This is a genomic window from Actinomadura sp. J1-007 (assembly GCF_009793335.1).
GTDB lineage: Bacteria > Actinomycetota > Actinomycetes > Streptosporangiales > Streptosporangiaceae > Spirillospora > Spirillospora yumaensis.
The window spans coordinates 1,708,811-2,621,711 of record NZ_WING01000001.1 but is presented as its reverse complement, the minus strand read 5'-3'; the positions used below and the strand labels follow the sequence as shown (position 1 = coordinate 2,621,711).

At 72.3% G+C, this 912,901-nt stretch carries 803 protein-coding genes, 7 tRNA genes, 3 rRNA genes, 42 pseudogenes, 2 CRISPR repeat arrays and 1 riboswitch (2 of these 858 cut by a window edge); of the genes and pseudogenes, 501 read left to right on the top strand and 354 right to left on the bottom strand.

Going from position 1 to position 912,901, the window contains the following annotated elements:
• A protein-coding gene (locus GEV43_RS11855) for a peptidase inhibitor family I36 protein (RefSeq protein WP_160820742.1) crosses the window boundary here: on the bottom strand, positions 1 to 827 show its 5' portion. The gene continues 61 nt to the left of window position 1, outside the view; 827 of the gene's 888 nt are visible here — the first part of the coding sequence; its start codon is at positions 825 to 827; its stop codon lies beyond the left edge, outside the window.
• A 41-nt stretch (positions 828 to 868) separates the two neighbouring features.
• Entirely contained in the window at positions 869 to 1,732 is an 864-nt protein-coding gene (locus tag GEV43_RS11850; RefSeq protein ID WP_160820741.1) for a peptidoglycan-binding protein, read from the bottom strand.
• 331 nt (positions 1,733 to 2,063) lie between these two features.
• Here GEV43_RS11850 and GEV43_RS11845 point away from each other — a divergent pair, with 331 nt between their 5' ends.
• The gene (locus GEV43_RS11845; RefSeq protein WP_160820740.1) at positions 2,064 to 2,642 is read left to right on the top strand and encodes a carboxymuconolactone decarboxylase family protein; all 579 of its coding nucleotides are present in this window, start codon (positions 2,064 to 2,066) and stop codon (positions 2,640 to 2,642) included.
• Positions 2,639 to 3,505, top strand: coding sequence for an RNA polymerase sigma factor SigJ (gene sigJ / locus GEV43_RS11840; protein ID WP_206681133.1), 867 nt, complete (start codon positions 2,639 to 2,641; stop codon positions 3,503 to 3,505). Before GEV43_RS11845 ends, sigJ begins: the two co-directional genes overlap by 4 nt.
• A gap of 114 nt (positions 3,506 to 3,619) precedes the next feature.
• On the opposite strand, the gene GEV43_RS11835 is transcribed toward sigJ, so the two are convergent.
• The 3 genes from GEV43_RS11835 to GEV43_RS11825 are packed head-to-tail and all read right to left on the bottom strand — an operon-like array spanning position 3,620 to position 6,041.
• The gene (locus GEV43_RS11835; RefSeq protein WP_160820739.1) at positions 3,620 to 4,393 is read right to left on the bottom strand and encodes an ABC transporter permease; all 774 of its coding nucleotides are present in this window, start codon (positions 4,391 to 4,393) and stop codon (positions 3,620 to 3,622) included.
• Positions 4,390 to 5,349 carry an ATP-binding cassette domain-containing protein gene (locus tag GEV43_RS11830; protein ID WP_160820738.1) on the bottom strand — a complete coding sequence of 320 codons (960 nt, stop codon included), beginning with the start codon at positions 5,347 to 5,349 and terminating at the stop codon, positions 4,390 to 4,392. Before GEV43_RS11830 ends, GEV43_RS11835 begins: the two co-directional genes overlap by 4 nt.
• Positions 5,350 to 5,375: 26 nt before the next feature.
• Complete coding sequence (locus GEV43_RS11825; protein ID WP_160820737.1) at positions 5,376 to 6,041, bottom strand: DUF4097 family beta strand repeat-containing protein; 666 nt, start codon at positions 6,039 to 6,041, stop codon at positions 5,376 to 5,378.
• Between the two features lie 274 nt (positions 6,042 to 6,315).
• Here GEV43_RS11825 and GEV43_RS11820 point away from each other — a divergent pair, with 274 nt between their 5' ends.
• Positions 6,316 to 7,068 carry a helix-turn-helix domain-containing protein gene (locus tag GEV43_RS11820; protein WP_160820736.1) on the top strand — a complete coding sequence of 251 codons (753 nt, stop codon included), beginning with the start codon at positions 6,316 to 6,318 and terminating at the stop codon, positions 7,066 to 7,068.
• Between the two features lie 21 nt (positions 7,069 to 7,089).
• Here GEV43_RS11820 and GEV43_RS11815 read toward each other — a convergent pair whose 3' ends face one another.
• Entirely contained in the window at positions 7,090 to 7,644 is a 555-nt protein-coding gene (locus tag GEV43_RS11815) for a Type 1 glutamine amidotransferase-like domain-containing protein (RefSeq protein ID WP_206681132.1), read from the bottom strand.
• Between the two features lie 489 nt (positions 7,645 to 8,133).
• Here GEV43_RS11815 and GEV43_RS11810 point away from each other — a divergent pair, with 489 nt between their 5' ends.
• Entirely contained in the window at positions 8,134 to 8,790 is a 657-nt protein-coding gene (locus tag GEV43_RS11810) for a hypothetical protein (RefSeq protein ID WP_160820734.1), read from the top strand.
• A gap of 164 nt (positions 8,791 to 8,954) precedes the next feature.
• The gene (locus GEV43_RS11805; protein ID WP_160820733.1) at positions 8,955 to 9,194 is read left to right on the top strand and encodes a hypothetical protein; all 240 of its coding nucleotides are present in this window, start codon (positions 8,955 to 8,957) and stop codon (positions 9,192 to 9,194) included.
• An 868-nt stretch (positions 9,195 to 10,062) separates the two neighbouring features.
• On the opposite strand, the gene GEV43_RS11800 is transcribed toward GEV43_RS11805, so the two are convergent.
• Both GEV43_RS11800 and GEV43_RS11795 read right to left on the bottom strand, forming a co-directional pair.
• Positions 10,063 to 12,615, bottom strand: a complete 2,553-nt coding sequence (locus GEV43_RS11800; RefSeq protein ID WP_160820732.1) for a DEAD/DEAH box helicase — start codon at positions 12,613 to 12,615, stop codon at positions 10,063 to 10,065.
• Positions 12,616 to 12,627: 12 nt separating this feature from the next.
• Entirely contained in the window at positions 12,628 to 14,721 is a 2,094-nt protein-coding gene (locus GEV43_RS11795; RefSeq protein ID WP_160820731.1) for a site-specific DNA-methyltransferase, read from the bottom strand.
• 269 nt (positions 14,722 to 14,990) lie between these two features.
• Here GEV43_RS11795 and GEV43_RS11790 point away from each other — a divergent pair.
• A pseudogene (locus GEV43_RS11790) lies at positions 14,991 to 15,131 on the top strand (IS256 family transposase); the annotation flags it as partial.
• On the opposite strand, the gene GEV43_RS50025 reads toward GEV43_RS11790, so the two are convergent.
• The 4 genes from GEV43_RS50025 to GEV43_RS11770 form a co-directional block, all read right to left on the bottom strand.
• Positions 15,118 to 15,651 (bottom strand): transposase, encoded by a 534-nt coding sequence (locus GEV43_RS50025; RefSeq protein WP_309239596.1) that lies wholly within the window; start codon positions 15,649 to 15,651, stop codon positions 15,118 to 15,120. The pseudogene GEV43_RS11790 and the gene GEV43_RS50025 overlap by 14 nt on opposite strands.
• A complete protein-coding gene (locus GEV43_RS54800) occupies positions 15,648 to 15,836 on the bottom strand; it encodes a hypothetical protein (RefSeq protein WP_160820729.1) in 189 nt (62 codons plus the stop codon). Before GEV43_RS54800 ends, GEV43_RS50025 begins: the two co-directional genes overlap by 4 nt.
• 84 nt (positions 15,837 to 15,920) lie before the next feature.
• Positions 15,921 to 16,136: a hypothetical protein gene (locus GEV43_RS11775; protein WP_160820728.1), complete on the bottom strand. Its 216-nt coding sequence runs from the start codon at positions 16,134 to 16,136 to the stop codon at positions 15,921 to 15,923.
• A 247-nt stretch (positions 16,137 to 16,383) separates the two neighbouring features.
• A tRNA-Glu gene (locus tag GEV43_RS11770) sits at positions 16,384 to 16,459 on the bottom strand.
• Positions 16,460 to 16,633: 174 nt separating this feature from the next.
• On the opposite strand from GEV43_RS11770, the gene GEV43_RS54795 reads away from it, so the two are divergent.
• Positions 16,634 to 16,858, top strand: coding sequence for a hypothetical protein (locus GEV43_RS54795; RefSeq protein ID WP_241684126.1), 225 nt, complete (start codon positions 16,634 to 16,636; stop codon positions 16,856 to 16,858).
• Between the two features lie 287 nt (positions 16,859 to 17,145).
• Here the strand turns inward: GEV43_RS54795 and GEV43_RS54790 are convergent.
• Positions 17,146 to 17,676 (bottom strand): annotated as a pseudogene (locus GEV43_RS54790) (metallophosphoesterase); the annotation flags it as partial.
• A gap of 442 nt (positions 17,677 to 18,118) precedes the next feature.
• Between GEV43_RS54790 and GEV43_RS11760 the strand changes: the two are divergent.
• Together GEV43_RS11760 and GEV43_RS11755 are read left to right on the top strand one after the other, a co-directional pair.
• A complete protein-coding gene (locus tag GEV43_RS11760; protein WP_175250027.1) occupies positions 18,119 to 18,457 on the top strand; it encodes a metallopeptidase family protein in 339 nt (112 codons plus the stop codon).
• 129 nt (positions 18,458 to 18,586) lie between these two features.
• Complete coding sequence (locus GEV43_RS11755; RefSeq protein WP_160820726.1) at positions 18,587 to 20,077, top strand: MFS transporter; 1,491 nt, start codon at positions 18,587 to 18,589, stop codon at positions 20,075 to 20,077.
• 4 nt (positions 20,078 to 20,081) lie between these two features.
• Here the strand turns inward: GEV43_RS11755 and GEV43_RS11750 are convergent, their stop codons facing one another.
• The 3 genes from GEV43_RS11750 to GEV43_RS11740 all read right to left on the bottom strand — a co-directional run bounded on the left by GEV43_RS11750 (position 20,082) and on the right by GEV43_RS11740 (position 22,432).
• Positions 20,082 to 20,396 carry a PspC domain-containing protein gene (locus GEV43_RS11750; RefSeq protein ID WP_160820725.1) on the bottom strand — a complete coding sequence of 105 codons (315 nt, stop codon included), beginning with the start codon at positions 20,394 to 20,396 and terminating at the stop codon, positions 20,082 to 20,084.
• 105 nt (positions 20,397 to 20,501) lie between these two features.
• Positions 20,502 to 22,124: a DUF4407 domain-containing protein gene (locus tag GEV43_RS11745; RefSeq protein WP_160820724.1), complete on the bottom strand. Its 1,623-nt coding sequence runs from the start codon at positions 22,122 to 22,124 to the stop codon at positions 20,502 to 20,504.
• A gap of 17 nt (positions 22,125 to 22,141) precedes the next feature.
• Positions 22,142 to 22,432, bottom strand: a complete 291-nt coding sequence (locus GEV43_RS11740) for a hypothetical protein (RefSeq protein ID WP_160820723.1) — start codon at positions 22,430 to 22,432, stop codon at positions 22,142 to 22,144.
• Positions 22,433 to 22,713: 281 nt separating this feature from the next.
• Between GEV43_RS11740 and GEV43_RS11735 the strand changes: the two genes are divergently transcribed.
• The 9 genes from GEV43_RS11735 to GEV43_RS11695 are packed head-to-tail and all read left to right on the top strand — an operon-like array spanning position 22,714 to position 35,108.
• A complete protein-coding gene (locus GEV43_RS11735) occupies positions 22,714 to 23,427 on the top strand; it encodes a 4Fe-4S single cluster domain-containing protein (RefSeq protein ID WP_160820722.1) in 714 nt (237 codons plus the stop codon).
• The gene (locus GEV43_RS11730) at positions 23,424 to 24,830 is read left to right on the top strand and encodes a hypothetical protein (protein WP_160820721.1); all 1,407 of its coding nucleotides are present in this window, start codon (positions 23,424 to 23,426) and stop codon (positions 24,828 to 24,830) included. The genes GEV43_RS11735 and GEV43_RS11730 overlap by 4 nt, the downstream gene beginning before the upstream one ends.
• Positions 24,830 to 27,370 (top strand): AAA family ATPase, encoded by a 2,541-nt coding sequence (locus GEV43_RS11725; protein WP_160820720.1) that lies wholly within the window; start codon positions 24,830 to 24,832, stop codon positions 27,368 to 27,370. Before GEV43_RS11730 ends, GEV43_RS11725 begins: the two co-directional genes overlap by 1 nt.
• Positions 27,357 to 29,144: a hypothetical protein gene (locus tag GEV43_RS11720; RefSeq protein ID WP_160820719.1), complete on the top strand. Its 1,788-nt coding sequence runs from the start codon at positions 27,357 to 27,359 to the stop codon at positions 29,142 to 29,144. Before GEV43_RS11725 ends, GEV43_RS11720 begins: the two co-directional genes overlap by 14 nt.
• Positions 29,141 to 29,665 carry a hypothetical protein gene (locus GEV43_RS11715; protein ID WP_160820718.1) on the top strand — a complete coding sequence of 175 codons (525 nt, stop codon included), beginning with the start codon at positions 29,141 to 29,143 and terminating at the stop codon, positions 29,663 to 29,665. Before GEV43_RS11720 ends, GEV43_RS11715 begins: the two co-directional genes overlap by 4 nt.
• Positions 29,662 to 30,228, top strand: coding sequence for a hypothetical protein (locus tag GEV43_RS11710; RefSeq protein ID WP_160820717.1), 567 nt, complete (start codon positions 29,662 to 29,664; stop codon positions 30,226 to 30,228). Before GEV43_RS11715 ends, GEV43_RS11710 begins: the two co-directional genes overlap by 4 nt.
• Before the next feature lie 47 nt (positions 30,229 to 30,275).
• Complete coding sequence (locus tag GEV43_RS11705; protein WP_160820716.1) at positions 30,276 to 32,888, top strand: hypothetical protein; 2,613 nt, start codon at positions 30,276 to 30,278, stop codon at positions 32,886 to 32,888.
• On the top strand, positions 32,885 to 34,156 hold the full coding sequence (locus GEV43_RS11700; RefSeq protein ID WP_160820715.1) for a hypothetical protein: 1,272 nt from the start codon (positions 32,885 to 32,887) through the stop codon (positions 34,154 to 34,156). The genes GEV43_RS11705 and GEV43_RS11700 overlap by 4 nt, the downstream gene beginning before the upstream one ends.
• On the top strand, positions 34,143 to 35,108 hold the full coding sequence (locus GEV43_RS11695) for a hypothetical protein (protein ID WP_160820714.1): 966 nt from the start codon (positions 34,143 to 34,145) through the stop codon (positions 35,106 to 35,108). Before GEV43_RS11700 ends, GEV43_RS11695 begins: the two co-directional genes overlap by 14 nt.
• Positions 35,109 to 35,176: 68 nt before the next feature.
• Here the strand turns inward: GEV43_RS11695 and GEV43_RS11690 are convergent, their stop codons facing one another.
• Complete coding sequence (locus GEV43_RS11690) at positions 35,177 to 36,181, bottom strand: hypothetical protein (RefSeq protein ID WP_160820713.1); 1,005 nt, start codon at positions 36,179 to 36,181, stop codon at positions 35,177 to 35,179.
• A 6-nt stretch (positions 36,182 to 36,187) separates the two neighbouring features.
• The gene (locus GEV43_RS11685) at positions 36,188 to 36,898 is read right to left on the bottom strand and encodes a hypothetical protein (RefSeq protein ID WP_160820712.1); all 711 of its coding nucleotides are present in this window, start codon (positions 36,896 to 36,898) and stop codon (positions 36,188 to 36,190) included.
• A gap of 93 nt (positions 36,899 to 36,991) precedes the next feature.
• Between GEV43_RS11685 and GEV43_RS11680 the strand changes: the two genes are divergently transcribed.
• Positions 36,992 to 37,213 (top strand): hypothetical protein, encoded by a 222-nt coding sequence (locus GEV43_RS11680; RefSeq protein ID WP_160820711.1) that lies wholly within the window; start codon positions 36,992 to 36,994, stop codon positions 37,211 to 37,213.
• 74 nt (positions 37,214 to 37,287) lie between these two features.
• On the opposite strand, the gene GEV43_RS11675 is transcribed toward GEV43_RS11680, so the two are convergent.
• The gene (locus GEV43_RS11675) at positions 37,288 to 38,010 is read right to left on the bottom strand and encodes a TetR/AcrR family transcriptional regulator (protein WP_160820710.1); all 723 of its coding nucleotides are present in this window, start codon (positions 38,008 to 38,010) and stop codon (positions 37,288 to 37,290) included.
• A gap of 73 nt (positions 38,011 to 38,083) precedes the next feature.
• On the opposite strand from GEV43_RS11675, the gene GEV43_RS48005 reads away from it, so the two are divergent.
• The 4 genes from GEV43_RS48005 (at position 38,084) to GEV43_RS11660 (ending at position 41,420) form a co-directional block, all read left to right on the top strand.
• Positions 38,084 to 38,881 (top strand): MFS transporter, encoded by a 798-nt coding sequence (locus GEV43_RS48005; RefSeq protein WP_206681131.1) that lies wholly within the window; start codon positions 38,084 to 38,086, stop codon positions 38,879 to 38,881.
• Positions 38,882 to 39,021: 140 nt separating this feature from the next.
• Complete coding sequence (locus GEV43_RS48000; RefSeq protein ID WP_206681130.1) at positions 39,022 to 39,510, top strand: hypothetical protein; 489 nt, start codon at positions 39,022 to 39,024, stop codon at positions 39,508 to 39,510.
• A 164-nt stretch (positions 39,511 to 39,674) separates the two neighbouring features.
• Positions 39,675 to 40,694: an aspartate-semialdehyde dehydrogenase gene (locus GEV43_RS11665; protein ID WP_160820709.1), complete on the top strand. Its 1,020-nt coding sequence runs from the start codon at positions 39,675 to 39,677 to the stop codon at positions 40,692 to 40,694.
• A 105-nt stretch (positions 40,695 to 40,799) separates the two neighbouring features.
• Entirely contained in the window at positions 40,800 to 41,420 is a 621-nt protein-coding gene (locus tag GEV43_RS11660; protein WP_160820708.1) for a hypothetical protein, read from the top strand.
• Positions 41,421 to 41,430: 10 nt separating this feature from the next.
• Here GEV43_RS11660 and GEV43_RS11655 read toward each other — a convergent pair whose 3' ends face one another.
• Positions 41,431 to 42,843 carry an MFS transporter gene (locus tag GEV43_RS11655; protein ID WP_160820707.1) on the bottom strand — a complete coding sequence of 471 codons (1,413 nt, stop codon included), beginning with the start codon at positions 42,841 to 42,843 and terminating at the stop codon, positions 41,431 to 41,433.
• Between the two features lie 110 nt (positions 42,844 to 42,953).
• Between GEV43_RS11655 and GEV43_RS11650 the strand changes: the two are divergent.
• Positions 42,954 to 43,862: pseudogene (locus GEV43_RS11650) on the top strand (Lrp/AsnC family transcriptional regulator); the annotation flags it as partial.
• 101 nt (positions 43,863 to 43,963) lie between these two features.
• A complete protein-coding gene (locus GEV43_RS11645) occupies positions 43,964 to 44,413 on the top strand; it encodes a GyrI-like domain-containing protein (RefSeq protein ID WP_160820706.1) in 450 nt (149 codons plus the stop codon).
• An 89-nt stretch (positions 44,414 to 44,502) separates the two neighbouring features.
• Here the strand turns inward: GEV43_RS11645 and GEV43_RS11640 are convergent, their stop codons facing one another.
• The 5 genes from GEV43_RS11640 to GEV43_RS11620 form a co-directional block, all read right to left on the bottom strand.
• On the bottom strand, positions 44,503 to 44,721 hold the full coding sequence (locus GEV43_RS11640; protein WP_160820705.1) for a DUF2277 domain-containing protein: 219 nt from the start codon (positions 44,719 to 44,721) through the stop codon (positions 44,503 to 44,505).
• Between the two features lie 135 nt (positions 44,722 to 44,856).
• Entirely contained in the window at positions 44,857 to 46,620 is a 1,764-nt protein-coding gene (locus GEV43_RS11635; RefSeq protein WP_160820704.1) for a M4 family metallopeptidase, read from the bottom strand.
• Positions 46,621 to 46,998: 378 nt separating this feature from the next.
• Positions 46,999 to 48,534, bottom strand: a complete 1,536-nt coding sequence (locus GEV43_RS11630; RefSeq protein ID WP_206681129.1) for a M28 family peptidase — start codon at positions 48,532 to 48,534, stop codon at positions 46,999 to 47,001.
• Positions 48,535 to 48,624: 90 nt separating this feature from the next.
• Positions 48,625 to 51,036 carry a M4 family metallopeptidase gene (locus GEV43_RS11625; protein WP_309239595.1) on the bottom strand — a complete coding sequence of 804 codons (2,412 nt, stop codon included), beginning with the start codon at positions 51,034 to 51,036 and terminating at the stop codon, positions 48,625 to 48,627.
• A gap of 363 nt (positions 51,037 to 51,399) precedes the next feature.
• A complete protein-coding gene (locus GEV43_RS11620; protein WP_160820702.1) occupies positions 51,400 to 52,434 on the bottom strand; it encodes an esterase family protein in 1,035 nt (344 codons plus the stop codon).
• Positions 52,435 to 52,771: 337 nt separating this feature from the next.
• Here GEV43_RS11620 and GEV43_RS50010 point away from each other — a divergent pair, with 337 nt between their 5' ends.
• Together GEV43_RS50010 and GEV43_RS11610 are read left to right on the top strand one after the other, a co-directional pair.
• The gene (locus tag GEV43_RS50010) at positions 52,772 to 53,338 is read left to right on the top strand and encodes a peptidylprolyl isomerase (protein WP_160820701.1); all 567 of its coding nucleotides are present in this window, start codon (positions 52,772 to 52,774) and stop codon (positions 53,336 to 53,338) included.
• An 81-nt stretch (positions 53,339 to 53,419) separates the two neighbouring features.
• The gene (locus GEV43_RS11610) at positions 53,420 to 54,142 is read left to right on the top strand and encodes an isocitrate lyase/phosphoenolpyruvate mutase family protein (protein WP_160820700.1); all 723 of its coding nucleotides are present in this window, start codon (positions 53,420 to 53,422) and stop codon (positions 54,140 to 54,142) included.
• A gap of 81 nt (positions 54,143 to 54,223) precedes the next feature.
• Here the strand turns inward: GEV43_RS11610 and GEV43_RS11605 are convergent, their stop codons facing one another.
• On the bottom strand, positions 54,224 to 56,557 hold the full coding sequence (locus GEV43_RS11605; RefSeq protein WP_160820699.1) for an MFS transporter: 2,334 nt from the start codon (positions 56,555 to 56,557) through the stop codon (positions 54,224 to 54,226).
• A 542-nt stretch (positions 56,558 to 57,099) separates the two neighbouring features.
• Between GEV43_RS11605 and GEV43_RS11600 the strand changes: the two genes are divergently transcribed.
• The 6 genes from GEV43_RS11600 to GEV43_RS11575 all read left to right on the top strand — a co-directional run bounded on the left by GEV43_RS11600 (position 57,100) and on the right by GEV43_RS11575 (position 62,809).
• Positions 57,100 to 57,633, top strand: coding sequence for a 2,4'-dihydroxyacetophenone dioxygenase family protein (locus tag GEV43_RS11600; RefSeq protein ID WP_160820698.1), 534 nt, complete (start codon positions 57,100 to 57,102; stop codon positions 57,631 to 57,633).
• Positions 57,634 to 57,636: 3 nt separating this feature from the next.
• Positions 57,637 to 58,923 carry an MFS transporter gene (locus GEV43_RS11595; protein ID WP_160820697.1) on the top strand — a complete coding sequence of 429 codons (1,287 nt, stop codon included), beginning with the start codon at positions 57,637 to 57,639 and terminating at the stop codon, positions 58,921 to 58,923.
• The gene (locus GEV43_RS54785; protein WP_160820696.1) at positions 58,920 to 59,936 is read left to right on the top strand and encodes a 2,3-butanediol dehydrogenase; all 1,017 of its coding nucleotides are present in this window, start codon (positions 58,920 to 58,922) and stop codon (positions 59,934 to 59,936) included. Before GEV43_RS11595 ends, GEV43_RS54785 begins: the two co-directional genes overlap by 4 nt.
• Positions 59,933 to 60,670 (top strand): SDR family NAD(P)-dependent oxidoreductase, encoded by a 738-nt coding sequence (locus GEV43_RS11585; protein ID WP_160820695.1) that lies wholly within the window; start codon positions 59,933 to 59,935, stop codon positions 60,668 to 60,670. The genes GEV43_RS54785 and GEV43_RS11585 overlap by 4 nt, the downstream gene beginning before the upstream one ends.
• A gap of 56 nt (positions 60,671 to 60,726) precedes the next feature.
• Positions 60,727 to 61,671: a helix-turn-helix domain-containing protein gene (locus GEV43_RS11580; protein ID WP_160820694.1), complete on the top strand. Its 945-nt coding sequence runs from the start codon at positions 60,727 to 60,729 to the stop codon at positions 61,669 to 61,671.
• Positions 61,672 to 61,750: 79 nt separating this feature from the next.
• On the top strand, positions 61,751 to 62,809 hold the full coding sequence (locus GEV43_RS11575; RefSeq protein WP_160820693.1) for a hypothetical protein: 1,059 nt from the start codon (positions 61,751 to 61,753) through the stop codon (positions 62,807 to 62,809).
• On the opposite strand, the gene GEV43_RS11570 is transcribed toward GEV43_RS11575, so the two are convergent.
• The 3 genes from GEV43_RS11570 to GEV43_RS53230 all read right to left on the bottom strand — a co-directional run bounded on the left by GEV43_RS11570 (position 62,796) and on the right by GEV43_RS53230 (position 64,483).
• Positions 62,796 to 63,509: a DedA family protein gene (locus GEV43_RS11570; protein WP_309239594.1), complete on the bottom strand. Its 714-nt coding sequence runs from the start codon at positions 63,507 to 63,509 to the stop codon at positions 62,796 to 62,798. The two genes, GEV43_RS11575 and GEV43_RS11570, sit on opposite strands and share 14 nt — an antisense overlap.
• A gap of 138 nt (positions 63,510 to 63,647) precedes the next feature.
• On the bottom strand, positions 63,648 to 64,049 hold the full coding sequence (locus tag GEV43_RS53235) for a phosphatase PAP2 family protein (RefSeq protein ID WP_254715866.1): 402 nt from the start codon (positions 64,047 to 64,049) through the stop codon (positions 63,648 to 63,650).
• Entirely contained in the window at positions 64,013 to 64,483 is a 471-nt protein-coding gene (locus tag GEV43_RS53230) for a phosphatase PAP2 family protein (protein ID WP_160820691.1), read from the bottom strand. The genes GEV43_RS53235 and GEV43_RS53230 overlap by 37 nt, the downstream gene beginning before the upstream one ends.
• A 456-nt stretch (positions 64,484 to 64,939) precedes the next feature.
• Between GEV43_RS53230 and GEV43_RS11555 the strand changes: the two genes are divergently transcribed.
• The 6 genes from GEV43_RS11555 (at position 64,940) to GEV43_RS11530 (ending at position 69,858) form a co-directional block, all read left to right on the top strand.
• The gene (locus tag GEV43_RS11555) at positions 64,940 to 65,608 is read left to right on the top strand and encodes a hypothetical protein (RefSeq protein WP_160820690.1); all 669 of its coding nucleotides are present in this window, start codon (positions 64,940 to 64,942) and stop codon (positions 65,606 to 65,608) included.
• Positions 65,609 to 65,694: 86 nt separating this feature from the next.
• A complete protein-coding gene (locus GEV43_RS11550) occupies positions 65,695 to 66,078 on the top strand; it encodes a hypothetical protein (RefSeq protein ID WP_160820689.1) in 384 nt (127 codons plus the stop codon).
• Positions 66,079 to 66,423: 345 nt separating this feature from the next.
• Entirely contained in the window at positions 66,424 to 67,275 is an 852-nt protein-coding gene (locus tag GEV43_RS11545; RefSeq protein WP_206681128.1) for an alpha/beta fold hydrolase, read from the top strand.
• A 237-nt stretch (positions 67,276 to 67,512) separates the two neighbouring features.
• A complete protein-coding gene (locus GEV43_RS11540) occupies positions 67,513 to 68,019 on the top strand; it encodes a hypothetical protein (RefSeq protein ID WP_160820688.1) in 507 nt (168 codons plus the stop codon).
• Between the two features lie 133 nt (positions 68,020 to 68,152).
• Complete coding sequence (locus GEV43_RS11535; RefSeq protein ID WP_309239593.1) at positions 68,153 to 68,779, top strand: RNA polymerase sigma factor; 627 nt, start codon at positions 68,153 to 68,155, stop codon at positions 68,777 to 68,779.
• Positions 68,776 to 69,858: a CU044_5270 family protein gene (locus GEV43_RS11530; RefSeq protein ID WP_160820686.1), complete on the top strand. Its 1,083-nt coding sequence runs from the start codon at positions 68,776 to 68,778 to the stop codon at positions 69,856 to 69,858. The genes GEV43_RS11535 and GEV43_RS11530 overlap by 4 nt, the downstream gene beginning before the upstream one ends.
• A 403-nt stretch (positions 69,859 to 70,261) precedes the next feature.
• On the opposite strand, the gene GEV43_RS11525 is transcribed toward GEV43_RS11530, so the two are convergent.
• The 4 genes from GEV43_RS11525 to GEV43_RS11510 form a co-directional block, all read right to left on the bottom strand.
• The gene (locus tag GEV43_RS11525; protein ID WP_206681127.1) at positions 70,262 to 71,335 is read right to left on the bottom strand and encodes a serine hydrolase; all 1,074 of its coding nucleotides are present in this window, start codon (positions 71,333 to 71,335) and stop codon (positions 70,262 to 70,264) included.
• A 401-nt stretch (positions 71,336 to 71,736) separates the two neighbouring features.
• Positions 71,737 to 72,855 (bottom strand): MerR family transcriptional regulator, encoded by a 1,119-nt coding sequence (locus GEV43_RS11520; RefSeq protein ID WP_160820684.1) that lies wholly within the window; start codon positions 72,853 to 72,855, stop codon positions 71,737 to 71,739.
• 3 nt (positions 72,856 to 72,858) lie between these two features.
• On the bottom strand, positions 72,859 to 73,521 hold the full coding sequence (locus GEV43_RS11515; protein ID WP_160820683.1) for a HEAT repeat domain-containing protein: 663 nt from the start codon (positions 73,519 to 73,521) through the stop codon (positions 72,859 to 72,861).
• Positions 73,522 to 73,686: 165 nt separating this feature from the next.
• Positions 73,687 to 74,574, bottom strand: a complete 888-nt coding sequence (locus GEV43_RS11510) for a LysR family transcriptional regulator (protein ID WP_160820682.1) — start codon at positions 74,572 to 74,574, stop codon at positions 73,687 to 73,689.
• Between the two features lie 330 nt (positions 74,575 to 74,904).
• On the opposite strand from GEV43_RS11510, the gene GEV43_RS50000 reads away from it, so the two are divergent.
• From GEV43_RS50000 to pqqE, 7 genes are all read left to right on the top strand, one after another.
• On the top strand, positions 74,905 to 75,192 hold the full coding sequence (locus GEV43_RS50000) for a carboxymuconolactone decarboxylase family protein (RefSeq protein ID WP_241682864.1): 288 nt from the start codon (positions 74,905 to 74,907) through the stop codon (positions 75,190 to 75,192).
• A gap of 15 nt (positions 75,193 to 75,207) precedes the next feature.
• Positions 75,208 to 75,402: a hypothetical protein gene (locus GEV43_RS49995; RefSeq protein WP_241682863.1), complete on the top strand. Its 195-nt coding sequence runs from the start codon at positions 75,208 to 75,210 to the stop codon at positions 75,400 to 75,402.
• A gap of 617 nt (positions 75,403 to 76,019) precedes the next feature.
• On the top strand, positions 76,020 to 76,109 hold the full coding sequence (gene pqqA / locus GEV43_RS11500; RefSeq protein ID WP_160820681.1) for a pyrroloquinoline quinone precursor peptide PqqA: 90 nt from the start codon (positions 76,020 to 76,022) through the stop codon (positions 76,107 to 76,109).
• Positions 76,109 to 76,975: a pyrroloquinoline quinone biosynthesis protein PqqB gene (pqqB, locus tag GEV43_RS11495; protein ID WP_160820680.1), complete on the top strand. Its 867-nt coding sequence runs from the start codon at positions 76,109 to 76,111 to the stop codon at positions 76,973 to 76,975. Before pqqA ends, pqqB begins: the two co-directional genes overlap by 1 nt.
• Complete coding sequence (gene pqqC / locus GEV43_RS11490) at positions 76,972 to 77,727, top strand: pyrroloquinoline-quinone synthase PqqC (protein WP_160820679.1); 756 nt, start codon at positions 76,972 to 76,974, stop codon at positions 77,725 to 77,727. The genes pqqB and pqqC overlap by 4 nt, the downstream gene beginning before the upstream one ends.
• On the top strand, positions 77,720 to 77,986 hold the full coding sequence (gene pqqD / locus GEV43_RS11485; RefSeq protein ID WP_160820678.1) for a pyrroloquinoline quinone biosynthesis peptide chaperone PqqD: 267 nt from the start codon (positions 77,720 to 77,722) through the stop codon (positions 77,984 to 77,986). Before pqqC ends, pqqD begins: the two co-directional genes overlap by 8 nt.
• On the top strand, positions 77,983 to 79,056 hold the full coding sequence (gene pqqE / locus GEV43_RS11480) for a pyrroloquinoline quinone biosynthesis protein PqqE (protein WP_160820677.1): 1,074 nt from the start codon (positions 77,983 to 77,985) through the stop codon (positions 79,054 to 79,056). The genes pqqD and pqqE overlap by 4 nt, the downstream gene beginning before the upstream one ends.
• A 331-nt stretch (positions 79,057 to 79,387) precedes the next feature.
• On the opposite strand, the pseudogene GEV43_RS56000 reads toward pqqE, so the two are convergent.
• The 3 genes and pseudogenes from GEV43_RS56000 to GEV43_RS55995 form a co-directional block, all read right to left on the bottom strand.
• Positions 79,388 to 79,632: pseudogene (locus GEV43_RS56000) on the bottom strand (VOC family protein); the annotation flags it as partial.
• A gap of 100 nt (positions 79,633 to 79,732) precedes the next feature.
• Positions 79,733 to 80,257 carry a cupin domain-containing protein gene (locus GEV43_RS11470; protein WP_206681126.1) on the bottom strand — a complete coding sequence of 175 codons (525 nt, stop codon included), beginning with the start codon at positions 80,255 to 80,257 and terminating at the stop codon, positions 79,733 to 79,735.
• Between the two features lie 521 nt (positions 80,258 to 80,778).
• Positions 80,779 to 80,928 (bottom strand): annotated as a pseudogene (locus GEV43_RS55995) (hypothetical protein); the annotation flags it as partial.
• 223 nt (positions 80,929 to 81,151) lie between these two features.
• Between GEV43_RS55995 and GEV43_RS11465 the strand changes: the two are divergent.
• The gene (locus GEV43_RS11465; protein WP_175250026.1) at positions 81,152 to 81,868 is read left to right on the top strand and encodes a nucleotidyltransferase family protein; all 717 of its coding nucleotides are present in this window, start codon (positions 81,152 to 81,154) and stop codon (positions 81,866 to 81,868) included.
• A 453-nt stretch (positions 81,869 to 82,321) separates the two neighbouring features.
• On the opposite strand, the gene GEV43_RS11460 is transcribed toward GEV43_RS11465, so the two are convergent.
• The 4 genes from GEV43_RS11460 to GEV43_RS11445 form a co-directional block, all read right to left on the bottom strand.
• Complete coding sequence (locus GEV43_RS11460; RefSeq protein WP_160820675.1) at positions 82,322 to 83,173, bottom strand: fumarylacetoacetate hydrolase family protein; 852 nt, start codon at positions 83,171 to 83,173, stop codon at positions 82,322 to 82,324.
• A 12-nt stretch (positions 83,174 to 83,185) separates the two neighbouring features.
• Positions 83,186 to 83,764 (bottom strand): VOC family protein, encoded by a 579-nt coding sequence (locus tag GEV43_RS11455; RefSeq protein ID WP_160820674.1) that lies wholly within the window; start codon positions 83,762 to 83,764, stop codon positions 83,186 to 83,188.
• Complete coding sequence (locus GEV43_RS11450; protein ID WP_160820673.1) at positions 83,761 to 84,456, bottom strand: polysaccharide deacetylase family protein; 696 nt, start codon at positions 84,454 to 84,456, stop codon at positions 83,761 to 83,763. The genes GEV43_RS11455 and GEV43_RS11450 overlap by 4 nt, the downstream gene beginning before the upstream one ends.
• Before the next feature lie 1,247 nt (positions 84,457 to 85,703).
• The gene (locus GEV43_RS11445) at positions 85,704 to 86,624 is read right to left on the bottom strand and encodes a 3-keto-5-aminohexanoate cleavage protein (RefSeq protein WP_160820672.1); all 921 of its coding nucleotides are present in this window, start codon (positions 86,622 to 86,624) and stop codon (positions 85,704 to 85,706) included.
• A 177-nt stretch (positions 86,625 to 86,801) separates the two neighbouring features.
• Between GEV43_RS11445 and GEV43_RS11440 the strand changes: the two genes are divergently transcribed.
• Entirely contained in the window at positions 86,802 to 87,512 is a 711-nt protein-coding gene (locus GEV43_RS11440; protein WP_160820671.1) for a GntR family transcriptional regulator, read from the top strand.
• A gap of 104 nt (positions 87,513 to 87,616) precedes the next feature.
• On the opposite strand, the pseudogene GEV43_RS55990 reads toward GEV43_RS11440, so the two are convergent.
• Positions 87,617 to 87,778, bottom strand: a pseudogene (locus tag GEV43_RS55990) (GNAT family N-acetyltransferase); the annotation flags it as partial.
• 792 nt (positions 87,779 to 88,570) lie between these two features.
• Positions 88,571 to 89,878: a CRISPR direct-repeat array (repeat unit 28 nt; unit sequence GAACCATCCCCGCGTGCGCGGGGCCGAC).
• A gap of 78 nt (positions 89,879 to 89,956) precedes the next feature.
• On the opposite strand from GEV43_RS55990, the gene cas3 reads away from it, so the two are divergent.
• The 21 genes and pseudogenes from cas3 (at position 89,957) to GEV43_RS11335 (ending at position 112,053) form a co-directional block, all read left to right on the top strand.
• A complete protein-coding gene (gene cas3, locus GEV43_RS11435; RefSeq protein ID WP_309239592.1) occupies positions 89,957 to 92,905 on the top strand; it encodes a CRISPR-associated helicase Cas3' in 2,949 nt (982 codons plus the stop codon).
• A gap of 214 nt (positions 92,906 to 93,119) precedes the next feature.
• A pseudogene (casA, locus tag GEV43_RS49985) lies at positions 93,120 to 94,753 on the top strand (type I-E CRISPR-associated protein Cse1/CasA).
• A gap of 12 nt (positions 94,754 to 94,765) precedes the next feature.
• Entirely contained in the window at positions 94,766 to 95,404 is a 639-nt protein-coding gene (gene casB, locus GEV43_RS11425) for a type I-E CRISPR-associated protein Cse2/CasB (RefSeq protein WP_309240010.1), read from the top strand.
• Positions 95,405 to 95,453: 49 nt separating this feature from the next.
• Positions 95,454 to 96,599, top strand: coding sequence for a type I-E CRISPR-associated protein Cas7/Cse4/CasC (cas7e, locus tag GEV43_RS11420; protein ID WP_160820670.1), 1,146 nt, complete (start codon positions 95,454 to 95,456; stop codon positions 96,597 to 96,599).
• Positions 96,600 to 96,609: 10 nt separating this feature from the next.
• Positions 96,610 to 97,398 (top strand): type I-E CRISPR-associated protein Cas5/CasD, encoded by a 789-nt coding sequence (gene cas5e, locus GEV43_RS11415; protein ID WP_160820669.1) that lies wholly within the window; start codon positions 96,610 to 96,612, stop codon positions 97,396 to 97,398.
• Positions 97,399 to 97,404: 6 nt separating this feature from the next.
• Positions 97,405 to 98,157 (top strand): type I-E CRISPR-associated protein Cas6/Cse3/CasE, encoded by a 753-nt coding sequence (gene cas6e / locus GEV43_RS11410; RefSeq protein ID WP_160820668.1) that lies wholly within the window; start codon positions 97,405 to 97,407, stop codon positions 98,155 to 98,157.
• On the top strand, positions 98,158 to 99,168 hold the full coding sequence (cas1e, locus tag GEV43_RS11405) for a type I-E CRISPR-associated endonuclease Cas1e (RefSeq protein ID WP_160820667.1): 1,011 nt from the start codon (positions 98,158 to 98,160) through the stop codon (positions 99,166 to 99,168).
• Positions 99,165 to 99,476 (top strand): type I-E CRISPR-associated endoribonuclease Cas2e, encoded by a 312-nt coding sequence (cas2e, locus tag GEV43_RS11400; RefSeq protein WP_160820666.1) that lies wholly within the window; start codon positions 99,165 to 99,167, stop codon positions 99,474 to 99,476. The genes cas1e and cas2e overlap by 4 nt, the downstream gene beginning before the upstream one ends.
• 1,928 nt (positions 99,477 to 101,404) lie before the next feature.
• Entirely contained in the window at positions 101,405 to 101,764 is a 360-nt protein-coding gene (locus GEV43_RS11395; RefSeq protein ID WP_206681122.1) for a hypothetical protein, read from the top strand.
• An 8-nt stretch (positions 101,765 to 101,772) separates the two neighbouring features.
• The gene (locus GEV43_RS11390; RefSeq protein WP_160820664.1) at positions 101,773 to 102,288 is read left to right on the top strand and encodes a DUF6879 family protein; all 516 of its coding nucleotides are present in this window, start codon (positions 101,773 to 101,775) and stop codon (positions 102,286 to 102,288) included.
• A 9-nt stretch (positions 102,289 to 102,297) separates the two neighbouring features.
• On the top strand, positions 102,298 to 103,143 hold the full coding sequence (locus tag GEV43_RS11385) for a helix-turn-helix transcriptional regulator (RefSeq protein ID WP_160820663.1): 846 nt from the start codon (positions 102,298 to 102,300) through the stop codon (positions 103,141 to 103,143).
• A 57-nt stretch (positions 103,144 to 103,200) separates the two neighbouring features.
• Positions 103,201 to 103,539: a hypothetical protein gene (locus tag GEV43_RS11380; protein ID WP_160820662.1), complete on the top strand. Its 339-nt coding sequence runs from the start codon at positions 103,201 to 103,203 to the stop codon at positions 103,537 to 103,539.
• Positions 103,540 to 103,678: 139 nt separating this feature from the next.
• Positions 103,679 to 103,861 carry a hypothetical protein gene (locus GEV43_RS11375; RefSeq protein ID WP_160820661.1) on the top strand — a complete coding sequence of 61 codons (183 nt, stop codon included), beginning with the start codon at positions 103,679 to 103,681 and terminating at the stop codon, positions 103,859 to 103,861.
• Between the two features lie 197 nt (positions 103,862 to 104,058).
• Positions 104,059 to 105,045 (top strand): hydroxymethylbilane synthase, encoded by a 987-nt coding sequence (gene hemC / locus GEV43_RS11370; RefSeq protein ID WP_206681121.1) that lies wholly within the window; start codon positions 104,059 to 104,061, stop codon positions 105,043 to 105,045.
• Between the two features lie 282 nt (positions 105,046 to 105,327).
• Positions 105,328 to 105,885, top strand: coding sequence for a hypothetical protein (locus GEV43_RS11365; RefSeq protein WP_160820659.1), 558 nt, complete (start codon positions 105,328 to 105,330; stop codon positions 105,883 to 105,885).
• A 703-nt stretch (positions 105,886 to 106,588) separates the two neighbouring features.
• Positions 106,589 to 107,527, top strand: a complete 939-nt coding sequence (locus GEV43_RS11360) for a P22 phage major capsid protein family protein (RefSeq protein WP_160820658.1) — start codon at positions 106,589 to 106,591, stop codon at positions 107,525 to 107,527.
• 172 nt (positions 107,528 to 107,699) lie between these two features.
• Positions 107,700 to 107,981 carry a P27 family phage terminase small subunit gene (locus GEV43_RS11355; protein WP_160820657.1) on the top strand — a complete coding sequence of 94 codons (282 nt, stop codon included), beginning with the start codon at positions 107,700 to 107,702 and terminating at the stop codon, positions 107,979 to 107,981.
• An 860-nt stretch (positions 107,982 to 108,841) separates the two neighbouring features.
• Positions 108,842 to 109,204 (top strand): DUF3987 domain-containing protein, encoded by a 363-nt coding sequence (locus GEV43_RS11350; RefSeq protein WP_160820656.1) that lies wholly within the window; start codon positions 108,842 to 108,844, stop codon positions 109,202 to 109,204.
• Complete coding sequence (locus GEV43_RS11345) at positions 109,197 to 110,525, top strand: DUF3987 domain-containing protein (RefSeq protein ID WP_160820655.1); 1,329 nt, start codon at positions 109,197 to 109,199, stop codon at positions 110,523 to 110,525. Before GEV43_RS11350 ends, GEV43_RS11345 begins: the two co-directional genes overlap by 8 nt.
• A gap of 82 nt (positions 110,526 to 110,607) precedes the next feature.
• A complete protein-coding gene (locus tag GEV43_RS11340) occupies positions 110,608 to 110,802 on the top strand; it encodes a helix-turn-helix domain-containing protein (RefSeq protein WP_206681120.1) in 195 nt (64 codons plus the stop codon).
• Between the two features lie 51 nt (positions 110,803 to 110,853).
• Positions 110,854 to 112,053 (top strand): tyrosine-type recombinase/integrase, encoded by a 1,200-nt coding sequence (locus GEV43_RS11335; RefSeq protein ID WP_160820654.1) that lies wholly within the window; start codon positions 110,854 to 110,856, stop codon positions 112,051 to 112,053.
• A 443-nt stretch (positions 112,054 to 112,496) separates the two neighbouring features.
• On the opposite strand, the gene GEV43_RS11330 is transcribed toward GEV43_RS11335, so the two are convergent.
• From GEV43_RS11330 to GEV43_RS11320, 3 genes are all read right to left on the bottom strand, one after another.
• The gene (locus tag GEV43_RS11330; protein WP_206681119.1) at positions 112,497 to 112,739 is read right to left on the bottom strand and encodes a hypothetical protein; all 243 of its coding nucleotides are present in this window, start codon (positions 112,737 to 112,739) and stop codon (positions 112,497 to 112,499) included.
• A 120-nt stretch (positions 112,740 to 112,859) separates the two neighbouring features.
• The gene (locus GEV43_RS11325) at positions 112,860 to 115,244 is read right to left on the bottom strand and encodes a DUF6531 domain-containing protein (RefSeq protein WP_302930761.1); all 2,385 of its coding nucleotides are present in this window, start codon (positions 115,242 to 115,244) and stop codon (positions 112,860 to 112,862) included.
• A gap of 136 nt (positions 115,245 to 115,380) precedes the next feature.
• Positions 115,381 to 115,872 (bottom strand): hypothetical protein, encoded by a 492-nt coding sequence (locus GEV43_RS11320; protein ID WP_160820651.1) that lies wholly within the window; start codon positions 115,870 to 115,872, stop codon positions 115,381 to 115,383.
• A 612-nt stretch (positions 115,873 to 116,484) separates the two neighbouring features.
• Here GEV43_RS11320 and GEV43_RS11315 point away from each other — a divergent pair.
• On the top strand, positions 116,485 to 116,850 hold the full coding sequence (locus GEV43_RS11315; protein WP_160820650.1) for a transposase: 366 nt from the start codon (positions 116,485 to 116,487) through the stop codon (positions 116,848 to 116,850).
• 23 nt (positions 116,851 to 116,873) lie between these two features.
• A pseudogene (locus GEV43_RS55985) lies at positions 116,874 to 116,921 on the top strand (hypothetical protein); the annotation flags it as partial.
• Between the two features lie 92 nt (positions 116,922 to 117,013).
• Positions 117,014 to 117,525: a CRISPR direct-repeat array (repeat unit 26 nt; unit sequence GACCATCCCCGCGGGCGCGGGGCCGA).
• 529 nt (positions 117,526 to 118,054) lie between these two features.
• Here GEV43_RS55985 and GEV43_RS11305 read toward each other — a convergent pair.
• From GEV43_RS11305 to GEV43_RS11295, 3 genes are all read right to left on the bottom strand, one after another.
• Positions 118,055 to 118,130: transfer RNA gene (locus GEV43_RS11305), tRNA-Lys, on the bottom strand.
• Between the two features lie 431 nt (positions 118,131 to 118,561).
• A complete protein-coding gene (gene tenA / locus GEV43_RS11300; RefSeq protein WP_160820649.1) occupies positions 118,562 to 119,203 on the bottom strand; it encodes a thiaminase II in 642 nt (213 codons plus the stop codon).
• Positions 119,204 to 119,215: 12 nt separating this feature from the next.
• Positions 119,216 to 120,496 carry a cytochrome P450 gene (locus GEV43_RS11295; RefSeq protein ID WP_160820648.1) on the bottom strand — a complete coding sequence of 427 codons (1,281 nt, stop codon included), beginning with the start codon at positions 120,494 to 120,496 and terminating at the stop codon, positions 119,216 to 119,218.
• Positions 120,497 to 120,520: 24 nt separating this feature from the next.
• On the opposite strand from GEV43_RS11295, the gene GEV43_RS11290 reads away from it, so the two are divergent.
• Together GEV43_RS11290 and GEV43_RS11285 are read left to right on the top strand one after the other, a co-directional pair.
• Entirely contained in the window at positions 120,521 to 120,934 is a 414-nt protein-coding gene (locus GEV43_RS11290) for a PaaI family thioesterase (RefSeq protein ID WP_160820647.1), read from the top strand.
• 2 nt (positions 120,935 to 120,936) lie between these two features.
• The gene (locus GEV43_RS11285) at positions 120,937 to 121,650 is read left to right on the top strand and encodes a dienelactone hydrolase family protein (protein WP_160820646.1); all 714 of its coding nucleotides are present in this window, start codon (positions 120,937 to 120,939) and stop codon (positions 121,648 to 121,650) included.
• Here the strand turns inward: GEV43_RS11285 and GEV43_RS11280 are convergent.
• Complete coding sequence (locus GEV43_RS11280) at positions 121,607 to 122,536, bottom strand: ADP-ribosylglycohydrolase family protein (protein WP_160820645.1); 930 nt, start codon at positions 122,534 to 122,536, stop codon at positions 121,607 to 121,609. The genes GEV43_RS11285 and GEV43_RS11280 overlap by 44 nt on opposite strands.
• A 160-nt stretch (positions 122,537 to 122,696) precedes the next feature.
• On the bottom strand, positions 122,697 to 123,260 hold the full coding sequence (locus GEV43_RS11275) for a C40 family peptidase (RefSeq protein ID WP_160820644.1): 564 nt from the start codon (positions 123,258 to 123,260) through the stop codon (positions 122,697 to 122,699).
• Between the two features lie 1,943 nt (positions 123,261 to 125,203).
• Between GEV43_RS11275 and GEV43_RS11270 the strand changes: the two genes are divergently transcribed.
• The 3 genes from GEV43_RS11270 to GEV43_RS53745 all read left to right on the top strand — a co-directional run bounded on the left by GEV43_RS11270 (position 125,204) and on the right by GEV43_RS53745 (position 127,541).
• A complete protein-coding gene (locus tag GEV43_RS11270) occupies positions 125,204 to 126,544 on the top strand; it encodes a family 1 glycosylhydrolase (RefSeq protein ID WP_309239591.1) in 1,341 nt (446 codons plus the stop codon).
• Positions 126,545 to 126,607: 63 nt separating this feature from the next.
• Complete coding sequence (locus GEV43_RS11265; RefSeq protein ID WP_160820643.1) at positions 126,608 to 127,003, top strand: SCO5389 family protein; 396 nt, start codon at positions 126,608 to 126,610, stop codon at positions 127,001 to 127,003.
• A 208-nt stretch (positions 127,004 to 127,211) separates the two neighbouring features.
• Entirely contained in the window at positions 127,212 to 127,541 is a 330-nt protein-coding gene (locus GEV43_RS53745; protein ID WP_160820642.1) for a DUF6191 domain-containing protein, read from the top strand.
• A 308-nt stretch (positions 127,542 to 127,849) separates the two neighbouring features.
• Here GEV43_RS53745 and GEV43_RS11255 read toward each other — a convergent pair whose 3' ends face one another.
• Together GEV43_RS11255 and GEV43_RS11250 are read right to left on the bottom strand one after the other, a co-directional pair.
• Positions 127,850 to 129,016: a DNA topoisomerase IB gene (locus GEV43_RS11255; protein WP_309239590.1), complete on the bottom strand. Its 1,167-nt coding sequence runs from the start codon at positions 129,014 to 129,016 to the stop codon at positions 127,850 to 127,852.
• 16 nt (positions 129,017 to 129,032) lie between these two features.
• Positions 129,033 to 129,881 (bottom strand): SDR family oxidoreductase, encoded by an 849-nt coding sequence (locus GEV43_RS11250; RefSeq protein ID WP_160820641.1) that lies wholly within the window; start codon positions 129,879 to 129,881, stop codon positions 129,033 to 129,035.
• A gap of 187 nt (positions 129,882 to 130,068) precedes the next feature.
• Between GEV43_RS11250 and GEV43_RS11245 the strand changes: the two genes are divergently transcribed.
• The 7 genes from GEV43_RS11245 to GEV43_RS11215 all read left to right on the top strand — a co-directional run bounded on the left by GEV43_RS11245 (position 130,069) and on the right by GEV43_RS11215 (position 136,417).
• Positions 130,069 to 130,842, top strand: a complete 774-nt coding sequence (locus GEV43_RS11245) for an SDR family oxidoreductase (RefSeq protein ID WP_160820640.1) — start codon at positions 130,069 to 130,071, stop codon at positions 130,840 to 130,842.
• An 8-nt stretch (positions 130,843 to 130,850) separates the two neighbouring features.
• A complete protein-coding gene (locus GEV43_RS11240) occupies positions 130,851 to 131,615 on the top strand; it encodes a crotonase/enoyl-CoA hydratase family protein (RefSeq protein WP_160820639.1) in 765 nt (254 codons plus the stop codon).
• Positions 131,616 to 131,957: 342 nt separating this feature from the next.
• A complete protein-coding gene (locus tag GEV43_RS11235; protein ID WP_160820638.1) occupies positions 131,958 to 133,031 on the top strand; it encodes a hypothetical protein in 1,074 nt (357 codons plus the stop codon).
• Between the two features lie 280 nt (positions 133,032 to 133,311).
• Entirely contained in the window at positions 133,312 to 134,142 is an 831-nt protein-coding gene (locus GEV43_RS11230; protein WP_309239589.1) for an AraC family transcriptional regulator, read from the top strand.
• A gap of 87 nt (positions 134,143 to 134,229) precedes the next feature.
• Positions 134,230 to 134,622, top strand: coding sequence for a VOC family protein (locus tag GEV43_RS11225; protein ID WP_160820637.1), 393 nt, complete (start codon positions 134,230 to 134,232; stop codon positions 134,620 to 134,622).
• 169 nt (positions 134,623 to 134,791) lie between these two features.
• Positions 134,792 to 135,691, top strand: coding sequence for an N-acetylmuramoyl-L-alanine amidase (locus tag GEV43_RS54780; RefSeq protein ID WP_160820636.1), 900 nt, complete (start codon positions 134,792 to 134,794; stop codon positions 135,689 to 135,691).
• 108 nt (positions 135,692 to 135,799) lie between these two features.
• Entirely contained in the window at positions 135,800 to 136,417 is a 618-nt protein-coding gene (locus GEV43_RS11215) for a dihydrofolate reductase family protein (protein ID WP_160820635.1), read from the top strand.
• 152 nt (positions 136,418 to 136,569) lie between these two features.
• Here the strand turns inward: GEV43_RS11215 and GEV43_RS11210 are convergent, their stop codons facing one another.
• Positions 136,570 to 136,989, bottom strand: coding sequence for an excalibur calcium-binding domain-containing protein (locus tag GEV43_RS11210; RefSeq protein WP_160820634.1), 420 nt, complete (start codon positions 136,987 to 136,989; stop codon positions 136,570 to 136,572).
• 531 nt (positions 136,990 to 137,520) lie between these two features.
• On the opposite strand from GEV43_RS11210, the gene GEV43_RS11205 reads away from it, so the two are divergent.
• The 4 genes from GEV43_RS11205 to GEV43_RS11190 all read left to right on the top strand — a co-directional run bounded on the left by GEV43_RS11205 (position 137,521) and on the right by GEV43_RS11190 (position 144,548).
• The gene (locus GEV43_RS11205; RefSeq protein WP_160820633.1) at positions 137,521 to 138,978 is read left to right on the top strand and encodes an FAD-binding protein; all 1,458 of its coding nucleotides are present in this window, start codon (positions 137,521 to 137,523) and stop codon (positions 138,976 to 138,978) included.
• A gap of 364 nt (positions 138,979 to 139,342) precedes the next feature.
• A complete protein-coding gene (locus GEV43_RS11200) occupies positions 139,343 to 140,074 on the top strand; it encodes a response regulator transcription factor (RefSeq protein WP_160824460.1) in 732 nt (243 codons plus the stop codon).
• A gap of 1,076 nt (positions 140,075 to 141,150) precedes the next feature.
• On the top strand, positions 141,151 to 142,557 hold the full coding sequence (locus GEV43_RS11195; RefSeq protein WP_160820632.1) for a cell wall metabolism sensor histidine kinase WalK: 1,407 nt from the start codon (positions 141,151 to 141,153) through the stop codon (positions 142,555 to 142,557).
• A gap of 1,097 nt (positions 142,558 to 143,654) precedes the next feature.
• Positions 143,655 to 144,548, top strand: a complete 894-nt coding sequence (locus GEV43_RS11190) for a S1C family serine protease (RefSeq protein WP_241682860.1) — start codon at positions 143,655 to 143,657, stop codon at positions 144,546 to 144,548.
• 477 nt (positions 144,549 to 145,025) lie between these two features.
• Here GEV43_RS11190 and GEV43_RS11185 read toward each other — a convergent pair whose 3' ends face one another.
• A complete protein-coding gene (locus tag GEV43_RS11185; protein ID WP_160820631.1) occupies positions 145,026 to 145,892 on the bottom strand; it encodes an oxygenase MpaB family protein in 867 nt (288 codons plus the stop codon).
• A 118-nt stretch (positions 145,893 to 146,010) separates the two neighbouring features.
• Between GEV43_RS11185 and arfB the strand changes: the two genes are divergently transcribed.
• A complete protein-coding gene (gene arfB, locus GEV43_RS11180) occupies positions 146,011 to 146,436 on the top strand; it encodes an alternative ribosome rescue aminoacyl-tRNA hydrolase ArfB (protein WP_160820630.1) in 426 nt (141 codons plus the stop codon).
• A 355-nt stretch (positions 146,437 to 146,791) separates the two neighbouring features.
• Here the strand turns inward: arfB and def are convergent, their stop codons facing one another.
• Positions 146,792 to 147,340, bottom strand: a complete 549-nt coding sequence (gene def / locus GEV43_RS11175; protein ID WP_160820629.1) for a peptide deformylase — start codon at positions 147,338 to 147,340, stop codon at positions 146,792 to 146,794.
• 547 nt (positions 147,341 to 147,887) lie between these two features.
• Between def and GEV43_RS11170 the strand changes: the two genes are divergently transcribed.
• The 7 genes from GEV43_RS11170 to GEV43_RS11140 all read left to right on the top strand — a co-directional run bounded on the left by GEV43_RS11170 (position 147,888) and on the right by GEV43_RS11140 (position 158,247).
• Entirely contained in the window at positions 147,888 to 148,589 is a 702-nt protein-coding gene (locus tag GEV43_RS11170) for a hypothetical protein (RefSeq protein WP_160820628.1), read from the top strand.
• Between the two features lie 199 nt (positions 148,590 to 148,788).
• The gene (locus GEV43_RS11165; protein ID WP_160820627.1) at positions 148,789 to 149,310 is read left to right on the top strand and encodes a gamma carbonic anhydrase family protein; all 522 of its coding nucleotides are present in this window, start codon (positions 148,789 to 148,791) and stop codon (positions 149,308 to 149,310) included.
• Between the two features lie 309 nt (positions 149,311 to 149,619).
• On the top strand, positions 149,620 to 152,325 hold the full coding sequence (locus tag GEV43_RS11160) for a hypothetical protein (protein WP_160820626.1): 2,706 nt from the start codon (positions 149,620 to 149,622) through the stop codon (positions 152,323 to 152,325).
• Complete coding sequence (locus tag GEV43_RS11155) at positions 152,286 to 154,088, top strand: AAA family ATPase (protein ID WP_160820625.1); 1,803 nt, start codon at positions 152,286 to 152,288, stop codon at positions 154,086 to 154,088. Before GEV43_RS11160 ends, GEV43_RS11155 begins: the two co-directional genes overlap by 40 nt.
• A 991-nt stretch (positions 154,089 to 155,079) precedes the next feature.
• Positions 155,080 to 155,265 carry a hypothetical protein gene (locus tag GEV43_RS11150; RefSeq protein ID WP_160820624.1) on the top strand — a complete coding sequence of 62 codons (186 nt, stop codon included), beginning with the start codon at positions 155,080 to 155,082 and terminating at the stop codon, positions 155,263 to 155,265.
• 1,204 nt (positions 155,266 to 156,469) lie between these two features.
• Positions 156,470 to 157,087, top strand: a complete 618-nt coding sequence (locus tag GEV43_RS11145; protein ID WP_160820623.1) for a DUF47 family protein — start codon at positions 156,470 to 156,472, stop codon at positions 157,085 to 157,087.
• 134 nt (positions 157,088 to 157,221) lie between these two features.
• Positions 157,222 to 158,247 (top strand): inorganic phosphate transporter, encoded by a 1,026-nt coding sequence (locus GEV43_RS11140; RefSeq protein ID WP_160824458.1) that lies wholly within the window; start codon positions 157,222 to 157,224, stop codon positions 158,245 to 158,247.
• A gap of 69 nt (positions 158,248 to 158,316) precedes the next feature.
• Here the strand turns inward: GEV43_RS11140 and GEV43_RS49970 are convergent, their stop codons facing one another.
• On the bottom strand, positions 158,317 to 159,741 hold the full coding sequence (locus GEV43_RS49970) for a bifunctional metallophosphatase/5'-nucleotidase (protein WP_375539087.1): 1,425 nt from the start codon (positions 159,739 to 159,741) through the stop codon (positions 158,317 to 158,319).
• Between the two features lie 23 nt (positions 159,742 to 159,764).
• A complete protein-coding gene (locus GEV43_RS49965) occupies positions 159,765 to 160,016 on the bottom strand; it encodes a hypothetical protein (protein ID WP_241682859.1) in 252 nt (83 codons plus the stop codon).
• Positions 160,017 to 160,141: 125 nt separating this feature from the next.
• Here GEV43_RS49965 and mshD point away from each other — a divergent pair, with 125 nt between their 5' ends.
• The 5 genes from mshD to pstB all read left to right on the top strand — a co-directional run bounded on the left by mshD (position 160,142) and on the right by pstB (position 166,015).
• Positions 160,142 to 161,035 carry a mycothiol synthase gene (gene mshD, locus GEV43_RS11130; RefSeq protein WP_160820622.1) on the top strand — a complete coding sequence of 298 codons (894 nt, stop codon included), beginning with the start codon at positions 160,142 to 160,144 and terminating at the stop codon, positions 161,033 to 161,035.
• 1,146 nt (positions 161,036 to 162,181) lie between these two features.
• A complete protein-coding gene (gene pstS / locus GEV43_RS11125) occupies positions 162,182 to 163,231 on the top strand; it encodes a phosphate ABC transporter substrate-binding protein PstS (RefSeq protein ID WP_160820621.1) in 1,050 nt (349 codons plus the stop codon).
• Positions 163,232 to 163,326: 95 nt separating this feature from the next.
• Positions 163,327 to 164,307, top strand: coding sequence for a phosphate ABC transporter permease subunit PstC (pstC, locus tag GEV43_RS11120; protein WP_309239587.1), 981 nt, complete (start codon positions 163,327 to 163,329; stop codon positions 164,305 to 164,307).
• Positions 164,304 to 165,203 (top strand): phosphate ABC transporter permease PstA, encoded by a 900-nt coding sequence (gene pstA, locus GEV43_RS11115; protein WP_309239586.1) that lies wholly within the window; start codon positions 164,304 to 164,306, stop codon positions 165,201 to 165,203. The genes pstC and pstA overlap by 4 nt, the downstream gene beginning before the upstream one ends.
• A gap of 35 nt (positions 165,204 to 165,238) precedes the next feature.
• On the top strand, positions 165,239 to 166,015 hold the full coding sequence (gene pstB / locus GEV43_RS11110; protein WP_160820620.1) for a phosphate ABC transporter ATP-binding protein PstB: 777 nt from the start codon (positions 165,239 to 165,241) through the stop codon (positions 166,013 to 166,015).
• A gap of 168 nt (positions 166,016 to 166,183) precedes the next feature.
• On the opposite strand, the gene GEV43_RS11105 is transcribed toward pstB, so the two are convergent.
• Positions 166,184 to 166,906 carry a response regulator transcription factor gene (locus GEV43_RS11105; RefSeq protein WP_160820619.1) on the bottom strand — a complete coding sequence of 241 codons (723 nt, stop codon included), beginning with the start codon at positions 166,904 to 166,906 and terminating at the stop codon, positions 166,184 to 166,186.
• 219 nt (positions 166,907 to 167,125) lie between these two features.
• Between GEV43_RS11105 and GEV43_RS11100 the strand changes: the two genes are divergently transcribed.
• From GEV43_RS11100 to GEV43_RS11065, 9 genes are all read left to right on the top strand, one after another.
• The gene (locus GEV43_RS11100) at positions 167,126 to 167,386 is read left to right on the top strand and encodes a MoaD/ThiS family protein (protein WP_160820618.1); all 261 of its coding nucleotides are present in this window, start codon (positions 167,126 to 167,128) and stop codon (positions 167,384 to 167,386) included.
• 129 nt (positions 167,387 to 167,515) lie between these two features.
• Entirely contained in the window at positions 167,516 to 168,214 is a 699-nt protein-coding gene (locus GEV43_RS11095) for a DUF2993 domain-containing protein (protein ID WP_160820617.1), read from the top strand.
• 48 nt (positions 168,215 to 168,262) lie between these two features.
• Positions 168,263 to 168,778 (top strand): sigma-70 family RNA polymerase sigma factor, encoded by a 516-nt coding sequence (locus tag GEV43_RS11090; protein WP_160820616.1) that lies wholly within the window; start codon positions 168,263 to 168,265, stop codon positions 168,776 to 168,778.
• Positions 168,775 to 169,503 carry an anti-sigma factor gene (locus tag GEV43_RS11085; protein ID WP_160820615.1) on the top strand — a complete coding sequence of 243 codons (729 nt, stop codon included), beginning with the start codon at positions 168,775 to 168,777 and terminating at the stop codon, positions 169,501 to 169,503. Before GEV43_RS11090 ends, GEV43_RS11085 begins: the two co-directional genes overlap by 4 nt.
• Before the next feature lie 86 nt (positions 169,504 to 169,589).
• Complete coding sequence (locus GEV43_RS11080) at positions 169,590 to 170,102, top strand: thioredoxin family protein (protein ID WP_309239585.1); 513 nt, start codon at positions 169,590 to 169,592, stop codon at positions 170,100 to 170,102.
• Between the two features lie 117 nt (positions 170,103 to 170,219).
• Positions 170,220 to 170,285: a putative leader peptide gene (locus tag GEV43_RS55980; protein ID WP_353819285.1), complete on the top strand. Its 66-nt coding sequence runs from the start codon at positions 170,220 to 170,222 to the stop codon at positions 170,283 to 170,285.
• 87 nt (positions 170,286 to 170,372) lie between these two features.
• Positions 170,373 to 170,810, top strand: coding sequence for a DUF4395 domain-containing protein (locus GEV43_RS11075; RefSeq protein ID WP_160820614.1), 438 nt, complete (start codon positions 170,373 to 170,375; stop codon positions 170,808 to 170,810).
• Entirely contained in the window at positions 170,807 to 171,646 is an 840-nt protein-coding gene (locus GEV43_RS11070; RefSeq protein ID WP_160820613.1) for a sulfurtransferase, read from the top strand. Before GEV43_RS11075 ends, GEV43_RS11070 begins: the two co-directional genes overlap by 4 nt.
• A 40-nt stretch (positions 171,647 to 171,686) precedes the next feature.
• On the top strand, positions 171,687 to 171,995 hold the full coding sequence (locus GEV43_RS11065) for a DUF1416 domain-containing protein (protein WP_160820612.1): 309 nt from the start codon (positions 171,687 to 171,689) through the stop codon (positions 171,993 to 171,995).
• A 123-nt stretch (positions 171,996 to 172,118) separates the two neighbouring features.
• On the opposite strand, the gene GEV43_RS11060 is transcribed toward GEV43_RS11065, so the two are convergent.
• On the bottom strand, positions 172,119 to 172,349 hold the full coding sequence (locus GEV43_RS11060) for a hypothetical protein (protein WP_160820611.1): 231 nt from the start codon (positions 172,347 to 172,349) through the stop codon (positions 172,119 to 172,121).
• Between the two features lie 720 nt (positions 172,350 to 173,069).
• On the opposite strand from GEV43_RS11060, the gene GEV43_RS11055 reads away from it, so the two are divergent.
• Positions 173,070 to 173,810, top strand: coding sequence for a hypothetical protein (locus tag GEV43_RS11055; protein ID WP_160820610.1), 741 nt, complete (start codon positions 173,070 to 173,072; stop codon positions 173,808 to 173,810).
• Here GEV43_RS11055 and GEV43_RS11050 read toward each other — a convergent pair.
• From GEV43_RS11050 to GEV43_RS11040, 3 genes are read right to left on the bottom strand one after another with little or no spacing between them, the layout of a single operon-like run.
• Complete coding sequence (locus tag GEV43_RS11050; protein WP_160820609.1) at positions 173,701 to 174,315, bottom strand: hypothetical protein; 615 nt, start codon at positions 174,313 to 174,315, stop codon at positions 173,701 to 173,703. The two genes, GEV43_RS11055 and GEV43_RS11050, sit on opposite strands and share 110 nt — an antisense overlap.
• Positions 174,312 to 174,908 carry a hypothetical protein gene (locus GEV43_RS11045; protein WP_160820608.1) on the bottom strand — a complete coding sequence of 199 codons (597 nt, stop codon included), beginning with the start codon at positions 174,906 to 174,908 and terminating at the stop codon, positions 174,312 to 174,314. Before GEV43_RS11045 ends, GEV43_RS11050 begins: the two co-directional genes overlap by 4 nt.
• Entirely contained in the window at positions 174,905 to 175,648 is a 744-nt protein-coding gene (locus GEV43_RS11040) for a hypothetical protein (protein ID WP_160820607.1), read from the bottom strand. Before GEV43_RS11040 ends, GEV43_RS11045 begins: the two co-directional genes overlap by 4 nt.
• 277 nt (positions 175,649 to 175,925) lie before the next feature.
• Here GEV43_RS11040 and GEV43_RS11035 point away from each other — a divergent pair, with 277 nt between their 5' ends.
• The 4 genes from GEV43_RS11035 (at position 175,926) to GEV43_RS11020 (ending at position 179,373) form a co-directional block, all read left to right on the top strand.
• Entirely contained in the window at positions 175,926 to 176,324 is a 399-nt protein-coding gene (locus GEV43_RS11035; protein ID WP_160820606.1) for a hypothetical protein, read from the top strand.
• A 113-nt stretch (positions 176,325 to 176,437) separates the two neighbouring features.
• Positions 176,438 to 176,737 (top strand): hypothetical protein, encoded by a 300-nt coding sequence (locus tag GEV43_RS11030; RefSeq protein ID WP_160820605.1) that lies wholly within the window; start codon positions 176,438 to 176,440, stop codon positions 176,735 to 176,737.
• Between the two features lie 35 nt (positions 176,738 to 176,772).
• Positions 176,773 to 178,098 (top strand): WXG100 family type VII secretion target, encoded by a 1,326-nt coding sequence (locus GEV43_RS11025; protein WP_160820604.1) that lies wholly within the window; start codon positions 176,773 to 176,775, stop codon positions 178,096 to 178,098.
• 111 nt (positions 178,099 to 178,209) lie between these two features.
• Positions 178,210 to 179,373, top strand: a complete 1,164-nt coding sequence (locus GEV43_RS11020) for a serine hydrolase (RefSeq protein ID WP_160820603.1) — start codon at positions 178,210 to 178,212, stop codon at positions 179,371 to 179,373.
• Positions 179,374 to 179,599: 226 nt separating this feature from the next.
• Here GEV43_RS11020 and GEV43_RS11015 read toward each other — a convergent pair whose 3' ends face one another.
• Complete coding sequence (locus GEV43_RS11015) at positions 179,600 to 180,817, bottom strand: S8 family serine peptidase (protein ID WP_160820602.1); 1,218 nt, start codon at positions 180,815 to 180,817, stop codon at positions 179,600 to 179,602.
• Between the two features lie 261 nt (positions 180,818 to 181,078).
• Between GEV43_RS11015 and GEV43_RS11010 the strand changes: the two genes are divergently transcribed.
• The 7 genes from GEV43_RS11010 to GEV43_RS10985 all read left to right on the top strand — a co-directional run bounded on the left by GEV43_RS11010 (position 181,079) and on the right by GEV43_RS10985 (position 186,741).
• The gene (locus GEV43_RS11010) at positions 181,079 to 181,387 is read left to right on the top strand and encodes a hypothetical protein (protein WP_160820601.1); all 309 of its coding nucleotides are present in this window, start codon (positions 181,079 to 181,081) and stop codon (positions 181,385 to 181,387) included.
• Positions 181,388 to 181,440: 53 nt separating this feature from the next.
• Complete coding sequence (locus tag GEV43_RS11005) at positions 181,441 to 182,679, top strand: hypothetical protein (protein ID WP_160820600.1); 1,239 nt, start codon at positions 181,441 to 181,443, stop codon at positions 182,677 to 182,679.
• Positions 182,680 to 182,701: 22 nt separating this feature from the next.
• Positions 182,702 to 183,337 (top strand): hypothetical protein, encoded by a 636-nt coding sequence (locus GEV43_RS11000; RefSeq protein ID WP_160820599.1) that lies wholly within the window; start codon positions 182,702 to 182,704, stop codon positions 183,335 to 183,337.
• Between the two features lie 3 nt (positions 183,338 to 183,340).
• Entirely contained in the window at positions 183,341 to 183,937 is a 597-nt protein-coding gene (locus GEV43_RS10995) for a hypothetical protein (RefSeq protein ID WP_160820598.1), read from the top strand.
• A 399-nt stretch (positions 183,938 to 184,336) separates the two neighbouring features.
• Entirely contained in the window at positions 184,337 to 184,846 is a 510-nt protein-coding gene (locus GEV43_RS54775; RefSeq protein WP_309239584.1) for an alpha/beta fold hydrolase, read from the top strand.
• The gene (locus GEV43_RS54770) at positions 184,846 to 185,235 is read left to right on the top strand and encodes a hypothetical protein (protein WP_309239583.1); all 390 of its coding nucleotides are present in this window, start codon (positions 184,846 to 184,848) and stop codon (positions 185,233 to 185,235) included. The genes GEV43_RS54775 and GEV43_RS54770 overlap by 1 nt, the downstream gene beginning before the upstream one ends.
• A 297-nt stretch (positions 185,236 to 185,532) precedes the next feature.
• Positions 185,533 to 186,741 carry a hypothetical protein gene (locus tag GEV43_RS10985; RefSeq protein WP_160820597.1) on the top strand — a complete coding sequence of 403 codons (1,209 nt, stop codon included), beginning with the start codon at positions 185,533 to 185,535 and terminating at the stop codon, positions 186,739 to 186,741.
• Between the two features lie 9 nt (positions 186,742 to 186,750).
• On the opposite strand, the gene GEV43_RS10980 is transcribed toward GEV43_RS10985, so the two are convergent.
• A complete protein-coding gene (locus tag GEV43_RS10980) occupies positions 186,751 to 187,809 on the bottom strand; it encodes a hypothetical protein (protein WP_160820596.1) in 1,059 nt (352 codons plus the stop codon).
• A 261-nt stretch (positions 187,810 to 188,070) separates the two neighbouring features.
• Between GEV43_RS10980 and GEV43_RS10975 the strand changes: the two genes are divergently transcribed.
• The 4 genes from GEV43_RS10975 to GEV43_RS10960 all read left to right on the top strand — a co-directional run bounded on the left by GEV43_RS10975 (position 188,071) and on the right by GEV43_RS10960 (position 191,029).
• The gene (locus GEV43_RS10975; protein ID WP_160820595.1) at positions 188,071 to 188,562 is read left to right on the top strand and encodes a hypothetical protein; all 492 of its coding nucleotides are present in this window, start codon (positions 188,071 to 188,073) and stop codon (positions 188,560 to 188,562) included.
• A gap of 316 nt (positions 188,563 to 188,878) precedes the next feature.
• Positions 188,879 to 189,178: a hypothetical protein gene (locus tag GEV43_RS10970; protein ID WP_160820594.1), complete on the top strand. Its 300-nt coding sequence runs from the start codon at positions 188,879 to 188,881 to the stop codon at positions 189,176 to 189,178.
• On the top strand, positions 189,178 to 190,446 hold the full coding sequence (locus GEV43_RS10965; RefSeq protein WP_160820593.1) for a hypothetical protein: 1,269 nt from the start codon (positions 189,178 to 189,180) through the stop codon (positions 190,444 to 190,446). Before GEV43_RS10970 ends, GEV43_RS10965 begins: the two co-directional genes overlap by 1 nt.
• A 34-nt stretch (positions 190,447 to 190,480) precedes the next feature.
• A complete protein-coding gene (locus GEV43_RS10960) occupies positions 190,481 to 191,029 on the top strand; it encodes a hypothetical protein (RefSeq protein WP_160820592.1) in 549 nt (182 codons plus the stop codon).
• Between the two features lie 225 nt (positions 191,030 to 191,254).
• On the opposite strand, the gene GEV43_RS10955 is transcribed toward GEV43_RS10960, so the two are convergent.
• Positions 191,255 to 191,440 (bottom strand): hypothetical protein, encoded by a 186-nt coding sequence (locus GEV43_RS10955; RefSeq protein WP_160820591.1) that lies wholly within the window; start codon positions 191,438 to 191,440, stop codon positions 191,255 to 191,257.
• Positions 191,437 to 191,604, bottom strand: a complete 168-nt coding sequence (locus tag GEV43_RS10950; RefSeq protein WP_160820590.1) for a hypothetical protein — start codon at positions 191,602 to 191,604, stop codon at positions 191,437 to 191,439. Before GEV43_RS10950 ends, GEV43_RS10955 begins: the two co-directional genes overlap by 4 nt.
• Positions 191,605 to 191,834: 230 nt before the next feature.
• On the opposite strand from GEV43_RS10950, the gene GEV43_RS10945 reads away from it, so the two are divergent.
• Positions 191,835 to 192,650 carry a DUF5753 domain-containing protein gene (locus GEV43_RS10945; protein WP_160820589.1) on the top strand — a complete coding sequence of 272 codons (816 nt, stop codon included), beginning with the start codon at positions 191,835 to 191,837 and terminating at the stop codon, positions 192,648 to 192,650.
• On the top strand, positions 192,640 to 192,831 hold the full coding sequence (locus GEV43_RS10940; RefSeq protein WP_309239582.1) for a DUF397 domain-containing protein: 192 nt from the start codon (positions 192,640 to 192,642) through the stop codon (positions 192,829 to 192,831). Before GEV43_RS10945 ends, GEV43_RS10940 begins: the two co-directional genes overlap by 11 nt.
• Before the next feature lie 57 nt (positions 192,832 to 192,888).
• Here the strand turns inward: GEV43_RS10940 and GEV43_RS10935 are convergent, their stop codons facing one another.
• Complete coding sequence (locus tag GEV43_RS10935; protein ID WP_160820588.1) at positions 192,889 to 193,365, bottom strand: YbaB/EbfC family nucleoid-associated protein; 477 nt, start codon at positions 193,363 to 193,365, stop codon at positions 192,889 to 192,891.
• Positions 193,358 to 197,287: a type VII secretion protein EccCa gene (eccCa, locus tag GEV43_RS10930; protein WP_175250023.1), complete on the bottom strand. Its 3,930-nt coding sequence runs from the start codon at positions 197,285 to 197,287 to the stop codon at positions 193,358 to 193,360. The genes GEV43_RS10935 and eccCa overlap by 8 nt, the downstream gene beginning before the upstream one ends.
• 421 nt (positions 197,288 to 197,708) lie before the next feature.
• On the opposite strand from eccCa, the gene GEV43_RS10925 reads away from it, so the two are divergent.
• From GEV43_RS10925 to GEV43_RS46800, 16 genes are all read left to right on the top strand, one after another.
• Positions 197,709 to 198,134 carry a YbaB/EbfC family nucleoid-associated protein gene (locus tag GEV43_RS10925; RefSeq protein ID WP_241682858.1) on the top strand — a complete coding sequence of 142 codons (426 nt, stop codon included), beginning with the start codon at positions 197,709 to 197,711 and terminating at the stop codon, positions 198,132 to 198,134.
• Complete coding sequence (locus GEV43_RS10920) at positions 198,131 to 198,463, top strand: WXG100 family type VII secretion target (RefSeq protein WP_160820586.1); 333 nt, start codon at positions 198,131 to 198,133, stop codon at positions 198,461 to 198,463. The genes GEV43_RS10925 and GEV43_RS10920 overlap by 4 nt, the downstream gene beginning before the upstream one ends.
• Before the next feature lie 2 nt (positions 198,464 to 198,465).
• Complete coding sequence (locus GEV43_RS10915) at positions 198,466 to 199,098, top strand: nucleic acid/nucleotide deaminase domain-containing protein (RefSeq protein WP_160820585.1); 633 nt, start codon at positions 198,466 to 198,468, stop codon at positions 199,096 to 199,098.
• Positions 199,099 to 199,133: 35 nt separating this feature from the next.
• Positions 199,134 to 199,757: an SUKH-4 family immunity protein gene (locus GEV43_RS10910; protein ID WP_160820584.1), complete on the top strand. Its 624-nt coding sequence runs from the start codon at positions 199,134 to 199,136 to the stop codon at positions 199,755 to 199,757.
• A gap of 94 nt (positions 199,758 to 199,851) precedes the next feature.
• Positions 199,852 to 200,712 (top strand): SUKH-4 family immunity protein, encoded by an 861-nt coding sequence (locus GEV43_RS10905; RefSeq protein ID WP_160820583.1) that lies wholly within the window; start codon positions 199,852 to 199,854, stop codon positions 200,710 to 200,712.
• Between the two features lie 158 nt (positions 200,713 to 200,870).
• A complete protein-coding gene (locus GEV43_RS10900) occupies positions 200,871 to 203,132 on the top strand; it encodes a WD40 repeat domain-containing protein (protein ID WP_160820582.1) in 2,262 nt (753 codons plus the stop codon).
• Between the two features lie 374 nt (positions 203,133 to 203,506).
• Entirely contained in the window at positions 203,507 to 204,904 is a 1,398-nt protein-coding gene (gene eccD / locus GEV43_RS10895; protein ID WP_160820581.1) for a type VII secretion integral membrane protein EccD, read from the top strand.
• A gap of 17 nt (positions 204,905 to 204,921) precedes the next feature.
• Complete coding sequence (gene eccB, locus GEV43_RS10890) at positions 204,922 to 206,568, top strand: type VII secretion protein EccB (RefSeq protein WP_206681118.1); 1,647 nt, start codon at positions 204,922 to 204,924, stop codon at positions 206,566 to 206,568.
• Positions 206,569 to 206,683: 115 nt separating this feature from the next.
• Positions 206,684 to 206,974 carry a WXG100 family type VII secretion target gene (locus tag GEV43_RS10885; RefSeq protein WP_160820580.1) on the top strand — a complete coding sequence of 97 codons (291 nt, stop codon included), beginning with the start codon at positions 206,684 to 206,686 and terminating at the stop codon, positions 206,972 to 206,974.
• An 834-nt stretch (positions 206,975 to 207,808) separates the two neighbouring features.
• A complete protein-coding gene (locus GEV43_RS10880) occupies positions 207,809 to 208,090 on the top strand; it encodes a WXG100 family type VII secretion target (protein WP_160820579.1) in 282 nt (93 codons plus the stop codon).
• A gap of 41 nt (positions 208,091 to 208,131) precedes the next feature.
• Complete coding sequence (locus GEV43_RS10875) at positions 208,132 to 208,422, top strand: WXG100 family type VII secretion target (protein ID WP_160820578.1); 291 nt, start codon at positions 208,132 to 208,134, stop codon at positions 208,420 to 208,422.
• Positions 208,423 to 208,556: 134 nt separating this feature from the next.
• Entirely contained in the window at positions 208,557 to 209,000 is a 444-nt protein-coding gene (locus GEV43_RS10870; RefSeq protein WP_160820577.1) for a hypothetical protein, read from the top strand.
• Between the two features lie 29 nt (positions 209,001 to 209,029).
• Complete coding sequence (locus tag GEV43_RS10865) at positions 209,030 to 210,349, top strand: WXG100 family type VII secretion target (RefSeq protein WP_160820576.1); 1,320 nt, start codon at positions 209,030 to 209,032, stop codon at positions 210,347 to 210,349.
• A 93-nt stretch (positions 210,350 to 210,442) separates the two neighbouring features.
• Entirely contained in the window at positions 210,443 to 211,918 is a 1,476-nt protein-coding gene (locus GEV43_RS10860; RefSeq protein WP_309239581.1) for a S8 family serine peptidase, read from the top strand.
• Positions 211,919 to 212,020: 102 nt separating this feature from the next.
• Positions 212,021 to 212,425 carry a hypothetical protein gene (locus GEV43_RS10855; protein ID WP_160820575.1) on the top strand — a complete coding sequence of 135 codons (405 nt, stop codon included), beginning with the start codon at positions 212,021 to 212,023 and terminating at the stop codon, positions 212,423 to 212,425.
• Positions 212,426 to 212,567: 142 nt separating this feature from the next.
• Positions 212,568 to 213,005: a hypothetical protein gene (locus GEV43_RS46800; RefSeq protein WP_164717130.1), complete on the top strand. Its 438-nt coding sequence runs from the start codon at positions 212,568 to 212,570 to the stop codon at positions 213,003 to 213,005.
• A gap of 68 nt (positions 213,006 to 213,073) precedes the next feature.
• On the opposite strand, the gene GEV43_RS10850 is transcribed toward GEV43_RS46800, so the two are convergent.
• On the bottom strand, positions 213,074 to 213,418 hold the full coding sequence (locus GEV43_RS10850; protein WP_160820574.1) for a hypothetical protein: 345 nt from the start codon (positions 213,416 to 213,418) through the stop codon (positions 213,074 to 213,076).
• A 170-nt stretch (positions 213,419 to 213,588) separates the two neighbouring features.
• Here GEV43_RS10850 and GEV43_RS10845 point away from each other — a divergent pair, with 170 nt between their 5' ends.
• Complete coding sequence (locus GEV43_RS10845; RefSeq protein WP_160820573.1) at positions 213,589 to 214,386, top strand: hypothetical protein; 798 nt, start codon at positions 213,589 to 213,591, stop codon at positions 214,384 to 214,386.
• Between the two features lie 83 nt (positions 214,387 to 214,469).
• On the opposite strand, the gene GEV43_RS10840 is transcribed toward GEV43_RS10845, so the two are convergent.
• The 7 genes and pseudogenes from GEV43_RS10840 to GEV43_RS10810 form a co-directional block, all read right to left on the bottom strand.
• Positions 214,470 to 214,967 (bottom strand): hypothetical protein, encoded by a 498-nt coding sequence (locus tag GEV43_RS10840; RefSeq protein ID WP_160820572.1) that lies wholly within the window; start codon positions 214,965 to 214,967, stop codon positions 214,470 to 214,472.
• A gap of 66 nt (positions 214,968 to 215,033) precedes the next feature.
• Positions 215,034 to 215,444, bottom strand: coding sequence for a hypothetical protein (locus GEV43_RS10835; protein ID WP_160820571.1), 411 nt, complete (start codon positions 215,442 to 215,444; stop codon positions 215,034 to 215,036).
• Positions 215,444 to 216,067, bottom strand: coding sequence for an RHS repeat-associated core domain-containing protein (locus tag GEV43_RS10830; protein WP_160820570.1), 624 nt, complete (start codon positions 216,065 to 216,067; stop codon positions 215,444 to 215,446). Before GEV43_RS10830 ends, GEV43_RS10835 begins: the two co-directional genes overlap by 1 nt.
• Before the next feature lie 509 nt (positions 216,068 to 216,576).
• Positions 216,577 to 217,644 (bottom strand): annotated as a pseudogene (locus tag GEV43_RS55975) (hypothetical protein); the annotation flags it as partial.
• Positions 217,599 to 219,266 (bottom strand): annotated as a pseudogene (locus GEV43_RS49955) (DUF6531 domain-containing protein); the annotation flags it as partial. The pseudogenes GEV43_RS55975 and GEV43_RS49955, both read right to left, overlap by 46 nt.
• 24 nt (positions 219,267 to 219,290) lie before the next feature.
• Positions 219,291 to 219,782: a hypothetical protein gene (locus GEV43_RS10815; protein WP_160820567.1), complete on the bottom strand. Its 492-nt coding sequence runs from the start codon at positions 219,780 to 219,782 to the stop codon at positions 219,291 to 219,293.
• A 103-nt stretch (positions 219,783 to 219,885) separates the two neighbouring features.
• The gene (locus GEV43_RS10810; RefSeq protein WP_160820566.1) at positions 219,886 to 220,557 is read right to left on the bottom strand and encodes a hypothetical protein; all 672 of its coding nucleotides are present in this window, start codon (positions 220,555 to 220,557) and stop codon (positions 219,886 to 219,888) included.
• Positions 220,558 to 220,934: 377 nt separating this feature from the next.
• Here GEV43_RS10810 and GEV43_RS10805 point away from each other — a divergent pair, with 377 nt between their 5' ends.
• Entirely contained in the window at positions 220,935 to 222,716 is a 1,782-nt protein-coding gene (locus tag GEV43_RS10805) for a MinD/ParA family protein (protein WP_160820565.1), read from the top strand.
• Between the two features lie 542 nt (positions 222,717 to 223,258).
• On the opposite strand, the gene GEV43_RS10800 is transcribed toward GEV43_RS10805, so the two are convergent.
• Both GEV43_RS10800 and GEV43_RS10795 read right to left on the bottom strand, forming a co-directional pair.
• Complete coding sequence (locus GEV43_RS10800; RefSeq protein ID WP_160820564.1) at positions 223,259 to 224,668, bottom strand: DUF1266 domain-containing protein; 1,410 nt, start codon at positions 224,666 to 224,668, stop codon at positions 223,259 to 223,261.
• Positions 224,669 to 225,153: 485 nt separating this feature from the next.
• Positions 225,154 to 226,104 (bottom strand): DUF6177 family protein, encoded by a 951-nt coding sequence (locus tag GEV43_RS10795; RefSeq protein ID WP_241682856.1) that lies wholly within the window; start codon positions 226,102 to 226,104, stop codon positions 225,154 to 225,156.
• Positions 226,105 to 226,232: 128 nt separating this feature from the next.
• On the opposite strand from GEV43_RS10795, the gene GEV43_RS10790 reads away from it, so the two are divergent.
• Positions 226,233 to 227,693 carry an LCP family protein gene (locus tag GEV43_RS10790; RefSeq protein ID WP_160820563.1) on the top strand — a complete coding sequence of 487 codons (1,461 nt, stop codon included), beginning with the start codon at positions 226,233 to 226,235 and terminating at the stop codon, positions 227,691 to 227,693.
• 232 nt (positions 227,694 to 227,925) lie between these two features.
• A complete protein-coding gene (locus tag GEV43_RS10785; RefSeq protein ID WP_241682855.1) occupies positions 227,926 to 229,056 on the top strand; it encodes a glycosyltransferase in 1,131 nt (376 codons plus the stop codon).
• A 15-nt stretch (positions 229,057 to 229,071) separates the two neighbouring features.
• Here GEV43_RS10785 and GEV43_RS10780 read toward each other — a convergent pair whose 3' ends face one another.
• From GEV43_RS10780 to GEV43_RS10770, 3 genes are read right to left on the bottom strand one after another with little or no spacing between them, the layout of a single operon-like run.
• Complete coding sequence (locus GEV43_RS10780) at positions 229,072 to 231,963, bottom strand: sialidase family protein (RefSeq protein ID WP_160820562.1); 2,892 nt, start codon at positions 231,961 to 231,963, stop codon at positions 229,072 to 229,074.
• A complete protein-coding gene (locus GEV43_RS10775; RefSeq protein WP_160820561.1) occupies positions 231,960 to 232,709 on the bottom strand; it encodes a hypothetical protein in 750 nt (249 codons plus the stop codon). Before GEV43_RS10775 ends, GEV43_RS10780 begins: the two co-directional genes overlap by 4 nt.
• Positions 232,706 to 233,716: a glycosyltransferase gene (locus GEV43_RS10770; protein ID WP_160820560.1), complete on the bottom strand. Its 1,011-nt coding sequence runs from the start codon at positions 233,714 to 233,716 to the stop codon at positions 232,706 to 232,708. Before GEV43_RS10770 ends, GEV43_RS10775 begins: the two co-directional genes overlap by 4 nt.
• Positions 233,717 to 233,846: 130 nt before the next feature.
• Here GEV43_RS10770 and GEV43_RS10765 point away from each other — a divergent pair, with 130 nt between their 5' ends.
• The 8 genes from GEV43_RS10765 to GEV43_RS10735 are packed head-to-tail and all read left to right on the top strand — an operon-like array spanning position 233,847 to position 244,306.
• The gene (locus GEV43_RS10765) at positions 233,847 to 235,160 is read left to right on the top strand and encodes a hypothetical protein (RefSeq protein ID WP_160820559.1); all 1,314 of its coding nucleotides are present in this window, start codon (positions 233,847 to 233,849) and stop codon (positions 235,158 to 235,160) included.
• 47 nt (positions 235,161 to 235,207) lie between these two features.
• Positions 235,208 to 236,386 carry a UDP-galactopyranose mutase gene (gene glf, locus GEV43_RS10760; protein WP_160820558.1) on the top strand — a complete coding sequence of 393 codons (1,179 nt, stop codon included), beginning with the start codon at positions 235,208 to 235,210 and terminating at the stop codon, positions 236,384 to 236,386.
• Positions 236,383 to 238,554: a glycosyltransferase gene (locus tag GEV43_RS10755; protein ID WP_241682854.1), complete on the top strand. Its 2,172-nt coding sequence runs from the start codon at positions 236,383 to 236,385 to the stop codon at positions 238,552 to 238,554. Before glf ends, GEV43_RS10755 begins: the two co-directional genes overlap by 4 nt.
• Positions 238,551 to 239,513, top strand: coding sequence for an ABC transporter permease (locus GEV43_RS10750; RefSeq protein WP_309239579.1), 963 nt, complete (start codon positions 238,551 to 238,553; stop codon positions 239,511 to 239,513). Before GEV43_RS10755 ends, GEV43_RS10750 begins: the two co-directional genes overlap by 4 nt.
• Positions 239,514 to 239,515: 2 nt before the next feature.
• Positions 239,516 to 240,334, top strand: a complete 819-nt coding sequence (locus GEV43_RS10745; RefSeq protein WP_160820557.1) for an ABC transporter ATP-binding protein — start codon at positions 239,516 to 239,518, stop codon at positions 240,332 to 240,334.
• Positions 240,331 to 240,705, top strand: a complete 375-nt coding sequence (locus GEV43_RS10740) for an acyltransferase (protein ID WP_160820556.1) — start codon at positions 240,331 to 240,333, stop codon at positions 240,703 to 240,705. Before GEV43_RS10745 ends, GEV43_RS10740 begins: the two co-directional genes overlap by 4 nt.
• A complete protein-coding gene (locus GEV43_RS55970) occupies positions 240,702 to 241,697 on the top strand; it encodes an acyltransferase family protein (RefSeq protein ID WP_375539039.1) in 996 nt (331 codons plus the stop codon). Before GEV43_RS10740 ends, GEV43_RS55970 begins: the two co-directional genes overlap by 4 nt.
• Positions 241,595 to 244,306: a sulfatase-like hydrolase/transferase gene (locus GEV43_RS10735; protein WP_375539038.1), complete on the top strand. Its 2,712-nt coding sequence runs from the start codon at positions 241,595 to 241,597 to the stop codon at positions 244,304 to 244,306. Before GEV43_RS55970 ends, GEV43_RS10735 begins: the two co-directional genes overlap by 103 nt.
• 33 nt (positions 244,307 to 244,339) lie before the next feature.
• Here the strand turns inward: GEV43_RS10735 and GEV43_RS54765 are convergent, their stop codons facing one another.
• Positions 244,340 to 246,010 carry an RICIN domain-containing protein gene (locus GEV43_RS54765; protein WP_160820554.1) on the bottom strand — a complete coding sequence of 557 codons (1,671 nt, stop codon included), beginning with the start codon at positions 246,008 to 246,010 and terminating at the stop codon, positions 244,340 to 244,342.
• Between the two features lie 85 nt (positions 246,011 to 246,095).
• The gene (locus tag GEV43_RS10725) at positions 246,096 to 247,229 is read right to left on the bottom strand and encodes an esterase family protein (protein ID WP_160820553.1); all 1,134 of its coding nucleotides are present in this window, start codon (positions 247,227 to 247,229) and stop codon (positions 246,096 to 246,098) included.
• A 556-nt stretch (positions 247,230 to 247,785) separates the two neighbouring features.
• Between GEV43_RS10725 and GEV43_RS10720 the strand changes: the two genes are divergently transcribed.
• The 3 genes from GEV43_RS10720 (at position 247,786) to GEV43_RS49940 (ending at position 253,149) form a co-directional block, all read left to right on the top strand.
• A complete protein-coding gene (locus GEV43_RS10720) occupies positions 247,786 to 249,774 on the top strand; it encodes a hypothetical protein (RefSeq protein ID WP_160820552.1) in 1,989 nt (662 codons plus the stop codon).
• Between the two features lie 455 nt (positions 249,775 to 250,229).
• The gene (locus tag GEV43_RS54760; RefSeq protein WP_309239577.1) at positions 250,230 to 252,098 is read left to right on the top strand and encodes a helicase HerA-like domain-containing protein; all 1,869 of its coding nucleotides are present in this window, start codon (positions 250,230 to 250,232) and stop codon (positions 252,096 to 252,098) included.
• 220 nt (positions 252,099 to 252,318) lie between these two features.
• Positions 252,319 to 253,149, top strand: a complete 831-nt coding sequence (locus GEV43_RS49940; protein WP_241682853.1) for a hypothetical protein — start codon at positions 252,319 to 252,321, stop codon at positions 253,147 to 253,149.
• A gap of 8 nt (positions 253,150 to 253,157) precedes the next feature.
• On the opposite strand, the gene GEV43_RS10710 is transcribed toward GEV43_RS49940, so the two are convergent.
• Positions 253,158 to 253,700: a hypothetical protein gene (locus GEV43_RS10710; RefSeq protein WP_160820551.1), complete on the bottom strand. Its 543-nt coding sequence runs from the start codon at positions 253,698 to 253,700 to the stop codon at positions 253,158 to 253,160.
• Between the two features lie 326 nt (positions 253,701 to 254,026).
• Between GEV43_RS10710 and GEV43_RS10705 the strand changes: the two genes are divergently transcribed.
• Positions 254,027 to 254,215: a hypothetical protein gene (locus tag GEV43_RS10705; protein ID WP_160820550.1), complete on the top strand. Its 189-nt coding sequence runs from the start codon at positions 254,027 to 254,029 to the stop codon at positions 254,213 to 254,215.
• Positions 254,216 to 255,757: 1,542 nt separating this feature from the next.
• On the opposite strand, the gene GEV43_RS10700 is transcribed toward GEV43_RS10705, so the two are convergent.
• A complete protein-coding gene (locus GEV43_RS10700) occupies positions 255,758 to 257,419 on the bottom strand; it encodes a hypothetical protein (RefSeq protein ID WP_160820549.1) in 1,662 nt (553 codons plus the stop codon).
• Between the two features lie 1,670 nt (positions 257,420 to 259,089).
• On the opposite strand from GEV43_RS10700, the gene GEV43_RS10695 reads away from it, so the two are divergent.
• The 3 genes from GEV43_RS10695 to GEV43_RS10685 all read left to right on the top strand — a co-directional run bounded on the left by GEV43_RS10695 (position 259,090) and on the right by GEV43_RS10685 (position 262,842).
• Positions 259,090 to 260,340, top strand: coding sequence for a Mur ligase family protein (locus GEV43_RS10695; protein ID WP_160820548.1), 1,251 nt, complete (start codon positions 259,090 to 259,092; stop codon positions 260,338 to 260,340).
• Complete coding sequence (locus tag GEV43_RS10690; protein WP_160820547.1) at positions 260,330 to 261,043, top strand: type 1 glutamine amidotransferase; 714 nt, start codon at positions 260,330 to 260,332, stop codon at positions 261,041 to 261,043. Before GEV43_RS10695 ends, GEV43_RS10690 begins: the two co-directional genes overlap by 11 nt.
• Positions 261,044 to 261,492: 449 nt before the next feature.
• A complete protein-coding gene (locus GEV43_RS10685) occupies positions 261,493 to 262,842 on the top strand; it encodes a metallophosphoesterase family protein (protein ID WP_206681116.1) in 1,350 nt (449 codons plus the stop codon).
• A gap of 111 nt (positions 262,843 to 262,953) precedes the next feature.
• Here GEV43_RS10685 and GEV43_RS10680 read toward each other — a convergent pair whose 3' ends face one another.
• Both GEV43_RS10680 and GEV43_RS10675 read right to left on the bottom strand, forming a co-directional pair.
• The gene (locus tag GEV43_RS10680) at positions 262,954 to 264,015 is read right to left on the bottom strand and encodes a TerC family protein (protein WP_160820546.1); all 1,062 of its coding nucleotides are present in this window, start codon (positions 264,013 to 264,015) and stop codon (positions 262,954 to 262,956) included.
• A gap of 86 nt (positions 264,016 to 264,101) precedes the next feature.
• Complete coding sequence (locus GEV43_RS10675) at positions 264,102 to 264,464, bottom strand: DsrE family protein (RefSeq protein WP_160820545.1); 363 nt, start codon at positions 264,462 to 264,464, stop codon at positions 264,102 to 264,104.
• Between the two features lie 230 nt (positions 264,465 to 264,694).
• On the opposite strand from GEV43_RS10675, the gene GEV43_RS10670 reads away from it, so the two are divergent.
• From GEV43_RS10670 to GEV43_RS10655, 4 genes are all read left to right on the top strand, one after another.
• Complete coding sequence (locus GEV43_RS10670; RefSeq protein ID WP_160820544.1) at positions 264,695 to 265,180, top strand: FABP family protein; 486 nt, start codon at positions 264,695 to 264,697, stop codon at positions 265,178 to 265,180.
• A gap of 346 nt (positions 265,181 to 265,526) precedes the next feature.
• The gene (locus GEV43_RS10665) at positions 265,527 to 265,943 is read left to right on the top strand and encodes a Fur family transcriptional regulator (RefSeq protein ID WP_160820543.1); all 417 of its coding nucleotides are present in this window, start codon (positions 265,527 to 265,529) and stop codon (positions 265,941 to 265,943) included.
• 294 nt (positions 265,944 to 266,237) lie between these two features.
• Positions 266,238 to 267,227 (top strand): folate-binding protein YgfZ, encoded by a 990-nt coding sequence (locus tag GEV43_RS10660; protein WP_160820542.1) that lies wholly within the window; start codon positions 266,238 to 266,240, stop codon positions 267,225 to 267,227.
• A 79-nt stretch (positions 267,228 to 267,306) separates the two neighbouring features.
• On the top strand, positions 267,307 to 267,909 hold the full coding sequence (locus tag GEV43_RS10655) for a hypothetical protein (RefSeq protein ID WP_160820541.1): 603 nt from the start codon (positions 267,307 to 267,309) through the stop codon (positions 267,907 to 267,909).
• Between the two features lie 27 nt (positions 267,910 to 267,936).
• On the opposite strand, the gene dtd is transcribed toward GEV43_RS10655, so the two are convergent.
• Positions 267,937 to 268,362, bottom strand: coding sequence for a D-aminoacyl-tRNA deacylase (gene dtd, locus GEV43_RS10650; RefSeq protein WP_160820540.1), 426 nt, complete (start codon positions 268,360 to 268,362; stop codon positions 267,937 to 267,939).
• 20 nt (positions 268,363 to 268,382) lie between these two features.
• Here dtd and GEV43_RS10645 point away from each other — a divergent pair, with 20 nt between their 5' ends.
• Together GEV43_RS10645 and GEV43_RS10640 are read left to right on the top strand one after the other, a co-directional pair.
• Complete coding sequence (locus GEV43_RS10645; RefSeq protein ID WP_160820539.1) at positions 268,383 to 269,210, top strand: 3-keto-5-aminohexanoate cleavage protein; 828 nt, start codon at positions 268,383 to 268,385, stop codon at positions 269,208 to 269,210.
• Between the two features lie 84 nt (positions 269,211 to 269,294).
• Positions 269,295 to 270,293, top strand: a complete 999-nt coding sequence (locus GEV43_RS10640) for an asparaginase (protein WP_309239576.1) — start codon at positions 269,295 to 269,297, stop codon at positions 270,291 to 270,293.
• Between the two features lie 36 nt (positions 270,294 to 270,329).
• Here GEV43_RS10640 and GEV43_RS10635 read toward each other — a convergent pair whose 3' ends face one another.
• The 5 genes from GEV43_RS10635 to GEV43_RS10615 form a co-directional block, all read right to left on the bottom strand.
• A complete protein-coding gene (locus GEV43_RS10635) occupies positions 270,330 to 270,689 on the bottom strand; it encodes a hypothetical protein (protein ID WP_160820538.1) in 360 nt (119 codons plus the stop codon).
• 182 nt (positions 270,690 to 270,871) lie between these two features.
• Positions 270,872 to 272,143 (bottom strand): MFS transporter, encoded by a 1,272-nt coding sequence (locus GEV43_RS10630; protein WP_160820537.1) that lies wholly within the window; start codon positions 272,141 to 272,143, stop codon positions 270,872 to 270,874.
• Entirely contained in the window at positions 272,140 to 272,856 is a 717-nt protein-coding gene (locus GEV43_RS10625; RefSeq protein ID WP_309239575.1) for an FCD domain-containing protein, read from the bottom strand. The genes GEV43_RS10630 and GEV43_RS10625 overlap by 4 nt, the downstream gene beginning before the upstream one ends.
• A gap of 151 nt (positions 272,857 to 273,007) precedes the next feature.
• Positions 273,008 to 273,220 (bottom strand): hypothetical protein, encoded by a 213-nt coding sequence (locus GEV43_RS10620; RefSeq protein ID WP_160820535.1) that lies wholly within the window; start codon positions 273,218 to 273,220, stop codon positions 273,008 to 273,010.
• Between the two features lie 144 nt (positions 273,221 to 273,364).
• Positions 273,365 to 275,194, bottom strand: a complete 1,830-nt coding sequence (locus GEV43_RS10615; RefSeq protein ID WP_160820534.1) for a DUF2207 domain-containing protein — start codon at positions 275,192 to 275,194, stop codon at positions 273,365 to 273,367.
• Between the two features lie 42 nt (positions 275,195 to 275,236).
• Here GEV43_RS10615 and GEV43_RS10610 point away from each other — a divergent pair.
• A pseudogene (locus tag GEV43_RS10610) lies at positions 275,237 to 276,160 on the top strand (neutral zinc metallopeptidase); the annotation flags it as partial.
• Between the two features lie 134 nt (positions 276,161 to 276,294).
• On the opposite strand, the gene GEV43_RS55965 reads toward GEV43_RS10610, so the two are convergent.
• Positions 276,295 to 276,576 (bottom strand): DUF4189 domain-containing protein, encoded by a 282-nt coding sequence (locus GEV43_RS55965; RefSeq protein ID WP_375539086.1) that lies wholly within the window; start codon positions 276,574 to 276,576, stop codon positions 276,295 to 276,297.
• Between the two features lie 82 nt (positions 276,577 to 276,658).
• Here GEV43_RS55965 and GEV43_RS49935 point away from each other — a divergent pair, with 82 nt between their 5' ends.
• The 5 genes from GEV43_RS49935 to GEV43_RS10585 all read left to right on the top strand — a co-directional run bounded on the left by GEV43_RS49935 (position 276,659) and on the right by GEV43_RS10585 (position 279,449).
• Positions 276,659 to 276,925, top strand: coding sequence for a hypothetical protein (locus GEV43_RS49935; RefSeq protein WP_241684125.1), 267 nt, complete (start codon positions 276,659 to 276,661; stop codon positions 276,923 to 276,925).
• Positions 276,926 to 277,161: 236 nt separating this feature from the next.
• Complete coding sequence (locus GEV43_RS10600; RefSeq protein ID WP_160820532.1) at positions 277,162 to 277,563, top strand: helix-turn-helix domain-containing protein; 402 nt, start codon at positions 277,162 to 277,164, stop codon at positions 277,561 to 277,563.
• On the top strand, positions 277,560 to 278,105 hold the full coding sequence (locus GEV43_RS10595) for a hypothetical protein (RefSeq protein ID WP_160820531.1): 546 nt from the start codon (positions 277,560 to 277,562) through the stop codon (positions 278,103 to 278,105). Before GEV43_RS10600 ends, GEV43_RS10595 begins: the two co-directional genes overlap by 4 nt.
• Positions 278,106 to 278,338: 233 nt before the next feature.
• The gene (locus tag GEV43_RS10590) at positions 278,339 to 278,704 is read left to right on the top strand and encodes a DUF2516 family protein (protein WP_309239574.1); all 366 of its coding nucleotides are present in this window, start codon (positions 278,339 to 278,341) and stop codon (positions 278,702 to 278,704) included.
• Between the two features lie 16 nt (positions 278,705 to 278,720).
• Positions 278,721 to 279,449 carry an alanyl-tRNA editing protein gene (locus GEV43_RS10585; RefSeq protein ID WP_160820530.1) on the top strand — a complete coding sequence of 243 codons (729 nt, stop codon included), beginning with the start codon at positions 278,721 to 278,723 and terminating at the stop codon, positions 279,447 to 279,449.
• 102 nt (positions 279,450 to 279,551) lie between these two features.
• Here the strand turns inward: GEV43_RS10585 and GEV43_RS10580 are convergent, their stop codons facing one another.
• On the bottom strand, positions 279,552 to 280,187 hold the full coding sequence (locus GEV43_RS10580; protein ID WP_160820529.1) for a TetR family transcriptional regulator: 636 nt from the start codon (positions 280,185 to 280,187) through the stop codon (positions 279,552 to 279,554).
• A 90-nt stretch (positions 280,188 to 280,277) separates the two neighbouring features.
• Here GEV43_RS10580 and GEV43_RS10575 point away from each other — a divergent pair, with 90 nt between their 5' ends.
• Positions 280,278 to 282,656, top strand: coding sequence for an MMPL family transporter (locus tag GEV43_RS10575; RefSeq protein WP_160820528.1), 2,379 nt, complete (start codon positions 280,278 to 280,280; stop codon positions 282,654 to 282,656).
• A gap of 92 nt (positions 282,657 to 282,748) precedes the next feature.
• Here the strand turns inward: GEV43_RS10575 and GEV43_RS10570 are convergent, their stop codons facing one another.
• Together GEV43_RS10570 and GEV43_RS10565 are read right to left on the bottom strand one after the other, a co-directional pair.
• The gene (locus GEV43_RS10570; RefSeq protein WP_160820527.1) at positions 282,749 to 283,645 is read right to left on the bottom strand and encodes a cytochrome d ubiquinol oxidase subunit II; all 897 of its coding nucleotides are present in this window, start codon (positions 283,643 to 283,645) and stop codon (positions 282,749 to 282,751) included.
• Complete coding sequence (locus GEV43_RS10565) at positions 283,642 to 285,138, bottom strand: cytochrome ubiquinol oxidase subunit I (protein WP_241682851.1); 1,497 nt, start codon at positions 285,136 to 285,138, stop codon at positions 283,642 to 283,644. Before GEV43_RS10565 ends, GEV43_RS10570 begins: the two co-directional genes overlap by 4 nt.
• Before the next feature lie 93 nt (positions 285,139 to 285,231).
• Here GEV43_RS10565 and GEV43_RS10560 point away from each other — a divergent pair, with 93 nt between their 5' ends.
• On the top strand, positions 285,232 to 285,615 hold the full coding sequence (locus tag GEV43_RS10560) for a BlaI/MecI/CopY family transcriptional regulator (protein ID WP_160820526.1): 384 nt from the start codon (positions 285,232 to 285,234) through the stop codon (positions 285,613 to 285,615).
• Positions 285,612 to 286,520 carry a M56 family metallopeptidase gene (locus GEV43_RS10555; RefSeq protein WP_160820525.1) on the top strand — a complete coding sequence of 303 codons (909 nt, stop codon included), beginning with the start codon at positions 285,612 to 285,614 and terminating at the stop codon, positions 286,518 to 286,520. The genes GEV43_RS10560 and GEV43_RS10555 overlap by 4 nt, the downstream gene beginning before the upstream one ends.
• On the opposite strand, the gene GEV43_RS10550 is transcribed toward GEV43_RS10555, so the two are convergent.
• The 4 genes from GEV43_RS10550 to GEV43_RS10535 form a co-directional block, all read right to left on the bottom strand.
• A complete protein-coding gene (locus tag GEV43_RS10550; protein WP_160820524.1) occupies positions 286,507 to 287,979 on the bottom strand; it encodes an MFS transporter in 1,473 nt (490 codons plus the stop codon). The genes GEV43_RS10555 and GEV43_RS10550 overlap by 14 nt on opposite strands.
• Positions 287,980 to 288,055: 76 nt before the next feature.
• Complete coding sequence (locus GEV43_RS10545; protein ID WP_160820523.1) at positions 288,056 to 288,538, bottom strand: MarR family winged helix-turn-helix transcriptional regulator; 483 nt, start codon at positions 288,536 to 288,538, stop codon at positions 288,056 to 288,058.
• A gap of 71 nt (positions 288,539 to 288,609) precedes the next feature.
• Positions 288,610 to 289,236, bottom strand: coding sequence for a TetR/AcrR family transcriptional regulator (locus tag GEV43_RS10540; RefSeq protein WP_160820522.1), 627 nt, complete (start codon positions 289,234 to 289,236; stop codon positions 288,610 to 288,612).
• A gap of 88 nt (positions 289,237 to 289,324) precedes the next feature.
• The gene (locus GEV43_RS10535) at positions 289,325 to 290,146 is read right to left on the bottom strand and encodes a class I SAM-dependent methyltransferase (protein WP_160820521.1); all 822 of its coding nucleotides are present in this window, start codon (positions 290,144 to 290,146) and stop codon (positions 289,325 to 289,327) included.
• A gap of 112 nt (positions 290,147 to 290,258) precedes the next feature.
• Here GEV43_RS10535 and GEV43_RS10530 point away from each other — a divergent pair, with 112 nt between their 5' ends.
• Complete coding sequence (locus tag GEV43_RS10530; protein WP_160824444.1) at positions 290,259 to 291,032, top strand: dioxygenase; 774 nt, start codon at positions 290,259 to 290,261, stop codon at positions 291,030 to 291,032.
• Between the two features lie 74 nt (positions 291,033 to 291,106).
• Here GEV43_RS10530 and GEV43_RS10525 read toward each other — a convergent pair whose 3' ends face one another.
• From GEV43_RS10525 to GEV43_RS10515, 3 genes are all read right to left on the bottom strand, one after another.
• The gene (locus GEV43_RS10525) at positions 291,107 to 291,940 is read right to left on the bottom strand and encodes an NAD(P)-dependent oxidoreductase (protein ID WP_160820520.1); all 834 of its coding nucleotides are present in this window, start codon (positions 291,938 to 291,940) and stop codon (positions 291,107 to 291,109) included.
• A gap of 139 nt (positions 291,941 to 292,079) precedes the next feature.
• Positions 292,080 to 293,528, bottom strand: coding sequence for a cell wall metabolism sensor histidine kinase WalK (locus GEV43_RS10520; protein ID WP_160820519.1), 1,449 nt, complete (start codon positions 293,526 to 293,528; stop codon positions 292,080 to 292,082).
• 14 nt (positions 293,529 to 293,542) lie between these two features.
• Complete coding sequence (locus GEV43_RS10515) at positions 293,543 to 294,241, bottom strand: response regulator transcription factor (protein ID WP_160820518.1); 699 nt, start codon at positions 294,239 to 294,241, stop codon at positions 293,543 to 293,545.
• 120 nt (positions 294,242 to 294,361) lie between these two features.
• Here GEV43_RS10515 and GEV43_RS10510 point away from each other — a divergent pair, with 120 nt between their 5' ends.
• Together GEV43_RS10510 and GEV43_RS10505 are read left to right on the top strand one after the other, a co-directional pair.
• Positions 294,362 to 294,952 carry a PepSY domain-containing protein gene (locus tag GEV43_RS10510; protein ID WP_160820517.1) on the top strand — a complete coding sequence of 197 codons (591 nt, stop codon included), beginning with the start codon at positions 294,362 to 294,364 and terminating at the stop codon, positions 294,950 to 294,952.
• A gap of 221 nt (positions 294,953 to 295,173) precedes the next feature.
• Positions 295,174 to 295,686 (top strand): O-acetyl-ADP-ribose deacetylase, encoded by a 513-nt coding sequence (locus GEV43_RS10505; protein ID WP_160820516.1) that lies wholly within the window; start codon positions 295,174 to 295,176, stop codon positions 295,684 to 295,686.
• Positions 295,687 to 295,714: 28 nt separating this feature from the next.
• Here the strand turns inward: GEV43_RS10505 and GEV43_RS10500 are convergent, their stop codons facing one another.
• Positions 295,715 to 296,176 (bottom strand): universal stress protein, encoded by a 462-nt coding sequence (locus tag GEV43_RS10500; RefSeq protein WP_160820515.1) that lies wholly within the window; start codon positions 296,174 to 296,176, stop codon positions 295,715 to 295,717.
• 76 nt (positions 296,177 to 296,252) lie between these two features.
• Positions 296,253 to 297,044: a TIGR03084 family metal-binding protein gene (locus GEV43_RS10495; protein ID WP_160820514.1), complete on the bottom strand. Its 792-nt coding sequence runs from the start codon at positions 297,042 to 297,044 to the stop codon at positions 296,253 to 296,255.
• 111 nt (positions 297,045 to 297,155) lie between these two features.
• On the opposite strand from GEV43_RS10495, the gene GEV43_RS10490 reads away from it, so the two are divergent.
• Positions 297,156 to 297,962, top strand: coding sequence for a class I SAM-dependent methyltransferase (locus tag GEV43_RS10490; RefSeq protein ID WP_160824443.1), 807 nt, complete (start codon positions 297,156 to 297,158; stop codon positions 297,960 to 297,962).
• Here GEV43_RS10490 and GEV43_RS10485 read toward each other — a convergent pair.
• Together GEV43_RS10485 and GEV43_RS10480 are read right to left on the bottom strand one after the other, a co-directional pair.
• Positions 297,877 to 300,690: a PEP/pyruvate-binding domain-containing protein gene (locus GEV43_RS10485; RefSeq protein WP_160820513.1), complete on the bottom strand. Its 2,814-nt coding sequence runs from the start codon at positions 300,688 to 300,690 to the stop codon at positions 297,877 to 297,879. The genes GEV43_RS10490 and GEV43_RS10485 overlap by 86 nt on opposite strands.
• 132 nt (positions 300,691 to 300,822) lie before the next feature.
• Positions 300,823 to 301,580 (bottom strand): annotated as a pseudogene (locus tag GEV43_RS10480) (SDR family NAD(P)-dependent oxidoreductase).
• A gap of 57 nt (positions 301,581 to 301,637) precedes the next feature.
• Between GEV43_RS10480 and GEV43_RS10475 the strand changes: the two are divergent.
• From GEV43_RS10475 to GEV43_RS10445, 7 genes and pseudogenes are all read left to right on the top strand, one after another.
• Complete coding sequence (locus tag GEV43_RS10475; RefSeq protein WP_160820511.1) at positions 301,638 to 303,680, top strand: BTAD domain-containing putative transcriptional regulator; 2,043 nt, start codon at positions 301,638 to 301,640, stop codon at positions 303,678 to 303,680.
• 185 nt (positions 303,681 to 303,865) lie between these two features.
• Complete coding sequence (locus GEV43_RS10470) at positions 303,866 to 305,125, top strand: glycosyltransferase (protein WP_160820510.1); 1,260 nt, start codon at positions 303,866 to 303,868, stop codon at positions 305,123 to 305,125.
• 4 nt (positions 305,126 to 305,129) lie between these two features.
• Positions 305,130 to 306,122: an ABC transporter ATP-binding protein gene (locus tag GEV43_RS10465; RefSeq protein ID WP_160820509.1), complete on the top strand. Its 993-nt coding sequence runs from the start codon at positions 305,130 to 305,132 to the stop codon at positions 306,120 to 306,122.
• Entirely contained in the window at positions 306,119 to 306,895 is a 777-nt protein-coding gene (locus GEV43_RS10460; protein WP_160820508.1) for an ABC transporter permease, read from the top strand. Before GEV43_RS10465 ends, GEV43_RS10460 begins: the two co-directional genes overlap by 4 nt.
• A 157-nt stretch (positions 306,896 to 307,052) precedes the next feature.
• Entirely contained in the window at positions 307,053 to 308,411 is a 1,359-nt protein-coding gene (gene mshA, locus GEV43_RS10455) for a D-inositol-3-phosphate glycosyltransferase (RefSeq protein WP_160820507.1), read from the top strand.
• Positions 308,408 to 308,929: a YbjN domain-containing protein gene (locus tag GEV43_RS10450; RefSeq protein WP_309239572.1), complete on the top strand. Its 522-nt coding sequence runs from the start codon at positions 308,408 to 308,410 to the stop codon at positions 308,927 to 308,929. Before mshA ends, GEV43_RS10450 begins: the two co-directional genes overlap by 4 nt.
• A 39-nt stretch (positions 308,930 to 308,968) precedes the next feature.
• A pseudogene (locus GEV43_RS10445) lies at positions 308,969 to 309,706 on the top strand (phosphoglyceromutase); the annotation flags it as partial.
• Between the two features lie 532 nt (positions 309,707 to 310,238).
• On the opposite strand, the gene phoU reads toward GEV43_RS10445, so the two are convergent.
• Positions 310,239 to 310,910 carry a phosphate signaling complex protein PhoU gene (phoU, locus tag GEV43_RS10440; protein ID WP_160820506.1) on the bottom strand — a complete coding sequence of 224 codons (672 nt, stop codon included), beginning with the start codon at positions 310,908 to 310,910 and terminating at the stop codon, positions 310,239 to 310,241.
• Between the two features lie 230 nt (positions 310,911 to 311,140).
• On the opposite strand from phoU, the gene GEV43_RS10435 reads away from it, so the two are divergent.
• The gene (locus tag GEV43_RS10435; protein WP_160820505.1) at positions 311,141 to 312,505 is read left to right on the top strand and encodes a cell wall metabolism sensor histidine kinase WalK; all 1,365 of its coding nucleotides are present in this window, start codon (positions 311,141 to 311,143) and stop codon (positions 312,503 to 312,505) included.
• Positions 312,502 to 313,182, top strand: a complete 681-nt coding sequence (locus GEV43_RS10430) for a response regulator transcription factor (RefSeq protein ID WP_160820504.1) — start codon at positions 312,502 to 312,504, stop codon at positions 313,180 to 313,182. Before GEV43_RS10435 ends, GEV43_RS10430 begins: the two co-directional genes overlap by 4 nt.
• A gap of 126 nt (positions 313,183 to 313,308) precedes the next feature.
• On the opposite strand, the gene GEV43_RS10425 is transcribed toward GEV43_RS10430, so the two are convergent.
• Both GEV43_RS10425 and GEV43_RS10420 read right to left on the bottom strand, forming a co-directional pair.
• Positions 313,309 to 314,283 (bottom strand): copper chaperone PCu(A)C, encoded by a 975-nt coding sequence (locus GEV43_RS10425; RefSeq protein ID WP_160820503.1) that lies wholly within the window; start codon positions 314,281 to 314,283, stop codon positions 313,309 to 313,311.
• A gap of 258 nt (positions 314,284 to 314,541) precedes the next feature.
• The gene (locus GEV43_RS10420) at positions 314,542 to 315,303 is read right to left on the bottom strand and encodes a hypothetical protein (protein WP_175250019.1); all 762 of its coding nucleotides are present in this window, start codon (positions 315,301 to 315,303) and stop codon (positions 314,542 to 314,544) included.
• A gap of 333 nt (positions 315,304 to 315,636) precedes the next feature.
• On the opposite strand from GEV43_RS10420, the gene GEV43_RS10415 reads away from it, so the two are divergent.
• The gene (locus tag GEV43_RS10415) at positions 315,637 to 316,119 is read left to right on the top strand and encodes a CarD family transcriptional regulator (protein WP_131882922.1); all 483 of its coding nucleotides are present in this window, start codon (positions 315,637 to 315,639) and stop codon (positions 316,117 to 316,119) included.
• A gap of 22 nt (positions 316,120 to 316,141) precedes the next feature.
• A complete protein-coding gene (gene ispF, locus GEV43_RS10410) occupies positions 316,142 to 316,612 on the top strand; it encodes a 2-C-methyl-D-erythritol 2,4-cyclodiphosphate synthase (RefSeq protein ID WP_309239571.1) in 471 nt (156 codons plus the stop codon).
• Between the two features lie 209 nt (positions 316,613 to 316,821).
• On the opposite strand, the gene fahA is transcribed toward ispF, so the two are convergent.
• Positions 316,822 to 318,069 carry a fumarylacetoacetase gene (gene fahA, locus GEV43_RS10405; protein WP_160820501.1) on the bottom strand — a complete coding sequence of 416 codons (1,248 nt, stop codon included), beginning with the start codon at positions 318,067 to 318,069 and terminating at the stop codon, positions 316,822 to 316,824.
• A 34-nt stretch (positions 318,070 to 318,103) separates the two neighbouring features.
• Entirely contained in the window at positions 318,104 to 319,354 is a 1,251-nt protein-coding gene (locus tag GEV43_RS10400; RefSeq protein WP_160820500.1) for a DUF2637 domain-containing protein, read from the bottom strand.
• A gap of 288 nt (positions 319,355 to 319,642) precedes the next feature.
• Here GEV43_RS10400 and GEV43_RS10395 point away from each other — a divergent pair, with 288 nt between their 5' ends.
• From GEV43_RS10395 to rlmB, 6 genes and pseudogenes are all read left to right on the top strand, one after another.
• Positions 319,643 to 320,563 (top strand): DUF6585 family protein, encoded by a 921-nt coding sequence (locus tag GEV43_RS10395; protein ID WP_160820499.1) that lies wholly within the window; start codon positions 319,643 to 319,645, stop codon positions 320,561 to 320,563.
• Between the two features lie 139 nt (positions 320,564 to 320,702).
• Positions 320,703 to 321,059 carry a YciI family protein gene (locus GEV43_RS10390; protein WP_175250457.1) on the top strand — a complete coding sequence of 119 codons (357 nt, stop codon included), beginning with the start codon at positions 320,703 to 320,705 and terminating at the stop codon, positions 321,057 to 321,059.
• Positions 321,060 to 321,130: 71 nt separating this feature from the next.
• Positions 321,131 to 322,335: pseudogene (locus GEV43_RS55960) on the top strand (RNA polymerase sigma factor).
• 91 nt (positions 322,336 to 322,426) lie between these two features.
• Positions 322,427 to 323,824 carry a cysteine--tRNA ligase gene (cysS, locus tag GEV43_RS10380; RefSeq protein ID WP_160820497.1) on the top strand — a complete coding sequence of 466 codons (1,398 nt, stop codon included), beginning with the start codon at positions 322,427 to 322,429 and terminating at the stop codon, positions 323,822 to 323,824.
• A gap of 338 nt (positions 323,825 to 324,162) precedes the next feature.
• Positions 324,163 to 324,795: a Clp protease N-terminal domain-containing protein gene (locus GEV43_RS55955; RefSeq protein ID WP_160820496.1), complete on the top strand. Its 633-nt coding sequence runs from the start codon at positions 324,163 to 324,165 to the stop codon at positions 324,793 to 324,795.
• Between the two features lie 155 nt (positions 324,796 to 324,950).
• Positions 324,951 to 325,865, top strand: a complete 915-nt coding sequence (gene rlmB / locus GEV43_RS10370) for a 23S rRNA (guanosine(2251)-2'-O)-methyltransferase RlmB (protein ID WP_160820495.1) — start codon at positions 324,951 to 324,953, stop codon at positions 325,863 to 325,865.
• Positions 325,866 to 325,955: 90 nt separating this feature from the next.
• On the opposite strand, the gene GEV43_RS10365 is transcribed toward rlmB, so the two are convergent.
• Positions 325,956 to 327,176, bottom strand: a complete 1,221-nt coding sequence (locus tag GEV43_RS10365; RefSeq protein ID WP_160820494.1) for a hypothetical protein — start codon at positions 327,174 to 327,176, stop codon at positions 325,956 to 325,958.
• 109 nt (positions 327,177 to 327,285) lie between these two features.
• Complete coding sequence (locus GEV43_RS10360) at positions 327,286 to 327,750, bottom strand: hypothetical protein (RefSeq protein ID WP_160820493.1); 465 nt, start codon at positions 327,748 to 327,750, stop codon at positions 327,286 to 327,288.
• A 95-nt stretch (positions 327,751 to 327,845) separates the two neighbouring features.
• On the opposite strand from GEV43_RS10360, the gene GEV43_RS10355 reads away from it, so the two are divergent.
• Positions 327,846 to 328,502, top strand: coding sequence for an HAD family hydrolase (locus GEV43_RS10355; protein ID WP_160820492.1), 657 nt, complete (start codon positions 327,846 to 327,848; stop codon positions 328,500 to 328,502).
• A 16-nt stretch (positions 328,503 to 328,518) separates the two neighbouring features.
• On the opposite strand, the gene GEV43_RS10350 is transcribed toward GEV43_RS10355, so the two are convergent.
• The 3 genes from GEV43_RS10350 to trxA form a co-directional block, all read right to left on the bottom strand.
• Positions 328,519 to 329,283 carry an MIP/aquaporin family protein gene (locus GEV43_RS10350; protein ID WP_160820491.1) on the bottom strand — a complete coding sequence of 255 codons (765 nt, stop codon included), beginning with the start codon at positions 329,281 to 329,283 and terminating at the stop codon, positions 328,519 to 328,521.
• Positions 329,284 to 329,360: 77 nt separating this feature from the next.
• Positions 329,361 to 330,242: a class I SAM-dependent methyltransferase gene (locus GEV43_RS10345; RefSeq protein WP_206681115.1), complete on the bottom strand. Its 882-nt coding sequence runs from the start codon at positions 330,240 to 330,242 to the stop codon at positions 329,361 to 329,363.
• A 20-nt stretch (positions 330,243 to 330,262) separates the two neighbouring features.
• The gene (gene trxA / locus GEV43_RS10340) at positions 330,263 to 330,592 is read right to left on the bottom strand and encodes a thioredoxin (protein ID WP_160820490.1); all 330 of its coding nucleotides are present in this window, start codon (positions 330,590 to 330,592) and stop codon (positions 330,263 to 330,265) included.
• Between the two features lie 232 nt (positions 330,593 to 330,824).
• Here trxA and GEV43_RS10335 point away from each other — a divergent pair, with 232 nt between their 5' ends.
• From GEV43_RS10335 to GEV43_RS10315, 5 genes are all read left to right on the top strand, one after another.
• On the top strand, positions 330,825 to 332,009 hold the full coding sequence (locus tag GEV43_RS10335; RefSeq protein WP_160820489.1) for an RDD family protein: 1,185 nt from the start codon (positions 330,825 to 330,827) through the stop codon (positions 332,007 to 332,009).
• Positions 332,010 to 332,131: 122 nt separating this feature from the next.
• Positions 332,132 to 332,932 carry an SAM-dependent methyltransferase gene (locus tag GEV43_RS10330; RefSeq protein WP_309239569.1) on the top strand — a complete coding sequence of 267 codons (801 nt, stop codon included), beginning with the start codon at positions 332,132 to 332,134 and terminating at the stop codon, positions 332,930 to 332,932.
• Positions 332,929 to 333,933: a sugar ABC transporter substrate-binding protein gene (locus GEV43_RS10325; protein WP_160820487.1), complete on the top strand. Its 1,005-nt coding sequence runs from the start codon at positions 332,929 to 332,931 to the stop codon at positions 333,931 to 333,933. Before GEV43_RS10330 ends, GEV43_RS10325 begins: the two co-directional genes overlap by 4 nt.
• Positions 333,934 to 333,939: 6 nt before the next feature.
• A complete protein-coding gene (locus tag GEV43_RS10320) occupies positions 333,940 to 335,394 on the top strand; it encodes a sugar ABC transporter ATP-binding protein (protein ID WP_160820486.1) in 1,455 nt (484 codons plus the stop codon).
• Positions 335,391 to 336,332: an ABC transporter permease gene (locus tag GEV43_RS10315; RefSeq protein ID WP_160820485.1), complete on the top strand. Its 942-nt coding sequence runs from the start codon at positions 335,391 to 335,393 to the stop codon at positions 336,330 to 336,332. Before GEV43_RS10320 ends, GEV43_RS10315 begins: the two co-directional genes overlap by 4 nt.
• Before the next feature lie 46 nt (positions 336,333 to 336,378).
• Here GEV43_RS10315 and GEV43_RS10310 read toward each other — a convergent pair whose 3' ends face one another.
• The gene (locus tag GEV43_RS10310) at positions 336,379 to 337,608 is read right to left on the bottom strand and encodes a hypothetical protein (protein WP_160820484.1); all 1,230 of its coding nucleotides are present in this window, start codon (positions 337,606 to 337,608) and stop codon (positions 336,379 to 336,381) included.
• 354 nt (positions 337,609 to 337,962) lie between these two features.
• Here GEV43_RS10310 and GEV43_RS10305 point away from each other — a divergent pair, with 354 nt between their 5' ends.
• Positions 337,963 to 338,640 (top strand): response regulator transcription factor, encoded by a 678-nt coding sequence (locus tag GEV43_RS10305; RefSeq protein ID WP_160820483.1) that lies wholly within the window; start codon positions 337,963 to 337,965, stop codon positions 338,638 to 338,640.
• 48 nt (positions 338,641 to 338,688) lie between these two features.
• Here the strand turns inward: GEV43_RS10305 and GEV43_RS10300 are convergent, their stop codons facing one another.
• Entirely contained in the window at positions 338,689 to 339,159 is a 471-nt protein-coding gene (locus tag GEV43_RS10300) for a hypothetical protein (protein WP_160820482.1), read from the bottom strand.
• A 145-nt stretch (positions 339,160 to 339,304) separates the two neighbouring features.
• Between GEV43_RS10300 and GEV43_RS10295 the strand changes: the two genes are divergently transcribed.
• On the top strand, positions 339,305 to 340,648 hold the full coding sequence (locus GEV43_RS10295) for a HAMP domain-containing sensor histidine kinase (RefSeq protein ID WP_160820481.1): 1,344 nt from the start codon (positions 339,305 to 339,307) through the stop codon (positions 340,646 to 340,648).
• Between the two features lie 273 nt (positions 340,649 to 340,921).
• Here GEV43_RS10295 and GEV43_RS10290 read toward each other — a convergent pair whose 3' ends face one another.
• The gene (locus GEV43_RS10290; RefSeq protein ID WP_309239568.1) at positions 340,922 to 342,259 is read right to left on the bottom strand and encodes a ferric reductase-like transmembrane domain-containing protein; all 1,338 of its coding nucleotides are present in this window, start codon (positions 342,257 to 342,259) and stop codon (positions 340,922 to 340,924) included.
• Between the two features lie 448 nt (positions 342,260 to 342,707).
• On the opposite strand from GEV43_RS10290, the gene GEV43_RS10285 reads away from it, so the two are divergent.
• Positions 342,708 to 343,643 carry a lytic polysaccharide monooxygenase gene (locus GEV43_RS10285; RefSeq protein WP_160820480.1) on the top strand — a complete coding sequence of 312 codons (936 nt, stop codon included), beginning with the start codon at positions 342,708 to 342,710 and terminating at the stop codon, positions 343,641 to 343,643.
• 78 nt (positions 343,644 to 343,721) lie between these two features.
• Here GEV43_RS10285 and GEV43_RS10280 read toward each other — a convergent pair whose 3' ends face one another.
• Positions 343,722 to 344,576 (bottom strand): hypothetical protein, encoded by an 855-nt coding sequence (locus GEV43_RS10280; RefSeq protein WP_160820479.1) that lies wholly within the window; start codon positions 344,574 to 344,576, stop codon positions 343,722 to 343,724.
• A gap of 746 nt (positions 344,577 to 345,322) precedes the next feature.
• On the opposite strand from GEV43_RS10280, the gene GEV43_RS10275 reads away from it, so the two are divergent.
• The 3 genes and pseudogenes from GEV43_RS10275 to GEV43_RS10265 all read left to right on the top strand — a co-directional run bounded on the left by GEV43_RS10275 (position 345,323) and on the right by GEV43_RS10265 (position 350,388).
• Positions 345,323 to 346,120 carry a class I SAM-dependent methyltransferase gene (locus GEV43_RS10275; RefSeq protein WP_160820478.1) on the top strand — a complete coding sequence of 266 codons (798 nt, stop codon included), beginning with the start codon at positions 345,323 to 345,325 and terminating at the stop codon, positions 346,118 to 346,120.
• A gap of 439 nt (positions 346,121 to 346,559) precedes the next feature.
• A pseudogene (locus tag GEV43_RS10270) lies at positions 346,560 to 347,075 on the top strand (aldehyde dehydrogenase family protein); the annotation flags it as partial.
• Positions 347,076 to 348,351: 1,276 nt separating this feature from the next.
• Complete coding sequence (locus GEV43_RS10265) at positions 348,352 to 350,388, top strand: tetratricopeptide repeat protein (RefSeq protein ID WP_160820477.1); 2,037 nt, start codon at positions 348,352 to 348,354, stop codon at positions 350,386 to 350,388.
• A 2-nt stretch (positions 350,389 to 350,390) separates the two neighbouring features.
• Here GEV43_RS10265 and GEV43_RS10260 read toward each other — a convergent pair whose 3' ends face one another.
• Positions 350,391 to 351,071 (bottom strand): hypothetical protein, encoded by a 681-nt coding sequence (locus tag GEV43_RS10260; RefSeq protein ID WP_160820476.1) that lies wholly within the window; start codon positions 351,069 to 351,071, stop codon positions 350,391 to 350,393.
• Positions 351,072 to 351,512: 441 nt separating this feature from the next.
• Positions 351,513 to 351,821 (bottom strand): transposase, encoded by a 309-nt coding sequence (locus GEV43_RS55950; protein WP_375539037.1) that lies wholly within the window; start codon positions 351,819 to 351,821, stop codon positions 351,513 to 351,515.
• 123 nt (positions 351,822 to 351,944) lie between these two features.
• Here GEV43_RS55950 and GEV43_RS10250 point away from each other — a divergent pair, with 123 nt between their 5' ends.
• Positions 351,945 to 352,286: a VOC family protein gene (locus GEV43_RS10250; RefSeq protein WP_206681114.1), complete on the top strand. Its 342-nt coding sequence runs from the start codon at positions 351,945 to 351,947 to the stop codon at positions 352,284 to 352,286.
• A 329-nt stretch (positions 352,287 to 352,615) separates the two neighbouring features.
• Here the strand turns inward: GEV43_RS10250 and GEV43_RS10245 are convergent, their stop codons facing one another.
• Positions 352,616 to 353,098, bottom strand: coding sequence for a transposase (locus GEV43_RS10245; RefSeq protein ID WP_160820474.1), 483 nt, complete (start codon positions 353,096 to 353,098; stop codon positions 352,616 to 352,618).
• On the opposite strand from GEV43_RS10245, the pseudogene GEV43_RS55945 reads away from it, so the two are divergent.
• Positions 353,034 to 353,474: pseudogene (locus GEV43_RS55945) on the top strand (recombinase family protein); the annotation flags it as partial. The gene GEV43_RS10245 and the pseudogene GEV43_RS55945 overlap by 65 nt on opposite strands.
• A gap of 783 nt (positions 353,475 to 354,257) precedes the next feature.
• On the opposite strand, the gene GEV43_RS10235 reads toward GEV43_RS55945, so the two are convergent.
• The 3 genes from GEV43_RS10235 to GEV43_RS49915 form a co-directional block, all read right to left on the bottom strand.
• Positions 354,258 to 354,334: transfer RNA gene (locus GEV43_RS10235), tRNA-Thr, on the bottom strand.
• A gap of 81 nt (positions 354,335 to 354,415) precedes the next feature.
• Complete coding sequence (locus tag GEV43_RS49920; protein WP_160820473.1) at positions 354,416 to 354,748, bottom strand: RNHCP domain-containing protein; 333 nt, start codon at positions 354,746 to 354,748, stop codon at positions 354,416 to 354,418.
• Positions 354,738 to 355,052, bottom strand: a complete 315-nt coding sequence (locus GEV43_RS49915) for an RNHCP domain-containing protein (protein WP_160820472.1) — start codon at positions 355,050 to 355,052, stop codon at positions 354,738 to 354,740. The genes GEV43_RS49920 and GEV43_RS49915 overlap by 11 nt, the downstream gene beginning before the upstream one ends.
• 426 nt (positions 355,053 to 355,478) lie before the next feature.
• On the opposite strand from GEV43_RS49915, the gene GEV43_RS10220 reads away from it, so the two are divergent.
• The 3 genes from GEV43_RS10220 (at position 355,479) to GEV43_RS10210 (ending at position 359,238) form a co-directional block, all read left to right on the top strand.
• Positions 355,479 to 355,895 (top strand): DUF485 domain-containing protein, encoded by a 417-nt coding sequence (locus GEV43_RS10220; RefSeq protein WP_309239566.1) that lies wholly within the window; start codon positions 355,479 to 355,481, stop codon positions 355,893 to 355,895.
• Positions 355,892 to 357,604: a cation acetate symporter gene (locus tag GEV43_RS10215; RefSeq protein WP_160820470.1), complete on the top strand. Its 1,713-nt coding sequence runs from the start codon at positions 355,892 to 355,894 to the stop codon at positions 357,602 to 357,604. The genes GEV43_RS10220 and GEV43_RS10215 overlap by 4 nt, the downstream gene beginning before the upstream one ends.
• Before the next feature lie 359 nt (positions 357,605 to 357,963).
• The gene (locus GEV43_RS10210; RefSeq protein WP_160820469.1) at positions 357,964 to 359,238 is read left to right on the top strand and encodes a S8 family serine peptidase; all 1,275 of its coding nucleotides are present in this window, start codon (positions 357,964 to 357,966) and stop codon (positions 359,236 to 359,238) included.
• A 151-nt stretch (positions 359,239 to 359,389) separates the two neighbouring features.
• Here GEV43_RS10210 and GEV43_RS10205 read toward each other — a convergent pair whose 3' ends face one another.
• Positions 359,390 to 359,590, bottom strand: a complete 201-nt coding sequence (locus tag GEV43_RS10205; RefSeq protein ID WP_160820468.1) for a hypothetical protein — start codon at positions 359,588 to 359,590, stop codon at positions 359,390 to 359,392.
• Between the two features lie 7 nt (positions 359,591 to 359,597).
• Between GEV43_RS10205 and GEV43_RS10200 the strand changes: the two genes are divergently transcribed.
• Both GEV43_RS10200 and GEV43_RS10195 read left to right on the top strand, forming a co-directional pair.
• A complete protein-coding gene (locus GEV43_RS10200; protein ID WP_160820467.1) occupies positions 359,598 to 360,371 on the top strand; it encodes a hypothetical protein in 774 nt (257 codons plus the stop codon).
• 100 nt (positions 360,372 to 360,471) lie between these two features.
• Complete coding sequence (locus GEV43_RS10195; protein ID WP_206681112.1) at positions 360,472 to 360,774, top strand: SHOCT domain-containing protein; 303 nt, start codon at positions 360,472 to 360,474, stop codon at positions 360,772 to 360,774.
• Between the two features lie 349 nt (positions 360,775 to 361,123).
• Here the strand turns inward: GEV43_RS10195 and GEV43_RS10190 are convergent, their stop codons facing one another.
• Complete coding sequence (locus tag GEV43_RS10190) at positions 361,124 to 361,726, bottom strand: MarR family winged helix-turn-helix transcriptional regulator (protein ID WP_160820466.1); 603 nt, start codon at positions 361,724 to 361,726, stop codon at positions 361,124 to 361,126.
• A gap of 456 nt (positions 361,727 to 362,182) precedes the next feature.
• Between GEV43_RS10190 and GEV43_RS10185 the strand changes: the two genes are divergently transcribed.
• From GEV43_RS10185 to GEV43_RS10175, 3 genes are all read left to right on the top strand, one after another.
• Positions 362,183 to 362,500, top strand: coding sequence for a DUF3263 domain-containing protein (locus GEV43_RS10185; protein ID WP_160820465.1), 318 nt, complete (start codon positions 362,183 to 362,185; stop codon positions 362,498 to 362,500).
• Positions 362,501 to 362,538: 38 nt separating this feature from the next.
• The gene (otsB, locus tag GEV43_RS10180; RefSeq protein WP_160820464.1) at positions 362,539 to 363,396 is read left to right on the top strand and encodes a trehalose-phosphatase; all 858 of its coding nucleotides are present in this window, start codon (positions 362,539 to 362,541) and stop codon (positions 363,394 to 363,396) included.
• Between the two features lie 1,139 nt (positions 363,397 to 364,535).
• Positions 364,536 to 365,168 carry a hypothetical protein gene (locus GEV43_RS10175; protein ID WP_160820463.1) on the top strand — a complete coding sequence of 211 codons (633 nt, stop codon included), beginning with the start codon at positions 364,536 to 364,538 and terminating at the stop codon, positions 365,166 to 365,168.
• 197 nt (positions 365,169 to 365,365) lie between these two features.
• Here GEV43_RS10175 and GEV43_RS10170 read toward each other — a convergent pair whose 3' ends face one another.
• The gene (locus GEV43_RS10170; RefSeq protein ID WP_160820462.1) at positions 365,366 to 365,998 is read right to left on the bottom strand and encodes a PadR family transcriptional regulator; all 633 of its coding nucleotides are present in this window, start codon (positions 365,996 to 365,998) and stop codon (positions 365,366 to 365,368) included.
• Positions 365,999 to 366,126: 128 nt separating this feature from the next.
• On the opposite strand from GEV43_RS10170, the gene GEV43_RS10165 reads away from it, so the two are divergent.
• Positions 366,127 to 367,392 carry an FAD-dependent oxidoreductase gene (locus GEV43_RS10165; RefSeq protein WP_160820461.1) on the top strand — a complete coding sequence of 422 codons (1,266 nt, stop codon included), beginning with the start codon at positions 366,127 to 366,129 and terminating at the stop codon, positions 367,390 to 367,392.
• Between the two features lie 389 nt (positions 367,393 to 367,781).
• On the opposite strand, the gene GEV43_RS49910 is transcribed toward GEV43_RS10165, so the two are convergent.
• Complete coding sequence (locus GEV43_RS49910) at positions 367,782 to 369,707, bottom strand: serine/threonine-protein kinase (protein WP_375539036.1); 1,926 nt, start codon at positions 369,705 to 369,707, stop codon at positions 367,782 to 367,784.
• A 123-nt stretch (positions 369,708 to 369,830) separates the two neighbouring features.
• Between GEV43_RS49910 and GEV43_RS10155 the strand changes: the two genes are divergently transcribed.
• Both GEV43_RS10155 and GEV43_RS10150 read left to right on the top strand, forming a co-directional pair.
• Positions 369,831 to 370,382, top strand: coding sequence for an RNA polymerase sigma factor (locus tag GEV43_RS10155; RefSeq protein ID WP_160820460.1), 552 nt, complete (start codon positions 369,831 to 369,833; stop codon positions 370,380 to 370,382).
• 160 nt (positions 370,383 to 370,542) lie between these two features.
• Positions 370,543 to 371,625 carry a sulfotransferase gene (locus GEV43_RS10150; RefSeq protein ID WP_160820459.1) on the top strand — a complete coding sequence of 361 codons (1,083 nt, stop codon included), beginning with the start codon at positions 370,543 to 370,545 and terminating at the stop codon, positions 371,623 to 371,625.
• Between the two features lie 109 nt (positions 371,626 to 371,734).
• On the opposite strand, the gene GEV43_RS10145 is transcribed toward GEV43_RS10150, so the two are convergent.
• Positions 371,735 to 373,207, bottom strand: a complete 1,473-nt coding sequence (locus GEV43_RS10145) for a trehalose-6-phosphate synthase (protein ID WP_160820458.1) — start codon at positions 373,205 to 373,207, stop codon at positions 371,735 to 371,737.
• 132 nt (positions 373,208 to 373,339) lie between these two features.
• On the opposite strand from GEV43_RS10145, the gene GEV43_RS10140 reads away from it, so the two are divergent.
• From GEV43_RS10140 to GEV43_RS10110, 7 genes are all read left to right on the top strand, one after another.
• The gene (locus tag GEV43_RS10140; protein WP_160820457.1) at positions 373,340 to 374,332 is read left to right on the top strand and encodes a cation diffusion facilitator family transporter; all 993 of its coding nucleotides are present in this window, start codon (positions 373,340 to 373,342) and stop codon (positions 374,330 to 374,332) included.
• A gap of 145 nt (positions 374,333 to 374,477) precedes the next feature.
• Positions 374,478 to 374,618, top strand: a riboswitch (SAM riboswitch).
• Positions 374,619 to 374,634: 16 nt separating this feature from the next.
• Positions 374,635 to 375,882: a threonine synthase gene (thrC, locus tag GEV43_RS10135; RefSeq protein WP_160820456.1), complete on the top strand. Its 1,248-nt coding sequence runs from the start codon at positions 374,635 to 374,637 to the stop codon at positions 375,880 to 375,882.
• Between the two features lie 49 nt (positions 375,883 to 375,931).
• Positions 375,932 to 376,210, top strand: coding sequence for a MoaD/ThiS family protein (locus tag GEV43_RS10130; protein ID WP_160820455.1), 279 nt, complete (start codon positions 375,932 to 375,934; stop codon positions 376,208 to 376,210).
• A gap of 115 nt (positions 376,211 to 376,325) precedes the next feature.
• Positions 376,326 to 376,949, top strand: coding sequence for a nucleotidyltransferase domain-containing protein (locus GEV43_RS10125; protein ID WP_160820454.1), 624 nt, complete (start codon positions 376,326 to 376,328; stop codon positions 376,947 to 376,949).
• Positions 376,950 to 377,348: 399 nt separating this feature from the next.
• Entirely contained in the window at positions 377,349 to 378,974 is a 1,626-nt protein-coding gene (gene groL / locus GEV43_RS10120) for a chaperonin GroEL (RefSeq protein ID WP_160820453.1), read from the top strand.
• 239 nt (positions 378,975 to 379,213) lie between these two features.
• Positions 379,214 to 379,822, top strand: coding sequence for a phospholipid scramblase-related protein (locus GEV43_RS10115; RefSeq protein ID WP_175250017.1), 609 nt, complete (start codon positions 379,214 to 379,216; stop codon positions 379,820 to 379,822).
• Between the two features lie 101 nt (positions 379,823 to 379,923).
• Positions 379,924 to 380,280 carry a hypothetical protein gene (locus tag GEV43_RS10110; protein WP_160820452.1) on the top strand — a complete coding sequence of 119 codons (357 nt, stop codon included), beginning with the start codon at positions 379,924 to 379,926 and terminating at the stop codon, positions 380,278 to 380,280.
• Between the two features lie 101 nt (positions 380,281 to 380,381).
• Here GEV43_RS10110 and GEV43_RS10105 read toward each other — a convergent pair whose 3' ends face one another.
• Positions 380,382 to 381,041, bottom strand: a complete 660-nt coding sequence (locus GEV43_RS10105; protein WP_160820451.1) for a hypothetical protein — start codon at positions 381,039 to 381,041, stop codon at positions 380,382 to 380,384.
• A 422-nt stretch (positions 381,042 to 381,463) separates the two neighbouring features.
• The gene (locus GEV43_RS10100) at positions 381,464 to 382,717 is read right to left on the bottom strand and encodes a hypothetical protein (RefSeq protein WP_160820450.1); all 1,254 of its coding nucleotides are present in this window, start codon (positions 382,715 to 382,717) and stop codon (positions 381,464 to 381,466) included.
• Positions 382,718 to 383,361: 644 nt separating this feature from the next.
• Between GEV43_RS10100 and GEV43_RS10095 the strand changes: the two genes are divergently transcribed.
• The 3 genes from GEV43_RS10095 (at position 383,362) to rrf (ending at position 388,852) form a co-directional block, all read left to right on the top strand.
• Positions 383,362 to 384,881 (top strand): 16S ribosomal RNA (locus tag GEV43_RS10095).
• Positions 384,882 to 385,416: 535 nt separating this feature from the next.
• Positions 385,417 to 388,530: ribosomal RNA gene (locus tag GEV43_RS10090) — 23S ribosomal RNA — on the top strand.
• A 205-nt stretch (positions 388,531 to 388,735) separates the two neighbouring features.
• Positions 388,736 to 388,852: ribosomal RNA gene (gene rrf, locus GEV43_RS10085) — 5S ribosomal RNA — on the top strand.
• Together the 16S, 23S and 5S rRNA genes form the textbook arrangement of a ribosomal RNA operon.
• A gap of 71 nt (positions 388,853 to 388,923) precedes the next feature.
• Here rrf and GEV43_RS10080 read toward each other — a convergent pair.
• Both GEV43_RS10080 and GEV43_RS10075 read right to left on the bottom strand, forming a co-directional pair.
• Positions 388,924 to 390,575: pseudogene (locus GEV43_RS10080) on the bottom strand (DNA repair helicase XPB).
• Between the two features lie 593 nt (positions 390,576 to 391,168).
• Positions 391,169 to 391,492: a helix-turn-helix transcriptional regulator gene (locus GEV43_RS10075; RefSeq protein ID WP_160820449.1), complete on the bottom strand. Its 324-nt coding sequence runs from the start codon at positions 391,490 to 391,492 to the stop codon at positions 391,169 to 391,171.
• A 161-nt stretch (positions 391,493 to 391,653) separates the two neighbouring features.
• Between GEV43_RS10075 and GEV43_RS10070 the strand changes: the two genes are divergently transcribed.
• Complete coding sequence (locus GEV43_RS10070; RefSeq protein ID WP_175250016.1) at positions 391,654 to 393,225, top strand: MFS transporter; 1,572 nt, start codon at positions 391,654 to 391,656, stop codon at positions 393,223 to 393,225.
• A gap of 315 nt (positions 393,226 to 393,540) precedes the next feature.
• Here the strand turns inward: GEV43_RS10070 and GEV43_RS10065 are convergent, their stop codons facing one another.
• The 3 genes from GEV43_RS10065 to GEV43_RS10055 all read right to left on the bottom strand — a co-directional run bounded on the left by GEV43_RS10065 (position 393,541) and on the right by GEV43_RS10055 (position 397,791).
• A complete protein-coding gene (locus GEV43_RS10065; RefSeq protein WP_160820448.1) occupies positions 393,541 to 393,954 on the bottom strand; it encodes a hypothetical protein in 414 nt (137 codons plus the stop codon).
• A 119-nt stretch (positions 393,955 to 394,073) separates the two neighbouring features.
• The gene (locus GEV43_RS10060; protein ID WP_160820447.1) at positions 394,074 to 396,470 is read right to left on the bottom strand and encodes a helicase-associated domain-containing protein; all 2,397 of its coding nucleotides are present in this window, start codon (positions 396,468 to 396,470) and stop codon (positions 394,074 to 394,076) included.
• 697 nt (positions 396,471 to 397,167) lie between these two features.
• Positions 397,168 to 397,791, bottom strand: a complete 624-nt coding sequence (locus GEV43_RS10055) for a TetR/AcrR family transcriptional regulator (RefSeq protein ID WP_164717186.1) — start codon at positions 397,789 to 397,791, stop codon at positions 397,168 to 397,170.
• Between the two features lie 167 nt (positions 397,792 to 397,958).
• Here GEV43_RS10055 and GEV43_RS10050 point away from each other — a divergent pair, with 167 nt between their 5' ends.
• On the top strand, positions 397,959 to 398,450 hold the full coding sequence (locus GEV43_RS10050; protein WP_241682850.1) for a GNAT family N-acetyltransferase: 492 nt from the start codon (positions 397,959 to 397,961) through the stop codon (positions 398,448 to 398,450).
• 323 nt (positions 398,451 to 398,773) lie between these two features.
• Here GEV43_RS10050 and GEV43_RS10045 read toward each other — a convergent pair whose 3' ends face one another.
• Positions 398,774 to 399,154: a hypothetical protein gene (locus GEV43_RS10045; protein ID WP_160820446.1), complete on the bottom strand. Its 381-nt coding sequence runs from the start codon at positions 399,152 to 399,154 to the stop codon at positions 398,774 to 398,776.
• 444 nt (positions 399,155 to 399,598) lie between these two features.
• Between GEV43_RS10045 and GEV43_RS10040 the strand changes: the two genes are divergently transcribed.
• Positions 399,599 to 400,225, top strand: a complete 627-nt coding sequence (locus GEV43_RS10040) for an HAD hydrolase-like protein (protein WP_309239564.1) — start codon at positions 399,599 to 399,601, stop codon at positions 400,223 to 400,225.
• Between the two features lie 279 nt (positions 400,226 to 400,504).
• Entirely contained in the window at positions 400,505 to 400,903 is a 399-nt protein-coding gene (locus tag GEV43_RS53740) for a cold-shock protein (RefSeq protein WP_160820444.1), read from the top strand.
• A 48-nt stretch (positions 400,904 to 400,951) separates the two neighbouring features.
• Here the strand turns inward: GEV43_RS53740 and GEV43_RS10030 are convergent, their stop codons facing one another.
• On the bottom strand, positions 400,952 to 402,535 hold the full coding sequence (locus tag GEV43_RS10030) for an MFS transporter (RefSeq protein WP_160820443.1): 1,584 nt from the start codon (positions 402,533 to 402,535) through the stop codon (positions 400,952 to 400,954).
• A 245-nt stretch (positions 402,536 to 402,780) separates the two neighbouring features.
• Here GEV43_RS10030 and GEV43_RS10025 point away from each other — a divergent pair, with 245 nt between their 5' ends.
• The gene (locus GEV43_RS10025) at positions 402,781 to 403,638 is read left to right on the top strand and encodes a DUF3027 domain-containing protein (protein ID WP_309239563.1); all 858 of its coding nucleotides are present in this window, start codon (positions 402,781 to 402,783) and stop codon (positions 403,636 to 403,638) included.
• 13 nt (positions 403,639 to 403,651) lie between these two features.
• Positions 403,652 to 404,026 (top strand): annotated as a pseudogene (locus tag GEV43_RS55940) (hypothetical protein); the annotation flags it as partial.
• A 2,877-nt stretch (positions 404,027 to 406,903) separates the two neighbouring features.
• On the opposite strand, the gene GEV43_RS10015 reads toward GEV43_RS55940, so the two are convergent.
• The 3 genes from GEV43_RS10015 to GEV43_RS10005 form a co-directional block, all read right to left on the bottom strand.
• Positions 406,904 to 407,128, bottom strand: a complete 225-nt coding sequence (locus GEV43_RS10015) for a DUF2530 domain-containing protein (RefSeq protein WP_241683434.1) — start codon at positions 407,126 to 407,128, stop codon at positions 406,904 to 406,906.
• Positions 407,129 to 407,216: 88 nt separating this feature from the next.
• Positions 407,217 to 407,786 (bottom strand): TetR/AcrR family transcriptional regulator, encoded by a 570-nt coding sequence (locus tag GEV43_RS10010; protein ID WP_160820441.1) that lies wholly within the window; start codon positions 407,784 to 407,786, stop codon positions 407,217 to 407,219.
• Entirely contained in the window at positions 407,786 to 408,601 is an 816-nt protein-coding gene (locus GEV43_RS10005; RefSeq protein WP_160820440.1) for an alpha/beta fold hydrolase, read from the bottom strand. The genes GEV43_RS10010 and GEV43_RS10005 overlap by 1 nt, the downstream gene beginning before the upstream one ends.
• Positions 408,602 to 408,830: 229 nt before the next feature.
• Between GEV43_RS10005 and GEV43_RS10000 the strand changes: the two genes are divergently transcribed.
• The 3 genes from GEV43_RS10000 to thpR are packed head-to-tail and all read left to right on the top strand — an operon-like array spanning position 408,831 to position 411,566.
• Positions 408,831 to 409,301, top strand: coding sequence for a MarR family transcriptional regulator (locus GEV43_RS10000; protein WP_160820439.1), 471 nt, complete (start codon positions 408,831 to 408,833; stop codon positions 409,299 to 409,301).
• Between the two features lie 56 nt (positions 409,302 to 409,357).
• Positions 409,358 to 410,950 carry an MFS transporter gene (locus tag GEV43_RS09995; RefSeq protein WP_375539035.1) on the top strand — a complete coding sequence of 531 codons (1,593 nt, stop codon included), beginning with the start codon at positions 409,358 to 409,360 and terminating at the stop codon, positions 410,948 to 410,950.
• Positions 410,951 to 411,002: 52 nt separating this feature from the next.
• Entirely contained in the window at positions 411,003 to 411,566 is a 564-nt protein-coding gene (gene thpR, locus GEV43_RS09990) for an RNA 2',3'-cyclic phosphodiesterase (RefSeq protein ID WP_160820438.1), read from the top strand.
• Positions 411,567 to 411,620: 54 nt separating this feature from the next.
• Here thpR and GEV43_RS09985 read toward each other — a convergent pair whose 3' ends face one another.
• The 5 genes from GEV43_RS09985 to GEV43_RS09965 form a co-directional block, all read right to left on the bottom strand.
• Positions 411,621 to 413,798, bottom strand: coding sequence for a hypothetical protein (locus GEV43_RS09985; RefSeq protein ID WP_175250015.1), 2,178 nt, complete (start codon positions 413,796 to 413,798; stop codon positions 411,621 to 411,623).
• Positions 413,779 to 414,948 carry a hypothetical protein gene (locus tag GEV43_RS09980; RefSeq protein ID WP_175250014.1) on the bottom strand — a complete coding sequence of 390 codons (1,170 nt, stop codon included), beginning with the start codon at positions 414,946 to 414,948 and terminating at the stop codon, positions 413,779 to 413,781. The genes GEV43_RS09985 and GEV43_RS09980 overlap by 20 nt, the downstream gene beginning before the upstream one ends.
• A 251-nt stretch (positions 414,949 to 415,199) precedes the next feature.
• Positions 415,200 to 417,704, bottom strand: coding sequence for an FtsX-like permease family protein (locus GEV43_RS54725; RefSeq protein WP_160820436.1), 2,505 nt, complete (start codon positions 417,702 to 417,704; stop codon positions 415,200 to 415,202).
• Positions 417,701 to 418,507 (bottom strand): ABC transporter ATP-binding protein, encoded by an 807-nt coding sequence (locus GEV43_RS09970; protein WP_302930743.1) that lies wholly within the window; start codon positions 418,505 to 418,507, stop codon positions 417,701 to 417,703. Before GEV43_RS09970 ends, GEV43_RS54725 begins: the two co-directional genes overlap by 4 nt.
• A gap of 489 nt (positions 418,508 to 418,996) precedes the next feature.
• A complete protein-coding gene (locus GEV43_RS09965; RefSeq protein WP_160820435.1) occupies positions 418,997 to 419,362 on the bottom strand; it encodes an ATP-binding protein in 366 nt (121 codons plus the stop codon).
• A gap of 154 nt (positions 419,363 to 419,516) precedes the next feature.
• On the opposite strand from GEV43_RS09965, the gene GEV43_RS09960 reads away from it, so the two are divergent.
• The 4 genes from GEV43_RS09960 to GEV43_RS09945 are packed head-to-tail and all read left to right on the top strand — an operon-like array spanning position 419,517 to position 420,889.
• Positions 419,517 to 420,332, top strand: a complete 816-nt coding sequence (locus GEV43_RS09960; protein WP_160820434.1) for a helix-turn-helix transcriptional regulator — start codon at positions 419,517 to 419,519, stop codon at positions 420,330 to 420,332.
• On the top strand, positions 420,320 to 420,511 hold the full coding sequence (locus GEV43_RS09955; RefSeq protein ID WP_160820433.1) for a DUF397 domain-containing protein: 192 nt from the start codon (positions 420,320 to 420,322) through the stop codon (positions 420,509 to 420,511). The genes GEV43_RS09960 and GEV43_RS09955 overlap by 13 nt, the downstream gene beginning before the upstream one ends.
• Positions 420,512 to 420,709: a DUF397 domain-containing protein gene (locus tag GEV43_RS09950; RefSeq protein WP_160820432.1), complete on the top strand. Its 198-nt coding sequence runs from the start codon at positions 420,512 to 420,514 to the stop codon at positions 420,707 to 420,709. It abuts the gene before it with no gap.
• A complete protein-coding gene (locus GEV43_RS09945; protein WP_160820431.1) occupies positions 420,710 to 420,889 on the top strand; it encodes a DUF397 domain-containing protein in 180 nt (59 codons plus the stop codon). It begins immediately after the preceding gene.
• 58 nt (positions 420,890 to 420,947) lie between these two features.
• Here GEV43_RS09945 and GEV43_RS09940 read toward each other — a convergent pair whose 3' ends face one another.
• Together GEV43_RS09940 and GEV43_RS09935 are read right to left on the bottom strand one after the other, a co-directional pair.
• Positions 420,948 to 421,520 (bottom strand): helix-turn-helix domain-containing protein, encoded by a 573-nt coding sequence (locus GEV43_RS09940; RefSeq protein ID WP_160820430.1) that lies wholly within the window; start codon positions 421,518 to 421,520, stop codon positions 420,948 to 420,950.
• 113 nt (positions 421,521 to 421,633) lie between these two features.
• On the bottom strand, positions 421,634 to 422,203 hold the full coding sequence (locus GEV43_RS09935; protein WP_160820429.1) for a pyridoxamine 5'-phosphate oxidase family protein: 570 nt from the start codon (positions 422,201 to 422,203) through the stop codon (positions 421,634 to 421,636).
• A gap of 129 nt (positions 422,204 to 422,332) precedes the next feature.
• On the opposite strand from GEV43_RS09935, the gene GEV43_RS09930 reads away from it, so the two are divergent.
• On the top strand, positions 422,333 to 425,140 hold the full coding sequence (locus tag GEV43_RS09930) for a LuxR C-terminal-related transcriptional regulator (protein ID WP_160820428.1): 2,808 nt from the start codon (positions 422,333 to 422,335) through the stop codon (positions 425,138 to 425,140).
• A gap of 94 nt (positions 425,141 to 425,234) precedes the next feature.
• Here GEV43_RS09930 and GEV43_RS09925 read toward each other — a convergent pair whose 3' ends face one another.
• Positions 425,235 to 425,687 (bottom strand): iron chaperone, encoded by a 453-nt coding sequence (locus GEV43_RS09925; RefSeq protein WP_160820427.1) that lies wholly within the window; start codon positions 425,685 to 425,687, stop codon positions 425,235 to 425,237.
• A gap of 303 nt (positions 425,688 to 425,990) precedes the next feature.
• On the opposite strand from GEV43_RS09925, the gene GEV43_RS09920 reads away from it, so the two are divergent.
• The 3 genes from GEV43_RS09920 to GEV43_RS09910 all read left to right on the top strand — a co-directional run bounded on the left by GEV43_RS09920 (position 425,991) and on the right by GEV43_RS09910 (position 428,823).
• Positions 425,991 to 426,788, top strand: a complete 798-nt coding sequence (locus tag GEV43_RS09920) for an aldolase (protein ID WP_160820426.1) — start codon at positions 425,991 to 425,993, stop codon at positions 426,786 to 426,788.
• The gene (locus GEV43_RS09915; protein WP_160820425.1) at positions 426,788 to 427,714 is read left to right on the top strand and encodes a dihydrodipicolinate synthase family protein; all 927 of its coding nucleotides are present in this window, start codon (positions 426,788 to 426,790) and stop codon (positions 427,712 to 427,714) included. Before GEV43_RS09920 ends, GEV43_RS09915 begins: the two co-directional genes overlap by 1 nt.
• Before the next feature lie 125 nt (positions 427,715 to 427,839).
• A complete protein-coding gene (locus tag GEV43_RS09910; RefSeq protein WP_160820424.1) occupies positions 427,840 to 428,823 on the top strand; it encodes a hypothetical protein in 984 nt (327 codons plus the stop codon).
• A 26-nt stretch (positions 428,824 to 428,849) separates the two neighbouring features.
• Here the strand turns inward: GEV43_RS09910 and serC are convergent, their stop codons facing one another.
• From serC to GEV43_RS09895, 3 genes are all read right to left on the bottom strand, one after another.
• A complete protein-coding gene (serC, locus tag GEV43_RS09905) occupies positions 428,850 to 429,986 on the bottom strand; it encodes a phosphoserine transaminase (RefSeq protein WP_160820423.1) in 1,137 nt (378 codons plus the stop codon).
• A 61-nt stretch (positions 429,987 to 430,047) separates the two neighbouring features.
• On the bottom strand, positions 430,048 to 430,410 hold the full coding sequence (locus tag GEV43_RS09900) for a hypothetical protein (RefSeq protein WP_160820422.1): 363 nt from the start codon (positions 430,408 to 430,410) through the stop codon (positions 430,048 to 430,050).
• A 151-nt stretch (positions 430,411 to 430,561) separates the two neighbouring features.
• Positions 430,562 to 431,674, bottom strand: a complete 1,113-nt coding sequence (locus tag GEV43_RS09895) for a citrate synthase 2 (protein ID WP_160820421.1) — start codon at positions 431,672 to 431,674, stop codon at positions 430,562 to 430,564.
• A 91-nt stretch (positions 431,675 to 431,765) separates the two neighbouring features.
• Here GEV43_RS09895 and pdxH point away from each other — a divergent pair, with 91 nt between their 5' ends.
• The 5 genes from pdxH (at position 431,766) to GEV43_RS09870 (ending at position 438,398) form a co-directional block, all read left to right on the top strand.
• On the top strand, positions 431,766 to 432,485 hold the full coding sequence (gene pdxH, locus GEV43_RS09890; RefSeq protein WP_160820420.1) for a pyridoxamine 5'-phosphate oxidase: 720 nt from the start codon (positions 431,766 to 431,768) through the stop codon (positions 432,483 to 432,485).
• A gap of 199 nt (positions 432,486 to 432,684) precedes the next feature.
• Positions 432,685 to 433,953, top strand: a complete 1,269-nt coding sequence (locus tag GEV43_RS09885) for an MFS transporter (protein ID WP_302931194.1) — start codon at positions 432,685 to 432,687, stop codon at positions 433,951 to 433,953.
• A gap of 239 nt (positions 433,954 to 434,192) precedes the next feature.
• A complete protein-coding gene (locus tag GEV43_RS09880; protein ID WP_160820418.1) occupies positions 434,193 to 434,894 on the top strand; it encodes a metal-dependent transcriptional regulator in 702 nt (233 codons plus the stop codon).
• Positions 434,895 to 435,042: 148 nt separating this feature from the next.
• Complete coding sequence (locus GEV43_RS09875; protein WP_375539034.1) at positions 435,043 to 437,367, top strand: SpoIIE family protein phosphatase; 2,325 nt, start codon at positions 435,043 to 435,045, stop codon at positions 437,365 to 437,367.
• Between the two features lie 35 nt (positions 437,368 to 437,402).
• Complete coding sequence (locus GEV43_RS09870) at positions 437,403 to 438,398, top strand: zinc-binding alcohol dehydrogenase family protein (RefSeq protein WP_160820417.1); 996 nt, start codon at positions 437,403 to 437,405, stop codon at positions 438,396 to 438,398.
• A 45-nt stretch (positions 438,399 to 438,443) separates the two neighbouring features.
• Here the strand turns inward: GEV43_RS09870 and GEV43_RS09865 are convergent, their stop codons facing one another.
• From GEV43_RS09865 to GEV43_RS46790, 3 genes are all read right to left on the bottom strand, one after another.
• Positions 438,444 to 439,136 (bottom strand): class I SAM-dependent methyltransferase, encoded by a 693-nt coding sequence (locus GEV43_RS09865; protein WP_241682848.1) that lies wholly within the window; start codon positions 439,134 to 439,136, stop codon positions 438,444 to 438,446.
• Positions 439,100 to 439,264: a hypothetical protein gene (locus GEV43_RS49895; protein ID WP_241682847.1), complete on the bottom strand. Its 165-nt coding sequence runs from the start codon at positions 439,262 to 439,264 to the stop codon at positions 439,100 to 439,102. The genes GEV43_RS09865 and GEV43_RS49895 overlap by 37 nt, the downstream gene beginning before the upstream one ends.
• Positions 439,265 to 439,454: 190 nt before the next feature.
• Positions 439,455 to 439,616 (bottom strand): hypothetical protein, encoded by a 162-nt coding sequence (locus GEV43_RS46790; RefSeq protein ID WP_164717184.1) that lies wholly within the window; start codon positions 439,614 to 439,616, stop codon positions 439,455 to 439,457.
• 107 nt (positions 439,617 to 439,723) lie between these two features.
• On the opposite strand from GEV43_RS46790, the gene GEV43_RS09860 reads away from it, so the two are divergent.
• The 5 genes from GEV43_RS09860 to GEV43_RS09845 all read left to right on the top strand — a co-directional run bounded on the left by GEV43_RS09860 (position 439,724) and on the right by GEV43_RS09845 (position 444,462).
• Entirely contained in the window at positions 439,724 to 440,122 is a 399-nt protein-coding gene (locus GEV43_RS09860) for a hypothetical protein (protein WP_309239558.1), read from the top strand.
• Between the two features lie 127 nt (positions 440,123 to 440,249).
• Complete coding sequence (locus GEV43_RS49890) at positions 440,250 to 441,470, top strand: MDR family MFS transporter (protein ID WP_241682846.1); 1,221 nt, start codon at positions 440,250 to 440,252, stop codon at positions 441,468 to 441,470.
• Positions 441,467 to 442,291 (top strand): MarR family winged helix-turn-helix transcriptional regulator, encoded by an 825-nt coding sequence (locus tag GEV43_RS49885; protein WP_241682845.1) that lies wholly within the window; start codon positions 441,467 to 441,469, stop codon positions 442,289 to 442,291. Before GEV43_RS49890 ends, GEV43_RS49885 begins: the two co-directional genes overlap by 4 nt.
• A gap of 164 nt (positions 442,292 to 442,455) precedes the next feature.
• Entirely contained in the window at positions 442,456 to 443,601 is a 1,146-nt protein-coding gene (locus GEV43_RS09850; RefSeq protein ID WP_160820416.1) for an acetyl-CoA C-acetyltransferase, read from the top strand.
• Between the two features lie 66 nt (positions 443,602 to 443,667).
• Complete coding sequence (locus GEV43_RS09845; protein ID WP_160820415.1) at positions 443,668 to 444,462, top strand: enoyl-CoA hydratase/isomerase family protein; 795 nt, start codon at positions 443,668 to 443,670, stop codon at positions 444,460 to 444,462.
• 16 nt (positions 444,463 to 444,478) lie between these two features.
• Here GEV43_RS09845 and GEV43_RS09840 read toward each other — a convergent pair whose 3' ends face one another.
• Positions 444,479 to 445,240: an IclR family transcriptional regulator gene (locus GEV43_RS09840; RefSeq protein ID WP_160820414.1), complete on the bottom strand. Its 762-nt coding sequence runs from the start codon at positions 445,238 to 445,240 to the stop codon at positions 444,479 to 444,481.
• Positions 445,241 to 445,700: 460 nt separating this feature from the next.
• Between GEV43_RS09840 and GEV43_RS09835 the strand changes: the two genes are divergently transcribed.
• Both GEV43_RS09835 and GEV43_RS09830 read left to right on the top strand, forming a co-directional pair.
• Positions 445,701 to 446,549 (top strand): hypothetical protein, encoded by an 849-nt coding sequence (locus GEV43_RS09835; protein ID WP_160820413.1) that lies wholly within the window; start codon positions 445,701 to 445,703, stop codon positions 446,547 to 446,549.
• 276 nt (positions 446,550 to 446,825) lie between these two features.
• Positions 446,826 to 447,539 (top strand): methyltransferase, encoded by a 714-nt coding sequence (locus GEV43_RS09830; protein ID WP_309239557.1) that lies wholly within the window; start codon positions 446,826 to 446,828, stop codon positions 447,537 to 447,539.
• A 641-nt stretch (positions 447,540 to 448,180) separates the two neighbouring features.
• Here the strand turns inward: GEV43_RS09830 and GEV43_RS53730 are convergent.
• The 3 genes and pseudogenes from GEV43_RS53730 to GEV43_RS54720 form a co-directional block, all read right to left on the bottom strand.
• Entirely contained in the window at positions 448,181 to 451,171 is a 2,991-nt protein-coding gene (locus GEV43_RS53730; protein ID WP_309239556.1) for an AAA family ATPase, read from the bottom strand.
• Between the two features lie 34 nt (positions 451,172 to 451,205).
• Positions 451,206 to 452,278 (bottom strand): annotated as a pseudogene (locus tag GEV43_RS49870) (CaiB/BaiF CoA transferase family protein).
• Between the two features lie 38 nt (positions 452,279 to 452,316).
• On the bottom strand, positions 452,317 to 454,473 hold the full coding sequence (locus GEV43_RS54720) for a CHAT domain-containing protein (RefSeq protein WP_160820409.1): 2,157 nt from the start codon (positions 454,471 to 454,473) through the stop codon (positions 452,317 to 452,319).
• Positions 454,474 to 454,925: 452 nt separating this feature from the next.
• On the opposite strand from GEV43_RS54720, the gene GEV43_RS09805 reads away from it, so the two are divergent.
• From GEV43_RS09805 to GEV43_RS09765, 10 genes and pseudogenes are all read left to right on the top strand, one after another.
• Positions 454,926 to 456,602 carry an LLM class flavin-dependent oxidoreductase gene (locus tag GEV43_RS09805; protein ID WP_160820408.1) on the top strand — a complete coding sequence of 559 codons (1,677 nt, stop codon included), beginning with the start codon at positions 454,926 to 454,928 and terminating at the stop codon, positions 456,600 to 456,602.
• Positions 456,603 to 456,763: 161 nt separating this feature from the next.
• Positions 456,764 to 457,120: pseudogene (locus GEV43_RS55935) on the top strand (DUF1152 domain-containing protein); the annotation flags it as partial.
• A gap of 88 nt (positions 457,121 to 457,208) precedes the next feature.
• Complete coding sequence (locus GEV43_RS49855; RefSeq protein WP_241682843.1) at positions 457,209 to 457,478, top strand: hypothetical protein; 270 nt, start codon at positions 457,209 to 457,211, stop codon at positions 457,476 to 457,478.
• A 164-nt stretch (positions 457,479 to 457,642) separates the two neighbouring features.
• Positions 457,643 to 458,035 carry a chorismate mutase gene (locus tag GEV43_RS09795; protein WP_206681109.1) on the top strand — a complete coding sequence of 131 codons (393 nt, stop codon included), beginning with the start codon at positions 457,643 to 457,645 and terminating at the stop codon, positions 458,033 to 458,035.
• A gap of 214 nt (positions 458,036 to 458,249) precedes the next feature.
• Positions 458,250 to 459,179 carry a deoxyribose-phosphate aldolase gene (deoC, locus tag GEV43_RS09790; RefSeq protein ID WP_309239555.1) on the top strand — a complete coding sequence of 310 codons (930 nt, stop codon included), beginning with the start codon at positions 458,250 to 458,252 and terminating at the stop codon, positions 459,177 to 459,179.
• 2 nt (positions 459,180 to 459,181) lie between these two features.
• Positions 459,182 to 460,612, top strand: a complete 1,431-nt coding sequence (locus tag GEV43_RS09785) for an aldehyde dehydrogenase family protein (protein WP_160820407.1) — start codon at positions 459,182 to 459,184, stop codon at positions 460,610 to 460,612.
• Positions 460,605 to 461,465: an aldehyde dehydrogenase gene (locus GEV43_RS09780; protein ID WP_160820406.1), complete on the top strand. Its 861-nt coding sequence runs from the start codon at positions 460,605 to 460,607 to the stop codon at positions 461,463 to 461,465. The genes GEV43_RS09785 and GEV43_RS09780 overlap by 8 nt, the downstream gene beginning before the upstream one ends.
• 85 nt (positions 461,466 to 461,550) lie before the next feature.
• Positions 461,551 to 462,765: a hypothetical protein gene (locus GEV43_RS09775; RefSeq protein ID WP_160820405.1), complete on the top strand. Its 1,215-nt coding sequence runs from the start codon at positions 461,551 to 461,553 to the stop codon at positions 462,763 to 462,765.
• An 82-nt stretch (positions 462,766 to 462,847) separates the two neighbouring features.
• Entirely contained in the window at positions 462,848 to 463,093 is a 246-nt protein-coding gene (locus GEV43_RS09770; protein ID WP_160820404.1) for a DUF2630 family protein, read from the top strand.
• Positions 463,094 to 463,462: 369 nt separating this feature from the next.
• Positions 463,463 to 464,434, top strand: a complete 972-nt coding sequence (locus GEV43_RS09765; protein ID WP_160820403.1) for an LLM class flavin-dependent oxidoreductase — start codon at positions 463,463 to 463,465, stop codon at positions 464,432 to 464,434.
• A 159-nt stretch (positions 464,435 to 464,593) separates the two neighbouring features.
• On the opposite strand, the gene argS is transcribed toward GEV43_RS09765, so the two are convergent.
• The 8 genes and pseudogenes from argS to GEV43_RS49840 all read right to left on the bottom strand — a co-directional run bounded on the left by argS (position 464,594) and on the right by GEV43_RS49840 (position 472,884).
• Positions 464,594 to 466,342 (bottom strand): arginine--tRNA ligase, encoded by a 1,749-nt coding sequence (gene argS, locus GEV43_RS09760; protein WP_160820402.1) that lies wholly within the window; start codon positions 466,340 to 466,342, stop codon positions 464,594 to 464,596.
• Positions 466,343 to 466,423: 81 nt separating this feature from the next.
• Complete coding sequence (locus GEV43_RS09755; RefSeq protein ID WP_309239554.1) at positions 466,424 to 467,989, bottom strand: HAD-IC family P-type ATPase; 1,566 nt, start codon at positions 467,987 to 467,989, stop codon at positions 466,424 to 466,426.
• The gene (locus GEV43_RS54715; RefSeq protein WP_309239553.1) at positions 467,989 to 468,777 is read right to left on the bottom strand and encodes a hypothetical protein; all 789 of its coding nucleotides are present in this window, start codon (positions 468,775 to 468,777) and stop codon (positions 467,989 to 467,991) included. The genes GEV43_RS09755 and GEV43_RS54715 overlap by 1 nt, the downstream gene beginning before the upstream one ends.
• Before the next feature lie 356 nt (positions 468,778 to 469,133).
• Positions 469,134 to 470,179 (bottom strand): annotated as a pseudogene (plsX, locus tag GEV43_RS09750) (phosphate acyltransferase PlsX); the annotation flags it as partial.
• A 110-nt stretch (positions 470,180 to 470,289) separates the two neighbouring features.
• A complete protein-coding gene (locus GEV43_RS09745) occupies positions 470,290 to 470,694 on the bottom strand; it encodes a hypothetical protein (RefSeq protein ID WP_309239552.1) in 405 nt (134 codons plus the stop codon).
• A 161-nt stretch (positions 470,695 to 470,855) separates the two neighbouring features.
• Entirely contained in the window at positions 470,856 to 471,215 is a 360-nt protein-coding gene (locus tag GEV43_RS09740) for a hypothetical protein (protein WP_309239551.1), read from the bottom strand.
• A complete protein-coding gene (locus tag GEV43_RS49845; RefSeq protein ID WP_241682842.1) occupies positions 471,212 to 471,457 on the bottom strand; it encodes a hypothetical protein in 246 nt (81 codons plus the stop codon). Before GEV43_RS49845 ends, GEV43_RS09740 begins: the two co-directional genes overlap by 4 nt.
• Complete coding sequence (locus GEV43_RS49840; protein ID WP_309239550.1) at positions 471,448 to 472,884, bottom strand: alpha/beta fold hydrolase; 1,437 nt, start codon at positions 472,882 to 472,884, stop codon at positions 471,448 to 471,450. The genes GEV43_RS49845 and GEV43_RS49840 overlap by 10 nt, the downstream gene beginning before the upstream one ends.
• A 378-nt stretch (positions 472,885 to 473,262) precedes the next feature.
• Between GEV43_RS49840 and GEV43_RS09725 the strand changes: the two genes are divergently transcribed.
• From GEV43_RS09725 to GEV43_RS09715, 3 genes are all read left to right on the top strand, one after another.
• Positions 473,263 to 474,579, top strand: a complete 1,317-nt coding sequence (locus GEV43_RS09725) for a KamA family radical SAM protein (RefSeq protein ID WP_160820401.1) — start codon at positions 473,263 to 473,265, stop codon at positions 474,577 to 474,579.
• Between the two features lie 189 nt (positions 474,580 to 474,768).
• Positions 474,769 to 476,319 carry a membrane dipeptidase gene (locus GEV43_RS09720; protein ID WP_160820400.1) on the top strand — a complete coding sequence of 517 codons (1,551 nt, stop codon included), beginning with the start codon at positions 474,769 to 474,771 and terminating at the stop codon, positions 476,317 to 476,319.
• A 70-nt stretch (positions 476,320 to 476,389) separates the two neighbouring features.
• Complete coding sequence (locus GEV43_RS09715; RefSeq protein ID WP_160820399.1) at positions 476,390 to 477,604, top strand: MFS transporter; 1,215 nt, start codon at positions 476,390 to 476,392, stop codon at positions 477,602 to 477,604.
• Here GEV43_RS09715 and GEV43_RS09710 read toward each other — a convergent pair.
• Positions 477,582 to 477,902 (bottom strand): multidrug efflux SMR transporter, encoded by a 321-nt coding sequence (locus GEV43_RS09710; protein WP_160820398.1) that lies wholly within the window; start codon positions 477,900 to 477,902, stop codon positions 477,582 to 477,584. The genes GEV43_RS09715 and GEV43_RS09710 overlap by 23 nt on opposite strands.
• Before the next feature lie 25 nt (positions 477,903 to 477,927).
• Positions 477,928 to 478,271 (bottom strand): annotated as a pseudogene (locus GEV43_RS55930) (DMT family transporter).
• Positions 478,272 to 478,372: 101 nt separating this feature from the next.
• On the opposite strand from GEV43_RS55930, the gene GEV43_RS09700 reads away from it, so the two are divergent.
• Positions 478,373 to 478,807 carry a MarR family winged helix-turn-helix transcriptional regulator gene (locus GEV43_RS09700; protein WP_160820397.1) on the top strand — a complete coding sequence of 145 codons (435 nt, stop codon included), beginning with the start codon at positions 478,373 to 478,375 and terminating at the stop codon, positions 478,805 to 478,807.
• Between the two features lie 46 nt (positions 478,808 to 478,853).
• Here GEV43_RS09700 and GEV43_RS09695 read toward each other — a convergent pair whose 3' ends face one another.
• Positions 478,854 to 479,375, bottom strand: a complete 522-nt coding sequence (locus GEV43_RS09695; RefSeq protein ID WP_160820396.1) for a YbhB/YbcL family Raf kinase inhibitor-like protein — start codon at positions 479,373 to 479,375, stop codon at positions 478,854 to 478,856.
• A 44-nt stretch (positions 479,376 to 479,419) separates the two neighbouring features.
• Positions 479,420 to 479,836: an ATP-binding protein gene (locus GEV43_RS09690; protein WP_160820395.1), complete on the bottom strand. Its 417-nt coding sequence runs from the start codon at positions 479,834 to 479,836 to the stop codon at positions 479,420 to 479,422.
• 120 nt (positions 479,837 to 479,956) lie between these two features.
• Between GEV43_RS09690 and GEV43_RS09685 the strand changes: the two genes are divergently transcribed.
• Genes GEV43_RS09685 through GEV43_RS09675 form a run of 3 tightly spaced genes read left to right on the top strand, consistent with a single transcriptional unit; the run spans position 479,957 to position 481,218 of the window.
• Positions 479,957 to 480,739 carry a helix-turn-helix transcriptional regulator gene (locus GEV43_RS09685; RefSeq protein WP_160820394.1) on the top strand — a complete coding sequence of 261 codons (783 nt, stop codon included), beginning with the start codon at positions 479,957 to 479,959 and terminating at the stop codon, positions 480,737 to 480,739.
• Positions 480,727 to 480,972 (top strand): DUF397 domain-containing protein, encoded by a 246-nt coding sequence (locus tag GEV43_RS09680; RefSeq protein WP_160820393.1) that lies wholly within the window; start codon positions 480,727 to 480,729, stop codon positions 480,970 to 480,972. Before GEV43_RS09685 ends, GEV43_RS09680 begins: the two co-directional genes overlap by 13 nt.
• A 6-nt stretch (positions 480,973 to 480,978) precedes the next feature.
• Complete coding sequence (locus GEV43_RS09675) at positions 480,979 to 481,218, top strand: DUF397 domain-containing protein (protein ID WP_160820392.1); 240 nt, start codon at positions 480,979 to 480,981, stop codon at positions 481,216 to 481,218.
• Here GEV43_RS09675 and GEV43_RS09670 read toward each other — a convergent pair.
• Complete coding sequence (locus tag GEV43_RS09670) at positions 481,208 to 481,792, bottom strand: TetR/AcrR family transcriptional regulator (RefSeq protein ID WP_160820391.1); 585 nt, start codon at positions 481,790 to 481,792, stop codon at positions 481,208 to 481,210. The genes GEV43_RS09675 and GEV43_RS09670 overlap by 11 nt on opposite strands.
• Before the next feature lie 52 nt (positions 481,793 to 481,844).
• Between GEV43_RS09670 and GEV43_RS09665 the strand changes: the two genes are divergently transcribed.
• The 3 genes from GEV43_RS09665 (at position 481,845) to GEV43_RS09655 (ending at position 484,538) form a co-directional block, all read left to right on the top strand.
• Entirely contained in the window at positions 481,845 to 482,696 is an 852-nt protein-coding gene (locus GEV43_RS09665; protein WP_160820390.1) for an alpha/beta fold hydrolase, read from the top strand.
• 333 nt (positions 482,697 to 483,029) lie between these two features.
• Positions 483,030 to 484,106 carry a methyltransferase domain-containing protein gene (locus GEV43_RS49835; protein WP_309239549.1) on the top strand — a complete coding sequence of 359 codons (1,077 nt, stop codon included), beginning with the start codon at positions 483,030 to 483,032 and terminating at the stop codon, positions 484,104 to 484,106.
• Positions 484,107 to 484,370: 264 nt separating this feature from the next.
• Positions 484,371 to 484,538 carry a transposase gene (locus tag GEV43_RS09655; RefSeq protein ID WP_160820389.1) on the top strand — a complete coding sequence of 56 codons (168 nt, stop codon included), beginning with the start codon at positions 484,371 to 484,373 and terminating at the stop codon, positions 484,536 to 484,538.
• Positions 484,539 to 484,685: 147 nt separating this feature from the next.
• On the opposite strand, the gene GEV43_RS09650 is transcribed toward GEV43_RS09655, so the two are convergent.
• From GEV43_RS09650 to GEV43_RS09620, 7 genes are all read right to left on the bottom strand, one after another.
• Positions 484,686 to 485,312 carry a hypothetical protein gene (locus tag GEV43_RS09650; RefSeq protein WP_160820388.1) on the bottom strand — a complete coding sequence of 209 codons (627 nt, stop codon included), beginning with the start codon at positions 485,310 to 485,312 and terminating at the stop codon, positions 484,686 to 484,688.
• Between the two features lie 15 nt (positions 485,313 to 485,327).
• Entirely contained in the window at positions 485,328 to 490,493 is a 5,166-nt protein-coding gene (locus GEV43_RS53715) for a PA14 domain-containing protein (RefSeq protein ID WP_160820387.1), read from the bottom strand.
• 524 nt (positions 490,494 to 491,017) lie between these two features.
• The gene (locus tag GEV43_RS49820) at positions 491,018 to 491,890 is read right to left on the bottom strand and encodes a carbohydrate ABC transporter permease (protein WP_160820386.1); all 873 of its coding nucleotides are present in this window, start codon (positions 491,888 to 491,890) and stop codon (positions 491,018 to 491,020) included.
• Positions 491,887 to 492,825, bottom strand: a complete 939-nt coding sequence (locus tag GEV43_RS09635; protein ID WP_206681108.1) for a carbohydrate ABC transporter permease — start codon at positions 492,823 to 492,825, stop codon at positions 491,887 to 491,889. The genes GEV43_RS49820 and GEV43_RS09635 overlap by 4 nt, the downstream gene beginning before the upstream one ends.
• Positions 492,825 to 493,898 carry an ABC transporter ATP-binding protein gene (locus tag GEV43_RS09630; RefSeq protein WP_160820385.1) on the bottom strand — a complete coding sequence of 358 codons (1,074 nt, stop codon included), beginning with the start codon at positions 493,896 to 493,898 and terminating at the stop codon, positions 492,825 to 492,827. The genes GEV43_RS09635 and GEV43_RS09630 overlap by 1 nt, the downstream gene beginning before the upstream one ends.
• Before the next feature lie 127 nt (positions 493,899 to 494,025).
• Entirely contained in the window at positions 494,026 to 495,432 is a 1,407-nt protein-coding gene (locus tag GEV43_RS09625; RefSeq protein WP_160820384.1) for an ABC transporter substrate-binding protein, read from the bottom strand.
• Between the two features lie 130 nt (positions 495,433 to 495,562).
• Complete coding sequence (locus GEV43_RS09620) at positions 495,563 to 496,573, bottom strand: NADP-dependent oxidoreductase (protein WP_175250012.1); 1,011 nt, start codon at positions 496,571 to 496,573, stop codon at positions 495,563 to 495,565.
• 111 nt (positions 496,574 to 496,684) lie between these two features.
• On the opposite strand from GEV43_RS09620, the gene GEV43_RS09615 reads away from it, so the two are divergent.
• A complete protein-coding gene (locus GEV43_RS09615; protein ID WP_160820383.1) occupies positions 496,685 to 497,278 on the top strand; it encodes a TetR/AcrR family transcriptional regulator in 594 nt (197 codons plus the stop codon).
• A gap of 82 nt (positions 497,279 to 497,360) precedes the next feature.
• Here GEV43_RS09615 and GEV43_RS09610 read toward each other — a convergent pair whose 3' ends face one another.
• Both GEV43_RS09610 and GEV43_RS09605 read right to left on the bottom strand, forming a co-directional pair.
• Positions 497,361 to 498,149: an ABC transporter ATP-binding protein gene (locus GEV43_RS09610; protein ID WP_160824423.1), complete on the bottom strand. Its 789-nt coding sequence runs from the start codon at positions 498,147 to 498,149 to the stop codon at positions 497,361 to 497,363.
• A gap of 22 nt (positions 498,150 to 498,171) precedes the next feature.
• Positions 498,172 to 499,065 (bottom strand): ABC transporter permease, encoded by an 894-nt coding sequence (locus tag GEV43_RS09605; RefSeq protein WP_241682841.1) that lies wholly within the window; start codon positions 499,063 to 499,065, stop codon positions 498,172 to 498,174.
• A 290-nt stretch (positions 499,066 to 499,355) separates the two neighbouring features.
• Here GEV43_RS09605 and GEV43_RS09600 point away from each other — a divergent pair, with 290 nt between their 5' ends.
• Positions 499,356 to 501,011 carry a phosphatase PAP2 family protein gene (locus tag GEV43_RS09600; protein ID WP_309239548.1) on the top strand — a complete coding sequence of 552 codons (1,656 nt, stop codon included), beginning with the start codon at positions 499,356 to 499,358 and terminating at the stop codon, positions 501,009 to 501,011.
• A gap of 51 nt (positions 501,012 to 501,062) precedes the next feature.
• Here the strand turns inward: GEV43_RS09600 and GEV43_RS09595 are convergent, their stop codons facing one another.
• Together GEV43_RS09595 and GEV43_RS09590 are read right to left on the bottom strand one after the other, a co-directional pair.
• Entirely contained in the window at positions 501,063 to 502,277 is a 1,215-nt protein-coding gene (locus tag GEV43_RS09595) for a cytochrome P450 (RefSeq protein WP_160820381.1), read from the bottom strand.
• On the bottom strand, positions 502,274 to 502,717 hold the full coding sequence (locus tag GEV43_RS09590; protein ID WP_206681107.1) for a 2,4'-dihydroxyacetophenone dioxygenase family protein: 444 nt from the start codon (positions 502,715 to 502,717) through the stop codon (positions 502,274 to 502,276). Before GEV43_RS09590 ends, GEV43_RS09595 begins: the two co-directional genes overlap by 4 nt.
• 123 nt (positions 502,718 to 502,840) lie before the next feature.
• On the opposite strand from GEV43_RS09590, the gene GEV43_RS09585 reads away from it, so the two are divergent.
• Positions 502,841 to 503,062, top strand: a complete 222-nt coding sequence (locus GEV43_RS09585; protein ID WP_160820379.1) for a DUF6158 family protein — start codon at positions 502,841 to 502,843, stop codon at positions 503,060 to 503,062.
• 573 nt (positions 503,063 to 503,635) lie between these two features.
• Positions 503,636 to 504,568, top strand: coding sequence for a VanW family protein (locus tag GEV43_RS09580; protein WP_160820378.1), 933 nt, complete (start codon positions 503,636 to 503,638; stop codon positions 504,566 to 504,568).
• A gap of 45 nt (positions 504,569 to 504,613) precedes the next feature.
• Here the strand turns inward: GEV43_RS09580 and GEV43_RS09575 are convergent, their stop codons facing one another.
• Together GEV43_RS09575 and GEV43_RS09570 are read right to left on the bottom strand one after the other, a co-directional pair.
• The gene (locus tag GEV43_RS09575; protein WP_160820377.1) at positions 504,614 to 506,257 is read right to left on the bottom strand and encodes an ABC-F family ATP-binding cassette domain-containing protein; all 1,644 of its coding nucleotides are present in this window, start codon (positions 506,255 to 506,257) and stop codon (positions 504,614 to 504,616) included.
• Between the two features lie 79 nt (positions 506,258 to 506,336).
• A complete protein-coding gene (locus tag GEV43_RS09570) occupies positions 506,337 to 508,061 on the bottom strand; it encodes a proline--tRNA ligase (RefSeq protein WP_160820376.1) in 1,725 nt (574 codons plus the stop codon).
• A 117-nt stretch (positions 508,062 to 508,178) separates the two neighbouring features.
• On the opposite strand from GEV43_RS09570, the gene proS reads away from it, so the two are divergent.
• Positions 508,179 to 509,627 carry a proline--tRNA ligase gene (proS, locus tag GEV43_RS09565; protein ID WP_309239547.1) on the top strand — a complete coding sequence of 483 codons (1,449 nt, stop codon included), beginning with the start codon at positions 508,179 to 508,181 and terminating at the stop codon, positions 509,625 to 509,627.
• A 48-nt stretch (positions 509,628 to 509,675) separates the two neighbouring features.
• On the opposite strand, the gene GEV43_RS09560 is transcribed toward proS, so the two are convergent.
• From GEV43_RS09560 to GEV43_RS09515, 8 genes and pseudogenes are all read right to left on the bottom strand, one after another.
• Positions 509,676 to 510,302, bottom strand: a complete 627-nt coding sequence (locus GEV43_RS09560; RefSeq protein WP_175250011.1) for a DUF6328 family protein — start codon at positions 510,300 to 510,302, stop codon at positions 509,676 to 509,678.
• A gap of 157 nt (positions 510,303 to 510,459) precedes the next feature.
• Positions 510,460 to 512,694 (bottom strand): SpoIIE family protein phosphatase, encoded by a 2,235-nt coding sequence (locus GEV43_RS09555; RefSeq protein ID WP_241682840.1) that lies wholly within the window; start codon positions 512,692 to 512,694, stop codon positions 510,460 to 510,462.
• A 141-nt stretch (positions 512,695 to 512,835) separates the two neighbouring features.
• A complete protein-coding gene (locus GEV43_RS09545) occupies positions 512,836 to 513,636 on the bottom strand; it encodes an ANTAR domain-containing protein (RefSeq protein ID WP_309239546.1) in 801 nt (266 codons plus the stop codon).
• Between the two features lie 136 nt (positions 513,637 to 513,772).
• A complete protein-coding gene (locus GEV43_RS09540; RefSeq protein ID WP_160820374.1) occupies positions 513,773 to 514,198 on the bottom strand; it encodes a CBS domain-containing protein in 426 nt (141 codons plus the stop codon).
• Positions 514,199 to 514,340: 142 nt separating this feature from the next.
• Positions 514,341 to 514,819: pseudogene (locus tag GEV43_RS09530) on the bottom strand (SSI family serine proteinase inhibitor).
• Between the two features lie 337 nt (positions 514,820 to 515,156).
• Positions 515,157 to 515,750, bottom strand: coding sequence for a sigma-70 family RNA polymerase sigma factor (locus tag GEV43_RS09525; RefSeq protein WP_160820371.1), 594 nt, complete (start codon positions 515,748 to 515,750; stop codon positions 515,157 to 515,159).
• 573 nt (positions 515,751 to 516,323) lie between these two features.
• Positions 516,324 to 519,482 (bottom strand): M14 family metallopeptidase, encoded by a 3,159-nt coding sequence (locus tag GEV43_RS09520; RefSeq protein WP_160820370.1) that lies wholly within the window; start codon positions 519,480 to 519,482, stop codon positions 516,324 to 516,326.
• Between the two features lie 285 nt (positions 519,483 to 519,767).
• Positions 519,768 to 520,520, bottom strand: coding sequence for a TetR/AcrR family transcriptional regulator (locus GEV43_RS09515; RefSeq protein ID WP_160820369.1), 753 nt, complete (start codon positions 520,518 to 520,520; stop codon positions 519,768 to 519,770).
• 364 nt (positions 520,521 to 520,884) lie between these two features.
• Here GEV43_RS09515 and GEV43_RS53710 point away from each other — a divergent pair, with 364 nt between their 5' ends.
• The 3 genes from GEV43_RS53710 to GEV43_RS09500 all read left to right on the top strand — a co-directional run bounded on the left by GEV43_RS53710 (position 520,885) and on the right by GEV43_RS09500 (position 526,450).
• Positions 520,885 to 523,386, top strand: coding sequence for a SpoIIE family protein phosphatase (locus tag GEV43_RS53710; RefSeq protein WP_160820368.1), 2,502 nt, complete (start codon positions 520,885 to 520,887; stop codon positions 523,384 to 523,386).
• A 123-nt stretch (positions 523,387 to 523,509) separates the two neighbouring features.
• Positions 523,510 to 524,373, top strand: a complete 864-nt coding sequence (locus GEV43_RS09505) for a hypothetical protein (RefSeq protein WP_309239545.1) — start codon at positions 523,510 to 523,512, stop codon at positions 524,371 to 524,373.
• A 1,171-nt stretch (positions 524,374 to 525,544) separates the two neighbouring features.
• On the top strand, positions 525,545 to 526,450 hold the full coding sequence (locus GEV43_RS09500) for a hypothetical protein (RefSeq protein ID WP_160820367.1): 906 nt from the start codon (positions 525,545 to 525,547) through the stop codon (positions 526,448 to 526,450).
• 186 nt (positions 526,451 to 526,636) lie between these two features.
• On the opposite strand, the gene GEV43_RS09495 is transcribed toward GEV43_RS09500, so the two are convergent.
• The 6 genes from GEV43_RS09495 to GEV43_RS09465 all read right to left on the bottom strand — a co-directional run bounded on the left by GEV43_RS09495 (position 526,637) and on the right by GEV43_RS09465 (position 534,334).
• Positions 526,637 to 527,521, bottom strand: a complete 885-nt coding sequence (locus tag GEV43_RS09495) for a hypothetical protein (RefSeq protein ID WP_160820366.1) — start codon at positions 527,519 to 527,521, stop codon at positions 526,637 to 526,639.
• Between the two features lie 187 nt (positions 527,522 to 527,708).
• Positions 527,709 to 529,934, bottom strand: a complete 2,226-nt coding sequence (locus tag GEV43_RS53705; protein WP_302931187.1) for a sporulation protein — start codon at positions 529,932 to 529,934, stop codon at positions 527,709 to 527,711.
• Between the two features lie 515 nt (positions 529,935 to 530,449).
• Entirely contained in the window at positions 530,450 to 531,820 is a 1,371-nt protein-coding gene (locus tag GEV43_RS09480; protein ID WP_160820365.1) for a pitrilysin family protein, read from the bottom strand.
• Positions 531,817 to 533,073, bottom strand: a complete 1,257-nt coding sequence (locus tag GEV43_RS09475; protein WP_160820364.1) for a pitrilysin family protein — start codon at positions 533,071 to 533,073, stop codon at positions 531,817 to 531,819. Before GEV43_RS09475 ends, GEV43_RS09480 begins: the two co-directional genes overlap by 4 nt.
• A 172-nt stretch (positions 533,074 to 533,245) precedes the next feature.
• Positions 533,246 to 533,593, bottom strand: coding sequence for an STAS domain-containing protein (locus GEV43_RS09470; protein WP_160820363.1), 348 nt, complete (start codon positions 533,591 to 533,593; stop codon positions 533,246 to 533,248).
• Positions 533,594 to 533,815: 222 nt separating this feature from the next.
• Positions 533,816 to 534,334 carry an ATP-binding protein gene (locus GEV43_RS09465; protein WP_309239544.1) on the bottom strand — a complete coding sequence of 173 codons (519 nt, stop codon included), beginning with the start codon at positions 534,332 to 534,334 and terminating at the stop codon, positions 533,816 to 533,818.
• Positions 534,335 to 534,714: 380 nt separating this feature from the next.
• On the opposite strand from GEV43_RS09465, the pseudogene GEV43_RS09460 reads away from it, so the two are divergent.
• Positions 534,715 to 535,535 (top strand): annotated as a pseudogene (locus GEV43_RS09460) (helix-turn-helix domain-containing protein).
• A complete protein-coding gene (locus GEV43_RS09455; RefSeq protein WP_160824417.1) occupies positions 535,535 to 535,786 on the top strand; it encodes a DUF397 domain-containing protein in 252 nt (83 codons plus the stop codon). Before GEV43_RS09460 ends, GEV43_RS09455 begins: the two are co-directional and overlap by 1 nt.
• Before the next feature lie 369 nt (positions 535,787 to 536,155).
• Here the strand turns inward: GEV43_RS09455 and GEV43_RS09450 are convergent, their stop codons facing one another.
• Complete coding sequence (locus tag GEV43_RS09450; protein WP_309239543.1) at positions 536,156 to 537,985, bottom strand: protein kinase; 1,830 nt, start codon at positions 537,983 to 537,985, stop codon at positions 536,156 to 536,158.
• A gap of 433 nt (positions 537,986 to 538,418) precedes the next feature.
• On the bottom strand, positions 538,419 to 538,619 hold the full coding sequence (locus tag GEV43_RS09445; RefSeq protein ID WP_160820362.1) for a hypothetical protein: 201 nt from the start codon (positions 538,617 to 538,619) through the stop codon (positions 538,419 to 538,421).
• Between the two features lie 228 nt (positions 538,620 to 538,847).
• Here GEV43_RS09445 and GEV43_RS09440 point away from each other — a divergent pair, with 228 nt between their 5' ends.
• The 5 genes from GEV43_RS09440 (at position 538,848) to GEV43_RS09420 (ending at position 542,893) form a co-directional block, all read left to right on the top strand.
• Positions 538,848 to 539,600, top strand: a complete 753-nt coding sequence (locus GEV43_RS09440; protein ID WP_175250009.1) for a CPBP family intramembrane glutamic endopeptidase — start codon at positions 538,848 to 538,850, stop codon at positions 539,598 to 539,600.
• 38 nt (positions 539,601 to 539,638) lie between these two features.
• Entirely contained in the window at positions 539,639 to 539,977 is a 339-nt protein-coding gene (locus tag GEV43_RS09435) for a PadR family transcriptional regulator (protein ID WP_160820361.1), read from the top strand.
• On the top strand, positions 539,974 to 540,741 hold the full coding sequence (locus tag GEV43_RS09430; RefSeq protein WP_160820360.1) for a hypothetical protein: 768 nt from the start codon (positions 539,974 to 539,976) through the stop codon (positions 540,739 to 540,741). The genes GEV43_RS09435 and GEV43_RS09430 overlap by 4 nt, the downstream gene beginning before the upstream one ends.
• Positions 540,742 to 541,163: 422 nt before the next feature.
• Positions 541,164 to 542,279: a S8 family serine peptidase gene (locus tag GEV43_RS09425; RefSeq protein WP_160820359.1), complete on the top strand. Its 1,116-nt coding sequence runs from the start codon at positions 541,164 to 541,166 to the stop codon at positions 542,277 to 542,279.
• A gap of 146 nt (positions 542,280 to 542,425) precedes the next feature.
• A complete protein-coding gene (locus GEV43_RS09420; RefSeq protein ID WP_160820358.1) occupies positions 542,426 to 542,893 on the top strand; it encodes a MarR family winged helix-turn-helix transcriptional regulator in 468 nt (155 codons plus the stop codon).
• Between the two features lie 64 nt (positions 542,894 to 542,957).
• On the opposite strand, the gene eccCb is transcribed toward GEV43_RS09420, so the two are convergent.
• Positions 542,958 to 546,296: a type VII secretion protein EccCb gene (eccCb, locus tag GEV43_RS09415; protein ID WP_309240008.1), complete on the bottom strand. Its 3,339-nt coding sequence runs from the start codon at positions 546,294 to 546,296 to the stop codon at positions 542,958 to 542,960.
• Between the two features lie 35 nt (positions 546,297 to 546,331).
• Positions 546,332 to 546,928: a hypothetical protein gene (locus tag GEV43_RS49805; protein ID WP_241682839.1), complete on the bottom strand. Its 597-nt coding sequence runs from the start codon at positions 546,926 to 546,928 to the stop codon at positions 546,332 to 546,334.
• Positions 546,929 to 547,146: 218 nt separating this feature from the next.
• Between GEV43_RS49805 and eccD (GEV43_RS09410) the strand changes: the two genes are divergently transcribed.
• The 6 genes and pseudogenes from eccD (GEV43_RS09410) to GEV43_RS09385 all read left to right on the top strand — a co-directional run bounded on the left by eccD (GEV43_RS09410) (position 547,147) and on the right by GEV43_RS09385 (position 552,195).
• Positions 547,147 to 548,538 carry a type VII secretion integral membrane protein EccD gene (gene eccD, locus GEV43_RS09410; RefSeq protein WP_160820357.1) on the top strand — a complete coding sequence of 464 codons (1,392 nt, stop codon included), beginning with the start codon at positions 547,147 to 547,149 and terminating at the stop codon, positions 548,536 to 548,538.
• A gap of 85 nt (positions 548,539 to 548,623) precedes the next feature.
• Positions 548,624 to 549,865, top strand: a pseudogene (eccB, locus tag GEV43_RS09405) (type VII secretion protein EccB); the annotation flags it as partial.
• Positions 549,866 to 550,178: 313 nt separating this feature from the next.
• Positions 550,179 to 550,415 (top strand): hypothetical protein, encoded by a 237-nt coding sequence (locus GEV43_RS09400; protein ID WP_160820356.1) that lies wholly within the window; start codon positions 550,179 to 550,181, stop codon positions 550,413 to 550,415.
• 620 nt (positions 550,416 to 551,035) lie between these two features.
• Complete coding sequence (locus GEV43_RS09395) at positions 551,036 to 551,350, top strand: WXG100 family type VII secretion target (protein WP_160820355.1); 315 nt, start codon at positions 551,036 to 551,038, stop codon at positions 551,348 to 551,350.
• Positions 551,351 to 551,382: 32 nt separating this feature from the next.
• Positions 551,383 to 551,676, top strand: coding sequence for a WXG100 family type VII secretion target (locus tag GEV43_RS09390; protein WP_160820354.1), 294 nt, complete (start codon positions 551,383 to 551,385; stop codon positions 551,674 to 551,676).
• Positions 551,677 to 551,901: 225 nt separating this feature from the next.
• Positions 551,902 to 552,195, top strand: coding sequence for a hypothetical protein (locus GEV43_RS09385; protein ID WP_160820353.1), 294 nt, complete (start codon positions 551,902 to 551,904; stop codon positions 552,193 to 552,195).
• A gap of 76 nt (positions 552,196 to 552,271) precedes the next feature.
• Here the strand turns inward: GEV43_RS09385 and GEV43_RS09380 are convergent, their stop codons facing one another.
• Positions 552,272 to 552,478: a hypothetical protein gene (locus GEV43_RS09380; protein ID WP_206681106.1), complete on the bottom strand. Its 207-nt coding sequence runs from the start codon at positions 552,476 to 552,478 to the stop codon at positions 552,272 to 552,274.
• Between the two features lie 1,191 nt (positions 552,479 to 553,669).
• Here GEV43_RS09380 and GEV43_RS09375 point away from each other — a divergent pair.
• The 5 genes from GEV43_RS09375 to GEV43_RS09355 all read left to right on the top strand — a co-directional run bounded on the left by GEV43_RS09375 (position 553,670) and on the right by GEV43_RS09355 (position 556,677).
• Complete coding sequence (locus GEV43_RS09375) at positions 553,670 to 554,803, top strand: S8 family serine peptidase (protein ID WP_160820351.1); 1,134 nt, start codon at positions 553,670 to 553,672, stop codon at positions 554,801 to 554,803.
• A gap of 63 nt (positions 554,804 to 554,866) precedes the next feature.
• Complete coding sequence (locus tag GEV43_RS09370) at positions 554,867 to 555,211, top strand: hypothetical protein (protein WP_160820350.1); 345 nt, start codon at positions 554,867 to 554,869, stop codon at positions 555,209 to 555,211.
• A gap of 37 nt (positions 555,212 to 555,248) precedes the next feature.
• On the top strand, positions 555,249 to 555,584 hold the full coding sequence (locus GEV43_RS09365) for a hypothetical protein (RefSeq protein ID WP_160820349.1): 336 nt from the start codon (positions 555,249 to 555,251) through the stop codon (positions 555,582 to 555,584).
• A gap of 11 nt (positions 555,585 to 555,595) precedes the next feature.
• Positions 555,596 to 556,357, top strand: a complete 762-nt coding sequence (locus GEV43_RS09360; RefSeq protein ID WP_160820348.1) for a hypothetical protein — start codon at positions 555,596 to 555,598, stop codon at positions 556,355 to 556,357.
• A 23-nt stretch (positions 556,358 to 556,380) separates the two neighbouring features.
• Positions 556,381 to 556,677 (top strand): hypothetical protein, encoded by a 297-nt coding sequence (locus tag GEV43_RS09355; RefSeq protein ID WP_160820347.1) that lies wholly within the window; start codon positions 556,381 to 556,383, stop codon positions 556,675 to 556,677.
• Positions 556,678 to 556,931: 254 nt separating this feature from the next.
• Here the strand turns inward: GEV43_RS09355 and GEV43_RS09350 are convergent, their stop codons facing one another.
• The 7 genes from GEV43_RS09350 to GEV43_RS09320 all read right to left on the bottom strand — a co-directional run bounded on the left by GEV43_RS09350 (position 556,932) and on the right by GEV43_RS09320 (position 569,251).
• Positions 556,932 to 557,921: a DUF6177 family protein gene (locus GEV43_RS09350; RefSeq protein ID WP_160820346.1), complete on the bottom strand. Its 990-nt coding sequence runs from the start codon at positions 557,919 to 557,921 to the stop codon at positions 556,932 to 556,934.
• Between the two features lie 38 nt (positions 557,922 to 557,959).
• The gene (locus GEV43_RS09345; protein ID WP_160820345.1) at positions 557,960 to 558,283 is read right to left on the bottom strand and encodes a hypothetical protein; all 324 of its coding nucleotides are present in this window, start codon (positions 558,281 to 558,283) and stop codon (positions 557,960 to 557,962) included.
• Complete coding sequence (locus GEV43_RS09340; RefSeq protein WP_160820344.1) at positions 558,280 to 559,134, bottom strand: MinD/ParA family protein; 855 nt, start codon at positions 559,132 to 559,134, stop codon at positions 558,280 to 558,282. Before GEV43_RS09340 ends, GEV43_RS09345 begins: the two co-directional genes overlap by 4 nt.
• A gap of 1,016 nt (positions 559,135 to 560,150) precedes the next feature.
• Positions 560,151 to 560,876 (bottom strand): hypothetical protein, encoded by a 726-nt coding sequence (locus tag GEV43_RS09335; RefSeq protein ID WP_160820343.1) that lies wholly within the window; start codon positions 560,874 to 560,876, stop codon positions 560,151 to 560,153.
• Positions 560,873 to 564,361, bottom strand: coding sequence for an AAA family ATPase (locus GEV43_RS09330; RefSeq protein ID WP_160820342.1), 3,489 nt, complete (start codon positions 564,359 to 564,361; stop codon positions 560,873 to 560,875). Before GEV43_RS09330 ends, GEV43_RS09335 begins: the two co-directional genes overlap by 4 nt.
• 1,699 nt (positions 564,362 to 566,060) lie before the next feature.
• A complete protein-coding gene (locus GEV43_RS53700; protein ID WP_160820341.1) occupies positions 566,061 to 567,983 on the bottom strand; it encodes a serine/threonine-protein kinase in 1,923 nt (640 codons plus the stop codon).
• A 74-nt stretch (positions 567,984 to 568,057) separates the two neighbouring features.
• The gene (locus GEV43_RS09320) at positions 568,058 to 569,251 is read right to left on the bottom strand and encodes an MFS transporter (protein ID WP_160820340.1); all 1,194 of its coding nucleotides are present in this window, start codon (positions 569,249 to 569,251) and stop codon (positions 568,058 to 568,060) included.
• Between the two features lie 117 nt (positions 569,252 to 569,368).
• Between GEV43_RS09320 and GEV43_RS55925 the strand changes: the two are divergent.
• Together GEV43_RS55925 and GEV43_RS49795 are read left to right on the top strand one after the other, a co-directional pair.
• Positions 569,369 to 569,563, top strand: a pseudogene (locus tag GEV43_RS55925) (hypothetical protein); the annotation flags it as partial.
• Positions 569,564 to 569,724: 161 nt separating this feature from the next.
• A complete protein-coding gene (locus GEV43_RS49795; protein ID WP_241682836.1) occupies positions 569,725 to 570,054 on the top strand; it encodes a TetR family transcriptional regulator C-terminal domain-containing protein in 330 nt (109 codons plus the stop codon).
• A 63-nt stretch (positions 570,055 to 570,117) separates the two neighbouring features.
• Here GEV43_RS49795 and lipA read toward each other — a convergent pair.
• Both lipA and GEV43_RS09305 read right to left on the bottom strand, forming a co-directional pair.
• Positions 570,118 to 571,040, bottom strand: a pseudogene (lipA, locus tag GEV43_RS09310) (lipoyl synthase).
• Positions 571,037 to 572,356 carry an amidohydrolase family protein gene (locus GEV43_RS09305; protein ID WP_160820339.1) on the bottom strand — a complete coding sequence of 440 codons (1,320 nt, stop codon included), beginning with the start codon at positions 572,354 to 572,356 and terminating at the stop codon, positions 571,037 to 571,039. The pseudogene lipA and the gene GEV43_RS09305 overlap by 4 nt, the downstream one beginning before the upstream one ends.
• A gap of 66 nt (positions 572,357 to 572,422) precedes the next feature.
• Between GEV43_RS09305 and GEV43_RS09300 the strand changes: the two genes are divergently transcribed.
• The 5 genes from GEV43_RS09300 to GEV43_RS09280 all read left to right on the top strand — a co-directional run bounded on the left by GEV43_RS09300 (position 572,423) and on the right by GEV43_RS09280 (position 576,272).
• Positions 572,423 to 573,145 carry an SDR family NAD(P)-dependent oxidoreductase gene (locus GEV43_RS09300; protein ID WP_160820338.1) on the top strand — a complete coding sequence of 241 codons (723 nt, stop codon included), beginning with the start codon at positions 572,423 to 572,425 and terminating at the stop codon, positions 573,143 to 573,145.
• A 109-nt stretch (positions 573,146 to 573,254) separates the two neighbouring features.
• A complete protein-coding gene (locus GEV43_RS09295; RefSeq protein WP_160820337.1) occupies positions 573,255 to 574,244 on the top strand; it encodes a thiamine pyrophosphate-dependent dehydrogenase E1 component subunit alpha in 990 nt (329 codons plus the stop codon).
• A complete protein-coding gene (locus GEV43_RS09290; RefSeq protein WP_160820336.1) occupies positions 574,241 to 575,239 on the top strand; it encodes an alpha-ketoacid dehydrogenase subunit beta in 999 nt (332 codons plus the stop codon). Before GEV43_RS09295 ends, GEV43_RS09290 begins: the two co-directional genes overlap by 4 nt.
• Positions 575,239 to 575,511: a biotin/lipoyl-containing protein gene (locus GEV43_RS09285; RefSeq protein ID WP_160820335.1), complete on the top strand. Its 273-nt coding sequence runs from the start codon at positions 575,239 to 575,241 to the stop codon at positions 575,509 to 575,511. Before GEV43_RS09290 ends, GEV43_RS09285 begins: the two co-directional genes overlap by 1 nt.
• 17 nt (positions 575,512 to 575,528) lie before the next feature.
• Positions 575,529 to 576,272, top strand: coding sequence for a FadR/GntR family transcriptional regulator (locus GEV43_RS09280; RefSeq protein WP_160820334.1), 744 nt, complete (start codon positions 575,529 to 575,531; stop codon positions 576,270 to 576,272).
• A 121-nt stretch (positions 576,273 to 576,393) separates the two neighbouring features.
• Here the strand turns inward: GEV43_RS09280 and GEV43_RS09275 are convergent, their stop codons facing one another.
• The 6 genes and pseudogenes from GEV43_RS09275 to GEV43_RS09255 form a co-directional block, all read right to left on the bottom strand.
• Positions 576,394 to 576,588: a DUF397 domain-containing protein gene (locus GEV43_RS09275; RefSeq protein WP_241683409.1), complete on the bottom strand. Its 195-nt coding sequence runs from the start codon at positions 576,586 to 576,588 to the stop codon at positions 576,394 to 576,396.
• 21 nt (positions 576,589 to 576,609) lie between these two features.
• Positions 576,610 to 576,684 (bottom strand): annotated as a pseudogene (locus tag GEV43_RS49790) (DUF397 domain-containing protein); the annotation flags it as partial.
• Complete coding sequence (locus tag GEV43_RS09270; RefSeq protein WP_160820333.1) at positions 576,684 to 576,878, bottom strand: DUF397 domain-containing protein; 195 nt, start codon at positions 576,876 to 576,878, stop codon at positions 576,684 to 576,686. The pseudogene GEV43_RS49790 and the gene GEV43_RS09270, both read right to left, overlap by 1 nt.
• Positions 576,878 to 577,072 (bottom strand): DUF397 domain-containing protein, encoded by a 195-nt coding sequence (locus GEV43_RS09265; protein WP_160820332.1) that lies wholly within the window; start codon positions 577,070 to 577,072, stop codon positions 576,878 to 576,880. The genes GEV43_RS09270 and GEV43_RS09265 overlap by 1 nt, the downstream gene beginning before the upstream one ends.
• Positions 577,072 to 577,260 (bottom strand): DUF397 domain-containing protein, encoded by a 189-nt coding sequence (locus tag GEV43_RS09260; protein WP_160820331.1) that lies wholly within the window; start codon positions 577,258 to 577,260, stop codon positions 577,072 to 577,074. Before GEV43_RS09260 ends, GEV43_RS09265 begins: the two co-directional genes overlap by 1 nt.
• Complete coding sequence (locus GEV43_RS09255) at positions 577,257 to 578,069, bottom strand: Scr1 family TA system antitoxin-like transcriptional regulator (protein WP_160820330.1); 813 nt, start codon at positions 578,067 to 578,069, stop codon at positions 577,257 to 577,259. Before GEV43_RS09255 ends, GEV43_RS09260 begins: the two co-directional genes overlap by 4 nt.
• Positions 578,070 to 578,167: 98 nt before the next feature.
• Between GEV43_RS09255 and GEV43_RS09250 the strand changes: the two genes are divergently transcribed.
• On the top strand, positions 578,168 to 578,809 hold the full coding sequence (locus GEV43_RS09250) for an ATP-binding protein (RefSeq protein WP_160820329.1): 642 nt from the start codon (positions 578,168 to 578,170) through the stop codon (positions 578,807 to 578,809).
• Positions 578,809 to 579,615 carry a methyltransferase domain-containing protein gene (locus GEV43_RS09245; protein ID WP_160820328.1) on the top strand — a complete coding sequence of 269 codons (807 nt, stop codon included), beginning with the start codon at positions 578,809 to 578,811 and terminating at the stop codon, positions 579,613 to 579,615. Before GEV43_RS09250 ends, GEV43_RS09245 begins: the two co-directional genes overlap by 1 nt.
• Positions 579,616 to 579,638: 23 nt before the next feature.
• On the opposite strand, the gene GEV43_RS09240 is transcribed toward GEV43_RS09245, so the two are convergent.
• Both GEV43_RS09240 and GEV43_RS09235 read right to left on the bottom strand, forming a co-directional pair.
• Complete coding sequence (locus tag GEV43_RS09240) at positions 579,639 to 580,004, bottom strand: hypothetical protein (RefSeq protein ID WP_160820327.1); 366 nt, start codon at positions 580,002 to 580,004, stop codon at positions 579,639 to 579,641.
• Positions 580,005 to 580,090: 86 nt separating this feature from the next.
• The gene (locus GEV43_RS09235; protein ID WP_160820326.1) at positions 580,091 to 580,720 is read right to left on the bottom strand and encodes a uridine kinase; all 630 of its coding nucleotides are present in this window, start codon (positions 580,718 to 580,720) and stop codon (positions 580,091 to 580,093) included.
• Positions 580,721 to 580,769: 49 nt separating this feature from the next.
• Between GEV43_RS09235 and GEV43_RS09230 the strand changes: the two genes are divergently transcribed.
• The 4 genes from GEV43_RS09230 to GEV43_RS09215 all read left to right on the top strand — a co-directional run bounded on the left by GEV43_RS09230 (position 580,770) and on the right by GEV43_RS09215 (position 584,047).
• The gene (locus tag GEV43_RS09230; RefSeq protein WP_160824412.1) at positions 580,770 to 581,525 is read left to right on the top strand and encodes a YqjF family protein; all 756 of its coding nucleotides are present in this window, start codon (positions 580,770 to 580,772) and stop codon (positions 581,523 to 581,525) included.
• Between the two features lie 194 nt (positions 581,526 to 581,719).
• Entirely contained in the window at positions 581,720 to 582,865 is a 1,146-nt protein-coding gene (locus GEV43_RS09225; protein ID WP_160820325.1) for a hypothetical protein, read from the top strand.
• Positions 582,866 to 583,040: 175 nt separating this feature from the next.
• Positions 583,041 to 583,634 (top strand): hypothetical protein, encoded by a 594-nt coding sequence (locus tag GEV43_RS09220; RefSeq protein WP_160820324.1) that lies wholly within the window; start codon positions 583,041 to 583,043, stop codon positions 583,632 to 583,634.
• The gene (locus GEV43_RS09215) at positions 583,583 to 584,047 is read left to right on the top strand and encodes a hypothetical protein (RefSeq protein WP_160820323.1); all 465 of its coding nucleotides are present in this window, start codon (positions 583,583 to 583,585) and stop codon (positions 584,045 to 584,047) included. The genes GEV43_RS09220 and GEV43_RS09215 overlap by 52 nt, the downstream gene beginning before the upstream one ends.
• A gap of 133 nt (positions 584,048 to 584,180) precedes the next feature.
• On the opposite strand, the gene GEV43_RS09210 is transcribed toward GEV43_RS09215, so the two are convergent.
• Complete coding sequence (locus GEV43_RS09210) at positions 584,181 to 585,665, bottom strand: amidohydrolase family protein (RefSeq protein WP_160820322.1); 1,485 nt, start codon at positions 585,663 to 585,665, stop codon at positions 584,181 to 584,183.
• Between the two features lie 89 nt (positions 585,666 to 585,754).
• On the opposite strand from GEV43_RS09210, the gene GEV43_RS09205 reads away from it, so the two are divergent.
• The 4 genes from GEV43_RS09205 to GEV43_RS09190 are packed head-to-tail and all read left to right on the top strand — an operon-like array spanning position 585,755 to position 591,466.
• Positions 585,755 to 586,897: a Xaa-Pro peptidase family protein gene (locus GEV43_RS09205; protein ID WP_160820321.1), complete on the top strand. Its 1,143-nt coding sequence runs from the start codon at positions 585,755 to 585,757 to the stop codon at positions 586,895 to 586,897.
• Positions 586,897 to 587,652, top strand: a complete 756-nt coding sequence (locus GEV43_RS09200; protein ID WP_160820320.1) for a 2-oxo acid dehydrogenase subunit E2 — start codon at positions 586,897 to 586,899, stop codon at positions 587,650 to 587,652. The genes GEV43_RS09205 and GEV43_RS09200 overlap by 1 nt, the downstream gene beginning before the upstream one ends.
• Positions 587,649 to 588,092 (top strand): VOC family protein, encoded by a 444-nt coding sequence (locus GEV43_RS09195; RefSeq protein WP_160820319.1) that lies wholly within the window; start codon positions 587,649 to 587,651, stop codon positions 588,090 to 588,092. Before GEV43_RS09200 ends, GEV43_RS09195 begins: the two co-directional genes overlap by 4 nt.
• Positions 588,089 to 591,466: a pyruvate carboxylase gene (locus tag GEV43_RS09190; protein ID WP_160820318.1), complete on the top strand. Its 3,378-nt coding sequence runs from the start codon at positions 588,089 to 588,091 to the stop codon at positions 591,464 to 591,466. Before GEV43_RS09195 ends, GEV43_RS09190 begins: the two co-directional genes overlap by 4 nt.
• A 120-nt stretch (positions 591,467 to 591,586) precedes the next feature.
• Here the strand turns inward: GEV43_RS09190 and GEV43_RS09185 are convergent, their stop codons facing one another.
• Complete coding sequence (locus GEV43_RS09185; protein ID WP_309239542.1) at positions 591,587 to 592,291, bottom strand: helix-turn-helix domain-containing protein; 705 nt, start codon at positions 592,289 to 592,291, stop codon at positions 591,587 to 591,589.
• Between the two features lie 79 nt (positions 592,292 to 592,370).
• Between GEV43_RS09185 and GEV43_RS09180 the strand changes: the two genes are divergently transcribed.
• The 7 genes from GEV43_RS09180 (at position 592,371) to GEV43_RS09155 (ending at position 596,846) form a co-directional block, all read left to right on the top strand.
• The gene (locus GEV43_RS09180) at positions 592,371 to 593,132 is read left to right on the top strand and encodes an alpha/beta fold hydrolase (RefSeq protein WP_241682835.1); all 762 of its coding nucleotides are present in this window, start codon (positions 592,371 to 592,373) and stop codon (positions 593,130 to 593,132) included.
• Positions 593,063 to 593,281, top strand: a complete 219-nt coding sequence (locus GEV43_RS49785; RefSeq protein WP_309239541.1) for an alpha/beta fold hydrolase — start codon at positions 593,063 to 593,065, stop codon at positions 593,279 to 593,281. The genes GEV43_RS09180 and GEV43_RS49785 overlap by 70 nt, the downstream gene beginning before the upstream one ends.
• A gap of 122 nt (positions 593,282 to 593,403) precedes the next feature.
• A complete protein-coding gene (locus GEV43_RS09175; RefSeq protein ID WP_206681104.1) occupies positions 593,404 to 593,838 on the top strand; it encodes a hypothetical protein in 435 nt (144 codons plus the stop codon).
• 156 nt (positions 593,839 to 593,994) lie between these two features.
• On the top strand, positions 593,995 to 594,222 hold the full coding sequence (locus GEV43_RS09170; RefSeq protein WP_160820317.1) for a hypothetical protein: 228 nt from the start codon (positions 593,995 to 593,997) through the stop codon (positions 594,220 to 594,222).
• On the top strand, positions 594,219 to 595,055 hold the full coding sequence (locus GEV43_RS09165) for an SAM-dependent methyltransferase (protein ID WP_160820316.1): 837 nt from the start codon (positions 594,219 to 594,221) through the stop codon (positions 595,053 to 595,055). The genes GEV43_RS09170 and GEV43_RS09165 overlap by 4 nt, the downstream gene beginning before the upstream one ends.
• A gap of 89 nt (positions 595,056 to 595,144) precedes the next feature.
• A complete protein-coding gene (locus tag GEV43_RS09160; protein WP_160820315.1) occupies positions 595,145 to 595,681 on the top strand; it encodes a carboxymuconolactone decarboxylase family protein in 537 nt (178 codons plus the stop codon).
• A gap of 73 nt (positions 595,682 to 595,754) precedes the next feature.
• Complete coding sequence (locus tag GEV43_RS09155; RefSeq protein WP_160820314.1) at positions 595,755 to 596,846, top strand: hypothetical protein; 1,092 nt, start codon at positions 595,755 to 595,757, stop codon at positions 596,844 to 596,846.
• Here GEV43_RS09155 and GEV43_RS09150 read toward each other — a convergent pair.
• The 4 genes from GEV43_RS09150 to GEV43_RS09135 all read right to left on the bottom strand — a co-directional run bounded on the left by GEV43_RS09150 (position 596,830) and on the right by GEV43_RS09135 (position 598,760).
• Positions 596,830 to 597,423: a hypothetical protein gene (locus GEV43_RS09150; protein WP_160820313.1), complete on the bottom strand. Its 594-nt coding sequence runs from the start codon at positions 597,421 to 597,423 to the stop codon at positions 596,830 to 596,832. The two genes, GEV43_RS09155 and GEV43_RS09150, sit on opposite strands and share 17 nt — an antisense overlap.
• Positions 597,424 to 597,579: 156 nt before the next feature.
• On the bottom strand, positions 597,580 to 597,783 hold the full coding sequence (locus GEV43_RS09145) for a DUF397 domain-containing protein (protein ID WP_160820312.1): 204 nt from the start codon (positions 597,781 to 597,783) through the stop codon (positions 597,580 to 597,582).
• A gap of 3 nt (positions 597,784 to 597,786) precedes the next feature.
• A complete protein-coding gene (locus tag GEV43_RS09140; RefSeq protein WP_160820311.1) occupies positions 597,787 to 597,975 on the bottom strand; it encodes a DUF397 domain-containing protein in 189 nt (62 codons plus the stop codon).
• The gene (locus tag GEV43_RS09135) at positions 597,966 to 598,760 is read right to left on the bottom strand and encodes a helix-turn-helix transcriptional regulator (protein WP_160820310.1); all 795 of its coding nucleotides are present in this window, start codon (positions 598,758 to 598,760) and stop codon (positions 597,966 to 597,968) included. The genes GEV43_RS09140 and GEV43_RS09135 overlap by 10 nt, the downstream gene beginning before the upstream one ends.
• A 189-nt stretch (positions 598,761 to 598,949) precedes the next feature.
• Between GEV43_RS09135 and GEV43_RS09130 the strand changes: the two genes are divergently transcribed.
• From GEV43_RS09130 to tgmC, 4 genes are all read left to right on the top strand, one after another.
• Positions 598,950 to 599,327 carry an ATP-binding protein gene (locus tag GEV43_RS09130; RefSeq protein WP_160820309.1) on the top strand — a complete coding sequence of 126 codons (378 nt, stop codon included), beginning with the start codon at positions 598,950 to 598,952 and terminating at the stop codon, positions 599,325 to 599,327.
• Between the two features lie 102 nt (positions 599,328 to 599,429).
• Entirely contained in the window at positions 599,430 to 599,729 is a 300-nt protein-coding gene (gene tgmA, locus GEV43_RS09125; RefSeq protein ID WP_160820308.1) for a putative ATP-grasp-modified RiPP, read from the top strand.
• A complete protein-coding gene (gene tgmB / locus GEV43_RS09120; RefSeq protein WP_160820307.1) occupies positions 599,729 to 600,682 on the top strand; it encodes an ATP-grasp ribosomal peptide maturase in 954 nt (317 codons plus the stop codon). Before tgmA ends, tgmB begins: the two co-directional genes overlap by 1 nt.
• Positions 600,679 to 601,881: an ATP-grasp peptide maturase system methyltransferase gene (gene tgmC / locus GEV43_RS09115; protein ID WP_309239540.1), complete on the top strand. Its 1,203-nt coding sequence runs from the start codon at positions 600,679 to 600,681 to the stop codon at positions 601,879 to 601,881. The genes tgmB and tgmC overlap by 4 nt, the downstream gene beginning before the upstream one ends.
• Before the next feature lie 185 nt (positions 601,882 to 602,066).
• Here tgmC and GEV43_RS09110 read toward each other — a convergent pair whose 3' ends face one another.
• The 4 genes from GEV43_RS09110 to GEV43_RS09095 form a co-directional block, all read right to left on the bottom strand.
• A complete protein-coding gene (locus tag GEV43_RS09110) occupies positions 602,067 to 603,023 on the bottom strand; it encodes an ABC transporter substrate-binding protein (protein WP_160820305.1) in 957 nt (318 codons plus the stop codon).
• Positions 603,023 to 603,808 carry an ABC transporter permease gene (locus GEV43_RS09105; protein ID WP_160820304.1) on the bottom strand — a complete coding sequence of 262 codons (786 nt, stop codon included), beginning with the start codon at positions 603,806 to 603,808 and terminating at the stop codon, positions 603,023 to 603,025. Before GEV43_RS09105 ends, GEV43_RS09110 begins: the two co-directional genes overlap by 1 nt.
• Positions 603,805 to 604,584: an ABC transporter ATP-binding protein gene (locus tag GEV43_RS09100; protein WP_160820303.1), complete on the bottom strand. Its 780-nt coding sequence runs from the start codon at positions 604,582 to 604,584 to the stop codon at positions 603,805 to 603,807. Before GEV43_RS09100 ends, GEV43_RS09105 begins: the two co-directional genes overlap by 4 nt.
• A gap of 86 nt (positions 604,585 to 604,670) precedes the next feature.
• Positions 604,671 to 605,729 (bottom strand): ABC transporter substrate-binding protein, encoded by a 1,059-nt coding sequence (locus GEV43_RS09095; RefSeq protein WP_160820302.1) that lies wholly within the window; start codon positions 605,727 to 605,729, stop codon positions 604,671 to 604,673.
• A 176-nt stretch (positions 605,730 to 605,905) separates the two neighbouring features.
• Here GEV43_RS09095 and GEV43_RS09090 point away from each other — a divergent pair, with 176 nt between their 5' ends.
• The 11 genes from GEV43_RS09090 to GEV43_RS09040 all read left to right on the top strand — a co-directional run bounded on the left by GEV43_RS09090 (position 605,906) and on the right by GEV43_RS09040 (position 615,877).
• Positions 605,906 to 607,393, top strand: a complete 1,488-nt coding sequence (locus tag GEV43_RS09090; protein ID WP_160820301.1) for an aldehyde dehydrogenase — start codon at positions 605,906 to 605,908, stop codon at positions 607,391 to 607,393.
• 21 nt (positions 607,394 to 607,414) lie between these two features.
• Entirely contained in the window at positions 607,415 to 607,609 is a 195-nt protein-coding gene (locus tag GEV43_RS09085) for a 2-hydroxymuconate tautomerase (RefSeq protein ID WP_160820300.1), read from the top strand.
• Positions 607,606 to 608,598, top strand: coding sequence for an isochorismatase family protein (locus tag GEV43_RS09080; protein ID WP_160820299.1), 993 nt, complete (start codon positions 607,606 to 607,608; stop codon positions 608,596 to 608,598). The genes GEV43_RS09085 and GEV43_RS09080 overlap by 4 nt, the downstream gene beginning before the upstream one ends.
• 15 nt (positions 608,599 to 608,613) lie before the next feature.
• Positions 608,614 to 609,768 carry a mandelate racemase/muconate lactonizing enzyme family protein gene (locus tag GEV43_RS09075; RefSeq protein WP_206681103.1) on the top strand — a complete coding sequence of 385 codons (1,155 nt, stop codon included), beginning with the start codon at positions 608,614 to 608,616 and terminating at the stop codon, positions 609,766 to 609,768.
• Complete coding sequence (locus GEV43_RS09070; RefSeq protein WP_160820298.1) at positions 609,765 to 610,844, top strand: NAD/NADP-dependent octopine/nopaline dehydrogenase family protein; 1,080 nt, start codon at positions 609,765 to 609,767, stop codon at positions 610,842 to 610,844. The genes GEV43_RS09075 and GEV43_RS09070 overlap by 4 nt, the downstream gene beginning before the upstream one ends.
• Before the next feature lie 21 nt (positions 610,845 to 610,865).
• Complete coding sequence (locus GEV43_RS09065; RefSeq protein ID WP_160820297.1) at positions 610,866 to 611,753, top strand: dipicolinate synthase subunit DpsA; 888 nt, start codon at positions 610,866 to 610,868, stop codon at positions 611,751 to 611,753.
• On the top strand, positions 611,743 to 613,098 hold the full coding sequence (locus GEV43_RS09060; protein ID WP_160820296.1) for a dihydroorotase family protein: 1,356 nt from the start codon (positions 611,743 to 611,745) through the stop codon (positions 613,096 to 613,098). The genes GEV43_RS09065 and GEV43_RS09060 overlap by 11 nt, the downstream gene beginning before the upstream one ends.
• A 4-nt stretch (positions 613,099 to 613,102) precedes the next feature.
• Positions 613,103 to 613,918, top strand: coding sequence for a TIM barrel protein (locus GEV43_RS09055; RefSeq protein ID WP_160820295.1), 816 nt, complete (start codon positions 613,103 to 613,105; stop codon positions 613,916 to 613,918).
• A 1-nt stretch (position 613,919) separates the two neighbouring features.
• The gene (locus GEV43_RS09050; protein WP_160820294.1) at positions 613,920 to 614,669 is read left to right on the top strand and encodes an SDR family NAD(P)-dependent oxidoreductase; all 750 of its coding nucleotides are present in this window, start codon (positions 613,920 to 613,922) and stop codon (positions 614,667 to 614,669) included.
• Entirely contained in the window at positions 614,669 to 615,013 is a 345-nt protein-coding gene (locus GEV43_RS09045) for a YciI family protein (protein WP_160820293.1), read from the top strand. Before GEV43_RS09050 ends, GEV43_RS09045 begins: the two co-directional genes overlap by 1 nt.
• Before the next feature lie 114 nt (positions 615,014 to 615,127).
• Complete coding sequence (locus GEV43_RS09040; RefSeq protein ID WP_160820292.1) at positions 615,128 to 615,877, top strand: FadR/GntR family transcriptional regulator; 750 nt, start codon at positions 615,128 to 615,130, stop codon at positions 615,875 to 615,877.
• Positions 615,878 to 615,947: 70 nt separating this feature from the next.
• Here GEV43_RS09040 and GEV43_RS09035 read toward each other — a convergent pair whose 3' ends face one another.
• The 3 genes from GEV43_RS09035 to GEV43_RS09025 all read right to left on the bottom strand — a co-directional run bounded on the left by GEV43_RS09035 (position 615,948) and on the right by GEV43_RS09025 (position 618,709).
• Positions 615,948 to 617,396, bottom strand: coding sequence for a cytosine permease (locus GEV43_RS09035; protein ID WP_160820291.1), 1,449 nt, complete (start codon positions 617,394 to 617,396; stop codon positions 615,948 to 615,950).
• 78 nt (positions 617,397 to 617,474) lie between these two features.
• Entirely contained in the window at positions 617,475 to 618,113 is a 639-nt protein-coding gene (locus tag GEV43_RS09030) for a TetR/AcrR family transcriptional regulator (protein WP_160820290.1), read from the bottom strand.
• A 47-nt stretch (positions 618,114 to 618,160) separates the two neighbouring features.
• Positions 618,161 to 618,709, bottom strand: coding sequence for a MarR family winged helix-turn-helix transcriptional regulator (locus tag GEV43_RS09025; protein ID WP_160820289.1), 549 nt, complete (start codon positions 618,707 to 618,709; stop codon positions 618,161 to 618,163).
• A gap of 50 nt (positions 618,710 to 618,759) precedes the next feature.
• Between GEV43_RS09025 and GEV43_RS09020 the strand changes: the two genes are divergently transcribed.
• Positions 618,760 to 619,488, top strand: coding sequence for an SDR family NAD(P)-dependent oxidoreductase (locus GEV43_RS09020; protein ID WP_160820288.1), 729 nt, complete (start codon positions 618,760 to 618,762; stop codon positions 619,486 to 619,488).
• Positions 619,489 to 619,621: 133 nt separating this feature from the next.
• Positions 619,622 to 621,001: a serine hydrolase gene (locus tag GEV43_RS09015; protein WP_160820287.1), complete on the top strand. Its 1,380-nt coding sequence runs from the start codon at positions 619,622 to 619,624 to the stop codon at positions 620,999 to 621,001.
• Positions 621,002 to 621,018: 17 nt separating this feature from the next.
• Here GEV43_RS09015 and GEV43_RS09010 read toward each other — a convergent pair whose 3' ends face one another.
• Positions 621,019 to 621,804, bottom strand: a complete 786-nt coding sequence (locus GEV43_RS09010; protein WP_160820286.1) for an SDR family NAD(P)-dependent oxidoreductase — start codon at positions 621,802 to 621,804, stop codon at positions 621,019 to 621,021.
• 43 nt (positions 621,805 to 621,847) lie between these two features.
• On the opposite strand from GEV43_RS09010, the gene GEV43_RS09005 reads away from it, so the two are divergent.
• Both GEV43_RS09005 and add read left to right on the top strand, forming a co-directional pair.
• Positions 621,848 to 622,681 (top strand): SAM-dependent methyltransferase, encoded by an 834-nt coding sequence (locus tag GEV43_RS09005; RefSeq protein WP_206681102.1) that lies wholly within the window; start codon positions 621,848 to 621,850, stop codon positions 622,679 to 622,681.
• Between the two features lie 9 nt (positions 622,682 to 622,690).
• Positions 622,691 to 623,692, top strand: a complete 1,002-nt coding sequence (gene add, locus GEV43_RS09000; protein ID WP_160820285.1) for an adenosine deaminase — start codon at positions 622,691 to 622,693, stop codon at positions 623,690 to 623,692.
• Positions 623,693 to 623,703: 11 nt separating this feature from the next.
• Here the strand turns inward: add and GEV43_RS08995 are convergent, their stop codons facing one another.
• Positions 623,704 to 625,251: an MDR family MFS transporter gene (locus GEV43_RS08995; RefSeq protein ID WP_160820284.1), complete on the bottom strand. Its 1,548-nt coding sequence runs from the start codon at positions 625,249 to 625,251 to the stop codon at positions 623,704 to 623,706.
• Positions 625,252 to 625,378: 127 nt separating this feature from the next.
• On the opposite strand from GEV43_RS08995, the gene GEV43_RS08990 reads away from it, so the two are divergent.
• Both GEV43_RS08990 and GEV43_RS08985 read left to right on the top strand, forming a co-directional pair.
• Entirely contained in the window at positions 625,379 to 625,957 is a 579-nt protein-coding gene (locus tag GEV43_RS08990) for a TetR/AcrR family transcriptional regulator (RefSeq protein ID WP_160820283.1), read from the top strand.
• Positions 625,958 to 626,049: 92 nt separating this feature from the next.
• Positions 626,050 to 627,318 carry an FAD-dependent monooxygenase gene (locus GEV43_RS08985; protein WP_160820282.1) on the top strand — a complete coding sequence of 423 codons (1,269 nt, stop codon included), beginning with the start codon at positions 626,050 to 626,052 and terminating at the stop codon, positions 627,316 to 627,318.
• Here the strand turns inward: GEV43_RS08985 and GEV43_RS08980 are convergent.
• Both GEV43_RS08980 and GEV43_RS08975 read right to left on the bottom strand, forming a co-directional pair.
• Positions 627,305 to 628,534: an RNA polymerase sigma factor gene (locus tag GEV43_RS08980; RefSeq protein ID WP_241683400.1), complete on the bottom strand. Its 1,230-nt coding sequence runs from the start codon at positions 628,532 to 628,534 to the stop codon at positions 627,305 to 627,307. The genes GEV43_RS08985 and GEV43_RS08980 overlap by 14 nt on opposite strands.
• 267 nt (positions 628,535 to 628,801) lie before the next feature.
• Entirely contained in the window at positions 628,802 to 629,158 is a 357-nt protein-coding gene (locus GEV43_RS08975; protein ID WP_160820280.1) for a YciI family protein, read from the bottom strand.
• 447 nt (positions 629,159 to 629,605) lie between these two features.
• Between GEV43_RS08975 and GEV43_RS08970 the strand changes: the two genes are divergently transcribed.
• Complete coding sequence (locus GEV43_RS08970) at positions 629,606 to 630,424, top strand: helix-turn-helix transcriptional regulator (RefSeq protein ID WP_241683399.1); 819 nt, start codon at positions 629,606 to 629,608, stop codon at positions 630,422 to 630,424.
• A gap of 55 nt (positions 630,425 to 630,479) precedes the next feature.
• On the opposite strand, the gene GEV43_RS08965 is transcribed toward GEV43_RS08970, so the two are convergent.
• Positions 630,480 to 631,274 carry a TetR/AcrR family transcriptional regulator gene (locus GEV43_RS08965; RefSeq protein ID WP_160820279.1) on the bottom strand — a complete coding sequence of 265 codons (795 nt, stop codon included), beginning with the start codon at positions 631,272 to 631,274 and terminating at the stop codon, positions 630,480 to 630,482.
• A 37-nt stretch (positions 631,275 to 631,311) separates the two neighbouring features.
• On the opposite strand from GEV43_RS08965, the gene GEV43_RS08960 reads away from it, so the two are divergent.
• The gene (locus GEV43_RS08960) at positions 631,312 to 631,860 is read left to right on the top strand and encodes a hypothetical protein (RefSeq protein ID WP_160820278.1); all 549 of its coding nucleotides are present in this window, start codon (positions 631,312 to 631,314) and stop codon (positions 631,858 to 631,860) included.
• Positions 631,861 to 631,876: 16 nt separating this feature from the next.
• On the opposite strand, the gene GEV43_RS08955 is transcribed toward GEV43_RS08960, so the two are convergent.
• Positions 631,877 to 632,695, bottom strand: coding sequence for an SAM-dependent methyltransferase (locus tag GEV43_RS08955; protein WP_160820277.1), 819 nt, complete (start codon positions 632,693 to 632,695; stop codon positions 631,877 to 631,879).
• Positions 632,696 to 632,858: 163 nt separating this feature from the next.
• On the opposite strand from GEV43_RS08955, the gene GEV43_RS08950 reads away from it, so the two are divergent.
• Complete coding sequence (locus GEV43_RS08950) at positions 632,859 to 634,118, top strand: Tm-1-like ATP-binding domain-containing protein (RefSeq protein ID WP_160820276.1); 1,260 nt, start codon at positions 632,859 to 632,861, stop codon at positions 634,116 to 634,118.
• A complete protein-coding gene (locus GEV43_RS08945; protein WP_160824407.1) occupies positions 634,118 to 634,939 on the top strand; it encodes a phosphoenolpyruvate hydrolase family protein in 822 nt (273 codons plus the stop codon). The genes GEV43_RS08950 and GEV43_RS08945 overlap by 1 nt, the downstream gene beginning before the upstream one ends.
• Positions 634,940 to 635,245: 306 nt before the next feature.
• Here GEV43_RS08945 and GEV43_RS08940 read toward each other — a convergent pair whose 3' ends face one another.
• A complete protein-coding gene (locus GEV43_RS08940) occupies positions 635,246 to 635,935 on the bottom strand; it encodes a dioxygenase (protein WP_309239539.1) in 690 nt (229 codons plus the stop codon).
• A 240-nt stretch (positions 635,936 to 636,175) separates the two neighbouring features.
• Here GEV43_RS08940 and GEV43_RS47975 point away from each other — a divergent pair, with 240 nt between their 5' ends.
• From GEV43_RS47975 to GEV43_RS08925, 3 genes are all read left to right on the top strand, one after another.
• Positions 636,176 to 637,267 carry a helix-turn-helix domain-containing protein gene (locus GEV43_RS47975; RefSeq protein WP_160820275.1) on the top strand — a complete coding sequence of 364 codons (1,092 nt, stop codon included), beginning with the start codon at positions 636,176 to 636,178 and terminating at the stop codon, positions 637,265 to 637,267.
• 65 nt (positions 637,268 to 637,332) lie between these two features.
• Positions 637,333 to 637,605, top strand: a complete 273-nt coding sequence (locus tag GEV43_RS08930) for a hypothetical protein (protein ID WP_160820274.1) — start codon at positions 637,333 to 637,335, stop codon at positions 637,603 to 637,605.
• A 61-nt stretch (positions 637,606 to 637,666) separates the two neighbouring features.
• Positions 637,667 to 638,074 (top strand): nuclear transport factor 2 family protein, encoded by a 408-nt coding sequence (locus GEV43_RS08925; RefSeq protein ID WP_160820273.1) that lies wholly within the window; start codon positions 637,667 to 637,669, stop codon positions 638,072 to 638,074.
• Positions 638,075 to 638,102: 28 nt separating this feature from the next.
• Here the strand turns inward: GEV43_RS08925 and GEV43_RS08920 are convergent, their stop codons facing one another.
• From GEV43_RS08920 to GEV43_RS08895, 6 genes are all read right to left on the bottom strand, one after another.
• Positions 638,103 to 640,529 (bottom strand): hypothetical protein, encoded by a 2,427-nt coding sequence (locus GEV43_RS08920; RefSeq protein WP_160820272.1) that lies wholly within the window; start codon positions 640,527 to 640,529, stop codon positions 638,103 to 638,105.
• A gap of 585 nt (positions 640,530 to 641,114) precedes the next feature.
• A complete protein-coding gene (locus GEV43_RS08915) occupies positions 641,115 to 641,306 on the bottom strand; it encodes a DUF397 domain-containing protein (protein WP_160820271.1) in 192 nt (63 codons plus the stop codon).
• Positions 641,307 to 641,463: 157 nt separating this feature from the next.
• On the bottom strand, positions 641,464 to 641,973 hold the full coding sequence (locus GEV43_RS08910; RefSeq protein WP_160820270.1) for a DUF6879 family protein: 510 nt from the start codon (positions 641,971 to 641,973) through the stop codon (positions 641,464 to 641,466).
• A 282-nt stretch (positions 641,974 to 642,255) separates the two neighbouring features.
• Positions 642,256 to 642,447: a DUF397 domain-containing protein gene (locus GEV43_RS08905; protein WP_160820269.1), complete on the bottom strand. Its 192-nt coding sequence runs from the start codon at positions 642,445 to 642,447 to the stop codon at positions 642,256 to 642,258.
• Positions 642,448 to 643,107: 660 nt separating this feature from the next.
• Positions 643,108 to 643,287, bottom strand: a complete 180-nt coding sequence (locus tag GEV43_RS08900) for a DUF397 domain-containing protein (RefSeq protein WP_206681445.1) — start codon at positions 643,285 to 643,287, stop codon at positions 643,108 to 643,110.
• Positions 643,284 to 644,108, bottom strand: coding sequence for a helix-turn-helix transcriptional regulator (locus GEV43_RS08895; protein WP_160820267.1), 825 nt, complete (start codon positions 644,106 to 644,108; stop codon positions 643,284 to 643,286). Before GEV43_RS08895 ends, GEV43_RS08900 begins: the two co-directional genes overlap by 4 nt.
• Positions 644,109 to 644,406: 298 nt before the next feature.
• Between GEV43_RS08895 and GEV43_RS08890 the strand changes: the two genes are divergently transcribed.
• From GEV43_RS08890 to leuD, 9 genes are all read left to right on the top strand, one after another.
• Positions 644,407 to 644,670, top strand: a complete 264-nt coding sequence (locus tag GEV43_RS08890; protein WP_160820266.1) for a hypothetical protein — start codon at positions 644,407 to 644,409, stop codon at positions 644,668 to 644,670.
• A 43-nt stretch (positions 644,671 to 644,713) separates the two neighbouring features.
• Complete coding sequence (locus tag GEV43_RS08885) at positions 644,714 to 645,103, top strand: hypothetical protein (protein ID WP_160820265.1); 390 nt, start codon at positions 644,714 to 644,716, stop codon at positions 645,101 to 645,103.
• 63 nt (positions 645,104 to 645,166) lie between these two features.
• Positions 645,167 to 645,580 (top strand): hypothetical protein, encoded by a 414-nt coding sequence (locus GEV43_RS08880; protein ID WP_160820264.1) that lies wholly within the window; start codon positions 645,167 to 645,169, stop codon positions 645,578 to 645,580.
• 1,005 nt (positions 645,581 to 646,585) lie between these two features.
• The gene (locus tag GEV43_RS08875) at positions 646,586 to 647,362 is read left to right on the top strand and encodes an HpcH/HpaI aldolase/citrate lyase family protein (RefSeq protein WP_160820263.1); all 777 of its coding nucleotides are present in this window, start codon (positions 646,586 to 646,588) and stop codon (positions 647,360 to 647,362) included.
• A gap of 307 nt (positions 647,363 to 647,669) precedes the next feature.
• On the top strand, positions 647,670 to 648,677 hold the full coding sequence (locus GEV43_RS08870; RefSeq protein ID WP_206681100.1) for a phosphotransferase family protein: 1,008 nt from the start codon (positions 647,670 to 647,672) through the stop codon (positions 648,675 to 648,677).
• Positions 648,674 to 649,966 (top strand): phosphopyruvate hydratase, encoded by a 1,293-nt coding sequence (gene eno / locus GEV43_RS08865; RefSeq protein WP_160820261.1) that lies wholly within the window; start codon positions 648,674 to 648,676, stop codon positions 649,964 to 649,966. Before GEV43_RS08870 ends, eno (GEV43_RS08865) begins: the two co-directional genes overlap by 4 nt.
• Positions 649,963 to 650,928, top strand: coding sequence for a 2-hydroxyacid dehydrogenase (locus GEV43_RS08860; RefSeq protein ID WP_309239538.1), 966 nt, complete (start codon positions 649,963 to 649,965; stop codon positions 650,926 to 650,928). Before eno (GEV43_RS08865) ends, GEV43_RS08860 begins: the two co-directional genes overlap by 4 nt.
• 338 nt (positions 650,929 to 651,266) lie before the next feature.
• Complete coding sequence (gene leuC, locus GEV43_RS08855; RefSeq protein WP_160820259.1) at positions 651,267 to 652,691, top strand: 3-isopropylmalate dehydratase large subunit; 1,425 nt, start codon at positions 651,267 to 651,269, stop codon at positions 652,689 to 652,691.
• Between the two features lie 10 nt (positions 652,692 to 652,701).
• Positions 652,702 to 653,304 (top strand): 3-isopropylmalate dehydratase small subunit, encoded by a 603-nt coding sequence (gene leuD / locus GEV43_RS08850; protein ID WP_160820258.1) that lies wholly within the window; start codon positions 652,702 to 652,704, stop codon positions 653,302 to 653,304.
• 448 nt (positions 653,305 to 653,752) lie between these two features.
• On the opposite strand, the gene GEV43_RS08845 is transcribed toward leuD, so the two are convergent.
• A complete protein-coding gene (locus GEV43_RS08845) occupies positions 653,753 to 654,931 on the bottom strand; it encodes a cytochrome P450 (protein WP_160820257.1) in 1,179 nt (392 codons plus the stop codon).
• A gap of 193 nt (positions 654,932 to 655,124) precedes the next feature.
• Between GEV43_RS08845 and GEV43_RS08840 the strand changes: the two genes are divergently transcribed.
• The gene (locus GEV43_RS08840) at positions 655,125 to 655,766 is read left to right on the top strand and encodes a hypothetical protein (RefSeq protein ID WP_160820256.1); all 642 of its coding nucleotides are present in this window, start codon (positions 655,125 to 655,127) and stop codon (positions 655,764 to 655,766) included.
• Positions 655,767 to 655,853: 87 nt separating this feature from the next.
• On the opposite strand, the gene GEV43_RS08835 is transcribed toward GEV43_RS08840, so the two are convergent.
• Positions 655,854 to 656,183 carry a cupin domain-containing protein gene (locus GEV43_RS08835; protein WP_160820255.1) on the bottom strand — a complete coding sequence of 110 codons (330 nt, stop codon included), beginning with the start codon at positions 656,181 to 656,183 and terminating at the stop codon, positions 655,854 to 655,856.
• A 71-nt stretch (positions 656,184 to 656,254) separates the two neighbouring features.
• On the opposite strand from GEV43_RS08835, the gene GEV43_RS08830 reads away from it, so the two are divergent.
• On the top strand, positions 656,255 to 657,205 hold the full coding sequence (locus tag GEV43_RS08830; RefSeq protein ID WP_160820254.1) for a GlxA family transcriptional regulator: 951 nt from the start codon (positions 656,255 to 656,257) through the stop codon (positions 657,203 to 657,205).
• A 36-nt stretch (positions 657,206 to 657,241) separates the two neighbouring features.
• Here the strand turns inward: GEV43_RS08830 and GEV43_RS08825 are convergent, their stop codons facing one another.
• From GEV43_RS08825 to GEV43_RS08800, 6 genes are all read right to left on the bottom strand, one after another.
• Positions 657,242 to 658,072, bottom strand: coding sequence for a hypothetical protein (locus GEV43_RS08825; RefSeq protein ID WP_160820253.1), 831 nt, complete (start codon positions 658,070 to 658,072; stop codon positions 657,242 to 657,244).
• A 156-nt stretch (positions 658,073 to 658,228) separates the two neighbouring features.
• The gene (locus GEV43_RS08820) at positions 658,229 to 659,272 is read right to left on the bottom strand and encodes a winged helix DNA-binding domain-containing protein (protein WP_160820252.1); all 1,044 of its coding nucleotides are present in this window, start codon (positions 659,270 to 659,272) and stop codon (positions 658,229 to 658,231) included.
• A 744-nt stretch (positions 659,273 to 660,016) separates the two neighbouring features.
• On the bottom strand, positions 660,017 to 661,435 hold the full coding sequence (locus GEV43_RS08815; protein ID WP_160820251.1) for an MFS transporter: 1,419 nt from the start codon (positions 661,433 to 661,435) through the stop codon (positions 660,017 to 660,019).
• 199 nt (positions 661,436 to 661,634) lie between these two features.
• Positions 661,635 to 662,438 carry an SAM-dependent methyltransferase gene (locus GEV43_RS08810; protein WP_160820250.1) on the bottom strand — a complete coding sequence of 268 codons (804 nt, stop codon included), beginning with the start codon at positions 662,436 to 662,438 and terminating at the stop codon, positions 661,635 to 661,637.
• A 604-nt stretch (positions 662,439 to 663,042) separates the two neighbouring features.
• On the bottom strand, positions 663,043 to 663,405 hold the full coding sequence (locus GEV43_RS08805; protein WP_160820249.1) for an STAS domain-containing protein: 363 nt from the start codon (positions 663,403 to 663,405) through the stop codon (positions 663,043 to 663,045).
• A 555-nt stretch (positions 663,406 to 663,960) separates the two neighbouring features.
• Entirely contained in the window at positions 663,961 to 664,194 is a 234-nt protein-coding gene (locus tag GEV43_RS08800; RefSeq protein WP_160820248.1) for a hypothetical protein, read from the bottom strand.
• 948 nt (positions 664,195 to 665,142) lie between these two features.
• On the opposite strand from GEV43_RS08800, the gene GEV43_RS08795 reads away from it, so the two are divergent.
• Together GEV43_RS08795 and GEV43_RS08790 are read left to right on the top strand one after the other, a co-directional pair.
• Positions 665,143 to 665,592: a hypothetical protein gene (locus tag GEV43_RS08795; protein ID WP_160820247.1), complete on the top strand. Its 450-nt coding sequence runs from the start codon at positions 665,143 to 665,145 to the stop codon at positions 665,590 to 665,592.
• Positions 665,589 to 666,290, top strand: coding sequence for a hypothetical protein (locus GEV43_RS08790; protein ID WP_160820246.1), 702 nt, complete (start codon positions 665,589 to 665,591; stop codon positions 666,288 to 666,290). The genes GEV43_RS08795 and GEV43_RS08790 overlap by 4 nt, the downstream gene beginning before the upstream one ends.
• Before the next feature lie 617 nt (positions 666,291 to 666,907).
• Here the strand turns inward: GEV43_RS08790 and GEV43_RS08785 are convergent.
• A tRNA-Arg gene (locus tag GEV43_RS08785) sits at positions 666,908 to 666,983 on the bottom strand.
• 167 nt (positions 666,984 to 667,150) lie between these two features.
• Between GEV43_RS08785 and GEV43_RS08780 the strand changes: the two genes are divergently transcribed.
• Positions 667,151 to 667,552, top strand: a complete 402-nt coding sequence (locus GEV43_RS08780) for a hypothetical protein (RefSeq protein WP_160820245.1) — start codon at positions 667,151 to 667,153, stop codon at positions 667,550 to 667,552.
• Between the two features lie 83 nt (positions 667,553 to 667,635).
• Positions 667,636 to 668,667 carry a D-alanyl-D-alanine carboxypeptidase family protein gene (locus GEV43_RS08775; protein WP_160820244.1) on the top strand — a complete coding sequence of 344 codons (1,032 nt, stop codon included), beginning with the start codon at positions 667,636 to 667,638 and terminating at the stop codon, positions 668,665 to 668,667.
• 1,591 nt (positions 668,668 to 670,258) lie between these two features.
• Here the strand turns inward: GEV43_RS08775 and GEV43_RS08770 are convergent.
• The 4 genes from GEV43_RS08770 to GEV43_RS08755 form a co-directional block, all read right to left on the bottom strand.
• Complete coding sequence (locus GEV43_RS08770; protein ID WP_160820243.1) at positions 670,259 to 671,173, bottom strand: SDR family oxidoreductase; 915 nt, start codon at positions 671,171 to 671,173, stop codon at positions 670,259 to 670,261.
• Positions 671,174 to 671,497: 324 nt separating this feature from the next.
• Positions 671,498 to 671,905: a large conductance mechanosensitive channel protein MscL gene (gene mscL / locus GEV43_RS08765; protein ID WP_160820242.1), complete on the bottom strand. Its 408-nt coding sequence runs from the start codon at positions 671,903 to 671,905 to the stop codon at positions 671,498 to 671,500.
• A 203-nt stretch (positions 671,906 to 672,108) separates the two neighbouring features.
• Positions 672,109 to 672,831, bottom strand: coding sequence for an SAF domain-containing protein (locus GEV43_RS08760; RefSeq protein WP_160820241.1), 723 nt, complete (start codon positions 672,829 to 672,831; stop codon positions 672,109 to 672,111).
• Entirely contained in the window at positions 672,828 to 673,442 is a 615-nt protein-coding gene (locus GEV43_RS08755) for an S-methyl-5'-thioadenosine phosphorylase (RefSeq protein WP_309240007.1), read from the bottom strand. The genes GEV43_RS08760 and GEV43_RS08755 overlap by 4 nt, the downstream gene beginning before the upstream one ends.
• Before the next feature lie 3 nt (positions 673,443 to 673,445).
• Here GEV43_RS08755 and GEV43_RS49775 point away from each other — a divergent pair, with 3 nt between their 5' ends.
• On the top strand, positions 673,446 to 673,589 hold the full coding sequence (locus GEV43_RS49775) for a hypothetical protein (RefSeq protein ID WP_241682834.1): 144 nt from the start codon (positions 673,446 to 673,448) through the stop codon (positions 673,587 to 673,589).
• 224 nt (positions 673,590 to 673,813) lie between these two features.
• Here the strand turns inward: GEV43_RS49775 and GEV43_RS08750 are convergent, their stop codons facing one another.
• The 3 genes from GEV43_RS08750 to GEV43_RS08740 all read right to left on the bottom strand — a co-directional run bounded on the left by GEV43_RS08750 (position 673,814) and on the right by GEV43_RS08740 (position 679,762).
• Positions 673,814 to 675,949 carry an MMPL family transporter gene (locus GEV43_RS08750; RefSeq protein WP_160820240.1) on the bottom strand — a complete coding sequence of 712 codons (2,136 nt, stop codon included), beginning with the start codon at positions 675,947 to 675,949 and terminating at the stop codon, positions 673,814 to 673,816.
• 1,342 nt (positions 675,950 to 677,291) lie between these two features.
• Positions 677,292 to 677,669: an FmdB family zinc ribbon protein gene (locus tag GEV43_RS08745; protein WP_160820239.1), complete on the bottom strand. Its 378-nt coding sequence runs from the start codon at positions 677,667 to 677,669 to the stop codon at positions 677,292 to 677,294.
• Positions 677,670 to 678,274: 605 nt separating this feature from the next.
• Entirely contained in the window at positions 678,275 to 679,762 is a 1,488-nt protein-coding gene (locus GEV43_RS08740) for a potassium/proton antiporter (RefSeq protein ID WP_160820238.1), read from the bottom strand.
• 154 nt (positions 679,763 to 679,916) lie between these two features.
• Here GEV43_RS08740 and GEV43_RS08735 point away from each other — a divergent pair, with 154 nt between their 5' ends.
• Positions 679,917 to 680,273 carry a hypothetical protein gene (locus tag GEV43_RS08735; protein ID WP_160820237.1) on the top strand — a complete coding sequence of 119 codons (357 nt, stop codon included), beginning with the start codon at positions 679,917 to 679,919 and terminating at the stop codon, positions 680,271 to 680,273.
• Here GEV43_RS08735 and GEV43_RS08730 read toward each other — a convergent pair.
• Positions 680,260 to 681,249: a D-isomer specific 2-hydroxyacid dehydrogenase family protein gene (locus GEV43_RS08730; RefSeq protein WP_160820236.1), complete on the bottom strand. Its 990-nt coding sequence runs from the start codon at positions 681,247 to 681,249 to the stop codon at positions 680,260 to 680,262. The two genes, GEV43_RS08735 and GEV43_RS08730, sit on opposite strands and share 14 nt — an antisense overlap.
• 132 nt (positions 681,250 to 681,381) lie before the next feature.
• Entirely contained in the window at positions 681,382 to 681,963 is a 582-nt protein-coding gene (locus tag GEV43_RS08725) for a 5-formyltetrahydrofolate cyclo-ligase (RefSeq protein WP_160820235.1), read from the bottom strand.
• A gap of 33 nt (positions 681,964 to 681,996) precedes the next feature.
• Here GEV43_RS08725 and galU point away from each other — a divergent pair, with 33 nt between their 5' ends.
• Genes galU through GEV43_RS08705 form a run of 4 tightly spaced genes read left to right on the top strand, consistent with a single transcriptional unit; the run spans position 681,997 to position 685,136 of the window.
• Positions 681,997 to 682,923: a UTP--glucose-1-phosphate uridylyltransferase GalU gene (gene galU, locus GEV43_RS08720; RefSeq protein ID WP_160820234.1), complete on the top strand. Its 927-nt coding sequence runs from the start codon at positions 681,997 to 681,999 to the stop codon at positions 682,921 to 682,923.
• Positions 682,924 to 682,951: 28 nt separating this feature from the next.
• The gene (gene glp, locus GEV43_RS08715; protein WP_160820233.1) at positions 682,952 to 684,160 is read left to right on the top strand and encodes a gephyrin-like molybdotransferase Glp; all 1,209 of its coding nucleotides are present in this window, start codon (positions 682,952 to 682,954) and stop codon (positions 684,158 to 684,160) included.
• On the top strand, positions 684,157 to 684,651 hold the full coding sequence (gene moaC / locus GEV43_RS08710) for a cyclic pyranopterin monophosphate synthase MoaC (RefSeq protein ID WP_160820232.1): 495 nt from the start codon (positions 684,157 to 684,159) through the stop codon (positions 684,649 to 684,651). Before glp ends, moaC begins: the two co-directional genes overlap by 4 nt.
• Entirely contained in the window at positions 684,648 to 685,136 is a 489-nt protein-coding gene (locus GEV43_RS08705) for a molybdenum cofactor biosynthesis protein B (protein WP_160820231.1), read from the top strand. The genes moaC and GEV43_RS08705 overlap by 4 nt, the downstream gene beginning before the upstream one ends.
• 278 nt (positions 685,137 to 685,414) lie before the next feature.
• Here the strand turns inward: GEV43_RS08705 and GEV43_RS08700 are convergent, their stop codons facing one another.
• Positions 685,415 to 686,617 (bottom strand): serine hydrolase, encoded by a 1,203-nt coding sequence (locus tag GEV43_RS08700; RefSeq protein ID WP_160820230.1) that lies wholly within the window; start codon positions 686,615 to 686,617, stop codon positions 685,415 to 685,417.
• 140 nt (positions 686,618 to 686,757) lie between these two features.
• Positions 686,758 to 687,543, bottom strand: coding sequence for a DeoR/GlpR family DNA-binding transcription regulator (locus GEV43_RS08695; RefSeq protein WP_160820229.1), 786 nt, complete (start codon positions 687,541 to 687,543; stop codon positions 686,758 to 686,760).
• Between the two features lie 189 nt (positions 687,544 to 687,732).
• Here GEV43_RS08695 and GEV43_RS08690 point away from each other — a divergent pair, with 189 nt between their 5' ends.
• From GEV43_RS08690 to GEV43_RS08650, 9 genes are all read left to right on the top strand, one after another.
• Positions 687,733 to 688,716 (top strand): SIS domain-containing protein, encoded by a 984-nt coding sequence (locus GEV43_RS08690; RefSeq protein WP_241682833.1) that lies wholly within the window; start codon positions 687,733 to 687,735, stop codon positions 688,714 to 688,716.
• Positions 688,717 to 688,727: 11 nt separating this feature from the next.
• Positions 688,728 to 690,017 carry an N-acetylglucosamine-6-phosphate deacetylase gene (gene nagA / locus GEV43_RS08685; protein ID WP_309239537.1) on the top strand — a complete coding sequence of 430 codons (1,290 nt, stop codon included), beginning with the start codon at positions 688,728 to 688,730 and terminating at the stop codon, positions 690,015 to 690,017.
• A gap of 8 nt (positions 690,018 to 690,025) precedes the next feature.
• Entirely contained in the window at positions 690,026 to 690,934 is a 909-nt protein-coding gene (locus tag GEV43_RS08680) for a hexose kinase (protein WP_309239536.1), read from the top strand.
• Positions 690,922 to 691,758, top strand: a complete 837-nt coding sequence (locus GEV43_RS08675; protein ID WP_160820227.1) for a class II fructose-bisphosphate aldolase — start codon at positions 690,922 to 690,924, stop codon at positions 691,756 to 691,758. Before GEV43_RS08680 ends, GEV43_RS08675 begins: the two co-directional genes overlap by 13 nt.
• Positions 691,759 to 691,849: 91 nt before the next feature.
• Positions 691,850 to 692,479, top strand: a complete 630-nt coding sequence (locus GEV43_RS08670; RefSeq protein WP_160824403.1) for a GNAT family N-acetyltransferase — start codon at positions 691,850 to 691,852, stop codon at positions 692,477 to 692,479.
• Positions 692,480 to 692,708: 229 nt separating this feature from the next.
• Complete coding sequence (locus tag GEV43_RS08665; protein ID WP_160820226.1) at positions 692,709 to 693,260, top strand: hypothetical protein; 552 nt, start codon at positions 692,709 to 692,711, stop codon at positions 693,258 to 693,260.
• A 50-nt stretch (positions 693,261 to 693,310) separates the two neighbouring features.
• A tRNA-Ala gene (locus GEV43_RS08660) sits at positions 693,311 to 693,384 on the top strand.
• Between the two features lie 631 nt (positions 693,385 to 694,015).
• The gene (locus GEV43_RS08655) at positions 694,016 to 694,438 is read left to right on the top strand and encodes a hypothetical protein (RefSeq protein WP_160820225.1); all 423 of its coding nucleotides are present in this window, start codon (positions 694,016 to 694,018) and stop codon (positions 694,436 to 694,438) included.
• A gap of 177 nt (positions 694,439 to 694,615) precedes the next feature.
• The gene (locus GEV43_RS08650; RefSeq protein ID WP_160820224.1) at positions 694,616 to 695,110 is read left to right on the top strand and encodes a DUF3558 family protein; all 495 of its coding nucleotides are present in this window, start codon (positions 694,616 to 694,618) and stop codon (positions 695,108 to 695,110) included.
• Between the two features lie 576 nt (positions 695,111 to 695,686).
• On the opposite strand, the gene GEV43_RS08645 is transcribed toward GEV43_RS08650, so the two are convergent.
• On the bottom strand, positions 695,687 to 696,895 hold the full coding sequence (locus GEV43_RS08645) for a hypothetical protein (RefSeq protein ID WP_160820223.1): 1,209 nt from the start codon (positions 696,893 to 696,895) through the stop codon (positions 695,687 to 695,689).
• Positions 696,896 to 697,287: 392 nt separating this feature from the next.
• On the opposite strand from GEV43_RS08645, the gene GEV43_RS08640 reads away from it, so the two are divergent.
• Positions 697,288 to 697,542, top strand: coding sequence for a hypothetical protein (locus GEV43_RS08640; RefSeq protein ID WP_160820222.1), 255 nt, complete (start codon positions 697,288 to 697,290; stop codon positions 697,540 to 697,542).
• A gap of 208 nt (positions 697,543 to 697,750) precedes the next feature.
• Here GEV43_RS08640 and GEV43_RS08635 read toward each other — a convergent pair whose 3' ends face one another.
• Together GEV43_RS08635 and GEV43_RS08630 are read right to left on the bottom strand one after the other, a co-directional pair.
• The gene (locus GEV43_RS08635; protein WP_160820221.1) at positions 697,751 to 698,044 is read right to left on the bottom strand and encodes a hypothetical protein; all 294 of its coding nucleotides are present in this window, start codon (positions 698,042 to 698,044) and stop codon (positions 697,751 to 697,753) included.
• Positions 698,044 to 698,985 (bottom strand): MFS transporter, encoded by a 942-nt coding sequence (locus GEV43_RS08630; RefSeq protein WP_160820220.1) that lies wholly within the window; start codon positions 698,983 to 698,985, stop codon positions 698,044 to 698,046. The genes GEV43_RS08635 and GEV43_RS08630 overlap by 1 nt, the downstream gene beginning before the upstream one ends.
• 613 nt (positions 698,986 to 699,598) lie before the next feature.
• Here GEV43_RS08630 and GEV43_RS08625 point away from each other — a divergent pair.
• The 4 genes from GEV43_RS08625 to GEV43_RS08610 all read left to right on the top strand — a co-directional run bounded on the left by GEV43_RS08625 (position 699,599) and on the right by GEV43_RS08610 (position 704,879).
• Positions 699,599 to 701,023: an MFS transporter gene (locus GEV43_RS08625; protein WP_160820219.1), complete on the top strand. Its 1,425-nt coding sequence runs from the start codon at positions 699,599 to 699,601 to the stop codon at positions 701,021 to 701,023.
• Between the two features lie 219 nt (positions 701,024 to 701,242).
• On the top strand, positions 701,243 to 701,713 hold the full coding sequence (locus GEV43_RS08620) for a VOC family protein (protein ID WP_160820218.1): 471 nt from the start codon (positions 701,243 to 701,245) through the stop codon (positions 701,711 to 701,713).
• A gap of 251 nt (positions 701,714 to 701,964) precedes the next feature.
• The gene (locus GEV43_RS08615; RefSeq protein ID WP_160820217.1) at positions 701,965 to 703,143 is read left to right on the top strand and encodes a serine hydrolase; all 1,179 of its coding nucleotides are present in this window, start codon (positions 701,965 to 701,967) and stop codon (positions 703,141 to 703,143) included.
• A 581-nt stretch (positions 703,144 to 703,724) separates the two neighbouring features.
• Complete coding sequence (locus GEV43_RS08610) at positions 703,725 to 704,879, top strand: serine hydrolase (RefSeq protein WP_160820216.1); 1,155 nt, start codon at positions 703,725 to 703,727, stop codon at positions 704,877 to 704,879.
• A gap of 16 nt (positions 704,880 to 704,895) precedes the next feature.
• Here the strand turns inward: GEV43_RS08610 and GEV43_RS54710 are convergent, their stop codons facing one another.
• Entirely contained in the window at positions 704,896 to 705,870 is a 975-nt protein-coding gene (locus GEV43_RS54710; RefSeq protein ID WP_160820215.1) for a DMT family transporter, read from the bottom strand.
• Positions 705,871 to 706,252: 382 nt separating this feature from the next.
• On the opposite strand from GEV43_RS54710, the gene glyA reads away from it, so the two are divergent.
• Positions 706,253 to 707,539 carry a serine hydroxymethyltransferase gene (gene glyA / locus GEV43_RS08600; protein ID WP_206681099.1) on the top strand — a complete coding sequence of 429 codons (1,287 nt, stop codon included), beginning with the start codon at positions 706,253 to 706,255 and terminating at the stop codon, positions 707,537 to 707,539.
• 377 nt (positions 707,540 to 707,916) lie between these two features.
• Here glyA and GEV43_RS08595 read toward each other — a convergent pair whose 3' ends face one another.
• Positions 707,917 to 710,157: an MMPL family transporter gene (locus GEV43_RS08595; protein ID WP_160820213.1), complete on the bottom strand. Its 2,241-nt coding sequence runs from the start codon at positions 710,155 to 710,157 to the stop codon at positions 707,917 to 707,919.
• A gap of 566 nt (positions 710,158 to 710,723) precedes the next feature.
• On the opposite strand from GEV43_RS08595, the gene GEV43_RS08590 reads away from it, so the two are divergent.
• Positions 710,724 to 711,641 (top strand): SDR family oxidoreductase, encoded by a 918-nt coding sequence (locus tag GEV43_RS08590; protein ID WP_160820212.1) that lies wholly within the window; start codon positions 710,724 to 710,726, stop codon positions 711,639 to 711,641.
• 35 nt (positions 711,642 to 711,676) lie between these two features.
• Here GEV43_RS08590 and GEV43_RS08585 read toward each other — a convergent pair whose 3' ends face one another.
• Both GEV43_RS08585 and GEV43_RS08580 read right to left on the bottom strand, forming a co-directional pair.
• Positions 711,677 to 713,341, bottom strand: a complete 1,665-nt coding sequence (locus tag GEV43_RS08585) for a catalase (protein WP_160820211.1) — start codon at positions 713,339 to 713,341, stop codon at positions 711,677 to 711,679.
• Between the two features lie 70 nt (positions 713,342 to 713,411).
• A complete protein-coding gene (locus GEV43_RS08580) occupies positions 713,412 to 714,002 on the bottom strand; it encodes a hypothetical protein (RefSeq protein ID WP_206681098.1) in 591 nt (196 codons plus the stop codon).
• A gap of 298 nt (positions 714,003 to 714,300) precedes the next feature.
• Here GEV43_RS08580 and GEV43_RS08575 point away from each other — a divergent pair, with 298 nt between their 5' ends.
• Positions 714,301 to 714,588 carry a Fe-S cluster assembly protein HesB gene (locus GEV43_RS08575; RefSeq protein ID WP_160820210.1) on the top strand — a complete coding sequence of 96 codons (288 nt, stop codon included), beginning with the start codon at positions 714,301 to 714,303 and terminating at the stop codon, positions 714,586 to 714,588.
• Between the two features lie 98 nt (positions 714,589 to 714,686).
• Here GEV43_RS08575 and GEV43_RS08570 read toward each other — a convergent pair whose 3' ends face one another.
• A complete protein-coding gene (locus tag GEV43_RS08570; RefSeq protein ID WP_160820209.1) occupies positions 714,687 to 715,610 on the bottom strand; it encodes an SDR family NAD(P)-dependent oxidoreductase in 924 nt (307 codons plus the stop codon).
• 148 nt (positions 715,611 to 715,758) lie between these two features.
• On the opposite strand from GEV43_RS08570, the gene GEV43_RS08565 reads away from it, so the two are divergent.
• Positions 715,759 to 716,634: a helix-turn-helix transcriptional regulator gene (locus tag GEV43_RS08565; protein WP_160820208.1), complete on the top strand. Its 876-nt coding sequence runs from the start codon at positions 715,759 to 715,761 to the stop codon at positions 716,632 to 716,634.
• 167 nt (positions 716,635 to 716,801) lie between these two features.
• Here the strand turns inward: GEV43_RS08565 and GEV43_RS08560 are convergent, their stop codons facing one another.
• On the bottom strand, positions 716,802 to 718,130 hold the full coding sequence (locus GEV43_RS08560) for a PP2C family protein-serine/threonine phosphatase (RefSeq protein ID WP_206681097.1): 1,329 nt from the start codon (positions 718,128 to 718,130) through the stop codon (positions 716,802 to 716,804).
• Between the two features lie 154 nt (positions 718,131 to 718,284).
• Between GEV43_RS08560 and GEV43_RS55920 the strand changes: the two are divergent.
• Together GEV43_RS55920 and GEV43_RS08550 are read left to right on the top strand one after the other, a co-directional pair.
• Positions 718,285 to 719,207, top strand: a pseudogene (locus GEV43_RS55920) (aminoglycoside phosphotransferase family protein).
• Positions 719,208 to 720,106: 899 nt separating this feature from the next.
• Positions 720,107 to 720,814, top strand: coding sequence for a DNA polymerase beta superfamily protein (locus GEV43_RS08550; protein ID WP_160820207.1), 708 nt, complete (start codon positions 720,107 to 720,109; stop codon positions 720,812 to 720,814).
• Between the two features lie 79 nt (positions 720,815 to 720,893).
• On the opposite strand, the gene GEV43_RS08545 is transcribed toward GEV43_RS08550, so the two are convergent.
• Positions 720,894 to 721,787 (bottom strand): MBL fold metallo-hydrolase, encoded by an 894-nt coding sequence (locus GEV43_RS08545; protein WP_160820206.1) that lies wholly within the window; start codon positions 721,785 to 721,787, stop codon positions 720,894 to 720,896.
• A 122-nt stretch (positions 721,788 to 721,909) separates the two neighbouring features.
• Here GEV43_RS08545 and GEV43_RS08540 point away from each other — a divergent pair, with 122 nt between their 5' ends.
• Together GEV43_RS08540 and GEV43_RS08535 are read left to right on the top strand one after the other, a co-directional pair.
• Complete coding sequence (locus tag GEV43_RS08540; RefSeq protein WP_160820205.1) at positions 721,910 to 722,791, top strand: LysR family transcriptional regulator; 882 nt, start codon at positions 721,910 to 721,912, stop codon at positions 722,789 to 722,791.
• A 176-nt stretch (positions 722,792 to 722,967) separates the two neighbouring features.
• Positions 722,968 to 723,612, top strand: a complete 645-nt coding sequence (locus GEV43_RS08535) for a hypothetical protein (RefSeq protein ID WP_160820204.1) — start codon at positions 722,968 to 722,970, stop codon at positions 723,610 to 723,612.
• A 52-nt stretch (positions 723,613 to 723,664) separates the two neighbouring features.
• Here GEV43_RS08535 and GEV43_RS08530 read toward each other — a convergent pair whose 3' ends face one another.
• Together GEV43_RS08530 and GEV43_RS54700 are read right to left on the bottom strand one after the other, a co-directional pair.
• Positions 723,665 to 724,036: a lytic polysaccharide monooxygenase gene (locus GEV43_RS08530; RefSeq protein WP_309240006.1), complete on the bottom strand. Its 372-nt coding sequence runs from the start codon at positions 724,034 to 724,036 to the stop codon at positions 723,665 to 723,667.
• Positions 723,958 to 724,257 (bottom strand): lytic polysaccharide monooxygenase, encoded by a 300-nt coding sequence (locus GEV43_RS54700; protein WP_309240069.1) that lies wholly within the window; start codon positions 724,255 to 724,257, stop codon positions 723,958 to 723,960. Before GEV43_RS54700 ends, GEV43_RS08530 begins: the two co-directional genes overlap by 79 nt.
• Before the next feature lie 12 nt (positions 724,258 to 724,269).
• Here GEV43_RS54700 and GEV43_RS08525 point away from each other — a divergent pair, with 12 nt between their 5' ends.
• On the top strand, positions 724,270 to 725,388 hold the full coding sequence (locus tag GEV43_RS08525) for an LLM class flavin-dependent oxidoreductase (protein ID WP_309240005.1): 1,119 nt from the start codon (positions 724,270 to 724,272) through the stop codon (positions 725,386 to 725,388).
• Between the two features lie 111 nt (positions 725,389 to 725,499).
• Here the strand turns inward: GEV43_RS08525 and GEV43_RS08520 are convergent, their stop codons facing one another.
• Genes GEV43_RS08520 through GEV43_RS08510 form a run of 3 tightly spaced genes read right to left on the bottom strand, consistent with a single transcriptional unit; the run spans position 725,500 to position 726,964 of the window.
• The gene (locus GEV43_RS08520) at positions 725,500 to 725,706 is read right to left on the bottom strand and encodes a hypothetical protein (protein WP_160820203.1); all 207 of its coding nucleotides are present in this window, start codon (positions 725,704 to 725,706) and stop codon (positions 725,500 to 725,502) included.
• A complete protein-coding gene (locus GEV43_RS08515) occupies positions 725,697 to 726,467 on the bottom strand; it encodes a hypothetical protein (protein ID WP_160820202.1) in 771 nt (256 codons plus the stop codon). The genes GEV43_RS08520 and GEV43_RS08515 overlap by 10 nt, the downstream gene beginning before the upstream one ends.
• Entirely contained in the window at positions 726,464 to 726,964 is a 501-nt protein-coding gene (locus GEV43_RS08510; RefSeq protein ID WP_160820201.1) for a SigE family RNA polymerase sigma factor, read from the bottom strand. Before GEV43_RS08510 ends, GEV43_RS08515 begins: the two co-directional genes overlap by 4 nt.
• Positions 726,965 to 727,132: 168 nt before the next feature.
• Between GEV43_RS08510 and GEV43_RS08505 the strand changes: the two genes are divergently transcribed.
• The 3 genes from GEV43_RS08505 (at position 727,133) to GEV43_RS08495 (ending at position 732,098) form a co-directional block, all read left to right on the top strand.
• On the top strand, positions 727,133 to 727,945 hold the full coding sequence (locus GEV43_RS08505) for an MOSC domain-containing protein (RefSeq protein ID WP_175250006.1): 813 nt from the start codon (positions 727,133 to 727,135) through the stop codon (positions 727,943 to 727,945).
• A gap of 57 nt (positions 727,946 to 728,002) precedes the next feature.
• Positions 728,003 to 730,594, top strand: coding sequence for a DNA polymerase I (gene polA, locus GEV43_RS08500; protein WP_160820200.1), 2,592 nt, complete (start codon positions 728,003 to 728,005; stop codon positions 730,592 to 730,594).
• A 124-nt stretch (positions 730,595 to 730,718) separates the two neighbouring features.
• A complete protein-coding gene (locus GEV43_RS08495; RefSeq protein WP_160820199.1) occupies positions 730,719 to 732,098 on the top strand; it encodes an FAD-binding oxidoreductase in 1,380 nt (459 codons plus the stop codon).
• A gap of 42 nt (positions 732,099 to 732,140) precedes the next feature.
• Here GEV43_RS08495 and GEV43_RS08490 read toward each other — a convergent pair whose 3' ends face one another.
• Positions 732,141 to 733,604, bottom strand: a complete 1,464-nt coding sequence (locus tag GEV43_RS08490; protein WP_309239535.1) for a HAMP domain-containing sensor histidine kinase — start codon at positions 733,602 to 733,604, stop codon at positions 732,141 to 732,143.
• On the bottom strand, positions 733,601 to 734,257 hold the full coding sequence (locus GEV43_RS08485) for a response regulator transcription factor (RefSeq protein ID WP_160820198.1): 657 nt from the start codon (positions 734,255 to 734,257) through the stop codon (positions 733,601 to 733,603). The genes GEV43_RS08490 and GEV43_RS08485 overlap by 4 nt, the downstream gene beginning before the upstream one ends.
• Positions 734,258 to 734,457: 200 nt before the next feature.
• On the opposite strand from GEV43_RS08485, the gene GEV43_RS08480 reads away from it, so the two are divergent.
• From GEV43_RS08480 to GEV43_RS08465, 4 genes are all read left to right on the top strand, one after another.
• Positions 734,458 to 734,988, top strand: coding sequence for a hypothetical protein (locus GEV43_RS08480; RefSeq protein WP_160820197.1), 531 nt, complete (start codon positions 734,458 to 734,460; stop codon positions 734,986 to 734,988).
• On the top strand, positions 734,985 to 736,241 hold the full coding sequence (locus tag GEV43_RS54695; protein ID WP_309239534.1) for a peptidoglycan-binding protein: 1,257 nt from the start codon (positions 734,985 to 734,987) through the stop codon (positions 736,239 to 736,241). The genes GEV43_RS08480 and GEV43_RS54695 overlap by 4 nt, the downstream gene beginning before the upstream one ends.
• Entirely contained in the window at positions 736,238 to 736,909 is a 672-nt protein-coding gene (locus tag GEV43_RS08470) for an ABC transporter ATP-binding protein (RefSeq protein WP_160820196.1), read from the top strand. Before GEV43_RS54695 ends, GEV43_RS08470 begins: the two co-directional genes overlap by 4 nt.
• Positions 736,910 to 737,010: 101 nt before the next feature.
• A complete protein-coding gene (locus tag GEV43_RS08465) occupies positions 737,011 to 738,186 on the top strand; it encodes an ABC transporter permease (protein WP_160824397.1) in 1,176 nt (391 codons plus the stop codon).
• A 92-nt stretch (positions 738,187 to 738,278) separates the two neighbouring features.
• Here the strand turns inward: GEV43_RS08465 and tatA are convergent, their stop codons facing one another.
• The 3 genes from tatA to GEV43_RS08450 form a co-directional block, all read right to left on the bottom strand.
• Positions 738,279 to 738,554, bottom strand: coding sequence for a Sec-independent protein translocase subunit TatA (gene tatA / locus GEV43_RS08460; RefSeq protein WP_160820195.1), 276 nt, complete (start codon positions 738,552 to 738,554; stop codon positions 738,279 to 738,281).
• Between the two features lie 94 nt (positions 738,555 to 738,648).
• Positions 738,649 to 739,446 carry a cytochrome c biogenesis CcdA family protein gene (locus GEV43_RS08455; protein WP_160820194.1) on the bottom strand — a complete coding sequence of 266 codons (798 nt, stop codon included), beginning with the start codon at positions 739,444 to 739,446 and terminating at the stop codon, positions 738,649 to 738,651.
• Positions 739,443 to 740,231 carry a DsbA family protein gene (locus tag GEV43_RS08450; RefSeq protein WP_160820193.1) on the bottom strand — a complete coding sequence of 263 codons (789 nt, stop codon included), beginning with the start codon at positions 740,229 to 740,231 and terminating at the stop codon, positions 739,443 to 739,445. The genes GEV43_RS08455 and GEV43_RS08450 overlap by 4 nt, the downstream gene beginning before the upstream one ends.
• Positions 740,232 to 740,333: 102 nt before the next feature.
• Here GEV43_RS08450 and GEV43_RS49755 point away from each other — a divergent pair, with 102 nt between their 5' ends.
• The 5 genes and pseudogenes from GEV43_RS49755 (at position 740,334) to GEV43_RS54690 (ending at position 745,782) form a co-directional block, all read left to right on the top strand.
• Positions 740,334 to 741,218, top strand: a complete 885-nt coding sequence (locus GEV43_RS49755; protein WP_160820192.1) for an aminodeoxychorismate/anthranilate synthase component II — start codon at positions 740,334 to 740,336, stop codon at positions 741,216 to 741,218.
• Positions 741,128 to 742,506: pseudogene (pabB, locus tag GEV43_RS49750) on the top strand (aminodeoxychorismate synthase component I). The gene GEV43_RS49755 and the pseudogene pabB overlap by 91 nt, the downstream one beginning before the upstream one ends.
• An 86-nt stretch (positions 742,507 to 742,592) precedes the next feature.
• Complete coding sequence (locus GEV43_RS08435; RefSeq protein ID WP_160820191.1) at positions 742,593 to 744,032, top strand: acyltransferase; 1,440 nt, start codon at positions 742,593 to 742,595, stop codon at positions 744,030 to 744,032.
• Positions 744,033 to 744,400: 368 nt separating this feature from the next.
• Positions 744,401 to 745,045, top strand: a pseudogene (locus tag GEV43_RS55915) (amidase); the annotation flags it as partial.
• Between the two features lie 116 nt (positions 745,046 to 745,161).
• On the top strand, positions 745,162 to 745,782 hold the full coding sequence (locus GEV43_RS54690; RefSeq protein ID WP_206681094.1) for an amidase family protein: 621 nt from the start codon (positions 745,162 to 745,164) through the stop codon (positions 745,780 to 745,782).
• Here GEV43_RS54690 and GEV43_RS08420 read toward each other — a convergent pair.
• From GEV43_RS08420 to GEV43_RS08390, 7 genes are all read right to left on the bottom strand, one after another.
• Positions 745,769 to 747,379, bottom strand: a complete 1,611-nt coding sequence (locus GEV43_RS08420) for a toprim domain-containing protein (RefSeq protein WP_160820188.1) — start codon at positions 747,377 to 747,379, stop codon at positions 745,769 to 745,771. The genes GEV43_RS54690 and GEV43_RS08420 overlap by 14 nt on opposite strands.
• A 55-nt stretch (positions 747,380 to 747,434) precedes the next feature.
• The gene (locus GEV43_RS08415; RefSeq protein ID WP_160820187.1) at positions 747,435 to 750,215 is read right to left on the bottom strand and encodes an AAA family ATPase; all 2,781 of its coding nucleotides are present in this window, start codon (positions 750,213 to 750,215) and stop codon (positions 747,435 to 747,437) included.
• A 123-nt stretch (positions 750,216 to 750,338) separates the two neighbouring features.
• A complete protein-coding gene (locus GEV43_RS08410) occupies positions 750,339 to 752,066 on the bottom strand; it encodes a serine/threonine-protein kinase (RefSeq protein WP_160820186.1) in 1,728 nt (575 codons plus the stop codon).
• Positions 752,063 to 752,875: a DUF3558 family protein gene (locus GEV43_RS08405; RefSeq protein ID WP_160824396.1), complete on the bottom strand. Its 813-nt coding sequence runs from the start codon at positions 752,873 to 752,875 to the stop codon at positions 752,063 to 752,065. Before GEV43_RS08405 ends, GEV43_RS08410 begins: the two co-directional genes overlap by 4 nt.
• Positions 752,875 to 753,672, bottom strand: a complete 798-nt coding sequence (locus tag GEV43_RS49735; protein ID WP_241682832.1) for a serine/threonine-protein kinase — start codon at positions 753,670 to 753,672, stop codon at positions 752,875 to 752,877. Before GEV43_RS49735 ends, GEV43_RS08405 begins: the two co-directional genes overlap by 1 nt.
• Before the next feature lie 71 nt (positions 753,673 to 753,743).
• Positions 753,744 to 754,721, bottom strand: coding sequence for a serine hydrolase (locus GEV43_RS08395; RefSeq protein WP_160820185.1), 978 nt, complete (start codon positions 754,719 to 754,721; stop codon positions 753,744 to 753,746).
• Positions 754,718 to 755,680 (bottom strand): LysR family transcriptional regulator, encoded by a 963-nt coding sequence (locus GEV43_RS08390; RefSeq protein ID WP_160820184.1) that lies wholly within the window; start codon positions 755,678 to 755,680, stop codon positions 754,718 to 754,720. The genes GEV43_RS08395 and GEV43_RS08390 overlap by 4 nt, the downstream gene beginning before the upstream one ends.
• A 106-nt stretch (positions 755,681 to 755,786) precedes the next feature.
• Here GEV43_RS08390 and GEV43_RS08385 point away from each other — a divergent pair, with 106 nt between their 5' ends.
• Positions 755,787 to 757,439 carry a penicillin-binding transpeptidase domain-containing protein gene (locus GEV43_RS08385; RefSeq protein ID WP_160820183.1) on the top strand — a complete coding sequence of 551 codons (1,653 nt, stop codon included), beginning with the start codon at positions 755,787 to 755,789 and terminating at the stop codon, positions 757,437 to 757,439.
• On the opposite strand, the gene GEV43_RS08380 is transcribed toward GEV43_RS08385, so the two are convergent.
• Positions 757,337 to 758,785 (bottom strand): MFS transporter, encoded by a 1,449-nt coding sequence (locus GEV43_RS08380; protein WP_160820182.1) that lies wholly within the window; start codon positions 758,783 to 758,785, stop codon positions 757,337 to 757,339. The two genes, GEV43_RS08385 and GEV43_RS08380, sit on opposite strands and share 103 nt — an antisense overlap.
• Positions 758,772 to 759,740: a class A beta-lactamase gene (gene bla, locus GEV43_RS08375; RefSeq protein ID WP_160820181.1), complete on the bottom strand. Its 969-nt coding sequence runs from the start codon at positions 759,738 to 759,740 to the stop codon at positions 758,772 to 758,774. The genes GEV43_RS08380 and bla overlap by 14 nt, the downstream gene beginning before the upstream one ends.
• A gap of 198 nt (positions 759,741 to 759,938) precedes the next feature.
• On the opposite strand from bla, the gene GEV43_RS08370 reads away from it, so the two are divergent.
• Positions 759,939 to 760,511: a DinB family protein gene (locus GEV43_RS08370; RefSeq protein ID WP_160820180.1), complete on the top strand. Its 573-nt coding sequence runs from the start codon at positions 759,939 to 759,941 to the stop codon at positions 760,509 to 760,511.
• 57 nt (positions 760,512 to 760,568) lie between these two features.
• On the opposite strand, the gene GEV43_RS08365 is transcribed toward GEV43_RS08370, so the two are convergent.
• Both GEV43_RS08365 and GEV43_RS53690 read right to left on the bottom strand, forming a co-directional pair.
• Entirely contained in the window at positions 760,569 to 761,615 is a 1,047-nt protein-coding gene (locus tag GEV43_RS08365) for a magnesium transporter CorA family protein (RefSeq protein ID WP_160820179.1), read from the bottom strand.
• A 61-nt stretch (positions 761,616 to 761,676) separates the two neighbouring features.
• Positions 761,677 to 762,720 (bottom strand): LacI family DNA-binding transcriptional regulator, encoded by a 1,044-nt coding sequence (locus tag GEV43_RS53690; RefSeq protein ID WP_309239531.1) that lies wholly within the window; start codon positions 762,718 to 762,720, stop codon positions 761,677 to 761,679.
• 223 nt (positions 762,721 to 762,943) lie between these two features.
• On the opposite strand from GEV43_RS53690, the gene GEV43_RS08355 reads away from it, so the two are divergent.
• From GEV43_RS08355 to GEV43_RS08345, 3 genes are all read left to right on the top strand, one after another.
• A complete protein-coding gene (locus GEV43_RS08355; RefSeq protein ID WP_160820178.1) occupies positions 762,944 to 764,134 on the top strand; it encodes an MFS transporter in 1,191 nt (396 codons plus the stop codon).
• A gap of 79 nt (positions 764,135 to 764,213) precedes the next feature.
• On the top strand, positions 764,214 to 764,582 hold the full coding sequence (locus tag GEV43_RS08350; RefSeq protein ID WP_160820177.1) for a hypothetical protein: 369 nt from the start codon (positions 764,214 to 764,216) through the stop codon (positions 764,580 to 764,582).
• A gap of 99 nt (positions 764,583 to 764,681) precedes the next feature.
• Positions 764,682 to 765,368: a DUF305 domain-containing protein gene (locus GEV43_RS08345; RefSeq protein WP_206681092.1), complete on the top strand. Its 687-nt coding sequence runs from the start codon at positions 764,682 to 764,684 to the stop codon at positions 765,366 to 765,368.
• A 4-nt stretch (positions 765,369 to 765,372) separates the two neighbouring features.
• On the opposite strand, the gene GEV43_RS08340 is transcribed toward GEV43_RS08345, so the two are convergent.
• Positions 765,373 to 767,091, bottom strand: a complete 1,719-nt coding sequence (locus GEV43_RS08340) for a dolichyl-phosphate-mannose--protein mannosyltransferase (RefSeq protein WP_160820176.1) — start codon at positions 767,089 to 767,091, stop codon at positions 765,373 to 765,375.
• Positions 767,092 to 767,280: 189 nt separating this feature from the next.
• Between GEV43_RS08340 and rsmI the strand changes: the two genes are divergently transcribed.
• On the top strand, positions 767,281 to 768,108 hold the full coding sequence (gene rsmI / locus GEV43_RS08335) for a 16S rRNA (cytidine(1402)-2'-O)-methyltransferase (protein ID WP_241683372.1): 828 nt from the start codon (positions 767,281 to 767,283) through the stop codon (positions 768,106 to 768,108).
• 490 nt (positions 768,109 to 768,598) lie between these two features.
• Here rsmI and GEV43_RS08330 read toward each other — a convergent pair whose 3' ends face one another.
• Positions 768,599 to 770,101 (bottom strand): hypothetical protein, encoded by a 1,503-nt coding sequence (locus GEV43_RS08330; RefSeq protein ID WP_309239530.1) that lies wholly within the window; start codon positions 770,099 to 770,101, stop codon positions 768,599 to 768,601.
• Positions 770,102 to 770,883: 782 nt separating this feature from the next.
• Here GEV43_RS08330 and GEV43_RS08325 point away from each other — a divergent pair.
• Positions 770,884 to 772,335 carry a glycosyltransferase family 2 protein gene (locus tag GEV43_RS08325; RefSeq protein ID WP_309239529.1) on the top strand — a complete coding sequence of 484 codons (1,452 nt, stop codon included), beginning with the start codon at positions 770,884 to 770,886 and terminating at the stop codon, positions 772,333 to 772,335.
• Positions 772,336 to 772,660: 325 nt separating this feature from the next.
• Positions 772,661 to 774,445, top strand: a complete 1,785-nt coding sequence (locus GEV43_RS08320) for a hypothetical protein (protein ID WP_160820175.1) — start codon at positions 772,661 to 772,663, stop codon at positions 774,443 to 774,445.
• Between the two features lie 21 nt (positions 774,446 to 774,466).
• On the opposite strand, the gene GEV43_RS08315 is transcribed toward GEV43_RS08320, so the two are convergent.
• A complete protein-coding gene (locus tag GEV43_RS08315; protein ID WP_160820174.1) occupies positions 774,467 to 776,083 on the bottom strand; it encodes a glycosyltransferase family 39 protein in 1,617 nt (538 codons plus the stop codon).
• Positions 776,084 to 776,281: 198 nt separating this feature from the next.
• Between GEV43_RS08315 and metG the strand changes: the two genes are divergently transcribed.
• On the top strand, positions 776,282 to 778,075 hold the full coding sequence (gene metG, locus GEV43_RS08310) for a methionine--tRNA ligase (protein WP_160820173.1): 1,794 nt from the start codon (positions 776,282 to 776,284) through the stop codon (positions 778,073 to 778,075).
• On the top strand, positions 778,072 to 778,896 hold the full coding sequence (locus GEV43_RS08305) for a TatD family hydrolase (protein WP_160820172.1): 825 nt from the start codon (positions 778,072 to 778,074) through the stop codon (positions 778,894 to 778,896). The genes metG and GEV43_RS08305 overlap by 4 nt, the downstream gene beginning before the upstream one ends.
• Positions 778,897 to 778,980: 84 nt before the next feature.
• Here GEV43_RS08305 and GEV43_RS08300 read toward each other — a convergent pair whose 3' ends face one another.
• Positions 778,981 to 779,682 (bottom strand): SDR family oxidoreductase, encoded by a 702-nt coding sequence (locus GEV43_RS08300; RefSeq protein ID WP_206681091.1) that lies wholly within the window; start codon positions 779,680 to 779,682, stop codon positions 778,981 to 778,983.
• A gap of 141 nt (positions 779,683 to 779,823) precedes the next feature.
• Between GEV43_RS08300 and GEV43_RS08295 the strand changes: the two genes are divergently transcribed.
• Positions 779,824 to 780,258 (top strand): helix-turn-helix domain-containing protein, encoded by a 435-nt coding sequence (locus tag GEV43_RS08295; RefSeq protein WP_175250004.1) that lies wholly within the window; start codon positions 779,824 to 779,826, stop codon positions 780,256 to 780,258.
• Between the two features lie 172 nt (positions 780,259 to 780,430).
• Here GEV43_RS08295 and GEV43_RS08290 read toward each other — a convergent pair.
• Positions 780,431 to 781,086: pseudogene (locus tag GEV43_RS08290) on the bottom strand (maleylpyruvate isomerase N-terminal domain-containing protein).
• Between the two features lie 706 nt (positions 781,087 to 781,792).
• Here GEV43_RS08290 and GEV43_RS08285 point away from each other — a divergent pair.
• The 7 genes and pseudogenes from GEV43_RS08285 (at position 781,793) to GEV43_RS08260 (ending at position 788,969) form a co-directional block, all read left to right on the top strand.
• Positions 781,793 to 782,596 carry a transglycosylase family protein gene (locus GEV43_RS08285; protein WP_309239528.1) on the top strand — a complete coding sequence of 268 codons (804 nt, stop codon included), beginning with the start codon at positions 781,793 to 781,795 and terminating at the stop codon, positions 782,594 to 782,596.
• Positions 782,597 to 782,627: 31 nt separating this feature from the next.
• Positions 782,628 to 783,478 (top strand): annotated as a pseudogene (gene rsmA / locus GEV43_RS08280) (16S rRNA (adenine(1518)-N(6)/adenine(1519)-N(6))-dimethyltransferase RsmA); the annotation flags it as partial.
• A 231-nt stretch (positions 783,479 to 783,709) separates the two neighbouring features.
• Positions 783,710 to 784,315 carry a hypothetical protein gene (locus GEV43_RS49720; RefSeq protein ID WP_241684124.1) on the top strand — a complete coding sequence of 202 codons (606 nt, stop codon included), beginning with the start codon at positions 783,710 to 783,712 and terminating at the stop codon, positions 784,313 to 784,315.
• Positions 784,312 to 784,614: a hypothetical protein gene (locus GEV43_RS49715; RefSeq protein WP_241682830.1), complete on the top strand. Its 303-nt coding sequence runs from the start codon at positions 784,312 to 784,314 to the stop codon at positions 784,612 to 784,614. The genes GEV43_RS49720 and GEV43_RS49715 overlap by 4 nt, the downstream gene beginning before the upstream one ends.
• Before the next feature lie 99 nt (positions 784,615 to 784,713).
• Entirely contained in the window at positions 784,714 to 785,649 is a 936-nt protein-coding gene (locus GEV43_RS08270) for a 4-(cytidine 5'-diphospho)-2-C-methyl-D-erythritol kinase (RefSeq protein WP_309240003.1), read from the top strand.
• Positions 785,650 to 785,964: 315 nt separating this feature from the next.
• A complete protein-coding gene (locus GEV43_RS08265) occupies positions 785,965 to 787,779 on the top strand; it encodes an ABC-F family ATP-binding cassette domain-containing protein (protein ID WP_160824390.1) in 1,815 nt (604 codons plus the stop codon).
• A gap of 80 nt (positions 787,780 to 787,859) precedes the next feature.
• Complete coding sequence (locus GEV43_RS08260) at positions 787,860 to 788,969, top strand: amidase (protein ID WP_160820169.1); 1,110 nt, start codon at positions 787,860 to 787,862, stop codon at positions 788,967 to 788,969.
• A gap of 46 nt (positions 788,970 to 789,015) precedes the next feature.
• Here GEV43_RS08260 and GEV43_RS08255 read toward each other — a convergent pair whose 3' ends face one another.
• The 3 genes and pseudogenes from GEV43_RS08255 to GEV43_RS08245 form a co-directional block, all read right to left on the bottom strand.
• Entirely contained in the window at positions 789,016 to 789,240 is a 225-nt protein-coding gene (locus GEV43_RS08255) for a helix-turn-helix transcriptional regulator (protein ID WP_160820168.1), read from the bottom strand.
• Positions 789,241 to 789,375: 135 nt separating this feature from the next.
• A pseudogene (locus GEV43_RS54685) lies at positions 789,376 to 789,513 on the bottom strand (DUF2975 domain-containing protein); the annotation flags it as partial.
• 152 nt (positions 789,514 to 789,665) lie between these two features.
• Positions 789,666 to 790,184 carry a MarR family winged helix-turn-helix transcriptional regulator gene (locus GEV43_RS08245; protein WP_160820167.1) on the bottom strand — a complete coding sequence of 173 codons (519 nt, stop codon included), beginning with the start codon at positions 790,182 to 790,184 and terminating at the stop codon, positions 789,666 to 789,668.
• A gap of 654 nt (positions 790,185 to 790,838) precedes the next feature.
• On the opposite strand from GEV43_RS08245, the gene GEV43_RS08240 reads away from it, so the two are divergent.
• The gene (locus GEV43_RS08240; protein WP_160820166.1) at positions 790,839 to 791,657 is read left to right on the top strand and encodes a trans-aconitate 2-methyltransferase; all 819 of its coding nucleotides are present in this window, start codon (positions 790,839 to 790,841) and stop codon (positions 791,655 to 791,657) included.
• A 244-nt stretch (positions 791,658 to 791,901) separates the two neighbouring features.
• On the opposite strand, the gene GEV43_RS08235 is transcribed toward GEV43_RS08240, so the two are convergent.
• From GEV43_RS08235 to GEV43_RS08225, 3 genes are all read right to left on the bottom strand, one after another.
• A complete protein-coding gene (locus tag GEV43_RS08235; RefSeq protein ID WP_160820165.1) occupies positions 791,902 to 792,144 on the bottom strand; it encodes a hypothetical protein in 243 nt (80 codons plus the stop codon).
• Between the two features lie 216 nt (positions 792,145 to 792,360).
• Complete coding sequence (locus tag GEV43_RS08230) at positions 792,361 to 793,179, bottom strand: TetR/AcrR family transcriptional regulator (protein ID WP_309239527.1); 819 nt, start codon at positions 793,177 to 793,179, stop codon at positions 792,361 to 792,363.
• 58 nt (positions 793,180 to 793,237) lie between these two features.
• The gene (locus tag GEV43_RS08225) at positions 793,238 to 794,191 is read right to left on the bottom strand and encodes a fatty acid desaturase (RefSeq protein WP_160820164.1); all 954 of its coding nucleotides are present in this window, start codon (positions 794,189 to 794,191) and stop codon (positions 793,238 to 793,240) included.
• A 179-nt stretch (positions 794,192 to 794,370) separates the two neighbouring features.
• Between GEV43_RS08225 and GEV43_RS08220 the strand changes: the two genes are divergently transcribed.
• From GEV43_RS08220 to rfbD, 13 genes and pseudogenes are all read left to right on the top strand, one after another.
• A complete protein-coding gene (locus GEV43_RS08220; protein WP_160820163.1) occupies positions 794,371 to 795,270 on the top strand; it encodes an ADP-ribosylglycohydrolase family protein in 900 nt (299 codons plus the stop codon).
• Positions 795,271 to 795,393: 123 nt separating this feature from the next.
• Positions 795,394 to 795,464: transfer RNA gene (locus tag GEV43_RS08215), tRNA-Gln, on the top strand.
• 203 nt (positions 795,465 to 795,667) lie between these two features.
• Positions 795,668 to 797,152: a bifunctional UDP-N-acetylglucosamine diphosphorylase/glucosamine-1-phosphate N-acetyltransferase GlmU gene (gene glmU, locus GEV43_RS08210; RefSeq protein ID WP_160820162.1), complete on the top strand. Its 1,485-nt coding sequence runs from the start codon at positions 795,668 to 795,670 to the stop codon at positions 797,150 to 797,152.
• 271 nt (positions 797,153 to 797,423) lie between these two features.
• Positions 797,424 to 798,404 carry a ribose-phosphate diphosphokinase gene (locus GEV43_RS08205; protein ID WP_160820161.1) on the top strand — a complete coding sequence of 327 codons (981 nt, stop codon included), beginning with the start codon at positions 797,424 to 797,426 and terminating at the stop codon, positions 798,402 to 798,404.
• A gap of 337 nt (positions 798,405 to 798,741) precedes the next feature.
• Positions 798,742 to 799,311: pseudogene (locus tag GEV43_RS08200) on the top strand (50S ribosomal protein L25/general stress protein Ctc); the annotation flags it as partial.
• Positions 799,312 to 799,439: 128 nt separating this feature from the next.
• Positions 799,440 to 800,108, top strand: coding sequence for an aminoacyl-tRNA hydrolase (gene pth, locus GEV43_RS08195; protein WP_160820160.1), 669 nt, complete (start codon positions 799,440 to 799,442; stop codon positions 800,106 to 800,108).
• Between the two features lie 288 nt (positions 800,109 to 800,396).
• Positions 800,397 to 801,872: a sugar transferase gene (locus tag GEV43_RS08190; RefSeq protein ID WP_160820159.1), complete on the top strand. Its 1,476-nt coding sequence runs from the start codon at positions 800,397 to 800,399 to the stop codon at positions 801,870 to 801,872.
• A 103-nt stretch (positions 801,873 to 801,975) separates the two neighbouring features.
• Positions 801,976 to 802,862: pseudogene (locus GEV43_RS55910) on the top strand (3'(2'),5'-bisphosphate nucleotidase CysQ); the annotation flags it as partial.
• A 110-nt stretch (positions 802,863 to 802,972) separates the two neighbouring features.
• Positions 802,973 to 803,887 (top strand): sulfate adenylyltransferase subunit CysD, encoded by a 915-nt coding sequence (gene cysD, locus GEV43_RS08180; RefSeq protein ID WP_160820158.1) that lies wholly within the window; start codon positions 802,973 to 802,975, stop codon positions 803,885 to 803,887.
• A gap of 41 nt (positions 803,888 to 803,928) precedes the next feature.
• Positions 803,929 to 805,191, top strand: a complete 1,263-nt coding sequence (locus GEV43_RS08175) for a sulfate adenylyltransferase subunit 1 (protein ID WP_160824388.1) — start codon at positions 803,929 to 803,931, stop codon at positions 805,189 to 805,191.
• Between the two features lie 191 nt (positions 805,192 to 805,382).
• The gene (locus tag GEV43_RS08170; protein WP_160820157.1) at positions 805,383 to 806,450 is read left to right on the top strand and encodes a glucose-1-phosphate thymidylyltransferase; all 1,068 of its coding nucleotides are present in this window, start codon (positions 805,383 to 805,385) and stop codon (positions 806,448 to 806,450) included.
• Positions 806,447 to 807,430, top strand: a complete 984-nt coding sequence (gene rfbB / locus GEV43_RS08165) for a dTDP-glucose 4,6-dehydratase (RefSeq protein WP_160820156.1) — start codon at positions 806,447 to 806,449, stop codon at positions 807,428 to 807,430. Before GEV43_RS08170 ends, rfbB begins: the two co-directional genes overlap by 4 nt.
• Positions 807,427 to 808,263, top strand: coding sequence for a dTDP-4-dehydrorhamnose reductase (gene rfbD / locus GEV43_RS08160; protein WP_164717181.1), 837 nt, complete (start codon positions 807,427 to 807,429; stop codon positions 808,261 to 808,263). The genes rfbB and rfbD overlap by 4 nt, the downstream gene beginning before the upstream one ends.
• Here the strand turns inward: rfbD and GEV43_RS08155 are convergent.
• The 3 genes from GEV43_RS08155 to GEV43_RS08145 all read right to left on the bottom strand — a co-directional run bounded on the left by GEV43_RS08155 (position 808,253) and on the right by GEV43_RS08145 (position 810,624).
• Positions 808,253 to 809,308: an anti-sigma factor gene (locus tag GEV43_RS08155; protein WP_160820155.1), complete on the bottom strand. Its 1,056-nt coding sequence runs from the start codon at positions 809,306 to 809,308 to the stop codon at positions 808,253 to 808,255. The two genes, rfbD and GEV43_RS08155, sit on opposite strands and share 11 nt — an antisense overlap.
• Positions 809,305 to 809,907 carry an RNA polymerase sigma factor gene (locus tag GEV43_RS08150; protein ID WP_160820154.1) on the bottom strand — a complete coding sequence of 201 codons (603 nt, stop codon included), beginning with the start codon at positions 809,905 to 809,907 and terminating at the stop codon, positions 809,305 to 809,307. Before GEV43_RS08150 ends, GEV43_RS08155 begins: the two co-directional genes overlap by 4 nt.
• A gap of 123 nt (positions 809,908 to 810,030) precedes the next feature.
• A complete protein-coding gene (locus GEV43_RS08145; RefSeq protein WP_160820153.1) occupies positions 810,031 to 810,624 on the bottom strand; it encodes a dTDP-4-dehydrorhamnose 3,5-epimerase family protein in 594 nt (197 codons plus the stop codon).
• Positions 810,625 to 810,671: 47 nt separating this feature from the next.
• On the opposite strand from GEV43_RS08145, the gene GEV43_RS08140 reads away from it, so the two are divergent.
• On the top strand, positions 810,672 to 811,772 hold the full coding sequence (locus tag GEV43_RS08140; protein ID WP_160820152.1) for a hypothetical protein: 1,101 nt from the start codon (positions 810,672 to 810,674) through the stop codon (positions 811,770 to 811,772).
• On the opposite strand, the gene GEV43_RS08135 is transcribed toward GEV43_RS08140, so the two are convergent.
• Positions 811,719 to 813,029, bottom strand: a complete 1,311-nt coding sequence (locus tag GEV43_RS08135) for an O-antigen ligase (protein WP_160820151.1) — start codon at positions 813,027 to 813,029, stop codon at positions 811,719 to 811,721. The genes GEV43_RS08140 and GEV43_RS08135 overlap by 54 nt on opposite strands.
• Positions 813,030 to 813,097: 68 nt before the next feature.
• Between GEV43_RS08135 and GEV43_RS08130 the strand changes: the two genes are divergently transcribed.
• Positions 813,098 to 814,006 (top strand): sulfotransferase, encoded by a 909-nt coding sequence (locus GEV43_RS08130; RefSeq protein WP_160820150.1) that lies wholly within the window; start codon positions 813,098 to 813,100, stop codon positions 814,004 to 814,006.
• 18 nt (positions 814,007 to 814,024) lie between these two features.
• Here GEV43_RS08130 and GEV43_RS08125 read toward each other — a convergent pair whose 3' ends face one another.
• Together GEV43_RS08125 and GEV43_RS08120 are read right to left on the bottom strand one after the other, a co-directional pair.
• Positions 814,025 to 815,752, bottom strand: a complete 1,728-nt coding sequence (locus GEV43_RS08125) for a right-handed parallel beta-helix repeat-containing protein (protein WP_160820149.1) — start codon at positions 815,750 to 815,752, stop codon at positions 814,025 to 814,027.
• Positions 815,753 to 815,872: 120 nt separating this feature from the next.
• Positions 815,873 to 816,460 (bottom strand): DUF4352 domain-containing protein, encoded by a 588-nt coding sequence (locus GEV43_RS08120; RefSeq protein ID WP_160820148.1) that lies wholly within the window; start codon positions 816,458 to 816,460, stop codon positions 815,873 to 815,875.
• 172 nt (positions 816,461 to 816,632) lie between these two features.
• Here GEV43_RS08120 and GEV43_RS49710 point away from each other — a divergent pair, with 172 nt between their 5' ends.
• Positions 816,633 to 819,890, top strand: coding sequence for a LamG-like jellyroll fold domain-containing protein (locus GEV43_RS49710; RefSeq protein ID WP_160820147.1), 3,258 nt, complete (start codon positions 816,633 to 816,635; stop codon positions 819,888 to 819,890).
• A gap of 281 nt (positions 819,891 to 820,171) precedes the next feature.
• Complete coding sequence (locus GEV43_RS08110; protein WP_160820146.1) at positions 820,172 to 821,737, top strand: PQQ-binding-like beta-propeller repeat protein; 1,566 nt, start codon at positions 820,172 to 820,174, stop codon at positions 821,735 to 821,737.
• Between the two features lie 93 nt (positions 821,738 to 821,830).
• Here the strand turns inward: GEV43_RS08110 and GEV43_RS08105 are convergent, their stop codons facing one another.
• Positions 821,831 to 822,739 (bottom strand): phosphotransferase, encoded by a 909-nt coding sequence (locus tag GEV43_RS08105; protein WP_160820145.1) that lies wholly within the window; start codon positions 822,737 to 822,739, stop codon positions 821,831 to 821,833.
• 266 nt (positions 822,740 to 823,005) lie between these two features.
• Complete coding sequence (locus GEV43_RS08100) at positions 823,006 to 824,106, bottom strand: DUF1972 domain-containing protein (RefSeq protein ID WP_206681090.1); 1,101 nt, start codon at positions 824,104 to 824,106, stop codon at positions 823,006 to 823,008.
• Between the two features lie 203 nt (positions 824,107 to 824,309).
• Here GEV43_RS08100 and GEV43_RS08095 point away from each other — a divergent pair, with 203 nt between their 5' ends.
• Genes GEV43_RS08095 through GEV43_RS08085 form a run of 3 tightly spaced genes read left to right on the top strand, consistent with a single transcriptional unit; the run spans position 824,310 to position 828,558 of the window.
• Complete coding sequence (locus GEV43_RS08095) at positions 824,310 to 825,494, top strand: glycosyltransferase family 4 protein (RefSeq protein ID WP_309239523.1); 1,185 nt, start codon at positions 824,310 to 824,312, stop codon at positions 825,492 to 825,494.
• Positions 825,494 to 827,122: a hypothetical protein gene (locus GEV43_RS08090; protein WP_160820143.1), complete on the top strand. Its 1,629-nt coding sequence runs from the start codon at positions 825,494 to 825,496 to the stop codon at positions 827,120 to 827,122. The genes GEV43_RS08095 and GEV43_RS08090 overlap by 1 nt, the downstream gene beginning before the upstream one ends.
• A complete protein-coding gene (locus GEV43_RS08085; RefSeq protein WP_160820142.1) occupies positions 827,119 to 828,558 on the top strand; it encodes a lipopolysaccharide biosynthesis protein in 1,440 nt (479 codons plus the stop codon). The genes GEV43_RS08090 and GEV43_RS08085 overlap by 4 nt, the downstream gene beginning before the upstream one ends.
• Before the next feature lie 4 nt (positions 828,559 to 828,562).
• On the opposite strand, the gene GEV43_RS08080 is transcribed toward GEV43_RS08085, so the two are convergent.
• The 3 genes from GEV43_RS08080 to GEV43_RS49705 all read right to left on the bottom strand — a co-directional run bounded on the left by GEV43_RS08080 (position 828,563) and on the right by GEV43_RS49705 (position 832,206).
• Positions 828,563 to 829,516: a sulfite exporter TauE/SafE family protein gene (locus GEV43_RS08080; protein ID WP_160824385.1), complete on the bottom strand. Its 954-nt coding sequence runs from the start codon at positions 829,514 to 829,516 to the stop codon at positions 828,563 to 828,565.
• Between the two features lie 96 nt (positions 829,517 to 829,612).
• Positions 829,613 to 831,082, bottom strand: coding sequence for an adenylyl-sulfate kinase (cysC, locus tag GEV43_RS08075; protein ID WP_160820141.1), 1,470 nt, complete (start codon positions 831,080 to 831,082; stop codon positions 829,613 to 829,615).
• 149 nt (positions 831,083 to 831,231) lie between these two features.
• A complete protein-coding gene (locus GEV43_RS49705; protein ID WP_309239522.1) occupies positions 831,232 to 832,206 on the bottom strand; it encodes a class I SAM-dependent methyltransferase in 975 nt (324 codons plus the stop codon).
• A gap of 218 nt (positions 832,207 to 832,424) precedes the next feature.
• On the opposite strand from GEV43_RS49705, the gene GEV43_RS08060 reads away from it, so the two are divergent.
• From GEV43_RS08060 to GEV43_RS53680, 3 genes are read left to right on the top strand one after another with little or no spacing between them, the layout of a single operon-like run.
• The gene (locus tag GEV43_RS08060; protein ID WP_160820140.1) at positions 832,425 to 832,880 is read left to right on the top strand and encodes an adenylyltransferase/cytidyltransferase family protein; all 456 of its coding nucleotides are present in this window, start codon (positions 832,425 to 832,427) and stop codon (positions 832,878 to 832,880) included.
• Entirely contained in the window at positions 832,877 to 833,704 is an 828-nt protein-coding gene (locus tag GEV43_RS54670) for a CDP-alcohol phosphatidyltransferase family protein (protein WP_160820139.1), read from the top strand. The genes GEV43_RS08060 and GEV43_RS54670 overlap by 4 nt, the downstream gene beginning before the upstream one ends.
• On the top strand, positions 833,701 to 834,126 hold the full coding sequence (locus tag GEV43_RS53680) for an adenylyltransferase/cytidyltransferase family protein (RefSeq protein WP_309239521.1): 426 nt from the start codon (positions 833,701 to 833,703) through the stop codon (positions 834,124 to 834,126). Before GEV43_RS54670 ends, GEV43_RS53680 begins: the two co-directional genes overlap by 4 nt.
• A 72-nt stretch (positions 834,127 to 834,198) precedes the next feature.
• On the opposite strand, the gene GEV43_RS08045 is transcribed toward GEV43_RS53680, so the two are convergent.
• Complete coding sequence (locus tag GEV43_RS08045; RefSeq protein ID WP_160820138.1) at positions 834,199 to 835,758, bottom strand: MFS transporter; 1,560 nt, start codon at positions 835,756 to 835,758, stop codon at positions 834,199 to 834,201.
• Between the two features lie 82 nt (positions 835,759 to 835,840).
• A complete protein-coding gene (locus GEV43_RS08040) occupies positions 835,841 to 836,410 on the bottom strand; it encodes a TetR/AcrR family transcriptional regulator (protein ID WP_160820137.1) in 570 nt (189 codons plus the stop codon).
• Positions 836,411 to 836,620: 210 nt separating this feature from the next.
• On the opposite strand from GEV43_RS08040, the pseudogene mfd reads away from it, so the two are divergent.
• The 8 genes and pseudogenes from mfd (at position 836,621) to GEV43_RS08000 (ending at position 847,865) form a co-directional block, all read left to right on the top strand.
• Positions 836,621 to 840,174: pseudogene (gene mfd, locus GEV43_RS08035) on the top strand (transcription-repair coupling factor).
• A 69-nt stretch (positions 840,175 to 840,243) separates the two neighbouring features.
• Entirely contained in the window at positions 840,244 to 840,942 is a 699-nt protein-coding gene (locus GEV43_RS08030; RefSeq protein ID WP_160820136.1) for a hypothetical protein, read from the top strand.
• Positions 840,943 to 840,944: 2 nt separating this feature from the next.
• Positions 840,945 to 841,955 (top strand): MazG family protein, encoded by a 1,011-nt coding sequence (locus GEV43_RS08025; protein ID WP_160820135.1) that lies wholly within the window; start codon positions 840,945 to 840,947, stop codon positions 841,953 to 841,955.
• Between the two features lie 58 nt (positions 841,956 to 842,013).
• On the top strand, positions 842,014 to 844,323 hold the full coding sequence (locus GEV43_RS08020) for a transglycosylase domain-containing protein (RefSeq protein WP_309239520.1): 2,310 nt from the start codon (positions 842,014 to 842,016) through the stop codon (positions 844,321 to 844,323).
• Positions 844,324 to 844,385: 62 nt separating this feature from the next.
• Entirely contained in the window at positions 844,386 to 845,330 is a 945-nt protein-coding gene (locus GEV43_RS08015; RefSeq protein ID WP_160820134.1) for an NADP-dependent oxidoreductase, read from the top strand.
• Between the two features lie 4 nt (positions 845,331 to 845,334).
• A complete protein-coding gene (gene nhaA, locus GEV43_RS53675; protein WP_309239519.1) occupies positions 845,335 to 847,194 on the top strand; it encodes a Na+/H+ antiporter NhaA in 1,860 nt (619 codons plus the stop codon).
• Positions 847,191 to 847,397 carry a hypothetical protein gene (locus GEV43_RS08005; protein ID WP_160820133.1) on the top strand — a complete coding sequence of 69 codons (207 nt, stop codon included), beginning with the start codon at positions 847,191 to 847,193 and terminating at the stop codon, positions 847,395 to 847,397. The genes nhaA and GEV43_RS08005 overlap by 4 nt, the downstream gene beginning before the upstream one ends.
• 117 nt (positions 847,398 to 847,514) lie before the next feature.
• Positions 847,515 to 847,865 carry a tetratricopeptide repeat protein gene (locus tag GEV43_RS08000; protein WP_160820132.1) on the top strand — a complete coding sequence of 117 codons (351 nt, stop codon included), beginning with the start codon at positions 847,515 to 847,517 and terminating at the stop codon, positions 847,863 to 847,865.
• 148 nt (positions 847,866 to 848,013) lie between these two features.
• Here GEV43_RS08000 and GEV43_RS07995 read toward each other — a convergent pair whose 3' ends face one another.
• From GEV43_RS07995 to GEV43_RS07975, 5 genes are all read right to left on the bottom strand, one after another.
• Positions 848,014 to 848,727 carry a hypothetical protein gene (locus tag GEV43_RS07995; RefSeq protein ID WP_160820131.1) on the bottom strand — a complete coding sequence of 238 codons (714 nt, stop codon included), beginning with the start codon at positions 848,725 to 848,727 and terminating at the stop codon, positions 848,014 to 848,016.
• Positions 848,728 to 848,809: 82 nt separating this feature from the next.
• Positions 848,810 to 850,159 (bottom strand): HAMP domain-containing sensor histidine kinase, encoded by a 1,350-nt coding sequence (locus tag GEV43_RS07990; RefSeq protein WP_309239518.1) that lies wholly within the window; start codon positions 850,157 to 850,159, stop codon positions 848,810 to 848,812.
• Between the two features lie 207 nt (positions 850,160 to 850,366).
• Positions 850,367 to 851,236: an ABC transporter permease gene (locus GEV43_RS07985; protein WP_160820130.1), complete on the bottom strand. Its 870-nt coding sequence runs from the start codon at positions 851,234 to 851,236 to the stop codon at positions 850,367 to 850,369.
• Complete coding sequence (locus GEV43_RS07980; protein ID WP_160820129.1) at positions 851,226 to 852,023, bottom strand: ABC transporter ATP-binding protein; 798 nt, start codon at positions 852,021 to 852,023, stop codon at positions 851,226 to 851,228. The genes GEV43_RS07985 and GEV43_RS07980 overlap by 11 nt, the downstream gene beginning before the upstream one ends.
• Positions 852,020 to 853,063, bottom strand: coding sequence for an ABC transporter substrate-binding protein (locus GEV43_RS07975; protein WP_160820128.1), 1,044 nt, complete (start codon positions 853,061 to 853,063; stop codon positions 852,020 to 852,022). Before GEV43_RS07975 ends, GEV43_RS07980 begins: the two co-directional genes overlap by 4 nt.
• A gap of 230 nt (positions 853,064 to 853,293) precedes the next feature.
• On the opposite strand from GEV43_RS07975, the gene eno (GEV43_RS07970) reads away from it, so the two are divergent.
• The 4 genes from eno (GEV43_RS07970) (at position 853,294) to GEV43_RS07955 (ending at position 856,592) form a co-directional block, all read left to right on the top strand.
• A complete protein-coding gene (gene eno, locus GEV43_RS07970; protein WP_160820127.1) occupies positions 853,294 to 854,577 on the top strand; it encodes a phosphopyruvate hydratase in 1,284 nt (427 codons plus the stop codon).
• Complete coding sequence (locus GEV43_RS07965; RefSeq protein ID WP_160820126.1) at positions 854,577 to 855,017, top strand: septum formation initiator family protein; 441 nt, start codon at positions 854,577 to 854,579, stop codon at positions 855,015 to 855,017. Before eno (GEV43_RS07970) ends, GEV43_RS07965 begins: the two co-directional genes overlap by 1 nt.
• A gap of 103 nt (positions 855,018 to 855,120) precedes the next feature.
• Complete coding sequence (locus tag GEV43_RS07960) at positions 855,121 to 855,663, top strand: DUF501 domain-containing protein (protein ID WP_160820125.1); 543 nt, start codon at positions 855,121 to 855,123, stop codon at positions 855,661 to 855,663.
• Entirely contained in the window at positions 855,660 to 856,592 is a 933-nt protein-coding gene (locus tag GEV43_RS07955; protein ID WP_160820124.1) for a Ppx/GppA phosphatase family protein, read from the top strand. Before GEV43_RS07960 ends, GEV43_RS07955 begins: the two co-directional genes overlap by 4 nt.
• A gap of 12 nt (positions 856,593 to 856,604) precedes the next feature.
• Here GEV43_RS07955 and GEV43_RS07950 read toward each other — a convergent pair whose 3' ends face one another.
• A complete protein-coding gene (locus GEV43_RS07950; protein WP_160820123.1) occupies positions 856,605 to 857,354 on the bottom strand; it encodes a DUF2510 domain-containing protein in 750 nt (249 codons plus the stop codon).
• 138 nt (positions 857,355 to 857,492) lie between these two features.
• Between GEV43_RS07950 and GEV43_RS07945 the strand changes: the two genes are divergently transcribed.
• The 5 genes from GEV43_RS07945 (at position 857,493) to GEV43_RS07925 (ending at position 862,704) form a co-directional block, all read left to right on the top strand.
• Positions 857,493 to 858,317, top strand: a complete 825-nt coding sequence (locus GEV43_RS07945; RefSeq protein ID WP_160820122.1) for a uracil-DNA glycosylase — start codon at positions 857,493 to 857,495, stop codon at positions 858,315 to 858,317.
• 316 nt (positions 858,318 to 858,633) lie between these two features.
• Entirely contained in the window at positions 858,634 to 860,112 is a 1,479-nt protein-coding gene (locus GEV43_RS07940; protein WP_160820121.1) for an NAD(P)/FAD-dependent oxidoreductase, read from the top strand.
• A gap of 27 nt (positions 860,113 to 860,139) precedes the next feature.
• Entirely contained in the window at positions 860,140 to 861,399 is a 1,260-nt protein-coding gene (locus tag GEV43_RS07935; RefSeq protein WP_160820120.1) for a class I SAM-dependent methyltransferase, read from the top strand.
• 201 nt (positions 861,400 to 861,600) lie between these two features.
• Positions 861,601 to 861,676, top strand: a tRNA-Leu gene (locus GEV43_RS07930).
• A gap of 203 nt (positions 861,677 to 861,879) precedes the next feature.
• Positions 861,880 to 862,704, top strand: coding sequence for a Bax inhibitor-1/YccA family protein (locus GEV43_RS07925; RefSeq protein ID WP_160820119.1), 825 nt, complete (start codon positions 861,880 to 861,882; stop codon positions 862,702 to 862,704).
• Between the two features lie 201 nt (positions 862,705 to 862,905).
• On the opposite strand, the gene GEV43_RS07920 is transcribed toward GEV43_RS07925, so the two are convergent.
• The 3 genes and pseudogenes from GEV43_RS07920 to GEV43_RS07910 form a co-directional block, all read right to left on the bottom strand.
• On the bottom strand, positions 862,906 to 863,133 hold the full coding sequence (locus GEV43_RS07920; protein WP_160820118.1) for a DUF4287 domain-containing protein: 228 nt from the start codon (positions 863,131 to 863,133) through the stop codon (positions 862,906 to 862,908).
• Between the two features lie 232 nt (positions 863,134 to 863,365).
• Positions 863,366 to 864,586 (bottom strand): acetyl-CoA C-acetyltransferase, encoded by a 1,221-nt coding sequence (locus tag GEV43_RS07915; RefSeq protein WP_160820117.1) that lies wholly within the window; start codon positions 864,584 to 864,586, stop codon positions 863,366 to 863,368.
• Positions 864,587 to 864,832: 246 nt separating this feature from the next.
• Positions 864,833 to 865,869 (bottom strand): annotated as a pseudogene (locus GEV43_RS07910) (SGNH/GDSL hydrolase family protein).
• Positions 865,870 to 866,045: 176 nt separating this feature from the next.
• Between GEV43_RS07910 and GEV43_RS07905 the strand changes: the two are divergent.
• Positions 866,046 to 867,434, top strand: coding sequence for a cystathionine beta-synthase (locus GEV43_RS07905; protein WP_160820116.1), 1,389 nt, complete (start codon positions 866,046 to 866,048; stop codon positions 867,432 to 867,434).
• Positions 867,435 to 867,661: 227 nt separating this feature from the next.
• Here GEV43_RS07905 and GEV43_RS07900 read toward each other — a convergent pair whose 3' ends face one another.
• Positions 867,662 to 867,823 carry a hypothetical protein gene (locus tag GEV43_RS07900; RefSeq protein WP_160820115.1) on the bottom strand — a complete coding sequence of 54 codons (162 nt, stop codon included), beginning with the start codon at positions 867,821 to 867,823 and terminating at the stop codon, positions 867,662 to 867,664.
• A 30-nt stretch (positions 867,824 to 867,853) separates the two neighbouring features.
• Here GEV43_RS07900 and GEV43_RS55905 point away from each other — a divergent pair, with 30 nt between their 5' ends.
• The 5 genes from GEV43_RS55905 to GEV43_RS07875 all read left to right on the top strand — a co-directional run bounded on the left by GEV43_RS55905 (position 867,854) and on the right by GEV43_RS07875 (position 870,197).
• Entirely contained in the window at positions 867,854 to 868,186 is a 333-nt protein-coding gene (locus GEV43_RS55905) for a YbaB/EbfC family nucleoid-associated protein (RefSeq protein ID WP_160820114.1), read from the top strand.
• Positions 868,152 to 868,517, top strand: coding sequence for a hypothetical protein (locus GEV43_RS07890; RefSeq protein ID WP_160820113.1), 366 nt, complete (start codon positions 868,152 to 868,154; stop codon positions 868,515 to 868,517). Before GEV43_RS55905 ends, GEV43_RS07890 begins: the two co-directional genes overlap by 35 nt.
• 19 nt (positions 868,518 to 868,536) lie before the next feature.
• Positions 868,537 to 869,196 carry a hypothetical protein gene (locus GEV43_RS07885; protein ID WP_160820112.1) on the top strand — a complete coding sequence of 220 codons (660 nt, stop codon included), beginning with the start codon at positions 868,537 to 868,539 and terminating at the stop codon, positions 869,194 to 869,196.
• A 257-nt stretch (positions 869,197 to 869,453) separates the two neighbouring features.
• Positions 869,454 to 869,798 carry a hypothetical protein gene (locus GEV43_RS07880; protein WP_160820111.1) on the top strand — a complete coding sequence of 115 codons (345 nt, stop codon included), beginning with the start codon at positions 869,454 to 869,456 and terminating at the stop codon, positions 869,796 to 869,798.
• A 15-nt stretch (positions 869,799 to 869,813) separates the two neighbouring features.
• On the top strand, positions 869,814 to 870,197 hold the full coding sequence (locus GEV43_RS07875; RefSeq protein ID WP_160820110.1) for a hypothetical protein: 384 nt from the start codon (positions 869,814 to 869,816) through the stop codon (positions 870,195 to 870,197).
• Between the two features lie 117 nt (positions 870,198 to 870,314).
• Here the strand turns inward: GEV43_RS07875 and GEV43_RS07870 are convergent, their stop codons facing one another.
• Positions 870,315 to 872,477, bottom strand: coding sequence for an MMPL family transporter (locus tag GEV43_RS07870; protein ID WP_160820109.1), 2,163 nt, complete (start codon positions 872,475 to 872,477; stop codon positions 870,315 to 870,317).
• A 216-nt stretch (positions 872,478 to 872,693) separates the two neighbouring features.
• On the opposite strand from GEV43_RS07870, the gene GEV43_RS07865 reads away from it, so the two are divergent.
• Together GEV43_RS07865 and GEV43_RS07860 are read left to right on the top strand one after the other, a co-directional pair.
• The gene (locus tag GEV43_RS07865) at positions 872,694 to 873,884 is read left to right on the top strand and encodes a cystathionine gamma-synthase (RefSeq protein ID WP_160820108.1); all 1,191 of its coding nucleotides are present in this window, start codon (positions 872,694 to 872,696) and stop codon (positions 873,882 to 873,884) included.
• Positions 873,885 to 874,076: 192 nt separating this feature from the next.
• Positions 874,077 to 875,255 (top strand): alpha/beta fold hydrolase, encoded by a 1,179-nt coding sequence (locus GEV43_RS07860; protein WP_309239516.1) that lies wholly within the window; start codon positions 874,077 to 874,079, stop codon positions 875,253 to 875,255.
• A gap of 24 nt (positions 875,256 to 875,279) precedes the next feature.
• Here GEV43_RS07860 and GEV43_RS07855 read toward each other — a convergent pair whose 3' ends face one another.
• From GEV43_RS07855 to GEV43_RS07845, 3 genes and pseudogenes are all read right to left on the bottom strand, one after another.
• A complete protein-coding gene (locus tag GEV43_RS07855) occupies positions 875,280 to 875,834 on the bottom strand; it encodes a hypothetical protein (RefSeq protein WP_160820107.1) in 555 nt (184 codons plus the stop codon).
• Positions 875,835 to 875,983: 149 nt separating this feature from the next.
• Positions 875,984 to 878,049, bottom strand: a pseudogene (locus GEV43_RS07850) (hypothetical protein).
• An 86-nt stretch (positions 878,050 to 878,135) separates the two neighbouring features.
• A complete protein-coding gene (locus GEV43_RS07845) occupies positions 878,136 to 879,557 on the bottom strand; it encodes a magnesium chelatase (RefSeq protein ID WP_160820106.1) in 1,422 nt (473 codons plus the stop codon).
• Positions 879,558 to 879,680: 123 nt separating this feature from the next.
• On the opposite strand from GEV43_RS07845, the gene GEV43_RS07840 reads away from it, so the two are divergent.
• The 3 genes from GEV43_RS07840 (at position 879,681) to ilvA (ending at position 883,243) form a co-directional block, all read left to right on the top strand.
• The gene (locus GEV43_RS07840; protein ID WP_160820105.1) at positions 879,681 to 880,841 is read left to right on the top strand and encodes an FIST N-terminal domain-containing protein; all 1,161 of its coding nucleotides are present in this window, start codon (positions 879,681 to 879,683) and stop codon (positions 880,839 to 880,841) included.
• 88 nt (positions 880,842 to 880,929) lie between these two features.
• The gene (locus tag GEV43_RS07835; protein ID WP_160820104.1) at positions 880,930 to 881,901 is read left to right on the top strand and encodes an ROK family protein; all 972 of its coding nucleotides are present in this window, start codon (positions 880,930 to 880,932) and stop codon (positions 881,899 to 881,901) included.
• A gap of 133 nt (positions 881,902 to 882,034) precedes the next feature.
• Positions 882,035 to 883,243, top strand: coding sequence for a threonine ammonia-lyase (gene ilvA / locus GEV43_RS07830; protein ID WP_160820103.1), 1,209 nt, complete (start codon positions 882,035 to 882,037; stop codon positions 883,241 to 883,243).
• Between the two features lie 117 nt (positions 883,244 to 883,360).
• On the opposite strand, the gene GEV43_RS07825 is transcribed toward ilvA, so the two are convergent.
• From GEV43_RS07825 to GEV43_RS07800, 7 genes are all read right to left on the bottom strand, one after another.
• On the bottom strand, positions 883,361 to 884,731 hold the full coding sequence (locus tag GEV43_RS07825) for a M1 family metallopeptidase (protein WP_160820102.1): 1,371 nt from the start codon (positions 884,729 to 884,731) through the stop codon (positions 883,361 to 883,363).
• Between the two features lie 147 nt (positions 884,732 to 884,878).
• Positions 884,879 to 886,384 carry a M1 family metallopeptidase gene (locus GEV43_RS07820; protein WP_309239515.1) on the bottom strand — a complete coding sequence of 502 codons (1,506 nt, stop codon included), beginning with the start codon at positions 886,382 to 886,384 and terminating at the stop codon, positions 884,879 to 884,881.
• Complete coding sequence (locus GEV43_RS07815; protein ID WP_160820101.1) at positions 886,381 to 887,829, bottom strand: M1 family metallopeptidase; 1,449 nt, start codon at positions 887,827 to 887,829, stop codon at positions 886,381 to 886,383. The genes GEV43_RS07820 and GEV43_RS07815 overlap by 4 nt, the downstream gene beginning before the upstream one ends.
• A gap of 150 nt (positions 887,830 to 887,979) precedes the next feature.
• A complete protein-coding gene (locus GEV43_RS49690; RefSeq protein ID WP_164717180.1) occupies positions 887,980 to 888,711 on the bottom strand; it encodes a M1 family metallopeptidase in 732 nt (243 codons plus the stop codon).
• An 8-nt stretch (positions 888,712 to 888,719) separates the two neighbouring features.
• Positions 888,720 to 889,544: a hypothetical protein gene (locus tag GEV43_RS49685; protein ID WP_309239514.1), complete on the bottom strand. Its 825-nt coding sequence runs from the start codon at positions 889,542 to 889,544 to the stop codon at positions 888,720 to 888,722.
• Between the two features lie 244 nt (positions 889,545 to 889,788).
• Positions 889,789 to 890,709 carry an RDD family protein gene (locus GEV43_RS07805; protein ID WP_160820100.1) on the bottom strand — a complete coding sequence of 307 codons (921 nt, stop codon included), beginning with the start codon at positions 890,707 to 890,709 and terminating at the stop codon, positions 889,789 to 889,791.
• Between the two features lie 141 nt (positions 890,710 to 890,850).
• Complete coding sequence (locus GEV43_RS07800; protein ID WP_160820099.1) at positions 890,851 to 891,483, bottom strand: RDD family protein; 633 nt, start codon at positions 891,481 to 891,483, stop codon at positions 890,851 to 890,853.
• Positions 891,484 to 891,920: 437 nt separating this feature from the next.
• Here GEV43_RS07800 and GEV43_RS07795 point away from each other — a divergent pair, with 437 nt between their 5' ends.
• Positions 891,921 to 892,439, top strand: coding sequence for an Lrp/AsnC family transcriptional regulator (locus GEV43_RS07795; protein ID WP_160820098.1), 519 nt, complete (start codon positions 891,921 to 891,923; stop codon positions 892,437 to 892,439).
• 373 nt (positions 892,440 to 892,812) lie between these two features.
• Here the strand turns inward: GEV43_RS07795 and greA are convergent, their stop codons facing one another.
• Both greA and GEV43_RS07785 read right to left on the bottom strand, forming a co-directional pair.
• Positions 892,813 to 893,313: a transcription elongation factor GreA gene (gene greA / locus GEV43_RS07790; RefSeq protein WP_160820097.1), complete on the bottom strand. Its 501-nt coding sequence runs from the start codon at positions 893,311 to 893,313 to the stop codon at positions 892,813 to 892,815.
• A 193-nt stretch (positions 893,314 to 893,506) separates the two neighbouring features.
• Positions 893,507 to 893,890, bottom strand: coding sequence for a DUF4307 domain-containing protein (locus GEV43_RS07785; RefSeq protein ID WP_160820096.1), 384 nt, complete (start codon positions 893,888 to 893,890; stop codon positions 893,507 to 893,509).
• A 186-nt stretch (positions 893,891 to 894,076) separates the two neighbouring features.
• Here GEV43_RS07785 and mca point away from each other — a divergent pair, with 186 nt between their 5' ends.
• Positions 894,077 to 894,934 (top strand): mycothiol conjugate amidase Mca, encoded by an 858-nt coding sequence (gene mca / locus GEV43_RS07780; protein WP_160824378.1) that lies wholly within the window; start codon positions 894,077 to 894,079, stop codon positions 894,932 to 894,934.
• Complete coding sequence (locus tag GEV43_RS07775) at positions 894,934 to 895,203, top strand: hypothetical protein (RefSeq protein ID WP_160820095.1); 270 nt, start codon at positions 894,934 to 894,936, stop codon at positions 895,201 to 895,203. Before mca ends, GEV43_RS07775 begins: the two co-directional genes overlap by 1 nt.
• A 115-nt stretch (positions 895,204 to 895,318) precedes the next feature.
• Here GEV43_RS07775 and GEV43_RS07770 read toward each other — a convergent pair whose 3' ends face one another.
• Together GEV43_RS07770 and GEV43_RS07765 are read right to left on the bottom strand one after the other, a co-directional pair.
• The gene (locus tag GEV43_RS07770) at positions 895,319 to 895,534 is read right to left on the bottom strand and encodes a DUF397 domain-containing protein (protein WP_160820094.1); all 216 of its coding nucleotides are present in this window, start codon (positions 895,532 to 895,534) and stop codon (positions 895,319 to 895,321) included.
• A complete protein-coding gene (locus GEV43_RS07765) occupies positions 895,531 to 896,385 on the bottom strand; it encodes a helix-turn-helix transcriptional regulator (protein WP_160820093.1) in 855 nt (284 codons plus the stop codon). The genes GEV43_RS07770 and GEV43_RS07765 overlap by 4 nt, the downstream gene beginning before the upstream one ends.
• 150 nt (positions 896,386 to 896,535) lie before the next feature.
• Here GEV43_RS07765 and GEV43_RS07760 point away from each other — a divergent pair, with 150 nt between their 5' ends.
• Both GEV43_RS07760 and GEV43_RS07755 read left to right on the top strand, forming a co-directional pair.
• Positions 896,536 to 897,003, top strand: a complete 468-nt coding sequence (locus GEV43_RS07760; protein ID WP_160820092.1) for an ATP-binding protein — start codon at positions 896,536 to 896,538, stop codon at positions 897,001 to 897,003.
• A 19-nt stretch (positions 897,004 to 897,022) separates the two neighbouring features.
• Entirely contained in the window at positions 897,023 to 897,997 is a 975-nt protein-coding gene (locus tag GEV43_RS07755; RefSeq protein WP_160820091.1) for a tetratricopeptide repeat protein, read from the top strand.
• Between the two features lie 3 nt (positions 897,998 to 898,000).
• Here the strand turns inward: GEV43_RS07755 and GEV43_RS07750 are convergent, their stop codons facing one another.
• Positions 898,001 to 898,477, bottom strand: coding sequence for a pyridoxamine 5'-phosphate oxidase family protein (locus GEV43_RS07750; protein WP_160820090.1), 477 nt, complete (start codon positions 898,475 to 898,477; stop codon positions 898,001 to 898,003).
• Between the two features lie 111 nt (positions 898,478 to 898,588).
• On the opposite strand from GEV43_RS07750, the pseudogene GEV43_RS07745 reads away from it, so the two are divergent.
• The 4 genes and pseudogenes from GEV43_RS07745 (at position 898,589) to GEV43_RS07730 (ending at position 904,358) form a co-directional block, all read left to right on the top strand.
• Positions 898,589 to 899,523 (top strand): annotated as a pseudogene (locus GEV43_RS07745) (ribonuclease Z).
• Positions 899,524 to 899,590: 67 nt separating this feature from the next.
• Entirely contained in the window at positions 899,591 to 900,958 is a 1,368-nt protein-coding gene (locus GEV43_RS07740) for an NAD(P)/FAD-dependent oxidoreductase (RefSeq protein ID WP_160820089.1), read from the top strand.
• Positions 900,959 to 900,989: 31 nt separating this feature from the next.
• Positions 900,990 to 902,980: pseudogene (locus GEV43_RS07735) on the top strand (thioredoxin domain-containing protein).
• Between the two features lie 190 nt (positions 902,981 to 903,170).
• Positions 903,171 to 904,358 carry a C40 family peptidase gene (locus GEV43_RS07730; protein WP_160820088.1) on the top strand — a complete coding sequence of 396 codons (1,188 nt, stop codon included), beginning with the start codon at positions 903,171 to 903,173 and terminating at the stop codon, positions 904,356 to 904,358.
• Between the two features lie 37 nt (positions 904,359 to 904,395).
• On the opposite strand, the gene GEV43_RS07725 is transcribed toward GEV43_RS07730, so the two are convergent.
• The 3 genes from GEV43_RS07725 to GEV43_RS55900 are packed head-to-tail and all read right to left on the bottom strand — an operon-like array spanning position 904,396 to position 906,552.
• Positions 904,396 to 905,034 (bottom strand): TetR family transcriptional regulator, encoded by a 639-nt coding sequence (locus GEV43_RS07725; RefSeq protein WP_206681089.1) that lies wholly within the window; start codon positions 905,032 to 905,034, stop codon positions 904,396 to 904,398.
• A complete protein-coding gene (locus GEV43_RS53215; RefSeq protein ID WP_206681088.1) occupies positions 905,015 to 905,809 on the bottom strand; it encodes an MFS transporter in 795 nt (264 codons plus the stop codon). Before GEV43_RS53215 ends, GEV43_RS07725 begins: the two co-directional genes overlap by 20 nt.
• Positions 905,722 to 906,552, bottom strand: coding sequence for an MFS transporter (locus tag GEV43_RS55900; RefSeq protein ID WP_206681087.1), 831 nt, complete (start codon positions 906,550 to 906,552; stop codon positions 905,722 to 905,724). The genes GEV43_RS53215 and GEV43_RS55900 overlap by 88 nt, the downstream gene beginning before the upstream one ends.
• Before the next feature lie 115 nt (positions 906,553 to 906,667).
• On the opposite strand from GEV43_RS55900, the gene GEV43_RS07715 reads away from it, so the two are divergent.
• From GEV43_RS07715 to GEV43_RS54665, 6 genes and pseudogenes are all read left to right on the top strand, one after another.
• A complete protein-coding gene (locus GEV43_RS07715; protein WP_160820087.1) occupies positions 906,668 to 907,189 on the top strand; it encodes a hypothetical protein in 522 nt (173 codons plus the stop codon).
• Positions 907,190 to 907,355: 166 nt separating this feature from the next.
• Complete coding sequence (locus GEV43_RS07710; protein WP_160820086.1) at positions 907,356 to 907,913, top strand: hypothetical protein; 558 nt, start codon at positions 907,356 to 907,358, stop codon at positions 907,911 to 907,913.
• A 145-nt stretch (positions 907,914 to 908,058) separates the two neighbouring features.
• A pseudogene (locus GEV43_RS07705) lies at positions 908,059 to 908,882 on the top strand (isoprenyl transferase).
• Between the two features lie 123 nt (positions 908,883 to 909,005).
• A complete protein-coding gene (locus tag GEV43_RS07700) occupies positions 909,006 to 910,361 on the top strand; it encodes a PhoH family protein (protein WP_160820085.1) in 1,356 nt (451 codons plus the stop codon).
• Between the two features lie 573 nt (positions 910,362 to 910,934).
• Positions 910,935 to 912,023 (top strand): lytic transglycosylase domain-containing protein, encoded by a 1,089-nt coding sequence (locus GEV43_RS49675; protein WP_241682827.1) that lies wholly within the window; start codon positions 910,935 to 910,937, stop codon positions 912,021 to 912,023.
• Between the two features lie 686 nt (positions 912,024 to 912,709).
• Positions 912,710 to 912,901, top strand: partial view of a lytic transglycosylase domain-containing protein gene (locus tag GEV43_RS54665; protein WP_160820084.1) — the 5' portion only. It continues 288 nt past the right edge of the window; the window shows 192 of its 480 coding nt (coding positions 1-192); the start codon lies at positions 912,710 to 912,712; its stop codon lies off the right edge, out of view.

Genomic DNA, 912,901 nt, shown 5'->3' with positions numbered 1-912,901 from the left:
GGGTCGTTGACGCTCTTGGCCGCGTGCGTCTGCCGTCCGAGGCGCATCTCGACGTGGGTGTGCGCGCCCGAGCTGGACGAGATCCCGCGCCACGCCTCGTCGGCGATGACCTGGTCGCGGCCGATCTGCTGGCCGACGGCCAGGGAGGACCGCGGCGCGGAGTGCAGGTAGATCACGGTCTTGTTCAGCGAGGCGTTGTAGACGGAGATCGTGGAGAGGCCGCCGCTGCCGTTGGCCCCGCGCGCGATGTAGATGACCTCGCCGCTGACCAGGGCGTGGACGTCCGAGCCGATGCCGCGGGCGATGTCGATGCCCTCGTGCCGGCCGGGCGTGGTGGTGTAGCCGTCGAAGCCGCAGGTGATGGAACCGCCGCTCAGCGCGTACAGCCCGTACGACATGTTCGTGCGCGACGACGGGTTGAACTCGTGCGAGGCGTTCTGGTTCTTCAGGCTGGAGTTGAGGTTGCCCTTGGCGCCCGGGGCGAAGTCCTGGTGCGTTCCGCCGTAGTTGCTGTTGAAGTAGACGCGGACGGTCTGGGAGCTGCGGTTCCAGACCGACGCGGCGGCGTTCTTGATGCACTGGCCCTGGCCGTTGCCCGCGCCCTTGAAGTCGTAGCAGGAGGGCTGTTCGGTGCCGTAGTCGCCGAGCGAACCGGTGAAGTCGGAGATCGAGCCCTCGTTGTTGCTGTTGAAGTAGTAGCAGAACTCGCCGTTGTCGCACACGCCGTCGCGGCCCGCCGCCGAGGCGGGCGACGCCATGGCGGCCGCCGCCCCGCCGAACGCCACTGCGGCGGTCATCGCGGTGAGGGTCCTGGTGAGCTTGCTCATGCTGTTCTCCTTCTGTTCTGCGGAGCCGGGGGGTCGATGAGTCAGCGGAGCCGGTACTCCTCCCAGGTGCGGATGGTCACGTGCGGCCCGTCGTCCGGACCGCGGTCGGCGAGCCCGTTCAGGCCCAGGTAGTAGTCGCCGATCTGGTGCTGGGCGCTGGGGGACAGATCGGTGTCGCTGATGGCGGCGGCGTGGACGTGCCACGGCCAGTCGCCCTGGTCGGGGCTGCGCACCCAGGCCGCGAAGCCGACGCGGCGCAGCGCGCGGGCGACCGCGGTACGGGTGGCGGCGTCCATCCCCTGCACCGAGATGTCGACGACGCCGCCGCCGTCGTGGGTGCCCGCGGACGTGGGGTCCCCGCCGGGGTTGTACGAGCCCTGCTCCAGCACGAGGTCGCGGCCGAGCAGCCGCTTCGCCTCGGCCAGCATGCTGCGGGTACGGGTGTTGATGACGAAGTCGCCGGTGGCCACGCGGGCGCCCGGTTCGATGACGCGGGCGACCGTGAAGCGGCCGGCTCCGAGCTTGGTGAGCGACGTCTTGCCCGGCAGGCCGTTGGCGGCGAGGCCGGTGTAGCCGAGCGACCTCTGGTACTCGGCGAAGGCCGCGACGGTGGTGGTGCCGAAATAGCCGTCCACCCACTTCGCGTCGAGCAGGTGCCCGTCGCGCAGCGCCTGCTCGACCAGCAGCACGCTGGCCTTGGCGCCGGGGGTCAGGGTGTCGTCGTCCCGCCGCGGGTCGATCTGGGCCGCCTTCACGGTGGCTTCCATGTCGACGGCGGGGAGGGCCTTGGGGCCGGGCGCGGCGTCGCCGCCGACCGCCTGTGCCGCGGGCGTCCCGGACGCCGCGGTCAGGGTGGTGAGGAGGGCGGCCGCCAGGAAGGCGGTGGCGCGTGCGGATAGTCTCATCGTTACTCCTGGTTGCGGACGCTGGGGGAGCGGAGCCGGCCGCGGAGTCCAACGTCACGGATCGCCCACGCGTCCACAAGAAGATCGGCGTTGTCAGCCTGTTCGCCGAACGCTCCCGTACAGGCGAACGCCCGATCTGACAGGCGACGCGGAGCCGGATGCGGAGCCGAGCGCGATGGCGTCCGGCGGCCCCGCGCCCTGCCGAGACGCCACCGCACGCCGAGCGCCATGGCCCGGCCCGCCGCGTGCTGGCGCGGGCGCGGCGCGTGTCACGTTCGGGGGAGGGGCGGTGTCTTCATGCCGAAGTCGGCACACCTACGTGGAGGACATCATGGCGCTACGCCTTCCGAAGGCCGAGCTCCCGGCGGAGCTCAAGGAGAAAATGATCAAGCAGCTCGGGGCCGTGCCGGAGAACGTCGAGGTGCTGTGGCACAGCCCGCGGGTCACGCAGGACAACCTGGAGTTCGGCGCCAGAACGGGCGCGTGGAACGCGGTCGACGCGAACCTGAAGTCGTTCGCGCACATGGCCGTCGCGGCGCAGGTCGGGTGCGGCTGGTGCCTGGACGTCGGCTACTTCCAGGCGGGGAACGAGAACCTGGACCTGACCAAGGCGAGCCAGGTGCCGCGCTGGCGCGAGGCAGAGGTCTTCACTCCGCTGGAGCGGGACGTGCTGGAGTACGCCGAGGCCATGACGGCCACGCCGCCGACCGTCACCGACGAGCAGTACGCGGGCCTGCTGGAGCGGCTCGGCCCGGCGGCGATGGTCGAGCTCACCGCGTTCGTCGCCTACGTCAACCTGGCGACCAGGGCCAACGTGGCGAACGGGGTCAGCTCGCAGGGCTTCTCCGACGCGTGCGAGATCCCGCTGGCCGGGCGTCCCGGGAAGGCCGGGGCGGCATCGACGGCATGAACGAGGAGCGGATGGCCGAGGACCCGTTCGTCACCCATCGCGGCCTGCTGTTCACCGTCGCGTACGAGATGCTCGGGTCGGCGGCCGACGCGGAGGACGTGCTCCAGGAGTCCTGGCTGCGGTGGGCCGGCGTCGACCATGCGCGGGTCGGCGATCCGCGGGCGTACCTCGTGCGGGTCGTCACCCGGCAGTCGCTCAACCGCATGCGCGCGCTGTCGCGCCGCCGCGAGGACTACGTCGGCGAATGGCTGCCGGAACCGCTGCTCACCAGCCCCGACATCGCCGACGACGTCGAACTCGCCGACAGCGTCTCGATCGCGATGCTCACCGTCCTCGAAACCCTCGGGCCGGTGGAGCGGGCGGTGTTCGTGCTCCGCGAGGTCTTCGAGCTGCCGTACGGCGAGATCGGCGAGGCCGTCGGGAAGCCCGCGGCCACGGTGCGGCAGATCGCGCGGCGGGCGCGCGGGCATGTGGCGGCGCGGCGGCCCCGGGTGCGGGTGAGCCGTTCGGAGCAGGAGGCCGTGGTGGAACGGTTCCTGTCCGCGCTGCGAACGGGGCGGTTGCAGGAGCTGCTGGAGGTCCTCGCGCCGGACGTGGTCCTGATCGCCGACGGCGGCGGGCTCGCCTCGGCCGCCCGGGAACCGGTCCGCGGGGCCGAGCTCGTCGCGGCGCTGCTCGCGCGACCGGACCGTACGGTGTCGGCCGTGTGGCTCAACGGCGCGCCCGCGGGCCGGATCGAGGCCGACGGCCGGCTCGCCGCGGTGAGCCTGGTCGTCGAGGACGGCCGGGTCACCCGGATCCACGCGGTGGCGAACCCCCGGAAGCTGACCCGGCTGGACGAGCCCGCCGAACTCGCCCGATAGACCGGTGCGGGCCCGCACCGGGCCCGCACCGGGGGAAGTGAACGTGCGGCAGCCGGAAAAGGCTCAGGGCCGTCAGACCGGGTGGTCTGACGGCCCTGTTCGGCCCGTTCACGCTCAGGCCTTGTTGAAGGTCTTCTTGGCCCAGATGTAGGAGAGCAGGGCGATCGCGACGCACCAGGCGGTGGCGATGGCGCCGTTGTTGCCGATCGGGGTGCCGAAGAGCAGGCCGCGGACGGTCTCCATGATCGGGGTGAAGGGCTGGTTCTCGGCGAACCAGCGCAGGGCCGCCGGCATGGAGTCGGTGGGGGCGAAGCCGCTGCCGAGGAACGGGAGCAGGATCAGCGGCATGGGGGCGTTGCTGGCGGACTCGGGGGTCTGGGCCTTCAGGCCGAGGGCGACCGCCAGCCAGGTGATGGCCACGGCGAACAGCGTGAGCAGGCCGACCGCGGCGAGCCATTCGACGGCGGAGGCGTTCGGGCTGAAGCCCATCGCCAGGGCGACGCCGACCAGGACGGCCATGCCGAGGAGCTGCTGGATGACGGCGCCGACGACGTGGCCGGTCAGGACCGAGGCCCGGGAGATCCGCATGGTGCGGAAGCGGGCGATGATGCCTTCGGTCATGTCCGTGGCGACCATGACCGCCGTCCCGGTCGCGGCGGTCGCCACGGCCATGAGCAGGATGCCCGGCACGACGTAGTTGACGTAGGCGTCCCGGCCGCCGCCGAGGCCGCTGCCGAGGGTGCCGCCGAGCACGTACACGAACACCACCAGGAGGATCACGGGGGTGGCGACGAGCTGGATGGTCATGGACGGGTAGCGGATCAAACGCTTGAGCTGGCGGCGGACCATGGTGGACGAGTCGCGCGCGGCGAGGGTGAGGGTGCTCATCGGGGGGTCTCCTGCTTCTGGCCGGTGAGGGTGAGGAACACGTCGTCGAGGTCGGGGGTGTGGACGCTGAGGTGGGCGGGCTCGACGCCCGCCGCGTCCAGCCGGGCGAGCAGCTCGCGCAGCGACGCGACACCGCCGTCGGAGGGGACCTGGAGCGTGAGCCGGTCGTCGTCGGACGGGTCCAGGAAGCCCTCGCCGAGCGCGGTGAGCGCGTCCTTGAGCGCGTCGTCGGCCGTGAACCGCAGCGACACGTGGCCGCCGGGGATCAGCCGCTTGAGCTCGTCGGCGGTGCCCTCGGCGATCAGCCGTCCGTGGTCCAGGAGGGCGATGCGGTCGGCGAGCTCGTCGGCCTCCTCCAGGTACTGGGTGGTGAGGAAGATCGTGACGCCGCCGGCGACGAGCTCGCGGACGATCTGCCACATGGAGCGGCGGCTGCGCGGGTCGAGCCCGGTGGTGGGCTCGTCCAGGAAGATCAGCCGCGGGTCGCCGACCAGGGTCATCGCCAGGTCGAGCCGGCGCTGCATGCCGCCCGAGTAGGTGCCGGCGGTCTTGCCCCCGGCGTCGACCAGGTCGAACCGCTCCAGCAGCTCGGCGGCCTTGCGCCTGCCGTCCCTGCGGGACAGGTGGTGCAGGTCGGCCATGAGGAGCAGGTTCTCCTCGCCGGTGAGCAGCTTGTCGACGGCCGAGTACTGGCCGGTGACGCCGATCGCGCCGCGCACGTCGTCCGGCTTGCGGGCCAGGTCGTGGCCCGCGACCTCGACGGTGCCGCCGTCGGCCGGGATCAGGGTGGACAGGATCTGGACGGTGGTGGTCTTGCCGGCGCCGTTCGGGCCGAGCAGGGAGAAGACGGTGCCCTGCGGGACGGCCAGGTCGATGCCGTCGAGCACGACCTTGTCGCCCTTCTTGTCAGGGTAGGACTTGCGCAGCCCGTTCGCCGCGATGGCCAGGTTCGTCATGGTGCTGCTCCTCGGAGGGGGGCGGGTCAGAGGCTGCGGGCGGTGATGTCGCCGTGGGAGGTGGTGGCGCGGATGTCGAGCTCGGCGGTGCCGTCGTTCTTGAGGGAGCTGCTGACGCGGCCGTAGCCGGTGCCGGCGTCCAGGGAGGCCGAGACGCCCGCGGCCGCGCCGACCGAGATGTCGCCGGACTGGGTGCGGAGCACGACCGTGCCGCGCACGGCCTCGGCGATCCGGATGTCGCCCCGCGGCGTGCTGATCTCCGCGGGACCGGTGAGCCGGCCGACCTCGACGTCGCCGTCGATCGCGATGAGCTTGACGCCCGCGGCCTCGTCCAGCTTGATCTGGCGGTACGCGCCCTCGAAGGCGACGTCGCCGAGCCGTCCGACGGCGCGGAACTCGGCGCTGGCGGCCTTGGCCTCGACCCGGGAGCCGGCCGGCAGCTGGACGGTCACCTCGACGGACCCCGACGGGCCGAGGGCCTGGCTCTTGCCCGCCGCGGTCCCGATCCGCAGGACGCCGTCGGCGTACTCGACCGTGGCCCGCTCCGCCGCCTTCACGTCGCGGCCCTTCGAGGCGTTCGCGGGCAGGATCTCGACCGCGGTGTCGGCCCGGTCGGCGGCGATCACCTGGACGCGTCCGGCCGGGATGTTCACGACGGCGGAGATCGGGGCGGGGGTGTCGTACTTGTGCATCGTGCTCTCCTCGCTTCTTGCCGCCCGTCACCGTGCGGCTCGTTGTTTCGAACACTGGAAACGCTACGTTGCTTTCCAGATCTGTACAACAACACCTTTGCGTCCGACATGCGTTTACGCAGCTCATAGCCTCGAAATCATTGCAACGGCCTGCCGTTTAACGCAACGAGCAGATCGACGATCGTTGCAATGTGCTGATGGTGAACGCTATGGTGGGGGCGTCAGAGCACACCGAGCGGCGCCATGGGGCACCGTGGGGACGAAGGGGGCCGTGATGCCGGGAGGCAGGCTCACCCAGCAGGAACGCCAGCAGATCGCCACGGGACTGGCCGACGGCCTCGCGTACGCCGAGATCGCCCGGCGCCTCGACCGCCCGACCTCGACCGTCACGCGCGAGGTGATGCGCAACGGCGGTCCCACCGCCTACCGCGCCGACCTGGCCCACCGCGCCACCGAACGCCGCACCCACCGGCGCCGGCAGGCCGCGCCGCGGGGCTCGCAGGCCGCGCCGCAGCTCGACGGGCGCGACCCCGAGGCCGTCCTCGAGTACGAGGAGAACCTCACGACCGTCTTCATGAGCTCTGGCCTGCCCAAGATGATGTCCCGGGTGCTGGCCTGCCTCTACACCACCGACTCCGGAAGCCTCACCGCGTCCGAGCTCGTCCAGCGCCTCCAGGTCAGCCCGGCGTCCATCTCCAAGGCGACGACGTCCCTGGCGGATCTCGAACTCGTCCGCCGGGAGAGCGCCGAAGGCCGCCGCGAACGCTACGTCGTGGACGACGCGCTCTGGTACCAGTCGATCATCCGCAGCGCCCGGGACAACGAACAGCTCGTCGAGGCCGCACGGGAAGGCGTCAGCGTCCTCGGCCCCGGCTCCCCCGCCGCCACCCGCCTGGAGAGCGTCGCCCGCTACATGGACTTCGTCACCGAAAGCCTCGTCCGCGCCGCGGAGCAGGCCCGCGAGATCCTCTTCACCAACCCCGCGCCCCCAAATGGCAGCGCCGAACCGGATGCGGACCGCGGATAGACGCCTCGTTCGCCGCGCGCGTCAGCGGACGGCCGGGCCGTTGACCACGATGGCCTGGCCGTCGCGCAGCGTCCGGTGCGCGACGCCCTGCGAGCGGTAAATGTCGGCGACGGCACCGAGAACCTCGGTCTCGGGATGGCCTGGCGAGTCGACGTGCGGCACCACCACGTAGTCGAGAACGGCGAGACCGTCGAAGCGGGCCTCCGCCCCGTACGCGGCGTGCACGGCCCGCGGATCGTCGCACCGCTCCAGGCCGTACAGCTCCGGCGCCAGCACGCAGGCGCCGGCGCTGTAACCGGCATAGACGACGGCGTCCTCCCGCACCAGCTCCGCGATGGCCCGGTCGGCGCCGCTCTCCGCCAGAGCGTGACGCAGGACGAACACGTTGCCGCCCCGTACCCAGAGCATGGGGAACTCGCGGAGCGCCTCCCCGACCCGGCCGGGCCCCTCGCCGAAGAACGCCCGCAGATCGACCTCCACCGGCCGCAGCCCGAGCCCGTCGAGCGCGTCGATCTCCCGCTCGACCGCGACCCGCCGTTCCCCCTCGCCCAGGCCGTCGACCGCATTGGCGATCACAGCCACCCGCGCTCCGGCCGGCCGTTCCAACAGCCCCAACAACTGCTCCGGACGATCGCCGACCCGCCACGAAGAGAGATACAAACGCACCCGAACACCCTAGAACTCCCCGCCCAACGCGTGAGCTGTCACAGGCCCGTCGGCTGCCTTAGCTGCTGACCGGTCGGTGCTGGAGGACCCGGCGAACGTCGCGCACGCCGCCACCCCGCACCCGATCCACGCGGCCACCACATCGCCGGCCCGATGTTGCTCACATCCCCGCCCCGCGCGGCCTTCGCGGCGTTCCAGTTGAATTGCTCCCTTGAGGGTGCCGTCGGCCGATTCAATCAAATGGCTGGTTCGATAATATAACGCGGCATTGACATGTCATTGACTGTCTTAGAATCGCCGTTCCTTTGATTCTCGTTAATATGCGAGGCGGATCAACATGCGGGAACGTTCAACGGATCGGCATTTCGCGCCGGTCGCCCGCGCCAGCAAGGGGGAACGGTGTCTTTTCGCACGTCCTTGATCGGTGTGGTGGCGGCTGGTGTGGTCCTGCTGGGCAACAGCGCGAACGCCGCCCCGTCGCCCGGTGCGTCCCGTTCGCCGGTGCCTGCGGGCGCGAAGAGCACCGATCGGTACGTCGTCGTGGTGAACGTCTACGGCAGGGACAACGTGATCGCCACCGACCGATCGGTGCTGGCGGCCGGGGAGGGGACCCGGCTCAACGGCAACACCGGTGACGTCTCTGCAAGCGGGACCCTGGGCATCGACAACAACGGTTCGGCGCTGGAGTCCGGTACTTCGATGGTCGGCGCAAGGGACACCCCGGCCCGCTCTGCGGATCTGCCCGGCAACGCACCTCCGGAGCGCTCGGCGTCCACCCCCCAGCGCTGGCCGGTCGCCGGAGCCGGGCACGTCCCCCCAGGCCCGGCAGGCCTTCCCATCCCGGAATCGGGCATGGAATCCACGAAGGCGAGTCGTTTCCCCTTCCCGATTCCGCTTTCGGGGACGGGCAAGGCACGGCCATTTCGGGATATGAAGACCACTCGGCGAACGTCTCGGGTGAAGGCCAGGTCGCCGTCTACGACGACTCCAACCTGTTCGTCGAACGTAACGGGCAAGTCAACGCCAACACCGGGGACACCGATTCGAGCGGCCTGAACGCCGTCGACGTGTCGGGCTCGAAGGTCAGGTCGGGTGACCATACCGAAGACGGTGAGAGGGACGGCGGAGAAGAGCGCACTTGGCCAAGGAACACGCCGGCCGGGCAGACCACGGCTCCCAACGGCGCACAGAGCGGCCCGCCCCAGCAGGGCACCGGCATCGTGACCGATGAGGGCCAGTCCAGCGCCGCCGGCAAGAGCGCATTCACGATCGGGGCGGACGGGTACGACGACCTCGGCACCGAACTCCAGGGCAAACGGAACGTCGTGCTCTACGACGACTCCAACGCGGTACTCGGCGGCAACGGCAAGGTGAACGCTCAGATAGGCGACAGCGACACCAGCGGCGCCGTCGTCATGGACATCCACGACTCAGCCGTCCAGGCCGGCAACTCCACCTGATCCGAGGACCGCCACCCCGACCGAGCCAACGAAGGGCCGACTTCAATCCGCACGGCGCGCTCGCCGCCCCTGATGCCCCTGGAGCCAGCCCAGCGCGCGGCTGCGGGCACCATCACCACGCTGATCGGGCACCAGGCCCTGGCCCGGGTGCCCGTCGTGTAGCCGACGCGTCCGGCGCGATCGGCCCGTCCGGGATTCCCGGCCCTGACAACCCGCCTCCCCGCGCCCAAGCCCCGCCGAACGGTCCGTGGACACCCTGCGCGGGGCCCGAGCGCCATCGTCGCGTTCCGCCCGACAGCACGCGTCGGGCTGCGTGTGTGACAGCTCTTCACAGCTACTTCAGCCCATGACCGGAGCGGAGCCGCGTATCAGCGAACCAGTAAGGCCAGCCTGTGACCGGGTCAGGAGCCGAGGACAAAATTGCTGGTAACCACCAGCTGACCTGTGGGACGCATGTCCGCACCCGTCTGTGATGTACCCCCTATCGGATCCCAGACGCACGGCTGCACAACGCACCCCCGCGAACCATCACGATGCGCCCTGACCATCGCCGCCCGATTCGACATTGCCTAACGCAGGATGAAGGCTCGTTTCGGTGGAGCGATCCCCCCGACCACACATGGCCTCCACCGTGCCCCATCGGTGGTCCCTGCCGGATCGCGGCAGGTGGGTAGTTCTGATGGATGGGGCCTATCGGTCGACGACAAGATCCTTCCCTTCTGGATGGGGAAGCGCAATGAGGTTGGGGACAGCAGGGCTCGAACCAGACGGCCCGGCCTTGGAGTTCGCCCAAGTTGTCCACCTACTGGAGATCAGCCCTGGTAACTCCACTGACGATCATTCGCGTGCGGCAAGAGGGAACAGAAAACTACTGGCCGAAGCCCCTGAGGTGTTCCCAGGAACCCTTGGCGTCCGCGATCTCCTGCTCTCCAACTAGCAAGTATGCCCACGTAACGTCGATGTCCGGGGAGGAGTTCGCGGTGTTCGCCCATTTCTTAGCGGCCTTACGCTTGCGCCGGACCTCTTCGGAGTTCACGTCTTTGGCAGCCTTTATCTCCACCAGCCAGCCATAGCGCTTCCCAGCGATCTGTTCGAGTATCACAAGGTCCGGGTTGTACTTGTTCCCGTCAGCGGTCCAGGTGATCGGTACATCGTTGATGTGCAGCCGAGCCCATACAACGACGTCCCTGGCCGCATCGGCAGAGTTGGCCACCTTGAACTCCGGCTCGCTGTCGAACCAAGAGTGGGTGTAAAGGTTCTTTCGCCAACCGCCGAAGGCGAGCTTTCTGTCGAACGACCCGTCAGCGTGGCCCGGGGCCTGCGCCCGGTCACTCTGACGGGGTTTGTTTAGCGCCAGAAGCTCAACGTTGTCGGAGTACTTCACCTGAGCCGAGCGGCTCATGGCGCCCAGTGCCTTGGCAACCTCCGCTGCTAGGCGCTGACCGCACCGCTCCCCGAAGGCTGACAGATGCTCTGCCGCCTTGTCTCCCATAGCGTCGATTACACGGTCGACGATGCGTCCCGCTGCGCCGAGTTCTAGCGCCCGGTTGGCAACGCCCTTCACTGACATCACCCGACGGATGAGCATCGAGCGGGACTCTGACAGAGGGATGTCCAGTGGAAGCGCGGATGAGATCCTGTCGGTCGCCTCCTCGGTATAGACGACGGCCCGCTGTCCGTCATGCGAAGCGGAGATTTTCGTTCGCCGTAGTTCATGTGAGATATCAGCGGTGAGCGCGTTACCGAGCTTATCGAACGGCCGGTAGTCATGGATGTCGTTCAAGCTGACCGAGATGCTCTCCACCTCGGAGATCAGCTTGGGAATGAGGATTGGCTCGCGCTCCGGCAGAGGCTCGTACTGGACCGGACTCGATGTCTTACCTGCGGCATCAGCCGCTTCACGTGTCCGAGTCTCCAGATCAACGACGCCGCGGGCCGCCTCCGAAGGCGCACCCACAGGAAAATTCGGCCTCTCATTCAGAAGGAAGCCTTTTTCCGGCGGCGCCGTCCCATCGAGGGCAGTTGACAACGCCCGAATGCCAGCGGGAACCGGAGGAGCGATCACCTCCCCGTCGGTCGTCTCCTCCTTCTGCCGAACGACCTCGGTGCCGTCGGGCAGGCGGCGCAGCTCCGCATAGGTGCTGTAGTCGATGAATGCCTCGTTGAGAACCTTGCGCTTGGCCAGCAGTTCGCTGTACTTCTCGTGCGCCAAAATCTCAAGCGTGTCGAGGATCTCCACCCCGGTGTACTTTCCGAAGGGCAGCCGCATTCCCCTGCCGAGGGTCTGCTCAGTCATAACGGAGGACACCGACGCTCGCATGGAGGCGATCACGTAAACGTTCTTTACGTCCCAACCCTCTTTCAACATGCCCACACTGATGATGACGCGAACTGACGAATCGGGGTCCTCAACCGCGTCCAGCGCGGCCAGCGCGGCCTCTTTGGGATCGCCAACCAACTTGGAGTGGACGAGCAACGTCTTCCCCACCCACCGACCGTCATCGAAGCCGACGCTGTCAAGAATGGCCTGGTAGCGCTCGGCCTCCTCGATGTCTTTGGCGACGACGAGCATGACCGGATTTACCGTGGGAAGATCATTTTCCCGGCTGTAAGCCTCGGTCACCTGGCCCTTGTAACGCAGCAGGTTCACTCCGTCGAGAAGCTTTGTCTCATCGTCGCTACGGTCGTCACGGCGTCCGACCATCACCGGCGTCTTCACCAGCTTGTCCGCGATGGCCGCTGCTAGCGGGTACCGGAAGGCCACCATAGATTCGTCCGCTGGGACGGGCGTAGCCGTCATTCCGACCACCAGTTCCGGCTTCAGCCTCTCAATCGTCCTCGAGAACGCCTTGCCGCGGTAGCAGTGATGCTCATCCGCCAGGATCACTAGGTCGTTCAGATCCGCCAGATAGTCGAAAAACGACTTACCCAGTGTCTCCAGTGGCTCATGGGTTGCCCGACCGTCACCTGTCGAGGAGGTCAGCGCCTGGACCGTGAAGATGTACAGCTTGGTAAGCGACGGATCGTCCATTGCGATCCTGGTCGCTTGAGCGTTGAAATTCTCTGCCGTCACTACATACGGGCTCGACCGCAGCAGGCTGCGCATCGATTTCGGGTGCCCCGCTGTGAAGTTCTTGACGGACTTGTCACGAATCGTGCGCCCAGGCGCCAGCAGCAGAAAGTTTCGAGCCGGAGCCTGAGCCCCTGCCAGATACTCCATGAGGCCGGCCATGACGAAGGTCTTACCGACCCCCGTCGCCGAGTCTACGATGCATTCGTAGGCCTCGGTCTTTCCCTGCACGTCGTAGTGGTCTGACGTGCGCAGGATGACCGACTCGATCGCCCTGCGATTCGGCTTCCGTAGATCCAGTCGGTGAGCGATCTCGTCGAGAAGATCCGGTTCAAACCGCAGCTCACCCATCAGGCACCTCCCCTAGCCGACCGACGCTGACGCACCCTCCGCCCCTTCCGCCGAGGAGGGCGGTCGTGGGACCGACCGGCCCGCACCGAACGGCGACTTCTGCGACGATTTCCGCCGATAGTTATCGAGTACCTTATCGGGAATCAGCTCGAGCCGAGATCCTTTACGGCGCTCCTTCAGGAGCCCCACTGCAGCCTCGTCGACCTGCGTGGCCCAGACCTCCACTGCCTCGTCTTCAGCGAGCCGATCGACGATAGCCGCGACGGTTCCCTCGCCGACCATCCCATCAATGATCACGTACCGCGTACGCCCCTGTCGCGCCGCGAAGATCCCCTCCGGCTGATAGTCGACCGAGAGCTGGGCACACATCGCCTCCGCTAGCGAACCCTGGGTAGCCCAGTCCGCCAGAAGAACGACGCCCTCAACTTGCTCAAACATCGACTCACCGACCCGAAGGTGAGTGAAGCTGCCCCCACCGTTCCAGTTCACGGTCGTGATGGCCTTGGTCTTGCTTGCGGACTTGAGGGCCTTGATCGCGGTGTCGTTGAGCTCCGGCCCGACGGCCTTCGCCACCTTACCGAGCAGTCGGTTGAACTCCTGGGCCTCCTCTGGAGTCATCCCTTCGGGGAGGCCACCCCCGCCGTTCTTGTCATCGCTCGTCGCTGGGACTCGCTCCGTGCTTGTAGTGACGCCTCCAGGATCCTGGCCGTTGACGACCTTGGAGAGTCGAGGCAGCGTGTAGCGAGCGACGGTGTCGGCCAGTAGTTCGCTGGTCACCCACCGGCGCCCCATCTTGTGGGCGACCGCTGCGGTCGTCCCAGATCCACCGAAACAGTCGAGGACGATTTCACCAGGGCTGGTGCCGATGCTGATGATTTGCTTGAGTAGGAGTTCTGGCTTCGGTGTTGCGAATGGGGTCTCGTCTGAGAACAGCAGTTTTATTTCGTTTTTGGCAGTACGAGAATGTCCAACAAAATCGTGCAGCCAGAGTGTCTGGGGTGCACGGGAAGAGCTGATCTCATCGAGGTACCGCTTGAGCTTAAGGCCCCCATTCCCGCTCTTCGTGAAGTACAAGCGTGGCCACGCCCCCTTTTCGTAGCGGGCCCTGGCGATCGCTGCGGCTTGCTCCGCGTCCATGTCGACCATCAGTGCTGGGATCTCTTTGCGGAGCTCTGAGACGGGCACGCCGCAGATGAGTGCTCGCCGCACGTCGTCGTCGAGCATCTCACGGCGATACGGCACTCCCCATTCTTCAACGAGCCTCTGCATCGAGTCTTGGTTTTGACCCCAGCAACGTCCCTTGGCAGGATAGATCAGGTCTCCAGTGAACGGGGACTGGATGGCGTATACCCACGTCTGATTCCGGTGTGCGCTTGGAGCAGCTGGGTCGCCGGAGACCCAGGGGCGCGGGTCGCCGTCGGTCGACTTGTAGAGCGCGTCGCGTGAAGCGAGTCGCTCCCAACGATTTCCACGCCAACCTGATTGTTTCGAGTAGACTAGAATGTAGTCTTGGTCTGTGGAAAATGCTGGTGCGTCGTTTCGGGGTGAATATGCCTTCTGCCAGATGACCGTGGCGACAAAGTTTTCGGCGCCGAGCTCCTCGTCGAGCACCATTCGGCAGCGGTGAACCTCTGCGTCATCGAGATGTACCCATATGGAGCCGTCATCTGCAAGCAATGGCTTGATCTGGCGGATCCGATCCCGCAGAAGAGTGAGCCAGATTGAGTGCTCGATGTTGTCTTCATAGTGAGCGAACGCCTGTCCTGTGTTAAAGGGTGGGTCAATGTAGACCAACTTCACTCGCCCCAAGTACTGCTCCGCGTAAGCAGGAATTTTCGCTAGCGCATCGAGCACGTGCATAGCGTCCCCGGTGATCAGCAAGTTGCCGTTCGTCGGTTCGGGTAGTCCCTCCGGCCGGTCGTCCGGTGTGGGCGCCTCCACACGACCGATCTCCTGCATGAGCCGGACCTCGGACACACGGTAGTCAGACGGGTCGACGAAGGTGTAGTCATACCTTCCGTTTCCAGTCGACAGAAGCGTCTTGTCCTTGTCGGTCCAGGTCAGTTCGAGACGACCGTGATGCCGGGACCCTGGCTGAGAGCTCATATGACGTTCCCCGTGGTTCGTAAGTACTGCTGTTTATCATGTCGGATGACAGCACGCGACATGTCCTGATCACCAGCGCATGTGCTACCGCTGTGGTGCGGTCCCTGGCTGTACGTTGTCCAGTACCGTTTGCGACGGTCTAGAGGTTCTCATGAACGATCCGCGAGTCCTGCTGGATCCGGACACAGACGCGGTGCGTCGGCTCGCCATCGTGTCTTCGAGGTGAACCTGAAGCGGCTGTCGGATCTCGTTTCGCGTCGCAGCAAAGGCCATCCGGGAGCATCTTCGCCCCGATCAGGCACCGGACCAAGGTCACCAAGGGGCTCGGCTCGCGCGCCGCCGACCTGGCCATGGCGTTGAAGCTCATCCAGTCCACCCAGGCCCGCGGGCGCGCGGTCAACGCACCCCACTGAGGCGTCGCCGGCAGATGATGGCTGCGGTGAGGGTCATGAAGGCTTGGTGGATGTCGTCGCGGATCTCCCAGCGGATGCGTAAGCGGCGGAACCAGTGGAGCAGGCCGGTGGTGCGTTCGACGACGTAGCGGTGAACACCCAGCCCAGAGCCGTGGTGGGTGCCGCGGCGTGCGATGTGGGGCTTGACGCCTCGCTTCCAGACCAGCCGCCGGTACTTGCCGCGGTCGGCGAGCAGGCAGTCCGGTCTGGAACGGGGCCGTCCGACCCGGCTGCGGATTGGCGCGAGCTTGTCCAGCAGCGGCACCAGTTGGGTGACGTCATCGCGGTCGCCGCCGGTCAGGACGAGGGCGAGCGGAGTACCATGCCCATCGGTCAGGCCGTGGTGGGCTGCGCTCCCTCGGCCTGCTTCATCAACATCCGCGCTTCGTCCACGACGACGAGTCGGGGCGCCGGTTGGCAAAGTTGGCGACCTTGCGCCAGATCGCGTCCAACGTGAGCAGGACCCGACGGACTTCACCTCGTCGGGCAGGTCCCCCGCAGAGAGAACACGATCAGGTGCCCGTCGGGGCGGGTGGTAGTGGCCCCGGTGAACAGGTCCTTGTAGGAGCCGCTCACGTAGGGGTTGAGCCGGTCGGCGGGCGCCGCGCCTTCGGGGTCTGAACTGATGGCGAGCTGCTCGACCAGATCGGCGAGAAGCGGCACGGTCCAGGACGGGCCGAGCGGCCGGTGCGAGCGGTTCGCCGAGCATCGCGGCGATGAGGGTCTGGGTGAACAGTGCCCGGCGGGTCAGGACGTCCCCGCTCTGGTCGGTGGGCAGGTCGAACGGGTTGAACGCCACGCCTCGCGCGCCGAGGGCGATATGGGTTCCGCCCGCGGTTTCGGCCAGGCGCCGGTACTCGTCTTCGGGTCGATCACCGCGACCTGGATGCCGTGGTAGAGCAGCCGCAGTGCTTCGAGTTTGGTGGAGTGGGACTTGCCCGCTCCGGATCGGGCCAGGACCACCGAGTTGTGGTTGTCCTGGGCGAACCGGTCCCATACCCGTGTCGCGACTGCTTGAGCAGTTGCCCAGTGGGCCGCTCGAGCTTGAGGTCCTGCCAGAAGCGGTGCTGCGCGGGTTGTTCGATGCGTTCCGGCTGGAGATGCGGCACGTGGTGGAGAGCAGCAGGGTGGAGTGTCAGGTGACCATCACACCCGAGACAGCGGGTAGCCGCCCAGAACGTGCTGGGGGATGATCTTGCAGCCGTGCGTGTGGTACCCCCTACCGGATTCGAACCGGCGCTACCGCCTTGAAAGGGCGGCGTCCTAGGCCGCTAGACGAAGGGGGCCCGGGAGTGGCGGTGGTGCGTGCCACTCGACCTGACCAGCATAGGGGACAACCTGGTCTGGCGCATAAGCGGTTATGGGCGTGCGGGGGTGCTGGTGGTGGGGGTGGGGGACGTCGGAGTGGGGGAGGTGGGGGTCGCGGGGGGTTTGAGGGGGCGTTCGGGGTTCTGCTCCAGGTGGCGTTCGATCTGGGCGGACGTGAGGCCGAGGCCGCCCAGGCGGATGTCGTCCCAGCCCTGGAGGCGGTGGGTGGCGCGGGAGAAGTAGAGGACGGAGAGTTCGATCGGGGTGGGCTGTTCGTGTTCGAGGCCGCGGAGGCCGGCGCCGCCGGTGGAGCCTTGGACGAACAGGCGCGTGCCGCCGGGGAGGAGCCTGGTGGAGCGCTGGTGGGTGTGGCCTGAGAGGACGAGGGGGTGAGGCCCGCGAACGCGTCGCCCTCGGACGGGTCGTGGGTGATGACGAGGTCGGGGGCGTTTCCGGTGCCGCGGAGCTTCTGGGCCAGTACGGAGCCGGTGGCGTGGAGTTCGGTGGCGCCTACGTTGTCGTCGCGGGTGCTCTTGTCGGGGGTGAAGCGGGGGTCTCCTACGCCGTAGATGCGCAGGCCCTCGACCTCGCGGAGGGTGTTGTCCAGGACGACGGCGTTCTTCTGGCGGGTGACCGCCTTCTGCGTGCTCTTGGAGTCGTGGTTGCCGCGGATGTAGACGTACGGCTGCTTGAGCTTGGAGATCTCGTCGGCGAACTTGTCCTCGGGCTTGGAGCCGTGGTCCATCAGGTCGCCGCTGTCGATGATCAGGTCGACCTGGAACTGGGCGCTGACGGAACGGATCACGTTCCACGCGGTGGGGTTGAGGTGGATGTCGGAGACGTGCAGGACGCGCAGGGTGGACGGGTCCGGCTCGTAGGTGGGGAGCGTGGAGGTCGCGGCGTAGAGCTTGGAGACGTTGCCGACGAGGCGGGCGAGCTGGGCGCGGTAGGCGGAGAAGCGTTCGACGATGCCTCGGGTGTCGCCGACCACCTGCGGGGCGTTCGCCAGGAGGCCGGTGTAGCGCGGCTCGGAGATCGACTGGGGGTTGAACGTCAGCCAGGTCGTCAGGGTGACGGCGATGAGGCCGAGCGCGGTCGCGCCGGTGCTGAGGAGGGCCCGGCGCCAGGAGCGGAACAGGGCCAGGGCGGCGAGGAACGACAGCAGGAGGGCGAGGCCCACCGCGCGCAGGAGCATGACCACGACGGCGTGGCGGAGCTGCACGGCGATCTGGTCGGTGAGCTTGTCGAGCTCGGAGTCGTTCTCGATGAGCTCGCGCGCCGGGCCCGGACGCAGGTCGGTGACGCCGGCGTGGAGGGCCAGGGGGCCGCTGTGGGTGTCGAGGTGGAGAGCTCCGAGCGGGGGCAGGTCGAGGGTCGTTCCGCCCGACCAGGACGGATGCAGGGCGAGGGAGACGTCGGTGGGGCCGACGGGGGTGTCGGCGCGGCCTCCGAGGAGGAGGCCCGCGTAGCCGCCGGCGAGGCCGACGAGGACGACCAGCAGGACGCGGGGCCAGCGGCCGCGGGGGATCGCGGCGCGGACGGACGCGGGGCGGGCGCGGGCGAGCGCTCGGGTGAGCGCGGTGCGGGCGCGCGCGAACGGCACGGGGCCTCCTTCGGTCGAGCACAATGGTCGGGTGATGCAGATGTCGCGGGAGGCGTTCGAGGATCTCGTGGGCGAGGCCCTCGACACCGTCCCGGCCGAGCTGACCGCGCACATGCGCAACGTCGTCATCGTCGTCGAGGACGTCGCCCCCGAGCGCGGGCTGCTCGGCCTGTACCAGGGCGTACCCCTCACCGAGCGCGGTGACTGGTACGGCGGAGTCCTGCCCGATCACATTTCGATCTACCGCGACGAGATCCTGCGAATCTGCGACAGCCCCGAGGACGTGGTCGAGGAGGTGCGGATCACCGTCGTCCACGAGATCGCGCACCATTTCGGAATCGACGACGCGCGCCTGCACGAGCTGGGCTACTGAGGCGCGCCCCGGATCACGTGGGAGTCACGGGGCCGAAGGGTTTCACCAATCGGGCACGGTAGGTCACATAACTGCCACGCAGCGTGAGTTAATAGAGGGGACGTCCGGGTGGACTGAACTGGAGCGCGCGTGGCGGGAAGGCGGATCGGCGGCCGGCACCGTAGGCCGCCGGAGGAGCAGGCGACCTACCGTGAGGTCTTCGCGGTCGGTGAGTTCCGCGCACTGTGGCTCGCGCAGGCGCTGTCGTTCGTCGGCGACCAGCTCGCCCAGGTCGCGCTGGCGGTGCTGGTCTACCAGCGCACCGAGTCCGCCCTGCTCACGGCGCTGGCGTACGCGCTGACCTACATCCCGCCGATCGTCGGCGGCCCCGTGCTGTCGGGCCTCGCCGACCTGTTCCCGCGCCGCACGGTCATGGTCGTGTGCGACGTGGCGCGGGCCGCGCTGGTGGCGCTGATGGCGTTGCAGGCCATGCCGTTCTGGCTGCTGTGCGCGCTGGTGTTCGTGACCGTGCTGCTCGGCGCGCCGTTCACGGCGGCGCGCGCGGCGCTGCTGCCGGACGTTCTCGACGGTGACAAGTACGTGGCCGGTTCGGCGATCAACAACATCACCCACCAGGGCACGCAGATGCTCGGGTTCCTCGCGGGCGGCGCGATCGTCGCGGTCGTCGGGACGTACCAGGCGCTCGCCCTGGACGCGGTGACGTTCGGGCTCTCGGCGGTGATCCTGATCGTCGGCCTGCGCGGGCGGGCGGCGCCGAAACGCGGGGGGCGCGACTCGCTCGGCCTGTGGCGCGGCACGCGGGACGGGGCGCGGCTGGTCTTCGGCGACCCGACGCTGCGGGCGCTGGTGTCGTTCGCGTGGCTGTGCGCGTTCTACGTGGTGCCGGAGGGGCTCGCGGCGCCGTACGCGGCGACGTTCGACGACAGCGCCGTGACGGTCGGGCTGCTGATGTCGGCGATGCCCGCCGGGATGGTGGTCGGCGCGTTCCTGTTCAGCCGGTGCGTACGGCCGACCAACCGGCTGCGCGCGATGGGCTGGATGTCGATGCTGGCGTGCCTGCCGCTCATCGGTTCCGGAACGCATCCGCCGCTGGAGGCCGTGGTCGTCCTGTGGGCGCTGTCGGGCGTCGGCAGCGCCTACCAGCTCGCGGCCAACGCCGCGTTCGTCGCGGCCGTGCCGCCGGAGGGGCGCGCGCAGGCGTTCGGGCTGGCCCAGTCGGGCATCCTCGCGGGGCAGGGCCTCGGCATCCTCATCGGCGGGGCCGCCGCGCAGGTCCTCGGCCCGGAGGCGGTCGTCGCGCTCGCGGGCGCGCTCGGGCTGTCGGTCGCGGCGATGCTCACCCTGACCTGGAACCAGGTCCGCGGCGGCATGATCAGCTCGATGCGCGACCGCGCCGAGGCCGCGCCTGCCGCGCCCGCCCTGCCCGCCTCCTCGGCCGAGCCCGCGGCGGCCGAGGCCGGCGGGCTGATCGCCGCGGCCGGTCCCGTTCCCGAGCTGCCGGGATCGCCCGGCCACGACGCGGGCGGCTCCGGCAACGGGCGCTCCCCGTACGGCGGGGACGGCTCGCCGGGCGACGGCGACCGTCCCGCGGGCGCCCGCCGCTCCGCCCGCGCGCCCTGAGCGGTCAGGCCCGGGTCCGGTTCTTGCCCACGGCGTCCTTGGTCTTCTGGACGGCGTCCTGGAACGCGGGCGACTCGCTGCCCTTCTTGACGAGGTCCTCGGCGATCGACGTCGGCGCGCCCTCCTCGGGGATCAGCACCCACCCGATGATGTACGCCGCGATGCCCGCGCCGCCGAAGAGCGTGAAGACCGCGAGGCCGAGCCGGACGATGTTGGCGTCCACGCCGAGGTAGCGGGCCGCGCCGGAGCAGACGCCCGCGATCATGCGGCCGTCGTGCGTCCGGCGAAGCTGTTTGCTGCTGTTCTTCTCCATGTCCATGCCTTGATGATGCCCATTCCTGCGGGAACGCGGCATCGGGATTCGCCCTGATTCGCCCCTGACCGCTCCCCTGAGGCCCCGGGTGCCCGCCCTCGGGTTCGCACCTCAGGGGGACGCTGGCGGGCGTTCAGGGTGCTCAGGCGCTCCAGCCTCCGCCGGGTGGGGGTGCGGCGGGAGGCAGGCGGTCCGGGGGCGTCGCGTTCGGCGCGCCGGGCGGTGTGGGGGCGGCTGGGCCGGGCGGGCCTGCGAGCGGGCCCGGGTTGGGCGGGCCCGCTGGAGGCGGGGCCGTCCGGGCGGGGCGGGGTTGGGCGGGTTCGCCGGGGACGGGCGGCCCGGGGCGGGCGGGGCGGTGTGCGCGGGCTGGTGGCCGTTGCCGTTGGCGGGGAACGGGTGCGGGTCCACGCGCGGGTACGCGTCGGCGCTGAGGTAGGCGTCGATGTTGGAGGGGACGTTGCGCATCTCGCGCGTACGCCATTCGTCCAGGACGGCCTGGGCGATCTGGGTCTCGGCGTTGACGGTGGCCTGGACGAGCCGGGGGATCGCGGCGTCGCGGGCCTCGCGCAGGAGGCGGGCCTGGGTGATGATGTCCTCGGCTTCGAGGATCTGCGCGTTCTGCTCGCGGCGGGCGCGTTCCTCCGCGACGCGGCGGCGGCGGTGCTCCTCGATCTCCAGGATCTCCTCGTAGAGGCTCTTCTTCGGGACGAGGGTCAGCAGGAGCTTCACGAAGATCGGCAGGCATTCGACCGACGTGAACAGCAGGATCAGCAGCAGGTGCGCCCAGGCGAGGGTGCTCTCGTCCTCGGTGAGCTCGTTGAGGGCCTTCAGCCGCAGCAGCAGGCCGTCGGAGTCGGCGTTCTTGGAGGCGAAGCCGTTGTCGAGGCGGGCGCGTTCGGCCTGCGCCGCGGCGAGCTGCTTGCGGACCTGGGGGAGGCGCTGCTTGGCGGTCGCGAGGTTGCTCTCGCGGGACGTCGAGCCCTGCCGTTCGAGCTGGCTCCGGCGGGCGGCGATCTGGTCGCGGATGTTCTTGAGCTGGCCCTCGGCGTCGGCGAGCTGTTGCTTGCGCTGGGCGGCGATCGGGCCGTCGCCGGCGCGGCAGCGGCCCCGGCCGCCGAGCTCGCAGACGAGGCGTTCGCGGGCGTCGGTGACGCGCTTGAGGGCGTCGGCCTCCTGCTTGCGCAGGCCGGCGATCGTGGGGTCGGCGTTCTGGTCGGTGCCGGCGTCGCCGTTGCTGGAGATGATCCCTTCGAGGCGCTTGGCCTCGGTGTCGAGCCGGGTGATCCTGCGGCCGAGCGCGCCGCCCTGGGCGTCGGTGGCGTTGGCGTTCGCCGCCGCGGCCTTCATGTCCTCCAGCTTGACGTCGATCTCGGGCTTGAAGATCTGGAGCACCAGCGGGGTGGACACCACGATGCCGATGAGCAGGGCGAACGCGAGCCGGGGCAGCGCGAGGTAGAACGCGTGGCGGCGGCGGTCCTGCCGCTGGATGGTGGTGACGAGCCAGCGGTCCAGCAGCATGATCGCCGTGCCCCACAGCACGGCGAACACCAGGGCGAAGACGAACGGCGCCTTGACCGCCATGGACAGCGCGAACGCCATCGAAATTCCGGCCATGACCGCCGTGATCAGTACGGCGGCGCCGATGCCCTGGTATTTCCCGCGTTCGCTGGGACATTGCGCGAGGATTTCCGGCCGTGCGCCCGAGAGCCAGATCAGCGGACGGAATCCGGCCATTCGGCGAAGAAAACCAGTCATGAACGCTGCTTTCGGTGTTCGGCGGGGGGCGGGAACGCGGAGGAGCGCAGGCCCGGTGCGCGTACGAACGGGACGGCGGGGGCGTGCCAGCGGAGCCGCGGGCCGGCGACGGGCGCGGGACGGGGCGCCTCGGCCGTCCGCGGTGGTTTCAGCCGTGCGAAGAGCGGACCGGCGGCGAACCGGTCGACGCGGCGGCGCAGCGCCGCGAGAAGCGGCGCCGGACGGGAGAGGACGGCTTCGTCGAGTGCGGTCCTGGGCGGGGCGAGGCCGGCGACCCGGGGCGTCACGGGCGGCGGGTCCTCGCGGGCGGGGACCATATTTCGAGGGCTTATGGGGAAACTCCGCGACGGCCGGGTGAGGGGCGAGAGGGGCAGGATAGCGTGCGAAGCGGGACAACTCCGTGCCGGGTTTTACCGGTCCACCGAACCTGGCCGGAACCGGTCACAGAGGGCGAAAGTATCAGTATCCGTACGGCGAGTTTGTGTCACATGCCATTAGGCGAGTGTGTGCACTCCCGTACAATCCGGCCACTGGCAGGACTTCCCGGTCGCCCCTTCCGAACGGTCGAATGCTCAACGTGGCTGTGCTCAACGTGGCTGAAACATGCGTGGGGACCCGCGCGCTCGGACCCGGCAGGCGGTCGGTCGTCTGGGTGCGGGGCTGCCCGTTCCGCTGCCCGGGGTGCCTCGCGCCGGAGTGGATCCCGGACGTGCCGGGACGGCCGGTCGCGCCCGGCGCGCTGGCGGCCGAGCTGCTGGCCGATCCGGAGGTCACCGGGCTGACGTTCTCGGGGGGAGAGCCGATGGCGCAGGCGGAGGGGCTCGCGGAGGTGGCCAGGCGCGCGCGTGCCGAACGGCCCGGCCTGAGCCTGATCTGCTTCACCGGCTACCGGCTGGAGACCCTGCGGCGCCGTCCGCCGAACGAGGGCGTCGCGAGCCTGCTGGCCGAGACCGACGTGCTGATCGACGGCCGGTACGTGGCGTCGCGCAATGACGATCGCGGGCTGCGCGGGAGTTCGAACCAGCGCGTCCACCATCTGACCGGGCGCCTGCGCGGCGCCGACGCCGAGCTGAACGGCGGGCCGCGCCGGGTCGAGATCCGGGTGCGCGACGCCGAGACCCTGTTCGTGGGCGTGCCGAGCCGCGCGCTCGCCGCCGCGTACCCCGCGCCTGCGGGCGCGGGTGCGGGTGCGGGTGTGGAGGGCGGGCGGGCCGCGCTCCAGGACACCGACGACCACGCGCACCCCGCGCCCGCGGGGGTGGACGAGAGGAGCCCCGGGTGAGCGGCGCGAAGCGGATCACGGTGGACGAGGGCGCGTGGCGGCGGGCGAACGCGGCGGCGGCGCGGCTGCGCGAGGTGCGGCGCGACCTGCCGGAGATGCTGGAGGCCGTCCGGCAGGAGCGGCAGGCCGAGACCGACCGGGCGTTCAGGGGGGTCGAGGGACGGCAGCGGCGCGTCGAGCAGGCCCTGTCGGGGCTGGGCGACAAGGCGCGCGAGGCGGAGCGCCGTACGGCCAAGCGTCTGCGGCAGCAGACGGAGAAGCTGCGGGGCGAGCTGAGCGAGACGGCGGGGAAACTGCGGGCCGAGCAGCGTGACGCGCTCGCCGCCCAGGACGAACGGGTCCGGGAGAGCATCGCGCAGGAGCGCGCGGAGCGCCGACAGGAAATCCAGGCGCTCGGCGAGGATCTCACCGCGCTGCGGGGAGACCGGGCGCGGGCGGCGGAGACGGCCCGGCGGGTTCTCGCGGACGCGCGCGTGCTGCTCGACGCGATCCGCGCCGAGCTTCCGCACGAACGGTTCGTTCCCGGGCGGCTCGACCAGGTGGAGCGGCGCCTCGCCACGGCGGAGGCCAACCTCGGCGACGAGCTGGGCGCCGAGTCGTTGAGCCTGGTCCAGGGCGCGTACCTCGATCTGGCGGAGCTCCGCGCGGAGCTGGTGCTGCTCGACCAGGAGTGGCAGGCGGCGCGGCTGGCCGCGCTGGACACGCTGACCGTGGTCGCCGAGCGCATCCGGTTCAGCGCCGAACTGCCCGTTCCGGACGAGAACGGCGAGCCGATCAGGGGGCTGACGTTCGACGTCGACCACTGGTCGGGGGGCGCGCTGGAGCGGCTCCGGACGGACGTCGATGCCGTCGCGGCGCGCGTCCGTCCGGACGATTCGCCGCTGACGACCGAGGAGTTCCGGGAGATCGTGCGGGCGGAGGCGCCGGAGCTGGAAAGGCGGTTCGACGACGTCGTGACGGCGGCGGCGACGGCGCTGCTGGCGTCGCAGGCGCGCGTGAACGTGGCGGAGCAGGTGGTCGAGGCGGTGGAGCACGCGACGGGGTTCGCGTGGGAGGAGAACGCGTACGCGGGGGACGACCAGCGCGAGGCGTTCTACAGCAAGCTCCGGCACCTGAACGACAACGAGATCGTCATCGAGGTCGCGCACGAGCCCGCGGGCGGGGATGACGGGGCGGCGGGCGCGATTTCCGTACGGATCCTGTCGTACGACCGCGATACCGCGTCGGAGGAGGAGTTGGCTGCGCGCGCCCGCGAGATCACCGAGGGGCTGCGCGAGCGCGGCCTTCCCGTCGGGGAGCCGGTGGCCGACGCGAGCGGCAGTCCCGATCCGGCGCTGTCGGACTTCGACGGACTCCGCAGCCGTTCGCGCCACGACGGTCCGTCCCGTCCGGACGCGCGGTGATGCGGGAGGCCCCCGACGGACGGCTCGCCGCGCTGCACCGGGCGGCCCGCGACGACGAGCCCGTGATGATCGTGCACGGGCCGGGCGCCGACGACGCGTTCGTGGACGCGTCGTACCGGACGTACGGGATCGAGACCGCGCTGTGGGAGGCGCTCCGCGGCGCGGGGCACGAACGCATCGTCTTCTTCTCGCTGCACCGGAAGGCGTACTTCCGCGACGAGGAATCGCAGCGTCTCAGCCGTTCCCCGACGGCGGACGGGGCGGCCGGTAACCGTTCCGGGGGGTCGCGGCGGAAGATGCGCGCCGGGTTCAGTGGGCCTATGGGCGACCGTGTCGTCACGACCGCAGCCCCCAGGGAGACGCGCCGCGGCGAGGGGATGACCGACACGCACGCGGTGATGACCCTGGATCACCTCATGCGGCAGGAGGACGTCCGTACAGCCGTCGTCGTTCTGCACGCGGAAGAGGTGCTGAGCCACACGGTGTCCGGGCGCGCCCTGGCGACCGTGTTCGCCGAGTGGGTCTCCTACCGGGGGAGCGCCCACAACAAGTGCGTTCTGGTGTTCCGGCGTCCGTCGCTAGGGGACGTGCGCGATTTCGTGCACCAGGTGCGCGGCTTCCCCACGTTGGAGGAGTGGACGCGGCGGTTGCTCGTCCGGGGCGGGCGTCCCGGCTGGGTCGGGGAGCCGGACGAGGTGGAGCTTGCGCGGCTGGTCCACGTTCTGCGGCTGACGGGCGATCCCCGGTTGCGGCTCCGCACGCGCGACTGGGGCGACCTGCGGCAGACCGTGCGGGCGATGGCGGCCACCGCCGAACCCGCGCGCGCCTGGGAGATGCGGCTGCGCAGGCTCGCCGACGAGGACGTTCCCCTGGACGCGGCCGTTCTGCGCGAACGGGGCTGGATCACCTCGGTGACCGCCGCCAACGAGGACGTGTGGGAGCGTCTCGACCGGCTGGCGGGGCTCGACGCGGTCAAGGAGCATCTCGCGGGGATGAGGCTGCTCATCGAGGCCGAGACCCGTATGCGCGCGGAAGGGCGCGGTGCGGACGATCCGGCGGCCCATCACCTGGTCTTCACCGGAAACCCGGGCACGGGCAAGACGACCGTCGCGCGGCTCGTCGGGGAGATGTATCGCGAGCTGGGCGTGCTGAGGCGAGGACACCTGGTCGAGGCCGACGCTGCGGCGCTCGTCGGGCAGTACGTCGGCGAGACCGCACAGAAGACGAACGCCGTCATCGACAGCGCGCTGGACGGGGTGCTGTTCATCGACGAGGCGTACGCGCTGAGCGACCAGGCGGACGGGTTCGGAGGCGACGCGATCGGGGCGCTGCTGACGCGGATGGAGAACGACCGGGGCCGTCTCGTCGTCATCGTGGCGGGCTACCCGGACCGGATGAAGGAGTTCCTCGACGCGAATCCCGGGCTGCGGCGCCGATTCCCTGAGGCGAACATCATCGAGTTCCCGGATTACGACGCCGAAACCCTTAGTGACATCGCGCTCGCCCGGTTGCGCGAGCAGGGGCTCACGTGGGCGCCGGACCTGGAGGACGGGCTCCGCCGTGTCGTCTCCGGGATGCACCGTACGCGCGGCCCGGGGTTCGGCAACGCCGGGGAGATGCGCAACCTCGCCGACGAGATGAAGAGGCGGTGGGTCGTGCGCACGCGCGCGGCGGTCGACCGGCCCTTCGAGCTGGACGACGTGCCGGAACGGCTGCGCGTGCATCTGGAGCCGAAGGTTCCCGCGCTCCCGGAGCTGCTCGGCGAGCTGGACGCGATGGTCGGCCTTGATCCGGTCAAGGACACGATCCGTTCGCTGGTGGCGCAGGTGCGGTTGAAGCAGCGGCGCGGGCGCGGCGAGGTGGTCGCCCCGCATCTGCTGTTCCTCGGGCCGCCCGGCACGGGCAAGACGACCGTGGCGCGCATCACCGGGCGCATCTTCCGGGAGCTCGGCCTCCTCGCCAAGGGGCACGTGGTCGACACGGGCCGCGCCGACCTCGTCGGCGAGTACATCGGGCACACCGCCCCGCGCACGCGCGAGAAGATCCAGGAGGCGCTGGACGGGGTGCTGTTCATCGACGAGGCGTACGCGCTGTCCCGGGGGGACGACGGACGCGACTTCGGACGGGAGGCGCTCGACACGTTGACGCAGGAGATGGAGAACCTGCGCGGCCGTCTCATCGTCATCGCCGCCGGATATCCCGCGGAGATGCAGCGGTTCCTGGCGGCGAACACCGGATTGAAGTCGCGGTTCAGCGCCCGCGTGGAATTCCCCGACTACTCCCCGGACGAGCTGGTGCGGATCCTGGAGACGATGGCGGCGGCCGAGGGGTACCGGCTCCCGGCCGAGACCCGCGCGCGTGCGCGGGAATGGCTGGCGGCGGAACGGTCGGCGCACCCGGACGACTTCGGCAACGCGCGGGCCGTACGGGAGCAGCTGCTGCCGAACATGGAGGCGCGGCTCGCCGCCCGTACGGCGGACGCGGTCGACGCGGACGTGGACACCTTCCTGCCCGTGGACGTGCCCGATGTCCGCCGATAGCCCGCAGAGGCTGCGCCCGGGGTGCCCGGTGTGCGGATGCCCGATCGCGCACGAGCAGGCCCGGTGCGCCGAGTGCCGATGGCCGCTGCACACCGAATGGCGGCTGGGCGCGCCGACGCCCGCCGCGCTCCGCGATTTCGAGGAACGCCTCGCCGCGGCCCAGCGCGAACGCGATCTGCTCGCGGTCGTCCGCGCCGGGCTGGACGGCGGCGCGCACATCCGGGGCGGCACGCCGAGCGCGGCCGAGTGGGCCCGCGCGCGCCGCGTGGTCGAGGCCCCGCCCGTGTCGGACGCCTTGCTGGCCGCGACGCTCGACCGTGCGCTCGGGAGCCTGCGGCCCGGCCGGGCGCTGCTCGTCGCCGAGGTGGCGGCGGACGGGCTCACCTACACCCGGATCGGGCTCGACGGCATGGGCATCCCGCACGGGCACGGCACGCCGGAACGCGTTCCCTGGGAGACCGTGCTGCCGATGCTGTCGCGGGACCCCGGCGAGCGGCGTTTCCAACTGGCCGGCGGCCTCTCGGCACTGGATCGCGACATGCTGTGGCGCGCGCTAGCGGAGGGACTGCCCCGACGCCTCGGCGAACGCGGCGACACGCTCCTCCTCGTGCACCGCGAGATCGGGTGGCCGGTGCCCGACAAGGCCGTGCGGACGTTGCGCAAGCGCCATCCGCACGCCGAGGTGGTGCCGGCGGGGGAGGGCGGTGTCGCGGCGTTGCTCGGGACCCTGATCGCCCGGCAGCCGCTCCAGCACGACGTGGGGCTCCTGGCCGCGCATGTGGAACCGGTGACGCGCCACGTCCGCCCCTGCCTGCTTCCCCTCTTCTCCCCGGGCGCCGCTGCGGGCGCGCAGGCGTTGCTGTCCTTGGCCCGGCCGCCCGGAGACGCCGAAAGGACGTTCCTGGCGGTGGTGGCCGCACGGGGCGACCGCTGGGAACTGCTCGCCGCAGGGGCTGGGCGGCTGCCCTCCGACGGCCGTACGCAGGTACGGGTCGTTCTGGAAGGTCCCGGGCGCGTCGCCATCGCAGAGCCGGACGACCTCGCGCCGTTCGCCGGTGGGCTGCCGGACCTGCTCGCCGGGCTGCCGCGTCGGCTGGAGGTCCTGACCGAGCCGCTCGACCTCGTCTGCGCGGTGGAACTGGGCGGCCCTGACGAGACCGTGCTGCGGAGGCTGGAACTCCTGCGCGAGCTGGTGACCGTCCTGGACGCGACCTATCCCGGCTCCGATCTCGTACGGGTCGGTGTCCTCGGCTACCGCGACCACGCGTACGGGCGCGGCAAGGAACGCCGCCAGACCGTTCTGGGCGACTGGCTCACGTCTCCCGCGCACGCGCTCAAGGCGCTGTCCAAGCTGCGCCCCAGCCCGATGGAGTATCCCGAGGCCGCGCCGGTGGAGGACATGCTCTTCGAGGTCGCCGCGCGCCTCCCGGGCGCGGCGAGGCGGGCGCGGACGCTCCTGCTGACGGTGGGGGCGAGGCCGCCCCACCCGTCCGTCCAGGGGGACGACGACGTGCTGCCGTGCCAGTTCGAGCGGAGCTGGCAGACGTCCGCCGTCGGCCTCGCCCGCGCGGGGGTCTCCTGCGCCGCCGTCGTCGACGCGCCCGCGAGCCGGGGACATCCGGTCTGGGACAAACTCGGCGCGGCCTCCCTTCTCAACGTCGAAGACATCGGAGACGTCGACCCGAGACGCCTCGGGGTGGACCTCGGCCTGCTCCCGTCCGCCCCGCAAGAACTGTCCCTTCCCTTGGCCGACCCGGAACGAGGTGCCCGGTGACCAACCCTTCGCAGTTCTCCCCGCCTCCGCGCAACGCCCCCCAGGCCCCGCCGCCGAACGCGCAGAACCCCCAGGTCGCGGAGCCGCGCCGCGAGCTGCGGCGCATCGGGCTGTGGGGCGCGCCGGAAAGCGGGAAGACCACGTTCCTCGCGGCGCTCCAGGTGGCGATCCTGCGCAGCCCGGAGCAATGGATGCTGTACGGCGTCAACGAGGAGTCGAACGACTTCCTGGACGTCCAGACCGGGCGGCTCACGCAGCACCGCCAGTTCCCCTCGGCGACGGTCGTCTCCGGGGCGCTGAGCTGGACGCTGCGCGGTACGACGACCCTCCCCACAGGGAAGCGCTGGGGAAGAAGGTCCAGGACGTTCCGATGGAGGTCAACATCGAACTCCTGGACTCCCCGGGCGCCGTCTACGCCAGCAAGGCCGCCCCGAACCAATCGGCGCCCGCAGGCGGCGACAACCTCGGTTTCGGTGACGAAACGGAGGAGGCCCACTCAGAGGGCGACGAGGACAAGGTGATCGAGCACCTCGCCGGGTGCGACGGCATCATCTACCTCTTCGACCCGACGCGCGAACGGCGCGAGGGCGACTCCTACAGCTACTTCCAGCGGACGCTGCTGAAACTGTCCCGGCAGGTGTTCCGCGACCGGGGCTCGGCCGACGCGCGGCTGCCGCAGCACCTCGCCGTCTGCGTCACCAAGTTCGACGCGCCCGAGGTGTACCGGCGCGCGCGCGTGGGCGGATACCTCAGCTACGACGACTCCCCGCAGATGCTCCCGCGCGTGCGCGAGGATTCGGCGGGACACTTCTTCTCGGAGTTGTGCAAGGACTCCAAGGTCGGCAACGCCGATCTGGTCCTCGGCAGCATCCAGAAGTACTTCCACCCGGACCGGGTGCGGTACTTCGCGTCGTCGGCCGTGGGGTTCTACCTCGGAGACTCCGACCGGTTCACCGAGAACGACTACTGGAACATCAGCAAGAACGCCGACGGCACGATGCAGATCCGCGGGCGCGTGTGGCCCATCAACATCGTGGAGCCCGTCCTGTGGCTCGGCCGCCGGGTCAACGGGTCCGCGGGCTGAGCGCCGCCGGGTGAGGGGATGAGGAGAGGCTGGCGACGATGGTCCAGGTGACCGCGGGATGGGCGCTGTTCGGCAAGCGGCCCGGGAGCAGCGACGACTACGGGGTGCTGACGAGCAGCCGCGAGCCGTTCACTCCGGCCGGGTTCACCCGCATCCTGCGCCGGTACGCGGTGGGGACGCCGCCCGCGCACCGTTCCGGAGAGGACGCCCTGCCGTGGGTGACCATCAGCTGGGTGGGGGAGGCCCCCGACCGCTACCTGGGCATGGCCATCCAGGACTGGAGCGACCACCGCGACGGGGCCGGCCGCCCTGTGGCGTTCACCAAGTACGTGTGCATCCCGTACAAGGAGGTCGCGGAGGCGCCCGTCTCCTACACCGCGCTCTACCGCGCCCTCCTGCGCGTCGAGTTGCCCATGGACGGGCCTGACCACGACCGCATCACGCTCAACGCTCCCGAGTACGCGCCGTCGGAACTCGCCCGCGACATCGACCGGTTCGGCCGGACCACGGTGATGCGGACCGCCGCGCTGCTGCTGGACGGCCGCGCGGACGTCCTGCACGCGGGCGACGCGTCGCTGGCGGACCGGCTCGCGTTCCTCGACGCCGTCGCCGCGCTGCTGCCGTACGGCTACCGGGCCGACTTCACCGCCGCGACCTGGGCCACCGGCGCGGCCGACAAGATCCGGTTCGCGTTCACGCGGCGCGCCCGCGACGGCGCGCGCGAGGTGAGCTGGCGCGGCGCGGCCGAGCCCGGACGGCTGTCGGCCACCGCCGAGAACTACCTGCGCAAGCTGGCCGACCTCCTCGCGCGCGGGCGCGACCTGCCGTGGCTGGTCGCCTACCTCGCCGACGACATCGACCCCCGCGACTTCAACGACCCCGGGCACGCGCTCCAGAGGCTCGCCGACCTGGAGTGGCCGAGGGAGCTCGCCGAGTCCATGCAGCGGGGCGTCCCGGGGATGGCGTCCGATGTGCGGCGCCTCCTGCGCGGGACCCGATTGCAGGAACTCCCGGCGGCCGACCAGGCGCGCGCGCTCTGCTACGTGCTGCGCGAGGGCGATCCGGACGACCTCCAGCTCGCCGAGCTGCGCTGGGACCAGCTCGTCGCGACCGCGAGCACCGAAATGACCGAGGCGCTCTCAGACGGCGCCGCGAACCTGCTGTGGAGGGACGAGCCCGACGGCAGGGTGTCGCGGTACGTGAGGTTCGCCGCGCAACGCCGGTTCGCGGACGAGTTCCTGGCCGGACTGATCCGGCACGCGAAGACGGACCGTTCGCCGGGGACCGCAGCGGCGGGGCGGAAGATGGCCGCCGAACTGCTTCGCGACCACGTGAACCCGATGGACTCGGCCTGGGGACGTTCGCGCGTGCTCGGGGAGCTGGGCCAGGACGCGCCGCTCGCCGCCGCGCTCCTCGCGTCGGAGAACGCCGGGCGGGAACGCGTCAAGGCGTGGGTGGCCTGGCTCCATCCGGTGTTCCCGGACTTCCTCGCCCCGTACCGGGAGCTGCTCGGTGACCGGGAGGTCAACGGGACGGCGCTCCGCAAGCTCGCCGACGCCGAACCCGAATGGGTGATGGGGCTGCTGCACGTCGCGGGCCGTCTCGGCAAGCTCGAACCCGTTCTGCCGGGAATCCTGCGCTGGGCCTGCGAGTACGACGAGATGGACACGCGCGCGCACGCGTTGCTCACCGGCGCGCTCATGTCGATGCGCACCGAGGAGGCCGGAGGGCAGGGGGCGATCGACGCGCTGCTGCTCCTGCTGGGGATGGCGCCGCGTTTCCTCCCGGACGCCAGCGGCCGTGCCGACTCCGCCGTCTACCAGAACGGCTTCGTCTGGACGTGGACGCGGGGGGCGACGCCCACCAAGGGCCGGACCCTGATCCGCGGGCTCACCACCGCGCTGCGCCAACGGCCCTGGGAAGGCAGCCCGGACCGCGCGGACGCGGTGATCAACCTCGCCCGCGCCCTCCTCGACCACGGCTCCGGGCACGACTGGTCGCCGCTCGCCACGGTGCTGGCGACCGATCCGCCGGAACCCGAACTGGTGTCCCGGCCCGCGTACGGCGAGCTGCGCAGGCTGCTCGCGCCGTACGACACGGCCCGGGCGGGGGCCGCCGCCCCCACCGTTCAGGACGAGTACCGCGCACCCGCCTCCGCGCCCGCGATCCCCGCCAACGCGCCCGCGCTCTCGCCGAACGCGTCCCCAGCGGAGCTGGCGGACTTCTATGTGAAGATCGCCCTGGAATCCTCCTGGTCGAGTGCGGCGACCGCCCTTGAGGCGCTGACCCAGCGCGGACGGTGGCTGAACGCCGCCGAGGCGTACGAGCTGATGGAACTCGTCCAGTACGCCGTGGCGCACCGGTACGACCGCCAGCAGGCCGACCGGCAGGTGTGCGAGCTGGCGAAGGCGGTCGTGGGCGGCGCGCTCGGGCCGGGGACGGCGGCCGAGTTCCGCGACGCGCTCGCCGACGCGGCCAGCCAGGAGGCCGCCCACCAGGCGGAGCTGCTGGAGATCGCCGGTCTGGACGTGCCCGGCCAGGCGAGCTGGGAGATGCCCCCGCAGAGCCGTACGCGCCTTGAGGAGCGCGTCACCCCGGTGCTCGACCGGGTGCTGAAGCAGGGCCGTGGCGGGCGGTTCGGCTGGGTGCGGCGCGGATGACGGGGCGGCTCCGGGTCGCGCTCGACGTCGGGACGGCGACCACGTCCATCGCGCTCGGGGAGCACGGCGCTCCGGGCGCGCCTCCGGTCGTGGTGTCGCGGCCGACGCCGGCCCGGGACCTCGCGGTGTTCCTGGCCAAGCTGCTGGAGGCCGGCCGGAAGGAGGCGCCGGGCTCCATCGCGGACATGACCGTGACCGTGCCGGAGACCTGGCTGGACGGGTCCGCGCACGGCGCGCGCGCGTACGAACGGCTGCGCCGGACCCTGCTGGACGAGCTCGGCTGGCCCCGCGTCGCCTGGCTCCGGCAGGCGGACTGCCTCGCCGCCGAGGCCGCCGCGCACGCGGCGCGCGCCGCGCGTCCCGGCCCGATGCTGGTGTGCGACCTCGGCGCCCGCACGATGTGCGCCGTCCGGTGCGAGGTGACGGACCGTACCGCCGTGCAGGTCGTGTCCATCGCCGTTGCGGGCGCGGGCGGCGTGTCGTTCGACGCGGAGCTGGCCGCCGCGGCGTCGTTCGCCGGGCGCTTCGACGCGGCGTTCTCCGCGATCCGCCGCCACCAGGCGCGGCGCGCCGCCGTCGTCCTTCCGCGCGCGTGGTCGCATCCGCGCTACCGGGAGGCGCGCGTCTACCGGCTCGGCGACATCGAGATCTCCGCGGGGACGCTGATCGACGCGTTCGCCGGGACGGCCGCGCGCCTCCGGACCATGATCGGCGAGGTCACGGACGGTGACCGCGCGGCGACGGCGGCGGTCACCGGCCGCTTCGGCGCCTTCCCGCTCGTGAACCGCCTCCTCGCGGACGACCCCGCCCTCGCCGGACCTCCGCTCTGGCTCGGGCCCGACGCGGCCGTCAGAGGCGCGCTGAGGGCCGCGTCCCAAGCGATCATGGTCCGCGGGCCGGAGCCGCCGACCGTGACGCTGCCGCTGCACCGGATCCGCAACGGGCTGATCGAGACCGACGGCGTGCCGCTCGACCCGGCCGCCGACTTCGCCGCCCGGGACGGCCTCCCCGTGCTGGTGGAGGTCCCCGCGGACGCCCCCGCCGCCGCGCCGCTCACCATGCGCGTGGACGACCGCGACGTCAGCGTGCCGCTGCCCGCGCTCCCGCCCGGCGCGTACCGGGTCGGGCTGCGGCCCTCCCACGCGGGCGCGGGGGTCCTCGTGCTGGTTCCGGCGTCCGGCGGGGAACCGGCCTTCTGCCCTATCGCGCCTAACGTCACGAACGCCCCCGCGGAGTCGTCCTGGAGCCGTACCGATGACGAACACTGAACTGAAGGACCGGATCGCCGACGCGCTCGCGCAGGACGGCCCGCTGGCGGCCCTCACGGTCTTGCGCCTGGCGGCGGACTGGGCGTCCCAGACGCTCGGTGACGCGTGCGGCGGCGACGACGTGCTCGCCTTCCAGGCGGTGGCCGCGCTGGACGACGCGCTGACCGGCGTCGGCTCGCTGGAACGGGCCGTCCCGGCCCTGGTCGAGGCCGCGTCGCCGGGCGCGCCCGTGCACGAGCACCTGCGCGAACGCCAGGCCGTCCTCGCGCGGACGCGGGAGGAGCTGGCGTCCGACCGGACCGCGCTCGAAACCCTCGGCGCGACGGAACGGGACCTCGCCGAGCAGGTGGCCGAGCACGACCGGCTGCGCGACCGCGTCGCCGAGCTGCGCAGGCTCCGCCGCCTGGCCGACGAGGTGGACGACCTCCACGCGCAGCACGACGCTCTCCGCGCGGAGATCGACGCCATGGCGCCGACGGCCGAGCAGGCCGAACGGGCCGTCGCGGACGCCTCGGACAGGCTCCTCCACCTCACCGAAGAGCAGCTCGCCCGGCTCGCGCCGGACGTACGGCGGGCCCTGGAGGACGCGGACGCGGCCCACACCGAGCTCGCCGAGCTCCGCGCGCAGCGCGCGGGTGCCGAGGAACGCATCGAGGCCGACCGCGCCGAACTCGCCTCCGCTTCAGAAGGCTTCGAAAGCCTCCGGCGAAGGCACGAGGAAGTCCTCAACCCGTTGCGCGCCTACCAGCAGGCCGACAGGGAACTCGCCACCGCGCTCGCGCGCGACGAAGGCCCCTCCCTCACCAAGGAATCCGGGCTGGCACGCGCACAGAACGCCCTCGACGAGGTCGAGCAGCGACTGAACGACGTGGACGACATCCTCGGCCGTGTCATGGCCGAGCACGCGCGCGTGCACGAGGAAGCCCACACCGTCCTCGGCTGGAGCGGTTAACGCGTCCGACACGTGGCGCGTCCGACGCGTGACGCCCTCGCCCGCGGCCCGGCCCGGCCCGGCCCGGCCTAAGGCTTTCGGGCCTCAAGCTCCGCCGCTTCCAAGGCGGAGGCCAGTACGGATGGCAGGCCGCGCCCCTCAGGAAGCTCGCGTTCGGCTTGCTTGAGGACGTCCACCGCGCGCAGGAGGGCCTCGCGGTCGCCGCCCTCGCGGAACCGGGTCCACAGGTAGCCGCCCAGGTTGGCGAGGCGCCGGAACCGTTCCGGATGGCCCGGCGGCGTCGCCTCCACCGCGCTCTCGAACCGGCGGCCCGCCTCGGCGGTCAGGCCGTCGTCACCGCGTGCCCGGCCGGCGGCGTCCAGGACGACCGCCAGGTTGCCGAGCGGTCCGCCCGGGTCGGGGAATCCGCCCGCCTCGGCACGCGCGACCGCGTCGCGATGCAGCACGATCGCCCGGTCGAGGTCGGCGGTCGGGTCGTCCCCGGCCGCCATCCGCTGCGTCGCGCGATGCCAGAGGCACATGCCGAGCATCGACACGCGGACGACGCGGTGCGGAGAGTCCACCCCGGTGGCGGCGACGGCCTCTTCCAGCGCCCCGATCGCCTCCTCCGTGACGGCCCGGTCGCGCGTGCGCGCGATCTCGTTCTGCAATACGCGGCCGAGATCGGCGAGGACGCGAGTCCGGTTCGGATCGTCCTCCCCGGCCGCCGCCACCGCGCGCCTCCCGAGGGCGACGGCCAGTTCCAGATCCTCAGGAGAGCCGGTCTCCAGGTGGCGCTGCCAGGCGGCGATGCTCATCTCGGACGCTCGCCCGGCGAACTCGACGCGCATCTGCCCGTACATCGCGCGCGAGGGATCGTCGTGAGGCAGGACGTCCAGCAGGTCGCCAAGGGCCGCGCCGTACTCGTCCAGCTCGCCGGGGCCCAGAATCTGTCCGAGACGGGCGTGGAGCGAGCGCGCGCGCTCGTGCAGCACGCGCACCCGCTCCACCTGGCCCGTAGGGAGCCCATCGGCGTTCTGGGCCCTGTCGGCTCCGCTGACGTCGCTAGAGGCGTTGTCGGCGTCGTTCGTCACAAAAGGTCAGCGTACGACGACGCCCTTGCCCGCCGAGTAGCTCCGGTACCAGTAGCCGGTGCCGTCGTAGCGGGCCAGCCAGTAGCCGGAGGTCTTCGCCTTGAACTTCTTGAGGAACTTGCCGCCGCTGCCCGTGGTGACGGTGCCGTACTTCACCCAGGACTTGGTGCCCTTCCGCTTGAAGTAGACGACGATCTTGCCCTTCTTCAGGCCGTAGTACTCGCCGTAGGACCCGAGCCCCTTGAGCGAGCCCGAGACGCTGATGGCCTTGCCCTTGCGGACCTTCCCAGGGCTCGCCTTGAAGCCGGAGACGTACGTGCCGCGCCGCACCTGGAACGAGGAGGTCTTCTTCACGTCGCCGGCGTCGGAGTCGTAGTCGCTGGCCTCGATGTCGGCCGTCCACGTCCCGGCGGCCTCCCAGTTGTAGAGGTAGTCCCAGCCCTGCCAGACCCCCGGCTGGACCTCCTTGAGGATGACGAACATCTGGCCGTCGCCCACGCGCGCCTGGAGGTCGGCGGTCACGCTGTCGACGCCGGTGCTGGTCCGCACCTCGACGTTGATCTTCTGCTTGTTGACCTTGGTCTGCACGGCGAGGGCCGGCTTGACCGAGACGGACGAGATCGCGGCCGGGTCCGCGTGCGCCGCCGGCGCGGTGACGGCGGTCGCGCAGGCGGCGACGGCGGCCGTGGCCAAGGCGGAGGCGAGCAGGCGTCTCATAGGGGGCTCCCCGAGTCAGCGGTGAATAAAGATCACATGAGGGACGTTCCGGGCCCCTTCCCGGTTGACGTGCGCGGATGGTCCCATGACGGCATGACGATCGTGTGGACCGTTCTCATCGCACTGGTGGCGGCCCCGGTGCTCGTCGTGCTGGCCGCCGTCCTGCTCGCCGGGGTCGGGGTCGGCCCCTGGCGGTACGGCTCGCAGGACGTGGCCGAGCTGCGCCGCGCGGCCGACGCGGACGCCGCCGCGATCAGGTCGGACGACCGCTACTTCCGCGAGGACGGGCCGGGCCGCAACACCGACGGCCTCTGAGCCCCGCGCCGGTTCCGGCGCGCTCCGGCGCGTTCCGACGGGCCGCCGAGGGCGGCAGGGGTCGCCAGGGGCGGTCAGCGGTGCGCGCTCCGCCAGCGCGAGGTGGCGACGCCGTCCAGGACGACCGTGACCACGTGCTCGGCCAGGTCCTCGGTGATGGGGAGGTGACCGAACAGCGCCCGGTAGTACGTCGTGGCGGCCAGCATGTCCAGCAGCAGGTCGATGTCGGCGTCCTCGCGCAGGTCTCCGCGCTCGACGCCCCTGCGCAGCGCCGCCGCCGTGGTCGCACGGCGCGGGTGGAACAGCCGCTCGAAGAACGAGGCGGCGAGCTGGGGGTCCTCCTGGAGGTCGGCGACCAGGCCGGGCAGCGCCCGCCGGATCACGGTGTCGCCGGAGAACGCCTCGGTCAGCGTGCCGATGCCCTCGATCAGGTCGCAGTGCGTGCAGCCGGTGTCGGGCGTCGGCGCCGTGCCGAGCGTCGTGGCGAGGGCGTCCACCACCAGGTGCTGCCGGGTCCGCCAGCGGCGCCGGATCGCGGGCTTGGTCGTGCCCGCGCGCGCCGCGACGCCCTCCAGCGTGAGGCGTGAGTAGCCCGACTCCCGCAGCGTCTCCAGGGTCGCGCTCCGTACCGCGTCGTCGATGCGGGTGTCGCGGGGCCGTCCCGCGCCGCGCCCGCGCACGGCTCGGCCCTCGGGCACCGCTCCGCCTGCGCGCGCACGCGCGGGATCGCTGTCGGGCGTCCCCGCCGTGACGCCGTCGGCCGCACGCGCGGTGCGGTCGCCCCGGGAGTTGACCATGCGGCCAGTATAGGGTGATGCTTAATACGTTCCGTACCGGAACGGAATTAAATTGATCAGGGAGGCCGCCCCCATGCCGTCGCACGTCGAAGAGGGGATCGGGAAGATCGGGTCCGCGCGGGACGGGGTCTTCTCCGCCCCGTACCGCCGGCTCACGTCGGGCGTGCTGCTCGCCGTCGGGCTGGTCGCGTTCGAGTCTCTGGGCGTCGCCACGGTGCTGCCCGGCATCGCGCGCGAGCTGGACGGCCTGAACGCCTACGGGTGGGGGCTGTCGGCGCTGATGCTCGCCCAGATCGTCGGGGCCGTCGCCGCCGGGCCCGCCGCCGACCGGCGCGGGCCCGCGCATCCGCTCGCGCTCGGCCTGCTCGTCTTCGCCGTCGGGTCCGCGCTGGCGGGAGCGGCGGGAACGTGGCCGGTGTTCCTGGCCGGACGCTTCGCGCAGGGCCTCGGCGTGGGGGCCGTCATGGGCATGGCCTACACGATGGTCGGCCTAGCGTACCCCGAGGCCATGCGCGCGCGCATGTTCGCACTGCTGTCGGCGGCCTGGTCGATCCCTTCTCTGGTCGGCCCCACGCTCGCGGCAGGAATCGCGGCGGGCACTGGCTGGCGCGGAGTCTTCGTCCTGCTGCTCCCGCTGATCGCGCTGGCGGCCGTGCTGACGCTGCCCTCCGCCCGCCGCCTCGACCGCTCCGTTCAGCAGGACGGGGAAGCCGGCGAGGGCGGTACGGAATCGCGGAGAGCCTCATGGAAGCCGATCGCCTACAGCGTCTTGCTCGCCGCGGGGACGGGGCTGTTCGTCCAGGCGCTCTCCTTGAAAAACCCGGTTCTGCTCGCTGTCCTTGCGGTCGTCGGGGTGCCGTGGCCGTGGTGACATTCCGCCAGGTGACGCCGTCCGGCACGCTCACCGCGCGACGCGGTGTCGGGGCAGGCGTAGACACGCGTTTCCTGCTCTGCGCGGTCTATTTCGGTAGCGAGGCGTTCCTCCCCCTAGGGCTGACCCAGCTCCGCGACGTGAACGCTGCGGAAGCGGGGCTCGGGCTCTCAGCGGGCGCGCTCGCCTGGGTCCTGGGCTCGATTCTGCAAGCCCGCCGCGACGGCGACTCGGGCCACAAAGGGCGGAACACAGGCAGCGGCCGTGTCGGCGGTGTGGTCGCCGGTTGGGCGCTGCTGCTCGCTGGGCTCGCCGTCATGGCGTCCGGCATCCTCGTGAACGAGATCCCGCCGTGGACCGCCATCGTCGGCTGGGCCCTCGGCGGGATCGGCATGGGAATCGCGTTCAACGCCGCCACCACCGACACGATGGAGAAGGCCGTACGGCCCGGAGAAGCGAGCGCCGCGCTCCAGCTCGCGCAGACGCTGGCCACCGCGCTCGTCAGCGGGCTCGGAGGGGCGGCGCTGGCGCAGGGGCAGACCCGGCCCGCGCTGCTCGCGACGTTCGCCCTCACCGGCGCGCTCGGCGTCGCCGGGATGCTCCTCGCCCCGCGCCTGCGGACCACGTGAGCCCCGCGCCTGCGGACAAGGTGAAACGAACGCGGCGAACGGGCACGGTGAGCGGGCACCGTGCAGCAGTGCTTAAAGTCAGGTGAAAGGGTTATTGATTGGACGTCCGCCAGGACCCTGGGCACACTCGTTAGCCCAGGTCAAGCGAGTTCAGAGGGAGCGGCATGAGAATCGGCATCGTCGGGGCCACCGGTCAGGTCGGGAGCGTGATGCTCAGGATCCTGGGCGAACGCGGATTCCCGGTGGACGAGCTGCGGCTGTTCGCCTCCGCCCGCTCGGCCGGCCGGAAGCTGCCGTGGGGCGGCGCCGAGGTGACCGTCGAGGACGCCGCGACCGCCGACTACGCGGGCCTCGACATCGTGCTGTTCTCCGCCGGGAAGACCAGCTCGAAGGACCTGGCGCCCAAGGTCGCCGCGGCGGGCGCCGTCGTCATCGACAACAGCTCTGCCTGGCGGATGGACCCGGACGTCCCGCTCGTCGTCTCGGAGGTCAACCCGCACGCCGCGGCGGTACGGCCGAAGGGCATCATCGCCAACCCCAACTGCACCACCATGGCCGCGATGCCCGTGCTGCGCCCGCTGCACGGCGAGGCAGGGCTGAACGCCCTCGTCGTCGCCACCTACCAGGCCGTCTCCGGCAGCGGCCTCGCCGGCGTCGCCGAGCTGCACGAGCAGGCGCGCAAGGTGGTCGAGGGCGCGGACCGGCTGACCCACGACGGGTCGGCCGTCGAGTTCCCCGAGCCCCGCGTGTACGCGCGGCCGATCGCGTTCAACGTGCTGCCGCTGGCGGGCTCCATCGTCGACGACGGCCTCGCCGAGACCGACGAGGAGCAGAAGCTCCGCAACGAGAGCCGCAAGATCCTGGAGATCCCCGGCCTGAAGGTCTCCGGCACGTGCATCCGGGTGCCCGTCTTCACCGGCCACTCCCTCCAGATCAACGCCCGCTTCGACCGTCCGCTCAGCCCCGAGCGCGCGAGCGAGCTGCTCGCGGGGGCGCCGGGCGTGGTGCTCTCGGACGTCCCGACCCCCCTTCAGGCCGCCGGGCAGGACCCGACCTACGTCGGCCGCATCCGCCGCGACGAGACCGTCGAGAACGGGCTCGCGCTGTTCTGCTCGGGCGACAACCTGCGCAAGGGCGCCGCGCTCAACGCCGTCCAGATCGCCGAGCTCGTCGCCGCCTCCTGACCCGAACCCCCCGTTCCGGCTGATATCGGCCGATTCTCCGCGAACTCGTCGCGTGCCGCCCCCGTCATAGTGGGGCGGCACGTGATCTTCGTTCGAGGAGACCGATTGAACTCCCGCTCCCTGGCCGCCGCCGCGGCGACCGCCCTGGCCGCCACGCTCCTCGCGGGCTGCGACGGCGACGACCCCGCACCCGCGGCGCGGTCCTCCACCCCGCCCGCCTCCACCGCCTCGCCCGGCTCCGCGCAGAGCACCCCGCCCGGCTCCGTCCAGAGCACCCCGCCCGGCTCCGCGCAGACCCCCACGCCGCCGAGCGCGACGGCCCTCGGCCCGCACGGCTACGGCGCCCTCAGGCTCGGCATGAACGAGCGCGCCGCCCGCGGCACCGGCCTGGTCACGATCACGTCCGCGCCGAAGTCCGGGGGCTGCGGCACGTTCGACCTCAAGGGCCGCACGGACCCCAAGGGCGACGGCGTCGGCGGCTACCTCTCCGCGCGGTACGGCGTCGCGTCGATCTTCGCTAGGTCCGGCATGGCCACGCCCGAGGGGATCACGGTCGGCTCGACCCGCGCCGAGGTCAAGCGCGCCTACCCGCGCATGGAGGACGGCCCGAACGCCTCGTTCACCCGCATCCCCGGCACGCCCAAGGCGATGTACGGGTTCCTGTTCGACGGAGGGCGCGTCCGCGAACTCACCCTCGACCTGGAGATGCAGGACTGCCACAACTGACGGCCGTCCCCTACGAGGCGCGCTCCTCAGCGCGCGCGCCCGCGCGAGGAAGGGTGTCCGTACGACGGTCTCGCGGGGCCGTCATGAAGACCGCAGCGACGGCGGTCGCGACGATCAGCCCCGCGGCGGTCCACAACGCGTGCTGCGCTCCGGCGCGCGCGGTGCCGGCGTGGAAGAACACGGTCCCGAGCAGGGCGATCCCGACCGTTCCGCCGAACTGCTGGACGGCGTTGAGCAGTCCGGCGGCGGAACCCGTCTCGTGCGGACGCACGCGCGCGAGGGCCGTGCTGAAGAACGGCGCCGTGAACATGCCGAGCCCCAGACCCGCGACCGCGAGCGCAGGGAGGAGCGGCCACGGATAGGCGTCGTCCGAGGCCGTCGCGTAGACCGCGGCGGCCGACAGGATCCCGCAGAGCAGCGTCGCGAGCCCGGCGAACATCACGCGGGAGCCGTAGCGCGGTACGAGGTACGCGCCTGAGACCCACGACGAGACGCCCATGGCGAACGACCACGGCAGCAGCGTCAGCCCCGCCGTCAGGACGTCGGCATGCGCTCCCGTCCGCAGTTGCAGCACCACCACGGGCGACAAGCCGATCATGACCGAGAAGAACAGGACCGAACTCGCCAGCGCCGCCGGGAAGCCCCGGTCGCGGAACAGGCTGACCTCGACCAGCGGGCTCCTCCCGCGCCGCGACTTCCACCGCTGGTGCGCGGCGAACGCGGCCAGCAGCGCTGCGCCCGCCCCGCCCGCCGTCCACGCGTGACCGCGTCCGCCGATGAGCGAGTAGACGACGAGCCCGGCGCCCGCCACCGCGAGAGCCGTTCCGGCGAGGTCGAGTCGCGGCCGTACGGCCGCCCGGTCCTCCCGCAGCAGCGGCGCGGCCAGCAGCACCGCGAGGCCCAGCGGAACGTTCACCAGGAACGTCATCCGCCAGGACACCGCGTGCGTGACGATGCCGCCGAGCGCGGGGCCGCACACCGCCGACAGCCCCATCACCGGCCCGATGCAGCCGAGCGCCCTCGGCAGTTCGGCCCCGTGGAACATGGCGCGGATCAGGCCGAACGTCTGCGGGATGATCAGCGCCGCGGCCGCGCCCTGGAACGCCCGCGCGGCGATCAGCGCCTCGGCCGAGCCCGCGCACGCGCACAGCGCCGACGCCGCCACGAACCCCGTGACCCCGACGCGGAACATCCGCCTGCGCCCGTAGACGTCCCCGAGCCGCCCGCCCGTGATGAGCAGCACGGCGAACGGCAGCGTGTAGGCGGCCCCGAACCACTGCACGTCGGAGTCGGGCCCTCCGAACCGTTCGTGGATGACCGGCGCGGCCACCTGGACGATCGTCGTGTCGAGCAGGTTCATCGCCTCGGCGACGAGCAGCGTCACCAGCGCGGCCCAGCGCAGGCGGTACGGCGTGTCGGACATTGCGCCCCCTCCGGTCGGTTCGGGCCCGAGCCTGCGGGCGGATACCGTCGGAGTTCCAATCAGGGCGCCGAGAACGGAGAAAGATTCCACATCGCGACGCGGATACGAGGATGTGTCACATGCTCGACGAGGTCGACCACGGCCTGATCCACGCCCTGCACATCGACGGACGCGCGCCGTTCAGCCGGATCGCCGCCGTCCTGGACGTCTCGACGCAGACCGTGGCCCGCCGCTACCGGCGGCTGCGCGACGCCGCGGGCCTGCGCGTCGTCGGGCTCGCCGACCCCGCGCACGCGGCGCACGCGCAGTGGCTCGTCCGCCTCACGGCGGGCCCGCAGGCGGCGCAGGACCTCGCGCGGGCGCTCGCCCGCCGCGCCGACACCTCGTGGGTGAAGCTCGCGTCGGGCGGCACCGAGATCGTCGCGGTCGTGCACGCCGCGACGAGCCACGCGCTGCTGCTCCACGACATCCCGCGCACGGCGGCCGTCACCGCCGTCTCGGCCCACCACCTGCTGCACATGTATCTGGGCGGCCCCACGGCCTGGCGCGGCCGTACGAGCACCCTGAGCCCCGCCCAGCGCGAACGCCTGGAGCCCGCGTTCACCGGCCCGGGGCAGGCGCTCGCCGACTCCGACGGGGCCCTCCTCAAGGCGCTCCAGCGCGACGGGCGCGCCTCCCTGGGCGACCTCGCCGCCGCGACCGGCTGGGCGCCCGCCACCGTGGCGCGCCGCCTGGCCGACCTGCGCGCCGGCGGCGCGGTCTTCTTCGACGTCGAGGTGGACGACACGCTCCTCGGCGTCACGACCCAGGCGCTGCTGTGGATGTCGGTCGAGCCCGCCCATCTGGACCGCGTCGCTTCCACCCTGGCCGAGCACCACGAACTGGCCTTCGTCGCCGCCACGACCGGTCCCACCAACCTCGTGGCCCAGGCCCTGTGCCCCGACCCGGCGTCCCTGCACCGCTACCTGACGCGCCGCCTGGGCGCGCTCGAAACGATCCGTTCCCTGGAGACGGCCCCGGTGATGCAGACCGTCAAGGCCGTCGGCCCCGCCGCGCGCCTGCCCCCGCCCGGCCGGGGCCCGCGCCGGGGACGCCGCGATCAGCGCGATAGCCTGTGGGAATGGGAGAGATCGCCGCGCGTGACCCGCGCCAGATCGTCGGCTACGTGGCGCGCACGACCAACGCCGCCGAGGCGGACCCCGAGCGTGCCCTCCTGCCGGACCTGTGGCGCCGCGCGGCCGCGCCCGGCGCGTTCGACCAGGTGCGCGCGCGGGCCGACGACCGCCTCTACGCCGTCCTCACCGACTACGAGAGCGACCACACGGGCGCGTACACCCAGGTCGTCGGTGTCGCGGTGACGAGCGTGGACGGGATGCCCGAGGGCCTGGTCGCCGTCCGCGTCCCCGCGGACGCCAACTGCTACAGGATCGAGGCGCGCGGCCCGATGCCGCAGGCCCTGATCGGCGCGTGGCGCTCGGTCTGGGACGACCCGGGGATCGACCGCGCCTACACGACCGACCTGGAGATCCACCACGACGAAGGCGCCGACATCTTCCTGGCCCTCCGCTAGCTCGACGGGCGGACGCACCCGGCCGGAGCCCGCAGCGAGGCCCTCTGCGCCACCTCACCCCCCACGCGGAGGCAGCGGGCCCTGCGCGACTACCGAGACGCGCCGCCGCGGACCTGGAGGGTCTCCAGGAGTTCGGCGGTGGAACGGGTGATCTCCTCGACGGCCCGGTCGAACGCCTCGGCGTTGTGCGCGGCCGGGGCGCGGAAGCCGGAGACCTTGCGGACGTACTGGAGGGCGGCGGCGCGCATGTCGTCCTCGGTGACCTCGTCGCTGAACGGCGGGCGGAGCGTCTTGATGCTTCGGCACATGTCCCCATTGTGACCTGGGGGTACGACACGCGCGGACCCCCGGCGCCGAGAGCGGGGCGCCGGGGGTCCTGGCGGGGGGCGGGGAATGGCCGCACGGGGAGGGCCGAGAGTCGCCCCGTGCGGCCGCCGGTGCGGTCAGCTCGTGCAGGTCGTGGGCTCACCGCTCGCCGCGGGGACGCTGACGGCGTTCCAGGCGTCCCGCGTGCGCGTGAAGTCGGTGCAGGTGGCCTTGCCCACGCGCACCAGGTTGATGACGGCCTGGAGGGACGTCTTGCGCACGGCGCCGTGCGTCCAGGTCGACGTCTTCATGTTGAGGGTCTCCATGAAGATGCGTCCGGCCTTCTGGACGCCGACGCCGGTGACCGTCGAGTTGTTGCAGGTCGGGCTGTTCGGACGGCCGTTGCCCGGGTCGTTGGCGTTGGAGCCCTCGGCCAGCAGGTAGAACCAGTGGTTCTGCACTCCGGCCGCCGCGTGGACCTCCATGGGGGGCACGCGGGAGCTGTAGCAGTTCGGGTTCCCGTTGATGGAGGACGGGTTCGACATGCTGCGGATCGGGCCGGAGCCGACCAGGTTGACCTCTTCGCCGACCTCGTAGTCCGGCGGGTCGTAGTTGAGCAGGGCCGTCGTGCCGGAGATCTGCTCGGTGACGCGGGGCTCCTTCAGGTACCACTCGGTGAGGGCGCCGAAGATGTCGCCGGTGGACTCGTTCAGCCCGCCCTTCTCGTTGCTGCCCGCGGAGCCGCCGGGGGTGTACTGGAAGATCCCGTGGCCGAGCTCGTGCGCGACGACGTCGGTGGGCGTCGCCTGGCGGGTGTTGCCGTTGTTGCGGCCGAAGTTGGCGTAGCTGCCGTTCCAGAACGCGTTGGCCTGGTTGAGGCCGACGCGCATGGGCCAGCCGCGCCCGTTGCCGTCGAGGCCGTTGCGCTCCAGCCAGGTCTTGACCATGTCGTACTCGGACTGGGCGGCCTTGAGGGCGTCGACGCAGGCGGTCTCGAGGTTGTTGCCGACCGCGTTGCCCCAGGCGTCGTCGGTGCCGCTGTAGACGGTCCCGCTCTGGTTGCCGCAGCTGATGCCCGTACGGGACGGGTCGCGCATGGTGTACGTGCCGCCGGACTGGGTGGTGGCGATCGAGGTCGGCTTGTTGCGGCCGCCGTGGTAGAAGCTCTGGTCGTCGTCGGCCGCGACCACCTCGTCCCACTGGGAGATGTACTTGCCGGTGGCGGCGTCCACGTAGACGTGCAGGATCGAGGGCGTCCCGTAGGAGCCGTCGAGGCCGTACGACCCGTCGAAGGACGCGGAGCCGTAGGAGCCCTTCGGTCCGTGTGCGCTCTTGGTTCCGTAGGACCCCTTCGGTCCGTGCGCGCTCTTCGTTCCGTAGGAGCCGTTCGGGGCGAACGAGCCGTACGAGCCCTTCACGCCGTAGAGGACGGTCTCGTAGGCGAGGCGTCCGCTGCCCTGGGCCAGGACGGTCAGGGTGGGCTTCGTGGCCTTGGCTCCGGGGAGCCGGCGGGCCGCGGCCTTGGCGGCGGTCGCCGCGCTGACCTTCGGGGTGGTGGTGACCGAGAGCGGGGCGGTCTGGTTGACCGCGGTCCCGAGGACCTTGCCGGACGCGTCGGTGGTCACGACGAAGTCGCCGCCCTGGACGGGCAGTCCGGCGTAGGTGCGCTCGTACGAGATGTGGGTGAGGCCGCCGGCGCCGGTCGTGACGCCCTTGCGGACGACGCGGTCCTTCGGGGACGCCTTGATCTGGGCCTGGCCTGACGCGACGAAGCGGTCGGCCGCGGTCGCCGGGGACGGCGCGGGGGGCGCGGATGACGCGGACGCGGTGGCGGGTGCCGCCATCGCCACCGCGAGACAGGCGGCGATGGCCGCCGAACCGATCGCGGACTGGTGTCGCACGGGGGGTTGCTCCTTCCACGGGCCGGACGGGCCTCCGCGCCGCGGGGGTCCTTGTGGGAGCTCTCCGCGGATCGGGGCGGCCGGCGTTGACTGAGGAGCCCGCAGGGTTCGTACGCGGATGCGGCCAGGCGGGGGTGGCCGCATCCGCGAGCGCCTGTGGCGGGGGCACGCGGCGCTTGGCTCGGCGCGGTCCGGAGGGAGGGGAGTCCGGGTCCGCGCCCGGGATGGGGGGTGGACGGCTCAACCGGTTGAGTTGTGCAGAAGTGCACCCCTTAGGGGTAGTCGATGTCAATCAATCCATTTGGTCCTGGATTTTCAACTTTTGTAACTCGGGGGATGGAATGTTCTGAAACCATCCCCCGAGCTGCGGCGACTCCGCTATTTGGTGATCTTGATGTCGTCCAGTCCGGCCTCGACGAGGCTCGCGCCCCCGGCGTCCGCGGCCTCGACCTGAATGCGCACGGACTGGCCCGCGTAGGCCGAGATGTCCGCCGTCTTCGGCTGCCACGCCGCGGCCCGGTTCGCCGCCGACGCGGCCTGGTCGAGGACGGTCGTCGTGCCGTTCGGGCCGACGACGCGCACCCGCAGGTAGTCGCTGCTCGACGCGTTGTTCAGGTGGGCGAGGTACCAGGAGAACGACAGCGTCTTCGAGCCCGCGGGCACGGAGATCGGCGCCGACTGGATGCTCGTCGTGCCGCCGTCGATGTCGTTCGCGCCCGCGTCCGCGCCGGCGGACGACCCGGTCACCAGCGCGGTGCTGCCCGAGTTCCCGGGCAGTTGCAGGGTGGTGCCCGAGTACGTCGTCGTCTGCGGGACGGCGCGCTCGAACCGGCCGGACGTCGCGGTGTCGGAGCCGCCCGCGTTCGCCGTCCAGCCCGTGTCGGCTTCGAGGTCGTCGGCGTAGACGGTGTCGCCGGGCGGTTCGCCGCCCCCGCCCGCGAGCGTCCAGACGGCGTAGGCGATCGCGTCGGCGTTGCGGTCGAGCGCCGGGTCGTTGATGTTGGACGAGGTGTCGCACGACGAGTGGTAGCAGCGGTCGTACGCGACGCCCGCCTGGCCGCCCCAGAGCTGCGCCTCGGCGGAGGTCTTGCGGCCCTCCGCGCCGGTGAACATGCCTCCGGCCGGGATGCCGTACCGGATGAAGCCGCCGTAGTCCGAACGCCCGTCGAACGCGGTGTCGCGGACCGCCACGTTGATGGACGAGAAGTACGCGCGCAGCACGTTCTCGATCTCGGCGGACCCGGCCGGGCCGCCGCTGCCGCTCGACCCGTCGCCGTCGTAGGCGAAGTAGCCGGGGTTGGGCGAGCCGACCATGTCGAAGTTGAGGTAGCCCTTGATCTTCGAGCGCTCGGCGGACGGCAGGTTGTTGACGTAGTAGTTGGACCCGATCAGGCCCAGCTCCTCCGCGCCCCACCAGCCGAACCGCAGGTGCTTGGCGGGCTTGAGGCCTTCCCGCGCGACGGCGAGCGCCGTCTCCAGGATCGCGGCCGAGCCCGACCCGTTGTCGTTGATGCCGGGGCCGGCGGTCACGCTGTCGGAGTGCGCGCCGGTCATCAGCACGTTGTTGGCGTCGCCGCCCGGCCAGTCGGCGATCAGGTTGTAGCCGGTGGCGCCGCCGTAGCTGAACGTCTGGATCGCCGTCTGGAACCCGGCGGCGTCCAGCTTGCCCTTGATGTAGTCGATCGTCGCCTTGTGGCCGGGACGCCCGTGGGCGCGGTTGCCGCCGTTGGCGTTCGCGATCGACTGGAGCTGGGACAGGTGGGCCTTGACGTTGGCGAGCGGGATGTCCGGGGGCGCCTTCACGGCCGGGCTCGGACGCGCCGGGCCGGACGTCAGGGCGGACGCGGGCACCGCGGCCGACAGCGACAGGGCCAGGCTGACCGCCCCCGCGGTCGCGAGCATGCGCGATCTCATCGTTCCTCCAGGTGGTGTCGGCTCGCGGCGGGCCGCAGGAGCGGGCGGCGGAGCCCGCCGCGAGCCGAGTTCAGGGGGGATGGGGGAGGGTCAGGACTTGCTGATCTTGACGTTGTCGAGGCCGGCCTCGACGAGGCTGGCGGCGCCGGCGTCCGCGGCGTCCACGACGATGCGGACCGACTGCCCGGCGTACGGGCTCAGGTCGTAGGTGGCGTTCTGCCACGACCCGGCCCGGTTCGCCGCCGACGCGGCCTGGTTGAGGACGGTGCTGGTGCCGTTCGGCCCGACGACCCGCACGCGCAGGTAGTCGGTGGAACCCGAGTTGTTCAGGTGCGCCAGGTACCAGGAGAACGTCAGCGTCAGCGTCCCGCTCGGCAGCGCGATCGCGGGCGACTGGACGCTGCTGGTGCCGCCGTCCAGGTCGTTGCCGCCGGCGTCGGAGCCGGACGCGGCCGCGCCCGTCACCAGGTCGTTGCTGCCGCCGGCCGCGGCGATCTGGAGGTTGGTGCCGCTGTAGCTGGTCGGCTGCGGCGTGCCGCGCTCCCACGCGCCCGAGGTGGCGGTGTCGCCGCCCTCCGGGTTGACCGTCCAGCCCTGCCCGGACTCGAAGTCGTCGGAGTAGACCTCGCCCGGGGTGCCGTCCCCGACGGTCAGCTTGTACGTGGCCGTACGGTCGACGCTGCCGTGACCGAGGACCGTCAGGGTGTACGTGCCGTCGGGCGTGCCGGCGGGGACGTTCACCGTCATCGTGGACGACTGGCCGGAGGTGACCGTCGCCGGGGAGAACGTCGCGGTCGGCCCGGCCGGCTGGCTCGTCGCCGACAGGGTCACCTGCTGCGCGGAGCCGCTGGTGGTCTGGGTGCCGATCGACGCCGTGGCCGTGCCGCCGGCCTGCGCCGAGCCGGAGCCCGGGGTGACCGTGAGCTGGAAGTCGGGCTGCCCGGTGCCGGTGCAGGCCGCCTCACCGCTCTGCTGCGGGACGCTGACCGCGGTCCACGCCTTCTTGACCGCCTCGCACTCGGTGCGCGAGGTCGGGAAGAGCTGGTTCGCGGCGTTGACGGTCTCGACGCGCGCCCGCGCGTGGCTCCACGAGGTGACCTTGCGGTTCAGGCCGCCCATGAAGATCTGGCCGGCCTTCTGCACGCCGATGCCGGTGACGGTCGAACCGTCGCACGTCGGGCTGGTCGGCTTGCCGTTGCCCGGGTTCGAGCCCTCGGCCAGCAGGTAGAACCAGTGGTTCTGCGGGCCGGCGGCCGAGTGCACCTCGGTCCTCGGGATGGAGGACGAGTAGCAGTTCGGGTCGCCCAGCGCGGACGGGTTGTACATGTTGCGGATCGGGCCCTGGCCGACCAGGTCGACCTCCTCGCCCACCAGGTAGTCCGGCGGGTCGTACTGGGCGGGCTCGTTCACGTAGTGCTCGGTCAGCGCGCCGAAGATGTCGCCGGCCGACTCGTTCATGCCGCCCTTCTCGTTGCCGTTCCCGCCGCTGTCGCCGCCGGGGGTGGTGGTGAAGACGGCGTGGCCGAACTCGTGCGCGACGACGTCGATCGGGGTCGCCTGCTTGGTGTTGGCCTGGTTGTGGCCGAAGCTGGTGTAGCTGCCGTTCCAGTACGCGTTGACGTCGGCGAGGCCGACGCGCGCCGGGAACCCGCCGCCGCTGCCGTTGATGCCGTTGCGCCCGAGCCAGGCGCCCAGCATGTCCCATTCCTTCTGGACGGCGTAGAGGGCGTCGACGCAGGCGGTCTCCAGGTCGGTGCCGCTGCCGTTGCCCCAGGCGCTGTCGGTGCCGGTGTAGGTCTGGCCGTTCTGGCCGCCGCAGCGGATGCCGGAACGGTTCGGGTCCTGCATCGACGTCGCCGCGGTGCTGAGGTCGACGGTGCCGTGGTAGTTGCTCCTGTCGTCGGCGGCGTCCCGGACCTCGTCCCAGGTGCTCGCGACCTTGCCCGTCTTCGCGTCCACGAGGACGTGCAGCTTCGTCGGGCGCTTCTTCTGCGTCCCGCTGACGACGGTCTCGTAGACGAGCTTGCCGGTGCCCTCGGCGAGGACCGTGAGCTTCGGCGCGGTCGCCGAGTCCACCTTGGTCACGCGGGCGCGGGAGGTCTTGGCCGCCTGCGCCGCGGACACGGTCGCCTTCGTGCCGACGTCCAGCGTCTGCCGCTGCGCGACGGTGCTGCTGAGGACGGCGCCGGTCGAGTTGGTGGTGACGACGAAGTCGCCGCCGTACACCGGAAGGCCCTTGTAGGTCCGGTCGTAGGCGACGTACTGGAGCCCGCCGGCCCCGGACGTCACGCCGCGGCGGACCACGCGGTCCTGCTTGGACGTGCGGAACGATGCGGGCTTGGCCACGACGAACCGGTCCGCCGAGGCTGCCGCCGTCGTCCGGGGGTCCGGCTTCGGCGGCGCGGCGGCGGTACGGGTCGTCGCGCCTGTGGCGGGGGCCGACATCGCCACGGCGAGGCCGACGGCCACGGCCGCCGCCCCGAGCGCGGTCTGGTGTCTCACAGGGGGTGCTCCTTCCACGGAGTCCCCCGCCGGGCGTACGGGCGCCGCGGCGTTCCTCGTGAGAACGTTCCGCGCCGTCCGTCGACGTCGGTGACATCGGCGAACCGCCTGGCGGGGACAGGGGAGTGTGGGGGGGACGTGAGACTCATCCGGATGAGCTGCCCAGAAGTGCACCGTGGCGGATGTCGGGTGTCAACGAATCCATTCGGTACTGGATTTTCACAAATTACGAATTCGTCGATGGAAACGCGCGAACCGCCTCCCTGCCTGGGAGGCGGTTCGCGTGATCGGAGCGGGCGACCGTATTCGGCCAGCGCGTTTGGAACTCTCGCGGCCCTTTCCGGATTCGGCTTGCGGCGGTCGTCAGCCGGTGGGGGCGATGCGCCGGCAGAGCCAGGAGAGGGCCATCGGGTAGCGGTAGTCGATACCGCCGTGCCCCGCGTCGAACAGCTCGAACCGGATCACGTCCTCGGAGACGCCCTCGGCGAGCAGCGCCGCCCGGAACGCCTCGGCGCCGACGTCCAGGAACCACTCGTCCCGGCGGCCCCCGTCGATCCAGATCGCCCGCTGGGAGCGCATCGCGTCGGCGCTCTCGGGCACCATCCGCACCGGGTCCCAGGCGAGCCAGCGCTCCCACACGTCCGGCCGGAGCACGCCCGTCACCGGGTCGAACGGCAGCTCGGGCGTGCCGTCGTCCTTCGCCGTGTAGCACGCCGCCATGGCGCGCATGTTGAGCAGGTCGTCGTCCCCCGGCTTGGTGAACGACGTGCGCCCCTGGAAGTCGTCCCACCACCGCGAGATGTCGCCGCCGTAGGCGCGCAGGTGCCGGACGCACTTCGGGAACTCGGTCAGGTAGCAGTACTCGAAGAGGGCGTCGCCCGCGTGCGTCGCGAGGGCTCCGAACAGGTCGGGCCGCAGCATCGGGGTGATCATCGCGCCGTAGCCGCCGCTGGACTTGCCGCTGATCGCGCGGTGCTCGGGCGCGTCCAGCGTGCGGTAGTGGGCGTCCACCCACGGCACGACCTCGTCGCACAGGTAGGAGTGGTACGGCCCGGTGCCGGGCGAGTCGACGAACTGGCTGCCGCCGAGGGCCGTCCAGGCGTCCACGAACACCACGAGCGCGGGCGGCGCCTCCCCGCTCGCGAACACCGCGTCCGCGGTCTCGGGGAACGTCCGGCGGAACGGCGTCCGGTTGCGCCAGATCCCGACGTGCCCGGTGAACCCCGTGATCACGTACACCGAGGGGTAGCGGCGGCCGGGATCGTCGTCGTAGCCGGGCGGGACGTACACCAGCAGGGGGCGGTCGCTCGGGTCCCCGAGCGGGTTGCCGCGCAGCAGTTCGCTGCTGAGGACATGGTCGTCCAGGCGACCGGCGAGTTCGGCGGACCACGGCAGCATGCTGACTCCCTCGTCAGGTACGGGCCTTTTGATCACCTCGACGCTAACCGAGCGGGCGGGCGGCCGTCCGCGCCGGGGCGTCCCGCCGCCGGTTCGTCGGAATCTGCCAATATCCCGCCGCGAACGTGATCACTAGGTTGGGCGCCATGAGAACGCGCTGGACAGCCCCCGCCGCCCTGGCCGTCGCCCTAGGCGCCCCCCTCCTCGCCACCGCACCCGCCTACGCGTCGCCCGCGCAGGCCGCCTCCCCCAGAGCCCCGGGCGTACCGCCTCCGCGTACGGCGGGCACGGCGGGCACGGCGGGCACGGCGGGCACGGCGGGCACGGCGGGCACAAGGTGCGGTGCACGTTCACCCCGACGCCGGACAACCCCGCCGCCAAGCCCGTCCGGCCGCCGCGGTCGAAGGCGCGCGCGCGCGGGACGGTGGACGTGGTCCTGGAGACCAACTTCGGCGACATCCGCATCGAGATGGACCGGCGCAACGCCCCCTGCGCCGTGCACAACTTCACCAGCCTCGCGCGCCAGGACTTCTACGACCGCACGCGCTGCTGGCGGCTCACCAACTCCGAACGGCTCGGCGTCCTCCAGTGCGGCGACATCTGGGCGGCGGAGAAGGGCGGGCCCGGCTACAGGTTCGACGACGAGCTCACCGGCAAGGAGACGTACCCGCGCGGGACGGTCGCCATGGGCAACTGGGGGCCCGACACCAACGGCAGCCAGTTCTTCCTGGTGCACTCGCACGCCAACATCCCGCCCGCCTACACCGTCCTCGGCAAGGTCACCCGCGGCCTGCGCGTCCTCGACCGGATCGTGAAGGTCGGCATCATCCCCGGCGAGAACGGTCCGGGCGACGGCGAGCCCGCCAAGCCCGTCCGCATCCACCGCGTCAAGGTCCGCCGCTGACCGCGCCAGGGCCCGCCGCCGACCGGGCCGATGTCACAAAGCGGCGTCCGGCGGAGTCTCCTTGCAAACGAAGGAGCTGAGATGACCGAACTCACGACCCGCCTCCGGGACCTGCACGTGCCCGGCGACCCGCTGGTCCTGCCGAACGTCTGGGACGCGGCGAGCGCCGCGATCGTCGAGGAGGCCGGGTTCCCCGCGCTCGCGACCGCGAGCGCGTCCATCTCCGCCATGCTCGGCTACGAGGACCACGAGGGCGCGCCCGCCGAGGAGATGCTCGCCGCCGCCGGCCGCGTGATCCGCGCCGCGCACGTCCCGGTCACGGTGGACGCCGAGGCCGGGTACGGCCTGGCCCCCGCCGAGCTCGCCGAACGCCTCGTGGCGATCGGCGCGTCCGGCTGCAACCTGGAGGACTCCCGGGGCGGCGCGCTGGTCGAGGCGTCGGCCCAGGCCGACTACCTGGCCGCGTTCCGCGCCGCCGCGCCCGACCTGGTGGTCAACGCCCGGGTCGACACGTTCATCACCAAGGCCCCGGACGCGGTGGACGCGGCGATCGAGCGGGGCCGGCGCTACTTCGAGGCCGGCGCCGACTGCGTGTACCCGATCATGGCGCCGGTCGACGCGGTCGCCGTCCTCGCCAAGGAGCTGCCGGGCCCGATCAACGCCAACGGCACCGACGTCCGGGAGCTGGCCTCGCTCGGCGTGGCCCGCGTCTCGTTCGGCCCGATGCCGTACCTGCGGGCCCTGGACGCCTTGAAGACGTTCGCGGTGCGCCTCAAGAACGGCCAGGACCCGCTCGCGTCCTGATCCGCAGCCCCCGCAGCCCCCGCCGGGCGCTCGGCCGCTGCGCCGGGCGTCCGGCGGGGGCGCCGTTCGACGGGGCGCGGATCAGTCGTTCCTGCTGAGGTCGCGCGTCTGGTGGGTCAGGCGCAGGTCGACCGAGTCCAGGCCGGTGCCGGTGAGGGTGACGGACGCGGCGACCGGCGCGTACCCGGTCGCGACCAAGGTGTAGTCGGTGCCGGTCACGTCGCTGAACGCGTACGTCCCGTCCTCCGCCGTGGCGGTGGTGGCGACGACGTTCCCCGCCTTGTCGAGCAGGGACACGCGGATGTCGGCGAGGGGCCGGTCGTCGAAGCCGCGCACGGTGCCGGCGACGGCCGTCAGCGGCTCCAGGACGACGTCCTGGTCGTGCGGCCCGTCGCCGTTCACCGTGGCCTGGAGGGCGGACGGGCGGTGGCCCGCCGCGCGGACGGCCAGCGTGTAGCCGCCGGGGATCAGGTCGGCCATCTCGAACGAGCCGTCCGGGCCGGTCGTCGCCGACGCCACCACGTGCCCGTTGCCGTCGGCGGCGACGACCGTGGCGTCGCCGAGCGGGGCCGGGGCCTCGCCTTCCGGACGGGCGCCGCGGACCGTTCCGCGCAGGCCGCCCGTGCCGGACAGCACGAGGTCCAGGTCGATCGGCTCGTCCGCGACCGCGAGGGGCGCGGCCTCGGGGCGGTAGCCGGACGCTGAGCCGACCAGGAGGAACCGGCCCTCCTCGGCGACGTTCAGTTCGTAGCCGCCGCTGCCGCCGCTGACGGCGTGCGCGACCTGGCGGCCCTGCGCGTCGATCAGCGTCACCGCGGCGCCCGCGACGGGACGTCCGCCGCTCAGCACCTGGCCCTGCACGCTGCGCAGGACCGTCCTGCCCCCGGCGAAGGCCGCGGGAGCGGCCGTCGCGGCGGTCGCGCCGGTGCCGGACGGCGCGCCGGGAGCGGGGGCTCCGGCGTGCGCGGCGGAGCGGCGGCGCTGGGACGGCAGCAGCGCGGCGAGGACCAGGCCGATGAGGGACGCGCCGGTCGCGATGAGGAACGCGGCGCGGAAGCCGTCCATGTTGGGCAGCGGGGTGCCGTGGAACGAGGTCGTCATGCGGGCCAGCACCATGCCCACCACGGCGCTCGACACCGACGTGCCGATGGACCGCATCAGGGCGTTCAGGCCGTTGGCCGCGCCGGTCTCCGACGGCGGGACCGCGCCGATGATCAGCGCGGGCAGGGCGGAGTAGCCGAAGCCGATGCCGGTGCCGATGATCGTGACGACCACGACGATCTGCCAGAGCGCGCCCATCATGAACAGCCCGACGCCGTACCCGGTGCCGATGATCAGCAGGCCCAGCATCAGGGACGTCTTCGGGCCGCGGGCGGCGGTCAGCCGCGCCGACAGCGGCGAGACCAGCATCATCGCCAGGCCCATCGGCGCCATCGCGAGCCCGGCGACGACGAGGGACTCGCCGAGGCCGTACCCGGTCGCGGTCGGCAGCTCCATGATCTGCGGCAGCACCAGCGACATGGCGTAGAACGCGACGCCGATCATCACCGAGGCGACGTTGGTGAGCAGCACCTGGCGGCGGGCGGTGGTGCGCAGGTCGACCAGCGGGCTGTCGATCCGCAGCTCCAGGATGCCCCACAGCAGGAACAGCACCGCGGCGCCGCCGAAGAAGCCGAGCGTGGTCGGGCTGGCCCAGCCCCACTGGTCGCCCTTGGTGATCGGGAGCAGGAAGCAGACCAGGGCGGCCGACAGGCCGACCGCGCCGAGGACGTCGAACCGTCCCGGCGCGCGGACGCCCGACTCCGGCACGAAGACCAGCGTCAGCGCCATGGAGAGCACGCCGAGCCCCGCAGAGGTGTAGAACAGCGCGTGCCAGTCGGCGTGCTGCGCGACGAACGCCGCGCCGGGCAGCCCGAGTGCGCCGCCGATGCCGATGGACGAGCTCATCAGCCCCATCGCGGAGCCGAGCCGGTGCGGCGGCAGCTCGTCGCGCATGATGCTGATGCCGAGCGGGATCGCGCCCATCGCGAAGCCCTGGAGCGCGCGCCCGGTCACGACCGGGACGAGGTCGGACGACACGGCGGCGATCAGCGAGCCGACCACCATCAGCGCGAGGCTGGCCAGCAGCATCCGGCGCTTGCCGAACAGGTCGCCGAGCCGTCCCATGATCGGCGTGGCGACCGCGCCGGCGAGCAGCGTCGCGGTCATCACCCAGGTCGCGTTGGCGGCGGAGGTCGACAGCAGGTGCGGCAGCTCGGCGATGATCGGGACGAGCAGGGTCTGCATGACCGCCACGACGATCCCCGAGAACGCGAGGACCGCGATCATCCCGCCGCCCCCGCCGCGGCCGTCGCCCTCGGGCGGGCGGCCGTCGCGCAGGACGGTGGGCTGGGCGGCGGTCTCGGACTGGGCCATGCCTGAGGACTCCAAGGGGGTCGGGGGCGCCGGTAGGCGGCGCGTCGGCGGGAGCTCGAACGTTCGGGCGGGAGGCGTGATCGTTCGTGCGGAGGGCGTGCGGAGGGCGTGCGGGATTGAGTCGTGGTCGTTCGTGCGTGGTCGTTCGTACGGTTCGTCGGGCGGTCGGCGTCGCGGACGTCGGCGTCGCGCGGCGCGCGGGGGGAGCGTCGTCAGATGCGGATGGCGGGCCGGCGGGGACGACCCGCGTACGCAGAGAAGTCCAAGGCGCGGTCGGCCCCGAATATTTCCTCGGCGCGCGAGGATCTGTGTCACACCGCCTCGTCCCATGATCCCCGGTTCCCTCCATGTCCAGTGGAGATCTCCTCCACGCCCGCTGGAGGCCCGCTCGAAGCGTGGCGGAGATCACCCGCCGGGGACGGCGCGGGCGATGCCGCGGCGATGTCTGAGACGTGCAAACGGTGACGTCCGCCACGGGAAAGACGGGACCGGCGCGAACGGGGTTCACTCACGGCAACGCGAACGTGAGAGGAGTCGTTCACATGCCGGAAACCCCAGGTTCGGAGTTCTGGAAGAACCTCAAGCCGATCGAGAACTCGCAGAAGCCGGACGCGCTGCCGGAGGTGTACCTGTCCAAGGTCGCCACCGACGACGACCGCTACTACGTGCCGTTCACCGAGACGGTCGGCTCCAGGCCGCTGTGGATCAACGTCAAGGACAACACCTGGTCCGACATCCTGCGGGCGAAGCAGGCCGGGCTGGTCAACCGGCACTACCACCCGCACGAGGTCTTCGCCTACACGATCTCGGGCAAGTGGGGCTACCTCGAACGGCCCTGGACCGCGACCGCCGGAGACTTCATCTACGAGGCGCCCGGCGAGGGCCACACCCTCGTCGCGTACGAGCACGAGGAGCCGATGAAGACGCTGTTCATCGTCAAGGGCCCGCTGGTGTGGCTGGACGAGAACGGCGACCCGGAGGGCTACTTCGACGTCCACGACTACATCGACATGTGCCGCAAGCACTACGACGAGGTCGGGCTGGGCGCGGACTACGTCAACTCCCTGTTCCGCTGACCGATGGCCGACACGCTCATCCGGGACGCTCCCGCCGACGCCGACCGGTACGAGAACAGGCTGCTGGCCATCCTGTTCCTGGCCTTCGGCTTCGTCTTCTTCGACCGGCAGGCCCTGGCGTTCCTCGCGCCGTACATGGACGACGACTTCGGCCTGTCCAACTCGCAGCTCGGCGTCCTGTCCGGGGTGCTCGCGCTGACGTGGGCGCTGGCCGGGATGTTCGCCGGGAGCCTGTCGGACCGCCTCGGACGGCGCAAGCCGATCCTCGTCGCGGCGGTCCTGCTGTTCTCGCTGTTCTCCTCGGCGTCCGGCCTGATGACGGGCTTCGCCGGGCTGCTCGCGGCCCGCGCCCTGATGGGCACCGCCGAGGGCGCGGTGCTGCCGATGGCGCAGTCGCTGATGGTGGAGGCGTCCCGGGAGTCGCGGCGCGGCCTCAACATGGGCCTGCTCCAGGGCTCGTCGGCGGGGCTGCTCGGCGGCATCCTCGCCCCGATCGTCGTGGTGCGCCTCGCCGACGCGTTCGGCTGGCGGACGGCGTTCTTCGTCACCATCGTCCCCGGGGTGATCATCACCGCGCTGATCGCCAGGTACGTGCTCGAACGCGCGCCCCGCGCAGAGGCGAACGGCCCGGCGGCCGCCGCGGAGGCCCAGGAGGTCCGGCCGGCCCCGAAGGTCCCGGCCCGCGAGGTCCTGCGGCTGCGCAACGTGGTGATCTGCATGCTGATCGCCTGCTGCTACCTCACCTGGTTCGTCACGCTGATCACGTTCACGCCGAAGTACCTGACCGACGAGAAGGGCTGGAGCTCGGGAACGATGAGCGCGGTCATGACCTGCCTCGGCGTCGCCTGGGTGCTGTGGGGCTTCGCGACGCCCGCGATCTCCGACCGGGTGGGCCGCAAGCCCGCGCTGATCGGGTTCACCGCGCTCGCGGTGTGCTGCCCGGTCGCCGTGGTGTACGTCGGCAGCCCGGTGCTGCTCGGCGCGCTGATGATCCTCACCTACACCGGGCTCGGCTGCTTCACGCTGATCATGGCGACGATCCCGGCCGAGACCGTCCCGCGCGGCGCGCTCGCCACCGCGCTCGGCGTGATCATGGGCGTGGGCGAGCTGGCCGGAGGCTTCCTCGGCCCGCTCGTCGCGGGCTGGGCGTCCGACGCGTGGGGGCTCCAGGCCGCCATGTTCATCGCGGCCGGCGGAGCCGCGATCGTCGTCGCGCTGTCGTTCGCGCTGCGCGAGACGGCCCCGGCCGTCCTGCGCCGCCGCGCCGCGGCCGAGGCGGTGGGCGCGTGAAGGCGGCGGTCTGGTACGGGGCGCGCGACGTCCGCGTGGAGGACGTCCCGCTCGGCGCCCCCGGCCCCGGAGAGGTCGCGCTCGACGTCGCGTACTGCGGGATCTGCGGCAGCGACCTGCACGAGTACGCCGACGGGCCGCACGCCATCCCCGTGGACGAGCCGCACCCCGAGTCGGGGCGCGAGGCGCCGCTGACGCTCGGGCACGAGTTCTGCGGCACGGTCGCGGAGGTCGGGCCCGGTGTGACCGGCGTCCGGCCCGGCGACCGCGTCGCGGTCGAGCCGCACTACCGCTGCGGCGACTGCCCGCGCTGCCTGGCGGGGGAGTACAACCTGTGCCGCCACTTCGGGTTCGCCGGGCTGATGGGCGACGGCGGCCTCGCCGAACGGGCCGTCGTGCCGTCCTACATGCTGCACCGGCTGCCCGACGGGGTCTCCCTCGAACAGGCGGCCGTGTTCGAGCCCGCCGCGGTCGCGCTGCACGCGCTGCGCCGGTCCGGGCTGCGCGACGGGGAGACGGTCGCGGTCGCGGGCCTCGGCCCGATCGGGCTGCTGGTCGTACGGCTCGCCGTCCGGTACGGGGCGGGCCGCGTCGTCGCCTGCGACCCGTCCGCCCGGCGGCGCGACCTCGCCCTGCGCCTCGGCGCGGCCGAGGCCCTGGACGCGGGCGGCCTCCCGGGCGGCGCCGCCGACGTGGCGTTCGAGGCCGTCGGCACCGAGGGCACGCTGCGCGACTGCCTCGCCGCCACCCGGCGCGGCGGCCGGGTCGTGCTGGTCGGCCTCGGCGGGACGTTCGCGCTCGACGCGTTCGCCCTGGTCAACAACGAGCAGTCGATCATCGGGTCGGTCGGCTACCGCGACGTCCACCCCGAGCTGATCAGGCTGGTCGCCGAGGAGGGACTCGACCTCACCCCCATCGTGACCTCGACCGTCGCGCTCGACGACGTCGTCCGCGACGGCTTCGAGGCCCTGCTGAACGCCAAGGAGGAGATCAAGGTGCTGGTGCGGCCGTGAACGAGGGATTCGAGGCCGGGCTGTTCGCCGGGCGCCGCGCGTTCGTGACGGGCGGGACGTCCGGGATCGGCGCGGCGACCGCCGTGCTGCTCGCCGAGCTGGGCGCGGAGGTCACCGCGCTCGGCCTGCGCCCCGCCGCCGGGGGCGAGGCGCCCGTCCACCCGGGCGTCCGCGTGGTGGAGCACGACGTGCTGGACGGCGGCGGGCTGACGGACCTGATCGCGGGCGCGGGCCGCCTGGACGCCCTGGTCAACTGCGCGGGCGTCAGCCACGACCGCGACGAGTACGACCTCGCCCGCTGGCGCCGCGTCCTGGAGGTCAACCTCACCGCGACCATGGTCGCCTGCCAGGCCGCCCGGCCCTGCCTCGCGGCGGGCGAGGGCGGGGCGATCGTGAACGTCTCGTCGATGTTCGCGTTCGCCGGGAGCCGGGACCGGCCCGCCTACAGCGCCAGCAAGGGCGGGATCTCGCAGCTCACCCGCTCCCTCGCCGCCGAGTACGCCGCCGACGGCGTCCGGGTGAACGCGGTCGCGCCCGGGTTCGTCGTCACGCCCCTCGCCCGCGGGCTGCTGGACGACCCGCCCGCCGCCGAGGCCGTCCGCGCGCGCATCCCGGCCGGGCGGTACGGGCGCCCGCGCGAGATCGCGGCGGTCGTCGCGTTCCTCTGCTCGCCCGCCGCGTCGTACGTCAACGGCGCGATCCTTCCGGTGGACGGAGGCTATCTGGCCGTGTGACCGCCATCACCGCATAGGCTCCGTCCGAAGACCGCCCGAAACGGGAGGAGCACCCCATGCCGGCACCCGCTCTCATGATCTCCCAGGCGACCACGGAGAACGTGGACCCGCGCGAGCGCATCCACTTCTGGGAGGAGTACAACCGCAAGGCGCTGGTCGGGCTCGCCTGCACCTCGTACTCCGAGCGCGGGCTGCTGGCGCGGCAGTCCAACTTCCAGCTCGGCGACGTCCGGCTCGCCGAGATCAGCGGCAACGCGCACGCCGTCGAGCGCAGCCCGCAGGTCGCCAAGTCCACGCCCAAGGACTCGGTGTTCGCGACGCTGCTGGTCAAGGGCGAGGCGGTCTTCCTGCACGAGCACGGCTGCCTCGCGGCGACGGCGGGCGACCTCGTCGTGTACGACACGCGGCGGCCCTACCTGTTCGGGTTCTCCTCGTCCATGCGGCAGTTCCTCGTGGACATCCCGCGCGACCTGTTCGTCCAGGAGTGCATGGCGGGCGGCGTCCCCGCCCCCATGCTCTTCGGGCGCGGGACGGCGCGCGAGGGCGAACTGGTCGTCGCGCTCCGCTCCCTGCTGGAGAACCCGGGCGACCCGGCCGAGGCGCGCGGCACCGTCCTGGACCTGATCGGGCTGCTGGCCGCCGAACGCTCCGGGGACCGCCCCGCCCCCGCCACGTACCGGACGCAGTTCATCGTCGCCGAGGACTACATCGAACGGCACCTGCACGACGCCTGCCTCACCCCGGGCCAGGTCGCGGGCGTGATGGGCGTCTCCGTCCGGCACCTCGGCCGGATCTTCGAGGCGGCGGGCACCACCCCGTCCCGGCACATCCTCGAACGCCGCCTCCAGCGCGCGCACGACGAGCTGGCCTCCCCGGACGCCGCCGCGTCGACCATCGCCGACGTCGCGTACCGCTGGGGCTTCTCCAGCCAGGCCCACTTCGCGCGCCTGTTCCGGACCCGCTTCGGCCGCACCCCCACCGAGGCCCGCGCCCGCCGCTGAGAACCGCCCAACCATTGTGCCAGTGTTCACTGGCTTGATTGAATCGCGGGAGCGTCCTCCTCCACAGCAGGGAGCCCCCGTGAGACCAGCCCTGATCGCCGCGGCCGTCCTCGCACTGGCGGGCGTGACCGCCGCCCCGCCCGCCACGGCCGCCGAACCGCGCCCGCTCAAGGCCGGCGCCGCGCCGTGGCTGTGGCCGCGCAGCGGCCTGGAGGCGGTGTCGGCCACCGGCCCGGACGACGTCTGGGCCGCCGGGTACCAGGGGTACCAGGGCATCGACTGGTCCGTCCCCGGCTGGGGCGCGGGCACCGTCCACGTCCTGCCCCCGAAGGCCATGGTGGTCCGCTGGAACGGCTCGTCCTGGCGCACCCACGACCTGCCCGGCACCGCCGGCGACGCCGTGGCCCAGGAGATCGACGCCGCGTCCCCGGACGACGTGTGGGTGACCGGCACGCTGCACCCCCACGACAGCGCCAAGACCGCCCCCTACGTCGCGCGCTGGGACGGCGAGCGGTGGCAGCAGGTGGACGGCCCCGCCGACGGCTGCTGGCCGAGGCACCCCGCCGCCGACTCCACCGGCGCGTGGTTCTCCTGCGGAACGTCCCTCTACCGCTGGCAGGACGGCCGCTGGACCGAGCAGGACACCGGCGCCCCCGACAACTGCTGCATCGGCGTGGACGAGATCTCCGTGCTCTCCGACGACTCCGCCTGGGCCGCGACCACCTGGGGCCTCCTGCACTGGGACGGCCGCCGTTGGAGCGAGGTCCCCGGCTACGACGGCGTCATGTGGATGCGCGTCGTCGCGGTCTCCGACACCGAGGTCTGGGCCACCGGCCGCAAACGCACCGACGGCCCGCAGAACGAGCCCGTCGCCATCCGCTGGAACGGCTCCACCTGGCAGAACGCCCCGACGCCGCCGTCCAACGAGAAACTCGTCCGCACCGGCGACGGCGCCCTGTGGGCCCTGCAACCGTTCGGCGGCGACCTCTACCGCCTGAACGGCGGCACCTGGACGAAGCAGTCCCCACCCGTACCGTCCGACGGCCAGTTGACCGCAGCCACCGCCATCCCAGGCGCGAACGCCCTGTGGCTGGTAGGCAAGACCAAAAACGCCCCAGTAGTCCTCAACAACAACTGAAGCCCGCAGCAGCACACCCTGCACGGCCTGCTCGAACGGGCGGTCGTGCGCCCTTCGGCCCCGTCCTAGCGACGCTCGGGCGCCTCGTCCCTCCGCTTGGACGGACGGAGCCGTTGCCACACATGGCGTCCGCCCTCGACCAGCGCCGTGATGGCCAGCGCGATGCCGAGGCCCAAGAGCAGCCCTTGAGCGGGTCGTTCTCGAACGCCGAACCGCCCAGATAACCGATCAGCGCCGAATACGACGCCCACAGGACCGTCGCCAGCGCGTCGAACGGCGTGAAGGAACGCAGCGGATGCCGTACGGCCCCCATCACGAGCGTCGCCGCCGTCCGCCCGCCGGGAATGTAGCGGGCGATGACCAGAACGAGCCCGCCGCGTTTCGCGAGAATGCGGCCCGCCTGGTCGTACGCGGTGCGCCTGCGGGTGCCCGGCCGCAGCCACCGTTCCAGACGTTCCCCTGCGAAACGGCCGATGAAGTAGGAGATGTGGTCGCCGCAGAACGCGCCCGCCGCCGAAGCCACGATCACCAGGACCAGATTCGGCTTCCCGTGCGACGCGAAGACCCCCGCCGTCACGACCAGGGATTCACTGGGGAAAACGGGGATGAAGGCATCGAACATCGAGAGGCCGAACAAGGCCACGTAAATCCATGGCGACGACATCCACCCGCGCAAAGCGTCCATAATGGCGTCACTCACGGACGCACCCGTTTTCCGCCCCGTCCAGCCCCCGCGCTGCTCCCATGCCCCAATACTAGAAATCCCTGCACGGGCGCACGGCGAACGACCCCCACGTGTTCCACTAACCCCGGCCACGGGAAAGCAGCGTGGACCGCTCTACGCGGTGCTCTCTTCGGCCTCGGCTTTGGCTTCGCCGGACGGTACCGCCCCGTTGCCGTTATGAACGGGTTTCTCGGCGCCGTCCTCGGCCGCCGGGCCCGGATGCCGGATGACCACCGCGGAATCGGCGTCATCCGTACCGCCGCGCCGCCTTATCAGCGGACGCCACGTCCACGCCGTACGGTCGCCCGCCCGCGACAGGCCGGTCACGTAGTTCGCCCCCACGGCCACCGCCACCCCGGCCACCACGTCCAGGACGTAGTGGTTGGCGGTGGCCACGACCACGATCCCGGTCGTGATCGGATGCAGCGCCGTGATCCACCCCAGGCGGTAGGGCCGCAGCACCGCCACGAACACCGCCATCACCCAGACCGCCCACGCGAGATGCAGGGACGGCATGGCCGCGTACTGGTCCGCGGGCACCGGCCCCCGTGCGTGGTCCCGAAACCGGCCACCGCCACCGTGTCGATGAACCCCTCGTCCGGCAGCAGCCGCGGAGGCATCACGGGCATGACGAAGAAGACCGCCAGCCCCACCAGGTTCATCAGGACCAGGGAGTTGCGCGCGGGCCGGTAGACGCGGGGCCCGAGGATGTAGCACCCCATCAGGACGGACATCGTGAGGCCGGTGTGCGCGTGCTGGTACACGTTGACGGCCACCCGCGACAGGTCTTCATGGCGGGTCAGCCAGTGGTTCGCGCCCAGCTCGACGTCCAGATGCAGCCAGCGCTCGATGTCGAGGATGTCCCGGCCGTGCGCCAGTGCGGGCCCGCGCCGCGTGGCGGCCAGCGAGCGGATGTAGCCGTAGACCTCCAGCAGGAGCCATACGATCACCAGCTCGCCCAGGATGAACGGGCGCTTACGGCGCGGTCGGCCGGCGTCACCGTCTCGCTCAGTGCGCCGCACCGCAGGGCGCTGGAGCAGCATTCGAAGGATTCCCCCATCCTTCCGCTGGGGCGGTGCGGCGGATGGACCCGAGCCGCTCGGCGGACAAATCTACATCTCCTCGGCCACCCCCGGCACACCGGGGCCCGAAACACGCCCCCCACAACGCGCCTCGTCCCCGGCAGAATCGAACCTACGGCCCAAAAGCCTGAACCGGCGCCGCAAGACAAGCACGGCAGCCCACCCGACCGCATCCCGCCCCAGACGGATACGTTCCGCCAGCCCGCAAGGACCCCACCACGCCATGCCCTACGAGCTGCGAATCTTCTGCGCAACCGGCGGAGCCGGCGCCACGGACATACTCGACCGAGTGCTGGTACGCGCGGAACAGCAGAACGCCTCCCTGTGGACACGCGACCGCGAATCGTCGGGAACCGCCTGGGCATCAGCCACCATCACCACCGCACCCCAGAAACGCGCCGAAATCCTCCCCTGGAGATCCACGCCGCCTCAGGAGCGCGAACGGCCAGCACGATCCGCGCCCTGTCGGCCGACTTTCCCGGGATCGACGCCTACGCGCTCATGCGCCTGGGCTCCAGCGAAGTCGACTGGGCGGCGGCCAACGCGGTGTGGCGGGCGTTCTACTCACTGTGGCCGGTCCTGCCGCACGACGACGGCTCCGGCTTCGACGTGGACATGGACGAGCTGGAACTCGCCGCCGCCGAGGCCGACCGCGACGCCCCGTCCTCCAAAGCCGACCTGGACACCCTGTTCGACGAGGCCCGCAGGACGGCCGCGAACCTGCTCCTCAACGCCCCCGACGGCACCTTCGCCCCGTTCGCCCTGATCCTCGGCAGCGCAGGCAAGGTAGCGCTCACGACCCCTGACGCCCTCCCCGCCGACCGCCCCAGCTTCGCCATCGTCAACCACAACCCCAACAACACAGCCGATGTTCACCTACAGCACCACACAGGCGAAGCACTCAAGATCACGGCCCCCTACGTGATCCATGCCCGATCCCAAAGGCGCGTCGTGTGGTTGGGAACGCATTCTCACCCCACAAACACCCTCTAAAGAAGCAACACCCATACAACTTTCGGGGGATGTAGGCAAATGAAACTCCTGATAGTTTCCCGTGAGGGCGGCCAGACAATCAGGAGGTGCGCATGCGTTCCGGTATGCGCCGCACCATCGTCCTCATCACCACCCTCGCGTTCGTCAGCGCAGGCACAACTGTCGCCGCGACGTCGGCGTCGGCGGGCACCAACGCGCAACTCGTCCTCGCCAGGGGCGGGATCTGGTGGAAGCACTACGGCGACCGGTTCACGGTCAAGGACAGAATGGCGGACGGCTACTGGATCAAGGGCTTCTTCCGCCTCGCCTCTGGCGGCGGCGGCACGAGAACCCTCAGCGTGTCCGGGGCCGGCAAGGAGAGGTCGACCACCTTCAACCGCCGCGAGGGCAGCGATATCCGAATCAAAATGTGCTACTACGATGAACTAGTGGCACTCTGGTGCAGCGACTGGATAAATGGCGTGGCGTAACCCCTGCCAACGCGCACCACACATCATCAAGGCCATTGCCACCAAATAGACAGGCGTGGCACTGCCGAACGACCACCCAGCCCCTTCCAGCGCTCGTCCGCCAAGCCCCCGGACGGCGTCGTGACCGGCCGCGCCCCAGCGCGTTGGACCACGACGCCGTCCCTGTCGCGTCCCCCGAGACGGTCAGCCCCACCACAGCGAACGGCACGCTCCAGCGCTCAAGTCCATCAGCCCCACACGACCGCGCCCGTCGCCGCCTCCCGCCGCGCGGTGGTGGGCGTGTGGGCTGGGGTTCTTTGGGGTGTTTGCCGGTTGGGGTGGTGGGGAGGGCGGCTGAGGGGGGCGATGATGGTCGAGTTCGTACGGACCGCGGAGTTGGACGTCGGGTACGTGGTGACGGGGCCTGAGGGCGGGCGCGGCCTGGTGGCCGTGCACGGGTGGCCGGACGACGTGCACTGCTGGGACGGGGTCCTGCCGTTCTGGCACGAAGCGGGATATCGGGTGTACAGGCCCTTCTTGCGGGGCTTCGGGCCGACGCGGTTCCGTTCAGCGGACACGATGCGCAGCGGGCAGATCGGTGCGCTCGGGCACGATCTGGCGGCCTTCCTGGAGGCGCTGGACCTGGACCGGGTGCTGCTGGTGGGGCACGACTGGGGAGCGCGTGCCGGTTACGTGGTCGGCGCGCTGTTCCCTGAACGCGTCGCGGCGCTCGTGGCGTTGTCCGCGGGATACGCGACCAACCGGCCGGACGCGCCGCTGAGCTGGCCGCTCGTCCACGCCTACTGGTACGAGTGGTTCGTCGCGACCGAACGCGGCCGCCGCGCGATGCGGGACGACCGCCGCTCTTTCTCGCGCCATCTGTGGGAGACCTGGGCGCCCGGCTGGACGTTCGGCGATCAGGAGTTCGAGCAGGCCGCGGCGGCCTGGGACAACGACGACTGGCCGCCGGTCACCGTGCACGCCTACCTGCACCGCTGGGGGAGGCGGCGGGAGATCCGGCCTACGACCACATCGAGCAGCGCCTGTCGGATCCGCCGCCGGTACGGGTTCCGACGCTCGTGGTGCACGGAGCCCAGGACGGCGACAACCTGCCCGAGACGACCGAAGGCAAGGACGAACTGTTCGCCGCCCACTACGAACGGGTCGTTCTTCCCGGCGTCGGCCACTTTCCGCCGCGCGAGGCGCCCGAGAAGGTAGCCGAACTGACCCTTCGGCATGCGGAAAGATCCGCGAGCGAGACCGGATAAGGCTGCCGCCCGACGAACGGTCCGCCCTGCCGTGCAGGTCACGCGTCCCCCGAGTATCCGGCGATCGCCGTGAACGTCCTAGAATGTGAACGACGCGTCAAGCTGGCGCTGGGTGTGCCGGGAAGTCTGGTCGGCGTGGAAGGGGCCGTGTGCCCGCCGTACGCCGATGCCCCGGAGGTCCCGCCCCATGGTCGCCGCTCTGCTCGTCCGCCCGCTCGCCACTCAGGACGAGCCGTCCGGCCCGCTCTTCTCGATCTCCCAGTCCCGCTGGTGGATCATCGCGATCGCGGTGTCGGTGCTCTTCGTGCTCAGCCTGCGGGCGCTGATCGTCAAGCCGGAGGAGTACCCCGACGACCTGCGCCGCGAGATGGAGGAACGGCAGGGGCAGGGCAAGTGGGTGCTCTATCTGGTGGTCCCCGCCGCCCTCGCCCTGCTGCTCGGAACGAACCTGCTCCGCCCCGAACCGGCGTCCGCGATCCTGTTCCTCTACAGCGCCGTGATGGCCGCCATCCCCGTCGCCATCCTCCCGGTGCGCGGCCGGATGCTCAGGTCCTACATCGCGCAGCGGCAGAACCCGGACGCCAAGGTCCAGGCCGACCGGTTGGCGACCGCCTGGATCTGCGCCGTCCTCATCGTGGTCGTGGTGGCGGCCGTGTTGGCGCTGATGTCGACGCCGTACGGCCATACGCGCTGATCCGTTCCCTCAACCACCATCCGTACCGGGCAGGAACTGAGTTCGGGATCGGGGGACGGCGGGGAGGCGGTGCGGGCAACAACGGGTGACAACAGTCCACGCCGACGGATGGGCCTTTATGAGGGAGCCACGTGTGACCGTCACCACCGACGCCCCGGCCGGCGCCGAACAGACCCCGGCCGGGGCCGGGGAGACCGGCGACGCGTCGGTCATCGAACGGTCCTGGCATGAGCCCGAACGGTTCGGCGCGATCTTCGACGCGTACTTCGCGGAGATCCACCGGTACGTGGCGCGCCGCCTCGACGCGCAGGCCGCCGACGACATCGCCGCCGAGACGTTCCACGCCGCGTTCCGGCAGCGCCGGTCCTACGATCTGTCCCGCGACAACGCCCGGCCGTGGCTGTACGGCATCGCGACCAACCTGATCGGGCGGTACCGGCGCGACGAGGTGCGCAAGCTGCGCGCGCTCAGGCGCCTGCCCGTCGAGCGCGACGCCGGCGGCGACGAGGAGCGGATCGACGTACGGGTCAGCGCGCACGCGGCCAGGAGGAGCCTGGCCGAGGCGCTGGCCGGCCTGCCGGCCGGGCAGCGTGACGTGCTGCTGCTGATCGTGCTGGCCGAGCTGACCCACGACCAGGTCGCGGAGGCCCTGGACGTGCCGGCCGGCACCGTGTCGTCGCGGTTCGACCGGGCTCGAAGGAAACTGCGGAAGGCGCTCGGCGGGACCAATCCGCTTCGGGACGAGGAGAGGACCCGATGAACGAGACGGACGAACTGGCCGAGGTGCGAGCGCTGTTCGACGAGCCGCCGGCGGCGAGCCCGCAGGTCGTCACGGCGGCCCGCGCCAGGCTCACCGAGGACGGCGCGCCGAGGAGGCGCGGCGCGCGGCGCCGGGCCCCGCGGTTCGTCGCGGCAGGCTTCGGGCTGGCCGCGGCGGCCACCGCCGCGGCGATCACGGTCGTCGTGGCCGGGCAAGGTGACGCGAACGACCCGAACGGACGGCGGTCGGCGCACGCGCTGCTGCTGATGGCCGCCCAGCAGGCCGAATCCGCGCCGCCGGGCGGCGGAAAGTACTGGCACCACACGATGCGCACCGACGAGCTCGTCCAGGTGGGCAAGCCCGGCCATGCCGCCTACCAGGTGTACGCGCGGTGGCGCCACGAGGTCTGGATGCCTTCGGACGGCAGCGGCCCGGCACTGGGGAAGTCGCAGGAACTCGGCGCCGTACCCGCGACCGAGGCGGACCGGAACGCGTGGCGGAAGGAGGGCTCGCCCGCGACGTTCCGCGGGACGGAGGGCGGCTCGGCCATCTCCTCCAAGCCGGGAAAGCCCGGGGTCGACCGGACCAAGCCGGCCGACTACGAGCAGCTTTTCGGCCAGAGCCTCACCCCTCAGGACGTCCAGGCGCTGCCGACCGATCCCGGACGCCTCAAGTCGGCGCTGCTCCGGCTCATCCAGCGCCAGTCCCCCGAGGACGGCGACGAGCAGCTCTTCGACTGGGGCTCCAGCGTGCTCCTGCACTACCCGGCCTCGCCGAAGGTCCGCGCGGCCACGTACCGGATGCTGGCTGACCTCCCCGGCGTCAGGAAGCTCGGCACGGTCAAGGACCGGGAGGGCCGGACGGGCACCGCGGTGGGCATCGACATCGGGAAGGACGACCAGGGGTCCACGTTCGGGGACCGCCTCATCATCGACCCTGCCAGCGGCCGTGCCCTGACCAGCGAAACGGTCATGACAGGCAAGGGCGAGCGCGCGCCGAGCACCGCCGGCGTGAAGCAGGTGAACCTGTCGAACGCCACGCTCCGTTCCGACTGGACGGACAAGGCCCCGTCCCGCTGAACCACCTCGGCGAGGGCCCACCCACTCACACCCGGGCCCGGGCCCTCGCCGAAACCGCACCCGCAACCGCACCCTAAAACGCACCCGGAACGGCTTCCGCGCCCGCATCTGGAACGGCACCCGAAACCGCACCCGCAACCGCATCTGGAACGGCCCCCGAAACCGCACCCGAAACGGCAACCGCAACCGCATTTGGAACGGCACCCGCAACCGCATGTGGAACGGCTTCCGCGCCCGCACCCGAAACGGACGCGCGCCGCAGCCGCAGCCGCAGCTGCCGGGCCCGTGCCTCTGGTGCTGCTTGCGGTGGTCGTGCGTCCAGACCGCTGGACGAACTGTGTCCCAGCAGACCCGACGAGATGGCTGCCGGTATTCGGATGCGGTATCCGAATACCGGCGTTCGTCATGACCCCCGGGTGATGAGGCGTCTCGCGTGGGACGTCACGGAGTTGAGGACGTCGATGTCGTCGTAGTTCATGAGGACGACCACGGTCCAGTCCAGGTCGGGGAACGTGTCGATCATCGTGCTGATGCCGCTCATCGGGCCGCCGCCGGTGTGCCCGACGATGCGCTGGTCGTTGTAGATCGTGGCGATGGAACCGTAGGCCCAGTGGGTGTCCTGGACGGCCGGGTCGTTGGCGGGCTTCGGGGAAAGGGCTGTTTTCCCGCTCACGGCCAGTTCCCTGTAGGCGTGGCCGAGCAGTTTGCCGCCGTGCAGCGCACGCCCGAAGCGAACCATGTCCGCACAGGTGGAGAACGCGTTTCCGGCCGGGCTGCCGATGAAGACGTGCTCCTCGACCGCGTCGACGCGTTGCCCAGAGGGCTGGAGAACGTACGGATGGGCGATGCGCTTGTCCGTCCGCCATTGCGGTTTGGTGTAGAAGGCGGTACGGGCCATCCCCGCCCTGGCGAAGACGTGGTCGCGAACATAGTCGTAATAGGAACGGCCGGATACCTGCGCAATGATCTCGCCGAGCACGCAGTACCCGGCGTTGCTGTACTCGAACCGGGTGCCGGGCGTGAAAAGCAGCGGACTTCTCCGGATGATCGCCAGGGTGCCGTTCCAGACCTCGGCCGTACTGGTCCACTTGGCGGACTCCTTCGGCCAGTCCGGGTGCCTCATGTGGTCGCCCATGCCGGAGGTGTGGGTGAGCAGATGGTGGACGGTGACCTTGTCCGCAATGTCGGCCGGAAAACCTTTCACATAAGTGCCGATGGGCTTGTAGAAGTCGACCTTTCTCTGCTCGGCGAGTTGGACGAGCGCCACGGCGGTGAACATCTTGGAGACCGAGGCGAGAACGAAGGTGGTGTCCGGCCGGTTCGGGATCGACAGCCGTTCGTTGGCCTTCCCGTACGCCCTGGCGAGCACCACGTCGTCCCGGTGCGCCACCAGCAGGCTTCCCGAGAACTTGTCCTGGGCCGCCAGCCGGGCCACCTGCCGGTCGAAGGCGCCGCCGGGACGCAGATCCCTCGGCACCGAGCCGTTCCGTATCGGAGCAGCGTCGGCGGTTTCCGGGGCGGCCAGAGCCGTGCCCGCGGTGACTGGGACGGCCCCGAGAACTCCGAGTGCCGAACGTCGGGACAATCGGCCGGAACGCTGAAGTCGGGTCATCGCACGTCTCCCTTCGCAACACGAAGAAACCGACGTCCGGAGCCGCAGTTCGGGCGCGAAGGCCGGGTCCGTGTGCGATTCGCGGCCACGCTCGTATCACGCCGCCTGTTCTATGCCGATTCGCATCCGCCGCCGAGGCAGATCTCGGCCGTACCGCAAAAGAAATACACGACCGTGTGTTTCCCCGGCGTAAGTGAGCGACAGGCGCGCCCGCAGCCCGACGAATTCCGGGAACCGGAGTTCGTCGGCTCCCCGGGCGAGACCCGCTATTGGGCGTTGCGTCGTTGGAGAATGGAGGTGGCGGTCAGCGCGACGGCGCGGTCCTCGTCATGTGACAGGTCCGCGAGGGCGTCAGACGCTGCGTTCCCCGGGATGTCCGCGAGCGCCTGCGTCAGCCGTTGCCGCGCGGACGCGGTCGCGGACCTGGACGAAGACGGAGACGCGGACGAAGACGGAGACGCGGACGAAGACGGGGACGCGGACGGAGACGCGGACGCGGACGGAGACGCGGACGGAGACGCGGACGGGGGCGGTTCGACGGGGCCGGGGGCCAGGCGGGCGACGAGTCCGGCCGTGATCTCGTTCGCCAGCGCGGGATCGTCCGCCAGCGCGCTCAGCGCGTCGGCCGCGTCGGCGTCGTTCGCCTCCTCAACGATCATGTCGATGAGCGTCGGGACCGCGCCGGCCACCCCGCGCGTCCCGAGCGCCAGAGCCGCACGCCTGCGGACCGCGATGTCGTGGTTCGCGAGGGCCTTCCGCAGCAGTGCGGTCGCCTCGGCGTTCGGGAACTCGGCGATGGACTGGACGGCGCGTTCCCGCACCTCGGCTGCCGGGGAGGCCAGGCCCTCGGCCAGCAGCGGCAATCCGGCGTCGCCCGACTGTGCCAGGGCCCACCGGAGGGTCCCGGCGACGTTCGGGTCGGTCTCGCTCAACACCGCCTCGACCAGTGCTTCCACCGGGACCTCTTCCGCTGAGGACAGGGCCGCGCGCTGGCGTTTCCCCGCGCTCTCCGACCCGAGGGCATGGAGGAGCGCGACGGTCTGGAGGACGTCCTCCCAACCGGCGGGTTCCGCGGCGTCGATCCGGCGGAGCCGGGTGAGCAGCTCCGTCTCACTCGCGATGCGTTCCCGCGTCCGGCGGATGAGGTCGTTCACGAGCTCCGAGGGCTTGAAGCCGGGGTCGTCGAGCGCGCGCCCGGCTTCACGCAGCGACAGCCCCAGCGACCGCAGGCTCTCGATATGGAAGATCCGCCGGATGTCGTCGCTGGAGTACTCCCGGTAGCCCGCGCCGGTACGGCCCGTAGGCCGCACCAGCCCGAGCGTCTCGTAGTGCCTGAGCATGCGGGCGCTGACCCCGGACCGCCGCGCCACCTCACCGATCAGCACTGCTCACCCCTCCTGGCCGGACCCGCCGAGGGCCATGATCCGTTTCGCCTCCTCGACCGCGAACTCGTACCCGGCGTCCGGGTCGCGTGCCAGCCGTTCGGTCACGAGCGCGTGCCGGCGCACGCCGGGGTCGGGATCGGTCATCGCGGCGCGCAGGACCGGCGTGATCGCCTCACCCAGCGCGATCAGCGCGCGGCTGAGGCTCAGCCGCGTCTCGCGCCCGCCGCGTCCGAGCTGGGTCGCCAGCACCGCGGCCAGTCCGGGCTCCTCGCCTTCGGGTACGAGCACGACCGCCGCCCGCCACGCGCTGCGCGCCACCTCGTCGTCCGCGTCGGTCAGCACCGCCCGGGTGATCGCCGGCCACGTCCCGCGATCCCCGATCTTGGACAGCGTGTGCAGCGCCTGGCTCCGCGCCTGCGCGCGCTCCGAACGGACCTCGTCGAGAAGCCTCGGGACCGTCAGCGACGACGGGTGGCGGGTGAGCGCCCACGTGAGCATGTCGCGCACGTGGAAGTCGGGCTCGACCGCGCACCGTTCGATCAGCTTGCCGACGAACCGCGGGTCGGGGAACGTACCGACCGCCAGCGCGGCCCGCAGCCGCACCGACGAGTCGTCCTTCTCCAGCCCCTGGAGCGCTCGGACCGTGTCCGTGTCCTGTTCCTGCATGGTGGGATCACCTCCTCGGCCCCAGTGAAGACCTTGTCACTGTGTCAAGGTCAAGCGCCATGACCTGGACCGCCGCGCCGCGAGCCGCGAGACCCGCCCGAACGGCGCCGGCGGGCGGAGAAGCGGCGGGGACCGAAGGGGCGGAGCCCCGGCGCCGGAAAGCGGTCAGGGTCGGGGGCCGAGGTCGCGGACGGTCCGGGCGAGGGCGCGGACGGCGTCGTTCTCGGCGTCGCTTCGCCAGACCAGCGCGTACGGCAGCGGCGGCATGTCCGGAATGGGCAGCCACCGGACGTGCGGCATGGACCAGTACCTGGTGACGTGGGCGGGAAAGCCGTGGACGATCTCGCCCGTGCTGACGAGGTGGATCAGGTCGTCGCCGTTGGTGACGATCGGGCTGCGTTCGATGGGGTGGCCCCGCGGCGTCTGGAACGGCAGGTAGCGGTCCTCCCAGTAGTCGGGCATCCCGGGCGCGGTGGCGTGCCGCCGGTCGGCGAGCGCCTCCAGCGACACCGACGCGCGCCCTGCCAGCTCGTCCTCGACGGACACGGCGAGGACCCGCGGGTCGGTGAACAGGACCGGGCCCACGGTCAGATCGGGCCCCTCCACGGGCAGCCAGACGACCAGGGCGTCCAGCTCGCCGTCGCGGAGCCGGGCGAACGGGTCCGCGAACGGAGGGCGGCGAATCCGCAGCTCCCACTGCGGGTGCCGCGTGCGGAAGGTCTTCCAGAACGGGTGCAGGTCGGCGGTGTTGAACGGCAGCATGCCGACGCGCACGACGGCGGTGACGCCGCGGGCGGCCAGGCGGGCGCGCTCCAGGCTGTCCCGCAGCCCGGCGTACACGGGCCGCAGGTCGTCGTGGAGCTGGCGGCCCAGCGGGGTCAGCCGGATCCGGCGGCGGTTGGAACGGTCGAACAGCCGTCCGCCGAGGCGGCGCTCCTGGAGACCGATCGCCTGGCTGACCCGCGCCTGGGAGACCTGGAGGCGGTCGGCGGCGCGGCCGAAGTGCAGCTCCTCGGCCAGGGTCAGGAAGATCTCGATGTCCCGCAGCTCCACCGGTGTCCCTCTCAGCCGATAACCCGTGCGTTATCGGCACGTGCGCGAAGTTTACGTTGATCCAGATCGGCGTCTCGCTGAGAGTTGGAGCTGCCCGCCGGCGGCCCGTTCAGCGCCCTGACAAGGCCGAACGCGCCGATGGGACGCGGCCCGAGCGGCGGGCAGCGACCGACCACGTCCGACAAGGCGCACAGCGCTCCCGCGCGCCCCGACCGTCCACGAATCCGAGCTCGAACGTCGAGAACCGGGCTCGGACCGTCCACCGGTCACATCCGCGTCCCACGGTCCGTCAGACAGGCGAGGCCGCTGAGAACCGAAAGGAACCACACCATGAGCACCACCACCGTCCAGGAGAACGCCCAGTCGCGGCTGCCCAACCCCGCCGTGCTCGTCCCCGAACTGGGGCAGGTGGGCCAGGCCCTGTTCAAGGCCGTCGGGAACGGCGCGATCCCGCAGACCACCGTCGGCCTGGTGCAACTGCGCGCGGGCCAGCTCGTCGGCAGCACCTACCTGACCGTTCTGCACACCGGGAACCTGCGCAAGGCGGGGGAGACCGAGGAGCGCATCGCCGCCGTGGCGTCCTGGAAGGACGCGCCCTACTTCACCGACGCCGAATGAGTCGCGCTGGCGCTGGTGGAGGCCGTCCTCACGCCCAACCCGTACGGCGAGCGCGTCTCCGACGAGCTGTACGCGCAGGCGTCCGAGCACTACGAGGACAAGGCCCTCGCCACGCTCACCATGGCGATCGGCCAGGTCGGCTTCTTCACCCCCCTCGCCCTCATCGGCAAGCCCCTCCCCGGCGTGGCGCCCGCGCAGCAGTGGAGGTAGTCAACCGGCCGGTCCTGGGCTGAACGCCCCCTCACCCAGGACCGTTCCGGCGTACGACACGGCAGCCGGGTCGCGCGAGGCGCGGCTCCGGCTGCCGAACGGGCCGCCCCCATCGCCCTCCTCCGTGGTCCGCCTGCGCGGCGGCGGGTCGAGGCGGCGGATCCGGCTGTCCAACGCCTACGGCACCGCGCCGCTGCGCGCCACCGGCGCCAGCGTCGGCCGCACCGCCTCCGGCGCGGCCGTCCAGCCGGGAACGCTGCGCACGCTGAGCTTCGACCGATCCCCTTCGGCGACCGTCCCGGAGCGGTCGCGACCACCACCAGGACGCCGCGTCCGCCGCGTACACCGACAGCGTCGAGCCAGGCTACGGCTCCTGGTACTACCTGGAAGGCGTCGAGGTCTCCGACGGGCGTCCCCGCCCGAAGGCCGTCGTCGCGTTCGGCGACTCCATCACCGACGGGTTCGCAGCCACCGTCGACGGCGACGACCGCTACCCCTCCGCCACGCCCGATGGTGACGGTTGACAGGGCTGAATGCACAAGAGTCTGGCAGTCCAGGCCAAGGGCTGGGTTGGGACGGCGACGTACGATCCGGGCATCCCAGAGAGAGGTGCCCCCATGGCAGAGCAGGACGGCTGGATCACGCCGGACTTCGAGATCGTGGAGACGTCGCTGGAGGTCACGGCCTACCTGGCCGCCGAGACCTGATGCGGCTGCTCGTGCTCGGCACCGCGGCGGGCGGCGGCGTCCCGCAGTGGAACTGCGGCTGTGCCGGGTGCGCCGCCGCGCGTGCCGAGCCCGCGCTGCGCCGCCGGCACGCGTCCATCGCGGTGGAGGCGGGCGGGCGGTGGTACGTGGTCAACGCGACGCCCGACATCACCGAGCAGATCGAGGAGTGCGCGATCCCCCGGCGGGGCGGCGCCCGGGAGGGACCGGTCGCCGGGGTCCTGCTCACCGACGCCGAGCTGGACCACACCCTCGGGCTGTTCCGCCTGCGGGAGGCGCCCGAGCTGCGGATCGCCGCGACCGCGACGGTCCGGGCCGCGCTGGAGTCGGGGCCGGGCGTCCAGCGGGTCCTCGCGCCGTACACCACGCTGACCTGGACGGACCTGCCCGCGTCGTTCGGGACGCTGGACGTGAGCGCCGTCCCGGTGTCGGACAAGCGCCCCCGCTACGCGGCCGGGACCGGCGGCGACGGGTGGGTGGTGGCCCTGCGCGTCCGCGACCGGCGGGACGGGAGGACCGTCGTGTACGCGCCGTGCCTCGCGGCCTGGCCCGACGAGCTGGACCGCGCCGTACGGGAGGCCGACTGCGTCTTCGTGGACGGCACGTTCTGGGACGACGACGAGCCCCGCCGCGCCGGGATCTCCGACCGGACGGCCACCGCGATGGGCCACCTGCCGATCGCGGGCCCGCGCGGCACCCTCCAGCGGCTCGCCGGCGGCCGGGCGCGCTGCCTCTACACGCACCTGAACAACACCAACCCGCTCATCGTCCCGGACGCGGACGAGCACCGGGCGCTCGCCGCCGCCGGGGCCGAGGTCGCGCGCGAACGGGTGGTGATCGAGCCGTGAGCGCGTCCGCGCGCGGGGACGCCGCGCCGCCGCCCTGGCCGCCCGCCGTCCTGGAGGACCGGCTGCGCCGGCTGGGGGACGAGCGCTACCACCACCGGCACCCGTTCAACGTCCGCATGCACGAGGGGCGGCTGTCGAAGGCGGAGCTGCGGCGCTGGGTACTCAACCGGTTCCACTACCAGCGGCACATCCCCGTCAAGGACGCGCTGATCCTCGCCGCACTGGACGGCCCGGAACAGCGGCGCTCGTGGATCCGGCGCGTCCACGACCACGACGGGCGTCCGGACGGGGACGGCGCCGACGGCGGCATCGAACGCTGGCTGCGCCTCGGCGAGGCCGTGGGCCTGGACCGTCCGGCGCTGCTGGACGGCGCGGACGTCCTGCCCGGCGTGCGGCTCGCCGTGGACGGCTACGTGAACTTCTGCCGCAACCGTCCGCCGCTGGAGTCGGTCGCGTCGTCGCTGACCGAGCTGTTCGCGCCGGACCTGATGGCGGCGCGCGTCGCCGCGTGGGAACGGCACTACCCCTGGGTGCGCCCGGACGGCCTGCGCTACTTCCGGACCCGCGTCGGCCAGGGCCGCCGCGACTCGCGCGAGGCGCTCGGCCTCGTCCACGGCTGGACCCGCACCCGCGCCGACCAGGAACGCGTCCTGGCCGCGTTCACCTTCAAGTGCGAGGTCCTCTGGTCCCTGCTCGACGCCGTCCAGAACGCGGAGGACGCCCCGCGGAACGCGGAGGACGGCGATGGCTGACGCGTCGCCCTGGCGGCCGGTGCTGGCACGCTCCGTCATCCTGCGGTACGACCGCGTCCGCGACGCCGACCTGCTGCTCATGCCTGAGCGCGCGGTACGGCTGAGCGGGACGGGAGGGCGCGTCCTGCGGCTGTGCGACGGCAGCCGGACGGTCGCGGGCATCGTCGCCGAGCTGAGCGAGGCGTTCCCCGGCGCGCCGGTCGAACGGGAGGTGCCCGAGTTCCTCGAACGGGTCCGCGCCAAGGGCTGGCTGCGATGACGGTCCCGGCGCCGTGGGCGCTGCTCGCGGAGGTCACGCACCGCTGCCCGCTGCACTGCCCGTACTGCTCCAACCCCCTCGAACTCGTCCGCGAGGACGCCGAGCTGGGCGGGGACGAGTGGGCGCGGGTCTTCATCGAGGCGGCGGACCTCGGCGTCGTCCAGGCGCACGTGTCGGGCGGCGAGCCGCTGCTGCGCCCCGACCTGGACGCGATCGTGGCGGCCGCGCACCGCGCGGGCGTGCACACCCAGCTCGTCACGAGCGGCCTCGGGCTGTCGGGCCCCCGCCTCGCGCGCCTGCTGGACGCCGGGCTCGACGCCGTCCAGCTCTCCCTCCAGGACGCGCGCCGCGAGGGCTCCGACCTGATCGCGGGACGGCGCTCGTACGCGGCGAAAGAACGGGCCGCACAAGTCATCCGGTCGGCGGACGTGCCGTTCGGCCTGAACGTCGTCCTGCACCGCCGCAACCTGGACAGCGTCGCGGAGATCATCGACCTCGGGACGCGGTGGGGCGCGGACCGGATCGAGCTGGCGAACGTCCAGTTCCACGGCTGGGCGCTCCGCAACCGCGCCGCCCTGCTCCCCACCCGCGACCAGCTCACCCGGGCCAGGGCGGCGGTCGCGGACGCGGCCCGGCGCGGCGGCGGCCCCGAACTGACCTGGGTCATGCCCGACCACTACGAGGGCGTCCCGAAACCGTGCATGGGCGGCTGGGGCGCGAGGTCCCTCACGGTCGGCCCGGACGGCACCGCCCTGCCCTGCCCCGCGGCGTACGCGATCGCGGACCTGGACTTCCCGAACGTCCGGGAACGCCCCCTCGCCTGGATCTGGACGGACTCGCCCGCGTTCAACGCGTACCGCGGAACCGGCTGGATGAACGAGCCGTGCCGCACCTGCCCGCGCAGGGACGCCGACTTCGGCGGCTGCCGCTGCCAGGCGTACGCGCTGACCGGCGACGCCGCCCGCACCGATCCCGCCTGCTCCCTCTCCCCAGACCACCACCTGATCCGCACCCTGATCCCCGCGCCCGACACACCCCCGGAACCACTGACCTACCGCCCCCACCCCTGACCGCCGCACCATGGTCGCGGAAGCACCCAACGGCCTCAACTGGCCGTTCCCGCGTGGTCGCCTGGACATGCGGAAGCGGTCGATGGCATTGACGAGAACGGAGAGCGGCGTCCCGCCGGGCCTCGCCGGTGACGCCGCTATTGAACGGGACGGTAGGTCGGGCCGCCCTCGTTGAGGAGCCGTTCGGCCTCGGCGTAGATCTCCTCGGGGGCAGCCCGAAGTCGATCGTCTTGCGGAAGGGCTGCGGCGCCTGCTGGTCGACGCGCAGGTAGACCTCGTTGCGGTTGCCCTCAGGATCGAAGAAGTAGATCCCGAACGCGTGCCCGTGAGTGACCTCCTGCTGCACGTGAACGCCCTCCTCCCGGAACCTGCGGTGGAAGGCGCGCAGGTCGTCCAGCGACTCCACCCGCCAAGAGATCTGGTGCAGCTGCTTGGCGCCCGGGGTACGTCGCGGCCGGTCTGGAGGACGAGCTCGTGGTGTTCGGTGTCCGGGCGCGAAGAGAGGAAGGCCATGCCGATCTCCTCGTCGTGGTCGACGAGAGACAGCCCGATCACGCGCTGGTAGAAGTCCGTCATCAGCGGCAGATCGTTCACCCACAGTCCGGTGTGCCCGAGTTCCGCGATGGTCATCGATGTTCCCTTCTCTGCGATCAGGCCGCCCGGCCGCGGGGGCGGCCTAGGCCGGGGGCCGGTAGGTCAGCGGGGTGAGCTGGCGGGTGTCGTGGGCTTCGCGGAGCCGCACGACGGCCTCTTGCGGAACCTCGGCCCCGGCGCTGAACAGCTCCGCCATTGCCTTGAGGTACAGCTCATGGTCGGGCGGCGGGGAGGCGGTCTGGAGGACGCGCGCCGGCCGGTCGGTCGTGTTGCGGAACGCGTGCGGGCACCCGGCCGGAACGAAGATGCAGGTCCCCGGCCCGGCCTGGACGGGACGCCGCCCATCGGCGGCGCGCCATTGAGCCCACCCCTCAGCCTCACGCTGGACCGGTTCGAAGGCGAACACCTCCAGTTCGCCTTCGAGGATGTAGAAGCACTCCTCCAAGCGGTCGTGGACGTGCGCGCCGACGTCGAACCCGGGATTGATGATGTTCTCGAACACCGAGGTGTGCCGCGAATGGGCCCCGGTCACCTTGAACGTCGCGTTGATGATCTCGTTGCCGACCTGCTCTCCATGGCCGGGCGGAACGATCAGACCGTCCGTCATCGCACTGCCTGCCTTCTCCCTGTGGGCCGTTCCCGTCATCGTCCACCTGCCGCCCGACCGCCTACCGCGGCACCCAAGGCGTCCCGCGGCACCCGCCCCGCCAGTCCGGCCGCGGCAGTCCCGCCCGCCACCCGAGGGCCGTGCCACCACGCGCCCTCGTCGCCAGACTCGCCGCGACGGCCCCGACCGAAGCCGTCCCTGCCACCGGGCCAGAGCCGCAGGCAAAGGGGGCTGCATCGGCACTCCTCCCTCGACTCCGCGAACGTGGAACACCGGCCTCCTACCCGCCCCCACCCGATCAATTACTTTAAGTAGTCAAACGCCACCCGTTTGTCACTCTCCGCCACCGCCAGGTCCGTCGAGGACGACGGACCGGGGTCGGCCGCGGGGTGGCCGCACGGGCCAGGCGGGTTACTGCTTCCAGGACAAGACGTCGAGGGCCAGACAGTAATCGTCCAGTCGGGATGTCCAGCGGCAACCGTTCCCCCTGGCAGTGATGCCTGGCCCGCCTGCCACCACACTCACCCGAGCCCCCAGAGCCGTCCGGTCCTACCGGCCTTTGGGTCAGCCCATGCAAACGGATTCGTGACATAGGCGCGCGGGTTGGGTTGAGGTGCGAGCCCCAGCGAGACCGCGCTGGTATAGCGGCCGAGTGCCGGATCGTAATGGCGCTGGACGTTGTATCAGAGGCCGGTCTCCGGGGTCGTGATATTGGCCGGAGAACCTCATCGGGCAGGGGCGTCGGCTGAGGGGGCGGGAGAAACACCATGCGGACGACAACCGCCAGACGCTCGGCTTCACCCCCAAAGAAATGATCTACGGTGAGTATCGACCACGGGACGGATATGCGCCGGACGACTCTCGTCCTCGCCGGTCCCCTACTAGGGTTCGGGCATGATTCACGGAGCGAAAGCGCAGGTCCGGCAGGCGATCATTCTCGCCGGTGGGCAGGGGACGCGGATGCGTCCGTTGACCGAGGACTCTCCGAAGGCGCTGATTCCGATCGCGGGCAAGGCGATCCTGGACTGGCAGCTCGATTGGCTGGTCGGCGGAGGCGTCGAGCATGTGGTGATCTCGTGCGGATATCTGGCCGAGGTACTGGACGAGCACGTCAGCAGCCGGCGATGGCCGCTGGAGATCGAGTTGGCGGTCGAGCCCGAGTCCCTTGGCCGGGGCGGGGGGCTGCGGTTCGCCGCGGGCCGCCTCCCGTTCCCCAAGGAACGGTGGCTGGCTTTCAACGGCGACGTGCTGACCCGGTTCTCGCTGGCGGATTTCGTTGACCGGCACCACGAGGTGGAGGCGGCGGCGACGATCGCGCTCGCGCCCTACCGCACTTCGTGGGGCATCGCTGATCTGGACGCGGCCGACCGTGTCCGGGGGTTCGAGCAGAGCCCGAGGCTGCCCTACTGGGTCAACGGCGGAGGCTACGTCTTCGAACCGTCGATCGTGGAGCTGCTGCCGGAACGCGGCGACCACGAGGACACCACCTTCCCGCGCTTGGCGATCGACGGACACCTGGCCGGATTCAAGATCGACGGTTACTGGCGCGGCGTGGACACCGTCAAGGACGTGAAGGAAGCAGGCGAGGAGGTCACCCGAATGGGTTGGTGACCGGCCCCGCACTCCGCCGCCTGGCTCCGCTCCTGGACGGCGCCTGTCCCGGGCAGAACGGCGAGCGAGAGGTGGGTGTTGCGGTGGTGGCCACCACCGCAACACCCACGTTCGCTCCCTTCAATGAATGGGGCGCATCAGGGCAGGTTCGGGTGTGGAGGGCCATTTCAGAGGATCGGTCACGTTGGCCCGCGGGTGCGGGCCGTTATCGTCCGGCGGATTAGATCCGCCGGACGACACCGGGCGCTTCGGGCGGCTCCGTACGAGTCCGGTAGGCCATGGACACGCGGCGAGTCCGAACGACGCCATTCTGGTTGAGCACGAATGTCGCTGGCACGGGTAGAGGTCGTGTTCCTCAGCCGCGCTCAAGGCGTCATCCGGTTACCGCGGGCTGATCGCGATCAATAAGGCGGTGAGTGGCCAAGCCCGCCGATAGGTGCGCGATTCGGGGTTTCAGGGGCTCGGGATCTGCGGCTGGAACCGCTGTCGGATCTCCCCGATGCCCTCGATCCAGCTGCGCAGCTCGTCGCCTGGGCGCAGGAAACGCTGCGGCGCGCGGGCCACTCCCACGCCGGACGGCGTACCGGTGAAGATCACATCACCCGGGTACAGGGTGACGATCGAGGACAGGTAGGAAACCAGCCGCGGGACAGGGAAGATCATCTCGGCCGTGCGGGACTTCTGTAGTTGCTCTCCGTTTACCGCGCAGCCGAGTTCCAGGTCGTCGGGGTCCGCCAGTTCGTCGGGGGTCACCAGCACCGGGCCGATCGGGGAGAAACCGGGATGGGACTTGCCCAGCGAGAACTGCGGGTACGGGCCGCGCAGTTGAAGCTGCCGCTCCGAGAGGTCCTGTCCCACCGTCAGACCGGCCACGTACTCCCACGCCCGTTCCACGGTCACGTCGCGCGCGACCCGGGAGATGACCGCCACGAGTTCGACCTCCCAGTCGACGGAGCCGGACGGCAGCGGCACGGCGATGTCGGGGCCGGCGAGGGAGCTCGGGAACTTGGTGAACACGACCGGGTCGTCCGGAAGCGCGGAGCCTGCCTCGGCCGCATGGTCGCGGTAGTTGAGGCCGATCGCGAACACCTGGCGAGGCGCGGGCGCCGGGGCGCCGAGCGTCGCCGGGTCGAGTTCGACGGCGGCGGACGGGCCCTGAGCCGCCGCCCATGCACTGAATTCGTCGAAGGATTCGTAGGCTGCCTGCGGATCCGGGCCGAAGCGGCCGTCACTCGCGGTGGCGACGTCCACGGGGCCGGCCGTGGTCAGCAGAGTCAGCCGGCCCCGCATATTGGCGATGCGCATATTCGGTCCCCGCTACCGGTCGTTCCGAGCGTTCGGTCGATCCTGGGCGTCCGACGGCCGCCAGGCGTTGTTGCTGGAGTGGTCGCCGCCGAGCCAGCGGGCGAGGTCCTCGTGCGCCGTCCGCCGCCGCTCGGCGTCGATGGCTTCCACGTCCGGAGGGTCCACGACGAACTCGAGTTGCAGGCCGTTGGGATCGGTGATGTACAGCGAGACGCAGTACCCGTGGTCGACCGTGAAGGTGTCCGGCTCCACGTACCCGGCTTCGGCGAAGCGCTCGCGCAGGGCGTCCTGCTGCTCCTGGTCCACCTTCAACGCGATGTGGCGCCAGGGAGTGAAGTTGATCTCGGTCTTGAACAGCTTGGTGTCCTCCGGGTTCGCGAACTGGAAGAAGGCCAGTGCTCCCCCGTCGGCGATGCCGAAGAAGGTGTGGCAGTACACGCGTTCGGCCCCGAACAGCTCGTCCGTCTCGGTCCAGGTGGCCACCAGCGGCAGGCCGATCACGTCCTCGTAGAAGCGCCGGTTGACCTCGAGGTCGTCGACCACCCACGCGTGGTGGTGCAGGCGAAGGGGCAGCCCGTTCTTGGTCGTCATGCGACATCAACTCCATTGGTGAGATGGGACAGTGAGTGCTGCAACCGGCCCTGCCTGATCGGGACGCAGGAATCCGGGAACTCGGCCACGACGTCCACGCCGAGGGCGTCCAGTCCCTCAAGGAACGCCGGGAGCCGCGCCATGGCGCCGGTGGGCATGTCGTGGACGATCACCACGGACCAGTCGTTGCGCGCGATCTCGGCGAGCGCCCGATCCGGCCAGTCGGCCACGTACTCCCAGTCACGCGGGAGAACGTTCCACAGCGCGCACGTGTAACGGTGATCCTGTAGATAGCGCACGGCGGCCGGGCTGAAGACCCTGCTGTCGAGCACACCGCCGGCCGCGTACGGCCGGAACAGGCGTTCACCCTCTGTTTCGCTGGTGCCGGCGAGCGTGTCGATGTCGTGCTCGACCGCGACGATCTCCGCGGCGACCGCCGCGTCGGCGTCCTCGGCGGCGCCGAGTTGAAGGGTGTGGGTCGCCGTGTGATGCCCGATCCGATGGCCCTCCGCCACGGCCCGTCGCGCGAGTTGCCGTCCGCCCGGCTTCCTGAGCTGCTCACCGACCACGAAGAAAGCGGCGGTGACACGGTGAGCGGCGAGCACGTCGAGCACGACATCGGTAACGCCCGGGTAGGGCCCGTTGTCGAACGTCAGCGTCACCCGCCTACGGCTCGTTCCTTCGTTGGACATCCGCGACCTCTCAGCGGCAGCACGGCCAGGTTGGCAAACTATCGATACTTATAATGATTAACGATAGTTGGGTGGACGTCAAGCCCGTCTGGCGGTCGAGCGCGTCGATCGTTCGACGGCACGGTTGTCCGTGTTGGAGGCTGAACGGTCAACTGAGCAGGCCGGTCACGGTGGCCTCGACCCAGCTCGGCGAGGCGCCCGGCCGGTTCACGGTGGAGAACGCGCGCCGCGCGCCACCGACACCGCCGAGTACCTCGCCCTGTCGTCCCAGGGCAGCCCGTTCAGGCCAGGGCCCGAGCCCGGCCGACCGGTCTCGGCCCGGATCGGCGGCGTCCACGACTCGGCTCGGATGCCGGTGGGTGGGCTGAATCCGGCGCCCCACCGACTTCGGCCGGCCTTCACGGCGCGCGACCCGTCGACGATCTACGGTCAAGGCCGAGGACGAGGCGGACGCGGAGGCGGAGGCGGTGCGCAAGATCGTCGACGGTGCCGCCCGCCCGTCCCGACGGCGAAGGCGATCTCCTCCACCGAGATCAAGGCGCAGTCGGTCGCCAGCGTCGACACGATCCTGAAGATCTTCGCCGACTGCTCGGGCTCACGGTCGTCACCGCGCTGTTCGGCACCACCGACACCCTCACGCTCTCGCTGGTGGAACGGACCCGCGAGTCGGCGCGTTCACCAGGACCACGCTCGGCGTGCTCTCCAACTGGGCGGCCGCCCCGTAGATGCCCGAAAGCGCGGTGTTCGGGGTCGCTCGGGCCGCAGCCGCCGATCAACTGGGTGAGGATGCACCGGGTAGCGGCTGCGTCCTCAAAGAAGGATCGAGGCCAACACCCGCCGCTGGCGACTCTGAGCACCCCGGTGGCATCGACGACCTGCCGGAACGCCTCGAAGATCCGGCTCGGGCACACCGGCTGCGCCGCCCGGCGGCGAAGGTAGGTCAGCAGCGCCGAATCGAACGCGGTGTCGTGCAAGCCAGCCCGCAGGCGACCTTCCAGCGCAGGCCACACCGCAACTCCTGGCCCGTCTCAACGTCCAACAGCCAAGCAGCGCCGGCAGCAGGATCATCGAACACCGAGATCGTCAGGCTTCCAGGCCAGACTCGCCCGTGCGGTCGGCATGGACAACGCTGCGAATGAGGCGCGCCCGCCGCATGGTCAGTCAGCGTGAGCGTCGCGCTCTGGTCGTGAGTGACATGCGGCAGGCTCCGGCCCGGACATGCCCTGACACCCCGGTGCCGAACGGGCTCAGGCCCCGGGGCCCTTGAGCTTGAGCAGGCTGCGGGCCTGGTCGGGGGTCGCGGTGGGCCGTCCGAGTTCGTCGAGGATCCGGGCGGCCTTGCGGACCTGCTCGGCATTGCTCACCGCGAGGCGTCCGCGCTCCAGATAGAGGTTGTCCTCAAGGCCGACCCGGACATGGCCGCCGAGCAGCGCGGACTGGGTGATGAACGCTGTCTGGTGCCGGCCGGCCGCGAACGCGGACAGGTAGTAGTCGTCACCGAAGAGCTTCTCCGCCGTCGCGTGCATGTGGCTGAGGTTGTCCGGGTCGGCGCCGATCCCGCCGAGTACGCCGAGGATGCACTGGACGAGCAGCGGTGTCCGCACGAGTCCTCGGTCCATGAAGTGCGCCAGAGTGTAAAGATGGCCGACGTCGTAGCACTCGAACTCGAAGCGGGTGCCGGTCTCGCCCAGGACCCGCAGGGTCCGCTCGATCTGAGCGAAGGTGTTCGCGAAGACGATGTCCCCGGATCCGAGCAGGTAGTCGCGTTCCCAGTCGAACTTCCACTCGCGCTCGCGGTGGGCGGGCCCCGAGAAGACGAAGTTCATCGAGCCCATGTTCAGTGAGGCGAGCTCGGGGGACAGGTGCCGCGCGGCTTCGAGCCGTTCCTCCCAGGTCATCCGGGTACTGCCGCCGGTGGTGATGTTGATGACCGCGCCGGAGGCCCGCAGTTCGGGGACGAACTGGTCGAACATCCTCGCGCTGGCGGTGGGCCGCCCCGTCCTCGGGTCGCGCGCGTGCAGGTGCAGCACCGCCGCTCCGGCCTCGACGGCCTCGAGACCCTGATCGATGATCTGCTGCGGCGTGACCGGCAGATGCGCGGACAAGGTCGGTGTGTGCACCGAGCCGGTCAAGGCACACGAGATGATCGTCTGCTCGGTTCGCAGCATGCCTCGCCCACTTCTCCGAAGTCCAAGGAGACTATCGATAAACTCTGCGATCAACGATAGTAGAAAAGATTGAAGCTTTCAGGCAAGAGTTCGCGGACGATATGGTCTATCGATACTCGCTGCGACGATCTCCAGTGGACTGGACAGGTCCACGGACGCGGAAGGACGGTTTGATTCGTGAGCCGGACGAAGAGCGGAGGCCAGTCGCGCGCGGAGGCCGTCTTCGAGACGCTGCGGGCCGACCTGATCGAGGGGCGGATCGGGCCGGGCGAACGGCTGAAACTGCCGGCACTCGTCGAACGGTTCGGTGTGAGCATGACCGTCGTTCGGGAGGCACTGACCCGGCTCGCCGAGCAGCGTATGGTGATCGCCGCCCCGAACCGGGGGTTCAGCGTCATCCCGCTGTCCGTGGAGGATCTCGAGGATCTCACCCGGCTGCGGCTGCGGCTCGAGACGATGGCGCTACGCGACAGCATCGAGCGTGGGGAGCTGAGCTGGGAGACCAGCGTGGTCGCCGCCCACCACGCGCTCGACAGGACACCGTACGTGAACGACACAGGCGGACTCAACGTGGCCTGGATGTGCGCCCACCGGAACTTCCACCACGCCCTCGGCAGCGGGTGCGGTAGCCCGCGCCTGATCGAGCTGGTCGGCAACCTGCGCGACAGCGCCGAACTCTACCGAGCCTGGGCCAGGTCCATCGCGCACGACTACGAGCGCGACGTGCGAGCAGAACACGACGGCATCGTGCGCGCCGCACTCGCCCACGACGCCGACAGGGCCTCGGCCGCGCTCCACGGCCACATCGAGCGCACCACGCTGACGCTCCTCCGGCATGCCGCCGACCAGACGCCCGCCGACGCCGTCAAGTCACCGGACCGCCGGTAGACCGTCCGGCGAGCCCAGGTAGGCATGAGCCTTGGAAGACAAAGCGGCCCGCGTGGCACGAGACGATCTGCGGGGTCCGCCACCGGATCTGCGAGCCCCAGCTCGTGTACTTCGGCGATGACAGCCTCCATCAGTTGAGGACCGACTTTCAGACCGCGGTGGCGCTCGCGCAGGAACAGGCAGTCCATATGGAGGTACTCCGCTCCGTCCAGGGCGCATGTGGCGTCCCCGATGATCTCGGAGTCCTGTGATTCCGCGACGAAGCAGCGGGCGGAGCCTGTGTGCCAAACAGCAGCGTCCTCAGCTGCTCAGTCATGGTCGGCCGGTGGGGCACCGCCTTCCCGTACGCGGCGTGCTAGGACACCAGCCGAGCGACATGTGGCCAGATCGGTAGCGTTACTCGCTGGACGGCAGGGCGGCCAGAGCCCGGCCGTCGCCGCCCCAGAGGTGCAGGCCGTGGCCGCTGGTGCGAAAGACGCGTCCGCGAACCGGATCGGAGACCACGGCGTACTTCCTGCCGACGCAGGCGACCGTTCGGAGCAGTCGAGCCCTTCCAGCCGTCTGGCGAGCACCCCGGCACTGTTCAGAAGGCCGAAGCCGAACGGTGCGACGGTGCCGCGGCAGGCTCTGGCCTCTGCCTTTGTCAGCGACCGGAACCTCACTGTCGTCAGCGAGAGCGCAAAGTGGCCGAACTGCCGCGCCGGAAACGCAGCATGGCGCGCTGGACGCTGCTGAATCCGCGTCTTCGCCTGCTGTAAAGCGACCGGGAACGCGTAGCCCGCGACTACGTGCACGGGTTGCGGCTGGCCGCCGCCTAGCCGCGAAACCAGTGCATCGCCAGATGCGCACCCCAGAATTCCCGGCATGGTGGTCGGTCGCACGCGCATTCGCCACGTCATAGGGCCACGGCGCGCTCAGTAAGGCCCGACCCGCCCATCATCGCCGGATGAAGACAGACCTGACGGCAAAATGTCACGCACCCGAGAACGGGCCCGCGAGGCCCCGAGGCTCTGGTGGTTGTGTCCGTCCCGGAGCGGAGCGCCGAGCAAACATCGAGCGAACCCTCCTCGCGTGCGCGGGGCCGACCCCGCGACCTGGATCAGCTCGCCCTCGAAGGCGAACCATCCCCGCGTGCGCTGGGCTGACGCCTTGTTCATTTTACGGCTGGCCCGAACGAGCGAACCATCCCCGCGTGCGCGGGGCCGACATGCGGGTGAGGCAGATGTCGACGGTGTGGGGGGAACCATCCCCGCGTGCGCGGGGCCGACTGCGGGAACGACGCCGTTGCCCAGGGCTTTGAGGAACCATCCCCGCGTGCGCGGGGTCGACAGGGAGACCAGCAGCGGGGGCTGGACGGACCGGGAACCATCCCCGCGTGCGCGGGGCCGACTCCGCGCCGTCCGCGCTCAACCCGTAGCGGTACGAACCATCCCCGCGTGCGCGGGGCCGACGTGGTGCCGTCCCTGGACCGGCTCGCCCGATCGGAACCATCCCCGCGTGCGCGGGGCCGACCTGACCAACGACGTCTCGCCCGCGGGCGAGATCGAACCATCCCCGCGTGCGCGGGGCCGACGACGAGGAGCCGCCGCTCGTCATCGCCAACCCGGAACCATCCCCGCGTGCGCGGGGCCGCCGTCATCGCTTCCCATAGGGCGGCCCCGGCGTCCGAACCATCCCCGCGTGCGCGGGGCCGCCTTGGCAGCCGATCCGCTACCGGGGCCCTCGTTGGAACCATCCCCGCGTGCGCGGGGCCGCCGCGCGTACGTCTCGCGGTCCTGCGGTATCTCGGGAACCATCCCCGCGTGCGCGGGGCCGACGTACAGCACGCGTTCTTGCTCGCGGTGTTCCAGGAACCATCCCCGCGTGCGCGGGGCCGACCGGTGTCTCCCACAGTGAAAAAGCAGTGGCGCAGAACCATCCCCGCGTGCGCGGGGCCGACGCACCAAAGAGGACCCGAAAATGTCGCCCGCCAGAACCATCCCCGCGTGCGCGGGGCCGACCACGAGTTCCGCCGTCGCGTCGCCAAGGTCGAAGAACCATCCCCGCGTGCGCGGGGCCGACCACCGGTACCAGGATCACCGGCGCGTCGCCCGGGAACCATCCCCGCGTGCGCGGGGCCGACCGCGGGTGCTAGGGGCGCTGGACCACGGCCGTGGAACCATCCCCGCGTGCGCGGGGCCGACCGTGCCTGACCTGCGACGCTCCTTATTGACGCAGAACCATCCCCGCGTGCGCGGGGCCGACCTTTCTCCGGGCCACCCGTCCCCGGACCGCCTAGAACCATCCCCGCGTGCGCGGGGCCGACTTGGACATGACCGGGAAAGATGTAAATTGTCCAGAACCATCCCCGCGGGCGCGGGGCCGACTCTTTCTGACCTGCGGCGTTGTCAGTAGAGGGGCGGGTTTTCATTCGGTTGGTTTGTGATCATGGCTGGTGAAGCTCGGTGTTCGGGGCTTCCGTCGTTGGCCTGGGTCAGCCTATAGGGCTGGTGGTTTTGTCGGTGGGCTTGGCTACGGTGCGCTGCGTGGGTACCGAGAGGTCGGCGCCGGGTGTTCAGAATCCTCTGGCGGTGCTGTGGGGTAAGAGTGCGGGTCGGGCTGGTGGGCGGTCCAATCTGCTGTTGCAGCATCTGTTGGATACGGCTGCGGTCGCGGAGTTGATGTGGGATCACTATCTCGCGCCGTCGGTTCGGCGGATGCTGGACGGTGTCGCCGGTGATGGTGGGGGACGGCTGCTGTTTGCGTGGTTGTGCGGGGTTCATGATTTCGGTAAGGCGACTCCGGCGTTCCAGCACATGGACGCCGCTGGTGCTGCCCGGGTGCTGGGTGCTGGCCTGTCGTGGGATCGGCATATGGTCACGCGGTACCGCTGGCGCCATGATCGGGCCGGAGGTGCCTTGATACAGCGCTACCTCACCGACGCCGGCTGGTCGGAGGAGAGCATCGGTTGGGTGTGGCCGCTGATCGCGGGTCATCACGGTCTGTTTCCCACGCTCGGCGGAGCACGAGAGCCCAAGCGCGCCCAGCAGCAGCTCAGCGGTAAAGGGCCGGGGTGGGACATGGCGCGCCGCGCGTTGCTCGATGTCTTCACGCGGGCGCTCGGTTTCGATGATGTCGCGGAAGTCGATCCGTCCGGGTTCCCGAGTCGGGCAGCGCAATTGCAACTGAGCGGGTTTGTGGTGATGGCCGACTGGATCGCCAGCGACCAGGACCATTTCGAAGGCGTTGACGAGTTTGAGCGGGTCAGCCTCCAGGGAGCGCGGGAACGCGCTGAAAAGGCGTGGGGGCTGCTGGGGCTGCGCGGCGGATGGGGTGAGTTGGACGAGCCGGAAGTCGATCTTTTCCGGCGACGGTTTGGGGACGATCCGCGGCCCTCGCAGGCGATGGTCGTGGACGTCGTCAACCGTATGGAGTCGCCGGGCTTGGTGGTGGTCGAGGCGCCTATGGGGGAGGGGAAGACCAAGGCGGCGCTGGTGGCTGCTGAAATCTTGGGCGCCCGGTGGGGCATGGACGGGGTGTTCGTTGGGATGCCCACGCAGGCGACGTGCGATCCGATGTTCACCAATGTCCGCGCCTGGGTCGAGTCGATTTCGCCTTCGTTGGCCTCGCAGGTGGCTCTGTTGCACGGCAAGAGGAGGTTCAACAAGCAATGGCAGGGTCTTCTCGAAGACCCCGCTCCCGATGACCGGTACACCCGTGTGGCCGAGGACGAGTTCGGCCTCGATGATCCGTTCGGGATGTCGCAGGGGGCGTGTTGCCCGGAGGCTGCTGCGGAGCGTCGCGCACCGGCGGAGTGGTTTCTTGGAGCCAAGCGTGGGCTGCTGAGCCCGTTCGTGGTGGGGACGATCGACCAGTTGTTGTTCGCCGCCACCCGTACCAAGCACGTGATGCTGCGGATGGCGGGCCTGGCGGGCAAGGTCGTGATCCTGGACGAGGTTCACGCCGCCGATGTCTACATGTCGCAGTTCCTGGCCGAGGGGCTGCGTTGGCTGGGCCAGGCACGGATTCCGGTGGTGTTGCTGTCGGCGACCCTGCCCCCGGCGCAGCGCCGCGAACTGGTGGCCGCCTACCTGGCGGGTGCTGGAGACAACGAGGATCTGAACGTCCCGGCCGAGATCGTGCCTGAGCCCACCGGCTATCCGAACGTGACGGCCGTGTGGCGGTCCGAGGCGTCGGCAGGGCACATCGTGGAGAGCTGCCAGTCCTGGCGGCGGGACCTGCGAGTCGAGGTGGAAGTCCTTCCTGAGCCTGTCAGCGCCAAAGCGGAAACGGGGGACGATTTGTCCGTCGGGGACGCCCAGGTGCTGTCACTGCTGCGCGAGCGCCTCGCCGTCGGTGGGTGCGCCCTGGTGATCCGTAACACTGTGCGCCGCGCGCAGGACACGTTCGATGCTTTGCGTGCGGAGTTCGGCGATGAAGTGCGGTTGCTGCATGGACGGCTCAGCGCCGCCCACCGCGCCGACCGCACTGAGGAGTGTCTCCAGGCGTTGGGTCCGCCGGAGCCGAACGGTCCCGGTCGTCCTGCTCGCAGGATCCTGGTGGCGACGCAGCTCGCTGAGCAGTCGTTCGATGTCGACGCCGATCTGCTGATCACGGATTTGGTGCCGATGGACCTGCTGCTACAGCGCATCGGCCGAACGCATAGGCACTCGGGGGTGCGGCGCCCAGGGCCGGTCGTCGAGCCACGCGTGATCGTCACCGGGTTCCTTCCCCGTGATGGTGCGCCGCCGGAGTTTCCGGGGGCCGCCGAAGCCATCTACGGCAGATACCTGTTGATGCGCACGGCAGCGCAGGTGTGCGCCGCCGAAGGCGGGTGCTGGTCGATTCCCGGGCAGGTTCCGCAGTTGGTCGCTGATGTGTACGGCTCAGACCGATACTCGGTTCCCGAGGATTGGGCCGAGGCCGAACGTCAAGCACGTGCCGACTGGGAGGCCCGGCAACGTGCACGGGCCGAGAGCGCTGAGCCGTTTCTGCTCACGCGGGCGGGAGAGCACACCCGGCGCACTCTGGAGGGGCTGCACCGTGGCGGGGTGAGCGGGAGCCTTTCGGAAGAGCACCATCGCGCGGTCGTCCGCGACGGTGACCGGAGCGTCGAGGTGGTGCTGGTGCGTCGTGACGATCGCGGCTACCGGGCTCTGTCGGGTAGATCGCTTGGGACGCACGGCGAGGCTTCCCGGGACGTGCTGGATGACCTGCTCGGTGGGACCGTGCGCCTTCCCGCCAAGCTGACCCAAGCGGCCGAAGCGGACTTGGGGCCGTTGGACGGGTGGCGCGATCATCCATGGCTGCGCTACAGCCGAGCCCTGCCGCTGGACGCGTCCGACGCGGCGCGTCTTGGCGATCACGTCCTTCGTTACGACTCTCTGCTGGGGCTGGTGGAAGAGCCGCGCTGATGAGAAAGGCGGGACGGCGGTCGCCGTCCCGCCGCTCCCCGCGTGCGCGGGGCCAACGAGCAGGTCACACAAAGCCAGGAGCCATCCCCGCCGAGGCGGGGCAACGGACCGAGCGTTGTCCAGCGCAAGGCCGCGTCCGGCCAACCTTGCCATATCGCCTTCGGGGCGCCCGAAGTCCGGTTAGTTTCCTCCCTACACATAGCTATTTGGAGGCATGGCGATGCCGGTGTTCGACCTGGTCACCGAAGGATGGTTGCGTCCGCGGTCCGGTGACGGGCAGACCATCGAATCGATGGGGCTGCGAGAGGTCCTGCACCGCGCCGGTGACATAGCCGACATCAGCGTCGAGCTTCCGACGCAGTGGCCGGCACTGCTGCGGCAGGTGCTCTTGCCGGTCGTCGTGGACGCCCTGGGAGCCCCGGCCGACCGGCGGGCATGGGCTGACGGGTTCGTCCGGGGCGCCTTCAGTGAGGCCGAGCTGGACACGCTCGACACCTACCTGGAAGATCACCGTTCCCGCTTCGACCTGTTCCACGCTGAGACGCCGTTCGCCCAGGTCGCCGGGCTGCGTACGGCCAAGGGCGAGACCAAGGGGTCGGGTCTGCTGGTCGCCGCGGAGGCCACCGGCAACAACGTGCCGCTGTTCTCCGCGCGAACCGAGGGCGATCCGCCACGGTTGGCTCCGGCCGATGCGGCGCTGTGGCTTCTGCACGCGCAATGCTGGGACACCGCGGCGATCAAGACCGGCGCGGTGGGCGATCCGATGGCCAAGTCCGGTAAGACGACGGGCAACCCCACCGGCCCCCTCGGGCAGTTGGGCGTGGTCGTCCCGACGGGCCGGACCCTGTACGAGACTCTTCTGCTCAACATCCCGATCGGTGTGCAAGGGCGGCTCGGCTCCCCCAGTGGAGGCGGTCCATCGGCCCCGCCTGGGAGAGCCGGACGGCACAGGGACTGCTGGACCTGTGGACCTGGCAGTCGCGGCGAATCCGGCTCGTCCCCGAACAGACCGCGGACGGCCTATGCGTGACCGGTGTGATCGTCGCAGCCGGTGACCGGCTCGCGATGACGCCCGACTGGGAGCCGCACACGGCATGGCGAGTCGACAAACCCACGAAGAAGACGAGGAAGTCGGCCAAGCCCGTGCCGCAGCGACCGCTACGGCACATGCCGGGAAAGGCGATCTGGCGGGGAATGAACGCGCTGCTCGCCTCGGAGGCCGAAGAGTCCGCGGCGTTCCGCACCAGCGAGTTGCTCGACCAGATCGCAGGGCTTGAGGCCGAAGAGCTGATCGACGATCGGTATCCGCTGCGTGCGGAGACCTTCGGCGTGGTCTACGGCAATCAGTCCGCGATCGTCGAGGACGTCCTGCACGATCTGACACCGCTGCCGGTAGCCGCACTGCGCGCCGATGCCGACGTTCGCTTCGCGGTACTGGAGGCCACCGAGCAGGCCGAGCAGCTCGCGCAGGCCCTCAATTACCTGTCGGCCGATTTGCGTCGTGCCAGCGGCTTGGAGCCCATTCCCTGGGACAAGGGTCAACGCCCCGGTGAACGGCTGCTGTACCTGCTGGACCCCGTCGTACGGCGGCTGCTGCGCGGTCTGCAGACCGTCCAGGACACCGAAACGCTCGAACGTGGTCGGGCTGCGTGGGAGCAAGAGGCCCGGCGGCTGGCGTTGCAGGTCGCCGACTCGGTGCACGTTGCCGTTCCCGAAAGCGTGTTCGCCGGCCGCGAGACCAAGAAATCCGACGGGACGACTGCCGCCGCCTACCCCTTGGGCGTCGCGGTCAACGACTTCTACCGGCGGCTCGATCGCATCCTGCCGCGCACCAAGAACGAGCGTTGAACCGCACCCCCCATTCACTCGCGAGGCACCGATGACTCAGCGCTACTGGAACCGCGTGACCGCCGACGGCGGCTGGCTCGCACACGACCTGCGCACAGGCCGCCCGCTCGGCCCTCCCCCGGCGAGGACCTGGCCGCGCTACGCGCCGGGCTGGGGCGGAACGCGGGCGAGGTCCCGGCCATGTGGCGGTTCTACACCTGTCCCGTCGATGACCAGCTCGCGCAGCGTGGCCAATGGTCCGTCGAGCAGAGGGCCGAGCATGCCGCGCTCGCCCTGTACGGGCTGCACCAGCAGTCCAAGAGCATCTCGATGCACCATCCGAAGGTGCCTCTGGGCAAGGCGCTGCACCGCCTGCGCACCAGTGAGCGCTTCAGCGCCCAGGCCGTGGACGCCCGTGTCAACGCCGCCGCTACGAGCACCCGCCCCGCCGCGCTGCTCATGCGGCTGCGCGGTCTGGTCGACCAGCTCCGCGTCATCAATCAGCCAGTGGACTACGACGGGCTGATGCGGCTCGTCCAGGACTGGCATTACGAGGACCGTCGCCGCAGCGCGCGCCGCCGCTGGGCCGTGGAGTACCAGGTCTGGGCGCAGCAGGACGACGCCAGAGCCAACGGTGCGGCCTCCAATGACGGAGCCCCCACTCCGTCCTGACCGGCGACCCCGGCCGCCCCACCACGAACACCTCTCCAGGGAGTCACGCATGCCCAAGCAGCAGTACGTCGAGTACCACGTCTTGCAGACCGTTCCCCCGGCGAACCTGAACCGCGACGACCAGGGCAACCCGAAAGAGGCGTTCTTCGGGGGCGTCCGCCGCTCCCGTGTCTCCTCACAGGCATGGAAGCGCGCTACCCGCATCGAGTTCGACCGGCATCTGCCCGAGGCCGACCAGTCGACCCGTACCAAGCAGATCGCCAAGCAACTGTCCGGGCGGCTCCACGAGCGCACCGGCCTGGAGACCGAGCAGGCTCAGCGGCTGGCCGGAGCGTTGCTGGAGCCCTTGGGCATCAAGGCCGGACGCAAGGCCGGCGACACCGCCTACCTGCTGTATTACGGCCACGGACAGCTCGACCGCATCGTCGACCTGGTCGCCGACCGCGCCACCGACCTCGCCGCGCTGCCCGACGACGAGCTGGCCGCCGCGGTCAAGGACATGAAGATCGCCGACGAGCTCAAGACCGGCCACCCCATGGGCGTCGCGCTGTTCGGACGGATGGTCGCCGACATCCCGTCCCTCAACGTCGACGCCGCCGCCCAGGTCGCCCACGCGCTGTCGACCCACCGCGTCGAGCTGGAATCGGACTACTACACCGCGGTCGACGACGCCAACGAGCTCGACGAGACCGGCGCGGGCATGATCGGGAACATCGGTTTCAACTCCGCCACCCTCTATCGCTACGCCGTCGTCGGCATACATCAGCTCGTCCGCAACATCGGCTCCACGGAGGCGGCCCTGGACGCGGCCCGCCGATTCGGCCGGGCGTTCGCGCTGTCCATGCCCACCGGCCACATCACCTCCTTCGCCCATCGCACCAGGCCCAGCCTGGTCGCCGTCGTTGTCCGCGACGACCAGCCCGTCAACCTCGTCTCGGCGTTCGAACGCCCCGTCCCCGACACCGACGCATCCGGCGACGCCTGCGGTGTCGCCGCTGAGTCGGCCGGCCGCCTGGCCCGTGAGTACCTGCGCTCCGTCCGCCAATGGGGCGACCAACCCGTCCACGCTGCCGTCTCGCACGCCTTCGACGGCACCGCCGACGACGACATCACCCGCGCGTTCGGCGACAACCACTCCTTCGACCAGATGCTGCAAGGCTTGAACCAGGCCTTGGCGCGCACGTGGCAGAGCTGAGGACCGCCCCATGCCAGACCACCACCGGGTACTGATGCTGCGGCTCGCCGGGCCCTTGCAGTCCTGGGGCGGCCAGAGCCGCTTCAACCGGCGCGAGACCCGTCCCGAACCCACCAAGTCCGGGGTCCTCGGGCTGCTGGCGGCCGCGCAGGGCCGCAGCCGCGAGGACCCGCCCGGCGACTTGCTCGACCTCGCCCTCGGAGTACGCGTCGACCAGGCCGGGACGCTGCTGCGCGACTACCACACCGTCAGCGACTACCGCGGCCGTCCACTGCCGCAGGCGGCCGTGAACGCCAAAGGCGTGCAGAAACCCACCTCGCCCGCCAAGCACACCCACGTCACGCAGCGCTACTACCTCCAGGACGCGGTCTTCGTCGTCGGCATCTCAGGCCCCGCCGACCTGGTGGACGCCCTGACCGCCGCGCTGCGACGCCCGGCGTACCCGCTCGCGCTCGGACGGCGTTCCTGCCCGCCCACCCAGCCGATCATCCTCGGCACGCGCGACGAGGCATTGAACGACGCGCTCAGCGAGCAGCCCTGGCAGGCAGGACACGCCGCACGCCGTGAATTCCAGAACCGCCACAACGGACGCCCGCCCCGCATCGACCTGCCGGTGACCATCGAGAGCTCCGACGGCGACGACGTCGTTCACGATGTTCCGCTGTCGTTCTCCCTGCGCGACCGCCGCTTCACCAGCCGCCGGGTCGCCCACTCCTGGGTCTCGGCCCCCACCGGCTTCCCCGAACCCGACGCGCCCTCCGATGCGGGCCACGATCCCTTCGCGCTACTGGGCTGGTGACCGACCATGACCTACCTCTCCCGCGTCCGCATCAACCCCCTGCGCCAGCAGTCCCGTCAACTGCTCACCAACCCGCGGGCCATGCACAGCCACGTCTGCGCGGCCGTCCCCGCGACCCCCGATACCGAACGCCAACTCTGGCGGCTGGACACCGACAACCCCCACCGCCCCCAACTGATCGCCCTCACGCGCTCCAAACCCGACTGGACCCACCTGGTCGAGGCCGCCGGATGGCCCGCCGCCGACGATGGCAAACCCTGGGTCGCCGACTACACGCCGCTCCTGGCACAACTGGCCATCGGCCGCGAATTCGCGTTCCGGCTCACAGCCAACCCCGTCCAGAACGTCCCGCGCCCACCCGAACGCACCGTTCAAGACGGCACGGACCCCCGGCCCCAGGACAAGCCCCGCCCATCCGTCCGCACCGGCCACCGCACCGCCGCACACCAGTTGAACTGGCTCCTCAAACGAACTGAAAAGTACGGATTCCAGATCCCCGCCGCCCGCACCGACCCCGGCCTGGAAATCCTTCCCCTCGACAATTCCACCGCGGCACCCGACGTGCGGATCCTGCGACGCGACCGCCTCTCGTTCACCAAAGCAAAACGGCGACATGTCGTCCTGCACGTTGCGACGTTCCAAGGACGCCTGCAAGTCACCGACACCGACCTGCTCACCCGCGCCCTGCTGAACGGCATCGGACCGGCCAAAGCCTACGGTTGCGGCCTGCTCACCCTCGCACCCCTGGCGGGACGCTGAATGCCGGACATCTGGTGGAAAGCCCACCCACACGACCTGCACCGACTCCAAGACCGCATCTCCAGCGTCTACGTCGAACGCAGCCACGTCGACCGCGACGAGAACGCCGTCGTCGTCATCAACAAACGCGAAACCGTCCGCATCCCCGCCGCCATGGTCGCCGTTCTCCTCCTCGGCCCCGGCACCCGCATCACCCACGGCGCCGTCAACCTCCTCGGCGACTCCGGCACCGCCATATGCTGGGTCGGCCAACAAGGCGTCCGCCTTTATGCCTCAGGACTCGGCCCCGCCCGTGGATCCGGACTCCTCCACCAACAGGCCTACCTGGTCACCAGACCCAAAGAACGCCTCAACGTCGCCCGCGCCATGTACGCAATGCGCTTCCCCGGCGAAGACGTCTCCACCGCCACCATGCAACAACTCCGCGGACGCGAAGGCACCCGCATCCGCAAGCTCTACCAAACCCACGCCCAACGCACCGGCGTCACCTGGAACCGCCGCGAATACAAAGCCGGAGACGCCCACGCCGCCGGCGACGACCTCAACCGGCTCCTATCAGCCGCCAACGCCGCCCTCTACGGCATCTGCCACGCCGTCATCGTCGGCCTCGGCGCCAGCCCCGGACTCGGCTTCGTCCACACCGGATCGGCCATCTCCTTCGTCCTGGACATCGCCGACCTCTACAAAGCCGACTACACCATCCCCCTCGCCTTCGACCTGACCGCCCAAAATCTCACCGACGAACGCGATGCCCGCACCGGCCTGCGCGACCTCATCGCCGAGCACCACCTCCTCAGACGCATCGTCCACGACGTCAAAACCCTGCTCGCCCCGGACGAGGCCACCCCCATCCCCATCGACGAAGACATCAACCAACTCTGGGACGAACACGCCGGAGCAGTCTCCGGCGGCGTCAACTGGTCCGGCAGCGAAGACCTCATCCAACCCGGCATGGGCGACCAACACGTCGCCATCATCGGCCCTGAATTCGACCCACCCACCACAACATGACCACCGTCGTCGTCCTCATCGCCGCACCAGAAGGACTCCGCGGCCACCTCACCCGCTGGATGGTCGAAGTACACGCCGGAGTCTTCGTCGGCAACCCCAGCCGCCGCATCCGCGACCGCCTCTGGGACCTACTCGCCACCCGAATCGGCGACGGCCAAGCCATCCTCGTAGAACCAGCCGCCAACGAACAAGGCTGGTCCGTCCGCACCGCCGGCAAAGACCGCTGGAAACCCGTCGACTTCGACGGCCTCATCCTGTCCGCCCGCCGCCGAAACCAACCAAACGAAAACAGCCCACCCACGGGATAAAACACCAGGTCAACAAGTGTCAGCCCCGCGCCCGCGGGATGGTTCACGGCGGCTTTCGGATTGGTAGGGTGCTGGCCAGTCAGCCCCGCGCCCGCGGGGATGGTTCGGCGCTGTCAGCTCTGCGGTCCGAGGGCCTTGTGTCAGCCCCGCGCCCGCGGGGATGGTTCCAGGCCACGTTGCGGACTGATCGCGGCCCAGAGGTCAGCCCCGCGCCCGCGGGGATGGTTCCGCGGCCACCTGGGCGACGGACACTTACGCGAAGTCAGCCCCGCGCCCGCGGGGATGGTTCGCGCTCGGCGAGCAGCTCGACGCGGCCGCCGTGGTCAGCCCCGCGCCCGCGGGGATGGTTCTCATAGGGAGGTTCCTTACGGGCAGACCGGGCCGTCAGCCCCGCGCCCGCGGGGATGGTTCGCGCGGTGGACCACGGTGCAGCCGCCACACGCCGTCAGCCCCGCGCACGCGGGGATGGTTCGCGGCTTGTGTGCCTGCTTTTCGGGCACGTGTCGTCAGCCCCGCGCCCGCGGGGGTGGTTCGACCGAGGGCGACATGGACGGCACCAGCGCTTCGTCAGCCCCGCGCCCGGACGCGGGGCCGACAGGAGACAGGAGCGCGCCGGGTGATCCTGGACAGAACCATCCCCGCGGGCGCGGGGCCGACAACCGCGACAACGCGTTCAGTATCCGCAACCCCCGAACCATCCCCGCGGGCGCGGGGCCGACGCGGACATGGCGGCCACCATCCACAAACTCAAGGAACCATCCCCGCGGGCGCGGGGCCGACGCGCGGCCGGGTTCCCCGGGGCAGCGCGAGCGCGAACCATCCCCGCGGGCGCGGGGCCGACCGCGCCGGTGGCCGTGTAGGTCAGGGCGGCCAGGAACCATCCCCGCGGGCGCGGGGCCGACTACGGCGCGGGTCCGCATGGCCGGGCGCATGGAGAACCATCCCCGCGGGCGCGGGGCCGACTTCTCCGGCGGCGGCGCGGCGAGCACGGCGGCTGAACCATCCCCGCGGGCGCGGGGCCGACCCAGGAACCGCCCGCCGCGCCCGCGCCGCCCAGGAACCATCCCCGCGGGCGCGGGGCCGACGCTTTGTGACCTGCGGCGTTGTCAGGGAAGGTGCGGGTTTTTGTTCGGTTGGCTTGTGATCATGGTTGATGGGGGTCGGTGTTCGGGGCATGCGTCGTTGGCGTGGCTCAGCCTATAGGGCTGGTGGTTTTGTCGGCACTTACTGGGTGTCGCACGTGGGCGCTTGATGCGTCGATGGCATGAAGACGTCGGCTGTGCGGTGGTCGCGTCCGAGGAGGGATCGGCCGAGACCAGCTTGTACGCCCGGCCGTCCGTAGTGTCTTGTCCGGTGCGCAGCCGTGGACGCCGCATTCGATGATCGCGTGAGCCGGTTGTGGGTGGCCTGGCCCGGTAGGTTGCGGCGATCGTGCTCGGCTCCGGTTCCGGATGTCTAGTGCGGGGCGGCCTCGGTACGGGCGGACGGTTCGGATGTCGGTGGGGGAAGCCGGGTGCCCGAGTCTGAGGTGGAACCATGAGTGAACGCGGAGTGAACGTTGGGCGGGGCAGGGGGAACCGGCGGGGGCTTTCGTGGAGGCCCTGGTGGTGGGTCGTGTGGGACTCGAACCCACAACCTACGGATTAACGAGGGGGGTTTTGGCTGTTTGGAGCCTGGTCCGGCCAGTGGTCGTCTGAACATCCTTCTTGCAGGTCAGGGCGCGTGCCAGGCGCCCACCTTCTTCGGTCCTTTGGAGACCCTTGGAGCCCCACTGAGCCCCATCCGTGGGGATCGCATGGGGGATGAACGTGGAGGTGTTTGGGGCGGTAGGGCGGCGGCCTCTTGACTGGACCGCCCGTGACGTTCAACTATCGCTGGGGTCGTGCAACTTCGTTCAATCAAGGCCGAGAGGGCGGATCATGCATCTAGTGTTCCTGGGCAAGGAGACGACCAGTGGTCAGAGTCCGACCTTGTACGCGACCGACCGCGATTCGTACCTCGTTCAGGGGTGGATCGTCACTGACCCCACCATAATCGGGGAACTGACCCTGTCCGATAGCGAAACACTCGTGGAGGTGCCGCCACGCCTGATGACCCACCTCTCCAAGGATGGCATGAGCGGTCATATTGAGAACCTGGTGCCGCCCATCGTGCACGTCAACAACAAGGGGAACTACATCATCCGTGGCGCTCGCGTCACGGATGAGATCGCAATCAGGAAAATGGAAATTCCGAACCACGAGACCTGTGTGGAGATCCCCAAGAAAATCATGGCTCTACTCGTGTAAGGAGTTACATGGAGCCAATCGAATATCACCAGTTCCAATCCATGCTTCGCTCCGCCGAGCGTGCTTGGCATCTGGAGTTGCGCGACACGTACAGCGTGGAGTTCGAAGAGGCTCCACTGGATCGATGGAGAAAGGGCGAGCCTGACGACTTCGCATGGCTGGAAGACTGGCTCCAGTTCATTCGCGAACTCGTCGCGAATGGCGTCGATGTCCAACGTCTTCGCTTGGTTTCCGAACCTCATTCCGAGTACACCGAGTGGAGTATCAGCGTTACGCCGCTCAATGTCTCTGCCGGTGAGAACGTTCGGTACCTGCCACGCGCCATGGCAAAGGACATCGAGTTTCCTGAAGAGGACTGTTGGATACTGGATGACGACCGACTCATCCTCAGTCTCTTTAAGCAGGATGGTGGTTCGGCGGGGTTCGCGGTCGAACAGTCTCCCGGCCTGCTGGCTCGCTACCTGGCCGTGCGCGATGTGGCCTGGTCAAGGGCTATACCGTTCGGTCAGTACGTGAATCGATAGCCTCGTCACGTGTCCACCCCTGCCCGTCAAGCCCGTAAGGCACTAGGTGCCCGTCTCAAGGGCATACGTAAAGATGCCGATCTGACGGGCAGGGCGTTGGCTGCCCAGGCTGGTTGGCATCCTTCGCTTGTCTCCAAAATCGAGCATGGTGCGATCAACATTTCAGAGGATCACGTTCGCAAGTGGTGTCGTGTTTGTGATGCCGAGTGGGAACGAGATGACCTTATTGCGACGGTGCGTTCCATTGACACCATGTTCATGGAGTGGCGCAGGCAACTTCGTTCGGGCACGAGGCAGCGTCAAAAACTGAGTTCGACGTTCGAGGCGGAGACGAACTTCTTTCGCGTCTTCGAGCCTTTGTTCATTCCTGGCTTGCTTCAGACGGCTGAATATGCCGAAACAATGCTTGCGATGACTGTCGACTTTCACGGTCTTCCTAATGACACCGAAGCGGGCGTAGAGGCCCGGATGTTCAGGCAGCAAGTCCTTTACCGTGGAGAGCGAAAATTTCACATGGTCATCACCCAAGCAGCGCTGACGATCGGTGTAGTTCCCAGCCACGTCACGAGAGGTCAACTGGATAGGCTGTTGACGCTCTCCTCCCTTCCTCGCCTGCACCTCGGAATCATTCCAACCCGGGCCCCGCACAAGTACTTTCCACTCCATGGATTTTGGATCATGGATGACCGAGAAGTGTTGTTTGAAACAATCTCAGCCGAGGTCAAATTGACCCAGTCTCACGAGGTAGCGGTGTACCGCCGGGCCTTTGACAGGCTTGCCGCCTCTGCCGTGTACGGGTCAGAGGCCCGAAGCCTCATCACTCAAGCGACCGAGGAACTCGCCTCCGAGATCTGATTCAACTTCGTTCAACTTTCTGGACTGGCTGAGGAAGACGCTTCTACCGTCCTTGGCATGAGTCACCACAGCCCGCGACACGCGAGGGTTTCCGCTGATCAGCCGATGCCTGATGATGGTCGGCGCTCGTATCTGTCTGCGCTTGAAGCCGCCGTGGGCGAGCACGGTGGGATGTCGTGCGGTGTGGTGCCGCGCGAGGGGACGCCGGTGTTGCATGTGATCAACGCCGAGTTGCCGGGTCGTTGGGTTGAGGTCGGTTGTGACTACGTGGATGGTGCGTGGTGGTTCGTGTGGGATTGCACGGGCCAGACGATCGGCACGGTTGACGATTCGGCCGGGGTGGCGCGTGTGGTCGGCGTTGAGGTGGGCGCGCATGTTCGGAGGGTGTCTCGGTGATGGGGCCGGGGCGGTTGAGTGAGGTTGCGGGCTTGCTTCTTGCTTCGGGTGCGGTGGTGTTCGCGGCCGGGGCGGCGTTCGGGTTCGTGGTGGGCCCGGAGTTGGTGGCGTGTGGCCGGCGCTTTCTTCGGAGGTTGTGATGGCGCCGGTCACGGCCGAGGTTCTGGGGCAGGCGTTGGAGGTCGCCAGGGCGGCGTATCACGAGGCGATGGGGCGGGCCGGGATGCTGCGGGGCAAGGTCGCAGAGGTCCACGCCTACGCCGAGACCTTGATCGCTGAGTTGGACCGGGAGGACACCCCGCAGGGTGATCCTTCCCCGTAGACGCCTCTGGGCGGGTGGGCGGCCAGCCACTGAAGTTCCCGTGTGGTCCGACAAAGCACCACCCAGGCCGGGCCCGCCCAGAGGTTCAAGCCCTGACCCGCCCTCAGCCGGGGGCGGGTCAGGTTCCATCCAAGGAGATGGGGAGTCGTGAGGTGAACGAGGGAGCACCGGCGAACGGCGGGGCTAGGGTCTCGTTTGTGACCGAGGTCGTGCGCGTTGGACATGCCGGGATCGAGCCCGCGTTCTCCTGGTCGGGCGGGGGTGGGGTGCTGCGGTTGGGGACTCGTACCTCGCCGCTGGCGTTGGTGCAGGCGCGCCATGTCGCCGGGCGGCTTGAGGAGTTGGCCAGCGTCCGGGTTGAGGTGGTGGGGATTCAGACCGCCGGGGACCGGCACCGGGGCCACCTGGGCGAGTTGGGCGGCAAGGGCGCGTTCATGCGGGAGATCGACCGGGCTCTGCTCACGGGCCGGGTGGACATCGCGGTCCACTGCCTCAAGGACGTTCCGGGGGATGTGCCCCGGCCTGAGGGACTGGCGTTCGCGGCCTACGTCCAGCGGGAGGACACCGCCGATGTGATGCTGTTCCCGATGGCCTCCCAGATCGAGCGGATGGCCGAGCTTCCCACTGGGGCGCGGGTCGGTACCTCGGCGGTGCGCAGGCGCGCCCAGCTTCAGCAGATCCGGCCGGACCTGCGGGTCGAGTCTCTGCGGGGGAACGTCAATTCGCGGCTGGGCCGCCTGGACGCCGGTGAGGACTTCGACGCCATCGTGCTGGCGCGCATCAGCCTGGCCCGGCTCGGCATCGAGCGGCCGGGCGATGCTCTGGACATCATCCCCGCCGTAGGGGCGGGCGTGCTGGCGGTCGATTGCCGCCAGCGTGACGCCGATGTGGTGGAACTGGTCCGCCTGCTGGATCACCGCCCGACCCGGCAGTGCGTGAGCGCTGAACGCACGATGCTTCACGGACTGAGGGGCCACTGCAACAGCCCCATCGCCGGACACGCACAGTTCGAACGTGACGGCCAGCTCGGGCTACGCGCCATGGTGTTCACCCGCGACGGCTCCCAATTCGTCCACTCGCACGAATGGTCGCCCCCGACAAAGGGCGCGGACCTGGGCGCGTACGTCGCCGGGGATCTGCTGCGCAAGGGAGCCCGCGACCTCATCGACGGCATCCCCCACTGACCCCCAACTTGTAGATCCCATCACCCCAAGACCGCCACCGGCGGGCCCGGCCCGGCCCAGCTCCGCCCCGGAACCGGGACGGGGGTTGTAGGTTTCCGCAAAAGATCACCGCGTCAGCGGACTCGTCTCCCGCCTGGTCGGGGCCGCGTTGGTGTGTCGAGCCTGTGGGAAACCTCCAAGCTCTGCTTGGGGCCGTCCGGTGCTGGCTGGCTTCCTTCGTTGGGGCGTGGTGTGAGGTGGCCCGGTTTGGTAGATCACTCCAGCTTCGGATAGTTCTGTCCGGTGGCCGTCACGCGCAAGGCTGGCGGCTTGGGGAGGTTGTCGATGGCCAAGCCGTGTCGGGCGCTGGACTTCACGCACCAGTTCAAGTGGCTGTACCTGGAGATGTTGTACGAGGAGATCACGCATAAGGATGGCTGCCTACGGGGCAAGGTCGAGCCAGACAACGGGCTTCTGTACATGGTCGGGCTTCTCAACTTCCTGAACCGGCAGACGGGTGAAGTGTTCGTTTCCCGTCGGAGACTCGGCGAAGATATGGGGATCCACTCCAACGGCGCGCCGCTGAAGGCCGCGTTGGACGCCTACTTGGAGCATGGGTTTCTCGTGAAAAAGGGACATAGGAACCGTACCGACCTTTTGGCGGTCACGTTCCCCGAAGCGCTTCGGGGTAAGTACCCCGACCTTGAGGACGCGGTCATGGGGCCGTTGCTGAATCCGCCTCCGGCTGCCCCCGCCTCTGGCGGGGCTTCTGCGGCGACTGACTCCTTCGCTGATCCGTTCGTTCCTGATGACGAGCGCGGGCCGAAGGCCGACCCGTTCGCCGACCCGTTCGCGCTGTGACGGCCTCGAATGGTCTGTGACTGTCATGCGGACATGACCTAACCCGTAACCCATAACACCTGAACCCGGGACCCGGAACACCGGGTCCCGGAACTAAACTGGTAACTACAGGTGGAGAAGCATGGTTCTACCTGCCGTGATCGGCAGGCCATGAGACTCATGGACTGTGAGGCAGTTCACGGCAACTTCGTGCCGCAGGTTCTGTTCCACGGCACATCTATATGAGTAGGGGAACCGGTGGTGGAGGGCTCCATAGCCCTCCACTCCTCAGGCTATGACCGGAGTCACACCCTCTAGGTGTGCCGGTTTCGGCGATTTGCACACATCTATTTATATGCCGAAGGGGGTATCACCGGAGGCGTCGTCAGCCGTCCGACTGTTCTTCTGCCCAAGCGGCCTCCTTGTGGCCGTTGGCCAACCTACTTCCCGTCTTCCTTCTAGGAGGACCAGCCGAGTCATCGGCCGGCCCCTAGGGCTCACCGCTTGCGGTGGGCCTTCTTTCAACTTCCGCGGCTGATGTCTGCGGAAGCCCGTTGAACCTGCCATGTTCACGAACTTCACCACCTCACCCGGTGGTGTCTCCGGCCCCGGCCGGGGTTCTTGGTTGCTGTGGCAGGTTCCCAAGGGTCCCGACCGGGGCCCTTTTTCGTTTCCAGGGTCGGCGTGCCACCGCCCCTGGTCCTTGCAAGGAGATCACTACCGCATGGCTATCAACCCGACCCCCGTCTACACCAACGACGGGACTTCCACGTTTATCCCGGAGATCTGGAATGCCGAACTGGTCGTGGGTCTGGACGCCCAGTTGGTGTTCGCGTCCCCGCTGGTCGCCAACCGCGACTATGAGGGCGACATCCAGGCCCAGGGCGACACCGTCGCCATCAATGCGATGATCGCGCCCGAGGTCGGCAGGTACGACGACACCAAGGGCATGGACATTCAGGACCTCAAGACCATCGCTCAAAAGCTCCTAATTTCAGAAGCCGACTATGTCGCCTTCTTCGTTCGCGACATCGAGCGGGCCCAGGCCGCCGGAGCGCTGGACTCGCCCGCCATCAAGCGCGCGATCCTGAGCTTGGCCAAGTCGGTGGACACCTTCGTCGGTGGCGTCATCGCCACCAGCGCGACGGCCTACGCCCCCGCGCTGGACCTGTCGAAGGTGACCGCGCCGGTCGAGAAGGGCGAGGCGTTGCTCGAAGCGATCTTCGATGCGATGGAACAGCTCGACTCCACTGACGCCCCGCCGGACGGCCGCTATGTGGTGGTCTCCCCGAAGGCCAAGCGGTATCTGGTCCGGGCTGAGGCCGTGGCGAACGCCTCGGCCTACGGCGAGGACGGTGCGACCAAGAACGGCGTGATCGCCCGCCTGGCGGGCTTCACGATCCTCACCACGACCAACATGCCCGCCGGGATGGATTTCGTCGCCGGGCAGCGGGAGTTCACCACCTTCGCCCAGCAGTTCCTGGGGTTCCGTGACCAGCCGGTGGAGAAGTTCCGCCGCGACCAGATCGACGCCCTGAACGTCTATGGAGCCAAGGTTGTCCGGTTCCCCGAACTGGACACCGTCACGGCCGACGGCAAGAGCTTCGATGAGTCCAAGCCGTCCAAGGGCCTGATCAAGGCGGCGGTGAAGTGGGCCGCCTGATCTTCCGGCCAAGTCCCTGGCGGCGGTGCCGCTACTGCCTCAAACGGCTCCCCGCCGAAGTGTTCTGCGCCAAGCACGAACACGGCGGAACCGGCTGACCACACCCGAGCGTCCGGCCCCGGAACGCCGGGGCCGGCGCTTGGTTCGGCTTCTTACGAAAGGAGTACCTGACGTGGCCGATGGACAAGACTTCGGCCAGCGCGGTCTAGCGCTCTGGGAGGACATCACCCAGGAATATGGGGAGCCTCAGGCCGAGAAACGGCATCTGCTCATCGAAGCGTGCCGCCTGGCCGATCAGGTGGAAGCGCTACAAGCGATTCTGCGGGCCGATGGGTACGTGGTGAGTCTCCAGGGTGGGAACGTCAAGCGTCACCCTGCTGACACGGCTCTCAAGGACGCACGGAGCCTGTTCCTCAAGACCCTCGCCGCGTTGGACCTTCCGGAGGAAGGATAGCCATGGGACGAAGCTACGGAAACACGCCGTCGGAGCGTGCGCGACACCGCAAACGCAAGGGCGGGAAATGGAAGCGTGAGCGGGACACCTCAAGCGACGCTGAATGCTTCTGTGGCACCTTCCGGGGCCCGAGGGCTCCCCACTACGGCCAGCCATGCGGGCAGGCGCCCTGCGCGACGCTCAAGGTCAACCAGGACCACACCATGGGCGTGGGGCTGGAGTTCTCCGCCTGCACATCACCCGACAGCCCATGCGTGACCACCGGATGGTGCGCCGTCCACAACCCCATCTGATCACCAGCCGTTCAGTAAGCTTGTTTCTTTCGGTCGCCCCGAGAAAAGCCCAATTCTTGGCGATCAAAAAGTTCTCAAACTTGCAAGAGGCGGAGAGGGGAGACGTACCTATCCCGCATACGTGAGCGAACTGGGTATCCCCCGGGGCCATCACATGCTCGAAGTAAGAAGAAAGCCCCACACGGCCCGTGCACTCGCTCTTCACTGCCCGCTGCCACTTCTTGCTATCGCTCGTTGCTCACCACTGCTCTGCACTCATCAATCTCAAGAAGTTTGAAAGCCGCGCCTAGCTGCGCTTTCGCGTGGCTGGCACTCTCATTCGCTGAGCATGCGGCTTGCGCATTCCCGAAGAACGGCTTTACGTTGTGGCTCCGCTCAGCCGCTCCACTCGCTGAGCCCCCAACTTCCCGCTCCTCCAACTCTCCGCTCCCCCGCTTCCCCACTCTGTGCGGGCAGCACGCAAGGAGGCGAAGTACTGGAAGGAAGAAGTTGGGCCAGACATAGGCCAGCCCCACAGCGTCCATCTCGCCAAAGAAGCCGCTGTGGGGCCAACACAGGGAGTCTCTCATGTCCTCCAACCGCCCCGTTGTGTCCGATGCTGTGTACGTCGGGCCGTTCGGGAAGATCACCGCAGCGATCGACCCGCACACCGAAGGCGACCGCGTCGGCGTGCTGGTCACGCTTCTCAGCGCGTTCTCTGCGGTGATCGGCCACGACGTCAAGGTGGCGCACGGCAAGACCCAACCGTTGGGGTTCTGGCCCGTCCTGGTGGGCCCGACCGGGAAGGGCCGTAAGGGGACCGCGCACGGCGCGGCGATGCAGGTTCTCAGCGTCGCCTACGCGGGCTTCATGGACACCTCGCAGGTCCGAAGGGTGCCCGCGTACTGGGGAGGGCTTCACGTCCACTCTGGATGCGCTGGCCGTGGGTGACGTGGCCTCTCCGGTCTTCCTCGTTGAGGAAGAAGGAGACAACCTGATCGACGCTGCCAAGCGCTCGAAGACGCTGGGGGTGGCGTTCCGCAAGGCATGGGACGGGTCGACGCTGGCCAACATCACCAAGCAAGGTCAGGTCGTCGTGAAGCGTCCGCACCTGGGGATGGTGATGCATGTTCAGCCGAAGAACTGGGCGGCGATCTCCGGAACCAAGGATGCGACCGGCGGCACCTACAACCGGTTCTTTCCGGTGTATGTCGAGCGAACGAAGAAGGTCCGCCTGTCGAAGGCGCGGACGCCTTCGGATGTCGTGGTCAAGCTCGCGCGCAAGCTGCGGGAGATTGTCGCCTACGCGGTGAACGTCTCTGAGGTGACCATGCCCGCGACGGTCGAAGACGTCTTCGAGGACAAGCACCGCCCGATCGTGGAAGCCCTCACGCTCGGCACCGAAGCACTGGCCCAGTACGCCGAAAGGGCGCTTGGCTACATGCTGCGGCTCGCGGCCCTGTATGCGCTGGCTTCCGGGCGCGATGAGATCCACGTGTGCGACTTGGACGCCGCTACCGCCCTGGTCACCTACATGGTTGAGACCGTGACCCACGTCCTTCCGGACGCCCAGTCCGAAGGCGGGGACCTCCCGGTCCGCATTGAGGCGTTCATCCGGGAAGCGGGGGAACGCGGCCGGACGTCCACCGAGATCCTGAAGAAGTACGGGATCAAGCGCGAAGCGCTCGACCTGATCGTGGCCAACAGCCCGACTCTCAGCGTCGGGCAGGGCCCCTACACCGGCGGACGCCGCGCCGACATCTTCACCTACACCGAACCGGTCGTGATCGACGTCGAAGACGTCACGGTCACGGCCACCGTCGAGGACTCCGGGGCCGCTGCGCAGGATGACGTACCGGGCGGGGACGTACGGGAAAACGGTGACGTACCCGACTCCGGGCCCGAGGAGTTGGCCGCGCTCGAAGAAGCCATGTACGGCCCGACTCCTACCCCCGTACCGGAGCCGGAACCCGCCCCGCAGACCGTTGCGGACCCGGTCGCGGAAGTCGCCGCGACCCTGCCGGACAAGCCGCTTGGGGTGGACGCCTTCCGCGCCCTGCTGGACGCCGGAACGCCCAAGGCCGACAAGCCCAAGAAGGCCAAGGCGAAGAAGGCCAAGAAGAAGCGCAAGAAGGCCGCGCCCGCGCCGCTGACGGTCGCGGACCTGCGGACCCTGCTGGCCAGCCTCCCCGCCGACGAACGGCGGTCCCTGCTGGACCCGGTCCAGCAAACCCTGGACCTGGAAGGCACGGGCATCCCCACCGCCGCCTGACCCTTCCCGTTCTCTGCCGCCCCGGCCTATGCCGGGCCGGGGCGGCACCCTGCCCGAACCCACCACACCCAAGGAAGCCACCTTGCGCCACCTCACCCCCGTCCCCGACACCCCCGAACCCCTCATGGACGTCCCCGCCGTCGCGGCCTATCTGAACGTGAAGACCTCATGGGTCTATGACCACCGCCGCGAACTGCCGTTCTTCAAAGTCGGCAACCAACTCCGCGCCCGCCGCACCGACCTTGACCAATGGCTCACCGGCCAGCGCGCCGCCTAACCACACCGCCCATCCCGCACCCACGACCGGCCCACATGGAAGGTAGAAACGGTGGCTGACAACTGGGAAGGCAAGACCCCCGACGGCATCTCATGGCGGTACAAGCGCAACCGCAACGGCGAGAAGGCCAAAAACTCCAACGGCCGACCCGTCAAGGTCTACGGCTGGCGGACCACCATCGACGGCAAGGAGGCGCGAGTCAAGCCTTCCGAAGACCTCGAATACGTCCGGGCGGAGCGAGACCGTATTCGTACCCAGCGCCGCGAAGGAAACTACGTGGACCGCAAAAAGGGTGCAGTCCTGTTCAAGGACTACTCCGCTGCCTGGTTGGCCTCTAAGCATGACATCGACCCCGACAGCAGCTATCAGACCTACCAATCCCAGCTCAACACGGTCAACAAGCTGATCGGTGAAAAGCCGCTCTCGGCGCTGACGCCGAAGGTGCTCCAGGATCTCGTCAACGGCATCGTGGCCATGGGCAACCAGCCGAAACTGTACTTCCGCCTGGTCTGCGCCATTCTCCGCGACGCGATCAACAAGGACGTGATCGTTCGCAAAGACCCGAAGGTAGGGCTCAACCTGCCGGTACGGCCCGCCCGAAAGCCCAAGTCGCTGAGCAAGGCGGAGTTCGCAGCAGCCGAGAAGGCGCTGAGCGTCGATCCGTTGCTCAAAGCGTTCTTCACCACGCTCGCCGAGACGGGCGCACGAATATCAGAGGGGCGGGGGCTGTGCGTAGACCAGGTCGATTCGGAGTCTGGGGACATCCCCCTTGACCGTCAGATGGCCCAGCGCCGCGAGACCAAAGAGTTCTATCTCAAGGAGCCCAAGACAGAGGCGGGAGTCCGGACGGCCGTCCTGACGCCTCACCTGTCCAACGTGCTCACGACCTACATGGAGGCCCATCCGCCAGTCGAAGCGGAGATCACCTACCGCTACCGCAACGGCGATGAGGAGACCCGTACCGTCCTGCTGATCTTCACCACCGACGACGGCAGGCCCGTGACACGGGAGTACATCCGGTGGCGCTGGAACCGGGCATGCAAGGCCGCCGGGATCAAGCTCACCCCCCACCAGCTCCGCCACACCCTGGCAACGCTCCTCATCGGTGACGGGGTGGACGTCAAGACTGTCCAGGCCATCCTTGGGCACAGCAAGGCCAGCATCACGCTGGACATGTACGCCGACCCTTCTGAGCAGGGGCGGAACGTGGCGCGGAAGGCGCTGACGCGCCGCCGTATCAAGGCGGCTTGATCCCCCACATCGTGGGGATCTAGTGGGGACCGGAACCCCCCTCGTTAGAGAACCGGCAGGTCAGGCGGCCCTTGGGTGGGTCGTGTGGGACTCGAACCCACAACCTACGGATTAAAAGTCCGGTACCCCTGTATTAGGGCGGTGCTCTCGATGCCATCCTGTGCCGCTCCGTCCACATTAAGCGCCATTTCTATGCCGCATGATGCCGCAATGTGCCGTTCCGTTTCGGGACCGCCGAGCGAACAACGAGCGAACACCGCGGCTTTGGTGGTCAGCGCATGACCCTTCGAAAGCCGAGGACGAGTGTGGCCAGGCGTGTGCTGCGCGCATTCGCTCTGGTCCGTCTTTAGATGGAGACTGGAGCAGCGACGGACTTCGCAAAGGAAGCGCTCGCATCGCTGAAATCACGGGCACCGGACGAAACCATTCCTAACCGAACGGGTTCAGGGCGATTGGCAGTCGGCGTCGAACTCCGCCAGCCATGCCTGGAAGTCTTCCGTCCCGTGCAGGTACTGGCCCGGCGCTTCCTGCAGATCGGCGCCGAAGAGCCTGTCGAGGGCGTTCAGCACGGCCTCGTCCTCGACATCGGCATAGCCCGGATCCTCGCGTACCCACGGGGCGGCCCAGTCGTTCGCCTCCTCCCGCGTCCTGGTGCCGGCCACGAGCCCTTCCAGCAGGGCGCGCACCTCCTGCCGGGTTGGTGCCGGATTGCTTACCACTTTCCGGTGTACCTGCCATTCCTGTCGAACATGTAGTGAGTCTTCTTTCCATTATTGAATTCTGGGCGCACCTGGCGGACCCGTCCCTCATGGTCGACGGTCTCGTGCCACAGCCGTTTCCGCCCCGTCGTCGGATCCCACTCCCGGACCGCCCGCCTTCCGGCCATCTCGCCCGGGGTGCGCGGCGGCGTGATATTTCCATAGTAACGAATCCTTCCGTCCGGAAGGATGCGATGCCCGCCCTTGAGTCTCGCGTCCCGCCGCGTCGTGGACGAAGTGGATCGTCTGGCCCGCCGTGGCGAGGCTCAGGGGCCGCCCGGTCGGGTCGTACGACCAGTGGCTCTCCGCGCCGGACGGTGTGCGGCGCCGCACCCTGTTGCCGGCCGCGTCGTAGACGGAGGTGACGCTGCGGCCGTCGCAGGTCTCGGTGGTGACCCGCCCGAGTCGGTCGTACGCGAACCCCAGTACCGCGCCGTCACCCGCGATCCGTACCGGACGCCCGCCCCGGTCGTACTCGTAGACGGTGAGTCGGTCGCCCGCGTGCTTCTTCTGCACGTTGCCGAGGGCGTCATAGGTGTAGGTGGTGGTCTGACCCACACCGTTCGTGCTGGTGACCAGTTGCCCGGCGAGATCGTAGGCGTAGGTCAGCGACCGGCCGTTGAAATCCCGCTCACCGACGATCATCCCGGCCGGGTCGTGTTCGTAACGCCAGACCAGTCCCTGCGCGTTGGTGACCGAGGTCAGGCGCAGTTCGGTGTCGTAGCGGAATCGCAGGCGCGTCCCGTCCGGGTTGACCTGGGTGACCACCTCGTCGAACGGACCGATCTCCAGCGCGGTGACCTGTCCGGCCGCGTCGGTGTGCCCGACGAGGTTGCCTTCGGCGTCGTACCGCCAGTACTCGGTGGTGCCGTCCGCGAGCGTGCGCCACAGCGGCCGGCCCTCGACGTCCAGCCCGCAGCGCACCGTCCCGCCGAGTGGGTCGGTGATCGTTGTGGTCCGGCCCAGCGAGTCGTAGGTGTAGCGGGTGACGGCCCCGAGCGGGTCGGTGAACGATGTCGGGAGCCCCGCCGCGTTGGTCTCGCAGCGGGTCACGTTGCCAAGCGGGTCGGTGACCGAGGCCAGGCCGCCGCCGTCCGCGTAGGTGTAACGGGTGACCGCGCCGACGGGGTCGACGAGTTCCGTCCGGTTGCCGCGCGCGTCGAACGCCTGCCGCCACGTGGCCCCGTCCGGCTCGACGATCTCGACCGGGAGGTTCAGGTCGTTGTAGGCGACCTCGGCGCGGGTGCCGTCGGGGCGCGAGACCGAGGTGAGGTTGCCGTGCTGGTCGTAGTCGTACCGAGTGGTCCGCCCCAGCGGGTCCGTTCGGGCCAGGAGCCGGTCGTACGGGTCCCACTCGGACGTGGTCACCGCCCCGAGCGGGTCTGTTTCCTCGACGACCTGGAAACGCTCGTTGTAGCGGTAGATGGTGGCGTGGCCGAGCGAGTCGGTGACGACGGTGGTGCGATCGTCGGGGCGGTACGAGAGCGTCGCGCTCAGGTGGTCGTCCTTGCCGACGCCGCGAACCGCCCGGCCGTCCTCGTCGTACTCGTAGCGGTACCAGAAGCCGTTGCGGTCGACCCAGCCGGTGAGCCTGTCCTCTTCATAGCTGAACCGCAGCGGATGCCCCGAGGAGTTGACGACCTCGGCCAGACGGCCGTCGGCGTCGTATCCGTACCGCATCAGGGGGACGCCACCGGGATCACCGCCCGGTTGTTCGGCCAGCGAGCGCAGCGCGGTGATGCGCCGCTCCCCGGCCGGCGCGTCCAGCGGCGCGGTGTCGACCGCGACGCGGTACCCGCCGGAGTGCCGGATCTCCACCAGGACCTGATCCTCGTAGAGAAGATCGACGCGGTTGCCGTTGCGGTCGGTGATCGCGGTGAGCGGCAGCCGGGACCAGCCGTGCCGGTCGCCCGGGGCGGGGAAGTGCAGGGTGTGGCCCTGCCGCGGATCGGTCAGCCGGTAGTCGCCCTCGGACGTCAGCAGCAAGGACCACTGCGGTCCGGAGGCCGGGCGGAACTGGATGTTCGGCAGCAACGCCTGTGGGTAGTTCAGGACCGTGCCGTCGTCCGCGAGGAAGTGGACGCCATCAGCGTCCACGTCCAGGTGCTGGTCCAGCGTCGACGCCCACGACCTGCCGAACCACCGGCCGGCCCTATAGCTGGAGATATGCGTGCGGGTCAGCACGACCGGCAGAACGCCCGGCAGCTCCAGATCGTTCTGGCTCAGCAGCACCTCGCCGGTGACGACATCGATCGGATCTCGCGTAGTCGACTTGGTGTGGTTCGGCCGGGAGTTGCTCGCATCGCTTCCGTGCCGGCGCTGCGCCGGATTGCTGCGCCCCCGCCCAGAGGATGTGCCGCCACGACCGTGCGGAGCGCCAGGCCCTCCACCGTGCGCACGCCCCCTCGGAGTACGGAACGAGGAGCCCGCCATCCTGCCGATCGGACCGCCGACCGCTCCGCGCCCTCCGCGGCCTCCTTGACGGCCCCCTCCATGCTGACCGCGGCCGTGCCGGCCCCTGCCCGATCCGCCGTGCCCCCGGCCGCCGCCCAGTCCGCGACCGCCGAACCTACCCAAGGAGGGCTTCGATGGCCTGGTCGATCAGCGTGTCGATGATCATTCCGGTGACCTCTTTGAAGATCGGAATCTCGGCCAGGGACGCTCCGAAGGTGGGCGCGGCGGTAGCGATGGCCTGCGCGATCTGGATCGCGAGCATGACCAGTTGGACGATCACATTGATCTTCAGTGCCAGCACGATGCCCGCGCACAGGAACAGCGCCGCCCCGACGAGCGTCGCGCCGGTGGCGGCGTCGTCCAGGATCGCGACGGGCGCGTCATCCTCGCCCCACGCCTTCTGGAACGCGTCGATGTCCGCGCCCTTGTTCCCCGACCACACCTGCTGCGCGGCGGTGCCGGCCTCCGAAACGATCCCATTGACGGTGCCGGAGAAATCGACCCAGGCCGACCCCATCTCGAACAGCTTGGTCTCGTCGGCTTCCGGCCAGGTGTAACCGAGCATCGACAGCAGGCCGATCAGCTCACCGGGCAGTTGCAGACCCACTCCGCATCACACCCATCCAGCGTGCCCGAAGCCACCTTGCCGCCGTGCTCCATGGGCCTCTCGGCTCGTCCGTAACCCTCGTCCGTGACGGCCGGCCTCTGGTGAGCACCCCCAACGCCACCGAGAAACGGCTCCTCTGCGCGCTCCTGAACGGCGTAGCAGCCTCCCCGAGGACGCGTCGCCGCCCAACCGACCACCCGCGTTCGCCGCGGTCGGCACCGGATTCGGCCGCCCCTGAGCAAGCCCACCGTTTGCGGAATTCAGCCCACTGGCCACGCCAGGTGACGTTTCCGGCCGAATCCCATCACCGTTCGCCACTTGGGCTCCCTCGGACCACATCCTCCGACCTTCAGGACGAAACGGAGTCTAACGACACCGACCTGTGCAGGCGGCATGGCGCCGGACAGAAGAATCGGGCGCGGGATCGCCGCGCAGAGCCAGCGCCCACACGGCATTCGCGGTCGAAACGTGCGTGCGACCGTCCATCATGACCGCACGATCCCGCCGAGAAATGGAGGAGCAATCTCCGGGCTCAGGACTGTCCTGAACTTCGTGCGGGTGGGGTGGTGATCCGGATGGCTGGGGCTGGCCCCGGGCCGGGAAGGATCGTCTGTGACCAACCATGATGCGGACGGGTTGCAGGGTGGGCCGGAGGTCCGGCTCGCGGCCGAGCTAATCGGGGAGGCCAGGGCCGAGGGGGTGTGCTGGTCGGACGGGTTGCCGGCCGGGATCACCAAGACGGGGCTGCAGGCCGAGACGGCCGAGCATCTGGGCCATGAGCGGCACGAACGCCCGGCCGCTCCGTCCGGCGACCACCGCAATGGCATCTCGGCCAAGACGGTGTCGACCAAGGTCGGGCCGGTGCGCATCGAGGTGCCGCGGGACCGGGCGGGCGAGTTCACTCCGCAGCGTGCCCAAGTACGCCCGCCGCATCGAGGGGTTCGACGAGGCGATCGTGTCTGTATGCCAAGGGCCTGACCATCGGCGAGAGCCGGGCGCACTTGGCCGAGACCTACCAGCTCCAGGTCTCCCGCGATGTGATCTCACGGGTCACCGACAAGGTCATGGAGGAGATGGAGACCTGGCGGGTCCGCCCGCTCGACAGCCGCCGGGGCCATGCTGCGGTCTCTCTCATGCGGAAAACCATCCCCGCGGGCGCGGGGCCGACCGGATCCCCGCCCACACAGGCTTGATCACGTTGGGACCATCCCCGCGGGCGCGGGGCCGACAATGCGCGGATCCGGCGCGGGCGGCGGTCACCTGGACCATCCCCGCGGGCGCGGGGCCGACGTCACCTCGTGCCACAGCTCGCGGGGCATCTGGGGACCATCCCCGCGGGCGCGGGGCCGACGTTTCGCACTCCCGCGCGGCACGCGCCGACGCAGGACCATCCCCGCGGGCGCGGGGCCGACGCCGAGTGAAAAAAGCGGAATCCCGGCTCAGGCGGACCATCCCGCGGGCGCGGGGCCGATCATCCGGCGGGAACATGGCCAGCACCCTACCAAGGACCATCCCCGCGGGCGCGGGGCCGATCCTTGTCGAGCTGGTTTTCGGGGCGGTTCCCGCGGACCATCCCGCGGGCGCGGGGCCGATGACGGCGGCGGCCGGCGTCCCCTCGCCGTCCCAGGACCATCCCCGCGGGCGCGGGGCCGATACTTTCTGACCTGCGGGGTTGTCAGGGTGGGTGCGGGTTTTCATTCGGTTGGTTAGTGATGATGGTTGATGAGGCTCGGTGTTCCGGGCATGCGTTGTTGGCGTGGCTGAGCCTATAGGGCTGGTGGTTTTGTCGGCACTTCCTGGGCGTTGCGCGGGGCGGCTTGTTGCGTCGATGGCACGAAGATGTCGGCTGTGCGCTGGTCGCGTTCGAGGAGGGATCGGCCGAGATCAGCCTGTACGCCCGGTCGGCCGTAGTCACATGTCCGGTGCGCAATCCTGGTCGCCGCATCCGACGATCGCCCGAGCCGGTTGTAGGCGGTCTGGCCTGATAGCTCACGTCGATCGTGCCCGGGTCGGCACCGTCCCCGGATGTCTAGTGCGGGGCGTTCTCGGTACGGGCGGACGGTCCCGGATGGTGGCGGGGGAAGCCGGAGGTGCCGGTTCCTGTGTGGAATGGCGGGTGAACGTGGAGTGAACATTGGGTGGGGCAGGGGAACCGGCCGGGGGGCTTTCGTGGAGGCCCTGGTGGTGGGTCGTGTGGGACTCGAACCCACAACCTACGGATTAAAAGTCCGGAGCTCTGCCAATTGAGCTAACGACCCTTGGTGCTGGCGATCTGCGGGGCCTGGAGGGCTTCGCAGGTCGGTCCGGTGGCTCCTGGTGGGCTCGGTCTGGGACGGCCGAGCACGCCGAGGCTCGGCAACGAGTCTAGAGGGCCGTTTGGATCGACGCACCTCGGTAGTCCCCTGGGGGCGGGGGTTCCGGAAGGCGGGGTGGGGGTGTCCGAAACCCGGTCACTTTAGTGGGGCGGCTCAGATGGGCAGACTTCCTACATGATCCGTACTCTCGCAGTCCGCCGGCCCCGTTGGCATCGCAGTCCGGAGTTCGCCGCGCCGCGTGAGCCTGGGCCGCCTGACCCGGTGCGCCGGTATCCCCGGCCTGAGCCGGGGAACGAGGAGCGCGTCCTTCATCTGCTGGCTGATGAGACCGGGCGTGTGGGGCCCCTGGAGGCCGCTCGGCGGGTGTTCGGCGGTTAGAAGGGCCAGGTCTCCTGGTTGTACGCGGCGTCCCAGAACATCCACTCGTAGCGGGCGGCGGTCAGGTAGGCCGCGCGCATGCCGTCTTGGGCGGCGGGGGAGAGGGTGGCGGCGTGGCGGTCGGTGACGGCTAGGACGTCGTTGACCATCTGCTTGAACTCCGGGCCGCCGTAGGTGGCGATCCAGCGTGCGTAGAGGGGGTCGGGGGAGGAGGTGGAGAGGAGCTCCTCGCCGACGCGGGCGTAGATCCAGTAGCAGGGGAGGACGGCGGCCAGGCCCTCGGCGAACGAGGCGTTGTGGGCCGTTGCGAGAAGGAAGTCGCTGTAGGCGGCCGTGGTGGGGGACGGGGGCGCGTCGGTGCCGTCGAGGTCGTCGAGGAAGCCGGCGTGGAGGGACTGCTCAACGGCGATGGCGTTGGCGGCGTGCGAGGCGAAGAGGGTGGTGTCGTCGGGGGCCTTCGCCGCGAGGACCGCCAGGGTACGGGCGTACTGCTTGAGGTAGTGGCCGTCCTGGACGATGTAGTGGCGGAACGAGGCGCGGTCGAGGTCGCCGGAGGCGAGTTCCTGGAGGAACGGGTGGATCCGGATCCGTTCGTAGATCTCGGACCCGGCCTCCCAGAGGGACGTGGTGAAGTGCACGGGGGAAGTCTCTCAGGTGAGGCTGACAGGCAGGTGTTTGAGGCCGTTCTGGAAGTTGGACGCCAGGCGGTCGGCCTCGCCGGTCTGCTTGATGGTGAGCGGTAGGAGTTCGCTGAAAACGGCACGCATCTGGGTGCGGGCGAGGTGGGCGCCGAGGCAGAAGTGCGGTCCGAAGCCGAAACTGACGTGGTCGTTGGGCGTGCGGGTGATGTCGAAGTGGTCGGGGTGGGGGAATACCGTTTCGTCGCGGTTGGCCGAGGCGTGGTAGACGACTACTTTTTGGCCTCGGGTTATGTGCTGGTCGCCTAGTTGAACGTCTCGGGTGGCCGTACGGCGGAAGTCCATGACCGGGGGCCAGAAGCGGAGCATCTCTTCTATAGCCGATGGGAGGAGGGACGGGTCGTCGCGGAGGCGTTCGAAAGCGGCGGGGTGTTGGAGAAGTGTCAGGAGGCCGCCGGGGATTCCGTTGCGGAGCGTTTCGTTTCCGGCCACGGCGAAGAGGAAGAACATCTGCTCGAACTCGTCGCGGGTCAGGCCGCCGGCGAGCATGCGGGACATGACGTCGTCGCCGGGGTCGCGGGTTTTGGCGGCGGCCAGGGCGTGGGCGTACGCGAACATGTCGGCCAGCGCGGCGCGGGAGCGCGGGTTGACCGGGCGGCCGTCCGGGTGCTGGAACGACTCGGGCCGTTGTGTCGCCGCCTCGCGGGCCATGGGGCTCAGGGAATCGAGGTCGGCCGTTGAGAGGCCCGCGTATTCGTCGTCCTGATAGCCGATGACGCGGGACGCCCAGTCGTAGAGGAGGCGGCGGTCGGAATCCGGGACTCCCATGATGTGCGCCAACGTCCATACGGGAAGGTCGGCGGCCACCTCTACGAAATCGACTTCGCCTTGGCGGAGGGCTGATGCAATCAGGGCGCGGGCGCGTTCTTCGATGGTCGCCTCCAGTGCGCGAATGGCGCGTGGCGTGAACGCGGCGGCGACGATGCGGCGGAGGCGGGAATGGTCGGGCGGGTCCTGGTTGAGCATCATCGCCCGTACGGATTCGAGGTCTTCCGGCGTGTCCGGGTCGCGGATCTGGGTGGCGCCGAGATGGGACGAGAAGTCGCCCGGAGAACGCAGGACGTGCTTCACATCGGCGTGCCGGAAGACGGCCCAGTAGCCGGGGCCGGACGGCCAGTTCCCGACGGGCGGTTCGGGAATCCAGGCGACCGGGGTCTCGGCGCGCAGGCGGCGGAACGTCTCGTACGGGACGCCCGAGGCGTACGTGGCCGGAAGGAAGATCTCCTCACGCATGGCTTCAGCGTGCATCATGTCGGGGTGACGTTGAAGCCCGCGGACGGCGACAAGATCCTGCGCGACAACTTCGCGCCCTGGGTGCTGGAACTCGGCCTGACCGTCGAGGAGGTGGGGAACGGGCACGCGACGCTGCGCCTGCCGTGGTCGCGGCGGCTCGCCAGGGAGGGCGGCGGGCTGTCCGGGCAGGCGCTGATGGCTGCGGCCGACACGGCGACGGTGATCGCGGTGTCGGGCGCCAAGGGCGGTTTCACGCCCATGACCACCGTCCAGCTGAACACGACGTTCCAGCGGCCGGTGAGGGACCGGGACGTGCTCGTCGCGGTACGGATCACCAAGCTCGGGCGGACGCTGGCGTTCGCCGACGTCACGATGACGGCCGACGGGGAGACCGAGCCCGCCGCGCACGCCACCACCGTCTACGCGATCATGGGATGAGGATGACGACGAAGAGGACCGGCGCCGTGACGGTGCCGGACGGCACGTTCGACCTGCACGTCTGGACGCCGGACGCCGGGCGTGGCCCGGGGGTCCTGCTGGTCCAGGAGATCTTCGGGGTGGGCGCCTACATCAGGTCCGTCGCCGAGGACCTGGCGGCGCTCGGGTACGTGGTGGCCGCGCCCGACCTGTTCTGGCGGGTCGAACCCGGCTGGTCGCCCGGCGGCGACGAGGACGCGGTCAAGCGGTCGATGGACGTGGTGGCGCGGTTCGACAGCGAGAAGGGCGTGGACGACCTGGAGGCGTCGCTCGCCGAGCTGGCGGCCCTCCCGGAGGTGGCCGGCGGCGTCGGCGCGCTCGGGTTCTGCCTCGGCGGCTGGCTGGCGTACGAGCTCGCCGCGCGGACGGACGGCCTGGACGCGGTCGTGTCGTTCTACGGCTCCGGCGTGCCGGGCCGGCTCGAACTGCTCGAACGGATCGAGGGCCCCCTCCAGTTCCATTTCGGCGGCTCGGACCAGTTCATCCCGCGCGAGCAGGTCGCGGAGGTCGAGAAGGCCGTCGAGGGCCGCGACGACATCGAGATCCACGTCCAGGAGGACGGCGGGCACGCGTTCCACAACCGCGAGTCGCCGATCTTCCACCAGCCCGACCCGGCGCGCCGCGCGTGGGCGCTCACCGAAGCGTTCCTCGCCCGCCACCTCCCGCCGGGCCGGTAGCGGCCCACGCGGGCAGGGGTTCGGTCGCGGCCAGCCAGGACGCGGGCGGCGGGGCGGTCGCGGCGACGATGCCGCCGACGATCGCGCACGTCGTGTCGATGTCGCCTCCCGCCGCCGCGGTCGTCCAGAAGGCCCGCTCGTAGTCGTCCCGGACGCGCGCGGCCACCCACAGCGTGAACGGCACCGTGTCGTGCGCGGCGACCTGGCGGCCGTTGCCGAGGACGGCGGCGGCCGTCGCCGGGTCGCCGACCGTCAGCAGCCGCCGCGCCTCACCGATCCCGTCGCGGACCCTGCCGGGCCCGACGTGCCGCAGCACCTCGTCCAGGAACGGCCCGGGGGCCGGACGCGCGGGCGCGATCGCGGCGGCGACCGCGACGGCCACCGCGCCCGCGACGGCGTCCGGATGCGGGTGGGTGACCTCCGCCGACAGCGCGGCCTGCCGGGCGGCCTCGGCCGGTTCGCCGGCGTACCAGGCGCCGAGCGGCGCGACCCGCATCGCCGCGCCGTTCCCCCAGGAGCCCTGCCCGCCGAACGACTCGCGGGCGAGCGTCCGCCAGTCGCCGCCCTCGCGGACGAGCCGCAGCAGCCGGCCCGTGCCCGGCCCGTAGCCGCGGTCGAAGTCGTGCCGTTCGGCGAAGCTCGCGGCGAGCGCGTCCTGGTCGATCGCCCCGTGGCGGGTCAGGACGAGGTGGACGGACGCCGCCATCTCGGTGTCGTCCGTCCACTGCCAGGGACGGCCGGGCGGCGCGGGCGGCGGTGTCCGCGCGTCGAACGCGGCGCGGTTGGCGGGAACGAAGAACTGCGAGCCGAGCGCGTCGCCGACGGCGAGGCCGAGCAGCGACGCGCGAGCCCGCTCAGAACGGGAGCAGGGGTCTGATGAGGTCATCGCGTCCCATTGTCGTACGAGCCCGGCGACGACGTCCCCGCGCCATCAGGGGCGGGGCGCACGGCTCGAACGGGGATCCGGTCCGCCGGCGGCGCGCTCGTTCGGGGAGACGACGAAGGCCCCGCGCCGTCAGGTGACGGGCGGGGCCTTCGGGGTGCGCTTAGTAGCCGGGGCGGACGGCGCCGCTGAAGTTGCGCTTGTAGTAGCGGTTGAGCTTGATCTTCTTGACGCGCTTGCCGGAGCTGGGCGCGTGGATCATGTAGCCGTGCCCGACGTAGATGCCCATGTGGCTCTTGCCGGAGTAGAAGAAGAGCAGGTCGCCCTTCACGGCGCCCTTCCACGACACCTTGTACTTGACCTTGCGGTAGATCTGCTGGGTGGTCCGGGGCAGCTTCACGCCCGCCTTGCGCCACGATCCTCCGGCCAGTCCCGAGCAGTCCCACGAGCTCGGGCCCGTGCCGCCGTAGCGGTAGCGGTCGCCGATCTGCTTGTAGGCGTACTTCACCGCGTACGCGGCGCGCTTCTTCTGCCGGGCCTTGCGTGCCTTGGAGACGCGGGCGGCGTACGCCGCGTTCGCGATGCTCGCCGTCTGCGGGGCCGTCGCGACGCGCGCCGGCGCGGCCGCGTTCGCCGGTGCGGCGGAGAGGAGCGTGGCTCCGAGCGTGACCGCCGTCGCGGCGGCGGCGCCGCCCGCGAGCGACGTGCGGAACCTGCCGGTCTTCAAGGGGGTTCGGGGGTATGCAGGACGACTCCTGACCTCGCTGGTGGTGCCTGCCGGGCAGCCGTCACCCCGGGCGGGCGGTCCCGCCGTGGGATGTCTCGGATGCCGCGGCCCCCGGGCGCGCGAGGCCATGGGAAGGAAACCTCGCGGTGGTGGCCGCTCCCGGCTCCGTGCTTCTCGTCTGCACGGACTCGGCGATCGACGGGCGGCCTCTCGTGCGGCGGCCGATGGGCTGGAGGGCGCCGCTGCCGCGCGTCGGTGTGCGTGTTCTGTTGTCCGTCGGCCCCGCCGGCCGGTTAGGGGGCGGGTTTCGTGAACGGCAGGAACGTAGCCAGAGTTCGCCATATATGGCAAATCTCGGGGAGATATCAGTGTTGGACAGGTGTCCGGCGCGGGCCCGCCGTGACCGTTCTGCCTGCGCTAATCCGAGTCGTTTAGAGGCGATGTGATCTGAGACACAGTCCCCTTTGGAGGGGTGGGAGCGAGGCTCCCAAGGGGGCCGTACGAGTCGCGCTCGCGCCGCTTCGTCGTCATGCCGGAAGGCTACGTACGGTGACCGGAACGGTCCGTCCCGCTGAAGTCGCGCTTGCTGTGGCCCGCGGGCCTCACCTTGGTCACCCGCCTGCCGGAACGGCTCCCCCGAAACCTTCCGCGGCGGCCGACATAGAAAGCCGTCCGTCCCTCGCCTTCGCCCGACTCGCCTTGCGCGGGGACACTCTGGCCGATGATTACGGCGGACGTTGCGACGCCGGTATACCGGCTGGTAGTGACCGATATCGCGGCAGGGGTCGGGGGGAGGCGTGGCGGGGGCGAGGCGGGCGCCCGTCGAGGGAAGCGTCGGACCCGCTGCGCCCAGGGGGCGGCGGCCATGCCCACGTACGCCGCGCCGCCTCCGCACGGTCGCCGGCGGTCGTGTCGATCGCGGAGCGGTTTTAGCTGTGTCGGTCGCCGGCATCGGCCCTTTCTGGCCTTCCTGCCAATGCCTGAGGTAGCCCCTTTTGAACGGCGTGCGCGGCAGTGGCGGCCGACGTTCTCTCGTACGCCACAGACGTTTTCAGCGTGACTCTCCATGCCGACCGTCCTGCCTCTGTGCTGGGGCAACGTGGCCGTACCGCCATTGGTGCCGCGCGTCAGCGCCTTCGAGTTCCGCCCTCCGTTTCCCGCTTGAAAGAGCGAGCGGCCGCTCTGCTCAATGGCATGCAACCAACTCAAGCGCTTGCCGTCGAACGCGGCTGATGGGGCGTTCAGGCTCGTTCGATTCACCTGGAATGTTGCGGCGAACGGCGCTGTGCAAACACCGAAGAGTCAATTACGTACGGTGACCAGGGCATCGCAAAGCGATCATTCCTTTATGGCCTTGTGATTCGGGCCACGTTCGCCCGCCGGCATGCTCCCTCTGCCCTTTCCGGCGCTTCGGTGGGCGATGTCCGGTTAATCTCCACCCGTACCGCAAGTTGATCAGTTGCGGACGTCGGCGTCCGGGTGCGCGGTACGTCCCGTCCGGGCGAGCCTTCCGGTCGTGAAGGTGTTACCGGCGTCACTTTCCGGTCCGCTGTTCGCTCTAGGCGATCACGAACGCCCGGCCGCGCTGCTCGGACGTCCTGGGCCCTTCGGGTGGTCCGTGCTCGCGTTCGGCGGTCGTTGCTGTGGGGGCCGCTCGGTGGCGTAACCGGTTCCGGACAGGCGGGCGGCATTGACAGGGGTCCCTCTCGCACCTGTTATCCGAAACAAGTTCGGATTTGGTCCGTTCCCCCAGAGGGAGGCCCCGTGATCGGCAGAACTCGCAGGTCACGACTGGCGCGGGTGCTCACCGCACTGGTCCTGTCCGCCGCCACGGGCCTGGCGTCCGGGCCCCGGCCATCGCCGCGGCAGCGCCCGCGTCCGTCCTCGCGGGCGCGTCGAACGCGAGCGGGACGGGAGGCGCACGCGGCGCGCCGCCCAAGGTGGTGAGGTTCCCGGAGAACTTCCTGTGGGGAGTGTCCACATCCGGTTTCCAGGGGGAGGGGTCGTTCCCCGACAGCAACTGGACGCGGTACGTGGAGAGGAAGGCGAACGGCGTCAAGGACCCGTACGGGAACTCCGTCGACTTCCGGCACCGCTACCCGTCCGACATCGGCCTCGCGAAGGGGCTGGGCGTCAACGTGTTCCGGACGTCCATCGAGTGGGCCCGGGTCGAGCCGCGGCGCGGGCACCGCGACCCGGACGCGCTCGCGTACTACGACGACCTGGTCCGCCGGATCCGGGCGGCGGGGATGCGGCCGATGCTCACGCTCGACCACTGGGTGTACCCGGGCTGGGTCGCCGACCGGGGCGCCTGGGACGACCCGCGCACGCAGGCCGACTGGCTGCGCAACGCCCGCTTCCTCGTGAACCGCTACAAGGGCCAGGGCGTCATCTGGATCACGTTCAACGAGGCCAGCCAGTACCTCTACCGCGAGACGCTCAGCCGTCCGATGAACCTCGGGCAACTGGCCGCCATGCGCACCGCCCTGCGCCGGACGCACCGCGCCGCGTACGACATGATCCACCGAGTCGACCCGGGCGCTCCGGTGTCGACCAACGTCGCGTACGGGACGGTCCTGAACGCGCTGTTCGACGCCGCGCTGTTCAACGACGTCACCGACAAGATCGACTTCATCGGGATCGACTACTACTACGGCGCCAACCTGGAGAACCTCAGCGCCGCCCACGCGATCAGCGGCGAACTGTGGAGAATCGACCCCGAGCCCGAGGGCCTCTACCACGTCCTCAAGAACTACCAGCGCCGCCTGCCGAAGCTCCCCGTCTACATCGTCGAGAACGGGATGCCGACCGACGACGGCCGTCCGCGCGCCGACGGCTACACCCGCGCCGACCACCTGCGCGACCACCTCTACTGGGTGCAGCGGGCGATGGCGGACGGCGTGAACGTGATCGGCTACAACCACTGGAGCCTCACCGACAACTACGAGTGGGGCAGCTACCGGCCGCGCTTCGGCCTCTACACCGTGGACGTGCGGACCGATCCGGCCCTGCGCCGCCGCCCGACCGACGCCGTCCCCGCCTACCGTTCGATCATCGCGACCCGCGGCGTCCCGCCCGGGTACGTCCCGAAGCGCAAGCCGGGCTGGTGCTCGATCGAAGACCCCATCGCCACCTGCCTGGGCACCACCCCCACCCCACCCGCCGACTACCCCGCCCCGACCCCTGACCCCGGGGCAACGGCTCGCGTCCGCGGCGGCGGGAGGCCCGCCTCATGCGGGCGACCGGAATCCGGTGAACACTCCCACTCCGTTGCTGTGGAATGAATATCATTTTCATGCAAGGCTGGTGCCCTGACCCACCCGAACGGTGATGAGGGGAGAACGGCCATGTCCTTGACCGTCGATGACCGGCTGCTGGAGAAGGCCCGCGAGGGCGAGGTGGACGACGAGGCGTTCGTCGAGTGCGTGCGGACGTCCCTGCCGTACGCCTGGTCGGTCGTCAGCGACGTCGTCGGGCGGATGCGCGCCACCGACGACGGCTTCGCCGACAACCAGACGCCGCCGCCGGACGAGCGCTCCCGCGGTGAACTGCTCCGCGTGCTCGCCAGCGACGCGATGCGCGGCGCGCTCGAACGCCACTTCGGCGTGCGGCTCGCGTTCCAGAACTGTCACCGCCTCGCCGCCTTCGCGCCGGGCGCCGCCGGCACCGCCGAACGTCACGCCCGCTTCGTCTCGCCCCGCGCGCAGCTCCTCAACCAGTCCCCGGACCTGGTCGACTGCTGACGCGCCGCTGCCGGCCACCGGCGTGCCGCCCGGGGGAGCGCCCTCCGCGGCACGCCGGGACCGGGCGCCCATGGCCCCCGCGCGCCGTTCCCGGCTCGCGCAGGTTCCGGTCTCCTGCCTCTCAGCGGTGCGGGCCCGCCGGAGGACGGCGCGCCCGCTTCACCTTGGCTCGTACCGCGTTTCGGCGGCCTCGCGGAACCTTTCGGGGGTGGACGGCGTTTTCAGCGGCATGGCGGTCGCTGCGTTCGTCTCCATTCCAGGGCTCGTGCTGGGTTTGCTCGCGTTCGCGTTCCTCGACCGGATGGGCCTGTGGGCCAACCGGCGCTTCCGGCTCCCGTGGCGCCGCGACGAGGTCGGACGTCCCGTCTCGGCCGTCGCGCTGGACGAGCTGAACGTCTTCTTCCAGGCCACCAAGCGGCACGAGATCGACGAGCGACGCCACTCGCTGATCATGCGGCAGGACGAAACCGACGGCGCGCCGCCGCGGAGCGAGGTGAACCTCGACAAGGGAACGGCCGTCATCCGCCGCACGGACTGATCCGCCCGACGGCCCCCTGCCCGCACTGCCGCCCGCACCCCGACGCCCCGTACCGCCGCGCCTCCGGACCCGTACCAACGCGCCACCAGACCCAAGGCGCGCCCCGTACCAACGCGCCACCGGACCACGGCGCGCCCGCGAGCCTCAGCGCCGCCCGTGCCTCCGCCCCGCCCGTGCCACCGCCCGCCGGCATCGGATCAGCCGGGCAGGTACCCGCCCGGTTCGCCGTCCGGTTGGCTGAGAGCGGGCGGGAGGGGCTTTTCGCCGCGAGGCGCCGAGGGGGAAGGGGGCCGGGCGGGGCCCGGGGATCACTCCCCTCCTTGGTGATCCTGGCGGGACCCGCCCGGGGTGGGGTGGTGCGCGGGGGTGGCGCGCAGCAGGTCCAGGACGACGCGTTCGACCGGGCCCTGGGTGGCGAGTTCGCCCGTTTCCGCCTCGACGCCGAGTTCGGTGAGGGCGGGGGCGATCGTCTCGCCGCGCTCGTAGAGGTCGATGATCCGCGGGTCGATGTACGAGGCGCGAGCGACGGCCGGGGTGTTGCCGAGGTACGCCGCGACCTCCTGGACGACGCGGCTGACGGCGCGTGCCCGGCCGCTGCCGGACGCGGGGACCGACACCGCGAGGCCGACCGCGGCGAGAACGGTGGCGTGCCAGGTGCGGAAGTCCTTGGCGGTGAAGTCGCCGCCGGTCACCTCGCGGACGAAGTCGTTGATGTCGGTGGTGGTCACGTCGTGCCAGCCGCCGGGCACCCGGTACGCGAGGAGTTCGGGGCCGTCGTCGTCGCGGCGCAGCAGTCCCCGCACGACCTTGCAGACGTCGTCCTCGGCGACCGCCTGGTGCCGTTCGCGGGCGCTCTTGGCCGGGTACTCGAAGACCACCTCGGCGCGGCGGCACGTGACGTGCTCGCGCAGGACGGTGGCCAGGCCGAACGTCCCGTTGCCCGACGCGTACTCCTCGCCGCCGATCCGGAAGAACCCGAGGTCGATCAGCCGGACGGCCGCCGCCAGCACGCGTTCGCGGGTGAACCCGCGTCCGGCGAGGTGGCGGGCCAACGTGGCGCGGACGTCCGGGAGGCGTTCGGCCAGGTCGAGGACGCGGTCGTGCTTCTCGCGGTCGCGCCGCTCGCGCCACGCCTCGTGGTAGAGGTACTGGCGGCGGCCCGCGGCGTCGGTGCCGAGCGCCTGGATGTGGCCGTCCGCGTCCGGGCAGATCCACACGTCCTTCCAGGCGGGCGGGATCACCAGCGCCTTGATCCGTTCGATCTCGCGGGCGTCGGTGAGCGGGCGCCCGTCCGGCCCGAGGTAGCGGAACCCGCGCCCGCACCGCCGCCGGCCGAACCCCGGCTCCTCCGGATCGCTGTGCCGTAACTCGATCTCCGCGCGCGCCCGCTCGGCGCCGGAGTCCGGGCGGGCCGTGCCGTTCTTCGCGCGGCGGGACGGGGCGGCGGATGCGCGCGGGCGCGAGGAAGGGCTCACTCGGGTGGCCGTCCGTTCAGCCTGGATGGATCTCGCCCCCGGCGGGGACGAGGGTCTGGCCGCTGTAGTACGACGAGAGGCTGCCGGACGCGAAGAACACGTAGGACGGCGCGATCTCGTCGGGCTGGGCGGGGCGGCCCATGGGCGACTGGCCGCCGAAGCCCTCGACCCGTTCGGAGTCGAACGTCGCGGGGATCAGCGGCGTCCAGACGGGGCCCGGGGCGACGCAGTTGACGCGGATGCCGCGGTCCATCAGGTTCTGCGCGAGCGACATCGACAGGCCCATCGCGGCGGCCTTGCTCGCCGAGTAGTCGATCAGCGTCTTGTTGCCGCGCAGCCCGTTGATCGACCCGGTGACCACGATGGCGGAGCCGGGGCCGAGGTGGTCCAGGGACTGCTGGACGGTCCAGAACAGCGACAGCACGTTGACGTCGAACGTGCGGCGGAGCTGGGCCTCGTCGATCTCGCGGACGTCCTCGACGGGCGTCTGCGTGCCGTGGTGCAGGACGAGCACGTCCAGCCCGCCGAGCTCGCGGGCGGTGTGCTCGACCACCTCGCGGCAGTGCCGCTCCTCGGCGAGGTCGCCGCCGAGGGTGAGGCAGCGGCGGCCCTCGCGTTCGACCAGCTCGCGGGTGTGCCGGGCGTCGCCGTCCTCCTCCAGGTAGGTGATCGCGACGTCGGCGCCCTCCTTGGCGAACGCGACCGCGACCGCGCGCCCGATGCCCGAGTCGCCGCCGGTGATCAGGGCGCGGCGGCCGGCCAGCCGGCCGCTGCCGGTGTAGCCGCGCATCTCGTCGTGCGGCTCGGGAGTCATGTCCCCGGTGCGGCCGGGGTAGGGCTGACTCTGTGCCGGTGGTTCGCTCATTCCCCTCCAATCAGCGCATACCGACTCCGAGGTGCCCGGGGGGAGTGTGGAGAAACATCCACCGTAGTGTGACCTGTGGGTAACTTCACTCTTCCGCTGGTGCCCCAGGTGTTGGCAGAGTGTCCAATAACCGATGGGTAACATCGGCCCCGAATCACATTCGGTCCCTCACGGTAAGGTGCTGCTTATGGACCTGAACGGAGTATCCGCCGTCGTTTCCGGTGGTGCGAGCGGTCTCGGTGAGGCCACCGTCCGCGCGCTCGCCGCCGACGGCGCCAAGGTGGTCGTCGCCGACCTGAACGAGGACAAGGGCAAGGCGCTCGCGGAGGAGGTCGGCGGCGTCTTCGTCAAGACCGACGTCTCCGACGAGGCGCAGGTGCAGGCGGCCGTGCAGGCGGCCGTGGACACCGGCGCCCCGCTGCGCGTCGTCGTCAACAGCGCGGGCATCGGCTGGGCGTCCCGTACGGTCGGCCGCGACGGCACCCCGCACGACCTCGGCCAGTTCGAGACGGTCATCCGGGTCAACCTCATCGGCACCTTCAACCTGATGCGGATCGGCGCGGCGGCGATCTCCAAGACCGAGCCCGCCGACGCCGACGGCGCCCGCGGCGTCGTCATCAACACCGCGTCCGTCGCGGCCCTGGAGGGGCAGACCGGGCAGGTCGCCTACTCCGCCTCCAAGGGCGGCATCGTCGGCATGACCCTGCCGGCCGCCCGCGACCTCGCCGCGATCGGCGTCCGGGTCAACACCATCTGCCCGGGCATCATCGACACCCCCATCTACGGCGAGGGCGAGGCCGCCGACGCGTTCAAGGCGAAGCTCGCCGCGCCGGTGCCGTTCCCGAAGCGCATGGGCAAGGCGTCGGAGTTCGCCCACCTGGTGAAGTCCCTGATCGAGAACGACTACATGAACGGCGAGACCATCCGTTTCGACGGCGGCATCCGCTTCCAGCCGAAGTGAGGCACTGAATGACCGAGGCTGTTCTCACTGAAGAAGACGGCGCCGTCCTCACCATCACGATCAACCGCCCCGAGGCGAGGAACGCCGTCAACAGCGCGGTGGCCAAGGGGATCGCGGCGGCGCTCGACGAGCTGGACTCCCGCAAGGACCTGTCGATCGGCATCCTCACCGGCGCCGGCGGCACGTTCTGCGCGGGGATGGACCTCAAGGGCTTCCTGACCGGGGACAACCCGATCATCGAGGGCCGCGGCTTCGCCGGGATCGTGGAGCGCCCGTCCGCCAAGCCGCTGATCGCGGCGATCGAGGGCTACGCCCTGGCGGGCGGCTGCGAGGTCGCGCTGTCCTGCGACATGGTCGTGGCGTCCCGGGAGGCCCTGTTCGGCCTGCCCGAGCCGAAGCGCGGCCTGGTCGCGGCGGGCGGCGGCCTGCTGCGCCTGCCGCAGCGGATCCCGTTCCACATCGCCATGGAGATCGCCCTCACCGGCGACAAGTTCCCGGCGGAGCGGATGGCCGAGCTCGGCTTCGTCAACCGGCTCGCCGAGCCCGGCGGCGCCCTCGCCGCGGCGAAGGAACTGGCCCTCAAGGTCGCCGAGAACGCCCCGCTGGCGCTCGCGGCCACCAAGAAGATCATCGTGGAGTCGCCGGACTGGACGACCGAGGAGGCGTGGAAGAAGCAGGGCGAGATCACCCTGCCCGTCTTCACCTCCAAGGACGCCCAGGAGGGCCCCGCCGCGTTCGCCGAGAAGCGCAAGCCGGTCTGGAAGGGCGAGTAGCCCACAGCGGCCCGAGGAGCGCCACCCCGTAACGGGATCGACACTGGAACGCCCGGAGACCTCGCTCTCCGGGCGTTTCCGTGTGGTGGGGTCGCGTGCGACGGGCGTTCCCGTGCGACGGGGCGTTCCCGTGTGGTGGGCCGCGTGCGACGGGCGTTCCCGTGTGGCCGGTGGGTTTCGTGTGGCGGGGGGTCGCGGGCCGGGGGCGGTCGGTAACCGGTGCTCCGTCGCAAGTCAACGGGCGTCCGCGTCCTGATCCGGCCGTCCGGCACGCCCCTCTTACCCACGAGTAAGCATTCCCGTACTCTTTTGGGGCGTCTTGCGATGATCTTGGGAGTGCTCATGAGAAGGAACGCGGTGCTGGCGGCGGCTACGGCCCTCACCTGCGGTGCCGGCCTCGTCCTGGCGGCCGCGCCCGCCGAGGCGGCCGGCTGGCGCAACATCGGCAGCCCGGCCCTGAACTACAACGGCAGCCTCGACCGGGTCGACTTCGCCGCGAAGGGCGCGGGCTGGGCGGTCGGCTCCAGCGGCTCGTTCTTCAGCCCCAAGGCCACCATCGCCCGTTGGGACGGCAAGGCGTGGACCGCGCAGACGAGCCCGGTCGGCTTCACCCCGACCGACGTCGCCGCCGCGAGCGCCAAGCGCGCCTGGATCGTCGGCTACGGCTGGACCGGCCCGCTCGGCCTGTACTGGAACGGCTCCAAGTGGGCCAAGGTGAGCTACCCGCTCGTCGGCCTCCCGACCCAGGTGGCCGCGGGCGCCGACGGCACCGCCTACTCCGTCGCGGGCATCGACTCGTCCGCCGGCGGGCCGAGCGCCGTGCTGCGCTGGACGGGCAGCGCGTGGACCGACGCGAAGGTCCCGCTGCCCCCGTCGTCCAGCATCACCGCCGTGGACGTCAAGTCGAAGTCGGACGTGTGGCTCGCCGGCACCACGTCCAACGGCGTCAGCGTGACGGGCATCGCCATGCACTACGACGGCAGGTCGTGGAAGCGGCTCGACCTGCCCGGCGCGATGGGCGTCCCCGCCTACCAGGGCGTCCTGCACCGCATCGTGGCGAACTCGCCGACCAACGTCTACGTGGTCAGGGTCCGGCAGAACGCCCAGATCGCCAACGCCCTCGTGCACTACAACGGCAAGACCTGGACCACGGTCCCGACCCCGCTGAACGCCGCGGGCATCGGCCTGTCGTCCGACGGCAAGGGCGGCGTGGTCATGCTGCCGATCACCAGCGGGACCAGGTCGCAGTACATGCACTACAACGGCAAGGCGTGGACGACCCTGAACGGCCCCGCCCGCACCGGGACCGTCCAGATCGGCGACCTCGACTGGCGTCCCGGCACCACCGGCATCGCCGGCGCCGGCACCGCCACCCAGCCCCAGAAGAAGACCCCCTTCCTGGAGTACTTCTCCTAAGCCCCGCTGCCGCGCCCCGCGAGCAGGCCCGGTCCGGGCGACCGTCCTCCCCGCCCGGACCCGGGCCCCGGCGGCCCCGCGAGCGCGAGCGGTCCGTTCACCGGTGTTCGGCGATGTCTCCGGCGGACGGGGGCGTCGCGCCCTCGCGCCCTCGCGTCCCCGCGTCCTCGCGTCCTCGCGTCCTCGCGCCCTCGCGTCCTCCGGCCGTCCGGGCGCGGCCGGGCACGGTGCGGGAGGCGGAGGCGTCCGGACGTGCTGGTCAAGGCCGTACGGTGGACGGGTGAGTGTCGCCGCCGATCACGTGTCCGCCGCTCTGGCGCCGTTCGTGATGTCGCTGCACGCCTACGATCTCGGGCCGGGCGGCGTGCATCGCGGGCTGCCCTCGTCCGCGGTGACGATCACGATCCCCGAGCGGGACCCGCTGGAGATCGGATGGGTCGGGCGGCGCGGCCCGGGTGAACGGCTCCGGGCCGTGGTGGCGGGTCTCCATCTGGACGCCGCCGAGCTGAGGCAGGCGGGCTGCACGCGCGGGGTGTACCTGACGCTGAGCCCGCTCGGAGCCAGGGCGCTGCTGGGTGTCCCGGCGGCGGCGCTGGCCGGGCACGCCGCCGACCTGACCGATCTCGTCCCGGCGATGGCGGAGCTGCCCGAACGGCTCGCCGCCTGCCGGTCCTGGCCGCAACGTCGCGAACTGCTCGAACGCGTCCTGCTCGCCGGGTTGGACCGGCACGGCGAGCGCGCCGACCGCCGTCCTCTGGCGGCTGCGCTGTCGGCCCTGTCCACGAACGACCGCGTACAGGACGCGGCCCGGACGCTCGGCTGCTCCCGGCGACACCTGAGCGGTGCGGTCCGCTCGGAGTTCGGGGTGACGCCGAAGCAGTACCAGCGGCTCGTCCGGTTCGAGAGGGCCCGGGGCCGGGTCGTCGCCGCGTCCCTGGCCGGACGGCTCGATCTGGCGGCGATCGCGAACACGTCGGGTTTCGCGGACCAGGCGCACCTGGCCCGGGAGTGGCGGGCCATGGCCGGATGCACCCTCACCGAGTGGCTGCGAACGGAAGGCCCGACACGTCCGACACGTCCGCCGCGCCAGGCGGCCCGCGCCCGTCCGTAGCAGGATCACGCGCGCTCGCCGCGTGGACGGCCGGGGCGTTCCCAATCGTTCAAGACCGTGGCCGCCCTTCGGTTCCAGGATGGGGGCATGGCCTTCAACGCACGCTTGTCTCCTCGTCTGATCGTGTCCGATCCGGACGGCGCTTCGGCGTTCTACCAGCAGGTTCTCTCCGCAGAGGAGGTGTTTCGCGCGCCGGGCGACGACGGGCGGCCGACCGTTGTGGATCACCGCATCGGGGACTGGTCGTTCCGGGTCTCGCCGGCCGTCGCGGCATGGGGGTGGACGTCGCCGGAGGATCTCGGCGGTTCGCCGGTCCTGATGGAGATCGAGGTCGATGATCCCGACGCGGTCGGGGCACGCATGACCGCTCACGGCGCCGAGGTGGTCGTGCCGATCGAGAACCGTCCGTACGGCAAGCGCTCCGGCCGCCTCCGCGACCCGTTCGGCCATCTGTGGATCATCACCGGCGAGCTCCGCTGAGCAGCGGCGCCCGTTGGCGATCGGCGTCGTTCCCGGTGGAGCGGGGCGTCGCCTCGACGCCGCGGGGGCGGAGGCGCAACAATGTCCAGCCTCTTCCGGTCATTTGCCATGAACCCGTCCAAGGGGTCGATCATGGACGTCGCGCCGGATCACACCAAGGGAGGCTGGGATGGACATCATCAGCCGCGCGGAGTGGGGCGCCCGCGCTCCGCGCTCGCGTTCCACGACGGACTGGTCCAGCCGGACCGAGTACGTCGTGCACTACTCCGAGGGCCCGACGGACCAGTCGGTGCGGTCCATCCAGGCGTTCCACATGGACACCCGGGGCTGGGCCGACATCGGCTACAACTTCCTCGTCGACGTCCACGGCCGGATCTACGAGGGCCGCGGCTGGCTGGTCGTCGGCGCGCACGCCCCCGACCACAACACCAGCGGCATCGGCGTCTGCATGATCGGCCAGGACGGCGACGCCACCCCGGCCGCCAAGAACGCGATCCGCCGGCTGTACGACGAGGCCGGACGCCGCGCCGGCCGTTCGCTCCGCAAGCTCGGGCACCGCGACGTCTACGCCACCAGTTGCCCCGGCGACCAGCTGTACGCGTGGGTACGGGCCGGGATGCCCGCCGACACCGACCAGGAGGACGACATGCCCGACTACGTCAGCGTGGGAACGACCGGGACCCAGGACCTCCCGCCGAGCACCTGGGTCACCGTCGACTGGGGCAAGGAGTACGCCGACGCCGCCCACCACCACTGGGACAAGGGCGGCTCGTCCCTGATCGTCGGCCCCGCCCGCTACTCGCTGTCCTGCGACGTCCGCATCGAGGGGCTCGCTCCCGGCACCGAGATCCAGGCCCGCGCGATCGAGCGCGCCGAGGAGTCCGGCGCCGTCGAGGGCGGCCCGATCGCCGAGTACCTCGCCAGCAGCGGCGCGACCTTCCTGCACTACGCCCTGCCCGCCGCGTCGGTCGGCGACGGCAGCCGCGTCCGCTTCCAGGTCATCCACTACGGCGCCGGCACGGCCAAGATCACCTCCGGCACCGCCAAAGCCTTCGCCTGGCGCACCTGACGCGGCGTACGGGCGGGAAGGATTCCGGGCGGGGACCGATGAGTTCCGGCGGCGGCGCCGGTCGAACCCAGCGAGAACGATTCATCGCGATGCCCGAGGAGCACCAGCATGCGGAAGATCACGGCAGGTCTGTTCATCTCGATCGACGGAGTCGTCGAGGACCCGCAGGACTGGCATTTCCCGTACTTCAACGAGGAGATGGGCGAGGCCGTCGACGCCCAGCTGGGTTCGGCCGACACCCTCCTGCTCGGCCGCAAGACCTACGACAGCTTCGCGGGCGCGTGGCCGGACCGCGAGAAGGCCGGCGCCGAGGACGCCGACTTCGCCAAGAAACTCGGCGACGCCCGCAAGATCGTGGTGTCGAACCAGGACCTCGACTTCACCTGGCGCAACTCCGAACAGCTCAAGGGCGACCTCATCGAGGCCGTGACCGCGTTGAAGAACGAGCCGTCCACGTCCTCCATCGGGATGAGCGGCTCGATCTCCGTCGTCCGCCCGCTCCTCGCGGCGGGCCTCCTCGACGAGCTGCACCTGATGGTCCACCCGATCGCCGTCCGCAAGGGAACGCGCCTCTTCGAGGACGCCGACACGCCCCTTCCGCTGAAGCTCATCTCCTCCAAGACCTTCACCACCGGCGTCGTCCACCTGGTCTACCGCCGCGACGACAACCCGCCCGCCGGCGACTACGAAACCGCCAAGACCGACCTCCCCCAGTCCACCGACTAGCCCGCCCCTCAAGGCCGGTCAGCCAGGCACCGATGGCGGCGAAGCCCATCACCCCCCAGCCCCGCGCCGCTTCGCTCATCGCGCCGGCCGCTGGCGATCGTGGCCAGAACGGATGACGCTCGATCTGCCTGCGCGCTGGCGCGCGGCTCCCGCTACTCGCAGACGACCCCGTCGCCGTCCCGGTCGATGTACCAGGCGTACTCGGGGTCGGAACCGCGGTAGTAAGGGCCGTGACCGGCTCGTTTGGCGGCCGCGCAGGTGCCGTAGCGCGGGTCCGTTCTCGGGGCCGCCTTGGTGCGGCGGGGCTTCGGCCTGCTGGGGCGCGGCGTGGACGGGCGGGCCTTGCGCGTACGGGACGGCCGGGCCGTGGGGGTCGGCTCCCCGGTCACCTTCGCGGGGCTGGACGGGGCGGCCGGACTGCTCGGGGCGGCGGGCGTGGCCGGGGCGGGCGTGGTCGGCTTCGGTGACGAACTGCTCGCCGCCTTCTCGCTCGGCGCGGCGGCGCCCAGCCCGGCTCCGACGACGCAGCCGCCGAGCAGGCAGACGATCGCGATCAGCACGACGGCGAGCACGGGAACGCCTTTCCGGCGTGGTGGCGGCCCGGGGGTGGTGGGTACATGGCGCTCCCGTCGTTCATGGCGGGAGGCGTGGGTGCTCCTGTGACGCGGCGCGCCAATGGGACGTTCACAAGTGGCGCGAACCGGCCAGAGCGCTACGGGGACCTGTCCGCGCGGAGGACGGCTCCTGAACGGTAGGCGCGGCAGGGAGAGCGAGGGCGGCCGGTGCGGAGGGGACGATCGTCCGGGCGCGGCTGACCGCGAGCCGTCGCGACGATCCCGGACGGCCGCGACCTGGGCCGGTGCCGGTACCGCGGACCGCGGACCGCGGGCCACGGACCGCGGTCCGCGGGGGCCATGACGACCGGTCCTGTGTGCGCGAACTCAACGGCCCGTTCTGCCTGGATGATGTTTGTCTGCCCCGCGACTAGCCCTTCTGGGTCAAAAGTCCCGTGGTAACCCTTTTGTGGCCGTCATCCGGCTTCGTGTGGGGCGTACCGTCGGCGATGATCGACGCGAGGTGACCGCGCTCCGGAGGGATCGGGTATGACGTGGCGACCGTGGAGACAGGCGTTCCTCGCGGCGGGAACGGCCGTGGTCGGCTTCGACCCGTCGACGCGCACGTGGGTCACCGACGCCGCCCGGTCTCAGGGGATGGACGACCTGCCGCCGCTGAAGGGCAGGGTGGTGACCGATCCCGCCTCGCGCGGCGAGGCGGCCGACGACTTCGGGCACCTGGTCCATCGGACCCCCGGGGCCGTGCTGGAGCCCGGCGACGTGTCGGACATCATGCTGATGATGAAGTACTGCCGGACGCACGGCGTGCAGGTGGCCGCGCGCGGCCAGGGACACGCCACGTTCGGTCAGGGCCAGGTCGCGGGCGGTCTGATCGTCGACATGTCGCCGCTCAACGCGGTCGAGGTGCGGGGGGACACGGCCGTCGTGGAGGCGGGCGCGCTCTGGAGCGGCTTGGCGCAGGCGACCCTGGCCCGCGGCCTGACCCCGCCGGTCTTCACCGACTATCTGGAGCTCTCGGTCGGCGGCACGCTCGCGGTGGGCGGTATCGGCGGCCAGACCCACCACCACGGAGCCCAGGTGGACGGCGTCGTGGAGCTGGAGGTCGTCACGGGGGACGCCGCCCTGAGGAGGTGTTCCGCGCGGCTGCGCCCCGACCTGTTCCGCGCGGTGCTGGCTGGAAGGGGACAGTGCGGCATCATCGCCAAGGCCACCGTTCGCCTGCTGCCCGCCCCCGCGAAGGTCCGCCACTACCTGCTCTCCTATCCGAGCGTCGCGGCGCTGACCGCCGACCAGCGGCGCGTGGTCGACGACGGCCGCTTCGCCTACGTGGAGGGAGAGCTCGGGCTGCCGACCGACTCCGCCGGCTGGACTCACCAGCTTGAAGCGGTCGCCTTCTTCGACGGCCCGACCCCGCCCGACGACGCCACCCTTCTCGGCGGCCTGAGCGACGAGCCCGGCAAGCGGCAGATCAACGACATGTCCTACTTCGAGTTCCTCAACCGGCTCGCCACGGGCGTCGCCTACCTGAAGTCCACAGGCGAGTGGTACCGCCCGCACCCCTGGTGGAACATGTTCCTGCCCGCGAGCCGTACCGACGCCTTCGTCGAGGCCGCCATCAAGGATCTGACCGAGACCGAGGTCGGCGCCAGCGGCGTGGTCCTGCTCTATCCGTTCCCCCGCGCCCGCCTGCAACTGCCCCTGCTGCGCCTGCCCGACGAGGAGACGGTCTTCCTCTTCACACTGCTCAGAACCGCCTCGGCCGGAGCCGAGAGCCCGCAGGCCATGGTGGAGGCCAACCGTTCCCTCTACCTGCGCGCCCGAGCCGTCGGGGGCTACCAGTACCCGGTCGGCTCCATACCCACCACGCCTGAGGAGTGGCGCACCCACTACGGCCCCGCATGGGCCGCCTTCAAAACGGCCCGCGAACGCTTTGACCCCGACGCGATCCTCACCCCGGGCCAGGGCATCTTCCCTCCGGACCCGTAAGGCCCGCCCTCGTCCTCGGCATCTTCGCCGACGCGGGCCTGGACGAACGCGACGCCGTACTGCACTACCTGGTCTTCAACGACCTCTCCAGCCAGGGGAGCGCGACGTCCTGCTCCGGCTGCGCGCCGCCAAGCCGTTCCTCTGCGCTGTCGAGCCGGGCCTCCGTGCGGCCGAGCCGTTCCTCGGTGCCGTCACGTCCGAGCAGGTCTTCGCCGCTGAACTCGACATGATCGTCCTGGCCGTCGCCACGGAAGCCGTCCCGGGGGTGCAGGACGCGAGGCTCGGCTAATCCTGGGCGAACGTTCAGGTGGCCTTCAGCTTCGGGTGGGAACCTCTGCGAAGATGATGGAGGGGGAACGTGTCTGTGGCTGATCGTACGGCGAACGGTGGGGGCAGGGCGCCGGAGGCGCTGCTGCTCGTCGTCGAGGACGAGCCCAACATCCTTGAACTGCTCGCCGGGAGCCTGCGCTTCACCGGTTTCGAGGTGGTGACCGCGACCAACGGCGCCGACGCCGTCGCCGCGGCGCGGCGCCACCGGCCCGACCTGATCGTCCTGGACGTGATGCTGCCCGACATCGACGGGTTCGACGTCGCGCGGCGGCTGCGTTCGGGCGGCGACCACACGCCGGTGCTGTTCCTGACGGCCCGCGACGCGGTACAGGACCGGATCAAGGGCCTGACAATCGGCGGTGACGACTACGTCACCAAGCCGTTCAGCCTGGAGGAGGTCATCGCCCGCATCCGCGCGGTGCTGCGGCGGTTCCGGGGCGGCCAGGCCGAACCGCCGCCCCGCATGGTCTTCGCCGACGTCGAGCTGGACGAGGACAGCCACGAGGTCTGGCGCGGCGGCAGAACGATCCAGCTCTCGCCGACGGAGTTCAAGCTCCTGCGCTACTTCATGGCGAACGCGGGCCGCGTCCTGTCCAAGGCGCAGATCCTCGACCACGTCTGGAACTACGACTTCCGCGGCGACGCGGGCATCGTCGAGTCGTACGTCTCGGCCCTGCGCCGCAAGGTCGACAACGCCGAGCCACGCCTGATCCACACCTTGCGCGGCGTCGGCTACGTCCTCCGCGAGCCGCAGAACACGGGCTGATGACCGCCCGACCCGACCGCCCCGCAGGCCCACCCGGCTCAGACCCTCCGGAAGGCCCGCTTCCGCGGCCCACTCCACCCGCCCGTTCTGCGGAACGGTTGTCGGACGGCGACCCGGACGCGAGCACGGCCCAGCCAAATCCAAAGCCGGAGCCGGAGCCGGAGCTGGGGCCGGAAGCCTCGACGGCCCAAACTTGGACGCCGCCAGAAGACGACCCGAGCACGGACAGGACCCCGCCGGAGGCTGTCCAGCCTGAGTCGCCGCCGGAGGCGGAGACGAGCACGAGCAAGATCGCCTCGGAGGCGGAAGGGGAGGCGGAGGCGGCCCAGCCTGGGACGTCACCGGAGGGCGATCCGGGGCTGGGCAAGGTCACGGTGGAGCCTGCAACGGTTCAGCCTTGGGCGACGCCTGCGAGTGAGCCGAATGCGGGCGAACTTCCGGGGGAGGCCCGGGCAGGAGCGGCCTGGACGCCGCCTGGCCTAGAGACCTCTTCGGGAACGCCGTCGTCCGGGAGTGCCGGAGGTACGGGCCGGGCTGAGGCACACGGCTCGGAGGCGGACGGCCAGAGCTTCGGAGCGACCGCCTATCCCAGTTACCAGCCAGGGACGGCGTCCGCCAGTCCTCCGGGGTCCGGCGGCGCTCAGGGCCCTGCGGGTTCCCCGGTCCTCGCCGGGCATCCGGGCGTCGGTAGTCCTCTGGGCGTCGCCGGTCCTGCGGCCCCGGGCGGCCCTCACGGCGCAGGCCCAAGCGGTCCTCATGCAACAAGCGTGGACGGCCCTTACGGCCTAGGAGCGGGCGGTGCGTACGGGCCAGGCCCGGTCGGTCCTCACGGACCCGGGCCCGGCGGTCCTTACGGCCAAGGATCGGCCGGCCCGCAAGGCCCAGGTTCAGGCGCCCCTCACGGAACGGGTCCAGGCGGCCCTCACGGAACGGGTCCAAGTGGCCCTCACGGAACGGGTCCGGGGGGTCCTCAAAGTTCGCGGGGTGGTCGAGGGGCGCCCTGGGCGTGGGGGGCTCGGGGGCGGGCGGAGCGGCTGGGGGAACGCGTTCCGCTGCGGGTCAAGCTGATCGCGGGGATGCTCGTTCTGGTCACGCTCGGCCTGACCGTGATGAGCGTCGCCGGTTCGTCCGTTCTGCGCGAGTACCTGGTGGGGCGCGCGGACGATCAGCTTCGCAGCACGGTGTCCCGCGCGATCCCGACCGTGATCACGCAGATGCGGAACGGCGAGACGCGGTTCTACATCCGCGTTCCGAGCGAGATGTACGGGCAGGTCCGCAATCCCGACGGGCAGGTCGTCTCCGAGAACGGCGCGTGGGGCGAGCCGGGACGGCCGCGCCTGCCCGGCGACCTGGCCGACCGGCTGGACGAGCCGTTCACGGTGTCGGGCAGCGGCGGGTCGGGCTCGCCGTGGCGGGTCCTCGTCGAGCCGATCCCGGGCGGCGGGACGCTCGTCCTCGGGCTCAGCATGGACGAGATCGAACGCACCGTCCGCCGCCTCGTCGTCATCGACGTGATCGTCGGCGCGGCCGTCCTCGCGGTCCTGACGGCCCTCGGGATCTGGGTCGTACGGGCGAGCCTGCGGCCGTTGCGGGACATCGAGCGGACCGCCGGGGCGATCGCCGCCGGCGACCTCTCGCAGCGGGTCCCCGAGGGCGACGTCAACACCGAGATGGGACGGCTCGGGCGTTCGCTCAACGCGATGCTGGCGCAGATCGAAGCCGCGTTCGGGGCGCGGGCGGAGTCGGAGGCGACCGCGCGACGTTCGGAGGAGACGGCCCTACGTTCGGAGGAACGGATGCGGCGCTTCGTCGCGGACGCGAGCCACGAACTGCGCACGCCCCTCACGGCCATCCGCGGGTTCGCCGAGTTCTACCGTCAGGGCGCGGCCCGTACGCCCGAGGAACTGGACCGGCTCATCGGGCGGATCGAGCAGACCGCGTCCCGCATGGGCCTGCTGGTCGAGGACCTGCTGCTGCTCGCCCGCCTGGACCGGCAGCGCCCCATCGAACGGCGCCCGGTCGACCTGCTCGCGGTCGCCGCCGACGCCGTCCAGGAGACCCGCGTGCTCGCCCCGTCCCGGCAGGTGGACCTCTCGGTCGAGGGCGGCGTCGCGTACCAGGTGCTCGGGGACGAACCGCGCCTGCGCCAGGTCCTCGGCAACCTGCTGACGAACGCCGTCGCGTACACCCCCGACGGCACGCCGATCGAGGTCAGGCTCTCGCCCGGCACGCTGAACGGCGTGCAGGCGGCCGTCTGCGAGGTCGCCGACCAGGGCCCCGGCCTGGCCCCCGAGCAGGCCGAACGCGTCTTCGAGCGCTTCTACCGCGCCGACGCGTCCCGCAGCCGCGAGGACGGCGGAACGGGCCTCGGCCTCGCCATCGTCGCCGCGCTCGTCGCCGCCCACGAGGGCCGCGTCGAGGTGGACTCCACCCCCGGCGAGGGCGCCGTCTTCCGCGTCCTCCTGCCGCTCGCCCCCGACTGACACCGGCCGCCCCGGTCGTCTCCGGGTACTGCGCGAAGCTTGGGCGATGATTCAGGGTGCGTTCAGGTAGGTCGGTTTACCTAGGTCGCACAGGGCGCCCCCCGTCCTCCGCAGGCGGAGCCGGGGGCGCGCGCCCTGGCCAACGTCCCAGGCACCGTGGCCGGGGGGATCAACCGCCGCAGGTCCCTCCGGCCACGGTTTTTTCGTGCCTCGCCTTCATTCAGGTGACTTTCAGGTACGCCTCAGGGGGGTTGCAGGCAAGGGGCCCATATTCGTAGGTGAGTGAACGACAGGGGGACCACAATGACCGCCGATCAGCCGAACTTCGCTCCGCCACCCGACGACCCGGGCACGGCCCACCAGGGCCGCCAGGGCCTGGGCCACCAGGGTCCGACGTCGCGTACCGCCCCGACGGCATCCCCGCCGGAGGCGCCCGCACCAACGAGCCGACGGACGCTGAATCCGAGGCGGCGTACGGCTCCGAGCAATCCGCCTCCCAGCCGTACGGGCCCGAGGCGTACGGCTCCCAGCCCTCCGGAGCCTCCGGGGCTGAGGCGTACGGGCCCGGGGAAGCGCGTTCAGAGGATTCCCAGCCTGAGGCTTACGGGTCCGAGAGCGGCCGGTCCGAGACTCTCGAATTCGGGGGTGCGGACGCCTCCGGTGGTGCCGCCGGTGCTTCGTCCGCTGGGGCGTGGCAGGTTGCTCCCGCGACGGACGAGTCCGCCGACCACTGGGTCGCCGGCCCCTCCGGGCCGCGCGAGCGCACCGGTCCAGGCGACACCGCGACGGGACCGTACGGCAGCGGAACGGCTTTCGGCGCTGCGGCCCCCGACACGTTCGCCGCAGGCCCGCCGCCCGGACGCGGCTTCGCCCCCGGACCACAACCGCCCAACACCCCGTCCACTGGAACCCCCATGAACACCTCCTCCGCCGGAACACCGATGGGCACGCCGCCCACCGCGCCGCACATGAACGCCCCCTCGGCCGGACCGCACATGAACGCGCCGTCCGCCGGCCCGGCCATGGGTGCGCCGTCCGGCGGAGCGCGGGAGCCCGGCATGCCGCCTTTCGGGTCACCGATGGGTCCGATGGGACCCATGGGGCCGTACGGAGGTGGGCCCGCCGGTCCGCCGCCGCCCCCGCCGTTCCCGAACCGTGGCCGCGCCTGGAATCTGCGGCAGAAGCTCCTCGCCGGAGGCGCCGCGCTCGCGCTCGCCCTCGCCGCAGGCGGGGTCGGCGCGGCCGTGTCGACGGCGCTGACCAGCAACGACACCGTCGCCTCCGGGCCGACCGCCGTGTCCGGCGCGGCCAGCAAGGGCGGTACGGCGGCGCAGGTCGCCAAGGCCGTCCAGCCGAGCGTGGTGTCCATCCAGGCCCGCACGGGCGCGGGCGGCTCCGGTGGCTCGGGCGTCGTCCTGCGCTCGGACGGCGTGATCATGACGAACGCGCACGTGGTGGCGGGCGCGGAGCAGGTCGCGGTGAAGTTCGCGGACGGCAGGACGGCGCAGGCGCGCGTCCTCGGCGCCGACACCAAGAGCGACATCGCCCTGATCAAGGCCGAGAACGTGTCCGGTCTGAAGCCCGCCGCGCTCGGCAACAGCGACGCGCTCGCGGTCGGAGACGAGGTGCTCGCCGTCGGGAGCCCGCTCGGGCTGGACGGCTCGGTGACGTCCGGCATCGTCAGCGCGCTCGGCCGCGAGATCAAGGAGGGCGACTCCGGGGGCGGCGGCGGGCAGGACCTGCCGCCGGGGCTCGGCCAGCTCTCCCGGCAGGAGAGCACAGTGATCAAGAACGCGATCCAGACGGACGCGGCGATCAACCCGGGCAACTCCGGCGGCGCGCTCGTCAACTCCGCCGGCCAGGTGATCGGGATCAACACCGCGATCGCGACGTCCGGCAGCAACTCGGGCAACATCGGCGTCGGCTTCTCGATCCCGATGAACGAGGCGAAGAAGGTGGCCACCCAGATCCTCGCGAACGGCACCACCTGACCGTTCGCGCGAGAACTCACCGGTGGCCGTCGTCCGGACTTTGCTCTGGGGGGAGCGGGCGGACGGGCGGCGGCCCCGGTGAACGGTCGCCGGGAGCCGGGCCGGGCTCTCGACGGCCGCGCATGGGAGAGCATGGCCGCGTGCCCCTGGGCCCCCGGGGACACGCGGCCATGCGACATCCCGCCCCACCGGGATCACCCGAACAGCCACCCCAAGGCCCTAGCCCCAACCGACCGGACCGGCAGTCCCGACCGGACGGCCCATCCGCAGCCTCCACGGCCAGCCCTCGTCCAGCAGCCCTCGTCCAGCAGCCCTCGTCAAGCAGCCCCCGTCCAGCAGCCGCCGTCCGGTAGCCGCCGTCCGGTAGCCGCCGTCCGGCCGACCCGTCCGGTAGCCGCCGTCCAGTCAGCCCGCGGCGGCCCGCCCGGTGGCCCTCGATCGGCCGCTCCAGAGCAGCCCGATCGGACGGAGCGCGCGTCAGGCGGCGGGGCTCTCGGGGGCCTCGGCGGGGTCGGTGGACTTGACTGAGATGGTAGGGCGGCGCTGCGGGCCCAGCTTGGCGAGCATCCGGCGCGTGGTGAACAGGTAGTACTCGCGGGGCAGCGTGCGGATGCGCACGGGCACCCTCGGATAGACGATCGAGAGGGTCGAGACGAGGAGCTTGAAGCGCCGTTCGCGGGCGGCGTCCCACTTCCAGCCGTACTGCTCGCGGATCGGGGCGGGCATCAGTCCCGCGGTGAGCAGCCGGATCGCCGCGAGGCCGGGCGCGGCGGCGGGTCCCACGGGCAGCTTCGGGTTCAGGACCTGCTCGGCGATGGCCCGCGAGGCGTCAGTGATCCGGATCGTCCCGATCATGTGCGCGTAGTACTCGCGGAACTCCGGGTACGTCGCGGGCATCCGGTCCTCGGGACATCCGAGAATCGTCGCGTAGATCTTGGCCTGCCCGTAGAACTCCTCCAGCTCCCGTTCGTCGAACTCGCGGCGGAACAGGAGCTGGTAGAACTGCACGGCCACGGCGAACAGCGTGGAGGCGACCCACACCTGGAGTTCGGGGTCGTTGGCCTCGTAGCCGGGCCCAGTGACACTCTCGTGCCCCTTGCGCACCAGGGCGCTGAACCGTTCCGCCTCCTCCCGCGTGCCGAACTGCACCGCGTACAACCAGCCCATGGTGTTGCGCAGGCGCCGGAGCGGGTCGTCGGCGGTGTAGCTGTGGTCGTACACGCCCTGCGCGACCTTCGGGTGGGCGGTCTGGAGCAAGGAGGCGACCCCGCCCGCCGCGATGAGCGCGCCCTCGCGGCTGACGACGCGGATGAGGTCGCCGTCCTGGAACAGTCCATCGGTCATGCCCCCAGTGTAAGTAAGTACTTGCGCGGCGGTCGAGTGGTACGGGCAGCCCGTGCCGGCGCGCGCGGGGCGGGAAAACGGGGCGACATGATCGGCGGAGGGCGGGGATAATCGAGACATGCCCGACCAGATCCATGTCCGCGGCTCGGTCTCCGTCCCGGAGTCCGAGCTCGGCTGGCGCTTCTCCCGTTCCTCGGGACCGGGCGGGCAGCATGTGAACACGAGCGCGACGGCCGCCGAGCTCTCGTTCGACGTGGCGGGCTCGCCGTCGATCCCCGAGCCGCTGAAGGCCCGCGCGCTCGAACGCCTCCAGGGGCGCCTCGTCCGCGGCGTCCTCACGATCCGCGCCGAGGAATACCGCTCCCAGCAACGCAACCGCGACGCCGCACGCGCCCGGCTGGCCGCGCTCCTGTCGGACGCGCTCGCGCCGCCCCCGAAGAAGCGGATCCCGAAGAAGATCCCGCGCGGCATCAACGAACGCCGCCTCCAGAACAAGAAGCGCCGCTCAGACGTCAAACGCCAACGCTCCTCCCGCTGGGACTAACCCCCGCCGCAAGCGGCGAAGAACCACCCCCGCGAACGAGCTCGTTCCTCGAAAACCCCCGCCCCGCCGTACGGAACGGGCCGTTACCCGGGCCCGGTTGCTCCACGGGCCGAGCCGCCGTACGGGCCGAGCCGCCGTACGGGTCGAGTCGCCGCACTGCGCAAGACACCAGACGGCCCAAGCAGCCGGAGGGGCCCGATACGCCGGACGAGTTGGGACGCCGAACGGGGCAAGAGGCCGAACGGGGCGGGAGGCCGAACCGGCCCAGTCGCCAACCCGGCCCAGTCGCCAACCCGGCCCAGTCGCCGACCCGGTTGAGCCGCCGGGGCTTCCGGGGGGCCAGGTTCGGGGCGGGTCAGGGGTGGCGGCGGATGGCTCGCATGGCTTCGCGGCGGGCTTCGCCTGAGAGGACGTCGATGTAGACGTGGCCGTCGAGGTGGCCGCATTCGTGCTGGAGGCAGCGGGCGAAGTAGCCGGTGCCCTCGACGCGGACCGGTTTGCCCTTGATGTCGACGCCCTCCACCACGGCGTGGGCCGAACGGGGTGTGGCGAAGTTCATGCCGGGGACCGACAGGCAGCCCTCGCGTTCGACGAGCGTCTCGCCGTCGGCGGTCACCAGGACGGGGTTGATCACGTGGCCGACGTGGCGGCGGCCTCGGTCGTCGTTGCAGTCGTAGACGAACGCCCGCAGGGGGACGCCGACCTGGTTGGCCGCGACGCCCGCGCCGTCCTGCTCGTACATGGTGACGAACATGTCGTCGATGAGGCGGGCGAGTGAGGCGTCGAACGTCCGGACCGGGTCGCACTCGGTGCGTAGGACGGGGTCGCCGAGGAGGCGGATCGGGCGCGCGGTGCCCGGATGGTCGCCGCGCCGGTCCGTACGGGTAACGGTCCTCTTGCTCATCCCAAGATCGTACAAAACGTGCGCCCGCCCGCGGTGCCGAGCCGCGGGCGGGCGCACGTCGTGCCGGGAAGGGTTCAGGCTGGGTCTCCGGGGCCCCGGCCGGGCTGCGGCGGGACGGGGCCGGGACCGGACGGGCCGGGGCCCTCGTCGTCCACCGGCGGGCGGACGGGCTTGGCCTGCGGCGGAACGTGGGGCGCCGGGGCGGGGCCGTCCGCGGCCGGCGGTTCCGGCGGCTCGGGCTTCTTGATCGTCGGGGCGGTCTGCGGGAGCGGCGAGGCCGGCTTCGGCGCCGGGGAGCGGGCTTGACCACCGAGGGGGCGGGCTTGGCGGCGGCCGGTGCCGGTACGGGCGGCTTGCCCGCGGCCGGCGCGGCCGACGAGCTGGGCGACCCCGCGGACGGCGCGCCCGCGGACGGCGCGGCCGGCGACGGCGTTCCCGGCTGGGCGCCGGGCGCGGGCTGCTTGCGCTGCGCGGGCGGAGCCTGCCGGACGGCGTCCTCCACCATCTTCTCCAGCGGGCCCGCCTCGTTCTCCGCCGTCAGGAGCCGGTGCAGGGTGTCGTTGATCTCGGTGAGGCGCTGGAGCGCCTGGGTGTGGTTCTTGGTGAGCTGCGTCAGCCGCTGGGTGGCGCCTTCGTTGATGACGCTGGCGCGGCGTTCCGAAGCGGTGAGGGTGCGCTCGGCCTCCAGCCGCGCGCTCGTCACCGTCTGCTCCGCCTCCTGCTTGGCGGCCGACAGGACGCTCTCGGACTCCTTCTTCGCCGACGCGAGGACCTGGTCGGCCTTCTCCTGCGCCTGCGCGAGGTTGCGCTCGGCGTGCGCGCGGGCGTCGTCCACGATCCGCTTGGACTCGGACTCGGCGTCCTTGCGGATCTGCTGGCCCTTGGCCTCGGCCTCGGCCACCTTGTCCTGGGCCTCGTCCTCGGCCAGGTTGATGATCTGCCGCAGCCGGTCGCTCAGGTCGTCGCCGGTCGGCTTGCGGGCCTCGCGCACCTCGGCCATCTCGCGCCGGATCCGCTCCGCGTCGTCGTGGGCGCGGGCGAGCCGGGCCTCCAGTTCGCGGTGCTTTTGCTGCGTGCGGGCGATGTAATCCTCGACCTGGCGGCGGTTGAAGCCGCGCATGACGATCTCGAACTCGTAGGACTCTTCTTGGAGGAGGTTGGGAAGGATTTCTGCTTCGTTGCTCATGGTGCCTTGGGGGTCGTTGGCGGGGGTGATCACCCCGTCAGGGTCGGTTGCGCCAGATTATGAAACGTCGGCTTCGACTCTTGTCCGGTCCACCCCATTCGCGCAACCGGAACACCGTTCTCGCTCCCGTTTCTTCACTCGCGCCGCATCGCCAAAGCCTCTAATCCTAGTAAATCTTTCACTTATGTCCGGGAGGCGCGCCGAGGGTGCTTGGATGGGGTCCCCTCGTGCCCGCGCCCGGACGGCTTCTACGATCGGCCGCATGAGCTACGTGGGAACGTTGGGCGAGCATCGGCCGCGGATCGATCCCGAGGCGTGGGTCGCGCCGGGCGCCGTCGTCGTCGGGCGCGTGACGCTCGGCCGCGAGTCGAGCGTCTGGTACGGCTCGGTGCTGCGCGGCGACGACGAGGAGATCGTCGTCGGCGACGCCTGCAACATCCAGGACCTGAGCTGCCTGCACGCCGACCCCGGCCTGCCCGCCGTGCTGGAGGACCGGGTCAGCCTCGGCCACAAGGCCATGGTGCACGGCGCCCACGTCGAGACCGGCTCGCTGATCGGGATCGGCGCGATCGTCCTGAACGGCGCGCGGATCGGCGCGGGCACCCTGATCGCGGCGGGCGCGCTCGTGCCGCCGGGCAAGACGATTCCCTCAGGCGTCCTGGTCGCCGGTACGCCGGGACGCGTCGTCCGCGAGCTCACCGACGACGACCGGCTCGTCCTGGAGCACACGCCCCAGGTGTACGTCGACAAGGCCCGCCGCCACCGCGACGTCGACTGGACCTGACCCCCGCTCCTTTTCCGCCGCCGCACGTGGGTCGACTCCGGTCCCGCGCCGCCGCCGGGAGCGTCGGCCGGACCTCGCCCGCCGCCCTTCCGCTCCCGCCAGGGCGTCGGACGGAGCTGATCCGAGCCCCGCCGGTTCGTCCTTCGGGTGCTTCCTCGGCGTGCTCGTCAAGGGGGAATGCGGCTTATGTGACCAGCCAAAACGGCATTCCGGCCCCGTTGCGGGCGGACCGGGGCCCGGACGGCTGACTACGATGACCACGTGGTGTGGGGACCGGGCTATGGCAGTGCTCCGCCGCCCAGCCCCCAGATGGGGCAGGATCCGTTCGCGGCGGCCGAGCGCGACACGAGGGCGATGGTGGCGGCGGCGTGGTGGCCGTCCGCGCCTCCGCAGCAGCGCCAGCACGCCATCGGCGGGCGCATGCTCGTCCTGCCCGACGGCACCTGGTGGCTGTTCGGCGCGTGGGCCCGCTGGTACCGGCTGCACCCGTCCGACGGCCAGTGGTACCTGTGCCCGCCGCCCCGTTCGCCCGCCGTCCGGATGGCCGCGCGGCCCGCGCAGCAGGGCGCCGCGCAGGTCCCCGCGCTGCCGCCGCACGTCGTCCCGGCCGGGCCCGACTTCTCGTACGACCCGCCCGCCGCGCTGCCGTTCGTCGGGCACGGCCTCGCGGGCGACCTGACCTCGCGCGTGCGCGCGACCGTCGAGTCCGCCGCCACGCTGTCCGCCTCCGAGTACCCGCACTGGTGGTCGCAGTTCACGCCCGAGACGCCGTCCACCGTGGTCGTCGCGTGGGGCGTGATGCTGTGGTGCGCGTCCGCGCCCGCGTTCGACGCCCGCCTGGACGCCCAGATGCTCGACCTCTGGAAGCCGTACCGCGCCAAACCCCTCCCCGACGTGGACGGCCCGCGCTGGCTGACGCCGCCCGCGCTGGAGTCGCTCGTCGGCCTCTACTCCGAACGGCTCCGCGCCGGACGCGTTGACGCCGCCGTCGTGGTGCTGCGGACGATGTGGGCGGTCGCGAGCGCGCTGCGCGAGGACGTCCGGTTCCAGATCCGCGCCGACGCGCTGCTCGCCATCCTCGGCACCACCCTCAACAATCCGACCGTCGACTACGGCGCGCTGCCGTACGGCGACCAGGCCCTCGTCCAGGAGTGGCTGACCCGCTGCCCGCCGCACCTGGTGCCCGCGCTGCGCAGCGAGAGCTCGCCCGGCGACAACTTCCGGCACGCCTTCTACACGCTGAGCGAGGCCATCGCCGACATCGCCGGCGACCCGTCCGACCCCGCCTACATCGAGCCGCGCCACGTCGCCGCCGCGATGCTCGCCGCCGACCTCGACGTCGTCCGCAAGGACGTCGCGAACGGCGTGGTTCCCTGGCTCGACCCCGAGATCCGCTACACGGTGCAGGCGGTGTCCGAGCAGAAGGGCCACCCGCTCCGGCACCTCTGGCCGTCCGCCCTGCGGCTCCCCGAACCGCTCCGTTCCGCCGCCGGATCCGGCGCGTCCGCCGAGTCGCTCCTCGCCGCCATGTACGTGCTCGACCTCGCCTGGTGCCGCCTCGCCGGAGGCATGCCCGCGCGCCCGCGCGGCTTCCCCGTGCCCACCGCGATCATCGCCGGGATCATCGGAACGGCGCGCACCCGCGCCACCGCCGGAGCCACCACGAGCACTCCCACCCCGGGCGGGGCGTACAACGCCGCGTTCGGCCAGCCGCCCGCCCCGCCCTCTCCCTTCGGTACGCCTGGTTCGCCCGGTTTGCCCGGGTCGCAGAGCCAGCCGGGGATCGCCCCCGGCGCTCCGCCCGTGCCGCCGCCCGGTACGCCCGCGCAGCCCGACCGCCCGTTCGTCCAGCCGCCCGCCCAGCCGGGCCTCCAGGACGCCCCCGGCCCCGCTCCGTCCCCGCCCATCCAGGGCCAGCAGGCCGCCTTCGCCCCACCCGACCCCCACTTCGGCCCCCATCCCCGACTCCCGGCGACCCCACCCCGTACGGCGCCGCGGGCGGTGCCGGTGCGCCCGACCCGTACGGCGGCGCGGCCGGTGGCGTGGCCGGTGGCGCGGCCGATCCGTACAGAATTGGTGCGGCAGGGCCTTATGGGGCTGCCGCTCAGGCGAGCGGGCCCTACGGTGGCGGACCCGGTGGAGTGGCCGATCCGTACGCGGGGGGCGGCGAGCAGCAGCACGGCGAGTCCACCGCGCCAGACGACGAGCAGGACGAGAACATCGTTCCGCCCTACACCGAGCTCGGTTTCCAGCGGGCGGCGTCGCCGTCGCCAGGGCACGGCGGTCCGATGGGCGCCGTCGGGGCCGCTGCGGGGGCGAGCCCCATGGGAGCGCCGCCTCCGCCGCCCGTTCACGGCGAGCCTCCGGTACCCGCCGGGGCGTACGGGCATGGAACGCCGCCCGGACCATCCGGACCGCCCGGACCTCCAGTGCCGGAGCCGCAGGCAGCAGGCGCCGCGTTCGGGATGCCGGGCCCCAGCGCGGGCCAGCCACCCCAGCCGCCCCAGCCTCCGCCGCCGCACGGTGCTGCGCCGGGTGGTGCTGTGCCGGGTGGGGGCGGGCCGCAGTTCGGCGGGCCGCCTGGGGCGTCCGAGCCGCCCAGTGGGATTTCGCTGCCCGAAGAGGAGCACGACGACGAGTACGTGCCCCCGTACACCCAGCTCGGCTACCAGCCGTCCGGCGCGCCTCCCGCGCATGGCCTTCCGCCTGGCGCGGGCGTTCCGCCGTCGCCGATCGCGTCGCCCGAGCACGCGCCACCGCCTGCGCAGCAGCCCGGACCCGGACCGTCCCCGCAGCAGATCGACCCCTACGCGACCCGGATGGAGGATCCACCCGCGCCATCGCCCGTCCCACCGCCCCCCGCAACGCCGGGGCAGCCTGGTCCGCCCGGCCCGCCCGCCACGCCGGGGCCGCCGGGGCCGCCCGCGACGCCCGGTCCGCCTGGGACGCGCGTCCTGGGGATGGCCGACATGGAGATGGACGAGGATGAGGGCGAGCACCCAGGTACGCGGGTGATGTCCGAGACGATGGTCGGCAACTTCGACTTCCTCGACGACACCCCCTCACCCGAACGGCCCGTTCACGAGATCCCGCCCCCGCAGGACCGCGGCGACCGGCGGACGCTGGAACGCTTCGGCATCGGGTTCGTCTCCGGGCAGCATGACGCGGGCGAGCTGCTCGACGAGCTCCGCGCCCAGATCGAGGAGTGGAACGACCCGGCAGACGAGCCCGGCGGCAACGAGGACACCCGCGTGGACGGCGCGGGCGAGGCGACCAGGGTGGACGGCGCGCGGCCGTCCGGCGTGCCGGGGGTGCTGCTGGTCGGCCACCCCCACACCGGGCAGCGGCGGCTGGCGCGGATGATCGCGCTGACGCTCGCCGACGCGGGCATCGGCGACGGGGCGCTGCGCGCGCACGACGCCGAGGACGTCCGGGACGCGCCCGTCGACAGGATCACCGGGATCCTGCGGCAGACCGGCCCGGCGATCCTGTTCGAACGGCTCGACGTCGCGATCACGAGCGCGCAGGACCCGGTGGCGGTCGCCGCGGCCGTCCGGCGGGCCCGCCGAGACCGGGCGAACGTCACGCCGCTCATCGCGACGTGCGAGCCGCGCGCCTACAAGCGGCTCCTCCAGGACCACCCGAAGCTCGTCCAGGCGTTCCGGGTGCACCGGATGCCGGACCTCGCCGACCTCGACAACCGCATGACGCTGCTGCACCTGCTCGCCGACGAACGGCGCGTCACGGTCGGCGGCGCCGCGCTGGAGACCGCGCGCGACGATCTGGAACGGCTCCGCGGCCCCGGCGACCTCGTCAACGCGCGGCTGGTCGAGACCTACCTCGACCAGGCGTGCCAGCGCAGCCTGGAGCGCGCCGGGGCGTCCCGCGACCGGCTCGTTCTCACGCCGGACGACCTCGCCGGCGTCGCCGAAGGGATCGAGCCCGCGCTGCGCCCGCCCGGCGACATCGGCGGCTACCTGCGGCAACTCGACCAGCTCATGGGCCTGGACGAGGTGAAGGCGGCGGTGCGCGAACTCGCCGACGAGGCGGCGCTGGAGGCCGACCGCGCCCGCTACGGGGTGGCGGGCGACGGCGCGCGCCACCTGGTGTTCGTGGGGCCGCCCGGCACGGGGAAGACGACCGTCGCCGGACTCGTCGGCGGGATCTACGCGGCGCTCGGGCTCCTGGAATCGGGGCACGTGGTGGCGTGCCGCCCCGTTCACCTGGCCGGACGCGACCGGATCGACACCGAGAGCCGGGTCGCGAGCATGGTCGAGCAGGCGCACGGCGGCGTGCTGCTGATCCAGGAGGCGTACCGGCTGGACCGCACGCCCGCCGTCGTGGACGAGCTGCGCCGCCACATGAACGGCCGCGGCGCGCGTTTCGTCGTGGTCTGTTCGAGCCCGGCGGCGGAGATGGAGGGCTTCCTCGCGGGGAACCCGGCGCTGCGCGGGGAGTTCGGGCGGGTGCTGGAGTTCACCGGGATGGGCGACCGCGACCTGGTGCGGCTCTTCCAGAACTACGCCGAACGCGACCTCTACATGCTGGACGAGGAACTGCGCGTGGAACTGCTGTCGCGGTTCGAACGGCTGCGCGGCGACCCGGCGTTCGCCTACGCCCGGACGGTGCGGCTGCTGTTCGAGCAGACCGTGGCGCGGCAGGCGGCACGGCTCGCGGGCGCCGACGTCAACGCCGCGACCGTCGCCCGCCTCACCGACCGCGACCTCCCCGAATCGCCCCTGGAACAGATGCTCGGCGACTTCCACCAGGGCACCTGACCCCCGCGCCCCCACCCGCCCCGCCCCAGCACCCACCCCACCACGCGCCCCCGGCGCTCGGTCCTGGCGCGCGGTCTCGGTACGCGGCCCCGGGGCGTGAGCCCGGGGCGCGGTGTCGGTGCGCGAACCCGGCACGCGGTCTTGGTGCGCGAACCCGGTGCGCGAACCCGGTGCGCGAACCCGGTGCGCGAACCCGGCGCTCGGTCCCAGCACCCGGCCCGCTGCGCGGCCCCGGCGCACGGTCCCGGCCGCGCGGACTCGGCGCCCGGCGCCCGGCGGACTTAGCGTGCGCACCGGGCACGCGATCCCAGCGCACGGACCGGGCGCCCGGGGCATGCCCCGGCGTCCAGCGGACTTAGCGCGCGTACCGGGCGCACGCATCCGGCGCGTGGGCCTGGCGCCCGCCGCACGCACCGGGCGCGCGGATGTAGCGCAGGCCCCCGGCGCGGGAGGTCGGTGTGCGGCCCCGGCGCTCGGTCCCAGCACCCGGCCCGCCGTGCGGCCCCGGCGCATGGTCCCGGCCGCGCGGTCTCGGCCGCGCAAACTCGACGCCTGGTGTCCGGCGGACTTGGCGTCCGCACCTGGCACGCGGCTCCGGCGCACGGACCTGGCGCACGGACCTGGTGCCCGGGCACGCCGCGGCGTTCAGCGGACTTAGCGCGCGGACCTGGCGCACGCATCCGGCGTGTGGGCCTGGCGCCCGCCGCACGCACCCGTCGCGCGGACGTAGCGCACGCGCCCGGTGCGGGAGTTCGGTGTGCGGTCCCGGCGCACGAACCGGCGCGTGCCGCTCCGTCGTGTGCTGCCCGGTCGCGCGGAGTGCCGACGGTGTACGGGGGGTGATCCCGGCGAGCGGGGCGCATCATGGCGCGCCACCCGGGAAGACCAGTAGGTGGAGTGGTCCCCGAATGGCTCTCTTGGGTCATGTGCCCGGCGGGGCGGGACGCGTAGCCTCGACCCTGGGTGTGGGGAACGAACGGAGGTGGACGCGGTGCGCCAGCAGAACCTTGATCTGCGCGTCCACGACCGTGTCGCTCTGGACGAGATCGAGCTGTACGCCGAGATGCTCAGTGCGGTGGCGGACGCCGAGCGGCCGCTGACCATCACCGAGATCGACATGGTGCTCGGAGTTCGTCCGGACGAGATCGGTCGTCGGGAGCTGACGCGGCAGGACTAGTCCGCGCCGGCCGCCGACCGGGGGCGCCTCGCGAAGGGGCGTCCCCGGTTACGCATTCTAGGCCGTCCGTAACGCCCACACGCCAACCCAACTCCTCGAACCACCCCTGCGTACGCCCGCCCGCGCAACTCCGTACGCTTCCCGTACGCCCGCTCGCTCGCGCGTCCATATGCCTCCCGTACGCGCGCCCGCTCGGTGCGCCTCCCGTACGCGCGCCCGCCCGCGCGGCCCGTACGTCTCCCCGCGCGGCACCGTCGTGCACCCCGCCCGCTCGCGCGACACCGTACGCCTCCCCACGCAGCCCCGTATGCCTATCCGCGTGGCACCACCGTGCACCCCGTCCCGCGCGGCCCCGTAGGCTCCCCGCGCGGCCCGTACGCTCCCCGTGCGGCACCGCCGTGCGGCCCGGCCCGTGCATCCCGCCCCGTGCACCCCGCCCCGCGCGGTCCGTACGTCTCGCCGCGCGGCACCACCGTGCGGACCGCCCCGTGCACCCGCGCGCGGCACCGCTGGGCGGACCCGCCCCGCGCGACACCGTACGCGTCCCCCGCGCAGCTGCGGGCGTTCGCTCGTGCAGGGCCATCGGATCGCTCTCGCGGCCCAATCCATATCCGGGTCTCTCGGGCGGTGTGGCCTTCCCGGGGCGGTCATGTCAGGTTTTTCTGTCAGGGGCTGGGGTGAGGGGGTTCGGGGCCGGTCGTGGCCGGTTCGGGTGTGCGCATCGGGGGTGTGGGGTGTTCGGGCAGGGTACGGTTCGCGCTCTCGTTCGCCCCAGCGGTCCCGTCAGGCTCCCCTCTTGCCTCTCGCTGCGGCGAACGCGGGGCGCGGTGGTGTGGTGGGCGGGGGTTGGCCACGGAACGTCACCGGTTGCGAGGGGGTGTTCGCTGGCGTCGGGCGGGCCCTGCGACCCGTCCGACCTCGGTGCCGATCCGGCGGATGGGACGGGTGGGAGTGGTGGCGGGCTCGCTGTAAGGAATCTCACTCTTCGAAGTCGTCACTCTCCGTACGGATATCTGACGGGGGCGCGGCTACGGTGCATCCGCCCAGTTAGGGCCGTGTGTCGCGGGTGTGCACCTGGTGATCTAGGGCAACCTTGTAGGTGAGAGGATGGGTGACACCGGCCGAAGCTGGGGCAAAGGTTCTTTTTACGGCTGGTTGCGCCTACGATCCTCTGCGGACCGTTCCGGCACATCAGGAGAACGACGTGCGCTTGCGTCTCACGCCGCGTGAGGACAGCTTCTACGACATGTTCGCCGACTCGGCGAACAACCTGGTCACCGGCGCCAGGCTGCTCGTGGAGCTCATCAGCGACGGCGCCGACCGGGAAGCCATCGCGGAGAAGATGCGCGCCTGCGAGCATGCGGGCGACGAATGCACTCATGCGATCATGCGCCGGCTGAACGAAACGTTCATCACCCCGTTCGACCGCGAGGACATCTACCGGCTGGCCTCGACGATCGACGACGTGATGGACGAGATGGAAGAGGCCGCCGACCTCGTCGTGCTCTACAAGATCAACGAGTTTCCAAAGGGCATCGTCCACATGGTGGAGGTGCTGGAGCGCGCGGCGGAGTTGACCGCTGAGGCCATGCCCCGGCTGCGCTCGATGAAGGAGCTCAACGAGTACTGGATCGAGATCAACCGCCTGGAGAACCAGGGCGACCAGGTGTACCGCAAGCTGCTGGCGCACCTGTTCAGCGGCGAGTACGACACCCTCGACGTGCTGAAGCTGAAGCAGATCATCGACCGGCTGGAGGAGGCCGCCGACGCGTTCGAGCACGTGGCCAACACCGTCGAGACCATCGCGGTCAAGGAGTCATGAGCGTGACCGGCGAGCCGGGGGCGACCCTCACCAAGGACGCCGAGCCCGGCGGTGACCCGACGCTGGGCGAGCAGGCCACCCGGCGGGTGCCCGGCAAGGCGTGGCTCGGCCTGCTCGCCGGGATCGTGCTGGTCATGGCGGCGGGCGCGATCGGGCTGAAGTCCGACGCGCAGGCCGCCGTGCTCGTCCTGGTGATCGTCGTCGCGCTCGTCTTCGACTACACCAACGGCTTCCACGACGCGGCCAACGCGATCGCGACGTCGGTGTCGACGCGGGCGCTGACCCCGCGCGCGGCGCTGCTGATGGCCGCGGTGATGAACATGCTCGGCGCGCTGCTCGGCGTCGAGGTCGCCAAGACCGTCAGCGAGGTGATCAAACCGCCGGACGGCCTGCACGGGCTCACCGTCGTCGCGGCGGGCGTGCTCGGCGCGATCACCTGGAACCTGATCACCTGGTACTTCGGCCTGCCGTCCTCGTCCTCGCACGCCCTGATCGGCGGCGTGGTCGGCGCGGGCCTCGCGTCGGCGTCGTCGGTGCACTGGGAGAAGGTCGTCGACAAGGTCGCGATCCCCATGGTCGTGTCGCCGGTCGTCGGGTTCTTCCTGGCGTACCTGGTGATGGTGGCGCTGCTGTGGATCTTCAGGAAGGCCAATCCGAGCCGCGTCGGCCGCCGGTTCCGCATCGCGCAGTCGCTGTCGGCGGCGTCGATGGCGCTCGGCCACGGCCTCCAGGACGCGCAGAAGACGATGGGCATCATCGTCCTCGCGCTCGTCACGACCGGGCACTCCAACGGCGACTCGGTGCCGCTGTGGGTGATCGTCTGCTGCGCCGGCGCGCTGTCGCTCGGCACGTACGCCGGCGGCTGGCGGATCATGCGGACGCTCGGCCGCAAGGTGATCGAGCTGGATCCGCCGAAGGGGTTCGCCGCGGAAGCGACCTCCTCGATCATCCTCTACGCGGCCGCCTACATCTGGCACGCTCCAATCTCGACCACCCACACGATCACCTCGGCGATCATGGGCGTCGGCGCCACCAAGCGCCTGTCGGCCGTCCGCTGGGGCGTGGCGGGCAACATCGTCGTCGCGTGGGTGCTCACCATGCCCGCCGCGGCGGCCGTCGCCGCGATCGTCTACTGGCTCGTCCACTTCTTCGGCGCGTGACGCCCTCCCCGCCCCCGAGTTCCAGGTCCAGGCCCGGGGGAGACGGGGAGAGCGGCGTGGCGCGCCGGTTCAGCTTCCGGAGATGCGGTCGAGCTTCGGCGGGGCGATCGTTCCGGCCGAGCCGAGGTAGGCGACGAAGCCGTCCAGGTCGATCGGGCCGAGGACCTGGTCCTTGCCCTCGGTGAACGTGGTGAAGCCGTCCCCGCCGCCGAGCAGGAAGTTGTTCGCGGCGACCTTGTAGACGGCGGCCGGGTCCACCGCCTTGCCGTCGATCGTGATCGCCGAGACCCGGTCGCCGACCGGCCTGCCGCGGTCGATGGTGAAGCGCAGTCCCGCGGACGGCTGGAGGATCTTCTCACCCGCCGCCGTCCACTGCTGCTCCAGCAGCTTGTCGAGCTGCGCGCCGGTCAGAGACGTGACGCCCATGACGTTGCTGAACGGCTGGACCGCGAACGCCTCGCCGTACGTCACGACGCCGTCGCCCTCGGAGCCGCTCGCCTTGTAGACCAGGTCGGTGCGGACGCCGCCCGGGTTCATCAGCGCGACCTGCGCGCCCTTGTCCTTCATCGAGGCGGCCTGGGCGTCGGCGACGACGTCGCCGAGCGCGGTCTCACCGGTCGGGGACGGGGCGCGCGTCAGGTCCGCGCTGATCCTGCCGACGGGCTTGTTGGCGATCTCCGCGACCCGTTCCTTCCAGGTCTGGACGAACGCCTGCGTCCTCGGGTCGGGCGGGACGTCCCGCGTGACCACGTGGTTGTCGCCCTTGAGAGACGAGCGGACGATGTCGCCGGTGCGCCTGTTCACCTGGAAGTCGACCTGGGTGACGACCCGTCCGAACGACGACCCGGACGAGTACAGCCGCGGGCGCCCCTTCGGGTCGGGCACCGAGCAGACGTACTGCTGGTGGGTGTGCCCGGCGAGGACGACGTCGATCTCGGGGTCGGCCTCCTTCGCGATGCGCGTCCCGGCGCCCGGAACGACGCCGCACGCGTCCGGCCGCTGCCCGGCCGGGACCTGGTCGCCCTCGTGGACGAGCAGCACCATCGCCCGTACGCCGCGCCGCTTCAGCTCCCGGGCGGACCGATTGGCCGCGGCCACCTCGTCGTCGAAGCGCAGGCCCTTGATGCCGTCCGCGGTGACGATGGACGGCGTCGTCTTCGTGACCACGCCGATGAACCCGACCCGCACGCCGTTGATCCGCCGGATCGTCCACGGCTTGAGGACGGGCTTGCGGGTGGCCTCCTTCACGACGTTCGCGGAGAGGTAGTCGAACTTCGCGCCCTTCCACCTGCCCGCGGGGGAGCAGCCGTCCTTCGGGTGGCAGCCGCCCCACTGGATGCGCTGGAGCTCCCGGTAGCCCTCGTCGAACTCGTGGTTGCCGACCGCGGACGCCGTCACGCCGACGTCGCCGAGGAACTGCACCGACGGCTCGTCGTGGTAGGCGGCCGAGATCAGCGGCGAGGCCCCGATCAGGTCGCCTTGAGCGACCGTCAGCGTGTGCCGGTCGGCCAGCCGCTTCAGATGGGTCGCGACGTACGCCGCGCCGCCCGCCGGGACCGACGCGCCGTTCTCGTCGACCGCGGTGCCGGAGCTGCCGGTCGGGGTTCGAGGTTGCCGTGGAAGTCGTTGAGGGCGAGGAGCCGTACGGACGCGGCGGATGCGGGCCGGGACGCGCCCGGCTGCGCGGCGGCCGGCTGCGTCGCCGCGGCCAGGCCCGCCACCGCCAGCCCCGCCGCCGCGAAGGACAGGGTCGTGCGTCGTCGAGTCATTCCCGCAACCTAGGTAAGCGCGGCATACGCTTCCCAGCGGCTCCATGACGTTTTCGTGACGTTTTGACCAGTCCGAGAGGCCCGCCCCGGACGGTCCGCCCGTCCGGCCGCATAGGCTGGCGATCATGGGTGAGGTGCAGGCGCTGGCGAAGCTGGACGAACCGGAAATCGCGCAGGTGGTGGCGCTGGTCGACGCCGCCGCCAGAGCCGACGGCGTGGGACCGCTCTCCGAGCACTCGCTGCTCGCGCTGCGCGGCGGCGGACCCGGCTTCACCGTGTCCGACGGTGGGAGCGTCGTCGCGTACGCCCGCCTCGATCCCGCGACCGACGACGAGAGCGCCTCGGGCGAACTGGTCGTCCACCCCGGCCACCGCCGCCGGGGCCACGGCCGCGCCCTGCTCCGCGCCCTCCTGCGCGAGGCCGGCGGCCCGCTGCGCGTGTGGGCGCACGGCGACCTGCCCGCGGCCGCGAAGCTCGCCTCGTCCGAAGGGCTCGACCGCGTCCGCGCCCTGTTCCAGATGCGCCGCCCCGCCGCCGAACCGCTGCCGCCCGTCCAGATCGCCGACGGCGTCCGCGTGCGCCCCTTCGAGGTCGGACGGGACGAGCAGGCGTGGCTGGAGGTGAACGCCCGCGCGTTCGCCGACCACCCCGAGCAGGGCGCCTGGACGATCGACGACCTGCGCGGCCGGGAGGCGGAGGACTGGTTCGACCCCGAGGGCTTCTTCCTCGCCGAACGCACCACCGTCGAGCCGGGCCGCCTCGTCGGCTTCCACTGGACCAAGATCCACCCCGACGGCCTCGGCGAGGTCTACGTCGTCGGCGTCGACCCGTCCGCCCAGGGCCTCGGCCTGGGCCGCACGCTCACCCTCACCGGCCTGCACCACCTGCGCGACCGCGGCGTCCCGCAGATCCTGCTGTACGTGGACGAGTCCAACACCTCCGCCGCCCGCCTCTACGAGTCCCTGGGCTTCACCCGCCACGCCGTAGACGTCATGTACGGCCCCGCCCCCCGCCCTTAACCCCGCCTGGGCCCTTGCCCTGCTTCGCGCATGCGTTCGCCCGCGCCCTGCGCTCACTCGCCGCTCCCCGCATCCGCGTCCTGTGCCTGCTCGCCGCGTCGGGTGCGCGTGTCCGGCGTCCGCTCTCCGCGTCCGCTCTCCGTGCTGAGGACGCGGCCTCGGGATGGGTCCCCGTCACCCGGGTTTTCAGCTCTGCGGAACGTGGCTGCCCCTCTCCGAAAGCATTAAAATCGGGCCCCTCCCGCCCGGGGCGGACCGCTTACATCCATGGTCAAGCCCCGAATCAGCAAGGGGAAGCAGAACGGAATTCTGGGGATAACTAGCCGTCACGGGTGGGCCCCGTTCGGCCCTCCCGGGAGATACCCCAGGTGAACGCACGACACATCGCCCATATCCGGTCACGTGATCAAGGCCGCTGCCGGGGACGCGGGCTGAGCGATGCGCGAGAGATGCCGGGCGGGCGGCGGCGCGCCGCGGCGCTACGCGGCCGTCCCTCCCCGTCGCGGTAAAGCAGTCCGGGCGCTTAGTACGGGCGCGCCTTACGGCTGTCAGCGAGCCGGCGCCGACGGTGTGGCGGCGAGGGCGCGGGTGATGAGGCGCCGGACGGGCGGGCGGCGGGGGAACGCGGCGCAGTGCGACGCGGTCGTCCTCCCGGTTGCGGTAAGGCAGTCCGGGTGCCTAGTGCGGGCGCGCCTTAACTGCTGTCAGTGAGCCGGCGTCGGCGGTGTGGCGGCGGGGGCGCGGGGGCAAGGGGTGGGCGGGCGGAGCTGGGGAGATGGGCGGGACGGGGGCGGGGCGGGGGCGCCGGCGCCGGCTGAACGGGGGGTTGTGCCCTCAGGTCATGTGACCGAAACGCCTGGTATGTCTGGCGTTTCGGACGTGTTGACCTGCGGTGTTAACCCGGCGTCCATGCCGGGTCGGGACATTCTTCGCGGCTCTGCCGATCTCGGTTCATGCTGCGTTCACCTGGATCGGGGTGAGTGGACACCTCCCCTGCTTAGCGTCACATCCGACGGTCCCCCCACTACCTGGACAAACACGTCCACCCCCGGTTGGGGAGCCCGCCCCAACGAATCTAAGAGGAGACCCTCCGGTGAAGAACGGTTCACGACTGGCCGCCCTGGGCGGTGTGGTCGTCGCGGGGCCTTGGCCCTCACCGCGTGCGGGAGTGACGACAACTCCGGCGGCAGCGCCAGCTCGGCCCCGACCGGCGACATCGACTGTGCCAAGGCGACGGTCAACGCTGCCGGTTCCAGCGCGCAGAAGAACGCCATCGAGGAATGGACCAAGCTGTACGCACAGAAGTGCGCGGGGGCCAACCTCAACTACAACCCGAGCGGCTCGGGCGCCGGGATCCAGGCGTTCACCTCGGGCCAGGTGGCCTTCGCGGGTTCGGACTCGGCGTTGAAGCCCGAGGAGGTCGGTCCGGCCAAGCAGCGCTGCCAGGGCTCCAACGCCCTGAACCTGCCGATGGTCGTCGGCCCGGTCGCGGTCGTCTACAACGTGCAGGGCGTGGACGGGTTGAAGCTGTCGTCCGAGACCATCGCGGGGATCTTCGCGGGCAAGATCAAGACCTGGAACGATCCGGCGATCGCCAAGGAGAACTCCGGCGCCAAGCTGCCGTCCTCGCCGATCAAGCCGATCTACCGCGCGGACGAGTCGGGCACGACCGACAACTTCACGAAGTACCTGAACAAGACCGCGCCGAAGATCTGGACGTGGGAGCCCGCCAAGAAGTGGCCGAACTCGACCGGCCAGGGCGCCAACAAGTCCGACGGCGTCTCGTCGCAGGTCAAGAGCACCGCGGGCGCGATCTCCTACGTTGAGCTGTCGTTCGCGACCAACAACAAGCTCCAGACCGCGCAGGTCAAGAACGGCGCCGGCGAGTACACCACCCTCTCGCCCGACAGCGCCTCCAAGGCCGTCGCGGGCGCGCAGGTCGTCGGCACCGGCAACGACGTCGCGCTGAAGATCGACTACGCCACCAAGGAGGCCGGGGCCTACCCGATCATCCTGGTGACCTACGAGGTGGCGTGCGAGAAGGGCCTGCCGGCCGAGCAGTCCAAGTTCGTCAAGTCGTTCCTGACCTACACCTCCAGCGCCGACGGCCAGAAGATCCTCACCAACCTGGGCTACGCGCCCCTGCCCCCGAGCGTGCTCAGCAAGGTCCAGGCGTCCGTGAAGGCCCTGGCCTGACCACCGACCCCGACTCCGACAGCCCCGTCGCCGCAGGATCCGGCGACGGGGCCGGTCCGGGTTCCGCCGATGATGCCACCCGAGGAGGACCCCCCGTGAGCAGCGAAACCGGCGTCGAGACGGCCGCCGGAGCCAGACACCGCGCCACCGGCCGGCGCATGAGCACCGGCCGGGCCGGCGACAAGATCTTCGTCTCCGCGGCGCGCGGCTCCGGCATCCTGGTGCTGGCCATCATGGCGGCGATCGCGATCTTCCTGGTCTGGAAGGCGGTCCCGGCGCTCCAGGACAACGACGCCAACTTCCTCACCTCCGAGGACTGGAACCCGAACGCGACGCCCCCGAAGTTCGGCATCGCCCAGCTCGCGTTCGGCACGGTCGTGTCGTCGCTGCTCGCGCTGATCATCGCGACGCCGGTGGCGATCGGGATCGCGCTGTTCATCGCGTTCTACTCACCGCGCCGCCTCGCCTCCCCGCTCGGCTACGTGGTGGACCTGCTCGCCGCCGTCCCGAGCATCGTGTACGGGCTGTGGGGCCTGCTGCTGCTCGCCGGGAACATGGAGGGCGTCTCCAAGTTCCTCAACACCGTCCTCGGCTGGATCCCGCTGTTCGGCGGCGACAGCCCCGGCCGCAACTCGATCTTCACCGCCTCGGTGGTGCTGGCGATCATGATCCTGCCGATCATCTCCTCGCTCTCCCGCGAGGTGTTCGTCCAGGTCCCGCGGGCCAACGTGGAGGCGGCGCTCGCGCTCGGCGCGACCCGCTGGGAGACGATCCGGATGGCCGTGCTGCCGTACGGCCGCTCCGGCATGATCGGCGCCTCGATGCTCGGCCTCGGCCGCGCGATGGGCGAGACGATCGCGGTCGCGATGGTGCTGACGTTCGTGCCCGGCATCAACGTGCACATCCTGGAGGACGGCGGCAGCACGTTCGCCGCCAACATCGCCAAGAGCTTCGGCGAGGCGAGCACCACCGGCCGCGGCGCCCTGATCGCCTCGGGCCTCGTGCTCTTCGTGATCACCCTCATCGTCAACATGGCCGCCCGGGCGGTCGTCGCCCGCCGCAAGGAGTTCGTGTGACCTCCCCGACGCTGACCAAGAAGCAGACCTCGCTGAGCTCGGTCTCGTTCGGCCGCAAGGCCAAGGACCGCACCGTGCAGGCCCTGGTCTACCTGGCGTTCCTGCTGGCGCTCATCCCCCTGGTCTCGGTGCTGTGGACGGTCGTCAAGAACGGCGCGGGCCGCTTCGACGGGGTGTTCTTCGGCCACTCGATGAACGGCGTCGCGGGCAAGGACGCGGGCGGCGGCGCCTACCACGCCATCCTCGGCACCCTCGAACAGGTCCTGATCACCACCGCGATCGCCGTCCCGATCGCCGTGCTGACGGCCGTCTACCTCGTCGAGTACGGCGCGGGCGGACGGCTCGCGCGCGTGATCAGCTTCTTCGTGGACGTCATGACGGGCATCCCGTCGATCGTCGCGGGCCTGTTCGTGCTGGCGCTGTGGCTGCTCGCGCTCGGGTTCTCGTTCTCCGGGTTCGCCGGGGCGCTCGCGCTGACGATCCTCATGATCCCGACCGTGGTGCGGGCGACCGAGGAGATGCTCAAGCTCGTCCCGAACGACCTGAGAGAGGCGTCGTACGCGCTCGGCGTGCCGCGCTGGCGGACGATCTGCTTCGTCGTGCTGCCGACCGCCCTGCCCGGGATCATCACCGGCATCATGCTCGCGGTCGCCCGGGTGATGGGCGAGACCGCGCCGCTGCTGCTGACGATCTTCGTCACCAAGGCGATCAACACCAACCCGTTCGCGGAGCCGCAGGCGTCGCTGCCGACGTTCATCTGGGACCAGGCGGCCGACCCCAACCAGAACTCCATCGACCGGGCCTGGGCGGGCGCGCTCGTCCTCATCCTGATCATCATGCTGCTCAACCTGGCCGCCCGGTTCGTCGCGCGCCGCTTCAAGGCGACCGGCCGCTGAGCCCCCGACCCCACCCAGACAGGAGCAACCTCCCCATGGCCAAGCGGATCGAAGTGTCCGGGCTGCACGCCTACTACGGCGGCGTCCATGCCATCGAGGACATCTCGATGACGGTCGAGCCCCGTTCGGTGACGGCGTTCATCGGGCCGTCGGGCTGCGGAAAGTCCACCTTCCTGCGCACCCTGAACCGGATGCACGAGGTGATCCCCGGCGCGCGCGTGCAGGGCAAGGTGATGCTCGACGACGAGGACCTGTACGCCTCGTCCGTCGACCCGGTCGCCGTACGGCGCGTGGTCGGCATGGTGTTCCAGCGGCCCAACCCGTTCCCCACCATGTCGATCTACGACAACGTCGCCGCGGGCCTGAAGCTGAACGGCGTGCGCCGCAAGAGCCGGCTCGACGAGATCGTCGAGGAGTCGCTCCAGGGCGCCAACCTGTGGAACGAGGTCAAGGACCGGCTGACCAAGCCCGGCGCGGGCCTGTCGGGCGGGCAGCAGCAGCGGCTGTGCATCGCGCGCGCCATCGCCGTGCAGCCGCAGGTGCTGCTGATGGACGAGCCGTGCTCCGCGCTCGACCCCATCTCCACGCTGGCGATCGAGGACCTCATCGCCAAGCTGAAGAGCCAGTACACGATCGTGATCGTCACGCACAACATGCAGCAGGCCGCCCGCGTCAGCGACCGCACCGCGTTCTTCAACATCGCCGGGACGGGCCAGCCGGGCCGCCTCATCGAGATCGACGACACCAGCAAGATCTTCACGAACCCCGAGCAGAAGGCCACCGAGGACTACATCACCGGCCGCTTCGGCTGACCCACGCCGCGGCCCCCGTCCGTCCCCGGCCGTCTCGCCGGTCCCGGCCGTCCCATCGGGCCGTGCCCCCGGCCACCGGCCCCGCCGCGTCCACCGCGGCGGGGCTCGACGCGCTGAACGCCTACGCGGCGGGGCTCGACGCGCCGGGCGGCTGCGGGGCGCGGACGGCTACGGGGCGGGGACGGGGGTCTTCTCCTCGGCGTCGCCGCCGGGGCGGTGGTCGGGGACGAAGCGGTAGCCGACGTTGCGGACGGTGCCGATCAGGCTCTCGTACTCCGCGCCGAGCTTGGCGCGCAGGCGCCGTACGTGCACGTCCACGGTGCGGGTGCCGCCGAAGTAGTCGTAGCCCCAGACCTCCTGGAGGAGCTGCGCGCGCGTGAAGACCCGGCCCGGGTGCTGGGCGAGGTACTTCAGCAGCTCGAACTCCTTGAACGTCAGGTCCAGCACCCGGCCGCGCAGCCGCGCGGTGTAGGTGGCCTCGTCGATGGTCAGCTCGCCGCTGCGGATCTCGCCGGGCACGTCGTCGGCCTCGGCGACCGCCGCCGCGCGGCCGACCGCGAGGCGCAGCCGCGCCTCCACCTCGGCGGGTCCGGCGGTCTGCACCAGCAGGTCGTCCAGGCCCCACTCCGGGCTGAGCGCGGCGAGGCCGCCCTCGGTCACGATGCCGAGCAGCGGGCAGTCGAGGCCCGTCGTGCGCAGCAGCCGGCACAGGCTCTTGGCCTGGACCAGGTCGCGGCGGGCGTCGACCAGCACCACGTCGGCGGGCGGGGCGTCGATCAGCGCGGATCCCTCGGCCGGTGCGACGCGCACGGAGTGCAGCAGGAGCCCGAGCGCGGGCAGGACCTCGTCGGAAGGCTCCAACGCGTTGGTCAGCAAGAGCAAGCTGCTCAAGTGCCGCCTCCTCGTCAAAAAGACGTAGGACCCAGGCGGCTCAACGTCGAAGCCCGGCAACGGCCATCGGCTTCGAGACGAGGTGACCATGAAGGGCTTCGCGTTGAACTCCATGGCCTCGTCGCCCGGATCCCTCGCCACGAGCATATCCGAGCACGCCATCGGGGCAATGGCCGGTTCGCGTCGTCCTGACGAGAGCCGGGATGAGACGCTGGCCCCATGGCCAAGGGAACGATCCGGTACTGGGCGGCGGCCAAGGCCGCGGCGGGCACCGGCGAGGAGCCGTACGACGCCGCGACCCTCGCCGAGGCGATCGGCGCGGCGGCCCTGAAAGAGGGCAGGAACGGAGATTTCCGGCGTGTCGTGGAGCGCAGCTCCTTCCTGGTCGACGGCGATCCCGTCGGGACCCGCCCGCACGCGTCCGTGCGGCTCCCCGAGGGCGGCGTCGTGGAGGTCCTGCCGCCGTTCGCGGGTGGTTGATCTCACAACCTCCGGGTAGCCCGCGAAGGCGACCGGCGGCGCGGGACATGTCACCCCATGGGGCGACCCCGCAAGATCCGCGGGCCGACTACTGTGTGGCGATCGCGTGCCGTCGCCCGGAGGAGAGACATGCGGAAGGTACTGCTGGTTTTGCTGGTCCTCGTGGCCGTCGGCGTGGTCGCCGCCGACCGGCTCGGCGTGCGCGTCGCGCAGAACGAGATCGGCAAGCAGGTCGCCGCGCAGTACAACCTGCCCGAGCAGCCGGACGTGACGATCCACGGGATCCCGTTCCTCACCCAGGCGGTCGGCGGCAGCTACGACAAGATCGACGTGTCGATCGGCGACTGGACCGAGCAGGGCGTCACCGTCCGGGACGTCAAGATCGAGATGCGCGGCGTGGACGCGCCGCTGTCGGAGGTGGCCGCCGGCAACGCCGACGGCGTCACCGCCCGCACCGCCACCGCGTCCGCCGTCGTCCCGTACGACCTGATCAAGGAGCGGGCGCCGAAGGAGGTCAAGGGGATCGCGCCGAAGGGCGACGACCTCCAGGTCGAGCTGACCGGCGCGATCATGGGCTTCCCGGTGGCCGGCACCGCCGTGGTCGAGGTCGAGCCGACCCGCAAGGGCATCGCGATCACCCCGGTCTCGGTCGGCTCCAACGGCGGCCCCCAGGTGCCGCTGGCGCTGGTCAAGCGGCAGCTCACCTGGACGGTCCCGGTGACGAACCTGCCCGTCGGCTCCCGCATCACCGACATCCAGCCGACCCCGGGCGGCCTGCGCGTCGCCGCCACCGCCAACGACGTGCGCCTCAACGACCTCAGGAAATAACCCGCCGGGGAAGGTGAACCGGAACGCGGGGGCGCACGTGTCAGGGGTGTGGGTCCCACCGCGGATGAGGGGTTGCTGCGCGCCCTGTACAGCGAGCACGGCGGTCCCCTCCTCGGGTACGTCCTGCGGCTGACGGGCGGCGACCGGCCCCAGGCGGAGGACGTCGTGCAGGAGACGCTGGTGCGCGCCTGGAAGCACCCCGAGGCGCTCGCGGGACGTCCCGTACGGCCCTGGCTGTTCACCGTCGCCCGCAACCTGGTCGTGGACGCGCACCGGGCCAGACGCGCGCGGCCGCCTGAGACGGGCATCGACGAGCACGTGCTGGCGACGGTGGCCGGAGTGGACGACATCGACCGGGCGCTGGAGTCCTGGACGGTCGCCGAGGCGCTCGCCGACCTCAGCCCGACGCACCGGGCGGTGCTGGTGGAGACCTACTACCGCGGCCGTTCGGTGGCCGAGACCGCCAAGACGCTGGGCATCCCGCCGGGCACCGTGAAGTCCCGGACCTACTACGCCTTGCGGGCGCTCAAACTCGCATTGGAGGAGCGGGGGTTGGCGCCGTGAACGACTGCGCGGAGGCGCGCATCTCGCTGGGCGCGTACGTCCTCGGCGCGCTCGAACCCGCCGAGCGCGCCCGCCTGGAGGCGCACCTGGAGGCGTGCCCGGCGTGCCGCGACGAGCTCGCCGGGCTCGCCGGCCTGCCCGCGATGCTCGGCCGGGTGGACGAGGCGCAGCTCGCGCAGGTCGCCGGGCCCGAGCCGGAACTGCTCGAAGGGCTGCTGGCACGGGCCGCGCGCGAACGCCGGGCCCCGTGGCGGCGCCGCCCGCCGTGGGGCCCGCTCGCCGTCGCCGCCGCGGTCCTGCTCGTGGCGGGCGGCCTGTTCGGCGGGCTGCTCGCTGGAATCGGCGACGACGGCGGCCGTACCACCGCGCGGCCCACCCCCGCCGCGCCCGCGCCCGCCCCGTCCGGCGTGGTCTCGCCGTCGCCGCCCGCCGAACGGCTCGCCGCCCGCGACCCGAAGACGGGTGTGAAGGGCTTCGCGCTGCTCCGCGAGAAGAAGTGGGGCACGAGCGTGGAGATGTACCTGTCGGGCGTGAAGAAGGGCGCGAGCTGCCGCCTGCTGGTCATCGCCCGCGACGGCCGCCGCGACATGCTGGGAAGCTGGTACGTCCCGTACTCCAAGGGCTACGGCGAGTACCACGGCTCCACCATGTTCCCCCGCGACCAGCTCTTCTCGATCGAGATCGTCAGCCTGGAGGGCCAGCCCCTCCTCACCCTCCCCGCCTGACCGCCGCCGCCCCCGCCGGGCGCGAACGAAAGTCATTGAAAGAAGGCGTGCGGAAGAAGGTGGAGGGGCGCGGGGTTGTCGCAGGTGTGGAAGGTGCTGTGGTCGCCGCCGTCGTGCTCGTCGCCGCCACCGTGTTCGGCCTCGTACGGCGGTATCGCGACGGTGTGCTGCGCGCGCCCGGCGGTGCGCGCCGGCGAGCACGCGCGCGTGCGCGGGGGAAGGGCAGCGAAGTGGGCGACGATTCCCAGGGGAACGGCCAGGAACCGAGGAGCGGCCAGGGAGCGGACGGTGACGTCCTCACCGCCGCCGATCTCGGCGAGCCGCTGGGCGAACGGGCCACGCTGCTCCAGTTCTCCTCGGCGTTCTGCGCGCCGTGCCGCGCCACCCGCCGCGTTCTCGGCGAAGTCGCGGAAATGGTGGACGGCGTCTCGCATGTCGAACTTGACGCCGAGGCCCATCTCGCCCTCGTCCGGCGCTTCAACGTGCTCCGCACGCCGACCGTTCTCGTGCTCGACCGCGAGGGGAACGTGCTGCGCAGGGCGAGCGGGCAGCCCCGCAAGGCCGACGTGATCGCCGCCCTCGGCGCCGCCATCTCCTGAGCCGTCCCCTCGCTGACCTGCGCGAAGAGGACTGTCACTGTCTCGAAGGCCGAGACGGATGTGACAGCGCGGCGGTTGTCGGCTTACCATCAGGGCGTGCGTGACCGGACAGAGCAGATGCTCACGAAGCGCCGCGCGGTCGACTTCTGCCGCGTGGCCGCCTCGCTCTGTCGTATGGCCTGAGGCATCGAGCCCGACCGTCCCCGAGTCCCCGAGCAGTCGCGACCTTCTCGCTCGTACGCACTCTTCTTCTCCGCCAGGAGCACCCCGATGCAGGTCGATCCGCGTGGGCAGCGCTTCGCCGCGGCCGTCACGACGGTGGTACTGATCGCGGTCCTGGTCAACGGAAGCTGGGTGCTGCTCGCCGCTCAGGCCCTGGTCTTCGCCCTGGCCACGTTCCTCGGTCTGCGCTACGGGCCCTACGGGCAGGTCTTCCGGCTGGTCGTCCGTCCCCGCCTCGGCCCGCCGAGGGAGCTGGAGGACGCGGGGCCGCCCCGGTTCGCCCAGGGGGTCGGCCTCGCGTTCGCCCTGGTGGGCGCGGTCGGATACGGCACGGGGATCACCTGGCTCGGCATCGGTGCCACCGCCCTCGCACTGGGTGCGGCGTTCCTGAACGCGGCGTTCGGGTTCTGCCTCGGCTGCGAGATGTACCTGCTGATCCGACGACTCACAGCGAAGATTCGCTCCGACAGGGAGGTTCCCGTATGAGCCGCTCCGACGTCCTGGTGGACGCCGAATGGGTGGAGTCCAACCTGGACGCCCCCGCACTGGTGCTCGTCGAGGTGGACGAGGACGTGTCCGCCTACGACAAGGGCCACATCCGTGGCGCCGTGAAGATCGACTGGAAGACCGAGCTCCAGGACCCGGTCCGCCGCGACTTCGTCGACAAGACCGGCTTCGAGGAGCTGCTGTCGCGCAAGGGCATCGCCAACGACGACCTGGTGATCCTCTACGGCGGCAACAACAACTGGTTCGCCGCGTACGCCTACTGGTACTTCAAGCTGTACGGGCACGACAAGGTCAAGCTGCTCGACGGCGGCCGCAAGAAGTGGGAGCTCGACTCCCGCGAGCTGGTCGAGGACGTCCCGTCCCGTCCGGCCACGCAGTACAAGGCCAAGGAGCAGGACCTCACCATCCGCGCGTTCCGCGATGAGGTCGTCGACGCGATCAGCACCAAGAACCTCATCGACGTGCGCTCGCCCGACGAGTTCTCCGGCAAGCTGCTCGCCCCCGCCCACCTGCCGCAGGAGCAGGCGCAGCGGGCCGGGCACGTGCCGACCGCGCGCAGCATCCCGTGGTCGAAGGCGGCCAACGACGACGGCACGTTCAAGTCCGACGAGGAGCTGCGCAAGATCTACTCCGACGCGGGCGTCGACCTGAGCAAGTCCACCATCGCCTACTGCCGCATCGGCGAGCGGTCCTCGCACACGTGGTTCGCCCTGCGCGAGCTGCTGGGGCTGCCCGACGTGAAGAACTACGACGGCTCCTGGACCGAGTACGGCTCGCTCGTGGGCGTGCCGATCGAGCTCGGCGAGCCCAAGTAACCACCGTCCGCCCGGACCTTCCGTTCCACTTGGAGGAGCAATGACCCAGGGCTGCGCAGCGCCCGCGCAGACGGCGTCCCTTCCGGCGACCGTCGACCTGGCCAACGAGGCCGTCATCCAGGGCACCGTCACCCGCGCCGGCGCGCCCGTGTCCAGCGCCTACGCCCGCCTGCTCGACTCGACCGGCGAGTTCACCGCCGAGGTCGTGACGGGCGACGAGGGCGTGTTCCGGTTCTTCGCCGCCGACGGCGACTGGACCGTCCGCGTGCTGGCCGCCGGCGGAGTGAGCGTCGACAGCACCGTCACCGCCAAGACCGGCGAGGTCGCCGCGCTGGAGGTCGCGATCTGAACCAGCGGTCACGCACAGGCCGCCACGGGCCCAGGACGGCGTCGAGCGCGCCGTTCCCCGGCCCTCCCGGACCCCGCCGTCGCAGCGCGCGACGGCGGGGTCCGTCGTCTCCGCGCGGCCCCGCTACTTGCTGATCTTGAGTACGACCTTCTTCGGCGACACCTCCGTCGCCTTCACCTGGAACCGGCCGACCGGCTGCGGGACGTCCCGGGTGACGACGGCCGCGTTCCCGGCGACCACCACGCGCACGCGGTCCCCGTCCACGCCGACCAGCTCGACCTTGGCGTCGTCCAGCCCGCCGACCGTCGCGCTGCGGGCGCCGTCCTTGAACGTGACGGTGCACGAGCCGTTCACGCAGGTGTTGGTGGTGCATCCGGGGCGGCGCTGAGCAGTCCCCCGAAGGCGAGAGCGGACGCGGCGGCGATGCGGGCGGCCCGGCGGGCGCGAATCGTCATGGCGCGGAAGCGTAATGTGACCCGTTCGCCCGTTTCAACGCCCGATAGCATCTGCGCCGATGCCCCTCCGACTCTCCCGCCTGTCGCCGCTCGTGCTGCCGTGGGCCGCGCTCAGGCTCGCCGGGCGCTTCGCGCTGCCGCTGACGCTGTGGTTCACGGTCGGCGAGCTGCTGCGGTACGGGGCGATGTACGGCGGGTACCGCCTCGGCCTGATGAAGGGCGCCGCCGCGTCCGTCGCCCCGCTCCTCACCGTCGGCGTGCTCGTCATGGTCACGCTCGGCGTGACGGTCGCGATGGTGCACTGCGTCCGCGAGGGCCTGGACGTCGTGCACGCCCGCGAGGCGGACGGCGACCTCACCCCCTGGGCGGTCGGCAACGAGGAGTCGGTGTCCGGCGCCGCCGGGCGCGCCGCGCTCCCGTTCGTGATCTTCTACCTGGCGTGGGGGATGCAGGCCGACGACGCCCGCGCGTTCGTCGACATGGCCGAGACCCGCGGGTTCACCGAGAACGGCTTCACGGGGCAGATCAAGGGCCTCGGGATGCTCGTCTCGCTGGAGAAGCACGTCGCTCTCGCCGTCGGCCTCACCGCCGGGTTCTTCGTGCTGAAGTTCCTCGCCGAATGGCTGCTCGAAGAACGGCTGCCGCGCGCGGGGCGGCGCTCATCGCGTTCCTTGAGATCGACCTCGCGCTGTTCGGCATCTTCACCATCGACCACCTGCGGGGGAAGGCCGGGGACTGGATCACCGACCGGCAGGCGTGGGAGTGGGTGACCGAGGCCGCGGGCGGCGCGCTGGAACTGTGGCCGACGTTCAAGTCGGCCGTGCTCGGCGGGCTGATCTGGCTCGTCATCGCGGGAGTGATCCTCGGCCTGGACGCGGGCGACGAGCAGGTCGTCCTCGGCCGCGGCCGCGCCGCCCGGCGCCTCGCCTCCGCCGGCGCGATCGACCGGACCGGCAGTCCCCGCGAGGTCCTCACCCGCGGCCTGCGCGAGATGTGGCTGCCCGCCTGGTACGGGCTGCGGCTCGTCCGGCGTTCGGGGGCGGTGCCGTTCGCGCTGTTCTGCGTGCTGTTCACGGGCCTGGACGTGGGGGAGGAGGCCGCCCGCCGCCAGGTGTACGAGCTGATCGGCCCGCACGACGTCGCGTGGTGGCTGCCCCGGATGACGCCGGTGGACTACGGTGCCGGGCTGGTCTTCCAGATCCTGCGGATCTGCCTGCTCGCCGCCGCGTTCAACCTCGTCATGGCCCGCGTCACGGCGCGAACCGCAGCGAAGGCAGCGCTCCCTTCGTCCGCCGGTACGCCGGGGGCCGCACCTCCAGCGCCACCGAACCCGTCTTGGAGCGCGGCACCGACGCGCTGACCGTGACCCGCGCCCACGCCCCCACGCGCGGCGTCCCCAGCGCGAGCCCGGCCGCCGACCACTCGTGCCCGTCGCCGTCGCGCAGCCGGTAGGTCAGCCCGTACGAGCCGAGCAGCTTCACCCCCGCCGCGTCCAACGGCCGCACGGCGAGGACGAGGCGCAGCGACGCGGTGTCCGGCCCAGGGCCCGGTGCCGCCTGGCGCTGCTGCAACCGCCACTCCGCCCCGCCCAGCGTGCCGGACGCGCCCCGCGCCACCGTGGCCGCCTTCACCGGCGGCTCCAGGTTCTTCCGCACGTTGTGGACGTCATCGACCCAGTGCAGGACGAGCAGCGCAGGCAGGACGGTGATGAGCGCGATCGCCTGCACGATCCGCCGATCCCGAGCCCGCAACCCCCGCCCGCGGTCCTCGTCACTGCCGTTCTGTGCGCTTCCCCCTTCGTCGTGGGAGCGGCCGGGGTCGTTCTCGGACGGGTCGAGACGGGTTTCCTCGAAGCCGGCGGTCATGGGCGTTCCGCCTGGACGTCGTAGCGGTCCCGCGCCGTGCCGAGCAGGGCACGTTCGCGCGCGTCGGTGATGCCGAGGTCGACGTCGACGGCGGCGGAGAGCTGGGGGAGCAGGCCGCCGGTGCCGACGACGAGGTGCGTCCCGTCCAGGCGGTCCTTCGGCAGCTCGAAGACGAACGCGGTCGACGTCCACAGCATCGGCTGGACATCGGGCGGGACGACGTCCTTCGCGCCGCTGCGCGGGCTGGAGTCGTAGGTGAGGCCGCCGGGCGCCTCCAGCGTCGCCGAACGCAGCTTGAGCGGCTTGCGGTGGCTCATCACGCGGACCCGCACCACCAGGTAGACGCCGTCGGTGCCGACGGGTCGGCCGCTGGTGAGGGACGGGGCGAGGGACCGCGCCGCGTCCACCCGTTCCACGGTCAGGCTGAACTCGCGGTTGCCGGTCTGCTCGCCCACCGTTCCGTTCGCGCGGATCGGGTCGAGCGTGCGCGCCTCCACCTGGGGCTTCACCGAGTGCAGCCACATCGCGGCGGCGAGCAGCGCCGTGCCGACCAGCCCGGCGGCGCCGCGCAGCGCGAACGCCCGCCAGTTCACGGCGTTCCTCCCGCCGGCCGTGTCGCGCGCCCGCCGGGCCGGGTCCTCGGCGAGTGTCCGGGACGGACGCGGGGCCGCGTGCCAGGGCGGACCCGAGGCGCCGGCGTGCTGGGCGCCGCGGCGGGCATGGCGGCGACGGGCAGGGTGAGGCGTCCGGCGACCGAGCCGTCCTCCGGATCGATCCGCCAGCGGAACTCGTCGTCGCTGAACCCCTCGTCCCACTCCCACTTGAGCAATCGCACCGTGAAACGCTTCGGGGCGTCCGACGGGCCCATCCGCCACATGGCGGACGCCTCCACGGGCAGTCCGGGCTGGACCTGGCGCGTCTGCGCGCCGCCCGCCACGCCCCGTACCTGGTCGGGCCTGACCCACTTCCCGGCCTTGGTCCTCGCCGCGAGGCCGTCCACCAGCCCGCCGTTCTCCAGCAGGGCGGTCTCCTTGCCCTTGCTGACGGCCCGCAGGCGTACGACCAGGTAGCGCTGCCGCGCCCCGCCGAACGGGCCGGACGCCATCGCGATCCGCGCGTCCCGCACCGTGACCGTGAACCAGCCCGTGTCGATCGCCTGGCCCGGCCGCGCCTCCGGCTCCTGCTCCGCCTCGTCCAGCCCGCCCGCCAGCCACAGCCCGGCGACGGCCACCAGCACGGCGGCCAGCCCGAGCGCGGGCACGGCGAACCCGCGCCGCGTTCCCCGCGCGTGCCGCGAGGATGCCGGAGGCGACGCCTGGGGGAGCGGTGGCACCGGTGAGGGGCGTGCACCCGCCAGATCGTAACGCCCCCCTCCGCGACCCCGAGCCCCCGCGCGAGGGCCTGCGAATCTCCGCTGCGTCCCCGCTACGCAGTGCGGATGGGTAAAGGTGAACGCAACGTTCGCGTGACTGTTGCTGTTTCGGCGCTGTGGCGGCTTATGCGCATACGCCCTATGCTTCCCGGGAATTCGCCGTGCCCGCTGCCATGAGCGACCCCAGGGAGACGAGGAAGTGGCTGTTTCGGAATATAGGTTGCGGCTCGTCCCAAAAATGGCCGCCCTGGCCGCCGGAGTCGTGCTGGGGACGGGATCGCTGGCCGCCTGCATGGCTGACGATGACAATCCGAATTCGGTCAGCGGGCCGGCGACGGACGGGTTCGACGCATACATGCGGTCCTGCCTCACGCCGAACGCCGGTTACTTGGTCAAGTGCAGTAGCTGGAAGGCGTACTGGAAGGCTTTGGGCAGTGTTCATCCCGGACGCAGGCCGTCCGGGGTCGAAGACGAGTTGCAGAAGGTCGGCCCTGGCTCCGCTCCTTGCGACGAACGCCCTGGGGCCACCGACTGGTTCTGGCATGACATGGCGCGCGAGACACACCAGCCGAAGCCCTCGTACCGGTGGCGGATCATCTGCATGAAGCGAACGGGGAAGCCCGGCTCGAAGACGTGAACGGCAACGACCTCCGCCATCGAACCGATACTGTCGGAGTTGGTGATATTTTCGGTCATGCCCTTTCTCTGACAGTCTGTTAAGGGATTGACGAATGCCCTACCCTGTGCCGGATGGGGAGCGAGATCAAGGTCAACCCAGCGCGCATCGCGAAGCACGGGCAGAGCGTCCAGAACGAGGTCAAGGACCAGTTGCAGAAGGCCCTGACAAGGCTGAACGACGGCGGCACCGTTGAGGGCGGGGATTTCAGCGTGACCGGGACGTTGGCGTCCGTCGCGTATCCGGGTGGGCTTCAGTTCGCGTTCGAGGATCTGCACACGCATCTGGACATGCTCGACGGATTCGCCAAGGGGATCGAGATCACGGCGAAGAACTACGAGCGGTCGGAGCGGCAGAGCATCGTCACCGCCTGAACGCCGAACGGACCGGAGAGCGGGGAATCCAGCGCATGACCGCGTTCAACTCGTACAACACCATGATGGGCACGGCGACGGTCGAGGCGGACCTCGCACGGCTGGTGCTGCCGCCCGCCCTGATGGTCGGGATGCAGTTCAAGCTGTGCAAGGGCAACCCGACCAACCTGGAGAAGGCGTCCAAGGCGTGGGGCGACGCCGCCCGGGCCATCGAGGACACGGCCGAGCAGATGCAAGCCTCGGTCGCGAGCATCTCCGCCGACGACTGGACGGCCGAGGACCGTCAGGCGTACGAGCGGAAGGTGCAGGAATTCCTGCAACAGCTCCAGGTCATGCACACGTTCTGCCAGGCGGTGCAGATCGCGCTCATCGCGTACGCCTGGGCGCTGATGGTCTACGCGACGTTCGCCGTGGTCATGGGGACGTTCCTCGCCGCGCTCGCGGCGGCGGCCACCGCCGCCGCGATGGGGGTCATCACCGCCGGGATCGCCGCCACGTGCGAGGCGATCGCGGCGACCTGCCTGTCGGTCACGATCGTCGCGACCAGCGCGCTCGGCATGGCGGCGCAGATGGCCGCCGTGGTCTTCCAGGGCGGCGCGCTGACGGCGGCGCTCGCGGAGAAGGCGAAGGGGAACGACGCGGCGCTCGCCGACTTCATGAAGGCCGAGGAGGTCGGCGCCGCCGCCGCGGGCGCCAACCTCGCGCAGAACGCGGTCAACGGCGGGCTCACCTTCGCCGGGACGCCCGGGATGCGCCGGGGCGGCGGCTTCCCGGTCAGCGACGTCGACCTGGACGCCGACCGCAACGGCAACCGCACCTGGAACGTCGGCGGCGGCGCGACCGTCAACGCCGGCGGCTTCACCACCACCGGGGGCGGGCACGTCAAGTACGGCGACCACGGCTTCGCGGGCGGCGACGTCTCGGGGAACGTCAAGCACAACGCGTCCGGTTTCAGCGCCGGAGGCAACGCCGAGTACACCGATGAGGACGGCATCGGCCGGGGCAACGCGGGCAACGTGAAGTACGGGGCGAACCTCGCGTACCAGACCCCCGGCTCGGTCCCGTTCAACAATCCGGCGCTGCCACCGAGCGCGACGCCGGGCGGCACCAACGACAGCGTCGGCATCCCGAACGCGGGCGCGAAGTTCGGGTTCGAGGGCAAGCACGACTTCGAGAACGGCCAGGGCAGCCGCACGACGTACGGCAGCGGCCAGATCAACGGCGGCGACGTCTACAAGAACGCGCACACCACGAACTACGACGGCACCGGCGCCACCGGTTACACGCGCCAGGTCGAGACCCCCGGCGGCACGGACGAGGACAGGACCAAGCGCGACGAGACCCCGCCGTGGGACCGCTGACCGCGCCTCCCGTGCGGGAGCGCCCCGGGCCGAAAGGTGGTGCTGGGTCTACCTCTTGAGTGGTGCGCGGACCATCGGAGGGATGCCGGGGGCGTCCCTACCGTCGTCCCCATGAACGATCTTCGTCCCCGCAACCGCCGCCGCAACCGTCTCGCCGCCTTCGTCGCGTTCAGCGGCCTCGGCCTGGTGGGCGGCCTCATCGCACCGAACGCGGCGTCCGCGGCGTCCGCCGGGCGGCCCGCCGACGCCGTTCAGCGGCGCCTCGACGCGCTGGTGCGAGACGACGGGTTCCCGGCCGCCCTCGCGTCGGTGACCAGGCGGGACGGGAGCGTCCGCGACCACACGGCCGGTGTCGGCGACCTGAGGACCCGGGCGCGGGTGCCGGTCGACGGGCAGGTGCGCATCGGCAGCAACACCAAGCCGTTCACCGCCGTGGCCGTCCTGCAACTGGTCGGCGAGGGCAAGGTCGGGCTGGACGAGCCGGTCGAGACGTACCTGCCGGGGATCGTCCGGGGCGACGGCATCGACGGCCGGAACATCACCGTCCGGCAGGTCCTCCAGCACACCAGCGGCCTTCCCAGCTACACCAACACGTTCAGCAAGGGCCTCCTGCCGCTCCAGCACACCTACTTCGAGCCGCGCGAACTGCTCGACAGGGCGTTCAGCCAGAAGGCGACCTCGCGGCCGGGCGCCAAGTGGGAGTACAGCAACACCAACTACATCGTCGCCGGGCTGATCGTCGAGAAGGCCACCGGGCGCCCGCTGCGCGAGGAGATCACCAAACGGGTGGTCCGGCGGGCCGGGCTGCGCCACACCTACTTCCCGAACGTCGGCGACCAGACGATCCGCGAGCCGCACCCCCACGGGTACCACCGCGACGACCCGAAGGCGCCGCTGACCGACGTCACCGAGGAGGATCCTTCGCAGGGCTGGGCCGCGGGGCAGGTCGTCTCCACGCCGAGCGACGTCAACCGCTTCTTCTCCGCCCTGCTCGGCGGCCGGCTGCTCGCCCCGGCGCAGCTCGGGCAGATGCGCACCACCGTGCCCGCGCCCATGATGGGCAAGGGCGTCCGGTACGGGCTGGGCCTGACCAGCACGCCGCTGAGCTGCGGCGGCGTCGCCTGGGGCCACGGCGGCGACTTCCCCGGCTACCACACCTCCAACGGCGCGACCGATGACGGCCGCGCCGCCACCATCGCCGTCACCAGCCTGCCGAACGACCCGTCCCAGCCGGCCCGCATGGCCGCCGACATCGACAACGCCCTCTGCCACTGACCCCCCCGTCGCTGCCGAGGGCGTTGGTGCGGACCGTCCAGTTTCGCGCCCGGCGTCGGATTCAGGGACCTGAGGTCCCTGGGGCCTCAGCTGCCGCGCGAGTGCGTTAACTGGCCGGGGAGGCGACGCCGAAGGCGAGCCTCCCCGGGCAGATCGCGAAGCGATGCAGCACTCGCAAAGCACCGGTCAGGACGCGAGCCGCTAGGCGAGTGTCCTGGGCCGGGGCTTAATCAACACTGCCCGGGCGCCAGTTGCGGCGGCGGCCGGCGGGGATGAGGATGCCGCCGGCGACGACGAGGGCGGCGAGGCCGAGGCCGCCGAGGCCGATGCCGAGCGCGGCGTTGCGGGTGGCGGGGTCGGTCTTCTCGCGGACGGCCAGCCGCACCGAGCCGGGCTCGGGCGCGGGGGCGAGCGGCGCGTTCGGGTCGAGGACGGTGGTGACGGCGGCGAGCGGGTTGACCACGCCGTAGCCGCTGCCGGTGCCCTTCTGGCCGTCCGCGGTCGCCTCGATGCGCTGCTTGATCTGCGCGGCGGTGAGGCGCGGGTGGGTCTGCTTGACCAGGGCCGCGACGCCGCTGACGAACGGGGTCGCGAAGCTGGTCCCCTCGCCCTTGACGATGTAGCCGCCGTCGGGGGCGACGGTGAGGATGTCCTTGCCGGGGGCGATCACCGAGACCCGCGTCTTGGTGTTGGAGAACTGCGTGACCTCGCCGTTCTGCGCGATCGCGCCGACCGACACCACGCCCTGGTACTGGGCCGGGAACGACGGGGTGGGCGCGCCGCCCTTCTTCGGGTTGACGTTGCCCGCCGCGGCCACGATCAGGATGTCGGCCGCGATCGCGCGGTTGACGGCCTGCCGCAGCTCGGGGGTGTCGGCGTGGGTCTCCGACGAGATGTTGATGATGTCGACGCGGCGCCTGACCGCCTCGTCGATGCCCTTGACGAGCAGCCGGTCGTCGTTGTTGGTGGCCGCCGCCGCGTACTTGATCGGGATGATCCGCGCGCCCGGCGCGACGCCGACGAACAGGCTCATCCGGGGCTTGGCGGCGATGATCCCCGCGACCTCGGTGCCGTGCCCGACGCAGTCGCGCGGGCCGGTGCCGGTGAGGTCGACCGTGGGCGCGGTCTGCCCGGCGAGCTGCGGGTTGGCGGCGTCCACCCCGCTGTCGATCACGGCGATCTTCACGCCGCGGCCGTCCGCCTTCTCCTGCGCCTCCTGGAGCGGCAGGAGCTGCTGCGCCCAGGGCGCCTCGGTGATCTGCGCCTTGACCAGCGGCCCGGACTCGGGGGTCTGCTGGCAGGCCGCCGCCCGCGCGGGCGCCGCGGCGGGACGGGCGGGCACGGCCGGGGACGCGGCGGGTACGGCCGCCGCCCGTGCGGGCGCGGGCGTGACGACCAGCGATGCGAGGCAACCGCCCAGCGCCGCACCAGCCGTCCACCTCATGGCAACCCTCCACGCTGAACCTTCACGATCGCATCAGACTCTAAAGGATCGGCGGGGTGGAGCGGTGGCAGGCGGTAATGCCAGGATGACCGAACCGTCCGGAAATCCCGATCAGGTGCCCTATCCTGCGGCGGGATGGTGTGGTTTCGCCGCCTTTCGGCAGGCCGAACGGGCCGAACAGGTCGAACGGACCGGACGGACGGTCCGAGCGCCGCGCCGGGCGAGACGTACAGGCAGTGAAGCGGGACGAGAGGCAGGGCAGTGGGCCAGCAGATCCAGATCAACCCCACGCGGATCGAGAAGCACGGCAAGGACATCACGGACAACATCGCCACGAAGCTTCAGAAGGCCGGCGACACCCTGAACGCCGACAACGTCTACAACCTCGAAGGCGGCTCGTTCAGCATCACGTGCACGACGGCGTCGATGGCGTACCCGGGCGCGATCCAGTTCGCGTTCGAGGACCTGAAGACGCACCTGGAGATGCTGGAGAACTTCGCCAAGGGCATCGAGACCACCGCCAAGAACTACTCCGGAGCCGAGGAGGCCAGCCGGATCACGCAGGTCTGACGCGCGCGCCAGCCAGGTACCGACACCCCCCGCCGACCGAAGGAAACAAGACCATGAGCGCGCTCTCGGCGTCCGACAGCATGATGTCCATCGCCACCACCGAGGCGATGGCGGCCGGGCTCATCCTGCCCCCGGCGATGATGATCAACTTCGAGTTCAAGCTGTCCACCGGCAAGGCCACCGACCTGGAGAAGGCCGGTCAGGAGTGGCGCAAGGCCGCCGACCTGGTGCAGCAGACCGCGACCGAGCTCCAGTCGAGCCTCGCGGCGATCTCGGGCTCCGACTGGTCGTCCGACGACCGCAAGGGCTACGAGGCCAAGGTCCAGGAGTTCGCCTCCCAGCTCCAGGTCCTCTACGTCTTCTGCACGGCGGTCGGGATCGCGCTGACCGTGCTCGCGTACGCCCTGTTCGTGTACGCGGTCTTCGCCGTGGCGATGGGGACGTTCCTCGGCGCTCTCGCGGTCGCCGCGGCGGCCGCGCTCGCCTCGGTGGTCGGCACGCCGGTGTTCCTGGAGTGCGAGGCGCTGGCCGCCACCTGCCTGACCGTCACCCACGTCGCCACCGGCATCCTCGCCGCCGCGGGCCAGCTCGGCGCGGCGACCATGGCCGGCGGGGCCGCGCTGGCCGCCGTGGTCGAGACGTTCAAGGGCAACGACAAGGCGCTGACCGACTTCATGCGGGCGCAGGCGACCGGCTCGGCGGGCGCGCTCGCCAACCTCGGGCAGAACGCCGCGAACGCCGGATTGAACTGGCTGAACCGTTCGGACGGCGTGAAGGTGCCCGGCGGCCACAAGGGAACGCCCCTCAGCGAGATCGACCTGGACGCCGACCGCAACTACGACAAGACCTGGAACGTCGGCGGCGGCGCGAAGTTCAACACCGGCACCGGAGGCGAGTGGGAGGTCGGCGGGCACGCGAAGTACGGCGACCGCGGCTGGCAGGGCCTGGAGGGCGAGGGCAAGTACACCAGCCCCACCGGATGGTCCGCGGGCGGCAAGGGCGGATGGGAAGAGGACAGTAAGGGCAACGACTCCATCTACGGCGGCGTGAACGGCGGCTACGAGAAGGGCGGCGCCGGCGCCACCGGCGAGGCCGAGGGCAAGTACGGCCTCGACGACGGGAGCTGGGAGGGCAAGGAGAAGCACGGCGCGACGTACCAGGGCGGCGACGTGTACAACCAGACCAACACCGCCGCGAACGACGGCCAGGGCCATACCAAGTGGACGAGCGAGACCGAGTCCGTGGGCGGCAACTCCAAGACCGAGAGCGAGGTCCCGCCGTGGGACCGGTGAGCCGAGCCGCGGAGGAACGCCGATGACCGGCATCTACAGCACCCCCGTCCTGACGGTCGAGCAGCTCTCCACGCAGCTCGAATACCGCATCAGCGACGGGCAGGGGACGCCCGTGGCCGCCGCCGCGCAGGTCGCGGGGGAACGTCCGCGCAAGGGCCTGCTCGGGCGGTTCAGCTCCGGCGTCGAGAACGAGCGGCTCGTCGTCCAGGTCAGCGACCCGGGCGGCGCGCCGCTGTTCTTCGTCGATCGGGCCCCCGAGGCGCCGGTCGCCGTCGTCGCCCCGGACGGCACCGTGATCGGGCGCCTGGCGTACGACGCGCAGGCGTTCGCGCGGAGCTACTTGGCCGGGCAGGCCCGGACGCCGGGCGGCCGCGACCGGTTCAACGAGTCGCACCGGCTCGTCGACGCGAACGACACCACCCTGTGCGCGGTCATGTGGGAGGAGACGCGGATGGGCGGGTACGTCACCGACCAGCCGTCCGGCGGCCGGTACTGCGTGTTCACCGACGCGAACGGCAACGAGCTCGCCCGGATGGACCAGGCCCAGAACAAGCAGGTCCGCGACCGCTACGACCTCCGCCTCAACTACCAGCTCCCGGAGCCGTTGCGTACGCTCGTGATCGCGTCACCGATCGCCTTCGACCTGAGCAGGAGCTGACACATGGCCGGTCTGTTCGACCTCCCGGTCTGGACGCTGGAGAACCCGCAGCGCCCGCGGGAGTACGTCATCACCGGTCCGCAGGGCGAACTGCTGGCCAACGTCGCGCGCGTCCCGACGGCCCCGCCCGCGCAGGGCGGCAACGTCCCGTACGCCAACCCCCACGCCGCCGCCGACGAGTCCCGCGTCCTGGTGCGCGTCGCGGGCCAGGACGACGTGCCGATCTTCTTCGTCGACCGCGTCGGCGACCCGATGATGGGCACGCCGCAGCTCTCCATCGTCGCCCCCGACGGCTCGCTGATCGGCCACATGGTCGTCAAGAGCAGCGGCGTCAAGGGGATCTTCAAGTTCATGGCGTCGGGCGGTGACGTGACCGCCAACCGGACGATCTGCGACGCGCACAACCAAGAGATCTACACGATCACCAGCTCCATGCGCGACCACGTCGTCAACGACGCGCAGGGCAACGAGCTGGCCCAGATCGAGATCACGCAGTCCCCCGCCCGCGAGAAGGCCCGCCGCCTCACGCTGAAGCAGCGCTACCAGTTCCAGGACCCCATGCGCACCTTGATCGCCGCGTCCCCCTGGTCCTGGACCTGACCACCCCCTCACCTGACCGCTCCCTTCCTTTCTTTCCTTCTCTTCCTTCTCGCTTCTTCCTCCCGTCCGCCAGACCATCCCGACGACGTACCGCCCGCCTACGCCGAACGGGCCGCCGCTCCGCGCCGGTCCGTTCCGCTGTGCCGCGCCGTTGGGCCGCGCCGTTGGGGTGTTCGCCTGCGCCGCGCGCGTAGCCGTCTGTGCCGATGACGGTTGTGACCGTCCGCGCCGCCCGTCCTTTTCGGGCCGTGCTTCCGTCCCCCGTGCGAGCTACCGGTGAATGTCCACTGGGTGGTGACGATTCGTGGGCTGCCGATTCCATAGCGTTCCGGTGTGGCCGCGGCGCTTCTACGGCGCCGCTGAATCATTTCGGCGTCAATTCTCGTTCTGGAGGACATCATGTTCCGCAAGCTCAAGGCATCGGCTGTGGTCGCACTGGGCTGTGCCGCGGCCGGGGTGGGGCTCGCCGGCTGCGACGGCGATGCCGCGGCGGAACGGGACGCGTCCGCTCCCGCCACGCGCAAAGCCGATGCCGCTCTGATCTCGGGAACCAAGAAGATCAGTGTCGCAGGCAAGTCGGTGAACGTGTCGTGCTCGGGCGACCAGGAGAAGGGAAAGCCGGTCATCGTCCTTCTGCACGGAGGGGGAGACGGGTTGAACAAGATGGCCGCCTTCCAGAAGACCCTGAGCGAGAAGAACCGGGTCTGCTCCTATGACCGGCTCGGCGCGGGCGCGAGCGCCCAGCCGGAGGGTCCGCAAAGCTTCTCCAGCACCGGAAAGGTCCTGACCGGCGTGCTCGACCGGATCGCCGGTGACCACCCGGTCGTGCTGGCAGGGCATTCGATGGGCGGGCTGATCGCCGCCAGGTACGCCCCGAGCACAAGGACAGGGTCAAGGGCCTGGTCCTGATGGACGCGACGCCGCCGACCATGTCCGACGACATGAAGAAGGCCATTCCCGAATCCGCTCCCGGACAGGCGGCCCAGATGCGCGCACAGAACCTCGCGGTCTTCCAGGGGCAGAACCCGGAGAAGCTCGCCATGCCCGACGGCAAGGTCGCTTCCGCCGGGAACATTCCGGTGGAGGTCATCAAGCACGGGAAGCCGTACCTCGCGGCCATGCCCAAGTACGGGCCGCAATTGGAGCAGGCGTGGACCGCAGGGCAGCGCAAGTGGCTCGCGCTCTCCAGCCGCAGCAAGCTCAGCACGGCGGCCAAGAGCGGGCACTACATCTACCTCGAACAGCCCGATATCGCGGTCCAGGCCATTCAGCGCGTTGCCTCGCAGGCCGCACGCTGATCGAATGGCAGGTGACCGGACGTTCGCACCGTGCCGCCATCCGTTGAACACGGTTGTCGGGGCGCGGTCGGCGCAGCCGGGGCGGGTGAGACGCGGCCCCCGACACGATCCCGTTGTGCGCGGAACGGGATCGGGGCGGGGATGCCGCGTTCCTGCCGTCTCTCCGCGGCCGTCCGCTTGCTCGTTCGGACGAGCTCCGACGCGTCGTTCGGACGTCGACGGGCTGGGCTCGGGCGCTGGACCGTGCATGTCCGTTCCCTTACTCTTTTCCGCTGGCGCACAACGGAAAGAGGCCCGATGGACGAAAGTCGCACCGTTCCCGGACGGCCGGGCCGGATCGCTTATCCGCTGCTCGGCGCAGGTTGGGTGCTTCTCCTTTCGGGCGTGGCGGCCTCGTTCGCGCTGCCGGCATCGGACACGCTTCCAGCGTTCGGCATGGCCTTCGTCGGCCTCGCGGGCATGGTGTGCGTCGTGGTCGGCTGCTCGGCGATCCTCAAGGCCAGGTCGAAGCAGTTGGCCGGCCTCGGCGTCTTCGGCATCCCGCTGGCGTTCCTCGCGGTCATCGGCATTTTCGTCAACGCCGACGCGCAGGCGCGGGAAACGCAGAAGTGCCATATCGCCACGGCATCGCAGGTGGGCGGCGACTTCTCCCGGGCGTACCGCTACCAGGTCGCCTGCCCGTCCGCGACGTACACGATCGGCGACACGTCCAAGCCGAAGCGCGGCGCCAAGCAGGTCTACGAGCCGGGCCGCCGCGTCACGGTCAACCACGTTCCAGGGGACGCCGACAGCGCGAAATTCGGGGACCCGAAAAGCGTGGCGCCGGTCCTTTTAGGCGTCAATGCGGCGGGCACCTTTCTGCTCACCGCTGGGGCGTTCGTTTCTCGCCTGCGCTTCAGCCGTCCTTCGCGGATGCCGAGCGCCCGGTGGGGCTGGGTCCTGATGGGCGCCGGATGGCTGCTCCTTCCAACGGGGGTCGCTCTTCTCGGTCTGCTGGCCGCGCCGTTGCTCGTCTCACTTCCGGTGATGGCCGTGGGGTCGCTCCTGCTGTCGTTCGGTTGCGCTTTGGCCGCCGCTCGTCGCCGTCCGCAGTATCTCGCGATCGCTCTGTTCGCCGGGATCGCCGTCACGGTCGGGTCGTACGAATCGGCTGAGAAACTCAGGATGGCGGAGCACGGCAGGGAGTACGTCTGCCAGATCGCCCTGGAAAGGACGGTCCCGGGCACGCAGATCACTCGCAGCGGCAATTTCGTTCTCTGCCCGAACGACAGTCACGCGACGATGTCCAAGACGTTCGGCTTCAAGGACGTGGGACGCCGCGTCGAAGTCACCTGGGATCCGGAAAGGCGGCAGAAGGCGACCCTCAGCAGCGACCTCGAACCAGGAGACCTCGCCATGCCGCTCGGCCGCCTTCCGCTGATCCTGCTCGCGCCGCTGGCGCTCATCGCACTGTCACGTCGATTCCCCGGCCGGGACCGCCCGGAATTGCTGAGCGCCCCGGCCTGAAAGGGCTGGTCACCTGAACCGCTCGATCACCGGAACGGCCCCGCCGTATCCAGCGCCGAGGACGGTCCGGGACGAGCCGACCTGAGCGAGCCCGTACATGAATGGCGCGCCGTCGAACGGCAGCGAGCGCGGGACCTTCGTCCAGCTCGTTCCGTCGAAGTGCTGGTAGCTGTCGGTCTGGTTGGTCTGGAGCCATACGCCGCCCCGGCCGTCCGGCGCGATCCGGCCGAGGAAGCCGTTGCCGATGATGGACGCCCGCGCCTGGACGGTCGGCCGCGGCGGCTTGTGCTCCGTCCAGACGCCGTCCTTCAGACGCATGAGCGTCGGCCCGGAGAACAGCGGGTCCTGCGGCAGCGTGTAGACCCACACCTCGCGCGCCGATACCGGGACGATCTGGAGGATCCACTGCGACCACTGGGTGGGGAACTCGACCTTCGTCCACGTACGCCCGTCGTAGTGCCTCAGGCCCGTCTTGTCGGTCCAGTCGCCAGCGCCGCCCGCCCACACGTCGCGGGGCGTGCGCGCCGCGACGGTCGCGAGCGGCAGCGCCGGGTGCCGGACCCACTGCCCGCCCTTGTATTGGAGGACGGCGCAGTCGTTCTGCTGCTCCGCGCATCCGGCGGACCAGGCCGTTCCGCCGGAGTCGACCGACACCGCCAGGGGGAGGGGCAGCGGGTACGGGACGGCCTTCCAGGACAGCCCGTCCCAGTGCAGCGACCGCGCGTCGTCGGGCGCGCCTGACTGCGCGATCGCCCACGCGTTGCGCTTCCCGTTCGACGCGACGCCGACGATCTCGGGAGCGATCCCGCCGGGCACCGCGTCGCGCTTCCAGGTCGTCCCGTCCCAGCGCAGGACCACCGGCTTCGTGCCTTTGGCCTCGGAGCCGACCGTCCAGGCGACTTGGCGCTTCGGCGCCGCGACCCCGTACAGCGCCGCGGGCCGGGTCAGCGCGGGAACGGACGAGGTCCACGCTCCCTTCGGCGGCGCGGCGAGCGCCTGGGATCCGGCGGCCACCACGGAGGCGGCGGCCAGGGCGAGCGGTACGGCGGTTCGGCGCGCAGTCAGCACGGGCACTCCCGGAACGTCGGAGCTTCACGGACCTAGCCAGCAAAAACTGGCACCGTACGTCGCGCCCATCCCCCGCACAACAGCCCCAGGCAACACATCCGGGGCCTGACAACTGCCGGATCGCCTTCGGGGGCCCGAACGCCCGAACTGCCGGTCGGCATCGCGATGTCCTGCGGGACCACCTCCTGTAATGCGAAGTGTGATCCTTGATCACTGAGGGTAGTTGGACTGCGATTCCGTTATGAGCCGGGAGCAACCACCATGGGCGCAGCGATCCGCTACCACCATCACGGCCGTCGAGGGCGCCGTGTTCACGGCGGCCTGGCCGTGGCGGCTGCCGTTGCCGCCGCCGCGAGCCTGGGCACGGTCGCCCCCGCGGCCACCGCCGAGCGCGCGGCGGCCGCTCGTGCGAGCAGAGCGGCCGCCACCGTCAAAATCAATTCCGCGAAGGCGGAGGGCAAGACCAAAACCGCAATCGTGAACGTGACCTACACTTGCACCGACGCAAACGGCCTCGGAGCCGACGTCGCCTTGGGCAGCAGCGTCGCGCATGGAGCCATAGCGCCCACGTGCGACGGCAAGGCCAAGACCACCGACATTCGATCGTCCGCCAAATACACCGTCCTCCGCAAAGGGGACAAGGTCACGGTCACTGCCACACTGGTGAAATACGACCTCTTCGCATCCGTGAATGTCGTTAATCCCCAGTCGCATATTCAAGCGCAAGACAGCAAGGCAATGACCCTCGCCTGAGCTCGACCACCGCACGGCCGTCTCGTACGTCCACACGCTCCGCGCGTACGCCCCCCCGCGACGGTGCCGCAGTTGGGCCAGGCGGCCCCGGGCAGGTGACATGAGGCCGGTCCAGACTCCACCCCAGGACGCTGAACGCAGCCTCGCGGACCTGGTCGGCAGGACCGGCACCGTACGGCGCTCCTGCTCCGCGCGCCCAACGCCCGGACAGCACGTTCGGGACATGACAGTTACCCTGACTGAAGTCACGAAACCTCTGGATAAACGAGGATCGAACGTCCTAAGGTCTCCTGGAACCACGAATCAGGGGAGACACGTGACCGACAAGTGGGCGGACCCGAAACGCATTGCCTTGCACGGCAAGGACATCACCGACCAGGTCGTTCCGGCAGTGAGGAAGGCTGGTGATGAGCTGGGCAAATCCGGGGTGTACGACCTTGAGGGCGGCGACTTCAGCATCACGTGCTCGGCCGCCGCGGCCGCCTACCCGATCGCCGTCCAGTTCGCGTTCGAGGACCTGAAGTCCGAACTCCAGGCGATCAGGACTCTGGCCGCCCAGGTCGACCGCGCCGCCACCACGTACGGCGACGCCGAAGCCGCGAACGCGGGCCGCTGATGGGCGCCGGGGGCTCGATGCACAGCGGTGCGCGCTCGCGCGGCGCGGGCACCGCCGCCGGTGCGGCCGGAATGGCGGGAGTTGGCGGCCTGGCGGGCGGCTCCGTGGTGGGCAGCGCGGAAAGCCTCATGAGCGCCGCGTTCCTTATGGCGTCGGGCGCGGGGATCCTCCCGCCCGCCCTGATGGTCGCCTTCCAGTTCAAGCTGGCCACCGGAAAACCCCAGAACCTTGAGGCCGCCGCCCAGTCCTGGAGCACGGCCGCGGAACAATGCCAGAAAGCGGCACATGACCTCCGCGAACTCGTGGACGGCATCCCAGAGCAAGCCTGGAAAATGGACGACCGCGCCGCGTACGAGAACAAGGTCGCCGACTACTGCCTTCAACTGGACGCCTTGCACAACTACTGCATGGCCGTCTCGTACGCCTTGACGGTCCTCGCGTACGCCCTTTTCACCTACGCGCTCTTCGCCATCGGCGTCGCGACGTACCTCGATGTCCTGGCCGTCGCGGCCCTGGCCATCGTCGACTACCCGGAATGCGTGGCGCTCGCGGGCACCGCGCTCACCGTCACCTGGGTCGCGACGGGCATCCTGGCCACCGCCGGAGGAATCGCCGCCGCGACCATGGGCGGCGGCGCCTCGTTCACCGCCGACTACCAAGTCGACCACGGCAACGCCGACGCCGACGACGCGTTCAAGAGGGCCCTGGCGACTGGTTCGGCGGGCGCGGCGGCAAACCTCGCCCAGAACGCCGCCAACGCGGGCCTCGCCTACCTCAACCGCTCCAACGGCAACATCGAACGGCTGCCCGGCACCGCCCATGCGACATCCGGCAGTAGGGGGTTTCCCCTCCAGGAGATCGATCTGGATGCGGACCGTGGCATCAACAAGACCTGGAACGTCGGCGGCGGCGCCAAGGCCCAGTTTCCTGCGGGGGCCGGGCCGGAGTTCGAGTTCGGCAGCCATCACAAGATCGGCAGTAAGGGATATGAGGGCGGTGACTTCGAGTTCAAGGGTAAGAAGCCGGCCGGTCCCGTTGATCTCGGTCTCGGCGGAAAGGTCGAGCGGGATGGTGAAGGCAACGTCAATGGAGGCGGTTTCAATGTCGGGGCCGAACAGCCGGAAACGGGCTCTAAGGCCGGATACGAGGGCGGCTGGGACGACAAGGGGAAGTACACCGACAAGCTTCAGGGGACGACGCCCGCAGGGAGCCGTGAGTGGAACCCGGTAGAAAAGAAGAAGGACGATACGCCCCCATGGGACAAGTGATCAGCTAATGAGTGAACTACTTGAATCCCAGTGCTTGGTCTACAAGAACCTCGGGCGCCGTACGTTCCGGATCAAGAGTGATGGAAGCGGCCTCGCGGCGAACGTTGTGCAGGTTGAGGGCGGGAAGGCGCGGGGGAGACTCGGGCGTGCCTTTGCGGCGTCCCGGGATTACTCCCCTGTGGTGCTCCAGTTCGAGTCTCCCGACGGAGCTCCGCTGTTCCGGATCGAGCGGCCGGCGGATACGGGATATCCGATCGTCCGCTCCCTTGCCGGTGAGGTGCTGGGACACTTTCATCGCAGCGACCTTGGCAGCGACGAAAGGGGGAGGAGCACTCAAGACCGAGTGCAGATCCTTGATGCGCACAAGAGGGTCGTCTGCAATATTGTTTGGGAAGTCTATAAAAAGGCTGTCCTGAGCCGTCCCGCGGTGCCCGGGAAAAACTGCGACTACCTGGACACCGAAGGCAACGCGCTGGCGCGCTTCGACTCCAAGAGGCTCGTCCTCCATCGGGATCTGCCTGAACCTATGAGAACTTTGATCGTGGCCTCGCCCGTCGCGTTCGATCTGGAGGACGGCGCCTGAACGGCAGCGGGAGCGTCTCGCGCCAGTCGCGCTTGAGGGCGGTGAGTTCGCGGCGGAACTCGGTGAGGTCCACGCCGAACGGGACGACGCAGGTGTCACGCGGCCCCGGGGCGGTCCGGCAGTCGTGGACGGGGCGGCCGCCGAGTGAGGCGGCGGCGAGGTGTTGGCGGGGGCCGGTCCAGGCGGCCTGATGAAGCGCGCCAAGGTGCTCGGTCTCCGCGCTGGTCAGGCCGTAGACGGGGCCGCAGATGGCAGCCAGGACGGATTCTCGTAGCGGAAGAAGTACCGGGCGGGGTTGATGGTGAGGCGGGTCCCCTCAACGGTGACTCCGTCGATCTCGTTCCAGCCCGGGTGGAACGGCTCCGGAAGTTCCGCCCGGATCGTCGCGGCGGGGACGTTGAGGTGGATCACGGGCCCTCCTGCTCCGGAGCCCGGTCGTGCGGCTGGTGGACGCGGTCGGCCAGCTCGTCCTGCTGCGCCATGAGGCGTCGCAGCGTGCCCAGGTCGCAAGCTGTGAGCGTGTGGACGAGGTTGCGCGCCTGCTCGGTGAACGTGAGCGGATTCCACCGATGCACCGTCCAGAGCCCCGACGCGGCGGAAATGTATGGCTCTGCCCAGCGTCCCCGGGAAAACGGAGATTGACCGTTATGGGACGACGGTTGTTCGGGTGACATTGTTCGTACCTCGCAGTAGTTTTCGGAGTCGCGTAGAAAGTCCTTCACTGGCCCTGTTCTGCTCCTAGACTCCGCCTGTCAGGCTCCTCGTGCGAGTTGTACGAGGAACTTTGTTACCTAAGGAGTCAGCAATGGGTGCTGCCGAGTCCCTCCGCCCCGAAGACTCGCTCTGGAACCTCATCTCTGTCTACCTGCGCAAAGAGCGCCGCCAGCGCGAACTCTCGCAGGCGGAGGTGGGCGTGGTCATCCAGGCTGACAAACAACGGGTAGCAAACATCGAGGCGGGACGCCTCAACCTGACTTCCGTCCAAGCCGAGCTCCTCGACGAAGCCTGGGGAACATTGTTCGTCGCATTGCGCCACTATGCGGTCGTCCTCGGGCGTGATCGAGAGTGGACGAAGCAACTGATCGATTTCGAGACGGGCGCCCTGATCATAAAGATCTACAACAGCCAGATCGTGCCGGTCCCCTTCCAGACCGAGGACTACGCTCGTGCGATCATCACCTCCTGCGGCGTGCTGGAAGACGTCGAGAGCGCCGTGCGCAAACGCATGGACCGCCAGAAGCTGCTGCTCGACCAGCTCAAGGGCATGTCGTTGTGGCTGCTGATCGATGAGGCCGCGTTGCGGTACGAAGGTGTTCCGCGCGAGGTCATGACCGGGCAGCTCGAGAGGCTGATCGAACTGGCCGAACGGGCGAGCGTGCGGATCGTGCCGTCCGGTTCTCCCGCGCACATCGGTGTTGACGGAGACTTCGAGTTGATCACCACGGCCGACGGCACCGACATCGCCTATGTGTGGGCGCAACTTCAGGGCAGACTGGTACCGGACGCCTCCGAGGTAAGGAGGATGTCGCTGAGGTACGACCGGATTGGGGCGCAGGCACTACCCGAGCAAGGGTCCCTGGAGCTGATCAAGAAAGTGATGGAGCATCTCGGTGATCATTGAATGGCGCAAGAGCAGCTATACGAGCGGGGGCGGCACCGCCGAGTGCGTGGAGTTGGGCGTGGTCGGTGGTGGGGTGGCCGTTCGTGACAGCAAGGATCCTGAGGGGCCGAGGGTTGCTGTGACGCGTGGGGAGTTCGCGGTGTTCGTTGGGCGGATCAAGGCTGGGGGACTGGACCTCTAGTAGGGCTGGGCATGGGACGGCCCCCGGAGCGGAGTGCTTCGGGGGCCGTTCGCTTGGTCAGCGGGCTGGGTTGCCCTTGCCCTGGTAGTTCTCCATGGCTTCCTTGGCGCGCTGCTGTTGGAGGCCGAGTTCGCGGGCGAGGTCCTTCATCTGGCCGGCGAAGCCGTTGGCGATCTTGTCCAGGGAGGCCAGGGCGGCGGACGGGTCGAGGGCCTGGTCCGGGCGGTCCGAGGGGGCGAACATGGTGCTGCTCGCCTCGCGGACCTGGTTCTGGAGGTCCTGGCTGGCCGCGTTCACCGCCTTGCGGATCTCCTCGCTCAGCTCCTCGGACGGGAGCCGCAGGGCGCGGGGGTCCATGGTGAGGGCGGTCAGGCCGCCCTCGGTGCGGAACTCGGCGGTGATCCGGCCCTCGGCGGACTCGCCCCGGCCGACGGCCTCCTTGATCCGTTCCTGGATCCTGCCGAAGTCGCCCATGCTCCGCTCCATGTCGCGCTGGAAGCGCTCGAAGCCGTCGCCGAGGCTGAAGTCAGCCATCTGCCTGCCTTTCTGCGGTCTCTAGGTGGGCGGTCTGGACGAGGCGGGTGCCGCCGCGGCGGTCGATGAAGTAGCCGCGGCCCGGCGGGAGCGCGTGGGCCTTGATGTTGCCGAGGACCACGCCCTCGTCCTTGTTGCCGGACATCAGGAGGCCGGGGGAGCCCATCTCCTTGATGCGCTGCATGATCGGGTCGTACATGGCGCGGCCGGACCCGCCGAACGCGCGGGACACGATCACGTGCAGGCCGATGTCGCGGGCCTGCGGGAGCAGCTCGGCGAGCTGGGTGACCGGGTTGTTGGACGTGGCCACCAGGTCGTAGTCGTCGATGATCAGGTACAGGTCGGGGCCGTTCCACCAGGACCGGTCGCGGAGCTGGTCGGGGGTGAGGTCGGCCGGTGGCAGCCGGTTCTTCAGCGCGCCGACGATGTCCTTGACCAGGGACGCGGCGGCGGTGGACGAGGCGGCGTACCCGATGCGGTGCTCGGTGTTGGCCGAGTCGAGCAGCGCCCGCCGGTAGTCCAGGAAGATCATCCGGGCCTGCTCGGGGGTGTAGCGGTCGACCAGGCCCTGGATGATCGTGCGGAGCAGGTTGGACTTGCCGCACTCGGTGTCGCCGATGACCAGCAGGTGCGACTCCTGGGAGAAGTCCAGGTAGACCGGCGACAGGGAGTCCTCGTCGATCGCGAACGGGATCCGCGAGCCCGTCTCGGCCGGGGACGGGAGCTGCGACGGCTGGAGCACCGAGGGCAGCATCCGGACCTTCGGCGCGGACGGCCCCTGCCAGTTGCCCGCGACCGCGCCGACGAACTTGCGGACGCCGTCGGAGAGGTTCTCGCCGCTCGGGTCGCCGTCCAGGCGCGGCAGCGCCGCCAGGAAGTGCAGCTTGTCCCGGGTGAGGCCGCGGCCCGCCTTGCCCTCGGGGACGTTCTGCGCGAGCTTGCGGTCCACCTCCGACTCGTACGGGTCGCCGAGCCGCAGTTCGAGGCGGCTGCCGAACAGGTCGCGGATCGTGGTGCGGAACTCCGACCACTTGTTGACCGTCGCGATCACGTGGATGCCGTAGCCGAGGCCGCGGGCGGTGAGGTCGGTGATGACCGGCTCGATGTTCTCGTAGTCCTGGCGGACGGTCATCCAGCCGTCGATCACGAGGAACACGTCGCCGTAGCCGTCGCCGGGGATCTCGCCGGAGGCTCGCATCCGCCGGTAGGTGGCCATGCCGTCGATGCCGCGCTCGGCGAACTCCCGCTCCCGCTGCTCCAGCAGCGAGGTGACCTCCGCGACCGTGCGGCGCACGCGGTCGTTGTCGAGGCGGGTCGCGATGCCGCCGACGTGCGGGAGGTCCTCGAACGCGGCGAGCGTGCCGCCGCCGAAGTCCAGGCAGTAGAACTGCACCTGCTGCGGCGTGTGCAGGACGGCGAGCGACGCGATCAGCGTCCGGAGCATCGTGGACTTGCCGCTCTGCGGGGCGCCGGCGATGCCGACGTTGCCGGCCGCGCCGGCCAGGTCCACGTACATCGGGTCGCGCCGCTGGTGGAACGGCCGGTCGATGATCCCGGTGATCGCGTGCAGCCGGTTGCGCCACGCGTCGTTCTGCGTGGTGAGGCCGAGGCCCGGGACGACCGCGAGGGTCGGCAGCAGCTCGTCGAGCGTCGGGGGGACGTCGAGCGGCGGCAGCCAGATCTCGTGCGCGGGCGGGCCGTGCCCTTCGAGCTGCTTGACGACCACGTCGAACAGCGACGCCTGCGTCTCGTTCTCCGGCTGCGCCTGCTGCTCCTGCGGGTCCTCGATGACCTGCGGCCGGATGTAGTCGGGGATGTACGGCACGACCTGCCGGACGTGCTGCCTGCCCTTCTTCTGCGCGGGCTGGAGGTCCTCGGTCGCGGGCCCGGACACGTACGCGGCGCGGAACCGGGTCATCGACTCGGTGCCGAACTTCATGTAGCCGTGGCCGGGCGCGGACGGCAGCTCGTACGCGTCGGGGGAGCCGAGCACGACCCGCGACTCCTGCGCGGAGAACGTGCGCAGGCCGATCCGGTACGACAGGTGCGTGTCGAGGCCGCGCAGCTTGCCCTCCTCCAGGCGCTGCGAGGCCAGCAGGATGTGCACGCCGAGCGACCGGCCGAGCCGTCCGATCATCACGAACAGGTCGGCGAACTCCGGCTTGGCCGACAGCAGCTCGGAGAACTCGTCCAGCACCAGGAACAGCGTCGGCATCGGCTTGAGGTCGGCGCCCTGCTCGCGGGCCTTCTCGTAGTCGCGCAGCGAGGCGTAGTTGCCGGACGCGCGCAGGTACTCCTGCCGCCGCACCATCTCGCCCTCCAGCGCCGCGTACATGCGGTCGACCAGGGGGAGCTCGTCCTCCAGGTTGGTGATGACGGCGGAGACGTGGTGCAGGTTGTCCATGCCGAGGAACGTCGCGCCGCCCTTGAAGTCGACCAGGACGAAGTTGAGCACCTCGGACGAGTGCGTCATCGCGAGGCCGAGCACGAGCGTCCTCAGCAGCTCGGACTTGCCGGAGCCGGTCGCGCCGATGCACAGGCCGTGCGGCCCCATGCCGCCCTGCGCCGACTCCTTGATGTCGAGCGAGACGGGACGGCCCTCGGGGTCGATGCCGATCGGGACGCGCAGCCGGTTGCGCGGCGCGCGCGGGCGCCACACCTCGGCCGGGTCGACGTGGAACGGGTTGTCGATGCCCATCAGCGAGGTCATCGTGGTGGCGGACGACAGCGCGTCCTCCTCCGGGCCCTGCATGCCGCTCGCGCGCAGCGGCGCGAGCTGCCGGGCGAGGGCCTCGGCCTGCTGGAGGGTGATCCCGTCGGGCTTGCCGATGCGGGTCGCGACGTCCTTGCCGGTGCGGTCCTTGGTGAGCCGCGCCATCCGGTCCTTCTGGACGTTCAGCCGGAGCATGGTCGACTCGTGCGTCGGGGCGGTCGAGCCGGTGAGGTCGATGATGCAGACGCCCTCGATGCCGTCGGCGGCGAGCTGGGAGTCGTAGGACGCCTGGCCGCCGTCCATGATGATGATGTGGTACGGCAGGTCGTCGCGGGACATGCCGGGCTGGAACCGGGGCCGGTCCTTGACCGCCTGCCCGAACATCGCCTCCAGCGTCGCCATGCTCTCGCTCATCAGCCGGACCTGGCCCGCCGCGTCGTGCTCGGTCGGGTGCAGGTTGTGCGGCAGCCACTTGATCCACTGCCACCAGGGCAGCCGCTGCCGCGCCGCGCACACCGAGATCTGCACGTCGTCGGGGGAGTGGAACGCCGCGATCTGCGCGATCATCGCGCGGACCATGCCGTACACGGCCTCGGGGTCGCCCTGCGGGACGATCCGCGCGAACGACCGCATCGACACCGAGATCGGCAGGTTGGGCACGTTGGCGTGGGTGCGCATGAACCGGCGCAGCGCGCCCGCGGACATCGGTTCGAGGTCCTCGACGGGCTTGGTCTCGGGCGCGACGAGCTGGACGGCGAGCTTCTGCGCGCCCGTCCCGACCCGGACCTGGCCGAAGTCGTCGTCGGCGGGGCGCCGCTCCCAGAGCCGGGCGCTCATCACCAGCGACCACAGCGAGCCCGGGTCGGGGCTGCCCCACTCCAGCGCCTCGCGCTGCTGCTTGGCGGCGCTGCGGACCTTGCGCCTGACCTGCCCGAGGTAGCGCAGGTAGTCGCGGCGCTCGTTGTTGAGCTTGACCTTGCGCTCGCCGCCGCCCCGGCCGACCTGGCCGAGCATCATGCCGAACATGGAGACGGCGAACATGCCGCCCGCGACGTACTGGAGGGTGCCGCCCCCGCGGCCCACCATCATGAAGACCATCGCGCCCGAGCCCGCGAGCATGGGCAGGTAGGTCATCACCGCCTGGAAGCCCGCCGGGATGACCTCGGGCAGCTCCGGCGGCGATTCGAGCAGAACCTCGCCCCGTGGCATGGCAGGGGGTTTCCGTCGCTCACGGCGGCGGACGACGACCGTGCTCACGTTCCTTCTCCTCCAACCGCGGACCTGCCGGCCCGCTGCGGCCCCGTTGACCGTTCCCGCAGCTCAGACCGGTCCTGTCGCGCAGGCCCCGGCCGTCGCCGCCAGCCGACGATCCCCCCGTGCACCAGGATCACCCGCTGATCCGACCTTCGCCAAACGGATCAAATGGTAGGGGTCCCTCACTCCCGCTGCATAAGAGTGTGCTCTGGGTGATCTCCGGACGTTCCGACGGTCGCGACACCCTACGCGTTCCCCGCCGGGCGCGCCTTCCGGGACGCGGGATCGCGCGCCGTCGCGCTCCGGAGCCGCTTTGCGTCGTTATGATCCGTCAAGACCGTTCAAGCCCGTTGTCTTCGCGGAGGAGCGATCCGCCTTGGCCGACTTCTCGGGACCCGACCTCGACCACATGCTGACCGAGGCGCGCCGGACCCTGGCCTCGATGCGGTCCGGCGCAGCCCCGGACCCCGAGGACCTCCCCGACGTCGAGGGCGTCGGCGAGGCGGCGGACGGCTACGTCAAGGTCACCGCCGAGCCCGGCGGACGGCTGAAGGCGGTCCAGCTCAACCCCCGCGCCATGCGGATGGCCTCCGAGGAGCTCGGCGAGCACCTCGTGGCCGCCGCCAACGCCGCGCTCGCCGACCTGCGCGCCAAGTCCGCCGACGCGGGCGCCGCCGAGGCCGTCGACGTCGCGGCCCTCTCCCAGCAGGTCGAGCAGGTCCAGAACGAGGGCATGCGGCAGATGGCGGCGATCAGCCAGGCCGTGAGCGATGCCATCTCCAAGATCGGAGGCTCCCGATGACCGCGGACGGCTACACCATCCGGCCCGACACCCTCCGCAGCGCGTCCAGCGGGCTGAAGGCCGCCGGCGAGCGCCTGTCGTCGGAGTGGAAGGACCTCGTCGCGAAGGTCGAGGGCATGGGCCAGCCCTGGGGCGGCGACGACATCGGGATGCTCATCGGCGAGTCGTACAACGCCATCCAGGAACAGGCGGACGAGTCGTTCACCGGCGCGGCCGAGGACATGGCGGCCTACTCCGAGAAGCTGAAGGCGATGGCGGACAACTACGAGAAGGCCGAGGAGAAGATGGTCGGGGAGATCACGTCCGTCTCGGCCGCCCTCAACGTCTGACCGTGGGAGCCAGGCATCGCAGGAGCGGCACCCCGTCCCAGCGCGGCGCGGCCGCGAGGGGAGCGCGCGGCGTCTTCGGCAAGGCCGCGCAGGACATGTTCAGGCTGTCCAAGAACGGCAAGCGCGTCGACTACCTCGAACCGAACCAGCGCGTACGCGACCGGGCGAAGAAGTACACGTTCAAGGACGGCGCCAAGGGCCGCCGCCCGCACGTCAAGTCCAACAAGGTGCCGCCGGGCAGCTCGGACCTGTCGCGCGCCACGCAGCAGGCGCGGCACCGCAACCAGGACACGAGCGCGAAGAACTACGCGGCGTACCGGTACATCGACAAGGACGGCAACGAGGGCATCCTCGTCGGCCGCAGCCAGGGCACCCACTCGGAGCGCTCGGCCGGCTCGCTGCTGTTGGACGAGATGCAGAAGGGCAACATCCGCAAGGTCACCGAGGTCTACACCGAACGGGCGCCGTGCAGTCCGAACAAGGGGAACTGCGACGAGTGGCTCTACGCGCACTTCGCGAAGAACGATCCGAACTTCAAGGTGTCGCACAGCTGGAACTACGATGGCACCGACGGCACCAACGCCCAGGTGAGCGGCAAGATACGGACCTACGCGAGAGGTCTGCTGGGGCGTTAGGCGTTCGCGTTCCGTACCGGACGAAAGGTTGACCCGTGCCTGACAGGCTGACGCACGACGCCCTCGTCGAGGTGTTCGGCGAGGACGCGGTCGCGCGCGTCGCTCCCGGCGCCGTTCCCGCCGGGATCACCGACGAGGCCGCGCGCGCGTTCCTGACCGAGGTGGGCGTGCCGACGAGCACCACCGCCGAGTTCATCGTCTTCGACAAGCACGTCCCGGACGGGCCGCTGCCGCTGCGCGAGTCCCCGTTCGTCACCGAGCACGGCTGGACCGTCCCGCCCTCCCTCGCGGACGCCTACCTGCTCGGCGACGCGTACGGCTCGGTGTTCGTGACGATCGCGCTCGACGGCGCCACCGGGCGGGTCTACGCGATCTCCGAGGCCGAGCCCGACCCGTACCTGATGAACTCCGACCTCGAATCGCTGGTCTACTTCGCCTACGTCCTCGAACGCGACCGGGAGCTCTACACCGAGGAGCACTTCGACGAGCACGAGGCCGACTACGAGGGCACCGGCTCCGACCCGTTCCAGGAGGCGGCCCGGCTCACCGAGCGCGCGTGGCGCGAGCACGATCCGGCGGCGTTCGAGGTCCCCGAAGGCGAGATCATGAAGGTCTGGCCGAACGTCCTCGACGACATCGCGAGCGGCACGTTCGGCTGACCCGGGCGCGCGACCGCGCCGCCGCGCCACGCGCCACCGCGCCGCCCGCGCCGGGACCACGTCCACGACCGACGAACCGCTTGGGGAACCACCGATGACGACCGACATCACCGGCGAGCTGACGGCGCAGTTCGGGCCGCGCGGGCTGCGGCGCTTCGCGGCGGCCGAGCTGGACGGCCTCCAGGTGCCCGCCGGCGCGGCGGGCCCGCTGGCCGAGGCGGGGCTGCCCATCCAGGTCGGGCCCTACTTCACCGCGACGTCGGGCGAGCCGCTGCCGCTCGGCGAGTACGCCTCCTCGGCCGGGTTCCCCGAGGCCGCCGCGTCGGCGGCCGGCTGGCTCCGGCTCGGCACCGACCGCGGCGCGGAGCTGTGCGTCGAGCCGGACGGCCAGGTCAGGGCGCTGTTCGTGGTCGCGGACGCGCCGTCGATGCACGTCAACGCGAGCGTCCCCGCGTTCCTGCGCGCCCTGCTGGCGCTCGACCGCCACCTGCCCGTCCTCGCCGCGCCCGGCGACCAGGACCCGGCGGCCGTCTTCCGCGGCCTGCGCAAGCGGCTGCTTGAGGTGGACGAGGCGGCCCTCCAGGACGACGAGGCGTGGTGGCCGCGCGTCCTGGAGCAGATCCGGCACGCGATGAGCTTCCCGTTCTCGGCGGCGTTCGAGGTGGGCGACTCCAGAGGCGGCAAGCGCATCGAGACGGAGCAGGCGGCCGTCGGCCTCGCACACCCCGAGCGCGTCCTGTGGTCGAGGCTCGAACGCCAGGGCGTACGGCCCGAGCAGGTCACCCGCGTCTACACGGAGCTGGAGCCCTGCTTCCTGCCCGGCAACTACTGCGCGATGTGGCTCACCAAGTTCACCCGCGCCGAGTTCAGCCACAGCTTCGACTACGGCGACACCGCCGCCGAACGCGAGGCGGGCCTCCTGGACCTGATGCGCTACGCCGCCGAACAGGACTGACCGGCCCGCAGCCGAACGGCCGGACAGCGGCCGGGCGGAGCCGACCCGAGGCGGGCGGGATTTGACCGGGGGAGCGGGGACCGGGGGACCGGTGGGCCGAGCGTGGCCGGCCGGGGACGATCAGGGTTGACCGGAGAAGGGAAGCGAAGGCCGTGCCGATGCCTGGAACGAGCCGGCCGCCGGTGGGCGCGGGCCGCGAGCCCGCCGCGGCGGCGGTCGCCGCGTGGCTGGGGGACGTGCTGCGCCCGCGGCTCTGCGCGATCACCGGCGCGCCCGCCGCCGGGAAGAGCAGGCTGCTGGCGTCGGCGGTGGACGCCGACCTGGAGACGTCCCGCGCGGCGACCGCGGTCTTCAGCGTGCGCGGCATGACACTGCACTCCGCCGCGTGGGCACTGGCCGAGCAGCTCGCCCTGCCGGGCGCCGCCCCGGCCACCGTGCTCGCGCACCTGGAGGCCGATCCGCGCCGTACGACCCTGGTGGTCGCCGAGCTGGACGAGTCCGGGGCCCGCTGCGACGGCGCCGGGGCCGCCGGGATCGTCGCGGGCCTGCTCGCGCCGCTGCTCGCGCTGCCGCACGTCCGCCTGCTCGTGGAGGGGCGCCCGGAGGCGGTCGCCCTCCTCACCGCGGACGGCGCGCCGGCGGAGATCATCGACCTGGACGTTCCGGAGCCGACCGACCGGGCCGCGTTCGGCGCGTGGGTCGCCCACCTCGCGGCGGCCCGCGGCATCGGCGACCCGGCCGTCGTCGCCGCGGCCGACTCCCTCTACCCCAACGCCGGACTGGCCGAGCTGGCTCTGACGGCCCCGCCTCCGGGCGCGGACCCGGACGTTCCCGCGCACGACGCCGTCGGCCGGTGGCTGCGCGGAGCGCCTCCAGTGGCGCGCGCCGCCCTGGAAGCGCTCGCCGCCGCGTACGAGCCCGTCTCCTGGAACGACTGGCACGCCTGGACCACCGCGCTGACCGGTGACGTCGCGCACGCCCGCGCGTCGGTGGAGGCGGCGCTGCCGCTCGCGGTACGCGTCGGCGACCGGTTCGCGCTCGGCTGCCGCCCGTTGCGCGAGGCGGTCCTGCGCGGGCGGACGCCGCAGGTCGCCGCGCAGATCGACAACGCCATCGGCCGTTCGCTGTACGAGGCGCTGCCCAAGGACGCGGCGGGACGTCCCGACTGGTCCCGGACGGACGCGGCGCGTGCGCGCGCGGTGCTGCGGCATGCGGCGGCGACGGGCACCGCGGGCCGGATCGTCTCCGACCCCGGCTGCCTGGCGCACGCCGACCCGGTCGCGGTGACGGCCGCGATCGACGCCGTCCAGGCGGACGGCCCGTGGCCGCTGCGGAACGCGTGGCGTTCGGCCGGGCCCGCGCTGGTCAGGATGCCCGGCGGCGCGGCGCGCGCGTCGGCGCTGCGGCTCGCCGCCCTCCGCAACGGCGACCGGGATCTCGCGAACGCGTTCGCCCAGCACGCCGCCGGCGCGCAGTGGGGCCCGCGCTGGATCTCCGCCCGCCCGGCCGACCCGTCCGCGGACCACTGGAGCGGCCCCGTCGAAGCACTGGCCCGAACCGCGGCCGACCACGACGGCGAACGCGGCGCGCCTGGCGCGGAGAGCGAACGCGGCGGGCCGGGTCCTGAGCTGATGGCCGCTGGGGCGAACGGCGCGTTCCATGCCTTCGATCTGGAGAGCGGACGGCCCGCCGGGCGGGTTCCGGGGGAGACGGCGCGGATTCGAGATCTCGTGCCGTTCCCGGACGGGGCCGTCCTGCATCTCGACGACCACGGCGGCCTCGGCGTCACGCGGCCCTCCGGTGCGCGCAGCAGGGCGGAGCATCTCGGCGGGCTGCTCAACGCCGCGCCCGCGGGCGGCGGTGACCTCGACGCCAAGGCGGTGCTCGCGACGCTCACCTCGTCCGGTCCCGCCGTGCCGACCGCGCTCGGCGCGGACGAACGGGTCGCGACCGTGGCGCTCGGCGACCGCACCGGCGCGGTGACGGCGTGGACGTTCGACGCGCCCGCCGGTCCGCCGCCGTCCTGCGACCTGCACACCGGGCCGGTCACCGCGGTCGCCTGCGTGAGCCTGCCGGGCGGGCGGCTGGTGGTGAGCGGCGGCTCGGACGGCACCGTACGGCTGTGGATCCCCGGCGAGCCGCCGATGCCGGAGGCCGCCGCGCGCCGCGACTGCCCGGTCACCGCCGTGGCCGCCGCCGTCGTCGCCGGGAGGCCGCTGGTCGCCGCGGGCTGGGCGGACGGCGAGCTGCACTTCTGGGACCTGGAGACCGGCGGCGACGCCGCGCTGCGCCCCGGCGGAACGGTCGGCGCGCTCGTGCTCGGCCCGGGACCGGTCCTCTACGTGGGCGGCGCGGAGGGACTCGCCGCGCTCGACCTCGACCTGGACCGGCTGCTCGGAGCCGTACCGGCCGCCGTGTGAGGTATCCCACCCGTCCCCGGTGAGGGGAACGGGCCGTGTCGTCCCGCCGTCGGAGAGCGGCGCGACGCGTGAACGTCCCGTACCGGAACCGCGCGGAGCGCCCCCCGCTGTCCGCGGCACACCGTGTGACGGTGCGCGTGCGGGCCTTCGGGCAGGACGTGACGTTTTCGGGTGGTTCAAGCCGTTCGGGTGGTGATGGGGGTGCCGGTGTGGCACAGTGCCCTATCGGTTGACTACTACGGGTGAACGTTGCGTAGGGTTTGCGGGATTTTGCATCATCTATGGTCTTGACCAGCAGAGGGCGAACGGGGGCACGGGGCATGGGAGCATGCTCCGCGGTCCCGTTCCCCCACCGACCTACTTGCGAGGAAGTCGTGAGCGCGCCCCCTGGAGCCGATCTCTGCCGGATCACGGTCGTCGGGCCGAAGCGCCGGGTCGACATCGCGCTGCCCGCCGACGCGACCTTCGCCGAGCTCTACCCCACGATGCTGCACTACGCCGGGCAGGACCTCGCCGACGCGGGCCTCGCGCACGGCGGCTGGGTGCTCCAGAAGCTCGATGAGGCGCCGTTCGAGCCGTCGGCGACGCCCGCGCAGGCGGGGCTGCGCGACGGCGACCTGCTCTACCTGCGCCCGCGCATGGCGCAGATGCCCGACCTGGCGTTCGACGACGTCCCCGACGTGGTCGCGACCGCCGTCAAGGACCGTCCGGGGCGGTGGCGGCCGGAGTCGGCGCGCACGTTCGCGCTCGGCTGGGGCGTCGCCGGGCTCCTCGTCGGCGCGGTCACCCTGCTGCTGACCGGGCCGTCCTGGCTCGTCCCCGCGATCGCCGCGGGCGGCATCGCGGTGCTCCTGCTCGGCGCGGCCGTCGCGCTGTCGCGGGCCGCGGGCGACGCGGGCGCCGGCGCGGCGCTCGGCTACGCGGCGCTGCCGTACGCGTTCCTCGCCGGACTCCTCGGCCCCGCGCAGGACAAGGCGCTCGGCGACCTCGGCACCCTGCACCTGCTCGCGGGCTTCGGCGCGGTCGTGCTCGCCGCGACGGTCTGCGGCGTCGCGATCGCCGACGGGCTGCCGGTCTTCTACGGCGCCGCCGTCGCCGCGCTGCTCGGCGCGATCACGACGGGCGTCGCGATCGCCCTCGACTTCGACTCCGCGGGCATCGCCGCGATCACCGTGGCGGTCGCGCTCGCGCTCACCCCGCTGCTGCCGGGCGTCGCGTTCAAGCTCGCCCGGGTGAAGCTGCCGCCCGTGCCCAACAGCGCCGAGGACCTGCGCCGCGACACCCTCATGGTGGACGGCCAGCAGGTCCTCGCCCGCACGGCCGCCGCCGACCGGTTCGTCACCGGCGGCGTCGCGGGCCTCGGCCTCACCGCCATGGGCGCCGCGGTGCCGCTCGCGCTCGCCGGCGGCTGGGTCGCCCCCGCGATGTGCGTCGTGCTGGCGTCCGCGCTGCTGCTGCGGGCGCGGATGTTCCGGGGACGCGCGCAGAAGCTGTGGATGCTGGTGCCCGGCGTGTTCGGCCTCTCGGTCCTCGCGCTCGGCGCCGCGCTCCGGTTCGACTCGCAGGTCTACCTGCTCGCCGGGGTCCTCGCGCCGACGCTCGTCGTGTCCGGCATCGCGGTCGGCGTCGGCATGTGGCTGCCGAAGAACCGGCTCACGCCGTTCTGGGGCCGCGCCGGCGACATCATCGAGATCCTGCTCGTCGTCGCCCTCGTCCCCCTCGCCCTCGGCGTCGCGGGCGTCTTCGAGTGGGCGCGCGGGCTCGCGGGCTGAGCGGGAGGCACGGGTAGATGCAGACCAAACGGGACCTCCTCCAGGCGCACCGGCTGATGACCCAGCGCGCCTCGCAGGCGCTGATCCTCGGCGAGCCCGACTATCCCGAGCAGCCGCTCAAGCGGCTCAACGTCGGCACGCTGTCCGGGGTCATGGTCGGCGTCCTCGTCGCGGCGGGCTTCGGCATCGCCGGCATCCTGCTCGGCGGCGGCGGCAAGGGCCTCACCGACCCGCAGACCCTGCTCATCGACAAGCAGACCGGCACGCGGTTCGTCTGGTGCGTCCCGACCGGGCAGAAGGAGAAGGTGCTCTGCCCCGTCGCCAACTACGCGTCGGCGAAGCTCGCGGTCGGCAGCAGCGGCAAGCAGAAGTCCGTGTCGTCCAAGTCGCTCAGCAAGTACCGCCGCGGCCCGATGATCGGCATCGCGGGCGCGCCCGACAGCGTCCCCGAGCGCAAGCGCCTGGTCGGCGGGCCGTGGTCGGTGTGCGTGCGCACCTCGACCGGCACGTCCGGAACGCCGCGCCCCGCCGTCTCCCTCGTCGGCGGCAAGAGCGTCGGCGGCAAGCCGCTGCCCGCGGACTCCGCGGTCGTCGTCAGCAGCGGCAACGAGAACTGGCTCGTCTGGAACAACCTGCGCATGAAGGTCAGCCCCGGCGGCATGACCGTCCTCGGCAGCCCCCCGACCGTTCCCGTCTCCCCGACGTTCGTGAACGCGATGCCGCAGGGACCCGACTACTCCGCCCCGCGCATCGCGCGCTTCGGCGGCCAGACGCAGGCCGCCGGAGGGTTCAAGGGCCGGATCGGGCAGGTCAACTTCATCGAGGCGGGCGACAGCGACCGCTGGTTCGTCCTGCTCCAGGACGGCTTCGCGTCGATCACGTCCGTGCAGGCCCAGCTCATCCAGTCCACCCGCGAGTACGGCAGCATGCCGCAGGCCGCGCCGATCCCGCCGAACGTCATCACCCGCAACCAGTCGGGCCAGACCATCCCGAGCAGCGGCCTCCCCGACACCCAGCTCAAGCCGGTGCGGTACGACCCGAAGGAGGCCCTCTGCATCGTCTACAAGGACCTCGACGGGGGCATGACCAAGCCGCAGCTCACCACCGGCGGCGGCAGCGACCTGCCGATGCCCACCACGCAGAGCAACGGCCAGGGCGTCGACAACGTCGTCCTCCCGCCCGGCAGCGCCGTCCTCGCGGGCGTCCTGCCGAGCAACGCGCAGGCCGACGCGATCAACACCTACGTCTTCATCGGCGACGACGGCCGCAAGTACCCGTTGAAGAACGCCGACGCCGCCAAGGCGCTCGGCTACTCCATCGGCCAGGGCGGCGACTCCAAGCCCGTCCCCGCCGACCTGCTGCGGCTGCTCCCCTCCGGCCCGTCCCTTGAGATCTTCGACCCGAACAACCCGCCGCAGGTCAACACCGCGGGCAACAGCGCGGGCGTGGCCGCGGCGGCCGGAAGCCCCACGGGCGGCGGCGCGGGCGCGGGAGGCCGCCAGGGCGGCGGGGCTGGCGCTGGCGCCGGTGGCGGTACGGGCGGTGGCGGCGCGGCCGGCGGCGGTGCCGGTGGCGGCGGCGCGGCGGGAGGCGGCGCCGGACACGGCGGCGGCGGTGTCGCGGGCGGTGTCGGCGGCGGCCGTACCGGAGGCACCGGCCACTGACCACAACGACACGAAGACCGTGCAGCGGACCGCTGGAGACGGTGCAAGACCGCAAGCCGCCCGCAAGGGCCTGAGCAGCCTCCCGGCGCGCGCCAGGGAGGCGGATGGAGGGAACGTGGGAGAGGCGTTCGGCACGACGTACTCGGTGATGCAGCAGTCCGAGCAGCTTTTCAAGAGCAAGCACCGCGAGATGACCGAACTTCTGGACCGTCTCGAAGGCGAACTGGAAAGCGGCCTCGCGCGATGGGAGGACACCGCCAAGGACGCCTACATGGACGCCAGGGCCAAATGGGACAAGGCCGCCCGCGAGATGGCCAAGGCGGTCAAGGAGTTCTCCGAGTCGATCGGCGTCGCGCACGACAACTACCAGAAGGCGGAACAGTCCAACAGCAAGATCTGGACCTGACCCCCCGCCCCACCCCACCGCCGGACGCGCCGCTCCCCGCAAACCGTCCAGCACCGCAAGCCCACCGGACGCGACGCTCTCGCGGACCGTCCGGCACCGCGAACCCGCCGGACGCGCCGCTCCTGCGAACCGTCTGGCACGACAAGCCCGCCGGACGCGCCGCCCCCGCGAACCGTCCGGCCCACGAACCACCGGACGCGGCGCTCCTTGCGCGTACCGTCCGGCATCGCGAACGGGAAGGCATCCCGAGCCCCCCGCCTCGCCGGCCGAACGAACGACCGAACGAACGACCGATCGACCGAGTCGTTCGGCCAAGGGACGGCAGCCAGCCGTCCGCACGCACGACCGGACGGACGACGCTTCGGATCGTTCGCCCGGCTCCACCGCCTGCCAGGCGGGAGGGGACCGGGCGGTGCGCGTCGCCGTCCGGAGGTCCAACGGGCCGTACGGCAGCCAGCCGTCCGGTCCATCCGGACGAGCGGCGCTCCCGCCGCCGGGCCTCGCGGCCGGACGGTCCAGGCCGCGAACCCGGGTGCGGAACGACCGTCGATCGAACGGATGGAGGGCTCCCGACGTCCGGCCGGTGCGGAATGTTACGGATCGGTCACAGCACCATGGCCGGTGTCGGAAGGCTCCCTAAGGTAGATCGACACGGATGCGGCTTTTGCCTAGTGTGGTAACGGCTTGGCTGGATCGTCCACCGGGCGTGGTGTGGCTCCCGATATATCCCCCGCCGCCGCGAACCATTGGGGCTCGCGCCGCATCAGACAACATCGCAGAGACACTTGGGAAGGGTGACTGATGGGTCAGAAGTCAGCAGCCGACAGAGCAGAAATGGCTCAGGCGGCCCAGCGGGTCGAGAGCGCGGCGCAGGACCTCCACAAGATCAAGAGCGACCTCGGCTCGGAGCACCAGCAGCTCCAGAGCCAGTGGGTCGGCCAGGCGTCCAGCGCGTTCACCAAGGTCTACACCGAGTTCGACGGTGAGCTGGGCAAGGTCCTCCAGGCCCTTGAGACGCTGCACGAGAAGCTCACTCAGGCCAAGGTCAACTACGAGGCCAGCGAGCAGCAGCAGACCGAGGAAGTCAACCGCCTCAACTCGCTGCTCAACGGCTGAGCCGCGGCACCGAGCGCACCTACCCGAGACACGGAGGAACCATGAGCTACAGCTCGATGAACTTCGGCGGGATGCAGGCCGCATACGCCGCGTTCCAGCAGAAGTACACCGCCATGCAGAGTGAGCTCGACGACCTGGAGAAGTCGGTCGAGCAGAAGCTCGCGCAGTGGGAGGACACCGCCAAGGACGCCTACATGGACGCCAAGCGCCAGTGGGACCAGGCCGCGGCGGAGATCGGCAAGGTCATGAACCAGCTCGGCGTTGTGATCAACTCCTCGTCCGAGACCGGTCAGACGACCATGCGCCAGAACACCTCCATGATCGGCGGCTGACGACGTCGAGACCGGCCGCCCGGGCCCATCCGGGCGGCCGGACGGGGTACGACCGGGGGCCGCATCGACGGCCCCTGGCTCTTGACATCAGAGGGACATAGGCAGCGGGCAGGATCAGCCCGCAGGAGGCTGAGATGGGTCGACCGGCGGACAATGGAAGTACGGGGTTCCAGCTTGATTCTTCGTGGCCCGGCCTCGACTCCGGCAAGAAGCTGGAGATCGAGAAGGACGAGGTCAAGAAGATTCTCAAGATCCTGCGCGACGACTATGAGAGCTACAACTCGGGAAGCGGCACGCTGAACGAGCTCCAGTCGAAGGGCAACATCACCACCGCTCAACTCGGCAACTACCCGGCCGCGATGAGCCTTCAGGCCAGCACGCAGAAGGCTTACCTCCAGCTGAACCAGACGTACAACGCCTTTCTCTCCAGCTACGAGGCCGTCATCAACGCCCTCGAAAAGGCCGTCGGCAATTACGAGGACATGGAGCACAACAACACGGCTGCCGCCAACGGCGTCGACTCCCCCGCGACCAACACCGGCAGTAAGCCGACCACCAGGAACACCTCGGCTTACTGAGCCGTCCGGACGATTGGGGAGAAGAGACGATGACTGGTGACAGCAGGCCCCAGACGACGCCGATCCGGGTCTCCGCCACCCAGCCCGGCGAGTGGGACGGGGACATCGACGCGTTGAAGCAGATCCTCAACGCCACGAAGCCCGACGAGGTCAGGCAGGCCGGCGAGGCGTACGCCAACGCCGCCAAGAAGTTCCAGGCGACGGCCGACCTGCTGCGCAAGCACGCGATCGGGCTGTCCAACGCCTGGAAGGGCACGGACTCCAACGCCGCGCAGAAGCAGATGCAGCGCCTCAACGCCACCGGCCGCGAGATGAACGTCCGCTACGGCGAGAACGGCACGGCGCTGACCCAGCACGCCGAAAAGCTTCAGTGGTACAAGGACCACGCCCCCGGCGAAGGGCTGATCCCGCACTTCGACGTGGGCAGCGCCGCCAAGTTCGCCCTCGGCGCGACGATCGCGGGCCCCGCGGGCGGCGTCCTGGCGGTCGGCGGCCTGAACGTGTCGAAGACGCTCGGCGACATCAAGAACTTCTTCGGCAACGAGGAGAAGAAGCTCGCCAAGCAGCACATGCAGAAGCTGCAAGAGCGCACGATCGAGACCAACAACAACTGGGTCCCCAAGGAAATCACCGTCGACATGCCCAACCCGGGCGCCGGTGTCAACGACCGGAACCCGCAGATCCCAGGCGGTGGTGTCCCGGGAGGCGGCGTTCCCGGCGGTGGCGTTCCTGGCGGTGGTGTCCCGGGTGGCGGTGTTCCCGGCGGTGGTGTCCCGGGAGGCGGCGTCCCCGGCGGTGGCGTTCCTGGCGGTGGTGTCCCGGGTGGCGGTGTTCCCGGCGGTGGTGTCCCGGGAGGCGGCGTCCCCGGCGGCGGTGTTCCCGGTGGTGGTGTCCCGGGTGGTGGCGTTCCCGGCGGCGGCATCCCCGGTGGCGGCCACGGCAGCGACCTGTCCGGACTGCCCGGCGGTGGCGGCGGTGGCGGCGGTGACCCGTTCGGCCGTCAGGGCCTCGGCGGTGGCGGCATCCCCGGTGGCGGCGGTGGCGGTGGCGGCGGCGTCCCGGGTGGAGGCATCCCCGGCGGCGGCGCGGGCGGTCTCGCCGGCGGCATTCCCGGTGGTGGCGCCGGGATGGGCAAGGGCGCCATGGGCGCGGGCGCCGGCGCCGGCAAGGGCGGGTTCGGCGCGGGCAAGGCTGGCGCGGGCGGCATGGGCGGAGCGCCCATGGGCGGCCGCGGCGGCGGCGCGGGCGGCGGAGGCAACGACGAGCACGAGCGCACCACGTGGCTGCACGAGGACGAGGACGTCTGGGGCGGCAGCGATGGGGATACGTCCCCGCCCGTCATCGGCTGACCCTAAGCTCGGTCCGTGACTTGTACCAGTCGGCGTGAGTGGCCCGGATCTGTCCGGGCCACTCACGCCGCTTCCGTTCTGTGAGGTTTCGTTGTGCGACGGTTGACGCGGGTCTTGGCAGCGGCCGGGGCGGCCTCCGCGCTGGCGTTGAGCGTGGCCGCTCCCGCCGGCGCGGTTCCTGGGCCGCGCAGCGAAGAGTGGTGGTTTACGGCCTGGCAGATCCAGCAGAGAGTCTGGCCTGTCAGCAAGGGCGCCGGCGTCACCGTAGGACTGATCGACTCCGGGGTGAACGCCAAACTTCCTGAGCTTCAAGGGCGCATCCTCCCGGGCAAGGATTTCCGTCTGGCGGACGACTGGCAGCAAGGAAGCGGCGACGGCCAGACGGACGCCGACCCGGACGGTCACGGCTCGTCGATGGCCTCACTGATCGTCAACCAGGGCACCAGGACGGGTTTCGTCGGTGTCGCTCCCGAGGCGCAGATCCTTCCGCTCGCCAGCTCCGGGCCGTCCACGGGCGAGGCGATCCGCTACGCCGCCGATCACGGTGTGAAAGTGATCAACGTGTCGCAGGCGAATCCCGGCACGTTCGGCAAGTGCCCGCCGGACCTCCAGCAGGCCGTCGGCTACGCCATCGCCCATGACGTCGTCATCGTGGCCGGTGCGGGCAACGACGGTGCGTCGACCAACGGCAGCATGACCCCGGCGAACTGCGCCGGGGTCCTCGCCGTGGGCGCCATCGACGCCCAGAAGCGCGCATGGGTGAAGACACAGCGTCAGCCGTACGTGGCGGTGGCTGCCCCGGGCGCGGACGTCGGCAGCGTCCGCAACCGGGGCGTCTTCGACAACAACTACTCAGGGACCAGCCAGGCCACTGCGCTGACCTCGGGGGTTGTGGCGATCATGCGTTCCAAGAACCCGCAGATGTCCAACCGCGAGGTCGTCCAGCGGCTCATCGCGACGGCCAAGGACGCGGGGCCGCCCGGCAAGGACAACCAGACCGGGGCCGGGGCGATCATCCCGGGTGACGCTCTGACGGCGAATGTGCCGAAGAGTGCGCCCAATCCGGTGTTCGCGGCGTACGACCAGTGGGCGAAGACGCAGCCGAACGCGCCCAAGGCGCCCGAGCAGAATGGCGGGCCGGCGTCGTCGGCTCCCAAGAGCAGCGACTCGGACGACTCGTCCGGAAATCCGGTCTGGGTGGGCGCGCTCGTGGTGGTCGGCGTTTTCGTCGTGATCCTCGGAGTCGTCATCCTCATCGCGCGGAAGGGCCGGAAGAAGGGCGGGCCGCCGCCCGGTCCCGGGCCCGGCGGCGGTGCGCCGATGCCCGGCATGTACCAGGGGCAGCAGGGGCCGCCGGCCGGATGGGGTGCGCCTGGGCAGCAGCCCGGCCCGCCGCCCGGCCAGGGTCCGCCGCCCGGTCAGCAAGGGCCTCCCGGGCAGCAGCCGTATCCGCCGATGGGCCCGCCCGGGCAGCAGGGCCCCCGCCCGGATATCGAGGCTGAGACGCCTGTCCACAGTCGGCCCCGTCGATTCCTGGAATCGGCGGGGCCGTTCGCGTCAGAAAGGTGATCACTGCTTGTCGGATTGCGTGTCGAGTGTGCACACATGGACAAGTGGGACGCAGTAGCATGCTCTTCGCAAAGACATGCCTTCCCTCAGAGAGGTAGTGCCTTGAAGAAGCTCTCGGTCCTCCCCGTCGCCGTTCTCGCCCTCTCGCTCGGCCTGAGCGCGTGCGGTGGCGACGACAAGGACGACGCCAAGTCCTCGCCGAGTTCGTCCGCCTCGGCCAATGGCGGCGGTGCGAGTAGTGCCCCTGCCGGTCCGGAGAAGACGGTCGGGGCGAACGAGCTCAACCCGGGCGGCGGGGGCGCGGTCGATCCCAAGTCGCTCACTCCCGTGCAGAAGAAGGCGTACAGGAATCTCCTCAAGGTCGCCAAGTGCATGAAGCAGAAGGGCTACGAGATCGACCCGCCGAAGCCCGGTGACTTCGGTGTTCAGCCGAAGAACGTGAAGGACGGGAACAAGGCCAACCAGGACTCCGCGCAGTGCGTGAAGCAGGCCAACGCCGGTGGCTGACGCACCCTGGACCCGTTCCACAAAATGCTCCGCCGTTCCTTGCGGAAACGGTGGGGCGTTTTGCGTTCTCCACTAGCGCGGAACGGCGGCGCTGTGGTCGACTGATCGCCCGTACCGCTCCCGAAAGACGAAGGATGTCAGGATGCCGCAGCAGAACGTCACGAGCATGGGCGCGGTCATCACGATGGGCCTGGGCGGCTTCTTCATGGCCGGTGCCCTCGCCGTCGGTTTCGTCGGAGCGGCCAAGGACTGCACGGAAGAGCGTGGCGACGCCCGTTGCCCCAGCGTGCAGCAGAGCGCGCTCATGCTTTCTGAGACGTTGGCGATCGGCGGCGGGGGCCTGCTGGTGACGGGCGCGGTGATCGCCGCGGGTGCCCGGATCGCGGCGTCCCGTTCCGGCTACGCGCCTCCCGCGCAGGCCCCGGCCGCGGCGGGCGGTCCGTGGCCGCAGCAGCCCCAGCAGGCGCCGTACGGCCAGCAGCCCCAGCACCCCGGCTACCAGCCGCAGCAGTACCAGCAGCCCGCCCCGGCGCCCCAGCCCCAGCAGCAGTCCCCTCCGCAATCCCCGCCCCAGCCTTAACCTTCGCCGGATTGGCTGCATGGTGACGGGGCCAAGGCAGGGAGCGTATCGGCGTGATAGGGCAGTGATCAGGGGTTGTCGCTGACGAATCTCATGGCGAGATCGCGGTGGCGCTTCCCGGCCTGGACGGCGCCGTCGCTGATTTCGGCGCTCATGCCGGGCATTCGGCCTATCCGTTCGGTCTCATCGGCCAGGCGAAGGTGCCGGCGATGAGCGTGCCGACGGCATTCCAGGCAGGTGACGCTTTCCGGCCGCGCAGAGGTCATCGCGTGCGGAACCTCCAGCCCGCAGCCCGTGTTCACCAGACTCGGCAGGTCACCGGCAAGGCCGAACGTGGACGCCATGACGTCGCGCACCGCCGTATCAGCGTGAAGGTTCACCTCGACGTGGATATGCGGATCGCTTTCGCTCACGCGTCCTCTGTACCCCAGTCGAGAGGCGCGATCAAAGAGAGTGAACGTCCTTGGCCCCGTAGTGGCTTCACCGTCGCGTGCGCGCAGCTTGGTAGGTGTGGGGTCGGTGGCTATTGGTGGTTGCGCGGTGGGTCGTAATCTGAAGGTTCGCGGGGGTGGAGGAGGCGCTGGTGACGGAAGACCCGCGGAATCCGAGGCCGATGTTCCTGCCGCCGGAGGCGGAGCCGCAGGCCGTTCCCGAGGAGCCGCCCGTGCTCGCGCCGGAGGGGACGCGGGCGTTCGGACGTCTGCTGGTCGCGGGGGTGGCATGTGCCGTGTTGGTCTTGTTGGCGGTGTTTCGGGTGTGGGACGCGCCGTCGTCGGAGGGGGACGTCAAGCATTCGTCGGCGAAGCCGATGATCCGGACCTTGCCCGCGCCGTGCGAGGTGGTGGGCCGGGCGACGATCGAGAGGGTCGTTCCGGCGGCGACCGAGCTGCCGGTCGTCCACAGGGCGGGTGGTGATCCTTCGGCGTCGTGCCAGTGGGAGGCCTCCTCGCCCGCGACCGACCGGCGGCTGCGGGTGACCATGACCGCGTACCGGGACGGGCGGATCAGCAGCGGCGCCGACTCCGCGACGGGGGAGGTGGACGAGACGCACGCGCGGATGGAGGAGGAGAGGACGCAGGAGCCACTGAAGCCGCCGAGGTTCAGTCCGCGCCGGACGACGGCCGTCGCGTGGCTGTCCGGTGTGGGTCACGCTGCGGTCGAGTCGTACTCGGTGATCGGTACGGCGTCCGGCTACAACTCCGGCCAGGCCGATATCGGGATGAGCGTGGGCAACACGTTCGTCGCGATCTCCTACGGCGGGTCGGACGACGACCAGGGACGGGACGTGCCTCTCGCCGACGGGCCCGCCCGCGAGGCCGCGCGTTCGATCGCACGTGAGATCGCCAACTCCCTCATCGCGTGCGGGTACTGCGCCAACTGAGCCATTGGGTTATTGATACCTGCGGTGAAGTGCGGTGCGGGTTACAGAACTTCGTGCTCGGCTGCGGAGGCTCAGGAAGTCGGTCAGCAGATTTCGCAGAAAAAGACGTCGCGCACCGTCGCGGGGGCCCCGTCCATTTCGGTTTCTTTGTCGGGCAGCATTTCGTCCAGGGCCTCTTCGGAGATCCGGGTGTAGCCCTTGGAGCGCAGGTACGTTTCGATGGTGTGCAGGAGCGAGTCGACTTCGGGGGTGCCCGCCACTTCGCTCAAAGGGGCCGGGAACCATTCCGCTTTCCCCGGTTCGCCGCGGTGGAGGAGGAGGGTCCAGAGCGGGCCCTTGGTCGAGATCCAAATGCCCAGGGAATACGTCGCCGCCCGAGGGTCCTGCGTCGGGGAACGGTCGGCCAGGAGGTACGTGCCGAGCCGCTGCCCCGCGTTGTAGTTCATGTCGCTGCCGTGGGAGAGGGAGACGGCCAGCAGCCGGGAGAGTTCCTCTCCCAGGCCGGAGATGCGCTCTTCGCACTCCTTGGAATAGTCGGCAGGGGAGTCGAGGTACTGGCCGAGGACGAAAAGCGGGGCCATCACAGCGTCGCGGAACTCGTGCGGAGGCGGGTAAGTGCTCGTGTGGTTGTCGGCATGGCCGGTTTCTCAGGCGGGGGACACTTCTATGCCGTATTGGCTCCGCATGTCTTCGACGTACTCGTCGCCGCCGTTCTTCAGGACGGCGCGTCGCCACCATGGGAGATCCGGGGAGTCGATGTGCACGTCGGGCCGCACGAGATCCTTGAATCGTTCGTCGGCTTCCAGGACTCTCGCGTAGAACTCGTCGCGGGCCGGGTCGTCTTTGACTCTGGGGTCCATGCAAAGAGTCTCTATCGTGTCGCGGACGTGGACGTCGTTCTTGAACTCGTCCACGCCGAACGAGTATCCCTCAGCGCACTCGTCGACCAGGGAGCGCCAGGCGTCCAGCAGGCCGGCCGGCCCTTTGGAGCCGGCCTGGGTGCTTGCCGGGACAAGTGACTCGTAGGCCGCAAGGAAGGCACTGCTGTCGTTGTTCATCACGCAATCTGATCTCTGAAGTACTGATACTGCTGTGTCGTGCTGCCGTCCGGCCGGAAGAAGGTCCGGATGACGCCGTCGGGAGTGCGGATTCCGAAATTGCCGGAGCCGGGGTGGAAGCGCACCACGGCACCGTCCCTCGGGCGGATCATCTCGATCGCTCCCTGCGGGTTGTCGCGCCCCATGAACTGCCCGGCGGCGTTGCGGTAGTCGCGGAAATTCGTGTACTCCGGCATGTCCGGCCCGCCGGGCTTCGCTCTGACGTTGCCGTTGTTTCCGATGATCACGCCCTTGGAGTGCTTTGAGTAGTGCTTGAACGCCGCGTGGCTGTTCTGGAAATCGTACGGTGCCAGCCCCAGCGGATCGGCCCACCTGAGCGGGTTGCTGACGTAAGCGTGCGGATTCGGCTGGGGCGCGAGCCCCAGTGGGTCCGCGCTCTCGTAACCGGCCGTGGTCGGGTCGTAGTACCGCTGGTAGTTATAGCTGAGCCCCGTCTCCCCGTCGAAGTACTGACCGGGGAAACGCAGCGGGCACAGTGACGGGCTCCCGACGTCCCAGACCGTCGCGCGGCGGTGCCAGACGACGTCTCCGCCTACGCCCACCAGTTCGGTGGGCGTCCCCACGAGGTCGGTGACGATGGAGTAGAAGCGCTCGTCCGCCCAGACCGGCCGTGTTCCGGGAGGCCGCGTGCGCTCGCTCTGCGCCACGGGTCGAAAGCCGTCGGGCTCGTACTCCCACACCGTGGCGCGCGACGCGAACGCCCGCCGTTGGGTGGACCAGAACACGTGGTTCTGCTCGACGAGGACCGCACCATCCCAAGCGAAGGAGAAGTGCTCGTGAACGCCCTGCCCGTCGGCGGTGAGGTGCTCCTTGGAGACCCGGCGGCCCAGGGGATCGTAGCGGTAGCGCCAACGCTGCCCGTTCGGGTCTCGACGCCGACGAGCAGGTCATCGGCATCCCAGCGGTAGCGCCAGGCGATCCGCTTGCCTGACAGGGTGGTGTGCTGCCGCAGGACGACGCGGCCTTGGCCGTCGTGCTCGAAGCGGACCCGGCCCGCCCTGCGCACGAGCGTTCCGCTGTACTCCCGGTCCCCGAGCGCGTCGTCGCCCCAGGGCGGCGCATGACCGGCGGGCCACTCCGCGCCGGTCAGGTTGCCCGTGGCGTCGTAGGCATAACGTTCGGTCCAGTCGCGGGCGTCCACGGCGGTGACCCTGCCGACCGAGTCGAGGGAAAGGCTCCGGTCTCCCGCCAGCCGGTCCCCGATGGCCAGAACGTGCCCGTCGGCCCGGTAGGAATAGGTGCGGTGCTGGAGCAGGCGTGCCTGCCCCTGGGGCGTGGCGGGGACGCCCCAGAGCGTCTGGGCCGTCAGTCTGTGGCCGGCGTCCCACTGCTGCGCGAGGATCGCGCCGGTGCCGATCCTGCGCTCGACCTCCCTGCCCGCTCGGTCGCGCGCGAACGTGAGGCTGTGTCCGCCGAGATCCATGCGGCGCGGCAGGCCGAGCGCGTCGTAGGACCACCGGCTCTCGACGCCCGACGGCGTACGTCGCCCGGTGCGCCGCCCCAGCGCGTCCCGGGCCACCGACACGGTCTCGCCGTTGTGGATCTCGGCGGTCACCCGTCCGGCACGGTCTCGCTCGAAACGCAGGTCGGAGTGCGGGCCGACAGCGCGCAACAGCCGTCCGAGGGGATCGTGGGTGAACGTGGTGACCTGGTCGCCCGAACGCTTCTCGACCAGGTTGCCGAGCGGATCCCGGGTGAACGTGACGGCCTGCCCGGCGCCGTTCGTTCTGGAGACCAGCCTGCCCGCCCGGTCGTAGGCGTACCGTAGCGTCCGGCCGTTGAAGTCGGTCTCGGCGGTGAGTTCGCCCCTGGCGTCGTACTCGTACCGCCAGGACAGGCCCTGCGCGTTGGTGACCGCGACGAGCCGCAGCTCGGTGTCGTGGGTGAACGTGAGCCGCGTGCCGTCCGGGCGGACGTGCGCCAAGGGGACGTCGAAGGCCCCGTACTCGGTCCGTTCGCTCCGCCCGAGCGCGTCGACGTGCTCGACCACGTTGCCCTCGGGTCGTAGGTCCACCGTTCGCCGCTCCCGTCCGGCAGCGACCGCCACGCCGGCCGCCCCTCGGCCGTCCAGCCGAACGAGATGACACCGCCGACCGGATCGGTGACGCTCAGGGGGCGGCCCATCGGGTCGTAGGCGCATCGGGTGGTGCCGCCGAGGGGATCGGTGACGCTCAGGGGATTGCCATCGGCGTCGTTCTCCAGGCGGGTGACGTTGCCGGCGGCGTCCGTGACGGCGGCCAGCCCGCCGCGATGGTCGTAGGCGTACTCCGTGGTCGCTCCGGCCGGATCGGTGAGCCGGACCACGTTCCCGCGGTCATCGTATTCCTGGAGCCAGGCGGTCCCGTCCGGCTGGACGATCTCGACTGGGAGGTTCATTTCGTTGTAGCGCGCGGTCGTCGTCCTGCCGTCCGGGCGCGTGACGGCCAGCAGGTTGCCGTGCTCGTCATAGGCATAACCGAACGTGTTGCCCAGTGGATCGGTGATGCGGAGCGGCCGGTCGTAGCGATCCCACTCCGTTCGGGTCGTGCCCCCCAGGGAATCGGTCTCCTCCACCACCTGAAAGAGTTCGTTGTACCGGTAGGTGATGGTGTTTCCGAGGGAGTCGGAAACCTTGGTGGTCCGGCGTTCCGGCACGTGGACGAGCGTCGCGTCGAGGAAGCCGCCGGAGCCGCGGCCGCGAATGGCCCGCCCTTCCTGGTCGTACTCGTACCGGTACCAGAAGCCGTTGCGGTCATGCCAGCCGGTCAGGCGGCCCTCGTTGTCGTAGCCGTACCGCAGCGGTCGACCGGACGAGTTCACGACGTCGGACAGCCTTCCATCCGCGTCGTAGGCGTAGCGGACGAGGGTGAGTCCGCTTGAGTCGGCGGCGGTGCTCCGGTCGATGCGGCCGTCGGTCAGCAAGCGCAGAGCGGTGACGCGGTGTTCGGTGGCCTCGGCAGGCCCATCAGGGCCACCGGGCCCGGCGCCGAAGGGGATCGTGTCGACGGCCACGCGGTAGCCGCCCGAATGCCTGACCTCCTTCAGGACCCGATCCTTGTAGAGGAGATCGATCCGGTTGCCGTTGCGGTCCGTGACCCCGATGAGCGGCAGGCGGCTCCAGCCGTACTCCGTGCCGGGCGCCGGGAACAGCAACGTTCGTCCGAGGTCGGGATCGGTGAGTGCGTAGCCGCCGTCGGAGGTGAGCGTGAGCGGCCACTGCGGGCCCTCGACCGGCCTGAACACGACGTTGGGCAGCGTCGCCTGCGGATAGGTGTGGACCGTCGCGTCAGCCGACAGGTAATGGACGCCGTCGGCGTCGAGTTCCAGCGCTTGGTCGAGGGTCGAGGCCCAGGAGGCGCCGAACAGTCGTCCTGCGCGGTACGTGGAGATGTGAGTGCGTTCCAGGGGAAAGGGAAGCAGCCCGCCAAGCGTCACGTCGGTCTGGTTGAGCAGGACCTCACCGGTGACCACGTCGATCGGGTCGTTCGTCGTGGACTTGGTGTTGTTGGGTTTGGCGTTGGTCCGTGCGTTGCCCTGGCGTCGCTGAGGAGAGCCGGAGCCGCTGCGGTTCGGGCCGCCTTTGCCGGGAGAAGCCCCTCCCCGCCCGGCGCCGCCGCCGTGGCCGCTGCCTTTGGGTGCGCGGAAGAGTTGGCCGGCGGCTTTGCCGAAGGCTCCGCCGGCAGGGCCTCTGCCGCCCCTGCCTCCGCGGCCGCTCCTGCCTCCGCGGGGGTTCTTGCCGCTGGGGCCGCCGTGGCGGCCTCCGCCGAAGCGTCGCCTGCCCATCGTGGGCCTCCGGGGGTGCGGGCCCTAGCCGAGGAGGGCGTTGATGGCCTGGTCGATGAGCATGTCGATGATCATGCCGGTGATCTCTTTGAAGATGGGGATCTCGGCGAGGGAGGCGCCGAAGGTGACGACGGCGGTGGCGATGGCCTGCGCGATCTGGATCGCGAGCATCACGAGCTGGACGATGACCTGGATCTTCAGGGCCAGGACGATCCCGGCGCACAGGAAGAAGCAGGCGCCGACGGCCGTGGCGCCGGTGCCCGCGTCCTGGAGGATCTTGGCGGGGGCGTCGTCCTCGCCCCACGCCTTCTGGAACGCGTCGATGTCGGCGCCCTTGTTGCCGGACCAGACCTGCTGGGCGGCGGAGTCGGCGTCCGAGGCGACGCCCTGGATCGTGCCGCTGAAGCCCATCCAGGTGGAGCCGAGCTCGAAGAGCTTGGTCTCGTCGGCCTCGGGCCAGGTGTAGCCGAGCATGCCGAGCAGGCTGATCAACTCGCCCGGAAGTTGCAGTCCCATGTCACCGCCGATCGGCCGGGGGCCGTTCCCGGCCCATGATCAAGCGTTCGGGAGCATAACAAGACGAACGCCGACGAATCAGTTCGATGCGGGTGCGGACGGGTCAGTTGGTGAACATCAGGGTGTTGGTGACCTCGACGCCGAGCTCTCCCGCGGTGGTGTAGACGGTGCCGGTGCGCGAGCCCGGGTCGCCGCCCCGCGCCCAGTACGACTGCGCGTAGACGACGTGCTGGCTCTGCGTCCAGCTCCGGACCCAGGAGGTCGGCTTGCGGTCCAGGCGCGGCAGGCCGCTGTTGGCGGACGGGGTGAGCAGCTCGGGGTTGGCGCCGTCGCTGGTCGCGTCGCTGACCTCGCTCGCGGTGGTGGCGTCGGCGAACTTCAGGATCGAGATGACCGTGATGATGTTCTTGCCCGGGTTGGCGTACACCGCCGACTGCATGTCCTCGGTGCAGGAGCGGCCGCGCAGCGCCTTCGCCAGGTCGGCGTCGGCGCGGGAGGCGCAGGAGCCGGTACGGGTGCCCGCGCGGGTGAACACGTTGCCGCGCGCCGTCTTGATCGTCGGCTTGAGGACGCCGTCGATCCCGCCCGGGGACGGCGTGGCCGACGGCGAGCCGCCGTAGCTCGGCGTGCTCTCGGCGCTCGGGGACGCGGGGAGGGTCGGCAGCGTGCTCGCCCGCTTGCCCTTGTCGTCGTCATCGTCGCCGAGGAGGACGAACGCCGCGACCGCGATGACGACCACGACGAGCAGCCCCCCGCCGAGCAGGACCGCGATCACCGCACCGCTCCCGCCGCCGCGCGGAGGCGGGGGCGGGGGAGGCGGCGGGGGGAAGCCGGGACCGCCGGGGCCGTAGGGCGGCGGGCCGAACGACGAGGGTCCCTGCGGGGGGTAGCCCGGCTGGCCGGGCGGCACCTGACCTGGCCACTCAGGGGGTTCATCACGGCTCCATGCGCGTAGTCGGGGGAGATATCGTTTGGGACATCGCGGTCGGGCAAGCGTACCTGGGTCGATGTGGGGCAGTCAGTACAGATTGCCCATCTCACGGCGGGTGGACGGGGGTGCGCGGACGCCCGGCGCGGGGGCGCGGCGGGCGCCGCGCGCGCTGTCCGAAAGACCTAGAGTCTCGTAGGGTTGCGGCGAGGAAAGGGAGGCAGGTGTCCGACTCGAGCTGGCAGCAGATCGTCCTGCGTGAGCTCGGCGCGTCGCAGCGAGGGCTCGCGTCGCTCGTGCCCTCGTCGCCCGCTCCCGCGCACGGGTCCTGGGGGGCCGACGCCGCCCCGCAGCCCGTGGAGGAGCCGAAACCGATCGAGGTCCCGCAGGAGCCGCATCCGCCCGTCCCGGTCGTGGAGGTCTCCGCGCCCGTGGTCGAGGTCCCGCAGGGGCCGCCGCCGGTCGTCCCCGGCGACGACCCGTTCGGCCCGCCGCCCCCGGCGGACCCCGAGCCCGAGCCCGTTTCGCCCGCGCAGCACGTCCCTGGACCACCCGCGCAGGATCCGGTCGCGCCGCAGCCGCCTGTCGTCCAGCCGCCCGTGCAGGACCAGCCCGCGCCGCTGGCGTCCGACCCGTTCGGCCCGCCCCCCGCGGCGGAGCCCGAGCCCGTCCCGCCCGCGCAGCACGTCCCTGGACCGCCCGATCAGTTCGGTGCTCCGCCCGCGCAGGATCCGCACGCCCAGCCTGCTGCCGCCCAGCAGCAGCCCGACCAGTTCGGCGCGCAGCAGCCGTCCGACCCGTACGGTCCGCCGCCCGCGCAGGACCCGCATGCCGCCCAGCCGCCGGCCGCGCAGGCGCCCGGCGCGCAGCAGGGGGACGTTCCGCACGTTCAGGCGCCCGGCGCGCCCGGCAACGAGCCGATCATGCGCGAGGGGTTCAGCCCGGAGATGGCGATGGCCCCCGTCGTCGGGAACGCGCCGCCCGACCTCGGCGGGGCGCCGCCCGACGCGGAGGACGAGGTCGAGACCGCCCACCACGAGGCTCCGGCCCAGCCCCCGGCGCCCGCGCCGCCCCCGCCCCAGCAGCACGGGCCGGTCGTCCCGTCCCCCGACGAGTTCCTGCTCAAGAACCAGCACGGCGACCCGCTGATGCGCCGCGTCGGGCAGGGCCTGCGGCGGGCCGTCGGCGGGTCCGGCGGCGGCGGGTTCAAGGACCAGGCCGAGATCGTCGAGCTGCTGCGCCGTCCCGTGCCGAGCTACCGGCAGATCGCGGTGGTCAGCGTGCGCGGCGGCGCGGGCAAGACCACGATCTCCGCGCTCGTCGCGTCGGAGCTGGCCCGGCACCGCACCGACCGCGTGATCGCCGTGGACGCCGACGCCGAGCTCGGGTCGCTGCCGCTGCGCCTCGGCGTGCGGGCCGAACGGTCCCTGTTCGACCTCGCCGGGCAGTCGCCCCGCTCGTTCGAGGAGGCCGCGCAGTACCTCACCCGCACCGCCGGGAACCTGTGGGTGCTGTCCTCCACGCGCGGCGGACGGATCGCGGGCGAGTTCACGATCGACACGTTCCAGCAGGCCGTCGGTGCGCTGAGCCGCTACGTGTCCGCCGCCGTCGTCGACTGCGGCGCGGGCATCCTCACCGAGCTGCACCGCGGCATCCTCGCCACCACGCACGCGCAGGTGCTCGTCACCCCCGGCACGGTCGACGGCGCGCTGAGCGCCCGCGGCGCGCTGGAGTGGTTCGCCAACAACGGGCAGGCCGCGCTGCTGTCCCGTACGGTCATCGCGATGGTGACGCACGCGCCGCACGGAGGCGCCGACCTCGACCGCGCCGGGCAGATGCTCGGCTCCGGCGGGATGCCCGTCGTGTACGTCCCCTACGACCGGCACCTCGCGGTCGGCGGCGCGCTGGACCCGGCGAAGGTGTCCGAGGCGACCCGCACGGCGCTCGTCCGCGTCGTCGCCGAGGTGTTCGCCCGCTCGTTCGGACCGGCGGGGGTGACCCGGTGACCTGCGACCTCGTCGCGCTGGTACGGCGGCAGCCCGACGTGCACGCCGTCGTGGACGGCCTCGTCGCCATGGGCGAGCCGCTCGACGTCCGCGGCGGCGACCCCGACCCCACCCTGCTGTACGACCCGGAGGGGCGGCTGCTCGCCTCGATCGAGGCGCCCGTCCTCGTGTCCGTGGCCGGAGAGGTGCGCCGCCTGCTCGGCGCCGACGTCGCCGCCCAGGTGACGCCGCCCGTCTGGTGGGTGGACGTCCGCGCCGTCGCCGACCTCCCGGACGGCATGCGCGTCGCCCGCCGCTTCACCGACGCCCTCGTCCACTGGCAGGGCGGCACCGTCTGGCCCGAGCCCGGCCCGAAGGCCGTAGCCCAGATCATCGACGGCCGCCGCAAGGACACCGCCCCGGGCCCGGGCCCGAGTCCAGGTGCGGGCCCCGGCCCGGGTCCGGGCACCAACCCGGGTGCCCCCCCTCCGCGGGCTCGGCCCCGCCCGGCCACCCCGGCCGTTCCCCCCACTGACCCAGCCGCGAACGTGGCGGGGCGGGGGTCAGGGCCAGTCGCGGCGGAGGTTCAGGGGCCAGGGGACGAGGTTCCAGGGGCTTTGGGGGTCTTCGGCCAGGCGGGTCACCAGTTGTTCGTACTCCGCTTGCGAACGGCCCGCGCCGCCGGACCAGAGGAGCCGGCCCTGGAGGTAGCAGTCGGCCATGTCGCGCCAGGACGAGTAGCGGCGCTGGATGTCGACGGCCAGCGGGAGCATCCGGTCCCAGCAGTACTCCTCGGTGAGCCAGCCGACCATGAAGCCCCAGCGGTACAGCATCAGGGCGCGGCCGTAGTCCCAGATCATCAGGCGGCCGACGTTGGCGCGCAGGTCGGGGTCGGCGAGCGCCTCCAGCCGGTGCAGCTCCTCAGCCGCGTGGTCGCGGTCGTTGAACAGGCGGCCGAGGAACTGCGCCAGCTCGGCGCCCTCGTCGCTCGCGTCGGCGCCCGGCTCGTCGCGCAGCAGGGACGGGACGAGGCGCGCGTACGCGGCGCCCCGCGCGCCGTACCGGACGCGGACCAGCTCGATGAGCCGTTCGACGAACGGCGGCTCCAGGAGGTCGGCGGCGATCAGGCCGTCCACCTCGCGGAGCAGCCCGGCGTACTCCTCCTGTTCGGCCGCGGGGCGCGCGGCCAGCTCGGAGTCGTGCGCGAAGTCGGCGCGGTGCCCGTCCTGGACGAGCCAGTTGGCGGCGGCGAGGAGCTGTTCGAGGTCGTACGCGCCCCACGGGTCCTGGAGGAGTTCGTGGGCGGTGCGGCGGTCGGCGGCCCCGGCCTCCGCGCCGGGGCTCGCGCCGAGCCGGTCGAGCCGGAACCCGTTGACGGCGCCGTACGGGGCGGCGGCGCCGACGATCCACCGCTGCACCGGCGTGAGCGGCCCGCCGAGGGCGGCCGGGCCGTCGGGCGCGGAGAGCAGGTCCCACAGGCGGCGCTGGAAGTCGGCCGCCTGCCGCTCCTCGCTGCGGAAGAACCCGGCGAGCTGCCTGCGGACGGCGGGATGGCGCAGGTAGAGGCGCCGGAAGAACCGTCCGTTGCGCCAGGCCAGGTGTTCGGGCCGCAGCTCGGCGAACGGCACGCGCGTCCGCCGGTAGCGGACCTCGCGTTCGGCGAACCGCAGCTCCAGGCTCGGCGGCGGCGCGAACCGCAGCAGCAGGACGACCGCCAGCGCGAACGCGACCAGCCCGAGGCCGGGGACGAACGCGCACCGCGCGGCGTCGTCGAGCCCGGCGAGCGACAGCACCGCCCCGGCCAGGAGCGCCAGCCCGCCGCACGCGCCGGAGCCCAGCATCCAGCCGGTGGCGAGGATCGGGGTGCCGTCGACGCGCAGCACGCCGTCCTCGCGGTCGAAGTCGAGGGCGCCGTGGGCGAGGCTGCCTTCGACGGCCCGCTCAAGCGCGTCGAGCCGCCCCGCCTCTCCCATGGGGCAAGACCGTACCCGATCCTCCCGTCCCTCCCGCCGAGCCCCCGGAAGTGCCCTTCGCCGCCACTTGCGACGAGTTGGGGTTATGTGCCGTTTGTTGGGAATGCGTCCGGCGTGGCGGTCAGGCCGCCGGTCGCGACCGCGATCTCGTTGCGGAACGTTCGGGCGGCGGCGTCCACCGCGGCACCGGCGTCCGTGCCGGGCCAGAGGCATCCCGGGACGGTCCAGCGCCGGCACGGCGTCCAGCGCGCCCGGCAGAGCGTGGACGGGCAGCGGCGGAGGGGCCTGGCCGCCGAGCGCGCGCCCGCAGCAGGGGGTTGAGGTCGGCGCAGTGGTCGAGGGCCCAGCACCAGGCGGAACCCGTCGTGCTCCACCAGCTAGCCGCTGCACGCCTCGCCGGCGGTGGGCCAGGCGCCGCTTCCGCTTAGAACGGTGATGTTCGCCCGTTGACGGTCGCGGTCCGGCCGCGGCCGGACCCGTGGGGCTCAGTTGTGTCCGGCGGTCTGGAGGTGCTGCATCAGGGCGCTGTGGCGCTGCCAGCCGTCGGGGGAGCGGCCGTCGCCCAGCGGGAAGAGGGTGAGGGGCGCGCGGGGCGGGCCGACCGGCTGGCCGGGGATGCCGGCCGGGCCGGTGACGCTGCCGCTGACGGCGAGGGCGACGGGGGCGGCGGCGCCGGTCCAGCGGGGTTCGGTGGTGAGGTCGGCGCGGCCCGGTGTGAGCTGGACGAACAGCGACGCGACGGGCTGGTCGGCCGCGAGCGCGCCGACCAGCGAGGGCAGGTGCTGGAGCGGCGGCGGGTCCTCGGGGGCGTAGCCGACGGTGACGGTGCTGACCTCGGCGACGCCGCCGCCGTCGGTGGCGGCGAACTCGCAGATGGCCTGGGCGGGGCGCGGGCCGTCGCCGACGACGATCAGGCGGGACACCGAACGGCCCCGGACGTACTCGGTGAGCCGGTCGCCGCGCCACTCGTGCTCCAGCGGCTCGGTGGCGCCGAGGCCCGCGGGCGGCTTGCCGGTGAGCAGCTGGAGGAGGCGCTCGACGGGGCCGCCGAGGTCGGCGTCGGCGCCCTGCCGGATGCGGTAGACGAGCGTGAGCTGCGCGCCGATCGGCGCGGTCGGGCGGGTGGTGAAGCCGGGCGCGTAGTCGCGGGCCTCGGGCACCGGGACGAACGTCGCGCCGCTCCACCGCAGCGGCCGTCCGGTGAGCCCCTCGTAGTAGCCGTCGCCGTCGCGGACGACCCACTGCACGCCCGCGCCCGTCGCCGCGGTGCGCAGCGGCAGCGACAGGCGGGAGGCGAGCGGGGTGACGAGTTGCAGGGTGCGCCCGCTCTCGGCGCAGCCGTCCACGGCCTCGCTCAGCCAGCCGCTGAGGGGCACGACGGGCCGGTCCTGGAGCACGACCATGGCCTCGTCGGTCTGTGCGTCTACGGTGCTCATCCCCACCGGAGTCTAGGCCCTGTGCCCGGGTGGCCCCAGCGGGCCGTGCGGGCGGAAGAACGCGCGACGACGGGTGACTTTGACGTGACACGGGTGGCCACTGTCTGATCTGTGCTGAAATGTTACGGATGCAGCGCACGGCACCGCCGCAACGCGTGTACTACGCGGACAGCGCCCCGCCGCCGGAACCGCCGGCGCCGGGACGCCGCTGGCGCGTGCTCGGCTGGATGTCGGTCGTGCTCTCGGCGCTGCTGGTGCTCGGCAGCATCACCGCGTACGGCTTCTGGCGCCGCCTCGACGGCCAGATCGACCGCGAGCACGTGGACGACAAGCTCGGCGACAAGCGGCCAGCCAAGCTCAACAACGCGATGAACATCCTGCTGATGGGCTCCGACACCCGCGCCGGGGAGAACGCCCGGTACGGCACGGAGGCCGGCCAGCGCTCCGACACCACGATCCTGCTGCACATCTCGCCCGGCGGGGAACGCGCCATCGGCCTCAGCTTCCCCCGCGACTCGATGGTCAACATCCCGGCCTGCAAGAAGCGCGACGGCAAGGGCGCCCAGGGCCCCCGGCTCGACATGATCAACTCGGCGTACGCCTACGGCGGCCCGGCCTGCACCTGGAAGACCATCGAGTCGCTCACCAACATCCGGATCGACCACTACATCGAGGTCGACTTCTCCGGGTTCAAGCGGGTCGTGGACGCGCTCGACGGCGTCGAGATCTGCGTCCCGCACCCGGTGAACGACCCCAAGGCCGAGCTGCACCTGAGGCGCGGGCGGCAGACCGTGCGGGGCGACCAGGCGCTCGGCTACGTGCGGACCCGCACCGGCGGGCTCGGCGACGGCTCCGACCTGTCCCGGATCAAGCGCCAGCAGTCGTTCATGGCCTCGGTGGTGAAGAAGGCCACCGACAAGGGGATGCTCACCGACCCGGGCCGCGCGTACGGGTTCCTGTCCGCCGCCACCAAGTCGATCAAGGCGGACGACCACCTGTCGCTGTCGGTCATGCAGAAGCTCGCGACCAGCCTGCGCGGGATCAGCGCCGGGAAGGTCCGCTTCGTGACCGTGCCCGTCCAGCCGTACCCGCAGGACAAGAACCGGGTCCAGTTCAACCAGGCGGTCGCCGCACCGCTGTTCGACGCGATCCGCACCGACAACACCGTGCCCGAGCCGGCGCCGCCGCCGAACGTCCCCGCGCAGCAGGGCGGCCCGCAGAAGGTGCAGCCCGTGCGGCCCGGCCTCGTGCGCGTCGCGGTCTACAACTCGACCAAGATCCGCGGGCTCGGGCAGCGCACCGCCGACCAGCTTGAGGACAAGGGCTTCAAGGTGGCCAAGGTCGGCACCCGCTCGGCCGGCCGTCCGGGCCCGACGCAGATCCTGTACGGCGCGGGCGCCGAGCGCCAGGCCGCCGCGCTCGCCGCGGCCCTGCCGGGCCACCCGCCCCGCCCGTCCCCGTCGGCCAAGCCCGGCTACGTCTACCTGATCATCGGCAAGGACGGGGCCAACATGCCCGGCGCGCCGAAGGCCGTCCCCAAGATCGCCGGTGAGGTCCGCGCTGACCAGGACATATGCGGGCAGGCATAACGTCGGCGGCGGACGGTACCAAGATGACAATCGAGTGAAAAACAAGTCGATCAGGGACGTTCCCGCGATGTCCGTTCGGGCGCACCGGTATCTTGGCGCGCGTCAACCATCAATCACACGAAAGCGTCACAACTAGGACGTGCTCTAACCGAACCCGACCCCCGCCCGGAGGAGCCGCCCCCCGCCACGGGCTCCGGCAGGCGACTACGGCCCACTCCCGGAAATGGACCGCATGCTGCCCCCCGACGAACCCTTCGCGCTGCTCATGACCGTGTACGGCGGTGACAGGGAGGAGTATGTCCGGGCGGCGTTCCGGAGCGCCGTGGCCGACCAGTCCCTCCGGCCCGCCCAGGTCGTGCTCGTGCAGGACGGCCCGGTGGCCCCCGAGCTCGCCCGCTGCCTGAGGGAGCTCGTCGCGGCCAGCCCGGTCGAGGTGACGTTCCTCCCGCTGGAGCACAACCGCGGCCTCGGCCCCGCCCTCGACGCCGGGCTCCAGGCCAGCCGGTACGACATCGTCGCCCGCATGGACGCCGACGACGTCGCGATGCCGCACCGCTTCCAGCTCCAGGTGCCGCTCGTGCGCTCGGGCGCCGACCTGGTCGGCGCGGGCCTGCTGGAGTTCGGCGCCGATACGGACGACATCAAGGGCCGCCGCATCCCGCCGAGCGACCCGTACGACATCGCCCGCTACTCGCGGCTGCACGACCCGTTCAACCATCCGACCGTCGTCTACAGACGCAGCGCCGTACTCGCCGCGGGCGGGTACGGCGACCTGCCGCTGATGGAGGACTACTGGCTGTTCGTACGGATGATCGCGAACGGCGCGCGGGTGGTCAACGTGGCCGAGCCGCTCGTCTACTACCGCGTCGGCGACGGCGCCTACGAGCGGCGCGGCGGGCGCGCGCTGCTGCGCTCCGAGCTGCGGCTCCAGCGCGAGATGCGCCGCGAGGGCTTCATCTCCCGCGCCCAGTACTGGCGCAACGTCATGGTGCGCGGCGGCTACCGCCTCGTCCCGACCGCGATCCGGCGCCCGTTCTACCGCGGCATCGTCGCCCCGTACGGCGCCCGCCGCAACCGCTCCCGCAACCGCGCGGACGCCGCCGCGAACACGTTCGCGGACGGCTCCGCGGGAAGCCTCGCCCAGATCGCCCCGGCCGCGATGGCGGGTCCCGGCCCGCTCACCGTCCCGAACGCGGGCCCGCTCGCCGCGCCCACCCTCGGTCCGGGCACCCCGCCGCCGGCCGGCCCGCCCCGGCGGCCCAGAGCCCGGCACCCAGAACGACACCGGCCGGTACGTCCCAAGGCACGCCCGCCGGAGCCCCCGCCCCGCCAGGACCCGACCCAGCCGCCCCTCGACCGCTGACGTCTCCGCGGCCGCTTACGGGAGGGGACGGGTCCAGAGGACGGGTTGCTCTTCCTGGTCGGCGGTGCGGCCGACGCCGAGGAGCTTGCCGCCGAACGGGGCGAGACCGGTGATCTGCTGGTCGCCCTGGCCCGCCAGCCCCTTCCCGCCGGGCATGCTCGGCTGCCAGGACGCGCCGTCCGGGGACGTCCACGCGACCACGTCGGCGGTGCCCTGCGCGCTCGCGGTGCCGGTGGCGGCGAAGCCGCCGGGCGTCGCGGTGAGCGCGGTCACCCGCACCTCCTTCGCGGGCGCGGGCATCTTGGACTCCCGCCACGTCCTGCCGCCGTCGGACGACACGAACGCCAGCGGCACCGCCCCTGACGCCCCGGTCGCGCTGCCCGCCGCGACGAGCACGTTGCCCTTCGCCGCGACCTGCGTGAGCGAGCCTTCGCCGAGCCCGGCGGGCAGCGGGAGCTGGCTCAGCTTCCACTGCTTGCCGTCCGTGGACGTCCACACCGCGGGCCGCTGCCCGGGCGCGTCGCCCGCCTTCGGGTCCTGGACCCCGCCGACCCCGACGAAGCCGAACGCGCCGCCCGCCGCCGCCCGCAGCCAGCGGTTGCCGTTGGGCAGTGCGGTGAGGTCGTTCTTGCCGAGGCCGCGGCCCCGCTGCCATGTCTTCAGGTCCGGCGAGAACCAGGTGGCGCCCGACAGGCCGTCCTCGCCCACGATCACGTAGCCGGCCGGTCCGGCGGCGGCGCCGTAGGTGGCGAGCGACAGCGGTCCGTTCTGCGCGAACGCCGGGTTGTTGTCGGCGGCCTGCCAGCTCGCGCCGTCGGCTGAGGTCACCACGAGGGGACGGCGCGGCGCGCCGCCGCCGTCGCCCACCGCGAGCCAGCCCGCGCCGCCGCTGACCGCGCCGGTGAGCCGCTGCGACGCCGGGCGCACCAGCCCGCCGGGGAACTGCGCGCGGGTCCAGGACGAGCCGTTCCGGGACGACCAGACCGCCGCGTCGCCGCCGCTGCTGCCGACCGCGACCGCGCGGCCGTCCTTGGCGGCCAGCCCGGACACCGCGTGGTCGGGACGCACCGCGCCCGCGATCTTGGCGGGGTCGACGGGGATCTCGGTGCCGCGCGCGTCGCGGACGGCCAGCAGCGAGTTGAGGTCGCCGCCGCCGGTGTCGCGGCCGACGAGCACGGTCTGCTCGCCCGCGGCGGCGGCGCCCTGGAGCGCCCGGCCCGAGTTGGTCGGCAGCGTGCCCGCCTCCTGCCAGCTCGCGCCGTCGGCCGACCGGGTGACCAGGTAGTCGTTGCCGCGCTTGACGATCGCGACGTAGCCGCCGTCGGTGGCGAGCAGCCGGTGGACCTCCCGGTAGCCGGGCGTCTCGATCCTGCCGCCCTGCTTCCAGGCCGCGCCGTCGGAGGAGGTGAAGGTCTGGGCGTACGACTTCGAGCCGGACTTGATCTCGCGGACGGCGAGCAGGCCCGGCTTGCCGCCCCCGACCGCCAGGCTCCGCGTGCCCTTCGGCGCGGGCAGCTTGGCGGGCGACCAGGTGCGGCCGCCGTCCGACGACTTCCACACCCTGCGGAACGGGGCCTTCTTCGCGTCCGGGGCGTGCAGGCTCTCCAGCACGACGGTGCTGCCGGTCGCGGCGGCCTCGATGAGCGAGACCTTGCCGCGCACGGGGATGCCGACCTGCTCCCCGGTCAGCGCCTCCCAGCGCTGCCCGTCGTTCGACAGCCAGGCGGCGGGGACCGAGTCGCTGAAGTCGCCCTTCCTGGAGTTCTCGCCGATGGCGAGGAACCCGCTCTCGGTGCCGATCACGCGGTTGACCTTGTTGCCGGGGCCGAACGTGTCGCCCGCCGCGTCCGGGAGCCGCTGCCAGCTCCGCCCGTCCTGGCTGGTCCAGACGGCGCCGCCGCCGGGCCGCGAGCCGATGGCGACCCAGCCGTGCGCGCCGCCCGCGACCTGGCGCGGCACCTCGCCGTTGGCGGGCAGGCCGCCGTCGGCGCCGCGCACGTCGGCCGACTTGAACGTCCGGCCGCCGTCGGTCGAGTACAGCAGCAGGCCCCGGTAGTTGCCGGGGTCGGCCTCGCCGCCCGCCGCGACCACGGTCGTCCCGACCGCCGCCACGTCGGTGAGCTCCTGGTCGCGTCCGTCGGAACGGGCCGCCGGGTCCACCGGGAACAGCGCTCCCGCGAGCCTGGCCCCGTCAGAGCCGCCCTCGTCGTCCCCACCGCCCGACAGCGCGACGAACGCGCCCGCGGCGATGATCGCGGCCGCGGCGATGCCGCCGACCGTCCCGAACAGGACCTTCTTGTTGACCCGTCGGCCGGTGCGCTTCTTCGGCGCCGAGTCCGTACGCCACGGCTCGTGGATCTGCGGCGGCGGCGCGACCGGCTGAGGCGTTTCGGCGGGCGGTTGCGGCGACGGCCCGGGTTGCCGCTGGGCGCCCGGGATCTCCTGCGCGTAAGGGAACGGCTCAGGGCCCGACGGCTGCGGCTTGGGCGTGTCCGGAATCTCCTGGGCCCAGGGGAACGGCTCGGGAGCGGACGGCGCGGGCGGCGCGGGCGGTGCGGGGGCCGGCGGCGTGCTCGGGATCTCTTGCGCCCAGGGGAACGGCTCCGGGGCGGACGGCGCGGGCGGTGCGGGCGCCGGCGGCGAAGGCGCGGGTGGTTGCCGCGCGTCGGGGATCTCCTGCGCCCAAGGGAACGGCTCGGGAGCTGAGGGCCGCGGCTCCGGTGCCTCCGGCACTTCCTGCGCCCAGGGGAACGGCTCGGGCGCGGGCGGCTGCGGCGAGGGCGTCGGGGCCTGCGCGGACGGCGTCGGGGGCGCGGCAGCGGCAGGCGGGTTCGCGGCGGAGCCCGGCTTGACGATCTGGGTCTGCTCTTCGTCGTCGTCGCGCCCGCCCGGATCGATCTGGGTCATGTCGGCGTCGGGCTCGTCGCCCGCTCCCGCCGCGGCGGCCTGCGCGTCCGGGATCTGCTGGGTCGTCGGTTCCTGGGCGTACGGGAACGGCGGCAGAGGCTGCGGCGCGGGAGGCTGCGGCGCGGGGGCTGCGGGGCGGGAGGCGTCGGTGCCGCGAGCGGCGGGGCAGGCGGGGCAGGCGGGGACTGCGGGCCCGGCTGCGGCTGCGGGCCCGGCGGGGGCTGCGGCTGTTGCCGGGCCTGCTGCTGGGTCGGGATCTGCTCCGTTCGCGGCGGCTCGGGAGTCGGCTCCTCGCGCGTACGGCGCGTGCCGTCCTCGGCGGCCTTGTCTCCGGCGGCGGGCATCACCCCGGACAGGTCGGTGACCGTCGTGTCAGGGGCGGGCGCCCCGGGGAACGGCGGCGCCTGGTCCGCCGGTGACGGAGGCTCGGTGAACGCCTGCGGCGAAGGGGCCTGACCGCCCGCCTGCCCGCCCTGCCCGCCTTCCTGCGGGAAGATCTGCGTGCGCATCGTGCCGCTGATGTCGATGTCGCTCACGGTGCGGTCGGAGAGGTCCTCCTCCTCCGGCTCCGGGAGCGGCGTGCCGAACTCGGGGAGCGGTTCGGGCTCGGGGAGCAGGTGCGCGCCCGGCGGGAGCTGCGCGTCGCCCCACTGGGGCGGCGGCGGGAGCCGCCCGTCCCGGTCGGGGCCTTCCGGCTCGGACCGGCCGTTCTCGGCCTCGTCGTCAGGCGTTCCGGGTGGGGTCACACCAGCCTCCCCTCGGCCGAGTCGTCACTACGCCCCGGATCATATCGACGCCAAGCCGTGGTCATGACTTCGTCGTTGCCGCGCGGACGGCGCAGCAGGCCGTCGTTCAGCCCCTTGCCGAGGGCGCGGCGCAGGGTCGCGCGATCCTGCGAGCGGGCGTACGTCCGGGCCCACCGCCGCAGCGACGATCCCGCGTACAGCGCGCGTTCTCCCGGGGCCAGGCCCCTGCTCCGGGTGAACAGCCAGATCTTGTTGCGGACCTCGTAGTAGAAGCGGTCTCCGGGGTCGGTCTCCGTCCCGCCGAACGTCCTGGTCTTGTGGACGACGACGCTGGCGGGGCAGGACAGTCCCGTACGGCCGCGCAGCAGCCGGGTGGTGAACTCGAAGTCGTCGTTCCAGAGGAAGTAGTCGGCGACGGGCAGGCCCCGCTCCCGGACGGCCGCCGCGTCCACGAGCACGGACACGAACGACGCGGAACGGATCGGCGCGCAGCCCGCCCGGGCCGCCGCCGCCAGCTCCGCCTTGGAGGCCCCCGGCTTGACGCGCGGCGTGTTCATCGGGTGGTCGCGGCCGTCGGTCCACACCACGCGGCTCGCGATCAGGACGGGCGGGCCGCCCGGCCCGGGGCGTTCGGCGGCCCGTTCGCGGGCCTCCAGGAGCGCGGCGAGCGCGCCGGGCTCGGGCACGGTGTCGTCGTCCATGAGCCAGATGAGGTCGGCGTCCAGCTCCAGCGCCCGCGCGGTGCCGGCCGCGAACCCGCCCGCGCCGCCGGTGTTGCGGCTCAGCTCGACCAGGTCGGCGCTCGCGAAGCGCTCGCGGACGAGGTCGGCGGTGCCGTCGGTGGACGCGTTGTCCACGACGATCACGACGGCGGGCGGCGCGGTCTGCGCGGCGAGCGCGCCGAGCGCCTCGGTCAGCAGCTCCCGCCGCTCGTACGTCACGACGACCGCCGCGACCCGGGGCGCGCCGGGCGGCCGGCCGGCCGGGCCCGCCTCGCCGGGGCTCATCGGGTTTCCGCTCGGCGGGTGAGGACGGGCCCGGTGTCGGCGGCCTCCGCGTTCTCGTCCCCGTCCTCGCCGGCGGGCGCCGGGTGCTCGGGAGCGGCCGGGGCTCGATGCCCTTGATCCGTTCGACGAGATGCCAGTAGCCGACGCGCATCTTCCAGACGGCCTGGTTGCGCTCGCTGAGATGGCGCGCCATCAGCTTCGGCAGCGCCGTGCGGTCCTGCTCGGCGCGCCGCCGGTGCAGGTCGCCGAGCTCCTCGCGGAGCGCCGAGACGCGGTCGAGCAGGGCGAGGATCGTGTGGGACGCGGCGTCGAGCAGGTCCGCGTCGCTCGGCGGCGGGACCGGGGCGGCGCCGGCGGAGGCGTCCGGGAGCAGCTCGCCGAGGTCGCCGACCACGTCGTACCCGGCCGAACGGATCGCCTCGACCATCTCGTGGGCGCGCTTGCCCGCCCACTCCCGGCGGTCGGCCGGCAGCGGGACGCGGCCGGGCGCGCCCATGCCCGGCAGCATCTTCAGCGCGAGGACGTCGGTGACGAGCCGGTGGTAGAGCCACATGGGCGCGTCCGGGTCGACGGCGCCGTTGACGCGCCGCAGCAGCTCGGTCTCGGTCCAGCTCAGCGACGCGTTGGCGCGCGCCTCGGACAGGTCGGCGACGGCGGGGTCCACGCCGATCAGCCCGGCGAACCGCTCCCAGAGCAGCTCGCGCGGAGCGCCCGGCCTCGGCATCGTGAGCACGTGCACCCGTTCCGGCGGGACGTGCGCCGACCAGCGCGCGAGCACCTCCGGGATGTCGTGCACCCGCCAGAACCAGGCGGCGGCCGCGTCGTCGCGCGGCCCGTCGACCACCTCGCGGAGCCAGTGCTCGAAGTCGTAGTGGAAGCGGTGCTTGACGTACTCCTGCCACTCCGAGGGCAGCAGCCCGGCGAGGTCGCGGGCGGAGTAGACCACGTGCACCTCGGCGGGGGCGAGCGAGGCCACGGCGCGTTCGGCCTGCTCGGCGGTCGCCGCGGAGATGACCTCGTTGGAGATCACGGCGACGCGGGCGTCGGACGCCTTGACCTGTGCGACGAGCTCGTCCCAGCCGCCCTCCCAGTCGGGGGCGGGGTCGTCCGGTTCCGGACGCAGCCCGCGCAGGTCGCGGGTCGCGCGCACGTGCGCGGCGAACGAGCCGCCGGGCATGAGCACGCCGTGCTCGGCGAGGACCGGGGCGTTGTGCCACAGCAGGCCCTGGACGAAGGTCGTGCCGCTCTTCGGAGCGCCGACGTGCAGGTAGACGATCGGCGGGGAGCCTGCTGGAACCGCGGCCACCTGGGGGGTCTCCTGTTCGGGTCGCGTACGGGCGTCGTGCTCGCCGCCGCGGCGCCCGGCGGGACGCGCGGGCCGGGGCGGCGACCGGCCGGCTGGGCCGGTTCCGACCCGAACGAGGCGACGGCGCCGGTATCTTAGCCGCGCAGCATCATCAATCGTCCCAAAACCCCCAGGCGGAAGTCACCGTGAACGTCGATCTCGTTGTCGCAGGCTCCGGCTTCTTCGGCCTGACCGTCGCCGAGCGGTGCGCCGCCGAACTCGGCCTGCGCGTGCTGGTCCTGGAACGCCGGAACCACATCGGAGGCAACGCCTACAGCGAGGCCGAGCCCGAGACCGGGATCGAGATCCACCGGTACGGGGCGCACCTGTTCCACACCTCCAACGAGCGGGTGTGGGAGTACGCCCAGCGGTTCACCGCGTTCACCGGCTACCAGCACCGCGTGTACTCGACGTTCAAGGGCCGGGTCTACTCCCTGCCGATCAACCTCGGGACGATCTGCGAGTACTTCGGCCGCGCGTTCACCCCGGACGAGGCGCGCGCCCTGGTCGCCGAGCAGGCCGCCGAGGTCGCCGGGCGCGAGCCCCGCGACCTGGAGGAGAAGGCGGTCTCGCTGATCGGGCGGCCGCTGTACGAGGCGTTCATCCGGGGCTACACGGCCAAGCAGTGGCAGACCGACCCGCGCGACCTGCCGCCGGAGATCATCACGCGGCTGCCGGTGCGGTACACCTTCGACAACCGCTACTTCAACGACACCCACGAGGGCCTGCCCGTCGACGGCTACACCGCGTGGCTGGAGCGGATGGCCGACCACCCGAACATCGAGGTCAGGCTGGAGACCGACTTCTTCGACCTGCGCGACGAGGTCGTCGGACGCGTCCCGACCGTCTACACCGGCCCGCTCGACCGCTACTTCGGCTTCGCCGAGGGCGAGCTCGGCTGGCGCACCCTGGACTTCGAGCTGGAGGTCAAGCCGACCGGCGACTTCCAGGGCACCCCCGTGATGAACTACGCCGACGAGGACGTGCCGTACACCCGGATCCACGAGTTCCGGCACTTCCACCCCGAGCGCTCCCACTACCCGGCCGACCGGACCGTGATCATGCGGGAGTTCTCCCGCTTCGCCGACCGCGGCGACGAGCCGTACTACCCGATCAACACCCCCGAGGACCGCGACCGGCTGCTGCGCTACCGCGCGATGGCCCGCGGCGAGGACGGCGTGCTGTTCGGCGGGCGCCTCGGCACCTACAAGTACCTCGACATGCACATGGCCATCGCGAGCGCGCTGTCCATGGTCGACAACCGGCTGCGGCCCCACTTCACCGAGGGAAGACCGCTGACCAGCGGAGGAATGGACGTCGAATGACCGACACCACCGGGCAGACGCTCATCGGGCAGACGGCCGCCGGCGCGCCGACCGCGCCCCCGGCGGACGGCGCCCTGGCCGGGGAGCCCTCGGCCGCCGCGACGACCGACGACCACAACGAGCACGCCCCGGCGGGCGACGGCCCGGCCGAGGACGCGGCGGGCGACCCGCGCGGCGGGAGCGGCGGCGACGGGCTGCGCGTGCTGCACCGCGTCGTGATGCCCGCCGAACGCGACTTCGACGTGCTGAAGCTCTACGTGGACGGCAACGCGGTGTTCGGCCGCCGCACCGCGGACCTGGACAGCGCGGGCGCGCGGGTGTCGGCCGAGCAGGACCCCGCCGCCGCGCTCACCGGCTACCGGCCGGCCTCCAAGGAGGACAGCGCCGAGATCATCGGCCGCCGCAGCATCGTGGTCCCCTCCGGGGCTCGGGTGTCGTTCTGCAGCTACTTCAACGCCTTCCCCGCCGGCTACTGGCGCCGCTGGAGCACGGTCGAGGACGTCACGCTGCGGCTGCGGGTGCGCGGCGAGGCGACCGTGCTGATCTACCGTTCCACCGGCAAGGGCCACCTGGAGCGGATCAAGTCGCTGCACATCGACTCCGAGACCCCCGTCGAGGAGACCGTCGAGCTGCCGCTCGCGCCGTTCATCGACGGCGGCTGGTACTGGTTCGACCTCATCGCCGACGGCCGCACCGCCGTGCTCGACAGCGCCGACTGGTGCGCCGAGACCGACCGCACCGTCCCCGGCACTGCGACGATCGGCATCACCACGTTCAACCGGCCGAAGTTCTGCGTCGAGCAGCTCACCGCGCTGTCCGCGGCGGGGGACGTCCTGGACGTCGTGGACCAGATCGTGGTCGTGGACCAGGGCACCGACCGGGTCGAGGACCACCCCGACTTCGCCGCCGCCGCCGAGGCCCTCGGCGACCGGCTGCGCGTCATCGACCAGGCCAACCTCGGCGGTTCCGGCGGGTTCGCGCGGGCCATGCACGAGACCATCGAGGCGGGCAGCAGCACCTATGCGCTGCTGCTGGACGACGACGTGATCCTGGAGCCCGAGGGCATCCTGCGGACGGTCACGTTCGCCGACCTCGCCCGCGGGCCGATGATCGTCGGCGGGCACATGCTCGACCTGTACAACCGGTCGGTCCTGCACGTGTTCGGCGAGACGGTCGCCCGGTACCGGTGGTGGATGGTGCCCGCCGCGCACACCGAGCTGTCGCACGACCTCGCTGCCGCGCCGCTGCGCAGCACGCCCTGGCTGCACCGCCGCGCGGACGTCGAGTACAACGCCTGGTGGATGTGCCTGATCCCGGTGGAGGTCATCCGCAAGATCGGCCTGTCGCTGCCGTTCTTCATCAAGTGGGACGACATCGAGTACGGCCTGCGCGCCAAGGCCGCCGGGGTGCCGACCGTGTCGCTGCCGGGCGCGGCGGTCTGGCACGTCCCGTGGCACTCCAAGGACGTCATGACCGACTGGCAGGCGTACTTCACCGAGCGCAACCGCGTGATCACGGCCCTGCTGTACTCGCCGTACGAGCGGGGCGGGAACATGCTCAAGGAGAGCCTGTTCATCACCATCAAGCACGCGCTCGCGATGCAGTACTCCACCGCCGAGCTGATGCTGATGGCGATCGAGGACGCGCTCAAGGGCCCCGAGGACCTGCACCCGTCGATCATCACCAAGATGGGCGAGCTGCGGGACCTGCGCTCCTCGTTCGTGGACGCGCAGGCCAAGGCGGACCTGGACGAGTTCCCGGAGGTGCGGCGCCGCAAGCCGCCGCGCAAGGGCCGCGACGTCGTCGCGCCGAAGAACCGCCGCGCGATGTTCCAGACCGCGCTGCTCGGCGCGGCCCGCCAGATCAAGCCGGTCGGCCCGTACCCGAAGAACCACCCCGAGGCGGTCGTCCCGCACGTCGACCAGACGTGGTGGCTGCTCACCAAGTTCAACAGCGCGCTCGTGTCGTCCGCCGACGGGACGAAGGTCTCCTGGTACCAGCGCGACCCGCAGCGGTTCTGGTCGCTGATCCGCCGCGCGTCCGCGCTGCACGCCCGCCTCGGCAAGGACTGGGCCGAGCTGAGCGAGCGCTACAAGGCCGCGCTGCCGTCCCTGACCTCCCAGGAGGAATGGACGCAGACCTTCGACAAGGCCGGAAAGCAGGCGTGACCACCGGCTCGGGGGAGCCGGCCGCCCGCGGGCCGGACGGGCGCGGCCGCGGCCCCGGCGTCCCGGTCGCGGGCGGCGGGCCGGCCACGGCCGTCGCCGGACTCGACCTGGACGACCCGGAGCTGGTCGAGCCGGGCCGGGGCGGCGGGCTCGGCGAGGTGTTCCGGCGCCGCTACCTGCTGCGCCTGATCGTGCGGCGGGAGCTGCGCGCCCGCTACCAGGGGTCGCTGCTCGGGCTCGGCTGGTCGTACGTGCGGCCCGCCGCGCACTTCGCGGTGTTCTTCTTCGTGGTCGGGGTGTTCCTCGGGATGAGCGACCGCGTCGCCCACTTCCCGATCTTCATGTTCTCCGGCCTGGTGCTGGTCTCGTTCTTCAACGAGACGCTGATCAACACCACCCACTCGGTGATCGGGAACGCGCCGCTGGTCCGCAAGGTGTACCTGCCGCGCGAGCTGTTCCCGGTGGCGTCGCTGCTGGTGTCGGGCGTGCACCTGCTGCCGGGCCTCGCGATCGTGCTGGGCGTGGCGCTCGCGTGGGGCTGGACGCCGTCCGCCCTCGCGATCGGGTCGGCGCTGCTCGGCTTCTCGCTCGTCGCGGTGCTCGGCATCGGCCTCGGGCTGCTCTGCTCGGCGCTGCACGTGTTCTACCGCGACACCGACAAGGTGGTGGACATCGCGACGCTGTTCGTCACCTGGTCGGTGCCGATGATCTACCCCTGGCACGTGGTGCGGGACACCGCGCCCGGCTGGGCCCTGGACCTGTACCTGGCCAACCCCCTCGCGGACGCGGTGCTGCTGTTCGAGCGCGCGTTCTGGTGGCCGACCACCGACCGCACGTTCGCGTTCCCGCCGCACCTCACCCGCGACGGGCTGGTCTCCCTCGCCCTCGCCGCGGTGCTGCTCGGCTTCGGGCAGTACGTGTTCGCGCGGCTCCAGCGCCGCTTCGCGGAGGAGCTGTGACGATGCCCGACGCCGTTCCGAAGGCGGCCGTCGTCGTGGACGCGGTGACCAAGCGCTTCACGCTGCGGCACGCCCGTTCGATCAAGAACATGACCGTGCGGGCCGTCCGCCGCGAGAAGCTGCGCGAACGGTTCGTCGCCCTGGAGGGCGTCTCGGCGGTGATCGGGGTCGGCGAGTCCGTCGCGCTGCTCGGCGTGAACGGCTCGGGCAAGAGCACCCTGCTGAAGATCATCTCCGGGGTGATGCCGCCCGACGGCGGCTCGGTCCGGGTCCGCGGCCGGGTCGCCGGGCTGATCGAGGTCGGCGCGGGCCTGCACCCCGACCTCACCGGCCGCGAGAACGTCTTCCTGAACGGCGCCATCCTCGGCATGGACCGCGAGGAGACGCTCCGCAAGTTCGACGCCATCGTGGAGTTCGCCGACATCGGCCGGTTCCTCGACCAGCCGGTCCGGTTCTACTCCTCCGGCATGTTCATGCGGCTCGCGTTCTCCATCGCGGTGCACACCGACCCGGACGTCTTCCTCATCGACGAGGTCCTCGCCGTCGGCGACCCGCTCTTCCGCGACAAGTGCATCCAGCGGCTCCGCGCCTACCGCGACAGCGGCCGGACGATGGTCATCGTGGCCCACGACGCCAAGCTGCTGCGGCAGATCTGCACGCGCGGCATCTTCCTGGAGAACGGCCGCGTCGTGTGGGACGGCGACATCGACACCGCGGCGGACCTGCTCATCCGCAAGCGCCAGGAACGCCGCCGCGCCGTCCAGGGCGGCCCCGGCCCCGTCCCGGCCCCTCCGCCCCGGTCCGCCGGGGCGCAGAGTTGACCGAGCCGCCGCGGCTGCGGGAGCTCGACCTGCTGCGGTTCGTCGCCGCGACGGCCGTCATGCTGCACCACTTCGTCGGCCGCATCGCGGGCTGGGGCGTGGACAACCACCACAACCTGCCGGTGCTCGCGCGCCTCACGCACTTCGGCGGCTTCGGCGTGGACCTGTTCTTCCTGATCAGCGGGTTCGTGATCCTGATGAGCGCGTGGGACCGCGGGGTCGGCGACTTCGCCGTCTCCCGGGTCGCGCGGATCTTCCCGGCGTACTGGTTCGCCGTGTCGCTCGCCCTGCTGCTGTTCTTCGCGTCCGGGCCTCGCTGTTCGAGGACGGCGGCGGGATCGGGCCGCTGCGGTCGTACCTGCCGAACATGACCATGCTCAACGTCGGGATCGGCGTGCCGCCCATGGAGGTCGTCTACTGGACGCTCTGGGCGGAGCTGCACTTCTACGCGCTCGCGGCCCTGCTGGTGTGGCGCGGCATCACCTACGACCGGTGCGTCGCGTTCATGGTGCTGTGGCTGCTGCTCGGCGTCTTCGCGCGCGAGGGGCGCGCCGGGCTGCTCAACGGGCTGCTGATGCCGGAATGGGCCCCGCTGTTCATCGCGGGCATGGGCTTCTACCTGGTCTACCGCTTCGGCCCCAACCTCGTCCTCGGGCTGGTCATCGCCGCGTGCTGGGCGCTGACCGTGTACTACCGGGTCACGATCGTCAACCGGGAGCTCGTCTGGCCGCAGGTCTGGGACGCCGTCGCCACGGGCGTCGTCACCTTCCTGTTCCTGCTCATGCTGATGGTCGCGACCGGCTCGCTCGGCATGGTGCGCCGGCGGGGCTTCACCGCCCTCGGCGCGCTGACCTACCCGCTCTACCTGATCCACGAGACGCTCGCCCGGGTCATGGTGGAACGGCTCGGTCCGCACCTTGGCAGGTGGCCGCTGCTCGCCGCGTGCTGCGCCGTGGCCCTCGGCGGCGCCCATCTGGTATACCGGTTCGTCGAACAGCCGGCGCAGCGATGGATGCGGCCGAGGCTGAGGGGGCGCTGGAGCAGATCCGGAACGGGGACGGGGCCCCGCCGGACCGTCCGGCGACGGCGCGGCGTCCCGCCGCGGGGCCGAGAGGCCGTTCCCGCTCCCACCGGAGGTACTCCGTTGACGGTTCCCCCGCCCCGCCGCCGAGCACGACACCGCCGCCGCCCCGCCTGCGTGAGCTGGACCTGCTGCGGTTCGTCGCGGCCGGCGCGGTCGTCCTGCACCACTTCGCGGGCGTGCGCAGCACCGTCTGGGCCGGCCGGGACGCGCAGAAGATCTTTCCCGAGCTCGCGCCCGTGGCGCACTTCGGCTACCTCGGCGTCGAGCTGTTCTTCCTGATCAGCGGGTTCGTGATCCTGATGAGCGCCTGGGGGCGGCGGCCCGGCGACTTCGCGGTGTCCCGCGTCGTGCGGATCTACCCCGCGTACTGGTTCAGCGTCCTGCTCGGCCTCGTGCTCTTCCTCACCACCGGCGCGGCCGTCCCGTACGGGCCCGACGACCCCGACCCGGTCGGACGCGTCCTGCCCAACCTGACCATGCTCCAGGAAGGCATCGGGGTGAAGCCGCTGGAGGTCGTCTACTGGACGCTCTGGGTGGAGCTGCACTTCTACGTGCTCGTCGCCCTGCTCGCCTGGCGGGGCATCACCTACAACCGCTGCGTGACGTTCATGGTCTCCTGGCTGCTGCTGGGCGCGTACGCGCACGAGGCGGGCAACGCGTTCCTGGAGAAGGCGCTCTTCCCGACGATGGCGCCGTACTTCATCGGCGGCATGGCGTTCTACCTGATCCACCGGTACGGCCCGAACCTCGTCCTCGGGCTGGTGATCGGGGCGTGCTGGGCGCTCGGCGTCCACTACGGCGTGCAGGGCATCAGCGGCCTCAACGCGTGGCCGGGCGTGCACGAGTGGGTGGTCCCGACCGTGGTCACCGCCCTCTACCTGATCATGGCGCTGGTCGCGACGCGGCGGCTGGCCTGGCTGAGCTGGCGCGGCTTCACCATCCTGGGCGCGCTCACCTACCCCCTCTACCTGCTGCACGAGATGGTGGCCCGCGCGATCGTCAAGCAGTTCTTCCCGCACCCGATCCTGGACCGGCTGACGATCCTGCCGGTCATCACGGTCGCCGTGCTGCTGGCCGCCTACCTCGTCCACAGGCTGGTGGAGGTCCCCCTCCAGGCGCTGATGCGCCCGAGGCTGAAGGCCGCGCTGGCGCAGATCCGCCGCGACGGCGCGCCCGCCTCCGCCCCGCGGCCGCTCCGCGGGCCGGTTCGGCGGCGCCCGCCGGGCACCAGGCCGCCGCGCCCGCGCCTTCTGCCGTGCGGCGGCCCGCGCCGGAGCGGGCGGAGGGGCTTGAGGGGACCCCGGGGGCCACGGTGCTCTAACCTGGTCGCGGTCGGTCCGGTTCGCTGCTCGACGTCCCGTTGGTCTGAAAGGTGTGTGATGCTCGGCGCTGAGCAGCGGCGATGGCTGGCCGCACTGGTCGCGGGCGTGCTGCTGCTCGCCGGCTGCGCCGAGACCGGAACGGGCGGGCGCGGCAAGGGCGGCGGGAAGAACGCCTCGGCGGCGCCGTCCGAGCGGGCCAAGAAGCCCAACATCGTCTACGTCCTGACCGACGACCTGTCGTGGGACCTCGTCGACTACATGCCGAACGTCAAGCGGCTCCAGCGGCGCGGGCTGACGTTCAGCAACTACTTCGTGGCCGACACGCTGTGCTGCCCCTCGCGCGCCACGATCCTCACGGGCAAGTACCCGCACAACACGGGCGTGCTCAGCAACGACCCCCCGTTCGGCGGGTTCGACGTCTTCAACGCCAAGGGCAACGAGCAGTCGACGTTCGCGGCGGCGCTCCAGAAGGCCGGCTACCGCACGGCGCTCATGGGCAAGTACCTGAACGGGTACGAGCCCACCAAGGCGCAGGGGTCGTCGCGCACGTACATCCCGCCGGGCTGGAGCGAGTGGCAGGTCACCGGCCTCGGGTACGCCAACTACAACTACAACCTCAACGGCAACGGCACCCTCACCCACTACGGCCGCAAACCGGGCGACTACCTCAACACCGTGCTCGGCGCCAAGGCGACGGACTTCGTCAACCGCAGCGCCGACTCGGGACAGCCGTTCCTGCTCCAGATGTCGACGTTCACGCCGCACGCGCCCGCGACGCCCGCGCCCGAGGACGGCCGGTCGTTCGCCAACGTCAGGGCGCCCCGCCCGCCGGGCTTCAACGAGCCCGACATCTCCGACAAGCCCGGATGGCTGCGCAAGTACCCGCGGCTGCGGCCCCGCCGGCTCAAGGAGATCGACGCCGCGTTCCGGCAGCGGGTACGGGCCGTGCAGTCGGTCGACAGGATGATCGGGCAGCTGGAGGCCGCCGTCAACGCGCGCGGGGCGGGCGCCGACACCTACTTCGTCTTCAACTCCGACAACGGCTACCACCTCGGGCAGCACCGGCTCCGCGAGGGGAAGCTCACCGCGTACGACACCGACATCAGGGTGCCGCTCGTGGTGGCCGGTCCGGGCGTCCCCGCGGGGAGGACCGAGGCGAGGTTCGCGCAGAACACCGACATCTGCCCCACGTTCCAGGAGCTCGCCGGGCTGAGGCCGCCGGACTCGGTGGACGGCAGGTCCCTGGTGCCGCTGCTGCACGGGCAGCAGGTGAACGGGTGGCGCTCCACGGCGTTCATCGAGCACCGCGGCCCCAACTACGCCCACGACGACCCCGACCTGCCGCGCAAGTACGGGGGCAACCCGCCGACGTACGAGGCCGTCCGCACGGCCGGCGAGCTGTACGTGGAGTACGAGAACGGCGACCGCGAGTACTACGACCTCGCCCGGGACCCGCACGAGCTGGGCAACATGTGGGGGCAGGCGCCCGCGTCCCGCAAGGCCGAGCTGCGGTCGGTGATCACCTCGTACCGGACGTGCGGCGGCCCGAACTGCCGCGACCTTTGATCGCCGCCTCCGGCGCCCCCGGGCCCCCTCGGGTCAGCGGGGCTCGAAGCGCCAGATCTGGTGGGCGCGCTGCGAGCAGGGGCCCTGGCGTACGACGGCGCCCGCCTTCTCCGCGCCGTCCGCGGCCTCCAGGCAGGACCCGTCGGCCTGCGCCGTGACGGCGTAGTGGTCTCCCGCGATCCGCTTCAGCGTCCAGCCGGGGCCGGGGCACGCGCCTCCCAGGCAGCGGCCGGTACGGGTGTTGCGCAGCCACTGCGCGCCGTCCCCGGTCGGCTTGATCGTCCAGCGCTGCCGCGGCCGGCGGTCGTCGCACGGGAGCTGCGTGAGGGCGTCGCCGGGGCCGGTCGCGTCCAGGCACAGGCCGCTCCTGACGTTGCGCACGCGGTACGGGCCGTCCTTCGGCGTTCCCGGGGCGGGCAGGAGCGGCGCCGTGCCCACGTACGCCCGGCAGCGGCCGTCCGCGCCGCGCTTGGTCGCGACCTCCAGCAGGCCCGACCCGTTCGCCAGGGGAAGCAGCGCCGAGCTGTAGTTGGAGCAGACGACCTCGTCGTGGTCGGGACGAGCGGAGAACGGGACGCGCACCGGGGCCGGCGCGTCGTACCAGCGGCCGGAGCCGTTCTCGGTGTTGACCAGCACCGTCGAGCCGCTCGCCGGGCGGGAGAGGTCGCCGCCGGGGTCCCGCAGCAGCCCGCCGACGAGCAGGACCCGGCCCTCCGGCGCGCCGCCGCCCGTCCACGCGATCGTGGGCGCGTGGTACAGGTACCGGCCGTCCGCGGTGCGGGCCGCGGTGCCGAAGGCGCGCGGATCGCCCCAGGAGACCCCGTCCGGCGACGCCCGGTAGTAGACCTTGCAGGCGTCCGACCCGGCGGGCCCGCACATCTCGTACGCCATGAGGTACGAGCCGTTCGGCAGCCGCCGCACCACGGGCATCCCCGGCCGGTCGTGGCGGCCGGGCGCGACGAGGACCTGCTTCGGCCCCCAGGTCGCGCCGCCGTCCGCCGACGCGACCCGCGCGATCACCTGGTCGTGGCCCGGGTCGGTCTCGTCGGAGAAGTAGCAGGCGAGCCGCCCCTGGGCGTCCAGGCTCAGCTCGGGCTCCCAGAGGCCGCGGTTCCACGGCGTTCCATCGGGGCCGGCGGCGCAGCTCGACAGGTAGCTCCACGACCGGCCGCCGTCGGTGCTGCGCCAGACCCGGAGCTCCGGGCGGCGCTGGGGCGCGCGGTTCTTCATTCCCGCCGTGCCCGCCCACAGCAGCGTTCCGGCGGGCTGCGAACCGAGTTGCCGGGGGAGTTCGATCAGGCTTCCGCAGCAGGCCCCGCGCCCTTCCGCCGCGGCCGGATCCCGGATGTCCGAGAGCGGGCGGAACGTGCGGCCCTCGTCCGAACTCTCGTAGAACCGCGCCATGTCCGTGACGCCGCTCCCGGACGACGACGTGGACACGCTGAGAACGATGCGCCCGTCCCGTACGCGGATCGCCCTCGGATACATCGCCGTACGGTCCTCCAGCAGCCGTTCGGGCGATGCGGTGAAAGGCGCCGTAGCCCCTTGCGGTCGCGCGTCCGGTCGCGCGGTGGTGGCCGTGCCCCGCTCGGTCCGCGCCTTCCGCGGCGGATCGCCGCCGCATCCGGCGACCGCGAGCAGTACGAGCGCGAGGACCAGGGCGAGGGCGCGTGCCGTCCCCGTTGCCGAGGCGGTCCGACCCACCGTGGCGGCCGGACGACCGGGGCGCGGACGCGGGCGCGTCGCGGCGTTCCGCGCGTGGGTCGGCTCGTTCATCGGAGGGGAGCGATCAGACGGTCAGGCCGCGGCTCATCCAGCGCAGAACCTGCGGAAGGACGCGGTTCCAGGTCTGGAAGTTGTGGCCGCCCTCGTCGAGCATCAGGGACGAGGCGCGCATCGGGGGCTTGACGAGGGAGAGGAACCGTTCGGTGCCCTCCTTGTTCTTCTCGCCGACGCGGCTGGTGGTGACGAGCACCGAGACGGGAGGCGGGGGCAGGTGTTCGAGCCGCCAGAACAGGTCGTTCTCGTTGCGGACCGTCTGGCTCCCGCCGTAGAGGTCGCCGGTCGTGATGTCCTTCAGCGCGCCGTAGTAGCCGGACAGGGAGGCGGCGGCGGCGAACACGTCCGAATGGCGCATGGCGAGCTTGAGGGAGCAGTAGCCGCCGGTGGACAGCCCGAACACGCCCCAGCTCTTGCGCGCGTCAGGGACGCGGTAGGCGCCGCGGACGGCCTCGGGCAGGTCCTGCGTGAAGAACGTGGCCGTCTGGGCGCCGCCGGGCACGTCGGCGCACTCGGTGTCGCGGCCGGGGATCATCGACGGCCGCAGCAGGACGTAGATCGTCGGCTGGACCCGTCCGGCCTTGATCTCGTCGCGGGCGGTCTGCGGGACCTTCACCTGGGTGACGAGGTTGCGCAGCGCGCCCGGGTAGCCGCTGAGGCCGATCGCGACGGGGAAGCGGCGCTTGTCGGCGCCCGGCTGGAAGTACTGCGGCGGCAGGTAGACGTACGCGCGGGCGTGCAGTCCCGACCGGACGCCGCGGACGTCGACGGTGTCGAGCCGTCCGTCCGCCTGCTCGGAGCCGCCGACCGACACCTCCGGCTTGCGCTTGATGAGCTTGGAGGCGACCGCCGCGCCGCCCTGCCCCTGCCGCTGGACCAGCTTGCCGTCGCCGCCCCCGCCGCCGCCCGCGCCGCCCGCGCGCGCCAGCTCGGTCCAGCTCTCGTAGAAGCCGAAGTCGCGGTTGATCGCGACGAGGACGGTCAGCGTGATCAGCACCTGGCAGACCGCGAGCGCCCCGAGCCGGGCCGCGACCGGGCCGATCCCGGACCCGGCGAGGCGGCGCCAGCCCCAGGTCAGACCGGTCACGAGGGCCAGCACGGCCACGATCAGCAGGCACAGCAGAGGCCGGCCGGTCAGTGACACACGGGCTCCTCAGCGTGCTCGACGTTTCCGTGGACATCGGACATTACCGGTCTCGCCCGCCTTGTGGCGCCGTCGCAGGCCGGTTTCCGGCATGCCCCGAAACCGCGCCGGCGAGGCCGGTCGGGTGCCGCGGGCCGCCGGTCGGGCCGGAGACCGGGTGGCCGGATGTGGCCAGCTTCGGGGAGGTGGCCTGTCCGATCTTTCCCGCAGGTGAACCTGGTGACCGAATTGGAGTGCCAAGTCGGTCATCAGGATTCGTGTTCGGTTGAACGTGGCGCGTGCAGCGGGGAACCTCTTTACTCTGTGCGGTGTAAGAAACCCACCCAACCACCCCTACCCCCAGGCGTTTCTCACCATCCCGCAACTCCCAGGGGTCTCTCGACGTGACGGACATGGCGAGCGGGTCCGCGATGGCGCGGTTCACTCAGGCGGACCGCGTCTATGTGGGCTGGCGCTACGCGCAGGTGCACCCCGACCCGGGGCCGCCCCCACCCGCCCCGCCGCGGCCGGCCGGGCCGGCGCCGCGGGCGTCCCCGCGCGGCGTCCCGGCGAGCACATGGCCGCGCGGCCGCTGCGCATCGCCGCCGGCGGCACGGGCGTCGGCGTCCTGCTCTTCCTCGGCTGCGGAGTCGCGGGCGTGCTGCCCTGGGCGTTCGCGCTGGTCGCGCTGCTGGCGTGCGTGCTCGTCCTCGGCATCACCGGCCGCTCGCTCTGGCAGGACGAACGGGCCGTCCGGGCGCGGATCGCGGAGGAGCTGGCCCGCGGCGAGCGCGAGGAGGCCGCCCGCGACCGCGAGCTGCGAGCCGCGCAGCGGGCCCACGAGGACGCCTACCGCGACTGGGAGCGCCGCCACCGCGAGTACGAGGACCAGCGCGAGTGGTACCCCGTCGCCGTCCCGCCCGGCGTCGACCGGGTGGACGTCGTCGGCGGCACGCTCGCCGGATGGTCGGCCGCCGTGACGACGATGGGCGCGGCGCGCCTCGCGGTCGGCGCGCGCCTCACGGTCATCGACCTGTCCGAGGGCGCGGTCGCGCACGACCTGCTGCGGCTCGCCGCCGACCGCGGCGACGACCCGCTGGTCTGGGTGCTGCCCGCCGACCTGCCCCGGCTGGACGCGACCCGCGGCCTCGGGCCCGAGGCCCTCGCCGACGTCCTGTCGCTGGTCGTCAGCGCGGGCGAGGAGCAGGGCAGCACCCGCGACCTGTCGTTCGACAACTCGATCCTCGAACGGATCATCGAGGTGCTCGGCCCGGACGCGACCGTCCCGCGCATCACCGCGGCGCTGCGGGTGCTCGCCCAGGTCGGCGACCCCCGCGACGACCTGCGCAAGGGCCTGCTCACCGACGAGCAGCTCGAACGCGTCGCGACCCTCTTCGGCCGCGACGCCACCGACCGGATCGTCGTGCGCCGCGCGTGGGCGCTGGAGGCGCAGCTCCGCAAGCTGGAGAAGCTCGCCGCCGAGTCCGTCCACCTGCCGCCGTCCCGGCTGCACGTGGTGTCGATGGACCGGCGCGCGGGCGTGCTCACCAACCGCGTCCTCGGCACGTACGTCGCGACCGCGCTCACGCACCGGATCCGCGAGGCGCCGCCCGGGGGCCGCTGGGACCACACGCTATTCCTGTGCGGCGCGGAGAAGCTGCGCGGCGACGTCCTGGACCGCCTCATCGACGCGTGCGAGGCCACCGGCACCGGCCTGGTGCTGATGTACCGGTCGATCCCGCAGCACGTGCGCGAGCGGCTCGGCCGCCGCGGGCACGCCGCCGTCGGGTTCATGCGGCTCGGCAACCCCGAGGACGCCCGCGTCGCCGCCGAGCACATCGGCACCGACCAGCCCCTCCTCGTCGCCGAGATCACCGACTCGGCAGGGGAGACCCTCTTCGACGTCGCGGGCGAGAGCTACGCGAGCACGGTCGCCTACGCGCGCGTGCGGGGGGACGGCCTCACCGATCCCGCCTGGTCGCCCCTCCCGGCGCCCGCCGCCGACGACACCGCGCTCGTCGAGGGCATCAGCTCCGCCACCGCGTGGGGCCGTACGGTCTCGTCCGTGCATCTCGCCGCGCATCCGGGCAAGCAGCGCTACCGCGAACTGCTCATCGAACCGCCCCAGCTCCAGGAACTCCCCCGACCGCGATGGTCTTCACCCACGCGGGCGCGACCGGCCGCCGCATCCTCCTCGTGGACGCCAACCCGGGCATCATCACCCTGCCCACCGCCCACTCGATGGAGTTCGAGGAGTACCTCCGCGAACAGGAGCTCCTGGCCAAGGTGGAACGCGACACCCCACCCGACGAGCCCCCGCCGTCCCCGCCCCACCCCCGAGCCCCACCGCACGAGGAACCCCGGGCGCACGACGAACCCCGGGCGCACGACGAACCCCGGACGCGGGACGAGCCCCAGACGCGTGCTCGTCACGCGCTGCCGCGGGGAGCGTCCGCTCCGCGCGGGTCGCGCATCGTTCCGCCGCGCAGGCCCAACGGCAAGCACGCCGCCGACCCGCCCTCCTGAGCCCCTCCGGCGACGACCGGGGGCGGCGGTGGCGTGGTGACGGCGCGCGGGAAAGGATGCATGCGTGACCTCGCCCCCGGGTGCGCCGCCCCCACCGGACCGCCGTCCCCCAACCGTCCCCCGAGCGCCTGGGGCACCCCGCAGAACCCGCCTGCGGACGAGTCAGAGGACCGTCCCACCCCGCCGTCCCAGGAAACGCGGCCGGGTGTGGCGTTCACGCCTCCGGGCGCTTGGGGAGCCCCTGAGACGTCCGACGGATGGCGTCCCGCGCAGCAGAATCCAGCGGGAGGCTGGGGAACGCCAGGACAGGCCCAAGGCACGCAAGGGAACGAGTCGCCCGGCGCCTGGGGGAGCGGAGGCCAGGCCGGAATTCCGGGCGCGCCCCCGCCGAGCATGCGGCCCGCAGCGGACGTGCCGTCCGTGCTCCCCGGACCCTGGTACCGGATCCAGGCGATTCCCGCGCCGCAGCGCGCGGCGAGCGCGGAATGGGATTTCGTGAGCGTTCTCCCGGCGGCGCTGTCGGCCGCGCGCCGCGGGGAACCGTTCGTCGTGGGCTGGCTGTCGCGCGGTGGCGGCGCGCCCCTGGAACTCGTCACGAACGCGGGCCCGATCGGCGCCGAGACGCGTCCGCTGGGCGGCGGCCTGGAGGACGGCGAGGCGCACGGCCTGCTGTTCCCGAGCGGCGCCCGCGGCGTGCCCGTCGCCGACGACTGGCTGGCCCAGGCCGAACGGATGGTGTGGACCCGCTGCCCCGGCCGCCTCGCCCCGCAGGTCGCGCGCGGCGACGCGGGCGCCAGCCTGTTCGAGGCGACGCTGTCGACGCTGATGGAACGGCCGTTCGGCTGGTTCGTGGTCGCCGACCCGTGCGACGAGCGGCTCATCGACACCGAGATGCGCGAGCTGCACCACGAGCTGCGGATGCTGCGCCGCGGCGAGGACGAGCAGGCCCGGCTCGCGGTGGCGCGCGCCGACCAGCGGCTCTCGGAGCTGGACGCGTTCCGCGAGGCCGGGCTGTGGGACGTGCGCGTCCTCGCGGGCGCGGCGACGCAGGCCGAGCTCGGGCAGATCGCGCCCGTCCTGGTCGGCTCGATGGAGCTCGGGCACCACCCGTACCGGCTGCGGTCCGGGCACGGCAGCGGCCCGTTCAGCGAGATGCTCCGGCCGCCGACCGCGCCCGCGCCGCTGCGCCCGATGGCCGAGTCCGAGCAGCGCTACCCGTTCACCGCGACGGCGGGCGCGCTCGCGGCCCTCGCCGGCCTGCCGCGCCGCGAGGTCCCGGGCCTGCGCGTGCTGGACGCGGGCTACTTCGACGTCACCTCCGAGACCGACGGCGCGGTCGCCGCCCTCCCGCCCGGCGGCGCGCACCCGAGAGGCGGCGCCGCCGCGGACGGGCGGATCGAGCTGGGCGCGATCCTGGACGGGCAGGACAGGCGCGTCGGCCGGTTCACCATCCCGCGCTCGACGATCAACCGGCACGTCTTCGTGACCGGGGCGACCGGGTCGGGCAAGTCGCAGACCGTCCGGCACCTGCTCGAACAGCTCACCCGCGCCGGCATCCCCTGGCTCGCGATCGAGCCCGCCAAGTCGGAGTACGCGGCGATGGCCGGACGCATCGAGGACCTCGGCGGGCCCGTCACGGTCGTCAACCCGTCCGACCCCGCGTCGGTGCCGCTGTCGGTCAACCCCCTCGCGCCCGAGCCCGGCTACCCCGTGCAGGCGCACATCGACATGGTGCGGGCGCTGTTCCAGGCCGCGTTCGACGCCGAGGAGCCGTTCCCGCAGATCATGGCGCAGGCGCTCCAGCGGGTCTACGAGACCAACGGCTGGGACGTGGTGACCGGCGCGGGCGTCCCCGGCTCGCTGATCGAGCCCGCCGTCCCGACCCTCGAACAGCTCCAGAACGCCGCGCTCCAGGTCATCGGCGACGTCGGGTACGGCCGCGAGCTGATGGCCGACGTGCAGGGCTTCGTGGACGTGCGGCTGCGCTCGCTGCGGATCGGCTCGGCCGGACGGTTCTTCGAGGGCGGCCACCCGGCCGACATCGGCGGCATGCTGCGCGACAACATCGTCCTCGCCATCGAGGACGTCGCGAACGACGAGGACAAGGCGTTCCTCATGGGCACGCTCATCATCCGCATCGTCGAGCACCTGCGGATGCGGTCGCGCGCCGCCGGGCCGAACGACCCCGGCCTCCGGCACGTCATCGTGATCGAGGAGGCGCACCGGCTGCTGCGCAACCGCGGCCCGAGCGCACCAGCTCCCACGCCGTCGAGCTGTTCGCGGGGATGCTCGCCGAGATCCGCGCGTACGGCGAGGGCATCGTCGTCGCCGAGCAGATCCCGACCAAGCTCGTCCCGGACGTGATCAAGAACACGGCGCTGAAGGTCGTGCACCGCCTGCCCGCGTTCGACGACCGCCACCAGGTCGGCGCCGCGATGAACCTCGACGAGGACCAGTCCCGCGAGGTCGTCTCGCTCCGTCCCGGCGTCGCCGCCGTCTTCGCGGACGGCATGGACCGCCCCTGCGCGTCCGCGTCCCGCTCGGCGAGGGCCGCGAGGCCGTCCTACCGGGCCCGCCCCCGCCGGTGGACGGCCGCCGCTCAGCCGCGTGCGGCTGCGAGTGCCGTTCGGGACGGGCCTGCACCCTCTACGAGCTGCGCGAGGCCGACCTCGTCGCCGGGCACCCCGACTGGGCGTGGCTGCGCCTGTGGGCCGACACCCTCGTCCTCGCGCACGTCGCCAACCGCCCCCTGCCCGCCGTACCGCCCGAACTGGCCCGCGCCTGGTCGCGCCTCACCCCGCGCCTGCGCGAGTGCAGCCTCGCCACCGTCCTCGAACGGTCGGTCACGCGGCGCTCCTGGGCCCTGCGCACGGCCTACCCGCCGTCCGAACTCACCGCGAGAGCCGCCGAGGTCGCCCAGAACCTCCTCGACGCCGCCGCGCGCAACCCGGCGTCCCCGCGGGAACCCGGCGCCCGGCCCGGCGCCGCGTGGGTCATCCCGCAGGTGCGGTGGCTGCACGAACTCGACCGCCTCTTCCCGTACGGCGCGGGCGCCCCCGACAAGCACGAGCCCGCCCCGCCGCTCGACTACCAGCTACCCGGTCTGAAGCAGCCGCCCGAGCCGCGCCTCGGCCACCGCTTGCGCGCCCTGCGCCGCCACCCGCTGTCGATGGAGCTCGACCGCAACCGCCCGCTCGCCCTCACGGCCCTCGCCGGCGACGACGACCACGACGCGTTCTACCGCGACCTCGCGGTCGTCGCGATCGGCATCGACGAACCCGACCAGCTCGCCCACATCGCCGACACCATGCGCGTCGAGTCCTGGCTCGAACCGGTGCTGAGCTGGCCGGACCGCTTCATCGCCCCGTTCGGCGACCCGTCCTCCGGCCCGCCGTTCCCCGCCCCGGAGGGCTGACCGCGCGGTCAGATGGTGTCGGAGGAACGGCTCGGCAGCCCGGCCTTCTCCGCGACCGGCCTCCAGTAGCGGACGAACTCGTTCTTGGCGTCGCTCGCCCGCTGGTTGACGTCGGCCACGTCATCGTCCGACGGGCAGCCGGGCGCCGCGTCCAGGTACCGCTGGTTGGACTCCACCGACGCCTGGAGCGCCCTGACCAGCGCGTCCTTGAGTTCGGTCCCGCTGTCGAGCGCGCCGACGTCCAGTGCCCGCGCCTTGCTCAACTGCTCCTGCCGCCGGTCGCGGATCCGTTCGAGCCCGTCCGTCCGGCACCCGTCCGTCACCACCGTGCCGAGGTCCGAACGCGTCGTCGTCATGTCCGACAGCAGCGCGTCCACCTCCCTGGCCTGCTGCGTGAGCTCGGCCCCGCTGCTCGCCACGGTCGGCGACTCGCTCGCCGTCTCCACCGGACTCTCCTGCGGCGTCGCCGACGTACCCGCGGTGTTGGCCGTCTTCCCGGACCCGCCCGGCCAGAACACGATCCCGAGCGCCACGCCCGCCAGCACGATCACCCCCGCGACGACCAGCAGGTAGGGCCGCCTGCGCTTCTTCGCGGGAGGCGGCGGCTGCCAGATCGCGGGCTCGTCCCACGGCTCCTGGGACAGCGAGGTGGTCGTCTCCCCGGGCGCCGGACCACCCGGCCCCGGAGCGGGCGGAATCGCCCACCCGGGAGGCAGCTCAACGGGCCCGGACCCGCCTCCGTAGAGATCACGCCCGCCCCGCCCCGCACCCCCCTGCTCATGCGAGTAAGGATCAGCCTCAGCCCACCCCGCCGGCCCACCCCAGCCCCCGCCGGGAACCTCCTCGCCCCCTGCTCCCGCCCATAAGCCTGAGTCCAATGCAACCCCCCACCCGCCGCCGTCCCACCTGCGGCACCCCCAAACTGCCCACCCGACTCACCCGCCGCCAGCCCACCTGGCACACCACCGGCCAGCCCACCTGCGGCACCACCGGCCTGCCCACCCGGCGCGCCCTCGGCCAGCCCGCCGGGCGTACCCCCAGCCAGCCCACCGGCCGGCCCGCCTAGCTCGCCCCCCGTTGGCCCACCCGACTGCCCCCCGGCCTGCTCCTTCCTGAACCACCCGTCCCCAGCCGCCTCACCCGACGACTCACCACCACCCACGGCTCCTCCGTACCCCTCGCCCTGCGACGCCCCGACCGCCCCGCCTCCCTGCTGCTCACTCCCATACGCCTGCGTCCACCGCAGCCCACCCACGTCACCACCAACATCCGGCCCCGCCCCTTCCGAACCCCCAACGCCCCCAAAAACACCACCCACAGCCGCCCCGCCGTACGACTCCCCAGCCCGTTCCGCATCGTCAGGCAGTCGCCCCGTGTAAGGAGCGCTCTCGGCGCGCGTCGCCTCGTCTCGCCCGCCGCCTACCGATCCGCCCGCGTACGGCTCGCCGCCGGGCTGCCCAGCACCGCCCGGCTGCCCACTCGCGTACGGCCCGCTTCCACCCTGCGCCGTTCCGCCGCCAATCGCGCCGCCGCCCTGTCCACCCGCGTACGGCTGCTCCTGCTCGGTACGCGCCGCCTCCCCAGACGGCCCGCCCGAGTACGGTCCACTGCCGGCCCGTTCCGCGTTGGGAGGCTGCGGCCTGGGGTAAGGGTCGGCCTCGGTCCGCGCCGCCTCCTCAGACCCGCCGCCAGACGATCCGCCTGCGTACGGCCCGTTCCCTGGCAACGCTGCACCTCCAGCAGCGCCGCCGGACGGTCCGCCTGCGTACGCTTCCCCGGCGGGTCGTACCGCATCACCGGACGGCCCGCCTGCGTACGGGGTACTGCCGGACGGTCCGCCCGCGTACGGCTCGGCGCCGGGCTGTGTCGCATCGCCGGATGGCCCGGGGGCGTAGGGGTCGGCACCAGGCTGTGTAGTGCTGCCGGGCTGGCCGGGGCCAGACGGGGCGTTCTCGGACGGAGTTGCACCGGCCGATGGGCCGCCCGCGGGAGGGGTGCCCTCGGCACGGGTGGGGGCGCCGGGCGCTCCGCTGGACGGGCCACCACCCGCGTGAGGGTCTCCGGCGCCGGGGGGTTGGCTTGGGTACGGCGGGTTCGGTGGGGGCGGCGCTGTGCCACCCGTTTCGGTGCTGGGGGACTCGTCCGCGTTCCCTAGGCCGCCGGGCCGACCGAAGGCGCTCGGCGCAGGGCTGGGCGGGCCGGGAGCGTACGGGCCTTCCGGCGGGCGTGAACCCTGCGGCTCGCTCGTGTACGGGGCTCCGCCGACCTGGCCGCTGCCGTAGCGAGGTCCGCCGAACGGCGCGGAGCCCGGGACCGGGTTCGGCCCGGACGTGGTGCTGTCCGCAACGGTCTCATCGTCCGGCGGACGGTCACGATGCGTGGCGTCCACGGACGTCTCCTCATGGGACGTCGTGGAGCCCTTGGAGGGCGAAACGTTCAGCGGGGCGTTGCACCGGGTGCACCGGGGCAACGCCGGGGTGGTGTCGCTACCGCAGTCCGGGCACCGCATTTCAACCCCTTACCGTTGCGGTCAACGGTCACAAGATACTGCGATGTCCTCTCACCGTGAGGCCAGGTCGACGGGTCGCAACGCGGTCGTGATGGGAGGTCACACCTGGGTCCACCGGCGCTGCGGCTGGCTTGTCCGCTTTGCCACGGGATTCCACAGCACCACGAACCTCTGCTTGGCCTGAGTCGCCCGCTGCTCGGCGGCTGCGCGCCCCGGCACGTGCGCGGCGTCGGGACGCGGCTTTCCGTGGCACCTCTGCTGGTTGCTCCGTGCCCAGTTGAGCAGGGCCTGGTCGACTTCCAGCGACGCCTGGAACGCCTGCCGGAGGTGGGCGCGCAGACGCTCGCCGTTCTGGAGCTTGTCGAGTTGCAGGTTCTGGGTACGGCGGAGCTGGTTCTGACGCCGTTGGGCAACGGTCTGGAATCCGCCGATCGCCGTCGGCAGCTCCTTGCACTGGCGCGTCGAGGCGAGCGCCCGGGCGAGGACCTTGCGGGTGTCCGCGCTGGCGTTCAGCAACTCGTTCACGGCGTTGGCCTGCTGGCGCGCGGGACCGGTGAGGCGCTTCTTCTGCGCCACCTGCTGCTTGCCGGAACCCGTCGCGCTCGGCTTCGCCGCCGGAGGCGACTTCTTCTCACCGTCCGGCCACATCACGAACGCCACCGCGACCAGCGCGACCGCGACCAGCGCGCAGACCGAGATGATGAGCGGCTTGCTCGCCTGGCTTCCCGAACGCTTCGTCGGCGCGGGCGGAAAACCGCCGTAGCCGTTCATCTGGCCGCCCTGGCCATCCGTACCCATCGGGCCAGGCCCGCCGGGACCCATGCCACCCGGTCCCATCGGCCCGCCGGGACCCATCTGCGCGCCGTTCCCCATGAAGCCGCCCGACGCCATGGGGTCGCCAGCCGGACTGGGGCCCATCATGCCGCCGTGGCCGCTCACCGCCATGCCGTCGACGCGCGTTCCCGAGTCGAACTGAGTGGCGTCCATCATCGGGTTGGCGACGAACTGCGTAGCGCCGTCCGGACTCGGCCCGTCCAACTGCGTCATCTCAGCCGCAGGCGGAGAACCGGCGATGGCGAGAGGCGCCGCGTCCATGCCCCACGCCTGATCCTGCGACTGAGGCTGCGGCGTCCACACCTGGGGCCCCTGCGCCTCAGGCTGCGAATCCGGCTTACGCGGCTGCGCGAACCACGAATCAGGAACGATCGACTCGGCAGGCTGCTCCGCCCCAACCCCAGCCGCCTGACCCGCTGCGAACCCGCCAGGCTGTTCGGCCCCGAACCCGCCGGCCTGGTCAGCCCTGGATCCGCCGGCCTGTTCCGCCTCGAACCCAGCGGACTGCTGGGCCCCGAACCCGCCAGGCTGTTCCGCTCCGAGTCCCGTGGTCTGCTCGGCCCCGAACCCGGCGGGCTGCTGGGCTCCGAATCCGCCGGGCTGTTCCGCTCCGAGTCCCGCGGGCTGGTCGGCTCCAAAACTGGCGGTCTGCTCGGCTCCGAGTCCTGCGGGCTGGTCGGCCCCGAAGCCGGTGGCCTGCTCCGTCCCGAATCCGCCCGGGTGTTCCGCTGCAAACCCTGCGGGCTGGTCAGCCGCGAAGCCGCTGGGCTGCTCTGCACCGAATCCTGCGGGCGCTGTGCCGGAAGGCTGTCCCGCGTTGAGTTGCTGGTCCCCGCTGGGCTGCTCATTGGCCCACGCGGGTGGTGGCGGGGGAGCGGCGTCGAAGCCGCCGGGCGAGGGCGCGCCCATCCCATCGGCGTTCTGCATCCCGGGGCCGGCCCCTTGTGAGCCGTTCCCGTCGAACCCATTCCCAGCGAATCCGTTGCTGCCCTGGGGCCCAGCGCCGTAGCCGCCGTTAGACCCCTGAGGGGCCTGGGCTGCTGGGCCGAAGCCGTTCTCCGCGCCCTGAGGCTCGGAACCATTACCCGCTACGGGAGCGCCGCCGCCGAGAGGGTTCGTTCCCTGCGGACCGGCAGCCATGAGGCCCGGGCTCGGCACGATGAACGTCGCCTCGGAGTCGAAAGCCTGCGCTCCCGACGCTCCCAGCGGGTCACTCCCCGCCACAGGGAGAGGTGCTTGCGCCTCCCCGCCAGGCACCCCGAAGGCACCTTGGGCACCATCGCCGGAGGCCCCAAACGCTCCCAACGGGTCATGACCGGATGCGTCGAACGCCCCCTGCGCGTCCTGCCCCGACGTTCCGAACGCTCCTTGCGCCTCCTGGCCCTGTGCGCCGAACCGAGCTTGCGCATCCTGGCCTGACATGCCGTGCGTTCCCTGCGGGCTCTGCCCGGGACCGTCGTGCGTTCCCTGCGGGCTCTGCCCGGGGCCGTCGTATGTGCCCTGCGGGCTCTGCCCGGGTCCGCCGGGCGTTCCTTGCGGGCTCTGTCCCGGTCCGCCGGGCGTTCCCTGTGGAGCCTGCGCCGGGCCGCCCTGGGGACCCTGCGGTGCCTGGCCTGGTCCATTGGGTGGGGGCTGGAGGGTCTGGCCAGGGGTGCTGTGCGGAGGGTGCGGGTCCTGGGGCGGGGGGCCGAACGAGCCCTCTTGGCCGGGAGTGCCGAAATTGGCCTGCGGGGCCTGGGGCGGAGTGGGGAGCGCGGACTGCGGGTTGTTGCCGGACGTGCCGAACGACGCCGGGGCGTTGTTGTCTTGGGCGGCGAAGGCGGCGGCCTGCTGGTTCTGGGGCGGGGCGCCGAATGAGTTCTCAGGGGCGCCGAACGGGGCGGGGGGAGGGAGGAGGCCCTGGGGGCCGTTCTGCTGGGACGGCGGGTCGAAGTCCTCGTCAGGGTCGAACGTCCACGTCGCGGTCGCTTCCGGGTCGGACGGCGGCGGGGGCGGGGCGGGGGCCCACGCGGGCGTCGGGGGCGGGACGACCATCGTCTTGTCGCCCATGCCGGACTCGGCGGCGGGGGCCACCGGGGCGCCGAGCGGGGCGGCGTCGCCGTTCGGGGCCTGGTCGATCGGTGCGTTGCAGTTCGAACACCTGCCCAGCGTCCCGGGCGTGTTCGTACCGCACGTCGGACACTGCATCGCTCAGACCTCGCCTTATCGCCGCTTCGCGCACGTTGTGATCGCCGGTCCCGCCGACGGCGGGGGTCTCATCCCCCGCAAAACAGGGGCTCCCGACAAGTTAATGGGTGAAGTCGTTCTGGGGCGCCTTGATGGGAATCTGCCTCACCACACTCGGGGGTCGCACCGAATCACGACATCTTGGTACCGGTCAAGATTGGCGAGGGTGGTTTACCTCGTTTGGTGTGACGCTCGTCGCATTTCCTCCGCACCGGGACGGCGTCGGGACGGAGGCGGGGCTCCGGCCGGACGATGGGGGGAAGCGATCCGGGCGAACGGGCACGGGACGCGACGAGACGGGCCCGACAGCGGCTAGGCTCGGAGCGGTTTCCGAGGCGCCCCGATGCACAAACCCAGAGAAGACGGAGTCCATGAGCGATCTTCCACTGCGTTCGCAGTTGGCCGTCGCGCTCGGTCGTACGGCCGCGAAGATGTCCCGGCTGGCGGGCAAGGGTGACGGTTCGGTGATCGGGGGGCGCATCGGCCTCCGGCTCGATCCCGAACTGCTGACCAAGCTCGCCCGGGACCGCAAGCTCGTCCTCGTCAGTGCCACCAACGGCAAGACGACGACGACCCGGCTGATCACCTCGGCGATGACGCCGCTGGGAGAGATCGCCACCAACGCGTTCGGCGCGAACATGCCCACCGGGCACGTGTCCGCCCTCGCCTCCGCGCCCGCCGCCCGCTACGGCGTGCTGGAGTGCGACGAGAAGTACGTGCCGATGGTCCTGGCCGAGACCGGGGCCAACGTGGTCGCGCTGATGAACCTGAGCCGCGACCAGATGGACCGCGCCGCGGAGATCTGGCTGCTCGCGGGCAAGTGGCGCAGGGCGCTGGAGGCGTCCCCGCAGAGCCACGTCATCGCCAACTGCGACGACCCCCTGGTCACCTGGGGCGCGTCCACCGCGAAGAGCGTCACCTGGGTCGCCGCCGGCCAGCACTGGCGCGAGGACTCCTGGTGCTGCCCCGAGTGCGGCGGCCCCCTCGACCGGCAGGGCGGCGAGGAGGACAGCGACTGGCGCTGCCGCCAGTGCCACTTCGCCCGTCCGCGGCCCGACTGGTCGCTGCGCGGCGACCAGGTCACCGCGCCCGACGGCCGCGTCTTCTCGCTCTCACAGCTCTCCCTTCCCGGCCGCGCCAACCGTTCCAACGCGGTCGTCGCGCTCGCCGTCGTGGCGCAGTTCGGCGTGCCGCCGGAGCAGGCGCTCCCGCTGCTCAGCCAGGTCACCTCGGTCGCCGGCCGGTACACGACGGTCGAGTACCAGGGCCGCAGTCTCCGGCTCCTCCTCTCCAAGAACCCGGCCGGCTGGCTGGAGGCGTTCGACGTGCTCCAGCCCGCGCCCGGCCCCGTCGCCCTCTCGGTGAACGCGCAGGGCCCCGACGGCCGCGACACGTCCTGGCTGTGGGACGTCGACTACCGCATCCTGCGCGGGCGCCCGGTCTGGGTGACCGGTGAGCGCCGCATCGACCTCGCCGCCCGGCTGGAGGCCGCCGAGGTCTCCTTCACCGTGGTGGACGACATCGAGCAGGCCGTCATGGCGGTGCCGCCCGGGCACCTCGACGTGATCGCCAACTACACCGCCTTCCAGAACATCCGAACGAGGTACGGCCGTGTCGTCTGACCGCATCAAGATCGTCTGGATCTACCCGGACCTGCTGTCCACGTACGGCGACCAGGGCAACACGATCGTCCTGGAACGCCGCGCCGCCCTGCGCGGCATCCCCACCGAGACCGTCAGCCTCCGGTCCGACGAGCCGGTGCCCGCGGACGGGCACATCTACCTGCTCGGCGGCGGCGAGGACCGCCCGCAGATCCTCGCCGCGCAGCGGCTGCGCAACGACGGCGGACTGATCCAGGCGGCACGCCAGGGCGCCATCATCTTCGGCGTCTGCGCGGGCTACCAGATCCTCGGCCACGAGTTCGGCGGCGAGGAGGGGCAGCTCGTCCCCGGGCTCGGCCTGCTCGACATCAGCAGCGCCCGCGGCGAGCGCCGCGCCGTCGGAGAGATCGTCGGCGACGTCTCCGCCGAACTCCAGGTGCCGCGCATCACCGGCTTCGAGAACCACCAGGGCGTCACGCGCCTCGGCCAGAACGTGCGCCCGTTCGCCCAGGTGCTGTCGGGCATCGGCAACGGCGACGGCTACGAGGGCGCCTACAACGGGCGCGTCCTCGGCACCTACATGCACGGCCCGGCTCTCGTCCGCAACCCGGGCCTCGCCGACCTGCTGCTGCGCTGGGCCGTCGGCCACGACCTCCAGCCGATCGACGACTCCTGGGCGGGCCGCCTCCGCGAGGAACGCCTCAACGCCGTCCTGACCTCCTGACCTCCTGAGGTCCCATCCCACTCCCACTCCCACCTCCATCCCCCGCACGACCTCCCGCCGAGGGCCGGTTCCCCGGCGGCGCGGCCTCCGGAAAGCTCGTCCGCCCCGCGGGTTCGGTATGTGGAGGGCTCGTTCGCCTTGGGGGCGGTCTGTGGGGGGACCGTCCGTCCTGCGGGTTCGGCTTGCGGAGGGCTCGGCCGTCCCGCGGGTTCGGCTCGTGCTGAGGGCTTCATCGGGTTGGCCCCTCCTGATCTTGGGGTCGGGGTCTCCGGTACTTCAGGTTGTCAGGTCGGCACGGAAAGCGACCACGAAAATCTGGCCTGTGGATAACTCTCCGCACTGTTGAACGACCTTCATCTTTGGGTCTGGTCGGGTTCGTCGGGCGCTGCGACGCTGCGGCCATGATCTGTTGCAGTCCGAGCCGCCGCGAGCTCCTGCGATGGAGCGCGGTGGTCGCCGGAGCGTCGCTGGCCTTTCCCGAACGGGCGTACGCGGGCGGCGCGGTCGAGGCCGTCAATCTGGAACTCGTCACGTTGACGGAGACCAGCGCGATCCTCACCTGGTACACGGGGACGCCCGGCACCGACGACGGGCTCGGGCGGATGAAGCCCGTCGCGGTCGAGGGAGAGATCGCGTACGGAGACAGGCCGGGCAGCCTCACGCGGGTCGTTCACGGGCGCGTGACGCCCTACCACTATGTGGAGTTGAACGGCCTTGAGCCGGGACGCACCTACTACTACCGCGCCCGTTCGGCGGGACGTTCGGCCAGCGCGACTCCGCTGGTGGCGGGACGGGCCGCGGGCACGCCGATGGGGGACGGCGTGTTCGCGTTCACGACGCCGCAGGCCCCCGAAGGGAGATTCCTGTTCTCCGTCGCGTTGTGCAACGACCTGCACATCGGCGAGACGGTCGCCGGGCTGATCGGCCAGTTGCCATGGATCAAAGGCATCGAGCAGGTGCCCGGACATCCGCCGTACGCGGACCTCATGACCGAGGCTCTCGTCGCGGACGCCCGGGACCGGGGCGCCACCCATCTGCTCGCGGCCGGGGACGTCACCGCCGAGGCCGCGCTTCCGGACCTGCGCCGCGCCAAAAGCCTGCTGGACGGCTTCGGCGCCTATTCCGTAACGCGCGGCAACCATGACCGGGCGCACGAGGGCTCGCCGTGCAGCCCAGGACAATGGCAAGGGCAGGACTGCTTCGGCGACGTGTTCTTTGCGGGAGAGGAGAACGCCTATTACAAGCGAGAGCTGAACGGCTTGCGAATCATCGGTCTCGATACGTACGACAAGCCTGGGAACGGCGGGGACGCGGGCGGCATGTCGCGGGATCAACTCGGATGGTTCGAGGACGAACTGAAGGCCGACCGGGACCGCCCCACGCTCGTATTCGGCCACCATCCGCTTTTCGCCGAGAACGCTCCCACCGCCATCACCGGTGGCCAGTCCATGGACGCCGGTCAGGCGTTGTCGATTCTGAGGATGTACAGGGGGACGCCCGGCGTATTCCTGCATCACGCAGGCCACACGCACCGGAACCAACGGTCGGTGTTCCCGCTGGCACCGAGCTTCGTCCAGCAGGAGGTCGGCGCCGTCAAGGAGTACCCGGGCGGTTTCACGCTTCTGCGCATTCACTCCGGCGGCTACGCCCTGAACTTCTACAAGACGCGCAGCGACGCAGCCAGGGCATGGAGTGAGCGAAGCCGCCAAGAACTGTCCGGCCTCTGGCCCCAACTCTCCCTCGGCAACCGCATTGCCGACCGCAACAGCGTCACCTCCCGCGACCTCTCCGGCCTTTGATCGCGGTGAGTTGAACGGCCTCCAGTCGAACCCCTTGGGACGGCGGTTGAACGGGCAGTGGCCCCGATGGTGTAGTGGAATGGTGATCGGCTTGAAGGGCGACAGAACGGTTTAGGCGCGTCGGTCCTTCTGGGGTTCTCCGGGGCGTTTGCCGCCTTTCCCGCCCTCCTCGGGGTCGCCGTTCGGGGAGGGGCGGGGCTTGCGGAGGGAGCCCGCCTGGGCTCGTTCGTCCGGGTGGGAACGGACGCGGACGAGGCTGGCGATCGTGGTGATGACGAGGATGACCAGGATCACGCCGAGGGACAGCGGCGTTGGGATTTCGGGGACGGAATGGCTCACGTCCTCGTGCACGAAAAGCAGGATCAGCTTGACCCCGATGAACGCGAGGATCGCCGACAGCCCGATCGACAGGTACACGAGCCGTTCGAGCAGGCCCTCGATCAGGAAGAACAGCGCGCGCAGCCCCAGCAGAGCGAAGGCGTTGGCCGTGAACACGATGAACGGCTCGCTCGTCACCCCGAACACCGCCGGGATCGAGTCGAGCGCGAACAGCAGGTCCGTGCTGCCGATCGCGACGAAGACCAGGAGCAGCGGCGTCATCACGCGCTGCCCGTCCTCCCGCGCGATCATGCGTCCGCCGTGGAAGCCGGTGCTCACCGGCAGGACGCGGCGCGCCCGGCGGACGAGCCAGGTGTCCTCGACCTCGGGCTGCTCCTTGCGGTGCCGGACGAGCTGCACCGCCGTCCACAGCAGCGCGAGGCCGAACAGCACGAACGTGAACGAGAACAGGTTGATGGCCGCCGCGCCGACGGCGATGAAGACCGTCCGCATCGCCAGGGCCGCGGCGATCCCGAACAGCAGCGTCTTCTGCTGGTAGCGGTCCGGCACCCCGAACCGCGTCATGATGATCACGAAGACGAAGAGGTTGTCGGCCGACAGGCTCTTCTCGACCACCCATCCGGCGAAGTACTCGGTGCCGGCCGACGAGCCGATCAGCCCCATCACGGCCAGCCCGAACAGCACCGCGACCGCGATGTAGAACACCGACCAGAACGTGGCCTCGCGGATTCCGACGGCGTGCGGGCGCCGCACCGCGACGACCAGGTCGAACACGAACAGCGCGGCGATCAGCGCCACCGCCGCCGGCCAGGCCCACACCGGAATCTCCACCATGCCCGGGGTTCTCCCCGCAGCGAGGCGTCCGGACCCTCTTCAGCCCCGTTCGCCCGATGTCATGGCCCCCGCCCCCTCCGCGCGGTTCAGTAGACGAGCGCCTGGGTCTCGGGGAGGGAGATCTCCTCGACGAACGTCGGGGCGCCCGCGATGCGCACGCCGGGCAGGACGTCGTCGGGGCCGATCTCGCGGCGGGCGGCGCACTGGGTGCAGACCGTGACCTGGCCGCCCGCGAGCACCGCGCCGAGCAGGTCGGTCAGCGGGGTCGCGTGGGGGAGTTCGAACTCCTTCGCCCGTCCCGGCAGCGCGAACCAGGCCGACTCGCCGGTCAGCCAGAGGGAGACGCGCAGCCCGCTCGCCACGGCCGCCGCCGCGACCGTGAACGCCTGGTTGCACCGCTCGGCGCCGTCCGCGCCCGTCGTCGCCTTGATCACCAGAGATCTCGCCATACCGGGACTCTAGCCGGGGCGGTACGGGCGCGGCGGCGGTGACGGGCCGGTGCCGCCCGGCGTACGATCGCGGCCGTGGGCGGCATGGTGAACGCGGGAGTCCTGGTGTTCGTGCTGGCGCTGGTGGTGGCCGCGGCGGTCCTGCTGGTCGTACGGCTCGGCAGGCTGAGGTAGCGCGGCGCCCGGCGCCGGGATGAGGGCGGGCCGCGGGGCCGCTACGCTCGGTGCCCATGGAGCCTGAGCTGCACCCGGATCTTGAGCCCCTGAAGTTCCTGCTCGGTAGCTGGGAGGGCGCCGGCGTCGGCGGCTACCCCACGATCGAGGACTTCCGCTTCGGCCAGGAGATGTCGTTCACCCACGTCGGGAAGCCGTTCCTGATCTACGCGAGCCGCACGTGGCTGCTGGAGGAGGACGGCTCGCTGGGGCGTCCGCTCGGCACCGAGACCGGTTACTGGCGGCCCCGCCCCAACCACCAGGTCGAGGTCACGCTCGCCCACCCCACCGGGATCGTCGAGATCTACCTGGGCAACGTCGCGTTCACCAGGGTCGAGTTGCAGACCGACGTGGTGGCGCGGACCGAGTCGGCCAAGGAGGTCACGGCGGGCAGCCGCCTGTACGGGCTGATCGGCGAGGACCTCGGCTGGGCGTACGACATGGCGGCGATGGGCCAGAAGCTCCAGTCCCACCTGTCCGCGCAGCTCAAGCGCGTCGCCTGACACCCCGTACCCCGGCGGGAGGCGGGCTCGGACCTCCGGAAATGAAACGATCCCCGGGCCTCCCCGCCGGGTGGCGGGAGATGGACAGGACTGATCCATCGGCCCGAGGATCGGGTAACTGCCTGGTATTCGCCGGTCACCGTCGCGACCGGCTCACCACCGCCAGGGGCGGTGGCTCCGAGGCGATACGGCGACTAGCGGACAGCCACCTCGCGAGTCCCAGAATGAATCATTTCCTGGACCACCTCCTTTCGCGCGTTCACGCAAGCTATGCGAACGGCCCCGGAGGAGGCAAGCGGATTTTCCGGGATCTCACGTCGTGACGTCGGGCACATAGACTCTCCCCATGGTCGAGTCGTGGCAGGAGGAGCTGCGGGCGAAGGGTTACCGGGTCACGCCGCAGCGCCAGCTTGTGCTGGAGGCGGTGACCAACCTCGAGCACGGGACCCCTGAGGAGATCTGCACCGAGGTGCAGCGCACGGCCCGCGGCGTCAACATCTCCACCGTCTACCGCACCCTGGAGCTCCTTGAGGAGCTCGGGCTGGTCAAGCACGCCCATCTCGGGCACGGGCCGCCCAACTACCATCTGGCCGCCGAGGCGGACCACATCCACCTGGTGTGCCGCAACTGCGACACCGTCAACGACGTGGACCCGAAGCTCGCGGCGGGCCTCGCCGAGCAGCTGGAACGCGAGTTCGGCTTCGAGACCGACGTCCACCACCTCACGGTCTACGGCCGCTGCAAGGACTGCCGCCGCCCCTGACCGTCCCGCCCGCCTTCCGGTCGGCGGTGCTCTGGACGGCGCGTGCCGAGGTCCCTGCGGAGTCGGCACGCGGACTGCCGCGCGTTCACTGCGCAGTGGGCGCGCGGACTGCCGCGCGTTCACTGCGAACTGCTGCGCGTTCACTGCGGAGTCGGCACGCGGACTGCCGCGCGTTCACTGCGGAGTGGGCACGGGGCCGCTGCGCGTTCAGCGGGCCGACCCGGCCGACCAGCCTGTGAGGCCCGGGCGGGCGGGGAGGAACGGTTCGGGGGAGGGCGACATAGGCTGGACGGCATGAAGAGCCCGTTGCTGGAGTTGCCCGGAGCCGTCGCCGCCGACGCGCCCGACCAGGAGGTCGCGGCGCACTACGGGGAGCCGGCGCAGGAACAGCGCGCCCTGGAGGCGGGCGAGGCGTTCGTCGACCGGAGCAACCGGGGCGTGGTCCGCGTCACGGGGCCGGACCGGCTGAGCTGGCTGCACAGCCTGCTGAGCCAGCATCTGAACGCGTTGCGGCCGCACGAGACGACGCAGGCGCTGCTGCTCGACATCAAGGGCCACATCGAGCACCACCTCCATCTCGTGGACGACGGCGAGGCGGTGTGGATCCACGTCGAGCCGGGCGCGGCCGAGTCGCTGGCGGCGTTCCTCGACAGCATGCGGTTCATGCTGCGCGTCGAGGTGGAGGACGTGTCCGAGCGGTACGCGGTCGTGACGTCCGGGAAGGACCTCGGGGCCGTCCGGACGCTCGACGACGTCGTCGGGACCGCGCAGATCATCGAACGTTCCGCCCTCGCGGACCTGCCCGGCAAGGCGCGTCCCGCAGGGATCTGGGCGTACGAGGCGCTGCGGATCGCGGCGCACCGGCCGAGGTTCGGCCTGGACACCGACCACCGGTCGATCCCGCACGAGACGGGGCTGATCGACATCGCCGTCCACCTCGACAAGGGCTGCTACCGGGGGCAGGAGACGGTCGCGCGCGTGCACAACCTCGGACGGCCGCCGCGCCGCCTGGTGTTCCTGCACCTGGACGGCAGCGTCGACCGGCTGCCCGCGCACGGCGACCCGGTGGAGATCCCCGGCGGCCGCACGATCGGGTTCGTCGGTTCGGCGGCCCGCCACCACGAGCTCGGGCCGGTCGCGCTCGCCGTGGTGAAGCGGAACGTCCCGGTGGACGCCGAGCTGCTCGCGGGCGGGGTCGCCGCGGCGCAGGAGGTCGTGGTGTCGCCCGAGACGGGCGGCAACGCCAAGATCACTCTCCGGCGCACAGCGGGGAATCGGGCGTAGAACTCCCCTTACCCGGGCAAAATCGTCTCGCGTAGACGAAGCCGTTCGGCCACCGCCCGGGGAAGGTGGGTCCCTACCGATGGTTGCGAACCTGGGGAACGACGAACCGCCGCTCGCGAGGAAGAGCGCCATGGGCCGCCGGCGCCGCCGCCGCAGGGAGTCGGCGCTGGTCTGGTGGGGGGCGTTCGCCGTGCTGGCCGTCGGCGCCTACCTGCTGCACTCCTGGCGGGTCGCGCTGATCGGGCTTTTGGGCTGGTGCCTGTACGAGTTCCTGCTCGTTCCGACGATCTGCCGCGTGATGACCCGCCAGGGCTTCTCGTGCAGGGAACCCGTGCGCGGACGCCTGTTCGCCTGCACATCCCGGCACCAGCAGGTCAAGAACGACGGGCTGTGGCGTCTGGTGGGGATGCGCAACCCGTTCCGGGACCGTTCTGCGCAGCGTCCCACCGCGCCGGCTCCCACGCCTACCGGCGCGGCCATGTCCGACGCGCCGGGCACGCCGCCGCAGAGGTCGCCCGACGGGCGGGCGGCGAGCGGCCGGGCGAACGAACGGGACACGGGGGTGGTCGTCTTCTCGCCCGCCGTTCGCGGACGGCTCGCGCAGGCCGACCGCGTGCTGATCCTGCTCGCCGCGGCGGGCACGGTGGTCACCATCGTCGGCATGGTCTACGGCTTCGGCTGACCCTCGTCGCCAGGCCCAAAACCAGGATCAGATGTCGAGGATCAGGGTGATGGGGCCGTCGTTGGTCAGGGAGACCTTCATGTCGGCGCCGAACACGCCCGTCTCGACCTTCGCGCCCAGAGAACGGAGCTCGTCCACGACGGCGTTCACGAGCGGTTCGGCGACCGGGCCGGGGGCGGCGGCGGTCCACGTGGGGCGGCGGCCTTTGCGGGCGTCGCCGTACAGGGTGAACTGGCTGACGACGAGCAGCGGGGCGTTCAGGTCCGAGCAGGACTTCTCGTCCTCCAGGATCCGCAGGCCCCACAGTTTGGCGGCCATCCGCTTCGCCTGCCGTTCGGTGTCGTCGTGGGTCACGCCGACCAGGACCAGCAGGCCCGGCCCCTCGATCGCACCCACCACGCGGCCGTCGACCGTGACGCTCGCCCGGCTCGCCCTCTGGACTACTGCACGCATGACCATGCATTCTGCCGCCTATGGGAGCAACGACGCTCATCACGGTGGCGCCCACGGGCGCGGAGTCCGCCAAGGCGGATGTCCCGGCCCTGCCCGTCACCCTCGATGAACTGGTCCAGACGGCCAAGGAGTGCGAGGCGGCCGGTGCGGCCGTCGTCCACGTCCACATCCGCGACGACGACGCGAAACCGACGCTCGACCTCTTCCTGCTGCGCGACACCGTTCAGGCGCTGCGGGAGAGCACGGGTCTGATCGTGCAGCTGTCCACCGGGGGCGCGGTCACCGATCCGTACGAGGACCGGCTCCGCGTGCTGGAGGCCGACCCGGACGGCTGCTCGCTCACCTGCGGGACGGTCAACTTCGGCGACGAGGTCTTCATGAACCCGTGGCCGTTCATGGTGGAGCTGTACCGGCGCACGCAGGAGATGGAGATCGTCCCGGAGTTCGAACTGTTCGACCTCGGGCAGGTCGCCGCGCTCAACCGGCTGCTCGACAAGTACGGTCCGCCGTTCGGCGGGCACGTGCACTGCGACCTGGTGATGGGCGTGCCGGGCGGGATGGCGGGCGACGCGCGCACGCTCGTCGCCGCCGTGGCGGGACTGCCGGACGGCGCGTCCTGGTCGGCGACGGGCATCGGGCGTACGAGCCTGCCGGTCATGTTCGCCGCGCTGTCGGCGGGCGGGCACCTGCGCGTCGGCATGGAGGACACGCTGACCCTCGCCAAGGGCGAGCCGGTGACGGCCAACGCGCAGCTCGTCGAGCGCGCCGCTGCCGCCGCCGCGCTCGCCCAGCGCCCGCCCATGCGGGCCGCCGAGGCCCGCGCGCTCCTCGGCGTCCGCCCGCGCTGACCGTGCGCGCCCGCCGGTGCGTCCCCGGGCGCGCGCGGTACGTAGGGTGGAAGTGATCGTCGTGCGAGGCGCGGAGGGGGCCCGGTGGAACGCGGAGGCGGCGCGGTGGAGACCAACCCGGTGCTGGTCGAGGTGGAACGTTCCGGCTTCGTGGAGTCGCGGCACCGGGGCTCGGCCGCCGGGCTCGCCGCGGACGGCGCGGTCGCGGTCCGCGCGGGGACGCCCGACGAGCCGATCTTCCCGCGTTCGGCCAACAAGCCGATGCAGGCGGTCGCGATGCTCCGCGCCGGGCTGGACCTCGACGGGGAGCTGCTCGCGCTCGCCGCGGGCAGCCACTCCGGCGAGGACTTCCACGTCGAGGGCGCGGAGAAGATCCTCGCCGGCGCCGGGCTGAGCGCCGCCGCGCTGCGCTGCCCGGCGACGTGGCCGCTGGACCCGGAGGTCGGGCTGGAGGTCGCGCGGACCGGCGGCGGCCGGTCGCGCGCGCGGATGAACTGCTCCGGCAAGCACGCCGGGATGCTCGCGGCGTGCGTCGCGGCCGGATGGCCCACCGCGACGTACCTGGAGCCCGATCATCCGCTCCAGCGCGCCGTACGGGACGCGGTGGAGGACCTCACCGGGGAGCCGCCCGCCGCGGCGGGGGTGGACGGCTGCGGCGCGCCGCTGTTCGCGGTGTCCGCCACCGGGGTCGCGCGGGCGTTCCGCGCGCTGGTCCTCGCCGCGCCCGGCACGCCCGAACGGCGCGTCGCCGACGCGATGCGCGCGCACCCGGAGTGGACGTCGGGGACGCGGCGCGAGGAGCGGCGGCTGATGGACGCCGTCCCCGGCCTGCTGGTCAAGTGCGGGGCCGAGGGCGTGGACGCGTTCGCCCACGCGGACGGGCGGGCGGGCGCCATCAAGATCGACGACGGTGCGATGCGGGCCCGTACGCCGGTGACCGTCGCGCTCCTGCGGGCCCTCGGCATCGACGCCGTGCCCGGCGCCGACAGCGCCGCGCTGGACGAGCTGTCGGTCGTCCGGCTGAACGGCGGTGAGGCGATCGTCGGCGCCATCCGTCCCGCCCCGGACGTCTTCACCATCTGAACGGGGCGGGCGGCGCGCGGCGCTCCGGCTACGGCCTCACACGGACGTCGGGGTGCGCTCCCTGCCGACCTCGCGGCCCACGTCCCTTTGCGCTTCGGCTCGTTCGGCGCCCGACTTCCGGTCCTTCTCGTCCTGCCGGGCTCTGCCGAGGCCGGTCACCTCGCCCGGCGGATAGCTGTGGGAGAACATTCCCGTCCAGTACGTGTAGAAGCCGCCCTGGACGGGGCCGCGGTGCGTCGACTGGTCCATCCGCCGTTCCGGATGGATCCGCTTGAACGAGGCCGTCACCGTCAGCACCAGCCAGACGACCAGCGACGCCGCGATGATGATGGGGCCGACCCACAGGATCGCGTTGTCGCCGACGGGCGCTGTCTCGGCCAGGATCCGCGCGCTCACAGGATTCACCTCCTGATCGGGGCATTCCGCATTGAACGGACGAAGCCGTCAATGTACGGAGATGTCGTGCCCGTCCCGTTCGGCCGGGAACCGGGCCGCCGAGCGGCTTTACCGCGATATGCGCATTCCCTCCCGAACCTGGAAGGTCCGGGAGGGGAGCCGCAACGGAAGGCCAGGACGGGTCAAGTGGCCGCCAGTTCCGGCTCGGGGGCCGGGCCGGGGGCGCCGACCGTGCGGTTGCGTCCGGCCGACATCCCGGGGACCGCCAGCGCGGCCGTGATCGCCAGCACGACGATCATCGGGAGCGTCCAGCCGCCCGTCGCGTCGTGGATCGCGCCGATCGCGAGCGGCCCGACCGCCGCGATCAGGTAGCCGGTGCCCTGCGCCATCCCGGAGAGCTGCGCGGCCACCTGCGCGTCGTGGGCCCGCAGCCCGATGAACGACAGCGCCGCGGCGAACCCGATGCCCTGCCCGATGCCGAGGACCACCGTCCACAGCCAGACCGAGCCGATCGGCGCCCACGCGACCCCCGCGAACCCGATCAGGCACAGCACCACCGTGAGCGCGACCAGGGGCCGCTGGTCGCGCGTCCACCGCTCCAGCAGCGGCACCGCGAGCGATCCGACGGCCTGGAGCAGGCTGATCATGGCGAGCGCGTACCCGGAGGCCGACTCGCTGAGGCCCCGGTCCTGGCAGAGCGTCGGCACCCAGCCGATCACCACGTACGCCAGCAGCGACTGCACGCCCATGAACACCGTGACCTGCCACGCGAGCCCCGACCGCCACACCTGGGCGGCCACCCGCCGCGACGCCCGGCCGGTCGCCGTGGCCGGCCGCGCCCCCGCCGCGCCCGTCGTACCCGCCGCGCCCGCCGCGCCCGCCGTGTGGCGCCCGCGCAGCGCTCGCGGCAGCCACGCCGCCGCGGCGAGCGCGGCCGGGATCACCAGCAGGGCGAGCGGCAGCCGCCAGGACGAGCCGAGCGCGTCCTGCACCGGCACCGCGATCCCGGACGACACCGACGCGCCGACCGTCACCGCGACCGAGTAGACCGCCGTCACCTTGGTGATCGACCCCGGATGGTCCCGCTTGATGATCGTCGGCATCGCGATGTTGCCGACGCTGATCGCGATCCCCGCCACCAGCGACCCGGCGAACAGCATGAACGGCGCGTCCAGCAGCCGCAGCAGCAGCCCCGCGATCAGCAGTGCCATCCCGGTCACCAGCAGCGTCTCGGCCCTCGGCGTGCGCCGCAGGAACGCCGCGAGCAGCCCGTACGAGCCGAAGAACGCCAGCGGCAGCGTGGTCAGCGCCCCCGCCGCCGTGCCGGACAGGTGGAAGTCGTCCCGGATCTGGGTGAGCAGCGGGCCGACGGCCGTGACCGCGGGCCGCAGGTTCAGCGCGACCAGGACGATCAGCGCGAGCTGGGCGGCCAGGACCGTACGCCGGGCGCTCACCGTCCCGCCCCGCGGTCGCGGGCGGCGGCCTCGTCCCGCTCCACCAGCGCGGTCACGACGGCGAGGGTGGGCTCGACCACGGCCGCGGCGGCGCGGGCGGCGGCCTCGGCGTCGCGCGCGATGACGGCGTCCAGCACCGCCCGGTGCGCCTCGGGCCCCGCCTCGGGGACCTGCTCGTCCAGCCGGATCGCGCGCATCGAGTCGCGCAGCCGGTCCTTGAAGAACCGGCAGGACTCGATCAGCACGGGATTGCGGGTCGCCTCCGCGATCCTCAGGTGGAAGCGCGCGTCCGCCTCGCCGAACGCCTCCGCCTCCTTCGTCTCGTCGCGTACGCGGAGCAGCTCCTCAAGGTGTTCGATGTCCTGCTCCGTGCGGCGGCGCGCGGCGAGCCTGGCGGCCTGCACGTCGTAGGCGAGCTGCACTTCGAACACGTCCCGGGCGGTGGCCCGCGCCATGTCGCGGAAGAGCGGCCGCGGGTCGGCGCTGCTGCGCACGTACGTGCCGTCCCCCCGCCGCACCTCCAGCACCCCGACGTGGGACAGCGCGCGGATCGCCTCGCGGACGGCAGGACGGCTGACGCCGAGGCGCGCGGCCAGGTCCAGCTCGGCGGGGATGCGGTCGCCGACCCGCCACGTCCCCCCGCTGACCTCGGACTGGAGCTGGTCGAGCACGGCGTCCACGGTCGAACCGCCCGGTATCGGGCTCAGTGCCACAGCAACCTCCTTGAGTAAGACGTCAGACATCTTACTGAAGGAGGGCAAACGGCCCTGGCCGCGGGGCCCGCGGTGGCCCTGGGAGGGGACTCAGCGGCCACCGCGGGAGCGTTCCGCGCGGCCGGGGCCTTTCACACGAGGCCGGGGGTCGCTAGGAAGGACGGCGCTGGGACGGGCTGCCTTCGATGACTCCGCCCTGGACCGGTCCGCGGTGGGGCAGCGTGTCGCGGGCCTTGTCGGCGCGGGCGCGCCTCTTGGCCGCGCGGATGGTCATGGTGATCCACAGCACGATGGCCAGCGCGACCACGATCGGGCCGATGATCAGCAGGTACGTGTCCCCGACGGGGGATGCCTCCGCGAGCATTCGGGTCACCTCCTCGCCCGAGCCCCTACCCGGGTGGAGGGGTTCAACCCTGCGCGGCGGTGAGGCCGCCCACAGCGCGGCGGGCGCGCCGCCGTTCCGCCGCGCCGCCGCGCGCCGTTCGGCCGCGCCGCCGCGCGCCGTCCGCTAGAGGCCGCGCGACTGGGAGATCGAGCCGGACGTGGCGAGGGTGAACGTCCGCATCGACTCGGCGAAGCGGGACAGGTCCCACTCGGCGGGCCCCTCGTACCAGTAGAGGTTGTCGGCGCCCTGCGCGCGTTCGCCCGCGTCCTTGACCGTCTCGGCCCACTTCGGGACGAGGTCGAAGACGACGGCGTACGGCAGGAAGCGGGAGAACAGGGCGATCCGCTGGCGGGACGCGAGGTCGTCGTCGGGCAGCGTGCCGCGTTCGAGGAACGCGCGGAAGCCGATCGTGTGCGCGAGGACGGTCGCGCCGCGCGCGGTCTTGGCGGGCATGTACTGGCCGCCGTACGCGAGCGCGGCGCCCGCGATGATCACGGCGAGGCCGACGAGGGCGTAGTCGGTGAGCAGCGCGAGCGCGACGGTCCCGGCGACGCCGAGCACGGTGAGCGCGAGCCCGGCGACGGTCCAGCGGGAGCGCACGGTGTCGGGCCGCCGCGCGAACCAGCCCTGCTTGACCACGTCGTCGTACATCGCCGACCGCACCTGGGCGAGCCTGGTGCTGAACGTCCCGCCGAGCTCCGACAGCTTTACCGCGTCGCGCGGCGCGCCGTCCGGGGCGGTGAGCAGCGCGTCCAGCAGCGTGCGCTCGTACGGCAGCAGCTCGCCGGACGGGCGGTCCAGGCGGCGCAGCGTCCAGTCGAGGCGGCCGGTCGCGGCGCGGTCCTCCTCCTCGATCAGCAGGTAGCCGCGGACGGCGAGGTCGACGATCGTGGCGGTGACGTCGATCACGTCGGCCTGCTCGTCGATGAGCGTGCCGATCTGGCCGGGCCGCACGCCGTCCGGCGGCTCGAACCCGGCGCCCGCGACCGGGGCCTGGTCGCCCTCGGCGGCGCGCCTGCCGACCACCCGGGCGTCCCGGCCGCGCAGCAGGTAGAGCGCGAGCAGCCCGCCGCCGAGCAGGACGAGCAGGCCGAGCAGCGCGGCGCCGGTCACGCCGTTCACCGAGAACGCGGTCGCGACCGTGTGCCGCCGCTCGTAGATCGGACGGCCCTTGGTCGTCCCGGCGGGCAGGCCCGCGACGACCGTCAGGTACTCGCCGGGCAGGAGCTGCTGCTGGGTGAAGATCCCCTGCGTGCGGGTGTGGTTGGTGTAGTACTGCGTGCAGCCGATCGCGCTGTCGTACGGGCCCGCGAAGCAGTTGACGTCGCGGATCGTCGTGCCGCCGTCCACGGTCGCGCGCGCCTCGTCCACCGGGACCTTCCAGCCGCCGACGGCCGCCCAGCGCAGCTCCTCCGCCGCGCCCCTCGGGGTGATCGCGCCGCGCAGGTCGTACTCCAGGACGACCGTGCGGCGCCCGTCCAGCACGCCGCTCCCGGTGACCTTCACGGTGGTGCGGGTGCCCGACTCGGACGAGGTGACCTTGGTCGGGCCGCCGTCGGGGCTGGACGCGCGCAGGCCGCCCAGCTCGTAGACGCGGTCCTCGGTGACGCTGTCGTGCGTGCGCGTGACGAACCGCCGGCTGAACCCCTTCTGGCCCGCGAACCGGTACGCGATCGTCTCGCGTACGCGCACGACACCGCCCGAGCCCGTCCGGAGGACGACCTCGTCCTTGAGTACCCGCTCGTCCTGGCCGCCCGGCGCCGCGGAACGGGCCGCGTGAGGGCCGGGCGCGGCCGGACCAGCGCCGGCGGGGCCGGGCTCAGCGGGGCCGGACGCGGCGGGGGACGGGGAGGCGGTCAGGGGGACGAGGGCGGCGGCCAGGACCAGGGACGCGGCCGCCGCCCGCGGACGGCGCAAAGCCGCGACACCGGACAACGCCGCAAGACCAGACATGGCCGCAAATCGTAGCGGCAACGCGTGCGATGATTCTTCGCTATGGCAGGTCACCACCCCCCTCCGGCCCGGTACCCGGCGCCGCCGTACGGCCCGCCCGGGCAACGGCCGCCGCGGTACCGGTACGTCCCGCCCCGGCGTCCGCCGCGCCGCACGGCGGGCGGGGTGATCGCGGGGGTCCTCGGCGGTGTGGCCGCGCTGGTCGTCATGGTCGTGCTCGGCTTCGCGGCGTTCGGCGGCGAGGGCCGGATCGGGACGGGACGCGCGGCGGCCGGCGGGCGGGCGGCCGCCCGCGCCGACGCCACCGACAACAGGATCTACAAGACCGGCGCGCTGACGCCCGTGCGCTGTCACCTTCCGGCCATCGCGCCGGGCGCGGCGTCCATGCGGCGGTTCATGGACGTGCTGAGCGACTGCCTCGACGCGTCCTGGACGGGGCAGTTCGGCAAGGCCGACCTGCGGTTCGCCCCGCCGAAGCGCGTCTTCTGGGAGGGGCCGGGACGCAGCCCGTGCGGGACGTACCCGAGCCCCGGCGCGTCGGCGTTCTACTGCCCGGCCAACAACACGATGTACGTCGGGCTGCGGCACATCGTGGAGACCTCGGGCGGGGAGCCGCTGACGCACTTCGCGGTGTTCGCCCGGGTGATCGCGCACGAGTACGGCCACCACGTCCAGGACCGCGCCGGGATCCTCCTCTACGGCCACGAGGAGATGGAACGTGCCGACCCCCTCGCGCGCACCGAGGCCAGCCGGCGCATCGAGCTCCAGGCCCAGTGCTTCGCGGGGGCGTTCCTCGGCGCGGAGCGTTCGACCCTGCCGATGACGCGCGAGCAGTACGTCGCGATGATCGTGGACGTGCGGGGCCGCGGCGACGAGCGCCAGCCGCCCGACCAGCGCGACCACGGCTCGGGACGGGCCTACTCGGGCTGGGTGGTCAAGGGCTTCCGGGGCCGCGACCTCGCCCTCTGCAACACCTGGACCGCCGCCCCGCCACGGTCCGCTGACCGTCCGCCCCGTACGCGCGCCGCGCAGGGCCGACGGCGGGCCGGGCCTTGCCGAGCGCTGACCGCCCGCCCCGTCCGCCCCGTACGCGCCGGGCGCTATCGCGTGGTGCACACCCAGGTGACCCAGCGGCCGCCGCCCGCGTTGGAGATCGCGTTGCGCTGGGCCTCGGCGCGCGTGTCGCCGTGGCCGCCCCAGTACTTGCTGGTCCTGGAGTTGTACGCGACCGCGCCGCAGCCGTTGACGAAGGTCGTGAGGACCTTGCAGCCGGAGCCGGGGCACTGCGCGAGCGCCCGGCGCCTGGCGGCGGACGGGGAGTCGTAGTCCCAGGCTCGGCCGAACGACCCGTTGCTCCCGACCGCGATGGCCCCGTAGTTCATCTCCGGCGGCGAGTACGTGGTGGACGGGGTGGTCGGCGTGTAGCTCGGCGGGTTGTAGCTGGGCGGGCTGTAGGTCGGCGGGGTGGGCAGGCCCGACAGCGTGGGCACCGACACCACCCGCCTGCTCGGCTTGCTGCTGGAGTCCAGCCACCACCACACGATGCCGACGCCCCCGAGCAGCATCACGAAGGCCGCGGCGATCACGATGACGACGACGGCCGGGTTGCCGTTCGGCGGACGGCCGCCGGGCGGGCCGGGCGGGCCCCAGCCCGGCGGGCCCGGGGGCCTCGGCGGGCCGGGCGGAATCGGCGGTCCGGGCGGGACCGGCGGGCCGTTCGGAGGCCCGTAGGCGGGTGGATGGCCACCATGCGGCGGCTGTGGGGGTTGCACCGTGACCACTCCCCGTGATGCGTGGATATCCGAAAGATCCCCGTGATGCGTGAATATCCGGGAGATCATAGCGATTCTCCCGATGAGGGGAAGTGGGGACGGCGTCGACCGCGGTCCGCCCCGTGTGAGCGGACTCACGGCCGGGTGCTAGCTGGAGCGCTTGCAATTGCAAGCACCTTGGCGCACGGTGGAGGCATGGCTGGTTCGAAGGTCGGCTCCATCGGGGAGTACATCCGGGAGCAGCGCACGCGAGCGAAGATCTCGATGCGCCAGCTCGCGGACGTCTCGGGCATCTCCAACCCCTACCTGAGCCAGATCGAGCGCGGGCTGCGCAAACCCAGCGCCGAGATCCTCCAGCAGATCGCCAAGGGCCTGCGGATCTCGGCCGAGGCGCTCTACGTGCAGGCCGGGATCCTGGAGGACCGCGAGGCCGACACCGACGTGGAGGCCGCGATCCGGGCCGACCTGCTCCTCACGGAACGCCAGAAGCAAGTGCTGCTCGACATCTACACGTCGTTCCGCAAGGAGAACGAGGCCACCGGAGTGCTCGGCGACGCCGGGCACCACGAGTCCACGAGAGAGGAAGAGGTCGGATGACGCTCGCCAACTCCATCCGCGACAACAAGGCCGTCTACACGGTGGCCGGCGCCGGTGACCTCGCGGTGGAGAAGCTCCGCGAGGTTCCCGAGCAGGTCGTCAAGGCCCGTGAGACGGCCACCAAGTACCAGGGCGAGGTCCGCGAGAACCTCGACAAGTACCGCGGCCAGGTCCGCGAGACCGTCGACCGCTACCGCGCCGAGGCGCGCAGGAACGTCGGCCGGTACCGCGGCGAGGCCCGCGAGAACGTCGGCAGGCTCCAGGAACGGGTCGAGGTCAAGGACCTGCCCGGCGCCGCCGTCGCGTACGTGACCCACTTCGGCACCCGCGCCGTCGAGTTCGTCGACGAGCTCGCCGAGCGCGGCAAGAAGGTCGTGCACCGCACCGCCGCGGAGATCGCCGAGGAGTCGGAGGGGGTCGCCGCCGTCGCCGCGGGCGACGCCGGCAAGCCCGCCTCCAAGACCAAGGCGCAGCAGACCCGCAAGGCCGCGCAGGGCCAGGCCCGCTCGACCGCGAGCACCACGAAGAAGAGCGACTCCTGAGCCTGCCCGCCCCACCCCCGCGCCGCGCCCCCGCGCCGCCGGACCGGGCGGAGGAGCAGGTCGGGGCCCGGCCGGGGAACACCCGGCCGGGCCCCCTCGTCTTCTCAGGGAAGGTCGGGTGGCGTCGCTTCCGGGCGCCGGGCTGGACGCCACCCGTAGGGTTGAGGGGCGGAGATCCCGTGGTGTGCGACAGGGAGTCGCCCTCCGAGACTGGCAGGGAGCGCTGATCACCGGTGGCCGACCTCAGTGTGCTGGACTACTTCTTCTGGCTTCTCATGATCATCGCGCTCGTGATGGAGGTCTGGGCGCTGGTCGACGGGCTGACCACCCCCGAGGCCGCGTACGCGGCGGCGAGCAAGCTGACCAAGAAGCTGTGGCTGATCATCCTGGTGGTGGCCGCCGTGGTCGGCGCCGCGTACACCGTGGCGCCGCTGGCCTGGGGCGGCAAGCCCACCATGCTGCTGCTCGGCATCCTCCCGGTGGCCGCGTTCATCGCCTCGGCGGTCTACCTCGCCGACGTCAAGCCCGCGGTGGCCCCGTTCAAGAAGAAGGGGCGCGGCGGCGGCCGTTCCAACATGGGCCCGTACGGCCCCTGGTGATCCGTAGGGTGGCGCCATGACCGCCCACGGCCGTACGGCCCGCCTCGAACTCGACGACCAGGACCTGCGCGAATGGGACGCCGTCGTGCTCGACGCGAGCCCCGACGGGATCGTTCTCGACCGGTCGGCGTTCTACCCGGGCGGCGGCGGGCAGCCCCCCGACCACGGCGTGCTGCTCTGGCAGGGCGTCCAGACGCGCATCGAGGGCGTCCGCAAGGCCGACGACCTGACCCTGATCCCCGCCGAGGACGACCCCGTGCCGCCCGCCGGGACGGCCGTGCGCTGCGCCGTCGAGGACGAGCGCCGCACCGCCCTGATGCGCACCCACTCCGGCCTGCACCTGCTCTGCGGCGTGGTGTTCCGCGACTACGGCTGCCTGGTCACCGGCGGCAACATGGAGCCGCTGTCCGCCCGCATGGACTTCGACCTGCGCGAGGTCCCGCCCGGCTTCAAGCAGGCCGTCGAGGACGCCTGCAACGCCGAGATCGAGGCCGACCGCCGCATCGACGTCCGCACGCTCCCGCGCGCCGAGGCGTTCGACATCCCCGACATCATCCGCACGGCCACCAACCTCGTCCCGCCCGAGGTTCAGGACGTCCGCATCGTCGACATCGTCGGCCTCGACACCCAGGCCGACGGCGGCACCCACGTCGCCTCCACCCGCCAGGTAGGCCGCATCACCGTCGCCAAGGTGGAGAACAAGGGCCGAGGCTTCCGCCGCCTCCGCATCAAACTCTCCCCCTGAGCCGACGCCCTCGCGGGGGGGGGGGGGCGGGGACGTGGTAGCGGAGTGAAAGGTGGGCCGGGCACCGGAGCGCGGGCGCCTCCGCGGTCCGGTGCCCGGCGTTCAGGGGGCCCCTTCGGACGGGGCGGTGAGGGCGGTCAGGGAGCCGAGGCCGTGCTCGACGATGGTGAGGGCGCGGTCGAGGGCGGCGCGCATGGAGGCCGGTTCGTAGCCGTGGCGGCGGCAGTGGACGACGACGGCCTGCATGCCGCCCACGGCGATGCCGGCGGCGGCGACGGCGTCGATCTCGTCGATGCCGGGGCACAGCTCGTGCAGGCGGGCCTCGATCTCCTCCTGCGTGGCGGTGAGGCGCTGGAGGGCGCGGGCCTGGAGGCCGGGGCGTTCGAGGATCAGGCGGACCTGGACGGCGCCGTACTCGCCGTGCTCGGCGACGATCGCCTCGGTCACGTCCACGACGCAGCGGCGGATGGTCTCCAGCGGGGGCTCGCCGGGCGGGCGGTCGGACAGGCGCTCGGCGACCTCGGCGAGGCGGTCGTCGATCTCGGTGAAGACCACGTCCTCCTTGCTCGGGAAGTAGCTGAAGAACGTGCGGGGCGACACGTCGGCGGCGGCCGTGATGTCGGCGATCGTGGTCTCCTCGTAGCCGCGCTCGGCGAACAGCCGGAGCGCGGCGGACGCGATCGCCCACCGGGTGCGGCGCTTCTTGCGCTCGCGCAGGCCCGTCTCGACGTGATCCACATCACGGACGTTACCACGACTGCAAAGTTGCAGCTATTGCAAATCTGCATCGGGCGTGTTTTTCTGCCGGATATGGCGCGATTCCTCGACATGCTGGGCCGTATCTGTGTGCGGCGGCGGCGTACGGTGTTCGAGGTCTGGCTGGTCGTGATGATCGGCACGGCGGTGCTCGGGGTGACGCACGGCGGCATGTTCGTCCAGCAGAGCACGCTGCCGGGCACCGAGACCCAGCGCGCCATCGACACGTTGCGGCAGGACTTCCCGGCGATGACGGGGCCGACGGCGACCGTGGTGTTCCGCGCGACCGACCAGGCGAGCCCGGGGGACTGGCGGGTCGCGCTGGAGGTCGGCAAGGCGATCGGCAACATCACCGAGCTGAAGCGCGTGGCGTTCGCCGAGAACCCGTACGTGCAGGGCATGGGCGGGATGAAGAGCCACGACGCCGTCGTGGTGCGGATCAACTTCGCCGGGACGATGGGCGACGTCGGCACCGCGGACCTCGACGCGCTGAACGACGCGGTGGAGCCCGCGCGGATGGCCGGGCTGGACGTCAAGTTCGGCGGGATCGTGTCGATGATCCTCAACCAGCCGAAGGGCGGCCCGCAGGAGGGCGTCGGGATCGTGCTGGCGGTGGTCGTGCTGCTGCTGGCGTTCGGGTCGTTCCTCGCGGCGGGCATCCCGATCGTGGTGTCGCTGTGCGGGATGGTCGTCGCCTACTCGGCGATCCACTTCTCGGCGTCGCTGCTGGAGATGCATCCGACCGCGCCGATGGTCGCGGCGATGCTCGGGATCGGCGCGGGCATCGACTACGCGCTGTTCATCGTGACGCGCTACCGCCAGCAGCTCGCGGCGGGCGACGACGTCGAGACCGCCGTCGGACGGGCGATGGCGCATTCGGGGCACGCGGTCGTGTTCGCGGGCGGAACGGTCGTGTTCGCGATCTGCGGCCTGTTCCTGTCCGGGATCGACTTCATCGGACGGATTGGCGCCGCGTCCGCCTTGGCCGTCGCGCTGATGGTGCTCGCCGCACTGACGCTGCTGCCCGCGATCCTCGGAGCGCTCGGCACGCGCATCGACCGCTACCGGCTGCCCCGCGTGCGTCCGGACCGTTCGTCCGACCGGTGGACGGCGTGGGGACGGCACGTGGACCGGCACGCCTGGCCGTACGCGATCGTCGCCACGCTCGTGCTGCTGGCGCTCGCGATCCCGACGCTCAGCCTGCGGTTCGGGGTGATGTCCGACAGCACGGCGTCGCCCAAGATGGCGTCGCGGCAGGCGTACGACGTCGTCGCGAAGGAGTTCGGAGCCGGGCACTACAGCCCGTTCGTCGTGGTCGCGAAGGTCCCCGGGCCCGAACGGCGCGTCAAGCAGGAGACCAAGAAGAGCAAGAAGGGCAAGAAGCCGAAGGAGAAGGACGGCGCCGACCGGGGGCTGCCCGTCATCAAGGGCGCGGACGGGCTGAGCGGGCTCAGCGGCCCGCAGCCCGGCGCGGTCAAGCCGTCCGCCGAGCCGGACGCGAAGCGCGAGGCGGAGCCGGGCATCCCCCGGATCAAGGGGATGCCGGACATGACCAAGAAGCCGGACAAGCGCGCCACGCTCCTCGCGCAGCGGCTGAAGCAGCGCATCGGCGAGGTGCCCGGCGTGGCGTTCGTCGCCGAGCCCGTCGTCACGGGGACGACCGCGACGCTCCAGGTCGTCCCGGCCGGGGCGCCGCACGCCGAGGAGACCACCGAGCTGGTGCACCGGCTGCGGGACAACGACATCCCGGCCGTACGGGCGACGCAGCCGGGCGCGCAGGTGTACCTCGGGGGCGAGAACCCGGCGATCATCGACCTGGCGGACACGGTCGGGGACCGGATGCCGACCGTGGTGGTCGCGGTCGTCGGCGTCGCGCTGGTCCTGCTGATCGCCGCGTTCCGGTCGGTGGTGGTGCCGCTGAAGGCCGCGCTGATGAACCTGCTGTCGATCGGCGCGTCGTTCGGCGTGGTGACGGCGGTGTTCCAGTGGGGCTGGGGGATCACCCTGCTCGGCGTGGACCAGGCCATCCCGATCATGTCGTTCGTGCCGCTGTTCATGTTCGCGCTGATCTTCGGGCTGTCGATGGACTACGAGGTGTTCCTGCTGTCGCGGATCAAGGAGGAGTACGAGCGCACCGGCGACCCGCACGAGAGCGTGGTGATCGGGATCGGCGCCACCGCCCGGCTGATCACCTCCGCCGCGCTCATCATGATCTTCGTGTTCGCGAGCTTCGTGCCGCAGCCCGACCCGACGGTGAAGATGATGGCGCTCGGCCTCGCCGTCGCGGTCGCGGTGGACGCCACGATCGTGCGGCTGGTGCTCGTCCCGGCGCTGATGAGCCTGCTCGGCCACGCCAACTGGTGGTGGCCGGGCCGGGGCCGCCCGCGCCCGCCCGAGCCGCCGCCGACCCGGCCCGCGCCCGAGCAGCTCGAACTGACCTCCATCGGCTGAACGGCCCGTCCGCTGAACGGGCCGTCCGCGAGAGGAACGAGAGCGGCGTGCCGGGGGAGGTTGCCGACCGTGACCCCGGCACGCCGCCCGGTCTAGGGCCGCTGCTTCGGCGCGGCGCGCTGGAACAGCACGAACAGCCACGTCATGGACGGGACGAGGATCAGCGCGCCCACCCCGAGCGCGGCGAAGACGACCTGGAGGACGGCGTCGTGCGCGGCGGCGGCGTCCAGGTCCAGGCCCGCCATCTCCGCGGCGCCCCACAGGACGGTCACGACCGCGAGCGCGCCCGTCACCCGTACGGCGAGGTACGCGCGGCGCACGATGAGGACGAGCGAGGTGAGCCCGGCCGCGGCCGACAGCAGGATCAGCGGCGAGTGGACGCCGAGCGCGGCGGCCCCGGGCAGGGCGAACAGCCCGACCGCCGCCCCCGACAGCAGGGCGTAGCCGCGGAAGCGCAGCGCCGCGCCGTCGTCGGCGAGCCGCCGCGCGTCCCAGATCAGGTAGACGGCGGCGAGGTAGGCGCACAGCGCGGTGGTGAGGACCCCGCCGTACACCCCGGCCGCGCCGAGCCAGGACCCCTCGCCCGTCGCGACCGCCGCGGCGACCGCGCCGAGGCAGTACGGGGTGAGGACGGACGAGACGCCGAAGACCCACCGGTACCGGCTCCGGTCCGGGACGGCCTTGCTGAACACGAACGCGCTGCCCCGTCCGACGATGCCGAGCGCCGCGAGCGACAGCGGGACCCAGTGCCGCGCCGTCACGTCCGCGAAGATCGGCGGGAACGCGGTCCAGGTCAGCACCATCACGAAGATCAGCCAGACGTGGTTGGCCTCCCAGAGCGGGCCCATGGCGTGCTCGATCACGTCCTTGTCCGTGCGGCGGCGCGACACCAGGTGCCACAGCCCGGCGCCGAAGTCGGCCCCGCCGAACAGCAGGTACGCGGACAGCCCCAGCAGGATCAGCCCCAGCGCGATGTCGGCGTAGCTCATCGCCCGCTCCTCACTTCGCGCGAACGCGTTCCCTCGGCGGGTGCCTCGTCCGTCGGCGCGGACGGCTCGGGCGCGTCGCCGCCGGACGGCAGGGCGGGTTCGGGACGCCGCCGCATCCGGCGCAGGACGCTGATCGTCGCGACGGCGAGCACGGTGTAGACCGCGAGCACGATGTAGAGGCCCCAGCGCAGGCCGGGGTTGGGGTTGACGGCCTCCTCGGTGCGCATCACGCCGTACACGATCCACGGCTGGCGGCCGACCTCGGTGGTCGTCCAGCCCGCCTCCATCGCGATCGCGGCGGCGACGCCGGCGAGCGCGGCGGTGCGCAGGAACCAGGGCTTCCAGGGCAGGTCGCGGCGGCGGCCCAGCTCGCCCGCGCGGCCCGCCGCGCGGCGGCGCAGCCACCACGCCAGCGCCCACCAGGCGGCGAGCGCGAGCAGCGCGACGCCGAGCGCGATCATGATCTCGAACGACGTCTTGACGACCTCGGCGGGCGGCCGGACGTCCTCGGGGATCGCGTCCATCCCGCGCAGCGTGGCGTGCGCGTCGAACTTCAGCATCAGCGACAGCGCGTTCGGGATCTCGAAGAACGCGAACCGGAACGGCACGCCGGCCTCGGTGTGCTCGACGCCCTCCATCGCCGCGAACTTCGCGGGCTGGTTGTCGTGCACGAACCGGATCGCCCAGTCGCCGACGACCACCTGGAGCGGCGCGCAGACCGCGCCGAGCGAGAACGGGATCGCGAAGCCGAGCCGGTGGTAGCGGTCCACGCGCCCGGCGCGGTGGTCGCGCAGCAGCGCGACGGCGTAGACGGACGCGACGATGAACCCGCAGACCATCAGCGAGGCGAGGATCAGGTGGACGGCCTGGACGGGCGTCGCCGGGTTGAACATCGCGGCGAGCGGGTCCACGTCGGTGACCTTGCCGTCCACCAGCTTGAAGCCGCGCGGCTGGTTCATCCACGAGTTGACCGTGAGGACGAACGAGGCCGACAGCAGCCCGGCGACGACGACCGGGATGCCGGTGGCGAAGTGTGCGCGGGGCGAGAGCCGGTCCCAGCCGTACAGGTAGATCCCCATGAAGATCGCCTCGATGAAGAAGGCGATGCCCTCCAGGGCGAACGCGGCGCCGAAGACCTGCCCGTACTTGTCCATGAAGCCGGGCCACAGCGTGCCCATCTCGAACGACAGGACGGTTCCGGAGACGGCGCCCACGGCGAACAGCACCCCGGCGGCCTTCATCCAGCGGCGGGCCAGCTCGGCGTACACCGGGTCGCCGGTGCGCAGGGAGCGCCACTCGGCGAGCAGGGTGATCGCGGGCAGGCCGATGCCGATCGAGGCCAGCACGATGTGGAACCCGAGGGTGAACGCCATCTGCTGGCGGGCGGCCATGAAGTCGGCCGGGGACGCGGCGCCGTGACCGGGGTCCGCGAGGGGCCCGGCGGCGGGGGACGCGGCGGCGACCGCGTCGGCGAGGAGCGCGACGGTGCTCATACGACCCAACGTAGTACTACGAGCTGTAGTACTTAAGCGTGTAGTACTACCCGGCGTGGTGATCTGTCTCTCAGATCGGTTAACCTGGCTGTCGTGAAGGGTCTGGGAGAGCTTGAACGCACGGTCATGGAGGTCCTCTGGGCGCGGAAGGACGCCGGCCGCCGCGCGGCCACGGCGCGCGACGTCAGCCGTGCGCTCGCGGGCGACCGCGATCTGGCGCACACTACGGTCATGACCGTTCTCGACAGGCTCGCGAAGAAGGGCTTCCTGGAGCGCGAGCGCGACGGCCGCGCATGGCGGTACGATCCCGTCGCGAGCCGCGAGGGGTACGTCACCGAGCTGATGCTCGGCGCGCTGGCCGAGACCGGTGACCGCGACGCCGCGCTGGCTCACTTCGTGCGCTCGGTCTCGCAGGACGAGGCCGACGTGATCCGCCAGGCCCTGGCCGGCCTCACGAGCAAGGAGCCACCCGCATGACCGGCACCGCCCTGCTCGCACTGATCTCGCTCGGGACCGTAGGCGGGGCGCACTTCCTGTCGAGGGCCCGGTGGACCTGGCGCACCCCGCGCACGGGGATCGCCCTCTGGCAGGCCCTCGGCCTCGGCTGGGGCATCGCCACCATCGGCACGCTGCTCGGCCTCGCCCTGCTCCCCTACCAGAAGGGGATCGCGGGCGGGCTGCCCGGACTGCTCGCCGACCAGGCCGGACGGCTCGGCGCCGCGCACATGGCCGCGCTGCTCGCCGCCGTCAGCCTCACCGCCGTGCTGCTGGCCATGCTGATGTACGCGGTGCTGCGCGTCGTCCGCGCCCGGCACCGGCACCGCGCGCTGCTGGCCCTGGTCTCCCGCCGCGACTCCGCCGTCCCCGGCACCCTGGTCCTCGACCACCCGGCCGCGGCGGCCTACTGCGTTCCGGGCGTCCGCTCGTCCAAGGTCGTGGTCAGCGCGGGCACGCTCGCCCTGCTCGACCCGGCCGAGCTGGCCGCCGTCCTCGCGCACGAGCGCGCGCACGCGCGCGAGCGGCACGACCTGGTGCTGCTGCCGTTCACCTCGCTGCGCCAGGTCTTCCCGCAGTTCCGGCTGGTCGGACGGTGCCTCGACGCGGTCGAGCTGCTGATCGAGATGGCCGCCGACGACCGCGCCCGGCGCGACCGGCCGCCGCGCGAGCTGGCGACCGCCCTGCTGCGGTTCGCCGCCGCCCGCCCGGCCGCCGTCCCGAGCGGCACGCTCGGCGTCGCCTCCCACGACGACATCCCGGTGATGGCGCGGGTCAACCGGCTGCTGGAGCCCGCTCCGGTGCGGCGCTCCACCCGCGTGGCCGCCACCGTCGCCGTCCCCGTCATCGCCGGCCTCCCCCTCATCCTCTGCGTCATCCCGCACTGACCCGCTGGTCCCGCCCGGCCCGATCCGCCCGCGGCGCGGCGGGCCCCGCCGCGGGCGGGGCGGGACGGCGCAGCACGACCACCGCGAGGACGATCGCGGCGGCGAGCAGCCCGGCGCCGATCTCGAACGCGAGGCGGTAGCCGCCGGTCAGCGCCTCCGGCGACGGGCGGCCCTCCCCGAGCAGGCGCCCGGTGCGGGTCGCGGCGAGCGTGGACAGCGCGGCGACGCCGACCGCGGCGCCGATCTGCTGCGTGGTGGTGAACAGCCCGGACGCGGCGCCCGCGTCCTCGGGCCTGGCCCCCGACATGCCGAGCGCCGTCAGCGCGGGCATCGCGAGCCCGAACCCGCCGGTCAGCAGCATCACCGGCAGCAGGTCGAGCGGGTAGGCGCCGTCCACGGGGACGCGGGCGAGCAGCAGGCGGCCCGCCAGCAGCAGGCCGAGCCCGGCGAGCAGGACGGCGCGCTCCCCGAAGCGGGCGACGGCCCTGGCCGACAGGCCGAGGGAGAACGCCGCGATCGCGACCGCCGCCGGCAGCATCGCGAAGCCGGTGCCGGTCGCGCCGTAGCCGAGCACGTTCTGCATGTAGAGCGCGACGATGACCTGGAAGCTGAACATCGCGGCGAGCATCAGCATCTGGATCGCGTTGGCGCCCCACACGTTGCGCGAGCGCAGGACGCGCAGCGGCAGCAGCGGGCTCCGCGCGGTCGCCTGCCGGGCGACGAACCCGGCGAGCAGCGCGAGGGACGCGGCGGCGAGGCCGAGCGTGCGGCCCGAGGTCCAGCCGTGGCCCGACGCCTGGACGATCGCGTACACGCCGATCATGGTCCCGGCGGTGCCGAGCAGCGCGCCGAGCGCGTCGGCGCCCGCGCGCAGCCCGAGGCCGCGGTCGGCGGGCAGGGCGCGCAGCGCGAGCAGCCCGGCGGCCAGCCCGATCGGCAGGTTGACGAAGAAGATCCAGTGCCAGCTCAGCACGTCGGTGAGCACCCCGCCGAGCACCTGCCCGATGGAGGCCCCGGACGCGCCGGTGAACGCGTACGCGCCGATGGCCCGGCCCCGCTCGCGCGGCTCGGTGAACAGCGTGACGATCATCCCGAGGCTGACCGCGGAGGCCATCGCGCCGCCCGCGCCCTGGAGGAACCGGGCGGCGATCAGGGTCGCCGGGTTCGCCGCGACGCCGCACAGCACCGAGGCGAGGGTGAAGACCGCGAGCCCGGCGACGAACATCCGGCGGCGCCCGACCAGGTCGCCGAGCCGTCCGGCGAGCAGCAGCAGCCCGCCGAACGCGATCACGTAGGCGTTGACCGTCCAGGTCAGCCCGGACGGGGAGAAGCCGAGGTCGGCCTGGACGGCGGGCAGCGCCACGGTGACGATGCTGCCGTCCAGGATGATCATCAGCATCCCGGCGCAGAGCACCGCGAGCGCGAGCGCGCGGGACCGGGGGCTCTCGGAGGTGGGCATGCAATCTCTCCTGTCGTGGAAGAACAGGAGAGACGTTAGCAGATGGTTTTGTAGTAGACGATCCCGTACGGGACGGTTAAGCCTGGCGGGCTCGCCTGACCGGCTGGGGAACCTCGGCGGGCGTGGACAGGTGGCCTTCGACCAGGCGCGTCAGGGCCCGCTCGAACACGGCGCGCTCGCCGTCCGGCAGCGCGGCGAACGCCGCCTCGTGCACGCCGTCCACGATCCGCTGGCTGCGCTCGGCGATCCGCGCGCCCTCCTCGGTGACCCAGATGATCCGCGCCCGCCTGTCCTTGGTGGACGGGCGCCGCTCCGCGTATCCGGCCTTCTCCAGCGCGTCCACCGTGACCACCATCGTGGTCTTGTCCATGTCGCCGAGCTCGGCGAGCTGGATCTGGGTGCGCTCCTCCTCCAGCGCGTGGACGAGCACGCAGTGCATCCGGGGCGTCAGCCCGATCTCCGCGAGCGCCGCGGTCATCTGGGTCCGCAGGACGTGGCTCGCGTGGTCCAGCAGGAACGACAGGTCCGATTCGCCGCGCGCGGGTGCCATCGAGGTCATGCGGCCAGCGTAGCTCGTTCGATCCGTGCCGGATTATCCGGAAGCAGCCGTACCGCCGGTCCCGGGCGAGGTCAGGGGGCGATGCCGTGGAGGATCGTGGCGATCAGGCCGTCGATGTCGGCGGGGCCCGGGGGCGGCGGTTCGCCGGGGGCGTCCGCCCGGTGCAGCAGCGCGGACAGCACGGCCTCGTGGCAGACGCCGACGATCATGGAGGCGGCCGAGGCGGGGCGGGCGGTGGGGGCCAGCCGGCCGAGGTCGCGCTCCGCCTCCAGGTAGGCGACCAGCCGGTGGCGCCACTCCTCGCCCGGCAGGCTGTCCGCGGCGAACCGGGCGAGGACCTCGGGCCGTCCGAGCAGTCCGGAGAACGCGGGCATGATGCGCCGGTGCAGGTCCAGGCCGAACGCGACGTGCGCCCGGAGGTTGGCGGCGACGGTCGCGGTGCCGGGCTCGGGCAGCGCGCCGAGCGTGCGCTCGACGGCCTGGACGTGCGCGCGCAGCGCCGTGGCGAGGAGCTCCTCCTTGTCGGCGAAGTGGTTGTAGAGCACCCCGGACGCGACGCCGGCCTCGCTCGCGATGGCGCGGACGGTCAGCCCCGCGGTGCCCCGCGCCGCGATCATCCGCTCGGCGGTGGCGATCAGGTGATCGCGCAGGGTCAGGTCGCCGCCGTCCCGCAGCGCGGCCGCTTTTCGAGGTGACATCACCCCGCATCGTAATGACGTCCGCGTCCGGCGGGCGGGCGGCGGCGCCCGGCCCCCCGCGGCGCGGGCGCCGGAGGCCGGGACGCGGTCACCGGCGGGCCGTGACGAGCCAGGCGGAGCCGCGCAGGCGGACGGCGCCCTCCCGCTCGAACGGGCGCAGCGCCTCGGTGAGCGCCTCGCGGGCGCGGGCCGCGGCCTCCGGTCCGGCGAGGTCGCAGTGGTACTTGACCGGGCCCCATTCGCCCAGGAAGGCCGCGGCGTCGGCGACGTCCCGTCCCCAGACGCCCTCGGCCTCCACGCGGGCGCAGCCGAAGCCGGTGAAGCCCGCCTCGGTGAGGACGGCGCGGGTCCGGTCGGGGTCGGCGAACGAGGTGGGGCCGGTGCCGTCCGGGCCGGTCGGGCGGGGGAGGTGCTCGCCCATGGCGGCGAGGACCGAGCCCAGCTCCGTTCCCTCCAGCGCGGTCATGCAGAGGAACGCCAGCCGTCCGCCGGGGACCAGGGCGCGCGCGACGTTGGCGAACGCGGCGACCGGGTCGGCGAAGAACATCACGCCGAAGCGGCTGATCGCCGCGGTGCTCTCCGGCAGCGGGTGGACCTGCGCGTCGCCCCGCTCGAACGTCACGTTCGCGACGCCCTCCTCGGCGGCGAGCGCGCGTGCCCGGTCGAGCATCGGCCCGGACAGGTCGATGCCCGTCGCGGCGCGGGCGCGGCGGGCGGCCAGCCGGGTGACCTGGCCGTTGCCGCAGCCGAGGTCGAGGACGCGGTCCTCGGCGGTGAGCGCGGCGGCGTCCAGGAGGGCGGCGTTGAAGCCGCCGTTGACCTGGTCGTACCGGTCGTGGTGGTCGGCCCAGTGGCGGCCCTCGTAGCCGTTCCACGCCTCGGACTGGTGGGTGTTGACGATCTGCGGCACGGAGCCTCCCGATATGAACGTGCGTTCATGAACGTTCGTTCATAGTACATGCCCGAGGCGGAGCGCATAATGATTGAACGATCAACCTGTTCAGGGGGGCCAGATGACCCGGATGCCCGCGCTCTACCTCAGCCACGGCGCGCCGCCGCTCGCCGACGACGCGGTGTGGACGGACCAGCTCGCCCGCTGGGCCGCCGGGCTGCCGAGGCCCGAGGCGATCCTCATGGTGTCGGCGCACTGGGAGCAGGCGCCGCCGACCGTCGGCGCGACCCGTACCGTGCCGCTGGTCTACGACTTCTGGGGCTTCCCGCGGCACTACTACGCCGTCCGGTACGAGGCGCCGGGCGCGCCGGGGCTGGCGGCCGACGTGCGCGCGCTGCTGCCGGGCGTCCGCCAGGACGAGGAGCGCGGGCTGGACCACGGCGCGTACGTCCCGCTCGTGGAGATGTATCCGGACGCCGACGTGCCCGTGCTCCAGATGTCCATGCCGACGCTGGAGCCGGAACGGCTCTTCGAGGTGGGGCGGAGGCTCGCGCCGCTGCGCGATCAGGGCGTTCTCATCGTCGGGAGCGGTTTCACCACGCACAACCTGCGGGAGATGAGCCCGGGGCCGGACGCGCCCGCGCCCGCGTGGTCGCGGGAGTTCGACGACTGGACGGAACGGGCCGTCGCGGCCGGAGACATCGACGCGCTGCTCGACTTCCGGACGAAGGCCCCGGCGGCGCGCGTCGCGCACCCGCGGACGGAGCACTTCGCGCCGCTGTTCGTGGCGCTCGGCGCCGACGCCGACGCCCCCTCCGGCGGGCCCGGGGAGGCGGCCGGGCGCCGGTCGGTCATCGACGGCTACTGGTTCGGGCTGGCCAAGCGCTCGTTTCAGTTCGGATAAGGCGGGGCCGGGCCGGGGGCGCGGGCGTGCGGGAGCCGGTCGGAACGGTCCCGCGGGACGGCGGCGCGGACGGGTCAGGCGGTCTCGGCGAAGCCCGTGCGCCAGGTCGGGACCTGCGGCTTCCAGCCGAGCCCGAGCGCCTTGGCGTTGGAGGCCGGGCGTCCGGTGGCGGCGGCGTGCCGCGCGGTGCCCGGCATCGGCGCGCCGAGCGCCTCGCAGTAGACCGGGAGCCACTCGGCCGTCGTCGCGGGCTCGTCGTCGACGACGTTGACGGGGCCGCTCGGCCAGTCCAGCGCGGCGAGCGCGGCCGACGCGGCGTCGTCCACGTGCACAAACGAGGTCCAGGCCGGGGTGAGGGCCAGGTTGCCCGCGCGCACGCGCTCGGCGATCGCGCCGTCCTTGGCGTACCAGGTGCCGGGGCCGTAGAGCGCGCCGTAGCGCAGCACCACACCCCGCGGCATCTCGGCGACCGCGTTCTCCAGCGCGATCACGCCCTGGGACGGCGGCAGCGTCGGGTCGAGCGGGTCGCTCTCGACGGCCGGGGCGTCGCTCGGCACGTACACCCAGGCGATGCTCTGGGCGATCATGGTCTCGACGCCCTCGGCCTTCGCGGCGTCGACCAGGTTGCGGGTGCCGACGACGCGCAGGTGCGAGTTGGCCTCGAAGTCCTCCCCGCTGAGGTCGGTGAGCTGGTGGACGATCACGTCCGGGCGCTGCGCGGCCACCGCGTCGCGGACGGCCCCGGCGTCCAGGGCGTCCATCACGACGGGCGTGGCGTGCAGGTCGGAGACGATCCCGGCGCGGTCCGCGCTGCGGGTGGTGCCGGCGACCTCGTGGCCCGCCTGGGCGAGCAACGGGAGCAGCCGGCGCCCGACAACGCCGGTGGCGCCGGCGACGAGAATCTTCAAGGGGGTACCTCCACGACTTTCACGCCATTGTGTGGCCGTCTCGACGGCAGGATAAGCAGACTCACCGGCCAGGTCACGCCCGGCCAGGGGAATCGGTGCCCATTCGCGACGGCCGAAACGGCTGCGGGCGCCGGACCGCTCAGCCGATCCGGTCGGCGGGCAACCGGATCTCGAAGCACGCACCGCCCCCCGGAGCCTCGCCCGCTACGAGCGTACCGCCGTGGGCGGCGGCGAGGTCCCGCGCGATGGCCAGGCCGAGTCCCGCGCCGCCCTCATCGCGGGCACGAGCCGCATCAAGTCGGACAAAACGGTCAAAAATCCGCTCCCGTTCGTCCGGCGGGACGCCCGGTCCGTCGTCGGTGACCCGGATCACCGCCTGCCCGCCGCGCTCGTCCAGCGTGACCCGGACGGCCGACGAGGCATGGCGTTCGGCGTTGTCGAGCAGGTTGCCGAGGGCCCGCGACAGGCGGCTCGCACTGCCCGCGACCAGCGGTTCGGCCGTGATCTGCGTCTCGATCGGGACGCGCGCGCCCGCGTGCCGTCCGACCTCCTCGCGCACCACGTCGCCGAGCGCGACCGGCGTGCTCCCCGCGGGCCGTTCCCCCGCGTCCAGGCGGGCGAGGAGGAGCAGGTCGGCGGCGAGGTGCTGGAGCCGTACGACGTCGTCCACCACGCCGTCCAGGTCGAGCAGCTCGGGATGCGCGGCGGCCACTTCGAGCTGCGTGCGCAGCGAGGCGATCGGGCTGCGCAGCTCGTGCGAGGCGTCCGCCACGAACCCGCGCTGCCGCGCGACCGAGCGCTCCAGCGCCGCGAGCGTCGCGTTGGTGGTCGCCGCCAGTCGCGCCACCTCGTCCCGCGACCCCGGCTCGGGAACGCGGCGCGCGAGGTCGCCCGACCCGGTGATCTCCGCCATCCCGGCGCTGATCGCGTCCACCGGGCGCAGCGCCCGCCGCGTCACCAGCCACGTCACGAGCGCGACCACGACCAGCAGCACCGGCAGCCCGGCGAGCATCCCGCGCACCACCGCGCCGACCGCCGTGCGCGCGCCCTCCAGGTCGCTGCCCGCGTAGACGGTGACCGTGCGGCCCGCGGGCGTGGTGACCTCCAGCGCGGCGAACCGGTAGTCGCCCGTGCGGCCGTCCACGTCGGCCGTCCCGGTCGAGTAGTCGGGGTCGGACGAGACCTCGCCGCGTTCGGGATCGTCCTTCGGGTCGTCGTCATCGTCATCGTCGCCGCCGCCGCCGTCCGGGCGCGACGTCGACGAGGCGGACGGCGCGGGCCGTACGGCCGAGGTGCCGGTACCGGTGATGGACTTGAGGTCGTCGCTCGCCGCGAGCAGCGTCCCGTGGTCGCCGACGACCTGCGCCGGATGGTCGTCGCCGTCCGGCAGGTCGAGCTTGCCGAACGGCGTCCCGCCCGCGAGCTGCGCGGCGACCTCGCGGGCCGCCACCTCGGCGCGCAGGTCGGCCTGGCCCGCGAGGTTGGCGCGCAGGAGCTGGACGACCACCAGCCCGGCCACGACCAGCGCGACCGCCACGACCGCCGTCGCGCCGGCCGTCGTGCGCGCCCGGACGGACCCGAACCGCATCCCCGGCCCCGCCCTCACCCGCGCCCGTCGCGCCCCGCGCCGCCGTCGGCCGCGAGGCGGTAGCCGACGCCGCGCACGGTGCCGATGGACCTGCGGCCGAACGGGGCGTCCAGCTTGCGGCGCAGCGCGCTGACGTAGACCTCGACGATGTTGGGGTCGCCCTCGTACGCCAGGTCCCAGACGTGCTCGATGATCTGGGCCTTCGACACGACCCGCCCGGCGTTCACGGCGAGCTGCTCCAGCACGGCGAACTCCTTCGCGGTCAGCTCGACCTCCGTCCCGCCGCGCAGGACGCGGCGCGCGGCCGGGTCCACGGTGAGGTCGCCGAGCACGATCGCGGGCGCGCCGCCGCGCGTGCGGCGGCGCAGCAGCGCGCGGATCCGGGCGAGCAGCACCACGTAGGAGAACGGCTTGGTGAGGTAGTCGTCGGCGCCGGTGTCGAGGCCCTCCGCCTCGTCGTACTCGCCGTCCTTGGCGGTCAGCATCAGGATCGGCGTGTCGTCGCCGAGGGCGCGCAGCTCCGCGCACACGCGGTAGCCGTGCATGCCGGGCAGCATGATGTCGAGCAGGATCAGGTCGTAGTCGCACTCCACGGCGCGGTCCAGGCCGCTGACGCCGTCGTGCGCGACGTCCACCGCGAACCCCTCGGCCGCGAGGCCGCGGGCCAGGGACGTCGCGAGGCGGCGCTCGTCCTCGACGATCAGCAGGCGCATGCGTCCAGGCTGCCAGACGAGCCTGAAACCGGCTTCAGGTCGCTTCAGGGTGTCCTCAGGAAAGCGCGGGACGGTGGGGTCATGCGGGTCGTCCGACCCCGCTGACTTGGGAGGGAACACATGAAGACATCGTTGCGCGGACTTCTCGTCGCAGGCGTCGGCGCCGTCGCCCTGGCCGGCGGCGGGGCCGCGTACGCCACCGCGTCGCACTCCGGCGGGAGCGGTCCGGACCGTACGGCCGCGGCAGCCGCGGCGCACGCCGACGGGGACGCCCGGTCCGGCGAGCGCTCGGACGGCGACGACGCCCGCCCCGGCCGGGTCTCCCTGGCGCAGGCCGCGGACGCGGTGCTCAAGGCGGTGCCCGGCAAGATCGAGGAGCTGGAGCTCGACCACGGCCGCTGGGAGGCGGACGTGCTCGCCGGCGACGGCTCGTGGCGCCAGGTCGTCGTGGACGCGGAGACGGCGGCCGTCCACGGCGACCGCGTTGACAAGGAGGGCGGCGAGAACGCGGCGGAGCTGCGCGCGGCCAAGACCGACGCCGTGGGCGCCGCCAAGGCCGCGACCCGCGCCGAGCCCGGCACCGTGACGGCGGTCGACTTCGAGAAGACCTCCTGGGAGGTCGATGTGACGACGGCCGAGAACGTGGAGCACGAGCTGACCGTCGATGCCGGCACGGGCCGCGTCCTCTCGAACCGGGTGGACGAGGACTGATCGGCACGGACTGATCGGCACGGACTGATCGGCGAGGACTGAACGACATGGAAAAGGGACCGTCCGTAATCGGCCGGTCCCTTTCCGTGCGCGGCCGGCGGACGGGGCGGGCGCCGCGCGCGGACGTTGATCATCGGGAGTTTCGCGGCCGTCCCGGCGAGGCATAGCCTCCTGCACCGGACGGCGGGACGGGCGCGGTCCGGGGCATGGGAGGGCGCACGATGAAGATCACGTTGGTCCGCGGCGACATCACCGCCGAGCGGGTGGACGCCGTGGTGAACGCGGCCAACTCCTCGCTGCTGGGCGGGGGCGGGGTGGACGGCGCGATCCACCGCCGGGGCGGCCCGGCGATTTTGGAGGAGTGCCGCAAGCTGCGCGCTTCGCACTACGGCGGCGGGCTGCCGACCGGCCAGGCGGTCGCGACGACCGCGGGCGAGCTGCCGGCCCGATGGGTGATCCACACCGTCGGACCGGTCTACTCGCCCACCGAGGACCGCGCCGACCTGCTGGCCTCCTGCTACCGGGAGTCGCTGCGCGTCGCCGACGACCTCGGCGCCGCGTCCGTGGCGTTCCCGGCGGTGTCGGCGGGGATCTACGGCTGGCCCATGGACGACGCGGCCCGGATCGCGGTCGGCACGGTGCGCGCCACCCCGGCCAAGGTCGCCGACGTGCGGTTCGTCCTGTTCACCTCCGACGCCTGCGCGGCGTTCGAACGCGCCGTCGGCGAGGGGTGACGGCCACTCTCCCTTCGGCGGGCGGGCCCTAGTCCTTCTTCGCGGGCGGGACGACCAGCGTCGGGCGGTGGACGTGGTGGAGCACGCGGGTCGAGACGCTGCCGAGCAGGACGGAGCGGGCGCCCGCGAGCCCGCGCGACCCGGTCACGATCAGCGAGGCGTCCAGCTCGTCGGCGACGTCCACGATGCTCGCCCAGACCGGCCCGTTGCCGCGCTCCGCGCGCGGGGTGACGTCGGTGAGCCCGGCCGCGGCGGCGAGGTCGGCGCCCTGCCGGGCGAGGCCCTCGGCCTGCCTCTCCTCCTCGAACTTGTCGCCGGGCACCTCGGTGGTCACGGGGGTCGCGGCGGCGAGGGGCGCCCAGGAGAGCTGCGTCAGCAGCGGCTCCCACACGGTGAGGACGACGGTGGGCTCGGGGTTGATGTGCCGCGCGGCGTACTCGACGGCGGTGCGGGAGTCTTCCGATCCGTCGTACGCGATGAGAACTGTCATACCCAGAGCATGTCCAAGATCGCCTGAAATCGAACCTGACCAGCCCGGACAGTGGTCAACCTCTCAAACGCTGCTGTCAGGTCACCGGCGCGGCCGGGGCGCGGTCGGCGCCGGGCGGCCCCGCGAACGCCTGCGCGATCCCGAGCCACGCGGCGGCGTCCGTTCCGTTCGCGGTGACCGCGAGGTCCGCCGGGTGGCGGCGGCGGGTGACGAGCAGGCAGAAGTCCAGCGCGGGCCCGGTGACCGACTGCGCCGCGTCCGGCGGGCCCCACGTCCACTCCTCGCCGTCCGGCCCGGCCAGCGCCACGCGGAACTCGTCCGCGGGCGGCCGGAGGCCCCGGTTGTGGAACGCGAAGTCGCGGGTCCGCACGCCGATGTGCGCGACGTGCCGCAGCCGCGCGGTCGGCGGGCGCTCCGCGCCGAGGGCGTCGGCGACGTCCTGGCCGTGCGCCCACGTCTCCATGAGCCGCGCGGTCGCCATGGACGGCGCGCTCATCGGCGGGCCGAGCCACGGCACCCGCGTTCCCGGCGGGACGGCGGCGAGCGCGGCGGCGACCTCGCGCCGCCCGGACCGCCAGCGTTCCAGCAGGTCCGCGGGGTCCTCCCGGGCGCCCTCGGCCGCGCCGTCCTCGACGAACCGCGGGTCGGTCATGGCCCGTTCCACGATCCCGGCGAACGCGTCCGCGTCGGTCGCCGCCACGACGGCCAGCCGGTCGGTCCAGGCGAGGTGCGCGATCTGGTGCGCGATCGTCCACCCCTCGGCGGGCGTCGGCCCGGCCCACCTCCCGGCGTCCAGCGGCGCGACGAGCCGTTCCAGGTCATCGCCCTCGGCGGCGAGGTCGCCGAGCAGTCCTTCGAGATCTGCCATGCCCCCACCCAACCAACAAGTCCCGCGCGAGAGAAGCCCGAGCCGAACGGAATTCGGTCACATCACGGCCGGTGCGCGGGCGCCGCGCGGGACAATCGTGGGGTGGGTCGGATCGCGAAGCCCCTCGGGGCCGTCACCCGGGGGACCACCGCGCCCAACCGGCTGCGGCGCGTCGACCGGTGGATCGCCGCCACGCAGGCCGGGCGGCTGCGGGCGGCGGACCGTCCGCTCGCCGTCGATCTCGGGTACGGGGCGTCCCCGATCACCACGGTCGAGCTCTACCGGCGGCTGCGGCGCGTGGCGCCGGGGCTGGAGGTCGCCGGCGTCGAGATCGAGCCCGAACGGGTCGCGGCGGGCCGGGCGTTCGCCGAACGCGCCGGGCTGGACGGCCTGTCGTTCCGGCGCGGCGGGTTCGAGTTGCCCGTGGACCGCCCGCCCGTGCTGGTGCGGGCGTTCAACGTGCTGCGGCAGTACGAGGAGGACGCGGCCTGGCGCGCGTGGCACGACCTGTGCGGACGGCTCGCGCCCGGCGGCGTCCTGGTCGAGGGGACGTGCGACGAGATCGGCCGCCGCGCCGTCTGGGTCGCGCTGGACCGGGACGGCCCCCGAACGATCACGTTCGCGACCCTGCCCGCGTCCCTCGGCAAGCCGTCCGACCTGGCCGAACGGCTCCCGAAGACGCTGATCCACCGCAACGTCCCGGGCGAGCGGGTGCACGCGCTGCTGAACGACTTCGACCGGTGCTGGGCGGTGGCCGCGCCGCACTCGGCGTTCGGGCCGCGCGCCCGCTGGGTCGAGGCGGTGGCGCTGCTGGCCCGCGTCCAGCCGGTCGTCACCCGCGCGCCTCTCGGCGGCCGCCGGAGGTGGCGCCTCGGCGAGGTGACCCTCCCGTGGACGGCCGTCGCCCCCGGCCCGTAGCGCCGCCCGCGGCGCCGTCCCTGGTGCCGCCGGGCTCGCGCGCACGGTCCGCGTCCTGCGGGCGGTCTCGGACGGGATCGACGGCGCCGTGCTCGCCGTCCACCCGTACGCGGTCGCCGGTGGACAGCCGCATCGTCGCGTCGCCGCAGCCCACCACCGCCGGGATGCCCAGCTCGCGGGCGACGATCGCGGCGTGCGAGAGCGGCCCGCCGACGTCGGTCACGATGGCGGCGGCGCGCGGGAACAGCGGCGACCAGCCGGCGTTCGTCACCGCCGTCACGAGGACCTCGCCGGGCCGCAGCAGGTCGCCGTCCTCGGGGGAGGCGAGCACCCGGACCGTTCCCTCCGCGACGCCCGCCGCGCCCGGGAACCCCATCACGCCGGACTGCGCGGCCGACCCGCCGTCGTCCGGCACCGCGACGAGCCCGCCGCTCGACGCCTCGCGGTCCCGCGCCGCCCGGTCGGCCCGCCCGGTCGCGTCGTAGAAGTCGGTGCGCCGCTCCGGGTCGGTCGCCCAGGCGAACGGGTCGAAGCGCCCGCGGATCAGCGGCGGGTAGGACGGCAGCGCCCGGTACCGGTCGTAGGTGCGGCGACGGACCGCGACCCGTTCCAGCGGCCGGTCGTCCCCGCCGAGCACGGCCAGGATCTCGTGGATCGTGAGCTGGAACAGCTCCTCGCCCCGTCCGGTCAGCTCGCCCGCCCGCAGCACGAACGCGCGCAGCACCCAGAACGCGCGCGCGACCTCCGACCGCGCGGCCTCCCGGTCGTGCACGGCCCTGGCGTACCGGCCGACCCGCCGCCGCGCGGCCCCGACCCGGCGCGGACGCCGGGACCTGAACCGGTCCCACGCGGCGCGCGCCGTGTCGAGCTGCCGCCGCGACAGGTCCGTCGCGTCCTCCCCGGACGCGCGGGCCGACGCGCGGACCGCCTCGACCTGCCGGTCCAGCCAGGCCGGGTCCTCGGCCGGACGGGGCGTGGACACCTCGAACTCGTGCGGGCTCCGGTGCCCCCACTCTTGGAGGTACGCGCCGGCGTCGAGCTCGCCGCGCGCGACCCGCGCGAGGCCGGTGACGGGGCCGAGGGCCGCGAGCCGCTGGCGCGGGTGCCGCAGGCCGCTGAGCATCGCGTCCGCGTCCCGTTCCCCCGCGCGCCGCTCCAGATACCTGGGGACGGACGTCAGCGCGCGCCCGTCCTGCCGCATGGCGGCCTCCAGCATGTGGCACGCCTCGGTGAAGAACGGCAGCACCTCGTCCCGCCACAGGTTCGCGAGGTCGCGCGGGTCGTCCGTCGAGGCGAACCTGCCGCGCAGCGCGTCGCACCGGGCCGGCGACTCCTCCAGGAACGCGGGCAGCCGACGCCGGTTCAGCGGGACGCGGCGCGTGACGTCCAGCACGGCGGGCGCGAGCGCGCGGATCACGTCGAGCCGCGACACCGGCGGGCGCGGGACGCGCATCCCCGGCGGGAGCCTGCCGTAGTCGCGCTCCAGCGCGCCGAGCCGCGACCTCGCGCCGAACGCGTGGGCGATCGCCGCGGCCATGCTGAGGTCGGTGTAGAAACGGCCGCCGATCACGCCGTACGCGCGCAGGCCCGGAAGCGACGACGGCGCCATCGCCCCCGCCATGAAGATCTCGACCAGCGAACGGGTGCACGGCGTCATCACGTCCGGGATCGCCTCGCCGAGATCGCCGCTCGACCACAGGCGGTCGGCCGCCAGGCTGTCGTTCCACACCTCGGTGGCGTGGCCGCCCGGATCGGGCCTCTCCGCCGTGCGGGACGTGATCGGCCGGGCCTGCACGACGTACGGGCGGCCGTCCGCCCACGCCCACTCGACGTCCACGCCGCGCCCGTACAACCGCTCGATCCGCACGCCGAGCCGGGCCAGCTCCCCGGCCGCCTCCGCCGTCAGCACGGCCTCCCCGCGCCGTTCGGGCGGGACGGGCTCGTCCCGGAGCCCGTCGAGGGTGAGCACCGACATCACGGTCTTCTCGCTGACGCGCCGCCCGGCGACCAGGCCCGTCTCCTTGTCCACGACGAGCGCGTCCGGCGTGACGCGGCCGCCGGTGACCGCGTCGCCGAGGCCCCACGCCGCGTTCAGGACGACCTGGTCGGACGAGCCGCTGACCGGCGCGACCGTGAACATCACCCCGGCCGACTCGGCGGCGACGAGCGTCTGCACGGTCACCGCGATCGACGGGCCCGCCCCGCCGCCGCCGTGGCGGGCCCGGTAGCCGATCGCGCGGGCCGTCCACAGCGAGGCCCAGCAGTCGCGAACCGCCGCGAGCAGCGCCGCCTCGCCCCGTACTCCGAGGAACGAGTCGTGCTGCCCGGCGGAGGACCGGGCGGCCCGGTCCTCGGCCGTCGCCGACGAGCGGACCGCGAGCGGGTGGTAGCGGTCGCCGAGCGCCGCGTACGCCCAGCGGATCGGCCCGGCGAGGTCGTCCGGCGGCTCGTGCCGCGCGAACAGCGCCCCGATCCGTTCCGCCGCCCGCTCCGCGGTCTCGGGACGGTCCGGATCGACGTCCGCGAGGGCCGCGTCGATCCGTTCCCGCAGGCCGTGGCTGTCGACGTGGTGCCGGTACGCGTCGGTGGTGACGTGGAACCCGGCGGGCACGGGCAGGCCCTCCCGCGCGAGGCGCGCCAGCGACGCGCCCTTGCCGCCGACGGTGGCGAGGTCGGCCTCCGCCGCGTCCAGGTCCAGTACGTACGGCCGCTCCCGGTCACCGGTCATGGTGCTGCCCGTCCCCCGATGGACTCCCCGAACGATCTCTCTGACCTGGGAGTACCCGGAAGCCGGACGGTCAGTCGGGCGGCGCGGACGGGCGCGGACGGGCGCGGCCCGGCGGGCGGACGGCGCGGAAGGTCAGACTCGGTGCAGCTTGTGGGGGCGGCCTGGACGCGGGGCTGCACGTCGATCCGGTCGATGTTGACGTGCGGCGGGCGCGTCACCGCCCACGCGACGCAGTCGGCGACGTCGTCGGCCACCAGCGGCTCGGGGACGCCCTCGTACGGCTTGCCGGCCTTGGCCGCGTCGCCCTTGAACCGGACGAGCGAGAACTCCTCCGTCCGCACCAGCCCCGGCGCGATCTCGGTGACCCGGACCGGCTCGGCGACCAGCTCCAGCCGCAGCACCTCGTTGACGGCGTACGCGGCGTGCTTGGCGGCGTTGTACCCGGCGCCGCCCTCGTACGGGGCGTGCGCGGCGAGCGAGGTGACGTTGACGACGTGGCCCGCGCCGCTCGCGACCAGCTTGGGCAGCAGCGCCTTGGTCACCCGCAGCAGGCCGAGCACGTTGGAGTCGTACATCGCCTGCCAGTCGGCGGGGTCGGCCTCGGCGACCGGTTCGAGGCCGATCGCGCCGCCCGCGTTGTTGACCAGCACGTGGCAGCCGTCCAGGGCCGCCGCGAGCGCGTCCACCGACTCCTGCGAGGTCACGTCCAGGGTGAGGGGGACGACCTTCGCCGCCCCCGGCACGCTCCCGGAGATCTCGTCCGCGAGCGCGTCCAGCCGGTCCCTGCGCCGCGCGGCGAGGACCACGTTGAAGCCCTCGGCCGCCAGCCGCCGCGCCGTGGCGGCCCCGATCCCGCTGCTCGCTCCCGTCACCACAGCCGTCTTCCGCATGTGGCCAGCCTGCCAGGCCCGCGCCCGCGGGCGCACACCAGGGTGAATCATGATCACATGGGCCGCATGGAGGAGCCGTTCGTCCGGATACTCGGGCCCGTGGAGGTCCGGGCCGCCGGGGGATGGGCGAGCGTCGGCGCCGGAAAGCCCCGGGCCCTGCTGGCCCTGCTCGCGCTCCGGCCGCGCCGCGTCCTGTCCCGCGCCCGGATCACCGCCGAGCTGTGGGGGGACGCCCCGCCGCGCCTGGCCGCCAACCAGGTCCACGGGTACGTGGTCCGGCTGCGGCGCCTGCTCGGCGGCGAGGACCTCCTGCGCACCCGCCCGTCCGGGTACGAGCTGGCGATCGACCCCGACGACGTGGACGAGGGGCGGTTCGAGGCGCTCGCCGCGGCCGGGAGCGCCGCGCTCGCCGCCGGGGAGCCGGACCGGGCGCTCGGCCGCCTCGCCGCAGCGCTCGACCTCTGGCGCGGGCCCGCGCTCGCCGACGTCCCCGCGACGCCGCTCATCACCGGCCGGGCGGCGGCGCTGGAGGAGCGGCGGATCGCGGTCGCCGAGCACTGGGCCGACGCGCTGCTCGCCCTCGGCCGCCCCGGCGACGCGGTCGCCGCGCTCCGTCCGCTCACCGAGGACCATCCGCTGCGCGAGCCGCTCTGGACGCGCCTGATCACCGTCCTGGCCCTGTCGGGGCGGGGCGCGGAGGCCGTCGCCGCGTTCGGCCGGGTCCGGGACGCGCTCGCGGAGATCGAGCTGGAGCCCGGCCCCGAGCTGGCCGCCGTCCACCGCGACCTGAAGGCCGGACGCCTCGGCGGAGGCTCCCCGCTCCCCTCGCCGCTCGTCCCGCCCAGCCGGGCGCTCCACGTGCTGCCCGCCGCCGCGCCGGTCCCCCAGGCCACCTACCAGCTCCCTCCCGACCTGACGGACTACACCGGCCGTACGGAGGTCACGCGGCTGCTGGCGGGCCTGCTCGGCGGGGGCCGCGACCGGGCGGCCCCCGTCCTGATGGCGGTGACGGGACAGCCGGGCGTCGGGAAGACCGCGCTGGCCGTGCACGTCGCGCACGCCGTCCGGGAGGACTATCCCGACGGCCAGCTCTATGTGGGCCTCGGCGGCACGACACCGCGCCCGCGCCGTCCCGGCGACGTCCTGGAGGAGATGGTCCTCGCGCTCGGCGGCGACCCGGGCCGGCTCCCGGCGGGGACGGAGGCGCGCGCGTCGGTGTTCCGCGCGCACGTGGCGGGACGGCGGCTGCTGATCGTGCTGGACGACGCGGAGGGCGTGGCGCAGCTGCGGCCCCTGCTGCCCGGGACCGGCGCGTCCGCGACCCTCGTGACCAGCCGCGACGCGCTGCCCGAGCTGCCGCCCGCGCAGCGGCTCACCCTCGCCCCGTGGTCCACGGCCGAGGCGCTCGCCCTGCTCGGCCGCGTCATCGGCGCGCGCCGCGCGACGGCCGAGCCCGAGGCGGCGCGCGCCATCGTGGACCGCTGCGCCCGGCTCCCGCTCGCGGTCCGGATCGCGGGCGCCCGGCTCGCGGCGGACGAGTCGTGGCGGCTGCACCGCATGGCCGAACGGCTCGCCGCGCCCTGGCAGCGCCTCGGCGTCCTGCGGCTCGGCGACCTGGACGTGGCGGCGTCGATCGCCGCGAGCCACCGCCGCCTCACCCCGGACGCCGCCCGCGCCCTCGGCCTGCTCGCCGCGCTCGGGCCGAACGACTTCACCTCGTGGGGCGTCGCCGCGATGCTGGACGTCCCGTCCGACGATGTCGTCCAGGAGCTCGTCCAGGCCCACCTGATGGAGTCGGCGGGCCGCGACCCGCTCGGCTGGCTGCGGTTCCGCCTGCCCGACCTCGTCCGCGTCTACGCCCGCGAGCGCGTGGAGCTCGGCGCGGCCGAACGCGACGCGGCCGTGCGCCGCATGCTCCTGCGGTCCACCGAGGAGATCGCGGGACGGGACGCCGACCGCGCGTCGCTCGCGGCCTTCTTCGAGACGCAGGGGCCCATCTTCGACCGCGCCCTCCGCTACGCCACGGAGCGCGACTGGCGGGACGTGGCCGAGGCCCTGGCCCGGTGCCGGGAGACGAGCACCGGCCACGCGGTGTGGTGAACGTCACAGCGGGGCGGGTGGGCTGCCCGGTTCAGCCGCGATGCAGCGGTTCGGCGGACGGGATTCAGGGGCCGGTTCAGGCCCGGCGGCGAGGGTGGGCCCCGGCCGGAGCGTGAAGCAGGCGCTTGCTCGTTTCTCCGCCTCCGGCCGCGGGCGGGACAGCCGGAGCCGGGGAGAGGGAGCACATGAAGGTCACGATCGTCGCGATCGGCACCCGAGGGGACACCCAGCCGTTCATCGCGCTCGGGCACCGGCTGGTGAGCCGCGGCCACGACGTCCGGCTGGTCTGCGCCGGAAACTTCACCGCGCTCGCCGAGGAGGCCGGGCTGGAGGCCGTCCCGCTCAGCTACGACCCGAACGAGATCCTCGGCTCGCCGCGCGGCCAGCGGGTCCTGTCGAGCGGCCGCAACCTGCTCAAGCTCGCCTGGCACTCGGTCCGGCTCGCCAAGCCCTACCTCGAACGCGACACCGTCGTGCTCGCCGAGGCGTGCACCGGCGCCGACGCGGTGATCTACTCCACGATCGGGTTCAGCGCGCACCACGTGGCCGAACGCGACGGCACCTGGAACTGCCACGCCCAGGTCCAGCCGATCGAGCCGACCCGCGACTTCCCGCCGATGCAGGTCCCGTTCGGCCTCGGCCCGCTCGGCAACCGGATCGCGCACGAGGCCGCCGAGCAGATCATGTGGCACGCGTTCCGGGCGTTCATCAACGAGTGGCGCACCCGGGAGGCCGGGCTGCCCGCCGCGCCGTTCTTCGGGCCCTACCGGGCGCTGCGCCGCGCGAGGACGCCGGTGCTGTGCGGGTTCAGCGACGCGATGATCCCGCGCGGACGGGACTGGGGCGACAACGTCAAGGTGACCGGGTTCTGGTTCTACGACCCGCCGTCCACCTGGACGCCGCCGCAGGACCTGGTCGACTTCATCGGCGACGGCCCCGCGCCCGTCTACGCCGGGTTCGGCAGCATGGTGCCCGGCGACCTCGCCGACACCGACAGGCTGCTGCGGGCGGCGCTGCGCAAGTCGGGGCAGCGCGGCGTCCTGCTGGGCAACCCGCAGGGCCTGCCGAACGACGACCAGTTCTTCACGGTGACCGACGTCCCGCACACGTGGCTGATCCCGCAGATGGCCGCGGCCGTCCACCACGGCGGGATCGGCACCACGTCCGGGTGCCTGCGCGCCGGGGTCCCGAACGTCGTCGCCGCGTTCTTCCACGACCAGCCGTACTTCGGGCAGCGCGTCCACGAGCTCGGCGCGGGGCCGAAGCCGCTCTGGTATCAGAAGCTGACCGTCCCCGACCTCGCCGAACGGATCACGCAGGCCGTCACCTCGCCCCGGATGAAGGAGCGGGCGATGGAGATCGGCGCGCGGATCCACGCCGAGGACGGCGCCGGCACGGCCGCCGACCACGTCGAGTCCTGGGTCGCGAACCATCAGCGGGGCTGACCCGGTGCCGCACACCACCGCGTCTGACGGTCCGCTGCTCGACGTCCGGAGCGTCGCCAAGGCGTACGGCGGGAACGCGGCGCTGCGCGGCGTCGACCTCGCCGTCGCCGCCGGGGAGATCACCGCGCTGCTCGGCCGGAACGGCGCGGGCAAGAGCACGCTCGTCTCGATCGTCGCCGGGCTGCGCGAGCCCGACGCCGGGACCGTCACCGTGGCCGGACGCCCCGTCCGCGGCGCCCGCGCCAGGGGACGGAACGCCCGGCGCGACGCGGAAGGCGGCGGGCCGTCCGCCGTCGGCTACGCGGGCCAGGACACCGCCGTCTACCCGAACGTGACCGTCCGCGACAACCTCCGGCTGTTCGGCCGCCTGTCCGGACTGCGCGGCGCTCCGCTGCGCGACGCCGTCGCCGGGACCGCCGAACGCCTGGAGCTGGCCGGCCTGCTCGACCGCAAGCCGCGCGACCTCTCCGGCGGCGAGCGCCGCCGCGCGCACATCGCCGCGGCCGTCGTCCACCGCCCCGCCCTGCTGCTGCTGGACGAGCCGACGCTCGGCGCGGACGTGGTGACGCGGGCCCGGCTGCTGGAGGTCGTCCGCAAGCTCGCCGCCGAGGGAACCGCCGTCCTCTACACCACCCACTACCTCCAGGAGGTCGCCGACCTCGACGCGCGCGTGGTCGTGCTCGACGACGGCCGCGTCCTCGCCGAGGGCGGCGTGGCGGAGCTGAGCGCCCGGCACGGCCTGACGGCGGTCGAGGTCGCGTTCGAGGGCGCCGCGGCCGATGGGCCGCCGGACCTCGGCATCCCCGGGACGACCGCGGTGGAGGGGACCGGCGTGCTGCGGATCCCCTGCGCCGACACCGCCGCGGCCATCGCGGACGTCGCGACGCGCGCCGGGGCGCTCGGCGCCCGCATCACCGGCGTCGAGGTCATCGAGCCGAGCCTGGAGAGCGTCTTCCTGACCCTCACGGGCCGCCGCTACGACGAGGAGGCCGGATGAGCCCGCGCAGGATCGGCGTTCTCGCCGGGCACGAGCTGCGGATGCTGCGCGGCGACGTGTTCGCGCTGGTCATCCTGCTGGTCATGCCGCTGATCGTGATGTCGCTGGTCAAGCCGATGTTCGGGCTGGCGCTGCGGCAGCAGGGCGCGCCCGCCGGGAACGGGGCGGCGGGGGCCGTGCCCGGCGAGGCGCTCATGTTCGGCATGTTCGTCGTGATGTTCGGCGGCTTCGCCTTCTACCGCGACCACCAGTGGTTCGTCTGGGAACGGCTCCGCACCACCCGCCTCACCCCCGCCGAGTTGGTCGTCGGCAAGTCGCTGCCGATCCTCGCGATGTCGGCGGGGCAGCTCGCGGTGCTGTTCGCGCTCTCGGTGCCGCTGTTCGGCCTGCGGGTCGCGCCCGGCGACGTCCCGGCGCTGCTCGCCGCGGTCGCCGCCACCGCCGCGATGATCACCTCGATCGCGGTGGCGCTGGCCGCGGTGTGCCGTTCGGTGCAGCAGTTCAGCTCGATCGGCAACCTGGTCTCGCTCGCCGTCGCGGGCGCCGGAGGCGGGCTCGTCCCGACGAGCCTGCTGCCGGGCTGGGCGCAGGCCGTGGCGCCCGCCACGCCCGCCTACTGGGCGATCAAGGCGTTCCGCGAGATCTTCCTCGGCCGGGTCGGCTGGACGGGCGTGTGGCTGCCCGTCGCCGTGCTCGCCGGGATCGCGGCCGTCCTCACCGCCCTCGCCGTGCTGCGCTTCGACGCCGCGGAGACCAAGGTCTCCTGGAGCTGACCCGCGCGGCGGCGACCCCGCCGCCCCCGCCCGCGGCCCGGTCCGGCGGGGGCGCGGGGGAGTGAGGATCATCACCGTTCGCCGCGTGACGGTTCTAACCCGTGCAACGGGAACACCGGACCCCGTCGATAGGTTGCACTACCGGAGGTGGTGTCCGGTGTCGCGTCGTATCAACCGGGTTGCGACGGTCAGCGTTCACACGTCCCCCCTCGATCAGCCGGGGACGGGCGACGCGGGCGGCATGAACGTCTACATCGTCGAAGTCGCGAAACGCCTCGCCGTCCGGGGGATCGAGGTCGACATCTTCACCCGGGCCACCTCGCGGGCCCTGCCGCCGGTGACCGAGCTGGCCCCCGGCGTGCTCGTCCGCAACGTCGTCGCCGGGCCGTTCGAGGAGCTCGACAAGACCGAGCTGCCCCGCCACCTCTGCGGGTTCACCTCGGGGGTGCTGCGCGCCGAGGCGTCCTACGACCCCGGCCACTACGACCTGCTGCACACCCACTACTGGCTGTCCGGCCAGGCGGGCTGGGCCGCCAAGCAGCGCTGGGGCGTCCCGCTCGTGCACTCGATGCACACCATGGCCAAGGTCAAGAACGCCGCGCTCGCCGCCGACGACAAGCCCGAGCCCGAGGAGCGCGTGCTCGGCGAGGAGCAGGTCGCCCGGTCCGCCGACCGGCTCGTGGCCAACACCGCCAAGGAGACCCGCGAGCTGATCGACCTCTACGGCGCCGCCCCGTCCCGCGTCACCGCCGTCAGCCCCGGCGTGGACCTGTCCATGTTCCGGCCCGAGTCGCCGCTCCTCGCGCGCGGAACGGGCCTGCTCGCGCACCGCACCGGGCCCGCCCGCCGCCGCCTCGGCCTGCCGCGCGACGCGTACGTGCTGCTGTTCGTCGGACGGATCCAGCCGCTCAAGGCCCCCGACGTGCTGCTGCGCGCCGCCGCCCGGATGCTCGCCGACGACCCGTCCCTGTGGGAACGGCTCGTCGTCGCCGTCGTCGGCGGACCGAGCGGCAGCGGGCGCCGCAAGCCCGAGGGCCTCCAGCGGCTCGCCGCCGAGCTCGGCCTGTCGGGCGTCGTACGGTTCGAGCCGCCGAGCCCGCAGCCCGTCCTCGCCGACTGGTACCGCGCCGCCGACGTCACCGTCGTCCCGTCCCACAACGAGTCGTTCGGGCTGGTCGCCGTCGAGTCGCAGGCGTGCGGCACGCCCGTCGTCGCCTCCGCCGTCGGCGGCCTGTGCACCGCCGTGGACGACGGCGAGTCGGGCGTCCTGATCAGCGGGCACGACCCCGCCGACTACGCCCGCGTGCTGCGCCGCCTGGACGCCGAGCCCGGCCTGCACGCCCGGCTCGCCCGCGGCGCCGTCCGGCACGCGCAGGGCTTCGGGTGGGACGCCACCGTCGACCGGCTGGTCGAGGTGTATACCGGTGCCATGGATCAGCTTTCGGCCGCCGCCGCCCGGCCACCGGCCCAGACCGCGCGCTCCGCGTCCACGCTCGCCGCGGAGGTGTCGGCGTGACCGCCGCCCCGCCCGAGCGCACCCCCGCCGAACTGGCCGGGGTCATCGAGGACACGCTGAAGGCCGCCGAACTCGACTACGAGACCCCGCGCGAGAACGCGTTCTTCGTCAAGCTGCCCGGCCAGCACAAGCTCGCCACCATGACCTGGCTGATCGTCGGCGACCACAGCCTGCACGTCGAGGCGTTCTTCTGCCGCCGCCCCGACGAGAACCACGCCGAGTTCTACCGCTTCCTGCTGGAGCGCAACGGCCGGATGTACGGGGTGGCGTTCGCCCTCGACGACGTCGGCGACGTGCACCTGGTCGGCAAGGTCCCGCTCGCCTCCGTCAGCCCCGACGAGATCGACCGGCTGCTCGGCTGCGTGCTCACCTACTCCGACGACAACTTCGACAAGGCCCTCGAACGCGGCTTCAAATCGTCCATCCAGCGCGAGTGGGACTGGCGCGTCAAGCGCGGCGAGAGCCTCGCCAACCTCCAGGCGTTCGCCTCGTTCGCCGACCCGGCCAACAGGGACTGAACGGACCGTCCGCGCGCACGGCCGATAAGCTTTCGTCCCATGGCGACCCTGGTATTGCTCCGGCATGGCGAAAGCGTCTGGAACGCCGAAGGGCTGTTCACCGGATGGGTGGACGTGGACCTTTCGGCGAAGGGCGAGAGCGAGGCGACCAAGGGCGGCGACCTGCTGCTCGACGCCGACATCACGCCCGACGTGGTGCACACCTCGCTGCTGAAGCGCGCCATCCGCACGGCCAACATCGCCCTGGACGTGGCCGACCTGCTGTGGATCCCCGTCCGCCGGTCCTGGCGGCTGAACGAGCGGCACTACGGCCGGCTCCAGGGCAAGAACAAGGCGCAGACCCGCGAGGAGTTCGGCGAGCAGCAGTTCATGACCTGGCGCCGCTCGTACGACACGCCGCCGCCGCCGATCAAGGACGACGACCCCCTCTCGCAGGTGAACGACCTGCGCTACGCGGGCCTGCCGTCCGAGCTGATCCCGCGCACCGAGTGCCTCGCCGACGTCGTCGACCGGCTGCTGCCCTACTGGTACGACTCGATCGTCCCCGACCTCGCCGCGGGCAAGACCGTGCTGGTCGCCGCGCACGGCAACTCGCTGCGCGCCATGGTCAAGCACCTCGACGACGTCTCCGACGACGACATCGTCGGCCTCAACATCCCGACCGGCATCCCGCTGGTGTACGAGCTCGACGACGACTTCGCCCCGTTGAAGCGCGGCGGCGAGTACCTCGACCCGGCCGCCGCGAAGGCCGCCATCGAGGCCGTGAAGAACCAGGGCGGCGGGAGCGGCGCCAAGCACGCCAAGCCGCCCGCGCCCCCGGCTCCGGGCACCGCGCCGCTGCCGCCCGTTCCCCCGGGCGCCCCGGCGCCCCCGGCATGCCTCCGGGCGCTCCCGGCGGCGTCCCGGGCGGCGCTCCGGGGCCGATGCCGCCCGCCGGACGCGGGATGCCCGCCCCCGGCGCGCCCGCGCAGCCCGGCGTCCCCGGCCCGCCTCCCGCGCCCGGCAAGCAGGGCAAGCAGGGCCGCGTCTCCAGACGCCGCAAGAAGTAGCCCGCCCCCCGGCCGGGACCCGCCCAGGGCCCCGGCCGGGCACCGGACACCACGGCCCGCGGACCTGCGGGTCTGCGGCCTGCGGACTCACCGAACGAGCGGGCCGGGCACCGGACACCACGGCCCGCGGACCTGCGTACCCGCGTACCCGCGGGCCCCCGGGCCGCGGGCTCACCGAACGAGCGAGAACCCGTCGTGACCGCCCGAGCGGGCGGTCACGACGGGTTCTCTTGTGGGCGGGACGGTTGGTCCGCTGCCTCTCAGGCGAGGTCGGTGAGGTCGGTGATCTCCGCGGGGCGCTGCCCGGTGACCAGGTACACGACGTTCTCCGCGACGTGCACCGCGTGGTCGGCGAACCGCTCGAAGTAGCGCCCGGCGAGGGTGATGTCCACGGCCGGCTCGACGCCGTGCTTCCACTTGGGCGACAGCAGGATGTCGAACAGCTTGCGGTGCAGCCGGTCCATCTGGTCGTCGTCGGCGTCGAGCTCCAGGCCCATCTCCACGTCCTGGGACGCGATCACGCTGCCCGTCTTGGCGATCATCCGTTCGGCGATCTGGCCCATCTCCAGCACCGTCGCCTGGAGCTCCGGCGGGACGGCCGTCTCGGGGTGGCGGCGGCGCGCGGTCTTCGCGATGTGCACCGCCAGGTCGCCCATCCGCTCCAGGTCGCCGCTCATCCGCAGCGCGGTGATCAGCGTGCGCAGGTCGCCCGCCACCGGCTGCTGGCGCGCCATCAGATCGAAGACGGTCTCCTCGATCTCGTTGTCGATCTTGTTGACGTGCTCGTCGCCGCTGATCACCTCCTCCGACAGCCGCAGGTCGGCGTCCAGCAGCGCGGTCACCGCGCGCGCCATCGCGGAGCGCACGAGCCGGGTCATCTCGACGAGCTTGTCGGAGAGGGAGTCGAGCTCCTCGTGGTAGGCGTCGCGCAATTGAGGTCCCTTGGTACGAATCGTGCGGGGAGGGGTGCGTGGGCCGGAGGCCGGAGCACGCGTCGAGGGGCAGGACTGAACGGGCCGCGCCCGGGCGGACCGGCCCACGGCACACCCTGCCCCACCCCCGTGAACTGGCCTGTAGGGCAAGGTGAACTTTGGGCGAACGAGACCAGGTGCGGTGCCCCCATGGTGCGGGAACGGCCCGAACGCCGCTTACGATCCGAAGTGTGGAGGTAGAGATTGTCGCGGGTCTGACGGGCCTCGCCGGGCTCGCGATCGGGCTCGCGACGGGATTGGCGGTGCGCGTGAGCGAGCGGGCCCAGCGGATGTCGGCGCCGGCGGCGCCCCAGAGCGGGCTGCCGCCGGGGATCGCCTCGGTGCTGTCGGTGCTGAGGTCGTCGGCGGTCGTGGTCGACGCCGAGGACCGGGTGCTGAGAGCCAGCTCGGCGGCGCGGGCGTTCGGCGTGGTCGCCGGCGACCGGCTCGTCGTGGACGAGCTGCTCGCGATGGCCCGGCTCGTCCGCCGCGACGGGGAGATCCGCGAGACCGAGATCCAGGTCGGGCCGTCCCGCAGCCGCAGCCGCGCCGACGGCCGCTGGTTCGCGGTGCGCGTCGCGCCCCTCGGCACGCACGGCCTGGTGCTGGTGCTCGCCGAGGACCTGACCGAGATGCGCCGCACCGAGGCGATCCGCCGCGACTTCGTCGCCAACGTCAGCCACGAGCTGAAGACGCCGGTCGGCGCGCTGTCGCTGCTCGCCGAGACCGTGGAGGGCGCCGCCGACGACCCCGAGGCCGTACGGCGCTTCGCGGGCCGGATGCAGATGGAGTCGGTCCGGCTGACCAACCTCGTCCAGGACCTGATGACGCTGTCGCGCATCCAGGGCGACGAGCCGCTGCCCGAGCTGCACCCCGTCTCCCTAGACGAGGTCACGGTCGAGGCGCTGGACCGCTGCCAGATCAAGGCGTCGTCCAAGAACATCGAGCTCACCTCCGGCGGCCGGGCGGGCCTGCGGGTGCGCGGCGACGAGGAGCTGCTGGTCACCGCGCTGCGCAACCTGGTCGACAACGCGGTCGCCTACAGTCCCGAGAACACCCGCGTCGTCGTCGCCACCCGGCAGTGCGACGACCGGCACGTCGAGATCAACGTGACCGACCAGGGCATCGGCATCCCCGACGGGGAGGTGGAACGGATCTTCGAGCGGTTCTACCGCGTGGACCCGGCCCGCTCCCGGCAGACCGGCGGCACCGGCCTCGGCCTCGCCATCGTCAAGCACGTCACCACCAAGCACGGCGGCGAGGTCACGGTGTGGAGCAAGGAGGGCTCCGGCTCGACGTTCACGATCCGGCTCCCGCTGCTCGCCGCGTCCCGCCTCGACGGCCGGCATCCGCGGGCCGCCGAGCCCGCCCCGGAACCCGCGGACCCCGTCCCCGGCCCCGCCCCCGGCGCGCCGGAGGACGGCGGCCGGTCCGGCCGGACCGGCGCGGCCGACCCCACCGAACCCCTGAAGGACGGCGCCATGAACACGCAGAGGGGCCGGCGCCGCCCCGCCGATGGGATCCAGAGCACAACCGCCCGGGAGGCAACACCGTGACCCGCGTGCTCGTCGTTGAAGACGAGGAGTCGTTCAGCGACGCACTGTCGTACAACCTGCGCAAGGAGGGCTTCGAGGTCGCTGTGGCGGCCACCGGGCCCGACGCGCTGGACATCTTCGAGCGCAACGGTGCCGACCTCGTGCTCCTCGACCTGATGCTCCCCGGGCTCCCCGGCACCGAGGTGTGCAGGGAGCTGCGCGCCAAGTCCAACGTCCCCGTGATCATGCTGACCGCCAAGGACAGCGAGGTCGACAAGGTCGTCGGGCTGGAGCTCGGCGCCGACGACTACGTCACCAAGCCGTTCTCCACCCGCGAGCTCATCGCCCGGATGCGCGCCGTGCTGCGGCGCCAGGGCGAGGTCGAGGAGCTGGCCCCCGCGACGCTGGAGGCCGGCCCGGTCAGGATGGACGTCGAACGGCACGTGGTCAGCGTGGGCGGCGAGTCCGTCCAGCTCCCGCTGAAGGAGTTCGAGCTGCTGGAGGTGCTGCTGCGCAACGCCGGCCGCGTCCTCACCCGGATGCAGCTCATCGACCGCGTCTGGGGCGCCGACTACGTCGGCGACACCAAGACCCTCGACGTCCACATCAAGCGGCTCCGCGCGAAGATCGAGTCCACCCCGTCCACGCCGCGCTACATCGTCACCGTGCGGGGCCTCGGCTACAAGTTCGAGCCGTAGAACGGCCGGGCGCCCCCCCGCCCCCCAAGGACACCCCCACGGGAACAAGGAACGGCCCGTACGGCGCGAAGCCGTACGGGCCGTTCCTTGTGCCGTCCGTCGCCGCGCGAGGGCGCGACGGGCCGATCAGTGGCCGGTCGCCCCCGCCTCGGGGGTCTCGCCGGCGCCACCGGTGGGCGGCGTGCCCTCAGGGGTGGCCGGAGCGCTCGGCTGGCCGGAGCCGTGCGTGCCGCCCTCGGGCGCCGGCGCGGTCTCCCCGGCGGTCGGCGCGGCGGTCGCGCCCGGCGCGGGCGCGCCGGCCGACACCGCGGCGTACGAGGCGAACTCGCCCTGCTGCGGGATGACCGGCACCGACACGTCGACGCTCCCGGCCTTCTCGAACTGGAGCCGCAGCCGCACCGTCTCGCCGCCGAGCAGCGGCTTGGTGAGCCCGGTCAGCACCACGAGCGGCGCCTTGCCGTCCGGGGCCGGCGGCGCGGCGGGCGCGCCGGTCGCCTCGGTGACCCCGGCGGACGGCGTCGCGCTCGCGCCCGGTCCCTCGGCGTCCGACCCGGTGGCGCCCGCGGAGGGCGCGGCGGGCGGCGGCGTGGTGGCCCCGGCGGTCGGCGTGGAGCCCGGGCTCGGAGTCGTCCCGCCCGCGGCCCCGCCGGACGGCTTGGCCCCCGGCTTGGGCGTCTTGCCGTTGGACGGCTTGCCGGTGGCGGGCGGCGTCGGGGCGGCCTGGCCCATCAGCCGGACCGCGCTGCCGAGCCCGGTCTGCTTGGCGGCCGGCAGCGCCACCGCGCCACCGGTGATCTTCACCTGGGCGAAGTCGGCGGAGCTGACGCCCACGAGCCGGTCCGGGCGGTCCTTGACCTGGTTGACGATCGTGGCGTAGAGCGGCACGGAGCTGCCCTGGCCGAACGTCATCTCGGGACGCGGGCCGAGCAGGAACATGTTGCGGACGTCGATCTGCGCCTTCCCCGGGTGGTCCTTGGGGATGGTGACGTTGACGCCCTCGGTGAGCTGCGTCGGGGCGGCGGTCTGGGGCTCGCTGCCGGCGCCGCAGCCGGAGATCACCGGCGCGATGGCGACGGCACCCGCGATGGCGAGTGTGACCATTCGACGGCTGTTACGGATCACGGCGTCGATCTCCTCGCGAGGGCTCGAAAGGTTGAAGGTACGAAAGTTGCTGAAGATGCTGCCGAGCGGGCGTTCAAGGGGCCTGGACGTCCGTTCGGCCGGCGTGAGAAACGCCAGGGGCAGCGTAGCGAGGTAGGGCCGGGAGCCCCGATTCGGGGGTGGCCTGAGCGTGTTGCGGGCGGAACGGCGCGGACGCCGCGCCGAAGCCCGCCGCGCCGAAGCCCGCCGCGGCACGCCTCAGCTCGTTTCGAGCGCCTGGACCATCTCGGTCAGCTCGCCGCCGAGCCGCGCGAAGGGCTCGGCGTGCGGGACGATCCCGTCGAGCTGGACGAACACGGCCGTCGCCCCCGTGCCGGGCGTCCCCGGGGCGGGCGCGTACGCGCGGGCGAGGATGCCGTCCCCGTCCTCGATGATCTGCGCCGTCCCCCGGTGCGCGGTGCCCGCGCACGCGCGCAGGTCCTTGATCGACATGCCCTTGCGGCCGGCGGCGGGGCGCGGGTCGGCGACGAGCCAGAAGTTGAGCTTGAACTCCTGCGCCCTGCCCGCCAGCTCGGCCACCATCGGCTCGCAGCGGTACCCGGGCGGCAGGATCGCGATCACCCCGGGGCGCAGGTCCTGGAGCCTGGTCCGGACGGCTTCGCGGCCGACGACGCTGACGTACCCCTCGGGCAGCAGTCCGTGCAGCCTCCCCGGGCTCGCCGACGCGCTCGGGGCCAGCATCCGGGCGGTCGGACGCGGCGTGGGACGGGGCCCGAACGCGGTCATCAGCGCCCCGCTGACCAGGGCGATGAGCAGCGCGCCCGCGATGATCGGGATGGCCACCCCGAACCGGGTGAACGGCCGGACGAGCCGCCGGTTGCGCGCGCGCCGCCGCTCCTGGCGCCGCTCGCGGTGGTAGGCGACGATGTCGCGGTCGAGTTCGCGGGCGTCGTCGGGCACCACGACGTCGACCCGGGGGAGCCCGTAGTCGTCGGGCTCGGGGTCGCCGTCCGGCCTCACGCGGCACCTCCGTATCCTCGAAACCGCCGGGTCCGCCGCCGTGCCCCTGTTCGGACCCTTCCGGGCGCTTCGTACCCGCCCGGCCCGGCATGTTCACCTCCAGTATGAGCCGCTTCCGGGCGACCGGAGCGGCGGACCGTCGTAACAGCGGAACCGATCCGTCCACGGGGGCGCGACCGCCCCGGGTGGACGGGGAACAAGGGCCGGATGCACCATTAAAGGGCTTTGTCAAGACCCCAATTAGGGGGTTGACCTGCGCATATGTCCTGAAGGTCGGTGCGGCCACCGCCGGTTCCGTGCTACCCTGGTTCTAGCGGAAGGGGTACTTGTCACATGACTTTCCAGGTCGGCGACACCGTCGTCTACCCCCACCATGGGGCTGCTCGGATCGAGGCCATCGAGACTCGCACCATCAAGGGTGAGGAAAAGACCTATCTGGTCTTGAAGGTCGACAAGGGCGACCTGACAGTGCAGGTCCCGGTCGAGAACGTCGAGGACGTGGGCGTCCGTGACGTCGTCGGCCAGGAAGGTCTGGAGAAGGTGTTCGAGGTGCTGCGCGCGCCCTACACCGAAGAGCCCACCAACTGGTCGCGCCGTTACAAGGCCAACCTTGAGAAGCTCGCCTCCGGCGACGTCAACAAGGTCGCCGAGGTCGTCCGCGACCTCTGGCGCCGCGACAAGGAGCGCGGGCTGTCCGCGGGCGAGAAGCGGATGCTGGCGAAGGCGCGGCAGATCCTGGTCAGCGAGCTCGCGCTGGCCGAGAAGACCAACGAGGACAAGGCCGAGGCCCTCCTCGACGAGGTCCTGGCCACCTGAGTTGAGCGAACGGATTCCACGGGTGGGCGTCGGCACCGACGTCCACCCGTTCGCTTCGCACGACCGGCCGCTCTGGGTCGCCGGGCTCGAATGGCCCGGCGAGGGCACCGGCCTCGCCGGCCACAGCGACGGCGACGTGGCCGCCCACGCGGCCTGCGACGCGCTGCTGTCGGCCTGCGGGCTCGGCGACGTCGGCGCGGTCTTCGGCACCGCCGACCCGCGCTGGTCCGGCGCGTCCGGCGTCGCGCTGCTCGCCGAGGTCGCCCGGCTGGTCGGCGCGGCGGGCTTCACCATCGGGAACGTGGCCGTCCAGGTGATCGGCAACCGTCCCAAGATCGGCAAGCGCCGCGCGGAGGCCGAGAAGGTCCTCAGCGAGGCCCTCGGCGGCGCGCCCGTCAGCGTCTCCGCCACGACCACCGACGGCCTCGGCCTGACCGGCCGCGGCGAGGGCCTGGCCGCCATCGCCAACGCCCTGGTCCTCCCACCCACCTGACCGCGGCCCAGACCCCCGCCGCCTAGCCTCCAGCCTCCAGCGCACGCCTGGGCATGGGCGAAGGTCTCGGCCTCCCGCCTTCACTTCCCTGGAGCACCGGCCCTCTCGCCTTCGGCAGCCGCCTGGGCGCGCGCGAAGGTTCCGGCCTCCCGTCTTCGGCCCGCCCCAAGCGTCCGGTGCATCGTCTGGGCGCGCCCGGCCGGGTGGGGTCAGGGGTGTTGGGCGGGGTGGATGGTGCCGGTGACCTCGCCGAGGCTGATCGTTCCGCCGGCGGTGCCGGGGGCGGTCGCTCGGATCGTGACCGTGTCGCCGTCCTCCAGGAACAGCCGCTTCGCGCCGTCCGGCAGCACGACGGGCTCCTCGCCGTTCCACGACAGTTCGAGCAGGCAGCCGCGCTGGCCGCGCTCCGGGCCCGAGACGGTGCCCGACGCGAACAGGTCGCCGGTGCGCAGCGGCGCGCCGTTCACCGTGGCGTGCGCGAGCTGCTGCGGCGAGGTCCAGTACATCGAGGCGAACGGCGGGCGGCTCGCGACCTGCCCGTTGATCAGCAGCTCCAGCGTCAGGTCCAGGCCCCACGGCTCGTCGCAGCGCAGGTACGGCATCGGCTCGGGGTCCTGCCGCGGCGGCGCGGTCCTGGCGGCCTCCAGCGCGGCGACCGGCACCACCCACGGCGAGATCGACGTCGCGAACGACTTGGCGAGGAACGGTCCGAGCGGCTGCGCCTCCCACGTCTGGAGGTCGCGCGCGCTCCAGTCGTTCACCAGCACGAACCCGAAGACGTGGTCGCGGAACGCGCCGGTCGGCACGCCGCGTCCCGGCGCGGACGGCACGCCCGCGACGAAGCCGACCTCCACCTCCCCGTCCAGCCTGAGCGAGGGCCCGAACGTGGGCTCGCCACCCGGCTCGGACGGCCTGCGCTGCCCGCACGGCCGGACGATCGGCGTCCCGGACGGGTACACGGTGCCCGCGCGCCCGTGGTAGGCGACCGGCAGCCGCTTCCAGTTCGGCTGGAGCGCCTGCCCGCCCGGCCGGAACATCCTGCCGACGTTCGTGGCGTGGTGCTCGGAGGAGTAGAAGTCGACGTAGTCGGCGACCTCGAACGGGCGCAGCAGCTCGGCCTCGCCCAGCGGGACGAGGTGCGCGCGCGTCCGCTCCCTCAGCTCGGCGTCGGCACCGTCCGCGAGCAGCACGGTGAGCCGCGCCCGGCAGGCGTCCCAGGCGGCGCGCCCGGCCACCATGAACGCGTTGAGGGACCCGGACGCGAACCAGCGCCGGTCGTCGATCAGCCCCGCCGAGGCGAGCCCGGCGAGATCGAGCACGTACGCGCCGATCGCCACGCCCACGCGGGGAAGCTCGCCCGGCCTGGAGAACACGCCGTACGGAAGGTTCTCGATGCCGAAGCCGCTCGCGTCCGAGCCCTCGACCCAGCTTCCCCCGGCCTGCGCAGTGGTGGTCATGAGGTCATATGTTCCCCGGCGACGCCCGTTCCGATCAGCCCGATCGCCGGAGATCCGCGGGGCTACTCGGCGGGCGGTGTGGGGGAGCTACGGAACGAGCCGGACGGCGGGTTCCAGTCCCAGATCGAGAGGCCGCCGGGGCGGGCGTTCCCCGCGTCGCCCGCCTCGCCGTCCGGCACCGGGGCCGGGGCCGGGACGGGGAAGTCCGGCTCGGTGTCGCCGGACGGGCCGCGCAGCCGGTGCCGTCCCCGGCCCTCGCGCTCGTCGTCGTCCCCGGCGTCGGGGTCCTCCGCCCGGTCGGCCGGGGGAGGTCCAGCTCGTCGCCCTCGTCCGCGACGCCGTCGATCCCCTCGCCGTCCGCCGGGGCCGGGCCCGGGGCCGGGGTCGAGACCGGCTCGTCGGCCGCTTCCGCCGCGTTCGCGGGTCGTTCGGGGAGCGGGTCGGGGAGGGGGTCGGGGAGGGGGTCGAGGTCGGTGGTGGCCGTCGTCTCCAGGGCGGCGTCCTCATCGGGGCCGTCGCCGTTCCGGCCCGGCGTGCGGGGCTTCGGCGGCATGACGAGGTCGGGACGGGTCGTCATGGGCGCCGTGACCTCCCGCGCGTCCGCGTCCCCGGTGCCGTGCCCGTCCTCCGTACGGTCCGGCTCGGGCTCGGCGTCGGGGGTGGGGAGGGCCGGGGCGGAACGGGCCGCGGGCAGGGCCTCGATCTTCTTGACGTGCCCGCGCTGCTGCTGCCGCCAGAGGGGTTCGGGGGCCTTCGGCCGTCCCGCGCCCAGGCGTCCCGCGGTGTCGCGGGCCTCGGGCGCCTCGGCCGGCTCGGGCGGGGTCTCGTGCCGGGCGGTGCGGAGCTGCTTGAACATCGTCAGCCACAGCCAGACCGCGATGACCAGCAGGACGTGCGGGGCGACGGCCACACCCGCGTCGAGAGGGTCGTCCGGCAGCGCGCCGTACCCCTTGACCGAACGCTGCACGCTGATCGCCGCGACCCCGGCCACCAGGACCAGCAGCAGGACCCACCGGAGCGTCCGCGTCCACCAGCGGGCCTGCCGGGTGACCACGAGCGACAGGATCGTCATCGCGGTGAGCAGGTCGGCCATGGCCGGGTAGACCGGCGCCCAGCGGCGGCTCGCGTGGCCCGCGACGGCGAGGTCGCGGAGCACGTCGTAGGTCAGCGTGAACGCGCCGCCCGCCAGCGCGGCGACGGCGAGCCCGGCGACCGCGGCGAGGGCGCGGCGCTGGGCGCGGGAGTAGCGGGGGGCGCCCGGCGGGATCGGGCGGTCAGCGGTCATGGAGGGCTCGTCTCGGGAAGCGGCTACGGGGACTATCGGGGAGATTAGCCAGCGCGGGCGCGGCTTACTCCTGACTTGGCCGTGATCTTCCCGCACGGCGCCTGTTAAGCGGGCAGACGTACGGGATTGGGAGCGCGACAGGGGACGCCGCCGCCGTTACCGCCCTCCCGCGCGGCGATCCGCGCCGTCCGCGCCCCGGGTGATCACGGCGGGGTGACAGTGTGCACGGCCTGCCGGTAATCCAGGGGTGGCGATTTCCAAAGGCCGCGGCCGGGTACCCGTTTATTTGTGCATTTGTCGCAGCCGGTGCTGGAGCACGCCGACGCCCGGCGGCTCGGAGACCCGATCCGCTCGTTCGACTCCAGGGTCGCCAGGCGGCGCGCGCGGGCGTGGCTGGCCCTGCTCGTCCTGGCGGGCGCGGGCCTCGTCCCCGCCGCCCTGATGTACCTGTCGGCCGGGCGCTGGGCGCTCGGCGTCCCGGCCGCGGCGCTCGCCGTCGCCTATCTCGGCGGCGGGGCGTGGATCGCGGCGAACGGCGCGCCGTTCGCCCGGGCCAGGGCCGTCCACCTGTTCACCGGCGGGCTGGTCGTCGCCGACGGCGGCGGCGTGCACGGGTACGGCTGGGACGACCTGGTCTCGGTCACCGTCACGGGCGTGCTGCGGCACGCGGGCGGGCGGACGGGCCTCCGGACCCGCGGGCGGGCCGAGCGCGCGGAGGGGCGTACGCGCTGGCGATTCACGGTCGTCGCGGTGGGCGGCCGGACGCTGCGGTTCGGGGACGAGCTGCCCGGCGTCCGCTCGCTCGGCGAGACCGTCGCGGCGGAGGTGACCCGCCGGATGGTGCCGCGCTGCCTCGCGCTGCTCGCGGCCGGGGACGCCGTGCGCTTCGGCCCGTTCACCGCCGACCGGGACGGGATCGAGAAGGAGGACGAGCGGGTGGCGTGGACGGACCTGCGCGAGGCGTCCGTCGAGAACGGCCTCGTGGTCGTCCGGTCCTGGGGCGGCGGGCCGGTGCTGGCCGCGACCGCCGGGCAGACGCCCGACGCGTTCGCGCTCGTCGAGCTGGCGCGGCAGATCAGGCGGTTGATCGCGCTCGCGAACGCGGAGGCGGCGCAGGCCCCCGCCCAGCCGGTGAACGGCGCTTCGGGGAGGTCCGGGGCGGGGCGCGGGGCGGGTAGGGTTCCGCAGCACGGAGTACGTCACGCCTGAGCCGCCGGAGAATTTCCCGGAAAATCTCCGGCCGGATGTCGAGAACGCGTTCGCCGCTCCGATCCCCCTGCGAGACCGCCCCGAACGGTGGGGCGGCAGGACAAGCGACAGCGACCGCGAGGAGACCGCCGTGAAGTACATGCTGCTGATCCACAACCGTCCCGGCTTCCTGGAGACCCTGACCGAGCAGGAGCGCCAGTGGCTCTTCGGCGAGGTGGACACGATCATGAAGGAGCTGGCGGAGTCCGGCGAGCTGGTCGGCGGGCAGGCGCTCGCCGACCCGTCCACCACCCGGACGGTGCGCCGCGGCGAGGGCGGGACGGTCGTCACCGACGGCCCGTTCGCGGAGGCCAAGGAGCAGTTCGCCGGGACCGTCGTCGTGGACTGCGCGAGCGTCGAGCGGGCCGTCGAGATCGCCTCGCGCTGGCCCGACATCCGCTTCGGCGGCGCGATGGAGGTGCGCGCCATCATGCACGACGCCGGGGCGGAGATGTGACGGACGGCCCCGCGACCGGCGCAGGGGCCGGTCACACGGCAGGCCCCCGCCCCGGTCCGGGGGTCGAGGACCTGCTGCGCTCCCTGGCGCCGCAGGTCCTCGGCACGCTCGTCCGGCGGCACGGGGCGTTCGACGCCTGCGAGGACGCCGTCCAGGAGGCGCTGCTCGCCGCCTCCGTCCAGTGGCCGGCGGACGGCGTGCCGGAGAGCCCGCGCGGCTGGCTGCTGACGGCCGCGTCCCGGCGGCTGATCGACGAGTGGCGCAGCGAGCGGGCCCGCCGCGACCGCGAGGCGGCGGTCGCCGTCCGCGAGCCCGCCGCCGCGCCCGAGCCGGACGACGACCGGACGGCCGACCGCGACGACACGCTGAGGCTGCTGCTGCTGTGCTGCCACCCCGCGCTGTCGGCGCCGTCGCAGGTCGCGCTGACGCTGCGCGCGGTCGGCGGCCTCACCACCGCGCAGATCGCGCGGGCCTTCCTCGTCCCCGAGACGACGATGGGCCAGCGGATCAGCCGCGCCAAGCAGCGGGTCAAGGCCGCCGGGGCGCGGTTCGAGATGCCGCCGCCGGACGAGCGCGCCGAACGGCTCCGCGCCGTCCTGCACGTCCTCTACCTGGTCTTCAACGAGGGTACACCGCCTCCAGCGGCCCCGACCTGCAACGCGGCGACCTCACCGCCGAGGCGATCAGGCTGGCCCGCGCGCTGCGGGCGGCGCTGCCGGACGACGGCGAGGTGGCCGGGCTGCTCGCGCTGATGCTGCTCATCGACGCCCGGCGCGTCGCCCGCACCGGGCCCGGCGGCGCGCTCGTCCCGCTCGCCGACCAGGACCGGTCCCGCTGGAACCGGGCGGAGATCGACGAGGGCACCGAGCTGGTCACGGCCGCGCTCACCTGGTCCGAGCCCGGCCCGTACCAGCTCCAGGCCGCGATCGCCGCCGTGCACGCCGAGGCCCGCCGCGCCGAGGACACCGACTGGCCGCAGATCCTCGCGCTCTACCGGGTCCTCGCGCACCTCGCGCCGAACCCGATGGTCACCCTCAACCAGGCGGTCGCCGCCGGGATGGTGCACGGCCCCCGCGCCGGCCTGGACCTGCTGCGGCCCCTGGAGGACGACGACCGCACGGCCGGCCACCACCGCCTCCCCGCCGTCCGCGCCCACCTGCTGGAGATGGCGGGCGACACCGGCGCGGCCCGCGAGGCGTACCGGCTGGCCGCGCGCCTCACCACCAGCCTCCCCGAGCAGCGCTACCTGGAGACCCGCGCCGCCCGCCTCCGCTGACCCGCGCGGGGCGCGTGCGGCCTGGGCGGTGGCGGGGGCGAGACCGCGTAACCCGGTGCGGGCGTGCGGGGGCATTCAATAGTCTTGACGGGTGAGCCTGCGCCTTTACGACACCAGCACCCGGACCGTCCGCGCGTTCGAGCCCCTCGCCGAGGGGCGCGTCGGGATGTACGTGTGCGGTGCCACGCCGCAGGCCGCGCCGCACATCGGGCATCTGCGCTCCGGCGTGATCTACGACGTGCTGCTGCGCTGGCTGCGCCGCTCCGGCTACGACGTGACGTTCGTCCGGAACGTCACGGACGTGGACGACAAGATCATCGCGGTGGCGGCGGAGCGGGGCGAGCCGTGGTTCGCGGTCGCCGAGGCCAACCAGCGGGTCTTCACCAAGGGGTACGACCTGCTCGGCTGCCTGCCGCCGACCGTCGAGCCCCGCGCGACCGGGCACGTCCCCGAGATGGTCGGGCTGATGCGGCGGCTCATCGACGGCGGGCACGCGTACGCGACCGGCGGCGACGTCTACTTCGACGTGCGGTCCTGGGCCGACCGCTACGGGCGGCTGTCCAACCAGAAGCCGGAGAACATGCGCTCGGCGGGGGACACCCCCAACGAGGACCTCAAGCGCGACCCGCTCGACTTCGCCCTGTGGAAGGGCGCCAAGCCCGGCGAGCCCTGCTGGGCGACGCCGTGGGGCGACGGGCGGCCCGGCTGGCACCTGGAGTGCTCGGCGATGGCGACGCGCTACCTCGGCGCGGCGTTCGACATCCACGGCGGCGGCGTCGACCTGATCTTCCCGCACCACGAGAACGAGATCGCCCAGTCCAACGCGGCGGGCGACCCGTTCGCCCGCTACTGGATGCACAACGGGCTGCTCACCGTGGACGGCGAGAAGATGAGCAAGTCGGTCGGCAACGTGGTGCTGCTGCCCGACCTGCTCGGCCGGGCCCGTCCCGTCGAGATCCGCTACTACCTCGCCTCGGCGCACTACCGGTCGCTGATGGACTACACCGGCACCGCGCTGGCGGAGGCCGTCTCGGCCTACCAGCGGATCGAGGGGTTCGTGACCCGCGCGGCCGAGGTGGTCGGCGCCGGCGAGCCCGCGCCCGACCTGCCCGCCGACTTCACCGCCGCGCTGGACGACGACCTCGGCGTCCCGCAGGCCCTCGCGGTCGTGCACGAGACCGTGCGGGCGGGCAACAACGCGCTGGCCTCCGGCGACGACGGCGCCGTACGTGCCGCGCTCGCCGCCGTCCGCGCGATGACCGGCGTGCTCGGCCTGGACCCGCTGGACGGGCAGTGGACCCAAACGGGCGGCGACGACCTGCGCCCCGTCGTGGACGCCCTCGTCGCCGTCGCCCTCGAACAGCGCCAGGCCGCCCGCGCCCGCAAGGACTACGCCGCCGCCGACACCATCCGCGACCGCCTCACCGAGGCCGGCATCGTCGTGGAGGACACCCCGCACGGCTCCCGCTGGGAGCTCAAGCGCGACTGACCCCCCGCCGCCTGACCGGCCGCGTCGCCGGCCGAGACGGCGCGGGGCCGAGTGGCGCGGGGTCGAGTGGCGCGGGCCGAGCGGCGCGGGCCGAGTGGCGCGGGGCCGAGTGGCGCGGGGGTGAGTGGCGCGGGGTCGAGCGGCGCGGGCCGAGCGGCGCGGGCCGAGCGGCGCGGGGGTGAGTGGCGCGGGGGTGAGTGGCGCGGGCCGAGCGAGACGGCGTGGGCGCGGCGGCGCTGGGGTGAGTCCCCCGGACGGGACGGGGCGGGGGCGGGGGTGAAGCGGGGGGCGGGTCGCGTACGGTCGAAGGCACCCCATGCGTTGCGAGGTGGTCTCCCGTGTTCGAACGGTTCACCGATCGCGCCCGTCACGTGGTCGTCCTGGCCCAGGAGGAGTCGCGGCTCCTCAACCACCCCCACATCGGCACCGAGCACCTCCTGCTCGGGCTGCTCCGCGACGCGGACGGCCCGGTCCGGGGGGTGCTGGCGCCGTACGGCGTGGACCTCGCGACGGTCCGCGCCGCGGTTGTGGAACTCGCCGGGGAGGGGGCGGAGGGCCCGCCGGGCCACGTCCCGTTCACGCGGCGCGCGAAGACCGTGCTGGAGCTCAGCCTGCGCGAGGCCAAGCGGCTCGGCCACGACTACATCGACAGCGAGCACATGCTGCTCGGCCTGCTCGCCGAAGGGCAGGGCCTCGGCGTCCGCGTCCTGGAGTCCCTCGGCGCGGACCTCGGAGCCGTTCGCGGTTCGGCTCTCGGCTCGCTCGGCGCCGCGCGGGAACGGCACGCGCCGACGCCCCCGAGCCCGTTGCGCGGCGGGGGCCTCGCGTCGTTCGAGACGCGGCTGGCGGCGCTGGAGAAGCGCCTGGGCGCCGTGGAAGAGGCCCTCTCGCGGCTGGCCGGGACCCCGCGTCCCGCGCCGTCCGCCGACCGTCCCGCCCGGGAGCGTCCGGACGGCGACGAGGACGGCTGATCGGCGGGAGGACGGACGGGGCGCGAGCGGTTCCGGGAGGCGCATAAAATCGGAGGTTCGGGGACGTCCGCCGTCGAGCCGCCCCGGACAGTTCCAGCCGCCCGACTGCCACGAGGGCGAGCGAGCCGCAATCGTCGCGAGGGGCGTACACGAACATGGCCAAGCGCAAGGGCAAGGGGCCCACTCCGAAGGCCGAGGACAGGCACTGGCACGGCAAGCGCCAGAAGGCCCGCGCGGTCAAGAACTCCCGCCGCACCGGCACCCCGACCGTCGGCCCCGGCGCGCGTGCCAAGCCGCGCGAGGCCGAGCGGCCGACCGGCCGTCCGGCGGGCGCGCGCCGCGCCACCGGTGAGGTCCCCGAGCTGGTCACCGGCCGCAACCCCGTCGTGGAGGCGCTGCGCGCGGGCGTGCCCGGCACCGCCCTGTACGTGACGTCCGGCACCGACGAGCGCGTCCGCGAGGCGATCCAGATCGCCGCCGACCGCGGCGTCCCGCTGATGGAGACCGGCAAGAACGAGCTCGACCGGCTCACCGACGGCGCCGTCCACCAGGGCATCGCGCTCCAGGTCAGGCCGTACCGCTACGCGCACCCCGACGACCTGCTGCGGGGCACCGCGCCGCTGATCGTCGCGGTGGACGGCATCACCGACCCCCGCAACCTCGGCGCGATCGTCCGGTCGGCCGCCGCGTTCGGCGCCACCGGCGTCGTCGTGCCCGAACGGCGCGCCGCCGGGGTGAACGCCGGGGCGTGGAAGAGCTCGGCGGGCACCCTCGCGCACCTGCCCGTCGCGCAGGCCACCAACCTCAGCCGCCAGCTCAAGGCGTACCAGAAGGCGGGCTGCTTCGTCGCCGGGCTCGCCGCCGACGGCGGTGTCACGGTCGCCGACCTGGAGGTCGCGTCCGGGCCGTTCGTCCTGGTCGTCGGCTCGGAGGGCAAGGGCCTCGGCCGCCTGGTCGCCGACACCTGCGACCTGCTGGTCACGATCCCCATGCCCGGCCGCGCCGAGTCGCTCAACGCCGGTGTGGCGGCGGGCATCGCCCTCTACGAGGTCTCCCGGCTCCGCGCTTAGGGCCCGTCCGGTGAGCCTTGCTCGCCGCGAGCGGCGTCCAGGCGCGTGCCTGGGCGTCGCGCAGCCGATCGAAGATCCCCCGGACAGGCCCTAGGGGCTGGGGGCTCCGTCGTCTGCCGGGCGTTCGTGTTCGGTCCGGTGCCAGCGGGTGCCGGTGGGGGTGTCGCGCAGTTCGACGCCGCCTTCGGCGAGGGCGTCGCGGAGGCGGTCGGCCAGGCGGTAGCGGGCCTCGCGGCGCAGCTCGTCGCGGACGCCGACCAGCGCGGGAACGGCCGCGGCCAGCGGGTCCGGGCCGCCCGGCGGGTCCGCGGCGGCCTCGCCCAGCCGGACGATCATTCCGCGCATGATCGTCCGGGCCCACTCGGTGCCCTCGTCCTCCTCGGTGTCGGCGCCCCACTCGGCCACCGCCGCCTCGATCCGGAGGATCGCCTCGACCTTCGCCGCCGCGCCGCCCTCCTCGAAGCGCTCCCGGCACGCGAGGACGATGTCCTTCAGGGCGATCTCCGGCGCGGCGGCGTCCCGTTCGGGCGGCCTCTCGGAGGGGCGCCGCCGTACGGCCGTTCCGCCGCCCTTGACCAGGGCGCGCAGCTCGTCCAGCGCGAGCGCCTCCCCGGACGGCACCGCGACGCTCTCGCCCTGCCGCCGTACGGTCATCGCGCCCCGGCCCCGCACCTCCACCGTCGCGCCGTCCACGATCACCGCGGTGTGCTCGTCGACGCCGAGCACGGCGACGCCGGGCGGCAGGTCGCGTTCCATCGCGCTCAGCCGCCGCTCGCCGAGGTAGCAGTAGCGCGTGTCGTGCGTTCCGCCCTCGGCGTTGTCGTAGTGGGGGACGACCGCCACGTCCAGGCCGAGGGTCCGCAGCACGTCCAGGCCCGGCGTCCAGCGGGCGGGCGCGCCGGCCTTGTAGATCTCGTACACCGGTACGGTCAGCCGTCCGAGCGTGCACGCCGCCGCCGACGCGAACACGATCGCCGCCCTCCCCGCCCGCAGATGGTCACGGAGCGCGGTCTCGACCTCGCCGCGCCACCGCTCCAGCGCGTAGGTGGGGCTGCCCGGCCCCGAGAACACCCAGCTCGCCCGCCGCAGCGCGGCCAGGCCCCCGTCGACGTCGACGTCGAGACCGACGCTCCTGGCGAAGTACGCGCGCGCCTTGGCCGAGATGGCGGCGGCGTTCTCCTGGAACCCGTACGGCGCGTCCAGCAGGACGGCGCGCCCGCCGCCCGCCCGCGCCACGACCTCCTTGTGCACGCCGACCATCGTCGGGCTCGTCTCCCCGGACCCCATGATCACTATCAGTTGCCGCGACATACCAGCACGAGACCATCCAGAACGCCCTCGGACCACTCCCGGCCCGGCCACACCCTCCGCCCCGCCGGGCATAACGGGGCGAACGCCCCGGAGACCCCGGCGGGCGGTGTCAGACGCGGCCGGCCAGGCCCGGGGCGTGGCGGGCGAGGGCCTCGGCCAGGAGCGGGTCGTTCAGGGCGTCGCGGGCCTCGGGGTCGTGCTCGGCGAGGAACGCCAGGTGCCGGGCGGCGTGCGCGGCGACCTGGGCGGGTTCGAGGGACGCGGGGGACGGGCGCCCGCGTTCGCCGCGCGCGATGCCGGCCGCGCCGAGGGGCGTGGCGGGGGCGGCGGCGCCGGGGTCGGGAACGACGGCGTAGGTGAGGACGACGCCGCCGTCCGCGTCGCACCTCCAGCTCGTCGAATGCACCAGCGGCCCGTCGTCGCGGACGCCGCCGAGCCTGCGCGCCGCCGCGTCGGGGTGCTCGTCGGGCCCGAGCGCGCCCGCGCACCGCCGGTAGGCCAGCGCCCCGCCCGCCGCCCGCAGTAGAAAGACCTCGACCGTCACCGGGCGCGTGCCCGCCGCGTTCCCCCGCATTCTCGCAACGGTAGCGCTCTTGCAACTCGCATGCAGTAACGCCCGCCGATTCGCGGGGAAGGCGTGAACGGCGTGCTCAGGGGTACGGCATCCAGGTGATCGATGCCGTGATCTTCGATGTGGACGGGACGCTCGTCGACACCAACTACCTGCACGCCGTGACGTGGTGGCAGGCGTTCCGGCAGTACGGCCGGACGGTGCCGATGGCCGACGTCCACCGGACGGTCGGGATGGGGTCGGACAACCTGGTCGGCCACCTGCTGCCCGCCGACCGCGACACCTCCGACGACGACGCGATCCGTTCCGCCCACCGGGCCCTCTACGCCCAGTACTGGGAACGGCTCGTCCCGTTCGACGGCGCCGCCGCGCTGCTCGAACGCTGCGCGAGCCGGGGCCGGACGGTCGTCCTCGCCAGTTCCGCCGCCGACACCGAGATGCGCGCCCTGCGCGCCGCGCTGGACGCCGACGACGCGATCAGCGTCGCGACCTCGTCGTCCGACGTGGAGCGGAGCAAGCCCGCGCCGGACCTCGTCCAGGCCGCGCTGAAGGCGGCGGGCGTCCGGCCGGAGCAGGCGGTGTTCGTGGGCGACACGGTCTGGGACGTGAAGGCGTGCGAGGCGGCGGGGGTCGCCTGCGTCGGCGTCCTGACCGGCGGGCTCCCGGAGAACGACCTGCGGGAGGCGGGCGCCGTCGCCGTCTACGAGAGCGTCGGAGCGATCCTGCGGGATTTCGACGGTTCGCCGCTGGCCTGAACCGTCCTTTCCGGGGTCACGCTTCGCCTGAGCGCACTTCTTCGGTGGCCGGAACTTCGCGGACCGGCGGGCGCCCCCACGCCTCGAAGAACAGGTGAACGGCCGCCGCGATAACGGCCCCGACGAACGGCGCGACGATGAACAGCCATACCTGCTTCAATGCCGTTCCGCCGACGACGAGCGCGGGCCCGAGACTGCGGGCCGGGTTCACGGAGGTGCCGGTGATGGGGATTCCGATGAGGTGCACGGTCGTCAGCGCGAACCCGATGACGAGCCCGGCCGTCGCCGTGTTGGCGCCCTTTCCGGTCATCGCGAGAACGGTGAAGACGAACAGCGCCGTCAGGATCACCTCGGCCAGGAACGCCCCGCCGGCCCCCACGTGGATCAGGCTTCCGGACCCCCAGCCGTCCGCGCCGAGCCCGGTCGTCGAACGGCTGTAGAGCGGCGAGGACGTGAACGTCCACCACAGCCCGAGCGCGCCCAGGATGCCGCCGATGAACTGCGCGATCCAGTAGCCGACCGCGTCGAACACGGAGATCCGGCGAACGATCAGAGCCCCCAGCGTCACCGCCGGATTGACGTGGCCCCCGGAAACGGGCCCGAACACGTACGCCAGGACCAGCATGGCGAGGCCGAAGGCGAGCGCGGTGGCCACCACGCCCGCGGAGATGCTCCGCCCGGCGACTCCGAACCCGAACGACAATGTCGCGACGCCGACGGCGAAATAGACGAGAAGCGCCGTCCCCACGAGTTCCGCCGCGAATTTCTTCACCGAGTCCATGCGACGGGTCTACCCGAACAAACTTCGCAGAACGGAACAACAAACCGCCGTGACCGAGAATTTCCCGTTCCTTTTCCTCAGGGGCGCTTTCGCACTTCCCAGAGGCTTGCGCGACCGCCGGCCGTTCGCGGCGTGCCGGAACAGGCGCGTCCCGTGTGGACGGTCGTGGCGGTGAGGTAGAACGCGTCGGGACGCCAGAGGATCCCCGCGGGCTCGTCCTCGTCCGCGAGCCGTTCGAGCGCCGCGCGGTCATCGGCGCGCAGGAGGCCGCCGACCTGGTCGAGCAGCCGGACCAGGTGCGCGTGCAGGTGGCGGCGGGCCGCGAGCCCCAGCGGGGCCCGCAGGTCCGTGAGGAACGTGCGGGTCCCGCTGGGAACGAGCCCGGCTCGGGCGAGCATGGCAGGCCGGTCTTCGACCGTCGCCGCGGAGCCGGGCGGCTCGGCGCGCCGGGACGCGGAGCGCTCCTCGGCGGCGGCGTCGAGCCGGGCCTGGAGCCCTGGACGCCCGATGCCGATGTCGCGGGGGAGGAAGCGCAGCGGTAGGCCCCGTTCGACCACGGCCAGCACCCCGCCCGGACGCAGCGAGGCGGCGAGCGCGTCGACGGCGGCCTGCTGGTCGTCCCGCCGGTCGACGACGCCGCTCGCCCAGACCAGCTCCGCCGTGCCGAGCCCCTCGAACGCCCCGTCCCGTCCACTGAACCGGGCCTCGGTGCCCGCGCGGCCGTTCGCCTGCCCGTTCGCCTCGGCGTCGGCGCGGCCGTGCGTGACCGCGTGGGGGAAGGTGCGCGCGAGCAGGCGGGTGACCGCGTCCGAACCGTTCCCGACGGCCAGGACGCGGCGGACGTCCACCGGGCTGCCCCGCCCGGCGCACAGCAGGTCCCGCACCCAGCCCACCGCCTCTTCGAGGGCGGGCAGGAGGAGTTCGGCCTCGCGCGCTCCGGCGCCGTCGTGCGGTGTCACGGGACCTCCGTTCCGGGCGTTCAGCGCAGGTAGGCGGCCAGCTTCTGCTCCAGGGCGCGCTTCGGCGCGGCGCCGACCCACGACTCCTTCGGGGCGCCGCCCGAGTACACGACGAACGCGGGCACGGAGAACGCGCCGTGCCGCGCGGCCAGGCCGGGCTCCTCGTCCACGTCCACCTTGACCACGTCGAGCCGTTCGGCGTGCTCCTCGGCGATCTGCTCCACGATCGGGGTGACCATCCGGCACGGCGCGCACCAGGTGGCCCAGAACTGGACGAGCACGGGCCGTTCCGACTCCAGAACGCGGGTGGGGAACGCCTGCTCCGTAACGCTGTCCACAGGGGTGGTCATGGTGGGACTCTCCTCGCGATAGCTGTTCGACCGCCTCGGCCTCAGCGTGCGATTCCCCGTCCCGGCGCGACAACTTTCGTTGCCGATCCGGCAACGCCCTCGACGGCCGCCGTCGCCCGTTCGCGAGGGCCGGGCCCGGAAGCGGCCACGTCCGTACGCCGCGCTGGCGATCACCGCGTGCGCTCTCTACGCTTGTCCCGCTTTATCAACTGAATGCGTCCCGAGGACTGCCATGTACGGACCGCCGATGCCGCCCCCGCCGTTCGCCGCGGGGCAGGTCCCGCCGCGGCCTCCGGGGGACGCGCCGCCCCACGGCAGGCGGCTCGCCGCGTGGGCCGCGGACGCGGCGCTGATCGCGGTGGTCGCCGTGCTGATCGGCGCGATGACCTGGGGCCGCGTGCACGCCTACCTGACCGGCGACCTGCTGTCGAAGGCGTGGCCGATCGCCTGGCACCTGCTGCTGTCGGGCGGCGACGTCGAACGGGCCGCGGCCGACGCCGGGACGAGCGCGTGGGGAACGGTCGTCCGCGACATCGAGCAGGGTCTGCTGCTCCTCGTGGCGTTCGAACTCCTCTACTTCTTCGCCGCTCCCGCCTTTACGGGGCGGACGCTCGGCAAGGCGGTGACGGACCTGCGCGTGGCCGCCGCCGGGAAGAGGCCCGGCGCCCTGAGCGCGCTGCGCCGGGCGCTCGTCGGCACGGCCGCCGGAACGGGCCTGTACGCGGGGGCGTGGGCCCTCCTCCTGGAGGGCCTCTTCCTCCCCGCGGTCGCCCTCTGGCTCCTCGCCGTCGCGTTCTTCCTGGCCAACGGCGTCGCCGTGCTCTTCGGCCCGCACCGGCGCTCGCTGGCGGACCGGGTGGCGGGCACGACCGTCGTCCGCGCCCGCACGTACCGGCAGGCCCTGGACGCGGCGCGGCTCGGGGCCGGGATGGCCTGGGACGGCGCCCAGGCGGCCGGGCAGGTCGCCGGTGGCATGGCCCGCGACAACGCGGCCCGGATCGCGAACGCCCAGCCGGTGCAGCGGGCCCTGGAGTCCGGAGGCGTCCAGCGGATGCAGGATCTCGGCCGCGAGGCCGGGCGCCAGTCGGCCGAACGGATGCGGCAGGCCATGGAGAGCGAGCGCGGACGGCAGATGCGGGACAAGGGCAGGCAGGCCGGTGACCGCCTCCGCGACGCCTACCGGACGCGCAGGTCCGCCCGCCTTCCCGAGCCCCCGCCCGGCATCCGGATCCATCAGCCGCCCCCGGCTCCCGGCCTCCCCGCGCCCGAGCCGTACGTCGACCCCCTGAACCCCGGCCACCCCGCCCCGCCGCCTGCTGCCCCGCCACCCGCTGCCCCGCCGCCTGCCGGTCCGCCGCCTCCCGGTCCGCCGCCGCAGGGGGAACGGGGGCCGGAGGGGCCGCCGAAGGCGGAATGACGTCGGGGTCGGTGGCTATTCGGCGGCATTATCGGCAAGATCCCGTATTCTCCGGGACTCGGCGTTATCATCGCCGCGATAACGATCTTTCCCTGCCGTCGCCAGCCCCCGGAGGTGCCGAGGTGACCGATCAAGGGGCCGAGCCGTACCGGCCCGATGTGGACACCCCGAACGCGGCCCGCATGTACGACTACTACCTGGGCGGCAAGGACAATTACCCGGCCGACCGGGAGGCCGCGGAAAAGATCATGGCGCTCGGGCCGAGCCGCGAGATCTGCGTGGCCAACCGGCGCTTTCTCGGCCGGGCCGTACGGCTCGCGGCCGAACGCGGCATCCGGCAGTTCCTCGACCTCGGCACGGGGCTGCCGACCCAGGAGAACGTGCACGAGGTCGCCAAGCGGGTGCATCCGGACGCCCGCGTGGTGTACGTCGACTACGACCCGATCGTGCTGGCGCACGCGCGGGCGCTGCGGTCGATCGACGACACCACGGCCGTCGTCCCGGAGGACATCCGGCGCCCGGAGGAGATCCTCGGCCATCCCGACGTGCGGCGGCTGATCGACTTCTCCGAGCCGGTGGCGGTGCTGTTCGTGGCGATCCTGCACTGCCTGACCGACGAGGAGGACCCGTGGGGCGTGGTCCGCGCCTTCACCGGGCCGCTCGCGCCGGGCAGCCATCTGATCGTCACGCACCTGACCGACGACGCCCACCCGGAGGAGGGCGCGGCGGCCCGGGAGGTCTACCGGAACGCGACCGCGCCGCTGATCCACCGGTCGCACGCCGAGATCGCGCGCTTCTTCACCGGGTTCGAGCTGGTCGAGCCGGGGGTGACGCGGGTGAACGAATGGCGCCCTGAAGACGATGACGATCGGGAACGGCCCGGCGGCGAATGGTTCTACGTGGGAGTCGGCAGAAAACCATGAGAAACGTTCATATCGCAGTGGCGGTCGCGGCGGGGCTGGCGCTCGGGGCGGCGGCGTGTTCCGATCCGGACGACTCGGAGAAGAAGGCCGACTCCAAGAACGCCAAGCACATCGCGTTCTTCGGATTCGCCAAGGCCAACTCGTTCACCGTGGCGACGTTCGACGGGGTGAAGCAGCAGGCCGGAAAGGACGGCGGCACCGCGGAGTTCTTCGACTCCAACTTCGACGCCCAGGCCCAGGTGCGCCAGATCCAGGACGCCGTCACGTCCAAGCGCTTCGGCGTGTTCATCGTCCAGGCGAACGACGGCACGGCCGTGCTCCCCGCCGTGAAGACGGCCGTGCGCAACGGCATCGCGGTGGTCGTCCAGTTCACCCCCGTCGGACCGCGGTACGACACCGACCAGCCGCAGGTGCCCGGCACCGTCTCGCTGGTGGACGTCCCGACGCGCAACGGCCGGCGGCTCGGCGAGCTCGGCGCCGACGCGTGCCGCAGCCGCGACCTCAAGCCCTGCAAGGTCGCCTACCTGGAGGGCCTGAAGACCCTGCCGCTCGACAACGCCCGGACGAACGCGGTCGTCGGCGCGCTCAAGAGCACCCCCGGCGTGGAGGTCGTCGCGCGGGTCGAGGGCGGCTACACGCGGGACTCGGGGCGCAAGGCCATGCAGGACGTGCTCCAGGCCCATCCCGACGTGCAGGTGGTCCTCGGTTCCTCGCAGGCGCTGTTCGGCGCCGAGGGCGTCGCGAAGGGCAAGAAGATCTCCTACATCGCGAACGGCGCGTCGCGGCAGGCGGTCTCGGCCGTCCGCGAGGGCCGCTGGTACGGCCTCCCGTACCTGCCGGTGCGGACCGCCGGGGCCAAGGCGGCCGAGCTGGGCCTCGCCAAGGCGGCCGGGCGGAACGTCCCCGCCGCGACCGACATGGCCTCCCTCGTCCCCGACGAGGGGAAGCTCACCAAGAGCACGCTCGCCGCCTCGGGCATCACCGGCGAGTACGACGAGTAGCCGCGCATGGACGTCGCGCTCGAACGGGTCCGCAAGAGCTACGGCGGTGTGACCGTCCTGCACGAGACGTCCCTGGACCTGCCCTCGGGCCGCGTGCACGGCGTCGTCGGGGAGAACGGCGCGGGCAAGAGCACGCTCGCCCGCATCCTCTGCGGGGCCGTCCGCCCGGACTCGGGCCGCGTCACGGTGGACGGCGAGCCCGTGCGGATCGCCGCGCCGCGCGACGCGCTGCGCCACGGGATCGCGCTCGTCACGCAGGAGAGCGCGATCGTCCCGGCGCTGAGCGTTCTCGACAACGTGTTCTTGGGCACCCGCGGGCGCGGGTCCGGGCGTCGGAGCCGGTTCGCCGCCCTCGCGGCCCGTACGGGCTTCGAACTGCCGCCCGGCGCGCGCGCCGGGGAACTGCCCCTCGCGCGGCGGCAACAGGTTGAGATCCTGCGCGCGCTCGCGCACGGCGCGCGGCTGATCGCGCTGGACGAGCCGACCGCCCTGCTTCCCAAGGCCGACGCCGCCGCGCTGCTGGGGCTCGTCCGCGACCTGGCGGCGGAGGGCACCGCGATCGTGCTCGTGTCGCACCGTCTGGACGAGGTGCTCGCGACGTGCGACACCGTCACCGTCCTGCGTGACGGTCGGCGCGTCTCGTCCGGCCCCGCCGCCGGGCTCACCCCGGACGGCCTGCTGCGCGAGATGGTCGGACGTCCCGTCGAGACGCTCTATCCCGACCCGCCGCCCGTACCGGACGGCGCGCCGGTCGTCCTCGCCGCCCGCGACGTGTCCCGGGGCCGCGCCGTACGGGGCGTGTCCCTGGACGTCCGGGCGGGGGAGATCGTCGGGCTGGCGGGCCTCGCCGGCAGCGGCCGGACGGAGACGCTCCGGCTCCTCTTCGGCGCGGACCGCATGGACGGCGGGGAGGTGACCGTCGCCGGGCGGCGTCCCCGCGCCCGGGGCCCGGCCGGGACGACGGCGCTCGGCATGGCATTCGTCCCCGAGTCGCGCGCCGAGCAGGGCCTCGTGCTCGTCCGCCCGACGGCCGAGAACCTCGGCCTGGCCGCGCTCCCCGCCCGCCGCCTCGTCCGCAGGAGCACGGAACTCCGCTCGGCCGCCGCGACCGCCGCCGAGGTCGGCATCCGGGGCGCCGGGCTCGACCGCCCCGCGTGGACGCTGTCGGGCGGGAACCAGCAGAAGGCCGTGTTCGGCAAGTGGCTCGTCCGCCGCCCGCGCGTCCTGCTCGCCGACGAGCCGACCCGCGGCGCGGACGTCGCGGCGAAGGCCCGCATCCACCGGCTGATCACCGGCCTGGCCGCCGAGGGGGTCGCCGTGCTCGCCGCGTCCTCGGAGGTCGAGGAGGTCCTCGGGCTCGCGCACCGCGTGCTGGTCATGCGGGACGGCCGGATCGCCGGGGAGTTCCCGCGCGGCGCGGCCGGGCCGGAGGACGTCCTCGCGCTCGCGGGACTGCGGTGAGGACGGCCGCCGTCCGCGACCACGGCGTGGTGGTCGCGCTCGCCGCCCTCGTCGTCGCGCTGTCCCTGTCGACCGACACGTTCCTCACCACCGGCAACCTGGTCAACCTCCTGGACCAGACCGTCGTGGTCGGGCTGCTCGCCTGCGGCATGACGCTGTGCGTGGTCTGCGGCGCGTTCGACCTCGCGGTCGGCGCCGTCCTCGCGGTCAGCGCGGTCGTCGCCGTCCTGGTCACCCGTTCGGCCGGGGTGCCCGCCGGGTACGCGGCGGGCGTCGCGACCGGCGCGCTGATGGGGACGGTCAGCGGCCTGGTCGTGGTGCTGACGCGGGTCCACTCGTTCATCGCGACGCTGGCGCTGAGCATCGTCTACCGGGGCCTCGCGGTCGTCATCACCGGCGGCGCGATCGTCTACCCGCGCGCCGCGCAGCTCGACGCGTTCCAGATGATCGGCTGGCCGACCGCGCTCGGCGGCGTCACCGCCGCCACGCTCGTCCTCGCGGGCGCCGCGGCGGCCTGCTGGGTGCTGCTCGCCGGGACCGCGTTCGGCCGCCGCGTCCACGCCGTCGGCGGCAACGCGGAGGCCGCCCGCCTGTCGGGCGTCCGCACCGGCCCGGTGCGCGTGGCGGTCTTCGCCACCAGCGGCGCGTGCGCCGGAACGGCCGGGCTCGTCATGGCCGCCCGCGGCGGCTCGGCCCAGCCGAACCTCGGCAACCTCCTGGAGCTCAGCGCGATCGCCGCCGTCGTCCTCGGCGGCACGAGCATCCTCGGCGGCGAGGGCGCGATCTGGCGCTCGCTGATCGGCGTGCTGATCCTGGGCCTCATCTCCAACGGCTTCAACCTGCTCGGCTGGAACCCCACCTACAAACAGGTCATCGAAGGCGTCCTCATCCTGTGCGCGGTGACGCTCGACCAATTCCTCCGCCACCGGAAGACCTGAATCCCGCGCCTTTCCCGGACGGAAGGCGAACGCGGACGCCCGCCCGTCAGTGGTCCCCGGCGACCGCCGCGGGCGGGTAGCCGTTCGCGACGGTGGGGAGGCGGTGGACGATGGAGACGGTGCCGTCCGGCGGGCGGTCGCCGGCGCTCTCCAGCGGGGCGGCGTGGTGCCCGGCCGGACCGCCCTTCCGGGGCCTGCCGGGCCCGCGCTGCTGGTCGGAGATGAACTGGTCGATGCGGTGCCGGGCCCGTTCGGCCTCGCTGCGGGCGGCGTCGCGTTCGGCGGCCAGGACGTTCACCTTGGCCTGGAGCTCCTCCAGGTAGCGCTGCTGCTCGTCCAGCTCGGCCTGCCGCCTGGCCAGGGACGCCCGCGTCTGGTCCAGGCGCTCGTGCGCGGAACGGGCGGTCTCCAGGGCGCGGTCGCGCTGGTGCAGGGCGTCCCGGACCTGCTCTCCGGCGTCGCGGGCGTGCTGCTCGGTCTGCACGCGCGCGGTGTGCTCGGTACGGGCCTCGGCGCGCGCCTGGTGCGCCTCCTGGAGGGCGCGGGCCCGTTCGCTGGCCGCCTCCTCCACCCGCAGGCGGAGCTGCCGCATCTCGGTGGTCAGCGTCGTGGCCTGGTCGCGCGCGGACTTCTCCGCGGCCTGCGAGGCGCCGAGGTCGGTACGCAGCCGCTTGACCTCTTCGAGGGCCGACTGGAGCGACGCCGACAGCTCGGAGATCTGCTCGGCCTGCCGGGCCCGGTCCTCGCGGACCGCGGCGAGGGACGCGGCGGTCTCCTCCGCCGCGCGGCCGAGCCGGTCGCAGCGGGCGAGGGCCTGGTCGCGCTGGGACGTCACCTCGCCGAGCCGGGCGCGCAGGTCCGCGGCCAGCGACTCCGCCTCGCCCGCGCGGCGGCGCTGCGCGTCGGCGGCGGCGAGCGCCTCCTTGGCCTGCGCCCGCGCCGTCTCGGTCGCCCGGTGCGCCTCCGCCTCCGCCGCGGCGGTCTCCGCGCGGACCTGGGCCGTCCGCGCCTCGACGCCCGCCACGCTCAGCTCGCCGGCCAGCGCCCCTGCGAGCCGTCCGGCCGCGTCCTCCAGGCGTTCGACCAGGTCCCAGGTCCGCGCCACCTGCCCGGTGAGGCTGGGCGCGTTGACGGTCCGCTCGCGCTGCTGCGCGGCCGCCGCCTCGCACGCCGACGCACCGGAACGGCCGAGGCAGAAGCGGCGCGGCGGCTCTCCCGGCGCCTGGGGCACCGGCCGGCGGCAGAACCCGCAGGGCCGCGCGGCCGGCTCGGACACGGAGGAACGGACCGCGCCGTTCAGCGCCGCGCCGTTCAGCAGCGCGCCGTTCTGGGCTGTGCTGCTTGGCGCCGTGCTGCTCGGCGTCGCGGCGGGGCGGTGGGGTGAGAGCCGGTCCGCGGTGCTCGGGGTGCTGCCGTCCGCGTGCCTGGGCCTGCTTTCGATGTCGTCCTCCAGGGATGCGGGCCAACGAGCGGCGAACGCCGGAAAGGGAATTGCGCCGACGATAGGAGCGGCCCCCTTATAACCGCGTCAGCGTCTACTTAACGTTCGCTTAAGGACTCGCCGACTCGCCCCGCGATGCACCGGACGACCGCGTTCTCTCGAATATCGGCTTTGCTTTAAGGTCAACGCGTGGCAACTGTTCTGATGGTCGAAGACGACGAGCACGTTCGGCGGGCCCTGGTCCGTGAACTGGTCGCGCTGGGGCACACCGTCCGCAGCGCGGGCCGCGCGCTGGACGCGCTGCGGGAGGTCACGTCCAATCCGCCGCAGGTCGTCGTGCTCGACCTCGGGCTTCCCGACCTGGACGGCGGCGAGGCCCTGAAGATGCTGCGCGCGGTGTCCGACGTGCCCGTGGTGGTGGCGACGGCCCGGGACGGCGAGCGCGAGATCATCCGGTTGCTGGGCTCCGGCGCTGACGACTACGTGGTCAAGCCGTTCTCCGCCGAGCACCTGCACGCGCGGATGGAGGCGGTGCTGCGGCGGGCGCGCGCCAAGCCGCGCCGCGAGGCGATGACCGTCGGCGGCCTGCGGATCGACGTGGACCGGCGGCAGGCCACCCTGGACGAGGCGCCCCTGCAACTGTCGCGCCGCGAGTTCGACCTGCTGGCGTTCCTGGCGGAGAACGCGGGACGGGTCGTCCGCCGCCGTGACCTGCTGGCCGAGGTGTGGCAGCAGTCGTACGGGGACGACCAGACCATCGACGTGCACGTGTCCTGGCTGCGCCGCAAGCTCGGGGAGAGCGCGGCGGCGCCGCGCTACCTGCACACCGTGCGGGGCGTGGGCCTCATGCTGACGGCACCGGAGTGAACGGCGCACGCGGTGGCCAGGGGACGGAGGGCAAGGGGCGGCGCGGGGTCAGTACTCGTACACCTCGACCAGCGGGGCGTGGTCGTTCCAGGTCGCGAACACCGCCGAACCGTGCGTCCCGTCGGTCAGGTCGACGCGGATCCAGGACGGTTTCTTCCACTGCCTCACCTGGAATCCGCTGTTGGGCGTGGCCGACACCAGGCGCGCCGACCGGGCGCCCACCGCGAGAACGACGCGTCCCGACTTGACCGTGTAGCTGCGCAGTTTCTCGTCCGGCGCGGCGCCGTTCCGCGTCTGCTCGGGCGTGGGACGCCGGGACGGCGGCGGCGCTGAGGTGCGCCGGCCGGCCGGCGTTTTGCTGGACGGCGACGTGCGGGGCTGCGGCGGGCCGGAGTCGGCGGCGGAAGGCGGCGCGGTCGGCGGACGCCCGCTGACGACCGGGCCGCCGGCCGCGAGCGTCGGGGAGTCCAGCACGGTGCCGCGCACCGCGTCCCCCACCCCGGTCCAACTGATCGCCATGCCCGCCGCGGTCACGGCCACCCAAGTAGCGACAAAACGCAATCTAATCTTCATAGCTCGCATTGTTTCTGTTTTACCTACATAGTAGGGCAAATTGGAATATAAAGGACGCGTGATCGAGAGTGCCGGTGCGGACGGGGCCCGAATGAGGGGCGCGTTGGCCCGGATCGCGACCGCGGTGACGGCGATGGTCGCGCTGTCGTTCGTCGTCCCGCTCGGCCTGCTGAACGGCCAGATGGCGCACGACCGGGCGCTGAACGCCGCCGAACGCCAGGCCGCCTCGCTCGTGCCGGTGCTGACCGTGACGGCCGACCCGGCGCAGTTGCGGAGCGCGGTCGAGACGACCCCCGCCGGAGCCGGGCGCGCGATGGCGCTGTACCCGCCGACGGGGAGCCCGATCGGTTACCCCCGCGCGACCGCGGGCGACCTGGGCAAGGCCCGCGGCCTGCGCCGCTCCTTCACCGCGCCGGCGCGCGGCGGGACCCTGCTGCTGCGCCCCGTCCTGCTGCCCGCCGAGCGGGTCGCCCTCGTCGAGGTGTACGTGCCCGACGCCGAGTTCGGCCGCGGCGTGCTCAAGTCGTGGACGATCCTGGCGCTGGTGGCCCTGGCGCTGGTCCTGGTGTCGGTGGCGATGGCCGACAGGCTGGCCGTACGGGTCGTCCGCGCCGCCGACCGCCTCGCCGACGCGGTCACGCGGGTCGCCGGAGGGGACCTGACGACCCGGGTCAGGCCCGGCGGGCCCGCCGAGCTGCGCGCCGCGGGCGAGGCGTTCAACCACATGGCCGACCGGCTCGCGCGGCTGCTGGCCGACGAGCGCGAGGCCGCCGCCGACCTGTCGCACCGGCTGCGCACCCCGCTGACGGCCCTGCGGCTCAACCTGAACGGCCTCGCCGCCGACCCGTCCGACCCGAGCCGGATGGCGCAGAGCCAGGACGCCCTCGGACGGCTGGAGCAGGCCGTCGACGACGTCATCGCGACCGCGCGCCGCCCGGACCGCGGGCCGGCGGGATGCGACGCGGCGGAGGTCGTACGGCGGCGGCTGGAGTTCTGGTCGGCGCTGGCGGGCGACCAGCGGCGGGCGCACGACGTGGTGATCCCGGACGAGCCGGTGCCGGTGCCCGTCGCCGAGGCCGAACTCGCCGCCGTCGTGGACGCGCTGCTCGGCAACATCTTCCGGCACACCCCGCACGGCACCGCCTTCTCCGTCACCGTCCACCACGGGCGGCACTCCACGGGCCTGCTGTTCGGCGACGCCGGGCCGGGCATCGGCGACGCCGAGGCCGCGCTCCAGCGCGGGGCCAGCGGCTCGGGCTCCACCGGCCTCGGCCTGGACATCGCGCGCAGGCTCGCCGAGACCACCGGCGGCACCCTGCGGATCGGCACCTCGACGCTCGGCGGAGCCCAGATCCAGGTCTGGCTGCGCACGGTCAGGACGCCCGCGCCGCGCCGTTCCGGACGGTCCAGGGGCCGGGCCGCCCGCCGCCGCTGACCGCGCCCCGTGTCCGCGCCCGCGCGGGTGCCGGGACGCCGCGTTCACCACGCGATCCTCAGCATCCTCAGCATGAACGAGGCGTTCCGGCGGCTCCGGTCTCCGCCGGGACGGATTCCGACGCAGGTCGCCGCTTCGGATGCTGTTCCGTCCGTTCCGCCGAAGATTGCGCGGGGACGAGCGTCAGAAGCAGCCACGCCAGAACGAGCGCGGCGTCCGCCAGCCAGACCGCGACCGCCCACCGGTGCAGCCGGGTGGGAGGCGAGGTGCGGCTCACGGGGCGAGGCTTTCGGTGTGGATGCGGTGTCGGGGCACGCCCGCGCCGGTGAGCGCGCGTACGGCCCCGGCGGTCATCCCAGGAGAGCCGCACACGTAGACGTCGCTGCGGTGAAGTTTGGGCGCGAGCGCCCGCAGCCGTTCGCTGGTCAAGGGATCGCTCCGTTCGGTACCCGGCCGTCCCGGAGGCGACAGCAGGTAGTGCAGGTTCGCGCGCCTGCGGGCCGCGATGTGCTCCAGTTCGCCGCGCAGCACCAGGTCGTCGGCGCTGGTGGCCCGGTAGACGAGGGTGATGTCGCCCGGCCCGCCCGCCAGCGTCTCGAACAGCGTCCGCAACGGGGCGACGCCGATCCCGCCCGCCAGCAGCAGCACCCTGCGCCGCGTCCGCCGCCGCGCGGTCATCGTGCCGAACGGGCCGCCCGCGATGATCCGGACGCCGGGCGACAGGCGCGCGACCCGCGCGGTGCGCCTCCCCGCCACGCGGACCGTGATGCGCAACGCTCCGTCCCTCGGAGGCGCGGACAGCGAGAACGGCAGCGCGGACCACCACAGGCCGCGGGCGAGGAAGCGCCACCTGAGGTACTGGCCGGGCTCGGCCTGGAGCAGATGCAGATCACGGCCCGTCACAACGATCGACACCACGTCCGGCCGTTCCCACCGGACGTCCCGTACGCGCAGCCCGTGCCGGAACGCGTGCCGGAGCGGAGCGGCGACGCGGTACCACGCGACCAGCACCGCGACCTGGGCGTGCAGCAGCGTCCACAGCACCACCAGGCCGCTGTGCGCCCCGACGTCGGGCCCCTTCGGCTGGTGGAAGAACCCGAGCGCCACACCTGGATACGCCAGCAGATGCGCCGAACGCCACAGCGACCGCCGCACGCGCGTACGCACCGCGTACAGGGCCGCAGCAGCGGCGGCGAACAGCAGCAACGTCCCGAACGCCGCAGCGGCGATCGCCGGATGCGCCAGCAGATCGCCCAGCGCGCGCGGCACGTCGCCGTGGACGGCGCGCGCGCAGGTCGCCAGCACCGCGTGGCCGGACAGCAGCAGCAGGACCGCGCCGCCGGTGCGCCCGTGCCACCGCGCGACCCGGTCCGCGCCGACGCCCCGTTCGACCGCCGGTATCCGCGCCGCGAGCAGCACCATGACCAGCAGGCCGTACCCCGCGCCGAGCCCGGCCAGCCGCGCGCCCGCCGCCAGCACGTCCGACGGTGCGGACGGCGGCGCCACGGCGACCTGCGCAGTCCACAGCACGGCCAGGCCCGCCGCGCCGGCGCCGATCCCGACGCCCAGCGCCCGGCCGGTCAGCCGGGACGGCTCGGCGGGCCGCGCCACGAACTCCAGCGCCGAACGCGCCCGCCCGCCCGTCCGCGGACCCCGCCGCCGACCGCCGCCATGGTGGCCCCCGGCCGTCCGGGGATGGACATGAGTCCCTGCGTGGGTGAACAGCAACGACGACCTCGAAGTCAACGAAAGGGGGCTCCGAAAAACAACGGAACGGCGTCCGAGGAACGGTAACCCAAACCGCGACGGCCCGGCAGCCCGATTCGGCGCGGGAAGCAAATCTTATGGTGGATTTAAGGTTGCGGGCATCGTCGCCGACCTTCCCGGAACACCGCTCTGACCAGCCCAATGACGGCGAACGAGCCGTTACGATCCGTTACCGGAACGACGGTGTTAGGTGTTGCTGAGGCATGGCTTAAGAACCCATGAAAGGGAGATCTGCGGGCCCTTTTCCGCTCTAATCTCCTACTCCGACAACAGCACATCAGATGGGAGTTCGATGAACACCCGCACCACGTTCCTCCGGCGCGTCCCGCTCGCCGTCGCCGCCGTCTCGGCGCCCGCGGCCGCGCTCACGCTGACGGCCTCCCCGGCCCTCGCCCACGGGTCGATGCAGACCCCCGTCAGCCGCGTGCTCGCCTGCTACCAGGAGAACCCCGAGTCGCCCAGGTCGGCCGCGTGCAAGGCCGCCGTCGCGGCGAGCGGCACCCAGCCCTTCTACGACTGGAACGGGGTCCGGATCGGCGAGGCGGCGGGCCGGCACCGCAAGCTCATCCCCAACGGCAAGCTGTGCAGCGCGGGCAACCCGGCGTTCCGCGGGCTGGACCTGCCGCGCACCGACTGGCCGTCCACGAAACTGAGGTCGGGCGCCGCCCACACGTTCCGCTACAAGGCGACCGCGCCCCACCGCGGCGGCTTCCAGCTCTACATCACCAAGAACGGCTACAACCCCCGCAAGCCCCTCAAATGGTCGGACCTGGAGAGCAAGCCGTTCCTGTCCAAGAACCAGCCGGCCGTCAAGAACGGCGCGTACACCTTCGCCGGCAAGATCCCCGCCGGGAAGAAGGGCCGCCACCTGATCTACGCCATCTGGCAACGCAGCGACAGCCCCGAGGCGTTCTACTCCTGCTCCGACGTCGTCTTCGGCGGGAAGGCGGGCTCCGCCGGAGCCGCCAAGCCCGGGACCAAGCCCGCCGCCAAGCCCAAGCCCAAGTCCGCCACGGGCCGTCCCTGCGAGCCGTCCGCCACCGGCCACCACCACGGCGGCCCCACCGGGGGAGTCACGCTCAACAGCAAGCCCGCCGCGGGGAACGGCACGGACCGTCCCGCCGACCCCATCGGCACCGCACTGATCACCGGAGCCGTCGGCCTGGTGCTCGGCGGCGTCGGCGGCCTGGTCCTGACCGGCCGCCGCACCCGCCGACGCAACATCTGAAGTTCCACGCGACCAGCGGGCATGGGGGTGTGACGCCGGGCGACGGCGTCACACCCCCATGGCGTCCGTGCGTGATGGTCAGCGGCGGCGCACGGCCCGTCGCGGAGCCCCGGCCCGAGCGGGCTGACGGCGCGCGACGGGACGCTGCCCGAACGCGGCGACGCGCTCTCCGCCCCTACCCGCGGGCCGTCCGGCCCGTACGGGCCGTGTGCTCTGCGTCCGTTCCCGCCGGAGAGGCTGTGCCGCGCTCTCGAACTCGCTGCGCTGCCCGCGCCGGTACGTCACCGTCGCCAGTACGCCCAGCAGCGCGAGCCCGATCAGCGCGGCCGTCCCCAGCGGCCCGCCGGGAAGCCGGGACTGCGCGGGAAACACGATCCGTTCCTCCGCGGCGGCCCCTGACGCCCTCGGCCGCGCCGTCCCCGGCAGAGGAACGGCCCGGAACACCGCGGGCGCGTCCTCGTCCGAAATCACCGCGCTGCGTCCATCGGCGGAGACGCCCACCGCGCCGCCCGCCACGTCCAGCCCGACGACGTGCGACACCTCGTCCCGGATCCCTCCGAGCACCCGCAGCCCGTCGGACGTACGGAAGACGACGCGTCCGTCCGGGGCGAACGCCCCAGAGCGAACCCCGAAACCCAGCGTCCGCACGCGCGTCAACTCATTCACCCCAGGCCCCAGCACGCCCGGCAGCGCGAACACCGATGCCGCCGACGCGGCCCGCGTCACGACGTACAGGCGCCCCTCCCGCGGATCGCCTAGCAGCGTCGCCGCGCCATGACCGCCGTCCGGATACCTGACCTTGTACGCCCGCGCGGTCACCGTGCCGTCCCGCAGCGCCCCCGGCTCGGCCACCCGATACAGCGACAGCGCGCCGCGCCGCCCCTCCGACAGATCTCCCAGGAACAGGCTTCCCGCCCCGTATCCGTTCCGCACAATGGTCAGCGTGTCCCAACGCCGCCCCGCCGGAGCGCCCGCCACCGAATACTCCGCGCGTACCCGGCCGTCCCGCCCCAACGCGAACAACCGCGCGCGACCCGAACGGGTCCCCAGCGTCCACCACACATCGGAATGCGCCACCCCGGCCACCAGCGTCCCGGCGGCCGCGACCCGCGGATCCGAGACACGGAACGCCACCGAAGGCGCCGGCGCGGGCGCCGCCACCGCCTGACCAGCCGGAACGACGACCAGCACCGCCACGAGGGCGCCCGCCCTCCGAGCACCACGGCCTACAGCTCTCATGCGCAGAAAGTCCATTCTCATAAAGGAGCTGTAGCAGCGTGCCACCGACCAGCAATTCCCACCTTAAGAAACCCTGTTGCCGAACCTAAAATTGCCTATCAATACCGCCATACCGCGCCCCGCCGAACCCCCGAACGAGAACGGCCCCCCGGACACCCAGAAGCCATCACCAAGCAGCGTGCTGAGGCCGCCAGCCTGACGGCCCCGTGACCTACACATCCGCCCGCACCACTCAGGCAGGCGAGCCCCAGCCGCCAGTGCGCGAGCCCCCCACTCGTCCCCCCAACCAACGAACAACGCTGATCAGCGCCAGCCCCAGTTGCTGCCGGCACCGCGTTGAACGACTGGCCCTGATGGAACACCGGTCCCCGCACAAACCTCCTACGGACGGGTGCGTAGGGTGCGAACTGGTTTCCGCTGCGCAGCAAGGGGAGGCAGGCATGGCCGACGTCTTCGTGCCCGACTTCGGGCTGACCGCTAACGACTACTCCCGGCACCGGGCCGGGTTCCCGCCCGAGTTGGTGGAGCGCCTGCAAAAGTCGGGTGTCGGCGTGCGGGGCCGGGACGTGTTGGACATCGGCACCGGCACCGGCGGCCTGGCGAGGCTGTTGGCACTGGCCGGGGCACGGGTCACGGGGCTGGATCGGTCCGCGGCACTACTGGAACAGGCCCGCGCCTTGGACGACCGCGCTGGCGTCGAGGTCACCTACACCGTCGCGTCGGCCGAGGACACCGGCCTACCGGACGCGGCCTTCGACACCGTCACGGCCGGGCAGTGCTGGCATTGGTTCGACGCTCCGCGGGCCGCCGCCGAGATCGGCCGGCTGCTGCGTCCTGACGGGCATGTCGTGATCGCCCACTTCGACTGGCTGCCGCTGCCCGGCAACGTGGTGGCGGCCACCGAACACCTCATCGGCGCCTTCAACCCGGCCTGGACGATGGGCGGTGGCACGGGATTGTATCCACGGTGGCTCACCGACCTGGCGACCGCTGGCTTCGGGTCCATCGAGACGTTCTCCTTCGATCTTGACGTCCCCTACACCCCGCAGTCCTGGGTGGGGCGCGTCCGCGCCAGCGCGGGCGTCGGCGCGAGCCTGCCACCCGACAAGGCGGAGGCGTTCACCGCCGAACTGACGAACCTGCTGCGTGACCGCTACCCCGACGACATTCTGCACATCCCGCACCGCACCTGGGCTGTGGTGGCCACCAAGCGCCCCGCGAAGCCGGTCACACACTGAACCCCGCATCAGCTCGCTTATTGATCAGTTGGACGGCCTGCACCATGACCAATTTCCGGAGTCCCGAGCACCACAGACCCATCCAGACGCGTTGAGAAACATGTTGCAAAGCGAATACTCAATTGCCAACCAGACCGTTACTCAACGATCAGGGCTCGGTGAACACCGGCCCCCTGCTCCCGAACGGCCCGCTGCTGAACGGCTCGCTCGGCAAGGACAGCGAGGCCCACGTACGCCCACCGATCCGAGCGGCCTGCCAGTTCCGATGTCGCAGGTGAACGGTGAAACTCGACCATGCCTGGAGCAGGTACGGCCGGCGGTCGGGATGGGCGCGGACGTGGGGGAGTCGGGGCCGTGGCGGACTAGCATGTCGGTCATCCGCCGCTCGATGGTCGTGCGTTGTACGTTGGGGCCGACGGCCTGGTCGGCGTAGGTGAGGGAGCGACGAGCCGACACGTTCGTCGCCGCCGAATGCCGTAACACCGGCAAGCCGACCGCCGCCACCCGCACCGAGGAGGTGTTCGCCGCCGCCGACTGCCTGCGCTTCTTCGCCGGAACCGCCCGCCTGCTGCCGGGCCTCGCCGCAGCCGAGTACGCCTCCGGCCACACGTCCAATGTGCGGCGCGAACCGGTCGGCGTCATCGGCCAGGTCGCCCCCTGGAACTACTCCCTGCTGATGGCCGCCTGGAAGCTCGGACCCGCCCTCGCGGCAGGCAACACCGTAGTGTTCAAACCCGGCGACACCCCCGTCACCGCCGCGATGTTCGGCGAACTCGCCGCGGAGTGCCTCCCGCCCGGCGTCCTCAACATCGTCTGCGGCGACCGCGACACCGGCCGCGCGGTCGTCGCGCACCCCGCCGCCGCGATGGTGTCCATCACCGGCTCGACGAGGACCGGCGTCGAGGTCGCCCGCGCCGCCGCCGAACGCGTCGCTCGCACCCACCTGGAACTCGGCGTGGCAATCCTCGACGGCATGACCGCGGCCGAGCAGCGCACCGTCCTGCGTAATGCCGCCCAACTCGTGCAATGCGAGCAGCACTTCCGCCGAAAGACCCCGCCTGGCGCGGGCCGGTGCGTGCGCTCTGCCGTGAACGGCGCGAGCCGGGGGGCCGACAAGATGCCGAGGTGACGGAGTACCGGCGAAGGGGTCGCCGAGCCGGCCGCTCGCGTCCGGGCCGCCGCGGTGGCGGTGGACCCGGACACCAGAGACACAGTGGGGTAGCGACGAGAGTCGTACCCCCACGGTGACGTACAGGCCCTGGAGCTTCAAGCTCGGGGCCCTTGTCGTTACGGAGGTCAGTCTCCTGTGAACTGGATCTGACCGTTTTCCCGTTCGTACCTGAACCTAGCCGTCTCATCTCGTGCCACCTGCTCAAACACGGGACTGCGGAGCGCAGAAGGTGTCTGTGGCCATCTGCCTCGGTCTTGGTCGGCGTGGGCTCGACACGCGACGCGGTATCGCGGCGGCCATCCCGGTGCCCGATGACCAGGCCGGGCATCGACGCCGCCGAGGCAGCCGCCCGCCCGCGTTCGACCCCGACGACCACCACGGCCGCCACGCCGCCGAGTGCGCGGGGGAGGAGTACGCCTTGTCGGCGCGTACCCGATCGGGCCGTGACCGGGCGTCGCCTCGTTGCCCGGCGGTGATGACCAGCGACAGCGGCTGCTGCCCTTGCTCACACGCCAGAGGCGGCTTGAGCCGACGCCTAGTCCATTTCGGCGGCCGCCCCGCCTTCCTCCGCGCAGACAGTAGCGGCTCCAGCACCGCCCACTGCACATCGGACAGGTCGAACCGCCCCCTCACCACTAGGGTGGCCGCGAGGTCTCCGGAACATTGGTCTTCTTGGTCGAAGAACCACCTACCGGAAACTTCTCCGCATACCGGCCACCGACCCGCCAGGCAAGCCACATCACTCGATCACTTACACAACACGCCCTAGGCCGCAACCGGCCACGGCGCGACCGTTGACAATCGAATTGTCGACACTGGCGCCTCCCTGCTCAGCCGTTGCGGACGCCCAGGTGAAGCATGCATGACTTGGGCCCGATAGGGGAGAGCGGTTGGCGGAGTACGCGTACGGGCTCAGCCAGACTGACCATGCGCGGGGATAACCCGCAAACAGTTGATCTCGTGGTGATCGTCTCGGTATTGCGGCATAGCGTGCAAGATTGTGTTATAGAGTGGCCGACGCCTCGGTAACCGTCACTTCCCTCCCGGCGGAGCGTGACTGATGCAATTTTTTGCCCGGCGCCTGGAGTGCAAGCACATCGTCTGGGCAGGACCGCTGGTCGACACGGCGGCGACGATGAACGTCGCCGTCGAGTTACACGGCCGCCCATGTCCGACGTGTGGCGAGACCGTGCGCAAGGTCGACTTTGTGGCGATCAGGAGTTCGTCGTCGATGTTCGACGAGCCACCCGCACCGCGCAACGCCGAGAACAAGCTGGCAGAGGCGTCGAAGGTCGATGTCAAGAGGACCGGGCAGCGGTTGGCGGAACTGGGTGCGGAAACCGGCGGCCTTGCCGCCGTCCTCAAAGAGGCTGCGCTCGGGCTGACCCCGCCGCAATGGCGTGGCGCCTTGGAGAAGATTCCGGTCGGCATTTTGCAGACCTACGAGCCCAACGCGGAATGCATTAGGTTCAAGGACTCTGCGGTGCCGGCGATCGTGTTCCACCAGGGCCTTGCCGGCTATCTGTTCAAGATGAATCGGAGCATCTTCCCGCTGCAGGGCCTAGGCTCGATGAGCGGGGGCGCGATTTGCAGATTTGTCGAGGACGAGAAGACCCGGTCGGCGCTGCGGGTCCAGGCGGTGGACACCGCCCTGGAGTTCCTCGGCGTCGGCAAGCCGAGGTCCAAGGTCCTCGTGGAGATCCCCACGATCGCGAGGTTCCTGGAGATGCCGCTGACCAGGACCATGTCGGCCTTCGTGCTGTGCCACGAGTACGGACACGCGGTGCTGAACCACGCCGACGAACTCCGCTCCGTCGGTCGCGACGCGGCGTACTACCTGCTAGATCGCTCCAGAGCGATGGAGTTCGAGGCCGACACCTGGGGCCAGGACTCAGTGATCGGCGCGTTCACCAGCGGGAAGAACCTCGAGCCGAGCCTGGCCATGCTGGACGACCTGTTCCCCGGCGGCGCGCCGGAGGTGAAGCAGGACATCTCCCATGCCGCCCCGTGCGTGGCTCTGCTGTACTTCGAGTTTCTCGACGTGATCGAGGAGCGACTGGCCCGCCACGGCATCGATGTCGCCGCGCAAGGCGCGCCCACCCGGCGTCGTGCTCGAATGGCCGGGAAGAAAGCGTCCGAGCATTCGAGCCACCCCTCTAACAAGGAGAGGTTCCAGGCGCTGTACGCCCACTTGTCGGAGCACGGCAACTTCACCGCCCACACCTGGGTGGGGGCGTTCGAGATGCTGCTCGACGAGATCAAGGGCGACCTCGACAAGCTCATCGACAAGACCGGGGCGGTCGCGCCGACGAGGCTGGCACGCCGCTTCCGATGGCCGTGGAGCGAGCCGAAGCGTGAGTCGAGTTCCTGGCGCGACACCATCACCATGATCGACGATGACGATGACACGCGCATCAAGCTGCAAGAGGTGTTGCAGAAGGTGGAGGGGCAGGAAGTAAAGCTCGACGAGGCCGAGGTTTGGCGCCATTTCGAGCGGCAAAAGAAAAGGGCGAGGGCGCATTTCGACAAGAAGGAGTACGCCGAGGCGGAGAGAATCTATACGCAGATACTGGACTCCGGCGAGACGACCGAGTCGGTCCCGCTGTACCACCTGCTCGGGCAGTGCCGCGAACGCCTCGGCGACCAGCAGGGCGCGATCGCCGTCTACCGCCGGTGCCTGGAGATCGTGCCGGGCAGCGACTTCGCCGCGCTGTGCGGTTTCTCACTCGCCCTGCTGTTGTTCGACAAGAAGGACCCGAACGGCGCCGAGACCGCGCTCACCGCCGCGACCACATCTCACTCCCCTGGCATCCGGCTGCAGGCGATGTTCTGGCTCGGCGAAATGGCGCACAAGCGGCACGACGTCGAAACGGCGCTGCGGTGGTACCGGAAGATCTGGGCCGAACGTGACACCGAACTCGACCTTTTTCCCACCGTGGTCGCACACGCAGCCCTCAACATGGGTAGCGCGCTCCAGGCGCGCGGGCAGTTCGCGCAGGCCACGAAGCTGTTCGAGTACGCGCGGGATTTTCACGCCATTGAGCCGAATAACCGCGCTATCGCCGAGCAGCACCTACGGACATTGCGAGGGAGGTAGGGTCAGTTCTCGCTCTTCTTGTCGTTCTCGAAGGCCTTCGCCACGTTCTGCAGCAAGGTCTCCAGTTCGTCGGCCGGGAAGAGCATGTGCATGCCGATCACCTCGTACATGCGGTTACGGGTCTGCCGGTCGCCGATCTCGGCGGTCGCCGCCAGCGCCCCCTGCAGCGCGTTGAACCGCCGCACGCTATCTTCCAGCCCACGCAGGTTGTCCGCCGCACGGTCACCGATGATGTTCGACTGGCGGAACAGCAGCCGTCCTGCGGCGGCCGGGATGACACCTGCCAGTGCCGTCACCACGCCGACATCGAGTCCGGCGACATAGGTGAGTGCCGCGCCGACGAGTACGACCGAGAACCCCATCAGGCCCGACCACAGCGATGCCCGCTGGTACGCGGAGTGGTGCTTGAGCGCGATCCGGTGGTGCTGGAGGTAGATCTGCGCCTCCTGCGACGTGGTCCGCGAGACCGCGGCTATCCCCTCGGTCTGCATGATCTCCGGCTCCGCGTCGCCCCGGGCCTTGCGCCGGGCGGGCAGCCGGATCTCCCCATCGTCTGGATCATGGCGGACGCGCGCGAACACCTGCTCAGCGTGCCCGGCTTCCTCCCGGAGCTGTCGATCCTGGGCCCGACCGATGAACACCGCGGCGAGCGCCGCCACCAAGATCACCAAGATGGCGGCCACGAGAGCGCCCGTGCCCGCAGTGCCATCGACCCGAGAGAACAACTCGACCCGCTGTCCTGTCATTGCCGCCCCCTCGAACGCCCAGCTACGGGTGCCGTCGTCAACATGGGAAATTGCCTTTCACCGAACCCCCGGCTGTTGTGATCGGGTAAAGCGACCACGGCCCAGCCGTTCCTGCCCACGCAGTCGACACCCGATCGCCGGGCGGCGGCCGATAGCCGGTCGGGTCGCCTGAGCGCAGTCACGATCATGTTTCCTTCGAAAGGGGACAAGGTCGTCAGCTCTCATCTTCGTCGTCGGATGCGTCGAAATCGCGCAGCTCGCGGATGATGTCGGAGGCCAGGTCGGGCAGCAGGAAGTGTTGTAGGCGCCGTGCATGCCGAGGTGCTTGCGCACGAGCGGGCTTAGCCGGGCCAAGTCCTCGTCGCGGACCGGGAATTCTTAAGGCCGCGTTCGTACCGGTGGTATGGCTCGCCCGTGGCGGCCGTGGCCAGGGGGTGGCGACCTTCCTGCAGGTTGCGGATGTGCTTGATATCGCGCCGGTAAGTCTCGTCGACGTCGATGCAATTGAGGATGTGCAGGGCGGCCGTAGGCGGCAATCGCCCCGGTCGCCGACTTCCATAACATCCCGTTCAGCACCGTCCGGTGATCTGCCCACCGGCCGCCCCGGGCAGGCTGAGCGGGCAGCAACGGCTCGATCCGAGCCCACGCGGCATCGGACAGCTCATGACGACGCACCACACACGACATCGCACCCCAGCCCGATGATCGACCTCAGCCAAACACCAACAACCACCGGACAGGCCCTAGAGCCGTGTGGCGGCGGCGGAGGGCGATTCCCACGTCAAGCGGCTGCACTACGCTCGGATGACCATGCTCGAACTGCACGGAATCAACCATCTGACGCTATCCACGACCGACCTCGACCGGCTCGTGACGTACTACACGGAGCTGCTCGGAGCCACGCTCGCGTTCGAGCGCGCCGCGACCCCCGCTGATCCTCGGATCGCGGTCATCGATGTCGGCGGGGCCGACCACCTGATGATCGTCGAAACCGCCACCCCGCCCCCACCACTGATCCCGACCCTTTGGGCCGGGCGGGCTGGGGACTGCGTGTCGGCACCCACGCGCAGCTGTGTGACCTTCGCGAACGGATCAAGGTCGCCGGGTGGCCGGTCGGACAGATCGACACACTCCCCACCCAATGGACGATGACGGTGCGCGACCCCGATGGCCGCCCTGTGGACGTCCGGGCCCACCGGCCACGTACTACATCGCCGCCATCAACCACCGCCCACGCCAACCCGCACGTCCGAAGCACGCCCTAGGGCCAATGCCGTTGCCTTTGGGTGGTTGTCATGGTGGGTGGATTATGGGGGTGTAGGCCAGGTCTGGGTTGGGGCCGGTTGCGGTGGTGGGCGCGTTTGAGCCGGTAGTTGGACATCTTGCGTTTGACGACGCGGGGTTGGCTGCGCAGCCGCCGTGGCGGCAGCAGATGGGCCAGGAGATCGTCGCGGAGCCGGGCCAGGGCGCTGATCAGCAGCTCAGGGGGAAAGGGTCCCGGGGGTGACGCTGCGCCGTGCGGCGCGCAGGGTGTCGGTGAACGACACCCGGTCGGGACCGAGGTCGCCGGCGGCCGCGGCGGTGCGGCACATCAGCACGCGCAGCGCGTGGTGCACCAGCAGGTGCGCCCAGATCTGCTGCAGCGCTCCGTCGGGGGTCTTGCTGGCCAGCACCACTGCGGTGCCGCGCTGGCGGGTCTTGATCTCGCCCAGCACCGATTCGATCTCCCACCGCTGCCGATACAGCTCCGCCGGCTCACCGGCCGGGTAACGCTGGGCGTCCAGCAGATCGGTGACCAGCCGATATCCGGCCGGTTCGGCGTCGGGCACGCCAGGCAACCGGTAGGCGATCACCCGCACGGCCACCGGGAACCGGTGTTCGTGGTCGGTGCCGGCGTGGATGCGTGATAGCCAGGACCCATCGGGCAGCCGCCGCAGCACTGGCAGCACCCGGTTGTACGACACGAAGCATCCGCATCCGGTGCCCGCCAAGCGTGCTGAGGGCAAGACCAAGACCCGCCTGGTCACCGGTCCGGCGACCGGCCCGGTGGCCACCAAGATCTTCAACATTCGCGCGCTGGACCGGTTGGGGTACGACTCCATCGCCGAGATCCTCAACCTCGACCTGGAGCAGAACCCGCCGCCGCGGCCGCCGAACCCGCAGCGTGCGCTCGGGCGCTGGAGCGGCTCGGCGGTGCGGGGGATATTGATCAACCCCAAGTACACCGGGCACATGGTGTGGAATCGGCGCGCGACCAAGAGCGGCGGCGCCTACAACCCGATGAGCGAATGGGTGTGGTCCACCCAGCCCCGCCACGAGCCGCTGGTCACCAAGGAACTGTTCGAGGCCGCCTCGCCCTTGGGACGGCAGCGTCAGGGGTCGCGTGCCCTGCCGGGCCGCAACTGCCATCCGCAGACCGGGCGCAGCTATCTGCTGCGCTCGTATGTGGTGTGTCAGGCGTGTGCGCACCGGATGCGCGGCAAGGTCCGCAAGGGAATCGGTTACCACGTGTGTGAACCGCCGGGGCAGCATCATCAGGGGCGTTCGGCCTGGTACGACGCCCACCCCAAGTCGGTGTGGGTGCGCCAGGACGCATTGGTGCAGGCCGTTCACACGTTCTTCGCCGAACGGATCTTCGGGCCGCACCGACAGGAGCATCTGCGGGCGACGCTGGCCAAGGGGGCGGCGGGCGGCCAGGCTTCGCCGGCCGAGGCGCGCACGGCCAAGCTCGCCGCGAGAGCTCATGATCTGCAGCGGCGCCAGGACAACGTGCTCGCCCAGCTAGAAGACCTCGAACCCACCGGCGACGCCGACGCCGACCGTGAGCTTCGGGGAGCGCTGCAGAGGCGGTTCGCCGAACTGGCCAAAGAGCGTCGAGAGGCCCAGGAACAGCTCGCGCGTACTCGACCCCGCGGCGAAATACAGGGCAACGATGAGTCACTCCTGGAGGAGATACCTCAGATGTCGGTTCGTTGGGGAGAGCTTCCCGAGGAATTGCAGCAGCGATTGTACGACGCGTTCCAGCTTCAGGTGCGGTACGACCACGCGCGTCACCAGGCCACGGTACGAGTGACGATCGGGCGCGACGCCGTTGCGAGCGTCGCTTCAGGTCACCCTTGTTCTTGGAGCCCCCGGCCGGGTTCGAACCGGCGACCTGCCGCTTACAAGGCGGCTGCTCTGGCCAACTGAGCTACAGGGGCGTGCGGGATCACAATACCGCCGGAGGCGGGAGGGTGCGGTAGGGGTTTTGCGGGGAGCCCCGGAGGGGCTCCCCGCGGTGGTCAGAGGGCTAGTAGGGCTCCCGTGCGCAGGGCCGGCAGGGGGCGCACGGCCAGGCGCAGGAGGGAGAGGGCGTTGTCGTCGCCCGCGATGCGGTTGGCGCTGAGCGTTCCGCAGGACAGGCAGTGATGGATGATCTGCCACTCGCCGTCCGAGCGCACCGAGATGGTGAGCGGTGTCATCCGGCCGCCGCAGTCGGCCCGGCGGTCGCCGGGGCGGACGTCGAGGTGGCGACTGGTGAGACACGTCGGGCAGTGGTTGCGGTGGGCCGTGCCCGGGGCCGCCAGCGGGACGTCCAGACGGCAGCCCGCGCAGCGGAACGAGTCAGAGGTCACCGAACGGCTCCAGAGGGAACGGGGGTTGCGCCAGCGGCCGTACGGCCATGCGCATGAGGATGAGTTGGTTGTCGTCTCCGCAGATCGGGTTGGACGTGAGTTCGGCGCAGCCGGTGCATCGGTGGATGACCATCCAGTCGCCGTTGCGCAGGACCGCGATGGAGATCGGGGCCATGCGCGCTCCGCAGTCGTGGAGCGAGTACAGGCAGCTGGGGCAGTGGTTGCGCCGGATGTCGGAAGGTCCGCGCGTCGATACGGAAAGGCCGCAGCGTACGCAGTCGAACGTCTCCAGGATGCTGGACACCTTGGTACTCCTTGCGAAGTTCGTGGGAACGGCAAGGGAGCGCCGAGCGGCGTCGCCTGAGAAGGCAGGATTCGCCCGGAAAAGTGGCTAAGCGCGCTCGGCGCTTACCGGGGCATACATCAACCGCTTTCTAGGGCACAACAGCCCAAGACGTGTGGAACGGACATCATCCACGGTAGCGAGGCCGTCCGCTCGATCGCCAATGGTTTTCTCGCGGTCCGGTCAACCCTCTGGAGGGCGCGGCCTCGCAGTCGCGGGTTTTTCATGCTTTCTCGCCAAGCCGCCAGTACTCGCGAGGGTTCTTTGATCTCATAGTGAAGTCTTATCGCTACGCAGAGTCATTGCGAGTCAGGGGAGGGCCGTATGGTCTCGGACTCCGGGCCGTCGCCGCGCCAGGGAAAGGCGCCGCCAGGGCACTATGCGCCGGTGGCGCGCGATGAACGATTCCGGCTGCTCAAGAAGAGGTTCCATCGGCTGGCTCTGGCGATCGCCGTCTCGTTCCTCGGCTGGTACTTCCTGTACGTCGGGCTGTCGGCGTTCGCGCGGGGATTCATGGCCGAGCCCGTGGCCGGCGAAATCAACGTCGCGCTGCTGCTCGGAGTGCTCCAGTTCGTCACCACGTTCCTGCTGGCCTGGGTGTACGTCGCGTACGCCCGGCGGATGCTCGACCCGCTGGCGGCGGAACTGCGCGCCGAGGCCGACGGCGTGGAAGCCGACCGCGCCGCGGAAGGCGGTACGGCCGGCGTGCCGCAGCGGCGTCCCGAGGCGGCGGCCACCGCCGAACGGCGCGAGTCCTGGCCCGCCGCGCAGATCCGCGCCGACCTCAGGGGAGGGCTCAGGTGACCGGCGGCGCGGAGGTACGGGCCGTCGCGGCGGCGGGGCAGAGCTCGGACGGGAGGGTCCTGACGTTCGGGCTCTTCCTCGTGTTCATCCTGATCACGCTCGGCGTCACGATCTGGGCGCGGGCCAACACCAAGGGCGCCGACGACTTCTACGCCGGCGGGCGGATGTTCTCCGGGCCGCAGAACGGGGTGGCGCTCGCGGGCGACTACATGTCGGCCGCGTCGTTCCTCGGGATCGCCGGGATCATCGCGCTGTCCGGGTACGACGGGTTCCTGTACTCGATCGGGTTCCTCGTGGCGTGGCTGCTCACGCTGCTGCTGGTCGAGCTGATGCGCAACGCGGGCCGGTTCACGATGGCCGACGTGCTGTCGCACCGGGCGCGGCGGCAGCCGCCGGTGCGCACCGCCGCCGTCGTGTCGACCGTGACGGTGTCGGTGTTCTACTTGCTGGCGCAGATGGTCGGCGCGGGAGCGCTGGTGTCGCTGCTGCTCGGCATCCACGAGGGGGAGCGGTTCCTCGGCATGTCCGCCGGCACCGCCAAGGTCCTCACGATCGTGGCGGTGGGCGCGCTGATGATCTTCTATGTGATGTTCGGCGGGATGAAGGGCACCACCTGGGTCCAGATCATCAAGGCCGTCCTGCTGATGGCGGGCGCGGTCGCGCTGACCGGGCTCGTGCTCGGCCGGTTCGGGTTCGACGTCGGCTCGATGCTCGGGTCGGCGGCGGACGCGAGCGGCAAGGGCCGGGCGTTCCTCCAGCCGGGCCTGAAGTACGGCGCCGAGGTCGCGGGCGACCCGTACCGGACGGTGGTCAACAAGCTCGACTTCATCAGCCTGGCGCTCGCCCTCGTGCTCGGGACGGCGGGCCTGCCGCACATCGTCACCCGCTTCTACACCGTCCCGGACGCCCGCGCGGCGCGCACCTCGGTGTCGTGGGCGATCGGCCTCGTCGGCGTGTTCTACCTGACGACGCTCGCGCTCGGGTTCGGCGCGGCGGCGCTGGTCGGACGGTCCGCGATCGTCGCGCAGGACCCCGCGGGCAACACCGCCGCCCCGCAGCTCGCGCAGGCCGTCGGGGAACACGTGGGCGGACGCGTCGGCGGGGACGTCCTGCTGGCGTTCATCGGCGCGGTCGCGTTCGCCACGATCCTCGCCGTGGTGTCGGGCCTCGTGCTGGCCTCCTCGACGTCGCTGGCGCACGACTACTTCGGGCAGGTGCTGATGTTCGGCCGCCCGCGCGAGTCGCAGGAGGTCGCGGTCGCCCGCTTCTCCGCGTTCCTCATCGGCACGCTCGCGATCGTCCTCGCGGTCATCGCCAGGAACCTCAACGTGGCGTTCCTCGTGGCCCTGGCGTTCGCGATGGCCGCGGCGGCGAACCTGCCCGCGATCGTGCTGTCGCTGTTCTGGAAGCGGTTCAACACCAGGGGCGTCGTCTGCGGCATCTACGGGGGGCTCGTCAGCTCGCTCGTGCTCGTTGTCCTGTCGCCGGTCGTTTCGGGCAAGGTCGACCCGGTGACGGGCGCGAACCTGGCGCTGTTCCCGAAGAGCGTCGATTTCCACCTCTTCCCCCTGGAGAACCCCGGCATCGTCTCGATCCCCATCGGATTCCTGTGCGCGGTGCTCGGCACGTTCCTCAGCCGGGAGAAGGCCGACGCGGAGCGCTACCACGACCTGTCGGTCCGTTCCCTCACGGGCGCGGGCTCGCACTAGCCCCGCCAGGGCCCCGGGCGGGGCGGCGCCGACCCGCACGAGGTGGCGCAGGCCACAGCGGGTGAACGGCGGACCTGGTCGGACGGGTGGGAAGAAGACCCGCGCTGTCCCATACCGTGCCTGAATGTGCCGAGTGCCCGGGCCGTACCGGCGTGGCGTGGCACAATGTTGCCTCGCGCCCCGCGTGATCGGTGGGGCGCTGCGAGGGGCCGAGCCCGGAGGGACCGCCGGGACGCCCGCGCGTTCCGCGCCCGGCGGGGCTCGGCGCACGCGGGCGACGCGGAGCGCGCGCGGGCGCGCCGGCGTTGGGAACGGCCCCGCGCGGCCCACGGCCGACTGCCGGGAGGAGGTGCGGCGGCGTGTCCCATGCCGGTCGACGCCGTTCGCTGCCTGCCCGTTTCCCGCCCTCCTCCGACGCCCCCCGCTTCGCCGGGCCCGCGCGTTTCGCGCCGACCTCGCGCCCCGCGCTGCCCGCCCGCTTCGGCGCCCGCACCACCGCGTCCCTCGCCGTCGTCGCCCTGACCGCCGCCGTCGCCGTCCCCGCCGCGATCGCGCCCGGCGGCGACCGCACCAAGGAACGGCACGTCAGGGGCGCGGCGGCGGGCGCGATGCAGTCCGCCGCGACCGACCAGATCCGCGCCCGCGAATGGCACCTCAACGCGATGCGCGTCCCCAAAGCGTGGCGGTGGTCGCGCGGCGCGGGCGTCACGATCGCCGTCCTCGACACCGGCGTCGACCGGCGGCACCCCGACCTCACCGGCCGCGTCCTCGACGGCCCCGACCTCACCGGCGGCTCGCGCACGCCCGGCGGCCGCTACTGGGGCCTGCACGGCACGTCCATGGCGAGCATCATCGCCGGGCACGGCAACGGGCCCGGGGCCCAGCGCGGCGTCCTCGGCGTCGCGCCCCGCGCCCGCATCCTGTCGGTCAGGGTGACCTGGGAGAACGACGACCCGCTGCGGCTCAAGGGGGCCCTGCCCGACCGCGACCGCGACGCCGTCGCCCGCGGCATCCGCTACGCCGTCGACCACGGCGCCGACATCATCAACATGTCCCTCGGCGGCGGCCGGCTGTTCTACGACGGCAGCCGCACCGAGGAGAGCGCGATCCGGTACGCGCTGAGCAAGGGCGTCGTGCTGATCGCCTCCGCGGGCAACGACGGGTCGTCCGCCAACCGCAAGAACTTCCCCGCCGCGTACTCCGGCGTGATCGCCGTCGGCGCCCTCGACCGCCGCCTGAAGCTCTGGAAGGACAGCAACCGCCGCCCCTACGTCGCGGTCTGCGCGCCCGGCGTGGAGATCGTCAGCGCCGACAACGGCAACGGCTACGTCGTCGGAACGGGCACCAGCCCCGCGTCCGCCATGGTCGCCGGGGTCGCCGCGCTGATCCGCTCCCGCTACCAGCGGCTGACGCCGGACGAGGTCAGGCAGGCGCTGGTGCAGGGCGCCCCGGCGCGCGCCGGCCAGCCGACCGGCTCGGACACCTGCAAGGGCCCGCTCGACGCCGTCCGCGCCCTGGCCGCCGCCGCGAAGATCAACAAGGCGGCGCACGGTCCCGGCGCCACCGCCCCGAAGCCCGCCGCCGCCTCCCCGGCCCCGAGGCCGCGCCCGAGGACGGCTCCCACACGCTCCTGATCGCCGTCCTCGGCGGCGGAGGCGTCCTGGTCCTGGTCGGCCTCGTCCTCGGCTGGCTCCAGCGCCGCCGCCCCGAAGAGGACGACGACTACGCCCCCGTCCACGACGGCTCCGGCGACCCCGCCGCGTCCCACGGCTCCGCCGCCCCCGCCTACGCGCCCGCGCCCGGCGAACCGCGCGAACAGGTCTCCGCCGTCGCGCCCGTCAACGCGCCGCTCTGGCAGAGCACCGAGGTCACCCCGCCGGGCAGCGGCTTCGCCCCGTCCCACCAGGCCGCCCGCCCGCCCGCGACGGACGACTCGCCCCTCGTCCCGTCCGTCGGCACGAACGGCGCGAGTGGCACGGACAGCACGGCCGGCATGAACGGCATGGCTGGCATGAACGGCACGGCTGGCATGGACGCCATGGACGCCATGGACGCCTCCGCCTTCCCGAACGGCAAGCACTACCGCCCGACGCCCACTTCGGACCCGGTCGCCTCCAACGGCTTCGTCCCGGGCCGTTCAGCCGCGCCAGGCGATTTCCGTGAAGATGCCGCGCCCACTCCGGCCCCGGCCGACGCCGCCCAAGGGGAGAGCGGATCCAACGGCTCGTCCTCGGACAACCGCGTCGGAGCCCACCGCGCCCCGGAACCCGCGCCGTTCGACGTCTTCAACCCCGACAACGGCCTGGAGACGTACGCCGAGCCCCAGCCCCCGCCGAACGGCACCCCCCACCCCCTCAACGGCAACGGCCACGGCACCGCCAGCACGAACGGCTCCGGCTCGAACGGCTCGTACGCCCCGAACGGCTCTGGCTCGTACGCCTCGAACGGCTCGTACGGCGGCGGGAACTCGTTCGGCCAAGGGGAAGTGCTGGACGGGAGCGGCGGACTGAACGGCGACCCGCTAGGCGACGCGGGCTCGTTCGACGATGAGGAGTGGGAACGGTTCCGGCGCAGTGCGCTCGAAGGGCCGGGCCTCAATCCCGTACCTCCCGCGGACGATTTTTCGACGGGTGCCGTTCCGGCCGCGCCTCCGCCAGGGCTCGGCGGCGCCGATCCCCTGGGCGGCGCTGTGGAACCGCGTGAGGACAAGGGCACGCGGCGTACGCGCCCGGCGGACGACGACGACTACCGTCCCCCATGGTGGTGAGCCCGGTACGCCCGTCGGCGTAGCGCGGGAGCCTCCGGCCGTACGATGACGGGCCCCGAACCCGTCGCCGAACATCGACTCATCCGCAACCAGGAGGTCGATGACCATGTTGACGACATTGGCGGCAGCCCACCCGGGATGGCACGACGGCGGGGACGCGCCCGCGTTCTGGCCGATCTTCCCGATCACGTTCGGGCTGCTCTGGATCGCCGTGCTCGGCGGCGCGTTCTACCTGCTGCGCCGCCGCTGGACGGCGCGGGCCGCCGCCCCGGCAGGACCGACCGCGCCGAAGGACGACCCGCTGTCCGGCGCGCGGACCATCCTCGCCGAACGGTTCGCGCGCGGGGAGATCGACGAGGACGAATACCACCTGCGCATGTCGGCCCTGCGCAACGGCGTCTGACCCCGACGCCGCCGCCCACGCCCGCAGGCCCACGCCTGCTGGCCCGCGCCCGCTGGCCCACGTCCGCCGACCCGCGCCCGCCGGCCCACGTCCGCTGGCCCGCGCCCGCCGGCCACGCCCGCAGGCCAACGCCCGCCGGACCGCGCCCGCCGACCCCCGCCCGCAGGCCCACGTCCGCCGGCCACGCCCGCAGGCCAACGCCCGCCAGACCGCGCCTCCCCCGCGACCGCCTGTGCCCCGTCCAGCCGCCCACCAACGGGGCACAGGCCCACTGGCCGCCCGCGAGCCCGCGCACGCCCGCGGCGCAGCCGTACGGACGGGCGGCGGGGCGGGCCGGCGGGAGGGGGAGTCAGTCGGCGGCGGCCTCTTCGAAGATCTTGTCGACGCCGTCCAGGTCCATGGGCGGGGACTGGGCCACGGCGTCGGCGAAGCGGCTGAGGAGGCGGGCGAAGACGGCGCGCTCGTCGGGCGTCCACTCCGTCATCAGCTCGGCGAGGTAGGCGCGGCGGAAGCGTTCGGCCACCTGCTTGACGCGGCGGCCGGCGTCGGTGAGGCCGAGGTTGGCGCGGCGGGCGTCGTTGGGGGACGGGCGGCGCGAGACCAGTCCCGCGTCGATCGCGTGGCCGACGAGGCGGGACGCGGTGGACGGGTCGATCTCAAGGCGTTCGGCGACGGCGCCTACGGTGACCTCGCCCTTGCCCGTGCACTCGACGGTCAGGGCGGCCACGGCGTGCACGACCATGAGGTTGGAGAGCTGGAGCGGGCGCCCGCCGGGGCCGCCGGACGTCTGCGCGCGGATCCGTTTCATCAGATCCGGCTTGCCCCATACCCGCCGGATGTGGAAGAGCGCGACGGCGATCTCGGAGAGCACCGGATCGGGAACGCCGGGCGCCTCCCCGGCCTCCTCGGGCGGCGCGCCGGAGGAGTGGTGCGTGGAGGTCTCCGTCGCCATGCAAAGGTCTCCGTTCACTGCCTGCCGTCTCGGATTCCGGACGGTATGTTGCACTGTACATACTTTAACGCGTGTAGCCTGCACAGGTTCCCGACCGCGCGCTTTTCCCGCGCGTTTCCCGGTCTGCCGGTCCTACGTCAACGGTACGGATGTGGCGGGCGTTTCGCCGTTGAACGCAAGGGTGCCGAGGCGGCGTCCCGGACCGCTGGGGCCCGTGTGATCATCTGTGACGGTGTGTGAGAAGTGGCTGGTCGTCGGCTCTGTGGTGCACTGGGACCGGCCGCGCGCGGTCGCGCGAACGACGCCGGTCCGTTCCCCCGGAACCGCCGGAACTTGTCGTCGGGGACGCGTAGCATGGCACCGGCCGAACCCGGACGACCCGGGATTAGTGACCACAGAGGGGACCTCATGAGCGAGGCGAACGCCCCCGATCACGGCCCCCAACAGGACGGAAGCATGAACGATGGCTCAGCCCTGCACCCGATGAACGAGGGCCCGGGGGACGAGGGCGCCTTCCCCGCCGACCTGCTGTCCGAGCGCGACCGCCAGATCCTCGCCTTCGAGCGGCAGTGGTGGAAGTACGCCGGAGCCAAGGAGCAGGCCATCCGCGAGACGTTCGACATGTCGGCGACGCGGTACTACCAGCTCCTCAACATCGTGATCGACCGGCCCGAGGCGCTGGAGCACGACCCGATGCTGGTCAAGCGCCTGCGCCGGATGCGGACGCAGCGGCAGCGGCAGCGCGCCGCGCGCCGACTCGGCATCCGCCCCTGAGTTGACCACCATTGGTCAACGTGAACTCTCCCCGCTCTGTGACGGCCGACGGAGCCGACGGCCTCGACGCGATCCGCACCCACCCGGCCGGGGCCGTGCTCGGCTTCGACTTCGACGGCACGCTCGCACCGATCGTCGATGACCCCGCCGCCGCCCGGGCCCATCCCCGGGCGGCCGGGACGCTCGCCCGCCTGGCCCCGCACGTCGGCTGCCTGGTGATCGTCACCGGCCGGCCCGCCGCCGTGGCGGTCGAGTACGGCGGCTTCGACGGCATCGACGGCCTGGTCGTGCTCGGCCAGTACGGGCTCGAACGCTGGGAGTCCGGCACGCTGACCGAGCCCGAGCCGCCGCCCGGCGTCGCCGAGGCCCGCGCCAAGCTGCCCGAGATCCTCAAGGCCGCGGGCGCCCCGCCCGAGACGTTCGTGGAGGACAAGAGGCAGGCCCTCGCCGTCCACACGCGGCGCTGCGCCGAGCCCGAGGTCGCCCTCGAACGGCTCCGCGGCATCATCGCCGCCCTCGCCGAACGCACCGGCCTCGCCGTCGAGCCCGGCCGCTTCGTGCTGGAGCTCCGGCCGCCCGGCATGGACAAGGGCAAGGCCCTGCGCGCCTTCATCGAGGCCCGCCGCGCCGGGACGGCCGGGGCGCCGGAGCCGTCCGCGCCCGCATCGGACGGTCGCGGCGGGTTCCCGTCGGCCGTGCTGTTCGCGGGCGACGACCTCGGGGACCTCGCGGCGTACGACGCGATCGACGCGTTCCGTTCCGAGGGCGTCCCGGGCGTGAAGGTGTGCAGCGGCTCGTCCGAGGTCACCGCGCTCGCCGAACGCGCCGACGTGATCGTTGACGGCCCCGAGGGCGTCGTCGCGTTCCTCGACATGCTGCTGGAGTCCCTCGCCTGAGGCGCTCCGGGTCCGCGGCGCCCGTTTGGACCCCTCCAAGTGACAAGTGTGACCGGAGGGATTGTCGTCTTTGCAGAGACTCCGGGGTCACGTGTGGACCTGACGTCCAATTGCGCCAAAATATGGGGGATTGTGCCGACTCGGTGACGTCCGAGGGCCGGGTCCGGGGGGACCTGGCCAGGAGAACGGGGAGCGTTGACGGTGGACAGAGAGCCAGGGATCCCGCACAGGCCCGGCGAGGCGGAAGCCCCGACCGGTCCGTACGGTACGGAGACCCCACCGGCGAGCCCTCCGTACGGAGCCGGAACGGGCGAGTACCCCACAGCCCCCTTCGCGACGGGCCCCCACCCAACACTCGCCGCCCCCTTCGGAACGAACACCCAAGGAACGGGCCCGTACACGACGGGCCCCCAGCAGACCGGCCCGTTCACCACCAACCCCCAGCCGCCAACGGCCCCGCCCGCCGCCAACACCCAACCGGCAACAGGCCAGTTCGGTACAGCCGCACAGACGCCGACGGGCGCGTTCGGAACGGCCGCGCAAGCACCGGCGGACGCGTACGGGACAACCAATTCGGTGTCGACGGGCGCGTTCGGTGCAGGTACGCCGCAAGCGACGGGCGCGCCCGGTACAGCCGCACAGACGCCGACGGGCGCGTCGGGAACGGCCGCGCAGGCACCGGCGGGCGCGTACGGAACAGGCACACAAGCGCCGATGGGCGCGTACGGGGTCTCTGAGTCGTTGGCGGGGAACTCCTTCGATACCGACGCTCAGGCGGCGACCGGTGCGTTCGGTACAGGCGCGCGGCAGGCCGGGGATGCGTTCGGTACCGATACGCCGGCGGCGACGGGTGCGTTCGGTACCGAGAGGCCGGTTCCGAACGGTGCGTTCGGTACCGAGGAGCAGCAGGCAAGGGATCCGTTCGGTACAGGCGCGCAGCCGATGGCCGCCCCGTACAGCGCGGACACCGCCGAGACCTCAAGTGAGAGGTACGGCGCGACGGGGAGCAGGCGACCGGTCCAACGGGCGTACGGGCCACGAGCGGGGTCGAGGTACGGCTCGGCACGCGCAGCTCGCGTCATCGCGAACGCAGGCAGAAGGAACGGGCCGGACGCCGCAACGGGTTCATCGCGGCGGGCGTGCTGGGCTTGGCGGCCCTGGTCGCGGGCGGTCTGCTCCTGCTTCCCGGATCGGGCGACGACAAGGACGGGCCCGCGGTCGTGGCGCCCAGCGCCGGCGAGGGGACGTCGCAGGGGCAGCAGGCGCTGCCGCGCCGGGGAGGGCCCATCACGGTCGGTACGGCCGACGGGTCCAAGTACCGGATCGAGGCGGTCACCGGCCGGACGAGCGACGACGTGGCGAGCCTGCAATCGTCGTCCCCGCCGTCGGGCGGGACGTTCGCCTACGTGGAATACGTGCTCAGCAACCCATCGAGCCAGAAGGTCCTGCTCGATTTCCCGGGAGACGTCTTCGTCAAGAAGAATCTCGTCCTTTCCAAGGGACGCGGCCGGTGCATGCCACAGGCGGGCGTCCCCGAGGACATGTGCACGCTTCCGATCAAAAGCGAAGTCGTCCGGCGGCTCGCGGGCGGCCCGCTGCTAGCGGGTGACGGCGGCGACCAGTACATGCCGCCGGGCGCTTCCTATCTCGTGCGCGCGACGGTGGCGGTCCCGGTGGACGAGCACCTCACGCGCCGCGACATGGGCCTGTACGTCTGGAAACAGCTCTACATGGCCGACCAGCTCGCCAAACACGCCCCGTTCCCCCGCTGACCCCCGCCCTCGGCCCCTGTGACCGGGAAAAAGGACGGGCCGCCGGGGGACGACTGGGGGTCGTCCGCCCGGCGGCCCGGGGTGGCCCGTTCGGGCTCGGCCGGGGCGGCCGGTGGTGACGCGGCGCGGGGCCGGGTGACCAGGGGCGGCGCGGGCGCGAGGCGTACGGGCCGGCTCTTTCGGACTTCTCTCGCGGGTTACTCGGCTTCGGGGTCATCGGCGAGGATGCCGTAGATGCGGCGGCGGGCGTCGTTGACGACGTCCAGCGCCCGGGCCTTCTGCGTCTCGCTGCCGACGGCCATGACCTGCTGGAGCGCGCCCATGAGCTGGCCGACGGCCTCCCGGCCGCGCATGACGTTCTCGCCCGCGGCCTCGGTGACCTCGTCCCAGGGGGCGGCGGTCTGGGCCTCGGCGCTCTCGCGCCCCTCGTCGGTCAGCGCGAACAGCCGCTTGCCGCCCTGCTCCTCGCTGGTGACCAGGCCCTCGTCCTCCAGCATCTGGAGCGTCGGGTAGACCGAGCCGGGGCTCGGACGCCAGACGCCGTTGGTGCGGTTGTCGAGCTCCTGGATCATCTCGTAGCCGTGCATCGGGCGTTCGGCGAGCAGGGCCAGCAGGGCGGCGCGGACGTTGCCGCGCCGGGTCCGCCGGCCGCGTCCGCCGCGGCCCCTGCCTCCGGGGTGGCCGTGCCGGCCGGGGCCGAAGCCCGGCCCGTACCCCTGGCCGCCCGGACCGAACGCGGCGCCCCACGGGCCGAACGGGTCGCCGCGCCGCTGGCGCTCCTCGGGCGCGCGGAACGTTCCGCGCCTCTGGTGGTGGTGTTGGTCTCGCATCGCGGTTCTCCTTCTCTGATCGGTTGCGATGCATTAACGATATATCGGAAACCGGTCGCGATGCAACACCCGACGGGGTTGACCCAGATCTCATCATGTGATGAATTGAGTGCGAGGGGGTGGTGCGCATGTCCGAGACCACCACATGCTGCGTCGCCGGGGGCGGCCCGGCCGGCGTGATGCTGGGGCTCCTGCTCGCTCGCGCCGGGATCGAGGTCACCGTCCTGGAGAAGCACGGCGACTTCCTGCGCGACTTCCGCGGCGACACGATCCATCCGTCCACGCTGGAGGTGCTGGACGAGCTCGGCCTGGGCGAGCGCTTCCAGCGCCTCGAACACCGCAAGGTCACCGGCCTCACGCTCGTCCTGGACGACCGCGAGGCCACGCTGACCGACCTCGGCGCCCTGCGCGGCCCCCATCCGTACCTCGCGATGGTGCCGCAGTGGGACTTCCTCGACATGCTCGCGGACGAGGCGTCCCGCCATCCGGGGTTCCGGCTGCTGACGAACGCCGAGGCGACGGGGCTCGTCCACGAGAACGGGCGGGTCGCGGGCGTCCGCTACCGCGACGCGGCGGGCGAACGGCGCGTGCTGCGCGCCGCGCTCACGGTCGCCGCGGACGGGCGCCATTCGGCGCTGCGGCGCGCGTCGGGACTGCCTTCGCGGGAGTTCGGCGCGCCGATGGACGTGCTGTGGTTCCGCCTGCCGCGCCGTCCGGGCGACCGCGACGACTCGTTCCTGCGCGCCTCGCCGGGACGGCTGATGGCGGCGATCAACCGCACCGGGTACTGGCAGCTCGCCTACGTCGTCCCGAAGGGCCGGTACGAGCCGGAGGCGGAGGGGCTGCGCCGGACGGTCGCGGAGCTGCTGCCGTTCCTCGCCGACCGGGTCGGCGGGCTCGACGAGGTCAGCGTGCTGGACGTCCGCGTGGACCGGCTGCGCCGCTGGTACCGGCCCGGCCTGCTGTGCGTCGGCGACGCCGCCCACGCCATGTCGCCGGTCGGCGGCGTCGGGATCAACCTCGCGATCCAGGACTCCGTCGCGGCGGCCAACCGGCTGTGCGGGCCGCTGCTGCGCGGCGGCGTGACCACCGCCGACCTCGCCGCCGTGCAGCGCCGCCGCGGCTGGCCGACGGCGGCCGTGCAGAGCGCCCAGCTCGCCGCCCACCGCTTCCTGGTCGCGCCGACGCTCGCGGGCAGGCCGCTGCGCGTCGGCGGGACGTCCGGACCGCGGCGGCTGCTCGGCGGCGTGGCCGGTTCCCGGCCGCTCCGGCGTGCGGTCGCACGGCTCGGCGGCTACGGCCCGCTGCCCGAGCACGTGCGCACGCCGGAGGCCGTCCCCGGGCGGTCGGCCACGCGCCCCGGCGGGACGTCCGTCAAGGAGGGGCGGAACTAGCCCGTCCGGGCGCCCCGCCTGCTCAGGCGCCGCCCGAACGACGATGCCGCCGGAGCCCGTACCGAGACGGCGGGCTCCGGCGGCGATGTGTTCGTCAGGGACCGGTGACCTGTCGTCAGGGACCGGTGACCTTGAGGGTGTCGAGGATGTTCTTGGTCAGGTTGCGGTTGTCGCTCTCCTTCACCCGGACCCACAGGCCGAACCGTCCGCCCTTGTCCTTCAGCCCGACCTCGGTGACCGAGGGCGTTCCGGCCGGGCAGGCGGTGTAGCGGGTGATCGTTCCGGAGAGCGCGCCGTCGGGGAGGTGTAGTTCTCGGGGGAGCCCTTCGTGCAGCGCGAGTGCGAGGCCGCCGCTGGCGGCGGCAGCTTGCCCGGGGCCACGTCGGTCGTCACGCCGACGAAGACGCCGGGGCTCTTGCCGTTCCCCTTGAACGCGACGACGTTGGGGGTCGCGCGGAGCACCGGCCGGGGCCGGGCGTCCGCGAGCCCGACCGTCGACGGCACCCACGTCTGCTCCTGCTGGCGGGGCCACGTCCGCGGCGCCGACACCTTGATCTTGCCGCCCGGGTCGGCGAACGAGGTGAAGTCCTCGGGGACGGACGACTTCTTCTTGCCGCCCCGCCGCCGTCGTCCCCGTCCGAGAACAGCGTGCCGAGCGCGAGCCCGCCGACGACCGCCACGGCCAGCACCACCACCGTGATGATCAACGGGGTGAGGAACTTCTTCGGCCCTCCCGCCGCGGGCCCCTGCCCTCGCGCGGGAGACGGGCCGCCGCCCGTCCCTCCCGAACCGCCTCCGCTGCCGCCGCCGCCCTTGAGCTTGGCCAGGAAGCCGCCGCGCGCACCCTTCTGCCCGCCGCCCTGCGCGGGCGGAGCCGCCTGGAACCCGGTCGGCGGAGGCGGCCCCTGCTGCCCGTGCCCGCCGCCGTACGGCTGACCGGGTCCGGGGCCCTGCGTGTACCCGGGGCCCTGCGGCTGCCCGGAACCGCCGCCGCCCCCCGGCGGCTGCATCGGGAACACCGTCGTCTTGCCCTCTTCGCCTCCGCCGCCTCCGCCGCTCCCACCGCCGGGAGACGCGGAGTAGCCGGAAGGAGGCAACGACACGGTGCGGCCGTCGTCCGGATCGGTCGGCGGCTCCGCCTGCCCGAACCGCGCCCCGCCGGCGCCGCCCGGATGGTCGACGATCGTCGCGTCCTCGCCGGCCGCCGGACGCCGGTCCTGCCCCGGAGGCACGTGCATCTCCGACGTACGGACGTCGTCGTCCGGCGGAAGCCGCTCGATCGGCTGGTCAAGCTGCGTCTGCGCGCCCGCGGGCATCTGCTCCTGCCCGTACGGCTCGTGGCCCGACACCTCCGTGCCGCCCGGCCCCTGAACGCCGCCCGGCTGCTCGTAACCTCCACCGCCCTGCCCCTGCGCAGGGGCGGACGGCGGCGCGGGCTGCCGGAAGCGGTCGTGCATGGTCGCATCAGGGTCGATGTCGGCCTCGGTCTCCGGCGGCGGCGCGAAACCGGCACCGGCCGCCGCGGCGCCGGCCGCCGTCGCACCGGCCGCGGCACCGGCAGCCGCGCCGGCGCCCGCCGCGCCGGGCACGCCGGTCGGGCGCAGCGTCGCCAGAGCCTCCGCGAACGCCTCGGCGGTCGGCCAGCGCTTCTCCCGTTCGACCTCAAGAGCACGCAGGATGACCTGGTCGAACGCGGGCGACAGCCCTTCGCGCAGGGCGCTCGGCGGCGACTTGACGGGCGCGGGGCCGGGGGCGCGGCCGGTGAGCATGTGGTAGGTCAGCGCGCCGAGCCCGTACACGTCGGCGCGCACGTCGAGACCGCCGCCGAACCGCGCCTGCTCGGGCGACATGTAGCCGGGCGTCCCGACGGGCAGCGTGAACGCGCCGGAGGCGTGCGCGAGGGCCTTGGCGAGGCCGAGGTCGGCGATCAGCACCTTCTCGCCGCCGTCCGCCGTCGACTGGAACAGCACGTTGGACGGTTTCAGGTCGCGGTGGATCACCCCGAGCGTGTTGATGACCTCGACGCCGTGCGCGGTCTCCTCGGCGAGGGCGAGCGCCTCGTTGACCGGAAGTGGCCGTTCGCGCATGCGGTCGGCGAGCGTTCCGCGGTCGGCGTACGACATCACGAAGTAGGGGCGCCCGTCAGGGAGCTCGCCGATATCGTGCACGCGGACCAACCGTTCGGAGTCGGCCCTGCGCAGGATGCGCGCCTCCTCCAGGAAGCGATTGCGCACGTCCAGGTCGTCGATGAGGCTTCCGGACAGCACCTTGATCGCCACTTGGGCGTCCAGCGCGTCGTCGTGCCCGAGCCACACAGACGCGAACGCCCCTGACCCGAGGACGCGATCGATTCGGTAACGGCCGACAGTAGGTGGGAAGGACACTCCCGTATCATGCCCAACAAACGGGGTGTGTGCAGACGACCATGAGGCGCGGCGATGGCATTCGATGAGAGGACCGAGGAGCTGGCCGTCAAGGCCGCTCAGGGGGATCAGGCTGCCCTCAACGAGCTCCTGCGCAAGATCGAGCCTGACGTGCTGCGGCACAGCTCGCGCTTCCTGCCCTGCCGGCAGGACGCCGAGGAGGCGTGCCAGGACGCGTTGTTGCAGGTCGCGCGGAACATCCACCGGTTCGAGGGCCGGTCGCGGTTCAGCACGTGGCTGCACGTGGTGGTCTCCAACTCGGCCCGTTCCACCTACCGGTCGCTGAAGCGCCGCTCGGTCGAGCAGGCGGGCGAGCTGCCCCAGCAGCGCCCCGACCCGCGCCGCACGAGCGTGATCGCCGGCTCGCGCGTCGACATCCTCGACGCGATGGAGGACCTGGAGGCCCGCAAGCCCGACCTCATCCAGGCCCTGGTCCTGCGCGACGTCTCGCAACTGGAGTACGCGGAGATCGCCGAGCAGCTCAAGCTGCCGCTCGGCACGGTCAAGTCCCGCATCCACGAGGCCCGCAAGCAGGTCCGCCAGACCCTGGGCGAGTCCTACACCTGACCCGCGCACCTGACCCCGAGCCTGAACGCCCCGCTCCCCGCCGCCGGGCGTGCATGGGGCGGAACGGCGAGGTCAGCGGCCGTCAAGGGTCGGCAATGCCTCGGCAAGCGTGAGCCCAGACGGCGTCCCGGCGGCGCGCGCGCCCGCGAGCATGCGGGTCATGTCTCCAGGCACGCCGGCCTCGCCCGCCAGGCCGTTCTTCGTCATCGGCTGCCCCCGCTCGGGAACGACGCTGTTGCAGCTCATGCTCCACTCGCACCCCGCGCTCGCGGTGCCGTCCGAGACGCGCTTCGTCCTTCCGGCCTACACGGCGAGGTGCGAGTTCGGTGACCTCCGCGCCACCGAGAACAGGCGTGCGCTGGCCGAGTGGATCACCGGGCGGAGCGAGACCAAGTTCCGCGACCTCGGCCTGGACGCCGCCGCCGTCGCGGACGAGATCGTCGCCGGGCCGCCGACGCTGGGCTCCGCGCTCGGCATCGTGTTCGGCGCGTACGCGCGCCGGTTCGGCAGGCCGCGCTGGGGCGACAAGCGGCCCAGCTACTTCAAGCACGTCGACAAGCTGCTGCGGATGTTCCCGGACGCGCAGTTCGTGCATCTCGTCCGGGACGGGCGCGACTGCGTGGCGTCCCTGAAGGAGATGCCCTGGTACAAGCTCGACGTCAACCACGCGATCTCCGTGTGGCGCGAGGCGATCGACAAGGGCCGCCGCAACGCGGCTCGGCTCGGCCCGGACTCGTTCTACGAGCTGCGGTACGAACGGCTCGTCGCCGACCCCGAGAACGAGCTGGTCAGGCTGTGCGCGTTCCTCGGCGAGGAGTACGACCCGGCGATGGCCGCCCCGCAGGGCCTCGCGAAACTGACCGTCCCGCCGCAGAAGCGGTGGCACGGGCGCACGCACGGCGCCGTCACGTCCGGCCGCGTCGGCTCGTGGGCCGGACGGCTGGAGCCGTGGGAGGTCGGGCTGGCCGAGGCCGCGTTCGGCGACCGCCTCACCGACTACGGCTACGAGCCGAGCGGCGCCCCGAAACCGTCCGCGGCCCAGCTCGCGCGCTTCACCAGGACGAGCACGCACCGCCGCATGGCGCACCGCAAGGCCGACATCCGCGAACGCTGGCAGCGCCGCCACGAACCGGGCCCCGTGACCTGCCTCCTCCCGGCCCCCGGCGCGGACGCGGGCTCCGGCACGGGCGCGGACGCGGTCACGAGCGAGAACGCCCCGCCCTCCACCGCCCCGGCACGCTGACACGGCGAGAAGCCGCGTCACGCACCGTTCAGCGCCACGACCGACCGAAATCCACCGGAGAACGAACCGCGCCCCGACGGACCGGCTACCCGAACGACCCCGGAACAAGTCAGTCGAGGGCCGCCAGTTGGTCGGCGAACCAGCGGTGCGGCGGGAGCGCGGTCGCGGCGGCGGCGAGACGGGCGCAACGTTCGGCGCGTTCCCTGTGCGGCATCAGGAGCGCCCGGTGGAGGGCCTCGGACGTCTGCGACACGTCGTACGGGTTGACGAGCAGGGCGTCGGAGTCCAGCTCGGCCGCGGCGCCCGCCTCGCGCGACAGCACCAGCGCGCATCCGCGCTCCGACAGGACGGGGCCCTCCTTCGCGACGAGGTTCATGCCGTCGCGGATCGGGTTGACCAGCAGCACGTCCGCCATCCCGTAGGCGGCGAGCGAGCGCGGGAAGTCGTCGTTCACCTGGACGATCAGCGGGTCCCAGTCCGGCGTCCCGAACTCCTCGGTGATCCGCTCGGCCGTCCGCCGCACCGCCTCGGTGTACTCGCGGTACTCCCGCAGGTCGTGGCGCGACGGGTAGGCGAACGCCAGGTGGACGACGCGTCCCCGCCACTCGGGGTGGTTGACGAGCAGTTCGCGGTACGCGGCGAGGCCGCGCACGATGTTCTTCGACAGCTCGGTGCGGTCGACGCGCACGATGAGCCGCCGGTCGCCGACCCGTTCGCGCAGGGCGCGCGCGCGTTCGGCCACGTCGTCCCGCGCGGCGCGCTCGCGCAGCGCGGCGCCGTCGACGCCGAGCCCGTGCACGCCGATCCGGGTGACGTGCCCCGCGCGCGTGACCGTACGGGCGAGCCGGTCGACCTTCGTGCCCGGAAGCAGGTCGCAGCAGTCGAGGAACGCCGACGCCCACCGTTCGGTCAGGAACCCCGCGTGGTCCGCGCCGAGGATGCCGTCGAGGATCCGCGCGCCGATGTCGTCCGGCAGGAGGCGGTAGTACTCCGGCGGCGCCCACGGCGTGTGCGAGAAGTGGACGATTTTCAGGTCGGGACGGCGGTCGCGGAGCATCCGCGGCGCGAGCGACAGGTGGTAGTCCTGGATCGCGGCCTTGGCGCCCGGCGCGGCGTCCCGGGCGAGCGCGTCGGCGAACGCCGCGTTGTACGCCTCGTACGACTGCCAGTCCCTGCGCGCCCGCGCGTCGAAGTGCGGCGTGCGCGGTGTGTCGTACAGCAGGTGGTGGACGAACCAGAGCGTCGAGTTGGCCACCGCGTTGTAGGCCCGGTGGAACGTGTCGGCGGGGATGTCGAGCATCCGCACCGCCGCGCCGCCCGTGTCGCGGCCCGCCTGGTCGAGCCGTCCGTCCGGGGCCTGCCGCGCCGCGGCGCGGTCGGCGTCGCCGAGCGCGGCGCAGACCCACAGAACCTCGGGCGCCGCGCCGTTCTCCGACGGCGGTCCGTCCGGGCCCCGTCCGCCGGTCACCGCGGCGAGGCCGGAAACAAGGCCCCCGCCCCCGCGCCGCATGGTCAGCGTGCCGTCGTCGGAGAGGGAGAACGACACCGGACCGCGGTTGGACGCCACCAGCACTTGGCTCATACCGGCAGGGTCTCAGTTGCTTTGGCGCCGCACCAAAGTGACCCGCGAGATTGTCGAGAACGCAGGGACGCGACGGCCGGGCGTACGCGGACCCATCGGATTAGGCCCCCCGGCCCGGGGTAACCCTGGCGCGTGAGTAGGGCCGAGACGAAGAAGACGGTGCTCGTAGCGGGCGCCGCGAACCTCATCCTCGCGTTCACGAAACTGGCCGCCGGAGTGCTCGCGGGGTCGAGCGCGATGATGGCCGAGGCGGCGCACTCGGTGGCCGACACGCTCAACCAGGGGTTCCTGCTGGCGTCGCTGCGGCGCAGCGCGCGGCCTCCCGACAAACACCACCCGTTCGGGTACGGGAACGAGCGCTACTTCTGGTCGCTGCTCGCCGCGTTCGGCATCTTCGTCGCCGGCGGCGGCTACTCCATCTTCGAGGGCGTCCTGGCGATCACCGGGCACGGCGGCGCGGGCACGCAGGTCTGGCTGGCGTACGCGGTGCTCGCGCTCGCCGCGCTGCTGGAGGGCGCCTCGTGGGTCCGGGCGTACACGCAGGCGCGGCGCGAGACGCGCGGGGACGGCCCCGGCGTCGTCGAGCACGTGCGGCGCACGCCGGACGTGACGTTCAAGGCCGCGCTGTTCGAGGACAGCGCCGCGATGGTCGGCCTGGCGTTCGCCGCGGCCGGGCTCACGCTGCGCGAGCTCACCGGCTCGGCGGTGTGGGACGGCGTCGCGTCCATCCTGATCGGCCTGCTCCTGGTGGTCGTCGCGGTCGCCCTCGGCCGCGACAGCATGGGTCTGCTCATCGGCCGGGCCGCCGACCCCGCCGCGCAGCGCGCGATCCGCGCCGAGATCGAGGGCGCGCCCGGCGTGACCGGCGTCGAGGAGCTGCTCACCATGCACTTCGGTCCGGACGACATCCTCGTGGCGGCCAAGGTGCACTTCTCCGACGACATCAGCGCGGACGAGGCCGAGGACGTCGCGGGCGCGATCGACGCGAGCCTCCGCGAGCGCCTGCCGATCGTCCGCCACGTGTTCCTCGACCCCACCCAGGAGGGCGGCACGGACCCGGCGCCGGCCCGCTACCGCCGCCGCCTCCTCGCCCGCCCCCGCCCCGGCGGACGCACCCCGGCGTGATCAAGACCACGCCGGGGTAACGTCTCAACGTGTGGGACCCACCTGTCTGGCATCCGGTCAGATCATGTAAAGTCACGCATACGAGCCGATAGCTCTCGCTTCCGCGCTCGCCGCACGAGGATGGTTCTCGTGGACAACTGAATACCGCTCATCCAGAGGGGTGGAGGGACCGGCCCTGCGAAGCCCCGGCAACCACCCGGCACGTACGCGCTCGCGATTCTGCGAGGCCGGCCGGGAGATGGTGCCAACTCCGGCCTGCGTCAAGGCGGCGCAGGAAAGATGGGGAGAAAGGGCCTCGCTACATGGCACTCACGCCTGCCACCGCCGACCTCGGACCCGCGACGGGACTCGTCTGCCGCGAATGCGGCCACACCCGCGACCTCGGCCCGCACTACGCGTGCGAGGAGTGTTTCGGGCCGCTGGAGATCGCCTACGACTTCGGCGGCGTCACCCGCGCCTCGATCGAGTCCGGGCCGCGCAACATCTGGCGCTACCGCGGGCTGCTGCCCGTTCCGGAGAACGTCGCCGAGAGCCCCAACACCGAGCCGGGCCTGACCCGCCTCGTCCGGGCCGACCAGCTCGCCGAGGCGCTCGGCCTCCAGCGGCTGTGGGTCAAGGACGACAGCGGCAACCCGACCCACTCGTTCAAGGACCGCGTCGTCGCGGTGGCGCTCGCCGCCGCCCGCGAGCTCGGCTTCAAGGTCCTGGCCTGCCCGTCCACCGGCAACCTCGCGAACGCGGTCGCCGCGGCGGCGGCCCGCGCCGGGATCCGCAGCGCGGTGTTCGTGCCGTCCGACCTGGAGTCGCAGAAGATCATCACGACGGCGGTGTACGGCGGCACGTTCGTCACCGTCGACGGCAACTACGACGACGTCAACCGGCTCGCCTCGGAGATCGCGGGCGAGCAGGACGACTGGGCGTTCGTCAACGTCAACGTCCGGCCGTACTACGCCGAGGGCTCCAAGACCCTCGGGTACGAGATCGCCGAGCAGCTCGGCTGGCGGCTGCCCGACCAGATCGTGGTCCCGGTCGCCTCCGGCTCCCAGCTCACCAAGATCGACAAGGCGTTCCAGGAGCTGATCAAGCTGGGCCTGGTCGAGGACCGGCCCTACAAGGTGTTCGGCGCGCAGGCCACGGGCTGCGGCCCGGTGGCGGCGGCGTTCAAGGCCGGGCACGACGTCGTCCGGCCGGTGAAGCCCGACACGATCGCCAAGTCGCTGGCCATCGGCAACCCGGCGGACGGCCCGTACGTCCTGGACGTCGTCCGGCGCACCGGCGGCGCGGTCGAGGACGTCACCGACGAGCAGGTCGTCGACGGCATCCGGCTGCTGGCCCGCACCGAGGGCGTCTTCGGCGAGACCGCGGGCGGCGTCACGGTCGCGTCCCTGCGCAAGCTGGCCGAGAACGGCGCGCTCGACCCGTCCGCCGAGACCGTCATCATCAACTCCGGCGACGGGCTGAAGACCCTCGACGCGGTCGCCCCCGTGGCGCGCCCCTCCGCGAACATCGCCCCGACGCTCGACGCGTTCCGGGCCGCGGGCCTCGCCTGACCCCGCACCCCCGACGCAGAACGACCGGCACCATCCTGAGGAGTCCACCATGAGCAGCGTGTCTGTCCGGATCCCCACGATCCTGCGGACCTACACCGGCGGCGAGGCGGAGGTGAAGGCCGAGGGCGCGACCCTGCGCGCGGTCGTCGCCGACCTGGAGGCCAGCTACTCCGGCATCTCCGCCCGCATCCTCGACGACAACGGCAAGATCCGCCGGTTCGTCAACGTCTACGTCGGCGACGAGGACGTCCGCTTCGCCGACGGCCTGGACACCACGACGCCCGAGGGCGCCCAGATCTCGATCATCCCCGCCGTCGCCGGCGGCTGACCGGGACACGCGCCCGCTGCGGGGCCGTCCGCCCGCGAGCCCCTTCCCCGTCCCATCGAACGAGATGGCGCAGGGAAGGGCTTTTGTCCTGATGGAGCGGGGTAAAAGGCCCTCCATGGGGATAGCGGAGGAGATCGTGGGGGCCGTGCGCGCGCACCCCGCGGTGCGCCTGGTCGAGCCCATCGGCTCCCGGGCGCGCGGAACCGCCACCGAGCTGTCGGACTGGGACTTCCACATCACCGCCGAGGACTTCGGCCACATCGCCTCCGACCTGCCCGTACTCGCCGCCCCGTACGATCCGCTGGCCGCGCAGTGGGACCCGCTCGGCGACTGCGAGAGCTACCTGCTGATCCTGCCCGGCCCGGTCAAGGTCGACCTGATCTTCCCCGACGTGCCGCGGAGCTGGAACCCGCCGTGGCGCATCGGACCCGACACCCTCGCCGCCGTGGACGCGCACTTCTGGGACTGGACACTGTGGCTGGTCAGCAAGCGCCGCCACGGCATGTCCGACCGGATCCGCGGCGAGCTGCTCAGGATGAGCCGCCACCTGCTGGAACCCCTGGGCGTCCAGACCGTTCCCCGCTCGCTCGAAGAGGCCGCGGCCCGCTACGTACGCGCGCGGAACCGCCTGGAGACCCGCTACAACCTCCGCGTCCCGAGGCGCCTGGAGGCCGAGGTGCTGCCCCTGGTCAAGTCCTCCGACCCTGACCATTACCGGCCGACCGGCCTCCCCTCCTAGCGACGGCTGTGTAGCGCAGACGAGAGCGGGGCTCATCAGCCTGCCTACCGCCGTGTGCACAGCCCCTGAGCATCGCGTGAATAGGCTCTTACAGCGGTACGCGGCGCAGCGGCGTGGAGCGGTCCCGGATCGTCCCGGGACGGTCCCGGTCCTGGTCATGGGGTGCCCGGCCGTACGGGAGGGGACTCTCCGCGGGACGATGTACGACGCTTGCACTCGGCAGGGTAGAGTGCTAAAAAACGGTTGGCACTCTGCTGTGGAGAGTGACAATCCCACAGTCTGGGTCGGGGCGATGAGGCCTCAGTTCGGCGGCGGAATGGCAGTCGTCGGTGGGGGCCGTCCGTCGCGGGCGTCGGCTCGATCCGTTTTGGCCACCTTGTTCCGGGAGGACTGGAGCCTATGGCTGCAAAGATGATCGCGTTCGACGAGGAGGCCCGTCGCGGTCTCGAGCGCGGCATGAACCAGCTCGCTGACGCGGTGAAGGTGACCCTTGGTCCCAAGGGCCGCAACGTCGTGCTGGAGAAGAAGTGGGGCGCTCCCACGATCACCAACGACGGTGTGTCGATCGCCAAGGAGATCGAGCTCGAGGACGCCTGGGAGAAGATCGGCGCCGAGCTCGTCAAGGAAGTAGCCAAGAAGACCGACGACGTCGCGGGTGACGGCACCACGACCGCCACCGTGCTGGCCCAGGCGCTGGTGCGCGAGGGTCTGCGCAACGTGGCGGCCGGCGCCAACCCGATGTCGCTCAAGCGCGGCATCGAGTCCGCGGTCGAGCGGGTCAGCGAGGAGCTGTCCAAGCTGGCCAAGGACGTGGAGACCAAGGAGCAGATCGCCTCCACCGCGTCCATCTCCGCGGGCGACCCGCAGATCGGCGAGATGATCGCCGAGGCGATGGACAAGGTCGGCAAGGAGGGCGTGATCACCGTCGAGGAGAGCCAGACCTTCGGTCTGGAGCTCGAACTGACGGAGGGCATGCGCTTCGACAAGGGCTACATCTCGCACTACTTCGTCACCGACCCCGAGCGGATGGAAGCGGTCCTGGAGGACCCCTACATCCTGATCAACCAGGGCAAGGTGTCGGCCAACAAGGACCTGCTGCCGGTCCTGGAGTCGGTCATGCAGTCCGGCAAGCCGCTGCTGATCATCGCCGAGGACGTCGACGGCGAGGCCCTGGCCACGCTGGTCGTCAACAAGATCCGCGGCATCTTCAAGTCCGTGGCCGTCAAGGCCCCGGGCTTCGGCGACCGCCGCAAGGCCATGCTCGGCGACATCGCGACGCTGACCGGTGGCCAGGTGATCTCCGAGGACGTGGGCCTCAAGCTGGAGAACACGACGCTGGACATGCTGGGGCGTGCCCGCAAGGTCGTGATCGCCAAGGACGAGACCACGATCGTCGACGGCGCCGGTGACGCCAACGAGATCGCGGGCCGGGTCAACCAGATCCGTACCGAGATCGACAACACCGACTCCGACTACGACCGCGAGAAGCTCCAGGAGCGGCTGGCCAAGCTGGCCGGCGGCGTGGCGGTCATCAAGGCCGGCGCGGCGACCGAGGTCGAGCTCAAGGAGCGCAAGCACCGCATCGAGGACGCCGTCCGCAACGCCAAGGCGGCCGTCGAGGAGGGCATCGTCCCCGGCGGTGGCGTGGCGCTGCTCCAGGCCGGCACCAAGGCGTTCGACAAGCTGGAGCTGTCGGGCGACGAGGCGACCGGTGCGGGCATCGTCAAGCGCGCGCTGGAGGAGCCGCTCAAGCAGATCGCGGTCAACGCCGGTCTCGAAGGCGGCGTCGTGGTGGAGAAGGTCCGCAACCTGACCCCGGGTGAGGGCCTGAACGCCGCCACCGGCGAGTACGTCAACATGTTCGAGGCGGGCATCCTGGACCCGGCCAAGGTGACCCGGTCGGCGCTCCAGAACGCCTCGTCGATCGCGGCCCTGTTCCTGACGACCGAGGCCGTCATCGCCGAGAAGCCCGAGAAGAACCCCGCCCCCGCCGGCATGCCCGACGGCGGCGGCATGGACTTCTGATCGAGTCCATGAGCCGTACGGCGTGAGAAGGGCGGTCCCGTTCACGGGACCGCCCTTCTTGGTTCCTGCCCCGACCGGGCCTGTCGCCCACGCGAATTCTCCGTGACCGGCGGATGGTTTCGGCCCGCCGCCGCGCTAGGGGACCTTCCCCCGGCCCGCCCGTCTTGGCAGGATCGCCGCTTGAGCGTCGTACCGCCACCCAAGGCGGCGGACCCGACAAACGGACGAAGAGGTGGCCGATGAGCCCAGCAGACCCCGTGAGCGACGTGTTCGGCACGCCGGTGCTCAGGGTCGAACAGCCCCGCCGCGGACCGTTCGCCAAATCCCGCTACAAGGTCCTCGACGGCGACGGAACGGTCCTCGCCGTCGCCGCGGAGACGAGCGTCAAGAACCGTTCCGAGGCGCTGCGCACCGTGTTCCCCGGCAAGTCCGACCTCGACGCGCGCGCCGTACTGCTCGAAACCCCCGACGGCGCCCCGCTGGTGTTCATCGACAAGCACGGCGGGCGCGAGCTCACCGAGGTGCGCGACCCCGCCGACGAGCTGATCGGCGCCTTCCGCACCGAACGGGTCGGCCGCCGCTACCTCGTCGCGGACGGCCAGGGCAGCGCCCTCGGCGCCGTCGACGTCGACGTGCCGAGGAACAACTTCGTCGTCTCCGACACCGACGGCAAGGCGGTCGCCCACGTCCGCAAGAAGTGGGCGGGGCTCGCCACCCACCTGCTCACCACCGCCGACAAGTACTCCGTCCAGATCGACGACCCCGTTCCCGAGCCGCTCCGCACGATGGCCGTCCTGACCGCCATCGTCATGGACATGAGCCTCCACGAATCCAAGGACATCACCTGACGCGCGCCGCGCCCCGCGCCCGTCGCGGCGGAACGCGCGCGTAGCCCGCTCGTCCACGCGGAGGGGTTCCAGGCGCGGCGGCACCGAGGTACGTTCCGTGCGTGCAGGCCATGCCCCGACGCCCGAACGGCTGGTGGATCTCGCCGGCCATCCCGACGATCGCGAACCTCGCGCTCGGCCTGCTCTGGTTCTTCTCCGCGCTCGGCGGCTGGGGCGACGCCGCGTTCTGCGGCACGGGCGACGCCCACGACGCGACGTGCGCCGCCGACTTCGAACTGACCGTCCTCCTGTCGGCCCCGGTAGCGGCCGTCGCCGTGGTCACGGTCCTGACCGCCTGGGCCCTCCCCGCCGTGCGCAACCGCCCCCAACGCCTCGACGCCCTTCTCGTCGCCGCCGCGTTCGCCTGGGTCGTCGCCGAAGGCATCCTCTTCATCGGCGGCTACCTAGTCCAGCCCTGACCTTCACCCGCCCCGTCCCCGAACGCCCACGCACCACCCAAGCTCCGAGCGCCGGTTCGGCGGATTCCACGGTGAACGTCGAAGACCCATCCGCCAGGTCCCTAGCGCCCGGCCCGTTCCACGGTGGGCGTCCAGGTATCCGTCCCACCACTCACCTGGAGCATCGTCCCCGGTAACAACCGGACGGTCGTGACGCCGGAACGGGAGGCGGGCGCGGGCACCAGCGGTCCCGCCGGCGCGAGCCCTCCGTCCAGCCGAACGACACCGAACCCGTCCGCGCCACGGCACGCGATCTCGACCGACGCCTCCGGACCGCCGTAGTACAGCACCGCCGACGACCGTCCCCGAACGCTCCCCGTGAACGCCCTCACAAGCCGGACGCCCGGTCCGCCGAACACGCCGTCCGCCCCGGCTAACGCATGCACCGGTACGACCTCCAGCTCCCAGTCGGGACGTCCAGGCACGACCTCCAGCACCGCGCCTGTCGGGACCGCGAACCCGAGCCGACGCCCGACGTGCGTGCGCGGAACGAACGGTTCCTCGTACAGCGGCGTCAAGTCGTCCCGCCGCAGCCGAACGGCCTCCAACCCGCGCCCGACCGCGACCCCCGGCGGACCCCGGTAGACGAGCACCTCCGCCGCCCGCCCGGTCGCAACGCGGTTGAACGCGCGGGCCAGCTCCGGCCCGCCGAACGCGACGTCCCACACCCCCTGCGACTCGACGCGCACCATCACCTCCGGAACGCGCCTCGCCTCGTACACCACATCAAACCCGCCAACTTCGTCCCGATCGGAAGGCGGAGCCGGGGAACGAGCCCGATCTCCCACGACGAACTGCGCGATCCCGTCCGGAACGACCATGACAGGCGGCCGTCCGACTCCCTTCCGCCGCAGCCGCGCCAGCGTCTTGTCCAATCGCGCGCGCATCGCCCCAGCCCCGTCGTGCCGCGTATCCACGGACGCCCGGAGCACCGACGGCCCCGCAGACCGGACCTCCGAGATCACCGGCTGCGGCCCTGGCCGAACGGTGACACGACCATCACCCTTCCCCCTGGAAGCCACCCTCCTCCCGGCGAAGAAGTGGTCGGCTGGTTCGAGCCCCGGCCTCGGCGCGGGCGCACCTGGTGACACGGTCCGTTCCCCGAGCCAGCGCTCAAGCCCTTGACCGGTACGTTCCGGAGCTCTCACCCTGATGGAGAGCCGCCGGTACGACTCGTCCCCCGAGGCAGCCACGGCGGAGGCCCGAAATCCCTGTTCCAGGGCTTGCCCAGCCAGATCCAGTTCCCCGCGACCAGGCTCCGCCCGGGAAGCCGGATCTCCTCGGTGAGCAGCAGATCGAGATTCGTCTCCTCCTGGAACGGGGTGAGCTGGGCTCGTTCGCCGGACACCAGATACCGCTCGACAGCGCCGGGGTAGCAAACGGCCGCGATCCGCGAGCGCGAAATCCGTACGGGCCTCCAGAACAACGTGCTATCCCAGATAACGAGCGACTCGTCCGTCACCCGAACACGCGGACGCAGAAACAGCATCCTGCCGACCTGGACGGCAGCGAGCCCAGCGAACACCGCTACGACGAGGAGCAACGCAGCGATAACCCGATCCTCGACGTACACGTCACCAACGCCGGCCTCCCAGCCCGCCGCCCCGAGAGCGAAGGCCGTCAACGCCAGAACGGGAAACATCGGTCCCCAGAGCAGCGTCCACCACGCCGATCTCACAACCTTGACCTGCACATCCGACCGCGCGAACGGGATGCACGCCCAGCGATCCCGAACTCCGCGAGCGCTTGCAGCAAGCGGATTCCGCAAGCCCTGTAGTCGTTCCCGGCTAGCGAGCAACCCCCCGGACGTCAGCTCCCCTCCACCGCTCTCCCGCACCCGCCTGACCAGCACCCCGCAAAGCACAACCCCGAGCACCCCGAGAAAGGAACCGAACAACGCCGGGACGACCGCTCGCCCCCACTCGGGCGAAGCCCCCGCAGCGAAGACGAACTCCCGCGACCCCACATCGAGCGCCGGCACCTCGTCCCCCTCCGCGATGCGACCGCGCCCCAGCCCGCGCAGCCCGAACGCAGCACCCTCCGCCGAGACGCCCCCGCCACGCGCGACACCCTCCCCAGTTTCAACGCCGGAGCCCGGACGGAACCAGCCGCGCCAGTAGCAGTCGTTCCCGCGCTGACACCACCACTGCTGCGCGGTGAAGCTCCCAGCTCTCCCCTCGCCCTCCGCGAACCGCGCGGTCTCCCCGTACGTCCGGACCGCACTACCGACGCCGAGCAGACCGAACACCAGGAAGGTGGCGGCGAGCACCACCAGCGGAAATGCAAACGCTCGTCCGTCCCGCACCGATTCCTCCTCGGCCGCCGAGCAGATGATCAGATCGTCACCGCGCACACGGCCGAAGGCAACAGGAACAACCACGTCCGCCCGTGCGTTCACGATGAGAAGCCCGAGATGGGAGCCGCGGCAGGGCCGCGGACCGGAGCCGGGCGGCACGACACGCCGCCGTGACATCTCCCGAACGGTTTGACGTGGCCACCTCATGGGCATACTGTTCTCTTCGCCCCACGGGGACGCGGGACGCCGGAAGGCGGCCGGCCCGGAGGGGAACCCACTGGAGGATCATCGGACACGGCGTTTCGTCGTGCCCGTGGTGCTGTGGTGGGGGTTGGAAAAGGCTCGGTTTTGACAATCGCGCCGGATCTGATGAAATAGCACCACCGCCCGGAAGGCGCCGCGCAAGCGGAACCGAAAGGGCGGAATCAGAAAAGATCGGCGAAATTGACAAGCCGAACGGATCTGATAAAGTAAAAAAGTCGCCACCGAGGCGGGAAATGCGAAAGCGGATCCACACGGTGGGTGTCCGTTTCTTGAGAACTCAACAGCGTGTTAAAAGCCAGTGCCTTTATCGGCTCGATCTTTAGGGGTCGGGTCGCCCTGTGGCCGCCGGTTGTTTGTCGGCTGGTGGTCGGGGATTTCTTTGAGGCAATACGGCCCTGAACGTTTGGTTTCGGGGTTGTTTGCTGGGATTGTTTCCTGAGGTTTGGCGGGTCTGGGTTCGCCCCTGGGCTTGTCGTTGTGCCTTGATGGAGAGTTTGATCCTGGCTCAGGACGAACGCTGGCGGCGTGCTTAACACATGCAAGTCGAGCGGAAAGGCCCCTTCGGGGGTACTCGAGCGGCGAACGGGTGAGTAACACGTGAGCAACCTGCCCCTGACTCTGGGATAAGCCCGGGAAACTGGGTCTAATACCGGATACAACCATTGGTCGCATGGCCGGGTGGTGGAAAGTTTTTCGGTTGGGGATGGGCTCGCGGCCTATCAGCTTGTTGGTGGGGTGATGGCCTACCAAGGCGACGACGGGTAACCGGCCTGAGAGGGCGACCGGTCACACTGGGACTGAGACACGGCCCAGACTCCTACGGGAGGCAGCAGTGGGGAATATTGCGCAATGGGCGGAAGCCTGACGCAGCGACGCCGCGTGGGGGATGACGGCCTTCGGGTTGTAAACCTCTTTCAGCACCGACGAAGCGGAAGTGACGGTAGGTGCAGAAGAAGCGCCGGCTAACTACGTGCCAGCAGCCGCGGTAATACGTAGGGCGCAAGCGTTGTCCGGAATTATTGGGCGTAAAGAGCTCGTAGGCGGTTTGTCGCGTCTGTCGTGAAAGCCCACAGCTTAACTGTGGGTCTGCGGTGGATACGGGCAGACTAGAGGCAGGTAGGGGAGAATGGAATTCCCGGTGTAGCGGTGAAATGCGCAGATATCGGGAGGAACACCGGTGGCGAAGGCGGTTCTCTGGGCCTGTACTGACGCTGAGGAGCGAAAGCGTGGGGAGCGAACAGGATTAGATACCCTGGTAGTCCACGCCGTAAACGTTGGGCGCTAGGTGTGGGGTTCTTCCACGGATTCCGCGCCGTAGCTAACGCATTAAGCGCCCCGCCTGGGGAGTACGGCCGCAAGGCTAAAACTCAAAGGAATTGACGGGGGCCCGCACAAGCGGCGGAGCATGTTGCTTAATTCGACGCAACGCGAAGAACCTTACCAAGGCTTGACATCGCCGGAAAACCCGCAGAGATGCGGGGTCCTTTTGGGCCGGTGACAGGTGGTGCATGGCTGTCGTCAGCTCGTGTCGTGAGATGTTGGGTTAAGTCCCGCAACGAGCGCAACCCTCGTTCCATGTTGCCAGCACTTCGGGTGGGGACTCATGGGAGACCGCCGGGGTCAACTCGGAGGAAGGTGGGGATGACGTCAAGTCATCATGCCCCTTATGTCTTGGGCTGCAAACATGCTACAATGGCCGGTACAGAGGGCTGCGATACCGTGAGGTGGAGCGAATCCCTTAAAGCCGGTCTCAGTTCGGATCGAAGTCTGCAACTCGACTTCGTGAAGTCGGAGTCGCTAGTAATCGCAGATCAGCAACGCTGCGGTGAATACGTTCCCGGGCCTTGTACACACCGCCCGTCACGTCACGAAAGTCGGCAACACCCGAAGCCCGTGGCCCAACCGCCTTGTGCGGGGGGAGCGGTCGAAGGTGGGGCCGGCGATTGGGACGAAGTCGTAACAAGGTAGCCGTACCGGAAGGTGCGGCTGGATCACCTCCTTTCTAAGGAGCACCAATCGGCCACAAGCATCCCGCTCGCTGCGGGTGTTGTGGTCGGTGGCCATCATCGGCGGCGCATGTTCGCCGGGTGGCTGCTCATAGATGTGGAGCACTGGCTATTCAGCTCACCGCTCGTGTGAGCCGGCAAGTACCGCCCTGCGGGGGTTACCTCGCGGGGAGTGGGAGTCGCCGGTGTCGGGCTGGTGGTGGGGTGGGCACGCTGTTGGGTCCTGAGGAAACGGGCCCTTCAGCCCCCTTTGAACACACAGGTCGTTCGTCGGTCGTGTGGTGGAGGGGGTTGGGGTGTTTCTTCTGGACTACGGGACTGAACGCGGCGCATCCGTGATGGGTGCGCGGGGTTCGGTGGACTCGTTTGTTGTTTGAGAACTGCACAGTGGACGCGAGCATCTCTGGCGAGACTCGACCTCGACCATCTTGGTCTTTCTTCCTTCTGACTGTTTTCTGGTGAGGGGGCGGGGGGCTGGCGGGTGGTGTCGGGGGTTGTGTCTTGTCTGCGATTTGTTTGATCGTTTTGTGTGTTCAAGTTTTTAAGGGCATACGGTGGATGCCTTGGCATCAGGAGCCGATGAAGGACGTGGGAGCCTGCGATATGCCTCGGGGAGTCGGCAACCAGACTGTGATCCGGGGATTTCCGAATGGGGAAACCTGGCACCCGTCATGGGGTGTCGCCGCCGTCTGAATGTATAGGGCGGTTGGTGGGAACGCGGGGAAGTGAAACATCTCAGTACCCGCAGGAAGAGAAAACAAGAGTGATTCCGTGAGTAGTGGTGAGCGAAAGCGGAGGAGCCTAAACCGTGCGCGTGTGATACCTGGTAGGGGTTGCGTGTGCGGGGTTGTGGGAGCATCCGGTCAGGTCTACCAGTCTGGCGGGGAGTTATAAAACAATGTGATAGTTGAACGGTTTGGGATGGCCGACCGTAGACGGTGAGAGTCCGGTAAGCGAAATCATGTTGTCTCCTGGGTGTTGTCCCGAGTAGCACGGGGCCCGTGAAATCCCGTGTGAATCTGCCACGACCACGTGGTAAGGCTGAATACTTCCTGATGACCGATAGCGGACCAGTACCGTGAGGGAAAGGTGAAAAGTGCCCCGGTGAGGGGTCGTGAAATAGTACCTGAAACCGTGTGCCTACAAGCCGTCAGAGCGTCCTCAGCACTCTTTTTGGGGTGTTGTTCGTGATGGCGTGCCTTTTGAAGAATGAGCCTGCGAGTTATGGTGTGTGGCGAGGTTAACCGGTGGCGGGTAGCCGTAGCGAAAGCGAGTCTGAATAGGGCGTTTGAGTCGCATGCTGTAGACCCGAAGCGGGGTGATCTAGCCATGGGCAGGGTGAAGCGCCGGTAAGACGGTGTGGAGGCCCGAACCCACCAGGGTTGAAAACCTGGGGGATGACCTGTGGTTAGGGGTGAAAGGCCAATCAAACTCCGTGATAGCTGGTTCTCCCCGAAATGCATTTAGGTGCAGCGTCGTGTGTTTCTTGCCGGAGGTAGAGCTACTGGATGGCTGATGGGCCCTACAAGGTTACTGACGTCAGCCAAACTCCGAATGCCGGTAAGTGAGAGCGCGGCAGTGAGACTGCGGGGGATAAGCTTCGTAGTCGAGAGGGAAACAGCCCAGATCATCGGCTAAGGCCCCTAAGCGTGTGCTAAGTGGGAAAGGATGTGGAGTTGCCGTGACAACCAGGAGGTTGGCTTAGAAGCAGCCATCCTTGAAAGAGTGCGTAATAGCTCACTGGTCAAGTGATTCCGCGCCGACAATGTAGCGGGGCTCAAGCACACCGCCGAAGCCGTGGCACTCCAGCTGATGCTGGGGTGGGTAGGGGAGCGTCCTGCGTCCGGTGAAGCCGTCGAGTGATCGTGCGGTGGAGGGTGTGGGAGTGAGAATGCAGGCATGAGTAGCGAATCACGCGTGAGAAACGTGTGCGCCGGATGACCAAGGGTTCCTGGGGCAGGCTAATCCGCCCAGGGTAAGTCGGGACCTAAGGCGAGGCCGACAGGCGTAGTCGATGGACAACGGGTTGATATTCCCGTACCCGCTGGTATGCGCCAACGCTGAACCCTCTGATGCTAAGACCCTGAATCCCGCCTGGTTCCTTCGGGGACCGGGATGGGCCTAGCGGTCGACCCGAGGGGTAGTAGGTGAGTGATGGGGTGACGCAGGAGGGTAGCTCAGCCCAGGCGGTGGTTGTCCTGGGGTAAGCAGGTAGCCCGTGCCGTAGGTAAATCCGCGGCACATCAAGGGTGAGATGTGATGCCGAGCCGTTTTAGGTGAAGTGAGTGATCCCATGCTGCCGAGAAAAGCCTCTAGCGAGTGTACCGGCGGCCCGTACCCCAAACCGACTCAGGTGGTCAGGTAGAGAATACCAAGGCGATCGGGTGAACTGTGGTTAAGGAACTCGGCAAATTGCCCCCGTAACTTTGGGAGAAGGGGGACCAGGCCCGGTGATGGAGCACGCCTCCGGAGCTGGGTGTGGTCGCAGAGGCCAGGGGGAAGCGACTGTTTACTAAAAACACAGGTCCGTGCGAAGTCGTAAGACGCTGTATACGGACTGACGCCTGCCCGGTGCCGGAACGTTAAGAGGACCGGTTAGAAGGCTCTTTCGGGGTTTTCGAGGCTGAGAATCTAAGCGCCGGTAAACGGCGGTGGTAACTATAACCATCCTAAGGTAGCGAAATTCCTTGTCGGGTAAGTTCCGACCTGCACGAATGGCGTAACGACTTCCCCGCTGTCTCAACCACAGGCCCGGCGAAATTGCAGTACGAGTAAAGATGCTCGTTTCGCGCAGCAGGACGGAAAGACCCCGGGACCTTCACTACAGCTTGGCATTGGCGCTTGGAGCGTCTTGTGTAGGATAGGTGGGAGACTGTGAAGCCCAGACGCCAGTCTGGGTGGAGTCGTTGGTGAAATACCACTCTGGTCGTTTTGAGCGTCTAACCCGCACCCGTGGATCCGGGTGGGGGACAGTGCCTGGTGGGTAGTTTAACTGGGGCGGTTGCCTCCTAAAGAGTAACGGAGGCGCCCAAAGGTTCCCTCAGCCTGGTTGGCAATCAGGTGGTGAGTGCAAGGGCACAAGGGGGCTTGACTGTGAGACAGACATGTCGAGCAGGTGCGAAAGCAGGGCCTAGTGATCCGGCACCTACGTGTGGAAGTGGTGTCGCTCAACGGCTAAAAGGTACCCCGGGGATAACAGGCTGATCTTCCCCAAGAGTCCATATCGACGGGATGGTTTGGCACCTCGATGTCGGCTCGTCGCATCCTGGGGCTGGAGTAGGTCCCAAGGGTTGGGCTGTTCGCCCATTAAAGCGGCACGCGAGCTGGGTTTAGAACGTCGCGAGACAGTTCGGTCCCTATCCGCTGCGCGCGTAGGAGAATTGAGAGGGTCTGTCCCTAGTACGAGAGGACCGGGACGGACGAACCTCTGGTGTGCCAGTTGTCCCGCCAGGGGCACGGCTGGTTGGCTACGTTCGGTCGGGATAACCGCTGAAAGCATCTAAGCGGGAAGCCTTCCTCGAGATGAGTTCTCCCACCCCTAGTGGGTGTAAGGCCCCCAACAGACCATTGGGTTGATAGGCCGGACATGGAAGCACGGTAACGTGTGGAGTTGACCGGTACTAATAGGCCGAGTGGCTTGAACACACACAACGTTCAAACCAATCGACAGACACCGGGTCTTTGATTTTTCTGGTTGCTGGTGTGCTCGCGTCCCTGTGCGGTTCCCGAACAACAACCGGGAACCCCGTTATTGATTTGTGAATAGTTGTTGCCTGAGCCGGATTGTTGCTTGGGCGGCCAAGAATTTCCCGCACCCCCCCTGACGGGGGGTGGTGTTGGGGGTTGGTCGTTCGGTGGTTTTGGCGAAGGGGAAACACCCGGTCCCATCCCGAACCCGGAAGTTAAGCCCTTCAGCGCCGATGGTACTGCACGGGAGACTGTGTGGGAGAGTAGGACACCGCCGGACTCTTCATGGTGAAAGGCCCCGCCGTAACGGCGGGGCCTTTCTCATTTTCGGAGGTTTTCGGGAAAGGGCGGTCAGATTTCTCCGCCGGCCAGGACCGCGTCGGCGTCCACGATTCGGTAGGCGTAGCCCTGTTCGGCGAGGAAGCGCTGGCGGTGTGCCGCGTACTCCTGGTCGAGGGTGTCGCGGGCCACGACGGCGTAGAAGCGGGCGCCCTGGCCTGATGCCTTCGGGCGCAGGAGTCGTCCGAGGCGTTGCGCCTCTTCCTGCCTGGACCCGTACGCGCCGGAGACCTGGACGGCGACGGTGGCCTCGGGAGGTCGATGGAGAAGTTCGCGACCTTGGAGACGACCAGGACGTTCAGCTCGCCTGCGCGGAACGCGTCGAAGAGGCGTTCGCGTTCGCGCACGCGGGTCTCGCCCTTGATGACCGGGGCGTCCAGCAGCGCGCCGAGTTCGTCGAGCTGGTCGATGTACTGGCCGATGACAAGGGTCTGCTCGCCGCGGTGCCGTTCGACCAGGGCCTTGACCAGGCTGGTCTTGGTGTCCGTGGTGGCGCAGAAGCGGTAGCGCTCGTCGGGGTCGGCGGTGGCGTAGGCGAGGCGTTCGGCGTCGGTGAGGGTGACGCGCACCTCGACGCAGTCGGCCGGGGCGATCCACCCCTGCGTCTCCATGTCCTTCCAGGGCGCGTCGTACCGCTTGGGGCCGATGAGGGAGAACACGTCGCCCTCGCGGCCGTCCTCGCGGACGAGCGTGGCGGTGAGGCCGAGGCGGCGGCGGGCCTGGAGGTCGGCGGTCATCCGGAAGATCGGCGCGGGCAGGAGGTGCACCTCGTCGTAGAGGACGAGGCCCCAGTCGCGCGCGTCGAACAGTTCCAGGTGCGCGTAGGCGCCCTTCCGCCGCGTCGTCATGATCTGGTACGTGGCGATCGTGACGGGGCGGATCTCCTTCTTGGTGCCCGTGTACTCGCCGATCTCGTCCTCGGTGAGGGACGTCCGCCGGATGAGCTCCTGCTTCCACTGGTGCGCCGACACGGTGTTGGTCACCAGAATCAGGGTGGTCGCCTCCGCGCGGGCCATGGCGGCGGCGCCGACGATGGTCTTCCCGGCGCCGCAGGGCAGGACGACGACGCCGGATCCGCCGTGCCAGAACGCGTCGGCCGCGTCCTTCTGGTACGAGCGCAGGGACCAGCCGTCCTCGTTCAGGGCGATCGCGTGGGCTTCACCGTCCACGTAGCCGGCGAGGTCCTCGGCGGGCCAGCCGAGCTTGAGGAGGGACTGCTTGAGGGCGCCGCGTTCGCTCGGATGGACGGCGACGGCGTCCTCGCCGACGCGGTCGCCGAACATGCCCTTGACCTTCTTGGACCGCAGCACCTCTTCGAGGACCGAACGGTCGGAGGTCGAGAGGACGAGCCCGTGCGTCGGGTGCTTCTCCAGGCGCAGCCGCCCGTAGCGCGCCATCGTGTCGGCGACGTCGACCAGCAGCGCGTGCGGCACGGGGTAGCGGGAGAACTTCAGCAGGGTGTCGACGACCTGCTCGGCGTCGTGGCCGGCGGCCCGCGCGTTCCACAGCGCGAGCGGCGTGACCCGGTAGGTGTGGATGTGCTCCGGCGCCCGCTCGAGCTCGGCGAACGGGGCGATCTCCTTGCGGCACTCGCCGGCCAGTTCGTGGTCGACTTCGAGCAGCAGGGTCTTGTCGGACTGGACGATGAGCGGACCGTCGGTCACAGATGCAGCCCCTGTCGGGTGGTGGATGAGGTGGACGGCGCTCGTCCGGCGGGACGTACGGTCCCGGGCGGTCGGGCGCCGGTGCGGTGAGCCGCGGTCACGCCGCGACTGCGGTCACGGCCGCAGTCGCGGCTGCGGTTGTGGCGCGAGCACGGTGGACTTGTGGTGCGGTCACGGTCGTCGTGCCGCGATCCCCGCGCGAGCAGGCTATCCGAGCCCGGCCCGGCACTGGACGGTTCGCGACGAGACCAACTGTCCAACACCGGCAGGCCGCGCGCTCTTCCCGGGCCGGATGGCTTCCTTCCCGAGCCGGTTGGGTTCCTTCCCGGGGTGGGTGGGCTCTTGCTGAGGGGGAGGGGTCTTCTGGAGCTTCGGAATCGGCGGGGGAGGGGTGGGTGATGGATGCGGAGGGGCGTTCGGTATCGATGGCTGGGGCTGGGGTGGCGGTCGGGTGTGTGTCGGTTGGTGCCTCGTCCGGGCGGCGGGGCAGGACGGGGCAGGACGGGGCAGCACGGGTCGGGGTGGAACGGGGCGGAGCGGGAACGGGGGCGGTGTGTCGCGGTTGGGGCGGTTCGTTCGGGGCGGGTGGGAGTTTAGGCGGGAGGGGTGGTTGTGGGTTCTAGGGCGTTCAGGAGGGCGTTGAGGAGGCCGGGGAAGCGGGCGTCCAGGTCTTCGCGGCGGAGGGAGAGGAGGTTCTCGCGGCCGGAGGGGCGCTGCCAGATGACGCCGCTGTCGCGCAGGACGCGCCAGTGGTGGGTCAGGGTCGACTTCGAGATCTCCTTGCCGAGGATCGTGCCGCAGTTGCGCTCGCCGGCGTCGGCGAGGACGCGGACGATGCGCAGCCGGAGGGGGTTGCCCAGGGCCGTCAGGACGTTCTCCAGCAGGATCTGGTCCCGCTCGGGGTGCTGAGCGATCATATGATCGATCTTAACGTACGTGTACTGGCGAACTATGGGTGCTGAGCAGCGAATCTGTAGGCGGGGAGGTTGACGGTTGGTTGGAATGTACGGCAACATTCGTACTGTTCGGGCCGGCCGGCCGACCCTCCGATCCCTCCTGCCGAAAGGCGTGCGAACGCATGTCCATGACCGACGGCCCTCGGCGGCCGGGGCTCGCCCTGGCGCTGCTCGCCCTCGCCCAGTTGATCTTCTCCCTGGACCTCAACATCGTGTACGTGGCGCTGCCCGAGATCGGCGATGACCTCGGGTTCACCGCGCAGTCGCAGCAGTGGGTGATCCACGCCTACGTGGTGTTCGCCGGCGGGTTCCTGCTGCTCGGCGGGCGCGCGGCCGACCTGCTCGGGCGCCGCCGCGTGTTCGTGGCGGCCCTCGCGGTGTACGCGGCGTCCTCGCTGGCGGGCGGGCTCGCCACCGCGCCCGGCGTGATCATCGCGGCGCGGGCCGTTCAGGGGCTCGGCGGGGCGCTGCTGCTGCCGTCCACCCTGTCCTTGATCGGGACGCTGTTCGAGGAGGGGCCGCGGCGCAACCGGGCCCTCGCCGTGTGGGGCGGGGCCGGGGCGAGCGGCCTGACGGTGGGCGCGCTGCTCGGCGGCGTCCTCACCCAGGCGTACGGGTGGCCCGCCGTGTTCTTCGTGAACGTTCCCCTGGCCGCCGGTGTGGCGGTGGCGGCGCTCGCCGTCATCCCGAAGGACCGGCGCGCGGAGGAACGGCGCCGGTTCGACCTGCCTGGCGCGCTCACCGTCACGGGCGGGGTCACGCTGCTGGTCTTCGGGCTCGTCCAGGGGCCGGAGGCGGGCTGGTCGTCGGCCGCTGTCGTCGCCGCGTTCGTCCTGGCGGCGGTACTGCTAGGCGTGTTCGCCGCGGTCGAGGCGCGCGGGCGGGACCCGCTCATGCCGCCGCGCCTGCTGCGCAACCGCAGCCTCGCGGTGGGCGTGGCGAGCACGTTCGTCTACATGGCGACGTTCGGCGCGCTGCCGTACTTCCTGACGGTGCTGTTCCAGAACGTGCACCGGTTCTCGGCGCTGGAGACGGGGCTGGCGTTCCTCGTGCCGTCCGCCGCGATCGCCGCCGGGACGCAGATCGGCGGCCGGATGGCGGGCGCGCTCGGCACGCGGCGGACGCTGGTGGTCGGGTTCGTCGGGGGCGTCGCGGGGACGGCGGCGCTGGCGGCCGGGTTCGCGCTGGACGCGGCGTTCCTGACGACGGTGCCGGGACTGGTGGTGTCGGGCGTCGGGCAGGGCATCGCCTGGACCGCGATGTGGATCGCCGCCTCGACCGGCGTCGCGCCCCGCGAGCAGGGCGTCGCGAACGGCATGGCCTCGACGGCGCTGAACCTCGGAAACGCGATCGGGCTGGCCGTCCTGACCGCGGTCGCCAACGCGGGAACGGGCGGGCTGTCGGGCGTTCCGCTGCGCGCCGCGGTGGCCGACGGCGGCCGCACGGCGGTACTGCTGGCCACGGCGGGCATGGCCGTGGGCGCGTTCGTCGCACTGGCCCTGCCCCGCTCTGGTGGACGGGTCGGGAGAGCCGACCACTCTGGGGTGCCGGTCGTGGCGAGGGTGCTGGTCGTTCTGGGGACGCTGGTCGTTCTGGGGGTGCTGGTCGCTTCGGTCGTGGCGGGCGCGTGGGACGTGTTGGGCGTTCCGGGGGCTGAGGGGGGTGCTGGGCGTGCGGGGCGTGCTGGGGTGTGAGGGACGTGCCGACTGTGCGGATGGGCGGGTGAAGGGCGTGCTGGACGGCGCTGCCCGTTCCGAACGTGCCGGGCGCGTCGGGTGTGCCGTGGGTGCCGGACGCGTCGGGCGTGCCGCGGGTGGGGCGTTCCGATGCTGCGGGGCGCGTCGGAGGCGCTGGTTCTTTCGGGCTGGGGGGTGCGCGACGGGGGCGGGGGAAGGCGTGCTGGGCGTGTGGAGCGCGTCGGAGGCGCTGGGTCTTCCTGGCTGACGGGTGTGCGCGACGTGGGCGGGGGGAAGGCGTGCTGGGCGTGCGGGGGAGTGGGAGGAGGGGGGTTAGACGCCGGTGGAGGTGTAGTCGGGGGAGCCGGAGTCGGTTGTCCAGCCGGCGGCTACGGCGAGGATGATCAGGGCGATCTCCAGGATCATGGCGCCGGCGAGGATCGCCCAGCTCCAGATCGTCAGGGTGCGGAGTGAGCGGGGGTCGCCGGGGGCCTTGCCGAGTGCGATCGCGGAGGTGACGATGCCGGCGATCGCGAGGACGTTGCAGCACATCACGACGGCGAGGATGTTGCAGACGAGGGCGGCGATCGCGCCGCCGTTGCCCACGGAGGCGTGCGGGACGCCCGGCGGGCCGTAGCCGTGGCCGGGCGGCGGTCGCCCGTAGGGGTCCTGGCCGTACGCGCCGTGGCCCTGTCCGCCGTAGGGGTCCTGCCAGCCGGGCGGCGGCTGCCCTCCGTACCCGCTCATCCGCGCCTCCTGCCGTGCCGGCCGTTCCGTAGCGGCCCGGCGAAATGTCCGCTCGGACAGCGCAGGCTATCGCTTGACCCCGACCGTACGCCGAACGGGCCGGTGGGGCGAAACGGACGTTAGTCGGCGGGGGCGTCGTCGAGGTCGGAGACGCCGGTGATGCGGTGCAGGGCGAAGCGGTGGACGGCCGCGCGGGTGGCGTCGTAGCCGGTGAGGAAGCCGCCCTCGACGCGGACGGGTTCCACGATCCGGCTGGACGCCTGGCCCTGCTGGTCCAGGTAGCCGATCCAGACGCGGCCGCCGCGGTCGACGGCGGCGCGGAGCTGCTCGATGGTGGCCATCGCGGGCGAACGGGGCGGATCGCCCGCCGGGGCGTCGGCGCGCAGCCGCGCCTGCTCGGCGCCGTGGCGGGACGCCTCGTCGCCCGCGCGCAGCGCCCGGACCGCGGCGGCGACCATCGAGGCGTCGGCGGAGTCGTCCGGACGCAGCCGGACGATCTCGGTGGACGGCGGCGGTTCGGCCCGCTGCGCGTCGGGGCGGGTGACGATCACGCTGCCGCCCGGCGACTCGGCGACCGGGGCGAGGCCCATCGAACGCAGGCCGTCGAGGAGTTCGGCGCGTTGCAGCCCGGACGCGAGGACGGTCGGGGCGAGGCGGTGCAGCCGCAGCGGGTCCGCGCGGCGGTCGGCGAGGATCTCGTCCAGCGTGGCGGGCGAGTCGGTGCGGACGTAGGAGGCCATCGCGCCGACGCGCAGGTGGCCGTGGCGGCGGGCGACGTCCTCGATGAGGTAGCCGAGCGGCTGCGGCAGCGGGGTCGCCGAGTGCCGTTCGAGCAGGCCGAGGACGTCGGCGGCGGTACGGCCCGCGTCGAGGGCGCGGCGGACGGACTCGGGCGTGAAACGGTAGACCGTCGCGCCGCCGGTCGACTCCACGTCGGCGGCGAGGGCGAGTTCGCGGGCCAGCTCGGTGACCAGCGGGCCGGGCGCGATCGCGGTCAGGTCGGCCTGGATGAGGATCTCCTCGACGGGCTCGGGCAGGTACTTCTCCAGGACCGGTTCGGCCTCGCCGCCTTCCAGCAGCTCCCGGGCGTACGGGGTGAGTTCTCCGAACCCGGTGAGCCCCAGCGTCGCGGCCTCGCGCAGCGTCCAGCCGACGAGGCGGTCGCGCAGCGGCCCGCCGCGCCGGGGAAAGCGCCACGACAGGCGGTCGCGGACGTGGTCGGCGTCGACCGCGGCGCCCGCCGGGGCGGCGGCGAGCACGGCCAGCGCGGCGCGGCGGGTCGCCGGGGCGCTGCCCCGCACCATGGCCTCGCTGAGCGCGTTGATCAGCCGGTCGCGGTCGTCGCGTTCACCCGCGAGCCCGGCGGCGCGGTCGGACTTCAGCCAGCCGTGCGCCAGCTCGACCCAGCGCCCGGCGGTGTCGCGCATGAGCCACAGGTCGTAGGCGGGGGTCGGCAGCCACTCGCCGTCGAGGTCGCCGCTGCGGGTCAGCAGGCCCGCCGCGTACGCGACCTCGACCAGCAGCGCGGCCCGCCAGTCCTCGACGTCCAGCAGGGCCGCGGCGGCGCGCAGGTCGCGGACCGCGAGGCCGCCGCTGCGCAGCACGGGCGGCGGTTCGAGGCCCCAGCGTTCGAGCAGCTCCTCGATCAGCCGCACGGTGGTGAACGCCTCGCCCGCGCCCGCCCGTACGACCAGGTCGGCGCGCGCGGAACCGGCGGCCCGCCCGGCCGCGGGGCCGTCGGCGGCCAGCGGGGGCGGCTGCGCCGGGACGTCCCGGAACAGGCGGCCGCCGCGCAGGTGCAGGGCGACCTCGCGGGGCAGCGTGACCGTACGGTCGTCCTCGGCGGCGAGGAGGCCGCGCGCGAGGAGCCGTTCGATCGGGGTGGTGGCGCTGTCGATCCGGACGGGCCTGCGCGCGTCGGCGACGCGGCCGACCGGCGGGCCCCAGGCGAGCTGTTCGAGCGCGGCCCGCGCCTCGGCGCCCGCGTCGGCGATCAGGTCGGCGGGCTCGGCCAGCACGTCGGCGAGCCGGTCCAGCAGCCGCGCCGAGTCGGGGAAGCCGCGCGGCTCCTCGCCGTCGAGGTCGGTGATCAGCGCGGTGAGGCGTTCGGTGGAGTAGCCGGCGAAGACCTCCCGGACGCGGGGCCCGAGCCCCGCCGGATGCGGCAGGCCCTGCCGGACGCCCGGGGCGCTCGTGAGCGAGCCGTTCCCCCAGGCCAGGCCGTACCGGCGCAGCGTGTCGAGCGCCGCGTCCACCTCGCCCGGCGTCGCCTCCACGGCGGCGGCCAGCGCGCGGGGCCGTACCGGGGGCGGCAGCACGAGCAGCGCCTCCAGCACGGCCAGCGCGAACCGGTCGAGCCGGTCCAGCGCCCGCGAGATCGCCGCGGGCGTCGCGGCGCGGGCGGCGAGCGCGGTGAGGTCGGCCGGTACGGGCGCGATCAGCTCGGGACGCGCGGACAGCAGCGCACGAAGCTCGTCGTCGCCGCGTGCGCGCAGCCAGTCCGCGTACGTTTCCATGCCCTCCCCAACTTAATGCGGCGCACGACCCGCCCCGTCCGCGTCCCCGTTAAGGGGCCGCGCCCGTCCGCGTCCCCGTCCCCGTCCCCGTCCAGGTGAGCTAGGCCGCCGAACGGCTCGTCCTCCAGTGGACCGGCAGGACCGCCGACGCGGCGTCCGGCGTGTTCGGCTCCCGAGAACGCCCCGACCTCGTCCAGCGACTGCGCGAGCGCATCGAGGCGCACCGAGGCGCATCGCGCGGGCAGTACCGATCCGAGGACTTGCGACGCGCCCCCCAGCGCTTCTTTGCGCCCCCGCCCGCCTCGTCGCGCGCGAACGCCGCCGGATGGACGATACCCGCGCAGCACCTCCGTCCGCCCAGATCCGACCGGTCCCGCTCTCGGAGGGAACGTCGGGAGGCGCTTCGGGGCCGTTCAAGGCTCTGTGGTTGCGGGGCCGGTCGGCCGTTCGTGGGCGGACTGTGGTCGTTCCGGGAGCGGAGGGGCCTGCGGCCGTTCGCGGGAAGGAGCCGAAGGGCGAGCGCGGGCGTCCGTCGATCTCGGGTGGGACGAGGACAGGCCCGGCGGGAACGGGCGTCCCCCGGACGGTTCGGGCGGCGGGCTTGATGGGACGCGTACGGGCCGCACGGGCGCGTACGAGCCGATGCGACGCGGGCCGTTCGGGTGTGGGTGGAGGATGGCGGGTGTTGCGGGGCGGGTCAGCCGGTCGCGGGCGTTCGGTCGTCCAGGTGGACGAGGCCGAGGCCGAGGCGGGCCCAGCTTTCCACGAAGCGCTTCTCGTCGATGCGGGTCGGCGGTTCGTACATCGACTCGTTGGCGAGCCAGTAGTTGACGACCGCGCCGCCGAGGATCGAGGCGATCGCGGGCCAGTCCTGGTCGGAGCCCTCGAACTCGGGCTGCGCACCCAGCCAGGTCGCGATGCCGTCGTACAGCGGGTTGACGATGCCCTCGCGCATCTCGGCGACGAGGTTGGGGAACTGGTCCAGATCGCGGAACAGCACCCTGATCAGGTCCTGCTCCTCGCGCATCTTGGCGAGCCCGGCCTGGCAGGTCATCTTCAGACGCTGCTCAAGCGGACGGTCCTCGTAGACCGTCGCCTGCTCCAGGACGCCGTCGATCTGGTGGCGGGTCCGTTCGATGTGCTCGCGGATGGCGGAGGCGAGCACCTCCTCCTTGGACCGGAAGTGGCGGTAGAGACCGCCGGCCCCCGGTGACAGCCCCGCCGCCGCCTCGATCTCCGCGACCGAAGTGGCGGCATATCCCCGATCGGCGAACAGGCGAAGCGACTCGGCCACGATCCGCTCGCGCGTTGATGTCGTCATGATTATGTGTTCCTCCGCAAGAACACTAAGGCATCTTTCGGCGGGCGGACCCTGTCCAGGGCCCGGCGCGCCCGAATTCGTGATCCGTCTCGCACCGGCCGGTGGACGGATAGAGTTCATGCCTTCGCGCCCTGTCGCAGGGAGGGGCGTTGTCGGAAGGGTCAGCGATGTTCATGTCTCCGCGGAAGGACGGCCGGGGCGCCTTCCTCCCCGAGGACTTCGTGATCCCCACGCTCGTCGCCGGGCCGCGGTTCCGGATCCGCCCGATCACCGTGAGCGACGTGGTCAAGGACTACGGCGCGGTCGTGGGCAGTCTCGACCGGCTCCAGGGCAGGTTCGGCCCCGAATGGGGCTGGCCGGACCAGGAGTTCACGTTCGAACAGGCCCTGATCGACGTGGCGTGGCTCCAGAAGGAGGGCCAGCTCCGGCGCTCGTTCAGCTACGTGGTCACCACGCCCGACGAGGAGCGCCAGCTCGGCCGCATCCACGTCGCCCCGTCCGACGACCCGGGCGCCGACGCCGTCGTGGTGTTCTGGGTCCGCGCGGACGAGGAGCACACGGGCCTGGAGAAGGAGCTGGAGGAGTTCGTCCGCGAGTGGACGAAGACCGCCTGGCCGTTCGAGACCGTGCGCTTCCCGGGACGCGACGACCCCGCCTGACGTCCATCCGGATTTCCGCCTGATCTCTGTTCGGGTCCCGTCGGGCCTTCGTTCGGGTTCCGTTTGGCCTTCGTCCGTATGCCGTCGGGTCTTCGTTCGGGTTCCGTCTGGCCATCGTTCGGTCGTGCCTGACCCACCGTTCGGGTCCCGCCTGTTCCTCCGTTCGGAGCGTGGCTGGCCTTCGTCTGGAGCCCGCTTGGCCATCGTCCGGACCGTGCCGGGCCCTCCGTCCGCCGCGTCCGCGTCCGCAGCCGGGGCCGCATCCGCCGAGCTGAGGTGAGGCGGGGCGTTCGGTCGGCGTCGTGCGCCGCGTGCGTGCGGGGTCAGGCCAGGCGGCGTACCAGGGCGACGAGGACCCGGCCGATGGCCAGGTAGACGACGGCGGCGAGGCCGTAGTTGACGGCGACCTCGACCTTGCGGTCGTCGGGCTGGAACACGTCCTTGAACTGCCAGGCCAGGTCGGTGGCGCGGTCGCCGATCCAGGTCACCAGGTCGTTGGAGGTGTTGGCCTCGAACGCCACGAACACGATGTGCGCGGCCAGCACCAGCACGACGATCGTGGTGATGACGGAGATCACGCCGGCGAGGAGGCTCACCGCCCGCGCGCGGGCCTGCGCGGCGGCGGGCGGACGGGGCCGCCGGAGCGGCGCGCGGCGGTGGGTGCGGCCCGTCTCGCCGCCGGGGTCGATGCGTGTGCCGGACATCGCGTTCTCCTGCCTGTCCTTCGCGGGAGGGGTTTCCTCGGCCATGTCGCCCTCTTTCCGGGGTCGGGGCGGGTCTCGGGGCCGGACGGGCTTTGGCGCGTTCCGGCCTGCCGTTCCTTTTGTTTCCGGTGGTCCTATCGGGCCCGGTGTTTTCCCTGGTCACGCGGTTTATGGGGAGGGGGTCGGGTATATCCCGCTCTGGGACGGCTGTTTCAGTCGACCGGACAGGCCAGTTCCGGTCGGAAACAATTCGAGCGGCCGTCGCGCGTTAGGTTCCCGCGCTCTCCTACTCGGATCCCGTCGCATCGCCACTACCGGGAGAGCGCGGGTCCGCGCGCAGGTCAGCCGTCCGGCGCGTCCGGACGCGGCCGCGCGCGGCGGACGGCCCGGCGCGACGTTACCGCCCGGCGAATGCCTCATACCCTTCCCCTTACCCTGTGGGACGTGCTGGACCTTGATTCGCCGGATTTCGCCCTCGGCTTCGACCTTGACCTGACCCTCGCCGACACCCGGGAGGGGATCAGCGCCGTGTACGCCGCGCTCTCCTCCGAGACCGGCGTCCCCATCGACACCCGCGCCGTCGTGGCCCGTATCGGCCCGCCCCTGGAAGAGGAACTTGCGTACTGGTTCCCGCCGTCCGAGGTCCCCGCGATGGCGGCCCGCTACCGCGCGATGTACGCCGACGTCGCCGTCCCCGCTACCGTCGCGATGCCCGGCGCCGCCGAGGCCCTGGAGGCCGTACGGACGCGAGGGGGCCGCGTCGTCGTCGTGTCCGGCAAGAACCAGGCCGACACGGAACGGACCGTCCGCTTCCTCGGGCTCAAGGTGGACGCGGTCGTCGGCGGCCTCTTCGGCGCCGAGAAGGGCGTGGCCCTGCGCGACCACGGCGTCGGCGCGTACATCGGCGACCACACGGGCGACGTGGACGCGGCACGGGCCGCCGCCGCCATGGCCGTGGCGGTGGCGACGGGCTCGTTCGATTCCGACGCCCTGACCGCGTACGGCGCGGACGTCGTCCTGCCCGACCTGCTGGCGTTCCGCACCTGGTTCGACGGCTACCCGGCCGCCTGACCGCTATCGAGAACGCCGGGGAGGCGGTGGGCGGCGGCCGTTGTCGGCCTTGTTGCGGGGTTGCCTCTCGCGGGCGGCGGGACTCGCCGTCCGGGACGCGGCCGGAGCCCCTCGCAGATCACCGCCCGGCTTTTAATGGGATGCCTCTCGCGGCGGCTCCCGATAGCTTCTGTCCGTTGCCTCGCAGAAGGTCGCCGACGTCGCTCCCGTGTACACCGCCGTGCGACGAGGCACTAATCTTGGGGCCAATTCAGGACGAGAAACTGAACGAGGTCTCCCGTGCCCACTGGCAAGGTCAAGTGGTACGACGCCGACAAGGGGTTCGGCTTCCTCACCCGCGATGACGGGGGTGAGGTGTTCGTGCACTCCTCGGCGCTGCCCGGCGGGGTGGCCGCGCTCAAGCCCGGCCAGCGCGTCGAGTTCGGCGTGGTCGAGGGGCGGCGCGGGCAGCAGGCGCTCCAGGTCGCCGTTCTGGACACCCTGCCGTCGGTGGAGAAGACCATCGCCAAGCAGCGGCGCAAGAAGCCCGACGAGATGGTCGTCATCACCGAGGACCTCATCAAGCTTCTCGACGACATCTCCAACACCTACCGCCGCGGCAAGCACCCGTCCCCGGCCGAGGCGAAGAAGATCGCCACCGTGCTCCGCGCGGTCGCCGACGACCTTCACCCCGCCTGAGCCGCGTCCCGGGGTCTGAGGGCCTAGGGCTGGGTGTCGCGGGGGCGTTCAGGCGTGCATTTCCGGGTGGGCGTCCTTGATGGGGCCGCGGCGGGCGCGTTCGTCGTGCTTGGCCGCCGCATGGCGCCGGGACAGCAGTACGGCCAGCGAGAGGGCCAGGGCGCCCGCGACGATCGACATCGCGAGGCGGCCGTCGGCGACGATCGACATGCCGAGGCCGGCGAGCCCGCCGAGCACCCACACGAGCTGGTGCAGGGTCTCCGACACCGCGAACGTCGACGAGCGCACCTCCTCGCCGATCTCGCGCTGGACGACCGCGTCCATCGACAGCTTGCCGAGCACCTGGCCGAGTCCGGCGGCGGTGGCGACGGCGAGGGCCGCCCAGAGCCCGAAGAACGCGGCGCTCGCGGCGGCCACCACCGTCACGAACGCCAGCGTCGCCGACACGATCAGCCGCGGCGCCCGCGCCTTCATCCACGCGCCGAGCGCGGTGCCGATGAGGCCCCCCGCCCCGGCGGACGCGGCCAGCAGGCCGAGCGCCACGTTGTGCGAGACGGGGTCGAACCGTTCCTGCCGCAGCAGGAACGCCAGGTAGAGGATCAGGAACCCGGAGAACGCCCGGAGGACCGCGTTCGCCTGCATCGCCTCGGCCACGGCGGGGCCGACGTTGAGCAGCGTCCGCCAATGGCCGGAGCCGTTGCGCCGCGTTCCGTTCCCCTCGGGGACGTCGGCGGGATCCGGCATCTCGGCCGTTCCGGAGCCGGAGCCCGACGCCGCGCCCGCGTCCGCGGGGCCGGAACCGGACACCGGGCCGGGCACGGTGACGCCCGCCGAGCCGCCGTTCGCGGCGAACGACGCGGAGGGCCCGGCGGACGGCGCGGGCCCGGCGGACGGCGCGGGCTCGGCGTCCGGGACGTCGGCGTGCCTCGGCAGCCGGAAGCTGAACACCACGCCGAGCATGAACACGACGGTCGCGATCCGCAGCACCCAGTCGGCGCCGACGACCGCGCCGAGGCCCGCTCCGAGGGGCGCGGCGATCGACGCGGTGACGAGCCCGGCGAACGAGGCCCGCGCGTTCGCCGTGACGAGGGTGATCTCGTCGGGGAGCACGCGCGGCGTCACCGCCGCCCGCAGGATCCCGAACGCCTTCGACAGCACCAGCACCCCGAACGCGGCGGGCAGGAACGTCACCTGGTCGCTGTGCAGGACGGCGCCCGCCATCGCCCAGCACAGCAGGCCGCGCGCCGCGAACGAGGCGGCGATCGCGTACCGGCGGGCGTGCCGCATCCGGTCCAGCACCGGGCCGATCAGCGGCGCGATCAGCGCGAACGGCGCCATCGTGACCACCAGGTACAGGGCGACCTGGCCGCGCGCCTGGTTGACGTCCAGCCCGAAGAACAGGGTCCCGGCGAGCGCCACCGTCACCAGCGCGTCGCCCGCCGAGTTGAGCGCGCACGCCTCGATCAGGCTGCCGAGGCCGCTGCGTCCGGCGCCGTGGGCGTGGGTGAGCCGCCGGGTGAGCCCGCCGGCGCGCGCCACGCCCCTCCCCGCGCCGCGGAACGCCCGGGCCGTGCCGCCGGCGCCGGCGCGGACGGTCCGTCCGAACGCGGTTCCGCGTGCCCGGCCAGCCATGCGCCTCGATCTCTCCTCAACGGGGTCGGAGACCTCCCCTCCGGGCTGCCCGGAGGGGAGGTCCTGTTCGGGGGATGATTGTTTTGAACGCTCAATTGAGAGTACGTTCCCTCTTCGCCGTCCGGCTCACCTCGTACCGTTCGCGGGCCCGTGGGGTGCGGGTTTCGAGGGAACCGGGGCGAACGGGGCGCCGCTGGGGGTGGTGGGGTGCCCGGCCACGCCGTTCCATGGGCGAGAATTGAGGTGTGAGCCCACTGCGTCAGTCCAGCCCCGCGCGTTCCACCGCCGCGACCGCGCGGCGTTCCCGTACTCCCGTCGTCGACGCCGCCTGTGCCGAGGCCGTCGATCTGGCCCGGGGCGCCGCCGAGGAGACGGCCTGGCCGGGCCGCGTCGGCGAGCATCTCGGCCTGACGGCGGAGGGCGACCGCCTGGTCACGCACTATTTCGAGTGCCTGGACGAGGCGTACCGGGGATGGCGCTGGTCCGTCACCGTGACCCGCGCCTCCCGCGCCAAGAACGTGACCGTCGACGAGTGCGTGCTGCTGCCGGGCGACGACGCGCTGCTCGCCCCGCCGTGGGTGCCGTGGCTCGAACGGCTCCGTCCCGGCGACCTCGGCCCCGGCGACCTGCTGCCGACCGCGACCGACGACGTCCGGCTGGCCCAGGGGTACGAGCAGGCGATCGACACGGCCGACGCCGACCAGGAGTCCCAGTGGGAGCTCGGCCTCGGCCGGGTGCGCGTGCTGTCCCGCGAGGGCCGCGACGAGGCCGCCCTGCGCTGGTACGACGGCTCGGCCGGGCCGCGCGCGCCGATCGCCGCCTCCGCGCCCGCGCAGTGCTCGACCTGCGGGTTCTACGTTCCGCTGGCCGGCGGGCTGCGGCAGGTCTTCGGGGTCTGCGCCAACGAGTACGCGCCCGACGACGGGCGGGTCGTCTCGGCCGACCACGGCTGCGGCGCCCACTCGGAGGCCGTCGTGATCCCGGCCGCCTCCGAGCACAACCCGCCGGTCATCGACGAGATGGGCTACGACGTCGTCGCCGGGAGCGGCACGGCGGAGGCCGTGGTCGATCCCGACGCCGAAGAGGCCCTCGGACACGGCTGACCGGGCCGCGCCGATGACCTCTACCCCGCGACCGCCGTCCACGCCCGCCCCTCTCCCGGAGCCGGGCGCCGGAGGGGCCGATCCGTTCGGGACGCGCGGGGTGCGGGAACGGGTCCTGCGGGCCTGGGCCGAGTCGCCCGCCCGGTTCCGCGAGGACGCCAACGCCGAGGAGGACCAGGCCCTCGGTGGCTACCGCGACCGCGTCGTCATCGAACTCGCGCAGAACGCCGCCGACGCCGCCGTACGCGCCGGAGTCCCCGGGAGGCTGCGACTGGAACTGCGCGGCGGCGTCCTCACGGCCGCCAACACCGGCGCGCCCCTCGACGCCGCCGGGGTCGAGGCGCTGTCAACCCTCCGCGCCTCCGCCAAGCGCGACGACGCGGGCTCCGTCGGACGTTTCGGCGTGGGCTTCGCCGCCGTCGTCTCCGTCACCGACCACCCCGCGATCGCGTCCGTCTCCACGCCCGAGCCCGAGCCGGCAACCGCGTCCGGTGCGGCGGATGCGGCCGGGGTGGTGGGGGTCGGGTGGTCGGTGGAGGCGGCCCGTGGGCTGGTCGCCGGGATCGCGTCCCTTGCGGACGAGCTCGCGCGGCGGGGTGGGCAGGTGCCGTTGCTGCGCTTGCCGTTCGCGTTGGCGGGGGCCGACACGCCCGGGGTCCCGGACGGGTTCGCGACCGTCGTACGGCTGCCGCTGCGGGACGAGGCCGCCGTCGCGCTCGTGCGCGCGCGCCTCGGCGAGGTCGGCCCCGCGCTCATGCTCGCCCTGCCCGCTCTCGAACGCGTCGAGGTCGATGTTGAGGGCGACGTCCGCGTCCTGACCGCCGAGCAGGGGCCCGGCGGACGGGTCACGATCGGCGGGACGGTGTGGCGGACCGCCGACGCCCACGGGCGGACGCCGCCCGAGCTGCTGGCCGACCGACCCGTTGAGGAACGCGCCCGTCCCTCCTGGCAGGTCCGCTGGGCCCTGCCCGAGACGCCCGAGACGTCCGGGACACCCGGTGCGCCGGACGCGGCCGGGGCCGAGGTGCCGCGCGTGGTGCACGCGCCGACGCCCTCGGACGAACGCCTCGACCTGCCCGCCTTGCTGATCGCGTCGTTCCCGCTCGCGCCCGACCGGCGGCACGTCGCGCCCGGCCCCCTCACCGACTTCCTGGTGGAACGCGCCGCCGAGGCGTACGAACGGCTGCTCCGCGACCACCGGCCCGTGACTCCGAAGCTGCTCGACCTCGTTCCGGGGCCGGTGGGCGCGGGCGAGCTGGACGCCCGCATCCGCCGGGCCATCCTCGGCAGGCTCCCCGAGACTCCGCTCCTGCCCCTCGCGACGGGCCACGAGGACGCGGTCGAGGGAGACGGGGAAGGCGCGGCCGAACGGCGGATGCGCGGGCGCGACGCGATCGTTCTGGACGCTCCGCCGGCGTTCGTGGAACTGCTCGCGTCCGGCGACGACCACGGGGGCGCCGTGCTGCCCGGCCTCCTGCCGCCCGGATGGCCCGCGCGGCACGCGGCGCTCGGCGCGCTCGGGGTCCGGCGGGTCGAGCTGGCCGACGTGATCGACGAGCTGGCCGCGCTCGACCGGGAGCCCGCGTGGTGGCGGCGGCTGTACGAGGCGCTGAGCGGCGCGTCCACCGACTCCCTGGGCGCGCTTCCGGTGCCGCTCGCCGGGCCCTCAGCGGACGGCTGGGAGCGCGGCGGGCGGGTCGTGCGGGGCCCGCGGGGCCTGCTGATCGCGGACGACAGTCTCGAACCGGCGGCTCTCGAAGCCCTCGGCCTGCGCTTCGTCCATCCGGAGGCCGTCCATCCGCTGCTGGCGCGGCTCGGCGCGGTCGAGGCCGGGGCGCGCGCCGTCCTCGCCGACCCGGCGGTACGGGCGGCGGTGGAGAACTCGTTCGACGCCGAGGAGCCGGACGGGCCCGAGGAGATCGCGGAGGCCGTCCTCGGGCTGGTCGCCGCCGCCGGGCTCGACCCGGGCGAGGAGCCCTGGCTGGCCGATCTCGCGCTGTCCGCCGAGGACGGAGACCTCTACCCGGCGGGCGAGCTGCTGCTCCCCGGCAGCCCGCTGCGCGAGGTCATGGCGGCGGACGCGCCGTTCGGCGTCGTCGCGGGGCCCCTCCTCGAACGCTGGGGTCCCGAGCCTCTCGCGGCGGCCGGAGTGCTGGACGGCTTCGCGCTCGCGCGCGGGGAGGACGTCAACCTGATGGGCGTCGCCGACCAGGCCGAGTCGTTCGACCTGGACGGCGAGGACCGCTGGGCGGACGAGATCCTCGACCGTCTCGGCGAGCAGGAGCTGCCCCCGCTGATGCCCGAGTTCCAGGCCGTCCGCGACCTCGAACTCGTGGACGACTGGCCCGCCGCGCTCCGGCTCCTCGCCGGGCCGCCGTGGCGCGCCGCGATCACCGATCCCGCCCACGTCACGCTGTACGACGGGCGCCGCGCGACCGTCCCGTCCTACACGGCGTGGTGGCTGAGGCGCCATCCCGTGCTGGACGGGCGGCTGCCGGAGGAGTTCCGCCTGCCCGGCCCCGAGGGAGACCCTCTCGCCGGTCTCTACGACCCGGCCCGGACGGCCTGGACGAACGCCTCCTCCTCGCGCTCGGCGTACGGACGTCCCTGCACGACCTCCTCGACCGGCCCGGCGGCGTCGCGGAACTCCTCGACCGTCTCGGCGACCCGGCCCGTTCCGTCACGCGCGCGCAACTCGGCGAGCTGTGGACGGCCCTCGCCGACGCCTCCGAGACGTCCGGGACCCCCTTGGCCGACCCCCCGGACCGCGTGCGCGCCCTGGTCGACGGCCAGGTGGAGGTGGTGGACGCGGCGGACGCGCTCGTCCTGGACCGTCCCGACGTCCTGCCGCTGCTGGCGGGCCAGCCGCTCGTCATCGCCGCGCACGGACGGCACGGGCACCTCGCCGACCTCCTCGACCTGCCCTTCGCGAGCGACGAGGTGCCGGGGAGGTGGCGCCGGGCGGGGAGGAACGCCCCGTCCCCGAGGTCGTGCGCGCCGTCCTGCCCGCCGCGCCCGCCACGTACACGGCGCACGACCGCCTCGTCGTGGACGGCCAGGAGGTCCCGTGGTGGTCCGGCAACGGCCGTATCCACGCCGACGGCCCGCACGGCCTGGCACGCGCCCTCGCCTGGTCGGCCGACCGCTGGCACGACCGCCTGACCCTGGAGGCCGTCCTCCGGACCCCCGACCGCCTCCCCATCCTTCAAGCCGAAGCCGACCTGGACCCCGCACCCCCGGACCCCTGACCCCGGGGGAACGGGCGTTACGGGTGCCGGCGGGAGGCGGCTCGTTCGGCTTCCTGGCGGGCGCGGCCGGTCTGGAGGCGCGGGATGTACCACATGGCGAACACGCCGATGGCCATGCCGACGCAGCACGTCCACAGCCACCAGCGGTCGCCCTCGGACGGTCCGACGATCAGCAGGACGACCAGCGCGATCGCCCAGCCGGCCGTGCCCGCGGCGGCCACGCGCACGTCGTTGGTCCGCATGGGCGGCGGGTCGGGACGGTGCGCTCGGCTCATGCGGCCAGGCTACGCGCCGTCCCGCTCCACGCCCGCCCCGGTCCGCGCTCCGCGGTCATGGCGCCGGGGTGGGGTGGGGGAGGCCGCTCTTGACCATGGTGATGAGTAGTTCGTAGCTGGTTTCCAGGTCTTCCGGGAGGCCGAAGCCGCCCGCGGCCTCCAGGACGGCGAAGCCGTGCACCGCTGAACGCAGGCAGCGCGCGGCGTGGACGAGGTCCGGTCCCTCCAGGCCGTAGCCGCGCAGGACGGCCAGGACGACGCCGAGCAGCTTCTCGGACGCGGCGTCCAGCTCGGGTTCGGGCTCGGCCGACTGGTCCATGGCCGCGTACCGTCCGGGATGGTCCACGACGTACGAACGGTACGCGCGCATGATCGAGCGCAGCGCGTCGTCGCGGGAACGGCCCAGCGCGGCGTCGCTCAGCCGTCCGGTCAGCTCCTCCAGGATCCGCCGCCTCACGAGGCGGCGCAGCTCGGCCAGGTTGCGGACGTGCTTGTAGAGCGACGGCGTCGCGACGCCCGCGCGTCCGGCGACGGCCGACAGGGTGAGCTCCCCCGGCCCGCTCTCGTCGACGATCGCGATGGCGGCGTCCACGACCCCGGCGGGGGACAGGCCCACGCGCGGCATCACTCGCCCCCGTTCCGGACGGGGGCGACCTCGCGCAGGAACGGCAGGACGGCGGCGAGCGTCTCGTCCGGGAACTGCGCGTGCGGGTAGTGGCCCGCGCCGTCGATCATCGCGATCTCCGTGCGGCCGCCGTGCTCGGCGGCGATCGTGTCGGCCTCCGCGCGCGGGTCGGGGAAGTCCTTGTCCTTGGCGCCCATCACGACGAGCGCCGGCGCGGTCGAACGGCCGAGGGCCCCGGCGAGGTCGCCCTTGGTGCCCGAGAGCATCGCCCTCATCGAGGCGAGGCGTCCCGGCTCCCGCAGGTTGGCCTTGAGGGCCGCGAGGTAGGCGGCGAAGTCGTCCGGCTTCGGCCCCGGGTACAGCGACCTGTAGTACATCCCCCACAGCGCGGGGCTGCGGCCGACCAGGGCGAGCGCGAGCGACTGGAACGCGCTGGGCTCGGTCGGCCGGGTGAACGCGCCCTCCAGGACGAGCCCGGCCACCAGGTCCGGCTCGTTCGCCGCGAGCCAGACGGCCGTGCCGCCGCTGAACGAGTTGCCGAACACGACGGCGGGCCCGCCGCCCAGATGCCTGATCAGGGCCGCGAGGTCGGATCCGCAGGCGGCGTTGGCGTACGAGGCGAAGCCGGTGCTCGACTCGCCGTGCCCGCGCAGGTCCGTCGTCGCCACCCGGTACCCGGCCGCGACCAGGCCGGGGACGAGGGAGCGGTACGTCGCGCGCAGGTCGCCGACGCCCGGCGCGAGCACGACGAGCGGCCCTTCGCCCGTCGCGTCGTACGCTGTCCGCCCGCCCGCGACCTCAAGGAACTCGGTCATCACTCACTCCTATGTTGTATAGCCAGTAAGCTAATGTCCATAGCTTCTCCTGTCAAGGGCCGTTCATGGGACCATGACCTGGGGAGACCTACGAGCGATCGGAGGGGAAGTCGCCATGGCGACCTCGCGTGCCGCCTGAGGCGCGCGGGAGGGCCGCCGCGCCGACGATCTGGCGGAATACGTTCCGGCCGCGTATCGTTAGCAAAGGCAATGACTTCTGCGAACGACAATGACAACGCCACCGACCAGAGGCCGCGGGGCGCCGTCCCCGGGACTGGCCGAAGAGCTGCGCATCTCGATCGCGCGCCTGTCGCGCCGCCTGCGCACCCTGAGGGCGGTGACGCCCGGCGGCGGTTCCGCAAGCCCGCTCTCGCTCACGCAGTTCGCCGCGCTCGCCGCCATCGAGCGGCACGGCTCGATGACCCCGCGGGAGCTGGCCGACCACGAGAAGGTGCAGCCCCCCTCGATGACCCGGGTGATCTCGTACCTGGAGGACCAGCGCCTCGTGGTGCGCAGCCCGCATCCGACCGACGGGCGTCAGGTGGTGCTCAGCGCGACGGAGGAGGGCCACGCCCTGCTGAGGGAGGAGCGCCGCCACAAGGAGGCGTGGCTGTCCCGCCGGCTCGGGGAGCTGACCGCCGACGAGCGGGAGATCCTGCGGAAGGCGGCGCCGATCCTGGACAAGCTCAGCCGCTCCTGACCCCGGCCCCCGCCGCTGCGGGGGACCGGGCCGTTCCGTCCACCGCGACCGCCGCCGTGGAGGGTGGGCTGGACGCGGAGCTCGCGGTGGAGAAGGCCGAGGAGATCGCGGCGGCCGAGGAGACCGGCGGCGCGGTCGCGGAGGAGGGCGGCGCGTCCGGCGGGATGTTCCGGTCGCTGCGGACGCGCAACTACCGGCTGTTCGCCGCCGGGCAGGTCGTCTCCAACACCGGCACGTGGATGCAGCGCGTCGCGCAGGACTGGCTCGTCCTCGAACTCGCGCACGGCAGCGGCGGGACGGCGCTCGGCATCACGACCGGGCTCCAGTTCCTGCCGCTGCTGCTGTTCGGGCTGTGGGGCGGCGTCGTCGCCGACCGCTACCCGAAGCGCCGCGTCCTGATGATCACGCAGGTGGCGATGGGCGTGCTGGCGCTCATGCTCGGCCTGCTCGCGATCACCGGCGCGGCCCAGGTCTGGCACGTGTACGTGCTGGCGTTCGGGCTCGGCCTCGCGACCGTCGTCGACAACCCGACCCGCCAGTCGTTCGTGGTCGAGATGGTCGGCAAGCGCGACCTGCCGAACGCGATCGCGCTCAACAGCGCCACGTTCAACGGCGCCCGGCTGCTCGGCCCCGCCGTGGCGGGCGTGCTGATCGCGGCGATCGGCACCGGCCCGGTCTTCCTGGTGAACGCCGCGTCGTTCGGCGCGGTGCTCCTCGGCCTGTACGCGATGCGCGAGAGCGAGCTGAACGGCGCCGAGCCCGTCAAGCGCGCCAAGGGGCAGCTCCGCGAGGGCCTGCGGTACGTGCGCGGGCGCCGCGACCTGGTCATGGTGCTGGTCCTGGTGGGCTTCGTCGCGACGTTCGGGATGAACTTCCAGATGACGACCGCGCTGGTCGCCCGCGAGGTGTTCCACACGGGCGCGTCGTCGTTCGGGCTCGCCTCCAGCATGCTCGCGGTCGGCGCGCTCACCGGCGCGCTGCTCGCCGCCCGCCGCGCGACCCGTCCCCGGCTGAGGCTGCTGCTGGTCGCGGCGCTGATGTTCGGGGTGCTGGAGGTCGCGACCGGGCTGATGCCCGTGTACTGGGCGTTCCTGGTCCTGCTGGTGCCGACCGGGATCGCGCTGATGACGTTCACCACGGCGGCGAACGCCACGATGCAGCTCGGCGTCGCGCCGGAGATGCGCGGGCGCGTGATGGGCCTCTACATGTTCGTGTTCCTCGGGACGAACCCGGTCGGCGCGCCGCTGGTCGGCTGGATGGCCGAGCAGTTCGGGCCCCGGCTGAGCATCGTCGTCGGCGGGCTGGTCGCCGTGCTCGTCACCCTGGCGGTCGGCCTGCTGGCCGCCCCGCGCGGCGCGGCCGCCCCCGTTCTCGACCGCCTGCGCCGCCGCGACGGCACTCCCGCCGCGCGCCCGGCAGGCGGTCCCGACGGATCTGGACAGGCCCGCGCCGAGGCCCGTTCCGAGGCCCGTTCTGAGGCCCGCGCCGGAGCCGCCCCGAAGGGTGACGCCCGGCACGCGGCCCGCGCTGGAGCCGCCACGAACGAGTTGGCGGCCGACGCGGAACGCCACGCCGGGGAACCTTCGCCCGCGGCGTTGTGGCGTCGCGCCGGGCGGGCTGTACGCCGATGTGCCTTTTCAACCGCGTGACAAGGGGCGGTAGCGGCTGAAAGGCTGGTCGCGTGGCTCACCGGACGTTCCCATGAGGCTCTTCGCGGCGCTCGTGCCGCCACCGGACGTCCTCGACGAGCTGGACGAGTTCCTCGCACCGCACCGCACCGACGCGCCCGAGCTCCGCTGGATCGGCCGCGAACTGCTGCACGTCACCCTCACGTTCTTCGGCGATGTCGACGACCGCACCCTCGACCGGCTCCTGCCGCGCCTCGAACGCGCCGTCGGCAGGCACGGGCGGATGATGCTGTCCCTCGCGGGCGCCGGGGCGTTCCCCGGCAACGGCGCGCACGCCCGCGTCCTGTGGACGGGCCTGTACGGCGACCGGCGCGCCCTCGCCCGCCTCGCCGCCTCGACCACGGCGGCGGGACGCCGGGTGGGGATGCCGCCCGACAAGCACCGCGCGTTCCGCCCGCACCTGACGCTGGCGCGGTCGAGGCAGCCCGTGGACGTGCGGCAGCGGCTGGAGTCGCTGTCGGCGTTCGCCAGCAGCGCGTGGACGGCCACGTCCGTCCACCTGATGCGCAGCCACCTGCCGAGCAAGGACCACGCCCAGGTCGAGTACGAGTCCCTGAAGTCCTGGTCGCTGCGCTGACGGCGCGCGGGACTACAGCGCCGGGGCGCGGGACTACAGCGCCGGGGCGCGGGGCTACAGCTCCGGCGGCGGCGGGGCCGGGTGGTCGGCGTCCGGCGGGCCCCAGGGGAGGCCGTAGCGCTCGCAGGCCCGGCGCAGCTCGTCCAGGTCGGGCGGGAACGTGACCTGGCGCAGGACGCGTCCCGTCGGGCCCCACACGACCAGCCGCGGCATCCGTTCGGCGGACTCGTCGATGCCGACGCCGCCGACCCGGTCGCGGCCGAGGTCCCACTCCACGCGCCCGCGCCGCGTCACGACCGCCAGCCCGGCGGACGACACGCGGAGCTGGGCGCGGTTGCGGTCGTACAGCCAGTAGCCGCCGAGCCCGACCACGATCCCGGCGGGCACCGACCAGCCCGCCGTCGCGACGAACCCGCCGAGGTCCGGGCCCAGCCACACGGCCCCGACGAGCGCCACCACCTCGCACAGCAGCAGGCTCATCCCGTACGTGCCGAGCCGTGACCTGCGGGTCGCGTCGAGCAGCACGCCCGGCGCGGTGACCGGCCCCGGCGGCGCGGTCACGGCGAACGCCAGGTCGCCCTCCAGGGCGGGGGCCTCGGCCGTCTCGGCCACCGTCGCCTCCGTCCGCGTCCCCGCGGCGGGCGCCGGGGCCGCGGCCACCGGCTCGGACTCCTGAGCGGCCGGGGCGGGTTCGGGCTGGGGCGCCGACAGCGTGGACACGGCCGAGTGGAACGCGGCGCTGAGATAGGCGTCGTACTCGGCGTCGGTCACCGGGAGCCCGGCGCGGCGCGCGGCCTCCCGCAGGTCGGTGCGCGAGATCCGCAGCGCCGACAGCGGCGCGGCGAAGAACTCGTCGCCGTCGGAGTCGTACAGCCGCACCCAGGCGTGCCCGGCGATGGTCAGCAGCTCGATGCCGCCGAGCCGGTCCTCGGGCATCCGCAGCACGACGTCGCCCGCCGCGTCGGCCCAGCCGAGCCCGCCCTCGGCGACGACGAGCCGCCCGCCGGGCACCTGCGCGAAGATCTCCGGCAGCCCCTCCAGGCCGTACTCGGGCGTACGGGGCGCGCGCCGCCCCGGCGTGATCACCCGGTAGCCGTGGTCGTGCAGCGCGTGCGTGAGCTGGAACGCGTCGAGGCCGTGCGCGGGCAGCCGGGCGACGAGCCGCAGCGCGTGGTCGAACGCGAGGGCGGCGAGGTCGGCGCGGCGCGGCTCGCCGGTCAGCGGGTCGAGCCGCAGCCCGGGGCCGACGACGACCGCCGCGATCCGTTCCGCCGGGACCTCCTGGACGTCGCGCCGCCCGGGACGGCCGCGCACCACGAGCCGTTCGGCGGTGATCGTCCAGCTCGCGCGGGCCGAGCGCAGCAGCCGGCGGCGCGCGGCGAGGACGCCGGTGATCGCGGCGAGCGCCCAGCAGCCCGCGGCCAGCCGGGCGCCGAACCCGCCCGCGCCCTCCACCGCGATCCGGACGATCATCACGGCGGCGAGCAGCGCGGTGAGCGCGCCGAGCGCGGCGATCCGGCGGCGGCTCGGCAGCGGCGCGGGCGACCGCAGCCGCGCCTCGTCCGCCCCCGGCGTGCCGGGCGCGGGCGCGTCGCGGGGCGGTTCGTGCGCGGCGGCGAGCAGCTCGGCCTCCTGGTCGAGCAGGCGGCGCTCGGCGGCGGCGTCGCGGGGCAGCGGCCCGCCGGGACCGGACGCGTCGCCGCCTTCGCCGGACGCGTCGCCGCCCGGTCCTGGCACCGGCGCCGCGTCGTCCAGCGCCGGGTCGAGCAGGTCGGACGCCTCGCCGTCGAGCACGTGCACCGGGATGCCGAGGCCGCGGGCCGTCACGAACAGCGCGAGCGGCTCCATCCCCATCGACGGCAGCGAGCCGACCGCCGTACGGCCGAACCGGTGGAACACCGTCAGCACGCCGTCGCCGCTCGTCAGCGCCAGCCCGTCGATCCGGGACCGCTCGTAGCGGACGACGCTCAGCCCGCCGGGGCCGATCCGCTCCAGGCCCGCGGCCGACAGCCGCCAGAACGGGCGCGGCGCCCGGCGGCGCGCCTCGGGCGCCGCGCCGAGCAGCCAGGGGAACGCCGCGACCGCCGCGATCAGCGCCGCCCACAGCCAGACCGGGCGGATCGGCAGCAGCGCGAGACCCACCGCCAGCAGGGCGAACGGGCCCACGGCGATCGGGCGCCAACGGCCCCCTCGGCTCCGCAGGCCCTCCAGCTCATGCTCCACAGTCCGCATCCTCTCGCGGGTCCCCGCGGGCCCGTCGACTCCTTCCGTCAGACGATCCGTGCCCGTCACCGTGTTCCATCGTGCCGGTCAGGTGGGCGCGCCCGTCACGAGCGCCGCCTCCGGACGAGCCCGTACCCGACGACCGCGGCGATCGCGAGCACGAGGAACAGCCCGGCCCGCGTCTCGGTCGCGTCGCGGTGCCCCGGTCGGCGTCGTCCTTGCCCTTCGCCGCCGCCGGGGTCGAGGTCGGCGTCGGCCGCGCGTCGTCCGGCAGCGCCACCTTGTAGACCGGCTGGCCCGAGCCCTCCGACCCCGCCAGCAGCGACCGGCCGTCCGCCGTGTAGGCGATCGACTCGCCCTGCTCCTGCATCGGCAGCGACACCGACCGCAGCGACTTGCCCGGACGGCCGTCGGCGTTCACCGAGTAGACGCGAGCGCCGAAGTAGGTGCGGATCACGTAGCTGCGGCCGTCCGGGGCGAACGCGCCGTCGGTCGCGATCGCCGGGGCGTCGCCGACCTTGCGCATCCGGTTGAAGCCCTGCGCCCGCAGCCGCTTCGGCGCCTCGTACAGGGCGCCGGAGAACAGCTTGCTCGCGATGTAGAGCCGGTTGGTCCGCGGGTTGATCATCATGGTCTCGGCGTTGCGCGGCCCGTCCTCGTATTTGATCTTGAACGCGGTCGCCCGCAGCGTCTGGCTCCGCATCCGCTCCGGCTCGGGGATCCGGTAGACGGTCACGTACGGCCAGGCCCCGCCGAGGTTGTCGCCGATGTCGGCCACGTAGATCGCGGGACGGCCCCGTTCGTCGGCGCCGACCGCCATGGCCTCCCAGTCGCGCGCCCGCGCCCCCGCGAACGTCAGCACCGCCCGCGTCGTCCCGTCCGGCCCGAGGGCGAAGACCTGCGCGACCCCGCCGGAGTCGTTGTGCGTGTAGGTGATCCCGGGGTGCTTCCTGCTCACCGCGAGCCCGCTGGACTCGGTGATCCGCGGATCAGTGATCGTGAACGCCACGTTCCGGTCGGCCGCGCCCGCTCCGTCCGCCGCGTCCGCCGAGGCGGCCGGAGCGCCGCCGAGCAGCACCGAAGGCCCGGCCGCGGCGCAGGCCGCGACGGCGGCGGCCGCGCGGCGCGCGCCGCGCGGCCGGGACGAACGCGATGGCATGCCCCGATCATCCCCGTTCCGGCGTCCGAACGATCACGCCCCCCGCACCGGCCTCCGGACGCCCCCTCCGGCGGGATGCGGCCGCGGTCAATTCAGCAGCGCACCGATGACCACGGCCAGGACGAGCGCGGTCAGCACGGTGGGAAGCAGCCATTGGGGCGCGCGATTCACGCTCTGAGCTTATTCGTCCGGACGAGCCACTCGAACCGGGCACCCGCCTTCGCCATCGCGCTCGACGCGGGATGAGCGGACTAGGGCGCGGCGCCGGGGCGGGCCCGTAGGACGATCCGCGTCGCGGCCAGGGTCGTGGCGGAGGTCAGGGCCGCGGCGGCGGCTACCACCGCGGCGAGGATCCAAGGGGAGCCGCCCGGCAGCGCGGAGCCCAGCACGCTCAGGCTCATCGGGACGAGGGTCAGGGCGGCGACCAGGAGGCCGAGGGTGGTTCCGGCGGCGGCGACCAGGCCCGCCTCCACCGCCATCATCCGCAGCACCTGGCGGCGGGTGGCTCCGACCAGGCGCATCAGGCCGAACTCGCGGCGGCGTTCGGCGGTGGCCAGGGCCTGGGTGTTGACCAGGGAGATCACCGCGTAGCCGACGACGACGGCGAGCACGAGCCAGGCCATGGTCGCCTGGGTGCGGTCCTGGTCCTGCTGAGCGGCGGCCAGGCCGTCGCGGTCGGTGACGCGGAGGGCGGGATGCCCGGTGGCGGTCAGGGCGGCGGCCAGTTCGGCGCGGTCCGCGCCGGGCGCGGTGCTGATGAGGATCCGCGGCACGAGGCCGTTGCCGGTGTGCGGGGCGAGCAGCGCGGCGGGAACGAGCGCCGTCTCGTAGCCGCGCCGGGCCCCGACGGTGGCGACGAGCTTCAGCCGGGTCTGCGTGCCGTCCCCCAGCCGCATCGGGATCGTGTCGCCGAGCCGGTGGCCGGCGGCGTAGCGGGTGGGCAGCGCGACGGTGTCGCCGTGCAGCGCCGTCAGGGTGCCGGTGGCTGCGCGGAAGGCCGTCGTCCGATCGGCTCCCTGCGGGGTGATGCCCTGAAGAGCGAGTTCGGTGGGCTGCGGGCCCGCCGACTCCTCGCCGTCGGACGGGGCGAGCGGAACGGCGGGTTCGATGAAGCCGCGGCTCGGGACCTGTGCGGTCGCGGCGGTGACGCCGGGCGTCCTGCGGACGTCGTCCACCGCGTCGAGGGGCAGGCCCCCGGCGGCGGAGGTGAGGACGAGATCGGCGCGCTGGGCCTCCTCGAAGGCTTGCCGGGCCCCGTCGGACTGGGTGGTCTGGAGGTAGGTCAGGCTGAGGGCCAGCCCGGTCGCGAGCATGACGGGCATGACCGCGGCGGTCAGCCGGGCCGTCCGAGCGCGGGCGTTGCCGACGGCGAGCTCGCCGGACAGCCCGGACAGCGCCCGGACGGGGCGGGCGAGCCCGGCGGTGATGGCGCGCGAGAGCACGGGCCCGAGCAGTCCGAAGGCGATCGTCCACACCAGTGCGGCCGGGGTCGCGACGCCGCCCGCGTCGGGCGCGTCGGAGCCGATGGTCCCGAACGCCAGCGCGGTGCCCCCGCCCAGGCACAGCACCCCGAGGGCGAGGCGGACGCGGCTGAACCAGCGGCGTTGCAGGGCGGCCTCGGCGAGCGCCTCGGCGGGGCGGGTGCGGGCGGCGGTGTGCGCGGCCACCAGCGCGGCGCCCAGCGCGGCGGCGAGCGCCAGGCCCGCGCCGGCGAGCAGCGGGACCGTCCCGGAGCGGAACGCGACCGTGTCCGGCACCACGCCGCCGTGGACGAAGACCCGCAGCAGCAGGCGGCCGAGCCGGGGAGCGGGGTAGCAGGCCAGGGCGGTGGCGGCCACCGCGAGGATCATCGTCTCGCCGACGATCAGGCGGCGGAGCTGGCCGGGCGTGGCGCCGACCGCGCGCAGCAGCGCGCTCTGGCGCTCCCGCTGCCGGATCGATAGCCCGAGGGTGCCGGCCACCACGAACACCATGGCCATCGCGGCGAGGCTGCCGAACGCGGCGGCGAGCGGGATCAGGTCGCCGGTGTCGGCGAGGACTCCGGGATCCTCGGCGCGTCCCCGGTCGTCCCCGGTCAGCACCGCGGGCCCCGTACCGGCGGCGGCCCGTACGGCCCGGGCGACCTGCGCGGTGCTCGCGCCGGGCGCGAGGAGCACGCCGACCGAGTCGATCTTTCCGGGACGGCCGGCGAGGCGGCCCGCCTCGGCGTCGGCGACGAAGACATCGCCGGTCCCGGCGGTCAGCCCGGAGATCTCGAACCGTTCGGCGGCGCCGTGCACCAGCAGCCGGACGTGGCCGCCGGTCCGCAGTCCGGCCCGTTCGGCGAGGTCCGCGCCGAGGACGACGCGGCCGGGCCCGGAGGGGGCGGTGCCCTGGACGAGCCGGTGCGGGGCGAGCCGGGCCGAGGACCAGTTGTGCCCGGTGACCTGCCCGCCTACGGTCAGCGTGGCCGGGAACGAGACGTCGGGCACCGCGGCGGCGACGCCGGGGACCGTCGCGATGCTGGTCGCCAGCGCCGCGTCCAGGTGGACGCGCTCGGGGAACACCAGTTCCCGCACGGTGTCCTGGTAGCGCTGGTCGCCGGTGACCACGATCGGCGCGGCGGCCAGCCGCCGCGGCGGGGCGTCGGCGCGGATACCGGTCTCCAGCAGCCCGCCGCAGCCGACCACGATGAGCGCGCCGAGGAACAGCGCGGCGAAGGACGCGAGGAAGCCGCCCTTGTGGAAGCGCAGGGTGCGCAGCGCGATCCCGATCACCGGTTCGCCCCGTTCGCCCCGGCGGCGCCGAGGCGCGTCATGCGCTCGGCGACCCGCTCCACGCTCGGCCGGAGGATCTCGCCGTCAACGCGTCCGTCGGCCAGGAACAGCACGCGGTCGGCGTGCGCGGCGGCGACCGGGTCGTGGGTGACCATCACCACCGTCTGCCCCGCCCCTTCGACGGCCTCACGCAGCAGCGCGAGCACCTCGCGGGCGGTCGCGGTGTCCAGCGCGCCGGTCGGCTCGTCCCCGAAGATCACCGCCGGGCGGGTGATGAGCGCCCGCGCGATGGCGACGCGCTGCTGCTGCCCGCCCGACAGCTCGCCCGGACGGCTGCGCAGCCGCCCGCCGAGCCCGACACGCTCCAGAACCTCCTCGACCGCCGCCCTGTCCGGACGTCGGCCCGCCAGCCGCAACGGCAGGCCGACGTTGTCCCGCACGGTCAAAGCGGGAAGCAGGTTGAACGACTGGAAGACGAAACCGATCCGTTCGCGGCGGAGCCTGGTCAGCCGGTTCTCGCCGAGCGAGGCGAGCCGCACCCCGTCCAGGACCACCGCCCCCGACGTCGGACGGTCGAGCCCGGCGGCGCACTGCAAGAAGGTGCTCTTACCCGAACCGGACGGCCCCATCACCGCGGTGAACGAGCCTTTCCGCAACCCGACGCTCACGCCGTCGAGCGCGACCACCGCGTTCTTCCCACCGCCGTAGACCTTGCGCACCGACTCCAACCGCACGACCTCGGCAGAGCCGGACTCGGCATCCGCGCCATCACCGAGAAGCGCTTCTCTCATGTCGTTCGTCATGCCGAACATCCTCTTGAGAGGCAGGCCGCGCCCGGCAGGCTCGTTCGGTTGAACCTGCCGTCCACCGATCGGTGGACAAGCCCCCCGGAAGACGCGATGACCACGTCCCCGTCGTCATCGAGATCCCGACCCCGATCGCCCAGCCCGGCCTCGCAGATACCCCGTCCCCAGACGGCGCGCGAGCAGTTCCTCCGCGACACCGGCGGGATCCGGGCCGCCACGCGGCCATGTCTCACCGGCCGCTCCGTAACTCCAGCGCCAGGGCCGCCGCACCCAGCACGCGGTGACGTCCAGCCCGGTCGCCACGGAGCCGGTAGGAGCGGCCACCCAGAGGACGGGAGGAGACTGCCGGTACAGCGGGACCGTCGTCCAGCCCCGCCGTTCCAGCTCGGCCGACAACGCTTCCAGCCGTTGAACGGCCACCATGTGCAGGGAGCGGGCCTCACGCCACCGCACGGCGAGTCGGGACCGCACCAGCCGCGCACCCACTCACACCACCTCCGCGAACACGACCTTGCCGCCCTCGCTCAACGGCCGCGTCCCCCACCGCACGACGAGCGTCGAAAGGATCAACAACCCCCGCCCGCTCTCCTCGGCGGCGTCCGGGCACCCGACGACCGGCTGCCGATCGCTCCGGTCCCACACCTCGATCACCAGCCGCCCGTTGTGGGGATACACCCGTACGACGATCTGATCATTCGGGCGAGATCCATGAATCCAGGCATTCGTCACAAGCTCGGAAACGACCAGTCTGGGCAACTGGTCGTCCACTCCGAGCATTCCTGCGATCTTGCCGGCGAAATCGCGCGCGACTTTGATCGACGCGCCTTCCGGCGGCAGAACGATCGTGTCCATGAGGCACACCCTCCGTTTCCGTCGCTCCCTAGCCGAGAGTGACGGACGGTGCCATGCTGGGGAATGCAAAGCGCCTGCTCATGGAGCAAAGAGGGACCATGCACGGCCGTTCACCGGCCATGGCTGGTCATCACTGGTCATCGGGAGGGAAGCGGTGCCCCAGCCGCCGAAGCAACTCACGCCGAGCAACGGCGCGCTCGACCTATTCGGTTCGGAGGTCCGCCGATATCGGGAACGAGCGTCGCTGAGCATCGCCGCCCTGGCGGAACTCATTCCCTACAGCCCCTCCTTCGTGGGAGCGGTGGAACGCGCCGATTCCGGATGCGAACGCGGGTTCGCCGAGGCCGTGGACGGAGTCCTGGACACGCACGACGCGCTCGTCCACCTCCACGACGGCCTCTTCGGCAAGAAGAGCGGCGCGTTCCCCACATGGTTCGAGAAGTGGCCACGCGTCGAGGAGAAGGCCGGGAAGCTGGTGGTATACCAACCGCTTGTGATCTATGGGCTTCTTCAAACTCCGGAGTACGCGAACGTCGTCCTAGGGGGCGATGTGACGGGCGTAGAGTCACGGATGAAGCGCCAAGCGGTGCTCACCCGGGACGATCCGCCTCCACCACGGCTTGTCTATGTCCTGCCGGAGCACGTCCTCTGGCTGGAGAAGGGCGGGCCGGATGTGATGCGGGCACAGCTCGATCGGCTGGTCGCCGCCGTGGCGTCACGCGCATCCGTGCAGGTCATACCGGCGGGAGTGTCGCACCCTGGAAACGACGGTGCCTTTGTGATCGCGACCGCTCCGGACGGTAGCGAAACAGCCTATGTGGAGACGGCCGCGCGAGGGATTATGCTCGACGCCACGGACGACGTCTCACGATTGAAGGATGTGTTCACAGACATCTGCACGCAAGCTCTGCCGGTCAGCATGAGCATCGACCTCATCGAACGAACGAACGAGGAAAGATGGAAAATTTGAACTGGCGTAAGTCCAGCCGTAGTGGAAGCAACGGCGGAAACTGTATTGAGTTGGCGAGTTCCCTGTGCGGGCGGGTGGCCGTACGTGACAGTAAGGACCCTCAGGGGCCCAAGCTGCTGGTGAGTCGCGCGGCACTTCGTGAGGCCATCCAAGAGACCGGCCGGAAAGGTAGGCGGTGAATGGACGTGGACAAGATCGTATGGCGGAAGTCGTCGCGTAGCGGTTCCAATGGCGGCGCCTGCGTGGAGTTGGCCACCATTGGAGATGTGGTTGCGGTTCGGGACTCCAAGGATCCGGGCGGGCCAATGATCTTGCTTGGTCGTACGGCACTGCGCGAGGCCATCCGGAAGGCGCGGCAGGGAAGCGGTGAACTGTAAATGGACTCGCGCAGAGGCGTGTGGCGGAAGTCGTCGCACAGCGGTTCCAATGGCGGGGACTGTGTTGAGCTGGCCTATGTCCGGGATGCGGTCGCCGTTCGGGACTCGAAGGATCCCGGTGGGCCGGTGCTTCTTGTCCGGCGGGCGGTGCTGCGGGAGGCCCTTCGGAACGCACGTTGAGTCGGTTCGCGGTGCGCAGCGGGGCATCGGCGGGTGCTCGGGTGGATCCGCGGCCGGGTCAGGGCAGGTGCAGGTGCGTTGTTCGTGCTGGGTCGCGGTCGTCGCTTACCAGGAGTAGGAGGGTGGCGCGTTCCTTGCTCAGGGAGCGGGTTTTGTGGGGGACCGTGGCTTTGAAGTAGGCGCTGTCGCCCGCTTGGAGCTGGATGGTTCGCGAGGGGAGGATGAGTTCGGCTTCTCCCTGGTGGACGAAGATGAACTCCTCGCCCGGGTGGTCCCGGAACGGGGACGGGCCCGCGTCGTGCGGGGGGTAGAGCATGAACGGCGCCATTCGTTTGGTGCCGGCCTGTAGCGCTATGGCCTCGTAGCGGGAGCCGGGTTCCTCGGGCGAGGTGAGCACGCGCCGTTCTCCGGCGCGGGTGACGGTGACCTCGGCGAGTTCCTCGGCGTCGGAGAACAGGTTGTCCAGCGGGACGTCCAGGGCCTTGGCGAGCGAGGCGCAGACGGCGATCGAGGGGACGCTCTGGCCGCGTTCGACCTTGGACAGGTAGCTCTTGGTGACGCCCGTGCGCTCCGCCAGCGCCTCCAGGGTCATCAGCCGCTCCTTGCGCAGCTGCCGCACCCGATTGATCACTGATGACTTCCCTTCACGCCCGCGCCCGCCCCGGCGGGGTCCCCAGTATGTCCCGTGCCGGCCCTCCGACCGGCCGGAACCCGCGTGAGCTTTGCCTCGGGCGTCCGCGACGGTCACTCCTCGCCGGGGAGGCGCGGAGCCGGGCCGTCCGGGCTTCGGACCAGCCAGCGGCCGTCGCGCATCAGTTCGCGGTCGGGCAGCTCGTCCGCCTCGCGCCATGCCTGGACGCGGCGCGGCGTGACACGGAACCAGCGGTACGGCTCGGTCGAGGCGCGCGGTTCGAAGCCCGTCCGCTCGGCGAACCGGTCGGCTCGTTCCGGCGGCAGCGCGTCGAGCTCCAGGGGCTGGACGTCTCCGTCGATCATGATGACGTCGCGGGTGGGGCCGAGCGCCAGCCGAACGGTCCGGGTGGCCGCCAGGTTCGTTCCGGTGGGGCTCCCGGCCGGGGTCGCCATCAGCAGCGCTTCGCCGTCCCAGTCGAAGGACAGCGGCACCAGGTACGGCACGCCGTCGGCCGAGGCCGTGGCCACCCAGACGTCGATGTCGTGGGTGAGCCGGTGCTCGGTGTCGCGACGGCGTTGGGCCCGGGAGCGGGGGGCGGCTGAACGAGGCCGGTCGCCGTCGGCCGGTCCGGCCGGTGGCGCGTCCGCGGCGGTCGGCGCGATGCTCTGGGTGGAAGTCATGCTCATTTCCTAGGGTCGTGGGTCGCGTTCTGCCTGGGTACGGCTCGTGCGCCGTGGCCACAGCCTCTCCCGCCGGGGCCGCGGTCCACCTCCGTGCCGGGCACGGAAAGCACCACGCATAATGTGTCGGTGTCCAGCCCAGTGATCTCGGCCCGGGAGGCCGAAGTGCTCGCGCTGCTCGGCGAGCACCTCAGCAACGCGGAGATCGCCGCGCGGCTGGTCATCTCCGTGCGGACCGTCGAGTCGCACGTCTCATCGCTGCTGCGCAAGCTGCTGCTGCCGGATCGGCGGGCGCTCGCGCGGCACGCGGACGAGTTCGCCCGCGCCGCGCGTTCGCGTTCGGCGCCCGCCCTGCCGGTGCCGCTGACGGCGTTCATCGGCCGGACGGACGAGTGCGGGGAGCTGGCCGGGGCGCTGAAGGAGCATCGGCTGGTGACCATGGTCGGCCCGGGTGGCGTGGGCAAGACGCGCATCGCGCTGGCGGTGGCGGAGCGGGTGGCCGGTGACTTCGCCGACGGCGTGTGGTTCGTCGACCTGGTCCCGGTCTCCGAGCCGGAACGGGTCGGAGCGGCGGTCGCGGCGGCCGTGGGCGTGGGCGAGCAGCCCGGGAGCGGCATCGACGACGCGGTGCCGGCCGCGCTCGCGGATCGCCGGGCGCTGCTGGTGCTGGACAACTGCGAGCATGTGCGCGACGGGGTGGCGCCGTTCCTGGAGCGGCTGCTGACGGCCTGCCCGCGGCTGCGGGTACTGGTGACGAGCCGGGCCCGGCTGATGGTCCCGTTCGAGCGGGTCCTGCCCGTCCCGCCGCTGTCGCGGGCCGGGGGCCAGGACTCGGAGGCGGTGGCGTTGTTCATGGACCGGGCGGCGGCGGCGGGTCGGCCGCCGGGTCCCGCCGTGAGCGACGATCTCGTGGCGATCTGCGACCGGCTCGGCGGCATGGCGCTGGCGATCGAACTGGCGGCGGCGCGGTGGTCCACGCTCGGACCCGACGGGCTCGCGGCCGGGCTCACCGATCAGCTGCGGACCCTCACCGGCGGACCCCGCGCCGACGGCAGGCACCGGTCGGTGCGGGCGGTGCTGGACTGGAGCCATGACCTGCTGGAGCCGCAGGACCAGGTGCTGCTGCGGCGGGTGTCGGTGTTCGTCGCGCCGTTCACTCCCGAGGCGGCCGTCGAGGTCGCGGGCGGTGCCCCGCTCGATCCGGCGGCGGTCGTCGACGGCCTCGGCAGGCTCGCCGAGCAGAGCCTGCTCGGCGCGGCCCCGTCGGCGGACGGCACCCGGTACCACGCGCTGGAGACCATCCGCCAGTACGGGACGGAGCGGCTCAACGACGCCGGCGAGCTGACGGGCGTTCGCTCAAGGCACCTGGGCTGGTGCCTGGCCAACGCGTCCGCGCTCAGGGAAGCGCGAGGAACGCATTGGCGCGTCCGGTTCGACGCTGTGGCGGAGGAGATGCGGGCCGCCCTCGCGTGGGCCGCCGACCAGCCGGAGCAGCGTGCGGACGCCTACGAACTCGCCCTGTCGTTGGCCGAGCTGGCCTTCGCCCGCAACCTGCTCGGCGAGGCTCAGCAGCGGTTCGAGCAGGCCGCCCTGCTCGCCGCCGGTGCCGGTGCCGCCGCCGATGCCAGTGCCGCGGCGCTGCGGCAGGCCGCCGCGGTGGCCGGGTGCCGCAGGCTGGGCGACGACATGTTCCGCCTGCTCCGCGCCGCCGCTCAGGCCGCACGCGAGGCCGGAGACACCGCGGGCGCCGGACGCGATCTGGCCGCCGCCGCCACCGCCGCATACCGCTTCTCCACCTCGTTCACGCGGATTCCCCCTGTGGCGGAGACGATCGCCATGCTCGCGCAGGCGCGTGAGCTGTCCGGCGATGCCCCGTCCGCCCGAGCGGCCGTCGCGCTGGCGGAGGCGGCGGTGGTCGGGGACGCGTTCGGCGCGATCCAGGCCGACACCGGCGACACGGCGCAGCAGACCATCGAACGCGCCGAACGGGCGGTCGAGCTCGCCCGGCGGACGGGCGACCCGGTCGCCGAGTCCGCCGCGCTCGACGCGCTGTCAGGCGCTCGGAGCTGGGCCGGTGACGCCTTCGCCACCGCGGCCGCCGCCCGGCGGCGGACCGGCGTCCTGGCCGCGGTCCCGCCCACCCCCGCCGGCACGCACGAGCTGATCGACGCCCTCACCGTCGCCTCCGCGACCGCCCTCGGCGCGGGCGACCTGCCGCAGGCGCGGCGATGGGGCGAACGGCTCGCCGACCACCCGCTGCTGGCCGAGGCGGGCCACCACGCCACGTCCTGGCTCCTGGTCGCGAACGCCTTCGCCGGCGAGTTCGACGAGGTGCTCCCCGCCGGCGAGCGGTTCCTGGACTCGTGGGAGCACAGCGGCCGCCACCGGTCGCTGTCGCTCGGCGCCGCCGCCGCGTCGGTCGCGATGGTCCACGGCCTGCGCGGCGACCACGACAGCCGGAACGCCTGGCTCGCGGTACTCGACCAGGCGGACGCCGTACAGCAGCACAGCCTGGGCTACGGCGCGGTCCTGGACGCCATGGTCCTGCTCCACCACGGGGACACCGGCGCGGCGCTGGAACGCGTCGCGCCCGAGCCGGACCGGGTGTGGAAGTGGGTGTGCTGGGTCTGGCTGCACTGGTACGTGGCCATCAGGGCGGAGGCGTCGGTGCTCGCCGGGCACCCCGACGCCCGGGACCGGATCGGCGCCGCACGGGCCGCGACCGCCGGGAACCCGGTCGCCTCCGCCCAGCTGGACCGCGCGGAGGCGCTGCTCGACGGCGACCTGCCACGGCAGCTCGCCGCCGCGGCGGCGTTCGAGGCGGCCGGCTGCCGCTACCAGGCGGCGCGCACGCTGGTGCTGGCCGGGGGCGAGCACGCCGCCGCCGGCGCGGCCGCGCTCACCGCCCTCGGCGTCGCGGTCCCGGCCGTCCGGTGACCGCGCCACCAGGCGTCCGCCGCGGTGGGCGGCGCGGGCCGGGCGTCGGTCCCGCCCCGCCGTCCTGGCGTCCCGGGCCGTTCCCCCGGGCGCCTCAGCCCACCGCCCGCTTCACCAGCGCGGCGATCCGCGCCTCCACCTCGGCCGTCACCTCGGTCAGGGCGAAACCGGTCGCCCACATCGCGCCCTCGTCCAGCTTCGCCAGGTCGTTGAACCCCAGCGTCGCGTAGCGCGCCTTGAACTTCGCCGCGCTCTGGAAGAAGCAGACGACCTTCCCGTCCAGCGCGTAGGCGGGCATCCCGTACCAGAGCTTCGGCGCGAGGACCGGAGCGTTGGCCGTGATCACGGCATGGACGCGTTCGGCCATGGCCCGGTCCGAGTCCCGCATCTCGGCGATCTTCGCGAGCACGTCCCGCTCGGCCTCCGCCGCCTTGTCCGCCTGCGAGCCGGCACGCGCCGCCTTCTTCCGCTCCCGGGCGTGCTCCTTCATCGCGGCCCGCTCCTCGGCCGTGAAACCCTCGTACGTGCTGCTTCCAGTGCCCGCCATCGTCACTCCCTCTAGTCGTGGGCGGCGATCGGCCCGATGGTCGCGGTGGTTCCCGCCGGGGCCGAACGCCGTGTGCCACAGCCTCCCCCAGCAGCGGTACGGCCCGCCTCCGTGCTCACCACGGAAACCACCACCGACCGGCACGGTCTCGCCGGGCCGCGACCCGGAGGCTCACAGCCCGCCCACCGCCCCTTGCGTGATGACACAAAGTTTCCTAAAGTCAACGTTGTTTCCTCGCGGTGCCGCCGAAGGCGCCCGGAGAGAGGGACGGCCGCCAGGCCGGGCCTCGGAAGTGGAGCGGGAATGGCCGACACACTGAACGACCCGAAGGACGTCCTCGTCGATCGCGCCGCGCGGCAGATGAGCGACCACTTCGCCGACTCGACGCTGTCCACGCGGCAGAAGCTCGCCCTGACCTGCCGCATCGCGTTCGACGGCGGGCACGACTCCGGGCTCGCCGGGCAGATCAGCGCGCGGGGCCGGGAGCCCGGCACCTACTACACCCAGCGCCTCGGCCTCGGTTTCGACGAGATCACCGAGGACAACCTCCTGCTGGTGGACGAGGATCTCCAGGTCCTGGAGGGGGAGGGCATGGCCAACCCCGCCAACCGGTTCCACTCCTGGATCTACCGGGTCCGCGAGGACGTGAACTGCATCGTCCACACGCACTCGCTGCACACGGCGGCGCTCGCGATGCTGGAGGTGCCCCTCGTGGTCTCCCAGATGGACACCACGCCCCTGTACGACGACTGCGCGTTCCTCAAGGACTGGCCGGGCGTACCGGTGGGCAACGAGGAGGGCGAGATCATCTCCGCGGCGCTCGGCGACAAGCGCGCCATCCTGCTGGCCCACCACGGCCAGCTCGTCACCGGGGCCACCGTCGAGGAGGCGTGCAACCTGGCGGTGCTCATCGAACGCGCCGCGCGCCTCCAGCTCCTCGCCATGGCGGCGGGGACGGTCCAGCCGCTCGACCCGGCGCTCGCCCGCGAGGCCCACGACTGGACGTCCACCGACCGGCGCAGCAAGGCCAACTTCGCCTACTACGCGCGCCGGGCGCTGCGCAACCACCCCGACTGCGTCACGGGCAAGGTGGAACTCTGATGGCGAACCCGCCCCTGAAAGGCGTCATCGCCTACCCCGTCACCCCTTTCGAGCCCGGCACCGGCGAAGTCGACCAGGCCGCGCTGCGCAGGCTGACCGGCGAACTGGTCGACGCCGGAAGCCACGGCATCGCCCCGCTCGGCAGTACGGGCGAGAGCGCCTATCTCCGGGACGACGAGTGGGAGACGGTCTGCGCGACCACCCTGGAGGCCGTCGCGGGACGGGTCCCCACCCTGGTCGGCGTGTCGCACTGGAGCACGGAGGGAACGGTCCGCCGCGCCCGCGCGGCCGCCCGCCACGGAGCCACCGCGATCATGGTGCTTCCGCAGGTGTACTGGAAGCTGACCGAGCCGGAGCTCTTCCAGCACTTCGCCGCGGTCGCGGCGGCGACCGACCTCCCCGTGATGCTCTACAACAACCCGGGCACGAGCGGGATCGACCTGCCGCCGGAGACGGTGGCCGCGCTCGCACGCGAGATCCCCACCATCACCATGGTGAAGGAGAGCTCCGGCGACGCCGCCCGCTTCGGGGCCATCCGCGAGCTGTCCGGCGGGGCGCTGTCGGTCTACAACGGGAGCAACCCGCTCGCCCTGGAGGCCCTGCGGTCGGGCGCGGCCGGCTGGTGCACGGCGGCGCCGTGCCTGGTCCCGCGGTGGTGCCTGGAGCTGTACGCGGCGGCGGACGAGCGCGGGCAACGGGCCGATGCCGTCCTGGCGGAGCTGCTGCCGTTCCTGAGGTTCATCGTCCGCCACGGGCTGCCGCGGACGATCAAGGCCGGGCTGGAGCTCCAGGACCGGAAGGCCGGCGTCCCGCGGGCGCCCCTGCTGCCGCTGCCGGGCAAGGAGGTGGACGAGCTACGGGCCCTGCTCGTACGGCTCGACTCCCACCCGCTCCTGGACGGGGCCGCAGCGGGACCCGCCGTCTGAGCCCGCGCCGTTCGCCCGAACGGCACCGGCCGAGGCCCCGAACGCCCCGCACGCGGACGGACGGACCGTCCCCGTGCAGGGCGGCCGGGCGGCGCCCGAGCCGGACGGCGATGACCCCGAACCGGATGTCCGTGATCTGCGTCTCACCCTTCATGTGCGGATTGTTCGGGCTGCTCCGCTCGCCCCGCGCCGACCACCCGGGCCGGGCGTCGGACGCGTTCGTCGCGCTGGGCACGCTCGCCGAGGAACGCGGGAGCGACTCGGCGGGCGTCGCGTTCCTCACCGGCCACCCCGCCGCGACCGGCGGCCCGCCCCGCCGCCCGGAGGGCCATCGGGACGAACGCCGCTCCGACCTCGCCCACGACGGCTGCCGCGTGGTCAAGGGCCGGGGCCGCTTCACCTCCATCTGGAGGCCCGACCTGCTGGACGACCTGGACCGTTCGCCCGTCGTCCTCGGCCACACCCGCTGGGCCACGCAGGGCTCCCCGTTCGAGCTGGACAACGCTAGCCCGCTCGTCATCGAGGCCGCCGCCGCCGGAACCAGCGGGAACGCCGCCCCGGCGGGCATCGTCGCCACCCACAACGGCGATATCGAGGCCGGGCTGCTCCGCGCCCGCTACGCGCTGCCCGACGCGACCGGGACGACCGACAGCGAGCCGCTGTTCCAGCTTCTCGCGGGCTGCCCCAGCCCGTCCGAGGTGGCGGACGCGCTCGGCACGATCGTCGGCCGCGCCGCGCTCGCCTGGGTCCGCCGCGACCGCCCCCACCGCGTCCACCTGGCCCGCGCCGCCCTCAGCCCGCTCGCGGTGGCCGCCGACACCGACCACAACCTGTACTGGGCGTCCAACCCGCGCTGGTTCCGCGACGTCCAGCGGCACACGAGCGTGCGGTTCGCGACCGTGGTCATGCTGCGCGAGGGCACGTACCTGCGCGTCGGCGCGACGAGCCGGCATCCGGCCGTCCTCTCCGGCGGGACGTTCGTCCCCACCGCCCGCGCCTGGGACCTCGACGACCGCGTCTGGACGGGTTTCACCCCCGAAGACGCCGAACGCGACCGCGCCGCCCTGCGCCACCGCGTAGCGAAGGCAGGACTGGCGACGGTCGCGTAACGGCGCCCGACAAAGGGGCGGAACGACTAGAGCCGTTCGACCACGTGGTCGACGCAGGCCGTGAGGGCCTCCACGTCGGCCGGGTCGATCGCCGGGAACATGCCGATCCGGAGCTGGTTGCGGCCGAGCTTGCGGTACGGCTCGGTGTCGACGATCCCGTTGGCCCGCAGCACCTTCGCCACGGCCGCGGCGTCCACCTCGTCGGCGAAGTCGATCGTGCCGACGACCTGCGAGCGCTGCGCCGGGTCCGCCACGAACGGCGAGGTGTAGGAGGTCTTCTCCGCCCACGTGTAGAGCCGCTGCGACGAGTCGGCCGTACGGGACGTGGTCCAGGCCAGGCCGCCCTGCTCGTTCATCCACTCGATCTGCTCGGCGAGCAGCATCAGCGTCGCGACGGCGGGCGTGTTGTAGGTCTGGTCCTTGGCGGAGTTGTCGACCACGGTCTTCAGGTTGAAGAACTCCGGGACGTACCGGTCGGACGAGGCGATCTCCTCGATCCGCTCCAGCGCGGCGGGCGAGGCCAGCGCCAGCCACAGGCCGCCGTCGGCGGCGAAGCACTTCTGCGGCGCGAAGTAGTAGACGTCGGTCTCGGACACGTCCACGGGCAGGCCGCCCGCGCCGGACGTCGCGTCCACCAGCACGAGCGACTCGGCGGCGGACGTGCCCTCGGGGCGCTTGATCGGCATCGCCACGCCGGTCGAGGTCTCGTTGTGCGTCAGGGCGTACACGTCGATGCCCGCCTCGGCGGACGCGGCGGGGTGCGCGCCCGGGTCGGCGGAGATCACCGACGGGTCCTCCAGCCACGGCGCGCCCTTGGTGACCTTGGCGAACTTGCTGGAGAACTCGCCGAACGCCAGGTGCTGGGACCTGGAGCGGACGAGGCCGAACGCGGCGGCGTCCCAGAACGCGGTGGTGCCGCCGTTGCTGAGCAGGACCCGGTAGCCGTCGGGCAGCGAGAAGAGCTGCGACAGGCCGTCGCGGACGCGGCCCACGAGGGACTTGACCGGCTTCTGCCGGTGCGAGGTCCCGAAGTAGGCCGGGCCGGACTCGGCGAGCGCGGCGAGCTGCTCGGGCCGGACCTTGGACGGACCGCACCCGAAGCGGCCGTCGGAGGGCTTGAGGTCGGCGGGAATGACGATGGCTGGATTCGCGCTTTCGGTCACTCGCAGCAGGCTACTTGACGTGCCCCGAAGATCGTGAACGGGTTCACATGGCGAGACGGCGTCAGTCCCGGCGGCGCGCGCGGCGGCGCAGAGCCCAGCTGACCAGCGCGATCAGGGCCAGGGTGCAGAGCGCGGCGTTGACGGCGGGCGGGTAGAGCCAGTCGTCGCCCTTGGAGCGGGCCTCGACCGCCGTGCGCGCGGAGTCGTACGCGAGGAACGCCAGGAGCGCGGCGGCGAGGACGGCGGCGACCCGGCCGGAGACCGCGTTGTGGCGCCTGCGGCGCTCCTCGCGCTCGGCCTCGTAGCGGCGCAGCTCCTCGGCCGCGTCGCCCGCCGGCTCCTCGGTCTTCGCCCTGGTGGCGCCCGGGGGCGGCGCCGCGGGTCCGATGTCCCCTTCGAGAGGCTCGTCCATGTCCCGGGTCACGGCACCCATGATGGCACCCGTCCTTTTCCGCCGTTCGCCGCGCCGGGACATGAGCGCGAACGCGGGGAGCGGCGCGTCCCGTCCCGGAGAACGAACAAGGCCCCGGAGTGACCGGGGCCCTGAGCGCTAGCGGGGGTGGCGCGGCCGCGTGTCAGCCGGCGTGGCGCTTGAGGGCCTCCGCCGCCCCGTTGACGTCCTCGATGGAACGGCTTCCGGGGCCGGTGTAGCGGGCGCTCGGCCGGACGAGGCGGCCGGTGCGCTTCTGCTCCAGGATGTGCGCGGCCCACCCGGCGGTCCGGCCGCAGGTGAACATCGCGGGCATCATGGTGGTCGGGACCTCGGCGAAGTCCAGGATGACCGCGGCCCAGAACTCGACGTTGGTCTCGATCGGACGGTCCGGGCGGCGCTCGCGCAGCTCGGCGAGCGCGGCGTCCTCCAGCGCCTTGGCGGCCTCGAAGCGGGGGGCGTCCAGCTCCTTGGCGGTACGGCGCAGCACGCGGGCGCGCGGGTCCTCGGCGCGGTAGACGCGGTGGCCGAAGCCCATCAGCCGCTCGCCTCCGTCGAGGATGTCGGTGACGACCTTGCGGGCGTCGCCGAGCTGCTCGACCCGTTCGATCATCGGCAGGACGCGGGCCGGGGCGCCGCCGTGGAGCGGTCCCGACATGGCGCCGATCGCGCCCGAGATGCTGGCCGCGACGTCGGCGCCGGTGGAGGCGATCACCCGGGCGGTGAACGTGGAGGCGTTCATCCCGTGCTCGGCGGCCGAGACCCAGTACGCGTCGATGGCCTGGACGTGCTTGGGGTCCGGCTCACCGCGCCATCGGATCATGAACTGCTCGGTGATCGACGCGCCCTCGTCGATCCGGCTCTGCGGCACCATCGGGATCCCGACGCCGCGCGCGGACTGGGCGACGAACGACAGCGCCGTGACGGAGGTGCGGGCGAGGTCGGCGCGGGCCTCGTCGTCGGAGATGTCGAGGAGCGGGCGCATCCCGTAGGCCGGGGCGAGGGTCGGCAGCGCGCTCTGCACGTCCACCCGCACGTCGCCGGAGGTGACCGGCAGCAGGTGCGGTTCGGCCGGGGCGAGGCCGGGGTCGAAGCTGTCGTCGACGAGGAGGCCCCAGGCGTCTCCGAAGGAGACGCGGCCGACGAGCTCCTCGATGTCGACGCCCCGGTACCGGAGGGCGCCGCCCTCTTTGTCCGGTTCGGCGATCTCGGTCTCGAAGGCCACGACCCCCTCAAGGCCGGGTTTGAAGTCGGACATGTCGTCCTGCCTTTCGTCCCCATAGTGATAAGGCGGTGCCGTGCCATTGAACCCTGTCCGCCTTACTGACCAGTACCCAGGTCCCTGTCAGATGCACAGCGCCCAGGTGGGAGGCTCGAACGCTGTGGATTGCGCAACGCCCGACCCCGCTCGGCTCCGGAGATCCTACGAGGACGGCGAATTGACCGAAACGTCCGCTCCGTCCGATCCGCTCGTGCTCTTCTCCGCGTGGTTCGCCGCGGCGGCCGCCGAACTGGCCGAGCCGAACGCGATGATCCTGGCCACCGCGTCCGCCGGCGGGGCGCCCTCCGCCCGCACCGTCCTGCTCAAGGGGTACGGCCCCGACGGCTTCCGCTTCTTCACCAACTTCACCTCCCGCAAGGCCCGTGACCTGGACGAGAACCCGCGCGCCGCGCTCGTGTTCCCCTGGCACCCGATGTACCGCCAGGTACGGATCGAGGGCGCGGTCGAGGGCCTCTCCGAGGAGGAGTCGGCCGCCTACTTCCGCACCCGCCCGTACGGATCGCGGCTCGGCGCCTGGGCCAGCGAGCGCCAGTCGGCGGTGATATCGGGCCGGGCGGAACTGGTCGAACGCTTCGCCGAGCTGTCCAGGCGGTGGCCGAATCCGGCCAACGATGACGAACTGGACATCGTCCCGCTGCCCGGCTTCTGGGGCGGCTACCGGGTCGTCCCTGAAGCGATCGAGTTCTGGCAGGGACGGCGCGACCGCCTGCACGACCGCATCGCCTACGAACGCGGCCCGGGGGCGGGCGCGGAGCATTCCTGGCGAAGGTCCAGACTGTCTCCGTGACCCCGGAACAGCAGCCAACCCCCCACCATGGTCCTGACAGCCCCGCCGATCCGGACCACACCGCCGCTGCCCCGGACCCCGAAGACGACCCCCCTCCCGGCGGGAACGATCCAGAAGACGAGCCCGCCGCCACCACCACGACCTCCACCGCTGCGGAGCGCGGAACGGAGCGGCGGGAGCCGCGGCGCCGGGGAGGGGGCTGCTGCGCCGCGTCGCGATCGACACCAGGCCGCTCGCCCACCCGGCGTACCGGCGGCTCTGGATGGGGCAGGGCGTCTCGTTCGTCGGCTTCCAGGTCACGGCCGTGGCGGTGCCCGTCCAGGTGTACGACATGACGCACTCGTCGTTCTGGGTGGGCGCGCTCGGCGTCGCCAACCTCGTCCCGCTGATCGTCTTCGGGCTCTGGGGCGGGGCGGTCGCCGACCACATGGACCGGCGCCGGCTGCTGTTCGCCTCGTCCTGCGTGACCTGGGCGTCCACCTTCCTGCTGCTGGTCCAGGCGCTGCTCGGGCTGGACAGCCTCGCGCTGATCATGGCGGTGGTGGCGGTGCAGGCGGTCGGCTTCGCGGTGTCCTCGCCGACCCGCAACGCGATCACCCCGCGGCTGGTGGACCGCACGCTCGTCCCGGCGGCCAACACGCTCAACTACACCGTCAGCCAGGTCGGCATGCTCGCCGGGCCGCTGCTGGCCGGCGTCCTGCTCGCCCGCTGGAACTACTCGGTCGCGTACGCGCTGGACGCCGCGCTGTTCACCGTGGGGCTGTACGCCGCGCTGCGCCTGCCGCCCATCCCGCCGCTCGGCGAGCCCGCCGGGGCGCCCGGCGTGCGCGCGGTGTTCGACGGCCTCCGCTACCTGGCCACCCAGCCCGTGCTGATGATGTCGTTCGTCGTGGACATCATCGCGATGGGCGTGGCGATGCCCCGCGCGCTGTTCCCCGAGCTGGCCGACACCACGTTCGGCGGGGAGGGCGCGGTCGGCTGGCTGTTCGCCTCCATCGCCATCGGCGCGTTCGCCGGCGGCCTGCTGTCGGGCTGGATCGGCCGGGTGCACCGGCAGGGCTACGCCCTGGTGGTCTCGATCGTGGTGTGGGGCCTCGCGGTCGCCGCCGCCGGCCTCGCCCACCAGCTCTGGCTGGCGGTCGTGCTGCTCGCCGTCGGCGGCGCCGCCGACCTCGTCTCGGCCGTGTTCCGGCAGACGATCCTCCAGACGTACGCGCCGGACGAGATGCGCGGACGGCTCCAGGGCGTCTTCACGGTCGTCGTGGCGGGCGGGCCCCGCCTCGGCGACCTGCGCGCGGGCGCCACCGCCGCGGTGGCGGGGGCGTCGGTGTCCTGGGTCGGCGGCGGCCTGGCGTGCGCGGTCCTGGTCGTCGTCGCGGCCCTCGCCGTCCCGGCCCTGCTGCGGTACGACACGCGCACCGCCGAGCCGGTGACCGCGGACCCCGTCCCGGCCGACCCGCCGTCCTGATCTTCTGTAATCCGGCTCTCACCAGCCGTGATGCCCGTCCGGACGGGAAGAAGGGGCGGTTGTCCGACGTTGTCCCCAATCCCACCGCCCATGAGACCACCCACCACCATCCACCACCAACAACGCGTCCTGCCGGGCACGCCGGAACGGCTCGCACGGCGGGCGCCGGGGATATTCGCAGGCACCGCCCCCGGACGGTTCCAGCAAGTAGACTCGACGGCACAAGACTGGAGGGAGCTGTGACCTCACACGGCCTGATCGATACCACGGAGATGTACCTCCGGACGGTCTTCGAGCTCGAAGAGGAGGGGATCATCCCCCTCCGCGCGCGCATCGCCGAGCGGCTCTCGCAGAGCGGCCCGACGGTGAGCCAGACGGTGGCGCGCATGGAGCGCGACGGGCTGCTGCGGGTCGAGGGGGACCGGCACCTCGAACTGACCGAGAGCGGCCGCGGCCTCGCGACGCGCGTCATGCGCAAGCACCGCCTCGCCGAATGCCTGCTGGTCAACGTCATCGGACTGCCCTGGGAGGACGTCCACATCGAGGCGTGCCGCTGGGAGCACGTGATGTCCGAGGAGGTCGAGCGCAGGCTGGTGGCCCTGCTCGACAACCCGACCACCTGCCCGCACGGCAACCCGATCCCCGGCCTCGACGAGCTCGGCGGGCACGGCGACGACACCGTGGTGCCGCCCCTGTCGGTGATGACCGCGGTGGCCAGCCCCGGCGGCGCCGGAGCGGTGATCCGGCGCATCAGCGAGCAGGTGCAAAGCGACAGTGACCTGATGCTTAAACTGAAGCAAATCGGGATACAACCGGGACGAGAGGTGACCCTTCGGGCTACGGACGACGGTGTGCGGGTGACGTGTGACGACGAGGCGGACAGCCAGGCGAAGGAGCTGCCGCGGGACATCGCCGAGCACGTTTTCGTCAGCAGGCGCTGACCGGCCCGGCGTGCCTCCCCCGACCCCTCGTCCACGGTCTATACCGAAGATCTCCACATCGGCCCGCCGTTCGCGCGTATCCCGGCGGCGGGTTCGTCGTTCAATACGAGAGAGGTAGTACGCGCGATCGGGATGGGGACATGAAGCGTTGGGGGAAGCGCCTTTCGAGGCGCATCTGCCGCCCGAGACCGTCCTCAACCAGATGGAGATGGCGGTCATCGTCTGCGACCGCTTCAGCAACGTCATCTACGGCAACGCGTTCGCCCGGCAGCTCTTCGGCTTCGGCGGCGACGAGGTCATCGGGCACTCCATCCTGTCGCTCGGCATCGCCGAGGAGGACCACGAGCAGGCCACCGAGCTGGCCAGGCACGTGCTCAAGGGCGGGGTGTGGGAGGGCACGTTCTGCAACCTGCGCGCCGACGGCACGACCGTCTACACCCGCGCGCACGCGGTGCCGCTGCGGCACCCGTCCGGCGCGGTGGACGGCATCGTGATCTTCGCGCGGGAGGCGCTGCGCTCCAACCAGCGCGAGCAGGACCGCTACGGCCTGCTGGAACGCGTCGGCGAACGCCTCGCGGGCTCCCTGGAGCTCGACACGACGCTGAAGCGGGTGGCCGACACGCTCGTCCCGCAGTTCGCCGACCACTGCTTCATCGACCTGTTCAGCGGCGACCGGCTCTACCGGCGGGTCGCCCGGCACGCCGGGGGCTGGGAGCCGCCGCCGGGCACCTGGGCCGAGGTGGACGAGCCCGTCTCGTACCCGCCGGGCCACTTCAGCGCCAAGGCGATGAGCCGCCGCGACGCCGTCCTCGTCGAGGACATGGTGCAGCACCGGTTCTCCGCGCCGACCGAGTCGTCCAAGCGGCTCGGCGACGAGATGGGCATCACCTCGGTGATCTCCGCGCCGCTGCTGGTGCGGGGCGAGCTGCTCGGCGTGATGAGCCTCGCGCTGTCCAACCTCACCAAGCGCACCGACCCGCACTACGACGGCTTCGACCGCGACCTGCTCGGCGCGGTCGCGAGCCGGGTCGCGCTCGCCGTCGACAACGCGCTGCTGTTCGAGGAGGAGCGCGAGACGGCCCTGGCGTTCCAGAAGCACCTGCTGCCCGGCGACCGGCCGCCCCGGCACGACGGCCTCCAGATCGCCTGGCGGTACGAGCCCGCGCGGCCCCTGGAGGCGCACGGGCACGGCATCCAGACGCAGGTCGGCGGCGACTGGTACGACGTGATCCCGCTGTCGGCGGGCCGCGTCGGCCTGGTCATCGGCGACGTCGAGGGCAGGGGCGCCCGCGCCGCCGCCGTGATGGGCCAGCTCCGCGCCGCGCTCCGGGCGTTCGCCCAGGACGACCGGGCCCCGGCCGACATCCTGCGCAAGCTGGACGAGTGGGTCCGCACGATGACCCGCCCCGAGCGGATGCGCTCCGGCTGGAACAGCGACGACCTCGTCCGCCCGCCCCTGGTGTCGTGCACCTACTTCGTCTACGACGCCTGGTCGCGGGTGCTGGAGTTCGCCAACGCCGGCCACGACCCGCCGCTGCTGATCGTGGACGGGCAGGTCAGCGAGCTGTCGTTCGAGAGCGAGGGCGCGATGCTCGGCGTCCGCGCCCCGGGCCTCGGCGGCGAGATCCTGTTCAACGAGGAGACCGCCGAGCTGAAGCCCGGCGCCACCCTGGTGCTCTATACCGACGGCCTGATCGACCGGCGCCCGCGCGAGAACGGCGAGTACTACAGCCGCGAGGACGCCCGCGAGCTGGTCCGCGCCGCGGTCGCCGAGGTCGCGCGCGGCGGCGTCGAGGAGATCGCCAACGCCGCGTACGAGGCCGTCCAGGGCGAGATCGACGACGACGTGGCGATCGTGGTGATCCGCACGTCGGCCGAGGAGCTGGCGGTCGAGGAGCGCTCGTTCCCGGCCGAGCCGATCATGGTGTCGGAGGCGCGCCGGATGGCCGCTGACGCGTTCGCCGCCTGGGGGATGCTCGACGAGCAGGCCGAGCTGGCCTGCCTGCTGGTCTCCGAGGTCGTCACCAACGTCGTGCTGCACGCGACCACCACCCCCGCGCCGCGCCGCGAGCTGGTGCTGGAGGGCGGCCCGTCCCCGGTCCAGTTCAACCCGCCGGGCTTCGGCGCCGCGCCGTTCGACCGTGCCGCGAACGGCTCGAACGCCTCGTTCGACGACGTGCCGGTGCCGCTCGGCGCGCCCACGTTCGACGAGGACGACTGGAACCTCGGCGCCGACCTCGGCCGCCGCGAGCCGCCGACCAAGGACTTCCGGCTCCGCCTGCGGCGCGGCGCCGACGCGATCTGGGTCGAGGTGTTCGACTCCGACATGCGGCTGCCGCGCATCCGCAGCGCCGGCGAGACCGACGAGGGCGGGCGCGGCCTGTACCTGGTCGACCAGCTCGCGACGCGCTGGGGCGCGCGGCCCACCGCCGACGGCAAGGCCGTCTGGTTCGAGCTTCCGCTGACTCCCTGAAGCGTCGCGGGGCCGGTCCGGCGTACGGTGCCGGTATGCGGGCGTGGGTGGTCGAGAGGCCGGGGCCGATCGCGGACGGGCCGTTGCGGCGGGCCGAGCGCGAGGTCCCGGAGCCGGGGCCGGGCGAGCTGCTGGTCAGGGTCCTGGCCTGCGGGGTGTGCCGGACGGACCTGCACGTCGCCGAGGGCGACCTGCCCGTCCACCTGCCCGGCGTGACGCCGGGCCACGAGATCGTCGGCGAGGTCGCCGCCGCCGGGCCCGGCTGCCGCCGCGTCCCCGGCGACCGGGTGGGCGTGGCGTGGCTGCGCGGCACCTGCGGCGCCTGCCGCCACTGCCGGCGCGGCGCCGAGAACCTGTGCCCGCACTCGGTCTACACCGGCTGGGACGCGCACGGCGGCTACGCCGAGTACGCCCTCGCCGTGGACGCCTACGCCTACACGCTGCCCGCCGAGATCGACGACGTGCGCGCCGCGCCGCTGCTGTGCGCGGGCATCATCGGCTACCGGGCGCTGCGCCGGGCCGAGGTGCCGCCGGGCGGCAGGCTCGGCATCTGGGGGTTCGGCGGGTCGGCGCACCTCGCCGCGCAGATCGCGATCGCGCAGGGCGCCGAGGTCCACGTGTTCACCCGCGGGGCCGCCGCCCGCGAGCTGGCGGCCTCGCTCGGCGCGGCGTGGACGGGCGGGCCGTTCGACGCCGGGCCCGCCCCGCTCGACTCGGGGATCGTCTTCGCGCCCGCCGGCGACCTGGTCCCGGCCGCGCTCGAACGGCTCGGCAGGGGCGGCACCCTCGCGATCGCCGGGATCCATCTGAGCGACGTCCCGGCGCTGGACTACGAACGGCACCTGTTCCAGGAACGCCAGGTCCGTTCGGTCACGGCCAACACGCGCAACGACGGCGAGGAGTTCCTCGGGCTCGCCGCCCGCCTGGGCGTCGCGGTCACGACCCGCACGTACGACCTGGACGGCGCGGACCGGGCCCTGGCCGACCTGGAGGCGGGCCGCTTCGCCGGCGCCGCCGTCCTCGTCCCCTGAGCCCTGCCCGCCTGCGCCCGCCCGCCTACGGGGGGAGGCCGCGGGTCAGATCGGCTCGGCCGCCACGTGGGCCCAGGACTGGGTGAACCACAGCTCGCCGCCGATGATCCGCGGCTTGGCGCCGGTGCGGGGCCCGCCGTCGACCTCGTCGGTGAGCGCCTCGCGGATGCGGTCGGCGGCGACGGCGTCGCGGGCGCCCTCCAGCCACGGCTCGATGGGCCGTTCGACGGTGAACACGTCGAGCCGCCGGATGGACGCGCCCGCCGAGGTGATCATCTCGGTGAGCCGGGCGATGGACGGGGTGCCGGGATGGTCGGGGTCGCGCAGCCGCTCGATGCGGTCGCGCTCGGCCCCGGCGAGGTTGCCGCGGACGAGGTCGGCGATGATCAGCCGTCCGCCGGGCCGGCACACCCGCAGCAGCTCGCGCAGGACGTGCTCGGGGTCGCCCAGGTTGTAGAGCGAGAAGCGGGCCGTCACCAGCGAGAACGTGTCGTCCTGGTAGGGCAGCCTGGTGGCGTCGGCGCGGATCGTCGCGCCGTCGGGCGAGCCGCGGCGGGCGGGCGGCCCCGCGTACGCGTCGCGCCGCGCGCTCGCCGGGAGGTCGCCCTCGCCGGGCAGGCGCACCGGGCCCGTCCCGAACTCGACGGTGGCCGTGCGGCGACCGCCCGCCCGCGCGGGCACGGGCTTCGCCTCCACGGCGGTCAGGTGCCGGACCCGGGGGCCGAGCGCGGCCGGCATCGGCCCGCCCCGCGCGCGACGTCGAGGCAGACGTCCTCGCGGGACGGTTCGACGAACTCCAGAAGGCGCATGAGGTGGGGGGCGATCGCGCCGCCGGTCTCCTGGATCGTGGTCGCCGGATGCGGCACTCTGCACTCCCTCGGCTCGGGCCGGCTCCGTCGTACGGGGTCGCCGCCCCCGGCGCGAGGGAGGGTGCTCCTCGCGGACGGGCGCGCCTCCGGTGAGACGCCGAGCGGACTATGGAAGCCGGTATCGCCAGTTATGACTCTCCGCGCCGCCAGGAAGTTCGCCTCGCGGGGCCAGAGATATCCTCCGCGCTCACGTCCGCATGCTCTGACCCCACAACGCGAGGACGACGAGGACGAACACGATGATGACGGCGGCCCGCGTGGGCGCCTGCATCCGCATCCTGACCGCGGCCCAGCGGATGCAGAACGCCGCGAGGAGCGCCATCACGCAGAGGGCGAGGATCCCTTCCATGGCCACCTTCGATCGGGGGGTGGTGCCGCCTACGCTCACTCTAGACACGTAAGGCAGGGGTTACCCCGGTGCCGCCGCGCGTCCGGTCGCGGGTTAGCCTCACGGCTGTGGCAGATGCGAAGGAAGACAAGCAGCGGGACGTTGTGGACGACCTCATGCTGAGCGTCGCGCGCGGGCGGGTCGCTCTCGGCGCGGCGGCGTTCGCGGCGCCGGGGCTGACGGTCCGGCTGATGGGGATGGGCCGGCACGCCGACCCCGGCCGCGACTACGTCACCAGGATGTTCGCCGCCCGGGAGATCGCGCTCGGCGCCGGGTACCTGCTCAGCAGGGGCTCGCACCGCAAGCTCTGGGCGCGGCTCGGCCTGGTCGTCGACTCCCTCGACACCGTGAACGGCGTGCGCACGCGTCCCGGCCTCCCGCTGTGGGTCAGCGCGGGCGCGGTGGCCGTCGCCGGCGGCTCCGCCGCCCTCGGCGCGGCCAAGGTCGCCAAGGACATCGTCCGCTAGAACGGCCCGCCCCCTTCCTCCCCGTTCGTCGCGCCCTCCGCGCCCCGCCCGCCCGCGGCGGGGCGCGGGTGTGATCGTCGCGCGGTGGGTAAACCCTCCCGTACGTACGGCACCGGGGGGCGCTGGGATGACGGCGGACACATCGACGCGGGCGGCGGCGTCCATGCCGAGGGGCAGGGAGCTGTACGTCGTCCTCGGCTCGCTGATGCTCGCGATGCTGCTCGCGGCGCTCGACCAGACCATCGTGTCCACGGCGCTGCCGACGATCGTCAGCGACCTCGGCGGGCTGAACCACCTGTCGTGGGTCGTCACCGCCTACCTGCTGGCCGCGACCGCCTCGACGCCGCTGTGGGGCAAGCTCGGCGACCAGTACGGGCGCAAGCGGCTGTTCCAGACCTCGATCGTGATCTTCCTGGTCGGGTCGGCGCTGTGCGGCCAGGCCGGCGACATGACGCAGCTCATCGTGTTCCGGGCGTTGCAGGGGCTCGGCGGCGGCGGGCTGATGGTGCTCGTCCTCGCGATCGTCGGGGACGTGGTGCCGCCCCGCGAGCGCGGCCGCTACCAGGGCCTGTTCGGCGCGGTCTTCGGCGTGTCGAGCGTGTGCGGGCCGCTGCTCGGCGGCTGGTTCGTCGACAACCTGTCGTGGCGGTGGGTGTTCTACATCAACCTGCCGGTCGGGGTGCTGGCCCTGGCGGCGATCGCCTTCGCGCTGCGGACCGGGTCCCGGCGCGAACGGCACAAGATCGACTACCTGGGCATCCTGCTCATCGTCGGCTGGTCGGTCTCGCTGGTCCTGCTGACCACCTGGGGCGGGACGCGCTACGGCTGGGCGTCCCCGCAGATCATCGGGCTCGGCGTGCTCGCGGTCGTGCTGATCGCCGCCTGGGTCCTGGTCGAACGGCGCGCCGCCGAGCCGGTGATGGCGCCCCGGCTGTTCCGCGAGCCGGTGTTCTCGCTCAGCTCCACGATCAGCTTCGTGATCGGGTTCGCGATGTTCGGCGCGCTGACGTTCCTGCCGATCTTCCTCCAGATCGTGCACGGGGTGACGCCGACGATGTCGGGCGTCCACCTGCTGCCGATGATGGTCGGCCTGCTGGTCGCGTCCATCGGGTCGGGCCAGCTCATCACCCACACCGGCAGGTACAAGCTGTACCCGGTGCTGGGGACGCCGATCACCGCGCTCGCGCTGTACCTGCTGTCGCGGATGGACGAGCACAGCTCCACCCTGTCGATGAGCCTGCGGTTCGCGCTGCTCGGCTTCGGCATCGGCCTGGTCATGCAGGTGCTGGTGATCGTCGTGCAGAACGCGGTGCCGTACGAGGACCTCGGGCGGCCACGTCCGGCGTGACGTTCTTCCGGCAGATCGGCGGCTCGTTCGGCGTGGCGGTGTTCGGCACGGTGTTCAGCAACCGGCTCGCGAGCCATATCGAGGACCTGGCGCGGGAGCGCCGCCTGCCGCCCGGCTTCGACCCGTCGGCCATCCAGGGCAACCCGCACCTGATGGACCGGTTCCCGCCGCAGGTGCGCCAGGACGTGCTGCACGCGTACGCACAGTCGATCGACACCGTGTTCCTGTACGCGGTGCCCGCCGGGATCATCGCGTTCGTCCTCACCTGGTTCCTGCGCGAGGTGCCGCTGCGCTCGACCCTGAAGGCGCAGGACTACGGGGAGGGGCTCGGCGCGGCGCCGACGGCCCGTTCGTCCAGGCACGAGATCGAACGGGCGCTCAGCGAGCTGATGCGCCGCGACCCGCGCGCGCTGGACATGTACGCCAGGCTCGGCGCCGCCGCCGGGCTCGACCTGCCCGCCGGGAGCATGTGGGCGCTGTGCCGCATCGCGCGCGACGGCACCGTGGGCGGCGGGGAACTGGCCGAACGGGCGGGCATCCCGCGCGAGCAGGGCCGCCCGTACGTGGACCGCCTCGTCGCCGACGGCTACGTCGTCCGCCGCGACGGCGACCTCCTCGCCACCGGGTCCGGACGGGACGCCGCCGCGCGGCTCACCGCGGCCCGCCGCGAGGCCCTCGCCGAGCACCTGGAGGGCTGGTCGCCCGAGGACCACCCGGAGCTGGCCGACCTGCTGACGCGCCTGGCGCACGAGTCCCTGGGCGACGACGCGGACGGCCGGGAGATCCACGCCTCCGGCGGCGCCCACCGCGCATCCGTCTGAAACGCCTCTCCGGGCCCCGTTCGGCCGCAGATCAACGGGACGCAGGCGGGATTAGGGTGGGCGGCGTCACAGCCCTTGCCGCGCCCGGGGATGTAATCTCATACTGACTGACCGAATCTCACTCGGTTTCGGGACGGAACCCCAACCCTGCTTTTGGAGGCGTAGTGGCCGAGGCGTACATCGTCGGCGCGGTCCGTACCCCCGTCGGTACCAAGAAGGGCGCGCTCAAGGACGTCCACCCCGCCGACCTCGGGGCCCACGTGCTCAAGGAGCTCGTCAACCGCACCGGGGTGGACCCGTCCGCGGTCGAGGACGTGATCATGGGCTGCGTGATGCAGGTCGGCCCGCAGTCGCTGGACATCGCGCGCACCGCGTGGCTGTCGGCGGGCCTGCCCGAGAACGTGCCGGGCGTGACCATCGACCGCCAGTGCGGGTCCTCGCAGCAGGCGATCCACTTCGCCGCGCAGGGCGTGCTGTCGGGCACCCAGGACCTGGTCGTCGCGGCCGGCGTCGAGCAGATGGCCGTCGTGCCGATGGGCTCCTCGGTCGCGATGGCGCTGGAGAAGGGCATGCCCTTCCCCTACGGCGACGGCTGGGCCGAGCGGTACGGCCAGCAGGAGGTCTCGCAGTTCCGCGGCGCGCAGCTCATGGCCGAGAAGTGGGGCTACAAGCGCCGCGACCTGGAGGAGTTCGCGCTGGAGAGCCACCAGCGCGCCGCCAAGGCGATCGAGAACGGCGTGTTCGACCGCGAGATCGCCCCGATCGCCGGGCTGAGCAAGGACGAGGGCGCCCGCCCGGACACCACGCTGGAGAAGATGGCGGAGCTGAAGCCGCTGCGCGAGGGCTGGGACCTCACCGCCGCGGTCGCCTCGCAGATCTCCGTCGGCGCGTCCTCCCTGCTGATCGCCTCCGAGGAGGCCGTCAAGCGCCACAACCTCACCCCGCGCGCCCGCGTCCACACCCTCGCGGTGTGCGGCTCGGACCCGGTCTACATGCTGACCGGCCCGATCCCGGCGACCGAGAAGGCGCTCGCCAAGAGCGGCCTGAAGATCGACGACATCGACGTCTTCGAGGTGAACGAGGCGTTCGCCCCGGTGCCGATGGCGTGGGCCAAGGACACCGGCGCGTCGCTGGAGAAGACCAACCCGAACGGCGGCGCGATCGCCCTCGGCCACCCGCTCGGCGCGACCGGCGGCATCCTGATGACCAAGCTGCTGCACGAGCTGGAGCGCTCGGGCGGCCGCTACGGCCTCCAGACGATGTGCGAGGGCGGCGGCCAGGCCAACGCCACCATCATCGAGCGCGTCTGATCCGGTCCGGCCATCGGCGGGCGGGCCTCCCTGCGGGGGCCCGCCCGCCGCCGTCCGAGGAGGGGCATGTACGAGACGATCCGCTACGAGGTCGCCGAACGGGTCGCGCGCGTCACGCTGGACCGCCCCGAGGCCCGCAACGCGCTCAGCGACACGATGATCGACGAGCTGCTCGACGCGTTCGGCCGGGCCGGGGCGGACGACGGGGTGCGCGTGATCGTGCTGACCGGCGCGGGCGACCGGGCGTTCTGCGCGGGCGCGGACCTCGGCGGGCTCGGCGCGGCGCAGCGCGACGGCCGGGCGATGGCGGACCCGGACGCGATCCGGGACAGCGCCCCGTACCGGCTGTTCACCGCGTTCCCCCGGCTCGGCAAGCCGATCATCGCGCGGCTGGCCGGGCACGCGGTCGCGGGCGGGCTCGGCCTCGCCGCGGCCTGCGACCTGGTGGTCGCCGCCGACGACGTCAAGCTCGGCACCCCCGAGGTCAACGTCGGCCTCTGGCCCATGATGATCATGGCGATCATCAACCGGAACGTGCCGCCGAAGCAGGCGTTCAAGCTCTACTACACCGGACGCCGCGTCACCGCCGCCGAGGGCCGCGAGATCGGCCTGGTCACCGACGTCGTCCCGCGCGCCGAACTGGACGCGGCGGTGGACGGGCTGGCCCGGACGATCGCCGCCAAGAGCCCGATCGGGCTGCGCAGGGGCCGCGAGGCGTTCTTCGCGATCGAGGGCCGCCCGCTGGAGGACCAGGTCGCCCACCTGCTCGGCGAGCTGGTCGAGCTGGCCGCGACGGAGGACGCCAAGGAGGGCATCACCGCGTTCCTTGAGGGGCGCGAGCCCGACTTCACCGGCCGCTGACGCCGGAGCGGGCGCGCTAGGGGACCGTCAGGGTCAGCGTCCGCTCGATGCGGGCCGCCGTCGCCTTCATCCGGTGCAGGGACGCCTCGATCTTGGGCAGCTTGCTGGAACGGCACGAGATCGCGAGCGCGCCGACGACCGTGCCGGTCGCGTCGGTGACCGGGACGGCCGCGCAGCTCGTGCCGATCGCGTACTCCTCGCGGTCGATGCAGACGCCGGTGGGCGGGTCGAGCGTGCTCAGCAGGCGGCGCGGCTCGGTGATGGTGTGCGGGGTGAGGTCGAGCAGCGGGTGCCGGGCCAGGTACTCGCGGCGGCGCTCCGCGTCGAGCTGGCTCAGCATGCACTTGCCGATCGCCGTGGCGTGCGCGGCGTCGTCGAAGCCGACCCACAGGTCGACGCGCGGGGTGCGCGGCCCGTCGGCGATGTCGATGATGCGGATCTCGTCGTCCACGTGCATGCCGAAGTACGACGCGGCGCCGAGCTCGTCGCGCAGCGCCATGAGGGTCGGCCGGATGCGCGCGAGGAGCTGCTGGGTCTTGCTCTGCCCGTGCAGCGACTGGACCCGGTCGCCGAGGACCCAGACGCCGTCCGACAGCCGCGTCGCGTAGCCCTCGTGGGCCAGCGTGCGCAGCAGGTGGTACGCGGTGGCGAGGGGCAGGCCCGACTCGCGGGCGAGCTGTTTGGCCGGTGCGCCGTTCGGATGCGACGCGACCACCTCCATGAGGTGCAGCGCCCGCTGCACCGAGGCGATGAGAGTCGGCCTCCGTGTCTCATCCATCACGCACAGCGAACCCCTCTGGCCCCGTTGGGTCAAGGACTTTGGTGATACCCGCCCCATTGGATCACTTCCGGCGATCCCCGGCGGTTCTTTCCCGGACTTCGGCAGGCGAGCGCGGTGCGAACGGTCGAGAGGCGAAAAGGTCCGGGTCCCGTACCGGGCCCGGAGGCGATGGACGAGCGCCCCCGCCGGACGCCTGGGCGGACCGTAAGGGCGGCCAATTCCGGGTCCGCCTCACCGAATGGCGCGTCCCGAAGATCGCTCTGATGGAGATCGAGAAAGGGCCCGCATTCCCGAGGAGTTGACGGGCCGGGCCGCCTCCCGCGATGCGCGTTCTCCGCCTCGGTCGGGGGCGTACTATGACCCTGACCTGGCCTTCATTGCACAGTGTCACCATATGAAAACTCTCGGCCTGTGATCTGCCGCGCCGGTGGATATGTTTCAGGCACCTTGGTGACGGATGGACGAAGGGCGACGCGTGCGCGAGGGGGCCGGGCGGATGCTCAACGTGATCGTCGACGACACGCGCGACCCGGCGCGCAACCTCGCGCTGGACGAGGCGCTCGGGCGCGTCGCCGACCGGCGGCCGACCGCGTCCCCGGTGCTGCGCGTCTGGCAGAACGCGCCGAGCGTCCTCGTCGGGCGGTTCCAGAACGTCGCCGCCGCGGTCGACCTGGCCGCCTGCGCCCGCGACGACGTCCGGATCGTCCGCCGCGCGACCGGCGGCGAGGCCGTCCACACCGACCACGGCACGCTCTGCTTCACCCTCGTCCACCGGCAGGACCCCTGCCAGGCGCGCGGCCACTCCGCCCGCGCGGGCGGGCGTCCCGTCCCCCGGCCCCGCGCCGGCTACGCGCGGGCCCCCTACCCCCGCCCCGGAGCGCGGCCCGACCTCGATGTGCTCGTGGCCACGGCCGTCGAAGAGTTCGGCCTCCCGGCCGCCGCGCTCCGGGACGGGTCCGTCGTGCAGGCCGCGCGGCTGCGCACGCGCGGCGCGTCCCTCACCCACGTCGCGGTGCACGTCGCGCCCCGTTCCCCGGACGGCCCCGGCTACGTCACGCCCGCCGGCGCGTCCACCGCCCGCCGCACCCTCGCCGACCTCGGCGTGGAGGTGACGCTCGACGCGGTCCGCGCCGCGGTGCTGAGCGTGATCGTCGACGAGTACGGCATCGCCTGCACCCGCTGCCCCGACGCCGACGAGCGCGCCCTGCGCGATGACCTGCACGCCCGCCGCTACGGCGACGCCGGCTGGCACCTCAACGGGACGCGCGCGGCGCGCGGGGAGCGCCGCGAGTTCACCGGCCGCTGATCACGAACCGGTTCCATGGGCGTTCGAACGATGGTATTGGGCATCGACGGACGGGCCGTGTAGGTAGACTGACGCGACCTTGCGCCAGAGATCGGTTACGCACGAGCGAGACTCGGCTTCCGATGAGGCGAACGACAAGCCGAACGCAAACGCACCCAGCGAGCGGGAAGTATGCAGTCACCTGGTCAGAACAAGTCCATCGCAGGCTCCCTCCTGAAGGTTCTCGGTAGTGGCCCGCAGTCCAAGCCGTCCGTCCCCACCGCGGGAGACGGCGAGGTGGTCCAGCCGGCCGCCGGGGACGGCGCGCTGGAGAACCACCTCGGCGGCGACGAGGCCCGCAACTATCGCAAGTACGAGTACGAGACCGTAGCGCCGCACGTCGGCCGGTCCCTGCTGGAGATCGGGTCCGGGCTCGGGCACTTCTCCGAGCAGTTCGCCGGACGGCTCGACTACCTCGTCGTCAGCGACAACGACCCCTACTGCGTCGGCGAGCTCCGCAAGCGCTACGAGGGCAACGACGACGTCGAGGTCCTCGACCTCGAACTGCCGGCCGAGATCGAGACCCGGCAGAAGGTCGACACCGTCGTCATGATGAACGTCCTGGAGCACATCAAGGACGACGTCCAAGCGCTGCGCGACCTGGCGTCCGTCACCCTGCCGGGCGGCCGGATCGTCATCTGGGTCCCCGGCTACATGCAGCTCTACGGCGACTTCGACCGCAAGGTCGGGCACGTCACCCGCTACACCCCGGCCACGCTGGGCGCGTCCGTCCGCGAGGCCGGCCTCGTCCCCGAGGTGCTGAAGCCGATCAACTTCCTCGGCGGGCTCGCCTGGTGGTTCGCGGTCCGCCGCGGCGGCGCCGGCTACCCCGACCCGCGGCTGGTCAAGATCTACGACCGTACGGTCATCCCGGCGACCCGGCTGATCGAGCGCGTCGTCCGGCCGCCGTTCGGCCAGACGGTCTTCTGCGTGGCCCGCGTCCCGCGCTGACCGGCGCCCCGCACCGCTCCCGAACGTGCGCTCCCGCTGTGCGCGCGTTCACCCCGCGACCCGCCGCCCCACCGCCTCCGCCCACCGAGCCCGCGTCCCGCACCCGCGCACGCCACAACTCCGCGTCGGTGCGCTGGGCGACGCTTCAACGCGTCCGCGCGTTGCGCGTGAGGCGACGCGTGTCGGGCGGCGGGGTCGGTCTTCGGGGGCGTGTGCGTGGGCTCTCTGTCGCGCTACGTAAGTAGGGCCTGGCGGGTAGTGACGGGCGGGGCCTTTCGTGCTGGCACGGTGCCTCCTGCGCTGGGACGTACTCGTGCTGGTCGCGCCTGGGTCTGCCTAGGCCGTTCCGTAGCGGAGGCGGTGCCTGGCCGCGGGCGGGACGCCTGCTTTTAGGTATCGGGATCGGGAGGTCTCCCGATGCGTCCGGCGGCGTCCGGCGGCGAGACTTTGCAGTGGCCGGACGGATCACGGCCCGTCCCTCCGAGCGGAGGAGTACCGCGTACTGCCGCGGGCCGTGATCTGGAAGGCCAGCCACTGAAGTTCCCGTGTGGTCCGACGATTCGGCGGCGGGGGCCCGGGAGGGGAGGCCCCCGCCGCCGGATCCACCGCGGCGGACCGGTGGCGCGCGACGGCGGGCCGGATCAGGAAGGCTGCGCGAACAGGGCCATGCGGTGGGCGGTGGCGGCGGCCTCGCCCCGGCTCGCGACGTCGAGCTTGGCCAGGATGTTGGACACGTGCACGCTGGCCGTCTTCGCCGAGATGAAGAGGGTCTCGGCGATGTCGCGGTTGCTGCGCCCTTCGGCGACCAGCCGCAGCACCTCGAACTCGCGCGGCGTGAGCCCGAGCGGGGCGGACGGCTCCGCGCCCGCTCCGGGGCGGCGGGCCGAACGGGTGCGGCGCAGCAGCTCTTCGACGCGCCCGCCGAGCAGCTTGGCGCCGAGGCCGGTCGCGAGGCCCGAGGCGATGAGGAGCCGTTCGCACGCGGACTCGTGCTCGCCCTCGGCCAGCGCGGCCTCGGCGGCGCGCAGCAGCGCGGCGGCCCGCTCGTACGGGCGCTTGAGGCCCTCCCACACGGCGGCGACCTCGTCCCAGGCGGCGCTGTCGCGGACGCCGCGCGCGCGGGCCGCGGCGGCGTGGAAGGTGAGCCGGAACGCCTCCTGGGCCGGGCCGTGCACCTTCAGCGCGTCGGCGCGTTCCTGGAGTTCGGCGAGGGACTCGGCGGCGTCCGGGCCGAGGTCGGCGCAGGCGGTCGCGCCGATGACCAGGACGGGCCAGGCGTAGCGGCTGTCGTCGGGCAGGCCCGTGCGGGCGGCGACGTCCAGCGCGGCCCTCAGCGCCTCGGCGGGACGGCCCTCGGCGAGTCGGATCCGCGCCTCCAGCCGCAGCGTCGCGAAGTAGTCCTGCGTCTTCAGCCAGCGCCGCTTGAGGTCCATGATCTCGCACGCGCCGTCGTAGTGGCCGCGGGCGGCGTCGAGGTCGCCGCGCTCCAGCGCCAGCTCGCCGAGCAGCACCTCCAGGGAGGTGCGGGTGGTGATCGGCGGGTCCTCCTCCATCGCCTGCCGCAGGACGGCCATCGCCTCGTCCCAGCGGCCGAGCGAGACCAGCGGCTCGGCGCGGTTGATGCCGAGGAACGCGCCGTGCGTGCGGGCCACCCCGTAGTCGCGGGCCTGCTCGACGCCGAGCCTGGCCACCTCGGCGGCCTCCTCGTGCTTGCCCGCGCCCTCCAGGAAGTGCGACTTGATCACCGCGAGCCGCAGCAGGACGCGGTGCTGCCCGGCGCGGCGGGCGGTGTCCTCGACCTCGGCGAGGAGCTCGACGTCGCCGTAGTAGTCGATGTCGGCGCAGAACAGGGTGATCAGCGCGTCGGCCTCGGCGGTGAGGTCGCCGAGGGTGCGGGCGATGGCGAGGGACTCGGTGGCGGCGGTGCGGGCCACGTCGATGTCGGTGGTGAGGCGCACGTACTGCGCGAGCGTGGACAGCACGCGGGCGCGCAGCACGGTGGGCGGCTCGGCGGGCAGCGTCTCGGCCGCGAGCCGCAGGTCCTCGACGAAGCCGGGACGGGCCATCTGGTGGCGCATCCGGCCGCGCAGCTCCAGCAGCGAGGCGCGCCGGGCGTCCAGCTCCGCCGCCGCGGCGGCCGCGCCGTCGCCGGGGGCGCCATCGCCGGTCGCGCCGTCGCTGTCCGCGGTTGCGGCGTTCGCGGTCGCGGGGTTTGCGGCGGCGGTCTCGTCGAGGCTGCGGAGGGCGGCGGTGGCGAGCTTGATGCCGCGGTCGTACTCGCCCGCGATCTCGGCGGCGGCGACCGCCTGCTCCAGCACCCGGGTGTGGTCGACGCCGATCCGTTCGGCGGCGTCGGGCACGCGGTCCCACAGTTCGAGGACGCGGCCCAGCATGGCGAGGCACTCGGCGTAGGCGAGGGCCTTGCGGGTGTCGGCGGCGGCCCGCCACGAGCTGACGAGCGCCCAGGTGGTGTCGTGCGCGGCGTGCCAGTGGTGGCTCAGCTCGACCCACAGGCGCCCGGCGGGGACGAGCGAGGGGTCCTTCTCCAGGGCCTCGGCGTAGCGGGTGTGCAGGCGGGTGTACTCGCCCGGCAGCAGGTCGTCGTGGATGGCCTCGCGGATCAGCGCGTGCCGGAACGCGTAGCCGTCGCCGTCGACCACCAGCACGTTGGCCTCGACGGCGGGCCGCAGCACGCGGGTGAGCGCGGCGTCGTCCAGGCCGGACACCGCCGCGAGCAGCGCGTGCTCGATGCGGGTGCCGCCGCCGGACGCGTCGCGCAGCACGTCCTGGGTCTCCTCGGGCAGCCGCTGGACGCCCGCGAGCAGCAGGTCGCGCAGCGATTCGGGCAGCTCGCACGCGAGCGTGCCGTCGCTGTCGAGCAGCGCCTCGACGAACAGCGGGTTGCCCTCGCTGCGGGCGTGGACCCGTTCGACCAGGCCGGGCGGCGGCTCGTCGCCGAGCAGGGCGGTGGTCAGCGCGGCCACGTCGGCCCGCGACAGCCGGGTCAGCTCGGCCCGGCGGACGTGGTCGACCCGGTCGAGCTCGGCCAGCAGGGGCCGCAGCGGATGGCCCCGGTGCAGCTCGTCGGAGCGGTAGGTCACCACGACCAGCAGCGGAGTGCCGCCGAGGTTGCGGATCAGGAACGCCAGCAGGTCGCGGGTGGAGCGGTCGGCCCAGTGCGCGTCCTCGATCACCAGCGTGACCGGGCCGCGGTCGGCGAGCCGTACGAGCAGGGTGAGCATCAGCTCGAACAGCCGGGCCCGCTCCTCGGCGGACGCGGCCTCGCTCTCGGGCTCGCCGAACTCGGGCAGCAGCCGGGCGAGGCCGCCGGTGCCGGACCGGGGGAGCAGCTCGGCGACCCCGTCGATGCCGATGTCGCGGACCAGCCCGCGCAGCACGGTGGTGAACGGCGCGAACGGCAGGCCGTCGGAGCCGAGCTCCAGGCAGCCGCCGACGAGCAGCCGGCAGCCGTCGCCGTGCCCGGCGGCGAACTCCCTGATCAGGCGCGTCTTGCCGAGCCCCGCCTCGCCGCCGATCAGCACGGCGGCGGGGGCGGCGGCGAGGGCCTCCCGCAGGCCCTCCAGCTCGGTCGTCCTGCCGACCAGGACGGGACTCATCACGCGCGCGCTCACCACACAAGCATGCCAAACGATGAGGACATTTCCGTCAAATATCAGTCCGTGAGATCGCGCTCCCTCCCGGCGCCCGCCACGCCTGGCCCCGGTGCTCGTCGAGCTCGGCGACGGGGCCGGGCGGCAGCGGGGGGTGGACGGCCGTCCGGACGGGGCTGCCGACCGTTCCGTCCGCGACGACGCCGCGCGCGCGGAAGTGGTCGTGGGCCATCATCCCGGCCCGGTCCAGCAGCGGCGCGACCGGCGCTCCGGCCGCCGTGAGGCGTTCGACGGCCTCGTCGCGGGTGAGGCGCGCGACGGCCTCGGCGATCGCCGCGTCCAGCTCGGGTACGGCCGCGAGCCGTTCGGCGAACGGCACGTCCGCGTGTTCGGGCAGGTCGAGCGCGCGGCAGGTGGCGGCCCACAGCCGTTCCTCCGACACCACCCCGAGTGTGACCTTGTGGCCGTCCTTGGTCGCGTAGACGCCGTAGCCGGGCACGGGCCCGGCCCGCCGGTCCGCGCCGTCCGCGCGCGGGGCGGCCGGGGCGGCCGCGGCCGGGGTGGCCGGGGTGGGGACGGTGCCGACCCAGTTGGCGAGGACGTCGGCCATGCCGAGGTCGATCCGGTCGCCGACGCCGGTGCCGCGGGCCTTCAGGCAGGCCGCGGTGATCGCGAACGCGGCCATGGTCGCGGCGGCCATGTCGGCGACGGGGAGTTCGGCGGCGTCGGGGGAGGCCGCGTCCGGGGCAGGGCGGCGGCGTACGCACGGTAGTTGACGTCGTGGCCGGGGACGTCGGCCAGCGGCCCCTGCGCCCCGTACCCGGAGAGCGAGCAGTAGACGAGGGCCGGGTTGAGCGCGCGCAGGGCCGCGTGGCCGACGCCGAGCCGTTCGGCGACGCCGGGGCGGAAGCCCTCGACGAACACCTCGGCGCCCGCGGCCAGTTCCCGGCAGCGGGCGAGGCCCTCGGGGGTCTTGAGGTCGAGCGCGACGCTGCGCTTGTGCTGGTTGAGCAGGTCGAAGTGGCCGCGGAACGCCCGCATGGGCTCGCCGCCCGGCGGCTCCACCTTGATCACGTCGGCGCCGAGCTGGGCGAGGAGCTGGGTGGCGTACGGCCCGGGCCGCCACATGGTGAGGTCGAGCACCCGCAGCCCGTCCAGCAGAGCCATCACGCCTCCCAGGTTTCGTCGGACGGCCGCAAGACCGTCCGGTCGAACGCTGCCGTCCCGGGGCGCCGGTCGTCAAGCGAGCGCTTGGTCGTTGCGGCGGTGAGCGGTGGGCTTCGGGCGGTGGGCGGCGGGTCAGGGGACGCCGATGTAGGTGAACGGGGCCCAGTCCTCCACCGGGTCGGTGCGGCTCCGAGCGCGCTGGGCCCGGACGACGGCCCGCTGGGGGCGGTGGCCTTCAGCGATCGCCGCGTACGCCCGTTCGGTGAACCGTCCGGCCGCCTCAACGCGCACCGGCCACCGGGGACGATCATGCCGCGCGCGCCCATGTGGAGCAGGCCGCGCGTCAGCGCCGGAGCGGGCGGCGCGGACGGGCCGGGGGAGACGGTCACGACCGGGCCGCGCGAGAAGCCGCGCCCGAACAGGTCGGCGGCCGTCACGAGCGCGGCGGACGGGTCCCGCGCGTCGTTCAGGCGCAGCGCGGACGCGAGCGGGTCGCCTTGGGCCTCGTCGTGGCCGTCGGGCGTTGCGGGGCAGGCGAGGTGGACGAGGTCGTAGTCGCCGCCGAGGGCGTCCAGGACGTCCCGCTTGGAGATCGCCGCGCCGTCGAGGAGGTCCAGGGGTCCGTTCCACAGCTCCTCGATCCGCGCCGCCTCCTCCCGGAAGCCCGGCATCGCCTCGCCGCCGTACGCCACGACGAGCGCGCGACGCGGCGGGCACCGGTGGCCGAGGACGGCGAGGTCGGCGGCCAGCAGCACGGAAGGCAGGGAGAAGACCTCGAACGTGTCGCCGAGGACGGTCCCGCCTTCCACGGGGATCGCCTCGTAGGGCAGGCGGGCGAGCGGTCCGGGCCCGGAGATCGCCAGGCCGTCGAGTCCGCGCGCGTGCAGGAGGGGGAGCATCTCGGCGAAGAAGAACCCGTTGGCGGCCTCGCACGCGCGCGCGAGGCGGCGTTCCCGCTGCGGACCGGGCGCGAGGTCCAGGCCGTCGACCATGCGGTCGAACTCGTCCTGGAGGATCGACCACTGGTCGCACTCGACGTCCCACCCGGACGTGCCGCGCCGCGCCGCGAGGACGACCGACATGAACCCGTCGCAGGCGGAGAACACGCAGATCGCCGTGCCGGACGGCCAGCCCGCCGCGCCCAGCCGGTCCAGCGCGTCCGCCACGCGGGCGGCGCTGACGTCCGTGCCGAGGCGGCGCGCGAGCCTGCGCCCCGCCGTTCCGCCCGGACGGGGGCCGAAGGCGAGGTCGGGGCCGGGGGCGGGATCGGGGGCGGGGCGGACGGTGATCGCGCGGACGGTCTCGGTCGCCGCGAGCGCCATGCCCGCCCTGCCCTCGGCCACGTACAGCCGTGCCAGTTCGTCGAACGAGCCCCGGAACAGCGAGTCCGCCCGTCCGGCCGCGTCCAGGCCGGCGCCGTCCAGGGGGCGCGCGGCGAAATGGTGCTCGGTGAGGCGTGCGGACTCCTGGAGGATCGCGAGGGCGGGCGCGGAGTCGCCGCGTTCCAGATGGGTGCCGAAAAGGTGCAGGAGTGGAGCGAAGCGTGCGCGCGAAGGCAGTGCGCCGGAACGGTCGGGCGCCGCCGCGATCCCGTCGAGCGTGTTACCGGCCGCCAGCAGGTTGTGAAGGCATTGTTCCGTACGGGTGACCAGGTTTCGGATGTGCTCGGACCCGGGTTGGGCGCGGTAGATTTCCAGCGCCTCGCGGGCGGCCTCGACGCCGATCCGGCAATACCGTTCCTGGCCGCCGAGGAGTGCCAGTTCCGGCGGGGCGGGGGAGAGCAGTGCGGCGGCGGTCCGCGCGATGTCGTAGCGCGCCATTCCGCGTTCGAGAGTGGTTCGCGTGGCGTCCGCGCACTCCTGGAAGAGGGCGAGTGAATCGAGCCCCGCGCGGATCTCTCCGGTCGCGCGGTGGAAGTCGCGGAGCAGGACGGCCCGCGCGTTCCTCAGCACCCAGGCGCGTCGCGGGTCGTAGGCGCACCAGAGGTAGAGGCGTTCCAGGAAGGCGCTGGCGGGAAGCAGATGCCAGGCGTGGTCGCCCCCTTCGGAGAGCCCTCCGACCTCCGCGAACACGCGTGCGGTGTCGGCGTCCGGGTCGTCGCCCCACACGTGGGAGGCGTCCGCGACGTCCCGGAACCGTTCAGGGAACGGCGGCACGACCCTGGTCGCCAGAGGGAAAAGGCGCTCGGCTCCGCAGAAATGGCAACGCACGGTGCCCGGTCCGTTACGTTCGAGGTGCCATGCGTTCTCGCATTCGAGGCACAGGGTGTCCTGTTCCAGCGAATGCCGGACGACGGCCAGCGCACGCTCCCCGCACAGGGGACACACATGTGGCCTTTGGGGAAGGCTCGGGTTGAGCCGGAACTCCTGCCCGCACGCCCCGCACAGGAAATAGACCTGAGCGTCCACGGAAAGTGCGTCGAGTACTTCGCCGTGGGCGAACTCCGCCGGCAACCGGTGCGGATAGGCCGTCGCCATGAGGGGCATGCTGCCTCACGCCTGTTGGAGATATACGCCAATCTTCTCCGCTGCGTTCCGGCTCGGCAAGAGCCGATGCTGTTGACGGAACGTCCAAGACGGGTGACGGTGGGGCGGAGGAGGGGTGTGTGATGCGTTTCGGGATTTTCTACGAGCACCAGCTTCCGCGCGGTGGCGAGGTCGACGAGCGCCGGCTCTACCGCGACGCGCTCGTACAGGCGGAGATCGCCGACCGGGTCGGTGTCGACTACCTGTGGGAGGTCGAGCACCACTTCCTGGAGGAGTACAGCCACTCCTCGGCGCCGGAGGTGTTCCTCGCGGCGGCCTCGCAGCGGACCGAGCGGATCCGGCTCGGCCACGGCATCGTCCAGCTCCCGCCCGAGGTCAACCATCCCGCCCGCGTCGCCGAACGGATCGCGGCGCTCGACCTGGTCTCGGACGGGCGCGTGGAGTTCGGCACCGGCGAGGCGTCGTCCAGCGCCGAGCTCGGCGGGTTCGGGATCCGCCGCGACCGCAAGCGGGAGGAGTGGCAGGACGCGATCGACGCGATCACCCGCATGTTCGTGGAGGAGCCGTTCGCCGGATGGCGGTCGGAGCACCTGCGGATGCCGCCCCGCAACGTCATCCCGAAGACCGTGCAGAAGCCGCACCCGCCGCTGTGGGTCGCGTGCTCCCGCCGCGAGACGATCCGCTTCGCGGCCCGCAACGGGATGGGCGCCCTGTCGTTCTCGTTCGTCGAGCCCGAGGACGCCGCGAAGTGGGTGGACGAGTACTACCGGATCATCGGGTCGGACGAGTGCGTCCCCGCCGGTTTCGCCGTCAACCCCAACGTCACCGTCGTGCTGCCGATGATGCTGCACGAGGACGAGGCGACGGCCATCGGCCGCGGCATCGACGGCGCGCATTTCTTCGGTTTCGCGCTCGCCCATTACTACGGCACCACGCCGCACGATCCGGGCCGTACGAACGTGTGGGACGAATTCCAGGAGCGCCGGGCCGCGCGCGGTTTCGACCGGGACCGGATCATCGCCAACGCCGAGTCGCTCAACGTCAACGTCGGCTCACTGCGCGGCGCCGTCGGAACGCCGGAGCAGGTCACCGAACTCGTCCGCCGTTACGAGGACGCGGGCGTCGACCAGGTCGCGTTCGTCCTCCAGGCGGGGCCCAACAAGCACGAGCACATCTGCGAGAGCCTCGAACTGTTCGGCAGTTCCGTGCTCCCGCATTTCCTCGAAGGCCGCGAGGAACGCGAGAACGCCAAAGCCGAACGGCTCGCCCCCGCCATCGAGGCGGCGCTGGCCCGCCGCGCCCCGGCCCGTACCCTGCCGCCCGGCTACCGCATCGACGAGGACGCCGAGCTCGCCCGCGCGAACAGGCCGAGAAGCCTGCGCTCCGAGGCCCGCCGCCGCGTCCAGCAGGGCTTCTACCTGCTGGTCCACGGCCGCTCCGACGCGCAGATCGAGCGCCGCTTCGGCCCGGCCGCGCAGCGCGTGCTGTTCAGCGGAATGGCCCGCGCGTACGATCCGTCCGCCGCGTTCGAGGGAGCGCTGCAATTCCGCCTGACCCGTACGGACGGCGCGGCCACCACCTGGACGATCATCGTCCGCGGCGGCAGGGCGCGCGTCCGTCCCGGAAAGGCGGCGGAACCCGCACTCGCCCTCACCGTCGCCACCGCCGACTTCCTGCGCCTTCTCGCCGGCGACGCCAATCCCGCGATGCTCCTCATGGACGGCCGCCTGAAACTCCAAGGCGACGTCGAACTCGCCCCCCGCATCAGCGAAATGTTCGGCGGCCCGTCCCCCTACTGAAAACCCACGAAAACCACCGATCCAACGGGTACGGTCCCGGGGTGTTCTCTCTCCAGGAACCACCCCTGTTCACACGCCTGAAGAAATCCCGCCGCCCCCTGATCGCCGGTGCCGGCGGCGGTTTCGACGTGTTCGCGGGCCTGCCTCTGGCCCTCGCGCTGATGGACGACGGCAAGGACGTCCACTTGGCGAACCTGTCGTTCAGCGCCCTCTACGGCCTGCCGTCCGACGCGTGGATCGGTGAGGACGTCGTCGCGGTGACGCCCGAGACCGAGAGCCGCGACTGGTACTTCCCCGAGGGCACGCTGTCGCGCTGGCTGGACCGCCAGGGCCTGCCCTCGACCGTCCACGCGTTCCCGAAACTCGGCGTCCAGCCGCTCCGCGCCGCGTACCGGCACCTCGTGGAGACGCTCGACGCCGACGCGGTGGTCCTCGTGGACGGCGGCACCGACATCCTCCTGCGCGGCGACGAGGCCGGCCTCGGCACGCCCGAGGAGGACATGGCGAGCCTCGCGGCCGTGCGGGGCCTCGACGTCCCCGAGAAGATCGTCGTGTCGCTCGGCTTCGGCGTGGACTCCTACCGCCGTGCCGCGGCGTCCCAGCATCGTGAACGGCTCGATCGCCGCCGCGCTGCGCGGGGAGTTCGGCGACGTCCGCTTCACGGACCGGACCGCGGACAGCGAGCTGTTCGTCAACCCGCTGATGGCCGTCTACTTCGCCGTCGACCTCGACGGCCTCGCCCGGCGCTCGCTCTACCTGGACCGCATCGAGGGCACGCGGCTCGTCCGGCAGGTCGGATCGGTCGTCGAGAAGTTCCGCGCGGAGTACGTCGCGGGGGGCGGGCGGCTTCGGCGGGCTCGGCAGTATCCGCACTGAGCGGGCGGGCGTTCCCCAGCGCCGGGTGAAGATCGTGGCGGGATTTGTTGATCTTGGCTTCGGGTGGGTTGACGGGTGCGGAGCGTGATGCCGAGGGTGGGTGGGACATCTGTCCGGGGGAGGGGTTCGCCGTGCCGTTGGGGCGCTTGTGTACGGGATGTGCCGTGGTCGTCGCCGTGCTGGCGCCGCCGGGGGCCGCGCGGGCCGAGGTTCCGGCGCGGTCGCTCGCGCCGCTGGTCCGGGTCGCCGCCGAACGGCTCGCGCTGGCCGACCGGGTCGCCGCCGCGAAATGGGGGACCGGCAGGCCGATCGAGGACGCCGCGCGGGAGCGGGAGCTGCTGGCGGACGTCGCGCGCCGTTCGGGCGAGATGGGCATCGACCCCGGCCGGTCGGTGGCGGTCTTCCGCGACCAGATCGAGGCCGCCAAGCTCGTCGAGCGGGGCTGTTCCTGCGCTGGCAGGCGCGCCCCGGGCGGGCCCCGGCGGAACGGCCCGACCTGGAGGGCGAGGTCCGGCCGGCCCTCGACCGCGTCACCGGCGAACTGCTCGCCGAGCTGAAGGCCACCCGCGGCGTACGGGCCGACCCGTTCTGCGGACTGCGGCTCGCCGGGGCCGTTCGGCAGGCCGAGCACGAGCGGCGGCTGGACGGCCTGCACCTGGCCGGGCTGGGCCGCGCCGTGCCGTCGGTGTGCGAGGACGCCTGACACGAGCGTGATCCAAACGAGATTGCGGCTGTTTGGTGCGGGGGCCCCGGCTGGGTGATGCTGGGGTGGTGGCAACGGAGACACGTACAAGCGCGGGGGAACTGCGCGCGTTCCTGCACGGCCTGCCGGGCGTCGACCAGGTCGGCGCCGACGAGCGGGCCGCGCGCCTCGCCACCCGTTCGATCAAGACGTCCGCCAAGGCCGAGGCGATCGACCTGGCGATCTCGATGGTCGACCTGACCACCCTGGAGGGCGCCGACACGCCCGGCAAGGTGCGGGCGCTGTGCGCCAAGGGCGTCCGGCCCGACCCGGCCGACCCCGGCGTGCCGAAGGTCGCGGCGATCTGCGTCTACCCCGACCTCGCCGGCGTCGCGGCCGAGGCCGTGCGCGGCACGGGCGTCGGCGTCGCGAGCGTCGCCACCGCGTTCCCGTCGGGACGGGCGCCGCTGGAGGCCAAGCTCGCCGACACGCGGGCCGCGGTCGCCGCGGGCGCCACCGAGATCGACATGGTGATCGACCGGGGCGCGTTCCTCGCGGGCGACTACCTCAAGGTGCACGAGGAGATCGTCGCGACCAGGCAGGCGTGCGGCGACGCCCATCTGAAGGTCATCTTCGAGACCGGCGAGCTGGCCACCTACGACAACGTCCGGCGCGCCTCGTGGCTGGCCATGCGGGCCGGCGCCGACTTCATCAAGACCTCGACCGGCAAGGTCGCCCCCGCCGCCACGCTCCCGGTCACGCTGGTGATGCTGGAGGCCGTCCGCGACTTCCGCGACGCGACCGGGCGGCAGGTCGGCGTCAAGCCCGCCGGAGGCATCCGGACGACCAAGGACGCGATCCGCTACCTCGTCCTCGTCAACGAGACCGCCGGCCCCGACTGGCTGACGCCCCGCTGGTTCAGGCTCGGCGCCTCCAGCCTGCTGAACGACCTGCTGATGCAGCGCCGCAAGCTCGCCACCGGCGTCTACTCCGGTCCCGACCACTTCACCAAGGACTAGCGATGGCCTTCGAGTACGCCCCGGCACCGGAGTCGCGGGACATCGTCGACATCCGGCCCTCGTACGGGCTGTTCGTCGGCGGGGAGTTCACCGGCGGCCGCGGCGAGCCGTTCAAGTCGGTGAACCCCGCCAACGAGGAGACGCTCGCCGAGATCGCCCGCGCCGACGCCGCCGACGTGGACCGCGCGGTGGCCGCCGCGCGCGCCGCGTACGACCGGGTCTGGGGCCCGATGCCCGGCCGGGAACGCGCCAAGTACCTCTACCGGATCGCGAGGCTCGTCCAGGAACGGGCCCGGGAGCTGGCGGTGCTGGAGTCGATCGACAACGGCAAGCCGATCCGCGAGTCCCGCGACGTGGACGTCCCGCTCGTCGCGGCGCACTTCTTCTACCACGCCGGCTGGGCCGACAAGCTGCCGTACGCGGGGTTCGGCCCCGACCCGCGGCCGGTCGGCGTCGCCGGGCAGGTCATCCCGTGGAACTTCCCGCTGCTGATGCTGGCCTGGAAGATCGCCCCGGCGCTCGCCTGCGGCAACACCGTCGTGCTGAAGCCCGCCGAGACGACCCCGCTGACGGCGCTGGCGTTCGCGGAGATCTGCCAGCAGGCCGACCTGCCGCCCGGCGTGGTCAACATCGTCACCGGCGCGGGCGAGACGGGGCGGGCGCTGGTCGAGCACGACGGCGTCGACAAGGTCGCGTTCACCGGCTCGACCGAGGTCGGCAAGCTGATCGCGCGGGCGGCGGCGGGCACCCGCAAGCGGCTGACGCTGGAGCTCGGCGGCAAGGCCGCCAACGTGGTGTTCGACGACGCGCCGCTGGACCAGGCCGTCGAGGGCGTCGTCAACGGGATCTTCTTCAACCAGGGGCACGTCTGCTGCGCCGGGTCGCGGCTGCTCGTCCAGGAGTCCGTCGCGGACGCGCTGCTCGAACGGCTCAAGGCCCGGATGGCGACGCTGCGCGTCGGCGACCCGCTCGACAAGAACACCGACGTCGGCGCGATCAACTCCGCCGCCCAGCTCGACAAGATCAGGATGCTGTCGGAGGCGGGCGAGGCGGAGGGCGCGGGCCGCTGGTCGCCGCCCTGCGAGCTGCCGCAGCGGGGGTTCTGGTTCGCGCCGACCCTGTTCACCGGCGTCGCCCAGTCGCACCGCATCGCCCGCGAGGAGATCTTCGGGCCGGTCCTGTCGGTGCTGACGTTCCGCACGCCCGCCGAGGCCGTCGAGAAGGCCAACAACACGCCGTACGGCCTGTCGGCCGGGGTCTGGACCGAGAAAGGCTCCCGCGTCCTGTGGATGGCCGAACGGCTCCGGGCCGGGGTCGTCTGGGCCAACACGTTCAACAAGTTCGACCCGGCGTCGCCGTTCGGCGGCTACAAGGAGTCCGGATTCGGCCGCGAGGGCGGACGGCACGGCCTGGAGGCGTACCTGAATGTCTGAGCGAGCCCGGCTTGGCGTGCGCAAGACCTACAAGCTGTTCATCGGGGGCGCGTTCCCCCGCTCGGAGTCCGGCAGGTCGTACGTGGTGAACGACGCGAAGGGCCGCTTCCTCGCCAACGCGTCGCGGGCGTCCCGCAAGGACGTGCGCGACGCGGTCGCGGCCGCGCGCAAGGCGTCCGGCGGCTGGGCGGCCCGTACCCCCTACAACCGGGGCCAGATCCTCTACCGGGTCGCGGAGATGCTCGAAGGCCGCCGCGCCCAGTTCGCGGACGAGCTGCGGGCGGCGGGCGCGGGCAAGAACGCGGCGGCCTCCGAGGTGGACGAGGCGATCGACCGCTGGGTCTGGTACGCGGGCTGGGCCGACAAGCTCGGCGCGGTCGCCGGGTCCGCCAACCCGGTCTCGGGCCCGTTCTTCAACTTCTCCACGCCCGAGCCCACCGGCGTCGTCGGGATCGTCGCGCCCGACTCGCCGCTGCTCGGCCTGGTGTCGGTCGTCGCGCCCGCGATCGTGTCGGGCAACGCCGCCGTGGTCGTCGCGTCCGAGCCCGCGCCGCTGCCCGCCGTCACGCTCGCCGAGGTGCTCGCGACGTCCGACCTGCCCGGCGGCGTCGTCAACCTGCTGACGGGCCGCCGCGGCGAGCTGGCGCCCTGGCTCGCCTCGCACATGGACGTGGACGCGATCGACCTCGCGGGCGCGTCCCCGGACGCGGTGCGCGAGCTCGAAGAGGCCGCCGCGGGCAACCTCAAAAGGGTGCTGCGCCCGAGCCGCCAGGACTGGTCCGCGGAGCCCGGAACGGCCCGGATGACGGCATTCCTGGAGACCAAGACGGTGTGGCATCCGGTGGGCGTCTGAGCCCTCGAAGTGCGATAGGTGTGTAGACAGACGGCAAGTGTGGAATAGAACCCTCCGTAACTGATCATGCACGGGGGGTGGATCAGTGCCTACCAACACCACATCGCGTACGGCCTCCAGCCGAAGGTCGGCCGGTCGTACCAAGGGCACGGCGGCGAGGAAGACCCCCGCCGCGAAGAGGAGCACCGGCGGCAAGCGCACCAGCGCCGCCGCCGCGAGCACCGCGGGCGGCCGTACCACGGTCAGTGCGCGCACGTCGTCGAGGACGAGCACGGCGCGCAAGCCCGCCGCGAAGCGGAGCACGTCCACGGCCGCGAAGCGGTCCACGTCCAGCCGTCCCGCCACCAGGCGCACCAGCGCGGCGCGGACGACCGGCCGGAGCACCACGAGCAAGAGCACGTCGGCGCGCAAGCCCGCGTCGAGCCGGAGCACCACGTCGCGGACCAGTACCGCGGCGAGCCGGAGCGGCGGCCGCGCCGCCACGTCGGTCAACAAGGCCGCGACGCAGGCCAAGGCCGCCGCCACGCAGATGAAGTCGGTGGCGACCAAGGCGTCCTCGTCGGCCAAGGCCATGACGGCCATGACCAAGGCGATGACGAGCGCGACCAAGGCGATGTCGGACGCCGCGAAGGCGATGAACTCCGCGGCCAAGACCATGAAGACCACCAAGGCGACCACCGGCACCCGCGCCTCGTCGTCCCGCGGCACGAGCTCGCGCAGTACGGGCACGCGGAGCACGAGTTCGCGGAGCACCACGTCGCGCGGCACGGGCTCTCGGAGCACCGGCTCCCGGAGCACCGGCACGCGCGCCGCGTCGCGGGGCACGGGCACCCGGAGCACCGCGTCGCGGAGCACGGGCACGCGCGGCACGGCGTCGCGGAGCACGGGCACCCGCGCCGCGTCGTCCCGGTCGGGAACGACGACGCGCCGCACGTCGGCGGCCTCGTCGCGGTCCAAGCCCGCGACGAGCCGTAGCACGGCGTCGCGTTCGACGACGGCGCGCCGGAGCACGTCGGCGGCGAAGCCGGCCACGCGCCGGACCACCGCCACGGCCCGGTCGCGGTCCACCGCGGGCGCCCGGACGGGAGGGTCGTCGTCCTCGAAGGACTCCTCGTCCGGGGCGGGCTCCTCGTCCGGGACGGCCCGTTCCGGCAACGGGACCAAGCGGTCCAACGGCTCGCCGTCGTCCCCGGCCTCGATGGTGGAGGCGAAGACGGACCCGGGCTCGATGGCGCACTCGACGAGCACGGACGGCGGATTCCTGTCCGGCCTGACGAGCGCCGCCGAGCGCAGCCAGTAGCCGGAGCCCGGCGGCGGAGCCCCTTCCCGTTCGCGGGGACGGGGCTCTGCCGGAGTTCCACGACCGAGCGGAGGGCGAGTCGATGGACGACAAGGAGATCCTCGGGCGCATCCACGACCTGGTGGGCGAGGAGCAGCGGCTCCGCGACCGCCACCAGCGCACCGGCCTCACCGAGGACGAGGAGCGCGACCGCCTGGAACGGCTCGAGGTGGCCCTGGACCAGTGCTGGGACCTGCTCCGCCAGCGCCGGGCCCGGCAGGAGTTCGGGGAGAACCCGGACGACGCCGAGGTCCGTTCCGTGGCGGAGGTCGAGGGCTACCGCCAGTGAGCCCCACCACCGCCCCCGCACCGGGCCCCGCACCGCGCTCCGAGCCGGGATTCGCACCGGGCCCTGCACCGGGGTTCGCACCGGGTTCCGAGCCGGGCCTCGCGCCGGGCTCCGGGCCGGGCGTCGCACCGGGCCTTGCGCCGGGCGTCGCACCGCGCCTCGCACCGGGCTCCGGGCCGGGGTTCGCACGGGGCCCCGCGCCGGGCGTCGCACCGCGCCTCGCACCGGGCTCCGAGCCGGGGTTCGCACGGGGCCTCGCGCCGGGCGTCGCACCGCGCCTCGCACCGGGCTCCGGGCTGGGCCTCGCACCGGGCTCCGCTGTGGGCTCCGCACCGGGCTCCGACGCAGGCTTCGCGGCGGCGGGCCGGGATGCCTGACTACGGGCGGCCGATCCGGTTCGGGTACTTCCTGACGCCGGACGCGTCCGAGCCGCTGATCGCGATCGGTCAGGAGGCCGACCGGCTGGGGCTCGACCTGATCGGCGTCCAGGACCATCCGTACCAGGGCCGGTTCGTCGACACGCCGTCGCTGATGGCGATGCTGCTGGCCGCCACGTCCCGGATTCGGGTGTTCCCGGCGGTGGCGTGCCTGCCGCTCCGTCCGCCCGCGACGCTCGCCAAGGCGATGGCCTCCATGGACCGCCTGAGCGGCGGACGGGTCGAGCTGGGCCTCGGCGCCGGCGCGTTCTGGGACGCGATCGAGGCGTACGGCGGCCCGCGCCGCACGCCGCGGGAGGCCCGGACCGCGCTGGAGGAGGCGGTACGGCTCATCCGGATGCTGTGGGGCGACCAGCGGGGACTGCGGTTCGACGGCGCGTACCACCGGCTCGCGGGCGCGCAGCCGGGCCCCGAGCCCGCCCACCGGATCGGAATCTGGCTCGGCGTCACGGGCCCGCGCGCCCTGGAGCTGACCGGCCGCCTCGCCGACGGCTGGATCGTGTCGTCGGCGTACGTCGCGCCCGCCGGGCTGCTGGCCGGGCAGCGGCGGGTGGACCACGCCGCGCAGGCCGCCGGCCGCGACCCCGCCGAGATCCGCCGGATCTACAACCTGTCCGGGGCGATCGACGAGCGCGGCTCGCAGGGCTTCCTGAAGGGCCCGGTCCGCCAGTGGGCGGACGAGCTGACCGAGCTGGCCGTGGGCCACGGCGTCGACACGTTCGTCTACGCCGGAGACCCCGAGCAGCTCGGCGCGTTCGCCATGGAGGTGGCCCCGGCGGTCCGCGAGCAGGTCGGCCGCGAACGCGCCGGGACGAGGCCCTCCGAGGCCGTCCCCACCGAGCCGGGGCCCGCCGGAGCGAGCCCCTCGGGAGCAAGTTCCTCCGGAGCACGCCCCAACGGATGATCCGCCGGGCCGAGTCCGTCAGGTCAAGGCCCGCCGGGGCGAGTCCGCCGGGGTGAGTCCGTCAGGTCAAGGGCCGTCAGGTCAAGGCCCGCCGGGGCGAGTCCGCCGGGGCGAGTCCGCGGCCAGTGGGGTCAGCAAGTCAGGGCCGCCAGGTGTGGGCTACATGCGTTCCGGGGTCGGGACGCCGAGGAGGCCGAGGGCGGTGACGAGGGTGCGCAGCGTCGCCGCGCTCAGCGCCAGCCGGGACCTGCGGGTCTCGTCGTCGTCCGCCTTGAGCACCGGGCAGTTCTCGTAGAACGTGGTGTAGGCCGACGCGACCTCGTAGACGTAGCCCGCGAGCCGGTGCGGCTCCGCCAGGTCGCCCGCCTGCGCGAGGACGGGGCCGAAGTCGAGCAGCTTGAGCGCGAGCGCCCGCTCGGCGGGGTGGCCGAGCTCGATCGGCCCGGTCGCCTCCTCCGGGGCCGTCCCGCCCAGGCGGAAGATCGACCGGATCCGCGCCGTCGTGTACTGGAGGTACGGCCCGGTCTTGCCGTGGAACGGGACCATCCGGTCGAAGTCGAAGATGTACTCGCTGTCGAGCGCGACCGACAGGTCGGCGTACTTGACCGCGCCCATGCCGACCTTCTCCACGATGTCGGCGCGGGTGGCCTCGTCGAACGCCTCCCTGTGCTCGATCTTGTCGAACTCGGCGCCGGCCCGTTCGACGGCCTCGTCGAGCAGTTCGGAGAGCTTGACGGTGCCGCCCGCCCGGGTCCGCAGGATCTTGCCGTCGGCGCCGAGGACGTTGCCGATCTGGGCGTGCTCGGCGCGGACGTCGTCGTCGTTCAGCCAGCCGGCCGTCCGGGCGACGGCGAAGACCATCTGGAAGTGCAGGGACTGCGGCGCGCCGACCACGTAGATCATCCGGTTGACGTGCTCGGTGTCGACCCGGTACCGGATGGTGGCGAGGTCGGTGGTGGAGTAGTTGTAGCCGCCGTCGCTCTTGCGGATGATCACCGGCAGCGGCTCGCCCTCGCGGCCGGTGAACCCGGGCGGGAACGCGCACAGCGCCCCGTCGCTGACCACCGCGATGCCCTTGTCCTCCAGCTCCTGGACGGTCGGGGCGAGCAGGTCGTTGTAGAAGCTCTCGCCCTTGATGTCGTCGTCGGTGAGGGTGACGCCGAGCCGCCGGTAGACCGAGTTGAAGTACCGCTTGGAGACGTCCACCAGGACGTTCCAGAGCCGCAGGGTCTCGGCGTCGCCGGCCTGGAGCCGCACGACCCGCGTCCGCGCCCGTTCGGCGAACGCGGGGTCGGAGTCGAACTTCTCCCGCGCGGCCTGGTAGAAGGCGGTGAGGTCGGAGACGGACGAGTCGTCGCGGGCCGCGGCGTCCTCGCCGAGGTCGAGCAGGTGCTCGATCAGCATGCCGAACGGGGTGCCCCAGTCGCCGACGTGGTTGTCGCGGACGACGTCGTGCCCGAGGAACTCCAGGATCCGGGCGACGGCGTCGCCGACGATCGTGGTCCGCAGGTGCCCGACGTGCATCTCCTTGGCCACGTTGGGCGAGGAGTACTCGACCACGACCTTCTGCGGGTGCTCGGCGGCGGGCACGCCGAGCCGGTCGGCGGTCAGCACCACCTCGGCCTGCCGGGCGATCCACGCGTCGCTGAACGTCAGGTTGACGAACCCGGGCCCGCTGACCTGCACGTCGGCCACCACGTCACCGGCGTCGAACCGGGCCACGATCTCGTCGGCCACCTCTCGCGGCCGGCGCCCCAGCTTCTTGGCCAGCGGCAGGGCGACGTTGGCCTGAAGGTCGGCGAACTGCGACGGCCGGATGACCGGGTCGGCGTCCGCGTACGACGGTCCGAAGGCGGCGCTCAGCGCGTCCTGGACCCGGGCGGCGATGACGTGTTGCGGATCGGGCATGCACCAAGGTTATCGGCGTCGGCCCCTTGCCCCGGAACGGTTTACCGCCGCGCCGCCGCGCCACCTGCCGCGCCCCCGCCGCTACCGGTTGCGGTGGGCGAGGAACGGCACCCAGCGGAGCGCGGCCGACAGCAGCAGCGCGGCGGCGAGGGCGATGGCGAGCCCGACGGCGTCGTTGTAGAGGTTGTCGGGGTGCAGCGCGAAGAAGTCCCGCAGCGACGGCACCCCGAGCGTGACCACGAACGCGGCGCCCATCACGCCGACCAGCCCGAGCCGCCACCAGTTCCACGGCCGGGCGATCAGCGCGAGCACCCACAGGGCCACCAGGAACAGCGCGAGCGAGGCCGTGGCGCTGTCCTCCTCGAACCCGGTGGCCGCGCTCTCCGAGGCCAGCCAGTACGCGGCGAACGTGGCGACGCCGCACGCGATCCCCGCCGGGACCGCGAACCGCAGCACCCGCGGCACGAACCCGGACCGGGCCCGTTCGAGGTTGGGCGCGAGGGCGAGGAAGAACGCCGGGACGCCGATCGTCAGCGTGCTGATCAGGGTCAGGTGCCGGGGCAGGAACGGGAACCGGACGTGCACCAGCCCGACCAGCACCGCCAGGATGATCGAGTAGACCGTCTTGGTCAGGAACAGGTTCGCGACGCGCTCGATGTTGCCGAGCACGCGGCGGCCCTCGCCGACCACGTGCGGCAGCGTCGCGAAGCTGTTGTCGAGCAGGACGATCTGCGCCACGGCCCGGGTCGCGCCGCTGCCCGAGCCCATCGACACGCCGAGGTCGGCGTCCTTGAGCGCGAGCACGTCGTTGACGCCGTCGCCGGTCATCGCGACCGTGTGGCCCTTGGCCTGGAGCGCCTTGACCATCGCCCGCTTCTGCTGCGGGCCGACCCGCCCGAACACCGAGTTGCCCTCCAGCACCGCGCCCATCTCGGCCGGGTCCGCGGGCAGCGTCCGGGCGTCCACGGGATGGTCGGCGCCCGGCAGCCCGAGCGTGCGGGCGATCGCGCCGACGGACGCGGGGTTGTCGCCCGAGATGACCTTGACCGTGACGTCCTGCTCGGCGAAGTAGCGCAGCGTCTCCGCGGCCTCCTCGCGCAGCCGCTGCCGCAGTACGACGAGCGCGGCGGGCTCGGCGCTCGCGGTCACGTCCAGCTTCTCGGGCGCGTCGAACGAGCCGTCCGGGACGCGGGCGAGCGCGAGCACCCGCAGCCCCGACGCGCCGAGCCGTTCGGCCTCCGCGCGGGACGGGTCGCCGGTCCCGAGCAGCACGTCGGCCGCGCCGAACACCCACGATCCGTGCCCGCCGAACGACGCGCCGCTCCACTTGCGGGCCGAGGAGAACGGGACCGAGCCCGTCATCGTCCAGCCGGGATCGGGCGTGCCGAAGCCCTCCTGGACGGCCCGCATCGTCGCGTTCGGGTCCTGGTCGGCGGCGGCGAGCGCGGCGAGCGCGTCCCGGCCGGGCAGGTCTCGGCCCAGGTCCACGACGTCGTCGAGGTCCATGCCCGGCTCGGTCAGCGTGCCGGTCTTGTCGCAGCACAGCACGTCCACCCGGGCGAGGCCCTCGATGGCGGGCAGCTCCTGCACCAGGCACCGCCGCCGCCCGAGCCGGACGACGCCGACCGCGAACGCGATGCTCGTCATCAGCACCAGGCCCTCGGGACCATCGTCACCACGCCCGCGACCGCGCCGACGACCGCGTCCCCGACGCCGCCCGCCGAGGAGAGCTGGCTCGCGAACAGCAGGACCGCCGTCGGGACGATCAGCCATGTCACGTACTTGAGGAAGGCGTTGATGCCGCTCATCAGCTCCGAGCGCGACAGCGTGAACTGGCTGGCCTCCTCCACCAGCCGCGCCGCGTACGCCTCGCGGCCGACCTTCTCCGCCGTGAACGACCCGCTGCCCGCCGTGACGAAGCTGCCCGACTGCACCAGGTCGCCGGGCGCCTTGTGCACCGGGTCGGCCTCGCCGGTGAGCAGCGACTCGTCGACCTCCAGCCCGCGGGACGCGGCGACCGGCCCGTCCACCGCGATCCGGTCGCCGGTGCCGAGCGCGATCAGGTCCCCGAGCACGACCTCCCGCTGGGAGACCTCGCGCTCGTCGCCGTCGCGCACGACCCGTACGGGCGTCTCGCCGACGACGGCCAGCCGGTCGAGGGTGCGCTTGGCCCGCAGCTCCTGGACCACGCCGATCGCGGAGTTGGCGATGATGATCCCGCCGAACAGCCCGTCCTGCCACTCGCCGAAGATCAGGACGAGGACGAACAGCGAGCCGATCAGGGCGTTGAACCGGGTGAGGATGTTCGCCCGGACGATCTCCCCGGCCGAACGGCTCGACCGGCGCGGCACGTCGTTGGTCCGGCCCTCGGCCACGCGCTCGCGCACCTGCGCGGAGGTCAGCCCCCGCGCCGTGGTCTCCTGCACATCCGTCACGTCTCCCCCGGTGGACGCACCTCCCGAGAGCCCTCGGGACACGATCAAGCCTAAGTGGCGGCTGGGGGTTCGGTCGGCGCGGGCTCGCGGAGCCCGTCCGCGCCCGTACCGCCGGGCGCGTCCCGGTCGTCCGCCGGGCGCCGCGGCGGGGCGGCCCCATGGCCCGCGGCGGCGTCTTCTGCGGTCACGGGCTCGGGGTCCCTAGGCGGAACCACGTCCTGCATGGGGCCGGTGTCGCCGCCGGACGCCCTCTCCTCGGCGCGCCCGGAGTCCTGCCCCTGGCTCTGCCCCTTCTCCGGCTCCTTGGCCTTGTCGCCGTCCTTGGCCTTGTCGGCGTCCTTGCCCTTGTCGTCGCCGTGGGTCCAGCGGCCGAAGCGGGACGTGCGGGTGGCCGACACCTGCTCGCGGATGCGCTCGACGATGCGCCCGGCGGCCAGCTCGTGGGCGAGCACGCAGGCGGAGGTGATCGCGCGGGCCCGGGACGCGCCGTGCGCGATCACGACGGTGCCGTTCAAGCCGAGCAGGACGCCGCCGCCGTAGGTCTCGGGGTCGAGCCGCTCCCGCAGGCCCTGGAGGCGGCGGCGCTGGAGCAGGGCGCCGACCTTCGCGCTGCGGCTCCCGGTCATCGCGGACCGGATCTCGGCGAACGCCGTCCCGATCGTGCCCTCCATCGTCTTCAGCGCGACGTTGCCGGTGAAGCCGTCGGTCACGATCACGTCCACCGCGCCGCTCAGCAGGTCGTGGCCCTCGACGTTGCCGGTGAAGCGGACGCCGTGGTGGCCCGAGGCGAGCAGCTCGTGCGCGCGCCGCGCCAGCTTGTTGCCCTTGCCGGGCTCGGCGCCGATGCTCAGCAGCCCGACGCGGGGCCGTTCGAGGCCGAGCCTGATCTGGGCGTACGCGGTGCCGAGCGCGGCGAACTGCACGAGCGTCTCGGGCTTGACGTCGGCCGTGGCGCCCGCGTCGAGCAGGACGGTCGGGCGGGGACGGGTCGGCAGCGTCACCGCGATCGCGGGGCGCAGCACGCCCTGCTGGCCCTTCAGCCGCAGCCGGGACGTGGCGACGACCCCGGCGGTGCTGCCCGCCGACACCAGCGCCGACGCCCGGCCCTGCTTGATCAGGTGGCAGGCGATCGCGACGGACGAGCGCGGCTTGCGCCAGCTCGCGAGGGCGCCCTCGCCCATGTCCAGGGCCTCGTCGGCGTGCGCGATCGGGATCTCGCCGGTGACGCCGTGCCGGTCGAGCTCGGCGCGGATCCGCGGGCCTGGCCCACCAGGACGAGCCGGACGCCGTGCTCGCGGACCGCCGCGACGGCCCCCGCGATGATCTCCTCGGGGGCGTGGTCGCCGCCCATCGTGTCGACCGCGATCGGCAGCGGCCGGGGACGGACGCCTTTGCCGGTCATGGCCGCTCCAGGTGGGGTGAACGTCTGCGGTGCGCCGCAAGAACGCAGCTCATCGCATGGTAGGACGTTCTTTCACGTGCCTTGGCAGCACGCCCCCCGCGGCGGGCCGGTCAGTTCGGCTTCTTCTTGCAGTCGCCGCCCAGGCAGGTGGCGTTCTGCACCAGGGGACGGCCGCCCACCAGGATCGTGTAGTAGTTGGCCCGCGTCGCGTCCTCGCCGCTGCCGATGACGTGCACCGTCCGCTTGTCGTCGGTGGTCCCGGTGCAGGACGCGCGCATCTTGCGCTTGGTCCAGCCGGGCACGTCGGTGCAGCTCAGCGGGGTCTTGAGGGAGATGCCGCGGGCGCGCAGCTCGGCCGCCGCCGCGGTCGGCAGCGCGCCCCTCAGCGACGCCTGCGTCTTGTACCGGAGCTCTTTGGAGTCGATGAGCGTCACATAGGCGACGGCGGCGGCCGCGCCGACCATCAGGACGGCGGCGACGCCCAGCACGAGGGCCTTCACGCGGGTGATCTTCACAGCGGGTAGCGTGACCGCCGCCGCGCCCGGATACGCGCGATGTCCGGAGAATTTCCCCGATCATGCCGAGTCCTTGCCGTCCGGGGAGACCTCCCGGCCGTCCGGGGGACCTCCCGGCCGTCCGGGGGACCTCCCGGCCGGTCGGCCGGAGCCCCGGCCGGTCAGCCGCAGCTCGGCCCGAGGCAGGTGGTGCGGACCGCCTCCCGCCCGGCGACCTCGATCACGTAGACCTCGCGCGGATGGTCGGTGTCGGCCTCGGTCGCCGTCCCGGTGATCGTCACCGGTTCGCCGGCCCGCGTCCGCGCCGTGCAGCGGACCCTGACCAGCGACTCCGACTCCCCGGAGTCCATCGTGCAGTCGGGCCTGCCCTTGAGGTGGACGCCGCGCGCGCTCAGCTCGCGGGTCGCGCCGTCCGCGATCGCGTTGCGGTACGCGCCGTCCGAGATCCGCTGCATCACCTGGCAGCCCGACAGGAACAGCGCCAGCATCGAGACCAGGGCGGCCACGCGGAGGAGCGTCACGATCCCTCCCCGGCGGCCTCGCCCGCGAATCCGTCCCCGAGCCCGTCCCCGGGGCGGCGGGCGTGCACCTCGGCGACCGCGTCCGCGATGGCGTCGGGCCGGTCGAGCTGGAGCAGGTGCAGGTCGCCGGGCAGTTCCACCTGCCGCCCGTACGGGGTCATCTCCGCCAGGCGGCGGTGCCCTTCGGCCCATTCCCGCGCCTTGCGGGGGTTCTTCACGTCGCCGAGCGCGGTCAGCACCACGAGCGGGATCGGAGGGAACGGGAGCCGTTCCCGGAGCCCTTCGAGATCGACGGCCATCTCGCGGTAGGCGAGCTCCTCGCCCAGCATCGTCGCGAGCACCGTCCCCGGCCGTACACCGAGCGGACGACGTCGGCGGGGACGGGCTCGTCGCGCCTGCTCGCGAACTTCAGCGCGAACCGCCGCCCGGCGGGCCCGAGCAGCCACGGGAGCCGGGTGGCCCCGACGGCCGCCCCGATCGCCCTGGTCACCGGCTCGGCCGCCGCCGACAGCCGCACCTTGCAGGACGGGTCGTGCTCGTAGCTCGGATCGACCAGGACCATGGCCTTCACCAGGTCGGGACGCTGCCGCGCGAACGCCTCGGCGTGGAACCCGCCCATCGAGTGCGCGACGACCGTCACCGGCTCGCCCGCGCGCGCGGCGAGGCCGGCCAGGATCGCGACCTCGCGCCGCAGGCTGGGCGGGGCGTTCCCGGCCGGGCTGCGCCCGAGCCCGGGGCGGTCGAAGACCGTCAGCCGGTACGTGCCGTCCAGCCGCGCGAGGGTCGGGGCCCAGTCGAACCAGGCCCCGCCGAGCCCGGAGGTGACCAGCAGCGGCGGGCCGTCCGGGGGCCGCTCTCGGCCACGTGCACCCGTTCGCTCCCGGCCTCCACGATCGACTCGTCCGAGGCGCTCATGGCATCGTTCCCTCCGGCTCGGGGGCTCGCGCCCTGGCGGGGCCGCGCGCGGCGCCCTGCGGTCGGCGTACAGCGCCCACGCGATCACGAGCAGGCCGAGGCACAGGATGCTGATCTGGACGCGCTGCACGATGCCGAGCCACTGCCCGACCAGCATGGCCAGCAGCGTCGCGGTGCCGGCGACGCACTCGGCGAGCGCGATCAGCCAGCCGAAGTGCCCGAGCGAGGGCCACCACCCGTACCGGCGGGACGCGATCGACAGCGTCAGCATCGCCAGCACCCCGAACACGACCACGAAGCTGCTGGTGACCGAGTGGAACTGGTGGGCGAACGACACGTTCTCCGACCGTTCGAGCAGGGCGCAGCGGCTCTCCATGCTCGGGGCGCAGTCGAGCGGGAACGTCGCGTCGCCGACCGCGAACACCCCGAACAGCAGCAGGAAGATCCATCCGGCCCGGGACCAGGGCCGGTGCCGCAGCCGTCCGAGCGCGATCCCGGCCACCACCATCGTCAGCAGCCCGGTGACGAGGTCGCCGCCGCTGTAGACGTCGTGGTAGGGCTGGTCGACCGCGGACAGCTCGCTGACGTAGCCGTTGATGCCGTCGAGGTCGGGGCTCAGCAGGTGCTCCAGGAGGAACGTCGCGTACGCCACCGCGGCGATCAGGGCCAGCACGACCGCGAACCCCGGCACCACCCCCGGCCGGTCGCCGTCCGGCGGCGACGCCGCGACCGGCTCGTGCGGACGCGTGTCCACCCGGGCCCCCTTCGTCCGTCAGGGGGACGTCCCCCTGCGCCCCGGGCGGCGTACGGCGCCGCGCCGCCCCATGGCCGCCGCCGTCGCCCGGTCCTGTCCAGCCCCAGTATTTCCCCGTTCAGCATAGGCGCGGCAGACGGGTCGCCACTTTCACGAGGCGTAGTCGTTGTACTAGCGGCGAGTCCGGTCAGAACCGGGCACGGACGACATGTCTGGCTCGGGGGTGACCAGCATCTTTGTACCCTGGCACGGGTATCTGTTCGGTACGAATAGCACGTAACCGCTTCAATGGGGGTGATCCGGGCCTGAAAGCTCACCGACCGTGACGCCACCCCACCCGGGTGCGTCGCCCCCGCTGACATCAAGGAGTACCAACACGTGACACTGGTGAACGACGCGGCGCCCGCAGTGCGATCCACAGGTCGCAAGTTCCGCGCCTTCACGGCGAAGCACCTGGACGAGCTCACCGCCCGTGCGGGTCTGTCGCCCGAGCAGCGGCTCGCGACGCGGGCGGTGGCCACGGTGCTGCCGTTCCGGACGAACGCGTACGTCATTGATGAGCTCATCGACTGGGCGGCGGCGCCCGACGACCCGATCTACCGCCTGGTCTTCCCGCAGCCCGACATGCTGCCCGAGGCCGACGTGGCGCACCTGACCGGCCTGCTGCGCCGCGAGGCGCCGAAGGCCGAGGTCGAGGCCGCCGCGCACGCGGTGCGGATGAAGCTCAACCCCCATCCGGCCGGGCAGATGGAGCTCAACATGCCGAGCTTCGGCGACGGCAAGATCCCCGGGATGCAGCACAAGTACGACGAGACGGTGCTGTACTTCCCGAAGCAGGGCCAGACCTGCCACGCGTACTGCACGTACTGCTTCCGCTGGGCGCAGTTCGTCGGCGACGCCGACCTGAAGATGGCGGGCGACGACGTCGACCAGCTCCGCGACTACCTGGTCGCGCACCCCGAGGTGACCAGCGTGCTGTTCACCGGCGGCGACGCGATGATCATGGGTGAGCCGGTCCTGCGCCGCTACCTGGAGCCGCTGCTCGAACTCGACCAGCTCGAGTCGATCCGGATCGGCACCAAGTCCCTGGCGTACTGGCCGCAGAAGTTCGTCACCGACCCGGACGCCGACGACATGCTGCGCATGTTCGAGCAGGTCGTGGACGCGGGCAAGAACCTGGCGTTCATGGCGCACTTCACCCACCCGCGCGAGCTGGAGCCGCTCGTGCTGAGCGAGGCGGTCCGCCGCATCCGCGACACCGGCGCGGTCATCCGCACCCAGGCGCCGCTGATCCGCTCGATCAACGACGACCCGGCGGCCTGGGAGAGCATGTGGCGAACCCAGACCCGCATGGGCATGGTGCCGTACTACATGTTCGTGGAGCGTGACACGGGCCCGCAGGACTACTTCGCCGTCCCGCTCGGCCGCGCCCACGACATCTTCCGGAACGCCTACAAGAACGTCTCGGGCCTGGCCCGCACCGTTCGCGGCCCCTCCATGTCCGCCACCCCCGGCAAGGTCTGCGTGGACGGCGTCGTCGACCTCTTCGGCGAGAAGGTCTTCGCGCTGCACTTCATCCAGGCTCGCAACGACGACCTGGTCAACATGCCGTTCTACGCGAAGTACGACCCTGAGGCCGTCTGGCTGGACGACCTCAAGCCCGCCTTCGCGGACCGCTTCCCCTGGGAGGCGTGACCCCGTTCCGACGGCGCATTGCCCGTGGAACCCCCGCGGGCAATGCGCCTCGTTAACCTTCCGCCGGCGTCTTCGCTCGGCACCTGACGGCTGCGGCGTGACCACCGTCCGAAAAACATGAAACTCTTTACAAGACTTTAGGGGCGAACGGGTTCAGACTCGCGTACAGACGCGCGAGAGGAGCCCCCCATGCCCCGCCGAGTACCCGTGCCACTGCTGTTCCTGCTGATCTCGCTGGGGCTGCTGGGAGTCGGCGCGGCGCCCCTTGCCGCCACCGCGGCGCCGCCCGCGTCGTCCGCACCGTCCGCCGCCGGTGCCGACGTGGTCCGCGGATACGTGGACGCGCACACCCACCTGATGTCGTACGAGGGCTTCGGCGGCGAGATCATCTGCGGCGCGCCGTTCCACCAGGAGGGCATCGAGAAGGCGCTGCGCGACTGCCCGCACCACGAGCCCGACGGAGCGCTGGCGCTGTTCGAGAACATCACCACCAAGGGCTCGCCGTTCGGCACGCACGACCCCAAGGGCTGGCCGACCTTCAAGTACTGGCCCAACAACCGGACGGCGACGCACCAGCAGGTCTATTACAAGTGGCTCGAACGGTCCTGGCGGGCGGGCCAGCGGATCCTGGTCAACCAGCTCGTCACCAACCGGGTCCTGTGCGAGATCTACGTCCCGGCGAGGAAGTACCCGTGCGACGAGATGGATTCCATCCGCCTCCAGGCCAAGCGCACCTACGAATTGCAGGACTACATCGACAAGGAGTACGGCGGGCCGGGCAAGGGCTGGTTCCGCGTCGTCCGCGATCCGGCCGCCGCGCGGAAGGTCGTCCAGGAGGGCAAGCTCGCGGTGGTGCTCGGCATCGAGACCTCCGAGCCGCTCGGCTGCCGGGGGAGTGAGCTGTTCCCCGGCTGCACCCGCGCGCAGATCGACAAGGGCCTGGACGAGATGCGGGAGCTCGGGGTGAGCTCCATGTTCCTGTGCCACAAGTTCGACAACGCGCTGTGCGGCGTCCGCTTCGACTCCGGCATGCTCGGCGTGGCCCTCAACGGCGGCAACATCCTCAGCTCCGGCCACAACTGGCAGGCCGAGACCTGCAAGGGCCCGGTCCACGACAACACGATCCCGTCGGTCTTCCTGAAGCCGCCGCACTGCAACCTCAACGGCCTGACCGAGCTGGGCGAGTACACGGTCAAGGCCATGATGAAGCGCGGCATGCTCATCGAGCTGGACCACATGAGCGCGAAGGCCGCCGGTCAGACGCTCACGCTGCTGGAGCAGGCCGGCTATCCCGGCGTGGTCTCCGGCCACAGCTGGGCCGACGAGTCGTACACCCGGCGCATCTACAGGCTCGGCGGCATGGTCACCGCCATGGGCGACTCCGCCGACGGCTTCACCGCGCAGTGGCGGAACGACAAGGCCGCCCGCGACCCGAACCGGCTCTACGGCTACGGCTACGGCCTGGACGCCAACGGCGTCGCGACCCTTCCGAACCCCCGTCCCAACGGCGACCTGAAGTACCCGTTCACCTCGCCGTTCGACCCGTCCGTCACCATGGAACGGCTCACGACCGGGGAACGCACCTGGGACCTGAACAAGGAGGGCGTCGCCAACTACGGCCTGGTCGCCGACTGGATGGCCGACATCGCCCACCGCTCCGGAGCCGAGATCATCGGCGACCTGTCCCTGGGCGCCGAGGTCTACCTGCGGATGTGGGAACAGGCCCGCCCGCGAACCTGACCGAACGGCGAGCCTTCGTCCCTCGACGTAAGGGTGGCGGGCATCCCGTCCGTTCGCGCACCCTCGTGGGATGACGACAGTCGCGCACCCGCGCTACCGGGACGTGTTCGGGGTCGGGGAGTTCCGGGTCCTGTTCTCCCTGCACACCCTCGTGGCGGTCGGCGACGCGGTGAAGACGCTGGCGCTGGCGGTCCTGGTGTTCGACCAGACGGGCTCCTCGCTGGCCGCCGCGCTGGTCTTCGGGGCGACGATGCTCCCGTACGCGGTCGGCGGGACCCTCCTGCTGTCCCTCGCCGACCGCGTGCCCGTACGCCGCCTGCTCACCGGCTACCACGCGCTGCGCTTCGGAACGACCGCCCTGCTCGCCGCGGTGGTGCTGCCCGTCCCCGCGACGCTGCTGCTCCTGGCCCTGGTCGGCCTCTTCGCCCCGGTGGCCGGCGCGTCCGTGCAAACGCAGCTACCCGAACTGCTGCCGGGCGACTCGTACGTGCTGGGACGGTCGCTGTTCACGATGACCGCCGCCGGCGCGCAGGTGCTCGGCCAGGCCCTCGGCGGCGTCCTGCTGCTCACGCTCAGCGCGACCGGCGCCCTCTGGCTCTCCGCGGGCAGCGGCCTCCTCGGCGCGGCCATCGCCCTCTGCGGCCTCCCGGCGCGTCCGGCCCCCGGCGTACGGGCGGAAGGCGGCGCGGCCCGGCAGACCTGGCGCGTCAACCGCCGCCTGTTCGCGGACCGTTCCGTCCGCGGCCTGATGCTCGCGCAATGGCTGCCGATCGCCCTGTCCGTGGGGGCCGAGGGCGCCGTCGTCCCGTACGCGGCGTCGCTCGGCCACGCGGAAGGAGCGGGCGCGATCCTGGCGTTCGGCGCGGTGGGCCTGTTCGCGGGCAACTTCGTCGTCGGCCGGTTCGTCCCGCCCGCGAGACGCGACCGGGCGGCCCTGCCGCTCGCGATGCTCACGGGCGTCCCGCTCACGGCCTTCGCCCTGGACCCGTCGCTCCCGATCGCCTGCGCGCTGATGATGACCGCCACGTTCGGCCTGAGCTACGAGCTGATGCCCCAGCGCAGGCTGGTCGAGACCGTTCCCGAGACGATCAGGGGCCAGGCCCTCGGCCTCGCCAACACGGGCCTCATGTCCGGCCAGGCCGTCGGGATCATGGCCGCGGGCGTCCTCGGCGAGTGGATGCCGCCCGGCACCGCCATGGCGGTCTGCGGCGCCGCCGCCGCCCTGACCGCCCTCGCTCTCGCCCGCCACCTCCGCGGACCGGTCACTGCCCCGCCGCGAGCTTGAGCAGCACGACCCCCGCGATGATCGCCGCGAACGACGCGACCTTCGCCGGCGTGATCCGCTCCTTGTAGACCAGCGCGCCGAGGGTGACCGTGCCGACCGAGCCGATGCCGGTCCAGACCGTGTAGCCGACCCCGACGTCGAGGGTCCGCAGCGCCAGGCCGAGCGTGAAGATCCCTCCCGCCGCCGCGAGCAGCGTCAGGACGGACGGCCAGAGGCGCGTGAAGCCGCGCGTGGCGTTGGTGCCGAGAGCGAACGCGATCTCGAAGACGATCGCGATGGCCAGGAAGATCCAGTGCATTCCGTGCCTCCGGGGAGTGGTGGTCTCAGGCGGCCGGCGCGGGCCGGTCAGCCGGGCGGTCGGAGAGCTTGAGGCCGAGCACGCCACCGATGATCAGCACGAACGCGAGCGCCCGCCCGGCGGACATCGGCTCGTCGAAGATCAGCGAGCCGAGCGTCACGGTGCCGACCGAGCCGATGCCGGTCCAGACGGTGTAGCCGACGCCGACGTCCAGAGACCGCAGCGCCAGGCTCAGGAAGAAGATCCCGCCCCGGCCGCCGCCGCGGTGAGCAGCGAGGGCCCGAGCAGGGTGAACCCGTGGGTCGCGTTGGTGGCCAGCGCGAAGACCACCTCGAACACCGAGGCGACGAGCAGGTAGATCCAGGCCATGGGGACGACTCCCGATAGATGTATGTACGTACAAGTAAATCGAGCAGAAGCATGCATGTACAAGTAAGCTGTTGTCAACATCCGGCCGGAGGGGAGCGGCGATGCCGTCGACCACCACATCCGACGCGCGCCTGTGGAGCGGCGTCCTCGCGCTGCACGCGCATGTCGAGAGCAGGCTGGGAGCCGCGCTGCAACGGCGGCACGGCCTCGGCCTCTCGGAGTACCGCGCGCTCGGCTTCCTCGCGGACGCCCCGGACGGCGAGCTGCGCATGCAGGACCTCGCCACCGCCCTCGGGCTCAACCAGAGTTCGGTGACCCGCCTGGTCGGCCGCCTCAACGCGGCGGACCTCACGCACCGCGACCTGTGCCCGGACGACAAGCGCGGCGTCTACACCGTCATCCGGGACGAGGGCCGCACCCGCCACGCCGAGGCCCGCGTCACGTACGAGCGGACCCTCGCCGCCGCGTTCGACGAGGCCGCCGCCGATTCCGACCTCGCCGCGATCCTGGAAGGGCTGCGCCGGGCGTCCCGCTGAACGGCCGCGGCGCGCCGGCCGAGACCGGTGCGCCGCGGCGATCCGTTCAGGCGGAGAAGACGGGGATGATCAGCGCGCGGGCGAGGGTGTGGGCGGTGACGTTGAAGCCGACCACCGCCGGGGGAGTGTCGGAGTCCAGGCCGAGCGACTCGACGTCCAGCGCGTGCACCGCGAACACGTACCGGTGCGGGACCCCGGGCGGCGGGGCCGCGCCGCCGTACGCCTTGATCCCGAAGTCCGACCGCGCGTGCACGCCGACCTTGGAGTCCGTGGACCCGGCGCCCGTCGGCAACTCGTTCACGTCCGCCGGGATGTCGAACAGCGACCAGTGCCAGAACCCGCTGCCCGTCGGCGCGTCCGGGTCGAAGCACGTCACCGCGAAGCTCCGCGTCTCCGCCGGGAACCCCGACCACCGCAGATGCGGCGACTTGTTGCCTCCGCTGAAGCCCCAGTCGTTGAAGACGTGCGCCTCGCCGAGCGTCTGCCCGTCGGCCACGTCGTCGCTCTCCACGGTGAACGACGGGACCTCGGGCAGGAACTCGTACGGAAGCGGTGCCTGGCGGGCCATGACGACCTCCTCATAGGAACGGACTGCTGACGATCCCATACCTATCAGCCGCGTTCCCGGGTGTGGTCGTCGTCCACGGGCACGGGCTCGATCTCCGCGAACACCACCTTCCCGCCCCCGTCCAGCGGCCGATGCCCCCACCTGGGAACGAGCAGCTGGAGCAGGAACAGCCCGCGCCCGTCCTCGCTCACGAAGTCGGGCTCCCGGACGACCGGCGGAGCGTCCGACCCGTCCCACGCCTCGATGACGACCCGCCCGCCCGTCCGCCGATGGACGCGGATGGTCACCGGATCGCCCGGCTGCGACCCGTGCTCGATCGCGTTCGTGGCCAGCTCGCTGACCACCGTCCGCGCGACGTGGTCCTCAAGCCCCCACGCCCCGAACGCGAGGGCGACGAAATCCCGCGCCTGCTTGATCGACCTCGGATCGGCCTTCACGACGAGCGTCGCGGGCGCGTCCATAGGCGATCACCTCCATTCCTGTGACTTACCGCACAGGATTGGTCGCGACGCGTAATGGCACCAGCAAAGCCGCCGAACACACCTCGTTCGGTGGCGAACGGTTGCAGAGAGGTGGCCCCCATGGCCTCGCGAAAGCCGACCCCCCAGACGATCACGTTCGGCGCGGAAGTCGCCCGCCTCCGCGAGGAAGCCGGACTGTCCCGCATCGAACTCGCCAAGCGCGCCAACGTCAGCCGCAGCTACATCGGCCAGGTCGAAACCGGCACCACCCGCTGCCGCGACGACTTCGCCATACGCCTCGACCAGGCCCTCGGCACCGGGACCCAACTGATCGACGCGTGGACCGACCTCCTCCGCTCCGCGGCCTATCCCCCCTGGTTCGCCGACTACCCCCGCGCCGAGAACACCGCCGCGTTCCTCCGCGCCTACGAGATGAAGGCTATCTACGGCCTCTTCCAGACGGAGGCGTACATGCGCGCTCTGCTGCCGACGGAGGACGATGTTGCTCGGCGGCTTCCGCGTCAGAAAGTGCTCAAACGCGAGAACCCGCCTACGGTCAGCGTCGTTCTCGCCGAAGCCGTTCTGTGGTCGTGCGTGGGCGACGCCGAGGTGATGCGCGAGCAGTGTGAACACCTGCTCGAAGTCTCCACATGGGAACACGTCACACTGCAGATCGCGCCGACCGCCTACTACCGAGGGCTGGGCGGTTCCTTCAACCTGGCAACGCAGCCGAACGGCGACGAATTGCTGTACATGAAGACGACGATCGGGGGTGTTACGACAAACGATCGTGTGGATATCTTGAGTGTCGTCAGTGCGTTCTCAGCTCTGCAGGCTCGTGCCCTGAGTGTTGAGGATTCGCGTGAGTTCCTGCGGAAGGCGGTCGCCCGGTGGAGCAGTTGATCACGTGGCGCAAGTCGCGGCGAAGCGAGGAGCAGGGCGACGCTTGCGTGGAGGTGGCGGACCTCGGCCCTTGGCAGAAGTCGCGGCGGAGTGATGAGCACGGGGACGCCTGCATTGAGGTCGCTGCCAGGGCGGGGGCCGTTGGGGTGCGTGATTCCAAAGACCCTGAGGGACCGAAGCTCGTTCTCTCCCGCGCCGACTACAAGGCTCTGGTGAACGCCCTGAAGGAGTGATCGAGCATGACGCTGACCTGGCGGAAGTCGAGCCACAGCGACAATCTCGGGGGTAACTGCGTAGAGGTCGCTGACCTCGGCCCGTGGCGGAAGTCGCGGCGGAGCGATGACCAGGGTGGTGCCTGCATTGAGGTCGGGGCTCTGCCAGGGATGGTCGGGATGCGTGACTCCAAGGATCCGGACGGGCCCAAGGTCGTTCTGTCCCGCGGCGACTTCGCGGCCTTGGTGAACGTCCTCAAGGGGTGAGCGGGGCGGGCTTGCGGAGCGTTGCCACGTAGGCGGCGGTGGCGTGTCCGGCGGCCAGGAGAGGTTCGCGGGAGCGTTGGCCTCGGGCCAGGATGAACGCGCCCTCCAGCGCTGACAGCAGGGCGTACGTGGCGGCGCGGGCGTCGTCGGGTGACAGGCCGCGCCCCGTCAGGTAGCGGGTGCCCTCCTCGACCCAGGATGCGAAGACCTCGGCGGCCACCTCGCGGAGCGCGGGTTCGGCGTCGGCGATCTCGCCGGTGACCGTGCCGACGGGGCACATGTTGGCCCAGCCGGTGTTCTCCAGGTCCTCGGCGGCCTGGGCGAACGCGGCCTCGACGCCCTCGGCCAGGTCGTCGTACGGGTCGAGGAGCAGCGGCAGGAGCTGGATGTACGCGGCGCCGGTGGAACGCAGCGCCGCCGTCGCGATCTCGCGCTTGCCGCCCTTGAAGTGGTGGTAGATCGAGCCGGTCGGAGCGCCGGCGGCCTCGGTGAGCTGCTTGACGCCCGTCGCGGCGTACCCCTGGACGCGCAGCAGCTCCGCCATCGCCTGGACGATCCGCTCATCCGTCTTCATCCGGCGATGATAGAACAGTTACTCTAGAACGACCGTTCTAGAGGAGGCGACCGTGCGCACCATCGACATACCGGCCGGGACCATCGAGTACGAGGAGACGGGTTCGGGGCCGCCGGTCGTGCTGCTGCACGGGCTGCTCATGGACCACACCGTGTGGGACAGGGCGCTGCCGCTGCTGCCGGAGGGGTTCCGGTACGTGCGTCCGGTGCTGCCGCTCGGCGCGCACCGGCGGGCGATGAAACCGGGCACGGACCTGAGCTTGCGGGGGCAGGTCAGGATCGTCGCCGACCTCCTCGACGCACTGGAACTGGACGACGTGACGCTCGTGCACAGCGACTGGGGCGGCGCGATCTTCCTTACCGCGTACGGGCTGGACGAACGGGTCGCGCGCCAGGTGTTCCTGCCCTGCGAGGCGTTCGACAATTTCCCGCCCGGCCTCCCCGGGAAAATGGTCGGGATCGCGGCGCGGATGCCGGGCGGCCTCCAACTCGCCTGCCGCCAACTCCGGATCGGTTGGCTCCGGCGCACGCCGCTGCTGTTCGGGCAGATGGCGAAACGGCCGATCCCAGACGAGCTCGTACGGGGTTGGACGGAGCCCGTTCTCCAGAACGCGGGCGTACGGCGGGACCTGATCGCCTACGCGCGCAGCCCGTTCCACAAGCCGACGCTCATCCGCGACACCGAGGCACTGAGCCGCTTCGAGGGCGACGCACTCGTCCTGTGGTCCCCCGCCAACCGCATGATGCCCCCCGACCACGGCCCCCGGCTGGCGGCCTTGCTCCCAAACGCCCGCTACGCAGAAATACCCGACGCCTACGTCCTCTCAATGCTCGACGCCCCAAAAGCCGTAGCACGCGAGCTACACCACTTCCTCACCAACACAGCAGACGTTCCCAAGTCCTGACGGCCCCCATGGTGGAGCCGAGGGCGAAGCGTTCCCGGAAGGATTTGGAAGCCGTTCAGGAGCCAGACTGAGACTCTTGGCCGTACTGCCTGTGGGGGAGGTCTCACGGAGGCGCAGTGAGTGTCCCGCGGAGTTCGTTCCGGATATTGCGGGACAAGGCGAAAAAAAGCCATGCCTCCGGGCGAGGCTTCACGGCGTGGCGACGGGCCGCGCTGGTGCGGTGAAGGGAGCGCGGTCGATGGGCAGGCACGAGGCGCCGAAGGAGAAGCCGCAGCCGATCAAGCTGCCCAAGCCGACGACGGACGGGGATCGTCCGACCAAGAAGGGCGGGAAGTGAGGCCGGTAGCGCACTACATCGAGGAGCTGGCCGACCGGCTCGCCGCGTCCGGTCACCTGAGCGACCCGGCGTGGCGGGCGGCGCTGCATGCCGTACCCCGGCACCTGTTCGCTCCGCCGGTGGCGTGGGTCGATGGCGGGGACGGGCCGGACCGGCTCCTCGACCGGGCCGCCGATGAGGCCGCCTGGCTGGCGGCGGTCTACTCCGATGCCTCGATCGTCACCCAGCTCGACGACGGCGCGACCGCGCTGGAGGCGGGAGGGGAGAACTACACGTCGTCGCTTTCGGCTCCCGGGATCGTGGTCGCCTTTCTCGAACTGCTCGGCTTGATGGACCATCACCGGGTGCTGGAAATAGGCACAGGCACCGGCTGGACCGGCGGATTGCTGGCACAACGGCTTGGGGACCAGAACGTCACGAGCGTTGAGATCGACCCCATGGTTGCCAGCATCGCGAGCGAGAACTTGAAGAAGGCCGGGCACCGTCCTCGCCTGATCGTGGCGGACGGGGCGGACGGCTGGCCGTCCGGAGCGCCCTACGACCGCGTGCACGTCACCTGCGGTGTCCGGGACGTTCCGTACGCGTGGGTGCGGCAACTGCGTCCGGGCGGCCGGATGGTGTTCCCCTGGATGCCCGGCTTCGCCTATGGTCACCGGACCTGGTTGACCGCCACGGCGGACGGCCGCGCCATCGGCCGTTTCGCCGGCAACGCCGGATACATGATGCTGCGCTCCCAAAGATTCGGGGACTACGCCCCCACCGTTGAGGAAGAGGGCGAGCAGAGCGAGACCCAAGTGGACCCGCGCGCGGTCGCGGGGACCTCCTACGGCTGCGACGTGGCCATAGCCGGAATGGTGCCCGGTGTGGCATCGGTCGAGGAAGAGGCCGGGGACGGCCGCATCCGGCTCCACCTGCGCGACCCGGACGGTTCCTGGCTATCGCCGACTTTCAGCCCGGCCGTGATGCTCACCCGGTGTCCCAGGCTGGAGCGCGGCGTTTGTGGACGGAAGTGGAAGCCGCCTATCTGCGCTGGATCTCCTGGGGCAGTCCAGGCCGTCAACGTTTCGGAATGACCGTCACGCCCGACGGCCAGCACGTCTGGCTGGACTCCCCGGACAACCTGGTCCGCCTATGAGAGGACGCCCCAGATGCGGTCACACCGATTCGAGGAGGCCGGGGGCGACCGAGTGTGCCACCACTCCGGACTCGCTCACCGCAGACAAAGCCCATTCCTTACGCCGCAATCGCACCTACCGGCGGCGGCGCGCGGTCCGGCGCATCGTCGCTGAGCGCCGCATGCAGCAACAACGTCGCCGCAACCGCGGCCGAGCAGGCGGATGGCACCCCGCTTCGACGCCGACCACTACAAGACACGCCACACCGTCGAACGTGCCATCAAGCGCCTCAAGCAATCCAGGGCCGTCGCCACCCGCTTCGACAAACGCGCCTACACCTACACCGGCACCATCACGATCGCCGTTCTGCCCATCTGGCTCCGCATCTGATCCAAGAAACAGGCTTTAGGCGCCCTGGGCGCCGCGCAGCAACGCGGACAGGCCCGCATCCAGTGAGGTGCCGCCCGTCTCGGCGGCATTGGCGCCGCAGTCGACGGTCGCTCTGACCCGAGGACGTTGCGGTGGATCGCCTCGCGTTCACGCCTTCTCGCCGCGGCGAGCTGCGTCGATGTCCAGAACAAGGGTGCTGACGCCGACCGGGTATTGGATGGCGTCCACGATGACAATTCTCAAAGAGTCGTTGACCGCGAGGGTGTTGTCTCCGTCGACCCAGCTCTGGTTTTTGGTGTTGGGAAGGAATCCGATCTCTTCGTTCTCCAGGCGCACGCGACATCCTGAGGGAAGGATCTCGATGACCACGGCATCGAATTCTTGATCGACAAGACCGGCTATGCCGGTCTGGCGCCAGAAGACCTCCATCTCCTCGGGGATGCGCTCGATGACACCGACATAATGGTCGATGTCGGTAGCGATCGCAGGATATCCTGTCACCATCTGCAGACCCTCATATTTTCTGTCATGGAGGCCTAGTTTCCATGATGGTGAAATGGAGCCGTCAGTGACGGTGAACTGCTCCATCCGGTACCACCACGGTAGCGAGGTGTCGTCGCAGATCAGCGCGAATACGCTTCCATTGAATACTGCTACGGCATGGCAGCGATATTCGCGTCCGACCGTGAGGTCAAACTGTGCAGGATCGGCGTCGCCAGGACTTGTGGGCTGCCGTGGCTGTTCGCCACGGCAGCCGGACCATTTGAGGATCACAGCCCTCCCGGACCTCTACTTGAACTTGAAGTCATCAACCTCGCCCGTTCTCGTATTTCGAACGTAGTGCACCTCCACGCCGTTCACGTTCTGCCTCATCTTAACCCAGCCCTCTTTTGCCGGCCAACGGGCGTCGGTCATCGTGATGGTTTCGATCACGCGTCCCCCAGCGGGGTTTGACATTGCCTGTTCCATCGCGAGCTGTTCCTTGAGATTCCTTGGTTCGTAGCGCCCGGTGTGGCCACGTCCGATTGAGGGATCCTTGACGTTCGGCGTCCAGGAGGGAGGGGACTTTCTGGGTATCAACAAGCGGCGAGGTAGCGGCATGGGAGGGTAGCCGGGATTAGCCGCGGCTTCCTCTGAGGCCCTCTCGAGCTTCGCTCTTTCCTCGGCCTCTTTCTTGGCCTTTTCTGCTTCGTAACCTTCGTACTCTCCACTGGCGCATGCACCACAGTCGGGGTATGTGCCGGTGAGGTCGAGGCTGTTGATCGGGTCGGCGTTGGCGTAGTCGTAGTTGTTGGCGGAGCCGCCGGCGATGGGGTCGGTTTGCAGGAATCGGCCGAGGATGGGGAGGTAGGTGCGGGCGCCCATTTCGAGGGCTTGGTGGCTGGCGAGGTGTTCGACGGGGACGGTGTGCTGTCCGAGCCAGCCGAAGTCCATGCCGCCTTCGGCGGTGGCGGGGATGGGGATGTCGCCGAGGGCGCCGGTGTCGGGGTCGATGTTCTGTCCGAACGGGTCGTACAGATGGATCTTGCCGGTCCTGGTCCCGGTGCCGTCGGCGGTGAACAGGATGTGGCCCTGGACGGTGGGGTAGGACCAGTTGGCCGTCTTCGCGGTGTCGTAGGTCTTGGTGAGGACGACCCCGCCGGGCAGTTTCAGCACCCGCTGCCGCAGGCCCCCAGAGGCGTCGAGGACGAAGTCGGGGCCGCCGGCGTCGGAGGTGAAGCCGTAGCGGGTGACTTGGTCGGGTTTGCCGTTCTCCTGGATGGTGCGGGCGGTGATGCGGTCGGTGACATCGCGGGTGTAACGGACCGTGCGCCCGGCCGCGGTGGTGGTGATGTGCCGGCGGGTGGTGTCGTACCCCAGGGTGTCGGTGCCGACTTTGGTGGCGTTGCCGTAGGTGTCGTAGCCGAAGGTCAGGGTGGTGGCGCCGCTGGTGGAGATCAGCCGGTCGGCGCCGTCGTAGCAGTAGGTGGTCGTGACCGGTGGGGCGCCGTCCCGGCTGTCGGTGGAGGTGGTGCGGTTGGTGTTGGCTCCGGCCTTCCTGTTGGGTCCGCAGCCGCCGTCCGCGGCGTAGCCGTAGGTGAGTTTGTGGTGCGGGACGGTGGCGGCGGTCAGGCGGCCTGCGCCGTCGTAGGTGTAGGCGTGGTCGTAGGCGGTGCCGGCGTCGGTGACGGTGTCGTCGGTGATGCGCTGGTCACGGGAGCGGGTGACGGTGTCGGTGACCGTGGAGTCCTTGGTCTTCCACTTCAGGCCGGTGACCGAGGCGGCATCGTTGTAGGTGATCCCAAGATCTGTGCCGTTGCCGTAGCCGACGGTCTTGAGCATCCCGGCGTTGTAGGCGGGGGTGGCGACGGTGGTGCCGTCCAGGTCGAGGCGGGTCAGGCGGGAGGCGTCCGTCCACTGGTAGGTCAGGGTGGAGGAGACGCCCTTGACCGTGCTGGTCTGCCTGGTGGCGCGGCCCGCGGTGTCGTACTGGGTGGTGGTGACCGTCCCGCCGGCGTCGGTGTAGGAGGTGACCTGGCCGAGCAGGTCGATCGTGGTGGTGGTCGAGCCGCTGCCATCGCTGATCTTGGTGGTGAGCGGGTCACCGGCCACGGCATGGTCGTAGGTGATGGTCCGCGCGGGCTGGCCACCGATGGCCGGGTACGTCCGCTTGATGACCCGGCCGCGGGCGTCGTAGGTGGTACATGACCATGGTTCGGTGTTGATCCGGGTGGCGACCACCCGGCCGGACGCGTCGTACACCTGTTCGGCGCGGTTGGCCGACCCGTCGGCGTTCTCGGCGGCGGTGATCGTTTTGGCCATGCCGCCCTGGCTCACCTCCGGCGAGTCGTCAACGCAGGGGTTGGCACGGGTTTCGTTGCCTGCGTAGTAGGTGGAGGCGCCGCGTTTGGCGGGATCGGAGATGTCACCTCCGGGCAGGGCGTTGGCCAGTAGGCGCAGGTATCCGGTGCCGGGCCTTTCGAAGGCGGTGCGTCGGGTCAGATTGAGCCCGCCGGGGTCGCTGGTCGTGGAGACCGGCAATCCGAACACCGGGTCGATCCCGTTGGCCGGGTCGGAGTAGTCGGTGGCCGTCTTCGTCGATGGCGCGCGTCCGCCACCGCTGTCGAGGACCGTGCTGGTCTGGTGTCCGTAGCGGGGTGCCAGGTACTTGCCGGGGACGGTCACCGCGGAGTCGGCGCCGGGGGGCGCCCAGGTGAAGTTCAGTGCGCCGGTGGTACCGCTGCGGTTGTAGTAGTCAATGCGGATCCGGTGCCGGCCGCCGGCCTTCTTGCTGATGTAGGTGCCGGCGACCTTGGAGGAGGCCTTGTCGCTCCAACTGTCGACGCGCAGGACGTCGTCGATCCACAGCCGCACCCCGTCCACGGCGGTGAACCCGACCCCGTACTCGCCCTCCTCGGGAAACTCGATCTCGCCGGTGAACCGGGCCGACCAGCCGCCGCTGTTGGGCACCGGCGGCGTGGCACCCCACGTGGCGGCCATCGAGCCGTCGGCGGTGCCGACACCGGTCTGCCACACCGCGGGCACCCCCGACAGGTACGGGTTGTCATACACCGCGGCCTGCAACCCGGCGATGCCCTCGTCATAGCGGCTACGGCCGTGCGGGACCTCGTCGGCGCACTGCGAGGTCGGGGTGGGGCCGTCGAAGCAGGACGTGGGCGCGGGCCCGTAGGCGTCGGTCCGCCGATCGGCGTGGTCGTAGACATGGGTGGCGCGGTGACCCCGCGCGTCGATGGTCGCAGTAGGCCGGTCCTTGGCGTTCCACTCGGTCGCGGCGGTGACCCCATCGGCGTCGGTCGCCTTCAACGTGCGGCCGGCGTCGTCGTAGGTGACGGTGCGGGAACGGCCGTTCAGGCCGCTGACCGCGACCGCGGCGGCCTTGCCGGCGAGGTCGTAGGAGTAGGAGTGTCCGCCGGGGAATCCGATGCCGGGTCTGCCGTCGGGCCAGGGCAGGGAGACCTGGACCGCGCGCAGCAGCGTTTGGCGGGCTTCGGGTTCGTAGCCGGCCTGGTAGCGGATCGTGGTGCGCTCGGCGGTGACCGGGGTGTTCTGCCGGACGACCCAGTCGTAGGCCAGTGGGTCGCGGACCATGGTGAGGGGTCCGACGCCCTCTTTGAGTGCCTCCTTGTCCTCAGGTTTGGTTTCGGGCTTGTCGTGCTCCTTCTTGTTGGCGGCGCGGTCGAGGTAGTCGTAGTCGGAGATGGACGCGCCGGGGTTCTCGATCCGGGCCAGGGTGCCGAACAGGTACCACAGCCGTGTTTCCGAGCCGTCCCAGTAGCGGATGCGGCACAGCATGTCGGCCGGTGCGGGGTCGGCGCCCTGCGGTTTGGCCGTCCCGCCGTAGCAGCCGTCGCTGTTATCGGTGTTGTAGTACAGGGTGTGCGAGCGGTCCGACACCGGGTCGGTGATCTTCGTCAGCCGGGGGACCGCGCCGCTGTAGTGGTACTGCAACGCGGCCGGTTTCTTACCGTCCAGCGTGGAGGCGACCTGCGCGAGTGTTCCGTCGGTGTTGAACGTCGACACCGTGGTGCCTTCGGTGACGGTGATCCGGCCGCCGGTGTCGAAGGCCAGGACTCCGTCCTCGTCCGGCGGGGGCTTGTAGCCGCCGCCAGAGGTTTTGACCCAGGTGCGTTTGCGGCCCGAGCGGTCGGTGAGCACGACTGAGGCGTCCAGCATCTCGGCCTTGGTGTAGCCGCTGCCGGCCACCCCGAGCGTCCACCCCGAGGGCAGCGGCGGCGGGTCCTGGGCGTACAGCCATTGGGTGGGGACGGGTTGGGGCATCCAGTTGTGGAAGCGGCGGCCGGCCCAGTCCGCGCCGGTGCTCTTGAACCACAGCACCATCTGCGGCTTGGCGTCTGAGTGGTGGTACAGCTCGACCTTGATCGCCACCCGCTGGCCCGCGGCGAGCGTGGTGTCGCGGTCGGTCTTGGGACCGGCGGTCTGGAAGTCCATCCCGATGCCGCCGGGGTTGGGGTTGTCGTAGACGACCCTTCCGTTCACCCAGATCTTCGCGCCGTCGGCGTGCGTTCCGGCGAACTGGTAGTCGCCGGCGACGGGGGCTTTGAAGTGGCCCTCCCAGCGGATGACGAAGTTCTTCTTGTCCAGCGCGGGCGGGAACGGATCGAACCAGGGATTGTCGGGCAGCGAGTCGCGGATGGTGTTGAGATTGACCGACGGTTCGCGCCGCACCAGCACCGGCGCATCGTCGGGGGTCCCGTTGTGCCGCGAGTCGTTGAAATAGGACGCGCGTACCCCGTGCCCTTCACCGCCTTGGCGGGAGTTGAAGCCGAACGTCACCCCCGCCGGGCCGCCGATCGTCTGGAACGCCGGACCGGCGTTCTTGTATTGGGCGTTGCCGTTGAACAAGTTGACCGTCACCGGCCCGGAGGCGTCGGCCGGCGCCGGGCCAGGGTCCCCGACCCGCTGATTGACGGTGAAATGCCCCACCCATGTGGGTGAGGTGACCGGCTTGTCCTTGCCCAGCGTCGTGGCGACCGCCCACGTGTACTGGCCGCCGTCGCTCAGCACGTTCCGGGGCACCGTCCACTCCGGCGTGGACACGCAGCCCGAATCGGCGACGCTGCCAGACCGGCCGTCGAACCCGGTCGAGACCTTGAAGCAGTACAGCACGCCCTGGCCGACGTCCCGGACCTTCAGTGTCGGTGTCTCGGTCGAGACCACGGCCTCGTCGACCGGGCTGACCAGACTGGTCTCGGGCGCCGCGTCCCCCGCCCGCAGCTGCTTGCCGGTCGCGGGCTTGCGCGCCAGCGGCGCGAAGTCGGCCTTGGGCTGCTTGGGCTGCTTGGGCATCGACCGCTTCGGACCACTGACCGCCTTGGCGGCCGAGGCCATCAGCGGCAGATCCCGCCGCGGAATCCTCGGCCCCGGCTCCGCCGCCTGCACCGGCCCCGGCAACGGCACCGCCTGCGCCAGCGAAACCACCAGCACCGCCGTCATCGCCGCTGCGGTAGCGCGCCTTGGCGCCCCTACCCGGCCAGCGGCGTACTTCGGTCCCCTCCGGCTCCAACGACGCTCACCGTCGCCCTGCCGCACCCGGCCACCACGCCACACGTCCATGAGCACCCCAAGGTGATAAGTGAAGACTCCGATGTGTCACACGGAACTCTTTGCGAACCGAACAGGGCCGCTCATTCGCCTACAAGCGCTGCAAGGGCACCTCGACGCCTGGGCCGGCGCCGGGCTCATCGCCCCGGTCAGCGGCGCGGCCGTCCGCGCGTACCGGGCGCGGCCTCGGCGAGCCGTGGGCGATCTGGTCGGGTGTCAGCACGGGTTGCCCCTCTCAACTACTTTGACCTTTCAAGGTACGCGGTTACCTAGAGATGTCAAGGTAGTGTGGACGGGTGCGCCGACGCCGCGGTCGACCACCACTTCGGGTACCTGCGATCAGCTCCTGACCGCACTGCTTCGCCACGGTGGGACATCGCCCAGTGCCGGGAATGAGCCTTGAGTTGCGCGCCTCGCTAGGTCTTGACGGCGCCCATGGTGAAGCCGGTGACGAAGCGGTCCAGGAAGAGGTTGAAGAGGAAGGCGATCGGGACGGCGGTGATGACCGTGGCGGCCTGGAGTGACTGCCAGAAGAAGACGTCGCCGCGTACGAGTTGTGTCGGGACGCCGGTGCTGACGACCATTTTCGGGCTTGCCGACACGAACGCCAGGGCGTAGACGAACTCGCTCGCCGTGAGGGTGAAGCTGAACACGACGACGGCGACGATGCCCGGGAAGACCAGCGGCAGGACGGCCCTCGCGAACGCGCCGAGGCGGCTGTAGCCGTCCACCATGGCCTGTTCCTCGACGTCCTTGGGGACGGCCTTCAGGAAGCCGATCAGGAGCCAGACCGAGACCGGGACCGTGATCGTCGGGTACACGACCACCATCGACCACAGGGTGTCCTCCAGGCCGAGCGCGACGACCACGCGGGTCAGGGACAGGAACAGCAGCGACGGCGGCACCAGGTAGACCAGGAAGATCGCGATGCCCATCGGCGTGCCCCACGGGCGGTTGAGGCGCGCCAGGGAGTACGCGGCGGGGATCGCGAGGGCGAGCGTGACGGCGACCACGAGCGCGCCGACCAGGAGCGTGTTCCACACGAACGTGTTGAACGGGGTGTCCTCGAACAGGAACGTCACGTGGTCGGGTGTCGCGGGCTCGTTGAAGGCGAACGGGTTGCTCTCCGGGTTGTAGAGGTCGCGGTTCTGCTTGAACGCGCTCACCAGGCTCCACAGGAACGGCAGCGCGCACACCACCGCGGCGAGCAGGGCCGCCGAGTAGACGCCCGCGCGCGCCGCGACGTGGCGGCGGGCGTAGCGGCGGCGGAGCCTCGCGGTGTCGTTCACTGCGCCTCCAGGCGGCGTACGGCGCGGAGGATCGCGACCGCGCCGGCGAGCAGGATCGGGAACAGGAACAGCGCGATCGCCGCCCCCTGGCCGACGTCCCCGCCCTCGATGCCGCGGAAGTACGCCCACGACGCCAGGGTGTCGGTCGCGTGGGTCGGGCCGCCCCGCGTCAGCACGTACGACACGGTCATGTCGGTGAACGTCATGATCGCGCCGAAGAGGGCGGCGACGGCGATCACCGGGAGGGTCAGCGGGATCGTCACCTCGAACATGCGGCGCCAGAAGCCCGCGCCGTCGATCCGCGCGGCCTCGTCGATGTCGCGGGGGATCGCGACCAGCCCCGCCATCACGATCACCGCGGCGAGCGGGGTCAGCCGCCACGCCTGGACGGCGATCACCGAGCCCATCGCGGTGCCGGGACGGCCCAGCCAGACCACGTTCCCGTCGATCAGGTTCAGCTGCCGCAGCACCCAGTCGACGGGGGAGTAGATCGAGTCCAGGAACCACAGCCACGAGATCGTGGACAGCGCGACCGGTGTCGTCCACGGGAGCAGCACGAGGAACCGCACGAACCACTTGCCGTGGAACTCCGCCACCAGGATGTTGGCCAGGATCTTCCCGAACACCACGATCAGGACCATCGACGCGAGCGTGAAGACCAGCGTGTTCGACAGCGCCCGCCAGAACACCCCGTCGTCGAACACCGCGGTGAAGTTGCGGAACCCCGCCCAGTCGTACGACGGGTCGCCCGTGGTCACGTCGGAGAACGCGAACGCGATGGCCAGCACGAACGGCACGCCGACGAGCGCGACGATGTAGACGACGGACGGCAGCAGCATCGCCCACGCGAGAAAGCCCTCGCGGTCGGACAGCGCGGCCTTCCGGCCGGACGGCGCGGCCTCGCGCGGGGCATCCGCCTTCTCCGGCGCGGCCATCAGTCGCCGATCCGCACGGCCGGGGCGCGGCGGCCCTCGGCGGCGTCGAAGAAGCGCATCCGCGCCGAGGCGACCGCGAACTCGTGCGTCTCCCCGGTGGCGATCGGGGTCGCGACCGTCGCGGGCAGGCGCGCGATCACCCGCGTCTCCTCGCCCACGCCGGTGACCGTCCCGTACACGTGCCGGTCCCCGGACAGGTACTCCAGCCGCTCCACGCGCAGCGGCATCGTCACCCGCGCGTCGTACGGGCCGATCTCCGACGGCAGCAGGTGCTCGGGACGGAACCCGACCAGCCGGTCGCCGCGCGGCACGAGGTTCATCGGCGGCGACCCGATGAACGTCGCGACGAACGTGTCGGCCGGGTCGTCGTACACCTCGGCGGGCGTGCCGACCTGCCGGACCCGGCCGCGCTCCAGCACCGCGATCCGGTCGCCGAGCCCCATCGCCTCCGCCTGGTCGTGCGTGACGTAGATCGTCGTGGTGCCGACCCGCTGCTGGAACCGCTTCAGCTCGTCGCGGGCGGTCGTGCGCATCTTGGCGTCGAGGTTGGACAGCGGCTCGTCCAGCAGGAACACCGCGGGCTCGCGGACGAGCGCGCGGGCGAGCGCGACCCGCTGCCGCTCCCCGCCGGAGAGCTGGCGCGGCTTGCGGGCGAGCAGCGGCTCGATGTCGAGCAGCTCCGCCGCCCACCGCGCCTTGCGCTCCCGTTCCGGCCGCGCCGTCTTCTCCGCCCGCAACGGGAACACGATGTTGTCGAACACCGTCTTGTGCGGATACAGCGCGTACGACTGGAACACCATCGCCACCTGCCGCACCCGCGGCGGCAGCCCGTTGACGACGTGCCCGCCGATGAGCACCTCGCCGGACGTGGGCTGCTCCAGGCCCGCGATCGTCCGCAGCAGCGTCGTCTTCCCGCACCCGGACGGCCCGAGCAGCACCAGGTACTCCCCGGGCTCCGCCGCCAGGTCCACGCCGTCCAGCGCCCGCACGTCGTCCCCGCGCGCCCCCCGCCGAGCCCGCCGCACATGCCCGTCGAACGTCTTGACGAGCTCCCGCACCTCGACAGTGTTCATGGCCTCGCTCCGCTCGGCGGCTCGCCGCCCTTTCGGCGCGGCGGCTTCCCTCGTCGCTCTGGTCGCAGGCTCCCGGCGCTCCTCAGTCCAGCCGCCGCGCGGCGGCAAGCGGTGTTCATGCCCTCGCTCAGCCCCCTACCAGGCCGCGGGCGCGCCAGTTCTTGAAGATGGCGTTGATCTGGCGTTCGGCGTCGGCGACGGCCTGCTGGGGGGACGTCTGGCCGCGGGCGGCGCGGCCGAACATCGTCGGCAGCACGTTGGTGTTGAAGATCTCGCCGATCGCCGGGTTGGACGGGCCCGGGTAGCCGATGTTCGCGCTCCACGACGTGGCCGTCTTGAGCAGCGACAGCTTGTTCGCGGGTTTCGCGCCGTACGGGTCGTGGTCGAGCCAGCCGCTCAGCTGGGGGACGAGCGACGGCCAGCCCGGCAGGTCGTATAGCTCGGAGTTGTACGTGACGGCCGGGAAGTTGGCCGTGTAGTGCAGGAGGAACTCCTTGGCCGCGTCGGCGTTCTTCGCGTGCTTCGGGACGATCCACTGCTGGATCACGTGCTGCGCCGCGAGCGCCGCCTTCGGGCCGCGCAGCGCCGGCGTGAAGAAGATGTCGTCGCCGATCTTGGGGTTGGTGGCCATGGCGGTGCGCCAGGCGGAGATCGAGTTGACGATGTACGACGACTTGCCGGCGATGAGCGCCTGGTTGTTGGACGCCGGGACCCAGGAGAACACCTCGCTGGTCTCGGCGCCCTTCCACAGCCGCGCCATGTACTCGACGGCCGCGACCGCGGCGTCGGAGTTGATGACGACCCGTTCGTTCTGGTCCTGCTCGGACGCGCCGAACGACCACAGCAGCGCGCGGGCCGCCATGTTGGAGTCGGTCTCGGGCGACAGCCCGATCCCGCACGGCACCCCGGTGCTCCTCTTGATCTCGGACGCCCCGCGCAGCAGCTCGTCCCAGCTCGACGGCCCGTTCGGCAGCCCGACCTTCTGCCACATCGACTTCCGGTAGTCGCCGGGGTCGGGCGACCAGCCGGGGCAGTACGCGTAGAACCGCTTGGTGTTGGGGTTGTACGACGACTTGCGGCACAGTTCGAGCTGCTGCCCCCACCGCCGCGTCGCCTCCTGGACGAGGTCGGTCATGTCCAGCACGGACGGCTCGTACTGCGAGAACGGCGCGATGTGCTGGATGACGTCGTGGCCCTGCTTCGCCTGGATCTCCGACGCGGCCCGGCGCGGCACGTCCACGGTGTTGATGTGGTCCACCCGGACGGTGACGCCGACCTTCTTCCCCCAGTCGGCCGCGAACCTGTCGAACCACTTGTCGTGCCTCGGCACGAAGTGGCTCCACATCAGGATGCTGAGCGATCCGCCGAGCTTGCGCGCGGGCGCCGTGAAGACCTCCTTCGGCGCGTTCCCCGGGCTGTCGGCCTGCGGCCCGCTGCTCTCCGACGCGCACCCCGTCAGCCCGTACGCGCCGACCGCGCCCGCCGCGAGCGCCGTGGTGGACAGGAATCCGCGCCTGCTCAACGGATCGGCCATGGGAGCTCCCTCGCCGCTGTGGGTCTCCCTACGAAGTTAGATCGGGGAAGCCGCCTCATCCAGGCCCAGGAAGCTCGCGATACGCCAACCGCCCGCCGGGTCGAGCCCCACCTCGGTGGTGAGGGGGCCGCTAGACGACCGTGAGCACGATCTTGCCCTGGATGTGCCCTCGGGCGGCGCGTTCGTGCGCGGCTCGGGCATCCGCGAGCGCGAACGTGCTGTCGATCGCGACGCGGACCGTGCCCGCGTCGAGCAGGCGGGCCAGTTCGCCGAGCTGCGCGCCGTTCGAGCGGACCTGGGTGCCCGTGACCGTGACGCCCAGCCTCGCGGTCTCCTCTTCGTCGAACTCGCCGAAGAACACGGGGAACTGGGAGCCGCCGCGCTTGAGCGTGCGCAGGAGGCGCCTGCTTCCCGGGCCACCGACGGCATCGAGAACGACATCGACGTCGTGGACGAGCTCCTCGGGACGGCTCCTGGTGTAGTCGATGAACTCGTCGGCGCCGAGCTTTCTCAGGAACGATTCGTGCGCGCCCGATGCCACCGCGATCACATGGGCGCCCTTCCACTTCGCGAGCTGTAGCGCGAAGTGCCCCACGCCGCCCGCGGCGCCGTTGATGAGCACCGTCGTGTCGGCGCCGAGCGGGACCGGGCGATGCCGCGCCGCCTGGAAGGGCGAGGGGTGGTCGTGTCCGAGCTCGATCAGGAACTGCCACGCGGTGAGCCCGGCCATGGGCGCCCCGGCGGCGTGCACATGGTCGATGCCGGCCGGCTTGAGCGCGAGGTCCGACGCGCGCGCGGCCACGTACTCGGCGTAGGCGCTGCCGTCGAAGCTGGGGAAGCGAAGGAGGCCGAAGACCTCGTCGCCGACGGAGAAGCCGTCCACATCCGCGGCGACGGCCTCGACGACGCCCGACAGGTCCGTCCCCGGAATCACGGGCAAGTCGAACTTCGGCCTCGTCTCCGGAGGCAGGTTGGACATCCCGTCGCGCAGGTACCAGTCCGGAGGGTTGACGCCGACCGCGTGCACGCGGACGAGCACCTCTCCCGGCCCCGGCTCGGGAAACGGCACCTCCTCGTAACGCAGAACGTCGGGGCCGCCGTGCTCATGGAGCCGGACCGCCCTCATCGTGTGTGTCGGCATCGTTCTCTCCTGTCCGCGCTGCGGATACTCTTGATTCGGATCACTGATCCACATAAGTGGACCACTGATCCGAATATATGGACCACTGATCCGGTTAGTCAAGGGGGGCGGATGCGGGCCGACGCCAGAGAGAACCGCGACCACCTGCTCACAGCGGCGGGCACCGCCATCACCGAGCAAGGCGTCGACGTGTCGCTGCGCGACATCGCGCGCAGGGCCGGGGTCGGGCTCGCGACGCTGCTGCGCCACTTCCCGACGCGCGAGGCGCTGCTCGACGCCCTGCTCCGCACGAGCTTCGACGACCTGACGGCCAAGGCGGGCGAACTGGAGACGTCGAACTCGCCCGAAGACGCTCTCGTCTCGTGGCTACGGGACTGCGTCGCGTGGACGACCGAGTACCGGGGCGTGACCGTCCTGATGGCGGCCGCCATCGAGGACGCCGAGTCCGCGCTCCACGCTTCGTGCGTCACCCTGCGCGCAGCCGGTGCGCGGCTCCTCGCCCGCGCCCAGGCCGCGGGCGCGGCGCGGAGCGATATCGACGGCACCGATCTGTTCGCGCTGATCGCGGCGCTCGCGTGGCTCGGCGATCAACCCTCGTTCGCGCCCCGCGCCGACCACGTCTTCGAGGTTGTCGCGAGCGCGGTCCTGACGCGCGCGGGGAGCGGTGACGCCGAGCAAGGAACGCCGCCGCCCTCCGCCCCGTGACCGGTCGCGCACCCGGGGGAACGGGCCCGGAGACGCGAAAACCGGCCCGGGTCGGTGCCGGGCCGGTGCGCGGGGGACGAGGCTACTTTCCGGACGCCTCGGTGTAGGACTTGATGACGCTCTGCGGGTCGCCGTCCATCCGGATGCGCCCGTCGTCGAGCCAGATGACCCGGTTGCAGGTCTCCTCGATCACGTCGAGGTTGTGCGCGACGAGGAACACCGCTCCGGCGTCCTTGCGCAGCTCCTCGATCTTGGCCTTGCTGCGGCGCTTGAACTTCGCGTCGCCGGTCGCGAGGGCCTCGTCGATGAGCATCACGTCGTGGGTGCGGGCCGCCGCGATCGCGAAGCGCAGCCGGGCGCCCATGCCGGAGGAGTAGGTGTTCATCGGGTAGTCGATGAACCCCGGCTTCAGGTCGGCGAACTTCACGATCTGGTCGTAGCGCTTCTTGGTCTCCTCCATGTCCAGGCCCATGGCCAGGCATCCGAGGACGATGTTGCGGGAGCCGGACAGGTCCTTCATCAGCGCCGCGTTGACGCCGAGCAGGGACGGCTGGCCGTCGGTGTAGACGCCGCCGCGCGCGGGCGGGAGGAGGCCGGCGATGGCCTTCAGCAGCGTCGACTTGCCGGACCCGTTGGTGCCGATGATGCCGATCGCGTCGCCGCGGTAGGCGATGAACGACACGCCCCGGACCGCGTGGACCTCCTTCATCTGCGGGCGGCCCTCGCGGCGGACCACGCGCATCAGCGCCGACGCCGCGCTGCCCTTGTTGCCGCCCGCGCCGTACACGCGGTAGACGATGTGCAGCCCGTCGACCACGACGATCGGGTCGCGCGAGTCGTCCAGCACGACCTCGGGCTGCTGGTCGATCATCGGCGGCTTCTCCTTGAGCGCCTTAGCCACGTCCGTACCTCTCCTCAGCACGGTAGAAGTACCAGAAACCACCGGCGAAGGCGATGATCGCCCAGCCGATCGCGTACCACCACAGATTGCTGTCGCTCCAGCCCCATCTGGGCAGGTCGGTGGTGCGGTACGACTCGATCAGCGAGGTGCGGGCCAGCTCCAGGTAGACCGAGCCCGGGTTGAGCTTGAGGATCTCGATCAGCCAGGAGTGGTCGGCCAGCCGCTTGGAGAACTCGCCGAGGGCGAAGATGACGCCGGAGGTGTAGAGCCAGGTCCTCAGGATGAACGGCAGCAGCTGCTGCACGTCGGGGGTGAACGCTCCGATCCGGGCGAGGACCAGCGCCACGCCCATGTTGAACACCAGTTGCAGCGCCAGGATCGGGACGATCAGCAGCCAGTGCAGCGTCAGCGGCTCGCCGAACGCCAGCACGATGATGAACAGCACGATCATCGAGATCAGGAGCTGCTGCAACTCGATGATCACGTAGGAGAACGGCAGGGAGGCGCGCGGGAAGTGCAGCGCCCTGATCAGGGAGAGGTTGTTGCTGACCGACTTCGCGCCCGCGGTCACCGACCTCTGCGTGAAGGTGAAGATGAACACGCCGGTGACGAGGAACGGCATGAAGTCGGAGACACCGCGTTTGGTGTTCATCAGCAGGCCGAAGATGAGGTAGTAGACGCCGACGTTCAGCAACGGCGTCAGGACCTGCCAGAGCTGCCCCAGGCGGGAGCTGGTGTACATCGAGGTGGTCTTGGCGGACGCGAAGTTCCAGATGAACGTCCGTCTCTGCCAGACCTGTCCGATGTAGGTGCGCAGCCGGGGGCGGGCCGCGCTTTGCGTCAGTCCGTGGCGCGCGGCGAACTCGGCCAGCGACTCGCTGCTCATCCCGTTCATGCGAGGAGGCTCCGCGATAGTGCCGACCGGCTCGCCACCCGAGGAGCTGAGCCGTTCCGGGTGACTCATGCCGGGAAGCCTATAGCGGTCAACGATATGTGAGGGACGTTCGCAGGCATGTGACCCCTGATTTGAGATCTTTCGGGAATCATGTCCGGCTCCCTGGGGATACCCGGGTCATGCGCGTCAATCACGGAAGGCGAGGTAAACGATCACTAAGAGTGGTCGTGCCGTCGCTTCTCGCACGGTCCGCGCCGGGCCGGCGCGGTGAACTCCCGACGGTGATCCAGGACGGCGCCGGGGAGGTGGGCGACGCGATGAGCGTCGTCGGCGCCGCGGCCGTCAGCGCGGCCGAGGCCGCCGCGGCGGGCCGCGCCCTCGCCGCGTGCCGCGGGACCGACGCGGCGGCCGCCAGCGGCGCGAACGGGCCGCTGCGGCGCCTCGGACGGCTGGACCGGCGGGCGTTCGACCGGGTCGCGGCGGCGCGGCTGCCCGGCCTGGAGTACGTCCTGCCGAGGCTGTCGCGCCTCGCCGACCACGGGGTCCTGTGGTTCGGCACGGCGATGGCGATGGGCGCGAGCCCCCAGGCGCGGCCCCGGCGGGCTGCGCTGCGCGGCGCGATCGCGATCGCGGTGGCCAGCCCGGTCGTCAACATCGTCGGCAAGCAGGCGTTCCGCCGCAAACGGCCCGTCGTCGACCTCGTGCCGCCGATCCGGATCCGGTGGACGCTGCCGACCTCGCACGCGTTCCCGTCAGGGCACTCGGCCTCGGCCGCGGCGTTCGCGACCGGCGTCGCGCTCGAAGCCCCGGCCGCGCTCGCCGTGCCCGTCGCGGCCACGGCGGCGGCCGTCGCGTTCTCCCGCGTCTACACCGGCGCCCACTACCCCGGCGACGTGCTCGCGGGGCTCGGCATCGGCGTCGTCGCCGGCCTCGGCACCCGCCTCGCCTGGCCGGCCCGCCCGCCCGTCGCCCGGGTGTCCCGCTCGTCGTCCGAACGGGTCTCGGTCGCCGAGGACGGCACCGGCATGGTCGCCGTCGTCAACCCCGGCGCCGGAGCCGACTCCGAGACCGGGCTGAACCTCGTGCCCGGCCACGCCGACATGGCCCTCGCCCTGCTGGAACGCGACCTGCCCGCGGCCGAGGTCGTCCGGCTGCAACGCGACGACGACTTCGACAAGGTCTTCGACGGCGCCGCGCGGCGGGCCGAGGTGCTCGCCGTCGTCGGCGGCGACGGGACGGTCAACGCTGCGGCCCGCGCCGCGCTGCGGCACCGCGTCCCGCTGCTGGTGATGCCCGGCGGTACGTTCGACCACTTCGCCCGCGCGCTCGGCGTCGAGACCCCGGCGGCGGCGCTCGCCGCCTACCGCGACGGCGTGCTCGGGCGCGTCGATGTGGCGTATGTCACGCCGGTCCGGAAGGAGGGCGACGAGGGGCTGCTCTTCCTCAACACCGCCAGCTTCGGCGCGTACACCGAACTGGTCGACCGGCGGCGGCGCCTGGAGCGGCGGCTCGGCAAGTGGCCCGCGCTCGCCGTCGCCGCCGTCCGCACGCTGCGCCACTCCGAGCCGGTCGAGATCGCGGTGAACGGGCGGCGCCGCAAGGTCTGGCTCGCGTTCGTCGGCAACGGCGACTACGGCGCGCGCGGCGCGACCCCGTCGTGGCGCGAGCACCTGGACGACGGCCGCCTCGACATCCGCATGATCACCACCGGCGACCGCGTCCCGCGGGTCCGGGCGGTCGCCGCGATCCTGGCCGGGCACCTGCACGTCGTCCCCGGCTACCGGGCCTGGAGCGCCGAGTCGCTGGAGCTGGACGCCGCCGGCGACGGCCTGCGCCTCGCGCACGACGGCGAGGTCTCGACCGTTCCCGCGACCGTCCGCATCACGAAGGCCGCCGGAGCGCTGACGGTCTTCCTGCCTCCGGCGCAGCGCGCCTGACCCGGCCGCCCGCGGCGTGCCGGTGCGGCTCCGGCACGCCGCGGGCGGACGTCACGCGGGCGTGAGGGCGCAGTGGCGCAGGCCGGTCACCACCGAGGAGCCGTTGTACGCCGGGGTGCCCGCCAGGGCCAGGCCCTCCTCGCGACACGCCAGCAGCTCCTCCAGCAGGATGCGGATCTCCATGCGGGCGAGCGCCGCGCCCAGGCAGAAGTGCGGCCCGAACCCGAACGCCAGCCCGGACGCCTCGGGCCGCCGCGCGACGTCGAACGCGTCCGCGTCCGGGCCGAACGCGGCGGGATCGCGGTTCGCCGACCCGTACAGCAGCATGACCCGGTCGCCCGGCGCCACGTCCGTACCGCCCAGCGTGACCGCGCGCGTCGCCGTCCGCAGGAAGTAGACCACCGGGGACGTCCAGCGCAGGATCTCCTCGACCGCCGTCGGCAGCAGCTCCTCCGGACGGGCGCGCAGCGCCGCCCACTGGTCCGGCCGTTCCGCGAACGCCAGCAGCCCGCCCGAGATCGCGTGCCGCGTCGTCTCGTTCCCCGCGACGAGGAGCTGGATCAGGAACATCACCAGCTCCAGGTCCGTCAGCCGGTCCCCGTCCAGCTCCGCCAGCGCGAGCCGGGAGATCACGTCGTCGCGGGGGTCGGCGCGCCGCTCGTGCGCGGTGCCGAGCAGGTACGTGCCGCACTCGACCCGCAGCGCGTCGCGTTCACCCTCCGACAGGCCCTCCGCCGCGCCCGGCACGATCGCCTCCGTCCACCGGTGGAACCGCCGCCAGTCGTCCTCCGGGACGCCCAGCAGCGCGCAGATCACCTGGAGCGGCAGCGGCACCGCCAGCTCCCCGACCGCGTCGAACGCCCGCCCCGCGGCCACGGGGGCCAGCAGCGCGCGGACCCGCTCACGGACCGCGCCCTCCAGCCGCCGCGTCACCGAGGGCCGGAACGCGGGCGCCACCAGGGCCCGGTAGCGGGTGTGGTCGGGCGGGTCCGTGTGCATGATCGTCGGCGGCGCGTCGTACGCGTGCCCGATCTCCGCCAGCAGGATCCCGTCCGCGGACCGGAACGCCGCCGGGTCGGCCGCCGCCGCGTGCACCTCCGCGTGCCCGCCCGCGATCCACAGCACGCCGTCCGGCGGCGCCGGATGCCGGACGAGACCGCCCGGCTCCCTGAGCCGCTCGTACAGCTCGGCCGGGTGGCCGTGCGCGAACCAGCCGTCCGGGAAGTCGCGCGGAACCCCGGCCCCGGCCCCGGCCGCTCCGGTCACGGCAGGATGCCCTTGGGCCGCGGAATCCCCGCGGCGTCGCACAGCGCGTAGTAGGCGTTCAGCGTCGACTCGCCGTCCACGACCCCGCTGATGTTGCCCTCGGCGTCGTACTCGATGAACGCGCCCTCGATGACGAAGAGGATGTCGCTGTCCTCCTCCACCGTGAGCGTGTGGACGGACCCGGGCGGCTCGTGGATGAACGTCCCCGCCACGTAGTCGATCCCGTACTCGGCGTACCGCCACCGCCCCGAGAACGTGTGGGCGTGCACCGACCCGGTGTGCTTGTGCGTCGGCAGCCTGAACCCGGCCTCGAACCGGTTGCGGACCACCCAGGTGGCCGGCGACACCCGCAGCACCTGCAACCCGACGGGCCCGGCGGAGACCCACGGCAGCTCGTCGGAGTGGACATGGCCGACCGGCGGCCCCAGCGTCTCAGTCATGACCAAACGCTAGGTTGGGGCAACGGGCCCGCGCAAGGCCCCCGGCGGTTCGCCCGCCGGGCACCGGGTAGGGAGATCGGCGACCGCGCGACCATGGGGTCGCCGCAACGCTGGAGGGGTGAGATGACCACCGGAATCGACCCTGGCGTGCTCGACGACGACGACCTGTTCCGCGAGCTCGCCCACCTGTACGACACCCGCCTCGACGCGCTCCGGCACGCCGCCGACCAGGCGTTCGGCGAGCACACCCGCCGGATGAACCAGCTCGAAGCCGAATACCTGCGCCGCTACCCGGCCCGCGAGATCGACCCGTTCCGATTGCGTGACGGCGCCAGAACCCGCTGACCCGCTGACCCGCCGCTGAGCCCAGGGCCCGTCCCCCGGCCCCGGCCCAATCCCGCCTCTCCGCGCGGCCCGCCCCCGCCCCCGCTTTTGCGCGCCCGCCTCGCGCCCCCGTCCCCTCCCGCCCTCCTCGCCGCGCGCCCTGCCCTGCGGTTTCGCGCGCTCTCCGCCCACGCCCCGGGCCTCCGCGTGCCCCGTCCTGCGTCGCGCCCCCGCTCCCGGGCCGCCGCTCCCGGGCCGCCGCTCCCGGGCCGCCGCTCCCGGGCTTCCGTGCGCCCGTCCCGTGTGGCGTCCCCGCTTTCGCGCGCTCTGGGCTTCGCGGACGCTTCGGGGTGGGGAGTTGGCTTGTTGGGTTGGGGTTTGGGGTTGCGATGTGGGAGGTTTGGTTGCTGAGCGTGTTGGGTTGGTCGCGGTCTGTTGCTCGTGGGCGTTGGGCAAAGGAGCGCTCGACCTGCCCGCACTCGTTGTCAGGTCGCTGTAAGGATCGTCACAGTCCCGTCCGGGCAGCTCCGAGCCCGTGTGACGCGGCCGTTGACTGCGTAGGGTGCGGAAGATCGACTTCTGGGGGTGTGGTCCGTGGCGCGTGCTCGTCGAGCCCGGAACGTCGCGCGGGCGCAGCGCGGCCGGTACCGGCGGTGGCGCGGCGACCAGCCCGGACTGCCGGAGTGCGCCGTGCGGTGGTGGCCGTTCGTGGCCGTCTCGCTGCTGGTGACGATGGTCCTGCTCGGCGCGTACCTCATGGTGCCCCGCGAGACCGGCGCGTCCGCGGCCGAGCGGAACCGGGCGCGGGCCGTGGCCGCCCCCGCCGACCGGGCGGCCGCGCGCGTGACGCCGCGGATGCGGGCGGCGGGCGCGACGCGGGAGATCAGCTCGTTCACCACGCGGTTCACGCCCGGCGAGCCGCGCGTGCGCAACATCGAGATCGCCGCGCGCGTGCTGGACGGCCTGGTCGTGCAGCCCGGCAGGACGTTCTCGTTCAACCGCGTGGTCGGGCCGCGCACCAAGCGGCGCGGCTACGTCCCGGCGCCGACGATCGTCGGCTCGCGCCTGGTGAACGACCTCGGCGGCGGCATCTGCCAGGTCTCCACGACCCTCTACAACGCGGTCTTCGAGGCGGGCCTCCAGATCCGCGACGCGCGGGCGCACGGCCTGTGGATGCCCGAGTACCCCAAGGGCCGCGAGGCCGCCGTCGCCTACCCGAGCCTCGACCTCACCTGGCGGAACGACTCGGGCCGCCCGGTGGCGATCACCTCCGAGTTCACCGGCGACTCGCTCACCATCCGGCTGTGGGGGACGCGCCGCTACGACGTGCGGTCCAGGACGTCCAAGCCGTACGGGTTCACCGCGTTCGACTCGGCGACCGACCACGGCAGCAAGTGCGTGCCGTCGCGGGGCGGGCGCGGCTTCGAGATCGACGTGTGGCGGATGCTGTCGAGCAACGGCCGCGAGGTGCGGCGCGAGAAGTTCCACACCGTCTACCAGTCGCAGACCAGGCTCAAGTGCGTCTGACCGGGTGAACGGGCCCGTTCCCCACCGGCGCCGCCGCGTTCGCGGTCAGCGGGCCCGCGTCACCCTCGACTCGTCCCACACCGGGTCGGCCGACTCGTAGACGGAGCCGTCGCCGCCGAACACCAGGAAGCGGTCGAACGAGCGCGCGAACCACCGGTCGTGCGTCACCGCGAGCACCGTCCCCTCGTACGACTCCAGGCCCTCCTGCAACGCCTCGGCGCTCGCCAGGTCCAGGTTGTCGGTCGGCTCGTCGAGCAGCAGCAGCGTGGCGCCGCCCAGCTCCAGCAGCAGGATCTGGAGGCGCGCCTGCTGGCCGCCCGACAGCGTCTCGAACGGCTGCTCGGCGCACACCTGGAGCTCGTAGCGGGCCAGCGCCGCCATCGCGTCGTTGCGCAGCCGCGCGTGCTCGGTCATCACGATCTCGCAGGGGGTGCGCCCGGCGAGGTCCGGCCGCGCGTGGGTCTGCGCGAACAGGCCCGGCACGACCCGCGCCCCGAGCCGTCCGGTCCCCGAGTGCGCGACCGGCGCGACCGGCGTCGCGCCGCGCGGCAGGACCTCGGCCACGCCCGCGAGCAGCCGCAGGAAGTGCGACTTGCCCGAGCCGTTCGAGCCCAGCACCGCGACGCGCTCGCCGTACCAGACCTCGACGTCGAACGGCTTCATCAGGCCGGTCAGCTCCAGCCCCTCGCAGATCACGGCGCGCTTGCCGGTGCGGCCGCCGCGCAGCCGCATCTTGATCGTCTGGTCGCGCGGCGGGATCTCCGGCGGACCGGCCTCCTCGAACCGCCGCAGCCGCGTCTGCGCCGCCTGGTAGCGGGGCGCCATGTCGCTGTTGTAGGCGGCCTTCTGCTTGAGCATGGTGACGAGCTGCTTCAGCTTGGCGTGCTCCTCGTCCCAGCGGCGCCGCAGCTCCTCCAGCCGCTCGTTGCGGTCGCGGCGCGCCTCGGCGTAGGTGGAGAACCGCCCGCCGTGCACCCAGACCTGCCCGGCCTCGACCGTCACGATCCGGTCGGCGGCCCGGTCGAGCAGCTCGCGGTCGTGCGAGACCAGCAGAACGGTCTTGGCGGTCTCGCGGAGCCGTTCCTCCAGCCACAGCTTGCCGGGGACGTCGAGGTAGTTGTCGGGCTCGTCGAGCAGCAGGACCTCGGCGGGACCCCGCAGCAGCGCTTCGAGGACGAGCCGTTTCTGCTCCCCGCCCGACAGCGTCTTGACCTCGCGCCACCGGCACCGCTCGTACGGGACGCCGAGCGCCGCGACGCAGCACGCGTCCCACAGCACCTCGGCCTCGTAGCCGCCCGCGTCGCCCCACCCCGTCAGCGCGGTCGCGTAGCGCATCTGCGCCGGCTCGTCGTCGCGCTCCATCATCGCGAGCTCCGCCGCCTCCAGCGTGGCCGCCGCCGCCCGCACCGGCTCGGGCGCCGTGCCCAGCAGCAGGTCGTGGACGGACGACTCGTCGCGCACGTTGCCGACGAACTGCCGCATCACGCCGAGCCCGCCGCTGTGCGCGGTCGTGCCCTCCTGCGGCTGGAGGTCCCCGGCGATCAGTCTCAGCAGCGTGGTCTTGCCCGCGCCGTTCGGACCGACGAGCGCCGCCGTGACGCCCTCGCCCACCCGGAACGAGACGTCGCTCAGCAGGGTCCGCCCGTCGGGCAGCGTATGGCTGACGTGCCCGACCTCTACGTGCCCCACCGCCGCGCCCCTCTCGCGTCGTGCCGCCCCGTCCGGGCGCGGCCACGCCCCCGAGTCTGGGAACGGGCGGCCGGACGGGTCAAACCCTTTTCTCCCGCGGCCGCCCGATCTTCTCCCGCAGCCGTGCGACGACCTCGTCCAGCGGCGCCTTGACCGTGTCGCCGGTCGCACGGGCGGTGATCTCGGCGGTGCCGTCCGCGAGCCCGCGGCGGCCGACCGTCACCCGGTACGGGATGCCGGTCAGCTCGGCGTCGCGGAACTTCACGCCCGCCCGCTCGTCGCGGTCGTCGATCACGACCTCCACCCCCGCCGCGCCGAGCGCCGCGTAGAGCGACTCTCCGGCGGCCGTCACCTCCGCGTCGCCCGGCTGGGCGAGCACGACCGCGACCGTGAACGGCGCGACCGCCACCGGCCACACGATGCCGCGGTCGTCGTGGTGGACCTCCACGATCGTGGCCATGGCCCGTTCGATCCCGATGCCGTAGCTGCCCATGACGAGGGGGACGCGCTCGCCGTCCGGGCCGAGCACCTCCGCGCCGAGCGCCCGCGCGTAGCGGTCGCCGAGCTTGAAGATGTGCCCGACCTCGATGGCCCGTTCGACCAGCAGCGGCTCCCCGCAGCGGACGCAGGGCTCCCCGGCCGCGACCTCCCGCAGGTCGGCCCAGGTCCCGACGGCGATGTCCCGTTCGACGTCCACACCGCGCAGGTGCACGTCGTCGATGTTGGCGCCGGTCACCATGGCGCGGCGCCCGCGCAGCGCCTCGTCCGCGAGGACGGGCGGGCCGGTCACGCCGACCGCGCCGAGGCTGCCGGGGAACGCGCCGAGGCTTTCCTTGATCTCGTCCGGATGCGCCGGACGGAGCTCGGCCGCCCCCGTCGCGTCCACCAGCTTCTGCTCGTTGAGGGCGTGGTCGCCGCGCAGCAGCACCAGCGTGAGGCGGCCGTCCAGGACGTACACCAGCGTCTTGATCTGCCGGTCGGCCGCCGCCTGCGCGCCGAAACCCGCGGCGAGGTCGCCGATCGTCCGCACGCCCGGGGTGTCGAACGGCTCGGGCGCGGCGAGCCCCGGGCCGTCGTCCGCCTCCGGCAGCCGGGACGTGGCGCGCTCGACGTTCGCGGCGTAGCCGCAGGCGGGGGAGTGGACGATCAGGTCCTCGCCGACCTCGGCCGGGCACATGAACTCGGTCGAGCCCGCGCCGCCCATCGTGCCGCTGGACGCCTCCACCGGCAGCGCCGGGATGCCGAGCCGCTCGAAGATCCGCGTGTACGCCGCGTGGTAGGCGGCGAACGAGGCGTCCAGCCCGTCCCGGTCGAGGTCGAAGCTGTAGGCGTCCTTCATCGTGAACTCGCGGGTGCGCATCAGCCCGCCCTTCGGGCGCGGCTCGTCCCGGAACTTGGTCTGGAACTGGTACCACTGCTGCGGCAGCCGCCGGTACGAGCCGATCTCCCGCGCGACCGTCGCGAAGATCTCCTCGTGCGTCATGCCGAGGGCGTGGTCGGCGCCCCGCCGGTCGTGCAGCCGGAACATCTCCTGCCCCATCAGCTCCCAGCGGCCCGACCGCCGCCACGGCTCCGCCGGGTGCAGGGCCGGGAGCAGCATCTCCTGCGCGCCCATCGCGTCCATCTCGGACCGGACGATCGCCATGATCTTCGCGCGGACCCGTACGGCGAGCGGCAGCAGCGAGTAGTGGCCGGCCGCCAGCCGGCGGACGTACCCCGCGCGCAGCAGCAGCCGGTGGCCGGCCGCGTCCGCCTCGGCCGGGTCGTCGCGGAGCGTGGGCACGTGCATCTGGGACCAGCGCATTGGCGGAGGCTAACACCGGCGCGGCCCGCCGACCGGCCGTCCGGAACGGGGGATCGCCCAAGGCAGAACCGGTAATCGAGTGCTGACCGGGGCGCCGCTGTCGGTACCCTCGTCTGCGTGAGTCGAGAAGGTGTGACGCCGCAGAGTGAGGATTTCTCCGCCTGGTACAACGAGCTGGTCATCAAGGCCCAGCTCGTCGACCGTGGCCCGGTGCGGGGGACGATGGTCATCCGACCGTACGGCTACCGGGTCTGGGAGCTGCTCCAGGCCGACCTGGACCGGCGGATCAAGGACGCGGGCCACGACAACGCCTGCTTCCCGCTGTTCATCCCGGAGTCCTACCTCAAGCGCGAGGCCGAGCACGTCGAGGGCTTCTCGCCCGAGCTGGCCGTGGTCACGATCGCGGGCGGCAAGGAGCTGGAGGAGCCGCTGGTCGTCCGGCCCACCTCCGAGACGGTCATCGGCGAGTACATGGCCAAGTGGATCGACTCGCACCGCGACCTGCCGCTGCTGCTCAACCAGTGGGCCAACGTCGTGCGCTGGGAGATGCGGCCCCGGATGTTCCTGCGCACCACCGAGTTCCTCTGGCAGGAGGGCCACACCGCCCACCTCGACGAGGACGACGCGATGCGCGAGACGATGTGGGCGCTCGACGCGTACGCCTCCGTGGCGCGCGAGCTGGCCGCGATGCCGGTCATCGCGGGGGAGAAGACCCCGGGCGAACGGTTCGCGGGCGCCGTGCGCACCTACACGATCGAGGCCATGATGCGGGACGGGCGGGCGCTCCAGTCCGGCACCTCGCACTACCTCGGCACCAACTTCGCCAAGGCGTTCGAGATCCAGTACCAGGACGAGGCCGGCGCGCTCCAGCTCGCCCACACCACCTCCTGGGGCCTGTCCACCCGCCTGATCGGCGGCGTGATCATGACGCACGGCGACGACAAGGGCCTGGTGCTGCCGCCCCGGCTCGCGCCGTACCAGGTCGTGATCGTCCCGATCGGCCGCAAGGAGCAGGGCGAGCGGACCGCCGCCGAGGCCCGCAAGCTCGGCGCGGCGATCCGGTCGATGGGCATCCGCGTCCACGTGGACGACAACCGGCCGCAGCTCTCGCCCGGCTTCAAGTTCAACGAGTGGGAGATGCGCGGCGTCCCGGTCCGCGTCGAGCTCGGCGCCCGCGACCTGGAGGCCGGCGTCGCGACCGTCGCCCGCCGCCTCCCGACGGTCGAGGGCCAGGGCAAGGAGCAGATCCCGCTCGACAAGGTGCCCGAGCTGCTGCCCGGCATCCTCGCCGACTTCCAGTCGTTCCTGCTGGCCCGCGCCGAGGCGTTCCGCGAGGAGCGCACCGCCGCCGTCGACTCCTGGGACGCGTTCACCGCCCAGGTGGCCACCGGCTGGGCCCGCGCGTTCCACTGCGGCCGGTCCGAGTGCGAGGACGAGATCAAGGCCGAGACCGCCGCGACCCCGCGCGTCATCCCGGCCGAGGCCCCCGAGGAGACCGGGGTGTGCGTCAAGTGCGGCGCCCCGTCCGCCTACGGCAAGCGCGTGATCTTCGGCAAGGCGTACTGACCCGGAAGCCGCGCACCGGGCGCCGGCGGCCCGCGGGGCCGCCGGCGCTCAGTCGTCGCCGAGCGCGCCGCTCCCGGCGCCGGTCCGGTCGGTCAGGTCCGAACGCCCGCCCAGGCCGTCCCCGGGAGCCGGGGCCGGGCCGTCCGGATCGTTGGTGTCGGCCAGGCCGTCGGGGTCGTTCGGCAGCTCCGAGGCCCTCAGGCCGTTGGCGGTGCGGCGGCTCAGCAGCGGCTGGACGAACCACGCCCACGAGGCCAGCACGGCGATCGCCGCCCCCGCGACGACGGCCGCCCCGTCCGACACCAGCGTCTCGATGATCAGCGCCGTCGCGGCCGTGATCGAGACCGCCAGCGCGAGCGCGCCGACGATGCCGAAGCGGTTGGCGCGGCGGATCAGCAGCGGCTTCTGCCCGAGCTGGAACAGGATCCGGTGCTGGAACACCGGCGCGATGAAGCAGATCGACGCGGACGCCGCCCCGAACAGCGCCACGTAGAACAGCGCCCGCCCCGAGTCGTCCACGCTCTTGAACCCGACCGCGAACGGCACGGTCAGCAGGAACGCGAACAGCACCTGCACGCCGGTGACCGCCACGCGGAACCCTTGGAGCAGCTCCATCAACTGCCGGTCGAGCCGTTCGTGCTCGGTCTCGTTGCGGGGCTTGGAGTCGCTGCTCATGTCGGCCGATCTACCCCGAAGTCGGGTGATCAGTCGAACCGTCCTGACCACACCAGGCCCCCGACCGGGGGTTAGAGCCCTTCCCCGCCGTACCGCCCGTGGCGTCCGCGCCGTGCCGTGGCGTCCGTGCCGTGCCGTGCCGGTACGGGGCGCGGGGTCAGGCCAGGGTCGGCGGCAGGACGCGGAGGGCGAGCATCGACACGTCGTCGCGCAGGTCGCCGTCGCAGAACTCCAGCAGGGCCCGCTCGACGGCGTTCAGCATGTCGTCCAGGGAGTCGGCGGCGTGGGCGGCGAGCGACTCCAGCAGGCGTTCTTGCCCGAACTGGACGCGCGAGAGGTCGCAGGCGTCCAGCACGCCGTCCGAATGCAGGAACAGCGTGTCGCCGACGCCCAGGTCGATCGTGTCGAGACCCGCCTCGAAGTCGTCGAACAGGCCGAGCGGCACGCCGCCCCGCGACGCCGTGCGGATCAGGCCGTCCGCGCGGACCACGATCGCGGGCGGGTGCCCGGCCGTGCCGAGGACGGCCTGGACGCGGTCGTGGTCCATGGACAGCCCGGCCATGACGGCGGTCACGAACCGGTCCTCGTCCAGCAGCGTCTCGTTGACCAGGCCCAGCACCTCGGCGGGCTCGGTCTTCCAGCGGGACGCGAGCCGCACGCAGTGCCGGGCGGTCGCGGTGACGGCGGCGGCGTCCTCGCCCTTGCCGCAGACGTCGCCGAGCACCAGGCCCCAGCCGCCGCCCCGCGTGCGGAACACGTCGTAGAAGTCGCCGCCGACCTCCGCGCCGTGCGTCGCGGTCATGTAGCGGGCGCCGAGCGCGACGCCCGGGATCGAGGGCAGCTCCTTCGGCAGCAGGCTGGACTGGAGCGTGTCGGCGACCTCCGCCCGCCGCCGGTACAGCCGGGACGCCCGGATGATCAGCGCCAGGTAGCGGCCGAGCCGCTGCACGACGCCGAGGTCCACCAGGTCGAACGGTCCGTGCTCGCCGCTGCCCGCCAGGGTGATCGCGCCGATGCACCGGTCGCCGTCCTCGACCGGGACGCACAGCACGGACGTGGCGCCGATCCGGGCCAGTACCGGCTGCCCGTCCGGGTACGTGCCGAGCAGGTCGAGGTCCTCGGCGTGGGGCCGCAGGGCGCTCTGCCCGGTGGCGAACACCGTGTACGGCAGCGTCTCCGGCGCGGGCGCCAGCTCCTCCAGGGTCCGGGCGGCCTCGTGCGCGGGCTCGTCCTCGGGACCGATGACCACCTGCCGCCGCAGGCCGGCCCCCTGCGGCCGCGCCTGGTCCCGCCGCTCCGCCCCGCCGCCCTGCGCCTGGGCCAGCGCCTGCGACTGCGCCTGGCCCTGCGGCTGGTCATGGCCGACGATGTCGATGAACGCCCAGTCGGACAGCTCGGCCGCCAGCAGCCGGGCGCACCTGCGCATCGCCACGGTCTCGTTGAGAACGGGCTCGTCCAGCAGCAGCTCGCACGCCGTGGCGAGCACGTCCATCCGGTGCACGACGGTCGCGACGGCCTCGTCGTCACGCTGCGCGGAGCCCGTGCCGCCGGCGCCTCGAAGCGCCGCCGTCGCCTGCGCTCCGGACGTGCCCGTTCCTGCTCCGGACGCCTGCGCGCCGCCCTGCCGCCGCCCCGGCCCTCCAGGGCGGGGCCCTCCGGACGCCTGTCCGCCGCCGCCCGCGCCGCCGCTCGCGGCTCCCGGCTTCCCGGAGTCAGGCATTCCGCCTCGCGACGGGGCCGGGGGCGGGACGTTCGCCTCCGAGGCCGACGCCGCCTCGGACGTGCGCGCCGCCGCGCCGGGGCCCTTGGAGTCGGCGGCCGGGCCGCCGCTGGACCCGGCGACCGCGACGACCATGGGGTCGGGCTCGCCGCGGATCCAGACGCGGGCCAGCGTGACCACGGCGTCGATCGGCTGGTCGCGGCCGAGGAACCGGACCGGGACGCGCCGCCGCAGGCCCGTGCGCACGACCGCGGCGAGCTGCGACCGCAGGGCCGCCCGCGTGGCCAGATCGCAGAACGCCGTGAACTGCTTGCCCGACACGTAGCCCGCGGACGTGCCGAGGAGCGTCGCGGCCTGCCGGTTGACGCGCCGGACGCTCGTGTCGCGGTCCAGCACGAACAGCGGGACCGGGGCGTCCTGGAAGACCGTGCGCAGCACGCGGCGCTCGGTCTCGGCCGCCGCCGAGCCGCCGGCCCCGGCGCTGTGGTCGCTGCCCAGCGTGCGCAGCGCGCTCAGCGCCAGCTCCAGCTCGACCAGGGCCGCGTCGAGGGTCACCCGCAGGTCGGGCTCGGGCATCCCGGCGGCCTGCCGGAGCTCGCCGATCCGGCCCTCCAGGTCGTCGATCTCCCGCAGGACGCTCTCGGGTTCCAGCTGGTCGGGCTGGTCGGGCATTCGGGCTCCTTGGGTCCGGGGGCACGGTCATACCGGACCCGATCGTTCCCCGGCCCGGCGGTTCCACGGTCGCCGGGGACCGCAGTGGGCAGCTTATGCCCGCCGCGACCGGCGGGCCTAGTTCTCGATCTGGTCCGTGGTCTAACGGAGTCCCTGGTCACCGACGATGCGCTGTGCCAGGGCGGTGAGCTTGACGTGGCGCGTCTGGGAGATGCGCCTCATCTCCGCGAACGCCTCGTCGGCGTCGCAGCCGAGGGCGTGCATGAGGATGCCCTTGGCCTGGTCGACGACCGCGCGGGACTCGACGGCCTCCTGCAACTGGATCGCCGTCCTGTGGACGGTGTCGAACTGCATGGAGTTGGTCACCGCGGCGCTGCCCTGGGCGACGAGCAGCGACGCCAGCGCGTGCTGGCCCGGCCCGAGGGAGCGGGGCGTCACGCCGTACAGGGTGAGGGTCACCAGGACCGGCTTGTTCAGGTGCGGCGAGGTGGTGAAGCAGCGCACCCCGCGGCGGAGCATGTCGCCCGTCGCCTCGGGCCAGCGCGCCTCGGCGAGGATGTCCTCGGACGTCACGATCCTGCGGTTGAGCACCACGTCGTAGACCGGCCCGTGCCCGCGCGAGAGCTGCCGGTCGATCAGCTCGGCGAGGTCGGGATGGCTGGACGCGGACGCGAGCGGCTCGGGCCGCTCGTCGTCGGCGTACCCGCCGGCGGCGCGGGGGTTGCGGGCGGAGCCGGGGTCGGCGCTCGGGTCCGCGGCGACGGCGTGGGCCGCCGGCAGCGCCCAGCGGACGCTCGACGCGCCCGCGCAACCGGGGACGGCGCGCGAGGCCAGCTCGGTGACGCGGTGCAGCGTGCCCACGTCCGACGACTCGCCGACGACGCCCAGGCGGGCGATCTCGATGGCGAGCCTGTCCGTCAGGACGGTTCCGGTGGGAGACACGCCTTTGACGTTATCCTGCGGGACGCCGTCCTCGTACCGGTCCGCGTAGGCACCGCGCGGCCCGCTCTCCCGGTCGGCCTCTCCGCGCCTCATCGCGTCCTCCCGGCGCCCTTCCGGGTCCGCGCCCGGCCGCGCCCTAGTTGTTCGGCGGCGCCTTGCTGATCTCGGCGAGGGGGCCGGGGCCCGCCCCCTCCGTCAGGGCGAGGTCGCCGAGCGACACGATGCCGATCGGGCGGTACCGCCCGTCCACCACGGGCAGCCGCCGGACGGCCTGCTCCTCCATCAGCCGCGCGACCGTGTCGGTGTCGTCGTCCGGCGCGACCGTGGTCAGGTCGGCCGTGCAGACGTCGCCGAGCGGGGTCAGGCTCGTGTCGCGGCTCTCGGCCACGGCGCGGACGACGATGTCGCGGTCGGTCACGACGCCGCAGAGCCGCCCGGCGTAGGTGACCAGAACGTCGCCGATGCCCTCGTCCCGCATGATCCGTGCCGCCTCGTACAGCGTGGCGTCGAGTGGCAGGACCTGGGGGCCCGCGGTCATGACGTCGCTCACCTTGCGTGACATCGCGAGCACACCTTCCCCGGTCGTGTGACTTAGGCGCGCCCTACCCACAGCGCGCGACCCTATTCCGGTGGAGCGGCATTGCCTGGCAGACCTGGCCGTGCCGAGCCCCGCAAGCCCTTCGGGGTAAGGGGTTGCGCCCCGTTCAGAACGTGAAGAGGGAGTCGGTGTGGGCACGCATGACGCAGTCGTTCGGGAACTCCCGGCGGAACTTCGCGGGCCGCCCGTGCCAGCTTCCCGCGGCCTGCGCGACGACGGGCGAGTAGATCAGCGTGCAGGCCCGGCCGTCCGGCTCGTGCTCGAACCTCCCCGAGAACGGTCGAGGTCCGCGCACGCCTGGGGCGCGTGCGGGTGGCTGCCTCCCGCCGGGTCGCAGGCCAGCGTGACCGTACGGGACCCGGAGGCGTTCTGCTCGGGGAAGGTGAGCGTGAGCCGGAGCGCGGTGCCCCTGCCCGCCGGCGCGGACGGCGCGGAAGCCCCGGCCGGCGGGGTCGGCGGGGTCGGCGGGGTCGGTGCGGCGATGGTGACCGTCGAGGTGGCGGCGGAGGTGGCGGCGGTGGCGGGGACCGCGGGCAGGAGGGCGAGCGCGGCTCCGGCGAGCGCGGTGGCGACGAGGTGCGGCATGGATACTCCCGATGAGCGATAACGGACCATCGCTCAATGTATCCACTCGAACACGCTATGTGCGGGCGGTTTCGCGCGCCCGGGTCCACGTACGCACCGCCGCGCAGGCCGCCGCGCAGGCCGCCGTACGGAACGCCGCGCAGGCCGCCGTACGGAACGCCGCGCAGGCCGCCGTACGGACCGCCGTCCGGAGACGAGTGATCCCGCGGTCACGGGGCAACCGCGGGATCACATTCGGGAAGGGGGTGGGGGGCCGGACCGGACGGGCAGGGCGGTCGCGGGCCGAGTGGACGCGGGCGGGGCGGTCAGGGGCCGGGGGCATGGGCGGGCGGCCGGATCACGCGGCGAGCGTGTGCGTGCGGCGGTGCCCGGCCAGGGACTCGCGCAGCTGCTTGCGGCCCCGGTGCAGGCGCGACATCACCGTGCCGATGGGGGTGCCCATCATCTCGGCGATCTCCTTGTAGGCGTAGCCCTCGACGTCGGCCAGGTAGACGGCGTCGCGGAAGTCGCGGGGGAGGGCGCGCAGCGCGGCCGAGACCTCCCCGTCCGGCATCCGGTCGAGCGCCTCGGCCTCGGCGGAGCGGAACCCGGCCGCGTGCGCCTCGGCCTGGGCGATCTGCCACTCCTCCAGCTCCTCCGAGCCCGCGCGCTGGGGCTCACGCTGCTTCTTGCGGTAGGTGTTGATGAAGTTGTTGGTGAGGATGCGGTGCAGCCACGCCTTCAGGTTGGTGCCCTCCTGGAACTGGTGGAAGTTGAGGTACGCCTTGGTCAGCGTCTCCTGCACCAGGTCCTCGGCGTCGGCGGCGTTGCGGGTCATCCTGACGGCGGTCAGGTAGAGCGGGTCGGCGTACGGGAGCACGTCGCGTTCGTAACGTTCCATCGCGGCCGGCTCGGCGCTCCCGGTGCGTGCGGGCATGGTGACAGCGGTCATCTCGCTCCCCCGTAGGTCGTGGCCCTGGAAAGGGCCGGTGGCGTGCGCACGCGCCGGGCGAACGGCTAGGCGTGCCTTCGTGTCCCGGGGCGGTGCCGCGTCGCACGCGCCGGGACGCCGGTCTCGCCGGCAGGGGCTCGGCCGCGCTTGGAGGGTGGGCCGAGCGGGAGGGCGCGGATCGGGCGGGTGCCAGGGCGACCCCGTCGTACGGGACGTCGCGGGCCTTTGCGCGATCGGGCGCCCCCTGGTCGGTGGCGTTCCCATGGAGTAAGACGCCTGGCGTGGCCTGGTGGGTTGCGTGACGTCAATCACAAAAGAGGGGTAAATGTCCTGCCACGCCCTGCCCACACGGTATACGCCGCCAGAACGGCCGAAGGTCCCGAACGGCCGAGGACCCCGAACGGCCGAGGACCCCGAACGGCCGAGGACCCCGGACGGCCGAGGGCCCCGGGCGGTGGAGGCGTCCGGGGCCCTCGGGGCTCTGGGCGCCCCGCGGCGGAGCCCGGATCACCGGGGCTCCGCCGCGGGGCGGTCACGGGCGGGGCCGGAGGCCGGTCCCGCGAGCGGACGGGGTCAGCCGAGCAGGTGGCGCAGGGCCCGGCTCATCAGCGTCCGCTGCTCGCCGGACGTCCTGGCCTGCTCGATGCCGAAGCCGAGCAGGACGCTGTCCTTGGTCGCCACCGCCGAGACGGAGTCGATCAGGGCCTGCGAGCGGACGAACTCCTCGCCGTTGCCGGGGCTGCCCGCCGGGGCGCCCTGGACGGTCCAGGGGCCGAGGCCGGACTCGAAGCCCTCGGCGTCGAGCTGGCCGCCGGACGTGGTGACCTTGGTGTCGTCGATGAACAGCCCGGAGCCCCCGGTGCCCGGGTCGCTCACGTACGCGATCGACACCTCGACCTTCTTGCCCGCGTACGCCGACAGGTCGAACGCCGTCGGCACCCAGCCGTTGGAGTTGCCGGTGAGGGCGTTCCACTGGCCGGAGGTGCCCGTGTTCGAGCACGGGGTCCCGCCCGTCAGGTAGTGCTTGAGGAACGGGTGCATGGCCAGCAGGTAGCCCTGCTCGCACTCGGCGGGCACGGTCGACTGGGACCGCCCGTTCTTGTCGGGCAGCGTGGTGTAGTCGTCGCCGCCCGGCGTCCGGGCCTCGACGATCACGCTGTCGAACCCGGTCTCGGTGCTGTAGGAGAGCTGGGCCTGGAGCGTCGGGGCCTGCGCCGCGGTCACCGACGACAGGTCGACGGTGCGGGTCAGCCGCCGGTACAGCCCGTCGCGGTGCGTCCCCGCGACGTACCAGGCGCCCTCGATCGGCTCGAACGGCGCGGCGGCGCCGGTGTAGTCCCCGGCCTTCCAGCTGTTGAACTGCGGGAAGGCGCCCTTCGGCAGGACGGTCGAGGTCACCTGGAAACCGCCCGCCTCGTTCACCGGGTTGGACGGGGTGCCGGACAGGCCGGCCTCGGCGCCGTCGTACGGGCGCTTGGTTCCGACGAACTCGGTGGGCTTGCCGACGAGCTGCCGGTCGTACGCGCCCAGGTAGTACTGGAAGAAGTCGTCCGACAGCAGCTCGCAGTCGTCGCGGAAGTTGCTCGTGACGACGCACGGCTTCTCGTGGTGGCCCTTCAGGCCGTAGTAGATGCCGCCGCCGTTGCGCCTGTTGAGCGGCCCGTTGTAGCCGGAGGTCTCGCCGGTGTGCAGCAGCTTGCCGCCCTCGTTGAGGTACGACCGGACGGACAGCACGAGCTCCTTGGCGCGGTCGGCGACCTGCGAGTCGGGGGCGTTCCCGAGGTAGGTCCGCACCGGGTCGTCGGCGGCGTCCTGCGTGAGCCGGTTGTCGCCGAGGTACCAGACGACGGCCTTGAAGTGCTTCAGCACGCCGAGGTCGTGGGGCGCGCCGTCCTTGTCGATGTCCCACACGAGCGGCCTGTGCCCGGACGCCTTGACCAGGTCGCCGTACTTCTGCCCGTACTTCGGCGCGTTCGTGCCCGCCGGGTACGTCGGGTTGATGCCCTTGTAGTCCTCGTCGGCGATCACCAGCACGTCGGCCTTGCGCTGGTCGCGGACCGTGTAGGTGAAGTGCCGGCTCTCGACGCGCTTGCTGCCCTTGGTCCCGGCGAACCAGACCTCGACCTTGTCGCCGGGCTTCTGGCCGGTGACCTTGCCCCGGTACTCGGCGTAGTAGAGGTCGTTCTCGTCGCCGAACCGCTCGCCGCCGCGCCATTCGCGGGCGCCGTCGTGGCGGACCCGTCCGCCGTTGATCCGGTAGTGCAGGTCCTTGTTGGCGAGCGACCTGCGGATCACGGCCGCGACCTCCTGCGTGCCGCCGTACGACGTCGAGAACCCGTCGGTCTCGAAGTCGGGGGCCGTCCGCCCGACCACCGACACCGGGTTGTCGGGCGTGTGCGCCGACTTCCCGACCGCGAGGGCGAACGGCAGGTTGTGCTGGAATTCGAGGTTGACCAGGTTCTCGTCGTCCGGGAACTCGAAGATGCTGCCGCAGTCCTCGGGCTTCCACGCGTCGTCGGGGTCGTACCCGGCGGCGGTGGCGCAGGTCGCCATCTCCGGCGTGACCGACAGCGCGCCGTACTCGTTGTCGGCCTGGCCGTCGGTGTCGCCGTTGGTGGTGTAGAGCTGCGCGCCCAGCTCGGGCGTGTAGCCGGGGACGGCGGGCTTGTCGATGTCGCCGAGCATCGCGTCGTGGACCACGTCGTCCGGGCTGCGGGTCAGGGCCTGCCAGCCGACGCCGTGCAGCAGCAGTTGCGCCGCGGAGTGGTAGTTGACCAGGAACTTCGGCCGCAGCCGCTTGTAGAGGCCCATCTGCGCCCGCGTCTCGGGCTCGGACGCCGGGCCCTCGCCGCGGAACGTCTCGCTGCCGGGCTGGTCGCTGGAACCCTCGTTGTCGTACCCCCACTTGTAGGGGAAGTTGCGGTTGGGGTCGACGCCGTCGCCCTGGGTGATCTTCCCGTCGCCGTTGTTGTCGCGGGCGTTCTTGCGCCAGAGCCGGAAGTCGGGCTCGAACGTCAGGTCGTAGCCGTCGACGTTGACGACGGGGACGAACCACACGTCCGTGGTGTCAATGATCTTGGTGAGCTCGGCGTTCGAGCCGTATCCGTCCACGTAGTGGTGCAGCAGCCGGCGCACCATCTCCGGCGTGATCCACTCCCGGGCGTGCTGGGTGGCCTGGTAGACCACCGCGGGGCGCCGCCCGTCCTTGAGCGACTTGACGTCCTTGCTCACGCGCACGGCCGTGATCGGCTTGCCGAGGTTGGTGGTGCCGATGTCCACGGCCGTCGCGATGCCGGGGTGGTCCGCGGCGACCTTGACGATCTCCTCGCGGAGGTTCCCGGCCCCGCTGTACGGGCGGAACACCTTCTGCGGCGCCTTCGCGCGCGCCGCGGCGTCCTTGCCCTTCACCTTGCGCACGCCCAGCGGCACGCCCTGGCGGGCCAGCGCGGCGGCCTGCGCCCCGCTCATCACCGCCTCGACGTGGGTCCGGTCGCCCTTGCCCTTGCCGAACGCGACGCTCTCGCGGTCCACGCCGGAGCGGTCGAGCAGCTTGATCTGGTCGGCGGTCAGTTCTCCCTGGTACACGTCGATGGGTCCGCCGCTCGGGGCGGGCTTCGGGGCGGCGTCCGCCGGGGCCGCGGTCAGCGCTCCGGCCAGGAGCGCCGCCGCGGCGAGAATGGGGGTGAGCGTTTTGCGCCTGAACCTGCCGTGCCGGAACTGCCTGCGCGTCATCGCGCCTCCCTGGCTGGATCACAACGGGGGCTGCGTGATCGTCTGCCGGGGAGAAAGGGGTGTCAATGTGGCTTCAGTGTTGTTTGCCGCATTCGGTCAGTTGGTGGGGAGTGTGCACCGAATGCCTGGTTGGAACGTCACCGGCCGTCTTGGAACGGGACATCGAGAAGTCGCGCGCGGATGAGCCATAAAAGCCGACCGAATTACGGTCCGCGCCGTTCTTCCGGCAGAAATCGCCAACGGTCTGGAACGGTCGAAAAATCCCGGGCCACCGAGAGCGCCCGGTTACGGAAGGTGGCCTGACAGGACCGTCCGGACGAGGCCGGAGGCGAACTCCTCGTGGGCGGCGGGCAGGCGCGCGCCGTCCGCCACCGCCTCCGGGCCCGCGAGCCGAGTGAGGAACGCGTGCTGCTGGCATCCGCCGAGCAGGGCCGCCGCGATGTACGGCAGGGGAGCGCCGTCGTTGATCCGCCCCGCCTTCCGCTCGGCCTCCAGGTAGCCGATCAGCCCCGCGTGCCCGAGCACCGGCCCGCTCGCCGCCGTGAACGGACCGCCTCCATGGGGGCCGTCCGGCTGGGGCGGCCCGGCGGGCGCTCCCAGCGCTCGCGCGGGCTCCTGCGCGGCGGGACGGCCCCTGCGCGCGCGGGAACGGCTTTCGGCCTGCGCGCGGGCGGGGCCGTCGGCGCGCAGCCACGCGATCAGCTCGGGGTCGGCCAGGACCGGGCCGGTCATGGGGAGCAGTTCCCCGTAGAACGCGGTCATCCGCGCGGCGAGGTCGGTGAGGTTGCCCTCGACGGTGCCCTCGCCCACCGCGCCGGCCAGCGTCGCCATCGCCGCGCGGGCCGTGCCGGTGACCTCGGCGAGCGCGGCGGCGAACAGGGCGGTCTTGTTGTCGAAGTGGTTGTAGAGGCTGCCCTCGGAGACTCCGGCCGTGCGGGCGATCTCCTTGGTGGTCGCGGCGACGATCCCCCGGCCGCGGATCACCTGGATCGCCGCCGCCAGGATCCGGTCCCGCATCGTCTCCGTCGCCGGTGCCACCTCGTCGCCCCCTTCCGTGCGGCTGGACAGTAGCACGGCGCGCACTGCGTCCCATTTGAGTGAGTACTCACACATTATGCCTGGTCCGACCCGGTACGGCAACGGTCGTCTGGCCGGGTCGGGCCGCCGCGCGCGCCAGTTGCGCATACCTCCAGCGCTGAATCGTCACGCGAGGTAACGTCCCTTTGACCGTGGGTTGCCAGTGAAATGAGTCACACCCCGAGGGAGGGGTCCGCGTGGTCATCGCTCGACGCCGGCAGACGACGTCCGCCCAGCAGGCCACCGGCCCGGACGGCCCCCCGGCCGCCGCCGGGGAGGGGCGGGCCCGGCCACGCCGCGCCTGTTCGAACAGCACCTCCTCGGCGTGACCCGCCTCGCCGTCATCGCCCTGAACGGGCACGGCCGGGTCGGCCAGTGGAGCGACACGGCCGAGGAGCTCTTCGGCCTCGGCCGCGTCCAGGCGCTCGGCCGCTCGCTCACGACGCTGCTGCACCTGCCGCCCGAGCACCGGGGCGTCTTCGAACCCGACTCGTTCGCCAAGGTCTGGTGCGGCACCTGCGCCGTGCCGAGGGTCGACGGCGGCGACCGCGCCGAGGTCGCCTGGTGGGTCTACCCGATCGAACGGTCCACCGGCGGCCCCGAGGCGGGCGGCGTCCGCGTCCTCGCCCTGGCCGCCGACCTGCGTCGCCTGCGCGACGAGGGCCCGGGGCTCGGCATGGGCGACGTCCTGGTCGTGTCGCCGCCGACGTCCTCGCGGTCCGCGGCGTCCGGCGTCCGGCTGCTGCGGATCGAGCCCGCGCTGCTGCCCCCCGACGAGCACGACACCGCCCCGCTCGGCCACCGCCTCGCCGACCTGCTGCCGCTGATGGGCCCGTCCGCCGCCGAGCTGATCGTCTCCCGCGTGCTGGAGCTGGGCTATCCCGCGATCGACCTGAACGTGACCGTGCGGCTGCCGATCGTTCCGCACTGGGACGGCATGCCCCGCGCCCTGCGCCTGCGCCCCCGCTCCCTGGCCGCCACGCCGCCCGGGGCGGAGGCGGAGGGCGGGGCGGAGGGCGGGGTGGAGGCGGACGCGGAGCCGTCCCCGGCGGTCGAGCCCGGCCCCGACCGGCGCTCCGCCGGGAAGCGCAAGCGGGCGCGCGGCGGCGCGTCCCCCCGCACCCTCGTCCCGCCGCCGCCGCTGGCGGGCGACCTGGAGACGATGGCCGTACGGGAGCAGTTCAGCTACCTCGGCGAGGCGGGCCAGCAGATCGGCAGCTCCCTCGACCACCTCCAGGCGGCCCGGTCCCTCGCCCAGGTGCTCGTCCCGAGGCTCGCCGACTTCGCCGCCGTCGAACTGCTCGAACACGTCGTCGCCGCCGAGACCGAACGGCCCGTCCGCGAGATCGACGAGTCCACGCTGATGCGCCGCATCGCCGTCGTCCACGACGACGAGCCCGGACGCTGGGACGACGTGGTCCCCGAGGACGAGCTGCTCAACCTGCCGAAGGAGACGCCGTTCGTCCAGGCGATGCGGACGGGCCGCGCCGTGCACGTCCCGCGCATCGACCGCGAGCGCGCCGAGCGGCTGGCCGGGCTGCTCGCGCACCGCGGCCTGCGCCCGCTGCTCAGCGGCCGGGCGATGCTGATCGTCCCGCTGATCGCGCGCGGCCAGGTGCTCGGCACGTTCGAGCTGCTGCGCCGGTCCGACCGGCCGGGGTTCGACGAGTTCGACCTCGTCCTCGCCGAGGAGCTGGCCCGCCGCGCGGCGCTCTGCATCGACAACGGGCGCCTCTACCAGCGCGAGGCACGTACCGCGCAGGAGCTCCAGCGCAGCATGCTGCCCGCCGACCCGCCGAAGACCGCGGGCGCGCGGGTGTGCTTCCGCTACCGGCCCGCCGGGCAGGTCGCGCAGGTCGGCGGCGACTGGTTCGACGCGATCCCGCTGCCCGGCTGCCGGCTCGGCATCGTCGTCGGCGACGTGATGGGCCACGGCCTCACCTCCGCCGCGATCATGGGCCAGCTCCGCACCGCCGTCCGCACCCTCGCCGCGCAGGACCTGCGGCCCGACCGGCTGCTGCGCCAGCTCGACTCGCTCGCGCAGCGGCTCGGCGACGGCTACCTCGCCACCTGCCTGTACGCGGTGTACGACCCGGTGGAGCGGCGCTGCCAGGTCGCCAACGCCGGGCACGTCCCGCCCGTCCTCGTCTCCCCGTACGGCGAGAGCCGGGTGCTGCCGGTGCCGGAGGGGGTGCCGATCGGGGTGGGCGGCGAGCCGTTCGACACCGTCGAGATCGGCGTCGAGGACGGCTCGCGCCTCGTCCTGTGCACCGACGGCCTGCTCGAACGCCGCGACCGCGACATCGACGTGGGCCTGGAGGAGCTGCGCGCGCACCTCGCCGGATCCTCGCCCTACCTCGACAGCACCTGCGACGCCGTCCTGAAGGCCCTCACCACCACCGTGCCGTCCGACGACATCGCGCTCGTCGCCGTCGGGTTCGACGGCATCGCCAAGGACGACGTCGTCACCTGGAACCTGCCCGCCGAGGCGAGCATGGTGCCCGAGGCGCGCGCGATGGTCGCGGCGAAGCTCGCCGAGTGGGGCCTGGCCGCCCTCACCGACGCCGTGCAGCTCATGGTCAGCGAGCTGGTCACCAACGCGCTGGTGCACGGCGCGGGCTCCATCGCGATGCGGCTGATCAGGGGCACCGCGCTGCTGTGCGAGGTGTACGACGACGGCAACGAGCTGCCGCGGCTGCGGCACGCGGACGCCACCGACGAGTCGGGCCGCGGCCTGCACCTCGTCGGCCACCTCGCCGAGCGCTGGGGCACCAACCGCACCGAGCGCGGCAAGGTCGTCTGGTTCGAGCACGCCCTCGCCGGCTGACCTGTCCCGGTCGGTTGGTAGGGGATTGTCGCTTCTGCGACAGATTCTTTCCAACGTCCGCATCCGCTCAGATCGATAGTGTCGGTCGAGGGACCCGAACCGGGTCCCGGGGGCGGGGGACGAGTGGGCGAGATTCTGACGCTGCCGGTTCCGGAGACGCTGAACGCCACGTACGCCGTGGCGTTCTCCGCGCCGCCGCCGGACCCCTTGGAGTTCGCGCGCGAGCAGGTGGCGCGGCGCGTCCCGCCGCCGCTGCGCGACCTGGCCCTGCGGATGCTGGGCAGCCCGATGCTCGCCCTGGACCTGCGCCCGGCCGCGGAGTTCCCGCCGCTGCCCGCCGACCTGCTCGAAGCGTACGGCGCCACCGGCGCGGAGCTGGCCGCGATCACCGGCGCCCCGCACCTGCTCGCCGTCCGCGCGGCGTACCGTCCCGGCTGGCCGCCCGCGCACGAGTGGGCGGCCCGCGCCGTCGCGGGCGCGCTCGCCGCCCGCGTCATCGACGTGTTCACCCCGCGGGTGCTGACCCGCGACCAGGTCGAGCGCTCGCTGCCCGGCCCCGATGGAACGATCCGCCTCACCGACTGGATGCTGCTGCCCCACACCGCGGGCCCGCACGGCCTGTGGTTCACCACCAAGGGCCTGGCCAGGTTCGGGCTGCCCGAACTCCAGACCGAGAACGTTCCACCGCACCTCCTCGAACCGTGGGGCCGCCTCCTCAACGGCCTCGCCCGCCGCCTCCTCGACCTCTGGCTCGCCCGCCTCGGCGAGCAGCCCGTCGTCGTGGACCTGCCCGGCACCGTCTCGGTCGGCCTCCAGGACGTCGCCGCCGCGCACGGCACCGAGGAGCCGACGCGCCGCGAGGTCGCCGTACGGATCCGGCTCGACGCCCCCGGCGTCCTCACCGTCCTGCCTCCGGACGACGGCCCGGACCGCTACGAGACGCTCTGCGCCGCGCTGTTCGGGACCTCACAGGCCAGCGCCCCATGACCGGCGACCTTGCCGATGATCTTGTTCTCGGCGGAGGATCGACACCGTGAGAATCGGCCCGCGCGACCGCCCCGCCCCCGAACCCGAGGATTCCGGCGAACACCCCCGGGTCCCGCACCCCGGCGACGTCCACGTCGCGGGCAGACGCCGTCCCGAGGAGTGGGTGCACGTCCAGTCCGGCCGCGACGCCCCAGGAACGACCGACCCGGGAACGACCGACCCCGACCCGCCGGGCGGCGACCCCTCCGAGCCGGGCCCCGGCCGGGACGCGCCGTTCCCGCAGGCCTCCGCCGCACCGCAGCCGGGCCCGCCCCCCGAGGCCGCCGCGGCACCGCCGGCGGGCCCGTCGCCCGAGGCCGCCGCCGCCGAACGTTCCCGATGGGCCGAGACCGAATGGACACGCGCCGGCACAGAGGAGCCGTTCCTCCCCGGCAAGGGCCTCGCCGCTGAACCACCCGGCGAACCCCCCGGCGAGAAGCGCGGCCCGCTCGCCGCCCAACCGCCCCCCGACCCCGCCCCCGCCGGACCACCCGCCGGACCACCTGCCGGACCACCCGCCGGACGACCCGCCGGTCCTCCCGCGTCGGGCCCGTCCCCGGCGTTCGGCGCGAGCCCGTCCCCGCCCCAGGACCCGCCGCCCGCTGCCCGTCCGTCCCCGCGCCAGGAACCACCGTCCGCGACGCGCCCGGCCCCGCTCCAGCAGCCGCCACCTGCCAGCCGTCCGGCGCCGCCTACGACGCCGCCACCGGCCCCGCCTCCCGAGTCGCCCGCCGCCTTCGGCTCCGCAGCGCCTGACGTCCCGTCCGGTCCGCCCGCGTCCTTCACCGCCCCCCAGCGCCCCCCACAGTCCACGGAGCGTCCCCCCATCACACCCCCTCCCAACTCCGCGCCGAGTCCGGCGGAACGTCCTTCCGCTCCAGGCGCCGCCCCCGAACGTTCCGTACCGCCGCCCCGTTCCGAGCGGCCCCCTGGCCCAGGCCCGGCGTCGTCCGAGCCGGGGCCGTACGGGGAGCGTGAGCGGCCCGCGCCGTCGCACCGTTCCGAACGGTCTCCCATCCCCGGCGTGCCGTCCGCGTCAGGTCCGGCATCGTCCCCCGAGCCGGTCTCACCTCTCGACGCGCGTGAACGTTCCGCGCCGTCGCACCGTTCGGAGCGCTCTGCCATCCCGGGTGTGCCGTCCGCTCCGAGTGCCGCGCCGCCTTCCGACCCGGGCCCGCCGCGCGAACGGTCCGTCCCCGCGTCCCCCTCCGGGCGGGCCGCCTCCGTCACCCGGCCCGACCTGAAGAAGGGCCCCGTTCCCGAGCCCGGTACGGGACGGCGCGCCGGAGTGCCCGGCGAACCGGCCCACGGCGCCGAACCGCGCCGCTGGAAGGCGCTGGCCGACGCGTTCATCGCGGAGTTCGTGGGGAGCGCGACGTGGCGGGCGACGCTGTCCGTGCTGGACGGCGCGTTCCCCGGGCTCGGCATGGCGGCGACGCTGTCGCGCACCACCGACGAGCTCTGGCAGACGATGGACGTGCTCGGCCGGATGGGCGCGGCGAAGCTCGGCGTTCCCGCCTGGCTGGACGAGGCCGGGATGGTGTTCGACCTCAGCGCGCACCTGCACGCCCGGGAGAGCCTCGGCCCGGCGCGTACGGCGGCGCCCCGCGTCTCGCGGCCGTACGCGGGGGCGTTCGTGGTCGACACCCTCGATCCGCTCCGCTACCACCGCGCGGTCGGCGGTCCCGTCGCCCCCGGCGACAGCACGGCGGCCCGCGCACCCGCGGGCGAGGAGGACGACAGCGGCGCCGTGATCGTGGCGGACCTGGCGTCGGCCGAGGTGCGCGTCCTCGACTCGGCGGCGCTGTGGAGGTACGCGGGCAGGGTCGTCGCGGCGACGCTCCTCGACCCGGCGGCCCCGGAGACCCGCGCCCGCGCGCGCCGGGCGCTGCGCGCGCTGCGGCGCGTGGTGTTCGTCGATCCCGCCCTCGGGCTGGGCGTGTGCCTCCAGATCGACGTCGCCCGGACGCCCCGCTGCCTGCTCGCGTTCGGCGTGGACCGCGCCGAAGCCGGCGCCCCACGCTTCGTCCGCCCCTAGACCGTCCTCAAGCCCCGGCCAACGGCACTTGACCGGGGGCGCGCCGGGCCGGGTCTCGGCGGATGCCGCATCGTTTCGCGGTCCGTCCGGCGAGGCTCGCCTGCGGGCGCGCCTCATCAGGTGGTCAACGGGCTTGTGTGAGGCGAGGACGCTCCGGGACGGCCCGTTGAGTCTCCGGGCGGTCGGTCAGTCCTCGGTGCGGAGCCAGGAGAGGTCGCACTGGAACTCCTCGGGCAGTTCGCGGAGGCGGCTGGCGAGTTCCCACGGTTCGCCGGGGAGCGGCTGGTCGTCCGGGAGGACGCCGCACACCAGCGCGCTCGGCGTGCGCGCGATCGTGAACGGCCCGAACCGCGCGACGCCGCCGCCGCGCAGGTGCGCGAACTCGACGAGCAGTGCCGTCAGCGCGGACGGGTCCTGCGGGTCGTACAGGCCGCGCACGTGCGTGAACAGGTCGTCGGCGAGCGCGTCGGAGCGGCGGCCGGACAGGCGGTAGGCCGTGCCCCAGTAGCCGCCGCCGGCCGCCTGCGCGGAACGCTCGTCGCGGATCCGGACGCGGAGCCCGTACTCGGAGGCGCAGCGTTCGTACGCCTCGGCGAGCAGCGCCTCGGCCTCGCCCTCCTCGCTGAGCAGCAGGCCCGTGACGACGCCCTCCTGCCGGTCGAGCCGGTCGAGCATCTCGCGGTGCAGCTCGCGGATGTCCTGCTCGGCGGAGTCGAGGGAACGGGCCAGGGCGCGCTGGGCCTCGCGGTCGAGTTCCAGCGCGGACAGCTCGGAGGAGACCTCGTCGATCTCCTTCTCCAGGTGCTCGACCCTGCCGGTGAGGGACGCGAGGCGTTCGGCCGCCTCGGCGACGGCCGGCTCGCCGACCAGCGGCTGCGGGATCGCGATCCCGGGCTCGGCCGCCGCGGCCACCTCGGCCTGGAGCGCCTCGTGCCGCTTGGCCAGCTCCGCGACCTGGCCGTGGAGTTCGCGCAGCTCGGCCTGCGCGCGCGGAAGTCGCTTGTCGGAGGCCAGGTAGAGCTCGCGTCCTGCGATCGCCAGGCAGAGCAGGACCAGGATCACGGTGGTCATGTGGCTCCTCGGGGGGCGGCTGCGCTACCGACCCTAACCACCCGTAGGCGCCTTGGCGGACGGCGCACCGGATCTCGTCCGAATGACCCGCGTTCGCCCCTCGGCGACAGGGTGAAACGGACGTGCCCCGGGGGTGACGGCGACCTGGCGCGGACGCGGCCCTCCCCAGACCGAACGGGCGGAACCGTCAGCCGAACAGTCCCCCGAGCAGCCCGCCGAGCGCTTCGCCGATGCCGCCCGCGATCTCACCGGCGACGTCCCCCGCGACGTCGCCCGCGAAGTCGCCGAAGGCGCCGCCCGCCGCGTCCGCGACGGCGTGGCCCGCCACGTTGCCCGCGAACCCGGCGACCGCGTTGCCGAACTGGTCGACGGGCGCGCCCATCGCATAGTCCGCGACGTTCTGCGCGAAGCCCGCGGCGCCGATGGCCGCGTCGCCGACCGCCCCGACCGCCATGCCTCCGGCGATCCCCGCCGCGGCGGCCCCGCCGACCAGGCCCGCCGCCGCGACGCCGCTGCCCCACCCCGAACCGTGATGCCCGTGATGGCCCGGATGCCCGTGATGGTGGACGTGGACGGGCGGCTGACCCGGATGCCCCATCGGCGCGGGCGGGTACGCGGCGGGCGGAGCGGAATGCGGCGGCGGAGGCGCGCCGTGCGGAGCGGGCGGATAGGGCAACGGCCCGTTCGGTCCGTTCGGCCCGGGGGGAGCCGGGGGCGGGACGGCTCCCGGCAGCGGCCCCGGTCCGTGCTGGTACGCGGGCGCGCCCGCCGGACCGTGACCGGGCGCGGCTCCTGCCCCGTGGCCGGGCAGCGGACCATGCCCTGGCGCCGGCGCGGACCCGGGCCCGTACCCCGGCGCGGGGCCGTAGCCGGGCGCGGGCGGCGGACCATGCCCGTGCCCGGAACTGGGACTGTGCGCCGGCCCGTAACCGGGCGTCGGCCCGGCCCCAGACCCGTGACCGGCGCCGGGCGCATGGCCTGGGCCATGGGCAGGGGTGGGGCTGTACGCGGGCGTGTGACCGTGTCCAGGTGGCTGAGCGGGGCCATACCCCGGGTCGTTGGCCGGTGTGTGACCGTGTCCGGGGGGCGGGCCGTAACCGGGGGCCGGGCCGTGTCCGGGCGAACCTCCCGGCGGGGGGAACGACGGGCTGGCGTGTTCAGCGGGGGGCGAGCCTGGCGGCGGTCCCTGCGGAGGCATACCGCCACCGGAGCCGGGAGACGGTGCCGGAGGCGGGAACGACGCGTTGCCGCCTCCGCCGCCGTACGCCGCCGCCGGTTGCGCGCCCCCAGGGAACGCCGATCCACCGGACGAGGACGATGCGCCGCCGGACGCCCCGGCCCCGTGCAGCGCCGTCCAGGAGGGCTCCGAAGGCTCGGAGGGCCGCGACGAGGACGGCATGGCGTGGCCGGGCGGCGGCGACGCGTGACCCGCGCCGCCGGACGGGCCGGAGTGACCGGCCGCCGGGGTGTGGGGGAGTGCGGCCGCGGCGTCGAGCCACTGCGTGATCTTCGCGTCCCAGTCCGTCTCCGCGGCCTCCTTGTGGCCCGACGCGAAGCGGCCGAACGACTCGTCCGACGGCTCGGCACGGCCGTCGGCGCGCAGGACGAACGCGTTGGTGTGCGGGCTCGCGACGAAGCTCAACCCGACGAGGTCCAGCCGCCCCTGGTACGCGGCCGGCGGCGCGAGCAGGATCTCCTGGTGGAACGGGAGCTGCTGCGACACCCCGCGCAGCTTGGACTGCTTGAACCGCACGTGTTCGATGCGGAACCCGAGGCGCGCGATCGCCGCCAGCACCCACTGCTGCGACTCCAGGGGCTCGACGGAGATCGGGTCGACGTCGCCCGGGTCGGGCTGCCCCTTCACGTCCACCTCGGTGCACAGCCCGATCGTGAAGCCGGGCAGCTCGCGGCCGAGGACCGTCGTGAACGGCAGCTCGTACGGCAGCGGGATCGAGAACGACAGCGCGTGGTCCTGCCCCGCGCCGAGCTGGAACGGGCGGGTGAGCGCGCCGCGGTAGACGTCGGGCCCCGCGCTCTCGCCGCCGCCGGAGACCTGCATGCGCGGCATGAGCACGAGCGTCACGTGCCGGATGTCGAGCGGCCGGTCGCCACCGCGCAGATGCACCTTCCCGGCCACGACCCCGCCCGGCCGACAGTGCGGCTCGTTGAGAATCGCATCCACCAACGGCCCACCAGGACCACCGGGACCGGCAGGTCCGCCGGGACCACCCGCGCCACCGAATCCGCCCGGCCCGCCGTACCCGCCGGGACCGCCCGCTCCGGCCGGACCACCGGGACCGCCAGAGCCGCCGGGACCGCTGTACCCGCCGGGGCCACCGGCTCCAGCTGGACCGCCAGGGCCGCTGTATCCGCCGGGGCCGCCCGCGTTGCCCGGGCCGTAGCCGCCTGCCATCTGCCCGTAGGACACCGGCCGTTCCCCTCTCGCGACGGCGCGGGGCACTCCCCGCGTCTGTCAGACGGAATCCACCATGCCACCGGTTCGCACGACAAGCGGAACATTGCGGGCAGAATCGTGAACCGAGCCGCCACCCGGTCACCCTCACCCAGCCGTACGCCCTCACCCAGCCGGGCGTCCGGCATCCAGCCGGTGCCCTCACCTAGCGGACGCCGCCGCCTACCCGGGCGCCAGCACTCAGCCGGTCGCCGTCCGCCTGCCCGGTCGCGGTCACCTAGTTGGCCACCAGCACGTAGTCGGCCACCGGCACCCAGCTTGACGCCAGCACCCAGCCGGTCGCCGTCAGCCCACCCGGTCACGGTCACCTAATCGGCCACCGCCACCCAGTTCGGCGCCATTACCCAGCCGGACGCCGTCCGTCTACCCCGCCGCAGCCGCAGCCGCAGCCACGGCCGCGGTCACTCAGCGGTCGCCGTCAGTCAGCCGGTCGCCGTCCGACTAGCCGGTCACGGTCACTCAGCAGTCGCCGTCACTGTGACGGGGGCGTAGCCGAGCTTCTCCAGTGGTTCGCGGATCTGGGCGGCGTCGCCTACGGCGATGACGGTCAGTGCCTCGGGGTCGACGTGCTCGCGGTAGGCGCGGGCGACGCCGTCCGGAGTGGACGCCCGGACGGCCTCCAGGTAGCGGCTCGGGTAGTCGGCGCCGAGGCCGCTCGCGGACGCGTCGGCGAGTTCGGCGGCGACCGCGCGGGCCGTCTCGTACTCGGCGGGCGCGCGGTCGGCGAGGGCGCGCACGGACGCGCCGTGCTCCTCGTCGGAGATGCCCCGGGTGAGGACGCCGCGCAGTTCGGTCAGCGCGTCGGCGACGGCGTCGGCGGTGACCTCGGTGTGCACCGCGCCCTGCGCGATGAACAGCCCGCAGTGCCGCAGCCGCAGCAGCCCGGCCCGCGCGCCGTAGGTGTAGCCCTTCTCCTCGCGGAGCACCGCGTTGAGCCGGGACGTGAGGCCGCCGCCCAGCACGTGCGCGGCGACCGTCAGCGACGCCCAGTCGGGGTGCGAGCGGTCGGGCGTGCCGTGGCCGAGGCACAGGTACGTCTGGACGGATCCCGGGCGGTCGACCACGACGATCCGCGCGGCCGAACCGGGCTGGATCGTGTCGGCGGCGGGCAGCGCGACGCCGTCCGCGCCCCAGCCCTCCAGCGCCTCCCTGAGGGCCCCTTCGGCGTCCACGCCGGAAAGATCACCGGCGACGACGGCGGTGGCCTCCGCGGGCGCCACCGAGCCGTAGAACGCCCGTACGGCGGCGCCCTCGATCGCCTCGACGGACGCGCGGTCGCCGCCGGTCGGACGGGACGCGCGGGCGCCCGCCGGGAACATCACCGCGCGCAGCTCCTTCATGGCGCGGCTGCCCGGGTCGGCGTCGTCCTGCGCGATCTCGTCGAGCCGTTCGCGGACGAGGCGCTTGACATCGGCGTCGGCGAGCGCGGGCGACCGCACCACCTTCGAGAACAGCTCCAGCGCCGGGCCGAGCCGCGTCACCGGGACGTCGAGCGCGATCCGCAGCGCGGCGAGGTCGGCGGTGGCGTACAGGCTCGCGCCGAGGCGTTCGAACGCGGCGGTCAGCGCGGTGCCGCCGCCGGGTTCGGTGCCCTCCAGCAGCGCGCGCGCCAGGATCGTCGCGACGCCGTCGTCGCCGGCGGCCTCCCGTCCCGCGCCCGCGTCGAGGATGAGCCGGACGGCGGCGAGCCGCCGACCCGGCAGGTCGACGCGCAGCGTCGCGGGGCCGCCGGGCACCTCGCCCGCGCTGCCCGCCGGGAACGCCCACGCGGGGACCGGCTCGGGCGTCGGGCGCGGCTGAAGGACCAGGCCGTCTGGCTGCGTCACGAGGCACCTCCGTAGGTCAGCGCGGTACGGGCGGACGGCGCCATCCACCGGCCCGCCATCTCCTTGATCTGGCCCGCGGTGACCGCGGCGGCGCGGCCCGGCGCGGTGAACACGCGGGACGGGTCGCCGAACTGCGTGGCGTTCTGCGACAGCGCGTTGGCGAGCCCGGTCACGGTCTCGGTCTGCTCCAGGAACCCGCGCTCGGCCTGCGCGGCGGCGCGCGCCGCCTCGTCCTCGTCGGGCCCGTCGGCGGCGAACCGCGCGAGCTCCTCGTCGAGCACCTCGGCGATCTTCTCGGGGTCGGGGCCGATCGCGTCGACGATCGCGAGGGACGGGCCGGACGCCAGCCGCGTCACGCCCGCCCACACCTCGGTGGCGATCTCGTCGCGGCGCACCATCCGGTCGTACAGCCGGGAGCCGGAGCCGCCGCCGAGGATCTCGGCGGCCAGCTCGGCGGCCTCGATGTCGTCGCCGCCGTCGGTCGGCAGCGAGAACATCGCGAAGTAGGCGGGCGAGGGCACGTCCTCGTCGACCCTCTCCTCGCGCACGCCGCTCAGCGGGCCGAGGTCGCCGGGCCGCGCGGACGGCGTCGCCGGGCCCGCGGGCAGCCCGCCGAAGTAGCGCTCGACGGCCGCGAGGGTCTGCTCGGGGTCGACGTCGCCGACGATCGACAGGACGGCGTTGCCGGGCGCGTACCAGGTGCCGAAGAAGTCGGTGCAGTCGGACAGCGTCGTCGCGTCGAGGTCCTCCATCGAGCCGATGGGGGTGTGCGCGTACGGGTGGCCGGCTGGGAACGTCAGCCTGCACAGCCGCTCGAACGCCGTGCCGTAGGGCTGGTTGTCGTAGCGCTGGCGGCGCTCGTTCTTGACCACGTCGCGCTGGTTGTCGAGGTTGGCCTGGGTGAGCGCCGCGGGCAGGGTGCCCATCCGGTCGGCCTCCAGCCAGAGCGCGAGCTCCAGGTGGCTGACCGGGACCGTCTCGTAGTAGTTGGTGCGCTCGAACGACGTGCTGGCGTTGAACGTGGCGCCGGCGCTCTCCAGCAGCGCGGCGTGCTCGCCCTCGGCGACGTTGGCCGAGCCCTGGAACATCAGGTGCTCGAAGAGGTGCGCGAGCCCGGTGCGGCCGGCCCGCTCGTGCCGCGAGCCCACGCCGTACCAGATGTTGACGGCGGCCAGCGGTACGACATGGTCCTCGCAGACCACCACGCGCAGGCCATTGCCGAGCGTGTGCTCATGCAGCGGCTGTTCTGCCACGGAGCGCTCCCGTCCGGTCGTTGATCGGTTGACGGACAGCACCGCGCGCGTCGGCGGGACGGGGCCCTGGCGGCGGGCTTGATCTCAATCTCCGTCTCACCGTACCGGGTCCCCACGACACCGGCGGCCGGACGCACGGGACGGGTCCGGCGTCCTCGGCCGCGGGCCGCGCTCAGGTGGCGCGGCGTGCGGCGATGGCGTCCTCGAGCGACCCGTGCAGGACGAAGATCTTGGTGAGCTGGGTGACGTGGAAGACGCGCCGCACGCGGTCGTTGACCCCCATGAACGACATCGAGCCGTCGCGGGCGCGCAGCCGGTGGTAGACGCCGACGAGCACGCCGAGGCCGGTCGAGTCGAGGAAGGTGACCTCGCCGAGGTCCACGATCAGGTGCAGCCCGCCGTCGTCGATGATGCCGAGCATCATCTCGCGCAGCCGCGGGCTGGTGAACACGTCGATCTCGCCGCTGATCTTCACGACCGTGAAGTCCTTCTCGACCCTGTGCTCGACGGCGAATTCCACCGCGACTCCTTGCTCGATGCTCGGTGCTCGTGGGGAGGGCCCTATACCCGTGCGCTCGCGCCGTTACCCTCGGCAGGCGCCGCGATCTCGGCCACAGGACCGTACCGGCCGCCCTCGGACCCGTCACTCGTCCGGGGCTCTTTCTCAGAACGCGACGTTACCGCGCCCTTTCCCTGGGGACCTTGCTCGCGACCGCTAGGGGAGACTCCCCGCGCGGCCGTGTCAGGGCGTCCGGAACAGGGCCCAGACGATCTTTCCGTGCGGCAGCGAGCGCCAGCCCCAGCGCTCGCTGAACGACTCGACCAGGTGCAGCCCGCGTCCCGTCTCGGCGATGTAGTCGGGCTGCTTGCGGCGCGGCGCGGACGGGCTGGCGTCCAGGATCCCGCACAGCAGCCACGGCGCCTCGTGGATCAGCCGCAGCCGGATCGCCGCGGGCGCGGACCCGAGCGGGTCGGCCGAGCCCGGCGGCGGGACCGGACGTGGCCACGCCTTCACCCCGCCGCTGTGCCGCAGGGCGTTGGTGACCAGCTCGGAGACCACCAGGCCGAGATCGTCGGTGAGCGCCCCGAGGCCCCACTCGCACAACCGCGAGATCGCGAAGTGGCGGGCCTCGGTGACCGATTCCGGATCGGGCTGCACGGTGAACGAGACCGTCGGCCGCGCCGCCTCGGTGAGCGCGGCGAGGGCGTGGTCCAGCCTGGGGGGCAGGTCTGACGATTCCGGTATGGGCGTCGAGTACACGGCATAGTCCTGTGGTTCCGCCGGCCCCACGACGGGGCCGACCTCCCACCGCGTGTCGTCGTGCGCGTGGCGTGACGTCATTCCCCGGACCCCGCAGAGTGATCTCGTTGTGCAGCCGTGGCTCGGAAGTCTCGTGCGTTATCCTGCGCATCGTAGCGTGCGAATGCAAGGCCCAATGCACGTGCATCTGGACTCGCGAGGGTCCGCGGCGGCGCGATGCACACGGGTGATCGGAGGTAACCGCAGGACACGGACGCCAGTGGCACACTGAGTACGCTTTCCGGCTACGCCGGAGAAAGAAGTTGGCTGTCCCCCATCTAGCCGGGAGGTTGGGCGTGACTCCTGAGACGCCGGGAACCGGGTCGACGGTTCGCCGGATCCTGCTCGGTTCACAGCTCCGACGCCTTCGAGAGGCGAAGGGCGTGACCCGGCAGGACGCCGGTTATGTCATCCGCGCGTCCGAGTCCAAGATCAGCCGCCTGGAACTGGGACGCGTCAGCTTCAAGGAACGCGACGTTGACGACCTGCTCACGCTGTACGGCGTCGGCGACAAGACCGAACGCGGCGCGCTGCTACAGCTCGCGCGGGAGGCCAACACCCCGGTTGGTGGCACCGGTACAACGATGTCCTGCCCGGCTGGTTCCAGACCTATGTGGGCCTGGAGGAGTCGGCGGCGCTGATCCGCACGTACGAGCTGCAATTCGTCCCGGGGCTGTTGCAGTCGGAGGGGTACGCGCGTGCGGTGATCCGCCTGGGCAACGCCGGAGCCGCCGAACACGAGATCGACCAGCGCGTGGAGCTGCGCCTGCAACGCCAGGAGCGCCTCACGGGCCCGGACGCGCCCCGCCTCTGGGCGGTGCTGGACGAGGGGGCGCTCAGGCGTCCCATCGGAGGTCCGGAGGTGATGCGGGGCCAGTTCGAGCATCTCATCGAGATGTCCAAGCTGCCCAACGTCACCATCCAGATCATGCCGTTCCGGTTCGGCGGTCACGCGGCCGAGGGTGGAGCCTTCTCGATCCTGCGCTTTCCCGAGCAGGACCTGCCGGACGTGGTTTACGTCGAGAACCTCACCGGCGCGATGTACCTGGACAAGCGAGACGACGTCGACACGTACTTGCAGGCGATGGAACGCCTGTGCGTCGACAGTGCGACCCCGGAACGCACCGTCGAGCTTCTCGGTGATCTTCTCAGAGAGACATGATGCTCAAGACCGACTACGACAACGGGATGCCCGCCACCAAGCTCCACGGGGCGCGGTGGCAGAAGTCCCAGCGAAGCAACTCCCAGGGGAACTGCGTCGAGATCGCCGAACTGCCCGGCGGGCGGGTCGCGATGCGCAACTCCCGGCACCCCGAGGGCCCGGCCCTCATCTACACCCGCCCCGAGATCGAAGCCCTCATCCTTGGAGCCAAGGACGGCGACTTCGACCACCTGATCGCCTCCCACAACTGATCCACCGAACCCCGCTAACGAGCCGCCGCGGGATTCCGCCGGAATCCCGCCCGGCTCGCCGCGCGCCACTCTCCCCGCGCGCGACCTCTCTCCCCAACCCCTCTTAAGCCGTTCGGCGCTCGCAAGTGCCTTGCGCCCGCGGTCCTGGCGCTTTCGAGCTTCTTGCACCCGCGGCCTGACGCACTAGCGCTCCTTGCGCCCGCGGCCCTGACACACTCGCGCTCCTTGCGCCCGCGGCCGGACGCACTCGCGCTCCTGGCCTTCGCACGCTCCTGGCCTTCTCGCGCTTTGACGCTTTCGCGGCCCTGGCGCTCGCGCGCTCCTGACGGCTTGGCGCGCTACGGCCTTGCGGTCCTGGCGTGTGGGTGTTCAGCCGCAGTTGCCGTAGGGGGCGGTGGCGCCGTTGCCGCCGAAGCGGACGCACTTCTTGGCGGCCGACACGTACACCGGGCCCGCGTACCAGTCGAACGAGCCGCTGTCGCCGATCCTGCCGCCGCCGCTGCGCTGGATCCACACCGACACCGGCGACGCCTTGCCGACGCCGCGGGTCTTCAGCGTGACCGCGCAGTTGTAGCCCGAGCTGTTGTAGAGCAGGTAGGCGATCCCGCCGGAACCCGACACCGAACGCTGCACGTAGTAGCCGCCGCCGTGGCCTCCGCTGTTGCAGACGGCCTGCGGGGAGTACTTGTTGGCCGGTTCCTGTGGAGCCGGGCCGCCTCCGCCGCCCCGTCCGCCGCCGCCCTTGGCCGGAACCGACTTCTCGGGCTGTCCCGGCCGCTTGGGCTGGGCGGGGCCGTTGGACGCGCCGCCCTTCTGCCCGCCGCCCTTGCCGCCCGGGGGACGTCCGGACGGCTTCTTGCCGTCCGTCGCCGGGGCGCCGGGAGCGGCTTCGGCGGGGCCGTCCTGCGCCGGCTGGTCGGCGGCCGTGCGCCGCTCGTGCCCGCCGTCGTCCGGACGGGTCGCGGCCCACACCGAGCCTCCCGCCACGATGGCGAGGACGGCCACGGCCGCGGCCACCGGGATGATCCGCTTGCCCGCGCCGCGGTTCGGCGGCCGGCCGTAGCCGGGCGCCTGCGTCGCCTGGGGCGGGAACGGCGGAACGTTCGGCGGGGGAGTCGTTCCGTCGCCGAACGGGGCGGGCTGCGGGCTCGTGCTCCCCCGCGCGCCGCCGGGGTCGGTGCCGTGGTCGGGCGGCAGGACCGCGCCCGCCATGGCGCCCGGGTCCGTCGAGGAACCGAGCGGCCTCGGCATCACGGGAACGCCCGGCGCGGCGGGGGCCTGGCCGGGGAGAACCGGCGCGTTGCCCACCGGGAACGCGGGCAGCGGCGGCAGCGGCTGCGCGGACGGAGCCGTGCCCGTCGCCGCGCCGACGAGGCGTTCCTGCGCCTCGCGCGCGGTGGGACGTTGCGCGGGCTCCTTGTGCAGGCACGCCAGGACGAGTTCGCGCAGCGAGTCGGGCAGGTCGCCGAGATCGGGCTCGCCGGTCAGGATGCGGTGCATCACCGACGCCATCTCGTCGTTGCCGAACGCGGGCCGCCCGTTCGCCGCGAACGCCATCGTGGTGCCCCAGGCGAACATGTCGGCGGCCGGCCCGACCTCGCCGCCGGTGAAGTGCTCGGGCGCCATGTACGCGGGCGTGCCGACGTTCTGCGTCTCGCCCGCCGCGCCGAGGGCGCGCGCCACGCCGAAGTCGATCACGCGGGGGCCGTCCGGGCCCATCATGACGTTGTGCGGCTTGAAGTCGCGGTGCACGATCCCGGCCTGGTGGATCGCGATGAGCGCGGTCAGCGTGCTGACCGCGAGCCGTTCGAGCGCGCCGCCCGTGCGCGGGCCCTCGGCCCGCACGATCCGGTGCAGCGACTGTCCCGGCACGTACTCGCTGACGATGTACGGCTGGTCGCCCGCCACGTCGGCGTCCAGGACCTGCGCGGTGCAGAACCGCGCGACGGCCTTGGCGACCTCCAGCTCGCGGACGAACCGCGCCCGCGCCGAGTCGTCGCCGGTCAGCCCGGCGTGCAGCAGCTTGATCGCGACGTGGTCGGCGACGCGCGGGGCCTCGCCCGCGCCGCCCGCCCGGCGGCCCAGGAACACCGCGCCCTGCCCGCCCTCGCCCAGCCGGCCCAGGATCTCGTAGCCGCCCAGCTCGGTCGGATCGCCCGACCGCAGAGGGTGGGCGTCCGGCATCGTCCTGTCCGTCACACCACTCGCTTCCGTCGCTTTCAGCACCTGCGTAGCAGACTTCTGGTCACAAGATGGTATTTGCTCTGAGGTGTGCGGGGGGTCCTGAGGGGGTAAGCGATTCCGTTAGCGCTGGTCGGCGCGCGGTTTCCGGCGCGGGGACGTCCCGGCGCCTGATCCGTTCCGTACGTTCGCGCGCCTCTGAGGCGGCCTCCCGTCGGGGCCGCTGCAAAGAGAGAAGCCTCCGGCTGATCGGGTGATCAGCCGGAGGCTTCTTCGTGCGGCCGGAAGCGGCCAGCTCCACTGGCGGAATCGTTCCGTCGTGGGTCGCCGCCCGCTTGCGCGGCCGGGGTGTCAGGGCCGTCCGAGCCGCCGGTCGGCGACGGTCCGCGGGTTCACGGTGGTTCCCGGGTGTCGCGCGGGGGGCGGAGGGACGGTCGTCGGGGGACGGGGGTCAGGCCGGGTCGGGGTTCCGTCGCGTGGGACGGCCGTCCGCCCGGCCGCCGTCATGGCCCGGTGGGCCCTCCGGGGCGTGGTCCCCATGCTCGCGTTCGAGGCGGGCGGCCACCGCGAGGGCGCGGAGCGAGGTCGTCTTGACCTGCTTGTGGGCGGAACGTTCGGAATGGGCTCGGGGTCTGAGGATGCTGCTGCGCACCGTTGCCTCCTTGGGGTCGGTTCGTGCGGGGGGTCGGCACGGGGATACCCGGCGTACCGCGCGTCGCACGCTTAGTTGCAACAGCAAGATCCCGGGCGCTATTCCGAGTGATCCCTCCGTTTTTTGCCCGGGGCTGGATCCGGCACGGCTATCTAGTTTGTATTCCTATCTAGCTCGATGTAGCGTCTAGGTCGTTCAGTAGACCTCTGTGAACGGACGGTGGACGCGATGCGGATCTCCCCGGACTTCTCCGCCCTCGGGCTCGCCCTGGCCGTCGCGCTGGCGGCCTACCTCGCGGTCGGCGAGGCGCTCCACGGCAAGCGGTCGTACGAGCGGCTCCGGCGCACGCGCGACACCGACCCGAAGGCGCTGACCAGGCTGTACGCCCGGTGGATCGGCGGCTCGTGGGCGTGGGTCGCGGTCGTCGGGGCCGTCCTGCTCGCCTCGCCGGGCGTCGAGCCGTCCGACCTCGGCCTCACCGCGCCGGACGACATGGGCGGCGCGCTCGGAACGGTCACCGGCGTCGCCGTCGCGATCCTGGTCAGCACGCTGGCGCTGCGCCGCTGGGCCCGTTCCGGACGCAGGGTGCCCGGCCAGGACGCGTTCGCCGAGCTGCTGCCGCGGACCCGCGCCGAACGGGGCCACGCGCTCGCGATGGCCGTGACCGCCGGCGTCTGCGAGGAGATCGTCTTCCGCGGGCTGCTGATCGCGCTCGGCGTCGGCGCGCTCGGCCTGGACCCGCGCCCCGCCGCCGTGCTCGCCCTCGCGGTCTTCACCCTCGGCCACCTCTACCAGGGCTGGAAGGGGATGGCCGCGGTCGCGGCGGTCGGCTGGCTGCTGTCCTCGCTCTACCTGGCGACCGGCAGCCTGCTCGCGCCCATCGTGGCGCACATCCTCATCGACGTCCGCGGGCTGGTCCTCACGCCCGCGCCCGCCCGCCGCCCCGCCGAGCCGTTCGCCCCGGCCCGGATCGCTGGCTAGATTGCTTGGCTACCTGTATCCCCGTGAAGATGAGGCCCATGGCTGCCGACCGCCGCGCGAGCTGGCTCAAGGGCGTGCTCGACCTGCTCGTCCTCGCGAGCCTCACCGAGGGCGAGAGCTACGGCTACGAGATCGCCAAGACGCTGGCCGCGGCCGGACTCGGCCAGATCAAGGGCGGCACCCTCTACCCCGTCCTCAACCGGCTGGAGGAGGCCGGGCTGGTCGCCGCCGAGTTCCGCGTCGCCGACCGCGGGCCCGGCCGCCGCTACTACCACCTCACCGACGACGGCCGCGCCACCCTCGCCGAGCAGGGCGGGCTGTGGCTGGCGTTCGACGGGTCGGTCCGCGCCGTCCTCGCCAAGGGAGGGATCCGATGAGCGCGCCCTACTTCGAGGACCTCGCCGAACGGCTCCGCGCGGACGGCGTCCCCGCCGACGAGGTGGAGGGGACGATCGCCGACCTGGCCGCGTACGTCGCCGACGCGGGCGCCGATCCGGAGGAGGAGTTCGGGCCCGCGGCGGAGTTCGCCGGGAGCCTCACCGGCCGCGCGGCTCCCGACGGCGCCTCGGGCGACGCCTCCGACGGCGCCTCCGGCGGTCTCCGTCCGGCGCCCGACGCGGAGACCTGGCGCTGGACGGCCGACGCGTTCCAGGAACGGGCGCGCCTGAACGAGTTCGGCGACCAGGGCTGGGAGGTCGAGCGCGTCGACCACCTCGGCCGGTTCGTCAGCCACCGCGACCCGCACCACCCGCAGCGCTGGGAGTACCGGCGCGAGACCGTCCTCGGGGCCCGGCGCAGGACCGTGACCGAACGCCTCGCGCCCGACGGCTGGGAACCATGCGGCACCTGGATGTACTTCGAGTACTTCAAGCGTCCGAAAGCGGCCAGCGTCGGCCCGGACGCCGAACTCGCCGCGCCGCCCGCCGCCCCCGCGCGCCGCCGTTACTGGAGCCGTCGCTTCTACGCGTTCATGACGGCCTACTTCGGCGGCCTGGCGGTCATCGCCGTCCTGTGGCTCACGCTCGCCGACCGCGACTCGGTCAACGGCTTCGTCGTGGGACTTTTCGCCGGGGCGGCTCTGGCGGGCGTGGTGCTGGTCATGCAGCAACTCCTGAGCCGCCGCCGCGAACACTCGTCCTGACCGCGTCCCGCGCGATCCTGACCGCTTCCTGCGCGTCGCGCCGACGGGGCGCGATCCGTTCTGACCGGACTTGACTCGTACGCAACGGGGCGCGTTGCGATCCTCTAGATTCGTTCGCTGGACGGACGGGCGCCGGGCAGGGGAGACAGCGGATGCGCGGAATCGCACTGGTGGCCGCGGGCGCCTGCCTGGCGTACGCCCCGTTCCTCGCGTCTGCGCCCGTCTCCGGTGCTGAACGGGTCCGGAGCGCGGCCGCCGGGTGGGGCGCGGTCGCCGATCCGTCAGGCAAGCCGACGAAACCGAAGGCTTCGAAGAAGCCGAGCCCGCCCGCCCGTTCCACGTCGCCCTCCAAGGCCACTTCCGCTCCGCCGCCCCCTCCGCCCACACCCGAATGCAATCCGCAGCGCGGTTACCAGGGGCGGATGGGACGGTCCTGGGCGCGCGACCGGCTGGCGTACGACCGCGTGTGGAGGCTGACGCGCGGGCAGGGCGTGACCGCCGCCGTGGTCGACAGCGGGGCCGACACCGGCCACCCGATGCTGTCCGGCCGCGTGTCGGAGCGCGTCGACCTCACCGGCACCGGCGACCGCGACTGCCTCGGCCACGGCACCGCCGTCGCGTCCCTCATCGGCGGGCGCGACCTGACCGGCCGCGGCGTCCCCCTCAGCGGCGTCGCGCCCGAGGTGCGGCTCCTCGTCGTCAAGCAGCAGAACGCCGACGAGGACGAACGCGGCGGCGACCGGCTGCCCGGCGCGATCCGCCGCGCCGCCGACCGCGGCGCCAAGGTGATCAACGTGTCGATCCGCGCGCGGCCCTCGCCCGACCTCGAACGCGCCGTCCGCCACGCGCAGGACCGCGACGCCGTGGTCGTCGCCGCCGCGGGCAACGCCGAGAAGCGCGACGGCGACCCGGGCCCCGCGTACCCGGCGAGCTACCCGGGCGTCCTGTCGGTCGCCGCGCTCGGCCCCGACGGCGCCCGCGCCGAGACCTCCAGCCTCCAGTCGCGGGTCGATCTCGGCGCGCCCGGCAAGGACGTCCCGGCCGCCTGGACGGGATCGGGCTACAACCCGCAGGCGCAGGGCACGAGCTTCGCCGCCGCGTACGTCACCGGTGTCGCGGCGCTCGTCCGGTCGTACCACCCGGGCCTGCGGCAGGACCAGGTCGTACGGCGCGTCCTCGCGACGGCGGACGGCAGCGCCGGCGACGGAACGGGACGCGGCATGGTCAACCCCGTGCAGGCCGTCACCGCCGTCGTCCCGGGCGAGAACGGCGGGCCCGTCGCGCCCCGTCCCGCCCCGGCCCCCGCGACGTTCGCCGCGCCCGCCCCGGTGGACGGCCGCACCCGCGACGTCTCCGCCGCCGTGGCGGGCGGCGCGCTGGCCGCCGCCGCCCTCGCCGCGCTCACCGGCGTGATCGTTCCCCTGGGGCGGCGGCGCGGCTGGCGCCCCGGCCGCGTCGACCTCTCGTCCCGTCCCGCCGAGGACGACCCGGTCGCCGAGCCCCCGACCCAGGGGACGATCGGCGCGCCGCGTTCCTGACCCCCGGTCGCGGGCGGCCGACGCGGGCGGCCGTGCCAGCGGGGACGACCTGCTCTCCGGCCGGTTGACCTCAACCAAACTTCAGATTTTACGGTGCTCCCACCAGCGATCACTCGACGAGCGATCACTCGAAGGAGGCACCGCACATGACGACCCAGCAGCTCTCCGACGCCGAACTCGCGGCGCAGCCGGCCGCCTACTGGACCGGAGCGGCGTACGAGGCGCTCATCGCGTTCATCCGGGCCCGGCACGCCGAGCTGGGGTTCACCCAGCCGCAGTTCTGGCTGCTCCGCAACCTGTCGAAGAACGACATCTCACCCGACGGCCAAGGCATGACCGTCCCCGAACTTCAGCGGGCCATGAGCTCGTACCTCCGGCCCGAGGACGACCTGGAGGCCGAGGCGAAGGTCCTGCTGGAGCGCGGCTGGCTCACCCGCGACGGCGACGGACGGCTCTGGATCACCGAGGCGGGGGAGGAGGCTCGCCTCGACATCAAGCAGCACGCCCCCGCGATCCGCGAACGCATCCACCACGGCATCGACGACGCCGACTACGTCACCACCCTGAAAGTGCTCCAGCAGATGATGCGGAACACCGGCAGCGACCTGGTCTAGGGCCGTTCGCCCCGCGCCACGCAGCCGAACGTCCAGACGTCCAGACGTCCAGACGCTCAGGCGTTCAGGCGTTCAGGCGGGCGGTCTGGACGAGGCGGGCGCCGGTGCGGCGGTCGGTGAGCGTCCCGCGGCCGGGCGGGAGCGGCGCGGGACGGACCTCGCCGAACAGGGGCCCCTCCTCGCGGCTGCCGGACATGATGAGCGCGGGCGCGGCCATGTCCTTGAGCCGCTGGATGACCGGGTCGTACAGGGCGCGGCCCATCCCGCCCATGGTCCGCGCCAGCACGAGGTGGACGCCGATGTCGCGGGCCTGGGGGAGCAGGTCCAGAAGCGGCAGCAGCGGGTTGGCCGCCGTCGCGACCAGGTCGTAGTCGTCCACGAAGACGAACACGTCCGAGCCCTTCCACCACGAGCGCGCGCGGAGCTGCTCGGCGGTGAGGTCGGCGGGCGGGAGCCGGTCGTTCAGCGCGTCCACCAGGTCGTCGACGAGCTCGGCGGCGGCCGCGGGGGACGCGGCGTACCCGATGCGGTGCTCGGTGTCGGCGGTGTCGAGCAGCGCCCGCCGGTAGTCGATGAAGATCAGCTTGGCCTCGGCCGGCGTGTGCCCGGCGACGACGCCCTCGGCGAGCAGGCGCAGGAGGTTCGACTTGCCGCACTCGGTGTCGCCAACGACCGCGAAGTGCGGATCGGCGGCGAAGTCCAGCGTGACGGCCGCGAGGCTGTTCTCGTCGATTCCGATGGGCACGCGCCACTTCTCCGACGGGACGTCCGCCAGCTCGGACGCCGCAAGCAGATCGGGCAGCAGCCGCACCGCGGGCGCACGCGGGCCCTGCCACGCGCCCGCGACCGCCTCGACCATCTTCGCGACGCCGTCGCCGAGGTCGTCGGTGGTGCCGCGCCCGTCGAGGCGGGGCAGCGCCGCGAGGAAGTGCATCTTGTCGCGGGTCAGGCCGCGGCCGGGACGCCCGTCGGGGATGTTCTCCGCGAGCCGCCGGTCGATCTCCGACTCGTACGCGTCGCCGAGCCGCAGTTCGAGGCGCGTCCCGAACACGTCCCGGATGCCCATCCGGAACTCCGACCACTTGCCCGCCGTCGCCACGACGTGCACGCCGAACCCGAGCCCCCGCGCCGCCAGGTCGGTGACCACGTCCTCCAGCGCCTCGTACTCCTGGCGCAGCGTCATCCAGCCGTCCACCACGAGGAACACGTCCCCGAACCCGTCGCCGTCCAGCTCCCCCGCGGCGCGCAGGCGCCGGTAGGTCGCGATGGAGTCGATGCCGAGCTCGTTGAAGTCGCGCTCGCGCCGTTCGAGCAGGGTGGAGACCTCCGCGACGGTACGGCGCACGCGGTCGGCGTTCAGCCGGTTGGTCACCCCGCCGACGTGCGGCAGCCCCGCGAGCGCGCCGAGCGTCCCGCCGCCGAAGTCCAGGCAGTAGAACTGCACCTGCTCGGGCGTGTGCAGCAGCGACAGCGAGGCGATCAGCGACCGCAGGATCGTCGACTTGCCGGTCTGCGGCGCGCCCGCGATGCCCACGTGCCCCGCCGCCGCCGACAGATCCACCCAGAACGGGTCGCGGCGCTGCTCGTACGGCCGGTCCACGACCCCGACCACGGCGGCGAGCCGTTCGCGCCCCTCCCATCCGGCGGTCGTCAGGCCGTGCTCGGGGGTGACCGACAGCGGCGGCAGGAGCTGATCGACCGCCGGAGGAACGTCCAGCGGCGGCAGCCAGATCCGGTGTGCGGCGGGCCCCTGCCCCGCGAGCTGCCCGATGACGGCGCGGAACAGCGATTCCTCGGATTCCTGCTCTGAGGGCCGTTGGGCGCGCTGTTCGTCGGGAGCGGTCGGCGGCGGGATGAACGCCGTGCTGTACGGCAGGATCTGGCGACGTACCGTCCGCCCGCCTTGATACACCCGCGCCCGTTCCTCCTCGCCGACGGGACCCGAAACGTACGCGGCCTTGAACCGCACCATGTCGCTGACATCCACCTTCAGATAGCCGTTCCCCGGCTGCGGCGGCAGTTCGTACGCGTCGGGCACGCCCAGCACGACCCGCGACTCCATCGCCGAGAACGTCCGCAGGCCGATCCGGTACGAAAGATGGGAATCGAGCCCGCGCAGCTTGCCCTCCTCAAGCCGTTGCGACGCGAGCAGCAGATGCACCCCGAGGGAACGTCCGAGCCGTCCGATCATCACGAACAGGTCGGCGAACTCCGGCTTGGCCGACAGCAGCTCGGAGAACTCGTCCAGAACGACGAACAGCGTCGGCATCGGAGCGAGCCGCGCACCCCCCTCGCGCGCCTTCTCGTAGTCGCGCAACGACGCGTAATTGCCCGCCGAGCGCAGCAGTTCCTGACGCCGCACCATCTCGCCGTTGAGCGCGTCGTACATGCGGTCGACAAGGGGAAGCTCCTCCTCCAGGTTGGTGATGACCGCGGAGACGTGCTGGAGCTCTTCCAGCCCGAGAAACGTGGCGCCGCCCTTGAAGTCGACCAGCACGAAGTTGAGCGTCTCGGACGAATGCGTGATGGCGAGCGCGAGCACGAGCGTCCGCAGCAGCTCCGACTTACCGGACCCCGTCGCGCCGATCAGCAGCCCGTGCGGGCCCATCCCGCCCTGCGCCGACTCCTTGATGTCGAGCTCGATGGGCCGCCCTTCGGAATCCACCCCGATCGGCACCCGCAAACGGTTCCGCGGCGCCCTCGGCTGCCACGAGCTCCGCAGGTCGATCCCGTACGCACCGCGCAATCCGAGCAACGAGGTCAGCGTCAGATTGGACGCCAGGGCGTTCTGCTCCGGCTCGTCCGCCGCGCCCGCCCGCAATGGCGCGAGCCGCAACGCCAGCGCCTCCGCCTGAACGGTCGTGAAATCGTCCGCCCGCCCCAGCAGGCTCGAAACGTCCTTGCCGGTATGGTCCCGTTCCAGCATCTCAACGCCGTCGGGCGTCACGTGCAGGCGCAGCATCGTCGCGTCCGACGTCGGGGCGACGGAACCGCTCAAGTCGAGGACGCAGACCCCCTTGATGCCGTCCGCCCCGATCTGAGAGTCCGCCACCTCGCCGCCGTCCACGATCACCACCTGGAACGGCAGCTCGTCACTCCCGACGCCCGGCGAGAACCGCCGCCGGTCCTTGATCTCGTCCTCAAGCAGCGACTCCAGATCGGCCAGCGAATGACCGAACAGCCGGATCGGCCCCGCGGCGTCATGCCGGCTCCCGTGCAGGCAATGCGGCAGCCATTTGGCCCATTCCCAATCCCGCCTCCGTTCCGCCGAGGCGCAGATCGTCACCCGTACGTCATCGGGCGTGTGAAAGGCGACGAGCTGCGCCACCATCGCCCGCACCATCGACCGGACCGTCTCCGGATCCCCCGTCGGAACGATCCGCGCGAACGCCGGAAGCGACACGGCCACCGGCAGATCCGGAACGGTCGCGTGCGCCCTCAGAAAGCGCCGCAACGCCCCGCGCACATCGGCTCCAGATCCTCGATCGGCTTCGTCTCCGGCGTCACCAGTTCCAGCGCGAGCCGCTGCCGTCCCCGTCCGAGCCGTACCTGCCCGAAATCCTCGTCCGCCGGACGCCGTTCCCACAGCCGATGCGACATCACCAGCGACCACAGCGTCCGCGGATTGGGCCCGCTCCACTCCAGCGCCTCCCGCTGCTGCGCCGCCGCCTTGCGCACGCGCGCGCGGATCTGGTCGAGATACCGGTAGTAGTCCCGGCGCGCGCCGTTCAACCGCTGCTTGCGCTCGCCCGCGCCCTGCCCCATGTGCCCGAAGCCCATGCCGACCATCGACAGCACGAACAGCCCGCTCGCCACCCACATGATCGGGTTGCCGCCCCCGGCCCCGCCCGCGCCGCCCATGAACATCAGCCCCATGGCCCCGCCGCTCGCGGCCATCGGCACGTACATCAGCGCGTTCGCGAACCCCTGCGAGACCGTCTCGGGGATCTCCGGCGGCGGCTCCAGCACGATCTCGCCCTCAGGCAGCCCCGGAGGCGGCCGCCGCTCCGGCCGCCGCACGAGAACGATCCCCACAGCCCCGCTCCCTTCCCCGCGGCGCCGCCACCGCACAGCGATCTTGACCCTCGGTGCCGATCACCCTGACAGCCGTCAATGCCGGGCCATCCTAGTGATCCGAACGCGAACGCAAATGTCATTGTTTTCACCGGCCGCCTTCTTCAAGGACCGGTGGCGCGAAACGGTCCTGACTGGTAGTGAATGTGCGGTCATCTCGTCCGTTGACCGGAGGCCGTGTGAACACGACGACTGGGCCCGACCTGTGCCGCGTGGTGATCGTCGCCCCGCACCGCCGCCTGGACCTGTCACTTCCGGCGGATATTCCGCTGGCGCACATGCTGCCCACGTTGTTGCAGGTCGCGGGCCAGAATCTGGCCGATGCCGGACTCCGCCATTCCGGATGGGTCCTGCAACGCCTGGACGAGGGCCCGCTGGACGAGTCGCAAACGCTCTCCGCCCTCGGAATCCGCGACGGCGAACTCCTCTTCTTCCGCCCCGACCTGGCACAACTCCCCGAAGTCACGTTCGACGACGTCGCCGACGTGGTGGCGACCGGCATCAACGAGCACTCCGACCGCTGGCGCCCCGAGACGACCCGCCGCTTCGGCCTCCTCGGCGCCGCCGCCGTCCTCACCGCGGGCGCGGTCGGCATGGCCCTGACAGGCCCCCCATGGGGCCTCCTCAGCATCGCCGCGGCCGTCGTAGCCACGCTCCTCCTCGTCGCCGGAGCCGTCCTCTCACGCGCCCTGGGCGACGCCGGCGCGGGCGCGGTCCTGGGCTACAGCGCCCTCCCGTACGCGTTCCTCGCGGGCCTCCTGGCCCCGGCCCGCCCCGTACCGCTCCTCTCCCTGGGCGCCCCCCACCTCGCCGCCGCGCTGGCCGCCGTGACCCTGGCATCGGTCATCGCGGCCTTCGCCATCACCGAGGGCCTCCCGACGTTCCTGGGCGCCGCGTTCACCGCCCTCCTAGGCGTCGTCGCAACGGCCCTCGTGGAGGGCTTCGACCTAGACCCGCAAGGAACAGCGGCCGCAGCCTCGGCCCTCTGCCTAGCCCTGACGGCCCTCATCCCGTCCCTCGCCTTCCGCCTGGCCCGCCTCCCCCTGCCGCCCGTCCCAGAGAACGCCGAAGAACTCCGCAGCAGCCAAACGTTCGACGGCCCCACCCTCCTGCGCCGCACACGCGAAGCCGACCGCTTCGCAACGGGCCTCGTAGCCGCGGTGGCCCTAGTGAGCCTCGGCGCTCAAATCGCCCTCATAACCACCAACGGCTGGCTCCCCACCACCATGAGCCTCTGCATCTCGCTCGTCCTGCTCCTGCGCGCGAGAGTCTTCCTGCGCCGTCCCCAACGCCTCTGGATGCTGGGCGCGGGCCTCACGGGCCTCGCCGCCCTGGCGCTCCACACCGCAACGACCGCAACCCCCGCCTCAACGGTCCTGACCGTCCTCGTCCCCACCCTGCTGACGGTGACGGCCATGCTCGTCATGGCCCTACGCCTCCCCACCCACAAACCGTCACCGTTCTGGGGCCGCGCAGGCGACATCGTCGACCTCACCCTGATCATCGCCCTCTTCCCCCTGGCGATGGGCCTCCTGAACCTCTACACCTGGCTCCGCGGGCTGGCCGGCTGATGCAAACGCGCAAGGACCTCTACCAGGCCCACCGCCTGATGACCCAACGCGTCGCCCTGGCCCTCCTCCAAGGCAAACCCGGCGCCGCCGAATCCCCCTCCGCCGCACAGGCGTCGGCGCCCTCTGCGGCGTCATGGTCGTCGTCCTCGTAGCCGCCGGATTCGGCATCTCCGGCCTCCTCTTCAAAGGCGGCGCCCGCAACCTCGAAAAACCCGGAACCCTCCTCATCGAGAAAGAATCCGGCGCCACCTACGCCTACAGCCAGGGCAAACTCATCCCGTTCCTCAACTACGCCTCAGCCCGCCTGGCCATGTCCGGAACCACCATCCAACGCAAACTGGTCTCCTCAAAATCCCTGTCCAAATACCCCCGAGGCCCCCTAACCGGCATCCAAAACGCCCCCGAGTCCCTCCCGCAGACCACCGCCAAGCCCCCGTGGTCCCTCTGCACCCGCAACCACACCGTCTCCCTGACCGCGACCCGTTCCGTAGGCGGCACCCCCCTGACAGACGCCCAAGCCGTTCTCGTCCAAGCAGGCCCGCAAGTCTGGCTCGTCTGGCGCGACACCCGAATGCGCATAACACTGAGGGCGGCCCGAGCCCTGACGGCCGACTCGCCGACCCCGGTAGACGAACGCTGGCTGAACGGCCTACCGGAGGGCCCCAACTTCCAAGCACCCTCCATCCCCTCCTGGGGAAGACCGACCAAAGGCCCCAGCGGCTCGCCCACCCCCGTGGGGCAACTCTTCAATGTCCCCGCCATAGCCGGAACCCCCGAACGCTGGTACGTCCAACTGCCGGACGGCCTATCCGCCATCTCCAAGACCCAGGCCCGCCTCCTCCTGGACAACACCGGCCCGGGCAAGGACAGCCCCGGACAACCTGTGCCCATAACTCCCGCACAAGCGGCTGGCAACGCGTCCCGCACGAACCTCCACAGCCGGGATCTCCCAGAGGACCCGCCTACAACCGTTCCTTACGCCGCATCCACACCTTTGTGTGCCGTCTATCGCGCAACGGACAAGTTCTCCACCGAGGCCCGCTTCACCCTGGGCGGCACACTTCCAGCAGCGTCTTCAGACCGGATCACCCTGCCAGGCGGCGGCACGTTCGCAGGCACTCTCTCCGTACCCGGCCAACGACCCCAAACCTTCTCCCTCCTCACCGACCAGGGAATCCGCTACCCGATCCCCACCCCCGAAGACGTCACAAAACTCGGCTACTCCGCGTCCCGCGCGGCCCCCGTACCCGCAAGCCTCTTCCAACTCTTCAAAGAAGGCCCAGCACTAACAGCCCCCGCAGCCCGCACCCCCCTGCCCACCAAATAGCGCCCCACAGCGGCACGATCCGGCCACGAACGGCACTCGACAGGCATGACAGGCATTCGAATGCGATGCCGGAGGAATCTTTCAGTTGTGACACCAGCCCTGCCCTAGGCCGGGTGGTGGCTGACGGTACCGGCGGCCTGATCGATCTCGCACTTGGACTCAGCAGGCTTGTGCATACCGACTCGAACGCGGTGAGAGACCGCATCCTGACCGCACTGACGCTGGTCCACCTGCGCCAGAGCGACACCTTCGCCGAGCTCGGGGCCGGGGTCGAGATATCGACGAGCACGCCTGGCGGTATGTCCAGGAGGCGGTGGCGCTGCTGTCGGCGTGGCCGCCGAAGCTGACGGCGGCGCCGCGCAGGGTCAAAGAGGACGGGCTGCACCTGCTGGTGCTGGACGGCACGCTCATCGCATGCGACCGTGCGCGGGCCGACCGGCCGCACTGCCCGGCCGAACCGCTGCCACGGAATGAACATGCAGGTCATCGCCGGACCCGACGCGCCAACGCCCAGCTCAAGAACTTCCGAATCGTCCGCAAGCTCCGCTGAAGCCCCAGCAAGCCAGCCACCCCGTCAAGGCCATCGCCGTCCACAGAACTACCAAGTCACCCGAGGAGGAAAAAGGATCACTGAAGCGCTCCGCGCCGACTTCCTAGCAACCGAGCTCGACCACCTCAGCGACATGACCAAGCACGGTCTCAAAGTGATCCAGCACCACCCCGACGCCATCAACGGCTGCCTGAGTCCGCAGGCCGCATTCTGACCACCACACCCGCCATCACCAATTGACCCCGATTGGGCCACTTGGACGACATGGCAGTTCGTATGGGTCCAACTGTTCCGTCGTAGTAGACGCGTTCCAGCTCATGCGCCTTGGATGATGCTGTGGCACAACCGTCGCCTGCGGTGGTCCGGTACCGGCCACATGGTCCGACCGAATACCAAGCTGTTGGCCGTCCATGCTGGTCACGGGCCGTCAAAGGCGCCGGAAACGTCCTTGGCCCGGGCCGTTGTCGCCAAGACAAGTAGACAGGCTATCTAGGCTTTCTCTACGCTTTACCTTGCTCAGAGTCACGGGGTCTGTCGCCGTACCGGGGCCACAGGGAAATGACTGGTATGCGCGGGGGCGCGTCGTGATGCCGCAGGTATCGACGTGCAAGGAGGCTGGGATGTCCCAGCAGTCATCGGTCAACCGGCAACACATGCAGGTGGCCGCCGGAAACGTCCAGGACGCACACGGCCAGATCAGCGGGGTCAAGAACCAGCTCAACGGCCACCACGCCCAGTTGCAGGCCGCGTGGAAGGGCGAGTCCGCCGCCGCGTTCACGCAGGTCTACAACCTGTTCGAGAACGAGTTCGCCAAGGTTCTTCGGGACCTCAACGAGATTCACGAGAAGCTCGTCCACACCCGCGTGAAGTACCAGGCCGCCGAGGAGCAGAAGACCGGCCGCGTCAACCAGCTCAAGGGCTCCATCAACGGCTGACCTGCTCGTCCGACGATTCTGAGGGGTAGACCATGGGCACCGACTACACGTTCGTGAACTTCGCCGGCATGACCACGGGGCAGGCCGACTTCATCGCCGCCCTCAAGAAGTACGAGGCGATCCTGCAGGACCTGGACCGTCAGGTCCGCACCCACCTGGCCGAATGGGACGGCGACGCCCGAGGCGCGTACGAGACGAAGCTCCGCGAGTGGAAGATGGCCTCCCAGCGCATGGCCAACGCCGTCCAGGGCATGGGCCGCGCCATCGGTGACTCCCACGACATCCACCTGGGCGCCGAGAAGGCCAACACCGCGATGTGGGCCTGACCGGCCGACCGTACGGGGAGAAAGAACCATGGCGCCGCAGGACCAACCGGCCGACCCGGCACAGCAGCTCCCACCGGGCCTCCTGCCCCGGGCCTGTTCCAACAGTCCCCGATCGACCCCTCGAACCCGTCCACGTGGCCTGTCCCCGGGCCGCCCCGCAAGAGCGCCGCGGGAACGAGTCCGGTAGAGGTCCATCGGGAACAGCTTCTGCATGTAGCCGCCCAAATGCGCAGTGACCTGGCCAAGCTCAACTCTGCCTTGGCCGTGCTCCAGCGCAACGCCGGCCAGGTCGGCACCTGGGATGTCGGGCAGCAAGTAGGGCCGAAGGTCGATTCGGCGCACCAGAACATGGTTTCTGCCATCAACGCCTACTGCCGTGCATACGAAGCGATGGTCAGCCGCGTGGAGCAATCCGCGCGGAACTACGGTGCGGCCGAATCGGCGGCCAAAGCCGCCTCAGAAGGAGCTGGCCGCCAAGCAGGGCCGCCCACGGGGGTGACGCCATGGCGCACCCGTTGAAGCCGGTTACCCAGTCATCGAGGAACGAGGCGTGATGGGCCCGAAAGTAGAGGAGCACGGCGTTCGCACCGGGACCCTAGGGCAAGGCAACCCGGCGCAGTACAACTACGACGCGATCGCCAACTTTCTTCACGGCGCGAACGCGGATACGCTCGAGGGTCTCGAATGGGCGTACAACGTGGTCGGCCGGGCTTTCCGGGAAGCGGGGAATGGCCTGGACGAGCACGTCAGGCGCTTGAAAAGCGTCTGGCAGGGCGATGCTCAGGAACTCGGGATCGGCCATGTGAAACAACTCGGCAAAGCAGCGAACGTGCTCGCCGCGGCAAGCCGACAGTTTCAGTCGGCCATGTCCCAGGCACATGCGACCATCAAGCAGGCCCAAGCCGGACTGCCAGAGAAGAAGGCGCCGAGCGATCCTGCGGGAGCACTGCTGAGCACCGCCCCGGCACCTGGCCCTCCCAGTACGAACCTCACTCCGTTCGCAGATGACAAGCGTGCCCAGGAGCACCTCGCACGAACCAACGCCGGACTCGCTGAGGCTTACGCCAAGATTCCAGAATCAGTCACTCTTGGTCGGGTGGACTACGGCGGCCCTGTAGGAGCAACGCCCGAAGCTGGCGGTGGAGGGGGTGGCGAGGCCACATCAAACGGGTCTGGCGCGTCCCCTGCGGGCGGTGCGGGTGGCTCTTATGCGCCCGGGGATGCAGGAGACTCACCACACTTTTCCGGAGGCGGAGGCGGAGGCGGTTATCCCGGGGGTATGCCCGGACACTCGGGAGGGCACGGAGCTCTCCCTGGCGGCGCCCACGGGCCCTCCCACCTTGAGGGAGTGGGCCCGAGCATCCCACATGGCCCCGGGACCAGTCCGCTGCCTCCAGGGGGCGGCGGAGGGACCCCAGGCCCTGGCAACGGCGGTTTGGGCGCCCTGCCCCGTCCCCGGGCGGAGGCTCCCCTTATCGACCGCTGGCTCCGCCTTCGGCTGAAGGGGGAGCGAAGCGGCCGGGGCCACTGCCCAAACCGGTGCCTCCAGGAGCTGGGGGGCCGATGACCCCACCCATCGGTGGCGGCACAGGCATTCGTCCAGGGCAGGCGCTCGGGCCTGGCGGAGGTAGACCGGGAGTGATTGGCGGAAACCCGACACAGCCGCCTTTGCAGAGCGGACGGAGCCCGGCCCAAGGCGCGGTGCTCAGGAACGGAACTCTCGTGCCATCAAATTCGGACTCCGCCGGCCACGTTGGCAGAAACGCTGCGGGCGGCCCGACTCAAGCGGTCGGAGGATCCCCGGGAGCAACGGCGGGGAGGAACCGTGAGCATGAACGGGAACGTCAGTCCTGGCTCAGTGATGAAGAAAGTCTCTGGAACGAGGACGACGATGTCGCGCCGAGAGTGATCGGAGAGGGCAACTGAAATCCTCGCTGCTAAAGGCAGCCTATACGACCTGCGGAGCCAGCCGTTGAAGTTCGGTCGACAGGTCATGGGCATCCTCGGTTGCGCACTGGTCCTGCTTACCCACGGAACCACCGCTATGGCCGTTCCATCTCCACGGCCAGAAGAATGGTGGTTCGACGCCTGGGAAATCGAGGACAAGGTCTGGCCTTTGACGCGCGGCACCGGCGTCATCGTGGCTCTCGTAGACACTGGCGTCCAAGCGGATCTGCCCGACCTGCGAGGGGTCGTCATGAAGGGGAAACTGCGAGAAGGAGAGGATGGGCGCAGAGACCTTGATCGCGTTAAAAACGGCCACGGAACGGCGATGGCTGCGCTTATCGCAGGGCAGGGCCGTGAAACGGGCATGATGGGCGTTGCTCCTGAGGCGCGAATCCTCCCGCTCCTGCAGAACGACAACCTCGCACTGTCGATCAAATATGCGGTAGATCACGGTGCCAGTGTGATCAATTTTTCGTTGGGCGGCGACAGCGTTCGCTGTCCGGATGACCTACAGGAAGCGATCCGGTACGCGGCGGATCACAATGCTGTCGTCGTGGCATCGGCCGGTAACGAAGGCGCATCGAAAGAGAACCTCAACTATCCCGCAAACTGTTTGGGTGTGGTCACCGTGGGCGGTGTCGACGCCAATCTAAAGATGTGGCGGAAGAGCGTACCGGCGAACACGTTGGCGCTCGCGGCGCCGAGCGTCGCAGTGGGATCGATCAACAAGCATGGCCTGTTCGGATGGAATAACAACGGCACGAGCCAGGCAGCTGCACTGACGTCGGGCGTTGTCGCCCTGCTTCGTGCGCGTTTCCCTCAGATGTCGGCTCGCGAACTGGTGCAACGAATGCTGGCCACCGCGAAGGATGTTGATCCGCCTGGGCGCGACAAGCTCTCAGGTTTCGGCGCTCTCATTCCGTACCTCGCTCTCACGGCGAACGTGCCCCGCGACTCTCCAAACCCTGTCTACGCTGGCCTGAGTGTGAACCCGCCTTCGGGTAAGAGCGGCTCGGCGCAGTCCGAAGCAGATCCCGCCCCTCGGAGTGCGAGCAACACAGGCAAGAAGAGCAGTGCCCCCTGGTTCTTCGGTGTGGGAGTGCTGATAGCGGCGGGTCTCGTAGCCGTGACTGTGGTCCTCATTCTGAGGCGCCGTGCGAAGCGCGTTTACAGAGTTTAGTATTGACAATGATCGACAGTGGTTTGCCAGCACGCCGAAAAGAAGTGATGAACGGTCGGCGACATGTCCGGTGAAGGCGGGTTCTTCATGAGAGAGACTGGGCGATGGGATCGCTATACCAACCCTTGGGCGGGAGCCGTCGTCCTGCTCTTCATCGCCTGCTTTATTAATGTCTGCTCGGTCCTATTGGAGTCGTTCGGACTCACCGACACGTCCACCACTGAGGTCAGCTCCCAGGCTGTGATCTCTTTCACCGTAGCATTCTTCGTTCAGTTTGCAGCGGTTCTGTTTGTCATCAAGTACTACCGAACGGGCGACGAGGGGGAACGTGCAAGACGGGTCGGACTTTTACTCTCGGTCGCCACCTGTGCCCTGCTCACCCTTGGTTTGGTGACAAAAGGGTACTGATGCCGGGAACGAATAGCGGACAAGGGAAGTAGTGAAAATGGTCCTCCGGGTGAATCCTTCAAAGATCGAGGAATTTGGAAAACTTATCCACCGGGCAGAGGACGACGTCCAGAGCATCAATTCGTATCTCCTTTCGAATGATAACGTGCACTGGTACGACCACGGGCTTATCACCAAGTTCGCCTGGAGTCATAAAGTGGTCGTCGAGACGGTGGGGAACACGTTGTTCATGTACATCAGTTCGCTTGACCAGTCCGCCGTCGGTCTCAGGAAAACGGCAACCTACTACCGCAAGGCCGAACGAGACGCGGCAGCTCGCGTCGATGCCCTCCAGCCCGTTGTGAAGCGGCCTGCCCCGCACTTCAAGGACTGAAGTTTCCGAGAGTGAAAGAAAGGCATGCGATGACGGCTCGGCAAGGTGATGATCCGCAGAAGTACTTGGTCAAACCGAAGTCCTTTCAGGGAACGGGTGACATACTCAACAACCCGTACGCCAATCCCGCATCCATCTTCGATGCAATGAGCCCTTCCTGGTGGATCAACGAGATTTTCAAGATCTACTGTGGCAAGGACATCGTCGGTGCCTGTGCTGAGTTCTTCGCCGGAGACTGGGACAAGATCCACAAGTACGGGGAGGCTTTGACCAACGCTGGCGACGCGGCGCTGGCTGTGGGCATGAATATCGCGTGGGGAAACAGCCAACTTGATCCGACCTGGAGTGGCAATGCGGCAGATGCTGCTTCCACTTACTTCTACAAGGTCTCGCAGGCGCACAGCGAGTTGAAGAATGTGCTTGTCAAGATCGGTGAACAGTACAAGAAGGCCGCCGAATCGACGTGGCGGGCAGCCGACGTCGTCGCTGGCCTCATCCGTATGGCCATCGACCGCTTCATCTGGGCGGCGGCCATAGCAGGGGCCGGTTCATTGATCTCCGGCGGTACCGCGACTGCGGCGGGTGCCGGCGTCGCGGCGCTGGTGATAAAACAGGGCATTGAAAAATGGGAGAAGGCCAGCGCGGTCATGACGACGACGGCTACCGCGATGAACGGTATAACTGCGGAGATTCAGGGGTTGACCGGAGACGCTGGCGACTTGAAACGTCTACCCATGCCACAGCAGGGATACAAGCATTTCAGTTTGAAATAAACAGTCGAGTCGGAGGGAAGGGCATGTTCGCCGGGCTTGGAGCATCCGATTCAGAGGACATGTCAGAACAGGAGGTCCTTGAAGTCATCGGTAAGCTTGACCACGCCAAGAATGGAGTTCTTGGTGAAATGGTCCAAGATCTATTGGGTGGCAAAATCACGCTACGGCAGATAGGTGAATCTGAAGTGTACCGGGAGGCGCTCATGCCCGGTATCGAAAAATTCATGAGCTGGCACGCGAATCTCGCTGACCAGGAGATGGGTGAAGCCCTGAGCCAAGGGCAGAGATTCATAGACGAAACGCGACGCGAGTCCTCGTAGGCGGCGGCTCGGTGCGGCGCAGCACTGTAGGCGAAACAGTGACGCCCGCGACCGCACCCGCGCGTGCGAACTTGTTAGTGTCCGCCGCCACCGGTGCGCCGCGGCGAAGGGGCATCAGCGACTGCGCACCGATTTCGATCTAAGCGGGGCCCGTATTTCCAAACAGTCCGCTGCTGATCTTGCCGTGTTGTCGTTGCTAGTCGTGGTCTGCTCACTGTGAGGATCGGACTTTTATCTTGAGTGGTGGGTATGTGTCAGGTGGTGCGGAGGTGGTGGAGGAGGGTTTGGTGGCGTTTCCAGTATTCGGGGGATTCGCCGTCGCCTAGGTGGAACCAGGTGACGGGGGCGTGGTCGGGGCCGAGGCGTTGGCGGGTGAAGCCGGGAGGGCCGTCGTACGAGCCGGCGGCGGCCATGCCGATGGGAGCGGACGCGCCGGTCCAGCGGGGTTCGGAGGTGAGGTCCGCCGGGCCGGGGCTGAGTTGGGCCAGAAGGGCTGTGACCGGATGCTCGGTGGTGAGCATGTCCGTTAGCCATGGGATGTGGGAGACGGGCGGTGGATCGTCCGGGGTGTAGCCGACGGTGAGCACCGTGACTTCGGCGATGCCCTTCGCGGGCGGAGCGAGGGGGAAGAATTCGAGGGTCGCTATTGCGGGACGTTCGCCGGCGCCTATGGCGATGAGTCTTTCGAGGCCGTGCCGTTGGATTTTGTTGTGGACGAACGATGTGAGTGTGCGGGGGTCCCAGGGGTGTTCCAGCGGTTCGGAGGGGCCCCAGCCGATGAGGGTTCGGCCGGTTAGAAGATGCAAGAGTTCTGCTGCCTGTCTTCCGAGGACGGCATCAGGGGTGTGGCGGGCCTGGAAGGTCATCGAGAGATGGACCCCCGCGGGCGCGCGGGGGCGGGCTACGAAACCTGGGGCGTAGTCGGTGGCGTCGGGTACCAGGCTGAAAGCGCCGCCGTCCCAGCGCATCGGGCGTCCCGACGTGCCTTCGTAGTAGTCCTCGTCGTCAGCGACGATCCAATGCGCGCGGGTCCCGTTCGCCGCGGCGCGGACTGGTTGGGTCACCCGGCTGCCTGGGGGTGTCACGATCTGGAGGGCGCGGCCGGACCGTTCGCATTCGGCGAGCATTTCGACCAGGTCGGCGCTGAGCGAAACGACCGGCCGTTCCAGCAGAACGACCATGGCGCGGTCGGTCAGAGCATCCGCTCCGCCGGCAGTGGGAACGTTTCCGTGCCCGTACGGCATTGTTCGTGGCCCCACTTCCTCGTGTTAGCGGTTGGTTCTCAGGAACTGCTGGCGCTCCAGACCGTGCCGCCGTGACAGTCCGCTAGGCGTTCGGCGCAGCGGCTCGCGACGAGGCGCGCGTGGGGCGGGTCTGCGGCCGCGCGGATTTCGACCCACCACGCCGGAGCTGGGACGTCTGTGTCGAGCAGGCGTTCCGTCTCGCCGGGAACGGATACGAGCATGGGCTCTCGGATTCGTACGAGTAGATGGTCGGCTGTGTCGAAGACGTAGAGGCCGACCATCTTGAGCTCCTCGCCGATGAACTCGGGGAGGACGGTGAGGTCAGGGCGTTCCGGGGTGAGAACGATGAGTTCACGGCTCATACGGCCCCTCCCGACAGGGAACGGACGAAGGCTTCGGCCGCGATGTGCGTTGCGGCGTCGCGTGCCGGCGTACCGAGGCGTTCGGGAGCGATCGCTATGCCAGCGGCGAGATGGCGGTCGTACGGAATGGTAATCACCGGTAGGCCGCCGCTTCCTAGCATCTGGCGGGCGCGATCTACATCGGCGTCCGGGTTGGGTGTGTGCGTGACGAGCGCGATGACGGTCCGCGTAAGGAGTGGCCGGTAGCCGTTCCGGGCGAACCACTCCAGCGCGGCGCGCGCGCTCAGGGCGCCGTCTCCGGTGCCGGGCACGACGAAGACCTGCGCATGGGCGCCAGCGATGATGCTTTGTGTCAGTCCTGAAACCAGGCCCGCGCCGCAGTCGATGACGGATGCGGAGAAGTAGCGGCTGAGTTTCCCAGCGCCTGCGCGGAAAATCTCGTGGTCGAGTTCGTCGCCCACGACGCCCTGGGGAGTGGCTGGGAGGACCCACAGGTTCTCGGGCGTATGGGCGAGGTACGCGGCGGTCTCGTCCCATGTGCGGGGGCGTGCCGTTGCCAACTCGCGTAGCGAACGGGCACCGCCGACACCGAGCCGCAGGGAAAGTGAGCCCAGACCGGGGTCGGCGTCTATCGCGACGACACGGTCTTCGCGATGTGCGCGGATGACGCCTGCGATCAGGGCTGCGATGGTCGACTTGCCTGCGCCGCCCCGAATGCTGGTGACGGCGATCCGACGGCAGGACGGGACAGGCGCGCCGAGCTGCGCCGTGATGTGGACGAGGTTGCGTGTCTGGCCGGCCGCGGAGGCGCCGATGCCCTTGCGCACCCCCCGCCCGAGCCTGCGCAGCATCGGGTCGCCGTGAGGATTGCGCCGGACGAGGTCTTCGGTGGGATACGGCGTGGCCTGCGTTCGGACGGGTGGGGCCGTTGGCCTCGGCTGCGGAACGGGCCGTTGGAGTTGAGATTCTTGCTGTGCCGATGCGTCGTGTGCGCTGTTCGGTGCGCTCGGCCACTCGACCTCACCCCAGGCCTTGCCGGAAGGTGAGTTGGGTGGGGAAACCTGCGGCGGATGCTCCGTCGCCGTTGGGGGCGAGGGCGGGGTTTCCTCGGATGGGCTCCGCTCATGGTGGGTTGCCGAGACGGGAGCCTGCACGGATTCGCGCTCCGTGGGCGTGAGGGCGGGTGTGGGCCGGTACTGCGGTGGTGCGGGCTCGTCCGGCGGAGTTTCTGGGGTGGGTGGACCATTGGGGCGCTGGGGCGGCAAAGGCGGGGATATCGCAGTAGGCGCTGTGTGTGGGCTTGTAGAGGTAGAGGGCATTTCGGGCTGGACAGGGGTTGGTCCGGGCGGCGCGGGAGGTGTTTCTGGTGCATTGGCGTTCGGCGAGGGCGGAAAGATCTGCGTGGCCACGCGCACATTGTCTGGACGCATGATTTCGGGATCCGCTGTGTCCGCCGCTCGGGGTGGTGCCTTGGCGGGAGGTGTAGCTCTGGACGTGGTTTCCACTGTGCCCAAGGGCTGAGGCTTGGCAACGGACGTGGTTTCCGCTGGGAAATGTGATTCGGCGCCGGAGACGGGGCTGGCCTCCGCTTTTGTGGCCTGCGGAGTCTCTGCCGGGGAAAGGCCGTCATCGGCGGGCGGGGGCGTGCGCGCGGGCGCGGGGGAGGCGGAGGGCGCTGCTGCGGGTGTGGGGGATGGGGGGACTAGGCCGGTGGAGGAGGTGCCTAGGTCGGTGAGCACCTTGTGTTGCCAGTCCCGGACGGACACCGATCCCCTTTCACAGCCGATTCGGCCGGACGTCGCGGTGGGTCGGGAACGAGTCTAGACAACGGTGGTGGGCCGTTCGGGCGAGTTATCCACAGGCGCGGTCAGGAGTTGTTCGGGGCGGCGTAGAGCGTGAGGGTGGTGGGGGTCAGGGCATCGAGGGCGAAGCCGGTCCGCCAGATCTTGAGGAGGGGTGTGTACGGGTTTGCAAGATCGGCGAACGAGAGGCCGGGAAGCGGGGAGGGGCGGGCCGATGCGGCGGCGGCCTCCCAGGCGGAGTGGAGGCGGGCTTGGTAGTGGATGTCGATGTACGGCTGGGGCTTGGCGCCGTACGGGGTGGCGAGGTCGATGGTCGGGTCGGCCAGGTCCCACTGGTTGAGGAGGAGGTCCGAGACCTGGGACGTGATGGAGCGTGGGACGCCTTCCAGGGACGGTTCGAAGGCGTTGACGGGGGAGGTGGGGACGCGCCAGATGAGGCGGTCCGGGATGGGAAGGCCCCACGGGGTCAGGCGGAAGGCGAGGTCCCAGGCGTGCGCTTCGGCTTCGGGGGCGGACGGCGCGGTGGTGATGGCGCTGAGGTGGGCGGGGGACGGGTCGGGAGAGGGCCGGGAGCCGGGGCCGTTGCCGGTGGCGCGGCAATCCGAGCAGGTCCAGGCGTTGTCCTCCCACTCGTCCGGGTCGCCGCTGTAGCCGCCGACGCGGCCGGAGCCCTTGCAGCGGGGGCAGGGGGTGGCGTGGAGGAACGAGCGGCGCGGGTCGGGCGGGAGCGGCACGGGCTCCGTACGGGACGGGTGCAGGACCGAGCGGAGAGAGCCGTAGTCGAACGTCATAGGTAGAGGCCGTACCCAGCGGGCGTGGCAGAGGGTTCGGGGAGGTCGGACGCGCGGAGGGTGATGATCTCGGAGTCGCTCGCGGACGGCGTGAGGCGCTGGGCCTGGGTGGCGATCGCGGTGTCCAGGAGGTTGCGCATGTGGCGGCCGTTGCCGGCGCGGCCGTCGGCGGGTGCGTGGCCGGAGCCGTTCGAGCCGTTGGTCGCCATGAGGTGGCGGCGGAGGGCGGCGGGGACGTCCGGGGCGAGGGTGAGCCCGTCGGCGGCGGCGAGGTGCTCGAAGATCTGGATGAGTTCGGAGGTGCTGTAGTCGGGGAACCGCAGGCGTTTGGCGAAGCGGGATTCCAGTCCGGGGTCGGAGGCGAGGAAGGCCGACATCTCCCGTTCGTAGCCGGCGGCGATGACCACCAGGTCGCCGCGGTACTCCTCCATGAGCTTGACGAGGGTGGCGACCGCTTCGCGGCCGTAGTCGTCGCCGGTCAAGGCGTACGCCTCGTCGATGAACAGGACGCCGCCGAGGGCCTGTTCGACGGCGGCGCGCACCTTGGGCGCGGTCTGCCCGAGGTAGGGGGCGATGAGGTCGCCGCGGTGGGCCTCGACGAGGTGGCCCGAGGAGAGGAGGCCGAGCTGGGCGTAGAGGGCGGCGACGAGGCGGGCGACGGTGGTCTTCGCGGTGCCCGGGTTGCCGGTGAACAGCAGGTGGCGGCTCGGGGTGCGGGCGGGCTGTCCGGCGGCGCGGCGGAGTTCGGCGGCGCGGGCCTCGGCCACGAGGCGGTGCACCTCGCGTTTGACGTCGCGCAGGCCGATGAGGGCGTCGAGCGCGGTGAGGGGGTCGGTGGCGGGCACCGTGCGGGTGACGCCGCTGAGCGAGTCGGGGACGTCCTCGGTGAGGAGGGCGGCGAGCTGCTGGGGGGTGGTGCGTTTCTTGGCCGTGATGCGGCGGGCCTGGAGGGCGGTGGCGCGTTCGCACAGGTTCCGCATGAGGCGGGCGTTGCCGAACGAGCGTCCGCGGGGCGCTCGGGCGAGGAGGCCGGCGACCTTGTCGAGCGCGGCGGGTTCGGGGGTGAGGCCGGCCGCGGCGGCCTGGCCCGCGAAGATCTCGACCAGCTCGGCGTCGGTGAAGTCGGGGAAGCGGACGGTGGTGGGGAAACGTGAGGCGAGACCCGGATCGGAGGCGATGAAGCGGTGCATCTCCCGTTCGTAGCCCGCGACGATGACCACGAGGTCGTCGCGGTGGTCCTCCATCATCTTGACCAGCTCGGCGATCGCCTCGGGGCCGTAGTCGTCCCCGAGCGTCGACTGGGTCAGGGCGTACGCCTCGTCGATGAACAGGACGCCGCCGAGCGCGCGCTGCACGACCGCGCGGGTCTTGACGGACGTCTCGCCGAGGTACTGGCCGACGAGCTGCGCGCGCGACGCCTCCACCAGGTGCCCCGAAGACAGCACGCCGAGGTCCTTGTAGACGCGGGCGAGGAGGCGCGCGACCTCGGTCTTGCCGGTGCCCGGGTTGCCCGTGAAGACCATGTGGCGGGCGGGGGCGGCGGTCACGGGCCGTCCGGCGGCGCGGCGCAGACCGGCGGCCTTCGTCCCCGCGACGACGAGTTCGATCTCGCGCTTGACGCTGCGCAGCCCGGTGAGCGCGGCGAGGTCAGCCATCGGGTCGCCCGCGCTGCCTCCAGGGTCGAACGAGGCCGGTACGTCAGCGCGTTTGACGACGAGTTCGGCGCCCGGCTCGGCGCGTTCGCGCACCGCGTCGACGACGACGTCGGCGAGGCGTTGCGCGAGCCGGGCGTTGCGCAGGTTCCGGACGGGCGGGGTCCGCACGAGCAGCGACCCGGCGGCGGCCAGGGCGCGCTTGTGGGCGCGGGCCCCGCGCGCGTGGAGGGCGCGGTCGAACAGTTCGGCGTAGCCGTCGGCCGTGAACGGGTGGGTCCGCACGACCTGGAAGCGGAGCGCGAGGCCCGGGTTGACCTCGCGGATGCGCGCGTCGCCGCCGGGTTCGCACAGCGCGACGACGTGCAGGTCCTCGTGGACGTCGAGGGCGCGGTGCAGTTCCTCGACGATGGCCTCGCCGCTGCGCGGGTCCCGCGACATGTCGTCCAGCCCGTCGATGACCATCAGCCGGGCCCCGGCCGACTCGCGGGCGTCGTTGTAGAGGTGCGTGGTCGCGGCCGCCACCTCCTTGCCCGCGAAGAAGTCGTCCGCCAGCCACAGGGGCGGCGCGGTGATCAGCCGGTCCTGGAGGAGCCGGGCGACCTCCTGCGCCGCGTCCCGCTTGCCGGTGCCGTCCGGGCCGACCAGCAGCAGCCGTACGGGCTTCGTGCTCGCGGCGATCCCCTCCAGAGCCGCCACCACGTCCGGCTGCCCGATCAGGCCGGAACCCGCCTCGGGCGCGCGGTTGCGACGCGTTCCCGGGCGCGGTGCCTTGCCCACATCGGCCGCGAGCGGGTTGGCGACGTGGCGGCGCGGTCCGCACAGCCGTCGCACGTCCGCCTGGAACTCGCCGACCGGAATCCACTCCGGGTCGGGGATACGCGCGTCGGCGGGCAGTCCCTGCGCTGCTCCCGTGAACCGCATCGCCATATCGAGCCACGCACGGCACGCGTCTGCGGCACCGGCCCCGAGCGCCCGTGCGAGCCACGCCCGCGTCGCCGAATACCAGGCGTGCGCATCGAATCCCTCGCGCGCCGTGGCGAACCGTTCCAGAAGCTCCCCGTAGCGGTCCTCGTCCAGAGCGGCCGACAGTTCGGCGGGCACCTGGTTGAGGCCGCCTTGGAGGAGGAGGTGGATGAGCAGTTCCAGCACGGGTTCGTCATGGGGGGCGACATCCCGCAGATGTTCGTGGACGGGGAGCAGCCCGGCGCACACCCATTCCAGGTAGCCGATCGGGCCCGCCAGTTCCGGCAGCACCGCGAGGACGTCGTCCGCGGCGTGGGCCATCCACAGGTCGCGGTCCTCCTGATCCGCGCGCACCCGGATGTCGGGCGGCGGATCGTCGTACAGCCGGATCAACGCCTGCCGCCGGGGCTCCAGCGGTTCCAGCCCTTCCAGGACGTCGAGCGACTCGCGCCCCAACGTGATCGCGAGATCCTTGTCGGGAATGTCCTCCAGCCATTCCAGCGGCCGGAAGTTGCCCGCGGTGACGCCCCAGTCGATCGGCCCGCGCAGCAACTCGCGCGGCTCGCGGTGGTAATGGCCGAAGATCTGGTACTGCAACCGCGAATGCGTACCCGCGTTGACCGCCGCGCCGCCGCAGAGGAAATCGACGGTCAGCAGCAGATCGGCCACGACCAGCGGTGCCGGCGGCGTGAGCAACGAATGTTCGTCGCTCGTCAGCCCCGTGAACCGCGGATCCGACACGAGCTTGTCGAGCCGCGCCCGCATCTCGTCGAACAACCCGTCCGGCACCCGCCACGGCCCGGCCGCGTACAGGTCGAACACCGGCTCATCCGTGACCAGCAGTTCCAGATGTTCCGGCAGGCGCACCGCGATCCCCTCGTAACCCCATCAATCACCGCTCAACCAGCCCGGAACAGCCTAGAGCGTCACCCCAGCGCCCGACCCCCATAAATCCCGCCCACCTCCTCGACCGTCTCCCCCAGCCACCCCAACCCAGCCCCCCAGCCACCCCACCCACCCGAACCGCCTCCCCCCGCCCCGAGCTGCCGTCCAGGCGTCCGAGCTGACGTCCAGGCGTTCGAACCGACCTCCAGGCGCCCGAGCTGAGCTCAGCCCGCCCCGCCCATCCCCGTTCTGCCGCCCCCTTCCTAGCCCTCGCTGTTCCGAGCTCCCCACCGTTTCTAGCCACTCGCCGTTCCTAGTCACCCTGCCGTCCCCAGCGGCCCCAGTCCGCCCCCGGTCTTCCGTGCTGAGCTGAGTCGCCCGTCCGTCCCCGTCGATCCCGCCGGTGCGCAGTCCCCCGTGCCGGGCCGCCCCCTGTCCCCGGCCACCCTGCCGTGCCCAGCTGCCCCATCCCGCCCCAGTCCTCCGGGCTGAGCTGAGTCGCCTGTGCATCCCCGTCGACCCCGCCTCGTTCCCAGCCGCCTGCTGTCTTGCGCCGTCCGAGCTGAGCTGAGTCGTCCCGCCCCTCTCCGCCCATCCCGCCCCGTTCCCAGCCGTCCTGCCGTCCCCCGCCGTCTGGGCTGAGCTGAGCCGCCCGTGCATCCTCCTCGATCGCGCTTCGCTTCCCGTCTCCCCTACCGCCCTCCGCCGTCCGAGTTGAGCTGAGTCGCTCCGCCCGTTCCCAGTCGGCGCTGGCCCACGCAAGCCTGCGCTGACCCGCATGGGGCCGCGCCAGTCTGCGCTGATCCGCGCTGGTCTTCGCGTTGCTGGCCGTTCTCGGCAGTGGTGTGGCCATCACGGAACCTGTGCGAACGCGCCACCGCCCTCCAGGCCCGCCACATCACCGCCAAGAAACGCACCACCCCCCAGCAGTTCGCCGCCCTCCTCACCGAGGACGTCCCCGACTCGCTCAGCGGCGTCACCCGCACGGTGCCCGCCGTCGACCCCCTCACTTCACCGCGACGACGGTGTGCTACCGGTCGATGTTGCCTAGCTGCTGACCAGGCGGTTCGGGGATGACCTGTCTCTGCAAAATCAACGCCGCTCGTCGGTGCGACATGCGCGGTGCGTCGTGAGGGGGTGCGGAAGGCGTGGTGCGTGTGCGGGCTGCGTGGCGCGGAGGGCGTGGTGCGGACGGTGCGGGGTGCGGAGGGCGTGATGCCGAGGGTGTGGTGCATGGTGCGGGGGTGTGGAGGGTGCGATGCGAAGGGGGCGGTGCATGGTGCGTCGTGCGAGATGCGCCGGGCGCGACGCGTGGTGCGTCATGCGTGGGGCGCGTTGCGGGGTGTGTGAAGCGTCGTGTGGGGTGCGTGATGCGCCGGGCGTGAAGCGTGGTGCGTGGGGTGCGTCGCGTGGGGTGCGTTGCGCGGTGTGCGGTGTGCGGTGGGTTCTGGGCTGTGCGCGGGGCGTAGGCGGCAATGTTGTTGGAGCGAGTGCTGGGGGCGGCGGTGACGCGGACGGCGTGCAAGTGTGGTGGGGCAGGAATCCAGGAACGGACACCGGGCCCGGCTGCGGCGCGGACCGTCGGCGTGCTTGTGGAGCGTTCGTCAGGTGGTCTTGTGGGGCGTTTGTCTGGGGTTCTTGGGAGGGGTTTCGGGCGGTTTGGATGGGATTTTTGTTGGGGTTAGCAGGTTTTGCAAGTGGTTAGGGATTTTATGGTTTGGCGGGTTATTTGGGTTGCGGCTTCGGTGGTTTTGGTGGCGGGCAAGGGTGCTGGTTTGGGTTTGTGGAATGGGTGTGTGCCCAGGTAGGTGACTTCGATGAGGACGTTGCGGTAGCGGGTGGCGAGGACGGTGACGCCGGCGAGGCTGCCGAAGCCCTTTGTCCGCCCGTTGGCGACGAACGCCGCGTTGCCGAGGTTGGGGTGTTCGCCGAGGTGGTTGATCTGGATGGCGGGCTTGCGCTGGTTGAACGACCGCCGTCCTTCCTTGAACCTCGTTCCGGCAACGGTTTCGGTGGGCGCGAGCATCAGCTTTACGGAGAGGGAGGTTTTTGTGCCGGATGGGCCTGTGCCTGAGGGGGTGCTGGATGTCCATGTGCAGCCGGTTGTTCGGCCGCCTTTAAATGTGGTGGAGGGGGAGTTGTCCCGGCTTCCCGGTGTTTTCGTCAGCGGGATGGGCAGAGTTGCGGGATTCGCTACCGTGCACGGGTTCGGGAGCCTTTTGAACGCTGCGCTGGTCTCAGGGCCTTGATCGACGGGCTGCTGTGGGTCGGCATCACCGTCGCCGGAAGTGCCGCCGACGAGCCAGGTGATTGCTGAGCTGCCAATGAAGATGGCGCCGACGGCGGCGATGACGATTACCAGAGCGAACGCGAGTGGGCGGGCTGCTCCCCTTTGCCGTCCCGGGCGGGTGCCTGGCAGCACTGGGCCCGGATGTGTCGCACCGATCAGGTGGGCGGAAGTGGTGGGTGGGGGGATCGCTGCGTTCTGGCTGGTGGGGCTGCGGGTGGAGGTTGGCTGTTCGCTGGAGGGTTGGTTGGGAAATGGGTCGGGAGGGAGGGGAGGTGGGGTGGGAGTGAAGGGGTTTGCGCCCGGGGTGAGGGGGCTCCGGGTGGGGGTGACGGGGGCTGGGGTGGGAGTGGGGGGAGCGGAGTCAGGAGGGGAGGGGGCTGCGATGGGAGGGAGGGGGGTCACGCCGGGAGTGGAGGGGGACGGGCCGGGGGGTGGGACGGGGGTCCATTCTCGGGTGATGATTCGGGTGGCGGCGTGTTCGGGGTCGTGGGCTTCGCCGACCAGGGCTACCAGGAGGTCTTCGGCGGCCGGGCGTTCGGACGGGTCGGGAGTGAGGGCCGCGTGGACCAGGGGGCGCAGGTCGTCGGGGACGGCGTCCAGAGCGTGTTTGCGGCGTTGGGCCCGGGAGGCCAGCACCATCAGGTTGCCCTTGCCGTACGGGTGGGAGCCGGACGCGGCGTACGCGACGAGGGTGCCCCAGGCGAAGACGTCGGCGGCGGTGTCGACCGTTCCGTCGAAGACCTGTTCGGGGGCGATCCAGCCGGGGCTGCCGACGATGAAGCCGGTCTGGGTGTGCTGGTCGGTGGAGTCCAGGGCGCGGGCGATGCCGAAGTCGATGACGCGGGGTCCGGTGTCGGAGAGCAGGACGTTGCCCGGTTTGAGGTCGCGGTGGACGAGCCGTACGGCGTGGATGGCGGTGAGCGCCGTCGCGATGCCGATGGCGAGGCCGCGCAGGCGGCCGGGGGCGAGGGCGCCGTCGCGGTCGACGAGGGAGCCGAGCGACGGGCCTTCGATGTACTCGGTGACCATGTACGGCAGGCCGTCCGTCTCGCCGTGGTCGAGGACCTTGGCGGTGCAGAACGAGGCGACGCGGCGGGCGTTGGCGACCTCGCCGGCGAACCGGGCGCGGAACGAGCCGTCGATCGCCAGCTCGCGGCGGACGACCTTGATCGCGACCGGACGGCCCTCCGGGTCCTCGCCCAGGTAGACCTTGCCCATGCCGCCGACGCCGAGGCGGCCGAGGACGCGGTGCGCGCCGATGGCGTCCGGATCGTCGCCGTCCAGGGCATGGACGTGCGTGGTCGGACGACTCACCGTTGATCCCCCGGAATCGGCTGCTCTGCCCGGAAAGCGTAGTGGCGTGCAGGTTCCGGGGGATGGGGTGTTCCCTACTTCCGGCCGAGGCGGTGGGCGAGTTCGGAGAGTCCGAGCGCCGCGACGGCGATGGCGGCGGCGACGAGGGCGAGGCGGTTCGCGCCCGTCCAGCCGAGTCCGGCGGCGCCGAGGACGCCCGAGAGGGAGATCGCGAGGTAGAGGACCGCGGCGTTGAGCGAGACGTAGACGGGCGCCGACGCCGGGTCGAGGGCGATCAGCCGGTGCTGCTGCGGCGTGGTGATCGCCCAGGAGGGCAGGCCGTACGCGACGACCATCGCGAGCGCGAGCCCGTACGAGCCGGTGGTGAGGGGCAGCAGGAGCAGCGCGGCGATGAGCAGGGCGATGGAGCCGGAGGCGACGGCCCGGCCGCCGACGCGGTCGGCGAGCGTTCCGGCGAGGTGGTTGGCGACGGTTCCGACGACGCCGAACAGGAACAGCAGCAGGGCGAGGCGCGTGCCGTTCCCGCCGGTGGCGGGCTCGAAGACGGGCGCGATGTAGGTGTAGGGGATGTAGACGGCGGTGAACGCCAGCAGGGTCGTGCCCATGATCGCGAGGGCGCGGCGGTCGCGGAGCGGCGCGAGGCGGGCGCGCAGGCCGCCGGACGCGGCCACGGCGACCCGCGCCGGGACGAGCGCGGCGACGCCGGCGAGGCCCGCGCCGGCGAGCGCGACGAGGAACCATACGGTCGCGCGCCATCCGAACGCGCCGCCGAGCGCGGTCCCGATCGGGGCGCCGAGCGCGGTCGCCGCCGTGAACCCGGTGGTGACGGCGGCGATGGCCCGTCCGCGCCGTTCGGCCGGGACGAGCGCGGCGGCCGTGACGGACGCGGCGGGCACGAACAGCCCCGCGCCCGCCGCCGCGACCATCTGCGCGGCCAGGAGCCAGCCGAACGAGGCGGACAGCGCGGTCGCGACGTTCCCGGCGGCGTACACCGCGAGGGCGAGCAGGAGAACGCGGCGGCGCGGCCACGCGGCGGTGAGCGTGCCGAGTACGGGTGCGAGCACGGCGCAGACCAGGGCGAACGCCGTGACGATCTGCCCGGCGGCCGCGACCGATATCCCGAACGCGTCGCTGATCTCCGGCAGCACCCCGGCGAGGACGAACTCGTCGGTCCCCACCGCGAAGATGCCGAGCCCGAGCACGGGAACGCTCCACCGGCCGTGCGTCGGCGTGCGGGACGCGGCCTGCGGCGTCGCGGTGTCGCTCATGCCCGCCTTCCGTCCCACGTCGTCGAGGCGGTGCCGTCTCGCCTTCCGTCCTGGGGCGGGTGCGCGGTGACGGCCGGTTCCCGTTCCGCGCCGCCAGGGGGTTCTGTCTGGAAGGCCATGCGCATGCTCCTCGCAAACGGTACTGATTGGTTCCGTTTTGGGAACGGTACTGATCGGTTCCGTTTGGTGTCAAGGTCGGCTAGGGTCGAGGGCATGGCGACGCGAGCTCGGGACCGCCTGGTCGAGACCGCCGGGCGGCTCTTCTATACGGAAGGCATCCGCGCGGTCGGCGTGGAACGCTTGCTCACGGACTCCGGCGTGGGCCGCGCGTCGTTCTACCGGCATTTCGCCGGGAAGGACGACCTGGTCGCGACGGTGCTGCGGCAGCGGGACGTGAAATGGCGGCAGAACCTGGAGAAGTCCGTGGCCGAGCACGGCGGCGGCCCCTCGCGGTGTTCGACGCCCTCGGAGCCATGCACGAGAACGGCGACTGCCACGGATGCTCGTTCAACAACGCCGTGGCGGAGACCGCCGGAACCGATGACGTGGTGCGTCGCCTCGCCGTCGCGCACAAGAACGCGGTCGCGGACTACATCAAGGGCCTGCTCGCGGGCGCCGGCTACAGCGCCCGCCTGGGCGAGGACGGGATGGACGAGTTGGCGTGGCGCTTCGTCCTGCTGGTGGACGGCGCGAGCATGGCCTCCGTGCGCGATGGCTCGTCCGCCCCTGCGCGCCGCGCCAGGGCGATGGCCGAGATCCTGCTGAACGCCGCAGAATCCGGCGAGACAGAGCGGAGCGGCTGACCGTTCCTGGCGTGGGCTTCGATATCAGCTCACCGCTCCGGGACGGGGACCCCAGGACGGGGGTCACCCCTGGCGGGCTTGGATTGCTTGCTGGTAGAGGCGGCCGGCGCGGTAGCTGGAGCGGACCAGGGGGCCGGACATGACGCCGGTGTAGCCGATCTGGTCGGCTTCGTCCTTGAGTTCGATGAACTCGTGTGGTTTGACCCAGCGTTCGACGGGGTGGTGGCGGGGGGTGGGGCGCAGGTACTGGGTGATGGTGATCAGTTCGCAGCCCGCGGTGTGCAGGTCGCGTAGGGCGGCGGAGATCTCGGCGCGGGTCTCGCCCAGGCCCAGGATCAGGTTGGACTTGGTGACCAGTCCGGCCTGGCGGGCGCGGGTGATGACCTCCAGGGAGCGTTCGTAGCGGAACCCGGGGCGGATCCGCTTGAAGATCCGCGGCACCGTCTCCACGTTGTGCGCCAGTACCTGGGGGCGGGCGGAGAACACCTCGGCGAGCTGGGCGGGGTCGGCGTTGAAGTCGGGGATCAGCAGTTCCACCCCGCAGCCGGGCAGCAGGGCGTGGATCTGGCGGACGGTCTCGGCGTACAGCCACGCCCCGCCGTCGTCCAGGTCGTCGCGGGCCACCCCGGTCACGGTGGCGTACCGCAGGCCCATCACCGCCACCGACTCGGCCACCCGCCGCGGCTCATCGCGGTCCAACGCCGCGGGCTTGCCGGTGTCGATGTTGCAGAAATCGCAGCGCCGCGTGCACTGGTCCCCACCGATCAGGAACGTGGCCTCACGGTCCTCCCAACACTCGAAAATATTGGGACACGCCGCCTCCTGACACACCGTATGCAAACCCTCGTCCTTCACCAGGCGGGTCAGCGCGCGGTATTCGGGCCCGTGCGTGCGCGTACGCGGATCCACTCGGGCTTCTTCTCGATCGGCGTCTCCGCGTTGCGTACTTCCAGGCGCAGCAGCTTGCGCCCCTCCGCGAGCGTCACGTGGTCTCCATGTTCGAGGCGGGCGCGTGGCCCGGCGCGGCGTTCAGGTCGGGGACGGTTTCGCGCACCACGCGGGTGCGGGCGACGACGCGGCCGGCGCGCAGGACGATCCGGTCCTGCGGGGCGGCGGCGATCGCCTCGTCCAGGCTCGGCGCGCGGACGGCGAGCAGGTCGGCGGGGCTTCCCGGTTCGACGGCGACGGGCGGGAGGCCGAGGGCGGCGCGGGCCTTGGCGGTCACCGCGTCGTAGGCGTCCGCGGGCGCGAGGTGCGCGGCGGCGACCAGGAGCGACGCGGTCTCGAACGGGTCGATGCGGCCGAGCGGGTTGAACGGGTCGCGCCAGTTGTCGCCGCCGCCCGCGACCGTCACGCCGGCCTCGCGCAGCGTCCCGACGGCGGTGAGCGCGCGCGGCGTACGGGTCGGGTCGTCGCGTCCTTGCAGGTAGAGGTTGGTCTGGGGGAGCGTGACGACGGAGATGCCGACGTCCGCGAGGGTGCGGGCGATCTCGCGGGCGGTGCCCGGGTCCTGCTGGCCGAGGCTGACGCAGTGCGACGCGGTGGCGCGCCCGCCGAGCCCGTGCCGGGCGACCTCGTCGGCGTACACGCGCAGCATCAGCATGGACGCGTCGGTCGTCTCGTCGAGGTGCAGGTCCGTCGGGAGCCCGGCCTCGGCCGCCGCCCGGACGAGGATGGCGACGGCCTCGCGCGGGTTCGGGTCGAGCCAGGGCGCGCCGCCGACGACGTCCACGCCGAGGTCGATCGCCTCGGTGAGGAGGCGGCGGTGGTGGCGGCCGTCCCTGCCCGCCCCGGCGAGCGGGAAGCCGGTGAGCGAGACGAGCTGGAGGTCGATCAGCCCGGCGATCCGTTCGCGCAGCTTGAGCAGGGCGCGCAGCGAGCGCGTGCCCAGCTCGTCCTGGACGTCGGCGTGCGACCGGACGGCCGTGTAGCCGTTGGCGAGCGCGGTGGACAGGGCCTTGACCGCGCGGGACGTCACGTCCGCCTCGTCCATCGAGTCGTACACCGAGCGGACCGCGTCGACGGCGCCCTGGAGGTCGCCGGTCGGGTTGGCGACGCGGCGCGCCAGCAGCGCCTTGTCGAGGTGGGCGTGCGCCTCCGCGGCGGACGGGAGCAGCACGTAGCCGTCGAGGTCGAGGCGTTCGGCGGACGGCGTGCGGGGGTCGGCGGCGGCGTCGGGTCCGATGGCCGCGACGAGCCCGTCCGCGAGCAGGACATCGGTCGCGTCGGCGGTTCCGGCGGCGGGCCTCGCGGGTGTCGCGCCGGCGATGGTGGCCCGTTCCAAAAGCAAGGGCTTGGTCATCGATCACCTAACTGGCAAGATGTAAGACATGTTGAGACTAGTCATGGCAGTGAGGGGTGACAAGGCATGAACGGCCTGGACGGGATGCGCACGGTCGTCACCGGCGCCGGCGGCGCGATCGGGCGGGCGGTCGTGCGGCGGCTGGTCGAGGAGGGCGCGCGGGTCGCCGCGTTCGACGTCAAGCCCCCGGAACTGGACGGCGTCGCCTGCGCGGTCGGCGCGGACGTCACCGACGAGGCCGATCTCGCGCGGGCGGTCGCCGAGGCGTCGGACGCGCTCGGCGGGATCGACGCGCTGGTGGCGATGGCGGGCATCCATGCCTCCGCCCCTACCCACGAACTCGACCTCGCCACGTTCCGCAGGGTCCTGGACGTCAGCGCGGTCGGGACGTTCCTGTCCGCGAAGGCCGTGCTGCCGGGCATGCTCGCCCAGGGGAACGGGCGGATCCTGACGTTCGGCTCGACGGCGGCGGTGCGGGCCGCGCCGGGACTGACCGCGTACGCGGCGGCGAAGGGCGCGGTCCTCCAGATCACCCGTTCGATCGCCGTGGAGTACGCCGACCGGGGCATCCGGGCCAACTGCATCTGCCCCGGCGGGGTCGAGACGCCGCTGCTCAGCGCGATCGACGCCGAACGGACCGGGCCCGACCACTTCAAGGAACGGCACCCGATCGGCCGCTACTCCAAGCCGGAGGAGATCGCTTCGGCGGTCGCGTTCCTGCTGTCGGACGACTCGTCGTTCGTGCTGGGCGCGGCGGTGATGGTGGACGGCGGCTACTCCGCCTCGTGACGGCCCCGCGACGGCCCGGCCCCCGGCCCTGCCCCGGCCCCGGCCTTGTGTCCGAGTCCATATCAGTCATAACATGTATTACCACTTTCGCGTCGACTGAGAGGACGACATGACAGAGACGACGCGGGAGGAGGCCCTCGACCTCCTCGGCCGCATGGTCCTCATCCGCAGGTTCGAGGAGAAGGCGGCCAGGCAGCGCGCCGCCGGCCTCATCCCCGGCTTCCTGCACCCGTACATCGGCCAAGAGGCGGTCGCCACCGGCGTGTGCGCGAGTCTCGGACCGGACGACGTTCTGACCTCCACCCACCGGGGCCACGGCCACATGCTGGCCCGCGGCGCCGACCCCGCCCGGATGTACGCCGAGCTGTTCGGCCGGACGACCGGCTACAACAAGGGCAAGGGCGGCTCCCTCCACATGATCGACGTGGAGCTCGGCTTCCTCGGCGCGAACGGCATCGTGGCGGGCGGCATCCCGCTCGCGACCGGCGCCGCGCTCCAGTTCAAGCGGCGCTCCTCCGACGCGCTCGCGGTCACCTTCTTCGGCGACGGCGCGTCCAACGAGGGCGCGTTCCACGAGTCCCTCAACCTCGCCGCGCTCTGGGACCTGCCGGTCCTGTTCGTCTGCGAGAACAACCTGTACGGCGAGTTCACCCGCCAGGACCGCCACCAGCGCATCACCGACGTCGCCGACCGCGCCGCCTCGTACGGCATGACGGGGGTCGTCGTGGACGGCAACGACGTCGCCGCCGTACGGGACGTCACCGCCGAGGCGGCCCGCCGCGCCCGCGCGGGCGAGGGCCCGACGCTGATCGAGGCGAAGACGTACCGGCACCGCGGCCACTTCGAGGGCGACATGGCCAAGTACCGGCCGAAGGACGAGGTCGCGCACTGGAAGGGCCGCGACCCGATCGACCTGCTCGCCGCCAAGCTGACCGGCGACCTCGGCGCGTCCGAGGCCGACGTCGCCTCCGTGCGCGCCGACGTCGACAAGCGGCTGGACGAGGCGATCGCCTGGGCCGCCGAGCAGCCGCATCCCGTTCCCGAGGACGCGCTGGACCACGTGTACGTCGACTCGCTCGGAGGGGCGGCCCTGCGATGACCAAGTTCACCTACGCCGACGCCGTCCGCCAGGCCATCTCCGAGGAGATGGAGCGCGACCCCGACGTCCTGCTGATCGGCGAGGACGTCGGCGAGCCCGGCGGCGTCTTCGGCGTCACCAAGGGGCTGTGGGACCGGTTCGGCGCGGACCGGCTCTGGGACACCCCGATCTCGGAGGAGGCCATCGTCGGCGCCGCCGTCGGGGCCGCCCTGGTCGGCGCCCGCCCGATCGCCGAGATCATGTTCGGCGACTTCGTCACGCTCGCCATGGACATGATCGTCAACCAGGCGGCCAAGACCCACTACATGACCGGCGGGCGGCTCTCGGCGCCCATGGTCGTCCGGATGGTCACCGGCACGTCCGGCTCGACCGCGGCCCAGCACTCCCAGTCGCTGGAGTCGTGGTTCGTGAACGTGCCGGGCCTCAAGGTCGTCGCGCCGTCCGCCGCGGAGGACGCCAAGGGCCTGCTCAAGCAGGCGATCCGCGACCCCGACCCGGTGATCTTCTTCGAGCACAAGCAGCTGTACGGCGGGCGCGGCGGGCCCGCGGGCGACGTCGTCGAGGTCGAGCCGATCCCGTTCGGCGAGGGCCGGCTGCACCGCGAGGGGACGGACGTCACGATCGTGTCGTACCTGAAGACCCGCGAGCACGCCTCCACGGCCGCCGAGACGCTCGCCGCCGAGGGCATCGAGTGCGAGGTCTTCGACCCGCGCACGCTCGTCCCGTTCGACCACGAGGGCCTGCGCCGCTCCCTCGCGAAGACGGGCCGCCTGCTCATCGCGCACGAGGCGCCCGTCCGCGGCGGCTTCGGCGCGGAGATCGCCGCGTGGGCCGCCGAGGAGTGCCACGACCTGCTGCGCGCGCCCGTCGCCCGCGTCGGCAACCTCAACACCCCGGTGCCGTACGCGCCCGTCCTGGAGAACCACACCCTGCCCGGCCCCGACCGCATCGCGGCCACGGTGCGCCGGATGCTCGACAAGAAGGGGAACGACTGATGGCCGAGACCTACCCGATGCCGAAGTGGGGCCTCTCGATGGAGGAGGGGACCGTCACCGAGTGGCAGGTCAAGCCCGGTGAGCCCGTCACCGAGGGCCAGGTCCTCGCCATCGTGGCCACCGACAAGATCGAGGTCGAGCTGGAGTCGCCGGTCGACGGCGTCTTCGTCCGCGCCCTCGCCGCCGAGGGCGACGAACTCGCCGTCGGCGCCCCGGTCATGGTGATCGCCACCGACCAGGCCGACTACGAGTCCGCGTCCGCGGGTTCCTGACGAGAAACAGGCGGAACATGGCCGAGACACCGGCGTCACCCGGATTCCGGGCCGTCAAGTGGGTCAGCCCCACGCAGCAGATCCGGGAACAGCTTCTCAAGGCCATCCGCCTGGGCGAGCTGGCCCCGGGGGCCGCGCTTCCCTCCGAACGGGAACTGTGCGAGGTCTTCGGGGTCAGCAGGGTCAGCGTCCGCGAGGCCCTCGCCGGACTGGAGGCCATGGGCCTCATCTCCGTCCGGCACGGCCGCGGCGCGTTCGTCCGCGAGGGCGCGGGCGACCACTACGCCGGCTCGTTCGGCCACTACATCGAACTGCACCGCGACCAGATGGTCGAACTCCTCGCCGTACGGGGCGCCCTGGACGAGCTGGCCGCCCAGGAGGCCGCCGCCCACGGCACCTCCGAGGCCCTCGACCAGATGCTCGAAGCCCACCGCGCGTTCCTGGAGGCCGCCTCCGCCGAACGCCCCGAGTTCACCCGCATCGCCGAACTGGACGTGGCGTTCCACCTCTCCGTGGCCCAGGCCGCGCCCGGCGGCCTGCTGAAGCTCCTCCTCCAGGACCTCCACGGCCTGCTGACCGACAGCCGCCTCATCACCCTGGCCCGCCCGGGCCAGCTCCCCCGCTCGGCCGCCGAACACCAGTCCATCGTCGAAGCCATCCTGGCCCGCGACCCGTCCGCCGCCGGCCGCCTGGCCTCCGACCACGTCACCCGCATCCGCGAATGGGCCGCCGACTTCACCGCCCCCAACCCAATCCCTTAACCTCCTGCCGCGCCACATTGGGGTGGTCGGAAGGTGTCAGCGCACTACGGCCGCCTCGCCGCCCGTACAACAACGCCGAACGCCCGGCACCGCCACGGCCGAACGTGCGCCGCGGAGCCGTTCAGCGCAAGCCCACCTCGCCGCGCTTCACCTGCGCGACGAGGCCGGCGAAGCTCGCAACCGACAGGGCAAGGTGACCCGCGCCGGGCGCTTTGCTGTCCCGGATGCCGATGTAGCCCGTGAGGACGGCCACCTCCACGCAGTCACCGCCACTGGTGTTGCTGCGGCGTGACTTGCGCCAGACGGAGCCGTTCATCGCAGATTCCTCACGGGGAAGCCTGGCGACCTCGACGCACTCGGAGGATGTGCCCTGGGTAGACCGGCTGCTCTTGCGCCATACGACCGTGGCCATCACGAGCTCAGCTCGTCGCGCTTAATTCGTGCGATCAGGTCGGCGAAGCTCGCAGCCGACAGGGCCAGATGACCTGCGCCGGGCGCTCTGCTGTCGCGGACACCGATACTTCCTGCGAAGCTCGCAAGCTCCACGCAGTCGCCGGTCGTCCCCTGCGTTGACCGCTTGGACTTGCGCCATACAACGGTGGTCATCACAGGCTCAGTTCGCCACGCTTCGCGCGCGTGACCAGGTCGGCGAAGCTTACGGGGGACAGGGCCAGACTTGCTGCGTTGGGTGCTTTGCTGTCTCGGATACCGATCTCCCCAAGCAACTTGGCGACCTCTACGCACTGAGAGGAGGTGCCTTCCGTGGACCGGCTGCTCCTGCGCCATACAACGGTGGTCATCACAGGCTCAGTTCGCCACGCTTCGCGCGCGTGACCAGGTCGGCGAAGCTTGCGTTGGTCAAGGGAAGGTGTCCTGCATGAGGCGCTTTGCTGTCTCGAATGCCGATGCTTTCCGCCAGGGCGGCCACCTCCACACAGTTTGTGTTCTCCGAGGTCGCACTACGGCTGGACTTGCGCCACTTGGTCATCGGTACCTCTCCAGCGCTCTTTTGATCAGCGTTCGCGACGGGCCCACAGGCGTGGCGACCTCGCCGACACGGTCGTACCTTACTGCGATGTGCTGGACATCTCGGGGATCCCGTATGAGTCGGCCCATCTGGGGCGCCTCGGCGTAAGCGATGTCCCGGTCGTTCACGGTCAGTAGTTGGAAGCAGCCGTCCATGCCGACGTGAGCTCCGGCGCTCTCCTCCAGGATCCGCACGTTGACGTAGGGAAGCTCGCTGAGTTCGAGCAGCTTGGTGAACTGGCCGCGCATCACTTCGGCGTCGCCCAGGGTTTGGGCCAGCGTCACCCAGTTGAGCACCACCGAGATCTGGGGTGGTTTCGGGCGTTCGAACACTGCCTGCTGCCTGGACATGCGCTTCTGGAGTTCCAGTTCGACGTCCTCGACCAGACCTGCGCTCAGGGCCGCCCGCGCGTACTCGGGCGTCTGGAGCAGTCCTGGCACCAGGAGGACCTCCCACATCTTCAGTCTCGTCGCATGAGCCTCGTACTCGGTCAGGCCGGTGAACCAATCTTCATTTTTCCCTGCTTTCGCAAAATGGACAAGACGGGTGAAGAGGAGATCCAAACGCCACTCGCGATCGAGGATCTTCGCATGCTTCTCCGGTAGACGGAGCGTGCCCGACTCGTACCTGGAAACAGTCGAACGGTCGCAACCGAGAACGATGCCCAGGCGAGTTCCGGAGATCTTGCGCTCCTCGCGCTGTCGTCGCAGCTCAACAGCTATGAGGTCCCACAAAGAACGATCAGGCTCAAGCGAGTCGCGAGCAGACATGTCGCATCCTCTCGTGTTTCGGTTGCTTCTGGAACGTAGCGAAAACTAGCTGAGACGAGTCACGCTGTCCCGAGAACGCCTGAACAAAGGAGTGCGAGATGGGCGGCAAGACCGTGATTTCCGGCGAACTGGACATTTCTTTTGATGCGGTGTCGTCGGCCTCTGGAGAGGTGCGCCACAAGATTCAATCCACGGTCACGGAATGGGGGTTTCCGCGGGATGTTGACGACGTTTCTCTCGTCGCGGGGGAGTTGGTAGCGAACGCGGTGCAGAGTGCGCCCGGCGGGGAGATTCGGGTGCGGTTAGCGCGTGAGAGCGGGGCCGTTCTGCTGGAGGTGTGGGACGGGACGGAACGGATGCCAGTGGTCAGGCCCGTCGTGGAGATGACCTTGGACGACGTCGTTCCGGACGGGGAAGCGCTGGACGCCGGGCATGACGACGGGACCGGCGGATGGGGGCTGCCGATCGTTCAGGCGCTTTCTCTGGAATGCGGGGTGCGGCTCACTCCTCCGCAAGGAAAATGGGTCTGGGCGCGTATCGCCGTTCAAGCGGTCCCTGGAATCAGCAGGAGTGCGGAAATGGGCAAGCACGGCAAAGAAGTGAAGTGCGGGATGTGCGACGGCACGGGAAAGATCAAGACGGGCGGGAACGGCAGGCAGGGGCAGCGGCAGAACGGCAGGCAGGGACAGCGGCAGGAGGTCACGTGCACCGGCTGCGGAGGAACCGGGAAGCAGGGGTGATGGACGCGTCCGACGTGCGGCGGGCCGTGCCGCGGGAGTTGTTCGTTCCCGAACGGGTGTGGGTGCGGCGGGAGGACGGGTGGATGGTTCCGCTGCTTCGTTCGGAGGAGCCCGAGGAGTGGGAACGGCTCGTGGCGTCCGACGACGAGGCGGTGATCACACAGGTGGACGACGGTGCGCACGAGAAGGGGACGTGGCCCACCTCGTCCAGCAGTTCGCCCGAGATCATGGCGATCATGCTCGACGCGCTCGATGTGCGCGAGGGTATGCGGGTGCTGGAGATCGGGACGGGCACCGGCTACAACGCGGCCGTGCTCGCCTCCCGGGCCGGCCCCCGGAACGTGACCACGGTCGAAATCGATCCGGAGATCTCCGCTCGCGCGCGGGAGGCGCTCGACAAGGCGGGTTTCGCGGTCCGGGTCGTCACGGGAGAAGGGGCGGAGGGGTATCCGCCGGGCGCGCCGTACGACCGGGTCATCGTCACCGCCGCCGTCCATCGCGTTCCGTACGTCTGGGTCGAGCAGACGCGGCCCGGCGGGGTGATCGTGGTGCCGTGGGGACCCACGTTCCACCCCGAGTGGCCGCTCGCGCGGCTGGTCGTCGGGAAGGACGGGGTTGCTGAGGGGCGTTTCACCGGCCCGTCGTCGTTCATGCCGCTGCGCGGCCAGCGTGTTCCGCAGGCCGTGATGCATGAGGCCGAGGAGCGGTGGGAGAGGGCGGGGCGGCCGGAGTGTGGGCGGTACGGGGTGACGGTCGGGCCGGACGGGCAGGTTGTTTGGCTTGATGAGCCCAGTAAGCCGGTGTGACGGTCCGGCGCGGGGGCCGGGGCTCAGGAAGCGCGGCTGAAGGCGTCGATGGCGCCGCCCCAGGCTTCGCCTTTCCAGTGGATGGCGAGTTTGGTGGCGTCGCCCGGCTTGGGCTGGAGGGTGCCCTTGGTGCGGCCCTCCTTGTTGGCGCAACTCAGCGTGATGGTTTTCGCGGTGATAGTGCCGGGGCAGGCGAGGCGGCCCGTGGTGGTCACCTTCGCGCCCGCGATGGTGAGTCCGGTGATCGGGCCCTTGTTGATGGCCTTCCAGGTGCCGTCGAGGCCGTTCGCCGACGGCTTCGGGGTGGACGGGGTGTTCGGGGGCTCTTTCGCGGTGTCCTTGTCGTCGCCGCAGCCGGCCAGGAGGGCGGCGGTCAGGCCGAGTGCCACGGCGCACAGAGTCCTGGGCATGAAACGGGAACGCTCCTTCCGGTGGCCGGTCCACGGCCACGTGACTTGCGAACGAACAGGGTAGGTCACGGGGTCTCGACCAGGGCCGGGTGGCGGGGGTCGTCCATCTTGACGACGACGTCGGCCGTACGGCGCGGGTCGGTCTCCCGCTCGTAGCGCTCGTAGGCGGGCAGCGTCCAGGCGCCGTCCGGTGGAGTACGGCGCGCGAGGGCGGCGGGCGACAGGCTCAGGTGGACGGTCAGGTCGAACGGGAGCCAGCGGCCGAGCAGGAGCGCGCCGTCGAGCAGGAGGACGGAGCCGGGAGGAACGTCCACGTATTGGGCGCGGGTGGCGCGGTCGCGGGCGGCGTCCCAGAGGGTCGGGAGGACCTTGCCCGTTCCGCCCGGGTCCAGCGGCGCGAGGACCTCGCGGAGCAGGCCGCCCGTGTCGAGCCAGTGGTCGTGGAACGCGTCGGGGTCCTCGCGGCCGAACTCGTACCGCAGCGACGCGGGGCGCAGGAAGTCGCGCGCCGATACGCGCAGGACGGCCCGTCCCCGGGCGCGCAGGGGGTCGATGAGGGCGTCGGCGAGTTCGCCGGGGGCGGCGGGCTCGGGGCCGTCGACCGCCACGCGCGTCCAGGCGTCGCGGGGCGCCGCGGCCAGCCGGTCGGCCAGCTCCGCGACGAGCCGTTCGCGGGTGATCGGACGTACGCGCACACCCCCATACTGCCCCGCGGAGGTCTTCTGGGATGCTTGCCGCGTGCCGATGACGCCACCGCCGGAACCCATCACGGCCGACGCGCCCGGGGCCATCGCGAGCCCGCTGCTGACCCAGTCCTGGCTGGACCTGGCCTTCGTGCACTGGGCGGTGGATCCGCAGGACGTGGCGGGGCTGCTCCCGGCCGGGACGGTTCCCGACACCCTCGACGGCGTCACCTATGTGGGGCTCGTCGCGTTCCGGATGCATCGCGTCGGATGGTTCCGCCTGCCGGGCGTGCCCTATCTGGGGACGTTCCCGGAGACGAACGTCCGCCTGTACTCGGTGGACGGGCAGGGGCGGCGGGGCGTGGTGTTCCGGTCGCTCGACGCGTCGCGGCTGATCCCCGTGCTGATGGCGCGGGTCGGCTTCAGGCTGCCGTACCTGTGGTCCCGGATGGCCGTCCGCGCCGACGGCGACACCATCACCTACACCAGCTCGCGGCGCTGGCCCGGACCGCGCGGCGCGCACAGCCGCATCACCGTGCGGGTCGGTGAACGGATCGCGGAGCCGACCGAGCTGGAGCACTTCCTGACCGCCCGCTGGGGGATGCACAACGCCTTCCTCAGGCGGCCGATGTACCTGCCGAACGCCCACCCGCGCTGGCCCCTGCACCGCGCCGAACTGGTCACATGCGACGAGGACCTCGTGGCGGCGGCGGGCCTTCCGGCGCCGGAGGGCGACCCGGTGAGCGTCCTGTACTCGCCGGGCGTCCCGGTGCGCTTCGGCCGCGCCGCGCGGCCCGCGGGCATCCCGACGCCCTGACGCGCCGTCCGAGCGGCTCAACGGCTCGGACGTCCGCGCCGATAGGGGCGTCCGTTAAGAGGCCGGACGCGCGGGGCGGGCCGCCGGAGTGCGGCCGGGTCGGGCCATGACCGGGGACGGCCGGTTCCGCGTTCCGAAGATCGCGCCGATCTACGTTGGCGGGAACCGACGGCCCTACCCGGGGGAGCCCAGCCATGGCCGAACGCCCGCACGTGACCAGAAGGCACGCGATCGCCACCGCAGCAGGGGCGGCGCTGCTGGTCGCCGCGCCGACGAGCGCCGCGGCCGCGCCCGCGCCAGGACGGGGGCGTCCGCGCCGCGAGTGGCGGGACGTGCCGATCCCCGCGGGAGGCGTCCCGTACCTGACGTCCGTGGCCGCGCCGACGCGCCGTTCGGCGATCGCGGTGGGCCAGTACTACCAGCAGGGCACGGCCGTGACGAACGTCCTGCATCTGGACGGCGGGACGTGGCGGTTCGAGCCGGTGTCGCGCGCCGTCGGCTGGGCCCCGAACCTGGAGGTCGCCGCTGCGACGCCGAACGCAGCGTGGATCGTGGGGATGGGCTCGTACGCCTGGGACGCGGGCTCGCTGTACTGGGACGGCGCCACCTGGACGTACGCGGCGTTCCCCTACGAGCGGATGCCGCCGTACAACCCGTACGTCGCGGCGGAGCCGGGCCCCGGCGGCACGGGCTGGGCCATCACCACCGGCGGGACGGTCTTTCCCGAGAACAACATGCTGCTGCGCTTCGAGAACGGCGCGTGGGTGCCCAAGCAGGTGCCGTTCCCCACGAAGACGGTCCCGGCGGCGGTCGAGGTCCGTTCCCCGAGGGACGTGTGGGTGGGCGGCACGGACTACACGGCGGGCGGCCAGGAAGGCACCGGTTACACGCTGCACTGGAACGGCCGGAAATGGCGCCGCTACGACCTCCCGGACTCGCTCGGCACGCGGGTCATGCGGATTCTCGCGCTTTCCCGCCGGAACGTGTGGGCCTACACCTCGATGGAGCGCACGCCGCAATTCCTGTGGCACTTCGACGGCTCGGAATGGACGAACGTCACGCAGGTGCCGAGGACGGGGGAGTCCGCATATCCGTATTCCGGCGGCATCGCGTCGGATGGCCGCGGCATCGTGCTCGCCGGAATGCCGGACGCGAACCTCGGCCGTTCCAATTACCTGCGCTGGGACGGCTCGTCCTGGACGACGACGCTCGGGCCCCCGCGCGAGGCCGGCGACTGGATCTCGGTGAACGACGTGGCCCGGGTCCCCGGCACGCGCACGCTCCTCGCCGTCGGCGCGAACCCGGCGAAGAAGACCCCGTTCGTCGAACGCCGGTCCTGAACGCACGCGTCGTTCCGCCCTGAGGAGACCCATGCCCGACAGCCTGGAAAACCCTGAGATCCCTGCCCTGACCAGGAGGCGCGCACTTGCCGCGACGCTTGCCGGCGGCGGTGCGGCGCTGTTCGCGACGACGGGTGCGGCGTCGCCCCGGCGGCGCAGTTCGCGGTGGCGGGACGTGCCGATTCCCGACGGCGGCGCGCAGACGCCGTGGGCCGTGGCGGCGTCGTCCTCCGGGTCCGCCGTGGTCTTCAAGGGCCACGCCAACAGCTACACGAAGGTGACCAGCGTCCTGCACCTGGACGGCGGGCAGTGGCGGTACGAGCCGCTGCCCGAACCGATGCCGTGGTGGAAGGAGGCGAGCGTGGCCGCCGCGTCCCCCGGTGCCGCCTGGATCGGCGGCGTGGACATGTACGCGAAGACCCCTGGCTCCTGGCACTGGGACGGCGCGCGGTGGACGCGGGTGGACGTCCCGTTCGACGGGCCGTTCGCCGGGAGGATGGCCGTCGCGGCGGAGCCGGGCGGGACGGCCTGGGGCCTGCTCACCGGTTTCTACCGGAACCCGCTCGACGACAGGGTGTTCCGGTTCGAGGGCGGGCGGTGGGTCCAGCAGGACGTGCCGCTGCCGCCGCAGGAGACCACCGAGCTGACGTCGATCGCGGCCGGTTCGGCGGAGAACGTGTGGATCGCGGGCGTGACCAGCGACGGGCAGGGGCCGCCGTGCCGTTCACGCTCCGCTGGGACGGTACGCGCTGGCAGCGGAACGACTTGAGCGGCCCGTACCGGGACGTCCGGCTCGGTGCGGTCACGCGGCGGCACGCCTGGGCGTTCACCACAGCGGGTTCGTGGCAGCAGGGGACGGAGGAACGGCGGCTGTGGCGCTTCGCCCGGGGCGGGTGGTCCGCGGTCGCCGACGTTCCGCACGTGGGCGGCGGCGCGCGGCCCGAGTACGTGCGGCCCGTTCTCGATGGGCGCGGCCGCGTGTGGACGCCCGGGGCGGGCGCGGGGCGGTCCTGCTACCAGCACTGGGACGGTACGGAGTGGAGGACGGTCTACGGGCCCGAGCGCGACGCCGCCGCGAGGTGCGTGGTGCACGACCTCGTCCGCGTCCCGGGCACGCGCTCGCTGTGGGCGGTGGGCGAGGACGAGACGAACGCGCGGCCGTTCGCCGAGCGGTGGGGGTAAGCCCGGCGCGCGTCCGGGCCGTACGCGTCCGGCGCGCGGCCTCGGAGGGAGGTCGCGCGCCGGGGCCGTGCGCCGGGGCCGTGCGCGAGGGGCGCGCGAGGAGCGCGCGAGGGGCGCGCGCCGGACGGCGGGGTCAGTCGTAGAGGGTGGTGGTGACGGGGACGTCGTCGTTCAGGCCCGCCCGCGCGACGATGCTCGCGGCGCGCTCGCGGGCCTCGGCGCGCAGGGCCGTCTCGTCCACGGTGGTCACCTTCTCGCCGTCGTAGAGGCGGCGGCCCGCGACCCACGTCTCGGCGATGCTGGCGGCGCTGACCGACCAGACGAGGGCCTGGAGGGCGTCGGAGTACGGCGACCACTCGTGGTGGTCCAGGTCGAACAGGACGAAGTCGGCCTGCTTGCCGGGTTCGAGTGAGCCGATCTCGTCGTCCCAGCCGAGGGCCTTCGCGCCCTCGACGGTGGCCATGCGCAGCGCCTTGCGGGCGCCGACGAGCGTCGGGTCCAGGCGCGCGTCCTTGAACAGGCCCGCGACCAGGTGGACCTGCCGGTGCAGGTTGAGGTTCCCGGCGGCGGAGACGCCGTCGGTGCCGAGGCCGACGGTGACGCCCGCCTCGATCATCTCCGGGTACTTGCCGATGGACGTCGCGCCCTTCGCCAGCTTGAGCGAGGTGGACGGGCAGAACGCCACGGTCGTCCCGGTGGCGGCCAGGGACGCCACCTCGTCGTCCGTCAGGGCCACGGCGTGCGCGAGCACGAGGTTGGAGCCGAGGCCGTCCGCCTGCGCGACGCGGGTGACGGGCCACATCCCGTACTTCTTCTCGCTGACGCGCGACTCCTCGATGGACGAGGCGATGTGGTACGTCGTGCCGACGCCGAGGCGTTCGGCGAGGTCGCGGGCGCCGACGTGCAGTTCGAGGCTGCACGGCTCCTTGCCCTCGATGTTGACCCAGCAGCGGATCCGGCCGTCGGCGTGGCCGTTCCAGCGGCGGACGGAGTCTTCGAGCGCTTCGAGCGCCACCTTGTGGTCGGGGAAGAAGTGGTGGTCGACCATCTCCTGCGACCAGCCCGGCGGGATCCGCTCGGGCTTGCGGTCGGCGGCGTGCCGGCCGACGACGCCGCGGACGCCGAGGCCGCCGGCGGCGCGGGCGGTGAGGCCCGCGTCGTTCTGCGCGCCCATGTCCAGGAAGCACGTCGTGCCGGAACGGAGCATCTCGGCGGCGCCGAGCGTGACGCTGACCTCCTCGTCGGCGTCGTCCACGTGCGCGTAGAACGGCTTGGCCCAGTGGAACACCCAGGCGCGCGTGGACAGCACGTCGGGGAAGACGGCGCGGCTGAGCGTCTCGGACAGGTGGACGTGCGTGTCGATCAGCCCCGGGATCACGCCCCGGCGGCGCCCGTCGATCCGTTCGTCCACCGGCGAGTCGCCCAGCCGCGCGAGGACGTCGGCCGTCGGCCCGACGTCGGCGATGCGGCCGTCGCGGAGCAGGAGGGCGGCGTCGCGGACGAGGGTGTCGTCGGCGTCCACGGTCAGCGCGAACTCCAGGTGCTCGATCAGCGTCGTGCGCCCGGGGGCGCCCGCGCCCGTGCCCGTCCGCCCCGCCGTCGCCTCGGGCTTGGTCATCCGGCCTCCTTGACCTCGGTCTTGACGTTGCTTACGTCACACCTATCATATCTGTCGTATTACCAGTTGTTCCAACCGGAGGTGCCCCTATGCCCGTCCACCCCGAAACGACGGCGCGGCGCGAGATTCCCCGGAGGCTCGCGGCGCGGGCCGCGGAGGCCGGGCTCGACGCCGTCGTCAGCCTCTCCCCGGAGAACATCGCCTACGCCGCCGGGTTCGTGATCCCGTCGCAGCCGCTGATGCGGTGGCGGCACGCCGCGCACGTCGTCACCGCCGACGGGCGCGAGGCGATCGCGTGCGTCGACATGGAGGAGACCACCGTGCGCGCGGCCCGTCCGGACGCGCGGGTGAGCGTCTGGGCCGAGTTCGGCGGCAACGCGATGGAGTGCCTGGCGGGCCTGCTCGCCGATCTCGGCCTCGCGGGCGGGAAGGTCGGGATCGAGCTCGGCTACCTGTCGGTCACCGACCACGCCCAGCTCGCCGCCGCGCTGCCGAAGGCCGCGTTCGAGCCGGTGGACGACCTGCTCGCGCGCGCCCGGCAGCTCAAGACGCCGGACGAGCTGGAGCTGCTGACCCGCCTGTCGCGGATCTCCGACAAGGCGATCGGCGACGCGCTCGGCGCCGTCCGGGCCGGGGACACCGAGATGGACATCGCCGCCGCCCTCACCCGCGGCGTGTACGAGCAGGGCGCGCAGCAGTTCAAGCTGATGATCGTCGCGACCGGCGAGCGCAGCCAGCTCCCGAACGTCGGCCCGACCACGCGCGTCCTGGAGCCCGGCGACGTCTGCCGCGTCGAGATCTTCTCCGTGCTGGACGGCTACCAGGCGGGCGTGTGCCGCACGGCCGTCGTGGGGGACCCGCCGCCCGAGGCCGAGCGCATCTACAAGAACCTGGTGGAGTGCAAGTACCTGGTGCGGGACGCGATCAGGCCCGGCGTGCGGGCGAGCGCGGTGTACGACGCGTTCCTCGGCAAGTTCGAGGAGCTCGGGATGCCGCCGATCGCGTTCGTCGGGCACAGCATCGGCGTGAACCTGCACGAGCGCCCCTACCTCGGCCCGCAGGGCGACCAGGACCTGGAGGCGGGCATGGTCCTCGGCATGGAGCCGCTGGTGTACCGCAGCGGCTTCGGGTTCGGGATGCAGATCAAGGACATGGTCGCGGTCGCCGAGGACGGCTGCCGGCTGCTGTCCGACGTGACCGGCACCGACGAGCTCTTCCGGATCGAGGCGTGATGGCCGAGGCGACCGTGGAGACCACCACGGAGAAGCTGACCCGCGTCCGGAAGGTCATCGCGACCCGGATGCACCAGAGCCTCAGCGCGTCCGCGCAGCTCACGAGCGCGCTGGAGGTCGATCTCGGCCTCGTCATGGACGCGCGGCGCGAGCACGGGGCCGCGTTCAAGGCCGCGCACGGCGTCTCCCTGTCGCCCCTCGCGGCGGTCGCGGCGGCGGTGTGCCGGGCGCTGGCCGAGCCCGCGCACCGGATGCTGAACGCGACGATCGACCTGGACGCGGGCACCGCCTCGTACCACCGCGGGACCAACCTCGGGTTCGCCGTGGACACCCCCGCCGGGCTGATGGTCCCGAACGTCAAGGGCGCGCACGGCCTCACCGTCGCGGGCCTCGCCCGCGAGACCGCCGCCGTCGCCGCACGCGCGCGCGACGGGAGGCTGAAGCTCGCCGACATCGAGGGCGGCACGTTCACCATCACCAACACCGGCTCGCGCGGGTCGCTGCTCGACACCCCGATCCTGAACGCGCCCGAGACCGGCATCCTCGCGGTCGGCAAGGCCGAGCGGCGGCCCGTCGCCGTCGGGACGCCCGGCGCGGACGAACGGGTCGAGATCCGCGACATGGCCTACCTCTGCCTGACCTACGACCACCGGCTCGTGGACGGCGCCGACGCCGCCCGCTTCCTGTCGGCGGTCAAGGCCGACCTCGAAGACCGGAAGATCGACCCCGTCACGGACCTGGAGCTGCCGCGGTGACCCGTCTCGACCACACCGGCATGTCGGTGCCCGACCTCGGCGCGGCCGTGGAGTTCTTCGTCACGCACTTCGGCGCGCGGGTCGAGTTCACCCTGCCGCGCGTGGACGGCGGCGCCGAACGGCTCGGCGCCCCGGCGGACGCCGCGTTCGCCCTCGCCATGCTTGACATCGGCGGGGCGCGGGTAGAGCTGATCCAGTGGTGGTCCCCCCTCGCCGTCGCGGGCGGTCCTCCGCGCGCCGACATGCCGGGCGGCGCCCACCTGGGTGTCGAGGTCGACGACCTGCCCGCTATGTTGGCCAAGCTCGAAGCCGTTCCCGGGGTCATCGTCCTGGGCCGGCCGGTCACCTTCAACGAGGGACCGACCCCGGGACTGACCAACGCCTTCGTCAGCACGCCCTGGGGAGGTCTCGTGGAACTCCTCTCCTGGGGGACGCCGTGATCAGGAAAGTACTCGTCGCCAACCGGGGTGAGATCGCCGTCCGGGCGTTCCGCGCCGCCTACGAGCTCGGCATCGCCAGCGTTGCCGTCTACGCCTACGAAGACCGTTTCTCCCTGCACCGGCAGAAGGCCGACGAGGCGTACGAGATCGGCGAGCGCGGCCACCCCGTGCGCGCCTACCTCGACGTCCAGGGGATCGTGGACACCGCGCTGCGGGTCGGCGCCGACGCCGTCTACCCGGGCTACGGGTTCCTGTCGGAGAGCCCCGAGCTGGCCGAGGCGTGCGAGCGCAACGGGCTGACGTTCGTCGGCCCGTCCTCGGCGGCGCTGAGCCTGGCGGGCAACAAGATCGAGGCGGTCGCGGCGGCCCGGCGCGCGGGCCTGCCCGTCCTGGGCTCGGCCACGCCCGAGCCGGGCGCCGAGCTGGCCGCCGCCGACGAGGTCGGGTTCCCGCTGTTCGTGAAGGCCGCGGCGGGCGGCGGCGGGCGCGGGCTGCGCCGCGTCGACCGCCGCGAGGACCTGGAGGCCGCCGTGGACGCCGCGCGCCGCGAGGCGCAGAGCGCGTTCGGCGACGCGACGGTGTTCCTGGAGCAGGCCGTCGACCGGCCGCGCCACATCGAGGTGCAGATCCTCGCCGACGGCGCCGGCCACACCGTGCACCTGCGCGAGCGCGACTGCTCGGTGCAGCGCCGCCACCAGAAGGTCGTGGAGATCGCGCCCGCGCCCCGCCTGGACGCCTCGGTGGTCGAGGAGCTGTGCGCGGACGCGGTGCGCTTCGCCAGGGAGATCGACTACGTCAACGCGGGCACCGTCGAGTTCCTGGTGGACGACCGCGGCCGGCACGTGTTCATCGAGATGAACCCGCGCATCCAGGTCGAGCACACCGTGACCGAGGAGGTCACGGGCATCGACCTCGTGCAGAGCCAGCTCCGCGTCGCGGGCGGCGAGACCCTCTACGACCTCGGGATCTCGCAGGCTGACGTGAAGGTCTCGGGGTTCGCGGTGCAGTGCCGCATCACCACCGAGGACCCGGCCAACGGGTTCCGCCCCGACACCGGCAAGATCTCCGCCTACCGGTCGCCCGGCGGCGCGGGCGTCCGCCTCGACACCGGCACGACCCACGCGGGCGCCGTCGTCACGCCGCACTTCGACTCGCTGCTGGTCAAGCTGACCTGCCGGGGGCGGACGTTCGAGGAGGCGGCGCGCAGGGCGCGGCGCGCGGTCGCCGAGTTCCGCATCCGGGGCGTGGCGACCAACATCCCGTTCCTCCAGGCGCTGCTGGACGAGGACGACTTCAGCGCGGGCGGCGTCACCACCTCCTACATCGCCGACCACCCCGAGCTGCTCACGGCCCGTTCCAGCGGCGACCGCGCGACCCGCCTCGTCCGCTACCTCGCGGACGTCACCGTCAACAAGCCGCACGGCGACGCGCCGACCGCCCTCGACCCGGCGGTGAAGCTGCCGCCGCTCGACACCGCCGCGCCGTTCCCCGAGGGGTCGCGCGACCGGCTCCTCGCGCTCGGTCCGCGCGCGTTCGCCGAACGGCTCCGCGCGCAGGAGGCGCTCGCCGTCACCGACACCACGTTCCGCGACGCGCACCAGTCGCTGCTCGCGACCCGCGTCCGGACGTACGACCTGCTGACGGCCGCGCCGCACCTGGCCAGGTCGACGCCGGAGCTGCTCTCCCTCGAAGCGTGGGGCGGCGCCACCTACGACGTCGCGCTGCGGTTCCTCGGCGAGTCCCCCTGGGACCGCCTCGCCGCGATCCGCGAGGCCGCGCCGAACCTGTGCGTCCAGATGCTGCTGCGCGGGCGCAACACCGTCGGCTACACCCCGTACCCCGACTCGGTCGCGCGCGCGTTCGTCGCGGAGGCCGCCCGCACGGGCGTCGACATCTTCCGGGTGTTCGACGCGCTCAACGACATCGAGCGGATGCGGCCCGCGATCGACGCCGCCCTCCAGACGCACGCGCTGGTCGAGGGCACCCTCTGCTACACCGGCGACCTGTCGTCCCCCGCCGAGCGGGTCTACACCCTCGACTACTACCTGCGGCTCGCCGAGAGCCTCGTCGAGGCGGGCGTCCACATCCTGTGCGTCAAGGACATGGCGGGCCTGCTGCGGGCGCCCGCCGCCCGCACCCTCGTCACCGCCCTGCGCGAACGCTTCGACCTGCCCGTCCACCTGCACACGCACGACACGGCCGGAGGCCAGCTCGCCACCTACCTCGCCGCGATCGAGGCCGGGGTGGACGCCGTGGACGGCGCCGCCGCGCCGCTGTCCGGCACGACGTCCCAGCCGCCGCTCCAGGCGATCGTCGCGCACACCGACTTCACCTCCCGCGCCACGGGCCTCGACCTCGACGCGCTCACGGCCATGGAGCCGTACTGGGAGGCCGTCCGGAAGCTGTACGCGCCGTTCGAGATGGGGCTCCCGTCGCCGACCGGCCGCGTCTACCACCACGAGATCCCCGGCGGGCAGCTCTCCAACCTGCGGCAGCAGGCCGTCGCGCTCGGCCTCGGCGACCGCTTCGAGGAGATCGAACGGCTCTACGCCGCCGCCGACCGGATCCTCGGCCGCCTGGTGAAGGTCACCCCGTCCAGCAAGGTCGTCGGGGACCTCGCGCTGCACCTGGTCGCCGCCGGGGCCGACCCGGACGAGTTCGCCGAGCACCCCGAGCGCTTCGACATCCCCGACAGCGTCATCGGGTTCCTGAACGGCGAGCTCGGCGACCCGCCCGGCGGCTGGCCCGAGCCGTTCCGCGGCCGGGCCCTCGAAGGCCGCCGCCACACCCCCGCCCGCGCGCAGCTCACCGCGGCGGAGGAGAAGGCCCTCGCCGGGCCCGAGGTCCGCGACACCCTCGACCGGCTGCTGTTCCCCGGCCCGGCCAAGGAGTACCGCGAGGCCCGCGCGGCGTACGGCGACCTGTCGGTGCTGCCGACCGGCGCGTTCCTGTACGGGCTGCGGACGGGCCAGGAGGTGTCGTTCGACCTCGAACCGGGCGTGCGCGTCCTCGCGGGCCTCGAAGCGGTCGGCGACATCGACGAGGCGGGCGTCCGCCAGGTGATCTGCACCGTCAACGGGCAGCTCCGCACGCTCGGCGTCCGCGACAAGGCCGTGGCGTCCGACACGCCGCCGGTCGAGCGCGCCGACCCGGCCGAGCCGGGCCACGTCGCCGCCCCGTTCGACGGCTCGGTCACCGTCCGCGCCGCCAAGGGCGACCGGGTCGCCGCGGGCGACGTCGTCGCGACGATCGAGGCGATGAAGATGGAGGCCGCGATCACCGCGCCCGTGGCGGGCACGGTCACCCGCGTCGCCGTCCCGGGCACCACCCCCGTCCAGGCGGGCGACCTCCTCCTCGTCGTGGACGAGGCGTAGGCACGCCCGGAACCGACCCCCGCGGGGCCATCGCCGAGACGGCGGTGGCCCCGCTCCGCGTCGGGCCCGGCGTGGCGGGCCGGCGGGCCCGCGGGCGGGCCGTGGCGCCGGGGCGGGCGGTCAGGCGAGCAGGCCCGTGAGGACCTGGCGGACGATGCGGGTGAACAGCGCGTCGGCATCGCCGAGGGGGTCCTCGGGGGCGGCGCCCGCGAACGCCGCCGCGAGCCACGGGTAGCGGCCGCCCGCGGCGGCGCCCGCCAGGTAGGCGGCCTGCGCGGCCTGCCGTCCGGTGGGGGAGCGGCGGCTCCGCACCTCGGTCCGCGCGAACAGCGTCACCAGCGCCGACACGACGGCGACCGCCTCCAGCGCCGCCCGTCCCTCGACGCCGGACGGCGCCAGCGCCTCCAGTGCCCGGTCGAGGTAGGCGAGCCCGTTCGGCCCCGCCCGGAGCGGCTCGGGCGGCAGCTCGGCGAGCCAGGGATGCCGCAGGTGGACGGCCTTGGCGCGGACGGCGAGCCCGGTCAGGTCGGCCACCGGGTCGCCGCTCGCCGTACCGCCGAGGTCCAGCTCCCCGAACGCGGCGTCGGCCATCAGGTCCAGCAGGTCGTCGCGTCCGGACACGTACCGGTAGAGGGTCGCCGGACCGGTGCCGAGCCGCTTGGCGAGGGCCCGCACGGACAGCGCGTCCAGCCCGCCCTCGTCGGCCAGCGCGATCGCGGCGGCCGTGATCTCGGCGCGGCTGCGCTCGGGCGCCGGCCCGCGCGCGCCCCGTGCGGGCCGTTCCCACACGGTCGTCCGCCGCCCGGCCTCCGTGTCGTCCGCCACGCGCCCTCCCCTTCGCCGCACCGCCCGCCGTGGCCTACACTAATAACTGCGAACGCTGATCGCAGTAATAGGAGGGACCATGAACACGGCGACGAGCCTGTGGACGCCCGTCCGGTGGGCGGAGAACGGCCCGGTCAAGCTGGCCTACGACCGCCTGACCGAGGGCGCGGACGGCGAGCCGCTCCTGCTCGTCACCGGGCTCGGCGTCTCCCGCCGCTGGTGGCCGGACGGCCTGTGCCGCGCCCTCGCGGCGCGGGGCTTCGCGGTCGCCCGGTACGACCAGCGCGACGCCGGGGAGTCGACGCACCTGCCGAGACCGGACTCCGGCAACCCGATCGCCGCGCTGTTCCGCAAGCGCGGCGACGCGTACACCGCCGAGGACATGACCGACGACGCGGCCGCCGTGGCGGACGCGCTCGGCTGGGACTCGGCGCACCTGTTCGGGCAGTCGCTCGGCGGCGCCGTCGCCCAGCGGATCGCGCTGCGCCACCCCCGCCGGGTCCGCACGCTGACCACGGTCTCGGCGGTCCCCGGCGACGCGGCGGGCCTCGCCACCCTCCGCTACGTCCGGCTGGGGACGCTGGCGAGGTTCGCGCGCGTCAGGCACCCCGGCACACCGGAGGGCGACATCGAGGCGGGCGTGGAGGTGGCGCGCATCCTCGCCTCGCCCGCCCACCCGTTCGACGAGGCCGCCACGCGGGCGTTCGTCGCGGGCCTCGCTGACGCGGGCGTACGGGACGGACGCTCGCAGAGCCGCCAGATCGGCGCGCAGTGGCACGGCCCCCGATCGACGGGATCGAGGCGCCGACGCTCGTCCTGCACGGCGAGGACGACCCGCTGATCAGGACGGGCGCGGCGCGCCGGGTGGCGGCCCGCGTCCCGGGAGCCAGGCTCGTCACACTGCCCGGCGTCGGCCACGAGCTGCCCGCGCCCGTCTGGGACGAGGTGGCCGCCGAGGTCCGCAGCCTCGCGGACCGCCGCCCGGCCTGACCGCGCCGAGCCGGGCGTAGGACATTTGTCCTGGCGGAAGTGGGGATGGTCGGCTCTGCCGCCGCGCACCCGGTGGGCGGGAGCCTTGAGGGGTCGGCAGGACACGGACCCAAGGAGCGGACATGATCGGCACTCTCACCTCTCGCCGGACCCCCGTCGCGGCGGACGGCCCGGAGAACGTCAGGGCGCTGCCGATCTGGTTCTTCGCGTTCGAGGGCGCGATGGGCGCCGCGTACGACGTGTGCCACACCTGGCACGGGGCCTGGGCGGTGCTCGTCGCGCTCGGCGCGGTCAACATCGTGCTCGGCCTGACCGTCCTGCGCCGCCGGATGAAGCTGGTCAAGGCCATGCTGCGGAACGGCCGGACGCGCCACATCGCGTTCGGCCTGGTCGGCGCGCGGCTCGGGCTGCACCTGCTGCTCGGCGCCGCGGGCGTCGCGGCGACCACCCCGCTGGCGCACCTCGGGCTCGCGGTGGTGATGGCGGGGGCGACGATGGCGCTGCTCTGGTTCGACCAGCGCGTCACGTTCCGCGCGCTCGGCCTCACCCCCGCCTGACCGCCGGAGGAGCGCGCCGTCCTGGTGGACGCGCGACCTCGATCCGGCCGAGGCCGGCTGCCTGGCGTCCGCGCGGGTCCGGAGGGCCGGCGTGGCCGATGCCGGCCCCGCCGCGCTGCCGGACGGCCCGCTGCTGCCGCACCTCGACGTGACGTGGTGGACGCGGCGGACCTGCCCGGCCTGCCGTTCCCCGTCGGGAACGGTCCGCGCGCCGCCGACGTTGTCGGGGCGGTGCGCCGCCTGCTGGAGAGCGGGCGCGTCGCCGCGCTGGACATCGCCTGCCCCTGGGGGCCGGTCGAGGACGCCGCCCCGCGCGCCCGCCTGCTCGCCGAGCTGACCGGACAGGCCGGGCGCGGGGGCGCCGAGTCGGAGGGGGGCGCATGAGCGCCGAGGACGCGGGCACGCCGGACGAGCCGTACGCGGACCGGATCAGGACCGACCGGCCCGTCTCCGCGCGGGTGTGGGACTACTGGCTGGGCGGCAAGGACCACTACGAGGTGGACCGGATCGCGGGGGAGGCCGTCGCCCGGCAGGTCCCCGGGATCGTCGCGGCGGCGCGGACGGACCGGCTGTTCCTCGGACGCTGCGTACGGCACCTCACGGCGGACGAGGGCGTGCGCCAGTTCCTCGATATCGGCACGGGCCTGCCCACGGCCGACAACACGCACGACATCGCCCAGCGGGTGGCGCCGGAGTCCCGCGTGGTCTACGTCGACAACGACCCGCTCGTGCTCGTCCACGCGCGGGCGCTGCTCACCAGCTCCCCGGAAGGCGCCACCGACTACATCGACGCGGACGTGCGCGACCCCGACCGCATCCTGGAGCAGGCCGCGGCCACGCTCGACTTCGACCGGCCCGTGGCCCTCATGATGCTCGCGCTGCTGCACCTCGTCACCGACGACGGGGAGGTGCGGCGCATCCTGCGCCGCCTCGTGGACGCCCTGCCGCCGGGCAGCTACGTGGCGCTGTCCCACGCGTGCGTCGACGTGGAGGCGACGCGCGTCGCCGTCGAGGCGTGGAACGACAGCAGCACGCCGCACCCGATCAAGGCCCGTACCCGCAAGGAGATCGAGGCTCTCTTCACCGGCCTCGAACTGGTCGAGCCGGGCGTCGTCTCCTGCCCCCGCTGGCGTCCCGAGCCCAACCCGTGGGGCGAGGCGCAGGAGACCATGACCTTCTGCGGCCTGGCGCGCAAGCCCCTCGGCGGCGCGGCCTGACCGCTTGTGGAACGGCCAGAAAACTACACCGATGGCCAGGAAACGGGAGAAGATCGGGGCGAGACAGGCGGCCTGACCGAGGGGATTCTTTGGCGCACATCGCATTGGACGAGCACGTTCCCGGACTGCCCTCGCTGCTGGCGTTCCGGCCGGAGACCAGCGGGCCGCTCATGGCGCTGGCCGAGACGCTGCTGCGCGGCGAGAGCCCGCTGTCGCGCGGCGAGCGCGAGCTGATCGCGGCGTACGTGTCCGAGCTGAACGGGTGCCGTTTCTGCGCGGGCTCCCACGGAGCGTGCGCCGCCGTCCAACTGCCCGGCGGCGCGGACCTCGTCCGGCAGGTGCACGCCGACCTGGCCGCCGCGCCCATCTCCGACAAGCTGAAGGCGCTGCTCGGCATCGCCGGCGCGGTGCAGCGCGGCGGGCGCGAGGTCGGCGAGGCCCACCTCGCCCCGGCCCGCGCGGCCGGCGCCACGGACGTCGAGATCCACGACACCGTCCTCATCGCCGCGGCGTTCTGCATGTACAACCGCTACGTGGACGGCCTGGCCACCGCTACCCCGGCCGACCCCGCCGCGTACGCCGAGATCGGGGAGCACCTCGCCGCCCGCGGCTACGCCGAGAGGTAGCCCGAAGGAATTCGACAGGATCGGGACATCTTTTCTCTGGCCGCGCGCGGGACCGTTCTCCGATCATGGACGGATGGCGACGACCTCTCCGGCCGGGCGGTTCCGGCCGTCCCTCGCGGCTCTCGGGTTCGCGGTCTCGGCGGCCGTCGCGCTGGCGTTCGCGGTGCCGGCGATCGGCTGGTGGTTCGGCGTCGGCATGGCGACCGACGAGGACGAGGCGCCCGCCCCGCCGGACCCGCACGCGGTGGTGGCGCGCGCCGCCGCGGTGGCCGTCCTGACCGTCGGAGTGGGCCTCGTGCTGTGCCTGCGCCGCCGCCACCCGTCCGTCGGCGCGGGGATGATCGCGGGGTGGACGGTGCTCACGGTCGCCTCCGGAGGCTTCCTCACGGGCGTCGCGCCGTCGCTGTACGAGCCGATGACGCGGTACGCGTCGTGGATCAACGGCACGGCGGAATCCGGGGCGACGCCGCTGGCCCGCCGGATGGACTCGGCACTCGTCGGGGCACTGTCGCAGTCGCCGGGGGCGGTGACGCGCGTCGTTCTGGCGCATCTGACTCCGCGCGCGTCCGGGACGCCGGGCGTGCGCGTCCAGGCCGGGGCGACGATCACCGGCGGCGGTGGCGAGGAGGCGATCCGCGGCCCGCTGACGCGCCGCCTCGCCTCCCGCTACGAGCGCGCCGAGCCTCCGCGCGGCGGTTTCGGCGCCCGGTTCAAGGTCGGCGCGGACATCGCCCTGGAGATCGGCGCCGACTCGGACGGCACGGTCAAGATCTTCCTCACCACTCCGCTGCTGCCCGCCCGTTCCACGGTCCGCGCGTTGCCGCAGACCCGCGACGAGCGCACGTTCGGGCAGGCCGCGGACCTCGCCCGCGTCGCCGACGTCCGCCTGCGCATGGTCGGCGCCACCGCCGCCGTGCCCTGCCCCGGCGGCGGCACCGCCCACGTGTTCTCGACGGACGCCGCCACGCCGCTCCTCACCTCGGTCGATCTCACGAAGACCGCGAACGCGACCGTCCTGCGCATGCACAACCCCCCTCCGCCGACGATCTGGCCGTCACCAACGGAGCCCTGGACCTGCACCTGGCAGGCGAAACCCACGCCCCCATCACCATCTTCCGCCGCTGCACCCCCTGACCCCGACCCCGCCCTCACCGGTGCCCGGTGAGGGAGTGGACGATCCGGTGGCCGAGCTCCTCGGTCAGGCACGGCCCGACGAGGACGGCCTTGCCCGGATCGGCGGGCTTCGCGGCGACCCGGCCGGCGACCAGGAGCCGACCGCCGACGCTCATGCCGAGGACGTTCCGCGGCGCCTTCTCGCGGCCGACGTCCGCCCGGAGCCGCTGGTACGCGGCCAGCCCCGCGTCCGGAAGGTCGATCTCCACCCGGAAGCGTCCGAGCCCGCCCACCTCACCGGTGGTGAGCTTGGCATCGTCGGCCGGCCCGAGTGTGACCGGCTCGCCCGTCAGCCGGTAGCAGTCGTTGTCCAGGACCGCCTGGACGGCCCCGCCCCGGCAGGGTGCCTCCCCGGCTTCCACGGCCTGCTGGTAGGTGAGCGGCTGTCCCTTCGGAGGTGCCGGAACGAGAGCGCCCAAGGCGGCGGGGGAGGCCGCCTTCTCGTGCGGCCCGCTCGCCACGGCGACCCCGACGGCCCCGGCGCCGACCGCGAGAGCACCGCTACCGGCGACGACGGCCGCCACCTTCCACGACACGCGCTTGCGGACAACGTTCTCAAATCGCGCCATGGCCGTTCCTCAGGGCAGGGAGCCGGATGCAAGATCGACACGCTAACAGCGCCACCCCGCCCGTACAGCACCCGCGCGAGTCCGCATCCGGCCGATCCGAGCGCCGCCCCACCGGACCCCGGCAGGGCGGCCGCTCATCGCTGTGAACGCCTCGGCCTACGCCCCGCCGACCCGGGCGTCCTTGATGACCCGAACGAGCCGTCCGAAGCCGTCCCGCCGCAAGAGAACCCGGGGCCCGTCAGGATTCTTACTGTCCCGAACGGCCACAGCGGCGGGCATGGACGCCAACTCGACGCAGTTGTCGCCCGAATTGTTGCTGCGTGATGCCTTGCGCCACACCGAAGCCTCCGGAGCCGCCATGGCTCAGATGTCCCGTTTGATGGTGTGGACGAGTCGTCCGAAGTCGTTGCGGGGGAGGAGGATGGCGGGCCCGTTGGGGTCCTTGCTGTCGCGGATGGCGACCGTGTCGGGCACGGACGCCAACTCGACGCAGGCGTCGCCTGAGTTGTTGCTGCGTGATGCTTTGCGCCACACCATCGTGCTCAGGTCCATCTCTCGTCAATCACCTTTCGGATGAGGGCCCGACTATCTCTCACATTGAGCGCTTCTGACTGGAGTGTAACGAAAGTGTCGCTTACGAGGGCGACGTTGTTGTCCTCCGCCGTCGTCTCGCCTCCGTACGCCTTGGCGATGTAGGCCACTTGTTGCTGATCGGGTTGGGTCGCGATGTTGAACGTGCCCCAGAGGTCTGGGATGTAGATGATGGGAAGGATCTGGATGATGATCTTTTCCCGGGTGGAGAGTTCCAGGAGGTATTCGAGCTGCTCCCTCATCACCTCGGGGCCGCCGACCTCGCGGTAGAGGACGGTCTCGTCCATGACGACCGTGACCATGGGCGGCCGCTCGCGGTGCAGGATCTTCTGCCGTTCCAGCCGCGCCTTGACGTCGTCCTCCTCGGCCAGCATCGCCCGCGCGTACGCCTCGGTCTGGAACAGCCCGTAGACGATCCGCTCCTCGTAGGCGCGCAGCATGATCGCCGTGGCCTCGACCTTGGGAAAGTGGATGAAGTACCGGGGGTACTTGGCCGTCTTGATCGCGTCGAGCAGCTCGTCCCACGCCTCCTGGAGCGTGGTCCCGGAGTGCAGGGCCTTGTCGAGGCGCACGGTGAAGTCGCGGCGGCAGCGGGTGTGGCCGCCCTCAACCTGGCCGATGTAGCTGCGCGACACCGCGGTCAGCTCGCCGAGTTCGTGCTGGTTGAGGCCCGCTTCCATGCGCAGGCGCCGCAGTTCGGCGCCGAAGCTGAGCAGGGCGGGGGCGACCCTCTTGTCGGCGGCCATGGGGGAACCTCCGTATTTGTCGGCTGCCAGTAAAAGTGAGCGAATTGTTGGAGCTTTCTCGCTTGCCCATAAACCTATGTTCCTTTGTGTGTTGATGGTGGGCGTACCGCAAAATCCATTCCGGGATCAAGCTGTCTCGGACGATCCAGAGGCGTGCGCGACATGATCGATACAGCGGAAACGGCGGGCGTGAGCACTTTCGTGATCGAATCCAGCGAGCGCGCTCCCGCGGCGGCGCGGGCGTTCGCCGCCGGGGTCTTCCGGGAACGCGGCCTCGGGGATGACCACATCGCCCGGCTCGTGATCGACGAGCTGGTCACCAACGTCCACCGGCACACCGCCACCGAAATGGCCGTCGTGCGCATCCTGACCGGGGCCGCCGCGCCGGTCATCGAGGTCTGGGACCGTTCCGACGAGATGCCGGTCATCGGGGCCGAGGACTTCGAGCGGGAGAACGGCCGCGGCCTGCTGCTCATGTCGCAGCTCGTGGCCGCGTGGGGCACCCGCCCCCTCGCCGAAGGCGGCAAGGTCGTATGGGCCCGCCTCCGCGCGGAAACCAGCGAGTGAGGAGAGGCCCTCCGCCCCGGAGATGCCCCCTTGTTGGAGCTTCGCTCTCGGGCTCAGATGACAACAGGTGATGGGCACGCTACGTACAGAGGAGAGGCAGCGATGTTCAAGAACGCCGACCGCATCCCCATGTCCCCTGCTCCTGAGACGCCATGTCCCAATGTGGTGCGACCGTGGGGCCTGCGCCGCATGGCGCCCTACAAGAACACGGGCGTCGTCGGCCCCGTCGCGACACGGATCGACCCCATCTCACAGGTGGGGGCCGCTGGCGACGGTGAGCTGATCGATGCCAAGCACAAGCGATCCAACACCGGCACCGAGAAGCCCACCAGCACCAACAGGGGAGACGGGAAGGACGCCGGAGAGGACACCGACCACTCACAGGACAGTGATCAGGATTGATGACCGAATCACCTCCCGTGCTGGTGGTCACGCAACCGGAAGATGTGACGGCTGACATCGTCGTCGCCGGACTCAACCGGCGCGGCGTGCCCGTCGTGCGGTTCGACCCCTCTGAGTTTCCGCACTCCCTCGCCTTCTCGGCGACATTCGACGGCGACGGGCTGCGCGGCAGCCTGACGACCGCGACACACCATGTCGACCTCAGCGCCGTACGGTCGCTGTACTACCGGCGTCCGCGCGGCTTCACCTTTCCCGGCCTCGACGGCCAGGAATCCCGTTTCGCCACGTTGCAAGCCCGCTTCGGGCTCGGCGGCGTGCTGGCGTCGCTTCCCGGGTGTCTGTACGTCAACCATCCGCACGCCATGGCCGACGCCGAGTTCAAACCCGCGCAACTCGCCGTCGCGGCCGGGTTGGGGTTCGTCGTCCCGAAGACGCTCGTCACCAACGAGCCCGACCGTGCTCGGATGTTCGCCGCCGAGCACGGGCCGATCATCTACAAGCCCCTGCGCGCGTGCCCCTACCGTCGCGACGGACGGGCGCAAACCGTGTGGGTGGCCGAGGTGGACCCAGCGGAGCTCGACGAGTCGATCGCCACGACAGCGCACCTGTTCCAGACACGAGTGCCGGCCGTCGGCCACCTCCGGGTGACGGCGGTCGGCGACCGAGTGTTCTGCGTGCGCATCGACTCCGGTGACCTGCTGGACTGGAGGTACGACTACGAAGTGCTCACCTACACTGCCACCGACACGCCGCCCGGCCTGGCCGACCTGATCGCCGCCTACCTCAGACGGTTCGACCTGGTCTTCGGATGCTTCGACTTCGCGTTACGACCCGACGGCACCGCGGTGTTTCTGGAGTGCAACCCCAACGGGCAATGGGCGTGGCTGGAGGACGAGACCCACCTGCCCATGACCGCCGCGCTTGTCGATCTCCTCGAACGGGGGCGCGCGTGACCGACGGCAACGACGCACGAGCCGCCTCGCTGCGGCGTGCGCTGGCCGACGCGCTCGAACGGTCCGGCGATCTGCACTCGCCGCAATGGCGGCGCTCGGTCGAACGCGTGCCGCGGCACCTGTTCGTGCCCGAGTTCTTCCGGCGGACCGAGACCTCTGACCGGGGCACTCTGTGGGCGCCGATCAGCAGCGGCCGCGATCCGGAACAGTGGCTCGACCTCGCTTACCGGGACGAGACCCTGGTGACCCAGCTCGACCGCCACATCACCCCACATGATGTGACGGAGCCGGTCGGCGGCGACCCGACGTCGTCATCGACGCTTCCCGGCCTGGTCGTGCGGATGCTGGAAGACCTTGATGTCGCCGATGGCATGAGCGTTCTGGAGGTCGGCACCGGCTCGGGGTATTCGTCGGCGTTGATGTGCGACCGGCTCGGTGATGACCGGGTCACTTCGATCGAGGTCGATCCCGCCGTCGCGGCGGGCGCCGCCGCAGCGTTGCGGCGCGCGGGTTTCGCCCCGGGTCTGGTGGTCGGTGACGGGCTCGACGGCGTTCCCGAGCGTGCTCCGTACGACCGTGTGATCGCGACGTGCGCTGTGCGGCGCGTCCCCCGCCCATGGCTCGACCAGGTCCGCGCTGGGGGACGCATCCTGGTCACGGTGACCGGATGGCTTCGCGGGTACGGGCTCGCGGTGTTGGAGATGGGCGATGACGGGGTCGCCGAGGGACGGTTCCTGCCCGGGACGATCTCGTTCATGATCGCTCGTTCGCAGGCGCCGCCGACAATCGGGGACGACCAGTGGAACGCGGTGTTCGGTGCGCTCGCCGAGGTCGGACCTCGACCGGCGGTCGTCGGGCCCGGCATCCGCAAGGACTGGACCGGCGTGTTCGTCGCGCAACTCGCCTTGCCCACCACCCAGGAACAGGTGATCCGCATCGACGGCGGACCGTGGACCACCTACTACCTCGACACCGCGACCGAGTCCGCCGCCTCCCTCACGCCAGAGCCGGACGGCGGATGGGCCGTCCGCCAGAGCGGGCCGGTCCGCCTCTGGGACAAGCTTGAGGCGGCGGTCGTCCGATGGCGTGAGGCGGGCAGCCCCCCGCAAGAGCGCTTCCGGATTCGCACCGACGGCCACGCTCAGACGGTCTGGCTCGACGCCGGTGACGGTTCGCTCTCGTGGGATCTGACCGTCTAGGACGCTGGAACGCCCCCGGTCTCCGTTCGCGCGAGAAACCGGGGGCGTTCAGTATCCGGTAGGGGATCAGCCTCGCCCGTAGGCGGTTCCGTGCGGCCACCCCACGGCCATCGCTGTCCGGCGGCCTGAGGGCGGCCGCCGGGCCGCTACCGCGGTCGAGCCGGGGTCGGCCTCGACGAGGACGGTCATGGGAGGTACTTGGTGGTGAAGGCTTTCTTGTAGTCGAAGCCGGGCTTGAGTTCGCCGATCGCGGTGAGCTGGGCGGCGAGGGTCTTCCAGCGGGCGTCGGTCATGGAGCCGGGGTTCGGGCCCAGGTAGCCGCCCTTGGCTATGGTCCTCGCGCCGAAGTCGTATGCGCCGGGATCGACGTCGGGGTTGGTCTTCAGGATGAACGCCTTCGCGGTGGACGGGTCGGCGGCGAAGTCCTTCCAGCCGCGCACGACGGCCGCGACGACCTTGCGGACCATGTCGGGGTTCTGCTTGACGACCTGCTCGGTCGTGAAGAGCAGGTTGCCGTACGGGTTGTAGCCGCCGTCCTTGGCGACGCTGAGCGTCCCGAAGTCCTTGATGCCCTCCTTGCCCGCGGTGTACGGCTCGGACGACTCGAAGCACTGCTGGACGAAGCCGGGCTGGCGCTTGAAGTCGGCCAGCGAGCCGGTGTTGTTGATCTCCTTGACCGAGGAGAGGCCGTAGTGCTTCTTCAGGTAGTCCCAGTACGGGCTCGGGACGCGGGCGACCATGTGGCCGTTCAGGTCCTTGAACGTCTTGATGCCCGAGGACCGGTGGAACAGCATGCACTGGAGGTTGGTGTCCAGGCCCGCCGCGACGGCGACGATCGGCAGGCCGTTCTTGCGGGCGACGAGCAGTTCGTCGGCGTTGCCGACGCCGAAGGTGGCCTTTCCGGCGGTGACCTGCGGGATCGTCTGGATGCCGGGGCCGCCCTGCTTGACGTTGAGCGTGATGCCCTTGGCGTACTGCCTCGCCCCGGCCTGCCAGTAGCCGCCCTGCTCGGCCTGGGCGAACCAGTTGGTGAGGATGGTCGGGCTCTTCGCGCCCGCGCCCGCGGCCTGGCCGGCGCAGCCGGTCGCCGCGAGGAGGAGGACGGCGGCGATGCCTGTGCGCTTCATGGTGGTGCCCTTCATCAGCTGTCGCTCCGCATCGCCGATTCGTGCCAGGAGCGCAGCAGCCGGTTGCCGAGGACGGAGACGACGAGGAAGAACGCGAAGCCGAGCAGCGTCGCGGCGAGGACCTCGGCGAACAGCAGCGCCGTCGCGAGGCGGGACTGCGCGAAGATGACCTTGACGCCGAGGCCGCCCTCCTGACCGCCGGAGCCGATGATGAACTCGCCGACGATCGCGCCGATCACCGCGAGCCCGGCGGACACGCGCAGGCCGGCGAAGACGTTCGGCAGCGCGCCCGGCAGCCGCAGCTTGCGGAACTGCGTGGCCCGCGACGCCTTGTGCATCCGGAACAGGTCCAGGTGGTTGCGGTCGGCCGACAGCAGGCCGAGCAGCGTGTTGTTGAGGATCGGGAACACCGAGATCATGAACGCGATCACGATGACGGAGGTCTGGTTGTAGCCGAACCAGAGCACGATGACCGGGGCGACCGCCACGATCGGCACCGTCTGGAGCAGCACGGCGTACGGGTAGAAGCTGCGCTCCAGCGGCTTGGCCAGGCTCATCACGATCGCGCCCAGCATCCCGACCGCGATCGCCAGGACGAAGCCGGACGCGGCCTCGACGAACGTGATGCGCAGGCCCGACCAGAGCGTCCCGGCGTTGTCGAACGCCGCCGACAGCACGGCGTTCGGCCGCGGCAGCAGGTAGTTGGACGAGCCGTACACGGTCGCGGCCATCAGCCACCACGCGCCGACGACCAGCACGAACACCGCGAGGGGCGGGACGACGTTGCGGACGATCCTCATTGGGCGATCTCCCTCAGGCAGCCGGCGATCTCGGCGCCGAGCGCGGTGAACTCCGGCGTGGCGCGCAGGTCGGGGGAGCGCGGGTAGGCGAACGGGATGTCGAAGATCCGCTCGACCCGTCCGGGACGGGGCGACATGACGACGACGCGGTGCGACAGGTAGACCGCCTCGTACAGGTTGTGGGTGACGAAGACCGAGGTGAAGCCCTCCTCGGCCCAGATCCGCAGCAGCTCGTCCTGGAGCGTCTCGCGGGTGATCTCGTCCAGCGCCGAGAACGGCTCGTCCATCAGGAAGAACTTCGGCCGCAGCGCGAGCGCGCGGGCGAGGGACAGCCGCATCCGCATCCCGCCCGACAGGTTGCGCGGGTACGACTTCTCGAAGCCCTTGAGCCCGACCTTGTCGAGGGCCGCCGCGGCGCGCTCGCGGCGCTCCGGCTTGGCGACCCCCTCCAGTTCGAGGAGGAGCTGGGCGTTGCGGTCCACCGTCCGCCAGGGCAGGAGGGTGGGGTCCTGGAACACGAACGCGCGGCTCTGCTCGTCGGCGATCTCGACGGTGCCCGCGCTCGGCTCGGTGAGCCCGGCGATGATGCGCAGGAGGGTCGACTTGCCGCAGCCCGAGGGGCCGAGCAGGGTCACGAACTCGCCCTCGCCGATCCGCAGGTCGACGGGGGTGAGGGCCTCGGTGCCGTTGGGGAACGTCTTCGCCACGCCGCTGATGCGGATGGGAGCGGCTGCGGACACGGCCGCCGGAGGGGACGCGGCGTCCTGGTGCGCCATGAGCCGTACACCGCCTTTCTGTGCGGGGGAACGGATATCAGGGGAAAGGTGCTGTGGGTAACTGGTAGGACGTCAGATGAGTCGAGTTACGACGAAGGCAGGAACCTGGTCGTGAACGCCCCCTTGTAGTCGGCGTCCCTGGGGACGAGACCGGCCTCGGCGACCTGGTCGCGGATCGTCCGCCATCGCGCGTCGTCCATGGCGCCGGAGGTCACCCAGCGGCCGGAGCGCATCGCCTCGACGGCGAAGTCGATGACACCCGGGTCGGCGTCCTTGTTGGCCGCGAGGATCGCCCGCTTGCCGACGCCGGGGTCGTTCTGGAAGGCGCGCCACCCCGCGGCCACCCGCCGCACGACGGAGCGGACCATGTCCGGGTCCTTCTTCAGGACGGCCTCGGTCGTGAACAGCACGTTGCTGTACGCCTGGTAGCCGCCCTGGTCGGAGACCGACAGGGTGGTCACGGGGACCTTGTCGCGCCGCAGGTAGTACGGCTCGTTGGTCACGTAGCACTGCTGCACGAGCGAGGCGTCCTGCTTGAACACCGCCAGCGAGCCCGTGTAGTTGATCTCCTGGACGCCGGTCAGCCGGTAGTGCCGCTTCAGGTACTCCCACCACGGCCGGCTCTGGATCTTGGCGACCCGGCGACCGGACAGGTCGGCGAACGTCCGCACGCCGGCGCCCGCGTGCGCGGCGAGGCACGTGATGTTCGCGCGGAACGGGGCGAACACCGCGACGATCGGCAGTCCCTGCTCGCGCGCCACGAGCAGGTCGTCGGCGCCGGTCGCCACGCCGAACGTCGCCTTTCCCGCCGCGACCTGCGGGATCGTCTGGATGCCGGGGCCGCCGGGCAGCACGTTCAGCGGTTGCTCGCCCTTGCCTTCGCCGCCTCCGTCGGCGTCGGCGTTCGCGGCGGCCTGCCAGTAGCCGCCCAGCTCCGCCTGCGGGAACCAGTTGGCGAGGATCGAGATCGGGCCGCTCGTCGGCGCGGCGCGCGCGCAGCCGGCGGCGAGGGGGACGGCGACGGCCAGGGCGGCGGTCGCGGCGGTGAGGGTGGACCTGCGGGCGGTGAAGGAGGGCCGGTGACCGGGCCGGCGGGAAGGGATGGTCCGATGAAAGGCGTGCTCACGAAGGTTCGGGAAGGCCATGCTCATCCCTCCGCAAGGGTTGTGGGACGTCTGTCCTCACCGTTGCAACTGGCCTGACATGTGATATGCTCAGTGTTCTAGGTCACGGTGTCAAGACTTCGCCCGGACCTCAAGGCATCGTTAACAAAGCCGTTACGACCCACTTCATCCCCGTAAGAACGAAAGGGGTCGCCGACTTGTCCGAACCATTCGAGGGTCACAGGCCCCCCTGGACCGCGCTCCGCCTCCCCTCCGCCGGGCAGGCGTTCTACGTCGCGAGCGGCGACGAGGTCACCTCGTCCGACCCGACGACCGGGGCCGCCGTCGCCACCCTCACCTCCTCCACCCGCGCCGACGTCGACGAGGCCGTGGACCGCGCGCACCGCGCGTTCCGCACCGCCCGCTGGCGCAACGACGGCGCCGTCCGCGCCCGCGTGCTGTTCCGCTACGCCGAGGCGCTGCGCGCCAACGCCGACCGGCTCGGCGAGCTGCTCACCCGCGAGCAGGGCAAGACCATCGGCGAGGCCCGGGGCGAGGTCCTCGGCGCCGCCGAGATGGTCGAGTTCTACGCCGGGATGGCCCGCACGCTCTACGGCCGTTCGATCGCGCTCGGCGACAACGCCCACGGCGTCGTGCTCCGCGAGCCGATCGGCGTCGTCGGGATCATCACCCCGTGGAACTGGCCGCTGGTCCTGCTCGCCCGCGCGCTCGCGCCCGCCCTCGCGGCCGGCAACGCCTGCGTGGTCAAGCCCGCCAGCCTCACCGCCGCGATCACCGTCGAGGCGCTCGCCCCGCTCGCCGCCGACCCCGACCTGCCGGACGGCGTGCTCGGCTGCGTCGTCGGCTCCGGCGGCGTCACCGGGGACGCCCTGGTCGGCCACCCCGGCGTCGAGATGATCGCGTTCACCGGCGCGACCGGCACCGGCATCGGCGTGATGAAGCGCGCCGCCGACGACCTGCGCAAGGTCTCCCTGGAGCTCGGCGGCAAGTCGCCCAACATCGTCTTCGCCGACGCCCGCATGGACAAGGCCCTCGAAGGCGCGCTCAACGCCGTGTTCACCACCACCGGCCAGATCTGCACCGCGGGCAGCCGGCTGCTCGTCGAGGAGTCCGTGCGGGACGAGTTCGTCTCCCGCCTCGCCGAGCGCACCCGCGCGCTCCGCCTCGGCGACCCCCTCGACCCGTCCACCGGGATCGGGCCGGTCGTCTCGCACGGCCAGCAGCGCGAGATCAACGAGTACATCGAGCTCGGCCGCAAGGAAGGCGAGATCATCGCCGCCGCCGAGCTGCCGGGCGGCGACCTCGCCTCCGGCGCGTTCGTCGCGCCGACGCTGGTCGGCGGGCTCGCCCGCGACTCACGCGTCGTCCAGGAGGAGATCTTCGGGCCGGTGCTGACGATCCAGTCGTTCTCCTCCGAGGAGGAGGCCGTCGAGCTGGCCGAGGACACCGAGTTCGGCCTCGCCGCCGGGATCTGGACCACCGACCTCGACCGCGCCTGGCGCGTCGGCCGCGCGGTCAGCGCCGGCAGCGTGTGGATCAACACCTACCACCACTTCTACGGCGAGGCGGAGGTCGGCGGCTTCAAGAAGTCCGGCCTCGGCCGCCAGCAGGGCGTCGAGGGAATCCTGGAGTTCACCGAGACCAAGCACCTGAACTTCGACCACGCGCCCAAGCTCTGGGGCTGACCTTCCAGAAGGAGAACGACGATGCCGTTCGTCACCGTGCACCTGTGGGAAGGGCGCACCGTCGACCAGAAGCGCGCGCTCACCAAGGCCATCACCGACGCGATGGTCGAGCACGCCGACGCACGCCCGGACGGGCTGCACGTGGTCATCCAGGAGTACCCGAAGGAGAACTGGGCGCGCGGCGGCGTCCTCGGAGTGGACAGGAAAGACACGTGAGCGATTCTGACCTGGATCTTCTCGTTCCCGAGAAGACCGCGCTGATCCTCATCGACATGCAGAACGCGTTCTGCCACGACGAGGGGACGCTCGGGGTCTCGGGCGTGGACGTCAAGCCCGCGCAGGCGACGATCGAGCCCGTCCGCCGCCTCGCCGAGGCGTTCCGCGCCGCCGGCCTGCCGGTCATCTGGACCAAGCAGGTCCACCTGGAACGGGACGCCTCGCGCGCCCGCAAGGTGCTGCCGTCGCACACCAGCAAGCGCAAGCGCGTCTCGGCCGTGTCCGGCACGTGGGACGCCGCGCTCGTGGACGAGCTCGCGCCGCTCGCCGACGACCCGACGTACGTCGTCACCAAGCACCGCTTCGGCGCGTTCTACGAGACGCGGTTGCAGTCGCTGCTCGACATGCTGGGCGTGCGGGGGCTGTTCGTCGCGGGCGTCACCGCCAACGCGTGCGTGGAGACCACCCTGCGCGAGGCGTACCTGCGGGACTACGACGTCGTGGCCGTCACCGACGGGATCGCCGCCGTGCGGCCCGACTGGACGGCCACCGCCGAGGCCGTCTGGGCGCACTACCTCGGCAAGCTCGCCACCAGCGACGACGTGCTGTCCTGGCTGGAGCGCGGCAGCCGCCCGCAGGCGCTGAACGTGCACCACCTGCTCATGGAGACCGTCGACCTCGACCGGTCCGTGGCGTTCTACACCGACGTCCTCGGGTTCTCGGTGCGCAAGCGCGAGGACTTCCGCGACGGGCGGCGGCTCGTGGTCACCCACCAGGGGCTCGGCCTCACCGAGGGCGGCACCGGCCAGGGTGGAACGTTGCAGCACCTGTGCTTCACCGCGCGCGACATCGACGGGCTCGCCGAGCGCGCCCGCGCCGCGGGGCACCGGATCGTGCGCGGCCCCGGGCCCGGCCCGTACGGCCACACCGTGTACGTCGCCGACCCCGACGGCCACGAGATCGAGCTCGTCGACCTGTCCAAGCCCTGACCCCCGGGGGTTGCCATGAAGATCACCGACATTGCGGTCCACCTGGTCCGGCTGCCCGCGCGCCGCGACCACAACTGGGCCTCCAAGATGAACACGCCCATCGGGCACCACGCGATCGTCGAGCTGAGCACCGACGAGGGCGTGACCGGCTGGGGCGAGGCCCCCGCCGGCGGCACGTGGGGCGGCGCGCACATGCGCTACTACGGCGAGACGCCCGAGACCGTCCAGCACATCGTGCTCGACCACCTCCGGCACGCCGTGACCGGCCTCGACCCGGCCGACATCGGCGTGGTCCACGCCCGCATGGACAAGGCCGTCAAGGGCCACCCGTACGCGAAGGCCGCGATCGACGTCGCCTGCCACGACGCGGCGGGCAAGGCGCTCGGCGTGCCCGTGTCCACCCTGCTCGGCGGGCGGCACCGCGACGGCATCGAGGTCGCGCACTCCCTCGGGATCATGGACCTGGAGCGCTGCTACGCCGAGGCGGAGGAGGCGGTCGCCGAGGGCGCGCGCACGATCAAGTGCAAGACCGGCCTCGACCCCGAACGGGACGTCACGCTGGTCCGCGAGCTGCGCCGCCGCCTCGGCGACGACGTCAAGATCCGGGTGGACGGCAACGAGGGCTACGCCTCCGTCCACCAGGCCGTGGACGTCACGCTACGGCAGGAGGAGTACGACATCCTGCTGTGCGAGCAGCCCCTCGCCGGCGCCCGCGACCTCGCCCGCGTCGCGTCCAGGATCACCAGCCCGGTGATGGCCGACGAGTCCGCGTGGACCGTCCACGACATCCTGGAGCTGGACGAGCTGGACGCCGCGGCCTGCTTCTCCTGCTACGTCACCAAGCCCGGCGGCCTGTACCGCGCCCGCCGCCAGGCCGAGATCGCCGAGGACCTCGGCATGTACTGCGACATCGGCGGCTCCATCGAGACCGGCATCGGCAACGCCGCGAACCTCCAGCTCGGCTCCGCGCTGCGCATCGCGACCCTGCCGAGCGTCTGCCCGGTGTCCAAGCCCGCCGAGGCGGACGGCCCGTCCATCGCGGGGATCTACTACCTCGACGACCTGATCACCGAGCCGTTCCGCTTCGTGGACGGCAAGGTCATGACCCCCGAGGGCCCCGGCCTCGGCATCGAGATCGACCGGACGAAGATCGAGAAGTACCGCGTATGAGCACGGTCGCCGTTCTCGGGGCGGGGGCGGGCGGGCTGTCGGCCGTCGTGGAGCTGACCCGGGCCGGGCACGACGTGCGGCTGTGGAACCGCAACCCGATGACCCTGGCCCCGCACGCCGAGCGGCGGTCCGTCCGCCACGACGGGGTGCTGGGGACGGGCGAGGCCGCGCCGCAGGTGATGACCACCGACCTCGCCGAGGCGCTCCAGGGCGCCGAGGCCGCGGTGGTGTGCCTGCCGAGCGTGGCGCACGGCGCGCTGTTCGCGGACCTGGCGGAGCTGAAGGCGGCCCTGCCGATCGTGCTCAACCCCGGGCACACCGGCGGCGCGCTGCACGCGCGGGCCGTCTTCGCCGAACGGGGCGTCCCGCTGCCGCCGCTCGCGGAGTTCTCGACGCTGACGTACGTCGCGCGGGTCAAGGCGGGGACCGTGGTGACGACGGGCCGCGCCGGGACGGTGCGGGCCGCGTGCCTGCCGGGCGGCGACGAGGCGCTGGAGCACGGGATCCGGCTGTTCCGGTGCGCGGCCGAGGTGCCCGACGTGCTGGCGTCGAGCCTGTCGAACGTGAACCTGGTGCTGCACCCGCCCGGCGCGGTCCTCGGCGCGGCCTGGGTGGAGGCGACCGGCGGCGACTTCACGTTCTACGTGGACGGCATGACGCCCGGTGTCGCGCGGGTGCTGGAGGCGCTCGACGAGGAGCGGCGGGCGGTCGCGCGGGCGTACGGGCACGCGCTGCCGGGCCTGCTCGCGGAGATGACCGCCATCGGCACCGCCGACCCCGTCGCGGCCGAGCGGGGCGACGTGGTCGGCGCGGTGCGCGGCGGCGAGGCCAATCGGACGATCATGGCGCCGGACTCGTTCGCGCACCGCTACTACCGCGAGGACCTGCCGTACGGGCTGCTGCCGTTCACCGTGCTCGCGCGGATCGCGGACGTGCCGGTGCCGGCCGCGACCGCGCTGCTCACGCTCGGCGGCACCGCGACCGGCGAGGCCCCCGCGGCGAACGGGCTGGACGCGGCGCGGCTCGGGCTCGCCGGGCTGGACGCCGAGGGCGTCCTCGCCGTCGTGCGCCGCTGAGTCGGAACCCGGAGAGGAAACATGGACCTTGCACATCGAGTGATCGCGGTCGTCGGCGGCGACGAGCGCGAGCGGGAGATCGCGCGGCTGGCCGCCGCGACGGGCGCGGCGGTCCGGGCGTACGGGTTCCCGTGGCCGGACGGCGGGATCGAGGGCGTCACGCTCGCGGCGACGGCGGCGGAGGCCCTGGAGGGCGCCGACTACGCGCTGTTCCCGATCCCGGGGATCGCGGCGGACGGCACGCTGTTCGCGCCCGCGGCGCCCGAGCCGATCCTGCCGGACGCGGCGCTGCTGACCGGGATGGGCCCCGGCGCGACGATCATCCTCGGCTGGCCGGACGAGCGGCTGAGGGCGGCGGCGGAGGAGCGCGGGATCGCGCTGGTCGAGTACGAGCACGACACCGAGCTGATGCTGCTGCGCGGCCCCGCGATCGTCGAGGGCGCGCTCCAGCTCGCGATCGCCGAGACGGACGTGACGATCCACGACTCGGACGTGGCGGTCGTCGGGCACGGCAACATCGGGCGGCTGCTCGCGCGGACGCTCGTGCTGCTCGGCGCGCGGGTGCACCTGTTCGCGCGCAACCCGGTGCAGCGGGCGGACGCCCGTTCGGCCGGGTGCTCGCCGCATCCGCTGGAGGAGCTGCGCGAACGGGCGCCGGGCCTGTCGATGGTCTTCTCGACCGTCCCGTCCAGGATCGTGGACCGGGACGTTCTGGCCGCCCTCCCGGCGAACAGCCTGGTCATGGACCTGGCGGCGCCGCCCGGCGGCATCGATCTGGACGCGGCCAAGGAGCTCGGGCACCGGGCGGTCTGGGCGCGGGGCCTCGGCCGCCGCGCCCCGGTGACCGTGGGCGCGAGCCAATGGTCGGGCATCTCGCGACGTATTGCGGAGGTTGAGGATGAAGGCTGATCTCGTTCTGCACGGCGGCCGGGTCGTCACGCACACCGGCGAGTTCCACGGGGGCGTCGCCGTGCGCGACGGGCGGATCGTCGCGGTCGGCACCAAGGACGCGCTCCCCGGCGGCACGCGGGAGATCGACCTTGAGGGCCGGGTGCTCATGCCCGGGGTCGTGGACCCGCACTGCCACCTCGGCGTGGACTACGACTACGACGAGGACATGCGCACCGAGACGGCCGCCGCGGCGAGCGGCGGCGTCACGACCGTGCTGCTGTTCGCCCGCAACCCGAACGGCGGGTACGTCGACTTCTACAAGGAGCGCCGCGCGCGGGGCGAGGCGCAGGCCGCGATCGACTTCGGGTTCCACTGGGGCATCCAGCGCGAGGAGCACATCCCCGACATCCCGCGGGTGGCGGAGGAGACGGGCGTCCAGTCGTTCAAGTGCCACATGGGGTACGAGCCGGGCAACCCGATCGGGATCCGCTCGTCCACCGACGCGTGGGTGTACGGGGCGATGCGCGAGGCCGCCAAGCTCCCGAACGGCGTCGTCTCCGTGCACTGCGAGAACACCGAGCTCGCGGCGATGCTCAAGGAGGAGATGAAGGCGACGGGCCGCCAGGACCTCGGCGCCTACACCGAGTCGCGGCCCTCGTTCGTGGAGGAGGAGGCGATCGTCCGCGTCATCAAGCTCGCGGAGCTGACCGGCTGCCCCCTCTACATCGTGCACACCTCCGTCGGGCGCGGCCCGGAGATCGCCGCCGAGGCGCGGGCGCGCGGGATCGACGTGACGGTGGAGACCTGCCCGCACTACCTGACCCGCACCGCGTACGACGCCGACCTCGACGCGACCGCGAAGATCTCGCCGCCGCTGCGCGACGAGCACGAGCAGGACGGCCTGTGGAAGGCGCTGCTCGGCGGGTCGATCGGGACGATCGGCACCGACCACGTCCCGTTCCGCAAGAACGGCGGCGACCTGTGGTCGGAGAAGCCGGGCGTGGTGTCGTTCGCGTGGGAGCTGCCGCTGATGCTGCACCACGCCGTGCACGAGCGCGGCCTGCCGCTGAGCAGCCTCGTGCGGATGAACTCCTACAACCCCGCGCGGCGCTTCGGCCTGTACCCGCACAAGGGCGCGATCCAGATCGGCGCGGACGCCGACCTGGTCGTGGTGGACCTCGACGAGGAGCGCGAGGTCGTGCACTCCGGCAAGGGCACCTGCCTGTGGGAGGGCCACCGGCTCAAGGGCTGGCCGGTCATGACGTTCTCGCGGGGCCGCGAGGTGTTCGCCGACGGCAAGGTGGACGACGCCCAGCAGGGCAAGGGCCTGTGCGTCAACCGGCCCGCGTCCGAGCGGGCCTGACGCGGTGCTGCGCTCGGTCTCGGTCGAGACGATGTGGCGGGACCGGCCGTACGCCGAGCGCGTGCGCGCGGCCGGCGCCGCCGGGTTCGACCTGGTCGACCTCTGGGACTGGCGGACCAGCGACATCGACGCCGTCGCGGCGGCCGGGCGGGAGTCCGGCGCGGGCGTCAACGGCTTCTTCGGCAACCGCGACCATCCGCTGTGCGACCCGGCGGCGCGCGGGGACGCGCTGGACGAGCTGGCCCGTTCGCTGGAGACGGCGGTGCGGGTCGGCGCGCGGCAGCTCCACCTGTTCTCCAACGCGATCGCGGGCGGACGGGTCGTCCCGGCGCCGCCGCTGCCCGCCGAGGCCCTGCGCGCCGCGTGCGTCGAGGGCGTCGCGGCGGCGGCCGAGCTGGCGCGGGGCAGCGGCGTGACGCTCGTCCTGGAGCACCTCAACACCGTCTTCCTGCCCGGCTACCTGTGGGACGAGGTGGGCGAGGTCGTGTCGGCCGCCCGGCAGGCGGGCGCCCCGGACGTGGTGGGCGTCGCGTTCGACGCGTTCCACCAGCAGCTCGTCGGCGGCCGGCTGACCGAGCACCTGGAGGCGGCGGCGCCGTGGCTGGCGCGCTTCGACGTCGCCGAGGTCCCCGGCCGGCACGAGCCGGGCGCGGGGGAGATCGACTTCGTCCATCTGCGCGGTGTCCTGGACCGGCTCGGCTGGGACGGGACGATCACGTTCGAGACCGTGCCGAGCGACGGGCGGCCCGAGACCGCCGTCGCGGCGATCGAGGCGCACTTCCCGGCGCGGTGGTGCCGGGCGCGCGGGAAGGGGGCCTGACATGGGCTCGCTGGAAGGCTCGCTGGAGGGCAGGACCGCGATCGTGACCGGCGCGGGGTCGTACGCCGGGCAGGGCGCGGCCGAGGCCCGGCTGCTCGCCGAGCACGGGGCCGCCGTGGTGGTCGCCGACCTGCCGGGCAGCGAGGGCGAGCGGGTGGCCGCCGAGCTGGCGCGGCCCGGACGGTTCGTCCCGCTCGACGTCACCGACGAGGCGGCGTGGGACGCGCTCGCCGAGAACGTCCTGGCCGCGTACGGGCGGATCGACGTCCTGGTCAACAACGCCGGGGTCTGGCTCGACGAGGGGCTGACCGGCACCTCGCCCGAGCAGTACCGCCGCGTCGTGGAGATCAACCAGACCGGCGTCTACCTCGGCATGCGCGCCGTCGTCCCGGCCATGCGCGCGGCGGGCGGCGGGTCGATCGTCAACACCTGCTCCACGGCAGGGCTGAAGGGCGGCGGGATGCCGTTCGCGTACGCGGCGAGCAAGTGGGCGGTGCGCGGCATGACGCGGGCCGCCGCGCACGAGCACGCCGGCGACGGCATCCGGGTCAACGCGATCTGCCCCGGCGTGATCGACACCCCGATGATCGAGGGCGGCGCGGAGAACCGGGCCCGGCTGGCGGGCTTCATCCCGTCCGGCCGCCTCGGGACGCCCGAGGAGGTCGCCGAGCTGGTGCTGTTCCTGGCCGGGGACGGCAGCCGCTACATCACCGGCGCGGAGATCGCCATCGACGCCGCCGTCACCGCCTGATGGCGGACGCGCCCGCGGGCCGCCCCGGTGCCGCGCCGCGCACCGGGGCGCTCCACTTCGCCGTCCGGTGCCGCGACGTGGCCGGATCCGGCCCCCTCCGCGAGGCGTCGCTGGACGCGCATCGCCGGTACGTGGACGCGCGGGCTGACATGATCGCGCTGTCGGGTCCGCTCGTCGCCGAGGACGGCGCGACCCGGTGCGGGCAGCTGTTCGTGCTGGCCGTCGCGTCGCGCGAGGCGGCCGAGGCGTTCGTCGCGGACGACCCGTTCACCCGGGCGGGGGTGTTCGCGGCGGTGGAGATCGACGCCCTGCTGCCCGTCTTCGGAAACGGCCGACCCGGCTGACTGGAAAGATGTATGATGTGTTGCGCGTTGTTACCGGCGCGTATCGCACGGACGGCCCACCCGGCCGCAAGCGCTGGTCGGGCCACGACCGACATCAGAATCGGAGACGCCGCGATGGCAGCGGGGGAGACTCCCACGACCGGCTCGCCACGGTTCCAGACCGTTCGCAGGGTCAGTCCCACCCACCAGGTCCGCGAGCAGATCATGGCCGCGATCCAGCGCGGCGACTTCCCCGCGGGCTCGCCGCTGCCCTCCGAGCGCGAGCTGTGCCGCGACTTCGGGGTGAGCCGGGTCAGCGTCCGCGAGGCGCTCGCCGGCCTTGAGGCGATGAACCTCATCGTCATCCAGCACGGCCGCGGCGCGTTCGTCCGCGAGAGCGTGAACGACCAGTACGCCGGGCCGTTCGCCAAGTACCTGGAGCTGCACCGCGACGAGCTGCTCGAACTGCTCAAGGTCCGCGGCGCGCTCGACGAGCTCGCCGCCGAGGAGGTCGCCAAGCGCGCCGAGGGCGACGGGATCGGCGCGGTCGAACGGGCCTGCGCCGCGTTCAAGGCCGAGGCCGAGGCCGAGCGGCCCGACCTCGCCGAGGCCGTCCGGCTCGACGTCGCGTTCCACCTGTCGATCGCCGAGGCGTCCAAGGGCGAGCTGCTCCCGCGCCTGCTCACCGAGCTGAACAACGTGCTCGCCGAGTCCCGCGAGGTCACCTTCTCCCGCGAGGGCCAGCTCGCCCGCTCGGTCACCGAGCACCAGGCCATCCTGCACGCCCTCCAGAAGCGCGACCCCGCCGGGGCCCGCAAGGCCGTCAACAAGCACATGACCGGCATCCAGGAGTGGGTCGCCGAGTTCCAGGCCGACCGCTCCTGAACCCGCCGGCCCTCCTTCCCGGCCGGGAAGGAGAGCCGACGCGTCAGGCCGTTCAGGCGGTTCGGGCCGTTCAGGCCGTGACCTTCTCGGGGTCCGGCGCCTCCAGGCGGACGTCCGCCGGCTGGGCGCCGGCCGCGGCGGCGGCCGAACGGCGCGTCGCGATCGCCATCGTCACCAGGTACAGGGCCCCCATCGAGACCGCCGTGACGAGGATGTTCAGGTAGCGGGCCGGGACGTTGGTGTTGACGAAGTAGCCGACCACCACCCAGAACAGCGCGACCCAGTTGAAGCCCCGCCAGTACCAGTAGCGCGACTCGTCCTGCCCGAACAGCGCCGGGACGTCCAGCTTCGTGCGCAGCAGCACCACGTAGTGGGCGATGAAGACGCCCGCCATCGGCGCGAACAGCGCGGCCAGCTTGTCCATATAGCCGGTGTAGCCGCTGATCAGGCCAGGGGCCAGCGAGAACCCGAGGCCGACCACGCCGACGCCGAGCGTCCCCCAGAAGCGGCCGATCCGGGAGAACAGGCTGGTGACCGCGAGGCCCGCCGTGTAGAGGTTCTGGACGTTGATCGTCCAGTTGTCCAGGACGATGTAGAGCAGGATCATCAGCAGCAGCCAGACCGCGCCCTGCGAGGCGGTGACGATCACGTCGAACGGGTTGTCGCTCTTGCCGAGCACCGCCGCGACCGCGTACCCGCCGAGCAGCGAGCAGATGAGCTGGCCGACGACGGCGGCCATGAACGTGCCGAGCCACATGTCGACCCGCGTCTTGGAGTAGCGGCAGAAGTCGGCGGCGTCGGTGAAGTTGGAGAACCACGCCGCCGCCATGCTGGTCGTCCACAGCGCGATCAGCGCGACCTTGCCGCCCGTGCTGCCCGCGAACGAGAACACCGCGTCCGGGTGGTAGCTCGACTGCGGGTAGGTCATCAGCACGACCACGATGACCACCGAGAACGCGATCTTGAGGAAGAACGCGACCCGGGACAGCGCCTTCAGCGAGTCGTACCCGACCGTCGCCACCAGGATCTGGAAGATCGCGAAGCAGACGACGATCACGTTGAGCGGGATGTCGCGGTGCAGCAGCGCGCGCAGCACGGCCGCGATCCCGATCGACCCCGACGCCGTCTGGAACGCGAACCAGTAGACGCTGGACACCGCGCGCAGGACCGAGGTCAGCGCCGCGCCCCGCACGCCGAACACGCCGCGCATGCTCACCAGGCCGGGGATGCCGTAGTCGACGCCGACCGTGGCGGCGACCAGGTACGCGCTGAACCCGACCGCGATGCTGAGGAAGCCGGTGAGCATCGCCTCCCACAGCGACATCCCGGCCGCGACCAGCGCGCCGCTGATCACGATGGTGCCGGGATTGACGACGAAGTTCAGCACCATCGCGAAGATGTCCCACCATCGGACGGTCCTCAGATGGTCGGGGATCGCCTCGACCCCGAACTGCTCGACGCCTTTCGGCTGGCGGTACTTCTTCGCCAGATCCTCCTGGACCCGCGGCTCTTCGGTCATACGCCCGTCCATATCTGGTCACATGTAATACATGTACATGTGGTGACATTACATATGGAGGCGGTGGCGTGACAAGGGTCACCCGCGCCTGGCGTAGTCCCCGAGCACCGGCGCGAGCAGGTCGAACGCGGCGCGGCCGGCCGGTTCGAGGGCCGCGGCGACCTCGTCGTGGCCCTGCCCGTCGATCGTCCGGCGCAGCGCCTCGTCGAACAGCACGCGGTAGACGCCGACGAGCTGGACGGCCGCGAGGCGCGGGACCAGGTCGTCCGCCGCGGCCCCGGTCTCCTCGGCGAGCACGGCGGCGAGGGCGTGCTCGCGGTCCTCGTGGAACTCGCGCAGGCGCGCCGCCAGCGCCGGGCTGCCGGTGATCATCCGGGCGAACGGCGGGCCGGAGAAGCCGAGCACCGCGTCGCGCCGTTCGACCGCGTCGAGGAAGCCGCGCCGCAGCGCCTCCAGCGCCGACTCGCCCTGCCCGCGCCCGCGCACCAGCTCGGCGGGCAGCTCGACGAAGACCTCGCGGAGGTCGAGCGCGAGGTCCTCCTTGCGCGGGAAGTAGTTGGTCACCGTCATCTTGGCGACCTGGGCCGCCGCGGCGACGTCGGCGATCGTCACCTTGTCGAAGCCGCGCTCCAGGAACAGCCGGGTGGCGTGGTGGGAGATGTTCTGCCTGGTCTGGCGCTTCTTCATGGCCCGCAGGCCGGTGTTCCGCTCGCTCATGGCCTCATGCTGCCACAGCCCGACCTAAATTTAGGTCTGCTACAAAATCACGGTCCCGAGTCGCCCACCTGGCCCGGCGACGGGTCCGCGCCGAGGCGTTCGACCAGGCCGTCCAACAGGTGCCGCAGCAGCTCGGTCAGCTCCTCGCGCTGGGTCTCGTCCAGATGGTCCAGCAGCGTGTTCTCGTACGTCAGCAGCCGGTTGACGCTGTCCTCGACGAGCCGGTGCCCGGCCTCCGTCAGCGCCACCGCCGACGTGCGCCCGCGCGGGCCCCGCTCGGTCGCCACCAGGCCCGCCGCCTCGGCCCGCGCCACCCGCTGGGTGATCGCGCCCGCGGTGATCATGGACGCCCGCTTCAGCCGCGCCGGCGTCATCGAGTACGGCGCGCCGTCGCGCCGCAGCGTGGACAGCAGGTCGAGGGTCGCGGCGTCGATGCCGAGCCGGGCGAGGGTGCGGCGCCGCTCGTCGCCGAGCAGCTTGGCGGCCCGCCACACGCGGGTGATGATCCCGATCGACTCGACCGGGGTGCCGGGCCGCTCCCTGGCCCATGCCTCCTGGATCGCGTCCACCGCGTCGGGTTTGCGTGCTCCGTCCACAGCGCATAGCGTACCGGACGAAGTTTAGGTCTAAACAACAAGGAGGAGCGATGACGCGCACCGCTGTGGTCACCGGCGGCGGGACCGGCATCGGCCGGGCGGCGGCCGAGGCCCTGGCCGCGGACGGCCTGGAGGTCGTCATCACCGGCCGGCGCGCCGGGGTGCTGGCCGAGGCGGCGGCCGCGATCGGCCCGGCCGTCCGGGCCGTGCCGTTCGACGCGGCCGACCCGGCCGCGATCGAGGCCGCGCTCCCCGACCTGCCGGAACGGGTGGACGTGCTGGTCAACAACGCGGGCGGCAACACCGGCATCGGCCGTCCCGCCCCGGAGGGCCTCGCCGCGGTCCGCGACGCCTGGCTCGCCAACCTGGAGGCCAACCTGATCAGCGCCGCGCTCGTGACGACCGCCCTCGCGCCGCGGCTCGCGGACGGCGGCCGGATCGTCACCGTCGGCTCGATCGCGGCGGCCCGCGGCGGCGGGGCCGCCTACGGGGCGGCCAAGGCCGGGGTGGAGGCGTGGAACGCCGAGCTGGCGTTCCAGGTCGGAGCGCGGGGGATCACGGCCAACGTGGTCGCGCCCGGCTACATCGAGGACACCGAGTTCTTCGGCGAGCACCTCGACGGCGAACGGCGCGCGGCCCTGATCGCCCAGACGGCCAACGGCAGGCCCGGGACCCCGGCTGACGTCGGGGCCACGATCGCGTTCCTCGCCTCCCCGGCCGCCGGGCACCTCACCGGGCAGGTCCTGCACGTCAACGGGGGTGCGCACCTCGGCCGCTGAGCCCAGCGTGATCTTCGTCTCGGCGCCCGGGGACCGCCGTTCGCCGAACTCCTCCTACGGTGGGATGACATTGGGGAGGATGTCCGAGAAGACTTCTTCTGACGTGGCGGTGCGAGACGGGAGTGGGACCGACATGAGGACGAGGCGGTTCGTACGGCTGAGGCGCGCCGCGGGGACGGCGCCCGCCGCGCTGGCGCTCACCGCGCTCACGACGGCGGCGCCCGTCCTCGCCCCCGCCTTCCCGGCGTCCGCCGCGGCCTCCCGCCCGGCGGGCGCCACCGCCCCCGCCGCGCCGACCGCCCCCGCCGCGTTCAGCGCCCCGGCGTTCGACCCGGCCAAGCTGACCGCGACGCTCGACGCCGTCCACGCCGCCGGGATGTACGGCATCTACTCCGCCGTACGGGACGGCGACCGGACCTGGCAGGGCGCCTCCGGCACGGCCGACGTCCGTACCGGACGGCGCGTCACGCCCGAGATGGAGCACCGGGTCGGCAGCATCACCAAGACGTTCGTCGCGACCGCGCTCATGCAGCAAGTCGAGCGCGGGCGGCTCCGGCTCGACGCGCCGATCGGCGGCTACCTGCCCGACCTGGTCGCCGGGCAGCGGGGCGAGCAGATCACCGTCCGGATGATCCTCAACCACACCAGCGGCATCGGCGACTACGTCGCCTACGCCTTCCCGTCGCTGCTCGACCCGTCGGCGAAGAGCCTGGACGAGGGCCGCTTCCGCCACCTGACGCCGAAGCAGCTCGTCGACTGGGGCCTCCAGGCGCCGCCGACCGGCGCGCCCGGCGAGAACTGGTCGTACTCCAACACCAACTACATCCTCGCCGGGCAGCTCCTGGAGAAGCTGACCGGCACCAAGGCCGAGACCTACATCCGCGACAACGTGATCCGCCGCGCCGGCCTGAAGCACACCTACTTCCCGAAGGGCCCGCGCATCAAAGGCGCGCACCCGCGGATGTACGAGTCGCTGTACGGGCACGCCAAGCCGCCCCGCGACTACAGCACCTACGACATGAGCTGGGCCGGCACCGCGGGCTCGCTCGTCTCGACGATGCCCGACCTCAACCGCTTCTACCGGCGCCTGCTGACCGGCGGCCTGGTCTCCCGGGCCTCGGTCGCGGAGATGCAGCGCACCGTCCCGGTGAAGGACGCCGAGGGCGCCGTCCAGATGAACTACGGGCTCGGCATCTACTCGATGGACCTGCCCTGCGGCACGTTCTGGGGCCACGACGGCGCGGTGTGGGGCGCGGGCACCCAGTCCCTGACCAGCGCGGACGGCAAGCGCCAGGTCTCGTTCGGCCACAACCTCATGAAGTACCAGAAGCTGAACGGCGAGGGCCTGCCCATGCCGCACCCGATCGACAACGCCCTGGCCGCGCACGCCGTCCAGGCCCTGTGCGGCGGCTCCGACACCAGCGCCACCGCCAAGCCCCAGACCCCGCCGACCCTGATGCCGCTGGAATTCCTCTCCCCCAAGGCCCAAGCCACCACAGTCCCCACCAACTGATCCCGGGCCCCACCCGCCTACGTCTCGTACGCCTCAGGATCACGCGCGAGAACGGCCCGCCCGCCGTCCACAGGCACCGTCGCCCCATTGACGAACGCCGCGTCCGGCGAGAGCAGATGCACGATCGCCGCCGCGACCTCTTCGGCGCGGGCGACCCGGCCGAGCGGATGCAGCGCCGCCATCTCCCGCTCGACGCGCGCCGCCCCGTCGGGACCGAGGTCGCGGAGGTACGACTCGTAGCGCTCGGTCCGCACCGAGCCGGGCGCGACCGCGTTCACCCGTACGCCGCGCGGTCCGTACTCGACGGCGAGCGCGCGGGTCAGCCCCTCGACCGCGGCCTTCGCCGTGACGTACGGCGTGCATCCCGGCACCGCCTGCCGCGCCTGATGCGAGGTCACGTTGACGATCGCGCCGCCCTCGCCCGAGGCGAGGAACCGCCGGACCGCCACCGCGCAGCCCGCCAGCGGAGGGCCGAGGTTGGCCGCCACCAGGTCCATGACGCCCCGCGCTCCCGCCTCGTGCAGCGAGGCGTCGCGGAACAGCGCGGCGTTGTTGACCCAGCCGGTGAGCGGGCCGCCGCCCCGTTCCTCCGCGAGGTCGGCCGCGCGCCCGGCCACCGCCTCGTCGGACGCGTCGCCGACCACGGCGGCGGCGCGCCTTCCGGCCGGATGGCCGTCCAGCCAGGCGAGCGCGCCGGGATCCAGCTCGATCGCGACGACCGCCGCGCCGTCGGCGAGGAGGCGTTCGACGACGGCTCGGCCTATGCCCCGACCTCCACCGGTGACTACAAGGGAAGGGATCATGGGGGCGAGGGTACGGGTGTAGTTTTGGCCGCGGGCGCGGGATGTGGAGATTCTTCATGACTGTGCCCGGGCCACTGAGCGGTGTGGCGAGGACGGCGGTCGGCGTCGCGAGGATGCGGGCTGCCGAGAGCCGCAGGCCGGACCGGCTGTTCGACGATCCGTACGCGGAGCTGTTCGAGGCCGCCGCGCCCGACCTGCCGCCCCCGAGAGCCCCGAGTCGGGCACGCTGCGGGGGCTGATGGCGTTCCAGACCGTGATCCGCACGCGCTTCTACGACGACTTCCTCCTGCGCGCGTGTGCGGGGGTGGGCCGGCCGCGGCAGGTGGTGCTGCTCGCCGCCGGGCTCGACACCCGCGCGTACCGGCTGGCGTGGCCGGACGGTGTCGCGGTGTACGAGATCGACGCGCCCGACGTCCTCGCGTTCAAGGACCGGACGCTGGCGGACGTCGCGCCGCGGTGCGAGCGGGTCGCGTGCCCCGCCGACCTGCGCGAGGACTGGGCGGAACGGCTCGCCGGCGCGGGCTTCGAGCCGGGGCGGCCGACCGTGTGGCTCGCCGAGGGCCTGCTGATCTACCTCAGCGCCGAGGAGGCGGGCCGGCTGCTCAGGCGGGTCGGGGAGCTGTCCGCGCCCGGCGCCCGGATCGCGCTGGAGCAGGGCGACAGCGTCGAGTGGCTGCGGTCGATGGCCGAGGACGTGCCCGCGCTCGCCCGGGTGCTGCGGCTGTGGAAGGGCGGCCTCGGCGACGACACGTGCGGCTGGATGGGACGGCACGGGTGGCGGACGCGCGCGCACGAGCTGGGCGCGCTCGCCGAGGCGTACGGGCGGCCGGTGCCGGGCGGGGCGCGCAGCGGATTCCTGACGGCGGAGTACGGGTAACTTTTCCGGGTGGACGATTTCATCGCGGGTCTGCCCAAATGCGAGCTGCACCTGCACATCGAGGGGACGCTGGAGCCGGAACTGAAGTTCGAGCTGGCCCGGCGCAACGGGATCGAGCTGCCCTACTCGACGCCGGAGGAGGTCAGGGCGGCGTACGAGTTCGACAGCCTGACCTCGTTCCTGGTCGGCTACTACGCGGGCATGGACGTGCTGCGCGCCGAGCCCGACTTCTACGACCTGGCGACCGCGTACCTCACCAAGGCCGCGTCGCAGAACGTCCGGTACGCCGAGATCTTCTTCGACCCGCAGGCGCACACCTCGCGGGGCGTGCCGTTCGACGCGGTGATCCGGGGGCTGCGCCGCGCGGTCATGGACGCCGAGCGGCGGTCGGGGATCCGGGCGCAGCTCATCATGTGCTTCCTGCGCGACCACTCCGCGGCGTACGCGATGGCGACGCTGCTGGAGTCGCTGCCGTACCGGGAGTGGATCGTCGGCGTCGGGCTGGACTCCGACGAGCGCGGCAACCCGCCGGTCAAGTTCGCGGAGGTCTTCGCGCGGGCGCGGCGCGAGGGCTACCTGCTGACCATGCACTGCGACGTCGACCAGGACGACACGACCGAGCACATCCGCCAGTGCCTCGACGTGATCGGCGTGGACCGGATCGACCACGGCGTGAACGCGCTGGACGACCCGGAGCTGGTCGAGAAGATCAGGGCGCGCGGGATCGGGCTGACGGTCTGCCCGGTGTCCAACTCGTTCGTGACCGACGGGCCGAAGGCGGACGTGGTGCGGCGGATGCTCGACCTCGGGCTGCGCGTCACGATCAACTCCGACGACCCCGCGTACTTCCTGGCCTACGTCGCCGAGAACCTCGCGACGGTCGCGGACGAGCTCGGGCTGACCCGCGCGGAGCTGGCGGCCCTGGAGCGCAACGCGTTCGAGGCCGCCTGGCTGCCGCGCGCGGTGAAGGACGCCTACCTGGCCGAGCTGGACGCCTACGCCGGGACGTGACCGCCGCCCCGTCACGAGCGCGAGCCGTCCCTGAGCGGGACCTCCTTGACGAACCACGCCAGGACGACGGCCAGCGCGCAGACCCCGGCCGCGGCCAGGAACGCCTGGTGGGAGCCGCCCGCGACGGCGTGCTCGTACGCGTCGCGCACCGGCGCGGGCAGCCTGGCCAGGCCCGCCGCGTCGAGCTGCGCCGACCCACCGGTGGCGGCGGCCGTTCCGGCGCGTTCGGCCATGATGTCGCGCACGCGCGAGGCGAACACCGCGCCGACGACCGAGACCCCGACCGACCCGCCGATCGTCCGGGCGAGCGTCGCGGTGGACGAGCCGACGCCGAGGTCCTTCGGCTCGACGCTCTGGAGCGTGACGATCAGCGTGGTCTGCATCAGGCAGCCCACCCCGGCGCCGACCAGCACCATGAACGCGCCGGTCGTGAGGCGCCCCGTCCCGGTGTCCATGGTGGCGAGCAGCGCGAGCCCGGCCGCCAGCAGCGCCGCGCCGCCGACGATGAACGCCTTGTAGCGGCCCGTCCGGGTGATGAACGGCCCGACGACCATGTTGACCGCGACCATCGCGAGGAACATCGGCATCCCGAGCATCCCCGAGCCGGACGCCGACGCGCCCTGCACCGTCTGCTGGAACAGCGGCAGGAACGTCATCGCGCCGAACATCGCGAAGCCCAGCAGGAACCCGATCCCCGTCACGAGCGAGAAGTTCGCGTCGCGGAACAGCCCGAGCGGCAGCACGGGCTCGGCGGCGCGCCGTTCGGCGGCGAGGAACGCGACCGCGGCGAGGGCGCCGAGCGCCGCCAGCCCGACGATCACCGGTGAGGTCCAGGCGTACTCCGAGCCGCCCCACGTGGTGACCAGCACGGCCGCCGCGATCGCCGCGGTCAGCGTGACCACGCCCGCGTAGTCGATCCGCGCGGTGGACCGGTGCTTGGGCAGGTGCAGCACCGAGGACACCATCACCAGCGCGAGCGCGCCGAGCGGCAGGTTGACGTAGAAGCACCAGCGCCAGCCGAGGTGGTCGGTGATCGCGCCGCCGAGCAGCGGGCCCGCGATCATCGCCAGCCCCATCGCCGCGGAGATCATGCCCTGGTAGCGGCCCTGCTCGCGGGGCGGGACGAGTCCGCTGATGATGGCGAGGGCGCCGACCATCAGCCCGCCGCCGCCGAGCCCCTGCACGGCCCGGAACGCGATGAGCTGCGTCATGTCCTGCGCCAGCCCGGCCAGCGCGGACCCGGCGAGGAAGACCGCGATCGCGGTGAGGAACGCGCCCTTGCGCCCGTACATGTCGCCGACCTTGCCCCACACGGGCGTGGAGACGGCGGTCGCGAGGGTGTAGGCGGTCACCACCCAGGACAGGTGGCCGAGCCCGCCGAGGTCGCCGACGATGCTCGGCATCGCGGTGCCGAGGATCAGGTTGTCGAGCGAGGCGAGCAGCATCGCGATCAGCACGGCGCCGATCACGACGTACAGGTTGCGTCCCGGCGGCTCCTGCGGCGTCCCCTCGTTCGCCGTCGTGGCGGGGCCGTCGCCCGTGGACGTGGTGGCGGTCATGTGCCGTTCCCCTCAACTTACTTGACGCCCGGCTAGTTGGTGCGTCGAGTCTGCGGGGCTAACTAGCCGGGCGTCAAGTAAGTTCGCGCGGTACCTTGGTCCTAGGACCAAGGAACGGAGCAACGCCATGGCCGGCCCGCAGAGGCGCCGCAAGGACACCCGGGTGCGCATCCAGGACGTCGCGCTGGAGCTGTTCCTCGAACGCGGCTACGACCAGACGTCCCTCCGCGAGATCGCCGAACGCCTCGGCGTCACCAAGGCCGCGCTGTACTACCACTTCAAGACCAAGGAGGACATCGTCGTCAGCCTCGTCCAGGGCCTCGCCCGGCCCATCGACGAGCTGATCGCCTGGGCGCGGGACCGGCCCCGCACGCTCGACACCAAGCGGGAGCTGCTGACCCGGCTGAACGCCGCGCTCCGCGACGGCGCGCCGATCTTCCGCTTCCTCCAGGAGAACCAGGCGGCGCTGCGCGTCCTGGACACGGGCCTCGACCTGCGCGAGCGGATGGCCACCCTCGGCGGCCTGCTCGGCGAGCCCGGCGCGCCGATGATCTCGCAGGTCCGGGCCATGAGCGCGCTGTTCACCGTCTACTTCGGCACGTACGCCGTCGGCGAGATGGAGGGCGACCCCGACGAGAAGCGGGAGGCGCTGCTCCGGGTCGGCCAGGAGCTCATCGAGGCCGCGTACGGCGGCGCACCGGACTGACGGCGCGACCGTCAGCGGGCGGTGCGCGGCCGGTCAGGGCGTTCGCCGAGTCTCTCCATCAGCGGAACCGACGACGTGATGGAGGAACCGAGATGAACGAGACCATCGACGCCAACGGCGGAGCGGCCGGGGCGGCCGGGGCGGGCGCGGGCGCGGACGCCGTCCCGGGACGCGCGTCCAAGGGGCGGGTGCTGATCTCGGGCGCGAGCGTGGCGGGGCCCGCGCTGGCCTACTGGCTCGTCCGGTACGGGTTCGAGGTGACGGTCGTGGAGATCGCCGACGGCTTCCGGGCCGGCGGGCAGGCCGTGGACGTGCGCGGCCCCGCCCTGGAGGTCGCCCGGCGGATGGGCGTGCTGGAGCGGATCAGGGCCGCCGCGGTCGAGATGCGCGGCATGTCCATGGTGGACGCCGACGGCAACGAGCTGTACCGCAACGAGGAGGCGACGATGACGGGCGGGGCGATCGACGGCCCGGACGTCGAGATCCTCCGCGACGACCTGTCCGCCGTCCTCGCGGACGCGGCGGGCGAGGAGGTCGAGTACCTCTTCGGCGACTCGATCGCGGGCCTGGAGCAGGACGAGGACGGCGTCCGGGTGATGTTCCGCGGCGGCGGCGCCCGCACGTTCGACGTGGTCGTCGGCGCGGACGGGCTGCACTCGACCACGCGCCGCCTGGCGTTCGGGCCCGAGTCCCGCTTCATCACCCACCTCGGCACGTACCTGGCGGTGTGGAGCGCCCCGAACCACCTCGGCCTGGACCGCTGGCAGGTGTTCCACCAGATGCCCGGCAGCACCTGGGGCGGCGGCGTGATGACCGTGCGCGGCAACCGCGAGCTGCGCGTCTACCTGGGCTTCGAGTCGCCCGAGCCGATCGACTACGACCACCGCGACACCGCCGCGCACAAGCAGATCATGGCCGAACGGCTCGCGGGCGGCGGCTGGGAGCTGCCGACCCTGCTGGAGCGGATGTGGGACGCGCCCGACTTCCACTTCGACGCGATGGCGCAGATCCACATGGACGCCTGGTCGAACGGCCGGGTCGTCCTGCTCGGCGACGCCGGGTACTGCGGGTCGCCGCTGTCCGGGCAGGGCACCAGCATGGCGCTCGTCGGCGCTTACGTGCTGGCCGGGGAGCTGAACGCGGCGGGCGGCGACCACCGCAAGGCGTTCGCCGCGTACGAGGAGGAGCTGCGCGGCTACGTCGCCGCCAACCAGGAGCTGGCGCTGACCAACAAGGCGCGGGTGGACGCCCAGCGCGACGCCGACCTGGCCGCCCGGAACGGCGGTGAGGGCGGCGCGCCCGCCGACGCGTTCGAGGACTTCGGCGAGATCGTCCACTCGTTCACCGTCAAGGACTACTAGCCGCCGCGGGGACGGCCGCTCCGCAGGCGGCGGCGCGTTCCAGCAGCACCCGGCGTTCGGGCGCGTTGCGGGTCAGGTCCGCGGCGCGCTCGAACTCCGCGCGCGCCTCGTCCGTGCGGCCGAGGCGCGCGAGCAGGTCGCCGCGGACGCTCGGCAGCAGGTGGTAGCCCTTGAGGGACGGCTCGTCCGCGAGGGCGTCCGCGAGCGCGAGGCCCCGCTCCGGGCCGTACGCCATGCCGAGCGCGACCGCCCGGTTCAGCTCCACGACGGGGGAGGGGGCGGCGCGGGCGAGCAGCTCGTACAGCCCGGCGATGCCCTCCCAGTCGGTGTCCTCCGGGCCGTTCGCGCGCGCGTGCGACGCGGCGATCGCGGCCTGGAGCACGTACGGGCCGGGCGGCGCGCCGAGCCCGCGGGCGCGCAGCAGGGCGGCGAAGCCGCGCCGGATCAGCAGCCGGTCCCACAGCGCCCGGTCCTGCTCGTGCAGCGGGACGGGCTCGCCGGACGCGCCGGTGCGGGCCCGCGTGCGGGACGCCTGGATCTCCATGAGCGCGACGAGCCCGTGCACCTCCGGCTCGGCGGGGGCCAGCCCGGCGAGGATCCGGCCGAGGCGCAGCGCCTCCAGGCACAGGTCGGCGCGGACCCAGCCGTCGCCCGCCGTCGCCGCGTACCCCTCGTTGAAGACCAGGTAGACGACCTCCAGGACGGAGGCCAGCCGCGCGGCGCGGTCGGGGCCCGCCGGCACCTCGAACGGCACGTTCGCCTCGGCCAGCGTCCGCTTGGCGCGCACGATCCGCTGCGCGACGGTCGCCTCGGACGTCAGGAACGCCCGCGCGATCTCGTCGGTGGTGAGCCCGCCGAGCAGCCGCAGCGTCAGCGCGACCCGCGCCTGCTTCGACAGCACGGGATGGCAGGCCGTGAAGACCAGGCGCAGCAGGTCGTCGCCGATGTCGTCCTCGTCGAGGACCGCGTCGAACTCCGGCGGCACCGCGCCCGGCTCGCCCCCCGGCCCGGCGCCCGTCTCCAGCTCGTGCCCGATCTCGCCGATCTTGTCCTCGAGGCGGCGCTCGCGCCGGATCCGGTCGATCGCGCGGCGCTTGGCGACCGCCATCAGCCAGGCGCCCGGGTTGTCGGGGACGCCGTCGCGCGGCCACTGTTCGAGCGCGGCGACCAGGGCGTCCTGCGCGAGCTCCTCGGCGAGGCCGACGTCGTTCACCATCCGGGCGAGCCCGGCGATGATCCGCGCCGCCTCCAGCCGCCACACCGCGTCGATCGTCCTGTGCGTGGCGTGCGGCCCGTCCGCGCCGCGCGCGCCGCTCGCCGCCGCGTCGCGGGCCGCCGCCGCGTCGCGGGCCGCGCCGTCGGCCGCGCGGGGGCCGTCCGCCGGGGAAGACGTCATGCGGCAGATGACAGCACCCCGCCGGGGCGGGCGCAAGCGGGGACCGGCGGCGGGCGGCGTCCGCCGCGGCCCGCCGCCGGCCCGCGCTCACTCCCCGGGGAACTCGTCCCCCGGGCCGAACACCTGCTGGATCACGCCGGTGCCGTCGCCGACGATCCGCCAGAACCGCTTGGACAGCTCGATGGCCTCCTCCTTGGAGCGCACCTCGATGAGCGCGAAGCCGACGACGACCTCCTTCGCCTCGGCGTACGGGCCGTCCGTCACGGTGATCTTGCCGCCGGAGGAGCTGATGTGGGTCGCGCGCGGGTCCAGCCCGCCGGTCGCGAGCAGCACCCCCGCCTTGGACGTCTCGTCGATGAAGCGCCCCATCTCGGCCATCATCGCCTCGTCCGGCGGGCCGGCGGGGGTCGAGCCGTCGTCGGTGGTCATCATCAGGAACCGCATGGTGCCTCCTCTGTCCCGTCGGCGCGGGCGCCCTGCCCCGCCGCTCGCTGACGCGTCGATCGGCGACCGCCCGGATCGACATCACCCGCCCATATTTTCCGAGAAATTCTCTCGAACCATGTCTGCGCTGGTCACAGTGGTGCGAAAGCGGCGAACCCCGATCGACCGGCGCGGGCTCGGCGCCCGGCGGCGTTCCGGCCCGTTGGGAAGCGCCGCACGGGCGAGTAACTTTGCCTGGACGGCAAGACCCGTGTGGCCTGGGAGGCGTTCTGTGACGGATCCATCACAGGAGTGCGCGGCGGGCACGGTGAAGGCCGGGACCGCCGGACGGGAGGGAACGCCATGACCGCGAGCGCGCAGCGCGCCGGTGACTCCGGCGACCTGTCGGCGGTGCTGAGCCGCGCGGTGGCGCAGGGGCACGAGCAGTCCGGGCCGACCGTGCTGCGGATGCTGGTCGGCGCGCAGCTGCGGCGGCTGCGCGAGGCCGCCGGCATCTCCATCCACGCCGCCGGGTACGAGATCCGCGGCTCGCACTCCAAGATCAGCCGGATCGAGCTCGGCCGCGTCGGGTTCAAGGAGCGCGACGTCGCCGACCTGCTGACCCTGTACGGCGTGACTGACGAGGACGTGCGCGGGCCGCTGCTGGAGCTGGCCGAGCAGGCCAACGCGCCCGGCTGGTGGCAGCCGTACGGCGACATCGTGCCCGGCTGGTTCGAGCCGTACCTCGGGCTGGAGCAGGGCGCCGACGTGATCCGCGTGTACGAGGTGCAGTTCGTCCCGGCGCTGCTCCAGACCGAGGACTACGCCCGCGCGCTGATCCGCGCGACGTACCCCGAGGCGCCCGAGGACGAGATCGACCGCCGCGTCGAGCTGCGCACGCGCCGCGCCGGCATCCTCGAACGGCCCTCGCCCGCGCGGCTGTGGGCCGTCCTCGACGAGGCCGCGCTGCGCCGGATGGTCGGCGGGCCCGAGACGATGCGGGCGCAGATCCGGCACCTGATCGAGGCGGCGGAGCGCCCGCACGTGTCGCTCCAGGTGCTGCCGTTCAGCTCGGGCGGCCACGCCGCCGAGTGCGGGCCGGTCACGCTGCTGCGCTTCGCCGAGCCGGAGCTGCCCGACGTGGTCTACCTGGAGCAGCTCGCGAGCGCCCTCTACCCCGACAAGCCCGCCGACATCATCCGCTACCGCGACGTCATGAACCGGCTGGGCGTCCAGGCCGAGCCGCCGACCGCCACCCGCGCCTTCCTCGAACGCCTCCTCGCCTGACCCCGGGGTCCGGCCAACGCGCTCACCGCGGAAGCGCGCGCACCGGCGGCGGTCCTCACGGGCGCTCCGCCGTACGCGCGGGTGTACGGGTCGGGAGCATGGCCTCGATGCCCGCGGTGAGCATGGTGACGACCGACTCGAACAGTTCGCCGGGGGGCTCGGGGGACGCCTCGGCGGCGACGCGTTCGAGGTTGGGCAGGCCGGGGCCGGTCGCGTACGGGGGGACGCCCGCCCACGCCGCCGGGTCCGAGCCGGGAGGCGGGCGGTCGTGCCAGGCGTCCCAGACCTCGGCGAAGCCGGCCACCTGGAGAACGGTGATCGACCAGGCCCGGTAGGCGTCCTGGGGCGGCAGCCCGACGGCGAGGAAGAAGCCCACCAGCGCGTCGTCCGGGCGCATCATCTCCGGTGAGGCGAACGGCGTCAGGTCCTCGGCCCGTGCCAGGGCGAGCATCCCGGGGTGGGCCCGGTACCAGGCTCGCAGGTCGCGGCAGTAGGCCCGCAGGCTCTCCCGCCAGCGCGCGGGGTCGAGGCGCGGCTCGGGCCGGTCGGCCTGGCACACGGCCACGACCTCCTTGAGCAGGTCGCGCCGGTCGGCCACGTAGTTGTAGAGCGCGCGGGGCGAGACCTCCAGGCGGGCGCCGACAGCTCGCATGGTCAGCTCGCCGGGGCCCGCCTCCCCGAGGATCTCCAGGGCGGCGCGGGCGATCCGCTCCCTGGTCAGCGTCGGGCGGCCCTTGCGGAACTCCGGCCGCCTGCGGCTCCGTACGGCGCGGTCGTCCCGGGGCGCGGGGCGGGCCCGGTGTCTGGTCCGGTGGGCACGCGGCCCATCGTAGCGAGCGTTGAACTTCACAGCACGTTGACTTTAAGGGTCCGGCAGGGCAGATTAGGTGAGCCTTACCAAACTGCACTCGGAGGCGGGCATGGAGTGGTCAACGGTCGTCGCGTACGGCGTCGGGTACGGGCTGGCGCTGAGCGTCGCGTTCACCGTCGCGTTGTTCGCCGGGGCGGCGGCCTCCCGCGACTTCCTGCTGAACGACTACCCGGAGCCGATCCAGGAGCGGTACGGGCGCCCGAAGAGCGCGCGGGGGCGGCGGGTCGCGGTGGCCTTCGCCGTGGTGGTCTGGGGCGTGTGCGGCGTTCCGCTGGTGACGGCGGCGATGGTCGGCCTGGACGGCGCGCTGGAGGACGGGCTGGGCTTCTGGTCCGCCGCGGTCTGCGCGGGCCTGGTCATGCTCACCCTGTCGCTGTGGGACCTGTTCGTCGTCGACTGGGCCGTCCTCGCCGGCCTGCGCCCGCGGCTGCTGACCCTTCCCGGCACCGAGGGCATGGAGGAGTACCGCGACCTGCGCTTCCACGCGGTCGCGGCGCTCAAGGGCGCCCCTCTGGTCGTCGTCGTGGCGCTCGTGGCCGGCGGCCTCGCCGCCCTCCTCGCCTAGGGCCGGGCGCGGGAGGTCAGGGCTTGCGGGCCACGCCGCAGAGGGTGGACGTGGCGGGCGCGTCGAACGGGCTGGGCTCGGGACGCCACCGCTCGCAGGGGACGATGCCCGGTTCGAGGACGTCGAGGCCGTCGAAGTACGCGGTGATCTGCTCCGGGCGGCGCAGCCGGTACGGGACCGCGCCGGTGTCGTCGTACTCCTGCTGCGCCTGGTTGTGCGCGGTGTCGCTGTCGGTGTCGTCGTACAGGACGAGGTGGCTGCCGCTCGGGAGGCCCGCCACGAGGGTCCGGACGATCGAGAGCGCCTCCTCGTACCGGTCGATGTGCCCGAGGACGCCCATGAGCATCAGCGCGACGGGCCGGGTGAGGTCCAGCTTCTCCGACGCGAGGCGCAGGACCTCCCCGGGGGCGTGCAGGTCGGCCTCGATGTAGTCGGTGGCGCCCTGCGGCGTGCTGGTCAGGAGCGCGTGCGCGTGGGTGAGGACGAGGGGGTCGTTGTCGACGTAGACGATGTGGGCCGCGGGAGCCGTCCGCTGCGCGACCTCGTGCGTGTTGTCGACGGTCGGAAGGCCGGTGCCGCAGTCGAGGAACTGCCCGATCCCGGCCTCGCCCGCCAGGTGCCGGACGGCGCGGGCGAGGAAGTGGCGGCCACTGCGGGCGATGTCGACGATCCCCGGGTAGACCTTCACGTACTGGTCTCCGGCCTCGCGGTCGACGGGGTAGTTGTCCTTGCCGCCGAGCCAGTAGTTCCAGATCCGCGCCGAGTGCGGAACGGTCGTGTCGATCGCCGGGGGACATCGGCCATGGGAGTCGGCTTTCTTGACAGGGGGCGTCATGAACGTTCCCTGACAACCTAGAGGCGCCGCGGCGCGCCGCGGTGTCCGGTTCCGGCCCGTTCCGGCGGGCACGCGCCGGGGCGGGCGCCCGCCGGGTTCCCCGCGAAGCCGCCGGGGCGGTGGGACGATGCCGTGAAGGCGCAGGTGGGAGTAGGGGAGGGACATGGCGACCGTCGTTCTCGTCGGCACGCTCGACACCAAGGGACAGGAGTACGCCTGGCTGCGGGACCGCGTCCGGGCGCTCGGCTGCGAGGTGGTCCTCGTGGACGCCGGGGTGGGCCCGGCCTCGGGGGCGACCGCCGACATCCCGGCCGAACGGGTCGCGCGGGCCGGGGGCGCCGACCTCGGCGCGCTGCGGTCGGCGGGCGACCGGGGCGCGGCCGTCGCGGCGATGGGCGAGGGCGCCGCCGCCGTCCTCGCGGAGCTGCGCGCCGGGGACCGCGTGGACGCGGTCCTCGCGGTCGGCGGCAGCGGCGGGTCGTCCATCGCCGCGCGGGCCGTCCGGGACCTGCCGATCGGGCTGCCCAAGCTGATCGTGTCGACCATGGCGTCCGGCGACGTCGCCCCGTACGTCGGCGCGAAGGACGTCGCGATCTCCTACAGCGTGGTCGACATCGCGGGCGTCAACCGGGTGTCGCGGGTGATCCTCGGCAACGCCGCCGCCGCGGTCGCCGGGATGGCCCGCGCGTACGAGGCCGACCGCGCGGCGCCGCACGACGCGTCGCGGGACCGCCCGCTCGTCGCCGCGTCGATGTTCGGCGTCACCACCCCGGCGGTCGACGCGGCCCGCGAACGCCTGGAGGAGCTCGGCTACGAGGTGCTGGTCTTCCACGCGACGGGCGCGGGCGGCAGGGCGCTGGAGAGCCTGGTCGGCAGCGGGCTGCTCGCGGGCGTCCTCGACCTGACCACGACCGAGCTGGCCGACGACCTCGTCGGCGGCGTGCTGTCGGCGGGCCCCGGGCGGCTCACCGCCGCCGGGCGGCACGGCGTGCCGCAGGTGGTCGCGCCCGGCGCGCTCGACATGGTCAACTTCGGTCCGCGCGCCACCGTGCCCGAACGGTTCCGGGACCGCGTCCTGTACGAGCACAACCCGACCGTCACGCTGATGCGCACCACCGCGGACGAGATGGTCGAGCTCGGCCGCCGGATCGCCGCCAAGCTGTCCGCCGCGACGGGCCCGACCGCGCTGTTCCTCCCGCTGCGCGGGGTGTCGGCGCTGGACGCGCCCGGCCTGCCGTTCCACGACCCCGACGCCGACGCGGCCGCGTTCGCCGCGATGACGCACGGCGCGGACGGCGCGGGCGGCGCGGCTGGGACGGGCGGCGTCGAGGTGCGCCGGCTCGACCTGCATGTGAACGATCCGGGGTTCGGTCGCGCGATGGCCGATCGGCTGCACGAGATGATCACTGGGGGAGCGCGATGATGCACCGTCCGACCGTTCTGAAGCGCCTGCACGACACCGTCGCGGAGGGACGCCCCGTCATCGGGGCGGGCGCCGGCACCGGACTGTCGGCGAAATGCGCCGAGGCGGGCGGCGTCGACCTCATCATCATCTACAACTCCGGCCGCTACCGGATGGCGGGCCGGGGCTCGCTCGCCGGGCTGCTCCCGTACGGGGACGCCAACCAGATCGTGGTGGAGATGGCGGCGGAGGTGCTGCCGGTCGTGTCGGACACGCCGGTCCTCGCCGGGGTGTGCGGCACCGACCCGTTCCGCGTCATGCCGCGCTTCCTCGACCAGCTCAAGGCCATGGGCTTCGCGGGCGTCCAGAACTTCCCGACGGTCGGGCTGTACGACGGGGTGTTCCGGCAGAACCTCGAAGAGACCGGCATGGGCTACGCCCTGGAGGTCGAGCTGGTGCGGCTCGCCCACGAGCGCGACCTCGTCACCGCCCCGTACGTGTTCGACGAGGCCCAGGCCCGCGCGATGGCCGAGGCGGGCGCCGACGTGCTCGTCCCGCACGTCGGGCTCACCACCAAGGGCACGATCGGCGCGGGCACCGCGCTCGGGCTGGACGAGGCGGCGGACCGCGTCCAGGCGATGCGGGACGCGGCGGCCGACGTCCGCCCGGACATCCTCGTGCTGTGCCACGGCGGCCCGATCGCCGAACCCGACGACGCCGCGTACGTGCTGTCCCGCACGGAGGGGATCGTCGGGTTCTTCGGCGCGTCGTCCGTCGAGCGGCTTCCCACCGAACGCGCCATCACCGAGCAGGTGGCGGCGTTCAAGAGGCTGGGGATCTGATGCCGGGCGGCGCGGAGAAGGCCCTCGAAGGCGCAGCCGACTAGCGTCTCCACGCGTCCGGCGCCGTCGCGGAATGGCGGCGGGCATAGGCCGCGGGAACGCGCGGATATCCGCGCCGCGGCGAACGGTCCGGGCACGGCGCGAGCCCGCGCGCGGAAATGCGCGCGGGCTCGCGGCGAGAATGTCCGGACGCCCCGGCACCGGGCGTGGGCCGGGGCGCCCGGTGCCGGGCGGGAGGCCGGAGCGGCGGCCTCGGCACGGCGGCCGGACGTCACGCGGAGGGGGCGGAGCCCGGCCGCCGCGACCTCACGGAACGGTCAGCACGAAGTCGAACGTCGCGACGCGCCCGTTCGGGCCGTTCGAGACGTTCATCAGCAGCGCCGGGTCGAAGATGGTGTCGGTCTGGTTGCGCGGCTCTCCGGGGAAATAGAGCTGTGTCGTGAGCACCCGCTGATAGGGCGCCTGGACCTTTACGTGAATGTGGCGGGTGCGCCCCGGATAGAGGCCGGGAACGATGGTCGAGAGCGAGAACCGCCCGGCCGAGTCGGTGAACTGGTGACCGCGCAGCCGGAACCCGTAATTGTCGTAGTTCCCGTACGTGTCGGCCTGCCAGAAATCGAGCAGCGCGTTCGCGACGACCTTGCAGGACCGGGAGTAGACCACGCCGCTCACCGTGAGCTTCGTGCCCGGCATCCCGGGCTCGACCAGGTTGCTCCGCTCGGGCGAGTTCCGCTTGAAGTAGGGGCCCTCGGTCTGCGGCGGCGTGGGGTCGTCGCCGTCGTCGCAGGAGGGCGTCGGCGTGAGCGCGGGCGCCTTCGCCTCGGCGGCGCGGCCGGGAGCGTCGGCCTTGGCGGCGCCCATCGTCGCCGGCACGGCCATCGCGCTGAGGCCCGCGGCGATGATGAAATTCTTTCGGCTCATCCCATTGTGCTGCTCGTCGCCCGGATCGCCGTCCGGCACTTCGCGCGGCTCTTCGTGCTGCTCGTCCTCGGACATCGGGGAGTCCTTCCGGGGGGTTTTCGGCGGTCGCGATATGTATAACCGAAGGCCGGGGCCGGTTCTTGGCAACGGCTGCCAGGCCCTTGGCGTCGAGTGCCAAGAAATATCGGCATTGTCGTGCTGACTCGCATATTGACCGCTGTTCGAGCGCGTAGAAGCGTGAACGTCGGGCACGCACGCCTCCGGGTCCGCCCGGCGTCCCCTCAGCGTCCCCCGCACGCGAAGGAGCGTCATGCCATGCCCACGCACGTCAGCACGTCCGGCCGTCCGCCCGGCGACCAGGCCGCCTTCTGGCGGCATGTGATCTCCTCCGCCTTCGGGCCGCTGCACGTCCGGCCGCCGGACCGGGACGGCTTCGCCGCCCGGCTCGTCGGCCGCACCCTCGGCCCGATCCAGGCGAGCGAGGTCCGCGCGCCCGCGCACGCCGTCAGCCGCAGCCCCCGCCAGATCGACCGCGACACCCGCGAGTGCTACAAGCTCGGGTTCGTCCTGCGCGGCTCGTGCACCCTGCGCCAGAACGACCGGTGCACGTCCGTCCGCGCGGGCGACATCGTGCTGTACGACCTGACCCGCCCGGTGGAGATCACGTTCGAGGCGCACCGCATCCTCACGGTCCTCATCCCGCACCGCGCCGTACCGCTGCCGCCCGGCCGCGTCGCCGCGCTCGGCGGGACGCTGCTCACCGAGCGGACGAGCACCGGACGCCTCGTCCGCCCGCTGCTGGCCGCGCTCGCCGAGAACGACCTCGCCGCCACGTACGCCACCGCGGACCCCGCCGCGGCGCACGCCGAACCCGTCGCGGCGCACGCCGGCCAGGCCGGCCGCGCCGGACCCCCCGGACCGCAGGGCGGCGGAGGCGACGGCGGCGTCGCCGACGTCGGGGACGGCCCGTACGCCCACCACCTGGGCGAGGCCATCCTCGAACTCGTCACCAGCGCGGTGAGCGAGCGCCTCGGCTCGCCCGGCCCCGTCGCGCCCGCCGACGACGAGGCGCTGCGCGTCATCGAGCACTGGATCGAGAGCCGCCTGGACGACCCGGGCCTCACGCCCGCCTCCATCGCGCTCGCCCACCACGTGTCGGTGCGCCAGCTCTACCGGCTGTTCCAGGCGCGCGGCGACACGGTGTCCCGGTACGTGCGGACCCGCCGGCTCGAACGCTGCCGCCGGGAGCTGCGCGACCCGTTCCTCGCCACCCAGCGGATCAGCGCGATCGCGGCGCGCTGGGGCTACCCGGACGCCGCCGCGTTCAGCCGGGCGTTCCGCGCCGCGTACGGCGTCAGCCCGTCCGACTACCGCGCCGCCGTCACCGGGATCAGGCGCCGCGACTGACGGACCGGTGACCGGACCGCTACGTTCTGTGCCTGACCGGTGACCCCCAGTCCAGGAGCGGAACGATGTCGTCCAGCCACTTCCCGATCGAGGTCCGCCCCGCGGTGGACCGCGCCGTCGCCGCGCACGCCCGGATCTCCGTCCGCGGCGACGACGCGCGGCTGGTGTTCTCGCCCGCCGCGTTCCGCGACTGGTACCTCGCCGAGCGCGCCGAGTGGGAGCGGCAGGCGCGCGACCGCGCCGCCGCGGAGATCGCGCGCGCCCCGGAGGCGTGCGGCCGGGACCTCGCCGTCCGCCTCGCGCGCGGCGAGGTCCCGCCCCCGGCCCGGCGGCCTTGACCGGGCGATCCCCGCTCTGACTAAATCTGACCCCAGATTCAGTTATGTGAGGGGGACCCCGATGAGCACCGGACTGGCGCCCGAGACCGAACGCCTGGCGAGCGACTTCATCGCCGCCGTCGAGCGCGGCGACATCGACACCATCCGCCGCGAGATCTACGCGCCCGACGCGGTCATCTGGCACAACACCGACGACCGGGAGATCGGCCCCGAGGACAACTTCCGCGTCCTGCGCTGGCTCTGCTCCACCGTCAAGGACCTGCGGTACGAGGACCAGGTGCGCCACCCCATCCCCGGCGGCTACGCCCAGCGGCACGTCCTGCGCGGCGTCGCGCCCGGCGGCGAGGAGCTCACCGTACGCGCCTGCTTCTTCGTCACCGTCGCGAACGGCCGCATCGTCCGCCTGGACGAATACCTGGACTCGTCCGCCAGCCGCTGCCTGGACCCGTACCGCCCCACGCCCCGCTGACCCCCACCGCCATCCCAGCGGGGCGAGGTCAGCGGGTGACGGCGTACGCGTTCTCGATGACCTGCGTGACGGTGTTTCCGTCGGCGTCCCTGGCCGTGGCGCGCAGTGAGACCTTGCCGCCGGACGGGTTCTGGACGTCGGCCACCCAGTGGTCGCCGTCCTCGCGGAGCCGCACCGGACGCCACTGCCCGCCGCCGTCCGCGGAAGCCTCGACCGTGACGGACACGACCCGCGCGGACGCCGCCCCCGGCTGGTGCTCGACGCGGACCGGGAACGAGAAGGGCTTCCCGGCCGGGGCCCGGTTCAGGTCGTCCAGCTCCGGCAGGAACCGGACCGCCATCAGCGGCAGTGCCGCGGCACGCGAGGTGTGGGCGGAGCGGAACGTCCAGGAGGAGGTCACCTTGGTGGACAGCCTCCAGTCCGGATGGTCACAGGCCGCCTCGACGTCCAGGCGGTAGGCGCCGGCTCCGGGCGGAGCGGTGAACGTCCCGGCGGCGGGGGCGTCGCTCTCGCCGACCGGCGCGCCGTCCTTGGACAGGCGGGCCGAACCGCGGGTGCAGCCCGGCGCGGACGGCTCGCCGAAACCGTAGTGGCCCGGCTCGGCGTCGCTGAACGTGGGGATCGCCACGTCCACGGTGTCACCGTCGCGGAACGCCCACGCCGGGCGGGGCGCGGGGTTCTCGTCGCGGGGAGGCGTCGCGAACGACGGCCCGGCCACGCCCTTGTTCATCGTCTCCTCCCGCCGCTCGCCTCGCCGGTAGGCGCGCGTCTCGGTCTGGACGAGCGGACGTCCGTCGTAGTAGGAGCTCCTGAGCTGGCGGGAGAAGCGCACGCCCTTCCCGGTCGTGAAGTACTCGGTCCTCGTGGTCGGCGCGGGGATCTGCACGGCCCACCCGCCGGACGGGCCCGCGACGTCGACCGGCTCGGTCAGCAGGCTGCTGGGCAGGGGTCCGTCCGCGCCGCGGTAGTGCACCCGGACGGCGGCCAGGTCCCGTCCCCGCGCCGTGCGGACCGCGTCGGCGGGGACCCGCCCGGAGGTCGGGTAGTAGAGGTTGTACTGGTACGGGCTCGCCGCGACGCCCCGGGTGGTCACCGGCACCGGGCCCGCCTTCGCCAGGTCACGCAGCCGCGCGCCGTCGGGGGCGCCGCTCACGGCCGTCGGCAGCGCCAGGTCGCCGTCGAAGTACGGCCCGGGGGTGTCGCGGACCAGCAGCACCGCCCGGCCCCCGGCCCGAGCGACGTTGCGCACCCGTTCCGCGGTCTCGGGATCGTCGGCGGGCGGCGGGGCGAGCACGACCAGCTTGCCCTTGACGTCGTGCAGCTCCTCGGGTGTGCCCCCGCCCCCGTACACCGCTTGCAGCTTGTTCGTCCCCTCCAGCCGCGGATCGTTCGCACCGCCCTCGGCGTACGCGACGTCCACCGGGAACGGCTTGGCCCCGCCGACCTGGAGCCGCAGCAGCGGCTCCTGATAGGTGGCGTGCACACCGAACGCGAACCGGTTGGACGGCGCCGTGGTGGACGCGTACGCCTCGGCGCCGGGAGGCATGTTCAGGCGGAAGGTGTAGTAGCCGTAGTCCGCGCCGGGCGCGGCCTTCGCCAGCAGGTCCACCATCCATGCCGTCTTGCGCGCGGAGGGCCGGTCGGTCGTCGCCTCCACCCTGCGGGCCTTGCGCGCGTCGAACGTGATCGCGCGGTCCCGGTCGAGCACCACCTCAGTGTCGACCATGCCGGCGTAGGACGGGGCGGCGTTCCCCGGCCGGGGCGTGGTGACCGTGCCGAACACCATGTAGCGTCCGGTCGGCAGCCGCATCGCCTCACCCGCCGGGCCCGCGTAGATGCCGGACGGGTCGTCGAGGCTGTAGGCCACCCACTCCGCCATGCTGTCCGGCCCGGGCGCGCGGCCGTTGCGGTCGAGCAGATCGGCCTTCAGGTCGAACTCGGCCTGCCGCGCGTGCCGCCGCGGCCCGGGCAGGCCGACCGGCCGGACCGCGATGTCGCCGGGCGCGGCCGCCAGCGCGTGCCAGAACCGCGTGGCGGACTTCTTGGCGAGCGAGACGGTGTCCCGTCCCGTCGTCCTGATTCCGGGCAGCCGGGTCTTCGCGGACCCGGTGACCGCCAGCGGAAGCGTCGCGGCGCGGGCGTCGTCCTGACCGGCGGCCACCAGCCGTCCGACGTCGAACAGCCGCCGGTCCAGCCTGCCCTTGGCCACCAGCCGCGCCGCGTCGGCGGGCAGGACGACGACGTGCGATCCGGCCGACTGCTGGATGAAGCCGACGTCGCCGCGTCCCGGCCCGGGCCGGACCCGAACGGCCCCGCCGCGCATCTCCACCCGGTCGCCGGTGACCAGCGTGACCGTCCGAGCGACCTCGGCGGCGCGGCCCGGGCCCCGCCCCTGCCCAGCGGCGGCGGGCGGGACCGGCACGGCGAGCAGCGCCGACACGGGCAGGACGAGCAAGGTTGTGGATCTCCAACTCACAGGGCGACTCCCAGAGACGTACACGAGTTGATCACCCTGAGATGTCCGGCACGGCCCCGTGATTACACCCCGGTTCCCCCGAAATCGCGGCCGCCGCCTTCAAGCGCCCCGGAGGCCCGGATGAGCCACCCCGTCCGCCGAGCGCTCCGCACAGCGCACTCAGCCGGAGGGAAAATCCTGCACAGGGCTTGGGTCAGCAGCAGTAAGTGCTGTCGGCCGAGGCAGAACCCGAAATGACGGCGGTGCCCGCCGCGAACCCGAGGCTCATCAGAATCGTCAGGGCAGCGGCTGGGATACGACGGCGCATAATGTTCTCCCTCTCAAAAACCCGTTCCCCCAAGCGTACGCACGCCCCCCACCCTGATCAACGGCCAGCGTCAGCAACTCCGATACTCGACCCGAACCCGACCAGCTTCGGCAGCCCGAGCCCGAAAGACACGCAGGTTCTTGGGGCCATAGAGAGCCTTGTATTGGCCTTCTCACCCAGCGCTTCCACGTTCTGGACAACCGGCGGGGCGTCCTCCCACGCGCTCAGGGAGCCGAGCCGTTCCAGCAGCCGGGGCGTCAGGCCATGTCGTCGTGCTTGAGGCGTTCGACAAGGGCCCGCCAGGCGGCCGGGGAGAGTGCGAGACGGGGGCCGTCCGGGTCCTTCGAGTCCCGCACACCGATATTGCGTGCGCCCCGCGCAACCTCGACGCAATCGCTTTGACTACCGCCCGTCCCGCTCCTGCTGCTCTTGCGCCACTTGGGAAGCATGTCGGAAGCCTTCCATAACGTGCTCTACCAGCTCAAGCGATGTGCGCCCGGCGACGGCTAGGAGATTGAGGCTTCGGTCAGGTTGGCATCCAGACGGATGTCGCGCAGTTTGATACCGAACGCCTTCTTGGCGGCGGCGCTGGCTGACACTTCGAGTTCAGGAGCCCGCGCGGTACTCGCCATGAGGGATCGCCAGCGCCCACGCGGTGTCGAAGGCGCTGACGCATAGCTTCACGACCTCGGGGTCCTGGGAGAGTTGAATCTCCGCCCGCCGGTCGTCCCCGCCGAAGACGTTGAAGATCACGGTCTTACCGGCAAGAACGAAGAAGTCATTGCCAGGCAGCGGAACCGTGGAGACGAGGCGCCGAGGGAGCCACCTCATATCCTCGCCCGCGTCTATCGCAGGCTTACTGGCCTCAAGGATGAACCGGTGATAGTCCGACAGCGGTTCGGAGACGATTTTCACCCGGCGGGTTACGACCCCGGCCGCGACTCGTGCCGCCGCTCGTTCTCCCCAAACGCTCACCGCGTCCTTTATGGACCGGCCCGCCCGCCACGCGCTGAACGTGTCGGCGTCAATGTCATAGTTGTCTCTCAGTTCAAGCTTGAGGATGGTCCTGGCAGACCGCAGAAGCTCGCTGCGCCGCTCCACCGAGATCGATTCCATAGTGCTCCTTGCGACGTCCGGGGCCGCGCCCGGCTCCAACCTCATCGCGGTCGATCGTGTCCGTGGACGCCCCGGTTCGTTCGACCTGGTGAACGGCTGGAGGGGAGCGCCGCTCGCGGCCGGCCTCGCGGACGAGGCGGCGCTCCTAGATCGAGGGGCCGCCCAGTCTCGCGCCCTGGGCGGTCTTGCCTCCACGGTCTGAAGTGCGGCGGCACTGGGTTGGCCTGGAGCAAGAAACCCCCGGAACCGCCTCGTGGGCCCGGGGGTTTCGTTCACAGGGTGTCAGGCCGTGTCGTCGTGCTTGAGGTGTTCGACAAGGGCCTGCCAGGCGGCTGGGGAGAGTGCGAGCCGGGGGCCGTCCGGGTCCTTCGAGTCCCGCACCCCGATGTTGCGTACAACCCGCGCAACTTCGACGCAATCACTCTGATCTCCGCTCGTGCCGCTCCTGCTGCTCTTGCGCCACACGGGAAGCATGTCGGAAGCCCTCCATAACGTGCTCTACCAGCTCAAGCGATGCGTCAACGGGCAGTGCCCGGTCTCCGATGTCGTCGAATCGGCGCCGGAACGAGCGTACATCCGTTGAGTCTTGGACAAGCCGCCCCTCCTCGGCCGCCTCAATGTACGCGGAGTCGATGCCCGAACGGTCCGCTCTGTCCACGGAGGGGTGATTCCCAGAGCCACGTTCGGCAGGCTTGTCGCTCGAATGAGGAACTCGAGTTGCTCCCTCATTACTCCGTCCCCCGAAACCGTGTTCAAGGGCTGCATGCTCGATCACGAATGAATATTTGTTCAGCCCAGTCCCCGCTGTGACGAGATGCTGTCGAGACAGTCGGGCGTCGGCAGCGGCCACGACGTCCGTGAAAGGAGTCCCGTGAAGCCGGGCCTTGGCAGTGAGATGGGCCGCGCCATGCTCCAACCGCTGTGCGGTTGGTCGTGTCTGTGGACGGCGGGCGGAGAGGGTCGCTCACGGCCGGCCTCGTGGATGAGGCGGCGCTCCTAGATCGGGGGGCCGTTCAGTTTCGCGCCCTGGGCGGACTCGCCTCCACGGTCTGAAGTGCGGCGGCCCTGGGTTGGCCTGGAAGCAAGAAACCCCCGGAACCGCCTCGTGGGCCCGGGGGTTTCGTTCATGGGACGTCAGGCCGTGTCGTCGCGCTTGAGGTGTTCGACAAGGGCCTGCCAGGCGTCGGGGGAGAGTGCGAGCCGGGGGCCGTCCGGGTCCTTCGAGTCCCGCACCCCGATGTTGTGGGATATGCGTCCGACTTCCACGCAGTCAGCGCCCCCATTTCCGCTGTACGATGACTTGCGCCATTTCATTTCCATCGTTCTACCGCTTTCCTGATCACTTCCGCTGACTCGTCGACCGTCAGTGCCTTGTCGCGAAGCGCTTCCCAGACCTGTTCCATGGTCGCGACATCGTTGGGGTGGGCGAGGACGTCACCACTGAACGCGTCGTCCACGTATGCGTATCCGCGTCCGTCCATGGCGGCGATGTGGAAATTGCCCGCGAGCCCGGCATATTCCCCCACGCTGGTGGGCACGATGTTGATCCGAACATTGGGTTGTTCGGCCATGGACAGTAACTTGAGAAGCTGAACGCGCATGGTCTCGGGCCCGCCGATCGGTCGGTACAGAGCACCCTCGTCTATGATCGCAACGAACATGTTGTCGTTCTCGGGAGCCAGGATCTCCTGCCGCTCCATCCGCTTCTCGATCTGCTTTTCCACATCATCCGTGCGCCTGCCTGACGACAGCATGACCGCCCGCGCGTAGTCGGGCGTCTGGAGCAGCCCGGGGATGAGAAGGGGATGGTACGAACGCAGCAACGCGGCCTGCGCTTCTATCTCGCGCCACTTGTCCATGTATTCGGGGCCGCGTTCTTCTCGTACGAGATCCTTTCCGATCTCCGATAGAAGATCCTTCGTACCATAGATCTCGTCCAGCCGCTTCAAATCGTCCGGATGGGGTGTGCGGCGCCCTCCCTCCCACGCTTTGACGAGGGACTCGCTCCGAAAGACCAGTTTGGCCAACCCCGCCGTGGTCATTTCCCTGCCCGTCTCCGGGTCGGTCATCGACTCGCGCAGCCGCCGGATCTGCTTGGCAAGAAACGTGCGCGGCGTCATGCGGCTGTTGGCCATGATCTTGGATACACCTCGATACGGCGGGGGGACGGGTCTTGTCAGCCCGTTGTAACTGTGGTTCGCCTACCGATCGTAGTCCCTTGACTCCACCCTTGGAACAGTCAAATCCGCAGGACAGACATGCCGTCCAGCGCGTCGGCCGTACCGCAAAAGGGAAGTGATCATGGGAGCGCATCGAGCCGAACGCCACCGCCAGACCCACGACGCCACAAGTGCGTCAGCCGTTCGCCGGACACCCCAGGACGGCGATGCTGCGCCTGCGGGGGAGCCGGTTCGTTCCGGGGCGCTCGATGGGGTGCACTCCGAGCGGCGGGGCTATCTCAAGGACCTCGCCGTCACGCTCGCTCGGAGCCAGGCCCTGGTGGTCATCCTCGTGACCGAGGACTCGTGGCCGTGGCTTCGGGTCCAGCGGCGGGAGCACAGCGACAGGCCCGCGCACTTCGGGGTCACCTACGCGCAGGGCGCATGGTGGTTCACCTGGTCGGACGGTGCGTTGCTCGAACTCGCAGAGCGCCCGAACGAGGCGGCGGACGTGATCCGGTGGGCGATGGGGCTGTGACGGCGGTGGCGCTGGTGCTCCACGCCTACGGACGGAGCTGCGGATGACACACGACCACGGGGTCGTCCTCGCGCGCCCGGCCGCGCTCGTTGACTTGGCGCTCGCCGGACTTGAGGAAGCCATGTACTCGCGCGGCCACTCCAAAGCGTTGATCGACCTTCTGGTGGCGGCGGCGCGTGACCGCGCTGCTTTACGGCTCGCCGAGGAGCCCGCCCTCGACGTTGAGGTGAGCGTCCAACGCGCGTGGACGGCCGTGGCCCCGGTGTTCGCCGGGTTGATGGCGCAACACGGCTTCCTCCCCGGGACGGTGCGCGACGTTCACGAGGAAGGCGCGCGGAACATCGCTCGCGTTCGCCGGTACCGGGAGGTCACGGAAGGGCCGGGAGCGCGTCCGGCAGGCGACAGACCGGACGATCCACGACCACGCGAGTGAACGGGACAGCGGCGAGGCTCTCCAGGACGGCGACGGGCAGCAGGAAGGGACGGTGGATCGGTGATGCGGGGTGGCGTGGGGCGCTGGCGGAAAATGGACGCGGACGAGTGGGTGTTGGCGGAGCGGGCGCGGGCGCTCCGGGCGCATGGTGCGGTGCCGTTGCGCGCGGAGGACGTCGCCGAGCGGCTGGGGGTGGCGGTGCTGGTGCTGGCGATGGAGAAGGACGGTTGGGCGGCGCTGGCCGAGCGTGCGGAGGTGGGCTCGATGGAAAGCAAGGCGTTCGGACAGGTGCAGGAGGCGGCGCGGGCGGAGGGCCGAGCGGAGGCGTACCGGGAGGCGGCCGAACGGACGGCGGCGGTACTAGAGGGGCCCTTGCACGTGTGGGACGGGTATGCACGATGGACGGCACGGCGCCGTGGCCGGGCATGGCGGGCCGTGGTCCGGGCGGCGGTACGAGCGCTGCGGCGGGCGAGATGAAGCGACGGCCAGCGGAGATGCGCGCGTTCGGCCTGGCGCGCCGTGTGGCGGAGCGGGCGGGTGTGCGGGTGTGCGTGGCGAGGGCGTGCGGGGGCGCTCGGTGTACGAAAGCTCGGACGTACGCGGCGAGGGGCGAGGGGTGAGGTGGGGCGTGCGGTGTGCGCGGCGCGGCGCGGCGTTCAGCGTGACCTGCGCCTGGTGCAAGGAGTTGCGGGCCGTGCAGGGTGACACCGGACGTGTGCAGGTGCGCGCTGTGGCGCGTGGCCTACGGCGCGGGGCGTGCCGGGTTGGGCGTGCGCGGCGGCACGTGCGGGTGTGCGCGATGTGATGCCGGGCGTGCGGATGTGCAACGGCGGAGCGGTGCGGGTGTGTGCGGTGTCTGGGGGCGCCCGGCGTGACGCGGAACGTGCGGGATGTGTGCGGTGTGCGGTGTTTGGGGGGCGCGCCCGGCGTGACGCGGGACGTGCGAGGTGTGGGCGGTGTGCGGCACGCGTGACGGATGGCGTGCCGGTGTGGGGGGCGGGTGGCGGGCACCCCGGAGACGCTCGCCGCTTGCGGGCCGCCTCGTTGACCTCCGGCGTGGGCTGGAGGGCGGGGCCGGCTTGCTGGGCTCGGCGTCGTCCGGGGGCGCTCCGGGACCGTGTTGTGAGACTAACATCAGATTCAGAATCCCTCCCGATGTTCAAGTGGCGGGTGTACGGACGGGCGGCGGGGACTGCGGTCGAGGCGGTCGGCCGACGGTGCGGGGACGATCTGGTATCCAGCCATCTGCTGGACCCGGCTTGAGTTGGAGACGAGCCCGAACAGTCTGGGCAGGCCCAAGAACCCAGAAGAGCCCGAACGAGCCCCTACGAGTCCGAACGAGCCGAACGAGGACCGCGAGCCCGGACGAGGCCCGTTCGAGCTGATCCGGACCCGGTAGTGCCATCCCTCCCGCTCCGGGCCTAATATAATTCTGAGTTCAGATTCAGTTCTGGCGAGACCGGCGAGTGGAAGGAAGGTCGGTTGACACAGGGACCGGCCCGGGGCAACCGGGTCAAGCAGCGGCTCGCCGCCGGGGAGACCGCCGTGGTCGTCGCCGGGCACTCCGGCACGGCCGACACCGCCGACTTCGTTGGGCAGCTCGGCTTCGACGGCTTCTGGCTGGAGGGCGAGCACGGCGCCGTCACCTGGGACCGCGTCGGCGACATCAGCCGGGCCTGCGAGCTGTGGGGCATGGCCGCGATGTACCGGGTCCGCACCCTGGAGCCGTCCCTGGTCGCCCGCGCCCTCACCCTCGGCGCCAACGGTGTCGTCGTCCCGCAGGTACGGACCGCCGAGGAGGCCGCCGCGCTCGTCGCCGCCGCCAAGTTCGCCCCCGCGGGCGCGCGCGGCGTGTCCCGGGGCCGCCGCTCGTACGACCGGCCCGGGTTCCTGGACGAGGAGAACGACCAGACCGTCCTGGTCGTCCAGCTCGAAGACCCCGTGGGCCTCGCCAACGCCGAGGAGATCGCCGCCGTTCCCGGCCTGGACGTCGTGTTCGTCGCCCCGAACGACCTGGCCCAGGCGATGGGGCACCAGGGCCGCCCCGACCACCCGGAGGTCGCCGAAGCCATCGACGGCGCCCTCACCCGCATCGCCGCCGCCGGAACGGTCGCCGCCGGCACCCTCTGCCCCGCCGATCAGATCGGGCGCTTCACCTCGCTCGGCGCCCGCTTCCTCTACACCTCGTACGACGCGTGGATCACGGCGGGCGCCCGCGCGTACCGCGACGCCCTCGACTCTGCGCAGGCCCCGCGATGAGCGCCGTTCCGCCGCGCGGCCCGAACGTGGCGAAGGTCCGGCGATGAGCGCCGTCCCGCCGCGGCGTCCTGGCTCCGGCGAAGATCCTGCGCTGAACGCCGTTCCGTCGCGACGAACCCGCCCCGGCGCTGGCTCCGGGACGAGTGCCGTTCCGCCGCAGGGTGCTGACTCCGGCGAAGGCTCCGCGTTGGGCTCCGTTCCGCCGCAGGGTGCTGACTCCGGCGAAGGGTCCGCGTTGGGCTCCGTTGCGCCGCGACGTCCCCAACCCGGCAGAGGGCCCGTGCTGGGCGCTGTGCCGGAGGAGGCGGTGGAGGTTCCTGCGGAGATCGCTGACGCGGTGCGGCGACTTGTCCCCGGTGCGGGGCCGGAGGCCGTGCGTGGCGTGCCGCTGACCGGCGGGGTCTCGTCGGACGTCTGGCGCGTCGACCTGCCGGACGGCCCCGTGTGCGCGAAGCGGGCCCTGGAGAAGCTCAAGGTGAGCGGCGACTGGCGGGTGCCGACCGGCCGCGCCGCGTGGGAGGCGCGCTGGCTCGCGCTCGCGGGCGAACTGCTCCCCGGCGCGGCCTGCGGCCTGCGCGCCTACGACGAACGCAACGGCGTGCTCATCCTGGAATGGCTCGACCCCGCCGACCACCCCGTCTGGAAGGAACGGCTCTCCGCCGGGGACATCGACCCCGCAGCGGCGGGCGAGGTCGGGCGGCGGCTCGCCGCGCTCCACGCGGGCGCGGCGCGGTGTGAGTTGGGGGAGTGGGAGGCTGCTCGGCCGTTGTTCGATGCGTTGCGCATCGACCCGTACCTGCGGGTCACCGCGCGCCGTCACCCCGCGCTCGCACCGCGGTTGGACGCGCTCGCGGCCGGGCTCGGCACCGCCGCGATCACCGTCGTGCACGGCGACGTCAGCCCGAAGAACATCCTGCTCGGCCCGGACGGGCCCGTCCTGCTGGACGCCGAGTGCGCGAGCCCCGGCGACCCCGCGTTCGACCTGGCGTTCTGCGCGAACCACCTGCTGCTGAAGGCCGTCTGGCATCCCGCGGACGGGGCGCGGCTGGCCGAGGCGTTCCACGCGCTCGCCGGGGCGTACCTTGACGGCGTGGACTGGGAGCCGCGCGCGGACCTGGAACGGCGCGCCGCCGCGCTGCTCCCGGCGCTCGCGCTCGCTCGGGCGGACGGCAAGTCGCCCGTCGAGTACCTCACCGAGGAGAACGGGCGCCCGGCCGTCCGCCGCGCCGCGACCGGCCTCCTCGAACGGCCGCCGTCCACACTCGCCGAGCTCGCGGACCGCTGGGCCGCCACCACCGAGGAGAACCGCACGTGACCGCGTCCACCGAGATCACCTCCGTCACCGGGCACCGCCGCTGGGACTCGCGCGCCCGGCCCACCGTCGAGGTCGTCGTCCGCACCCCCGCCGGGACGGGCCGCGCGCTCGCCCCGGCGGGCGCGTCCACCGGCTCCGGCGAGGCCGTCGACCTGCGCGACGGCGGCGAGGCGTTCGGCGGCAAGGACGTCACGCGCGCCGTCGCCGGAGTGAACGGCGACATCGCCGCCGCCCTCACCGGCATGGACGTCGCCGACCAGGCGGCCGTGGACGCGCGGCTCGAAGAGGTGGACGGCGAGGCCGGGTTCGCGCGGCTCGGCGGGAACGCCGCCGTCGCCGCGTCCATGGCCGTCGCGCAGGCCGCCGCCGTCGCGCACGGCGTCCCGCTCTGGCGGCACCTCGACCCGGCCGCCGCACGGCTCCCGCTCCCCGAGATCCAGATCTTCGGCGGCGGCGCACACGCCCACGGCCGCCTCGACATCCAGGACCTGCTCGTCGTGCCGCTCGCCGCCGGGTCGTTCCGCGAGGCGTTCGACTGGACGGTCGAGATCCACCGTGCCGCCGGACGCTGGCTGGACGAGCGGGGACGGCTCGCCGGGGTCGCCGAGGAGGGCGGCTGGTGGCCCGCGTTCGAGTCCAACGCCGAGGCCCTCGAAGCCCTCGTCGCCGCGATCGAAGGCGCCGGGCTCGTCCCCGGCGAGCAGGTCGGGATCTCCCTTGACATCGCCGCGACGCAGCTCGTCGGGTCGGACGGCTCGTACCGGCTGACCCGCGAGGACCGCACCTACGACCGCGACGGCTGGGGCGAGGTGCTGCTCGGCTGGCTGGACCGGTTCCCGATCGTGTCGATCGAGGACCCGTTCGCCGAGGACGACCCGGCGGGCATGGCGCTGCTCACCGCCGCCGTCGGCGACCGCGTGCAGGTCGTCGGCGACGACTTCCTCGTCACCGACGCCGAACGCGTCCGCGCCGCCGCCTCGGACCGTACGGCCAACACCGTGCTGGTCAAGCCGAACCAGGCGGGCACGCTCACCCGCGCGAAGGCCGCGCTCGACGCCGCCGCCGAGGCCGGGTTCGGCGCGATCGTCTCGGCCCGTTCCGGCGAGACCGAGGACGTCACGATCAGCCATCTGGCCGTCGGCTGGGGGAGCGGCGGTTTCAAGGTCGGCTCCGCCACCCGCGGCGAGCGCACCGCCAAATGGAACGAGCTGCTGCGCATCGAGGAAAACCTCGGACCGTCCGCCCGCTACGCCGGCCGCGCCGGCCTCGGCCCCTGGCAGTCCCGGTGAGCGCCGCGCAGGCCGGGGGCCGGGCGCCCCGCGTGCTGTTCCACTTCGCCGCCGGGCCCGCACTCCGCGAACGCCTCGCGCCGCGCCTGGACGGCCTCGACGTCCGCTGGTGCGCGGAGGACGACGAGGAGCGCTTCGCCGAACTCCTGCCCGACACCGACGTCCTGTGGCACGTGCTGCGTCCCATCACGGCCGCCGACATGGACCGCGCGCCCGACCTCAAGTTGATTCAGAAGCTCGGATCCGGGGTCAACACCATCGATCTCGACCACGCCCGCGCGCGGGGCGTCGCGGTGTGCAACATGCCCGGCGCGAACGCCCAGGCCGTCGCGGAGACCGCGCTCACCCTCATGCTGGCCGCGCTCCGCCGCGTGGTCCCGCTGGACGCCGCCACCCGCGCGGGCCGCGGCTGGCCGATCGACACGTCCCTGCCGGAACGGGTCGGCGAGATCGGCGGGCGCACGGTCGGGCTGGTCGGGCACGGCGCCATCGCCCGCCGCCTGGAGGCGCCGCTCGCCGCGCTCGGCGCGACGGTGCGCTGGCACAGCCCGTCCGGCACGGACGCCGACGAGGGCTGGCGACCGCTCGACGCGCTGCTCGCCGAGTCCGACATCGTGTCCCTGCACCTGCCCCTGACCCCGTCCACCCAGAACCTGATCGACGCCCGCCGCCTCGCGCTGATGAAGCCGGGCGCGATCCTGGTCAACACCTCCAGGGGCGGCGTGGTGGACGAGCCCGCGCTGGTCGAGGCCCTGCGGACCCGCCTCGGCGCGGCCGGCCTGGACGTGTTCGCGACCGAGCCGGTGGACCCGTCCAACCCGCTCCTCGCCCTCGACAACGTCGTCGCGCTGCCGCACGTCGCCTGGCTGACCGCCGAGACCCTCGACCGCTGCGTCGACATCGCCGCCTCCAACACCCACCGCACCGCCACCGCCACCCCCCTCGCCCACCAGGTCATCTAGGAACCACCGCCCACCGTCCACTGCCCGCCGTCCGCTGCCTCCACCGCCCACCGCCCGCCGTCCGCCGACCGGCGCGTCCGCCGCCCGTTGCGTCCGCCGCCCGCCGTCCGCCGCGTTCACTGTCCGCCGTCCGCCGACCACCGACCGGTGCGTCCACCGCCCGCCGTCCACCGCGTCCACGGCCTGCCGCCCGCCGCGTCCACCGCCCGCCGCCCGCTGCGTCCACCGTTCACTGCGTTCACCACCCGCCGCGTTCACCGTCCACCGCCCGCCGTTCGCCCGTCGTTCGGTCCTGTGGTCGGGACGGTTCGTACGCGATCCACTGATCAGGAGGGATCATGGCCACCACCCTCGCCGACGCGATCTGGGACCGGCATGTGATCGAGCGCGCCGGCGCGCACGGTCCCGCTGGACGGGCCTCGGCGGACCTCCTCTACGTGGATCTGCACCTGCTCCACGAGCTCACCTCCCCGCAGGCGTTCGAGGGGTTGCGCGCCGCGGGCCGTTCCGTCCGGCGACCCGATCTGTCCGTGGCGACCGCCGACCACAACGTTCCGACGGACGGTTCGCGCCTCCCGCTCGCCGACCGTGCCGCAGACCGGCAGCTCCGCGTGCAGATCGACAACTGCCGGGAGTTCGGTGTCGAGCTGCACCCGCTCGGCTCTCCCGGCCAGGGCGTCGTGCACGTCATCGGGCCCGAGCTGGGCCTCGTCCAGCCCGGCATGACGGTCGTCTGCGGCGACAGCCACACCGCCACGCTCGGCGCGTTCGGCGCGATCGCGTTCGGCATCGGAACGAGCCAGGTCGAGCACGTCCTCGCCACGCAGACGATCAGGATGGCGCGCCCCAGCACGATGGCCGTCACCGTGAACGGCGCGCTGCGCCCCGGCGTCACCGCCAAGGACCTCACCCTCGCCGTCATCGCCCGCATCGGCACCGGCGGGGGGACCGGAACGCTGATCGAGTACCGGGGCGCGGCGATCGAGGCGCTGCCGATGTCCGGGCGGATGACCGTCTGCAACATGGCGATCGAGGCGGGCGCCCGCGCCGGGCTGATCGCCCCGGACGACACCACGTTCGCCTACCTCGAAGGCCGCGAACGCTCCCCGCGCGGCGCGCTGTGGGAGCGGGCCCTCGACGACTGGCGGACGCTGCGCACCGAGCCCGGAGCCGCGTTCGACCGGGAGGCGGTCATCGACGCCTCCGCCGTCGCGCCCCAGGTGAGCTGGGGCACCAACCCCGGCCAGACGGTCGGCGTGGACGGCGCGGTCCCCGATCCCGCGTCGTTCGCCGACCCCGCCGAACGGGCCGCCGCCGAACGCGCCCTCGCCTACATGGGCCTCGCCCCCGGCACCGCCATGCGGGACGTCCCGATCTCGACCGTGTTCATCGGGTCCTGCACCAACGGCCGCCTGGACGACCTGCGCGCAGCCGCCGGCGTGCTGCGGGGCCGCCGCGTCCACGGCAGGGTGCGCGCCCTCGCCGTCCCCGGATCGTCCGAGGTCAAGCGGCAGGCGGAGGCCGAAGGGCTCGACGCGGTGTTCCGCGCCGCCGGGTTCGAATGGCGGTCCTCCGGCTGCTCCATGTGCGTCGGCATGAACGGCGACACCGTCCCGCCCGGAACGCACAGCGCCTCCACCTCCAACCGCAACTTCGAGGGCAGGCAGGGCCCCGGCGCCCGCACCCACCTCGTCTCCCCGGAGACCGCCGCCGCCTCCGCCGTCACCGGCCATCTCGCGTGCGCCGCCGACCTGCCGTCCTGAGAGGAACGCCTTGGACCCCGTGACCCGCGTGACCGGCCGCGCCGTACCGCTGGACCGCGGCGACGTCGACACCGACCAGATCATCCCCGCGCCCTGGATGAAGCGCGTCGAGCGCACCGGCTACGCGGACGGCCTGTTCGAGAAGTGGCGCGCCGACCCGTCGTTCGTGCTGAACCGGCCCGAACGGAGCGGCGCGACGATCCTGGTGACCGGCCCCAACTTCGGCTGCGGCTCGTCCCGCGAACACGCCCCGTGGGCCCTGCGCGACCACGGCTTCCGCGCGATCGTCGCGCCGTCGTTCGCCGACATCTTCCGCGGCAACCTCCCGAACAGCGGCCTCGTCCCCGCCGAGGCCGCCCCCGACGTCGTCGCCGCCCTCATGCGCGCGACCACCGACGACCCCGCCGCGACCGTCACCGTGGACGTCGCGTCCCGCACCCTCGACTGCCCCGCCGCCGGAGTGCGCGCCGAGCCGTTCTCCCTGGACGACTCCGCGCACCACCGCCTCGTCAACGGCCTGGACGAGATCGACCTGACCCTCGCCCTCGCCGACCGCATCGCCGCCCACGAACGCACCCGCCCCGCCTGGCTCCCAAAAGGCCGCAGCACCTGACCGCCCGCAGCACCTGACCGCCCGCGGAACCTGACCGCCCGCGGCGCCTGACCGCCCGCGGCGCCTGACCGCCCGCGGCGCCTGACCGCCCGCGGCATCCGACCGATCGCGGCATCCGACCGCCTGCGGCACCCGACCGCCTGCGGCGCCTGCCCGGCCGCGAGGCCACCTGCGGCGCCCGAGCGCTGGCAGCGCCCGACCGGCGGCGAGGTCAGCGGCGGGGCCCGACCCGGCCGCGAGCCGCCTGGGGCACCCGACCGTCTGCGACGCCTGACCAGCCGCGAGGCCACCTGCGGGGCCCGACCGGCCGCAGGGCCACCGGCGGGGCCGACCGGCCGCGGAGCCACCTGCGGCGCGGCGGCCACCGGATCACCGGCGGCGCGGCGGTCACCAGATCACTGACGGCCCGGCGGTCACCAGGTCACCGGCCGCACTGGTGGTCACCAGGTCACCAGGTCACCGGTAGTGCGGCCGGGCCGCGGACGACCAGGCCGTCCTTCCAGCGCACCTCCGGCTCCGGTACCGCCAGCCGCAGCCCGGGGAACCGGCGCAGCAGCGCACTGAACGCCACCTGCAACTCCAGCCGCGCCAGGTGCGCGCCGACGCAGTGGTGCAGCCCGTACCCGAACGCCAGATGCGGGTTCTCCTCCCGCCCGAGGTCGAGCCGTTCCCCGTCGCCGAAGACCTTCTCGTCCCGGCTCGCCGCCGTCCGCGCGGCCATCACCGTGTCGCCCGCGCGGACCAGCACCCCGCCGAGCCGAACGTCCCGCGTCGCCACCCGCGGCAGCCCCGTCTCCGACCCCAGCGGAACGAACCGCAGCAGCTCCTCCAGCGCGCCCGGCAGCAGCCCGGGGTCGCGCCGGAGCCGTTCCCACTGCTCGGGCCTGGTGAGCAGCACGTACGCGAAGTTGGAGATCTGCGTCGCGGTGGTCTCGTACCCGGCGATCAGCAGCCCGACCCCGAGATGCACCAGCTCCCGCTCGTCCAGTCCACCGTCCTCGTCGCGCAGGTGGACGAGCGCCGACAGCAGGTCGTCCTCGGGCTCCTCCCGCCGCCGCTCCACCAGCTCCGCCAGGAACGCGTCGAGGCTGCGCTGCGCGTCCCGCACCTCGTCGTCGCTGTACGCGCTGACCGACAGGAACGCGTCCGACCACCGCTGGAACCGCCGCCGGTCGCCCATCGGCACCCCGAGCAGCTCGCAGATGACCGTCACCGGCAGCGGCAGCGCGAACTCCTCCACCAGGTCGACCGGCCGCCCGCGCGCCTCCACGCCGTCCAGCAGCCGCCCGGCGACCCCCTCGACCCTCGGCCGCATCGCCTGCACCCGCCGGTGCGTGAACGCCCGCACGACGTGCCGCCGCACCCGCGTGTGGTCCGGCGGATCCATGTCGATCAGGAACGTCGGCGCGTTCCCCTCCGCCGCCCCGACCGCCGCGGCCCGGCTGAACACCGGCTCGGACAGGACCCGCCTGGCCTCCTCCCAGCCGGTGACGAGCCACGCCTCCTCGCCGTCCGCCAGCGTGATCCGGCTGACCGGCGCGGCCTCCCGCAGCCTGCGCAGCCCCGGGTCGAGGTCCAGCCTCTCCCGGACGAACTCCTCGTGCGACGGCCAGCGTCCCCTGGTCATGGGCGACCCCTCCGCGATCCGGACGTTCCGCCCTCGACGCTAGGCGGGCCCCGCCCCGCGGGCGAGCCCCGCTGACCGCAACCGGCCACCGCACTCGCCTCCAAGCCCGCTGTCAAGCGCCCCCGGCCGGGTTCGTACGAAGATGTGCACCGTCCGGCTCCGCCCACCGCCCAGCGAAAAGGACCAGCAGACCTTGGCCAGGAACGCACAGGATTCGGCCGTCGTCCTTCCGGGACCGTCAGAGCCTGTCACCGCCGACGACATCGTCCGCGCCTTCGTCGGTGCCGAACTGCCGCTTCGGACGTTCGTCGTCTTCGACGAGAGGACCGACCCCAACGGTCGGATCGGACGCGACAGCGGCTACCTGTCGAAAGCCAGCTTCGCCGACGAGCGGATCCGGCAGCGGAGCGACCCGCCGGACGCCGACGACGGCGGATCGGTCGAGGTGTTCGGCGACGCAGAGGACGCCCGCGAACGATCGGAGTACGTGCTCAGAGTCCTCAGGAGAGTGCCGTTCGTCTCTCCGGCCGGTGAGTTCCATTACCTCGCGGGCCCGATCCTTCTTCGCCTCGCAGGCCAACTGAGTCCGAAACAGCGGCAGGAGTACGAACGGGTGCTGCGCACGATGCTCCCGCCGACCGTTCGACCCCCGCAGCCCGAAATACGCGTGAGCCGTTCCGGGCGGTCGATCGCGGTCAGGTGGGCGGGCGACCCGTCCTGGTACCGCCTGGACGCCGACGCCGACGCCACGGCCAACGGCGGAATCGGCGAACGACTCCGCACCGACGAGCCGTTCAGCCCGGACGAAGAATGGACGACCCTGGGCAACGGTTGACCCGGCCCGAATCCTCAAGGCCGCCCGCCACTGCCGCCCCGTTCGTGCGCACACGGCTCCCCGCGAACGCCCCCGCACATGGGCGCCCTAGCCCTCCGGATAGAAGAGGAACAGCGTGCATCCCTCCTTCGTCTGCGGGACGTGCGACGAACCCGCGGGGGCGTGGATGAACGAGCCGGCCGGATAATCCCGTTCTCCGTCATTGAAAACACCGGAGACCACGAAGACCTCTTCGGGACCCGGTTCGTGGACGTCCACTCCCTGCCAGCAGGTGTCCGCGTCCATTTCCAGCACATAAGCCTTCGCGCCGCCGTTCCCTTTCCACAACGGCCGCAGGCGGATGCCCGGGAAGAGAGCGCGGACGGGGGCGTCCTTCACGGAGGCCCATTCACAGGTCGGCGTGTTCTGTTCGGTCACGGGTCCCAGCCTGGCGGCCGACCGCCGTCCCGCCGAGAGACAGCAAAGACATCGAACGGTACTTTCCTGACATGCACCGAGTGACGGCGCTCGTCCGCCCCCCGCAGTCGACCTTCGAACTCGCCTGCGCGGCCCAGGTCTTCGGGATCGAACGGGCGGGACTCCCGACGCGGTACACCTTCAACGTCTGCACGGAGCGCCCCGGCCCGGTGGCGACGCACGCCGGGTACGACATGCTCGTGACCGACGGACTGAACGCGCTCGATCATGCGGACACCGTGATCGTCCCCGGCTGGCTGCCCGCACGCGAACCGCCGTCGCCCGCGGTCGTCCGGGCGTTGCGCCGAGCGCACTCCCGAGGGGCGCGCGTGGCCGCCATCTGCTCCGGCGCCTTCGCCCTCGCGCACGCCGGTCTGCTCGACGGACGGCGCGCGGCCACGCACTGGGCGCTGGCGGACGAACTCGCCGCCCGCTTCCCCCGCCTCCAGGTCGATCCGGACGTCCTCTACGTGGACCACGGCGACGTGGCCACCAGCGCCGGAGCCGGAGCGGGCTTCGACCTGTGCATGCACCTGGTCCGCGGCGACCAGGGCGCCCGGTACGCCGCGCACGTCGCCCGGACCATGGTCATGCCGCCGCACCGCGAGGGCGGGCAGTCGCAGTACGCGGCGCCCCCGCACCCCGCGCAGATCGACGGCACGCTCGCACCGCTGCTGGAGTGGGCGGCCCGGAGGCTCGGCGAGCCGGTGACCGTCGAGAGCCTCGCGGCCCACGCCGGCCTCTCGACGCGCACCCTCGCCCGCCGCTTCGCCGACCAGCTCGGCACCAGCCCCGGGCGATGGCTGCTCGCTCAGCGGATCACCGCGGCCCGGGACCTCCTCGAAACCTCCGACCTCCCCGTGGACGCCGTCGCCCGCCGCGTCGGCCTCTCCTCCGCCACCAACCTCCGCAGACGCTTCCTCAACGCCCTGGGCACGACCCCCGGCGCCTACCGCCGAGCCTTCCGCGCCAGCCCCCAGTAACGCGCCCACGAACGGACCGCACTCGACGAAGGACGCCTACCGGTCGGAACGGCGGGGCGCCTGCGCGCACTCGGGATAGAACGCCGCCACGCGGCCGAGAGCACCCGCGACGGCAACGGCGTCAGCAGGTTCGGTGGCGAGCGTGGCCAGGAGGTCGCCCGCCGTCCGTACGGCCTTGCGGTTGGTCGTGTCGGTGAGCCAGTCGTAACAACGCGTCAGCTTCGGCTGGCCGAGCGTGCGCAGCACGAGCACGATCGTGGGCTCGTTGCGCAGTATCAACCTGTAGAACTGGCTCGCGCTGAACAGAGTCAACTCCGCCGCGTTCGGCGCGGCGGGATTGTGGTCGGGGCGCGTGCCCCAGTCGACCGAGGTCTGCTCGGCGTTGCTCCAGAGAACGTTGTGAACGGGCTTGGCCGCGAGCCGTCCGGCCTTCAACTCGTTCAGATAACGCGCCCACAAGCGCGCACCGGGATTGCCGTAGTCGCCGCCACCGGTCTTCAACGCCAGGGCCAGCCCACGAACGAGGGCCTCCAGATTGGCGGCATCGCCGTAGGACGCCCAAGTGCCGGGGGCGCCCAGGCCATGAGCGATGAACACTTCCAGAAAGGACTCGATCACGTTCCACCGCGCGAACCCCCTCTCGAACCGTTGAGCCGGGCCGCGTTGCAGAGCCCGGACGAGCTCCAGCCGCTGCGGAATGGACATCTTCGCGATGACGTCCTTGCCGCACGCCAGCCGGGACGCGCACACCTGAGGCGACGGAACGGCCAACCGCTGGGAGCCCGCGGCAGGGGAGGCGACGACCGTGCCGCAGAGCACACCAGTGATCAACGCGCACGCGGTGGCCGACCGGAGACGAGTGAACATGCGATTACTAATAGCACTCGCTCGACTGCGTACCGTACTGAAACAGACTCCCATCTCCCTCAGGCCACCCACCCGTGCAGCAACCCGACAGCCCACACCCGTTCCGTCCGGTGGTCCCCCTGTCCATCACGGACAGCGGGACCCGGCCGTCCCGTCCTACGCGAAAACCAACTCCACATCGGACGCGCCCGCGTGGTCAGCGATCGTGGCGGCGTCGGTTTCGGCGGCACGCCGGCGCCGAGCGGGCAGCGCGGCGAACGGTTCGACCCGCACCGTCAGGAGATCGCGTGCCCGCCGCTGCCGCCAAACCCCAGCGATCTCGCCGTCGACCAGCAGGACACCGGGATTGGCGGCGGCCCGCCACACCGCTTTACGCCGCGCCGCATCGGGCACCAGGAAGGGACGGTCGGCCAACTCCGTGAGCGGATCGTAGGGCGGCAACAGCCGAACGCCCTCCGCAGCCGGTGCCGTCCGCAGCAGTTCAAGGTGTTCAGCGTGCGTCCAGTACTCGTCGCCATCGATCGCAACGGCGTGCAACTCATCGGCGACCGATTCCCACACGCTGCGCGCGGCGGCCGGAGTCCAGCCCAGCCAGGACGCGAGCTGCGCCGGCCGGGCAGGGCCGAACGCCGCGAGAAACCCACGGACCAACTCGGCACGACCGCCGACCGCATCAACGGAAACGCCGCCAGACGACCCGACCTCGGCCGGACGGTAACGGAACCCGCCGGAGGACGCGCCGTCCACCTCGATGACCAGCCCCGCCTGAAGCGTGGCCAGCCGGAACAGCAGATCCTGCACATGGGCGCACTCGCAACCCGCGCACCAGGGAACGAACCGCCGCCCGACCTGAGGGCTCACCACACCGCTGAGCTGCCCTTTCGTCAACGAACGGCCGTCAGAGACCGCCTCCCGCATCGCCGCGGCGACCTCGTCCAGCGCGGCGCCGAAGGCGACACCGTCCGCGGCGAGCTCGGCCGCGAACGCGCCGGTGGCCTGCCGAGACAGTTCGCGACCGTCCTCGACCCGGAGCGCCGCGGCCAACGCGGCCAGATCCCCGGCCCGGTGCAGGTGCATGGCCCCCCGGATCGAGTGGACCAGCACGGTCGGCGGAACCGGCGCGCGCCCCGTCCGCAGCCGCAAGGCGAGCGCCGCACTCCGCCCCGGCGGATAATCCTGAAGCCCGGTGCCCAGCAGCACCCCACCCCCACCGACCTCGCCGCGACCACCCCCGCTGCGACCGTCCCCGCCCTGGCCGTCCCCGCCCCGTCCGAGCCCGTGCGCAGCCAACCGATATGCCAGAACCTGACCCCGACCGACGGCGATCACCGCCCCGCCTCCACCGTCTCGTCCAGAACGCACCGCGCCGCCTCGAACATGCGCCCACGCTAAGGCCCCAGCACCCAGCCACGCCAAGCCCCGAACAACAAGCGGACCGGAGCGGAAGCTCCCCAGCGCCAAGCCAACGCAGCGCCGCCCGACAGACGAAGCGGAGGGCTCCAGCGCCGAGCCATGGCAAGCGCCGAACGACAAGCGGAGCGGAGCAGGAGTTCCAGCGCCGAGCCAACGCAGCTCCGACCGACAGACGAAGCGGAGTCTTCCAACGCCCAGCCGTCGCGAGCGCCGAACGTCAAGCGGACTGGAGCGGAAGAGACCCTGCGCCCAGCCATCGCAGCACCGAACGACAAGCGGAGCGGAAGAGACCCTGCGCCCAGCCATGCCAAGCAGCGAACGACAAACGGACCGACCGGAAGCGGACCGAAACGGACCGGACGGACTGGAGTGGACCCCACGGACCGAAACGGATCGGACGGACCGGAGCGGACCTCCACGGACCGGAGCGGAGGAGAGCCCGCCCCGGCGTAGGCGAGAGGCCCACCAGTGAACGCGGCCGGGCTTGAGCCGCAGAGCTCGGCGCCGGTCGGCCGTCCACCTCATCCCAGTTCAGCCTGCTGGACGGCGGTCGCGCAGCAGGGCGGGGATGAGGACGGCGGCGAGGGCGAGCAGGGCGGCCGCGATCAGGAGGGCGAACGAGAAACCCTCCGTCGCGGCGTGCGCCGGGTCGGTGGAATCGGCCAAGGCGGTGCTGCGGCGAGTGGCGATGGCGACCAGCACCGCCACTCCCACGGCGCCGCCGATCTGCTGGACGGAACTGAAGACGGCCGAGCCGAGCCCGGCGTTCTCCCCGGTGGTGCCGGTTACGGCGGCGACGGCCAGGGCGGGCAGGCTCAGGCCGCAGCCGAGGCTCGTGACGAGCATGCCCGGAAGCACGCCGCTCGCGTACCCGTCGTTCGGCCCAACTCCGGACAGCAGCAGGAGCCCGAGCGCGCTGACCAGGAAGGCCAGGACGAGGAACCGGCGCGTCCCGAGCCTGGCCACAGCCCTGGGAGACAGCCACATACCGGCGAGGATCCCGGCGCCGTACGGCAGGTAGGCGACGCCGGCGGTGAGCGGGCCATAGCCCAGAACGGTCTGCAAATGAACCATTAGCAGGAAGGCCATCGCGTAGAACGCGGCGGAGAACAGCAAGGTCATGACGTTGGCGACGGCGCGGATCCGGAACGTCAGGAACGGCAGCGGCACCAGTGGTTCAACGGTGCGTGACTCGACGACCATGAACGCCAGGACCAGCACGGCGGCCAGCAGGAGAGGGCCGAGGACGCCCGTGCCCGTCCAGCCCGACTCCCCGGCGGCCAGCAGTCCGTAGACCAGGGCCATGACGGCACCGGTGCCGAGCAGCGCACCCGGCACGTCCGGTCGGGCCCGCCGGGTGGCGCGGCTCTCGGCGACCAGTCGGGGCAGCAGCGCCAGCGCCAGAACGGCCACGGGCAGGTTGATCAGAAAAATCCAGCGCCAGGACGTGAGCCCGGTCAACGCCCCGGAGATCACCAGACCGAGCGTGCCGCCCAGAGCCGCGATACCGCCCCAGATGCCCAGGGCCCTGGTGCGTTCCTCGGTGCCCGGGAACAGCAGTGTGATCAGCGACAGCGCGGCGGGGCTGGCCATCGCGGCACCCGCACCCTGGACGAACCGCCCAGCCACCAGTTGCCACGGTTCCTGGGCGAGCCCGCACACCAGGCTCGCCGTACCGAACAGCGCCACACCCCCGAGGAACACGCGCCGCCGCCCCAGCAGGTCCGCCGCCCGTCCGGACAGCAACAGCAGCCCGCCGAAGGCCAGGAAATAGGCGTTGACCACCCAGGCCAGCCCGGCCGCGCTGAACCCCAGGTCGTCCCGGACGCTGGGCAGCGCGACGCTCACCACCGTGTCGTCCAGGACCAGCATGAACTGGACCAGGCACAGCATGATCAACGCCGGCCACCGGGACCCGACGGCCGGACGGGACAGCGCCGGCGCCGTCATGACCGGCGTCCCGTCGAGACGAAGGACGATTCCGTACTGCGGTGGTAGATGTTCGGCATTCGACGACGCTATGCACGGCCCGGCCCACCCACCATCCACAGACCGGACAGCTCATATCGCATAGAAGACACGCACCAGAACGCACGCCGCACCTGCCGCCGCCCAAACGGCGGAACCCCCCGGAACCGAAAGGACGCGTTCAGCGCTTGAGCGCGACCCCGCAGAACGCGTCGACTTCGGGCGGCTGTCCGAACGGCGTCGCTTCGGCACGCCAGCGCGACACCGAAACCACGCCGGGTTCCACGAGTTCCAAGCCGTCGAAGAAGCGCGCGATTCGTTCGGGGGTGCGCAGCTCGTAGTCGTAGCCGTCATCGTCGCGGACGCGTTCGGCCTCGGCGGCGGCATCGGGCTGGACGGTTCTGGTGCCGTCCTCCAGCACCAGATGACTGCCGGACGGCAGCGCGGCCAGGAGCCGTCGCAGAACCGCGCGGGCCTGGACGTCCTCCCGGATCGTTCCGAGGACCCCGAGGACCATCAAGGCGACGGGCTGCGTGAAGTCGAGCGTGTCGGCGGCCCGCCGCAGAATCGTTTCAGGCTCCCGGACGTCGGCGTCGAGATAGTCGCACGCACCCTCCGGAGTGCTGGTCAGCAGCGCACGGGCATGGACCAGGACCAGCGGATCGTTGTCGACGTACACGATTCTGGATTCGGGCGCGACACGCTGCGCGACCTCGTGAGTATTGTCGTGCGTGGGCAGTCCCGTGCCGATATCGAGGAACTGCCGGATGCCGACCTCACCGGCGAGATACCGAACGGCCCGTCCCAGGAACGCGCGACTGTGCCGGGGAACGTCCTCGAAACCGGGGTAGACCCGCTTGATTTTCTCAGCGAACTCCTGGTCGGCCTCGTAGTTGTCCTTGCCGCCGATGAAGTAGTTCCACACCCGCGCCTGGTGCGGCACGGAGGTGTCGATCCCGGTCGGCAGGCGAGTCGCGTCGTCCATCAAGGCCGCTCCGTCACAGTGGTCGTCATACCGACCCCATTCTCAGCACGCGACCAGAACGCCCGATCGACATTGGCCACGACCGGCCGACACGCCGTTCCCCAACGACGTACGCACCCGCCCTCATCAACGAAATGCCGCGCCCCTCACCGATCCGGCTCAGTCCCCCCCCCGCCGTACGACCCACAATGCAGAACAGCAGCGAAGGCAAGCGACCGCGAGAAGACCAAGCCCCCGCGACCTCACATGCCCCGCCCTTTCCGCACAAGCCAGACCAGGCACCACACAGACCCGACACAGGCGTCACACGTCCCCGAGCAGGCCCGGCACGTTCCCCACTAGGCGCCGCACGTATCCGACACAGAAGCGGCAAGCACCCGACCAGGCGCAACACCCTCCCGGCCAGGTGCGACACGTACCGACTACGTCCGGCACGTACCGCCGGACATCGCACGTACCGCCAGGCACCGCACGTACCGCCGAGCACCGCACGTACCGCGGGGCACCGCACGTACCGCCGGACATTGCACGTACCGCGAGGCATCGCACCCACTCGGCACAAGGGCCGCAGGTAGGTACCGGCCGCGTCCGAGCACGCACCCATTCAGCGCAGGGTGAAGTGATCCTGCATGCGGGTGAGCGCCAGCAGTCGCTGTACCGGCGCCGGCGCCGCCTTCAGCAGCACCTGTACCTGGTGGCGCGCCGCCCGGTTCTGCAACGCCACCAACGCGCCAAGTCCCGCCGCGTCGATGAAGGCCACGCCACTGACCTCGACCACCAGCTGACTGAAACGTTCTCCGGCGTCGCGGCCGTCGTCCCCGCGCTCCCCGTCGGGGGTGGCGAACCGCGCCAGCGACTCCTCGGCCCAACTCAGCAATCGCCGGGCCGCGATCAGGTCCAGATCCCCGGCCACCGTGACGGTCAAGGCGTCACCGGCGTAGTGGCTCGACAGACTCAACCCGTCCATGAAGCGACGTCCCTCTGCTCAGGTAACCGGAAGATCCACCGGCACCCGCAGATCCCCACCGCACGCGAAGGGACAACGCCGACCAGGCACCGGTCTTCCTCCGCAGCGCAGGGTCTGGACGACGCGGAAGGGTCGATCGTGATCACAACCGGCCACTATCACCAGTTGTGATCGTTTGTACTCCCCAAGTAACTTACCTTTGGAAAGGCGAGCACGCCGAGAAACGCGGGAACCAGCATCGCCATCCGCCCGGCACCCCCGGTTCCGAGTTGACCACCGCCGCCCGGCAACCCGCCCGCCCCAGGATCCTCTAGCCGTCCCGGTGCCATGGCCAGACGGTGAACTCGACCGCCCACCCGCGCCGGACGCAACGAAGAGCCGACCGCATCCAGGCTGAGAGCCACTCACCACCACCGTCCGGCGGACCGGCGCGAGGCCCGCACGGCGACGCAGAACGCACCGCGGCGCGACCAGACGCGCGTACCGCGAGAGGCGGACGGCTACGCCCTCACCGCCTCCCGACGGGGACCGCCGCGAGCGAACGCTCCTCGCCCGTCACTTACGCACCCGTGCGAGCAGCCAGTCGACCAGCAGCAGGAGCGCCGCCGCAGCGACTCCCGCGCGGACGTGCCCCGTCGCCAGCCCGGCCGCCAACGACACGGCGGCGAGTGTCGGCACGAGCCTGAAGCCCATCATCGGCGCCTCCTGGTGGACGTGCGGCGGCTGCCCGAACGGCTGCGGCCACCGCGCTTGCGGCCGGTGTTCTCTTGCGAGCGGCTGTCGCCACACCCATTCTCCCTTGTTCCCGGCAGCGTTCTACGGTGCCTTCACCGCCACCACACCCCCACGGACCCGTGACGACGAGCGGCGCGACAACGAGCGTGCTGGTCAAACGGATCGTCACGCCGTCCATCACGCCCACGAGCGCGAGAATGCCGAAACCCTGCCCCGTCCAAGACCACCCGGACCAAATAGCCAACCTCGTCCATGCCCCAAACATCAACCACCCGCCCCCACACCCGGCCGAGAAAGACCAGCGACAACCCAACGCGCCGCTCCACTACAGCACAACGGCCCTTCCCACCCTGACCGCCGCGTTCCCAGTAGCACCGCCCCCTTCGACCCCCTCACCGACGTGATCAACATGCCCGCGACGCCGACACCCCGCCGATACACCTCTCCGCCCTCAAAGCACCTGCGATCCTGAACGACATCCCGTCGGTGAATCGATAGACCGTCAGCCGACGGCGGCGCCCCTGAAGACTCGCGATTGAGGCTCCCTCCTGAGCGGGCGACCGGCATGACCTCAATAAAAGCTCGGTGACCACACGTGGACAAGAATTACAAATCTAATCTCCGTGCTCCCCGGGGTTGGTCGCCGGTCTGCGCAGCCGTTCCATGCCACGTCGTCACTTTCGGTGTTGATCGTTCGCGGTCGGCAACGCAGGACTTCGGTTGTATCGGGCGGGCTCTGGTTCGACACTGACCCTCGTCGCGATCACTCACGAGAGGGTGCTGATGCGCACTGCAAGATTGTTCACGCGAAGGCCGCGAGCCCTCGTGGCCTTTCTGGCCGCCGCCTTAATGCTGGTGTCCGCTCAGGTTTGCGGCCAGGGCCGTTCGACCGCCGACCAATGGCCCGCCGGGCCGGACCGAAACGGTGTCTATCTCCACCCTGATAGCTAGTATCACTGGTACTGCATCTGGACCTCCGGGGACTGGGGGATCCCGGCGAACATGGCCGATAACGCCGAGGCCGTCACCAAGGACGCGCTGGGCGCACGGACGCAGGCCACCGTCAAGAAGGACCCCACCTGCGACTTCGTGGCCGATGACGGGCGTACCGATGTGGTGTTCGAAGAGCACGGCCTCGATCCCAACGTTCTGGGAGAGACCTGGTGCCACGATGTGTGGGCGTCGGGAGAATGTGACCGTGCGGACGTCGTGCTCAGCCAGACCACCATCAACCAGGTGGCGAGCAACGATGAGAACGAGTACACCCACACGGCGTGCCATGAACTCGGCCACACCGCCGGGCTGTCGCACTATTCGAAGGGATCGCCGCCCGGAGGCACCGATGACTGCATGATCAGCGGCGTCTACGACAATGGGGCGGTGACATGGCGGACCTACAATCCTCATCACGTCGGACACATCAACGCCTGGTTCGACGAGGTGACGGGATGACCGCGATGAATCGGATTACGCTCACCCTCGCCTGCTCCGCCCTGGCCATTGCGGGATGCGCGGGCCACGACAATTCATCCGGAGACGACGCCTCCCGGCGAGCAGCCGCACCCGGCCGCCTCGACGTGTCGGTGATGCGCACCGCCCAGGCCAACTATGTACGGTTCGACACCCCCGCCAAACTGGCCCGCGAAACCGCGAAAACCAATGGAGCGGTCGTCGCCGGAACGGTGGAAGGTTTCGCCCGCGGTCGCCGCTTCTTCAGCATCGACTCCAAACCGATCAACCGGGTCGTGATGCAGGTACGCGTCACCGACACGATCAGAGCCGACCCGCGCGACGTCCATCAGGGCCGGGTGTACCTGGAGATGTGGGGCGGCGTCGGCACGGACGACCCGTCGGCGCGCTTCGCCAAGGCGATCCCGCGCGGTACGCCGGTCATGGTCTTCGGCGACGCCCGCCTTATGCCCAACGATCCCAAAACCCAAGGCGTCAACGACGGACACCCCAGCGGCTCCCGACTCCTGAGCGCCGGCCACCCGCAAAGCCTGGTCTTCGAGGAGAACACCGGTGCCTCCTCGCCACGGCACCTGGTCGGCGGACGCGAAGACCTGCAAGACTTCGGCCCCGCCTGGACCAAGGCGACGACGGTCAGCCAGTTCGCCGCATCACTCAGAAAGGAACTGAACGACGACTGATCCCAGCGCGTCCAGCAATACGCGCTAGATCTCGTCCGCGAACACTCCCGCCAGCTCGCCCATGCCGCCGCCCGAACGTCAAGCCCTACCGCCTGCCGCACCCACGCCGCCACGAGCCCTATCCCGCCTCCCGAGGCCCTTCCTCGGCCGTCGGTTCGACGCCCGAGCAAGGGCCTCGGCCGTCGAACCGACGCCCGAGCGGACGGGCTCACAGGGCGGGAATCGTGCTTGGAGCCCCCACGCCCGAGGCGTCCAAACAAGTCCCGGCGCCGTACGTCTCCCCGCGCTCTCTCCAACGGCCCGCCCCGCCCTGCCAGCCTCCCTGGCTCGACCCGTGCGTGGCCTGCTGAACGGCTCTGAAGAGGCGACGTATTCCTGTCAGCGAGAGCCGCCTAGCGCGCACTCCGCATGCACCCTCTGGTGCGCTCAGCACTCACCTTGGCGCACGCCCAACTCGCCGCGCTCAGCATGCATGGGCGGCCCACACCGAGCATGCTCCGCGCCGACGGACCGACGGGCCGACCATCATGCGCCCATCAACCTCGTTGATCTTGCATGGAGACAGCGACACCCCGACCGCGTCCGAGACGTTCCCGCTGGTCACAGGCTTGAACAGATGGCGCCTCCGGCAGGATTCGAACCTGCGGCACCCGCTTTAGGAGAGCGGTGCTCTATCCCCTGAGCTACGGAGGCTTGTCGTCGCTCGCCGGAAGAGCGTAGCGGACGGCCCCTCCAGGGTAGGGGAACGGGACGAGTGCCGCTCGCACTTATGGGGGTGGATATGACCTCTATGCCTGCTGGGGCGGGGGTCGGTACGCTTCGTCCCTGTGACTGGTCGGCATCGGGGGCAGGCTGAGGAAGTGCAGCGCGCCCCGAGGCAGCGCGCCCCGAGGTGGCTGAAGATCGCGCGGGTGGTCGGGGCCGGACTGGTGCCCGTGATCCTGCTCGGGCTGGTGGCGCTGGGGCTGCGGGACTCGTCGCCGGACGAGAAGCCCAAGCCGCAGGGGACCATCGCCGAACGCGCCGTACCGGTCACGCCGGAGAGCAATCCGACGTACGGGGAGTACGTTCCGCCGCGGGAGACGCCGAGCGCGAAGCCTCCGCCGCCACCTCCTCCCCCTGCGCGAACGACCCGGAAGGCGCCGGTGCGCAAGACGCCGAAGAGACCTCCCGAACGGGCGCGGCAGCCGTGCCCGCCGGGGTGGGGGGACATCCCCTTCCTGCGCAGATGGTGTCATGGACACGGTTACTGGACCCGGTGACCGCGGTTACGCAGAGGTCAACGGTGGACCTGTAGTAGCGTTCTGGCGCTGTTCCGTATTTGGGCATCAGGAGGAAAATCACCGTGCCGAACCCCCGGTCAGCGGCGCTGACGGCGGTCTTCCTGGTGATGGCGTTCGTACCGCATGCGCAGGGAAGGGCCGCGGAGCCCGACGGCGACTCGGTCGAGTCGCTGCGGCGTGAGGCGTCCAAGGCCCGCACGGCGCTGGAGAAGGCCACGTCGCAGATGGAGGGTCGCAAGAAGGCGCTGGCCGCGTCGCAGAAGCAGCTCCAGGGCACCCTCAAGGGTCTTGCCGCCGCCGAGGCCGAGCTGAACCGGATCCGGGAGCCCCTGGCGAGGCTGGCGAACGTGACGTACCAGCAGCCCGGCGCCGCCGGTTCGATGGCGATCTTCGGAGGCGGATCCCCGGACGCCGCGTTGCGGTCGACGGCGGACGTCTCGCTGGTCGCGCGGTCGCAGCAGGCGCTCGTCGACCGGGCCGACGACCTGCAAAAGCGCAAGCAGTCGCTGGCCTCGACGGCCCAGGACCTGCAATCGCGCAACGCGATCGAGCAGACGCGCGTACAGCAGGAGATCGAGGAACTGAAGTCCAAGTCCGCGCAGCTCACCAAGCAGCTCACCGCGATGCTCAGCAAGCTGCCGAAGGAGAAGCGGCTGGAGATGAGCTGCGACAAGCGGCTCGCGGCGGACGCCCGCAAGTTCCCCAACGGACTGATCCCGTCCAAGTACCTGTGCCCGCTGCCGCAGAAGGGCAGGCAGCTCCGGGCGGACGCGGCCCTGGCGTTCTACAAGCTCAACGCCGGCTACAAGCGCCGGTTCGGCAGGGACATGTGCGTGACGGACTCCTACCGCAGCCTCTCGGAACAGCATCGCGTGTACGCGCAGCGCCCCGGATTCGCGGCCGTGCCGGGAACCAGCAACCACGGCAAGGGCCAGGCCGTCGACCTGTGCGGAGGCGTGCAGAGTTCTGGATCGATCCAGTTCAACTGGATGGAGGCCAACGCCAAGAAGTGGGGCTGGATCCACCCGGCATGGGCCTACAGCAACCCCTTCGAACCCTGGCACTGGGAGTACGGAACGGAAGGCGACCAATAACCGCCCCGAACAACGCGACACAACGTCCCGCCGCGCTCGTCCTCCCCACCTTCGGCGTTCCCGTCCCAAGACGCGACTCGCCCCCGTCCGCCCTCCCAAGACCACCCCAACACCGCCACACCCCTTCCCACCCCACCCCCCCGCACCGCATTCCCGCCACCGCACGCCCCCGCCAGCCAACGCGCCCCACCACAGCTCCCAGGCGTCGCACCGTCCCAGCCAACAACCGCGCTTGCAACACCAGCAGCACAACGTTCGCCTGCAACGCCAGCAGCACGACGTTCGCCTGCAACACCGCAGCGCAACGTCCGGTGCGCGGCCTCCGAACGGCAACTTCGGTACCGCACCGCCTGAGGCCCACACCAATCTGCACGTCGGCGGCCCCAAGCCTGGTGCGCACGGTCTGCCGCGCTGCCCCCTCGTGACGCAACACCCCAGCCACTGACGCCGCAGCACTAGCCCGTAACGCACACCCGTAACGCACGCCTCGATATCTGCGCCGCGCTGCTCGTCGCTGCCGGTCAGGTCGAGGCATACGTTCCAGCGCGCCGTCCGGCCCACAGCGCAACGCCTCGTAACGTGACGGCCGCCCTGCCATTTCCGTGGCGCCACGATGCTTGCGCTGCACATTGTGGGCGCTGAGGTTGAGGGTGAACGGTCCAGCGCGCTGAACGATCTGGGGCGCTACGCCGTCGGTACGTGACGCCGGACTGCCGCACTGTGGCACTGCCTCTCGATTTCTGCACCCGGCATGCACGTTGGTGGCGCCCACACTTGAAGGTGCAAAGGCTGACGCGCTGCCGCGTCCACGGCGCAACACACCGGGGCGTGACGCCTGAGCTGTCGTCCCTGCGAAACGAGTTCCACGGCACGCGACCTCAGACTTGCTCGTCCGTAGCGCTACGTCCCGGTGCGCTCCGCCGAACTGCTTATCGGTGGCTCCCAGTCCCCGCGCGCCCCGTCCAGCAGGCGCGACGCCCACGAGCCCGCAACGCTTGGGGGGCGCAGCGCCTGCGGGGCCGCGACGTCGCGCCCCGTTCAGCAGCGCGACGGTTACGAGCCCGCAAGGCTTGGGGCGCGCAACGCTTGCGGGTCCGCGACGTCGCGCACCGTTCAGCAGGTGCGATGCCTACGAGCCCGCGACGGCTATGAGCCCGCGAACCTTGGGGCCGCGACGTCGCGCGCCGTTCAGCAGATGCGAAACCTACGAGCCCGCAACACTTGGGGTGCGCATCGCTTGGGGCGCGCAACGCTTGCGAGTCCGCGACGTCGCGCACCGTTCAGCAGGCGCGACGCCTACGAGCCCACGACGCTTGCGAGCCCGCGACGCTTGGGGCCCGCGACGCCTACGAGCCCTTAATGCCTCCGACGCCACAACGCCTGACAGAGGCGCAACGTTCGGAGTGTGGGGCGTACGGAGCGCAGCGGGCGGAGACCACGCCGCGACATCCGTTGGTGCTGCCGCCGTGTGGCAACGGCCGGGCGTAACGCTCGGGCGATTGGACGTTGGGCCGATGGGCTCGGGCGGGTGGCTGGGCGGTGGTGCTTGCGGTGTGGCGCAGGTCGCCACGGGGGGGCGGTTGGGGTGGTGTCAGCGGTAGCCGGTGGCGTCGGCGGGCTTTCCGGCGTCCTGTACTTCCACGATGTAGCGCCAGGCGTCGGGTTGGCTGCCGTCCAGGTCGGTGAAGCCGTACTCCTGGGCCAGTTGGCCGCTGGAAACGGATTCGCCGTTCCAGCGCGCCACCTGCGGGTCGCCAGCGAGTGCTGCCACCGCCCGGCCCACGAAGCGGGGACTTTCTGAGATGGCGAAGTGCGGCTCCTTCTCCAGAGCGTCGCGCCAGTTCTGTTCGGTCACGCCGAAGACCTCCAGCATGATCTCCGAGCGCATCCAGCCCGGTGTCAGCGACACCGCTGTCGCGCCGAGGGGGCCCAACTCCTTGGCCTGGGCGAACGCCATCCTGTTCACCGACGCCTTGGCCAGGTCGTAGAAGAAGGAGATCCGGTAGTTGTCGGCGTTGTACCGCGCGGTGCCGTCGGTCATCTCGACCACCAGGCCGCCGGGGTTCTTGAGGAGCAGCGGCAGCGCGTGGTGGCTGGTGATGATGTGGGTGTCGACGGCCAGCCGCAGGACGCGCAGTCCCTTGTCCAGGTCGTGCTCCCAGAGTTTGGCGTCCCAGCTGAATATCAGTTCGCCGCCCCAGATGTTGTTGACCAGCACGTCGAGGCGGCCATGCTCGGCGTCGATGCGTTCCACCAGCGCTCGTACCTGGTCGGGGTTCAGGTGGTCCACCTGGACGGGGATCCCCGTGCCGCCGGCGGCGGTGACCAGTTCGGCGGTCTCCTCGATGGTCTCCGACCGGTCCATCTCCGAACGCCGTCCCTGCGTGCTGCGTCCGGTCACGTAGACCGTCGCCCCCGCCGCTCCCAACTCCGTCGCGATGCCGCGCCCCGCGCCCCGCGTGGCCCCGGCGACCAGCGCGATCTTCCCGTTCAGTGATTCAGTCATGAAGACGAGCATGGACGGGATACCTGACAGACCATGTCAGTCTTTGGTGCGGATCCGCTAATAATTTGTCTTTCCGTGCTCCTTGCCTGGTCGCGGTGATCTGGGGTGTTCGGCTTTGGCGTTTTGTGTGGACCGTCATGTGGGGACGGTCGTGTTCGGGTGCGTCCACCGGGGGCCGGGCGGTTGGCGTGTGGGGAGTCCGGCTGCCGTATCTGGGGGTCTGGGGATGGGGGTGCGGGCTGAAATCCGTACTCCCGAAACCGCCTGCTCTGCCCTGGGGCCGGCGTTCAGGGGACAGCGGCCCCTCCGTGCCATCGGCGTGGGTTAGGGGTGGTGGGCGGGGGTTAGGTCGGAGGTGCAGAACTTGCAGCGGAGCGCCTTGGTCGGTACGTCGCTTAGGCACTGGGGGCATTGGCGTTCGGTGGCCTCCTCGGCGCGTGAGAGGCGTTCCAGGAGCTTTCCGGTCGGCAGGACGACCAGGAAGTAGAGCACCGCGGCGACGATCAGGAACGCGAACGCCGCTGTGATGAAGACGCCGTACGGGAACTTCGTTCCGTGGATCGTGAAGGCGAGGTTGCTGAAGTCGGGCTCGCCGCCGACCAGGGCGATGAGAGGACCGATGAACGAGTTCACGAAGGCGGTGACGAGGGAGCTGAACGCGGCCCCGATGACGACCGCGACGGCCAGTTCCACGAGATTGCCGCGGAACAGGAACTTCTTGAAGCCGCTCATGTACCTCTTCCTTATGACGAACGGTAGGCGTTTGGTAACGGCTTGAGGTTACCAATGCCCAGTGATGGTGACGGCGAGGGCGCTGCCCGCTCCTGCTAGTGCCGCCGCCTGTCCACGGTCCGTCGCCAGTACGACGAGGGCTCCTTCCTCTGTGCTGTCGACGGCCTTGCGGGGGACCGCGACCACTGTCACGTCGGAGACGATTACTCGCGCCCAGCTGCGGACTCCTGTGGGTGTTTGTGCGGCCCGAAGGAGTTGGCTTCTTGGGGCGGAGGTGTGCTTGTTGTTGGTGTGTGTTGGATGGGCTTTGCGTGGGCGGTGAGGCGTGTGCTCCTTGGTGCGCGTGGTCGCGTGTGGATGGGGCTTGCGGCGGTGCTTGCTGCTTGTTCTTCGCTTGGTGGGCTGGTGGCGAGGGTGGGCGGGGTGGATTGAGCGGGGGGAGGGAGTGCTCTGGGGGTCGAGGTTTTTGTTGTTTCCCGGTCGGGGGGTGTGGGGTCCTGTTCGGGTGGGGTGGTGGTGGCCGGAGCCAGGACGTCGATGCGGTCGCCGGGGTGCAGGAGGCGGACGGCTCCGGCGTCGGCTATGCGGACGGGGGTGGCGACCGTGCCGGGGGCGTAGCCGCGGAGGAGGTCGCCGCCCACGAGGCGGGCGTCGGTGAGGGGCTCGCCGCGCCGCATGGGAGCCGCCAGCACGCGGCCCGCGACGCGGGAATGGAGTGAGCCGGACGGGACGGAGGCGGGCGGCAGGTGGACCGTGCGGACGTCCCCGGCGCCGAGGCGGGTGCCGCCCGCGAGGTCACGGGCGGCGGCGAGGACGCGTACGGAAGGCGGAGGGCCCGGGCGCAGGACGGTGAGTGCGAGGGCCGCCGCCGAAGCCGCGGCGAGCGCTGCCAGGGGGCGGCGCAGATGAGCTAAGCGCGCGTTCATGGGAGCTCCAAGGGGAGTTTCATGCCGTCGAGGACGTGCGGGCAGAAGCACTCGCGCTGGGAGGGCAGCGCCTTGACGACGTCGGTCATGAGGGTGCGGAGGCGTTCGATGTTGGCGCCGAAGACGCGGAAGACCTCGTCCATGGTCACGCCGGCGCCCTCCTCGATCCCGGCGTCGAGGTCGGTGACCAGACAGAGCGGGGTGTAGCAGAGGGCGAGCTCGCGGGCGAGGACGGCCTCGGGGTGGCCGGTCATCCCGACGAGGGTCCAGCCCTGCGCGGCGTACCAGCGGGACTCGGCGCGGGTGGAGAAGCGGGGACCCTCGATGACGGCCAGGGTGCCGCCGTCGACGGGTCTCCAGCCGGCCGTGCGGGCGGCGTCGAGGGCGACGCGGCGGCCGGCGGGGCAGTAGGGGTCGGCGAACGAGACGTGGATCGCGGCGTTCTCGTCGTAATAGGTCTGGACGCGGCCGGTGGTGCGGTCGACGAGCTGGTCGGGGATCGCGAGGGTGCCGGGGCCGTGGGTCGTGGTGAGCGATCCGACGGCGCTCGGCGCGAGGACCTGCCGTACGCCGAGCGAGCGGAGCGCCCAGAGGTTGGCGCGGTAGGGGATGCGGTGCGGGGGGTAGCGGTGGTCGCGGCCGTGCCGGGGACGAACGCGACGCGGCGGCCGTGGACCTCGCCGACCGCGATGGTGTCGCTCGGCTCGCCGAACGGCGTGTCGACCCGTACCTCCTCGATGTCGTCGAGGAAGGAGTAGAAGCCGGAGCCGCCGATGACGCCGATCTCGGCGGAAACGGATGAGAGCGCGTTGGTCATGCCGCCGACCCTAGCCAGCTCCGGTCGCTCGACGGGAACCGTTCTTCGGCCTGTGGATAACCTTGCCCGAGCTGGCTGTTCTCGCAGGTCAGCGTGGGGTGTGGGGATGTCGAAGGGGCCCGGTCGCCTTCCGGCCGGGCCCCTTCACGTAAGACTTTCTTTCGATCAGTGGACGGGATCCAGGACCTTCGGGGGCTCCTGTTCGGTGGCGCCGCGGCGGGCGGCGAGGCGGCTCGGGGCCCAGATGCGGCGGCCCATGTCGTACGCCAGGGCCGGCAGCAGCAGGGACCGGACGATCAGCGTGTCGAGCAGGACGCCGAACGCGACCACGAAGCCCATCTCGGCCATGGACACCAGCGGCAGCGTGGCGAGCGCCGCGAAGGTGGCGGCGAGGACCAGGCCGGCGGAGGTGATGACGCCGCCGGTGACGGTCAGGCCGCGGGTGATGCCCCGGCGGGTGCCGAGGGCCTGCGATTCCTCGCGCACCCGGTGCATGAGGAAGATGTTGTAGTCGACTCCGAGGGCGACCAGGAAGATGAACGCCAGGAGCGGGAATCCCGCGTCGGTGCCCTCGAACCCGAAACCGTGCCGGAAGATCAGCGCGCAGGCGCCGAGCGAGGCCAGGAACGACAGCACGACGGTCGCCATCATCAGCAGCGGCGCGACCAGGGCCCGCAGCAGCAGGATCAGGATGAGGAAGACGACCGCGAGCACGATCGGAATGATCACCTTGTTGTCGCGGGCGGACGCGCGCTTGATGTCGAGGCTGGTCGCGGTGGTGCCGCCGACCTTGGCCTCGGCGTTCGGGACGGCGTGCGCGGCGGCGCGGAGCCGGTCGATGGTGCGCTGCGCTCCGGAACTGTCGGCGGGGTCGCGTAGCGTCGCCTCGTACTTGACCAGTCCGTTGGCGGTGGCGGGCCGGCCGAGTTCGGCGACGCCGGGGGTGCCGGAGACGGCGGCGGCCACGGGTCCGGCCGCGCCGGTGTTGGCGATCACGACGGCGGGGGAGCCGGAGCCGGCGGGGAAGTGGCGGCCGATGACCTCGTTGCCGGCGATCGAGTCGGGCCGTCCGGTGAACTGGCCCGCGTCCGACAGCCCGTCGGCCTTGAGCGAGCCGAGGCCGAGCGTGAGCGCGAGCAGGCCGACGGTGGTCGCGGCCCACAGCACGCGCGGGTGGCGGGCGACGGCGCCGGCGACGCGGCTCCAGACGCCGTGCTCCGACTCGTACGCCTCGGGCTTGAGGTACTTGGCGTCGTAGCGGGGGACCAGCGGCCAGAAGACCCACCGGCCGCAGATGACCAGCAGCGCGGGAAGGAGGGTGAGCATCGCGGCGAGCGCGGTGATGACGCCGGCGGCGGCGACCGGGCCGAGGCCGGCGGTGGAGTTCATGTCGGCGAGCAGCAGGCACAGCAGGCCGATCGCGACGGTCGCGGCGGAGGCGATGACGGCGGGCGCGGCGCGGTGCAGCGCGTACGCCATGGCTTCGTGCCGGTCGGCGTGCCGGTGCAGTTCCTCGCGGTAGCGGGCGACGAGGAGCAGCGCGTAGTCGGTGGCGACGCCGAACACCAGCACGGTCAGGATGCCCGCGCTCTGCCCGTTGACGGTCAGGTCGGCGTTCTTGGCGAGGAGGTACACGACCGCCTGGGCGAGTCCCAGGGCGAACACCGCGCTCAGCACGGGGACGAGCCACAGCACCGGGCTGCGGTAGATGAACAGGAGGAGGACGATCACGACGATCCCGGCGGCCATGAGCAGGAAGCCGTCGATCGACTCGAAGACCTTGAACTGGTCGGCGCCACCGCCGGCCGGTCCGGTGACGTGCGCGTCGAGTCCGGGCGGACCGCGCTTGACGAGGTCGCGGCCGTCGTCCACGGCCTTGGTGACGTCCTCGTCGGTGAGGGGCACGAGCGTCTGGAGGGCCTTGCCGTCCTTGGAGGGGAACGGTCCCTGCACCTGCTGGGCGCCGGGAAGCCCGCGGAGCCCGGCCACGTCCGAGGCTGCCTTGGCCTTGTCGGCGGAGGTGATGCCGGACGAACGCTCGTAGACGACGACGGCCAGCATCGTGCCGTCCTTGCGGAACTGCTCCTCCAGCTTCACGACGCGCGTCGACTCTGCGCCGCCGGGCAGCCAGCCCGCCGCGTCGTTCTCCTCGACGTCGCCGAGCTTGCCGGCGAGCGGCCCGAGGACGGCCAGCAGAACGATCCACAACGCCAGAACGGCCCACTTGGTGCGGCGGCCCGCGATCAGTCCGGCGGCGCGGTGGGCCCACGTCCTGGGGGGTGCCGGGCTAGGTGCACTCATGATTCCTCTCCTGCGTGCTCAAGGTCGACCTCCGGAACCGAGGTTCGAGATATGTCGTGTGGCGGATGACGATCAGGCTCTCTCGAACTTCGAGAGATGTCAAGTAGTATCTCGACTTGCCCGAAGGGTGATGGTGGTCGGCGCGGGCGGCGAGATCTCGGCGCGGTGGGCGCGGCGTGGCGAGGCCGAGGCTGGCGACAGGGCGCTAATTTATCTCGTATCTAGAGTCTCTCTATAAGAGAGCTATGTCAGGCCCGAAGATCGCGCGCTTGCGGGAAACGTTTCGGAGGGCGGCCGCGGCTGGGGTTGCGGGCTGCGGTTGCGGGCTGAGGTTCCGGTGCCTTCGGCGTCCGGTCTGCTGGTGCGAATGCTGCGTTCACGGGGGTCGCTCCGGCCAACGGGGGCGTTCGTGCTGACGACGTCATCGTGATGGAACGAGACGGGCGAACGCGTCGGGCGCGAGAGGGCAGCCGCGCTACCCCATCGGAAGCAGGGCAGGGCGCGGCGCTACCTCTGAAGATGTAGCCCGGCAGGCCCGGCCCGCGACGGGCATGAGCGTGCGGACGGAGTGACGAGAACGATCAAGGACGGCGACCCGGTGGTCTGGGGGATGGGTGCAGATCGCGGTGGGGTGCCTCGGGTCGTTACCGTTCACAGGTCCCGACCAGCGGTTCTATGATCGTCGGCCGGTAGCGCGGACGGCTCCGGCCGACCTGCCCCGGCGGAGCCGCGGCACGCGCTCGCCGGGCTGCTCGATCGCGTCGGCCGTCCCCGCCCGTACATCTGGCCGCGCACTACGCCGACCTTGCGCGCCGGGGCGGCCTGCATCTCGCGTATGACCGTGGATGGGAGCCTGTCCGGACGCGGCTCAGGGCTCGCACCTCCCCGGTTGGCGGGGGCTCCGGGCTGGCATCTCCGGTTGGGGGCGCTCCGCGCTCGCATCGGTTGGCGGGCGCTCCGGGCCCGCGCCCCCGGTTGGCGGGCGTTCCGGGCGGGCACCCCCGGTTGGCGGGCGCTCCGGGCTCGCACCGGTTGGCGGGCGCTATGGGAGTCCCTCCGCTTGGCGGGGCTCAGGGTGTTGTACCGGTTGGCGGGCGCTGAGGGCTCGCACCGGCTGGGGAGTGAGAGGCCTGCGACGGAGCGCTTCTCGGCTCCTGCTGCTTGTGCTGGAATACGCGGGCCTATCGCGCAGACGACCTGTTTACGCGGGGGTCTGCGGGCGCGGGAGGGAGGCGAGGGGGTGGGTATGGCGATGACCGGAGGGGCGGGCCGGCGGTGGGTGCCGGGCCGGGCCTCCGGTCATCGTGGAACGTACGGGCCTGGGCTGCGGAGAAGCCCGAGGTCAGGCGACCTTCTCGCCGGACGAGGACGACGAGGACGACGAGCCGCTGCTTCCGTTGGAGCCGCTGCCCGACGACGACTTCGTGTCGCTCGACTTGGCGGAGTCGCCCGACGAGGACGAGGACGACGCGTCGTTCGAGGACGACGATCCGTTGGACGAGCCGTTGGACGAGGCGCCTACCGTCGAGGACGAGGAGCCCGAGCTGCGGCTGTCGGTGCGGTAGAAGCCGCTGCCCTTGAAGATGATCCCCGCGGCGGAGAAGACCTTGCGCAGCTTGCCGGCGCATGCGGGGCACTCGGTCAGCGCGGCGTCGCTGAACTTCTGCACGACCTCAAGAGGCTCGCCGCACTCGGTGCAAACGTACTGATACGTCGGCACGGTTCCTCCTCGCTGACTCAGCCCGGCGGGATCCGGGCTGGCACTCACTCCGAACGACTGCTAATGGTACCCAGATGTGGAACGGGATTCGCCCCGGGTCCATTCCCGGCGGCCGGACGTGGCGTCCGAGCGGGCCGGGCAATGGGCCCGAGCGGCCCGGACAACGGGGGTCCGAGCGGGCCGCATACCGGGCCCGAACGGCGGGCGCGGGGTCCGAGCGGCCCGGACAACGGGGGTCCGAGCGGGCCGCATACCGGGCCCGAACGGCGGGCGCGGGGTCCGAGCGGGCCGGACAACGGGGCCCGAACGGGGCGGGCGCGAGGGCCTGAGCGAGCCGAGTGCGGGGGTCCGAGCGGGCTGGACACGGGGTCCGAGCGGGCCGCGCGCGGGAGTCCGAGCGGGGTGGACGCGGCGTGCGAGCGGGCTGGACGCGGAGTCCGAGCGGGTCGCACACGGGGACCGAACGGGGCGGGCGCGAGGGCTCAAGCGAGCCGGGTGCGGGGTCCGAGCGGGCCGGACAACGGGGTCCGAGCGGGGCGGGCGCGGCGTTCGAGCGGGGCGGGCGAGGTGCCGGATGTCGCGTCGAGCGGGGCCGGGCGGGGGGTTCAGGTGCCGTCCTCGCCGAACCAGCCCGCGAGCTTGCCGCGCCGGCTGACGGCGCGCAGGCGGCGTTCGGCGGCCTCGCGGACATCCTCTGTGGTCACGACGAGGAGGGTGTCGCCCGTCCGCAGGGACGTGGTGGACTCGGGGACGAAGCTGGACCCGTCCCGGACGACCAGGGTGATCGAGGCGCCCTGGGGGAGGCGCAGCTCGAAGATCTCCACGCCGTTCATCCGGGAGTCGGCGGGGACGCGGACCTCCAGCAGGTCGGCGTGCAGTTCCTCCAGGGGCGCGGCCTCGACGTTGAGTTCGCGGGCCTCGTCGTCGCTCTTCAGGCGGCACCAGCGGGCGACCAGCGGCAGTGTCGGCCCTTGGAGCAGGGTGAAGACGACGACGATGTTGAATACGATCGCGAAGAGCGTCCCGGAGCCGGGCACGTCCTCCACCATCGGGATCGTGGCGAGGACGATCGGGACGGCGCCGCGCAGCCCGGCCCACGACGCGAAGACCTTCTCGCCGAGCGTCATCCGGAAGCCGATGGTCGACAGCGCGACCGACACCGGACGGGCGATCAGCAGCAGCACGAACCCGATGACCAGGGCGGGCACGATCTGCGCGGGCAGGTCGCTCGGCGAGGCGAGCAGGCCCAGCATCACGAACACGCCGATCTGCGCCAGCCACGCGATGCCCTCGGCGAAGCCGCGCGTGGCGGGACGGTGCGGCAGCCGCGCGTTCCCGAGCAGGAGCGCGCTGACGTAGACGGCGAGGAACCCGCTGGCGTGCAGCAGCGTCGCGCCGCCGTACGCGCCGACCGACAGCGACAGCACCGCGATCGGGTACAGGCCGGACGCGGGCAGCGCGACGTGCCGCAGGGCGAACGCGCCGAGCCAGCCGACGAGGATGCCGATGAGCCCGCCCGCGATCAGCTCGTACACCATCACGCCGAACAGTTCGGGGAGGTTCGGGACGCCGCTGTGGTGGGCGCTCAGCGTCACCACGACGATCACGACCGGCGCGTCGTTGAAACCGGACTCGGCCTCCAGCAGGCCGGTCAGCCGGGACGGCAGCGGCAGCCGGCGCAGCACGGAGAACACGGCGGCGGCGTCGGTCGGCGCGAGCACCGCGGCCAGCAGGAACGCCAGGCGCCAGTCCATGTCGAGCAGCCACATCGACGCGCCCGCGACCACGCCGATGCTGATCAGCGTGCCGAGGGTGGACACCACGAGCGCGGCGGGCACCGAGGGCCGCACGTGCCGCCAGTTCGTGGTGATGCCTCCCTCGGCCAGGATCAGGACGAGGGAGGCCAGGCCGAGCGTCTCGGCGAGCTCGACGTTGTCGAAGTTGAGGTGGAACGGGCCGCCCTCGCCGATGAACAGCCCGATGCCCATGTACGCGAGCAGCGTCGGGAGGCCGAGGCGGTGCGACAGTCGTACCGCGGCGATCGCGCAGAGTACGAGCGTGGATCCGAGGAGTAGCCAGATGTCGAGGTGCACATCCCATCCTTCGGGGCCGTCCGCAACTGATCGTTTAGGAATCCTACAGATTCATGCCGGAATCGCACATTTGTGGTTGAGGGACGGCGCGCCGCGACCGGCAGAGCGCGGCACGATCACCCCGCCCCCGCGCTGATCGCCGCATCGATCGCCCGTGCTGGCCGTCCGCGCTGACCCGTCCGCATCGACCGTCCGCGCCGTTCGCTCGGGCCGTTCGCTGGGGCTGACCGCTCGTGCCGTTCGTCCGTGCCAGCCACCCGCGCCGACCGTCCGCGCCGACCGTCCGCGCCGACCGTCCGCGCCGACCGTCCGCGCCGACCGTCCGCGCCGGCCGTCCGCGCCGGCCGTCCGCGCCGGCCGTCCGCGCCGGCCGTCCGCGCCGGCCGTCCGCTCGCACCAGCCGCTCGCGCCGTTCGTCCGTGCTGACCGCACGCACCTGCCCCCGCTCAGCCTTCACCAGCGCCCGGGCGCGCGCAGGGCCGCGCGTCCGGGGGTGATCATCGTCGTCTGATCTGCGGGTTTACCCCGTTGACGACGTTCTCCACCTGGCGGCCCTCGACGGCCGCCACGACGTTGTCGCGCACCGCGGACACGATGTTGAGCTGCGCCTGTGCCGAGCCGCCCGCCGCGTGCGGGGAAAGCAGGACGTTCTCGTGTGAACGGAGCGGATGGTCATCCGGCGGCGGTTCCTCGTCGAACACGTCCAATGCCGCCCCGGCGAGCTTTCCGGAATCCAGTGCCTCCAGCACGGCGCCGTCAGGCGCGATGCCGCCGCGCGCGACGTTCACCAGGAGGGCCCTGTCGGGAAGGAGTGCGAGGCGGTCGCGGTCGAACAGTCCGCGCGTCTCGTCGGTCAAGGGCAGCGCGAGGACGAGGATGTCGGAGTTCGCGACGAGGTCGTCCAACTCGCGGTACGTCGCGGTGGCGTCGGGGCGCGGACGGCGCGTCCAGTACGAGACCGCGCAGTCGAGCCGTTGGAACAGCCGTGCCGCCTCCGCGCCGATCGCGCCGTACCCGACGATTCCGACGCGCTGCGAGTGAATCTCCCTGGGACCGCGGGCCAGAACGTCCATCTGAGGCCATCCGCCCTGGCGCGTCGCGCGGTCTCCCCACACGAGGTTGCGGCACAGCGCGAATGCGCTTCCCACTGCCCATTCCGCGACGGCCCGCGCGTTGGCGCCCGCCGCGTTCGCGACCGGGACGCCCGCGTCAGCCAGGGCCGCGACGTCGATGCTGTCAGTGCCGACCGACGGCATCTGGACGAACGCCAGGTGCGGTGCGGCGGCCACAGCGTCGGCGTCCAGGGCCAGCGCGCCCGTGAAGTCTCCGATCACGATTTCCGCGTCGGCCAGCGCGGCGTGCAGGCCGTTCCGGTCCCGGGTCTTGGGGAACGACACCTCCGCCTCGTTCTCCACTGGCGCGAAGAGCCCGCGCACCAGATCCTCCCCGAGCGGGGGCAGCGAGAGAATCCGCCATGGCATCGTCATGAGCAACCATCTCGTTCCGCAGAAACGCCGTCGGCGCGTGGGTTCGGTGATCTCGCAGATTAGGCGAAGCGCGCAAGGCTTCCGGAGTCTCGCAGGTCAGGCAAAGCGCGCAAGGCTCCCGAAACTCGCGGATCAGGTGAAGCGGGCGAGGCCCCCGGAAGGGGTGGCCGCCGCGCGGACGCGCCGGTCGTGCGCTTCGGCGGGGACGGCGTCGACCAGTTCCGGGTCGTACAGCAGCGCGATCGTGAGGATCGCCGGGCCGACCCTGGCCAGCGCGCGGTCGTACGAGCCGCCGCCGCGCCCGAGGCGCGTGCCCGTACGGTCGACGGCGACCGCCGGGGCCAGGACCACGTCGGCGCTGCATATGGCGTCGCGTCCGCGCGGGGGTTCGGTCGGGTGCCACAGCCCGCGCGGTCCCGGTTCGAGCGACTCGGGTCCTTCGTACGAGGCCCAGTCGAGGTCGCCGTCCGGCAGCAGGACGGGGACCAGCACGTACGTGCCGCGCTTCCAGAGCGCGAAGAGCAGGCCGCGCGTGTCGGGCTCGGCGCCGATCGACATGTACGCCGCGACGGTGCCGGCCATCTCGACCTCCGGCAGCGACAGCAGCGTGTCGCGCAGCGAACGCGCCGCCGCGGCGCGCTCCTCGGGGAGCATGGTCGCGCGCCGGGCCAGCGCTTCGGCGCGGAGCCGGGATTTCGAGTCGATGTCGTGCACGCTGTGGTCCTCGGGGATAGCTAGGGTCTCTACATGGCCGACATAGCACCTGTACTCAAGGCGGTCGTCCCCGCGGCCGGCCTCGGTACCCGATTCCTGCCCGCCACCAAGGCGACGCCAAAGGAAATGCTGCCCATCGTCGACAAACCGGCGATCCAGTACGTCGTCGAGGAGGCGGTCGACGCCGGACTCACCGACGTGCTCATGGTGACCGGCCGGAGCAAGCGGTCCATCGAGGACCACTTCGACCGGGCCTACGAGCTGGAGGAGGCGCTGCGCGCCAAGGGGGACGACGAGCGCCTCGCGGCCGTCCGCGAGTCCAGCGACCTGGCCATCATGCACTACGTCCGGCAGGGCGAGCCCCGCGGCCTCGGCCACGCGGTGCACTGCGCCCGCCAGCACGTGGGCGACGAGCCGTTCGCGGTGCTGCTCGGCGACGACATGATCGACGCCCGCGACCAGCTCCTCAAGCGCATGATCGAGGCGCGCGGCCAGTACGGCGGCAGCGTGGTGGCGCTGATGGAGGTCGCGCCCGACCAGGTCTCCTCGTACGGGTGCGCGGCGATCGAGGCGACCGACGAGGACGACATCGTCCGCATCACCGACCTGGTCGAGAAGCCGTCGCCCGAGGAGGCGCCGTCCAACTGGATCATCATCGGGCGGTACGTGTGCGACCCGGCGGTGTTCGACGTGCTGGAGAAGACCCCGCCGGGGCGCGGCGGCGAGATCCAGCTCACCGACGCGCTGCGCACCCTCGCCGACACTCCCGCGGACGCGGGCGGCGGCGTGTACGGCGTGAAGTTCCGCGGGCGCCGTTACGACACCGGCAACAAGATGGAATACCTGCGGACCGTCGTGCAGTTCGCGTCCGAACGTCCCGATCTGTCGGCCGAGTTCATGGAGTGGCTGCGCGAGTTCGTCCGCGACCATGACGGCGCGGGCACGTCCGGGAACGCGTGACGGCACGCCAGACTGGGGGACCGTGAGCATGAGAACGGTCGACGAGCACCTCGCGGAGATCCTGGACGGCGTGCCGCTGCTCGCGCCGCTGGAGCTGGCCCTGCTGGAGGCCGAGGGCGGCGTCCTCGCCGAGGACGTGACGGCGCCTGTGCCGCTGCCGCCGTTCGACAACTCGGCGATGGACGGCTACGCGGTCGTCGCCGCCGACATCGCCGCCGCGTCCGAGGCCGAGCCCGCCGTGCTGCCCGTCATCGGCGACATCGTCGCGGGCGACCCGGCGGTCTCGGCGATCCGGCCGGGCCTGACGGCGCGGATCATGACGGGCGCCCCGCTGCCCGCCGGCGCCGACGCGGTCATCCCCGTCGAATGGACCGACGGCGGCGACGCCACCGTGCGCGTCTCGCGCGCCGCGCCGCCGGGCAACTACATCCGCCGCGCAGGCGAGGACGTCCTCGCGGGGCAGACCGTCGCCGCGACGGGCACGCGCCTCGGCGCGGCGCAGCTCGGCATGGTCGCGGCCGTCGGACGCGCCCGCGTGCTCGTACGGCCGAAGCCGCGCGTGGTCGTCCTCTCGACGGGCACCGAGCTGCGCGAGCCGGGCACGCCGCTCGCGCCCGGCGAGATCTGGGACTCCAACAGCTTCATGCTGACGGCCGCCGCCGCCGAGGCGGGCGGCGTCGGCTACCGGCAGGCGACCGTCGGGGACGAGCCCGGCACGGTCCTGCGGACGCTGGAGGACCAGCTCGGGCGCGCCGACGCGATCGTCACGTCCGGCGGCGTGTCGATGGGCACCCGCGACGTCGTCAAGGAGGTCCTGACGGGGCACGGCACCGTCGCGTTCCACAAGGTGCGCATGCGGCCGGGCAAGCCGCAGGGGTTCGGCCTCCTCCAGGGGACGCCCGTCTTCACGCTTCCCGGCAACCCCGTCAGCGCGTACGTGTCGTTCCAGGTGTTCGTGCGCCCGGCGCTGCGCGCGATGCAGGGGCTTCCGCCCGAGCCGCTGCCCACGGTCAGCGCCGTCCTCGCCGAGGACGTGAAGTCGCCGGCGGGCATCCGCCACTATCTGCGCGGCCGGCTGTCGTTCGCCCGCGGCCACTACGGGGTCGCGCCGGCGGAGGGGCAGGGCTCGCACCAGCTCGCGGCGCTGTCCGCCGCGAACGCCCTCATCGTCCTGCCCGAGGACGCCGAGGCCCTGCCCGCGGGCACGCACGTCGACGTGATGAGGTTGCCGTCATGAGCATGGGATCGGAATTCACGCACCTGGACGAGGCGGGCGCCGCGCGCATGGTCGACGTGTCGGCCAAGAACGTCTCGGCGCGCTCGGCGACGGCGACCGGGTTCGTCCGGCTGTCCCCGCACTGCGTCGCGCTGCTGCGCGCGGGCGACATCCCGAAGGGCGACGCGCTGTCGGTCGCGCGGATCGCCGGGATCATGGGCGCCAAGCGCACGCCCGACCTCGTGCCGCTGTGCCACCCGATCGCCCTGCACGGCGTGAAGGTGGACCTGTCGGTCGAGGACGGGGGCGTCGCGATCGTCGCGACGACCCGTACCGCCGACCGGACCGGCGTCGAGATGGAGGCGCTCACCTCCGTCGCCGCCGCCGCGCTCGCCCTGATCGACATGGTCAAGGCCGTCGACCCCGCCGCCGTCATCACCGACGTGCGGGTGGAGGAGAAGCTCGGCGGCAAGACCGGCGCCTGGCGCCGTTCCGATGAGGAGCGCGCATGATCCGTGCGATGGCGGTCACCGTGTCCAACCGCGCGGCCGCGGGCGTCTACGCCGACAAGTCCGGACCCGTGCTGGTCGAACTGCTGGAGGACCTCGGCTGCCAGGTGGACGGCCCCGTCGTGGTCGCCGACGGCGAACCCGTCGCCGGGGTCCTGCGCGACGCGGTGGACGGCGGGTACGACGTGGTCGTGACGACCGGCGGCACCGGCCTCACCCCGACCGACGAGACCCCGGAGATGACCCGCCGCGTCATCGAACGGGAGGTCCCGGGCCTCGCCGAGTCCATCCGGCAGGAGGGACGCGACGCGGTCCCCACCGCGATCCTGTCGCGCGGCCTCGCGGGCGTCGCGGGCCGCACCCTCATCGTCAACCTGCCGGGCTCCACGGGCGGCGTCCGCGACGGCATGGCCGTCCTCGGCCCCGTCCTGGCCCACGCCGTGGACCAGATCGCCGGCGGCGACCACCCCCGCCCCACCCACTCCTGACCCACGCACGGTCCTGAGGCGCGCGGGCCGGGCGCTCTGACCCGGGCGCCCTGAGCCGCGCGCCCTGAGCCGCGCACTCCTGGCCCGCACGTCCCTGAGGCGCGCATTCCTGACGCGCGCGGGTCGGGCGTGTGGCCGCGCGACCCTGCGACCCCGCGGTCCGTAGGCCGGGCGAAAGTGAGGGGAGGGAACGGGCCCGCACGGGCCCGTTCCCTCCCCTCACCTCACCTCGCCGCGCCGGGGGCGGCGGGCGGTCCCGCCGTTGGCGGGGTGCCGCGTCAGCGGCAGAACGCGATCTCGGCGGCCTTGGCCAGGTGGTCGCGGAACGTCTTGTCCTGCTCCATCCTCTGGTCGTTGTCGTTGTAGGTGATCACGGCCTGGCGGCGGCCGTCCGGGCTGGTGTAGGTCCAGGTGCGGTAGCCGGGCCAGCCGCCGTCGTGGCCCCAGGCGTCGCCGCACGCGAGCTTCATCTTGGTGACGCCGAGGCCGTAGTCCTGCTCCAGGCCCTCGTCGACGACGTGCCGCGTCTCGGTGAGCTGGCGCTGCTGCGCCTTCGGCAGCAGCCGTCCGGTGAACAGCGCCCGGTGGAAGCGCGCGACGTCGTCCACCGTGGAGATCATCCCGCCGGACGTCCACCCGCTGGACGGGCTGATCTCCGTGCTGACGTCGCCGAGCGAGCCGAAGTAGCCGTGCACGTACGGGCGGGGCATGGCGCGCGTCGTCGGCATCGAGGTGTGCCGCAGCTTGAGCGGCTTGATGATCCGCCGCTTCAGCTCGTGCGCGAACGAGTGCCCGGTGGCCTTCTCGACGATCATCCCGGCGAGGATGTAGTTGGCGTTGGAGTAGTGCCACTCGTCGCCGGGCTCGCTCAGCGGCGGCTGCTCGGTGGCCATCGCGATCAGCTCCTCGTGCTTCCAGTCGCGCCGCGGCTCGCCCTGCACCCGCGGGTCCAGGGCGTACTCGCGCAGGCCGCTGGTGTGCTGGAGGAGCTGCCGGACCGTGATCTTCCGGCCGTCGTTGCCGTTGGCGCGGACCAGGCCGGGCAGCCACTTGTCCACGGTGTCGTCCAGCGAGACCTTCCGCTCCGCGACCAGCTTGAGGACGACCGTCGCGGTGAACGACTTGGTCACGCTCGCGATCCGGAAGTGCAGCCGCGGGTCCATCGGCCGCCCCGTCGCCTTGTCGGCGACGCCGGCGGTGACGTGCGAGACGCGCGTCCCGTTCCGGGACATGATGATCACGCCGGGCTGGCCGTCGGCGACGAGCCGCTGGGCGGCGGCCTGGAGCCCGCGCGGCGCTCCGTGCCGGGCGTCCTGCGCGCCGCGGGCGGACGCCGCGAGCGCCGAGCCGGTTCCGGCGGTGGCGACGACCGGGGCGAGCACGCCGAGCGCGGCGGTCCCGGCGGCGACCGTGATCGCGGCGCGGCGGGCGCGGCCGCCGGCGGTGCGGGCGGGACGGGGGCCGGAGGGGGCGTTCGTCATGATGTCTCTCCTGCTGATCGGTCGCTCTCGCTTACGTGATCAACAGTGGCGGACCGCCGCGTCCCGGTTAATGGCCCTGAACACCGAGCGGGGGGTGTACCTAGGCACACCCCCCGCGCGGACGCCGCGCACGGCGGCGGTCAGGCGCGGATGACCTGGACGCCCGCCTCGGCGAAGCCCTCGGCGGTGGACTCGGGGACGGTGCCGTCGGTCACCAGGACGTCGATCTTCGAGGTCTCGCAGATCTTGGCGAACGCGCGGCGGCCGACCTTGGAGCCGTCCGCGACGACGACGACCTGGTCGGCGCGGTCGGCCATCAGCCGGTTGACGTCGGCCTCGCCCTCGTTGTGGCAGGTGGCGCCGTGCTCGACGTCCACGCCGTTCACGCCGAGGATCACGATGTCGAGGGTGACGTGGTCGAAGATCCCGGTGGCGAGCGGGCCGGTCAGCTCGTAGGACTGGGGGCGCGGCACCCCGCCGGTCAGCACGATCTTCACGTGCGGGCGGACGGCGAGCTCGTTGCCGATGTTGAGCGCGTTGGTGACGATCGTGATCGCGGGCGCGCCGCCCTCGGCGTGCAGGTCGGCGCGGGTGGCGAGGACCCGGGCGACCTCGGACGTCGTCGTCCCGCCGTTCAGCCCGATGATCGAGCCGGGCCGGGCCAGCTCGGCGGTGGCGGCGGCGATGCGCTGCTTCTCCGAGGCGTTCCGGGCGCTCTTGTAGCGCAGCGGCAGGTCGTAGCTGACGCTCTGCGCGACGGCGCCGCCGCGGGTGCGGGTCAGCATCTGCTGCTGGGCGAGCTGGTCGAAGTCGCGGCGGATCGTGGCCGCCGAGACGTTCATCCGGGACGCGGCCTCCTCGACCGTCAGCTGCCCGGCGTCCGCGAGCACTTCGAGCAGCGCGTTCCAGCGCTCATGCCGGGTCACACGGGTCCCCTTTCGTACGGTTCCGCGCGGCGGCGCGCGAAACGCGATCACGTGCGGCGCGCGCACGCGAGGCGAGGCCCCGCGCGGCTGGGCGCGCGGGCGAGGTCACACAGGATTGTAGCGATGCTCACTCTTGTTCTTTTGTGCACTATCTTGCTATAAATCAAGCAATAACGAGCATATCTGTGCATGGGGAAGGTGACAATGACGAACGCCCCGCAGGTCGGTGGGCACACCGAGAACGAGATCGCGAGCCAGCCCGGCGTCTGGCGCCGCGCGGCGGGTTCGGCCGCGGACCTCGCGCCGGCGCTGCCCCGGGCGGGCGAGCGGGTCGCGGTCGTGGGCTGTGGCACGTCGTGGTTCGTCGCGCAGTCGTACGCGGCGCTGCGAGAGGGGGCCGGCCAGGGGGAGACCGACGCGTTCGCCGCCTCGGAGTTCCCGCACGGCCGGGCGTACGACCGGGTGCTCGCGCTGAGCCGCTCCGGCACCACCACCGAGGTCCTGGACGTCCTGCGCCGGGTCCGTGGAACGATCCCGACGGTCGCGATCACCGCCGACCCCGGCACGCCGGTGATGGACGCCGCCGACGATGTCGTGGTCCTCGACTACGCCGACGAGCGCTCGGTCGTGCAGACCCGTTTCGCCACGACCCAGCTCGTCCTGCTGCGCGCGCACCTCGGCGAGGACGTGTCCGCCGCGATCGAGGACGCCGGGCGCGCCCTGGCCGAGCCGCTCCCGCGCGGGGCGGCGGAGGCCGAGCAGTTCACGTTCCTCGGCCGCGGCTGGACGGTCGGGCTCGCGCACGAGGCCGCCCTCAAGATGCGCGAGGCCGCCGGGGCGTGGACGGAGTCGTACCCGGCGATGGAGTACCGCCACGGCCCGATCAGCATCACGGGCCCCGGCCGCGTCGTCTGGTCGTTCGGCGAGCCCCCCGCCGGCCTCGCCGACCAGGTCGCGCAGGTCGGCGGAACGATGGTCGCCGGGTCCCTCGACCCCCTCGCCGACCTGATCCGCGCGCAGCGCCTCGCCGTCGCGATCGCCCGGTCCCGCGGCGCCGACCCCGACACCCCCCGCAACCTGACCCGTTCGGTCATCCTCACGCCCGGGACCGGTGCGTCGGAGTCCGCCGCGTCGGGCGCGGGGAGCGCGGCCGAACGCGGGGGCGGGGCGTGACGCAGGCGGCCGTGACGAGCCTGACGAACGCGCGCCTGGTCCTCCCCGGCGGGGTCCGCCGGGGAGGACTCACCGTCGATGCGGCGAACGGCCGCATCACCGACGTCACGTTCGATCCGGAGCCCACGGGCGCGGGAGACGGCGTGGCCGAAGGACGGCGTCCCGTTCCAGCGGAGGGCGAACGAGCGGACGCCGCAGCCGACCGTGACGTTCGCGGAAATCAGCCCGTCACGCGACCGCGGCAGGGCGAAACGGTCGTGGATCTGGACGGGCAGTACGTCGTCCCCGGATTCGTCGATATGCACGTTCACGGCGCCGCCGGGGCCTCGTACCAGACGGGACGCGCGGACGACGCGCTGCGCGCAGTGGAACACCATCGGGCGAACGGCACGACCACGACGATGGCCGGGCTCGTCACCGGTTCCGAACGCGAGTTGCGCGACGCCGTCGCCGCGCTGGCCGAACTCGCAGCCGACGGACTGATCGCGGGCGTTCACCTGGAGGGCCCGTACCTCGCGGCGTCGCGTTGCGGCGCGCACGACCCGGGCCTCCTCCGCGACCCGGACCGCGAGGAGTTCCGGAGGCTGCGCGCGCTCGGGCGCGGCCACCTCAAGATGATCACGGTGGCGCCCGAGCTGCCCGGCGCGCTCGACCTCGTCCGGGACGCCGCGGACGCGGGCGTGGTCGCGGCCGTCGGCCACACCGACGCGACGGCCGAGACGACCCGCGCGGCGTACGACGCGGGCGCGCGCGTGGCCACGCACCTGTTCAACGCGATGCGGCCCCTGCACCACCGCGAGGGCGGCCCCGTCACGGCCTCCCTCACCGACCCCCGCGTCACCGTCGAGCTGATCAACGACGGCGTCCACATCGCCCCGGATGTGGCCCGCCTGGTCTTCGCCGCGACGGACGGCGCCACGCCGGGCGGCGGCGCCGGGACGGGCGGCGGGAGCGGGCGCGTGGCGCTGATCACCGACGCGATGGCCGCGACCGGGATGGGGGACGGCGACTACACGCTCGGCGTGATGAGCGTCAGGGTGCGGGACGGCAAGGCCCTGCTGGCGGACGGCTCGTCCATCGCGGGCAGCACGATCACGATGGCCGACGCGTTCCGCCGCGCCGTGACCAGCGTCGGCGTGCCGATCGAACGCGCCGCCGAGGCCGCGTCGCTCACCCCGGCGCGCGCGCTCGGCATCGCCGACCGCGTCGGTTCGCTCGACGCGGGCAAGGCCGCCGACCTCGTCGTCCTCGACGGCGACCTGGCCGTCGCCCGGGTGATGAAGGGCGGCCGCTGGCTGTGATCCTCACCGTGACCCTGAACGCGGCGCTCGACGTGACGTACGAGCTGGACGCGGTCGCCTGGGGCGGTTCCAACCGCGTCGGGTCCGTACGGCGGCGCGCGGGCGGAAAGGGCGTCAACGTCGCGCGCGTCGCCGCCGCCCTGGGAGAGGACGTCGTCGCCACCGGCTTCGCAGGCGGAGACATCGGAAACCTCATCCGCGCCGACCTCGAAGCCGCGGGCCTACGCCACGACCTCTTTCCCGTAGCCGGTACGTCGCGAAGCACGCTCACCACCGTCGAAACAGCAAGCGACAGCAAGGCGACCGTCTTCAACGAGCCCGGACCGCACATCAGCCCAGGGGAGTGGGAGCCGTTCCAGGAGCACTTCAGGCGGCTGGCCGAATCAGCGACCGTCGTCGTGATTTCCGGGAGCCTGCCCCCAGGAGTGCCGAACGACGCGTACGCCACGCTCGCAAGCCAGACGGACGCTCCCGTCATCATCGACGCGGACGGCCCGACGCTCTCCGCAGGTGCGGCGGGCCGTCCCGCCCTGATGAAGCCCAACGCCGAAGAACTCACCAGGGCGACCGCGACGACGACCCCTCAGGCAGGCGCCGCCGCCCTGCGAGCCGCCGGAGCACACGCCGTCCTCGTTTCGCTGGGTGAGGACGGGATGCTCGCCGTCACCCCCGACGGCACCTGGCACGCCCGTCCGCCCCACTCCGTCGAGGGCAATCCCACCGGAGCGGGAGACGCCGCCGTTGCCGCCGCAGCGCGCGCTCTGTCGGCCGGAGATTCCTGGCCCGAACTCCTGCGGCACGCCGTAGCCCTCTCGGCCGCCGCCGTACGAGCCCCCGTGGCGGGCGATTTCGACGCCGCCACCTACACCCGCTTCCTCCCGCGGGTCAGCATCGAAGGAGACCCATGCCCCTCGTAGGAACGGGCGAGATCGTCACCCCCGCCGCCGCGTCCCGGCACGGCGTCGGCGCGTTCAACGTGATCCAGCTCGAACACGCCTCCGCGATCGTCGCCGGCGCCGAACAGGCGAACGCCCCCGTCGTCCTCCAGATCAGCGAGAACTGCGTCAAGTACCACGGCACCGCCGCGCCGATCATCGCCGCGTCCGTCGCCGCCGCGTCCGGCGCGTCCGTCCCCGTGGCCGTCCACCTCGACCACGCCACGTCCCCCGACCTCGTCCGCGAGGCGGTCGGGCTCGGCTGCGGCTCGGTGATGTTCGACGCGTCCACCCTCCCGTACGGCGGCAACGTCTCCGCCACCGCCGAGATGGCCGCCTGGTGCCACGAGCGCGGCGTCTGGGTCGAGGCGGAGCTGGGCGAGGTCGGCGGCAAGGACGGCGTGCACGCCCCCGGCGCCCGCACCAAGCCGGACGAGGCCGCCGCCTACGTGGCCGCCACCGGCGTGGACGCCCTCGCCGTCGCCGTCGGCAGCTCGCACGCCATGCTCACCCGCGACGCCGCCCTCGACCTGGACCTCATCGCCGAACTGCGCGCCGCCGTCCCGGTGCCGCTCGTCCTGCACGGATCCTCGGGCGTCCCGGACGCGACCCTCGCCGCCGCCGTCGAGCGCGGCATGACCAAGATCAACATCGCGACCCAGCTCAACAAGGTCTTCACCGCGGAGGTCCGCCGCGTCCTCGCCGAGGCGCCCGACCTCGTGGACACCCGCAAGTACCTCGGCCCGGCCCGTTCCGCCGTGGCCGGCGAGGTGGCCCGCCTCATCGGAGTCCTGAACCCCCGCTGAGGCCCACGGACCTGCATCCGGACGTGAAAATGTCAGTGACAATTGATGGCGTCCGGGCGCCGGACCAGGGAATCATGGAGCCGTGGAACGATTGCGGGGTTGGCCGGTCTCCCTCTCCGAGGGGCCGGTCGGGCTGCGCCCCCTCAAGCACAGGGACGCCGCCACCTGGCGCGAGCTGCGCGTCCGCAACGCCGAATGGCTGCGCCCCTGGGAGCCCACCAACCCCGAGACGCCCCTGTTCCGCAGCGGGCTCGGCCCCTACGTCAGCATGGTCCACACCATGCGGCGCGAGGCCCGCCAGGGCCTCGCGCTGCCGTGGGTGGTGACCTACGACGAACGGTTCGCGGGCCAGCTCACCATCGGCGCGATCGTCTGGGGCTCGGCCCGCTCCGCCCAGATCGGCTACTGGGTCGACCGGCAGGTGGCGGGCCGCGGCGTGACCCCCACCGCCGTCGCCCTGGCCGTCGACCACTGTTTCTTCACCGTCGGCCTGCACCGCGTCGAGGCCAATATTCGGCCAGAGAACGCCGCGAGCCGCCGCGTCGTCGAAAAGCTCGGATTCCGCGAAGAGGGAATTCGCCGGCGGCACCTCCACATCGACGGCGCCTGGCGCGATCACATCTGCTACGCCCTCACCGTCGAGGACGTTCCCGGCGGCCTGCGCGCCCGCTGGCTCGCCGCCCGTAACCAGGCATTTCCCCGTTCGTCCTCGTCCCCCTGACACTTGGGACCGCCCTGACTTTCCACCGCGTAAGAATCCTGCGATCGAGAAGACTCGGCAAACAGAGAGTAACGGCGGGATCGATCTCGCGACACACCGCCCCTTATGCTCGTCAACCGCTGACAGCGGCTCGTACCGTGCGGGGCGTGACCCTGCTCCCATTGCACGTGCGCGCGCCGAAAGTCGGTCCGCCAATTCGCCGTGCCCTGGGACACTCGGCGGTGAGCCCATGAGCAGCGCCGTCCTTTACCTCGCCATCGTCGCCGTCTGGGCGATCGTCCTCGTCCCCATGTGGCTGCGCCGCGACGGCGAGGCCACCGGGATCCACCGCCTCCTCCACAAGCGCCCCGCCGAGGAGGAGCCCGCCGCCTCCGAGGAGGAGCCCGCCGAACCCCCGGCCGAGCAGCCCCGCCCCCGCCCCCGTCCGGGCCGCGCCGCCGTCATCGCCCGGCGCCGCCGCCGCACGTCCGGCCTCACCCTCCTGCTGCTCACCACCGCCGTCATCGTCGCCGCCGGCCTCGCCCCCTGGTGGATCACCCTGCCCCCGGCCCTCCTGCTGGGCGGCCACCTCTCCCTCCTCCGCGTCGCCGTCGGCATGGACGCCGCCCGCCAACGCGAAGCCGCCGCCGCGGCCGCCGCGGCTGCCCGCGCCGCCGCCGAAGCCCGCGCCGAAGAGGCCCGCCGCGAGGAGGCCGCCAACGCCGAGATCATCGAACTCGTCCCGTCCCCCGACGAGGTCTTCGACCAGTACGCCGACGACCGCCGCGCCGTCGGCGAGTGAAACCCGATGCGCGAAGCACCCCCGAAGTTTGCTAACCTTACGGAGTCCTTGGGGCTGTAGCGCAGTCCGGTAGCGCACCTCGTTCGCATCGAGGGGGTCAGGGGTTCAAATCCCCTCAGCTCCACCCAGGTCAAAGGCCCTATTCTCCGCCAAGGGGATGGGGCCTTCTCCGCGTTCGGGAGACGATTGGGAGACGATCTTAGTTTCCCGCTCCCGAAGGGGCCCGTAGCGCATCCAGCAACGGTACGGGTGACCGAGGACACATTGCCGCCCGCGTCGCCAAAGCGGTTTCCCAGCGCGCCTGGAGCGCGGCCTTGAGCGAGTCCCGCATGTGCCGTACGCGGTCTGCGGCAGGCAGGCTGCGTGCCCGCGCGGCAGCGGCGAACTCGACACGCGCACCGACCTGGGCCTGGGCATCGCGCCGCCGCCGTGGATGATCGCCCGCTGTGTCGGCCGGATCTGCCGCCGCTCCAACCCGGAAGGTCCGATCGCCGGACGGCCGAGCCAGCGGGAGGTCCACGGCGCTGAGGAGCTGTTCACCTACGAGCCGCGCACCGCCGGCCTCCTCCAGGCCGGCCCGACGGCACCGAGACCACCCCGACGCGGATGGTCGACAGTGCCCGCCCGGTCGTCGGCGCGGTTTACGCCGCCGTCCGCCACGAGCTGGACGCGCTCGCCGGGATCCGAGAGGTGCGCGGCCGCCCGCGCACCGAGCGGTACGGGGCGGGGTGCGTCCATTGCTGGATTGTCTGGCCTTGCCCGACCTGGCCGGCGACCCTCACGGACGACGAGGCCCGAGAACGATCGGTCGGCTGGCGGAGTTGCGCGTCGGGCAGACCGAGGAGGAGGCCATGTCGACGGTGTCAGTGCAGGTCACGGCTGTCACACGAGCTCAGTCGGCGCTGAGGGAGATCGGTGCGAAGGATCGTGATGTGCACGATCGGCTGCTTGCCGCCTTCGGTGATCTCGTCGCGGCGGTGCGCGATCTTCGGGACGTCTTCGCCCGTCCCAATCGCGGCGTGACCGACCCCGACGGGTCGGCGGGCCGCACCATCGCGGCGCTAGGCGTCGCTGACAGCATGCAGCACGTCACTGAGCGGGCCAGGGTCCGGCGGCAGGCCGCCGACGCCGTCGGCGTGCACGCGTGCGGGGCGATCCCGTGGCGCCCAGGTAGCTGAGCCACCCACAACCGCCCGATTGACACGGCCTCGGTCGGCTAACGTGATGACGGTTGGGTGTCGCTAGGCGGTGACCAGCGCCCGCAGCGGTGCCGTCGCCCTGGCAACGCGTTCCGCCGGGAGGGGTCCCGAGCGGCGCTGCCACAATCACCGCGTGAGTGTCGGCTGGAGGCTTCGGTGGCTGGCCGTCCCGCTGGCGGGCGCTGCGGGGGCCTCGTCCTAACGGGCTGTGGGCCGTCGACCCCGCAACAGCGAGCGGACGACAAGCTGGACGAGCTCGCCAAGGCCCCCTGCACGATGATCTCGAAGCAACGACGGCAGTCCCTCCAACTGGAACAGCTGTCCGCTCACACCGCGCATCCGCACAGCTGCGGGTGGTACAGCGACTCGGAGCCAAGGCCCTATCTGCTCGCCTTCGAGGCCAATCCGTCAAAGGAACGGCAACAGGAATACACCCGCAACCACAAGCTGACGAAGATCACGGTGGAGAATTACGCCGTCACGCAGGTAACGACCCTGATCGCGAACACGACCTCGTGCGCCAGCATCGTGAACTTCGATGACGACCACGGCTTCATCGTGAACGTCATCGAGGCGGACACTTCCGATGCGTGCGTCCTCGCGAAGGCATATGCGAGATCGACGATCCTCCTCGTGCAGGGAGCGGGCTGAGTCGCTGCCCGACGGCCCCACAGACGAGTGAGCACGCCAGCGCCTCCGGAAGGTAGCGCGCGAGAACGCCGCAGCCGGTCTTCCCATGCCCGCGTACGCCGCCACACACAACTGCTCGGCAGCAACGGGTTCCGAGCATTGGCTGAAGTTGCCGGACTGCATGAGAGGCTGCCAGGTTCAAGGGCGTGCGCACCCTGCGCCCTTTACGTTGGTCTATGACGCGGAAGTCGTCGAGGTTCCGGCCCGTACCGCGTTCACCGGCCGGCAGAATCGCTTTCGCCTGATGCCGACTCTTCTCATCGCGTAGATAGTCGATAAAGCCGCTGATTCTGCTTCAGGGATCGTTGTCTGCATCGTCAAGGGCGGTACAGCGACGCCGTCATGGTCTACGCGCCACGCGCTGAATCGCGCTCAATAACGGCCAACCTCCGAGGCAACCAGACGTTTGCGGCAACCGAGGCCGTCAGCTCGCCGAACGCCTCGCGGTCCTGTGTTTCGGCGTAAAGGGCGAACTGGGCGGCTAGATCGCGCAGCTCGACACGATCGAGGTCGTTGCGAAAACAGTACGACGACGGTTCAATCCCGCGCCGAACGGGGCGCGGTAGCACGTGCTATCTGCGCTGCCTGCTCCTGGGCACGATCGCGCCTCTTCGTCAACGAGGGCTCGAGTACGGCCAATTCAGTCCAGATGCGGACTGCCTGACGGGCCAGTTCCGCGGCCTCGGCGGCGGGCGGGAGCCCCTCGCAGCCGGGGATGACGAAAGAGCAGAAGAACTCGTGCTCAGGTGTCTCCCTCCAGGGCAATCTGTTGCGAGCGGCACGGGGGTGCTCGGCAATCATCTCGGCGAGGCGCATGCGGAGGACGCCGGCCAGGGCGACGCGTTCCAGGGCCGTGACGGGACCGGCGTGCGCAGCATCGAGCGCATCGTCGCCGGACCGCTCGAAGGATGCGAGGGGGCTCTCACAGTGGGGGTCGAGCCGGTCCACCGGCGGCAACTCTTTCACCTGGGCCACCCGCGCGGCATCGCCCTCTGTGGGATCGGCGAGGTGGGCTCCGGTCAATGCCTTGCGGGCATATCTCACGGCGAAACGCGGGCTGAGCGAGCGGCTGATCGTGGAAATGCCCTCTTCGCCCAGCGCGCCCAAGGCGAAACAGGCCGCGGTGCTATCGGAGGCCCGGGAGTTCGCAGCGCCGTGGCGCAGCAGGGAGGCATGGACTATGTGGAATGCGAGGCTGCGATGGTATTCGGAGGCGGCGCGGTGGACACGGCCGCGCGCCAGGAAGCCGCGCGCTTCCACGGCGGCGGAGAGGGCCACCTGGAGAGAGTGCTCTGGTTCCCGCTGTTCGTCCGGCGGACCAGATCGGGTCGTGGTGCCTTTCAGGCGTTTGCGTGAGGCCACTACGGCCAGGTGACCCACAACGAGCAGGACGATGATGGCCAGCCACCGCCGCGTGTCATTCACCCATCCGATCAGTCCGTCCCACGGCGACGCGGCGACGACTACCGCGGCGGACGCCCATACCAGGTAGGGCCGCGACCTGTACTGAGGGTTCACGGTGTCCTGGACTTCCAACAGCACTGCCGCCGACAGAAGGAACAGGGCGGTGACAAGGATCTCGCCGTCCGCGCCGCTGAAAAGGATCCCCGCGCCGCCCGCGGCGAAAGCGAGCCCGACACTTGCTTTCAGCGCGTCCTGCCAGTCTTTCGCGCCCATGGGAATCACCAGCATGGCCAGGATCAGCAGGGCGTCGAGGAAAACCGGCCACGACCATGTCACCTGCATGCCCCACCGTCCTCACTTGCGCGGCAGGCCGCCGGTCGCGGTTCCGCTCCCGAACCGGGTATCGGGTCTCAGGCCACCACCGCGATGTCGGCGAACTCCCTCGTGCGATGACCTTAGGGAGAAATCGCGGGAGGGGTCCCGACGGCAGCCGAATCACCAGGTCCGCTGTGCACTCAGTGCACTAGGGGACAGTCCGTGACTCGCGATGCCGGCCAGCTCCTAGGTCTGGTGTGCCCTGCCCCCTGCCCCCTGCGCCCTCGGGGATGGGCCCTCTCCAGAGAAACCCGACGAGGTCATGCCATCGCCGCCCCCGGGAAGGGAGGGGGGCCGCGCACGCCGGGGACTGCCGCGTCTACACCTGGCACACCGACCATGATGAGAACGGGGAGCCGGTGCAGCGCACCCGCGACCACTCCGGCGCCGAGGCCGCCCGCGACCGAGGCATCTGCGCCTCGGAGGTCATCGACGAGCTGGACGACATGATCATGACCTTCCTCGCCCGCGCCTGGTGCGCTGTTGGCGGCGCGGCGATGGCCGTTCAGGCTTCGTCAGAGGGATCTACCGCGGTCACGGAGGCTGCCAGGGTGAACAGCGACGGTGAACTGGTCGCAGGTCGTTGCGGCTGTTCCTCGTCCGGGGCGAGATGAGCGGCGCGTTGCCGCTGGGCGGCCAGATCGATTGGCGTCGAGCGGGACCGCAGTTCGTGGCCGCTCCGCGGTGCGAAGCGGGCGCAGGCCGCCGTGGGTGACGGCCCTGCGGTCGGACGCTGTTACGTGTCGCGCCGTTGCCGTCCGGGCGCGCCGCGCCCCTCTTCGGCTGGCGTCGTCAACGCCATCAGTGCCGCCCGGATCGGTCTCAGTCGTCTGCCGAGTTGCCGTGCGGGTTGATTCGCTTCCTGTCGTGCATGAACACCAGGCATCCGACAATGGTGAGGGCCGCGGCGATGATGCCGGTGAGGGCGAAGGCGCGGCCTGTATCGAAGGTGGTCACGGCCGTGCCGGCGAGGGCGGCGCCGATGCCGGCTCCGGCGTTGCACGCCACTCCGGTGAGAATGGCCGTGTGCGTCTTGGCCGCGGCGCTGGATGCGAGCGTGTCGGCCAGCAGGTACGCGGTAAGGACCGCCGGGCCCATCGCGGCGCCGACCAACATCAGCAGGCGCCCCCGGCGAGGGGCAGGCCGTCGGCGGCCGCCATCGCCATCGCGCCGACCGCCATGGCAAGGCTCAGGACCATGAAGCGGCCACGGGCGTCCGACCGCCAGGTGCGCCGACCATAGAGGAAGGCTGCGAAGGCGCTGCCCAGGGCGAAAACAGCGAGCAGACCGCCCGACAACGAAGCGTGGCCGCTTCTTTCTGCGACGGCGGGGACGATGACTTCGATCGCGCCGACCGTGTAGCCAACGCCCATGAAGACCACGAGCATCCACCTCACTCGGGTCACGGCCGCTGCCATGCTCTGACCCCCGACCGCCTTTTGTTCGGCGGTCGTCCCGTGCCGTGCGTCCGCGGCGGAAGACATCAGAAGGCCGCCCGTTACGCAAATGGCTCCACCGGCCAGCACTGCCAGCCCGGCACCCTTCAGGGCGACCATTCCTGCTGCGACCAACGGCCCGAGGACCAGTGTCGTCTCCTCGACGATCGAGTCCAGGCCGAAGGCCCGTGGCAGCCATTGCTCGGGCAGTTTGCGCGACCACCCGACTCTCATAAGCGCGCCGAAAGGCGGCGAAGCGCACCCGGCCACGCCCATCAGGATGAGGAAGGGCCACGGCTGGTTGGTCCAAGCACCGGCCGGCAGCATCAGCAGCAACGCCGTGCCGCTCAGCACGGACATGATCAGCAGCGCCGTTCGGTGTCCCAGCCGGACGGACGCCCAGGAACGGACCGGGCCTGCGACCACGGTGCCGATCGAGTACGCCGCCATCGCCAGGCCCGCAGTGGACAACGATGCCGATGCGTTGACGAACAGCACGACTCCGACGGGGATCGTCCCTATGGACATCCGGCCGATCAGCGCCCCAGCGAACAGCCGTGGAACGCCAGGTGGCGCAAGAAGTTGCCGGTAGCCGGGTGCGGCTCCCGCGGCCTCGTCCACCTCGCCGCACCTCCTGTCGATGACGTTCGTTCCGTCCGGCCTTGGGTGAGAGAGGGTACGCGCTCTGAGTCGACCTTAGACGTTGGCCCTGAAGTGTCCCGCCGATGGGCAGAAAACCAGGGATCGCCTCAAATTTGTTGCAATGCGTTTTCTTGAGTTTCCTCGCGCACGATAATTCGGGCAGTCGAGCCTGTGAAGGGAGAAGTGGCAGGCTTTGATTGGTTCCGGTGACTGATGCAATTTTTGCTAGCACGGGACTCCCCGGCCGGGTTAGCGCCCGGCGCTCCGCAGGAGGCGAGGACGGCGGGGGCAGTGGGGGTGGTCGCGCGGGGGCGGGCCTCGGTGATCAGGCGGTGGATGTCGCGGGGTGGCCCGGGGGTGTGGTGGGGACGCGAGTGCGGCTGGGGGCTCGCTTGACAGGGATAAACGGGAGGGGGGTATATTTCCTCGTCGATACCCCCGGGGTGTATAGGAGACGGACATGTGCGGCTGAGTGGTGGCGAGTTCTGACCGTGAGCGCGGAGATCCCCTCGCGGTCGTCGTCCTGACCTCGATCGACCGTGCCGGCGGTCCCCGCCGCCGGCGTCGCCATGGATGCGAAAGGAACCGCGTCATGTCCTCCCCCGACCCCAGGCGCTGGTGGGCGCTCGCCGCGCTCGCCGCCGCCCAGTTCATGGTGATCATGGACACCTCGATCATCGGCGTGGCCCTGCCCGGGATGCAGCGCGACCTCGGGTTCAGTCCCGGCGGGCTGCAATGGGTGTTCAACGCCTACGTGGTCGCCTTCGGCGGGCTGCTTCTGCTCGGCGGACGGCTCTCGGACCTGCTCGGCGCACGCCGGGTCTTCGTGGCCGGCTGGCTCGTTCTCATCGGCGGCTCGGTCATGGCCGCCGCGGCGAACGGCGCGGCCGTGGAGGTCGCGGGCCGTGCCGTCCAGGGCGTGGGCTCCGCGCTCATCGCACCTGCTGCGATGACCCTGCTGATGGTGCTGTTCTCCGGTCAGCCGAAGGAACTGTCCAAGGCCATGGCCTTCTACGGCGCCGCCGCCCCGGCGGGCGGGACCGCGGGCGTGTTCCTCGGCGGAGTGATCACCGAATGGCTGAGCTGGCCGTGGGTGTTCATCATCTACGTCCCGATCGGGCTGGTGATCCTCGCGGTCGTCCCGTTCCTGCTTCCCGCGGTGCCCGGGCGCCGTACCGGGCTCGATGTGCTCGGCGGGGCAGCCGTCACGGCGGGTCTGGCCCTGGCGGTGTACGCGATCGTCCAAGCTCCCGAAGAGGGCTGGAGTTCGTCGAACACCCTCCTGCGGCTGGGCGGGGCGGTGCTGCTTCTGGCCGCGTTCGTGGCCGTCCAGCGCTCCCTGCGCAACCCGCTCATGCCCCTGGCGATCTGGCGCACCCCCGACCTGGCCGCCGCGAACCTGTCCATGGTCCTGCTGGGCGCCGCGTGGATCCCCATGTGGTACTTCCTCAACCTCTACCTTCAGCAGGTCCTCGGGTACGGGGCGTTCTCCAGCGGCGGGGCGCTGGTCCCCATGACGGCGCTGATGATGCTGCTCATGGTCACCGTCACCGGACGGCTCATCGCCCGCTTCGGCACCCGGCCCCTCATCGTCACCGGGCTCGCCGTGCTGGCCGCAGGGCTGGGCGTGCTGTCGCTGATCGAGCCCACCGGCGGGTTCCTCACCGACGTCCTGCCCGGCTCGCTCATCTCGGCCGTCGGGATGTCGCTGGTCTTCATCCCCGCCACCATGGCCGCGATCGGTGGCGTCACCCCGGACCGGGCCGGGCTCGCCTCGGGGATCGTGAACACCACCTACCAGATCGGCTCCGCCATCGGCCTCGCGGTCATCACGGCGCTGGCCACCTCGCAGGGGGCGGACGAGCTCAGCGATCCGGCCGCGCTGACCGAAGGCTTTCAAGCGGCCTTCCTCGGCGCCGCCGGGGTCGCTCTGGCCGGAGCCGTTCTCGCCCTCATCACCCTGCGAACGCGTCGTCCTGCGGTCGCCGAACCCGTTCGGGAGGCCGTCGACGCCTGACCCCACGTCCGAGATCGCGGGGTCGCCTTCGAGCGGCCCCGCTCCTTGGGCGGTTGGAGGCTGGCGGCGCGGGCTGCCGGGGCATGGGGTCGTACGGCGGGTGCTAGGTGTTCGGTCGCGTCCAGCAGGAGGTCCGGTCAGTTGACGGATGCGGCGCTCATGCCGGTGCTTGCAGGCTGGTGAACGAAGCTGGACACCATTGAGAGCAGGGGCAACACGATGAACACCGATACTCGCCGCATTCCCGACCGCTACGGATACGCCGCCATCGCTCACGTCATGGTGGACGGCGCGGACGCGGCGATCTCGTTTTATGCCCGGGCCTTCGGCGCGCAGGAGCTCTTCCGGATCGCCGGTCCCGATGGGAGCATCATGCACGCCGAGATCAGCATCGGCGGCTCCGTCATCATGGTGGGCGATGCGGAGGCTCCTTTCCAGAGCCCCGCTCGGGCGGGTGGCACGACGGTCGCCCTGCATGTCTTCGTTGAGGACGTCGATGTGCTCTACGCGCGGGCGCTCGATGCCGGTGCCGAGTCCCTCCAGGCGCCCGCGGACATGTTCTATGGAGCCAGGCAGGTCATGATCAGGGACCCCTTCGGGCACGTGTGGGCGTTCCTCACCCAGCGGGAAGACGTCCCGCCGGAAGAGATCGCTCGCCGCGGAAACGAACTCCTCGGTTCCGCGGGCTAGGTCCTGTCCGGTCGGACGCGCCAGGAGAGCGCGGTCATCACTGACTTTCAGACCGGAGCAAGGCTGTGGGGGCGCATCGTCACGTCCTTTGTCACTTGGGTGAGGAAGGGCGAGGGGACGGCGTGGACGCGTCGGCGGAGGGGCCGGGACGGTCATCGGCTGCGAGGGTGCGACGGGCGTTAAAACCAGCGTTGACACCACTGGTGCTTAGCTGTTTTCATCCATGCACCCCCCAGCGAACGGAGAGTTCGATGTTCAGACGAGGTGCCGCGGCGGCGGCTTCGGCGGCTGTTCTGCTGGCCTCGGTGCTGTCGGCGCCGGCCCGTGCGGCCGACGACCCGCTGCCCCTGCCGCTGCTGCCGCACGTGCCGTTCTACTCGACGACGACCGTCGCGGCCTCCGACCGCCCAGAGCCGCTTCCGACCAAGCCGCAGCGGTTCAATCCGACGTTCAACTATCAGGGCAAGAACAGGTCTCTGGACGATTTCCTCAAGCGGTCCTCCACGCTCGGCTACCTGGTCCTGCACGGCGGGACGGTCGTCGACGAGCGGTACTTCTCGGGCTACAACGCCTCCAGCCGGTTCAACTCCTGGTCGGTCGGCAAGTCCATCACCGCCACCGCCGTCGGGGCCGCCATCGCCGACGGCAAGATCGAGTCGGTCCGCGACCCGGTGACCAGGTACGTCCCCGAGCTGCGCGGCACCGGCTACGACGGCGTCTCGATCGAGGACGTCCTGCAAATGGCGTCCGGCCACAAGTACGACGAGACCGACTACACCAACCCCCTCAAAGGATCGACCGCCACCACGATCCGCATGGTCCTGGGCACGCCGCTCACCACCCAGGCCCGCGAGGCCGAACGCGACTTCCAGCCGGGAACCCGCTGGAACTACGACTCCATGAACACCTTCGTCCTCGGCTGGCTCGTCACCAAGGCCACCGGCAAGCCCTTGGCCGCCTACGTCGGCGACAAGATCTGGCGTCCCGCCGGAATGCAGTCCCCGCTGCTGATGGGCCGCGACTACCAGGGCAGCGACATCGGCTACTGCTGCTACCACGCGACCGTCCGCGACTTCGCCCGTTTCGGCCTGCTCTACCTGCGCGGCGGCCGCGCCGGAGGCCGCCAGGTCATCCCCACCGGGTGGATCAACGACTCGACCACCGCGTCCAAGCCGTACCTCCAGCCGCACCGGCTCGTCCCCGGCAAGCCCGACAGCCCCGAGAACGCCTACGGCTACGGCAACCAGTGGTGGCTCGGCGACGACGGCGACTACGCCGCCATCGGCATCCTCGGCCAGTTCATCTACGTCTCGCCCAAGCGCGATGTCGTCATCGTCAAGACCAGCCAGGACCTCAACTCCGCACCCCATATGGCCGAGGCCCTCCCCGCCTTCCGCGCCGTCGCCGACGCGGTGGCCAAGACCCCGTAACACCGCAAAGCACCGGAGCGAGAAACGAAGAAGGCCCTGCCGGCAGGGTCTTCTTCGCTATCCGAGCCTGTCCGCGTCGGGGCCTCGTCCGTGGTCGGAGGGGAGGACGGAGGCGGTCTCCTGGGCGGTGTTGCGGGTGTCGCGGGGTGTCGCGGGTGTCTCGGGTGTCTCGGGTGTCGCGGGTGGTGTGACCGCGTCGTTCCGGACGGTCCGGTACGTCGGGCAGTGTGGCGGGCCGGGACCCGCGGTCGGTCGCTGCGGGCACTGGCTGTCCGCAGCGGCTGCTATTCCAATACCAGGTCAATGGTCAGCGCGATGGGAATGGTGCCGAGCTTGGGAGCCGATTAGGACGAGGCGAGACGGGGGCGGCCGGCGGGCTCCTCGGGGAATGGGCTGCTTGCGCTGTGGGCAGCGTAAGCAGGGGGGAGAAGACGGGATGGCATTCGTTCTCACTGGGGCGGTCTTGAGTCGAATGGCTGGCGTCCACCTTCTGTATGAGGCGGATATTGGCTCTCGCGGGTGAAGCCTGTCGGACGGCGCGGTCCCTAGCGTGATGGCCCGGAACGATCAAGGGGGTCCACGTGATCAAGCACAAGCGTGCGCTACAGGGCGCACTCGCACTGGCCGTGGCGGCGGGTGCCACGGCCACGGCCACGGCCGCCGGTTCCGCCGCGGCCGCGTCCGCCCATGCCGGGGACGAGGCTCGGTTGCGGGCGATCCTGCAACGGCTGACCACGGTCGACGGCGGGCCCGGAGCGCTCGTCGAGGTACGGAACCGGCGCGGCAGTTCGGTGCTGACCAGCGGTGTCGCGGACGTGAGGAGCCATGCGCCGGTGCCTCGCGACAGCAGGTTCCGGATCGGGAGCATGACCAAGTCGTTCACGGCGACGCTCGTGCTCCAGCAGGTGGCCAAGCGGCGCGTCGCTCTGGACGCGCCGGTGGAACGCTACCTTCCCGGTGTCGTCCGAGGGCCCGGCGGCGACGGACGGAAGATCACCGTCCGCCACTTGCTCCAGCAGACCAGCGGCCTGCCCGACTATCTCTCCTATATCAAGCCGCAGGACGTCCTCAAGAATCCCCTCGTCCATTACGAGGCGCGCGACCTGTTGAAAACCGCGCTCGCGCACGAGCCGACCTTCGAGGAACCCGGCAAGGGCTGGAGCTACTCCAACACCAACTACCTGCTGGCGGGAATGCTCATCGAGAAGGTGACCCGCAACACCTACGGCGAGGAGGTCAAAAAGCGCATCATCAAGCCGCTCAACCTGTCCGAGACCTCCGTGCCGGGTGACAAGACGACGATCCCCGGACCGCATCCGCGCGGGTACGCCCGGCCGGGCAAGGACGCGCCGCTCATCGACGTCACCGCGGTCAACCCCACGATCGGGGGCTCGGCCGGCGGGATCATCTCCAGCGGTACCGACCTGAACAAGTTCTTCGGTGCGCTCGTGGGGGGCAAGCTGCTGCACCGGCCCGAGCTGCGGCAGATGATGAAGACCCGCTCGACCGGCAGCACAGACGGGCGGGCCTACGGACTCGGGCTGGAAAGCTTTCCGCTGCCCTGCGGCGGCCTCTATTGGGGGCACACCGGCGACTTCATCGGGTTCGAGACCGCCGCCGGCGCCACCGTCAACGGCAAGCAGGTGGCGGTCATGGTGAACCTCGGTCCCGGAGGGCCGGACGCCCAGAGCGACGACATCAAGGCCGCCGTCCAAACGGCCCTCTGCGACCGCTGACTCGGGGAGGGGGCTGTTAGGGGGACGGGTTTTGGGAGGTGGTCTCGGGGAGTGGGTGGGTGGGGTGGGCCGGAGGGGGGACGGCGGCGCGTTGGGCGATGTAGGCGCCGGTCAGGACGATCGCGCCGCCGAGGAGCTGTGCGGGGGAGAGGCGTTCGCCGAGGACGGCCCAGGCTATGAGCGCGACGGCGACCGCCTCGGTGTAGCAGATCGCGCCGCCGACCTGCGCGGGCAGGCGTTGCAGCCCGGCCACGCCGGCCAGGTAGGCGAGGACGGTGCTGACCAGCCCGATCCAGGCGACGAGGGCCCAGCCGGGTGCGGTGTGCCCGGCGAACGGGATCCGGGCGGGGAGCACGTCCCAGGGCATCGCCCAGGGGGTGGCGAGGACGGTGAGCGCGGCGGTCGCCACGACCATGCCGAACGTGGTGACGGCCAAGGGGGCGACGTGGCCGGCGAGGCGGTCGACGGTGAGGAAGTAGGCGGCCTGGCAGGCGGCCGCGCCGAACCCGGCGGCCAGCCCGACCGGGTCGAGGCTCAGGCCGGTCCACACCTGTACGACCAGGGTGAGCCCGGTCAGGGCGACCGCGACGCCGGCGGCGGCGGTGCGGTGCACCGGGACGCGGCGGACCAGCCGCAGCCACGCCAGGACGATGACCGGTCCGCTGAACTCCAGCAGGATCGCCACGCCCACCGGCAGCCGGGACGCGGCGACGAAGTAGAACGCCTGGGCGCCCGCGACGCCCGCCGTTCCGTAGCCGAGCAGCGGCGCGAGGTGGGCGCGCAGGCCGCGGGTCAGGGCGCGGCCCCGCAGGAACGCCGCGAGCGGGACCAGGACGAGCGAAGCCGTCGCGATCCGCAGCCACACCGCTTGCAGGGGGCTCAGACCGGCCTCGATGAGGGCCTTGCCGAACGGTCCGGACGCGCCGAAGCAGACCGAGGAGAACACCGCGAGGCCCACGCCCCAGGCGCGGGTGCGCTGCGCGCCGTCCACGGCCACTCCCCGATCCGCGCCGCCGTTTCGTTCGGGACCCGGAGCGGGCCGGGCCCCGGCAGCGGCCGGTCGTCCCGCAGGCGATGCGGGCGACGGGGCGGCGGGGTGGCGGGCGTCCGGCGAGGGCGGCGGTGACGCGGCCGGTCACCGGCGGCCTCGGCAATGACAATAACCTGCCGACGCGCGACGGCGAATTTTTCTTTTTCGCGCTTGCGGTGGTTGGTTGTCGGGCTTGAACGCGTGCACCAGTGGGGATTGACATTTTCGGCCATCCGTTAATGGGAAGACGCTTTGTGCGGTGTGCTGTTGACTGGCATGGTGTCCGTGGGTAACGTCGTTGTTCTGGTGACTATTTGCGCTCCGTCGAGGCGAGGATATGGTGATGGGGTCAACCCATTTCGGGAACGATGTGTCCGAGGTCGACGGGGAGCTTCACCGGATCCTTTCGCAGGAATACGACAACCAGCGCAGGCGGCTTTCCCTGATCGCCTCGGAGAACCTTGTGAGCCAGGCGGTCCGCCAGGCGCTGAGCGGGGTCTTCACCAACACGCAGCTCGAGGGCTATCCCGGAGAGCGCTATCTGCGCGGGTCCGACCTGGCCGACACGATCGAGCAGATCGCGATCGAACGGGCCCGCGGCCTGTTCGGATGCGCGCACGCCAACGTGCAGCCGCACTCGGGCAGCCAGATGAACCACGCGGTCATCGTCGGCCTGCTGAAGCCCGGCGACCGCATCCTGAGCATGGACACCGCGGCCGGCGGCCACCTGACCCACGGCGCGCCGTCCAACCTCACCGGGCGGCTGTTCTCCATCGCGCGGTACGGGGTCGATCCGGAGACCGGGACGCTCGACTACGAGGAAATCCGGCGGGCGGCTCTGGAGCACCGGCCCCAGCTGATCATCGCCGGCGGGTCGTCATATCCGCGCAGGATCGACTTCTCCCGTTTCCGGGCCATCGCCGATGAGGTCGGCAGCCTTTTCCTCGTGGACATGTCACACTTCTCCGGCCTGGTCGCGACCGGGCTCCACCCGAGTCCGCTCGGTTTCGCGGACGTGGTCACGTCCACCACGTACAAGAGCCTGCGCGGGCCGCGCGGGGCGATTATCCTGACCAATCGCGACGACCTCACCCGGAGAATCGACTCCGCCGTGACGCCCGGCGTGCAGGACGGGGTCCAGACGCATCACATCGCGGCCAAGGCGATCTGCTTCAAAGAGGCGGCGGGCGAGGAGTTCAAGGACTACGCGGCGCAGGGCGTGAAGAACGCGCAGGTGCTCGGCCGAACGCTCACCGACCGCGGGTACCGCATCGTCTCCGGCGGCTCCGACCTGCCGTTCGCCCTCGTGGATCTGCGGGAGGCCGGGATCACGGGGGCCGACGCGGCCGCGCACCTGGAGGAGGCGGGCATCATCTGCAACATGAACCAGGTCCCGTTCGATCCGCGCGGGCCGAAGAAGACCTCCGGCGTCCGCCTCGGCGTCAACGCCGCCACGTCCCGGGGCCTGCGCGACGCGGAGTTCCGCGAGGTCGGCGACCTGATCGCCGACATCCTCGACGCCGCCCGCACCGGCGCGCCCCCCGGCGGCGAGGCCGCCACGTCCGTCCGCAAGCGCATCGAGCGCATCTGCACGTCGTTCCCCTTCTACGACCACCCCCTCGGCATCTGATCCCTCGGCCTCACCCACCGGGCTCGCCTCCCGTGCCGTCTGCGCTGTGCCGTCCGTGCCGTGCCGTCCGTGCCGTGCCGTCCGTGCCGTGCCGTCCGTGCCGTGCCGTCCGTGCCGTGCCGTCCGCGCCGCGCCGTGCTGTCTGCGCGTGCCGTCTGCGCCGTGCTGTCCGCGCCGCGCCGTGCTGTCTGCGCGTGCCGTCTGCGCCGTGCTGTCCGCGTCGTTCATGCGGGGGCTGGTCGGCGGTTGTGGTTGTGCGGCGCTCGGCGGCGGCGGCGTTGCTGGTGGGCGGGGTCGTCGAACGGGGCTGTGGCCAGGGAGAACGCGCGGTGCCCGCCCGGCTCCGGTCGGGGGAGGCGGGCGGGCGGTCGCGGGGGTCAGGTTTCGGTTGAGTGTGTTGCGTACGGGGTCGGCGGGGTGGGGGTGCCCGTGGCGGCCGCGGGGTCGGGGGCGGTTTCGCTCAGGCCGAAGCGCTCGTGGAACGCGCGCAGGAAGCGGGGCGCGTACCAGGCGGAACGGCCGAGCAGGCGCATGGCGGCCGGGACGAGGACGCCGCGGACGGCGAGGGCGTCGATCAGGATGGCCAGCCCGCTGCCCAGGCCGAACATCTGCATGAAGCTGATCTCCGCGGTGCCGAACGCGAAGAAGCTCACCGCGAGCAGGAACGCCGCCGCGCTGACGATGCGCCCGGTGTGCCCGAGGCCGTGGACCACGGCGGACTCGTCGTCCTCGCCGAGATCGTGGAGCTCCTTGATCCGGCTGGTCACGAAGACCTCGTAGTCCATCGAGAGGCCGAACGCGATGCCGAGGACCAGCACGGTCATCGACATCTCCATCGGCTGCGCGGTGAAGCCGAGCGCCGAGGAGAAGGCGCCGTCCTGGAAGATCCAGGTCAGGACGCCGAGGGTCGCGGCGAGGCTGATCAGGTTGAGCACCAGCGCCCGCAGCGGCTGGACGACGCTGCCGGTGAACAGGAACAGCAGGAGGAACGTGGTGAGGACGACCAGGCCCGCGGCGAGGGGGAGGCGGCTGCCGATGGAGTCCTTGGCGTCGATCAGTTCGGCGTCGACACCGCCGACCAGGGGGCGCGTTCCCGCGGGCGCGGCGGCCGTCCTGACGTCCTCGACCAGGTTCTGGGCCGCGTCCGACCTCGGTGTCAGGGTGCTCACCACGCTGATCCGCTGCGCGCCGGGCCGGGCCAGGGCGGCGCTGCCGGGGCCGGTCGCCGTGCGCTGTCCCCCGGTGTAGGTGCCGGAGCTGGTCTGGACGCGCGCGACGCCGTTCAGACCGGACAGTCCGGCCGCGTACGACTCCAGCGGGGCCTTGCCCACGGGCTGGTCGATGACGATGTGGAGGGCCGAGTCCTCGCTGCCGTTGAAGTGCTCGCGCAGTGCGGTGGAGACCTGGCGGCTCTCGGCGTCCTTGGGCAGGACGCGTTCGTCCGGCGTGCCGAACGTGATGCCCAGCAGCGGGCTCGCCGCCAGCAGCAGAACGGCGAGCAGGGGAAGCGCGGTGAGCGCGGGCCGCCGCATGACGGTACGGGCCAGCCGCCCCCACGCGGGCGCCCCGGCGTCGGAGCGCTCCGGCTTCGCCCACGGCATCCGCCCGCTGTTGACCCGGTGCCCGAGGACGGCCAGCAGCGCCGGCATCACGAGCAGGGCGCCGACCGCGGCGACGGCGACGACGCCGACCCCGGCGTAGCCGAACGAACGGAGGAAGTACTGCGGGAACACCATGAGCGCCGCGAGCGCCGCCGCCACCGTCGCGGCGGAGAACACGACGGTGCGGCCCGCGGTGTGCACCGTCCGCCGGACGGCGTCGTCCACGCTCGCCCCCGCCGCGAGCTGCTCGCGGAACCGGCTGGTCATCAGCAGCGCGTAGTCGACTCCGAGGCCGAGACCCAGCGCGGTCGTGAGGTTGGTCGTGGTGTCGGCGACCTCGGTGACGCTGCCGAGCAGGGAGAGCTGGGCGAACGAGCCGATGATGGCGATGACGGCGATGAGCAGCGGCAACAGCGCCGCGACCATGCTGCCGAAGACGAACAGGAGCAGGACGAGCGTCAGCGGTATCGCGATGGTCTCGGCCAGCGCCAGGTCGGCGACCACCTGCTCCGACAGGTCGCTGCCGACGGCCGCGGCGCCTCCGGCCCGAACCTTGAGAGCGCCCTTGTACGTGCCGGTGTAGGTGTCGATGATCTTCTGGGCGCGGTCCCGTTGCCGCTTCTCATCGCCCGTCACATGGGCGAGCACCATGGCCTCGTCGCCGTCCCGGGAACGGAGGTCGGGGCCGCCCGTGTCCCAGAACGAGAGGACGTTGGTGAGCTCCTTCTCCTTCTTGAGATCGGCCACCAGGGCCTGACCGCTCCGCGCGGCGGCCGGACCGTCGACGCGGCCGTCGGCGGCGCGGACGAGCAGGACGAGGTTCGCCTCGCCGCCGAACCTCTCGTCGATGACCTTCGCGGCCCGGCTGGACTCCGAGCCCGGGTCGTCGAAGCCGCCCCCGAGCAGTTTGCCGAACGCGCCGGCGCCCACCACACCCATGAGAGCCATCGCCACGACGGCGACGGCGAGTACGAGCCGGGACCGGCGAACCGCCAGCTCGGCCAAGCGTTCGAACACGGTCGATCTCCTTTGCGTCCTTCGGGAAAACGGCATGCGGCAGCCAGGTGTGCACAGGGAATCGGCGCAGTGCTCCGCGAGGCCCTCGCCCTGGCAGGGCGGGCGCGGTGCCGCACTCTTCGTCGCCACCGATGACGCTAGTGAGCCGACGCGGGATTGAGCAGTATGAGGTTTTTTTGACGCTGTCAGGTTTTCTTCACAGGGTGTGGATACCGATGCCGTGCCGGGGGCGCCGCCGTGCTGTGCGTTGTCCTGGCCGCCTTCGGGTACGGGGCGGAGCGCGCTGTGAGGTCGAGCACGGCGGGGGGCTGGCCGGCTCGTTGACGGTCGGATCGCGAGCGGCCCGCGACAGAAGGGCCTTTGAATACCGCGTCCGGTCCCTGTCGGCCCTTAGTCGAAATCGTCTTGCCTGGCCCACCCGGGGCTGGGGTGACGGGGGCGACGTTTGGTGGCAATGGACGAGGGTAGCTGTGCGATCACGTTGAAATGTCCGCGCTCGGGCCGTGCCGGACCGCGACCCCGGCGCGGCTCTATCGCAACTGCAAGCTCACATAAGGAACCATTTGATGAACGACCGTGACGATTCCTCTGCCGGGCAGAACGAGCCGCAAGTAGTGTCCGAGCCCCGGCCGCCGTTCCCCGAGCAGCGGCAGGACCGGCCCGGTCTGGAATCCAAGCTCGATCCGCGCCCGCGTTATCGGGCGGAGCGTTATCGGGCCGCGGAGAAACTGGCCGGGAAACGCGCGCTGATCACCGGCGGCGACTCCGGCATCGGACGGGCCGTCGCCGTGCTCTACGCCCGCGAGGGCGCCGACGTCGCGATCGTCTACCTGCCGGACGAGCAGTCGGACGCCGAGGAGACCAAACGCGCTGTCGAGGAGCAGGGAAGGCGCTGCCTGCTGCTGCCCGGTGACCTGTGCGATCCCGGTTTCTGCGGCGAGGCCGTCGAGCGGACGGCGCGCGAGCTGGGCGGTCTGAACATCCTGGTGAGCAACGCGGCCTATCTGGTCAGCAAGACCAGGCTGGAGCAGTTGACGGCCGAAGACTGGGACCGGACGTTCAAGACCAACGCCTACGCCTACTTCCATCTGGTGATGGCCGCGCTGCCGCATCTCGGTGCCGGGGACTCGGTCATCGCGACCGCCTCCGAGGACGCCATCTCGGGCAGCTCGATCATGATGGACTACGCCGCTTCCAAGGCGGCGATGGTGGCGTTCACCAAGTCGATCGCCCCGCATCTGATCGAGCGGGGCGTCCGCGCGAACGTCGTCGTTCCCGGCCAATCCTGGACCGCGCTCAATGTCGCGGACCACGGCCAGCCGACGCAGGAGATCATCAATATGGGAAGTGCGACGCAACTGACCCGTCCGGGACAGCCGGAGGAGATCGCGCCCACTTATGTGTTCCTGGCCTCCGACGCGGATTCGAGCTTTATCACCGGCGAGGTCATCGCCGTCACCGGAGGCATGACGACCACGCGCTGACCCGGCGCGGCGGGGCCGCGGGCGCCGCCGGGGTGTCAGGGCTCGTAGTGGTGGACGGCTCGGTCGTCGGGGACGCAGTGCGTCATCTGGAGGCCGGTGATGTCGCGCGGGCCGTTCTTGCCGAGGTTGGCCAGGCGCGCCCTGTCCTCGTCCGTGAGGTCCTGGCTGGCGAGCGGCTTCAGGCCCGCCACCTGGTCGGGGGCGATGCCGAGGCCCTCGCCGACGCGCAGGCCGAGGTCGTTCTCGGCCAGGAGCAGGTGCCAGACCATGCGCTCCCGGATCGGCCGGTCGCACTGGCTCAGCATCGTGATGAGGTTGTGGACGAGGTCGTCGCGCTCCCAGTCGTGCATCATCAGGTAGCGCTGGCCCGCCTGGACGTAGTCGTTGGTGCGCTCGATGCGGCGGCGGGTGACCCGGCCGCTGATCGTCGGGCCCTGCTCGTCGTGGGTCGGGTACTGCGCCTCGCGGAGCCCGCCGGTGATGGACGGCTCGTAGTTGACGTGGGGGTTCTCGCCCGCGCGATCGACCGAGTACACCATCTGGCCGTCGCGCTGGTTCGTGCGGACCGCGGCGTTCTTGGCCTGGTTGACCGGGAGCTGCAAGTAGTTCGGGCCCACCCGGTAACGCTGGGTGTCGCTGTAGGAGAACGTGCGGCCCACGAGCATCTTGTCGTCGGAGAAGTCGAGGCCGTCGACGAGCACGCCGGTGCCGAACGAGATCTGCTCGTTCTCGGCGAAGTTGTCGGCGACGTTGCGGTCCAGGACCATGCGGCCGACCGGGCGGGCCGGGAACCGTTCCTCCGGCCACACCTTCGTGTCGTCGAGCGGGTCGAAATCGAGCTCGGGATGGTCGTCGTCGCTCATCATCTGAACGAGCAGCTCCCATTCGGGGAAGTCGCCGCGTTCGATGGCCTCGTGCAGATCCTTGGTGGCGTGGCCCAGGTCGTTCGCCTGGAGCGCGGCGGCGTCGGAGGCCGTCATGCTCCGCACGCCCTGGCGGGGCATCCAGTGGTATTTGACGAGCTGCGTGTCGCCCCGCTCGTTCACCCACTTGTAGGTGTTGACGCCGAAGCCCTGCATGTGCCGGTAATCGGCGGGGATGCCGCGCGGGCTGAACAGGTTGACGAGCATGTGCATGCTCTCGGGCGTCTGCGACATGAAGTCGAAGATGCGGTTCGGCTCCTGCCGGAACGTGACCGGGTCGGGTTTCAGCGCGTGGATGACATCGGGGAACTTGATGGCGTCCCTGATGAAGAACACCGCCAGATTGTTGCCGACGAGGTCCCAGTTGCCGTCCTCGGTGTAGAACTTCACCGCGAATCCGCGGGGATCGCGCGCCGTTTCCGCGGAGTCCCGGCCGCCGATCACCGTGGAGAACCGCACCGCGACGGGCGTCCGCTCGCCGGGCCGCTGGAACAGCCTGGCGCGGGTGTACGGGGCGACGGGCTCGTCGCCCCATTTCCCGTACGCCTCGAAGTAGCCGTACGCAGTGGCGCCCCGCGCGTGGACGACCCGTTCGGGAATGCGTTCCCGGTCGAAGTGGCTGATCTTCTCCAGGAACTGGTAGTTCTCCAGCGTCGCGGGCCCCCGCGCCCCGACCGTGCGCTGGTTCTGGTTGTCGTAGACCGCGTGGCCCTGCCGGTTCGTCAGCACCTCGCGGTGGTCGTCCGGCTGCGGCCCCATGCTCGACACGTCCGTCATGCCCCGTCGTCCTTTCGTCGCGCGAACGCCCCGCCCGGAACGCCCGTCCCCCCCACCGAGCCGTCCGGGCTCACTTCGCCGGCGCGCGCGGATCCCGCCGCTTCTCCGGGGCCGCCTGCTTCCCCGGAGCGCGCTGCTTCTCCGGATCCCGCGCCGACGGCCCGGACGTGGTGAACGCCCCGGCGGCGGCCTTCACGCGCAGTTCCTCCAGCGTCCGCGACTGGGCCCGGGCCCTGGCGATCAGCTCGTCCAGCCGCCGGGCGTCCAGGCGCGCGTCCGCGTCCGCCAGTTCCCGCAGCGTCGACCACCCGGCCGCCTTGCCCTCCGTGCCGAGCCGCAGCATCTCCAGCTCCACCAGCCCGCTGAGCGGCGACGGGCTCGCGAGCCTGCCGTTGAGCTTCAGCCGCCCCGCCTTCTCCGCCGCCCACGCCGCGTACACCTTGTACCGGCGGACGGGGACGCCCAGCTTCACCATGATCGCCAGCAGCGCCTCGCGGTCCTCCCGGATCTCGTCCGCGATGCGCTTGAGCGCCGCCCCGGTCTCGCCGCCCCGGTGGGAGCCGGCGGTCCGGCGCGCCAGCTCCAGGCCGCCGGTGGCGCCCGCCAGGTGGTCGTTGAGGTAGACCCCGAGCAGATCCGGGTCGGCGACGGTCCTCGGCATGGCCGAACTCCCCTTCGAGCTTTGAGAATGGGCTGTCAGGGCACTCCTGCCCGGCCGCGGACCGCCCATGCGCCGCCGAGTTCAAAGCCCCTTGCGCGGTTGGAGCGGATGGCCAATGGGCGCGTCAGGAAAGCCTCCGCATTCGGCAATGCCCGCGGCCAGGAACGTGGTCGAAGGGTGGCGGGACCCTCACTCACGGCGATCGCGGCAAGGGAGAGAGGGAGATTCCTTCCGGCCGTGCCGGGTAAAGATCGGTTGTCAGTTCGTTGCCGAGAACGCGCGCCTCAAGGAGCCCGTTGTGCTCATGCTGACCGGAGCAGCCGTCACGGCGATTCGCAACCTGGTCTACCAGCCCGACGTACCGTACGGCAGCGGCGTGCGCATCGCCCCGCATTCCGACGACGAATCGCTCCTCGCGCTGACGCCCTCACCGCTCCCTGCGGCCAGCGACGAGGTGCTCGAAACCGAGGGCGCCCGCGTCTTCCTCGCCCCCACGGCCGTCGGTTTCCTCACGGGCAAGGTCCTCGACGCCCGGGTGGACGAACAGGGCGAAGTGCGGTTCCTCATCAACGCGCCGTCCCGTTAGCGCGTCTCGGAGATCTCGTCAGCGCTGACTTCTCGGAGTGCGTCAGGAATGGCGCTCCGGCACGGTCAGGGAAGCGTTCCGGCCGCTGCTGGTTCCCGTCATTTGGCGTACGCGGCGGTGAAGCGTTCGGCGGCGTCCCACAGTTCGCGCTCGCGGCGCGGGTCGTACGACTCGTCGGACGACGGGACCACCCGGTCCCGGTCGACGTACGAGCCGTTCGGCGCCGCGGTCGTGCCGAGCACGACGTCGGCGAGGCGGCCGCCCGCGAGCGCCCGGCTGGTGGCGAACGGCGTGAGCGTCAACACCGGCAGGACGCGGCGCATCGCGAACCGGGAGAGGGCGCCGGCGTTGCGGGCGAGACCGGTGCCGGGCACCAGGCCCGGGTTGAACGCGACCGCGTCGATCCCGGTCGGCAGGCGGCGCGCGTACTCGTGCACGAGGTAGATCGCGGCGAGCTTGCTCGTCGAGTACGCGGTGCGCCCGCCGGCGGCGGTGCCGGGCCTGTCGAACGCGCCCGTACGGGCGAGGACGTCCGGGGAGCGCCAGACCGGGCCCGGCACGATGCCGAGGTTGTGCCTGATGTCGCCGAAATGGGTGTCGCTGCTGGTGATCACGATCCGGGCGGGCGCGGCGAACCGGTCCTGGAGCAGGCGGACGAACAGGTGGTTGGCCAGCACGTTGATCGTGAACGTCGCCTCCAGCCCGTCCGGCCCCTCGATCAGCGCGTTGGTGTACTGGACGCCCGCGTTGCCCGCGAAGCCCCGCAGCGGCGGCAGGTCGCCGCGGTCGAGGCGTTCGCGGATCTCGGTCGCGGCCCGCCGGACGCTCTCCAGGGAGCCGAGGTCCGCCTCGACGTGGGAGACCGCGCGCCCGCCCGTACCGAGCTCCGCGGCGAGCCGTGCGCCGGAGGACCCGCGGGCCACGACGAGGAGGTGCGTTCCCGCCGAGCGGCGCAGGATCCGTTCCGCGGCGACGCGGCCGATGCCGCGGCTCGCGCCCGTCATGACGATGGTGTGCTGCATGGGAGGCTCCTTCGCCGGTCGGCCGGTGGACGCCCTGCCGGGCGCTCCACCACGTTCGCCGCCGCCGCTCCCGCCGGCCAGTGCCGTGCCCGTCACTAGGACTGGCAGTACCCAGGCTCGTCCGGCGGTGAGCGGCGACAATGGGGCCATGGCCGCCTCCCGCTCCCGTCCCCGCCCCGGCTTCGGCGAGCTCCTGCGCGCCTGGCGCGACCGGCTCTCCCCGTCCGACGCCGGGATCACCGTGACGAGCGGCCGCCGCGCGCCCGGCCTGCGCCGCGAGGAGCTCGCGCGGCTCTCGGGGCTCTCGGTCGACTACGTCCTGCGCCTGGAGCAGGGACGCGCGACGAGCCCCTCGGCGCAGGTCGTCGGGGCCCTCGCCCGTACCCTCCAGCTCTCCAGGCCCGAACGCGACCGGCTGTACCGCAGCGCCGGGCTCCTCCCGCCGCAGGACGGGACGGTCGGCACCCACGTGCCCGCGGGCGTCCAGCGGCTCGCCGCCCGCCTCGGCGACGTCCCGATCGGCGTGTTCGCCGCCGACTGGACGCTGCTGTGGTGGAACGCCATGTGGACCGCCCTGCACGGCGACGCGTCCATGCTCCCGGCCTCCGAGCGCAACCTCGCGCGGGCCCTGTTCGGCGACGGCATCGCTCGCGCGTCGATGCGTCCCGTCCGTTCCGAACGGGGCCACGACGCCTTCGCCGCGTCGATCGTCGCCGACCTCAAGGACGCCGCGTCCCGCTACCCCGCGGACGCCCAGCTCGCTCGGCTCGTCCAGGACCTCCGGAACGTGTCGGACGACTTCGCGCGCCACTGGGCCACCGGGACGCCTGGACCGCACACCACCGACCGCAAGACGATCATGCACCCGGAGATCGGCGAGATCCTGCTCGACTGCGACGTCCTCGTCGTTCCGGACGCGGACCTGCGCATGGTCACGTACACGGCGGCGGCCGGCAGCCGCGACGCGGGAAAGCTCGCCCTCCTCCGCGTCACCGGCGGCCACACCGCCCCGGCGCACCCCTGACCTCCTGCCGAACGGGTCGGAGGGCTGTGCCGCGGGGGTGGCCGGAGGAGGACACCGCGCGGGCATGGCGCTGGCCCGTTCGGCGACGGACACTGCGTGGGGGACCGGGCCGGTGCCCCCGTCCGGCCCGGCTCCCTCAGCCCGTTCCCCCGCCGCCGCCTCGGCGGTCACTGGTCCGTCTGCTCGTCCGGGGCGGGGCCGCAGCGCAGGGCGAGGAGCGCGACGTCGTCGTCGATGCCCGGGGTGGCCAGGCCGGTGAGGAGCTCGTCGCAGATGGTGTCGACCGGTTCGCGGGCCAGGGCGGCGGCGTGCAGGCGCAGCCGGGTCAGGCCCTGGCTGAGCGACTCGCCGCGGCGTTCGACGAGGCCGTCGGTGTAGAGCAGGACGGTCGAGCCGGGCGGGAGCGGGTCGACGGCGCTGCGCCGCGGCGCTTCGGGCTGGACGCCGAGCAGGACGCCGCCGCCCCGGTTCAGGAAGCGGGTGCCGCCCTCGGCGGTGATCAGCAGCGGCGGCGGGTGGCCGGCGGCGGCGTGGTGCAGCTCCCACGGCCCCCGTTCCGGGCCTCTGATCAGGGCGTAGACGCAGGTGGTCGTGGACTCGGGGTACAGGTTGCTGTGCGCGATGTCCAGACGCTGGAGGATCTCCCCGGGCGGCTCCTGGCGGTCGCAGGCGAGCGCGCGCAGCATGTTGCGCAACTGGCTCATGGTGGCCGCCGCCTGGATGTCGTGCCCGGTGACATCACCGATGATCAAGGTGGTGTCGCCCTTGGGCAGCACGAAGCTGTCGTACCAGTCGCCCCCGACCTGCGCGGTGGCCTGGGACGTGGCGTAGCGGGCCGCCATCTGGAAGTGGGCGAGGGTCGGAAGGGCCGGGAGCAGGGAACGCTGCAACCGTTCGGCGATGTGCTCGGTCTCCTGGTGCAGCCGGGTGTTGTCGACGGCCAGCGCCACCCGGTGGGCGAGGTCCTCGACCAGAACGAGATCGTCGTTGTTGAGTGGCGCGTCGCGCTGCGTCCGGGCCACGGTGATCGCTCCGAGCACCTGGCGGCGCGCGCGCAGCGGGGCGATGATCGCGCTGCGGGCGGCCCTCCTCGTGTACGCCTCCAGCCGTTCGACGTCCAGCGGATCGCACACCGGCGGGTCGGACGGCTCGGCGGGAAGATCGGCCTCGTTCAGCAGCAGGGGTCCCGCACCGCCCAGGACGCGGGCGAGCGGCCCCGTGGCGGCGTCCGGCACCGCCATCGACAGGCCCGCGAACTCGTCGCGCGACGGAACGGCGGGATCGCGGTGGGCCACGCAGACCCGTTCCAGCCGGTCCCGTTCGGACAGCAGGTCCACCGCGCACCACTCGCCCAGCCGGTGCGTGACGATCCGGCACACCCGTCCGAGCCCTTCGCGGACGTCCATGGTGCTGACCAGGGCCGAACCGGCGTCCGCCAGCAGCGTCAACCGATCCAGCGCCTGCTGCAACACCGCATCGACGTCATACTCGTCCACCCCACAAGCCTTCCCCCAACACCCCGGAGTTACCGGTCCCCCGCGCCTCACCCGCCACGACCTGGCCCGACGCCCCCGCGCCGACCCCGGGGGACCCGCCCATCTCGCGCCCTCCGGCATGATCGTCAGAGTTGACAGCGAAGGAGCGCTTTTCATGAACACGTCGCCGCCCATCGAGGTTCCGGACGCGTTCGCCGCGTCGTACGGCGCCAACGACGCCGGGGCGCGCGCCTGGATCGCCGACCTGCCGCGCCTCGGCGGCGAACTCCTGGACCGGTGGGGGCTGCGGCTCGACGGCCCGCCCGCTCACGGCATGGCCTCACTGGTCCTGCCCGTCGTCCGGGCGGACGGAACGGGCGCGATGCTCAAACTCCAGCAACTCCGGGAGGAGACCGCCGGAGCCGCCGCGGGCCTGCGGGCCTGGGACGGCAACGGCATCGTGCGCCTGCTCGACCACGACGAGGAGAGCGGCGCGCAGTTGCTGGAGAGGCTGGACGCGACGCGTTCCCTGGCCTCGGTGGACGGCGCGGAGGCCGTGCGCGTCATCGCCGAGCTGATGGCGCGCCTGACCTCCGTACCCGCCCCGAGGGCCTGCGAAGGCTGGCCGACGTCGCCGCGGCCATGCTCGACGAGTTTCCGCAGGCCGTGCGTTCGCTGGCCGTCCCCAGCGAGCGGCGGCTCGTGCACGTCTGCGCGTCGGCCGTGGCCGACCTCCTCGGCGAACCCGGCGACCGCCTGCTGCACTGGGACCTGCACTACGACAACGTCCTCGCCGGGGAACGGGAGCCCTGGCTAGCGATCGACCCCGAACCGCTGGCCGGCGACCCCGGCTTCGATCTGTGGCCCGCGCTGGACGGCCGGTGGGACGAGGTGGAGGCCACCGGCGACGTGACCCGGGCCGTTCTGCGCCGCTTCGACCTGCTGACCGAGACCGTCGGCCTCGACCGCCAGCGGGCGGCCGGATGGACCCTGGCCCGCGTCCTCCAGAACACCCTGTGGGACATCGAAGACGGCAAGACCACCCTGGACCCCGCCCAAACCGCCCTAACCACCGCGATACTGCACCGCTGGGAGTAGATCAAGGACGGAGCCCGAGACATGATCGCGCCACCGCACGACCTACCGTTCGTGCAAGCGGCGACGCCACCACGCACCGCGGTGCCAATCGCTCAGCTGCCAGGCGTCGGGATCGGGCAGGGTCCTACGCGAGAACTCGGCATCCAGCTTCCTTACGACCCGTCGGAGACCGGCCGAGTCAATCACTGGCATGGCTTCCAGGACGAACTGAAGGTCATCTCGAGCATCTACGGGATCGCAACACGGGCAATCTGGCCACGGCATCTGAAGCCAACGGCCCGGCCGGCTCAGGAACGACTCATACCGTTCCAGCGCGAAGGCCGCGCTCTCCAGCCTCTTCCGCCGGATCTCCAGCTCGGCAACAGATGCCCACGACCGGGGCGAACGACCAGGAACCCCACCGGGCCTGCGGCCACGGAGCTGAACTTCTCGACTAGCGCGCACGGCGCCGGGCGACCTACGCGGCATCGCCCTTTCGGATCACAAGCACCCAGCCATCCTGCCAGAGCAACGGCTCTCAGCCGGCAGCAGACCACGCGACCCCCGACCCGCCCATCTACCGGACTCGCCCGTGATCGCCAAGTGCAGATAAGTACGCCGATAAAGAAGCTGCGCGCGAGCGAGGCGATCCTCCACAATCAGCCACCGAAGCCGACCGGCCGAACGCGCAGCGACGCAAGGCGCGGAGGCGCAAGGCGCGAAGGCGCGCCGTCGCGACGCGGTGCGGCGGCGTGGCGGTGTGGCGGTGTGGCGGTGTGGCGGTGTGGCGGCGGCGCGGCGTGGCGGTGTGGCGGCGGGGCGGCGCGGAGGTGTGGCGGTGCGGAGTGCGGTGGCGGCGGGATGGTGCGGATGGGGCGGCGTGTTCGCAGAGGGGCGGGGCGGTTGCAGGGGAGGGGAACGTGGCTGAGGGCTTTAACGTGCTGTTGGCCGGGATCGTCGGGTCGACGGCGTACGGCCTTGCGGGGCCTGGCTCCGACATCGACCGGCTCGGGGTGTACGCGGCGCCGACCGTCGCGTTCCACGGGCTGAACCCGCCGACCGGCCGCGACGCGACCACGGTCACCACGCGGCCGGACGTCACGTTCCACGAGGCCGGGAAGTACGCGTCCCTGGCACTGAACGTCAACCCGACGGTCACGGAGCTGATGTGGCTGCCGGACGAGCTGTACGAGACCCGTACCGCGCTCGGTGACCGGCTGATCGGCATCCGGACGGCGTTCCTGTCCGCGCAGCGCGTGCGGGACGCCTACCTCGGGTACGCCGCCTCGCAGTTCCGGCGGCTGGAGAGTCGCGGCGACGGCTCGTTCTCGGCCGACACCCGCAAGCGGACCGCCAAGCACGCCCGCCACCTGGCGCGGCTCGTCCACCAGGGCCTGCGCCTCTACGCCACCGGCGGGCTCGACGTCCGGCTGACCGATCCGCAGTGGTACCTCGGCTTCGGCGAACGCGTCGCCGCCGGCGAGCTGGAGGAGGCGCGCCGCGTCATGGCCGACGCCGAGTCCCGCTTCGACGCGACGCGCACGCCGCTGCCGGACGCCCCCGACCGTGCCCGCGTCGAGGACTGGCTGCACGCCGTCCGCGCCGCCCACCTCCCCGAACGCCCCTGAACCGGGCCGCTGTCAGGTGTGGGAGCGGGTGTCGTCGAGATGGCGCAGGACGGCGGTGCGTGCTGTGGACGGGCGTGGGTTAGGCGGGGTGTTCGGTGCAGAGGCAGCCGACGCCCTTCTCGATCCATTCGCGGCCGGCCCATTCGGGGTGTCGCTGGATCATCAGGGCCGAGACCTCTTCCACGATCGTGCGCTCGTCGGCTGCCGAGTCGCGGCGGATCCACGTTTCGTCTCGCAGGAGGCGGAGGTAGTCGCGTACGTCGGCCAGGAGTCGGGGGCCGCCGACGTCGCCGTGGCCGGGCACCACCACGCGCGGGCTCTCCGCCGCCAGCCGCTCCATCACCGCGAGCCAGCGGAGGCCCGACACGTCGGTGTCGTGCGGCGGGAACCACGGGAAGATGGCGAACTGCCCGGCCTCCGCGAGATCCCCGGTGAACAGCACGTCCGCGTCCGGCACCTCGACCACCTGGTCGCCGCGGCTGTGCGCCCGGCCGGTGGCCCGCAGCCGTACGGTCCGGCCGCCCAGGTCCAGGTCGTACGTCTGGTCGTAGACGAGGTCGGGCCGTGGCAGTTCGACGCCCTCCAGTTGGCGCGCGACCCCCGCGCCGAGTCCCCGGAACATGTCGAGGTAGCCCGGGCCCTTCGCGTTCAGTTCCTCTGCCTGGTCGCGGTTGACCAGGAACGTCGCCTCGTCGGCGAAGACCTGCGCTCCGAAGGCGTGCTCGGGGTGGAAATGCGTCGTGGTCAGGTACAGCCTGCGGCCCCTGGCGTAACGGGCCGCGAATTCCAGTACCTTCTCGGCATTGCCCGGTCCCATTCCGGTGTCGATGACGAGAACGGAATCCCGTCCGCCGATGACGCCGATGTTCGGTACGAGCTGCACGTTCCCGTTGGGGATGACCACCACGTCATCGGCGAGTTCCTGGACGTTTTCAGTCCGTACGACGGGATCATGCGTTACCTGTTCTGGCACAGCGATTCCTCGGTGTTGTGGGTCCCCGCCGCGACGGCGGGCTCCCAGCCCATCGCGGGAGGGGCGGGGGCGTCCAACACCGATCCCGCAAGGCCGATACCGGGCGGGTATCGTCGCTGGTGATGGAGCTACGCACGCTGGGCTATTTCGTGGCGGTCGCCGAAGAACTGCACTTCGGACGGGCCGCCGCGCGGCTCCAGATGACCCAGCCTCCGCTGAGCCGGGCCATCAAGCGGTTGGAGACCGACCTCGGCTGCGAGCTGCTGCGCCGTTCCGCGGCGGGCGTGGCGCTCACTCCGGCCGGGACCCTGCTCCTCGACGAGGCGCGCACTCTGCTGGCGCGGGCCGATCAGGTGCGCGCCCGGGTGTCCGCCGCCGCGGGCGCGGCCACGCTGACCGTCGGGACGCTCGCCGACAGCGCCGAGGAGTTCGGGACGCGGCTGGCCGCCGCCTACCGGCGGCGCCACCCCGGCGTGCGCGTCCGCATCCGCGAGGCCGACCTGACCGACCCGACCACCGGGCTGCGGGCCGGTCTCGCCGACGTGGCCCTGACCCGCGAGCCGTTCGACACCGTCGGGATCGCCACCCGCGTGCTGCGCTCGGACCCGCTCGGCGCGGTGCTGCGCACCGACGACCCGCTCGCCGGGCGCGGGAGCCTGCGCGTGGACGACCTCGCCGACCGCCGGTGGTTCCAGTTCCCCGACGGCACGGACCCGGTGTGGCGCGCCTTCTGGACGGGCCCGCCGGACGGCCCGCGCCGCGAGGGCCCCGTCGTCCGGACCGTCCACGAGTGCCTCCAGTCCATCCTGTGGAACGGCACCGTGGGAATGGCGCCGCTCCACCACGCCCTGCCCGAAGGGCTCACGGCCGTTCCCCTGGTCGATCTGCCGCCGAGCCGTCTCGTCATCGCCTGGAACAGCGGCGACACGAGGCCGCTCGTCCGGTCGTTCGTGCAGATCGCGCTGGCCGCCTACCGTTCCGCCCGTTCTTCGGACCTGCCGTAGGCGTACGGCTCGAAAGCCGCCGGACGGTCCCAAATCTGCGCGCGGGTCCAGAATCTGCTTACCCGCTTGGCAATTCTTGGTGAACGAGCGGATATAGACAGTGACAGACGCCGCTCGTGGCGCTTCGTTCCGTGCTGTCGTGGCTCGCTGTACGCCCGAAAACGGAAAGAGGCTCCATGCTCGACAAAGTCCAGTCCCGGACGGCGATGGCCGTCTCCGCGGCGCTCCTGGCTCTCGCCGTTCCTCAGGTGCAGGCCGTGAGCGCCCTCGGCGCGGCGACCGTTCGCGATCAGGAGACCGGCGCGCCGGCCGCCCCCTGGCAGCGCCCGTCAGGCCGGACGACCCTGCCGCCCTGGCCCGCGCCGAAGGACGCGCGTCCCGGCATGAGGGCGGCGGGACTGCCCCTGCTGTCCGAAGACGCCAAACTCGCCCAGCACATCCACGCCCATCTCGACGTCATCGTCAACGGCAAGCCCGTGGTCGTTCCCGCCGATATCGGAATCGACCGCAAGAGGCACGGGGTGAGCCCGCTGCACACCCACGACACAACCGGCGTGCTCCACATCGAGTCGACCAAGAAGGAGGACTTCTATCTCGGCCAGTTCTTCAACGAATGGCAGGTCTCGTTCAGCAGGAAGAACCTCGGCGGGCTCCGCACGAGCCGCACGCGCGTGCTAAAGGTGCACGTGAACGGCGCGCTCTACAAGGGCGACCCGCGGAACCTGAAACTGCGGGCCCACGACCAGATCGCCGTGGTCTACGGAAAGGCCCGTTCGCGCGTCAAGGTTCCCGGCCACTACGAGTTCCCGCCCGGCGCCTGAACCGGGGGAACGGGACGGCGCCCCCGGAACCGCGTTCCGGGGGCGCGCGTTTCTAGCCGAAGTCCAGGTCGGCGCACTGGTAGAAGGCGTTCTCGGTGTCGGCGATGTCCCAGACGGACAGCAGGATGTGCCGTCCGTGCCGCTGGGGCAGCGTCCCGGGGTGGGTGGTGGGGTTGGACGGCTGGCGGCCGTTGTAGTTCTGCTGCGCGAACGGGGCGAGGTCCAGCGAGGCGCGGGTCAGCGGCTTGGTCGAGTCCCAGCCGTCCTTGGTGATGAAGTAGCGGAACGACGTGGTGGAGTGGGGGGCGGTGAAGTGCCAGACGATGTTGAGGTTCTGGCCGCCGGTCACCTTGGTCGCGGGCCAGCCGGTGCCGCCGCGCTGGTCGTCGAGCGGCGCCCAGCGCCCGTCGGCCCCGGCGCAGATGCGGCCGTCGCCCGGACCCCGCTGGGGAAGCCCTTCGGGCCCTCGACGCCGTCCGGGTCCCACTGGACCTGGCCGCAGTTCTTGACCTGGTGCGTCCCGCACAGGTAGCTGCGGCTGGCGGGCGACTGCGTGTAGCCGTGGGAGAAGGCGGGCGCGGCCACGGCGATCGGGAGCGCCACCGCCGCCGCGGCGGCTAGGGCGAGGCTGGTCTTCCTGGACATCCTGCTGCCCTTCTGCGGGAGTGGTTCGGACCTGGAGGCGGGGGAGCCGGCCGCGAGGCGCGGGGCCGCGGCCGCCATCAACTCACAGGAAACCTTCCTGTCAGTTGGGAGGGTAGCCCGCCAGGGGTCCGCGTCAAGGGCTCTCCCTGCCCGATCGCGAACCCCCTGCCGGCACCCCGTGCGGCAGCTCCGCGGCCGTCCGGCCGCGCCCGGTTCCGGGCCGCTCGTCCGGTTGCCGTTCCTCCGAGGCGGGAAGGAGCATGCGACCATGCGCTTCTCGATCAACATTCCGAACTTCGGGACTTCGCCGACGCCAGGACCGTGGCCGACGTGGCCGTCGCGGCCGAACGGGCGGGCTGGGACGCGCTGTTCCTCTGGGATCACGTCGTGCACGTCAAGAGCCGCCGGCGGACGTTCGGCGACCCCTGGATGCTGCTGACGGCCGCCGCGCTGGCGACCAGCCGGATCAGGCTCGGGACCATGGTGACGCCCGTCGCCCGCCGCCGTCCGCAGCAGCTCGCCCGGCAGGTCGCCACGCTCGACGCGATCAGCGGCGGGCGCGTCGTCTTCGGCGCGGGGCTGGGCGGGCCGATCGAGGACGAGTACGGAAGTTTCGGCGAGCCGACCGACCCGGCGGTGCTCGCCGAGCGCCTGGACGAGGGCCTGGACCTGCTCGGCCGCTACTGGACCGGCGAGCCCGTGACGCACGACGGGCCGCACTACCGGGTCGAGGACGTCACGCTGCTGCCCGCGCCGGTGCAGCGGCCCCGGCCGCCGGTGTGGATCGCGGGGTTCTGGCCGAACCGGCGGCCGATGCGCCGGGCCGCCCGCTGGGACGGCGCGGTCCCGCTGTTCGGGCAGGGCTCGCACGGGGCGGCGCCGCCCGCGGGCGAGGTCCGCGACCTCGCCGCGTACGTGCGCGAGCAGCGCGGGGACCGGGCGGACGAGCCGTTCGAGATCGTCGTCGGCGGCGCCAGCCCGGCCGGCGCCGCGCAGGCCCGCGACCTGCTCGGCCCGCTCGCCGACGCCGGAGCCACCTGGTGGGACGAACGGCAGCCCATCGACGGGACCGACCTCGACAAGCTCGCCCCCGTCCTGCACCGCATCGACCAGGGCCCACCCGCCCTGTAACCCACCGTCGCCCCGGCCCGTCCGCCGGACGGACGGGCCGGGGCACGGCCGGCCGCGGTCGTCGGCGACGCGTACGGCTTCGATCCGGTCGCGGGCGGGCGGAGGCGCGCTCTAGCGCTGGCCGGCGCGGTCCACGATCTTGGTGGCCACGCGGGTCAGGGAGTAGGTGACGGTGCCCGCCGGGGTCTCGCGGTGGGGAACGGACCGGTCCCTCGATATCGGGGCGTTGTGGCCGTTGCTGACCGTCCGCTGCGCCACCATCTCGTAGGTGCGCGGATCCAGCAGGTACTGGTCGCCGAACTTCCGGCTCACCGCCATGGCGGGACGTCCCGCGCCGTCCTTGACGCCCCGTTCGACCTGGACGCCGGGGATCGCCGCCAGCACCCGGTAGAGGGCGGCCTGCGTCGCCGGCGGCATGGTCGGCGGCGCGTCCCACAGCATCTGCGCCGCGGCGCGGAACGCCCCGCCGTCTCGGCCCTGGTCGCCGGGGCCTCGACCTCGGCTTCGGCGTAGACGATCGAGCGCAGCTTCACGGGGTCGGCGGGCAGGGACGCCAGACGCTCGTACCGCCCCTCGGCGCTCTTCGCCCCCGGCTTCGTGTGGGGGTAGAAGACCAGTCGGCCGTCCTTCAGGCCGGCGTCCGCCGAGCCGTCCAGCTTGGTCCAGTTCTCGGAGAGGCGCGGCTTCGGGCCGTGCTCGGCAGCGATCCCGGCCTCCAGGGACCTGGTGTACCACCACTGGTTCGGGCGGGGCTTGGGCGCCGGGCGCGCCTCCGCCGCGCGTGCGGCCTGGCCGAGGACCTCCGACGCGTTCACCAGCCGTACGGCGGTCGGCGTCGGCGCCACCGGCCCGCCGCCCGAGCCGCCGGGGCCGCCCACCGCGAGCGCGCCCGCGGCGACGGCGACGGCGGTGGCCGCCGAGGCGGCGGCCGTACGGTTGCGCAGGCGGCGTCGCCGTCCACGCGCCGTACCGCCGCTGACCAGCTCCGCCACAGGCGGCTCCAACTCTTCGGCCGTACGGTGCATCGCCTCGGACAACCGGTCTTCCACGTTCATGTCCGCGTCCCTTCCCTGCGTCATCGGATGAGCTCCTCGAACTCCTCGCCCAGCGCCTCGCGGAGCCTGCCGAGCGCCCGCATGCTCCGGTTGCGCACCGCCCCGTTGCTGAGCCGCAGCGTGGATGCCACGTCCTCCACGCTCAGGTCCTCCCAGTACCGCAGGACCAGTACGGCGCGGTCCTGCGGCGGGAGCCGCGCCAGGCCGTCCAGCAGCGTCACGCGCAGCGCCTGGTCGGCGCCGCCGGCGGCGGCCCGGTCCGGCAGCCGCTGCCAGGGCGTTTCCTTGCTGCTGTGCTTGCGCATGTGCGACAGGTAGGTGCGCATCAGCACGGCACGCGCGTACGCCCCGGGATTGTCGGCGCGCTGCACGCGCCGCCACGACACGTACAGCTTTCCGAGCGTCGTCTGCACCAGGTCCTCGGCGAGATGCCGGTCCCCGCACAGCAGGCAGGCGGTCCTGAACAACGAGGCGCCGCGCGCGGCGGCGAATTCCTGGAATCCGTGTGGATCGTTCGCCATCGGGCCTTCCCTGCGTCGTTCGTGGGTTCTCTCCCTCAGACGCCGCGAACGGCCCATCACGTCACAGACGGAAGGGAGCGGCGGGCCCGGCCGAACGTGACCAATCGGCGTCAGATAGCGCGGTCTTCCCTGGTGCGGCGCGGAAGCGGCGTCGTAACGTCACCGATCATGGTGGGCATCGTGCGGGAGCTGATCTCGTACCCCGTGAAGGGGTGCGCGGGAGTGTCGGTGGCGGATGCCATGCTGACGCCGGCGGGCCTGGAGCACGACCGGGCGTTCATGGTGACCGGCACCGACGGGTCGTTCCGCAGCCAGCGCCGCGACCCGAGGCTGGCGCTGATCCGCCCGGCGGTCGCGGGCGGACGGCTCGTCCTGCGGGCGCCGGGCATGGCGGAGCTCGGCGTCGGGATCGACCTGGCGGCGCGGCGGCGGGAGGTGACGCTCTTCGGAGACCGCTACCAGGGCATCGACCTGGGCAAGGACGCCGCCGGATGGCTGTCGTCGTTCCTCGGCGAGCCCAGCCGTCTCGTGCGGGTGCCGCCGGAGCACGCGCGGGTGGTCGACGGCTGGCGCGCGGGCACGTCCGGGTACGCCGACAGCAGCCCCGTCCACGCCCTCTCGCTGGCCACGCTGCGCGACCTGAACCGGCGGCTGGAGACCCCGCTGCCGATGGACCGCTTCCGGCCCAACATCGTGATCGACGGCTGGGACGAGCCGTACCGGGAAGACCGCGTCCGCACCGTCTCCATCGGTGGCGCCGAGCTGGCCTTCGCCAAGCTCGCGATCCGCTGCGCCGTCACGATGGTCGACCAGGACAGCGGCGCCAAGGCCGGACCCGAGCCCCTCCGCACCCTCGCCGCCTACCGGCGAGTCCAGGGCGGCGTGGCGTTCGGCGCGAAGTTCTCGGTCGTCCGCCCCGGCAAACTCTCGACGGGCGACGAACTGACCGTCACCACCTGGCACGATCCCCCGACGACCTGAGCTTGCTCGCGGTCGCGGTCCCAGGGGGGCGGGGCGGTGGTCGGGCAGGATGGGGGGATGGGGGATCGGCTGCTTCTGCTGGACGGGCACTCGCTGGCGTACCGGGCGTTCTACGCGCTGCCGGTCGAGAACTTCAGCACGTCCGGCGGCCAGCCGACCAACGTGGTGTACGGGTTCGCCAACATGCTGGCCAACGCGCTGCGCGACGAGCGGCCCACGCACGTCGCGGTCGCGTTCGACGTCTCGCGGCGGACGTTCCGGAGCGAGGCGTTCCCCGACTACAAGGCCAACCGGGCGCGGTCGCCGGAGGGGTTCGGCAGCCAGCTGGAGATCCTCGACCGGCTGCTCGCGGCGATGAACGTCGCGGCGGTGCGGGCGCCCGGGTACGAGGCGGACGACGTGATCGCGACGCTCGCCGCGCGGGCCGAGGCGGACGGGTTCGAGGTGCTGGTCGTCACGGGCGACCGCGACGTCCTCCAGATCGTGAGCCCGAACGTCACCGCCCTGTACTTCTACCGGACCGCCTCGGAGATGATCCGCTACACGCCCGCGACCGTGCGGGAGCGGTACGGGCTGACGCCGGAGCAGTACCCCGACTTCGCGGCGCTGCGCGGCGACCCGTCCGACAACCTGCCGGGCATCCCCGGCATCGGGGAGAAGACCGCCGCGAAGTGGATCCGCGAGTTCGGGTCGCTGGCGGCGCTGGTCGAACGGGCCGGCGAGGTGCCGGGCAAGGCGGGCGAGAAGCTGCGCGCCGCGCTGGACACCGTCCGGCTCAACCGGCGGCTGACGGAGCTCGTCCGGGACGTGGACCTGCCGCTCGGCGTGGACGACCTGCGGCGCGCGCCGTACGACCTCGCGGCGTTCAGCGGGCTGCTGGACGAGCTGGAGTTCCGCAACGCGAGCCTGCGGCAGCGGCTGTTCGCCGCCGACCCGGGAGGCGGCGGCGCCGCGGCTCCGGTGGCGCGGGTCCCCGAGGCCGGGCCCGGGGAGCTGGCGGCGTGGCTGCGCGAGGCGCGCGGGACGGTCGCGCTCGCCGCCGACTGCGCGTGGGCGCGCGGGGAGGGCGACGTCCTGCGGGTCGCGCTCGCCGACGAGGACTCCGCGGTCGTGTTCGTGCCCGCCGAGCTGGGCGGCGGCGAACGGGCGTTCGCGGAGTGGCTGGCCGATCCCGCGCGGAAGAAGGCCGTGCACGACTCGCGGGAGCTGCTGCGGGCGTTCGCGGGGCGCGGGTGGCGGCTCGGCGGGGTCGTCATGGACACCGCGCTGGCCGCGTACCTGCTGCTGCCCGGCCTCGCCGCGTACGGGATCGCCGACCTGTCGGCGCGCCACCTCGGCCGCCGGGACGAGGAGCCGGCGGCGAGGGCCCGCGCCGTCCTGGAGCTGGCGGGCAGGTTCGGCGAGCAGCTCGGCGCGGCGGGGATGACGGCCGTCCTGGACGACGTGGAGCTGCCGCTGTCGGACCTGCTCGCCAGGATGGAACGGACCGGGATCGCCGTGGACGACGCGGCGCTGCGCGAGCTGGAGCGGCGGTTCACCGAGGAGATGGAGCGCGCGGCGGACGACGCGGCGCGGATCGCCGGGCGCCCGTTCAACCCGGGCTCGACCAAGCAGCTCCAGGAGATCCTGTTCGAGGAGCTGGGACTGCCCAGGACCAAGAAGATCAAGTCGGGCCACTCCACCGACGTGGACGCGCTGACCTGGCTCGCGACGCAGACCGGCAACGGGATGCCCGAAGTGCTCCTGCACCACCGCGACCGGGCGCGGCTGCGGACGACGGTGGCGGGGCTGATCAAGGAGATCGGCGCGGACGGCCGGATCCACACGACGTTCCAGCAGACCGTCGCGGCCACCGGGCGACTCACCTCGACCGAGCCCAACCTCCAGGTCATCCCCGTGCGGACGGAGGAGGGGCGGCGCATCCGCCGGGCGTTCCGGCCGGGCGGCGGGTACGCCTCGCTCATGACGGCCGACTACGGCCAGCTCGAACTCCGGATCATGGCGCACCTGTCGCGGGACCCGGCCCTGGTCGCGGCGTTCGAGTCGGGCGAGGACCCGCACACCGGCATGGCCGCGCGGGTCTTCGGCGTCGCGCCGGACGCGGTCACCCCCGACCTGCGGCGCAAGATCAAGGCGATGTCGTACGGGCTCGCGTACGGGCTCTCGGCGTTCGGGCTGTCCCGGCAGCTCGGCATCGGCGTGGCCGAGGCCCGGCCGCTGATGGACGCCTACTTCGCGCGGCTGGGCGGCGTCCGCGACTACCTCGAACGGGTGGTCGCCGAGGCGCGCCGCACCGGCTACACCCGCACGGTCCTCGGCCGCCGCCGCTACCTGCCGCACCTGAACAGCGACGACCGGCGGCGCCGCGAGACCGCCGAGCGGATGGCGCTGAACGCGCCGATCCAGGGCTCGGCGGCCGACATCGTCAAGATCGCCATGCTCCGGGTGGACGGAGCGCTCGCGGCGGAGCGGCTCCGCAGCCGGCTCCTGCTCCAGGTGCACGACGAGCTCGTCCTGGAGGTCGCGCCGGGCGAGCGGGAACGGGTCGCCGAGCTGGTCCGCGACCGCATGACCACGGCGTACCCGCTGTCGGTGGGCCTGGAGGTCGCCCTCGGCGACGGCCCCGACTGGAACGCCGCCGCCCACTGACCCCGCCCGCCCCGCCCCGCGCGCGGCGCCGAGCGTCCCAGCCCAGAAGAGACCTGGAACACACCCGCACGGCCGCGCCCCTTGCGGACAAGATGTGTCCTCAACGGCTCCTACGGTGAGCCTCATGAGTGGAGCGAACAGCGAGATCAACGACCTCAAGGTGCAGGGCCCGGTCCTCGCGGCCGGGGCGGACGGCTACGACGACGAACGGTCCGGATACCAGCTCATGGACCCGCACGCCCCCGCGGTGATCGTCGGCGCGGCCGGGGAGGACGACGTGCGCGAGGCCGTCCGCCACGCCGCCGCGCGCGGCCTCCGGGTGGCGGTCCAGGCGGGCGGACACGGGCTCGGCGCGGGCCTGGACGGCGGCGTGCTGATCAGCACGCGGCGGATGGCGGGCGTGCGCGTCGATCCGGCGGCGCGCACCGCGTGGGTCGAGGCCGGGGCGCCGTGGCAGCGGGTGATCGAGGCCGCCGCCGAGCACGGGCTCGCGCCGCTGTCCGGCAGCTCGCCCGGGGTCGGCGCCGTGTCGTACACCCTGGGCGGCGGCGTCGGGCTGCTGGCCCGGCGGTACGGGTTCGCGGCCGACCACGTCCGCCGGATCGACGTCGTCACGGCCGACGGGCGGACGCGCCGCGTGACGGCCGAGGACCCCGGCGGCTCGGACGACGCCGACCTGTTCTGGGCGCTGCGCGGAGGCGGCGGCAACTTCGGCGTGGTCACCGGCATGGAGATCGACCTCGTCCCGGTGCGGGAGGTCTACGGCGGCGGCCTCTACTTCGCGGTGGACGAGGTGCCCGGCGTGCTCGACGCGTGGCGGCGCTGGACGGAGACGGCGCCGGAGGAGATGACGGCGGCGCTCGCGATGCTGCCGTTCCCCGACCTGCCGATGGTGCCCGAGCCGCTGCGCGGGCGGCACGTCGTGCAGTTCCAGCTCGCCTACTCCGGGCCCGAGGACGAGGGGCGGGACCTCGCCGCGCCGCTGCGCGCCCTCGGCGCCCCGCTGATCGACCGGCTGCGGACGGTGCCGTACACCGAGTCGGCGACGGTGTTCGACGAGCCCGACCGGCCGCACGCCTACCGGTCGACCAACCGCCTGGTGGACGGCCTGGACCCGCGGGCGCTGGAGGCCGCGCCGAAGCTCGCCGGGCCGGACGCGCCCGCCATGTGCGTGTTCCAGATCCGGCACCTCGGCGGCGCGCTCGCCCGCCCGCCCCGCGTCCCGAACGCCGTCGGCAACCGCGGCGCCGCGTACTCGGTGAACGTCCTGTCGCCGGTGGAGCCCGGGGAGGAGGCCATGGTGCGCGACCTGCACCGCGACGTCACCGCGCCGTTCGCCGGGCGGACGGTCGGGCGCTCGTTCAACTTCAGCTTCGGGCCGCTGGACGAGGACGGCGTGCGCGAGATGTACGAGCCGGGCGACTACGCGCGGCTCACCGGGCTGAAGGCGCGGTACGACCCGGACGGGCTGTTCCACGCCAACCACCCGATCCCGGCGCGCTAGGCGCGGTCCGGTCCCCTCCCGCAGGCCGCCCGGCCGGGCGCGCTAGTCCAGGTCGGGGTCCTGGATGTCGGGGAGGGAGGTCCCGGGGAGGGTGACGGTGACGGTGAGGCCGCCGGTGGGCCGCGGCCTGGCGGCGGCCTCGCCGCCGTGGGCGCGCGCGACCGACCGGACGATCGACAGCCCGAGGCCCGCGCCCTTCGCGGTGACGAGCCGGTCGGTGTCCATCCGCCGGAACGGCTCGAACAGCGCCGGGATCTCGTACGCGGGGATCACCGGGCCGGAGTTGGTGACCTCGACCTCGGCGCGGCCGTCGCGGGTCCGGCTCTCGACGCGGACCCAGCCGCCCTCCTCGTTGTGCCGGATGCCGTTCTCCACGAGGTTCTGGACGAGCCGTTCCAGGAGCAGCGCGTCGCCGGTGGTCGGGGCCTCGCCGGGCGTCTCGTGCACGGCGACCCCGGACCGCTCCGCCTCGGCGGCGGTCTGCGCGGCGACGTGCCCGACGACGTCGGCGAGGTCGACGGGGGCGCGGCTGGTGAGCTGGTTCTCCGAGCGGGCGAGCAGCAGCAGCCCGCCGATCAGCCGCTCGTGCCGGGAGTTGATCTCCAGCAGGTTCTCGCCGAGCTGCTTGACGTCCTCGGACGCCGAGCGGCGGTGCATCGCCACCTCGACGAGCGCGCGGCCGAGGGTGAGCGGGGTGCGCAGCTCGTGCGAGGCGTTCGCGACGAAGCGGCGCTGCCCGTCGAACGACTGGTCGAGCCGTTCGATCATCGTGTCGAAGGTGTCGGCGAGCTCCTTGACCTCGTCGTGCGGGCCGCGCAGCGCGATCCGCTCGTGCAGGCCGCGGTCGGCGCCGGGGGCGCTCGCGATGCGCCGGGCGGTGTCGGTGACGCGGTGCAGCGGCGCGAGCATCTGGCCCGCGATGAGCCAGCCGAGCCCGGCCGCGACGCCGCCGACGACGAGCAGCGCGACGCCGCCCTGCGTGACGAGCGAGGTGGTCGCGGCGGCGTGCAGCCGGTCGCGCTCGCGCACCATGAACCGGTCGATGTCCTCCGCCGCGGTCCGGGCGCTCTTGCCGTCCTGAACGATCCACTCCTCGCCGACGGGCGGGGCGCCCGGGGCGGGGGACGCCGGGGCCTTCGGCGGCACCGAGCCCTGCGGCTGCGGGGAGCCTTGCGGCTGCGGGGAGGTCGGGCGGCCGGGTGACGGCGGCGAGGTCTGGGGCGCGGCCGTCCCCTTGGGGGCGACGCTCCCCGGGCTGCTCAGCGTCCGCGCGAGGTAGCGGGTCCCGCCGCGGCCGAGCTGCTGGCTGAACAGCGCGTACGTGACGCCGAGCAGCACCGTTCCGGCGAGGAAGAACAGCACCGCGTACGTCAGCGTCAGCCGGGCGCGCAGCGTCAGCCTGCGCCGGCGGGGGAGCCGGGGCCGCAGGTCGCGGGCGGGGCGGCGGCGGGGCTCGCGCGGCCCGGCCTCGGACGGCCGCGTGCCGGGGGAGGTCGCGGCGGTCACGGGATCCGGTACCCGATGCCCTTGACGGTCTCCACGACCGGCGGGCTCCCGAGCTTGCGCCGCAGCTTCAGGATCGTCAGCCGTACGGCTCCGGTGAACGGGTCGGTGTGCTCGTCCCACGCCTTCTCCAGCAGTTCCTCGGCGGACACCACGACGCCGTCCGCGCGCAGCAGCTCGGCCAGCACGGCGAACTCCTTCTTCGACAGCGGCACGTACCGGCCGTCCCTGAACACCTCGTGGCGGGCGGGGTCCAGGGTGATCCCGGCGCGCCGCAGCACCGGCGGCGCCGCCGGGCGGGAGCGGCGGCCGAGCGCCTGCACGCGGGCCGCCAGCTCGGTGAACGCGAACGGCTTGGTGAGGTAGTCGTCGGCGCCGAGCCCGAGCCCCTCGACCCGGTCGGTGACCTCGGCGGCGGCGGTGAGCATCAGCACCCGCGCCGCCGACCCCGTCCCGACCAGCTCGCGGCACACGTCGTCGCCGTGCACGACGGGCAGGTCCCGGTCCAGGACGACCACGTCGTAGTCGTTGACCGTGAGCCGTTCCAGCGCGGCCCCGCCGTCGTGGGCGAGATCGACCGCGTGCGGCTCGTCCCGCAGCCACTCGGCGATCGCGTCGGCGAGCAGCGGTTCGTCCTCGACCACCAGCACCCGCATGTGTCCTCATCTCCTCGCGCGGGCGCACCTCGGCCCGCCGCCTCAGGGACATGGTGGCGGGTGCGGTGTTTCCTTTCCGTTAGGGAACGCCGGGGCAGGTGGGGTGCGTGGAAACGCCGGGGAAACGCGCCGCCCGGTTGCATCGCCTCCGACGGCGGCCGGAACACGTCCGGCCGTCCGGAGGACTGGAGACGAACACGATGCGACTAGGAACCCGCGGAGTGCTGGCCGCGCTGCCTCTGGCGCTGGCCCTCGCCCTGACCGGCTGCGGCGGCGACGACGGCGACGACGGCAACGTGGCCTCGGTGAACGGCGCGAAGGGCGGCGGGGGCGCGGCCGCGTCCCCGAGCCTGAAGCCCGAGGAGATGGGCGTGAAGTTCGCGCAGTGCATGCGCCAGCACGGCATCCCCATGGAGGACCCGAAGCCCGGCGGCGGCATCCAGCTCAAGGTGGACAAGAGCATCGGCAAGGAGAAGGCCGACAAGGCGCAGGAGGCGTGCCGCGAGTTCAACCCGATGGCGAACCAGGCGCCCGGCTCCGACCCGAAGGCCGAGGAGCGCGGCCGCAAGTTCGCCGAGTGCATGCGCAAGAACGGCGTCGAGGGCTTCAAGGACCCCGAGCCGGGCCAGCGCGGCATCCGCATCACCGGCGAGGCCGCCGACGACCCGGACATGAAGAAGGCGCAGGAGGCCTGCCAGGGGATCTTCTCGAAGGGAGGACCCGGGCAGTGACCGGGGACGCCACGCGGACCGAGGCCCTCGGACGGCCCCTCCCCGGCCGGAAGCCGACGGAGCCGGGCACGGAACCCGGGACGGAGCCGGGCGCGGACGGGCCGGGCCCGGACGGCAACGGCCGCGCGCCCGCGCCGCCCGCCGGGCCGGACGGCAAGGCGGGCCGCGGGTCCGGCAAGCGGCGCCGCGGCCGGCGCGGCCGGAAGGCGGCGTTCGCCGTCGCGGCGATCGCGGCGGCGGGCGTGGCGACCGCCGCGGCGCTCGGGGTCGGCGGCGGGTCGGGCGGCGGGAAGTCCGCGTCCGCGCTCCCGCCGAAGACGACCGAGGTGACGCGGCAGACGCTGAAGGACGGCCAGACCGAGGACGGCGAGCTCGGCTTCGGCCCCTCGACGACCGCGACCAACCGGCTGCCCGGGACGATCACGCACCTGCCCGAGAGCGGCGACCGGATCACCCGCGGCAAGGAGCTGTTCGAGGTGGACGGCAAGCCGGTCTCCCTCATGTACGGCTCGCGGCCCGCCTACCGCGACCTGCGGTCGGGCATGGAGGGCCACGACGTCCTCCAACTGGAGCGCAACCTGCGGGCCCTCGGCTACGACGGCTTCACCGTGGACGACGAGTACACCGCCGACACCGCGGACGCCGTCGAGGAGTGGCAGGACGACCTCGGCCTGGCCGAGACGGGCACCGTCCCGCTCGGCCAGGTGGTGTTCGCGCCCGGCGCCGTCCGGGTGGAGAGCCTCGCGGCGGGCGAGGGCGACCCGACCGGGCCCGGCCGCAAGGTGCTCACTTACACCGGCACCGAGAAGGCCGTGACGGTGAAGCTCGACGCGGCCGACCAGCGCCTGGCGAAGAAGGGCGCCGAGGTCAGCATGGAGCTGCCCGACAACAGCACCGTCAAGGGCCGGGTGTCGAAGGTCTCCACGGTCATCGAGCCGGGCGAGCAGGGCGAGGACCCGACCACGAAGGTGGAGGTGGTCATCGACCTGAAGGGCGCGAAGGCGCAGAAGACCGCCGACGACTACGCCCTCGCCTCGGTCGACGTGACGTTCACCGCCGGGACCCGCAAGGACGTGCTGACCGTCCCGGTCACCGCGCTGCTGGCGCTGCGGGAGGGCGGCTTCGGCGTGGAGGTCGTCAAGGGCGGGACCTCGTCGTACGTCCCGGTCGAGACCGGGCTGTTCGCGGACGGCCGGGTGGAGGTCTCGGGGAACGGGCTCACCGAGGGCACGCTCGTCGGGGTCCCGAAATGATCACTCTGCGGGACGTGACGAAGGAGTACCCGGGCGGCGTCCACGCGCTCGCCGGGGTCAGCCTGCGGATCGCCGCGGGCGAGCTCGTCGCGATCGTCGGCCCGTCCGGCTCGGGCAAGTCGACCATGCTGAACGTGCTCGGCACGCTCGACCGGCCGACGACCGGGACGGTGCACGTGGACGGGTTCGACATCGGCAGGCTGTCGGACGCCCGGCTGTCGGCGCTGCGCGCGACGCGGATCGGGTTCGTGTTCCAGCAGTTCCACCTCGCGTCCGGCGTCGAGGCGCTGGAGAACGTGGCGGACGGGCTGCTGTACTCGGGGCTGCGCCCGGCCGAGCGCCGCCGCCGCGCCGCCGCCGCGCTGGAACGGGTCGGGCTCGGGCACCGCATGGACCACGAGCCGCACGAGCTGTCGGGCGGCGAGCGGCAGCGGGTCGCGATCGCGCGCGCCGTCGCGGGCGAGCCGCCGCTGCTGCTCGCCGACGAGCCGACCGGCGCGCTCGACTCCGCGTCGGGCGCCGGGGTGATGACGCTGCTGCGCGAGCTGCACGCGGCCGGCACCACCGTCGTGATCATCACGCACGACCGGGAGATCGCGGCGGCGCTGCCCCGGCAGGTCCGGATGCGCGACGGCAAGGTCACCGATGACTCGGCGGAGGTGGACTGATGGCCGGCGACGCGTCCCCGGGCGCCACCGCCACCGCGCCCGCGCCGCCGGAGCGGGACGAGCGGGAGCGGGCCTCGCCGGGTGACCTGCGCCCGGCCCGGATGTGGCCGGGCGACGTGGTCAAGGTCGGCGCGGTGGGCCTGCGGACCCGGCCGCTGCGCGCGTTCCTGTCGGCGCTCGGCATCGCCATCGGCATCGCCGCGATGGTCGCCGTCGTCGGGATCTCCTCCTCGTCGGGCGCCGACCTGGACCGCACGCTCTCCTCGCTCGGCACCAACCTGCTCACGGTCTCGCCCGGCCAGACGATGACGGGCGAGGAGGCGAAGCTGCCGGTCGAGGCGGAGTCGATGGTCGGACGGATCAAGCCGGTGCACACCGTGTCGGCCGTCGGCCGGGTGGAGGACGCGAAGGTCTACCGCAACAACAAGATCTCCAAGGACGAGACCAACGGCCTGTCGGCGTACGCGGCGCGTCCGGGCCTGAGCTCCGCGATCGGCGCGCACGTCCGGACGGGGACGTGGCTGAACCCGGCGACCGGGTCGTTCCCGGCGGCGGTGCTCGGCTCGAACGCGGCCGAACGGCTCGGGATCGGGAAGGCGGGCCCGGACACGCAGGTGCTGATCGGCGGCCAGTGGTTCACCGTGATCGGCATCCTGGACCCGGTGGCGCTCGCGCCCGACCTCGACAACGGGGCGCTGGTCGGCTGGCCCGCCGCGGAGTCGGTGCTCGGGTTCGACGGGCACCCGACGACCGTCTACACCCGCGCCGCGGACGCGAGCGTGGAGGGCGTGCAGTCGGTGCTGGGCGCGACCGTCAACCCCGAGTCGCCCAACGAGGTGCAGGTGTCGCGCCCGTCGGACGCGCTCGCGGCCAAGCAGGCGGCGGGCGAGGCGTTCACCGGGCTGCTGCTCGGCCTCGGCGCGGTCGCGCTGCTGGTCGGCGGCGTCGGGGTCGCCAACACGATGGTGATCTCGGTGCTGGAGCGGCGCCCGGAGATCGGGCTGCGCCGCTCGCTCGGCGCGACGCGCGGCCAGATCCGCACGCAGTTCCTCGCCGAGTCGCTGCTGCTGTCGGCGCTCGGCGGCGCGGGCGGGGCGCTGATCGGCACGGTCGTCACGTTCGGGTACGCCCTGTCGCAGGGCTGGCCGGCGGTCGTCCCGCCGTGGGCGGTCGCCGGGGGGATCGCGGCGACGCTGTTCATCGGCGCGATCGCGGGCCTGTACCCGGCGATCCGCGCGTCGCGGCTGTCGCCGACGGAGGCCCTGTCGGCCCACTGACGCCGCGGGGACCGGTCCCGCCGGAGGCCGGGTCCGCCGGGATGACGCCGCCCCGCCCTACCTCGGGGCGGCGTCATCCCGGCGGGCCGGTCTCAGCCGGTGCGCCGCGACTCCGGGCCGTGGCCGAGCCCGCGGTCACCGCCCGTCGCGGGTTCCTGGCCGGCCTCGTGCTCGGGCACCGCGCGGGGCGCGGCCTCGGGCGCGTTCCCGGGCGGCGTGCCGTCCCTGGACGGGTCGAGCTCGGCCTTCAGGATGCGCATCGAGCGGCCGAGCGAACGGGCCGTGTCGGGCAGCTTCTTGGAGCCGAAGAGCAGGAGGACGACCAGGATGACGATCGCCCAGTGCGCCGGTGAGAGCCCGCCGGTCATCGTTGTCCCCTTCCGCGCGTCGCGCCGCCGCGCAGCCGCGCCGGTCGCGCCATAATGACAAACATTCGCGCAAGTAAGCAAATGTCGGGCGGGGTCAGCGCCGGCGCAGCCGCAGGAACGTGACGGCCGCCACGACGGCGGCCAGCACCGCGATCACGAGCAGGTCCGGCACGTCCGCGCCGGTCGCGAGGTCGTTCAGCGCGCGCGTCCAGGACGGCGGGGGAGCCGGCACCGCCGACAGGGTCGTCCCGCCGGACGCGAGGAACAGCGCGCCGAGCGCGACGAAGACCGCCCCCGACGCCAGCGTCGTCGTGTGCAGGCGCAGCGGCCCGGCGCGGAAGCCCCGGCCGCGCAGCCAGCGGCGGCGCCCGAGGTCGTAGCGGTCCCAGAGCGCGGCCAGCACGAACAGCGGCGCGGTCATCCCCGCCGCGTAGACGGCGAGGAGCAGCCCGCCGCGCAGCTCCTGCCCGGACGCGGCGGCGACCGTCAGCACCGCGCCGAGGATCGGCCCGGTGCAGAACCCGGTCAGCCCCGACAGCGCGCCCAGCACGACCACGGCGGGCCACCCGTCGCCGCGCACCCGCCCGGCCAGCCTCGGCACGGGTGAGAACCCGCCGCCGAGGAGCTGGAGCAGCCCGAACCCGATCAGCAGCGCCCCGGCGGCGGTCCCGAGCGCTTGCTGGTGCCCGAAGACCAGCCGCCCGGCCGCCGCCGCGCCCGTCCCGAGCGGCACCATCACCGCCGCGAGACCGGCGTAGAACAGGCCGGTGCGGGCGAGCAGCGCGCCCCGGCCGCCCAGCCCGTACGCGAAGAACGCCGGGAGCAGCAGCGCCCCGCACGGGCTCAGCAGCGAGAACAGCCCGCCGAGGAACGCCCCGAGGTAGCCGGTCAACGCTCCCGCCGGGCCTGCTCGATCCGCTTCACGAACGCCTTGAGCGGCTGGTCGCCGAAGAACGGGATGCCGTTGATCAGGAACGCCGGGGTGCCGGGCACGCCGAGCCGCTGCCCGAACCCGTAGTCGCCCTCGACCGCCTCGCGCAGCGCCGGATCGCGCCGGTCGGCGTCGTACCGCGCGAGGTCCAGGCCCAGCCGCTTGGCGATGCCGCGCAGGTAGGCGTCGGTGAGGCGGCCGGAGCGCTCCGGGAACTGGTGCGCGTACAGCGCGTCGTGGAACTGCCAGAACCTGCCCTGCCGCCCCGCCGCCCGCGCCGCGACCGCCGAACGGGTGGACTCCTTGCCCGCCCACGGGAAGTCGCGCCAGATGAACTGCGCGACGCCGCCGTCCACGTAGCGGCGGACGAGCTCGGGCTTCGTGCGGCGCGCGAACGTCCCGCAGCTCGGGCACTGGTAGTCGCCGAACTCCACGATCGTGACCGCGGCCCGGTCCGACCCCTGCCGCAGCGTCGCGTCGATCGGCGGCGGCGTCGGGCCCGCGATCGTCGGCCCCGCGCCGGGCGACGGCCTGGACGGCGCCACGACCTCCCCGTCCGGGTCGTCCGACCCGCCGTCGCCGGACGCGGCGGCTCCGGACGCCCCGGCCGCGCCCGTCCGGCCCGGTCCCGTCCCGCCGTCGCGGCCGGTGAGCGTCCCCGCGACCAGCAGCGCGAGGACGAGGGCCGCCACCGCCGCCGCCGCGATGATCCGGCCCCGTGCGCCGTCGACCGGCCCCACCCGCATCCGTCCGCCCTCCCGCGATCCGACGTCCCCACGAGGGTAGGGCGGCCGGGCGCCCGCGCGGGCCGCGTAATCTTGAACGCCTCGGGTGGGAGGGGGCAGGCCATGCGCACGTTGCTCGTCGACAACCACGACTCGTTCACCTACAACCTCTTCCACCAGCTCGCGGCCGCCAACGGCCGCCCGCCCGTCGTGATCGTCAACGACCGTCCCGGCGGCCTCGCGGCCCGCGACCTCAACGCCTTCGACAACGTGGTGCTGTCGCCCGGCCCCGGCACCCCGCGCGACGCCCGCGACTTCGGGATCTGCCGCACCGTCCTGGAGACCGCCGAGATCCCGCTGCTCGGCGTCTGCCTCGGGCACCAGGGGCTCGCCCTCGCGTACGGGGCCGACGTCGTGCCCGCCCCGGAGCCGTGGCACGGCCGCGTGTCGCCGGTCGAGCACGACGGGACGGACCTGTTCGCCGGGCTCCCGACGCCGCTGCGGGCCGTCCGCTACCACTCGCTGATGGTGTCGGGCGTGCCGGACGACCTGGAGGTGACGGCCCGCACGCCGGACGGCGTCGTCATGGCCCTGCGGCACCGCACGCGCCCGCGCTGGGGCGTGCAGTTCCACCCCGAGTCGATCTGCACCGAGCAGGGCCACCGCCTGGTCCGCAACTTCCGCGACCTCACCGCCGCCCGCGCGCCCCGCCGGCGCGCCGTGCTCCGCGCGCCCGAGCCCGCGTCCGCCCTCCCCGCCGGTTCGGCGCGGCCCGCGCCGCCCGTACGGCCCGTTCCCCCGCTCTCTCGCACGGGCTCGCGCTCGCCGGGGCCGACGCGGACGTGCCGTACCCCCGCCGCGAGCGGACCGCATACCGGCTGCACGCCGAGCCGCTCCGCCTGCCGCTGTCGGACGAGGTGGTGTTCGAGGAGCTGTTCGGCCGCTCGGAGCACGCGTTCTGGCTCGACAGCAGCCGCCGCGACGACGGGCACGGCCGGTTCTCGATGATGGGCGACGCGTCCGGGCCGCTCGCGCGGACCGCCACCGCCGACGTCGCGCGCGGCGTCGTCACCGTCCGCGAGGCCGCCACCGGACGCACCGAGGAGGTCGCGAGCGGGTTCTTCGACTGGCTGCGCGACGACCTCGGCGCGATGGCCCTGGCCGAGCCCCGGCCCGGCCTGCCGTTCGACTTCACGCCCGGCTGGGCCGGCTACCTCGGGTACGAGCTGAAGGCGGAGTGCGGCGGGGCCGCCGCGCACCGCTCGCCCGACCCCGACGCCGCGATGGTCTTCGCCGACCGGGCCGTCGTCTTCGACCACCTCACCGGCACGGTCCACCTCCTCGCGCTGTCCCGCCCCGGGCTGGAGGGCGCGGCGCGCGGCTGGATCGAGGGCACCGCCCGCCGCCTGCGGCCCCTCGCGCACCGCGCCCCGGCCCCGCCGCCCGAGATCGACACCGGCGGCGCCGTCCTCACGGCGCGGCACGGGCACGACCGCTACCTCGGCCTGATCGGCGACTGCCGCGGCGCGATCGAACGCGGCGAGAGCTACGAGCTGTGCCTGAGCAACGCCCTGGAGGCGCGCGCCGACCTCGACCCGTGGGACGCGTACCGGCGGCTGCGCCGGGCCAGCCCCGCCCCGCACGCCGCGCTGCTGCGGATCGGCCCGCTCTCGGTGCTCAGCACGTCCCCCGAACGGTTCGTCCGCGTGACCGCGGACGGCGAGGTGGAGTCCCGCCCGATCAAGGGGACCCGGCCGCGCGGCCGTACCGGCGCCGAGGACGAGATCCTGCGCAAGGACCTGCTCACCAGCGAGAAGGACCGCGCCGAGAACCTCATGATCGTGGACCTGGTCCGCAACGACCTCGGCCGCACCGCCGAGGTCGGGTCCGTGCGGGTGCACCGGCTGTTCGACGTGGAGACGTACGCGAGCGTCCACCAGCTCGTCAGCACGGTCCGGGCGCGGCTGCGCGCGGGCGTGCCGCCGGTGGAGTGCGTGCGCGCCGCGTTCCCCGGCGGGTCGATGACCGGGGCGCCGAAACCGCGCACCATGGAGATCCTGGACGGCCTGGAGGGCGCGCCGCGCGGCGTGTTCTCCGGCGCGATCGGCTACTTCTCGCCGTCGGGGCCGTGGACCTGAGCATCGTCATCCGCACCGCCGTGATCACGCCGGGCCGGGTCCGCTACGGCGTCGGCGGCGCGATCGTCGCCCTGTCCGACCCGGACGCGGAGTACGAGGAGCTCGTTGTCAAGTCCGCGCCGCTGCTCGGTTTGCTCGGGACGGATTTCCCGAGGTAGCGGACGCGCCGTGTCAGAAGCCGGCAACACCGCATTCAGGAAGTGTTCAGCCGCGCTGGAGGGTGCGCGGAGTTTCAGCCCCTACGGTGGCTTGGAATGCCTGCCAGCTCTCCGCTCCCACGAGCCACGCACGCCATCGCCGCTCCGGCCGCGCCCGCCGCCGGACCGGCCGCCCCGCCGACGCGCCGGCTCCCGCCGCCGGACGCCGGCGAAGACTCGACTGGCTCGACGCCCTGCGCGGGATCGCCGCGCTCGTCGTGGTCTTCGAGCACTCGCTGGACGTGCTGTTCCCCGAGGTCCGCCGCACCGCGAGTCCCTGGTTCGACTTCGGCCGGTACGGCGTCTTCGTGTTCTTCCTGGTCAGCGGCTATATCGTCCCGGCGTCGCTGGAGCGGCGGCGCAGCGTCCGCGAGTTCTGGATCGGCCGGATGTTCCGGCTCTACCCGCCGTGGGCGCTCGCCGGCGCGATCGGCCTCGCGGCCGGGGCCGCCGGGGTGGCGTGGGCGCCGCCGGACGGCCTCGCCGAGCATCCCGCGCGGGCGGCGTTCGCGCACCTGACGATGCTCCAGGACCTGCTCGGCGTCCCGAACGTCGTCAACGTCTTCTGGACGCTGTCGTACGAGATGGTCTTCTACCTGCTGGTCACGGCGCTGTTCGTCGCCGGGGTGCGGGGGAACGGCGCGGGCGCCGGGACCTCGCTCGGGTTCGCGGCGGGCGCCGCCGCCATCGGGTTCGCGCTGCCGACCGGACTGGTCAGCGGGCACTGGCCCGGCTACACGGTGGTCGTCGGCGTCGCGGCGATGGCCGGGGGCCTGCTCGCGGTGATGAGCCGCAGGGCCGGCCTGCGGCGGGGCGGCGCGTGCACGCTCGCCGCCCTCGCGCTCGGGCTGCTCGTCCTCAACAACCGGATCGGCGCGATGGAGAGCCTGGCGATCGTCGGGACGATGTTCGCGGGCGCCGGCGTCTACGCCGTCCAGCACCGGCGGGTGGCGCGCGGCCCCGCCGTCGCGATGCTCGCGCTGGCGTCCGCGGTGACGCTCGCGGCGGGCGTGCACGGCCTGCTGGACGGCCAGCGCCCGGAACGCGCGAACCCGCCGTCGTGGGGCTGGGTCGTCGCGCTCGGCGCGGCGTGGCTGACGTTCCTCGCCGGGCTCGCGCTGCGCGACCGGCGGTTCCCGCGCGCGCTGACCTGGCTCGGGGTGATCAGCTACTCGGTCTACCTGCTGCATCCGCCGATCGTCCAGGTGATCTGGCGGCTGTCGCGCGAGCCGGGGCACATGGTGCCGGTCGAACGGGCCGCCTGGGCGCTGCTGCTGCTCGCCTGCGTGCTGGTCGCGGCGGCCGTCTCGCACCGGTACGTCGAGCTGCCGATGCAGGGCCTCGGACGGCGCCTCACCCGCTCCGTCCGCGCCGCGGGCGCCTCCGCGCCCGAACCCGAACCCGTCCCGCCGCCGGACTCGGATCGCGTCCCGGCCGGTGAACGCCTCGCGGCTCCCGCCCCGTCCGGGGCGGCGGTCTCGCCCTGACGCGCTCCGGGGGGGGACGAGGGGGTCACGGCGGACGGTGCGCGCCATCAACCGCCCGCCGTGACCCCGTCCCCCCGCCCGTCGGTGGATCTGTCACCGGTCTCGGAGGCGGATGCCCGACGGCGTCCGCCTCGCCCCCCTCGGGCCGGTGCGAGCGACGTCTCCACAGGGTGCGACGACGCTATTCACGTACCGGCTCGTAGGTTCACCCCTTCGCCCCCGCCGTCGATGAACGGCCCCAGCGACGCGACGAACGGCCCCGCCCGCGCCCCGGAGCTTGACGGACGATCTTCCCGTGGACCATCCTCCCGAACAGGGAAAAGGCTCCCGAACAGGCATAAAGCACGAGATGGGGAGCGGGGGCGGGCATGGACGGGTACTTCGCGGGCCGGGGACTCGCGGGGCTGGCACGCGGTCTCCGCGCTGGGACCGTGACCGCCGCGGAACTGGCGCGCCGTTCGCTGGAGTCGATCGAGGCGCTCGACCCGGGCCTGAACGCGTTCGTCACCGTGGACGCCGAGGGCGCGACGGCCGCCGCCCGCCGCGCCGACGAGGAACTGGCCGCCGGGCACGACCGCGGGCCGCTCCACGGCGTCCCGGTCGCCGTCAAGGACCTGATCGACGTCGCGGGCCTGCCCACCGGCTGCGGCTCCGCCCACTTCGCCGGGCACGTGGCGCGGGAGGACGCGGTGTGCGTGCGCCGCCTCCGCGAGGCCGGGGCGGTGATCGTGGGGAAGGCGGCCACGCACGAGTTCGCCATGGGCACGACCGGGGACGTCACCGTGCACGGGCCCGTCCGCAACCCGCACGACCCGGACCGGATCGCCGGAGGGTCCAGCGCGGGCAGCGCGGCGGCGGTCGCGGCGGGCATGGTGCCGTACGCGCTCGGCACCGACACCGGCGGTTCGGTCCGCATCCCCGCCGCGCACTGCGGGATCGCCGGGTTCAAGCCCGCCTACGGCGCCATCCCCACGGGCGGCGTCTTCCCGCTGTCGGAGTCCCTCGACCACGTCGGCGTGCTCGCGTCCACCGCCGCCGAGTGCCGTACGGTCTACCGCGTCCTCACCGGCGCCCCCGCCGGAGCCGCCGGCGCCCCGCCGGAGTCGCCGGTGGCGCGGACGGGCCGCGCGTGGCGTGGATCGAGCCGTGGGAGGTCGATCCGGAGGTGGGACGCGTCGCCCGCGCGCCGTTCGCGGACGCCCCGGTCGAGCACCTGGACCTGGAGGCGGTCCGCGACGTGTACGCGAAGATCCAGCCGTCGGAGGCGTACGGCGCCCACGCCGAACGGGTCGCGAGCGCGCCCGAGCTCTTCCAGCCCGAGATCCTCGAAGGGCTGCACGCGTCGGCCCGCATCCCGGCCTGGCGGTTCCTGCGGGCGACGCGCGACCGCGCCGAGTTCGGCCGCCGCGTGGACGGGCTGCTGGCCCGCCACGACGTGCTCGCCCTCCCCACGACCTCCATCGCGCCGACGCCGATCGGCGAGCGCGAGCACGCGTTCGGGTACGTCCCCGCCGTCCTGATGGGCCTCACCTGCCCGTGGAACCTGGCCGGCCTGCCCGCGCTGAGCGTCCCGGCGGGCACGGTCGGCGGCACGGTCGGCGGCACGGCGGACGGCGCGGGCGGGCTGCCGGTCGGGGTCCAGCTCGTGACGCGGGCCGGCGCCGAGGACCTCCTTTTCGAGGTCGCCGAACGGGTGGTCGAACGGCTCGCGGCGGGTGTGCGGGTTCGGGGGGTCGCTACGGCGGGCTGACGGCGTCCAGGAGCGCGTCGGTGACGGTGGCGGGGCCGACGCCGGTCCGGGCGGCGACCCGTACGACCTGCCGCGCCGCCTCGTGCGGGCGGCCGCCCGCGATCACCGACGCGGCGGAACGGATCGCGGCGAGGCGTTCCTCCGGGGTGGCGAGTCCGCCGCCCGAGCGGCGCACGGCGGCGTCCACGACGGCGTCGATCAGCGGCTCCCGGGCCCGCAGCGCGTCGCGCACCGCGTCCCGGCCGCCCGCGCGCAGCGCGTCGGCGGGATCGGAGCCGGGCGGGAACCGTACGGCGTCGACCGGCCCGCGCACGCCCGCGAGGACCTCCCACACCCGCAGCGCCGCCGACAGGCCCGCCGCGTCGCCGTCGAGCGCGACGAGGACGCCGGTCCGGTCGAGGTCGGCGGCGCCGCGCAGCGCGGCGAGCTGGCCCGGTGTGAACGCCGCGCCGCACGTCGCGACGGCGGCGAGGTCGCGGGGCGCGGCCATGGCGACCGCGATCGCGTCGAGCGGGCCCTCCACCAGGACCGGGCGGGCGCCCCCGGCGAGCCGTTCCCGGGCCTCGTGCAGGCCGTAGAGCAGCTCGCCCTTGTGGAACAGCTCGGTGTCGGGGCCGTTGAGGTACTTCGGGGCGTCCGCGCCGTCCGGCGCCCGCCCGATGAAGCCCGCGATCCCGCCCTCCGCCGTCCGGATCGCGAACATCGCGCGGTCGCGGAACGTGTCGTACGGCCGCCCGCGCCGCGCCGGGCGGGCCAGCCCGGCGGCGACGATCTCCTCGTCGCCGTACCCGGCGGCCCGCAGGTGGTCGGTGAGCGCGTGCGGTCCGGGCGGCGCGTACCCGATCCGCCAGCGCCGCTGCACGCCCGGCGTGAAGCCGCGCCCGGCCAGGTACGCGGGGACCCATCCGCCGTCCAGCCTGCCCCGGAACCACCGGTGCGCGGCGACGAGCAGGCCGTCGGCGGCGGACGCGCGCTCGTGCACGGTCCGCGCGAGCCGCAGGACGCGGTCGCCGAACCGAGGCCCCGCCCACGGCGCGCCCCCGCCCGTCCCCGGATCGGGGGACGGCCCGTGCGGCGGGACGAGCCCGAAGCGCGCGAGCACGAGGAACGCCACCGACTCCGCCTCGACGGGATCCCCGCTGCCCAGCCGGAACGCGATCGACCGCGCGATCCGCCAGACGTCCCGCGTGCCGCCGACCGGGCCGGGCTCGCCCGAACCCGCGCCGAGCCGGGCGGCGAGGGACGCGAGCCGTCCGGCCACCTCCTCCGGGTCGGCGGGCGGCGGGGAACGGAGCGGCAGGCCCTCGGTCTGCTCCACGTCGAACACGGCGCGGACCCGGCCGCGCCGCCGCGCCAGGATCCGGATGCCCGTCTCGCCCTTGCGGACCTGCCGTCCGGCCGCGCGCCACTCCTCGTACGACCGCACGTCCGTCGCGGCCCGCCACTGCGCCGCGATCAGCAGCGTGTTGGTGTACCCGTACCGGCCGTGGCGCGCGGCGCGCTCAAGCCACCAGGACCAGGGCAGCGTGCCGTCGCGCAGCCGGGCCGTCTCTTGCTCGGCGATGCCGCGCAGGACGCCCTCGTCGGAAATGGACACAGTCGGCCTCCATGACCGGGGAAGCCGATCTGGTCATACCCGGTCCCGGACGGCTTCAGAGGTACAGGCCGTACAGCTCCTCGGGGTGGTCGAGGAGCGGCGGGAGGTCCTCGCTGGTGAGGGTGACGAGGTCGTCCCTGCTGGGACGCATCGGCTCGATGGCGTCGTCGGCCGCCGCCTTCCCGGCCTTCCCCGCGCCGCCCTTCGCGCCCTTGCCGTCCGGGCCGTCCTTCGCCTTGCCCGCCCTGGCGGCCCGCAGGTCGGCGGACGCGACGCGTTCGGCCTGGTTGGCGACCGCGACGTCGAGCAGGTTGCGCATCAGCCGGCCGTTGCCGAACGACGGGCCGCGGGGAGCGCGGCGCAGCATCGCCCGCAGGTCGTCCGACGTGCCGGGCGCGAGCCGGAACCCGTCGGCGGACGCGAGCTGCTCGAACACCGCGATCAGCTCGTCGTCGGTGTAGTCGGGGAAGTGCAGCTGCTTCGGGAACCGCGAGTCGAGCCCCGGGTTCGCGGCGAGGAACTCCGCCATCTCCTGCTGGTACCCGGCGACGATCACCACGAGGTCGTCGCGGTGGTCCTCCATCAGCTTGACCAGCTCGGCGATGGCCTCGTGGCCGTAGTCGCCCTTCAGCGGCGACTGCGTCAGCGTGTACGCCTCGTCGATGAACAGCACGCCGCCGATGGCGCGCTCCACCAGGCGGCGGGTGCGGGGCGCGGTCTGCCCGATGTACTCGCCGACCAGGTGCGCGCGGGACGCCTCGACCAGGTGCCCGGACGACAGCACGCCGAGCTTCTTGTAGATCCGGCCGAGCAGCCGCGCCACCATCGTCTTGCCCGTGCCGGGGTTGCCGGTGAACACCATGTGCCGGGTCGGCGCGGTGATCCGCAGCCCGGACTCGCTGCGCAGCCGCGCCGCGCGGGTCCCGGCGACCAGCAGCGCGATCTCGTGCTTGATCGTGTCGAGGCCGGTCAGCTCGCGCAGCTCGGCGAGCGGGTTGCCGGCCGCCTGCGCGGTGTCGAGCGCGGCCGGGACGTCCTGCTTGCGGATCACGAGCGGCCCGCCGGGCTCGCCGCCGTCCGCGCCGCCCGATCCGGCGCGGGCGCGGGCCGCCTCGACGACCTGCTCGGCGAGCTGCGGCGCGAGCCGCGCGTTGCGCAGCGTCTGGACCGGCGGCGTCACGGCGAGCAGCTCTCCGGCCGCCGCGAGGGCGTGCCGGGTCGCGCGGGCGCCGCGCCGTTCCACCGCCCGGCGGAACAGCTCGGCGTGGCCCTCGGCGGTGAACGGACGGGTCCGCGCGAGCCGGAACCGCTGCGGCAGCACCGGGTTGACCTCCCGGATCCGCTCGTCGCCGCCCGCGTCGCACAGCGCCACCACGTGCAGCTCGGGGTGGACGGCGAGCAGCCGGTGCAGCTCGCCCGCCAGGGCCTCGCCGTTGCCGGGGTCGGCGACGATCGCGTCCAGCCCCTCGATGATCAGCAGCCGGTCGCCGGCGCAGTCGCGGGCGTCGGCGTGCAGCTTGGCGACGGCGTCCGACAGCCGCTGCCCGGAGAACAGGTTGTCGGTCACCCACAGCGGGTCCCGGCCGAGCGACAGCGCCTTCGCCAGCTCCTGCGCGGCGTCGCGCTTGCCGGTGCCGTCCGGCCCGGCGAGCAGCAGCCGGACGGGCTCGGCGCTCCGGGTGAGCTCCTCCAGGACGGCCGTGACCTCCGGCTGCCCGACCAGCTCGGTCGCGAGGTCGGGGCGCGCGGCGGGCGCGGTCTCGGCCGCCGCCGTCCGCAGCGTCGCGGCGAGCGGGTTCACGACCCGGCGGCGCGGCGCGTACAGGCGGCGCAGGTCCGTCTGGAACTGGCCGACCGGGATCCACTCCGGCTTCGGGAACCACGGGTCGCCCGGCAGCCCCTGGACGATCGCGACGAACCGCATGGCCATGTCCAGCCACGCCCGGCACGCGTCGGCGCCGCCGGACACGAGCGCCCGCACCAGCCACGACCGGGTCTGCTCCTGCCAGGCGCCCGCCTTGAACCCGCGCCGCTCGCCGGGCAGCCGCTGCTGGAGGTCGCGGTAGCGGTCCTCGCCGAGCGCCGCCGCCAGCTCCGCCGGAACGTGTTCCAGGCTGCCCTGGAGCAGGAGCTGGACGAGGTGCGCCTCGACCGTCTCGTCCCTCGGGGCCAGCGCGGCCAGGTGCTCGTACGCGGCGAGCAGGCCCGAGCACACCCACTCCAGGTAGCCGACCGGGCCGAGCAGCTCGGGGACGGCCGCGACGATCTCCTCGCCGGCGTGCGCGTGCCAGTGCTCGCGCAGCTCCATCTTGGGCAGGTTCACGTCGAGCGCGGGCGGCGAGTCGTACAGCCGCAGCAGCGCCCTGCGGCGCCGTTCGAGCGGCTCGATGCCCTCCAGCGCGACCAGGCAGTCGCGGGCCAGCTCGATCGCCAGCTCGCGGTCGGGCGCCTCGATCAGCCAGTCCACCGGGGGCCGCCACCGGCCGCCGGGCGCGTCCCAGCGGGTCATCCGGGTGCTGAGCGGGCCGGGGTTGACCAGGTGCTCGTGCAGGAGCCGCTCGGGGAGCTGCGACCACGACCCCGCCTTGATCGCCCCGCCGCCCGGCAGGAACGCCAGCATGCCGAAGATCTCGGCGGTGACCAGGGACGCGGGCAGCGTCAGCAGCTTGTGCTCGTCGGTGGTCAGCTCCGCGCACCGCGGATCCCGGGCGAGCGCGTCGATCCGTTCGGCGATCTCCTCGAACCGCCCGTCCGGCACGCGCCACGGGCCGTGCGCGTAGACGTCGAGGACCGGCTCGTCGGTGAGCAGTAGCTCGAGATGCTCCGGCAGCCGCAACACGTTCTCCCAAGAGTGGCCCAAAAGTGATCAATAACCGGGGTAACAGCCTACGTTTCCCGGCGCCGTGTGATGTGTGCCTCCGCCCGACCCGTCCCCTCTCCCGGAACGCCTCCGGGCCCGTCAGCTCCGTTCGAGCGCCGCCCGCACCCACTGCGCGGCCTTCAGCGCGCCGTCGCTCATCCGGGCGCCCTGGCCGCGCCGCTCGGTCCGCAGCTCGACCTCCGCGACGAGGTTGCCGATCCGCAGGTGGACGGTCGCCGAAGGCTTGCCCGCACGGCGTTCGTGGAGGAACGCCTCGTCCCCGAGGCCCGGCAGATCGCGGAACGACTCGTCCGGATCGGGGGCCGTCCCGACGGGCATCGCGGTCTTGCGCGCCTCCGCGAAACGGCCGTGCGCGAGGGCGGACGGGTCCGTTCCGGGGGCGGCCGGGTTCGCGGAGAGCGTGACGGTCAGGGTGTCGGTGGTGGGCGCGCCGGGCTTGGAGACGCCTCCGCCCTGCCACACACATCCCGTGCGCGACAGGCCCTTGCCGTCGTCGCCGGGGTCGGAGCGGAGCTGCTCGGCGTGCGGGACGATCCGCGCCGCCCGTTCCACGCTGATGAACCCGCACGGCGACGGCGCGGACGCGAACCGCGCCGTCCCCGAGGCCGCCCGCGAGGACGATGCGGACGGCCGGCCCTGCCCCGTACGGGCCGCGCCGCCGCCCTTGCCCGTGCCGTCCTCGCCGCCGTCCCCGCCGTCCGGCCAGGCCAGCACCACCGCGACGACCGCCGCCACGGCCGCGACGGCGGCGCCCGCGGCCAGCGGCCGGCGGCGCCGAACCCGCGCGGGCCGCGCCGGGCCGGTCGAACCCGCGCGCCCGTACGGACCGGGCGGCCCCGGAGGCACGGTCGAGGGCCCGGACGGCGCGGGGGTGGACGACGGCGGCGGGGCGGGCGACGGGGCCTGGGGAGGCGGGGAGACCGGCGCGGGCCTGCCCGCCACGACGGCGCGCAGCGCCCGCTCGGCGCCGGACGCGTTCAGCCGCGCGGCGGGGTCCTTCGCCAGCAGCGCCATGATCGCCGGGGCGAGCGGCCCGGCGCGGCGCGGCGGCGCGGGGTCCTGGGTGAGGACGGCGCTCAGGGTGCCCATCAGCGTCTGCCTCGCGAACGGCACCCGGCCCTCCACCAGCGCGTACAGCGTCACGCCGAGGGACCACAGGTCCGACTCGGGGCCGCCGCCGTCGTGCCGGACCCGTTCGGGCGCCATGTACGCGGGCGACCCGACAAGCGCGCCCGTCTCGGTCAGCGTCACGTCCCCCTCCAGGGACGCGATCCCGAAGTCGGTGAGGATCGCGCGGCCGTCGTCGCGCAGGAAGACGTTCGCGGGCTTGACGTCGCGGTGCAGGATGCCGCGCCGGTGGGCGGCGGTCAGCGCGGCGAGCACCTGCGCGCCGATCCGCGCCGCCCGGTCCGGGGCGAGCGGGCCGTCCTCCTCCAGCACGGCGTCCAGCGAACGGCCGGGCAGCAGGTCCATGACGATGCACGGGCGGCCCTCGTCCATGACGACGTCGTGCACCGTCACGATCGACTCGTGCCGCAGCATGGCCGCCGCGCGCGCCTCGCGCATCGCCCGCGCCGCCGCGTGCTCGCGGCCCTCCGGCCCGAGATGCTCGGGCAGCAGCAGTTCCTTGACCGCGACGGCGCGGCCGAGCTCCTCGTCGCGGCCCCGCCACACGACGCCCATTCCGCCCTGCCCGAGCTTGCGCTCCAGCCGGTACCGGCCCGCCAGCACGCGAGCGCCCGGCGCGCCGTCCCTGGACGCGCGGCCGCCGGGCGCGCCGTCCCCGGGCGCGTCGTCCCCCGTCACGGCCGCGCCGCCAGCCGCGCGGCGACCGAGCGGGCGGCCCGCATCGCGCCCTCGGGGGACGCGGCCCCGCGCCGGTAGACGTACTCGACCTCCACCACGGTCGTCCTCACACGGAACACCACATGCGCCTTGTCCATCGGCTCGGAGAGCCCGACGCTCTCGTAGGAGAACGCCTCGTCACCGAGGCCGCGCACCGTCCGCGCGCCCGTCTTCCGGGCCTCCACGCGGTCGACGTTGATCTCCGTCCAGCCCCAGAAGTTCTGCCCGGACGGCTTGGACCGCGCGTTCCGCCAGCGCTGGAACGTGCCGTGCGCCTCGGTCGCCGAACCCGCCGCCGGGTTGCCCGCCTGCGCGCTGAGGTCGGTGACGTTCACGCCGCGGTGGTCGACCGTCCAGCCGCAGCCGACGTTCTTGTCCGGCGTCTTGCGCGGCGTCCCGTCCCCGAGGAGCCGCGCGACCTCCCGCTCGCCGAGCAGCCCGCACGGCTCGGCCAGCCCGCCCGCCGGAGCGGCCGTGGACGGCGCGGCCGACGGCGACCGCGACGGCGTCCCCGCGCTCGGCGACGGGCTCCCGGAAGGCGAGTCGGACGCGCCCGCGCGCTTCTCGCCGGGCGAGGTGACGAACGACACGACGACGATGGCCGCGAACAGCGCCACGATCGCCGCGCCGGCGGCCACGGGCACCCAGACCCGCCGCCGCGACGGAACGGGACCCGCCGCGGGCGGCGCGGGCCGCGCGGGCGGCGCGGGCGGCGCGGGCGGCGCGGGCGGCGGCACGGGGACGGACAGGCCGGACGGCCGCCCGTACATCACGTTCTCCAGCTCGCGCCGGACGGTCGCGGCCGGGAGCCGTTCGGCCGGGTCCTTGGCCAGCATCCCCCACAGCAGCGGCGCGAGCGGCCCGGCGTTGCGCGGCGCGGGCGGGTCCTCGGTGAGGACGGCCCCGAGGGTCTCCATCGGCCCGGACCGCTCGAACGGGGCGCGCCCTCGGCCGCCGTGTAGAGGGTCGCGCCGAGCGACCACAGGTCCGATCCGGGACCGGCGGGCTCCTCGCGCAGCCGTTCGGGCGCCATGTAGCCGGGGGAGCCGACGAGCGCCCCGGTCCTGGTCAGCGACGTGTCGGCCTCGATGCTCGCGATGCCGAAGTCGGTCAGGTAGACCAGCCCGTCCGCGAGCAGCACGTTGCCCGGCTTGACGTCGCGGTGCAGGACGCCCCGGGCGTGCGCGGCCTCCAGCGCGTCCAGCAGCCGCAGGCCGACCGTGGCGACCCACTTCGGGTGCGACGGGCCGTTCTCCCGGATCAGCGCCCCGAGCGAGCGGCCCTCGATCAGCTCCATCACGATCCACGGGCGGCCGTCCTCGACCACCACGTCGTGCACGGTGACGACGCCCGGGTGGTCGATCAGCGCCGCCGCGCGGGCCTCGCGGCGGGCCCGCTCGCCCGCGACGCGGCGCTCCTCGGCGGACAGGCCCTCGGGCAGCAGGACCTCCTTCACCGCGACGTCGCGGCGCAGCGTCTCGTCCACGGCCGTCCAGACGGTGCCCATGCCGCCCCGGCCGATCCGTTCGACCAGGCGGTACCGCCCTCCGACCACCCGTTCGGTCATCGCCGCGTCCCTCCCAACGTCACGCAGGAGGGTATTGGGTCATGTCGGGCGAAGTGTCCGCGGCGCCGCCGTCACCTCGGCCGGCCGGGGGCGCGCAGCGCCTCCACCGCCATCCGCGCGGACGTCCCGATCACGGCGTCGGCCCGGGGGAGCGCGGCGATCGGCAGCGACGAGCGGGTGAACACCGCCACCGCGTACCGTCCCCCATCGGGGTACTCGACCACGCCGACCTCGTTGCGGACCGTGAGCAGGGTGCCCGTCTTGCCGCTGACCAGCACGTCGTCGAACGGGAACCCGGAGGACAGCCGGTGCGGCCACACCTGGAGCCCGAACAGCCGCCGCATCGCCGCGCAGCCGTCCGGCGGCGCGGCCTCGTCCCGCCACACCAGGCCGAGCAGCCGGGTCATCTCGCGCGGCGTGCTGCGGCTCGTCCGGGCCGGGTCCAGGCCGCGCAGCCGCCCGAGCACCCCGGGCTCGTCCAGCCGCGCCCACAGCTCGGCGAAGCTGTCCACGCCGCCGTCGGAGAGCATCGCGTCGTACAGGTCCCGCCCGCCGCCGTCCACGTACGTGCGCGGCAGGCCGAGCCGCGCCGCGGTCTCGTTGACCGCGGCGAGCCCGACCCGGTCGAGCAGGACGTCCGCCGCCGCGTTGTCGCTCACCGTGATCATCAGGCAGGCGAGGTCGCGCAGCGACATCCGCACCTCGTCCAGCAGCGCCGAGATCCCGGTCGGCCCGGCGCTGCGGTCCTCGGGCCGCACCGTGACCGCCTCGGTCGGGTCCAGCAGCCCCGCCGCCGCCTGCCGGTGGAACGCCACGAGCAGCGGCACCTTGAACACCGACGCCAGCACCACCGGCTCGTCGGGGCGCACGCCGATCTCGCGCCCGGTGTCGATGTCGGCCGCGTGCAGGTGGCCGGTCACCCCGGCGGCGCGGAACGCCGCCTCGATCCGCGCCGTCACCTCGCCGCCCGCCCCGGCGCGGGCTCCGGTCCCGCCACCGGTCGCGCCACCGGTCCCGGCGCGGGCCGTCCGGCCGTCGCGCGCGCTCATGCCAGGAACCCGGAGGCGGGGCGCGCGACGACGCGGCGGGCCGGGGCCTCGCCGACGGCGACCATCCCGGCCTCGGTACGCAGCACGGCCGTGGCGACGGCGGTGAAGTCGGCGACGGCGCGCTCGCGGTCGGGCTCGGCCCCGCGCCGCCACGCGGTGGACGTGCGCCAGGTCAGCGGGTCGCCGAGCAGGGGCCGCCAGACCGCCGCCGCGCCGTCCTCCGCGCGCGGCGCGAGCGCCACCGCCGTGCCCGCGAGGACGAGCCCGAGCGCGAACTGCGGGTGCCTCGCCTCGTGCACGGCGGGCGGCTCGTACCCGTGGCGGCGGCAGGTGGCGAGCAGCTCGTCGTACGTGCCGGGCGCCTCCTCCCTCGGGAACGCGACCAGGTCGTGCCCGGCGAGGTCGGCCAGGTGCACCTCGGGGGACGCGGCGAGCGGCGAGTCCGCGGGCAGCAGCACGCCGACCGGCTGCCCGAGCATCGGCCCGAGGTCCAGGTCGCGCGAGTCGCACGGATGCCGGACGACCCCGACGTCGAGGGCGCCCTCGGCGAGCGCCCGCACCTGCTCGGCCGTGCCGATCTCGCGCAGGTCGAGCCGCAGGTCGGGGCGGCGGGCCCGGAACGCGGCGATCAGCGCCGCGACCACGGCGCCGCCGAGGTCGGCGGGCAGCCCGGCGCGCACGGCGCCGGTCTCGCCGAGCCGCGCCCGGTCGGCGAGGGAGTACACGCGGTCCACCCGGGCGAGGATGTCACGCGCCTCGTCGAGCAGCAGCCGCCCCGGGGCGGTCAGCTCGACCCTGCGGCTCGACCGGTCGAACAGCCGCACTCCGAGCTCCTTCTCCAGCCGCTGGATCCGCTGGCTGAGCGGGGGCTGGGCCATGCCGAGCCGTTCCGCCGCGCGGCCGAAGTGCAGCTCCTCGGCGACCGCGACGAAGCAGGTCAGATGGCCCACAAGGTTCACGAACAGTGATGATAGCTGTCCGAATATCGTTTTGACACCGATATCTATCTTGGACATTCGGACGTCCGGATGGTGTCCTTGCGGGTCAGAACGGAAAGGAGTCCAGATGCGCCGATCCCGTGTGATCATCGCGGCGGCCGTGGTGGCCGCCGTCGCGCTCGTGGGGGCGGGAGCGGTGTGGATCCTGCGCGGCGACGACGGCCCGGGGGACACCGGCCGCCGCTTCCTCGCCGCCTGGTCCCGCGGCGACGCCGCCGCCATGCGCGCCCTGACCGCCGACCCGCCCGCCGACTTCGAGGCCCGCGTGAAGCGGATGCGCGACGACCTCGGCGTCACCGGCGGGCGGTACGAGACGGCCTCGGTGGGCCGCCCGAAGGGCGACGAGGCGGGCGGCGCGTACCGCGCCCGGCTGGTCCTGTCCGGAGGCCGCGCCTGGTCGTACGACGGCATGATGCCGTTCACCAAGCAGGACGGGAAGTGGCGGGTGAAGTGGTCGCCGCAACTGCTGCACCCCTCGCTCCAGGAGGGGCAGCGGCTGAAGGCCGCCCGCACCTGGCCGTCGCGCGCCGCCGTCCGCGACGCGAAGGGCGGCGACCTGAGCGGTTCGCCGTCCGGGTCCGTCCAGCAGCTCGTCGGCCCGGCCGGCCCCGCGTCCGCCGAGGCCGCGAAGAAGCTCGGCCCGCCCTACCGGACGGGCGACACCGTCGGACTGGAGGGCCTGCAACGCCAGTACGAGAAGCGGCTCGCCGGGACCCCGGCGCTCGCGGTGCAGGTCGTCGGGGCCGACGGCAAGCCCGTCAAGACGCTCCAGCGCTTCGGCGGCAAGGACGGCACGCCGCTGAGCACCACGATCGACCCGAAGGTCCAGCGCGCCGCGGGGGAGGCGCTCGCGGACGTGGACAAGCCCGCCTCGCTCGTCGCGGTCCGCGCGTCCACCGGCGAGATCCTGGCCGCCGCCAACAAGCCCGGCGGCTACAACCGGGCGCTGATGGGCCGCTACCCGCCCGGCTCGACGTTCAAGGTCGTCACCGCCGCGGCGCTCGTCGCGGGCGGCATGGACCCCCGCACGCCGGTCGGCTGCCCGGCCACCACCAGCATCGGCGGCCGGACGTTCAAGAACTCCGAGTACGAGAAGTTCGGGACGGTCCCGCTGCGGGAGGCGTTCGCGCACTCGTGCAACACCACCTTCGCGCGGCTCGCCGTGGACAAGCTGGGGGAGAAGCGGCTCGCGCAGGTCGCGGCGCAGTTCGGGTTCAACGCGCCGGTCATCGCGGGGCTGCCCGCCGTCCGGGCCGCGTTCCCCGACGCCAAGGACGACACCGCGCTCGCGTCCGCCGCGTTCGGGCAGGGCGAGGTGCTGACCAGCCCGCTCAACATGGCGAGCGTGGCAGCGGCCGCCGCCGGAGGCACCTGGCGGTCGCCGCGCCTGGTGGACGCCTCGCTCGCCTCGCAGGCCGCCGACGCGGGCGGGCGCGAGCCCGAGCCGCCGCACAGGCTGGAGCCCGCGGTCGAGCGCGCCCTGCACAGCCTGATGCCCGCCGTGGTCAGCGAGGGCACCGCGTCCAAGGTCGACTTCCCGTCCGGGACGGCCGGGAAGACGGGCACCGCGGAGTTCGGGTCGGGCAAGGAGCCGCCGACGCACGCGTGGTTCATCGGCTACCGCGGCGACCTCGCCTTCGCGGTGATCGTCGAGGGCGGCGGCACCGGGGCCGGGGCGGCGGCGCCGATCGCCGCGTCGTTCCTGAAGGGGGCCGCCTGAGCCGGACGGGCCGCCCGGCCCTTCCGGTCCTTCACGGCGCAGGCCGCCGCGGACGCGAACGACAGGAGCGCGAGACCCGCGAGCGCGGCGGCCCCGCCCCCGGGCCCGGACTGGAACAGCCGCCCGACCGCCAGCCCCCCGCCGAACGAGACGATCCCGGCCAGGAACGCGCGCACGCCGAAGTACGCGCCGGACCGGCCGGGCGGGGCGTGCCGGACGAGCTGCTGGAACACCGACGGCATCAGCAGGCCCATCCCGATCCCGCTGAGCAGCGCCGCCGCCAGCAGGCCCGCGAGCGGCGGCGCGCCGCTCGCGCCGAGCGGGATCAGCGCGGCGTACGAGCCGCCCGCGACCAGGAACCCGGCCGGGACGACGCCGTCCCGCGCGGCGCGGTCGCGGGCGGCGCACCACGGCTGGATCAGGGCCGCGACCACGCCCGCCACGCACAGGAACAGGGTCGTCCCGCCCGAGCCGGCGCCGCGGAGCGGGACGACGGTCGTGGCCTGTTCGGACAGCAGCGGCCCCGCGCAGGTGGCGGCGGTGAACCGCAGGAACGCCGCGTCCCGCACCGCGTCGCGCACGCCGTCCGCCACCTCGCGCGCGGCGGCCCGGCCCCCGTGCGCGCGCGTCCCGCCGGACGCGCCGTTCGCCTGCGCGGCCGGTGCGCCGTCCAGCAGCAGGAACAGCGCCGCGGCGATCGCCCACGCGACCGCCGCGCCGCCCGCCAGCAACGCGAAACGCCCGTCCGGCGCAGCGAGCACGCCGAACGGGCCGAACACGTCCCCGTCCCCTCCGCCGCCACTGCCACCGCCGCCGCCGTCCAGCGCGAACGCGCCCGCCACGACCGCCAGGCCGATCGGCGGCGCCGCCACCATCGCGAGCTGGCCGGTGAACGCGTACGCCGCGTACCCGCGGGCCCGCACGGCGGGCGACGTCCCCGCGAGCAGCGACTGCGCGACCGGATGGAAGAACGCGCCCCCGGCGCCGAGCAGCACGCTCGCGGCGAGCAGTGCCGGGACGCCGCCCGCGACGGCGAGCACCGCGAACCCGGCCGCCCGCAGCGCGCACGCGAGCACGCCCCCGCGCGGCCCCCCGATCGCGTCGACCAGGGCGCCGAACGGGAGCAGCAGCGCGTACTGCACCAGCAGCCGGGCGCCGAGCACGAACCCGATCGTCCCCGCGAGCAGGCCCACGTCGTCCCGCAGATGCGCGACGACGTGGGCCATCACCGCGTAGAAGCCGAGCGACGCGGTGAGCTGGACGCCGACGACGACCCCGATGACCCGGCGGTCCCCGGCCCCCGCGCGCGGCGGCCGGGCCGGCGCCGCGGCGTCAGCGGACGGCACCGAGCCCGCGGGCCAGGATCGTCGCCGTCCGCGCCACCACGGCGTCGTCGGCCTCGCCGTCCGCCGCCCGGCGGTTGGTGTAGATCGCGAGGACGATCGGCGCGCCGCCCGACGGCGGCCAGGCCACCGCGATGTCGTTGGCCGTCCCGTACGTCCCGCCGGTGCCGGTCTTGTCGCCGACCGTCCAGCCCTTCGGCAGCCCGGCGCGGATGCGCTTGTCGCCGGTCGTGTTGCCCTTCAGCCAGCCGATCAGCCGCGCGCGGTCCGGCGCGGGCACGGAGCGGCCGAGCGTGACCTCCGACAGGTCGCGGCCGACGGCGGCGGGCGTGGTCGTGTCGTGCTTCTGGCCGGGCTTCCACGGGTTCAGTTCGGGCTCGAAGTGGTCCAGCCGCGAGACCGGGTCCTTCAGGGAACGCAGGTAGCGGGTCAGCCCCGCCGGGCCGCCGATCTGCTCCAGCAGCAGGTTGCCCGCGGTGTTGTCGCTGTACTCGACCGCCGCGGCGCAGACCTCGGCGACCGTGAGGCCGTCCTCGACGTGCTTCTCGGTGATGGGCGAGTAGTCCAGCACGTCCGCGCGCGTCCAGTGGAGCCGCCGGTCCATCAGCCCGGGATCGGAGGTGCGGGCCTTGCGCAGGACGGCCGCCGCCGCCATCGACTTGAACGTGGACGCGAACCCGAACCGCTCGTCCGCGCGGTGCGAGACGACCCGCCCGGTGCCCGTGTCGACGGCGTACGCGCCGATACGGCCCTTGTAGGACGCCTCCAGCCGGCGCAGCTCGCGCTGGACGGCGGCGCCGTCGACGGTGGCCGAGACCGAGGCGACCTTCGACGCGCCGTTCTTCTGCTCGGCGGGCGAGGTTCCGGCGCCGCAGCCGGCGGACCCGAACAGGACGGCGCCGGCGAGGGCGGCCGTCCCGAGGAGCTTCCAGGAAGTCGGTCGAGAGGGTTGGCGCATAGCGCAGAGAAGACCAGACGCGCAGGCCCGATGTCCAATACAGATATAGCGCCTGGTTCGATACTCATAAGCGTATATATGCTGAACACTCCCTCGGCCTGGCGGAAAAGTGTCGGAGCCTGATGGGAGGATCGGAACGTCCCGGGCCGCCCGGGACCCGTTGGAGATCCAGAGCGTTCCAGACCAGAGGATGTGCCCATGCCCGGAAACGTTCGGCCGGTGGCCGACGAGCGCGACGGACTGCTCTCCTTCCTCGCCCAGCAGCGGCACGTGGTCCGCGTCGCCGCGCACGGCCTCACCGACGACCAGGCCCGTTCCCCCGCCTCCGTGAGCGCGCTGACGGTCGGCGGGATCATCAAGCACCTCGGCCGGGTCGAGGAGGTCTGGTGCAGCCTCGTCGACACCGGCGAGTACATCAACACCCCTGAGAGGCTCCAGGAGGGGCACGTGCTCAGGGAGGACGAGACGCTCCAGGGCGCGCTCGACGCCTACGCCCGCGCCGCCGAGCGCACCGACGAGGTCGTCGCGGAGGTCTCCGACCTCGGCCGGCCGGTGCCGATCCCGCGCGGCGTCCCCTGGTTCCCGCAGGACGAGGAGGCGTGGTCGGTGCGGTGGGTCCTGCTGCACCTCATCCAGGAGACCGCCCGGCACGCGGGCCACGCCGACATCATCCGCGAGAGCATCGACGGCGCGAGCGCGTTCCCGCTGATGGCCGCCGTCGAGGGCTGGCCCGAAACGAGCTGGATGAAGCCCTGGACCCCCAAAGCCTGAACGGCGCCACGCCCGGTCGCGTCCCTTGAACGGCGTCAGAGCCAGTCGTGAACCGCGTCAGAGCCAGTCGCGGGCCTTGAACACGAAGTACAGGCCGACGCTGCACACGATCAGCAGCGTCGTGCTGACGTAGAAGCCGACGGCCTGGTCCGAGCCGGGGTACGGCACGTTCTGCCCGTAGAAGCCGGTGACGGCCGTCGGCACCGCGATGATCGCGGCCCAGCTCGTCACCTTCTTCATCACCTCGTTCAGCCGGTTGCCCTGGAGCGCGATGCGCGTGTCGAGGAGGTTCGCGACCAGGTCGCGCAGCCCGTCGGTCCACTCGCTGACCCGCAGCGTGTGGTCGTACACGTCCTGGAAGTACGGCATCAGCGACGCGTGCACGAAGCGCAGGTCGCGCCGCATCAGCGTGTTGAGGATCTCGCGCATCGGCAGCGACACGCGCCGCAGCGACACCAGGTTCTTGCGGAGGCGGAAGCTGCGCCGCTGGATGTCCTTCACCGGGAACGCGTCGTCGAAGATCAGCTCCTCCAGCGCGTCCGCCTCGTCGTCCAGCCCCTGCACGGCGGTGAGCTGCCGGTCCACCACCAGGTCCAGCAGCCCGTACAGCAGCAGCGGCGTCATCGGCTCGTCCGGGTCGGCGCGGTCGAGGTCGGGGCTGTCGTCCCACCGGGAGACCAGCTCGTCCACGTCGAACCCGGCGTCCTGCCGCACGGTCACCAGCGCCCGCTCGGTCACGAACGCCGAGATCTCGTGCAGCGACATCTCGGCGTCGTCGCCGACCTCGGGACTGTAGAGGTTGAGGAAGGCGTACTCGCTGTAGCGGTCGAGCTTGGCGCGCTCGTGCGAGGACACCGCGTCCTCCATCGCCACCGGGTCCAGCCCGAGCTCCTCGCTGACCACGCGGAGATCGTCCTCGTCGGGCGCGCACAGGTCGAGCCAGACCGTCACGCCGGGCCGGGCGAGCTGGTCGCTGATCTCCGCGACCGGGAAGCCCTCCGCCTCGACCTTGCCGTTGCGCCACACCCTGGTCCGGGGCGGCAGGACGCCGATGCGGTTGTCCGGATGGGCGTCGGGGTCGGTCTCGGACGAGGCTTGTCCCATGGGCCCCGTTATACCCGGATCAGGCGCGTCGCGCGCGGGATCGGGCGCGTCGCGCGCGGGGTCATGGGCGCGCCGCGCGCGGGGGAGCGGTCGAGCCGCGCACGACCAGCCGTCCGGGCAGCGAGCACGCCGGGGGCCGCTCGCCGTCCAGCACCGCGAGCAGCGCCGCCATGCCCTCGGCCCCGAGCTCCTCCGCCGGGAGCCCCACCGTGGTCAGCTCGGGTTCGAGCGCGGTCGCGAGCAGCACGTCGTCCATGCCCGTCACCGACAGGTCGCGCGGGACGTCCAGCCCCCGCGCCCGCGCCGCCTTGTACGCCCCGGCGGCGATCAGGTCGTCGTCGCACACCAGCGCGGTCGGCGGCTCCGGGCCGTCCAGCAGCCGCCCCGCGGCCTCCCGCGCCGCGCCCGCCTCGATCGCCGTCTCCGTCCGGACGAGCGTCCCGCCGGGCAGCGCCTCGACGGACGCGGCGAGCGCGCCGCCCCGGGCGCGGAACGTCCACGCGTCCACCGCCGACGCCACGTGCCCGATCCTGCGGTGCCCGAGCGCGGCCAGATGCGCGGCGATCGCCCGCGCCCCGCCCGCGACGTCGAACACGACGGTCGGCGCGGCCCCCGCCGGGTCGCTGTCGAGCATCACCGCGGGCGTCCCCGGGAACCCGCGCAGCGCCTCCTCCGCCATGGACATGGCGAGGATGCCGTCCACCGCCTCCCGCGCCCCGCCGAACAGCCCGTTCGCCCCGTCGCCTTCCCCGCCGCGCTCCGCGTCCGCCGCCTCACGCCCTCCGTCGGGCGAACCGCCCGCCCCGTCCCCCCGCGCCGCCTCGGGCCACGGATAGACCACGACGCCGAACCCGTTGCGCGCCGCGATCCGCGCCACGCCCGTGTAGACCGGCCCGAAGAACGGGTTGTCGAGCGTGGGGACGATCAGCATCACGGTACGGGTCGTCCCGAGCCGCAGATTGCGCGCCGCGACGTTGAGCCGGTAGCCGAGCCGCTCAGCCGCCTCCCGCACGCCCCGCGCCGTCGCGGGCGACACCCGCCCCCGCCACTTCCCACCGAGGACGAGCGAGACCGTCGACTGCGAGACCCCCGCCGCCTGCGCCACGTCCCGACTGGTCGGCCGCCCCGCTCCCCGCGCGACCCCCGCCGCCCGCGACGACCCGGCTCCCCCGCCGCCCGCGACGCGCCCGGCTCCTGCGACGGCCCGGCCGCCCGCGGCACGTCCCTGCTGGTCGGACGGCTCGTCGCCGGCACTGTCCCTCCCCAGGTCGCGATCGCGTTCGGCTCCAGGGTAGAGCGGAGGCGCCCTGGGGTGGTACGTATGACTGATGCGCGCCTACGTCGACTTCCTCCGGGTGCCGTACGCCGCGCGGCTGCTCGGCGGCACCCTGCTCGGACGGCTGCCGAACGGGATGGCGATGCTCGCCGTCGTCCTGCACGTGCGCGCGTCCGGCGGCGGCTACCCGCTCGCCGGGACCCTCGCGGCGGTCCTCGGCCTCGCGACGGCGGCGGGGCAGCCCGTCCTCGGCCGCGCGATGGACCGGTTCGGGCAGTCCCGCGTGCTCTTGCCCTCCGCCTGCGCGTCGGCCGCCGGCCTCTGCGTCCTCGCCTGGGTCGGCGTGCGCCCGCTGCCGGTCGCGGTCGCCGCCGTGGTCGTCGCCGGGTTCGGCACGCCGCCGCTCGAAGCGGGCCTGCGGGCCCTGTGGACCGCCGTGCTCCCCGGCCCCGGCGAGGTCCAGGCCGCGTACGCGCTGGACGCCGCCTCGCAGGAGCTGCTGTTCACCGTCGGCCCCCTCATCGTGGTCGCCGCCGCGGCGGTGTCCACCGAGACCGCCCTCGTCCTCACCGGCGCGCTCGGCATCGCCGGGACCCTCGTCGTCGCCGCGTCCCGCCCGTCCCGCGAATGGCGCGGGGAGCCGCGCGCCGCCGACTGGGCGGGCCCGCTGCGCTCGCCCGGCCTGCGCGTCCTGCTCGCCGCGCTCGCCTGCGCCGGGGTCGCGCTCGGCGTGTACGCGGTCGCCGTCGTCGCCTACGCCGAACGCCTCGGCGAGGACTACGCCTCCGGCCTGCTCCTCGCGGCGAACGCGGGCGGCGCCCTCGCCGGCGGCGTCGCGTACGGCGCCCGCCGCTGGCCCGGCGAACCGCACGGCCGCCTGCCCTGGCTGGTCGCCGCGCTCGCCGCGTTCTACCTGCCGCTCGCCTGGGCGCCCCGCCTCGCGGTCATGCTGGTGCTCGCGTTCCTCAGCGGGATCTTCCTCGCGCCCGCCCTGGCCTGCTCGTTCTCCCTGGTCGACCGGCTCGCCCCGAGCGGGACGGTCACCGAGGCGTTCGCCTGGATCGTCGCCGCGGTCGGCGCGGGCAGCTCCCTCGGCTCCGCCGTGGCGGGCTTCGGGCAGGACGTCGCGGGCGTCCCCGGCGCCTTCGCGGGCGCGGGGGCGGGCGGCGTCCTCGCGCTGGCGCTCGTCCTCGCGGGCGCTCGAACCCTGCGCCCCGCGCGCGCCGGTACAGTGGCGGCATGAACGGCCGGGGGTATCGCGCGGCGCCCTGCTGGCGCTGCTCGGCCTCGGCCTGCTCGCCGGCCTGTTCCTCATGCACGGCGTGACGGCCACCCCCTCGCCCCTTCACGTCTCCGAACCCGTCCTCACCACCCCGTCCTCCGGCTCGCCCGCCCCGCCGCACCACGCCGCCATGCCGGAGCACGCCACCGCACGGATGGACGATCCGCCCGCGCGCGGCTTCCGGATGGGCGGGCCCGCGGGGATGGGCATGGACATGGCCGGGTGCATCGCGGGCGCGGTCTGCTTCGCGCTGCTCACCCTCGCCGCGCTGGCGCTCGCCGCGCTCGCCGGGCGCGCCCTGGACCCGCCGTCCCCCCTCGCGGGGACCTCGTCCGTACGGCTCCGCCGCCGCGGCCCGCCCCGCGCCAGACCTCCCAGCGTCTACCGGCTCTCCGTGCTGCGGCTGTGACAGGCCCCGGCGAGCCCGGCGCCGCCGCGTTCCGACGCGCGCGCCGGTCTCGTCCGCGTGCCCGACCACGAACGAGACCACAGCGCAGGAGACACGAACGTGAAGACCAAGCTCATGGCGATCACCGCCGCCGTCCTGATCGGCGCCGCGGCGTGCGGAGGCGGCGACGGAGACGGCGCCGCGTCCGGCGGCGAGCACGGCACCGGCCACCCGACGGGCTCGCCCGCCTCACCGGGGGCCGCGCAGGGCGCCCACAACGCGCAGGACGTGGCGTTCGCCCGAATGATGATCCCGCACCACCGGCAGGCCGTCCGGATGTCGAAGGTCGTCCTCGCCGGTTCCGGCGACGCCCGGGTGAGGACGCTCGCCGGGCAGATCGAGAAGGCCCAGGCCCCCGAGATCCGGACCATGACGGGATGGCTCAAGCGGTGGGGCGCCGAGGCCCCGCCCGAGAACGGCGGCGACATGCCCGGCATGAACCACGGCGGCGGCGACATGCCGGGCATGGACCACGGCTCCGGCCCGAGCCAGGGAACGGGCTCCGGCGGCGACATGCCCGGCATGATGTCGGGCAAGGAGATGGCGGCGTTCGGTGAGCTCAAGGGCGCCGAACTCGACCGCGGGTTCCTGACCATGATGATCGCGCACCACGAGGGCGCGGTCACCATGGCCCGGCAGGAGCAGGCGAAGGGCGCCTACGGTCCCGCCAAGAGCCTCGCCGACGCGATCGTCCGTACGCAGCAGGCCGAGATCGCGCAGATGAGGACCCTGCTGAAGAAGCGGTGACGGGTCAGATCCAGGAACTGAACCAGATCCGGGCGTGCCAGTCGTCGTACGGCAAGGTCTGCGCCGACAGGATCGGGTGGAAGTAGGCGAAGTTCGCCAGGACGACCAGCATGAACGCTCCCGCCGCGGCGGCTCCGACGACGCGGCGGGAGCTCGCCGCCGGATGCGCGCCGTCCACGCGGGCGCCGGCGGCCGTCGCGCCCTCCGCGTCCCGCCCGGCGGCGAGGTCCGAACGGTCCGGGCCCGCCGGCTGCGCGTCCGTCCCGCCGTGGACGCCGTCTGCGGCGGGATCGGGCACGGCGCGTCTCCGGACGGTCGCCGGGCCTATCAGGTAGCCGAACGCCAGGACGATCGCCAGCACCATGAACGGGATCAGCGGCGTCGCGTAGAACAGGAACATCGTGCGGTCGGCGAACGCCGACGGGAACCAGGTCAGCCATCCGGCCACGAAGCCGACCACGATCGCGCCGGCGCGCCAGTCGCGCAGGATCAGCCAGATGAACAGCACCACGACCAGCGCGACGAGCGCGCCCCACCACAGCGCGGGCGTGCCGATCCCCAGGATCTCGCGCGAGCAGCGGGACGAGGCGCACGCGCCGCCCTTCGGCTCGTTGTAGAAGAACGCCACGGGCCGCCGCAGGATCGGCCAGTCCCACGGCCACGACTGGTAGGGGTGCTTGGAGTCCAGGCCGGTGTGGAAGTTGAGGATCGCCTCGTGGTAGTCCCACAGGGGCGACATCGCCTCGAACGGCCGCGCCAGCGGGTTGGACGCGACCTCTCCGCGCCCCCAGCCGCCCCCCTTGAAGATCCAGCCCGACCAGGACGCGACGTAGGTGATCGCGGCGACGACGACGAGCTGGACGAACGCGGGCACGGCCTCCAGCATCAGCGTCCCGGCGAACGGGCTGCGCACCCCGGCCGCGCGCCGCGCGCCGTAGTCCCACAGCACCACCATCACGCCGAAGAACGCGATGTAGAACACGCCGGTCCACTTGGTGGCGCACGCGGCGCCGAAGCACACGCCCGCCGCGATCCGCCAGCCGTGCAGCAGGAACGGCCCGTACACCGACGTGCGGCCGTTCTCGATCTTCTCGGCGAGGCGGCGGCGCGAACGGTCGCGGTCGTTCACCAGGCAGGCGAACCCGGCGAGGATCCAGAACATCACGAAGATGTCGAGCAGCGCGGCGCGGCTGGTGACGAACTGGAGGCCGTCCAGCGCCAGCAGCAGCCCGGCGGCGCAGCCGAGCAGCGTCGAGCCGGTCATCCGCCGCGCCACCCGGCACAGGATCAGCACCGACAGCGTCCCGCACAGCGCCGGGACGAACCGCCACCCGAACGGCGTCGCGCCGAACATCCACTCGCCGAGCGCGATCATCCACTTGCCGAGCGGCGGGTGCGCGACGAACGACGGCCCGTCCGCCCAGATGTCGGCGTGCCGGTCGGCGATGAGCAGCTTGTCGGCGTCCTTGACCGTGTTGTGCTCCCACCCGAACTTCAGCAGGGCGAGCGCGTCCTTGGCGTAGTACGTCTCGTCGAAGACGACCGACTTCGGCGACCCGAGCCGGTCGAACCGCAGGACGCCCGCGAACACCGTCACCAGCAGCGGCCCCAGCCAGCCCCAGAGCGCGCTCCCGGGGATCGGCGGGGCGAGCCAGTCGCGCAGCGGGCGCGGTCCGGGCCGGTCCGCCGCGGCCGTCACCGGCGCGAAATCCGTCATCGCCATTCCGCCATCGTACGGTCGGTTCCGGTACCGATCGGGTCGTCCCCGTCCCGGCGCGGCCCGCCCGGCGGGGACAATGGCCACGTGACGGCCAACGAAACGGACACCGAGGGCACGAACGCGGACGTCGAAACGAACGCGAACGGCGAGGCGGAGGCGCCCGGGGACGCGTCCGCGAACCCGTCCGGGAGGCTGCTGCTGGCCGCGGCGCCGATCGGACGTGCCGGGGACGCCTCGGAACGGCTGCGCGCGGCGCTCGCGGGCGCGGGGATCATCGCGGCGGAGGACACCCGGCGGCTGCGGCGGCTGGCGTCCGACCTCGGCGTCGACGTGCACGGGGCGCGCATCGTGTCGTACTACGACCAGAACGAGCGCGCCCGCGCCGAGGAGCTGCTCGGCGACCTGCTCGCGGGCCGCGACGTCCTGGTGATCACCGACGCCGGGCTGCCGGGGGTGTCCGACCCCGGCTACCGGCTGGTGCGCGCCGCGGTGGCCGAGGACGTGCCCGTCACCGTGCTGCCGGGGCCGTCCGCCGTGACCACCGCCCTGGTGGTCTCGGGGCTGCCGACCGACCGGTTCTGCTTCGAGGGCTTCCCGCCCCGCAAGCCCGGCGAGCGGGCGCGGCGCCTCGCGGGCCTCGCGGACGAACCGCGCACGATGGTCTTCTTCGAGGCCCCGCACCGGCTCGCCGCGACCCTCGGCGCGATGGCCGAGGCGTTCGGCGCGGACCGTCCCGCCGCGGTGTGCCGCGAGCTGACCAAGACCTACGAGGAGGTCCGGCGCGGCCCGATCGCCGACCTCGCCGGCTGGGCGCGGGACGGCGTGCGCGGCGAGATCACCCTCGTCGTCGGCGGCGCGCCCGAGCCCGAGGGGCTGTCCGACCCCGCCGACCTGGCCGCCGCCGTCGCGGCGCGCGAGTCCGCCGGAACGCCGCGCAAGCAGGCCATCGGCGAGGTCGCCAAGGAGAACGGCGTCCCGAAGCGCCTCGTTTACGACGCCGTGGTCGCTGCCAGGAAATAACCGAAGAGTCACCTGATCAGAACGGTCCAGAAGCCCCGTTCCGGGGCATGAGTCCTATGGCAGCGCGCCCTGGGCCGCGTTGGAGGTCCGAGCGCTTGGTGGCGTCACCGAGGGGTGAGGGCCATGCACGAAGCATGGTCGAGCCACGAGGCATGGGTGTACGAGTGCCTGTGCTGCTTGACGACCTGGGACGAGCAGTTCGACGTGAGGCACACCGGGGACGGGCACGGCGGCGAGGTCGCCGTCTACGCGCACGACGGCCACCAGTGCACCACGCCCTGGACCGACCACGTCTGCCCGAACTGCCAGAGCCAGAACGTCAAGGCGTTCGCGGCCCCGTGGAACCGGCGCGAGGAGGTGCCCCCGGCCCGGCGCGGCAACGACCTGGAACTGGTCTTCCGTCTCCGCCGCCTGCACGCCTGGGGTAACCCGCCGCCGGAGCCGCGCCCCCTGCCGGGCGGCTGCGACAGAGCCGCCCCCTGCGCGGGCGCTACTTCGCGGCGACCTCGGGGACCTTCTCCTCGACGGGCCCGGTCGGCGGCGCGGCCTCCGCGCCGGTGGCCGGGCGGAGCCTGCGCGCGAGCGCGGCGTAGCGTTCGCGGACCTCGGGGGAGAACGCGATCCCGGCGGCGAGCGACGCGAGCGGAACGGCGGGCAGGACGTACCGGTAGTCGAACTCGGCCGTCGCGGCCGGCGCCAGCAGCAGGCCGGTCGCGAGCGTCCACGGCAGCAGCGCCCGGCCGCCGAAGCGGCGCCACATCGGGACCATCCCGCCGAGCCCGACCAGCAGGATCAGCCCGACCATCGTGCCGCGCAGGTAGACGTGGTCCTGGTAGACGCGGATCGCGGTGCCGAACGGCTCGATGATCTTGGTGCGGGCCCGGCCGCGCTCGTACGCGTTGGCCTCGGCGGACGCGATCGAGTCGGCGTCCATGTGCCAGTCGGGCAGTTCCTTGGTGGTCTTGCCGAACTCGTACTGGCCGTAGGTCGCCGGGTCGGGGAACGTCGTGCGCTTCCACTGGAAGACCCGCAGGAAGTCGTGCCCGACGACCCTGGCGTAGTCGACCGGCTGGGCGAGGATGGCCCGCTTGGAGAAGTCGTTGGCGAGGCTGTTCTGGTACGGGCCGAACCGGTTGCCGGTGTAGCGGTTGAGCGGCGACTTGACGTTCCAGATGCCGTCCTGCGAGTTCGGCAGGCGGTTGCCGGGCTCGGTGCACAGGATCATCTCGCTGACCGGCAGGTCGTCCATCCGGTGGCAGTCGGCGAACTTGTAGACCCGGGCGAACAGGAAGATCCCGTTGCTCTCGGTGATCGCGAACTTGCCGCTGTCGGCCTTGTACCAGCCCATGTACGACACGACCGGCAGCGCGCAGGCGACGGTCGTGACCGCCAGCATCCGCCAGCCGACCCGGCGGATCAGCATGTACGTCAGCACGCCGAGCAGCACGGGCGCGCCGACCGAGCGGGTCAGCCACGACAGGCCGATGATCAGCCCGACCGAGGCGGCGATCCGCCAGGACGGGCGGTCGTGCCACAGCAGCAGCGTGACCGCGCACATCACCAGGAAGGTGAACATCGTGTCGGACAGGATCAGGTGCTCGAGCTGGATCTGGTAGCCGTCCAGCAGCACCGGCGCCGTCGCGACCGCCGACACCCACTTCCACACGCCGAACTTCCGCCGCAGCAGCGCGTAGATCATCACGCCCATGGCCAGGCCCATGAGGTGCTGGATCCCGGTGACCAGCGCGAAGCTGTGGAACGGCTTGAGCGCGATCAGCAGGAACGAGTAGCCGTCCGGGCGCAGCGGGTGCGGGTACGGCTGCATCGCCACGTGCAGGTAGTCGAACGAGTCGTTGAAGAACATCGCCGGCGTGTAGCCGACCATCGCGACGGCCCGCAGCAGCGCCGCTATGGCGAGGATCACAGCGAAGAACGGGTGCCTCCGGGCCGCGGCCCACAGCCGGACCGTCCCGCTCCGGACCCTCTCGGCCACGGCGGGAGGGCCGTTCCGGACACCATCGCGTACCCGGTTTCGGACACCGCCGCGCAGCGCCTCCCGCACTCTCCCGCGCATCCGGTCCCGCCCCCGCTCCCAGGCAGAAGGGCGGACCGCCCCGCGGGCCGCGCCGCCGGCCGGTCCGTCGGCCGGGGCGCCGGCCGAGTCGCCGGAGTCCTCACCTGAATCGACCGCTTTATCCGCCCCAACGGTGGTCACGGGGGAAGTCTTGACCCTCTTGCCGGAAGATTTGCCGGAAGCCCCGGACCGGTTCGCGGACGGCGCGGCGGGCACCGCGGACGCCGTTCCCCCGACCGTTCCGGCGGACTTGTCCGCGGCCTTCCCGGCGGTCTCGCCGGCCGCCCCGCCCGGCTTGTCCAACGCCCCGGGCGAGCCGGGACCGCGCTGGTCAGAGCCATTCCGATCCGCATCGTCGAGCATGGTGCCGTGCGGCGAATCCCCCGCCACTGCCGCACCTTCCCTTCGCTTTCCGGCCCCCGGATCGGTGGCACTGCGTTCTTCAGCGCGTGTCAAAGCCGACCCAACCTTTCCGGGCCGCGGTGCCCGTATGCTTGTCGTCCTAGCCTGCCGCCCGCGGCCGTGGCGGAGAGGGTCTTCAGGTTGCAAGTAGGCAACACGATACGGCTGCTCTTGTACAGAGCGGCGCGCATCACCCGTCCCCGGCAGGCATCATGAACGTCGACGGGCCGCTCAGCGGAACATGAAGAGATTAGTTGAAAATACCGCAGACGGTCACCAGGGGTAACGAAGGAGATCGCGTGGAACTCTCCGTAGTGATGCCATGTCTGAACGAGGCCGAAACGGTCGAGACCTGCGTCCGCAAGACCATCGGCTTCTTTGAGGACAGCGGCATCGACGGCGAGGTCGTCATCGCCGACAACGGCAGCACCGACGGCAGCCAGCAGCTCGCCCGCGACGCGGGGGCGCGCGTCGTGCCCGTGGTCGACAAGGGGTACGGCAACGCCCTCATGGGCGGCATCCGGTCCGCGCGCGGCCGCTACGTCGCGATGGGCGACGCCGACGACTCGTACGACTTCACGACCCTCGGGCCGTTCCTCGACGAGCTCCGCGACGGCGCCGACCTGGTGATGGGCAACCGGTTCAAGGGCGGCATCGCGCCCGGCGCCATGCCGCCGCTGCACCGCTACCTCGGCAACCCCGTCCTCAGCTTCGTCGGGCGGCTGTTCTTCGGCAGCAAGATCGGCGACTTCCACTGCGGGCTGCGCGCCTTCAACAAGGAGTCGATCCTGCGGCTCGGCCTCCAGACCGGCGGCATGGAGTTCGCCAGCGAGATGGTGGTCAAGGCCACGCTCCAGAAGTACGACATCCGCGAGGTCCCGACGACCCTCTCGCCGGACGGCCGGACCCGTTCCCCCCACCTCAACACCTGGCGGGACGGCTGGCGCCACCTGCGCTTCCTCCTGCTCTACAGCCCGCGCTGGCTGTTCCTGATCCCGGGCCTGGTCTTCATGACGCTCGGGCTCGTCGCGGGGATCGCGCTGTCCACCGGGCCGGTCACGGTCGGGGAGATCGCCTTCGACGTCGACACCCTCGTCGGCGCGTCGGCCGCGCTCGTGATCGGCTTCCAGGCGGTGCTGTTCGCGCTGCTCACGAAGGTGTACGCGATGCAGGAGGGCTTCCTGCCGCACGACCGCCGGGTGCAGAAGATCATCGACTGGTGGAGCCTCGAACGCGGCGTGCTGCTCGGCGGCCTGCTCGCCGTCGCGGGCCTCGCGGGCCTCGTCGCGTCCCTGCTGCACTGGCGCGTCAACAGCTTCGGCGAGCTCGACCCCCGGCACTCCCTGCGCATCGTCGTCCCGGCCGCCACCGCCCTGGTGATGAGCCTCCAGGCGATCTTCGCCTCGCTGTTCGTCAGCATCCTCGGCATCCGCCGCCGCCAGCACCCGCCGCTCACCGACGCCGCCGAGGAGGCCGCCGGAGTCGTCGACGCCGCCGCCCACAAGGTCGCCGGAGAGCGCAGGGCCGCGGAGCAGGCCGCCGAGACCACCGGCGACGGCGAGAACGCCGCCCCGGACGAGGACCCCGAGCCCGCCACCGTCAAGGGCAAGCAGGGCACGAGCAAGCAGAGCGCCAAGAACACGACGAGCACCAAGAGCACGACCAGCGGCAAGAGCACGACGAGCGCCAAGAGCACCAAGGCGCCGGAGAGCAAGGCCGCGGACGACGGCGAGGCCGGGTCCGAGAGCTGATCCCGGTTCGGTCCCCGGTTTGTCCCCGGTGCGTGCCTCTCGCCCATCCGCGCGACGCGGCGCTCGTGCCCGTACTCGTGGTCGCGTTCGGTGCGGGCGGTCTCACCATCCGGGACGAAGTCCGAGAAGTTGCTGAGTGTTTCCGGGGCGCGGCCGAAGCTCCGGGAGGACTGTGACAGGCTGACTCGGCGATGGATCTTCGACCCTGTTCCCACCGTGCCGCGCGGCCCAGGCCCAGGCCCCGGCCCCGGCTCGCCGGGCCCCCGGTGCCCGCGGAGGCCGGGCGTCCGGCGGTGGACGCGGGGCGGGTGGTGGTGACGGGGCGATGAGCACCGAGACCGCGCCGGTCACCGTCGCCCCGACGACCACCGCGACCGCCGACCCGCGGGCGGACGCGGCGGCGCGCCGGCGCCGCAGGTGGCTGCTGCTGTTCCTCGGCGGCTGGCTCGCGCAGGTCGCCGTCCGGCTCTGGTTCGACCTCGGCCAGGTCATGCCGGTCGCGACGCCCGACGAGACGGGCTACCTGTTCGCGGCCCGGGTGATGACCGGCGGCCCCGACGCCGACATGTCGTACGGCACGGTCTACCGGGGCGGGTACGCGCTGCTGCTCACCCCCGCGTTCTGGATCTCGGACGATCCCGTCACCGTCTACCGCATCGCCCTGGTCGTCAACGCGCTGATCAGCGCCGCGATGCTGCCCCTGGCGTACGTGCTGCTGCGGCGGCTCCAGGTGACCAGGCGGCGGTCGTACCTGTTCGCGCACGTCACCGCCCTGCTGCCCGGAACGGTCTTCTACGCGGGCTTCGCGCTCACCGACGCCGTCCTCCCGGTGATCGTGATCGGGTGGCTGCTGCTGCTGCACTCCTGGCTGACCGCGCGCGACGGCGGCGCCCGCGCGACGCTCTGCGGGGCCGGCGCCGCGTTCCTCGCCGCGTACGCGTACGCCTGCCATACCCGCGGCGTCATCCTCCTGCTGGTGCACGTCGCGCTCGTCGCCGCCGCGCTCGCGTTCCGCTGGCGCCCCTGGCGCGCGCTGCCCGTTCCCGGGGCCGTGCTCGCGGCCACCGCCGGGGCCGGGACGCTGCTCAACCGCTGGCTGCTCCCGCACCTGTACCCGGGCGGCGACAACGACCTCAGCGGCAACCTCGCCCGCCGCCTCACCACCCAGGACGGCTGGGGCTGGATGCTGTCGCTCGGCACCGGCCAGCTCTGGTACCAGGCCGTCGCCACGGGCGGGCTCGCCGCCGTCGGCCTCGTCGCCGTGGCCGCCGCCGCCGTCCGCCGCGACACCGGCGGACGGCTGCGCGCCCTCGCCCTCGGCGTCCTCGCGATCGTGGCGGGCATCGCGTTCGCCACCTCCGGCGCGCTCCCGGACGAGTACCGCATCGGCAACTACGTCTACGGCCGCTACCTGGCGTGCATCACGCCGGTCCTGTTCGCGGTGGGCGCCGCCGTCCTGCTGAGGGCGCCCCGCCGCGCCCTGCTGCGGGCGTCGGGCGCCGCGGCGGCCTGCACGCTGCTGGCCGCGGCCGTCGTCCAGTGGTACGCCGGGGACAGGCTCCGCAGGTACACCTTCACGCCGTACGACTTCCCCGAGACCTCGTTCCTCACCTGGGACTGGCACGCGTTCCGGCTCTGGCCCGCCACCGTCGCGGGCCTCACCCTCCTCGGCCTGGCGCTGGTCGCGACCCGCCTGCCCCGGCGCGGCGCCGTCCTGCTGGCGTCCCTCCTCGCCGCCGTGGACCTCGCCATGGTCGCCACCGCCACCGAACGGATCGCGCAGCCGCTCGTCCGCGACTTCAGCGGCTACACCGAGCTCACCGGCGTCAAGAACCTCCGCTCCCACACCGACCTGGCCGTGGACTGGAACGTCCCGTGGACGATCCGCCTGTCGCACTACTACTGGGCCTGGTGGAGCGACGCCGAGGTCTTCGACGCCCGCTACTACAGGCCGCCCGCCCGCGCCGACCTGGTCGTCCTCAACTGGCCCCGCGACACGGCCGCCACCTCCACGTGGCGCGGCGGCGCCCCCGCCGGCTGGAAGATCGTCGACAGCCGCCGCACGCCGCAGGGCGACTGGGTGGCCTGGTCCAGGCTCCAGGCCCCGTGACCCCCGGCCGTTCTCGCGCGGTCAGCCGCCCTGGGGCGTGGGGGTGGCGGCGTTGGGCGGCGGGTTCCAGACGGTCAGGACGCCGTCCGAGGAACGCCACATGAGCCGCCAGCCCGCGGCGGCGGTCGGCTGCCAGCCGCCCGCGATCTGCGACTCCTGGCCGCGCCACCGCGTGAAGAGCATGGGCCCCTGGAGGGCGTCCCGCGGCACCGACCCGAGATCGTGCGGGAAGTCGCGGATCTGCCCATGCCACTGCACGTCGCCCCACATCGAACGGGTGTAGAACGTCAGCGTCTGCGCCAGCCGCCGGTCGGCGCAGATCAGCTTCACGTCGCCGTCGTGCCTCTTCAGCCAGCCGCGCAGCTCGTTCCACGCGTGGTCGCGCGGCAGGTCGGGCACGGCCGTCACGGCCGACGCGACGTACACCCCGCCCAGCGCGACCGCGAGGACGGGCGCGACGACCGTACGGAGGCGGAAGCGCGCCACCCACCCGGACGGCAGCATCCGCCCCATCAGGATCAGCGAGCCGAAACCGCCCGCCAGCAGCGGCGGGAACACCGAGAACCAGTACCGCGACAGCCAGGCGCGCAGCGAGATGTCGTTGGGGTCGAGCACCCCCGACAGCAGCGTCAGCGGGACGGCCAGCGTGAAGAACCACACCAGGCACAGCGCGAGGCGCCGGTCGCGGGTGACGAGCCAGCCGACGAGCATCAGGGCGAGCGCCCCGGTGAAGACCAGCCCGAGCGGCTGCCAGTCGTGCATGGCCCGCAGGAACGACCGCAGCGCCAGGTCCCGCGTCACGTAGTCGCGGGACTGCCCGCCGTGCCCCGCGGCCGACCGCAGCCCGGCGAGCGGGTTGCCCCAGACCAGGGTGTTGTGGACGAGGTTGAACACCAGGATCGCGACCATCGGGATCCCGATCGTGACGTTCCTGCGCCACGGGATGCGCAGCAGCGCGACGTACGCGGGGATCATCAGGAACAGGAACGCCAGGAACTCCCGCACCAGGAACGAGGTCCCGAACAGCAGCCCGGCCGCCACGAGGAACCGCGTCTGAGCGCGTCCCTTCCGGCGGCTCGCGACCACCAGCGCCGCCATCCCGCACGCGAACAGCCCCGCGCCCGGCATGTCCGGCAGCATCACGCCCATCGACCAGGTGATCTCGTGGCCGTACGGGTTGGTCATCGTGAAGAACGGATGGACCATCAGCAGCAGCGCCGACGCGACGCCCGCGACGTCCCCGAACAGCGACCGCACCACCAGGTACGTCCCGACGAAGAACAGGCACCCGCCCGCCGCCGCGATCACGAAGTACGAGAGCTGCCCCGGCCCGAGGACCTCCTGCACCAGCCGCGCGGGCAGCACGAGCCCGATCCGCGTGACCTGGTGCGGCACCTCCGAGAACGGCCACCGGGTCAGCGGGACGTCCGGCCAGTCCCGCGCCCCGAGCCACACGTAGTACGGGTCGAAGTAGAGCGGCGGCGGCATGATCACCCACTGCGCCAGGACGCCGCACGCCGCGACGGCCGCCGACAGCCACAGGACCCGGCGCCGCCGGAGCCCCCGCCAGCGATTCCGTCGCCGTTCGGCCGTCGTGGTTTCCTGGACGGCGGGTTCTCCGGCCGTGGACTGGACCATGCCTCGTTTCAGCCTTCGCCTGGGGTGCTTCGCGTGCGGTGACCGCGACAGTACGCCGGACCAGGCTACTGGTCCGCCCGCCGCCCCCGGCCCGTCCGGAGCCGATCTCCAGCAACTTCCCAGGAACCCGCCGGCGCGCCTGCGCGGGCCGGCCCGCGCGGGTGCGGCCGGAGGGGCGGACGCGACTACTCTTGGACCATGTCCTCGCCCAGCCGACACATCCTGACCGCGCCCGCCTGGCCGTACGCCAACGGGCCCCGCCACATCGGCCACGTCTCCGGGTTCGCGCTGCCCGCCGACATGTTCAGCCGGTACCAGCGGATGGCGGGCAACCAGGTCCTGATGGTCAGCGGCACCGACGAGCACGGCACGCCGATCCAGGTGCAGGCCGACAAGGAGGGCGTGACCGCCCGCGAGCTGGCCGACCGCTACAACCGGGTCATCGCCGAGGACCTGCACGGCCTCGGCATGTCGTACGACCTGTTCACCCGCACCACCACGCTCAACCACTACGCCGTCGTCCAGGAGCTGTTCAAGGGCCTGCACGACAACGGCTACATCTTCCCGAAGACGACGATGGGCGCGATCTCGCCGTCCACCGGCCGCACCCTGCCCGACCGCTACATCGAGGGCACCTGCCCGATCTGCGGCTACGACGGCGCGCGCGGCGACCAGTGCGACAACTGCGGCAACCAGCTCGACCCCGTCGACCTGATCAACCCGGTGAGCCGCATCAACGGCGAGACGCCGAAGTTCGTCGAGACCGAGCACTTCATGCTCGACCTCCCGGCGTTCACCGAGGTCCTCGGCCGCTACCTGCGGTCCAAGCAGGGCCAGTGGCGCCCGAACGTCCTGAAGTTCGCGCTGAACCTCCTGGACGACCTCCAGCCCCGCGCGATCAGCCGCGACCTCGACTGGGGCGTCCCCATCCCGCTCGACGGCTGGCGCGAGAACCCGGCCAAGAAGCTCTACGTCTGGTTCGACGCCGTCGTCGGCTACTTCTCCGCCTCGGTCGAATGGGCCCGCCGCACCGGCGACCCCGAGGCGTGGCGCGCCTGGTGGCAGGACCCCGAGGCCCTGTCGTACTACTTCATGGGCAAGGACAACATCGTCTTCCACGCCGAGATCTGGCCCGCGATGCTGCTCGGCTACAGCGGCCAGGGCGACAGGGGCGGCAGCCCCGGCGGCCTCGGCGGCCTCAACGTCCCGACCGAGGTGGTCTCCTCCGAGTTCCTGACGATGGAGGGGCGCAAGTTCTCCTCGTCCCGCCAGGTGGTCATCTACGTCAAGGACTTCCTCGACCGCTACGACGTCGACGCCCTGCGCTACTACGTCGCCGTCGCCGGCCCCGAGAACCAGGACACCGACTTCACCTGGTCGGAGTTCGTCCGCCGCAACAACGACGAGCTCGTCGCCGCCTGGGGCAACCTCGTCAACCGCTCCGTCAACATGGCCGCCAAGAACTTCGGCGCCGTCCCCGAGGCGGGCGACCTCACCGACGCCGACCGCGCGCTCATGCGGCGCAGCCGCGACGCGTTCGGCGCCGTCGGAGCCGAGCTCCAGCGCTCCCGCTTCAAGAACGCGATCACCGAGGCGCTCGACGTCGTCCGCGACGCCAACAAGTACCTGTCCGACCAGGCCCCCTGGAAGCTCAAGGACGACCCGGCGCGCGTCCAGTCGATCCTGCACACCGCCCTCCAGGTCGTGGACGACGCCAAGTCGCTCCTCACCCCGTTCCTGCCGAACTCGTCCCAGAAGGTCTACGAGCTCCTCGGCGGCGAGGGCGAGTGGAGCGGCATGCCGCGGCTGGAGACCGTCTCCGAGGAGGGCGGCCCCGACTACCCGATCCTCACCGGCGACTACGCGACGGCGGCGCGCTGGGAGTCCGTGCCCATCAAGCCGGGCGTCCCCCTCGCCAAGCCGACGCCGCTGTTCAAGAAGCTCGACCCGTCCGTCGTGGACGAGGAGCTCGCCCGGCTGGAGACCCCGTGAAGCGCGACGAGGACGGCCAGGCGCCCAAGAGGTACGCGCCCCTGCCCGAGCGCCTCCCCGTGGACGTCTTCGACAGCCACTGCCACCTCGACCTGGTCGATACCCCCGCGGCCGAGCAGCTCGCCTCGGCCCGCGCCGCGGGCATCGCCCGCATCGTCACGATCGGCGTCGACCTGCCGAGCTCCCGCCTCAGCACCGACCTCGCCTCCGAGTTCGACGACGTGTACGCGGGCGTGGCGATCCACCCCAACGACACCACGGGCATCACCGACGCCGTCCTCGACGACGTCGCCGCCCTCGCGGCCCACCCCAAGGTCCGCGCCATCGGCGAGACCGGCCTCGACTACTACCGCGACTGGGCGCCGAAGGCCGACCAGCACCGCTCCTTCCGCGGCCACATCGACATCGCCAAGCGCACCGGCAAGGCCCTGGTCATCCACGACCGCGACGCCCACGACGACGTCCTGCGCATCCTCCGCGAAGAAGGCGCCCCCGACACCGTCGTCTTCCACTGCTTCTCCGGCGACGCCGCCATGGCCAAGGTCTGCGCCGAACGCGGCTACGTGATGAGCTTCGCCGGCAACATCACCTTCAAGAACGCCGACCCCCTCCGCGAAGCCCTCCGCGTCGCCCCCCTGGACCTCATCCTCGTCGAGACCGACGCCCCGTTCCTCACGCCCGTCCCGCACCGGGGCAAGCCCAACGCGTCCTACCTGATCCCGCACACGGTCCGCTTCATGGCCGAGGTCAAGAACGTCGACGTCTCCGACCTCTGCACCGCCATAGCCACCACGGGCGAACGCGTCTTCGGCCCCTGGTGACCAGCCCCGTCGCCCGCCCACCCGCCCGTACGGACCCGGCCGGGCCCAACGGGCCCGGACGAGGTTGCCGATCGACGTGACCGCTCAGCCGTGTCCGCCGTCCCACTGGGCGACGAGGGCACGGAACGCCTCCAAATCACCGATGACCTGTTCGACCTGGTCTCGCTGCTCGTACATGCGGTAGTAGCGGTCGCCGATGGCATCGGGATCGGCTTCGCCGCCGGGGACGATACCGGCGGCGATCGTCACCGTTCCCACGTGAACGCCCTCGGGCTTGAGCTCGGCGTGCAGGGCATGGGCCCAGTTGCGCAGACCGGCCATGGCAAGCCCCACATTGGCCAGGAAAGGCGCGGGAACCGTCGAAGAGACCCCGGTGGTCAGCAGCAGCGTGCCTTCGCCTCTGGCCCGCATGTCCGGCAGCACCTGACCCACCGCGGTCACCGCGCCCAGCACGTGCAGCTCCCACTGCTCAGTGGCGGCCTCGACCGTGGTCTGGACGGCATTGGTGATCGTCCCCGTAGGACTCGGGCTGTACTCGAGCACGTCGATCGGCCCGAACGCGTCCCTCACCGCGCCCAGGGCGGCCGCCAGCGCGTCCCGATCGCGGATGTCGGCGGGAAACCCGGAGGCGTCGATCCCCGACTCGGCCAGCTCGCCCACCAACGTCTCCAGGTTCTCCTTGGACCGCGAGATCAGCCCGACCCGAAAACCACGGCGGCCGAACGCGCGAGCCACCCCCATCCCCAGCCCAGGCCCGGCCCCGACCACAACGAGCGTCTTCACCACGGCAGATCCTCTCCCACCCCAGCGGCCAGGGCCCTACCAGGCCCGATGACCGCTTACTGTTTGTTCGTAGCAGCATGATCTGTCACTAAGAACCGTGACAAGACGGCACATTCATGTCGGCTACGCACATGGAGGTAACCCTTGGCGCCGCGAAGGCCGAGCGACAAACCAGCGTCCGGCGGAGCCCCAGAGCTCAACGACGTCCCCGAGCCGGACGAGGAAGAGTGCCGGCAGGTGCTCCAGATCCTCTCGCTGATCGGCGACAAGTGGAGCATCCTGATCATCGGCCAGCTCCGCGACCGCACCCTGCGCTTCGGCGAACTGCACCGCGCCGTAACCGGAATCTCCCAGCGCATGCTCACCCTGACGCTGCGCCAACTCGAACGCGACGGCCTGCTGACGCGCACCGTCCACGCGAGCGTCCCCCCGCGCGTGGACTACGCCCTCACCGAACTCGGCACGACCCTCCTCGACTCCGTCGTCGCCCTCGGCGACTGGGCCACCTCACACCGACACGAGATCAACCACAACCGCCGCCACTACGACGCCGTCCACCCCCCACGCCCCCACCCCTGACCACCGTCCCGCCGCCCCCGCTGAACGACGCGACCTGGCCCCCCTGCCCCCGTGACCGCCGTCCCCGGTCGCGACTAAGCGGCGCGGCCCGGCCTTCCGCTCGTCCCCCTGGCCATGCGGCTGAACGATGCGGCCCAGCCTCCCGCCCACGTCCCTGACTGCCGCTGGACGTTCAACCGAGGACGAACGGGAGTCTCGCGGCCAGCTCGCCTAGTTCGGCCTTCTCCGCACTGGTGGGGGCACGCCGTCCGGTGCCGACCAGCAGTGCGTCCTTGTCGGAGAACGAGGCGGGGAACGCGGTACCGGCGATCTGCTCCAGCATCTCGCGGGTCCGGGCGAGCCCTTCCGTCGGGGGCCGGGCGCGTTCGGGAGGTGCGCGACCAGGTCGAGGTGGTGCAGCGTCCATTCCAGGACGTACGCGGAGAGGTAGTCGCCCGCGGTGAGGACCATGTCCTGGGTGCTGACCCGCAGGGCGGGATCGGCGAGTTCGGCGGCGCGGCCCGCGGCGGCGCCGAGGTCGTCCAGATGGAACTTGAGCAGCCGAGGCTCCTCATACGCGGCGGCCAGCCGGACGATCAGCGCGTCGAGCGGGTCGTCGCCGGTCGGCGGGGTGTCGGCGACGTTCCAGTAGGTCACCGAGTCGCGCGTCGGCTCCGTATCGGCGGGGGTCACGAGGGTGATCAGGACGTCCTGAGCGTCGATGATCAGATGGCACGCCAGGTCCCGTACGAGCCAGCCCGCACAGCCGGAGGGCTGCGCGAAATCCTCGTCGGGGAGTTCGGCGACCGCCGTACGCAGCGCCGCCCAAGAACGCGAGAAGAGATCCACATCGGCAAGCTAGTGCGGCGCCGCAATCGCGGACAAGCACATTTCCGGCAAGCGCTCCTTCCAGCCCACCGCGTCCACGCGACTTGCCCTACTTCTGATGGCCCGACGCTCATCAGAGCCACAAACGCACGAACCCGCCTCGTTGCGTCGGCCGGCCAGACGGAGGCCACGGACGATCTGCGAAAACGGCCGCATTCACCATGCCAGGCCCCGTCTGGACGTCCCTGTACGAGCATCCGCGCATCAAGCTCAAGTACGGGCTCCTACGGGACGCGCGATAGTCCGGACGATAGCCAAGGCGAGCAAACCGGCTGCGAAGTCGTTATGCGGATCGCGAGACGAACGCGGTTGAAGTGGCGAGAAGGACGCCGGGGTGAGGGCAGGCCATTTCTGGCGCGGAGGGTCGCATAAAGGCAGCCGGTCGGAAGGCAGCGAATGGCCGAGAACGGCGGCGGAGGGTGACACACGGCGGGCGCACCACGGCGCACGGCGGCGGAAGCCGTGGAAGGCCAGGGAGCGGCGCGCAGAGGGGCAGGGCAGTGATCGCCAAGTAGAGCGGAGGGCCAGGCCGATGCGCCGACCGGACGCGGGGGCGGAGATGGGTGCGGATTGGGGGATGAGGTGGCGGGAGGGCGGGGCGGGGCTCTATGGTCTGGCAGTTGTCCGGGCATCCCCCCCCGCGCCCGGTTGGCCCTGGAGGAACAAGGTGCGCCGACTCCCCACGACCACTGGTGTTCTGCTGCTCGCCACGGCGGTGCTGACGGCCGGATGCGGAGGAGGGGGCGGTGGGAAGGCCAAGGCCGCGAACACCGCGCCGGTCGCCGATGCGCCCAAGGTGAGCGCTCCGGCGCCCCGGAAGGTGGTCATCGTGGTCGACAAGAAGCGCAGCGAGACGATGACGACCGGGACGACGGTCGAGCAGGTGTTGCAGCAGGCGCGGATCGCGCTCGGGAAGCACGATCTGGTCGCGCCGCCGCGGCGGGCGCCGGCCGGCAAGGTGATCAAGGTGACGCGGCTGCTGTCCAAGCCGGTGACCAGGGTGGTGCGGACGCCGGCGCCGACGATCAAGAAGAAGAGCTCGAAGGTGCCGCCGTGGAGCGAGAAGGAGCTGCGCAAGGGGCGGGCCGGGATCAAGATCGTCAAGTTGGCGTACGTCAAGCGGCGCGGCAAGAAGGTCAAGGCCGTGATCTCGGAGAAGGTCAAGCGCAAGCCGGTGGCGCGGATCCTGGCGGTGGGGCCGCAGGCGGGGGGCGGCGGTTCGGCGGCCCGGCTCAACTGGCGGGGGCTCGCCGCGTGTGAGTCGCACAACAATCCGAAGGCCGTGAACCCGGCCGGCTACTACGGGCTCTACCAGTTCTCGCTCCAGTCGTGGGCGTCCGTCGGGGGCTCGGGCAAGCCGTCGGACGCCTCGCCGGGGGAGCAGACCTACCGGGCCCAGCTTCTCTACAACAAGGTGAACGGGCGCTGGCAGGGGCAGTGGCCCAACTGCGGACGGTTCCTGTTCTCCTAGAACGGCTTCGCGGACCTGAGAGACTGGGGCGGTGGGGGACAGACAGGGTTTGCTCGGCCCGGCCGACGTTCGCGAACTGGCCGGGCGGCTGGGCATCCGGCCGACCAAGACGCTCGGGCAGAACTTCGTCATCGACGCCAACACGGTGCGGCGCATCGTCCGTACGGCGGAGCTGAGCCCGGACGACGTGGTCGTCGAGGTCGGGCCGGGGCTCGGCTCGCTGACGCTGGCGCTGCTGCCGGAGGCGCGCCGCGTCGTGGCGGTGGAGATCGATCCGGCGCTGGCGGCGGCGCTCCCGGCGACGGTGGCGGCGCGCGAGCCGGAGCTGGCCGGGCGGCTGGACGTGGTGCGGGACGACGCGCTGCGGATCGGCGGCCTGCCGGGCGGGGACGAGCCGACGGCGCTGGTCGCCAACCTGCCCTACAACGTCGCGGTCCCGGTCGTCCTGCACCTGCTGGCCACGCTGCCGTCGCTGCGGCGGGCGCTGGTCATGGTGCAGGCCGAGGTCGCCGACCGGATGGTGGCCTCGCCCGGCGGCAGGATCTACGGGGTGCCTTCGGTGAAGCTCGCCTGGTACGGGACGGCGCGGCGGGCCGGGCCGGTCGGGCGGGGCGTGTTCTGGCCGGTCCCGAACGTCGACTCGGGGCTCGTCGCGTTCACCCGGGGCGAGCCGCCGGAGACCACCGCGACGCGCGAGGAGGTGTTCGCGGTGATCGACGCGGCGTTCGCGCAGCGCCGCAAGACGCTGCGCGCCGCGCTGGCCGGGTGGGCCGGGTCGGCCGCGGGGCGGAACGGGCGCTGCGTTCCGCGGACGTTGATCCACAAGCTCGGGGCGAAGCGCTGGACGTGGCCGCCTTCGCCCGGGTTGCCCAGTATCGTCCTGGGGGCGCACTGGACGGGAAAGAGGCGGAGGACCATGGTGAAGGGGCGTTCGCGGACGGGGGTGCCCGCGGCGGCGCTGGCCGTGCTGGCGGTCGCGGCGGCCGGGCGGCCGGATGCAGTGACGGCGCCGGGGCCGCCCCGAAGATCAAGACCACGGCCCGCGCCGGTGTGGCCCCGACCCCGCCCCGGCAGGGCGCCTACTTCGGCGCGTGGGTGCCGCCGGACGGCCCGGTGAGTTCGCCCACATCCACCCGCCCGTCCGGCGGGACGTCGCCGTCCAAGCCGTCCGGCGAGAACGGCGGGACGGGCGGCAAGGACGCCGGGAAGCCGGGGATGGGGCCGGTGGTCGGGTTCGAGCGCGACCTCGGACGGCAGCTCGACATCGTGCAGAGCTACCGGGGCTGGAAGGCCGACTTCCCGACCGAGGACGACGAGTCGGTGCTGAGCGGCAACCGGTACCTGCTGCTGACCTGGACGGGCGCCGACACCAAGGAGATCGCCAAGGGCAGGCACGACGGGCTGATCCGGGCGCGGGCGCGGGCGATCAAGGCCACCGGCAAGCCGGTGTTCCTGCGCTGGCAGCGCGACATGGACAAGGGCAACCTGGAGAAGAAGGTGCACTCGCCGGACGACTTCGTCACGGCCTGGAAGCACATCCGGGGGATCTTCAAGGCCGAGAAGGTCGACAACGTCGCGTGGGTCTGGTGCCCCACGGCGCGCGGGTTCGGCGGGCGCAACGCCCCGCGTACTACCCCGGCGACGACCAGGTCGACTGGATCTGCGCGGACGCGCAGCCGGGCGGCGACTACGACTACCGGGACCTGTCGGAGTCGGTGAAGCTGTTCCTCCAGTGGGCCCGGAGCCGGCCGAAGCCGATCATGATCGCCGAGTTCGGAGTGCCGAAGGCGTACGGCGCACGCCGGGCCGAGTGGCTCCGCAAGGCCAGCCAGACCCTCCAGGACCCGCAGGTCAAGGCGGTCGTCTACTTCAACTCCGACGAGCAGGCGGAGGACGCCCGCGACAAGCGCCGCAGGTTCACCGTCGGCGGCGACAAGCACGCCGTCTCCGCCCTTCGCGAGTTCGCCACCACCCCCTACTTCAACCCCCGCAACCTCCCCGTCACCAGCGGAGACTGACACTCGCGGCCCCGCGGGCGGGCGGTGGGCGCGGCGTCCCGTTCGCGCGCGGGGCGCCGGTGGGGCCGCCGTCCCGTACGCTTTCGTGGCGTGACCGCAGTGAGCGTACGCGTCCCGGCGAAGGTGAACCTTCAGCTCAGCGTGGGGCCGATCCGCGACGACGGCTACCACGACCTCGTCAACGTCTTCCACGCCGTGTCCCTCTTCGACGAGGTGACCGCCGCGGTGGGGACGGCCTCGGGCGGGACGGGCCCGGAGGTGGCCGTCGAGGCGGCGCCGGGCGCGCGGGTCGCGGTCGGCGGGGTGCCGGTGGACGGCGACAACCTCGCCGTGCGCGCCGCGCTGATCGTCGCCGACCGGCTCGGCGCCGACCCCCGCGTCACGCTGCGGATCCGCAAGGCGATCCCGGTCGCGGGCGGGATGGCGGGCGGCAGCGCCGACGCCGCCGCCGCGCTGGTCGCCTGCGCGCGGCTGTGGGACGACCCGGACGAGCCGAGGCTCTGCCGCGACGACCTGATGGAGATGGGCGCCCTGCTCGGCAGCGACGTGCCGTTCGCCGTCCTCGGCGGTACGGCCATCGGCGTCGGGCGCGGCGAACGGCTCACCCCGGCGCTGACGCGCGGCACGTTCCACTGGGTGTTCGCGACGGCCGACGGCGGGCTGTCCACCCCGGCCGTCTACGCCGAGTGCGACCGGATCCGCGAGGCGGACGGCGAACCGGCGGGCCGGCCGGAGGTGTCCGAGGAGCTGATGACCGCGCTCGCCACCGGCGACGCCAAGGCGCTCGGCGCGGCGCTCGCCAACGACCTGGAGCCCGCCGCGCTGTCCCTGCGCCCCTCGCTGGACCGGACGATCGAGGCCGGGCGCGATTACGGCGCGATCGGCGCCGTCGTGTCGGGGTCCGGGCCGACCTGCGCGTTCCTCGCCGACGACGCCGAGCACGCCGCCGAGCTCGCGGCCGGGCTGGACGGCGCGGGCGTCGCCCGTTCGGTCGTGCGCGCGACGGGCCCCGTGCCCGGGGCGACGATCTGCTGACCGCCCCCGCCGACGCCCCCCGCCGATCCCCGACGAGAGGTACCGATGGCCATCATCGTCCTGGCAGTGATCGTCCTCGTTCCGATCGCCGTCCTGGTCGTGATCATCCTGGGCGTGGTCGCCGCCGCCCGCAGGCGCGGCATCCGCCCCGGCCCGCCCGGCTGGCACCCGCCGGGGTCTGGCGCTCCGGGGCCGTTCCCGCCGCAGGCTCTTCCGCCGCAGGCTCTTCCGCCGCAGGCATTCCCGCCGCAGGCGCCCCGGCGGACGGGCGGGAAGACCGGCCGGGTTCCGGACTGGACTAGCCTTGACGGTGTCGTGAATCTGATCAATCTTGAGAACGTCGGCAAGGCGTACGGGCCGAAGCCGCTCCTCGACGCGGTGTCGCTGGGCCTCGACGACGACGACCGCGTCGGCGTCGTCGGCCGCAACGGCGGCGGCAAGAGCACGCTGGTGTCGATCCTGGCCAGGGAGACCGAGCCCGACTCCGGGCGCGTCACGCACGCGCGCGGGGTGCGCCTGGGCTACCTGACGCAGCGGGACGAGTTCGCCGAGGGCGACACCGTGCGGAGCGTCGTGCTCGGCGACCGCGCCGAGCACGAGTGGGCGGGCGACACCCGCGCCCGCGACGTTCTCGGCGGGCTGCTGGGCGACCTCGACCTCGACGCGCCGCTCGCCGGGATGTCCGGCGGCGAGCGTCGGCGGATCGCGCTCGCCCGGCTGCTGGTGCCCGAGACCGACCTGCTGATCCTGGACGAGCCGACCAACCACCTCGACATCGAGGCGATCGACTGGCTGGCCCGGCACCTCAAGCGCCGGAAGACGGCGCTGCTGCTGGTCACGCACGACCGCTGGTTCCTCGACGAGGTGACGCTGCGCACCTGGGAGGTCGTGGACGGCCGGGTCGAGCGCTACGAGGGCGGCTACTCGGCGTACGTCCTGGCCAAGGCCGAACGGTCCCGCATCGCCGCCGCCACCGAGACCAAGCGGCAGAACCTGCTGCGCAAGGAGCTCGCGTGGCTGCGGCGCGGCCCGCAGGCCCGCACGTCCAAGCCCAAGTTCCGGGTGGACGCCGCGCAGGCGCTGATCGCCGACGAGCCGCCCGCGCGCGACTCGGTCGAGCTGACGCGGTTCGCGACGGCGCGGCTCGGCAAGACGGTCTTCGACCTTGAGGACGTCACGGTCCGCCTCGGCGACCGCACGATCTTCGACGACCTCACGTGGCGGCTCGGGCCGGGCGACCGGATCGGCCTCGTCGGCGTGAACGGCAGCGGCAAGAGCACGCTGCTCCGGCTGCTCGACGGCGCGGTCGCGCCGTCCGCCGGCAGGGTCGTGCGCGGCAAGACCGTCCAGCTCGCGCACCTGTCGCAGAACCTCGAAGAGCTCGACCCGGCGCGCCGCGTGCTGGAGTCGGTCGAGGAGGTCAAGCGCCGGATCACCGTCGGCAAGCGCGAGTGGACCGCGAGCCAGCTCCTGGAACGCCTCGGCTTCCAGGGCGACCGGCAGTGGACGCCCGTCGGCGACCTGTCCGGCGGGGAGCGGCGGCGCCTCCAGGTGCTGCGGCTGCTCATGGGCGAGCCCAACGTGCTGCTCATGGACGAGCCGACCAACGACCTCGACATCGAGACGCTCACCGAGGTCGAGGACATCCTCGACGGCTGGCCGGGCACCCTCGTCGTCGTCAGCCACGACCGGTACTTCCTGGAGCGGATCACCGACCGCGTCGCCGCGCTGCTCGGCGACGGCCGCGTCGCGATGCTGCCCGGCGGCGTCGACGAGTACCTCGCGCGGCGGGCCGACGCGAGGGCGTCCGGCAGCGGCGCGCCCGCGCGGGGCGGCACCGTGGCGGCGGCGACCGCGCCGGCCGGTCCGGGCTCCACGGGCGGCGCGCCGTCCGACGGGGGCAAGCCGAAGGGCAGCGGCCAGGACTGGAAGGCCCGCAAGGAGCTCGACAAGCTCGAACGCCGCCTCGACAAGCTCGCCAAGCAGGAGTCGCAGCTCCACGAGGACCTCGCGGCGGCGGCGACCGACTACGCGCGCCTCCAGGAGCTGGACGCCCGGCTCAAGGAGGTCCAGGCGGAGGCCGCCCGCGTCGAGGAGGAGTGGCTCATGCTCGCCGAGGACGTCGGCTGACCCGCTGAGAAGCCGATAACGGACCAATCGGTCCGTTCGGAAGTCTGGTATTCATCCCTCGATATCGCCATGATCCGTCAATGGCGACATGGATCATCGAGCACGACGGAACCGGTACCGGGCCGCGCCTGGCCGTGAAGGACGCGATCGACGTGGCGGGACTGCCGACCACGGCGGGCAGCCGGGCGGTGGCCGAACGGGCGGAGCCCGCCGAGGCGGACGCGCCCGTGGTCGCCGCCGCCCGCGCGCAGGGCGCACGCGTCGTCGGCAAGGCCAACCTGACGGAGTTCTGCCTCGGAGCCGACGGCGTGAACCCCTGGTCGGGCACCCCGGTCAACCCCCTCGACCCGTCCCGCGTGCCCGGCGGCTCCTCCTCGGGCTCCGCCGTGGCCGTCGCGACGGGGGAGGCGGACGTCGCGTTCGGCACCGACACCGCCGGGTCCGTCCGCATCCCGGCGGCGTGCTGCGGGATCGCCTCCCTCAAGACGACGTACGGCCGCGTCCCCCTCGACGGCGTCTACCCGCTCGCCCCGACGCTCGACACCGTCGGCCCGATGGGACGCGACGTCGCCGCCGTCGTGCTCGGCATGGGCCTCATCGAGCCCGGCTTCACCCCCGAGCCGTACGACCCGGGCATGACGATCGGGCGGCTGCGCGTCGCCAACGTGGACCCGTCCGTCGACGCCGCCGTGGACGCCGCGCTGCGCCGCCTCGCCCCGTTCACCGACGAGACCTGCGAGCACTACCAGGACGCCGCGCTGGCGAACGGCGTCTACGTCGGGCAGGAGGCGTACGCCCAGAACCGCCACCTGCTCGGCGACCCGTCCAAGATCAGCGAACGGATGCACCGGCGGCTGCACGTCCTGCACGAGGCCGCCGCCGGACGGCGGAACTGGGCGGACGACGTCCGCATGACCCTCCGCGCCGAGCTGGACGACCTGCTCGCCCGCCACGGCGTCCTGGCCCTGCCCGTCCTCGCCGGCGTCGCGCCCGAACCTCCGCCCGGCGACGACGACCTGCTGCTCACCATGCTCACCGGCCCGATCAACGTCGCGGGCCTGCCCGCGCTGGCCGTCCCCATCCCGCTGCCCGGCTCCCACCTGCCCGCCGCCGTCCAACTCGTCGGCCCCGCGGGCTCCGAGGAACGCCTCTGCGGCATAGCCGCCGCCCTGGAGTCAGCCCAACCCTGACCCGCCCGTCCCGCCCGTCCGTCAACGGCCCTCTCCACCGACACGCCTAGATCTCGCTCGCGGGCTCGTCGGGTACCCAGCGCAGCACGTCGCCGGGCTGGCAGTCGAGCGTGCGGCAGAACGCGTCGAGCGTGGTGAACCGCACCGCCTTGGCGCGGCCGTTCTTCAGCACGGCGACGTTGGCGGGGGTGATCCCGACGGCCGCGGCGAACTCGCCGACCGACATGCGGCGCCTCGCGAGCTGGGCGTCGAGGTCGACGACGATCGTCATCAGACCACCCCGGCGCTCGCGACCGCGGCGGCCAGGGCGCTGTCGACCTGCATGCCGTCGTCGGGAGGGGATGCTCGCCACGGCCAGGTGCCCCGCGACCCCGAGCGCCGGCAGCGTCGCCACGACCGAGGACGCGATGATGGTGTCGACCCACCGGAAGGCCCGCGGACTGAAGATCGCGCCGCGCTGGACCATGGACAGCAGCATCCACGTCGCGACCAGCGCGACCTGCACGCAGGCCACGCCGATGATCGCGACCGTCGCGTACGGCACGGCGAACGGCGAGTAAGGCGGGAATCTGTCGACCTCGTCGGCCGCCGTCGTGGGGATCACCACGGTCTGCCCGAAGATCCCGGCCAGGACCGCGGCAACGATCCGTAGACGCCGCCCAACGAACGCCCCCCGCGCCTCGACCGGAGCGGCGGCTAGGCGGTGGTGGGGCGGGGAGACTCGGCGTCCGCGTCGAACGGGACGAGGATGGTGCGGAGGAGAGCGGCCAGATCGTCGCGCTGCGCGGGGCTGAGCCCGTCGAGGATGGCGTGCTCGCGGTCGAGGAGATCGGCGAACGCGGCGTCCACCCGCCTCTGGCCCGCGGGGGTGAGGCGGACGAGGACACCGCGCTTGTCCTGCGGGTCGGGATGGCGTTCGACGAGACCCGCCGCGGCGAGGCGGTCGATGCGGTTGGTCATCGTGCCCGAGGTGACCAGGGTGGCGTGCAGGAGCCGCCCTGGACTGAGCTGGTAGGGCCGCCCCGCGCGGCGCAGCGCGGTGAGGACGTCGAACTCCCACGGCTCCAGATCGTGGTCGACGAACACCGCGCGGCGCGCCCGGTCGAGATGCCTGGCCAGGCGCGAGACCCGGCTGAGGACCTGCAAGGGCCGAACGTCGAGATCCGGGCGTTCGGTGAGCCACGCCTGGACCAGCCGGTCGACCTCATCCTCCATGACGACAGCCTACCTGTCTCGATATCGAGACGTCTGTCCCGCCAACGACCACACCCAGGACATGGCAAGCAGTGGGCAGCAGACCAGGGATCAGGGGACCAGTGGGCAGGGGACGAGGGGGCGGCGGCAGAGGGCGGGGGCAGAGGGCAGGGGCTGGCGGAACCAGGACGCGGACCAGCAGACGGCGGTCAGCGAACGGCGCAGCAGCGAACGGCGCAGCAGCGGACGGCGGGACTGGGAGCGGCGGGGCAGGGAGCGGCGGGGCAGTAGATGGCGGGTTAGCGGACGGCGGAGTAGCGGACGGTGGGACTGAGGGCGGCGGGGCCAGTGGATGGCGGGTCTGGGGACGGCGGGCCTGAGGACGGCGGGGCGAGGAACGCCGGGGCAGGGGACGGCGGGGCAGGGAACGGCGGGGCAGGGAACGGCAAGGCGGTGGACGGCGGACAGGGCGCGGCCGACAGCCGACAGCCGACAGCCGACAGCCGCTCGCTGCCCGCCCGCCGACAGGCCCTAGCCGACTGGTGCCCGTCGCCAGGCGCCAGTGGGGCGGGGGGCGGGGGCGGACAGAGGGCGGGGGTGAGGGGGCGACATGGGGGCTGGGGTCGGCTGGGGCTGTCTTGACATCAAGATATGGGGCGGGCATCCTGTCTCTTGATGTCAAGACACGCTGGGGCCGCGGCGCGGCCCGCCTGGGATCCGGCGCAGTACGGGGTCTTCGGGGACGAGCGCGGGCGGCCGTTCGCCGATCTCGTGGCCCGGGTGGACCTCGCGGCTCCCGGCTACGTGGTGGACCTCGGGTGCGGGTCGGGCGAGCTCACGGCCGGGCTCGCCGCCCGCTGGCCGGACGCGGTGGTCGACGGGCTCGACAGCTCGGCGGAGATGATCGCCGCCGCCCGCGTGCACGCCATCCCCGGACGGCTCGGCTTCGCGGTCGGCGACGTCGCCGAGTGGCGGCCGTCCCGGCCGGTCGACCTGATCGTCTCCAACGCCGTCCTCCAGTGGGTGCCCGAGCACGTCGAGCTGCTGCCGCGGTGGATCGACGCGCTGGCCCCCGGCGGACGGCTCGCGTTCCAGGTGCCCGGCAACTTCGGCGCGCCCAGCCACGTCGTGCTCCGCGAGCTGTGCCGCTCGCCGCGCTGGCGCGACCGGCTGGCCGGGACCGTGCGGGACGAGCCCGTGCTCGGTCCGGACGGCTACCTGGACCTGCTCGCCCGACTCGGCTGCTCGGTGGACGCCTGGGAGACCACGTACTCCCAGGTGCTCGGCGGCGAAGACCCGGTACTGGAGTGGGTCAAGGGCACCGCCCTCCGCCCGGTACTGGCCGCGCTCGGCCCGGAGGAGACCGAGGAGTTCCTCGGCGTCTACCGGGCCAGGTTGCGCGAGGCGTACCCCGCCGCTCCGTACGGCACCGTCTTCCCGTTCCGGCGCGTGTTCGTCGTGGCGGGACGTGAGGAGCGCGGACGGAGAACCTAGACGGGGTGCCGCCCGCCGTCCGAGGGAAGCGACTCGTTCCCCTGCGGTGTGCCAGCTCGGAGGGCGGGCGGCATCCAGACCGGCCGCGCGGAGCGGCGATCACATGATCGCAGACGCGCGGCCCCGCAGACCCCGGCCTTGCGATCCGAGGCCGGCGACCCCGGCCGGTGGCCGCCCGGACGAACTCCGGACGGCCACCGGTTTGTCGTAGGCGGTCAGTGGTCTGCTGGGGTGATCGGGGTGGTCAGGGGGAGAGGGCGTCGGTCTCCCAGTCGAGCAGGACGTCGTGGAGGCGTCGGAGCAGGCGCCTCAGCTCGTTGATGTGGTCGCGTTGCCGGGCGGCGTCGCGGAACGCGTTGCCCTCGGCGCGGCGCGTGTCCTCCAGGATCCAGAGCGACTCGTCCAGATCGCAGAGGAAGTCGAGCGCGCAGTCGTCGGCGGAGGTGTCGCGGTCGCGGGCGGCGTCCGGGATCCGCCGGGCGATCACCGCCCCCTCCGGCCGCCGGGGCTCCGCGCGGCCCCGCGGGCGCTCTGGAGCGGGAGGCGGGACGGCTCGGGGCGCGGCACCGGGCCAAGGGGGCGGGACGACGTGTTGAGGGGCCGGAACCGGGGATTGGTGATCAAAACGAGCCCTCCTCTCGTGATGGGACGAGAGTAGGGCGGGGGTGTGACAGTTCGTATCCGCGCCGTCGCCGAGGGTGGGTCAGCCCGTGGTCGGGGCCGCGCCGGGGAAGTCGTCGCGGCGGCCCTTGCGCTCGGCGCGCTCGGCCTTCGCGGCGGCCTTCTCCTCGGCCTTCTCGGCCCTGGCGGCGGCCTTCTCCTCGGCCTTCTCCGCCTTCGCCGCGGCCTTCTCGGCGCGCTTGCCCATCCGTTCGAGCTCCTTGCGGCGCCGCCTCGGGTCCAGCGACGGGCGGGGCTCCAGGCCGGACAGGCCGTTCCACGCGAGGTTCACCACGTGCGCGGCGACCTCCTCGCGCTTCGGCTTGCGGACGTCGAGCCACCACTGCCCGGTCAGCGCGACCATCCCGACGAGCATCTGCGCGTACATCGGCGAGAACCTGTCGTCGTACTCGTGCCGGTCGAACTCCTGGGCCAGGATGTGCTCGACCTCCCCGGCGATCTCGCTCAGCAGGCTGGCGTAGCTGCCGGTCCCGGTGCCGCCGTGGGAGTCGCGGACGAGGATGCGGAACCCGTCCGGGCTCTCCTCGATGTACTCCAGCAGGGCGAGGGCGGCCTTCTCCAGCTTGCTGCGGTAGTGGATCGCCGAGTTGAGGGCCTCGGTGACGAGCGCGAGCAGCTTTTCGAACTCGCGGTCGACCACGACGGCGTAGAGGCCCTCCTTGCCTCCGAAGTGCTCGTACACCACGGGTTTGGAGACTCCCGCCGCGGAGGCGATCTCCTCCACCGAGGTGCCGTCCAGGCCACGCTCGGCGAACAGCGTCCGGCCGATCTCCAGGAGCTGCTCGCGTCGTTCCTTGCCGGTCATCCGCTTCCTGCGGGACCGGGGGGCGGGTTCGGTCACGGTCTCAATTGTGGCGTTCACTCGGGCCGTTTCGCATGCGGCGGATGGGACGGGCCGGTCAGACCGGCTGCTTGGCGCGCTTGGCGAGCCTGCCCGTGTCGGGCCAGCGGACATCGTACGCCCAGCCGGCGCGCTCGAACGCCTGGATGACGCGGGCGCTGATGTCGACCTGGCCCTTGAGCACGCCGTGCCGGGCGCAGGTCGGGTCGGCGTGGTGCAGGTTGTGCCACGACTCGCCGAGCGACGGGATCGCGAGCCACCAGACGTTGCGGGACTTGTCGCGGACCTCGAAGTCCTCCTTGCCGAACGTGTGGCAGATCGAGTTGATCGCCCACGTCACGTGGTGCACGAGGGTGATCCGGACGAACCCGGCCCAGAACAGCGCGGTCAGCGCGCCCATCCAGGACATGGTGATCAGGCCGCCGAGCGCGGCGGGCAGCAGGAACGACACGGCGACCAGGCCGGGGAACCAGCGGTGGATCCGGGTGATGTCGCGGTCGTTCAGCAGGTCCTTGGCGAAGCGCGGCTTGGACGTGCGGTTGCTGTTGAACAGCCAGCCGTAGTGGGCCCAGACCAGGCCCTTGGCGAGGGCCTTCCAGTCGTTGCCGAAGCGCCACGGCGAGTGCGGGTCGAACTCCTTGTCGGAGTGCTTGTGGTGGCGGCGGTGGTCGGCGACCCAGGTGATGACGGGTCCCTCCATCGCCAGGCTGCCCGCGATCGCCATGAAGATCTTGAGCGGGCGGCGGGCCTTGAACGAGCCGTGCGTGAAGTAGCGGTGGTAGCCGACCGTGATCCCCGCGGCGGAGATGAAGTAGAACACCGCGGTCAAGACCACGTCGGACCAGCCGAGGAAGCTGCCCCACAGCAGCGGGACCGCCGCGATGAGCGCGACGAACGGCACGCCGGTGAAGACCCCGATGAGCACGCGTTCGGCGTTCCCCCGCGGTTCCGGTTCGATCTCGGGTCGGCCCTGCGGACGCTGGGGAGTGTCGATGGTCGGGGCTGTAGTCATTGCGTCACCACTTCCTGTGCTTGGGACAGCCTTACCTACGCAACCGTAACCTACGGTGGCGTAGGTTGACAGCCATCCCAGCGTAAAATCGGGGGAACCTGTCCCAGGGGCCACAAAGGTCACACTGGGGACAGGGTGGGTGTGACGCCACCGCGCCGGGACGAAGACAGGGAGAAGACATGGCCCTTGCCCAGGATGAACGCCTGGCGCTCGCCTTTCGTTCGCTGACCGGGTTGTCCGTCGGCGACGCCTTCGGCGACCAGTTCTTCCTGCTGCCCAACCGCGGGCTGCCGGCGGCGTCCGCGGTGCCGCCCGGCCCCTGGAACTGGTCGGACGACACGGAGATGGCGTGCTCTGTCATGGCCGTTCTAAACCAGTACGGGCGAATCGACCAGGACGCGCTGGCGGCCTCGTTCGCCGATCACATGGACGTCGGGCGGCGCTACGGGGTCGGCGCGCTGGAGCTGCTGACCCGCATCCGGCGCGGCGACCACTGGCAGCGCGCCTCGCGGGAGCTGTTCGACGGCGGCGGGTCGTACGGCAACGGCGCGGCCATGCGCGTCGCGCCGCTCGGCGCCCACTTCGCCGACGGCCTCGACCGGGCCGCGGCCGAGGCCGTGCTGTCCGCCGAGATCACCCACGCCAACCCCGAGGGCGTGGCGGGCGCCGTCGCGGTCGCGGTGGCCGCCGCCCACGTCGCGTCCCGGCGGGGCGAGCCGGTCGAGCCCGCCGAGGTCATCGAGACCGCGCTCGAACGGACCACGATGGGCGAGTACGTCCGCAAGGGCATGCACCGCTCCCTGCGCCTGCTGGATCGTTCCCCCGAGGAGGCCGCCCGCGAGCTCGGCAACGGTTCGCGCATCTCCGCCCAGGACACCGTGCCGTACGCGCTGTGGGCCGCCGCCACCCGCCTCACCGACTACGAGGCCGCCGTCCGGGCGTGCCCCCTGGTCGGCGGCGACATGGACACCACCGCGGCGATCGTCGGCGGGATCGTCGGGGCCCACCTTCCCGCCGACGCCGTCCCGGCGAGCTGGCTGGAGACCCGCGAGCCGCTCCCCGACTGGCTCGGGCTGTGAACCGGCGGGCGACGCGGGGCGGTGGGCGGTTCGACGGGACGGCGAAATGATGTAGGGACTCCGTGCCCGAGTCGGTATCGTTTGCGGGGGCACTCCGGGCTCGTTCTCGCCAGGGTGCCGCGATCCGGCGTGGTGTAACGGCAGCACGAGGGCTTTTGGTGCCTTGAGTCAGGGTTCGAATCCTTGCGCCGGAGCCTTCATCGCCGCCGCGCGCGAGAAGCCGTCCAACCCGTGCGGGTGACTTGCGACCGGAGGACGGTATCCTTCGGGTGTCGGGCGCGCCACGCCCCTGTCCGGGCGACGTTTGGGCAGGTAGGGGCCCTGTAGGGATACAGAGGCCGTAGGCGCACGGGCCGCGTCCGAGCCGATCCCGTCAGCGATGCCGAGGAGCCTCTCCGTGAGTGCCCGCCGTACACCGGCCGCCGTCGTCGTCCTCGCCGCGGGCGAGGGCACCCGGATGAAGTCCCGTACCTCCAAGATCCTCCACGAGCTGTGCGGGCGCAGCATGCTCGGCCACGTGCTGGCCGCCGCCCGGGCCCTCGAACCCCAGCGGCTCGTCGTGGTCGTCGGGCACCGGCGCGAGCAGGTGGTCGAGCACCTCGCCGAGCGCTTCCCCGAGGCAGAGACGGTCGTCCAGGAACGGCGGGGCGGCACCGGCCACGCGGTGCGGACGGCGCTGGAGCAGATCGGCGAGCTGCGCGGAACGGTCGTGGTGACCAACGGCGACCACCCGCTGCTGCGCGGCGAGACCCTGGCCGCGCTCGTGCGCACGCACGAGGACGAGGGCAACGCGGTCACCGTCCTCAGCACCGAGATGCCCGACGCCACCGGCTACGGCCGCATGATCCGGGCCGCGGACGGCTCGGTCGCCGCGATCGTCGAGCACAAGGACGCCACCGAGGCGCAGCGGGCCGTACACGAGATCAACGTCGGCATGTACGCGTTCGACGGGGCCCTGCTCGCCGGCGCGCTGAAGCGGATCACCACCGACAACGCCAAGGGCGAGGAGTACATCACCGACGCCGTCGCGATCCTGCGCGGCGACGGGCACCGCGCGGGCGCCCACCTCGCCGCCGACTGGGTCGAGACGCAGGGCGTCAACGACAAGGTCCAGCTCGCGCAGGCGCGGCGGCAGCTCAACGACCGGATCCTGGAGGCCCACATGCGGGCCGGGGTCACGATCGTCGACCCCGCCACGACCTGGATCGACGTGGACGTGACCGCCGAGCCCGACGCGGTCGTCCACCCGGGGACGCAGCTGCACGGGTCCACGCACCTCGAAGAGGGCGCCGAGGTCGGCCCCGGCTGCACGCTGACCGACACCCGGGTCGGCGCCGGGGCGACGGTGGTCAACGCCGTCTGCGTCGGCGCGGAGATCGGCCCCGAGGTCTCGGTCGGGCCGTACGCCTACCTGCGCAAGGGCACCCGGCTGGCGCGCAAGGCCAAGGTCGGGACGTACGTGGAGATGAAGAACGCCCAGGTGGGCGAGGGATCGAAGGTCCCGCACCTGACGTACGTCGGGGACGCGGAGATCGGGGCGGGCTCCAACATCGGGGCCAGCTCGGTCTTCGTCAACTACGACGGGGTCGCCAAGCACCGCAGCGTGATCGGCGACCATGTGAAGGTCGGCAGCGACAACATGATCGTCGCGCCGGTGACGGTCGGCGACGGCGCGTACACCGCGGCCGGTTCGGTGATCGTGCAGGACGTGCCGCCGGGGGCGATGGCCGTCGCCCGCGGGCGGCAGCGCAACATCGAGGGCTGGGTCGAACGCCGCCGCGCGGGCACACCCGCGGCGGAGGCGGCCCGCCGGGCCCGCGACGCGGACGGCGACGCGGGCGCCGGCGGCGAGGCGGGCGGCCCGGCCGACGCTGACGGCTGACGGCGGCGGGCCGGCGACGGCCACTGGCAGCCGAGGACGGCGATTGACAACCGCATACCCGCCGGCAGGCGGGGCGTGAGGGGACCGGGGCCCGACCGGTTCCGTCCCCTCGCGCGCACAGACTGCCCCGTCCCATGGCGGGGTTGTGGCGGGACAGCGCCGTCCCCCCACGAGCAACAGGCAACCCGCGCGTCGCGACTCTTGCGGTGCGCGGGGAGTGGGGACAACACCCCACGACAAGCGCAGTTCCATTGAGGGGGAGTTGTCAGAGGTGAGTGGGATCAAGGCGAGTGGCCAGAAGAAGCTCATGCTCTTCACCGGCCGAGCCCACCCGGACCTGGCCAAGGAAGTAGCCGACAACCTCCACGTCGACCTCACGCCGACGTCCGCGTACGACTTCGCCAACGGTGAGACCTTCGTACGCTTCCTGGAGTCGGTGCGCGGCTCCGACGCGTTCGTGATCCAGAGCCACACGGCTCCCATCAACCAGTGGATCATGGAGCAGCTCATCATGGTGGACGCGCTCAAGCGGGCGTCCGCCAAGCGGATCACCGTGGTGGCGCCGTTCTTCGGCTACGCCCGGCAGGACAAGAAGCACCGCGGGCGCGAGCCGATCTCGGCGCGGCTGATGGCCGACCTGTTCAAGACCGCGGGCGCCGACCGGCTGATCACCGTGGACCTGCACACCGCGCAGATCCAGGGCTTCTTCGACGGCCCGGTCGACCATCTGTTCGCGCTGGACCTGCTGGCCTCGCACTTCGAGAGCCGGCTGGACACCTCGCAGGTGACGGTCGTCGCGCCGGACGCGGGCCGGGTGCGGGTCACCGAGCGGTGGAGCGACCGGCTCGGCGGCGTCCCGATGGCGATCATCCACAAGAAGCGCGACCCGGACGTGGCCAACGAGGTCAAGGTGTTCGACGTGGTCGGCGAGGTCGAGGGCCGCACCTGCGTGGTGGTCGACGACATGATCGACACCGGCGGGACGATCGTCAAGGCGGCCGACGCCCTGTTCGACCACGGCGCCTCCCGGGTCGTGGTCGCGGCGACGCACGGCGTGCTGTCGGGCCCGGCCGTGGACCGGTTGAAGAACTCCCGGATCTCCGAGGTGGTGCTGACCAACACCCTGCCGATCCCGGAGGAGAAGCAGTTCGACAAGCTGACCGTCCTGTCGATCGCGCCGCTCGTCGCGCGCGCGATCAACGAGGTCTTCAGCGACGGCTCGGTCACGAGCCTGTTCGGCGGCCACAGCTAAAAGCGGTTGGAGCGTGGCCGGGACCGTCCAAGGGGCGCTCCCGGCCACACTCGTTTCCCGCGCGTCCGCGACGCGGGCGGGGGCGCGGGCGCGGGATGGGAAGTCGCGCGTCCGCGACGCGGGGCGGGCGGTGGTGGGCGCTCGCGGGCGCGGGACGGGGCACCCGTTGTGTTTCGGGCGCGCGGCTATCGGCTAGACTTGTTCAATCCGCGTATGCCCCGGGTCGTTCAGTGCGGTTCCAGCATCGGTCCCGCACTCCCCGGGGAACGCAAAGAATCTTCGAGGCGCCTGACGCGTCGAGCATCGCCTGATTCGCTCTGTCCGTAGCGGACGTCCAATGCCGGACGGCCGTGGATCGCAACAACGAGGAGTTTTCGCCGTGTCCGAGGTACGCATTGCCGCCGAGCCGCGCACCGAGTTCGGTAAGGGTGCCGCGCGGCGCACCCGCCGGGCCGGCAAGGTGCCCGCCGTCCTCTACGGTCACGGCACCGACCCCCAGCACATCTCCCTGCCCGGCCACGAGCTGATGCTCGCCCTCAAGACCCCCAACGTGCTGCTCACGATCGAGGGCGTCGGCTCCGGCAACGAGCTCGCGCTGCCCAAGGACGTCCAGCGCGACCCGATCAAGGGCTTCCTGGAGCACGTCGACCTGCTGCTGGTCAAGCGCGGCGAGAAGGTCACGGTCGACCTGCCGATCAACGTCACCGGCGACGTGGTGGCGGGCGGCCGGCTCGTCCAGACCGAGGTCCAGATCTCCGTCGAGACCGAGGCCACCCACATCCCCGAGTCCGTCGAGCTCGACATCGACGGGCTGGAGATCGACTCGCAGGTCCTGGCCAAGGACCTCAAGCTTCCCTCCGGCACCACGCTGGCCGCCGACGACGAGATCCTGATCGCCCAGATCGTGGACGCCACCATCTCCACCGAGCCGGCCGAGGCCGAGGAGGAGGAGGCCCCGAGGGCGAGGGCGCCGAGGGCGAGGGCGAGACCGCCGCCGAGTAGGTCCGGGCCGGGTTCTCCCGCACGTGTGCATCGATGGCCCTCGCCGGCGCGCCGGCGAGGGCCATCGCCCGTCGGGCGGCCCCGGAGCAGCGGGAAGGGGACGAGACGGTGGGCACGGATCTGTGGCTGGTCGTCGGGCTCGGCAACCCGGGGCCGTCGTACGCGGGCAACCGGCACAACGCGGGCTTCATGGTGCTCGACGTCCTCGCCGAACGGGCGGGCGGGCGGTTCAAGACGCACCGGGCGCGGGGCGCCGCGACGCGCGCCGAGGTGCTGGAGGGACGGGTCGCGGGCGAGCGCGTCGTCCTGGCCAAGCCGCGCACCTACATGAACGAGTCGGGCGGCCCGGTGCGCGGGCTCCGCGACTTCTACAAGGTCCCGACCGAACGGCTCGTCGTCGTGCACGACGAGCTCGACATCCCGTTCGGGGCGCTGCGGCTGAAGCGGGGCGGCGGCGACAACGGCCACAACGGCCTGCGCTCCATCACCCGGTCGCTCGGCGGTGACAAGGAGTACCTGCGGGTCCGGTTCGGCGTGGGACGGCCGCCGGGGCGCATGGACCCCGCCGCGTTCGTCCTCAAGGACTTCGCGGCGGTCGAGCGCAAGGAGCTGCCGCTCGACGTCGACCGCGCGGCCGACGCGGTCGAGGCGCTGCTGACGTCCGGGCTCGATGCGGCGCAGAACACGTTCCACGCCTCCTGACAAGGGCACAACCCCGGCGGTACCCGGCGACAATCGTGCCTCTCGGGAGGGGATCGGCACCGGTATGCGCGAATGGCACCCTGAAGCACGGCGCTCCGCCGCGGCCCGGTCCGGAACGGCCGAAGACGGCGTCCTGACCGTGTCAATGGCCCTACGGTCGTGGGGGAGCGATCGTAAGATGCATCACAAAAGGGGTTCAAGGGACATGTGAACCTCGGGTGCCGCTCGCACGTCTTCGAGGTGGAATACACGTGTCGGGAGACGCGAGTCAGGAGTTGGTGAGCGTGTATGGCCGTCGTTGACAAGGTCCGAGCCGAGACGGCGGCGGGTCCTGGGCAACGGCGCCTCGGCGCGACCAACTGGAGCGGATGGTACCGCCGGCTCGCGGGCGGGCTCGACTTCCTGAGCATGCTGATGGCCGGCGTCATCGCGTTCGTGCTGCGCTTCCCCGGCATCCCCGGCCAGCCGACGGTGCCCTACGTCGCGCTGACGGTGGCGCTGCCGGTGCTGTGGCTGCTCACGCTGATGCTGTGCCGGGCGTACCAGCCCCGCTACATCGGCGTCGGCTACGAGGAGTTCCACCGGGTGCTGCGCGCCGGGTTCGTCCTCACCGCGTCCGTCGCGATCCTGGCGTACGCCACCAAGACCGAGGTCGCGCGCGGGTACGTGGTGATGGCGCTGCCGTTCGGCACGTTCCTCAACCTGGTCGCGCGCTACCGGCTGCGCAAGTGGCTGCACCGCAGGCGCTGGAACGGCGACTGCATGCGCAGGGTCGTGGCGGTCGGGCACCGCACGTCGGTCGCCGACCTGATCAAGCTGCTGCGGCAGAAGCGCTACCACGGGATGGACATCGCCGCGGTGTGCCTGCCGCCCGCGCTGACCCGCGGCGACGACGCGGTCGGCGAGGTCGAGGGCGTTCCGGTGCTCGGCGACTTCGGGCAGGCCGCGGCGGTCGCCGACCGGATCGGCGCCGACTCGGTCGCGGTGCTCGCCTGCCCCGAGATGGACGGCGTCGCGCTGCGCCGGCTCGCCTGGCAGATCGAACGCGACGACGTCGAGCTGGTCGTCGCGCCCGCGCTGATGGACGTGACGGGCCCGCGCATCTCGATCCGCCCGGTGTCGGGGCTGCCGCTGCTGCACGTCGAGCACCCGGAGCTGGAGGGCGGCCGCAAGGTCTTCAAGACGCTGTTCGACCGCATCGGCGCGCTCGCCGGGCTGGTCGCGCTCAGCCCGCTGCTGCTGATCGTCGCGGTCCTGATCAAGGTGACCAGTTCCGGCCCGGTGATGTTCCGGCAGACGCGGGTGGGGCGCGAGGGCCGCGAGTTCACCGTGCTGAAGTTCCGCACGATGGTGCAGGACGCCGAGGCCCGCAAGGACGGGCTGCTGGAGCGCAACGACAACGACGGCGTGCTGTTCAAGATCAAGAGTGATCCGCGGGTCACCCGGGTCGGCCGCACGCTGCGCCGCTACTCGCTGGACGAGCTGCCCCAGCTGTTCAACGTGCTGCGCGGCGACATGTCGCTGGTCGGCCCGCGCCCGCCGCTGCCGGAGGAGGTCGCCCAGTACGGCGGCGACGTCTACCGGCGCCTCGCGGTGCGGCCGGGGCTGACCGGGCTGTGGCAGGTGAGCGGGCGCTCCGACCTGACCTGGGAGGAATCGGTGCGGCTCGACCTGCGTTACGTCGACAACTGGTCGCTCGCCATGGATCTCCAGATCATGTGGAAGACCTGGTCGGCGGTGTTCCGCGGCTCGGGCGCGTACTGACGCGCCCGCCGGCCGGCCGGCGGCACCCTGACGAGGTACGGCGCCCGGTGTGCATGAGAATGTATACCGAACAGATCTGCCGAGTCGGGAATGTGATCAAGGGATGACCGAACATCCGGGAGACGGCGCGGGCGACCACGCCCTCGCCGGCGAGCTCGCCGAGGCCGCGGGCCGGCTCCTGCTGGACGTGCGCGCCGAGGTCGGCTTCGCCGACGCGCGGGCCCTGAAGGACACCGGCGACCTGCGGGCGCACGAGTACCTGATGGCGGCACTGCGCGAGCGCTGTCCGGACGACTCGGTCCTGTCGGAGGAGGGCCGGGCGTCCGTCGCCGGGAAGCGGTCCCGCGGCGGCGCCGACCGCGCCCCCACCGGCAACACCGGCGACGAGGCCCGGCTCGCGGCCGAACGCGTCTGGATCATCGACCCGCTCGACGGCACCCGGGAGTTCTCCGAGGAGGGCCGCCGCGACTGGGCCGTCCACGTGGCGCTCTGGGAGCGGGGACGGCTCGCCGCGGGCGCGGTCGCCCTGCCCGCGCAGGGGCTGACGCTCCGTACGGCCGCTCCGGGCGGCGCGCTGCTCGTCCGCGACGGGAGCGCGGGCGTCCCGCACCGCGAGACGGTGCTGAAGGCGCCCGCCCCGAGGACGGCAAGCTGCGCATCGCCGTGAGCCGCACCCGGCCCCCCGCGTTCGTCGAGGAGCTCGCCAAGCGGCTCGCCCTGGACGTGGAGCTGGTGCCGATCGGGTCCGCCGGGGCGAAGATCTCCGCGGTGCTGCTCGGCGAGGTCGACGCCTACGTCCACGCGGGCGGCCAGTACGAGTGGGACTCGGCCGCCCCGGCGGCCGTGGCCGCGGCCGCCGGGGCGCACGCGTCCCGCGTGGACGGGAGCCCGCTGGTCTACAACCGGAGGGACCCGAGGCTGCCGGATATCCTGGTGTGCCATCCGGTGTCGGCATCGACGCTGCTGACCGGCATCCGGGACGTGAGCGACCACCTGCCCGACTGAACCGGGCGAACGACAACGGGCCTGACCGAACGGGCGGAACCGTCCCGGGCGCCCCCGCCGCGTCCGCGACAGAGCGTGGAGAGAAGCCACAGACCATGCAGCGCTGCGATTACCTGCTGTCACAGCTAGACGTCCTCGAAGCCGAGTCGATCCACATCATCCGGGAGGTGGCCGCCGAGTTCGAGCGGCCGGTGCTGCTGTTCTCCGGGGGCAAGGACAGCATCGTGATGCTGCGCCTGGCCCAGAAGGCGTTCTGGCCGGCGCCGATCCCGTTCCCCGTCATGCACGTCGACACCGGGCACAACTTCCCCGAGGTGATCGAGTTCCGCGACCGCCGCGTCGCGGCGCTCGGCGTCCGCCTGGTGGTCGCGTCGGTGCAGGACTCGATCGACAGCGGGCGGGTGGTGGAGGAGACCGGACGGCGCGCGAGCCGCAACCGGCTCCAGACGACCACCCTGCTCGACGCGATCGAGGAGCACGAGTTCGACGCCGCGTTCGGCGGGGCCCGCCGGGACGAGGAGAAGGCCCGCGCCAAGGAGCGCGTCGTGTCGTTCCGCGACGAGTTCGGGCAGTGGGACCCCAAGAACCAGCGGCCCGAGCTGTGGAACCTGTTCAACACCAAGATCAAGCGCGGCGAGCACGTGCGGGTCTTCCCCCTGTCCAACTGGACCGAGCTCGACATCTGGGACTACATCCGCCGCGAGGAGCTGGAGCTGCCCGGCATCTACTTCGCGCACACGCGGACGGTGTTCGAGCGCGACGGGATGCTGCTGGCCGACCTGCCGTACGCCAACCGGGGCGAGGACGAGCCCGCGTTCGAGGCGACGGTCCGCTACCGGACGGTCGGCGACGCGTCCTGCACGGGCGCGGTCAAGTCGAACGCCGCGACGCTGGACCAGGTGATCGAGGAGATCGCGGCGACCCGGATCACCGAGCGCGGCCAGACCCGCGCCGACGACCGGGCGAGCGAGGCCGCGATGGAGGACCGCAAGAAGGAGGGCTACTTCTGATGGACGCGCCGGAGCAGCCTGGCGGGCAGCCGCTCAAGAACATGGACATCCTGCGGTTCGCGACCGCCGGCTCGGTGGACGACGGCAAGTCGACGCTGATCGGGCGGCTGCTGTTCGACTCCAAGTCGATCTTCGAGGACCAGCTGGAGTCGGTGGAGCGCACCTCCGCCGACCGGGGCGAGGAGTACACCAACCTCGCGCTGCTGACCGACGGCCTGCGCGCCGAGCGCGAGCAGGGCATCACGATCGACGTGGCGTACCGCTACTTCGCGACGCCGCGCCGCAAGTTCATCATCGCCGACACCCCCGGGCACATCCAGTACACCCGCAACATGGTGACCGGGGCGTCCACCGCCGACCTGGCGATCATCCTGGTGGACGCGCGCAAGGGCATCCTGGAGCAGTCGCGGCGGCACGCGTTCCTGACCACGCTGCTGAAGGTCCCGCACCTGGTGGTGGCGGTCAACAAGATGGACCTGGTCGGCTACGACCGGGGCGTGTACGAGTCGATCGTCGACGAGTTCACCGCGTTCGCCTCCAAGCTGGAGGTCGGCGACCTGACGTTCATCCCGATCTCGGCGCTGCACGGCGACAACGTGGTCGAACGCTCGGTCAACATGCCCTGGTACGACGGGTCGTCGCTGCTGCACCACCTGGAGCACGTGCACATCGCGTCCGACCGCAACCTGATCGACGTGCGGTTCCCGGTGCAGTACGTGATCCGGCCGCACGCCTCCACCGACCCCGAGCTGCACGACTACCGCGGCTACGCGGGCCAGGTCGCGGGCGGCGTGCTGAAGCCGGGCGACGAGGTGGTGCACCTGCCGTCCGGGCTGACCACCACGATCACCCACATCGACGGGCCGAACGGCCCGCTCCAGGAGGCGTACCAGCCGATGTCGGTGACGCTGCGGCTCGCCGACGACATCGACATCTCCCGCGGGGACATGATCGCCCGGCCGGGCAACCGCCCGGAGGTCGCGCAGGACCTCGACGCGATGGTGTGCTGGACGACGCCCGACCGCGAGCTCGTACCGCGGATGAAGCTGGTGATCAAGCACACGACCCGTACCGCGCGGGCCATGGTCAAGGACCTCAACTACCGGCTGGACGTCAACACCCTGCACCGCGACGAGGGGGCGACGGCGCTCGGGCTGAACGAGATCGGCCGGGTCAGCCTGCGCGTGACCCAGCCGCTGTTCGTGGACGACTACGGCCGCAACCGGCTGACCGGCGGGTTCATCCTGATCGACGAGGCGACCAACAACACGGTCGGCGCGGGCATGATCACCGGCGCGCGGTAGCCGGGCGGTCGCCGTCCGGAAGGCGGGCCCGGTCCGCGGTGGACCGGCCGGTCCCGCCGGGGACCAGGACCGGCCACGCCCGGCGTCGGCGCCTGTCAGGTGCCGGTAATGTCGGGACCGACCCGGCACTGGCCCATCTGGAGCCCCTTTGAACCAGACCGTCCCCCGGACCCGTCCTTCCGGGAGATCCCGTGAAGGCCCTCGTGCTGGCGGGCGGCGCCGGCTCGCGGCTCCGCCCGATCACGCACACCTCCGCCAAGCAGCTCGTCCCCGTCGCCAACAAGCCCGTGCTGTTCTACGGCCTGGAGGCGATCCGCGAGGCGGGCATCCGCGAGGTCGGCATCGTCGTCGGCGACACCGCGCGCGAGATCGAGGACGCGGTCGGCGACGGCTCGGCGTTCGGCCTGGAGGTGACCTACCTCCCGCAGGACGCCCCGCGCGGCCTCGCGCACGCCGTGCTCATCGCCCGCGAGTACCTCGGCGACGACGACTTCGTGATGTACCTCGGCGACAACTTCGTCGTCGGCGGCATCGGCGACCTGGTGGCGCGGTTCCGGGCCGAGCGGCCGGAGGCGCAGATCATGCTGACCCGGGTCTCGGACCCGCGCGCGTTCGGGGTGGCCGAGCTCGACGGCGGCGGACGGGTGGTCGGGCTGGAGGAGAAGCCCGAGCGCCCGAAGAGCGACCTCGCGCTCGTCGGCGTCTACCTGTTCGGCCCGGCGGTGCACGAGGCCGTCGCGCGGCTGAAGCCGTCCTGGCGGGACGAGCTGGAGATCACCGACGCGATCCAGTGGCTGATCGACCACGGCCGCCGGGTCGAGTCCACGGTGATCACCGGCTACTGGAAGGACACCGGCAACGTCACCGACATGCTGGAGGTCAACCGGCTGGTGCTGGAGGGCGTCGAGCCGTCGGTGCGGGGCGAGGTGGACGAGGCGAGCGAGCTGATCGGCCGGGTCGTGGTGGAGGCCGGCGCGTCGGTCGCCGGGTCCCGGATCGTCGGGCCGGTGATCGTCGGGGCGGGCTCGCGGGTCCGCGACTCCTACCTCGGCCCGTTCACCTCCATCGACCGGGACTGCTCGGTCATCGACAGCGAGATCGAGTACTCGATCGTGCTGCGCGGCGCGTCCATCGACGGCGTCGGCCGCGTCGAGTGCTCGCTCATCGGGCGCGAGGCGCAGGTGACGCCGGCCCCCCGGGTGCCGAAGGCGCACCGGCTCGTACTGGGAGACCACAGCAAGGTGCAGATCAGCAAATGACGCGGATACTGGTGACAGGCGGGGCCGGGTTCATCGGGTCGCACTACGTGCGCGAGCTGGTGACCGGCGGGTACGCCGAGTGGGCGGGCGCCGAGGTGACGGTGCTGGACCGCCTCACGTACGCGGGCAACCTCGCCAACCTGGAGCCGGTCGAGGGCGGCTTCACGTTCGTGCGCGGCGACGTCTGCGACGCGGAGCTGCTGGCCGAGGTGGTCCCGGGCCACGACGTGGTGGTCAACTTCGCGGCCGAGTCGCACGTGGACCGGTCGATCGCGAGCGCCGGCGAGTTCGTCCGCACGAACGTGCTCGGCGTGCAGACGCTGATGCAGGCGTGCCTGGACGCCGGGACGCCGCGGGTCGTGCAGGTCTCGACGGACGAGGTGTACGGCAGCGTCGAGGAGGGCTCGTGGGACGAGTCGGCCCCGCTCGCGCCCAACTCGCCGTACTCGGCGGCCAAGGCGGGCGGCGACCTGATCGCGCTGTCGTACTTCCGGACGCACGGGCTGCCCGTCAGCGTCACGCGGTGCGGCAACAACTACGGGCCGTACCAGTACCCGGAGAAGGTCGTCCCGCTGTTCATCACGAACCTGCTGGACGGGCTGACGGTGCCGCTGTACGGCGACGGCGGGAACGTGCGCGACTGGATCCACGCGGCCGACCACTGCCGCGGCATCCAGCTCGTCGCCGAGCGCGGCGCGCCCGGCGAGGTCTACCACATCGCCGGGACGGCGGAGCTGACCAACCTGGAGCTCACCCAGCGGCTGCTGGACGCGCTCGGCGCGGGCTGGGACCGCGTCGAGCGGGTCACCGACCGCAAGGGCCACGACCGCCGCTACTCGCTGTCGGACGCGAAGCTGAGGGCGATGGGCTACGCGCCGCGCGTCCCGTTCGAGGAGGGGCTGGCCGAGACCGTGCGCTGGTACGAGACGTCGCGGCAGTGGTGGGAGCCGCTCAAGAAGCGCGCGGGGGACGCCCGGTGACCTGGCTGATCACGGGTGCGGGCGGGATGCTCGGCACCGACCTCGCGGCGCGGCTGGACGGCGCGGTCGCGCCGACCCGCGCCGAGCTGGACGTGCGCGACGAAGCGGCCGTGCGGGCGTTCCTGCGCGAGCACCGGCCGGAGGCCGTGGTCAACTGCGCGGGCTGGACGGCCGTGGACGACGCCGAGGCGAACGAGGACGCGGCGCTCGCCGTCAACGGCGCCGCCGTGGCGGGGCTCTCGGCGGCGTGCGCGGAGGCGGGGGCCACGTTCGTCCAGGTCTCGACCGACTACGTCTTCGACGGGTCCGCCACCGAGCCGTACGCCGAGGACGCGCCCACCGACCCGGTGAACGCCTACGGCCGCACGAAGCTCGCGGGCGAACGGGCCGTCCTGGAGTCCGGCGGCGGCTACGTGGTGCGGACCGCGTGGCTGTACGGCGCGCACGGCGGCAACTTCGTCCGGACGATGATGCGGCTCGCGGCCGAGCGGGACACCGTGGACGTCGTGGACGACCAGATCGGGCAGCCGACGTGGACGGGGGACCTCGCCGACCAGATCGTTACGCTCGTCCGGTCGGACGCGCCGTGGGGCGTCTACCACGGCACGAACGGCGGGCGCACGTCCTGGCACGGGCTCGCGCGCGAGGTCTTCGGCCTCCTCGGCCTCGACCCCGACCGGGTGCGGCCGACGACGAGCGACCGGTTCCCGAGGCCCGCACCCCGGCCCGCGTTCAGCGTGCTCGGCCACGACCGGTGGGCCAAGGCGGGCCTCGCGCCCATGCGGGACTGGCGCGAGGCCCTGCACGCGGCCTGGCCCGTCCTCAGCCCTTGAGCAGGGCCGTGGTCGCGATCGCGTCGGCGTCGCAGCCGAGCCCGGCGAACGGCCCCTCCGGCGGGCCGCCGGACGGCAGCCGGGACCCGTCGCCGAACGGGCCGCCGGACGGCAGTCCGGAGGGCGCGCCCCCGGCCGGTGCGCCTCCGGGGACGTTGACGCCCTGAGGCGTGCTCTGCTGGACCGTCCTGGCCCGCAGCGTCCCGTCCTGGCCGAGGGCGCCGACGGCGACGGTGAACGCGCCCTTGCGCAGCCCGCCCGGTCCGGTCTCCTCCTGCTTGGTCACCTTGGTCGAACGCGACGTTCCGACGTGCACCGCCGAACGCCCGGTGCCGACGGTGAAGCCGTCCGGGCCGACCTTGGAGACCGCGCCCATCGCGGTGCCGTTGCGGGCCATCAGCCGTGCGGGGTCGAGGCCGGGCATGCCCTTCGGCAGGCTGGGCGGCTTCGGTGGCGTGACCGAGCGGGGCAGCACGGCGACGCTCTCCGCCGTGACGCCGCGCCGCGTTCCCCCGCCCTGGACGACGACCTGGGCGCCGACGGTGACGTCGGACAGGGACCCGGAGACCGTGTGGGTGATCTTGGCTCCCGCGGCGGACGCCCTGACCGGCTTCCCCTTGCCGGTGTCCAGGACGAGCTCGGAGCCGTTCACCGAGCGCAGCGTCCCGGCGGCGACCTTGAGCTGCGCGCACTCGGTGGCGGCGAGCCCGGCCGCGGCCGCCGCCGTCGGGCGCTCGCCCGGCCGCGGGTTCGTGCCGCCGTCCGTGACCGCGGAGAGGCCGTAGGCGGCGGCGCCGATCGCGGCGACGGCCGCCGCCGAGGCGAGGACCGTCCGGCGCCGGTGCCGCTGCGGGGCGTCGATGGCCGCGAGGGTCCGTTCGAGGACGTGCGGCGGGGGCTCGGCCGCCAGCACGTCCAGGCCGTCCGCCACGGCCTGCCACCGGCGCAGCTCGGCGCGGCAGGCGGGGCATGTCGCGGCGTGCTCCGGCGGAACGGACCGGCCGTCCACGCACGCGGCCATCTCGTCCAGTGTCAGGTGGGTCATCGCGCGTACCCCTTCTCGCTCAGCTCGCGCGCCAGCGCGCCGCGGGCGGCGGACAGGCGGCTCTTCACGGTCCCGAGCGGGACCTCCAGGACGTCGGCGGCCTCGGCGAGCGTGAGACCGGCGCCGAACACCGTCTCCAGCACCTCGCGGTGGGCCGCGCCGAGCCGGGTGATGGCGTGCGCGACGGCCGTCGCCTCCGCGCGTTCCAGCGCGACGTCCTCGGGCCCGGGGCCGGTCGCGGGCCGTTCCTCCAGTGCGTCCGCCGCGACGATTCGGGGACGGCGCCTGCGCAGCCGGTCCCGGGCCTGCCGGCGCGCGATCGAGATGATCCACGAACGGACCCGCGAGCGCCCCTCGAACGACGCCGCGCCCTTCCAGACCGCGAGCATCGTGTCCTGGAGCACCTCCTCGCCGAGGCCGCGGTCGCCGACGACCAGGCTGATCTGGGCGAGCACCGCCCCGCCGTGCCGCCGGTACAGCGCGACGAGCGCCGTCCGGTCCCCCTCGGCGACGCGGGCGAGGAGCCCCTCGTCGTCGTCCTCGTGGGGCGGGCTCACCCGCCGTACCGCCAACGGCGGTGTTCGTTCCTCACCGCTCATCACCTCCACGTGCCACCTCCTGGAAGAGACCCGCTACATCGACTAGGTAGCGGTCCGCGGCAGGAGGGTTCGCGTGGCCGGCGCCGTTCCCGGTGGAACGGGCCCACTCTCGGTGGAACGGGCCTACAGGGCGAGCTTGGCGTAGTAGTCCAGGCACTCCTGGTAGTCGGGCAGGAGGCCGGAGGCGCGCGCCTCGGCGAGCGAGGGGGCGGCGGCGTCCTTGTCCGACAGGATCGGCGTGACCTCTTCAGGCCACGCGATGGCCAGGTCCGGGTCCAGCGGGTGGACGCCGTGCTCGCGGTCCGGGCTGTACGGCTCGGAGCACAGGTAGATCACCGTCGCGTCGTCGGTGAGCGCCATGAACGCGTGCCCGAGCCCTTCGCCCACGTAGAGGCACCGGCGGCTCGCGTCGTCGAGCCGTACCGCCTCCCACTGGGCGTACGTGGGGGAGCCGACCCGCAGGTCCACGACGACGTCGAGGACCGCGCCCCGCAGGCAGGTGATGTACTTCGCCTGGCTCGGCGGCACGTCGGCGAAGTGCACCCCGCGCAGCGCGCCGCGCGACGAGATCGAGCAGTTCGCCTGCGCGAGGTTCAGGTCGTGGCCGGTCTGCTTGCGCAGTTCGTCGCTCCGGAACCACTCATGGAACGAGCCGCGTCCGTCACCGTGGATGCGCGGAGAGAACGAAAAAGCACCTTTGATGCTGAGTGGGTCCACATGCGCAAGAATGCCACACTGTTCCCCGCAGAGATGGACGTCACATCATGAGAGCAGTGAGCCGGGAGGCCCGCCGCCGGACCCTTCTCCGGGCCGCGGGACGGGCGGGCGCGACGTTCTCGTTCGTCGCCGCCCTGTCCGCCGCGGGCATGGCGGTGGCAGTACCGAACGTGACGAACGTGATGAACATGACGAACGTGGCCAACGCGGAGGCTCCTGCCCCCACGGTCTCGCCGTCGCCGTCGGCGGCGTTCCGGGTGAGCGACCCCCGGGTGGCCGGGGTGGGCGGCGTGGCGGCCGCGACGGCGCATCCGGACGTGTGGTGGGCGCTCGGCTCCGGGACGGGCCGGCCGCGGCTGTTCGCGCTCGGGCGCGACGGCGGGGTGCGCGCCGCGTACACGCTGGCCGGGGTGCCCGCGGGCCACCGCTGGAACGCGCTGACGATCGTCAAGAACGGCTCCGGGGCCGCGAACCTGTTCCTCGGCGACCTCACGGAGGGCCGTCTGGGGAGCCTGTCGCTGTACCGGGTCGCCGAGCCCGCCGCGCTGCGGAACGGGACGCTCGCGGCCAAGCCGTTCAAGGTCAGGTATCCCGACGGCGGGCACGACGGCGGGACGCTGCTCGCCGACCCGCGCGAGGGCCGCGTCTACATCGTGACGCGGGCCGCGACGGCGGCGGCCGTGTTCGCGCTGCCGGGCGTGCTCGGCCCGCAGGTGAACGAGCTGACCCGGCTGCGGACGCTCAGGTTCGGGGTGCGGGGCGGCGGGTTCGCCCCAGACGGGCGGGTGGTGTTCCGTACGCCCGCCGACCTGCGCGTGCTCGCCGGCATCCGCGACAAGGTCACGCAGGTGGTCAAGCTGGCGCGGGCGTCCGGCGACGCGCTCGGCGTCGCCCCCGACGGCAGGCGCGCGCTCGTGGCCGATCGCGGGGCGCGGCCGGTGTTCCGCGCCGTCGCGCTGCCCGCCGGGGCGGGGAGCCCGGCGCCGGCGGCCACCAAGCCAGTGGGCGACGCCGGGGAGCCGGTGTCGTTCCCGTCGAAGTCGGGGCCGCCCGGCGGGCTCCTCGGCACGGGCGCGCTGGCCGGGCTGCTGCTGCTAGGCGTGCTGGGGGTGGCGTTCTACCTGCGGGGCCGCCGCCGAACCCGCTGACAGCGCCTGGAGCTCGCGGCCCCTGCGGCGCAGCGTCTCGGCCCAGGCGACCAGGATGAACAGCCACACCGCCGACACGTTGGCCTGGGTGGCGAGGCCCTCGGTGGTCATGCCGTCGGCGAGGAAGAACGCGAGGATGCCGAGGAGCATGCCCGCGTCCTGCCGCAGCGCGCGGTCGCGGGCCAGCAGGAGCAGCACGAACGCGAGGGTGAGCAGCAGCGCCGCGAAGATCCCCGCGCCCACCGCGCCGTTGTCGACCAGGGCGTTGATGAACGCGTTGTGGCCGCCGCCGAGCCCGATGTCCTCAAGGAACAGGCCGCGGGACGCGCCGAGGCCCCGCCCGAAGATGGGCGACTCGGCGTACGCCTTCATCGCCAGCGCCCACAGGTCGGTGCGGGAGTTCAGCGAGGCGAGCTTCTCGGCCGTCTCGCCCCGGGAGACGAACGCGAGGATCTTGTCGGAGAACGCGAGCGCGCCGAGCGCGGACACGGCGGCGCCCAGCACCAGCACGTCGATCCGGCCCCGCGGGCCGCGCGCGGTCGAGAGCAGGACGACCAGCCCGATGGCGCAGCCGAGCGCCGCGCCGCGCGTCTGCGTCGCGATCAGCGCGGCGGACAGCAGGCCGAGGACGCCGACGTAGACGATCGGGTGCCAGAGCCGGTCGCGGGGCGTCGTCCAGCGGATCAGGTAGCCGACCGTCAGCAGGACGGCGATGCCGAGGTAGACGCCCGCGATGACGGGGTGCACGTACAGCCAGTTGAACCGCGACTCGGTGTGCGAGGTGCGCGGGAACGGGTGCGCCGCCCCGATCGCGACCGAGGCCAGCACGATCGCGATGAACGCGTGCGCGAGCCTCCTGAGGTCCTCCGGGCGGGCGCGGGTCGCGACCATGTGCGCGACCAGCACCGTGATCAGCAGCTCGCCGGCCCGGACCACGCCGAGCGACTTGTACGGCGACCAGAGCGACGACAGCGCCGCGTACCCGGCCCAGGCCCAGGCCGCGAACAGCAGGCCCGTCGTGCGGCGCGTCGGGAGCCGCAGCCCGAACCGGTAGGCGAGGTAGAGCGCCGCCGCGCCGTAGATCCCGATCTCCAGCAGCACCGTCAGGTCGGCGCTGCCCCCGACCGACTGGTCGACCTCCCGGCTGCGCAGCTTGTAGTCACTGGCCAGCATGAGGGCGAGCGGCAGCGCGTACGCCCACCACCCCGCCGTGGGGGCAGGGGGCCTGCGGCGCGGGAACAGGCCCTTGACGGTCATGGACGGCTCCTGGCTGGGAAGAACGAAACCCAGGATACGGGCGGTCGCGGCCTCCTACGCTGGCGCGGGTGAATCGAGCGACGCTCCCCGCCCCGGTGGTCTCCGCGGGCCGCACGGTGATCCGGCGGTACGGGATGACGACGGCCGCCGCGCGACCGGGCCCCGACTTCCTGCTGATCGGCGCGAAGCGCGGCGGATCCACGTCGTTCTACTACACGCTGCTGGCGCATCCGCGCGTGATGCCGCTGTTCCCGGCGGCGCGGCTGCTGCCGAAGGCGGCCCACACCAAGGGCGTCCACTACTTCGACACCCACTACGCGCGCGGCATGGGCTGGTACCGGTCGCACTTCCCGACGGCCGCCGCGCGCCGGATCGCATCCCGCCGGGCCGGAGGCCGCGTCGTGGTGGGCGAGGGGTCGCCGTACTACCTCTTCCACCCCCTCGCGGCGGAACGCGCCGGACGGGACGTTCCGCACGCCAGGATCCTGCTGATCCTCCGCGATCCCGTGGAGCGGGCGTTCTCGCACTACCGGGAACGCCGCCGCCAGGACGCCGAGCCGCTCGCCACGTTCGAGGACGCCCTCGCCGCCGAGGCCGACCGGCTGGACGGCGAGCACGAACGGATCACCGCACGGCCCGGCTACGCCAGCTACGCGCACGAGCAGCAGTCGTACCGGGCGCAGGGGGAGTACGCCCCGCACCTGCGGCGCTGGATGGAGCACTTCCCCGCCGACCGGTTCCGGGTGCTGGTCGCCGAGGACTTCTACGCCGACCCGCAGGCCGCGTGCGACGAGGCCGCCGCGTTCCTCGGCCTGCCCGCCGCGCCGCTGCCGCCGTCGGCGCGCAAGGTGTGGAACGCCGCGCCGAGCCAGGACCTCGCGCCCGCGACGCGGCGGCGGCTCGCCGAGCACTACGCCCCGTTCAACGCCGACCTTGAGGACCTGCTGGACCGCGACCTCCCCTGGTCCCGTCCCTGAGGGAACGGGACGGACGCCTCACGACAGCCAGGCGCCCATGTGGCGGGAGCCCGCGGGCTTGTCGAGGAGCTTCGCGACGCGGCCGGGGAGGGGGCGGGCCGTTCCGCCGGACGCCTCCTGGCCCGTCGCCGACCTGAACCCTCCGAGGTCGCCGTACGTCGCCGGGTCGCCCTTGCCCTTCGGCCAGACGACGAGCCAGCGCGGGGCGGCGCCTCCGGCGGCGTAGGCGTTGCCGTCGACGGTCAGGTCCATCTGCGCGCCGCTGCGCTCGCGCGAGTGGTCCTCGACGCACAGCAGGCAGTCGGCGCCGGGACGCGGCGCGGCGAGCGTGTTGCTGCTCACCGTGATCTTGCCGGTCCGCCAGGTCAGCGCCGGGTCCGGCGTCCGCTGCCGCGGGTCGCGGCCGGGCGTCCCGGGGTCGCCCGGCCTGCGGCGGTCCTGGACGAGGTGGACGGTGCGGCCGTTCCCGCTGAACGTGTTGTTCCAGATCTGCACGTCGGAGGTGTTGTTGACCTTGATGCCGTCGCCGCCGTTGTCGCGGACCACGTTCCCGGCGACGACCGCGCCCGCGCTGAGCTCCAGCACGATGCCGTGGTCGGCGTTGCGGACGACGCGGGTGCCCGCGATCGAGGCGTTCCGGACCGACTCGTCCAGCCAGAGGCCCTTGCCGAGGTTGTCCACCGCGACGCTGTTGGCGATCGTCACCGTCCGCGTCCGCGTGACCTTGACCCCGCCGGAGACCGGGGAGTACTTGAAGTGCTCCAGGTTGTTGCGGGCCGCGCGGACGCCGACGAGCCGCAGCCCGTCGGCCTCGTTGCCGTGGATCCCGAGCAGGCCGTTGCGCGTCGCGGTCACCTTCTGCACGCGCGCGCCCGGCGCGAGGACGCTGAGCCCCGTGGTCGCCGAGTCGGTGACCGCGACGTTCTCGACGATCACGTCCGGCGCGGCGACCTTCACGCTGCCCATCTGCGGCAGGGACGTCGCGTAGCGGCGCACGCCGACGCCGCGCAGGACCGTGCCGGCGCCCCGGATCGTGATCGCCTCGCCGAGCGTGCTCGCGCGCACCTCGCGGCCGCGCGGGTCGGAGCCCATGACGATCCGGCCGCCCGCCTCGTCCACGTAGAACGTGCCGCCCTTGACCTCGCCGCGCGACCCCACCTGCCGCTGCGCCTCGCCGCCGACCCAGAGCTGGTCGGGATGCGCGGCCATCGGGTGCTCCGGCGAGACGAACCGGAAGTCGGGGTCCCCGCTCTCGGGCGCGCCCTGCGTGTAGGTGGGGCTGGAGTCGAAGCGCGCCGTCCAGCCGTCGCTCTCCCACGCGCCGTCGCGCGCCGTCCAACGGCCGACCGCGGAGCTCCCGTCGAGCCAGGCGGCCTCGCGCGGGTACGACTGGATCGTCAGCCGCTTCCCGGACGGCACGGTCACCGTCTCGTGGTACGTCCCGCCGCGCAGCACGACCGTGCCGCCGGGCTCCGCCGCCTGGACGGCCTTGCCGAGGGTGCGCAGCGGCGCCTTCCGCGTGCCCGCCGCCGCGTCGTCGCCGGACGGCGCGACGAAGAGCGCGTCCTTCGGCACCGCGTACGCGGTGGTGCCGACCGTCGCCGCGCCGGGCGGGCCGCCCGGGGGCGCCGCCTTCGGCGCGTCGTGCCCGCCGCGCGGGAGCGTCCAGCCGAGGACGCCGACCGCGACGGCGACCGGGAGCGCGAGCACCCGGACGATCAGCGACCGGCGCGAGCCGCGTGCCATGCCGCGTTCAGCTCCCCCCACCGGACCGCCCCGCTTCCATGCGTGCCCCGCAGACACCATGTCCCTCACCCCACCCGGTGGCCCGCGCGGCGGCGGGCCGGCCGTCGCGGCGCCCTCGGCTCAGTGCCGGAGCGCTCCGGCGAACACCGCCGTCTTGTGCTTGGCGTCGAAGTTGACGCCGAGCACGACCGACTTGTAGCCCGTGGCGGGCAGGTCGAACGCGTACGAGGCGGCCTTCTTCTTGCCCGCCGCGACCGTTCCGTAGAAGTCGTTGAGGTCGGCGTAGGAGGTCGGGCTCGCCTGCGCGCGCTTCGGCCCGTACCTGGCGATCACCTTCACCTTGTTGAGGTCGAGCGGGCGCGACGACCCGTTGGTGAAGGTCAGCGTGAAGATGGTGAGCTGCTTGCCGGTGACCTCGCCGGGGCCCTTGGCCTTGTTGCGGACGTAGCGGATGTTGCTGACCGCGACCGTGACCTTGTCGTCGTAGGTGACCGGCTTCTTCAGCCCGGTCGAGGACTTCAGCGCGACCGAGCCCGGCGCGGCGGTCTGCGACTCCTCGGGCTGCTCCGACGGGGGCGGGGGCGGCGGTCCCGGCTTGTCGGCGGACTTGTCCTTCCCGCCCGAGCAGCCGGTCAGCGCCAGCGTCGCGGCCAGCGCCGCACCCGTCGCGACGAGGTACTTGCGCGGACGCGATCCCGGATGGGACATGCGGCTCTCTCCTCGATCGTGATGTGGGTCAGGGCGTCCGGGGCGGGGGACACGGGGCCGGAGTGCCCGAAGCTGGCCAACAGTCTAGGTCCTGGGCTCGGTTACTCTGCCTTTACTTGCGTGACTGAAGGGGTCATGGAGGCAAGTCGCAGGTCAGGGGAGTGTCAAGCTGGTGAGAAGACGCATGCGCCGCCGTCCGTCCGCGATCCTCGCCGCCGCGTTGTCCGCGGTGGCGCTCGGCGTTCCCGGCCCGGCGGGCGGGACGGCGCTCGCCGACGCCCGTACGTCCGCGGCGCCCGCGGCGCCCGCCGCAGCGCCCGCCACGGTGACCGCGGACCCGCTGCCGACCTGGCAGGTGAACGGCGTGGTCTGGAGCATGGCGACCGCGGGCGACACGGTGTACGCGACGGGCAACTTCACCAAGGCGCGGCCGCCCGGCGCGGCCGAGGGCGACGCCCGCGAGGTGGACCGTGCCAACATCCTGGCGTTCAGCCTCACGACCGGCGACCTCGTCACCTCGTTCAAGCACACCCTGAACGGCCAGGGCCTGCGGATCGTCGCCTCGCCCGACGGCAAGCGGGTCTACGTCGGCGGCGAGTTCACCGCGGTGGACGGGCAGGAGCGCAAGCACGTCGCCGCGTTCGACACCGCGACGGGCGCGCTCGTCCCCGGCTTCAAGCCGGCGGTGTCGGCGAAGGTCCGCGGGATCGCCGCGACCGCCTCGACGGTCTACCTCGGCGGCAACTTCTTCAACGTCAACGGCAAGTCGCGCACGCGGCTCGCGGCGGTCAAGGCGTCCGACGGCTCCAACATCGACGCCTGGAAGCCGACCGCCGACGACGACGAGGTGATGGCGCTCGCGCTCGCGCCCGGCGACCGCCGCGTGATCGTCGGCGGCCGCTTCCAGAAGCTGAACGGCGCGGCCAAGGTCGGCGTCGGCGCGGTCGACGCCGCGACCGGGGCGTCCGCGCCGTGGAGCAGCCGCCCGGTCCCGACGAAGAAGGACGCCACGCACCTGTCGTACGTGACGGACCTGTACGTGTCGGGCGACACGGTGTTCGGCGCGGCGGACGGCGAGGGCTGGTACTGGTACGACGGGCGCTTCGCCGCCAAGGCCGCGACCGGCGACCTGGTGTGGCTGGACAACTGCTACGGCGCGACGTACGGCATCTTCGCGCAGGGCGACGCCATCTACAGCGTCTCGCACGCCCACGACTGCGCGTCGCTCGGCGCGTTCCCCGAGACCAGCCCGCAGACGTGGCACCGCGCGCTCGCCGAGACGGCCTACCCGACCGGGACCGACCCGGCCCCGCCCGGCGCCAACAGCAACTACAGCAAGCAGCCGGTGCCGAGCCTGCTGCACTGGTTCCCGACGCTGGCGCTGGGCTCGTTCACCAAGCAGTACCAGGCGGCGTGGGCGGTGACCGGCAACTCCGAGTACGTCGCGATGGGCGGCGAGTTCCCGCGCGTGAACGGCAAGGCGCAGGCGGGCCTCGTCCGGTTCGCGGTGAAGGGCAAGGCGCCCGGCAAGACCGGCCCCGAGGCGTCCGCCCTCGGCACGCCCGCGGCGCAGAGCGCGCCGGGCGGCAAGGTCCGCGTGACCTGGAAGACCACGTGGGACATGGACGACCACGACCTCGCCTACGAGATCCTGCGCGACGGGACGACCCCGGTCGGCAAGGTCGAGGCGTCCTCGACGTTCTGGGAGCGGCCCGACGCGTCGTTCGCCGACGCGCCGCCCGCCGGATCGCACACCTACAAGGTCAGGGCGGTGGACGCGCAGGGCAACGCGGTGACGAGCGCGGCGTCGAACGCGGCGTCCCCCGGCGCCGCCGCCGGCCCGTACGCCGGGCAGGTCGACGCCGACGGCGCGGCGTCGTACTGGCGGCTCGGCGAGGGCTCCGGCCCGGCCCTCGACCACGCCGGCGCGAACGACCTGACGCTCGGCGGCGGCGTCGCGCGCGGCCAGGCCGGCGCGATCTCCGGCGACCCCGACAAGGCGGTCAGGTTCGACGGCACGGCGAAGGGGACGTCCGCGAGCGGCCCGGCGCCGACCCCCGGCGCGTTCAGCGTGGAGACGTGGGTGAAGACCACCTCCGCCTCCGGCGGAAAGCTGATCGGGTACGAGGAGCGGCCCGACGGGACCGGCCGCCAGCACGACCGGCAGCTCTACCTGACCGGCGACGGCCGCGCCGTGTTCGGCGTCTACCCCGGCGCGGTCAAGACGGTCCGCAGCGGGCCGGGCCTGAACGACGGCAAATGGCACCACGTCGTCGGCACCGTGGACGGCACGGCGGGCATGAAGCTCTACGTGGACGGCAAGGAGGCGGCGGCCGACGCGTCGGCGACCGGCGGCGCCGACTACGCCGGGGTGTGGCGCGTCGGCGGCGGGAACGTCGCCGGATGGCCCGACAAGCCGTCCAGCGGCTACCTGAACGGCACCCTCGACGAGGTCGCGGTGTACCCGCGCGCCCTCACCGCCGCGCAGGTCTCGCGGCACCACGGCGTCGGAACCGGCGGGGCCGAGCCCAACAAGCCGCCGAACGCGTCGTTCACCGCCTCCTGCGAGCGGCTCGCCTGCGCGTTCGACGCGTCGGGCTCGTCCGACCCGGACGGGACGATCGCGAGCTACGCGTGGGACTTCGGCGACGGGCAGACCGGCACCGGGGCGAAGCCGTCGCACACCTACGCGTCCGCCGGGGAACGCACGGTGCGGCTGACGGTCACCGACGACGACGGCGCCACCGCCGAGACCGTCCGCACGGTCTCGGCCACGTCGGGCGCGCTCGCGTCCGACGCGTTCGAGCGCACCGCGGCGTCCGGCGGGTGGGGGACCGCCGACACCGGCGGGCGCTGGACCGGCGTCGGCGCGGTGAACGGATTGTCGGTCCAGGGCGGCGCGGGTCGGATCGCGATGGCCGCGCCGAAGGACTCGGCGGGCGCGTACGCCAACGACGTGTCGGCGAAGGCGAGCGACCTGACGCTGCGGGTCGCGACCGACAAGGAGGGCACCGGCAACGGCGTCTACTTCTGGGCCGCCGGCCGCCGGGTCGCGGGGCAGGGCGAGTACCGGGCGCGGCTCAGGCTGCGTCCGTCCGGCGCGGTGTCGCTCCAGCTCAGCCGCACCGACGCGCACAACGCCGAGACGGCGATCGGCGCCGAGCAGACCGTGCCCGGCCTCACGTACGAGCCCGGCCGGCCGCTGCGGCTGAGGCTCCAGGTCACCGGCGGCGCGCCGACCGCGCTCCGCGCGAAGGTGTGGGCGGACGGCGCGGACGAGCCCGGCTGGCAGGCCACCGGGACCGACGCGACCGCGGGCCTCCAGGCCGCGGGGTCGGTCGGCGTCCGCACCTACCTGGCCGGCAACGCGACCAACGCGCCGGTCGTCGTGTCGGTGGACGACCTGGAGGCCCGGGTTCCCGCACAATAGGCAGGACGACTCCTGAAGGCGCCCCGAGGTTTACGGCTCGGGGCGTTTTCTTTTTCTGTGGTGCGAAAGATGTCCTTAGCTGGCGCGATGTTGCGTGGATGGTCACAATTTCGGCAGTTGTGTGACGGGCAGAACGGGACAAGCATTAACATCTCCAGACCGGAGTGGCCGTAGGGGTCACACGGTGCTTATGGGCTAGGGGTAACCGACTCGTGAGAGCTCTAATGCGTCAGCGTCGGATCGGGGTACTGGCGACCGCCACCCTCCTCGGCGCTTCCTTCATGCCGGCGGTCACCGCGGGAGCGGACACCGCCCCGCCGTCCGGGACGCCCGCGACCGTCAGCGCCGAGCCGCTGCCGACCTGGCAGGTCGACGGGGTCGTGTGGAGCATGGTCACGGTCGGCAAGACCGTCTACGCCACCGGCAACTTCGCCAAGGCGCGCCCGCCGGGCACCGCCCCGGGCAACGCCAAGGAGGTCGCGCGCGGCAACATCCTGGCGTTCGACCTCACCACCGGGAACCTGGTCACCTCGTTCAACCACACGCTGAACGGCCAGGGCCTGCGGATCGTCGCCTCGCCCGACGGCAAGCGGGTCTACGTCGGCGGCGAGTTCACCACCGTGGACGGCAAGGCGCACAGCCGCCTCGCCGCGTTCGACACCGCAACCGGCAAGCTGGTGGACGGCTTCGCGCCGAAGGTGTCCAACAAGGTGCGCGGCATCGCCGCGACCAACGGCACCGTCTACTTCGGCGGCAACTTCTTCAACGTCAACGGCAAGTCCCGCCAGCGGCTCGCGGCGGTCAAGGCGTCCGACGGCTCCAACGTCGACACCTGGAAGCCGACCGCCGACGACGACGAGGTCTACGCCCTCGCCGTCGCGCCCGGCGGCTCGCGCGTCATCGTCGGCGGCAAGTTCCAGAAGCTGAACGGCACGCAGAAGGTCGGCGTCGGCGCGGTCAGCGCCGCCGACGGCTCGCTCACCGAGTGGAGCAGCCGCCCGATCCCGACGCGCCGCAGCAAGGACGAGGGCTCGTACGTCACCGACCTGACCGTCTCCGGCGACACCGTGTTCGGCGCCGCGAACGGCGACGGCTACCACTGGTTCGACGGCCGGTTCGCGGCCAAGGCCGCCGACGGCGCGCTCACCTGGCTCGACAACTGCTACGGCGCGACGTACGGCATCTTCGCGCAGGGCAACTCGGTCTACAGCGTCTCGCACGCCCACGACTGCGGCTCGCTCGGCGCGTTCCCCGAGACGACCCCGCAGACGTGGCACCGCGCGCTCGCCGAGACCCGCGCCGCCACCGGCAAGGACCAGGCGCGTCCGGGCTCGGGCAGCAACTACAGCAAGCAGCCGGTGCCGAGCCTGCTGCACTGGTTCCCGACGCTCGCGATGGGCTCGTTCACCAAGCAGTACCAGGCGGCCTGGGCCGTCACCGGCAACGCGGACTACATCGCGATGGGCGGCGAGTTCCCCCGCGTGAACGGCAAGGCGCAGCAGGGCCTGGTCCGGTTCGGCGTCAAGGCCAAGGCGCCCAACAAGTCCGGCCCGGTCAAGGCCGACCTCGGGACGCCCAAGGCGAGCAAGTCGATACTGAGCAAGAAGATCAGCGTCTCGTGGAAGTCCACCTGGGACATGGACAACAACAGCCTCACCTACGAGGTGTTCCGCGACAACGGCACCAAGCCGATCGGGACCCTCACGCAGAAGTCCACGTTCTGGAACCGGCCGACCATGAGCTTCAGCGACGCCAACCCGCCGAAGGGCAAGCACACCTACAAGGTGCGCGTGAAGGACCCGCTCGGCAACACGGTCACCAGCCCCGCCTCCAACTCGGCGGGCTGATCCCACCGCACCCCTGAGCCCGCGCCCCGGTCGTCACCGACCGGGGCGCGAGCCGTTCACGGGGCGCAAGCCGTTCAGGGGCGCGCGCGCCGTTCACGGGGCGGGGCGCCGGCCGTCGCGGGCGAGGTCGCGCAGGACGGCGGACAGGGCGGCGTTGAACGGGGCGTCGCCGTCCGTGGACGGCCTCGGGGCCACGCGGCCCAGCCAGAACTCGGCGGCCTCGCGGGGAGCGGTGGCCGGCGGCGCGGTGCCGAACACCACCGAACGCGTCGCCTCGTAGTAGAGGCGGTCGGCGCCCGGCGGGGCCCAGCCGGCGTCCTCCCAGTCGATCAGCCACGGGCGGCCCGTCCCGCACCGCCGCAGGTTCCACACCGTGAGGTCGCCGTGCATCGGCCGCCAGTGCGGCGGGACGCCCGGCGGGCGCGGAAGCGCCGGCGCGAGGCGGCGCTGGATCGCGCCGACGAGCGAGGCGACGCCCGGACGGCGCGGCGGGTGCGCGGGCCGGGACGGCATCGGCTCGATCAGCATCCAGTGCCAGCCCGCCGCGCCGCCGCGGCCGAGCACGCGCGGCACCCGGAAGCCCGCCGCCCGGCCGTCCGGGAACGCGCTGAGGGCGCGGTGCTCGCGTTCCAGCGCCCCGGCGTCCTCCCGGAGCTTCAGGAAGCCGGTGGGCCGCCCGGCGCGCAGCAGCACCGCCGCGAGGCCCGTGCGCGAACGCTGCGGGCGCTCGTACAGCGCCAGGTGGTCGAACGGGCCGAGCTGCGCGGCCAGCTCCTCCCAGCGCGCCCGCCCGCCCGGCGGGTCCCAGCGGACGCGGGCGCCGGGGACGGCGCGGGGCCCGGCCGCCGCGACCGCGCCGTACAGCAGCCACTGGCACGCCAGCGCGGGCGCCCGCGAACGCGTCAGCAGCGCGACGCCCGCGAGCGCGGCGCGCCGCGACCCGAGCGGTACGAGCACGTTCCGCTGCCCGACGCGGGCCCGGACGTGACCGGTTGTGGTCACCTCCGCCGCACGCGGCCCACCGGCCGCACCGGCCGCGCCCTCCGTCCACCCGGCGCGTTCGGTCCACCCGGTGCGTTCGGTCGGTCCGGCGCGTTCGGTCCGGCCGGTGCGCTCCGCGCATCCGGTGCCTCCCGCGCTCCGCTCCGCGCCCGCCATGCCGGTGCCCCCGTTCCGTCGACGATCCGGAACGCATTGTGACGCCGGAGGGCGGGAGCGGGCGGGCGTTCCCGCAGGTCGCGGGGGGTTTGCCGGAAAGGGTGGGAATGTCAGTCGCGCGGGCGGACCGTCCGGCGGGTCAGCCGCCGCTCCTTCAGGTCCACGCAGAGGCGCTCGTACGCGGCGGCCACGTCGTCCCACACGTACCGCTCGGCGGCGCGCTTGCGGGCCGCGCCGCCCCGGTCGGCCGCCGCGCCCGGGTCGGCCTCGGCCGCCTCGATCGCCGCGGCGAGCGACGCGGCGTCGCCGAAGAAGCGGCCCGCCTCCTCGCCCAGCACCTCGCGGTTGAAGTTCACGTCGTACGCGAGGACGGACGCCCCGGCGCCCATGGCGCGCAGCAGCGACGGGTTGGTGCCGCCCACCGAGTGCCCGTGCACGTAGGTCAGCGCGCCCGCGTACAGCGCGTCCAGCAGGTCCTGGTCCCAGACGCCGCCGAGGAACGTGACGCGCGGGTCGTCGCCCGCGAGCTCGCGCAGCCGCGCGGTGTACTCGTCGGCGTACGGCGCGGAGCCCACGATGACCAGCGGCTCGCGGGCGGCGCTCCGCCGGTAGCCCTCGATGGCCAGGTGCACGTGGTTCTCCGGCTCGAACCGGGCCACCACCAGGTGGAACCGGCCGGGCGCGTAGCCCGCCTCGGCCAGCTTGGCGGTGTCGGTCTCCTCCAGGATCGGCGCGCCGTAGGCGATGAAGACGGACTCGGCGCCGAACCGCTCCCGGTAGTAGTCGCGGATGCCGAGCGCGTCGGAGATCAGCGCGTCCGACCAGCGCACGGCGAGCGATTCGGCCGTGCGGTAGTAGCGCTGGCCCGTTCCGCTCCACTTGGTGCGCTTCCACTCCAGGCCGTCCACGTGCGTGGCGACCGGGATGCGCAGCGTGCGCAGCACCGGCAGCAGCGGCGCGTTGGCCGCGTTGAACACCAGCGCCGCGTCCGGGCGGCGCCGGGCCGCGTGCAGCACCGACAGGCCGGTGTGGCTGAGCGTCTCGGCGACCTTCCTCTTCACCGCGGGCAGGTGGACGAGCCTCATGCCGAGGTACTCGGGCTCCGGATGGCGTTCGCCCCGGCAATAGACGGTGATCTCGTGACCCGCCGCGGCGAGCCGCTTGCCGATCTCCTCCACCGCCGTCTCGAACCCGCCGTACCGCGCCGGCACTCCGCGAGTCCCTATCATGGCGATGCGCACCCTATGACCCCCTCGTCCATACTGTCGCCCACATGAGGTTCCGCCCAGGCTATTGCGGCCTAACGCACACTATGCGGATGGGGCGTGATGCGTCTTGACGGTAAACCAGAGTTAATCTGAGGGTTGCGGGAGACTGGGATCCGGGGTTGCGGGATCACCAGAAGGAGGGGGTAGTGGGCGAACGAGACCCGAGGTCCGTCGTGGTGCTGGCGCACCCGTCGCCCGACCTCTACGGCTCGGACCGGATGCTCGTCGAATCCGTCCGGGCCCTGGTCCCCGAGTGGCGGGTCGTCGTGACGATCCCCGCCGACGGGCCGCTGTCGGCGGCGCTGCGGGACGCGGGGGCCGAGATCGTCGTGCTGCCCGTGCCGGTGCTGCGTAAGGCGTACATGTCGCCGTTCGGCCTCGTGCGGCTGGCGTTCGCCGCCACGCGCGCGCTGCCCGCGGCCTGGCGGCTGCTGCGCCGCCACCGCGCCGCCGCCCTCTACGTGAACACCGTCACCATCCCGCTGTGGCTCGTCGCGGCGCGGCTCGCCCGCGTCCCGTCGCTCTGCCACGTGCACGAGGCCGAGGACGGCGTGCCCGGACCCGTGCGCGCCGCGCTGTCGGCGCCGCTGCGGCTCGCCCGCACCGTGGTCGTCAACAGCAGGGCGAGCGCCGCCGCGCTCGGCGGCGCCGGCCGCCGCAGCCGCGTCGTCTACAACGGCGTGGACGAGCCCGACGCGGTGACCGAGCCGCGCGCCGAGCCCGGCCCGCCCGTGCGGATCGCGCTGGTCGGGCGGCTCTCGCCGCGCAAGGGCTCCGACGTGGCCGTCCGCGCGGCCGGGGTGCTGCGCGCGCGCGGGTACGATGCGTCCCTGACCCTGGTCGGCGACGTCTTCCCCGGATACGAGTGGTTCGAGGAGGAGCTGCGGACCCTCGCCTCGTCCCCGGGCAACGGCGGGGCCGAGGTGGTGTTCGCGGGTTTCCGGCCCTCGGTCTGGGAGTCGTTCGCCGAGGCCGACGTGGCGATCGTGCCGTCCCGGGTCGAGCCGTTCGGTAACGTCGCCGTCGAGGCGATGCTCGCCGGTCGGCCCGTGGTCGCCAGCGCCACCCAGGGGCTGGTCGAGATCGTCTCCGACGGGGAGAACGGCGTCCTGGTCGCCCCCGAGGACCCGGAGGCGCTCGCCGACGGGATCGCCCGGATCCTGGACGACTGGAACGGCGCGCTGGCGATGGCCAAGCGGGCCAGGGCCGACGCCGCCCGGCGCTTCGGCAAGGACCGCTACCACCGCGAGCTGCGCGACGCGATCCGCGGCCTCGCCGATCCCGCCCAGGCCGCCCCTGCCCCAGCCCCCACGAGGACTCAGAGCCCCTGATGACAGCACAGACTCCCGTCCCGGCCACCCCGGAGATCAGCCTCGTCGAGGCCGTCTGGCGCTACCGGCTGATGTCCCTCATCATCGTGCTGGCGTGCCTGCTGGCGTCGGTGGCCGCGACGCAGATCATGTTCAGCGGCGCGACCGCCACCGCGCGGTTCGCCGTGACCGACCCGACCAACCACAACAACGTGCTGCGCCAGGGCGTGACGTCCGCGCAGGGCTTCGGCACCTACACCGCGCAGCGCGCCGCGTTCGCCGGGTCCGCGCAGGTGATGGCGCGCGCCGCCGAGATCGTCAAGAGCAAGCGCGGGCCCAGGCTCACCGGCGAGCAGCTCCGCGGCCGGGTGAAGACCTCCACCAAGCCCGACGGCGGCGTGGTCATCGTCAGCGCGACCGGCGGCAGCATGGCCGAGGCCGCGGTCACCGCCAACGCCGTCGTGCAGGCGTACCAGGACGTCACGATCTCCACCAACGTCGGCGCGCTCGACGGGCAGATCAAGAACATCCAGAACCTGGAGCGCAAGGTCACCGGCGACCTGGAGGTCGCCCAGGCCGGCACCCGCTCCTACAAGCTGCTCGCCACCCAGCTCGCCAAGCTCCAGTCCGAGGAGAGCGGGCTGCTGTCGGCGCGGGCCAAGGTCAACGACGGCGTGCAGTTCGTCGACACCGCCGACCCGTCCGCCTCGGCGGGCAGCAAGCTCCCGCAGAACGCCGTGATCGGCCTCGCCGTCGGCCTGATCATCGCCTGCGTGGTGTCGTTCCTGCGGGCGTCCGCGCGGCCCCGGCCGCGGCCCGCGCGGGGGTACGACGCGGCGGGCGGCCCGCCGCTCGGCGGCGGCCAGATGAACGGCGGCCTGCCCGGCGGCGCCATGCCCGAGCTTCCGGCCGGACGCCAGGCCGCGGGCGAGGCCCCGCGTCCCCCGGACGCCGGCCCTCCGCCCCTCGGCGGCAGGCACGCCGACGACGCCGGCCGGGCGCCCCGCCAGGCGCCTCCGCTGACCGGTTCGCGGGGCGGCGGGCGCCGCGCCCGGGGACGGTCCGCGCCGCCGCCCGACCCGGCCGCCGACAGGTCCGGCCGCGTCTGGACGTCCGAGGAGGTCCACGGCCTCGCCGCGACCGCCACGCCCCCGGCGTCCGCGACCACCGCCGTCCCGGCGATGCCGCCCGACAAGGACCAGCACGACCTGAACGGGCTCAACGGCTCGCGGGGCCGTCCGCCGGGCGTCAACGGCTCGACGCCCGCGCACGGCAAGCAGGCCCCCGGCGCCCCCGGCGCCCCCGGGCAGGGGGGCCGCACGCGGGGCCGTCCCGCCGGGAAGCCGGGTGACGACGAACGGCCCGCCGGTGCGGAGCCTCCGCTCGACCCGTTCTCCGAGGGCCGCCTCGGCGGCGATCCGACCCGTACGGCAGAGGACGCGTTCGGCACGGGCGGCGCGAGCGGCGCGAGCGCAGCGGGCGGCGCGGTCGGCAAGGACGCGCAGGACGCCGCGGCGGCTCCCGAGCCCCCGGCGCAGCACCCGGCCCCGCCCGCCGCGAAGCCCCCCAACGGAGCGCCCGAGCCCGGCAAGGGGAACGGTACGGGAAAAGGCGACTCGTCCCTGATGCACTACGACCTGGACAGGTGAGCCAGGCCGCACCGGGAGGCGGCGGGACGGCCACGGGGCGGGCCGTCGCGAACGACACCGCCCCCGGTGAGACCGGCAGCGCGCCGGTCGCCACCACGTCGGCCGTCGGGACGCCGCCCGGCGCGGGCCGTCCCGCGAAGGCCGCGGCCCGGAAGGGGATCGCCGGCAAGGCGGGACGGCTGCTGTCGTCCGCCGGCGGCGCGGTCGCCGTCCAGTTCGTCACCGCGGGCGGCAGCCTGCTGGTGCAGGCCCTCGCCGCCCGCTCCCTCGGCGCCGCGGGCTACGGGGCGTACGCGCTGTTCTTCGCCGTCCTCGTCATGATCACCTCGGTGCAGACGAGCTGGGTCGGCGACACCCTCACCGTCTACGACCGGTTCGAGCCGCGCGTGCGCGGCGCGCTGCTGCTGTCGGTCGGCGGCACCGTCGCCGCCGGGGCCCTCGTCGGCGCGGTCGTGGCCGTGGCGATGGGCGTGGCCGGACCCGGCGGGGTCGCCCTGTTCGCGCTCCTGGTCGCCCTGTGGCTGCTGAACGAGACCGGCCGGCGGATCTTCACCGCGCGGATGGAGTTCTGGCGGCTCACCGCCAACGACGCCTGCTACCTCGGCACGACCCTCGCCACCCTCGGCCTCGTCCTCGGCCTCGGCGCGGACGCGTCGGTGGAGCTGCTGCTCGCCGCGATGTGCGTCGGCTGCCTCGCCTCGATCGCGCTGGCCCGGTTCCGGCTGCCGAAGCAGGAGTACGCGGCGGCTCCGCTGCGCGGCACCGCGTTCCGCGAGATCGCGGGGTTCGCGTGGTGGCGGTCGATCCAGGCCGGGATCCGGCCGACCGCGCTGCTGCTCGCCCGCCTGATGATCGCCGGGTTCGCGTCCACGGCGGCGCTCGCCGGGGTCGAGGCGGCGCGGCTGCTCCTCGCGCCCGCGCTGACGTTCGTGAACGGCGCGGGCTGGTTCCTGCTCGGCGACTTCGCCAAGGCCGAACGCGACGGCACGCCGATGCGGGCCCGGCAGGCCGTCCGCGCCTGCGGGCTGATGGCCGGGATCGCGCTCGTGATGAGCCTCGGCGGCATCCTGCTCGCCGGATGGCTCGGCCCCCTCGTCACCGGAGGATCGTTCGACGTGGACGGGGTGGCGCTCGCCGGGTGGGGGATCTACGCGGTCTGCTTCGCCTGCACGCTGCCGCTCGCCAGCCTCGCGACCGCGCGCAAGCGGTCGCGGACGGTCTTCACCATCCGGGGCGTCGAGAGCCTCACGGGGCTGCTCGTGCTCGCCGTGATGCTGGTCGCCGACCCGGGCCACGCCTCGCTCGCCCCGTACTGCCTGGGAGGCGGCGGGCTGGTCTCGGCGGCGCTGCTGTGGCGGATGCTCCGCAAGGGCGACCCGCCGGGCCGCGCCGCCGCGCCCGACCGCGAGGCCGGGACGGCGCCCGCGCCCCGCTGAACGATCAGGTGCCCTGCCCCGCGGGCGCGGGCACGCGCTCCCCGCCCGGGGCCGCGACGGGCGCGCTCCGGCGGCGCTGGACGAGCCAGGCGGCCACGGTCGCGGCGGCGAGCGCGACCAGCGTCCACGCGAGCGGGACGACGGGCACGTCGAACATCTTCAGCGCCGACGCGACGAGCACCAGCGCGAGAGCGCGGCGGATCAGCCCGCCGGGCGCCTTCGCGGAGATCTTCGAGCCGAGGTAGACGCCCGGCACCGACCCGACGAGCAGCGCCGCCGTGACCTCCATCTTGAAGTCGCCGAACAGCACGTGCCCGAGCGCGGCGGCGAACACCAGCGGCACCGCCTGGAGCAGGTCGGTGCCGACGAGCTGGTTGGCCTTCAGCGCCGGGTACAGCGCCAGCAGCGCCACGATGATCAGCGAGCCGGAGCCGACCGAGGTGATCCCGACGACGAGCCCGCCGACCAGCCCCACCAGCACGGTCGGAACGGGCCGGACCTTGATCCCCGGCACCCCGTCCGCGCCGGAGCCCGCGCCGTCCGGCGAGCCGCCCGCGGGGGCGTTCCGGCGGCGGGACGACTGGACGCCGCGCACGACAAGCCCGGCCGCCGCGATCAGCAGCGCGACGCCCATCGCCTTCTGGATCAGCTCCTGCACGCCGTCGCCGTGCCCGAGCGCGCGGGCGACCAGCACGCCGGAGAACGCCGCGGGCACCGACCCGGCGCACAGCCACGCGACCAGCCTGAGGTCGATCGTGCCCTGCCGGTAGTGCACCGCGCTGCCGACCGGCTTCATCACCGCCGCCGCGACCAGGTCGCTGGAGACGGCCGTGAGCGGGCTGACGCCGAAGAACGTGACGAGCATCGGCGTCATGAGCGCGCCGCCGCCCATGCCGGTCAGCCCGACCACGATCGCGACCACGAACGAGCCGAGCGCCATCGTCCAATCGAAGTCCATCGCCATGACCTACCGGGTATATAGGAAAAGTCGCCTACCACGATAAGGGGCGATCCCGGCCCGGCGACACCCGGGAGGGCTTTCCTGGCCCGCGGGTTACTCCGGCCGCACCCAGCCGCCCGCGACCATCAGCTCCAGCACCCGCGCGACCGCCTCGTCCGGCTCCATCCGGGAGGTGTCGAGGACGAGGTCGGCGTCGTCCGGCTCCTCGTACGGGTCGGAGATCCCCGTGAACTCGGGGATCAGCCCCGCCCTGGCCTTGGCGTACAGGCCCTTGCGGTCGCGGCGCTCGCACTCCTCCAGCGGCGTGGCGACGTGCACGAGAACGAAGTCGCCCGCCGCCGCGACCATCCGCCGCACCTCGGCGCGCGTCGCCGCGTACGGGGCGATCGGCGCGCAGATCGCGACGCCGCCGTGCCGGGTCACCTCGGCCGCCACGTACCCGATCCGCCGGATGTTGAGGTCGCGGTCGCTCCGCGAGAACGTCAGCCCGGCCGACAGCAGCCGCCGCACCACGTCGCCGTCCAGCAGCGTCACCGTCCGCCCGCCGCGCTCGACGAGGGCGTCGGCGAGTCCGCGCGCGATCGTGGACTTGCCCGACCCCGACAGCCCGGTGAGGAACACCGTGACGCCCCGCTCGAACTTCGGCGGGCGCGCCACGGCCAGCTCGGCGGCCACGGCGGGCGGCGTGAACCAGTCGGGGACGGGCTCGCCCCGGTCGAGCAGCTCGCCGAGCCGTTCGGGGGTCAGCTCGGCCTGGACGTGGTCGGGCTCGATCCGGGCGACCGGCCGCCACACCTCCACGTCGGCGTCGTACGCCCACGGCTCGGGCACGACGAGCGGGACCGCGGTGCCCTCGGCCTCCTCCTCGGCGAGCAGGTGCGTGGCGCCGTAGGCGGCGGCGACGTGCGAGCGCAGCAGCACGTCGCGCTCGTGGTCGTCGCGCGCGGGCAGCGGCACCGGGACGATCCGCGCCCCCTCCGGCAGCTCCTTGCGGACGGCCAGCAGCGCCCGGACGAGGGCCTCGTCGTGCTCGCCGTTCAGCAGCACCAGCACCAGCACGCCCGCCGACAGCCGCTCGGCGACCTGGCGGAGCTGGCCGAGCTGCTTGCGGTGCAGCGGTTCGCGGGTCGCGACGGCGAGCACCGGGCCCTGCGCGGGCTCGATCTCGTCGGGCCGGCGGCGCAGCCGGTGGAACGGTCCGTGCGCGGGCGAGCGCAAAGCCTCCAGGGGCCCCGCGAGGCGCCAGCCCTGGGACGTCGGGTCCTGCCACGCCTCGGCGACCGTCAGCACCGCGAGCGGCACGCCCTCGGGATCCTGGAGGACGATCCGTTCGTGCGAGGTGAGCTCCTTCGGCACCGCCAGGGTGACCGGCACCGGCCACGGGGTCCCGTCCGCGAGCCGCCCGCCCGCGATCACCATCGCGGTGTCGAACGACCCGAGGAAGCCGTTCAGCGGCTGGTACACGCCGCCCAGCAGCAGCTCCAGATCGGCCAGCTCCACCGCGTCCGGAGTCCAGATGGGCAGGTCGCGCAGCGTGTCGGGAAGGCCGGCTTCGGCGGTCACCGCGGTCTCCGATCCCGCCCGGGGCTGATGCCGGGCTGGTCCAGGTCAATAGGGGTTTCCGCAGAAAAATACCGAGGCCGGGAGGGTGCGCGCACCTCGCCGCCCCGGCGCGGGTCGGCGAGACCTCGCGAGCCCGGCCGGAAGCGGCGTCAGATGACGCGCGCGAAACGGTTCTCGGGCTTGCGGATCACGAGCGTCACCTCGCTGTGCCCGGCGGTGAGCCGCCCCCGGCTGAACGCCGACACGAGCCGGCACAGGGCCGCCGCGAGACCGGAACCGGCCCCGGCCGCGTCGAGCGTGGTGCGCAAGGTGTACTCCTCGGAGATCACCAGGCCCCGCATCACGCAGTACCACTGCATGCCCTGACGGGACGCGACCGGCTCGTACACCGCGGGCGGCGGGGACGCGGCGGCCGGAAGGCGGGGCTCGACCGTCACCGCCGGAGCCGGGAGAGCGGCCGGAGCCGCCTGAGCCGGTACGGCCGGAGCCGTGGCCGCCGCCTGAGCCGCCTGAACGGACTGAGCCGCCGGGACGGGCTGGGCCGCCGGAGCGGGCGTACCGGACGAACTGGATGTACCGGCCGTACCGGACGTGCCGGGTGTGGTGGTCGCGGCGGTGGCGCTCGTTCCGCGGGTGGCGGGCCGTCGCGCCGGGGACGCGGCCCCGAGGCGGCGCCAGAACAGCTCGCGCGGCCAGCGGGGCAGCGTGCGGTCGAGGAAGCCGAACGCGGTGTTGCGGTCGCGCAGCCGCACCAGCAGCAGCCCGCCCGGCTTCAGCGCGGCGACGAACCGGTCGAGCACCAGCTCGGCGTGCGGGATCCGCTCGATCAGGTACGAGGCGTGCACCACGTCGTAGGCCCGCGGCGGCATCGGGACGGTCCGCAGGTCGCCGAGGTACCAGGTGTCGAGGTCGCGGCGGGCGCTGGTGTGGGCGCGCAGCGCGGGCGCCTCCATGTCGACGCCGGTGACCAGGTGGCGGCCGTCGCCGAGGTCCAGTCCCGAACCCCGTCCGCAGCCGGCCTCCAGCACGTGGATCCGGTCGGCGGCCTTCTCCTGGACGTACTGGCGGGCGCGCTCCGAGAACAGATCGCCGTCGTTGACCGGCGGCGTACGCAGATCGGTCACAGTGTCGCAGCGTAATCGCCCGGCTGCGCACTGTCCGCTATTCGGCCATTCTCGGCACGTCCCGTGTCGCGGATGTCACCGTGTCGGTGCAGATCACGGCGTTTCGGTGCGAGTGCTCTCAACCGTGACATCGCGTGAGTAAAGAGCTGCTAACGTACGTCTGATCCGCGACGAGCACCGGTGGCGCCGGTCGATTCACGGGCTAGGGGGACGCACGCATGCACGGGCCGATCGGCTTCTCGCCCGGGGTCTTCGACCTCTTCCACGTCGGGCACCTCGACGTGCTGCGCAGAGCCGAGGAGGCGTCCGGCCGCCTGGTCGCCGGCGTGGTCACCGACGAGCTGGCCGAGGAGCTCTACGGCGCCCGCCCGATCGTCCCGCTGATCGAGCGCATGGAGATCGTGGGCGACGTCCGGCACGTCGACCGCGTCGTCCCGGTGTCCGACCCCGACCTGCTGCTGGTCTGGGCCGAGCTCGGCTTCGAGGCCCTGTTCGCCGTTCGCCCCGACGCCCTGGTCCCGCGGCGCGCCGAGCGCGACCTGGCCGCGCGCGGCGTGCGCGTCGTCCGGTACACCGATGTCGCCGAGACCGGCAGCGCGGTGCTGAGGTCCGCCCTCGCGGACGGGTCCGCGGGCGGCGCGGCCGGAGACGGGCGCAGGACGTCGGTCGCGTGAACGCCCCGGCCCCCCACCAGACCCACGCCCGCGCCGAACGGCCGCCGCAGGGGTTCGGCGAGGCCCTCGCGCGGCTCGCGTCCAAGCAGAAGACCGCGAAGGGCGCGCCCGCCTACTCCCGCTTCGTCAACCGCAAGCTCGGCCGCGTCCTCGCCGCCGCGTCGTACGTCGCGGGGCTGACGCCCAACCAGGTCACCGGCATCAGCGCGTGCTTCACGTTCGCGGGCATCGCGCTCATCGCGCTCGTCGATCCGGCGCCGTGGCTCGGCTTCGCCGTCTGCCTCGCGCTCGTGGCCGGGTACGCGTTCGACGCCGCCGACGGGCAGCTCGCCCGGCTGCGCGGCGGCGGGTCCAAGTCCGGCGAGTACCTCGACCACATGGTCGACAGCCTGAAGATCTCGGCGCTGCACGGGGCGGTGCTGGTCTCGTTCTACCGGTTCTTCGACCTGGACCGGGCCGCGTACCTGCTGATCCCGCTCGGCTTCACCGTGGTCGCGGCCGTGATGTTCTTCGGGATGATCCTCAAGGACCTGCTGGCCCGCGCGCACCGCGCGGCCACCGGCGCCCCGGCCCCGCCCGCCGTGTCGCCCTCGCCGCTGCGCTCGCTGCTGGTGGTCCCGACCGACTACGGGCTGCTGTGCGTGGCGTTCGTCCTGCTCGGCTGGCCGGAGGCGTTCCTGCCGGTGTACGGGCTGATCTTCGCGGGCAACCTGCTGTTCCTGCTGGCCGCGTCGGTGAAGTGGTTCCGCGAGGTCGGGGCGCTCGACACCCCCGCGAACAACGCGGCCCCCGCGAACGGCTCGACCCCCGCGAACGGCTCGTGAGCGGCGGGGGACCCGTCGTCGGCTACGTGCCCGGCGCGTACGACATGTTCCACATCGGGCACCTCAACATCCTGCGCCGGGCCCGCGCGCAGTGCGACCGGCTGATCGCCGGGGTCGTCACCGACGACGTGCTGGTCAAGGCGAAGGGGCGCGCCCCGATCGTCCCGCACGCCGAGCGCCTGGAGATCGTCGGCAGCATGGCCTGCGTCGACGAGGTCGTCACCGACGTGTCCAGCGACAAGGTCGTCATGTGGGAGCGCCTCGGCTTCGACGTGCTGTTCAAGGGCGACGACTGGAAGGGCACCGAGAAGGGCGACCGCCTGGTGGCCGACCTCGGGCGCGTCGGCGTGCGGGTCGTCTTCTTCCCCTACACGGTGCACACCTCCAGCACCGCCCTCCGCCACCTCATCACCGGCCGCTGAACCACCGGCCGCACCACCGGCCGCCGGACCGTTCCCCGGCGGGACGGCCGGAGGAACGGTCCAGCGGGACCGTCAGTCGTGGGCGTTGTCCACGGACAGGTCCTTGGGGGTCATGAGCCAGATCACCGCGGCGGTCACGAGCATGAGGGCGCCGCCGGCGGCGCTCGCCCACTCCAGGGAGCCGGTGAACGCCTCGCGGGCCCGGTCGGCGAGGCCGGCGCCCGCCGCGCCGAGCTGCCGGGCGGCCTCGATGGCCCCGCCGAGCGACTCGCGGGTGTCGTGCGCGGCCCCGCCCGTCAGGCCGTACGGCGCGAGGTCGGAGCCGGTGAGGTCGCCCCGGTAGACGACCGCGGCGACGCTGCCGAGCACGGCCACGCCGAGCGCGCCGCCGAGCTCGTAGCTGGTCTCCTCGATCGCCGCCGCGCTGCCGGACCGTTCCGGCGGCGCGCCCGCCATGATCACCGCGGACGCGATCGCGAGCGAGCCCATGCCCGCGCCGACCAGGAACAGCGACACCGCGACCGTGGGGTAGGCCAGCGGCTGCGGCCCGAAGAAGATCACCAGGAAGCCGAGGCCGCTGACCGCCAGGCCGCCCGCGAGCACGGTCCGGGTGCCGATCCGGGCGGCGATCGCGGGCGCGAACGGCGACAGGACCGCGGCCCCTACCGCCTCGGGCAGCAGCCGCAGCCCGGCCTCCAGCGGCGAGTAGCCCTGGACGAGCTGCATCCACTGCGCCATCAGCAGCATGGTCGCGGCGACCGCGACGCTGGTGGTGACCGCGGCGAGGGTGCCCGCGGTGAACGCCCGGCCGCGGAACAGCCGCACGTCCAGCATCGGGTCGGGCCGGGTCAGGCAGCGGCGCACGAACCAGCCGAGCGCGACGGCCGCGACCGCGGCGGCCCCGAGGGCGCCGGTGTCGTCCAGGCCGTCCTTGCCGAAGTGCTTGATCGCGTACACCAGGGCGACCATCCCCACGATGGACAGCACGGTGCCGGGCGCGTCCCAGCGGCCCGGCCGCGGGTTGCGGGACTCGGGCAGCAGCCACAGCCCGGCGCCGATCGCGACGACCATGACGGGGACGTTCACCAGGAACGCCGAGTGCCAGCTGAACGCCTCCAGCAGCGAGCCGCCGACGATCGGGCCGAGCGCGCCCCCGAGCGCCGCCATCGTCGACCACACCCCGAGCGCGGTCGCGCGCTCGCGCGGGTCGGTGAACAGCTGCCGGATCATCGACAGCGTGGACGGCATGATCATCGCGCCGCCCACGCCGAGCAGCGCGCGCAGCGCGATGACCTGGTTCGGCGAGTCGGCGACGAGCGCGCCCAGCGAGGCCAGGCCGAAGATCGAGAAGCCGGTGAGCAGCATCCGCTTGCGTCCCCACCGGTCGCCGAGGGACGCGGCGGTGACCAGCAGCCCGGACACGACCAGCGAGTAGACGTCCACCATCCACAGCAGGCCGACCGAGTCGGGCCGCAGGTCGGCCGAGATCTCGGGCAGCGCGACGTTGAGGACGGTCATGTCCATCACGACCAGCAGCAGGCTCGCCGACAGCACGGCGAGCCCCGCCCACCGGCGCGGGTGGGGCGGCGGCAGGGCGGGCGTCGCGCCGGCGGTCGTGCGCGCGGTCGTCATGGTGGTTCCCCCGATGTCCGATGGTTCTGGCGGGTCGTGTGCGATCGAGTCGTGTGCGATGGGCAGGGCGTCCGGGACGGGGTCAGGGGCCGGCCGGCGGACCCGTCCCGTCCAGGAAGGTGGTCAGGAGGATCCGGCCGAGGTCCCGGCGGGCGACCTCGCCGCGCCGCAGGCTCTCGCGGGCGCCGACGAGCAGCCCGTAGACCGCGCTGGAGAACCAGCGGGCGGGCAGGTCGGCGCGCAGCACGCCGGCCCGCTGGCACGCCTCGTAGAAGGCGACCTCGCGCTCCTCCAGCTCCTCGCCCCGCGCGACGAGGTCGGGCAGGTGGTTGACGAAGTGGTCGGTGAGGGCGAAGCCGTGCTCGTCGGCGTCCACGACGTAGGCGTTCAGCAGCGCGCCGAGCGCGGCGCGCAGCTCGCCGGGGTCGCCGGACGCGGTGGCCGCGTCGATGCCCGCCGAGCGCAGCGACCCGGCCCAGCACTCGGTGGCCCGGTCGCCGAGCGCGTGCAGCAGCGCCTCGCGGCTGACGAAGTGGCGGTGCAGCGTCGCGCGGCTGATGCCGATGGCGCTGGCGATCCCGGCCATCGAGGCGGTCGGGTTCGCGTTCAGGTGCCGGGTGGCCGCCGTGAGGATGTCCTCGTTCGTTTTCATCGTGAGCCATCAACGTCTCGTATGCGACATTTATGTCTCATCTTACGCATGTCCTGATGTGACCCGGGCCTCAGCCCGCGGCGGTCCACGGGGCGCGTAGGCTGGAGGGGTCACCGGGTCCCGCACGGGATTTCCGGGTCTTCGGGCTGCCCGAAGGAGGGCGGCCCGCGCGCACCCGCCGCTCGGCGGGAGGATGAGTAGCGGGCGAAGATGACGCTTTCTGGACTTGTTGACCTGGCGTGCACCGACCCCGGGTTGGAGCGCGCCCTGAACCGGGCCCGCGCCGACCACGAGGTCGTCGCGCCCCCGTCGCTGTGGCCGATCCTCGGGGCGGCGCTGTCCCGCGCGACCCGCGGCGGGGTCGTGCTGGCCGTGACCGCCACCGGGCGCGAGGCCGAGGACCTGGCCGCCGCCCTGACCAGCCTCATGGAGCCCGAACGGGTCGCGCACTTCCCGGCCTGGGAGACGCTGCCGCACGAGAAGCTGTCGCCGCGCTCCGACACGGTCGGGCAGCGGCTCGCCGTGCTGCGCCGCCTCGTCCACCCGGACGCGGGCGACGGCGCGGCGGGACGGCTCGACGTGGTGGTGACGCCGGTCCGGGCCGTGCTCCAGCCGATCGTGTCGGGCCTGGCCGACCTGGAGCCCGTACGGCTGCGCTCCGGCGACGACGCCGACCTCGAGGACGCCGTCCGGCGGCTCGTCGACGCGGGGTACCACCGGGTGGACCTGGTGGAGAAGCGCGGCGAGATCGCCGTGCGCGGCGGCATCCTCGACGTGTTCCCGCCGACCGAGGAGCACCCGCTCCGGGTCGAGTTCTGGGGCGACACGGTCGAGGAGATCCGCTACTTCAAGGCCGCCGACCAGCGTTCGCTGGAGGTGGCGCAGGACGGGCTGTGGGCGCCGCCGTGCCGCGAGCTGCCGCTGACCGACACGGTCCGCGAGCGCGCGCGGCTGCTGGCCCAGGAGCACCCCGCCCTGGAGGAGATCCTCGGGCGGATCGCCGACGGCGACACCGTCGAGGGCATGGAGGCGTTCTCGCCCGTCCTCGCCGAGCGCATGGAGCTGCTCACCGACCTGCTCCCGGACGGCTCGGCGCTGCTGGTGTGCGAGCCGGAGCGGATCCGGACCCGTTCGGCCGAGCTGGTCCGCACCAGCCAGGAGTTCCTGGAGGCGAGCTGGGTCAACGCCGCCGCCGGGGGAGAGGCGCCGATCGACCTCGGCGCCGCCGCGTTCCGCTCGCTGGAGGAGGTCCGCCTCCACAGCTCCGAGCTGGGCCTGCCGAGGTGGTCGGTCACCGCGCTCAACCCCGCGAGCGCCGAGGCGGCGCAGGCGGCGGACGGGGACGCCGAGCCCGGGCTCGCCCCGGACGAGGCGGCCGAGTCGTTCAACCTCGGCGCGCACGCGGCCGAGGCGTACCGGGGCGACACCGGCCGCGTCGTCGCCGACCTCAAGGGCTGGATCGCCGACGGCTGGCGCGTCGTCCTCGTCACCGCCGGGCACGGCCCCGCCGAACGGCTCGTCCAACTCGCGGGGAGGAGGGCCTCGGCGCGACGCTCGCCGACGTCGCCGAGCCGCCCCGCCCGTCGGTCGTCAACGTCACGACCGGGCTGCTGGAGAACGGCTTCACCTGGGCGTCGGTCAAGCTCGCGGTGCTGACCGAGACCGACCTGTCCGGGCAGCGGTCCTCCACCAAGGACATGCGGCGGATGCCGTCCCGGCGGCGCGGCGGGATCGACCCGCTCCAGCTCAAGCCCGGCGACTACGTCGTGCACGAGCAGCACGGCGTCGGCCGGTACGTCGAGATGGTGTCGCGGACGGTGCAGGGCGCCACCCGCGAGTACCTGATCCTGGAGTACGCCAAGAGCGACCGGCTGTTCGTCCCGACCGACCAGCTTGAGGAGCTGACCCGCTACGTCGGCGGCGAGGCGCCGAGCCTGCACCGGCTCGGCGGCGCCGACTGGCAGAAGGCGAAGTCGCGGGCCCGCAAGGCGGTCAAGCAGATCGCCGGGGAGCTGATCCGCCTCTACTCGGCGCGGATGGCGAGCCCCGGCCACGCGTTCGGCGCGGACACCCCGTGGCAGCGGGAGCTGGAGGACGCCTTCCCCTACGTCGAGACCCCCGACCAGCTCGCCGCGATCGACGAGGTCAAGGGCGACATGGAACGGCCCGTCCCGATGGACCGGCTGATCTGCGGGGACGTCGGCTACGGCAAGACCGAGATCGCGGTCCGCGCGGCGTTCAAGGCCGTGCAGGACGGCAAGCAGGTCGCGGTGCTCGTGCCGACGACGCTGCTCGTCCAGCAGCACCTGTCGACGTTCACCGAGCGGTTCGGCGCGTTCCCCGTGGTGGTCAAGCCGATCAGCCGGTTCCAGACCGACGGCGAGATCGACGCGACGTTGCAGGGCCTCGCCGACGGCAACGTGGACGTCGTGGTCGGCACGCACCGCATCCTGTCGGCGCAGACCCGGTTCAAGAACCTCGGCCTGGTCATCATCGACGAGGAGCAGCGCTTCGGCGTCGAGCACAAGGAGGAGCTGAAGCGCCTGCGCACGCAGGTGGACGTGCTCGCGATGTCGGCGACGCCGATCCCGCGCACGCTGGAGATGGGCCTGACCGGCATCCGCGAGATGTCCACGATCCTCACCCCGCCCGAGGAGCGGCACCCGGTCCTGACGTTCGTCGGGCCGTACGAGGAGAAGCAGATCGCCGCGGCGATCCGCCGCGAGCTGCTGCGCGAGGGGCAGGTCTTCTTCGTCCACAACCGGGTGCGGTCGATCGACAAGGTCGCGGCGAACCTGGCGCGGCTCGTCCCCGAGGCGCGGATCGCGACCGCGCACGGCCAGATGAACGAGCACGAGCTCGAACGCGTCATGGTCGACTTCTGGGAGAAGAACTACGACGTGCTCGTGGCGACCACGATCGTCGAGTCGGGCCTGGACGTCCCCAACGCCAACACCCTGATCGTGGACCGCGCCGACATGTACGGCCTGTCGCAGCTCCACCAGCTCCGCGGCCGGGTCGGGCGGGGCCGCGAGCGCGCGTACTCCTACTTCCTGTACCCGCCGGAGATGCCGCTCACCGAGACCGCGCACGAACGGCTCGCGACGCTCGCGCAGCACACCGAGATCGGCGCGGGCATGTACGTGGCGATGAAGGACCTGGAGATCCGCGGCGCGGGCAACATCCTCGGCGCCGAGCAGTCCGGGCACGTCGCGGGCGTCGGGTTCGACCTGTACGTGCGGATGGTCGGGGAGGCCGTCCGCGACCTGAAGGAGGGCGGCCGGCAGCCCGACGCGCCCGAGACCAGGGTCGAGCTGCCCGTGGACGCGCACCTGCCGCACGAGTACGTGCCGGGCGAGCGGCTGCGGCTCGACGCGTACCGCCGGATCGCGGCGATCACGTCGGACGAGGAGATCGGCGGCGTGCACGACGAGCTGAAGGACCGGTTCGGGCCGCCGCCCGTCCCGGTGCTGAACCTGCTGGAGGTCGCGCGGTTCCGGGCCAAGGCGCGCCGGGCGGGCCTGTCGGAGGTCACGGTGCAGGGCAACTTCGTCAAGTTCGCGCCGGTCGAGCTGCCCGAGTCCAGGCAGGTCAGGTTGCAGCGGCTGTACCCGAAGAGCATCCTGAAGCCCGCGACGCGGACGCTGCTGGTGCCGATGCCGAAGACCGCGCCGCTCGGCGGCCGGCCGCTGCGCGACCAAGAGCTGCTCAAGTGGGCGACGGACCTGGTGGGGGCACTGTTCCTGGAGGCCGTCCCCGCCTAAGCTGCGAGACTCCAGGTGATCAACGGCAGTGGTCGGACAGGACCGGCTCTCGGACGAGATGGGGGACCCGTGCTCGGAACCTCGGTGAAGGCGGCGCGCGGCGGGAGGGCCGGGGCCGCCAGGCCGCTGGCGCTCGCGGTGGCCGCGCTGGCGGCGGCGGGCGCGCTGGCCGGCTGCGGCGGCGACCCGGTGAAGATGGGCGCCGCCGCGCTCGTCGGCGACGACCGGATCAGCACGGGCACGCTGAACGGCGTCGTCCGGTCGGCGCAGCGCCAGTTCAGGACCGACCCGGCCGCCAACGAGATCCGGGCCAGGCTGGCGAGCGAGCAGCGGACGGGCGACGAGGGCCAGTCCGACCAGCAGCGCACGCTCGGGTTCCTGATCCGGTTCCGGATCGCCGACGAGGCGGCCGAGCGCAACGGGATCTCGGTGGCCGACGGGCAGATCGACCGCGAGCTGTCCGGGCTGGCGCAGGTGGGCGGCGCCCGGTCGTACGCCGTGGCCAACGGGCTGCCCGCGAGCAAGGTCCGCGACCTCGGCCGCTACTTCGCCGTCAGCGGCGCGCTGCTCGACCGCAACGGCGCCGACGGCGCGGCCACCAGCCCCGCCACCCAGAACGCGTTCGCCCGCGTCGACGCGCTCTACCGGCAGACCGCGGCCGCGCTGCACATCAAGGTGAACCCGCGGTACGGGGCGTTCGACGCCAACCGCAGCGCCATGCAGCCGGTCCGCTACAAGCTCTCCGCGACCGAATCGGGTATCCGCTGACCATGAGCCTGACCCTGCTCGCGACCACGCACCGGGTCGCGCCCGGCCTGCTGTCCTGGAGGGCGTGGGACGCGCTGCGCTCCGCCGACCGGGTGCTGACCCGCGAGGGCCATCCGCTGCTGCCGTACCTGCGGGACGCCGGGGTGCGCGCCGAGGAGGTGACCGACCCCGACCCGGCCGGCCTCGCCGCCGCCGCGCGCGAGGCCGGGGCCCGGGGCGGGCACGTGGTGTGGGTCGCCGCGCCGGAGGGCGACGAGCGGCTGCTGCGCGACATCGGCGGGCTGGTGGTGGACGACCCGCTGGACGTCGAGGTCGTGCACGGGTCGTACGACCTGCCGGGCGCGCGGCTGCTCGACCTGGTCTCGGTGATGGACACGCTGCGCCGCGAGTGCCCGTGGGACGCCAAGCAGACGCACGCCTCGCTCGTGCCGTACCTGCTGGAGGAGGCGTACGAGGTCGTCGACACGGTCGAGTCGGGCGACCTCGCCGCGCTGCGCGAGGAGCTCGGCGACGTCCTGATGCAGGTGGCGTTCCACTCCGTCGTGGCCGCCGAGCGCGACGACGGCACGGAGTTCACCATCGACGACGTCGCGGCGGGGATCGTCGACAAGCTCGTCCGGCGGCACCCGCACGTGTTCGCCGACGTGTCGGTGAGCGGGGCCGACGAGGTCAACACCAACTGGGAGCAGATCAAGGCCGCCGAGCGGGCCGAGAAGAGCGGCGACGAGGCGTCGGTGTTCGACGGCGTGCCGATGGGGCAGCCGGCGCTGTCGCTCGCCTCGCAGCTCCAGCGCCGCGCGGCCCGCGTGGACGCCCCCGCCGACCCGCCCGCCGAGCCGCTCACCGAGTGGGACGAGGCCGGTTCGGAGATCGGCCGGCGGCTGTTCGAGCTGGTCAGGGAGGCCCGCGCGCTCGGGCTCGACCCCGAGGCCGAGCTGCGCGCGGTGTCGCGGGTGTTCCGCGACCGCGTCAAGATCTGGGAACGGGAGCGGAACGCGCGCAACGGCGGATAACGCCCGCAAGATCGCCGATGGGGTGGTCTCGCGTGGGACGTCCGTTTACTCTTGGCGCGTGCTGGGTGGGGAGCGGTTCTGGTCGCGCTCGTCGACGCGGGCCGAGAAGCTGCGGGCCGTGCGCGGCCTCGGAGCGCTCGGTGGCGTCGCCGGCGTGCTGGTCGCGCTGATGCTGCTGCCGACCGCGTGCACGGCCGGGGTCGGCGCCCGCGACGCCGCCGACTGGTTCGAGGACGAGCCCGAGGGGCTGACGACCTCGGGCGTCCCCCAGCGCTCGAAGATCCTCGCGGCGGACGGCTCGACGATCGCCACGTTCTTCTACGAGAACCGGGTGGACGTCCCGCTCGACCGGATCTCGCCCGACGCGCGCCGCGCCGTCCTCGCGATCGAGGACAGCCGCTTCTACGAGCACGGCGCGATCGACTCCAAGGGCACGCTCCGCGCGCTCGTCAGCAACATGGGGTCGGGCGAGGTCACCCAGGGCGGCTCGGGCATCACCCAGCAGTACGTGAAGAACCTGCTGCTGACCCAGGCCGACAACGCCGCCGAGAAGAGGGCCGCGAAGGAGATCTCCCCGGCCCGCAAGATCCGCGAGCTGAAGTACGCGGTCGCGCTGGAGAAGCGGTACTCCAAGGACGAGATCCTCCGCCGCTACCTCAACATCGCCTACTACGGCGCGGGCGCGTACGGCATCGAGGCGGCGGCCCGCCGCTACTTCTCCAAGCCCGCCGCCCGCCTCACCCTGAACGAGTCGGCGCTGCTCGCCGGGGTCGTCCGCTACCCGCACGCCTACGACCCGACCCAGCACCCGCGGGCCGCCAAGGACCGCCGCGACACCGTCCTCACGCGGATGGCCGACCTCGGCTGGATCGACCGGGCGCGGGCGGACGCCGAGAAGCGGCGCCCGCTCGGGCTGAAGGTGAAGGAGGTCCACAGCGGCTGCGTGACGAGCGAGGCGCCGTTCTTCTGCGACTACGTTCAGCACGAGATCCTCACCAACGCGGTGTTCGGCGCGACGCCGAAGGACCGCGAGAAGCTGCTCAAGCGGGGCGGCCTGACGATCCGCACGACGCTCGACCGGCGGACGCAGCGGGCGGCGCAGCGCGCGGTCGACCGGCACGTCCCGCGCAAGAACTCCGCGCACAAGGCCGCCGCCGAGGCGCTCGTACGCCCCGGCACCGGCGAGATCCTCGGCATGGCCGTGGACCGCAGGCTCGGCCCCGACCGGCAGCGCGGCAAGACGTGGATCAACTTCGCGGCCGACGCGTCCCACGGGTCGAGCATCGGGATGCAGGCCGGATCGACGTTCAAGGCGTTCACGCTCGCGGCGGCTCTGGAGCAGGACCTGCCGTTCGGCACGCGGCTGATGGCGCCGCGCGGGTTCACGCCCGTCGGGTTCCGCGACTGCAAGGGCCGCCGCGTCGGCGATCCGGACGCGTCGCTGCGCAACTCCGCCGACGGCGAGGGCGGGCGCAGCTTCAGCCTCGTCACCGGCACGCACCACTCGGTCAACACGTTCTTCCTCAACCTGGAGCGCCGGGTCGGGCTGTGCGACACGGTGAAGATGGCCGAACGGCTCGGGATGCGGCAGGCGAACGGCAAGGCGATGGAGCAGTACCCGTCGTTCACGCTCGGGTTCAACCCGGTGTCGCCGCTGCGCCTCGCCGCCGCGTACGCCGCGTTCGGCGCGCGGGGCCGCTACTGCGAGCCGGTCGCGATCTCGCGGATCACCGACGCGTCCGGGCGCCGCCTGAAGGTGCCGTCCGCGCACTGCAAGCAGGTGCTGGACCGGGGCGTGGCCGACGCGGTCAACCACGTGCTGCGGGGCGTCCTGACGAACGGCACGGCGCGCGGCATGGCGCTCGGCCGTCCCGCCGCCGGGAAGACCGGGACGGTCGACGACTTCTCCGCCGCCTGGTTCGCGGGCTACACGCCCGAGCTGGCGTCGGCGGTGTGGGTCGGCGACCCGCGCGGCGGCTACCGGCATCCGATGGAGTCGCTGTGCATGGACGGCCGCTGCTACGGCGCGGTGTTCGGCGCGACGATCCCCGCGCCGATCTGGCGCGACACGATGCTCGCCGCCCTGTCGGGCGTGCCGGGCAGCGCGTTCCACCGGCCGCCCGCGCACTACTTCAGCCTGGGCAGCGGCGAGGACCCGCCCAAGAGGAAGAAGGCCGACAAGGGCAGGAAGGGCAAGAAGGACCGCAAGGACAGGCGGGACCGCGGGCACGGGGACGACCCGCCGCGCGAGGAGCCGCCGCCCCCGGCCCGGACGGCCCCGGCGGGCCCGGCGGCCCCGGCGCCACCCCGACCCCCGACCCCGGACGCCCCGCCTGACCTGCGGACACGCCGCGCCGGGCCCGTGTGACGCGGGCGGGGACCGGGTAGATCATCCGGCGGATGACACTTCGCACTGAACCGGGGGATCACATGCGTGCCATCGCCGTGTCCGAGTACGGCGCGACGCCGTCGCTCGTCGACCTTCCGAGACCGGAGCCCGGACCGGGCGACATCCTGGTCAAGATCGTCGCGGCCGGGCTCAACCCCGTCGACTGGAAGATCGCCGACGGGATGCTCAAGGACTCGGTGGACGCCGCGTTCCCGCTCGTCCTCGGCTCGGACGGCGCGGGCGTCGTCGAGGAGACCGGGCCCGACGTCACCCGCTTCCGCGTCGGCGAGCAGGTCTACGGGGAGTTCAGGATGGTCGAGCGCGGCCTCGGCAGCTACGCCGAGTACGCGATCGCCCGCGAGCGGTCGCCGCTCGCCCGGATGCCCGAGGGCATGATCTACACCCAGGCCGCGGCCGTGCCGACCGCGACCTCCAGCGCCTACAACCTGGTCCGCGAGGCCGACGTGGACGCCGGCCAGACCGTCCTGATCGTCGGCGCGACCGGCGGGGTCGGGCAGAGCGCCGTGCAGTTCGCCGCCAACCAGGGCGCCAAGGTCATCGCGACCGCCAGGCCCGACATGGCGGACGTGCTGCGCGACCTCGGCGCCGACGAGATCGTCGACCACACCAAGGGCGATCTGAACGCGCAGGTCCTGAGCGCCCATTCCGACGGCATCGACGCCGTCCTCGACATGGCGAGCGACCGGGCCGCCACCGAGCGGATCGCGTCGCTGCTGCGGCCGGGCGGCACGTACCTCAGCACCAACTTCGCGCTGAACCCGGACGCGATGGAGGCGCAGGAGCTGCGCGGCGTCAACTTCCAGAACGCCCCGTCCGGCGAGGTCCTGGAGGAGATCGGCGTGCTGATCGACGCGGGGAAGGTCAGGGTGCGGGTGCAGGAGGAGGTCCCGCTCGGCGAGGCGCCCGACGCGCTCGCCCGCAGCCGCTCCGGGGGCGCGAGGGGCAAGACCGTCATCCGCGTCTGATCCGGTGACCGAACGTTCCGTGGCGGGCCGGTCGGTGCCGGAGGGGCTGCGCGCCTTCCTCGCCACCGAGTCCGGCAGCACGAGCGTGCTGCTCGCCGCCACCGTCGCCGGGCTGGTCTGGGCCAACCTGCCGTTCGGCGACTCCTACGACGCGTTCTGGCGCACCGCCCTCGCGGTCCGGCTCGGCGACGGCGGGTTCTCGCTCGACCTCAAGGACTGGGTCAACGACGGGCTGATGACGCTGTTCTTCTTCGTCGTCGGCCTGGAGATCAGCCGCGAGATCCGGGTCGGGCAGCTCCGCGACCGGCGGGTGGTCGCGGTGCCGTTCGTGGCGGCCCTCGGCGGGATGGTCCTGCCCGCCGCGGTCTACGCGCTGGTCAACGCGGGCGGCCCCGGCGGCGCCGGATGGGGCGTCCCGATGGCGAGCGACACCGCGTTCGTCCTCGGCCTGCTCGCGGTGATCGGGACGCGCTGCCCCGAGCCGCTGCGCGCGTTCCTGCTGACCCTCGCGGTGGTGGACGACGTCGGCGCGATCCTCGTCGTCGCGGTCTTCTACACCGACGACCTGTCGGTCCCGGCGCTGCTGCTCGCGCTCGCGCTGTTCGCGGCGATCGCCGCGTCCCGCTGGCTGCGGCTGTGGCGGCCCCCCGCGTACGTCCTGCTCGGCCTCGCGGTGTGGGGGGCGGTGCTGGAGAGCGGCATCCACCCGACGCTCGCGGGCATCGTGCTCGGCGCCACCGTCGTGGTGTACGCGCCGAGGGACGCCCAGTTCCTGCGCGCCGGGGAGCTCGTCCAGGCGCTGTCCCGCGAGCCGAGCCCGGAGCTGGCGCGGGAGGCGACGCGCAGCGTCCAGCAGACCGTCTCGATCAACGAGCGGCTCCAGCTCCGGCTGCACCCGTGGACGAGCTACGTGATCGTCCCGATCTTCGCGCTGGCCAACGCCGGGGTCGTCCTGGACGGCCGGACGCTGCGCGAGGCCGCGACGTCCCGCGTCACCCTCGGCATCGTCCTCGGCCTGCTCGCCGGGAAGTTCGCCGGCATCGCGCTCGGCACCTGGCTGCCGCTGCGCCTGAACTGGGGCGTCCTGCCCGGCAACCTCGTGTGGGGCCAGCTCCTCGGCGGCGCGGCGGTCTCGGGCATCGGCTTCACCGTCTCGCTGTTCATCACCGACCTGGCGTTCGCGGACGACCCCGGGCTCCAGAGCCAGGCCAAGATCGGCATCATCTGCGGGTCGCTGCTGGCCGCCGGGCTCGGCTGGCTGGTCTTCCGGCTGGCCTGGGACCGGGGCGCCGCGTGCGCCCCGCCCGACGCCGAGCCCGTCCCGGAGGCCGAGCGCGCCCCGCTCCCGCCCCCGTCCCCGGACGACCACGCGGTCGGCCCGCCGGACGCCGCGGTCACCCTGGTCGAGTACGGCGACTTCGAGTGCCCGTACTGCGGGCGGGCCTACTGGGTGCTGGACGACCTCCTCGAACGCTACGGCGGCTCGGTCCGGTTCGTCTTCCGCCACTTCCCGCTGCGGGAGGTGCACCCGCACGCGGTGCCCGCGGCGGTCGTCAGCGAGGCCGCGAGCGACCACGGGCTGTTCTGGGAGATGTACGGCACGCTGTTCGGCAACCAGCTCGCCCTCACCGACGCCGACCTCACCGGGTACGCCGCGTCGCTCGGCGTCAACCCGTGGGAGGACCTGGAGCGCCACCGCGCCCGCGTGAACGCCGACCGCGAGGGCGGCGAGCGGGCGGGCGTCGGCGCCACGCCTACTTTCTTCATCAACGGGAACTTGTACGAGGGCCCGTACGACCTTGAGTCGTTCGCCGCGGCCATCGACGCCGCGCTGGACGACGCGACCACCGAGGGGGACACGTGAACGACGACGACAAGCGCGCCCGGCTCCGCGAGATCGAGACCGACCTCGACGCCCTGCGCCGCGAGCTGCCCGGCCCGGTCGACGGACCGCTGGACGCGAACGAGGCGGCGGAGAACCTCCAGGAGCGGGAGGAGACGGCCGGACGGATCGAGGACCTGGAGGAGGAGCGGACGCGCCTGCGCGACGAGCTCGGCGTGAGCTGAACGGCGGCGCCCGCGGCGCCAACGGCACCGGGGCCCGGGGCCCGGGGCCCGGCGGTCCCGGGAATGAACCGGCGGCGGTCCGAGTTGGGTTGCGTGACGCAACGAAAGAGGTGGGTCATGTACGAGGAGTTCCAGCGGGCGACCCTGTTCTTCGACGCCAAGGACTACGCCGAGGCCGCGCGCCTCCTCGCCCCGATCGCGGCCGCGGACCCGGACAACCGCGCCGCCGCCGAACTGCTGGCCCGCGCCTACTTCCACAGCGCCCAGCTCGGCCGGGCCGAGGACGCGTTCCGCCGCCTGATCGACCTCGACCCCTGCAACGGCTGGGCGTACGAGGCGCTGGCCCGCACCCTGGAGCGCCGCAGCCGTCCGGGCGAGGCGGCCCGCTACCGCAAGCTGGCCGCGGCGATGGGCGCGCCCGCGTCCGAGGAGATCGAGGTCGCGGTCACGGCCGCCGACCTCGCCTGACCGGCGGCCCCGCACGCGTACGGGAGGGGGCGCGGCCCCTGCTGCCCGGCGCGCGCGTACGGAAGGGGCGCGGCCCCTGAGGCTCAGCGCTCGCGTACGGAAGGGGGCCGGTGCCCGACGGCACCGGCCCCCTTCGCGTCGTTCCGGGTCAGCAGTTGGAGTACTTCACGTACCACTTGCCGTTGCCGTTCCCGTTCTTGTAGTCGGCGAGGTAGTTGCCGCCCTTGATCCTGACCCAGGTGTAGCCGCCGCGGCGCGAGATGGCGTTCCAGTCGGTCGTGACGGCGGTCCCGCGCTTCAGCCAGCGGACGTGCGGGGAGTGCGGCCCCGGGCCCTTGCGGACCCGCAGCCACTGGACGGCGACCTTCCCGTTGCACCAGCGCGGGGCGGCCTTCCCGGCCTGCGCCGCCTTCTCCTCCGTGCGGCCGAGCGCCTTCGCGGCTCCGTCCGCGCCGACGTCGATGCCGCTGGCCTCGCCCAGCGCCTCACCGGGCGTGTCCGCCGACGGCTCGCCCGGCATGGCGCCCTGCGACGCCGGGTCCTGCTGCCCTGCGGGCTGCTGGCCGGGCATCTGCTGGCCGGGCGTCTGCGGCTCGGGCATCTGCTGCCCCTGGGCCTGCTCCATGGGCATCTGCTGGCCCTGCGCCTGCTCCATGGGCTTCTGCTGCGCGGGTCTGCCGGGCTTGTGCTGCGCGGGCTTGCCGGGCTTGTGCTGCGCGGGCTGTGCGGGCTTCTGCTGTGCGGGCTGTGCGGGCTTCGGGTTCGGGTCGGCGGCGGCGGTGCCGGCGCCGGTGACCCCGAGTGCGCTCCCGGCCAGGGCGGCGCTGACCAGGCCCGTGCCGAGTTTTGCCCCTACGTGCATTTCTTCCTCCAGGTTTGCGGGAAACAGCAATTCCCAACTACCCGAAGTGATCATGCGTACACGTACCGTGGCGCAAAAATGATCAGCGGGGGAGGCGGAGCAGGAAGCGGATGCCCGGTTCGCCGTCCGGACGGTCGGTGACGTCCAGCGAGCCCCCGTGCGCGGCGGCGATGTCGCGCGAGATCGACAGCCCGAGCCAGGTCCCGCCCGCGTCGCGGTGCCGGCCCGCCGACAGCCGGGAGAAGCGCTCGAAGAGCCGCTCGCGGTCCTCCCGCGGCATGCCGGGCCCGTCGTCGTACACCTCCATGACCGCCTCGTCGCCGTCCGCGCGCACGGTGACCACGACGGTCGACTCGGCGTGCCCGTCGGCGTTGTCGATCAGGTTGGAGAGCAGCCGGCCGAGCTCGGCCCGGCCGCCGCGCACGACGACGGGCTCGTCCGACTCGACGTGGACGCGGGTGCGGCGCGGGCGGCGCAGCACCTCCTGGTCGGCCAGCTCGCCGAGCTCGACCGGCTCGTTCGCGGCCTCCTGCTGCGACTCCAGCCGGGCGAGGGCGAGCACGTCGTCCAGCACGGACTGGAGCCGCTCGGCGTTGCGCAGCACGGCGTCCAGCGTCTCGCGCAGGTCGGGCGCGTCCGGGTCGGACAGCGCCAGCTCCAGCTCCGTCCGCAGCCCGGTGAGCGGACTGCGCAGCTCGTGCGAGACGTCGGAGACGAAGCCGCGCAGGCGCGCGACGGCGTGTTCGAGGCGGTCCAGCGTCGCGTTGACGCTCTCGGCGAGGCGGGCGATCTCGTCGCGGCGCGGCGGGGACGGCACGCGCCGTTCGAGGTCGGTCGCGGTGATCTCGTCCAGCTCGGCCCGGATCGCCTCGACGGGACGCAGCGTGCGGCCGGCCGAACGCCACGTGCCGTACCCGACGGCCCACGCGATGCCGGGCACCATCAGGCCGAGCGCCGCGCCGAGCAGGGGCCGCGGCACCCAGCCGGGCGCGGGCGCGAGGGTGTAGACGTTGCGGCGGAACGGCCCCTCGCCGACGCGGTAGACGACCACGAGGTGGCAGCCGCCGCCCGGCGCGTCGAGGTGGCAGGCCCGCCCGGTGCGGCGGTCGTCGCGGGGACCGGGCTCCGGGAAGTCCACCGGCCCGCGCCCGGCCATCCGCCGCGTGGACGCGACGACCCGGTGGGCGGCGTCCACGACCTGGATGAGCTCGCCCTCGCCGGTGACGATCAACGGGGCGAGGCGGCCCTCCCGGACCGTTCCGGCGACCCTGCGGCCGGCGTGCTCCAGCCGGTCCTGCACGGTGTAGGCGGTCTGCCACCGCACCAGCAGCATCACCAGGGCGTACAGCACGACGGCGAACAGCCCCGAGACCAGCACCGCCGTCGCCGTGACCCGGACGCGGATCGCCGGGTCCCGCCACCACCGCTTCACCGCGCGGACGTGTCGGGGCGCGGGCTGGCGTGGTTCACGGCGTTCTCCCTGCTGGCGTTCCTTCCTTGCGGTGCCGGGGGACCCCGCGAGCCTACGTCGCGGCGCCCGCACTTCCGGGGCGGACACTCCGAGAACGCGCGTGCCGGCCCGCTGTTCCCCCGCCGGCGGGGTGCGGCGGGGGCCGGACGGGACCGGCGGGGCCGCCCGTCAGTCGCTGTCGAGGCCCCAGCGGGTGCGGATCGCGCGGTCGACCACGCCGAAGAGCTGGTCGATGACGATGCCGATCAGCAGGATCACGATCATGTACGAGATCATGTCGGCGGTCGCGTTCAGCTCCCGGGCCTGGGACAGCAGCACGCCGAGCGAGGTGGTGTCGCCGATGATCACCAGCAGCTCGCCCGCCATCAGGCTGCGCCAGGCGAACGCCCAGCCCTGCTTGAGCCCCGCCACGAACGACGGCAGCGACGCGGGCATGATCAGGTGCCGGTACAGGTTCGCGCCCCGCAGGCCCATCACCTTGCCCGCGCGCAGCAGGATCGGCGGCGTGTAGTCGACCCCCGCGATCAGGCCGTTGGCGATGGACGGCGTCGCGCCGAGCACCACGACGAACAGGATCGCGCTCTCGCTGAGCTGGAACAGCAGGATCGCGAGCGGGAACCACGCGATGGACGGCATGGTCTGGAGCCCGGTGATCAGCGACCCGAACGCGCGGCGCAGGATCCGCGACTGCGACACCAGTGCGCCGACCAGCACCCCGGCCAGGATGGAGACGGCGAAGCCGATCAGCGCCCGCTGCATGGTGAGCGCGACGGCCTCCCAGAACCGCCCGCTCGTGAGCTGGTCCCACAGGACGGGCAGCGTGTCGGCCGGGCCGGGCAGGACGTAGCTCTCCTTCCAGCCGCTCCACACGACAGCCTGCCAGGCCAGCAGCGCGATCCCGACGGCGGTGACCATCGGCCACAGCGCCGACCACACGCGCAGCAGCGGGTTGCGGCGGGCCCCGGCGGCCAGTTCCAGGGCGTCCAGCCCGGCGATCTCGCGGTCGAGCCGTTCGGGCGCGGCGGTGTCATGCGCCATGGCGTCCGACCTCCTCGCGCAGCCTGTCGGTGATGGAGGCGGCGAGCGATGCCACCTCGGGGGAGTCGATCCGGCGGGGCCGCGCCATCGGGACGGGGAACTCCCGCACGACCCGGCCGGGACGGCTGGACAGCAGCACCACGCGGTCGCCGAGCCGGACGGCCTCGCGGACGTTGTGCGTGACGAACAGCACGGTCAGGCCGCGCTCGCGCCAGATCCGCTCGATCTCGTCGTGCAGCAGGTCGCGGGTCATGGCGTCGAGCGCGCCGAACGGCTCGTCCATGAGCAGCACGGTGCCGTGGTCGTCGGCGCCGGCGGTGAGGGCGAGCGCGCGGGCGAGCGCGACGCGCTGGCGCATCCCGCCGGAGAGCTGGTGCGGGCGCTTCCTGGCGAAGCCGCCGAGGTGGACGCTGTCCAGCAGCTCGGCGGCGCGGTCGCGGCGGTCCTGGCGCGGAACGCCGCGCATCTTCAGCGCCAGTTCGAGGTTGGCGGTGACGGTCAGCCACGGGAACAGGGCCGGCTCCTGGAACATCAGCGCCACCCGGGCGCCGCCGAGGTCGATCGTTCCGGCGCTCGGCCCGTCCAGTCCCGCGACGAGGTTGAGCAGGGTGCTCTTCCCGCAGCCCGAGGCGCCCAGCAGGCACACGAACTCGCCCGGCGAGACGTCCAGGTCCACCTGGTCGAGCGCGAGCAGCGCGGTGCCGCCCGAGCCGAACATCTTCGAGACGCCCGTCAGCCGGACCGCGGGCGCGGTCCGGCTGGGGACGGCCTTGACGGCCTGTGTCATCTGTCGCTGACCTGTGCCTTTCCGCCTGCCTTCAGGACGTCGTTGAGGGGGCCGAGGTCGTAGATCCCGTCCAGGTTCGTCTTCTCCAGCAGGCCGATCTCCTCGGCGTGCCGCGCGCCCTCGGTCAGCGAGTTCGCCACCGGGTCGGTGGTGAACTGGATCTCCTTGAACGCCGAGTCGAGCACGTCGGCCTTCAGGGGCTTGCCGCTCAGCTTGGCGAGGGCCGCGTTCACCGTCTGCTTCGCGCCCGCCTGGTCGGAGTTGAGGTAGTCGGTCGCCTCGACGACGCCTCGCAGCAGCTTCTTGACCTGCTCGGGATGCTTCTTCTGGAAGTCCTGCCGGACGATGAGGTTGGTGATGACGAACTTGCCGCCCGGCCACAGCGACTTCTCGTCCAGCAGCTTCTTGCCCTTGCTCTCCAGGACGAGCCGGGACGCGAACGGCTCGGGCACCCACGCGCCGTCGATGGCGCCCTGCGCGAACGCCTGGAGCGTCGTCGCGTTCTCCTGCGGCATCACCTTGACGTCGCCGCTGCCGTCCTTGTTGGCCGTGAGGCCGTTCTTCTTGAGCCAGTAGCGGATCGCGACGTCCTGCGTGTTGCCGAGCTGCGGCGTGGCGATCTTCTTGCCCTTGAGGTCCTGGACGCCGCGGATGCCGGGCTTGACGACGAGCGAGACGCCGCCGGACGCCGCCCCCGAGATGATCTTGATGGCCTTGCCGTGCGACTTCGACCACGCGTTGATGGCCGGGTTCGGCCCGACGAACGTGGCGTCCACCGCGCCGGAGAACACGGCCTCGACCGCCGCCGGGCCCGCGTTGAACGTCGCGGTCTTCGGCGCGGCGCCGAGGTGCTTGGCGAAGATGCCCTTCTCCACGCCGACGAGCGCCGTCGCGTGGGTGACGTTGGGGAAGTAGCCGAGCTTGAGCCGGGCGTCCGAGCCGCCCTCGCCTCCGTCGTCACCGCAGGCCGTCAGCGCCCCCGCGCCGGCCAGGACGATCAGGGCTGCGGCGGCGGTCCGCCGGCGGAACCTGCGATGCATTGTCAGCATTCCCTACTAATCAAGTCGGTTTGACGTGGTCAGTAGATAATGTAGGTAATGCCTTCGTCAAGTCGCCTGCTCGGCACGGGTTCGTGGCACTCGTCCCGGTTGCGTCCGGCGTGCCAGTTGGGCGGCGCGGAGACGGCACGGATAGGCTCGGGGGCTGTCGTCCCGCGCGCGTGGCCCGACCGGCCCGCGCGCCCGTACATGTGACCTACAGGGAGCTGCCCGTGTCGTCGATCGAGGCCGTCCTCGCCCGGGAGATCCTGGACTCCCGCGGCAACCCGACCGTCGAGGTCGAGGTGCTGCTCTCCGACGGCACCGAGGCCCGCGCGGCCGTGCCGAGCGGCGCGTCCACCGGCCAGTTCGAGGCCGTCGAGCTGCGCGACGGCGGCGAGCGCTACAACGGCAAGGGCGTGCGCGAGGCCGTCAAGGCCGTCAACGAGACCATCGACGAGAAGCTCGTCGGCTACCCCGCCACCGAGCAGCGGCTGATCGACCAGCTCCTCGGCGACCTGGACGGCACGCCCGCCAAGTCCAAGCTCGGCGCCAACGCGATCCTCGGCGTCAGCCTCGCCGTGGCCAAGGCCGCCGCGGGCTCGTCCGACCTGCCGCTGTTCCGCTACGTCGGCGGGCCCAACGCGCACCTGCTGCCCGTTCCGATGATGAACATCCTCAACGGCGGCGCGCACGCCGACACCAACGTCGACGTCCAGGAGTTCATGGTCGCCCCGATCGGCGCCGCGACGTTCTCCGAGGCGCTGCGGTGGGGGGCCGAGACCTACCACGCGCTGAAGGCCGTGCTGAAGGAGAAGGGCCTGAACACCGGCCTCGGTGACGAGGGCGGCTTCGCACCCGACCTGCCGAGCAACCGCGACGCGCTCGACCTCATCCTGGAGGCGGTCCGCAAGGCCGGGTTCACGCCCGGCCGCGACATCGCGCTCGCCCTCGACGTGGCCGCCACCGAGTTCCACGACGGCGGGCGCTACACCTTCGAGGGCACCGAGCGCTCGGCCGCCGACATGGCCGCCTACTACGGCGACCTGCTCGCCAACTACCCGCTGGTCTCCATCGAGGACCCCCTCGACGAGGAGGACTGGGACGGCTGGGCGCACCTGACCGGCGAGATCGGGGACCGGGTCCAGATCGTCGGCGACGACCTGTTCGTCACCAACCCCGAGCGGCTCTCCCGCGGCATCGGCTCCGGCGCCGCCAACTCCCTGCTGGTCAAGGTCAACCAGATCGGCACCCTCAGCGAGACGCTCGACGCCATCTCCCTCGCCCAGTCCAACGGCTACCGCTGCATGATGAGCCACCGCTCCGGCGAGACCGAGGACACCACGATCGCCGACCTCGCCGTCGCCACCAACTGCGGCCAGATCAAGACCGGCGCGCCCGCCCGCAGCGACCGCGTCGCCAAGTACAACCAGCTCCTGCGCATCGAGGAGCTGCTCGACGACGCCGCCCGCTACGCCGGGGCCTCGGCGTTCCCCCGCTTCGACGCCCAGGGCTGATGGCGCGGGGCGACTCCGGCGGCACCCCCCGGGGCGACGGCTCCCCGGGGGGCGGCTCCCGCCGCGCCAACCCGGCGCTGACCAGCCGCGCCGCGATCCTCGCGGTCGTGGTCTGCGCGATCGCGCTCAGCCTCGCCTACCCGGTGCGGGAGTACATCGCCCAGCGCCAGGAGATCGCCTCGCTGGAGCACAAGGAACGCGTCGCGCGAAAGCAGGTGGAAGAACTCTCCCAACGCAAGCAGCAACTGGGAGACAAGTCGTACATTGAGCGGGAGGCGACGCGACGGCTCCACTACTGCCGGCCCGGGGTGAAGTGCTACATCGTCCTCGACGGCGGCGGGGGGAACGGGGAGCAGAAGCGGCAGGGCGGCCCGGCGAGCCGGCCGCCGTGGTACGAGACGCTCTGGCGGTCGGTGGAGGCCGCCGACCGGGCGCGCTGAGCGGGCGCGCCGGGGCGCGCACGCGCCGCGCGCCGGCGCCCGGCCGTACCGGCCGGGGGGAGCACGACGGCGGGCCCGAGCGGTCCGCGGGTGGGGACGAACGATGATCGACGAACGCGACACGGCCGCGGTCGCGGCCCAGCTCGGCCGCGAGCCGCGCGGCATCAGGTCGGTGGCGTACCGCTGCCCGTGCGGGCTGCCCGCGGTGATCGAGACGGCGCCCCGGCTCCCGGACGGCACGCCGTTCCCGACGCTGTTCTACCTCACCTGCCCGAAGGCGGCGTCCGCGATCGGCACCCTGGAGGGCGACGGCCGGATGCGCGGGATGCAGGAACGGCTCGCCGAGGACCCCGGCCTGAAGGCCGAGTACGCCGCCGCGCACGCCGACTACCTGCGCCGCCGCGACGAGGCCGCCGCGCAGGACGGCATCGAGCCGCTGCCCCCCGGCACCCAGAGCGCGGGCGGCATGCCCGAGCGCGTCAAGTGCCTGCACGCCCTCGTCGCGCACGAGCTGGCCGTCCCGGGCGTCAACCCGTTCGGCCGCGAGGCGCTGGACGACCTGCCCGAGTGGTGGCGCTCCGGCCCCTGCGTCCACGTCGACGCCCTCCCGCTCTCCGACGATCCCGACCCCGAGGAGAACCAGTGACACGCGTCGCCGCCATCGACTGCGGGACCAACTCGGTCCGCCTCCTGATCGCCGACGTCGCCGGCGGCGAGGACGGCGGGTCGCTCACCGACGTCGAGCGCCGCATGGAGATCGTCCGGCTCGGGCAGGGCGTGGACGAGACCGGCCGGCTCGCGCCCGAGGCGCTGGAGCGCACGTTCGCCGCGATGCGCGGCTACGCCGGGCTGATCGAACGGCACGGCGCCGAGAAGGTCCGGGTCGTCGCGACCAGCGCGACCCGCGACGCCGCCAACCGGGCCGACTTCGTCGGCGGCGTGGTCGAGATCTTCGGGGCCGTCCCCGAGGTGATCACCGGCGACGAGGAGGCGCGGCTGTCGTTCACCGGCGCCACCCGCGAGCTGGCCGCGCTGCGCCCCGCCCGCCCGTACCTGGTGGTCGACATCGGCGGCGGCTCCACCGAGTTCGTGCTCGGCAGCTCCTCGGTGCAGGCGGCCCGGTCGGTCGACATCGGCTGCGTCCGGATGACCGAGCGGCACCTGCGCGACGGCGACCCGCCCTCGCCCGAGCAGGTCGCCGAGACCGTCGCCGACATCGACACCGCGCTCGCCGCCGTCCGGGAGGCCGTCCCGGTGGACGAGGCCCGTACTCTGGTCGGCCTCGCCGGGTCCGTCACGACGGTCGCCGGGATCGCGATGGACCTGCCCGCGTACGACCCGGCGCGCATCCACCTGTCGCGGATCACCGCGCTCCAGGTGCACGAGGTCACCCGCGACCTGCTGCGCGCCACCCGCGAGGAGCGCGCCGCGCTCGGCGTCATGCACCCCGGACGCGTCGACGTGATCGGCGCGGGCGCGCTGATCCTCGACCGGATCATGCGCGAGTACGGCTTCGGCGCGGTCGTGGTGAGCGAGCACGACATCCTCGACGGGATCGCCTGGTCGCTGGAGTAGCCTCCGGTCCCGCTACCCCTTGAGCCGGGACAGCAGCTCCGGGATCAGCACCGCGTTCGGGTTCTGCTGCGGGACGTACAGCACCGGCGACGAGCCGCTCGACTGCTGGATCCAGACCCGGCCGTTCTCGACCGTCGCGCCCGAGATCGCCGACCAGCTCAGCGAGACCCGGTTGCCGCGCACGCCGCCCGGGTGCACGGTCAGCCCCTGCGCCACGTCGATCGACTCGCCCGCGCGGACCCGTCCCGCCAGCTCGGCCGTCAGCCGCGCCTCGGCCTGGGCGCGGCACAGCTCGACGAGCCGCAGCCAGATCTGCTCGGGGTCGCCGACCTGCGCGGTGGCGGGCTCCAGCACCACCTCGACGCGCGGCCCGCCCTGGAACGGGTGCCGTCCCACCTGGAAGATCCACTGGACGCCGGAGCCGTGGCCGTAACCGGACGGCAGGTGCGCGGCCCAGTACGCCACCCACTCCACGTGCGGCCACGCGAGCGAGGCGTTCCCGTACGCGACGGCCTGCTCGTCGGCGTGCAGCAGCAGCCCCCGCACGGTCGCGTCGAGGGCGGGGACGGCCGGGCGCCCCCAGCCCTGCGGGCCGTACGGCTGCCGCCGCCGCGGCGGCCCGGCCCCCCGGGGCGGCTCGGGGTTGAGGTGGTCGGTCCACGTGCGGCCGTCCCACCACCGCAGGCTCCCGGTGCCGTAGGGGTCGGGATACCAGCCGGGTCGCGACAACGTCTGCCTCCGCTCGCACGGGGTGCCGGACACCCGCCTCCCCGACCGGCGAACCGCATCGTACCGACCCGGGACCCGCGGGACCACGGGCCGCACCCGCGCTGGCCTGCCCTGGCCCGCCCCGGCCCCCGTCCCGGTCCGGGGCCCTTGACTCCGTGCGAGGATCGGGGGATGGCCACTCCGAACGCCCCTTTCGTACCGCCCGGAACCGGCTGGCCCGAGGACCCCGCCGCCCCGGACACGCCCGTCGCGCGCGGGCCGCGCGAGGCGCTGGAGCTGGCGGAGAAGGCGCCGGACCTGGACGAGCTGTGCGCACGGCAGTCGGTGTGCCGCGCCTGCCCCCGCCTGGTCGCGTGGCGGGAGAAGGTCGCGGTCGAACGGCGCCGGGCGTTCGCGGGGGAGGAGTACTGGGGACGGCCCGTGCCCGGCTGGGGCGATCCCGAGCCGTCCATCCTCATCGTCGGCCTCGCCCCCGCCGCGCACGGCGGCAACCGGACCGGGCGGATCTTCACCGGCGACCGCTCGGGCGACTGGCTGTTCGCGTCGCTGCACCGCGTCGGGCTCGCCGCGCAGGCCACGAGCGTGTACGCGGGCGACGGGCAGCGGCTCATCGGCGCGCGCGTCGCCGCGACCGTCCGCTGCGCCCCGCCCGACAACAAGCCCACCCCGGACGAACGGGCCGCGTGCCTGCCGTGGCTGGCCGCCGAGGTCGCCCAGGTCACGCCCAGCGTCCGGTGCGTCGTGTGCCTCGGCGGCATCGCCTGGCAGGGCGTGTGGCCCGCGCTGAAGCAGGCCGGGTACGACCTGCCGAGGCCGAGGCCGAAGTTCGGCCACGGCGCCGAGATCCTGCTGCCCGCGCTGCCGTCCAGCGAACGGAGCGACCCGGTCCTCATGCTCGGCTGCTACCACCCGAGCCAGCAGAACACCTTCACCGGCAGGGTGACCGAGGCGATGCTCGACGGCATCTTCGAACGGGCCCGCGACTACGGCCGCTGAGCCCGCCGCGGGCGCCGGGCGGCGGTTGCGGCGTGCGCCGTTCCGGCGGCCCCCGGGACGGCGGCACGCCGCAAGCGTGCGGGCGCCGGTCGTGCGGGCGCCTGTGGAGGCCCGGCGGCGGGGCAGGGCCATGGCCAAGCGGAGCGGGTCGTCGCCCGGCCGCTTGGCGCCCCCGTACCGGCCCTGTCCCGGCCGCCTTCGGTGTTACATCCCATGAGATGCCGGAGTGGACGGAGTTGTTCGGCACCGGCTGGGGGTTTTCGTGTGATTGATCGCTCATGCGGTAGACACGGGTGAAGCGGGTATCGGACCCGGCATGGCTTCCGAGCACACCGCGGACCCCGTCACGCCCCCGGACCCGAGCACCCGCCCCGCCGCCCCCGGCGGGCCCACCCGCATCCTGATCCTCGGGGGCGGCTACGTCGGCATGTACACGGCGCTGCGCCTCCAGAAGCGGCTGCGCGGCGAGCTGCGGCGCGGCGAGGTGACCGTCACCGTCGTGGACCCCCAGTCGTACATGACCTACCAGCCGTTCCTCCCGGAGGCGGCGGCCGGCAACCTCGAACCCCGGCACGTCGTCGCCCCCCTGCGCCGGGTGCTGCGGCGCTGCACGCTGCTGAACGGCGAGGTGACCCGGATCGACCACGCCTCCCGTACGGTCACGGTCCGCCCGGCGGGCGCCGGCGGCCCCGGCGTCGAGGAGCGCGAGGTCGGGTACGACCGGCTCGTGGTCGCGCTCGGATCGGTGTCACGGACGCTGCCCATCCCCGGCCTCGCCGAGTGCGGGATCGGCTTCAAGACCGTGGAGGAGGCCATCTACCTCCGCAACCACGTCCTGCACCAGATGGACGTCGCCGCGTCCAACCCCGGCGACCTGGAGGTGCGGCGGCGGGCGCTGACGTTCGTGTTCGTCGGCGCCGGGTTCGCGGGGATCGAGGCGCTCGCCGAGCTGGAGGACATGGCCCGCGACGCCTGCCGGTGGTATCCGAACATCGAGGCCAAGGACATGCGCTGGATGATGGTCGAGGCGAGCGACCGGATCCTGCCCGAGGTCGGGCCCGAGATGGGCCGCTGGACGGCGGAGGCCCTGCGCGCCCGGGGCATCGAGATCAAGATGAACACCCTGCTGAAGTCGGCCGAGGGCCGCCACGTCGTGCTCAGCGACGGCGAGGAGTTCGACGCCGGGACGCTGGTGTGGACGGCCGGGGTGAAGCCGCACCCTGTCATCCGCCGCAGCGACCTGCCGGTGGACGACAAGGGCCGGATCACGTCCACGCCCGAGCTGACCGTCGAGGGGCTGGACGGCGTCTACGCGGCGGGCGACAACGCCGCCGTGCCCGATCTCACCGACACCGGCGACTTCACCGCCCCGAACGCCCAGCACGCCGTGCGGCAGGCGAAGCGCCTCGGCGACAACATCGTCGCCGACCTGCGCGGGAAGGGCCGCAAGCCGTACGTGCACGCCTACGTCGGGTCCGTGGCGGGCCTCGGCCTCCACAAGGGTGTGGCGAATGTCTACGGTGTGAAGCTCCGTGGGATTCTCGCCTGGTTCATGCACCGCACATACCATCTGTCTCGGATGCCGACGGCGAACCGGAAGATGCGGGTCACCGCCGACTGGACGCTCGCGCTGTTCTTCCGGCGCGAGATCGTCTCGCTCGGCGAGCTGGAGTGGCCCCGCCAGGAGTTCGAGCTGGCGGCGGGCCGGCGGCCTCCGGGCGGCACCGGCGGCGCCGGCGGTGCCGAGGGCGCCGACGGGAACGGCGAGAACGGCGAGGACGACGGGGCCGGCTGACCGGCAGAGAGGAAGGTGCGGCGGGCGATGCACGATGGAGTCGCCTCCCGGCTGGCCCCGCTGCTCACCAAGATCATGCTCGGCGAGGACGCCGGCGCGGCGGGCGACCTGCCGATCCGGGTCCGCGCCTGGGACGGCAGCGCCGTCGGCCCGCCCGGCGCGCCCGCGTTCGTCATCCGGCACCGCCGCGCGCTGCGCCGGATGCTGTGGAAGCCCGGCGAGATGGGCCTCGTCCGGGCGTACGTCGCGGGCGAGCTCGACATCGAGGGCGACGTGTTCGCCGCGCTGGGCGCCGTCCAGCGGGTCATGCGCAGCGGCGACGAGCCGATCCGGCTGAGCAGCGACGACAAGCGCGACATCGTCCGCACGGCGGTGACGCTCGGCGCGGTCGGGCCCGAGCCGAAGCCGCCGCCCGAGGAGTTCGCGCCGGGCCGCGGCGACGGCGCGGAGGGCCCGCTCGGCGCGTCCGCCGCGTTCTTCGCCCGGCTCCTCGGCCCCGGCCTGCCGCACGGCACCGGCCTGTGGGACGAGGCCGTCGACCTTGAGGAGGCGCAGCGCGCCGCGATCGCGTCCGTCACCGGACGGCTCGGGCTGTTCCGCGGCGCCCGCGTCCTGGACCTGAGCTGCGGGTGGGGCGAGTTCGCGTGCCACGCCGCCGAGCAGCACGGTGTCCGCGTGATCGGCCTCGCCCGCACCGCCGACCAGGCCGAGCACGTCCGGCTCCGGGCGGAGGAGGCCGGGCTCGCCGACCGCGTCGAGGCGCGCGGCTGGGACCTGGCCGCCGCGGGCGACGGGCCGTACGACGCGATCGTGGGCCTGGCCGGCGTCGAGGCGCTGGAACGTCCCACGGACCGGCTGTACGAGCTGCTCGCCCCGGGCGGGCGGCTGCTGCTCCAGCAGCCGGTCCGCCGGCCCGGCCCGCACCGGATCCGGCGCACGTTCACCACCAGCTACATGTTCCCCGAGGACGGCCGGCTGCGGCCGCTCGGCGAGATCGTCGGCGAGCTGGAGGAGGCCGGGCTGGAGGTGCGCTGGACCGACGCCCTGCGCGAGCACCACGCGCGCACGCTGCGGGCGTGGGCGGCCAACCTCCAGCGGCACTGGACCGAGTGCGCCGAGCTGGCCGGGCCCGGCCGCGTCCGGGTGTGGCTGCTCTACCTCGCCGCGTCCGCGCTGGCCTGCGAGAGCGGCCGGATCGGCGTGCACGAGGTCTGCGCGGTCCGCCGGGACCGGGACGGCCGCGCGGGCGCCACCCTGGTCGAGGGGCAGGCCATCGTGAGCCGCTGAGCCGCTGAGCGGCTAGGTCCGCTGAGTCGCTGGGCCGCGCCTCTTCCCGCCGTCCGGGCCGTGGCCGGGAAGATATCGTGTCCGGTATTGACCCGGTGGTTCCACGGCGCCCGTTCGGGTGGGCTCGATTTGGAACAAATGCGGTCTCATTCGAATATCCGACGGCGGAACGCCGAATGCCCCACCGGTATGATTGCGCCCGCCCCTGTAGCCCAATGGCAGAGGCAGGCTCCCTAAAAGAGCCAATGTGTCGGTTCGAGTCCGACCAGGGGCACCACCGCCGGCCGGCGCCCGCGCGCGGGCGCCGGCCGCGAGCGCCGACGGCCGCCCGCGCCCCGTTCGGGGCCCGCGGGGAAGCGCACGCCATGATCCTTTCCGCGCGGTTTCCTGAACGCTTCCTGCAAGCCTCCTCGCGGACGCCGCGCCGCGTCCCCGCCCCCGTTTAGACTGGCGCAAAGGTCCGCCACAGTGGAGGCTCCGATGGAGAGCAGAAACCCGGCGTTCCGGGGTAACGCCTTCGGGCGCGGGTCCGGCGCCTACGGCGCGCCACCGCCGCCCCCACGGCCGTACGACATGTACGGCGCCGAACGCGGGGCGCCCTACCAGGCGCCGCCGGCGCCGCCGGCCACCAGGCCGATGACGATGGACGACGTGGTCGTCCGCGGCTTCCTCACCCTGCTCACGCTCGTCGCCACGGCGGCGGTCGCCTGGGTGGCGGTGCCGACGCGGCTCGCGCTGCCGGTGCTGGCGGTCGCCGTGATCGCCGAGATCGGCATCTGGGCGTTCATCGCGTTCGGCCGCAAGGCCAACGCGCCGCTGGTCATCGCGTTCGCGGCGGTGTACGGGGTCGTGGTCGGGCTCGTCAGCCACGCCTACAACGACGTCTACAACGGCGTGGTCATGCAGGCGGTGATCGGCACCGCGCTCGCGTTCGGGGCGACGCTCGCCGCCTACTCGCTGCGCATCGTCCGGGTGACGCCGAAGTTCGCGCGGTTCGTCATCGCGGCGGCGCTCGGGCTGATCGGGCTGATGCTGGTCAACCTGGTCGTGCAGGTCTTCGGCTCGGACAGCGGCATCGGCATCCGCGACGCGGGCAACCCGCTCGCCTACGTGTTCAGCGTGGCGGCGATCCTCGTCGGCTGCTTCTTCCTGCTGCTCGACTTCGACTCGATCGAACGCGGCGTGCAGGGCGGGGCGCCGGAGAAGTTCGCCTGGTACTGCGCGTTCGGGCTGGTGCTCAGCCTGGTGTGGATCTACCTGGAGATGCTGCGCCTGCTGTCGTACTTCTACGGCGGGCGCGACTGAGCGCTCCCGCCGCGCGGCTCCCGCCCTCCGGGCAGGGCGCCGACAACGCGATCAGCCCCTCGCCGGGACGTCCGGCGGGGGGCTGATGGTTGCGGGGACCGGCTCGGGACCGGAGTCGCGACGCTCGGCGTGGCGACGGCGGGGGTCATCCATCGGTCGGCCTGGTCCGGGCAACACGCGCGAAGTCGGTGTCGAGGCCCATCAGTAGTGGCGTTCGCGGCGGGTCCGCTCGTGCTCGCGCACGAGCGCCGCGGCGTAGCCGTGGGAGAGGTTGTGCTCCTCGGCCAGCCAGTTGCTGCGTTCTTCGCAGCGCAGGAACGACGGGCCGTTCTCGATGGTGGTGAACCACTCGGGGATGTCACGTCCTGTGACCTTCGGAATGCGTGCGATGAGCTTGGTGTGCGTCTCCGGCGAGTGGTTCAGTGACAATTGGCACCTCCAGGTCGCGGGGCTCTTCCTGCCGACTCTGCAACAGCGACCCGGATGTGACAACCCCCTGACGCGAACCTATCCATCACGTAACGTAGATCGTTGGTAACGGCCGTGTCCTCGGGGAAACGCGCAGGTGGCCCGGCGGGGCGCGGAGCGCGCCGCCGCACGGGCCGGCCGCCCTCCCCGCCACACCGCCACCACCTGCGCGTAAGGGTTCCGGGCCGCGAGGTCAGCTCAGGCGCTCCAGCACCATCGCCATGCCCTGGCCGCCGCCCACGCACATCGTCTCCAGGCCGAACTGCTTGTCGTGGAACTTCAGCCCGTTGAGGAGGGTGGAGGTGATCCGGGCGCCGGTCATGCCGAACGGGTGCCCGACCGCGATCGCGCCGCCGTTGACGTTCAGCTTGTCGAGGTCGATGCCGAGGTCCTCGGCGGACGGCAGCACCTGCGCGGCGAACGCCTCGTTGATCTCGACCAGGTCGATGTCGTCGATCGTCATCCCGGCCCGCGCGAGGGCCTGCCGGGACGCGCCGACCGGGCCGAGGCCCATGATCTCGGGGGACAGGCCGGTGACGCCGGTCGACACGACCCGCGCGAGCGGGGTGATGCCGAGCTCGGCGGCCTTGGCGTCGCTCATGATGATCACGGCGGCGGCGCCGTCGTTCAGCGGGCAGCAGTTGCCGGCGGTGACCGTTCCGTCGGGCCGGAACACCGGCTGGAGCTGCGAGACCTTCTCGTAGCTCGTGCCCGGCCGGGGGCCGTCGTCCTTGGCGACCACGGTGCCGTCGGGCAGCGTGACCGGGGTGATGTCCTTCTCCCAGAACCCGTTGGCGAGGGCCTTCTCGGCGAGGTTCTGCGAGCGGACGCCGAACTCGTCCTGCGCCTGGCGGCTCACGCCGCGCATGGACGCCACGTTCTCGGCGGTCTGGCCCATCGCGATGTAGACGTCGGGCACCCGGCCGTCCTCGCGCGGGTCGGTCCACGCGGGCGCGCCGCCCTCGGCGGCCTTGGCGGTACGGGCCTCGGCGTCGGCGAAGACCGGGTTCTGGGTGTCGGGCAGCCCGTCGCTGCTGCCCTTGGCGAACCGGCTGACGGTCTCCACGCCGGCCGAGACGATCACGTCGGCCTCGCCCGCCTTGATCGCGTGCAGCGCCATCCGGGTCGTCTGGAGCGAGGACGAGCAGTAGCGCGTGATCGTGGCGCCGGGCACGTTGTCCCAGCCGAGCAGCACCGACACGACGCGGCCCATGTTGTAGCCCTGCTCGCCGCCGGGCAGGCCGCAGCCGAGCAGCAGGTCGTCGATCTGGTCGGGGCCGAGCTGCGGCACCTTGGCCATCGCGGCCTGGATCATCTGGACGGTGAGGTCGTCGGGCCGGATGTCCTTCAGCGATCCCTTGAAGGCGCGGCCGATCGGCGAGCGCGCGGTGGCGACGATGACTGCCTCGGGCATTGGGGTCTCCCTGTCTGGACGACGTCTGAGGTTGTGTCCCAGCGACCTGTCTCGGCGACGGTCCTGCGACCGGACGCCCGCCGTCGCGGGGACGGTTACTCGCCGGTCACAAAGCAATCTAGCCGCTGTGCCCCGCGGCCGTACACGCCGGGCCCCGAGATTGTTGACAGCACGTCCAATAAGTGTCGACTTACCCCGGTGGGAGCCGTGGCGGCCGTCCCGGACGCCCGTTGTGGCGGGTCCCGTTCAGGCCGCGCCGGACTGCGCGGCGGGCGGTACGGTCCCGGCGGACGCCCCGCCGGCCGCCTCGGCGCCGCCGGCCGGACGGCGGCGCAGCAGGGTCGCCCACCGGCCGCGCGGCCCGCGCTCGCGGCCCGCCACCCGCGTCGCGGCGACCTCCGTGCCCGGCTCGCCCGCGGCCTCGGCCGCCGCGAGGTAGACCGGCAGCACGCCCTCGCCGCGGCGCGCGTCGGGCAGCGTCTCGAACTCCGGCTCCAGCCCGAGCGCCGCCGCGATCGACGGCAGCACGGCCGCCGCGGCGGCGGCGTAGCCCCGCGCGGACGGGTGGTAGCGGTCGGCGCTGAACATCTCCAGCGGGTCGGCCGCGAACTCCCGGCCGAGCAGGTCGCCGAGCGACACCGAGCGCCCGCCCCGTTCGACCACCGCGACGGTCTGGACGGCGGCGAGGCGGCGGCCGGCGCTCCGCGCGATCCAGCGCAGCGGCTGCATGACGGGCTTGACCGCGCCGAGGTCGGGGCAGGTGCCGACGACGACCTCGCAGCCCGCGGCGGCGAGCCGTCCGACCGCCTCGCCGAGGTGGCGGGCGGACTCGGCGGGGTTGACCCGGTTGGTCACGTCGTTCGCCCCGATCATGATCACCGCGATCTCGGGCCGTACCCGCAGCGCCCGCTCCACCTGCCCTTCGAGCGCCTGCGAGCGGGAGCCGGACTGCGCCACGTTGGTCAGCCGGACGGGCCGTCCCGCGATCGCCGACAGCCCGTGCGCGAGCATCGCCGCCGGGGTCTCCTCCGGCGCGCCCACCCCGAGCCCGGCGGCGGTCGAGTCGCCCAGCACCGCGAACGACAGGGGCGGACCCGGCAGCGCCGCGCCGTACAGCCCGTCCGCGACGGGCGGATCGCCGTTCGGCGTCGCGAGGATGATCCTGCGGGCCAGCCGCGCCTCGACCATGACCAGCCCCACGGTGAGGCCCCGAGCGCGGTGATCCCGCCGCCCCCGTAGGCCGCGGCCGTCGCGACGCGGCGTGCCGTCAGCGCTCTCAGCATCGTTCGCCTACCCTCCGTGCCCGCCGGGGCGTGCCCCTGACACCGGATAGATGCCCCCGCTTCCATTCTGGGCTACCGTCTGGAACGGGAATCTATCCGAACCCGCATCCCCGTCCCCGGCCGTACCTACGGGTTGAACAGGGATGCAACACGCTGATACCGACAAGGACGTCGCGGTGCACGTACACGATTCGCTCGTCGAGCTGATGGGGAACACCCCGCTCGTGCGGTTGCGCAAGGTGACCGCGGGCCACGTGCCCGAAGGGGCCGCGGGACCGCAGGTGCTGGCCAAGGTCGAGTACTTCAACCCCGGGGGGTCGGTGAAGGACCGCATCGCGGTCCGGATGATCGACGCCGCCGAGGCGTCGGGGGAGCTGCCGCCCGGCGGCACCATCGTCGAGCCGACCTCGGGAAACACCGGGGTCGGGCTCGCCATCGTCGCGCAGGAACGCGGCTACCGCTGCGTGTTCGTCTGCCCCGACAAGGTCGCCAAGGACAAGATCGACGTGCTGCGGGCGTACGGCGCGGAGGTCGTGGTGTGCCCGACGGCGGTCTCGCCCGAGCACCCCGACTCGTACTACTCGGTGTCGGACCGGCTGGCCGCCGACATCCCCGGCGCCTGGAAGCCCAACCAGTACACCAACCCCAACAACCCGGTCTCGCACTACGAGACCACCGGGCCCGAGCTGTGGGAGCAGACCGAGGGGCGCATCACGCACTTCGTCGCGGGCATCGGCACCGGCGGCACGATCAGCGGCACCGGCCGGTACCTCAAGGAGGTCTCCGGCGGGCGCGTCCGGATCATCGGCGCCGACCCGGAGGGCTCGGTCTACTCCGGCGGCAGCGGCCGCCCGTACCTGACCGAGGGCGTCGGCGAGGACATCTGGCCCGAGACCTACGACCGCGACATCTGCGACGAGGTCATCGCCGTCTCCGACCGCGACTCGTTCGTCATGACCCGCCGCCTCGCCCGCGAGGACGCGATGCTCGTCGGCGGCTCCTGCGGGATGGCGGTCGTCGCCGCGCTGCGCGTCGCCGAGCGGGCCGGCCCGGACGACGTGATCGTGGTGCTGCTGCCGGACGGCGGCCGCGGCTACCTCTCCAAGATCTTCAACGACGAGTGGATGGCCGACTACGGCTTCCTCACCCCCTCCACCGAGGAGGCCCGGGTCGGCGAGGTGCTGACCCGCAAGGGCGCCGGGCTCCCGGAGTTCGTGCACGTCCACCCGCACGAGAGCGTCGAGACCGCCATCGCGATCATGCGCGAGTACGAGGTGTCGCAGCTCCCGGTGATGAAGGAGGAGCCGCCGGTGATGGCGGCCGAGGTCGTCGGCTCGATCCGCGAGAGCGACCTGCTCGACGTCCTGCTGAAGGACCCGGCCCGCCTGAACGAGCCGCTGGAGGCCCACATGTCGGCCCCGCTGCCGACCATCGGCTCCGGCGAGCCGGTCAGCAAGGCCGTCAGCGTCCTCGAACGATCGGGCGCCGCCGTCGTCCTCGTGGACGGCAAACCGAAGGGCCTCATCACCAGGCAGGACCTTCTCGCCTTCCTCTCCACCTCCTGAACCGGCAACGGACGACGAGCCCCCTCCACCGTTCTGGTTGCGGGTCATGATGGCCGCGGTCAGAATGGGCTGAAAATTGCATCGTCGGCGCTCCGGCCGGCTTCCGTAGCCATAGTGGATGGTGGTGATCGGCCATGGACGCCGGCCGGAAGTCCCTCCGTGACCTCCTGAACAGCGACATCCAGGACGCCCCGACCACCCCGGACGACGTCCGGCGGCGAATGGAGTCATCGGCCCGGCGGCAGCAGGCCGAGCAGCGGACCCACACCGTCGAACAGCCCGGGGCGGCGAAGGAGCCGCCCCGGTCCGGCGAGCCGCCCGCCGGACCGGCGGCCCCTCCACAACCCCTCGAAACCGCGGAGGCCGCCGACGCTTCCGAAAGCGGTCATGGTGACGACGTCCTATCCCTGGACGATGTCGTGGCCCGGCTTTCCTCGCGCGCCACGGAATTCGCGGAGTTCGAGGCACGGCTGGCGCAGGAGGAGATCACCGCCGAGGCCCTCAACGGCCGATTGCGCGTGGTGATGACCGGCGACGGAAGACCGGTCTCCTTGCACATCGACCCCGCCGCCCTGCACGGCCCGAAGGCCGCCGCCTGGGAACGCACATTTCCGAACTCATCATGGCCGCCCGCCAGCAGGCGGACGTACGCAGGGAAGAACTGGAGTCCGGCGAACTCGCGTCCTTGGCCGAGCCCCACGAGGAGAGCCGGCGAGCATGACCACCGCACCGGACGCCAGGTACGCGCGTGACCGCAACGACGCCCTGCGCTCCGAACTGATCACCGCGGCGCGGCACGCGGAACGCCTGGTGGCGGAGGGCGAGAACCTCCTGGCCGCACAGCGGCGTTTCCGCGAGGAATTCCGAAGCCGGTCGTTCACGGCGAAGATCGTCCACGGACTCGGCACGGTGAGCGTGGACGGCGAAGGCCGGATCTCCATCGACCTGGACAGCGCCAAAGCCGCGCTCTCCGACGCCGCCCGGCTGGGCGAGAGGATCCTGACCGCCCTGGCCGAGGCCGAGAAGGCCAGGGACGAAGCCGCGTCACACGGCCTCCCGAAGTGGCCCGACCCAGGCGTTTGAACCTCAGAAGGGGCGACAGATGGCAGGGCCGAAACACCGCGTACCGAGTGCCAAGGCGTGGCCCTCCAAGGCCGCCGGGATCGTCAACATCGGTATAGGCGTGGTGGAGATCCTGGGCGCGAAGAAGGCCCTCGACGCCGCCGCGAAGATGAAGGGCGATGAGAACGCGGTCATCGCGGTGGCCGACAAGTGGCGGGCCGCGGGTGAGAACGTACTGGACGCCGAAGAGCCGCTCTCCGCGTCGTGGAACTCCCTGAGCGCCGACTGGGAGGGGGGCGCCTATTCGGCCTACCGCTGGCACATGACCCGGAACGGGAAGGTGGCCGAGGACAACGGCACGGCGCTGTTCGCGGCCGAAGCAGCCCTGCTGGATCTGTCGCTCCAGGTGGCGAACGCCTACAACCTGGCAGTCGATCTCACCACCCTCGCGGCGTCGCGTATCGAGCCCGCGCTCGGAGGGTTCGGCTGGACCTCCAACAAGAAGGACGACAAGCCCACGATCACCAAGGCCCTGCTGGACTACGTCGAAGCCATCAACAAAGTCGATACCAGCCTGCGGACGGCGGTCACCACGCAGAAAGTGGGGTTGGCCAGGTTCACCTCGGAACTGAGCAAGCTCCGGGAGCCCGGGCATTTTCCCGAGAACGCCACGAATCCCAAACGATGGACGCACCAGTGATCATCGGCCGGAGGCGCGCCTGCCTGTGGGCTGTGGTTTCGGCCGTGTCGGTCGCGACCGGGTGCGCTTCCGGGGATACCGGAGAGTCGAAGTCCTCTCACACGCCGTCGCCCAGCGCCGTCGTGTCGTCTTCTCCGTCCAGATCCGCCGCGCCGGTTCTCCTGGACCCGCCGGATCCCTGCGATCTGGTGCAGCCCTCGGAGATTCCTCGGTTGCGGCAGCTCGGAGCGAAGACACCCACGAAGGACTCAGGTTCCATGCTCAAGAGCTGCACCTGGGAGATTCACCAGAGTCGTCGTGGCACTTCGCTGCTGAGGGCGGCCGTCGGTGACTACAGGACGAAGGCCCGCCCGAACGCGCCGGGCGCGGTCTCGTCGGCGAACGCGTCCTGCACAGGCACCAAGGAATCGGCCGCGGGGGGCGACTACTGCCTCAGCGGATACCGGCACGGCATCAAGGTCGTTCGCAACAACCTGCGTGTCACCGTCATGTGGGCCGACACGGGCGTGAGCCGCATCGGGCCCGAAGGTGCGCGGGCGAAGGTGGAGAAGCAGGTCAGTAAGCAGCTGGCCGAGCAGGTTCTTGCCCGTCTTCCCGGCTGATCCAAGGAGGGGGCCGTGACGCCCAAGGAAGTCAAGTTCCGGGCGAGTCAGATCCGCAAGAGCGGTGACCTCGTCAACGACGCCGTCAACCTGTGGTCCAACGCGCCGCTCATCCTCGACGGCGCGACCCTGCCGGTGAACTGCTTCGGGAAGATCGGCGAGGAGCTCGGGCTGCGGGACGAGTACGAGAGGTCGCGCGCGAAGACGATCCTGGAGCTCAACGACGGCACCGACATCCTGATCCAGAACCGCGAGGCCGTTTACACGGCGGCGGACCGCTACGAGGGCGCGGAGCGCCGGGCCGTCGAGGCCGTCAGCGGGGTTCCCCGGCATCGGCCGGAGGTCGCCGATGACGGGAGTGACTACGAGTCGAAGTACGGGTGGGCGCGGGACGGGTAGGGAACGGCGAAGGGCCGGAGAGCGAGTGCTCTCCGGCCCTTCGGTCATGCGGAGTCGGGTCGCGGGGTTCCGGTCATGTGGGCGGCGTTTCTGGCCGGCCCCCGCGACCCGACGTTCTCAGGAGGGGTAGCCCGAGTGGGCGTACCGGTCCTCCGTGGGCTCGGCGCCGGGCGGCATCGCCTTGGGGGCGTCGCCGTGGCCGGGCCACCAGGCCTTGTGGCCGAGCAGTGCCGTGATCGCCGGGACGAAGAACGCCGACATCACGAACGCCGAGAGCAGGATCCCGATCGCCACGCCGAACCCGATCTGGGCGGTCATCGACTGCGGCGAGATCACCAGCACCGCGAACGTGCCGGCGAGGATCACGCCCGCCGCGGCGACGGTCGGCCCGGCGTGCTGGATGCCGAGCGCCGCGCCCCGCTTCGGGTCGTGGCCCTCGCGGGCCTCCTCGCGGAGCCGGGCGATCATCAGGATGTTGTAGTCGGTGCCGATCGCCAGCACGAACAGGTACAGGATGATCGGCAACTGGAACATCAGTCCCGGCTTGTTCTCGATGCCCTGGAACAGGGTCACCGAGGCGCCGAGGGTGGCCGCGAAGCCGAGCAGCACCGCGATCACCAGGTAGATCGGCGCGACCAGGGCCCGCAGCAGCAGGGCCAGGATCAGCCCGATCAGCACCACCGCCACCGGCAGGATGACCGACAGGTCGCGGTTGTTGATCGTGTTGATGTCGGCGAAGACCGCGGTCTGGCCGCCCACCAGCACCTTGGCCCCCGGCGGCGCGCCCTTGTGGACGTAGTCCCGCAGCTCGCCCTTGACCAGCTGGATCGAGGAGCTGGAGCTCGGGTTGTCCTTGAGGACGACGCCGAACTTGGCGACGGTCTTGTCCTGGCTGAACACCGGGGGCTGGACGTCGCCGACGCCCGGGGCCTTGGTGAGCCGCTGCGAGTACGAGCCGAGCTCCGCCTTGGTGAGCGGCTTGTCCGACTTGACGTACACCTCGGTCGGGGTCAGCGTGCCGGCCGGGAAGCTGGCGCGCAGGTCCTTCATGGCCTTGGCGGACTCGGTGTTCTGCGGCGCGCTGCCGTTGAAGTCGTAGTCGGCCTTGAACCCGATCGCGGCGGAGGCGAGGGCGACCAGCACCACGCCGGACGCGACCAGCGCGACGACCGGGCGCTTGCCCACGCCGTTGCCGAGCTTGACCCACAGGCCGGGCTTCGGCTCCTTCTTCCAGGACTTCGACGGCCAGAAGACGAACCGGCCCAGCAGCGAGATGATCGCCGGGACGAGCGTCAGCGAGGTGATGAGCATCACGCCGACCGCGATGGCGAGCTGCGGGCCGAGCCCGCCGAACGCCTTGAACGAGGCCAGCAGCAGCACCAGGAACGCCACGATGACGGCGCCCGCGGCGGAGGCGATGGCCTCGCCGACCCGCTCCACGCTGGTGATCATCGCGGTCTTCTTGTCCTCGCCCAGCCGCAGCCGTTCGCGGTAGCGGAAGAGCAGGAAGAGTATGTAGTCCGTCCCGATCCCGTACAGGACCACGACGATGATCATGTCGAAGCCCTTGTCGAAGTTCAGGTCGAACGTGTTGCCGACGATCGCGGTGACGGCGTTCGAGACCATCGACACGGCGACGATCACGATGATGGGCAGGATCGACGCGATCGGGCTGCGGAAGATCAGGCCCAGCAGCACGATGATCAGCACGATGGTGGCGATGCCGATCATCGCCATCGTGTTCTTGTCCGACTCCTCGTTGTCGACCGTGGACGCCTGGTCGCCGGTGACGCCGTAGGTCAGCGGGCTGCCCCGCAGCTGCGCGGTCGTCTCGGTGCGCAGCTTCTTGATGGCGTCCTTGGCGGTGTCCATCGCCTTGGAGTCGTTGAAGTCGTTCGGGAGCGGGACGCCGATCAGCTGGATCGAGCGGTCCTTGGCCGGCGGCGTCGCCGCGACCTTGGTCACTCCCGGGATCTTCTTGCCCTCGATCGCCTTGGCGACCTGGGTGATCTTCTGTGAGTCAGCCGCGGTGAGCTTGGACCCGTCGGACCGCTTGATCACGATCATCGCCGGGCTGGTCTTCTGGTCCGCGGAAGGGAACGCCTGTTCGCCCAGCTTGGCGGCCTGGATCGACTCGTACTTGGTGGGGAGGAAGTCCTCCTGGTCGGTCTTGGTCTTCAGTTCTGGAGCGAAAGCGATCAGTCCCGCGGCGACGACGACCCAAGCCAGGATCGTCCACCACGGGTGTCTCACCACGCCGCGCCCAAGGCGTGCGAACATGCGCCTTCCTTCGTTCAGGGATCAACAGCATCATCCCGGGGAGCGAACTCCCATACCCCCAGGGCCTGGCCCAAACAGGGATGTTGTCGGGATACCTCTTAAAGGTAGAGATCCTGACTGGAGTTTTGGTCAACCCCGGAGCCGAAATCCCGGCTGATACCTGGGAGGGAGCCTCTCCTCCTCCAGGAGGGCGGGACGGTGGATAGCCTCGTTCCCATGGACAACGACGTTCCACCCGTCAACGGGGGCACCGGGGGGTCCTCCCCCCGCAGGCGCCAGGGATTCGAGACCCTGGCCATCCACGCGGGGCAGGAGCCCGACCCGACCACGGGCGCGGTCGTCCCGCCGATCTACCAGGTCTCGACCTACAAGCAGGACGGCATCGGCGGGCTGCGCGAGGGCTACGAGTACTCGCGGTCGGCCAATCCGACCCGTACCTCCCTGGAGGTATGCCTCGCCGAGGTCGAGGCGGGGGCGCGCGGACTCGCGTTCGCCTCGGGCCTCGCCGCCGAGGACGCCCTGCTGCGCACCGTCTGCCGCCCCGGCGACCACGTGATCATCCCGAACGACGCGTACGGCGGCACCTACCGCCTCTTCGCCAAGGTGGCCGAGCCCTGGGGCGTCACGTTCGACCCGGTGCCGCTGGCCGACCTCGACGCCGTGCGCGCGGCCGTCCGCCCCGACACCCGGGCCGTCTGGGTGGAGACCCCGACCAACCCCTTGCTCGGCATCGCCGACATCACGGCGCTCGCGGGCGTCGCGCACGACGCGGGCGCCCTCCTGGTGGTCGACAACACGTTCGCCTCGCCCTACCTCCAGCAGCCGCTGGCGCTCGGCGCCGACGTGGTCGTGCACTCCACCACCAAGTACGTCGGGGGCCACTCCGACGTGGTCGGCGGTGCGCTGGTCGCCGCCGACGCCGACCTCGGCGAACGGCTGGCGTTCCACCAGAACGCCATGGGCGCCGTCGCGGGGCCGTTCGACGCCTGGCTGACGCTGCGCGGCCTGAAGACCCTCGGCGTCAGGATGGACCGGCACTGCGCCAACGCCGAACGGATCGTCGAGATGCTCACCCGGCACGACGCCGTCCGCGAGGTCCTCTACCCGGGCCTGCCGTCCCACCCCGGCCACGACGTCGCCGCCAAGCAGATGAGGGCGTTCGGCGGGATGGTGTCGTTCCGGATGGGGTCGCAGGAGGCGGCGGTGCGCGTGTGCGAGCGCACGAAGCTGTTCACCCTCGGGGAGTCGCTCGGCGGCGTGGAGTCGCTGATCGAGCACCCGGGCCGGATGACGCACGCCTCGGCCGCCGGGTCGCCGCTGGAGGTCCCGGCCGACCTGGTCCGGCTGTCGGTCGGCATCGAGGACGCCGACGATCTTCTCCGGGACCTCGAACTGGCCCTCGCCTGACCCGTCCACCTGCGGCTTCGCGGGGACGGCCGGGCGCGGTCCGGCCGTCCCCGCGGGGCGGGGTTCCGGTGCGGTCCGCCCCGGGCCCGGTCAAGATCTATGATGTGCGCGCCAGGTTCCATCACGAAAGGGCCCGGAGTGCGCAAAGTACTGGTGTGTGGTGCGGCGTTCGCCGCGACGTGTATCTCCGCCGTGGCCGTTCCGGCGACCTCCCAGGCCGACCCCTCGGACCCGGGGCCCTCGCCGTCGGTGACCACGACCCCGCCTCTGGTCCCGTCCGAGGAGCCCGAGCCCGGCACGGGAACGCCCACCGGCCCGGCGGGCACCGGCTCGCCCACGGGGCCGTCCGGGACGCCCACCGACCCGGCGCCGCCGACCGGCTCGCCGAGCACGGAGCCGTCGCGGTCCGCCGCCCCCGGGACCGGCTCCGGCGGGGCCGCGACCGACGGCGTCGTGTCGGCCAGCGCCGTGATGGTCACGCCCAGGCCGCCGAGGCAGGCCACCTACGCCTACGGCCGCAACTCCCGGCAGCGCATCGACGCGTACTGGAAGCCCGTCCCCGGCCAGAATCCGGCCAAGCCCGCCAAGGGAGCCAAGGCCAAGGCGAAGGGCGCCAAGAACAGCAGGACGCGCGTTCAGGCCCAGTCTCCGGCGCGGCCGAAGGCCAAGCCGCGCCCGGCGGTGCTGATCCTGCACGGCGGCTACTGGCTGGAGGGCGACAAGGGCGGCTGGAAGTACTTCGCGCGCCGCCTCACCGCGCAGGGCTTCACCGTCTTCTCCGCCAACTACCGGCTCGCCCCCGCGGCGGCCTGGCCCGCCCAGCGCAACGACGCCGCCGCGGCCCTGGCGTTCATCAAGAAGAACGCCAAGCGCTGGAACGTCGATCCCGGCAACATCGTGGTGGTCGGCTCGTCGGCGGGCGGCATGCTCGCCACCCAGCTCGGCGCGTACGGCGAGGGCGCCCAGCGGGTGCGCGGCGTCGTCGCCCTCTCCCCGCCCAACATGCCGTACCTGGCCTACCAGGACGGGGCGAAGCCCACCGCGACCCCGGGCCAGCGCAAGCTGCGGCGCGCCGTGGTCGACCTGATCCGCTGCGTGCCGAGCCAGGCGAGCCTGCCCTGCTGGAAGCGCGTGGACGACGCCAACACCACCAGCCACGTCTCGGCGGGCGACGCCCCGATGCTGCTCATGCACAGCGACGAGGACCTCGTTCCCGCGACGCAGAGCACCGGCCTCGCCACCGCGCTCCGCGCCGCCGGGGTCCCCGCCACGGTCAAGGTCGTCGAGGGGAAGCTGCACGCCTCGGCCCTGATGAACGACGAGCACGTCTACCCGACGATCCTGTCCTGGCTGAAGGCCCACACCGACTGACGGTGGCGGGCCGCGGGGGACGGGTCAGCCGTTCCAGACCATCAGGACGAGGATCACCAGCCAGATCAGCGCGATGACGCCGGAGAGCGCCGCGATCCGGCCCCGTTCGACCTGGGCGATCTCGGGGTCGGGCGCGGCGGCCGGTGCGGCGGGAGCGGCCTTCTTCGCGGCCGCGTCGGCCTGCTCGCCCCGTTCGCCCTCCTCGGCGGGCGCGTCGGTCGCGGTCGGCGCGGTGGGGACGGGGGCGGGGGCCTCGGCGGCGGCCTCCAGCAGCCGCACCGCCTTGCGCTGGTCGCGCTCCACGATCAGCAGCAGCGCGAGCGCGACGATGAACAGCGTCATCGACGCCGACAGCCAGACCTTCGCGAAGTTCCCCTCGGCCAGGAACAGGCCGAACAGGAAGATGCCCAGCGTCCCGAGACCGTAGATCATCGTGGTCCGGTTGAGGTAGCGGACGATGGTCGCGTCCCGCTTGCGGATGTAGCGCGGGGTGGCCATCGTCGCGGCGGTCAGCGGGCCCAGCGTGAAGATGGCGAAGCCGACGTGCAGGAACAGCAGCAGGCGATCGGAAGTCGACATGACGCCAACCTAGTCCCACCCGCCCCCGCCCGCCGGTCGGACGGCGCGCGGGGCGGAGGGCGGACGGCGCGCGGGTCGGACGGCGCGCGAGGCGGCGGTGGCCCGCCGGGCGGACGGGCCGCGGGGCGCCGGGCGGGCGGCGCGCGTCGTCAGCGGCGGCCTCGGCGCACGCGGAGGTAGTCGCTGACGACGTACTCGCCGAGCCGTTCGGCGTCGGGCGCGAACACCCGGCCGCCGTTGCGGCGCGCGACCTCCTCGACGAACGACACGAGCCGGCGGTCCTCGGCGAGCATGAAGAAGTTCATGCACGCGCCGCGCCGCGTCATCTTGTCGACCTCGGCGAGGGTGAGCACGAGCGTCTCGCTGGACGGCGGGTAGTCGAACAGCGAGCGGCCGTCCGGCCGCAGGTGCGCGGTCGGCTCGCCGTCGGTGACCACGAGCACGATCGGCTCGAAGTCGGGATGGCGGTCCAGGTGCCGTCCCGCGATCATCAGCGCGTGGTGCAGGTTGGTGCCCTGGACCATGTCCCAGTCGAGCCCCGCCATCTCCGTCGGGTGCAGCACCCGCGCGTAGTTGGAGAACCCGATGATCTCGATGGCGTCCTGCGGGAACTTCCCGGTGACCAGGGTGTGCAGGGCGAGGGTCGTCTGCTTGGCCGCGGCCCACGTCCCGCGCAGCACCATCGAGTACGACAGGTCGACCAGCAGGCACACCGCCGCGCCGGTGCGGCGCTCGGTCTCCTGCACCTCGAAGTCGTCCACGCTCAGCCGCACGCCGCCGGGCGCCCGAGAGCCGTCCCCGCGGACGAGCCGCGGGCCCTCGGGCCGGACGAGGCGCGGGTCCTCCGGGCGCGCGACGGGCGGCGCGTCGGCGGCGGCCAGGGCGGCGCGGCCGTCCATGACGTTGCGGCGGATCGCGTTGGACACCGTACGGACGACGTCGAGGGGCTGCTCGTCGCCGAACCGCCACTCGCGGCTCGACCCGGTCAGCTCCCCGGCCTGCCCGGCGTCGTGCTGGTCGTGGTCGCCCTGCCGTCCCGTCGTGAGCTGGGAGAACACGCGGCGCAGCGCGGTCTCGCCCAGCCGCCTGACGGCCTTCGGCGTCAGCTCCAGGTCGCCGCGCCTGCGCTGGAGGTAGCCCTGCCGCTCCAGCTCGGCCTCGATGCGCCGCAGCGCCGACAGGTCGTCCACCGCCTGGCGGCCGAGGGCGCGCCGCACGGCCTCCTCGTCCACGTCGTCCAGCCGGGCGCCCGGGTAGTCCTGCGCGAGCGCGGACTCCAGGTCGGCGAGGTCGGCCAGCTCGGCGAGCGCGGTCGTGGCGTCGCCCATGCCGAGCGGGGCGTCGCCGGTCATCTGCTCGGGCTGGCCCCAGCCGAGGTCGGGACGGCGGGCGCGCAGCGCGTCGCCGAGCCGCGCCATCTCCATGGCGAGGCCCGCGTCCTGCATGGCCTGCTCCATCAGCCCGGCCAGCTCGGCGCGCTGCTCGGGGCTGAGCGAGGCGAGGAGCCGGTCCATCGCCGCGGCGCGGCGGGCGAGCGAGTCGACCAGCTCCTCCAGGTCGCGGGGGCGTCGGGGAACAGGTCGCCGAACTCCTCCATGAACCGGTCGAAGTCGTCCTGGGTGTGCTCGCCGCGCGCGTCCCGCTCCAGCATCCGGTTGAGCGCGGCCATCATGTCCTTGATCCGCTCCATCGCGGCGGGGTCCTGGCCCTGGAGCGCCTGCTTCATGCCCTGGAACTGGGCGTCCAGCACGTCGCGCCGCAGCAGCTCCTTGAGCTGCTCGAACGTCTCGCGCGCCGCGCCGGACCGCCACTGGTAGTCCGACAGCCGCCGGACGGCCTGCGCGGTGTCGTCCGGCAGCGCGTCCAGCTCGGCCTCGCGCAGCCGCGCGTCGTCGGACGGGTCGGGGAACAGCTCGGCCCGCTCCTGCCCGACCGCGGTGTCGAGCAGCGCGCGGACCTGCTCCAGCGTGCCGTCCAGGCGGCCGCGGTCGCGCAGCGACCGGCGCCGCTCGCGGACCTGCCGCAGCAGGTCGTCGAGCCCGCGCCGCCCCTGCGCGCCGGGCAGCCCGCGGCGCAGCAGGTCGCGCAGGGCGTCCTCCGGGCGGGTGCCCTCCAGCACCGAGTCGCCCATCGCGTCCAGGGCGGCCCGGACGTCGTAGGGCGGGGCGAGCGGGTCGGGCCCGTCGTGGTACGCGCCGTACCGGTAACGACTCATGTCGGCCCCCAATCTCGGGACGCGCCACCTGCGGACCCGGTGCGGGCCCGCGGTGTCCTGCCGTTCACGATGGACGTGCCGGGCCCCTAGGTCCGGTAGGTGGCCGTCCCGTCGGACCGCCCCTCGGGCACGTCCTTGGACAGCCGGCGGGTGAGGAACAGCCCCTCCAGCGCGAACTCCAGCGCGGCCGCGGCCTGGCCGGGCGACTCCCCGGTCATGTCCAGCCGTTCCATGATCTTGGCGAGGCCGGGGATCTGGCCGACCCGGCGCAGCAGCTCCGCCGCGGGCACCAGCTCGCCGGACTCCACGCTGTCGCCGGCGTCGAACTTGTCGAGCAGCCCGGACAGGTCGGCCGCGCCGAGGGAGCGCCGGTAGGTCTCGGCGACGGCCCGGCGCAGCAGGTGCTCCAGCACCTCCTGCTCGCGGCCCTCCTCGCTGACCTCGAACTCGACCTTGCCGAGCAGCGAGGGGACCACCGCGGGCAGGTCGCACACGCGCGCGACGGGCCGTTCCTCGCCGGTGAGCGCGGCGCGGCGGACCGCGCCCGCCGCGACCGTCTCGGCGCCGGCGAGCGCGAACCGCGCCGACACGCCAGAACGGCCGTCGACCGCGCTGGACTCGCGGACGAGCCGGGTGAACCGGGCGATGACCTCGATCAGGTGCTCGGGCACCTCGGCCTCGGCGCCGGCGAGGTCGGCGAAGTCGGCCTCCTGCCGGATCAGCGCCAGCTCGGCGTCGAGGTCCAGCGGGTAGTGGGTGCGGATCTCGGCGCCGAAGCGGTCCTTCAGCGGGGTGATGATGCGGCCCCGGTTGGTGTAGTCCTCGGGGTTGGCGCTCGCGACGAGCAGCAGGTCCAGCGGCAGCCGCAGCGCGTAGCCGCGGATCTGGACGTCGCGCTCCTCCAGCACGTTGAGCAGCGACACCTGGATGCGCTCGGCGAGGTCGGGCAGCTCGTTGATGGAGAAGATCCCGCGGTTGGTGCGCGGGACGAGCCCGAAGTGGACGGTCTCGGGGTCGCCGAGGGTGCGGCCTTCGGCGACCTTGATCGGGTCGACGTCGCCGATCAGGTCGCCGACGCCGGTGTCGGGGGTCGCGAGCTTCTCGCCGTAGCGGTCGTCGCGGTGCAGCCACGCGACCGGCAGCTCTTCGCCCAGCTCGGCGGCGAGCCGGAGGCAGCGCACGCACACCGGGTCGTACGGATGGTCGTTGATCTCGCAGCCGGCCACCACCGGGGTCCACTCGTCCAGCAGCCCGGCCAGGGTGCGGATCAGCCGCGTCTTGCCCTGCCCCCGCTCGCCCAGCAGCACGAGGTCGTGGCCCGCGAGCAGGGCCCGTTCCAGGTGCGGGACGACCGTGTCGTCGAACCCGAGGATGCCGGGGAAGCGGGGCTCGCCCGATCTCAGCCGTTCGAGCAGGTTGTGGCGGATCTCGGCCTTCACCGTCCGCCGGACGTGGCCGCTGGTGCGCAGCTCGCCCAGGGTGGTCTCGGGAGGTGTGGTTGGACGCACGCGATCGACATTACGTCGCGCGAACGCCGAATCGCACCCTCGATAGTGGATTCACCGACCGCGCTTTCGTAGAGACTAGGAGCGTGATGTCAGGCGGAGATACCCACGGGGGAGGCGGCGCCCATGGCGCGGTTCGGTGACGGCCTGGCCCTCGGACCGGACCTGTCCGAGGCCGCCGGGGCGGCGGTCGAGCAGGCGCTCGCGCCGCTCAGCGCCCCGCCCGACCTGGTGTGCGTGTTCGTGTCGGGGGGCGACCCTGAGCGGGTGGAGGACGCGGCGATGCGCGCCTCGGAGGCCGCGGGCGACGCCGTCGTGCTCGGGTGCAGCGCCTCCGGCGTGATCGGGGCGGGCCGCGGCGTGGAGGAGGACGGCGCGGTCAGCGCGTGGGCGGCGGTGCTGCCCGGCGCGCGGCTGGAGCCGTTCCGGCTGGAGACGCTGAAGGCCGAGGACCGGCTGATCGTGGTCGGGATGCCGGAGGGCCGCGACGACGACGTGGTGGGCGTGCTGCTCGCCGACCCGTTCTCGTTCCCTGTGGACGCGTTCGTCGAACGGTCCGGGGAGTCGCTGCCGGGCCTGCCGCTCGTCGGCGGGATGGCCGAGGGCACCGCGCGGGGCACGGCCCGGCTGTTCGTCGGCGGCGAGGTGTTCGACGACGGCGCGGTCGGCGTGGTGATCGGCGGCACGGTCACGGCCGCGACCGTGGTCAGCCAGGGCGCGCGGCCGATCGGCCCCGACATGGTGGTGACCAGGGCCGACGAGAACGTGCTGTACGAGCTGGCGGGGCAGCCCGCGCTGGAGAAGCTGGAGGAGATCGTCCTCGCGCTGCCGGAGGAGGAGCAGGAGCTCGCCGGGCGCGGCCTGCTGATCGGCGTGGCGATGGACGAGTACGCCGACGAGCACGAGCACGGCGACTTCCTCGTGCGGGGCGTGGTCGGCGCCGACACCGACAGCGGCGCGATCGCGATCGGCGACGTGGTGGACGTGGGCCGCACGGTGCGCTTCCAGGTCCGCGACGCGGGCGCGGCCGAGGACGACCTCGCCGAGCTGCTCGAACGGTTCGACCTGTCGCCCGTCGAGGGGGCGCTGGTGTTCTCGTGCAACGGGCGGGGCCGGGCGATGTTCCCCGACTCCGACCACGACGCGAAGGTGCTCGACCGGGCGTTCGGGCCGGCCGGGGTCGGCGGGTTCTTCGCGGCGGGCGAGATCGGGCCCGTCGCGGGCCGCAACCACGTGCACGGCTTCACCGCGTCGATCCTCGCGTTCGGCCGGACGTCCGGCGAGTGACCGCCGGGGCGCCGGGCCGCCGCCCGGCGGGTGAGGATCGGGTGGGCCGCCGCCCGGCGGGCGCGGCGGCCGGGCCTGGAGGGACGACATGAGCGACACGGCGGCGGGCCGGGAGGCCCGGCCGGTTCTCGCGGTCGACATCGGCGGGACGAAGATGGCGGCGGCGCTGGTCGCGCCCGGCGGCCGCGTCACCGGGTACGGCCGGATCGACACCCCGAGCGACCCGGCGCTGGACGCCGACGGGCTCTGGCGGACGCTGGAGGCGCTGCTCGACAAGCTCGTCGCCGACGCGGGCGCGCCCGCCCTCGCGGGCGTCGGCGTCGGCTGCGGCGGGCCGATGACCTGGCCGGCCGCGGAGGTGTCGCCGCTCAACATCCCGGCGTGGCGCGGGTTCCCGCTGCGGGCGCGGCTGCGCGCCGCGTACCCCGGGGTGCCCGTGCGGGTCCACAACGACGCGATCTGCGTGGTGGCGGGCGAGCACTGGCGCGGCGCGGGCCGGGGCCGCGGCAACGTCCTCGGCATGGTCGTGTCCACGGGCGTCGGCGGCGGACTGGTCCTGGACGGGCACCTGATCGACGGGGCCAGCGGCAACGCCGGGCACATCGGGCACGTGGTCGTCGATCCGGAGGGCCCGCCGTGCAAGTGCGGCGGCCGGGGCTGCCTGGAGGCGATCGCGCGCGGTCCCGGGCTGGTCGCCTGGGCGCAGGAGCAGGGCTGGCGGCCCGGACGGCGGGACGTCACGGGCGTGGACCTCGCCGCCGACGCCCGCCGGGGCCATCCGGTCGCCGCGTCGGCGATGCGGCGCGCCGGGCGGGCGCTCGGCATCGCGATCGCGTCGGCGACGCACCTGTGCGACCTGGAGGTGGTCGCGATCGGCGGCGGCCTGTCGCAGGCGGGCGCGCTGCTGTTCGACCCGCTGGAGGAGGCGCTGCGCAGGCACGCGCGGATGGCGTTCGCCCGGCAGGTGCAGGTGGTGCCCGCCGCGCTCGGGCAGACGTCCGGGCTGATCGGCGCCGCCGCCCTCGTGTTCGCCGGCGACCGCTACTGGAACGCCGACTGATCCGTCCCCTGGGGCGGCGGCCCCCGGCCGGTACGGAACCCCGCGCCCCGATCCGCCGCCCTCGACCCCGCCGGGACGGCCGCGCCCGACAAGATCGGAACGCGCCACCCGGACGGCGTGGCAAGATCGGGGCATGGCCCTCGTCACCGTCGATGACATCCGCGCCGCCCGGGAGTTGCTGGACGGGGTCGCCGTCCCGACCCCGCTGATCCACTCCCGCGCGCTGTCCGAGGCCATCGGCGGCCCCGTCTTCCTCAAGTGCGAGCACCTCCAGCGGACGGGCTCGTTCAAGATCCGCGGCGCGTACGTGCGGATCGCGCGGCTCAGCGACGCCGAACGGGCCCGCGGCGTCGTCGCGGCCAGCGCGGGCAACCACGCGCAGGGCGTCGCGCTCGCCGCGTCCATGCTCGGCTGCAAGGCGACCGTCTACATGCCCGAGGGCGCGCCGCTGCCGAAGGTCGCCGCGACCAAGGGCTACGGCGCCGAGGTCGAGTTCCCGGGCCCGACCGTGGACGAGTGCCTGGTCGCGGCGCGCAAGCACGCCGACGACACCGGCGCCGTGCTGATCCACCCGTTCGACCACGAGGACGTGGTCGCGGGGCAGGGCACCGTCGGGCTGGAGATCCTCGAACAGTGCCCCGACGTCCGGACGGTCGTCGGCGCGGTCGGCGGCGGCGGGCTGATGTCCGGCGTCGCGGTCGCGCTCAAGGGCGAGAGCGACGACGTCAAGGTGGTCGGGGCGCAGGCCAAGCGCGCCGCCGCGTTCCCGGCCTCGCTCGCCGCCGGGCGCCCGACCCGGGTGGAGGTGCAGCCCACGATGGCCGACGGGATCTCCGTCGGCTGCCCCGGCGACCTCACCTACGAGCTGGTGACCGAGCTGGTCGACGCGGTCGTCACCGTCACCGAGGAGTCGATCTCGCAGGCGCTGCTGCTCTGCCTCGAACGCGCCAAGCAGGTCGTCGAGCCCGCCGGAGCCGCCGGGGTCGCCGCGCTGCTGGAGCACTCCTACGCCGTCCGCACGCCGGTCGTCGCGCTGCTGTCGGGCGGCAACATCGACCCGCTGCTGCTGTCGAAGGTGCTGCGGCACGGCCTCGCCGGAACGGGCCGCTACCTCGTCGCGCGCTGCCGCCTGAAGGACCGTCCGGGCGCGCTGGTCGACCTGCTGAGCGAGCTCGCCGGGCTGGGCGTCAACGTGCTGGACGTCATGCACGAGCGCGTCGCGGCCCGCCTGCACGTCGAGGAGGCCGAGGTGCTGATGCACCTGGAGACGCGCGGCGCCGAGCACAGCGAGGACGTCATCGGCCACCTCAGGGACAAGGGCTACACCCTGACCTTCGTCTGACCCTTCCCACGGAACGCGCGGGAGCGTCGTCCCAACGGCGTGCGGCGTGCCGTCCGCGGGGGTGGAGGCCCCGCGAACGGCACGCCGCGGCTCGACGGCCGGTACCGCCCGGTCGTGCTACAGGGAGGGCTTGCCCTCGCTGTGGAGCCAGGTCCTGAAGAGGGCGTCGAGGTTCTTGCCGCTGATCCTCTTGGCGAACGCCTCGAAGTCGGCCGTGGAGGCGTTGCCGCCGCCGTACCGGGCCGGCCACTCCTTCAGCAGGCGGAAGAACGCCCTGTCGCCGATGGCCGTGCGCAGCGCGTGGATCGCCATCGCGCCCCGGTCGTACACCAGGCCGTCGAAGATGCCGTCGCGGCCCGGGTCGGAGACCTTGCCCTTCCAGAGGTCGTCGCTCTCCGGGGTGGCGTAGAGCTCGCCGAAGCTCGTCTGCACCGGCTTGCCCTCGAACTTCTCGGCGTACAGCCACTCGGAGTACGTCGCGAAGCCCTCGTTCAGCCAGATGTCGGCCCACCGCTCCGGCGAGACCGCGTCGCCGAACCACTGGTGGCCCAGCTCGTGCGCCAGCAGGCCGCCGCTCGGGATCGTTCCGGGACGGCGGGTCAGGTCGTAGACGGGGCGGCCCTGGGTCTCCAGCGCGTACCCGACGTTGGCCTTCACCGTGATGCCGCCGGTCGAGCGGAACGGGTAGCGCCCGTACACCGACGCCAGCCAGTCGGTGACCACGCCGGTCTGCTTCTGGAAGTCGGCGGCGAGGCCGGGCTTGGTGCCGAGCGCCTGATCGGTCGCCGTGAGGTTCGGGACGCCGGCCTTGGTACGGCCGCTCACCACGTCGTACCTCCCGATCGCGATCATCGCGAGCTCGCTGGCCATCGGGCTGCGCATCTCCCAGCGCGAGACCGTCCAGCCGCCCTTGGTGCGCTTGCCCTTGAAGTCGCCGTTGGCGAGGGTGGTGAGGTTCTTCGGCGCGGCCAGGGTGAAGGAGTAGGTCGCCTTGTCGGTCGGGTGGTCGTTGACCGGGTAGACCGTGGCGGCGCCGATCGGCTGGTTCAGCATCACGCCGCCGTCGGGGGTCGGGACCCAGCCGGACGTGCCGAGCGTCGCGTCGTCGATCGTCTGCGGCACGCCGGAGTACGCGACGGTCACGGTGAACCTGGAGTTCTTGCGCAGCCCCTTGCGCGGCGTGATGACCAGTTCCTGCGCGCCGCTGCGCGTGTAGGAAGCCTTGCGGCCGTTCACCGCGAGCGCGGAGATCTTCAGCGGGCCCTGGAAGTCGAGGTCGAACCGGGACAGGTTCTGGGTGGCCCGCGCGGTGATCCTGGTGACGGCCTGGATGCCCTTGGTGGCCGGGTCGTACTTCAGGCCGATGTCGTAGTGCGCGACGTCGTACCCTCCGTTGCCCATGTCGGGGAAGTACGGGTCCCCGGCGCCCGGTGCCCCGGGGGTGAACCGGGCGACGGCGGCGGCGTCGGCGGGCACCGCCGACACCATGAGGCCCGCGGTGACGCCGAGCGTCAGCGCGGCCAGAGCTCGGGGGATCTGCTCATGAACCTCGTCCTCGATGTGAAGTCACGTTCGCCCAAGAATTTCGGGTGCCCACCCCGGATTCAAGAGCGAAATGATCTCAAATCGGCCAGTTCAGGACGGGATTTCGGATTGGCGCGGCCGGGCCGGGGTGAACAGCCACGCCTCGAAGAACCGATCGAGCTCCAGCCCCGTCTCCCGCTCGGCCAGCGCCGCGAAGTCGGCGGTCGTCGCGTTCCCGCCCGCGTGCCCGGCCGTCCACGCGCGCAGGATGCCGAAGAACGCGGCGTCGCCCACCCGCGTGCGCAGCACGTGCAGCATCATGGCGGGCCGCGTGTAGACGGCGAACGTGTCGAACATGGCCTTGCGCCCCGGCCTCGCCGGAGGCACCTTCCAGTCGGGGGAGTTCGCGGGGCGGCCGTACGCCTCCTCGAACGTCTTGCGCGCGCTGCGCCCGCCGTGCTGCTCGGTCCAGAGCCATTCGGCGTACGTGGCGAAGCCCTCGTTCAGCCAGATGTCCTGCCACCGCGTGACGCTCACGCTGTCGCCGAACCACTGGTGCGCCAGCTCGTGCACGAGCAGGCCGGTGTCGACGGTGCCGGGGTACGTCGGCCGGTTCTGCGTCTCCAGCGCGTACCCGACCGACGCGTCGTCCAGGATCCCGCCCGTCGAGTCGAACGGGAACGGCCCGAACAGCCGCGCCGCCCACCCCGTCACCGCGCCGGTCGTCCGCTGGAGCCACGCCGGGTCGCGCGTGACGGCCGGGTCCACCGCGGAGATCGTCCGGAGGCCGTCGCGGGTGCGGCCGTCCGCGACCTTGAACTTTCCGATCGCGACCGTCGCCAGGTAGCCCGCCATCGGGCGCGACGACCGCCACCGGAACGTCGTCCGCCCGCCGTGCCGCGCCGGCCTCCCGTCCGGCTCGCCGTTCGCGAGGACGCGCAGCCCCTTCGGCACGCTCACCTTGAGCGCGTACGTCGCCTTGTCGGACGGGTGGTCGTTCAGCGGGAACCACGTCGCCGACCCGGTCGGCTGCGACAGCGTGACGGCGCCGTCGGACGTCGGGATCCAGCCCGTGCGGCCGAGCCCCGGGTCCTTCTCCTGGGCGGGCGAGCCCGCGTACGCCACCTCGGCCGTGAAGCGCGCGCCGGCCGGGATGCCCGCGGGCGGGGTGATCACCAGCTCCTGGCCCCGGCGGGTGAACGAGGCGCGGCGGCCGTCCACGGTCACCGACCGCACCCGGTGGCCCACGAAGTCGAGGTCGAACCGCGACAGGCCCTGCCGCGCGGTCGCGGTCACCCTCGTCCGGCCCGCGATCCGCCGGCCGCGGGGCGTGTAGGCGAACGCGATGTCGTAGTGCTCGACGTCGTAGCCGCCGTTCCCGGCGTTCGGGAAGTACGGGTCGCCGACGCCGGGCGCGCCCGGCGCGAACATCGGCGCCCGCGCCGCGATCGCCGTCGTCCTCACCGGCGGCGGCACGGTCGGGGGCGCGGTCGCGCACCCGGCCGCCGCCGGGACGAGCAGCAGCGCGGCGGCGCGCTCGGACGCCCGGACGGGGCGCGGCCGCCGCGTCCCGTGAACCTGCCTGACGCGCCGGGAATCCCGGATCCGCTGGGTCACCACTTGCTCGGACGTCCCTTCGTGTAGAGCCAGACGTTGAACAGCGGGCCGAGGTCCCGGCCCGCCACGCGCTCGGCGAGCGCGGTGAACTGCGGTGTCGTCGCGTTCGACCCGCGCCGTTCCGCCGCCCACGTCCGCAGGATCGTGAAGAACGCCTCGTCGCCCACCCGCTCGCGGAGCGCCTGGAGGCACATCGCGCCCCGGACGTAGACGGAGAGGCCGAACAGGGAGTCCCGCTCCGGCCGCCCCGGCGGCGGGGTGAAGACCGGCGACCCGGGCGGCTGGGCCAGGTACCGCCGGAAGACCGTCCGCGCCCGCGTCCCGCCGGTGTGCTCGCGCCACATCCACTCGGCGTACGTGGCGAAGCCCTCGTTCAGCCAGACGTCCTGCCAGCGGGCCAGGCTCACGCTGCCGCCGAACCACTGGTGCGCCAGCTCGTGCACCACGAACCCGGCGTCGGGCGCGAACCCCGCGTACACCGGCCGTTCCTGGGTCTCCAGCGCGTAGTCGAGCGGCGGGTCGTCCACGATCCCGCCCGCCGTCGCGAACGGGTACGGCCCGAACACGCCCGTCGCCCACGTCAGCGCCCTGACCGTCGTCCGGTGCAGGCCCGCGCCCGCCCGCGCGAAGCCCGGGTCCACCGCGGTGATCACCGGGACGCTCCCGGCCCGGCTCCGCCGCACGGTGAACCGCCCGATCGCGATCATCGCCAGGTAGCTCGCCATCGGCGCGCTCTCCACCCACCGGTAGGCGGTCGCCGCGCCGCGCGCCGCCGTCCCGGCCGGACGGCCGCTCGCGAGGACGCGCAGCCCCTTCGGGACGGTGACGTCGAACGCGTAGGTCGCCTTGTCGGACGGATGGTCGTTCGCCGGGAACCAGGTCGGCGCCCCGTCCGGCTCGGCCAGCACGACCGCGCCGTCCCGCGTCGGCACCCACCCGTACGTGCCGAACGCCGCGCTCCGCATCGGCCGCGGACGGCCCGCGTACCGGACCCTGACCGTGAACGCCGCGCCGGACGGCAGCGCGGCCGCGGGCGTGACGACCAGCTCCTGGCCCTCCCGGCGGAACGCGGCGCGGCGGCCGTTCACCAGGACCGACGACACCCGCGGCCCCCGGAAGTCGAGATCGAAGCGCGAAAGCCGCTGCGTGGCACGCGCCGTGATCGTCACCGCGGCGTCGATCACGGCGTCCCGGCCCGCGTTCCGGCCTGGGGTGGGGGCGGTGAGGGGCTTGTAGGTGAGGGCGATGTCGTAGTGGGCGACGTCGTAGCCGCCGTTCCCGGCGTTCGCGAAGTAGCGGTCGCCCGCGCCGGGCGCGCCCGGGACGCCGCGTGCGGGCTTCGGAGCGGGCGCGGGAGCGGCGGACGCGGCGGCGGCGCCGGCCCACGACGCGAGCAGCGCCGCGGCCCCCACCAGCGCGGTCGCGCGTCCCCGAGGCCCGTTCATCCTGCCAACGTTGCAGGCCCGCCGCGCGGAACGTCGCACCGAATGGGCGCGCTTTCCCGACTGATTGCCCGTCGTTCACCCTGCCTGGGGCAGGGCGACGCCGCGACGGGCGACGGGCGACGGGCGGCGACGGCGGCGGCCGAGCGGGGGTCAGCGCGGCGGGCGGCCCCGCTCGAACAGCCACGCCTTGAAGAACGGGTCGAGCTTCTGCCCGGACACGCGGTCGGCGACCTCGATGAACTGCCGGGTCGTGCCGGTCGAGTGCCGCCGTTCGCGGCTCCAGGTCTTCAGGACCGCCATGAACTTCGCGTCCCCGATCTTCTTGCGCAGCGCGTGCAGCGTCATGCCGCCCCGGTCGTACACCGACCGCCCGAACATCTGCGCGCGCCCCGGGTTGCCCGTCGGGACGTCCCACAGCTCGCGGTTGCCGGGATCGCCGTACAGCTCGTCGAAGTGCTCCTGCGTGGACTTGCCGCCGCTCTTCTCGTCCCACATCCACTCGGCGTACGTGGCGAAGCCCTCGTTCAGCCAGATGTCCTGCCAGCGGGTCAGGCTCACGCTGTCGCCGAACCACTGGTGCGCCAGCTCGTGCGCGACGATCGTCTCGTCCACGCCGAACGCGCCGTACACCGGCCGCGTCTGGGTCTCCAGCGCGAAGCCCACCGACGCGTCGTCGATCAGCCCGCCGGTCGAGGAGAACGGGTACGGCCCGAACCGGCGCACCCACTCGTCGGTGATCTCGGCGTTCTTGGCGTGGAAGGAGTCGAGGTCGACGCCGCTGACGTGCGGGTCGACGGCCGTGATGACGGGGATGCCGCCCGGCGTCCTGCCCGTCCGCACCCCGAACCGGCCGACGTCGACCGTCGCGAGGTACGTCGCCATAGGCTCCTTCACCCGCCACGTGCTCGTCGTCGTCTCGCGCGCGGCGACCGGGGCGGCGGCCGGGACGACGGACGGGTCTCCCGCGCCGCCCGGGGGCGCCGACGGGCCGCCGGGCGGCGCGCCCGGGTCGGCGGGCGAACCGCCGGAGCCCCCGAGCCGCCGCCGTCGCCGCCGTTGCCGCTCGGCGCGCCGGAGGACGGCTCGCCGTTGGCGATCGCGGTGAGCCCCTTCGGCACGGTGATCTGGAAGTCGAACGTGGCCTTGTCGCTCGGATGGTCGTTGCTCGGGAACCAGGTGTGCGCCCCGCTCGGCTGGCACGCGACGAACACGCCGTCGGACGTGCGGATCCAGCCGTACTTGCCGAGGATCGGGTCCGACACGGGCTTCGGCGTGCCCGAGTAGCGCACCACGACGGTGAACTCGGCGCCCTTCGCCAGGGGCTTCGGCGCGGTGACCTCCAGCTCGTCCCCGTCGCGCCGCTGCCGCGCCGCCGCGCCGTCCACCGTCACCCCGGCGACGTCGAGGCCGGTCAGGTCGAGGTTGAAGCGGCTGAGCCGCTCGGTCGCGGTCGCGGTGATCTCGGCGGTGCCGTCCAGCTCCCTGGCGCCGCCGGGCGTGATCGCGAGCTTCAGGCCGTAGTGCCGGACGTCGTACCCGCCGTTGCCGTTGCCCGGGACGTACGGGTCGCCGATGGACCCCTGCCCCGCCGGACCGGACGCGCCCGGCGGCGGCGCCGGGGCGGACGCGGACGGCCCGCCCCCGTTCCCGTTCCCGCCGGACGACGAGCAGGCCGCCAGCGAACCCGCCACGGCGACCGCGGCCAGCCCCGCCACGCCCCGGAACACGCCCCGCGAGACGGCATGGGGAGCGGCCCGCCGTGCGGTGTGCGGGCCTGGGCGTCGAGCGGCCTCCGGGCCTGGGCGCGGGCCGTCGCCCGACGCGGGTCGGGAGGCGGGACGGCGCTGGTCGGTCGAGCTCGCGGCCTGGTTCACGCCGCCCAGCCTGCCCGTGCACGGGCGCGGTCAGCAACCCGGAAAGCCCCCGCCGGGCCCGTCCCCACCGCCGAACGGCCCGGGGTCAGCGGCCCGCGTACGGGTCGGGTTCGTCCGGCGGGGCCTTCGCGACCACCGTCCGCGCGACCTTGTCGTGCAGGGCCTGCCTGCGCGGATCCCACAGGATCCACAGGATGTCGATCAGCCCGATGCAGCCGCAGAAGCCGCCGAGCACGCTGTAGAACGCCGCGCGACCCGCCGCCTGCCCGTTGCTCACCGGCCCGCGGTCCTCCTGCCGGACGACCCGGATGCGCAGCAGCTTCTTCCCGAGCGTCTGGCCCCACTTGGCCGTCATCAGCCAGAAGTAGAGGAACCCGATGATGACGCCGATCGCGTTGCCGCCCCACTGCCCGCCGCCCCCGTCCCAGGACGACCCGTCGTCCGGCGGGTCGAACACCCGTCCCCAGTCGACGAACGGCAGCGAGACCAGCCCGGACACGACGCCCAGGATGATCCCGTCGATGATGCCCGCGCCCAGGCGCGCCCACCTGCCGGCGAGTCCCGCCGCCGGATCGACGTAGCCGCCGGGCCCGCCTCCGTACCCGGGCAGCCCGCCGTACGGAGGCGGCTGCTCGCCGTACCCCGGCTGCCCGCCGTACCCGGGCTGTCCGCCGTAGGGCGGCTGCTCGCCGTAGGCTGGCTGGCCGTACCCCGGTTGCTGCCCGTACGCGCCGGGCTGCCCGCCCTGGCCGCCGTACGGGGACGGCTGCTCCCCGTACCCCGGCTGCTGCTGCCCGCCGTACCCCGGCTGCTCGCCGTACGGCTGTCGGGGCTGCCCGCTGCCGTGACCGGGCTGGCCCCCGTACGGCGGGGGCTGCTGCTCCTGCCCCGGCTGCCCCTCGGGCCGGCGCGGCTGCTCGCCGTACGGCTGCTGCTGTCGGCCCCGGTCCTGGTCGGGCTCGTCCGGCTGTCCCCCGGGCGCGGGGTCGTTCGGCGGTTGCGTCATGCCGTCAAAGTGGGCTCAGGGGAAGCCCCGCAAACGCCGCCGCGCCCGGGTCGGGCGAATATTTGCCCTGCACAGGCCAAGAATTGCCGCCGTTCCAGAACGGAACGGGAAGGGGCTAAGACCGGCGAAAGCGCGGCGGCGTCACGGCCGGGCGTACGGGTTCGGCGCCCACGAACCGGCCTTGACCACCACCGTCTTGGCGGCCTTGTCGTGCAGGGCCTGCCGCCGTTCGTCCCACAGGATCCACGCGTTGTCGAGCAGCCCGGCGACGCTGGCGAGCAGCCCGACGGCGCCGACCACGTTCAGCAGGCCCGACAGGATGGCCAGCCCGTAGACGAACGCCTGCCGTCCCGCCGCCTGCCCCCAGCTCACCGCGAGATGGTCGTCCGCCCGGACGACGCGGATCCCGGCGGCGCGCTTGCCGACCGTCTGCCCCCACTTCGCGTGCTGCACCGTGTAGTAGGCGAAGCCCAGCACGAACGCGACCGCGTACCCGGCGAGCAGCCTCGGGATGTTGTAGACGTCGGCCGGGTCCGACATCGACTCGCCCGATTCGGCCATGTCCGCCATCCGGTCCCAGCGGATCGCCTGGAGGATGAACGGGATCGACACGACGAAGATGATGAGCCCGTCCAGCACCGCCGCGCCGAGCCGAGCCCACCGGCCGGCGTACAGCGCCTTCTGGTCGACGTAGCCGGGCGGGCCGTACGCGGGCTGCCCCCCGTACCCCTGCTGGCCGGGCCCGGGCGGCGCGTACCCCGGCTGCCCGTACACGGGTTGCTGCCCGTAGGGAGGCTGGCCCTGCGCGGGGTCTGCCCTGGAGCCGGGGGCCCGCCGGGGGCGACGGGAGGCTGCTGTCCGGGGGCGGGCGGCCCGTAGCCGGGCTTCTCGCCGTACGCGCCCTGGTAGGGAGGCGGACGGTCGGCGGGCTCGTCCGGAGGGCTCCAGTCGGGCGACGAGGGGCCGGGGTCCTGCGGTGGCTGGGTCATGCCGCCCCATTGTGCTGTCTGACGGCCGCCTCCGGAACCGGCGGCCCACGAGGTCAGCGCCCTACCCGACGGCTCCCGGACGGCCGGCGCGCGTCCGCCGCCGGCGTGGGACGGCACCCGGAGACGGCTCCCTGGTCAGTCTGTACAGTCGTTCGCGAACCGGCCGGGCAATGTGCGCAGTGCTCGGCCGGGCACCGGCAGGACGGCGCGGAGGGCGGCGGGGTGGCGATCGACGAACTGGACGGGCGGCTGATCGAGCTGTTCGCGGCCGAGCCCCGCATCGGCGTGCTGGAGGCGTCCCGGCGGCTCAGGGTCGCGCGCGGAACCGTCCAGGCCCGGCTGGACCGGCTGGCGCGCGCCGGAGTGATCCGCGGCTTCGGCCCCGAGATCGACGCGGCGGCGCTCGGCTACGGCGTCACCGCGTTCGTCACGTTGCAGATCCGGCAGGCGGGCGGGCACGACCCGGTCGCCGAACGGCTCGCCGCCGTCCCCGAGGTGATCGAGGCGCACACCATCACCGGCGGCGGCGACATGCTGTGCCGCGTCGTCGCCCGCAGCAACCAGGACCTCCAGCGCGTCATCGACGTGATCGTGGACGTCCAGGGGGTGGAACGGGCCTCGTCGGTGATCTCCCTCGCCACCCAGGTCCCGTACCGCACCCTCCCCCTCGTCCGCGCCGCCGCCGCACCGCCCACCGCCCGCCGCGAGCCTTCTTCCGCCCCCGTCGCGCGACGGCCGTGAGACGCCCGCCCCGCCGCCCCGCCCACCGCACGCCGCACGTCTTCCGCGCCCGTCGCGCGACGGCCGTGAGACGCCCGCGCCCCGCCCCGCCCACCGCACGCCGCACGTCTTCCGCGCCAGTCGCGCGACGGCCGTGAGACGCCCGCGCCCCGCCCCGCCCACCGCAGGTCTTCCGCGCCCGTCGCGCGACGGCCGTGAGACGCCCGCGCCCCGCCCCGCCGTCCGCGTACGGCTTCCGTGAGGGCTCGCCGTAACGGCTCCGGCGCCCGTGAGGACCGGATGGCCGTGAAACGCAGCGGTCCGCCGCCCCGGGCGAGGGGCGGCGGACCGGACGATCTCCCGGCGCGTGCGGGCGCGGTGGCCCGGAGGCGGGTCAGTTGCCGCCGTAGGGGGTGGCGTCGATGATCTCGACGGTCATGCTGCGCCCGTTGGGCAGCGTGTAGGAGGCCTTGGCGCCGACCTTCTTGCCGTTGATCGCCGCGCCCAGCGGGGACTTGGGGGAGTAGACGTCTATCGGGGCGCCGCTCTCCTCGCGGGAGGCCAGCAGGAAGGTGACCTCTTCGTCGTCGCCCTCGAAGGCGACCGTGACGGTCATGCCGGGGCCGACGGTGCCCTCGGTGCGGGGCGCCTCGCCGACGCGGGCGTTCTCCAGGATGCTCTGGAGCTGGATGATCCGCCCCTCGATCTTGCCCTGTTCCTCCTTGGCCGCGTGGTAGCCGCCGTTCTCGCGCAGGTCCCCTTCCTCCCGCGCCGCCTCGATCTTCTGAGCGATCTCGATGCGGCCCGGGCCCGACAGGTGGTCCAGCTCAGCCTTGAGCCGGTCGTACGCCTCCTGGGTCAGCCAGGTGACGTTGTCAGCGCGGGTCTCGGTCACGGGTACTCCTCATCCACATGTTGCGATCTTCGCTCGCCCGGGGAGGGAGAGCGCCACATCGACATGAAGTGCGGCCGGGTGAAACCTCTAGCCTATCCGGTGTGTGCGGGTAAAGGTTCCCTGAAGCGCTCGCCCGCAACCAGCCAAAGCGTCCCGCCTCCACCGGGCCGTCCGCCCGTCGCGGCGGGCCCGTTCACACCTTCCGGCAGTCCCGCACGCGGGCCCCGGTGGCGCGCTTCGGGGTCTGGAGCGTGTCGGTCCTCGACATCTTGGACGACCCGGCCGGCAGCGTCACGTCGTGCTGCGCGAGCACCACCAGGTCGGTGTCGTAGGCGTCCACCGTGCAGCGCACCGTGTCGTCCCCGGCCTTGGCCACCGAGTAGCTGACCTTGACGGAGGTGTCGTTCAGCACCTCGTAGGCGATGGTCTGGGCCGCGATGCCCGGGGTCTGCCCCACGTGCGCGAACACGAACGCGAACCCGCCCGCGCACACGGCGGCGACCAGTCCGATCACGATGTAGCCCAGCCTCCCGCGGCGCTTCTCGGTGATCGGTGGTGCTGGCACGCTCGTGGCCATGGCGGGGAATCTCCGTGCGGTGTGCGGACGTTGTCAGGGACAATTCTCTTCTGTCGTGGCGCGTGCTCCGCACCGGGGTCCGCTCCCGCAGTCGGTAGAGCTTGCTGAGAGGGAGATCCCCAGGTGTCCGAGCCCATCCACGGTACGACGCTCGACCCGTCCGGACCGGCCGCGCCGCTCCGGCTGATGGCGGTGCACGCCCACCCGGACGACGAGTCGAGCAAGGGCGCGGCCACGATGGCCCGGTACGTCGCCGAGGGCGTCGAGGTCCTCGTGGTCACCTGCACCGGCGGCGAGCGCGGCGACATCCTCAACCCCGCGATGGACCGCCCGGAGGTCAAGGCCGACATCGGCAAGGTCCGCGAGGAGGAGATGGCGCGGGCCCGCGAGATCCTGGGCGTCTCGCAGCGCTGGCTCGGGTTCGTCGACTCGGGCTTCCCGGAGGGCGACCCGCTGCCGCCCCTCCCCGAAGGCTGCTTCGCCCTCGAACCGCTGGAGACGGCCACCGAGCCCCTCGTCCGCGCCGTCCGCGAGTTCCGCCCGCACGTGATCCTGACGTACGACGAGAGGGGCGGCTACCCGCACCCCGACCACGTCAAGTGCCACGAGGTGTCGGTCGAGGCGTTCGAGGCGGCGGGCGACCCCGAGCGCTACCCCGAGGCGGGCGAGCCCTGGCAGCCGTTGAAGCTCTACTACCACATGACGTTCACCCGCGAACGGATGGTCGCGCTCAACGCCGCGATGAAGAAGGCCGGCCTGGAGTCGCCCTACGACGAGTGGCTCCAGCGCCACGACGACGGCGAACCGCCCCGCTGGGACGTCACGACCCGCGTCCCCTGCGCCGACCACTTCGAGACCCGCGACCAGGCTTTGCTGGCGCACGCCACCCAGATCGACCCCAACGGGTTCTGGTTCGTGTGCCCACTGGACGTCCAGCGCGAGGCTTGGCCGACCGAGGACTACCATTTGGCCAGGTCCCTGGTCGACACCGAGCTGCCGGAGGACGACCTGTTCGCCGGTATTCGGGAGAAGGTGTCTCTGTAGTGCTTCCACTCGCCGCCGTAGCGATTCCCCTCAACAACGACACGGTCAGCCCCGGCTTCCTGGGCTTCGGGGTGTTCATCGCCCTGGCCGTCGTCACGTTCTTCCTGATCCGCTCCATGAACAAGCAGATCAAGAAGATCCAGGCCCCAAGGAGGCCGACCTCAAGCAGCAGGAGTGGGAACGAGCCCAAGCCGCCAAGTCCGGCAAGGTCCCCGCCCCCGCCAACCCGACAAGGGACGAGACCGACACCTGACCCCGCGTCCCCATGATCTCCCGCCCCTCCGGCGGGAGATCGTCGCGTTATGGGCTCTGCCACCGGCGACAATGCTCACGGCAGAGCCCACAGGCACCCAGCGGCTCAAAACCGATTCAGTTCACCCGCGCTCAAGCGAGGTCGTACGCTCCCCGCTTAACGCGGTCGGCGAGCGTCCGCCAGCCACCCGGCGTGATCGTGAGCATCGGGCCGTCCGGGTTCTTGGAGTCGCGGACGGCGACACCGCCGCCAAGATCCGCGACTTCAACGCAATTTCCCTCGCTGCTGCTTTGCCGTGGCTTGCGCCAACAGTGCTCGTCGGTATCAAAGGGGGGCGTGCTCTTCACAGTTCTCTTGCCACCTTCTCGATCAGTTTGATCGAGGCTTGAGTAGGGAGCGCCGAGGCGCGCAGGTGTTCGTAGACCAGCCTATGCCTGTTGACGTCCCTCGGCTCCTCCAGGTACATGCCGCCTGTGAGGCTGTCCAGGTAGACGATTCCGAGATCCGTGGGCTCGGGGAAGGTCAGGAGCACGAACGTGCCCGCGTTGGCCGCGTGCGCGCCCACGTCGAACGGGAGCACCTGGAGGTTGACGTTCGGCAGATCGGAGCTGAGTTCGACGAGGCGGTGTAGTTGCTCGCGCATCACGTCTATTCCACCGACCCTCTGACGAAGCGCCGCCTCCCCGAGGATGGCCCAAAAGGCGAGCGATGGTTCCCCTTGGTTGAGCACCCGCTGGCGGGCCATCCGTACCGCGACGAACCTCTCCCGCTGCTCTTTGGACTCCTTGACCAGGCTAGCTTCGGCGATCGCCGCCGAGTAACGCTCGGTCTGGAGGAGACCTGGGATCAGTTGCGCCTCGTACGCCCAGATCGACGCCGCGCTCGCCTCCAGACTGATGAAGTCCTGGTAGGGCTCCGCGAGGATGTCTTCATAGTCCTGCCACCAGCCCCGCTTGTTGGCCTGGCGTGCGAGTTCCGCGAGGGCATGGCGCCTGGCCTCGTCCACTCCGTACTCGGAGAGCAACTCGCGGAGCTCCTTCGGGCGCATGCCCCGATGTCCGGTCTCAATACGACTGATCTTGGATCGGTCGCATTCGAGGATCCTCGCGGCGTCCTCCAGCGTCAGTCCCGCCTTGTCCCGCAAGCGGCGTAGCTCCGCGCCGAGCAGGCGACGCCGGACCGTGGGCACCTCGATCATCTCTTCTCCTCTCACCATCCGACAAAAGAATCTTGGCACTAATGCGTATCGCACCATTGCGAATCGCGCTGCGGTGCGTAATTCTGTGCTCACACGATGCCACCAAGAGCGTGCGGGTGGTGGTGGAACGGCGACCGGAGGTGGCGAGCCATGGCGGGACCTGTGGAGGACCGGCGAGCGGGCGGGGCGGCGGTGGCGGACCGGCTGGCCTGCGGTGATTTCCTGCCGGTGATGTGCTGGAGGTGGGGGTTTCCCGGGCGGCCGGACCAGGTGGCTCAGGTGCGTGAGATCTCGCGGCCGCTTCTGGCCGGGCATCCGCTGGAAGGGGACATCCTCCTCGTGCTGTCGGAGTTGCTGTCCAACGCGATCCGGCACACCCGCAGCGCCCGGCCGGGTGGCCTGGTGGTCACAGAGGTCCGGCGGTGGAGGCGGGGCGTCGCCGTCGCGGTCATCGACCAGGGCGGGCCGAACGAGCCCGTTCTCCGGACGGCGGGGGAGACGCTCGACGCCTTCGCGGAGGGAGGGCGTGGGCTTCTGACGGTGGATGCGTACGCGACCTGGTGGCGATGGCATGGGGATGCGCGTAGTCGTACGGTCACCGCGTTCTTCTTGAGGTGAGGGCGGTACGGGGCGCGGGTTGGATCTTCTCGGGGCCGGGGAGGACTCCAGCGTGTGCGCCAACTTCCAGGACGCCTACCAGGGCCTTTCGGTAGACGTCGCGCGGTTGTTCCGGCTGCTCGGCCTGCTCCCTGAGGGATCGTTCGAGGTCGGTGCCGCCGCGGCTCTCGCGGGCGCGTCCGAGGACGCCGTACGGGAGGCGCTGGGGGCTCTGGACGATCGCACCCTCATCGTCAAGGACGGCGAACGGTTCCGCTTGGACGACGCGCTGCGTGATCGGGCGCGGGAACGGGTGGAGGCTGAGGAGTCCCCAGAGGAACGGGACGCGGCGTTGCGGCGCGTTCTGGATTGGTATCTCGCGGCGGCCGACGATGCTGCGCGCAGTGGCGACCGGCGCGCCGAGTGTCATATGCGTGTCCGAGCCGGGCAAGCGCTCCTTGATCTCGGGCGTGACGAGGACGCTGAACGGGAGGTCCGGACGGCGCGCGACATCGCGCGCGACGCGCGCCACAAGGCGGGCGAGGCCGCCGCGAACGAGGCGTTGGGGCTGGTCCTGGCCCGCCGGGGACGTTGGCGGGAGGCCGTTGAGGCGCTGGAGGCCGCGGTCGCGCTGGCCGAGGAAGGCGGCGACGCCCGCGCGGTCCTGCTGGTACGGCACGCGTTGGGGCGCGCGGTCTGCGGGTCGGGCGATCACGAGCGGGCGATCGGGCTGCTCCAGCCGTTGCCGAACGAGTTCCTGGCGCTCGACCGGCCCGACCCCTACAACCGGGGCCGGGTCCTGACGAGTCTCGGCGAGGCGTACCTCAGGACGGGGCGTCCCGAGACGGCGATCGACTTCTTCGGGCAGGCCATGGACATCATGCGCGGGCAGGACGCCGTGTCGCGGCAGGCGGAGCTGTGGAACCACCTCGCCGACGCGGCGCGGGACCGCGATGATCGTGACGCCGAACGCGCCGCCCGCGCCAAGGCCGAGGCGCTGGGCGGCCGGGGCTGAGGCTCAGACCTTGCGGTGGTCCCAGCTGACCACGCGGTCGGGCTCCATGACGATCAGGACGCGCTTGGCCAGGGCCTGCTCGATGCCCTCGGCGACCACGGGGTCGATCGGCTCGCCGATCTTCGGGACGGGCAGTCCGGCCATGCGGGAGCCGACGACCAGGCCGACCTTCGACCGCTCGGCGGGGTCCTCGATGACCAGGCCGCGGCCGTAGAGGGCGACGCCGCGCAGTTCGGCGTACTCGACGCCGTCCTCGACCAGGCACGTCATCGTCGGGTCGCGGCGCAGGTTCAGGACCTTCTGCGAGGACTTGTACGTGGTGAAGGCGATCTTGCCGTCCAGCAGCGCGTAGAACATCGTGACCAGGTGCGGCCCGCCGTCCTTGCCGAGGGTGGCGACCTGGACCTTGAAGTTGTCCGCGAGGTACGCGGCGACCTCGTCCGGCGACATCTTGATCTTGTCTCGCTTGCTGCCCGCCACGGGCTCTCCTTCGCTCGGTCCGCTTGGTCGCGCCCGGGATCAGAATAGCGTTCGGTCCACGGGCGGGCCCGGCGGCGGCGGGACGGGGCGCGTTCGCGGGATCATGGCGGGATGTCGGTGCGCGATCTCGTCGTCCTCGGCTCCGCCAGCGCGGTGCCGACCAAGGCCCGCAACCACAACGGCTACCTGCTGCGCTGGGACGGGCAGGGCCTGCTGTTCGACCCCGGGGAGGGGACGCAGCGGCAGATGGTCCGCGCGGGCGTCTCGGCGCACGACCTGACGTGGCTCTGCGTCACGCACTTCCACGGCGACCACTGCCTCGGCGTGCCCGGCGTCGTCCAGCGCATCGCGCGCGACGGCGTCTCCCACCGGGTGGACGCGGCGTTCCCCGCGAGCGGCGCGGAGTACTGGGAACGGCTCCGGCACGCGGCGGTGTTCCGCGACACCGACGTGATCCGCGCCCGGCCCGTCTCCGGCGAGCGCGCGGACCTCGACACGGGCGGCGCGCCGTTCACCCTGACGGCGCGCAGGCTCTCGCACCCCGTCGAGGCGTACGGCTACCGCCTCGAAGAACCTGACGGGGTGACGATGCTGCCCGCCGAACTCGACGCGCGCGGCGTCCGGGGCCCGCTGGTCGGACGGCTCCAGGCGGACGGCGCGGTGACCGCCCCGACGGGCGGACGGTCACGCTGGAGGAGTGCAGCGTGCGGCGGCCGGGGCAGAAGTTCGCGTTCGTGATGGACACGCGGCTCTGCGACGGCGTCCGCGAGCTGGCGGACGGCGCCGACATGCTGGTCATCGAATCGACGTTCCTGGACGAGGACGCGGCGCTCGCCGAGGAGTACGGGCACCTGACGGCCGGGCAGGCAGGACGCGTCGCGGCGGACGGCGGCGTGCGGCGGCTCGTCCTGACGCACTTCTCCGAGCGCTACCGGGAAGAGGACGAGCACCGCTTCGTCGAGCAGGCGGCCGACGCGTTCTCGGGGGACATCGTGCTCGTCCACGACCTCGACCGCATCGAGATGCCCGCGCGCCGCCGGGGCTGACCGCTCTTGGGCGGTATTTGCCGCGCGTCCCGGTGAGACATGATCCCGTACTGGGCACAATCCGGCCATGGCTGAAGACGTGGACGTCGTCGTGATCGGACTCGGCCCCGGCGGCGAGGAGGCCGCGGGCCGGCTCGCCGAGGCGGGCCTGAAGGTGGCCGCCGTGGAGGAACGGCTCGTCGGCGGCGAATGCCCGTACTACGCGTGCGTTCCGACCAAGATGATGGTGCGCGCCTCCGATCTCCTCGCCGAGGGCCGCCGCGTCCCCGGCATGGCCGGCGAGGCGACCGTACGGCCCGACTGGGCGCCCGTCGCCGCCCGCATCCGCACCGAGGCCACCGACTCCTGGAACGACAAGGCCGCCGCCGACCGCCTCACCTCCCGCGGCGCGACGCTCGTCCGCGGCCGGGGCCGCATCACCGGCCCGCGCCAGGTCACGGTCGGCGACCGCGTCCTCAACGCGTCCCGGGGCATCCTGATCAACACCGGCACCGCGCCCGCCGTCCCGCCCATCGACGGGCTCGAAGGGACGCCCTACTGGACCAACCGGGAGGCCGTCCAGGCCACCGAGGCGCCGCGCTCCCTGGCCGTCCTCGGCGGCGGGGTCGTCGGCGTCGAGATGGCCCAGGTCTTCTCCCGCTTCGGCAGCGAGGTCACCGTCGTCGAGGCCGGCCCGCGCCTGGTCGGCCCCGAGGAGCCCGAGGCCGGCGAACTGCTCGCCAAGGTCTTCGAACGCGAGGGCATCACGGTCCGCACCAACGCCAAGGTCACCTCCGTCTCCCACGCCGACGGCGCGTTCACCCTGCGCACCGGCTCCGAGAGCTTCACCGCCGAACGCCTGCTCGTCGCGACCGGCCGCCGCACCGACCTGAAGGGCCTCGGCGTCGCCGCCGCCGGGCTGGACGAGAACGCCAGGACCATCGAGGTCGACGGCCGCCTCCGCGCGGGCGACGGCGTCTGGGCCATCGGCGACGTCACGGGCAAGGGCGCGTTCACGCACGTGTCGATGTACCAGAGCGCGATCGCCGTCCGCGACATCCTCAACGAGGAGGGCCCGCCCGCCGCGTACCGCGCCGTGCCCCGCGTCACGTTCACCGACCCGGAGATCGGCTCGGTCGGCCTCACCGAGGCGCAGGCCCGCGACCAGAACCTGCCCGTCCGCACCGGCATCACCTCGATCCCCGACTCGACCCGCGGCTGGATCCACAAGGTCGGCAACCACGGCTTCATCAAGCTCGTCCAGGACGCCGAGTGGGGCGTCCTCGTCGGCGCCACCGCCGCGGGACCCGCCGGCGGCGAGGTCCTCGGCGCCCTAGCGGTCGCCGTCCACGCCGAGGTCCCCACCGACACCCTCCGCCAGATGATCTACGCCTACCCCACCTTCCACCGCGCCATCGAAGCCGCCCTCGACACCCTCACCCCGCCCACCCCGTGACACCCCGCCGGGATCGGGCAGGATCGGAGGCATGAACCGCCTCCAGCACGCGACGAGCCCGTACCTGCTCCAGCACGCCGGCAACCCGGTGGACTGGTGGGAGTGGAGCGACGAGGCGTTCGCCGAGGCGAGACGCCGCGACGTTCCGGTGCTGCTGTCCGTGGGATACGCCGCGTGCCACTGGTGTCACGTCATGGCGCATGAGTCGTTTGAGGATGAGGCGACCGCGCGGTTGATGAACGAGTTGTTCGTCAACATCAAGGTCGATCGGGAGGAACGGCCCGACATCGACGCCGTCTACATGGAGGCCACGCAGGCGATGGTCGGCCAGGGCGGCTGGCCGATGACGGTGTTCGCCACCCCGGACGGGCATCCGTTCTACTGCGGCACGTACTTTCCGCGGGCGCAGTTCCAGACGTTGCTCGGTGCGGTGAAGAAGGCTTGGTCCGAGCAGAGGGACGACGTCCTCGCGCAGGGACGGCAGGTCGTGGACGCGCTGAGTTTCCGGGGGAACGGGCTCGGCGGCGGGACGGCCGCGCCTGGGAGCGAGCAGCTCGCAGGGGCCGTGCGGGCGTTGGCCGGGGCGTACGACCGGGTGCGCGGGGGTTCGGGGGAGCGCCGAAGTTTCCGCCGTCGATGGCCCTGGAGTTCCTGCTGCGGCACCACGCGCGGACCGGGGACGGCGAGGCGCTCGCGATGGCCTCGCACACGTTGGAGGCGATGGCCCGGGGCGGGATGTACGACCAGATCGGCGGCGGGTTCGCGCGCTACTCGGTCGACGCGGGCTGGGTCGTTCCGCACTTCGAGAAGATGCTGTACGACAACGCGCTGCTGGCGCGGGTGTACGCGCACTGGTGGCGGTTGTCCGGGAGCCCGTTCGCGCGGCGGATCGCGCTGGAGACGTGCGAATGGATGCTGCGGGACCTGCGGACGGAGCAGGGCGGGCTGGCGTCAGCGCTGGACGCGGACAGTGAGGGCGTCGAGGGCAAGTACTACGTCTGGACGCCGCAGGAGCTGGAAGAGGTGCTCGGCCAGAGCGATGGTGCTTGGGCGGCTGAGCTTTTCGAGGTGACCGGGACGTTCGAGCATGGGACATCCGTCCTGCAACTGCTGAACGACCCCGACGACGAGGAGCGCTACGCGCGCGTTCGGGCGCGGCTGCTGGAGAAGCGTGCCGGACGGGTTCCGCCCGCGCGGGACGACAAGGTCGTCGCCGCGTGGAACGGGCTCGCCGTCGCGGCCCTCGCCGAGTGCGGCGCGCTCTTCGAACGGCCGGATCTGGCCACGGCGGCGGAGGAGATCGCGCGGCTCCTCATGGAACTGCACGTGGACGGCGACCGGCTCGTACGGACGTCGCGCGATGGGAGCGCGGGCAACAACGCGGGCGTCCTGGAGGACTACGCCGACGTCGCCGAAGGGCTGCTCGCGCTGCACGGCGTGACTGGAGACGCGGGGCACGTCCGGTTGGCCGGGGCGCTGCTCGACACCGTTCTCGAACGGTTCGCCGACGGGGACGGCGGGTTCTACGACACCGCCGACGACGCCGAACGGCTGTTCCGGCGGCCCCAGGACCCGACCGACAACGCGACCCCCTCGGGGCAGTTCGCGGCGGCGGGGGCGCTGCTGTCGTACGCGGCGCTGACGGGTTCGGCGCGGCACCGGGAGGCCGCGGCGGCGGCGCTCGCCCCGGCGGGGGCGCTCGCCGGGAAGCACGCCCGGTTCGCCGGGTGGGGGCTCGCGGTGGCGGAGGCGTTCGCGGCCGGGCCGGTGGAGGTCGCGGTGGTCGGGCCGGGCGCGGACGAGCGGACGCGGGCGCTGCACCGGACGGCGCTGATGTCGCCCGCGCCGGGCGCGGTCGTGAGCGTGGGCGAGCCGGGCGCGGACGGCGTTCCGCTGCTGGAGGGCCGGGGTCTCGTGGACGGCGCGCCGGCGGCCTACGTGTGCAGGGATTTCGCGTGCCGCCTGCCCGTCGGGACGCCTGCGGAGCTGGCGCGGGAACTGGCCGGACAATTGGACCGTTAGTCCATTTTGTGGCAACGTGACCTTGATCTCATGGGTCGTTGGTGTTACCACTGAGTAGCAGAGGCACGGCTGACGCAACACGGCCCTGTGAACCAGCGTGGCCGCTGAGGCGTCGGGTATCTGGACGATGGTCGCGTCTCTGGGTCATAGTCGTGGAGCCGGCCTGGCCGACTGACGAGGGAGTGTTGCCGTGCGCAAGCCGAACCGCCGGGTTCTACCGACGATCATCGGCGTTTCGGTGGTGACCACCCTGGCCGCCAACGTGGCGGTGCTGGTGGCGCACGGATCGAACGACCCGGCACCCCGCGACCAGGCCGCCGACAAGAAGGCGCGCTTCGTCGCCGCCTCCGGCGCGAGCAACCTGTCGCCGACCGCGGTCGCGCCGCTCGGCAAGCGGCTCACGCCGCACATCCTCGTCGCCGCCCCGGCCACCCTCCCGCCCGACTCGGTCGCCAAGATCCGCGGGATGCGCGGGGTCAAGGGCGCCGAGCTCGTCGACGCGGTGCAGGGCATGGTCGCGGGCAAGCGGGTCGGGCTGCTCGGCGTGGAGCCGTCCACGTTCCGCAACTACACCCCGAAGCCGACCGCCCAGTCCGACGCGCTCTGGCGGAACGTGGCGGCCGGCGACGCGGCGATCTCGTTCACGCTCGGCAGCGACGGCGGCGTGCAGCTCGGCAGCCAGGTCCCGGTCGGCGGCAAGGACCGGCAGGCGCCGCTGCGCGTCGGGGCGTACGCGACGATGGGCATCAGCGACGTCGACGCGGTCATCTCGCACACCGCCGCGCAGTCGCTCGGGATGCCGACCTCGAACGCGATGCTGATCAGCGTTCCGAAGGGCAGGACCAAGGCGTACCTGAAGGCGGTCCGCAAGGCGCTGCCGAAGCGCGCCAAGGCCGTCGAGGTCAACCCCGAGATCGACTACCCGAAGGCGGGAGCCGGCGGCAAGGTCCCGACCTCGCGCGGCCAGGTGATGACCGCGCAGCAGGTCGACACGGTGATCCGCGCCGCCTACTCGCGGATCGGCTGGCCGTACGTGTGGGGCGGCGAGTCCGAGTCCGAGGGCGGCTACGACTGCTCGGGCCTCATGCAGTACGCGTTCGCGCGGGCCGGGATCAGGCTGCCGCGCGTCGCCGCCGACCAGGCCCGCACCGGCTGGGTGGTGCCCTACTCCAAGGCCCAGCCCGGCGACATGCTGATCTTCGCGAACGACCCGACCGCGCCCGGCTACATCTCGCACATCACGCTCTACATCGGCAAGGGCAAGATGATCGCCGCGCCGCGCACCGGCACCCGCGTCCAGGTCCAGAACGTCTACACCGGCACGCTCAAGGGCGCCGTCCGCGTCAGCCCCGGCCGCGCCGCCCGCACCCCCGGCTGACCCGCCGGCCGGTCCCGGGGCGGTGCGCCGCCCCGGGTCAGAGGGGGCAGCCCTCGCCGAGGAACCTGAGGTTGTGGTCGAGCAGGTCGGGCAGCGGCGTGTCGGTCTTGCCCTCCACCCAGGCGTACATCGCCGCCATCATGACGCCGACCGCCGCCCACGTGAACGTGTCGACGTCCAGGTCGTCCTCCGCGCGGCCCGTCCGCTCGGCGATGATCTCCTTGAGCACGGCGTGGGTGCCCTCCCGCATCGACATGAACGTGCGGGAGCGCAGCGCGGGCACGGTCGCGGTCAGCCGCATCCGGATCTGGATCGCCTCCAGGTCGGCCTCGTACATCTGCGGCAGGACCTCGCGCATGGTGGCCCGCAGCGCCTCGACGGCCGACATCCCGGACGGCTGGGCGCGGAACACCTCCGCCATGATCGGGTCGTACTCGTCGGTGACGACCACGTCCTCCTTGGTGGGGAAGTAGCGGAAGAACGTGCTGGGCGAGATCTCCGCGGCGGCGGCGATCTGCTCGACGGTGGTCGCGTCGTACCCCTGCTCCACGAAGAGCCGGAGGGCGTGGTCCTGGATCGTCCGCCGGGTCCTCAGCTTCTTGCGCTCCCGCAGCGGCAGCCGGGCCAGCCGGTCCTGGAGGCGTTGGGCGGGCTGTTCAGGAGACGACGTGCTCATGGTCCGATTCTCGGGCATCGCCGCCGGGCCCCGCACGCTCCGGCCTCCGGCGCGGCTGGAAGATCCACACCAGCACCGCCACCGCGAGCGTCACGGCCGAGCAGGCGGCCAGCGCGGCGTTCATGCCGCCGACGTAGGCGTCCTTCGCCGACGCGAGCAGCGCGCCGTCGCCGAGCCGCCCGGCGACGGCCGCGGCCTGGCCGAGCGAGTCGCGCGCGGTGTCGCCCGCCGGGCCCGGCAGGCCGCCGGTCTCGATCCGGTCGCGGTAGATCGACGACAGCAGGCTGCCGAGGCCCGCGATGCCGAGCGCGCCCGCCGTCTGCCGCAGCGTCTGCGCGAGCCCGGAGCCGCGTCCGGCCTGCTCCTCCGGCAGCGAGGCGAGGACGGTGTCCATCGCGGGGACCATGCTCAGCCCGACGCCGAGGCCCATCACCGCGAGCCACGTCCCGGTGAACGCGTAGGAGTCGCCCGAGCCCGACAGCGCCCCGGCGCCGAGCCCCGCCGCGAGCACGAGCAGCCCGGCGAGCGTGATCGCCTTGTGGCCGACGGCGGCGGCGAGCCGGTCGGTGGCGAAGCCGCCGACCATCAGCCCGAGCAGCATCGGGATCAAGCGCAGGCCGCTGCCGAACACGCTGTTGCCCTGGACGACCTCCAGGTACTGCGGGATCAGGAACAGCGTCCCGGCCATCACCAGCGTCCCGAGCACGCCCGCCGCGAGCGCCCAGACGAACGAGCGGTTGCGGAACAGCGCCATGTCCACCATCGGCTCGTCCATCCGCCGCTCCCACGCGACGAACGCGGCGAGCAGGACGCAGCCGCCCGCGATCCCCCGAGCACGCCCGGGTCGGTCCAGCCGTGCGAGGGGCCCTCGGTCACCCCGTACACCAGGCCGGTGATCCCGCCCATCGACAGCAGCGACCCGAGCCAGTCCACGCGGGGCGCCGACGGGTCGCGCGTCTCCGGCAGCAGGAACGCGACCGCGATCGCGCCGACGAGGACGACGGGGACGTTCAGCAGGAAGATCGAGCCCCACCAGAAGTGCTCCAGCAGCCAGCCGCCGAGGAGCGGGCCGAGCGGCAGCCCGAGCGCCATGGACGCCGACCAGATCGCGACCGCGCGGGTTCGCTCCTCGGGCGGGAACACCGCCGGGAGCATCGACATCGACAGCGGCGTGACGATCGCCGCGCCGATCCCCATGAGCATGCGCGCGGCGATGACCTGGCCGGGCCCGTCCACCAGCGCGCCGAGCAGCGACGCGGCGCCGAAGATCGCCAGGCCGGTGATCAGCATCCGCTTGCGGCCGAACCGGTCGCCGAGCAGCCCGGCGGGCAGCAGCAGCGCCGCGAAGACCAGCGCGTACGAGTCGACGATCCACTGGAGCTGGCTGGTGCTGGCGTGCAGCTCCTCGGAGATGGTGGTCAGCGCCACGTTCAGGATCGTCAGGTCGAACCCGAGGGCCAGCAGGGCGAGCGCGAGCGCGCCCAGACCCCACCAGCGCCGGTTCCCGGCCACGCTCATGACGGTTACCTCCACTTGAGTTGCAGTATCAAATGGAAGTAACTCCTAAAAGAGAGTGCCTGTCAATCCAGTTCGGGCCTGGCCGCTCCCCGAATGGAGGTGTAATTTTGATTACATGACTACGAGCGAAGCAGCCGAACAGCTCCGGGGGTACTTCTCGGGCCGGCTCCCCGAGGGCTGGTTCGAGGGCCCGCCGGAGGTCGTCGTCGACCGCGAGGAGGTCAGCGTCGTCGGCCGGCTGCCCGAGCCCGCCGCCGCCGGGGACGTCTCGCCGACCGAGCGGACCGCCGCCCTCTCCGGCCACATCGCGCGCTTCCGCGAGGACACCCGCGACCAGCGCATCGCCATCGCGCGCGAGGCCGAGCACCGCTTCGGCCACAAGGTCTCCTGGGGCGCCGAGTGCGGCGACCACCGCGAGATGTTCACGACCCTGTCGGTCCCCGTCATGACCCGGCTCCGCCAGCCCGAACGCCGCGTCCTCGACACCCTCGTCGACGCCGGCGTCGCCCGCAGCCGCAGCGACGCCCTCGCCTGGTGCGTGCGGCTCGTCGGCAAGAACACCGACGAGTGGCTCGGCGAGCTGCGCACGGCCCTGGAGTACGTCGAGCGCGCCCGCGCCGCCGGCCCGAACCCCTGACCGGCCCCCGGCGGCCCGCACCGCCGGGCCGCGCCCGGCGGCAGTCATTACGTGATCACGAACCCGACGAGGTGTGATCATGGTGTCGACCTGGCCTACTGTGCCTGGAGTGGCGTGACCGCGCGCCGCACGGAGCCGCGCGAGGGGTGCGGCCGAGGGGGCAACGGTGAAGGGACTGCGCTGTCTGGACGGCTCGTCCCTCGCGGTCGTGCCGGTGGCGTCGGTGGACCGCGGCGGGACGCCGTTCGAGGTGACGCTGGAGCTGCGGCGCGACGGCGACTCCTTCGGAGCGGTCGGAGAGCGCTGCGGCCACGCGCTCGCCGCGCTCGCCGAACGGGTCGCGGCGGCGCGCGCCGACGGGTCGCCGCAGGCGGCCCGCTGGCCCGATCCCGACGACCGGTTCCCCGACCCTCCGCAGCTCGGCGCCGCGCGCGAGCCGGAGCTCTTCGCGTTCCGCTACCGGGACCGGGGCGACCTGGTCAGCACGGGCGAGCTGCGCTGCACCCTGCGCACGTCCTCGATGTGGCTCGGGCCGCGGCAGTCCGCGCGGGGCCGCTGGCGGGTCGCGCGCCGCGCCGTGATCGACGCCTGGGGCGCGGGCGGGCGCGGTGTCCGGGCCGTGCTGACCTCCGCGGAGCTGTCGGTGTTCCTCGCCGACGTGCTCGCCGAGGCCGAACGGGCGGGCGCCAGCTACCGCGACGTCCTCGGCCCGTCCCGCACGTGAACGCGGTCCGCTGTCCATCTTGCACCGGGTCCAAACATCCGTCCGGGTAGTGCCCTACTGCCCGGAACGGCGGGACAAGTGTCGCCGCCGGGCCATAATTGAGCATCGTTCTCATCCAGGAGCGGTCGCTCGAAGGGAAGCCCATATGGGGGTTCGGGACCAGTCCCGCGGCGGGGTGACCTCCGCCATCCGGCGGAGCGGCCCGTACGCCGCGATCCGCGACGTCGCCTACCGGCTGTACGAGCACCGGGTCGAGGCGTCGCTCCCGACCGACATCACCCCCCGCCATGTCGGGGTCATCCTCGACGGCAACCGCCGCTGGGCCAGGTCGATGGGGTTGACCGACGTCAACCGCGGGCACCAGCGGGGCGCCGACAAGATCAGCGAGCTGCTGCACTGGTGCACCGAGGCCAAGGTCGAGGTGGTCACGCTGTGGCTGCTGTCGACCGACAACCTCAGCCGTCCCGCCGCCGAGTTGGACCCGCTGCTGGAGATCATCGAGACCACGGTCGGCAAGCTCGCCGCCGACGGCTGGCACGTCAAGCCGGTCGGAGCACTCGACCTGCTTCCGGATAAAACCGCCCGAATCCTTAAACATGCCGGAGAAGAGACATCCGGCGCTCCCGGCCTGATTGTGAACGTCGCGGTTGGGTATGGAGGTAGGCGTGAGATCGCTGATGCGGTGCGCTCACTGCTCATCGAGCAGGCGAGTCGGGGCACCAGCATCGAGGAGCTCGCCGAGGTCCTCGACGTCGAGCACATCGCGGAGCATCTCTACACGCGCGGCCAGCCGGACCCCGACCTGGTCATCCGTACCTCGGGGAGCAGCGCCTCTCCGGCTTCATGCTCTGGCAGAGCGCCCACTCGGAGTTCTACTTCTGCGAGGTCCACTGGCCGGACTTCCGCAAGGTCGACTTCCTGCGGGCGATCCGCTCGTACGCCGCGCGGCACCGGCGCTTCGGTTCCTGAGGGGCTGCGCTCGCGCGCCGTCCCGCCCGCCACCGTCCGAGGCCGGCCCCGCGCGGGGAATCCCGGCCGCACCCGGACGGACCGCGGCGCCACCGGCAGTTTCCCCAGTCTCAGGGAGATCGAGTGGCCACAACCTCCCCGCGCCGTCCCGCTTCCGGGAACCCGTCCGGAACGCCCGTTCCGGAGCAGCGGCGCACGTACGTCCTCGACACCAGCGTCCTGCTGGCCGACCCCGGGGCGATGACCCGGTTCGCCGAGCACGAGGTCGTACTCCCCATCGTCGTCATCTCCGAGCTGGAGGCCAAGCGGCACCACCCAGAGCTCGGCTACTTCGCCCGGCAGGCCCTGCGCACGCTGGACGACCTCAGGCTGGAGCACGGGCGCCTCGACGAGGCCCTGCCGCTCGGCGAGCTCGGCGGGACGCTGCGGGTCGAGCTCAACCACTCCGACGCGAGCGTGCTGCCCGACGGCTTCCGGCTGGGCGACAACGACACCAGGATCCTGTCGGTCGCGAGCTGGCTCGCCCGCGAGGGCCGCGACGTCGTGCTGGTCTCCAAGGACCTGCCGATGCGGGTCAAGGCGTCCGCGGTGGGCCTGGCGGCCGAGGAGTACCGGGCCGAGCTGGCGGTCGTGGAGTCCGGCTGGACCGGGATGCGGGAGCTGGAGGTCCCCGCCGCGAGCGTCGACGCGCTGTTCGACGAGGGCGAGGCCGATCTGGAGGAGGCCCGCGACCTGCCCTGCCACACCGGGCTCCGGCTGCTGTCGGAGCGCGGCTCGGCGCTCGGGCGCGTCCAGGCCGACAAGTCGGTGCGGCTCGTGCGCGGCGACCGGGAGGTGTTCGGGCTGCGCGGCCGGTCGGCCGAGCAGCGGATCGCCCTGGACCTGCTCATGGACGACGACATCGGCATCGTCTCGCTCGGCGGGCGCGCGGGCACGGGCAAGTCCGCGCTGGCGCTCTGCGCGGGCCTGGAGGCCGTCCTGGAGCGCCGCAGGCACCGCAAGGTCGTGGTGTTCCGGCCGCTGTACGCCGTCGGCGGCCAGGAGCTCGGCTATCTGCCCGGCTCGGAGAACGAGAAGATGTCGCCGTGGGCGCAGGCCGTCTACGACACGCTGTCGGCGGTGACCACCCCGGAGGTGATCGAGGAGGTTTTGGACCGTGGCATGTTGGAGGTCCTGCCCCTCACCCACATCCGCGGCCGGTCCCTGCACGACGCGTTCGTGATCGTGGACGAGGCCCAGTCGCTCGAACGCGGCGTCCTGCTCACCGTGCTGTCGCGCATCGGGGCGGGCTCGCGCGTCGTCCTCACCCATGACGTGGCGCAGCGCGACAACCTGCGGGTCGGACGGCACGACGGCGTCGCCGCGGTGGCCGAGAAGCTCAAGGGCCATCCGCTGTTCGCGCACGTGACGCTGACCCGGTCGGAGCGCTCGCCCATCGCCGCCCTCGTCACCGACATGCTCGGCGACATCGGCGCCTGAGCCGGCGCCTGGCGCGGACGGCCCGGCGCTCCAGGGCGCGTCGGCCTACGACGCACCAGCGCACGAACGCCCCGGCGGACCCTCACCGGACCCGCCGGGGCGTTCGCGTGCCCGCACGGCGCGGGGGCGGAGCGAGGCAGAGCGCGGACGGCGTGGACGGGCGTCCGGGGGTGTGAGGGAGATGACACCCGTGTGATTCGTGTGACCGAAATCGGCACGGAGGGTGATCGGTAAACGCCGTCCCGTGTGACTGTGATGAACGTCACAGAACCTAAGCCGGATGTAAGGAATCCCAGGTCCCATCGCGGTTTCGGTGATCGTCGGGGAGGGTTGACAACGGCACGAGCCGGGGCATTCGTCTCGTTTCGGTTGCGGAGCATCCCTCGGACTCGGGCATTGTGTCTCCTCGTAAGCACCCCCAGAGAGGTGCCGGCCCGCCGCGCGACCCCTGACGCGCGACCGGAGCGGCGCTCCTCCAGGACCGGGACCGCCCGCCTCCGGGCGATGGCCGGGCCGGGGGTGAAAACAGCTCGTGCGCGTGCCCATGCGCGTGCGACCGTCGGAAGGACCGCCTTGTTCGGAGACCGTCCCGGGTCCCCTAGGCGAGACGATCGACAGAGCTTTGACTCCCCGGCGCCCCTGACCCCCTCGGCGCAGCACGACCTTCCCGGCGCGCCGCACGACGCCGAGGGCGCGCCGTTCGATCTCGCAGGCGCCCCCGCGGGCGCCCAGGAGCCGTTCGGCGGCCCGCTGGACGGCCCCGGCGCCCCGCACGAGGACGACGTGAAGGTCGCCGGCTCTCCGTTCGCGACGCGCGTCGTGGAGACCGGCGAGGCCGGCGACACCGCCTCCTTCGGGTCCGTCCCGGGTGAGGGCGCGGCGCCCCGCGACGAGATCGCGAGCGGCGGCCGGCCCGCGAGCGGCCGCCAGCGCCGGCTCGGCGACGGCAGGCGCCGTCCCGCCGGGGCGAAGAAGGCGGCGGCGCCCGGCTCCGGCGGCGCGGCCCGCCGCACCGGCGTCAAGATCGCGGCGGTGGCCGCGGGCGCGGCCGTGGTGGTCGGCGGCGGCGCGGTCGGCGCGTTCGCCCTCACCGGCTCCGGCGGCGACTCCGGCGCGGCGACCGTCAAGCCCGGCAACGCCGCCCCCCTCGCCGACGCGGCGCAGCCGCAGGTCGACCCCAAGGTCATGGAGGCCCAGCGCCGCCAGCAGGCGCTGGCCCGCGCCAACCGGTCCGCCCGCAAGAGCGCCAAGAGCCCGAAGCTCCAGGCGAAGGGCCACCCGATCCCGACCAAGAAGCCGAAGCCGAAGAACGGCTCGGGCGGCGGCGGCAGCGCGGTCCCCGCGGGCGACCCGGTGCCCGCCGGCGAGGCGCAGGCGATCGCCAAGTCCATGCTCCCCGGCTTCAACATGAACGGCCCCGGCCAGTTCGGCTGCCTGGTGAAGCTGTGGAACAAGGAGAGCGGCTGGCGCACCAACGCCGCCAACCCCTCCGGCGCGTACGGGATCCCGCAGGCGCTGCCCGGCTCCAAGATGGCGAGCGCCGGATCCGACTGGAGGACCAGCGCCAGGACCCAGATCAAGTGGGGCCTCGGCTACATCGGCGGCCGCTACGGCAAGCCGTGCGACGCCTGGGGCCACTCCCAGTCCGTCGGCTGGTACTAGATCGCGAGACGTCCGGGCGGCCGGTGCCACCGCGCCGCCCGGTGAGGACCCGACGGTCCTCCGAGGACGCATCCGTCCTCCCGCGCGCGTGAGATCCGTTCACGCGCCGCACGGCCGCCGCGACGACGCGGCGATGAGCCGCCCACCGGCGGCGCCCCACGCCGCGAAGGAGCGGCACCCGCCGCGATGAGGCGGCAGGCCCCGCAGCGGGCCCACAGCACGGTACGGAGCGTCCCCCTGACGCACCCGTGCCCGTGATGACCGTGTCCCCGACCGACCGCCCCTGGCGCGCCTGAGCGCCGCGGCGGCACCGGCCCCGGTGCGTCCCACGCGCCGTCGTGCCCAACCCCTCCACAAACGGCGCGCTGAACCCTGGCGCGCTCAATCCCTCCGCAGTTCGGCGCGCCGTACCCCGTCGCGCCCAACCCCTCCACCGCCGGCGCGCCGTACCTCGGTGCGCCCGCCTCCGGGCCCGGCGCCCTCCACGCGTCGCCACGCCCGCGAGCCACGGCCCGGCGCGTCCCACGCGCCGCCGTGCCCCATTCCCCAGCGGGACGCGCCGTAGCGCGTCACCGCCGTCACTCCGGAATCACGCGAGCCGTCCGTCCCCCGGACGGTGGCGCTCGCGTGGAGCCCGCCGGGCCGAACGACCGCCCGGCACGACGAAAGGTTCCGTTTTGGATCGCATGTCCTTCCCGCGCTCCGCGACAGCCCTCCGCCGCAACGCCCCCGTCCGGCGTTCCGCCACGCTCGCGCTCGCGGCGGCGCTGTCGTTCGGCGTCGTCGCCGAGACCGTCCCGGCGCAGGCCGCCGCCCCGACCCGCGCCGCGGTCGCGCAGACCGCGGCCGCGCAGACCGCGGTCACCGCGAAGGCGAAG

Coding starts and splice junctions, on each gene's coding strand:
- GEV43_RS11850 (WP_160820741.1), bottom strand. CDS start 1,732: ATGAGACTATCCGCACGCGCCACCGCCTTCCTGGCGGCCGCCCTCCTC.
- GEV43_RS11845 (WP_160820740.1), top strand. CDS start 2,064: ATGGCGCTACGCCTTCCGAAGGCCGAGCTCCCGGCGGAGCTCAAGGAG.
- sigJ (WP_206681133.1), top strand. CDS start 2,639: ATGAACGAGGAGCGGATGGCCGAGGACCCGTTCGTCACCCATCGCGGC.
- GEV43_RS11835 (WP_160820739.1), bottom strand. CDS start 4,393: ATGAGCACCCTCACCCTCGCCGCGCGCGACTCGTCCACCATGGTCCGC.
- GEV43_RS11830 (WP_160820738.1), bottom strand. CDS start 5,349: ATGACGAACCTGGCCATCGCGGCGAACGGGCTGCGCAAGTCCTACCCT.
- GEV43_RS11825 (WP_160820737.1), bottom strand. CDS start 6,041: ATGCACAAGTACGACACCCCCGCCCCGATCTCCGCCGTCGTGAACATC.
- GEV43_RS11820 (WP_160820736.1), top strand. CDS start 6,316: ATGCCGGGAGGCAGGCTCACCCAGCAGGAACGCCAGCAGATCGCCACG.
- GEV43_RS11800 (WP_160820732.1), bottom strand. CDS start 12,615: ATGGGTGAGCTGCGGTTTGAACCGGATCTTCTCGACGAGATCGCTCAC.
- GEV43_RS11795 (WP_160820731.1), bottom strand. CDS start 14,721: ATGAGCTCTCAGCCAGGGTCCCGGCATCACGGTCGTCTCGAACTGACC.
- GEV43_RS11760 (WP_175250027.1), top strand. CDS start 18,119: ATGCAGATGTCGCGGGAGGCGTTCGAGGATCTCGTGGGCGAGGCCCTC.
- GEV43_RS11750 (WP_160820725.1), bottom strand. CDS start 20,396: ATGGACATGGAGAAGAACAGCAGCAAACAGCTTCGCCGGACGCACGAC.
- GEV43_RS11745 (WP_160820724.1), bottom strand. CDS start 22,124: ATGGCCGGATTCCGTCCGCTGATCTGGCTCTCGGGCGCACGGCCGGAA.
- GEV43_RS11735 (WP_160820722.1), top strand. CDS start 22,714: ATGCTCAACGTGGCTGTGCTCAACGTGGCTGAAACATGCGTGGGGACC.
- GEV43_RS11725 (WP_160820720.1), top strand. CDS start 24,830: ATGCGGGAGGCCCCCGACGGACGGCTCGCCGCGCTGCACCGGGCGGCC.
- GEV43_RS11720 (WP_160820719.1), top strand. CDS start 27,357: ATGTCCGCCGATAGCCCGCAGAGGCTGCGCCCGGGGTGCCCGGTGTGC.
- GEV43_RS11700 (WP_160820715.1), top strand. CDS start 32,885: ATGACGGGGCGGCTCCGGGTCGCGCTCGACGTCGGGACGGCGACCACG.
- GEV43_RS11695 (WP_160820714.1), top strand. CDS start 34,143: ATGACGAACACTGAACTGAAGGACCGGATCGCCGACGCGCTCGCGCAG.
- GEV43_RS11685 (WP_160820712.1), bottom strand. CDS start 36,898: ATGAGACGCCTGCTCGCCTCCGCCTTGGCCACGGCCGCCGTCGCCGCC.
- GEV43_RS11680 (WP_160820711.1), top strand. CDS start 36,992: ATGACGATCGTGTGGACCGTTCTCATCGCACTGGTGGCGGCCCCGGTG.
- GEV43_RS11675 (WP_160820710.1), bottom strand. CDS start 38,010: ATGGTCAACTCCCGGGGCGACCGCACCGCGCGTGCGGCCGACGGCGTC.
- GEV43_RS48005 (WP_206681131.1), top strand. CDS start 38,084: ATGCCGTCGCACGTCGAAGAGGGGATCGGGAAGATCGGGTCCGCGCGG.
- GEV43_RS11665 (WP_160820709.1), top strand. CDS start 39,675: ATGAGAATCGGCATCGTCGGGGCCACCGGTCAGGTCGGGAGCGTGATG.
- GEV43_RS11655 (WP_160820707.1), bottom strand. CDS start 42,843: ATGTCCGACACGCCGTACCGCCTGCGCTGGGCCGCGCTGGTGACGCTG.
- GEV43_RS11645 (WP_160820706.1), top strand. CDS start 43,964: ATGGGAGAGATCGCCGCGCGTGACCCGCGCCAGATCGTCGGCTACGTG.
- GEV43_RS11640 (WP_160820705.1), bottom strand. CDS start 44,721: ATGTGCCGAAGCATCAAGACGCTCCGCCCGCCGTTCAGCGACGAGGTC.
- GEV43_RS11630 (WP_206681129.1), bottom strand. CDS start 48,534: ATGAGATCGCGCATGCTCGCGACCGCGGGGGCGGTCAGCCTGGCCCTG.
- GEV43_RS11620 (WP_160820702.1), bottom strand. CDS start 52,434: ATGCTGCCGTGGTCCGCCGAACTCGCCGGTCGCCTGGACGACCATGTC.
- GEV43_RS11610 (WP_160820700.1), top strand. CDS start 53,420: ATGACCGAACTCACGACCCGCCTCCGGGACCTGCACGTGCCCGGCGAC.
- GEV43_RS11605 (WP_160820699.1), bottom strand. CDS start 56,557: ATGGCCCAGTCCGAGACCGCCGCCCAGCCCACCGTCCTGCGCGACGGC.
- GEV43_RS11600 (WP_160820698.1), top strand. CDS start 57,100: ATGCCGGAAACCCCAGGTTCGGAGTTCTGGAAGAACCTCAAGCCGATC.
- GEV43_RS11595 (WP_160820697.1), top strand. CDS start 57,637: ATGGCCGACACGCTCATCCGGGACGCTCCCGCCGACGCCGACCGGTAC.
- GEV43_RS11580 (WP_160820694.1), top strand. CDS start 60,727: ATGCCGGCACCCGCTCTCATGATCTCCCAGGCGACCACGGAGAACGTG.
- GEV43_RS53235 (WP_254715866.1), bottom strand. CDS start 64,049: ATGCCGTCCCTGCATCTCGCGTGGGCGGTCTGGGTGATGGCGGTGTTC.
- GEV43_RS11545 (WP_206681128.1), top strand. CDS start 66,424: ATGATGGTCGAGTTCGTACGGACCGCGGAGTTGGACGTCGGGTACGTG.
- GEV43_RS11540 (WP_160820688.1), top strand. CDS start 67,513: ATGGTCGCCGCTCTGCTCGTCCGCCCGCTCGCCACTCAGGACGAGCCG.
- GEV43_RS11530 (WP_160820686.1), top strand. CDS start 68,776: ATGAACGAGACGGACGAACTGGCCGAGGTGCGAGCGCTGTTCGACGAG.
- GEV43_RS11515 (WP_160820683.1), bottom strand. CDS start 73,521: ATGCAGGAACAGGACACGGACACGGTCCGAGCGCTCCAGGGGCTGGAG.
- GEV43_RS50000 (WP_241682864.1), top strand. CDS start 74,905: ATGAGCACCACCACCGTCCAGGAGAACGCCCAGTCGCGGCTGCCCAAC.
- pqqA (WP_160820681.1), top strand. CDS start 76,020: ATGGCAGAGCAGGACGGCTGGATCACGCCGGACTTCGAGATCGTGGAG.
- pqqB (WP_160820680.1), top strand. CDS start 76,109: ATGCGGCTGCTCGTGCTCGGCACCGCGGCGGGCGGCGGCGTCCCGCAG.
- pqqD (WP_160820678.1), top strand. CDS start 77,720: ATGGCTGACGCGTCGCCCTGGCGGCCGGTGCTGGCACGCTCCGTCATC.
- pqqE (WP_160820677.1), top strand. CDS start 77,983: ATGACGGTCCCGGCGCCGTGGGCGCTGCTCGCGGAGGTCACGCACCGC.
- GEV43_RS11470 (WP_206681126.1), bottom strand. CDS start 80,257: ATGACGGACGGTCTGATCGTTCCGCCCGGCCATGGAGAGCAGGTCGGC.
- GEV43_RS11465 (WP_175250026.1), top strand. CDS start 81,152: ATGATTCACGGAGCGAAAGCGCAGGTCCGGCAGGCGATCATTCTCGCC.
- GEV43_RS11460 (WP_160820675.1), bottom strand. CDS start 83,173: ATGCGCATCGCCAATATGCGGGGCCGGCTGACTCTGCTGACCACGGCC.
- GEV43_RS11455 (WP_160820674.1), bottom strand. CDS start 83,764: ATGACGACCAAGAACGGGCTGCCCCTTCGCCTGCACCACCACGCGTGG.
- GEV43_RS11450 (WP_160820673.1), bottom strand. CDS start 84,456: ATGTCCAACGAAGGAACGAGCCGTAGGCGGGTGACGCTGACGTTCGAC.
- GEV43_RS11445 (WP_160820672.1), bottom strand. CDS start 86,624: ATGCTGCGAACCGAGCAGACGATCATCTCGTGTGCCTTGACCGGCTCG.
- cas7e (WP_160820670.1), top strand. CDS start 95,454: ATGCCCAAGCAGCAGTACGTCGAGTACCACGTCTTGCAGACCGTTCCC.
- cas5e (WP_160820669.1), top strand. CDS start 96,610: ATGCCAGACCACCACCGGGTACTGATGCTGCGGCTCGCCGGGCCCTTG.
- cas6e (WP_160820668.1), top strand. CDS start 97,405: ATGACCTACCTCTCCCGCGTCCGCATCAACCCCCTGCGCCAGCAGTCC.
- cas1e (WP_160820667.1), top strand. CDS start 98,158: ATGCCGGACATCTGGTGGAAAGCCCACCCACACGACCTGCACCGACTC.
- cas2e (WP_160820666.1), top strand. CDS start 99,165: ATGACCACCGTCGTCGTCCTCATCGCCGCACCAGAAGGACTCCGCGGC.
- GEV43_RS11390 (WP_160820664.1), top strand. CDS start 101,773: ATGGAGCCAATCGAATATCACCAGTTCCAATCCATGCTTCGCTCCGCC.
- GEV43_RS11380 (WP_160820662.1), top strand. CDS start 103,201: ATGAGTCACCACAGCCCGCGACACGCGAGGGTTTCCGCTGATCAGCCG.
- GEV43_RS11375 (WP_160820661.1), top strand. CDS start 103,679: ATGGCGCCGGTCACGGCCGAGGTTCTGGGGCAGGCGTTGGAGGTCGCC.
- GEV43_RS11360 (WP_160820658.1), top strand. CDS start 106,589: ATGGCTATCAACCCGACCCCCGTCTACACCAACGACGGGACTTCCACG.
- GEV43_RS11350 (WP_160820656.1), top strand. CDS start 108,842: ATGTCCTCCAACCGCCCCGTTGTGTCCGATGCTGTGTACGTCGGGCCG.
- GEV43_RS11325 (WP_302930761.1), bottom strand. CDS start 115,244: ATGGCGGGCTCCTCGTTCCGTACTCCGAGGGGGCGTGCGCACGGTGGA.
- GEV43_RS11295 (WP_160820648.1), bottom strand. CDS start 120,496: ATGCGTGAGGAGATCTTCCTTCCGGCCACGTACGCCTCGGGCGTCCCG.
- GEV43_RS11285 (WP_160820646.1), top strand. CDS start 120,937: ATGACGACGAAGAGGACCGGCGCCGTGACGGTGCCGGACGGCACGTTC.
- GEV43_RS11280 (WP_160820645.1), bottom strand. CDS start 122,536: ATGACCTCATCAGACCCCTGCTCCCGTTCTGAGCGGGCTCGCGCGTCG.
- GEV43_RS11265 (WP_160820643.1), top strand. CDS start 126,608: ATGTCCTTGACCGTCGATGACCGGCTGCTGGAGAAGGCCCGCGAGGGC.
- GEV43_RS11250 (WP_160820641.1), bottom strand. CDS start 129,881: ATGAGCGAACCACCGGCACAGAGTCAGCCCTACCCCGGCCGCACCGGG.
- GEV43_RS11245 (WP_160820640.1), top strand. CDS start 130,069: ATGGACCTGAACGGAGTATCCGCCGTCGTTTCCGGTGGTGCGAGCGGT.
- GEV43_RS11240 (WP_160820639.1), top strand. CDS start 130,851: ATGACCGAGGCTGTTCTCACTGAAGAAGACGGCGCCGTCCTCACCATC.
- GEV43_RS11235 (WP_160820638.1), top strand. CDS start 131,958: ATGAGAAGGAACGCGGTGCTGGCGGCGGCTACGGCCCTCACCTGCGGT.
- GEV43_RS11225 (WP_160820637.1), top strand. CDS start 134,230: ATGGCCTTCAACGCACGCTTGTCTCCTCGTCTGATCGTGTCCGATCCG.
- GEV43_RS54780 (WP_160820636.1), top strand. CDS start 134,792: ATGGACATCATCAGCCGCGCGGAGTGGGGCGCCCGCGCTCCGCGCTCG.
- GEV43_RS11215 (WP_160820635.1), top strand. CDS start 135,800: ATGCGGAAGATCACGGCAGGTCTGTTCATCTCGATCGACGGAGTCGTC.
- GEV43_RS11205 (WP_160820633.1), top strand. CDS start 137,521: ATGACGTGGCGACCGTGGAGACAGGCGTTCCTCGCGGCGGGAACGGCC.
- GEV43_RS11195 (WP_160820632.1), top strand. CDS start 141,151: ATGCTCGTTCTGGTCACGCTCGGCCTGACCGTGATGAGCGTCGCCGGT.
- GEV43_RS11190 (WP_241682860.1), top strand. CDS start 143,655: ATGGGGCCGTACGGAGGTGGGCCCGCCGGTCCGCCGCCGCCCCCGCCG.
- GEV43_RS11185 (WP_160820631.1), bottom strand. CDS start 145,892: ATGACCGATGGACTGTTCCAGGACGGCGACCTCATCCGCGTCGTCAGC.
- arfB (WP_160820630.1), top strand. CDS start 146,011: ATGCCCGACCAGATCCATGTCCGCGGCTCGGTCTCCGTCCCGGAGTCC.
- def (WP_160820629.1), bottom strand. CDS start 147,340: ATGAGCAAGAGGACCGTTACCCGTACGGACCGGCGCGGCGACCATCCG.
- GEV43_RS11165 (WP_160820627.1), top strand. CDS start 148,789: ATGAGCTACGTGGGAACGTTGGGCGAGCATCGGCCGCGGATCGATCCC.
- GEV43_RS11160 (WP_160820626.1), top strand. CDS start 149,620: ATGGGGCAGGATCCGTTCGCGGCGGCCGAGCGCGACACGAGGGCGATG.
- GEV43_RS11155 (WP_160820625.1), top strand. CDS start 152,286: ATGGACGAGGATGAGGGCGAGCACCCAGGTACGCGGGTGATGTCCGAG.
- GEV43_RS11140 (WP_160824458.1), top strand. CDS start 157,222: ATGGCGGCGGGCGCGATCGGGCTGAAGTCCGACGCGCAGGCCGCCGTG.
- GEV43_RS49965 (WP_241682859.1), bottom strand. CDS start 160,016: ATGACTCGACGACGCACGACCCTGTCCTTCGCGGCGGCGGGGCTGGCG.
- mshD (WP_160820622.1), top strand. CDS start 160,142: ATGGGTGAGGTGCAGGCGCTGGCGAAGCTGGACGAACCGGAAATCGCG.
- pstB (WP_160820620.1), top strand. CDS start 165,239: ATGGCCAAGCGGATCGAAGTGTCCGGGCTGCACGCCTACTACGGCGGC.
- GEV43_RS11100 (WP_160820618.1), top strand. CDS start 167,126: ATGGCCAAGGGAACGATCCGGTACTGGGCGGCGGCCAAGGCCGCGGCG.
- GEV43_RS11095 (WP_160820617.1), top strand. CDS start 167,516: ATGCGGAAGGTACTGCTGGTTTTGCTGGTCCTCGTGGCCGTCGGCGTG.
- GEV43_RS11075 (WP_160820614.1), top strand. CDS start 170,373: ATGCAGGTCGATCCGCGTGGGCAGCGCTTCGCCGCGGCCGTCACGACG.
- GEV43_RS11070 (WP_160820613.1), top strand. CDS start 170,807: ATGAGCCGCTCCGACGTCCTGGTGGACGCCGAATGGGTGGAGTCCAAC.
- GEV43_RS11065 (WP_160820612.1), top strand. CDS start 171,687: ATGACCCAGGGCTGCGCAGCGCCCGCGCAGACGGCGTCCCTTCCGGCG.
- GEV43_RS11055 (WP_160820610.1), top strand. CDS start 173,070: ATGGCTGCTCGAAGAACGGCTGCCGCGCGCGGGGCGGCGCTCATCGCG.
- GEV43_RS11050 (WP_160820609.1), bottom strand. CDS start 174,315: ATGACCGCCGGCTTCGAGGAAACCCGTCTCGACCCGTCCGAGAACGAC.
- GEV43_RS11035 (WP_160820606.1), top strand. CDS start 175,926: ATGGCCGCCCTGGCCGCCGGAGTCGTGCTGGGGACGGGATCGCTGGCC.
- GEV43_RS11030 (WP_160820605.1), top strand. CDS start 176,438: ATGGGGAGCGAGATCAAGGTCAACCCAGCGCGCATCGCGAAGCACGGG.
- GEV43_RS11025 (WP_160820604.1), top strand. CDS start 176,773: ATGACCGCGTTCAACTCGTACAACACCATGATGGGCACGGCGACGGTC.
- GEV43_RS11020 (WP_160820603.1), top strand. CDS start 178,210: ATGAACGATCTTCGTCCCCGCAACCGCCGCCGCAACCGTCTCGCCGCC.
- GEV43_RS11015 (WP_160820602.1), bottom strand. CDS start 180,817: ATGAGGTGGACGGCTGGTGCGGCGCTGGGCGGTTGCCTCGCATCGCTG.
- GEV43_RS11005 (WP_160820600.1), top strand. CDS start 181,441: ATGAGCGCGCTCTCGGCGTCCGACAGCATGATGTCCATCGCCACCACC.
- GEV43_RS11000 (WP_160820599.1), top strand. CDS start 182,702: ATGACCGGCATCTACAGCACCCCCGTCCTGACGGTCGAGCAGCTCTCC.
- GEV43_RS10995 (WP_160820598.1), top strand. CDS start 183,341: ATGGCCGGTCTGTTCGACCTCCCGGTCTGGACGCTGGAGAACCCGCAG.
- GEV43_RS54775 (WP_309239584.1), top strand. CDS start 184,337: ATGTTCCGCAAGCTCAAGGCATCGGCTGTGGTCGCACTGGGCTGTGCC.
- GEV43_RS54770 (WP_309239583.1), top strand. CDS start 184,846: ATGGACGCGACGCCGCCGACCATGTCCGACGACATGAAGAAGGCCATT.
- GEV43_RS10985 (WP_160820597.1), top strand. CDS start 185,533: ATGGACGAAAGTCGCACCGTTCCCGGACGGCCGGGCCGGATCGCTTAT.
- GEV43_RS10975 (WP_160820595.1), top strand. CDS start 188,071: ATGGGCGCAGCGATCCGCTACCACCATCACGGCCGTCGAGGGCGCCGT.
- GEV43_RS10965 (WP_160820593.1), top strand. CDS start 189,178: ATGGGCGCCGGGGGCTCGATGCACAGCGGTGCGCGCTCGCGCGGCGCG.
- GEV43_RS10945 (WP_160820589.1), top strand. CDS start 191,835: ATGGGTGCTGCCGAGTCCCTCCGCCCCGAAGACTCGCTCTGGAACCTC.
- GEV43_RS10935 (WP_160820588.1), bottom strand. CDS start 193,365: ATGGCTGACTTCAGCCTCGGCGACGGCTTCGAGCGCTTCCAGCGCGAC.
- eccCa (WP_175250023.1), bottom strand. CDS start 197,287: ATGCCACGGGGCGAGGTTCTGCTCGAATCGCCGCCGGAGCTGCCCGAG.
- GEV43_RS10920 (WP_160820586.1), top strand. CDS start 198,131: ATGACCGCGGACGGCTACACCATCCGGCCCGACACCCTCCGCAGCGCG.
- GEV43_RS10905 (WP_160820583.1), top strand. CDS start 199,852: ATGACGACCGACATCACCGGCGAGCTGACGGCGCAGTTCGGGCCGCGC.
- GEV43_RS10900 (WP_160820582.1), top strand. CDS start 200,871: ATGCCTGGAACGAGCCGGCCGCCGGTGGGCGCGGGCCGCGAGCCCGCC.
- eccB (WP_206681118.1), top strand. CDS start 204,922: ATGCAGACCAAACGGGACCTCCTCCAGGCGCACCGGCTGATGACCCAG.
- GEV43_RS10880 (WP_160820579.1), top strand. CDS start 207,809: ATGGCTCAGGCGGCCCAGCGGGTCGAGAGCGCGGCGCAGGACCTCCAC.
- GEV43_RS10875 (WP_160820578.1), top strand. CDS start 208,132: ATGAGCTACAGCTCGATGAACTTCGGCGGGATGCAGGCCGCATACGCC.
- GEV43_RS10870 (WP_160820577.1), top strand. CDS start 208,557: ATGGGTCGACCGGCGGACAATGGAAGTACGGGGTTCCAGCTTGATTCT.
- GEV43_RS10865 (WP_160820576.1), top strand. CDS start 209,030: ATGACTGGTGACAGCAGGCCCCAGACGACGCCGATCCGGGTCTCCGCC.
- GEV43_RS46800 (WP_164717130.1), top strand. CDS start 212,568: ATGCCGCAGCAGAACGTCACGAGCATGGGCGCGGTCATCACGATGGGC.
- GEV43_RS10840 (WP_160820572.1), bottom strand. CDS start 214,967: ATGGCCCCGCTTTTCGTCCTCGGCCAGTACCTCGACTCCCCTGCCGAC.
- GEV43_RS10835 (WP_160820571.1), bottom strand. CDS start 215,444: ATGAACAACGACAGCAGTGCCTTCCTTGCGGCCTACGAGTCACTTGTC.
- GEV43_RS10815 (WP_160820567.1), bottom strand. CDS start 219,782: ATGGGACTGCAACTTCCGGGCGAGTTGATCAGCCTGCTCGGCATGCTC.
- GEV43_RS10800 (WP_160820564.1), bottom strand. CDS start 224,668: ATGGGAGAGGCGGGGCGGCTCGACGCGCTTGAGCGGGCCGTCGAAGGC.
- GEV43_RS10795 (WP_241682856.1), bottom strand. CDS start 226,104: ATGAGCACCGTAGACGCACAGACCGACGAGGCCATGGTCGTGCTCCAG.
- GEV43_RS10790 (WP_160820563.1), top strand. CDS start 226,233: ATGCAGCGCACGGCACCGCCGCAACGCGTGTACTACGCGGACAGCGCC.
- GEV43_RS10785 (WP_241682855.1), top strand. CDS start 227,926: ATGCTGCCCCCCGACGAACCCTTCGCGCTGCTCATGACCGTGTACGGC.
- GEV43_RS10780 (WP_160820562.1), bottom strand. CDS start 231,963: ATGACCCAGATCGATCCGGGCGGGCGCGACGACGACGAAGAGCAGACC.
- GEV43_RS10770 (WP_160820560.1), bottom strand. CDS start 233,716: ATGAGCCCCGGCGAGGCGGGCCCGGCCGGCCGGCCGCCCGGCGCGCCC.
- GEV43_RS10765 (WP_160820559.1), top strand. CDS start 233,847: ATGCCAGTAGCCGACGCGCATCTTCCAGACGGCCTGGTTGCGCTCGCT.
- GEV43_RS10755 (WP_241682854.1), top strand. CDS start 236,383: ATGACCGACACCACCGGGCAGACGCTCATCGGGCAGACGGCCGCCGGC.
- GEV43_RS10745 (WP_160820557.1), top strand. CDS start 239,516: ATGCCCGACGCCGTTCCGAAGGCGGCCGTCGTCGTGGACGCGGTGACC.
- GEV43_RS55970 (WP_375539039.1), top strand. CDS start 240,702: ATGACCATGCTCAACGTCGGGATCGGCGTGCCGCCCATGGAGGTCGTC.
- GEV43_RS10720 (WP_160820552.1), top strand. CDS start 247,786: ATGGCCGCGCGGCCGCTGCGCATCGCCGCCGGCGGCACGGGCGTCGGC.
- GEV43_RS10705 (WP_160820550.1), top strand. CDS start 254,027: ATGCAACCCCCCACCCGCCGCCGTCCCACCTGCGGCACCCCCAAACTG.
- GEV43_RS10700 (WP_160820549.1), bottom strand. CDS start 257,419: ATGCAGAACGCCGATGGGATGGGCGCGCCCTCGCCCGGCGGCTTCGAC.
- GEV43_RS10695 (WP_160820548.1), top strand. CDS start 259,090: ATGAGCGATCTTCCACTGCGTTCGCAGTTGGCCGTCGCGCTCGGTCGT.
- GEV43_RS10680 (WP_160820546.1), bottom strand. CDS start 264,015: ATGGTGGAGATTCCGGTGTGGGCCTGGCCGGCGGCGGTGGCGCTGATC.
- GEV43_RS10675 (WP_160820545.1), bottom strand. CDS start 264,464: ATGGCGAGATCTCTGGTGATCAAGGCGACGACGGGCGCGGACGGCGCC.
- GEV43_RS10670 (WP_160820544.1), top strand. CDS start 264,695: ATGGAGCCTGAGCTGCACCCGGATCTTGAGCCCCTGAAGTTCCTGCTC.
- GEV43_RS10665 (WP_160820543.1), top strand. CDS start 265,527: ATGGTCGAGTCGTGGCAGGAGGAGCTGCGGGCGAAGGGTTACCGGGTC.
- GEV43_RS10660 (WP_160820542.1), top strand. CDS start 266,238: ATGAAGAGCCCGTTGCTGGAGTTGCCCGGAGCCGTCGCCGCCGACGCG.
- GEV43_RS10655 (WP_160820541.1), top strand. CDS start 267,307: ATGGTTGCGAACCTGGGGAACGACGAACCGCCGCTCGCGAGGAAGAGC.
- dtd (WP_160820540.1), bottom strand. CDS start 268,362: ATGCGTGCAGTAGTCCAGAGGGCGAGCCGGGCGAGCGTCACGGTCGAC.
- GEV43_RS10645 (WP_160820539.1), top strand. CDS start 268,383: ATGGGAGCAACGACGCTCATCACGGTGGCGCCCACGGGCGCGGAGTCC.
- GEV43_RS10620 (WP_160820535.1), bottom strand. CDS start 273,220: ATGCTCGCGGAGGCATCCCCCGTCGGGGACACGTACCTGCTGATCATC.
- GEV43_RS10615 (WP_160820534.1), bottom strand. CDS start 275,194: ATGTCTGGTCTTGCGGCGTTGTCCGGTGTCGCGGCTTTGCGCCGTCCG.
- GEV43_RS55965 (WP_375539086.1), bottom strand. CDS start 276,576: ATGAACTACGGGGCCATCGCGGTCGGGAGCAACGGGTCGTTCGGCCGA.
- GEV43_RS10600 (WP_160820532.1), top strand. CDS start 277,162: ATGGCTGGTTCGAAGGTCGGCTCCATCGGGGAGTACATCCGGGAGCAG.
- GEV43_RS10595 (WP_160820531.1), top strand. CDS start 277,560: ATGACGCTCGCCAACTCCATCCGCGACAACAAGGCCGTCTACACGGTG.
- GEV43_RS10585 (WP_160820530.1), top strand. CDS start 278,721: ATGACCGCCCACGGCCGTACGGCCCGCCTCGAACTCGACGACCAGGAC.
- GEV43_RS10575 (WP_160820528.1), top strand. CDS start 280,278: ATGCTGGGCCGTATCTGTGTGCGGCGGCGGCGTACGGTGTTCGAGGTC.
- GEV43_RS10570 (WP_160820527.1), bottom strand. CDS start 283,645: ATGAGCTACGCCGACATCGCGCTGGGGCTGATCCTGCTGGGGCTGTCC.
- GEV43_RS10565 (WP_241682851.1), bottom strand. CDS start 285,138: ATGAGCACCGTCGCGCTCCTCGCCGACGCGGTCGCCGCCGCGTCCCCC.
- GEV43_RS10555 (WP_160820525.1), top strand. CDS start 285,612: ATGACCGGCACCGCCCTGCTCGCACTGATCTCGCTCGGGACCGTAGGC.
- GEV43_RS10550 (WP_160820524.1), bottom strand. CDS start 287,979: ATGCCCACCTCCGAGAGCCCCCGGTCCCGCGCGCTCGCGCTCGCGGTG.
- GEV43_RS10545 (WP_160820523.1), bottom strand. CDS start 288,538: ATGACCTCGATGGCACCCGCGCGCGGCGAATCGGACCTGTCGTTCCTG.
- GEV43_RS10540 (WP_160820522.1), bottom strand. CDS start 289,236: ATGTCACCTCGAAAAGCGGCCGCGCTGCGGGACGGCGGCGACCTGACC.
- GEV43_RS10530 (WP_160824444.1), top strand. CDS start 290,259: ATGCCCGCGCTCTACCTCAGCCACGGCGCGCCGCCGCTCGCCGACGAC.
- GEV43_RS10520 (WP_160820519.1), bottom strand. CDS start 293,528: ATGCGGTTCGGGTCCGTCCGGGCGCGCACGACGGCCGGCGCGACGGCG.
- GEV43_RS10515 (WP_160820518.1), bottom strand. CDS start 294,241: ATGCGCCTGCTGATCGTCGAGGACGAGCGCCGCCTCGCGACGTCCCTG.
- GEV43_RS10510 (WP_160820517.1), top strand. CDS start 294,362: ATGAAGACATCGTTGCGCGGACTTCTCGTCGCAGGCGTCGGCGCCGTC.
- GEV43_RS10505 (WP_160820516.1), top strand. CDS start 295,174: ATGAAGATCACGTTGGTCCGCGGCGACATCACCGCCGAGCGGGTGGAC.
- GEV43_RS10500 (WP_160820515.1), bottom strand. CDS start 296,176: ATGACAGTTCTCATCGCGTACGACGGATCGGAAGACTCCCGCACCGCC.
- GEV43_RS10495 (WP_160820514.1), bottom strand. CDS start 297,044: ATGGCAGATCTCGAAGGACTGCTCGGCGACCTCGCCGCCGAGGGCGAT.
- GEV43_RS10485 (WP_160820513.1), bottom strand. CDS start 300,690: ATGACCGGTGACCGGGAGCGGCCGTACGTACTGGACCTGGACGCGGCG.
- GEV43_RS10475 (WP_160820511.1), top strand. CDS start 301,638: ATGGGCCGCATGGAGGAGCCGTTCGTCCGGATACTCGGGCCCGTGGAG.
- GEV43_RS10470 (WP_160820510.1), top strand. CDS start 303,866: ATGAAGGTCACGATCGTCGCGATCGGCACCCGAGGGGACACCCAGCCG.
- GEV43_RS10460 (WP_160820508.1), top strand. CDS start 306,119: ATGAGCCCGCGCAGGATCGGCGTTCTCGCCGGGCACGAGCTGCGGATG.
- GEV43_RS10425 (WP_160820503.1), bottom strand. CDS start 314,283: ATGGTCACACTCGCCATCGCGGGTGCCGTCGCCATCGCGCCGGTGATC.
- GEV43_RS10415 (WP_131882922.1), top strand. CDS start 315,637: ATGACTTTCCAGGTCGGCGACACCGTCGTCTACCCCCACCATGGGGCT.
- fahA (WP_160820501.1), bottom strand. CDS start 318,069: ATGACCACCACTGCGCAGGCCGGGGGAAGCTGGGTCGAGGGCTCGGAC.
- GEV43_RS10400 (WP_160820500.1), bottom strand. CDS start 319,354: ATGACCGCTGACCGCCCGATCCCGCCGGGCGCCCCCCGCTACTCCCGC.
- GEV43_RS10390 (WP_175250457.1), top strand. CDS start 320,703: ATGCTGCTGATCCACAACCGTCCCGGCTTCCTGGAGACCCTGACCGAG.
- rlmB (WP_160820495.1), top strand. CDS start 324,951: ATGGCCAAGCGCAAGGGCAAGGGGCCCACTCCGAAGGCCGAGGACAGG.
- GEV43_RS10365 (WP_160820494.1), bottom strand. CDS start 327,176: ATGTCGCGGCAACTGATAGTGATCATGGGGTCCGGGGAGACGAGCCCG.
- GEV43_RS10360 (WP_160820493.1), bottom strand. CDS start 327,750: ATGCGGGGGAACGCGGCGGGCACGCGCCCGGTGACGGTCGAGGTCTTT.
- GEV43_RS10350 (WP_160820491.1), bottom strand. CDS start 329,283: ATGGACTCGGTGAAGAAATTCGCGGCGGAACTCGTGGGGACGGCGCTT.
- trxA (WP_160820490.1), bottom strand. CDS start 330,592: ATGACCACCCCTGTGGACAGCGTTACGGAGCAGGCGTTCCCCACCCGC.
- GEV43_RS10335 (WP_160820489.1), top strand. CDS start 330,825: ATGTACGGACCGCCGATGCCGCCCCCGCCGTTCGCCGCGGGGCAGGTC.
- GEV43_RS10325 (WP_160820487.1), top strand. CDS start 332,929: ATGAGAAACGTTCATATCGCAGTGGCGGTCGCGGCGGGGCTGGCGCTC.
- GEV43_RS10320 (WP_160820486.1), top strand. CDS start 333,940: ATGGACGTCGCGCTCGAACGGGTCCGCAAGAGCTACGGCGGTGTGACC.
- GEV43_RS10300 (WP_160820482.1), bottom strand. CDS start 339,159: ATGGCGATCAGTTGGACCGGGGTGGGGGACGCGGTGCGCGGCACCGTG.
- GEV43_RS10295 (WP_160820481.1), top strand. CDS start 339,305: ATGAGGGGCGCGTTGGCCCGGATCGCGACCGCGGTGACGGCGATGGTC.
- GEV43_RS10285 (WP_160820480.1), top strand. CDS start 342,708: ATGAACACCCGCACCACGTTCCTCCGGCGCGTCCCGCTCGCCGTCGCC.
- GEV43_RS10275 (WP_160820478.1), top strand. CDS start 345,323: ATGGCCGACGTCTTCGTGCCCGACTTCGGGCTGACCGCTAACGACTAC.
- GEV43_RS10265 (WP_160820477.1), top strand. CDS start 348,352: ATGCAATTTTTTGCCCGGCGCCTGGAGTGCAAGCACATCGTCTGGGCA.
- GEV43_RS55950 (WP_375539037.1), bottom strand. CDS start 351,821: ATGTCGTGTGTGGTGCGTCGTCATGAGCTGTCCGATGCCGCGTGGGCT.
- GEV43_RS10250 (WP_206681114.1), top strand. CDS start 351,945: ATGCTCGAACTGCACGGAATCAACCATCTGACGCTATCCACGACCGAC.
- GEV43_RS10200 (WP_160820467.1), top strand. CDS start 359,598: ATGAACGGCATGGCTGGCATGAACGGCACGGCTGGCATGGACGCCATG.
- GEV43_RS10195 (WP_206681112.1), top strand. CDS start 360,472: ATGACCATGTTGACGACATTGGCGGCAGCCCACCCGGGATGGCACGAC.
- GEV43_RS10190 (WP_160820466.1), bottom strand. CDS start 361,726: ATGGCGACGGAGACCTCCACGCACCACTCCTCCGGCGCGCCGCCCGAG.
- GEV43_RS10185 (WP_160820465.1), top strand. CDS start 362,183: ATGAACGATGGCTCAGCCCTGCACCCGATGAACGAGGGCCCGGGGGAC.
- GEV43_RS10170 (WP_160820462.1), bottom strand. CDS start 365,998: ATGCGAGACCAACACCACCACCAGAGGCGCGGAACGTTCCGCGCGCCC.
- GEV43_RS10165 (WP_160820461.1), top strand. CDS start 366,127: ATGTCCGAGACCACCACATGCTGCGTCGCCGGGGGCGGCCCGGCCGGC.
- GEV43_RS10155 (WP_160820460.1), top strand. CDS start 369,831: ATGGCATTCGATGAGAGGACCGAGGAGCTGGCCGTCAAGGCCGCTCAG.
- GEV43_RS10150 (WP_160820459.1), top strand. CDS start 370,543: ATGTCTCCAGGCACGCCGGCCTCGCCCGCCAGGCCGTTCTTCGTCATC.
- GEV43_RS10145 (WP_160820458.1), bottom strand. CDS start 373,207: ATGAGCCAAGTGCTGGTGGCGTCCAACCGCGGTCCGGTGTCGTTCTCC.
- thrC (WP_160820456.1), top strand. CDS start 374,635: ATGGCACTCACGCCTGCCACCGCCGACCTCGGACCCGCGACGGGACTC.
- GEV43_RS10130 (WP_160820455.1), top strand. CDS start 375,932: ATGAGCAGCGTGTCTGTCCGGATCCCCACGATCCTGCGGACCTACACC.
- GEV43_RS10125 (WP_160820454.1), top strand. CDS start 376,326: ATGGGGATAGCGGAGGAGATCGTGGGGGCCGTGCGCGCGCACCCCGCG.
- groL (WP_160820453.1), top strand. CDS start 377,349: ATGGCTGCAAAGATGATCGCGTTCGACGAGGAGGCCCGTCGCGGTCTC.
- GEV43_RS10115 (WP_175250017.1), top strand. CDS start 379,214: ATGAGCCCAGCAGACCCCGTGAGCGACGTGTTCGGCACGCCGGTGCTC.
- GEV43_RS10075 (WP_160820449.1), bottom strand. CDS start 391,492: ATGATCGCTCAGCACCCCGAGCGGGACCAGATCCTGCTGGAGAACGTC.
- GEV43_RS10070 (WP_175250016.1), top strand. CDS start 391,654: ATGTCCATGACCGACGGCCCTCGGCGGCCGGGGCTCGCCCTGGCGCTG.
- GEV43_RS10065 (WP_160820448.1), bottom strand. CDS start 393,954: ATGAGCGGGTACGGAGGGCAGCCGCCGCCCGGCTGGCAGGACCCCTAC.
- GEV43_RS10060 (WP_160820447.1), bottom strand. CDS start 396,470: ATGGAAACGTACGCGGACTGGCTGCGCGCACGCGGCGACGACGAGCTT.
- GEV43_RS10055 (WP_164717186.1), bottom strand. CDS start 397,791: ATGACGACATCAACGCGCGAGCGGATCGTGGCCGAGTCGCTTCGCCTG.
- GEV43_RS10050 (WP_241682850.1), top strand. CDS start 397,959: ATGTTCATGTCTCCGCGGAAGGACGGCCGGGGCGCCTTCCTCCCCGAG.
- GEV43_RS10045 (WP_160820446.1), bottom strand. CDS start 399,154: ATGTCCGGCACACGCATCGACCCCGGCGGCGAGACGGGCCGCACCCAC.
- GEV43_RS10030 (WP_160820443.1), bottom strand. CDS start 402,535: ATGGCTGGCCGGGCACGCGGAACCGCGTTCGGACGGACCGTCCGCGCC.
- GEV43_RS10015 (WP_241683434.1), bottom strand. CDS start 407,128: ATGCGGACCAACGACGTGCGCGTGGCCGCCGCGGGCACGGCCGGCTGG.
- GEV43_RS10010 (WP_160820441.1), bottom strand. CDS start 407,786: ATGCCGCGCGTGGGCCTGTCCCCCGCCGGGGTCGTGGACGCCGCCATC.
- GEV43_RS10005 (WP_160820440.1), bottom strand. CDS start 408,601: ATGACCGAGTTCCTTGAGGTCGCGGGCGGGCGGACAGCGTACGACGCG.
- GEV43_RS10000 (WP_160820439.1), top strand. CDS start 408,831: ATGACAACGCCACCGACCAGAGGCCGCGGGGCGCCGTCCCCGGGACTG.
- thpR (WP_160820438.1), top strand. CDS start 411,003: ATGAGGCTCTTCGCGGCGCTCGTGCCGCCACCGGACGTCCTCGACGAG.
- GEV43_RS09985 (WP_175250015.1), bottom strand. CDS start 413,798: ATGCGGACTGTGGAGCATGAGCTGGAGGGCCTGCGGAGCCGAGGGGGC.
- GEV43_RS09980 (WP_175250014.1), bottom strand. CDS start 414,948: ATGCCATCGCGTTCGTCCCGGCCGCGCGGCGCGCGCCGCGCGGCCGCC.
- GEV43_RS09970 (WP_302930743.1), bottom strand. CDS start 418,507: ATGACGAACGACATGAGAGAAGCGCTTCTCGGTGATGGCGCGGATGCC.
- GEV43_RS09965 (WP_160820435.1), bottom strand. CDS start 419,362: ATGGACACGATCGTTCTGCCGCCGGAAGGCGCGTCGATCAAAGTCGCG.
- GEV43_RS09955 (WP_160820433.1), top strand. CDS start 420,320: ATGGAAAATTTGAACTGGCGTAAGTCCAGCCGTAGTGGAAGCAACGGC.
- GEV43_RS09950 (WP_160820432.1), top strand. CDS start 420,512: ATGGACGTGGACAAGATCGTATGGCGGAAGTCGTCGCGTAGCGGTTCC.
- GEV43_RS09945 (WP_160820431.1), top strand. CDS start 420,710: ATGGACTCGCGCAGAGGCGTGTGGCGGAAGTCGTCGCACAGCGGTTCC.
- GEV43_RS09935 (WP_160820429.1), bottom strand. CDS start 422,203: ATGACTTCCACCCAGAGCATCGCGCCGACCGCCGCGGACGCGCCACCG.
- GEV43_RS09925 (WP_160820427.1), bottom strand. CDS start 425,687: ATGGCGGGCACTGGAAGCAGCACGTACGAGGGTTTCACGGCCGAGGAG.
- GEV43_RS09920 (WP_160820426.1), top strand. CDS start 425,991: ATGGCCGACACACTGAACGACCCGAAGGACGTCCTCGTCGATCGCGCC.
- GEV43_RS09915 (WP_160820425.1), top strand. CDS start 426,788: ATGGCGAACCCGCCCCTGAAAGGCGTCATCGCCTACCCCGTCACCCCT.
- GEV43_RS09910 (WP_160820424.1), top strand. CDS start 427,840: ATGTCCGTGATCTGCGTCTCACCCTTCATGTGCGGATTGTTCGGGCTG.
- GEV43_RS09895 (WP_160820421.1), bottom strand. CDS start 431,674: ATGTCCGACTTCAAACCCGGCCTTGAGGGGGTCGTGGCCTTCGAGACC.
- pdxH (WP_160820420.1), top strand. CDS start 431,766: ATGCACAGCGCCCAGGTGGGAGGCTCGAACGCTGTGGATTGCGCAACG.
- GEV43_RS09870 (WP_160820417.1), top strand. CDS start 437,403: ATGCGGGCGTGGGTGGTCGAGAGGCCGGGGCCGATCGCGGACGGGCCG.
- GEV43_RS09865 (WP_241682848.1), bottom strand. CDS start 439,136: ATGCCGGCCGCGCTCGGCCCCCGGGTCCGGCACCTGACCGCCGTGGAG.
- GEV43_RS46790 (WP_164717184.1), bottom strand. CDS start 439,616: ATGGAAGGGATCCTCGCCCTCTGCGTGATGGCGCTCCTCGCGGCGTTC.
- GEV43_RS49890 (WP_241682846.1), top strand. CDS start 440,250: ATGACGGCGGACACATCGACGCGGGCGGCGGCGTCCATGCCGAGGGGC.
- GEV43_RS09845 (WP_160820415.1), top strand. CDS start 443,668: ATGTACGAGACGATCCGCTACGAGGTCGCCGAACGGGTCGCGCGCGTC.
- GEV43_RS09840 (WP_160820414.1), bottom strand. CDS start 445,240: ATGGATGAGACACGGAGGCCGACTCTCATCGCCTCGGTGCAGCGGGCG.
- GEV43_RS09835 (WP_160820413.1), top strand. CDS start 445,701: ATGGACGAAGGGCGACGCGTGCGCGAGGGGGCCGGGCGGATGCTCAAC.
- GEV43_RS09805 (WP_160820408.1), top strand. CDS start 454,926: ATGCGTTTCGGGATTTTCTACGAGCACCAGCTTCCGCGCGGTGGCGAG.
- GEV43_RS09785 (WP_160820407.1), top strand. CDS start 459,182: ATGGCCTTCGAGTACGCCCCGGCACCGGAGTCGCGGGACATCGTCGAC.
- GEV43_RS09780 (WP_160820406.1), top strand. CDS start 460,605: ATGTCTGAGCGAGCCCGGCTTGGCGTGCGCAAGACCTACAAGCTGTTC.
- GEV43_RS09770 (WP_160820404.1), top strand. CDS start 462,848: ATGGACGACAAGGAGATCCTCGGGCGCATCCACGACCTGGTGGGCGAG.
- GEV43_RS09765 (WP_160820403.1), top strand. CDS start 463,463: ATGCCTGACTACGGGCGGCCGATCCGGTTCGGGTACTTCCTGACGCCG.
- argS (WP_160820402.1), bottom strand. CDS start 466,342: ATGCCCGATCCGCAACACGTCATCGCCGCCCGGGTCCAGGACGCGCTG.
- GEV43_RS09755 (WP_309239554.1), bottom strand. CDS start 467,989: ATGACGAGCATCGCGTTCGCGGTCGGCGTCGTCCGGCTCGGGCGGCGG.
- GEV43_RS09720 (WP_160820400.1), top strand. CDS start 474,769: ATGCCCCGCCGAGTACCCGTGCCACTGCTGTTCCTGCTGATCTCGCTG.
- GEV43_RS09715 (WP_160820399.1), top strand. CDS start 476,390: ATGACGACAGTCGCGCACCCGCGCTACCGGGACGTGTTCGGGGTCGGG.
- GEV43_RS09710 (WP_160820398.1), bottom strand. CDS start 477,902: ATGCACTGGATCTTCCTGGCCATCGCGATCGTCTTCGAGATCGCGTTC.
- GEV43_RS09700 (WP_160820397.1), top strand. CDS start 478,373: ATGCCGTCGACCACCACATCCGACGCGCGCCTGTGGAGCGGCGTCCTC.
- GEV43_RS09695 (WP_160820396.1), bottom strand. CDS start 479,375: ATGGCCCGCCAGGCACCGCTTCCGTACGAGTTCCTGCCCGAGGTCCCG.
- GEV43_RS09690 (WP_160820395.1), bottom strand. CDS start 479,836: ATGGACGCGCCCGCGACGCTCGTCGTGAAGGCCGATCCGAGGTCGATC.
- GEV43_RS09685 (WP_160820394.1), top strand. CDS start 479,957: ATGGCCTCGCGAAAGCCGACCCCCCAGACGATCACGTTCGGCGCGGAA.
- GEV43_RS09675 (WP_160820392.1), top strand. CDS start 480,979: ATGACGCTGACCTGGCGGAAGTCGAGCCACAGCGACAATCTCGGGGGT.
- GEV43_RS09670 (WP_160820391.1), bottom strand. CDS start 481,792: ATGAAGACGGATGAGCGGATCGTCCAGGCGATGGCGGAGCTGCTGCGC.
- GEV43_RS09655 (WP_160820389.1), top strand. CDS start 484,371: ATGGCACCCCGCTTCGACGCCGACCACTACAAGACACGCCACACCGTC.
- GEV43_RS53715 (WP_160820387.1), bottom strand. CDS start 490,493: ATGACGGCGGTGCTGGTGGTTTCGCTGGCGCAGGCGGTGCCGTTGCCG.
- GEV43_RS09635 (WP_206681108.1), bottom strand. CDS start 492,825: ATGGCCGCGCCGGAGAAGGCGGATGCCCCGCGCGAGGCCGCGCCGTCC.
- GEV43_RS09630 (WP_160820385.1), bottom strand. CDS start 493,898: ATGAACACTGTCGAGGTGCGGGAGCTCGTCAAGACGTTCGACGGGCAT.
- GEV43_RS09625 (WP_160820384.1), bottom strand. CDS start 495,432: ATGGCCGATCCGTTGAGCAGGCGCGGATTCCTGTCCACCACGGCGCTC.
- GEV43_RS09620 (WP_175250012.1), bottom strand. CDS start 496,573: ATGCCGACACACACGATGAGGGCGGTCCGGCTCCATGAGCACGGCGGC.
- GEV43_RS09615 (WP_160820383.1), top strand. CDS start 496,685: ATGCGGGCCGACGCCAGAGAGAACCGCGACCACCTGCTCACAGCGGCG.
- GEV43_RS09610 (WP_160824423.1), bottom strand. CDS start 498,149: ATGATCGACCAGCAGCCCGAGGTCGTGCTGGACGACTCGCGCGACCCG.
- GEV43_RS09605 (WP_241682841.1), bottom strand. CDS start 499,065: ATGAGCAGCGAGTCGCTGGCCGAGTTCGCCGCGCGCCACGGACTGACG.
- GEV43_RS09590 (WP_206681107.1), bottom strand. CDS start 502,717: ATGACTGAGACGCTGGGGCCGCCGGTCGGCCATGTCCACTCCGACGAG.
- GEV43_RS09585 (WP_160820379.1), top strand. CDS start 502,841: ATGACCACCGGAATCGACCCTGGCGTGCTCGACGACGACGACCTGTTC.
- GEV43_RS09570 (WP_160820376.1), bottom strand. CDS start 508,061: ATGCGCTGGTCCCAGATGCACGTGCCCACGCTCCGCGACGACCCGGCC.
- GEV43_RS09560 (WP_175250011.1), bottom strand. CDS start 510,302: ATGAGCAGCGACTCCAAGCCCCGCAACGAGACCGAGCACGAACGGCTC.
- GEV43_RS09555 (WP_241682840.1), bottom strand. CDS start 512,694: ATGCCCGACCAGCCCGACCAGCTGGAACCCGAGAGCGTCCTGCGGGAG.
- GEV43_RS09540 (WP_160820374.1), bottom strand. CDS start 514,198: ATGTCACGCAAGGTGAGCGACGTCATGACCGCGGGCCCCCAGGTCCTG.
- GEV43_RS09525 (WP_160820371.1), bottom strand. CDS start 515,750: ATGACCGCTGTCACCATGCCCGCACGCACCGGGAGCGCCGAGCCGGCC.
- GEV43_RS09520 (WP_160820370.1), bottom strand. CDS start 519,482: ATGACGCGCAGGCAGTTCCGGCACGGCAGGTTCAGGCGCAAAACGCTC.
- GEV43_RS09495 (WP_160820366.1), bottom strand. CDS start 527,521: ATGACCACCGTGATCCTGGTCCTGCTCTGCCTGGCGATCGCAGGACGC.
- GEV43_RS53705 (WP_302931187.1), bottom strand. CDS start 529,934: ATGGCAGGCGGCTACGGCCCGGGCAACGCGGGCGGCCCCGGCGGATAC.
- GEV43_RS09455 (WP_160824417.1), top strand. CDS start 535,535: ATGCTCAAGACCGACTACGACAACGGGATGCCCGCCACCAAGCTCCAC.
- GEV43_RS09440 (WP_175250009.1), top strand. CDS start 538,848: ATGCGGATCTCCCCGGACTTCTCCGCCCTCGGGCTCGCCCTGGCCGTC.
- GEV43_RS09435 (WP_160820361.1), top strand. CDS start 539,639: ATGGCTGCCGACCGCCGCGCGAGCTGGCTCAAGGGCGTGCTCGACCTG.
- GEV43_RS09430 (WP_160820360.1), top strand. CDS start 539,974: ATGAGCGCGCCCTACTTCGAGGACCTCGCCGAACGGCTCCGCGCGGAC.
- GEV43_RS09425 (WP_160820359.1), top strand. CDS start 541,164: ATGGGACGGTCCTGGGCGCGCGACCGGCTGGCGTACGACCGCGTGTGG.
- GEV43_RS09420 (WP_160820358.1), top strand. CDS start 542,426: ATGACGACCCAGCAGCTCTCCGACGCCGAACTCGCGGCGCAGCCGGCC.
- GEV43_RS09395 (WP_160820355.1), top strand. CDS start 551,036: ATGTCCCAGCAGTCATCGGTCAACCGGCAACACATGCAGGTGGCCGCC.
- GEV43_RS09390 (WP_160820354.1), top strand. CDS start 551,383: ATGGGCACCGACTACACGTTCGTGAACTTCGCCGGCATGACCACGGGG.
- GEV43_RS09385 (WP_160820353.1), top strand. CDS start 551,902: ATGCGCAGTGACCTGGCCAAGCTCAACTCTGCCTTGGCCGTGCTCCAG.
- GEV43_RS09380 (WP_206681106.1), bottom strand. CDS start 552,478: ATGGCCGATCCCGAGTTCCTGAGCATCGCCCTGCCAGACGCTTTTCAA.
- GEV43_RS09375 (WP_160820351.1), top strand. CDS start 553,670: ATGGGCATCCTCGGTTGCGCACTGGTCCTGCTTACCCACGGAACCACC.
- GEV43_RS09370 (WP_160820350.1), top strand. CDS start 554,867: ATGTCCGGTGAAGGCGGGTTCTTCATGAGAGAGACTGGGCGATGGGAT.
- GEV43_RS09365 (WP_160820349.1), top strand. CDS start 555,249: ATGGTCCTCCGGGTGAATCCTTCAAAGATCGAGGAATTTGGAAAACTT.
- GEV43_RS09355 (WP_160820347.1), top strand. CDS start 556,381: ATGTTCGCCGGGCTTGGAGCATCCGATTCAGAGGACATGTCAGAACAG.
- GEV43_RS09350 (WP_160820346.1), bottom strand. CDS start 557,921: ATGCCGTACGGGCACGGAAACGTTCCCACTGCCGGCGGAGCGGATGCT.
- GEV43_RS09345 (WP_160820345.1), bottom strand. CDS start 558,283: ATGAGCCGTGAACTCATCGTTCTCACCCCGGAACGCCCTGACCTCACC.
- GEV43_RS09340 (WP_160820344.1), bottom strand. CDS start 559,134: ATGCTGCGCAGGCTCGGGCGGGGGGTGCGCAAGGGCATCGGCGCCTCC.
- GEV43_RS09335 (WP_160820343.1), bottom strand. CDS start 560,876: ATGACGTTCGACTACGGCTCTCTCCGCTCGGTCCTGCACCCGTCCCGT.
- GEV43_RS09320 (WP_160820340.1), bottom strand. CDS start 569,251: ATGAGCGACACCGCGACGCCGCAGGCCGCGTCCCGCACGCCGACGCAC.
- GEV43_RS49795 (WP_241682836.1), top strand. CDS start 569,725: ATGCACGAGAACGGCGACTGCCACGGATGCTCGTTCAACAACGCCGTG.
- GEV43_RS09305 (WP_160820339.1), bottom strand. CDS start 572,356: ATGACCAAGCCCTTGCTTTTGGAACGGGCCACCATCGCCGGCGCGACA.
- GEV43_RS09300 (WP_160820338.1), top strand. CDS start 572,423: ATGAACGGCCTGGACGGGATGCGCACGGTCGTCACCGGCGCCGGCGGC.
- GEV43_RS09295 (WP_160820337.1), top strand. CDS start 573,255: ATGACAGAGACGACGCGGGAGGAGGCCCTCGACCTCCTCGGCCGCATG.
- GEV43_RS09290 (WP_160820336.1), top strand. CDS start 574,241: ATGACCAAGTTCACCTACGCCGACGCCGTCCGCCAGGCCATCTCCGAG.
- GEV43_RS09285 (WP_160820335.1), top strand. CDS start 575,239: ATGGCCGAGACCTACCCGATGCCGAAGTGGGGCCTCTCGATGGAGGAG.
- GEV43_RS09280 (WP_160820334.1), top strand. CDS start 575,529: ATGGCCGAGACACCGGCGTCACCCGGATTCCGGGCCGTCAAGTGGGTC.
- GEV43_RS09275 (WP_241683409.1), bottom strand. CDS start 576,588: ATGAACGGCTCCGTCTGGCGCAAGTCACGCCGCAGCAACACCAGTGGC.
- GEV43_RS09270 (WP_160820333.1), bottom strand. CDS start 576,878: ATGACCACCGTTGTATGGCGCAAGTCCAAGCGGTCAACGCAGGGGACG.
- GEV43_RS09265 (WP_160820332.1), bottom strand. CDS start 577,072: ATGACCACCGTTGTATGGCGCAGGAGCAGCCGGTCCACGGAAGGCACC.
- GEV43_RS09260 (WP_160820331.1), bottom strand. CDS start 577,260: ATGACCAAGTGGCGCAAGTCCAGCCGTAGTGCGACCTCGGAGAACACA.
- GEV43_RS09255 (WP_160820330.1), bottom strand. CDS start 578,069: ATGTCTGCTCGCGACTCGCTTGAGCCTGATCGTTCTTTGTGGGACCTC.
- GEV43_RS09250 (WP_160820329.1), top strand. CDS start 578,168: ATGGGCGGCAAGACCGTGATTTCCGGCGAACTGGACATTTCTTTTGAT.
- GEV43_RS09245 (WP_160820328.1), top strand. CDS start 578,809: ATGGACGCGTCCGACGTGCGGCGGGCCGTGCCGCGGGAGTTGTTCGTT.
- GEV43_RS09230 (WP_160824412.1), top strand. CDS start 580,770: ATGACGCCACCGCCGGAACCCATCACGGCCGACGCGCCCGGGGCCATC.
- GEV43_RS09225 (WP_160820325.1), top strand. CDS start 581,720: ATGGCCGAACGCCCGCACGTGACCAGAAGGCACGCGATCGCCACCGCA.
- GEV43_RS09210 (WP_160820322.1), bottom strand. CDS start 585,665: ATGACCAAGCCCGAGGCGACGGCGGGGCGGACGGGCACGGGCGCGGGC.
- GEV43_RS09205 (WP_160820321.1), top strand. CDS start 585,755: ATGCCCGTCCACCCCGAAACGACGGCGCGGCGCGAGATTCCCCGGAGG.
- GEV43_RS09200 (WP_160820320.1), top strand. CDS start 586,897: ATGGCCGAGGCGACCGTGGAGACCACCACGGAGAAGCTGACCCGCGTC.
- GEV43_RS09180 (WP_241682835.1), top strand. CDS start 592,371: ATGAACACGGCGACGAGCCTGTGGACGCCCGTCCGGTGGGCGGAGAAC.
- GEV43_RS09175 (WP_206681104.1), top strand. CDS start 593,404: ATGATCGGCACTCTCACCTCTCGCCGGACCCCCGTCGCGGCGGACGGC.
- GEV43_RS09165 (WP_160820316.1), top strand. CDS start 594,219: ATGAGCGCCGAGGACGCGGGCACGCCGGACGAGCCGTACGCGGACCGG.
- GEV43_RS09155 (WP_160820314.1), top strand. CDS start 595,755: ATGGCGACGACCTCTCCGGCCGGGCGGTTCCGGCCGTCCCTCGCGGCT.
- GEV43_RS09150 (WP_160820313.1), bottom strand. CDS start 597,423: ATGGCGCGATTTGAGAACGTTGTCCGCAAGCGCGTGTCGTGGAAGGTG.
- GEV43_RS09145 (WP_160820312.1), bottom strand. CDS start 597,783: ATGGCGGCTCCGGAGGCTTCGGTGTGGCGCAAGGCATCACGCAGCAAC.
- GEV43_RS09140 (WP_160820311.1), bottom strand. CDS start 597,975: ATGGACCTGAGCACGATGGTGTGGCGCAAAGCATCACGCAGCAACAAC.
- GEV43_RS09135 (WP_160820310.1), bottom strand. CDS start 598,760: ATGGCCGCCGACAAGAGGGTCGCCCCCGCCCTGCTCAGCTTCGGCGCC.
- tgmA (WP_160820308.1), top strand. CDS start 599,430: ATGTTCAAGAACGCCGACCGCATCCCCATGTCCCCTGCTCCTGAGACG.
- tgmB (WP_160820307.1), top strand. CDS start 599,729: ATGACCGAATCACCTCCCGTGCTGGTGGTCACGCAACCGGAAGATGTG.
- GEV43_RS09110 (WP_160820305.1), bottom strand. CDS start 603,023: ATGAAGGGCACCACCATGAAGCGCACAGGCATCGCCGCCGTCCTCCTC.
- GEV43_RS09105 (WP_160820304.1), bottom strand. CDS start 603,808: ATGAGGATCGTCCGCAACGTCGTCCCGCCCCTCGCGGTGTTCGTGCTG.
- GEV43_RS09100 (WP_160820303.1), bottom strand. CDS start 604,584: ATGGCGCACCAGGACGCCGCGTCCCCTCCGGCGGCCGTGTCCGCAGCC.
- GEV43_RS09095 (WP_160820302.1), bottom strand. CDS start 605,729: ATGGCCTTCCCGAACCTTCGTGAGCACGCCTTTCATCGGACCATCCCT.
- GEV43_RS09085 (WP_160820300.1), top strand. CDS start 607,415: ATGCCGTTCGTCACCGTGCACCTGTGGGAAGGGCGCACCGTCGACCAG.
- GEV43_RS09075 (WP_206681103.1), top strand. CDS start 608,614: ATGAAGATCACCGACATTGCGGTCCACCTGGTCCGGCTGCCCGCGCGC.
- GEV43_RS09070 (WP_160820298.1), top strand. CDS start 609,765: ATGAGCACGGTCGCCGTTCTCGGGGCGGGGGCGGGCGGGCTGTCGGCC.
- GEV43_RS09065 (WP_160820297.1), top strand. CDS start 610,866: ATGGACCTTGCACATCGAGTGATCGCGGTCGTCGGCGGCGACGAGCGC.
- GEV43_RS09060 (WP_160820296.1), top strand. CDS start 611,743: ATGAAGGCTGATCTCGTTCTGCACGGCGGCCGGGTCGTCACGCACACC.
- GEV43_RS09050 (WP_160820294.1), top strand. CDS start 613,920: ATGGGCTCGCTGGAAGGCTCGCTGGAGGGCAGGACCGCGATCGTGACC.
- GEV43_RS09045 (WP_160820293.1), top strand. CDS start 614,669: ATGGCGGACGCGCCCGCGGGCCGCCCCGGTGCCGCGCCGCGCACCGGG.
- GEV43_RS09040 (WP_160820292.1), top strand. CDS start 615,128: ATGGCAGCGGGGGAGACTCCCACGACCGGCTCGCCACGGTTCCAGACC.
- GEV43_RS09035 (WP_160820291.1), bottom strand. CDS start 617,396: ATGACCGAAGAGCCGCGGGTCCAGGAGGATCTGGCGAAGAAGTACCGC.
- GEV43_RS09030 (WP_160820290.1), bottom strand. CDS start 618,113: ATGAGCGAGCGGAACACCGGCCTGCGGGCCATGAAGAAGCGCCAGACC.
- GEV43_RS09020 (WP_160820288.1), top strand. CDS start 618,760: ATGACGCGCACCGCTGTGGTCACCGGCGGCGGGACCGGCATCGGCCGG.
- GEV43_RS09015 (WP_160820287.1), top strand. CDS start 619,622: ATGAGGACGAGGCGGTTCGTACGGCTGAGGCGCGCCGCGGGGACGGCG.
- GEV43_RS09010 (WP_160820286.1), bottom strand. CDS start 621,804: ATGATCCCTTCCCTTGTAGTCACCGGTGGAGGTCGGGGCATAGGCCGA.
- GEV43_RS08995 (WP_160820284.1), bottom strand. CDS start 625,251: ATGACCGCCACCACGTCCACGGGCGACGGCCCCGCCACGACGGCGAAC.
- GEV43_RS08990 (WP_160820283.1), top strand. CDS start 625,379: ATGGCCGGCCCGCAGAGGCGCCGCAAGGACACCCGGGTGCGCATCCAG.
- GEV43_RS08985 (WP_160820282.1), top strand. CDS start 626,050: ATGAACGAGACCATCGACGCCAACGGCGGAGCGGCCGGGGCGGCCGGG.
- GEV43_RS08980 (WP_241683400.1), bottom strand. CDS start 628,534: ATGGTGAACGACGTCGGCCTCGCCGAGGAGCTCGCGCAGGACGCCCTG.
- GEV43_RS08975 (WP_160820280.1), bottom strand. CDS start 629,158: ATGCGGTTCCTGATGATGACCACCGACGACGGCTCGACCCCCGCCGGC.
- GEV43_RS08970 (WP_241683399.1), top strand. CDS start 629,606: ATGCTGGTCGGCGCGCAGCTGCGGCGGCTGCGCGAGGCCGCCGGCATC.
- GEV43_RS08955 (WP_160820277.1), bottom strand. CDS start 632,695: ATGACGCCCCCTGTCAAGAAAGCCGACTCCCATGGCCGATGTCCCCCG.
- GEV43_RS08950 (WP_160820276.1), top strand. CDS start 632,859: ATGGCGACCGTCGTTCTCGTCGGCACGCTCGACACCAAGGGACAGGAG.
- GEV43_RS08945 (WP_160824407.1), top strand. CDS start 634,118: ATGCACCGTCCGACCGTTCTGAAGCGCCTGCACGACACCGTCGCGGAG.
- GEV43_RS08940 (WP_309239539.1), bottom strand. CDS start 635,935: ATGTCCGAGGACGAGCAGCACGAAGAGCCGCGCGAAGTGCCGGACGGC.
- GEV43_RS47975 (WP_160820275.1), top strand. CDS start 636,176: ATGCCCACGCACGTCAGCACGTCCGGCCGTCCGCCCGGCGACCAGGCC.
- GEV43_RS08930 (WP_160820274.1), top strand. CDS start 637,333: ATGTCGTCCAGCCACTTCCCGATCGAGGTCCGCCCCGCGGTGGACCGC.
- GEV43_RS08925 (WP_160820273.1), top strand. CDS start 637,667: ATGAGCACCGGACTGGCGCCCGAGACCGAACGCCTGGCGAGCGACTTC.
- GEV43_RS08915 (WP_160820271.1), bottom strand. CDS start 641,306: ATGCTTCCCAAGTGGCGCAAGAGCAGCAGGAGCGGGACGGGCGGTAGT.
- GEV43_RS08910 (WP_160820270.1), bottom strand. CDS start 641,973: ATGGAATCGATCTCGGTGGAGCGGCGCAGCGAGCTTCTGCGGTCTGCC.
- GEV43_RS08905 (WP_160820269.1), bottom strand. CDS start 642,447: ATGCTTCCCGTGTGGCGCAAGAGCAGCAGGAGCGGCACGAGCGGAGAT.
- GEV43_RS08900 (WP_206681445.1), bottom strand. CDS start 643,287: ATGAAATGGCGCAAGTCATCGTACAGCGGAAATGGGGGCGCTGACTGC.
- GEV43_RS08895 (WP_160820267.1), bottom strand. CDS start 644,108: ATGGCCAACAGCCGCATGACGCCGCGCACGTTTCTTGCCAAGCAGATC.
- GEV43_RS08885 (WP_160820265.1), top strand. CDS start 644,714: ATGACACACGACCACGGGGTCGTCCTCGCGCGCCCGGCCGCGCTCGTT.
- GEV43_RS08880 (WP_160820264.1), top strand. CDS start 645,167: ATGCGGGGTGGCGTGGGGCGCTGGCGGAAAATGGACGCGGACGAGTGG.
- leuC (WP_160820259.1), top strand. CDS start 651,267: ATGGCCACCACCCTCGCCGACGCGATCTGGGACCGGCATGTGATCGAG.
- GEV43_RS08845 (WP_160820257.1), bottom strand. CDS start 654,931: ATGACCAGGGGACGCTGGCCGTCGCACGAGGAGTTCGTCCGGGAGAGG.
- GEV43_RS08830 (WP_160820254.1), top strand. CDS start 656,255: ATGCACCGAGTGACGGCGCTCGTCCGCCCCCCGCAGTCGACCTTCGAA.
- GEV43_RS08825 (WP_160820253.1), bottom strand. CDS start 658,072: ATGTTCACTCGTCTCCGGTCGGCCACCGCGTGCGCGTTGATCACTGGT.
- GEV43_RS08815 (WP_160820251.1), bottom strand. CDS start 661,435: ATGACGGCGCCGGCGCTGTCCCGTCCGGCCGTCGGGTCCCGGTGGCCG.
- GEV43_RS08810 (WP_160820250.1), bottom strand. CDS start 662,438: ATGGACGACGCGACTCGCCTGCCGACCGGGATCGACACCTCCGTGCCG.
- GEV43_RS08805 (WP_160820249.1), bottom strand. CDS start 663,405: ATGGACGGGTTGAGTCTGTCGAGCCACTACGCCGGTGACGCCTTGACC.
- GEV43_RS08795 (WP_160820247.1), top strand. CDS start 665,143: ATGGCCGATAACGCCGAGGCCGTCACCAAGGACGCGCTGGGCGCACGG.
- GEV43_RS08790 (WP_160820246.1), top strand. CDS start 665,589: ATGACCGCGATGAATCGGATTACGCTCACCCTCGCCTGCTCCGCCCTG.
- GEV43_RS08770 (WP_160820243.1), bottom strand. CDS start 671,173: ATGACTGAATCACTGAACGGGAAGATCGCGCTGGTCGCCGGGGCCACG.
- mscL (WP_160820242.1), bottom strand. CDS start 671,905: ATGAGCGGCTTCAAGAAGTTCCTGTTCCGCGGCAATCTCGTGGAACTG.
- GEV43_RS08760 (WP_160820241.1), bottom strand. CDS start 672,831: ATGAACGCGCGCTTAGCTCATCTGCGCCGCCCCCTGGCAGCGCTCGCC.
- GEV43_RS08750 (WP_160820240.1), bottom strand. CDS start 675,949: ATGAGTGCACCTAGCCCGGCACCCCCCAGGACGTGGGCCCACCGCGCC.
- GEV43_RS08730 (WP_160820236.1), bottom strand. CDS start 681,249: ATGACGATGCCATGGCGGATTCTCTCGCTGCCCCCGCTCGGGGAGGAT.
- galU (WP_160820234.1), top strand. CDS start 681,997: ATGGCCGACATAGCACCTGTACTCAAGGCGGTCGTCCCCGCGGCCGGC.
- glp (WP_160820233.1), top strand. CDS start 682,952: ATGAGAACGGTCGACGAGCACCTCGCGGAGATCCTGGACGGCGTGCCG.
- moaC (WP_160820232.1), top strand. CDS start 684,157: ATGAGCATGGGATCGGAATTCACGCACCTGGACGAGGCGGGCGCCGCG.
- GEV43_RS08705 (WP_160820231.1), top strand. CDS start 684,648: ATGATCCGTGCGATGGCGGTCACCGTGTCCAACCGCGCGGCCGCGGGC.
- GEV43_RS08700 (WP_160820230.1), bottom strand. CDS start 686,617: ATGACGAACGCCCCCTCCGGCCCCCGTCCCGCCCGCACCGCCGGCGGC.
- GEV43_RS08690 (WP_241682833.1), top strand. CDS start 687,733: ATGGGGAAGGTGACAATGACGAACGCCCCGCAGGTCGGTGGGCACACC.
- GEV43_RS08675 (WP_160820227.1), top strand. CDS start 690,922: ATGCCCCTCGTAGGAACGGGCGAGATCGTCACCCCCGCCGCCGCGTCC.
- GEV43_RS08665 (WP_160820226.1), top strand. CDS start 692,709: ATGAGCAGCGCCGTCCTTTACCTCGCCATCGTCGCCGTCTGGGCGATC.
- GEV43_RS08645 (WP_160820223.1), bottom strand. CDS start 696,895: ATGCAGGTGACATGGTCGTGGCCGGTTTTCCTCGACGCCCTGCTGATC.
- GEV43_RS08635 (WP_160820221.1), bottom strand. CDS start 698,044: ATGTTGGTCGGCGCCGCGATGGGCCCGGCGGTCCTTACCGCGTACCTG.
- GEV43_RS08625 (WP_160820219.1), top strand. CDS start 699,599: ATGTCCTCCCCCGACCCCAGGCGCTGGTGGGCGCTCGCCGCGCTCGCC.
- GEV43_RS08620 (WP_160820218.1), top strand. CDS start 701,243: ATGAACACCGATACTCGCCGCATTCCCGACCGCTACGGATACGCCGCC.
- GEV43_RS08615 (WP_160820217.1), top strand. CDS start 701,965: ATGTTCAGACGAGGTGCCGCGGCGGCGGCTTCGGCGGCTGTTCTGCTG.
- glyA (WP_206681099.1), top strand. CDS start 706,253: ATGGGGTCAACCCATTTCGGGAACGATGTGTCCGAGGTCGACGGGGAG.
- GEV43_RS08590 (WP_160820212.1), top strand. CDS start 710,724: ATGAACGACCGTGACGATTCCTCTGCCGGGCAGAACGAGCCGCAAGTA.
- GEV43_RS08585 (WP_160820211.1), bottom strand. CDS start 713,341: ATGACGGACGTGTCGAGCATGGGGCCGCAGCCGGACGACCACCGCGAG.
- GEV43_RS08580 (WP_206681098.1), bottom strand. CDS start 714,002: ATGCCGAGGACCGTCGCCGACCCGGATCTGCTCGGGGTCTACCTCAAC.
- GEV43_RS08570 (WP_160820209.1), bottom strand. CDS start 715,610: ATGCAGCACACCATCGTCATGACGGGCGCGAGCCGCGGCATCGGCCGC.
- GEV43_RS08565 (WP_160820208.1), top strand. CDS start 715,759: ATGGCCGCCTCCCGCTCCCGTCCCCGCCCCGGCTTCGGCGAGCTCCTG.
- GEV43_RS08540 (WP_160820205.1), top strand. CDS start 721,910: ATGGAGCTACGCACGCTGGGCTATTTCGTGGCGGTCGCCGAAGAACTG.
- GEV43_RS08535 (WP_160820204.1), top strand. CDS start 722,968: ATGCTCGACAAAGTCCAGTCCCGGACGGCGATGGCCGTCTCCGCGGCG.
- GEV43_RS54700 (WP_309240069.1), bottom strand. CDS start 724,257: ATGTCCAGGAAGACCAGCCTCGCCCTAGCCGCCGCGGCGGCGGTGGCG.
- GEV43_RS08520 (WP_160820203.1), bottom strand. CDS start 725,706: ATGGCGGTGAGCCGGAAGTTCGGCGACCAGTACCTGCTGGATCCGCGC.
- GEV43_RS08515 (WP_160820202.1), bottom strand. CDS start 726,467: ATGACGCAGGGAAGGGACGCGGACATGAACGTGGAAGACCGGTTGTCC.
- GEV43_RS08510 (WP_160820201.1), bottom strand. CDS start 726,964: ATGGCGAACGATCCACACGGATTCCAGGAATTCGCCGCCGCGCGCGGC.
- GEV43_RS08505 (WP_175250006.1), top strand. CDS start 727,133: ATGGTGGGCATCGTGCGGGAGCTGATCTCGTACCCCGTGAAGGGGTGC.
- polA (WP_160820200.1), top strand. CDS start 728,003: ATGGGGGATCGGCTGCTTCTGCTGGACGGGCACTCGCTGGCGTACCGG.
- GEV43_RS08495 (WP_160820199.1), top strand. CDS start 730,719: ATGAGTGGAGCGAACAGCGAGATCAACGACCTCAAGGTGCAGGGCCCG.
- GEV43_RS08485 (WP_160820198.1), bottom strand. CDS start 734,257: ATGCGGGTGCTGGTGGTCGAGGACGAACCGCTGCTCGCCGACGCGATC.
- GEV43_RS08480 (WP_160820197.1), top strand. CDS start 734,458: ATGCGACTAGGAACCCGCGGAGTGCTGGCCGCGCTGCCTCTGGCGCTG.
- GEV43_RS08470 (WP_160820196.1), top strand. CDS start 736,238: ATGATCACTCTGCGGGACGTGACGAAGGAGTACCCGGGCGGCGTCCAC.
- GEV43_RS08465 (WP_160824397.1), top strand. CDS start 737,011: ATGTGGCCGGGCGACGTGGTCAAGGTCGGCGCGGTGGGCCTGCGGACC.
- tatA (WP_160820195.1), bottom strand. CDS start 738,554: ATGACCGGCGGGCTCTCACCGGCGCACTGGGCGATCGTCATCCTGGTC.
- GEV43_RS08450 (WP_160820193.1), bottom strand. CDS start 740,231: ATGCGGGTGGGGCCGGTCGACGGCGCACGGGGCCGGATCATCGCGGCG.
- GEV43_RS49755 (WP_160820192.1), top strand. CDS start 740,334: ATGCGCACGTTGCTCGTCGACAACCACGACTCGTTCACCTACAACCTC.
- GEV43_RS08405 (WP_160824396.1), bottom strand. CDS start 752,875: ATGTACGGGCGGCCGTCCGGCCTGTCCGTCCCCGTGCCGCCGCCCGCG.
- GEV43_RS49735 (WP_241682832.1), bottom strand. CDS start 753,672: ATGACCGAACGGGTGGTCGGAGGGCGGTACCGCCTGGTCGAACGGATC.
- GEV43_RS08395 (WP_160820185.1), bottom strand. CDS start 754,721: ATGAGCGCGCGCGACGGCCGGACGGCCCGCGCCGGGACCGGTGGCGCG.
- GEV43_RS08385 (WP_160820183.1), top strand. CDS start 755,787: ATGCGCCGATCCCGTGTGATCATCGCGGCGGCCGTGGTGGCCGCCGTC.
- bla (WP_160820181.1), bottom strand. CDS start 759,740: ATGCGCCAACCCTCTCGACCGACTTCCTGGAAGCTCCTCGGGACGGCC.
- GEV43_RS08370 (WP_160820180.1), top strand. CDS start 759,939: ATGCCCGGAAACGTTCGGCCGGTGGCCGACGAGCGCGACGGACTGCTC.
- GEV43_RS08365 (WP_160820179.1), bottom strand. CDS start 761,615: ATGGGACAAGCCTCGTCCGAGACCGACCCCGACGCCCATCCGGACAAC.
- GEV43_RS08355 (WP_160820178.1), top strand. CDS start 762,944: ATGCGCGCCTACGTCGACTTCCTCCGGGTGCCGTACGCCGCGCGGCTG.
- GEV43_RS08340 (WP_160820176.1), bottom strand. CDS start 767,091: ATGGCGATGACGGATTTCGCGCCGGTGACGGCCGCGGCGGACCGGCCC.
- GEV43_RS08320 (WP_160820175.1), top strand. CDS start 772,661: ATGAGCACCGAGACCGCGCCGGTCACCGTCGCCCCGACGACCACCGCG.
- GEV43_RS08315 (WP_160820174.1), bottom strand. CDS start 776,083: ATGGTCCAGTCCACGGCCGGAGAACCCGCCGTCCAGGAAACCACGACG.
- metG (WP_160820173.1), top strand. CDS start 776,282: ATGTCCTCGCCCAGCCGACACATCCTGACCGCGCCCGCCTGGCCGTAC.
- GEV43_RS08260 (WP_160820169.1), top strand. CDS start 787,860: ATGGCGACATGGATCATCGAGCACGACGGAACCGGTACCGGGCCGCGC.
- GEV43_RS08255 (WP_160820168.1), bottom strand. CDS start 789,240: ATGACGATCGTCGTCGACCTCGACGCCCAGCTCGCGAGGCGCCGCATG.
- GEV43_RS08245 (WP_160820167.1), bottom strand. CDS start 790,184: ATGGAGGATGAGGTCGACCGGCTGGTCCAGGCGTGGCTCACCGAACGC.
- GEV43_RS08240 (WP_160820166.1), top strand. CDS start 790,839: ATGTCAAGACACGCTGGGGCCGCGGCGCGGCCCGCCTGGGATCCGGCG.
- GEV43_RS08225 (WP_160820164.1), bottom strand. CDS start 794,191: ATGACTACAGCCCCGACCATCGACACTCCCCAGCGTCCGCAGGGCCGA.
- GEV43_RS08220 (WP_160820163.1), top strand. CDS start 794,371: ATGGCCCTTGCCCAGGATGAACGCCTGGCGCTCGCCTTTCGTTCGCTG.
- pth (WP_160820160.1), top strand. CDS start 799,440: ATGGCCCTCGCCGGCGCGCCGGCGAGGGCCATCGCCCGTCGGGCGGCC.
- GEV43_RS08190 (WP_160820159.1), top strand. CDS start 800,397: ATGGCCGTCGTTGACAAGGTCCGAGCCGAGACGGCGGCGGGTCCTGGG.
- cysD (WP_160820158.1), top strand. CDS start 802,973: ATGCAGCGCTGCGATTACCTGCTGTCACAGCTAGACGTCCTCGAAGCC.
- GEV43_RS08175 (WP_160824388.1), top strand. CDS start 803,929: ATGGACATCCTGCGGTTCGCGACCGCCGGCTCGGTGGACGACGGCAAG.
- rfbB (WP_160820156.1), top strand. CDS start 806,447: ATGACGCGGATACTGGTGACAGGCGGGGCCGGGTTCATCGGGTCGCAC.
- GEV43_RS08155 (WP_160820155.1), bottom strand. CDS start 809,308: ATGACCCACCTGACACTGGACGAGATGGCCGCGTGCGTGGACGGCCGG.
- GEV43_RS08150 (WP_160820154.1), bottom strand. CDS start 809,907: ATGAGCGGTGAGGAACGAACACCGCCGTTGGCGGTACGGCGGGTGAGC.
- GEV43_RS08140 (WP_160820152.1), top strand. CDS start 810,672: ATGAGAGCAGTGAGCCGGGAGGCCCGCCGCCGGACCCTTCTCCGGGCC.
- GEV43_RS08135 (WP_160820151.1), bottom strand. CDS start 813,029: ATGACCGTCAAGGGCCTGTTCCCGCGCCGCAGGCCCCCTGCCCCCACG.
- GEV43_RS08125 (WP_160820149.1), bottom strand. CDS start 815,752: ATGGCACGCGGCTCGCGCCGGTCGCTGATCGTCCGGGTGCTCGCGCTC.
- GEV43_RS08120 (WP_160820148.1), bottom strand. CDS start 816,460: ATGTCCCATCCGGGATCGCGTCCGCGCAAGTACCTCGTCGCGACGGGT.
- GEV43_RS08110 (WP_160820146.1), top strand. CDS start 820,172: ATGCCGGCGGTCACCGCGGGAGCGGACACCGCCCCGCCGTCCGGGACG.
- GEV43_RS08090 (WP_160820143.1), top strand. CDS start 825,494: ATGACAGCACAGACTCCCGTCCCGGCCACCCCGGAGATCAGCCTCGTC.
- GEV43_RS08080 (WP_160824385.1), bottom strand. CDS start 829,516: ATGGACTTCGATTGGACGATGGCGCTCGGCTCGTTCGTGGTCGCGATC.
- GEV43_RS08060 (WP_160820140.1), top strand. CDS start 832,425: ATGCACGGGCCGATCGGCTTCTCGCCCGGGGTCTTCGACCTCTTCCAC.
- GEV43_RS08045 (WP_160820138.1), bottom strand. CDS start 835,758: ATGACGACCGCGCGCACGACCGCCGGCGCGACGCCCGCCCTGCCGCCG.
- GEV43_RS08040 (WP_160820137.1), bottom strand. CDS start 836,410: ATGAAAACGAACGAGGACATCCTCACGGCGGCCACCCGGCACCTGAAC.
- GEV43_RS08025 (WP_160820135.1), top strand. CDS start 840,945: ATGAGCCTGACCCTGCTCGCGACCACGCACCGGGTCGCGCCCGGCCTG.
- GEV43_RS08015 (WP_160820134.1), top strand. CDS start 844,386: ATGCGTGCCATCGCCGTGTCCGAGTACGGCGCGACGCCGTCGCTCGTC.
- GEV43_RS08000 (WP_160820132.1), top strand. CDS start 847,515: ATGTACGAGGAGTTCCAGCGGGCGACCCTGTTCTTCGACGCCAAGGAC.
- GEV43_RS07995 (WP_160820131.1), bottom strand. CDS start 848,727: ATGCACGTAGGGGCAAAACTCGGCACGGGCCTGGTCAGCGCCGCCCTG.
- GEV43_RS07985 (WP_160820130.1), bottom strand. CDS start 851,236: ATGGCGCATGACACCGCCGCGCCCGAACGGCTCGACCGCGAGATCGCC.
- GEV43_RS07980 (WP_160820129.1), bottom strand. CDS start 852,023: ATGACACAGGCCGTCAAGGCCGTCCCCAGCCGGACCGCGCCCGCGGTC.
- GEV43_RS07975 (WP_160820128.1), bottom strand. CDS start 853,063: ATGCATCGCAGGTTCCGCCGGCGGACCGCCGCCGCAGCCCTGATCGTC.
- GEV43_RS07965 (WP_160820126.1), top strand. CDS start 854,577: ATGGCGCGGGGCGACTCCGGCGGCACCCCCCGGGGCGACGGCTCCCCG.
- GEV43_RS07960 (WP_160820125.1), top strand. CDS start 855,121: ATGATCGACGAACGCGACACGGCCGCGGTCGCGGCCCAGCTCGGCCGC.
- GEV43_RS07945 (WP_160820122.1), top strand. CDS start 857,493: ATGGCCACTCCGAACGCCCCTTTCGTACCGCCCGGAACCGGCTGGCCC.
- GEV43_RS07940 (WP_160820121.1), top strand. CDS start 858,634: ATGGCTTCCGAGCACACCGCGGACCCCGTCACGCCCCCGGACCCGAGC.
- GEV43_RS07935 (WP_160820120.1), top strand. CDS start 860,140: ATGCACGATGGAGTCGCCTCCCGGCTGGCCCCGCTGCTCACCAAGATC.
- GEV43_RS07925 (WP_160820119.1), top strand. CDS start 861,880: ATGGAGAGCAGAAACCCGGCGTTCCGGGGTAACGCCTTCGGGCGCGGG.
- GEV43_RS07915 (WP_160820117.1), bottom strand. CDS start 864,586: ATGCCCGAGGCAGTCATCGTCGCCACCGCGCGCTCGCCGATCGGCCGC.
- GEV43_RS07900 (WP_160820115.1), bottom strand. CDS start 867,823: ATGACCGCTTTCGGAAGCGTCGGCGGCCTCCGCGGTTTCGAGGGGTTG.
- GEV43_RS07890 (WP_160820113.1), top strand. CDS start 868,152: ATGACCACCGCACCGGACGCCAGGTACGCGCGTGACCGCAACGACGCC.
- GEV43_RS07885 (WP_160820112.1), top strand. CDS start 868,537: ATGGCAGGGCCGAAACACCGCGTACCGAGTGCCAAGGCGTGGCCCTCC.
- GEV43_RS07880 (WP_160820111.1), top strand. CDS start 869,454: ATGCTCAAGAGCTGCACCTGGGAGATTCACCAGAGTCGTCGTGGCACT.
- GEV43_RS07870 (WP_160820109.1), bottom strand. CDS start 872,477: ATGTTCGCACGCCTTGGGCGCGGCGTGGTGAGACACCCGTGGTGGACG.
- GEV43_RS07865 (WP_160820108.1), top strand. CDS start 872,694: ATGGACAACGACGTTCCACCCGTCAACGGGGGCACCGGGGGGTCCTCC.
- GEV43_RS07855 (WP_160820107.1), bottom strand. CDS start 875,834: ATGTCGACTTCCGATCGCCTGCTGCTGTTCCTGCACGTCGGCTTCGCC.
- GEV43_RS07840 (WP_160820105.1), top strand. CDS start 879,681: ATGGCGCGGTTCGGTGACGGCCTGGCCCTCGGACCGGACCTGTCCGAG.
- GEV43_RS07835 (WP_160820104.1), top strand. CDS start 880,930: ATGAGCGACACGGCGGCGGGCCGGGAGGCCCGGCCGGTTCTCGCGGTC.
- ilvA (WP_160820103.1), top strand. CDS start 882,035: ATGGCCCTCGTCACCGTCGATGACATCCGCGCCGCCCGGGAGTTGCTG.
- GEV43_RS07825 (WP_160820102.1), bottom strand. CDS start 884,731: ATGGTGTCGGCGGTGCCCGCCGACGCCGCCGCCGTCGCCCGGTTCACC.
- GEV43_RS07815 (WP_160820101.1), bottom strand. CDS start 887,829: ATGAACGGGCCTCGGGGACGCGCGACCGCGCTGGTGGGGGCCGCGGCG.
- GEV43_RS49690 (WP_164717180.1), bottom strand. CDS start 888,711: ATGGCGACGTACCTCGCGACGGTCGACGTCGGCCGGTTCGGGGTGCGG.
- GEV43_RS07805 (WP_160820100.1), bottom strand. CDS start 890,709: ATGACGCAACCGCCGAACGACCCCGCGCCCGGGGGACAGCCGGACGAG.
- GEV43_RS07785 (WP_160820096.1), bottom strand. CDS start 893,890: ATGGCCACGAGCGTGCCAGCACCACCGATCACCGAGAAGCGCCGCGGG.
- mca (WP_160824378.1), top strand. CDS start 894,077: ATGGCGGTGCACGCCCACCCGGACGACGAGTCGAGCAAGGGCGCGGCC.
- GEV43_RS07765 (WP_160820093.1), bottom strand. CDS start 896,385: ATGATCGAGGTGCCCACGGTCCGGCGTCGCCTGCTCGGCGCGGAGCTA.
- GEV43_RS07760 (WP_160820092.1), top strand. CDS start 896,536: ATGGCGGGACCTGTGGAGGACCGGCGAGCGGGCGGGGCGGCGGTGGCG.
- GEV43_RS07740 (WP_160820089.1), top strand. CDS start 899,591: ATGGCTGAAGACGTGGACGTCGTCGTGATCGGACTCGGCCCCGGCGGC.
- GEV43_RS07725 (WP_206681089.1), bottom strand. CDS start 905,034: ATGAGCACGTCGTCTCCTGAACAGCCCGCCCAACGCCTCCAGGACCGG.
- GEV43_RS53215 (WP_206681088.1), bottom strand. CDS start 905,809: ATGGACGAGCCGATGGTGGACATGGCGCTGTTCCGCAACCGCTCGTTC.
- GEV43_RS55900 (WP_206681087.1), bottom strand. CDS start 906,552: ATGAGCGTGGCCGGGAACCGGCGCTGGTGGGGTCTGGGCGCGCTCGCG.
- GEV43_RS07715 (WP_160820087.1), top strand. CDS start 906,668: ATGACTACGAGCGAAGCAGCCGAACAGCTCCGGGGGTACTTCTCGGGC.